Source organism: Micromonospora rifamycinica, assembly GCF_900090265.1.
In the GTDB taxonomy this organism is placed as follows: Bacteria; Actinomycetota; Actinomycetes; order Mycobacteriales; family Micromonosporaceae; genus Micromonospora; species Micromonospora rifamycinica.
The window spans coordinates 1038090-1960835 of the sequence record NZ_LT607752.1; the positions used below are offsets into that span (position 1 = coordinate 1038090).

Annotated in this window: 698 protein-coding genes, 1 tRNA gene, 2 rRNA genes, 10 pseudogenes and 3 riboswitches (2 of these 714 running past the window's edge); of the genes and pseudogenes, 273 read left to right on the top strand and 438 right to left on the bottom strand. The window is 73.2% G+C overall.

Annotated features, from left to right (window positions below; translation table 11 throughout):
• Positions 1–79: ribosomal RNA gene (locus GA0070623_RS04370) — 23S ribosomal RNA — on the bottom strand; it reaches 3034 nt to the left of the window's first position.
• Positions 80–455: 376 nt separating this feature from the next.
• Positions 456–1970: ribosomal RNA gene (locus GA0070623_RS04375) — 16S ribosomal RNA — on the bottom strand.
• The 16S and 23S rRNA genes sit together here, the layout of an rRNA operon.
• A 1169-nt stretch (positions 1971–3139) precedes the next feature.
• Here GA0070623_RS04375 and GA0070623_RS04380 point away from each other — a divergent pair.
• Together GA0070623_RS04380 and GA0070623_RS04385 are read left to right on the top strand one after the other, a co-directional pair.
• Complete coding sequence (locus tag GA0070623_RS04380; protein ID WP_067308607.1) at positions 3140–4510, top strand: DivIVA domain-containing protein; 1371 nt, start codon at positions 3140–3142, stop codon at positions 4508–4510.
• Positions 4511–4675: 165 nt separating this feature from the next.
• Entirely contained in the window at positions 4676–5422 is a 747-nt protein-coding gene (locus GA0070623_RS04385) for an SAM-dependent methyltransferase (RefSeq protein WP_067308610.1), read from the top strand.
• 23 nt (positions 5423–5445) lie between these two features.
• Here GA0070623_RS04385 and GA0070623_RS04390 read toward each other — a convergent pair whose 3' ends face one another.
• The gene (locus GA0070623_RS04390; RefSeq protein ID WP_067308665.1) at positions 5446–6216 is read right to left on the bottom strand and encodes a nucleotidyltransferase domain-containing protein; all 771 of its coding nucleotides are present in this window, start codon (positions 6214–6216) and stop codon (positions 5446–5448) included.
• 154 nt (positions 6217–6370) lie between these two features.
• Between GA0070623_RS04390 and GA0070623_RS04395 the strand changes: the two genes are divergently transcribed.
• Positions 6371–7342: a helix-turn-helix domain-containing protein gene (locus GA0070623_RS04395; protein WP_157746950.1), complete on the top strand. Its 972-nt coding sequence runs from the start codon at positions 6371–6373 to the stop codon at positions 7340–7342.
• A 232-nt stretch (positions 7343–7574) separates the two neighbouring features.
• Positions 7575–8525, top strand: a complete 951-nt coding sequence (locus GA0070623_RS04400; protein ID WP_067308616.1) for an alpha/beta fold hydrolase — start codon at positions 7575–7577, stop codon at positions 8523–8525.
• Here GA0070623_RS04400 and fxsT read toward each other — a convergent pair.
• The 7 genes from fxsT to GA0070623_RS04430 all read right to left on the bottom strand — a co-directional run bounded on the left by fxsT (position 8519) and on the right by GA0070623_RS04430 (position 18579).
• Complete coding sequence (fxsT, locus tag GA0070623_RS04405) at positions 8519–12427, bottom strand: FxSxx-COOH system tetratricopeptide repeat protein (RefSeq protein WP_067308620.1); 3909 nt, start codon at positions 12425–12427, stop codon at positions 8519–8521. The genes GA0070623_RS04400 and fxsT overlap by 7 nt on opposite strands.
• Positions 12424–13587, bottom strand: a complete 1164-nt coding sequence (locus GA0070623_RS04410; protein WP_067308623.1) for a TIR-like protein FxsC — start codon at positions 13585–13587, stop codon at positions 12424–12426. The genes fxsT and GA0070623_RS04410 overlap by 4 nt, the downstream gene beginning before the upstream one ends.
• Positions 13574–14254, bottom strand: a complete 681-nt coding sequence (locus GA0070623_RS04415; RefSeq protein WP_067308626.1) for a TIR-like protein FxsC — start codon at positions 14252–14254, stop codon at positions 13574–13576. Before GA0070623_RS04415 ends, GA0070623_RS04410 begins: the two co-directional genes overlap by 14 nt.
• A 74-nt stretch (positions 14255–14328) precedes the next feature.
• Entirely contained in the window at positions 14329–15117 is a 789-nt protein-coding gene (locus tag GA0070623_RS04420; protein WP_084261313.1) for an aminoglycoside N(3)-acetyltransferase, read from the bottom strand.
• Complete coding sequence (locus GA0070623_RS04425) at positions 15114–17435, bottom strand: FxsB family cyclophane-forming radical SAM/SPASM peptide maturase (protein ID WP_067308629.1); 2322 nt, start codon at positions 17433–17435, stop codon at positions 15114–15116. Before GA0070623_RS04425 ends, GA0070623_RS04420 begins: the two co-directional genes overlap by 4 nt.
• Positions 17407–17580 (bottom strand): hypothetical protein, encoded by a 174-nt coding sequence (locus GA0070623_RS30295; protein ID WP_172898364.1) that lies wholly within the window; start codon positions 17578–17580, stop codon positions 17407–17409. The genes GA0070623_RS04425 and GA0070623_RS30295 overlap by 29 nt, the downstream gene beginning before the upstream one ends.
• Before the next feature lie 96 nt (positions 17581–17676).
• Complete coding sequence (locus GA0070623_RS04430) at positions 17677–18579, bottom strand: DUF4231 domain-containing protein (protein WP_067308632.1); 903 nt, start codon at positions 18577–18579, stop codon at positions 17677–17679.
• 451 nt (positions 18580–19030) lie between these two features.
• On the opposite strand from GA0070623_RS04430, the gene GA0070623_RS04435 reads away from it, so the two are divergent.
• The 5 genes from GA0070623_RS04435 (at position 19031) to GA0070623_RS04455 (ending at position 24392) form a co-directional block, all read left to right on the top strand.
• Positions 19031–21094: a M4 family metallopeptidase gene (locus tag GA0070623_RS04435; RefSeq protein ID WP_067308635.1), complete on the top strand. Its 2064-nt coding sequence runs from the start codon at positions 19031–19033 to the stop codon at positions 21092–21094.
• Between the two features lie 169 nt (positions 21095–21263).
• Positions 21264–21689, top strand: a complete 426-nt coding sequence (locus GA0070623_RS04440) for a TOBE domain-containing protein (protein ID WP_067308638.1) — start codon at positions 21264–21266, stop codon at positions 21687–21689.
• A complete protein-coding gene (modA, locus tag GA0070623_RS04445) occupies positions 21686–22474 on the top strand; it encodes a molybdate ABC transporter substrate-binding protein (protein ID WP_067308642.1) in 789 nt (262 codons plus the stop codon). The genes GA0070623_RS04440 and modA overlap by 4 nt, the downstream gene beginning before the upstream one ends.
• A complete protein-coding gene (gene modB / locus GA0070623_RS04450; RefSeq protein ID WP_407937964.1) occupies positions 22471–23283 on the top strand; it encodes a molybdate ABC transporter permease subunit in 813 nt (270 codons plus the stop codon). The genes modA and modB overlap by 4 nt, the downstream gene beginning before the upstream one ends.
• Positions 23280–24392, top strand: a complete 1113-nt coding sequence (locus GA0070623_RS04455; RefSeq protein WP_067308646.1) for an ABC transporter ATP-binding protein — start codon at positions 23280–23282, stop codon at positions 24390–24392. The genes modB and GA0070623_RS04455 overlap by 4 nt, the downstream gene beginning before the upstream one ends.
• A 48-nt stretch (positions 24393–24440) precedes the next feature.
• Here the strand turns inward: GA0070623_RS04455 and nhaA are convergent, their stop codons facing one another.
• From nhaA to GA0070623_RS04475, 4 genes are all read right to left on the bottom strand, one after another.
• Positions 24441–25745, bottom strand: a complete 1305-nt coding sequence (gene nhaA / locus GA0070623_RS04460; protein ID WP_231932659.1) for a Na+/H+ antiporter NhaA — start codon at positions 25743–25745, stop codon at positions 24441–24443.
• Between the two features lie 188 nt (positions 25746–25933).
• Positions 25934–27835, bottom strand: a complete 1902-nt coding sequence (htpG, locus tag GA0070623_RS04465; RefSeq protein WP_084261314.1) for a molecular chaperone HtpG — start codon at positions 27833–27835, stop codon at positions 25934–25936.
• A 64-nt stretch (positions 27836–27899) separates the two neighbouring features.
• Complete coding sequence (locus tag GA0070623_RS04470) at positions 27900–28568, bottom strand: class I SAM-dependent DNA methyltransferase (protein WP_067308649.1); 669 nt, start codon at positions 28566–28568, stop codon at positions 27900–27902.
• Positions 28569–28700: 132 nt separating this feature from the next.
• The gene (locus GA0070623_RS04475; RefSeq protein ID WP_067308653.1) at positions 28701–29240 is read right to left on the bottom strand and encodes a DinB family protein; all 540 of its coding nucleotides are present in this window, start codon (positions 29238–29240) and stop codon (positions 28701–28703) included.
• Between the two features lie 94 nt (positions 29241–29334).
• On the opposite strand from GA0070623_RS04475, the gene smpB reads away from it, so the two are divergent.
• Positions 29335–29820 carry an SsrA-binding protein SmpB gene (gene smpB / locus GA0070623_RS04480; RefSeq protein WP_067308681.1) on the top strand — a complete coding sequence of 162 codons (486 nt, stop codon included), beginning with the start codon at positions 29335–29337 and terminating at the stop codon, positions 29818–29820.
• Between the two features lie 358 nt (positions 29821–30178).
• Positions 30179–30541 (top strand): SH3 domain-containing protein, encoded by a 363-nt coding sequence (locus GA0070623_RS04485; RefSeq protein WP_067308656.1) that lies wholly within the window; start codon positions 30179–30181, stop codon positions 30539–30541.
• A 515-nt stretch (positions 30542–31056) separates the two neighbouring features.
• On the opposite strand, the gene GA0070623_RS04490 is transcribed toward GA0070623_RS04485, so the two are convergent.
• Entirely contained in the window at positions 31057–31908 is an 852-nt protein-coding gene (locus GA0070623_RS04490) for a DMT family protein (RefSeq protein WP_067308659.1), read from the bottom strand.
• Positions 31909–32119: 211 nt separating this feature from the next.
• Here GA0070623_RS04490 and GA0070623_RS04495 point away from each other — a divergent pair, with 211 nt between their 5' ends.
• Together GA0070623_RS04495 and GA0070623_RS04500 are read left to right on the top strand one after the other, a co-directional pair.
• On the top strand, positions 32120–32692 hold the full coding sequence (locus GA0070623_RS04495; protein ID WP_067308684.1) for an ArsR/SmtB family transcription factor: 573 nt from the start codon (positions 32120–32122) through the stop codon (positions 32690–32692).
• Positions 32689–33954: an MFS transporter gene (locus GA0070623_RS04500; protein ID WP_231932660.1), complete on the top strand. Its 1266-nt coding sequence runs from the start codon at positions 32689–32691 to the stop codon at positions 33952–33954. The genes GA0070623_RS04495 and GA0070623_RS04500 overlap by 4 nt, the downstream gene beginning before the upstream one ends.
• 494 nt (positions 33955–34448) lie before the next feature.
• Here GA0070623_RS04500 and GA0070623_RS04505 read toward each other — a convergent pair whose 3' ends face one another.
• Together GA0070623_RS04505 and GA0070623_RS04510 are read right to left on the bottom strand one after the other, a co-directional pair.
• The gene (locus GA0070623_RS04505) at positions 34449–34862 is read right to left on the bottom strand and encodes a hypothetical protein (RefSeq protein ID WP_067313488.1); all 414 of its coding nucleotides are present in this window, start codon (positions 34860–34862) and stop codon (positions 34449–34451) included.
• A gap of 131 nt (positions 34863–34993) precedes the next feature.
• The gene (locus GA0070623_RS04510; RefSeq protein ID WP_067313462.1) at positions 34994–36730 is read right to left on the bottom strand and encodes a M28 family peptidase; all 1737 of its coding nucleotides are present in this window, start codon (positions 36728–36730) and stop codon (positions 34994–34996) included.
• 276 nt (positions 36731–37006) lie between these two features.
• Here GA0070623_RS04510 and GA0070623_RS04515 point away from each other — a divergent pair, with 276 nt between their 5' ends.
• Genes GA0070623_RS04515 through GA0070623_RS04525 form a run of 3 tightly spaced genes read left to right on the top strand, consistent with a single transcriptional unit; the run spans position 37007 to position 40484 of the window.
• Positions 37007–37531, top strand: coding sequence for a PadR family transcriptional regulator (locus GA0070623_RS04515; protein ID WP_067313464.1), 525 nt, complete (start codon positions 37007–37009; stop codon positions 37529–37531).
• Positions 37528–38208 (top strand): ABC transporter ATP-binding protein, encoded by a 681-nt coding sequence (locus tag GA0070623_RS04520; RefSeq protein ID WP_067313467.1) that lies wholly within the window; start codon positions 37528–37530, stop codon positions 38206–38208. The genes GA0070623_RS04515 and GA0070623_RS04520 overlap by 4 nt, the downstream gene beginning before the upstream one ends.
• Positions 38205–40484 (top strand): FtsX-like permease family protein, encoded by a 2280-nt coding sequence (locus tag GA0070623_RS04525; protein WP_197700045.1) that lies wholly within the window; start codon positions 38205–38207, stop codon positions 40482–40484. The genes GA0070623_RS04520 and GA0070623_RS04525 overlap by 4 nt, the downstream gene beginning before the upstream one ends.
• 44 nt (positions 40485–40528) lie before the next feature.
• Here the strand turns inward: GA0070623_RS04525 and GA0070623_RS04530 are convergent, their stop codons facing one another.
• Entirely contained in the window at positions 40529–40990 is a 462-nt protein-coding gene (locus tag GA0070623_RS04530; protein WP_067313469.1) for a VOC family protein, read from the bottom strand.
• 110 nt (positions 40991–41100) lie between these two features.
• Here GA0070623_RS04530 and GA0070623_RS04535 point away from each other — a divergent pair, with 110 nt between their 5' ends.
• Positions 41101–42153, top strand: coding sequence for a helix-turn-helix transcriptional regulator (locus GA0070623_RS04535; RefSeq protein ID WP_067313472.1), 1053 nt, complete (start codon positions 41101–41103; stop codon positions 42151–42153).
• Here the strand turns inward: GA0070623_RS04535 and GA0070623_RS04540 are convergent.
• The 5 genes from GA0070623_RS04540 to GA0070623_RS04560 all read right to left on the bottom strand — a co-directional run bounded on the left by GA0070623_RS04540 (position 42097) and on the right by GA0070623_RS04560 (position 45876).
• On the bottom strand, positions 42097–43602 hold the full coding sequence (locus GA0070623_RS04540) for a carboxylesterase/lipase family protein (protein WP_067313474.1): 1506 nt from the start codon (positions 43600–43602) through the stop codon (positions 42097–42099). The genes GA0070623_RS04535 and GA0070623_RS04540 overlap by 57 nt on opposite strands.
• A gap of 162 nt (positions 43603–43764) precedes the next feature.
• On the bottom strand, positions 43765–44199 hold the full coding sequence (locus tag GA0070623_RS04545; RefSeq protein ID WP_067313476.1) for an arsenate reductase ArsC: 435 nt from the start codon (positions 44197–44199) through the stop codon (positions 43765–43767).
• A 32-nt stretch (positions 44200–44231) separates the two neighbouring features.
• Complete coding sequence (locus GA0070623_RS04550) at positions 44232–44711, bottom strand: GNAT family N-acetyltransferase (RefSeq protein WP_067313492.1); 480 nt, start codon at positions 44709–44711, stop codon at positions 44232–44234.
• Between the two features lie 35 nt (positions 44712–44746).
• Positions 44747–45499 (bottom strand): aquaporin, encoded by a 753-nt coding sequence (locus tag GA0070623_RS04555; protein ID WP_089003907.1) that lies wholly within the window; start codon positions 45497–45499, stop codon positions 44747–44749.
• Complete coding sequence (locus GA0070623_RS04560) at positions 45496–45876, bottom strand: ArsR/SmtB family transcription factor (RefSeq protein WP_067313478.1); 381 nt, start codon at positions 45874–45876, stop codon at positions 45496–45498. Before GA0070623_RS04560 ends, GA0070623_RS04555 begins: the two co-directional genes overlap by 4 nt.
• Positions 45877–45952: 76 nt before the next feature.
• Here GA0070623_RS04560 and GA0070623_RS04565 point away from each other — a divergent pair, with 76 nt between their 5' ends.
• A complete protein-coding gene (locus GA0070623_RS04565; RefSeq protein WP_067313481.1) occupies positions 45953–46399 on the top strand; it encodes an ArsI/CadI family heavy metal resistance metalloenzyme in 447 nt (148 codons plus the stop codon).
• 10 nt (positions 46400–46409) lie between these two features.
• Here the strand turns inward: GA0070623_RS04565 and GA0070623_RS31760 are convergent.
• A pseudogene (locus GA0070623_RS31760) lies at positions 46410–46529 on the bottom strand (HD domain-containing protein); the annotation flags it as partial.
• A gap of 61 nt (positions 46530–46590) precedes the next feature.
• Complete coding sequence (locus GA0070623_RS29755; RefSeq protein ID WP_157517619.1) at positions 46591–47970, bottom strand: ApeA N-terminal domain 1-containing protein; 1380 nt, start codon at positions 47968–47970, stop codon at positions 46591–46593.
• 179 nt (positions 47971–48149) lie between these two features.
• On the opposite strand from GA0070623_RS29755, the pseudogene GA0070623_RS04570 reads away from it, so the two are divergent.
• Positions 48150–48752: pseudogene (locus GA0070623_RS04570) on the top strand (NrdR family transcriptional regulator).
• An 86-nt stretch (positions 48753–48838) separates the two neighbouring features.
• Here the strand turns inward: GA0070623_RS04570 and GA0070623_RS04575 are convergent.
• Positions 48839–49078 carry a winged helix-turn-helix domain-containing protein gene (locus tag GA0070623_RS04575; protein ID WP_067313483.1) on the bottom strand — a complete coding sequence of 80 codons (240 nt, stop codon included), beginning with the start codon at positions 49076–49078 and terminating at the stop codon, positions 48839–48841.
• 758 nt (positions 49079–49836) lie between these two features.
• Here GA0070623_RS04575 and GA0070623_RS04585 point away from each other — a divergent pair.
• The 5 genes from GA0070623_RS04585 to GA0070623_RS04605 all read left to right on the top strand — a co-directional run bounded on the left by GA0070623_RS04585 (position 49837) and on the right by GA0070623_RS04605 (position 53268).
• Positions 49837–49983: a hypothetical protein gene (locus GA0070623_RS04585; RefSeq protein WP_231932661.1), complete on the top strand. Its 147-nt coding sequence runs from the start codon at positions 49837–49839 to the stop codon at positions 49981–49983.
• Positions 49980–51203 (top strand): helix-turn-helix domain-containing protein, encoded by a 1224-nt coding sequence (locus tag GA0070623_RS04590; RefSeq protein ID WP_231932662.1) that lies wholly within the window; start codon positions 49980–49982, stop codon positions 51201–51203. Before GA0070623_RS04585 ends, GA0070623_RS04590 begins: the two co-directional genes overlap by 4 nt.
• Before the next feature lie 59 nt (positions 51204–51262).
• Positions 51263–51784: a hypothetical protein gene (locus tag GA0070623_RS04595; RefSeq protein ID WP_157517610.1), complete on the top strand. Its 522-nt coding sequence runs from the start codon at positions 51263–51265 to the stop codon at positions 51782–51784.
• 26 nt (positions 51785–51810) lie between these two features.
• Complete coding sequence (locus GA0070623_RS04600; RefSeq protein WP_231932663.1) at positions 51811–52479, top strand: AMIN-like domain-containing (lipo)protein; 669 nt, start codon at positions 51811–51813, stop codon at positions 52477–52479.
• A gap of 108 nt (positions 52480–52587) precedes the next feature.
• Positions 52588–53268, top strand: coding sequence for a response regulator transcription factor (locus GA0070623_RS04605; protein ID WP_067313057.1), 681 nt, complete (start codon positions 52588–52590; stop codon positions 53266–53268).
• 10 nt (positions 53269–53278) lie between these two features.
• Here GA0070623_RS04605 and GA0070623_RS04610 read toward each other — a convergent pair whose 3' ends face one another.
• From GA0070623_RS04610 to GA0070623_RS04625, 4 genes are all read right to left on the bottom strand, one after another.
• Complete coding sequence (locus tag GA0070623_RS04610; protein WP_067313055.1) at positions 53279–54457, bottom strand: MalY/PatB family protein; 1179 nt, start codon at positions 54455–54457, stop codon at positions 53279–53281.
• A 59-nt stretch (positions 54458–54516) separates the two neighbouring features.
• A tRNA-Arg gene (locus GA0070623_RS04615) sits at positions 54517–54589 on the bottom strand.
• A gap of 31 nt (positions 54590–54620) precedes the next feature.
• A complete protein-coding gene (locus GA0070623_RS04620) occupies positions 54621–55820 on the bottom strand; it encodes an RtcB family protein (RefSeq protein WP_067313053.1) in 1200 nt (399 codons plus the stop codon).
• A gap of 374 nt (positions 55821–56194) precedes the next feature.
• Complete coding sequence (locus tag GA0070623_RS04625) at positions 56195–56767, bottom strand: hypothetical protein (protein ID WP_067313050.1); 573 nt, start codon at positions 56765–56767, stop codon at positions 56195–56197.
• A gap of 74 nt (positions 56768–56841) precedes the next feature.
• Between GA0070623_RS04625 and GA0070623_RS04630 the strand changes: the two genes are divergently transcribed.
• On the top strand, positions 56842–57621 hold the full coding sequence (locus tag GA0070623_RS04630) for an alpha/beta hydrolase (RefSeq protein WP_067313046.1): 780 nt from the start codon (positions 56842–56844) through the stop codon (positions 57619–57621).
• A 27-nt stretch (positions 57622–57648) separates the two neighbouring features.
• Here the strand turns inward: GA0070623_RS04630 and GA0070623_RS04635 are convergent, their stop codons facing one another.
• Both GA0070623_RS04635 and GA0070623_RS04640 read right to left on the bottom strand, forming a co-directional pair.
• The gene (locus GA0070623_RS04635; protein ID WP_407937965.1) at positions 57649–58521 is read right to left on the bottom strand and encodes a M15 family metallopeptidase; all 873 of its coding nucleotides are present in this window, start codon (positions 58519–58521) and stop codon (positions 57649–57651) included.
• Positions 58518–59747, bottom strand: coding sequence for a D-alanyl-D-alanine carboxypeptidase family protein (locus GA0070623_RS04640; protein ID WP_067313044.1), 1230 nt, complete (start codon positions 59745–59747; stop codon positions 58518–58520). The genes GA0070623_RS04635 and GA0070623_RS04640 overlap by 4 nt, the downstream gene beginning before the upstream one ends.
• 227 nt (positions 59748–59974) lie before the next feature.
• Here GA0070623_RS04640 and GA0070623_RS04645 point away from each other — a divergent pair, with 227 nt between their 5' ends.
• Positions 59975–60205 carry a hypothetical protein gene (locus tag GA0070623_RS04645; RefSeq protein WP_067313066.1) on the top strand — a complete coding sequence of 77 codons (231 nt, stop codon included), beginning with the start codon at positions 59975–59977 and terminating at the stop codon, positions 60203–60205.
• A 93-nt stretch (positions 60206–60298) separates the two neighbouring features.
• Here GA0070623_RS04645 and GA0070623_RS04650 read toward each other — a convergent pair whose 3' ends face one another.
• On the bottom strand, positions 60299–61078 hold the full coding sequence (locus tag GA0070623_RS04650) for a peptidylprolyl isomerase (RefSeq protein WP_084261506.1): 780 nt from the start codon (positions 61076–61078) through the stop codon (positions 60299–60301).
• A gap of 94 nt (positions 61079–61172) precedes the next feature.
• Positions 61173–62405 carry a D-alanyl-D-alanine carboxypeptidase family protein gene (locus tag GA0070623_RS04655; RefSeq protein WP_067313043.1) on the bottom strand — a complete coding sequence of 411 codons (1233 nt, stop codon included), beginning with the start codon at positions 62403–62405 and terminating at the stop codon, positions 61173–61175.
• Between the two features lie 377 nt (positions 62406–62782).
• Between GA0070623_RS04655 and GA0070623_RS04660 the strand changes: the two genes are divergently transcribed.
• Positions 62783–63991 carry a hypothetical protein gene (locus tag GA0070623_RS04660; RefSeq protein WP_089003909.1) on the top strand — a complete coding sequence of 403 codons (1209 nt, stop codon included), beginning with the start codon at positions 62783–62785 and terminating at the stop codon, positions 63989–63991.
• Between the two features lie 56 nt (positions 63992–64047).
• Here GA0070623_RS04660 and GA0070623_RS04665 read toward each other — a convergent pair whose 3' ends face one another.
• Positions 64048–64767: a MerR family transcriptional regulator gene (locus GA0070623_RS04665; RefSeq protein ID WP_197700046.1), complete on the bottom strand. Its 720-nt coding sequence runs from the start codon at positions 64765–64767 to the stop codon at positions 64048–64050.
• 116 nt (positions 64768–64883) lie between these two features.
• Between GA0070623_RS04665 and GA0070623_RS04670 the strand changes: the two genes are divergently transcribed.
• Positions 64884–67160 (top strand): ATP-binding cassette domain-containing protein, encoded by a 2277-nt coding sequence (locus tag GA0070623_RS04670; RefSeq protein WP_067313037.1) that lies wholly within the window; start codon positions 64884–64886, stop codon positions 67158–67160.
• Positions 67161–67169: 9 nt separating this feature from the next.
• Here GA0070623_RS04670 and GA0070623_RS04675 read toward each other — a convergent pair whose 3' ends face one another.
• The 7 genes from GA0070623_RS04675 to GA0070623_RS04705 all read right to left on the bottom strand — a co-directional run bounded on the left by GA0070623_RS04675 (position 67170) and on the right by GA0070623_RS04705 (position 74573).
• Positions 67170–67592 (bottom strand): protein-tyrosine phosphatase family protein, encoded by a 423-nt coding sequence (locus GA0070623_RS04675; protein WP_067313034.1) that lies wholly within the window; start codon positions 67590–67592, stop codon positions 67170–67172.
• Positions 67593–67864: 272 nt separating this feature from the next.
• Entirely contained in the window at positions 67865–68449 is a 585-nt protein-coding gene (locus tag GA0070623_RS04680) for a hypothetical protein (RefSeq protein ID WP_089003910.1), read from the bottom strand.
• Between the two features lie 440 nt (positions 68450–68889).
• Positions 68890–69201 (bottom strand): MazG-like family protein, encoded by a 312-nt coding sequence (locus tag GA0070623_RS04685; RefSeq protein WP_067310347.1) that lies wholly within the window; start codon positions 69199–69201, stop codon positions 68890–68892.
• A 79-nt stretch (positions 69202–69280) separates the two neighbouring features.
• Positions 69281–69910, bottom strand: a complete 630-nt coding sequence (locus tag GA0070623_RS04690) for a hypothetical protein (protein WP_067310349.1) — start codon at positions 69908–69910, stop codon at positions 69281–69283.
• Positions 69911–69922: 12 nt separating this feature from the next.
• A complete protein-coding gene (locus GA0070623_RS04695) occupies positions 69923–71707 on the bottom strand; it encodes a DUF4012 domain-containing protein (RefSeq protein WP_067310351.1) in 1785 nt (594 codons plus the stop codon).
• A gap of 105 nt (positions 71708–71812) precedes the next feature.
• Entirely contained in the window at positions 71813–73036 is a 1224-nt protein-coding gene (locus GA0070623_RS04700) for a glycosyltransferase family 4 protein (RefSeq protein WP_067310398.1), read from the bottom strand.
• Positions 73037–73121: 85 nt separating this feature from the next.
• The gene (locus GA0070623_RS04705) at positions 73122–74573 is read right to left on the bottom strand and encodes a polysaccharide biosynthesis tyrosine autokinase (RefSeq protein WP_067310352.1); all 1452 of its coding nucleotides are present in this window, start codon (positions 74571–74573) and stop codon (positions 73122–73124) included.
• A gap of 191 nt (positions 74574–74764) precedes the next feature.
• Between GA0070623_RS04705 and GA0070623_RS04710 the strand changes: the two genes are divergently transcribed.
• Entirely contained in the window at positions 74765–76654 is a 1890-nt protein-coding gene (locus GA0070623_RS04710) for a nucleoside-diphosphate sugar epimerase/dehydratase (protein WP_084261392.1), read from the top strand.
• A 49-nt stretch (positions 76655–76703) separates the two neighbouring features.
• Here the strand turns inward: GA0070623_RS04710 and GA0070623_RS04715 are convergent, their stop codons facing one another.
• The 9 genes from GA0070623_RS04715 to GA0070623_RS04755 all read right to left on the bottom strand — a co-directional run bounded on the left by GA0070623_RS04715 (position 76704) and on the right by GA0070623_RS04755 (position 84276).
• Positions 76704–76907 (bottom strand): hypothetical protein, encoded by a 204-nt coding sequence (locus GA0070623_RS04715; protein ID WP_067310354.1) that lies wholly within the window; start codon positions 76905–76907, stop codon positions 76704–76706.
• 102 nt (positions 76908–77009) lie between these two features.
• Positions 77010–77387, bottom strand: a complete 378-nt coding sequence (locus GA0070623_RS04720) for a DUF1622 domain-containing protein (protein WP_197700047.1) — start codon at positions 77385–77387, stop codon at positions 77010–77012.
• A 39-nt stretch (positions 77388–77426) separates the two neighbouring features.
• A complete protein-coding gene (locus tag GA0070623_RS04725) occupies positions 77427–78014 on the bottom strand; it encodes a TMEM165/GDT1 family protein (RefSeq protein ID WP_089003911.1) in 588 nt (195 codons plus the stop codon).
• Positions 78015–78318: 304 nt separating this feature from the next.
• Positions 78319–79290, bottom strand: coding sequence for an L-histidine N(alpha)-methyltransferase (gene egtD / locus GA0070623_RS04730; protein ID WP_067310364.1), 972 nt, complete (start codon positions 79288–79290; stop codon positions 78319–78321).
• Between the two features lie 98 nt (positions 79291–79388).
• Positions 79389–80129, bottom strand: coding sequence for an ergothioneine biosynthesis protein EgtC (gene egtC, locus GA0070623_RS04735; protein ID WP_067310367.1), 741 nt, complete (start codon positions 80127–80129; stop codon positions 79389–79391).
• A 16-nt stretch (positions 80130–80145) separates the two neighbouring features.
• Positions 80146–81483, bottom strand: a complete 1338-nt coding sequence (gene egtB, locus GA0070623_RS04740) for an ergothioneine biosynthesis protein EgtB (protein ID WP_067310370.1) — start codon at positions 81481–81483, stop codon at positions 80146–80148.
• The gene (gene egtA, locus GA0070623_RS04745; protein ID WP_067310373.1) at positions 81480–82715 is read right to left on the bottom strand and encodes an ergothioneine biosynthesis glutamate--cysteine ligase EgtA; all 1236 of its coding nucleotides are present in this window, start codon (positions 82713–82715) and stop codon (positions 81480–81482) included. The genes egtB and egtA overlap by 4 nt, the downstream gene beginning before the upstream one ends.
• A gap of 147 nt (positions 82716–82862) precedes the next feature.
• Positions 82863–83636 (bottom strand): hypothetical protein, encoded by a 774-nt coding sequence (locus GA0070623_RS04750; protein WP_067310378.1) that lies wholly within the window; start codon positions 83634–83636, stop codon positions 82863–82865.
• Between the two features lie 16 nt (positions 83637–83652).
• Positions 83653–84276 carry an RNA polymerase sigma factor gene (locus tag GA0070623_RS04755; RefSeq protein WP_067310381.1) on the bottom strand — a complete coding sequence of 208 codons (624 nt, stop codon included), beginning with the start codon at positions 84274–84276 and terminating at the stop codon, positions 83653–83655.
• Positions 84277–84679: 403 nt separating this feature from the next.
• Here GA0070623_RS04755 and GA0070623_RS04760 point away from each other — a divergent pair, with 403 nt between their 5' ends.
• Both GA0070623_RS04760 and GA0070623_RS04765 read left to right on the top strand, forming a co-directional pair.
• Positions 84680–86086, top strand: a complete 1407-nt coding sequence (locus GA0070623_RS04760; RefSeq protein ID WP_067310384.1) for a serine/threonine-protein kinase — start codon at positions 84680–84682, stop codon at positions 86084–86086.
• A 101-nt stretch (positions 86087–86187) separates the two neighbouring features.
• Entirely contained in the window at positions 86188–87450 is a 1263-nt protein-coding gene (locus tag GA0070623_RS04765) for a nucleotide sugar dehydrogenase (RefSeq protein WP_067310386.1), read from the top strand.
• Positions 87451–87504: 54 nt separating this feature from the next.
• Here the strand turns inward: GA0070623_RS04765 and GA0070623_RS04770 are convergent, their stop codons facing one another.
• The 4 genes from GA0070623_RS04770 to GA0070623_RS04785 form a co-directional block, all read right to left on the bottom strand.
• Complete coding sequence (locus tag GA0070623_RS04770; RefSeq protein WP_067310406.1) at positions 87505–89979, bottom strand: ABC transporter permease; 2475 nt, start codon at positions 89977–89979, stop codon at positions 87505–87507.
• A 335-nt stretch (positions 89980–90314) separates the two neighbouring features.
• A complete protein-coding gene (locus tag GA0070623_RS04775) occupies positions 90315–90980 on the bottom strand; it encodes a response regulator (protein WP_067310389.1) in 666 nt (221 codons plus the stop codon).
• The gene (locus tag GA0070623_RS04780; RefSeq protein ID WP_067310392.1) at positions 90977–92206 is read right to left on the bottom strand and encodes a sensor histidine kinase; all 1230 of its coding nucleotides are present in this window, start codon (positions 92204–92206) and stop codon (positions 90977–90979) included. Before GA0070623_RS04780 ends, GA0070623_RS04775 begins: the two co-directional genes overlap by 4 nt.
• Positions 92207–92390: 184 nt before the next feature.
• Complete coding sequence (locus GA0070623_RS04785; RefSeq protein ID WP_089003912.1) at positions 92391–93068, bottom strand: DUF305 domain-containing protein; 678 nt, start codon at positions 93066–93068, stop codon at positions 92391–92393.
• Positions 93069–93206: 138 nt separating this feature from the next.
• Between GA0070623_RS04785 and GA0070623_RS04790 the strand changes: the two genes are divergently transcribed.
• Positions 93207–94661, top strand: a complete 1455-nt coding sequence (locus GA0070623_RS04790) for an LVIVD repeat-containing protein (RefSeq protein ID WP_067308914.1) — start codon at positions 93207–93209, stop codon at positions 94659–94661.
• Between the two features lie 90 nt (positions 94662–94751).
• Positions 94752–95978 (top strand): SLC13 family permease, encoded by a 1227-nt coding sequence (locus tag GA0070623_RS04795; protein ID WP_067308912.1) that lies wholly within the window; start codon positions 94752–94754, stop codon positions 95976–95978.
• 93 nt (positions 95979–96071) lie between these two features.
• On the opposite strand, the gene GA0070623_RS04800 is transcribed toward GA0070623_RS04795, so the two are convergent.
• The 3 genes from GA0070623_RS04800 to GA0070623_RS04810 form a co-directional block, all read right to left on the bottom strand.
• The gene (locus tag GA0070623_RS04800; protein ID WP_067308909.1) at positions 96072–97028 is read right to left on the bottom strand and encodes a hypothetical protein; all 957 of its coding nucleotides are present in this window, start codon (positions 97026–97028) and stop codon (positions 96072–96074) included.
• 220 nt (positions 97029–97248) lie between these two features.
• Complete coding sequence (locus GA0070623_RS04805; protein WP_067308906.1) at positions 97249–99465, bottom strand: glycoside hydrolase family 9 protein; 2217 nt, start codon at positions 99463–99465, stop codon at positions 97249–97251.
• Positions 99466–99582: 117 nt separating this feature from the next.
• Positions 99583–100110 carry a 2'-5' RNA ligase family protein gene (locus tag GA0070623_RS04810; protein ID WP_067308903.1) on the bottom strand — a complete coding sequence of 176 codons (528 nt, stop codon included), beginning with the start codon at positions 100108–100110 and terminating at the stop codon, positions 99583–99585.
• A gap of 101 nt (positions 100111–100211) precedes the next feature.
• Here GA0070623_RS04810 and GA0070623_RS04815 point away from each other — a divergent pair, with 101 nt between their 5' ends.
• Complete coding sequence (locus GA0070623_RS04815; RefSeq protein WP_067308900.1) at positions 100212–101933, top strand: DEAD/DEAH box helicase; 1722 nt, start codon at positions 100212–100214, stop codon at positions 101931–101933.
• 55 nt (positions 101934–101988) lie between these two features.
• On the opposite strand, the gene GA0070623_RS04820 is transcribed toward GA0070623_RS04815, so the two are convergent.
• Positions 101989–102360: a DoxX family protein gene (locus GA0070623_RS04820; RefSeq protein WP_067308897.1), complete on the bottom strand. Its 372-nt coding sequence runs from the start codon at positions 102358–102360 to the stop codon at positions 101989–101991.
• Positions 102361–102525: 165 nt separating this feature from the next.
• Positions 102526–104862 carry an endopeptidase La gene (lon, locus tag GA0070623_RS04825; RefSeq protein ID WP_067308895.1) on the bottom strand — a complete coding sequence of 779 codons (2337 nt, stop codon included), beginning with the start codon at positions 104860–104862 and terminating at the stop codon, positions 102526–102528.
• Between the two features lie 244 nt (positions 104863–105106).
• On the opposite strand from lon, the gene GA0070623_RS04830 reads away from it, so the two are divergent.
• Positions 105107–105454 (top strand): histone-like nucleoid-structuring protein Lsr2, encoded by a 348-nt coding sequence (locus GA0070623_RS04830; RefSeq protein ID WP_067308934.1) that lies wholly within the window; start codon positions 105107–105109, stop codon positions 105452–105454.
• A gap of 201 nt (positions 105455–105655) precedes the next feature.
• On the opposite strand, the gene GA0070623_RS04835 is transcribed toward GA0070623_RS04830, so the two are convergent.
• Both GA0070623_RS04835 and GA0070623_RS04840 read right to left on the bottom strand, forming a co-directional pair.
• Positions 105656–106951 carry a hypothetical protein gene (locus tag GA0070623_RS04835; protein WP_067308892.1) on the bottom strand — a complete coding sequence of 432 codons (1296 nt, stop codon included), beginning with the start codon at positions 106949–106951 and terminating at the stop codon, positions 105656–105658.
• A gap of 306 nt (positions 106952–107257) precedes the next feature.
• Positions 107258–108127, bottom strand: a complete 870-nt coding sequence (locus tag GA0070623_RS04840) for a hypothetical protein (protein ID WP_067308889.1) — start codon at positions 108125–108127, stop codon at positions 107258–107260.
• 133 nt (positions 108128–108260) lie between these two features.
• Between GA0070623_RS04840 and GA0070623_RS04845 the strand changes: the two genes are divergently transcribed.
• Positions 108261–109370: a DICT sensory domain-containing protein gene (locus GA0070623_RS04845; protein ID WP_231932664.1), complete on the top strand. Its 1110-nt coding sequence runs from the start codon at positions 108261–108263 to the stop codon at positions 109368–109370.
• Positions 109371–109423: 53 nt separating this feature from the next.
• On the opposite strand, the gene GA0070623_RS04850 is transcribed toward GA0070623_RS04845, so the two are convergent.
• Entirely contained in the window at positions 109424–110119 is a 696-nt protein-coding gene (locus GA0070623_RS04850; protein WP_067308886.1) for a CBS domain-containing protein, read from the bottom strand.
• Positions 110120–110343: 224 nt separating this feature from the next.
• Here GA0070623_RS04850 and GA0070623_RS04855 point away from each other — a divergent pair, with 224 nt between their 5' ends.
• Together GA0070623_RS04855 and GA0070623_RS04860 are read left to right on the top strand one after the other, a co-directional pair.
• A complete protein-coding gene (locus GA0070623_RS04855) occupies positions 110344–110910 on the top strand; it encodes a DoxX family membrane protein (protein ID WP_172898365.1) in 567 nt (188 codons plus the stop codon).
• A 161-nt stretch (positions 110911–111071) separates the two neighbouring features.
• Positions 111072–111455 (top strand): FKBP-type peptidyl-prolyl cis-trans isomerase, encoded by a 384-nt coding sequence (locus GA0070623_RS04860; protein ID WP_067308883.1) that lies wholly within the window; start codon positions 111072–111074, stop codon positions 111453–111455.
• Between the two features lie 86 nt (positions 111456–111541).
• Here the strand turns inward: GA0070623_RS04860 and GA0070623_RS04865 are convergent, their stop codons facing one another.
• The 6 genes from GA0070623_RS04865 to pdhA all read right to left on the bottom strand — a co-directional run bounded on the left by GA0070623_RS04865 (position 111542) and on the right by pdhA (position 119199).
• Positions 111542–111913, bottom strand: a complete 372-nt coding sequence (locus tag GA0070623_RS04865; protein WP_067308880.1) for an STAS domain-containing protein — start codon at positions 111911–111913, stop codon at positions 111542–111544.
• Positions 111914–112151: 238 nt separating this feature from the next.
• On the bottom strand, positions 112152–113420 hold the full coding sequence (locus GA0070623_RS04870; protein WP_067308877.1) for a L,D-transpeptidase: 1269 nt from the start codon (positions 113418–113420) through the stop codon (positions 112152–112154).
• Positions 113421–113595: 175 nt separating this feature from the next.
• Positions 113596–115275 carry a right-handed parallel beta-helix repeat-containing protein gene (locus GA0070623_RS04875; protein WP_067308924.1) on the bottom strand — a complete coding sequence of 560 codons (1680 nt, stop codon included), beginning with the start codon at positions 115273–115275 and terminating at the stop codon, positions 113596–113598.
• 224 nt (positions 115276–115499) lie between these two features.
• The gene (locus GA0070623_RS04880) at positions 115500–116987 is read right to left on the bottom strand and encodes a dihydrolipoamide acetyltransferase family protein (RefSeq protein WP_067308875.1); all 1488 of its coding nucleotides are present in this window, start codon (positions 116985–116987) and stop codon (positions 115500–115502) included.
• Entirely contained in the window at positions 116984–118000 is a 1017-nt protein-coding gene (locus tag GA0070623_RS04885; protein ID WP_067308872.1) for an alpha-ketoacid dehydrogenase subunit beta, read from the bottom strand. The genes GA0070623_RS04880 and GA0070623_RS04885 overlap by 4 nt, the downstream gene beginning before the upstream one ends.
• Positions 118000–119199, bottom strand: a complete 1200-nt coding sequence (gene pdhA, locus GA0070623_RS04890) for a pyruvate dehydrogenase (acetyl-transferring) E1 component subunit alpha (protein WP_067308920.1) — start codon at positions 119197–119199, stop codon at positions 118000–118002. The genes GA0070623_RS04885 and pdhA overlap by 1 nt, the downstream gene beginning before the upstream one ends.
• Before the next feature lie 72 nt (positions 119200–119271).
• Here pdhA and GA0070623_RS04895 point away from each other — a divergent pair, with 72 nt between their 5' ends.
• Positions 119272–119778 (top strand): Lrp/AsnC family transcriptional regulator, encoded by a 507-nt coding sequence (locus tag GA0070623_RS04895; protein ID WP_067308869.1) that lies wholly within the window; start codon positions 119272–119274, stop codon positions 119776–119778.
• A gap of 16 nt (positions 119779–119794) precedes the next feature.
• Here the strand turns inward: GA0070623_RS04895 and GA0070623_RS04900 are convergent, their stop codons facing one another.
• The 3 genes from GA0070623_RS04900 to GA0070623_RS04910 all read right to left on the bottom strand — a co-directional run bounded on the left by GA0070623_RS04900 (position 119795) and on the right by GA0070623_RS04910 (position 121318).
• Positions 119795–120766, bottom strand: coding sequence for a DNA polymerase domain-containing protein (locus GA0070623_RS04900; RefSeq protein ID WP_067308917.1), 972 nt, complete (start codon positions 120764–120766; stop codon positions 119795–119797).
• Positions 120767–120829: 63 nt separating this feature from the next.
• Positions 120830–121042, bottom strand: coding sequence for a helix-turn-helix transcriptional regulator (locus GA0070623_RS04905; protein ID WP_067308866.1), 213 nt, complete (start codon positions 121040–121042; stop codon positions 120830–120832).
• 39 nt (positions 121043–121081) lie between these two features.
• Positions 121082–121318, bottom strand: coding sequence for a GntR family transcriptional regulator (locus GA0070623_RS04910; RefSeq protein ID WP_067308864.1), 237 nt, complete (start codon positions 121316–121318; stop codon positions 121082–121084).
• Positions 121319–121508: 190 nt separating this feature from the next.
• On the opposite strand from GA0070623_RS04910, the gene GA0070623_RS04915 reads away from it, so the two are divergent.
• Together GA0070623_RS04915 and GA0070623_RS04920 are read left to right on the top strand one after the other, a co-directional pair.
• Complete coding sequence (locus GA0070623_RS04915) at positions 121509–121700, top strand: hypothetical protein (protein ID WP_157517546.1); 192 nt, start codon at positions 121509–121511, stop codon at positions 121698–121700.
• A gap of 10 nt (positions 121701–121710) precedes the next feature.
• Positions 121711–122331, top strand: coding sequence for an L-threonylcarbamoyladenylate synthase (locus GA0070623_RS04920; RefSeq protein ID WP_067308857.1), 621 nt, complete (start codon positions 121711–121713; stop codon positions 122329–122331).
• Positions 122332–122413: 82 nt separating this feature from the next.
• Here GA0070623_RS04920 and GA0070623_RS04925 read toward each other — a convergent pair whose 3' ends face one another.
• Entirely contained in the window at positions 122414–122986 is a 573-nt protein-coding gene (locus GA0070623_RS04925) for a hypothetical protein (protein WP_157517545.1), read from the bottom strand.
• Positions 122987–123311: 325 nt separating this feature from the next.
• Between GA0070623_RS04925 and GA0070623_RS04930 the strand changes: the two genes are divergently transcribed.
• The 3 genes from GA0070623_RS04930 (at position 123312) to GA0070623_RS04940 (ending at position 125485) form a co-directional block, all read left to right on the top strand.
• The gene (locus tag GA0070623_RS04930; RefSeq protein WP_067315277.1) at positions 123312–124043 is read left to right on the top strand and encodes a histidine phosphatase family protein; all 732 of its coding nucleotides are present in this window, start codon (positions 123312–123314) and stop codon (positions 124041–124043) included.
• Positions 124027–124896 carry an NAD(P)H-hydrate dehydratase gene (locus GA0070623_RS04935; protein WP_067315278.1) on the top strand — a complete coding sequence of 290 codons (870 nt, stop codon included), beginning with the start codon at positions 124027–124029 and terminating at the stop codon, positions 124894–124896. The genes GA0070623_RS04930 and GA0070623_RS04935 overlap by 17 nt, the downstream gene beginning before the upstream one ends.
• Positions 124897–124984: 88 nt before the next feature.
• Positions 124985–125485 (top strand): hemerythrin domain-containing protein, encoded by a 501-nt coding sequence (locus tag GA0070623_RS04940; protein ID WP_067315280.1) that lies wholly within the window; start codon positions 124985–124987, stop codon positions 125483–125485.
• Positions 125486–125587: 102 nt separating this feature from the next.
• Here the strand turns inward: GA0070623_RS04940 and GA0070623_RS04945 are convergent, their stop codons facing one another.
• On the bottom strand, positions 125588–126013 hold the full coding sequence (locus GA0070623_RS04945) for a winged helix-turn-helix transcriptional regulator (RefSeq protein WP_067315281.1): 426 nt from the start codon (positions 126011–126013) through the stop codon (positions 125588–125590).
• Between the two features lie 111 nt (positions 126014–126124).
• On the opposite strand from GA0070623_RS04945, the gene GA0070623_RS04950 reads away from it, so the two are divergent.
• Positions 126125–126940, top strand: coding sequence for an SDR family NAD(P)-dependent oxidoreductase (locus GA0070623_RS04950; protein ID WP_067315282.1), 816 nt, complete (start codon positions 126125–126127; stop codon positions 126938–126940).
• Between the two features lie 42 nt (positions 126941–126982).
• Here the strand turns inward: GA0070623_RS04950 and GA0070623_RS04955 are convergent, their stop codons facing one another.
• A complete protein-coding gene (locus GA0070623_RS04955) occupies positions 126983–127852 on the bottom strand; it encodes a metallophosphoesterase family protein (protein ID WP_067315284.1) in 870 nt (289 codons plus the stop codon).
• A 95-nt stretch (positions 127853–127947) separates the two neighbouring features.
• Positions 127948–128037: riboswitch (ZMP/ZTP riboswitch) on the top strand.
• Positions 128038–128055: 18 nt separating this feature from the next.
• Between GA0070623_RS04955 and GA0070623_RS04960 the strand changes: the two genes are divergently transcribed.
• Entirely contained in the window at positions 128056–129492 is a 1437-nt protein-coding gene (locus GA0070623_RS04960) for a glycine hydroxymethyltransferase (RefSeq protein WP_067315288.1), read from the top strand.
• A 291-nt stretch (positions 129493–129783) separates the two neighbouring features.
• On the opposite strand, the gene GA0070623_RS04965 is transcribed toward GA0070623_RS04960, so the two are convergent.
• The 6 genes from GA0070623_RS04965 to GA0070623_RS04990 all read right to left on the bottom strand — a co-directional run bounded on the left by GA0070623_RS04965 (position 129784) and on the right by GA0070623_RS04990 (position 136386).
• Positions 129784–130035, bottom strand: a complete 252-nt coding sequence (locus GA0070623_RS04965; RefSeq protein WP_089003913.1) for a hypothetical protein — start codon at positions 130033–130035, stop codon at positions 129784–129786.
• A gap of 291 nt (positions 130036–130326) precedes the next feature.
• Entirely contained in the window at positions 130327–131634 is a 1308-nt protein-coding gene (locus GA0070623_RS04970; protein ID WP_067308376.1) for an aminotransferase-like domain-containing protein, read from the bottom strand.
• 4 nt (positions 131635–131638) lie between these two features.
• The gene (locus GA0070623_RS04975) at positions 131639–132754 is read right to left on the bottom strand and encodes an alpha-hydroxy acid oxidase (RefSeq protein WP_067308445.1); all 1116 of its coding nucleotides are present in this window, start codon (positions 132752–132754) and stop codon (positions 131639–131641) included.
• Between the two features lie 2 nt (positions 132755–132756).
• Positions 132757–133806, bottom strand: a complete 1050-nt coding sequence (locus tag GA0070623_RS04980; RefSeq protein ID WP_084261300.1) for an alpha/beta hydrolase — start codon at positions 133804–133806, stop codon at positions 132757–132759.
• Positions 133807–133816: 10 nt separating this feature from the next.
• A complete protein-coding gene (locus GA0070623_RS04985; RefSeq protein WP_067308379.1) occupies positions 133817–135037 on the bottom strand; it encodes a cytochrome P450 in 1221 nt (406 codons plus the stop codon).
• A 62-nt stretch (positions 135038–135099) separates the two neighbouring features.
• Positions 135100–136386: an SGNH/GDSL hydrolase family protein gene (locus GA0070623_RS04990; protein WP_172898495.1), complete on the bottom strand. Its 1287-nt coding sequence runs from the start codon at positions 136384–136386 to the stop codon at positions 135100–135102.
• A 354-nt stretch (positions 136387–136740) separates the two neighbouring features.
• Between GA0070623_RS04990 and GA0070623_RS04995 the strand changes: the two genes are divergently transcribed.
• The 3 genes from GA0070623_RS04995 (at position 136741) to GA0070623_RS05005 (ending at position 140840) form a co-directional block, all read left to right on the top strand.
• Positions 136741–138294 carry a class I adenylate-forming enzyme family protein gene (locus GA0070623_RS04995; protein ID WP_067308385.1) on the top strand — a complete coding sequence of 518 codons (1554 nt, stop codon included), beginning with the start codon at positions 136741–136743 and terminating at the stop codon, positions 138292–138294.
• A gap of 200 nt (positions 138295–138494) precedes the next feature.
• On the top strand, positions 138495–139751 hold the full coding sequence (locus tag GA0070623_RS05000; protein WP_067308448.1) for an MFS transporter: 1257 nt from the start codon (positions 138495–138497) through the stop codon (positions 139749–139751).
• 387 nt (positions 139752–140138) lie between these two features.
• Positions 140139–140840: an SGNH/GDSL hydrolase family protein gene (locus GA0070623_RS05005; RefSeq protein ID WP_067308388.1), complete on the top strand. Its 702-nt coding sequence runs from the start codon at positions 140139–140141 to the stop codon at positions 140838–140840.
• Between the two features lie 180 nt (positions 140841–141020).
• On the opposite strand, the gene GA0070623_RS05010 is transcribed toward GA0070623_RS05005, so the two are convergent.
• The 17 genes from GA0070623_RS05010 to GA0070623_RS05090 all read right to left on the bottom strand — a co-directional run bounded on the left by GA0070623_RS05010 (position 141021) and on the right by GA0070623_RS05090 (position 158106).
• Entirely contained in the window at positions 141021–142379 is a 1359-nt protein-coding gene (locus GA0070623_RS05010) for a hypothetical protein (RefSeq protein ID WP_067308391.1), read from the bottom strand.
• Positions 142376–143350 carry an alpha-ketoacid dehydrogenase subunit beta gene (locus GA0070623_RS05015; RefSeq protein ID WP_067308394.1) on the bottom strand — a complete coding sequence of 325 codons (975 nt, stop codon included), beginning with the start codon at positions 143348–143350 and terminating at the stop codon, positions 142376–142378. The genes GA0070623_RS05010 and GA0070623_RS05015 overlap by 4 nt, the downstream gene beginning before the upstream one ends.
• Positions 143350–144318, bottom strand: coding sequence for a thiamine pyrophosphate-dependent dehydrogenase E1 component subunit alpha (locus tag GA0070623_RS05020; RefSeq protein WP_067308397.1), 969 nt, complete (start codon positions 144316–144318; stop codon positions 143350–143352). The genes GA0070623_RS05015 and GA0070623_RS05020 overlap by 1 nt, the downstream gene beginning before the upstream one ends.
• On the bottom strand, positions 144315–145112 hold the full coding sequence (locus tag GA0070623_RS05025) for a DUF3050 domain-containing protein (protein ID WP_067308400.1): 798 nt from the start codon (positions 145110–145112) through the stop codon (positions 144315–144317). Before GA0070623_RS05025 ends, GA0070623_RS05020 begins: the two co-directional genes overlap by 4 nt.
• Before the next feature lie 3 nt (positions 145113–145115).
• A complete protein-coding gene (locus GA0070623_RS05030; protein WP_067308403.1) occupies positions 145116–146039 on the bottom strand; it encodes a phytanoyl-CoA dioxygenase family protein in 924 nt (307 codons plus the stop codon).
• 10 nt (positions 146040–146049) lie between these two features.
• Entirely contained in the window at positions 146050–147144 is a 1095-nt protein-coding gene (gene hppD / locus GA0070623_RS05035; protein ID WP_067308406.1) for a 4-hydroxyphenylpyruvate dioxygenase, read from the bottom strand.
• Positions 147145–147214: 70 nt separating this feature from the next.
• On the bottom strand, positions 147215–148474 hold the full coding sequence (locus GA0070623_RS05040; protein ID WP_067308409.1) for a beta-ketoacyl-[acyl-carrier-protein] synthase family protein: 1260 nt from the start codon (positions 148472–148474) through the stop codon (positions 147215–147217).
• Positions 148471–150087: a class I adenylate-forming enzyme family protein gene (locus GA0070623_RS05045; protein WP_067308412.1), complete on the bottom strand. Its 1617-nt coding sequence runs from the start codon at positions 150085–150087 to the stop codon at positions 148471–148473. The genes GA0070623_RS05040 and GA0070623_RS05045 overlap by 4 nt, the downstream gene beginning before the upstream one ends.
• A complete protein-coding gene (locus GA0070623_RS05050; RefSeq protein ID WP_067308451.1) occupies positions 150084–150569 on the bottom strand; it encodes a beta-ketoacyl synthase chain length factor in 486 nt (161 codons plus the stop codon). Before GA0070623_RS05050 ends, GA0070623_RS05045 begins: the two co-directional genes overlap by 4 nt.
• A 65-nt stretch (positions 150570–150634) precedes the next feature.
• Positions 150635–151831: a beta-ketoacyl-[acyl-carrier-protein] synthase family protein gene (locus tag GA0070623_RS05055; RefSeq protein WP_067308415.1), complete on the bottom strand. Its 1197-nt coding sequence runs from the start codon at positions 151829–151831 to the stop codon at positions 150635–150637.
• Positions 151824–152069 (bottom strand): hypothetical protein, encoded by a 246-nt coding sequence (locus tag GA0070623_RS05060; protein ID WP_067308418.1) that lies wholly within the window; start codon positions 152067–152069, stop codon positions 151824–151826. Before GA0070623_RS05060 ends, GA0070623_RS05055 begins: the two co-directional genes overlap by 8 nt.
• Complete coding sequence (locus tag GA0070623_RS05065; protein WP_067308421.1) at positions 152069–152335, bottom strand: acyl carrier protein; 267 nt, start codon at positions 152333–152335, stop codon at positions 152069–152071. The genes GA0070623_RS05060 and GA0070623_RS05065 overlap by 1 nt, the downstream gene beginning before the upstream one ends.
• 158 nt (positions 152336–152493) lie before the next feature.
• A complete protein-coding gene (locus GA0070623_RS05070; protein WP_231932665.1) occupies positions 152494–153840 on the bottom strand; it encodes a class I adenylate-forming enzyme family protein in 1347 nt (448 codons plus the stop codon).
• A gap of 547 nt (positions 153841–154387) precedes the next feature.
• The gene (locus GA0070623_RS05075; protein ID WP_067308454.1) at positions 154388–155617 is read right to left on the bottom strand and encodes a beta-ketoacyl synthase N-terminal-like domain-containing protein; all 1230 of its coding nucleotides are present in this window, start codon (positions 155615–155617) and stop codon (positions 154388–154390) included.
• 83 nt (positions 155618–155700) lie between these two features.
• Complete coding sequence (locus tag GA0070623_RS05080) at positions 155701–156969, bottom strand: beta-ketoacyl-[acyl-carrier-protein] synthase family protein (protein WP_067308427.1); 1269 nt, start codon at positions 156967–156969, stop codon at positions 155701–155703.
• Positions 156966–157370: a cupin domain-containing protein gene (locus GA0070623_RS05085; RefSeq protein WP_067308430.1), complete on the bottom strand. Its 405-nt coding sequence runs from the start codon at positions 157368–157370 to the stop codon at positions 156966–156968. The genes GA0070623_RS05080 and GA0070623_RS05085 overlap by 4 nt, the downstream gene beginning before the upstream one ends.
• The gene (locus GA0070623_RS05090) at positions 157363–158106 is read right to left on the bottom strand and encodes an SRPBCC family protein (RefSeq protein ID WP_067308432.1); all 744 of its coding nucleotides are present in this window, start codon (positions 158104–158106) and stop codon (positions 157363–157365) included. The genes GA0070623_RS05085 and GA0070623_RS05090 overlap by 8 nt, the downstream gene beginning before the upstream one ends.
• A gap of 462 nt (positions 158107–158568) precedes the next feature.
• On the opposite strand from GA0070623_RS05090, the gene GA0070623_RS05095 reads away from it, so the two are divergent.
• The 4 genes from GA0070623_RS05095 to GA0070623_RS05110 all read left to right on the top strand — a co-directional run bounded on the left by GA0070623_RS05095 (position 158569) and on the right by GA0070623_RS05110 (position 161796).
• Positions 158569–159453: an AfsR/SARP family transcriptional regulator gene (locus GA0070623_RS05095; RefSeq protein ID WP_084261303.1), complete on the top strand. Its 885-nt coding sequence runs from the start codon at positions 158569–158571 to the stop codon at positions 159451–159453.
• Positions 159450–159797, top strand: a complete 348-nt coding sequence (locus GA0070623_RS05100; protein ID WP_067308435.1) for a TcmI family type II polyketide cyclase — start codon at positions 159450–159452, stop codon at positions 159795–159797. Before GA0070623_RS05095 ends, GA0070623_RS05100 begins: the two co-directional genes overlap by 4 nt.
• A 286-nt stretch (positions 159798–160083) precedes the next feature.
• Complete coding sequence (locus GA0070623_RS30790) at positions 160084–161427, top strand: hypothetical protein (RefSeq protein WP_067308438.1); 1344 nt, start codon at positions 160084–160086, stop codon at positions 161425–161427.
• Between the two features lie 162 nt (positions 161428–161589).
• Complete coding sequence (locus GA0070623_RS05110; protein WP_067308441.1) at positions 161590–161796, top strand: hypothetical protein; 207 nt, start codon at positions 161590–161592, stop codon at positions 161794–161796.
• Between the two features lie 319 nt (positions 161797–162115).
• On the opposite strand, the gene GA0070623_RS05120 is transcribed toward GA0070623_RS05110, so the two are convergent.
• The 5 genes from GA0070623_RS05120 to GA0070623_RS05140 form a co-directional block, all read right to left on the bottom strand.
• Positions 162116–164224 carry an APC family permease gene (locus GA0070623_RS05120; RefSeq protein WP_067314584.1) on the bottom strand — a complete coding sequence of 703 codons (2109 nt, stop codon included), beginning with the start codon at positions 164222–164224 and terminating at the stop codon, positions 162116–162118.
• 104 nt (positions 164225–164328) lie between these two features.
• Complete coding sequence (locus GA0070623_RS05125; RefSeq protein WP_067314594.1) at positions 164329–164739, bottom strand: hypothetical protein; 411 nt, start codon at positions 164737–164739, stop codon at positions 164329–164331.
• A gap of 188 nt (positions 164740–164927) precedes the next feature.
• Positions 164928–165677: a phosphotransferase gene (locus tag GA0070623_RS05130; protein ID WP_067314586.1), complete on the bottom strand. Its 750-nt coding sequence runs from the start codon at positions 165675–165677 to the stop codon at positions 164928–164930.
• A 74-nt stretch (positions 165678–165751) separates the two neighbouring features.
• Positions 165752–166522 carry a DUF5995 family protein gene (locus GA0070623_RS05135; RefSeq protein ID WP_067314589.1) on the bottom strand — a complete coding sequence of 257 codons (771 nt, stop codon included), beginning with the start codon at positions 166520–166522 and terminating at the stop codon, positions 165752–165754.
• Between the two features lie 118 nt (positions 166523–166640).
• On the bottom strand, positions 166641–169640 hold the full coding sequence (locus GA0070623_RS05140; protein ID WP_067314592.1) for a helix-turn-helix transcriptional regulator: 3000 nt from the start codon (positions 169638–169640) through the stop codon (positions 166641–166643).
• Positions 169641–169827: 187 nt separating this feature from the next.
• On the opposite strand from GA0070623_RS05140, the gene GA0070623_RS05145 reads away from it, so the two are divergent.
• Entirely contained in the window at positions 169828–172152 is a 2325-nt protein-coding gene (locus GA0070623_RS05145) for an adenylate/guanylate cyclase domain-containing protein (RefSeq protein ID WP_089003915.1), read from the top strand.
• Positions 172153–172165: 13 nt separating this feature from the next.
• Here GA0070623_RS05145 and GA0070623_RS05150 read toward each other — a convergent pair whose 3' ends face one another.
• From GA0070623_RS05150 to paaI, 6 genes are all read right to left on the bottom strand, one after another.
• A complete protein-coding gene (locus GA0070623_RS05150) occupies positions 172166–173185 on the bottom strand; it encodes an ABC transporter ATP-binding protein (RefSeq protein ID WP_067312644.1) in 1020 nt (339 codons plus the stop codon).
• On the bottom strand, positions 173185–174291 hold the full coding sequence (locus GA0070623_RS05155) for an ABC transporter ATP-binding protein (protein ID WP_231932666.1): 1107 nt from the start codon (positions 174289–174291) through the stop codon (positions 173185–173187). The genes GA0070623_RS05150 and GA0070623_RS05155 overlap by 1 nt, the downstream gene beginning before the upstream one ends.
• Positions 174288–175274 carry an ABC transporter permease gene (locus GA0070623_RS05160; protein ID WP_231932667.1) on the bottom strand — a complete coding sequence of 329 codons (987 nt, stop codon included), beginning with the start codon at positions 175272–175274 and terminating at the stop codon, positions 174288–174290. Before GA0070623_RS05160 ends, GA0070623_RS05155 begins: the two co-directional genes overlap by 4 nt.
• The gene (locus GA0070623_RS05165) at positions 175271–176215 is read right to left on the bottom strand and encodes an ABC transporter permease (RefSeq protein WP_067312652.1); all 945 of its coding nucleotides are present in this window, start codon (positions 176213–176215) and stop codon (positions 175271–175273) included. The genes GA0070623_RS05160 and GA0070623_RS05165 overlap by 4 nt, the downstream gene beginning before the upstream one ends.
• Before the next feature lie 10 nt (positions 176216–176225).
• On the bottom strand, positions 176226–177764 hold the full coding sequence (locus GA0070623_RS05170) for an ABC transporter substrate-binding protein (RefSeq protein ID WP_067312642.1): 1539 nt from the start codon (positions 177762–177764) through the stop codon (positions 176226–176228).
• Between the two features lie 303 nt (positions 177765–178067).
• A complete protein-coding gene (gene paaI, locus GA0070623_RS05175) occupies positions 178068–178538 on the bottom strand; it encodes a hydroxyphenylacetyl-CoA thioesterase PaaI (RefSeq protein ID WP_407937966.1) in 471 nt (156 codons plus the stop codon).
• Positions 178539–179034: 496 nt separating this feature from the next.
• On the opposite strand from paaI, the pseudogene GA0070623_RS05180 reads away from it, so the two are divergent.
• Together GA0070623_RS05180 and crcB are read left to right on the top strand one after the other, a co-directional pair.
• Positions 179035–179553, top strand: a pseudogene (locus GA0070623_RS05180) (FluC/FEX family fluoride channel); the annotation flags it as partial.
• A 104-nt stretch (positions 179554–179657) separates the two neighbouring features.
• Complete coding sequence (gene crcB, locus GA0070623_RS05185) at positions 179658–180020, top strand: fluoride efflux transporter CrcB (protein WP_067312640.1); 363 nt, start codon at positions 179658–179660, stop codon at positions 180018–180020.
• A 180-nt stretch (positions 180021–180200) separates the two neighbouring features.
• On the opposite strand, the pseudogene GA0070623_RS05190 reads toward crcB, so the two are convergent.
• From GA0070623_RS05190 to GA0070623_RS05280, 19 genes and pseudogenes are all read right to left on the bottom strand, one after another.
• Positions 180201–181076: pseudogene (locus tag GA0070623_RS05190) on the bottom strand (sirohydrochlorin chelatase); the annotation flags it as partial.
• Positions 181073–181666 carry a precorrin-8X methylmutase gene (locus GA0070623_RS05195; protein ID WP_067312638.1) on the bottom strand — a complete coding sequence of 198 codons (594 nt, stop codon included), beginning with the start codon at positions 181664–181666 and terminating at the stop codon, positions 181073–181075. The pseudogene GA0070623_RS05190 and the gene GA0070623_RS05195, both read right to left, overlap by 4 nt.
• Before the next feature lie 34 nt (positions 181667–181700).
• Complete coding sequence (locus GA0070623_RS05200) at positions 181701–181910, bottom strand: DUF362 domain-containing protein (RefSeq protein ID WP_067312648.1); 210 nt, start codon at positions 181908–181910, stop codon at positions 181701–181703.
• Between the two features lie 59 nt (positions 181911–181969).
• Entirely contained in the window at positions 181970–183700 is a 1731-nt protein-coding gene (gene cobJ, locus GA0070623_RS05205; protein ID WP_067312636.1) for a precorrin-3B C(17)-methyltransferase, read from the bottom strand.
• Positions 183701–183773: 73 nt separating this feature from the next.
• Positions 183774–185066, bottom strand: a complete 1293-nt coding sequence (gene cbiE / locus GA0070623_RS05210; RefSeq protein WP_067312646.1) for a precorrin-6y C5,15-methyltransferase (decarboxylating) subunit CbiE — start codon at positions 185064–185066, stop codon at positions 183774–183776.
• A complete protein-coding gene (locus GA0070623_RS05215) occupies positions 185063–186214 on the bottom strand; it encodes a cobalt-precorrin-5B (C(1))-methyltransferase (RefSeq protein ID WP_067312633.1) in 1152 nt (383 codons plus the stop codon). Before GA0070623_RS05215 ends, cbiE begins: the two co-directional genes overlap by 4 nt.
• Positions 186211–187038 (bottom strand): precorrin-4 C(11)-methyltransferase, encoded by an 828-nt coding sequence (cobM, locus tag GA0070623_RS05220; protein WP_067312631.1) that lies wholly within the window; start codon positions 187036–187038, stop codon positions 186211–186213. The genes GA0070623_RS05215 and cobM overlap by 4 nt, the downstream gene beginning before the upstream one ends.
• Positions 187035–187799, bottom strand: coding sequence for a precorrin-2 C(20)-methyltransferase (gene cobI / locus GA0070623_RS05225; protein WP_067312629.1), 765 nt, complete (start codon positions 187797–187799; stop codon positions 187035–187037). Before cobI ends, cobM begins: the two co-directional genes overlap by 4 nt.
• Before the next feature lie 71 nt (positions 187800–187870).
• On the bottom strand, positions 187871–189217 hold the full coding sequence (locus GA0070623_RS05230; protein ID WP_407937967.1) for a cobyrinate a,c-diamide synthase: 1347 nt from the start codon (positions 189215–189217) through the stop codon (positions 187871–187873).
• Positions 189214–189825 carry a cob(I)yrinic acid a,c-diamide adenosyltransferase gene (gene cobO, locus GA0070623_RS05235; RefSeq protein WP_067312625.1) on the bottom strand — a complete coding sequence of 204 codons (612 nt, stop codon included), beginning with the start codon at positions 189823–189825 and terminating at the stop codon, positions 189214–189216. The genes GA0070623_RS05230 and cobO overlap by 4 nt, the downstream gene beginning before the upstream one ends.
• Entirely contained in the window at positions 189825–192035 is a 2211-nt protein-coding gene (locus tag GA0070623_RS05240) for a VWA domain-containing protein (RefSeq protein WP_089004265.1), read from the bottom strand. Before GA0070623_RS05240 ends, cobO begins: the two co-directional genes overlap by 1 nt.
• 245 nt (positions 192036–192280) lie before the next feature.
• A complete protein-coding gene (gene cobN / locus GA0070623_RS05245) occupies positions 192281–195985 on the bottom strand; it encodes a cobaltochelatase subunit CobN (RefSeq protein ID WP_067308113.1) in 3705 nt (1234 codons plus the stop codon).
• A 287-nt stretch (positions 195986–196272) separates the two neighbouring features.
• Positions 196273–196449, bottom strand: a riboswitch (cobalamin riboswitch).
• 218 nt (positions 196450–196667) lie between these two features.
• Complete coding sequence (locus GA0070623_RS05250) at positions 196668–197003, bottom strand: hypothetical protein (RefSeq protein WP_067308110.1); 336 nt, start codon at positions 197001–197003, stop codon at positions 196668–196670.
• A gap of 89 nt (positions 197004–197092) precedes the next feature.
• Entirely contained in the window at positions 197093–197992 is a 900-nt protein-coding gene (locus GA0070623_RS05255) for an aldo/keto reductase (protein ID WP_067308107.1), read from the bottom strand.
• A gap of 73 nt (positions 197993–198065) precedes the next feature.
• Positions 198066–199289, bottom strand: coding sequence for an MFS transporter (locus tag GA0070623_RS05260; protein WP_084261296.1), 1224 nt, complete (start codon positions 199287–199289; stop codon positions 198066–198068).
• A 96-nt stretch (positions 199290–199385) separates the two neighbouring features.
• Positions 199386–200504: an FUSC family protein gene (locus GA0070623_RS05265; protein ID WP_067308105.1), complete on the bottom strand. Its 1119-nt coding sequence runs from the start codon at positions 200502–200504 to the stop codon at positions 199386–199388.
• Positions 200505–200667: 163 nt separating this feature from the next.
• The gene (locus GA0070623_RS05270) at positions 200668–201465 is read right to left on the bottom strand and encodes a sugar phosphate isomerase/epimerase family protein (protein WP_067308132.1); all 798 of its coding nucleotides are present in this window, start codon (positions 201463–201465) and stop codon (positions 200668–200670) included.
• Between the two features lie 77 nt (positions 201466–201542).
• A complete protein-coding gene (locus GA0070623_RS05275) occupies positions 201543–202691 on the bottom strand; it encodes a dihydrodipicolinate synthase family protein (RefSeq protein ID WP_084261295.1) in 1149 nt (382 codons plus the stop codon).
• Entirely contained in the window at positions 202688–203839 is a 1152-nt protein-coding gene (locus GA0070623_RS05280; RefSeq protein ID WP_067308102.1) for a Gfo/Idh/MocA family protein, read from the bottom strand. Before GA0070623_RS05280 ends, GA0070623_RS05275 begins: the two co-directional genes overlap by 4 nt.
• A 154-nt stretch (positions 203840–203993) precedes the next feature.
• On the opposite strand from GA0070623_RS05280, the gene GA0070623_RS05285 reads away from it, so the two are divergent.
• Complete coding sequence (locus GA0070623_RS05285) at positions 203994–205010, top strand: LacI family DNA-binding transcriptional regulator (protein WP_067308099.1); 1017 nt, start codon at positions 203994–203996, stop codon at positions 205008–205010.
• A gap of 43 nt (positions 205011–205053) precedes the next feature.
• Here the strand turns inward: GA0070623_RS05285 and GA0070623_RS05290 are convergent, their stop codons facing one another.
• Genes GA0070623_RS05290 through GA0070623_RS05325 form a run of 8 tightly spaced genes read right to left on the bottom strand, consistent with a single transcriptional unit; the run spans position 205054 to position 212640 of the window.
• Positions 205054–205662, bottom strand: coding sequence for a bifunctional 4-hydroxy-2-oxoglutarate aldolase/2-dehydro-3-deoxy-phosphogluconate aldolase (locus tag GA0070623_RS05290; RefSeq protein ID WP_067308097.1), 609 nt, complete (start codon positions 205660–205662; stop codon positions 205054–205056).
• Positions 205659–206696 (bottom strand): sugar kinase, encoded by a 1038-nt coding sequence (locus GA0070623_RS05295; protein ID WP_231932668.1) that lies wholly within the window; start codon positions 206694–206696, stop codon positions 205659–205661. Before GA0070623_RS05295 ends, GA0070623_RS05290 begins: the two co-directional genes overlap by 4 nt.
• Positions 206693–207640, bottom strand: coding sequence for a DUF6807 domain-containing protein (locus GA0070623_RS05300; protein ID WP_089003916.1), 948 nt, complete (start codon positions 207638–207640; stop codon positions 206693–206695). The genes GA0070623_RS05295 and GA0070623_RS05300 overlap by 4 nt, the downstream gene beginning before the upstream one ends.
• Positions 207637–208269, bottom strand: a complete 633-nt coding sequence (locus GA0070623_RS05305) for a hypothetical protein (RefSeq protein WP_067308094.1) — start codon at positions 208267–208269, stop codon at positions 207637–207639. Before GA0070623_RS05305 ends, GA0070623_RS05300 begins: the two co-directional genes overlap by 4 nt.
• Positions 208266–209147: a carbohydrate ABC transporter permease gene (locus tag GA0070623_RS05310; RefSeq protein ID WP_067308091.1), complete on the bottom strand. Its 882-nt coding sequence runs from the start codon at positions 209145–209147 to the stop codon at positions 208266–208268. The genes GA0070623_RS05305 and GA0070623_RS05310 overlap by 4 nt, the downstream gene beginning before the upstream one ends.
• Complete coding sequence (locus GA0070623_RS05315) at positions 209147–210124, bottom strand: carbohydrate ABC transporter permease (protein ID WP_089003917.1); 978 nt, start codon at positions 210122–210124, stop codon at positions 209147–209149. The genes GA0070623_RS05310 and GA0070623_RS05315 overlap by 1 nt, the downstream gene beginning before the upstream one ends.
• A gap of 35 nt (positions 210125–210159) precedes the next feature.
• Complete coding sequence (locus GA0070623_RS05320) at positions 210160–211503, bottom strand: ABC transporter substrate-binding protein (RefSeq protein ID WP_067308086.1); 1344 nt, start codon at positions 211501–211503, stop codon at positions 210160–210162.
• Positions 211504–211521: 18 nt separating this feature from the next.
• Entirely contained in the window at positions 211522–212640 is a 1119-nt protein-coding gene (locus GA0070623_RS05325) for a LacI family DNA-binding transcriptional regulator (protein WP_067308083.1), read from the bottom strand.
• A 242-nt stretch (positions 212641–212882) separates the two neighbouring features.
• Between GA0070623_RS05325 and GA0070623_RS05330 the strand changes: the two genes are divergently transcribed.
• The 6 genes from GA0070623_RS05330 to GA0070623_RS05355 all read left to right on the top strand — a co-directional run bounded on the left by GA0070623_RS05330 (position 212883) and on the right by GA0070623_RS05355 (position 221221).
• A complete protein-coding gene (locus GA0070623_RS05330; protein WP_067308080.1) occupies positions 212883–214211 on the top strand; it encodes a Gfo/Idh/MocA family protein in 1329 nt (442 codons plus the stop codon).
• Positions 214212–214366: 155 nt separating this feature from the next.
• Entirely contained in the window at positions 214367–215791 is a 1425-nt protein-coding gene (uxaC, locus tag GA0070623_RS05335; protein WP_067308078.1) for a glucuronate isomerase, read from the top strand.
• Positions 215788–217092 carry an enolase C-terminal domain-like protein gene (locus tag GA0070623_RS05340; protein ID WP_067308075.1) on the top strand — a complete coding sequence of 435 codons (1305 nt, stop codon included), beginning with the start codon at positions 215788–215790 and terminating at the stop codon, positions 217090–217092. The genes uxaC and GA0070623_RS05340 overlap by 4 nt, the downstream gene beginning before the upstream one ends.
• Complete coding sequence (locus tag GA0070623_RS05345) at positions 217083–218573, top strand: mannitol dehydrogenase family protein (protein ID WP_067308072.1); 1491 nt, start codon at positions 217083–217085, stop codon at positions 218571–218573. The genes GA0070623_RS05340 and GA0070623_RS05345 overlap by 10 nt, the downstream gene beginning before the upstream one ends.
• Positions 218570–219832 (top strand): Gfo/Idh/MocA family protein, encoded by a 1263-nt coding sequence (locus tag GA0070623_RS05350; protein ID WP_084261294.1) that lies wholly within the window; start codon positions 218570–218572, stop codon positions 219830–219832. The genes GA0070623_RS05345 and GA0070623_RS05350 overlap by 4 nt, the downstream gene beginning before the upstream one ends.
• Positions 219833–219865: 33 nt before the next feature.
• On the top strand, positions 219866–221221 hold the full coding sequence (locus GA0070623_RS05355) for a pectate lyase family protein (protein ID WP_067308069.1): 1356 nt from the start codon (positions 219866–219868) through the stop codon (positions 221219–221221).
• Between the two features lie 82 nt (positions 221222–221303).
• On the opposite strand, the gene map is transcribed toward GA0070623_RS05355, so the two are convergent.
• Positions 221304–222080 carry a type I methionyl aminopeptidase gene (map, locus tag GA0070623_RS05360; protein WP_067308066.1) on the bottom strand — a complete coding sequence of 259 codons (777 nt, stop codon included), beginning with the start codon at positions 222078–222080 and terminating at the stop codon, positions 221304–221306.
• A 65-nt stretch (positions 222081–222145) separates the two neighbouring features.
• Between map and GA0070623_RS05365 the strand changes: the two genes are divergently transcribed.
• The 3 genes from GA0070623_RS05365 to GA0070623_RS05375 all read left to right on the top strand — a co-directional run bounded on the left by GA0070623_RS05365 (position 222146) and on the right by GA0070623_RS05375 (position 223932).
• A complete protein-coding gene (locus GA0070623_RS05365) occupies positions 222146–222448 on the top strand; it encodes a helix-turn-helix domain-containing protein (protein WP_067308064.1) in 303 nt (100 codons plus the stop codon).
• 167 nt (positions 222449–222615) lie between these two features.
• On the top strand, positions 222616–223155 hold the full coding sequence (locus GA0070623_RS05370; RefSeq protein WP_231932669.1) for an ATP-binding protein: 540 nt from the start codon (positions 222616–222618) through the stop codon (positions 223153–223155).
• 60 nt (positions 223156–223215) lie between these two features.
• The gene (locus GA0070623_RS05375; RefSeq protein ID WP_067308062.1) at positions 223216–223932 is read left to right on the top strand and encodes an HD domain-containing protein; all 717 of its coding nucleotides are present in this window, start codon (positions 223216–223218) and stop codon (positions 223930–223932) included.
• 141 nt (positions 223933–224073) lie between these two features.
• On the opposite strand, the gene GA0070623_RS05380 is transcribed toward GA0070623_RS05375, so the two are convergent.
• From GA0070623_RS05380 to GA0070623_RS05400, 5 genes are all read right to left on the bottom strand, one after another.
• Positions 224074–224505 carry a barstar family protein gene (locus tag GA0070623_RS05380; RefSeq protein WP_084261293.1) on the bottom strand — a complete coding sequence of 144 codons (432 nt, stop codon included), beginning with the start codon at positions 224503–224505 and terminating at the stop codon, positions 224074–224076.
• 62 nt (positions 224506–224567) lie between these two features.
• Positions 224568–224939, bottom strand: coding sequence for a ribonuclease domain-containing protein (locus GA0070623_RS31620; protein ID WP_084261297.1), 372 nt, complete (start codon positions 224937–224939; stop codon positions 224568–224570).
• A gap of 545 nt (positions 224940–225484) precedes the next feature.
• Complete coding sequence (locus GA0070623_RS05390) at positions 225485–226747, bottom strand: cellulose-binding domain-containing protein (RefSeq protein WP_231932671.1); 1263 nt, start codon at positions 226745–226747, stop codon at positions 225485–225487.
• 299 nt (positions 226748–227046) lie between these two features.
• Positions 227047–227901, bottom strand: a complete 855-nt coding sequence (locus tag GA0070623_RS05395) for a hypothetical protein (protein WP_067306321.1) — start codon at positions 227899–227901, stop codon at positions 227047–227049.
• Positions 227902–228103: 202 nt separating this feature from the next.
• Entirely contained in the window at positions 228104–228343 is a 240-nt protein-coding gene (locus tag GA0070623_RS05400; RefSeq protein ID WP_067306325.1) for a winged helix-turn-helix domain-containing protein, read from the bottom strand.
• A gap of 309 nt (positions 228344–228652) precedes the next feature.
• On the opposite strand from GA0070623_RS05400, the gene GA0070623_RS30800 reads away from it, so the two are divergent.
• The gene (locus GA0070623_RS30800; RefSeq protein ID WP_231932672.1) at positions 228653–228931 is read left to right on the top strand and encodes a DivIVA domain-containing protein; all 279 of its coding nucleotides are present in this window, start codon (positions 228653–228655) and stop codon (positions 228929–228931) included.
• On the top strand, positions 228928–229257 hold the full coding sequence (locus GA0070623_RS05410; protein ID WP_231932673.1) for a hypothetical protein: 330 nt from the start codon (positions 228928–228930) through the stop codon (positions 229255–229257). The genes GA0070623_RS30800 and GA0070623_RS05410 overlap by 4 nt, the downstream gene beginning before the upstream one ends.
• Positions 229258–229264: 7 nt before the next feature.
• Here the strand turns inward: GA0070623_RS05410 and GA0070623_RS05415 are convergent, their stop codons facing one another.
• Complete coding sequence (locus tag GA0070623_RS05415; RefSeq protein ID WP_067306331.1) at positions 229265–229966, bottom strand: VOC family protein; 702 nt, start codon at positions 229964–229966, stop codon at positions 229265–229267.
• 155 nt (positions 229967–230121) lie between these two features.
• Positions 230122–231834: an ABC transporter ATP-binding protein gene (locus GA0070623_RS05420; protein ID WP_407937988.1), complete on the bottom strand. Its 1713-nt coding sequence runs from the start codon at positions 231832–231834 to the stop codon at positions 230122–230124.
• 303 nt (positions 231835–232137) lie between these two features.
• On the opposite strand from GA0070623_RS05420, the gene GA0070623_RS05425 reads away from it, so the two are divergent.
• The gene (locus tag GA0070623_RS05425; RefSeq protein WP_067306410.1) at positions 232138–232521 is read left to right on the top strand and encodes a MarR family winged helix-turn-helix transcriptional regulator; all 384 of its coding nucleotides are present in this window, start codon (positions 232138–232140) and stop codon (positions 232519–232521) included.
• 159 nt (positions 232522–232680) lie between these two features.
• Here the strand turns inward: GA0070623_RS05425 and GA0070623_RS05430 are convergent, their stop codons facing one another.
• Complete coding sequence (locus tag GA0070623_RS05430) at positions 232681–233643, bottom strand: DUF559 domain-containing protein (protein WP_067306337.1); 963 nt, start codon at positions 233641–233643, stop codon at positions 232681–232683.
• 322 nt (positions 233644–233965) lie between these two features.
• On the opposite strand from GA0070623_RS05430, the gene GA0070623_RS05435 reads away from it, so the two are divergent.
• From GA0070623_RS05435 to GA0070623_RS05460, 6 genes are all read left to right on the top strand, one after another.
• Entirely contained in the window at positions 233966–234736 is a 771-nt protein-coding gene (locus GA0070623_RS05435; protein ID WP_067306341.1) for a lysozyme, read from the top strand.
• A gap of 130 nt (positions 234737–234866) precedes the next feature.
• The gene (locus tag GA0070623_RS05440; protein ID WP_067306343.1) at positions 234867–235622 is read left to right on the top strand and encodes a peptidoglycan recognition protein family protein; all 756 of its coding nucleotides are present in this window, start codon (positions 234867–234869) and stop codon (positions 235620–235622) included.
• Positions 235623–235658: 36 nt separating this feature from the next.
• A complete protein-coding gene (locus GA0070623_RS05445; protein ID WP_084261228.1) occupies positions 235659–236096 on the top strand; it encodes an ArsR/SmtB family transcription factor in 438 nt (145 codons plus the stop codon).
• Positions 236026–236667, top strand: coding sequence for an SRPBCC family protein (locus GA0070623_RS05450; protein WP_067306346.1), 642 nt, complete (start codon positions 236026–236028; stop codon positions 236665–236667). The genes GA0070623_RS05445 and GA0070623_RS05450 overlap by 71 nt, the downstream gene beginning before the upstream one ends.
• Before the next feature lie 273 nt (positions 236668–236940).
• On the top strand, positions 236941–237552 hold the full coding sequence (locus GA0070623_RS05455; RefSeq protein ID WP_067306349.1) for an NADAR family protein: 612 nt from the start codon (positions 236941–236943) through the stop codon (positions 237550–237552).
• 11 nt (positions 237553–237563) lie between these two features.
• Positions 237564–238073, top strand: coding sequence for an NUDIX domain-containing protein (locus GA0070623_RS05460; RefSeq protein ID WP_067306351.1), 510 nt, complete (start codon positions 237564–237566; stop codon positions 238071–238073).
• Positions 238074–238264: 191 nt separating this feature from the next.
• Here the strand turns inward: GA0070623_RS05460 and GA0070623_RS05465 are convergent, their stop codons facing one another.
• The gene (locus tag GA0070623_RS05465; RefSeq protein ID WP_067306355.1) at positions 238265–239425 is read right to left on the bottom strand and encodes an LLM class flavin-dependent oxidoreductase; all 1161 of its coding nucleotides are present in this window, start codon (positions 239423–239425) and stop codon (positions 238265–238267) included.
• Between the two features lie 129 nt (positions 239426–239554).
• Here GA0070623_RS05465 and GA0070623_RS05470 point away from each other — a divergent pair, with 129 nt between their 5' ends.
• The 5 genes from GA0070623_RS05470 to GA0070623_RS05490 are packed head-to-tail and all read left to right on the top strand — an operon-like array spanning position 239555 to position 244240.
• Positions 239555–240526, top strand: coding sequence for an aliphatic sulfonate ABC transporter substrate-binding protein (locus GA0070623_RS05470; protein WP_067306358.1), 972 nt, complete (start codon positions 239555–239557; stop codon positions 240524–240526).
• Positions 240523–241356, top strand: coding sequence for an ABC transporter permease (locus tag GA0070623_RS05475; RefSeq protein ID WP_084261229.1), 834 nt, complete (start codon positions 240523–240525; stop codon positions 241354–241356). The genes GA0070623_RS05470 and GA0070623_RS05475 overlap by 4 nt, the downstream gene beginning before the upstream one ends.
• Positions 241329–242147 (top strand): ABC transporter ATP-binding protein, encoded by an 819-nt coding sequence (locus GA0070623_RS05480; protein ID WP_084261230.1) that lies wholly within the window; start codon positions 241329–241331, stop codon positions 242145–242147. Before GA0070623_RS05475 ends, GA0070623_RS05480 begins: the two co-directional genes overlap by 28 nt.
• A 15-nt stretch (positions 242148–242162) precedes the next feature.
• Positions 242163–243608 carry a selenium-binding protein SBP56-related protein gene (locus GA0070623_RS05485; RefSeq protein ID WP_067306361.1) on the top strand — a complete coding sequence of 482 codons (1446 nt, stop codon included), beginning with the start codon at positions 242163–242165 and terminating at the stop codon, positions 243606–243608.
• Positions 243605–244240, top strand: a complete 636-nt coding sequence (locus GA0070623_RS05490) for a hypothetical protein (RefSeq protein ID WP_067306364.1) — start codon at positions 243605–243607, stop codon at positions 244238–244240. Before GA0070623_RS05485 ends, GA0070623_RS05490 begins: the two co-directional genes overlap by 4 nt.
• 151 nt (positions 244241–244391) lie before the next feature.
• On the opposite strand, the gene GA0070623_RS05495 is transcribed toward GA0070623_RS05490, so the two are convergent.
• Positions 244392–245792, bottom strand: coding sequence for an endo-1,4-beta-xylanase (locus GA0070623_RS05495; RefSeq protein WP_067306367.1), 1401 nt, complete (start codon positions 245790–245792; stop codon positions 244392–244394).
• A gap of 235 nt (positions 245793–246027) precedes the next feature.
• Positions 246028–247965, bottom strand: a complete 1938-nt coding sequence (locus GA0070623_RS05500; RefSeq protein ID WP_067306370.1) for an ABC transporter ATP-binding protein — start codon at positions 247963–247965, stop codon at positions 246028–246030.
• Positions 247966–248199: 234 nt separating this feature from the next.
• On the opposite strand from GA0070623_RS05500, the gene pgi reads away from it, so the two are divergent.
• Entirely contained in the window at positions 248200–249837 is a 1638-nt protein-coding gene (gene pgi, locus GA0070623_RS05505) for a glucose-6-phosphate isomerase (RefSeq protein ID WP_067306419.1), read from the top strand.
• A gap of 99 nt (positions 249838–249936) precedes the next feature.
• Here the strand turns inward: pgi and GA0070623_RS05510 are convergent, their stop codons facing one another.
• Complete coding sequence (locus GA0070623_RS05510; RefSeq protein ID WP_067306422.1) at positions 249937–250776, bottom strand: ATP-grasp domain-containing protein; 840 nt, start codon at positions 250774–250776, stop codon at positions 249937–249939.
• Between the two features lie 240 nt (positions 250777–251016).
• Here GA0070623_RS05510 and GA0070623_RS05515 point away from each other — a divergent pair, with 240 nt between their 5' ends.
• Positions 251017–251262 carry a hypothetical protein gene (locus GA0070623_RS05515; RefSeq protein WP_231932674.1) on the top strand — a complete coding sequence of 82 codons (246 nt, stop codon included), beginning with the start codon at positions 251017–251019 and terminating at the stop codon, positions 251260–251262.
• A 171-nt stretch (positions 251263–251433) separates the two neighbouring features.
• Here GA0070623_RS05515 and GA0070623_RS05520 read toward each other — a convergent pair whose 3' ends face one another.
• Complete coding sequence (locus tag GA0070623_RS05520) at positions 251434–252468, bottom strand: ABC transporter substrate-binding protein (protein ID WP_067306373.1); 1035 nt, start codon at positions 252466–252468, stop codon at positions 251434–251436.
• A 68-nt stretch (positions 252469–252536) separates the two neighbouring features.
• On the opposite strand from GA0070623_RS05520, the gene GA0070623_RS05525 reads away from it, so the two are divergent.
• The 3 genes from GA0070623_RS05525 (at position 252537) to GA0070623_RS05535 (ending at position 255542) form a co-directional block, all read left to right on the top strand.
• A complete protein-coding gene (locus GA0070623_RS05525; RefSeq protein WP_407937989.1) occupies positions 252537–253613 on the top strand; it encodes a FecCD family ABC transporter permease in 1077 nt (358 codons plus the stop codon).
• A gap of 71 nt (positions 253614–253684) precedes the next feature.
• Positions 253685–254710 (top strand): FecCD family ABC transporter permease, encoded by a 1026-nt coding sequence (locus tag GA0070623_RS05530; protein ID WP_067306379.1) that lies wholly within the window; start codon positions 253685–253687, stop codon positions 254708–254710.
• Between the two features lie 43 nt (positions 254711–254753).
• Entirely contained in the window at positions 254754–255542 is a 789-nt protein-coding gene (locus GA0070623_RS05535; RefSeq protein WP_067306427.1) for an ABC transporter ATP-binding protein, read from the top strand.
• Here GA0070623_RS05535 and GA0070623_RS05540 read toward each other — a convergent pair.
• The 3 genes from GA0070623_RS05540 to GA0070623_RS05550 are packed head-to-tail and all read right to left on the bottom strand — an operon-like array spanning position 255515 to position 258152.
• Positions 255515–256057, bottom strand: coding sequence for a GerMN domain-containing protein (locus tag GA0070623_RS05540; RefSeq protein WP_407937990.1), 543 nt, complete (start codon positions 256055–256057; stop codon positions 255515–255517). The genes GA0070623_RS05535 and GA0070623_RS05540 overlap by 28 nt on opposite strands.
• Positions 256058–256113: 56 nt before the next feature.
• Positions 256114–257469 carry a sensor histidine kinase gene (locus tag GA0070623_RS05545; RefSeq protein WP_067306381.1) on the bottom strand — a complete coding sequence of 452 codons (1356 nt, stop codon included), beginning with the start codon at positions 257467–257469 and terminating at the stop codon, positions 256114–256116.
• Positions 257466–258152, bottom strand: a complete 687-nt coding sequence (locus GA0070623_RS05550) for a response regulator transcription factor (RefSeq protein WP_067306384.1) — start codon at positions 258150–258152, stop codon at positions 257466–257468. Before GA0070623_RS05550 ends, GA0070623_RS05545 begins: the two co-directional genes overlap by 4 nt.
• 149 nt (positions 258153–258301) lie before the next feature.
• On the opposite strand from GA0070623_RS05550, the gene GA0070623_RS05555 reads away from it, so the two are divergent.
• The 3 genes from GA0070623_RS05555 (at position 258302) to GA0070623_RS05565 (ending at position 259678) form a co-directional block, all read left to right on the top strand.
• Positions 258302–258700 carry an STAS domain-containing protein gene (locus GA0070623_RS05555; protein WP_231932676.1) on the top strand — a complete coding sequence of 133 codons (399 nt, stop codon included), beginning with the start codon at positions 258302–258304 and terminating at the stop codon, positions 258698–258700.
• Entirely contained in the window at positions 258697–258966 is a 270-nt protein-coding gene (locus tag GA0070623_RS05560; RefSeq protein WP_067306388.1) for a transglycosylase, read from the top strand. Before GA0070623_RS05555 ends, GA0070623_RS05560 begins: the two co-directional genes overlap by 4 nt.
• A 106-nt stretch (positions 258967–259072) precedes the next feature.
• Positions 259073–259678, top strand: coding sequence for an STAS domain-containing protein (locus GA0070623_RS05565; protein ID WP_067306392.1), 606 nt, complete (start codon positions 259073–259075; stop codon positions 259676–259678).
• A gap of 58 nt (positions 259679–259736) precedes the next feature.
• Here GA0070623_RS05565 and GA0070623_RS05570 read toward each other — a convergent pair.
• Both GA0070623_RS05570 and GA0070623_RS05575 read right to left on the bottom strand, forming a co-directional pair.
• Positions 259737–261371: pseudogene (locus GA0070623_RS05570) on the bottom strand (sulfatase-like hydrolase/transferase); the annotation flags it as partial.
• Positions 261372–261575: 204 nt separating this feature from the next.
• Positions 261576–262412: a CDP-alcohol phosphatidyltransferase family protein gene (locus tag GA0070623_RS05575; RefSeq protein WP_084261233.1), complete on the bottom strand. Its 837-nt coding sequence runs from the start codon at positions 262410–262412 to the stop codon at positions 261576–261578.
• A 94-nt stretch (positions 262413–262506) separates the two neighbouring features.
• On the opposite strand from GA0070623_RS05575, the gene GA0070623_RS05580 reads away from it, so the two are divergent.
• Genes GA0070623_RS05580 through GA0070623_RS05615 form a run of 8 tightly spaced genes read left to right on the top strand, consistent with a single transcriptional unit; the run spans position 262507 to position 269004 of the window.
• Positions 262507–263502, top strand: a complete 996-nt coding sequence (locus GA0070623_RS05580; protein ID WP_067306395.1) for a zinc-dependent alcohol dehydrogenase — start codon at positions 262507–262509, stop codon at positions 263500–263502.
• Complete coding sequence (locus GA0070623_RS05585) at positions 263490–263888, top strand: 6-pyruvoyl trahydropterin synthase family protein (protein ID WP_067306398.1); 399 nt, start codon at positions 263490–263492, stop codon at positions 263886–263888. Before GA0070623_RS05580 ends, GA0070623_RS05585 begins: the two co-directional genes overlap by 13 nt.
• A gap of 3 nt (positions 263889–263891) precedes the next feature.
• The gene (locus GA0070623_RS05590; protein ID WP_067306401.1) at positions 263892–264926 is read left to right on the top strand and encodes a glycosyltransferase family 4 protein; all 1035 of its coding nucleotides are present in this window, start codon (positions 263892–263894) and stop codon (positions 264924–264926) included.
• Positions 264923–265744, top strand: a complete 822-nt coding sequence (locus tag GA0070623_RS05595; RefSeq protein WP_067306404.1) for a class I SAM-dependent methyltransferase — start codon at positions 264923–264925, stop codon at positions 265742–265744. The genes GA0070623_RS05590 and GA0070623_RS05595 overlap by 4 nt, the downstream gene beginning before the upstream one ends.
• Positions 265745–265800: 56 nt before the next feature.
• On the top strand, positions 265801–266835 hold the full coding sequence (locus tag GA0070623_RS05600) for a lysylphosphatidylglycerol synthase domain-containing protein (protein ID WP_231932677.1): 1035 nt from the start codon (positions 265801–265803) through the stop codon (positions 266833–266835).
• Positions 266836–266847: 12 nt separating this feature from the next.
• Entirely contained in the window at positions 266848–267504 is a 657-nt protein-coding gene (locus tag GA0070623_RS05605; protein WP_067307788.1) for a GTP cyclohydrolase II, read from the top strand.
• A 10-nt stretch (positions 267505–267514) separates the two neighbouring features.
• A complete protein-coding gene (locus tag GA0070623_RS05610; RefSeq protein WP_231932678.1) occupies positions 267515–268252 on the top strand; it encodes a RibD family protein in 738 nt (245 codons plus the stop codon).
• Between the two features lie 14 nt (positions 268253–268266).
• Positions 268267–269004, top strand: coding sequence for a zf-HC2 domain-containing protein (locus GA0070623_RS05615; RefSeq protein WP_067307782.1), 738 nt, complete (start codon positions 268267–268269; stop codon positions 269002–269004).
• A 77-nt stretch (positions 269005–269081) separates the two neighbouring features.
• Here GA0070623_RS05615 and GA0070623_RS05620 read toward each other — a convergent pair whose 3' ends face one another.
• Positions 269082–269273 carry a hypothetical protein gene (locus GA0070623_RS05620; RefSeq protein WP_067307780.1) on the bottom strand — a complete coding sequence of 64 codons (192 nt, stop codon included), beginning with the start codon at positions 269271–269273 and terminating at the stop codon, positions 269082–269084.
• A 284-nt stretch (positions 269274–269557) separates the two neighbouring features.
• On the opposite strand from GA0070623_RS05620, the gene GA0070623_RS05625 reads away from it, so the two are divergent.
• The 5 genes from GA0070623_RS05625 (at position 269558) to GA0070623_RS05645 (ending at position 273280) form a co-directional block, all read left to right on the top strand.
• A complete protein-coding gene (locus GA0070623_RS05625; protein WP_067307777.1) occupies positions 269558–269929 on the top strand; it encodes a YciI family protein in 372 nt (123 codons plus the stop codon).
• A complete protein-coding gene (locus GA0070623_RS05630) occupies positions 269926–271176 on the top strand; it encodes an RNA polymerase sigma factor (RefSeq protein WP_067307774.1) in 1251 nt (416 codons plus the stop codon). Before GA0070623_RS05625 ends, GA0070623_RS05630 begins: the two co-directional genes overlap by 4 nt.
• Before the next feature lie 143 nt (positions 271177–271319).
• Positions 271320–271691 (top strand): YciI family protein, encoded by a 372-nt coding sequence (locus GA0070623_RS05635; RefSeq protein ID WP_067307771.1) that lies wholly within the window; start codon positions 271320–271322, stop codon positions 271689–271691.
• A gap of 190 nt (positions 271692–271881) precedes the next feature.
• Positions 271882–272718: an alpha/beta fold hydrolase gene (locus GA0070623_RS05640; protein ID WP_067307769.1), complete on the top strand. Its 837-nt coding sequence runs from the start codon at positions 271882–271884 to the stop codon at positions 272716–272718.
• Positions 272711–273280: a TetR/AcrR family transcriptional regulator gene (locus GA0070623_RS05645; protein ID WP_067307767.1), complete on the top strand. Its 570-nt coding sequence runs from the start codon at positions 272711–272713 to the stop codon at positions 273278–273280. Before GA0070623_RS05640 ends, GA0070623_RS05645 begins: the two co-directional genes overlap by 8 nt.
• A 154-nt stretch (positions 273281–273434) precedes the next feature.
• Here the strand turns inward: GA0070623_RS05645 and GA0070623_RS05650 are convergent, their stop codons facing one another.
• A complete protein-coding gene (locus GA0070623_RS05650) occupies positions 273435–274436 on the bottom strand; it encodes a LacI family DNA-binding transcriptional regulator (protein ID WP_067307795.1) in 1002 nt (333 codons plus the stop codon).
• Between the two features lie 276 nt (positions 274437–274712).
• Between GA0070623_RS05650 and GA0070623_RS05655 the strand changes: the two genes are divergently transcribed.
• From GA0070623_RS05655 to GA0070623_RS05670, 4 genes are all read left to right on the top strand, one after another.
• The gene (locus tag GA0070623_RS05655) at positions 274713–276077 is read left to right on the top strand and encodes an extracellular catalytic domain type 1 short-chain-length polyhydroxyalkanoate depolymerase (RefSeq protein WP_084261285.1); all 1365 of its coding nucleotides are present in this window, start codon (positions 274713–274715) and stop codon (positions 276075–276077) included.
• A 350-nt stretch (positions 276078–276427) separates the two neighbouring features.
• Positions 276428–277447: a hypothetical protein gene (locus GA0070623_RS05660; protein WP_157517535.1), complete on the top strand. Its 1020-nt coding sequence runs from the start codon at positions 276428–276430 to the stop codon at positions 277445–277447.
• Between the two features lie 92 nt (positions 277448–277539).
• Positions 277540–278238, top strand: a complete 699-nt coding sequence (locus GA0070623_RS05665; RefSeq protein WP_067307761.1) for an SDR family NAD(P)-dependent oxidoreductase — start codon at positions 277540–277542, stop codon at positions 278236–278238.
• Between the two features lie 264 nt (positions 278239–278502).
• Positions 278503–280590: a cellulose binding domain-containing protein gene (locus GA0070623_RS05670; protein ID WP_067307759.1), complete on the top strand. Its 2088-nt coding sequence runs from the start codon at positions 278503–278505 to the stop codon at positions 280588–280590.
• Between the two features lie 51 nt (positions 280591–280641).
• Here GA0070623_RS05670 and GA0070623_RS05675 read toward each other — a convergent pair whose 3' ends face one another.
• The 4 genes from GA0070623_RS05675 to GA0070623_RS05690 all read right to left on the bottom strand — a co-directional run bounded on the left by GA0070623_RS05675 (position 280642) and on the right by GA0070623_RS05690 (position 285929).
• Positions 280642–282537, bottom strand: a complete 1896-nt coding sequence (locus GA0070623_RS05675; protein WP_067307756.1) for a CocE/NonD family hydrolase — start codon at positions 282535–282537, stop codon at positions 280642–280644.
• Between the two features lie 225 nt (positions 282538–282762).
• Positions 282763–283674 (bottom strand): sulfotransferase family protein, encoded by a 912-nt coding sequence (locus GA0070623_RS05680; RefSeq protein ID WP_067307753.1) that lies wholly within the window; start codon positions 283672–283674, stop codon positions 282763–282765.
• Between the two features lie 3 nt (positions 283675–283677).
• The gene (locus GA0070623_RS05685; RefSeq protein WP_067307750.1) at positions 283678–284688 is read right to left on the bottom strand and encodes a sulfotransferase family protein; all 1011 of its coding nucleotides are present in this window, start codon (positions 284686–284688) and stop codon (positions 283678–283680) included.
• Positions 284685–285929 (bottom strand): glycosyltransferase, encoded by a 1245-nt coding sequence (locus GA0070623_RS05690; RefSeq protein ID WP_157517534.1) that lies wholly within the window; start codon positions 285927–285929, stop codon positions 284685–284687. The genes GA0070623_RS05685 and GA0070623_RS05690 overlap by 4 nt, the downstream gene beginning before the upstream one ends.
• A gap of 238 nt (positions 285930–286167) precedes the next feature.
• Between GA0070623_RS05690 and GA0070623_RS05695 the strand changes: the two genes are divergently transcribed.
• From GA0070623_RS05695 to GA0070623_RS05705, 3 genes are read left to right on the top strand one after another with little or no spacing between them, the layout of a single operon-like run.
• Positions 286168–287103: a sulfotransferase family protein gene (locus GA0070623_RS05695; protein ID WP_157517533.1), complete on the top strand. Its 936-nt coding sequence runs from the start codon at positions 286168–286170 to the stop codon at positions 287101–287103.
• The gene (locus tag GA0070623_RS05700; RefSeq protein WP_067307737.1) at positions 287096–287992 is read left to right on the top strand and encodes a sulfotransferase family protein; all 897 of its coding nucleotides are present in this window, start codon (positions 287096–287098) and stop codon (positions 287990–287992) included. Before GA0070623_RS05695 ends, GA0070623_RS05700 begins: the two co-directional genes overlap by 8 nt.
• Positions 287989–289461, top strand: a complete 1473-nt coding sequence (locus tag GA0070623_RS05705; protein ID WP_067307735.1) for a hypothetical protein — start codon at positions 287989–287991, stop codon at positions 289459–289461. Before GA0070623_RS05700 ends, GA0070623_RS05705 begins: the two co-directional genes overlap by 4 nt.
• 205 nt (positions 289462–289666) lie before the next feature.
• Here the strand turns inward: GA0070623_RS05705 and GA0070623_RS05710 are convergent, their stop codons facing one another.
• Together GA0070623_RS05710 and GA0070623_RS05715 are read right to left on the bottom strand one after the other, a co-directional pair.
• Positions 289667–290482 carry a protein phosphatase 2C domain-containing protein gene (locus tag GA0070623_RS05710; protein ID WP_067307731.1) on the bottom strand — a complete coding sequence of 272 codons (816 nt, stop codon included), beginning with the start codon at positions 290480–290482 and terminating at the stop codon, positions 289667–289669.
• Positions 290482–291360 (bottom strand): sigma-70 family RNA polymerase sigma factor, encoded by an 879-nt coding sequence (locus GA0070623_RS05715; protein ID WP_231932679.1) that lies wholly within the window; start codon positions 291358–291360, stop codon positions 290482–290484. Before GA0070623_RS05715 ends, GA0070623_RS05710 begins: the two co-directional genes overlap by 1 nt.
• A gap of 244 nt (positions 291361–291604) precedes the next feature.
• Here GA0070623_RS05715 and GA0070623_RS05720 point away from each other — a divergent pair, with 244 nt between their 5' ends.
• Positions 291605–291928: a hypothetical protein gene (locus GA0070623_RS05720; RefSeq protein ID WP_067307728.1), complete on the top strand. Its 324-nt coding sequence runs from the start codon at positions 291605–291607 to the stop codon at positions 291926–291928.
• 95 nt (positions 291929–292023) lie between these two features.
• Here the strand turns inward: GA0070623_RS05720 and GA0070623_RS05725 are convergent, their stop codons facing one another.
• The 11 genes from GA0070623_RS05725 to GA0070623_RS05775 form a co-directional block, all read right to left on the bottom strand.
• Complete coding sequence (locus GA0070623_RS05725; RefSeq protein ID WP_067307725.1) at positions 292024–292869, bottom strand: sulfotransferase family protein; 846 nt, start codon at positions 292867–292869, stop codon at positions 292024–292026.
• On the bottom strand, positions 292866–294509 hold the full coding sequence (locus tag GA0070623_RS05730) for a flippase (protein ID WP_067307722.1): 1644 nt from the start codon (positions 294507–294509) through the stop codon (positions 292866–292868). Before GA0070623_RS05730 ends, GA0070623_RS05725 begins: the two co-directional genes overlap by 4 nt.
• Before the next feature lie 7 nt (positions 294510–294516).
• On the bottom strand, positions 294517–295620 hold the full coding sequence (locus tag GA0070623_RS05735) for a Wzz/FepE/Etk N-terminal domain-containing protein (protein WP_157746951.1): 1104 nt from the start codon (positions 295618–295620) through the stop codon (positions 294517–294519).
• Positions 295621–295631: 11 nt separating this feature from the next.
• Positions 295632–297131 (bottom strand): O-antigen ligase family protein, encoded by a 1500-nt coding sequence (locus GA0070623_RS05740; protein WP_067307717.1) that lies wholly within the window; start codon positions 297129–297131, stop codon positions 295632–295634.
• A gap of 65 nt (positions 297132–297196) precedes the next feature.
• Positions 297197–298420 carry a glycosyltransferase family 4 protein gene (locus GA0070623_RS05745; RefSeq protein ID WP_157517532.1) on the bottom strand — a complete coding sequence of 408 codons (1224 nt, stop codon included), beginning with the start codon at positions 298418–298420 and terminating at the stop codon, positions 297197–297199.
• Positions 298421–298724: 304 nt separating this feature from the next.
• Positions 298725–301943, bottom strand: coding sequence for a ThuA domain-containing protein (locus GA0070623_RS05750; RefSeq protein ID WP_067307713.1), 3219 nt, complete (start codon positions 301941–301943; stop codon positions 298725–298727).
• Between the two features lie 462 nt (positions 301944–302405).
• The gene (locus tag GA0070623_RS05755) at positions 302406–303518 is read right to left on the bottom strand and encodes a sugar phosphate isomerase/epimerase family protein (RefSeq protein ID WP_231932680.1); all 1113 of its coding nucleotides are present in this window, start codon (positions 303516–303518) and stop codon (positions 302406–302408) included.
• Between the two features lie 419 nt (positions 303519–303937).
• Complete coding sequence (locus GA0070623_RS05760; protein WP_067305723.1) at positions 303938–304534, bottom strand: TlpA family protein disulfide reductase; 597 nt, start codon at positions 304532–304534, stop codon at positions 303938–303940.
• The gene (locus tag GA0070623_RS05765; protein ID WP_067305726.1) at positions 304531–304983 is read right to left on the bottom strand and encodes a hypothetical protein; all 453 of its coding nucleotides are present in this window, start codon (positions 304981–304983) and stop codon (positions 304531–304533) included. The genes GA0070623_RS05760 and GA0070623_RS05765 overlap by 4 nt, the downstream gene beginning before the upstream one ends.
• Before the next feature lie 76 nt (positions 304984–305059).
• Complete coding sequence (locus GA0070623_RS05770) at positions 305060–307063, bottom strand: M6 family metalloprotease domain-containing protein (protein ID WP_231932681.1); 2004 nt, start codon at positions 307061–307063, stop codon at positions 305060–305062.
• A 139-nt stretch (positions 307064–307202) separates the two neighbouring features.
• Positions 307203–308177: a dihydrodipicolinate synthase family protein gene (locus GA0070623_RS05775; protein WP_231932682.1), complete on the bottom strand. Its 975-nt coding sequence runs from the start codon at positions 308175–308177 to the stop codon at positions 307203–307205.
• Between the two features lie 222 nt (positions 308178–308399).
• On the opposite strand from GA0070623_RS05775, the gene GA0070623_RS05780 reads away from it, so the two are divergent.
• Complete coding sequence (locus GA0070623_RS05780) at positions 308400–309632, top strand: PucR family transcriptional regulator (RefSeq protein ID WP_067305733.1); 1233 nt, start codon at positions 308400–308402, stop codon at positions 309630–309632.
• A gap of 380 nt (positions 309633–310012) precedes the next feature.
• Complete coding sequence (locus GA0070623_RS05785; protein ID WP_084261196.1) at positions 310013–312451, top strand: M14 family metallopeptidase; 2439 nt, start codon at positions 310013–310015, stop codon at positions 312449–312451.
• A gap of 56 nt (positions 312452–312507) precedes the next feature.
• On the opposite strand, the gene GA0070623_RS31525 is transcribed toward GA0070623_RS05785, so the two are convergent.
• The 12 genes from GA0070623_RS31525 to araB all read right to left on the bottom strand — a co-directional run bounded on the left by GA0070623_RS31525 (position 312508) and on the right by araB (position 327166).
• Complete coding sequence (locus GA0070623_RS31525; RefSeq protein WP_067305737.1) at positions 312508–313188, bottom strand: TcmI family type II polyketide cyclase; 681 nt, start codon at positions 313186–313188, stop codon at positions 312508–312510.
• Between the two features lie 16 nt (positions 313189–313204).
• Complete coding sequence (locus tag GA0070623_RS05795; protein ID WP_084261197.1) at positions 313205–314494, bottom strand: cytochrome P450 family protein; 1290 nt, start codon at positions 314492–314494, stop codon at positions 313205–313207.
• On the bottom strand, positions 314491–314811 hold the full coding sequence (locus GA0070623_RS05800) for a putative quinol monooxygenase (RefSeq protein ID WP_067305740.1): 321 nt from the start codon (positions 314809–314811) through the stop codon (positions 314491–314493). The genes GA0070623_RS05795 and GA0070623_RS05800 overlap by 4 nt, the downstream gene beginning before the upstream one ends.
• The gene (locus GA0070623_RS05805) at positions 314808–317087 is read right to left on the bottom strand and encodes an FAD-dependent monooxygenase (RefSeq protein WP_067305816.1); all 2280 of its coding nucleotides are present in this window, start codon (positions 317085–317087) and stop codon (positions 314808–314810) included. The genes GA0070623_RS05800 and GA0070623_RS05805 overlap by 4 nt, the downstream gene beginning before the upstream one ends.
• A gap of 289 nt (positions 317088–317376) precedes the next feature.
• Positions 317377–318399: a LacI family DNA-binding transcriptional regulator gene (locus GA0070623_RS05810; RefSeq protein WP_067305744.1), complete on the bottom strand. Its 1023-nt coding sequence runs from the start codon at positions 318397–318399 to the stop codon at positions 317377–317379.
• 6 nt (positions 318400–318405) lie between these two features.
• Positions 318406–319911, bottom strand: a complete 1506-nt coding sequence (gene araA, locus GA0070623_RS05815; RefSeq protein WP_067305747.1) for an L-arabinose isomerase — start codon at positions 319909–319911, stop codon at positions 318406–318408.
• Positions 319912–319942: 31 nt separating this feature from the next.
• Positions 319943–320935, bottom strand: coding sequence for a galactofuranose ABC transporter, permease protein YjfF (yjfF, locus tag GA0070623_RS05820; protein WP_067305750.1), 993 nt, complete (start codon positions 320933–320935; stop codon positions 319943–319945).
• The gene (locus GA0070623_RS05825) at positions 320932–322002 is read right to left on the bottom strand and encodes an ABC transporter permease (protein ID WP_067305753.1); all 1071 of its coding nucleotides are present in this window, start codon (positions 322000–322002) and stop codon (positions 320932–320934) included. Before GA0070623_RS05825 ends, yjfF begins: the two co-directional genes overlap by 4 nt.
• Entirely contained in the window at positions 321999–323546 is a 1548-nt protein-coding gene (locus tag GA0070623_RS05830) for a sugar ABC transporter ATP-binding protein (protein ID WP_067305756.1), read from the bottom strand. The genes GA0070623_RS05825 and GA0070623_RS05830 overlap by 4 nt, the downstream gene beginning before the upstream one ends.
• Before the next feature lie 63 nt (positions 323547–323609).
• A complete protein-coding gene (locus GA0070623_RS05835; protein ID WP_067305760.1) occupies positions 323610–324629 on the bottom strand; it encodes an ABC transporter substrate-binding protein in 1020 nt (339 codons plus the stop codon).
• A 165-nt stretch (positions 324630–324794) separates the two neighbouring features.
• Positions 324795–325472, bottom strand: coding sequence for an L-ribulose-5-phosphate 4-epimerase (locus GA0070623_RS05840; RefSeq protein WP_067305763.1), 678 nt, complete (start codon positions 325470–325472; stop codon positions 324795–324797).
• On the bottom strand, positions 325469–327166 hold the full coding sequence (gene araB, locus GA0070623_RS05845; protein WP_067305766.1) for a ribulokinase: 1698 nt from the start codon (positions 327164–327166) through the stop codon (positions 325469–325471). The genes GA0070623_RS05840 and araB overlap by 4 nt, the downstream gene beginning before the upstream one ends.
• 386 nt (positions 327167–327552) lie before the next feature.
• Here araB and manD point away from each other — a divergent pair, with 386 nt between their 5' ends.
• Positions 327553–328761 carry a D-mannonate dehydratase ManD gene (manD, locus tag GA0070623_RS05850; RefSeq protein WP_067305770.1) on the top strand — a complete coding sequence of 403 codons (1209 nt, stop codon included), beginning with the start codon at positions 327553–327555 and terminating at the stop codon, positions 328759–328761.
• A 63-nt stretch (positions 328762–328824) separates the two neighbouring features.
• Here the strand turns inward: manD and GA0070623_RS05855 are convergent, their stop codons facing one another.
• The 9 genes from GA0070623_RS05855 to GA0070623_RS05895 all read right to left on the bottom strand — a co-directional run bounded on the left by GA0070623_RS05855 (position 328825) and on the right by GA0070623_RS05895 (position 340338).
• Positions 328825–329235: a VOC family protein gene (locus GA0070623_RS05855; protein ID WP_067305773.1), complete on the bottom strand. Its 411-nt coding sequence runs from the start codon at positions 329233–329235 to the stop codon at positions 328825–328827.
• A 9-nt stretch (positions 329236–329244) separates the two neighbouring features.
• Complete coding sequence (locus GA0070623_RS05860) at positions 329245–329688, bottom strand: helix-turn-helix transcriptional regulator (protein WP_067305776.1); 444 nt, start codon at positions 329686–329688, stop codon at positions 329245–329247.
• 137 nt (positions 329689–329825) lie between these two features.
• On the bottom strand, positions 329826–332030 hold the full coding sequence (locus GA0070623_RS05865) for an alpha-glucuronidase (RefSeq protein ID WP_067305779.1): 2205 nt from the start codon (positions 332028–332030) through the stop codon (positions 329826–329828).
• On the bottom strand, positions 332027–332710 hold the full coding sequence (locus tag GA0070623_RS05870; protein ID WP_067305782.1) for a DUF624 domain-containing protein: 684 nt from the start codon (positions 332708–332710) through the stop codon (positions 332027–332029). The genes GA0070623_RS05865 and GA0070623_RS05870 overlap by 4 nt, the downstream gene beginning before the upstream one ends.
• On the bottom strand, positions 332707–334278 hold the full coding sequence (locus GA0070623_RS05875) for a GH39 family glycosyl hydrolase (RefSeq protein WP_067305786.1): 1572 nt from the start codon (positions 334276–334278) through the stop codon (positions 332707–332709). Before GA0070623_RS05875 ends, GA0070623_RS05870 begins: the two co-directional genes overlap by 4 nt.
• 75 nt (positions 334279–334353) lie before the next feature.
• Complete coding sequence (locus GA0070623_RS05880) at positions 334354–335967, bottom strand: ABC transporter substrate-binding protein (protein ID WP_067305789.1); 1614 nt, start codon at positions 335965–335967, stop codon at positions 334354–334356.
• Between the two features lie 72 nt (positions 335968–336039).
• A complete protein-coding gene (locus GA0070623_RS05885; RefSeq protein ID WP_231932683.1) occupies positions 336040–336981 on the bottom strand; it encodes a carbohydrate ABC transporter permease in 942 nt (313 codons plus the stop codon).
• Positions 336978–337943, bottom strand: coding sequence for an ABC transporter permease (locus GA0070623_RS05890; RefSeq protein ID WP_067305792.1), 966 nt, complete (start codon positions 337941–337943; stop codon positions 336978–336980). The genes GA0070623_RS05885 and GA0070623_RS05890 overlap by 4 nt, the downstream gene beginning before the upstream one ends.
• 10 nt (positions 337944–337953) lie before the next feature.
• Positions 337954–340338, bottom strand: a complete 2385-nt coding sequence (locus GA0070623_RS05895) for a beta-xylosidase/alpha-l-arabinosidase (protein WP_067305795.1) — start codon at positions 340336–340338, stop codon at positions 337954–337956.
• A 282-nt stretch (positions 340339–340620) separates the two neighbouring features.
• On the opposite strand from GA0070623_RS05895, the gene GA0070623_RS05900 reads away from it, so the two are divergent.
• The 5 genes from GA0070623_RS05900 to GA0070623_RS05920 all read left to right on the top strand — a co-directional run bounded on the left by GA0070623_RS05900 (position 340621) and on the right by GA0070623_RS05920 (position 348094).
• A complete protein-coding gene (locus GA0070623_RS05900; RefSeq protein ID WP_067305798.1) occupies positions 340621–341661 on the top strand; it encodes a LacI family DNA-binding transcriptional regulator in 1041 nt (346 codons plus the stop codon).
• Positions 341662–341676: 15 nt separating this feature from the next.
• Positions 341677–342672: an acetylxylan esterase gene (locus GA0070623_RS05905; RefSeq protein WP_067305802.1), complete on the top strand. Its 996-nt coding sequence runs from the start codon at positions 341677–341679 to the stop codon at positions 342670–342672.
• Between the two features lie 540 nt (positions 342673–343212).
• On the top strand, positions 343213–344340 hold the full coding sequence (locus GA0070623_RS05910; RefSeq protein WP_067305805.1) for a cellulose binding domain-containing protein: 1128 nt from the start codon (positions 343213–343215) through the stop codon (positions 344338–344340).
• 83 nt (positions 344341–344423) lie between these two features.
• Positions 344424–346487 (top strand): family 43 glycosylhydrolase, encoded by a 2064-nt coding sequence (locus tag GA0070623_RS05915; protein WP_089003923.1) that lies wholly within the window; start codon positions 344424–344426, stop codon positions 346485–346487.
• A gap of 80 nt (positions 346488–346567) precedes the next feature.
• The gene (locus tag GA0070623_RS05920; RefSeq protein WP_084261608.1) at positions 346568–348094 is read left to right on the top strand and encodes a family 43 glycosylhydrolase; all 1527 of its coding nucleotides are present in this window, start codon (positions 346568–346570) and stop codon (positions 348092–348094) included.
• A 111-nt stretch (positions 348095–348205) separates the two neighbouring features.
• Here the strand turns inward: GA0070623_RS05920 and GA0070623_RS05925 are convergent, their stop codons facing one another.
• The 3 genes from GA0070623_RS05925 to GA0070623_RS05935 form a co-directional block, all read right to left on the bottom strand.
• Positions 348206–349291: a branched-chain amino acid aminotransferase gene (locus GA0070623_RS05925; RefSeq protein WP_067314880.1), complete on the bottom strand. Its 1086-nt coding sequence runs from the start codon at positions 349289–349291 to the stop codon at positions 348206–348208.
• Positions 349292–349487: 196 nt separating this feature from the next.
• Positions 349488–353759 carry a family 43 glycosylhydrolase gene (locus GA0070623_RS05930; protein ID WP_089003924.1) on the bottom strand — a complete coding sequence of 1424 codons (4272 nt, stop codon included), beginning with the start codon at positions 353757–353759 and terminating at the stop codon, positions 349488–349490.
• Positions 353760–353931: 172 nt separating this feature from the next.
• Complete coding sequence (locus tag GA0070623_RS05935) at positions 353932–354222, bottom strand: GNAT family N-acetyltransferase (RefSeq protein ID WP_231932684.1); 291 nt, start codon at positions 354220–354222, stop codon at positions 353932–353934.
• A 137-nt stretch (positions 354223–354359) separates the two neighbouring features.
• Between GA0070623_RS05935 and GA0070623_RS05940 the strand changes: the two genes are divergently transcribed.
• Entirely contained in the window at positions 354360–354920 is a 561-nt protein-coding gene (locus GA0070623_RS05940) for a GNAT family N-acetyltransferase (RefSeq protein WP_067310579.1), read from the top strand.
• A gap of 4 nt (positions 354921–354924) precedes the next feature.
• Here the strand turns inward: GA0070623_RS05940 and GA0070623_RS05945 are convergent, their stop codons facing one another.
• Complete coding sequence (locus GA0070623_RS05945; RefSeq protein WP_067310582.1) at positions 354925–355530, bottom strand: YdeI/OmpD-associated family protein; 606 nt, start codon at positions 355528–355530, stop codon at positions 354925–354927.
• A gap of 125 nt (positions 355531–355655) precedes the next feature.
• Positions 355656–356258 (bottom strand): TetR/AcrR family transcriptional regulator, encoded by a 603-nt coding sequence (locus GA0070623_RS05950; RefSeq protein WP_084261404.1) that lies wholly within the window; start codon positions 356256–356258, stop codon positions 355656–355658.
• A gap of 26 nt (positions 356259–356284) precedes the next feature.
• Here GA0070623_RS05950 and GA0070623_RS05955 point away from each other — a divergent pair, with 26 nt between their 5' ends.
• Entirely contained in the window at positions 356285–357025 is a 741-nt protein-coding gene (locus GA0070623_RS05955; protein ID WP_067310588.1) for an SDR family oxidoreductase, read from the top strand.
• 172 nt (positions 357026–357197) lie between these two features.
• Here the strand turns inward: GA0070623_RS05955 and GA0070623_RS05960 are convergent, their stop codons facing one another.
• Positions 357198–358916: a cellulose binding domain-containing protein gene (locus GA0070623_RS05960; protein ID WP_067310591.1), complete on the bottom strand. Its 1719-nt coding sequence runs from the start codon at positions 358914–358916 to the stop codon at positions 357198–357200.
• A gap of 459 nt (positions 358917–359375) precedes the next feature.
• Between GA0070623_RS05960 and GA0070623_RS05965 the strand changes: the two genes are divergently transcribed.
• Positions 359376–359675, top strand: coding sequence for a hypothetical protein (locus tag GA0070623_RS05965; protein WP_067310594.1), 300 nt, complete (start codon positions 359376–359378; stop codon positions 359673–359675).
• Positions 359675–361321 carry an amidase gene (locus GA0070623_RS05970; RefSeq protein ID WP_269458972.1) on the top strand — a complete coding sequence of 549 codons (1647 nt, stop codon included), beginning with the start codon at positions 359675–359677 and terminating at the stop codon, positions 361319–361321. The genes GA0070623_RS05965 and GA0070623_RS05970 overlap by 1 nt, the downstream gene beginning before the upstream one ends.
• A gap of 130 nt (positions 361322–361451) precedes the next feature.
• On the opposite strand, the gene GA0070623_RS05975 is transcribed toward GA0070623_RS05970, so the two are convergent.
• The 11 genes from GA0070623_RS05975 to GA0070623_RS06030 form a co-directional block, all read right to left on the bottom strand.
• Positions 361452–362321 (bottom strand): LLM class F420-dependent oxidoreductase, encoded by an 870-nt coding sequence (locus GA0070623_RS05975; protein WP_067310600.1) that lies wholly within the window; start codon positions 362319–362321, stop codon positions 361452–361454.
• Positions 362322–362651: 330 nt separating this feature from the next.
• Complete coding sequence (locus GA0070623_RS05985; RefSeq protein WP_067310603.1) at positions 362652–363452, bottom strand: alpha/beta hydrolase; 801 nt, start codon at positions 363450–363452, stop codon at positions 362652–362654.
• Positions 363453–363644: 192 nt separating this feature from the next.
• Positions 363645–366044 (bottom strand): RICIN domain-containing protein, encoded by a 2400-nt coding sequence (locus GA0070623_RS05990; protein WP_084261405.1) that lies wholly within the window; start codon positions 366042–366044, stop codon positions 363645–363647.
• Positions 366045–366098: 54 nt separating this feature from the next.
• The gene (locus GA0070623_RS05995; protein ID WP_067310609.1) at positions 366099–367082 is read right to left on the bottom strand and encodes an aldo/keto reductase; all 984 of its coding nucleotides are present in this window, start codon (positions 367080–367082) and stop codon (positions 366099–366101) included.
• Entirely contained in the window at positions 367079–367948 is an 870-nt protein-coding gene (locus tag GA0070623_RS06000; protein ID WP_067310612.1) for an amidohydrolase family protein, read from the bottom strand. The genes GA0070623_RS05995 and GA0070623_RS06000 overlap by 4 nt, the downstream gene beginning before the upstream one ends.
• A complete protein-coding gene (locus GA0070623_RS06005) occupies positions 367945–368706 on the bottom strand; it encodes an SDR family oxidoreductase (protein ID WP_067310615.1) in 762 nt (253 codons plus the stop codon). The genes GA0070623_RS06000 and GA0070623_RS06005 overlap by 4 nt, the downstream gene beginning before the upstream one ends.
• Positions 368703–369731: a zinc-dependent alcohol dehydrogenase gene (locus GA0070623_RS06010; RefSeq protein WP_067310618.1), complete on the bottom strand. Its 1029-nt coding sequence runs from the start codon at positions 369729–369731 to the stop codon at positions 368703–368705. The genes GA0070623_RS06005 and GA0070623_RS06010 overlap by 4 nt, the downstream gene beginning before the upstream one ends.
• Positions 369732–369760: 29 nt before the next feature.
• Positions 369761–370999, bottom strand: coding sequence for a mandelate racemase/muconate lactonizing enzyme family protein (locus GA0070623_RS06015; protein ID WP_067310621.1), 1239 nt, complete (start codon positions 370997–370999; stop codon positions 369761–369763).
• Position 371000: 1 nt separating this feature from the next.
• Positions 371001–371828: a carbohydrate ABC transporter permease gene (locus tag GA0070623_RS06020; RefSeq protein WP_067310623.1), complete on the bottom strand. Its 828-nt coding sequence runs from the start codon at positions 371826–371828 to the stop codon at positions 371001–371003.
• The gene (locus GA0070623_RS06025; RefSeq protein WP_231932685.1) at positions 371828–372790 is read right to left on the bottom strand and encodes a carbohydrate ABC transporter permease; all 963 of its coding nucleotides are present in this window, start codon (positions 372788–372790) and stop codon (positions 371828–371830) included. Before GA0070623_RS06025 ends, GA0070623_RS06020 begins: the two co-directional genes overlap by 1 nt.
• Positions 372791–372793: 3 nt before the next feature.
• Positions 372794–374062, bottom strand: coding sequence for an ABC transporter substrate-binding protein (locus GA0070623_RS06030; protein WP_067310625.1), 1269 nt, complete (start codon positions 374060–374062; stop codon positions 372794–372796).
• Positions 374063–374217: 155 nt separating this feature from the next.
• Between GA0070623_RS06030 and GA0070623_RS06035 the strand changes: the two genes are divergently transcribed.
• The 3 genes from GA0070623_RS06035 to GA0070623_RS06045 all read left to right on the top strand — a co-directional run bounded on the left by GA0070623_RS06035 (position 374218) and on the right by GA0070623_RS06045 (position 379822).
• Entirely contained in the window at positions 374218–374982 is a 765-nt protein-coding gene (locus GA0070623_RS06035; protein WP_084261406.1) for a FadR/GntR family transcriptional regulator, read from the top strand.
• Between the two features lie 563 nt (positions 374983–375545).
• Complete coding sequence (locus GA0070623_RS06040; protein WP_407937968.1) at positions 375546–377348, top strand: family 43 glycosylhydrolase; 1803 nt, start codon at positions 375546–375548, stop codon at positions 377346–377348.
• 134 nt (positions 377349–377482) lie between these two features.
• The gene (locus tag GA0070623_RS06045) at positions 377483–379822 is read left to right on the top strand and encodes a beta-L-arabinofuranosidase domain-containing protein (protein ID WP_067315745.1); all 2340 of its coding nucleotides are present in this window, start codon (positions 377483–377485) and stop codon (positions 379820–379822) included.
• Positions 379823–380069: 247 nt separating this feature from the next.
• On the opposite strand, the gene GA0070623_RS06050 is transcribed toward GA0070623_RS06045, so the two are convergent.
• The 8 genes from GA0070623_RS06050 to GA0070623_RS06085 form a co-directional block, all read right to left on the bottom strand.
• On the bottom strand, positions 380070–382175 hold the full coding sequence (locus tag GA0070623_RS06050; protein ID WP_089003925.1) for a family 43 glycosylhydrolase: 2106 nt from the start codon (positions 382173–382175) through the stop codon (positions 380070–380072).
• A 342-nt stretch (positions 382176–382517) separates the two neighbouring features.
• Complete coding sequence (gene mmsB, locus GA0070623_RS06055; protein WP_067313800.1) at positions 382518–383768, bottom strand: multiple monosaccharide ABC transporter permease; 1251 nt, start codon at positions 383766–383768, stop codon at positions 382518–382520.
• Complete coding sequence (gene mmsA / locus GA0070623_RS06060; protein ID WP_067313802.1) at positions 383765–385303, bottom strand: multiple monosaccharide ABC transporter ATP-binding protein; 1539 nt, start codon at positions 385301–385303, stop codon at positions 383765–383767. The genes mmsB and mmsA overlap by 4 nt, the downstream gene beginning before the upstream one ends.
• An 86-nt stretch (positions 385304–385389) precedes the next feature.
• Positions 385390–386532: a multiple monosaccharide ABC transporter substrate-binding protein gene (chvE, locus tag GA0070623_RS06065; RefSeq protein WP_067313804.1), complete on the bottom strand. Its 1143-nt coding sequence runs from the start codon at positions 386530–386532 to the stop codon at positions 385390–385392.
• 531 nt (positions 386533–387063) lie between these two features.
• Positions 387064–388218 (bottom strand): serine hydrolase domain-containing protein, encoded by a 1155-nt coding sequence (locus GA0070623_RS06070; protein ID WP_089003926.1) that lies wholly within the window; start codon positions 388216–388218, stop codon positions 387064–387066.
• A 2-nt stretch (positions 388219–388220) separates the two neighbouring features.
• Positions 388221–389045 carry a carbohydrate ABC transporter permease gene (locus GA0070623_RS06075; protein WP_067313807.1) on the bottom strand — a complete coding sequence of 275 codons (825 nt, stop codon included), beginning with the start codon at positions 389043–389045 and terminating at the stop codon, positions 388221–388223.
• Entirely contained in the window at positions 389042–390013 is a 972-nt protein-coding gene (locus tag GA0070623_RS06080; protein WP_084261550.1) for a carbohydrate ABC transporter permease, read from the bottom strand. The genes GA0070623_RS06075 and GA0070623_RS06080 overlap by 4 nt, the downstream gene beginning before the upstream one ends.
• The gene (locus GA0070623_RS06085; protein WP_231932686.1) at positions 390010–391356 is read right to left on the bottom strand and encodes an ABC transporter substrate-binding protein; all 1347 of its coding nucleotides are present in this window, start codon (positions 391354–391356) and stop codon (positions 390010–390012) included. Before GA0070623_RS06085 ends, GA0070623_RS06080 begins: the two co-directional genes overlap by 4 nt.
• A gap of 552 nt (positions 391357–391908) precedes the next feature.
• Between GA0070623_RS06085 and GA0070623_RS06090 the strand changes: the two genes are divergently transcribed.
• Complete coding sequence (locus GA0070623_RS06090; protein ID WP_067313812.1) at positions 391909–392934, top strand: LacI family DNA-binding transcriptional regulator; 1026 nt, start codon at positions 391909–391911, stop codon at positions 392932–392934.
• Positions 392935–393015: 81 nt separating this feature from the next.
• Positions 393016–393969, top strand: coding sequence for a family 43 glycosylhydrolase (locus GA0070623_RS06095; RefSeq protein ID WP_067313814.1), 954 nt, complete (start codon positions 393016–393018; stop codon positions 393967–393969).
• A gap of 64 nt (positions 393970–394033) precedes the next feature.
• On the opposite strand, the gene GA0070623_RS06100 is transcribed toward GA0070623_RS06095, so the two are convergent.
• The gene (locus GA0070623_RS06100; RefSeq protein ID WP_089004273.1) at positions 394034–395557 is read right to left on the bottom strand and encodes a glycoside hydrolase family 27 protein; all 1524 of its coding nucleotides are present in this window, start codon (positions 395555–395557) and stop codon (positions 394034–394036) included.
• Between the two features lie 424 nt (positions 395558–395981).
• On the opposite strand from GA0070623_RS06100, the gene GA0070623_RS06105 reads away from it, so the two are divergent.
• The 4 genes from GA0070623_RS06105 to GA0070623_RS06120 all read left to right on the top strand — a co-directional run bounded on the left by GA0070623_RS06105 (position 395982) and on the right by GA0070623_RS06120 (position 402527).
• The gene (locus tag GA0070623_RS06105; RefSeq protein ID WP_089003927.1) at positions 395982–397334 is read left to right on the top strand and encodes a LacI family DNA-binding transcriptional regulator; all 1353 of its coding nucleotides are present in this window, start codon (positions 395982–395984) and stop codon (positions 397332–397334) included.
• A 536-nt stretch (positions 397335–397870) separates the two neighbouring features.
• Entirely contained in the window at positions 397871–398893 is a 1023-nt protein-coding gene (locus tag GA0070623_RS06110; RefSeq protein ID WP_197700050.1) for a LacI family DNA-binding transcriptional regulator, read from the top strand.
• Between the two features lie 313 nt (positions 398894–399206).
• Positions 399207–400676, top strand: coding sequence for an arabinofuranosidase catalytic domain-containing protein (locus GA0070623_RS06115; protein WP_231932687.1), 1470 nt, complete (start codon positions 399207–399209; stop codon positions 400674–400676).
• Positions 400677–400697: 21 nt separating this feature from the next.
• Positions 400698–402527, top strand: a complete 1830-nt coding sequence (locus GA0070623_RS06120; protein WP_067315781.1) for an alpha-galactosidase — start codon at positions 400698–400700, stop codon at positions 402525–402527.
• Positions 402528–402639: 112 nt separating this feature from the next.
• On the opposite strand, the gene GA0070623_RS06125 is transcribed toward GA0070623_RS06120, so the two are convergent.
• A complete protein-coding gene (locus tag GA0070623_RS06125) occupies positions 402640–403965 on the bottom strand; it encodes an extracellular catalytic domain type 1 short-chain-length polyhydroxyalkanoate depolymerase (protein WP_089003928.1) in 1326 nt (441 codons plus the stop codon).
• Positions 403966–404098: 133 nt separating this feature from the next.
• Positions 404099–405496, bottom strand: a complete 1398-nt coding sequence (locus GA0070623_RS06130; protein WP_089003929.1) for an endo-1,4-beta-xylanase — start codon at positions 405494–405496, stop codon at positions 404099–404101.
• A gap of 551 nt (positions 405497–406047) precedes the next feature.
• Between GA0070623_RS06130 and GA0070623_RS06135 the strand changes: the two genes are divergently transcribed.
• Positions 406048–407136 carry an SRPBCC domain-containing protein gene (locus GA0070623_RS06135; protein ID WP_089003930.1) on the top strand — a complete coding sequence of 363 codons (1089 nt, stop codon included), beginning with the start codon at positions 406048–406050 and terminating at the stop codon, positions 407134–407136.
• Between the two features lie 75 nt (positions 407137–407211).
• Here GA0070623_RS06135 and GA0070623_RS06140 read toward each other — a convergent pair whose 3' ends face one another.
• Positions 407212–408264, bottom strand: coding sequence for a LacI family DNA-binding transcriptional regulator (locus GA0070623_RS06140; protein WP_067315650.1), 1053 nt, complete (start codon positions 408262–408264; stop codon positions 407212–407214).
• Positions 408265–408856: 592 nt separating this feature from the next.
• On the opposite strand from GA0070623_RS06140, the gene GA0070623_RS06145 reads away from it, so the two are divergent.
• A complete protein-coding gene (locus GA0070623_RS06145) occupies positions 408857–410935 on the top strand; it encodes a cellulase family glycosylhydrolase (RefSeq protein ID WP_197700051.1) in 2079 nt (692 codons plus the stop codon).
• Between the two features lie 163 nt (positions 410936–411098).
• Here the strand turns inward: GA0070623_RS06145 and GA0070623_RS06150 are convergent, their stop codons facing one another.
• The 5 genes from GA0070623_RS06150 to GA0070623_RS06170 are packed head-to-tail and all read right to left on the bottom strand — an operon-like array spanning position 411099 to position 423291.
• The gene (locus tag GA0070623_RS06150; protein WP_067312957.1) at positions 411099–413015 is read right to left on the bottom strand and encodes a hypothetical protein; all 1917 of its coding nucleotides are present in this window, start codon (positions 413013–413015) and stop codon (positions 411099–411101) included.
• Positions 413012–416521 carry a DUF5682 family protein gene (locus GA0070623_RS06155; RefSeq protein ID WP_067312959.1) on the bottom strand — a complete coding sequence of 1170 codons (3510 nt, stop codon included), beginning with the start codon at positions 416519–416521 and terminating at the stop codon, positions 413012–413014. The genes GA0070623_RS06150 and GA0070623_RS06155 overlap by 4 nt, the downstream gene beginning before the upstream one ends.
• Positions 416505–417668, bottom strand: a complete 1164-nt coding sequence (locus GA0070623_RS06160; protein WP_067312962.1) for an AAA family ATPase — start codon at positions 417666–417668, stop codon at positions 416505–416507. The genes GA0070623_RS06155 and GA0070623_RS06160 overlap by 17 nt, the downstream gene beginning before the upstream one ends.
• On the bottom strand, positions 417665–422419 hold the full coding sequence (locus GA0070623_RS06165) for a hypothetical protein (RefSeq protein WP_067312964.1): 4755 nt from the start codon (positions 422417–422419) through the stop codon (positions 417665–417667). Before GA0070623_RS06165 ends, GA0070623_RS06160 begins: the two co-directional genes overlap by 4 nt.
• Positions 422416–423291, bottom strand: coding sequence for a DUF4132 domain-containing protein (locus GA0070623_RS06170; RefSeq protein ID WP_067312966.1), 876 nt, complete (start codon positions 423289–423291; stop codon positions 422416–422418). Before GA0070623_RS06170 ends, GA0070623_RS06165 begins: the two co-directional genes overlap by 4 nt.
• 556 nt (positions 423292–423847) lie before the next feature.
• Here GA0070623_RS06170 and GA0070623_RS06175 point away from each other — a divergent pair.
• The 3 genes from GA0070623_RS06175 to GA0070623_RS06185 all read left to right on the top strand — a co-directional run bounded on the left by GA0070623_RS06175 (position 423848) and on the right by GA0070623_RS06185 (position 428223).
• A complete protein-coding gene (locus GA0070623_RS06175; RefSeq protein WP_084261500.1) occupies positions 423848–425200 on the top strand; it encodes a nucleotide sugar dehydrogenase in 1353 nt (450 codons plus the stop codon).
• A 7-nt stretch (positions 425201–425207) separates the two neighbouring features.
• Positions 425208–426578 carry a glycosyltransferase family 2 protein gene (locus GA0070623_RS06180; RefSeq protein ID WP_231932688.1) on the top strand — a complete coding sequence of 457 codons (1371 nt, stop codon included), beginning with the start codon at positions 425208–425210 and terminating at the stop codon, positions 426576–426578.
• Positions 426579–426690: 112 nt separating this feature from the next.
• Positions 426691–428223, top strand: a complete 1533-nt coding sequence (locus GA0070623_RS06185; RefSeq protein ID WP_067312969.1) for a polysaccharide deacetylase family protein — start codon at positions 426691–426693, stop codon at positions 428221–428223.
• A gap of 7 nt (positions 428224–428230) precedes the next feature.
• Here GA0070623_RS06185 and GA0070623_RS06190 read toward each other — a convergent pair whose 3' ends face one another.
• From GA0070623_RS06190 to GA0070623_RS06205, 4 genes are read right to left on the bottom strand one after another with little or no spacing between them, the layout of a single operon-like run.
• Positions 428231–429814 carry a DUF4139 domain-containing protein gene (locus GA0070623_RS06190; RefSeq protein ID WP_089003931.1) on the bottom strand — a complete coding sequence of 528 codons (1584 nt, stop codon included), beginning with the start codon at positions 429812–429814 and terminating at the stop codon, positions 428231–428233.
• Between the two features lie 52 nt (positions 429815–429866).
• On the bottom strand, positions 429867–430388 hold the full coding sequence (locus GA0070623_RS06195; RefSeq protein ID WP_067314066.1) for a LutC/YkgG family protein: 522 nt from the start codon (positions 430386–430388) through the stop codon (positions 429867–429869).
• Complete coding sequence (locus GA0070623_RS06200) at positions 430378–431832, bottom strand: lactate utilization protein B (protein ID WP_067314068.1); 1455 nt, start codon at positions 431830–431832, stop codon at positions 430378–430380. The genes GA0070623_RS06195 and GA0070623_RS06200 overlap by 11 nt, the downstream gene beginning before the upstream one ends.
• A complete protein-coding gene (locus tag GA0070623_RS06205) occupies positions 431829–432509 on the bottom strand; it encodes a (Fe-S)-binding protein (RefSeq protein ID WP_067314070.1) in 681 nt (226 codons plus the stop codon). Before GA0070623_RS06205 ends, GA0070623_RS06200 begins: the two co-directional genes overlap by 4 nt.
• 204 nt (positions 432510–432713) lie before the next feature.
• Here GA0070623_RS06205 and GA0070623_RS06210 point away from each other — a divergent pair, with 204 nt between their 5' ends.
• A complete protein-coding gene (locus tag GA0070623_RS06210) occupies positions 432714–433451 on the top strand; it encodes an SDR family NAD(P)-dependent oxidoreductase (RefSeq protein WP_067314072.1) in 738 nt (245 codons plus the stop codon).
• An 82-nt stretch (positions 433452–433533) separates the two neighbouring features.
• Here GA0070623_RS06210 and GA0070623_RS06215 read toward each other — a convergent pair whose 3' ends face one another.
• Both GA0070623_RS06215 and GA0070623_RS06220 read right to left on the bottom strand, forming a co-directional pair.
• Positions 433534–434373: a fumarylacetoacetate hydrolase family protein gene (locus GA0070623_RS06215; protein ID WP_067314074.1), complete on the bottom strand. Its 840-nt coding sequence runs from the start codon at positions 434371–434373 to the stop codon at positions 433534–433536.
• A 276-nt stretch (positions 434374–434649) separates the two neighbouring features.
• Positions 434650–435579: a sulfite exporter TauE/SafE family protein gene (locus GA0070623_RS06220; protein ID WP_067314076.1), complete on the bottom strand. Its 930-nt coding sequence runs from the start codon at positions 435577–435579 to the stop codon at positions 434650–434652.
• Positions 435580–436413: 834 nt separating this feature from the next.
• Here GA0070623_RS06220 and GA0070623_RS06225 point away from each other — a divergent pair.
• From GA0070623_RS06225 to cysN, 12 genes are all read left to right on the top strand, one after another.
• Complete coding sequence (locus tag GA0070623_RS06225; protein ID WP_089003932.1) at positions 436414–444291, top strand: type I polyketide synthase; 7878 nt, start codon at positions 436414–436416, stop codon at positions 444289–444291.
• A 52-nt stretch (positions 444292–444343) separates the two neighbouring features.
• On the top strand, positions 444344–449290 hold the full coding sequence (locus tag GA0070623_RS06230; RefSeq protein ID WP_089003933.1) for a type I polyketide synthase: 4947 nt from the start codon (positions 444344–444346) through the stop codon (positions 449288–449290).
• A gap of 65 nt (positions 449291–449355) precedes the next feature.
• Entirely contained in the window at positions 449356–449664 is a 309-nt protein-coding gene (locus tag GA0070623_RS06235; RefSeq protein ID WP_067315344.1) for an acyl carrier protein, read from the top strand.
• 2 nt (positions 449665–449666) lie between these two features.
• Positions 449667–450491 (top strand): alpha/beta fold hydrolase, encoded by an 825-nt coding sequence (locus GA0070623_RS06240; RefSeq protein WP_231932808.1) that lies wholly within the window; start codon positions 449667–449669, stop codon positions 450489–450491.
• A gap of 26 nt (positions 450492–450517) precedes the next feature.
• Positions 450518–451480 (top strand): sulfotransferase domain-containing protein, encoded by a 963-nt coding sequence (locus tag GA0070623_RS06245; protein WP_089003934.1) that lies wholly within the window; start codon positions 450518–450520, stop codon positions 451478–451480.
• 91 nt (positions 451481–451571) lie between these two features.
• On the top strand, positions 451572–453395 hold the full coding sequence (locus GA0070623_RS06250) for a hypothetical protein (protein ID WP_067315340.1): 1824 nt from the start codon (positions 451572–451574) through the stop codon (positions 453393–453395).
• 177 nt (positions 453396–453572) lie between these two features.
• Positions 453573–454643, top strand: coding sequence for an extracellular catalytic domain type 1 short-chain-length polyhydroxyalkanoate depolymerase (locus tag GA0070623_RS06255; RefSeq protein ID WP_084261663.1), 1071 nt, complete (start codon positions 453573–453575; stop codon positions 454641–454643).
• Between the two features lie 84 nt (positions 454644–454727).
• Positions 454728–455900: an ABC transporter ATP-binding protein gene (locus GA0070623_RS06260; protein ID WP_089003935.1), complete on the top strand. Its 1173-nt coding sequence runs from the start codon at positions 454728–454730 to the stop codon at positions 455898–455900.
• A complete protein-coding gene (locus GA0070623_RS06265; RefSeq protein ID WP_231932689.1) occupies positions 455897–456724 on the top strand; it encodes an ABC transporter permease in 828 nt (275 codons plus the stop codon). The genes GA0070623_RS06260 and GA0070623_RS06265 overlap by 4 nt, the downstream gene beginning before the upstream one ends.
• A gap of 51 nt (positions 456725–456775) precedes the next feature.
• On the top strand, positions 456776–457633 hold the full coding sequence (locus GA0070623_RS06270; RefSeq protein ID WP_089003936.1) for an inositol monophosphatase family protein: 858 nt from the start codon (positions 456776–456778) through the stop codon (positions 457631–457633).
• Positions 457630–458544 carry a sulfate adenylyltransferase subunit CysD gene (gene cysD, locus GA0070623_RS06275; protein ID WP_089003937.1) on the top strand — a complete coding sequence of 305 codons (915 nt, stop codon included), beginning with the start codon at positions 457630–457632 and terminating at the stop codon, positions 458542–458544. The genes GA0070623_RS06270 and cysD overlap by 4 nt, the downstream gene beginning before the upstream one ends.
• A complete protein-coding gene (gene cysN, locus GA0070623_RS06280; protein ID WP_089003938.1) occupies positions 458544–459848 on the top strand; it encodes a sulfate adenylyltransferase subunit CysN in 1305 nt (434 codons plus the stop codon). The genes cysD and cysN overlap by 1 nt, the downstream gene beginning before the upstream one ends.
• Positions 459849–459943: 95 nt before the next feature.
• On the opposite strand, the gene GA0070623_RS06285 is transcribed toward cysN, so the two are convergent.
• From GA0070623_RS06285 to GA0070623_RS06320, 8 genes are all read right to left on the bottom strand, one after another.
• Positions 459944–461551 (bottom strand): FAD-dependent monooxygenase, encoded by a 1608-nt coding sequence (locus GA0070623_RS06285; protein ID WP_067313760.1) that lies wholly within the window; start codon positions 461549–461551, stop codon positions 459944–459946.
• Positions 461552–461759: 208 nt separating this feature from the next.
• Complete coding sequence (locus GA0070623_RS06290; RefSeq protein ID WP_067313758.1) at positions 461760–462380, bottom strand: acyl-CoA-like ligand-binding transcription factor; 621 nt, start codon at positions 462378–462380, stop codon at positions 461760–461762.
• Positions 462381–462445: 65 nt separating this feature from the next.
• Positions 462446–463414, bottom strand: a complete 969-nt coding sequence (locus tag GA0070623_RS06295; protein WP_089003939.1) for a COG1361 family protein — start codon at positions 463412–463414, stop codon at positions 462446–462448.
• A 37-nt stretch (positions 463415–463451) separates the two neighbouring features.
• Positions 463452–463991 (bottom strand): hypothetical protein, encoded by a 540-nt coding sequence (locus GA0070623_RS06300; RefSeq protein WP_067313753.1) that lies wholly within the window; start codon positions 463989–463991, stop codon positions 463452–463454.
• Positions 463992–464049: 58 nt separating this feature from the next.
• Positions 464050–464580 (bottom strand): hypothetical protein, encoded by a 531-nt coding sequence (locus GA0070623_RS06305; RefSeq protein ID WP_197700052.1) that lies wholly within the window; start codon positions 464578–464580, stop codon positions 464050–464052.
• Between the two features lie 124 nt (positions 464581–464704).
• The gene (gene katG / locus GA0070623_RS06310) at positions 464705–466981 is read right to left on the bottom strand and encodes a catalase/peroxidase HPI (RefSeq protein ID WP_067313763.1); all 2277 of its coding nucleotides are present in this window, start codon (positions 466979–466981) and stop codon (positions 464705–464707) included.
• Positions 466982–467004: 23 nt separating this feature from the next.
• Positions 467005–467433 (bottom strand): Fur family transcriptional regulator, encoded by a 429-nt coding sequence (locus GA0070623_RS06315; protein ID WP_067313749.1) that lies wholly within the window; start codon positions 467431–467433, stop codon positions 467005–467007.
• An 86-nt stretch (positions 467434–467519) separates the two neighbouring features.
• Entirely contained in the window at positions 467520–469070 is a 1551-nt protein-coding gene (locus GA0070623_RS06320; RefSeq protein WP_067313746.1) for a glycoside hydrolase family 43 protein, read from the bottom strand.
• Positions 469071–469713: 643 nt separating this feature from the next.
• On the opposite strand from GA0070623_RS06320, the gene GA0070623_RS06325 reads away from it, so the two are divergent.
• On the top strand, positions 469714–472566 hold the full coding sequence (locus tag GA0070623_RS06325) for a glycosyl hydrolase family 95 catalytic domain-containing protein (RefSeq protein ID WP_067313744.1): 2853 nt from the start codon (positions 469714–469716) through the stop codon (positions 472564–472566).
• 123 nt (positions 472567–472689) lie between these two features.
• A complete protein-coding gene (locus GA0070623_RS06330; protein ID WP_231932690.1) occupies positions 472690–474348 on the top strand; it encodes a cellulose binding domain-containing protein in 1659 nt (552 codons plus the stop codon).
• 90 nt (positions 474349–474438) lie between these two features.
• Here GA0070623_RS06330 and GA0070623_RS06335 read toward each other — a convergent pair whose 3' ends face one another.
• Positions 474439–475332 (bottom strand): SGNH/GDSL hydrolase family protein, encoded by an 894-nt coding sequence (locus tag GA0070623_RS06335; RefSeq protein WP_067309029.1) that lies wholly within the window; start codon positions 475330–475332, stop codon positions 474439–474441.
• Between the two features lie 327 nt (positions 475333–475659).
• On the opposite strand from GA0070623_RS06335, the gene GA0070623_RS06340 reads away from it, so the two are divergent.
• The 3 genes from GA0070623_RS06340 (at position 475660) to GA0070623_RS06350 (ending at position 479455) form a co-directional block, all read left to right on the top strand.
• Complete coding sequence (locus tag GA0070623_RS06340; RefSeq protein WP_067309110.1) at positions 475660–477231, top strand: cellulose binding domain-containing protein; 1572 nt, start codon at positions 475660–475662, stop codon at positions 477229–477231.
• Positions 477232–477573: 342 nt separating this feature from the next.
• Positions 477574–478890, top strand: a complete 1317-nt coding sequence (locus GA0070623_RS06345) for a cellulose binding domain-containing protein (RefSeq protein WP_067309032.1) — start codon at positions 477574–477576, stop codon at positions 478888–478890.
• A gap of 193 nt (positions 478891–479083) precedes the next feature.
• Entirely contained in the window at positions 479084–479455 is a 372-nt protein-coding gene (locus GA0070623_RS06350; protein ID WP_067309113.1) for an ArsR/SmtB family transcription factor, read from the top strand.
• Between the two features lie 27 nt (positions 479456–479482).
• Here the strand turns inward: GA0070623_RS06350 and GA0070623_RS06355 are convergent, their stop codons facing one another.
• The 8 genes from GA0070623_RS06355 to GA0070623_RS06390 all read right to left on the bottom strand — a co-directional run bounded on the left by GA0070623_RS06355 (position 479483) and on the right by GA0070623_RS06390 (position 487349).
• Entirely contained in the window at positions 479483–481900 is a 2418-nt protein-coding gene (locus tag GA0070623_RS06355; protein ID WP_157517548.1) for a tetratricopeptide repeat protein, read from the bottom strand.
• Between the two features lie 110 nt (positions 481901–482010).
• Complete coding sequence (locus GA0070623_RS06360; protein WP_157517549.1) at positions 482011–482361, bottom strand: hypothetical protein; 351 nt, start codon at positions 482359–482361, stop codon at positions 482011–482013.
• Between the two features lie 142 nt (positions 482362–482503).
• The gene (locus GA0070623_RS06365) at positions 482504–482812 is read right to left on the bottom strand and encodes a DUF2470 domain-containing protein (protein WP_231932691.1); all 309 of its coding nucleotides are present in this window, start codon (positions 482810–482812) and stop codon (positions 482504–482506) included.
• The gene (locus tag GA0070623_RS30830) at positions 482809–483486 is read right to left on the bottom strand and encodes a biliverdin-producing heme oxygenase (RefSeq protein WP_067309049.1); all 678 of its coding nucleotides are present in this window, start codon (positions 483484–483486) and stop codon (positions 482809–482811) included. Before GA0070623_RS30830 ends, GA0070623_RS06365 begins: the two co-directional genes overlap by 4 nt.
• Positions 483487–484377 carry a heme ABC transporter ATP-binding protein gene (locus tag GA0070623_RS30835; protein ID WP_231932692.1) on the bottom strand — a complete coding sequence of 297 codons (891 nt, stop codon included), beginning with the start codon at positions 484375–484377 and terminating at the stop codon, positions 483487–483489.
• Positions 484378–484417: 40 nt separating this feature from the next.
• Positions 484418–485515 (bottom strand): FecCD family ABC transporter permease, encoded by a 1098-nt coding sequence (locus tag GA0070623_RS06380; RefSeq protein ID WP_084261332.1) that lies wholly within the window; start codon positions 485513–485515, stop codon positions 484418–484420.
• A complete protein-coding gene (locus GA0070623_RS06385; protein WP_172898368.1) occupies positions 485512–486525 on the bottom strand; it encodes a heme/hemin ABC transporter substrate-binding protein in 1014 nt (337 codons plus the stop codon). Before GA0070623_RS06385 ends, GA0070623_RS06380 begins: the two co-directional genes overlap by 4 nt.
• Positions 486522–487349 (bottom strand): hypothetical protein, encoded by an 828-nt coding sequence (locus tag GA0070623_RS06390; protein ID WP_067309052.1) that lies wholly within the window; start codon positions 487347–487349, stop codon positions 486522–486524. Before GA0070623_RS06390 ends, GA0070623_RS06385 begins: the two co-directional genes overlap by 4 nt.
• Before the next feature lie 194 nt (positions 487350–487543).
• Between GA0070623_RS06390 and GA0070623_RS06395 the strand changes: the two genes are divergently transcribed.
• The 3 genes from GA0070623_RS06395 (at position 487544) to GA0070623_RS06405 (ending at position 491043) form a co-directional block, all read left to right on the top strand.
• Positions 487544–489052 carry an HtaA domain-containing protein gene (locus GA0070623_RS06395; RefSeq protein ID WP_089003941.1) on the top strand — a complete coding sequence of 503 codons (1509 nt, stop codon included), beginning with the start codon at positions 487544–487546 and terminating at the stop codon, positions 489050–489052.
• Positions 489053–489121: 69 nt separating this feature from the next.
• The gene (locus GA0070623_RS06400) at positions 489122–490177 is read left to right on the top strand and encodes a WxL protein peptidoglycan domain-containing protein (protein WP_067309062.1); all 1056 of its coding nucleotides are present in this window, start codon (positions 489122–489124) and stop codon (positions 490175–490177) included.
• Positions 490174–491043 (top strand): hypothetical protein, encoded by an 870-nt coding sequence (locus GA0070623_RS06405; RefSeq protein WP_067309064.1) that lies wholly within the window; start codon positions 490174–490176, stop codon positions 491041–491043. The genes GA0070623_RS06400 and GA0070623_RS06405 overlap by 4 nt, the downstream gene beginning before the upstream one ends.
• On the opposite strand, the gene GA0070623_RS06410 is transcribed toward GA0070623_RS06405, so the two are convergent.
• The 5 genes from GA0070623_RS06410 to GA0070623_RS06430 form a co-directional block, all read right to left on the bottom strand.
• Positions 491040–491564: an LLM class flavin-dependent oxidoreductase gene (locus GA0070623_RS06410; protein ID WP_231932693.1), complete on the bottom strand. Its 525-nt coding sequence runs from the start codon at positions 491562–491564 to the stop codon at positions 491040–491042. The two genes, GA0070623_RS06405 and GA0070623_RS06410, sit on opposite strands and share 4 nt — an antisense overlap.
• 304 nt (positions 491565–491868) lie before the next feature.
• Positions 491869–492762: a VOC family protein gene (locus GA0070623_RS06415; protein ID WP_067309066.1), complete on the bottom strand. Its 894-nt coding sequence runs from the start codon at positions 492760–492762 to the stop codon at positions 491869–491871.
• Positions 492759–493088, bottom strand: coding sequence for a Dabb family protein (locus GA0070623_RS06420; RefSeq protein WP_067309069.1), 330 nt, complete (start codon positions 493086–493088; stop codon positions 492759–492761). Before GA0070623_RS06420 ends, GA0070623_RS06415 begins: the two co-directional genes overlap by 4 nt.
• 10 nt (positions 493089–493098) lie before the next feature.
• Entirely contained in the window at positions 493099–493587 is a 489-nt protein-coding gene (locus tag GA0070623_RS06425) for an aromatic-ring-hydroxylating dioxygenase subunit beta (protein ID WP_067309071.1), read from the bottom strand.
• Between the two features lie 44 nt (positions 493588–493631).
• On the bottom strand, positions 493632–495005 hold the full coding sequence (locus GA0070623_RS06430; RefSeq protein WP_067309077.1) for an aromatic ring-hydroxylating oxygenase subunit alpha: 1374 nt from the start codon (positions 495003–495005) through the stop codon (positions 493632–493634).
• Positions 495006–495315: 310 nt separating this feature from the next.
• Here GA0070623_RS06430 and GA0070623_RS06435 point away from each other — a divergent pair, with 310 nt between their 5' ends.
• The gene (locus tag GA0070623_RS06435) at positions 495316–496425 is read left to right on the top strand and encodes an acetamidase/formamidase family protein (RefSeq protein WP_067309080.1); all 1110 of its coding nucleotides are present in this window, start codon (positions 495316–495318) and stop codon (positions 496423–496425) included.
• Positions 496426–496737: 312 nt separating this feature from the next.
• Here the strand turns inward: GA0070623_RS06435 and GA0070623_RS06440 are convergent, their stop codons facing one another.
• Genes GA0070623_RS06440 through fdxA form a run of 7 tightly spaced genes read right to left on the bottom strand, consistent with a single transcriptional unit; the run spans position 496738 to position 502425 of the window.
• Complete coding sequence (locus tag GA0070623_RS06440) at positions 496738–497673, bottom strand: ribokinase (protein ID WP_067309083.1); 936 nt, start codon at positions 497671–497673, stop codon at positions 496738–496740.
• A gap of 4 nt (positions 497674–497677) precedes the next feature.
• Entirely contained in the window at positions 497678–498052 is a 375-nt protein-coding gene (locus GA0070623_RS06445; RefSeq protein WP_067309086.1) for a cupin domain-containing protein, read from the bottom strand.
• A gap of 25 nt (positions 498053–498077) precedes the next feature.
• Complete coding sequence (locus GA0070623_RS06450) at positions 498078–499031, bottom strand: HpcH/HpaI aldolase family protein (RefSeq protein ID WP_089003942.1); 954 nt, start codon at positions 499029–499031, stop codon at positions 498078–498080.
• Positions 499032–499038: 7 nt separating this feature from the next.
• Positions 499039–500205, bottom strand: a complete 1167-nt coding sequence (locus GA0070623_RS06455) for a hypothetical protein (protein ID WP_067309092.1) — start codon at positions 500203–500205, stop codon at positions 499039–499041.
• Positions 500202–501137, bottom strand: coding sequence for a fumarylacetoacetate hydrolase family protein (locus GA0070623_RS06460; RefSeq protein ID WP_067309095.1), 936 nt, complete (start codon positions 501135–501137; stop codon positions 500202–500204). Before GA0070623_RS06460 ends, GA0070623_RS06455 begins: the two co-directional genes overlap by 4 nt.
• Entirely contained in the window at positions 501134–502114 is a 981-nt protein-coding gene (locus GA0070623_RS06465; RefSeq protein ID WP_067309104.1) for an NAD(P)/FAD-dependent oxidoreductase, read from the bottom strand. The genes GA0070623_RS06460 and GA0070623_RS06465 overlap by 4 nt, the downstream gene beginning before the upstream one ends.
• The gene (fdxA, locus tag GA0070623_RS06470; RefSeq protein WP_067309107.1) at positions 502114–502425 is read right to left on the bottom strand and encodes a ferredoxin; all 312 of its coding nucleotides are present in this window, start codon (positions 502423–502425) and stop codon (positions 502114–502116) included. The genes GA0070623_RS06465 and fdxA overlap by 1 nt, the downstream gene beginning before the upstream one ends.
• A gap of 213 nt (positions 502426–502638) precedes the next feature.
• Here fdxA and GA0070623_RS06475 point away from each other — a divergent pair, with 213 nt between their 5' ends.
• Together GA0070623_RS06475 and GA0070623_RS06480 are read left to right on the top strand one after the other, a co-directional pair.
• Positions 502639–503973 (top strand): hypothetical protein, encoded by a 1335-nt coding sequence (locus GA0070623_RS06475; protein ID WP_089003943.1) that lies wholly within the window; start codon positions 502639–502641, stop codon positions 503971–503973.
• A gap of 49 nt (positions 503974–504022) precedes the next feature.
• The gene (locus GA0070623_RS06480) at positions 504023–504850 is read left to right on the top strand and encodes an IclR family transcriptional regulator (RefSeq protein WP_172898369.1); all 828 of its coding nucleotides are present in this window, start codon (positions 504023–504025) and stop codon (positions 504848–504850) included.
• A gap of 61 nt (positions 504851–504911) precedes the next feature.
• Here the strand turns inward: GA0070623_RS06480 and GA0070623_RS06485 are convergent, their stop codons facing one another.
• The 3 genes from GA0070623_RS06485 to GA0070623_RS30545 form a co-directional block, all read right to left on the bottom strand.
• Positions 504912–505667 (bottom strand): IclR family transcriptional regulator, encoded by a 756-nt coding sequence (locus GA0070623_RS06485; protein ID WP_172898370.1) that lies wholly within the window; start codon positions 505665–505667, stop codon positions 504912–504914.
• A 182-nt stretch (positions 505668–505849) separates the two neighbouring features.
• A complete protein-coding gene (locus tag GA0070623_RS30540) occupies positions 505850–506302 on the bottom strand; it encodes a nuclear transport factor 2 family protein (RefSeq protein WP_067315532.1) in 453 nt (150 codons plus the stop codon).
• Positions 506290–506739 (bottom strand): VOC family protein, encoded by a 450-nt coding sequence (locus GA0070623_RS30545; RefSeq protein ID WP_168222467.1) that lies wholly within the window; start codon positions 506737–506739, stop codon positions 506290–506292. The genes GA0070623_RS30540 and GA0070623_RS30545 overlap by 13 nt, the downstream gene beginning before the upstream one ends.
• A gap of 186 nt (positions 506740–506925) precedes the next feature.
• On the opposite strand from GA0070623_RS30545, the gene GA0070623_RS06495 reads away from it, so the two are divergent.
• Positions 506926–507954: an aldo/keto reductase gene (locus tag GA0070623_RS06495; protein ID WP_089003944.1), complete on the top strand. Its 1029-nt coding sequence runs from the start codon at positions 506926–506928 to the stop codon at positions 507952–507954.
• Between the two features lie 612 nt (positions 507955–508566).
• Here the strand turns inward: GA0070623_RS06495 and GA0070623_RS30840 are convergent.
• The gene (locus GA0070623_RS30840; RefSeq protein WP_231932883.1) at positions 508567–509025 is read right to left on the bottom strand and encodes a hypothetical protein; all 459 of its coding nucleotides are present in this window, start codon (positions 509023–509025) and stop codon (positions 508567–508569) included.
• A 141-nt stretch (positions 509026–509166) separates the two neighbouring features.
• Between GA0070623_RS30840 and GA0070623_RS30845 the strand changes: the two genes are divergently transcribed.
• Positions 509167–509451, top strand: coding sequence for a hypothetical protein (locus tag GA0070623_RS30845; protein ID WP_231932884.1), 285 nt, complete (start codon positions 509167–509169; stop codon positions 509449–509451).
• A gap of 185 nt (positions 509452–509636) precedes the next feature.
• On the opposite strand, the pseudogene GA0070623_RS30850 reads toward GA0070623_RS30845, so the two are convergent.
• The 15 genes and pseudogenes from GA0070623_RS30850 to GA0070623_RS06570 form a co-directional block, all read right to left on the bottom strand.
• Positions 509637–509753 (bottom strand): annotated as a pseudogene (locus tag GA0070623_RS30850) (helix-turn-helix domain-containing protein); the annotation flags it as partial.
• Between the two features lie 4 nt (positions 509754–509757).
• A complete protein-coding gene (locus GA0070623_RS30855; RefSeq protein WP_231932694.1) occupies positions 509758–509925 on the bottom strand; it encodes a hypothetical protein in 168 nt (55 codons plus the stop codon).
• A gap of 190 nt (positions 509926–510115) precedes the next feature.
• On the bottom strand, positions 510116–511327 hold the full coding sequence (locus tag GA0070623_RS06510; RefSeq protein ID WP_067315150.1) for a helix-turn-helix domain-containing protein: 1212 nt from the start codon (positions 511325–511327) through the stop codon (positions 510116–510118).
• Between the two features lie 440 nt (positions 511328–511767).
• Positions 511768–512241, bottom strand: a complete 474-nt coding sequence (locus GA0070623_RS06515) for a hypothetical protein (protein WP_231932695.1) — start codon at positions 512239–512241, stop codon at positions 511768–511770.
• A 134-nt stretch (positions 512242–512375) separates the two neighbouring features.
• Entirely contained in the window at positions 512376–512978 is a 603-nt protein-coding gene (locus GA0070623_RS06520; RefSeq protein ID WP_067315145.1) for a response regulator transcription factor, read from the bottom strand.
• Entirely contained in the window at positions 512975–514207 is a 1233-nt protein-coding gene (locus GA0070623_RS06525) for a sensor histidine kinase (protein WP_157517661.1), read from the bottom strand. Before GA0070623_RS06525 ends, GA0070623_RS06520 begins: the two co-directional genes overlap by 4 nt.
• A 4-nt stretch (positions 514208–514211) precedes the next feature.
• The gene (locus GA0070623_RS06530; RefSeq protein WP_067315140.1) at positions 514212–515156 is read right to left on the bottom strand and encodes an alpha/beta fold hydrolase; all 945 of its coding nucleotides are present in this window, start codon (positions 515154–515156) and stop codon (positions 514212–514214) included.
• A gap of 311 nt (positions 515157–515467) precedes the next feature.
• Positions 515468–516382 (bottom strand): ABC transporter permease, encoded by a 915-nt coding sequence (locus GA0070623_RS06535; protein WP_067314819.1) that lies wholly within the window; start codon positions 516380–516382, stop codon positions 515468–515470.
• Complete coding sequence (locus GA0070623_RS06540) at positions 516379–517695, bottom strand: ABC transporter permease (protein ID WP_084261605.1); 1317 nt, start codon at positions 517693–517695, stop codon at positions 516379–516381. Before GA0070623_RS06540 ends, GA0070623_RS06535 begins: the two co-directional genes overlap by 4 nt.
• Entirely contained in the window at positions 517695–519278 is a 1584-nt protein-coding gene (locus GA0070623_RS06545) for an ABC transporter ATP-binding protein (RefSeq protein ID WP_231932696.1), read from the bottom strand. The genes GA0070623_RS06540 and GA0070623_RS06545 overlap by 1 nt, the downstream gene beginning before the upstream one ends.
• A gap of 37 nt (positions 519279–519315) precedes the next feature.
• The gene (locus GA0070623_RS06550) at positions 519316–520389 is read right to left on the bottom strand and encodes a BMP family ABC transporter substrate-binding protein (RefSeq protein ID WP_197700053.1); all 1074 of its coding nucleotides are present in this window, start codon (positions 520387–520389) and stop codon (positions 519316–519318) included.
• A gap of 2 nt (positions 520390–520391) precedes the next feature.
• Positions 520392–521867 (bottom strand): amidohydrolase family protein, encoded by a 1476-nt coding sequence (locus GA0070623_RS06555; protein ID WP_084261604.1) that lies wholly within the window; start codon positions 521865–521867, stop codon positions 520392–520394.
• Complete coding sequence (locus tag GA0070623_RS06560) at positions 521864–522886, bottom strand: alcohol dehydrogenase catalytic domain-containing protein (RefSeq protein ID WP_089003945.1); 1023 nt, start codon at positions 522884–522886, stop codon at positions 521864–521866. Before GA0070623_RS06560 ends, GA0070623_RS06555 begins: the two co-directional genes overlap by 4 nt.
• Before the next feature lie 173 nt (positions 522887–523059).
• The gene (locus GA0070623_RS06565; protein ID WP_089003946.1) at positions 523060–524313 is read right to left on the bottom strand and encodes a PucR family transcriptional regulator; all 1254 of its coding nucleotides are present in this window, start codon (positions 524311–524313) and stop codon (positions 523060–523062) included.
• Positions 524310–525779: an aldehyde dehydrogenase family protein gene (locus GA0070623_RS06570; RefSeq protein WP_067312167.1), complete on the bottom strand. Its 1470-nt coding sequence runs from the start codon at positions 525777–525779 to the stop codon at positions 524310–524312. The genes GA0070623_RS06565 and GA0070623_RS06570 overlap by 4 nt, the downstream gene beginning before the upstream one ends.
• A 73-nt stretch (positions 525780–525852) precedes the next feature.
• Between GA0070623_RS06570 and GA0070623_RS06575 the strand changes: the two genes are divergently transcribed.
• Positions 525853–526935, top strand: a complete 1083-nt coding sequence (locus tag GA0070623_RS06575) for an NAD(P)-dependent alcohol dehydrogenase (protein WP_067312163.1) — start codon at positions 525853–525855, stop codon at positions 526933–526935.
• A gap of 222 nt (positions 526936–527157) precedes the next feature.
• Positions 527158–529416, top strand: coding sequence for a cytochrome P450/oxidoreductase (locus GA0070623_RS06580; protein WP_067312159.1), 2259 nt, complete (start codon positions 527158–527160; stop codon positions 529414–529416).
• 251 nt (positions 529417–529667) lie between these two features.
• Here GA0070623_RS06580 and GA0070623_RS06585 read toward each other — a convergent pair whose 3' ends face one another.
• From GA0070623_RS06585 to GA0070623_RS06630, 11 genes are all read right to left on the bottom strand, one after another.
• Positions 529668–530735 carry a TauD/TfdA family dioxygenase gene (locus tag GA0070623_RS06585; RefSeq protein WP_067312155.1) on the bottom strand — a complete coding sequence of 356 codons (1068 nt, stop codon included), beginning with the start codon at positions 530733–530735 and terminating at the stop codon, positions 529668–529670.
• A 130-nt stretch (positions 530736–530865) separates the two neighbouring features.
• The gene (locus tag GA0070623_RS31345) at positions 530866–530991 is read right to left on the bottom strand and encodes a hypothetical protein (RefSeq protein WP_269458973.1); all 126 of its coding nucleotides are present in this window, start codon (positions 530989–530991) and stop codon (positions 530866–530868) included.
• Positions 530992–531150: 159 nt separating this feature from the next.
• Positions 531151–532299, bottom strand: a complete 1149-nt coding sequence (locus GA0070623_RS06590; protein WP_067312151.1) for an RNA polymerase sigma factor — start codon at positions 532297–532299, stop codon at positions 531151–531153.
• A 4-nt stretch (positions 532300–532303) separates the two neighbouring features.
• Positions 532304–532711 (bottom strand): YciI family protein, encoded by a 408-nt coding sequence (locus tag GA0070623_RS06595; RefSeq protein ID WP_067312148.1) that lies wholly within the window; start codon positions 532709–532711, stop codon positions 532304–532306.
• Positions 532712–532873: 162 nt separating this feature from the next.
• Positions 532874–534154 (bottom strand): sensor histidine kinase, encoded by a 1281-nt coding sequence (locus GA0070623_RS06600; RefSeq protein ID WP_067312145.1) that lies wholly within the window; start codon positions 534152–534154, stop codon positions 532874–532876.
• Entirely contained in the window at positions 534154–534825 is a 672-nt protein-coding gene (locus GA0070623_RS06605; protein WP_067312142.1) for a response regulator transcription factor, read from the bottom strand. Before GA0070623_RS06605 ends, GA0070623_RS06600 begins: the two co-directional genes overlap by 1 nt.
• 50 nt (positions 534826–534875) lie before the next feature.
• Positions 534876–536141 carry a cation:proton antiporter gene (locus GA0070623_RS06610; protein ID WP_067312139.1) on the bottom strand — a complete coding sequence of 422 codons (1266 nt, stop codon included), beginning with the start codon at positions 536139–536141 and terminating at the stop codon, positions 534876–534878.
• A complete protein-coding gene (locus tag GA0070623_RS06615; protein WP_231932697.1) occupies positions 536138–537478 on the bottom strand; it encodes a cytochrome P450 in 1341 nt (446 codons plus the stop codon). Before GA0070623_RS06615 ends, GA0070623_RS06610 begins: the two co-directional genes overlap by 4 nt.
• On the bottom strand, positions 537475–538551 hold the full coding sequence (locus tag GA0070623_RS06620) for an alpha-hydroxy acid oxidase (RefSeq protein WP_231932698.1): 1077 nt from the start codon (positions 538549–538551) through the stop codon (positions 537475–537477). Before GA0070623_RS06620 ends, GA0070623_RS06615 begins: the two co-directional genes overlap by 4 nt.
• A complete protein-coding gene (locus GA0070623_RS06625) occupies positions 538538–540100 on the bottom strand; it encodes an NAD(P)-binding domain-containing protein (RefSeq protein WP_089004280.1) in 1563 nt (520 codons plus the stop codon). The genes GA0070623_RS06620 and GA0070623_RS06625 overlap by 14 nt, the downstream gene beginning before the upstream one ends.
• Positions 540090–541607 carry an HAL/PAL/TAL family ammonia-lyase gene (locus GA0070623_RS06630; protein WP_067312170.1) on the bottom strand — a complete coding sequence of 506 codons (1518 nt, stop codon included), beginning with the start codon at positions 541605–541607 and terminating at the stop codon, positions 540090–540092. The genes GA0070623_RS06625 and GA0070623_RS06630 overlap by 11 nt, the downstream gene beginning before the upstream one ends.
• A gap of 63 nt (positions 541608–541670) precedes the next feature.
• On the opposite strand from GA0070623_RS06630, the gene GA0070623_RS06635 reads away from it, so the two are divergent.
• From GA0070623_RS06635 to GA0070623_RS06645, 3 genes are all read left to right on the top strand, one after another.
• Complete coding sequence (locus GA0070623_RS06635; RefSeq protein ID WP_067312132.1) at positions 541671–543236, top strand: NAD(P)-binding domain-containing protein; 1566 nt, start codon at positions 541671–541673, stop codon at positions 543234–543236.
• Entirely contained in the window at positions 543226–544842 is a 1617-nt protein-coding gene (locus GA0070623_RS06640) for a class I adenylate-forming enzyme family protein (RefSeq protein ID WP_089003947.1), read from the top strand. Before GA0070623_RS06635 ends, GA0070623_RS06640 begins: the two co-directional genes overlap by 11 nt.
• A 176-nt stretch (positions 544843–545018) precedes the next feature.
• Positions 545019–546737 carry a ricin-type beta-trefoil lectin domain protein gene (locus GA0070623_RS06645; RefSeq protein WP_084261626.1) on the top strand — a complete coding sequence of 573 codons (1719 nt, stop codon included), beginning with the start codon at positions 545019–545021 and terminating at the stop codon, positions 546735–546737.
• Between the two features lie 120 nt (positions 546738–546857).
• Here GA0070623_RS06645 and GA0070623_RS06650 read toward each other — a convergent pair whose 3' ends face one another.
• The 16 genes from GA0070623_RS06650 to eccD all read right to left on the bottom strand — a co-directional run bounded on the left by GA0070623_RS06650 (position 546858) and on the right by eccD (position 591439).
• On the bottom strand, positions 546858–547838 hold the full coding sequence (locus GA0070623_RS06650) for a hypothetical protein (protein ID WP_067315166.1): 981 nt from the start codon (positions 547836–547838) through the stop codon (positions 546858–546860).
• Positions 547839–547916: 78 nt separating this feature from the next.
• Complete coding sequence (locus GA0070623_RS06655; RefSeq protein WP_231932699.1) at positions 547917–548582, bottom strand: sigma-70 family RNA polymerase sigma factor; 666 nt, start codon at positions 548580–548582, stop codon at positions 547917–547919.
• A gap of 324 nt (positions 548583–548906) precedes the next feature.
• The gene (locus tag GA0070623_RS06665; protein ID WP_089003948.1) at positions 548907–552287 is read right to left on the bottom strand and encodes an AAA family ATPase; all 3381 of its coding nucleotides are present in this window, start codon (positions 552285–552287) and stop codon (positions 548907–548909) included.
• 95 nt (positions 552288–552382) lie between these two features.
• Positions 552383–554839, bottom strand: coding sequence for a hypothetical protein (locus tag GA0070623_RS06670; RefSeq protein ID WP_089003949.1), 2457 nt, complete (start codon positions 554837–554839; stop codon positions 552383–552385).
• 6 nt (positions 554840–554845) lie between these two features.
• Entirely contained in the window at positions 554846–555925 is a 1080-nt protein-coding gene (locus GA0070623_RS06675; protein ID WP_157517527.1) for a hypothetical protein, read from the bottom strand.
• Positions 555922–557010: a hypothetical protein gene (locus tag GA0070623_RS06680; RefSeq protein ID WP_067307506.1), complete on the bottom strand. Its 1089-nt coding sequence runs from the start codon at positions 557008–557010 to the stop codon at positions 555922–555924. The genes GA0070623_RS06675 and GA0070623_RS06680 overlap by 4 nt, the downstream gene beginning before the upstream one ends.
• Before the next feature lie 31 nt (positions 557011–557041).
• Positions 557042–582334 carry a WXG100-like domain-containing protein gene (locus GA0070623_RS06685; RefSeq protein WP_157517528.1) on the bottom strand — a complete coding sequence of 8431 codons (25293 nt, stop codon included), beginning with the start codon at positions 582332–582334 and terminating at the stop codon, positions 557042–557044.
• A 79-nt stretch (positions 582335–582413) separates the two neighbouring features.
• Positions 582414–582746: a hypothetical protein gene (locus GA0070623_RS06690; RefSeq protein WP_067307512.1), complete on the bottom strand. Its 333-nt coding sequence runs from the start codon at positions 582744–582746 to the stop codon at positions 582414–582416.
• Complete coding sequence (locus GA0070623_RS06695) at positions 582746–583192, bottom strand: YbaB/EbfC family nucleoid-associated protein (protein ID WP_067307516.1); 447 nt, start codon at positions 583190–583192, stop codon at positions 582746–582748. Before GA0070623_RS06695 ends, GA0070623_RS06690 begins: the two co-directional genes overlap by 1 nt.
• An 81-nt stretch (positions 583193–583273) precedes the next feature.
• Positions 583274–585343 (bottom strand): hypothetical protein, encoded by a 2070-nt coding sequence (locus tag GA0070623_RS06700; RefSeq protein ID WP_067307519.1) that lies wholly within the window; start codon positions 585341–585343, stop codon positions 583274–583276.
• Between the two features lie 24 nt (positions 585344–585367).
• Positions 585368–587512, bottom strand: a complete 2145-nt coding sequence (locus GA0070623_RS31350) for a hypothetical protein (RefSeq protein ID WP_067307523.1) — start codon at positions 587510–587512, stop codon at positions 585368–585370.
• A gap of 4 nt (positions 587513–587516) precedes the next feature.
• A complete protein-coding gene (locus tag GA0070623_RS06710; protein WP_067307526.1) occupies positions 587517–587897 on the bottom strand; it encodes a hypothetical protein in 381 nt (126 codons plus the stop codon).
• A 59-nt stretch (positions 587898–587956) separates the two neighbouring features.
• A complete protein-coding gene (locus GA0070623_RS06715) occupies positions 587957–588253 on the bottom strand; it encodes a WXG100 family type VII secretion target (RefSeq protein ID WP_067307529.1) in 297 nt (98 codons plus the stop codon).
• 31 nt (positions 588254–588284) lie between these two features.
• On the bottom strand, positions 588285–588581 hold the full coding sequence (locus tag GA0070623_RS06720) for a WXG100 family type VII secretion target (protein WP_067307532.1): 297 nt from the start codon (positions 588579–588581) through the stop codon (positions 588285–588287).
• Between the two features lie 67 nt (positions 588582–588648).
• Positions 588649–590043: a type VII secretion protein EccB gene (gene eccB, locus GA0070623_RS06725; protein WP_067307534.1), complete on the bottom strand. Its 1395-nt coding sequence runs from the start codon at positions 590041–590043 to the stop codon at positions 588649–588651.
• Positions 590044–590047: 4 nt separating this feature from the next.
• The gene (gene eccD, locus GA0070623_RS06730) at positions 590048–591439 is read right to left on the bottom strand and encodes a type VII secretion integral membrane protein EccD (RefSeq protein ID WP_157746952.1); all 1392 of its coding nucleotides are present in this window, start codon (positions 591437–591439) and stop codon (positions 590048–590050) included.
• 154 nt (positions 591440–591593) lie between these two features.
• Here eccD and eccCa point away from each other — a divergent pair, with 154 nt between their 5' ends.
• Positions 591594–595595, top strand: coding sequence for a type VII secretion protein EccCa (gene eccCa / locus GA0070623_RS06735; RefSeq protein WP_067315312.1), 4002 nt, complete (start codon positions 591594–591596; stop codon positions 595593–595595).
• On the opposite strand, the gene GA0070623_RS06740 is transcribed toward eccCa, so the two are convergent.
• Positions 595561–596940, bottom strand: coding sequence for a S8 family serine peptidase (locus tag GA0070623_RS06740; RefSeq protein WP_157746953.1), 1380 nt, complete (start codon positions 596938–596940; stop codon positions 595561–595563). The two genes, eccCa and GA0070623_RS06740, sit on opposite strands and share 35 nt — an antisense overlap.
• A 289-nt stretch (positions 596941–597229) precedes the next feature.
• On the opposite strand from GA0070623_RS06740, the gene GA0070623_RS06745 reads away from it, so the two are divergent.
• The 3 genes from GA0070623_RS06745 (at position 597230) to GA0070623_RS06755 (ending at position 601382) form a co-directional block, all read left to right on the top strand.
• Positions 597230–598561 (top strand): hypothetical protein, encoded by a 1332-nt coding sequence (locus GA0070623_RS06745; RefSeq protein ID WP_157746954.1) that lies wholly within the window; start codon positions 597230–597232, stop codon positions 598559–598561.
• A 101-nt stretch (positions 598562–598662) separates the two neighbouring features.
• Positions 598663–600195 carry a S8 family serine peptidase gene (locus tag GA0070623_RS06750; protein WP_067303559.1) on the top strand — a complete coding sequence of 511 codons (1533 nt, stop codon included), beginning with the start codon at positions 598663–598665 and terminating at the stop codon, positions 600193–600195.
• Complete coding sequence (locus GA0070623_RS06755) at positions 600192–601382, top strand: S8 family serine peptidase (RefSeq protein WP_067303562.1); 1191 nt, start codon at positions 600192–600194, stop codon at positions 601380–601382. Before GA0070623_RS06750 ends, GA0070623_RS06755 begins: the two co-directional genes overlap by 4 nt.
• A gap of 42 nt (positions 601383–601424) precedes the next feature.
• Here GA0070623_RS06755 and GA0070623_RS06760 read toward each other — a convergent pair whose 3' ends face one another.
• Positions 601425–602333: an alpha/beta fold hydrolase gene (locus GA0070623_RS06760; protein WP_067303709.1), complete on the bottom strand. Its 909-nt coding sequence runs from the start codon at positions 602331–602333 to the stop codon at positions 601425–601427.
• Positions 602334–602402: 69 nt separating this feature from the next.
• On the opposite strand from GA0070623_RS06760, the gene GA0070623_RS06765 reads away from it, so the two are divergent.
• Positions 602403–603047, top strand: a complete 645-nt coding sequence (locus tag GA0070623_RS06765; RefSeq protein WP_067303565.1) for a winged helix-turn-helix transcriptional regulator — start codon at positions 602403–602405, stop codon at positions 603045–603047.
• A gap of 118 nt (positions 603048–603165) precedes the next feature.
• Positions 603166–604110 (top strand): acyltransferase domain-containing protein, encoded by a 945-nt coding sequence (locus GA0070623_RS06770; RefSeq protein ID WP_067303568.1) that lies wholly within the window; start codon positions 603166–603168, stop codon positions 604108–604110.
• Between the two features lie 87 nt (positions 604111–604197).
• On the opposite strand, the gene GA0070623_RS06775 is transcribed toward GA0070623_RS06770, so the two are convergent.
• Positions 604198–604695 (bottom strand): MarR family winged helix-turn-helix transcriptional regulator, encoded by a 498-nt coding sequence (locus GA0070623_RS06775; RefSeq protein ID WP_067303571.1) that lies wholly within the window; start codon positions 604693–604695, stop codon positions 604198–604200.
• Positions 604696–604795: 100 nt separating this feature from the next.
• Here GA0070623_RS06775 and GA0070623_RS06780 point away from each other — a divergent pair, with 100 nt between their 5' ends.
• The gene (locus GA0070623_RS06780) at positions 604796–605803 is read left to right on the top strand and encodes a bifunctional NAD(P)H-dependent oxidoreductase/GNAT family N-acetyltransferase (protein WP_231932809.1); all 1008 of its coding nucleotides are present in this window, start codon (positions 604796–604798) and stop codon (positions 605801–605803) included.
• Positions 605804–605912: 109 nt separating this feature from the next.
• Here GA0070623_RS06780 and GA0070623_RS06785 read toward each other — a convergent pair whose 3' ends face one another.
• From GA0070623_RS06785 to GA0070623_RS06795, 3 genes are all read right to left on the bottom strand, one after another.
• The gene (locus tag GA0070623_RS06785) at positions 605913–607016 is read right to left on the bottom strand and encodes a Gfo/Idh/MocA family protein (RefSeq protein ID WP_067303577.1); all 1104 of its coding nucleotides are present in this window, start codon (positions 607014–607016) and stop codon (positions 605913–605915) included.
• Entirely contained in the window at positions 606986–607696 is a 711-nt protein-coding gene (locus GA0070623_RS06790; RefSeq protein WP_067303580.1) for a ThuA domain-containing protein, read from the bottom strand. Before GA0070623_RS06790 ends, GA0070623_RS06785 begins: the two co-directional genes overlap by 31 nt.
• Before the next feature lie 175 nt (positions 607697–607871).
• Positions 607872–608474, bottom strand: a complete 603-nt coding sequence (locus GA0070623_RS06795) for a TetR/AcrR family transcriptional regulator (RefSeq protein ID WP_067303582.1) — start codon at positions 608472–608474, stop codon at positions 607872–607874.
• Between the two features lie 74 nt (positions 608475–608548).
• On the opposite strand from GA0070623_RS06795, the gene GA0070623_RS06800 reads away from it, so the two are divergent.
• The 6 genes from GA0070623_RS06800 (at position 608549) to GA0070623_RS06825 (ending at position 616178) form a co-directional block, all read left to right on the top strand.
• Entirely contained in the window at positions 608549–609658 is a 1110-nt protein-coding gene (locus GA0070623_RS06800) for an FAD-dependent monooxygenase (protein ID WP_067303585.1), read from the top strand.
• Between the two features lie 91 nt (positions 609659–609749).
• Positions 609750–610313, top strand: a complete 564-nt coding sequence (locus tag GA0070623_RS06805; protein ID WP_157517467.1) for a hypothetical protein — start codon at positions 609750–609752, stop codon at positions 610311–610313.
• A 234-nt stretch (positions 610314–610547) separates the two neighbouring features.
• A complete protein-coding gene (locus tag GA0070623_RS06810; RefSeq protein WP_172898372.1) occupies positions 610548–611237 on the top strand; it encodes a response regulator transcription factor in 690 nt (229 codons plus the stop codon).
• Complete coding sequence (locus tag GA0070623_RS06815) at positions 611234–613021, top strand: sensor histidine kinase (RefSeq protein WP_067303594.1); 1788 nt, start codon at positions 611234–611236, stop codon at positions 613019–613021. The genes GA0070623_RS06810 and GA0070623_RS06815 overlap by 4 nt, the downstream gene beginning before the upstream one ends.
• Before the next feature lie 87 nt (positions 613022–613108).
• Entirely contained in the window at positions 613109–615550 is a 2442-nt protein-coding gene (locus GA0070623_RS06820) for a PEP/pyruvate-binding domain-containing protein (protein WP_231932700.1), read from the top strand.
• Between the two features lie 7 nt (positions 615551–615557).
• A complete protein-coding gene (locus GA0070623_RS06825; RefSeq protein ID WP_089003953.1) occupies positions 615558–616178 on the top strand; it encodes a TetR/AcrR family transcriptional regulator in 621 nt (206 codons plus the stop codon).
• A 45-nt stretch (positions 616179–616223) separates the two neighbouring features.
• On the opposite strand, the gene GA0070623_RS06830 is transcribed toward GA0070623_RS06825, so the two are convergent.
• Both GA0070623_RS06830 and GA0070623_RS06835 read right to left on the bottom strand, forming a co-directional pair.
• Positions 616224–616943 (bottom strand): hypothetical protein, encoded by a 720-nt coding sequence (locus GA0070623_RS06830; RefSeq protein WP_067303606.1) that lies wholly within the window; start codon positions 616941–616943, stop codon positions 616224–616226.
• Between the two features lie 55 nt (positions 616944–616998).
• Entirely contained in the window at positions 616999–617901 is a 903-nt protein-coding gene (locus tag GA0070623_RS06835) for an oxidoreductase (RefSeq protein WP_067303610.1), read from the bottom strand.
• Positions 617902–618028: 127 nt separating this feature from the next.
• On the opposite strand from GA0070623_RS06835, the gene GA0070623_RS31355 reads away from it, so the two are divergent.
• The 8 genes from GA0070623_RS31355 (at position 618029) to GA0070623_RS06875 (ending at position 631353) form a co-directional block, all read left to right on the top strand.
• The gene (locus GA0070623_RS31355; RefSeq protein ID WP_067303614.1) at positions 618029–618916 is read left to right on the top strand and encodes a helix-turn-helix transcriptional regulator; all 888 of its coding nucleotides are present in this window, start codon (positions 618029–618031) and stop codon (positions 618914–618916) included.
• A gap of 28 nt (positions 618917–618944) precedes the next feature.
• Positions 618945–619161, top strand: a riboswitch (cobalamin riboswitch).
• A 120-nt stretch (positions 619162–619281) separates the two neighbouring features.
• Entirely contained in the window at positions 619282–621657 is a 2376-nt protein-coding gene (locus GA0070623_RS06845) for a ribonucleoside-diphosphate reductase subunit alpha (protein WP_067303618.1), read from the top strand.
• Between the two features lie 53 nt (positions 621658–621710).
• Entirely contained in the window at positions 621711–622688 is a 978-nt protein-coding gene (locus GA0070623_RS06850) for a ribonucleotide-diphosphate reductase subunit beta (protein ID WP_231932811.1), read from the top strand.
• Positions 622689–623023: 335 nt separating this feature from the next.
• Positions 623024–624217, top strand: coding sequence for a hypothetical protein (locus tag GA0070623_RS06855; protein ID WP_157517468.1), 1194 nt, complete (start codon positions 623024–623026; stop codon positions 624215–624217).
• Positions 624165–624956 (top strand): ACP S-malonyltransferase, encoded by a 792-nt coding sequence (locus GA0070623_RS06860; protein WP_067303628.1) that lies wholly within the window; start codon positions 624165–624167, stop codon positions 624954–624956. The genes GA0070623_RS06855 and GA0070623_RS06860 overlap by 53 nt, the downstream gene beginning before the upstream one ends.
• Positions 624957–624971: 15 nt before the next feature.
• Positions 624972–628568, top strand: coding sequence for a type I polyketide synthase (locus GA0070623_RS06865; RefSeq protein ID WP_067303631.1), 3597 nt, complete (start codon positions 624972–624974; stop codon positions 628566–628568).
• A gap of 26 nt (positions 628569–628594) precedes the next feature.
• Entirely contained in the window at positions 628595–629953 is a 1359-nt protein-coding gene (locus tag GA0070623_RS06870; RefSeq protein ID WP_157746955.1) for an MATE family efflux transporter, read from the top strand.
• A gap of 5 nt (positions 629954–629958) precedes the next feature.
• On the top strand, positions 629959–631353 hold the full coding sequence (locus GA0070623_RS06875; RefSeq protein WP_157746956.1) for a condensation domain-containing protein: 1395 nt from the start codon (positions 629959–629961) through the stop codon (positions 631351–631353).
• A 10-nt stretch (positions 631354–631363) separates the two neighbouring features.
• Here the strand turns inward: GA0070623_RS06875 and GA0070623_RS06880 are convergent, their stop codons facing one another.
• From GA0070623_RS06880 to GA0070623_RS06890, 3 genes are all read right to left on the bottom strand, one after another.
• Positions 631364–632206 carry an AfsR/SARP family transcriptional regulator gene (locus GA0070623_RS06880; protein ID WP_084261109.1) on the bottom strand — a complete coding sequence of 281 codons (843 nt, stop codon included), beginning with the start codon at positions 632204–632206 and terminating at the stop codon, positions 631364–631366.
• A gap of 113 nt (positions 632207–632319) precedes the next feature.
• Positions 632320–633696 (bottom strand): FAD-dependent oxidoreductase, encoded by a 1377-nt coding sequence (locus GA0070623_RS06885; RefSeq protein ID WP_067303640.1) that lies wholly within the window; start codon positions 633694–633696, stop codon positions 632320–632322.
• Complete coding sequence (locus tag GA0070623_RS06890) at positions 633696–634265, bottom strand: 4'-phosphopantetheinyl transferase family protein (protein ID WP_157517469.1); 570 nt, start codon at positions 634263–634265, stop codon at positions 633696–633698. Before GA0070623_RS06890 ends, GA0070623_RS06885 begins: the two co-directional genes overlap by 1 nt.
• A gap of 154 nt (positions 634266–634419) precedes the next feature.
• Here GA0070623_RS06890 and GA0070623_RS06895 point away from each other — a divergent pair, with 154 nt between their 5' ends.
• Positions 634420–635520 (top strand): methyltransferase, encoded by a 1101-nt coding sequence (locus tag GA0070623_RS06895; RefSeq protein WP_067303647.1) that lies wholly within the window; start codon positions 634420–634422, stop codon positions 635518–635520.
• 9 nt (positions 635521–635529) lie between these two features.
• Here GA0070623_RS06895 and GA0070623_RS06900 read toward each other — a convergent pair whose 3' ends face one another.
• Together GA0070623_RS06900 and GA0070623_RS06905 are read right to left on the bottom strand one after the other, a co-directional pair.
• Positions 635530–636798, bottom strand: coding sequence for a glycosyltransferase (locus GA0070623_RS06900; protein WP_067303651.1), 1269 nt, complete (start codon positions 636796–636798; stop codon positions 635530–635532).
• Positions 636799–636825: 27 nt separating this feature from the next.
• Positions 636826–637677 (bottom strand): SDR family oxidoreductase, encoded by an 852-nt coding sequence (locus tag GA0070623_RS06905; RefSeq protein WP_067303655.1) that lies wholly within the window; start codon positions 637675–637677, stop codon positions 636826–636828.
• A gap of 566 nt (positions 637678–638243) precedes the next feature.
• Here GA0070623_RS06905 and GA0070623_RS06910 point away from each other — a divergent pair.
• The 4 genes from GA0070623_RS06910 to GA0070623_RS06925 all read left to right on the top strand — a co-directional run bounded on the left by GA0070623_RS06910 (position 638244) and on the right by GA0070623_RS06925 (position 641313).
• A complete protein-coding gene (locus GA0070623_RS06910; protein ID WP_067303658.1) occupies positions 638244–638522 on the top strand; it encodes an acyl carrier protein in 279 nt (92 codons plus the stop codon).
• 317 nt (positions 638523–638839) lie between these two features.
• On the top strand, positions 638840–639601 hold the full coding sequence (locus GA0070623_RS06915) for an AfsR/SARP family transcriptional regulator (protein WP_197700054.1): 762 nt from the start codon (positions 638840–638842) through the stop codon (positions 639599–639601).
• Positions 639602–639796: 195 nt separating this feature from the next.
• Positions 639797–640618: a glycosyltransferase domain-containing protein gene (locus GA0070623_RS06920; RefSeq protein ID WP_067303662.1), complete on the top strand. Its 822-nt coding sequence runs from the start codon at positions 639797–639799 to the stop codon at positions 640616–640618.
• A complete protein-coding gene (locus tag GA0070623_RS06925; protein WP_197700055.1) occupies positions 640615–641313 on the top strand; it encodes a class I SAM-dependent methyltransferase in 699 nt (232 codons plus the stop codon). Before GA0070623_RS06920 ends, GA0070623_RS06925 begins: the two co-directional genes overlap by 4 nt.
• A gap of 42 nt (positions 641314–641355) precedes the next feature.
• Here GA0070623_RS06925 and metK read toward each other — a convergent pair whose 3' ends face one another.
• From metK to GA0070623_RS06950, 5 genes are all read right to left on the bottom strand, one after another.
• Positions 641356–642546, bottom strand: a complete 1191-nt coding sequence (gene metK, locus GA0070623_RS06930; protein ID WP_067303668.1) for a methionine adenosyltransferase — start codon at positions 642544–642546, stop codon at positions 641356–641358.
• 49 nt (positions 642547–642595) lie between these two features.
• Positions 642596–642841, bottom strand: a complete 246-nt coding sequence (locus tag GA0070623_RS06935; protein ID WP_172898373.1) for an acyl carrier protein — start codon at positions 642839–642841, stop codon at positions 642596–642598.
• 2 nt (positions 642842–642843) lie between these two features.
• Positions 642844–644061 carry a ketosynthase chain-length factor gene (locus tag GA0070623_RS06940; protein ID WP_067303671.1) on the bottom strand — a complete coding sequence of 406 codons (1218 nt, stop codon included), beginning with the start codon at positions 644059–644061 and terminating at the stop codon, positions 642844–642846.
• A complete protein-coding gene (locus GA0070623_RS06945; protein ID WP_067303674.1) occupies positions 644058–645326 on the bottom strand; it encodes a beta-ketoacyl-[acyl-carrier-protein] synthase family protein in 1269 nt (422 codons plus the stop codon). Before GA0070623_RS06945 ends, GA0070623_RS06940 begins: the two co-directional genes overlap by 4 nt.
• Before the next feature lie 77 nt (positions 645327–645403).
• Positions 645404–645844, bottom strand: a complete 441-nt coding sequence (locus GA0070623_RS06950) for a lipocalin-like domain-containing protein (RefSeq protein ID WP_067303677.1) — start codon at positions 645842–645844, stop codon at positions 645404–645406.
• Positions 645845–645938: 94 nt separating this feature from the next.
• On the opposite strand from GA0070623_RS06950, the gene GA0070623_RS06955 reads away from it, so the two are divergent.
• The 3 genes from GA0070623_RS06955 to GA0070623_RS06965 are packed head-to-tail and all read left to right on the top strand — an operon-like array spanning position 645939 to position 648469.
• Positions 645939–646853 carry an NmrA family NAD(P)-binding protein gene (locus GA0070623_RS06955; protein WP_067303680.1) on the top strand — a complete coding sequence of 305 codons (915 nt, stop codon included), beginning with the start codon at positions 645939–645941 and terminating at the stop codon, positions 646851–646853.
• Between the two features lie 42 nt (positions 646854–646895).
• Positions 646896–647717 (top strand): aromatase/cyclase, encoded by an 822-nt coding sequence (locus tag GA0070623_RS06960; RefSeq protein WP_067303684.1) that lies wholly within the window; start codon positions 646896–646898, stop codon positions 647715–647717.
• Complete coding sequence (locus tag GA0070623_RS06965; protein ID WP_067303687.1) at positions 647714–648469, top strand: cyclase family protein; 756 nt, start codon at positions 647714–647716, stop codon at positions 648467–648469. Before GA0070623_RS06960 ends, GA0070623_RS06965 begins: the two co-directional genes overlap by 4 nt.
• A 9-nt stretch (positions 648470–648478) precedes the next feature.
• Here the strand turns inward: GA0070623_RS06965 and GA0070623_RS06970 are convergent, their stop codons facing one another.
• A complete protein-coding gene (locus tag GA0070623_RS06970; protein ID WP_084261111.1) occupies positions 648479–648958 on the bottom strand; it encodes a MerR family transcriptional regulator in 480 nt (159 codons plus the stop codon).
• Between the two features lie 73 nt (positions 648959–649031).
• Between GA0070623_RS06970 and GA0070623_RS06975 the strand changes: the two genes are divergently transcribed.
• On the top strand, positions 649032–650495 hold the full coding sequence (locus GA0070623_RS06975; protein WP_067303690.1) for a DHA2 family efflux MFS transporter permease subunit: 1464 nt from the start codon (positions 649032–649034) through the stop codon (positions 650493–650495).
• Positions 650496–650557: 62 nt separating this feature from the next.
• On the opposite strand, the gene GA0070623_RS06980 is transcribed toward GA0070623_RS06975, so the two are convergent.
• From GA0070623_RS06980 to GA0070623_RS07010, 7 genes are all read right to left on the bottom strand, one after another.
• Positions 650558–651163: an NADPH-dependent FMN reductase gene (locus tag GA0070623_RS06980; RefSeq protein WP_067303693.1), complete on the bottom strand. Its 606-nt coding sequence runs from the start codon at positions 651161–651163 to the stop codon at positions 650558–650560.
• Positions 651160–651612 (bottom strand): group I truncated hemoglobin, encoded by a 453-nt coding sequence (locus GA0070623_RS06985; protein WP_067303696.1) that lies wholly within the window; start codon positions 651610–651612, stop codon positions 651160–651162. Before GA0070623_RS06985 ends, GA0070623_RS06980 begins: the two co-directional genes overlap by 4 nt.
• 11 nt (positions 651613–651623) lie before the next feature.
• On the bottom strand, positions 651624–652682 hold the full coding sequence (locus GA0070623_RS06990) for an aldo/keto reductase (protein WP_067303700.1): 1059 nt from the start codon (positions 652680–652682) through the stop codon (positions 651624–651626).
• Positions 652679–653521, bottom strand: a complete 843-nt coding sequence (locus GA0070623_RS06995; RefSeq protein WP_089004281.1) for an LLM class F420-dependent oxidoreductase — start codon at positions 653519–653521, stop codon at positions 652679–652681. The genes GA0070623_RS06990 and GA0070623_RS06995 overlap by 4 nt, the downstream gene beginning before the upstream one ends.
• A gap of 11 nt (positions 653522–653532) precedes the next feature.
• Positions 653533–654606, bottom strand: a complete 1074-nt coding sequence (locus GA0070623_RS07000) for a methyltransferase (protein ID WP_197700056.1) — start codon at positions 654604–654606, stop codon at positions 653533–653535.
• Between the two features lie 105 nt (positions 654607–654711).
• Positions 654712–655161, bottom strand: coding sequence for a cupin domain-containing protein (locus tag GA0070623_RS07005; RefSeq protein ID WP_157746957.1), 450 nt, complete (start codon positions 655159–655161; stop codon positions 654712–654714).
• A gap of 88 nt (positions 655162–655249) precedes the next feature.
• Positions 655250–656560, bottom strand: coding sequence for an amidohydrolase family protein (locus tag GA0070623_RS07010; RefSeq protein ID WP_197700057.1), 1311 nt, complete (start codon positions 656558–656560; stop codon positions 655250–655252).
• A gap of 185 nt (positions 656561–656745) precedes the next feature.
• Between GA0070623_RS07010 and GA0070623_RS07015 the strand changes: the two genes are divergently transcribed.
• The 6 genes from GA0070623_RS07015 (at position 656746) to GA0070623_RS07045 (ending at position 662411) form a co-directional block, all read left to right on the top strand.
• Entirely contained in the window at positions 656746–658011 is a 1266-nt protein-coding gene (locus tag GA0070623_RS07015; protein WP_067302440.1) for a cytochrome P450, read from the top strand.
• Positions 658008–658412: an SCP2 sterol-binding domain-containing protein gene (locus GA0070623_RS07020; RefSeq protein WP_067302436.1), complete on the top strand. Its 405-nt coding sequence runs from the start codon at positions 658008–658010 to the stop codon at positions 658410–658412. Before GA0070623_RS07015 ends, GA0070623_RS07020 begins: the two co-directional genes overlap by 4 nt.
• A complete protein-coding gene (locus tag GA0070623_RS07025) occupies positions 658406–658738 on the top strand; it encodes an antibiotic biosynthesis monooxygenase family protein (protein WP_067302433.1) in 333 nt (110 codons plus the stop codon). Before GA0070623_RS07020 ends, GA0070623_RS07025 begins: the two co-directional genes overlap by 7 nt.
• A 17-nt stretch (positions 658739–658755) precedes the next feature.
• A complete protein-coding gene (locus tag GA0070623_RS07030; protein ID WP_067302430.1) occupies positions 658756–660081 on the top strand; it encodes an alpha/beta hydrolase family protein in 1326 nt (441 codons plus the stop codon).
• 14 nt (positions 660082–660095) lie between these two features.
• Positions 660096–661052 (top strand): quinone oxidoreductase family protein, encoded by a 957-nt coding sequence (locus tag GA0070623_RS07035; protein ID WP_067302427.1) that lies wholly within the window; start codon positions 660096–660098, stop codon positions 661050–661052.
• 306 nt (positions 661053–661358) lie between these two features.
• Entirely contained in the window at positions 661359–662411 is a 1053-nt protein-coding gene (locus GA0070623_RS07045) for a methyltransferase (RefSeq protein ID WP_084261059.1), read from the top strand.
• A gap of 170 nt (positions 662412–662581) precedes the next feature.
• On the opposite strand, the gene GA0070623_RS07050 is transcribed toward GA0070623_RS07045, so the two are convergent.
• The 12 genes from GA0070623_RS07050 to GA0070623_RS07105 all read right to left on the bottom strand — a co-directional run bounded on the left by GA0070623_RS07050 (position 662582) and on the right by GA0070623_RS07105 (position 675653).
• Positions 662582–663319: an AfsR/SARP family transcriptional regulator gene (locus GA0070623_RS07050; RefSeq protein ID WP_172898374.1), complete on the bottom strand. Its 738-nt coding sequence runs from the start codon at positions 663317–663319 to the stop codon at positions 662582–662584.
• Positions 663320–663545: 226 nt separating this feature from the next.
• Complete coding sequence (locus GA0070623_RS07055; RefSeq protein ID WP_197700058.1) at positions 663546–664463, bottom strand: zinc-dependent alcohol dehydrogenase family protein; 918 nt, start codon at positions 664461–664463, stop codon at positions 663546–663548.
• 89 nt (positions 664464–664552) lie between these two features.
• Complete coding sequence (locus GA0070623_RS07060) at positions 664553–665260, bottom strand: HAD family hydrolase (protein WP_067302417.1); 708 nt, start codon at positions 665258–665260, stop codon at positions 664553–664555.
• Complete coding sequence (locus tag GA0070623_RS07065) at positions 665257–666057, bottom strand: AfsA-related hotdog domain-containing protein (protein ID WP_067302414.1); 801 nt, start codon at positions 666055–666057, stop codon at positions 665257–665259. Before GA0070623_RS07065 ends, GA0070623_RS07060 begins: the two co-directional genes overlap by 4 nt.
• Before the next feature lie 39 nt (positions 666058–666096).
• On the bottom strand, positions 666097–667554 hold the full coding sequence (locus tag GA0070623_RS07070; RefSeq protein ID WP_197700059.1) for a hypothetical protein: 1458 nt from the start codon (positions 667552–667554) through the stop codon (positions 666097–666099).
• A gap of 670 nt (positions 667555–668224) precedes the next feature.
• Complete coding sequence (locus GA0070623_RS07075) at positions 668225–668800, bottom strand: hypothetical protein (protein ID WP_231932702.1); 576 nt, start codon at positions 668798–668800, stop codon at positions 668225–668227.
• Between the two features lie 197 nt (positions 668801–668997).
• Positions 668998–669987: a nitroreductase family protein gene (locus tag GA0070623_RS07080; RefSeq protein ID WP_067302409.1), complete on the bottom strand. Its 990-nt coding sequence runs from the start codon at positions 669985–669987 to the stop codon at positions 668998–669000.
• Positions 669988–671076, bottom strand: coding sequence for a GNAT family N-acetyltransferase (locus tag GA0070623_RS07085; RefSeq protein WP_067302406.1), 1089 nt, complete (start codon positions 671074–671076; stop codon positions 669988–669990).
• Positions 671073–671519 carry a DUF4188 domain-containing protein gene (locus GA0070623_RS07090; RefSeq protein WP_231932703.1) on the bottom strand — a complete coding sequence of 149 codons (447 nt, stop codon included), beginning with the start codon at positions 671517–671519 and terminating at the stop codon, positions 671073–671075. The genes GA0070623_RS07085 and GA0070623_RS07090 overlap by 4 nt, the downstream gene beginning before the upstream one ends.
• Entirely contained in the window at positions 671516–673096 is a 1581-nt protein-coding gene (locus GA0070623_RS07095; protein ID WP_067302403.1) for a phenylacetate--CoA ligase family protein, read from the bottom strand. Before GA0070623_RS07095 ends, GA0070623_RS07090 begins: the two co-directional genes overlap by 4 nt.
• A 190-nt stretch (positions 673097–673286) precedes the next feature.
• Positions 673287–674702, bottom strand: a complete 1416-nt coding sequence (locus GA0070623_RS07100) for an FGGY-family carbohydrate kinase (RefSeq protein WP_067302400.1) — start codon at positions 674700–674702, stop codon at positions 673287–673289.
• A gap of 102 nt (positions 674703–674804) precedes the next feature.
• Complete coding sequence (locus GA0070623_RS07105) at positions 674805–675653, bottom strand: S1 family peptidase (RefSeq protein WP_067302397.1); 849 nt, start codon at positions 675651–675653, stop codon at positions 674805–674807.
• Positions 675654–675840: 187 nt separating this feature from the next.
• On the opposite strand from GA0070623_RS07105, the gene GA0070623_RS07110 reads away from it, so the two are divergent.
• Together GA0070623_RS07110 and GA0070623_RS07115 are read left to right on the top strand one after the other, a co-directional pair.
• On the top strand, positions 675841–676500 hold the full coding sequence (locus GA0070623_RS07110; RefSeq protein ID WP_067302394.1) for a response regulator transcription factor: 660 nt from the start codon (positions 675841–675843) through the stop codon (positions 676498–676500).
• Positions 676497–677609 (top strand): sensor histidine kinase, encoded by a 1113-nt coding sequence (locus tag GA0070623_RS07115; RefSeq protein WP_067302391.1) that lies wholly within the window; start codon positions 676497–676499, stop codon positions 677607–677609. The genes GA0070623_RS07110 and GA0070623_RS07115 overlap by 4 nt, the downstream gene beginning before the upstream one ends.
• 101 nt (positions 677610–677710) lie before the next feature.
• Here the strand turns inward: GA0070623_RS07115 and GA0070623_RS07120 are convergent, their stop codons facing one another.
• Positions 677711–678187, bottom strand: a complete 477-nt coding sequence (locus GA0070623_RS07120; protein ID WP_067302388.1) for a septum formation initiator — start codon at positions 678185–678187, stop codon at positions 677711–677713.
• A 133-nt stretch (positions 678188–678320) separates the two neighbouring features.
• Here GA0070623_RS07120 and GA0070623_RS07125 point away from each other — a divergent pair, with 133 nt between their 5' ends.
• Positions 678321–679610 carry a sensor histidine kinase gene (locus GA0070623_RS07125; RefSeq protein ID WP_067302385.1) on the top strand — a complete coding sequence of 430 codons (1290 nt, stop codon included), beginning with the start codon at positions 678321–678323 and terminating at the stop codon, positions 679608–679610.
• An 86-nt stretch (positions 679611–679696) separates the two neighbouring features.
• Complete coding sequence (locus GA0070623_RS07130; protein ID WP_067302381.1) at positions 679697–680212, top strand: PepSY domain-containing protein; 516 nt, start codon at positions 679697–679699, stop codon at positions 680210–680212.
• Between the two features lie 150 nt (positions 680213–680362).
• Here the strand turns inward: GA0070623_RS07130 and GA0070623_RS07135 are convergent, their stop codons facing one another.
• Positions 680363–681736 carry an outer membrane protein assembly factor BamB family protein gene (locus tag GA0070623_RS07135; protein ID WP_067302378.1) on the bottom strand — a complete coding sequence of 458 codons (1374 nt, stop codon included), beginning with the start codon at positions 681734–681736 and terminating at the stop codon, positions 680363–680365.
• A gap of 113 nt (positions 681737–681849) precedes the next feature.
• Here GA0070623_RS07135 and GA0070623_RS07140 point away from each other — a divergent pair, with 113 nt between their 5' ends.
• On the top strand, positions 681850–682359 hold the full coding sequence (locus GA0070623_RS07140; protein WP_067302460.1) for an O-acetyl-ADP-ribose deacetylase: 510 nt from the start codon (positions 681850–681852) through the stop codon (positions 682357–682359).
• A 94-nt stretch (positions 682360–682453) separates the two neighbouring features.
• Here GA0070623_RS07140 and GA0070623_RS07145 read toward each other — a convergent pair whose 3' ends face one another.
• On the bottom strand, positions 682454–682789 hold the full coding sequence (locus tag GA0070623_RS07145; protein ID WP_067302375.1) for a DUF952 domain-containing protein: 336 nt from the start codon (positions 682787–682789) through the stop codon (positions 682454–682456).
• Positions 682790–682906: 117 nt separating this feature from the next.
• Here GA0070623_RS07145 and GA0070623_RS07150 point away from each other — a divergent pair, with 117 nt between their 5' ends.
• Both GA0070623_RS07150 and GA0070623_RS29765 read left to right on the top strand, forming a co-directional pair.
• Positions 682907–683251, top strand: coding sequence for an ArsR/SmtB family transcription factor (locus tag GA0070623_RS07150; protein WP_067302372.1), 345 nt, complete (start codon positions 682907–682909; stop codon positions 683249–683251).
• A gap of 329 nt (positions 683252–683580) precedes the next feature.
• A complete protein-coding gene (locus tag GA0070623_RS29765) occupies positions 683581–683745 on the top strand; it encodes a hypothetical protein (protein ID WP_157517447.1) in 165 nt (54 codons plus the stop codon).
• 274 nt (positions 683746–684019) lie between these two features.
• Here GA0070623_RS29765 and GA0070623_RS07155 read toward each other — a convergent pair whose 3' ends face one another.
• Both GA0070623_RS07155 and GA0070623_RS07160 read right to left on the bottom strand, forming a co-directional pair.
• Positions 684020–684307, bottom strand: a complete 288-nt coding sequence (locus GA0070623_RS07155; RefSeq protein ID WP_157517446.1) for a hypothetical protein — start codon at positions 684305–684307, stop codon at positions 684020–684022.
• Positions 684308–684846: 539 nt separating this feature from the next.
• Positions 684847–685731, bottom strand: a complete 885-nt coding sequence (locus GA0070623_RS07160; RefSeq protein WP_067302458.1) for a fructosamine kinase family protein — start codon at positions 685729–685731, stop codon at positions 684847–684849.
• 258 nt (positions 685732–685989) lie between these two features.
• Between GA0070623_RS07160 and GA0070623_RS07165 the strand changes: the two genes are divergently transcribed.
• Entirely contained in the window at positions 685990–686880 is an 891-nt protein-coding gene (locus tag GA0070623_RS07165) for a hypothetical protein (RefSeq protein ID WP_067302366.1), read from the top strand.
• A gap of 84 nt (positions 686881–686964) precedes the next feature.
• Here the strand turns inward: GA0070623_RS07165 and GA0070623_RS07170 are convergent, their stop codons facing one another.
• The 5 genes from GA0070623_RS07170 to GA0070623_RS07190 form a co-directional block, all read right to left on the bottom strand.
• A complete protein-coding gene (locus GA0070623_RS07170; RefSeq protein ID WP_067302362.1) occupies positions 686965–687639 on the bottom strand; it encodes a hypothetical protein in 675 nt (224 codons plus the stop codon).
• A 181-nt stretch (positions 687640–687820) separates the two neighbouring features.
• Positions 687821–688633 carry an ABC transporter ATP-binding protein gene (locus tag GA0070623_RS07175; protein ID WP_067302359.1) on the bottom strand — a complete coding sequence of 271 codons (813 nt, stop codon included), beginning with the start codon at positions 688631–688633 and terminating at the stop codon, positions 687821–687823.
• Entirely contained in the window at positions 688630–689664 is a 1035-nt protein-coding gene (locus GA0070623_RS07180; RefSeq protein WP_067302356.1) for a FecCD family ABC transporter permease, read from the bottom strand. Before GA0070623_RS07180 ends, GA0070623_RS07175 begins: the two co-directional genes overlap by 4 nt.
• Positions 689661–690701, bottom strand: a complete 1041-nt coding sequence (locus GA0070623_RS07185) for a FecCD family ABC transporter permease (protein WP_067302353.1) — start codon at positions 690699–690701, stop codon at positions 689661–689663. Before GA0070623_RS07185 ends, GA0070623_RS07180 begins: the two co-directional genes overlap by 4 nt.
• Positions 690701–691738, bottom strand: coding sequence for an iron-siderophore ABC transporter substrate-binding protein (locus GA0070623_RS07190; RefSeq protein ID WP_067302350.1), 1038 nt, complete (start codon positions 691736–691738; stop codon positions 690701–690703). Before GA0070623_RS07190 ends, GA0070623_RS07185 begins: the two co-directional genes overlap by 1 nt.
• A 100-nt stretch (positions 691739–691838) precedes the next feature.
• Between GA0070623_RS07190 and GA0070623_RS07195 the strand changes: the two genes are divergently transcribed.
• Complete coding sequence (locus GA0070623_RS07195; RefSeq protein ID WP_067302347.1) at positions 691839–693530, top strand: ABC transporter ATP-binding protein; 1692 nt, start codon at positions 691839–691841, stop codon at positions 693528–693530.
• Positions 693527–695374 carry an ABC transporter ATP-binding protein gene (locus tag GA0070623_RS07200; protein WP_084261055.1) on the top strand — a complete coding sequence of 616 codons (1848 nt, stop codon included), beginning with the start codon at positions 693527–693529 and terminating at the stop codon, positions 695372–695374. Before GA0070623_RS07195 ends, GA0070623_RS07200 begins: the two co-directional genes overlap by 4 nt.
• Here the strand turns inward: GA0070623_RS07200 and rpsD are convergent.
• Positions 695362–695970, bottom strand: a complete 609-nt coding sequence (gene rpsD, locus GA0070623_RS07205) for a 30S ribosomal protein S4 (protein WP_067302455.1) — start codon at positions 695968–695970, stop codon at positions 695362–695364. The genes GA0070623_RS07200 and rpsD overlap by 13 nt on opposite strands.
• A 69-nt stretch (positions 695971–696039) precedes the next feature.
• On the opposite strand from rpsD, the gene GA0070623_RS07210 reads away from it, so the two are divergent.
• From GA0070623_RS07210 to yicI, 6 genes are all read left to right on the top strand, one after another.
• A complete protein-coding gene (locus GA0070623_RS07210; RefSeq protein WP_067302344.1) occupies positions 696040–696771 on the top strand; it encodes a DUF2470 domain-containing protein in 732 nt (243 codons plus the stop codon).
• Between the two features lie 223 nt (positions 696772–696994).
• Positions 696995–698023, top strand: a complete 1029-nt coding sequence (locus GA0070623_RS07215; RefSeq protein ID WP_231932812.1) for a LacI family DNA-binding transcriptional regulator — start codon at positions 696995–696997, stop codon at positions 698021–698023.
• 86 nt (positions 698024–698109) lie between these two features.
• Positions 698110–699414, top strand: coding sequence for an extracellular solute-binding protein (locus GA0070623_RS07220; protein ID WP_067302338.1), 1305 nt, complete (start codon positions 698110–698112; stop codon positions 699412–699414).
• A 65-nt stretch (positions 699415–699479) separates the two neighbouring features.
• Entirely contained in the window at positions 699480–700454 is a 975-nt protein-coding gene (locus GA0070623_RS07225) for a carbohydrate ABC transporter permease (protein ID WP_067302335.1), read from the top strand.
• A 10-nt stretch (positions 700455–700464) separates the two neighbouring features.
• Positions 700465–701331, top strand: coding sequence for a carbohydrate ABC transporter permease (locus tag GA0070623_RS07230; protein ID WP_331715200.1), 867 nt, complete (start codon positions 700465–700467; stop codon positions 701329–701331).
• Positions 701328–703568 (top strand): alpha-xylosidase, encoded by a 2241-nt coding sequence (gene yicI / locus GA0070623_RS07235; RefSeq protein WP_067302328.1) that lies wholly within the window; start codon positions 701328–701330, stop codon positions 703566–703568. Before GA0070623_RS07230 ends, yicI begins: the two co-directional genes overlap by 4 nt.
• A 39-nt stretch (positions 703569–703607) precedes the next feature.
• On the opposite strand, the gene GA0070623_RS07240 is transcribed toward yicI, so the two are convergent.
• Positions 703608–704657, bottom strand: a complete 1050-nt coding sequence (locus tag GA0070623_RS07240) for an arabinan endo-1,5-alpha-L-arabinosidase (protein WP_172898376.1) — start codon at positions 704655–704657, stop codon at positions 703608–703610.
• A gap of 93 nt (positions 704658–704750) precedes the next feature.
• Positions 704751–706283: a cellulase family glycosylhydrolase gene (locus GA0070623_RS07245; RefSeq protein WP_067302324.1), complete on the bottom strand. Its 1533-nt coding sequence runs from the start codon at positions 706281–706283 to the stop codon at positions 704751–704753.
• Between the two features lie 198 nt (positions 706284–706481).
• On the opposite strand from GA0070623_RS07245, the gene GA0070623_RS07250 reads away from it, so the two are divergent.
• Together GA0070623_RS07250 and GA0070623_RS07255 are read left to right on the top strand one after the other, a co-directional pair.
• Complete coding sequence (locus GA0070623_RS07250) at positions 706482–707801, top strand: ROK family transcriptional regulator (protein WP_067302320.1); 1320 nt, start codon at positions 706482–706484, stop codon at positions 707799–707801.
• A gap of 64 nt (positions 707802–707865) precedes the next feature.
• A complete protein-coding gene (locus GA0070623_RS07255; protein ID WP_067302317.1) occupies positions 707866–710310 on the top strand; it encodes a glycoside hydrolase family 2 protein in 2445 nt (814 codons plus the stop codon).
• Positions 710311–710421: 111 nt separating this feature from the next.
• On the opposite strand, the gene GA0070623_RS07260 is transcribed toward GA0070623_RS07255, so the two are convergent.
• From GA0070623_RS07260 to GA0070623_RS07285, 6 genes are read right to left on the bottom strand one after another with little or no spacing between them, the layout of a single operon-like run.
• Positions 710422–711741, bottom strand: a complete 1320-nt coding sequence (locus GA0070623_RS07260; protein WP_067302449.1) for an AGE family epimerase/isomerase — start codon at positions 711739–711741, stop codon at positions 710422–710424.
• A complete protein-coding gene (locus tag GA0070623_RS07265; protein ID WP_067302314.1) occupies positions 711738–712616 on the bottom strand; it encodes an ABC transporter ATP-binding protein in 879 nt (292 codons plus the stop codon). The genes GA0070623_RS07260 and GA0070623_RS07265 overlap by 4 nt, the downstream gene beginning before the upstream one ends.
• Entirely contained in the window at positions 712613–713527 is a 915-nt protein-coding gene (locus GA0070623_RS07270; protein ID WP_067302311.1) for an ABC transporter ATP-binding protein, read from the bottom strand. Before GA0070623_RS07270 ends, GA0070623_RS07265 begins: the two co-directional genes overlap by 4 nt.
• Positions 713524–714576: an ABC transporter permease gene (locus tag GA0070623_RS07275; protein WP_067302308.1), complete on the bottom strand. Its 1053-nt coding sequence runs from the start codon at positions 714574–714576 to the stop codon at positions 713524–713526. The genes GA0070623_RS07270 and GA0070623_RS07275 overlap by 4 nt, the downstream gene beginning before the upstream one ends.
• A 14-nt stretch (positions 714577–714590) precedes the next feature.
• Complete coding sequence (locus GA0070623_RS07280) at positions 714591–715580, bottom strand: ABC transporter permease (RefSeq protein ID WP_067302305.1); 990 nt, start codon at positions 715578–715580, stop codon at positions 714591–714593.
• 34 nt (positions 715581–715614) lie between these two features.
• Positions 715615–717291 carry an ABC transporter substrate-binding protein gene (locus GA0070623_RS07285; protein WP_067302302.1) on the bottom strand — a complete coding sequence of 559 codons (1677 nt, stop codon included), beginning with the start codon at positions 717289–717291 and terminating at the stop codon, positions 715615–715617.
• Positions 717292–717598: 307 nt separating this feature from the next.
• On the opposite strand from GA0070623_RS07285, the gene GA0070623_RS07290 reads away from it, so the two are divergent.
• Entirely contained in the window at positions 717599–718810 is a 1212-nt protein-coding gene (locus tag GA0070623_RS07290) for an ROK family transcriptional regulator (protein ID WP_067302299.1), read from the top strand.
• A 6-nt stretch (positions 718811–718816) separates the two neighbouring features.
• Here GA0070623_RS07290 and GA0070623_RS07295 read toward each other — a convergent pair whose 3' ends face one another.
• The 7 genes and pseudogenes from GA0070623_RS07295 to GA0070623_RS30905 all read right to left on the bottom strand — a co-directional run bounded on the left by GA0070623_RS07295 (position 718817) and on the right by GA0070623_RS30905 (position 763548).
• A complete protein-coding gene (locus tag GA0070623_RS07295) occupies positions 718817–719194 on the bottom strand; it encodes a hypothetical protein (RefSeq protein WP_067302296.1) in 378 nt (125 codons plus the stop codon).
• A 7-nt stretch (positions 719195–719201) separates the two neighbouring features.
• Positions 719202–720503, bottom strand: a complete 1302-nt coding sequence (locus GA0070623_RS07300; protein WP_067302293.1) for a cation:proton antiporter — start codon at positions 720501–720503, stop codon at positions 719202–719204.
• Between the two features lie 178 nt (positions 720504–720681).
• Positions 720682–720909, bottom strand: a complete 228-nt coding sequence (locus GA0070623_RS07305) for a DUF5988 family protein (protein WP_067302289.1) — start codon at positions 720907–720909, stop codon at positions 720682–720684.
• Between the two features lie 188 nt (positions 720910–721097).
• Positions 721098–731963, bottom strand: a pseudogene (locus tag GA0070623_RS30310) (SDR family NAD(P)-dependent oxidoreductase); the annotation flags it as partial.
• Between the two features lie 20 nt (positions 731964–731983).
• Positions 731984–736537 carry a type I polyketide synthase gene (locus GA0070623_RS31360; protein WP_089003955.1) on the bottom strand — a complete coding sequence of 1518 codons (4554 nt, stop codon included), beginning with the start codon at positions 736535–736537 and terminating at the stop codon, positions 731984–731986.
• A gap of 24 nt (positions 736538–736561) precedes the next feature.
• Positions 736562–746752, bottom strand: coding sequence for a type I polyketide synthase (locus GA0070623_RS31365; protein ID WP_407937991.1), 10191 nt, complete (start codon positions 746750–746752; stop codon positions 736562–736564).
• Positions 746737–763548, bottom strand: a complete 16812-nt coding sequence (locus tag GA0070623_RS30905; protein WP_231932704.1) for a type I polyketide synthase — start codon at positions 763546–763548, stop codon at positions 746737–746739. Before GA0070623_RS30905 ends, GA0070623_RS31365 begins: the two co-directional genes overlap by 16 nt.
• 416 nt (positions 763549–763964) lie before the next feature.
• Here GA0070623_RS30905 and GA0070623_RS07415 point away from each other — a divergent pair, with 416 nt between their 5' ends.
• Positions 763965–765056, top strand: a complete 1092-nt coding sequence (locus GA0070623_RS07415) for a cytochrome P450 (protein ID WP_231932705.1) — start codon at positions 763965–763967, stop codon at positions 765054–765056.
• Positions 765057–765128: 72 nt separating this feature from the next.
• Here the strand turns inward: GA0070623_RS07415 and GA0070623_RS07420 are convergent, their stop codons facing one another.
• From GA0070623_RS07420 to GA0070623_RS07435, 4 genes are all read right to left on the bottom strand, one after another.
• Positions 765129–766268 (bottom strand): acyltransferase family protein, encoded by a 1140-nt coding sequence (locus GA0070623_RS07420; RefSeq protein ID WP_067313008.1) that lies wholly within the window; start codon positions 766266–766268, stop codon positions 765129–765131.
• A 107-nt stretch (positions 766269–766375) separates the two neighbouring features.
• Complete coding sequence (locus GA0070623_RS07425) at positions 766376–767851, bottom strand: NAD(P)/FAD-dependent oxidoreductase (RefSeq protein WP_197700060.1); 1476 nt, start codon at positions 767849–767851, stop codon at positions 766376–766378.
• 131 nt (positions 767852–767982) lie between these two features.
• On the bottom strand, positions 767983–770733 hold the full coding sequence (locus GA0070623_RS07430; RefSeq protein WP_172898377.1) for a helix-turn-helix transcriptional regulator: 2751 nt from the start codon (positions 770731–770733) through the stop codon (positions 767983–767985).
• Between the two features lie 66 nt (positions 770734–770799).
• A complete protein-coding gene (locus tag GA0070623_RS07435) occupies positions 770800–772113 on the bottom strand; it encodes a methyltransferase domain-containing protein (RefSeq protein WP_157517607.1) in 1314 nt (437 codons plus the stop codon).
• Positions 772114–772667: 554 nt separating this feature from the next.
• On the opposite strand from GA0070623_RS07435, the gene GA0070623_RS07440 reads away from it, so the two are divergent.
• On the top strand, positions 772668–773843 hold the full coding sequence (locus tag GA0070623_RS07440; protein WP_067313001.1) for a cytochrome P450: 1176 nt from the start codon (positions 772668–772670) through the stop codon (positions 773841–773843).
• A 13-nt stretch (positions 773844–773856) separates the two neighbouring features.
• Here the strand turns inward: GA0070623_RS07440 and GA0070623_RS07445 are convergent, their stop codons facing one another.
• From GA0070623_RS07445 to GA0070623_RS07455, 3 genes and pseudogenes are all read right to left on the bottom strand, one after another.
• The gene (locus GA0070623_RS07445) at positions 773857–775287 is read right to left on the bottom strand and encodes an acyl-CoA carboxylase subunit beta (protein ID WP_067312999.1); all 1431 of its coding nucleotides are present in this window, start codon (positions 775285–775287) and stop codon (positions 773857–773859) included.
• Between the two features lie 121 nt (positions 775288–775408).
• Positions 775409–776737 (bottom strand): annotated as a pseudogene (gene ccrA / locus GA0070623_RS07450) (crotonyl-CoA carboxylase/reductase); the annotation flags it as partial.
• The gene (locus GA0070623_RS07455) at positions 776734–777918 is read right to left on the bottom strand and encodes a 3-hydroxyacyl-CoA dehydrogenase family protein (protein ID WP_089003958.1); all 1185 of its coding nucleotides are present in this window, start codon (positions 777916–777918) and stop codon (positions 776734–776736) included. The gene GA0070623_RS07455 and the pseudogene ccrA, both read right to left, overlap by 4 nt.
• A gap of 335 nt (positions 777919–778253) precedes the next feature.
• On the opposite strand from GA0070623_RS07455, the gene GA0070623_RS07460 reads away from it, so the two are divergent.
• Positions 778254–780605, top strand: coding sequence for a HelD family protein (locus tag GA0070623_RS07460; protein ID WP_197700061.1), 2352 nt, complete (start codon positions 778254–778256; stop codon positions 780603–780605).
• 62 nt (positions 780606–780667) lie between these two features.
• On the top strand, positions 780668–782248 hold the full coding sequence (locus GA0070623_RS07465; RefSeq protein ID WP_231932706.1) for an MFS transporter: 1581 nt from the start codon (positions 780668–780670) through the stop codon (positions 782246–782248).
• A 59-nt stretch (positions 782249–782307) separates the two neighbouring features.
• On the opposite strand, the gene GA0070623_RS07470 is transcribed toward GA0070623_RS07465, so the two are convergent.
• The 4 genes from GA0070623_RS07470 to GA0070623_RS07485 are packed head-to-tail and all read right to left on the bottom strand — an operon-like array spanning position 782308 to position 790948.
• Positions 782308–783336, bottom strand: coding sequence for a GDP-mannose 4,6-dehydratase (locus GA0070623_RS07470; RefSeq protein ID WP_067310567.1), 1029 nt, complete (start codon positions 783334–783336; stop codon positions 782308–782310).
• A gap of 16 nt (positions 783337–783352) precedes the next feature.
• Entirely contained in the window at positions 783353–784768 is a 1416-nt protein-coding gene (locus tag GA0070623_RS07475; protein ID WP_067310564.1) for a glycosyltransferase, read from the bottom strand.
• Between the two features lies 1 nt (position 784769).
• Entirely contained in the window at positions 784770–789947 is a 5178-nt protein-coding gene (locus tag GA0070623_RS07480; protein WP_089003959.1) for a type I polyketide synthase, read from the bottom strand.
• Entirely contained in the window at positions 789947–790948 is a 1002-nt protein-coding gene (locus tag GA0070623_RS07485; protein WP_067310558.1) for a ketoacyl-ACP synthase III family protein, read from the bottom strand. The genes GA0070623_RS07480 and GA0070623_RS07485 overlap by 1 nt, the downstream gene beginning before the upstream one ends.
• A gap of 216 nt (positions 790949–791164) precedes the next feature.
• Here GA0070623_RS07485 and GA0070623_RS07490 point away from each other — a divergent pair, with 216 nt between their 5' ends.
• The 4 genes from GA0070623_RS07490 (at position 791165) to GA0070623_RS07505 (ending at position 796380) form a co-directional block, all read left to right on the top strand.
• Positions 791165–791911 (top strand): thioesterase II family protein, encoded by a 747-nt coding sequence (locus GA0070623_RS07490; protein ID WP_067310555.1) that lies wholly within the window; start codon positions 791165–791167, stop codon positions 791909–791911.
• A 634-nt stretch (positions 791912–792545) separates the two neighbouring features.
• Positions 792546–793754: a class I SAM-dependent methyltransferase gene (locus GA0070623_RS07495; RefSeq protein ID WP_172898378.1), complete on the top strand. Its 1209-nt coding sequence runs from the start codon at positions 792546–792548 to the stop codon at positions 793752–793754.
• Between the two features lie 26 nt (positions 793755–793780).
• Positions 793781–794794: a GDP-mannose 4,6-dehydratase gene (locus GA0070623_RS07500; RefSeq protein ID WP_067310548.1), complete on the top strand. Its 1014-nt coding sequence runs from the start codon at positions 793781–793783 to the stop codon at positions 794792–794794.
• Positions 794795–794952: 158 nt separating this feature from the next.
• Positions 794953–796380: a glycosyltransferase gene (locus GA0070623_RS07505; protein WP_067310545.1), complete on the top strand. Its 1428-nt coding sequence runs from the start codon at positions 794953–794955 to the stop codon at positions 796378–796380.
• A gap of 38 nt (positions 796381–796418) precedes the next feature.
• Here the strand turns inward: GA0070623_RS07505 and GA0070623_RS07510 are convergent, their stop codons facing one another.
• From GA0070623_RS07510 to GA0070623_RS07535, 6 genes are all read right to left on the bottom strand, one after another.
• Positions 796419–796922 carry a cupin domain-containing protein gene (locus GA0070623_RS07510; RefSeq protein ID WP_067310541.1) on the bottom strand — a complete coding sequence of 168 codons (504 nt, stop codon included), beginning with the start codon at positions 796920–796922 and terminating at the stop codon, positions 796419–796421.
• Positions 796923–796964: 42 nt separating this feature from the next.
• A complete protein-coding gene (locus tag GA0070623_RS07515) occupies positions 796965–797912 on the bottom strand; it encodes an NADP-dependent oxidoreductase (protein WP_067310538.1) in 948 nt (315 codons plus the stop codon).
• Between the two features lie 188 nt (positions 797913–798100).
• Complete coding sequence (locus GA0070623_RS07520) at positions 798101–798955, bottom strand: helix-turn-helix domain-containing protein (protein WP_067310535.1); 855 nt, start codon at positions 798953–798955, stop codon at positions 798101–798103.
• 191 nt (positions 798956–799146) lie between these two features.
• The gene (locus GA0070623_RS07525) at positions 799147–799977 is read right to left on the bottom strand and encodes an alpha/beta fold hydrolase (protein WP_067304204.1); all 831 of its coding nucleotides are present in this window, start codon (positions 799975–799977) and stop codon (positions 799147–799149) included.
• A 19-nt stretch (positions 799978–799996) separates the two neighbouring features.
• On the bottom strand, positions 799997–800566 hold the full coding sequence (locus GA0070623_RS07530) for a DJ-1/PfpI family protein (protein ID WP_067304207.1): 570 nt from the start codon (positions 800564–800566) through the stop codon (positions 799997–799999).
• Positions 800567–800655: 89 nt separating this feature from the next.
• Entirely contained in the window at positions 800656–801399 is a 744-nt protein-coding gene (locus GA0070623_RS07535) for a GntR family transcriptional regulator (RefSeq protein WP_067304211.1), read from the bottom strand.
• 360 nt (positions 801400–801759) lie between these two features.
• On the opposite strand from GA0070623_RS07535, the gene GA0070623_RS07540 reads away from it, so the two are divergent.
• From GA0070623_RS07540 to GA0070623_RS07570, 7 genes are all read left to right on the top strand, one after another.
• Positions 801760–803145: an extracellular solute-binding protein gene (locus GA0070623_RS07540; protein ID WP_231932707.1), complete on the top strand. Its 1386-nt coding sequence runs from the start codon at positions 801760–801762 to the stop codon at positions 803143–803145.
• A gap of 38 nt (positions 803146–803183) precedes the next feature.
• Positions 803184–804092, top strand: coding sequence for a carbohydrate ABC transporter permease (locus GA0070623_RS07545; protein WP_231932708.1), 909 nt, complete (start codon positions 803184–803186; stop codon positions 804090–804092).
• Positions 804092–805006, top strand: coding sequence for a carbohydrate ABC transporter permease (locus GA0070623_RS07550; RefSeq protein ID WP_067304220.1), 915 nt, complete (start codon positions 804092–804094; stop codon positions 805004–805006). The genes GA0070623_RS07545 and GA0070623_RS07550 overlap by 1 nt, the downstream gene beginning before the upstream one ends.
• Positions 805006–806073, top strand: a complete 1068-nt coding sequence (locus GA0070623_RS07555) for an ABC transporter ATP-binding protein (protein ID WP_067304223.1) — start codon at positions 805006–805008, stop codon at positions 806071–806073. The genes GA0070623_RS07550 and GA0070623_RS07555 overlap by 1 nt, the downstream gene beginning before the upstream one ends.
• Positions 806073–807149, top strand: a complete 1077-nt coding sequence (locus GA0070623_RS07560) for an ABC transporter ATP-binding protein (RefSeq protein WP_067304226.1) — start codon at positions 806073–806075, stop codon at positions 807147–807149. The genes GA0070623_RS07555 and GA0070623_RS07560 overlap by 1 nt, the downstream gene beginning before the upstream one ends.
• Positions 807150–807273: 124 nt before the next feature.
• On the top strand, positions 807274–808734 hold the full coding sequence (locus GA0070623_RS07565; RefSeq protein WP_067304229.1) for an NAD-dependent succinate-semialdehyde dehydrogenase: 1461 nt from the start codon (positions 807274–807276) through the stop codon (positions 808732–808734).
• 132 nt (positions 808735–808866) lie between these two features.
• Positions 808867–810075 (top strand): iron-containing alcohol dehydrogenase, encoded by a 1209-nt coding sequence (locus GA0070623_RS07570; RefSeq protein WP_067304232.1) that lies wholly within the window; start codon positions 808867–808869, stop codon positions 810073–810075.
• 30 nt (positions 810076–810105) lie between these two features.
• Here GA0070623_RS07570 and GA0070623_RS07575 read toward each other — a convergent pair whose 3' ends face one another.
• The 3 genes from GA0070623_RS07575 to GA0070623_RS07585 form a co-directional block, all read right to left on the bottom strand.
• Positions 810106–810882: a maleylpyruvate isomerase family mycothiol-dependent enzyme gene (locus GA0070623_RS07575; protein ID WP_067304235.1), complete on the bottom strand. Its 777-nt coding sequence runs from the start codon at positions 810880–810882 to the stop codon at positions 810106–810108.
• A gap of 199 nt (positions 810883–811081) precedes the next feature.
• Entirely contained in the window at positions 811082–811783 is a 702-nt protein-coding gene (locus GA0070623_RS07580; RefSeq protein ID WP_067304238.1) for an alpha/beta fold hydrolase, read from the bottom strand.
• Positions 811784–812083: 300 nt separating this feature from the next.
• The gene (locus GA0070623_RS07585) at positions 812084–812554 is read right to left on the bottom strand and encodes a MarR family winged helix-turn-helix transcriptional regulator (RefSeq protein ID WP_067304240.1); all 471 of its coding nucleotides are present in this window, start codon (positions 812552–812554) and stop codon (positions 812084–812086) included.
• 331 nt (positions 812555–812885) lie between these two features.
• Between GA0070623_RS07585 and GA0070623_RS07590 the strand changes: the two genes are divergently transcribed.
• Positions 812886–814151: a S8 family peptidase gene (locus tag GA0070623_RS07590; RefSeq protein WP_067304304.1), complete on the top strand. Its 1266-nt coding sequence runs from the start codon at positions 812886–812888 to the stop codon at positions 814149–814151.
• Between the two features lie 63 nt (positions 814152–814214).
• Here the strand turns inward: GA0070623_RS07590 and GA0070623_RS07595 are convergent, their stop codons facing one another.
• The 3 genes and pseudogenes from GA0070623_RS07595 to GA0070623_RS30910 form a co-directional block, all read right to left on the bottom strand.
• Entirely contained in the window at positions 814215–815621 is a 1407-nt protein-coding gene (locus tag GA0070623_RS07595) for an NAD(P)/FAD-dependent oxidoreductase (RefSeq protein ID WP_157746959.1), read from the bottom strand.
• Between the two features lie 548 nt (positions 815622–816169).
• Positions 816170–816604 (bottom strand): annotated as a pseudogene (locus GA0070623_RS30565) (cellulose binding domain-containing protein); the annotation flags it as partial.
• 87 nt (positions 816605–816691) lie between these two features.
• Positions 816692–818218: pseudogene (locus GA0070623_RS30910) on the bottom strand (glycosyl hydrolase family 28 protein); the annotation flags it as partial.
• Between the two features lie 661 nt (positions 818219–818879).
• Here GA0070623_RS30910 and GA0070623_RS07605 point away from each other — a divergent pair.
• Positions 818880–821225 (top strand): AbfB domain-containing protein, encoded by a 2346-nt coding sequence (locus GA0070623_RS07605; protein ID WP_067304249.1) that lies wholly within the window; start codon positions 818880–818882, stop codon positions 821223–821225.
• Positions 821226–821279: 54 nt separating this feature from the next.
• On the opposite strand, the gene GA0070623_RS07610 is transcribed toward GA0070623_RS07605, so the two are convergent.
• The 4 genes from GA0070623_RS07610 to GA0070623_RS07625 form a co-directional block, all read right to left on the bottom strand.
• On the bottom strand, positions 821280–822494 hold the full coding sequence (locus tag GA0070623_RS07610; RefSeq protein ID WP_331715201.1) for a chitosanase: 1215 nt from the start codon (positions 822492–822494) through the stop codon (positions 821280–821282).
• 186 nt (positions 822495–822680) lie between these two features.
• Positions 822681–826979, bottom strand: coding sequence for an nSTAND1 domain-containing NTPase (locus tag GA0070623_RS07615; protein ID WP_067304251.1), 4299 nt, complete (start codon positions 826977–826979; stop codon positions 822681–822683).
• Between the two features lie 5 nt (positions 826980–826984).
• Positions 826985–827317: a CU044_2847 family protein gene (locus tag GA0070623_RS07620; RefSeq protein WP_067304254.1), complete on the bottom strand. Its 333-nt coding sequence runs from the start codon at positions 827315–827317 to the stop codon at positions 826985–826987.
• A gap of 300 nt (positions 827318–827617) precedes the next feature.
• Positions 827618–828208, bottom strand: a complete 591-nt coding sequence (locus GA0070623_RS07625) for a helix-turn-helix domain-containing protein (RefSeq protein ID WP_067304257.1) — start codon at positions 828206–828208, stop codon at positions 827618–827620.
• 96 nt (positions 828209–828304) lie between these two features.
• Between GA0070623_RS07625 and GA0070623_RS07630 the strand changes: the two genes are divergently transcribed.
• The 5 genes from GA0070623_RS07630 to GA0070623_RS07650 all read left to right on the top strand — a co-directional run bounded on the left by GA0070623_RS07630 (position 828305) and on the right by GA0070623_RS07650 (position 833844).
• Positions 828305–829021, top strand: a complete 717-nt coding sequence (locus tag GA0070623_RS07630; RefSeq protein ID WP_067304260.1) for a class I SAM-dependent methyltransferase — start codon at positions 828305–828307, stop codon at positions 829019–829021.
• 79 nt (positions 829022–829100) lie between these two features.
• Positions 829101–830690, top strand: a complete 1590-nt coding sequence (locus tag GA0070623_RS07635; RefSeq protein WP_067304263.1) for an MFS transporter — start codon at positions 829101–829103, stop codon at positions 830688–830690.
• 343 nt (positions 830691–831033) lie between these two features.
• A complete protein-coding gene (locus GA0070623_RS07640; protein WP_067304265.1) occupies positions 831034–831471 on the top strand; it encodes an effector-associated constant component EACC1 in 438 nt (145 codons plus the stop codon).
• Complete coding sequence (locus GA0070623_RS07645) at positions 831458–832498, top strand: caspase family protein (RefSeq protein ID WP_157517477.1); 1041 nt, start codon at positions 831458–831460, stop codon at positions 832496–832498. The genes GA0070623_RS07640 and GA0070623_RS07645 overlap by 14 nt, the downstream gene beginning before the upstream one ends.
• Before the next feature lie 77 nt (positions 832499–832575).
• Positions 832576–833844 (top strand): extracellular solute-binding protein, encoded by a 1269-nt coding sequence (locus tag GA0070623_RS07650; RefSeq protein WP_157746960.1) that lies wholly within the window; start codon positions 832576–832578, stop codon positions 833842–833844.
• A 110-nt stretch (positions 833845–833954) separates the two neighbouring features.
• On the opposite strand, the gene GA0070623_RS07655 is transcribed toward GA0070623_RS07650, so the two are convergent.
• Positions 833955–835157: an McrC family protein gene (locus tag GA0070623_RS07655; RefSeq protein WP_067304273.1), complete on the bottom strand. Its 1203-nt coding sequence runs from the start codon at positions 835155–835157 to the stop codon at positions 833955–833957.
• Positions 835148–837379, bottom strand: coding sequence for an McrB family protein (locus tag GA0070623_RS07660; RefSeq protein ID WP_067304276.1), 2232 nt, complete (start codon positions 837377–837379; stop codon positions 835148–835150). Before GA0070623_RS07660 ends, GA0070623_RS07655 begins: the two co-directional genes overlap by 10 nt.
• 286 nt (positions 837380–837665) lie before the next feature.
• On the opposite strand from GA0070623_RS07660, the gene GA0070623_RS07665 reads away from it, so the two are divergent.
• The 7 genes from GA0070623_RS07665 to GA0070623_RS07695 all read left to right on the top strand — a co-directional run bounded on the left by GA0070623_RS07665 (position 837666) and on the right by GA0070623_RS07695 (position 850948).
• Positions 837666–837989 (top strand): trypco2 family protein, encoded by a 324-nt coding sequence (locus GA0070623_RS07665; RefSeq protein ID WP_067304279.1) that lies wholly within the window; start codon positions 837666–837668, stop codon positions 837987–837989.
• Positions 837990–837992: 3 nt separating this feature from the next.
• Positions 837993–842993: a tetratricopeptide repeat protein gene (locus GA0070623_RS07670; protein ID WP_089003961.1), complete on the top strand. Its 5001-nt coding sequence runs from the start codon at positions 837993–837995 to the stop codon at positions 842991–842993.
• A gap of 75 nt (positions 842994–843068) precedes the next feature.
• A complete protein-coding gene (locus GA0070623_RS07675; protein WP_067304284.1) occupies positions 843069–844397 on the top strand; it encodes a CHAT domain-containing protein in 1329 nt (442 codons plus the stop codon).
• A 96-nt stretch (positions 844398–844493) separates the two neighbouring features.
• The gene (locus GA0070623_RS07680) at positions 844494–845027 is read left to right on the top strand and encodes a CBS domain-containing protein (protein ID WP_067304287.1); all 534 of its coding nucleotides are present in this window, start codon (positions 844494–844496) and stop codon (positions 845025–845027) included.
• 4 nt (positions 845028–845031) lie between these two features.
• On the top strand, positions 845032–846624 hold the full coding sequence (locus tag GA0070623_RS07685) for a hypothetical protein (protein WP_067304290.1): 1593 nt from the start codon (positions 845032–845034) through the stop codon (positions 846622–846624).
• A gap of 48 nt (positions 846625–846672) precedes the next feature.
• On the top strand, positions 846673–850458 hold the full coding sequence (locus tag GA0070623_RS07690; protein ID WP_157517478.1) for a tetratricopeptide repeat protein: 3786 nt from the start codon (positions 846673–846675) through the stop codon (positions 850456–850458).
• Between the two features lie 85 nt (positions 850459–850543).
• The gene (locus tag GA0070623_RS07695) at positions 850544–850948 is read left to right on the top strand and encodes an MmcQ/YjbR family DNA-binding protein (protein ID WP_067304295.1); all 405 of its coding nucleotides are present in this window, start codon (positions 850544–850546) and stop codon (positions 850946–850948) included.
• A 255-nt stretch (positions 850949–851203) separates the two neighbouring features.
• On the opposite strand, the gene GA0070623_RS07700 is transcribed toward GA0070623_RS07695, so the two are convergent.
• The 22 genes from GA0070623_RS07700 to GA0070623_RS07805 form a co-directional block, all read right to left on the bottom strand.
• Positions 851204–852490 carry a hypothetical protein gene (locus GA0070623_RS07700; protein ID WP_067304298.1) on the bottom strand — a complete coding sequence of 429 codons (1287 nt, stop codon included), beginning with the start codon at positions 852488–852490 and terminating at the stop codon, positions 851204–851206.
• 250 nt (positions 852491–852740) lie between these two features.
• Positions 852741–853418, bottom strand: coding sequence for a Crp/Fnr family transcriptional regulator (locus tag GA0070623_RS07705; RefSeq protein ID WP_157746961.1), 678 nt, complete (start codon positions 853416–853418; stop codon positions 852741–852743).
• Between the two features lie 494 nt (positions 853419–853912).
• The gene (locus GA0070623_RS07710) at positions 853913–854491 is read right to left on the bottom strand and encodes a monooxygenase family protein (RefSeq protein ID WP_231932709.1); all 579 of its coding nucleotides are present in this window, start codon (positions 854489–854491) and stop codon (positions 853913–853915) included.
• A gap of 94 nt (positions 854492–854585) precedes the next feature.
• Entirely contained in the window at positions 854586–855956 is a 1371-nt protein-coding gene (locus tag GA0070623_RS07715; RefSeq protein ID WP_067310275.1) for an NtaA/DmoA family FMN-dependent monooxygenase, read from the bottom strand.
• A 66-nt stretch (positions 855957–856022) separates the two neighbouring features.
• The gene (locus tag GA0070623_RS07720; RefSeq protein WP_067310278.1) at positions 856023–856703 is read right to left on the bottom strand and encodes a peroxiredoxin-like family protein; all 681 of its coding nucleotides are present in this window, start codon (positions 856701–856703) and stop codon (positions 856023–856025) included.
• Between the two features lie 33 nt (positions 856704–856736).
• Positions 856737–857993 (bottom strand): cytochrome P450, encoded by a 1257-nt coding sequence (locus tag GA0070623_RS07725; protein WP_067310282.1) that lies wholly within the window; start codon positions 857991–857993, stop codon positions 856737–856739.
• 5 nt (positions 857994–857998) lie between these two features.
• Positions 857999–859564, bottom strand: coding sequence for an AMP-binding protein (locus tag GA0070623_RS07730; RefSeq protein WP_231932710.1), 1566 nt, complete (start codon positions 859562–859564; stop codon positions 857999–858001).
• Positions 859564–860301: a class II aldolase/adducin family protein gene (locus tag GA0070623_RS07735; protein WP_067310284.1), complete on the bottom strand. Its 738-nt coding sequence runs from the start codon at positions 860299–860301 to the stop codon at positions 859564–859566. Before GA0070623_RS07735 ends, GA0070623_RS07730 begins: the two co-directional genes overlap by 1 nt.
• The gene (locus GA0070623_RS07740; RefSeq protein ID WP_067310287.1) at positions 860298–861089 is read right to left on the bottom strand and encodes a 2-hydroxychromene-2-carboxylate isomerase; all 792 of its coding nucleotides are present in this window, start codon (positions 861087–861089) and stop codon (positions 860298–860300) included. The genes GA0070623_RS07735 and GA0070623_RS07740 overlap by 4 nt, the downstream gene beginning before the upstream one ends.
• Positions 861086–862024 (bottom strand): thioesterase family protein, encoded by a 939-nt coding sequence (locus tag GA0070623_RS07745; RefSeq protein WP_067310290.1) that lies wholly within the window; start codon positions 862022–862024, stop codon positions 861086–861088. Before GA0070623_RS07745 ends, GA0070623_RS07740 begins: the two co-directional genes overlap by 4 nt.
• On the bottom strand, positions 862021–862815 hold the full coding sequence (locus GA0070623_RS07750) for an alpha/beta fold hydrolase (protein ID WP_067310293.1): 795 nt from the start codon (positions 862813–862815) through the stop codon (positions 862021–862023). The genes GA0070623_RS07745 and GA0070623_RS07750 overlap by 4 nt, the downstream gene beginning before the upstream one ends.
• Positions 862812–863735 carry a beta-ketoacyl synthase N-terminal-like domain-containing protein gene (locus tag GA0070623_RS07755; RefSeq protein ID WP_067310296.1) on the bottom strand — a complete coding sequence of 308 codons (924 nt, stop codon included), beginning with the start codon at positions 863733–863735 and terminating at the stop codon, positions 862812–862814. The genes GA0070623_RS07750 and GA0070623_RS07755 overlap by 4 nt, the downstream gene beginning before the upstream one ends.
• Positions 863732–864850, bottom strand: coding sequence for a beta-ketoacyl synthase N-terminal-like domain-containing protein (locus GA0070623_RS07760; RefSeq protein WP_067310299.1), 1119 nt, complete (start codon positions 864848–864850; stop codon positions 863732–863734). The genes GA0070623_RS07755 and GA0070623_RS07760 overlap by 4 nt, the downstream gene beginning before the upstream one ends.
• Before the next feature lie 3 nt (positions 864851–864853).
• Positions 864854–865912 (bottom strand): beta-ketoacyl synthase N-terminal-like domain-containing protein, encoded by a 1059-nt coding sequence (locus GA0070623_RS07765; protein ID WP_067310302.1) that lies wholly within the window; start codon positions 865910–865912, stop codon positions 864854–864856.
• Positions 865909–867114, bottom strand: a complete 1206-nt coding sequence (locus tag GA0070623_RS07770; RefSeq protein ID WP_067310305.1) for a beta-ketoacyl-[acyl-carrier-protein] synthase family protein — start codon at positions 867112–867114, stop codon at positions 865909–865911. The genes GA0070623_RS07765 and GA0070623_RS07770 overlap by 4 nt, the downstream gene beginning before the upstream one ends.
• 4 nt (positions 867115–867118) lie before the next feature.
• Entirely contained in the window at positions 867119–867373 is a 255-nt protein-coding gene (locus GA0070623_RS07775; RefSeq protein WP_067310308.1) for an acyl carrier protein, read from the bottom strand.
• Positions 867363–867911 carry a 3-hydroxyacyl-ACP dehydratase FabZ family protein gene (locus GA0070623_RS07780; protein WP_067310311.1) on the bottom strand — a complete coding sequence of 183 codons (549 nt, stop codon included), beginning with the start codon at positions 867909–867911 and terminating at the stop codon, positions 867363–867365. The genes GA0070623_RS07775 and GA0070623_RS07780 overlap by 11 nt, the downstream gene beginning before the upstream one ends.
• Positions 867908–868411, bottom strand: coding sequence for a hotdog family protein (locus GA0070623_RS07785; RefSeq protein ID WP_157517567.1), 504 nt, complete (start codon positions 868409–868411; stop codon positions 867908–867910). Before GA0070623_RS07785 ends, GA0070623_RS07780 begins: the two co-directional genes overlap by 4 nt.
• Positions 868408–869148, bottom strand: a complete 741-nt coding sequence (gene fabG, locus GA0070623_RS07790; protein ID WP_067310317.1) for a 3-oxoacyl-[acyl-carrier-protein] reductase — start codon at positions 869146–869148, stop codon at positions 868408–868410. The genes GA0070623_RS07785 and fabG overlap by 4 nt, the downstream gene beginning before the upstream one ends.
• Positions 869149–869310: 162 nt before the next feature.
• Entirely contained in the window at positions 869311–870504 is a 1194-nt protein-coding gene (locus tag GA0070623_RS07795) for a CaiB/BaiF CoA transferase family protein (protein ID WP_067310320.1), read from the bottom strand.
• Position 870505: 1 nt separating this feature from the next.
• Positions 870506–871681, bottom strand: coding sequence for a steroid 3-ketoacyl-CoA thiolase (locus GA0070623_RS07800; RefSeq protein WP_067310323.1), 1176 nt, complete (start codon positions 871679–871681; stop codon positions 870506–870508).
• Positions 871678–871872 carry a ferredoxin gene (locus tag GA0070623_RS07805; RefSeq protein WP_067310326.1) on the bottom strand — a complete coding sequence of 65 codons (195 nt, stop codon included), beginning with the start codon at positions 871870–871872 and terminating at the stop codon, positions 871678–871680. The genes GA0070623_RS07800 and GA0070623_RS07805 overlap by 4 nt, the downstream gene beginning before the upstream one ends.
• 163 nt (positions 871873–872035) lie before the next feature.
• Here GA0070623_RS07805 and GA0070623_RS07810 point away from each other — a divergent pair, with 163 nt between their 5' ends.
• The 5 genes from GA0070623_RS07810 to GA0070623_RS07830 are packed head-to-tail and all read left to right on the top strand — an operon-like array spanning position 872036 to position 878239.
• Positions 872036–873673, top strand: coding sequence for a (2,3-dihydroxybenzoyl)adenylate synthase (locus tag GA0070623_RS07810; protein WP_067310329.1), 1638 nt, complete (start codon positions 872036–872038; stop codon positions 873671–873673).
• 12 nt (positions 873674–873685) lie between these two features.
• Positions 873686–875068, top strand: a complete 1383-nt coding sequence (locus GA0070623_RS07815; protein WP_067310333.1) for an NAD(P)/FAD-dependent oxidoreductase — start codon at positions 873686–873688, stop codon at positions 875066–875068.
• A gap of 23 nt (positions 875069–875091) precedes the next feature.
• Positions 875092–875583 carry a VOC family protein gene (locus tag GA0070623_RS07820; RefSeq protein ID WP_067310336.1) on the top strand — a complete coding sequence of 164 codons (492 nt, stop codon included), beginning with the start codon at positions 875092–875094 and terminating at the stop codon, positions 875581–875583.
• Complete coding sequence (locus GA0070623_RS07825) at positions 875580–876788, top strand: cytochrome P450 (protein WP_067310340.1); 1209 nt, start codon at positions 875580–875582, stop codon at positions 876786–876788. The genes GA0070623_RS07820 and GA0070623_RS07825 overlap by 4 nt, the downstream gene beginning before the upstream one ends.
• 44 nt (positions 876789–876832) lie before the next feature.
• Positions 876833–878239 (top strand): NAD(P)/FAD-dependent oxidoreductase, encoded by a 1407-nt coding sequence (locus tag GA0070623_RS07830; RefSeq protein WP_067310343.1) that lies wholly within the window; start codon positions 876833–876835, stop codon positions 878237–878239.
• Between the two features lie 86 nt (positions 878240–878325).
• On the opposite strand, the gene GA0070623_RS07835 is transcribed toward GA0070623_RS07830, so the two are convergent.
• Positions 878326–879261 carry an MBL fold metallo-hydrolase gene (locus GA0070623_RS07835; protein WP_231932711.1) on the bottom strand — a complete coding sequence of 312 codons (936 nt, stop codon included), beginning with the start codon at positions 879259–879261 and terminating at the stop codon, positions 878326–878328.
• 267 nt (positions 879262–879528) lie between these two features.
• Between GA0070623_RS07835 and GA0070623_RS07840 the strand changes: the two genes are divergently transcribed.
• The 3 genes from GA0070623_RS07840 to GA0070623_RS07850 all read left to right on the top strand — a co-directional run bounded on the left by GA0070623_RS07840 (position 879529) and on the right by GA0070623_RS07850 (position 885434).
• The gene (locus tag GA0070623_RS07840) at positions 879529–881004 is read left to right on the top strand and encodes an aldehyde dehydrogenase family protein (RefSeq protein WP_231932816.1); all 1476 of its coding nucleotides are present in this window, start codon (positions 879529–879531) and stop codon (positions 881002–881004) included.
• A gap of 44 nt (positions 881005–881048) precedes the next feature.
• A complete protein-coding gene (locus GA0070623_RS07845; RefSeq protein ID WP_089004283.1) occupies positions 881049–881282 on the top strand; it encodes an acyl carrier protein in 234 nt (77 codons plus the stop codon).
• Between the two features lie 129 nt (positions 881283–881411).
• Complete coding sequence (locus GA0070623_RS07850; protein WP_084261068.1) at positions 881412–885434, top strand: non-ribosomal peptide synthetase; 4023 nt, start codon at positions 881412–881414, stop codon at positions 885432–885434.
• Between the two features lie 108 nt (positions 885435–885542).
• Here the strand turns inward: GA0070623_RS07850 and GA0070623_RS07855 are convergent, their stop codons facing one another.
• The gene (locus GA0070623_RS07855; RefSeq protein ID WP_067302590.1) at positions 885543–886559 is read right to left on the bottom strand and encodes an acyl-CoA dehydrogenase family protein; all 1017 of its coding nucleotides are present in this window, start codon (positions 886557–886559) and stop codon (positions 885543–885545) included.
• 205 nt (positions 886560–886764) lie between these two features.
• Between GA0070623_RS07855 and GA0070623_RS07860 the strand changes: the two genes are divergently transcribed.
• Positions 886765–887118, top strand: a complete 354-nt coding sequence (locus GA0070623_RS07860) for a VOC family protein (RefSeq protein ID WP_067302586.1) — start codon at positions 886765–886767, stop codon at positions 887116–887118.
• Positions 887119–887329: 211 nt separating this feature from the next.
• On the opposite strand, the gene GA0070623_RS07865 is transcribed toward GA0070623_RS07860, so the two are convergent.
• The gene (locus tag GA0070623_RS07865) at positions 887330–888595 is read right to left on the bottom strand and encodes a condensation domain-containing protein (protein WP_084261067.1); all 1266 of its coding nucleotides are present in this window, start codon (positions 888593–888595) and stop codon (positions 887330–887332) included.
• Positions 888596–888751: 156 nt separating this feature from the next.
• Between GA0070623_RS07865 and GA0070623_RS07870 the strand changes: the two genes are divergently transcribed.
• The 6 genes from GA0070623_RS07870 to GA0070623_RS07895 all read left to right on the top strand — a co-directional run bounded on the left by GA0070623_RS07870 (position 888752) and on the right by GA0070623_RS07895 (position 895348).
• On the top strand, positions 888752–889951 hold the full coding sequence (locus GA0070623_RS07870; protein WP_067302579.1) for a cytochrome P450: 1200 nt from the start codon (positions 888752–888754) through the stop codon (positions 889949–889951).
• A gap of 49 nt (positions 889952–890000) precedes the next feature.
• Positions 890001–891158 carry an acyl-CoA dehydrogenase family protein gene (locus tag GA0070623_RS07875; protein ID WP_067302574.1) on the top strand — a complete coding sequence of 386 codons (1158 nt, stop codon included), beginning with the start codon at positions 890001–890003 and terminating at the stop codon, positions 891156–891158.
• A gap of 30 nt (positions 891159–891188) precedes the next feature.
• Positions 891189–892286 (top strand): acyl-CoA dehydrogenase family protein, encoded by a 1098-nt coding sequence (locus GA0070623_RS07880; protein ID WP_084261066.1) that lies wholly within the window; start codon positions 891189–891191, stop codon positions 892284–892286.
• A gap of 1 nt (position 892287) precedes the next feature.
• A complete protein-coding gene (locus GA0070623_RS07885; RefSeq protein ID WP_331715202.1) occupies positions 892288–892665 on the top strand; it encodes an MmcQ/YjbR family DNA-binding protein in 378 nt (125 codons plus the stop codon).
• A gap of 65 nt (positions 892666–892730) precedes the next feature.
• Positions 892731–893747: a methyltransferase gene (locus GA0070623_RS07890; protein WP_067302569.1), complete on the top strand. Its 1017-nt coding sequence runs from the start codon at positions 892731–892733 to the stop codon at positions 893745–893747.
• On the top strand, positions 893744–895348 hold the full coding sequence (locus GA0070623_RS07895) for an AMP-binding protein (RefSeq protein WP_067302566.1): 1605 nt from the start codon (positions 893744–893746) through the stop codon (positions 895346–895348). Before GA0070623_RS07890 ends, GA0070623_RS07895 begins: the two co-directional genes overlap by 4 nt.
• A 25-nt stretch (positions 895349–895373) precedes the next feature.
• Here the strand turns inward: GA0070623_RS07895 and GA0070623_RS07900 are convergent, their stop codons facing one another.
• The 5 genes from GA0070623_RS07900 to GA0070623_RS07920 form a co-directional block, all read right to left on the bottom strand.
• Positions 895374–896141: a thioesterase II family protein gene (locus GA0070623_RS07900; RefSeq protein ID WP_067302563.1), complete on the bottom strand. Its 768-nt coding sequence runs from the start codon at positions 896139–896141 to the stop codon at positions 895374–895376.
• Positions 896138–897271, bottom strand: coding sequence for a Gfo/Idh/MocA family oxidoreductase (locus GA0070623_RS07905; RefSeq protein WP_067302560.1), 1134 nt, complete (start codon positions 897269–897271; stop codon positions 896138–896140). The genes GA0070623_RS07900 and GA0070623_RS07905 overlap by 4 nt, the downstream gene beginning before the upstream one ends.
• Positions 897268–898380: a saccharopine dehydrogenase NADP-binding domain-containing protein gene (locus GA0070623_RS07910; protein ID WP_067302558.1), complete on the bottom strand. Its 1113-nt coding sequence runs from the start codon at positions 898378–898380 to the stop codon at positions 897268–897270. The genes GA0070623_RS07905 and GA0070623_RS07910 overlap by 4 nt, the downstream gene beginning before the upstream one ends.
• Positions 898381–898468: 88 nt before the next feature.
• Entirely contained in the window at positions 898469–903592 is a 5124-nt protein-coding gene (locus GA0070623_RS07915) for a non-ribosomal peptide synthetase (RefSeq protein WP_067302556.1), read from the bottom strand.
• Positions 903589–910110 carry an amino acid adenylation domain-containing protein gene (locus GA0070623_RS07920; RefSeq protein WP_407937969.1) on the bottom strand — a complete coding sequence of 2174 codons (6522 nt, stop codon included), beginning with the start codon at positions 910108–910110 and terminating at the stop codon, positions 903589–903591. Before GA0070623_RS07920 ends, GA0070623_RS07915 begins: the two co-directional genes overlap by 4 nt.
• Before the next feature lie 168 nt (positions 910111–910278).
• Between GA0070623_RS07920 and GA0070623_RS07925 the strand changes: the two genes are divergently transcribed.
• From GA0070623_RS07925 to GA0070623_RS07935, 3 genes are all read left to right on the top strand, one after another.
• Positions 910279–911007: a 4'-phosphopantetheinyl transferase family protein gene (locus tag GA0070623_RS07925; protein ID WP_067302553.1), complete on the top strand. Its 729-nt coding sequence runs from the start codon at positions 910279–910281 to the stop codon at positions 911005–911007.
• Positions 911008–911047: 40 nt separating this feature from the next.
• On the top strand, positions 911048–911473 hold the full coding sequence (locus tag GA0070623_RS07930) for a VOC family protein (RefSeq protein ID WP_067302551.1): 426 nt from the start codon (positions 911048–911050) through the stop codon (positions 911471–911473).
• Between the two features lie 63 nt (positions 911474–911536).
• Positions 911537–912742 (top strand): cytochrome P450, encoded by a 1206-nt coding sequence (locus tag GA0070623_RS07935; protein WP_067302548.1) that lies wholly within the window; start codon positions 911537–911539, stop codon positions 912740–912742.
• Positions 912743–912871: 129 nt separating this feature from the next.
• On the opposite strand, the gene GA0070623_RS07940 is transcribed toward GA0070623_RS07935, so the two are convergent.
• Together GA0070623_RS07940 and GA0070623_RS07945 are read right to left on the bottom strand one after the other, a co-directional pair.
• A complete protein-coding gene (locus tag GA0070623_RS07940) occupies positions 912872–913867 on the bottom strand; it encodes a methyltransferase (protein WP_067302545.1) in 996 nt (331 codons plus the stop codon).
• A 28-nt stretch (positions 913868–913895) separates the two neighbouring features.
• Complete coding sequence (locus GA0070623_RS07945) at positions 913896–914852, bottom strand: ferritin-like domain-containing protein (RefSeq protein WP_067302542.1); 957 nt, start codon at positions 914850–914852, stop codon at positions 913896–913898.
• 60 nt (positions 914853–914912) lie between these two features.
• Between GA0070623_RS07945 and GA0070623_RS07950 the strand changes: the two genes are divergently transcribed.
• From GA0070623_RS07950 to GA0070623_RS07965, 4 genes are all read left to right on the top strand, one after another.
• Positions 914913–916229 (top strand): condensation domain-containing protein, encoded by a 1317-nt coding sequence (locus GA0070623_RS07950; RefSeq protein ID WP_231932713.1) that lies wholly within the window; start codon positions 914913–914915, stop codon positions 916227–916229.
• A 157-nt stretch (positions 916230–916386) separates the two neighbouring features.
• Positions 916387–917487 carry an LLM class flavin-dependent oxidoreductase gene (locus GA0070623_RS07955; protein ID WP_067302536.1) on the top strand — a complete coding sequence of 367 codons (1101 nt, stop codon included), beginning with the start codon at positions 916387–916389 and terminating at the stop codon, positions 917485–917487.
• Complete coding sequence (locus GA0070623_RS07960) at positions 917484–918089, top strand: NADPH-dependent FMN reductase (protein WP_067302533.1); 606 nt, start codon at positions 917484–917486, stop codon at positions 918087–918089. Before GA0070623_RS07955 ends, GA0070623_RS07960 begins: the two co-directional genes overlap by 4 nt.
• A gap of 45 nt (positions 918090–918134) precedes the next feature.
• A complete protein-coding gene (locus tag GA0070623_RS07965) occupies positions 918135–918422 on the top strand; it encodes a phosphopantetheine-binding protein (RefSeq protein ID WP_067302530.1) in 288 nt (95 codons plus the stop codon).
• 50 nt (positions 918423–918472) lie between these two features.
• Here GA0070623_RS07965 and GA0070623_RS07970 read toward each other — a convergent pair whose 3' ends face one another.
• Positions 918473–919561, bottom strand: coding sequence for a class I SAM-dependent methyltransferase (locus GA0070623_RS07970; protein ID WP_067302527.1), 1089 nt, complete (start codon positions 919559–919561; stop codon positions 918473–918475).
• Positions 919562–919745: 184 nt separating this feature from the next.
• Between GA0070623_RS07970 and GA0070623_RS07975 the strand changes: the two genes are divergently transcribed.
• The gene (locus GA0070623_RS07975; protein ID WP_067302524.1) at positions 919746–920882 is read left to right on the top strand and encodes an acyl-CoA dehydrogenase family protein; all 1137 of its coding nucleotides are present in this window, start codon (positions 919746–919748) and stop codon (positions 920880–920882) included.
• Positions 920883–920898: 16 nt separating this feature from the next.
• Here the strand turns inward: GA0070623_RS07975 and GA0070623_RS07980 are convergent, their stop codons facing one another.
• Positions 920899–921285: a hypothetical protein gene (locus GA0070623_RS07980; protein WP_231932714.1), complete on the bottom strand. Its 387-nt coding sequence runs from the start codon at positions 921283–921285 to the stop codon at positions 920899–920901.
• Positions 921286–921627: 342 nt separating this feature from the next.
• A protein-coding gene (locus tag GA0070623_RS07985; protein WP_231932715.1) for an aldehyde dehydrogenase family protein crosses the window boundary here: on the bottom strand, positions 921628–922746 show its 3' portion. 339 nt of this gene lie beyond the right edge of the window; the window shows 1119 of its 1458 coding nt (coding positions 340–1458); its start codon lies beyond the right edge, outside the window; its stop codon occupies positions 921628–921630.

Below are 922746 nucleotides of genomic sequence, written 5' to 3' on the forward strand. Positions count from 1 at the left end.
CAGGCCTATCGCGGCCTCCCACGTCCTTCATCGGCTCCTGGTGCCAAGGCATCCACCGTTCGCCCTTGACAACTTGACCACAAAGATGCTCGCGTCCACTGTGCAATTCTCAACAAACAACCAACCCACAACCCCACGACCCCACACCAAACAGCCCCACAGGACCCGGTATGCGAGGCCAGGCCATGCCTGGCAACCTTCAACAAGCTTCCGCTCATCCAAAGGCTCCGAAAAAACAACCACGAGGATTGTTCCTTCAGGACCCAACAGGGTGCTCACCGCCAACCACCAGCCGCACCAGGAACCCGTTCCCACCACCCGAAGGCAGCTGTACTAGAAAACTCCCAGCCGTTGCCGGCAACCGACTAACCAGTGTCTCCGCCATCCGAGCACCCCGACCCGACATCCGCAGGCCGCGGGCTCCATACCAGCTTTCACTGGATGGTGCTCCTTAGAAAGGAGGTGATCCAGCCGCACCTTCCGGTACGGCTACCTTGTTACGACTTCGTCCCAATCGCCAGCCCCACCTTCGACGGCTCCCTCCACAAGGGTTGGGCCACCGGCTTCGGGTGTTGCCGACTTTCGTGACGTGACGGGCGGTGTGTACAAGGCCCGGGAACGTATTCACCGCAGCGTTGCTGATCTGCGATTACTAGCGACTCCGACTTCACGGGGTCGAGTTGCAGACCCCGATCCGAACTGAGACCGGCTTTTTGGGATTCGCTCCACCTCACGGCATCGCAACCCATTGTACCGGCCATTGTAGCATGCGTGAAGCCCTGGACATAAGGGGCATGATGACTTGACGTCATCCCCACCTTCCTCCGAGTTGACCCCGGCAGTCTTCGATGAGTCCCCGCCATAACGCGCTGGCAACATCGAACGAGGGTTGCGCTCGTTGCGGGACTTAACCCAACATCTCACGACACGAGCTGACGACAGCCATGCACCACCTGTGACCGCCCCCGAAGGACCTCCCATCTCTGGAAGTTTTGCGGCCATGTCAAACCCAGGTAAGGTTCTTCGCGTTGCATCGAATTAATCCGCATGCTCCGCCGCTTGTGCGGGCCCCCGTCAATTCCTTTGAGTTTTAGCCTTGCGGCCGTACTCCCCAGGCGGGGCGCTTAATGCGTTAGCTGCGGCACAGGAAACCGGAGAGGCCCCCCACACCTAGCGCCCAACGTTTACAGCGTGGACTACCAGGGTATCTAATCCTGTTCGCTCCCCACGCTTTCGCTCCTCAGCGTCAGTATCGGCCCAGAGACCCGCCTTCGCCACCGGTGTTCCTCCTGATATCTGCGCATTTCACCGCTACACCAGGAATTCCAGTCTCCCCTACCGAACTCTAGCCTGCCCGTATCGACCGCAGGCTTGGGGTTGAGCCCCAAGTTTTCACGGTCGACGCGACAAGCCGCCTACGAGCTCTTTACGCCCAATAAATCCGGACAACGCTCGCACCCTACGTCTTACCGCGGCTGCTGGCACGTAGTTGGCCGGTGCTTCTTCTGCAGGTACCGTCACTTGCGCTTCGTCCCTGCTGAAAGAGGTTTACAACCCGAAGGCCGTCATCCCTCACGCGGCGTCGCTGCATCAGGCTTCCGCCCATTGTGCAATATTCCCCACTGCTGCCTCCCGTAGGAGTCTGGGCCGTGTCTCAGTCCCAGTGTGGCCGGTCGCCCTCTCAGGCCGGCTACCCGTCGTCGCCTTGGTAGGCCATCACCCCACCAACAAGCTGATAGGCCGCGAGCCCATCCCAGGCCGAAAAACTTTCCACCCCCCACCATGCGGAAGAAGGTCATATCCGGTATTAGCCCCCGTTTCCGAGGGTTATCCCAAAGCCTAGGGCAGGTTACTCACGTGTTACTCACCCGTTCGCCGCTCGAGTACCCCGAAGGGCCTTTCCGCTCGACTTGCATGTGTTAAGCACGCCGCCAGCGTTCGTCCTGAGCCAGGATCAAACTCTCCAACAAAAATCTTGTCGAACAGCACATCCCGACAACAAACAACATGTTGCCAAAGGAATCCCCACCAACCAAACCCGAAAGCCCAGTCAGCACGGGGTATAAACAAATTGGCACTGGCTTATCAAGCACCCTGTTGAGTTCTCAAAGAACAACCACACACCACCCGAAACCCCGCAACCGCAGAGCCCCGACCTGGGGTATCTCGTCCACCGCGCCACACGCTCCCGCGCTTGGCACTTTTACTACGTTACCCGGTGGTATCCGCCATGTCAAACCGCTCTGTCGCGATCCACACCACTTCCACCACATTTTCCGCACACCACAAGCAACCCCGATGACATCGGGACGACTCGTGATTTCCGGCAGACCGGCCGCGGCGGTCACCCGCACACTCGCCCGATTTCCTGCCGGCGTCACACACTACCCGGTCGGTTTCGCCCCACCAAATCGACCCCTGGTCGATCCAGGACACCACCCGGACCAGACTCCACCGAAAGCAATCCGTGAAGTCGGCACCGCACTCCGCGCTCCGGCCTTCAGGGCATTCGCCCCGCTTCGTCCGTTCCGCGCTGACAGGAAGAAAGTTACGCGCCGACCGCGAGCACCGTCAAATCGAGCGGACGTCTCCCCGGCTGCCATACCGGTACCGCCTGGCGGACCGCGCCCTTCGGACGCCGGCAGGCCCTCCGACGATCGCCTGGAGCTGGGCAAAGACTACTGGGAGGACCGCCGGGTAGGCCGAACGGTCACATCCGGGAGCACGGTTGGCGTCGGTACGGCCGACATCAGTTCTCCCGAGCCGACAGCGGTGCGGCCTGCCAGGCCTACCGGCGGCCCTCCGGCCCGGCAGCGGCACGGCCGCTCCAGGCGGCCGCTCCAGGCGGGGGACGACACGACCGTGGCCCGTCACTCCGGTCGGCCCGCTCCGTGCACCGGTGTGGCCGGGCCAGCCGGCGTGGCCGGGCCAGCCGGCGTGGCCGACACCGGGGCCGGCGACCGGGCCGGAGGGCACACCCGCCGGGCCGGACGGGGCCGACCGGTCATCCGGATCGATGCGTGGACCGTACCGGGGTCCGGTCACCGGCGGCACCGGTCGCCGGTAGTGTCTCGCCCCATCGTGGCCCGCGGGGTCACCCACGCGGACCTGGGATCGCCGAGGATGACGGAGGCTGGCTATGTCCACCGGGGAGGAGTCGTCCGCGTCGCGTGACGACGGGACGTCACGGCCGAGCTTCGAGCTCGCGTTGCGCGGCTACGACAAGCGACAGGTGGACCGGTACGTCGAGCAGATGGACAGTGCGCTGTCCAGGCTGACCGCCGACCGTGCCCAGGCGGCCGGTCAGATCCAGGGGCTGACCACGCACATCCAGCGGCTGCAGGCGGAGCTGACCGAGCTGCGCCAACGTCCCACCCAGGTGGACCGGGCGTCCTTCCGCGACCTCGGGCCGATGGTGGACCAGATCCTCGCGTTGGCCGAGAAGCAGGCCGCCGTGATCACCGACTCGGCCGCCCAGCGGGCGAACCAGCTCCAGAGCGAGGCGGAGAAGACGCTCGGTGAGGCCCGGGACCGTACCGCGCAGGCGCTGCGGGACCTGGACGAGGAGTTGTCCGCCCGCCGGGACGAGCAGGAGAAGGCGTACCAGGAGCGGCGGTCGACGGTCGACGCCGAGCTGGCCGAGATCCGCGAACGGGCCGAGAAGCTGCGGGCCGAGGGGGAGGCCGCCCACGAGCGGGCCCAGCAGGAGGCGAAGCGGATCAGCGAGCAGACCGCCAAGCAGATCACCCAGACCCGGGCCGCCGCCGAGGCGTTGACCAAGGCCGCGCGTACCCAGATCCAGCAGGAGATCCAGGCGGCCCGGACCCAGAGCCAGCAGGAACTGGCCCAGTGGCAGGCCACCGTGGAGCGGGAGGTCGGCGAGCGGCGGGCCGCGGCCGAGCAGGAGCTGGCCGAGCAACGGGCGGCGGCGGAGCGGGAGCTGACCAGTCAGCACAGCGCCGCCGAGCAGCAGATCGCCGCCCTGATCGCCGAGGCACAGCAGTACGCCACCGAGGTCCGTCAGCGGGCCGACGAGCAGACCAGCGGCCAGCAGGAACAGCTGGCCGCGGTGCAGCGGGAGATCGCCGAGCGGCAGAAGGCCCTCACCGAGGCGCAGGGTGAGCTGGAGACGGCCCGCGCGCAGCTGGCCGAGATCCAGCAGGAGGGCGACACCACCGAGCGGGAGCTGGCGCGGGCCCGGCAGCGGTTGGAGGAGGTCCGTCGGGACCTGACCGCCGAGAGCCGGCGGCTGGACGAGGCCCGGCAGGCCGCCGAGAGTGTGGAACGGCACGCCAAGGATGTCCGGGCCCGGGTGCAGCGGGAGGCGAAGCGGGTCGCCGACCTGGCCGCCGCCGCGGTGATGGCCGCTGCCGCCGGGGGTGGCGAGACCGCCGAGTATCCGACCGTGGCGGCCCGACCGGCCGTCGAACCACCGGCCGCGGCCGGCAGCGAGCCGCCGGTCCACACCGGCAGCGAACCACCGGCCGGCAGGGTGCCGACCAACGCCTGACGGCAGCCGTACGGCCCGGAGCCAAATCGCTGTGCTCCGGGCCGGTGGGGACGTAGCCTGACGGCCCGTCCCCGCGACCCGATCGAAGGTGTATCTCCGTGCCCGTGCTCCGCGTGCCGACCGTCCGCCTCCCGCGTCCGTCCACGCATCCCCGGAGTCACCGACATGGACCTCGATCGTAGTTTCGTCATCCGCGAAGGCGACCTTCGCATCCTCAACCCGTTCGACGCCGACAAGCTCGCCACCCTGGGGCGGGCGATCCGGCTACGCCCCGACGACACCCTGCTCGACCTGTGCAGCGGCAAGGGTGAACTGCTCTGCACCTGGGCCCGGGCACACGGGGTCCGGGGTACCGGCGTCGACATCAGCACCGTGTTCACGGCCGCCGCCCGGCGGCGGGCGGTCGAACTCGCCGTGGCCGACCGGGTCCGGTTCGTGCACGACGACGCCGCCGGCTACCTCCACCCCGTGCCGGTCGACGTGGCCGCCTGCCTCGGCGCGAGCTGGATCGGCGGGGGCGTGACCGGCACCATCGACATCCTGGCACGGGCGCTGCGTCCGGGCGGGATGCTGCTGGTCGGCGAGCCGTACTGGCTACGGGAGCCGCCGGACCAGGAGACCGTCGTCGACTGTCACGCCACCGTCCGCGACGACTTTCACGACCTACCCGGCCTGGTCCACCGGATCCAGGCGCACGGGTGGGACGTGGTCGAGATGGTCCTCGCCGACCGGGACAGCTGGGACCGGTACGCCGCGGCCCACTGGCTCACCCTGCGCCGTTGGCTGGACGCCCATCCGGACGACGATCTCGCCGGGCGGTTCCGGCAGGAACTGACCGAGGACCCGCTCCGGCACGTCCGGCACCGGCGGGAGTACCTGGGTTGGGGCGTGTTCGCCCTGCTGCGGCGGTGAACCGGCGGTGGCGGCGTGCGCGGTCAGCCGGCGGCGATCTCGTCCAGCACCCGCTGCTGGAACGCGCGGGCCGCGGCGTCGTCCGGCAGCGGTCCGCCCGCGCGGGCGTCGACACAGCGTCGTACCAGCTCGGGATCCCGGCCGAGGGCGATCACCCGGTGGCCGGCGGCGACCTTCGACAACCAGTCGCCGTCGTGGAGCCGGACCAGTGCCCGGCAGGCCCCCAGCACCGCGTCCACCGTCGCCGGGGCGGGGTCGTCGCCCGGCGGGGCGGAGCGGGCCAGCCACCAGCGCAGCGCCGCCACCAGCAGGTCACGGAGGTCACCCGGGGACAGCTCGGCGAAGACCTCACCGGCCGGCGGCCCGGTCAGCGGACGTCCCCGCTGGTGCAGGATGCTGCGGTCCAGGCCGTACCAGAAACGGCCGTCCGCGGCGGGCCGGTCGGCGGGGGTGAGGGCGGCCCGGAACGGCATCCGTGACCCGGTGTTCAGCTCCACCTCGAACCCCGGCTCGGGGGTGCCCGAGCCGGCCACCGCCCGCGTGTAGGCCACCAGTTCCAGTCCCCGTGCCGGGCAGGGCAGCGCCTCGTGCCGCAGCCGGGACACCAGCTGCTCCCGTGCCCGCCGGGGCAGCGTGTCCCGGCAGACCACGGCCACGTCCACGTCGCTGCGGCCCGGCCGGTAGGCGTCGAGCGCCACCGAACCGGCGGCGTAGACCCCGACCAGGTCCGGGCCGAGCACGTCCTGCACGGCGGTGACCAGGCCGTCGAGGTAGCGGCGTACGACGGGGTCCATGGCCGCCATCCTGCCGCTGCCGCCGCGCTCCGGCCGGGCCGGGGTCCGGTGCGGCGGGTGCGGCCCGCCGCCCGGTGTGGTCCGACCGGCGGCCACCCCTGGCGCGGACGCCGTCGGTGGGACAGACTTGAGGCCCGACACCGAGGACGGGGGCATGGGCAGCTCCACACAGGACGATGCGGCGATGGAATTCGTGCGGGAACTGACCCACTGGCGGCACCAGCGGGGGATGTCCAAGAAGGAGCTCGCCGAGCGCACCGGCTTCGACCCGTCGTACGTCAGCCACATCGAGAACGGGCGGCATCAGCCCACCGAGGAATTCGCTCGCCGGGTCGAGCTGGTCCTGGACAGCGGCAACCGGATCTGGCAGCAGTACGTGGCCTTCGCCGACAGTCGGGGCCAGGGTGGACGCCGGTCGCCGCTCGGCCCGACCGCGGTTCCGCCACCGGCCGGTTCGCATCTGGTGATCGAGGACGAGCAGGCCTCCCTCTCGCTGGTCGACGGCGTGTACGAGTGCCGGTTCCGACGGGTGCTGCACAGTGTCGGCACCGAGCCGATCACCCGGCACACCGTGCAGATCGACATCGACCGTTTTCCGGATGATCCGGCCCGGTCCACCGCCTTCCACAGCCGTCACCCCCTCACCATCGACGAGGTCGGTTTCCGGGCCACCATCGGCACCGAGCAACCGGAGCCGATGCGGTGGCGGGTCAGCCGCAGCCGGGACGCCTTCCTCAAGATCGTGCTGTTGTTGGACGGCGGGGGAACCCCGGTGCCGCTCTATCCGGGGCAGCGCACCGTGGTGGACTACGCGTACCGGGTGCCGGCGTGGAAGTTCGGCGACTGGTTGCAGCGCGACATCCGGCTGCCCACCCGTAACCTGGTGATCCGGCTCGACTTTCCGGCCGAGACCGGTCCCACCGTCTGGGGCAGCGAGACCTCGTTCACCTCGGAGACCACCGCCGAGGTGCACCCGGACCGCCGCGAGCGGCAGGGTCGGGTCGCGTACGAGTGGGCGGTGTCCCGGCCCCGGCTGCGGGCCCAGTACCGGGTCGACTGGCGGTACGCCGATCCCCGGGCGGCCCTCGTCGACGCTCCGACGGATATCCGACCGTTGGCCTGCTGAGGCCGCCGCCGGAGCCGGGCCGACGCCGCCCGCCGGGGGGCCGGAAGTTCCCCTCGGACCGGCCGACACGGTGTCGTTTCCGACAGATCCGGCCGGTTGTCCCGACTCGGCATAGCGGTGCAGCGGGCGCGACCGTTAGGCTCAAAGGCTGAACGGGGTCGACGACAATATCGTTCCTGATCAATGCGGATTGCGAGTATTGGCTGGTTGTGGCACCGGAAGGCAGGCTGGAGTGACCCGAGAAGGTGAGCCTGGGCCTCGATTCGCCCACCGCGCGGACAACAAGCGGGTGGCGTACGAGGAGACCGGCGCTCCCGACGGGCTCCCCGTCTTCCTGATGCACGGCACACCGGGCAGCCGCCGGGGGCCGAAGCCCCGCGGGATCGTGCTCTACCGGTTGGGCATCCGGTTGATCGCCTACGACCGTCCCGGCTACGGCGACTCCGACCGGTTCGAGGGCCGCGACGTCGCCGACGCCGCCCGGGACGTGGAGGCCATCGCCGACCAGCTGGAGCTGGACCGGTTCGCGGTGGCCGGGCGCTCCGGGGGCGGGCCGCACGCGTTGGCCTGCGCCGCCGACGAGCGACTGCGCAGCCGGGTGACCCGGGTGGCGGTACTGGTGAGCCTCGCCCCGTCGGACGCCACCGGGCTGGACTGGTTCGACGGCATGAACCCCGACAACCAGCGGGGATTCGGCGCCGATCGACCCGACACCGACGCGGTGGTGGAGGAGATCCGGCAGCGTGCCACCCGGGCGGCCGAGGACCCCCGGTTCCTGCTGCGGGACCTGATGGCGCAGATGGGTCCACCGGACCGGCGGGCGATCAACGACGCGGCCCTGCGCGGGATCATCTTCGACACCTACCAGGAGGCGCTGCGCGCCGGCCCGTACGGGTGGATCGACGACGTGCTGGCGCTGCGCCGGAACTGGAAGTTCGACCTCGGCGCGATCGACACGACGGCCACGCCGGTCCGCCTCTGGCACGGCGCGGAGGACACCTTCGCCCCGGCCAGCCACGGTCGCTGGCTCGCCCGCCAGATTCCCGGTGCCGAGATCGAGGTGCAGCCGGACGCGGCACACTTCGACGCCATGCAGCAACTGCCGCGCATCCTCCGCTGGCTCACCGGGACGGACGCGCCGGTGGGCACCGACGTGCTCATCGGTGCCCGGCCCGGTCAGTAGGGGTGCGGGTCGAGGACCCGGCGCACGTACCGCCCGTCGCGGAGGACCACCACGCTGGGATGCTCCTGGCCGATCAGGTCGGCCAGCCGGTCGGCCAGCCGCACCCGGCCGATGCTCACCACTCCCCCGCTCGTCGCCTGGTGCGCGGTCTCCACGTTGCCGAGGCTGCGCAACGTGTCCGGGTGGTCGGGGCCCAGCGCCGCCGTCAGCCGGTCCACCACGGCCCGGAGCTTGACCAGCCCCTCCTCGTGCTGACCCCGCATGATCGTGAAGACCGCGACGTTGTTGTCCGCCCCCGTGCTGAACGGGTGCGCCGCGCCGAGCACCTCACGCAACCCGTCGGCGGCGGCGACGGTGACCGTGAACGCCTCGTCCCGGTCCGCGGTGTCCCACAGCGCCACCCCCCGGTTGATCCCGCACACCAGCGAGTACGGGTGCCGCGGGCCGAACACCTGGGCGAAGAGCTGCTCGATCTCGATCAAGTCGTGCCGGGCCTGCTCGTCCTGCCCTTCGAGCATCATGTTGGCCGCGCGGCTGAGCGCGGCGAGGAGGGTCTCCGGGTTGGTCGGCCCGAGGCTGGACCGTAGCCGTTCGGTGGCCTCGTCGAGCAGCCGGCCCGCCTCGGCGATCCGCCCGGTGCTGCGCAGCGACGCCGCCAGGTTGGCCTGGGCGGTGAGCACCGGCCGGCCGTGCTCGCCGAAGATCCGGCGGTACCCCTCGACCACCTCCCCCAGCAACGCCACCGAACCCTGGTAGTCGCCGATCTCCCGCAGGTCACGGGCGTAGTTGTTGGCGGACAGCAGGGTCCGCGGGTGCTCCGGGCCGAGGACGACCCGCAGGCGGCGGTAGGTGGCCTCGTCGCTGTCGCGCGCCCGCCCGAACTGGCCCATCAGCCGGTGGGAGGCGGCCAGGTTGTTGACCGCGTTGAGCGTCCGGTGATGGTCCTCGCCGAACACCTCGACACACGCGGAGTGACTGCGCACGTCCCGCTCGAGGGCGTCCTCGTACCGGCCGAGCGCCCGCAGGTCCGCCGCGTACCCGCCGGCGGTCATCAGGGTGTAGGGGTGGTTCGCACCGATCAGCTCCTCCTGCTGGCCCAGGGTTTCCTGGTCGAGGCGGAGGGCCTCGGCGAAGCGACCCAGACTCCGCAGCAGGTTGGCCCGGTTGAAGCGCAGGCTGAGCAGCTGGATGCGCAGGGTGCGGTGGGCGGCGGTCTCCGGGGACAGCCCTTCGAGCATGGTCGTCCAGGTCTTGTCCACCTGGTCGGCATACTGGGCGCCCTGCTCGAAGCCGCCGTTGAGGAAGATGTACCGGACCCGGTCGATGACCAGCTGACGTACCGTGTCGTCGTGGCAGGACACCGCCTCCGAACCGTCCAGGTGCGGCCACAGGTGCCGGTACCCGACCTGGAAGGCCGGATCGTCCACCTCGCCGGAGGGTCGTGAGCCGGCGAGGATCCGGTGCACGTCGTGCTTGACCTCCCGTAGCTCCGGTTCGGGCATCCGGGACCGCATCGCCGCCTGGAGCAGCCGGTGGATCTGGACCCGCTGGGCGTGCAGGTCCACCTTGATCAGCGCGAGCCGGTTGATCCGCTGGACCAGCGCGGCCGCGATGTCCCGCTCCGAGACCCGGTCGGTGACCTGGGCGGCGACCAGCGGATCGTGCGGGGCGATGACCTTCGCCACCTGGTCGCCGTAGAGCAGGTCGAGGGCGATGTCCGGGGCGAGCACCGAGCCGAGCTGCAACAGCCGGTAGGCGCCCGGGGACTGCTCCCGCAGACCGTCCAGCGAACGGCCCCACACGTCGCTGTCCGGACCGGTCCGCGCCAGGCCGGCCAGGTAGGTGGCGACCGAGTCGGGGCTCTCCGCCAGCCAGGCACCGGCCAGCGCCACCAGGATCGGGACGTCCTCCACCGCCTCGGCGACCTGCTGTGCCTCGGCGACCGTCATGCCCCGTCGGCCGGTCCGACCGATCAGGTGGGTGACGCTCTCGCCCCGCTGGAAGGCCTCCACGTCGACCGCCCGCGCCAGGTCCCCCCAGTCCGGGTTGCGGGTGGTCACCAGCACGTGCCCCTCACCGTGCGGGAGGAAGTCCCGGACGTGTTCGTACTGGTCGACGTTGTCGAAGACGACCAGCCAGCGACGAGGGGGCTCGTCGGCACCCCGCCGGCCGCCGTGGCCGAGCCAGTCCCGTACCGCCCGGATGTTGTCCGGCACGTTCTGCAGGTCCGGCAGGCCGAGCCGCCGGCCCAGGTCGGCGAAGCGGATGTCGATGAACTGCGCCGGGTCCGCGTCGATCCACCAGACGACGTCGTACGCGCCGTGGAAGCGGTAGGCGTACTCGGTGGCGAGCTGGGTCTTGCCGATGCCCGCGCCGCCCCGCAGCGCCACCGGAACCCGCTCCCGCGCCGCCGTCTTCAGCTCCTCGCGCAGCGCCAGCAGCAGCCGGTCCCGGCCGGTGAACCGGACGTTGCGCGCCGGGGCGTAGAAGACCAGCGGCTCGACGCCCGGGTACCGGGTGGCCGGCACCGGCCGGTCGCGCCCGTCGGAGGGGCGTCCGACCAGCTCCCACACCTGTTCGGCGGCGGCGGTGGCGCCCCGCTCGTAGACGGTGGCCCAGCTGCCCGGCGGGGTCTCCACCGACGGGGTGGTGTCGTCCAGGTGCAGGGCGAGCACGGGGGAACCGGCCTGCCGGACGGCCCCGCCCGCCGCCCGGCGGGCGGCGAGGTAGGACCGCGACACCAGGTGCAGCTCGCGGGAGGCCGCACCGGCCGGCGGCGTCGCCGGGACACCCAGCGGGGTGGCCAGCACCCGCAGGTCGACGGCGTGCAGCGCGGACTGCGTCCACTCCGCCCAGGCCTGGTCCTCCGGCGCGTAGCGCAGCACGATCAACTCGTCCACGATCACCGGCTTGCGCTCGAACCGCTGGACGGTCTGCCGCCGCAGCCCGTCGTCCATCCGGGGCAGACCGGTGACCGCGCCACCGGTGATGTGCCGGGCCAGCGCCTCGTACGCCGACAGCAGCCCGCGGCTGCCCGGCACGTCGCCGAAGGTCGCCAGGGTCTCCTCGTAGGCGTAGTACGCCCGGTAGGGCACCTCGACGGAGAGCCAGTAGTCCTGCCGTTCCAGCTCGGTCATGCCGCTGGGCAGCCCGACGAACCGCTGCATGGCCAGCGCCCGCCCGGCGTCGGTCTTGATCTTCTCGCCCTCGTCGACGCGCATCGGCACCGGCAGCACCCGGCGGGCCCGCCGTCCCTCGTAGCCACGGACCCGGGCGGCGACCGTGGCCGCGCCGTCGATGCCCTGGTCGCTGAGGGTGAAGCAGTCGACCAGCACGTCGGGCAGGTGGATGGTGCAGATCTCGGCGACGTCGCTGATCCCGGTGCGGCTGTCGATCAGGGTGAAGTCGTAGTGCCGCTTCATGTCCGCGCGGAGCGCGTCGAAGAACTGCGCCCCACCGAGCCGGTTGTAGAAGTTGTCCCAGTTCAGCCCGGTGACGCTGGTCGCGTAGTCGGGGTTGTGCCGGCCGGCGAGCAGCAGGTCCAGGGTGCCGCCGCCGGGGAACTCCCAGGTCACCGAGAAGGCGTACTTGTGGACCCGGGCGTACTGGCGGTGCCAGTCGCCGGGGCGGGTGTCCCCGCCCTCGGTCCGACGGCGGACGTTCTCCCACTCGTACTCCAGGATCAGGTCCATCACGCCACCGGTGGAGGCGACCTGCTCCGGGTCGAGGAACGGCGCGAAGAACCGGTGCAGTCCGGGGGATTCCAGGTCCCAGTCGGCGACGAGCACCCGGTGACCGTTCGCGGCGAGGATCCAGGCGGTGTTCGCCAGCGCCATGGTGCGACCGGTGCCACCCTTGTACGAGTAGAAGGTGACGACCTGGCCGTCGCGGGGTGGAGTCATCGTTCTGCCTTCCCTCGCCGTACGTCGAACGGTCCGGCCGGCCCCAGGCTCGGCTTCGGATCGTGCGGGCCCTCCGGCGGGTCGACCGGACCGTGCCGGAGGAACTGTTTGCGCGCCTCGGTCACCAGCAGCGGCGCACAGCGCTCGAACTCGTCGATGGTGCGTACCGGCAGTACCCGCGGAAACCTGGCGTCCTGCAAGCTACCGGCGATCGCCTCGGGTGTCGTTTCGCCACGCGCGTGGTCGGCGGCGATGACGAGCGGGACCACCCACGGCGGCAGCCCGTCGAGGGCGGCGCGGGCCGCGTCCACCCCGACCCCGGCGTCCACCAGCACCACCGCCGGGCTGCGCGACGCCCGGTCCCGGGCCTCGGCCAGCTCGACCACCCGGGTGGGCAGCCCCAGCCGCTCGGCGGTCGCGGCCACGTAGTCGGCCACCGCCAACTGGTGCTGGTCGCCGTACGGTCGCCAGCGCGCCCGGTCGGCGGCGAGCGTGGTCACCACCAGGGCGGTGCCCGGCCCGTCCGGGACCGGGCCGCTGGTCAGCGCCGCCGCCCGGGACGGCGCGAGCGGTTCGTGCTCGGCCACCGTGACGATCCGGTCGGCCAACGCCCCGAGCAGGCTGCGGTACTGCGCGCGGTAGGCGCTCAGCTTGCACAGTGCGCGCAGCCCGTTGTCGGCGTAGTCGGCGCGGTCGTCGGGGTCGCCCACCAGCTCCAGCGCATGGACGGTCTCCGGACGGTCCTCCCAGGACGGCAGCGGCATCCAGAGCACCGGCAGCACGTGCCGCTGCGCCCGCGCCGCCGACAACCGGACCAGCCGGCTGCGGAAGGACTCCCGTTCGCCCAGCGCCCACGCGTTGCGGAAGTAGTTCGGTGAGTAGAGCGGCACGAAGACGTGCGCGAGGCTCAGCGCGTCGGTGAGCATGCGGCGCAGGTCGACGCCGGGGCTGACCTGGCCGTCGAAGAAGCCCGCCTCGATCTCGGCGGCCCGGCGGGGATGGCCCCGGACCGCCTCGACGAGATCGTGGAAGAACTGGCCGACCCAGTAGTCGGTGTCCGGCCGGGCGGCGTCCGACAGCGGGACGGAGTGGGCGTAGCTGAGGAAGAAGTAGGTCTCCTGCCCGGCGACTCCGGCCGGGACGACGTCAGGCCAGCTCATGCCCGTCCTCCTCGAACCGGTCGTGCAGCAGCCGCAGGTCGGTCGGGACCATCGCCTCGACCCAGTGCGTGCGGTACGCCCGGGCGATCCGCTGGGCCAGCCGCCACACCACCGCGTCGTAGGCGTCCTTGCCGTTGCTGCCGAGGCTGAGCAGACCGTAGATGCCCTCCTCGTGGTACTGCGGGGCGATCTCCGAGGGTAGCCGGGTGGGGGTGAACATCTGCCGCCGCGACACGACCGCGGGCACCTGGGGACGTTCCACCACCGACCAGTTGACCGGGATCACCGGGGTCTCCCCCGCCGACGGTTCGGCGCCCGGGCGGGGTAGGGCCGTCCGCCGGGTGAACGCGTTCCACTCCCGGGCGCACCACTCGCTGCGCAGGTACTGCGGTGAGATCAGCGGAATGAAGACCTGGCAGTGGCCGGCGGCGAAGGCGAGGTCGTCGGTCCACAGCTGTCCCCCGTCGAGCATCCGGTCCATGAAGCCGGCCGTCCGGCCCGGACCCAGGCCGAGCAGCTCGACGACGTGGTCGGAGAGGTCGACGAAGAGCTGGAAGACCTTCTGGTTGGTGTCCCGTGGCGGCGCCCCCACCCGGTTGCGGCTGCGGGCATAGCTGAGGAAGAACACGGGGGCGCTCTCGTCCTCCCGGAACTGTTCCTCCACCACCTGCCGCTCCCGCCCGGTGTCGCCGCCCCCGGCCGACCACAGTATCGACAGGGGCCAAACCCGCGCTGTCCCGTTCACGCCAGTCGGTGCTCATCCATCCACTCCCGAGCGACGTCGACGGCGCGGCGCAGCCGGACGCGACGGCCGTCGGCCGCGCCGACCGGCCCGCACCGCACCGACCCGCCCGCCACCACGGCCGCGCCGATCAGCGGGAAGTCGCTGTCGTCGAGGTGCGGGGCCTGGAAGTCCCGGCGGATCCGCCGGCCCGCCGGGTCGCGGACATAGCACCGGTACGCCCGGCGCGGCGCGGGCCGCCGGCAGCGGTACTCGGCGAGGTGGAACGCCGTGCACACCGACCAGTCGACGCCCAGCAGCAGCACCAGGGCGTCGGCGGCGTACAGCGCCCCCAGCGGCGACCGGTCGCCGAGGTGGCAGTCCAGGTCGTGCCGGGCGGTCAGCGCCGCGGCGGCCGGACCGAGCGCGGCGAACGAGGTCTGCGGGTGGGCGCTGCGGCGGGCACCGGCCTGCCGGCGGACGTGCTCGGCGAACACCCCCATCCCCTGCGCCGGGCTGCGCGCCGGGTCGAACGGCTCGATGGCCGCCTCGACGGCGGCGGCCCGGGCCGGGGTCAGCCCCGCCGTGGCGGCCCGGAACGCCCGCGAGGTCACCGAGTTGCCGGCCGTCTGGGTCGGCACGACCACGGTGCCGTCGTCGCCGAGGACGTCCCGCAGCGCCGCGAGCAGGGTGGCCGGGCCACCCGGGCCGGGCCGGACCCGGGACAGTGCGCTGTGCACCAGCACCGTCGCGCCCGCCGGCACCCCGAGCGCCCGCAGGTCGGCGGCGAGGGTGAACCGGCCGGTCACCGCCAGTCGTCCAGGGTGGCGCGCATCCGGTGGACGAACCGTTCCCCGTCGGCGGTGAGACTGCCCAGCCCGAGCAGCGCGTCGACCGCGCCGTCGGTCCACTCGCGGTAGCGCCGGAAGTGCGCCGCCGCCGCGCTGCCGGGCCGGTGCCGCCACACGTCGGCGACGGCGAGGTGGGCGTAGACGCCGTGCAGCGCGCCCTCCACCGGGCGGGGGTCGTCGCGCCAGGGCACCCGCAGCCGCCGGGCGTCGGCGGGGTCGAACAGCTCGCACACGTCGAGGACCGCGTCGAGCTTCAGGTGCTGCACCTCGTGGACGAGCAGCACCGCCAGCGCGGCGTCGTCGACGACCGGGGTGACGGCCACCGCGCCGAACGCGGACCGGGCGGCGGCGCTGCGGGCCCGGCCGGACGGGTCGGGACGCAGCGGCACCACGGCGCGCAGCAGGGCGCGGACGCCGGCCGCGTAGCCGACGGCCTCGGTGTCGAGGCGGTGCACCGCCCGCTGCACCTGCCGCGTCCACCGGTCGGCGACCGCCGGGGTGAGCCGGGGGGCCACCGCCAGGTCGAAGCAGTCGCGGTACGGGTCGGTGTCCTCCAACAGGACGGGCCCGCCGTCGGTACGCACCGCCCGGGTCGGCTGCCACCGGTCCGGGTTCGCCCCGGCCCCCGGCCGGACCCGGACCCGGCGTCGGCCGGCCCGCAGCTCGACGACGCCCCCGGAGATGACGACGGGCACGGTGTCGGCACCGGCGTCGACCACGATCGCCCCGAGCGTGGGCAGGTGCACGGCGCCGGCCCGTACCGGCAGCACGAGGTCGACGTCGACACCGGCCCGGACCGCGGCGGCGGCGGCCACCGCGGCGAGGTGGGGCAGCTCACCGGTCGCGCCGGCCCGGCACCGCTGCGCCCACCGCCGGACGAAGGGGTGGCCGAGCACCCGGTCGACGGCCTCGGGCGCGGACACGTCCAGGTCCACCAGGAGACGCCAGCCGGCCGCCGCGACCGGGTCGGCGGCCGCCGCCGGGCTGAGCGCGACGGTCAGCGCCCGGGTGATGCCGTGGTGGACGGCGGCGAGGTGGGCCACCGACTCGGCGCTGCCCCGGCCGGAGCCGAGGTCGTCCAGGACGGCGGGGGGCAGGGTGTCGACCGGCCGGTCACCCTGCGGGTCGGCCGGGACGGCCGTGGCCCGGATCAACGCGGCCAGGTCGGCGCAGTAGGCCGACGGGTTGTCGAAGCCGGTGCCGGTCCGGTACCGGTGGGCGAGCAGACCGCCACCGCACCGACGGACCAGCGGGCACGATCGGCAGGTGGCGCAGAGCCCCGCCATTCCGGACTGCCGGACCACGATGCCGGGGTGGGCCGCCGCCTCGTCGACCCGGTGCCGGAACACGTCCAAGCCGGTGGCGGCGGCCCCGTGGAAGGCGGACTTGAGCGAGTCGACCTGCTCGAAGGTGCCGTCGGTCTCGACCACCACCAGGTCCACCGGGGCGAGCCCGACCGCCTCGGTGCCGGTGCTGCCACCGGTGGCGGTGGCCAGCAGCGACTCCAGCAGCCGGATCGGCACCGGCTGCCCGTCGGCCAGCCAGGCCCGGTGGATCGTCAACAGCCAGTCCGCGTACGGGGTGGCGGCCCCGTCGGGGCGGGCGGGTGGCCGGTCCCAGTTGGCGTGCGGCAGCAGGAAGTCGATCGCGGGCGGGTCCTCGGCGAGCAGTGCCCGGTAGACCCGGATCGGGTCGTTGGCCAGGTCGACGGTGCACAGCAGCCCGGCGTAGACGCCGCGGTACTCGGGACGACGCAGCAGCTCCAGCGCCCGTCGCACCTGGTCGTGGCTGCTCGCGCCGTTGGCGTACCGGCGGTGCCGGTCGTTGGCCGACCGGTCGCCGTCCAGGGAGATGCCCAGCCCGATGTCGTGGGTGACGAGGACGTCGGCGATCTCGGGGGTGAGCAGCACGCCGTTGGACTGCATCCGCAGGTCGAGGCGGGCCACCGGGCCGACGGCCCGTCGCAGGGTGACGGCGGTGGCGGCGATCCGGGTCGCGCCGGCGAGCAGGGGTTCCCCGCCGTGCAGGACCACCCGTACGGCCGGGAGCCGGTGGGCGGCGGCGTGCTCGGCGATCCGCCGGGCGGTGGCCTCGACCGTGCCGGGCGTCATCAGCCGGGGCTGACGACGCCACGACTGGTCGGGGTGCTCGTAGACGTAGCAGTGGTCACAGGAGAGGTCGCACCGGCTGGTCAGCTTGAGGACGTACTGACTGAGCGGGGCGATCGTTCCCGCGGGCGCGGCGGCGTCAGAGGTGCGAGCTGAAGGCGGCGACATCGACCCGGGTCGGGTGTGTTGCCCGATGATCGTCGATGCGGGCCACGGCGTTCGCCCGGTCGACCGCAATGCGGCCGAGCGGCGTGCGCCGCAGGTCGCTCAGCGGCGTCGGGAACGGATCGGACGGGGTTTGGGTGCGGTCCACGTCGGGCCCCCATCTGTGTCGGAGGTGGACGAACGTCCGTCCACGTCGACGGCCAATCACGGATATCGATGATGCTAGTCGCCACGACCCGTGATGTCACTGCTGCGCAGCGCCGTCTTCCTCGATCATTTTGGCCATCCAGGCCGCGTTGGAGTGGGCGATGATCCGTTCGGCCTCGGCCACCAACGCGTCGTCGTCGCTCCAGCCGTGCCCGGCCGCCCGGGTCAGCCGCAGCCGGGTCAGCTGGTCGGCCGTCCGGGCGTACTCGAGGTGCTGTTGCTCGTAGCGTTGGGCGGCCCCGTACCCGACCAGCGCCGTGGTGACCACCGTGGCGACCCCTACCCAGGCGGTGAGACCCAGGCCGTCACCGAGCACCCCGGTGACCGCGGAGAGCAGGGCGACCAGGACGGTCAGCACCGTCGCGGTCCGGCCGATCCGCGCGGCGGACCGGCCGGACCGCCGCGCGGCCGGCAGGTAGTAGCCGTCCACCTGCCGCTGCACCCGTTCGACGAGGTAGCTCGGCACGTCGGTGACGGCCGGCAGCGGTCGGTCGGCCGGCGGGTCGTCGAGGGTCTGCCCGACCAGGTCGCCGGCGTCCGCCATCAGCAGGTCGTAACGGCGCAGCAGGACGGCGTCGGCGTCGGCGTCGGCGTAGGGGGCGGCGCGGGCGAGGTAGCGGTACAGTTCCGCCTTCGACGCCTCGGAGACCGCCCGGAGCCGGGTCCAGGTGGCCACCGCCCCCCGGGACGACCAGCGCCCGGCCACCGGCACCAGCAGCAGCGACGCGCCGGCGACGATCGCCAGCACCCGGCCGGCGGCCGGCGCGGCCGTCGCCAGCATCGCCGCCGCGGTGCCGGCGACGGCGGCGACGGCGGTGAGGGCGGCGACCAGCCGTCGCCCCCGGGTGATCCGTCGCTTCACCCGTTCGGCGGCCTGCGACCAGAGTGCCTGCCTCCGCCAGACCTGGGTGGCGGCGAGGGTTCCGTCAATGTCCGGCACAGCCGCATGGTAGGCGATCGGTGCCCACCCGAGTCGTGCCCACCGGGCCGAGCACGACGGACATGACGACGTTGTCGTACTGCTGGCCGACCGGGCGTATGCGCAGCGGCCGCGCGTTCCGGCGAAAACCCTCAACTGGGACGGCCGGCCGGAAAAGATCCAGCGGGGATCACCTGTTCAGGGCGGGGCGCACGACCACCGTTCATCGATGGGCAACAGTGGTTTCGACCACCCGACCGAATGGTTGCCCCGGTCAACCCATTGATATGGATCTCCACCCGTGTGATCGTGCCTCCAGCGGTCGCCAACCCCCGGCGACTCGTGACGGACGGTCACCCCCACCGGGCCAGCCGGCAGCCCGGAGACCACCCGTCACCGCCATGCCTCAGCGCAGCACCGGCGCCGCGACCCCACCGGGCGCCGGCGCCGCCCGAGAACAGGAGCACCCCCCTTGAAGCTCTCACCCCGCCTCGTCGCGCTCTCCGGCGCGGTCGCGGCCGGTCTGATCGCCGCGGGCACCACCGCCGCGGTCCAGGCCGCGCCGGCACGTCCCGCGCCCGACCCGGCCCAGGCCCGCGCCACCGCCACCGGCGCGGCCGCCGCACTGGTCGCCAGCCGCCCCGGCTACCTGCACGCCAGCGCCGACGACGCGTTCGTGCAGCGGCCGGTCATCTCCTCCGAGGGCATCCAGTACGTGCCGTTCGAACGCACCTACAAGGGTCTGGCCGTGATCGGCGGCGACTTCGTCCTGGCGACCACCGCCACCGGGGAGGTCAGCTACGCCTCCGTCGCCCAGCAGCAGAGCATCGGCGACCTGTCCACCACGCCGAGGCTCACCGCCACCGCGGCCGAGCGGACCGCCCGCGCCCTGCTGCGGAAGGTCACCGGCGTCGAGGGCACCACGCTGGTCGTGCACACCCTCGGCGCCCGACCCGCACTGGCCTGGGAGACCACCGTCACCGGCACCGGCGCGGACGGCCCCAGCCGGCTCACCGTCGACGTGGACGCCGTCACCGGCGTGGTGCTCGGCACCCAGGAGCACGTCATGCGGGGCACCGGCACCGGGGCGTGGAACGGCCCGGTCACCCTGGCCACCACCCAGTCCGGCAGCACCTACTCGCTGAAGGACCCGGGCACCACCAACCTGAGCTGCCAGGACGCCGCGAACAACACGACCTTCTCCGGCCCGGACGACGTCTGGGGCAACGGCACCGGCACCAGCAGGGAGACCGGCTGCGTCGACGCGCTGTTCTCGGCGCAGACCGAGCACAAGATGCTGTCGCAGTGGCTGGGTCGCAACGGCGCGAACGGCAGCGGCGGCGCGTGGCCGATCCGGGTCGGCCTCAACGACCAGAACGCCTACTACGACGGCAGCCAGGTGCAGATCGGCAAGAACACCGCCGGGCAGTGGATCGGCTCGCTCGACGTGGTGGCCCACGAGATCGGCCACGGCATCGACGACACCACCCCCGGCGGCATCTCCCGGGGCAACACCCAGGAGTTCGTCGCCGACACCTTCGGCGCGGCCACCGAGTGGTTCGCCAACGAGCCGTCCACCTACGACGCACCGGACTTCCTGGTCGGCGAGAAGATCAACCTGGTCGGCAGCGGCCCGATCCGCAACATGTACAACCCGTCCGCGCTGGGCGACGCCAACTGCTACTCCAGCAGCATCCCGGGCCAGGAGGTGCACGCGGCGGCCGGCCCCGGCAACCACTGGTTCTACCTGCTGGCCATGGGCAGCAACCCGACCAACGGCCAGCCGACCAGCCCGACCTGCAACAGCAGCACGGTGACCGGCCTGGGCATCCAGAAGGCCATCAAGATCATGTACAACGCGATGCTGATCAAGACGACCAGCTCGTCCTACCTGAAGTACCGCACCTGGACGCTGCAGGCCGCCAAGACCCTCTACCCGGGCAGCTGCACGGAGTTCAACACCGTCAAGGCCGCCTGGGACGCGGTGAGCGTGCCCGCGCAGTCCGCCGACCCGACCTGCACCGGCGGCACCCCGACGCCCACCCCGACCGCGACCTCGACCCCGACGCCGACCCCCACCTCGGGCGTCTGCTCGGGCCAGAAGCTGACCAACCCCGGCTTCGAGTCCGGCGGCACCGGCTGGACCGCCACCTCGGGCGTGATCACCTCGTCGGCCAGCCAGGCCGCGCACGGTGGCTCCTACAAGGCGTGGCTCAACGGGTACGGCTCGACCCACACCGACACCGTCACCCAGTCGGTGGCCATCCCCGCCGGCTGCCGGGCCACCCTCTCCTTCTGGCTGCACATCGACACGGCCGAGTCGGGCAGCACGGCGTACGACAAGCTGACCGTCAAGGCCGGCGGCACCACCCTGGCGACGTACTCCAACGTCAACGCCGCGAGCGGCTACGTGCAGCGCAGCTTCGACGTCTCGGCGCTGGCCGGTGGCACCGTCACCATCTCGTTCAGCGGGGTGGAGGACAGCAGCCTGCAGACCTCCTTCGTGGTGGACGACACCGCGCTCACCCTGAGCTGACCCCGCACCGCCGGCAGCGGCCGGTCGTCGCCACCCGCGACGGCCGGCCGTCGGCGTTCCGGCCGCCGCATCTCGCCCGCAGATGCGACCCTCTCCAGACTTCCAATGGTGTCGTTGCGAGGGCTGATCACCCTTCCGGCCCGCACCTGCGAGCCGCTAGGGTGACCGGGTGAGTGTCTTCCGGATCCGCGAGGCCGCCGAGTTGCTCGGCGTCAGCGACGACACCGTGCGGCGCTGGGTGGACGCCGGCCGGCTGCCCGCCCAGCGGGACGCGCACGGCCACCGCCTCGTCGACGGCGTCGACCTGGCCGGCTTCGTCCGGGCCCAGTCCGCCGGGCCGGACGAGGGCGCCGAGTTCTCCTCGGCCCGCAACCGGCTCCGCGGGATCGTCACCGCCGTCGTCCGGGACACCGTGATGGCCCAGGTCGACATCCAGGCCGGGCCGTTCCGGATCGTCTCGCTGATGAGCCGGGAGGCGGTCGACGAGCTGGGGCTCACGGTCGGCTCGGTGGCCGTCGCGGTGATCAAGTCGACCACCGTCGTGGTCGAGCGGCCCACCCCGGTCGGTGCCGCCAGGGGACGGAGCCAGCCGTGACCCGTCCCGCCCGCGCCCTCGCCGGCCTGCTCGCCGCGACCGCCCTCGTCCTCGCCGGATGCGGTGCCGACACCCCGGCACCCGCCGCCGGCGGCGACCCGACCGGCACGGTGACCGTCTTCGCCGCCGCGTCGCTCACCGAGTCGTTCACCGCCCTCGGCCGGCGGTTCGAGGCGGACCACCCGGGCACCACGGTGACCTTCAACTTCGCCGGCAGCTCCGCGCTGGCCACCCAGATCACCCAGGGGGCGCCTGCCGACGTCTTCGCCTCCGCCGCCCCGAGGAACATGGCCACCGTCACCGACGCCGGCCACGCCGCCGGCACCCCCGCCGTCTTCGCCCGCAACCAGCTCGTCATCGCCGTACCCGAGGGCAACCCGCAGCGCGTCGTCGGGCTGGCCGACCTGACCCGGCCGGGGCTGAAGGTCGCCCTGTGCGCCGCCCAGGTGCCCTGCGGGGCGGCGGCGACCACCGCCCTGGACGCGGCCGGGGTCCGGCTCACCCCGGTCACCCTCGAACAGGACGTCAAGGGGGCGCTGGCCAAGGTGAAGCTCGGCGAGGTCGACGCCGCCCTGGTGTACCGCACCGACGCCCGGTCGGCCGACCTCGACGTCGACGGTGTCGAGTTCCCCGAGTCCGCCCGCGCCGTCAACGACTGTCCGATCGTGGTGCTGGCCGACGCGCCGAACCCGAACGCCGCCCGGGCCTTCGTCGAACTGGTCCGTTCCGCGCCCGGCCGGGCGGCCCTCACCGACGCCGGATTCCAGCCGCCGTCCGGCTCGTGAGCCCGCGTACCCGTCGGCGGCGCGGCACCGGTCAGCGGGTGCCGGTGGCGCTGCTCGCACCCGCCGCCCTCGGCCTGCTGTTCCTGGTGCTGCCGCTGGGTGGCCTGCTGCTGCGCACCCCGTGGACGTCGCTGGGGTCGCGGCTCACCGCGCCCGGGGTGCTCACCGCGCTGCGGCTGTCCGTCCAGTGCGCCACCTTCGCCACGCTGCTCTGCCTCGCCCTGGGCGTACCCCTGGCCTGGTTGCTGGCCCGGGTGGAGTTCCCCGGCCGGCGGCTGGTCCGGGCACTGGTCACCGTGCCGCTGGTGCTGCCGCCGGTGGTCGGCGGGGTGGCGCTGCTGCTGGTCCTCGGCCGGCGCGGGCCGCTCGGCGGCTGGCTGGACGCCACCTTCGGGGTCACCCTGCCGTTCACCACCACCGGCGTGGTGCTCGCCGAGGCGTTCGTGGCGATGCCGTTCCTGATCATCGCGGTGGAGGGGGCGCTGCGTGGCGCCGACCACCGCTACGAGGAGGCCGCCGCCACCCTGGGCGCCGGCCGGTGGACCACCTTCACCCGGGTCACCCTGCCGCTGGTCGCCCCGGGCATCGCCGCCGGGGCGGTGCTGTGCTGGGCGCGGGCGCTCGGCGAGTTCGGCGCCACCATCACCTTCGCCGGCAACTACCCGGGCCGGACCCAGACCATGCCGCTCGCGGTCTACCTGGCCCTGGAGACCGACCTGGAGGCCGCCGTCGTACTCAGCCTGGTGCTGCTCACGGTCTCGGTGGTGATCCTCGCCGGGCTGCGCGACCGCTGGATCACGGCTCCGTGACCGGCCCGCTGCTCGACGGTCACCTGGTCGTCGACCGGGCCGGTTTCCGGCTGGACGTCCGGCTGCGGATCGCCGCCGGTGAGGTGGTCGCGCTCCTCGGCCCGAACGGGGCCGGCAAGACCACCACGCTGCGCTCCCTCGCCGGGCTGCACCCGCTCACCGCCGGCTGGCTGCGCCTGGACGGGACCGAGCTGGACCGCCCGGACGCGCGGCGGTTCGTGCCGCCCGAGCGGCGACCGGTCGGCGTGGTGTTCCAGGACTACCTGCTCTTCCCGCACCTGACCGCCCGGGACAACGTCGCCTTCGGGCCCCGGCGGCAGGGGCTGCCCCGACGGGCCGCCCGGGAGCGGGCCACCGCCTGGCTGGAGCGGGTCGGCCTGAGCGCGCACGCCGGGCGGCGACCCCGGCAGCTCTCCGGCGGGCAGGCCCAGCGGGTGGCGCTGGCCCGGGCGCTCGCCGTCGACCCGACCCTGCTGCTGCTCGACGAGCCGCTGGCCGCGCTGGACGCCGGCACCCGGCTGGACGTCCGGGCCCACCTGCACCGCCACCTCACCGACCATCCCGGGGCCGCCCTGCTGGTCACCCACGATCCGCTGGACGCCCTGGCGCTGGCCGACCGGTTGGTCGTCGTCGAGGACGGCCGGGTGGTCCAGGAGGGGGATCCCGGCACCGTCACCACCCGGCCGCGCACCGAGTACGTGGCCCGGCTGGTCGGGCTCAACCTCTGCCGGGGCCGGGCGGACGGCCGGCGCGTCCACCTCGCCGACGGGTTCACCGTCCCGACCACCGACCGGCTCACCGGGGACGCCTTCGTGGTCTTCCCGCCCACCGCCGTCTCCCTGCGCCCGCAGCGGCCCGACGACCCACGGACCGACGACCCACGGACCGACGACCCACGGACCGACGGTGGCCCGCCGCACGGCTGGCCCGCCACCGTCGCCGGGGTGCACCGGCACGGGGACCGGCTGCGGGTGCGGCTCACCGGGGCGGTCGCCGCCGCCGCGGACGTCACCCCGGCGGTCGCCGCCGGGCTGCGGCTGCTCCCCGGGCAACGGGTCTGGGCGACCGTGGCGGCCGACGCGACCCGGGTGTACCCGGCCGGTCCGTGACGACACGCCCCGCCGACCACCCGGGCACCACGGGGCCGACCGCCCCGGTCACGGCTGGAACACGTCCGGCACGCCATCGCGGTCCAGGTCGACACGCTCCGCCTCGTGCACCCGCCGGTAGACCCGGCTCCGGGCGCGGAGGATGACACTGGCCAGCAGCGCCGACAGCAGCGAACCGGCCAGCACCGCGACCTTGGCGTGGTCGTCACGCGCGCTGCCCAGGCCGAAGGCGAGTTCCCCGATCAGCAGCGAGACGGTGAAGCCGATGCCGCCGAGCAGGGCGAGACCGAGCACGTCGAGCCAGGTGAGACCCTCGTCGAGGTCCGCGCGGGTGAACCGGGAGACCAGCCAGGTCGCGGCCAGGATGCCGACCGGCTTGCCGACGACCAGGCCGACGACGATGCCGACCGCCACCCGGTCGGTCAACGCGGTGGCCAGTCCGGCCAGCCCGCCGACGGTGACCCCGGCGGACAGGAACGCGAAGACCGGGACGGCGATGCCGGCGGAGATCGGCCGGATCCGGTGCTCGAAGTGTGCGGCCAGGCCGGGACCGGCGTCCGGGCCGCCCGCCGCCGCGCCCCGGGCCACCGGGACGGTGAAGGCGAGCAGCACGCCGGCCACGGTGGCGTGCACCCCCGACTCGTGCACCAGCACCCAGGTGAGGGCGGCGAACGGCAGCAGCAGCCACCACGAGCGGACGCGGCGCTGCACGAGGACCGCGAAGCCGGCCAGCGGCAGCAGCGCGCCCAGCAGCGGGACGACGGACAGGTCCGCGGTGTAGAAGACCGCGATGATCATGATGGCGATCAGGTCGTCGACCACCGCCAGGGTGAGCAGGAAGGTCCGCAACGCCGACGGCAGGAAACGGCCCACCACGGCGAGCACCGCCAGGGCGAAGGCGATGTCGGTGGCGGTCGGGACGGCCCACCCCCGGCCCGCGCCGTCGCCCACGCCAGCGGTGATCACGACGTACAGGACGGCGGGCACGATCACCCCGCCGAGGGCCGCCGCCACCGGCACCGCCGCCCGCCGGGGGTCGCGCAGGTCACCGGCGACGAACTCGCGTTTGAGCTCCAGCCCGGCGACGAAGAAGAACACCGCCAGCAGACCGTCGGCGGCCCAGGTCGCCACGCTGAGATCCAGGTGCCACGCGGCCGGGCCGACGGTGCTGTCCCGTAGTGCCTGGTACCCCCCCGACCAGGGGGAGTTCGACCAGATCAGCGCAACGAGCGCGCCGAGGAGCAGGAGCGCCCCACCGACGGTCTCCCTGCGGAGGATGGCGGCGACACGGCTGGTCTCGCCCCACGAGCGGCGGGCGAACAGGTTGGTGCGGCGGCGGTCGGCGGCGGGCACGGGAACTCCTCGTCGGCAGGGGTCGCGTCGTCCATCGCCGACCAGACTTCCCGGCACACCGGAACCCACCCTACCGGCACCCTGGCGAAACCCCACGACGTGCCCGTCGAGGGGTTCCCCGGCACCGCGCCGCCGCAGGACCCTGCACGGTCCCGGCCGGGTGGGTGCCCGGCCGGGACCGGAGCGGATCAGAGGGTACGGGCCAGCCGGTCGGCGAGCAGCCGGGCGAACCGGGCCGGGTCGGCCAGGTCGCCGCCCTCGGCCAGCAGCGCCGTGCCGTAGAGCAGCTCGGCCGCCTCGGTCAGCGACGACAGGTCGTCACCCCGCTGGTGGGCGGCCCGTAGACCGGTGACCAACGGGTGGGTCGGGTTGAGCTCCAGGATGCGCTTGATCGACGGCAGCTCCTGCCCCATCGCCCGGTACATCTTCTCCAGGGTCGGGGTGATGTCGTTCGCGTCGCCGACGATGCACGCGGGCGAGGTGGTCAGCCGGGAGGAGAGCCGGACCTCCTTCACCGTCTCGGAGAGCGCCTCGCCGAGGAAGGTGAGCAGCGTGGCGTACTCCTTGTTCTGCTGGTCCCGGGCGACCTCGGTGGCCTTGCGCTCCTCCTCGGTCTCCAGGTCCACCTGCCCCTTGGCGATGGAGCGCAGCGGCTTGCCGTCGAACTGGCCGACCCGCTCCACCCACACCTCGTCGACCGGGTCGGTGAGCAGCAGCACCTCGTAGCCCTTGGCCCGGAACGCCTCCAGGTGCGGGGAGTTCTCCAGCATGGTGCGGTTCTCGCCGGTGGCGTAGTAGATCTCGCCCTGGCCCTCCTTCATCCGCGCCACGTAGTCGCCCAGCGTGGTGGGCTCGGTGGCGTGGTGGGTGGAAGAGACCGTGACCAGGTCGAGGATGGTCTCGGTGTTGTCCGCGTCCTCCAGCAGACCCTCCTTGACCACCCGGCCGAACTCGGACCAGAAGGTGGCGAACCGCTCGGGGTTGCCGGCGCGCATCTCCTTGACCGTGCCGAGCACCTTGCGGACCAGCCGGCGGCGAACGATCTGGATCTGCCGGTCCTGCTGGAGGATCTCCCGGGAGATGTTCAGCGACAGGTCGTGGGCGTCCACCACGCCCCGGACGAAGCGCAGGTAGCTCGGCATCAGCGCGGCGCAGTCGTCCATCACGAAGACCCGCTTGACGTAGAGCTGCACCCCGCGACGCCCGTCGGCCTGGTAGAGGTCGTAGGGCGCGTGCGCGGGCAGGAACAGCAGCGCCTCGTACTCGAAGGTGCCCTCCCCGCGCATGTGGATGGTCTCCAGCGGGTCGGTCCAGTCGTGGCTGACGTGCCGGTAGAACTCCCGGTACTCCTCCTCGGCGACCTCGTCGCGCGAGCGCGCCCAGAGCGCCTTGCGGGAGTTCAGGGTCTCCACGGTGGGTTCGCCGCCGTCGACGCCCGGCACGGTGGTACGGATCGGCCAGGCGATGAAGTCGGAGTACCGCTTGACGATCTCCCGGATGGTGCTCCGGTCGGTGTAGTCGTGCAGGCTGTCCTCGTCGTCGGCGGGCTTGAGGTGCACGGTGACCGAGGTGCCCTGCGGGGCGTCGTCGACCGTCTCGACCACGTAGGTGCCCTCACCGGTGGACTCCCAGCGGGTGCCCTCGGTCTGCCCGGCCCGCCGGGTGAGCAGGGTCACCCGGTCGGCGACCATGAACGTCGAGTAGAACCCGACGCCGAACTGCCCGATCAGCTCGCCGCCGACGTTCTCCTTGGACTCCTTGAGCTTGCGCAGCAGCTCGGCGGTGCCGGAACGGGCGATCGTGCCGATCAGTGACACGACGTCCTCGCGGGACATGCCGATGCCGTTGTCCCGGATGGTGAGGGTCCGCGCCTCCGGGTCCGCCACCAGCTCGATGTGCAGGTCGGAGGTGTCGACGTCCAGGTCGGAGTCGACCAGCGACTCCAGCCGGAGCTTGTCCAACGCGTCGGAGGCGTTGGAGATCAACTCGCGCAGGAAGACGTCCTTGTGCGAGTAGATGGAGTGCACCATCAGGTGCAGCAGCTGGCGTGTCTCCGCCTGGAACTCCAGCGTCTCGGTCCGAGTGCTCACACCAACCTCCTCGTACGGGCGTGCCAGATCCGCGCAACAGAATAGAGGTGCCGTGGCGGCCCGGTCACGCCCGGTCGTCGTCCCGGCGAACCAGCAGGCAGGCTTGCGGGGTGCGTTCCGTCGCGCCGTCGAACTCCTGCGGGGCGCGACACATCCGGGCCCGCTCCGACAGCCCGGCGGCGTGCAGCAGGGCGGCCACCTGGTCCGGTTGGCGGCGACGGAAGGCCAGGGATACCGGGTCACCCCACGCCTCGGTGTAGCGGACCGTCTCGTCGCCGACCTGGAAGGCGACGAGCGCGTGCCCGCCGGGGGCGAGCACCCGGTGGAACCCGGCGAAGACCCGGGGCAGCCACTCGTCGGGCACGTGGATGACGCTGTACCAGGCGACCAGGCCGGCCAGGACGCCGTCGGCCACCGGCAGGTCCAGCATGGACCCCTCGACGAAACGCAGGTCGGGGTGGGCCAGCCGGCCCTGGGCCAGCATCCCCGGGGAGAGGTCGAGCCCGGTGACGCTCAGGTCGAGAGCGCGCAGGTGGCCGGTGATCCGGCCCGGGCCGCAGCCGACGTCGAGCACCGGTCCGCCCCCGCCGGCCAGGACGGTCTCGGCGAACGCGGCGAGCACGGCCCGGTCGACCGGGCGGGCGGCGAGTTCGGTCCGGAACCGGGTGGCGTACCCGGCGGCCATCGTGTCGTACGAGGCGCGGGTCTCGGCGAGGAAGTCGGCGTCGGTCACGGCCGCGGACCCTACCGGCCGGGCGGCGTCACCGGGGGCTGCGCCACACCGACCGACCCCGCTCCCGACGTCGGCCCCGGGGCACACCCGCGACCTCGACTCGGGGCGGCACACCCGCGACACGGCCGGGGGTCAGTGGGTGGTCGTCGGGCGGGTGACGTCGTGCACGTGGTGCTCCACGTCGTGCAGGAAGTAGACGGCGAAGCGACCGACGGTGAACACCGAACCGTTGCTGCGCCGGCCCGGCCTGGCCCACTGCGCGGGCGTGACGGCGTCGAACGCGGCGGCGGTCGCCTCGGCCTGGTCGGCGAGTTCCCCGGCCACCCGCGCCGGATCCTGGTGCAGGTAGTCGTCCTCGACGGCGGTGGCGTCCTGGTCCCAGTTGGGGAAGACCGGGTCGTCCTCGTCGAGCATCAGCGCCAGCCGGCCCCGGAAGATCCGGCAGGTGTCCCGCACGTGGCAGGCGTACTCCGTCGGCGACCAGACGGTCGGCGCGGGCCGCCGGGTCGCGTCGGGCCGGGACAGCACCGCCCGCCAGACCGGGACGGTGGCGCGCAGCCGGTCCCCGGTGGTGTCGGCCCGCTGCGGTACGAAGCCGCACTCGGCGCACCCGTCGTCGATAACGAAGGTCCAGTCCCGGTCCTCCGGGATGATCGCCGTCAGGTCGTCCATGCGGTGATCATGCCAGGTCGTCACGGACCGACGGGTCGGGCACGACCGGACGGTAGGGTGGACGCCGACGGACGGGCGGGGCGGGGAGGTCGTGGTGGCGCGGGACGCGGAGCGCAGGCCCATCGCCGTCAACAAGAAGGCCCGCCACGACTACACCGTCCTCAAGACCTACGAGGCGGGCCTGGTGCTGGCCGGCACCGAGGTGAAGTCGCTGCGGGAGGGGCGGGTGTCGCTGGTCGACGCGTTCGCCCAGGAACGCGACGGCGAGCTGATGCTGTACGGCCTGCACATCGCCGAGTACGGCTACGGCACCTGGACCAACCACCAGCCCCGGCGGACCCGCAAGCTGCTGCTGCACCGGGTGGAGATCGCCCGGATCCTGGAGAAGCTGCGCGACCCGGGGGTGACCCTGGTGCCGCTGTCGATGTACTTCAGCAACGGCTGGGCCAAGGTGGAGATCGGGCTGGCCCGGGGCCGCCGGTCATACGACAAGCGCCAGGTACTCGCCGAACGCGACGCGAACCGGGAGATCGCCCGGGAGTTGGGCCGCCGGCTCAAGGGCCGCCGCCCGGCCCACTGAGGCATGCGCTGGACGCGTACTGGCGGCGGCCGGCCGGGCGGCGCGCAATCTCCGCAAGCCATTTTTTCGGTACGCCGAAACGGCTGACCGCCCTGCGCCGGGCGCGTGGGTCGCCGCACGCGCTTTCCCGCACCAGGATCACCGACTTCAATTTCTAGCTGGTCATGCACGCTTTCTTGCGATCACCGCAAAGGCAGTTGGCCGCGATCTGCCATATAGGACGAATTCATTTATAGGACATAAAGTATAATATGGGACCACGAATCGGACAGCTGACAGTCTGTCACGTCGATGCGCTTCACCATGGTGGAGCGGCGCAAACAGGAGTTCGCCGCTTCCAACCATTCGGGGAGAAGTCATGCAAAGGCTCAAGCGAGCAACGATCACCGTCGGCGTGCTCATGGCGGCGACCGCGATCGTGCCCGTCATCTCGGCAGGTCCCGCCTCGGCCCATGCCGCTTGCGGAGTCTCGGCCGGCGACAAGGACAGCAGCACCTGGCGGGCCACCGGTGGCGGTGCCAACATGCGGTCCGGGTCCAGCACGTCGTGCAGCATCAAGGGCACGGCGGGTAGCGGACAGCGGTTGGACTACCACTGCTTCACTGTCGCGAACGACGGCTACACCTGGACCTTCCTCCGCAACGACAGCACGGGCAAGACCGGGTGGGTCCGGGACGACCTGCTGTCCGACGGCGGCAGCCTCGTCTGGTGCGGGTTCTAGTGCGGCAGCAGCCTCGCTGGACAAGGCATGTGTTCGGTCGAGGCGGCCCGGTGGCGACAAGCCGGTGTGCCTGGTGACCGCACAGTCTCCGCACATCGCATGATGGGCAGGTGACTGGGTCCGGCTCCCTGCCGCGTCATTCGTCAATGCGACGACAGGCCGAGTCGGCATCGATCGACGATGGCCCCCCGAGACAATCTCGGGGGGCCATTCCGCATCTCTTTGAAGGATCGCTGCCGCAGCCGATGGCATGCGTTCATTGAACCGGGCTCCACCGACGAAGAATGTCGTTGATCCGTCGTCTCCACAATTCTGGCAGGTGCAGGGAAAGCTCGGTGGAAAACCTCGCGACCACTGCGGTCAAAGAATCTCGGCGTCGATAGGCGTGCAGGGGAAGGTGAACTCCGACGTTTTGTGAGCTGGCGGGAATTGCTTCGATGCGCGCCGCCGCGGCCCGTGAATGTCGCACACGTGCTGTCGATTGATTGCGGACAGGTTGCCACGTCCCGAATGATTCACGTCGGGCTGCCGTCCGCCCCGGCGGTGTCGGCGGTGCCCGGTGAGCTGGCCAGCACCACCGCCGCGGCCACGGTGGCCAAGGTGGCCGCGACCGCCCAGGGCAGCCAGCCGGCGCGTACCCCGTCGCCGAGCAGCAGCACCCCGGCTAGCGACGGCACGACGATCTCGACCGCCCAGAGCACGGCGGTGACCGGCCCGACCTGCCCGTGCCGCAGCGCGTGCGCGTAGAGGATCGTCCCGGCCACCCCGGAGACGACCAGTCCCCAGCTGACCGGCTCCCGCAGCAGGTCCCACAGCGCCGTGCCGGGCTGGCCCAGCGGGTCGGTCGGCGGGGTGAACGCCCGCGCGCAGAGCGCGGTGATCCCCCAGGACACTCCGGCCAGGGTGGCGGCGACGATCGGCCGGGCCACCCGCAGGGCAGCGACCCCGGCGGCGGCGGTCAGCACCGCCGCGACGGCCAGGCCGTACCGCAGCGCCGTCGACGCGGCGACCGGCGGTTCGGGGCCGGCGGCCAGCGAGATCACGGTGAGGGCGGCGACGGTGAGCAGGATCGCCCCGGTGTCCCGGCGGCGCAGCCGCGCGCCGAGCACGATCCGGGCGATGACCACGGTGACGGCGAGGGAGCCGGCGGTCACCGACTGGACCGCGTACACGGGCAGCTTCTGGAGGGCGACCAGGGAGGCGAGCCAGGCCAGCGCGTCGCAGCCCAGCCCGGCGAGGTAGAGCGGGTGGCCGAGTGCCCGCAGGGTGCTGGCACCGCGCCGGGCCCCGACGGCCTGCAGGACCGAGCCGACACCGTAGCCGAGCGCCGCGCCGAGCGCGAAGGTCAGCGCGAGCCCGGACGTCACCGCCCCCTCCCGGCCCGGTCGGGCCCGGCCGCTACCGCCGATCCGCTCATCGACACCGCCTCCGGCTCGCGGGCCGGCCGGTCCCCCGGCCGAAGCTCCCGTCGGATTCTCCCCGCCCGACGTGCGGTCCGCAGCGCGTCGACCGTCGGCCCGCCGCGCCAGTTATACAAGAAGTCTTGTACTTCAAGTGTTGTTCTTCTACCGTGACGGCATGACCGAAGAGCCCACCCTGCACCTGACCGACCCCCGGGCGATGCGTGCGCTGGCCCACCCGACCCGGTTACGGCTGCTCGGCGAGCTGCGCGTGCGGGGCCCGCAGAGCGTCGGCATGCTCAGCGACGCCATCGATGAGGCGGTCGGCACGGTCAGCTACCACCTGGGCAAGCTGGCCGAGCACGGCTTCGTCGAGGAGGCCCCCGAGCACGCCCGGGACCGCCGCGAACGCTGGTGGCGCGCCACCCACGCCCGGACGTCCTGGGAGCCGGTCGAGCTGCTCGGCGACCCCGAGCGGCGGGCCGCCTCCGACCTGCTGCGCCGCGCGGTCCTCGACCGGTACACGGAACGGCTCGGCCACTACCTCGACGTCGAGGCGACCCTCGACCCGCAGTGGGTGCGCGGCACCGCCAGCAGCGACTCCTGGCTGCACCTGACCAGCGACGAACTGATCGAGCTGCGGGCCGACCTGGAGGCGCTGGCCGCCCGCTGGCAGGCCCGCAGCGACCCCGCCCGGCCGGGGGCCGCAACGGTGACGTTGATGTACCACGCCTTCCGGGACCAACGGTGACGAAAACCCGCCACCGCGCCCCGCTGGTCGGGCTGCTGGTCGGTCACGCCGTCTCGCTCACCGGCAACATGCTCACCCTGATCGCGCTGCCGCTCTACGTGCTCGCCGAGACCGGCTCACCCGCCGCCACCGGCCTGACCGGCGCGGTCGCCGCCGTACCGATGGTGCTCGGCGGCGCGCTCGGCGGGGTGCTGGTGGACCGGATCGGCTACCGCCGGGCCAGCGTCCTGGCCGATGTGGTCTCCGGGCTGACGGTCGCCGCGGTGCCGCTGCTCGACGTCACCGTCGGCCTGCCGTTCTGGGCACTGCTCGGGCTGGTCTTCGCCAGCGGCCTGCTCGACACCCCCGGACAGACCGCCCGCAACGCCCTGCTGCCGGAGGCGGCCACCGCCGCCGGCGTGCCTCTCGAACGGGCCGTCGGCTGGTACGAGGCGAGCGAGCGCGGTGCCCGGCTGATCGGCGCACCGGTGGCCGGGCTGCTCGTCGCCACCCTCGGCGCCCTCCCGGTGCTGGCCCTGGACGCCGCGACCTTCGCGGTCTCCGCGCTGGTCGTGACGGTGCTGGTGCCCCGCTCGCTGCGCCCGGCCCCGCCGACCGACCCGGCCGGCGGGGGCTACTGGCGGGACTTCGCCGCCGGGGTGCGCTTCCTGACCCGGGAGCCGCTGTTGCGGGCGGTGGTGCTGCTGGTGCTGGTGACCAACTTCTTGGACGCGACCAAGAGCAACGTGCTGCTGCCGGTGGTGGCCGACCGGGAACTCGGCGGAGCCACGGCGTTCGGCCTGCTGGTCGGCGCGATGGGTGGCGGCGCGCTGGCCGGCTCGCTGCTGTTCAGCGCGGTCGGCCACCGGCTGCCCCGCCGGGCCACCCTCGTCACCGCGTTCGCCCTGGCCGGTGCGCCACCCTTCTGGGCGCTGGCCGCCGCGCCGCCGCTGCCCTGGATCGTCGCGGTCTTCGCCACGTCCGGATTCGCCGCCGGTGCGATCAACCCGCTGCTCGGCGCGGTGGAGCTGGAACGGGTGCCGGCGCATTTGCGGGCCCGGGTGTTCGGGGTGATCGGGGCGGGCTGCTGGGCCGGCATCCCGCTGGGCGCGCTCGCCGCCGGGGTGGCCGCCGACCGCTTCGGCACCACACCTGTCCTGCTCACCGTGGGCTGCTGCTACCTCCTGGTGGTCCTCACCCCACTGCTGGGCGGCCCCTGGCGCACGATGAACCGCCCGATCACCCCCACCCGCCCGGCCCCCACCCCCACACCCGTCACCTGAGCCGAACCCCGCCCCCCGTTCCCGCCCCCCGTTCCCGTTCCCGGTTCCCGCCCCCGGTTCCCGTTCCCGGTTCCCGCCCCCGGTTCCCGTTCCCGGTTCCCGCCCCCGGTTCCCGTTCTCGGTGATCAAGAGGTTTGCGTCAACCTGAAGATCGAAGTTGACGCAAACCTCTTGATCAGCTGACGCAAACTTCTTGATCACCGGGGCGAGCGGGGCGGGGCGGGGCGGGGCGGGGCGGTGCGAGCGCGGCGGGGCGGGGCGGGGCGGGCGGGGCGGTGCGAGCGCGGCGGGGCGGGGCGGGCGGGGCGGGAAGTGGAGTCGAGTCGAGTGGGCACGACGCGTCTACCGGCGGGCGTGCCGGTCGTGGCACGGGTCGGGATCGCCCCGGGGGCGGGCGCGACGCGGGTCGGGCTGGGGGCGGGGGCGGGGGTGACGCGGGTCGGGCTGGGCAGCCGGGGTGACGCGGTCACCGTGGACGTCGGGTGTGCCCGGGGTCAGTCGCGGCGGAGGTCGGTGTGGGCGGCACGGAGCCGGTCGACGGCCGGGTCGGTGCCGGGCGGGACGTGCCGGTCCAGCTCGGCCCAGACCTCGGCCAACGCGTCGGTCACCGCCCGCAGCTCGGCGGCGTGCCGGCGGGCGCCCTGTCGGTGCGACTCCTCCAGGCGACGGGCCCAACCTGCGGTCACCGTGCCGAGGCGCTCGTCGTCGGCGCGGGCCTGGGCGGCACTGCGCGCGGCGGGGGCCGGCACGATCGCGGCGACCGGCCGGGTGTCGCCGTCACGGGTGACCAGGGTGACCGTGTCGGTCAGCTCGGCCATCGCGATCAGCTGGGTCAGCCGGGTACGCAGCTCGCGCAGCGGCACGGATCGGGGTTGACCACTGTGGTGGGACAGCGCGGGGGCAGCCATGCCCACATCCTCCGATCCGGGTACGACATTTATCGCCATGACGGTCCGGATGGGGGAACCAGGACGGTCCGGGTAGGGGGAAGCAGGCGGTCCGGGTGGGGTGGACCAGGCGTCCACCCCACCCGGGTCGGTCAGCTCGCCTGCAACGTCACGTCGTCGATGACGAAGCTGGTCTGCAGCGAGGAGTCCTCGGTGCCGGTGAACTTCAGGATCACCGTCTGGCCGGCGTACGCGCCCACGTCGAACGAGCGCAGCGTGTAGCCGGTCGCCTTGTTGAGGTTGGAGTACGTCGCCAGCGTGGTGCTGCCGACCTGGACCACCAGCTTGTCGTACGCCACGGTGGTGGTCCGCTCGGCGGTGTCGATGTGCAGGTAGAAGGCGAGGGTGTAGGAGGAGCAGCCGGCCGGCACGGTCACCGACTGGGAGAGCGTGTCGGTGCTGGTGCTGCCGTTGCCGTTGAGCCACGCCTTGTAGGAGCCACTGTTGGCCGGCTGGCTGGACGAGTTGGTGATCACGCCCGAGGTGGCCGTCCACGGGCTGGTGCCCGACTCGAAGCCGCCGTTGCCGACGACCTGCCCGCCGGTGCAGCTACCGGTGCCGGTGACGGTGACGGTGTAGCTGGCCGTCCGGGTGGCCGAGCCGGTGCCGGTCACGGTGAGGGTGAAGGTGCCGAGGGCGGCGCTCGACGACGCGCTGACCGTCATGGTGGCCGAGCCGCCGGAGGTGACCGACGACGGGCTGAACGAGACGCTCACGCCGCTGGGCGCACCGGAGGCCGACAGGGCGACGGTCTGGGCGCTGCCGCTGGTGGTCGCGGTGCTGACCGTGGCGGTGGTGGATCCGCCCCGGGCGACGCCGCCGGAGGTCGGGCTGACCGCGACGGAGAAGTCGTTGGTCGGGGTGCCGCCGCCGACCGCGAGGTCCCAGATGGCGTACGCGACGCCGTCGGCGCTGCGGTTGAGCCCGGTGGCGTTGATGTTGCTGGTGGTGTCGCAGGACGAGTGGTAGCACGGGTCGTACGCGGCGTTGGCGGTGCCGCCCCACTTGCTGGCCTGGGCGCTGGTCTTGCGGGCGCTGGCCCCCATCGCGTACCCGGAGGTGGGGATGCCGGCCTGCTGGAACGAGTAGTCGTCGGAGCGGCCCTGGCCCTCGGTGTTCTCCTCCGGCGACAGCCCGAGCGAGTCCCAGTACGCCTTGAGCGGCGCGGCCGTGGTGGAGGTGACCCGGTTGATGAAGTAGCCGCCGTTGGTCGAGGCGACCATGTCGAAGTTGTAGTAGCCCTTGATGTAGCCCTTCTGGGCGGTGGTCAGCGAGTTGACGTAGAACTTCGAGCCCTGCAGGCCCTGCTCCTCGCCGTTCCACCAGGCGAACCGGACCCGCTTGCTCATGCCCGGGTTCTGCTGGGCCAGCACCAGGGCGTTCTCCAGCAGCACCGACGAGCCGGAGCCGTTGTCGTTGATGCCCGGCCCGGCGGCCACGCCGTCGAGGTGCGCGCCGAACATGACCACGTCGTCGGCGGGGCCCTGCGGCCACTCGGCGATCACGTTGTTGCCCCGGTAGGTGCAGCTGGTGCAGGTCTGTTCGGTGACCGTGTAGCCGGCCGCCTGGAGCTTGGACTTCACGTAGGCGACCGAGGCGGTGTAGCCGGCCGAGCCGGCCCGCCGGTTGCCGCCGTTACTGGTGGCGATGCTCTGGAACTGGGCCAGGTGCGCCTGCACGTTGCTGACCGAGACGTCCGGCGCGGCGAGCGCGGCGACGGCCGGCGCGGCGGTGGCCGGCCGGGCGGTCGTGGTGGCCGAGGCCGGTGGCGCGGCCAGGGCGAACGTCACCGCGGTGACGGCGGCGATCGCCAGGGTTCTGCGCTTCATGCGTGCTCCTCATGGGGGTCGGCGGGGCATCCGCCCGGGCGTCACCGTCCCGTCTGTCGGCTACGACAAGGGGTGGACGGGAGCCCGCGGCCCGGGGGTGGGACCGCGGCGGAAACGCCGGGGAAGGAAACACTGACATGTATCAATCTGCGGGTCAATCCGTCGACCGGTGTCACATTCGCCGATGCCGGGGAGCGCACCGCCGGGAACCCGTCCCGACAAAGTCAGCGCGGGGTGTAGACAACGCATGTATACGCCGTGTGTATAGTCCCCCGCATGTCCATCGGCCAGACCTTCCTCGGCCTGCTGGAGGCGACCCCCCGGCACGGCTACGACATCAAACGGCGCTACGACGAACACTTCGGCCACTCCCGCCCGGTCGCCTACGGCCAGGTCTACGCGACCCTGTCCCGGCTGCTGCGCGGCGGCCTGGTCGAGGTGGAGGCGGTGGAGCCCGGCGAGGGCCCCGACCGCAAGCGGTACGCGATCACCGAGGCCGGCGTCGCCGACGTGGCCCAGTGGCTGGCCCGCCCGGAACAACCCGAGCCCTACCTGCAGAGCATCCTCTACACCAAGGTGGTGCTCGCCCTGCTCACCGGCCGTGCGGCGGCCGAACTGCTCGACGTGCAGCGCGCCGAGCACCTGCGCCTGATGCGGGAGCTGACCCGGCGCAAGCGCGACGGCGACCTCGCCGAGCAGTTGATCTGTGATCACGCGCTTTTCCACCTGGAGGCCGACTTGCGCTGGCTCGAACTCACCACCGCCCGCCTCGACGACCTGGCCGCACGGGTGCGCGCATGAGCGCCCCGCTGCTGGTCGCCGAGGGTCTGTACCGCAGCTTCGGCGAGACCGTCGCGCTGGTCGACGCCGGGCTGCGCATCGACGAGGGCGAGGTGGTCGCGGTGCTCGGGTCGTCCGGCTCCGGCAAGTCCACCCTGCTGCACTGCCTGGCCGGGATCGTCCGCCCCGACCGGGGCCGGGTCCTCTTCGACGGCCAGGACCTGGTGACGATGAGCGACACCCGGCGCAGCGCCCTGCGCCGGGAGGCCTTCGGGTTCGTCTTCCAGTTCGGCCAGCTGGTGCCCGAGCTGACCTGCCTGGAGAACGTCGCGCTGCCGCTGCGGCTGGCCCGCGTCCCCCGCCGCGAGGCCGAGCAGCGGGCCGGGCAGTGGCTGGAACGGCTGGAGGTCACCGAGGTGGCCGGCAAGCGCCCCGGCGAGGTCTCCGGAGGCCAGGGGCAACGCGTCGCGGTGGCCCGCGCGCTGGTCACCCGCCCCCGGGTGATCTTCGCCGACGAGCCGACCGGCGCGCTGGACTCGCTCAACGGCGAACGGGTCATGCGACTGCTCACCGAGGCCGCCCGGGACACCGGGGCGGCGGTGGTCCTGGTCACCCACGAGGCACGGGTGGCCGCGTACTCCGACCGGGAGGTCGTGGTGCGCGACGGGCGGACCCGCAGCCTGGAGGTGGCGGCGTGACCGGTCGGGGCGCGCTCGCGGACCTGGCGATGGGTGCCCGGATGGCGGTCACCGGCGGCCGGGAGGGTTGGACCCGGGCGCTGCTCACCGCCGTCGGCGTCGGGATCGGGGTGGCCATGCTGCTGCTGGCCACCGCCGTGCCCGGGGCGCTCGACGCCCGGCAGGCGCGCGGCGACGCCCGCGACGATCTGCGGTTCGGTGAGAAGATCGCGGCCGGTCCCGGCACCCTGCTGGTGCACGCGCTGGACACCGAGTTCCGGGGCCGGCCGGTGCGGGGCCGGCTGCTGCGGCCGGAGGGACCGGCCGCCCCCGTCCCGCCGGGGCTGACCGCCCTGCCCGCCCCCGGGGAGGTGGTCGTCTCCCCCGCCCTGCGCCGGCTGCTCGACTCCCCCGACGGCCCGCTGTTCACCCCCCGGCTGGGCGGCGCGCGGGTCACCGGGACCATCGCCGACGAGGGCCTCGCCGGCCCCAACGAACTGGCCTACTACCAGGGCGACGACCGGTTGACCGACACGTCCGGGGCGACCCGGCTGGACCGCTTCGGCGGCGGGCTGCCCGGCGAGGGTCTCGGCCCGGTGCTGATGCTGCTGGTGGCGGTCATCTTCGTGGTGCTGCTACTGCCCATCGCGGTGTTCCTCGGCTCGGCCGTGCGCTACGGCGGTGAGCGGCGCGACCGGCGGCTCGCCGCGCTGCGGCTGGTCGGCGCGGACACCACCATGGTCCGGCGGATCGCCGCCGGCGAGGCCGCCGCCGGTGCCCTGCTCGGAGTCGTCGTCGGCATCGGGTTCCTGCTCGCCGGCCGCCAGCTCGTCCCGCTGGTCACCCTCTACGACATCAGCGTGTACGCCGCCGACATCCGGCCCCCCACCGCGCTGCTGCTGGCCGTCGTGCTGGCCGTGCCGGCGCTGGCCGTGCTGGTGGCGATGCTGGCGCTGCGCGCGGTCGTGGTCGAGCCGCTCGGCGTGGCCCGGCGTAGCACCCCGGTCCGCCGCCGGCTCTGGTGGCGGCTGCTGCTGCCCGCCGCCGGCCTGGCCATGCTCCTGCCCGTCGCCGGCCTGCGCGAGGGCGACGGCGGGGTCACCAGATGGGTGGTGCCGGCCGGCGCGGTGCTGCTGCTGACCGGCACGGTCACCCTGCTGCCCTGGCTGACCGACCTGCTGGTCCGACGGCTGCACGGCGGCCCGGTGTCCTGGCAGCTGGCGGTCCGCCGGGTGCAGCTGGACAGCGCCACCTCGGCCCGGCTGGTCAACGGCATCGCCGTGGCCGTCGCCGGCACCATCGGCCTGCAGATGCTCTTCGCCGGGATCGCCGGGGACTTCACCACCGCCAGCGGGCAGGACACCTCCCGGGCGCAGGTGCAGGTGCAGTTCCAGGACCAGCCGGACCTGGCCCGGGTGCTGCGGCAGCTCGGCGGGGCCGACGGGGTGACCGCCGCGACCGGCACCCTCAGCGCCGGGGCCAACGCCGGCTCGTCGGACGGCCCACCGGTGGAGATCCGGGTCGGCGACTGCGCCGCGCTGGCCGAGTTCGCCCGCCTCGACCGGTGCGTGGACGGGGACACCTTCCTGGTGTCCGATCCGGGCGACCCGGCGGTCGTCCCCACCGGCACGGTGCTCACCGTCGAGGACGGGTCACGATGGCGGGTGCCCGCCACGGCGCGGCCCGCGACGGCCCGACCCGACCCGGCCGGCTGGATGGCGAACGCGGTGCTGGTCACCCCCGGCGCGGTCGGCTCGCGGACCCTCGGTCCGCTGCGCTCGACCGTCTACCTCCAGCTCGACCCGGCCGCCCCGGACGCGGTCGAACACGTCCGTAACGCCGTCGCCGCGATCGACCTCACCACGCCCGTGTCCGTGCTGTCCTCGACCATCGTGTCGCCCCGGTTCGCCGACATCCAACGCGGCCTGGCCATCGGCACGGTCGTCACCCTGCTGCTGATCGCCACCAGCATGCTCGTCGGTACGTTGGAGCAGCTGCGGGAACGCCGCCGCCTGCTGGCCATGCTGGTGGCGGTGGGCACCCGACGCAGCACCCTCGGCTGGTCCGTGCTGTGGCAGACCGCCCTGCCGGTCGGGGTCGGGCTGGTGCTGGCCACCGGCTTCGGGCTCGGCCTCGGCGCGGCCCTGCTGCGGATGGTGCAGGCCCCGGTCACGGTCGCCTGGCCGGTGGTCGGCTTCGCCGTCGGCCTCGGCGGGCTGGCCGTCCTGGCGATCAGCGGGCTGAGCATGCCGCTGCTGTGGAGGCTCACCCGCGCCGACGGGCTGCGCACCGAATGACCCGCCGGTCCGGGTCGGCGACGTCGCCGACCCGGACCAAGCGGTCAGCCAGCGTACGGGGTGGCGACGTCGAGGACCCAGGTGACGCCGAACCGGTCGGTGAGCATGCCGAACCCGGGTGCCCACGGCGACGGGCCGTACTCCTCGATCACCTGGGCGCCCTCGGCGAGCCGGTGCCAGAGCACACCGACTTCCTCGGCGCTGTCGCCCCGGACGGAGACGAAGAACTGCTCGCCGGTCAGCGTCGTGCCGTTCGCGCGGGTGGTGGCGGTCGGCGCGGCTACGGCGGGGGCACCGGCGGGCACGTCGTAGGCCATGATGGCGAAGCCGTTGTCGGCGGTGACCTGACCGAAGATCACCTTGTCGGCGTCCGGCAGGTCCTTCGGCATCCCCAGGTCGCCGTAGCTGACGACGGTGCGGTGGCCACCGAACACGGCCTGGTAGAACTCCAGCGCCGCACGGGCGTCACCCCGGAAGTTGAGGTGTGTGGTGGCGGAGATGGCCATGGTCGACTCCTTGCTGATGGTGCTCGACGCCCGGTAGTGGGCTGGTCAGGAGCAAGATTCGCAGCAGTAGGTGACAGGGTGTGGCACCTACTGCGGGCAGAATCGGACTCATGCCGACCACGTCCGCCCGACTGCTCGCCCTGCTGTCGCTGTTGCAGACCCGCCGGGACTGGTCCGGCACCGTGCTGGCCGAACGCCTCGGCATCAGCCTGCGTACCGTGCGCCGCGACGTCGACCGGCTGCGGGAACTGGGCTACCCCGTCGCCGCCGTCAAAGGTCCCGACGGTGGTTACCGGCTCGACGCCGGCACCGAACTGCCCCCGCTGCTGTTCGACGACGAGCAGGCCGTCGCCCTCACCGTCGCCCTCCAGGTCGCGGCGACCGGCGCGGACGGGGCGCTCGCGGACGCCGCCGCGCGGGCGCTGCACACCGTACGACAGGTGTTGCCGACCCGGCTGCGGCAGCGGGTCGGGGCGCTCAGCGTGACCGCCGTCGCGCGTCCCGCCGGCACGCCGACCGCGCCGGTCGACGGCGGGGTGCTGCTGGCGCTCGGTACCGCCGTGCAGACCCGCGAGATCCTGCGCTTCGACTACGGGTCCGGCGGCACCGACCGACCGGCCCGGCACGCCGAACCGCATCACGTCGTCACCTGGGACGGCCGGTGGTACCTGGTCGCCTGGGACCTCGACCGGGCCGACTGGCGGACCTTCCGCGTCGACCGGATCACCCTGCGCCCGCCGCACGGGCCCCGCTTCACCCCGAGGCCGCTGCCCGGCGGGGACGTCGCCACGTACCTCACCGGGGTCTTCCGGGGGTCGGCCGGCGGGTCGGCGGACTGGCCCTGCCGGGGCACGGTGCTCCTCGATCTGTCCGCGACGACCGTGGCCCGCTTCAACCGCGACGGCCTCGTCGAGGAGATCGCCCCCGACAGGTGCCGGCTCACCCTCGGTTCGTGGTCGTGGGTGAGCCTGGCCGCCGCCGTCGCCCGGTACGACGCCGGGATCACGGTGGTCGGCCCGCCGGCCCTCACCGAGGCGTTCGCGCTGCTCGCCGACCGGTTCGCCCGCACCGCCGCCGGGGAACGCCCGGACCCCGCCGCCCCGGCGCTAGCCGATCAGCAGCGGGAGCGCGGCGAAGGTGTGATCCCGCCACAGCAGCCGTGAGGTCTCCTCCGGGTACGCGACGACCACCGGCCGCTCGTCGAAGATCCGGGTACGGCGACCGGCGTCGTACGGCGGCCAGCCGGGGTCGCCGGTCGCTGCGAACGCCGTCCACGCCCCACGGAGCTGCCCGGACAGCTCATGCGCCGCCGGGGTGGGCGGATCGCCGATCAGCAGCGCGGGCTGCCCGCTGGTCAGGTTGCCGAAGACCAGCGGCACGTCCAGACCGTGACAGGCACCGAGGCCACCGCCCAGGCCCGGGGCCGGCCAGGTCAGCTCGTAGAGGTACGCCCGGCCGCCCCCGGCCAGGTGTGCATCGGCCAGGTGCAGGCTCGGCATCCGGAACAGCCAGTCGGCGTTGACCAGCTCGTACAACTGCTCGTCGGTGGCGTCCGGGAACGCCTCCCGGTAACGGGCGGCACCGTGCGGCCCCGGGGCCAGCATCCGCAGCGCCGTCCCGGTCTGCTCCGGGGTGACCTGGCCGAGCACGCCGTCGAGCAGGCTGAACAGCCGGTGCTCGTCCCGGGTGTGCCCGACGAGCAGGTCGACGTCCCGCGCGGCACCGTCGGCCAGTGCCCGCCACGGGGTCGCCGGCAGCACGTCCCCGTCGACGACCGGCGCGAACGGGATCGGCCGGTGGGTGATCGACCCCCACCGCTCCCGCCACCGGACGATACCGGCCGAGACCGCCTCGGCCACGGCCGGCAGCCGGGCCGGCGTCACCGTCGACAGCCCGGCCAGGGTCGGTGGTACCCCCAGCTCGGCGGCGCAGGCGGCGGTGACGTCGGCGGCCAGGTCGGGTGAGAAGAACGTCCCCGGGACGCTCTGCGCGACCGCGCGCCGGAACAGCCCGGCGGCGCGCGGCATGGCCAGCAGCGCGGCGACCGAGCCGCCGCCGGCCGACTGCCCGAAGACCGTCACCCGGCCCGGGTCGCCACCGAAGGCGCGGATGTTGTCCCGTACCCATTCCAGGGCCGCCACCTGGTCGAGCAGCCCCCGGTTGGCCGGTGCCCCGTCGAGCTGCCCGAAACCCTCGAAACCGAGGCGGTAGTTGAGCGTCACCACCACTGTCGCGCTGCGGGCGAGGTGCCCGCCGTCGTACTGCGGAAGGCCGGAACAGCCGACCAGGTAGCCACCTCCGGGGATCCACACCATCACCGGCAACCCCGCCGCCGGGTCCGGGTCCGGCGTCCACACGTTGAGCGTCAGCCAGTCGTCGCCGGTGTCCTGCGGGGACACCCCGAACGCGTCGGGCTGCGGAGGCGGCGGACCGTAGGCGACCGCCGGGCGTACGCCGTCCCAGTGGGATACCAGCTGCGGCGCGGCGAACCGGAGGGCATCGACCGGCGGCTCGGCGTACCGGATGCCGCGGAACACCGCCAGGCCCGCCTCCCGGCAGCCGCGCAGGACACCAGCCACGGTACGGACTTCCGGCTCGGACTCCGACGGCATGCTGGCCCCTCCCCGCTCCCGGTCGGCCGCAGCATCCCAGCGCCCGCCGACCACCGGCAAACCATTTAGCGCCCTTGACGGAGGTCGGTCGCAGGTCGACCCATCAGGTCAGCCCGGCGGGAGGCTCCACCGCGCCCACGACGCGTCGTCGCCGGTGGTCGGTCAGGCGTCGACGGTGATGTCAGGGGCCAGGTCGGCGAGGAGTCGGGCAACATGCTGGCGGATCTCGTCGCGGACCTCGCGGACGACGGACAGCGGCTGGCCGGCCGGGTCGGTGAGTTTCCAGTCCTCGTAGCGTGTGCCGGGGAAGACGGGGCAGGTGTCGCCGCAGCCCATGGTGACGATCACGTCGCTGGCCTCGGCGGCGTCCCGGTCGAGGAGCTTCGGCTGCTCGGCGGTGATGTCGATGCCGACCTCGCGCATGGCGTCGACCGCGACGGGGTTGACGTGTTCGGCGGGTGCGGAGCCTGCGGAGCGGACCTCGACGGTGTTCCCGGCGAGGTGGCGCAGCCAGCCGGCGGCCATCTGGGAGCGGCCGGCGTTGTGGACGCAGACGAACAGCACCGATGGCGTGGTGTGCCGGGCGGGGGTGCTCATGGGTGGTGGACCTCTTTTCGGTGCTGACGTGGCTAGGTGACGGTGGGGCTGCGGCGTTCGATGAGGATGACGTCGCGCCATCGGTCGTGGTGGCGGCCGAGGCGTTCGCGTACGCCGATGGCGCGGAAGCCGCAGGCGTGGTGCAGGGCGAGGCTGGCGGTGTTCTCGGGGAAGACCCCGGACTGGATGGTCCAGATGCCGGCCTGTTCGGTGGAGTCGATGAGTCGGTGGAGCAGGAGCCGGCCGACGCCCCGGCCCCGGGCGTCGGGGTGGACGTAGACGGAGTGCTCCACGACCCCGGCGTACACGCACCGGTCGGACACCGGTGTGCACGCGACCCAGCCGAGCACGCGGTCGGCAGCCGCGTGGTCGAGGGCGACCCAGCGGTGTCCGGGCAGGCGGGTGGCGGTGAACCGTGCCCAGGTGGGGGGTTCGGTCTCGAAGGTGGCGTCGCCGGTGGCGATCCCGTGCCGGTAGATGTCGAGCACCGCCGGGGCGTGTTCGTCGGTCATCGGCACGAGATCGGGTCGGGACGACCGGACGCCGGTCACGACGCGGCCCGTTCCGGCTGTGCCGGTGCCAGCTCGACCGCCACTGCGTCCCGCTGTCGGACGGTCGGATACCACCAGGTGGTCGCGACGACCGCGACCCCGACGGCGGCGAGCTGCGCGGCGACAAACCCGGCCGCCGAGGTGGGGGCGATGCCGGCGAAGGTGCCGGTGAACGTGCGGCCGATCGTGACGGCCGGGTTGGCGAACGAGGTGGAGGCGGTGAACCAGTACGCGCCACCGATCCACGCCCCGACCGCCGCCGGAGCGACCGCGGTCCGGCGGGTACGGGTGAGGGCGGCGATCAGCAGGAGGAGCCCGGCGGTCGCGACGACCTCGGCCAACCACAGTCCGCCCCCGTCGCGCCGGTGGGTGGAGATGGTGACGGCGGGCAACCCGAACATCAGGTGCGCCAGCACCGTGCCGCCGACCGCACCGAGCACCTGCGCCACGACGTACGCGCCGAGGTCACGGGTCGACAGGCCGGTTCCCGTACGGCGGGCCTGCCACCAGTCGGCGAGCGACACGACGGGGTTGAGGTGGGCACCGGACACCGGGCCGAAGATGAGGATCAGCGCGCCGAGGGCGAACGCGGTGGCGATGCTGTTCTCCAGCAGTTGCAGCCCCACATCGCCCGGCGACAGGCGGGTGGCGGCGATCCCGGAGCCGACCACGGCGGTGACGAGCAGGCCGGTGCCGACCAGTTCCGCCGACGCCCGACGCAGCACGGCGTGCGGCGGGTCGGGCGTCACCGGGCCGGCCCGGTCGACGCGGCGGCGGCCGAGACGTCCAGGAGCTGGGACAGGACGGCGAGGCGGGCCGGGACGATCCAGTAGTAGACCCAGGTCCCCCGGCGCTGGCAGTCGATCAACCCGGCCTCGCGCAGCACCTTCAGGTGGTGGGAGATCGTCGGGCCGGTCAGGGTGAACGCGTCGGTCAGCTCGCACACGCACACCTCGCCGCCGGCCCGCGCGGCGATCAGGGAGAGCAGCCGCAGCCGTACCGGGTCGCCGAGGGCCTTGAAGCCGCGTGCCAGACCGGCGGCGGCGTCCTCCGTGAGGGCCTCGGTGACCATCGGCGCGCAGCAGGCCGACGGGTCGGCGAGGACCGGCAGTTCTTGTCTCGACACCCGTCTAGTTTGACAAGCATCTAACCAGAGTGCAATCCTCTGCCTAGATAGTTATCTAAACAACAGGAGGTGTGGGATGTCCCGCGTCCAGCTCGCCCTGCGCGTCTCCGACCTGGAAGGGTCGATCGCGTTCTACTCGAAGCTGTTCGGCACCGAGCCGGCCAAGCGGCGGCCCGGCTACGCCAACTTCGCCATCGAGGAGCCCCCGCTGAAGCTGGTCCTGCTCGAAGGCGACCCGGACCAGGCCACCGCGCTCGACCATCTCGGCGTCGAGGTGTTCGACGGCGCGCAGGTCACCGCCGCCACCGACCGGCTCACCGAGGCCGGGCTGATCACCCTGACCGAGAACGACACCTCCTGCTGCTACGCCGTCCAGGACAAGGTCTGGGTCCGTGGACCCGGCGACGAGCGCTGGGAGGTGTACGTGGTCAAGGGCGACTCCGACCAGTACGGCACCTCCGCGCCGACCCCGCCCGCAACCGACGACGAACGCACGTGTTGCGAGACCACGTCCCGGAGCTGACGCCTGGGGGCTACACCGGGGGTGGGGTGAGCCAGCCGAGGGGTTGACCGCTGAGGGCGGCTTCCGCCAGGCGGTGGGCGCTGGCGGTCTTGAGTGCCGCGCGTGAGCTGTCGATCCAGCGTTGGGGATTTCGGTCCGGATGACGGGCACTCGCTAGAATCCGGGAAGCAGCTAAAAACAAGCTAACATATTCACGAAACGATAACGAATCGCCCCGACTTCACTTCAATCCCATCAGCTCTCATTCTCTCAAGAATCCGCCGGACCGGCCAACTATGGACGAATTTGGCCACCAAAGTGCCAGCTCCAGGCACCCTATTGATAATCGCGAGCCTGGCGACCATTAGGGATAACCGAGCCGCATGGATGACAATCAGCCCATCTGGAAAATCTCCGCGATCTGCGTGCTTAATATCATTGTAGGTATGCGCCAACGCCCGAGCAAGATCAACCAAGCTTTCCGCCACGGGGCCACTATCGATAGAAATAGAATCGAGCACACGGTAGAAGTAGGTCGCTGTGGCTGGAAGACCCGCTTCACCTACCGCCCCTCCCAGGACACCCCCGAGAGCTTCAATGCTCATTGATGAATTTATTACTTTATCTTCCGCAAATACACTTGATCGCTGAATCATTGACACGGCAGGAACGACAAAGCGTCGAGATCTCTCATACTCCCCAGCCCACCAAGCCAGAGATTGAGAAGAGAGCGCAGGGAGCGGGAGGACCGGCCAGTCAGAGCTTTTGCCGCCCACTCCAACTTTGTAGTGATCCGCAACCGTACCGGCAACCAGTATTCCCACTTCGTCCGCCCCATAGATTTTTCCATCGAGCGTCCGCACCGCGAAACGATGATCTCGAATCGTATGTCTAGTGAAATACGAACCGCTTCCCAGAATCAGCGATAGAAGGTCGCGAAACTTGCGGTGCTCCGCAAGGTGACGGGAAACCGGCTGCGGTTCCTGAAATCGGCTTTCAAGAACAGTTTCGTCTGAGATGTTGATTCCCCGCCCTCCCGCTCCACTTTGCCCCCAATGCGTTACAAGTCGCATACGAGCGGCACCCTGAAGCCAAGAGATCCCCTGCATCGACTCCACCTTGTACGCGATTCGAACAGTCCGCTCTCGGGTATTTTCTGAACGCTCCCTCTCCCATACAACCGACGACATCCCAGACCATTCAGCAAGGCCGTCAATGTGAGACGAGAGCTTTACTACTCGCAATTCATCATCGACGAGACCCGAACGCTCCTGAAGAACCGCCTCCCGCGCTCGGAGGCGGCCGATATCGAGGTATGCACCCTGAACTATTCTTGCCACCCGACAACCAAAAAGAGAAATTCGTAGATCTTCCGACCTGAAAAGAAGGTTCTCAGGCGGCTTCTCATCACCAAACCACTGCCTTGGAACTTTAAATTGCTCAGCACCGAATCCAATGTATGGAATTTCGGCGAGGACACCCAGCTTGGAATCAACCCACACCGCCCCTACAACACATGGCAGCTCATCGTCTTTTGCATGAATAAACACACCTGTCCGCTTTTCGCCCGGATTGAGAATTGGCTGGCTCATAGCTCACTCCTAACGGGGCTCCTGCTTGCACCTTTATCGCTTGCCGAACCTACGATAAGTGCTGCCCTCCGAAGAGGTTTCCACCACGTGCCCAACGCCCACGGCAACCGGCGGCACCTGACAGAAGCCCGATCACATCACCGTCAAGACCCTCACGACAAGTTGATGCAGACCACAACCTGCCGTACTGCCGGCATGCCGACTCCCGGGTGGTTGACTCGCGCGAGGCCGACGCGGGCGAGCCCATCCGGCGGGAGGGCTCCTTCCCGGAGTGAGGCAAGCGGTTCACCACCGTCGAGGAGGCTGTGCTCGCGGTGGTCAAGCGCAGCGGCGTGACCGAGCCGTTCCGGATCAAGATCATCAGTGGGGTGCGCAAGACACGCCAGGGGCGGGCGGTCGACGAGGACTCCATCGCCCTGCTGCCCCAGAAGGTCGAGGAGACCGTCCGGGCCAAGGGCACGGCCGAACTGCCGACCCACGACGCGGGACTGGCGATCCTGGGCCACTTCGCGACCTGGAACGAGGTGGCCTACCTGCGCTTCGCCAGCGTCTACCGCTCGTTCGACTCGCTCGCCGGGACTTCGAGACGAGATCAAGGCCGTCGGTCACCTAAGCCGGATGCCAGCCAGGCTGACGCAGCAATCAAGCGAGAGGAAAGTATGGCGCGTAGTACTAACCAGGGCGACTTCTGCACTCTTGCTCAAAAGAAAACCAAGAGCGAAGTTGTGGGAGTGCGGAGTGTGTGCTGCCGTTGCGGTAAGCCATGGCCTCACCGTCGGTGATCTCATGCTGAGGCAGGGGTCGCCTGACTTCGGCGACTGACCTCTGCGGTCAAAAGGCACCGGCTGGCTGATCGGGAGGGCTCTGCCTACTCGGCGACGAAGACGCCCACGCCAGGCAGGGTCTCGGTCATGCCCTTGATCCGTAGCACCTGCATGGCGCGGTCGATCACCGGCTCGGTAACGCCGTAGTGCTCGATCAACTCTCGTCGGCTGGGCAGCTTGGAGCCCGGCGGAAACTCGCCGGTAGCGATGCGTTCGGCAAGGTCGTCGGCGATCTGCTCGTAGCGGTAACGCGGTGGCACGGTGTTCCCCTCGGTTGGCAACACGAGTAGACCACCTACGCCAGCCCTTGACTACCCAACGGTACCTGTGGGAGGTTGCCCCAGAGGTCGATTCCCTCGGTTGGCACTGTGGGCCGCTCCTCACTGGCGTGGATGCCCGGGACGACCCCCGTGATCGGGCATCCACGCCCCGGACACATGCAGCACGAGGAGGCAAAGCAGTGCTCCACTCCGATCCCCGGACGCGGCGAACATCGAAGGCTCCGGCGAGCCGATGAGGCGCGTCTCCTACGACGGGTACGTCCTAGCGGTAGCGCTCTCCCTCGCCCGCCGGCATCGGCCTGTCTGGTCATGGCGGCAATGGCGACACGTCTGCCGCTGCGGAAGCGCCCTGCCTTGCCGAAGCCGCCACCGCATCCCGATCAACCGCGGCCACTGGCCCAGCCAGGGCGGCCCGCAATGACCCCACCGGACCCGACCCACTATCAAGTGGTCTGGGAGGAGCAGATCCGCCAGCACGAGCAAGGCCACCTCAGGAACGAGCGCCCCAAGGCTCGCATCGAACGCCTGATCTGACGCCAGAAGTACAGCAGCGACATACAGCGCCAGTGCCGGTCGAGCCCGACCGGTAGGAGCACCACCGGTCGCACGACCCCCGATCCGGCCGGCCTGTCGACAGTTCACCCTCGGAATCGACCCCGTAGGAGCGGCCCCATGCAGCACAAGTCTGTCGTCAACCGCTGGTCCCATCACCACACCCCGACAGACGGTCCCGTTGCCGGAGCCGGAGAGCGAGGGCGCTCGTGATCTCCAACGTCCTGTCGGTCCTGTTCGGGGGGTTGGTGCCGGGCTTCCTGCTCGGGCTGCTCGCGTTCCGGGTCAAGTCCCGGTGGTGTCCCCGCTGCGGCGAGTCCACCCACACCATGCCGGTGCCGGGGCACGACCGGTGACCGGCCCCGGCCGGCAGCGCACCGGCACCGGCAGCGAGCCGCCGATCGGACGGCGGATAGCCGAGTTACGGGCCCGCCGGGGCATGAGCCAGCAGGTCTTCGCCGACCGGATCGGCAAGTCGAAGAGCTGGGTCGACAAGGTCGAGCGGGGGGTGCGTACCCTCGATCGGCTCTCCGTCATCGAGACGGTGGCCGGGGCGCTCGGCGTCGCGCCGCAGCTCCTGCTCACCGGCCGGACGCCGCCGGCACCGGCCACCGACGTCGGTGCCGCCGTGGAACGGGTCCGGGCCGCCCTGGCCCGGCACGACGCTCCGGCGTCCGCCCCGGTCGGGGCGGCGGTGCGGCAGCTCGACGACCAGGCGGGCTACGCGTGGACGGCGTACCGCAACGGGCAGCACCCCCAGGTGTTGCGGATGCTGCCCGACCTGCTCGCCGACAGCCGCCACGCCTGCCACGTCAGCCTGGTGGACCCGCCCGTGCTCGCTCTGCTGGTGCGGGTCTACCGGCTCACCGCCCAGACCCTGGTCAAGCTCGGCGACGCGCACCTGGCCTGGCTGGCCGCCGACCGGGCCATGATGGCCGCCACCCGCGGTGACCCGATGCGGATGGGGCTCGCGGCGGTGTCGCTCGCGCAGGTGCTCCGCGCGCTGCGGCGGGGCCGGCTGGCCACGACCGCCGCGCTCACCGCCGTACGCCAGCTCGATCCGGCGGCGGCGGACGGCCACCCGCCGGCACGGGCACTGACCGGGACGTTGCTCGTCGAAGCCGCCCTCGCCGCCGCCGGTCACGGCGACGCCGTCACCGCCCACGACCTGACCGAACGCGCCGCCCACCTCGCCGCCGACCACGAACGGTACGACCAGGACGGCGCGACGTTCGGCCCCACCAGCGTCGACCTCGCCCGTGCCCTGACCGCGACCCGCCTCGGCGACCACCATCGGGCCGTCGCCCTGCACCGCCGGGCCACCGACCAGGAGGGTTGGCGGCGGCTCCCCGCCGAACACCGCGCCGCCCACCTCATCGACATCACCCGGGCCCACCTCGACCTCGGTGACCACGACGCCGCCGGGCGGGCCCTCGTCACCGCCGACCACATCGCCCCCGCCGAAGCCCGCACCCGCCCCGCCGCCAGAGCCGCCCTGACCGCCGTGCTCCGCGCCGGCCCCACCCCGGCCGACGTCACCCGCCTCGCCGCCACCATCGGCTTGACCCGCCCCTGACCTGTGCACCCGGTGGCCCGACCAGCCGTGGATCTCCTGTGGGGCAGCACAATGACGGCATGAATCTTGCCGCGGTCCGTGCGGATGTCGCAGTGATCGACGATCTGTTGCGGTACATCGCCGAGTGCCCGGTCGACCTCAACGATCCGAACTGGATGGCCGAGATCCGGCAAGCGCCGCCGCCGCTGGAAGAAGCCGGGGTGGCGGCCGAGGCGTCCGCCGCGCTCGATGCGCTGTTGGATGCGTACGAGACCGGCGGAGCGCCGGCCCGTGCGGAGGTCCGAGACATCTTTCGGGCCTACCCGTCCTTCCGCTGGGCCGCCCACCTACCGGTGGTGTGGAATTCGGTCGGGGAGTTCCGCCGACGACTCGTCCATGTCTCCGCGATGGATCAGGGTGCCGATCCGCGCGACGAGCTGATGACGATCTGGTCGCTGTGCAACCGAGCCCGCGAGTGCGCCATCGACGTCGAACCGGTGCTCCGCGAGGTGGCGAACCTGTCATCCGACGCGGATCTCCACGGGTTCGGCTCGATGCAGATGCTGATCATGCGAGGGCTGGAGGTACCCGACCTCGGCTAGAAACCGCGACAGGGAGCCTGGCGCGGTTGTTGCCCCGCTGTTACGTCACGGTGCGGGCGCTGTGGCACGGGTGGCGCACCGTCGACCTCTACCGGCCATCGTGGCCGGACACCGTCGACCGGGAGGTCACCATGCGTTCCACCAGGACCCTGATGGCGGTCACGGCCGTGCTGGCCGTGCTGCTCACCACCGTCGGCACGGCGACCGCCGCCGGCCGGCTCGGCACCCGCGTCACCGCCGCGCCCTACTGCGGGATCACCTGGGGCAGCGCCGGGAGGACCGGGGGCGACCTGAACCCGGCACCGCTGCTGACCACCCGCACCGGCCAGCAGGACTGCTACGACCGGCTGGTCTTCGAGTTCGACGGGAGTGCCGACGGCTACTCGGTCGGCTACGGCGAGGTGTTCACCGAGGGGCAGGGGTTGGCGATGTCGCCGTACACGGCGGGCGGGGCGGTGCTGCGGGTGCAGTTGCGGGAGCCGGCGCTCGGCTACCCGTACCGGGCCGGCGACCACGTGGCGACGGTGCTCGGCTACCGCACCCTGCGTGACGTCGTCTACGGCGGCACCTTCGAGGGCTACAGCACCTTCGCCGTGGGCGTCCGGGCGCAGTTGCCGTTCCGGGTGCTGCTGGTCGCCGGCCCCGGCACGCACAGCCGGATCGTGCTCGACGTGGCACACCAGTGGCAGGAGTGACCGCGACGGTGACCACCGGTCGGGCCGGGAACCGACGTCGATCGGCTCCCGGCACCGGCCGTTGCGCCGGGTCGCGACCGGCCGTCCCGGGACTACCCTGGGAACACCATGGACGGCCGGGTGCTGCTGGTCGAGGACGATGTCTCCATTCGGGAGGTCACCGCCCTCGGTCTACGCCGGGCCGGGTTCCGGGTCAGCACCGCCGCCGACGGCCGGACCGCGCTGGCCACCTGGCGGGCCCAACAGGTCGACCTGATCGTCCTGGACGTGCTGCTGCCCGGCCTCGACGGGTTGGAGGTCTGCCGGGCGGTCCGGCGCAGCAGCCAGCTGCCGATCCTGCTGCTCACCGACAGCACCGACCCCATCGACGTGGTGGTCGGCCTGGAGTGCGGGGCCGACGACTGCCTGCGTAAACCGTTCGACCTGGCGGAGTTGGTGGCCCGGGTCCGGGCGGCGCTGCGGCGGGGGTACACCGTACCCACCGAACCCGTGCTGACCGTCGGGCCGCTGGAGGTCGACCCGGCCCGCTTCGTGGCCCGCCGCGACGGACGGGAACTGCCCCTCACCGCCACCGAGTTCCGGCTGCTGACCGAGCTGGCCCGCCGGCCCGGTCAGGTGTTCACCCGGGAGGCGCTGCTGGACCGGGTGTGGCGGCACTCCCACCTCGGCGACTCCCGCCTGGTCGACGTGGCGGTGCAACGGTTGCGCGCCAAGGTCGACCACGACCCGACCGCGTCCCGGCTGGTCCGCACCGTACGCGGGGTCGGCTACAAACTCGACGCGGCGTGAGCCGCGGCGCTCAGGTGACGGCGGTGGCCATCCGGCGTACCGCCTCGGTGAGCAGCTCCGGGGAGGTGGCCAGGTTCAGCCGGACGTGGCCGGCGCCGCCGGTGCCGAAGTCCAGGCCGGAGTTGAGCGCCACCCGGCCCCGGTCGAGGAAGACGGCGGCGGGATCGTCGCCGAGGCCCAGCCCCCGACAGTCGAGCCAGGCGAGGTAGGTGGCCTGGCCGGGTCGGTACCGGACGGTCGGCAGGTGCTCGGCGAGGAGCGCGGCGAGAAGCCGACGGTTGTCGTCCAGACCGGTCAGCAGGGCGTCGAGCCAGTCACCTCCGTCCCGGAACGCGGCGGTGTGGGCGATCACCCCGAGGTGGCTGGTGCCGACGCTGACCTCGAAGGGAACCCGGGCGACGTCCCCGGCGGCGGCCGGGCCGGCGACGAGCAGCCCACCCCGCAGACCGGCCAGGTTCCACCCCTTGGAAGCGGACATCAGCGACAGGCCGCGCTCCGTGCCGGGCACCGAGAGGTACGGCACGAAACGCGCTCCCGCGCTGACCAGCGGCGCGTGGATCTCGTCGGCGACCACCCGCAGCCCGTACCGCCCGGCCAGCGCGGCGACGGCGGTCAACTCGTCGACGGTGTGCAGGACACCGGTCGGGTTGTGCGGGTTGCAGAGCAGGTACGCCGCCGGTCGACCGCCGGAGCGGGCCGCCCGGAACGCCTCTTCCAAGGTGCCGAGGTCGATCCGCAGGTCGTCGCCGAGCGGTGCCTCCACGATCCGGCGGCCGGCGTACCCGACGAACCCGTAGAACGGCGGGTAGACCGGGCAGTTGACGACCACCGCGTCACCGGGCCCGGTGAGCAGCCGCAACGCCTCGACCACGCCGTGCATCACGTCGGGCACCAGCGCGGTCCGCTCCACGGCCAGCCCGTCCCAGCCCCACCGACGTCGGGCGAACTCCGCCAGCGCCTCCGGGTACGCCGTGCCGGCGGTGTAGCCGGTGTCCCCGAGCGCGACGGCGTCGGTGATCGCCCGCGCGACCGGCTCGGCGAGCGGCACGTCCATCTCCGCCACCCAGAGCGGCAGCACGTCGTCCGGGTACTCCCGCCACTTGACGCTCGTCCGTCGCCGGAGCTGGTCCAGCCCAAGCTGGCGCAGGGGATTCGCCTGGTCCCGGGAGCCCTGGTGCGTACCACTCATGACGTGAAGACTATTCCGCCCGCTGCCCCCGCGCGGTCGCACGGCAGCCGGGCGGAGAGTGCCCCGACCAGGATTCGAACCTGGGCTCTCCGGTTTCGTAGACCGGCGCGCTGTCAGCTGCGCCACCGGGGCTCACGGCCGACGCCCGGGGGCGTCGACCGGTCTAACCCTTCACACAGACCACCTGCTTGAGGTGGGCCACCACCTCGACCAGGTCGTCCTGCTGGGCCATCACCGCGGTGATGTCCTTGTACGCGCCGGGGATCTCGTCGACCACCCCGGCGTCCTTGCGGCACTCCACCCCGGCGGTCTGCCGGACCAGGTCGGCGGTGTCGTACGTGCGCTTCGCCTGCCCCCGCGACATCCGCCGCCCGGCCCCGTGCGACGCCGAGCAGTACGCGTCCGGGTTCCCCCGACCCCGCACGATGTACGACCCGGTGCCCATCGACCCCGGGATGATCCCCAGGTCCCCCCGACCGGCCCGGATCGCCCCCTTGCGGGTCACCAGCACGTCCACCCCGTCGTAGCTCTCCTCCGCCACGTAGTTGTGGTGGCAGGAGATCGGCTCCCCGTAGCTGACCTGCGGGAAGGCGTCCCGCACCACGCCGCAGAGCATGGCCAGCATGACCGCCCGGTTGCGCCGGGCGTACTCCTGCGCCCACCACAGGTCCCGCCGGTAGGCGTCCATCTCCGGGGTGCCGGCGAGGAACACCGCCAGGTCCCGGTCGGGCAGGTCGGCGTTGTGCGGCAGGGTACGGGCCACCCCGATGTGCCGCTCGGCCAACTCCTTGCCGATGTTGCGGGAACCGGAGTGCAGCATCAGCCAGACCTGCCCGGCGTCCGGGCCGTCCTGCTCGACGCAGACCTCGATGAAGTGGTTGCCGCCGCCGAGGGTACCGAGCTGGTGCCGGGCCCGGGTCTCCAGCTGCGCCACCCGGCGGTCCAGGGCGGCGAACCGGCCCCAGAAGTCGTCCCAGCCGCGCTGCTCCAGACCCCGGACCCGACGCGGGTCGACCGGGTCCGCCCGCTTGGCGAAACCGACCGGCACCACCGCCTCGATCGCCGACCGCAGCGGCGCCAGGTTGTCCGGCAGGTCGGCGGCGGTGAGCGAGGTCCGGACCGCGCTCATCCCGCAGCCGATGTCCACCCCGACGGCGGCGGGCGAGACGGCCTGCCGCATCGCGATCACCGAGCCGACGGTGGCGCCCTTGCCGTAGTGCACGTCCGGCATCACGGCGACGCCCTGCACCCAGGGCAGCGCGCCGATGTTGCGCAACTGCTGCGCGGCCTGCGGCTCGATGCCGTACGGGTCGGTCCAGACCCGTACCGGCGCCTTCGTGCCCGGCAGCGGGGTGAATGCCATGGTCGTTCTCCTCGTTCGTGGGAGCAGGGGTGACAGGATTCGAACCTGCGACCGTCGGGTCGGGAATCCGGTGCGCCACCCGTTGAGCTACGCCCCTCGGCGGATGTCGGGGTCGAAAAAGCCGCCCGGTCCCCTGGTGGGGTGGGCGGCTGCGCACGTCGCGCCGGCGCTATCCGCGCCGCCACCCCGATCGCCACCGACAACCCCGGGCTCGTTCATCGGCCGGCAACAGCACGCCGCCGCGCGGTGTGGACCGCGTGGTCTCGGTGCTGAGGTACGGCGACACGGTGTGCTCCCCGGTTGGTCGGTGTGGCGTCGATGTCGAACCTAGGCGCGCACCCACCCGGGCCGCAACAGATATCGGAAGCTGCCGGCTATCGGGGCTCGCACATCCTGGACAGGGTGTCGAGCCAGGCGCTGCCCACGAGGGCGACCGGGTAGTGGGCCTCCCGGACCTGCCCGTCGGCGGTCTGCACGGAGAACCGCACCGACAGCGGCTCCGTCCCGGGTGTCTCGCCGCACTGGGACAGCACCACCACGCCGATCCAGCCGGTGCCGCCGGGCCGGATCAGCCGGGTCCGGCCGAGATCGTGGACGAGCACGGTGGGGCTCTCCACCCGGACCGACCGTACCGTGATCGGGGCCGGCCCGGCGTTGACCACGGCCAGCGACCCTTCGATCAGAGCCCGGCCCCCGGCGTTCGTACTGCCGCTGTCCGCGCTGGCGGGGATGGCCACCAGCGCGACGGTCGCGTCCCGCTCCTGCCGGGCGCGCGCCTCCCGCGACCTGTCGACCCCCCACCCGCCCAGCACCGCACCGGCCACCAGGGCGGCCACCAGGCCAAGGACGATCCGGGAACGGACGGTACGCCGGGCGCGGCCGGTGGTCGGCCCGACGGATCCGTCCCGGTACACGTCCAGGTCGATCACGGCATCCTCGGCGGACATGACGACAGCCTAGGTTCTCCCCGGGCGGTGCAGGCGTATCCGACCCCGGACCGCACCCGGTACGGTCCAGGACCATGGCATTGCTGCGGTGCGACTTCGACTCCGAGGCGCTGGGCATGGGCACGTCGATGACGGTGATCCTGCCGCAGCCCGACCCGGCCCGGCCCACGGCGGCGGCCGACGCGGACCCGCCGGTGCTCTACCTGCTGCACGGCCTCAGCGACGACGACACCGGCTGGACCCGCCAGACCTCGATCGAGCGCTACGTGTCGTCGCTGGGTCTGGCCGTGGTGATGCCCCAGGCGGGGCGCAGCTTCTATACCGACGAGACGCACGGCAACCGGTACTGGACCTTTCTCACCGAGGAGCTGCCCCGGGTCTGCCGGTCGTTCTTCCGGATCTCCGGCCGCCGGGAGGACACCTTCGTGGCCGGGCTGTCGATGGGCGGCTACGGGGCGGTGAAGTGGGCGCTGCGGCAGCCGGAACGGTTCGCCGCCGCGGCCAGCCTGTCGGGAGCGCTCAACGTCGCCCACCGCCGGCACGCCCCGGACCGCCCGCTCGACCCGGACGTCTGGCACACCGTCTGGGGGGACGCCCCGACCGCCGGCCCCGACGACGACACGGTGGCGCTGGTGGGCCGGGCCGGGGCCGACACCCCCCCGCTCTACGTCGCCTGCGGCACCGAGGACTTCCTCTACGACGACAACCAGCGTTTCGTCGCCGCCGCCCGGGACCGGGGTGTGCCGGTGACAGTGGACTTCTCCCCCGGCGACCACGACTGGCCGTACTGGGACGCCACGATCCGGGACGTGCTGGCCTGGCTGCCGCTGCGCACCCGGCCGCCGGCCGGCTGACCCGGCGGGCGCGCCGATGACGGCGCGTCAGCGGGGCAGGGACGACCGCGCCACCGGGAAGTCGAAGTAGGTGTCCGGGTAGGGCTCGTCGGCGTACCGGTAGTGCCACCACTCCCGGTCGTAGTTGACGAAACCCTGCTGCGTCATCAGGCTTTCCAGCAGCTGCCGGTGGGTCCGGGCGGTGCCGGTGACCCGGGCGTCGGCGGTGTGCGCGAGCGGGTCGAAGCAGTCGAAGCCGGTGCCCATGTCGAGGCTGCCGTCGGCGAACCGCCGGTCGGCCGGGTCGGTGCAGGCCACCAGCGGCTGACCCGGGGCGTACGAGGCGCGCGGCGGGGCCGGACGGGGTTCCAGGGTCAGGTCGAGGGTGCTGCCCCGGCTGTGCGCGGTGGGTGCGCCGAGGTAGCCGTCGGCGAACAGCCGTGACTTGGCCACCCGGGGATAGAACTCCGCTTTCGTCTGCTGCGCGGCGGGGTCCTTCGCCCACCGGACGAACTCGTCGGCGGCGCGCTGCGGGCGGTAGCAGTCGTACACCCGCAGGCTGAGCCGTTGGGCGCGGGCGGCGTCCTGCACCCGGCGCAGCGCCTCGGCAGCGGTACGGGTGAGCAGGCACAACGGCTCGTCGTAGCCGTCCACCGGGCGGCCGACGAAGTTGTGCGGGCCGGCGTACCGGATGTCCACGACGATGCTCGGGTCGACCTCGGACAGCAGCACCACGTCGGCCGGCGCACGCGGCCCGGTCGGGGTGGACAGGGCGGTCGGGGTGGGCGGCGTGGTCGGGGTAGGCAGGGCGGCGTCCGGCACCGGCTGCGGCGGCCGGTCGCAGCCCACCGCCACGGTCAGCACCGCGACGACCAGCAACCCGACCAGCACCCCCCGGAGGCGGTGCGCGCCGGGTCTCACCGTCGGCGGCGTCCGTCGTGGGGTCGGTGCCGCAGGGCGAACAGCAGCCCGGCGAGCCCGGCCACGACGGCCGCCAGGGAGACCGCGACCAGCGGACGTGACCAGGGGTGACCCGGCGGGTCGAGCCGGCCCGGACCACCGGCGGCGGCCAGCGGGGGCGGGGGGACGGCGGTCGCGGACGGGCCGGCGGTCAGCTCACCGGGGTTGACCAGGCGACCCACGGCCGCGCCCCGGGGCACCCCGAAGCCCCAGTCGAGCAGGGCCGCCCCCTGCTCCCAGCCCCGCTTGTCGACGACCTCCGCACCGAGCAGGGTGACCACCAGCCGTCGTCCGCCGCGTTCGGCGGCCCCGACGTAGGTGTGCCGGGCCAGGTCCGTGTAGCCGGTCTTCCCGCCCAGCGCCCCCGGGTAGCGGTAGAGCAGCTGGTTGTCGTTCTCGATCGGAAAGGCCTTCTCGCCCAGCGCCGGCTGGGCCGGGATCGTCACCTCCCGGGTGGTGTCGTAACGGCGGAAGGTGGCGTCGGCGAAGCAGGCCCGGGCGATCAGCGCCAGGTCGTACGCGCTGGTGAACTGGCCCGGCCCGTCCAGCCCGGAGGGGGTCACCGCGTGGGTCTGCAACGCGCCGAGGTGCCGGGCGTGCGCGTTCATCGCCTGCAGTCCGCCGGGCAGCCCGTCGGGGCCGCCGCCGAGTCGGGCCAGTGCGTTGGCCGCCTCGTTGCCGGACTTGAGCAGCAGGCCCAGCCAGAGCGTCTCGATCCGGTAGCGGCCGCCCTCGGCGAACCCCACGGCGGAGCTGCCGGGCTCGATGTCGAGGTCGCCGGCAGTGAGGGTGACCACCTGTCGGGGGTCGAGTGTCGGCAGCACGGTGGCGGCGAGCAGCAGCTTCTGCACGCTGGCCGGGGTGCCGTACTCGTGCGGGCCGCAGCCGCCGAGCACGTCGCCGCTGTCCAGGTCGGCGACCAGCCAGGAGGTGGCCTGCACGGCGGGCGGCACGCGCGTCCCGGTCGGCCGTACCTGCGCCCTGGTGGCCAGGGCGGGGCCGCCGACCGTGCGGGCGGCGGGATCCGCGCGCGGCGGCACCGGTCGGGGTGGCCGGGACGCCGCCGGCACGGGCGCGCACGGGCCGGTGGTCACCGCCCCGACGGCGGCGACGGCACCGGTGGGCACGCCGACCGGCGACAGCAGGAGGGCGGCGATGGCAACCGCGGTACGTCCCCGAACTCTCACGCTGACGAACGTAGTGATGCCGGGTCCGGCGATCCGGTGATCCGGCGAATTCCACCCGGCGGAGCGGGCCGGGTCGGTAGCATGCCGCCTCCGGCGCGGTGAATTTGCCGGTCAGCGCGGGTCGAGGCGGCAGGGGACGCGCCCGTCGGTCAGCCGGCCGGCGACGGGGAGGTGTCGACCACCGTCCATGGGGGTAGCGGAGGGTAGGACCGGTGAAGGAGGAGACCATGACCGACCCCCGTTACGCTCCGCTCGGCCTCGCGGTCGGCGGTGACCTGGTCGACGTCGACGACGTCGACACCCGTCCCGTGGTGGGCGCGGACGACGCCCGCGCCGACGCCGCCCGCGCCGGGGCGGAGGTGGACCTGTCCCACGCCGACCGGGACGGCGACGGCGTGCCGGTCGGTGCGGCCGACGCGGACGCCGACCGGGCCCGCGCGGCGGGCGAGGAGGGCTGACCTGCGGGCGGGGGCGAGTGGTCGCCCCCGCCCGTCAGGTGCGCCGGCCCGACGGGCCGGACCGCTCGGTGGCTCGGGGCCGGGCCGGACCGCTCAGCGGCCCCGGATGGCGCGGTGGATCTGCACCGGCAGGGCCGGAGCGCCGTCCACCGGGGCCGGGTCCTCCGGGGTGGGCGCGATGCCACCGGCGGCGATCCGGTCCAGGGTGGCCAGCCCGGCGGCGTCGATGCTGCCGAACACGGTGTAGTTGGGTCGCAGCGCCGAATCCGACTGGACCAGGAAGAACTGGCTGCCGTTGGTGTCCGGCCCGGCGTTGGCCATGGCGAGCGTGCCCCGGGCGTAGAGCCGCCGGACCCCGGTGGGGTCGGTCGGCGCGGGCGGCAGGTCGGTGGGCAGCTCGTCGCGGTAGCGGTAGCCCGGCCCGCCCTCACCGGTGCCGGACGGGTCGCCGCACTGGAGCACCTTCAGCGTCGGGTAGGCGGTCAACCGGTGGCAGGGGGTCCAGTCGTAGAACCGGTGCCGGGCCAGGTGCAGGAAGCTCTGCACGGTGCACGGGGCCTGCTCCCGGTCCAGGGTCAGGCCGATCGGCCCCTGGCTGGTGCGCAGGGTGACCCGGACCGTGCCGTGGTCCGGCGTCCGGCGCGGGTCGGGCGGCAGCGGCACCGGCCGGGCCGGCGGCTCGTCGGGGGTGGACGTGTACGCGCACGGGCCCTTGGTGGTCCGGGCGACGACCGGCCCGTCGGCGGGCGCGGCGACGGCGGCCGTACCACCGGCGACGACCAGCGTCGCCGAGGCCAGCGCCACCCCGGCGAGGCGGGCCAGCCGGCCGTGGGGGCGCGAGGCGGCGGCGGACGGTCGGGGTTCACTCGACACTGTGGGTCCTCCTGGACTCGTGGTACCGGAGAGACGGGGACACCCGCGGAAGCGGGTGGTACCGGAACGACCGGAGTCTATGGACGGACGGCTGTCAGTCCCAGGCGACGCGCCGCCGGACCCGCCGCCGGCTCCGGCGGCGGCGGATGACGAGCAGCACGGCCAGCACCCCGACCAGTCCCGCGACGCCACCGACCACCACGCCACCGGGCGGGTGCGGTGCGCCCACCGGCGGGCGGGCGGGCTCCGGGGCGGCGACCACCCGGGCGGGCGGCGACGCCGACGCGCTGGCGGCGGTCACCTCACCGGGGTCGACCAGCCGGCCCACCGAGGCGTCCCGGGGCAGGCCGAAACCCCAGTCGAGGAGCCGCGCCCCCTGCTCCCAGCCGCGCACCGGGCGGGCCTCCGCGCCGAGCAGGGTCACCACCAACCGTCGACCACCACGTTCGGCGGCCCCGACGTAGGTGTGCCGGGCCAGGTCCGTGAAGCCGGTCTTGCCGCCCAGCGCACCGGGGTACCGGTAGATCAACTGGTTCTCGTTCTGGATCTGGAAGCCGGGTTTACGCAACGCCGGCTGGGCCGGTATCTGGGTCCGCTCGGTCAACGCGTACCGGCGGAAGGTGGGGTCGGCGAAGCAGACCCGGGCGATCAACGCCAGGTCGTACGCGCTGGTGAACTGGCCCGGCCCGTCCAGCCCGGACGGGGTCACCGCGTGGGTCTGCCCCGCACCGAGGCGGCGTGCCTCGGCGTTCATCTCGCGTACCCCGGCTGACGCGCTGCCCGCGCCGAGGCGGGCCAGCAGGTTCGCCGCGTCGTTGCCGGACTGGAGCAGCAGGCCGAGCCAGGCGGTCTCGACCGGGTAGCGACCACCGACGAGCAGGCCCACCGCCGAGCTGCCCGGCTCGATGTCCAGGTCCGCGCGGGTCACCGTGACCACCTGCTTCGGGTTCAGCCGGGGCATCATGGTGGCGGCCAGCAGCAGCTTCTGCACGCTGGCCGGGGTGCCGTACTCGTGCGGGCCGCAACCGCCGAGGACCGCCCCGGTGTCCAGGTCGGCGACGAGCCAGGAGGCCGCGGTGACCGGGGGCGGCGTGGGCACGCCGGGCGGCACGGTCAGGCCCGGGGTGGCCAGTGCCTCGCCCCCCACCGCCTGCTGCGCGGGCACCGCCGGGGGCGGCACGGGCCGGGGCGGTCGGGTCACCTTCGGCGCGGGCAGCTTCGGGCACGGCACGACGGCGGCGCGGGCCGCCCCCGCAGGGACCGGGGCGGGCGTGCCCGCGGTGAGGAGGACGGCCGCGACGGCGGCGGCCACGACCCGGGCTCTCATGGAGAGGCACCCTACCGATGCGGGACGCCCGTGCCCCGGGGCCCGCCCGACCGGCCACCGCCGGCCCGTCCCGCCGAGAGGGCCGCCGCGGTGGCACTGGATCACCAATCGATTACCCAGGGTGGGGAAAAATGCCGCCCAGGGCCGCCCCTGGAAGCGTTTCCACCGACTCTGACCTGGCCTTTCTCTCCATCGCCACGCAGCGCGACGAGAGGCTCACGAAACCTCTTGAACGATCTCCGTGCGGTCGCCGTATCCATCGCCGCAAGGACGGATCGGGGCAGCCCCAGCGCCGCGGTCCTCGGGTGAACCCAGCCACCGTCGGGGCCCGGACGCGACACTCGTCGACGGCCCGCCGGAGATCAGAGGAGAGGTACATGGCCAGGCCAATGCGGAAGAATTCCGTCCTCAAGCTCGGCGGAGTCGGCGCCCTGGCGGTGCTGCTCCTGGGTGGCGGTCTGCAGCTCGCCTCCGCCGCCGAGAACACCGGCAGCAGCGCCGCGCAGACCGTGAACTGCCCCACGGTACGGGACAAGCTGCCGGCCATTCCGGCGGCCGCCGCCGCCGGGGTGGAGCGGGAACTGGCCAACCTGGACGAGGAGATCGCCCGGCAGAACGAGCGGCTGGCCAAGCAGGCCGCCAACCCGCAGGGCGGCGCGAACTTCATCAACAACGCCATCCTCGGCCCACTGAAGAGCAAGCGCGTCGCGGTGCTGGACCGCATCGAGATCAACTTCAACCGGGTCGGCGCCCAACGGCCCAACCTCGACAGCCTCGCCACCTGCGGGCTGAACGCCCCGGGCGTCGCCAGCGCGTTGAACAGCTCCGTCAAGGCCGGCAACGCCGCGACGGGCGGGAACAACACCACGGCCGCCGCCCAGACGGTGAACTGCCCGACGCCGCAGATCCCCGCCGTACCGGCCGCCGCCGCCGCGAACGTCCAGGCCGAACTGGCCAACCTCGACAAGCAGATCAGCGAGGCCAACGCCCGCCTCGCCCAGCAGGCCGCCAACCCCCAGGGCGGCGCGAACTTCATCAACAACGCCATCCTCGGCCCACTGAAGGACAAGCGCCAGGCCGCCCTCGACCGCATCGAGATCGCCTTCAACCGGGTCGGCGCCCAGCGCCCCAACCTCGACAACTTCGCCGCCTGCGGCCTGAACGGCGCAGGCGCGGGCAACGCCGGAGCCGGTAACGCCGGTGCGGGCAACGCCGGAGCCGGTAACGCCGGTGCGGGCAACGCCGGAGCCGGTAACGCGGGCGCGGGCAACGCCGGTGCGGGCAACGCCGGGGCCGCCCGGACGGTGAACTGCCCGACGCCGCAGATCCCCGCCGTACCGGCCGCCGCCGCCGCGAACGTCCAGGCCGAACTGGCCAACCTCGACAAGCAGATCAGCGAGGCCAACGCCCGCCTCGCCCAGCAGGCCGCCAACCCCCAGGGCGGCGCGAACTTCATCAACAACGCCATCCTCGGCCCACTGAAGGACAAGCGCCAGGCCGCCCTCGACCGCATCGAGATCGCCTTCAACCGGGTCGGCGCCCAGCGCCCCAACCTCGACAACTTCGCCGCCTGCGGCCTGAACTGACCCCCCGCCCACGAGCGGCCCGGCGGACCATCCGCCGGGCCGCTCGGCGTTCCCGGTCAGCCCTCGTCGACCGGCCCGGTCTCGGCCAGGTAGTCGTACAGTGCGGCGGAGGCCCGCAGCCGGCACAGGCTGCGGCGGTGCAGTTCCTGCTCCCGCCGGGCCAGCTCCGCCCGGACCCGGTCCGGTCGGCCCGTGCTGCGCAGCTCGTCGAGGACCGCGGTGACGATGTCGAACGGATAGCCACCCCGGCGTAGCAGCGCGACCACCTGGGCCGCCCGCCACTCGGCCGGGTCGTACACCCGGTAACCGGTGCCCCGCTGCCGGTGCGGCCGGAGCAGCCCGCGCTGCTCCCAGAGGCGCAGCTGCGAGGTACGCACGCCGAGTCGGGCGGCCACCACACCGATCCGGGCGTCCCGGCGGGGCGCCGCCGCCACCGGACTGCCCAGCACCGTCTCGAAGGCCCCCAGCACCCGGGCGATCTCGGCCCGCTCGCGGTCCAGCTCGGCGTGCCCGGCGTCGAGCGCGGCGAGCGCCGCCGGCAACTCGCCCCGGTGCACCGCGGCCAGCACCTCCCGGGTACGCGACCAGCCGTGCCCCTCGGCCATCCGGCGGGCCACCGCGAGCGCCCGTACGTGGTGTCCGGTGAGCATCCGGTAACCGCTCGCGGTGCGCCCGGCCGGCGGCAGCACCCCGTCGGCCAGGTAGTTGCGCACCTGCTGGGTGGAGATCCCTGCGCTCGCCGCGACGTCGACCATCCGCCACCGTCGCTCCGCCACCCGTCCACCCTAGTGGTTGTTCCGTGGTTTGAGACTTTCCACCCGAGTCGCCCCGGGCCGGAGCTCTTGCAGTCGACGAAAGTCCCTACAGGATCATGAATGAGAAAATTCAAGGTATGGAGCACTCAACCCAGCCCGCCGCCGACCGCCACGACGTGATCGAGGTCCGGGGCGCCCGGGAGAACAACCTGACCGGGGTGTCCGTCGACATCCCCAAGCGGCGGCTCACCGTCTTCACCGGCGTCTCCGGCTCGGGCAAGTCGTCCCTGGTGTTCGGTACCGTCGCCGCCGAGTCCCGCCGGCTGATCAACGAGACGTACAGCGCCTTCCTCCAGTCGTTCATGCCGACGCTGTCCCGCCCCGACGTCGACTCGCTGCGGAACCTGACCCCGGCGATCGTGGTCGACCAGGAGCGGATGGGGGCGAACTCCCGCTCCACCGTGGGCACCGCGACCGACGCGTACGCGATGCTCCGGATTCTGTTCAGCCGGCTCGGCGAACCGCACGTGGGCGGGGCCGGGGCGTTCAGTTTCAACCTCGCCGAGGGGATGTGCCCGACCTGCGAGGGGCTGGGCCGGGTCTCCGACCTGGACGTGTCGGCCATGGTGGACGTGGAGCGCTCGCTCAACGACGGGGCGATCCTGGTCCCGAACTTCGCCGTCGACTCCTGGTACTGGCAGATCATGGCCGGTTCCGGCCTGTTCGACCCGGACGTCAAGCTCCAGGACTTCACCGAGCAGCAGTGGGCGGACCTCCTGCACAAGCCGGCCACGAAGATCAAGGTGGGGAACAGCACCTGGACCTACGAGGGGCTGGCGGTGAAGGTCCGCCGGCTCTACCTGACCAAGGAACGGGACTCCATGCAGGCGCAGCACCGCGCCTTCGTGGAGCGGGCGGTCACCCTGAAGACCTGCACCGCCTGCGGTGGTGCCCGGCTCAACGCGGCGGCGCTGTCGTCACGGATCGCCGGACGCACCATCGCCGAGTGCGCGGCCCTGCAGATCAGCGACCTGGCGCGGATGATCGGCGGGATCGACGCCCCGTCGGTCGCGCCCCTGGTGGCCGACCTGCGCAACTGCCTGGACTCGCTGGTGGAGATCGGCCTGGGCTACCTCAGCCTGGACCGGGAGTCGGGCACCCTCTCCGGCGGCGAGGCGCAGCGGGTCAAGATGGTCCGCCACCTCGGCTCCAGCCTCTCCGACGTGACCTACGTCTTCGACGAACCGACGGTGGGGCTGCACCCGCACGACATCGCCCGGATGAACGACCTGCTGCGGCAGCTGCGGGACAAGGGCAACACGGTGCTGGTCGTGGAGCACAAGCCGGAGACGATCGCGATCGCCGACCAGGTGGTCGACCTCGGCCCGGGTGCCGGATCCGCGGGCGGTCGGATCTGTTACACCGGCGATGTCGCCGGACTGCGGCGCTCCGGCACGCTGACCGGCCGGCACCTCGACCACCGGGTGGCCCTGCGCCCGGCCGTCCGGCAGCCCACCGGCCACCTGGCGATCCGGGGTGCCGACCTGCACAACCTGCGCGACGTCGACGTCGACCTGCCGCTCGGGGTGCTCACCGTGGTCACCGGGGTGGCGGGGTCGGGCAAGAGTTCGCTGATCCACGGGTCGCTGCCCCGCCGGGACGGGGTCGTGGTGGTCGACCAGTCCCCCATCCGGGGCTCCCGGCGCAGCAACCCGGCCACCTGGACCGGGCTGCTCGACCCGATCCGCACCGCGTTCGCCCGCGCCAACGGGGTGAAGGCGGCGCTGTTCAGCGCCAACTCCGAGGGGGCCTGCCCGACCTGCAAGGGGATCGGGCTGGTCTACACCGACCTGGCGACGATGGCCGCCGTCGCCACCGTCTGCGAGGCGTGCGAGGGGCGGCGCTACACCCGCGAGGTGCTGGGGTACACGCTGCGCGGCCGGAACATCAGCGAGGTGCTCGGCATGTCGATGACCGAGGCGCGGGACTTCTTCCCCTCCGGGCCGGCCCGGGTCGTGCTGGACCGCCTCGCCGAGGTCGGTCTCGGCTACCTGACCCTGGGGCAGCCGCTCACCACGCTCTCCGGTGGGGAACGCCAACGGCTCAAGCTGGCCGTGCACATGGCGGAGAAGGCCGGCACCTACGTGCTGGACGAGCCGACCAGCGGCCTGCACCTGGCCGACGTGGATCAACTGCTCGCGCTGCTGGACCGCCTGGTCGACGCGGGCAACACGGTGGTCGTCATCGAGCACCACCAGGCGGTGATGGCGCACGCGGACTGGATCATCGACCTCGGCCCCGGGGCCGGTCACGACGGCGGGCGGATCGTCTTCACCGGCACCCCCGCCGACCTGGTCGCACGGGGCGACACCCTGACCGCCCGTCACCTGCGCGAGTACGTCGCCCGCCGGTAGCCGGCCCGGTCAGGGGGTGGGGAGCCGCTGCAGCCAGGCCCGCTGCCAGGGGGTCTCCACGGCCTTCGGGTGGTAGTGGTCGCGCACCCAGCGCACCGCCTGCCGGGCCGGCAGCCCGTCGAGGACCGCCAGGGCGGCCAGGGCGGTGCCGGTCCGGCCGATCCCGCCCCGGCAGGCCACCTCCACCCGCCGGCCGTCGTGCGCGCCGCGCAGCGCCTCACGCAGGGCGTCCAGGGCGTCCGCGCGGTCGAGCGGCAGCCAGAAGTCCGGCCACCGGATGCGCCGGTACGGCCAGTCGGGGGTCGGTCCCGGCGCCAGGATCAGGGCGAAGTCGGCGGGCGACACCACGTCGGCGACCCGCCGGCCGCGAACGGTCACGCCACTGGGCAACGTCACCACACCGGGAGAGCTGGACCAGTCCACACCGGTCATTCTGCCCGGTACGCACACAGCGCGCCGCCCCCGACCCGGCCGGGTCGGGGGCGGCGCGTGTCGACGTGCGGGTCGCCTCTCGGCGCGTGGCGCAACGCGGCTCCAGCCGGACGGAACTCCGCGAGGGCTGTTCAGATGAGGCCCGGGGACACCGAACACATCGACACCCCGCACAACACCGTGCCCGGCGGGCGCCTTCCCCGCACCGCGGTGACCCCGGTCACCCTCCCCACCCGACGGAGCGGGCGGGGAGAGGTGCGGGCGCGGCGGGGTCAGCTGTTCCAGTGTTCGGCGACGAGGTCGGCGGCCTGCTGTTCCCACTGGGCGTAGTGGTCGGGGTAGGCGGAGACCTGGACGGTCTGGGCGGCCTTGGTCAGGGGCATGTCCTGCCAGCCGTCGACCTGCTTGAGGCCCTTGAGGAACGCGGTGGTGGCGTACTCGGGGTCGGTGATCTGCTCGACGGTGCCCCAGCCGGAGGAGGGGCGCTGTTGGAACAGGCCCTGGGAGTCGTGGTCGTTGCGGTCGCCGAGGTGGCCGAGGTTCTCCAGCTTCGATTCCTGTAGGGCGGTGGCGATGGACACGACGGCGGCGCGTTCGTCCATGCCGGTCTTCTTGGTGGCGGCGATGATGGCCTTGACGTTGGCGGTCTGCTCGTCGTCGAGGTCGATGCGGGACTGCTCGCCCTGCACACCGTGCGGGATGAGCTTGTCCTTCGCGGGCTTGTCGGCCTGGACGGTCGTGGTGCCGGCGGTGGGGGTGGTGGCGTGGGCGTGGGTGGTGGGGCCGGCGAGGATGCCGCCGGTGAAGGCGAGGCCGGCGATGCCGAGGGCGGTCTTGCGCAGGATGGTGGTGTTCATGGGGGGCTCCTTCGGGGGTCGACACCCTGGCTCCCGGCCGGCGGGGGTCGGGGTGCGCCGGTCCGGGGGGACTGGCGCGGCGGGTGTGGGCACCACGTCGGGCGCTCGTGCGGGGGGTGGGGTGCGGGGGTGCGGCGGGGCCTGCCCGGGGGCGGCCTCTCGTGCCGAGTCAGGTGTAACGACCGGCGGCCCCGGGTCATTCCACCGGGGGCGGCGGGACCTGCCAGGCGGGGGTGGGACCTGCCGGGTTGGGGATCCGCCGGCTGGGGAGCCGCCGGCGGGGGTGCTGCTGCGGTCGTACGCAGGGTGTAACGCCGTCGACCCGGCCGGGATTCCGACCCGTAGGTGCCGCCGGTCACGGCGATCCGGTCAGACCACACCACATCCGACATTCGGCGCGGGATCCCCGGGGCACACCGCCCGTCGGACCACCGCAGGGGTCACCGGGCGATCCGGGACTCGACCTTCGCCGCGCAGGCGGTCACCACCGACCGGGCGTCCAGCCCCAGGCTCTCGATGGCGACCAGGGCGGTGAAGACCACGTCGGCCAACTCGGCGGCCACCTCCTCGTGGCTGTGCGTCACGCCCTTGCGGGGGTTCTGGCCGAGGACGCCGATCCACGCCCCGGCCGCCTCGCCGGCCTCCTCGCTGAGCTTGAGGATCCGGCAGGTCAGCTCGGTCTGGTCGGTGCCGTTGGCGGCGTCCAGCCAGGCACGGGCCGCACGGGCCGCGTTCCAGATCAGCTCGTCCATGCGCCCAGTCAACCGGACGCGGGTGCCCGCCGGCCCCAGCGGGGCCGGCGGGCACCTTCGCGTACCGGAGTGATCCGGGTCAGCGGGTCATGCCGAACCGGTGGCGACGCCGCCACCCGAAGGCGGTCAGCATCAGCACGACACCGGCGCCGACCAGCCCGCCGCCGACCTTCAGCGGCGTGCTCAGGTTGTCACCGGTGACCGGCAGGTGCGGGTGCTTCTTCTTCGGCAGCACGGTGATCGTCGTGCTGGCCGTACGACCCGAGGTACGCCCGGTCGCGGTGAAGGTGAGCCGCCCGACGTCGCTCGGCCGGTAGCTCACGGTGAAGTTGCCGTTCGCGTCGGTCTGCGCCGTGAAGTGCCGCGGCGCGGGCTGCGGCTGCGAATAGTCCACCTTCACCATCGCGACGGTGGTGCCGTCGCTGCGTCGGGCCGGCGCCTGCCCCGGCACGGCCGCGGCGAGGGGCGCCACGGTGACGTCGATGTCGACGATCTCGTTCGGCCCGAAGCCGGTGCCGGTGAGCACCACGGTCTCGCCGAGGAAGATGGTCGTCGGGTTGGCCGTCAGCGAGGGCGTGACGGGTGGGTACGGTGGCGGCTGCGGCGTGCTGTCGGCGGGTGGCTGCGGCTGAGCAGCCCCCGCGGCGGTCGGCACGGCCACGATGGCCAGACCGACCGTCAGCGCCATGAGAATGCGGGATAGCCGCATGATGGTCTCCTCCTACTGTTTGCAGCTAGGTGCGGGAACTACTTGGGTGGTCCATGGGGTGGCGGTCGGTGTGTGCCAGATGTCGGGGGTTCCGGCGGTGTTCCTGCTGGTCAGCAGGTCCACGTCGAGGGTTCGGGTGGCGTTGGGCGCGACGTCGACGGTCGCGATGGCGACCTGGCGGCGTCGTTCGGTCCCGCTGCCCAGCGAGATCGGTTTCCCGTCCAGCCGGGCGCCGAGGACCGTGCCGCCGGCCGGGCTGTAGATGGACACCAGGGTCCGGGCGGTGTACGGGTCGTCGGCCCTGGCCAGACCGAGCACCGACTTGCTGAGCCCGCTGTCGGGGGCCGAGGAGTGCAGGGTGAAGCGCAACCGGAGTTGCCGCCGCCCCTCGTCGGCGCAGTCACCCATGGTGAGGGTGGCCGCCGGCCGCAGGTAGTAGCCGAGCTTGGCGCCGCTGCCGTCGTTGAGGAAGACCCCGACGGTCGGTGCGGCCTCCTGTTCGGGAAGCACGCCGGCGAGCCGGGTGTCGTGGAACGTCCGCTGCTCCTCAGATCGGGCACTCCAGAACAATATCCGCCGTTCAGTGATGGAGCGGTCTAAAGCCGACAAAAGCCCTCTAGGGTTGACCTTCTTGGTGAGGAAGGCGTCGAAGACGGCGGACGCCGAGGCGGCGAAGAAGGCGTCCTGTCCGCTGTCGTCCCGCCCCTGATAGGCATCACTGAGCAGGGTGCGGACCACCTGACTGCTGACCAGGGTGGCGTCGCCCGGCACCCGCACCGGGCCGGTGGCCTGGAGCAGGTACGAGAGCATCACCGGGTCGACGGCCAGCACCCCGTCGACGGTCGCGCCGCTGTGCCGTCGGTACATCTCCCGGTAGAGCTTCGCGGCGGTCGGGAAGTGCGGTGTGAGGTTGACGTCGGCGGGATAGATGCCGGGCAGGTCGGTGTAGATGCGGCGCACCTCCTCGGCCACCGGCAGGGCGGGGGTGAAACGACCGAACTGGGCGCTGGTGCCCTGCTCCCGTAGCCGGATCCGCCCGTCGTCGGCATGGATCACCGCGTACGCGCCGAACATGCCGCCGGTGGCCCGCAGCTCGGCGAGGTTCTGCGAGAGCAGCAGGTAGCTGCGCGGTCCGTCCGCCCCGAGCAGGGCGGGCAGCACCCGGGCACCCCGTTGCGCCGCGCCGGTCAAGCCGGCCAGCCGGTCGATCTCGGTGCGCAGTTCGCCCAGCGCGGTGCGGAGCTGGCTGACCAGATCCTCGGCGGGTACCGCGTCGAGACCGACCCGGGACCTGCGGACGGCGGCGTCCGCCTCCGTCAGGCCCGCCGAGGCGGCCTGCAACCGGGCCAGGTCGAGCCGCCCCTGGGTCGGCACCAGGGTGGCCAGGTCGGTGCGGAGCAGGACCGGGAAGGCGTTCCGGGCGAGGTCGTCGATGGCGACCGCGATGCTCCGTACCGCCGCCACGTCGTCCCCGGCGTACGGGGCGTGCCGGGCGACCCACCAGCCGGGGTCGCCGGTGGCGGCCCGCGCCGCGCCGGCCTGCTCCTGCAACGCCGCCAGCGTGCGCTGGGCGCGGTCCAGGTCGCCGGCCAGCACCTGGGTGCTCAGCTCCCGGGCCAGCCCGGCCGCGTTGACCAGGTGCGCCCGCGCCTGCCAGCCACGGAACCCCACCCATCCCGCAGCGCCGAGCAGCACGGCCGTGACGACCAGGCCGACCAGCAGGACGCGACGGACCCGCCGCCGGGTCCGCCGGCGCAGCCGGCGTCGACCACGTCGTGACCCATGGCTCTCTGCCACGCCACACTCCGCTCCTACTTCGGGGGAAATGACCGTTCATGAGGTTTCTAGCACGAATGTCGGTGCTCTAGATTGATAACAGGTTCTTTGCCGCTTTAAGTCGGTTTACCGGGCACGATCCGGCCGGCCGGCGGTCGCCGCGACGTGGGTCAGCAGCGTCTCGATCCGGTCCACCCCGGCCCCCAGCGACATCTCCCGCAGGTACGTCTCCCGCCCCCGCCGGCCCATCTCCGCCCGCGCCGGTGGCGGGATCGTGGTGGCCAGCCAGAACCGGTCGGCCAGCGCGGCCCAGTCCTCCGGCGGGCAGGAGAGCCCGGCCCGGGCCCGCTCCACCAGCGCCGCGGTGTCACCCCCGGCCGAGGCCACCAGCGGCGCGGCGCAGGCCAGCGCGGACTGCACCTTGCTCGGCACCGTCCCGCGCAGCTCCGGAAGATCACGCAGGGTAACCAGCTGGTAGTCGGCGGCGGCGTACAGCTCGGGCATGTCGGTCGGCGAGCGCCGCTCCAGGAAACGGACGTTGCCGGCCCCCAGCTCCCCGGCGAGCCCCCGGACCCGCCGCTCCTGCGCGCCGGAGCCGACCAGCACCAGATCCATCCGGTCGTCGAGCGCCGCCGCCGCGCGGACCGCGGTCTCCAGCCCCTGGCGTACGCCGATCGTCCCGGCGTGCATGACCACGCAGCGGGCGTCCCGGCGTACCAGCTCCCAGGCGGCCCGGCCGGGGCGCACCGGTTGGAAGATCCGCTCGTCGGTCCAGTTGAGTACGGTGTGCACCCGCTCACCGGCGACCCCGTCGGCGAGCACCAGGTCCCGCATGGACGGTGCGGTGACCGCCAACGCATCGGCGGCGCGCAGCACCCGGCGCATCGTGGTGGCGACCCGGCCCTGCCCGTCCTCCCCGGCGGCCCCCTCCCCGGTCCAGAGGTCCTGCACGTGCAGGACCGTCGGCACCCGGCCGAGCAGCCGCAGCAACCCGGCCGTGGCGAAGGTGGTGGCGGGGAGCTGGAAGACGTACAGCACGTCGACGTCGGCCAGGTAGCGCCGTCCCACCAGGGCGGCGCTGCCCGCGAAGGAGAGATAGCCGGCCATCCGGGCGGCGGGTGAGGCGTCCCCACCGGCGTACCGCGGCACCCGGCGCACGGTCAACCGCTCGCTGCGGGTCAGGTGCCGCCAGCGCTGCCGCCAGCCCGGGTAGACGTGACCACCGGGATAGTCCGGGAACCCGGTCAGCACCCGGACCTCGTGCCCCCGACGGGCCAGCTCCTCGGCCAGGCTGCCGGGGATGAAGGCCGGTTCCGGCGGGAAGTGGTAGGACAGGATCCCGATCCTCATCGCCACCCGCTCCCCCGCCCCGCCGCCGACGCCCCACCCCACCGGGTGGTGGACCGGACGTCGGCGACGGAAACCGCGACGGCACTCACTGGGACAGCCGGGTGAGTTCCTGCGTCCGGTCCTCGACGGGGTGCAGGTCCTGGTCGCCGCGGTGGGCGGCGGCGCGGTCCGCCGGGACGGACGGCGTGGTGGTGGCCACCCGGTACGCCTCGTACTGGTAGGCGTCGACCCGGGCCACCTTCGCCATGTTGAGCACACAGCCGAGCAGCCGCACCGACACCGAGTGCAGGGAGCGGGCCGCCGCGGCGACCTGCGCCCGCGAGGTGCGGCCCTGCTGCGTGACCAGCAACGCGCCGTCGGCCTGCACGGCCACCACCACGCCGTCGGTGACGGCCAGCAGCGGCGCGGTGTCGATCACGACGATGTCGGCGGACTCGCGGAGCGCCAGCAGCAGATCCGCCATCGCCTTCGCACCGAGCAGCTCGCTGGGGTTCGGCGGGGTCGACCCGCTGGGCAGCACCAGCAGAGACTTGTCGCCCCAGCGTTGCACCACGTCACCGACCTGGACGTCGCCCACGAGCACGTCGGTCAGGCCGATCCCGCCGTCGATGCCGAGGTAGTCGGCGACCTTCGGGCGACGCAGGTCGGCGTCGACGAGCAGCACCCGCCAGCCCGCCTCGGCCAGGGCGATCGCCAGGTTGCAGGAGAGCGTGGTCTTCCCCTCGCCTTGCAACGCGCTGGTCACCGCGATCACCCGGGCCGGTTCGTGCACGTCCACGAACCGCAGGTTGGTCCGCAGCTTGCGGACCGCCTCCGCGCGGGCGGAGGTCGCCGCCTCGCCGACGATCAACGGCTTCGCCTTGGCGGCCACGTCGAACGGGATGTCGCCGAGCAGCGGGCTGCCGGTGGCCCGTTGCAGCCCGGCGGCGTCCCGCAGCCGGACGTCGACCATGCCGCGCAGCACCGCCAGGGCCGCGCCGAGCAGCAGCCCGACCAGCACCCCGAGGGCGATGTTGCGGTTCGGCTGCGGGGCGACCGGGCTGGCGCTGACCCGGGGGCCACCGACCACCTCGAGCCGGGTGGGGCCGGCCTTGCCGTCCGAGGTGGTCTCGATCTTCTGGACCAGCTCGACGAACTTCGCCGACAGAACCTCCGTCGTCTTCAGGGCGCGGGCCTGGTCGGTGTCGGTGACGTTGGCGCGCAGCAGCACGGTGCCGGTCTCGGTCGAGGTGGCCACCCGGTGCTGGATGTCGTCGGCGGTGAGACCGAGAGAGTTGTCGGCGACCATGGCCTGCGCCAGGCGGTCGCTGCGCAGCAGGTCGGCGTAGGACTTCACGCGCTGCTGGAGGAAGAGCTCGCCCTGGTAGGCGTTGGTGACGCCCTGGCTGGGGGCGGTGACGAAGAAGGTCACGGACGCCATGTACCGCGGCGGCGTACGGACCGTGACCAGGGCCGCGGCACCGACCGTGAGCATCAGGGTGACCAGGACGATCCACCAGTGTCGGCGGACCAGGCGCAGGCAGGTACGGACGTCCATCACGCCCTCCGTTCCGGCGGCGGAACGGCTAGCCGGTGAAAAAGCACGAAGTCTCCCTAGGTTCTGATAAGCACATGAGAGTATCTAAACCCTGCAAGTAGCCCGTTAAGCGGCAAACGCAATGTATACGATCGAAACCTCGTGCTCACGGTGAATCATCTCAATAACGGGACAAAACGTAGAGGACGCCCATGGATCACACCGACCCCCTCAACGACTCCATCACCCGACGCGACTGGGTCACCCGGCGTGCGAAGACCCTGTCCTTGCTAACGCTCGACACCGCCTCCTGGTGCGCGGGTTTCCTGGTCGCGTCCTGGGCCCGGTACGAATTCGGCATCACGCCGCGCCAGTGCGCGTCGGCCCTCGGCGCCGCCGGAGTCTGCGCCGTCGTCCACGCGGCGCTCGAACAGGTCCGCTTCACCGCCCGGGGTCGGCACCCGGTCGGCAGCGTCGGTGACGCACGCGACCTGGGCGGGATCGTGCTGATGACCGCGGTGGTCGCCCTGGCCGCGCTGCTGCCGATGACCGACCGACCGGTCCCGGCCAGCGTCCCGGTCCTCGGCGCGGCCGTCGCGCTGCTGGCGATGGGCGGCGGCCGGGTCTTCTACCGGTGGCGCCGCGACCGGGACGCCCGACCGGCCCGCTCGGCCGACCGGACGCTCATCTACGGGGTGGACGCGGCCAGCGAACGCCTGATCCGGGTGCTGCTCGGCGACCCCGCCAGCGGCTACCTGCCGGTCGGCCTGCTCGACGACGACCCGGAGCGGCAGGGGCTACGGGTGGCCGGGCTACGGGTGCTCGGCGGCCGCAACGAGCTGACCCAGGCGGTCCGGCGTACCCGGGCCAGCACGGTGATCTTCTCGATCAACGGCTCGGACGCCGCGCTGATGCGGGACGTCCGCAGCCGCACCCTCCAGTCGGGTGCGGCGTTCAAGGTGCTGCCTCCCGTCCGGGAGCTGCTGGACCGCCCGGTCACCGCCGACGCCGTCCGCGACCTGCAGCTCACCGACCTGCTCGGACGCGCCCAGCGGGTCGCCGAACTGACCGTGGAGCGCAGTGGCCTGGCCGGACGCCGGGTGCTGGTCACCGGGGCCGGTGGGTCGATCGGCTCGGAGCTGTGCCGGCAGATCGCCCGCTGCGACCCGGGAGAGCTGATGATGCTGGACCGGGACGAGTCCGCCCTGCACGCCCTGCAGATGTCCCTGCACGGCCGGGCCCTGCTGGACGGCCCGGAGCTGATCCTCGCCGACATCCGCGACGCCGACGCCATCACCCGGATCATCGCCGAACGGCAGCCCGACATCGTCTTCCACGCCGCCGCCCTCAAGCACCTCACCCTGCTGCAACGGCACCCGGGCGAGGCGATCAAGACGAACATCCAGGGCACCGTGAACGTGCTGGAGGCGTGCCGTGACGTCGCCGAGTTCGTGAACATCTCCACCGACAAGGCGGCCAACCCGATCAGCGTGCTCGGCTACTCCAAGCGGATCACCGAGCGGCTGACCGCGCACTACGCCGACCGGTACGGCGGCGCGTTCCTCAGCGTCCGGTTCGGCAACGTGCTCAGCAGCCGGGGTTCCGTGCTCACCGCCTTCCAGGCCCAGGTCCGGGCCGGGCTCCCGATCACCGTGACCCACCCGGACGTGACCCGGTACTTCATGACCCTCCAGGAGGCGGTGCACCTGGTCCTCCAGGCCGCCGTCGTCGGCCGGGGCGGCGAGGCGCTGGTGCTGGACATGGGCGAGCCGGTGCGGATCGCCGAGGTGGCCCAGCGCCTGGCCGCCGAAGCACCGAAGCCACCCGAGATCGTCTTCACCGGCCTGCGCCCCGGGGAGAAGCTGCACGAGGACCTGTTCGGCGTCGACGAGATCGACAGCCGCCCGCTGCACCCGCTCATCTCCCACGTCCGGGTGCCCCCGCTGGCCCCCGCGGAACTGGCCGGACTCGACCCGTACGGGGAGCCGGAGGAGCTGGTCAAGCGGCTGGCGGCATGCTGCGACCGCAGCCGTGCCCGGCTCGACGACGCCGCCCGGCCCGACGACGCCGCCCGGCTCTCGGCGCTGCCGGCGCCGCGCTGACCGGGCCGTCCGCCCGGCACCCCGTGCGGGGGCGCCGGGCGGACGCTGGTCACCGGCCGCGCCGCGGCGCGGGATCCCGCCCGTCCGGTTCCGTCTCCTGCAGTGCCTCGGCGACCGGCTCGGTCAGGTCGTCCCCCGGCACCGCCACCGCCTCGGCCCGGTCCTGCTCGTCGGGGCGGGCGTCCGCCGGGGTCTGCGGGGCGGTCGCCCCGCCCGCGAAGCCGTACTCGTTCGGCTCGTCGTGTCGCCGCATAGCGGGATCCTTCCCGTCACGTCCGGTTCGTGCCCTGCTCGCCCCGGTGGGGGCCTGGTTGTCTTACCCCCCGCCGGGGGTCGGTAGTCGGCGGGGGGACGGTCACCGCGGATCGCCGGTGCCCCCGGCCGCCCCGGCATGGAGCTGCCGTCGCTCGTGGCTGATCTCCCTGCGGAGCACGACGTTCAGGGCGGTCCGGATGGTGGCGATCGCCGCCAGCTGACCGAGCTGGGCGAAGCTCGGCGACACCGCGGTACGCAGGATGTCCGCCGCGAGCTGGAACTCCAGGCCGAGGGTCAGGAACCGGCCGAGGGAGAGCCGGATCGGGGTGAACACGGCGGCGCTGCGGTGCCTGAGCCCTTCGACCACGCACCGCAGCGCCGCCCAGAGCGCACCGGCGACGATGGTCGCCGCGCCGAGCGCCTCCACCACCCCCACCGCGACCAGGTCACCGTGCCGCAGCAGCTCGTCCAGCCTCACCGCGGGGCGTTACCCGCCCCCGGACCCGCTAGTCGGTGCTCAGGACAGTTCCCGCACCGCCTCCAGGATCAGCCACAGACCGCAGACGGCGAAGAGCACCGCGGCGCCGTACCGGATGGTCCGCTCCGGCAGGTGCCGGCCGAGCAGCCGGCCGACCAGGATGGCCAGCGCGTCGGCGGCCACCATGCCCAGCGTCGAGCCGAGCCAGGTGCCGAACCAGCCGTACTTGGTGGCCAGGGTGATCGTCGCGAGCATCGTCTTGTCGCCCAGCTCGGCCAGGAAGAACGCCACGCCCACGGCGAAGACGGCCGACTTGCCGGTCTTCTCCGCCTTGCGCTTCTCCTCCTCGGTGAGCTTGTCCCCGCGCAGCGTCCAGACCCCGAAGCCGAGGAACGCCAGACCGGCGACGAGGGAGATCCACCCGGTCGGCAACGCGGCGTTCAGGCCCACCCCGATCGCCACTGAGGCCAGGTGCACGATCGCGGTGGCGACGGTGATGCCGATCAGCACCGGGACCGTCCGGAACCGGGTGGCGAACGTGAGCGCCATCAGCTGGGACTTGTCCCCCAGCTCGGCGACGAAGATGACGCCGAAGCTGACCACCAGCGCGACGAGAAAACCGTCCATGAGAACCTTCCCGATCAGGCCGGGAAGAGGTATGGGGCGCCCTCGACCCGGCTGCGACAGCCTGAGTCGAAGGTCTCGCCCGCCCCATCCGGGGATGGGGCCGCGTGGCCGGGTGCGGAACGCACCAGTGTGTCGACCACGACATTGGGGGCTACTCCCCTTCGCGTCCGCCAGCCTAGCCGACCGGCCCGCCGCCCCGGGGCCGGGGTGCGCGGCGTCACCCCCACCCGCCGGCGGGCCGGGTGCGCGGCGTCACCCGACCCACCGGCGGGCCGGTCGGGTGACGCCCACCGGCCGGCGTGGCTCAACAGGCCCGCGCCAACGTCACCCCGAACAGGCCGTCGGGGTCGGTCCAGAACTCTGCCGGCACGAAGCCGGCCGCCGTCAGCTCGGCCGCGATCCCCTCCGGCCGGAACTTCGCCGACACCTCGGTACGCAGCTCCTCCCCCTCGGCGAAGTCGACACTCAGCCCGAGCGCCGCGATCCGCACCCGCATCGCACGGCCGGCCCGCAGCCGCATCTCGATCCACTCCCGGGCCGGATCCCAGACCGCGACGTGGGCGAACGCGGCCGGGTCGAAGTCGGCGGCCAGCTCCCGGTTGACCACCCGGAGCACGTTGCGGTTGAACTCGGCGGTGACCCCGGCGGCGTCGTCGTAGGCCGGCACGAGCACCGCCGGGTCCTTGACCAGGTCGGTGCCGACGAGCAGGTGGTCGTCCGGCTCCAGGGCCGCGCGCATCGCCGCCAGGAAGCCGGCCCGCTCGGCCGGCAGCAGGTTGCCGATGGTGCCGCCCAGGAAGGCCACCAACCGCCGGCCGCCGGTCGGCAACCGGTCCAGCTGCCGGGTGAAGTCACCGACGATGCCGCGTACCCGCAACGCCGGGTAGTCGGCGGCGATCTGCGCGGTGGACTGCCGCAGCGCGCTCACCGACACGTCCAGCGGCACGAAGGTGCCCAGCCCGCCCTGCCGGGTGAACGCGTCCAGCAGCAGCCGGGTCTTCTCCGACGAACCGGAGCCCAGCTCGATCAGCGTCTTCGCCCCGGTCGACGCCGCGACGTCGGCCGCCCGGGCGGCGAGCACCGCCCGTTCCGCCCGGGTCGGGTAGTACTCCGGCAGCCGGGTGATCTCCTCGAACAACTCGCTGCCCCGGGCGTCGTAGAACCACTTCGGTGGCAGCCACTTCGGATCGGCGGTCAGCCCGTCCCGCACGTCGGACCGCAGTGCCCGGTCGAGGTCCCGCTCCTCCAGGTAGATCTCCAGCGGTTCCGCGCTCATCAGTTCCCCTCTCCTGCGCCGACATCGTCCCGTTCCGTCCGGTCATTCCAGTGCGCCGAGGCGCGCCCGGTCACCTTCGAGCGCCGAGGCGCGCCCGGTCACCCCAGTGCGCCGAGGCGCACGCCGTCCGGCCCGGCCCGTACCCACCGCCCGTCCGGTACCTCCCGCCATTCGGGCGCGTCGTCCACCGGCTCGGAGGCCAGCAGCACCGCCCCGGAGGTGACCCGCACCGACAACGCGTGGTCCCACACGCTCGCCACCACCGACACCCCGTCGGTGAGCAGCAGGTTCAACCGGGAACCCGGTGCCGCGGCGGCCACCTCCCGTACCGTCGCGGTGACCGCCTCGTCCATCGACGCGCCGGCCCGCAGCCGGTGCCGGACCAGCGCCCACAGCAGCGCCGAGTCGGTCGGCGCGTCGAGGGTGAGCAGGTCCCGCACCGGCAGTGCACCGGCCGGCCCGAGCACCGAGTCCGGCCAGCCGCGCACCACCCCGTTGTGGCTGAACAGCCACCGCCCCTCGGCGAAGGGCGCGGCGGCGCTCTCCTGCACCGGCATGCCGGCCGTGCCGGAGCGCACCGCCGCCAGCACCGCGCCGGCGGTGGTCACCGCGGCCAGCTCGGGCAGGGTCGGATCGGACCAGATCGGACCCGCCCGCCGGTACCGCACCGGGGTCGCGGTGCCGGGATACCAACCGACGCCGAAGCCGTCCGCGTTGACCGTCCCGCCGCCCCGCATGTCCCGCGGCGCCCAGGACTGCCGCACCAGCGAGTGCGGCGGGTCGTAGAGCAGCGCCCGCAGGGTCACCGCAGGTCCGAGGTACGCCAGGTGCCGGCACATCAGGCGCCTCCGCCGGTCACCCGTGGGCCTCCTCGGGCCGGGCGTCGCGGGCACAGCGGAAGCCGCTGAAGATCTGCCGCCGGATCGGGTGGTCCCAGTTGCGGAAGGTGCCCCGGCAGGCCGCCCGGTCGGTGCCGAACGACCCGCCGCGCAACACCCGGTAGTCCCCGCCGAAGAACACCTCGGAGTACTCCCGGTAGGGGAAGACGGCGAACCCGGGGTGGCCGTGGAAGCCGCTGGCCGTCCACTCCCAGACGTCGCCGACGAGCTGGTGCACGCCGAGCGGCGACGCCCCCGCCGGGTACGCCCCGACCGGCGCCGGCCACAGGTGCCGCTGCCCCAGGTTGGCGTGCTCGGCGGTCGGCTCGTCGTCGCCCCACGGCCAGCGGCGGGACCGGCCGGTCGCCGGATCCCAGCGGGCCGCCTTCTCCCACTCCGCCTCGGTGGGCAGCCGTTTGCCGGCCCAGCTCGCGTACGCCTGCGCCTCGTGCCAGCAGACGTGCACCACCGGCTCGTCGTCGCGGACCGGCGCCCACCGGCCGAACCGCTGGTAGGCCCAGCCGTCGCCGTCGCGTCGCCAGTGCATCGGCGCGGTCAGTCCGGCCCCGGTGCGGTGCCGCCAGCCGGCCGCGCTCCACCAGCGCGGATCGTCGTACCCGCCGTCGGCGATGAACTCCCGGTACGCCCCGTTCGTCACCGGCGCCGCGTCGATGACGTACGCGGGCAGCTCGACGGTGTGGGCGGGCCGTTCATTGTCCAACGCCCACGGGTCGGTCGAGGTGCCCATGGTGAACGGTCCCGCCGGCACCAGCACCTCGGCGGCGGGCCGGGCCCGCGGCTCGGGGGGCGGTGGCGCGTCGAGCACCGGCGGGCCGGCCCGGAGCTGGTGGGTGGCGAGCATGGTCTCGTCGTGCTGCTGCTCGTGCTGCACGATCATGCCGAAGACGAACCCGTCGGCGACCAGCGCCCGGTCGGTGAACCGGATCCCGTCCAGCAGGTCGTGGACCTTGTCCCGGACGGTCGCCACGTATGCCCGCGCCTCGGCCGGGGGCAGCAGCGGCAGCGCCGGCCGGTCCTTGCGGGGCTGCTTGAAGGCGTCGTACAGGTTGTCGATGTCCTGGCGGACGGGCGTCCGCCCGCCCACGTCGCGGACCAGCCAGAGCTCCTCCTGGTTGCCCACGTGGGCGAGGTCCCAGACCAGCGGGGACATCAGGGTGGAGTGCTGGCGGACCAGGTCGTCGTCGTCGACGGCGGTGGTGAGCGCGTCGGTACGGGCCCGGGTGCGGGCCAGTTCGGCGGCGATCCGGCTGCGCAGCGATTCGGCCTCGGTGCCCGGCTGCTCGGTGGTGGTCACCGGTTCCCCCTCTCCGCGGCGGCGATCCGTCGCCGGATCCCGCGGTCGATCTCGTCGTGGGTCTGGGCCGGCAGGTCCAGTGCCGGCAGGTTCCGCCGGGCCAGGTCGAGCAGGGCAGCGGCGGCCGTGGCCAGCGGTGGATCGGCCAGGGCGTGCCGCGCCGCGCGGTGCCAGCGGTCGGCCACCGGGGTGGCGATCTCCCGGGCGGCCCGGACCGTCCGGTCGTCGTGCAGCAGCGCGGTCAGCACGGCCAGCGGGATCGTCCAGTCCCGGCCCGGCTGGGCGTCGAGGTAGCGGACCTCCAGGTAGCCGCGCGGGCGCACCGGCGGGAAGAGCGTGCTGACGTGGTAGTCCAGGTCGTCGGTGGTGGGTGGGAACGGCAGCGCTCCGGCGATCCAGTCGGCGAAGGTGACCCCCGGTGGCGGCGTCCAGTCCGGGCCGGCGTGCCGCAGGCAGAGCAGCGGCGCGGCGAGGACGTACTCGGTCCAGGCGGCCACCGGATCCCGGTCCGGCTGGTGCGCCGACCAGACCGGCCCGGTGCGGGCCGGGTCGATGTCCAGCCAGGCGGCCATCCGGGCCGAGGCCCAGCCGGTGGGTCGGCCGGCGTGCCGGTCGGCGGTGGCGAACGCCGCCACCAGCGGCGGTCCCATCGCGTGCACCGCCGCCCAACGGTCGGGCAGCCCGGCCGGCTCCCCGACGTCAAGGCAGACCTGGAGACCGGCGGTGCTGTACATCATGGTCTGCCCGGCCGGGCCGCGGCGGTCGAACACGCAACGCATGGCGCGGTAGCGCGGGGTGTCGACCACCGGGCGCGGGTTCCGCCACGGGTCGATGCCGCTGCGCCCGAGCACCAGCCCGGCCCGGCCGAGCAGGGCGTCGAGTTCGTCGATGTCGGCCTGGGTCGCCGAGACCAGCGCGGCGACCGAGGTTCGCGGCGCGGTGGACACCTCCACCTGGCCACCGGGCTCGACGGTCACGGTACTGCCGTGCCGGAGGGGGCGGGCCGGGCTGGTGTCGTCGAGGGTGGGTGGGCTGTGCGGCCCGAGTGCCGCCCGTAGCCGCGCCCGGTCCAGTGGCCGGGCGGGGTCGGCGGCGTCGTGGACGGTCCATTCCAGTTCGACGCCGGTGAGGGTCGGCGGCCCGGTCTTGAAGCAGATCCGGGCGAGATGTCCGGCGGCGCCGGACACCTCGCCGAGCACGATCGACCGGTCCAGCTCCGGCGATGTCACCACGGTGCGACCCCCTCCCGACAGGGGATCCGACCCCACCGGCCGGCCGGGCAGGCCGGCGGTGGAGACCGCCCCCGTCCCTCCATCCTCTGTCTAACGGACGGATACCGCAGGCCCGGGGAAAAGAAACATTCCGCGAAGCCTCGTCGACTAGTTCTTCGGGCCGGGGCTGGGCGTGCCGCCAGGGCCGCCGCCGGAGCCGGGGCCGGTGCCGCCCTTGGGACCGGCCCCGCCCTTGGGACCACCGGTGGCGGGGCCGGGCGCGGGATGGTCGGGGACGAGTTCCCGGCAGTACGCCTCCACCCGGTCGGCTCCACCGGCGGCATCGACCAGGCCGGCGAAACCGGGCTTGGTCAGCGCCTTCGCCCGCTGCTCGGGCGACTTGGCCAGGTAGGCCCGGCACTGTCCGGTCCACCTGCCGTCGCCCGCCGGCTTCCCATGGGGCGGGGTCGCGGGTGGGACGGCGGCACCCGGCGAGGTGCCCCCCGGTGCGGCGGTGGGTCGGCGCGACGGGTCCGTCCGGTGCGGGGTGGGGCTGGTGGATCCGGTGTCCGAGGCGGACGGGACGGGGCCGGGGGTCCGCTCGCCGGGCCGGTCGTCGAGGGTGACGGCGGCGAACGCCACCCCCGCGGTGGCGGTGGCGGCCAGCCCGGCGATCCAGGCCAGCACGCCGGTGGTCAGCCGACGCCGCCGCCGGACGCCGGACGCCGGGGCCACGGCTCCCTGCGCGGCCCGGAAGGCCGCCACCGCCGCCTGCTCGCCGGCCAGTTCCCCGGGTCGGGCCGGGGCCGCGGCGGCGGCCAGCAGCCGGGCGAGCGGATCGTCGGCGGACGGTGGCACGCCCGGGCCGGGCGCATCGAGCAACCGCTCGGCCTCGGCCCGGTCCACCGTCCGCCCGGGTCGGGCCGACCGGTGGAAGTTCATCCAGTTTCCCCTCACGTCAACCGTCCGCCGGTTCAACCTGGGACGCGTGCGGCGTCGGCCGGGGTCGGGGCGGGGCGGCCCGTTCGTCATCGGAGGGCTGCGCCGCGTCGGGCCGCTCCAGCAACGCCGCCAGCCTGCGCAGCCCCCGGTGCGCGGCCGTACGGACCGCGCCCGGTCGCCGGCCGAGGACCTGGCCGGCGGTCTGAGCGTCCAACCCGATCACCGCCCGCAGGAGCACGGCCTCGGCCTCCCGGGGCGGCAGAGTGGCGATCAGGGCCAGCGCGGACTCGGTCCCGATCGTCTCGCCGGCCCGCTCGGCGGTGTCGGCGTCCCCGGCGAGGTCGGTGAGCGCCTGCACCGGGACCGGCAGCGCCGGGCGGCGACGCTGCCGGCGGAGGTGGTCCATGGCCCGGTTCCGGGCGATCGTCACCGCCCAGCCGCGGAACTCGCCGCCGGTGAACCGGGACAGGTCCCGGGAGATCTGCAACCAGGTCTCGGAGGCGACGTCCTCGGCGTCGGGGCCGACGAGCGCGGTGAGATAGCGCAGCAGGCCGGGTTGCAGGCTGCGGTACAGCAACCGGAACGACTCCTCGTCACCGGCCTGCGCCGCGGCGACCGTCGCGGCCAGGTCATCGGTCATGGTCGTACCGCTCCCACCGGCCGACCGGCCCGCTGCCGGACGGACGCGGGCCGCAGCCCGGCAGGCGGTTCCTCTCGCGCACCTTCAGTCCCCCGCTGACCCCGATCACACCCCGGCACCGCAGGCCGAGGACCCGTCCGCACACCGCCGCGAGAATACGGCGTCGTCGATGGCGACGCGGTACGGGCAGCAGGGCGGCCAACACTAGGAGCACACCGCCGGTGGAGGCAAGTCGACGGCGCAGCGGTCGGGCGGGAGGGGTCCGGCCGGGTTGCCGGTGACGGCGAGTGGTCCACCGACCACCCAACGCCAGCGGCTTCGGCGGGCGGACCTGGGCGGGTCGCCCGGCGAGGACGCGGAAGGGATATCGGCATCTGCCGGACGGGAGGACCCTGGGTACGGTATGGGGGTGTTGTCATCCGAGCTCGTGCTCAGCGGTCGCTACCGCCTGGACGAACGTGTCGCCACCGGCGGTATGGGCGATGTGTGGCGGGCCACCGACCTGGTGCTCGGCCGCCAGGTCGCGGTGAAGGTACTGCTGCCGGCGCTCGTCTCGGACCCTGACTTCATCGCCCGGTTCCGCTCCGAGGCGCGGATCATGGCCGCGCTGCGCAACCCCGGCATCGTGCAGGTCTTCGACTGTGGCGAGGACCGCCTCGCCGACGGCACCCGGGCCGACTACCTGGTCATGGAGTTCGTCGAGGGCGAGCCGTTGTCCCGGCGGATCGAGTCGGCCGGTCACCTGGACGTGGCCGAGACGATGTCGATCGTGGCGCAGGTCGCACAGGCCCTGCACGCGGCGCACGCCGGCGGGATCGTGCACCGCGACGTCAAGCCGAGCAACCTGCTGGTGCAGGAGGACGGCACGGTGGTGCTGGTCGACTTCGGGGTCGCCCGCTCCACCAACGTGACGAGCATCACCAGCACCAACGCGGTGCCGGGCACCGCCCTCTACATGGCGCCGGAGCAGGCGTCCGGTCGGCCGGTCTCGGCCGCCACCGACATCTACGCCCTCGGCGCGGTGACGCACTGCTGTCTGACCGGGCAGCCGCCGTTCACCGGGGACAATCCGCTCCAGGTGGCCGTGCGGCACCTCGACGACGAGCCGCCGGAGTTGCCGGCCGACATTCCGGGGCCGGTCCGCGCCCTGGTGGCGCGGGCGCTGGCCAAGGATCCGGCGGACCGGTTCGCCACCGGTGCCGAGATGGCCGCCGCCGCCCGCGCCGCCACCGGAGACGGCACCGCCGCCCTGACCGCCCTGGTGACCCCGTCGCTGCGCGACCCGTCCGGGGCGAACGGCCCGCGCGTCGACCCGTCCCGCGCCCCGCGGACGGTGGTCGGCCCCGAGTCCCGGCGCAACCGCCGCGGCTCCCTGGTCGGCGCGCTGGCCGCGGTGCTGGTGGCGCTGACCGCCCTCGGTGCCGCGCTGGGCGCCACGAAGTCGCTCGACAGCGGCACGCCGAACATCCGCAACACCGGGCCGGCGGTGGCGCCCACCGACCAGAGCGCGGTCCCCACGGTGGTCGAGGAGACCGGCTCCGAGGAGCCGGACCGCACCAACCGCCCGGATTACCAGAACACGAAGCCGTCACCGTCGGTGTCGGTCAGCCCGACGCCGCTGCCGGGCGGCTCGTCCCTGCCGGCACCGACCAAGTCGGCCCCGACCACCCCGGTCGGCACGCCGCCGACCACCACGCCGGCCCCGGTGGACCCGCCGCCCACCACCACGCCGGCCCCGGTGGACCCGCCGCCGACCACGGCCGACTCCGGCGGCGGGGGCGGCAACAACCCGCCGCCGGCCGGCACCTGACCCGCTCCGGATCCGGAGCACCCGGAAATACCAAAACGGACTTAGATCGCCATATCGCCAGTTAGGCTCCTCGGCGGGACACATCTGCCACGGGAGCCCAGGTGAACACAGAGAAGCTCGTCGTCATCGGTCAGGGATACGTCGGACTGCCGCTGGCCATGCGCGCCGTCGAGGCCGGGCTGGACGTGGTCGGGCTGGACGTCGACGCCGACCGGATCAAGCGGCTCGCCTCCGGTGAGTCGTTCGTCGAGGACATCCCGGCCGACCGGCTCGGCCGCGCGCTGGCCAGCGGCCGGTACCGGCCGAGCACCGAGTACCCGGACGCCGAGGGCTTCGACATCTGCGTCATCACCGTCCCCACCCCGCTGCGCGAGGGTGCCCCCGATCTGAGCTACGTCGAGCAGGCCGGCACCGCCGTCGGCCCGTACGTCCGGCCCGGCTGCACCGTGGTGCTGGAGTCGACCACCTACCCGGGCACCACCGAGGACCTGCTCCGGCCGTTGCTGGAGGCGGCGAGCGGACTGCGCAGCCCGGGTGACTTCCACCTCGGCTACAGCCCGGAGCGGATCGACCCGGGCAACCCCACCTGGCGGCTGGAGAACACCCCGAAGGTGGTGTCCGGGGTCGACGCGGCGTCGCTGGCCCGGGTGGACGGCTTCTACCGCCGGCTGGTCGAGCGGACCGTGCCGGTCGACTCCACCCGGGTCGCCGAGCTGACCAAGCTGATCGAGAACACCTTCCGCCAGGTCAACATCGCGCTGATCAACGAGCTGGCGATGGCCTCCCATCACCTCGGCATCGACGCCTGGCAGGCCATCGAGGCCGCGTCGTCCAAGCCGTTCGGGTTCATGCCGTTCCGCCCCGGGCCGGGCGTCGGCGGGCACTGCCTGCCGATCGACCCCTGCTACCTGTCCTGGCAGGTCAAGCGCACCCTGGGTCGGCCGTTCCGGTTCATCGAGCTGGCCGACGACATCAACCACCAGATGCCCGAGCACGTGACCCAGCGGGTGATGGCCGGGTTGAACCGGATCGGCCGGCCGGTCAATGGTGCCCGGTTGCTGCTGCTCGGGCTCGCGTACAAGAAGAACACCGGCGACATGCGCGACTCGCCCGCGGTGGACGTGGCCCGACGGTTGCAGGCGCTCGGCGCGGACGTGCACGCGGTGGAGCCGTACGCCGCGCCGCAGCACATCCCGGGCGGGGTGGTGGTGGTCGACCTGACCGCCCGGGAGGTCGCGGCGGCGGACGCGGTGGTGCTGGTGACCGACCACGACAGCTTCGACTACGACCTGGTCACCCGGCACGCCCGGTACGTCTTCGACACCCGGGACCGGTGCCGGGGCGAGATGGTGGAACGGCTCTGACCACTCTCCGCCGGCCGGCGTGGCGTGACCCCGGCCGGCGGCCCGCGGCCGGGATCACTCCACGCCGAGCGCCTCGACCACCGGCCGGGACAGCGCCCGCCGGGCGGGCAGCACCGAGGCGGCCAGCGCGGCGAGCACCGCCACGACCAGGATCAGCCCGAGCCGCCCCCAGGGCAGCACCAGCGTGAAGCCCCCGCCCAGCCGGGCCACGAAGGCCACCGTCCCGGCGCTGACGGCCACCCCCAGCGCGGTGCCGAGCAGCGCGCCGACCAGCGCGGTCAGCACCGCCTCGACGGCCAGCAGCAGGCGCATCCGGCCCCGGGACAGCCCCACCGCGCGCAGCACGGCGTTCTCCCGGGTCCGCTCGACCACCGAGAGGCTGAGCGTGTTCGCGACGCCGACCAGGGCGATCACCACGGCCAGGCCGAGCAGCGCGGTGACGAAGGCGAGCAGCATGTCCACTGTGCCGGTGAGCGACTTCTTGTAGGCCGCCTGGTCCAGCAGGTTCACCGTGGGATACCGGGCGAGCACCGTCACGACGGCGGCGCGGGCCTGTGCGGCGGACACCCCTTCCGCCGGGTCGACCTCGACCAGGTGGCCGCGTTCACCGGGGTAGAGTGCGGTGAACGTGGCGTCGGCCAGGTCGACCACGTGCCCGGCGGGCACCCCGGGCGAGGTCGGGCCGTCGGCGGTGACCACGGCGGCCACCCGGAACGCACGCCCGGCGACGGTGACCGTCGAGCCCGCCCGCCATCCCCGGGCGGCGGCCAGTTCGCGGTGCACCAGCACCGACCCCGGCCCCAGGTCCGCGACGTCCCCGGCGTCCACCCCGGCGAGGGTACGCCGCACCAGCGCCGGATGCGCCGAGCGCACCTCGACACCGTCGACGACCCGGCTGCGCTGCTCGTGCACCACCCCCACCTCGGGCCGGGCGGCCAGCTCACCGGCGAGCCGGGCGGGCAGCTCACCCCCGAGGCCGGTGACCACGTAGTCCACGCCGATCCGGGCGTCGACCCCGCGCTCGATGCCCACCTTGACGCTGCCCGCGCCGACCACGAACGCCGAGACCAGCCCGATGCCGATCACCAGGGCGGTGGCGGTGGCCGACACCCGACGCGGGTTGCGGGCCGCGTTGGCCACGGCGAGCGCGCCGGTGGCCCCCAGCACCGGCCGCAACGGCAGGCCCAGCACCCGCACCAGCGCCGGCACCAACCACGGGCCGAACAGGACGATGCCGAAGAAGGTCAGCACCCCGCCCACGGCGACCAGGGCGATCTGGCCGACCGCGGCGGCCCCGGCCAGCGCGGCGAGGCCGGCGACACCGACCAGCGCGCCGACGGTCAACCGGATCCGCCCGGCGCCCCGGGCCGGCTGACCGGCGGCGGCGGTGAGGGCGGCTATCGGCGGCACCCGGGTGCCCTGCCAGGCGGGCAGCAGCGCGGACCCGACCGTGACCAGGGTGCCGAGCAGCAGGCTGAGCCCGATGGTCCGGGCGGTCAGCGTCAGGCCGTCGGAGACCGGCAGGTCGAGCCGGGGGGCCAGGGCCGCCGCCCCGGCGGCCAGCCCACCGCCGAGCGTCACCCCGAGCGCCGAGCCGACCAGGCCCAGCAGCACCGCCTCCAGCACCGCGGCCCGGAAGACCTGCCCCCGGCGGGCCCCCACCAGCCGCAGCAGCGCGGTCCGCCGGGCCCGCTGGGCGAGCACGATGGCGAACGTGTTGGCGATGACGAACCCGGCCACCACCACCGCCACCGCGGCGAAGAGGAGCAGCACCAGCCGGAACTGGTCGAGGTCACGCACCGCGTCCTCGACGGCCTCGTCGAGGATCCGCTGACGCGACTTCACCGTGGCGTCCCCGCCGACCACCGCGGTCACCCGGTCGGCCAGGGTCGCCCCGGGCACCCCCGGCACGCCGGCCACCATGATCCGGCCGTAGCCCGGTTCCCCGCTGGCCGCCAACGCGTCCGCGCCGACCAGCCCGACGAACGGTCCACCGACGTCCCGGCTGGTGCCGGCCACGTCGACCGTGCCGACCAGCGTGTACGGGCGGGCCGCGCCGGTGGCGCCGCCGACGCCGACCTCGCCGCCGAGCACGAAGCCCTCCTCGGCGACCGTGGGCGCGTCGAGGACCACCTCGCCGGGACGGTCGGGCAGCCGGCCGGCGACCACGTCGTAGGAGCGCAGCGCGGGTTCGGTGGGGATCGCGGCGAGCAACCCGACGCCGAGCACCGGACGGCCGTCGACGCCGACCACTCCGGCGGTGGTGGTCAGCTCACCGGCCGCCGCGGTCACCCCGTCGACCGTGCGGACCCGGTCTACCAGGGACGGCGGCAGGGCGGTCCGGCCGGCGTACACGCCCAGGTCGGTGTGCCGGTCGAAGGTGCCGGCCCGCTCGTACGCGCCGGCACGCATGCCGTCGGTGAGCATCAGCGTGCCGGCGAGGAAGGCGACACCGAGCACGATCGCCACCGAGGAGAGCAGCAGCCGCAGGGCGTCGGCGCGCAGCGTACGCAGGGTCAGTCGCCGCATCGCGGTCACCGCCGACCGGTGGCGGGAACCGTGACCGCGACGGACCGGCCGGGCGCCCGGGGGTCGGCGGCGGGCGGGACCGGCGCGCGGCGGCCGGCAGGGGTGACGGGAACGGACATCGGGACTCCCGGGCGACGGAATGCGGGTCGCCTCCGACGCTAGGCAGCGCCGGACCGGCCCGCGTCCACCCGGACGCTCGGGCCGGCTGCGCCGTAGGTCGTCCCCGACCGGGGCGACCCGTACGACCCGGGTCGCACCCGGGCTCAGCGACCCTGTCGCCCCCGAGCCAGCCGGCCCTGGTCGTACCCGGCTCAGCGGCCCTGGTCGCACCCGGTTCAGCCGCCGGGGGTGACCAGACCGCTCTCGTACGCCAGGACCACCACCTGGACCCGGTCGCGGAGCTGGAGCTTGGCCAGGATCCGGCCGACGTGGGTCTTCACGGTCGCCTCGGCGACGTGCACCCGGGCGGCGATCTCGGCGTTGGCCAGGCCCTGGGCGACCAGTAGCAGGATCTCCCGTTCCCGGTCGGTGAGCTGGGCCAGTCGCGGATCCTCGGCGGGGGCGGGACCGAGCCGGTCGGCGAACCGGTCCAGCAGCCGGCGGGTGATCGACGGGGCGACCACCGAGTCCCCCTCGGCGACCACCCGGATGGCGGCCAGCAGCTCCTCCGGGGGCACGTTCTTGAGCAGGAAGCCGCTGGCTCCGGCACGGAGCGCGGCGAACGCGTCGGCCTCGGTGTCGAAGGTGGTGAGCACCAGCACCCGGGGCCGGCCGTCGGTGGGGGCGGCGCAGATCCGGCGGGTCGCCTCCACCCCGTCCATGGTCGGCATCCGCAGGTCCATCACCACCACGTCGGCCTCGACCGTCGCCAGCACCCGCAGCGCGTCCGCGCCGTCGATCGCCTCGCCGACGACCTCCAGGTCAGGTTGGGAGTCCAGCACCATCTTGAAGCCGGCCCGGACCAGCGCCTGGTCGTCCACGATCACCACTCGTACGGTCATGCCGCGATCACCTCCGGGTCCGGGGTCGACGGTAGCGGCAGCCGGACCTCGACCTGCCACCCGCCACCGCTGCGCGGGCCGGCGACCAGCCGACCGTCGTACACCCCGACCCGTTCGCGCATCCCGACCAGGCCGTGGCCGCCGGAGGGGGCCGGACGGACCGGGGTACGCCCGCGCCCGTCGTCGGTCACCCGGACCACCAGGTCGTCCTCGACACCGAGCCCGACCGTGACGTCCGCGCCGACGCCGGCGTGCTTGAGGGCGTTGGTGAGGGCCTCCTGCACCACCCGGTAGACGGTCAGGTCGAGCCCGGGGGGCAGGGTGGCCGGCACGTCCTCGGCCCGGTAGCGGACCCGCAGGCCGGCGTCGCGGAACCGGCCCACCAGCGCGGGCAGCTCGGCGACGGTGGCGCGGCGGCGTTCCGGGTCGCCGGTGGGGGCGGTCGCGTCGGGGTCGGTCGCCGGCTCCGGCGGCTGGGGTTCCCGCAGTACGTCGACCAGCCGCCGCATCTCCTCCAGCGCCTGCCGTCCGGTGTCGGCGACCACCTTGACCGCGTGCCGGGCGGTCTCCGGATCCCGGTCGAACAGCAGCCGTGCCCCGTCGGCCTGGACGATCATCACGGCCATGCTGTGCGCCACCACGTCGTGCAGCTCGCGGGCGATCCGGGCCCGTTCGCCGACCACCGCCGCGCGGGCCTCCGCCTCGCGCTCCCGCTCCAGGGTGGCGGCCCGTTCCTCCAGGCTGAGCACGTAGAGGCGGCGGGTGCGGACGTTCAGCGCGGCCAGCCACACCCCGCCGGTGACCAGCCCGAAGTAGATCGCGGTGGCCCACCAGACGACGTTGGCCCCGGCCTGCGAGGCGGCCAGCAGCACCCCGACGGCGGCCACCGCCCCGGCCAGCACCCCGTCGCGCAGCCGGTCGGCGTACTTGACCACGCTGTAGAGGGCGATCAGCACGGCGAGGTCGTAGGGCAGTGGACCCCAGCCGGCGAGCACCTGGATCAGCGCCAGCCCGGCCACCACCGTCGCGACCAGTGACGGGTGGCCGCGGCGGAACAGCAGGGCTACCGCCATGGCGAGGCCGACCAGGGCGACCGCCCAGCCACCGGGCACGGCCGACGTCGCGGGTTGGGCCGCCGTGACCAGGATGGAGAGCACCACCAGGGCGCTGACGCCGACGTCGAAGGCGACGCCGCGCAGCGGGCGGCCAAAGAGGGTACGGCTCACGGTGACCGAGCGTAGTGCCCCGGCCCGGACGGCTGCCCCCGCTCGGCGGGTCCGACGCTCGGCGGGTCCGACGCTCGGCGGGTCCGGTCGGGGCGGCGGGTCCGGTCGGGGCGGCGGGTCCGGTCGGGGCGGGGGGTCCGGTCGGGGCGGCGGTCGACGCGGAGCGGGCCGGGCCGGTCGCCGGTCAGACCAGCTCGCGCAGCCGGGCGATCTCCACGGCCTGTTCGGTCGCGACCGCGTTGGCGAACTCGTTGAGCTGCTGGTCGGCACCGGCGGAGAGCAGTTCGGTGGCCATCGCCACCGCGCCCTCGTGGTGGGCCGTCATCAGCTGGACGAAGAGCCGGTCGAAGGCCGTCCCCCGGGCGTCGGTGAGTTGCCGGATCGCCGCGGGTGACGGCATGCCGCGCATCCCGCCGTGGTCGTGGCCGGGTTCGTCGGCGGGCAGGCCCCGGGTGTCGAGCCAGCCGCGCAGCAGCCCGATCTCCGGGCCCTGCGCGCCCCGGATCCGGGCGGCGATCGCCTTGACCTGCACGCTGGCGGCCCGCTCGGGGGCCAGCTCGGCCATCTGGAGGGCCTGCTGATGGTGCGGGATCATCATCCGGACGAACCAGACGTCGGGGGTGTTGTACCGGGGCGGGCCGGCGTCACGGGCCTGCTGCGCGGGCCGGGTCACGGCGGGCTCGCCCGGCCGGCCGGGCACGATCACCGCGGGGGCGTCGGTGGGGAGGGTGGGCGTCGGGGCGGCCGGGCGGCCCGCCGCCGGCTCCGGCCGGTCCTCCGGGCGCAGGGCGAGCCCGATCGACAGCAGAACGGCGACGGCGGCTGTGACGGCGAGCAGGATCCGTCCACGTCGGCCGGTCATGCGGCTCCCCCTCCGGTCGAGGTCGCCGCGATCGTATCCATTTACCATCACGATTATATGTGACGTGAATCACATCGACAGACTTCATTGACGCGTAAGGTATTCGGCACGCGTCGTCCCCTTTGAAGGGTTCTGCCGATGACCAGATTCCCCCTGCCCCGACGACGGCAGTTGAGAGCCGTCGGCCTCATCGCCGCGGGCCTGCTGGTGGCCGGCGTCGCCACCAGCCCGGCGGGCAACGCCGCACCGGCCACCACGACGCAGGGCGTACCTGCGGCGGCCCCGGGCCTCGGCGTGGACGAGATCTCCAGCAGCCCCAACCTGCGCCAGGTGGCCAACCTGCCCAAGCAGGCCCCCTTCGACACCACCGGCGCGTTCGGCACCGACATGGCCTTCCAGGGTCGGTACGCCTTCGTCGGCAACTACAACGGCTTCGTCGTCTACGACATCGGCCGCCCCAACGCCCCGACGATCGTCTCGCAGGTGCTCTGCCCCGGTTCGCAGAACGACATCTCGGTCTACGGCGACCTGCTCTTCCTCTCCACCGACTCCTCGCGTACCGACGACTCCTGCGCCAGCGCGACGCAGCCGGCGACGGTGAAGGAGTCCTGGGAGGGCATCAAGGTCTTCGACATCAGCGACAAGGCCAACCCGCGCTACCTGAAGTCGGTGGAGACCGCCTGCGGTTCGCACACCCACACCCTCGTGCCGGGCAAGGACCGCAGGACGGTCTACCTGTACGTGTCGTCGTACAGCCCGCGGGCCGACTACCCCGACTGCCAGCCGCCGCACGACTCGATCTCGATCGTCAAGGTCCCGGTGCACGAGCCCACCGAGGCCGCGGTGGTGGCCACGCCGAACCTCTTCCCGGACGGCGGCTACGAGGGCATCCCGGGGCAGACCTCGGCCACCACCGGATGCCACGACATCACCGCCTACCCGACCAGGGACCTGGCCGCCGGCGCCTGCATGGGCGACGGTGTCCTGCTGGACATCCGGGACCGCGAGGCGCCCCGGGTGATCAACCGGATCCGGGACACCGTCAACTTCTCGTTCTGGCACTCGGCCACCTTCAACAACGCCGGCACCAAGGTGGTCTTCACCGACGAGCTCGGTGGCGGCGGCGCGGCCACCTGCAACGAGGTCGTCGGCCCGACCCGGGGCGCGGACGCCGTCTACGACATCACCGGCCGGGGCGACGCCCGGAAGATGGTCTTCCGCAGCTACTACAAGATCCCCCGGGCCAACGCCGACACCGAGAACTGCGTGGCGCACAACGGCTCGCTGATCCCGGTGCTCGGCCGGGACGTCATGGTGCAGGCCTGGTACCAGGGCGGGGTCTCGGTCTGGGACTTCACCGACTCGACCCGGCCGAAGGAGATCGGCTTCTGGGAGCGCGGGCCGCTGTCGGACACCCAGCTCACCACCGGTGGGGCCTGGTCGACGTACTACTACAACGGGCACATCTACTCCAGCGACATCCAGAAGGGGCTGGACGTACTGAAGCTCAGCGACTGGCGGACCTGGACGGCCGACCTGGTCCGGATCCCCGAGCTGAACGTCCAGACCCAGGCCGGCTACCTGAGCTGGTGACCCGGCAGCCCGGACGGCCCGGCCACCACGGTCGGGCCGTTCGGGCGGTCCGGCGGCGGACCCGCGCCGGCTGTGCGAGGATCAGGCGCCGTGACACCTGCCGGCGGCCCGCCGCCCGTACCGACCGACCGCCCCCGCCGTCCACGGCTGCACCCGCTGGACCAGGTGGCGATCGGGCTGGCCCTGGCCGGCCTGGGCGCGGTGCTCACCGGCCTGCTCCCCCGGGCCGACGCCGCGGCGACGCTGCACCGCGTCCTGCCGCTGCTGCTCTTCCTCGGCGCGGTGGTGGTGCTCGCCGAGCTGACCGCCGTCGCCGGGGTGTTCGACGTGCTGGCCACCCGGCTGGCGATCGCCGCCCGGGGCAGCTTCGCCGCGCTGTTCCTGCTCTGCGTCGGGTTCGCCGCGCTCACCACCATCACCCTCAACCTGGACACCACCGCGGTGCTGCTCACGCCGGTGATGATCGCGCTGGCCCGTAAGCTGGGCACCGCCCCGGGGCCGCTGGCGATGACCACCGTCTGGCTGGCCAACACCGCCAGCCTGCTGCTGCCGGTGTCGAACCTCACCAATCTGCTCGCCGCCGACCGGGTCGACCTGACCCCGGCGGCGTACGCGGCCAGGATGGCGTTACCGCAGCTCGCGGCGATCGGGGTGACCATGGCGGGGCTGTGGTTCTGGCACTGGCGGCGGGGTCGGCGCGACGCGGACCGGTTCGCCCCGCCCACGCCGCACCGGCCCGAGGACCGGCTGCTGTTCGGCACGGCGGTCGCCGGATGCCTGCTGCTCGTCGCCGGCATCCTGGCCGGGGTGGAGATCGGCGTCGCCGCCGCCGTCGCCGCCGGGCTGGTGGTGCTCGGCTTCGCGGTCCGCTCCCGGCGGACCCTGCGCCCGGCGCTGCTGCCCTGGCGGCTGCTGGTCTTCGTGACCGGCCTGTTCCTGGTCGTGCAGACCCTCGGCCGGCACGGGCTGGACGACCTGGTGTCGGTGCTGCTCGGCGAGGCCGGGGGCACGGTGGGGGCGCTGCGGGCCGGGGGCACCGGCGCGTTCCTGGCCAACCTGGTCAACAACCTGCCCGCCTACCTGGCCGGCGAGGCGGTCCTCCCACCCGGCGACGAGACCCGGCTGCTGGCCCTGCTGATCGGCACCAACGTCGGCCCGCTGGCGGTGCCGTGGGCCTCGCTGGCCACCCTGCTGTGGTACGAGCGCTGCCGGGCCGCCGGGGTGACCGTGCCGCTGGGCCGGTTCGTGGCGACCAGCGCGGTGGTCGCGGTGCTCGCCACGCTGGCCGCGGTGCTGGCCCTGCTGGTGGCCGGCTGACCGCCGGCGGGAGCGCCCACGGCACCCCAGGGCCGGTCCCACCCCGGAGGGCGTGCCAGGGCCGGTCCGCGCGGCGGGTTGCCGGGGACGGCCTCAGCTGCCCATCTCGGCCTCGTACGCCGAGCGCAGCCGGGCCCGGGCGGCCGGGGCCAGGCAGACGTGCCAGGTGGACCCCTCGTCGATGACGTTCACCTCACCGGCGGCCTGTCGGGCCAGCAGGATCTCGGCCAGCACGTCCCGCGCGCCGAACCGGGCGTACCAGGCCAGCTCCACGTCCACCGCCCAGCCGAGGCAGTGGCCGCTGGGGAGCATGGCCGGGTACCCGAGCCGACGCAACCGGTACTGGTGTTCGGCGCTGTGCGCCAGGCTGGTCACCCACAGCGGCGGGGTGTCCGGCGGGGCGGACCGGGCGAACTCCCGGGCGAGGTCGTTGAGGAGCGCGACGATCTCCCGGCGGGTCCGCCGGAAGGGCACCCCGGCGGTACGCGGGGCGGCCTCCGGCACCAGCCGCTGCCGCAGGCCACGCACGCCGCGACCGAGGACACCCGCCGGCTGCTCCCGGTAGCGGAAGCCGAGCAGGCTGCGACGGCGCAGCCACTCCAGGTCGATCAGGTCGGGGTGGGTGTCGACCTGCTCGTCGGTGCGCAGCACCGGGGCGTCCCGCCACCACATGAGGTCGATGCGGGAGAGCAGGTAGATCCGGACCAGCGCGGTCAGGTCCGGGGCCGAGGCGCGGGCGTCGGGTTGGTGCCGGGCCAGCTCCAGCAGCAGGCTCTCGCGGGCGCCGAGCAGGCCCTGCTCGGTCGCGTCGAGCACGTCGGCGATGGCCGGTTCGCGCAGCCGCTCGTCGAGCAGCACCTGACGGGCGGCGGTGGCGGTGACGCCGGCCAGCGCGCCCACCTCGACCAGCAGTTCCGCGACCGCCGTCCGGTAGGCGTCGAGGTCGGGGGCGACCAGCCGGTCGGCACGGGTCGGCACGGGCGACCGCCGGGCCGGGGCGGGTGGGGTGACGCCGGGCTGGGGGCCGGGGCTTCGGCTGGGCACGCGCATGGTCGGTCCTCTCCCGGTACGCGGTGCGGATGAACCTGAACGCACCGTAAACGCTGTGAACCGGCAGAGAAGGAGCATTCCTCCCACGACCCCCGAAGGGCGACGTGCGGACACGGCCGCCGGGCACCGGACCACGACCCGCCCCGGCCGGTCGGTGGGAACGCCGGACCACCCCGGGCCGCCCGCCGTGCGGCGCGGGCGGCCCGGGGTGGACGTGGGGTCAGCGCAGCGTGCAGGCCGTCCCGTTCACGGCGAACCCGGTCGGGGTCGCGTTGGTGCCGGTGTACGAGGCGTTGAAGCCGAGGTTGACCGAGGCGTTCGGCGCGACCGCGCCGTTGTAGCTCTCGTTGGTCACCGTGACCTCGCTGCCGCTCTGGCTGAACCGGCCCGACCAGCCCTGGCTGATCTGCTGGTTACCGGTGAACCGGAAGGTCAGCCGCCACGACGACCAGGCGGCCGCGCTGGTGTTGGTCAGCGTGACGCTACCGGTGAAGCCGGTGCTCCAGCTGTTCGCCGAGTACGTCACCGCGCACCCGCCGGCCGGCGGCGGCGTGGTGGTAGGCGGGGGCGTGGTGGTCGGCGGCGGCGTCACCGTGGGGGTCGGCGTCGGGTCCGGCCCGGTGCCGGTGCCCGCCTGCTCGGCCGCCCAGTGCACCAGCCAGGCCATCGCCGAGTTCCAGTTGATCGCCACCTCGTTGACCGAGTACGCCCCGATGTCGTCGACGAAGCACTTCTGCGGCTTGCAGCCACCGAGCTGGGCCTGGACGACCGGGTCCTGCAACTCGCTGTTCGGGCCGCCGGAGAGCGAGCCGGGCGGCGCGGTGGGCAGTGAACCGTCGTTCTGGTTGGCCCAGAACCGGTGGTGCACGTTGCGCACCGGCTTGTCGCCGTAGCCGGCCACGTAGGACTGGTTGAGCGGGTTGCGGCCGAGCAGGTAGTCGTAGGCGGCGAAGGCCCCGTTGCGGTACTTCGTCGTGCGGGTCAGGTCGTAGGCCACCGCGAGGACGTTGGCGTTGTTGGCGACCGCGCCGTTGGAACCCCAGTAGTACGTGCCGTTGCCGCTGCCCGGGGCCGGGTAGCCCTGGTTGGCGATCTGGGCGAGCATCCGGTCGGCGAAGCCGACGATCGCCGAGCGGATCGCGCTCACGTCGCCACTGGCCAGACCGGTCGGCACCAGCGCCAGGGTGGTGTCGCCCAGCCCGGCCGTCCAGCTCCAGTCGTACGCGCCCCTGGTGAAACTGGCGCCCCGGGCGTGCGGGGAGCTGCTGAGGTCGTTGCGGTAGCCGGTGTTGCCGGTGGTGGCGTACAGCTCCGCCGCGGCCCAGTAGAACTCGTCGGTGACGGTGTTGTCCTCGTACGCGCCGCCGCCGGTGTTGTCGGTGGCGGGGGCCAGCCGGTTCGGGTTGGCCTTCGCCGCCGTGTACGCCTTCTCGGCGGCGGCCAGCGCCCGGGAGGCGAAGGCGGCGTCGAACGGCTTCCACAGCCGGGACGCCTGGGCGGCCACCGCGGCCATGTTGAGGGTGGCGGCGGTGCTCACCGGGGAGAGCAGCCGCGCCTCACTGTCCAGCTCGGGACGGGTGGGCAGCGCGGTCCAGTTCTGGTCATGGATCTTGTGGTGGACCATGCCGGCGTTGGTCCGGCCGTCCGGCACCTGCATCTTGAGCAGGAACTCCAACTCCCAGCGGGCCTCGTCGAGCACGTCCGGCACCCCGTTGGACCGCTCCGGGATGGCCAGCGTGCCGTCGGCGACGGCCGACCTGTCCGCCCCGGCGACGTGCAGGGTCCGCTCGTAGATGTTCTGGAGCTGCCAGGTGGCCAGGCCACCGTTGACCACGTACTTGCCCTGGTCACCGGCGTCGTACCAGCCACCGCGCACGTCCAGGGTGTAACCGCAGGAGGTGCGGCACGGCACGTTGTTGTCGCCCCGGTTCGGGGCGACGTTGACGTGCCCGGCCGGGCGGGCGTACCGGGAACCCACGTACTGGGCGTCGATCGGGGTGCCGCTGCGCTGGTGGTAGAAGAACGCCAGCGAGTCACCGCGCAGCCGGCGGACCGGGTCGGCGGAGATGTCGAACGGGTAGCTGTTGCTCCCACCGACCGACAGCACGTAGCCCGTGCCCGGGGTGTCGTAGGCGGAGAAGTCGGCGATGTGCACCGAATCGCCGGAGAGCGCGTCGGCGCCCCGTACCGTGGTCTGCCCGGAGGCGACCGTGGCGCCGCCGGCGTTGCGCAGCGTCCAGCCGAGCGGGGAGTTCGCGGAGTTCACGACGGTGGCCTGCTTGGGCAGCCCTGGCACGTAGGCGACCTGGTTGACCTTGACCGGTGAGCCGGGGTCGGGGGCGGCGGAGGCGAGCTGCGGCACGGCCGCGAGCCCGCCGAGGGCGAGCAGGGCGGCAGCCGCGAGCGCGACCGGACGCCGTCGGGGATGCTGGGGCATGGGGCCTCTTCCGGTGGTGATGGCAGTGACCATCCGACCGGGCTCCAGCGCAGCATTGATCCGCCGGGCGGTCGGACAGACCGTCGACGGGAGCGCTCCACCCACCATAGAGCAGCGTCATTCCGTTGGGAAGCCACCGCCCAACGGGTGCACCGTCCGGGTGTCGCCGTCGTAACTGCGCGCCGCGACGAACCGACCCGCCGGCCGGTCGCCGTCGACCACCGCGCGGGCCAGCCGCCGGTCGTGGTCGCGGAAGCGCAACGCCAGGCTCAGGTGCGGAATCCAGTGGCCCGGGGCGTGCCAGGGCCGCCGGCCGTCCGCGCCGTCGAGCGCGGCCCAGACCGCCCGGTGCAGGCCGGTCAGCGCCGCGGTGGGCCGCACGGGCCAGACCAACGGGGCGCTGCCGTCGAGCACCGTCGCCCGGTCCAGCCGCACCGGCAGGGGCAGCGCGTCGTCGAAGAGCCCGGCGAGCCGGTCCGCCGCGCCGGGCGGGAAGTCGTCCACCGCGGCCAGGGTCAGGTGCGGCCGGTTCGTCGGATGACCGTGCCGCGCCAGGCTGGGCAGCCCCGCCCCGGCCAACCGGCCCCAGGCGGCGCGGACCGCCTCCTCCAGCGCCGGACAGCAGAGCAGCTCGACCGTCCGCACGTCCGTCAGGCTATCGGGCGGTTCCCGCCGCCGCTGTGCCGACCGGCACGGTTGTGCCGGTCGGCGCAGCGGCCCGACGGGGGTGATGGAAAACTTTGCCCATGAGTTCCGCACCTACACCGACCGACCTCTCCGCGCCCGACGACTCCGACGGCGTACCCGCCTTCGTGGATCTCGGGCTGCGCGCCGAACTGCTGGGCGCCCTCGCCGCACTCGGCTACGAGGAGCCGACCCCGATCCAACGGGAGGCGATCCCGCTGCTGCTGGCCGGCCGGGACCTGCTCGGACAGGCCGCCACCGGTACGGGTAAGACCGCCGCGTTCGCCCTGCCCCTGTTGCAGCGGATGCCGGAGGACCGCAGCGGCGGCGACCCGGTGTCGCTGGTGCTGGTGCCCACCCGCGAGCTGGCCGTCCAGGTCTCCGAGGCGTTCCACCGGTACGGCAAGGATCTCGGTGCCCGGGTGCTGCCGATCTACGGTGGCCAGCCGATCGGCCGCCAGTTGCGCGCCCTGGACCTCGGGGTGGACGTGGTGGTGGCGACCCCGGGACGGGCGCTGGACCACATCGCCCGGGGCACCCTGCGGCTGGGGTCGTTGGCCACGGTGGTGCTGGACGAGGCCGACGAGATGCTCGACATGGGTTTCGCCGAGGACATCGAGGCGATCCTGGAGCACGCCCCCGCGCAACGCCAGACGGTGCTCTTCTCGGCCACCATGCCGGCCCGGATCGACGGCCTGGCCCGTAAGCACCTGACCGACCCGGAGCGGATCCAGATCGGCCGCGAGCAACCGGTGGCCGGCGAGGCCCCCCGGGTGCGGCAGAGCGCGTACATCGTCACCCGGGCGCACAAGCCGGCGGTGCTGGGTCGGGTGCTGGACGTGGAGTCCCCGACCGCGGCGATCGTGTTCTGTCGCAGCCGGGAGGAGGTCGACCGGCTGACCGAGACCATGAACGGGCGGGGCTACCGGGCCGAGGCGCTGCACGGCGGGATGAGCCAGGAGCAGCGGGACCGGGTGATGGGCCGGCTGCGCGCCGGGACCGCCGACCTGCTGGTGGCCACCGACGTGGCGGCCCGCGGGCTGGACGTCGAGCAGCTCACCCACGTGGTCAACTACGACGTGCCGTCGGCGCCGGAGTCGTACGTGCACCGGATCGGCCGGGTGGGTCGGGCCGGTCGGGAAGGGGTGGCGATCACCCTCGCCGAGCCCCGGGAGCACCGGATGCTCAAGACCATCGAACGGGTCACCGGCCAGCGGATCGACATCGACAAGATCCCGACGGTGGCGGACCTGCGGACCCGCCGGATGGCGCTGACCCAGGCGGCGCTGCGGGAGAGCCTGCTGGAGGACGACCTGGATCCGTTCCGGGTGATCGTGGAGTCGCTGTCGGACGAGTTCGACCTGATGGAGGTGGCGCTGGCGGCCGTCAAGCTGGCCCACGAGGCGGCCCTGCCCGGCTCCGACGACGAGGAGGAGATCCCGCAGGTGACGGTCCGCCCGCCCCGCGAGTCCCGGCCCGGGTTCGACGGCCGGGGCGGCGACCGGCGCGGCGGGGGCGGCCGCCCCCGTACCGGCGGCACCGCGCAGGTCTTCATCGGCCTGGGTCGCCGCGCCGGGGTCCGCCCGCAGGACCTGGTCGGTGCGATCACCGGGGAGACCCGGGTGAGCGGCCGGGACATCGGCTCGATCGAGATCGCCGACCGGTTCTCCCTCGTGGAGGTGCCGCAGGCTGTCGCCGACGAGGTGATCGCGGGACTGCGCAACAGCACCATCAAGGGCCGCAAGGCGACCGTACGGCGCGACCGCGGCGGCGAGGGGCACTGACACCCCCGGGTGACCGGCCCGCGCCCGGGACGGGGCGCGGGCCGGTCGCGGGTGCTCAGAGCGGGTACGGCCCGAACCGGCCCCAGGCCACGATCGCCGCCAGCACCAGCAGCACCGCGGTCAGCGCGGTGCCGGGGTGTTCCTTGGCCCGGGCGTGCACCACGACCGCGCCGGCCATCACGATCACCAGCCCGACGGCGGCCAGCGGGGTGAGCACCGTGGCGATGCCGGTGAGGCCGGGCAGGACCAACCCGACCGCGGCCAGCACCTCGGCCGCGCCGAGCGCCTTGACCTGGGCGGGTGGCACGTTCTCCACCCAGCTCATCCGGTCGCGCAGCTTCTCCTTGGGTTGGCTCAGCTTGGTCAGTCCCGCGCCGGCGAAGAGTGCGGCGAGCAGGATCTGCAGGATCCACAGGAACACGTTCACGGAAGATCGCCTCCGGGGGGTGCCACCGTGCGGTGACGGATGCGGGAAACGGGAACGTCCAGGCTACGGGCCGGTCCGCCCCCGACGCCCGGACGGGACGTCGGGAACGGACCGGTCGTCAGAGGGGACGGTGTTCGGACGGGACGGTGTGTCGGACGGGACGCCTCAGGCGGCGCCGACCGGCTGACCGCCGAGCGCCCCGGCCTCGATCTCGGCCGGGCGCAACGCCAGGGCCAGCACGTCCGCCACGTCGGCCAGGGTGTGCACGGTCAGCGCCTCGCGGACCTCGGTGGGCAGGTCGTCGAGGTCCGGTTCGTTCCGGGCCGGGATGATCACCTCGGTCAGTCCGGCCCGGTGCGCGGCGAGCAGCTTCTGCTTGACCCCGCCGATCGGCAGCACCCGCCCGGAGAGCGTCACCTCGCCGGTCATCCCGAACTCGGGCCGCACCGGCCGGCCGGTCACCAGGGAGGCCAGCGCGGTGACCATGGTGATGCCGGCGCTCGGTCCGTCCTTGGGCACCGCGCCCGCCGGGACGTGCAGGTGGATCCGGTGTCCGGCGAGGACGTTCGGGTCCAGCCCGTACCGCCGTCCGTTGGCCCGCAGGTACGACCAGGCGATGTGCGCCGACTCCTTCATCACGTCGCCGAGCTGCCCGGTCAGGGTCAACCCGGGCTCACCCTCCATGCTGGTCGCCTCGATGAAGAGCACGTCGCCACCCGCGCCGGTGACCGCCAGGCCGGTGGCCACGCCGGGCACCGCCGTCCGCTCCGCCGACTCCGGGGTGAACTTCGGCCGGCCCAGGTAACGGGCCAGGTTGCCGGTGTCCACCCGGACCGGGGCCGGGTCGGTGGCCAGGGTGACCGCGACCTTACGCAGGATCTTCGCCAGCGCCCGTTCGAGCTGCCGTACGCCGGCCTCCCGGGTGTACTCCCCCGCGATCCGGGCGAGTGCCTCGTCGGCCACGGTGGCCTCGTCGGTGGTCAGCCCGGCCCGCTGGAGCTGCCGGGGCAGCAGGTGGTCGCGGGCGATGGCGACCTTCTCGTCCTCGGTGTAACCGTCCAGGGTGACCAGTTCCATCCGGTCCAGCAGCGGGCCGGGGACGGTCTCCACCACGTTGGCGGTGGCCAGGAACAGCACGTCGGACAGGTCGAGGTCGACCTCCAGGTAGTGGTCCCGGAAGGTGTGGTTCTGCGCCGGGTCGAGCACCTCCAGCAGGGCGGCGGCCGGATCGCCGGCGTACCCGACGGCCAGCTTGTCCACCTCGTCGAGGAGCACCACCGGGTTCATCGAGCCGGCCTCGCGCAGGGCACGGACGATCCGGCCGGGCAGCGCGCCCACGTAGGTGCGCCGGTGGCCGCGGATCTCGGCCTCGTCGCGGACGCCGCCGAGCGACACCCGGACGAAGTTGCGGCCCAACGCACGGGCCACCGACTCACCGAGGCTGGTCTTGCCGACGCCGGGCGGACCGGCGAGGGCGAGCACCGCGCCGGAGCCGCGTCCGCCGACCACGCCGAGGTTGCGCTCGGCCCGACGGTTGCGCACCGCCAGGTACTCCAGGATGCGGTCCTTCACGTCGGCCAGGCCGGCGTGGTCGGCGTCGAGCACCGCGCGGGCCGCCGCCAGGTCGGTGTTGTCCTCGGTACGGGTGCTCCACGGCATCTCCAGCACCGTGTCCAGCCAGGTGCGGATCCAGCCGGCCTCCGGGGAGGCGTCGCTGGCCCGCTCCAGCTTGCCGACCTCGCGCAGCGCCGCCTCGCGGACCTTGTCCGGCAGGTCGGCGGACTCCACCCGGGAACGGTAGTCGGCGGAACCGTCCGGCTCGTCCTCGCCCAGTTCCTTGCGGATCGCGGAGAGCTGCTGGCGGAGCAGGAACTCCCGCTGGGACTTCTCCAGCCCCTCCCGGACGTCGCTGTTGATCTGCTCGGTCACCTCCTGCTCGGCCAGGTGCTCCTTCACCCAACCGACCAGGAGCTCCAGCCGGGCGGTGACGTCGGGCGCGGCCAGCAGCTCGGTCTTCTGCGGCAGGCTGAGCCAGGGCGCGTAGCCGGCCGCGTCGGCGAGTTCGGACAGGTCGGTCATCCGTTCCATCGCGTCGATGACCTGCCAGGCGCCCCGCTGCTGGAGGACCGAGGTCATCAGGGCGCGGTACTCCCGGGCCAGGTCGCGGGCGCGACCGGCGGGAGCGGGTTCGTCGAGTCGGGTGGCCTCCACCCAGAGGGCCGCGCCGGGGCCGGGAACCCCGGAGCCGATCCGGGCCCGGGCCAGGCCGCGCACCACCGCGGCGGGTTCACCGTCGGGGAGCCGGCCCACCTTCTCGATGGTGGCGATCGTGCCGACGGGGCCGTACTCGCCGTCGATGCGCGGCACGGCGAGCAGGGTCTTGTCGCCGCTGGCCCGCGCCGCGTCCACGGCGGCCTGGGTGGTCGGGTCCAGGGTCACCGGGATGACCATGCCGGGCAGCAGGACGACGTCGGTGAGGGGAAGTACCGGAAGGGTTGCCATCGGACACCTGCCATCGGGTCTAGTTGAGCGTGTCTCACTCAAGTCACAAACCGTGCCCCGTGTTCCACCCTGTGACCCAGGACACACTCCGGATGCCGCCGACCGCAGTGCCCAGCATTGCCCGGTGCGGGATTTCCCAGGATTGGCGCGACCCGCCAAATGAAGGAGAGGCATTTTGTTGCGGATTTGCCGTCAGATACGTCAAACTCTTAGCACACCCCGCTCAACACAGGGAGTAATGGCGATGGCAAGGAAAGTAATCACCGTTCTGACCGACGACCTCGACGGCGGAAAGGCCGATCGGACCGTCGAGTTCAGCCTGGACGGGGCGGCGTACACCATCGACCTCTCCGACGAGAACGCGGGGGTGCTGCGCAAGGCGCTGGACGCCTACATCACCGCTGGCCGTCGAATGGGGCGCGGTGTGGTCGAGGCCGGCCGTCCGGCCCGCCGCCCAGCTCGGGCCGGTGTCTCGGGAATGGATCGCGAGCAGAACCGGGCGATCCGGGAATGGGCCACCAAGAACGGCCACGAGATTTCCGAGCGCGGCCGCATCCCGGTCTCGGTCGTGGAGGCGTGGAAGAACCGCTGACCGGCAGGTCGGATCACGATCGGGTGCGCCGGGGTCACGCTGGGATATCAGCGTGCCCCCGGCGCATTTGCGCTGTACACAATTTCCACGCGGTGGCGGGGCGGCGAAAACCGTTGCCGACCCACCCCGGAGGGACGACACAGAGCTGCGGGCCGCCCCGGGGTCTCCCCCGGGACGGCCCGCAGCCGTCGTCCGTGTCGGTCAGTTGACCCGGATACGCACCACGTCGAAGGCGGGGGTCTGGTTGGCCCGCTCCATCATCGGCACCCGGTGCGAGCCGTCACCGGCCCAGACCGCGCACTGCGCCGTACCCGACTGCGGCAGGCCCGGGATCTGGATGGTCACGTCGTCGGACTGGTTGCCGCCCTTACCGTCCTCGGTGGCCACGAAGAACGCCGGGACGTCCTGCGGGTTGGACGGCGCCTGGTTGGTGTTCTGCAGCATCCGGCAGGCGGTGTGGAAGTGACCACGGGTCAGGCCCTGCCCGTTGAGTACCGAGCTCTCCAGGTAGTAACCGCCCTGCCCGGCCGCCAGGAAGCGGTCCCGGACCAGGTTACGGGTGGAGACCTTCAGGCTGAAGGCCTGGTTGCGCTGCACCTGGTTCGGGAACTGCGTGATCAGCAGCGACGGGTTGTTGGCCGCCGCGCCGACCTCGCCGAACGCGGTGCTGACGCAGCGGTTGCCGTTCTGGAAGCCGTCGTGCGGCTGCAACCGGCTGTTGGCGCAGTCCTTGGCGAGCACGCCCAGCGCGTTGCCGTTGTTGCCGTTCTGGCCGCCGTTGTTGTTGCCGCCGTTGTTGTTGCCGCCGTTCTGACCGCCGTTGTTCTGGCCGCCGTTCTGGCCGCCGTTGTTGTTGCCGCCGTTGTTCTGGCCGCCGTTGTTGGCCGCCACCTGGCAGCCGGCGAGCTGCTCCAGGCCCTGCGGGCGCTGGGCGAACCGGCCGATCGCGGTGGCGATCCGGTTCAACGCGGACCGACGCTTGTCGGCCAGCGGGCCGAGGATGGCGTTGTCGATGAACGCCTTCCCGTTGCGCCCCTCGGCGGCCAACCGCTTGTTGGCGTCGTCGATCTGGGTCTTGAGCAGGGCCAGTTCCTTGTCCACCTCGGCCTTGGCCTGGGCCGGGATCTGCGGCAGCCGCGGGGTGACCTCCGGGCAGGCCACCGTGGAGGCCAGCGTGGTCACCGGGGCGTTGCCGGCCTTGACCGCCTGGCATTCGGCGACGGACATCTGCCCGTCACCCCAGTGGTTCCGAACCCAGCGACCGTTCTGCCACGTCTGGGTGGTGCTGCCGCGCCCGCTCGGCGAGGTGGCACCGGGGCTCGGTGCGACGCAGGCCGACGAGACGTTGCGGGTCTGCTGCCGCGGCTTGTCCCCGGCCGATGAGATCTGGGTGACGGCGGCGATACCGCCGAAGACGACGAGCGCACCGACCGCCGCCAGCAGCCGCTTGCTCCGCGCGTTACCGGATGACCGGCGTGCCCCTGTGGACCTGCGCATCGAATTGCTCTCCTTCTCGATCCGGTACCTGACTCGTGTCCCCGACGAGGAGACGCCCATTCGGGTCCGTCGCCCCCGTCGAGGGGCACTGCGACGTTCCGGTCGCACGTCGATGGCCGACGATGCCTTTCCGCACCGTCCGCCGCGTCGGGTGGCGCGGCTGGGAAGATCCTGTCCATTCCCGCTTAGGTACGGGCCGGCTCGGGCGAAGGTTCAACACGATCCGAAGGAACCGGGACTGTTTTCCGGGCGGGCCGGAATGTCACCAACCGTCGCCGGTAAATGACGGCGGGTCGTTCCGGTGGGTCAGTCCACGCAGAGATGGTCGAAGGCGAACGGCGTACTCAGCTCGTCACGCCGGTTCCGCAGGGCACGGATCTGTCGGCGCAGCTCGTCCCGGTCGAGCAGGGTGGCGTCGTCGCACTCGACGTCGGCCAGCCGGTCGCCCACCGCCACGGCCGCGAGATCCTCGGCCAGCCGGCCGGGATCCACCCCGCAGTCAAGCCGGCTGCCGTGCACGGTGACCCGTTCCACCAGGCACCGGCCGGGCCGCACCTCGACCCAGCTCCAGCCCTCGGCCACCGCACCGTGCCAGCGCACGTGCAGTCCGCGCACGATCGGGTCACTGAGCCGCCGCGACACGTACGCCTCGACGGCCGCCGCCCGGGACAGCGCGCCGAGATCGTTGACCGGGCCGGTGCGCCCGTCCGGCAGCCGGCCGACGATGTCGCGGTAGTCGACCCGGGCGTCGTCCGGCTCGTCCGGGGCCGCACCGGCGGTGTAGGCACGCGCGTCGACCAGGTACGTGACGATCCGGCGGCCGTGTCCGGCGGCCCGCAGCGTCGGCGAGCCGATCCGTAGCACCGGCAGGCCCACCGCCGCGCACACCGCCGCGCACGTCCGCTCGGCCCGCTGCCGCGCCGAACCGGCCGCCGCGACGGGGCCGACGGTCAGGGCGAACAACGGGACACCGGTGCCGGCGGCGCAGACGACGTGGTCGAACTCCTCCCGCACGGCCGAACTCCACTGGTGCCCGGTGACCCCGGCCGGCCGCCGCGCCACCAGGTCACCGAGCCGACGGGGGCCGTACACCGCCTGCCCGGCCCGGACGACCAGCGGCGCGGCACCGGCCGGCACCGGCCGCAGCCGGGCGTCGTCGGTGGCGGTACGCGTCATCGTCGGTCGGTCCGTCCGTGCTGGGGAGGGTGACCGCAGGAGTCTAGGACGCCGGACCCGGTTCCCGCCTCGCCGGTACCGCCGGGACCGGGCGGCACGTGCGGGCACCGACCGGTGTCTCTACGCTCACGGGGTGCTGCACGACGGACCGGCCCCCCAACTGTTGACCAAACGGAGTCTCGTCACGGTCTCCCACGCCATCGAGCGGTCGGCGCTGACCACCGCCGAGGACGGCCCGCTGGTGGTGATCGCCCTGTTCCAGCGGATGCCGTACTTCCTGCGGGAGCAGGAGCGCTACCGTCGGATCACCGCGGGCGCGGCGGTCACCGTGGTCGGGCTGGTCGGACAGACACCGCCGGAGCTGCCGCCCGGTGGGTACGCGGTGGCGCTGGCGGAGACCGAGGAGCTGGCCCAGGAGTGGAGCGTGGTCGCGTTGACCCCCCGGTTCGGGGCCAGCCTGGTGGCTCGGGACCAGCGGGCGGTGACGGTCGCCGGCACCCTGGAGGAGGGGCGGCTCTTCTCCGGCCACTGGGGGTTCCGGCGGGACGAGGCGCTGCACGAGGTGATCCGGCTGCGGGCGCTGCTCGGCGACCGGCTGCCCCCGGCCGCGCTGACCGCGATCGACCAGGTGCTGCGCCGGGTCCTGGACCTGCCGGCGACCCCCGGCGAGAGCCGCGCCGAGGCGGCGCTGCGGCTGATGGCCGAGCGGGTCGACCGCGCCCACCACGGCGGGCCAGAACGGGCCGCCGTGGTGGAGGAGGGCGCGTCCGGCCTGGTCGACGAGGCGACGCTGCACCGCTGGACGGGGCGGGACGGGGTGACCGCCGCCGGCACCCTGCCGGTGGCGCTGATCGGGGTACGGGTCGGTGAGCCGGCCGGCGCCCCGGAGCGCTTCGGACGGCGCAGCGCGGCCCGGGAGGCGCAGGCGGTGATCGCCGCGTTGACCGCTCCGCTGCGCCCGGTCGACCGGGCGGTCCGCCTCGCCCCCGACGAGTACCTGCTGGTCCTGCCGTCGCTGAGCCGGCAGGAGGCGCTGGCGGTGGCCAGCCAGGTGCACACCTCGGTGGCCGGGCTGGCCCGGTCGTACCCGTTCGTGTCCTTCGCGGTGCACACGGCGGTCACGGTGACCGACCGACGGCCGCTGCCGGTGGCCGACGTCCGGCACGCCGTCGACTGGGCGGCCCGGGAGGGCGTCCCGGTGGCCACGGTCGCCCGGGAGGCCGTCGCGAGCGCCGTGCCCTGAGCGGGGGGGGGACACCGGGGTGGCCCCTCGGGGACGGGGCGGTGGGGGCGGACTCAGGCCACCGGGGTCACTCCACCCGGCGTCCGGGCCGCCGCCTCGTCGTCCAGGTCGTACCCGATGGTGCTGGTGACCTGGACCACCCCGCTGACCTGGCCGGCGAGCTTCACCGCCAGCTCGGCGGCGGTCCGCCGGTCCAGCCGGCCGTCCAACCGCACCGCGCCGTCGCGGACCTGCACGGTGACCAACCCGTCCCGGACCGCCAACACCCGCCGCAGCACCTCCTGCACCACGTCCTCGCGGATCTCGGCGTCGCTGCGCAGATGCACCCGGAGCAGGTCGCTGCGGGTGACGATGCCGACCAGCCGGCCCAGGTCGTCGAGGACCGGCAGCCGCTTGACCGCCTCCCGGTCCATCAGCCGGGCCGCCGCCGGCAGTGACGCCCCCGGGTGGGTGGTGACCGCCGGCGCGGTCATCAGCTCCCCCGCCAGCAGCGCCTCCGCCTTCTCCCGGGAGGCCCGGCGTCGCCGCCCGACGAAGACCCGCCGCTCCTCCTGCGCCCCGGAATGCTCCACCTTGTGCAGCAGGTCCGCCTCGGACACCACCCCCAGCACGCGCCGGAACCCGTCCACCACCGGCACCGCGCTGATGCCGCGCCGGACCAGCACGTCGACGATCGCCCGGTAGGGGGTCTCCTCCCCCACCGTGGCGACCTCCCGGGTCATCACGTCCTCCACCTGCCACGTCCTCATCACGACCTCCTCGGGGCTCTCGCGACCGACGCTAGGGCCGGCCCCACCCGTCGGGGCAGAGGCGGACGGACCGGGGCCGGCGGGGCCGAAGGTCCCGCCCCGAGGCCGGTGCCGGGGGACTTAGGTCCCGCCCCGGCACGGACCGGTCGGCCCTGCCGGGACGGCCGCCGTCGGCGTGGAATGTAACTGCCACCGGGAAGTGCGGTGCCAGGCAGAGAAGGGACGTGGAGACCATGACCGCGACGATCGAGCGGAACACCACCGCCGGGACCATCGCACCGGTGGCGGGAACCGAGACCACCCGGCAGCGGGCCGCCCGGTACGTCTGGGCCGGCACCCGGATCGCCCTCGGCTGGATCTTCCTCTGGGCGTTCCTGGACAAGCTGTTCGGCCTCGGTCACGAGACCGAGACGAAGAACGCCTGGATCAACGGCGGCAGCCCGACCAAGGGTTTCCTCGCCTTCGGCGCAAAGGGTCCGTTCCAGGGGCTCTACCAAGACATCGCCGGCGCGGCCTGGGCCGACTGGCTGTTCATGATCGGCCTGGCCGGCATCGGGGTGGCCCTGCTGCTCGGCATCGGGATGCGGCTCGCCGCGGTCGCCGGTGGCCTGCTCATGGTGCTGATGTGGACCGCCGTCCTGCCTCCCGCGAACAACCCCTTCATGGACGACCACCTGATCTACGCCGCGGTGCTGGCCGGTCTCGCCCTGGTCGGCGCGGGGAACACCCTCGGTCTCGGCCGGGTCTGGGCCACGCTCCCGCTGGTGCGCCGGTTCGACTGGCTCAGGTGACCGACCGCCCGGCGAGGGGCGCCACCTCGACGGTGGCGCCCCTCGCCGGGCGTCCGCCCCGGGTCGGGATTCCCGGCCCCGGGACCGCCGGGAATCGGCCCGTCACGATCGGGCAGGATCGACACCGACCGGACGATCGTGCGACGACGGAGGAGACAGCGATGAACACGCCCCAGGCAGGCAAGCCGGAGATCGGTCCGATCGAGGGCGCCCCGCCGGCCGACCTCGTGATCGAGGACCTCACGGTCGGCGACGGCCCCGAGGCCCAGCCGGGTCAGCTGGCCAACGTGCACTACGTCGGGGTGTCCCACTCCACCGGCCGTGAGTTCGACGCCTCCTGGAACCGGGGCGAGGCCTTCGAGTTCCCGCTCGGCGGCGGCCAGGTCATCGCCGGCTGGGACCAGGGCGTGGTGGGCATGAAGGTCGGCGGCCGTCGCCGGCTCACCATCCCGCCGCACCTGGGCTACGGCAGCCGGGGCGCGGGCGGCGTCATCAAGCCGAACGAGACCCTGGTCTTCGTCGTCGACCTGATCGGCGTCCGCTGACCTGCGGTGGGGTCGCCGGCACCGCCCGGCGGCCCCACCGGCACGTCTACCGGACCCGGCGCGGGCCGGAGGCGGGATCGTGGCGGTCAGGCGCAGGCGGCCAGGGGGCGGTACGTGACCTCGACCGGGGCGTCGCCGTGCCGGACCGCGATGATCCGGTGCAGGCCGGTGGCCCGCAGCACCCGGGCGACCACCGGATCGGGGTCGACCACCACCAGCTCACCGCCGCGGGCCCGCACCCTGAGGTGGGCGGCGACCAGAGCCCGCACCCCGGCGGCGGAGAGCACCTGCACGCCGGAGAGGTCGAGCCGGAGCACCGGACGGGCCGGTGCGGCCCAGAGCGCCGCCCGGAACGCGCCGACGGTGGCGATGTCGATCTCGCCGACCGCGCGCAGCTCGGCCACGTCGTCGGCCACCCTGAGCCGCACGTGGAAGCGGTCGTCCTCGCCCTGCGTCATGCCCCGAATCTAGCCCGTCCCCCCGACATTTCCGCCCTGCCCAGGGCGGGTCTCCGGGTAGTCCCAGGGTCGCCCCGGAGCCGACCCCTACTCCTCCTCAGGGTGGAGAGCCGCCGGCCACGCGCAGCCGCACCCGAGGAGCCCGTAAGGCGTACGGACCCCGGGCGGGAGGCGGTACGTCCGACCCACCGGTGACCGACGGGCCGGACGTACCGCGATTCGTCCTCCCCGGCCGGTGTCAGCCGCCGCTGGGCGACGGCGCGGGCGACGAACCGCCGGCGACCGCCCCCGGGTGCGACGGGCCGGTGGTGGGCGCCGGCTTCAGACCCGGCGGTACGGGCAGCGCGCTGCCCCGGGCGAACTCGGCCCAGCTGGTGTTCCAGGCCGTCCAGCCGTTGCCCGGCCGCAGCGGCACCTCGGTGCCCTTCACGGTGACCAGGTCGCCGACCTGGGTGACGCCCATCAGCCAGTCGGCGGCGGTGGACGAGACGTTGGCGCACCCGTGCGAGACGTTGGTGTACCCCTGGTCCCCCTCCGACCAGGGCGCGGCGTGGATGAACTCGCCGCCCCAGGTGAGGCGCTGGGCGTCCTCGACGTCGACCACGTAGCCGCCGTCCGGCTCACCCCGGGTGTCGAACCGGGTCTGCTGGTGCTTCTCCATGATCACCATCTTGCCGCTGGAGCTCGGCGTGCTCGGCTTGCCCAGGCTGACCGGGATCCGGCGGACCAGCCGGCCGTCCTGGAAGACCGACATCTGCTTGGTGGCGTTGTCGATGTCCAGGGCCACCTGCCGGCCGATCTTCGAGGTGGACCGCCGGTCGGCGTCGCCGACGTACTCCTTGCCGATCGGCAGCCCCTCCAGGGCGGACCGGACGCTGATCGTCGTCCCGCTGCGCCAGAAGTCCGGCGCGCGGTAGTACACCTGACTGCCGTCCTCCAGCCACGACCAGGTGCCCGGCTGCGGCGGATCGGTCTTCACGAACAATCGTCGCTGCACGGCGGCCCGGGCCTCGCGGGGAATTGCCGGTTCGAAAGCCACCGTCACCGGCATCGCGGTGCCGTACGTCTGGTTACCGGCGAAATAGAGCACACTGGTCAACGCCTGCCGGTTCGTATTCGTCGCCGTGGTGAACGTGGTCCGCCCGACGGTCGTCCGGCCCGCGTCACCGGTCGCGGTCACCTCCGCGGTGTACGTCCGGCCGCCGGCCAGCGGGGCCGCCGGCACCCAGCTCGACCCGTCCTCCCTCGGCTCCCCGGCGACGGCCTTCCCCTTGTCGTCGGTGAGCTTCACGCTGGTCACCCGCCCGCGCTGCACAACGGTGCCGATCTCGGCGCTGACCGGAACGTCCTTCGCCCGGTCGGCGGGCGTCACCGACACCGTGGGACCGGACGCCCCGCCGGTGGCCGCGCCGGCCGGCCGCTCCCGCTCGGCGGTGCACCCGCCGAGGGCCAACGGCGCGGCTGCGATGGTCACCGTCAGAAGCGTCAATCGCCGCCTCAGGTCCATATTCCGTCCCCCATTTCCAGTCCCCTTGGCCACATTCTGTACGGCGTTTCTCGGGCCGGGTCGTGCTTTTCGGGGAACCGGTCGGTCGACGCCGGGCATATGGACCCCGGCGATGTCGGACGGGGCGCAGTGGCACCGATGTCCGGGATCGCCCGTGCCGGGGCGGCACGGATCGTCAGTCCCAGTCCTGGTCACCGTGGTTGCGCAGCCAGCGTCCACCGACCGGCGGGGTGTCCAGCCGGAGCGCCGCCACCGCGTTGCCGGCCAGGTCGTTGTCCTCGACCCGGCAACTGACACAACTGCCCCGGGCGGTGATCCAGAAACCGTGGGTCTGGGTGCGCTCGTCGTGGTTGTCCCAGATCCGGTTGCCCCGCACCGTCGCCCCGTCGAACGCCGCGTCGATCGCGATGCCGGCCCGGGTCGGCGGCGCGGCCGGCAGCTCGTACGGGGTGCCCGGCAGCGGGGTGTCCCCGCTCCAGGCGGTGTAGGCGTCGGGGCGGACCGGGGCGAGGTGCAGCTCGGTGGCGGTGTTGGCGGCCACCACCGCGACCCGCTGGCCGACCCGCAGCACCTTGCCCCGGTGGCTGTCCGGCGCCCAGGTCGCCGAGCGGTCGACCAGGGAGCGTTCGGCGTAGCGGACCGACTCGCCGCCACCGCGGGACGCCTCCGCGCACTGCCGGCCGTTGTTGCGGATGCGGTTGTCGAGCAGCATCGCGTCGGTCATCGGGCGGTCCACCCGGACGGCGTCCAGGCCGTTGCCCCAGAACTCGTTGCTCTCCACCACCACGTCCTGCGCCGGGTGCGGGTAGCCCCGGCCGAGATCGTGCTGGTGGTAGCCGTACCCGCCGTTGTCGCTGATCCGGTTGCCGCGCACCGTGTACGGCCCCGGGGTGTTGCCCACGCTGACCCCGTCGCCCACGTTGCCGTCGATCACGCAGTCGGTGAGCAGGCCGCCCCGGCCGGCGACACCGGCGGTGCCGTTGCCCGAGACGTCGTAGCCGGCCTCCAGGTTGCCGGTCATCGTGCAGCCGGTGACGATCAGCCCGTCGGCGCCCCAGTCGGAGATGCCGAACCGGTTGCCCTGGCTGTGGCAGCCCACGATCCGGTAGCCGCGCGGCGGCGTCCAGTAGTCCTTCTGGAGTTCGAGGAAGATGCCGTTGGTGCCGTTGGCCAGGGCGGTGCAGTTGGCGATGGTGAGCCGCTCCATGTCGCCCCAACCGCCGATCCCGATGCCGATGCCCGCGCCGCCCATCTGCTCGCCGTTGTCCAGCCGGCCGCAGCCGACCACCACCACCCCGTCGATCAGGGTGTCCTGGAGGAAGTCGCAGCCCAGCCCGCTCGCCCCGGTGTGGTGGATGTAGAGGTTGCGGAACACCCCGCGCACCACGTACTGCAGGCCCAGGCCCTTGGCCAGGTAGTTGTACTCGGCCATGGCCACCCCGGAGCCGTCGATCTCGAAGTCGGCGAAGGTGCAGTCGGCGATGTGCCGGTCCCGGTCCGCGCCGTGTTGGAGCACCGTCCAGAACGCCAGCGGGGTCGGGTCGCTGCGGTTGCCCTCGTTGCTGAGCAGGAACCGGGTGGCGGCCGGACCGGCGCCGATCAGGGACACCCCGCTGCGCCACACCGTGCCGGCGTCCCGGATGGAGTAGATGCCCGGCGGGCACCAGATCACCCGGGCCCGCCCGTCGGCCGCGTATCCGGCACCGAGCCGGTCCACCAGGGCGGCCAGCGCCGGCTGGTCGTTGGTCACCCCGTCCCCGGTCAGGCCGTAGTCGTGGGCGTCGCACCACAGCGGCGCACCGGCGACGGGCGGACGGCGGTCCCGCAGGGCGACGGGCAGACCCTGGTACGGCACGGGGAACTCCTCTCGGCGGCACGGCCACGACCGACCCGGTGCGGCCACGACCGGCACAGGGCCGCCACGACCGATGTGGCATGGCCACGACCGACGGCGGTTTCCCGGCCCGCCGACCGGAAAACCCCACCGCGACCCGCCGGTCCGGACGAAGCGGACGAACGCCCGGCGCAACGACGGAGCCGGCCACCCCGCCCAGGGGTGACCGGCTCCGGGCGTACCGCTCAGACGTTCGCCACCAGCAGCGCCGGCTGCTCGACGCAGTCGGCGACGTGCCGCAGGAAACCACCGGCCACCCCGCCGTCGCAGACCCGGTGGTCGAAGGTCAGGCTGAGCTGGGTGACCTTGCGGACCGCCAGCTGCCCGTCGACCACCCACGGCTTGTCCACGATCCGTCCGACCCCGAGCAGCGCGGCCTCCGGATGGTTGATGATCGGGGTGGAACCGTCCACTCCGAACACCCCGTAGTTGTTCAGGGTGAAGGTGCCACCGGTGAGCCGGGCCGGCGGCAGGGTGCCGGCGCGGGCGGCGGCGGTCGTCTCGGCCAGGGCGGTGGCCAGCTCCCGGGTGGTGAGCCGCTGGGCGTCGCGCAGCACCGGGACGAGCAGTCCCCGGTCGGTCTGCGCGGCGATGCCCAGATGCACCCCGGCCGACTGGACGATCCGCTGCCCCTCGGTGTCGACGTGCGCGTTGAGCTGCGGGAACCGCCGCAGCCCGCTGAGGCAGATCCGGGCCAGCAGGGCCAGCACGCTGACCGGGGCGTCCGGGGTGGCCGCGTTGATCGCCGCCCGGGTCGCCAGCAGCGCGGTGGCGTCCGCGTCGACCCAGATGGTCACCTCGGGGATCTCCCGGCGGCTGCGGGAGAGCTTGTCGGCGATCACCCGACGGATGCCGGTCAGCGGGATGACCACGTCGGATGCGTCGGCCGGGGCCGGCTCGCCGTGCGCCGCCGCGCCGGCGGCGGGCCGGCCGAGGTCGCCGGTGTGCTGCTGCGGCACGGCGGCCAGGGCGGCCTCCACGTCGGCCCGGCGGATCACGCCGCCGGGGCCGGTGCCGCGCAGCCCGGTCAGGGCCACCCCGTGCTCGCGGGCGAGCCGGCGCACGATCGGCGAGATGACCAGGGGTGCCGTCGCGGCGGCCGGGGCGGTGCCGTCCCCGACCGGCGGGACGACGCCGTCGGTGGACATCCCGGAGGCCGGGGCGTCCCCACCCGCGTCGGCCGGGATTCTCGGCGCGGACGACGGGCCGACCGTCCCCACGGGGGCGGGGGGCACGGGGGACACGGCAGCTTCGGCCGCCGGCTCCGGCGCCAGGGTCAGCCGGGGGCGTCGCCGCCGCCGGGTGCCGCCGTGGCCGGTGCCGTACCCGATCAGGACGTTGCCGGAGCCGGCCCGCTCCTCCTCGCGGTAGGTGGCGTGCCCGGCGGGCTCGTCGCCGCCGTCGGCCGGCGCGATCGTGATCAGCGGTTGGCCGACCGGGCGCGCCTCGCCGGCCGCGCCGTGCAGCGCGACGACCCGGCCGGCGTACGGGCAGGGCACGTCGACCACGGCCTTGGCGGTCTCCACCTCCACCACGCTCTGGTCCACGGTGACCAGGTCACCGACGGCGACCTTCCACTCGACGATCTCGGCCTCGCTCAGCCCCTCGCCCAGGTCGGGCAGGAGGAAGACCCTGGTGCCGGCGACGGCCCGCCCGGCGGTGCGGGCGCTCACGCCGCGCTCCCCTGGGCCAGCCAGCGCGGATCGGGCCGGTCGTCCCACTGGAGGCGGGCCACGGTGTCGAGCACCCGGTCCACCCCGGGCAGGTGGGTGTGCTCCAGCATCGGCGCGGGGTAGGGGATGTCCAGCCCGGACACCCGCAGCACCGGGGCGTGCAGGGCGTGGAAGCAGCGTTCCTGCACCCGGGCGGCGATCTCCGCGCCGACCCCGGCGAAGCCCTGCGCCTCGGTGACCACCAGACAGCGGCCGGTCCGGCGGACCGAGGCGGTGACCGTGGCGTCGTCGAACGGCACGATGGTCCGCACGTCGACCACCTCGAGGTCCCAGCCGTCCTCCCGGGCGGCCTCGGCGGCCTCCAGTGCGACCGGCACCGCCGGGCCGTACGCGACCAGGGTGGCGTCGGTGCCGGGCCGACGGATGACGGCCCGGCCGAACGGCGCGGTCCGGGCCGGCAGCTCGGCCTCGCCGCTGGCGAAGTAGAGCTTCTTGGGCTCCAGGAACACCACCGGGTCCGGGTCGGCGATCGCCTCCCGCAGCAGCGAGTACGCGTCCTCGACCGTCGCCGGGGTGACCACCTTCAGGCCGGGGGTGTGCGCGTAGTACGCCTCGGACGAGTCACAGTGGTGCTCCACCCCGCCGATCCCACCGGCGTACGGCACCCGGATGACCATCGGCACGCTCAGCGCGCCCCGGGTCCGGTTCCGCAGCTTCGCCACGTGCGAGGCGATCTGCTCGAAGGCCGGGTAGGCGAACGCGTCGAACTGCATCTCGACCACGGGCCGCAGCCCGGACATGGCCAGGCCGACAGCGAACCCGACGATGCCGGCCTCGGCGAGCGGGGTGTCGAAGCAGCGCTTGTCACCGAACCGGGCCTGCAACCCGTCGGTGATCCGGAAGACCCCGCCGAGCTGCCCGACGTCCTCGCCGAAGACGAGCACCCGCTCGTCGTCGAGCATCGCGTCGGCGAGCGCCGCGTTGAGGGCCTTCGCCATGGTCATGGTGGCCATCAGGCGTCTCCCTCCGCGTCGGCGGCCAGCTCGGCCCGGACCATCTCCCGCTGCTCCACCAGTTGCGGGGTCGGCTCGGCGAAGACGTGGTCGAACAAGCTCAGCGGGTCGACGACGGGTTGCGCGTTCATCCGCTCCCGCAGGTCGGCGGCGTACCGCTCGCCCTCGGCGGCGACCTCCGCGACGGCCGCGTCGTCCAGCTCACCCCGGCCGCGCAGGTACGCCTCCAGCCGGGCCACCGGGTCGCGGTCCCGCCACGCCTCCACCTCGTCGGGATCCCGGTAGCGGCTCGCGTCGTCGGCGTTGGTGTGCGCCTCCATCCGGTAGGTGTGCGCCTCGACCAGGTACGGCCCGTGCCCGGCGCGGGCGTGCGCCACCGCCCGGCTGAGCACCGCGAGGACGGCCACCGGGTCGTTGCCGTCGACCTGTTCGCTGGGCACCCCGTAGCCGACGCCCTTGTAGGCCAGGCTCGGCGCGGCGGTCTGCCGGGACAGCGGGACGCTGATCGCGTACTTGTTGTTCTGCACGAAGTAGACGACCGGGGCCTTGAACACGGCGGCGAAGTTGAGCCCCTCGTGGAAGTCGCCCTCGCTGGTCGCGCCGTCGCCGATGAAGGCCAGCGCCACGGTGTCCCGCCCCTGGTAGGACTCGCCGTAGGCCAGGCCGGCGGCGTGCACGCACTGGGTCGCCAGCGGAGTGCACTGCGGCGCGGTGCGGACCACCGTCGGGTCGTACCCGCAGTGCCAGTCGCCGCGCAGCAGGGTCAGCACCTCGACCGGGTCGATGCCCCGGGCGGTCAGCGCCATCGACTCCCGGTAGGTGGGGAAGACCCAGTCGTCGTCGCGCAGCGCGAGCACCGCCCCCACCTGGCAGGCCTCCTGCCCCCGGGAGGACGGGTAGACGGCGAGCCGCCCCTGCTTGGTCAGCGCGGTGGCCTGCGCGTCGAAACGGCGGCCGACGACCATCCGGCGGTACATCTCGCGCAACACCCCGGCGGGCGGCTCGGGCAGGTCGGCGCGGGGCGGCAGCGGGGTGCCGTCGGGGGCGAGCAGCCGCACCGGCTCGATCTGCGGGAGCAGGCCGGCGGTGGGGTCGGGGGCGACCGGGGTGGCCGGTCGACGGGTACGCGGGGATGCCCTGCGGACCGCCTGGGGTGTGGTCGTCACGGCGGGGACCTCCTGGACGTGTGGTGGACCTATGCTCCTGCCGTTGGATGATTGACTCAACATCCGTGGTGAACGCGGGACGATTGGCCTACCGGGGAGTATCTGATGAGCCAGCAGACCAGCCCACAGCCGGGCCCGCCGGGCGGAACGGGACGTTCGGTCACCCCGCTGGACGAGGTGGACCGACGGGTCCTCGACGAGCTGACCCGGGACGGCCGGCTGTCCATGCGTACGCTCGCCGAGCGGGTGCACGTCTCGCGCACCAACGCGTACGCCCGGGTGGAGCGGCTGCTGCGGGACGGGGTGATCACCGGGTTCCGGGCCCGGGTGGCTCCCGAGCCGGCCGGGCTGGGCACCTCGGCGTACATCTCGCTGACCATCCAGCAGAACACCTGGCGGGAGGTGTCGGCAGAGCTGGCCCGGGTGCGCTACATCGAGCACGTGGCGCTGCTCAGCGGGGAGCACGACGTGCTGGCCCTGGTCCGCGCGCCCGACAACGCCACCCTGCGGGACGTGGTGCTGAGCCGGGTGCAGGGCATCGCCGGGGTGCTCTCCACCCGGACCTGGCTGGTCTTCGACGAGTTCGACGGGGCCGGCAGCCCCTGGGCCTGATCGGCCGGCCGGGCGGTCAGTGTTCCGGTGGGGCGGCCAGGCCGGCGCGGTCGGCCAGCGCCAGCAGCGGCTCCAGCGAGTAGCGGTCGCCGTCCAGGCCGGCGTGCGGGTCGCCGCGCTCGGCGAACCGGGCCGGCATGCTCAGCACGTCGAAGTCCTCCGGCCGGGCGTCGTCCAACTCGGCCCAGTCCAGCGGGGCCGACACCAGCGCCGCCGGGGTGGGCCGGATCGAGTACGCCGAGGTCACCGTGTGGTCACGGGCCATCTGGTTGTAGTCGATGAAGACCGGCTTGTCCCGCTGGTCGCGCCACCAGGTGGTGGTGACCAGGTCGGGCAGCCGCCGCGCCAGCTCGTGCCCGAGGGCGAGCACCGCGCGCCGGCACTCGCCGAAGCTCCACCGGGGCTCGATGGAGAGGTAGACGTGCAGGCCGCGCCCGCCTGTCGTCTTCGGATAGCCGACCATGCCCAGCTCGGCGAGGAAGGCCCGGACCTCGTGCGCCACCGGTACCACCCGGTCGAAGCCGACCCCCGGCATCGGATCGAGGTCGATCCGGAGCTGGTCGGGGCGCTCCACGTCGGCCGCCGTCACCGGCCACGGATGGAACCGCAGGGTGCCCAGGTTGGCCGCCCAGATCACCACCGCCAGCTCGCCCGGCGCGATCTCGTCGGCGGTACGACCGCTGGGGAAGGTGAGGTGCGCCGTACGCACCCAGTCGGGAGCACCGGCCGGCAGCCGTTTCTGATAGAAGGCGTCACCCCGGTTGTCCTGCCGGGTGCCGACCGTCGCGCCTTCGAACACGCCGCGCGGCCAGCGTTCCAGCATCGTCGGCCGGTCCCGCAGGGCGCGCAGGACGCCGTCGCCGACGGCCAGGAAGTAGCCGATCACGTCCCGCTTGGTCAGCCCGCGCTCGGGAAAATACGGCTTGTCGGGGCTGGAGATGCGGACCAGCCGCTCTCCCACCCGGATCTCCTCGGCCGCCGTCGCCACGCTCACACGGTAACGGCCACCCCCGACACCCGGAGCCGGCTCACCGGATCGCGACCGGGCCGTTCAGCGTTCGTCGTCGTCCGCGCCGCGCGGTTGGTTCGGCCGGTACCGCCGGATCCACGCGTCGACTGCCGCCCGGTCCCAGACGCGGACCTTGCCGCTGGCCACCGTGTCGATCGGCGGCGGGAAGGTCGGGCGGTTGGTGATCTCGGTGGCCCTGGTGCGCGACACGCCACCGAGCATGTCCGCGATGTCGGAGAGGGCTACGAGTCTCACGATGAAACCCTAGGACCTGTCCCGGGTTCCTGCGGAGGGCTACGCCTCGGGTTGCCCGACGTAGGTTCCGCGCTGCGGCACGGTGTAGACCAGTCCACGCTCGCGTAGCTCCGCAACGGCACGTCGGGCGGTCCCCCGGGCCACCCCGAACTCCTGCACGATCGCCGCTTCGCTCGGAATCGGCCGGTGCGCCACGAGGTCACCGTTGCTGATCCGACCGGCCAGGATGTTCGCCACCTGGCGGTAGACCGGCACCGGCCCGTCTGGATCGATCACGAGACGAAGCTAATCGAGCGTAGACGAGGCAGATTTTTTGGATACGTGCCTAGACGTTCATGCTTGTACATAACTACGGTGAGTGGCAGCTCATGACGATCAGTCATCTGAGTTGCCGGTAGCGGTCCGGGTGCCTGATCGGAGATCGGTGCCCGGACCTGCCTGTCCCCAGAAAGGGCCGACCATGCCGATGGACGAACCGATCTCGCCCGCCCTGGTCATCTGGACCGCCCACCGGGTGTTGGCCCAGCACCACGAGGCCCCGGACGGGCCGCCACCGCTGCGCCGCTGCTTCCAGTGCCGCGACGGCGAATGCCACATGCTGACCTGGGCGCGCGAGGTGCTCCGGGCTCACCGGCAACCGCCGCCGCTGCCCCACTAGGCTCGCCGCCATGGCGACCTATCTCGACGTACACCCGGAGAACCCGCAGCCCCGGACGATCGCCCGGGTGGTCGACCTGCTGCGCGGCGACGGCCTGATCGCCTATCCGACCGACTCGTGCTTCGCGCTGGGCTGCCAGCTCGGCAACCGGGACGGCCTCGACCGGATCCGGGAGATCCGGCAGCTCGACAGCAAGCACCACTTCACCCTGGTGTGCCGGGACTTCGCGCAGCTCGGCCAGTTCGTGCACATCAACAACGCGGTGTTCCGGTCGCTGAAGGCGGCCACCCCGGGCAGCTACACGTTCATCCTGCCCGCCACCAAGGAGGTGCCGCGCCGGCTGCTGCATCCGAAGAAGAAGACCGTCGGGGTACGCATCCCCGACCACCCGGTCGCGCAGGCGCTGCTGGCGGCGCTGGGTGAGCCGTTGGTGTCGAGCACCCTGCTGCTGCCCGGCGAGTCCGAACCGATGACCCAGGGTTGGGAGATCAAGGAACGGCTCGACCACGCGATCGACGCGGTGATCGACTCCGGCGAGTGCGGCACGCTGCCCACCACCGTGGTCGACTTCTCGGCCGACGAGCCGGAGATCGTCCGCTACGGCGCGGGCGACCCGACCCGCTTCGAGTAGCCGCGCGTCGACCCCGCGTCACCCCCGCCGCCTCGACCGGCCTGTTACCCCTGCTCTGCTGCGCGGCCAGCCGTCGACCTGGTCAGAAACCGGCAGGCGGCAGCGGTAGCGGCTCGACGACCGGGTCGACGTCACGGGCAGTGTGGACGGGTGCCGGTCGGGCCGGACCCGTCGTCCGGCTGTGTCGGCGGCCCGCGCCCGCCGGCCCGGCGTGTCGGGCCACCTCGCAGGTGACCAGGTGGATCGGGGCCGGCGGCACGGCGAACTTCCCCGGCCCCCAGCGCACCCAGAGGGCGACCCGGCCGGCGGCGGCCTCCGCCGCGAGCTTCTCCCAGGTGCGCCGCCGATCGGTGTGGTCGACCTCGACGACCACCGGCGGCCCGTCCCGGCGGGCACACGCCACGTCCAGCACCGAGTGCCGGTCGGACATCGGCGGGGGCAGCGGCAGCACGCTCGCCGCCCGGCGGTAGGACCGCCAGCCCTGCTCGGCGGCCCAGGCCAGCACGGCGTCGATGATCCGCCCGGTCACCTCGTCGGTGCCCAGGTCGGTGAACTCCAGCCGGCTCAGCCACTCGGTGAGCGATGCCGCCACCCGTTCGCCGCCCGCCCCACCATCCACCCCGCCGTCCACCACACTGTCCATCCCGCCGTCCACGCGCGCAGGGTATCGCCCGCCCCGCCCCACTCCACCACCCGAACCCCACCACTCCCACCCCACCACCCCCCACTCGGGGAGCGCCGCCTCCGCCGCCGGGAGTCCTTGAGATCTTGGAAGATTCTGGCCCTCAGGGGGGCCACTTGCCACCAAGATCTCCCGGCGGCAGGGCCACTGACCGACTGGGTGGCAGGCCGACGCGCGGGCCACGGCGGGGCGGGTGGACGGGGCGGGGCGGGCCACGGCGGGGCGGGCCACGGCGGGGCGGGGCGGGGCGGGGCGGGTGGGCGGTTATCGGGGTGGAGGCGGGGGTAGGCATGGGGGCATGGCGGAACTGGCGGCGCTGTGGATCGTCCGGCACGGTGAGAGCACGGCGAACGTCGCCGCCTCGACAGCCGAGGCGAACGGCGCGGAGCTGATCGACCTGACCCACCGGGACGCCGACGTGCCCCTGTCGGACACCGGCGAGGAGCAGGCCCGGGCCACCGCCCGCTGGCTGGCCGGGCTGCCGCAGCGGCACCGGCCCGACGTGGCGGTCGTCTCGCCGTACCGGCGGGCGGCGCGGACGGCCGAGCTGGCGCTCGCCGGCACCGGCATCCCGGCCAGCGTCGACGAGCGGCTGCGCGACCGGGAACTGGGCATCCTCGACGGGCTCACCGGGCGCGGGGTGGCCCACCGGTTCCCCGAGGAGGCGGCCCGTCGGCAACGGCTCGGCAAGTTCTACTACCGCCCACCGGGCGGCGAATCCTGGACCGACGTGGCGCTGCGGCTGCGTACCCTCCTCGGCGACCTGCGCCGCGACCACGAGGGGCGGCGGGTGCTGCTGTTCGGGCACGACGCCCTGGTGTTCCTGCTCCGTTACCTGGTGGAGGGGCTGACCGAGGCCGAGCTGATGGGGCTGACCCGGGAGCACGTGATCGCCAACTGCTCGGTGACCGGCTGGTCGGCGGACGCCGGGGGCCGACTCGTCCCGGACATCTTCAACGACGTCACCCACCTGCACGCGCAGGGCACCCCACCCACGACGGAGGACGAGATCCATGCCGAACCGGTCTGAGACCCGGGTCATCACCCCCGGGCTGCTACGGGACTGGGCGCTGCCGGTGCCGACCGGCGGCAAGGACAACCGGGGCACCGTGCTGGTCGTCGGCGGATCGCGGTTCACCCCGGGCGCGGTGCTGCTGGCCGGGGTGGCCGCGCTGCGCGCCGGGGCCGGAGTGCTGCAACTGGCCACTGCCGAGTCCACCGCCGCCGCACTGAGCATCCAGGTGCCCGAGGCCATGGTGGTGGGCCTGCCGGAGACCGCCGACGGCGCGGTCGCCGGTGACCCGGGCGACCGGCTCGGTGAGCTGGTCGAGCGGGCCGACGTGGTGACCGTCGGGCCGGGCCTCAACGACATCGACCAGACCCGCGCGCTGCTGCGCCTGGTGCTGTCGGCGGCCGGGCCGCACACCGCACTGGTCTTCGACGCGTACGCGCTGGGCGCGCTCAGCCACGACCCGGACCTGCTGGTCGGCGCGGACCGGAAGGTGGTGCTGACCCCCAACCTGACCGAGGCCCGGCACCTGCTCGGCCGCGACCCCGGCGACGACCTGGACGCCGACTCCCGCGAGCTGGCCCGCCGGTACGAGGCGGTGGTCTCCCTCTACGGGCACATCGCCACCCCCGACGGCCAGGGCTGGCGGGAGGAGAGCGGCGACGCCGGGCTGGGCACCTCGGGCAGCGGCGACGTGCGGGCCGGGCTGCTCGCCGGGCTGCTCTCGCGGGGCGCGGAACCCGCTCAGGCGGCCTGCTGGGCGGCGTGGGTGCACGCGGTCAGCGGGCAGCGGCTGGTGCCCCGGTTCGGCCGGATCGGGTTCCTCGCCCGCGAGCTGCTCGACGAGATCCCGCACACCATCGCCACCGTGTGAGGGTGTCGGACATTCGCCGCCCGCGATCCGTTTCCGCAGTTCATCCCGGGGTACCGGGATTGCCGTCAGCTGATCAAGGAGGTTCACCGTGTCCACCGACGCCATCGTCCTGCTCAAAGAGGACCACAAGGAGATGCGCCGCCTCTTCCGCGAGTTCGAGAAGGCGCAGGAGGGGCCGGCCAGCCGCCGCCGCACGGTGGTCGACGAGATCGTGGCCGCCCTGACGACGCACACCTACCTGGAGAACGAGGTGATGTACCCCGAGGTCCGCAAGCTCCTGCCGGACCTGGAGGACGACATCCTGGAGTCGTACGAGGAGCATCACGTCGCCGACGTACTCTGCGCCGAGCTGGCCGCGATGGACGCCGACGACGACCACTTCGTCGCCAAGACCACGGTGCTGATCGAGAACGTCGAGCACCACGTCGAGGAGGAGGAGCAGGAGTGGTTCCCGAAGGTGCGGGAGGCACTCGGCCGCAACCAGCTCCAGGAGATCGGCGAGCGGATGATCGCGCTGCGCCCGGACGCGCCCCGATCCCCCAGCGACCCCAAGGCGGTCAGGAGCGCCCGGCACGCCACCACCGCCTGACCCGCGCATTCGACCCGCGCCACGTCCCGAGGGGCCTGACCGGATGGTCGGGCCCCTCGCCGCGCGTGCGGGTGCCTGCGGTTGCGCCCCGCGCGAGGCAGGTCAGCGCGGTCCGGACGACTCCGCCGCCCCGGCCCGTCGCCGGCCGGCGGCGAGCGCGGCCTCGTTGCCGACCGCCCAGTCGGCGAGGCCGGACAGCGGGCCGAGCAGGCTCTGCCCGAGCGGGGTGAGCCGGTACTCGACGCTGGGCGGGACGGTGGGATGAACCTCGCGCAGCACCAGACCGGCGGACTCCAGACCGCGCAGGGTACGGGTCAGCATGCGTTGGCTGATCCCCCCGATGGCGCGGTGCAGCTCGTTGAAGCGGTACGGCTGACGACCCAGCAGGACCAGCACCAGCATCGACCACTTGTCGCTGAGCAGCCGCAGCAGCCCGGTGACCGGGCAGCCGTCGTACTCGTCGACCGGCACGGGCATCGGCAGGGCCGTCGCCACCAGGGAACGAACATCCGTGTTCGGTACGGACATGACACTGCCTTCTTCCGCTGTCACCGGCCTTCGCAGAGGATTGTGCCGGTCACGATCCGGGGTCGACGTCCGGTGCCGTACGGGGACCGCGGGGCGACGGGAAGGGGCGGTATGCGGGTCACGGTCATCAGCGGCGGCACCGACGGTATCGGCCGGGGCACGCTCGAAGCCCGGCTCCGACGCGGGGACGAGGTCGTCGCCATCGGCAGCAACCCCGCGAAGGGGCGATCCGTGCAGGCGCTCTCCGACCGGGCGCATTTCCTCCGGGCGGACCTGCGCTCGGTGGCGGAGACCCGCCGGGTCGTCGACGTCATCCGGCACCGGTGGCCGACGGTGGACGCCCTGGTGTTGTGCGCCAACCGGCAGTCGCCCCGGCGGGTGGTCACCGACGAGGGCCTGGAGCAGACCTTCGCGCTGTACTACCTGAGCCGTTACCTGCTCAGCCACGGCCTGCGCGATCAGCTCGACACCGCCGAACGGCCAGTCGTCGTCAACGTGGCCGGCGTCGGCGTCACCCGTGGTGCGATCCACTGGGACGACCTCCAGCTCGCCGACGGGTACGGCATGGTCGACGCGCAGTTGCAGGCGGGCCGGGCGAACGACCTGCTCGGAGTGGATTTCGCGGCCCGCTCCGGCGGCCGGACCCGGTACGTGCTCTACCACCCCGGCTTCACCCGCAGCGGCGACCTGTCCACCCTGCCGGCACCGGTCCGTGGGGTGATCCGGGCGGCGTCGGTGTTCGCCAGGCCGGTCGGGACGTCGATCCGCCCCATCGTGAGGTGGATCGACGACCCGCCGTCGGACGCCCTGACCGCCAACGACCGGGGCCGACCCGTGCCACCGTCGACCCGGACGCTCGATCCCGTCGCCGCCCGCCGCCTCGGCGCGGTGACCGAGGAGCTGCTCACCCGCCTCGACGCCGGCTGAGGAGGAGCTGCTCACCCGCCTCGACGCCGGCTGGCCGGTGGTTCACCAGGCGGTCAGCGGGGTGCCCTCCGGGGCCGGCAGAATCCGCCGCACCCGACCCGGTGGGAGGCGGCGCTGCCGCCACTCCCGGGGGTAGCCCACCGAGACCTCCTCGAACCGCACCCCGTCCTTCCAGGTGGTACGCGGGATGTGCAGGTGCCCGTAGACGACCGCGGCGGCGGCGAACCGGCGGTGCCAGTCGGCGGTGGCGTCCGTCCCGCACCACTGCGCGAAGATCGGGTAGCGCAGCACCTCGGTCGGGTGGCGGTCCAGCGGCCAGTGGTTGACCAGCACGGTGGGCAGCGCCGGATCCCGGGCGGCCAACCGGCGGGCGGTCTGGTCCAGCCGGGCCGCGCACCACTCCTGCCGACTCGGGTACGGGTCGGGGTGCAGCAGGAACTCGTCGGTGCAGACGATCCCGGTCTCGTACGCCTCCGCCAGGGCGGCCTCCCGGGTGTCGAACCCGGGCGGTCGCCAGCTGTAGTCGTACAGCAGGAACAGCGGTGCCACCAGCGTCGGGCCGCCCGGCCCCCGCCACACCCGGTAGTCGTCCTCGGGGGTGACCACGCCCAGCTCCCGGCACCGCCGCACCAGCAGCTCGTAGCGGGCCACCCCGCGCAGGGTCACCGGGTCGGCCGGCGGGGTCCACAGCTCGTGGTTGCCGGGTGCCCAGATGACGGTGTCGAAGCGCTCGGCGAGCAGACCGAGCGCCCACTCGATGTCGGCCACGGTGTCCGCCACGTCACCGGCGACGATCAGCCAGTCCCGTGGCGAGGTGGGTCGTAGCGCCTCGACCAGGGCACGGTTCTCCGCGTACCCGACGTGAAGGTCGCTGATCGCGACCAGACTGCCCTCGGTGTCCTCCCCCAGCATCCGCCGATCGTATGGCAGAAGGTCATCCGGCACCGGGTGCGCGGCAGCGGCGCCGGAGGTGCTCCGGACGCCTCCGCCGGGCACCCGGTAGGATCGTCGCGGGCCGTGACTGGCGCGTGGGGATGGAGCACCATCGGGAAGCGGCCCCGTCATGAGGACGCACGCCGAGCGCCTGGGCCTTCCGTACGCCACCTGGAGGTCGCATGTCGCTGAACGCCGAATCCACCGCCTTCCGCAGCGCGCTCGAGGTGATCCGGGCCGTCGAGCCCCGGGTGGCCGACGCCATCGGCGCGGAGCTGGCCGACCAGCGGGAGTCGTTGAAGCTGATCGCCAGCGAGAACTACGCCTCCCCGGCGACCCTGCTGACCATGGGCAACTGGTTCAGCGACAAGTACGCCGAGGGCACCGTCGGCCGTCGCTTCTACGCCGGCTGCCAGAACGTCGACACCGTCGAGGCGCTCGCCGCCGAACACGCCAGGGAGCTGTTCGGGGCCGCCCACGCCTACGTGCAGCCGCACTCCGGCATCGACGCCAACCTGGTCGCCTTCTGGGCCATCCTGGCCGACCGGGTCGAGTCCCCCGCGCTCAAGAAGGCCCAGGTACGCCAGGTCAACGACCTGACCGAGGCGGACTGGTTCGCGCTGCGCCGCGAGCTGGGCAACCAGCGGATGCTCGGCATGTCGCTGGACGCCGGCGGCCACCTCACCCACGGTTTCCGGCCGAACATCTCCGGCAAGATGTTCGACCAGCGCAGCTACGGCACCGATCCGGCCACCGGCCTGATCGACTACGACCGGGTCGCCGAGGCCGCCCGGGAGTTCAAGCCGCTGATCCTGGTCGCCGGCTACTCGGCGTACCCCCGGAAGGTCAACTTCCGGATCATGCGGGAGATCGCCGACTCGGTCGGCGCGACCTTCATGGTCGACATGGCGCACTTCGCCGGCCTGGTCGCCGGGAAGGTCTTCACCGGCGACTTCGACCCGGTGCCGCACGCGCACATCGTCACCACCACCACCCACAAGTCGCTGCGCGGCCCGCGCGGCGGCATGGTGCTCTGCGGCCCGGAGCTGGCCGACCAGGTGGACCGGGGCTGCCCGATGGTGCTCGGCGGCCCGCTGCCGCACGTGATGGCGGCCAAGGCGGTCGCGCTGGCCGAGGCCCGTCGGCCCGACTTCGCCGACTACGCCCAGCGGATCGTCGACAACGCGCAGGCCCTCGCCGAGGGGCTGCTGCGCCGGGGCACCACCCTGGTCACCGGCGGCACCGACAACCACCTGGTGCTGCTCGACGTCTCCGGCTACGGGCTGACCGGCAGGCAGGCCGAGCAGGCGCTGCTCGACTCGGGCATCGTCACCAACCGTAACGCCGTCCCGCAGGACCGCAACGGCGCCTGGTACACCTCGGGCATCCGGATCGGCACCCCCGCGCTGACCAGCCGGGGTCTGGGCACCGCCGAGATGGACGTCACCGCCGAGCTAATCCACACCGTGCTCAGCCAGACCACGCCGGGGGCCAACGCCGACGGCACCCCGTCGAAGGCCAAGTACGTCCTCGACCCGGCGGTCGCCGACAAGATCAGTAAGCAGGCCACCGACCTGCTCGCCGGCTTCCCCCTCTACCCCACCATCACCCTGAGCTGACCCACCCTCCCCCTCGTTCCCCCTCCCCCTCCCCTTCCCCCGCCTGATCGTGGTGATCAAGAGGTTCAGGTCACGAAGCCTCCCGTCGCTGACCGAAACCTCTTGATCACCCACGCCCACCACCAGCCTCTCCGGTTGATCAAGAGGTTTCGGTCAGCGGCGGCGGGTGGGGTGACCTGAACCTCTTGATCAACCGGAGAGGGGCGGGCGGGGCGGGCGGGGCGGCGACGAGGGAGGGAGGGAGGGAGGGAGGGAGGGAGCGGGGGTGGGGGTGGGAGCGGGGGTGGAGGGTTAGGGGAGGGGGCGCTTGAGGTGGTAGCGGTGGACCTCGGTGCTGCCCTGGATGTTGTTGACGTCCTCGGCGGCGGAGACCAGCTCCCAGCCCTCCCGACCCACCCGGTTCAGGTGGGCGATGGCGGTGTCGCCGTAGGCGGTGACGTCGGTGCGTGAGCCGTCCGGGCCGTACCAGACGAACGAGACGTGGAACTGGCGTCCCTGCCCCTGGTAGCGGCGGACCAACAGGGCGTACTCCCAAGCGATCATGCGTCCATTATGGCCATCCGACCATCCATCGCACAGCACAGCAGGTGGCGGCTCGACGACACCGGGTGGTGACCACCTACCGTGGACCGCCCGCCGGGAAGGCAGCAGAGCGGCAAGGCGGGACAACCGCAGGACCGCATGCCGGGACGCCGCAGGACCGCACGCCCGGACAACGGCAAGACCGCACGCCCGGACAACCGCAGGACCGCATGCCGGGACGGCGGCATGCCGTCCGGGTGCGACGGCGGGAGCCGGTCGGGCCACCGTCGCCGCTCGTCCCACGGTCAGCGGTCACCGGGCGGGGAGGCGGGCCAGTTCGTCGGTGATCAGGGCGGCCAGCCGGTCCAGGCCGAGGTCGATCTGCTCCGGGGTGACCGCGCTGACCGAGAGCCGCAGCGCGTCGACCGGGCGACCGTCGTCGTAGAAGTGCGCCATCGGGGTCCAGAGCACGCCGTACCGCTCGGCGGAGCGCCGCAGTAGCGCGTCGTCGACCGGGAACGGCACGGTGACCACGACGAAGAAGCCGCCGGCCGGGGCGTTCCAGCGCACCGGCGAGCCGGCCGGGAAGCGTCGGCGCAGCCCGGCCAGCAGGTGGTCGCGGTTGCGGGTGTACGCGGCCCGTTCCCGCCGGTTCGCGGCGACCAGCGAGCAGCCGTGCTCCAGCAGCGCCCCGCCGATCACGGCCTGGGCCAGCGGGGACGTGTTCACCGTGACCATGCTCTTGATCTTGGCGAGCTGGTCGGCGAACAGCCCCACCGCGCCGTCGGCACCGGCGACCCGCTGGTCGGCCACCAGGTAGCCGATCCGGGCGCCGGGCAGCACCGTCTTGGCGAACGAGCCGAGGTAGACCACCCGACGCCGGGTGTCCAGCGCCTTCAGCGTCGGCCGCCGGTCGGCGTCCCCGGCCGGGAACAGCCCGTACGGATTGTCCTCGATGAGCAGCAGGTCCTCCTCGGCGGCCAGGTCGAGCAGCCGTCGCCGGTCGACCACCGGGATGCTGGTGCCGGAGGGGTTGGCGAAGTCGGGCATGACGTAGCAGGCCCGGGGACGCCACCCCTCGGTGCGCGCCCGGCGCAGCTGGAGCCGCAGGTCGGCCAGGTCGATCCCGGTCGGGCCACCGGCCACCGGCCGGACCGGCAGGTCCACCAGCCGGGCCGCGCCGGTCAGGCCCACGTACGTCGGGGCGACGGCGAGCAGCACGTCGGACGGCCCGGCCCGCAGCGCCCGGAGCACCAGCAGCATCGCCTCCTGGCAGCCGACGGTCACCACCACCGCCTCGTCGTCGACGTGGACGTCCTCGTCGACGGCGAGGTTACGGGCGATCAGATGGTGGATGATCCCCTTCGTCCGGCCGTACTGGAACAGGGTGCGGCGGACCTGCTCGGGCTGCTGCCCGAGGTCGTCGGCGAGGTGCCGGCGGAACCGGTCCAGCCAGCGCCCGGGCGCGTCGTCGTCGAAGAACTCCTCGTACGGCCGCCCGGCCGCCAGCGACACCGCGTCGGGCCATTGCCCGGCGACCTCGTTGAGGAAGTTCATCGAGTTCAGCGCCGGGTCGTCGACCGCCGGGTGCAGGGTCGCCAGATCGAGGTCCAGGTCCACCGGGTCAGCCTCCGGTCAGGGTACGCAGCCGCCGGGCCTGCCCCGGGTCGGCGCAGCCGGTCAGGGTCAGCCCGTCGCGCAGCTCCACGGCGAGCAGGTCGAGGGCGGCCTGTGCCCCGGCCCGGCCACCGGCCGCCAACGCCCAGAGCAGGGGGCGGCCGAGCAGCACCCCGGTCGCGCCGAGGGCGAGGGCACGCAGCACGTCGGTGCCGGACCGTACCCCGCTGTCCACCAGCACCTCGATCCGGTCGCCGACGGCCGCGACCACCTCGGGCAGCATGGTGGCGGTGGCCGGCGCCCCGTCGAACTGCCGGCCGCCGTGGTTCGAGACCACCACCGCGTCCACGCCGGCGTCGGCGGCGCGGACCGCGTCGCGCGGGTCGAGGATACCCTTGACCAGCAGCGGCAACCGGGTACGACCCCGCAGCCAGGCCAGGTCAGCCCAGGTGAGCACGGGGGCGAAGACGGCGCCGGTGTGCACGGCGACGGCGGACACCCCGGGGGTGCCGGCGTGCGCCAGGTCGTCGCGGCCGCCGGGCAGGTTGGCGGCGATCACCTCCGGCGGCAGGGCGAAGCCGTTGCGGGCGTCGCGCAGCCGCCGGCCGAGCACCGGCACGTCCACGGTGACCATCAGCGCGGCACAGCCGGCGGCGTGTGCCCGGTCGAGCAGGTCGGCGACCAGCGCCCGGTCACGCAGCCAGTAGAGCTGGAACCAGACCGGCCCGTCGGTGGCGGCGACGACCTCCTCGATCGGCGCGCTGCTCAACGTGCTGAGCACATAGGGAACCCCGGCCGCGCCGGCCGCCGCCGCGAGGGCCGGCTCGCCGTCGGGGTGCAGCAGCCGCTGGTACGCCATCGGGGCGACCGCCACCGGCATGGACTGCGCCCGGCCGAGCAGCACCGCGTCGGTGCGCGGCTGTTCCACCCCGGCGAGCACCCGGGGCAGCACGGCGACCCGGTCCAGGGCGGCCCGGTTGGCGGCCAGGGTGGTCTCCACGCCGCTGCCTCCGCTGACGAAATCCCAGACCTCGGCCGGGAGCACCTCGCGGGCCAGATCGGCGAAGTCGGCCAGGCTGACCGGAGACTGGTCGAGCTGCCCGTCAGCGGGCCGGGGCGCCACCGTCACCGGCCCTCCCCCACCGAGGCGGCACCCGGGGTCTCGACCGGAGCAGCAGCCGGGGTCTCGACCTGGGCAGCAGGCGGGGCAGGGGGCAGCCCGAAGACGTCCCGGAGGAAAGCGGCGGCCTCGTCCTGGGCGCGGCGGCCGGCGTCGAAGATCCCGGGCATGGCGAAGAAGCCGTGGATCATGCCGGGATAGCGGCTGGCCCGCACCGGCACCCCGGCCTCCCGCAACCGCTGCGCGTAGCGCTCCCCCTCGTCGCGCAGCGGATCGTGCTCGGCGGTGAGCACCAGGGCCGGGGGCAGGCCGGACAGGTCGTCGGCGAGCAGCGGCGAGGCCAACGGGTCGGCCGCGTCCGCCGGGTCGGCCAGGTAGTGACCGCGGTACCAGTCGACGGAGTGCCGGTTGAACAGGAGCGGATCCTGGTCGTCGGCAGGCCGGTCGGCGTCCGGTCCGTCCCCGGCGGGCCGGTGGGCGGCGCGCTGGTCGGTGTTGGGATAGACCAGCAACTGCCCGGCCAGCCGGGGGCCGCCCTCGGCGCGGGCCAGCAGGGTCACCGCCGCCGCCAGGTTGCCGCCGGCGCTGTCCCCGCCCACCGCCAGCCGGTCCGGGTCCGCCCCCAGGTCGGCGGCGTGCTCGGCCAGCCACCGGGTGGCCGCGTGACAGTCCAGCACGGCCGCTGGAAAGGGGTTTTCCGGGGCCAGCCGGTAGCCGACCGTCACCACCTGGCATCCGGTGGCGTTGGCCAGCCGGCGGCAGATCCCGTCGGCGGTCTCCACGCTGCCCAGCGTCCAGCCGCCGCCGAAGAAGTAGACCAGGGTGGGCAGCGGGCCGGCACCGGCCGGACGGTACACCCGCAGTGGCAGCTCACCACCGGGACCGGGGACGGTCGCGTCGCGTACCTCGTGGACCGGCTCGACGTCGCCGCCGCCGGCCCGGATCGCGGCGAGGTCGGCGGCGCGGGCCTCGGCGAGGGTCTGGGTGTACAGCGGCGGGGTGCCGGTGGCGGCCCGCGCGGCCCGGTAGGCGACCACCTGGGGATCGAGGGACATGGGCTGACTCCTATCCGCCGGTGGTGACGAAGAGCTTGTCGATGCCGCGCAGGAACAGGCTCCCGCTGTAGTCGGCCTGCCGGCTGACCGCGAGCCGGGGGAACCGGGCGAACAGCCGGGGCAGGCCGATCCGGCCCTCCAGGCGGGACACCGCCGAACCGAGGCAGAAGTGCGGACCGACACCGAAGGCCAACGAGGGCGGGCCGGCGCGGCGCGGATCGAACCGGTCCGGCCCGGGGAAGCGGCGCGGGTCGCGGTTGGCCCCCGCGATGATCAGCAGCACGTTCTCGTCCCGGGCGACCGGCACCCCGCCCAGGTCGGTGTCGCGGGGCGCGGCGCGGGCCAGGAAGTGCACCGGGCTCTCCAGCCGCAGCACCTCGTCCACGCAGCCCTGCGCCAGGGTGTCGTCGCCGGGCAGCGCGGCCACGGTGTCCGGGTGGTCCAGCAGCACCGGCAGTCCGTTGCTGAACATGTAGACGGTGGTGACGAAGCTGGCGTTGAACAGCACGATCAGGTTGCTGATCAGCTCCTCCTCGGTCAGGTCGACCCCGCCGGAGTCCAGCGCCTCGACCAGCCCGGAGATCAGGTCGTCGCCGGGTCGGCCCCGGCGGTGCGCGATCAGGTCCCGGTACAACGCCCGCAGCTCCTCGGCGGCCTGGTTGGCCAGCGCCAACCGCTGCGGGGTCTTGCCGGCGACGTCGAGGAACTCGTCGATCCAGTCGACCCGCTGCCGGTACCAGGCCAGCTCGCTCTCGGGCAGGCCGATGAACTCGGCCATCACCAGGGCCGGCGCCGGGTAGGCGAAGTCCGCCACGAAGTCGACCTCGCCGCCGTCGGCGCCCGCGTCCGCCATCCGGTCCAGCAGGGTGTCGACCACCCGGACGATCACCGGCTCCAGGGCGCCCAGCCGGCGCGGGGTGAAGGTACGGGCGAAGACGCCGCGCATCCGGCCGTGGTCGGGCGGGTTGACGAACATCATCGACGACTGGAAGGTGCGCAGGATCTCCTGGTCCTGCCAGCCCGGCGGGGCCTGCTTGTACCACTCCGGGTCGCGCAGCACCTGGTCGACCAGGTCGTAGCCGACGGCCACCGCGGAGATCGTGCTGTGCTCCGGGCGGGTCGGGATGGCGCTGATCGGCCCGTGCTCGTGCAGGGCGGCGTACCACGGGTAGGGGTGTTGCCGGCCGGCGTCGCTGTAGAGGCCGGTCATGATCTCGTCGACGTCCACGATGGTGCTTCCTCCCCAGGAAATGACCGGTGGGGCGGCGGGTCACCCCCGCCGCCCCGCCGGTGTCACAGACCGAGCAGTCGAAGGGGTACGGCGTCCGCCAACGCCTGGTTGCCGGCGTCGTTCGGGTGGATGTGGTCACCGGCGTCGTACGCCGGCAGCAGCCGGCTCGGCTGGGCCGGGTCGCGCAGTACCGCGTCGAAGTCGAGCAGCCCGTCGAACTCGGCCGCTCCCGGGCCGCGCAGCCAGGTGTTCACCGCCTGTCGGGTGGTCTCCTTCTCCGGGGTCCACACCCCGGGGTTGCCGTGCCCCTCGTACGGGGTGAGGGTGACCGCGAGGCTGCGCAGGCCGCGCGCCTTGGCCTGCTTGTTGATCTGCCGCAGCGAGGCGACGATCCGGTCGGCGGAGTCGTCGGACATCCAGATGTCGTTGATGCCGAGGTGGGTCACCAGGGTCTTCACCCCGGTCTGCGGGAAGACGTCCTCGTTGAGCCGGGCCAGCGCGTTCGGGCCCAGCTCGTAGTAGCCGGGGAAACCACCCGCGCCGGGCTCGGTGCCCTCGTGGTTGAGCCGGTTGCCGGCCAGGCTCAGGTTGAGCACCCCCGGGGTACGCACCTCGGGACGGGCCGCGACCAGCCGCCCGGCGAGCAGCTCCGGCCAGCGCTTGTTGGCGTTGACGGTGCTGCCGTTGGCGTCCCCGATCGAGTCGCTGAGCACCACCACCGCGCCGGGGCTCTGCGGCCGCAGCACGTCGATGCCGGACAGGAACATCCAGCAGCAGTCCGGGCGGATGGTGAAGCCGGCGCCGTCGGCGGCGGTGGTCAGGTCGTTCGCCCCGATGAAGGTGGTGACCTTGGACTGGCCGTGGAAGGTGACCGGCCCGGTGAGCACCGGGAAGTGCAGGGTGACGATCAGGTCCTCCTGCTCGCCCACCGGGTAGGTCAGCGGGTCGCTGAGCAGCTCGGCGCCCTTGTTCATGGTCGCCGAGGTGGACCCGCCGAACTTCAGCTCGCGCAGGGTGCCCGGGAGGATGTCCGAGCGGTCGGTGAGGGTGGCGGCGTTCGGGCGGGCGACGGTGGCGTGCCCCACCTGCACCGCCTGCTCGCCGTAGAGGTTGCTCAGCCGGACCCGCAGCCGCTCGCCACCCACGGTGGTCCGCACGGTCATCCGGATGCTCTGGTTGTTCAGGCCGGTGTTGGTCAGCCCGGCGGTGTTGCCGCGGGTGACCGCCGCGGCCCAGGTGCCCGCCCACTGCGGCCGGGCGGCAGCCTCACCGCCGTCGGAGTCGGACGGACCGGCGCTGGCCACCACCGCCGGGGCGCTCACGACCAGCAACACGGCCGCGGACGCTATGACCTGCCATCTCTTCGGGGTCGACATTGAACCTCCATGGTTGGCCGCCCAGGGCCGGCGTCCATCGACGGCACCGCCCGGACGATGGTCCAGAAACCTAGCCGTGCCGTCTGACAGGCGTCAATCGCCCCGATAGACATGATCAAATGTCCATGGTGGCCGGCCCCTCGCCGTTCGGCCCTGTCCCCCGGCGACGCCGTCGGCCTAGGCTCGCAGACGGCGGCGGTGCGGTCGCCCACTCCCCGCACCCCGTCGCGGACCGGGCCGTGACCTGCCCGGACGCCATCCCGGCCGGTCGGCACGGCAGGCCCACCGGCCCGCCGACGACCCGCCGCTCGACCTGGGGGCTGTGCGATGACCGACGGGGCCGACGTTTCCACCACCTACGTGCACGACGCACTGGAGCTGTTCGCCCGCTTCGGCGACCGGGAGGCGCTGGTCGGCGACGGACGCCGGCTGACCTACCCGCAGGTCGCCGCCGAGGTACGCGGGCTGGCCCACGCCCTCACCGGCCACGGGGTACGGCCCGGCGCGGCGGTGCTGGTCATGCTGGGCAACGCCGTCGAGGGTCCGCTGCTCCAGCTCGCCCTGCACCTGCTCGGCTGCCGGAGCATGTGGATCGCCCCGGTCACCTCCCGGCGGGAGATCGACGAGTTCGTCCGGCTGGCCCGCCCCGACGTGTTCGTGCACCACGCGTACGCCCCGGACGGGCTGGGCGGTCAGATCGCCGCCTCGCTGCCCGGGGTGCCGGTGCTGCGGCTGGGTGTGGAGCTGACCGCGGACGCCCCGCCGGTCGAGCTGCCCGCCGTGGTGGGCGTCCCGGAGTCGTTCCTCCAGACCAGCGGCACCACCGGCACCCCCAAGCTGGTGCACCACCGGGAGAGCTTCTACCGGCAGGTGCTGGCGTTGGCGGCCGATTTCCGCGCTGCCGGCTTCCCGCTGCTGCGGCACCTGTCGCACTCCCCGATGTGGCTGGCCAGCGGGCAGATCACCACCCTGTTCAACCTGTTCACCGGCGGGGTGCTCTTCCTGCGCCAGCAGTGGGATCCGGCCGCGTTCATCGCCACCGTGGACGCCGAGCGGCTCACCTCGACCTTCGTCACCCCGCCGATGCTCTACGAGGTGCTCGACCATCCGGCCCTGCCCGGGGCGGACTTCTCCGCGATGTTCATGTTCAACGTGGGCGCGGGACCGGCCGCGCCCGCCCGGCTGCGCCAGGCCATCGCCCGGTTCGGGCCGTGCCTGCGCATCGTGTACGGGCTGAGCGAGGCGGTGGTGATCTGCGCCCAGCCCGGCCTGACCGAGGACCCGGTGCACCCGGAGCGGCTGGGCTCCTGCGGCCGGCCGTACGGCGACGTCACGGTGGAGATCCGCGACGCCGACGGGCGGGTGCTACCGGCCGGTGCCGACGGCGAGGTGTGGGTGCGGACGAAGCTGAGCTTCCACGGCTACCACGGTCAGCCCGAACTGACCGCCGAGACGCTGGTCGACGGCTGGGTGCGGACCCGCGACATCGGCCACCTCGACGACGACGGCTTCCTCTACCTCGTCGACCGGTTACAGGACCGCATCCTCACCCGGCAGCGCAGCTGGCCGATCTACTCCCGGCCGATCGAGGACGTGCTCGCCGGGCATCAGCAGGTGCGCGCGGCGGCGGTGATCGGGGTGCCCGACCCGGTCGCGGGGGAGCTGCCGTACGCGTACGTGGTGCGGACGCCGGGGGCGACGGTGACCGGGGCGGAGCTGATCGGGCTGGTCACCGCCGAGCTGAGTGACACCTGGGCGCCGGGCGTGGTGGAGTTCGTCGACGCGTTGCCGCTGAACCGGTCGGCGAAGGTGGACAAGCGGGCGCTGCGGGACCGGTACGCGGCCGGGCGTCCCGCCGACCCGGTCGGCAGCCCGTCGTGACCGCCGACGCCGACACCGGCCCCCGGACGACCACCGACCCCGTGCCCGACCCGTGGCCGGCCACCGACCCCGGGGCTGGTCCTGCCACCGATCCCGGGGCTGGTCCTGCCACCGACCCCGGGGCTGGTCCTACCGCCGACCCCGGTGCCGGTGCCGGTGCCCAGCCGCACACCGGCCGGCGGGGGACGTCGGCCGGGGGGATGCCGGCGGGAGAGGTCGGGTCGCCGGCCCGGCGGGCCGCACGGCGGGAACTGGTCACCCTGGTCGCCGCCGACCTGATCTCCAACCTGGGCAGTCGCATCTCGGTGGTGGCCATTCCCTGGCTGGTGCTCACCACCACCGGCAGCCCGGCCAAGATGGGCATCGTCGCGGCGGCGGAGTTCCTTCCGTACATGCTCTCCAGCTCGCTGGCCACCCCCTGGGCGGACCGGTTCGGGGTACGGCGTACCTCCATCGTGGTGGACGCGGCGAGCGCGGCCGTCATCGCGGTGGTGGCGCTGGCACCGTGGCTGGGGTTCGGGGCGCTGGTCGCCCTCGTCGCGGTGGCCGGCGGACTGCGCGGCATCGGCGACCGGGTCAAGCACGTCATGTTTCGGCCGGCGGCCCAGCGCGCCGGGGTGGAGCTGATCCGGCTGACCTCCACCTACGACGGTCTGCTGCGCGGGGTGGCCCTGTTCGGCACGGTCGTCGGCGGCCTGCTCATCGACTGGGTGGGGGTGACCCGGGCGATCTGGATCGACGCGGGGACCTTCGCGCTCTGTGCGCTGCTGGTCGGGGTGCTGGTCCGGCCGCCCGCCGCCGACGCCCCGGTCGCCCCCCGCGAGGGCTACTTCCGGGCGCTGGGTACCGGCTTCGGCTACCTGCGCACCGACCGGGTGCTGCTGACCATGCTGGTGGTGGTCTCCGCGTTGAACATGTTCGCCGCCGCCAACACGGCGGTCTGGGTACCGCTGTGGGTCCGCGACGAACTCGGCGACCCGGCCGGCTTCGGCCTGGTGCTGGGGGTGTTCGCCGGGGGCGCGTTGCTCGGCAACGTGGTCTTCACCGTGCTCGGCCCCCGGCTGCCCCGCACCCTGGTGTTCGCCGCCGGGGCGGCGCTGAGCGGCGCACCCCGACTGCTGGTCCTGGCGCTGACCGACCATCTGGTGGTGGTGCTGGTGGTGACGTTCCTGTCCGGGGTCGGGATCGCGGCGGTCAACCCGCTGCTCGGCGCCACCCTCTACGAACGGGTGCCGGACGAGTTGCAGACCCGGGTGCTGGGGATCTCGGGTTCGCTGGCGTTCGTCGGGCTGCCGGTGGGCGCGCTGCTCGGCGGCTGGTCGGTGGCGTCCCTGGGGCTGCGGCCGGCCCTGCTGGTGATGGCGGTGGTGTGCGCGGTGCTGACCGTGCTGCCCCTGGTCGCCGGGCCGCTGCGGATGGGCCGCTCCACACCCCCGACGGCGACCACGGCGACCTGACCGGGGCCGTCCGCCGGCCCGACCCCGGGAACGGTTTTCCGGGAGCCGCCCGCCGACCGGCGCCGGTTCAGCGCTGGTGGCGCAGCAACACCAGGCCGTTGCCGAACGCCCGGGTCTCGATCAGTCGCAGGTCGTCGTGGCGCTCCGCCGGCCCGGACAGCAGGTTGCCCCGGCCGGTCAGCACCGGGTGGACGAAGATCCGGCACTCGCATCGCCCACTCCGTTACCCGGTCGCCACCGGTCCCCGTGGCCCGGTGCCGGCAACCTACCGGCGAGGGCGGTCAGAATCCGGCGACCGAGGCTGCTCGGCGCACCCGGACGACCATCAGGCGATCGGCGCGGTCACGGAGATCGACGCCACCGGTCGGGTCGGCTACATTGCCGCCCATGTCATCGACGTTGACCGAAGCCACCGATCCGTACTGCCTGCGTGAGGGGGAGAGCGCCGCGCTGTTGCACGGCCATCCGTGGCACCGGTTCGTGGTGCTCGGCGACAGCGTCGCCGAGGGGATGTGTGAACCGGTCGACGGGTACCCCGACGTGCAGTGGGCGGACCGGATCGCCGCCGAACTGTCGGCGGTGCGCCCCGGGTTGGCGTACCTGAATCTGGGTCGGCGCGGGCTGCGGGCGCAGCAGGTCCGGGCCGGGCAGTTGGACCGGGCGCTGGCCTTCTCGCCCGACCTGGCGCTGGTGGCCTGCGGTGGCAACGACGCCTTCCGGACGGCGTTCGACCCGGACGCGGTCGACACCGAGCTGAGTGCGATCGTCGGCGCGTTGCGCGACGCCGGAGCGGACGTCATCACGGTGGGCATGTTCGACGTCTCGCACAGCCCGGCCGTCCCGCCGGCGCTGCGCCCCGGCCTCAACACCCGGATGCGGCTGCTCTCCTCGCGTACCGGCCGGCTCGCCGACCGGCTGGGCGCGTTGCACGTGCACCTGACCGATCATCCGGCCGGCAGCGACCCGTCGATGTACAGCAGCGACGGCCGACACGGCAGCGCCCGCAGCGACGCCATCGCCGCAGCGGAGACGATCCGCCGCCTCGGCGCCCACCTGGCCACCCGGCTCCCCCACCACCCCAACCCCTGACGCCCACCCACTCCTCCGCTCCCTCACCCCAACCGGGCGAGGCAGGTCCCTCACCCCAACCGGGCGAGGCGGGTTGGTGATCAAGAGTTTCAGGTCACCAACCCGCCGCGAGGCTGACGCAAACCTCTTGATCAGCCCCGGAAGGGGGCCGGAGGGCGCGGGGGAGGGAAGGCAAGGCTGTCAGGGGGTCAGGAGGATGCCGGTGAGGAGGACGCCTCGGGCGAGGTTGAGGACCTCGTCGCAGCCGGGGTAGCCGACCCGGGCCAGGGCGCCGGAGCCGGTGCGGCCGAACAGGTACGGGGCGATGCTGTACGGCACCTCGGCGGTCACCGTCTCGCCGGTCTCGATCTGCACGAAGTCCATCGCCACCCGGTCGGCGGGCATGTACCGCTGGAGGATGTCGCCGCCCCGGTCGAGGGCGGCGCGCAGCCCGTCCGCCCACTCCCCCGGGCTCAGCTCCCGGCCGATGAGCACCCCCTGGCCGGCCGAACCGTCGGCCGGCTTGGCGACCAGGTTCTCCCGGTCGGCCAGCGCCCGGTCCAGTTCGGCGGCGGTGAACGCCACGGTGTGTGGCACGTACCGGCGGATCAGGGCCTGGTCGGCGGCGGGCAGCAGGTCGAGGTCCTGGTAGAGCCAGGCAAAGTTGATCTTGTTGCCGAGCAGCCAGGCGGCGGCGCTGACGAACATCGGCAGGGTGCCCGCGTCGAGCGCCCCGGCCACCGCCGTCAGCCCGGCACTCGGGGTGACCCGGTTGGGCACGAAGAGCCGGAACAGCGCGTCCACCGGGGCGCCGTCGACCACCAGCCGCCGGTCGGCGTCCAGGGTGGCCGTGGCGACCGGGGCGATGACCAGGTCGATGCCGAACGGGCGGGCCTGGTCGACCAGCGGTGACAGGATCCGGATGAACGTCTCCGGGTCGTCCAGCCCCGGGTAGTCGGCCTCGAAGTCCATCAGCAGCGCCACCCGGGCCCCCTCGGGCAGGCCCAGCTCGCTGCGGATCGCCACGAACCGCTGGTCCAGCAGGGACGGCGCGGGGCGGACCGACAGGCCGTCGAGCAGCCCCCGCTCCCGGTAGAGCGCGCCGAACCGCTGGATCACCGTGTCGGCGTCGAAACCGCCGCCCAGGCTGCTGTCGATGTTGTACTCGACGATCCGCGGCTCCCCGCCGGAGAACAGCACGTCCGGCCGGTACGCGGCCAGCAGCGCCTCGGTCAGCGGCTCGTCCTCGTCGAGCAGCCGGGTCTGCCCCGCCGGCACCCCGAGCAACGCGCGCAGCTCACCGGCGGTGGCCGCGCGCCGGCGGCAGGCGTCCAGGACGAGCTGGGCGATCCGGTCGCAGACCTCGTTCAGCTCGCGGAACGCGTCGGCGGCCAGCACCGGCGGCCGGGCCAGCCGCCACTGCTTGTTGTACGTCGCCCGACCGTGGAAGATCCGCTCCCACTCCTGCGCCCCCGCGGCGACCATCGCGGTACGGGTCGACTCCGGCAGCTCCGCCCAGGCCCGGCCGGGCTCCGGCCACGGGTAGTTCACATCGATCATGGACAGTCCTTGGTCACGTGGTGGATGGCGGCGGTCAGGGCGGCCCGGCCGGGCTGTACCGCCCGGTCGAGTCCGGGCGCGAACGGCAGCACCGCGCCGTCCGGCCGGGTGACCCGACGCGGCGGCGCGGTCAGCGGCACCCGCTCCAGCACCGAGGTGATGATCTCGGCGGCGATGCCGCAGGAGCGGTTGGAGTCGTCGACCACCACCAGCCGACCGGTGCGCGACACCGAGTCGACCAGCGCGTCGAGGTCGAACGGGTAGAGCGTGCGCGGGTCGAACACCTCCACCGACACCTGGTCGGCCAGCTCCTCGGCGACGGCCAGCGCGTCGTGCACCAGGTGCCCCACGGCGACCACGGTGACGTCGTCGCCGGCCCGGCGGACCACCCCCCGCCCGAGCGGCACCGGGGCGAGGGTGGCGAAGTCCACGTCGTCGCGGACGTCCAGCGCGGCGGCCGGGGCGAAGACCACCACCGGGTCGTCGTGCCGGATCGCCGACGCCAGCAGCCCGTACGCGTCCGCCGGGGTGGCCGGCACCACGGTGACGATCCCGACGTGCGCGAAGAGGGAGTACGGGTGGTCGGAGTGCTGCCCCGCCCAGCCCGTCCGGGAACCGGAGCCCGGCACCAGGTATGTCACCGGCACCGAGCACTGCCCGCCGGTCATCATCGGGAACTTGTGCGCGTGGTTGACGATCTGCTCGAAGACCAGGAACAGCAGCGACGGGATCTGGAACTCCACCACCGGCCGCAGCCCGGCCAGTGCGGCCCCCGTGGCGAAGCTGGTGAACGCCTGCTCCGACAGCGGGGTGTCCAGCACCCGGTCCGGCCCGAACCGCTTCAGCAGGCCCGGGGTGACGTTCGACGCGCCCACCCGGATGTCCTCGCCGAGCAGGAACACCGACTCGTCCCGGGTCATCTCGTCGGTCAGCGCCCGGGTCAGCGCCTTGCGGTACGACAGCCGTGGCATCAGCTACCTCCCCGGGCGGTCAGCCCACTGGCGTAGAGGTGGTCCAGCGCCCCGGCCGGGTCGGGCTCCGGGCCGGCCAGCGCGAACGCGACGGCCGCGTCGAGGGTCGCCTCCACCTCGGCGTCGACGGCCTCCCGGGCGGCGGCCGGCAGCCGGGCACCCTGGATCTCCACCGGATCCCGGGACCGGCCGTCGGCCACCTCCTGCGGCGTGCGGTAGTCGAGGCGTACCGAGTGTTCGAAGGTGTGGTGGGCGTCGAACCGGTAGGTACAGGCCTCGACCAGCTCCGGCCCGCCGCCGTCGCGCATCCGCGCGACGGCGGCGGCGGTGACCCGCCGGACCGCCTCCGGGTCCTGCCCGTCGACGACCACGGCCGGGATGCCGAACGCCTCGGCCCGGCCGGTGATGGTGCCGGCGACCGCGCCGGCCACCGGCATGGTGGTGGCGTAGCCGTTGTTCTCGCAGACCAGCAGCACCGGCACCCGCCAGAGCGCGGCCAGGTTGAACGCCTCCAGCAGCATCCCCTCGTTGACCGCACCGTCGCCGAAGAAGCTCGCCCCGAACACCGCGTTGCCGCGCTGCCGGTGCGCCCACACCGCGCCGGTGAGGATGGCCGGGGACGCGCCGACGATGGCGTTCGCGCCGAGCACCCCGATGGACAGGTCCGCCGCGTGCATCGAGCCGCCCCGGCCCCGGTTCAGTCCGGTTTCCCGGCCGCACAGTTCGGCCATCATCCGGGCCGGGTCGGCACCCTTGGCGAGCACGTGCCCGTGCCCGCGGTGGGTGCCGGTGACCAGGTCCCCCTCGCCGAGGGCGGCGCACACGCCGGCGGCGATCCCCTCCTGACCGAGGTAGGGGTGGATGCCGCCGACGATGTGCCCGGAGCGGACCAGGGCGATGGCCCGCTCCTCGAACCGACGGATCAGCCGTACCGTGCGGTAGAGCCGGGCCGGGTCGGCGTCGGTCACCGGTCGCGGCCCTCCTTGACGGCGGCAAGGATGTCGTCCCAGAGCTGCGCGCGGGCGGTCAGCGCCAGGTTGACCGTGTCCGCGCACTCCTGCCACTTGGTGTCGTCGTCGCCGCACAGGTCGGCGAGCATCTGCATCGCCATCGGGGTGTGCTGCTCGCCGTCGACCTCGATGTGCCGCTCCAGGTAGTCGACGAAGGTGTGCAGCCGGTTGCTGCGCTCGTTGACCGCGACGACCTGGGTGAACATGTCGGGGATCAGGTCCTCCCGGCCGAACGCGAAGGCGGCGGCCTGGCAGTGCACCGGGGTCGAGGAGATGATCTGCCAGGTGGTGGCGGCGAACGCCCGCGACGGCGCGGGCACGCCGGCCTCGACCAGCGCGTCGGTCACCGACGCCCCGCCGCGCAGCAGCTCCACCAGCCGGTCGACGGCGGTGGTGTCGGCACCGGCCTCACCCATCCCCCGCACGTACAGCTCGAAGTGGCTGATGAAGCCCTCGCCCAGCTCGTCGCTCTCCTCCACCATCACGATGTCGTTGATCAACCGGCGGCTGCCGGTCGGCCCGGTGGGGATCCAGGGCACGTCGACGCAGGTGAGCTGCCGCTGCAACGACTTCAGCAGGGACATGAAGTCCCAGACCGCGAAGACGTGGTGCTCCATGAAGGTCACCAGCGCCTCGTGGGTGTCCAGGTTGGCGTAGAGCGGGTGCTTGACCACCACCTCGCGACGGGCGGTCACCGCCTGCTCCAGCCGCTCGATGCCCGGGTGTGTCTTACCCCAGTCGTACCGTGACATGTTCTAGCCTTCCTGCTGGGCGCGCTCGCGCCAGATGACCGGGCAGTAGTCGGGATCCGCGTAGTCCGGCCGCCCCTCGGGGGTACGGCGGACCAGCACGTCGTGGTTGTACGCGGCGAGGGTGCCGTCGGAGAGCGGGAACTCCCGGTGGGCGTTGTCGCCGTCCTGCAGGTGCAGCGAGATCGCCCGACGCGGGCGTCCGCTGACGTTGGGGCCGCTGCCGTGATAGGTGCGGCAGTGGTGGAAACTCAGGTGTCCCTTGGGGATCACCATCGGGATCTTGCGGATCTGTGCGCCGTTGTGCGCCGCGTTCTCGGCCAGCATCTCCTCCAGCTGGTCGCGGTCGCGCTCGGCGAAGTGCCGGACCACGGTGTCGTCCGCGCCGGTCTCCGACCACCGGTGCGAACCGTCGACCATGGTGATGGTGCCCATCTCCTCCCCGCAGTCGTGGAACGGGATGAACGCGGTGAGCATCTTCTCCGACGACGAGGACGACCAGTAGTGCTTGTCGAAGTGCCAGGGCACGATGTTCGACGGCTCACCGGAGATCGGCGGCTTGTAGATCAGGGTCGACTGGAAGATCCGGATCTCGTCGGCCCGGGCCAGCCGGGCGGCCACCGCGCCGATCAGCGGCTTGCGCAGGATCGCGGCGATGCCGTCGTGCTCGTAGTGGACGTAGTCGTTGTGCCGCTGCACCGGCCCCTTCGACGGCTCCCAGTAGGCCAGCTTCGGCGGGCGGACCGGCAGCGTGCGGTCCCGCTCGCCGTCGTAGTAGCGGTCGGTGGCCGCGGTCAGCGCGTCCACCTCGGCGTCGGTGAGCAGCTTCTTCGACAGATACCAGCCGTGCTCGGCGTAGTGGCGCACCTCCTCGTCCGAGGGGAGCAGCGCCTCCTCCTCGGCGGTCAACGTCGGATGCGTCGTGGTCATGCCCAACTCCTCATGCCGTGCCGGCCGCGACGGCGGGGGTCGCCCCCGCCACGGCCAGCTCCCGTTCCTTGGCCTCGTAGAGCGCCCTGATGTTGCCGCTGCCGAAGGTGCGCGCCCCGCGCCGCTCGATGAGTTCGAGGAACAGGGTGCGCCGGACGTGCATCGACTCGGTGAAGATCTGCAAGAGCTGACCGCCGTGGTCGGCGTCGACCAGGATGCTGAGGTCCCGCAGCTGGTCCAGGGGCGCGTCGACCTTGCCGACCCGCTGCTCCAGCGTGTCGTAGTAGGCGGCGGGGGTGCCGGCGAACCGCACCCCGCGCGCCCCGAGCGCGCCGACCGCGCCGACGATGTCGTCGGTGCGCAGCCCCAGGTGCTGCACCCCGGCCCCGTGGTGCTCGGTGAGGAACGCGTCGATCTGACCGGGACGCCGGCCGGCGTCCGGCTCCAGCAGCACCAGGGTGACCCGCCCGGAGGCGTCCTGCACCACCTTGGAGTTCATCGCCTGGCCGGCGACCTCGATGTGCTCCTCGAAGATCTGCGCGAAACCGAAGACCCGCTCGTAGTGCGCGACGGTGGCGTCGAGCTGACCGGGCGGTACACAGACCGCCAGGTGGTCGATCTCGGCGAGCAGCCGCGGGTCGGCCCCGCCGGGCGGCGCCGCCTCGATCCCGCCGGGCAGGAAGTCGTCGGCGTCGCCGCGCCGCTCCACCAGCCGGTGCAGCACGTCCCCGAAGCCGCCCACCTCGGCGGTCACCACCTCGGCGTCCGCGCCGGTCCAGGTGCGCGGTGGGGTCACCGGCGTGGCACCCCGCTCCACCAGCTCCGCGTACGCCCCGGCGGCGTCGCCGACCTCCACCGCCACCACCGCGATCCCGTCACCGTGCCGGGACACGTACTGCGAGGCGGGGTGCTCGGCGGTGAGGCCGGTGGTCAGCAGCATCCGGATGTCGGCCTGGCCCAGCAGCAGGGAGCGCTGCCCGGCCAGCCCGGTCTCCGGCCCGCCCTGCCCCCGCAGGGTGAAGCCGACGGCGGTCCCGAAGTAGAAGGCCGCCTGTCGGGCGTCCCCCACGTACAGTTCAATGTGGTCTATTCGACGAATGTCCATCTCTCCAGCCCTTCCCCATGTCCCCCCGTGACTGCCGTCCGGGCACGTGCGGCCCGGGTCGCAGGACCGATCACCTCCCCGGCACGGCGGGTCGGGCATCGGCGCCGGTGGTCCGCCGCAGCAGCAGGCTCACGTTCTGCCCGCCGAATCCGAAGGAGTTGGTGAGCGCGAGATCGGTCCGGGTGTCCCGGGGGGTTTCCCGGACGTGGTCCGCCGGGCAGTCCGGGTCCGGATCGTCCAGGTGGTACGTCGGCGGCAGCAGACCGGCCCGCAGCGCCAACGCGCACGCCGCCGCCTCGACCACCCCGGACGCCCCGAGCAAGTGCCCGGTGAGCGCCTTGGTGGAACTGACCGGTACCCCGCCGACGCCGAAGACCTTGCCCAGCGCGGCGCTCTCGGCGATGTCCCCGAGTTTGGTGCCGGTGCCGTGGGCGTTGACGTAGCCGACCTCGGCCGGTGCGACGTTTCCGCTGGCCAGGGCGGCGCGCATGCAGTCGGCCGCGCCCTCGCCGTCGGGCCGGGGGATGGTCGGGTGGTGGGCGTCGGTGGTGCTGCCGTAGCCGGCCACCTCCGCGTACGTCCGGGCCCCCCGGGCGGCGGCGTGCTCGGCGCGTTCCAGCACCAGCAGCGCGGCGCCCTCGGCGAGCACGAACCCGTTGCGCCGCCGGTCGAACGGCCGGCTCGCCTCGGCCGGGTCGGCCCAGCCGCGGGCCAGCGCGCGGGCGTTGCCGAAGGTGTCGGCGAAGGTCGGGAAGAGCGGCGCCTCGCTGGCCCCGCAGAGCACCACGTCGGCCTCACCGGCCCGGATCAGCCGGGCCGCGTCGGCGACCGCCTGTGCCCCGGAGGCGCAGGCCGTGCCGACCGCCGAGCTGTAGCCCCGGATGCCGTGGGCGATGGCGATCCGCGCCGACGCCATGTTGGGCAGGATCCCGGTCAGCAGGTACGGGCTGACCGCCGAGCGGCCCCGGGCGACCCGGGCGATCACCTGGCTCTCCAGGGTGGCCATCCCGCCGACCCCGCCGACGATGACGCCGATCCGCCCCGGGTCGACGTCCCGGCCCACCTCGATGCCCGCGTCGGCGAGCGCGTCGGCGGCGGTGAGCAGGGCGAACAGCACCACCCGGTCGAGCACCCTGGTCTCCGGCCCGGTGGCGACGGTCCGCGCGTCGATCGGCGGGAGCACCCCGGCGACCTCCAGCGACGCGGCGGCCGGGTGCCCCTCGGGCGGTCGGCTCAACCCGGAGCGGCCGGTGGTCAACGCGGCGAAGGTGGCGTCCACGCCCCGTCCGACCGGGCTGAACAGGCCCATCCCGGTGATCATGACGGTCATGACGACGACCCGGCGAGATAGCGCTCGCGCAGCGCCACCTTGCGGACCTTGCCGGTGACGGTGACCGGGATGTCGTCGGCGCGGACCGGCACCACCCGGCGCAGGGTCGCCCCCACGTCCGCCCCGAGCGCGGCCCGGATCGTCGCGGCGCGGTCGACGGCCGGGTCGGCCCCGGCGGCCAGCTCCAGCAGCACGTCGGTGGTGACCGTGTCGCCGTCGGCGACGATCAGCACGGTGCAGTCGGCGACGTCCGGGCAGGCGGCGAGGATCCGCTCCTCGGACAGCGCGGTGAAGAACCGCCGCCCGTCGGGCAGCGTCACCGAGTCCACCGCCCGGTCCAGGTGGTAGTAGCGACCGTCGGCGTCGGCGTGGACCAGGTCACCGGTCAGGTACCAGCCGCGCAGCCGGAAACGGTAGCTGGTGACCGAGTCGTTCCAGTAGCCCCGGAACAGCGACGGCGAGTCGACGCCGAGGAACCCCACCTGGCCGGGGGGCAGCTCGTTGCCCTCGGCGTCGAGGACGGCCACCCTGGCGAACCGGTAGGGCCGGCCCACGCAGCGGCCGTACCGGTCGGTGTCGACGGTGTGCGTGATGTGGAAGATCGAGTGCCCCATCTCGCTGGAGCCGAGGCCGTCGATGAAGACCGAACCGGGAACCCGGGTGACGCCCTGCCGGGTGGACACGTCCCGCGAGCCGACCGCGACGAGCCGGCGGACGTGCGGCTCGTGCGAGCAGTCGCCGGTGTTGAACCACAGCCGCACCGACTCCAGGTCGTACCCGCCGAGGTCGAAGCGGGCCAGCTCGGCCCAGGTCACCGAGAAGCCGAAGACGCCGTCGGGCCGCCACCGCCCGATGGCGTCGAGGACCCGCTCGCCGCCCTGCTCGGACAGCAGGAGCATCTCCGCCCGGTTGCCCAGTGCCTGGTTGACCATGAGCACCGTCGCGGTGTGCGGGGCGGGCAGCGCGTTGAGGATCCGGCGGGTGCCCTGCGCCTGCGGCATGGACAGCAGGTGCCGGGTGGCGGCGAAGAGGCTGGCGTGCGAGTGCAGCACCGCCTTCGGCACCCCGGTGGTGCCGGAGGTGTGGGTGATGACGATCGGGTCGTCGGGGTGGTGCCGGTAGTGGGCCGGGGCCTGCGCCGGGTCACCGCCGCCGGCCTGTTCCGGGGTGCCCAGCAGCGGTACGCCGAGGTCGTGCCCGGCCAGCAGGTCGGTGTGGGCGGTGTCGGCGAGCACCCCGACGCCGCGCAGCCGGCGGACGTACTCGGCGGCGATCTCGGGGCGCAGCTTGCCGTTCATCAGCGCCGGGATCGCGCCGAGCCGGGTCAGCGCCAGGAAGCTCAGCACCATGTCGGCGGCGGCGGTGGCCCAGACGGCGACCGGGTCACGCGGTCGCACCCCCCGGGCGTGCAGCCAGGACGCCCGGGCGGCGACCCGTTCGTCGAGCTGGCCCAGGGTGAGCGGCTGCCCGGCCGGACGTCCGTCGACCGGGGTGTCGAAGGTCAGCCCCGGTCCCTGTGGGTCCGCGCCGTGGGCCAGTACCCGGGCCAGCACGTTGCCGGCGCCGAGCTGCGGGTCGGCGGCGAGCGCACCCCGCAGTCCCCTCGTCCTCATGGACCGTCTCCTCCCCCCAGCAGCACCGCGACCGCACCGGTGGGCGTCGCGTCGGGTGCCTCGTCGATCAGGACCAGCAACGCCTCGTCGGCGTCGCCGTCGTACAGCAGCAGTTCCGCCTCGGCGGTCGCGTCGGCGCGGGGGTCACCGGTCGGGCTCAGGCAGACCACCGGGCCGGTCAGCCCCCACCGCGCGGCGACCTGCCCGGCCACGCTGTTGGGCACCGACTGGAAGAAGAACAGCGGGCCGACCCGTCCCCCGGCGGCGACGACGGACCGGACGTGCGTGGCGCTGGGCCGGTCACCGGCCGCGCTGACCAGCACCACCGCGCACCGGGTGCCGGCCGGGGCCGGGGTGGGCCGGCGGTGCAGGCAGCGTGCGGCCGCCGCCGCGACCAGCGGCGCGAACGTCGAGTGCACGAACCCGGGCAGCGGTGGCGGCGGTCCGTCACCCGGCTCCGGCCAGCGCGCCTGCGCCAGCACCCGGGATGCGCCGTGGCCGGCCGGACGGCCCGGGACGATCCCGGGCCCCGGGCCGCGCGTGCCGGTCACGGCGCACCGACCAGCAGGGCGGTGTTCGCGCCACCGAAGGCGGCGTTGAGGCTGAGGGCGTACCGGCTGGTCACCGGGCGGGGCGCGGCGACGACCACGTCCAGCGGGCAGGCCGGGTCGGGGCCGAGCCAGCCGGCGTTGACCGGCAGCTTCCCGTGCCGCAGCGCGGCCACGGTGACCACCAGTTCGAGCAGTCCGGACGCTTCCAGCGCGTGCCCGTGCAGGGCCTTGGTGGAGCTGACCGGCACCTGTCCGGCCCGCTCCCCCAGCGCCGATCGCAGCGCCGCCGCCTCGGAGGCGTCGCTGTATCCGGTGCCGGTGGCGTTCGCGTTGACGTAGCCGACCACCCCGGCGGGCAGGTCGGCGCGGTGCAGTGCCGCACCGATCGCCCGGGCCAGCCCACCACCCTGCGGGTCGGGCTGGCAGGGGTGGTGCGCGTCGCCGGCCCGCCCCCAGCCGGCCAGCGTCGCCACCGGGTCGCCGCCCCGGGCGCGCAGCGCGGCGGCGGACTCCAGCACGACCGCGGCCACCCCGTCGCCGAGCAGCAACCCGGTGCGCCCGGTGCTGAACGGGCGGACCGCGCCGTCGACGGCGAGCGCCCGGCCGGTGTCGAAGAGCGCGAACTGGTCCGGCTCGACCAGGTAGCCGGCGGCCACCACGACCCGGTCGGTGTCCCCCCGGCGGATCGTCGCGGCGGCGTCGGCCACCGCGCTGGTCGCCGAGACGCAGGCGGTGGTGTAGACCCGGGTCGGGCCGCCGAGCCCGCACCGGCGGGCCAACCGGGCGGCCAGCGTGGGCAGTTCCGGCCAGGCCGGACCGTCGTCGGCCCGCTCACCGCCGGCCCACCACGGGTCGTCGGTCTCCGCGACCGGTCGGTCGTCGGCGTACGGGCCGGGCAGCGTGGCGGGGCCGCCGTGGGTGGCCAGGAACAGCGCCGACCCGGCCCGCTGCGCGGGGTCGAGCCCGGCCGCGTCGCAGGCGGCGTCGACCGCGCCCGCCAGCTCCTGCGGCAGGGTGGCCACGTCGGGCCGGGTGGCCGCGACGGTCACCCGGCGGCCGGTGGTGTCGAAGCGGCGGACCGGCCGGAACGCCGGCGTTCCGGACAGCACCCCGGCCAGCAGCGCGTCCACCCCCCTGCCGAGGGCGCTGACCGCGTACGTGCCGGAGATCGTGACGGACGCCCGCTCAACCATCAGCGGCGGCGGTCAGCGAGGTGTGGAACACGGTCAGGGCGTCGTCCACGGTACGGATGCCGGCGAGCTGGTCGTCGGTGAGGTCCATCCGGACGTCGTAGCGCTGTTCGACCAGGTGCACCAGCCAGGCCAGCTCCATCGAGCCGAGCCGGTGCGGGATCTGGTCGGCGGGTTTGCCGGTGAGTTCGGCGAGCATGCCCACCAGGTCAGCTCGCCCCAGGTCGGGCTGACCGGACATCAGCGGTTGTCGGTGGTCGCCCCGGCGACCCGCTCGGCGACCATGGTGGTGAACTCCCCCACCGTCATCAGGGCCAGCTTCTCCGACTCGTCGTCGGCGAACCGCAGCCCGTAGCGGTCCTCCACCCGGACGGACAGGTCGGACAGCGCGAGGGACTCCAGGTCCACCCCGGAGGGGCCGAGGGTGGTGTCGTCGTCGATGCCGTCGACGTCGTAGTTCATGTCCTGAAGCTGGTCGATGACGAAGGTGCGGACCTCGTCTCGCATGGCGGTAACCTCTCTCGGTGGGCGAGTCGCCGGTGCCCGGTCGGGGCATCGGGCACGGGTGGTGCGGGCGTACCACCGACGGTCGGCCGGTGGTGACGCGGTGCTGCCGCCCCGGCGGTCCCCGGGGAGCGTCCGGTGGGCGGGGTGCAGCGGACCGGTCACGGCGTCACCGTGCGCAGCACGTCCAGCGAGCGGACCAGCTTGCCGGTGGTGGTCCGGGGCAGCTGTGCCACCAGGTGCAGGGTGCGCGGACGCTTGTAGCCGGCCAGCCGTTCGGCGAGCAGCGTGTCCAGCGTGTCCTCGGTCAGCGGCCCGTCGGGCTGCACGTACGCGGTGATCCCGTCGTCGTAGGCGACCACGGCGGCGGCCACCCCGGGCAGCCCGGTGAGGGTCGCCTCGACCTCGGTGAGATCGACCTTCAGGCCCCCCACGGAGACCTGCGAGTCGAGCCGGCCCCGGACGGTGACCAGACCGGTGGCCGGGTCGACGGTGCCGGCGTCGCGGGTCCGCAGCCAGCCGTCGGCCCAGCGGTCGGGGTCGCTGAGCCCCACGTACGGCGAGGCGGGGCAGCTGATCAGCAGCTCGCCGCCGGACTCGCGGACCTCGATGCCGGGCGCGGGCGCGATGGCCGGTCGGTGCAGGCCGTGCAGGTCGGTGCCGATGACGCCGACCTCGGTCATCCCGTACATGTTGCCCAGGGGTACGCCGTACCGGTCGGTGAACGCCTGCACGACGGCCGGCGGGACGAGCTCCCCGCCGGTGGTCATCCGCGCGAACTGGGGCAGCGGCCGGTCGGGGCGGGTGGAGGCGAGGAGTCCGATGTGGAAGGGCACGCCCAGCACGGTGGCCGGGGTGTCCTGGGCGGCGATGGCGGCCAGCACGGCGTCGCCGCCGAGCCGCTGCGGCGGGACCAGCTCGACGCGGGCGTGCAGGCCGTAGAGCAGCCCGCCGACCAGACCGAGCACGTGCACCATGGACGGCAGCAGGATGATCCGCTCGCCGGGCCGCGCCACCCCGTCGATCCGGGTGTAGCGGTGCACCTCGGCGACCAGGTCGGCGGCGGTGCGTCCGATCACCTTGGACGGTCCGGTGGAGCCGGAGCTGAGCTGGATCACCGCGTGGCCGCTGACCGCGGGGCGGTCCGCGTAGCCGGTGACGGTCTCGGTGACGTCGACGAAGACCTTCAGCGCGCCCCCGCCGGTGCGCGCCGGCGACACCACCACCTGCGGGGTGAGCCGCCGCAACGCCCGGTCGACCTCGTGGTCGGTGAGCCGGTGGTCGAGCAGGACGGCCTGGCCCCCGCAACGCCAGGTCGCCAGCAGGTTGACCACGTAGGACAGTGACGGGGGCAGGCGCAGCGCGACGGCCCCACCGGGACGCAGTCCGGCGGCGCTCAGCCGGTCCTGCGCCGCGGTGACCAGGCGGTGCAGGGTGGCCCGGTCGACCGGCTCGGGCAGTCGGAGACAAACGTCGGTCGGACGGCCGGCGAACAACACGTCGTCCACCCAACCGGGGTCTTGCGCCGCAGGATCTTCCGTCGGGCGATTACTGGTCACCGCCGGCCACCGTCCAGCATAGAATCGGGCTGAATCCACCCAAAAGTGATGTCTCTTGGCGTGCTCACGGAACCCTACGACAGCCGCGAACAGCATTACTAGATGCGAATGGCTAGATCAGAAAAGGCGGCCGGTTGGATTGCCGCCGCTCGATCGGCGGGGCAGGATCAGGCGCGTGCGCCGGCCCGCGACCGTACCGCCGGCCCCGCCGTGCCCGCCCCTCCGCAGTGGATCGATGCACGATCGGGCAGCTCGGCGGGTGGCCGGACCGGGGCGGGCGCCGGGAACACCAGATCAGATTGCCGTCCCACCCATCGTCCCCGCGTGTCGGCCACCTTCCCGCAATCTGATCACGCGACGGAGCGCGCCACGACGGGCAGGCCCGGACCCGGCGCGGGCGGACCGGCGCGGGCTGGCAGGTGAGGGAGGCGGGCGGGGCCAGGTGAGGACCGACGGACCGGGGGCGCGGGGGTGGCAGGGGCGGCGGGCGGGGGTGTCAGGCCGGCGGGGGTGCGCCGTGGAGCACCAGCGCGCTGTTGAACCCGTCGAAGCCCCGCGCGCAGACCAGCGCCACCCGGCTGCCGGGCCGGCGGGGGGCACGCAGGAAGTCCAGCTCGCAACCGGGGGCAGGATCGACCGGCCCCGCCGAGACGGGCAGCGTGTCGTGGTGGAAGGCGAGCAGGGCGGTCGCCACGTCCAGGGCCGACCCGCCCTGGTGCGCCCGGCCGGTCAACGACTTGTGGGTGCTCACCGGTGGCGGCCGGTCACCGAAGACCGCCCGCAGCGCCGTCGCCTCGCTCCGGTCGTAGCGGGCCACCCCGAGCGCGTCGGGGACGACCAGATCCACCTCGTCGGCGGTGTTCCCGGCGCGGGCCAGCGCCAACCGCATCGCCCGCGCGTACGTCGCCGGGTCACCGGCGGTGTCCGGGCCGGTGTGCACGGCGTCGTGGGTGGCCGCCCAGCCGGTCACCTCACCGTAGACCCGGGCACCCCGGGCCAGCGCGTGCTCCCGCTCCTCCACCACGAAGACCGCGCCCCCCTCGGCGGGCACGTAGCCGCCGGCCGCCCGGTCGAACGGCCGGTACGCCAGCGCCGGGTCGCCGACCTCGCTGAGCAGCCCGCAACGGAGCTGACAGGCCAGCGCGTACGGGCTCAGCGGGCACTCGGTCGCCCCGGCGATCACCACCGACGTGCCCCGCCGGATGGTGCGTACCGCGTGCGCCAGGCTGTCCAGCCCGCCGGCGGCCTCGGCGACCAGCACCCCGGACGGCCCCTTGAACTGGTGGTGGATGGAGAGCTGCCCGACGCTGGCCGCATAGAACCAGGCGATCGACTGGTACGCCCCGACGGTCCGGCTCGACCCGCCCCAGAGTCGTTGCAGCTCCCGCTGCCCGAACAGGTTCCCGCCGGACGAGCTGGCCAGGGTGACCGCCCAGTCGTACGGGTCCGGGGCACGGGCGGGCAGCCCGGCGTCGGCGAGCGCCAACGCGGTGGCGGCGAAGCCGAGCTGGGTCCACCGGTCGGTCTGCACGAGCTGCCGGGCGTCGACGTAGGCGGCCGGGGCGAACCCGGGCACCTCCCCGCCGATCCGCGTCGGGTAGCCGGCCGGGTCGAACAGGGTGATCGGCCCGGTCCGCCGGATCCCCCCGGTCACCGTCCGCCAGTGGGCGTCGACGCCGATGCCGCTGGGCGCGACCACACCGATCCCGGTGACCACCGCCCGCACCTGCTCCCGGCCCGCTCCACCGGACCGGGCCGGACCGGACGCCCGACCGGGAGCGGTCGTGCGGGGCTCCGTGGCCGGCGCGGTCACGACGCCGCCGCCAGCCGACGGAACAGCATCGCGGACTGGAAACCACCGAAGCCGCTGCCGACCGACAGGGCCACGTCGACCGGGGTCTCCCGGGCCACGTTCGGCACGTAGTCCAGGTCGCACTCCGGATCCCGGGTGGTCCAGTTGGCCGTCGGCGGCACCACCCCGTACTCGATGGCCAGCGCGCAGGCGGCCATCTCGATGGCGCCGATCGCGCCCAGCGAGTGCCCCACCATCGACTTGATCGAACTGACCGGCACCCGGTACGCCGTCGGGCCGAGCGCCCGCTTGAACGCCGCCGTCTCGTGCCGGTCGTTCTGCCGGGTGCCGGAGCCGTGCGCGCTGACGTAGGAGACCGCCGACGGGTCGAGCCGCGCCTGCCGCAGCGCCGCCGTGATGGCCAGACCCATCTCCACCCCGTCGGGCCGCAGCCCGGTCATGTGGAAGCCGTTGCTACGACCGGCGTAGCCGGCCACCTCGCAGTAGACGTGCGCGCCGCGCCGTCGGGCGTGCCCCCACTCCTCCAGCACCAGCACCGCCGCCCCCTCGGCGAGCACGAAACCCTGCCGGTGGGCGTCGAAGGGCCGGCTGGCGTGCGCCGGGTCGTCGTTGTCCGGGCTGGTCGCCCGGATCGCGTCGAACGAGGCGACGGTGACCGGGGAGATCGGCGAGTCGGCCGCCCCGGCCAGCACGATGTCCGCCTCCCCGTCGGCGACGAGCTGGTGGGCGTAGCCGATGGCGTCGATGCCGGAGGTGCAACCGGTGGAGATCACCTGCGCCGGCCCGTGCAGCCCGTGCCGGCAGGCCACGTCGGCGGCGAGGCTGCTCGGCACCAGCGCCTGGTAGAGGTACGGCCCGCCGAGGGCGTGGTCGACCAGCCAGTGCCGGCCCGAGTCGCTGACCCGCACGTACTCCTTCTCCAGGGCGGTGGTGCCGCCGACGGCGGTCCCCAGCACCACCCCGGCGACGTCCCGGTCGGCGTCGGTCAGCTCCAGGCCGCTGTCGGCCAGCGCCTCGGCGGCGCAGGCGAGCGCGAACTGCGCGTACCGGTCCGAGCGCTGCCGCTGCGCCGGGGTGAGCCCGGCCGCGTCCGGGTCGAAGTCGCACTCCGCGGCGATCTGCGACCGGTACGGCGACGGGTCGAACAGGCTGATCCGTCGGGTGGCCGTCCGGCCCTCGGCGAGGGTCTTCCAGAACCGGTCCCGGGTGACGCCGCCCGGGGCGACCACCCCGATCCCGGTCACCACCGTGCGCCGGCCGGTCACGACGGTCCCCGCTGCTCCACCAGCTCGGTGTCGACGTGGCCGAGCTCCGGGCGGGGGGCGAGCGGACCGAGGTGGAAGACCACCTCGGCGGTGGCGTCCCCGGTGTTGCGCAACCGGTGCCGCACGTTCCGCGGCACGAACAGCGCCTCCCCGGCGGCCAGCGGCACCGGCTCGTCGTCCAGGTCGACGGTGATCGCGCCCCGGACGAGATAGAGGAACTCCTCGCTGTACGGGTGGTAGTGCTCGGCTACCCGGTCACCGGGAGCCACCGTCACCACCCCCAGGAAACCCGAGGTGCTGCCGACGGTACGCGGGCCGAGCAGCACCCGCAGCTCCCCGCCGCGCCGCCGGTCGGCGGGCACGTCCCGGGCCGCGACCAGTCCGGTGGTGACCTCACTCATCGCCGGCCTCCGCGTGCGCCCGCTCGATCCGCTCCTTGATCAGCGCCAGTTGCGTCCGGCTGTTGGTGTTGATCCGCTCGGTCATCGCCGCGTCGTCCACCGGGGCGGTCGGCTTCATCGCGAAGTCCTGTACCCAGGTCATCCGGGTGCCCGCAGGCTCGGTGTCGTAGTACCAGTGGATCCGCATGTACTCGAACGGGCCGGTCTCCACCCGCCGGGCCCGCACCTGCCAGGTCGTCGGGTCGGCGGTGCGTTCGCTGACCCAGCTCCAGGCGACGCCGTTCTCGTCGGGGTGCATGGTGAGCCGGAAGCGCACCGTGTCTCCCTCGTGGTGCAGGATCTCCACAACCGCGTACTCGGTGAACAGCTCGGTCCAGCGCGGCACGTCGTTGGTGATCTCCCAGACCAGCGGCAGCGGCGCGGCGATGACAATGCTGTTCTCGGTGTGCCCGACGCCGGGGGCCGCCGGGTCGCCGAGCGCCGGGCCGGCGGGACCGGCGGCGGCCACCAGGTCGGCCACGCCGGCGATGCTGAGCCGCCCGGCCTGTTCGGGGATGCGTACCCGCCAGCGGTCGGCGACCACGGCGGACAGTTCCAGCAGCGCCAGCGAGTCCATCCCCAACTCCTCCAGGGTGGCGGCGGGCGCGCGGGCGGCGGCATCGGCGTCGAGGCCGCAGTGGGTCACCAGGATCTCGGTGATCTCACCGGTGAGCGGTCGGCCGTGGGTGACGGTCATCTCGGGTCCTCCTCGGTTACGGGTCCAGCGCTGCTCCCCGGCGGCCGTCGCCGCGCGGGCCACCCGGCGGTCGGGACGATCAGCGGACGGTCCATCGGTGCGGCCTCCCCACGGCGTACCTCCACCGGGCGACTGGCCCCGGTGTCCGACACCCTGCGGCCGGTCCCGTCACCCGGGCGTCACCCGACAGCCCGTCTCATGGTGACGGTGCGTTGACGCATGCTGTGTAACAGCTATGCGCTCGCTGTCCATCGCGACGACACTTCGCAGTTCAGGAGCATTGCGGCCCAGTCGCGATGCTTACACCTTCATTGACCGAGAGTAATCACATTGGTAGTGTTCGTGCCGGTCGGCCCGGCAGGCACGGCGCCGTCGCGGAGCGACCAGGCCACGGCGTCGCGGGAGACCGCGTCGAGGCACCGGACGGGCTGAACCCAGGTTCTCCGTGCAGGGGGTGCGCCAGTGACCGGTCAGGCCAGCCCGCCGACCAGCGACGTCCCGGGCGACCCACCCGTACACCTGCATCTGCTCGGCGGTTTCCGGCTGTTGCACGGCGACACCCCCGTGGTGGTGCCCCGGGGGCTGCAACGGGTGATCGCCGTGATCGGGCTGCGCCCCGGCGCCACCCGCAGCAACCTGGCTGGTCTGCTCTGGCCGGACGTGCCGGAGGAGCGGGCGCTGTCGTCCCTGCGCACCGCCCTGTGGCGGCTCCGCCAGGACCCGTGCTGCCCGCTGCTGGCCAGCGGTGACACCGTCCGTCTCGACCCGACGGTCCGGCTCGACGTGGACGACCTCGTCGCCGCCGCGGCCCGGGTCCGCAGCGGCGGCGACCCGCACGCCGCCGCCCTCGCGCTCGCCGCCGGCACCCGCGACCTGCTCCCCGGCTGGTACGACGACTGGGTGCTGCTGGACCGGGAACGGCTGCGCCAGCTCCGCCTGCACATGCTGGAACAACTCGCCGCCGACCAGCTCGAGGCCGGCCGGCACGGCGAGGCGTTGCAGGCCGCCCTGGAGGCGATGGCCGCTGAACCGCTCCGCGAGACGCCGCACCGCCTGGTGGTACGCATCCACCTCGCCGAGGGCAACGCGTTCGAGGCGGTGCACGCCTTCTACGTCTACCGGGACCTGCTCATGCGGGAGCTGCGGCTGGAACCGTCCCCCGCGATGTGCGCCCTGGTCGACGAGACTCTCGCGCCGATCCGGCAGGCCACCCGCCGCACCCCGGCCACCCGCCGTCACGATCCCTCCGGGCGGCGTGACGAGCAGGTGACAGCACCACCGCCAGGGTGGACCCACCGTGAGCCCCGCACCGACCGGGGCACACCACCGGCGAGAGGGGTCCGATGAGCCGTCTGGTGATCGTCAGCAGGATCATTCCCGGCGCGGAGGGGCGGGTCGCCCAGATCTTCGCCGAGTCCGACGCGACCGAACTACCCGCTCTCACCGGGCTGCGGCACCGCTCCCTGTACCGCCTGCACGACCTGTGCGTGCACCTGATGGAGACCACCGACGTGGACGTCGACACCCTGGTCACCGCCCACCACCACCCGCTGTACCAGCGGACCAACGAGCGGCTGTCGGCACACACGTCGTCGTACCTGCCGACCTGGCGGTCGCCCCGGGACGCGCCGGCCGGCTGCTTCTACAGCTGGGACGTCGCCGACGCGACCACCCCGGAGGCCCTGCGCTGAGCGTCACCACCGTCACCGCCGGGGTGAGCCGTCGCCGGCCGGTAGGGCCGGGGTGAACCGTCGCCGGCCGGTACCGCCGGGGTGAGCCGTCGCCGCTGGTAGGGCCGGCTGCGGCGGGTGCGGCCGCGACGACACCGCGTCGCGGTGTCGGCACCGCCCGACACCGGGCATTCCACCTGCGCAACGAGGGGCGGTCCTCCCTGTCGTCCGACATACGCGTATGCGAAGCTGCGGCGGGTCTTCGCGTTTTCCTCGCGACGACGACATACGCAATAGGGAGGTAGCCGTGCCGTCGACTTTCGGGCAATGGCTGATCGTGATTCTGGCCCTGCTGGTCGGCCTGGCCGGCGGGTGGGCGCTGTGGGGACGGCAGAAGCCGACCGTGACAGCGCCCATCGTGGAGGGTGACCCGGTCGTCGGGCTCTCCCCCGAGGAGAAGGCCGCCGCCACGATCGACGCCCCGCGCCCGGACGCCACGGTCGACGCCGCCCCGCTGCCCGCCGCCGTCGTGGACGAGCCCGCCCCGCACCAGGCCACCACCGCGCCGGCCACCGGTGACGCCGCCGCGACCACCGGCCCCACCGCACCCGTCGACGACACCCCCCTGGCCGACCGGGTCACGACCGACCCGACCCCGGTCGACCAGGTTCCCGTAGCCGTCGACGAGGTTCCTGTCGACCACGCGTCGGCCGACCAGGTTCCGGCCCTCGACGGTACGCGCACCACCGTCGCCGCCGACCGGCCCGTCCCGCTGACCGACATCGAGGACGAGCCGGCCGCCGCCGACCGCACCGGCGCTGACCCGTCGGCCCCGGTCACCGTCACCGACGGGAGCACCGTGTCGGTCCCCGCCCCCCGGACCGCCGTCGAGGACACCCCCGAACCGGCCGCCGACCTGCCGGAGCCGACCCCGGCCGACGCCGAACCCACCGCCACCGGACCGGCCGCGGACGACCCGGTGACCGAGCGGCCCGCCGAGCCGACGGCCGAGGCCGCACCGGCCGACCCGGTGCCGGCCGACCCGGCGACCGCGCCGGACCCGGCCACCCGTACGCCGATCACCGGCGCGGAGCCGGAGCCGGCCATGTCCGACGACGCGCCGGCCGCCGCCGACACCGACGACGCGCGGGCCGCCCTGGTCACCGCGCCGGAGTCCACCACCCCGGCCGCCGCCGGCACCGACGACGCGCCGGCAACCCCGGCAGCCGCGCCGGAGCGCACCGACCCGGTCGCCGCCGACGTGGATGGCGCGCCGGCAGGCGTTGCGGCGGTGGTCCCGACGCAGCGCACCGACCCGGACCGCGCCCCCGTCGCGGGCACCGCCCCTCTCCAGGACGCCGCCCTTCTCCAGGACGCCGCCACCGGGCAGGACGAGCCGGCGGACGACTTCCGCCGCATCCAGGGCGTCGGCCCGAAGATCGCCGCCGCCCTCCAGGCTGCCGGTGTCCGCACCTACCGGCAGCTCGCCGAACTCGACGAGGCGAGCCTGCGGGACACGATCCGCGCCGCAGGGCTGCGCGCCACCGCCAGCCTGGCCACCTGGCCGCAGCAGGCGAGGGTACTGGCCGGTGCGGGTGCCGAGGCCACCCGGGTGCTGCCGACGCCGACCGGAGGCGACGCCCAGGGCTGATCGGCTCGGCCGCGGGGGCCGGTGGGGCGTACCCGGCACGTGCCTACCGGCCCGCGCACCCACCGGCCGGAAACTGACCGTTCCGGAATACCGTTTATCCGGTCCCGACCGGTGGGTACATGGGCGTCACCTCAAATACAACACCAGCCGGGAGGCACCCCCATGCGCGGTTCGTCGATCCTCGGAGTCATCGTCGTCATCTGGTTGATCATCGGTGCTGTCGCCGCCGGTCAGCGCGGTTACTACGGAAACGACGACACCAACTGTGCCGAGGCCGGCACCATCCTGGTGACCATCGTGGCCGGGCCGCTCAACTACATCGGCGCCAACCCGAAGATCGACTGCAAGCTCCCCGAGCCTTCGAAGTAGACCGCGCCCGCCCGGCCCGCGCCCACCCCTCGGGGCGCGGGCCGCCTCATGTCCGCTCCAGATCACTACCCTGTCGCCCACCCCACACCCGCTAACCTTCCTAGGAACCCACCCTGTATCCTCGACCACCCCGCCCATCGACGCCCATCACTCGTCGATCAAGAGGTAACGGTCAGCATGGCGCGCTCTGGTGACCTGAACCTCTTGATCACCGGCGCAAGCACGGGCCGGGCCGGGGGCGGGGGCGGGGCCGGAGCGGGGGCGGGGCGGGGGCGGGGGCGGGGGCGGGGCGGGGGCGGGAGGACGGGCGGGAGCGGGGTCAGCCGGCTACGTGGATGCCGGGGCGGCGGGAGGGGTCGGGTTCGCTCTTGCGGATGATCTCCCGGACCACCGGTGGGGTGTCGCCGCGGCCCAGGATCAGGTAGCGCAGCAGATGGGCGATCGGGTTCCCCTCCGACCACTCGAAGTGGGCGTGCGGACGGACGCCGGTGCCGTCGCGCAGCGCCAGCAGGATCGCGGCGATCGCGTTCGGCACCGCCGGGCTGCCGGCCCGCAGCACCCGGAACCCGCCCACCTCGACCCCGCGCACCCGGAGCACCCGACTGAACTCCGAGGGATCCACCACGTCGATCTCCAGGAAGAGCACGTCGGAGGCGCCGGGCACCGGGTTCATGCCCCGTTGCGCCCGCTCCTTGACCCGGTACTCCTTGAGCGCGCCGCTGTCGCGCTTGTGGGCGATCAGGTGCAACCGGCCGTCGTGGGCCAGCGACTCGGCGACGAAGCGGCGGGCCGGCTCGTCGAACTCGATCCGCTCGGCCCGCAGCTCGGTGGTCCGGGTGACCCGGGAGACCAGCGAGACCACGACGATGCCGGCGACGAACAGTCCGGAGATGGCGATCCCGTCCGGCTTCGCGATCACGTTCTCGGTCAACGCGTAGAGCAGCATCGCGGTCAGCACCGTGAAGCCGACCGCGGCGAACCGGTGGTGGGCCCGGACCGCCGCGATGGTCACCGCGACCGCGCCGGAGACCATCATCGCCAGGATCCCGGTGGCGTACGCGCCGGCCTGGGCGTTCACGTCGGCCCGGAAGGCGACGGTGAGGATGATGCTGATCAGCGTGTACACCAGGACCACCGGCCGGACCGCCCGCCCCCACTCGGGCGCCATCCCGTACGACGGCAGGTAACGCGGCACGATGTTGATCAGGCCGGCCATCGCCGACGCCCCGGCGAACCAGAGGATCAACACGCTGCTGATGTCGTAGACCGTGCCGAAGCCCTCCCCGAGGTGCGCGTGGGCGAGCCAGGCCAACGCCCGGCCGTTCGCCGCGCCCCCGGGTTGGAACTCGCGCGGCGGGATCAGCACGGTGGTGACGAACGCGGTGGCCAGCAGGTACACCGACATGATCAACGCGGCGGCGGTGAGCAGCCGCCGGGTGTTGCGGATCCGCGCGGCCAGCCGCTGCTGGCGATCCGCACCCGCCCCACGGACCAGCGGCATCATGCTCACCCCGGTCTCGAAGCCGGACAGGCCGAGGACCAGCAGCGGGAAGGCCAGCACGGCAGGGCCGAGCACGGCACCGAACCCGTCGCCCCCGGCGGTCAGCGCGGCCGTCCAGTCCTTTACGGCGGCCGGGTCGGCGGCGATCTCGGCCAGACCGGCCGCCACGGTCACCGCGTTGAGCGCGAGAAAGACCACGACCAGCGGTACGGCCACCAGCACCGCCTCGCTGAACCCGAGCAGGAACACCCCGCCGAGGACGAGCAGCAGCGCCACCGTCACCAGTACGGCCGTCCCGGTGCCGTGCGGCGCCGACGACGGCAGGTACGGGTTCTCCAGCAGATGCACCGTCGCGTCGGCGGCGGACAGGGTGATCGTGACGATCCACGAGGTGGCGACGAAACCGAGCAGCACCAGCACGAAGAGCTTGCCCCGCCAGAACGGCAGCAGCCGCTCCAGCATCGCCACCGAACCCTGCCCGTGCGGGCTCTCCCGGGCGACCCGGCGGTACATCGGCAGCATCCCGAACAGGGTGAGCGCCACGATCAACAGGGTGGCCAGCGGGGAGAGCGCGCCGGCGGCCAGCGCCGCGATACCCGGCAGGTAGGACAGGGTCGAGAAGTAGTCGACGCCGGTCAGGCACATCACCTGCCACCAGGGGTGCCGGCGCTGGCTGCCCTCCTCGGTCTCCGGGCCGACCGGCTGCACCCGGTGCGCGAAGAGCCACCGGCGAAGGCCGCCCTGGGGTCGCGCCGGCCGGGCGTGGCTCTCCACGCACTCCGGCAGCCGCACCGGCCCCGGCCGGGTGCGCTCGCCCTGGCCGGCGGACCGGGCCTCCCGCAGCGCCCGCCCGTGCCCCGGCGACGGCGTGCTCCCCCGTCGTTCCCGGGGCCGCCGTTCGCGTGCGCCGTCCCGCCCGTCCACCATCCCCCCGACCGCCCTGGTAGCCCCTGTTCCCGACGGTAGGCGCTGGCACCGGCTCCGCCGGCCGGAACGGGGAAGCCGGGGGATCCCTCAGGCCGGGCGCATCGTCAGGCCGGGTGGGCGGCGCCCGGTGGCGCGACGGACAGTGCCCCCAGCAGGGCGTCGGGGTCGGTGACGGTCACCGTGGCCGCCGGGTGGCGCAGCCACCGGCCGGGGGCCAGCCCCGGCACCGGCGAGCCGAACCGCAGGCACACCCCGGCCGTGGTGCCGGTACCGAAGGTCACCCCGCCGTCGGCCAGCGACAGGTGCGGCCCGACCACCCGCCACCAGCGGTACGGCCCACCGCGCCGGGCACCGACCACGTTCCCCCGCGCGGTACGCAGCCGCCAGGGGCCGAACCGGATCGCCACCGTCTCGTCGTCGACCACCACGGCACAGGTCCGCGGCCGGATGCCGAGCAGCGCCAGCGGGGCCTGGAACCTCGGGTCGAACCGGAACGCGAACCGGTGTACGGGCATGGCCGACGGATACCCGGTGCACGCCACCCGACACCCGGCCCCGCCGACGGGTGACCCGGACTCCTGGAGCGCGGACCGGCAGCGGCCACGGACCGGACCGGCACACCGGCCCCCATGCCCGGACCGACACGCACTCCGGCCAGCATCCCGGCCCCGTGCCCGGACCGGCGGGTGACGGCGGGAAGGTGTCAGGTCAGGGCGCGGGTCCAGTCGTCGACGTGTGCGGTCAGGTGGTCGGCGACCGACCGCCAGTAGGGGCCGTCCTCGGCGTGGATCCTGGCCCACGGCTGCACGCCGTCCCGGGCGCCGTCGCGCAGCAGGTCGTACATCGCGCGGGCCCGGGGACCGAGGGTCGCGGCGAGCGCGGGGCGCTCCGCCGCCGGCAGGCCGTAGCCGTCGACCAGGACCCGCAGCCGGTGGGCCGACTCCGCGACCGGCCGGTCGGGGCGCATCCCGGCCATCGCCTGCGCGGCGTACGCCAGCTCCCAGCGGCGGGTGCCGGGGCCGGCGCCGTCCCAGTCGATCAGCACCCAACCGCGCGGGGCGCGGACCAGGTTCCACGGTGCCGCGTCGTGGTGGCAGATCAGATCCGTGCCGTCGGGGCGGATCGGCACCTGCCACCGGGCCGACGCCGGGGGCACGAAGTCGGCCACCGCGCGGTGCAGGTCGGCCAGCAGGCGACCGATCGAGGCCAGCTCGCCGGTCCGGTACCGGCCGGCGGGGTGTCCGCACTCTCCCGGCACGTACTCCAGCACCTGACGGCCCTGGTCGTCACGGCCCAGCGGCCGGGGCGCACCGTCGAAGCCGGCGTCGTGCAGGTGGGTCAGCAGTGCGTCGACCGCATCGGTCCACGGGCCGACCGGCCGGCGGACGGTGTCACCGACCCGGACCACCCCGGTGGTCACGTTGCCGGGCAGCGGCTGTTCGTCGGGGCGCATCGCACCATCCTGGCCGAACGGACGCGTCCCCGCGCGCCGGTTTCCCGGCGCGCGGGGACCCCCCGTCGCGGCTGCTACTGCAGGAACGCCCCCAGTGGTGACAGCAGCAGCCGGCCGAGCGCAGCGGCGTTGTCGTCCAGCCGGGTGCGCTCGCCGTCACGGGCCTGCGGATCGTGCCGGCAACGCCAGATCTTCTGCGCGTTGCGCCAGGCCACGTCCCTGGTGTATTCGACCAGTTCGCCCTGGTACCAGTCGTCGATGTCCCCGTTGAGCATGTCGAGGAGCAGCTGCCACCGCTCCAGGTAGCCGCGCCGCAGCGAGGGGATCTTGTCGGCGAAGATGTCGTTGATCTTGAGGTAGTCCCGGTGCTGCTCGGTGCCGTCCACCGGCTCGGACTCCAGGTGGTCGAACGTGGTCACCAGGGCGAACGGCAGGTCGAAGTTGATGTGCGCGTTCACCCCCGCCGCCGCCGACGGCAACGGCCGGGCGTCCGGGCCGCGCATCCGCTGGAACAGGCAGGACCAGGCGCGCGGGGTGGTCGGGCTCGACTCGGTCCACAACCGCATCGCGTCGAAGTAGCGGGCCGCGAACTCGACGTCCAGCCGGGACAGGAAGACCGGGTCGGCGAAGTAGTCGTCGTAGAGCCCCTCCAGCACCCGGCTGGTGATGGTCAGGTAGAGCCGGTTGAAGTCGGCCAGCGGGCAGCTCCGCTCCAACGGCGGCATCCGGACCAGCAGATCCTGGAGCTTGGTGAGGTGGTCGACCACCGCCGGTACGTCCTCCGGATGATCGGCGAGCAGGTCGACGATGTCCGCGTGGACGGGCCCCCAGACCGGTTCCCTCATGACTCCTCCACAGTGGTCGGGGCAGCGCCGCGCCGTCGTTGTCGAGGGACAGCCTGTCAGCGCCGGTGTCGTACCGGATCAGTAGAACGACGTATTCGACACCGCGCCGGACGTACGCTCACGCGCCCCGGGTGCGCAGGTGGATGGCGCTGGCCTGCACCCTCGTCCGCACCTGGAGCTTGTCGAAGATGTGCGACACGTGCACGCCGATGGTGCGTTCGCTGATGAACAGCCGCTGGCCGATCTCCCGGTTGGTCAGCCCCTCGGCCACCGCGGCGAGCACCTCACGTTCCCGTGCGGTCAGCGTGGTCAGCTCGTCAGCGTCCGACCCGACCGGTGCGCCGGCCCCGTCCGCCCCGCCGGCACGGGTGCGGCCCGCCCCGACCGGCCGGCTCCGCCCCGCCCGCGCACGCGGGACACCCGTGGCCGGCGCGGACGGGGCGCGCTCGGTCAACTCCACCCGGGCCCGCCCGGCCAACGTCCTGATCTCGCTGGTCAGCGGCACGGCCCCCAGGCCCTGCGCCATCTCGTGGGCCTCCCGCAGCAGCCGGCCCACGGCCTTGCCCCGGCTCCGCCGGGCCAGCAACGCCTCGGCCTGCCGCAGTCGCGAGTAGGCCGCCGGGTAGGGATGGTGCCGCTTGTCCCACTCCGCCGCCGACCGGGCCCAGGCCTCCGGGTCGCCCCGCCCGTCGAGCCGGGTCAGCTCGGCCATGCTCAACACCAGGAAACCGTCGGCGCTGAGCCGGACCGGACCGGCGGCCGTCCTGCTCTTGCTGGCCACCCGGTCGAGCGCGTCGCGCAGCCGGCGGACCGCCGTGGGGTCCACCGCGACGGTCCGGCTGGCGTGCGCCTCCGCCTCGGCCCGCAGCCCGTGCCAGGCCAGCGTGCCCAGCAGCACCACGTCGTCGGAGCGGCTCTCGGTCAGCCCCCGCTGCACCGCCTGCCGGGCCACGTCATGCCGGCCCTGCCACATCGCCAGCCCGGCGCGCAGGATCAGCATCGGCAGCACGTGCCGGGGTGCGCCACCACCGGCGAGCATGGTCGCCACCGCCTCCAGGTCCCGGTCGGAGGCCTCGACGTCGCCGTACCCGACGGAGAGCCGGCAGCGGGCCAGCAGCAGCTCCACCGCGTCGGCCCCGGACGGACGGTGCCGCAGCGCCGCCGCGACCACCTTCTCCGCCTCGGCCCACTGGCCGACCCGGAACAGCCCGTTGGTGGCGATGGCCAGCAGCCGGGTCTCGTAGGTGCGGCCCAGCCCCAGCTCGGCGACCCGCTCGGCGCCCCGCCGGGCCACCACCACCCCCTCTTCGAGGATGTTCAGCGGCCCGGTCATCAGCTCCGCCAGATGCAGGTACGCGCAGGCCACGTCCTCGGGGCCACCGGAGCGCTCGGCGGTGTCCAGCGCCCGGCGGACCACCGTCAGGCCCGCGTCCGGGTCCTCCAGGAACGCCTCACTGAAGCCCAGCGCGGAGCTGGCCAGTACCACCTCGGTGGTGCTGCCGCCGACCGTCGCCGCCAGCTCCAGCGCCTCGCGGGCGCGTTGCCCGGCGTCGGCGTACCGGCCCAGGTGCAGCAGCAGCTCGGCGAGGCGGGCGGCGGCCGTCGTCCGTTCCCGGGTGGTGCACTCGGCGGATTCCAGCACGCTGCGGTACTCCGCCTCGGCGGGGGCGGACCGGCCCGCCGCGGCGAGGTAGCGGGCCCGCCGGATGCGCAGCCCGCAGGACGGGTCGAGCGGTTCGCCGCCGGTCAGCTCGGTCAGCAGGGACAGCGCGCGGGCGTGCTCGCCGCTCTGGTGGGCGGTCTCGGCGGCGTGCTCCAGCAGCACCGCCCGGTCCACCTCGGGCGGGGTCGCCCCCGGTCCGCTGACCGGGGTGGCGGCGAGCTGCAACGCCGCCGTCCAGTGCCGGTGCGCCTCGGCGAAACCGTAGAGCCGTTCGGCCTCCCCGGCGGCGGCCATCGCCGCCGGCAGGGCGCGTCCGGGCTCGCCGGCCAGCCGCCAGTGGTGTGCCAGCCGCGCCTGGTGCAGCTCCGCCGGTGCCCGGGTGAGCGCCTCGGCGTACCGCCGGTGCAGGCCGGTCCGCTCCGCCGGGAGCAGCTCGTGGGCGAGCACCTCGGCGACCAGCCGGTGCCGCAGCCGGTAGCCGTCGTCCGCACCGACGAGCAGCCGGTGGGCGACCGCCTCCCGAAGCGCCTCGATCAGCTCCGCCTCGGGCAGGCCGAGCACCTCGGCGAGCAGCCAGTGCTCGACCGGTTCGACACCGACGGCGACCGCGTGCACCGCCGCGTGCGCGTGCCGGGGCAGTGCGTCCACCCGGGACAGGAAGATCTCGCGCAGCGTGTCGGACAGCCCGGCGCGGCCGTCGCGCAGGTCACGGGCCAGCTCCTCGACCACGAACGGGTTGCCGCCGCTGCGCTGCCAGATCTGCTCGGCGGCCTCCGGCGCCAGCGGCGTACCGACGATCTCGACGGCCAGCCGGTCGGTGTCGGCCCGGTCGAGCGGGGCCAGGTCGAGCACCCGCACCGACCGCAGCCGGCGCAGCTCGGTGAGCACCCGACGCAGTGGATGTGCCCCCTGCAACGACTCGGCCCGCACCGCCGCCAGCACCGACAGTTGCAGGTCACCGAGGCCGGCGAGCAGATAGAGCAGCAGTTGCCGGGTGGTCCGGTCCACCCACTGGAGGTCGTCGAGGACGAGCACCAGCGGACGCCCCTGGGCGATCATGCTCAGCCCCCGGGAGACCCGCTCCAGCAGTGCCCCGGCGCTGTCGGCTCCCCCGGTCTCCTCGACGAAGGTCCGCAGCAGGCCGCGCACCGTCGACGAGGTGCGGGCCTGGCCGGCGGCGAGCTCGGCGTCGAACCGGCGCAGCGCCTGGAGCACCGGGTGCAGCGGTGAGGCGTCGCCGATGTCCAGGCAGGAGCCGGTGAGCACCACCGCCCCCGCGTCCCGTAACCGGGCCGCCGCCTCGGTGAGCAGGCGGGTCTTGCCCACCCCGCTCTCGCCGCTGACGAAGACCGCGGCGGTCTGCCCGGGACCGATGTCGTGGTGGAGCGCGGCGCACAGCACCGCCAGCTGGTCGGCGCGGCCGACGAGCGGTGCGGTGTCCACATCGCTGGCCATGTCCGCAGCCTAGTCACAGGTCCCCGCACCCTTCTACGGGCTTAATCCCTCACCGGTACCTCTCGCGTCGACATTGCGACTAAAGGTGCTGTCGCGCCGACATACGTCGTTCGGCAGATCCCCCGTCAGCCCGGTGGTGGAAGTCTCCGATCGTCGTCAACACCACTGCGGATGAAGGGTGGGTGGGATGCCACTGTCCACGGTCGGTACCGGTCGGGAAGACGTCACCACGTCGCCCTGGCCGGTACCGCAGGAACGGCGGACACTGACGGTGCTCTTCGCCGACATCGTCGGGTCGACCGCGCTGACCGAACGGCTGGACCCGGAGGACGTCCGGGCGGTGCAGTTCGCCTACTTCGACATCGTCGCCGGTGTGCTGCGCCGCTGGCAGGGCACGGTGGAGAAGTACGTCGGTGATGCGGTGATGGCCTTGTTCGGCGCCCGTACCTCCGACGGGCTCGACGGCTACCGGGCCGTCCGGGCCGCCCTGGAGATCCAGACCGCGCTGGACCGGCGGGTGCTCCCCGGCGGGGTGCGGCTGCGGGTCCGGGTCGGCGTCGCCACCGGCGAGGCGGTGGTCGACCTGGCCGGCGTCCGCGACGGCGGCCACGGCATGGCCTCCGGCGCGGTCCTCACCACCGCCGCCCGCATCCAGGAGTACGCCCCGGCGGGTGGCGTGGTCGTCTGCGCCGCCACCCACCGGGCCACCGCCGGCCTGGTCGACCAGCACGCCCTCGCCCCGGCCACCCTCACCGGCAAGGCGCTGCCGGTCGACGTCTGGCGGGTCACCCGCACCGGACACCCGCGCCCCACCCGGCACCACGGCCCGCTGATCGGCCGGCGGCGCGAGGTCGCCACCGTCCGTGACCAGCTCACCCGCGCCGCCCGCGAGCACCGTCCACGGTGGGTGGCCCTGGTCGGGCCGGACGGCATCGGTCGCAGCCGGCTGCTGGCCGAGCTGCGTCACCGGCTGCCGGAGGTCGACGGCACCCCGGTGTGCTGGACGGTGGCGCACTGCCCGCCGTACCCGGAGCAGGTGCTCGGGCCGGTCGCGGAGCTGCTGCGGGACCTCGCGGGGCTGGCCGCCACCGACCCGGCGGAGACCGTCCACGCCCGGCTGGCCGCCCTGGTCGAGGGCCTGCTCCCGGCGCACCGGGCGGCGGTGACGGTGGCGGCGCTCGGCGCGCTGCTGGCCGCCCCGGACCGGTCGGCGGAGACCGGGGCCGCAGCGGTACGCCAGGTGCTGCTCGCCCTGGCCGCCCGCCGACCGGTGGTGGTCGGCGTGGACGACCTGGACCGGGCCGCCCCGCAGGTGAACCACTTCCTGCACACGCTGTTCGCCACCGCGACCGCCCGGGGGCTGCCGCTGGCGGTGCTGGCCACCCACCGGCCGGAGCACGTGGACCCGCTTCCGCTGCCGGGGCACCGCCGCCAGCCGGTGGAACTGCCACCGTTGGACACCGTCCACACCGGCCGGCTGCTGCGCCGGCTGGTCGCGCGGGCCGGTCGGCCGGCCACGGACGTCGTCCGGCTGGTGCCACTGGTCGCCGGCCGCCCCGGCTACGCCGCCGCCTACGTCGACGCCGCGCGACCGGGCACGCCGCAGCCGCCGGCCGGCCGGTCGGCCGAACCGGCGCTGCCCGAGTCGCTGCGCCGCCGCGCCGCCGCCCGGCTGGACCGGTGCGACGGCCCGCACCGGGCGGTGCTGATGGCCGCCGCGACCCTCGACGGCGAGTTCACCGCGTCGGCGGTGGCCGGGCTGCTCGGCTGGACGCCCGGTCGGGTGGCGGACAGTCTGCGCCGGCTCACCGACGCCGGGCTGGTCCGGCCCGGCGCGCGGGGCGGCCACGTCATCGCCGACCCGGCCCTGCGCCGCTGCGCGTCCGACCGACTGCCCCGGACGGTCCGCGCCGACTTCGCCCGGCGGGCCGGCACCGCCCTTCCGGCCGCCCACGCCGACCTCGCCCGGCGGGCCGGCACCGCTCTCCCGCCCGGCCGCGGCGACCTCGCCCGCCGGGCCGGCACCGCCCTCCCCGCCGCGTCCGCCGGCCGCGGCGACCTCGCCCACCGGGCCGCGCCCGGCCGGCCGGCCGCACCCGCCCACCGGGTCGGGGTCGGGGTCGGGCGGAAGGTCCCGGGCATCCGGTCGATCGGCGGGTCGACCACGGGCATCCGGTCGCCGTGGCGGCGGACGGTCGTCACGGCGCCGGCCGGTGACGCCTTCCGGCTGCGAACGGTCCCCCCGGACGCCATCCCGTCCCACGACCCCCGCCGGGTGCGGGTCGACGTCGACGGACCACGCCGGTTCGACCCGCTGCGGCGGTCCGGAGGGTCCGGGGACCGCGATCCACGGCCCGGCGCCGGGGTGGCGCACGCGGGCGCGGTAATCGTGCCGCTACCGGTCCGGGTGGCCGCCGCGCCGGCCGGTCCCCGACCGGGCACCGGTGGCCGGCGACGACGGGGCGAAGGGGTGCCGCGCCCGGCCGTACCGTTACCGGCGCGGGCCGCCTGACCGTGACCGGCGCTCAGCGGATCGCCCCGGTGGCCGGTGGGGGCGGGTCGTCACGCATGGCGCGTACCGCCGCACCGGCGAAGAGACACGCGGCGTGGTGACCGGGGGCCACCTCGACCGCGGGCGGATCCGTCTCGGCGCAGTCGGGACGGGCCTGCGGGCAGCGGGTCCGGAACCGGCAGCCGCTCGGCGGGTCGGTCGGGCTGGGCAGCTCACCGCGCAGGATGATCCGTCGCCGGTCGCGCTCCACCCGGGGGTCGGCCACCGGGATCGCCGACAGCAGGGCCGCCGTGTACGGGTGCGCCGGCTCCCGCCAGAGCTGCGCCGGAGTGCCCGTCTCCACGATGCGTCCCAGGTGCATCACGGCGATCCGGTCGCTCAGGTGCTCCACGGCGGCCAGGTCGTGCGCGATGAACAGGTAGGTCAGCCCGAGGTCACGTTGCAGCCGGCGCAGCAGGTTCATGATCTGCGCCTGCACGCTCAGGTCGAGCGACGCGATCGGTTCGTCGAGGACGATCAGGTCGGGCTCACCGGCCAGCGCCCGGGCGATCCCGACCCGCTGGCGCTGGCCGCCGGAGAGTTCGTGCGGGTGCCGGCCGGCCGTCTCGGGTCGTAGCCCCACCAGGTCGAGCAGCTCGGCGACCCGACGTCGACGGGCCTCGGCGCTGCCCGCGAGCCGGTGGACGACCAGCGGCTCGGCGATGCTGGCGCCGACGGTGCGGCGCGGGTCCAGCGACGCCTGCGGGTCCTGGAACACCATCGCCACCCGGCGACGCAGCCCGCGTAGCCGACGACGCGACCAGCCGGTGACGTCCTGTCCGCCGACCCGGATCCGCCCGGCGGTCGGGTCGACCAGTCGCAGCAGCGCCAGACCGGCGGTCGACTTGCCGCTGCCGGACTCACCCACCAGCCCCAGCGTCTCGCCGGCCCGCACCGCCAGCGACACCCCGTCCACCGCACGGACGGGTGGGCCGCCCGGGCTGGGAAACCAGACGGTCAGGTCGTCGAGTTCGGCGACGGGTGCCGTACTCATCAGCCCTCCGGGATGGGTCGGTCGTGGCCCGTGCCGGCGGTCGACACACCGGTGGGGTGGCCGTCGCCGACGGACGCACGGTCCCGGGCGGCCGGGTCGTCGCCGGTGGCGGGGCAGAAGGTGCGGACCCGGTGCGCGGGGGCGATCGGGATCAGCGGCGGCAGTTCGTGGGCGCAGCGGGGGTCGCCGCGCACCGGGCAGCGGGGCCAGAAGGCGCACCCCGGCGGCAGGGCGAGCGGGCTGGGCGGCGCACCGGGGATCGCGGCCAGCTCCTCCCCCGCCATGCCGGGCCGGGGCCGGGCGGCCAGCAGACCCCGGGTGTACGGGTGGCCCGGCGCGGCGAAGACCGCGTCGACCGGCCCCTGCTCCACGATCCGCCCGCCGTACATCACCGCGACGGTGTCGGCGATCCCGGCCACCACGCCGAGGTCGTGGGTGATCCAGACGACCGCGGTGCCGAGCCGGCGGCGCAGGTCGGCGACGAGCTCGACGATCTGCGCCTGGGTGGTGACGTCCAACGCGGTGGTCGGCTCGTCGGCGATCAGCAGCTCCGGCTCGCAGGCCAGCGCCATCGCGATGACCACCCGTTGCCGCATCCCGCCGGAGAACTGGTGCGGATGGGCGTCCACCCGGCGTTCGGGCGACGGGATGCCGACCAGGTCGAGCAGCTCGACGGCGCGGGACCGGGCCTGCCGGCGGGTCATCCCGAGATGCTCCTCGCACGCCTCGGTGACCTGCCGGCCGACGGTCAGCACCGGGTTGAGGGTGGTCATCGGGTCCTGGAAGACGAAGCCGACGTGCCGGCCGCGCCAGCGGCGGCGGTCCGCGCCGGACATGGCGGTCAGCTCCCGGCCCAGCAGCCGGACCCGGCCGGTGACCGTGGCGGAACGCGGGGCCAGGCCGGTGGCGGCGAGCACGGTCATGCTCTTGCCGCTGCCGGACTCGCCGACCAGGGCGAGGGTCTGCCCGGGGGACACCGACCAGTCGACGCCCGCGACCGCCCGGGCCGGGCCGTCGCGGGTGCCGAGGGTCACCGTCAGGTCGCTGATCTCCAGCACCGGCGCGTCCCCGGCGGCCCGGGGCGACGGCACGACGGGTCCGCTCACCGGATGCTCCTGCGGGCTTCGCCGAGGGTGAGCCGACGGGGGTCGAGCACGTCCCGCAGCGCGTCGCCGACCAGGTTGAAGGCGAGCACGGTCAGGAAGATCGCCGCGCCGGGGAAGACCCCCAGCCACCAGGCGTCGGTGACGAACCCGCGCCCGTCGTAGAGCATCCGGCCCCAGGCCGGCGCGGGTGGCTGGACGCCCAGCCCGAGGAAGGACAGCGCCGCCTCGGACAGGATCGCGAAGGCCAGCGACAGCGAGGTCTGCACGATCAGCGGCGCGGCGACGTTGGGCAGCACGTGCCGGCGCAGGATGCGCAGGTCCGAGGTGCCGATGGAGACGGCGGCCCGGACGAAGACCTGTTCCCGGACGGCGAGCACGCCGGCCCGGGTCACCCGGGCGAAGATCGGGGTGTAGACCACCCCGATGGCGACCATCGCGGTGACCAGCCCCGGGCCGAGCACCGCGACGATCGCCACGGCGAGCAGCAGCACGGGGAAGGCGAACAACACGTCCATGCCGCGCATGAGGACGGTGTCCGCCCAGCCGCCGTACCAGCCGGCCAGCAGGCCGACGGTCACCCCCACGGCCAGGGCGATACCGACGCTGACCAGACCCACCTGCAACGACACCCGGGCCGCCACCAGCACCCGGCTGAGCACGTCGCGGCCCAGCTCGTCGGTGCCGAACGGGTGCGCGCCGCTGGGTGGGCGGAGCATCCGGTCGACGTCCACGTCGTTGATCCCGGCCGGCGCGAGCCACTGCCCGGCCAGCCCGACCACCAGCAGGACCAGCAGCACCACCGTGCCGGCGACGGCCGGCGGGTCGTGCCGCAGCGCGGTCAGCGTACGCCGCAGGGCACCCGCCGGGGCCACCGTCGGCCACGGGTTCCCGTCGACCGGGCCGCCCGGCGGCGGGGTGACGGACGACGGGTCGCGAGCGCCGTGCCACGCGCCGGTGGGCGGCGTCCGGTCCCGGGCGCTCATCGCAGCCTGATCCTCGGGTCGAGGCGGGCGTACAGGACGTCCACCAGCAGGTTCGTCAGCAGGAAGAGGGTGGCCACGAAGAGCACCGCGCCCTGCAGCACCGGATAGTCCCGGGCCTGCACGGCGTCGTAGGTGAGCCGGCCGATGCCCGGCCAGGCGAACAGCACCTCGATCACGATCACCCCGCCGACCAGGCTGGCCAACTGCACCCCCACCACGGTGACCACCGGGATCAGCGCGTTGCGCAGCACGTGCCGGACGACCACCACCCGCCGGCGCAGCCCCTTGGCCTCGGCGGTACGGACGTAGTCCTCGGCGAGCACCTCGAGCACCGAGGAGCGGATGAAGCGGGTGAGGATGGAGGCGGTGACCAGGCCGACGGCGGCGGCGGGCAGCGCCACGTGGGACGCCCAGCCCGCCGGGTCGTCGGTGAGCGCCACGTAGCCCGACGGCGGCAGCCAGCCGAGCACCCCGGCGAAGAGCAGGATGCCCATGATGCCCGTCCAGAAGTCGGGGACGGAGACCCCGAACTGGCTGAACACCCGGGCGGCGTGGTCGACGAACGAGCCGCTGCGCACCGCGGAGAGCACGCCGAGGGGGAAGGCGACCAGCAGGGCGAGCAGCACGGCGGTCACCGCCAGCGACCCGGTGGCGGGGAGCCGCTCCAGCACGATCGTGGTGACCGGCTGGCCGCTGCGGAAGCTGACCCCGAGGTCACCGGTGAGCGCATGGCCGACGTAGCTGAGGTACTGCACCACCAGCGGCCGGTCCAGCCCCGAGCGTTCCCGCAGCGCGTCGTAGGTCTGCTGGTCGAAGCGGGTGCCGAGGGAGACCCGGACCGGGTCGCCGGGGACCAGTTGCAGCAGCAGGAAGACCACCAGGGTCACCCCGAGCAGGACGACGACCGACTGGAGCAGTCGCCGCAGGACGAAGCGTCCCACCCCGCCCCCCTCAGCGGCCCAGGGCGACGTCACGGAACCGGATCGCCCGGTCGGTGCGGACCCGGTAGCCGGTGACCTTCGTCGACCAGCCCTGCACCACGTCCGGGTTGTAGAGGTAGATGTAGCTGGCGTCGTCGACGATCTGCTTGGCCGCCCGGGCGTACGTCTGCTGGCGTACCCCCTTGTCGGTCTGGGTGCGGGCCTGGTCGAGCAGGGTGTCCACGGTGGGGTTGCTGTACCCGTGGAAGTTGAACGTGCCGCCGGTGCGGTGCTGGGCGTAGTAGAAGTCGTCCGGATCGATGTTGCCGAGCCAGCCGAGCAGGAAGGCGTCGAAGTTCCCCTTGCCCTGCTCGTCGAGCCACTGGGCGAAGTCCAGGGTACGGATCTTCACGGTGATCCCGACCTCGGCGAGCTGGGCCGCGATCACCTGCGCGGCGGTGACCGTCTGCGGGTACTCGCTGGTCACCATCAGGTCCATGGTGCGGCCCGTGACGCCGGCCCCACCGAGCAGCCGCCGGGCCTGCTCCGGATCGTGCCGGTACGGTGCGTAGTCGTAGTACCAGGAGCTGCCCCGGGGGATCGCGGTCTGGTTGGCGGTGGCCTGCCCGAACGTGGCGGCCTTGGTGATCGCCTCCCGGTCCAGGGCGAACGCGACGGCCCGGCGGACGTTCGCGTCGTCGTACGGCTTGCGCCGCTCGTTGAGGGCGAGGTACCAGTAGTCGGTCGAGGGGGTGGTCTCGACGGTCACCCCGCCGGCCTCCTTCAGCGCCGGCACCTGCTGCGGCGGCAGGTTGTCGGTCCACTGCACCTCACCGCCGCGCAGGTTCTGCAGGGCGACCGTCGGGTCCTTGACGAAGGTGAAGGTGACCCCGTCGAGCTTCGGTTTCTGCCCCCAGTAGGCGTCGTTGCGGGCCAGCCTGATCGTGTCGCCGGCGGTGTAACCGGCCACCGTGAACGGTCCGCTGCCCACCGGCCTGGTCTTGATCGCGCCGGACTCCACGTTGGACTTCTCGACGATCGCCACGCCCTTGTACCCGCCGAGGTTGGCCAGCAGGTTCGGCGTCGGCGCGGTCAGCGTGACCACCACCGTCGCCGGGTCGGGCGCGGTCACCGACCTGACGGCGGCGAACCGGAACGACGCGTTCAGCTTCTCCCTCATGATCCGCTGGTACGAGTAGACGACGTCCTCCGAGGTCAGCGGTGACCCGTCGGAGAAGGTCACGCCCTCGCGGAGGGTGAACGTCCAGGTGAGCTGGTCGCTGCTGGTGGTCCACCTGGTGGCCAGCGCCGGCCCCATGGTCAGGTCGGCGTCCGGCTCGACGAGCGTGTCGTAGACGTTCTCCAGCACCTCGAAGCTGTGGTAGGCCGAGGTCCTGTGCGGGTCGAGCTGGTCCGGCTCGCCGCCGATGGCGGCGGTGAGCGTGCCCCCGGCCGCCGGGCCGGCGGACGGGCCGCCCCCGTCGACGTCGACGCTCTCCCCCGCGCTGCACCCGGCGAGGCCGGTCAGGGCGACGACGAGCGCCGCCGCGGTGATCCTCGATCTGGTCATGGACACGGTCACCCTCCGTCGCCTGGCAGATCAGAACGCGAGTCTTCTCCGCCAATGAGGACGATGTCAATGAATCAGCGCAATTCCCCGATCACCGGCCGTCCGTCCGATCGGGACCGCGCAGCGTGGACCGTGGACCGTGGACACCACGGTGCACCGGTTACCGTTTCCTGTCCACCGCCGGTCAAACCTCATTCCACCGAAGGGATCCGGACCGCCGCCGGACAGGCCTGGCCACCACGGACCCGCCCCGGCCGGGTGGCGGTACGGCTCAGCTCTCGACCGGGCGGTGGAGGGTACGGCTCAGCTCTCGACCGGCCGGTCGAGGGTGCGGCTGCGGCCACGGAACTCGGCCACCACCTCGTCTCCCCGGGAAACGGTGACGTCGTAGATGCCGCTGCGGCCGTACCGGACACGTTCGGTGGCGTACGCGGTCAACAGGTCGCCCTGGCGGACCGGACGCAGGAAACTGATCTCACCGCCGGCCGCGACCGTCGCCGGGCCGTGGGTGTTGCAGGCCAGCGCGAAAGCGGTGTCGGCGAGCAGGAACAGGAAACCGCCGTGGCCGATCCGGTGCCCGTTGACCATCCCGGCGGTCACCCGCATCCGGGCCACCGCCGCCCCGTCGCCGACGGAGACCAGCTCGATGCCGAGGCCCCGGGACGCCACGTCGGCGTCGAACATGTCGTGGGCGGCCGTCCGGCCCGCCCCGGGTTCCTCCGCCACCCGCCCGCCGGGCTCCTCGGTCCCGGTCCCGCCGGGATTCTCCGTCACGGCCCCGGCGGGGGCCTCCGTCACGGTTCCGGCGGGGGCCTCCGTCACGGTTCCGCCGGGAGCCTCCGTCACCTCCCCGGGCGGGTCCGGGAGCCGGCCGTCCCGCCACCCGTCGGTCCGCTCGACGGCATCCGGATCGCTGGGGCGTGGGCTACGGTCCGGCACGGTTCCTCCTGGGTCACCCGGCGCGACGCCCGGGGCCGACGCCGGTCGCCGCTGCCGACCGTACGCCGCCGGGCGGCGACCACCCGTCGCGGGTGCCGGGCGCGATCCGGCCACCCGCCCCACCATCATCTCCTCCGGCCATCCGCCCCACCACAACCTGCTCCGGCAACCCGCCCCACCGCCACCTCCTCCGGCCGCCGGGACCGGCGGGCGGGGTTATGCTCACGGACGTGCCGGCGGTGCGGCCTGCCGTCCCGGCCCCGGCCGGGACGACCGCGCCGGACGCGCCGACGGCCGCCGGTGGTGCACGTACCGGTGGGGAGGGCTCCCGATGTCGCGATGGTCGCGGCGCGTCGACCCCGACGTCGACCTGCGCGTTCCGGCCGACCGGGGTGAGCTGACCGCGCACCCGGCCGCCGTGCTCGGCGCGATCGCCGCCGGTGGGATGCTGGGCGCGCTCGCCCGCGCCGGGGTGCAGACCGCCCTGCCCCACGCGCCGACCGGGTTCCCCTGGTCCACCTTCGCCGTGAACGTCACCGGCTGCCTGCTGATCGGGGCGCTGATGGGGGTGCTCGGCCGGCGTCGGGCCGGTCCGCTGGTCCGGCCGTTCCTCGCCGTCGGGGTGCTCGGCGGCTTCACCACCTTCTCCGCGTACGTGGTGGACGTGCACCGGGCGCTGGCCGCCGGGGCCGCCGGGACGGCCCTGGGCTACCTGGCCGCCACCCTGGTCGGCGGACTGCTGGCGGTCGCCGTCGGTGACGCCCTGGTCGCCCGGTGGTGGGGCACGGACGCCGGCCGGGGCCGCCGCGCGCCCGGATCCGGCCGGAGCGACCGGCGGCCCGGATCCGGGCGGAGCGACCGGCGGCCCGGATCCGGCCGGAGCGGTCGACGCGCCGGGTGGGGACGGGACGACCGGCCGCCGGGTCCGGGCCGGCCGCAGCGGGAGGTCCGCCGGTGACCGTGCTGCTCATCGCGCTGGGCGCGGCCCTCGGTGCGCCCCTGCGCTACCTCACCGACCGGGCCGTGCAGGCCCGGCACGACTCCCGGTTCCCGTGGGGGACGCTGACCGTCAACGTCGCCGGCTCGCTGCTGCTCGGCGCGGTGGTCGGGGCACCCGTCGGGCCGGCGGTGACCGCGCTGGTCGGCACCGGCTTCTGCGGCGCGCTGACCACCTGGTCCACCTTCGGCTACGAGACCGTACGACTGGCCCGCACCGACGCCCGGCGGCAGGCGGTGGCCAACGCCCTGGCCAGTGTCGTCGCCGGTCTGGGCGCGGCCAGCCTCGGCTTCGCCCTGGCCCGGGCGCTCACCGGCTGACCGGCCTCAGCGGACCGTCGTCACGTCCCGCCCGGTGGTGTGACCGTGCCGGTGCCGGCCGTCGTGGCCGTGGCCGCCAATCCCGTGCTGGCCGTCGGGACCGTGCTGACCGGCGTGGTCGCCGTGGTCGTGCCGGCCGGTGTGGTCGTGGCCGGCGTGCCCGTGCTGGCCGGCGTGGTCGTGATGGTGATGGTGGTGGCCGTGGCCGTCGACCGGGTCGTCGGGGTGGTCGTGCGGGGTCTGCGGGCGGCCCACCTTGTCGGCGAAGCCGGGCATCAGCACCCGGTACGCACAGGTGTCGCAGTTCATCCGGATGTCCCCCCGCAGCGCCTCGGCGTGCCGTTCCAGCACCAGGTCGGCCAGGGCGTCGCAGTCACCGATCAGGTCGGCGACCCGGACGTCCAGGTCGGGACGGTCCGCGGCGAACGCCTGCGACTGGGCCACGATCCGGTCCGGCAGAACCCCGGCGAACAGGAAGTACGGGGCCACCACGATCCGGCGGGCACCCAGCCGGACCAGCCGGTCGAGCACCGCCGGCACGGACGGCTCGGCCAGCGAGATGAACCCCGGTTCGACGCCGGCGTAGCCGCGCCCCTCCCACAGCAGCCGGGCCACCTTCGCCACCTCGGCGTTGGCGTCCGGGTCGGTGGCGCCGCGCCCGATCAGCGCCACCCACGTGCCGGCCCGGTCCGCCCCGTCCAGCGCGGCGTCGATCCGCTGCTCCAGGACGGCGTGCAGCAGCGGGTGCGGGCCGAGCGGCCGGCCGTACCGGTACGTCAGGCCGGCGTGCCGCTCCTGCTCGCGGGCCATCGCGGCCGGGATGTCGCCCTTGCCGTGGCCGGCGGCGGTGAGCACCAGCGGCAACGCGACCAGCGACCGGTGGCCCCGGGAGACCAGCGCGGTGACCGCGTCGGTCAACGGCGGCCGGGACAGCTCGATGAAGCCACCCTCGACGTCGCCCCCGGCCCGGTCCCGGACCCGGTCGACGAGGGCGGCGAACTGGTCGACCCCGGCCGCGCTGCGCGTACCGTGCCCGACGATGACCAGTGCGGTCATTTTTCCTCCTGGTAGAGCAGGGCGTTGAGGGCGGCGGCGGCGACCGCCGAGCCGCCCTTCTCGCCGACGTTGGACACGGCGGGCAGGCCGCTGGCCCGCAACGCCGCCTTGGACTCGGCGGCCCCGACGAAGCCGACCGGCAACCCGACCACCAGCGCCGGGGCGGCGCCCACCGTGATCAGTTCGACCAGAGCGGTCGGGGCGCAGCCGACCACCCAGACCGCCCCCGGGCCGACCCGCTCCAGGGCGATCCGGACGGCCGCCGCCGACCGGGTCAGCCCGGACCGCCGGGCCAGGGCGGCGGCGGCCGGTTCGGCGACCGGGCAGACGATCTCCCGCCCCGCCCGGGTGATCCCGGCGGCGACCATCGCCACGTCGGTGACGATCGGCGCACCGGCCCGCAGCGCGGCCAGCCCACCGGCCAGCGCCGCCTCGTCGCAGACCAGGTCGGCGACGTAGTCGAGATCGGCGCTGGCGTGCACCACCCGCTCGACGACCGCGCGGGTCAACGGCGGCAGCCGCCCCAGGTCGACCCGTTCCCGCAGGATCCGGTACGACTCCTGTTCGATCGGATGGACGACCCGGCTCACCGCCCGCCTCCGGCGGCCGGTCGGTCGATGACGGTCATGGCGCTCCTCGTCGCTCGGTGGTGACCCGGATCGCGTCCACCGGGCAGATCTCCAGACACTCCAGGCAGCCGGTGCAGCGGTCGGCCCGGACGGTCAGCCCGCCGGGCACCGGGCGGATCGCCCGGGTGGGGCAGGTCCGCAGGCAGGCCCCGCAGCCCTGACAGGCGTCGATGACTACCGGCGCTGCGACCGGGCCGCCCGCCACCACCGGAGCCGTCCCGGGTCGGGGCGCGGCGACCGGGCCGGTCGGGGACACGGCGGGGGTCATCCGCGCCACCGGTAGCCCCGGGGGGTGACCATCCGGCCGCCGACCAGCCGGGTCTGCGAGCTGCCGACCACCACCAGGCCGTACATGTCGACCACGCCCGGGTCGAAGGTGGCCAGGGTGGCCAGGTGGACCTGCTCGTCGGGTCGGCTGGCGTTGCGGACCACACCGACCGGGGTGTGCGGCGGACGGTGCTCGGCGAACGTCGCCAGCACCGCGCCGAGCTGCCAGTCCCGGGCCCGGCTGCGCGGGTTGTAGAGCAGCGCGACCAGGTCCGCCTCGGCGGCGGCGGCGACCCGCCGTTCGATCGCCGCCCAGGGCGTGTGCAGGTCGGACAGGCTCAGGTAGACGTGGTCGTGTCCGATCGGCGCGCCGAGCAGCGCGGCGGCGGCCAGCGCGGCGGTCACCCCGGGCACCCCGACCACGTCGATCCGCTCGTCGGCGTACTCCAGGGCGGGGCTGGCCATCGCGTACACCCCGGCGTCGCCCGAGCCGACCAGCGCGACGGCGTGCCCGGCGGCGGCCTCGGCGACCGCGCTGCGGGCCCGTTCCTCCTCCGCGCCGAGCCCGCTGGCCAGCACCCGGGTGCCCGGCCGCAGCAGGTCGCGGACCTGGTCGACGTACTGGTCGAGGCCGACGACCACGGCGGCCCGGCGCAGCTCGGCGACGGCACGCGGGGTGCGCAGGTCGGCCGCGCCGGGGCCCAGGCCGACGATCGCCAACCGGCCGCGTGGGGACTGCCGGGCGACCGCGACGGTGGCCATCGCCGAGGCGGTCTTCGGCACCAGCAGGGTGCCGCCGTCGTGCAGCGCCGCCGCCTCGGCGACGCTGGGCGTGCCGACAGCGGCCCGGACCACCTCACTGGGGTGCGGCACGTCGACCGTGGCCAGCTCCACCGCCGGCCAGGTCCGCAGGGGTACGCCGAGCGCGTCGGCGGTGGCCCGGATGCCCTCCTCGTCGGCCTTCACGTCGACACTGGCCAGACAGCGCAGACTGGCCGGGCTCAACCCGGCGGCGGCGAACGCCCGGCGCAGCAGCGCCGCGACCTCGGCGGCCGGCACCCCCCGGCTCGATCCCACCCCGGCGACCAGGGACGGCGGTCGCAGCACGACGGTCCGGTCGTCCACCGGCACGATCCGGTCGGTGACCAGCACCCGGTAGCCGCCGGACTCCGGGCCGGTCGCGGTGGGGTCCACACCCGCCGGGGTTCCGCGGTGGACGTTCGGCGGCAGGGCGGGCAGCGGCCAGACCGCGTCGGCGACCAGCCGGACCGGTTCCCCGTCGAGGATCGCCCGGGACACCGCGGCCACCGCCCCCTCGACCGGCCAGCCGAGGGTGTCCAGGCCGGGCAGGTCGACCGCGTCGGTGGCGGTGGTGACCACCGGCCGGGCGTCGAGCAGCGCGGCCACCTCGGCGGCGAGCGCGTTCGCGCCCCCGGCGTGGCCACCGAGCAGGGCGACGGCGTGCCGGGCGGCCTCGTCGACCACCACCACCGCCGGATCGGTGCGCTTGTCGTCGAGCAGCGGTGCCAGGATCCGTACCACCGCCCCGGTGGCCAGGAAGACCACCACCGCGTCGTACGCCGCCCAGGCGGCGCGCAGCGCGTCGGCGACCCCGTCGGCCTCGACCAGCCGGGCGTGCGGCCAGGCGTCGGCCAGGGTCCGGGCGTGCCGACGACCGGCGGCGGTGGCCGCGACGAGTCCCACCCGGTGCGGGCCGACGCCGGTCACCGGTGCTCCCCGGGTCGACGTGGTGCGGTGCCGGTCACGGGCGGTCGCCCGTGCCGACGTGGTGCGGTGACGGTCACGGGCGCTCCCCGGTGAGGACGACCACCGGGTTGGTGGCCGCGAGTCGGATGGATCCGTCGGGCAGGTCGGCCAGGCGGGCGGCGGTGAGCTGGCTGCCGGTGACCGTGTAGCCGGCGGCGCGCAGCAGGTGCACGGCCGGGGCGATCCGGTCCAGGGCGGCGAGGGTGACCACCACCCGGGCGGGGCGGCGGTCGGCGACGGCGGTCAGCACGGCGGTCCCCCCGCCTCCGACGAAGACGGCGTCCGGGTCGGGCAACCCGCGCAGGACGGCCGGGGCGTCACCGGTGACCACCCGCACGTCGACACCGTGCCGGGCGGCGTTGACCGCGATCGGCGCCGCCGGATCCCGCTCCACGGCGATCACCGCCGCGCCGAGCAGCGCGCACTCGATGCCGACCGAGCCGCTGCCCGCGCCGACGTCCCAGACCAGCCGACCGAGCCGGGGCCGCAGCCGGGCGACGGCCAGCGCCCGTACCTCGGCCTTCGTGATCATCGAGTCCCGGTGCCGGTACGCCGACTCGGGCAGCGCCCAGCCGTCGGCGGGCGCGGCGGCCGGCTGGTTGTCCGCCCGCACCGGCCCGACACCGGCCGGCGTCGCGGGATCGGCGTCGGGGCCGGCAGGGGCCGCCAGGCTGAGCAGGACGTGCGGATCGGCCCAGCGGCGGGCGGCGGCCTGTTCCGGGGTAGCCCAGGTGACCCGCTCGGCGGCGCTGCCGAGGTGTTCGGCCACCACCAGCCGGCGGGACCAACCGGCCAGCCCGGCCCCGATCTCGGTGGCACCGGCACCCGGCGCGGTGAGCACGGCGACGGCCGGTAGCGCCCGGCAGGCGTGCAGGGCCGGACCCAGGTCCCGGCCGTGGGCGGTGACCACCACCGCGCCGTCCCAGTCGAGCCCGGCGCGGGCGAACGCGGCGGCCACGCTGGACACCGCCGGCAGCACCCGCACCGGCAGCCCGGCGGCGCGCAGCCGGCGTACCACGCCGAAGAAGCCGGGGTCGCCGCTGGCCAGCACCACGGTCGGCAGCCCGGCGGCGTGGGCGGCGGTGAGCCGGTCCAGCGCGGGGGTGAGCGGCCCGAGGACGACGGTCTCGACGTCGGGCGGCACCGGCACGGCGGCCAGGTGCCGGGCCGCCCCGACCACCAGCCCGGCCCCGGCCAGGGCGGCCAGCGCCGCAGGTGGCCACGGCCGACCGGCCGCGTCGACCCCCAGCACCAGCACCGGCACCGCGCCGCCGGCCACCGGCACGGACCGCGCCGCGCCGTCCGCCGCCGGATCCCGGCCGGTCATGCCGGCCACCGGCCGGAGGAGGCCACCAGATGGTCGCCGGTGAAGTCGACCATCGCCACGTCGACGGTGAGCGCCGGCCCGGCGAAGCGGCGCAGCACCTGCCGGACCCGGCCGCAGAGCAGGTCACCGGCGGGACGCAGCAGGCCGGCGGCCTCCCACAGCTCGTACGCGTGCCGCCCGGTGTTCGCCGCGACCACCGCCGCCACCAGGTCGGCGTCGCCACCGGCCTCGGCGGTCACCGCACCGAGCAGCGACAGGTCCACCTTCGACCGGGTGTAGTGGGTCATCAGGATGCCGGCGGCGAGCTTCGCCAGCTTGCCGGCCATCCCGACGAAGACCACCCCGGTCATCGCGTCGCCGACGGCGGCGGTGACGGCCGCGCCGGTGAAGTCGCCGACCTCGACGAAACACACCTCGGGCAGCTCCGGCAGCAACGCGCGGGCGGCCCGTTCGGTGCGCCCACCGGTGCACAGCACCACGGTCCGCTGGCCCTGGGCGGCCATCACGTGCACCGCCTGCACCACGCTGGCCCGCCAGGAGGCGGTGGAGAACGGCCGGACGATCCCGGTGGTGCCGAGGATCGAGATGCCGCCGACGATGCCGAGCCGCCGGTTGGTGGTCTTGCGGGCCATCACCTCGCCGTCCGGGACGCTGATCACCACCCGGACCCCCACCTCGGTCAGGTCGACCACCTCGGCGACGGCCTGGCCGATCATCCGCCGGGGCGTGTCGTTGATGGCCGGCCCACCGACGGCGAGGCCGAGCCCGGGGCGGGTGACGGTGCCGACGCCCGGGCCACCGGCCAGGTCCAGGCCGGGGCGGGGCCGCCAGCCGACGGTGGCGGTGAGGTGGGCGCCGTGGGTGACGTCCGGGTCGTCCCCGGCGTCCTTGACCACCACCGCCTCTGCCGTCGGCCCGGGCCGGGCGGTCAGGTCGCAGCGGGCCACCGGGAAGGTCACCCGCCGGCCGGCGGGCAGCCCGATCTCCACCTCCCGCTGGGGCACCCCGGTGAGCAGCGCGGTCACCGCGGCCTTCGCCGCCGCCGTCGCGCACGCGCCGGTGGTCCAGCCGGTACGCAGCGCGACCGGCCGGACCTTCGCGGTACGCGGCAGGTCCGGCTCCCGCAGCGGCGGCTCGGGGTACGTCACGGTGCCGCGTCCTCCGCGGCGGCACGGGACCGGCGCAGCTCGGCGCGGGCGGTCGGCTCGGCCCGGCGGAAGGTGTGGAAGTGCCCGGGGTGGTAGAGGTGGGAGCGGGTGCCGCTGGCGGCGAGCGCCGGTCCGACCAGGAACAGGGTGTGCTTCCACAGCCGGTGTTCCTTGACGGTGGCCGCCAGGTCGCCGAGCGCGCACCGCACCACCAGCTCGTCCGGCCAGGTCGCCTGGTAGGCCACCACGACCGGGGTGTCGGCCGGGTAGCCCCCGGCCAGCAGTTCCGTCTGGGCCTGCCCGGCACGGGCGGCGGAGAGGAACAGCGCCATGGTGGTGCCGTGCCGGGCGAAGTCGCGGACCCGCTCCCCCGCCGGCATCGGCGTCTTGCCCCCCTCCAGCCGGGTGAGGATCACCGACTGGGCCACCTCGGGGATGGTCAGCTCCCGGCCGACGATCGCGGCGACGGCGGTGAACGAGGAGACTCCGGGGACGATCTCCACGGCCAGGTCGAGGGCGAGGCACAGGTCGAGCTGTTCCTGCACGGCACCCCAGAGCGCCGGGTCGCCGGAGTGGATCCGGGCCACGGTGAGCCGGTCGGCGGCGGCCCGCCGGTACAGCGGCAGCACCCCCTCGATCGGCAGCTGCGACGAGTCGACGATCTCGGCGTCGGGGCGGGCGTGGGCCAGCACGTCGGCGTGCACCAGGCTGGCCGCCCAGACCACCACGTCGGCGGCGGCGATCACCCGGGCGGCGCGCAGGGTGAGCAGGTCGGCGGCGCCGGGCCCGGCCCCCACGAACCACACTTTTCCGGTGGGCGTCACAGTTTTCCTCCCCGCCCGTCCCGGCGGGCCGGGACCAGCAGCGTCGACAGGTACGGCAGGTCGCCGTCGGCCGGCCCGACCGGTCCGACCCACTCGTCGGGCAGGCCGAGGCCCCGACCGAGCACCGCGTCGTCGAGCCGGTCGTGCCGGCGCAGCTCGTCGACGAGTTCCCGGTGCCGACGCCAGCCCTTGTAGACCACGACGGTGCCCGGACCGGCGAGGGCGTCGGTGACCAGCTCCGGGCCGGCGGTGGCGGGCAGCAGGGTCAGCGGCTCCCGCCCCTGGCAGAGCGGGACGCCGCTGCGGGCGGCCAGCTCCTGCATGGCGGTGACGCCCGGCACGGTCCGCACCCGTACCGCCGGCTGCAGGGCGCGGACGCCGTCGGCCAGGTACGTGAAGGTGGAGTAGACGTTGGGGTCGCCGATGGTGGCGAAGGCGACCGACCGGGCGCCCGCGTCGATCGCGTCGACGACGGCGCGGGCGGCCGCGTCCCAGGCGGCCTCCCGGCGCGCGGTCACCCCGCCCCGGTCGTCGAGGGCGAACGGCAGCCGGCGCAGCCGGTCCGCCGGCACGTGCGCGCGGACCGTCGTCTCGGCCCGGCCGGGGGGCGTGGCCGGGTCCGCCGCCAGCCGGTCCAGCACCGGTACGACCACCAGGTCGGCCTCGGCCAGCACCCGCACCGCCCGGAGGGTGAGCAGTTCCGGGTCACCCGGCCCGACCCCCACCCCGGTCAGCGTGGCGGGCGGCGGCGCGCTCCCCACAGCGGCGGCTTCAGCGGGCGTGCTCCCCGCACCGGCCACGTCAGCGGGCGGACGACCCGCACCGGCGGCGGTCACCGGGCCGCCGCCTCGACCAGCCGGCGAGCGGCCCGGGGGTGACCCGCCCAGTGGGTGTGCAGGTAGGAGGCGTGCACCTGGCCGGTGACGAAACCGTGGCCGGTGCCGTCCCAGTGCCAGGCGGGCCGGTCGCCGTGCCCGGGGTCGGTGACGGTGCGGTGGAACTCGTGGCCGCGTACCGGCTCACCGGCCGGGTGGACCGGGGAGTCGGTGGCGGCGACCGCCTCGCGGTAGCCGAGGGTGAGCCGGCCGGTCATCCGGGCGTGGTGGTCGAGCCGGCCGCACATCGGCACCCCGTCCAGGGAACGGCCGAGGTAGAGCAGCCCGGCGCACTCGGCGACCACCGGTCCGGCGAAGTCGGCCAGCTCGGCGCGGAGCCCGGTGTTGGCGCTCAGCGCCTCCACGTGCACCTCGGGGAAGCCGCCACCGATGACCACCGCCCGGGTGCCGGCGGGCAGGGCCGGATCCCGCAGCGGGTCGAACGGCGCCACCGTCGCCCCGGCCGCGGTGAGCAGTTCGGTGGTCTCGGCGTACGAGAAGGTGAAGGCCGCTCCGGCGGCGACCGCGACGACCGGACGGTCCCCGCCGGTCGGGCCGCCGACGGCCGTCACCGGATCCCAGGCGTCCACTGTCAACGGGGGTGCGCTGCGGGCCAGGGCGAGCACCGCGTCGAGGTCGACGGTGGCCTCGACGAGCCCGGCGAGCGCCTCGACCACGGCCAGCGACTCCGGGGCCCGTTCGGCGACCGGCACCAGCCCCAGGTGCCGGGCCGGCGCGGCCACCTCGACGGCCCGGGTGACCGCCCCGAGCACCGGCACGTCCACCTCGGCCAGCGCGTCGCGCAGCAGGGTCTCGTGCCGGGGCGAGCCGACCCGGTTGAGGATCACCCCGCCGATCCGTACCGCCGGGTCGAAGGCGCGCATGCCGAGCACCAGCGCGGCGGCCGACCGCCCCTGCGCGGTGGTGTCCAGGACCAGCAGCACGGGCGCGTCGACCAGTGTGGCGACGTGGGCGGTGGAGGCGTACCCGGCCCGGCCGACCGCCCCGTCGTGCAGCCCCATCACCCCTTCGACCACCGCGACGTCGGCGGGGACGGGGACGCTCGCGCCGTGCCGCAGCAGCGGGACGACCAACTCCTCGCCGACCAGCCACGGGTCCAGGTTGCGGCCGGGACGACCGGCGGCGAGCGCGTGGTACCCGGGGTCGATGTAGTCGGGGCCGACCTTGTGCGGGCTGACCGCGAGACCCCGACGGCGCAGCGCGGCGAGCAGACCGGTGGTCACCGTGGTCTTGCCGTGCCCACTGGCCGGGGCGGCGACCACCAGCCGCGGCAGTGCCGTCACCACTCGATGCCCTTCTGGCCCTTCTGGCCGGCGTCCATCGGGTGCTTGACCTTGGTCAGCTCGGCGACCAGGTCGGCCGCCCCGACCAGGCGCGGGTCGGCGTCCCGGCCGGTGATCACCACGTGCTGGAAGCCGGGTCGGTGGGTGAGGGTGTCGACCACCTCGTCGACGTCCACCCAGCCCCACTTCATCGGGTAGGTGAACTCGTCCAGGACGTACAGGCCGTAGCGCTCCGCGGCCAGGTCGCGCTGGATCTGCCGCCAGCCCTCCAGGGCGTCGGCGGCGTGGTCGGCCTCGCCGCCGCGCTGGATCCACGACCAGCCCTCGCCCATCTTGTGCCAGGCGACCGGGGCACCCTGGCCGGTGTCGGCGTGCACCTGCCCCAGTGCCCGGAAGGCGTTCTCCTCGCCGACCCGCCACTTGGCGCTCTTGACGAACTGGAACACCCCGATCGGCAGCCCGGCCGTCCAGGCCCGCAGCGCCAGGCCGAAGGCGGCGGTGGACTTCCCCTTCATCTGTCCGGTGTGGACGATGGTGAGCGGGCGGTGCCGCCGCTGTCGGGTGGTCAACCCGTCGGCGGGCACGTGCTCCGGCTTTCCCTGTGGCATCAGCGCACCCTTCCGGGCGATCCGACGGTGGCGAGACCGGCCAGCGGGTCGGCGGCCACCGTGTCGAGATGGTGATGGGCCGCGCCGAGCTGGCCGGCGAGCCGGCGGGCCAGGTGCAGCCGGACCGGACCGGCCTCGCAGTCGACCACCACGCACGGCGCACCGGTGGCGGCCAGGACGGCCGCGGCCCGCGCCGACCGCTCCAGCGGCCGGGTGCCGGCGGTGGCCCGGCCGTCGGTGACCACCAGCACCAGCGGGCGCCGTCGCGGATCTCGCAGCCGCTGCACCCGCAGCAGGTCGGCGGCGGCGAGCAACCCCTCCGCCAGCGGGGTACGCCCGCCGGTGGGCAGCTCGGCCAGTCGCGCCGAGGCGGCCAGCACCGAGGAGGTCGCCGGCAGCACCACCTGTGCGCCAGTGCCCCGGAAGGCGACCACCGCCACCGTGTCCCGGCGCTGGTAGGCGTCGGTGAGCAGGGCGAGCACCGCGCCCTTCACCGCCGACATCCGCTGCCGCGCCCCCATCGACCCGCTGGCGTCGACCACGAACAGCACCAGGTTGCCCTCGCGGCCCTCCCGGACCGCCTCCCGCAGGTCGTCGGGGCGCACCAGCAGCCGGCCCCCGCGCCGGCCCCGCCCGGCCTGGTGCGGGGCGGCGGCGCGCAGGGTCGCCGGCAGGTGCACCGCGGCGGGCCGACCGGCCGGCACCCGCGCGCCGGTGGTCCGCCCCCGCCCGGTCCGGGCCCGCGACCGCCGGCCGGGCACCCCGTCACCCACCCCCGGCGCGGTGAACAACCGGGCCGTCATCCCCCGCTGGGGTACGGCCACCGAGGACCCACCGGCCGCCGGCTCACCGGCGTCCGCGCCGCCGCCCGGCCGACCGGGCCGTCCCGCACCGCCCTCGGACCGGTCGGACCCGGCCCCGGACGGTCCCGACCACCCGTCGGCCCGGGAGTCGTCGCCCTGGTCCGGCCCACTGTCGCGGAGGTCCCGGTCGTGGGTCGACCGGTCCCCGGCGGGACGCTCGTCGGCGGTGTCCGCCGGTCCGCCGCGGTGGTCACCGCCGGCGTGCGGCCCGTCAGCGCCGGGGTACCGCCGGTCGGCACCGGGTCCACCCGGGCCGGTCCCGCCGGTCGGAGGGCCGCCCGGTCCACCCGGGCCGGAGCCGTCCGGCCCGTCGGAGGGGTCGTCCGGGCCGGACGGGCCGGTGCCGGGCGGCTCGTCGTCGGGGTACTCGTCGCGGGCCCGCTGCAACGCCTCGTCGAGGCGCTTCTCGTCCAGGCCCGGGGTGTCGAACGGGTCGCGGCGACGGCGGTGCGGCAGGGCGAGCCGGGCGGCGACCCGTACGTCGTCGGCGGTCACCCGGTCCCGGCCCTGCCAGGCGGCGTGCGCCACCGCGGTGCGGGCGGTGACGATGTCGGCGCGCATCCCGTCGACGTCGAACGCGGCACAGACCTCGGCGATCTGCCGCAGCGCGGCGTCGGGCAGCAGCACCCGGTCGAGCCGGCCCCGGGCGGCGGCGACCCGGGCGGCCACCTCGGCGTCGGCAGCGGCCCACCGGGCGGCGAACCCGGCCGGATCGGCGTCGGCGGCGAGCCGTCGGCGCACCACCTCCACCCGGACGGCCGGATCACGGCTGGCGGCCACCTCGACGGTGAGCCCGAACCGGTCCAGCAGCTGCGGACGCAGCTCCCCCTCCTCCGGGTTCATCGTGCCGACCAGCAGGAACCGGGCGGCATGGCTCACCGAGACCCCTTCCCGCTCGACGTGGCAGCGGCCCATCGCCGCGGCGTCCAGGAGCAGGTCGACCAGATGGTCGTGGAGCAGGTTCACCTCGTCGACGTAGAGCACCCCCCGGTGTGCGGCGGCGAGCAGGCCGGGCTCGAAGGCGCGTACCCCCTCGGCGAGGGCCTTCTCCAGGTCGAGCGAGCCCACCACCCGGTCCTCGGCGGCGCCGACCGGCAGCTCCACCAACCGGGCCGGCCGCCGCTCGACCGGCCCGGCCGCCGGGTGCGGGCCGTCCGGGCAGGTCGGGTCGGGGGCGGCCGGGTCGCAGCCGAACCGGCAGCCGGCGACCCGGTCCACCGGCGGGAGCAGGGCGGCCAGGGCGCGCACGGCGGTCGACTTGGCGGTCCCCTTCTCGCCCCGGACGAGCACCCCGCCGATCGCCGGGCTGACCGCGTTGAGCAGCAGCGCCAGCCGCATATCGTCCATCCCCAGCACGGCCGAGAACGGGTAGCCGCCCCCGTCACTCCGCACCCCCACAGGCTCACTCCTCGCGCTCACCGTGGTCCTTCCGTTCGCGACTGCGGGGCTCGCAAACCCGGCTCACTCCTCGCGCTCACCGTGGTCCTTCCGTTCGCGACTGCGGGGCTCGCAAACCCGGCTCACTCCTCGCGCTCACCGTGGTCCTTCCGTTCGCGACTGCGGGGCTCGCAAACCCGGCTCACTCCTCGCGCTCACTGTCGCTCCTCCAGGTCGCCCTCGGTGGCCAGGTACGTCTCGCGGAGACGGTCCAGGGTGGCGGGGTCGGGTGCGGCCCACAGGCCCCGGTCGGCGGCCTCCAGCAGCCGTTCGGTGATGCCGCGCAGCGCCCACGGGTTCGACCGTTCCAGGAACTCCCGGGTCGGCTCGTCGAACAGGTACGCCTCGGCGAGCTGCTCGTACATCCAGTCGTCGACGACGCCGGCGGTGGCGTCGTAGCCGAACAGGTAGTCCACGGTGGCGGCCAGCTCGAACGCGCCCTTGTAGCCGTGCCGGCGCATCGCGGCGATCCACTTCGGGTTGACCACCCGGGCCCGGAACACCCGCCGGGTCTCCTCGCCGAGGGTGCGGGTGCGTACGTCGTGGGGCATCGCCGAGTCGCCCACGTAGGCGGCCGGGGCGGCCCCGGTCAGGTGCCGGACCATCGCCACCATCCCACCGTGGTACTGGAAGTAGTCGTCGGAGTCGACGATGTCGTGCTCGCGGGTGTCCTGGTTCTTGGCCGCCACCGCGATCCGGGCGAAGGAGCGTTCCATGTCGGCCCGTGCCTCCCGCCCGTCCAGCCCCCGGCCGTAGGCGTAGCCGCCCCAGACGGCGTACACCTCGGCGAGGTCGGCGTCGGTGCGCCAGCTCCGGGCGTCGATCAGCGGCAGCAGCCCCGCCCCGTACGCCCCCGGCTTGGAGCCGAAGATCCGGGCGGTGGCCCGCCGCTCGTCGCCGTGCGTGGCGAGGTCGGCGGCCACGTGCGCCCGCAGGTAGTTCTCCCCGGCCGGCTCGTCGAGGGCGGCGACCAGCCGGACGGCGTCGTCGAGCAGCGTGACGACGTGCGGGAAGGCGTCCCGGAAGAAGCCGGAGATGCGGACCGTCACGTCGACCCGGGGCCGGCCCAGCTCCGCCGTCGGCACCACCTCGACGCCGGTGACCCGCCGCGACCGGTCGTCCCACACCGGCCGGCAGCCGAGCAGGGCCAGCACCTCGGCGATGTCGTCGCCCTGGGTCCGCATGGCGCTGGTGCCCCAGACGGTCAACCCGACCGACCGGGGGTACTCCCCGGTGTCGGCGCGGTAGCGGGCGAGCAGCGACTCGGCCAGCGCCACCCCGACGTCCCAGGCGTTGCGGCTGGGGATCGCCTTCGGGTCGACCGAGTAGAAGTTGCGGCCGGTGGGGAGCACGTTGACCAGGCCCCGGGTGGGCGACCCGGACGGCCCCGGCGGCACGAACCGGCCGGCGAGCGCACCGAGGGTGTGGGTGATCTCGTCGGTGGTGCGGTCCAGCCGGGGCACCACCTCCCGGGCGGCGAAGCGGAGCACCTCGACGACGTCGGGGCAGCCGTCACCGGTCACCTCGGCGACCACCGCGTCGGCCCGGTCGGCGTCCCACCCGAGGGTCTCCATGCCGAGGACGAGCCGCCGGGCCAGCGCCTCGATCAGGTCCACGGCGTCGGCGGCGGTGACCGCCGGCCCGTCCACGACGTCGGTCAGCGCCGCCGGCACCGCCACCCGCGCCCCGGGCTCGGCGAGCAGCGCCTGCTCGTCCAGGCCATAGCCGGCGGCGAGGGCCTGCCGCAGGCCGGGCAGGGTGCGGGTGCCGCCCCACACCTGGGGGGCGCGCAGCACGGCGAGGACGAGGTTGACCCGGGCCTCCCCGGTGGGCACCTCGGCCAGGATGTGCAGTCCGTCGCGGATCTGCACGTCCTTGACCTCGCACAGGTAGCCGTCGAGGTGCAGCACGAAGTCGTCGAAGTCGTCGGCGGCGGGCATCGCCTCGGTGTGCAGGTCGTGGTGCAGTTCGGCGGCGCGCACCAGCTCCCAGATCTGGCCCCGGACCACCGGCACCTTCGCCGGGTCGAGCGCCTGCACGGTGGCGTACTCGTCCAGGAGCTGTTCGAGTTTCGCCAGGTCGCCGTAGGTCTCGGCGCGGGCCATCGGCGGCACCAGGTGGTCGACCACGACGGCGTGCGCCCGCCGCTTGGCCTGGGTGCCCTCGCCGGGATCGTTGACGATGAACGGGTAGACCAGTGGCAGGTCGCCCAGCACGGCGTCGGGGGCGCAGTCGGCGGCCAGCCCGAGGCCCTTGCCGGGCAGCCACTCCAGGGTGCCGTGCTTGCCGAGGTGCACCACCGCGTCCGCGCCGAAGCCGCCGTCGGCGACGGGTGCGGCCAGCCACCGGTACGCGGCCAGGTAGTGGTGGCTGGGTGGCAGGTCGGGGTCGTGGTAGATGGCGATCGGGTTCTCGCCGAAGCCGCGTGGCGGCTGGATCAGCAGGGTGACGTTGCCGAAGCGCAGCCCGGCCAGGACGATGTCCCCGCCGTCGGTGTAGAGCCCGCCGGGTGGCTCGCCCCAGTGTTCCCGGATCCGGTCCCGCAGGTCGGCCGGCACCTGGTCGAACCAGCGCCGGTAGGTCTCCCCGGGCACCCGGGCCTCGGCGGCGGACAACTGCTCCGGGGTGAGCCACTCGACGTCGTGGCCACCGGCGGCGATCAGCGCGTGGATCAGCGCATCGCCGTCGGTGGGCGGTGGCGCGTCGCCGAGGTGGTAGCCGGCGGCGGCGAGGGCGGCGAGCAGCCGCACCGCCGAGGCCGGGGTGTCCAGCCCGACGGCGTTGCCGACCCGGGAGTGTTTCGTCGGGTAGGAGCTGAGCACGATCGCCAGCCGCCGGTCGGCGGGCCGCAGGTGGCGCAGTCGGGCCTGCCGGACGGCTATCCCGGCGACCCGGGCGGCCCGCTCGGCGTCGGCGGCGTAGACCGACAGCCCGTCGGCGTCGATCCGTTTGAACGAGAACGGCACGGTGACGATCCGGCCGTCGAACTCGGGGATGGCCACCTGCATCGCCGCGTCCAGCGGGGAGAGCCCGGCGTCGCTGCCGGCCCACTGCTCGCGGGTGCTGGTCAGGCAGAGCGCCTGGATCACCGGCACGTCGAGGGCGGCCAGCGCGCCGACGTCCCAGGCGTCCTCGTCGCCGCCGCCGGAGGCGTCGGCGGCGACCGTCCCCCCGGCGGCGAGGACGGTGACGACGAGGGCGTCGCACCGGGCGAAGAGGTCCAGCGGTCCGTCGCCGGGGGTGAGCCCGCGCAGCGAGCCGCAGAAGATCGGCAGCGGGTCGCCGCCGGCCGCGTCGACCGCGTCGGCGAGGGTCTCGACGAAGCCGGTGTTGCCGGCCAGCGCGTGCGCCCGGTAGAAGACGATCCCCACCGTGGGCCGCCCGCCGCCGTCCGATGGTCCCCCGTGCCCGGTGGCCGGGCGGGGGGTGGGGCGGCGGTCGAGGATGCCGTAGGGCGGGGTGGGGGTGGGCGGGGCGAAGCCCTCGCCGGTGAGCAGGACCGTGTCGGAGAGGAACCGGGCCAGCTGGGCGAGGTTCTCCGCACCCCCTTCGACCAGGTAGGACAGGGCTTCGGTGGCCACTCCGGAGGGCACCGTCGAGGCCGCCATCAGCTCCGCGTCGGGCACCGCCTCGCCGCCGAGCACGATCGTGGGCACGCCGGAGCCGAGCACCGCGGCGAGGCCGTCCGGCCACGTCTGCCGCCCACCGAGCAGTCGTACCACGGCCAGGTCCACCCCGTCGAGCAGGGTCGGCACGGCGTCCAGCTCGACCCGGGTGGGGTTGGCGAGCCGGTAGTCGGCGGCGCTGGCGCGGGCGGCGAGCAGGTCGGTGTCGGCGGTGGACAGCAGCAGGATGTGCACGTGCGGCTCCGGAGAGTGACGAGCGGCTCGACCACGCGGCCGGGCCGGTCGGGGCGGGAGGGACGCCGGTCAGCGGCGACGGGGGTCAGGACCACCCCGCCGGACGGCGGGACGACCGGACCGGGCGTCAGCGGTGTCCAGCGGGCCAACCGACCCGGCGACGGCCGACGGTGGGAACGGTGCCGGCACGCGGCGGCACACGCTCGGCGATGCTGCGGGGATCACCGGCCGTCATCGGGCCGGTGGCGACGCTGCGCGTCATCGGGTCCTCCTCGGGTGTCCACGCCCTGGGGTTCTCTCCGACGGCCGAAGTATCCTGGCTCCCGGATCGACGCTCACCCCCGGCCTTCCAACCGCACACGCACGGTCGTGACCCACGAGGGGGGATCGCTCCCCGGTGACAGTGGCGGGACCGCGTCGGAATCGCACCGACTTCCTTCACTGCCGTCAGGCCGCGAATGCTGCCACACTCCTTACCCCGGGTCAACGGCGGCAGCCGGCCGGGCGGCGCTCCCGGCGCCCCCGTGACGAGGCCGAACAGCACCGACCGCCGCAGCCGTGCCGCTGGCGGCAGGTGGCTACGGCGGTCGGTGGTCGCGGCGGTCGGCGGGGGCGGCGATCGGCGGGGGCAGCGCTCAGTAGGGCAGCGCCCAGCGGGGGCGGCGGTCAGCGGGGGCGGCGGTCAGCGGGCGCGGCGCTCGGGGTGGAGCCGGTTCCAGGCGCGCATCCGCTCCGGATAGCCGATCTTCGCCGCCTCGTAGAGGGGCACCGCGTGCCGGTGGGCCAGCTTCGCCGCCGCCCGTGGGGAGCCGGTACGGCGGCGGATCCACTCCCCGTCGTGCGCGATCGCCACCACTGTGGTGTCGGTGGCGGTGGTCTCGGGTTCCAGATAGAACTCCACCCCACGGTGGGTGGTCACGAAGTCCGTCAACGCGGTCAGGTCCTCCCGGGTGGCCTCCCGGTCGAGCCTGGTCGGGATGCTCTCGGCGACCCAGGGCCGCCGGTGGATCCAGCCCATCTGCCCGCTCCTCTCCTCGGCGTCCCTCCAGTGCAGCATCCTTACCTGGTAGGACACTGCGAACTCGGTGACATTCTGCTGCGAACCCGTCACGACCGGTCGAGGGCGGTCAGGTCGTCGGGGGTGAGCCGCAGCGCGCCGGCGGCGACGTTCTCGACCAGGTGGGCCGGATCCCCGGTGCCGGGGATGGCCAGCACGTGCGGACCCTGGTGCAGGATCCAGGCGAGCCGTACCTGCTGCGGGGTGGCGTGGTGGGCGCGGGCGACGGTGAGGACCGCCGGGGCGTGGTCGGTGCGCGCCCCGCCCTCCCGGTTGGCCCCGGCCAACGCGAAGTACGGCACGTAGGCGATCCCCCGGGCGGCGCACTCGCGGATCAGGGCGTCCTGGTCACCGCGGTTGTCCAGCGCGTAGTTGTTCTGCACGCAGACCACCGGGGCGATGCCCTGCGCCTCGTCGAGGTGGTCGAGGCGGGCGTTGGACAGGCCCAGGTGCCGGATCAGTCCGGCGTCGCGCATCTCGGCCAGCGCGCCGAAGCGTTCCGCCATCGAGTCCGGTGGCGGGCGCCTGACGATCCGTAGGTTGACCAGGTCGAGGTGGTCGCGGCCCAGGCGACGCAGGTTCTCCTCCACCTGGGCGCGCAGCTGCGCCGGGCCGGCCTCCTCGTGCACGCCGAGGGCCGGGTCGTACCGGATGCCGACCTTGGTGGCGACGACCAGGTGTTCCGGGTACGGGGCGAGCGCGGCGCGGATCAGCTCGGTGGCGTACCGGGCGGGGCCGGTGCCGACCCCCAGCGTGCCACCCGGCGAGACGTAGAAGGCGGCGGTGTCGAGGTGGTCGATCCCCAGGTCGACGGCCTGGCGCAGCAGGCGCACCGCCCGGTCCCGGTCGGGGTGCACGGTGATCCGCATGGTGCCGAACCCCAGTCGGTGCACGGTGCGGTCACCCAGGGTCCAGCGGTCCGCCGCTGCGGCGGTGATCTCGGTCGGCATCCGGCGACCCTAGCCAGCACCGGCCGCCCGGGTGATCGGGCGCGCAGCCGATACCGGTGACGGTCGGTGACTGCTAGCTTTTTACTGTCGGCGCGGTGGGCTTCGGGCCGGCGGGCGGGCGGGTCGCCGGCACCAGGGCCAGCGTCGGGATCAGCAGCACCGGCACCACCAGCAGCGCGTGCAGGATGCCGACCCGGTCACCGAGCAGACCCAGCAGCGGCGGGCTGGCCAGGAACGACGTGTAGCCGATCACCGCGACGACGCTGACCCGGGCCGGCGCCCGGTCCTCCTCGTCGGCGGCGGCGCTCATCCCGACCGGGAAGCCGAGGGACGCGCCGAGCCCCCAGAGGACCACCCCGACGACGGCGAGCGGGCCGGAACCGGCCAGCACCGCCAGCAGCGAGCCGGCGGCGGCGAGCAGGATCGTGCCGATCAGCACCGGCACCCGACCCCAGCGGTCGATGGCCACGGTGCCGGCGGTCCGGCCGATGGTCATACCGGCGACGAAGACCCCGAAGACGGCGGCGCCGGCGGCCTCGCTGACCCCGTAGCCGTCGACGAAGGCGACCGCCAGCCAGTCGTTCGCGCTGCCCTCGGTGAACGCCATCACCAGCACCAGCGCGCCGATGAGCAGGGTGCGCGGTTCCCGCCAGGCCGCGAGCAGGCCGCCGCGACGGGTCGACCCGTCCTCGGCGTGCCCGGCGGGCAGGAACCGGCTGGCGCCGAGCAGGGTGCCGCCGAGCACCAGCGCCGCCAGCACCGCGAGGTGGACGCTGATCGGCACCCCGAGCCGGGCCGCGCCGGCACCGAGGCCCGCGCCGGCCACCGAGCCGAGGCTCCAGGCGGCGTGGAACCGGGGCAGGATGGTGCGACCCAGTCGTTTCTCGACCGCCGCGCCCTCGACGTTCATCGCCACGTCGCAGGTGCCGGAGCCGTAGCCGAGGGCGAACAGGCCGACCGCGACGCCGGGCAGTGACTCGAACGGGCCGGCGGCGAGGCCCACTCCGGCCAGCCCGGCCGCGACCAGCACCGTCGAGCCGACCGCGGTGCGGGCCGGGCCGAACCGCTGGGTCACCAGGCCGGCGCTGGTCAGCGCCAGCACCGCGCCGCCGGACATGGCCAGCAGCAGCAGCCCGAGCCGGCCGGCGCTGAGGCCGAGCGCCTCACGGACCGCGGGAACCCGGGCGAACCAGGTGGCCACGGCGAGCCCGTTGAGGGCGAAGACCACGGTGACGCCGTTGCGGGCGGCCAGCACCGCTGCGGGTACGGTGCTGGGGGGCGGGCTGGTTACGCTCACGAGGGTGGGGTCCTTCCAGGTACGACGTTCCCGCCGTTGATCCCACACCGGATCGGTCACGCCCACAAGCGGTATGCGCTCCTTACCACAGGCGCGTCAGACCGCGGGCAGCCCGAGCGCCTCGTCCACCCGGGCCAACACGGCGGCGTCGTCGTCGGCGCGTACCCCGCGCAGCAGGTCGATGGCGGTGGCCCGGATCTGACCGATGATCATCGCCAGCGGCAGGCTCTGGCCGGGGGTGAAGAGCCGCCCGGCGGTCCGCACCGCCGCCAGGGCGGCCCGGTCGGCGTCCTCCGCGTGCCGGTCGCCGGCCTCCTCCGCGCCCTCCAGGTCGGCCGCGAGCGCCCGACCGGCCGCCTCGACCGCCCGGGACAGGTCGCGCAGCGCGGCGCCCAGCTCGGGCGGGACGGGGGTGGGCAGCCGGCTGAACGTCACCCCCGCCCTGGCCAGCACCCGGACGTTGCGGACCGCGTAGTCGAGCTGGCCAATGGAGGCGTCCACGCTGCGGAGCCGGCCGATGTGCCGGCGACGGCGGACGTGCAGCCGGACCGCCTCACCGGCGGCGAGGACGGCATCGCGCAGCGGCTCCACGTCGAGCTGCCGGGCCTGCTCCAGGGCGGCCACCGCGGCGGGCGCGTCGTGCCGGTCGAGGGCGGCGGCCACCTGCTCCAGCACCGCGGCGAGGTCGTCGAAGGTCCGCCAGAACGCGGCGACCAGCGGGGCGAGCGGCCGGCGGACGTCGATGAGCTGGCTGGCCACCACCGCCACCCCGCCACCGATCAACGCGTCGACGAACCGGAACGGCACCAGCGACTCGGTGACCGGGGAGACCACCACCAGGTAGAGGGCGGAGACGGCGGCCTGCACCACCGAGACGGTGCTCGCCCCGATCGCGACCGCGAGGGCGATGGTGAGCAGGATGACCGTGAAGACCGTCCAGGTGGTACGCGGCCCGAGGGCCTGGACCACCAGGTCGGCGACGAGCACACCGGCAGCCACCCCGAGCACCACCTCGACCGCGCGGCGCACCCGCTGACCCCGCGCCTGACCGAGAACGATCAGGGCGGCGGCCGGGGCGAAGAAGGGCTGCGGGTGGCCGACGATCCGGGTGGCCAGCACCCAGGCCACGGTGGCCGCCAGGGTCGTCTCGACGACCGGCCGCCAGCCGTCACGCAGCCGGCCGGCGGCGGTCCGCAACCAGCTCCACCGCAGCATGCCGCCTCCTCGGGTCGCCCCTCACGCTACGGCCCGCGCCGGGAGCACCCCGACCCGGCACGGCACTGCTGGCCAGCGCGGGGAGCTGGGCGTCGGCGACGTGGGCCGGGTCAGCGAGCCGTCCGGCCGGCGCGGCGTCCACCGGGCGCCGGTCGACGTGGTGTCAGGGCACGTGCGCGAGGTACGCGTCGATGGTGGCGGCGAGGATGTCCGGGCCGGGCCGGGACCAGAGCGAGGCCTGGAACACCTCGACCTCGACCGGCCCGGTGTACCCGGCGGCGTCGACCGCCTCGCGCAGCCGGCGCAGCTCCACGCAGCCCTCGCCGGGCAGCGCCCGACCGAGCAGCACCCCCTCCGGCAGCGGGGTCACCCAGTCCGCCACCTGGAACGCGGCGATCCGGTCACCGGCGCGGGCGAGCTGCGCGTACACCGTGTCGTCCCACCACACGTGGTAGGTGTCGACCACCACCCCGACCACCGCCGGGTCGAAGCGTTCGGCGATGTCGAGCGCCTGTCCGAGGGTGGCGATCACGCACCGGTCGGCGCTGAACATCGGGTGCAGCGGCTCGATGGCCAGCCGTACCCCGGCCGCCGCCGCCTCGTCGGCGAGCGCGGCGACCGCGTCGGTGACCTGTCGCCGGGCCCCGTCGAGGTCGCGGCTGCCGGCGGGCAGTCCACCGGAGACCAGGACGAGTTCCCGGGTGCCGAGGGTGGCCGCCTCCTCGATGGCCCGCCGGTTCTCGTCCCACCAGTCCGGGGTGGTGAAGAACCCACCCCGGCACAGTGAGGTGACGGTCAGCCCGGCGGAGCGGACCAGCCGCGCCGCCCGGTCGAGGCCGTACTCCTGGACGGGTTCCCGCCACAGCCCGATGCCGGTCACGCCGGCCGCCGCGCAGCCGGCGACCGCCTCGGCCAGCGGCCAGTGCTGGGCGGTGGCCTGGTTGAACGAGAACCGCTCCAGCCCGGGGGCCGGCGTCACCCGCCCGGCCGGCGTCGCCCCACCGGCCGGCGTGTCACCACTGGGCAGCGCGGGGGCGGTCACTGGGTCACCCCGGCGACCGTGAGGTAGGCCCGCGCCCGCGCGGCGGCCAGCTCCGCGTCGGGGAGCAACCCGGCGTCGTCGGCGAGGACGAGCAGCCGGGCCAGGTGCGCCGGGGAGCGGCCGGACTGCTGTCCGGCCAGCATGGTGAAGTGCTCCTGGTGCCCGGCCAGCCAGGCCAGGAACACGATGCCGGTCTTGTAGAACCAGGTGGGCGTGGCGAACAGGTGCCGGGCCAGCGGCAGGGTCGGGGCGAACGCCGCGTCGTAGCGGTCCGGGTCACCGGCGTCGAGGGCGGCGAGGGCGGTGGCGGCGGCCGGGGCGATGGCGGCGAAGACGCCGAGCAGCGCGTCGGAGTGGCCCTGCGCGTCCCCCCGGATCAGCTCCGGGTAGTGGAAGTCGTCGCCGGTGTAGAGGCGTACCCCGGCGGGCAGCCGGCGGCGCAGCGCGACCTCCCGGTCGGCGTCGAGCAGGGACACCTTGATCCCGTCGACCCGGCCCTGATGCTGCTTGATCAGGTGCAGCACCGTCTCGGTGGCCTCGTCGAGGTCGGCCGAGCCCCAGTAGCCGGCCAGCGCCGGGTCGAACATGTCGCCGAGCCAGTGCAGCACCACCGGCTGGTCGGCGGCGGTGAGCAGCTCGTCGTACACCCGCAGGTAGTCGTCGGGGCCGGTGGCGGCGGCGGCCAGGTGCCGGCTGCACATCAGCACCGGCCGGGCTCCGGCGGCGCTGACCTCGGCGAGCTGCTCGGCGTAGGCCCGGGTCACCTGGGGCAGCGTCGCCGGCCCGGGTGGGAGCTGGTCGGTGGCGACCCCGGCGACGATCCGGCCGCCGACCGCGCGGGCCTCGGCGGCGCTGCGCCGGATCAGCTCCCGGGTGGCCGGGTGGTCCAGGCCCGCGCCGCGCTGCGCGGTGTCCATCGCCTCGGCCACCCCGAGGCCGTACGACCAGAGGTGGTGCCGGAAGGCGAGCGTGCCCTCCCAGTCGACGGCGGCCGGGGCGCCCGGGACGTTCTCCGCGCGCGGGTCGGCGACGACGTGCGCGGCGGCGTACGCCACCCGGCTGGTGGCCGGGCCGGCGGGCCGGGCGTGGCCCGCGCCCCCGCGCAGCCGGTGGGTGCTGCCGTCGGGCAGCCGGACGGCGGTCACCGGGACAGCTCCGGCACCTCGACCCGGCGGCCCTCGCGGGCCGAGCGCAGGCCCAGTTCGGCGAGTTGCACGCCGCGCGCCCCGGCCAGGAAGTCCCAGCTGAACGGGGCGCCGGTGACGACGTGCCGTAGGAACGCCTCCCACTGGGCCTTGAAGCCGTTGTCGAACTCCTCGTTGTCGGGCACCTCGGTCCACTGTGCCCGGAAGTCCTCGGTGGTGGGCAGGTCCGGGTTCCAGACCGGCATCGGGGTGACCGCCCGGTGCTGCACCCGGCAGCGGCGCAGTCCGGCGACGGCGCTGCCCTCGGTGCCGTCGACGTGGAACTCGACGAGTTCATCGCGGTGCACCCGGGTGGTCCAGGACGAGTTGAGCGCCGCGACCACCCCGCCGTCGAGTTCGAAGATGCCGTACGCGGCGTCGTCGGCGGTGGCCCGGTAGGGCCGGCCGGCCTCGTCGACCCGCTGCGGCACGTGGGTGGCGGCGACGCAGGTGACCGCCCGGACCGGGGCGAACAACTCCTCCAGCACGTACTGCCAGTGCGGGAACATGTCCATCACGATGCCGCCGCCGTCCTCGGCGCGGTAGTTCCACGACGGCCGCTGGGCGGGCTGCCAGTCGCCCTCGAAGACCCAGTAGCCGAACTCGCCGCGGACGGACAGGATGCGGCCGAAGAAGCCGCCGTCGATGAGCCGCTTGAGCTTGCGCAGCCCGGGCAGGAAGAGCTTGTCCTGCACGACACCGGTGCGGATGCCTGCGGCGTCGGCGGCCCGGACCAGTTCCAGTGCGGCGGCGCTGGACTCGGCGAGCGGCTTCTCGGTGTAGACGTGCTTGCCGGCCTCGATGGCCTGGCGGATCGCCTTCTCCCGCTGCTGGGTCACCTGGGCGTCGAAGTAGATCTCGGCGTCGTCGCGGGCCAGGGCGGCGGCGAGGTCGGTGGTCCAGTCGGTGAGGCCGTGCCGTTCCGCGACCGCCCGCAGCCGGGTCTCGTCCCGGCCGACCAGGATCGGCTCGGGCCAGATCCGGGTGCCGTCGCCGAGCGCCAGGCCGCCCTGCTCGCGGAGGGCGAGCAGGGAGCGGACCAGGTGCTGGCGGTAGCCCATCCGACCGGTGACGCCGTTGACGATGATGCCGATCGACCTTCGGGTCATGGTCGTTCTTCCCCTTCTGCCACACGTGGGTAAGCGCTTTCCTAGCAGCCTAGGTGGCAGCCCGACCACGGGGCAAGGGCCGGCCCGGACCGTTGCGGTAACCTGTCCGCTACCGCGCGCCCCGGCCCGGGGCCGGACACTTTCGGGGGTGCCCATGGCGACGCTGGCCGATGTCGCCCGCCGGGCCGGGGTCTCCCCCGCCACCGCCTCCCGGGTGATCAACGGCAGCAGCAAGCCGGTCGCCGACCGGCTGCGCGAACGGGTGCTGCGGGCCGTCGCCGAGCTGCGCTACGTCCCCAACGCGCACGCCCAGCTGCTGGCCCGGCCGCAGCGCAGCGTGGTCGGCGTGGTGGTGCACGACGTCTCCGACCCCTACTTCGCCGAGCTGACCCGGGGCCTGCAACGGGTCGCCACCGACCACGGCCGGCTGGTCATCATCTGCAACAGCTACCGCGACCCGGAACGCGAGCTGGAGTACGTCGAGATGCTCCGCGCCCAGCAGGTCGCCGCGATCGTGCTGGCCGGGTCCGGCTACCACGACGCCACCTTCACCGCCCGGCTCGCCGAGAAGCTGGCCGCCTACCAGGCCACCGGCGGCCGGGTCGCGGTGGTCGGCCGGCACGAGCACCCGGGCGACGCGGTGATGCCGGCCAACTCCGACGGCGGCCGGCTGCTCGGCGCGGAGCTGCTGCGCCAGGGGCACACCCGGATCGGGGTGGTCGCCGGCCCCCGGGTGCTCACCACCATCACCGACCGGCTCGACGGGCTGCGCGCCGCGCTCGCCGACGGCGGCCACCCGCTGCCCGAGGAGCGGATCCGGTACGCCGACTTCGACCGCGACGGTGGCGCCCGCGCGGCCGGCGAACTGCTCGACGCCGTCCCCGGGCTGACCGCCCTGGTGGCGTTGAACGACTCGATGGCCGTCGGCGCGCTGACCCTGCTGCGCGCCCGCGACGTCCCGGTCCCCGGACGGGTGTCCGTGGTGGGCTTCGACGACATGCCGGTCGCCGCCGACGTCACCCCGGCGCTGACCACCGTCCGGCTGCCGCTGGTGGAGCTGGGCGCGCGGGCGATGACCCTGGCCCTCGGCCCGGCCACCGACCGGTCCCGGGTGGAGGTGCTGCCGGCCACCCTGGTCGTCCGGGACAGCCTCGGCCCGGCCCCGGCCTGATCCGCGCCGGGGCCACCGCGCAGCGGTGGATCCGCCCACCGGCTCAGGCCGGCGTGGCGGCCAGCTCGGCGAGCCGGTCGATCTGCCGGGGGTCGGACAACGCCGAACCCACCGCCACCACCCGCACCCCGGCGGCGAGGAAGTCGGCGGCGTTACCCGCGTCGATCCCCCCGGTCGCCACGAACCGCAGCTCGGGCAGCGGGCCGGCGACCGCCTTGAACCACTGTGGGCCGAGACTGACGGCGGGGAACGCCTTGAGCCAGATCAGCCCGTGGTCGAGCGCCTGCTGCGCCTCGGTCGGGGTGGCCACCCCGGGCAGGTGCGGGATGCCGTAGCTGACCGCCGCGTCGGCCACCGCCAGGTCCAGCCCGGGGGCGACGGTGAAGGCCGCCCCGGCGCTGGCGGCCTGCCGTACCTGGGCGGGGGTCCGCACCGTGCCGGCCCCGACCCGGCGGCCCCGGTCCTTGCCGGCCTCCACCGCCGCCCGCAGGGCGAGCGTGGCGTCCGGGGTGCGGATCGGCACCTCGACCACGTCGATGCCGAGGTCCCAGGCCCGTTCGGCGAGCCGGACGGTCTCCATCGGCGGCAGGTCGCGCAGGATCACCATCACCCGCGCGGTGCCGAACAGCGGTGCGAAGTCGTGCGCGGTCATCGACCGTTCCTTCCGGTGGCGGTGGTGGTGAGCAGGCCGACGCCCACCGGGTCGAGGCTGGCCCAGTCCGGTGCCGGCAGCGCGAGGAGCCGATCGGCCAGGGCTCGGCGGGGCGGCGGGGCGGTGTCCCCCGCCACGGTCAGCGTGGGGGCCGCGCAGAGATGCCCGAGCCGCAGGCAGCGGCCCAGGTCGAGACCGCGCAGCAGCCCCGACAGGAAGCCGGCGGCGAAGGCGTCGCCGGCCCCGACCGGCTCGTGCACCGGCACCCGCAGGGCGGGGACGAAGACGTCCGGTCCGGTGCAGGGCAGCGCGGTGACGCCGACGTCGGCGTCCTTGACCACCACCAGGTCCGGGCCGGGCAGCAGGTCACGCACCGCGGCCGGGTCGGTGACGCCCCACAGGGCGCCCGCCTCGTCCAGCCCGACCAGCACCACGTCGGCGGCGTCGGCGAGCCCGCGCAGCACCGGCGCGGCGACCTCGGCCGACCAGAGCCGGGCCCGGTGGTTGACGTCGAAGGCGACCCGGGCGGCGGGCAAGGGCCGGTCGGCGACGGCCCGGCGGACCAGGGCCGCGCAGGACGGCGAGAGGGCGGCGGTCACCCCGGACAGGTGCAGCAGCCGGACCCCGGCCAGCCCCGGGTCGTCCAGCACCTGCGGGCCGAGCCGGGAGGCCGCCGAGCCGGACCGGTAGTAGTGCACGGCGGTGCCGCCGGGCGTCGGGTCCTTGAGGTAGACGCCGGTCGGCGCGGCCGGGTCGACGGCGACCAGGCTGGTGTCCACCCCGGCGGCGGCGACGTGCCGCAGCACCCGCCGGCCGAACGGGTCGTCGCCGACCCGGCTCACCCACGCCGTCCGGTGGCCGAGCCGGGCGAGCGCGGAGGCCACGTTGGACTCGGCGCCGCCGACCGAGACGCCCAAGCGGTCGGCGGCCTCCAGCGGCCCGGTCGGCTCCGGGCTGAGCACCACCATCGACTCACCGACGGTGACCACCTCCGGCCCGACCGGCGGCCCCGGGTCCGGCCGGTCGGTGGTCACGCCGACTCCGCGGCGGCGAGCAGGGCGGTCACGCCGGCCCGGTCACGTACCCCGTCGGCGACCAGCACCCGGTGCTGCCCGGTCCGCCGGCCCCCGGCGGGCACCACCGCCGGCCGGTCGAAGGCGAAGGCCACGCAGACCCCCGGGTACATCGCCGTCCGCACGAACCACCGGTCGCCCAGCCCGAGCCCGGTGAAGACCAGGGTGTACGCCCCACCGCCGGGCGCGACACCGGTCAGCGCCACCCAGCGGGCGGCACTGCCGTTGGCCGCCTGCTCCCCGTCGGCGTCCATGGTGAACGCCGTCGGCTCGCCCTCGGCGACCGCCCGCCAGAAGAACCCGCCGTAGCCGGCCCCACCGGGTCGGCCGTTGGTGGCCGGGCTGCCCAGCGGGACGTCCCGTTGGGCCGGGGCGGTGAGGGTGTAGTCGACGTCGAGCGCCCAGGCGTCCGCCGTCACCGGGGTCGCGGCGAGCCGGCGGTGCTCGGTGAGCAGCACCCCGCCGGCCCGGTCGCGCCACTGCAACGTGTGCGCCAACCGGTCCGGGGTGCGCTCGCGCCACTGCGTGTGCGCGATCACCCCGTGGTCGTCGCGCCAGGTGTAGCCGGTGCCGCGCACGTACGTCCGGCCACCCCACAGGTTGGTGCCGTCGACGTCCTGCACGGCCAGCGACGCCCCGAGGTGCCAGACGTGGTCGGCGGGGAACGCGTCGGTGACCGGGGTGCCGGCCAGCGTCCGCACCGGGTGCAGGTAGGGCCGGGGACCGTGCCGGGGATCCAGGTCGGGACGGACCACGTACCGGGCCACCTCGACGTCGCCGAGGTGCAGTGCGGGATCGTCGTCGCCCGGGTCGGCCGGGTGCGGGTCGGCCCCGGCCTGACGCGGGACCGACCCGGTCGGGTCCGGGTCGGCGCGGGTCGGGCTGGGCTGCGGGTGACCGGTCACGGTGCCTCCATCCGGGGGGCGGGACGGCGGGCGGCGACGGCGTGCAGGGCGGCCAGCGCATAACCGGCCAGGATCGGCACCGCCACCGGGGTGACCAGTATCCCCAACAGTGCGGCCACCGCGCAGACCCCGCCGGCCGCCGCCCAGGTCCCCGGCCGGGCCAGGCCGGTCCGGGCGGCGGCGCGGGCCGCGTCCCGCCAGCCCCGCCCGCCGGTTCGGCCGACCGCGACCACGGTCAGTCCGGCGTACCCGGCCAGCGCGGCGGTGACCACGGCGGTGCCGGCCAGCGCGACCCCGCCCCCGGGCACCCGGCCGGTGGCCAGGGCGACCAGGTCGACGCCGAGCGCGACGGCGACGGCCACCCCGACGGCGCTGGCGGCCAGGCCGGAGGGAAGCGCCCGACCGAACCGGGACAGTGTGGTGCGCAGGTCCGGCCAGCCGCCGAGGGTCAGCCGGTCGTGCAGGGCGGCGCTGGCGGCGGCCAGGGCCGGGGCGAGGGTGAGCACCGGCAGCGCGGCCAGCGTCACGGCGAACCCGAGCAGCGCCAGGTCGGTGGCGTCGCGCAGGGTGTCCCGCCAGTCCCGGCGCGGGGGTGCCTCGGCCGGCTCCGTCACCCCGACGGCGGTCATCCCTTCAGCCCGCTGGTGTTGATGCCCTCGACCAGCATCCGCTGGAAGGCCAGGAAGAACAGGAAGACCGGCAGCAGCGACAGCACCGACATGGCGAACATCGGGCCGACCGCGCTCTGGCTGGTGGAGTCGATGAACAGGGTCAGCGCCACCGGCACCGTGTAGTCGTCCAGGCTGGACAGGAAGACCAGTTGCCGGAAGAAGTCGTTCCAGGTCCAGATGAACGAGAAGATCGCCGTGGTGACCAGCGCCGGGCGGCTCAGCGGCAGGATGACGTGCCGGAAGATGCCGTACGGGCTGGCCCCGTCGATCTTGGCGGCCTCGTCCAGTTCGCGCGGGATGCCCCGCATGAACTGCACCATCAGGAACACGAAGAACGCCTCGGTGGCCAGGAACTGCGGGATGAGCAGCGGCAGGTAGGGCCACTCCCCGCCGACCAGGCCGAGGCTGCGGAACAGGATGTACTGCGGCACGATCAGCACGTGCCCGGGGAGCAGCAGGGTGCCGATCATGACGGCGAACCAGATCCCCCGCAGCCGGAACCGCAACCTCGCGAAGGCGTACGCGGCGAGCAGGCAGGAGACCGCGTTGCCGACCACGGTCAGCAGGCTGACCATGGCGCTGTTGAGGAAGAAGGTGCCGAAGCTGAGGTCGAAGTTGCCCCAGCCGGCGGTGTAGTTGCCCGGGGTGAACCGCTCGGGCAGCAGGCCGATGTTGTTGACGATCTCTTCCTGCGACTTGACCGAGGTGCCCAGCATCCACAGCAGCGGGTAGAGCACCACCGCCACGATCACCACCAGCACGAGCAGCCGTACGGCCTGCCGGCCGCGCTGCCGGCGGCGGCCGGGCCGCCGCGCCGTCGAGGTCACCGCCACCATCACTTCTCCCCGTCGGCGTAGTGCACCCAGAACCGCCCGGTGCTGAAGAAGATCGCGGTGATCAGGCCGATCGCGATCAGGAAGACCCAGGCCATCGCCGAGGCGTAGCCCATCTCCAGGTCGGTGAAGCCGGAGATGTAGAGCTTCAGGGTGTACATCAGGGTGGAGTCGACCGGCCCGCCGGTGCCGTTGCTGAGCACGAACGCGGCGGTGAAGCCCTGGAAGCCGTTGATCGTCTCCAGCACCAGGTTGAAGAAGATGACCGGGGAGAGCATCGGCAGGGTGACGTGCCAGAACTGCGACCACCGGCCGGCGCCGTCGACGGAGGCCGCCTCGTACAGCTCGGTGGGCACCTGCTTGAGCCCGGCCAGGAAGATCACCATCGGGGCGCCGAACTGCCAGATGGCCAGCACCATCAGGGTCTGCAACGCCCAGTCCGGGTCGCTGACCCAGGGCAGCCCCTCGATGCCGAACAGCGCGAGGAACGAGTTGAACGCGCCGTCCCGGTTGAACATGTTGACCCAGACGATGGCCAGCGCGACGCTGCCGCCGAGCAGCGACGGCAGGTAGAACAGCGCCCGGAACAGCCCCACCCCCCGCCACGCCTTGTTGAGCAGCATCGCCACGCCGAGCGCGGCGGCCAGCTTCAACGGCACGGCCACCAGGGCGAAGGTCAACGTCACCCGGACCGCGTGCCAGTACGACGGGTCGGCGGTGAACATCCGCTCGTAGTTGGCCAGCCCGACCCACTCCACCTCGGACAGCGGGGTGAGGATGTCGTAGTTGGTGAAGCTCAGCCAGAGCGAGAGCAGCATCGGGACCGCCGTGACGCCCATCAGTCCGATGAGCCACGGCGAGAGGAATACGTAACCCGCCAGTCCTTCCGCGTGCCGGTCCCGCCCGGCCCGACGCCGGTTGGCGTGGGGCCGGGCGGGACCGGTGCGTCCGGTCCGGCCGGGTGCCGTGGTGAGGGCCACGGGTCCGGCTCCTTTCGTCGACCGCGACGGGTCGGTCAGGCGATCGCGGACTTGCAGGCGGCGATGAACTGCTCGGCCGCCTGCGCCGGGCTGGCCCGCTGGTACTGGACGTTCTCGGCGGCCTTGACCAGCTCGGACTTGACCTTGCTGTGCCCCTTGATCGGCACCTGCGGGGACTGGCCGAACTTCTGCGCCAGCTCGGACTCGACCTGGATGGACTGCTTCATCGCCGGGTCGGTCACCGTCTGGCTGACCGTGGCCCGCAGGTCCATGTTGGACGGCAGGCCCCGGTCGGTGCCGAGCAACGCCACCGCCTCCGGGTCGTTGGCCAGGAAGTTGATCACGTCGACCGCGGTGTCCCGGTGCTTGCTGCCCTTGAACACCGACCAGTACATCGAGGCGCGGGCCCACTGGGCGCTCGGGTCACCGGGGTAGGCGACCACGCCCAGCTCGTCCTTGGTGTTCTTCTTCAGGTCCGGCATCTGGTTGACCCAGACCCAGGAGGTCGCGGCCTTGCCGGTGACCACGAGCTGCTTGGTCACGTCGCTGGCGTTGCCCTCGTGGATCACGTCGGCGGTCGGGGTGGCGCCCCGGTCCCGGGCGCCCTTCCACAGGGTGAACCACGTCGTCACGTCCGCGGCGGTGAAGCCCAGCTCGTTGCCGTTGTAGAGGTCCTTGCCCTGCTGGCGCAGCCAGACCCAGAACGCCTTGTAGTCGGCGCTCGGGTCCTGGGTGCCGGGGACCTTGGCCTTCTTGGCCACCTGCTCGGCCCAGGCGATGTGCTCCTCCCAGCTCTGGCCGGTGGTCGGCTCGGGCAGGCCGTTCCTGGTCAGCAGGGTCTTGTTGTAGACCAGGCCCTGGGTGTTCTCGCCGGCGGCAACCCCGGCCAGCTTGCCGTCCACCACGCCGTACTCGAGCAGGCTCTTGGGGAACTTCGACACGTCCAGCTTGCCGGAGTCCTGGTAGCTCTTGAGGTCGAGCACGGTGCTGCGGCCGGCGTACTCGGCCAGGTAGTTGTCGTCGATCTGGAACAGGTCCGGCGGGTTGCCGCCGGCGGTCAGGGTGGCCAGCTTGTCGAAGTAGCCCTGGTTGGCCTGCCAGGTCTTCTCGAACGTCACGTCCGGGTGCTTCTTGGTGTAGAGGGCGAGGGCGTCCTCGGTGAGCTTGGCCCGCGCCTCACCGCCCCACCAGAAGACCGAGAGCTTGACCTGGCCGCCGTCGCCGGCGGAGTCGTCGTCGCCGCAGGCCGCCGCGCCGAACATCAGCGGTACGGCGACGACGGCGGCGACCATGCCGTGCAGGAATCGACGGCGGGGTGCGGGGGTACGGTGGGGCGGTTCGGCCGGCGTGCCGGCGGTGGGGGACGTTGCGGGGTGCATCTGCGCTCACTCCTCGGGTTAGGAGGCGACGACGCCACCGGTGGTCACGGTCGGGCCGCCCGGGTCCGCAAGGCGATGCGGGCCCGGGCCATCCGGAACGGAGCCGGGACGGGATCGACCGGGTGCAGGTCCGGTCGAGTCGCGAATGACCAGTTCGGTCTGGAGCAGTACCTGTGCGGTGGTGCGACGGTCGCCGACGGCCGCTGCCCGTCCCCCGCCGCGTGGGCGGGGTTCGGAGTCGTGCTGCAGCAGCATGTCGACGGCCGTCCGGCCGGCGGCCGCGGTCGGCGTGGCCACCGTCGTCAACTTGGGGCGGGTGAGTCGGCTCAGCGCGATGTCGTCGACCCCGATCACGCTGACGTCCTGCGGCACCCGGACGCCGAGGTGGTCGAGCCCCTCGATCAGCCCGATCGCCATCAGGTCGTTGTAGGCGAGCACGGCGGTGACGCCGCTGCGGCGGACCTGTTCGGCCAGCGCGCTGCCGCCGGTCTCGGTGGGCGGGTTCGGCCCGAGCACGGTCAGCTCGGCCCCGCCGGTGCGGGCGGCGGCCCCGGCCGCCCGGCGCATCTGCTGGTTGGTCCAGGACCCGCGCGGGCCGCCGAGCAGGGCGAGCCGCCGGTGGCCGAGGCCGAGCAGGTGGTCGATCGCGGCCCGGGCACCCTGGCCGACGTCCATCACCACGCAGGGCAGCCCGGTGACCTGGCGGTTTATCACCACCACCGGGACCTCGCGGCTGACCTGCTCGATCAGCGCGTTGCTCATCCGGGGGCTGCACAGCAGCACCCCGTCGACCTGCTTGGCCAGCGCGTGGACCAGCTCCTCCTCGGCGGCCGGATCCTCGTTGGTGTCGGCCACGAAGACGTGGTAGTCGCGGTGCCGGGCCTGCCCCTCGGCCGCCTTGATCAACGGCGGGAAGAACGGGTTGGCGATGTCGGCGATGATCAGACCGATGTTGTGGGTCCGCCCGGTGATCAGGGCGCGGGCGGCCCGGTTGGGCCGGTAGCCGAGGTCCTCGGCGCAGGCCAGCACCCGGACCCGGGTCTCCGGGTTGACCAGGTGCGGCGCCGAGAAGGTGCGGGAGACGGTGGAGATGTGCACGCCCGAGGCCCGCGCGACGTCGCGGATGGTGGCTGGCACGGGCGGCCCTCTCGTCGATGGTGTGGTCGGGGTCACGTGGGTGCCGCCAATTAATGCAAACGGTTGCTCCACTGTCAACGGGAGTTCGTTACGGATCGATTGCAGGGAGGCTCTCCCCATGCCCCCTTAAGCCCATGAATCGGGATCTATGACGCGGGATTGGCATCGATCGTTGACGTCGTCTTCATCATCGTGGTTTCTTCACTGCAAACCTTTGCAGCAGCCACCGGGAGGACCACCCGATGTCACCACCAGCCGCGCACCGCCGTCGACACGCCGTGGTCGGCACCGGGGCGCGGGCCGAGATGTTCGTCCGGGCCCTGGTCACCGAGCACGCCGACACCGCCGCACTGGTCGCCTTCGCCGACGTCAACCAGACCCGGATGGACGCCCACAACCGGTGGCTGGCCGAGCTGGGCCACCCGGCCGTGCCCACCTACCGGGCCGAGGACTTCGCCACCATGCTCGACCGGGAACGGGTCGACGTGGTGCTGGTGACCAGCGTCGACGTCACTCACGACGAGTACATCGTGGCGGCCCTGCGGGCCGGCTGCGACGTGGTCACCGAGAAGCCGATGACCGTCGACGCGGCCCGCTGCCGGCGGATCCTCGACGCGGTCGCCGAGACCGGCCGGCGGGTCACCGTCGCCTTCAACTACCGCTACAACCCGTTGCACGAGCAGGTCAGAAGGCTGCTCGCCGACGGCGCGGTCGGCGAGATCGGCTCGGTGCACTTCGAGTGGCTGCTCGACGTGCGGCACGGCGCGGACTACTTCCGCCGCTGGCACCGGGACAAGGCCAGCTCCGGCGGGCTGATGGTGCACAAGGCCAGTCACCACTTCGACCTGGTCAACTGGTGGCTCGACGCCACCCCCGTCGAGGTGTACGCCGCCGGCCGGCTGTTCTTCTACGGCGACGGGGGCCGACGGCACGGTTACGCCCGCGACTACGACCGGGCGCACGACGCCCCGGCCGCCGCCGACGACCCGTTCGCCCTGCGGCTGGCCGAACACCCCCGGCTGCGGGAGCTGTACCTCGACGCCGAGGCCGAGGACGGCTACCACCGCGACCAGAACGTCTTCGCCCCCGGCGTCACCATCGAGGACGACATGGCGGTGCTGGCCCGCTACTCCACCGGCGCGACGATGACCTACCACCTCACCGCGTACGCCCCCTGGGAGGGCTACCGGGTGATGGTCAACGGCAGCCGGGGCCGGCTCGAACTGGAGGTCACCGAGAGCGACTTCGTCAGCCCGGCCGCCGCCCGTGCGCTCAAGGGCGCCGCCCTGCACGGCGACGAGGCCGCCGCAGAGAACGGCGCGGCGACCCTCACCCTGCGCCCGTTCTGGAGCCCGCCCACCCGGATCCCGGTCGAGGGCTACACCCGGCAGGGTCACGGCGGCGCGGACGCCCGGATGACCCGGGTGATCTTCGGCGGTGAGCCGGACCCGCTGGACCGGGCCGCCACCGCCCACGACGGGGCGCTCGCCCTGCTCACCGGCCTGGCCGCCAACCGCTCCTTCACCACCGGCGACCCGGTCCGCGTCGCCGACCTGCTCACCCCGCCCTGACCGCTGTCCCGCCGGCCCGCCCCATGCCCCGACCGCTCCCCCGCCGGCCCGACCGGCCGCCCTTACCCTGGCCGCTCCCGACCGCCCGCCGACCCCGCCCGACCGCCCTGCCCCGGACCGCCGACCCGTCGCCCGCAACCGAGGAGTCCTCCGCCGTGCCGACCTCTCCTGACCTGCTCCTGCCGACCGACCCGGGCGTCCGGGCGATCGCCCGCGAGCTGTACGCCCTGGCCGGGCCGCAGCCGATCATCTCGCCGCACGGGCACGTCGACCCGGCGCTGCTGGCCGAGGACCAGCCCTTCCCGGACCCGGCCCGGCTGCTCATCGTGCCCGACCACTACCTCACCCGGATGCTGCTCAGTCAGGGCGTCCCCCCGGCCGAGCTGGGCGTGCCCAGCGTCGACGGCAGCCCGGTGGAGACCGACGGCCGGACGATCTGGCGACGCTTCGCCGCACACTGGCACCTGTTCCGGGGCACCCCGTCCCGGCTGTGGCTGGAACGCACCTTCAGCGAGGTGTTCGGGGTGGACACCGCGCTGACCCCGGCCACCGCCGACGCCGTCTACGACGAGCTGGCCGCCCGGCTGGCCGAGCCGGAGTACCGGCCCCGGGCACTGTTCGAGCGGTTCCGGATCGAGGTGCTGGCCACCACCGAGTCGCCCCTGGACGACCTCGGCCGGCACGCCAAGCTCGCCGCCGACGGCTGGGGCGGGCCGGGCGGCCGGGTGGTCACCACGTTCCGGCCGGACAACGTCGTCGACATGGAGTTCGACGGCTGGGCCGACAACGTGGCCCGGCTCGGCGAGGTGGCCGGCGTGGACACCGGCACGTACGCCGGCTACCTGGACGCGCTGCGCGCCCGCCGGGCGGCGTTCGTCGCGGCCGGCGCGACCTCCTCCGACCACGGCCACCCCACCGCCCGGACGCTGGCGCTGACCGCCGACGAGGCGGCGCGGCTCTACGACCGGGGCCGGCGCGGGCTGGCCGACGCCGCCGACGCCGAGGCGTTCCGGGCGCACATGCTGGTGGAGTTCGCCCGGATGTCGCTCGACGACGGCCTGGTGCTGCAACTGCACCCCGGCGCGGTCCGCAACCACAACCGCCGGCTGTACGCCACCCACGGGCGCGACGTCGGCGGGGACGTCCCGCACGCCACCGAGTACGTGCACGCGCTGGCCCCGCTGCTCGACGCGTACGGCAACGACCCGCGGCTGCGGGTGGTGCTCTACACCCTCGACGAGTACACCTTCACCCGGGAACTGGCCCCGCTGGCCGGCGGCTACGCCGCGCTCTACCTCGGCGCGCCCTGGTGGTTCCTGGACTCCCCGGAGGTGCTGCGCCGGTTCCGGGAGGCGGTCACCGAGTCCGCCGGGTTCTACAACACCGCCGGGTTCGTCGACGACACCCGCGCGTTCTGCTCCATCCCGGTCCGCCACGACGTGGCCCGCCGGATCGACGCCGGTTTCCTGGCCCGCCTCGTCGCCGAGCACCGGCTGAGCGAGGCCGAGGCCGCCGAGACGGTCGTCGACCTGGCGTACCGGCTGCCCAAGAAGGTCTTCAGGTTCGGAGAGCACGCATGAGCACCAGGATCACCGACGTCGACGTGCACGACGTCCGCTTCCCCACCGCGGCGGCCGGCGACGGCTCCGACGCGATCAACCGGGGTGACTACTCGGCCAGCTACGTCGAGCTGCGCACCGACGACGGCCCGACGGGCGCCGGGTTCACCTTCACCAACGGCCGGGGCAACGAGATCACCTGCGCGGCGATCGAGGCCCTGGCCCACCACGTGCGCGGCCGCACCGTCGCCGAGATCGCCGCCGAGCCGGTGGCGTTCTGGCGCTCGCTCACCGCCGACGTGCAGCTGCGCTGGCTGGGGCCGGAGAAGGGGGTCATCCACATGGCCGCCGGGGCGCTGGTCAACGCGGTCTGGGACCTGCGGGCCAAGCTGGCCGGCAAACCGATGTGGCGCTACCTCGCCGAGCTGTCCACCGACGAGCTGGTCGCCAACGTCGACTTCCACCACATCACCGACGCGCTCACCCCCGACGAGGCGGCCACCCTGCTCGACAAGGGACTGGTGGGGGCGGCGGAGCGGCTCGCCGTGCTGGAGCAGGACGGCTTCCCGTCGTACACCACCTCGGTGGGGTGGTTGGGGTACCCGGACGAGAAGGTCCGGGCGCTCACCCGCGAGGCGTACGCGCAGGGGTGGCGGGCGATGAAGATGAAGGTCGGCGGCCCGCCCGCCGACGACCTGCGCCGGGCGCGGATCATCCGGGCCGAGATCGGCCCGGACGCGCTGCTGATGATGGACGCCAACCAGGTGTGGGACGTCGACGAGGCGATCACCAACATGACCGCGCTGGCCGAGGTCGACCCCTACTGGATCGAGGAGCCGACGCACGCCGACGACATCCTCGGCCACGCCCGGATCGCCCGCGCGGTCACCGGGCTGACCGACGGCCGGTGCCGGGTCGCCACCGGCGAGGTGGCCGCCAACCGGGTGATCTTCAAGCAGCTGCTCCAGGCCGAGGCGATCGGGGTGATGCAGATCGACGCCTGCCGGGTCGCCGGGGTCAACGAGGTGCTGGCCGAGATCCTGCTGGCGGCGAAGTTCGGGGTGCCGGTCTGCCCGCATGCCGGTGGCGTCGGCCTCTGCGAGTACGTGCAGCACCTGGCGATCTTCGACTACCTGCGGGTCGGCACCAGCCTGGACGGGCGGATGGTCGAGTACGTCGACCACCTGCACGAGCACTTCGTCGACCCGGTCCGCACCCGGGGCGGCCGGTACCTGCTGCCCACCGCGCCCGGCTACAGCGCCGCCATGCGTCCCGAGTCGGTCGCGCGGTTCCGTTTCCCGGACGGGCCGGCATGGCGGTGAACGGCGACACCGACCGGCTGGGCCTGGCCACCCTGGGCCGGCTGCCCGCGCAGAGCCGACCGCTGGTCCGGCCGGGCACCGTGCCTGCCGGCATCGTCCACCTGGGGCTGGGCGCGTTCCACCGGGCCCACCAGGCGGTCTACACCGAGGCGGCGATCGACGCGGCCGGCGGCGACTGGGGCATCGTCGGCGTCGCCCCGCGCAGCACCGCGCTGGTCGAGGCCCTCGCCGCGCAGGACGCCCTGTTCAGCGTCACCACGCTGGCCGCCGACCGGTCGGCCACCCGGGTGGTCGGCGCGCTGGCCGGGGTACGGCACGCGGCCAGCGACCCGGCGGCGGTGGTCGCGCTGCTGGCCGACCCGACGATCCGGGTGGTGACGCTGACGGTGACCGAGAAGGCCTACCAGCTCGACCCGGTCTCCGGGGCGTTGCGCGCCGACCCGGAGCTGACCCTCGACCTGACCACCGACCGGCCCCCGGTCACCGTGCCCGGCCTGCTGGTGCGCGGGCTGCTCGCCCGTGCCGCCGCCCAGGCGGGCCCGATCGCGCTGGTCAGCTGCGACAACCTGCCGGCGAACGGGAGCCGGCTGCACAGCCTGGTGCTGCAGGCGTTGACCCTGGCCGGGGCGTCGGACGCCGTGCTGGACTCGCTCGCCGGGCAGGTGAGCTTCCCCGGCACGATGGTGGACCGGATCGTCCCGGCCAGCACCGACGCGACCCTCGCCGATGCCCGCGCCGCGCTGGGGGTGGCCGACCTGGCGGCGGTGGCCGCCGAGCCGTACCTCCAGTGGGTGGTCGAGGACGACTTCCCCGGCGGCCGGCCGCGGTGGGAGCGGGCCGGCGCGGTGCTCACCACCGACGCCGGTCCGTGGGAGCGGCTGAAGCTGCGCAGCCTCAACGGCGTGCACTCGGCGGTGGCCTACCTGGGGGCGGTGGCCGGCCGCGAGACGATCGCGGACGCGCTGGCGCTGCCCGGCCTGACCGACGTGCTGCGCCGGTTCGTCGCCGACGACGTGGCCGCCAGCTTCACCCCGCCCGACGGGGTACGGGTCACCGACTACGGCGACGAGGTGCTGGCCCGGTTCGCCAACCCGGCGATCCGGCACCGCACCCTCCAGGTGGCGATGGACGGCTCGCAGAAGCTGCCGCAGCGGGTCCTGCACACCGCCGCCGACCTGCGGGCGCAGGGCCGGTCGGCGTACTGGTCGGCGCTGGTCGTGGCGGCCTGGCTGCAGTTCCTCGACGGGCGGGCCGACGACGGCACGGTACTGCCGCTGGACGATCCGCTGGCCGGGCGGATCACCGCCGCGCTCGCCGCCGCGGACGGCACCCCCGCCGGCACGGTCGGGGCGCTGTTCGCGCTCTCCGAGGTCTTCCCGGCCGCGCTCGCCGACGACGACGGGTTCCGCGCCGACGTCGCCGGGTGGCTCGGCGCACTGCGCACGCACGGCGTCCGGGCGGTCCTGGCGGGAGCGGCATGACCGCCCCGCTGCCGCCGACCGCCGCCGACGGGCCGGTCGCCCGGGGCGCACCGGCCTATCGTCCGGTCACCGGGGCGTCGCCGACCGCCGTGCCCCGGGTGGCGATCGTCGGCGCGAACGGGCACGGCCGCTGGCACCGGCGGACCGTCGCCCCGCTGCACGCGGCCGGGCGACTGCGGCTGGTGGCGCTGGTCGACGTCCAACCGGTCGCCGACGAGCCGGCGGCGCCGGTCCCACCCGGGGTCGGCGTGCACACCGACCACCGGGAGATGCTCGCCGCCGCCCGGCCGGACGTGGTGATCGTGTGCACCCCGCCGCACACCCACCTGCCGATCGCCCTGGACGTCCTCGCCGCCGGTGCGGACCTGCTGCTGGAGAAGCCCCCGGTGCTGTCCACCGACGAGCACCGGGAGCTGGCCGGGGCGCTGGCCGCCACCGGCCGGGCCTGCCAGGTGGGCTTCCAGGCGCTCGGGTCGGTGGCGCTGGCCGAACTGTCGGCCGCCGTCGGGCAGGGCCGGCTGGGCACCGTCACCGGCATCGGCACGGTCGCCGCCTGGCAACGGCCGGACGGCTACTACGCCCGCTCCCCGTGGGCCGGCCGGCGCACCCTGCACGGTCGACCGGTGCTGGACGGGGCGCTGGCCAACCCGCTCGCGCACGCGGTGATGCAGTGCCTGGCGGTGGCCGAGACGGTGACCGGCACGCCGGTCCGGCCGTCCCGGATCGAGCTGGAGCGCTACCGGGTCCGGCCGATCGAGGTCGACGACACCGCCACGCTGCGGATCGTCACCCCCGGCGGGCCGCCGATCGTGGCGGCGGTGACCCTGGCCGGGGAGGACTTCGTCGCCGGCGAGGTGATCGTCACCGGCACCGCCGGGCGGGCGGTGCTGGAGTACCCGACCGACCGGCTGCTGCTGCCCGGCGACCCGGAACCCCGGCAGGTGCCGGGGCGGCGGGGGCTGCTGGAGAACCTGCTCGCCTACCGCGCCGACCCGGCCGGCACTCCGCTGATCGCCCCGCTGGCCCGGACCGCGCCGTTCACCGCCGTGCTGGAGCGGGTGCGGCAGGCCCCCGAGCCGACCCTGCTCGACGGCGACCTGGTCACGGTGACCGGCAGCGGGCCGGAGCGGGTGGTGACGGTACGCGGGATCAACGCGCTGCTGCGCCGGGCCGCCGGGCAGGGCGCGCTGCTGTCGGAGCTGGCCGTGCCGTGGGCGGTGCCGCCGGTGTGTACGGAGCTGGCGGCACTGGACGACTGACGCACCATCCACCACCACCTTCCGGAGAGTCCCATGCGTCCACGAACCACCGGGGCGGCCCTGGTCGCCCTCTCCCTCCTGCTGACCTCGGGTGCGGCGGCCCACGCCGCACCCGGCCGGACCACCGACGGGGTGCCCCGGGTGGTCGAGCGGCTGGCCCGGCAGACCCTGCCGGCCGGTGACGGCTGGGCGGCCGACGGCCCCGGCACCACCGGCGGGGCGGCGGCCGCCCCGGACCAGGTCCACCTGGTGCGCAGCCGGGCCGACCTGGTCCGGGCGCTGGGCGGCGACAACGCCACCAACAAGAGCAACGCCACCCCGAAGGTGGTCGTCGTGGACGGCACCGTCGACGGGTTCGCCGCCGACGACGGTCACCTGCTCGGCTGCGCCGACCTGGCCGACCCGGAGTACAGCCTGCCGGCCTACCTGGCCGCGTACGACCCGGCGGTGTGGGGCATGGTGCCGCCGACCGGGGCGCTGGAGGCCGCCCGGGTGCGCTCGGTGGCCAACCAGACCCGGCAGACGCAGATCAACGTGGGGCCCAACACCACCATCGTCGGCCGGCACGGGGCCGTCCTCACCGGACTGACCCTGATGATCGACGGGGCCAGCAACGTGATCGTCCGCAACCTGACCTTCGACGACGCCCGGGACTGCTTCCCGGCCTGGTCGCCGACCGACGGCGCGACCGGCAACTGGAACTCCCAGTACGACCAGATCTCGGTACGCCGCAGCGAGCACGTCTGGGTCGACCACAACACGTTCACCGACGGCGACAACCCGGACAGCGCCCAGCCGGTCCACTTCGGCCGGCCCTACCAGGTGCACGACGGGTCGCTGGACGTCACCCACACCGCCAGCCTGGTGACCGCCTCCTACAACCGGTTCACCGGCAGGGACAAGCTGATGCTGATCGGCTCGTCCAACACCGTCGGGCCGGACGTCGGCCGGTTGAAGGTGACGCTGCACCACAACCTGTTCGACCGGGTCCTCCAGCGGCTGCCCCGGGTGCGCTTCGGCCAGGTCGACGTCTACAACAACTGGTACCGGCTGGGCGGCGACGACTTCGTGTACGCGATCGGGGTGGGGGTGCAGTCCGCCGCGTACGTGGAGAACAACTTCTTCACCCTCGACGCCGGCATCGCCCCCGGCGACCTGCTGTACGACTGGGGTGGCTCCGCCGTCACCACCCGGGGCAACTGGGTGGACGCCGACCGCGCGCTGCCCCGCCCGGTCGACCTGGTGGCCGCGTACAACGCGACCCACGACCCGGACCTGGGCGGCGACGCCGGGTGGACGCCGGCCCTGCGGGCGCCACAGGCGGTGCCCGCGCCGCTGGTGCCGCTCGTGGTGGGGCCGTTCGCCGGGGCCGGTCGACTGCCGCTGTGAGCCCCTTCCGGTCGGGTCGGACCGCCGCCGGGGTGCGGCCCGGCCCGACCGGAAGCGCCGGCCGCACCGGCGCGCGGACGGATCAGTAGGTCGCCGGCCTGGTGAGCACCTCGGCACCGTCGGAGGTGATGGCGATGGTGTGCTCGCTGTGCGCCGTCCGGCAGCCGGTGGCGCTGCGCAGCGTCCAGCCGTCGGCGTCGGTGACCAGGGTGGCGGTGTCGGCCATCACCCAGGGTTCCAGGGCCAGCAGCAGCCCGGGGCGCAGCCGGTAGCCGCGACCGGGGCGGCCGGAGTTGGAGACGTGCGGATCCTGGTGCATCGTCGAGCCGACGCCGTGCCCGCCGAACTCGGTGTTGACCTGGTAGCCCGCCGCGCCGAGCACCGTGCCGATGGCGTGCGAGACGTCGCCGACACGGGCGCCGGGGCCGGCGGCGGCGATCCCGGCACGCAGCGCGCGTTCGGTCGCGTCGATCAGCGCGACGCTCTCCGGGGGCCGGCTGTCACCGACCACGAAGCTGACGGCCGAGTCGGCGACCACCCCGCCGAGGGAGACCGCGAGGTCGAGCGAGAGCAGGTCACCGTCGGCGAGCGGATAGTCGTGTGGCAGCCCGTGCAGCACCGCGTCGTTGACCGACGTGCAGATGTAGTGGCCGAACGGGCCGCGCCCGAAGGACGGCTCGTAGTCGACGTAGCAGGACTGCGCGCCAGCCTCGATGATCATCTGACGCGCCCACTCGTCGATCTCCAGGAGGTTGGTGCCGACCACGCTGCGGCCCTTCAGTGTCTGGAGGATCTCGGCGACCAGGGCGCCGGTGTCCCGCGCCCGCCGCACGTCGTCGGCGTTCAGGATCTCGATCATGTAGCGCCCCCTCGGACTACCAATAAATATCCCGGCCATATTATCCCGGTACTAGAATCGTCGTCATGGTCAGGTTGCCGCTCACTCCCGCAGAGGTGGCACGCGGACAGCGCCTCGGTGCCCTGCTGCGCCGCGCCCGGGGCCAGCGCTCGATGCTCACCACCGCCCTGGCCGCCGGGCTCTCCCCGGAGACGCTCCGGAAGATCGAGTCCGGCCGGGTGGCCACCCCGGCCTTCCCGACCATCGCGGTCCTCGCCGACGTGCTCGGCCTCTCCCTCGACGCGGTCTGGTCGGAGATCAACCGGTCCGACGGCGCGGTCGACCTCGCCGGCCCGGCCCGTGACCCCGGCCAGCGGCTGGCCTCGTAGCCCGTTGCCGCCCCACCGCGCGCCGACCGCCGCCGTCCGTCCGGGGACGGCGCTCGGCGACGAGCCGGGGCGGCGCTCGGCGACGAGCCGGGGCAGGGAGAATGGCCCGGGGTGACGGCCCGGGCTCCCCGGCCCCGGCGACGCGGATCAGCGGGAGGTGAACCCGGGTGACGGGTGGACGCGACAGGGACGCGGGCTTCCCGGACCCGCCGGCCGACCCACACCGCACCACCCCGCGAGCCGGCACCGCACCGCCCGCCGGCACCACACCACCGGCCGGTGCCGTACCGCCGAACGACACGGTGGACCCTGACGCGCCACCGGCGTTCCGGGCCGCGCTGGCCGCCGACCCGGCGCAGCTCTCCCCCACCCGGGAGGCGCTGCGGGCGTGGCTGACCACGCTCGGCGCGGGCGAGGCGGACGTGGAGGTGGCGCTGATCGCCGTCGGTGAGGCGTGTGCCAACGCCATCGAGCACGGCTACCGGTTCGCCGCCGGGTCGACCGTCCTGGTGCGGGGACGGCTGCGCGGCGACCGGCTGGAGATCGAGGTCTCCGACACCGGCGGCTGGCGGGGGCCCCGCCCGGACGGCGGAGACCGGGGTCGGGGTGAGTTGATCATGACGCGGCTGATGGACGAGGCACGCATCGACGGCACACCCGAGGGGACGACGGTACGGCTGGTCAAGCACCTCGCCGACCTGGGATGATGCGGTCACATGCCCGACGACAGGATCAGGGTGGCAGTGAAGATCGGCTATAAGTAGGCCATGGAGTTCCCGCCGTACCTCGCCACCATGCCGCTGCACGCGATCACCGAGCTGCACGGTGAGCCGGGTCTGCTGGCCCGGTTCCGGCTGGAGCTGCCGGCCTTCCCGGCGGCCGAGCAGGACCGGCTGGCCACCGCCCTGGACCTCGCCGCCGAGCTGCACCGCGAGGACCGCCGGTCCCGGGAGCCGTACCTCAACCATCTGTTGCGGGTGTCGATCCGGATGATCCACCACTACCGGGTGCGCGACGCCGACGTGATCGTCGCCGGGCTGCTGCACGACGCGGTGGAGGACCACCCGGGGGAGCTGGCCGGCGCCGGGGCCGCCGACCCGACGGCGGCCGCGCTGGCCACCCTGACCGACCGGTTCGGGGCGCGGGTGTCCCGGCTGGTCGCCGCGGTCACCAATCCGGTGTACGACCCGGAGCGGGATCCGCACGTGCAGTACCGCGAGCACGTCGCGGCCAGCCTGGACCGGGAGCCGTGGGCCCGGGTCATCAAGATCTCCGACTTCACCGACAATGGCGTGGGGGTGGTCTACGCGGTCGGGCCGAAGGTGGCCCGCTCGGCGGCGAAGTACCGGCCACTGGTGCCGGTCTTCCGGGAGCTGATCGCCCGACCGGACACCCCGCTGTCGGCACCGGTGAAGCGGCACATCTTCGCCCAGCTCGACCTGGCCGAGGAGCGCTTCAGCGCGATCCTCGACCACGCCGGCTGACCCGCGCCGCACCACACCCCCGGTGCCCGGCACAGCGCACCCCCGCCGCTCGGCACAGCGCACGCCCGGTGCTCGGCACAGCGCACGCCCGGTGCCCGGCACAGCGCACCCCGCTGCTCGGCGTCGACGCCAACGGCGCGGTCAGGCGCGAGGTGAGACGGCCACCCCGCACCCGCCGAGCACGGCGGCGAGCCGGTCCCGCAGGGCGGGCAGCCGCTGCGGGGTGTCCCGCAACACCAGCCGGACCGGCTCCCGGGCACCGGCCGAGACCCCGCCGACCACGTCGAGCAGCGTGCCGAGTTGGCCGGGCGGCTCGTCGGCCAGCAACAGGCCCGCCTCGGTCACCTCCAGGGTGAGCGGGCCGACGTCGAGCCGGTCGGCCAGCACGTCGGCGAGCGCGTCCCAGTTCCGGCCGAAGTGTCCGGGCAGGTCGAGGGCGTCGGTGAGGGCGTCGAACAGCGTGGCGCGGGTACGGGCCACCGCCCCGGCCACGGTGACCGACGGCGTCGGCGCTCCCGACGGTGGTGTCTCGTCGGTCACCCGCAGCCACCCGGGCTGGCGCTGTCCGGTCATCGTGCATCCTCCTGCTCACCCCGGGGTGGGGCGGCGGACCGCCCCACCCCGATGGTCCTCGGTCAGATCCGGTAGAAGTTCGCGTAGTGGTCGGGCGAGAACCAGGTCGCCCCGGTGCTCCTGTTCACCACGATGCGGTACGCGTCCCGCGCCGCGCCGGAGACCCGCGGGTAGACGTCGTACTCGTGGTAGGTGGCGCCGGCCGGGAGCTGTCCCTCGTAGTTGTGGAACTGGCCACCGGCGAAGTTCGACAGCCCGCCGCTCCAGGCGTACCAGCCCCGGCTGGTGGGGAAGCCCTTGGCCGACCAGCCGGAGCGGGCGGTACGGGCGTCCGCGCAGCGGGACATCGTGCAGGAGCCGTAGACCGCCGCCGACGCGGGGTCGGTCAGCCTCGGCGCCACCACGGACGGCCCGACCAGCACCGCCGCGATCATCGCGGTCAGCAGGGCGAACGTGCCCAGCAGCCGGCCGGGCCGGGTACGGCGGGTCGGAACGACACCGGCGGTGGCAGCGATCGGGACGCCGACAGGGGTGACGGGGATCGGGGCGGGGGCGATCGAGGCGGGGGCCGTGACAGTCGCGCCGGTGGCGACGGCAGTGCCGGCGGTGACAGTGGTGGCAGTGGCGGCGGTGACGGGGTTCGCGGGAGTGCGCAACGGGTCCTCCGGGTCGCGGGGGCCGACAGGAGTGCATCGATCGAGATGGTTATCCCGATCAGCCACATTCTGGCGGGAGACGAACCCCGCCGACCAGAGGTCAGCCTGGCAACCGTGGATGAACGCGCCATGATCGGCACAACACCGCCGGTTGAATGATCGGTCGGCGACGGCCCGGGGCGACCGATCCGACCGCGTCACGGCGGCCGGGCGACCCGATTACCGCCCCGGCCGGGCAGCCCGATCAGAGCCGCCGGAGCCGGCGACCCGACCAGGCCACCGGAGCCGGGCAGCCCGATCAGAGCCGCCCGGCCCCGGTGGGCTCAGCAGCCGATCCGGCTGCTGCCCAGCGCCACGTCGTCGTACCAGATGGTGTCCGCGCCCTCGCCGTAGCTCTCCCAACCCAGCTTCAGGTCGGTCAGCCGGGGCCGCCAGGTGCGGTTGTACCACTGGCCGTCGATGTCGTGGGTGGGCGTCCCGTCGGCGGTCAGTCCGGTGACGGCGGTGCCGTCGAGCCAGGTCCGCAGCTGTCCCTGGTTGCCGTCGACCATGAACTCCAGGCACGTCCAGCGCCCGGTGGGCAGCGGCACGCTCAACGCCACCCCGGACGGGCTCTGCTCGGGCAGGGTTGCGTCGTCGGAGGCCCGGTTCCACTGCAACGCGCCGTTCTGGCCGCCCATCCGCAGGTCCTTGTTGCCGTCGGCGGCGTCGGTCATGGCCATGAAGGTGACGTGCTGGGTCGGCAGGGCGGTGGTGTGGCGCAGCCAGATCCGGCCGTACCGGACGGCACCCACCGCGCTGAGATCCTTGGTGGACCGGACGAAGACGTGGTTGCAGTAGCCCTGCGCGCCGTCGATGCGCAGCGAGCGGCTACCGCTGTGCGTGGTGGTCGTGTCCACCGCCGCCCGGCCCGCGCCGGAGCAGTCCGGGTTGACCACGCCCCAGTCGCCGGCCGGCGTCGAGCCGGTCTGGTTCTCGAACCCGTCGCAGAGCACCGCACCGGCGCACCCGGCCGGCGGCGGGGTGGTCGGCGGCGGCGTCGTGGGCGGCGGTGTCGTCGGAGGTGGGGTGGTCGGCGGAGGCGTCGTCGGGGGCGGCGTGGTCGGGGGCGGCGTGGTGGGCGGCGGCGTCGTCGGGGGCGGGGTCGTGGGCGGCGGCGTGGTGGTCGGCGGCGGAGCGCCGTTGCACGGTACGCCGTTGAGCGTGAACCCGGTCGGCGCGGCGGAACCCGAGGTGCTGGTGCCCTGCACGCCGAACTCGGTGGAGCCGCCCGCCGGGACGCTGCCGTTCCAGGCGGCGTTACGGGCGGTGACCGTCGTGCCGGCCTGGCTGACCTGGGCGTTCCAGCCACCGGTCAGCCGCTGCCCGCCCGGGTAGGACCAGGTGACGGTCCAACCGCTCAGGGCGGTGTCGCCCGGGGAGACCCGGACGTTGGCGGTGAAGCCGCCGGTCCACTCGTTGGGCTGGTAGTCGATCCGGCAGCCCTGGGCGGCCGAGGCGGTGCCGGCGAGCACGGTGGTGACGGCCGCCGCCGCCGTGACGGTGGCGGCCACGGCGGCGGTGATACGGGTACGGGAAATCCTCACAGGGGTCCTTCCGGCTGGCCGTCGGTGTGGACCGACGGCACAGGAGCGATGACGTCGCTCGCGCGTCGACATGCCTTGTCGGCACGTGGACAACGGCCCGGCTCAGGCCAAACAGCCGCCCGGCAACTCGGCGGCACCCGAACCCAATGTAGTGATGGTTGCCTATGGAAACAAGTCCGCCGCCCACAGGGCCGACGCCCCCGGTGTGTGGCCGGTCCCACCACCGGGCCGACCACACACCGCGCCCCGGCCGGTGGCGTCGGGGCCGCCACCCCAGCGGCAGCGGTAGCGTTGCCGGCTCAGCGGGTGAGGGACAGGCTGGCGCAGTCGGTCTCGTCGGGCAGCAGCGGGCGGAAGGTGACCGCCCAGCGCTTCCCACCGGAGGTCCACGGGGTCGCCGCATTGGCCTTGCCGGCGGAGGCGATCACCTGCTGCACGGCAGCGCCGGTGACGGTCACGCACCCCAGATCGAGGCCCTCACCGAGGCTGGCCCCGGGCAACGCCGGGCCGGGCCACTCCATCCTGGGCTGCTTCGCCGTCTCCGGCGTGGCGACCCACGGCCCGGCCACCGCCGCGATCGCGGTCGGCTGGTACGGCTGCGTCGCCGCGTTCCCCGGGTCGGTCAGCTTGTCGGCGAAGGTCCGCAGTTTCTCCCGGGCGGCCTGCTGGGCGGGGGTCAGGCCGGACCCCGGGCCGGTCGCCTCACCCAGGGCGTATACCTCCAACTGCTCGCTGCCGACCGTCCCCCGGATGGTGAACCGGGTGGTGGTCACGTCGGTGATCTTCGGCGTGCCCACGTCGACCGCACTGCCCACCCCGGCGGCGCGGGCCTGCTCGACCAGCTTGGTCACCTCGGCCGCGCTGATCGTGCGGACCTGGATGTTGGGCAGCGCCGGCCCCGGATAAGTGAGGACGGTCGGCCCCTGCGTGATCACCCGGCCGTCGGCGTAGACGCTGACGGACGGCAGCCGGGTCACGTTCGTCTCGGGTCGCACGAAGCCACCCGTGTGGTCGATCCGCAGCACCGGCACGTTGGCGGGAAGAGAGGTCGGGGCCGCATCGGGCGCGACGCCCGCCCCGTCCTGCCCCGCACAGGCAGCAGTGAGCAGGAGCACCGGTGCGACCGCCGCCCACACACCTCGAAAACTCGTCATACCCCCTTCGACGCGCCAAACCCCCGAACGGCTCCACGTTCCCACCCCCCAAAACCGCCACGAAAGGGTGACCAAGAGGTTTGCGTCATCCCCACGCCGTTGATCAAGAAGTTTGCGTCATCGGGGAGATCCAAGTTGACGCAAACCTCTTGATCACCGGGCCGATCACAGCGCGCGGGGCGGGGTGGGGTGGGTGGACGGGTCAGGGTTCGCGCATCCAGAGCTTTGGGTCGTTGACGAAGACGCCCTTGCCCTGCTGCCGTCGGATTACCCGCAACGCTTCCAGCCTGGCGTAGGACATCTGAACAGTCCCGTGGCTGACCTCGTACTTCTGTCGCAGCTCGGCGATCGAGGGCAACTTGTCCCCCGCCTTCAACTTCCTGGCTCTGACGTCGGCGATCACATCGTCGGCGATGCGCCAGTAGTCCGGCACTTCTCGCATGGCACTCCTCGCGTGGCAACCCGATTCGATCACACCGCGACGCACCTAACAAGCAGCGTTGACTCATCCAGCATGTCTAGATATGTTGGACACCGAACCACTCCTCGCGTGGCAACGAGAGAGGGGTTTCCCCCGGTCGGGGCGGGTGTGCGCCCGCCCCGACCCCGTCCGGCTGCTCTGCTGTCGTACCGCCGAAGTGGGCTGCGACGGCCGAGCGGGCGGGTCGTCCGCAGCCGGCGGTGGACGGCCCGCCCTCCAGCACCACCGACAGGACCCTTCCGCCCTCCCCCAGCACCGGAAAGGACCCCCGTGGCCCAGGTGTATCGCGGTGGCCAGCCCTACGGGACCGGCCGCCCGGCCCTGCTGACCCCCTACGAGGTACGCACCCAAGCGTTCCGGCCGCGCCGACGCGGCGTCGACCCCGACGAGGTACGCCGGTTCCAGGCCCGGCTGGCCGACGAGTTCGCCGCGCTCCACCAGGAGATCCGCGTCCTCGCCCAGGAGAACGACCGGCTCGGGCGTGCCCTGCGCGACTGGCAGTCCCGGCAGGCGACACGGTGCCGGCGATCCAACGGCGGACGTTGGTGAACGTCCGGCCCCGCCCCGGTGACCTGCTGATCGTCGACCGGGCCGCCTCGGTGCAGTTCGCCGGGGAGCGCGCCCTGCGGCTGCGGGTGGTGTCGGTCTGCGACCGGCCCACCTACGACGGGTGGATCTGGCTGACCGGCTACGTGCTCGGCCGGCGCGACGAGGCCGTCGCCCGACGGGAGATCTTCGTCCAGCTCGCCGGCCTGCGCCCCGCCCCCGCCCGGCCTCCGGGGTCGACTGTGTCCGCAGCTATGGCGAGGCGGGCGGCCGGTCGGGTCGGCGCACCGACGGCCGTACCGGCTGGGTCGCGCGGGAGGCGACGGTGAGGTCGGGTCAGGCTCCGGGTGCGGGCGCGGGGACCTGCCGGTCAGGCTGACCCTGGCGGGCGCGCAGGAACGGGCCGAGGCCCATCCCGTCCTCGGTGGCCAGGAACGCGCCGCGCGCGGTCAGCAGGGTCTCGTCGGCGTGCGCCATGCAGCCCCACGCCGTGTCGCCCCACGAGTCGGCGAGCTTGACCTCCGCCGGTTCGGTGCAGGATTCGCCGCGCGGGCCGCCGATCTGGCAGCGGGCGGGTGCCCCGCCGCGCCGGCCGGCCGCCTCGGCGGCCTCCCTGATCAGCGAGAACCGCGCCTCGCCGCCCGCCTGCGGGTCACGCTCCTGCTGCGGTACGGCCTGCCGCTGCCCGAAGGCGACCACGTTGCCGTCGGGGTCGGTGACCCGGCACTCGCCGCCCGGGGCGTGCTCCGGGTAGCCGGCCTTCTCGACCGGGTGCCCGGCGGCGGTGAGCCGCTCGGCGGTCGCCGCCAGGTCGTCGACGTACAGGTAGACGAGCAGGGGCAACTCGACGGTGACCAGGCGGGGGGTGACCGCCGCCAGCAGCAGCGTCAACTCCCCGCACCGCAGGTACGACCAGTGCGAGCCACCGTCGCCGCCGCTCCGGATCTCGGTGTAGCCGAAGTTCTCGTAGAACCGTCGAGCCGCGTCGGCGTCCGCCACGTACAGCACCGGCACCTGGGACCGCACACCACTTTGCACGGCGTCACTCTAGTCACCGGTGATCGACAACTCACGTCTTGCCGATCGGGTTTTCCGCCCGCCGGGTCGTCCCTGGTCACGGCCCCGCCGTGGACCGATCGGGGCTCGGGACACCTACGGGGCCGCCCCGGTCCCCGCCGTGGAAGACGCCACGGTCAGCCGGCCAGGGTGGCGTACCGGCCGGCGCGGGCCAGCAGCGTCTCGTGGGTGCCGGACTCGACGATCCGGCCGTGGTCGAGCACCGCGATCTGGTCGGCGTCGCGCACCGTGGAGAGCCGGTGCGCGATGGTGATCACCGTACGGCCCTCGGCGAGGGTGTCGAAGGCCCGTTGCACGGCGCGTTCGGTCTCGGTGTCCAGCGCGCTGGTCGCCTCGTCCAGCACCAGCACCCGGGGGTCGCGCAGCAGCGTACGGGCGATGGCCAGGCGCTGCTTCTCGCCGCCGGAGAACCGGTGGCCCCGGGAGCCGACGACCGTGTCGTACCCGTCGGGCAGGGCGGCGATCAGGTCGTGGATCTGGGCGGCGCGGGCGGCCTCTTCCAGTTGGGCGTCGGTGGCGTCGGGGCGCGCGTACCGCAGGTTTTCCCGGATCGTGGTGTGCAGCAGGTAGGTCTCCTGGCTGACCACGCCCACGACGGCGGCCAGGTCGGTCAGCCGCAGGTCGCGCAGGTCGACGCCGTCGATGGTGATCCGGCCGGCGTCCGGGTCGTGCAGCCGGCTGACCAGGGCGGCCAGGGTGCTCTTGCCGGAGCCGGTCTCGCCGACCAGGGCGAGGCTGGTGCCGGCCGGCACGTCCAGGCTGATGCCGGCGACGGCGGCGGTGTCGCTGCCCGGGTAGCTGAAGGTGACGTCCTCGACGCGCAGGTGCCCGCGCACCCGGGCCGGGTCGACGGTCACCGGCCGGGCCGGGTCGTCCACCTCCACCGGCAGGTCGAGGTACTCGAAGATCCGGGCGAACAGGGCCAGCGAGGCGGTCAGCGTGACGCCCACGTTGAGCAGCCCCATCAGCGGTCGGAACAGCCCACCCTGGAGGGCGGTGAAGGCGACCAGGGTGCCGATGCTGAGCGTGCCGGCGGTGCCGGGCAGCCCCGCGCCGAGGTAGATCACCGCCGGGATGGCGGCGAAGATGATCGTCATGGTGGCCATCCGCCAGCGGCCGGCCAGCTCGGAGCGCAGCTCCAGGTCGACCAGCCGGGCCGAGCTGGCGGTGAACCGGTCGATCAGCGCGCCACCCGCGCCGAGGGTCTTGCTGAGCTGCACGCCGCTGATCGACAGCCCCTCCTCGATGGTGACGTTGAGGTCGGCCAGCTCCCGCTGGCGCTGGGCGGTGATCTCGCGGCGCATCGCGGCGACCCGGCGGGTGAGCCAGATGGCCGGCGGCAGCACCACCAGCGAGACGAGGGTGAGCCGCCAGGACAGCGCCACCATGGCGACCAGGGTGGCCACCACCGTGGTCAGGTTGGACGCGATCGAGGTGGCGGTGGAGGTGACGACGGTCTGCATGCCGCCGATGTCGTTGGTGATCCGCGACTGCACCTCGCCGGTACGGGTGCGGGTGAAGAACGCGATCGACTGCCGGTGCAGGTGGGCGAAGACGTCGGTGCGCAGCCGGTGCATCACCAGCTGCCCGACCCGGGTGGAGATCCAGGTCTGCGCCACGCCGAGCACGGCGGTCACCGCCGCGACGGCGATCATGCCGGCGACCAGCCAGACCAGCAGGGTCAGATCGCGCTCCGGCAGTGCCCGGTCGATCACCGCCCGCAGCAGGAAGGGCGAAGCCATCGCGACCACCGACGACACCACGATGATCGCGGTGACCACGGCCAGTTGACCACGGTACGCGGTGAACAGCCGGCCGATCCGGCGCAGCGAGACCGCTCTGGCCTGGGACTTCTCGGCGGCACTGACGGTCCGGGGGGCGCCGCCGTGGCCCTCCCGGTGGTTCTTGGTGGCGTCCAAGGGGTTCCTTCTCTCGTTCGGGGGTGCTGGTTCGGGGGTGCTGTTTCGGGGGTTCCAGATTCAGGTGTCCCAGTGATTACTGAGGTTACCTCATCATGAGGTAACAACAGTGAGTGCTGCTACCGTATTCCGGTGACCGGTGCGACATCCGACCCGCCAGCCGGCCCGGCCGCCCATCGCGCGGAGCCGCCGGCCGAGGAGAGCCTCGCCGAGTTGTTCTGGGCGGTGGCGCGACGGCTGCGCCACCAGTCCCGACGTACCCTCGAACCCTGGGACGTCAACCCCGGCCACGCCCGCGCCCTCGCGGTGCTCACCCGGCACGGGGCGATGCGGCTCAGCGCACTCGCCGAGCACCTGCACATCGCGCCCCGCTCCACCACCGAGGTCGTCGACGGTCTGGAGGAACGCGGGCTCGTCGCGCGCCGGCCCGACCCGGCCGACCGGCGGGCGACCCTCGTCGCGCCGACCGAGGAGGGTACCCGGGTCGGTGCGGCCATCAGGTCCGCCCGCACCACCGAGGCGGAACGCTTCTTCGGCCACCTCTCCCCCGCCGACCACGCCGACCTCAGCCGCATCCTGCGCACCCTGCGCGACTGACCGTCGTCGCCGCCCGTACACCCCACCTCCCCCGCGTCCCCCGTTGCGCTGTCGAGCCCGTACGGCCGTGCCGCCCGCTTCACCCCGCCCGACGCGTGGGCGGGGCAGGACCGGTGTCCCGGGTAGCGCATCTGCCGGGCACGGAGGACCGACCCCTGATCAGGTACCGCCGTCTCGCCTCCGGGTGGCGAGGATCGTCCGCACCTCGTGGCGAACCACATCGGGCTCGTGGAGGAGGCGGTGACGGGCGAAGCGCACCACCATGATGCCGACGGTGGCGAGCAGCGCATCCCGACGCAGGTCCAGCTCGCGTTGGCGGGAATCTCCGTGGGTCGTCGCGCCGTCGAGCTCGAAGTCCACCCGCTCCCGCTCGGCGTAGACGTCGAGATACATGGTGCTGCGGCCGACGACGATCCGGGCCTGCCGTCGGAACGTGGGCATCCCCGGGCCGGTGAAGACATGGTCGTGCCCCCAGATCTCCAACGGACTACGACATCCGGCGGTGAGCCGGTCGAGCAGTTTGCGCAGTTGCGCCCGGCCGGTCAGCCTCGGCACGGCGGCGAGCGCCGACCCGATCCGCGCCGGGGTGGTGAGCCGGTCGTTGACGGCCCTGATCACCGCAACGGGGCGCTCCGGCGGGGGCAGCAACGGCCAGGAGTCGACAAGCGCCCGCTCCAGGCCTACCACCGGCAGGCCACGCCGGGTCACCACCCGGGGTGGGGCGAGGGAGAAGCCCTCCCGGTGGTGGACCAGCAGGTGTGGTCGGGGGCGCAGCCCGCAACCGGCGATCACGTCCAGGTGCACCGGCTCCCCGTCCGACTGCCCGCGCGCACCCCACACGTCCAGCGCGGTGGGACCGCCCAGCGCCGCCCGCCCCTGCGCCCAGGCGAGCGCCGCCCGGATACGCCGGTCGGCGTCGAGCAGCGGGAACGTCGCACCCCCCGTGGTGAGGGCAGCAGCGGGGACCAGGGTGGTGTCGACGTAGACACCGGGCAGGACACGCCGGAGTTCGCCGACCCGATCAGCGTGCGCGAGTACCCAGGGCGGAACCACCTGGACCGCCGCTCGTCGGGTCACCACGCCACCTCCCTCGTCGACGAGGGACCGCAACACCGGATGCATGGTCCGACGCTGCCCCGGGCACCCGCAGCCCCGCGACACCCGCCCCTCGGCCTGTGGACACCGGGTGCCCTTGTGGACGGCCGACCGCGCCGCGCGGAACTCTGCTATGGAGGACCCGGATCAGATGGCGATTCGTTGCACCCTTCTCGGCGTGTCGTCTGCATTTCGGCCATTTGATCATGAGCCTCGGAAGAGGCGCGAAGTGCGGCGATAGATAATCTTGACTGCGTGTATTGAAAACTATCTCCAGGCGTGACCTAATACCTGACAGTTCCTTTCGTCGCTCCCGCCGTACCCGTCCGGCATCCCCCAGGGAGGAAAGATGAACCGTCTCCGTGCGGTCTCGGGCACGCTGCTGGCGACCGCCACCGTGGTCGCCGCCGCCACCCTCGGCGTCGCCACCCCCGCCGCCGCCACCCCCGTCGCCCCCGGCGTCGTCACCCCGGCCGCCGCCCCCGCCGGGCTGTCCGGCATGGACGTCTCCAGCTACCAGGGCAACGTCAACTGGTCCGCCGCCTGGAACAACGGCGCCCGGTTCGCCTACGTCAAGGCCACCGAGGGCACCTACTACACCAACCCGTACTTCGCCCAGCAGTACAACGGGTCGTACAACGTCGGGATGATCCGGGGCGCGTACCACTTCGCCCGGCCGGACACCACGACCGGCGCCACCCAGGCCAACTACCTCGTCGACCACGGCGGCGGCTGGTCCAAGGACGGCCGGACCCTGCCCGCCGCGCTCGACATCGAGTACAACCCCTACGGGGCGACCTGCTACGGGCTCAGCCAGAGCGCGATGCGCAGCTGGATCACCTCCTTCGTCAACCAGTACCACGCCCGCACCGGACGCTGGGCGACCATCTACACCACCACCGACTGGTGGACCACCTGCACCGGCAACTACAGCGGTTTCGCCGCCACCAACCCGCTCTGGATCGCCCGGTACGCCGGCACCGTGGGCACCCTGCCCGCCGGCTGGTCCACGTACTCCTTCTGGCAGTGGGCGTCGTCGGGCACCCTCCCGGGCGACCAGAACGTCTGGAACGGCAGCCTCGACCGGCTCCGGGTGCTGGCCTGCAACGGCCCCTGCTGACCCCACCGACCCTCACCCGGCCCACCCCGGAACCGGAACGCCGGTCCGCCCGGCGACATCCACCGCCACCCGGGAAGCGGCCCGCAGGTCCGCCCGTCGGCATCTCCCGTCACCCCCTGAGGAGCCCGCCATGCCCCTACCCGTGTCCCGGCGCAGCGTGCTGCGCGGCGCGGTCCTGCTCGGCACCGCCGGAGCGCTCGCGCCGACCCCGCTCCGCGGAACCGCCGCGAGCGCCGCCGCCCCCGGCCCGCCGCTGAGCACCGGCACCACCCTGAGCGCCGGCACCGCCCCGACCACCGGCAACGCCTCCGTCACCGGCCGGGTCGCTCTCGGCCGCATCGACCAACCGGTGATCGCCAACTGCGTCACCTGGGGTGCCCGGCCGCCGTCGTCGCCGGTGAGCGTGGTCGGGAGCCGACCCAACAAGATCATCGTGCATCACACCGCGTTCCCGAACTCGACCGACTACAGCCTGGCCCAGGCATACGCCAACTCGCGCGAGATCCAGGACCTGCACATGGACGGCAACGGCTGGCTGGACTCCGGGCAGCATTTCACCAACAGCCGGGGCGGCCACCTCACCGAGGGCCGGCACGGCAGCCTGTACGCGCTGCTGCACGGTCAGACGATGGTGCAGGGCGCGCACTGCGTGGGGCAGAACAGCCAGGCCATCGGCATCGAGAACGACGGGATCTACGTCGACGTGCAGCCGCCGCAGACGCTGTGGGACAGCCTGGTGGTCTTCTGCGCGTTCACCTGCCAGCAGTACGGTATCCCGGCCAGCCAGATCTACGGTCACAAGGATTTCGCCAGCACCCAGTGCCCCGGCCTGCTGCACGACCGGCTGCCCGAGCTGCGGACCGCCGTCGCCGCGCGACTAGGGTGATTGCTTATATAAGCCATGACTGATACAAAGGGCACCGTGCACGCCTTCGACGTCCTCGGCGACCCGGTACGCCGACGCATCCTCGAACTGCTCGCGCAGGGAGAGCGGAGCGCCGGTGGGGTCTGCGCGGTCATCCAGGAGGAGTTCGGGATCACCCAGCCCGCCGTCTCGCAGCACCTCAAGGTGTTACGGGACAACGGCTTCGCCACCGTCCGCCCGCAGGGCGCCCGGCGGCTCTACGCGGTCGACCCCGCCCCACTGCGCGAGGTCGACCAGTGGCTGGAGGGGTTCCGCCGGTTCTGGACACCCGCGCTGGACGCCCTGGCCACCGAGCTGGCCCGAGGCCGGCGCGAACGGCGGTCGCACACCCCGACGGGCAACCCGACCGAGCACCGGAGCACTCATGATCGAGACGACACACCAGATCAACGCCGTACGGCGGACCGTGGGCAGCCGCACCCTGGAGGCGGGTGAGGCGCGCGTGCTGACCATCAGCCAGACGTACCGGGCGACGCTGGACGACCTCTGGGACGCCTGCACCAACGTCGACCGGATCCCCCGCTGGTTCCTGCCGATCTCCGGCGACCTGCGACTGCACGGCCGCTACCAGTTCGAGGGCAACGCGGGTGGCGTGGTGGAGCGCTGCGACCCGCCGAAGAGCTTCGCCGCCACCTGGGAGATGGGTGACGAGGTGAGCTGGATCGAGGTGCGCCTGACCCCGGAGGGCGACGAACGGACCCGGTTCACCCTCGAACACGTCGCCCACGTCGACGACCAGCGGTGGACCGAGTACGGCCCCGGCGCGGTCGGCGTCGGCTGGGACTCCGGCCTGCTCGGGCTCGCCAGCCACCTGGACGCCGACGGTGGCGGGGTCACCCCCGACCAGGCCGTCGAATGGATCGGCTCGGAGGACGGGCGGCGCTTCATGACGCTCAGCGGCGAAGCCTGGGCCGAGGCCGACATCGCCGGCGGCACCGCACCGGAGGCCGCCCGGGCCGCCGCCGCCCGGACCATCGCCGCCTACACCGGCGCACCACCGGCCTGACCCGGCCGCCCGGGTCACACCGCCGACCGGCACGCGGCCCGGGCACCGTTCCGTCGGCGGAGAGCGCGGGACACCCCGCCTCCCCGCCGGCCCGGCCCGAGGGCTCCCGCCGACCCGGGAATCCCCGCCGACCCGGCCCGGGGCTCCCACCAGCCCAGGAGTCCCCACCGACCGGGGAGCCCCACCGGCCCCGGGATCCCGTCAGCCCGGGTATCCGGCCCGCGGGAGAAATCCCGGCGCGTGTCGTCGGTGCCGGCAGGGAGACTGTGCGGCATGCCGCTGCGCTGTGCCGACGACGTCCTCGCCCGGTCCGCCGCCGGGCACCGGGTGCGCTACCTCTGCTTCTGGGGGCACCGGCCCCGGCGGGACGGCACCGTCGGGCAGAGCTGCCTGAGCCAGTGGTGGCCGGCACCGTTCACCGTCGACGGGCGGCGCTTCGCCACCGCCGAGCACTGGATGATGTGGCGCAAGGCCTTGCTCTTCGACGACGCCGAGGCCGGGGAGCGGGTGCTCGCCGCCGGCCATCCGCAGCAGGCCAAGGCGATCGGCCGGGAGGTCCGTCGCTTCGATCCGGCGGTGTGGGAGGCCGCGCGGTACTCCGTCGTGCTGACCGGCAGCCTGGCCAAGTTCGGTCAGCACGCCGACCTGCGGGGGTACCTGCTCGGCACCGGGGACCGGGTGCTGGTGGAGGCCAGCCCGGTCGACCGGGTGTGGGGGGTGGGGCTGGCCGCCGACGATCCGCGCGCCGAGGATCCGGCCCGCTGGCGCGGCCTCAACCTGCTCGGCTTCGCCCTGATGGAGGCCCGCGACCTGCTGCGCGACGAGACGCCGGCGGCGGGGTGGACCGGTCGACCTGCCCCGGGCGGGGTACGCCCGGGGCGGTAACGTGCGGCGGCATGACCGTCCTCCCGTACGCCCACTGCCACTACTGCGGCGCGGCCTATCCGGCGGACGCCGGCTGGCCCCGGCTCTGCCCGACCTGCGGGGAGACGGTGTGGCGCAATCCCACCCCGGTCGCGGTGGCGCTGCTGCCGGTCCGCACCGACGCCGGCCTCGGCGTGGTGGTGGTCCGCCGGGACATCGAGCCGGCCCGCGGCCAGCTCGCCCTGCCCGGCGGTTTCGTCGAGTACGGCGAGGAGTGGTCCGAGGCGCTGGTCCGGGAGTTGCGCGAGGAGACCGGCCTGGTCGACGAGGCGGAGCGGGCGCGGCTGTTCGCGGTGCACGGCGCACCACGTGGCGGCACCATGATGATCTTCGGGGTGCTGCCGGAGCGACCGGCTTCGGGGCTGCCCCCGTCGAAGCCCACCGAGGAGGCCACCGAGTGGCTGGTCCTCACCGAGCCGGTCGAGCTGGCCTTCTCGACCCACACCCGGGTGTTGGCCGACTTCTTCGCCGGCCGCCCCTGACCGCCGGCCGGCACCGACCCACGACGGCCCACCGGCCCACGACGACCGGCACCGACCCACGAGGCCCACCCGTCCGACGACGACCCGCTGACCCACCGCCCACCGGTCGACGACGGCCCGCCCGTCGACACCGGCCCGCCCGCCCCATCGGCCCCGCCGCGTCGGGGCGGATGGGGTCACGCCGTCGGCGGTCAGACCCGGGCCGGTCGGGGGGCGAACGGGATGCTCGCCGTCGCCTCGGTCACCGGGTCGCCCGCCGGATGCCGCCACAGCCCCCGGGACCGCAGGATCGGCAGCACCCCCTCGCCGAACCAGTACGCCTCCTCCAGGTGCGGATGGCCGGAGAGGATGAACTCGTCGATGCCGAGCGCGTGGTACTCGGCGATCCGGTCGGCGATCTCGGTGTGGCTGCCCACCAGGGCGGTGCCCGCGCCGCCCCGGACCAGCCCGAATCCGGCCCAGAGGTTGGGGGCGACCTCCAGCGCGTCGCGGCTGCCGCCGTGCAGGGCCAGCATCCGGCGCTGCCCCTCGGACTCGCTGCGCCGCAGCCCCTCCTGGGCGGCCCGGACGTCCGCCGCGTCGATGCCGTCGAGCAGCCGCCCGGCCTGCGCCCAGGCCTGTTCGGCGGTGTCCCGGGCGATGACGTGCAGCCGGATGCCGAAGCGCAGCTCCCGGCCGACGCCGGCCGCGACGGCGCGGATCCGGTCGAGCTTCTCGGCGACCTGGGCGGGCGGCTCACCCCAGGTCAGGTAGACGTCGCTGTGCCGGGCGGCGACCGGGCCGGCGGCGGCGGACGAGCCGCCGAAGTAGACCGGGGGCACCGGGTCGGGCACCCGGGACAGCCGGGCGCCCTCGACCCGCAGGTGCGCCCCGGTGTGGTCGACCGTCTCACCCCGCCACAGCGCCCGGACGATGTGCAGGAACTCGTCGGTACGGGCGTACCGGGCGTCCTTGTCGAGGAAGTCGCCGTAGGAGCGCTGTTCGACCGCCTCCCCGCCGGTGACCACGTTGAGCAGCAGCCGGCCGCCGGAGAGCCGCTGGAAGGTGGCGGCCATCTGGGCGGCGAGGGTGGGTGAGAGCAGGCCGGGGCGGAACGCCACCAGGAACTTCAGCCGTTCGGTGACCTCGGAGAGCATCGCGGTGGTCAGCCAGGCGTCCTCGCACCACGCCCCGGTCGGGGTGAGCGCGCCGACGAAGCCGAGCTGCTCGGCGGTGCGGGCGATCTGCCCGAGGTAGGCGACGGTGGCGGGGCGGGCTCCCCCGGCGGTACCGACCGCGACGCCGTGGCCACCGCCGACGATGTCGCGGCTGTCGCCGTAGGTGGGCAGGAACCAGTGGAAGGTCAGCGGCATCGGAGGTCCTCCTGAGGGATGGGACGGCAACCACGACAGGCTACCCATAAAACCTATCGGCTTGGTAGGTTACTGCCCGCCGCCGACCTCCGGCGTCGCGAGCAGTCCGTCCACTCCCGAGGAGCCGACATGTCCACCCCGCCGAGGAGCCTCCGCCGCCTGGTCACCGCCGTGTTCACCGTCCTGTCACTGGTCGCGGTCGGCGGGATCGCCGGCTGCGCCGACGCCGCCGACGCGGGTGGCGGCAGCACCGGCCCGCTGCGCGTCGGCTACCAGCGCTTCGGCGGGCTGAGCCTGGTCAAGGCCCGCAACGCCGCACCGGACGTGCAGTGGTCGCTGTTCGAGAGCGGTCCCGCCCTTACCGAGGCGCTCAAGGCCGGCGCGATCGACATCGGGCAGGTCGGCGAGGCACCCCCGGTCTTCGCCGCCGCCGCGAAGATCCCCTTCTCGGTGATCGGCACCTCGGCCCCCATCCCGCAGGGCGAGGCGGTGCTGGTCAAGCAGAGCAGCGGCCTGAAGACCTTCGCCGACCTGCGCGGCCGGACGGTGGCGCTGAACAAGGGCAGCAACGTGCACTGGCTGCTGGTCCGGCTGCTGGCGGCGAACAACATGACGCTCAAGGACCTCAACGTCAAGTACCTCAAGCCGGCCGAGGGGCGGCCGGCGTTCGACAACGGCCAGATCGACGCCTGGATCATCTGGGATCCGTACTTCGCCCTCGCCGAGCAGCCCGGGGTGAAGGTCCTCGCCGACGCCACCGGGCTGGCCAGCAACCGGGAGTACGTGCTGGCCGCGCCCGGGGCGGTGCGGGACCGCGCCGACGACGTCCGCGCCTTCCTCACCACGTACCGGCAGGTGACCGACTGGGGTATCGCCCACCCCGGGGAGCGCGCCGCGGTGCTCGCCCCCGAGCTGAAGATCCCACTGGATGTGACCACCCGGGCGCTGGCCCGCAGCGCCCGCCCGCTGGCCCCGGTCACCCCCGCCGTCGGCGCCGAACTCCAGGCCATCGCGGACGGCTTCACCACCCTCGACCTGGTGCCCGGGCCGGTCGACATCTCCGGCCGGGTCGACGACCGGTTCAGCGCGGTGTTCCAGTGAGCAGCGCCGTACTGGCCACCGCGCCGCCGACCGCCGGCACGGCCCCACCGGCCGCCGGTCGGCGACGCCGCACCGGCCCGCGCTGGTGGCGGCTGGTCAGCCCGGTCGCGCTCGTCGCCGGCTGGGAGGCCGCCGCCCGCGCCGGGCTGCTGGCCCCGGAGAAGCTGCCCGCGCCCAGTCAGGTGCTCGCCACCGGCGTACGACTGGCCGCCGACGGCACCCTCGGCGTCCACCTGCTCGACTCGCTCACCCGGGCCGGCGTCGGGCTGCTCCTGGGCGGGGTGCTGGCGCTGGTGCTCGGCGCCGCCGCCGGCCTGCTGCGCCTCGGCGACGACCTGGTCGACCCGCCGGTGCAGATGGCCCGGATGCTGCCCCACCTGGGACTCGTCCCGCTGCTGATCATCTGGGTCGGGATCGGTGAGCCGCTGAAGATCACCCTGGTCGCGCTCGGGGTGTTCTTCCCGATCTACTTCAACACCTACGCCGGCATCCGGGACATCGACGAACGGCTCGTCGAGGCGGCCCGTACCTGCGGGCTCGGACCCGCCGCCCGGCTGCGGCACGTGGTGCTGCCCGGCGCGCTGCCGTCGCTGTTCCTCGGGCTGCGGCTGGCGATCGGGGCGGCCTGGCTCAGCCTCGTCGTCGGCGAACAGGTCAACGCCCAGACCGGCATCGGCTTCCTGATGATGGAGGCCCGGGAGTTCAGCCAGACCGATGTGGTGGTGCTCGGCCTGGTCGTCTACGCGCTGCTCGGGCTGCTGTCCGACCTCGCCCTGCGGGCGCTGGAGAGGAGGACCCTGACATGGCGACGCGGCCTGCGGGCGACCTGACCGACCCGGCCGGCACGGCAGCCGGCGACGCGGGCACGGCAGCCGGCGACGCGGGCCGGGCGAGGGACGACGCGGCGGTGCTCACCGCCCACGCGGTGCGGCGGGCCTTCGACGACCGGCCGGTGCTCGCCGGGGTCGACCTGACCATCGCCGCCGGTGAGGTGGTGGCGCTGCTCGGCGGCAGCGGCTCCGGCAAGAGCACCCTGCTGCGCATCCTCGCCGGACTGGACGCCGAGGCCACCGGACCGACCCGGCTGCGCGGCACCGCCGCCGTGGTCTTCCAGGAACACCGGCTGCTGCCCTGGAAACGGGTCGGCGACAACGTCGCGCTCGGGGTCACCGGCCCGGACGTACGCGCCCGGGTGGACCGGGCGCTGGCCGAGGTGGGGCTGGCCGACCGCCGGCGGGCCTGGCCGGCGGAGCTCTCCGGCGGCCAGGCGCAACGGGTCGCGGTGGCCCGCGCCCTGGTCCGGGAGCCGAACCTGCTGCTGCTCGACGAGCCGTTCGGGGCGCTCGACGCGCTGACCCGGCTACGGATGCAGTCCCTGCTGCGGCGGCTGCGCGCCCAGCACGGCTTCGCCGCCCTGCTGGTCACCCACGACGTGGAGGAGGCGCTGCTGCTCGCCGACCGGATCCTGCTCCTCGACGAGGGGGTCATCGCCGAGGAGATCCCCGTCGACCTGGATCCCGACCACCCCGGGGACCGGCCACCCGCCCGCTCCCCCGACCATCCCGCCTTCGGCGCGCTGCGCCGCCGCCTGCTGGACCGCCTCGGCGTACCCGCCGCCTGACCACCGGAGGACCGCATGACCCGCTGGACACCCGACCCGAGCTTCTACCCCTCCCCCCGCGAGGCGTCCACCGCGCCCGCCGAGAAGCTGGCCTACGTCGCCGCGTTCGACCGTAAGGCGCAGCGGCCGGACGCGATCGTCGTGCTCGACACCGATCCGGAATCCGCCGACTACGGCCGGGTCGTCGGCTGGACCGACCTGCCGGGCACCGGCGACGAGGTGCACCACTTCGGGTGGAACGCGTGCAGCAGCGCACTCTGCCCGACCGCCCCGCACCCGCACGTCGAGCGGCGCTACCTGATCGTGCCGGGGCTGCGCTCGTCCCGGATCCACGTGTTCGACACCCGCCCGGACCCGCGCGCCCCGCAGCTGGTCAAGGTGATCGGTGCGGAGGAGCTGGCCGGACGCGCCGGCTACTCCCGCCCGCACACCGTGCACTGCGGCCCGGACGGCATCTACCTGTCGGCGCTCGGCGGCGTCGACGGCGCGCAGGGTCCGGGCGGCGTCGACGGCGCGCAGGGCCCCGGCGGCATCGTCGTGCTCGACCACACCACCTTCGACGTCCGCGGTGCCTGGGAGGCCGACCGGGGACCACAGTTCCTGGCGTACGACGTGTGGTGGCACCTCACCCAGGACGTGCTGGTCACCAGCGAGTGGGGTACCCCGTCGATGATCGAGGACGGCATCGTCGGCGAGCTGCTGCTGGGGCGCAAGTACGGCCACGCGATCCACTTCTGGGACCTCGCCAAACGCCGGCACGTGCAGCGGGTCGACCTCGGCGACCAGTACCAGATGCCGCTCGAACTGCGTCCCGCCCACGACCCGACGCAGTCGTACGGCTTCGTCGGGGTGGTGATCAGCGTCGAGGACCTGTCGGCCTCGGTCTGGTTGTGGCACCGCGACGGCGCGGGCGCGCACGCCCCGTGGGCGGTGACCAAGGTGATCGACATCCCCGCCGAGCCGGCCGATCCGGTCGACCTGCCCGAGCTGCTCAAGCCGTTCGGGGCGGTGCCCCCGTTGGTCACCGACATCGACCTGTCGGTGGACGACCGCTTCCTCTACGTCTCCTGCTGGGGCACCGGTGAGCTGCGCCGGTACGACGTCCGCGACCCGTTCCACCCGGTGCTGGTCGGCTCGGTGCGGCTCGGCGGCATCGTGGCCCGCACCGCCCACCCGGCCGCGCCGGACGAGCCCCTGGCCGGTGGCCCGCAGATGGTGGAGGTCAGCCGGGACGGTCGGCGGGTCTACGTCAGCAACTCGCTCTACGGCTCCTGGGACGACCAGTTCTATCCCGACGGGGTGGGTGCCTGGCTGGCCAAGCTGGACGTCGACCCGGAGCACGGCGGGCTCACCCCGGACGAGCGGTTCTTCCCGCACGGCGCGGAGTTCCGGGGGCTGCGGGTGCACCAGACCCGGTTGCAGGGCGGTGACGCCAGCTCCGACTCGTACTGCTTCCCGTGACCGGGCGGACCCTGCTGGCGTTGGCGGCGCTCGGGGCGTTCCACGGGCTGAACCCCGCCATGGGGTGGCTGCTCGCGGTCGCCCGGGGGTTGCAGCAGCGCCGCCGGGCGGCGCTGCTGGCCGCCCTGCCCCCGGTCGCGGCGGGGCACCTGGCCTCGGTGGCGGTGGTCGCCGCTCTGGTCACCGCCACCCGGTCGGTCGGGGTGAGCACCGCGCTGACGGTGACCGGCGGGACGGTGCTGGTCGGCTTCGGGCTGTGGCGGCTGCTGTCGCAGCGGCACTTCCGCTGGGCCGGGATGCGCCTGTCGGCGGCCCAGGTGGCCGGCTGGTCGTTCCTGATGTCGTCGGCGCACGGGGCCGGGTTGATGCTGCTGCCGGTGCTGCTGGCCGACCCCCCGCCGACCGGCGGGCACGCCGGGCACCTGGCGGCGGCCCCGGCCGGCGCGCTGCCCGGCCTGGTCGCGGCCGGGGTGCACACGCTGGCCATGCTGGTGGTCGCGCTGGTCGTCGCCCTTGTGGTGTACGAGGTGTTCGGTGTCGGGATGTTGCGCCGGGCCTGGTTCAACGTGGACCGGCTCTGGGCCGGGGCGCTGGTCGCGGCCGGGGTGGTGACGTTGGCCGCCGCGGTCTGACCGGCCGCCCGCGATCCCGGCCGGGTCGAGGACGTCCGCATGGCGGGCGCCCTCGCCGCGTGGATCGGTCGGCCGCCCGGGTGCGACGGGCGGCCGACCGTGCCGGTGCGACGGGCGTCGCCGTCGCGCCCGGTCCGGGATCGGACCGGGCTCAGGCGTGGGCGCAGGTCGTCGTGCCGGTGGGACCGTCGCCGGTGCCCTGGAAACCGAACTCGGTGCCGATCCCCGCGCCGACGGTGGCGTTGTAGCCGACGTTGCGGAAGCTGACGTCACCGGTGGCGACGGTGTGCTGCGCGCTCCAGGCGTTGGTGACGGTGGTCCCCGACGGCAGGGTCAGGCCGACCACCCACCCGTCGAGCCCGGCCGGGCCGGCGGTGACCGTCACGGTGGCCACGAATCCGCCGGGCCAGGAGCTGAGCGACACCGACGCGGTGCAGTCACCGTCAGCGGGCGGCGGAGCCGTCGGCGGGGTGGTCGTGGGCGGCGGGGTCGGCGGGACGGTGGTGCCGCCCGCGTTGAGCGCGTCCAGCGTGGTGGTGTACGCGGCCTTCTTGGTGCCGTTGCCGTCGAAGAGCAGCGGCGTGGCGCTGGACCGCCACGAGTCGGTGTCCCGGATGCCGGAGACGGTGATGCCGGTGCAACGGGAGATCGCCAGGCAGGCCCTGACCACGCGGGAGTAGCTGTCGGCCTGGGAGCTACCGGAGCCCTCGACGTCCAGCTCGGTGATCTGCACCTCGACGCCGAGGTCGACGAAACGCTGGAGGTTGGCCTGGTAGTCCGCCGGCACCGGCGACTGGGCGGTGAAGTGGGACTGGAAGCCGACGCAGTCGATCGGCACGCCCCGGGCGGTGAAGTCCCGGACCATGGCGTACACGGCGTCGCTCTTCGGGTTCCGCCCGTCGGTGTAGTAGTCGTTGTAGCAGAGCGTCGCGCCCGGGTCGGCGGCCCGGGCGGCCCGGAACGCCGCCTCGATCCAGTCGTCACCGGTGCGCTGCAGGTTGGAGTCACGACGCCCACCGCTGCCACCGTCGGCGAACGCCTCGTTCACCACGTTCCACGCGTCGATCCTGCCCCGGTAGTGGGTGGCGACCTGGGTGACGTGGTTGAGCATGGCGTTGCGCAGGGCGGGGCCGGACAGGACCGTGGTCCAGCGCGGTTGCTGCTGGTGCCAGGCCAGCGCGTGACCGCGGACCCGCATCCCGTGGGCCTCGGCGTGGCTGACCAGCTTGTCGCCGCTGGCGAAGGTGAACTGGTTCGGGCTGGGCTCGGTGGCGTCCCACTTCATCTCGTTCTCGGCGGTGACCGAGGTGAACTCGCGGTTCAGGATGCCGACGTAGCCGGAGTCGGAGAGCCGGTTCACCGCCACCGCGGCGCCGAAGGAGCGGCCCGTCCCGGCGGCGGCGGCACCGAGGGTGGTGCCGGCGCTGGCACTGGAGGCGAGGGCGACGGTGGTGCCGACGGCGACCACGCCGGTGACGATCGAGAGCAGCGCGGCCCGCAGCCGCGGCGGTGCCGTCCGACGCCCGCTGCCGCGGGCGGACACAGGGTTCATGGCAGATGCCTTCCAAGACGGTGGGGGTGCACCGTCCCGACCTTTCGCCCGAGTGCGGTGGCCGGCCCGGGGAGGCGGTGTGGTCGCCCGGAGGCCACACCCGCCCGCGTCGTCGCTCAGCCGCCACCGCCGAGGTCGAGCGGTTACCCGGATGACGCTATCGAAACATCCCCCAGAGTTCAATGAACGTCGATGTCTGAGTCGCGCTGCCCGGCCGGTGACACCGGAGCCGCCGCTACTCGGTGGCGGCGAGGTAGCCGCTCGCCTGTAGGGCGAACAGCTCCCGGTAGGGCCCGTCGGCGGCCATCAACGCGTCGTGGTCGCCCTGCTGCACCAGCCGACCGTGGTCCATCACGAAGATCTGGTCGGCGTGCCGGACGTTGGCCAGCCGGTGGGTGATCAGCACGACCGTCCGGTCGGGCCGCCGCCGCAGCTGCTCGAAGAGCGCGTGTTCGGCGCGGGCGTCGAGGGCGGCCGACGGCTCGTCACAGATCAGCAGGCGGGCGTCCCGGTAGAGGCCCCGCGCGGCCACCAGTCGCTGCCACTGCCCACCGGAGAGGTCGTGGCCGTTCTTGAACTCCCGGGCCAGCAGGGTGTCGTAGCCGAACGGCAGCCCGGCGATCATGTCGTGCGCGGCGGCCGACCGGGCGGCGTCCTCGACGGTGGGGCCGGCCGCGTCCGAGGCCCGGTCGTACCGGCCGACACGGATGTTCTGCGCGGCGGTGAACGGGAACTTCCACCACTCCTGGGTCACCACCGCCACCTGCGCGGCGGTCGATGCCGGGTCCAGCTCGGCCACGTCGACACCGTCCCACCGGATCGCCCCGCCGGTGGGGCGGTAGAGACCGGCGATCAGCTTGGCCAGGGTGGTCTTGCCGGAGCCGTTCTCCCCGACCAGCGCGACCACCTCGCCCCGCCGGACGGTGAGGCTGACCTCGTCGACGGCCGGAGTGTCGGTGTCCGGGTAGCGCAGGCTCACCCGGTCCAGCTCGATGGTGTCGAACCCGGTGACGGGCCGGCCCGTCCCGGTGCCGTCGCGCCCCTCGGCACGGTCGAGGAAGTCCCGGTAGTCCTGGTAGTAGAGGGCGTCCTCGTAGAGGTTGTTGGTGGCGAAGACGGCGAGGGCCAGGCTGCTGCGGGCCGACTGGAGGGCGAGCAGCGCGGTCGCCGCCGCGGCCAGCGCGACGAAGCCGGCGAGCAGCAACCCACCGAGGACGGCGTAGACCGCGAAGGCGGCGATCCCCCCGATGGACATCCCGACGGCCCGGGTCCGGCTCTGCGCGCGGGCCAACCGCAGCAGCGCGGCCGTCTCGGTGTTCATCATCCGGCGGAACTCGGTGAGCAGGAAGTCGCGCATCTGGTAGGCCCGCACCTCGGCGGCGGTGTGCCGGTTGGCCATCAGGTTGGCCAGCATCCACATCCGACGACGCCGGTTGATCCGGGCCAGCATGTCGAGGTACTGGCGGCGGGCCATCCTGACCGCGGTGACCGCCTCGGGCACCGCGGCGAGCAGCAGGCACGGCAGCAGCAACGGCTGGATCACGGTCACCGCGGCGGCGGTGGCCAGCACGCCCACCACCCCGGTGATCAGGTTGACCGTGTGGTCGACGATGGACGCCGCCTCGGCCACGCCCCGGTCACGGACCCGGTCCATCTCCTCGGCGAACCCGGCGTCGTCGAAGGCGGCCAGCTCGACCGCCGTGGTGGTCTCGAACAGCCGCAGCTCGACCGCGTAGGTGATCTGCGGGATCAGCCGGGCCTGCGCCCAACCGGCGGTGACGGTCAGGATGCCCTTGGCGGCCACCGCCGCCGCGGCCAGCACCAGCGCCGGCAGCGCCGCCCGGACCCGGTCCGGCGTCGGGCCGGCCGCGAACAACTCCCGCAGGACCCCGGTGGTGGCGAGCAGGCCCAGCGTGGTCATCACCCCGGCGGCGAGGTTCAGGCCGATCGCGGCGAGGGTGTCGCGCCGGCTGGTGGCCCAGGCCAACGCGACGGCCTCGCGCACCAGCCGGGGCAGCCGCCGGGCCACCGCGCGGAAGCTGGTGTGCGCGAACGCGGTGGCGTGGTGCATCCAGGCGCCGTCGGCCAGCTCCGGCAGGTCGAGCCCGGCGTCGGCGGCGTCGGCGGGCTCGTCCGCGCCGGTCGCGCGGCGGGGACCGGTCACCGTCGCCATGGTTCCTCCCGGGCCGAAGGGGGCTGGGCACGGGCGAGCCTACTGTCAGCGACGACGGGCTGTCTCGCCGTGGCGGCGTGTCGTACACCTGTCGCATTGGCGTGTCGCGGGGCACGCCGCGCCGCCCGGTGCGCCGGGTCGCGTCGCGGGGCCGGGCCCCGGGTGGCAGGCTGGGACGCGAACCGTCGGCGGCACCACGCGCCGACGACCGTCGTGAAGGAGAAGATCGACCCGATGGCTGCGAGTGTGACCACCACCGACGAATGGCAGGCGCTGCGCAAGCACGCCGAGACGATGCGCGGCACCCACCTGCGGGAGCTGTTCGCGGCCGACCGGCAACGGGGTGAGCGGCTCACCGGCGAGGTCGCCGACCTGCACGTCGACTACAGCAAGAACCTCGTCACCGACGAGACGATCGGGCTGCTCACCGCGCTGGCCGGGCGGGTCGGGCTGACCGGCCGGATCGCCGCCATGTTCGCCGGGGAGCACATCAACACCACCGAGGACCGGGCCGTGCTGCACACCGCGCTGCGGCTGCCGCGCGACGCCGCGCTGACCGTGGACGGGCAGGACGTGGTGGCCGACGTGCACCGGGTGCTGGACCGGATGGCCGCGTTCAGCGAGCGGGTCCGCACCGGGCAGTGGCGCGGGCACACCGGCGAGCGGATCCGCACGGTGGTCAACATCGGCATCGGCGGCTCCGACCTCGGGCCGGTGATGGCGTACGAGGCGCTCAAGGCGTACCGGGACGCGGGGATCCACTGCCGGTTCGTCTCCAACATCGATCCGACCGACATCCACGACAAGACCCACGACCTGGACCCGGCGAGCACCCTGTTCGTGGTGGTGTCGAAGACCTTCTCCACCCAGGAGACGCTGGCCAACGCCGAGCAGGCCAAGACGTGGCTGCTGTCGGGGCTGGACGCCGACGACGACGCGGCGATCGCGAGGCACTTCGTGGCGGTGAGCACCAACGCCGACCGGGTCGCCGCCTTCGGCATCGACCCGGAGAACATGTTCGGCTTCTGGGACTGGGTGGGTGGCCGGTACTCGCTGCCGTCGGCGGTCGGACTGTCGGTGATGCTGGCGGTCGGGCCGGACCGGTTCGGCGAGCTGCTGGCCGGTTACCACGCCGTCGACGAGCACTTCCGCACCGCGCCGGTGGAGCGGAACGTGCCGGCGCTGCTGGGCCTGCTCAACGTCTGGTACGTCGACTTCCTCGGCGCGCAGACCCACGCCGTGCTGCCGTACTCGCAGTACCTGCACCGGTTCCCCGCCTACCTGCAGCAGCTCACCATGGAGAGCAACGGCAAGTCGGTGACGCTCGACGGCACGCCGGTGGACCACCCGACCGGGGAGATCTTCTGGGGCGAGCCCGGCACCAACGGCCAGCACGCCTTCTACCAGCTCATCCACCAGGGCACCCTGCTGATCCCGGCGGACTTCATCGCGTTCAGCCAGCCCAACCACGACCTGGGCGAGATGCACGACCTGTTCATGTCGAACTTCTTCGCGCAGACCGCCGCGCTGGCCTTCGGCCGGACGAGGGAGCAGGTCGAGGCGGAGGGCACGGCCGCCGACGTGGTGCCGCACCGGGTGATGCCGGGCAACCACCCGACCACCTCGATCATCGCGCCGAAGCTCACCCCGGCGACGCTGGGCCAGCTCATCGCCCTCTACGAGCACATCGTGTTCACCTGCGGCGCGATCTGGGACATCAACCCGTTCGACCAGTGGGGGGTGGAGCTGGGCAAGGTGATGGCCAACCAGCTCGCCCCGAAGCTGACCGGTGACGCGCCGGAGCTGTCCGACGTCGACTCCTCCACCGCGGCGCTGATCCGCCGCTACCGCTCCGAGCGCGGCCGGGCCTGAGATCCCGGGCGGGTGGCTGCCGGGCGGTCCCACCGCCGGCGGCCACCCGGCCACCCCCGGTCGGGCCTCGACCGGCAGCGCGGTCGGCACCGGCCGCGCTCAGCCGAGGGCGGCCACCAGGGTCTCCGGGGGCACGGTGGACGGGCGGTCGCTGACCTGTCCGTCGCCGATCTCCACCAGCCGCCACCGGCCGTCGGCACGTAGCGCCAGGTCGGCGGTGACGAAGGGCAGGCCGAGCGCGGCCATCACGGAGGTCAGCGGGTCGGTGTCGACCGGGGCGTCGGGCAGCTCGTCCGGGGTGTCCGGGTGCGGGCCGGTCAGCACGCACCGGCCGTCGACCCACCAGGTACGCACCTCCGCCCCGGCGAGGGGCTCGAACCGGCGCAGCACGAAGCCGCCGGTGAAGTCGTCGTCGCGCAGCTCGCGCAGCCGGCTCGCGATCCGCCAGGCGGCGTCGCCGTCGGCCAGCTCGGGAACGAAGCACGCCTCGTGCCAGTGGTGCTTGGCGGACTTGGTCCAGTCGCGCAGCACCGCCGGACCGCCGCCCAGCCCGGCCCGGACCCGCTCGAAGTCGACCCGGTCGTCCCCGACCGTCCACCGGGACTCCGGGGTCAGCGCCGCTGCGGCGGCGTACCAGCCGGGCAGCTCGTGTGCCCGCCGGTACTGGTCGGGGCCGGTGCGCAGGGTCACCTGCCGGGCGGCCGACGCCTCGGCGAAACCGGCGTAGCGGGCGGCGGAGAGCATCCAGCCCCGGTAGACCGCGTCGTCGGCCGCCGGCACGGCGGCGACCGCCCGCGCGAGGTCCCGGCCCGCCGCGAGCGCGTCGTGGTCGACCACGGCCACCGGGTGCCCGGCCTCCCGGGCGGCCCGCGCCTCCGGCGCGAAGTGCGGGTCCGGCCGGCGGGGCCGCATCGGGTCGGCGGGGACGATCAACAGCATCTCCGCATCCTCCCCCACCCGTGCCACCGCGACCGGATCCCGGACCCGGGGTACGTCCGAAACGGCGGCCGGCGGTACCGGACAGGTCGCCGGACCGGGCCGTGGTGGTGATTCCCACCCCAGGTCATTGGTTTTGCCACCGGACAGGCTGGAGACTCTTCCTCGGTACCGACAAAGGGGGAGACCGTGTCCGACACCCACCACCCGCAGCGACATACCCGCACCGCCGCGCCCGCCGGGGTGACCGATCCGCTTCTGTGGCGGCTCGCTCTCGACGTGATCGACGCGCACCACCCGGACCAGTCCGGGCGGTGCGACAACCTGCTCTGCGAGCACCAGGACTGGCCCTGCGACGCCGCGCGCAACGCCCGGCGGGCGCTGAGCATGGCCGGCGACGCGGCCCTGGACACCGCCGACGACCGGCGTACGGGACGGGAGCAGGCGGGCCTGTCCCCGCGCCGGTCGCGTACCGCCGAGGCGGCCTGACCCGTCGCTCGTCGTCCCCTCGCCACCGGCGGCTGGCGCACCGGCCGGCGGGGGGACAGCACACCACCGCCCCGGCCGAGGGAGGCGACACCCCCGGTCCAGGGAGGCGACATCGCCCCGCCCCGGCCGAGGGAGGCGACCCGCCGGGTCGAGGAGCCGGCCGGTGGCCGGTCAGCCGAGGCGCTTGGCGGAGCGGATCGCGGTGGCCAGGTTCTCCAGCAGCGGCGCCGCGCCCGCGTACGAGAAGCGGGGCACCGCGTCCCACGGGGTGACCTGGTTGGCCCTGACCGCCGGGAGCTGCGCCCAGGTGGGCTTGGCCGCGAGGTCCTTGGGCTGCAACGCGGTGGAGCGGTTGTCCAGCAGGATCAGGTCGGCCGGGAACTTACCAGCGTTCTCCCAGCTCAGCGCCTCGAAGTAGTCACCGGCTTCGAGCTTGGTGGGGACCACGATCTCGACGCCCAGCTCGGCGAAGTACATCAGGTCGGTGCTGACCTTCGGGTTGGAGACGTAGAACAGGTCGGGGCTGCCGGACGAGGCCATCACCCGGATGCCCGGGTTGGCCTTGACCGCCGCCCGGACCTGCTCGGCGGCGGCCTCGAACCGGGTCCTGGCCGCGGTGACCTTCGCGGCGGACAGGTCCGCGCCGAGCGAGCGGGCCAGCTCGGCGTAGCGCTCGATCGGGCGGGTCATCGGGGTCCGGGCGGTGGTGACGGCCACGCTCGGCGCGAGCTGGAGGATCTTGTCGCGGCTCTCGTCCGGGACGTACCAGAGGGCGTCCGGGTCGTACATGTGGGTGACCAGCAGGTCGGGGCGGAGCCCGGCGTACTTCTCCACGTTGAACTCGCCCCAGACGTTGCCGAGCACGGTGACCCGGTCGACGTCGAGGTCCCCGGCCTGCGGGTCGCGGGAGCCGTCGGTCCGGGTGGTCTCGCCGAACACCCCGACGAGCTGGGAGTCGAGTCCGAAGTCGACGAGCGCGGCGGCCACCCCGGTGAAGGCGACCACCCGGGTCGGGGTGCTGGCCGCCTCGACCTTGCGCTGCCGGTCGTCGGTGAAGCTCCACGGGCCGGCGGAGCCGTTCGCGGTGGGCTTCGCCGGGTCGTCGCCACCGCCGCAGGCGGCGAGGAGGGCGGTCAGGGCGGCCCCGCCACCGGCGGCGAGCAGGCCCCGGCGGGAGAATCGGGGTGAGGACGAGGAAGGCAGCATGTGACGTCTTTCGGTCAGGCCCGGACCACCGCGATCCGCGACGACAGGGTTAGGTTAACCTAACCTAAATCACTGTCAACGGGCGGCGCACGCCGCACTCGCCCCGGGAGTCGACACTGTCCGCCACCCTATCCGTACCCACCGTTCCACCGGGGACGGTGGCCGCCCGCCGACGAACCAGGGTCCGGGCCGCCGGACTCGGGGCGGGTCTGCTGCTGCTCGTCACCGTCGTGGTGCTCAGCGTAGCCGTCGGCGCGCGACAACTCACCCCCGTCGAGGTCTGGCAGGGCCTGTTCTCCGCCGCCTCCCCCGAGCATGCGGTGGTCCAGCAGATGCGGCTGCCCCGCACGCTGCTCGGCCTGCTCGCCGGCGCGGCCCTCGGCGTGGCCGGCGCGCTCATGCAGGCACTCACCCGCAACCCGCTCGCCGACCCGGGCCTGCTCGGCATCAACGCCGGCGCGTCCGCCGCCGTGGCCACCGCCACCGCGCTGTTCGGCGTCGCCACGGTGCGCGGATGGATCTGGTTCGCCCTGCTCGGGGCGGTGGTCGTCACCGTCGCGGTGCACGCCGTCGGCGGCGGCCGGCAGGCCACCCCGGAGCGGCTGGCGCTGGCCGGCGCCGCCCTCAACGCGGTGCTCTACTCGTACGTCAGCGCGATGATGCTGCTCGACTCCGCCGCGCTGGACCGGCTGCGGTTCTGGACCGTCGGCTCGCTGGCCACCGCCGACTTCACCACCGTCGGCACGGTGGCCCCGTTCATCCTGGCCGGGCTCCTGGTCGGACTGGCCGGGGCCCGCCCGCTCAACGCCCTGGCCCTCGGCGACGACGCGGCCCGCGCCCTCGGCGCGCGACCCGCCCTGGTCCGGGCCGGCACCGTCACCGCGGTCACCCTGCTCTGCGGCGCGGCCACCGCCGCCTGCGGCCCGATCGTCTTCGTCGGTCTGCTCGTCCCCCACCTGGTACGCGCGCTGACCGGCCCGGACCTGCGCTGGCTGCTGCCCTACGCGGCGGTGCTCGCACCGGTGCTGCTGCTCGGCGCCGACGTGCTCGGCCGGGTCCTCGGTCGACCCGGTGAACTCCAGGTCGGCCTGGTCACCGCCGTGCTCGGCGGGCCGCTGTTCCTGCGTCTGGTGGCCCGCCGATGACCCACACCGGGTCTGCCGGCCCGTCGCCCCACACCGGGTCCACCGGCCCGTCGACCCGCCCCCGCCCGCCGGTGCGGGTGGTCCGGCTCGGCGGAGGACGTTCGGTGCGCTGGCGGGGCCGGTCCCTGGCGGTCGGGCTCGGCGTCACCGCCCTGGTCGTCGTCCTCGGGGTGGCCGCGATCGGCGGCGGCGACTACCCGATGAGCACCGCCGACGTGCTGCGCACCCTCACCGGCGGCGGCACCCCCGCCGAGGACTTCATCGTCGGCGAGCTGCGGCTGCCCCGACTGGTCACCGCGCTCGGCGTGGGGGCCGCCCTGGCGCTGTCCGGCGCGATCCTCCAGTCCCTGGTCCGCAATCCGCTGGGCAGCCCCGACGTGCTCGGGGTCACCCAGGGCGCGGCCACCGGCGCGCTGGTCGTGGTGGTGCTCGGCGGCGGCACCCTGCTGCTGTCCGGGGCGGCGCTGCTGGGCGGACTCGCCACCGGCCTGCTGCTGTGGGCGGTCGCGGGCCGGCACGGCCTGCCCGGCTACCGGCTGGTGCTGGTCGGCATCGGCACCACGGCCATCCTCACCGGCGTCAACGGCTGGCTGCTCACCCGGGCGCCGCTGATGGACGCGGCGCGGGCGGTGCTCTGGCTCACCGGCAGCCTCGACGGTCGGGGCTGGGAACAGGCCGTCCCGCTGCTCGGCCTGCTGGGGCTGCTGACGACGGTGGTGGTCGGCGTGGCCCGGCCGCTGTCCATGATCGAGCTGGGTGACGACACCGCCACCGCGCTCGGCGTGCCGGTGGCCCGGGTCCGGCGCCTGCTGCTCGCCGCGGCGGTGCTGCTCGCCGCCGGAGCGGCGGCCGCCGCCGGCCCGGTCTCCTTCGTCGCCCTGGTCGCGCCGCACCTGGCCCGCCGGCTGACCCGGGCACCCGGGCCGAACCTGGCCGCCGCCGCCGGCACCGGAGCGGTGCTGCTGCTCGCCGCCGACCTGGCCGCGCAGCGGGCGGTCGACGGCCACCAGCTCCCCGTCGGGGTGGTCACCGGCCTGATCGGCGGCGGCTACCTGGTATGGCTGCTCGCCGCGCGACGCCGCGCGGCCCGGATCTGAGGAGGACGTGGTGACACCGGAGAGTCGGCTGGGCGGGGTCGGACTGACCCTGGCCTACGATCGCCGGGTGGTGGCCCGGGACCTGTCGGTGGCCGTACCCGACCGGTCGTTCACGGTGGTGATCGGCCCCAACGCCTGCGGCAAGTCCACCCTGCTGCGCGCCCTGGCCCGGACGCTGCGACCGGCCGCCGGGACGGTGCTGCTCGACGGCCGGGACATCCACTCGCTGCGCTCCCGGGAGGTGGCCCGCACCCTCGGCCTGCTGCCGCAGTCGTCGGTCGCGCCGGAGGGCATCACGGTGGCCGACCTGGTCGCCCGGGGCCGCTACCCGCACCAGGGCCTGCTCCGTCAGTGGTCCACCGAGGACGAGCAGGTGGTGACCCGGTCGATGGCCGCCACCGGCGTCGGCGAGCTGGCCGACCGGCCCGTCGACGAGCTGTCCGGTGGGCAGCGGCAACGGGTCTGGATCGCGATGGCGCTGGCCCAGCAGACCGACCTGCTGCTGCTCGACGAACCCACCACCTACCTGGACGTCGCCCACCAGATCGAGGTGCTCGACCTGTGTGCCCGGCTGCACGAGGAGCAGGGCCGGACCCTGGTCGCGGTGCTGCACGACCTGCACCACGCGGCCCGGTACGCCACCCACCTGATCGCCCTGCGCGACGGTCGGGTGGTGGCCCAGGGCGACCCCCGCGAGGTGGTCACCGCCGCCCTCGTCGAGGAGGTGTTCGGGCTGCCCTGCCGGATCGTCGAGGACCCGGAGACCGGCACCCCGCTGGTCGTCCCCCGGGCCCGGCGGCGCGGTCAGTCCGGGCCGGTGACCGCGGGGTAGTCGGCGGCGGTCAACGGGCCGGCCGACAGCGAGCCGTCGGCCCGGGGCACCTCCAGCGGCCCACCGCGCAGCAGGAACGACACCCCGGAGACGTCGGCGCGACTGTCCAGGGTGCAGACGATCTGCCCGTACGCCAGCACCTCGTCGCTGCGACCGGACTCCTCCCCCAGCGGCTCGACCTCCACGTGCGCCCGCCCGTCGACCAGCCGCGCGCCCAGCACGTGCACCGCGCCCGGCAGGGCGGTGCCGAGGCCGGCCGCCCGCTCGGCCTGGGTGGGGCCGGCCAGCAGCCGACGCAGGTGCCCGTCCACCCCACCGGCGGCGTCGACCTGCCGGACCGTCCGGACCAGGCGCCCGTCGCGGACCAGGCAGAACGCCTGCTCCACCCGGCCCGGGACGCTGCTGGCGGCCGGAGCGGCGGGAGGCCCGAACGGCGGTTCGACGCCCCGGGGCCGGTCGTCGACCGGCACCCCGCACCCGGCCGGCAGCAGCAGCGCCACCACCGGCAGCAGCACCCACCACCGCACCGACGGCGGCACCCGCCGGTACGCGCCCCGGCCGCCGCGCCCGGTCACGTCCGGCTCCCCGGCAGCTCCACCCGGAACCGGGCACCGCCGCCGGGCCGGTCGCCGACCGAGGCCCGGCCGCCGTGGGCGGCCGCATGCTGGGCGACCAGCGCCAGCCCCAGCCCGGTACCGTCCCCGCCGGCCCGGTCGTGTGCCGCCCGCCCCCGGACGAACCGGTCGAAGACCACCTCCCGGTCGGCCACCGGCACCCCCGGACCCTCGTCGTCGACCTCCACCATCCCGACCCCGTCGCGGACCCAGAGCCGCACCGCGACCGGGCCGCCGCCGTAGCGGACCGCGTTGTCCAGCAGGTTCACCAGCACCTGCTCCACCCGCCGGGGGTCCACCGACCAGAGTCCCGGCGGGGGCGGGCCGGCGTCCACCAGCGACTCGGGCAACCCCCGCCCCCGGCACACCGCCCGGGCCAGCGCCAGCACGTCGACCTCCTCCCGCTGCACCGGCCGGTCGCTGCGGGCCAGTTCGATCAGGTCGTTGACCAGCCGCTGGAACCGGGTGATCTCCTCGCTGACCAGGCCGGCGGCGGTGGCCGTGCGATCGTCCAACCCGTCCCGACGCCGGGACAGCACGCTCGCCGCCGCCGACAGCGTCTGCAACGGTGAGCGCAGCTCGTGGGCGACGTCGGCGGCGAACCGGCGGTCCCGTTCGATCCGCACCGCCACCTGGTCGACCATCCGGTTGAACGAGGTGGAGAGCCGGGCCAGGTCCGGGTCGGTGCCGGGGGCGAGCCGGGCGGTGACGTCCCCCGCCGCGATCTTCTCGGCCGCGTCGGCCACCGCCGTCAACGGCCGTAACCCGTGCCGGGTGGCGTACCAGCCCAGTGCCGCACCGGAGCCGGCCACGGTGACCGCCACCACGGTCAGCGCCAACGCCAGCACCTGGAACGTCTGCTCCAGCTCCCGCAGCGAGGTGATCTCGTAGTAGCCGGTCGACTCCGCCAGCGGCACCCCGACCAGCAGGGCGGGCTGCCCCTCGACCCGGATCCGCTGCACCCCCGGCTCGCCGTCGGTGACCATCGCCATCAGCCCGGCCGGCACCGCGCCGGACGGCCCCTCGTCGGCTGTCCGGGCGTACCAGCGGCCGTCGCGGTACACCAGCGCCCGACGGCTGCCACCGGTGTCCAGGGTGCGCAGCACCTCGTAGACGTCCGGGGTGTCGGTGTCCAGACCGGCGCGGACCACCGCCGCGTCGAAGTACGCCGCCCGCAGCGCGGTCCGCTCCCGCTCGTCGAGCAACGAGCGTCGCACCAGCTCGTACGAGATCAGCGCCATCAGCGCCGACAGCAGCAGCGCACCGACCGCGAACGCGGCGGTGACCCGGGCCCGCAGGCCGAGCCGCCTCATCGTTGCAGCTTGTAGCCGAGGCCCCGCAGGGTGACCAGGTGCCGGGGGTTGGCCGGATCGGCCTCGATCTTCTGCCGCAGCCGGCCCACGTGCACGTCGACCAGCCGCTCGTCGCCGGTCTCGTAGCCCCACACCCGGCTGAGCAGCTGCTGCCGGGACAGCACCCGCCCGGCGTGCTCGGCCAGCTCGCAGAGCAACCGGAACTCGGTCCGGGTCACCGGCACGGGCCGCCCGGCCCGGCGTACCTCACCGGCCTCCGGGCTGATCTCCAGCGCGCCGAAGGCCAGCACCGGCACCGTCGCCGCGGTCACCGACACGACGCTGCGGCCCCGGCGGCGCAGTGCCCGCAGCCGGGCCGAGAGTTCCTTGATGGCGACCGGCTTGACCAGGTAGTCGTCCGCGCCGGCCTCCAGCGCGGCGACGATGTCGTGGGTGTCGTCGCGGGCGCTGACCACCACGATCGGCACGTCGTCGTGGCGGCGCAACTGCCTGATGCACTCGAAGCCGTCCAGGCCGGGCAGCATCAGGTCCACCAGCACGTAGTCGGCGGTGTCCTGCCGCTGCGCCCGCAGCCCCTCCTCGGCCGTGGCCGCCCCGCGCGCCAGGTAGCCCTCGTCCTCCAGGGCCAGCAGCAGCGCCAGACGGATCCGGTCGTCGTCCTCGATCACCAGTACGCCCGCCATCGGCAAATCGTGCCCGGTGCGCTCCGGCGATGACGACCCGCCTACGGGGTACGCGAAATTTGTCACGCAACTGACATACGTCTGCGCGGCCCCCGCCAACCTCGCCCAGCAGGCTGGAATCCGGACAGCGAACCGGAAGGAGGGCGATCGTGGGAGCGTCCCGCCCGGAGTGCACCGTACCGCTGGTGGAGGTGTGCGTCACCGACGACCTGGACCTGGCCGCGCTGGCCCGGTCCCGGCAGGTCTTCGACCGGCTCGTCGAGCTGCGCCCGGCACACGTGGTGGTGGACCTCTCGGCATGCCGGCACCTCGACGCCGCCGCCGTCGGGCTGCTGCTCGACGTGCACCGGCAGCTGACCCGCCACGGCGGCGTGCTGACGCTGCGGGATCCCAGCCCCCGGGCGATGCGCGTGCTGAGCGCCGCCCGGGTGTCCCGGGTGCTGCCCATGGTCACCACCCCGAGGGCACTGTCGGTGGACGGCGGTCTGGTCCCGCCGGCCGTCCACCGGCAGCCCGCCCCGCCCCGGCTGCGGGAGCACAGCCGGTGAGCGGCACCGGGATCGTCGCCGCCGTCGTGGTCGGGCTCGTGATCGGCGCGCTGGGCCGGCTCGTCGTCCCCGGCCGCACCCAGCTGCCGCTCTGGCTCACCCTCGCCGTCGGCCTGGTCGCCGCGCTGCTCGGCACCATCCTGAGCCGGCTGGTCGGCATCGACGGCGACGGCTACACGCTGCGGCAGCTGATCGTGCAGGTCGGCCTGGCCGGGGTCGCCGTGGCGCTGGTCGTCGGGACCGCCGGCGGCCGTGCCGAGCGCTGACCCACCCGATCCGGTCGTGACCCGGCGCGCGGGGTGTCCGGTCGACCACCGCGCGCCGGGCCACGACCACCGGGCCACCGACGTCGACCCTTCAAGGAGGAGACCGATGACCGTCGTACCGGACGACCCGCTGATGACGCTGATCTGCGACAGCTGCGGGACGGTGGCGAGCGGCCCGGCCTGCGTCCTGCCCGACGCCGAGGTGGTCTGGACGTTCGTCGCCGAGCAGGGCTGGACCGGTTCCCCGTTCGCCACCGGCCCGCACCGCTGCCCCCGCTGCGAACTCCTGCCGGCACCGGCGCCGCAGGCCCGCGCGCCGCGCCGCGCCGACCCGCTCGGTGTGCTCGGCGTCGAGCACCTGGACGAGGTGGCGATCGTCACCGCCGCCGGGGACCTGGACATCGCCACCGGCGACGACCTGCACGGGGTACTGGCGGAGGCGGTCGACGCCGACCGGCACGTGGTGGTCGACCTGGTCCGGGTGCACCTGATCGACTCCACCGCGCTCGGGGTGCTGGTCCGGGCCCGGCAGGAGGCCCGGCACCGCGGCCGGCGGCTCAGCCTCGCCGGGCCGTCCCGGTTCGTCCGCACCGTGCTGCACACCATGCGGCTGGACCGGGTCTTCCCGGTCTTCGACACCCGCCGGGACGCGGTGGACTGGTCCCGGTCCGCCGGGTCCGACCGCTCCCCGGTCAGGAGCACGGCACGGTGATGCCGGGGCTGCGGCCCGACGGGCCCGGTTCCGCCGGGCGTCCCGCGTCACAGGGGTGTCAGCGCGGGGCCGCCACGTGGGCCGGCGGCTGGGGGCCGAACGTGTCGAGGAAGCGGTCCCGGAAGGTGTCCATCCGCCACACCGGCGCGTCCGGGCCGGGGCGCAGGCCCTCCTGCCAGCCCCAACCGGCCACCCGGGCCAGCACCGCCGGATCGCGGGCGACCACGGTGATCGGCACGTCCCGGCTGGCGTTCGGGCCGGTGACCAGCGGGGACGGTTGGTGGTCGCCGAGGAAGACCAGCACCAGGTCGTCGTCGCCGTAGGTCTGGACGTAGGAGATCAGGCTGTTCAACGAGTATTCGATGGCCCGGCGGTAACCGGTGCGTACCTCGGTGGTGTTCCGCCCCACCACGTCCTTGGGGTTGAACGCCACCGACGTCGGGCGGCGGTAGATCGAGCCGTCCCCGACGTGGTCCCAGTCGAGCATCCGGGGGATCGCCGCCCACGGTGAGTGACTGGAGATCAGCGGGATCTCCGCCATGATCGGCGCGCGGTCCGGGGTGGCCCGCTCCCGACGCTGGAAGGTGGACAGGGTGTACTGGTCGGGCATCGGCGCATAGCTGAACTGCGGCCCCCGATATTCCAGCCCGGCCGCGTCGTGGTAGCGGTCGTAGCCGAAGAAGGCCCCCTCCGGCCAGGGCGAGGTGGCCGCCGGCATCACCCCGACGGTGTCCCAGCCGGCCCGCTGGAACGCCCTGTTGAGGGTGAACCGGTCGCTGGCCAGCAGGCTGTCGTGCCGCTGCTGGTTGTCGATCCACAGCCCGGACAGCAGCGTGTCGTGGGCCAGCCAGCTTCCGCCACCGGCGGTGGGCGAGGTCAGGAAGCCGCTGCGGGCGGTGAAGCCGGCGGCGGCCAGCCGCCGGGTGCCGCCGTCGAGCACCGCGCCGACCTGCCCGGCGAACTCCGGGTCCTCGACCGCGTCCCGGCCGTAGCTCTCCACGAAGGCCAGCACCACGTCCTTGCCGCGCAGCGCGGTGAGCAACTGGTCACCCGGGGTGTCCCGGTAGGCGTCCCGGGCGACCTGGCCGGCGAACTCCCGCCGGTCCCGCAGCCCCGCGCCGACCTGCCCGACATGCTGGCCGACCAGGATGGCGGTGCCGGAGTCGGCGACCGGCACGCCGAGGGTCGCGGCGGCCACCCAGAGCGCGGTCAGCCCGGCGACCACCCGGACGGCGGCCCGGCGGTGCCCGGTCGCCGCCCGGGTCAGCCGCTGCACCGACCGGACGGTGAGCACCAGCAACGCGACCACCAGGGCGACCAGGCCGACGGCGGCGGCGAGCGCGCCCCCGCCGCCCACCGCGTCGGTGACGAAGGCGTACCCGTCGTCCAGCAGCACCCAGTCGACGACCAGGTCGAACGGGCGGGCCAGGCTGGCCGACATGCCCAGGTCGAGCACCTTGACGATGGCGACCAGCCCCAGCGCCACCCCGACCGGCACCGCGACCAGCCGCCGTGCCCGACCGGGCAGCGCCAGCAGCAGGCCGGCGGCGACCAGCCCCTCGATCGGCACCCCGAGGAACGCCGTCGGGGTGAGCTGGTCGTACCGGTCCGGCGCGGTCAGCACGACCAGGACCAGCAGCACGGCCAGCCCGGTGGTCACCCGGGCGGCGACCCGCCGCCAACGCGCCACCGGCACGATGGGCTCAGCCGACGCGGTGGGCTCAGCCGACGCGGTGGGCTCAGCCGACGCGGTGGGCTCGGTTGTCGGAGTGGGTCGGTCGGTCCCGGTGGCGGGATTCCCGGCTACCGTGCTCGGCCGACGCAGACGTGACGACAACGACACTCCGAATGGTCCTTCCTGGGCAGGTCCCGGCCGCGGCCGGGTCGGCGGTCCGACTCAGACCGGCTGGTGGGCGGCGAACGGACGGTCGGCGATGGCGTCGACCCGGGGCCGCAGCGATGGTACGGACGGCAGCGCCGCGACCGACGGCCCCCGGGGCGACAGCGAGCTGGCGGTCGTCGGGGCGGCGGTGCGGGCGACCCGGGCGGGTCGGTGCCACCAGAGCCAGCCCACGTCGTGCCCGAACGACTCGACCAGCAGCGCCAACGCCACCGCGGCCAGCACGGCGGCCGCCGGCCGGGCCAGCAGGTCCGCGGCGACGACGAGCAGCAGCACGCCCTGCGCGGCGGCGACCACCTTGCGCCAGAAGCGCGGCGGCAACGACCCCCGCAGCCAGGGCAGCAGTCGGCCGGCGGCGACGAAGGCGTACCGCAGGCCGCCGATGGCGAGCACCCACGGCCCCACCGCGGGGGCCACCTGGACGCTGAGCACCAGGATGAGGAAGGCGTCGACCTCCATGTCGAACCGGGCGCCGAGCGCGCTGACCGTGCCGGTGCGCCGGGCCACCCAGCCGTCCACCGCGTCCAGGGCCAGCGCCACCGCGGTCATCGGCACCAGCACCCCCAGCGGGGTCGCGCCGTCCAGGCCGGTCACGACCAGGGCGGTCACCCCGCCGACGAGCACCCCCCGGGCCAGCGTCACCCGGTCCGCCGGCCCGAGCCGGTCGGCACCGCCACGGCGCAGACCGCGCCGCAGCGCGACACAGGTGACCACGCCGTACCCGAGGCCGGCCAGCCAGCCGGCGACGTCGAGCCCGACTGTCGCGGCCAGCCCGGCCAGCAGGACGGTCTGTACGGTCAGGCCGAGCACCGGACCGGTTCGAACCCTGGACACCCTGCCTCCGTGTTTATGATCGACGACCTCGGTAATGGGTACGCAGGACGCCGCCGATTCGTTCGGTTCCGCCGGCAGATGAGGAGAAAACCGCGTGATCCGCGACGCCCAGGCCTTCTGGCTCCGTGCTCCCGGGGTCGGTGAGCTGAGGCCGGTCACCCTGCCCACGCCCGGCCCCGACGAGGTGCTGGTCCGCAGCCGCTACTCCGGCGTCAGCCGCGGCACCGAGACGCTGGTCTTCACCGGCAGTGTGCCACCGAGCCAGTACACCGCGATGCGCGCCCCGTTCCAGGAGGGCGACTTTCCCGCCCCGGTCAAGTACGGCTACCTCAGCGTCGGGGTGGTCGAGGCCGGTCCGGCGGCGTTGCGCGGCCGGACGGTGTTCTGCCTGCACCCGCACCAGAGCGCGTACGTGGTGCCGGCGTCGGCGGTGACCCCGGTGCCCGACGGCGTGCCGGCGGCCCGCGCGGTACTGGCCGGCACGGTGGAGACGGCGGTCAACGCGCTGTGGGACGCCGCGCCGCTGGTCGGCGACCGGGTCAGCGTGGTCGGCGGCGGGATGGTGGGGTGCAGCGTGGCGGCCCTGCTGGCCCGCTTCCCCGGGGTCCGGGTCGAGCTGGTCGACACCGACCCGGCGCGGGCGGCGGTCGCCTCGGCGCTGGGGGTCGACTTCGCCCCGCCCGAAGCGGCGACCGGCGGGCGGGACCTGGTGGTGCACGCCAGCGCCACCGCCGCCGGGTTGCAACGCAGCCTGGACCTGCTCGCCCCGGAGGGCACCGTGGTCGAGCTGAGCTGGTACGGCGACCGGCCGGTCGAGCTGTCACTGGGCGGGGCGTTCCACGCCGGCCGGTTGACCGTCCGCAGCAGCCAGGTCGGCACGGTCTCCCCGGCGCGGGCGTCGCGGCGGGACTTCGGCGACCGGCTGGCGCTCGCCCTGGAGCTGCTCGCCGACCCGGTGTTCGACACGCTGCTGACCGGGCGGTCCCGCTTCGCCGAGCTGCCCGACGTGCTCGGCCGGCTGGCCTCGGGGGAACTGCCCGCGCTGTGCCATCTGATCACCTACGACGAGGAGACACCGTGTTCAGCGTGACCGTACGGGACCACATCATGATCGCGCACAGCTTCCGGGGCGAGGTGTTCGGGCCGGCGCAGAAGCTGCACGGGGCGACCTTCGTCGTCGACGCCACCTTCCGCCGTCCGGAGCTGGACGACGACGGCATCGTGGTGGACATCGGCCGGGCGATCGACGAGCTGAAGGCGGTGCTGGCCGACCTGACGTACCGGAACCTGGACGACGAGCCGGCGTTCGCCGGGCAGAACACCACCACCGAGGTGCTGTGCCGGGCCATCGCCGACCGGCTCGCCGACCGGGTGCACGCCGGTGGCCTGGGCACGGGCGCCCGGGAGCTGTCCGGGATCACGGTCACCCTGCACGAGTCGCACATCGCCTGGGCCAGCTACGAGCGGTCGTTGTAGCCCGTGCCGGCGGTGCACGTCGTCCTGCCGGGGGACATCGACGACCCGGCCACGCCCAGCGGCGGCAACGCGTACGACCGGCGGGTCTGCACCGGGCTCGCGGCGGCCGGCTGGACGGTGCGCGAGCACGGGGTGCCCGGGGACTGGCCGTCGCCCGACGAGGCGGCACGGGCGCGGCTGGCCGGGGTGCTGACGGCCCTACCGGACGGCACGCTGGTGCTCTACGACGGGCTGGTCGCCTCGACCGTGCCGGAGCTGCTGGCGGCGCAGGCCGGTCGGCTGCGTCAGGTGCTGCTGGTGCACATGCCGCTCGGCGACGACGTCGAGGCGCGGGCTTTGCCGCACGCCGACGCGCTCGTCACCACCAGTGGCTGGACCCGCGACCTGCTGCTGGCCCGGCATCCCCTCGACCCGGCCCGGGTGGCGGTGGCCGTGCCGGGGGTCGATCCGACCGATCCCGCCCCCGGCACGGCGGCCGGCACCGCGCTGCTCTGCGTCGCGGCGGTCACCCCGGTCAAGGGGCACGACGTGCTGGTCGACGCGCTGACCGGGCTCGCCGACCGGCCGTGGACGCTGGACTGCGTGGGCGCGCTGGACCGCGACCCGGGTTTCGTGGCCGGGCTGCGGCAGCGGGTCGACCGGGCCGGGCTGGCCGGGCGGGTGCGCTGGCACGGGCCGCTGTCCGGGCCGGCGCTGGACGCGGCGTACGCGGGGGCAGACCTGCTGGTGCTGGCCTCCCGCGCCGAGACGTACGGGATGGTGGTGGTCGAGGCCCTGGCCCGGGGGCTGCCGGTGCTGGGGACCACGGCCGGCGGGGTGCCCGAGGCGCTGGGCCGGGCCACCGACGGCGCCGCGCCCGGGATGCTGGTGCCGCCCGGCGATCCGGTGGCGCTGGCCGGTGGGCTGCGCCGCTGGCTGCACTCGGCCGACCTGCGGGACCGGCTGCGGCGCGCGGCCCGTGACCGGCGGGCGGACCTCCCGGGTTGGCCGACGACCGTGACGATGATCTCCCAGGTGCTGGACGGAGTGAGGACATGACCGCGTACGCCACCGACCCGTTCGCCGCCTGGCTGCGGCTACGGGAACCCGCCGACGCCGACGCCCGCAGCCGGGAGCTGGTCGACCGGCTGCGCCACCGGCTCACCGGGGGCCGGCCGCTGGTCGTGCACGACCTGGGCAGCGGCACCGGGTCGATGCTGCGCTGGCTGGCCCCGCTGCTGCCCGGCCCGCAGCGCTGGGTGCTGCACGACCGGGATCCGGGTCTGCTGGAGCGGGCCGGCGCGGCGGTGCCGGTCGCCGCCGACGGCAGCCCGGTCGAGGTGCACACCCGGCGGGGCGACATCACCCGGCTGACCGCCGCCGACCTCGCCGGGGCCGACCTGGTCACCGCGTCGGCGCTGCTGGACATGCTCACCGCCGACGAGATCGCCCGGATCGTGGCCACCTGTGCCGGCGTCGGCTGCCCCAGCCTCTTCGTGCTCTCCGTGGTCGGTCGGGTGACGCTGCACCCCGCCGACCCGCTGGACGCCGAGGTCGCCGCCGCGTTCGACGCCCACCAGCGGCGTACCGTCGACGGCCGGACGCTGCTCGGACCGGACGCCGCCGCGGCGGCCGGCGCGGAGTTCGTCCGGCACGGGATGCCGGTGACCGTGCGGCCGAGCCCGTGGCGGCTCGGCCCGGACCGGGCGGCGCTGGCCGGGGAGTGGTTCGACGGTTGGCTCGACGCCGCCGTCGCCCAACGCCCCGACCTGGCCGAGCGCACGGCCGGATACGCCCGGCGGCGGCGGTCCGAGGCGGCGGCCGGCCGGCTCACCGTCACCGTCGGCCACGACGACCTGCTCGCCGGGGTGGAATGAACCGCGCCGCCGGCCGGTACGTGAGAAAGGACGAGATCTTCCCGAGGAGGAACCGCGTGTCACCGCAGGCCACCGGTACGTTGACCGCCCGCGCTAGCGGGAACCCGGCCTGGGCCTGGGTGAGCAACCTGGGCGGGGTGGGCCTGGTCGCGGTGCTGCTGTGGTGGCTGGGCACCGGCCCGGCGCTGGCCGGGCTGCGCCGGATCGACACGCCCGCGGTGCTCACCGCGTTGGCGCTGGGCGCGCTGGCCACGGTCGGCTGCGCGTGGCGGTGGCGGTTGGTCGCCGGCGGGCTCGGCATCCGGCTGCCGCTGGGCACGGCGGTGGCCGACTGCTACCGGGCGGTCTTCCTCAACGCGACGCTGCCCGGCGGGGTGCTCGGGGACGTGCACCGGGCGGTGCGGCACGGTCGGGAGGCCGGTGACCTGGGCCGGGCCGTGCGGGCGGTGGTCTGGGAGCGGACCGCCGGGCAGCTGGTCCAGGTGATGTTGGCCGCGGCGCTGCTGCTCGCGCTACCGTCGCCGGTGCGGCCGTACCTGCCGGTGGCGGTCGCGGTGGCGGTGGTGGTCGGCCTGGTGCTGGCGGTGCTGGTCCGGGCGCTGCCCCGGTCGGGGCCGTCGCGGCGGGCCCGCGCGGTGCGGGCCGCCGCCGCCGACGTGCGGGCCGGGCTGCTCGGCCGGCGCACCGGGCCGGGGGTGCTGCTCGCCTCGACGGTGGTGGTCGGCTGCCATCTGGCGACGTTCGTGCTGGCGGCCCGGGTGGCCGGGGTCACCGCGCCGCTGACGGTGCTGGTGCCGCTGACCCTGCTGGCGCTGCTGGCGATGGCGCTGCCCGCCAACGTGGCGGGTTTCGGCCCGCGCGAGGGCGTCGCCGCGTGGGCGTTCGGGGCCGCCGGGCTGGGCGCGGCCGAGGGCGTGGCGACCGCCCTGGTGTACGGGGCGCTGGTGCTGGTCGCCGCACTGCCGGGGGCCGCTGTGCTGGTGCTGCGGGGTCGCCCGTCCGCACTGCGCACGCGGGCGGGTGACCGTACGGTGGGAACCCAGGGTGGTTCCTCACCGGTACCCGCTGCCGGGTTGGCCGGCAGCGCCTGACGGAGGAGACACATGTACGAAGCACTGCCGACAGCGACGGTCCGGACACAGGTCACGGTGCCGCTGCGGTTCCCCGACGGGTACGCCACCACGGCCCGGGTCTTCTCGTTCGACGGGCTGGTCGACGGTCGGGAGCACCTGGCGTTCGGGCTGGGCGACTGGGCGGGTGCCCTGCGTCGGCACGCGGCGGGCGGGGCCGCGCCACTGGTCCGCCCGCACAGCGAGTGCCTGACCGGGGACGTCTTCGGCAGCCAGCGCTGCGACTGCGGACCGCAGCTGCGCGAGGCGGTCCAGCGGATCACCGAGGCGGGCGGGTTCCTGCTCTACCTGCGCCAGGAGGGACGCGGGATCGGCCTCTACCCCAAGCTGGACGCGTACGCCCTGCAGGACGCCGGGCTGGACACCTACCAGGCCAACGTGGCGCTCGGGCACGACGAGGACGAGCGCGACTACCGGGCCGCCGCGCAGATGCTGGCGGTGCTGGGGGTGCCGGAGCTGGTGCTGTTGAGCAGCAACCCGGACAAGGCCGAGCAGTTGACCCGGCTGGGGGTGACGGTGGCCGAGGTGGTGCCGACCGGGGTGTTCCTGTCCCCCGCCAACGCCGACTACCTGGCGGCGAAGGCGAGCCGGGCCGCGGGCCGGGCCGTCGACCTGCCGTCGTTGAACTGAGATGGGTGTCGTGCCCGCCGGGACGGCGGACACCGCCGTCCCGGCGTCGACCGGGCGGCCGTACGTGCTGCTCAGCTGCGCCACCTCGATCGACGGGTACATCGACGACGCCACCGAGCAGCGGCTGCTGCTGTCCAACGCGGAGGACATGGACCGCATCGACGCCGTGCGGGCCGGCTGCGACGCGATCCTGGTGGGCGCGGGCACGATCCGGGCCGACGACCCCCGGCTGGTGGTCCGCTCGGCACCGCTGCGGGCCGCCCGGCAGGCCGCCGGGTTGCCACCGTCGCCGGTGAAGGTGACCCTGACCGCCCGGGGACTGCTCGACCCGACGGCCCGGTTCTTCACCGTCGGCGATGCCGAGAAGGTCGTCTACTGCGCCACCCCGGCGGTGGACAAGACCACCGAACTGCTCGCCGGGCTGGCCACCGTGGTCGACGCGGGTGACCCGCTGGACCCGGCCCGGGCCCTGGCGGACCTCGCCGCGCGCGGGGTGGGCCGGCTGATGGTGGAGGGTGGCGCGTCGGTGCACGCCCAGTTCCTCACCGCCGGTCTCGCCGACGAACTGCACCTGGTGGTCGCCCCGTTCTTCGTCGGGGACCGGCGGGCGCCCCGGTTCGTCGGCGACGGCGCGTTCCCGTGGCACCCGGGCCGCCGGGCCAGGATCGCCGAGGTACGCCAGATCGGCGACGTGGTGCTGGTGCGCTACGCCCTGTCGGAACGTTGCGCCGACGGGCGGCCCGGATGAGCGACAATCGCCGGATGCGGTGCGAATCGTGGCGGGAGATCCTGTCGGCCCAGCTCGACGGGGAGGAGACCGCCGAGGAGCGGACGGCCGTCCAGGCCCACCTGGACGGCTGCGCGGACTGCCGGGCGTGGCACGAGGTCGCCGCCGGGGTGACCCGACGGGCCCGTACCCGGGTGGTGACGGCGGTGCCCGACCTGACCGAGACGATCCTCGCCACCGTGCCGCTGCCCCGCCGACGGCTCGCCGGCCGGTGGCGCGGCGGGCTGACCAACGGCCTACGGGTGACCCTGGGGCTGCTCGGCGCTGTCCAGCTCGCCCTCGGCCTGGCCCAGGTGGGCCAGGGGGTCAACGCCGACCATCTGCACCCGACCGGGCAGCACCTGTGGCACGAGTCGGCGGCGTGGAACGTGGCGGTGGGCGCCGGCTTCCTCTTCGTCGCGCTGCGCCGCACCCCGCCGGCCGGGTTGTTGCCGATGCTCAGCGCCTTCGTCGCCACCCTGGTCCTGCTGTCGGTCAACGACCTGGTCACCGCGCAGGTGGCGGTGCCCCGGCTGGTCAGCCACGGGTTCCTGGTCGGCGGCTACCTGATCACGGTACTGCTGTTCCGGCTCGGTCCGCGTCCGGCCGGCCCACCGCAGGGCCGGCGCACCGGCCGGTCCCGGTGGCGGCTGCGGCTCGACGAGGTCGACGAGCCGCGCCGGATGGCGGCCCAGCCGTACGGCGCGCAGGCCCGCCACCGCCGGGCGGCCTGAAACCACCCTCCCGGGGTCGCCGGTGCCGCCCGCAACCGGGGCGGGACGCTCTCCGCTGCCGGCCCGCGCGGGGCGGTTCAGTCCAGACCACGGATGAGGTGCGGCTCGGCGTCCGGGTCCGACCAATCGCACTGCCCGCGCCGGTTGGCCCGTCCCCAGGCGTCGAGGGCGGAGGGTGCCCGTACCGTGTCGGCCGGCCGGCGTCCGCCGGGGCGGCGAGGGCCGGACCGGGGTGTCTCGTCGGTGCTGTCGGTCGTCGCGTCCCCCATGTCGGGACACCTCCCGTCGCGGCACCCGGCCCCGGGCCGGACGCACCCTCGTCGCGGCACCCGGCCCCCGGGCCGGACGCACCTTCGTCGTTGCCCAGGTCAACGGCCGAGTCGCCGCGCGGCGACGGCCGGTGGACAGGTATCGCACTTCCGACATCGGTTCCGGGGCCAGGACCATGGGGACGCGGGCCGTAGGGCGGCAGGAGTGCCCGGACGGACGGGAGTCGACCGGGCACCCCCGCCCCTGCGGTGCTGGGACAATCACCGTGACCTCTGGAGGTGCGGTGAAGTATCTGATCCTGATCAGCCACAACGAACAGGCCCGTGAGGTGTGGCAGGGGCTGTCCGACGCCGAACGGCAGCAGGGCGTCCAGGCCCACACCGCCCTGCTCGAGGAGCTGGCCGGCTCCGGTGCGCTGCGCGCCGCCGAAGCGTTGGCCGACCCGGGCACGGCCCGCCGGGTGCGGGTCGACCGGGGCCGCACGATCGCCACCGACGGCCCCTTTCCCGAGGTGAAGGAGTATCTCGCCGGCTTCTACCTGGTGGAGTGCGACAGCATCGAGCAGGCGGTGGCGTACGCCGCCCGGGTGCCCGAGGCGCAGTTCGGCCTGGTCGAGGTGCGGCCGGTCCGCGGCGACGAGCGACCGCAAGGGTGACCGGCACGTCGGCCGTCGAGGATCTGTTGCGCGTCCATGCGCCGCAGGTCCTCGCCACCCTGGTACGCCGGTACGGCAGCGTCGACACCTGCGAGGACGCCGTGCAGGAGGCCCTGCTGGCGGCGGCGGTGCAGTGGCCGCGGGAGGGGCTGCCGGCGAACCCCCGGGGCTGGCTGACCACGGTCGCCGCCCGCCGCTGGACGGAGTCCTGGCGCACCGACGCCGCCCGCCGACGCCGGGAGCGTACGGTGGCCGCCCTGACCACGCCGGGGTCGGCGCCGGTCTCCGCGGTGGACGACACGCTGACGGTGCTGCTGCTCTGCTGCCATCCGGCGCTGAGCCGGGGCTCCCAGGTGGCGCTCACCCTGCGGGCGGTCGGCGGCCTGAGCACCGCCGAGATCGCCCGCGCCTTCCTGGTGCCCGAGTCGACGGTCGCGCAGCGGATCAGCCGGGCCAAGCAGCGGATCCGGGCCGGTGGCGTCGAGTTCCGGCTGCCCACCGCCGGGGACCGCCCGGCGCGGGTGGCCGCCGTGCTGGAGGTGCTCTACCTGATCTTCAACGAGGGCCACACGGCCAGCTCGGGGCCGGCGCTGACCCGGGTCGAACTCACCACCGAGGCGATCCGGCTGACCCGGCAGCTGCACCGGCAGCTACCCGACGACCCTGAGGTCACCGGCCTGCTGGCGCTGATGCTGCTCACCGACGCCCGCCGGCCGGCGCGGACCCGGCCGGACGGGTCGCTCGTCCCGCTGGCCGAGCAGGACCGGTCCCGGTGGGACCGGTCGGCCATCGCCGAGGGCGTCGCGCTGATCACCCGTACCCTGGCGGACGCGCCGGTGGGGCCGTACCAGCTACAGGCCGCGATCGCGGCGGTGCACGACGAGGCGCCCCGGGCAGAGGACACCGACTGGCCGCAGCTCCTCGGCCTCTACAACCTGCTGCGGCACCTCGCGCCCGGCCCGATGGTCACGCTCAACCGGATCGTCGTGCTCGCCATGGTGGACGGGCCGCAGGTCGCGCTCGCGGAGCTGACCGCCGCCCAGGCCGACCCCGGGCTCGCGGGCAACCACCGTACGCAGGTCGTCCGGGCGCACCTGCTCGATCTGGTCGGCGACCGGACGGCGGCCCGGCGGTGCTACCTGCTGGCCGCCCAGGCGACGCTCAGCGTGCCGGAGCAGCGGTTCCTGCGTATGCGCGCGGCCCGGCAACCCGGTCACCGTCGCCTTCCCTCCGGCGGCGCGGCCTGATCCCCTCCCCCGCCTGGGGGCCGGGGCGGTCCGCCGTTCCGCCGGGGCGCGTCGGCCCGGCATCGATGGTGCAGCCGGATGTCGAAGCCGGCCCGGTGGTCTCGACATCCGGGTGAACGTCGTCGAGCCTTCGGGAGGCCACCATGAAGTATCTGATCATGATCAGTCACGACCAGCAGGCGCGGGACGCCTGGCAGGACATGTCCGACCCGGAACGCGAGGCGGGCGTCCGGGCGCACACCGCGCTGGTGGAGGACCTCACCGCGTCGGGCGAGCTGATCGTCGCCGAGGCGCTCGCCGACCCGGGTCAGGCCAAGAGGGTGCTGGTCAGCGACGGCCGGACGGCGACCGCCGACGGCCCGTTCCCCGGTGCCGAGCCGTACCTCGCCGGCATCTACCTCGTCGAGTGCGACAGCATCGCGCGGGCGGTCGGGCAGGCCGCCCGGATCCCCGAGGCGCGCTTCGGCCTGGTCGAGGTCCGTCCGGTGCGGGACGCCGGCCGCCCCGACAGCTGAGGACCCGCAGCGGCGACGGGCCGGTGGCACCGTGCGGTGCCGCCGGCCCCTCCCTCCGGCGTGCGTATCGGCGTCGACCAGGGGTAATCCGGCCTGCGACGCCCGAGTGGGACCACCTCCTCGCGGTGGGCACCCGTCCGGGGCCACAGAAGCTATTGGCATTAGCTTTTTACCTAGCTAAGCTAGCTGCATGACCGCACCCCAGCACACCTCCCCGTCGACGACCCGCTTCCTGCGCCGCGCAGAGGGTCGCCTCGCGTACGACGTCCAGGGCAGTGGACCGCTCGTGCTCCTCGTACCCGGCATGGCGGAGCTGCGTAGTTCGTACCGTTTCCTGGCCCCTGCCCTGGTCGCCGCCGGTTACACCGTGGTCACCACCGACCTGCGGGGCCACGGCGACAGCGACACCACCTTCACCTCCTACGGCGACCCCGAGACGGCCTCCGACATCAGCGCGCTGATCACCGAGCTGGGCCGACCGGCGGTCGTGGTCGGCAACTCCCTCGCCGCGGGGGCGGGCGTCATCGCCGCCGCCGACCACCCCGAGCAGATCGCCGGTCTCGTCCTGGTCGGCCCGTTCGTGCGCAACCCCACACTGCCCCCGGGGATGCGGAGCCTGTTCCACGTGATGACGTCGCCGCTGTGGGTGGCCACCGTCTGGAAGGCCTACATGCCCTCCCTCTACGCCGGCGCCAAACCCGCCGACTTCGCCGCCTACCGGGCGGCCGTCGTCGACCGGCTCCGCCAGCCCGGTTACGGCAGGGCCTTCTCGCGCACCGCCCGGCAGACCGATCACGCATCGGCCGAGGCACGCCTGGCCGAGGTGGACACGCCGGTGCTCGTCGTCATGGGTGACCGGGATCCCGACTTTAAGGACCCGGCGGCCGAGGCGGCGTGGATCGGCGAGGCGCTGCGCGGCGAGGTGGTGATGGTGCCCGACGCCGGTCACTACCCGCACGCCCAGCAGCCCGAGCCCACCACCCGGGCGGTGCTCGGGTTCCTCGCCACGGTGCACCCGGGTGCCTAGGGCCGGCCTCACCACCGAGGTCGTCATCGAGCGGGGCAGCCGACTCCTCGAAGCCCACCCCACCGACGAGCTGACCCTCGCCGCGCTCGCCGAGAGTCTCGGCGTCCGCGTCCCGTCCCTCTACAAGCACGTCGACGGCCTACCCGGGCTCCGCCGTGGCATCATGCTGCGGGCGAAGGAGAAGCTGGCGGCAGCGCTGACCGAGGCCTGCATCGGCCGTGCCCGTGCCGACGCGGTCCGCAGCCTGGCCGCCGCCTACCGGGCCTGGGCGCGGGAAAACCCGATGCAGTACCCGATGACCATCCGCGCGCCCGACCCCGACGACGCCGAGGACCAGCGGGCGAGCGCCGGCGCGCTCCACGTGGTCTACACGGTGCTGGCCGGTTACCACCTCGTCGACGACGACGCGATCGACGCCACGCGTTTCCTGCGCGCCGCCATCCACGGCTTCGTCAGCCTGGAGACCGCCGGCGCCTTCAGGCTCGCCGCCGATCTCGAACGCAGCTACGACCGCACGATCGACAGCGTGGTGACCGCCCTCGAAACCTGGCCACGCCCATGACCCCACCCCACCCACGCCGCTTTCCCACCCGGGCCACCCCCCGTTGATCAAGAGGATCAGGCCTTAGTTGATCTCCAACATGACGCAGACCTCTTGATCACCGGCGCGAGTCGCGGGTGGGCGGGCGGCGTTAGGGTGGGTTTGGGTTTGGGGGTCAGGAGGGTGGGGGGGCGACGCTGGCCCGGTGGACCAGGGTGGGGGCGATGGTGAACCGCTCCACCGTCCCCGGGCCGTCCTCGATCTGCCGCAGCAGCATCGCCAGGCCGGCCCGGGCCACCGCGTCGAAGTCCGGCCGCACGGTGGTCAACGGCGGGATGAAGTACCCCGCCTCCGGCACGTCGTCGAAGCCGACCACGCTGATCTCCTCCGGCACCCGCCGCCCGCGCTCGCTCAACGCCCGTAGCACCCCCAGCGCGAGGTGGTCGTTGGCCGCGAAGACCGCCGTCACCTCCGGCATCCGGGCCAGCATCTGCCCGCACCGGTAGCCGGATGCCGCGCTCCAGTCGGCCGCCAGCACCGGCGGCACCTCGGCCCCGGCCGCCCGCAGCGCGGCCCGCCAGCCCTCGACCCGCCCGGCACTGTCGAACCAGTCCGCCGGGCCGGAGACGTGCCAGACGGTACGGTGCCCGGCGTCCAACAGATGCCGGGTGGCCAGCCCGGCCCCCGCCGCCTGGTCGACGGTGACCAGCGCCGCCTCCCGGGCCGGGTCGCCGTCGACGGTGACCAGCGGCACACTGTGCGGGAGGTGGTCGAGCGCCTCGTCGGCCGAGGCCACCGGGGCGATCACCACGATGCCGGCGACCCGGTGGTCGAGGTGCCGCTCCACGGCGGCGGAGATGGACCGCCGGTCGAGCGTGCTGACACTGCCCACGCTGACCGCGAAGCCGGCCGACGCGGCGGCCTGCTCCAGGGCCGCCAGCAGCGACGCCGGGCCGTACAGGGTGCTGTTCTGGGCGACCACGCCGATGAGCTGGGACCGGCCGGTGACCAGCGCCCGGGCCGCCCGGTTCGGTCGGTAGCCCAGCTCGGCGATCGCCGCACGGACCCGGACCCGGGTCTGCTCCCGGACGTTGGGGTGGTCGTTGAGCACCCGGGAAACCGTCTGGTGGGAGACTCCCGCCAGGCGGGCGACGTCCGTCATCGCAGGACCACGCATGCGGGCCATTATCCACCGGCGCGATCCCACCGGTCGTCGGTGGTCAGGCCTGTCGGCGACCGGAAGTTCCGGCGGGACGGCCCGCCCCGCCGAGCCGGGAGCCCCGACGGCACGGCCCGCCCCGCCAGCCCGGAAGTTCCGGGGGAAAGGTCCACCTTGCCAAGCCGGCACGGGGATAACGATACTCATGGATGTTCCTGAGCCGGACACGATCGAGCGCCGGGCAGCCTCGATCGACACCGTCGCATGTCCGCGATCCTCCGGAGGAACCCGTCCATGAGATCCAGGATCAAACTCCTCGGCACCGCCCTGGTCGCCGCCGCGCTCACCGCACTGGCGGCGATCGCCGCCCCCACCCCGGCCTCGGCGGCGACGCTGACCCAGGTGACCAACTTCGGCGCCAACCCCAGCAACCTGCAGATGTACCTGTACGTGCCGAACACCGTCGCGGCCCGGCCGGGCCTGCTGGTGGCGGTGCACTACTGCACCGGCAGCGGCCCGGCGTTCTATTCCGGCACCCAGTACGCGGCCCTCGCCGACCGGTACGGCTACATCGTCATCTACCCGTCGGTGACCCGCAGCAGCAAGTGCTTCGACGTCTCCTCCCCGCAGGCGCTGCGCCGCGACGGGGGCAGCGACCCGGTGGGCATCAAGTCGATGATCGACTATGTCCGGGGCCGGTACCCCGTCGACCCGAACCGGATCTTCGCCACCGGCACCTCGTCCGGGGCGATGATGACCAACGTGCTGCTCGGCGACTACCCGGACGTGTTCGCGGCGGGAGCGGCCTTCGCCGGGGTGCCGTTCGGCTGCTTCGCCACCACCGACGGCTCGGAATGGAACAGCCAGTGCGCCAACGGGCAGGTCACCAAGACCGCGCAGCAGTGGGGCGACCTGGTCCGCAACGCCTACCCCGGGTACACCGGCAAGCGGCCCCGGATGCAGCTGTGGCACGGCACCAACGACGAGACCCTGCGCTATCCGAACTTCGGCGAGGAGGTCAAGCAGTGGACCAACGTGCAGGGGCTGAGCCAGACGCCGACCTTCACCGACAGCCCGCAGGCCGGCTACACCCGTACCCGGTACGGCGGTAGCGGCGGCACCGCCCCGGTCGAGGCGATCAGCATGCAGGGCGTCACGCACAACCTGCCGGTCGACGCGGCGCAGGCGATCCGGTTCTTCGGCCTGGACGCCCCGCCGACCACCACCCCGCCCCCGACCACCCCGCCGCCCACCACCACGCCGCCCCCGACCACCCCGCCGGTGCCGACCACCACGCCGCCGACGCCGTTCCCGCCCACGCCCACCACGCCGGGCCCGGGAGCCGAGTGCCGGATCGGGTACACCGTCAACGCCTGGAACACCGGCCTGACCACCGAGATCACGATCACCAACAGCCGGGACACCGGGATCAACGGCTGGAACCTGGCGTTCACCCTGCCCGCCGGGCAGACCATCATCGGCGGCTGGAACGCGACCTACTCGCCGACCAGCGGAGCGGTCACCGCCACCAACGTCTCCTACAACGGCTCGATCGCACCGGGTGCGTCGGTCAGCATCGGTTTCCAGGCCAACCACACCGGCAACACCGCGAAGCCGGCCTTCTTCACCCTCAACGGCAGTCCCTGCGCCGTCGTCTGACCACACCCCCGGGCGGTGATCAAGAGCTGTGCGTCACCCGGACCGGTTCCGGTGACGCCAACCTCTTGATCACCGCCGCTCCCCCGCACGGTCCGAGCGGTGCGGTTGCCGCCGTTCCCCGGCCCCGGCCAGGCGAGCGGTGCGGTTGCCCGCGCGGGCGGGTGGGGGTGGGGTGGTTCGGTGGATGTGGGGGTGCGGGCGGATCGATAGGGTGGCCGTGACGGGGGGTCGCCTGGGGTCGCGGGCCGGGTTCGCCGGCCGCGCGGGAACGGGCGGGGTGTGCTGCCCGGTGGACCAGCCGCAAGCCGACCGCGCCGTCGTCACCACCGATCGTCCACAAGGGAGCCTTTATGCGTCTGACTCTAACGGTGAAACTGGTGCGGCGGCGGCTGCCCGCGTTCGCTCTCGGCCTGGGCGCGGTCGCGCTCGTCGCCACCCCCGCCGCCGCCGTGCCGGCGGGCACCCACCCGACGGGCACCGTCACGGGGGTCACCGCCGCAGCCGCCCGGCACCCGGCCGCGCGGGCGGCGGGCTGGACGCCGGTGCCGGGCACGGCGCAGGCCCAATCAGCGCCGGCCACCGCCACCTACGGCGGCGACCTGCACGTCTTCGTGCAGGGACCGGACGGGCAGGTGCGGGTCGACCGGTACGACACCAACACCGACGCCTGGTCCGGCTGGTCCACCGTCCCCGGTGACGCCATGGCGACCTCGGCACCGGCGGCGGCCGTCTACGGTGGGGAGCTGCACCTGTTCGTGCAGGCCGACCAGAAGGTCCGCACCAACCGGTACGCCCTGGACACCGGCGCCTGGTCCGGCTGGAGCACGATCGGTGGCACCACGTCCGCGTCGTCGGCCCCGTCCGCCACCGTCTACGGCGGTGACCTGCACCTGTTCGTCCGGGGCGCGAACGGCAAGGTCCGCACCAACCGGTACACGCTGGGCACCGCCGCCTGGTCCGGCTGGGCCACCCTCGCCGGCCCGACCGGCGCCAACTCGGCCCCGTCGGCCGCCATTTACGGCGGTGACCTGCACGTCTTCGTCAGGGGCACGAACGGCAACGTCCGCACCAACCGGTACTCGCTGGCCACCGGGGCCTGGTCGGGGTGGAGCGACGTGCCCGGGACCGCACGTGCGGCGTCCGCGCCGGCCGCCCTGGTCTACGGTGGCGGGCTGCACGTCTTCGTCCGCACCGGCGGCGACGACCTGCGCACCGCCTGGTACCTCCAGGACTCCGGCGCGTGGACGGGCTGGAGCACGATCGACGGCCCCGGCGCGTCGATCTCCGCCCCGGCGGGGAGCGTCTACGGCGGGCTGGTCCGGCTGTTCGTCCGGGGTGCCGACGATGAGGTCTACCAGGGCCAGCCCTGACCGTTGCGGCTGCGCCGCCGCCCCGTCCACCGCTGCGGTGGGCGGGGCGGCATCGTGTCGCGGCCGGCCAGCTGGCGTCTAGAGTCCGGGGCGTGGACACGCAGGGGCGACGGGCGGTCGTGGTGGGCAACAGCGACGGAGTCGGGCTGGCCCTCACCCGGCAACTGGTGGCGGCCGGCTGGAGCGTCGCCGGGGTGTCCCGCAGCGGCAGCGACCTGACCGCCCCCGGCTACACCCACCACGTCGCCGACGTCACCGGCGACGCCTACCGCGATGTGCTGGCCGGGGCGGTCGACCGGCTCGGCGGGGTCGACGTGTGCGTCTACGCGGCGGGGGTCGGTGACTTCTTCGACCTCGACGACCTGGCGGCGCAGACCAGGGCGCTGGAGGTCAACCTGATCGGTGCGGCGCGCACCGTGGAGGTGGTCGTGCCGGCGATGGTCGCCGGGGCCGGCGGTCACCTGGTGGGCCTGTCCAGCCTCGCCGACGCCGCCCCGTCGGCCCAGGCCCCCGGGTACGCCGCCGCCAAGGCGGGGTTGACGTCGTACCTGGTGGGGCTGCGGGGCGCGCTGCGCCCGCACGGGGTGCGGGTGACCGTCGTCCGGTTCGGGTTCGTCGACACCAAGATGGCGAAGTCGCCGGTCAAGCCGATGCTGCTCAGCGTGGAGCGGGCCGCCGACGTGGTGCGCGACTGTCTGCGTACCCGGCCGGCGGTGGTCTCCCGGCCCCGCCGGATGGCGGCGGTGGTGCGGGTGGCCGGGGTCGCGGCGCGGGTGGCCGCCCGGCGGTGAGGGCCGCCCGGCGGGACGGGGAGCACCTTGAATTCGCCACGATCGTCGTGGGATTCTGATGCGTCGATGACGTGCCGCGCGTGGGGCTGACCGTCGTCCAGGGCAACCGGGGGCCGCTGGGTTTCCGGGGGACGGCGACGAGCACGACGGAACGACGCCAGTACTCCCGTCCACCAGTCCCGCCCGCCGTCTCGACGCCCTCGTGGGCGACGCCACCCCGACCGGCCGGGCGGTGTGCTGTGGTGACCCCCGAAGGAACCCCGTATGAACAGAGTTTCCGCCCCACTGTCGCGTCGCGGCCCGGGGCGCTGGACGGCGCTCGCCGCGAGCCTGCTGCTCGCCACCGGCGGGCTCGCCGTGACCGGCCCGTCGCCCGCCGACGCGGCGGCGGACCCGGTGGCCGTGACCGTCAACGCCAACGCCGGGCTGGCCACCGTGCCGGAGACCGCGTTGGGCGTCAACCATGCCATCTGGGACTCCCAGCTCGGCACGAACGAGACGTCGGACCTGCTCAAGGCCGCCGGGGTGCGGATGATGCGCTACCCGGGCGGCTCGTACGCCGACATCTACCACTGGCGCGACCACACCGCGCCCGGCGGGTACGTCGCGCCGAACACCGACTTCGACACCTTCATGGCCGCCGCCCGCCGGGTCGGCGCGCAGCCGATGATCATCGCGAACTACGGCACCGGCACCCCCGCCGAGGCCGCCGACTGGGTGCGCTACGCCAACGTCACCAAGGGGTACGGCGCGAAGTGGTGGACGGTCGGCAACGAGAACTACGGCAACGGCCACTACGGGTCGGCCTGGGAGGCCGACGACCACCCCGACAAGAGCGCCAGCCAGTACGCCCGGCTGGTGGTCGACTACGCCGACGCGATGAAGGCGGTCGACCCCACGATCAAGGTCGGCGCGGTGCTCACCATGCCGGGCAACTGGCCGGACGGGATCACCGCCGGCAGTGACCCGGGCCCGTGGAACCGGACCGTGCTCGCCATCGCCGGCCCGAAGATCGACTTTGTGGACGTGCACTGGTACCCGGGTGGCACCGCCGCCGAGTCGCTGGCCCGGACGGCCCACATCGACGAGGCGGCCCACCTGCTGCGCGACCAGCTCGCCCGGTACGCCGGCCCGAACGCCGCCCGGATCGGCATCAGCTTCACCGAGCTGAACGTCGGCACCGGGCAGAACACCCAGCCGGGTGCGCTGTTCCTCGCCGACGCCTACAGCGACCTGCTGGAGAACGGCGTCTTCACCGTGCAGTGGTGGAACGTGCACAACGGCATCGGCACCGTGTCGCAGGTGGCCGGGCAGACCGACTACGGCGACTTCGGGCTGCTGTCCAGCGGCACCTGCACCGCCGACAACTCGGTCTGCGAGCCGCCACTGAACACCCCGTTCGCGCCGTACCACGGGCTGTCGATGATGAACCTGTTCGCCCGGCCTGGTGACCAGTTCGTCCGCGCCGCCACCGACCAGCCGCTGGTCACCGCGCACGCCGTGCGGCGGGCCGACGGGGATCTCGCGGTGCTGCTGGTCAACAAGGACCCGGAGAACGCCCGCCCGGTCACCATCGACTACGCCGGCTTCACCCCGTCGGCCGCCGCGCCGACCACGTACTCGCTGACCAACGGGGCGTCCGGCGTGGTCACCGGGCAGTCGGGCAGCGCCGCCAGCCGGACGCTGCCGGCGTACTCGCTGACCACGCTGGTGCTGCGGCCGTCGTCCCCGGTCACCGCGCACCCCGCCCCGCCGGGGCAGCCGACGGCGAGCGGGGTGACCGACCGGTCGGCGACGATCTCCTGGTCGCCGGCCCCGCCGAAGGGCGCCCCGATCGCCAAGTACGAGGTGTACCGGCAGAACGGCACGGTCAGCGAGCAGCTCGGCGAGACGGCCGGCACCTCGTTCACCGTCGACAACCTCGTGCCCGGCACCCGGTACACGCTCAACGTGCTGACCCGGGACACCGCCGGGAAGGTGTCCTGGTCGTCGTCGCCGGTCACCTTCACCACCACCGGCCCGGCCGAGAGCAGCTGCACCGTCCGGCTCACCACCGCCAGCGACTGGGGCAACGGCTGGGTCGGCAACGTCGAGATCGTCAACAACGGGGCGAACCCCGTCGACGGCTGGACGCTGACCTGGAGCTGGCCGACGAGTTGGCAGCAGGTGAGCAGTGGCTGGAGCGCCACCTGGACGCAGACCGGGCGTACCGTGACGGTCGCCAGCACCGACGACAACCGGCGGATCGCCGCCGGGGGCAGCACCACAGCCGGTTTCGTCGGGGCCTACAGCGGCCCGAACGTCCCGCCCACCGGCTTCGTCCTCAACGGCACCCCCTGCACCGTGGGGTGACCTGGCGGGGTGGCCGCCGCAGCGGTGCTGCGGCGGCCACCCCTGCAGCGGTCAGAAACCTGCCGCGTGGGCGGCGGGGGTGCCGCCGACCACCGGAAGAACGATCTTGCTGCTCTTCAGGGCGACCTGGATGTTCGCGGCGGTGGTGTCCGCCTGGCTGGAGTACTGCGGGTAGCTGGCCACGATGATCACGCCGATCCGGTGGCCCGGCTTGAACACGTAGTCCTCCGGCAGCAGCGGGAAGGTGAAGTTGTACGACTCCCCCACCACCAGCGGCACGGCGGTCCGGATCGACTGCCGGTTCTGGGCGTCCATGATGCCCTTGGTGACCAGCTCGTAGTCGGCGGTGGCGACCCGCTTGGCGGTCTGCTTGTAGCAGCCGTCGTCGGTCGGGCTGTTCAGCCCCCAGCAGTCCTCGGTGGTCAGGGTGATGATGCCCTCACCGGACGCCCGGTGCGCCACCCGCTCGTCGGTGCCGTAGTCGACCAGGATCGCCCCGAAGTTGGTGTCGGTCTGGTCGGCCGAGGCCCGCAGCTGCACCGTCGGCGTGCCCGAGATGTGCAGGGGCGCGGTCAGCGGCGCGGACAGGAACGCCAGCCGGTTCGGCTGCACCGTGTCCGGGTTGAGGATCATGGTGTTCTGGCTCTGGGTCCGGCTGTCCTGGAACGCGCCGGTCGCCGGCTTGGCCGTCGGCACCAGCTTCAGGCCACCCGCCCCGGTGGTGCCGGGCTGGAGGAACACCTCGGTGTCGGCCTTGCCGGGGATCGGCCAGTCGGCGTGGGTCTCCCACACGTCGGCGGCCCGCTCCAGGTCCACCCGGGGCTCGTCCATGATGCCGTTGGCGATCCCGTGCAGCCAGAAGTCGAACCACCGGTGCAGGGTGGACACCCAGACCGCCCGCCGCGAGTCGAACGGGTCGACGTGCCCCTCCTGGGAGAGCCACAGCTTACGCTGGACGTTGTTCTCCGCCAGGGCGTACCAGAACTTGCTGAAGTGGTCCGCGCGGACGTTGTCGTCGTTGAGACCGTGGTAGAGCAGCACGCTGGCGGTCATGTTCGGGACCTTCTTGACGTAGCTGCGCTCGTTCCAGAAGGCGGTGTAGTCGCCGGTCTCGTCGCCGTCGGCGGCGGCCATCGCGTCGCGCACCGGCTTGCAGTAGTCCCGCCGCTCCGGGTTGGTGACCGTGTTGGCCAGCGACGCCACGTAGCTGTTGCCCCGGGTGACCACCCCGTTGCTGCGCACGTAGTCGTAGTACTCGGTGGGGCCGCTGATCGGCACCACCGTGGTCAGGCCCTTCACGCCGGTCACCGCCGTCGCCATCGCCAGCGAGCCGTCGTACGACTTGCCGATCATGCCCGACTTGCCGTTGTGCCAGTCGGCGGTGACCACCTGACCGGCGGCGTTGCGGGCGGTGGCCCGGCCGTTGAGCCAGTTGATCGCCTGCTTGGCGCTGAGGTTGTCCTGGTTGGCGTTGGTGGTGGGGCAGCCGGTGGAGTTGTTGGTGCCCACCATGTCCAGCAGGATCACCGCGTAGCCGCGCGGGACGAAGTAGTTGTCGTAGAACAGCGGCCACTTGTCGAGCAGGCCGTCGCCGTCCAGGTCGGCCTTGCACTCGGACTCGTTGCCCCGGCAGACCGTCGAGTAGTACGGGCTGGCGTCCATGATGACCGGCACCTTGAGGCCGTTCGCGGTGGCCGCCGGTCGCATCAGGTCGAACGCGATGATGTCGCGCACGCCGTCGTTGTCGCTGTCGAAGGTCGAGTCGATGAACAGCCGCTCCCGGATGGCGTCGCCGTAACCGAAGACCGGCTGGGTGACCCCGTCCTGGACCACGATCGTCGGTACGTCCGGTGCCGCCACCGCCGGTGGCGCCGCGCCCAGGGCGGCGAGCGCCAGGGCGGACAGTGCGGCCACCCCGGCGCGGAGGGGCATTCCCATTACAGCCATGCAGTCTCCTTGAGAGTCCCGAGACCCGGCACGTTATGGGCGGACCGACCGGCACCACCACCTGCACCTGTAGGAACTTTGCCCACGTCGCCCCGACGACGCCGGCCACCGGGCGGACGGGGGCGACCCGGGACGGCAGAACACCGAGTCGGGGGCGACCCGGGACGCCGAGACGGCGGTGCGACGTGACGGTAGCCGACGGGCGGCGGCGGTGCGGTCCGCCGGTCAGTCCCGGTAGCCCCACTGCCGCAGCGGCTTGTCCAGCACCCGCTCCACGGCGGCGAGCTGCGCGTCGCCCAACTCCCCGTGGTAGGCGGCCTGCCGCCCGGCGTGGAACCGGTACCGCCCGAATCCCCTCTCGAACGCCGGTGACCAGTCCAGGTGGAGGAAGTCGAGCATCCGGGCCACCTCGGCGCGCGGGTCGGCGAGCAGGTCCTCGTAGCGCACGTCGAGCCACTGCCCCTCGGGGTGCGCGGCGCGGGCCTCGGCGAACCGGTCCATCAGCATCTTCCAGCCCAGCGCCGCGAGCACCGGGAACGACCGGTCGTACTCCTCCCACTCCCGGCGCAGGTCGGTCGGCAGCGGCCCGAGGAACCAGTTCTCCGGCCCGCGCCAGCCGTCCCACCAGCCCATCTGGAGCCAGGAGTTGGTCACCGCCCGCCCGTCGCGGACCACGTTGACCACCCGCAGCTCCGGGTAACCGGCCCGCAGGAACCCCGTCCTCGGCCATCCGGTCACGTGGTGCAGCAGCAGCCGGCAGCCCTGCCGTTCGATCCGGGCGTCGAAGAAGGCGCGCAGCCGCCGCCGCAGGTAGGGGGTGAGGTCCTCGGCGGTCAGGTCCCGGCACGGGCGGGAGAAGCCGGCCACCACGTGCCGGTCCAGCAGGTGGTACGCCTCGGACGGGGCGACCCGCAGCCGACCCTTCTCCAGCAGCCGGCGGCTGTGCCGCAGCGAGGTCATCCCGGCCGGGCGGGGTGCGGACCGCCGGTACAGCGACCCGTTGAACCGGCCGGCGAGGTTGAGCCGGGACAGCTTGTCGTCGACGCCGGAGACGAATCCCACCCCCGGGTGCCGGGACAGCAACTCCTGCACCAGGGTCGAGCCGCACCGCCCGGTGCCCACCACCACCGCCAACATCCCTCAGCCCTCCTCTTGCCCGACCGCCACCGACCGGCCGGCGGCCGACCGCCCGGATCCCGCCGACCCGCCGGCCGCCGCCGGACCGCCCCGACGCCACGGGTAGCCGAACCGGCGCAGCCCCGCCGCGGTCAGTACGGTGACCAGCGCGTACGACCAGCGGGACAGGTCCCGCCGCCACTGCACGTCGGCGGCGACCGGCACCGGGCCGGTGCGGTGCCGGGACGGGTTGCCGGCCACCGAGTGCGTCGGCGCCAACCGCACCGTCGCCGGGCCGGTGAACGGGCCGCCGTCGGCGTCGACCCCGGCGAAGCCGAGGATCCGGCGCAGCGTCGGCTCCGGATCGGCGGTCAGGTCCTCGTAGCGCACCCGCAGGTAGCCCGTCGGGGCGCGGTCACCCCACAGCCGGACGGTGACGGTGTTCCAGACCAGCCAGAGCAGGGCCGCCTTCCACACCGGCGGCCGGCTCATCAGCTCCGGGTCGGTGTCACCGTCGAGGCCCCGGCGGCGACGCCAGGAGAACGCGGTGGCCCGGGGGTCGCGGACCAGGTGCAGCACCCGCAGCTCGATGCCGGGCAGCGCGCCGACCAGCGCACCGTACGGGGGTAACTTGGACGAGTCGACCACCACCCGCGCCCCGGTGTGCCGGGCCACGGCGGTGTACAGGTCGGCCAGGGCCGCGTCGTCGGGGTGCGCGGGCACCGGCCGTCGGCCCCGCCGGTGCCGGCGCAGCAGCGCGGGCAGGCCCCGCATCCGCAGCCGGCCGCGCAGCCCGGCGGCGATCGCGGCGGCCCGGTCGGTGGGCAGGTCCCGGCGCACCTCGCCCCAGAGCGGGCAGTCCCGCAGCGGCAGCCCGCAGCCGCAGGGCCGGTTCTCCACCTCGCCGCGCTGCCACAGGTAACGCAGCTCACCGGCGGCGAAGACCCCGGCGTACTGGCCGAGCACGGTGGTGACCAGGGTGCTGCCGCTGCGTCCGCTACCGGCCAGGTAGAGCACCCGCACCGGCGGGTTCACACCGGCTCCCGGACGGCCCGCGCGGCGGTCGCGTAGACCTCCCGCAGCCGGGTCAGGTGCGCCTGCGGGGAGAAGTCCCGCTCCACCCGCGCCCGCCCGGCCCGCCCCATCCGGTACGCCCGCGCCGGGTCGGCCAGCACCCGGCCCAGCCCGGCGGCCAGCGCCACCGGATCGTCGGCGGGCACCACCTCGCCGTCCACCCCCGCGGTGACCAGCTCCGGCAGCCCGCCGAGGTCGGAGGCGACCACCGGCACCCCGCAGCCGTACGCCTCCAACACCGCCATCGGCTGGTTCTCGTTCCACCGCGACGGCACCGCCACCACCGTGGCCGAGCGGACCAGCTCGTGCAGCCGGGCCTTGTCCAGCCGGCCGTGGAACCGGACCCGGCCGGGCGCCCGCCGCCGGGCCAGCTCGGTCAGCCCGTCGCGGGCCGGACCGTCACCGGCCACCTCCAGCACGACGTCCTCGGGCAGCCGGGTGAGCGCCTCGATCAGCACGTCGACGCCCTTCTCCGGAGCCAGCCGGCCGGCGAAGACCACCGGGCCGCCGGGTGCCGTCTTGACCGCCGTCGTGGTGACGTCGACGAAGTGGGACACCACGTGCATCCGGTCGGGGAAGACACCGGCCCGGCGCATCACGTCGGCCAGGAACCGGCTGGGGCTGACGAACGCCTGCACCGGCCCGTACGCCCGGGTGGTGCGGTGCAGCCAGGACTCGACGGCGAGCAGCGAGCTGGCCCCCAGCGAACCGTCCTTGCAGCGGCGGCGGGCCGCGCGCAGCGGCCCGCCGGTCACACAGGCGTCGCAGACCGCGCCCCGGTCGAGCATCTGGTAGCTGGGACAGGCCAGCTTGTAGTCGTGCAGGGTCATCACCGCCGGCACCCGGGCCGCCCGCACCGCGGCCAGCACCGACGGGGAGAGCTGGTGGTAGATGTTGTGCAGGTGGACCACGTCGGGCCGGAAGTCGTCGAGCACCCGGGCCAGGCCCCGCCGGCTGGCCGGCGACCAGATCATCCGGGCCGCCGCCACCGCGCGCGGTCCCGCGCCGCGCGGCGCCGGGTCCAGCTCCACGTGGGACGGGAAGTGCCGGGCGTACCGGGCCGGGGCGTCGTTGTCCGGGTGGGTCATGCCGAAGAAGGCCACCTCGTCGCCGTCACCCCGTTGCAGCTCGGCGACGTCGAGCAGGTAGCCCTCGGCGCCGCCGCGCCGGTAGAGGAACTTGTTGACGTGGAGGACACGCATCGGCCTGCTCCGGGGGTGGCTGCTGCGGCCCACTGGGGTCGGGGGTGGGACGGTCGCCCCGGACAGCAGCGGTGACCAGGGGCCCCACCGTATGCAACACCGGCGTCGTGAGTCCAGTTCATGATCCCCAAGTAGCCACACGGCCCATCGCCGGCTGACCACACGGCCACGTGGCCAGCCGCGATGATCTGCCGGTACCGTGTGCCCCACCCCGCCCGACGTGCCCGAGGAGGACCCGGTGCCCCACCCCGACGAACCCTCGGCGCTGGCGTACACCGCCCGACGGGTCCGCCGGCACCTGCGCTGGGCGCGTACCGAGGGGGTCCGGCGACTGGTCGAGGAGGACCGGCTCGATCCGGTCGAACGGACCCGCACCGCGCTGGCCAAGTGGCGGTGGCGACGGACGCATCCCGGGCCGCCCGGCCGGGCCGTCCCGGTCTACCTGGTGGGCCTGCAACGCTCCGGCACCAACATGCTCACCCGGGGGCTGGACGCGGACCCCTCGGTGGAGGTGCGCAACGAGAACGACCGGGCCGTGTTCCACCGTTTCCGGTTGCGCCCCGACCCGGTGCTCACCGCCGTCATCCGCCGTAGCCGGCAACGGTTCGTGCTGGTCAAGCCGCTGTGCGACACGCACCGGGTGGACGAGCTGCTCGGCCTGGCCGGGGTCGCGCCGGGGCGGGCGCTGTGGGCGTACCGGGACGTCGACGACCGGGCGCGCTCCGAGGTGGCGAAGTTCGGCGACGCCAACCTGCGGGCGCTGCGGGCCATCGACGACGGCACCATCGGTGACCGGTGGCAGGGGCAACGCCTGGACGCGCCGACGCGGGACCTGGTCGCCGGCTTCGACTACGACCGGATGACCCCGCACACCGCCGCCGCCCTGTTCTGGTACGTCCGCAACTCGCTGTTCTTCTCGCTCGGGCTGGCCGACCGCCCGGACACCCTGCTCTGCGCATACGACGCGCTGGTCGCCGACCCGGCCGGGTACACCCGGCGGCTGTGCGCGTTCCTCGACCTGCCGTACGACCCGGTGCTGCACGCGCACGTCGGCGTGCGTACCCCGCCACGGCCCCGGCTGGAGCTCGACCCCCGGGTACGGGCGCTCTGCACCGAGCTGACCGGCCGGTTGGACGCGCTCGCCGGACGGCACGAGGCGGTGGAGCATGGCTGACCCCGCCGGCGCGGTCCCGCACACCGCACCCGCCGACATGCCGCTCGCCGGCACCGCACCCGCCGACAGCACACCCACCGGCACCGCATCCGCCGACATGCCGGCCGCCGACAGCCGGGGGGATCGCCCGCAGGGGCCGATCTTCCTGGTCGGGTGCCAGCGGTCCGGCACCACCATGCTGCGGCTGGTGCTCGACTCGCACTCCCGGGTGAGCTGCGGCCCGGAGACCCGGTTCCTGACCGACATGCGACGCATCGTCGGGCGGGACTGGGAGCGGCTGGCCCGCTTCGGGTTCCCCCGGGAGTACTGGCTGGGCCGTATCGCCGACTTCTTCGGCGGCATCCAGGCCGACTACGCCCGCTCCCGGGGCAAGACCCGGTGGGCCGACAAGACGCCGCTGTACGCGCTCTCCATCGACTTCCTGGCCGAGGTCTTCCCCGACGCGCAGTTCGTGCACGTCATCCGGGACGGCCGGGACGTGGTGGTGTCGCACCGTAAGCGGTTCGGCTACTGGTCGGCCGTCAAGTGCGTGGTGAAGTGGCCGCGCTACATCCGCGTCGCCCGCGCCGCCGGGGCCCGGCTGCCGGCCGGGCGCTACCACGAACTGCGGTACGAGGAGACGGTCACCGATCCCGAGAAGGCCATGCGCGGCCTGTTCGAGTTCCTCGGCGAACCCTGGGAGGCTGGCGTGCTCGACTACGACGGCAAGCAGCACGACGTGGCGGGCAAGTACACCGCCGAGGCGGACCGACGGCGGGCCGCCGCCGGCACCGACGCGCCGATCTACGGTTCCCGGGTCGGCACCTACCGTCGGGAGCTGGACCCCTTCCTGCGGGTGCTGGTCCGGGTCTTCTCCGGTGCCACCCTGCGCGAACTGGGCTACCGGTGAAGCCCCGGGCCGGGCGGCGGGTGCTGATCGCCGGGGCGCTGCTGTTCGCCCTGGTCGCCGGGGCCGCCTGCTCGGACGACCCCGACCCCGGGCCGGCCCCCTCGGCGACCGCGCCGTCGGCCGGCGCCACCGGCACGCCGCTGCCGGCCGGTGCGCCGGTGCGCAACCCGTTCGGCGCGCACTGGGACTTCTCCCGGCACGACCAGTTCGTGCCCTACCTGGAGAAGCTCACCGGCTCGACGACGTACCACGAGCTGAGCTGGTGCGACATCGAGAAGACCCAGGGCAGCCCGGACTTCTCGGCGGTGGACCAGATCGCCGAGCGCAGCCGCAAGCTCGGCATCACCCTGCACCTGAAGATCCGTACCGGGGTGTGCTGGGCGACCGGCGGGACGGCGAAGTTCACCCGGGGCCAGGCCAACAAGACCGAGTCGGCGATGCCGACGGACCTGGCCGCCTACCAGAACTTCGTCCGCACGCTGGTGCAGCGGTACGCGCCGTACGGCGTCGGCGAGTACGCCGTCGAGAACGAGGTCAACGCGCAGCAGTACTGGGCGGGCAGCCCGGAGGACTACCGCCGGCTGGTCACCGCCGCCGCCGAGGCGATCCGGTCGGCCGACCCGAAGGCCAAGGTGGTCGACTCGGGCATGAGCAGCGTGGCGTACGGGATGGGGGTCGCCGACCGGCTGCTGCGGGCCGGCCAGCCGGACCAGGCCGTCGCCGCCTACCAGGCGTACTTCCAGCGGCGGATCGGCACCCGGGGTCGGCTGATCCCGGCGGTGAACGACCCGACCGCGTTGCGTGCCGCGTTGGACAACGCGCAGAACTCCCGCAACCTGGCCTACCTCGCGGTCACCGAGAAGATGCTCGACGACCGGGTGGTCGACGTCCGGCAGCTGCACTTCTACGAGCACTTCTCCGGGGTGCCGGCGCTACTGGACTACCTGCGGTCGGAGACCCCGGCCGGGGTGCCGGTGCAGGCGTGGGAGGTCGGCCAGTTCTGGAAGGACGGCGACGACGATGCCGCGGCCCGGGGCGACGAGATGGTCAAGGTGGTCAGCATGCTGGTCGCCGGGGGTATCCACGAGGTGCTCTGGCTGCCGCTGGCGTACAACCCGAACAACCGGGCCGGCGCGGAGGTCCGCTACGGGCTGCTCGACCCGGACGGCACCCAGCGGCAGGCCGGCGCGATGATGGCCGCCCTGGCGGCGGCGGCCCGGGACGCGACCGTCGAGCCGGTGAACGGCAAGGGCCTGACCGGGGTGGCGTTCCGGCGGGGCGCGGAGAGCACGCTGGTGGTCTGGTCGACCTCCACCGGCACCGTGTCGCTGCCGGCCGCGCCCGGCCTGACCGGCGGCCCGGTCGGTGCCGACCCGACCGCCCGCACCGGTGCGCTGCCGATCGGGCCGAGCCCCGTGCTGCTGCGGGCGAAGGGCGACCCGGCCACCGTCCTCGCCCCGATCCGCTGACCGGCCCGCCCGCCACCCCGATCCGGCAGCGGGACGGCGGCCGGCGGGCCGGCGGCGGGCCGTGGGTGGTGACGGTGGGGGCAGCATGATCGGATTGCAATTCTGCGCACTATCCTCGGCGTGTCGTCTCCAGAATCGCAATCCGATCATGATTCCGGGCAGTGGCAGGGCGGCCAGCCACCAGGTGTGGGGCCAGCCGAGCTGGTCACCCGGTTCGGGCAGCGTAGACGGCGGTGGCGTCGTCGCTGCTCTTGTTGCGCGTCCAACGCAGACATGCCGGATCCGCGGCCTCGACGACGCGCACCCGGTGGATCAGTGCCACCGGGCCCTCCTTGTCAAGGATGTCGAGGACGTCGGCCCAGTCCAACAGGCCGAACAGCGCCACCAGCCGGGCAGCGCCGTCGGTCAACACCGCCAACCGTCGTACGCTGTCGAGCGGCACCTCGCCGGTGATCGCATGGCTGGCGGCGTCCGGGTCGGCGGCAGCCACCCAGTAGCCCCCAGGTCGGTTTCGGGCAGCCAGTTCAGCATGCTTCATCCGCAGCAGCGCGGCCCGCTTCGCCGCCGAGCCGAACGGGTGCCGGTCCGCCTCCTCCCGTTCGGCACGCGCGGTCCTGTCCACCCGGTCGTCCGTGACGACCCGGATCCCGTCGGCGGTGTCGATGACGACGGTCACGTCACCGAGCACCAGGAACTCCAGTGAGCCGTCGCGGGGCCGCAGCACCGCGGTCGCGGCGGATGGTGTGCCCGGGTGGTCGAGGTCGCACGGATGCCGGTGCTGGTCGGCGACGGCGCGGATGCCCTGGGCCAGGGCGTCGACCAGGTGGGTGTCCCGATCCACCGCGAGGCCGGCGAGCGCCGAGCCGAGTTTCGCGGCGTACCAAGTGACGCCGTGCTCGCAGCCGGTGCCGGTCCGGGCGGTCGCCCCGTCGAGCACGACGATCAGATTCTCTCCGGCGAGAGCCCAGTCCTCGTTGGGCACCGTCGGATCGCCTGCCTCCGAGGCGGCGCAGACGCGCATCACGGTGCCCCTTCCACCCGGTGGATCGGCGTCAGGGCCTCGACCTTCTCGATCGTCCGCTTTCGCGGTTCGTAGGTGCAGGCAACCAGGAGGGAGAAGCGCCGGTTCTTCACCTCTCGGTACAACTCGTCGAGGTGGTCGTGCAGGTAGTGGGCGACACCGAGAGTGCCCATCGCGTGAATGCCGGCGAGATACAGGAACGTGCCGCGCCCGTCAGGCCGGGGAAGTCGACCGAGGTAGCCGTAATCGACTGGTTCACCGGAGTCGGACGGCGAGCGAAACGCCTCACCGGTCCGGTGATTCACCAGGTAATGACCGTCGTCGTCCGCGCAGAATCCGAACATGGTGTCGGCGGCGACCACCTGACCGACGAACGGCAGTATCCGAGGGCTGCCTATCACGATGAGGTTGGCCCGGTTGAGGTCGACCATGCCAGGCGGAGGGACCACCTCGTACTCGGACGTCAGACCAAGACCCCGGGCAAGAGCGGACAGCTTCTCGTACGCGGCGAGCATCTCGGCTGAGACCACAGCGTACGGATCCTTCTTGCCAGCCTCGAACTTGCCGCCTACGGCAATGGTCAACTCTCCGGTGCCGAGCATCGTCCGCTCCGGGCGCGGTCCCGAGGACAGGAGTTGGCCCACCCGAGCGCGGGTCATACCGACGACTTCGGCGATCTGGGTATGGGTCATGCCCTGTGACACCATCTCGTCCAGCGCCGCGCGGCGCAACCTGGACAACTCGTTGACCGCCGCCTGGTGCTCGTCGATAAGCTCGCCGGCTTTGCGTGCCCTCGCCCCCGGGTCACGGATCTGCACTACTCCGGAATGGCTGATCTTCACAGGCCTCTCCCGCTCGCCGCTTCGTTCGGGCGACACGACACGAAGCCTAACCCATCGCTAGGGGCCTTGACCGACGCAAGCGCCCTTGCATACCGTGGTGGCACCTCGAACTCCTGTTCCTCCCCTGCCTGACGGTTGCGGGAGTAAAAGAAGAAGGCCTCGACGGGATTGCGGCCCGCCGAGGCCAGCTGCATCGACCCTCTGCGAAAGGACGACGATGCCTGTCCAGCCTACCGTTCCCTCTGATCCGTCCGTCTCAGCCATCGATGAGGCAGCCCTGGTGGCTGCGCTGTCCCACGGCGAACTGGCCGTCGCCATCCACACCGCCGGCCCACCTGCCAGTGCTGCGGCCCTGTCCACCGATCAGATCAGAGCACTCGCTGTCACCGGGATCGCCCTGCTCGGCTTGGCAGAAGCCCGCCGGATCGGCGACGAGTCCCGACTGGTCAACGTCGCCTACTGCACCAAGGCGCGCGATGACGCCTCAGCCGACGTACGCGCCGAGGTGGCCGCCCACCACCGGATCTGGGGCACCTGGCGACAGGAGCAGACAGCCATCGACCTTGCCCACCGGCCCTCCAGCCAGCGAACCGTCACCGGCTGACCCGGGTAACCGGACGTCGACTCGATCCTGATCCTGCAAAGCGGGCCACCCCCGGCACGCCGCTGCGGACTGTCGGCGGGGCGTGGCCCGCTCGCTCACCAGGTGTGGGGCCAGCCGAGCAGGTCGGCGAGGCGGGCGTTGTGCGGGGCGAACCCGGCGGCCAGTTCGGCCCGCAGCGCCGGGGTGAGCTGGGACGGGCCGGTGTCCGCCCGCCGGGTGTGCCGGGCGAACTCCGGCGGGGTGAACGGGGCCAGCCCGAGGAACCGCAGCACGCCCGCGTAGCTGGCCGCCGGGTCGGCGTACAGGTCCTCGCTGCGGATCACGTGCAGCCGTTCGGCGGGCAGGTGGGCGTACCAGCGGTCGAGCTGTTCGGCGTAGCGGCCCCGGGCGGCGTAGGAGAAGTTGCGCAGCGCGTGGTGCGCCGCCGGGGTGTCCGGCCCGTCGACCAGCGCCGCGGCCAGCCGCCCCGGCTCGGCGGCCAGCGCCGCGGCGAAGTCCAGCGGCTCCATCCCGTACGAGCGGGTGTGCAGGTAGTGCGAGTAGGCCCGCTCCACCGGATCGCGCAGCAGGGCGACGAACCGGGCCTCGGGCAGCGTCGCCGCCACCCGGGCCGGGACGCTGGGGTGGAACAGGTAGTAGGGGCTGGCCTCGAAGCTGCGCCGACCCGGGGCGGCCGGCGGGAAGTGCGCCCGGTACCAGCGGGTTCCCCGGCCGAAGTGCAGGCTGAAGAACTGGAGTTCCTTGCCGGTGGCGACCCGCACGTCGGGGTGCGCGGCGAGGTAGTGGTGCAGCGAGGTGGTGCCGCACCGCTGCCCGCCGATGATCAGGAAGTCGGGCAGCGCGCCGCCCCGGCCCGGCAGCGCCGCCCGTGACCAGGCGCGGGTGCCGCGTACCGCCCGACGCAGCCGGTCCACGGCGGCCCGGCGCGGCCCGGCGCTCACCGGGACACCACCCGCCCGGAGGTGTCCCGGCCACCCCCACCCACCCCGGAGGGGGGCGGCCCGTCGTCGGACGGGACGACGGCCGGGGCGTCCCCGGGGGCTTCCGACGGGTCGCCGCGACGGCGACGGCGGGCCAGGGTGCGCAGCACCATCACGTCCTCCCGGCTGAGCCCGAGCGCGAGAACCGTGCCCAGGTAGACCGCGACGATCGCGGTCAGCCCGGCGACCGGCCGCCACGGCCAGCCCGGCACCAGCCCGCTGACCAGCAGCCCGGCGGCCAGCGCGGCCACCCCGGCGGCCAGCCCCTTGGCCATCCCGACGGTGAACGGCAACGCGCCGGTCAGGTGACGGACCTGCACGACCCGGGCGATGTTGACTACGATCAGCGAGGCGCTCCACGCCGCCGCCGCGCCGACGATCCCGTACGCGGGGATGAGCCACAGGTTGAGCAGCACGTTGAGCACCAGGGCGACCAGGTTGTCGGCCATGTTGAGGGCCACCCGGCCGGACATGTTCAGCACCGTGCCGCACGGGCCGGTCGCCGCGTTGACGAGCTGACCGAGGGCCAGGATCACGGTCACCGCCGCGCCGGTGGCGACCTCGCCGCCGAAGACGCGCAGCAGGTCGCCGGGGAGGACCAGCAGCACCACGAACGCCGGCAGCGACAGCCGGACCACCCAGCCGGTGGCCACCGCGTAGACCCGGCGCACGTCGTCGAGGTCCCCCCGGTGGTACAGGTGCGCCAGGTACGGGCCGAACGCCGCGTTGACCGGCGCGAGGACGAAGATGGCCACGGTGACCAGCCGGGTGGCCACGTTGTAGACGCCGATCTCCGGGTTGGCGAAGAACCCGAGCAGCAGGGTGTCGACCCAGATCAGCCCGGTCGACGACAGCGACGACACCCAGCTGACCGTGGAGAAGCGGAACAGGTCCCCGGGCCGGTGCACCGGGCGGGCCGGCGGCACCCGGCGCACCAGCCGGGCCAACGCCACCAGGGCGAGCACGGCGGCCGACCAGCCGGCCGCCACCAGCGCCCAGAACGCGCCGGTCAGCCCGGCGCCGGTGGCCAGGGCGAGCACGGTGAGCAGCAGCCGGGTGCCCGGCTCGTAGAGCTGGCCGATGAAGGTGAACGGCCGCTGGGTACGCCAGCCCCGGGTCGCCGCCAGGGCAGCCTCGCAGACCGTCGACGCGGGCAGGGTCAGCGCGACCAGTCGCAGCCCGGTGACCAGCCCCGGGTCGTGCAGCCGGTCGGCGAGCCAGGGTGCGCCCCAGGCCAGCGCCCCGGCGAGGACGACCGACGAGCCGGCCGACACGACCAGCCCCAACCGGACGGTGCCGCGCAGCGCCGGGGCGTCGTCGTCGGCCAGGTGCACCGCCACGAACCGGGTCAGCCCGGCCCGGAACCCGGACAGCGACAGCAACCCGGCCAGCGACAGCACCGCGTAGCACTGGGCGTACCGGCCGACCTCCCGGATGCCCAGCACCCGGGCCAGCAGCAGCATGATCAGGAAGACCGCCGCCTGGCTGAGCAGGGCGCCGACCAGGTTGAGACCGCCGCCCCGGGCCATCCCCCGGACGTGCTGGTCACCCCGCGCCGTGTCCCCGGCGGGCCGGTCGCCCCGGGCGGACGCTGCGGGCACCCCGGGCCTACCGGTGCCGGGAGTGCTGCTCGGGCGTGGTCGTGCGGACCGCCGGCAACACCACCGTGTCGTCGCTGCCGCGCCGGACCACCGTGTCGTCGCTGCCGCGCCGGCCACCGCCCGGCGCCGGGGTGGCCCGGCCGACCGCCGCCGGCTGTCCGGCCCGGCGGCTGCGGGTCAGCCACTCCAGCACCGCCACCAGCAGCACGGCCAGCAGCAGGCCGGCACCGGACACCGGGAGCACCAGCGCGACCAGCGCCTTCGTCCGGGACACCGGCTGCGCCTCGCCGACGCTGGTGACCTGGTCGGGGTCGGCCGCCTGGGACTGCGCGCGGGCCTGCTGCAGACCCTGCCGGGCCGAGGCCAGCGCGCTGGTGGCGCTGTCCCGCTGGGCGATCAGCGCCTGGTAGTCGGGCAGCTTCGGGCCGAGTTCGTCGAGCCGCTTCTGCCCGGCGCTGATCGAGTCGGCGGCGGCGTCGGCGCCCCGGCTGTTGCCGACGGCCTGCATCTGCAACCGCTGCTGCCGCAGGCTGGCGATCTCCTGGAGGGTCGACTGGTAGAGCTTGTCCGGCTGGCTGACCTTGTTGGTCTTCTCCCAGTCGTTGATCGCCCGGGTGGCGGTGGTCAGCTCGTCGGTGGCCGCCTTGACCTCGTCGGTGGCGATGTTGACCTGGCTGGTGAACAGGAACGCCAGGGCACGCTTGCCGGTGGCGGCGAGCACCGGGGCGACGGTGGACCGGTCGTCGGCGGTGTAGGTCAGGGTGAGCTGACTGCTCGCGCCGACCTGCTTGACCGCGAGCCCGTCGCGCAGCGTGTCGGCCGGCACCCCGGTGTCGGTGGCCACCTGGTCGACCACCTGCGGGGAGGTGACCGCCGCGGCGAAGGCCGCCGCGAACTGGTTGGCCGCCTGGGTGCCGGTGTACTGCTGGGCCGCGCTGCCGCCGACCAGGGCGGGTGCGGCGACGTACGAGGTGGCGGCGTACCGCTGCGGGCCGAGCAGGACGACCAGCGCCGCTACCGCCCCGGCCACCAGCGGAATGCCCACCAGCAGCCAGAGTCGACGCCGCGCGACCCGCAGATAGTCGACGATCTCCACCCTGCCGCTCCCCACTGCTCGATCGTTCATCGGTTGTGCCACCCGGTCCTCACCGGTCGGGGCGTCGCCGCCCGGGACGGCTCGGCCGGTAGCCCCCGGGCGACCGCGCCGGCTGCCGCGGCGAACGCCGCGAAGTACCACAGGGTGACCACGTTCGAGATCACGTTGGACGCCGCGCTGACCGCGACGAAGGCGACCGCGCAGCCCAGGAAGCCGACCGCGATGCCCCGGCCGAGGGTGCCCGGGGGTGCCCGGCGCAGCGCGTTCAGGCCGGTGTGCAGGCACAGCGCCATCATCGCCAGGTACGCCAGCAGCCCGGCCAGCCCGGTCTCGACGTACGCGCGCAGGAAGTCGTTGTGCGGCTTCTTCGCCTCGTCGGCCTCGAACTTGGTCATGTTGGGGCCGATCCCGGTGACCGGGTTGCGGTTGGCCAGCGACACGATCTCCGACCAGTAGTCGACCCGCCAGGCGAGGGTGTTGCCGGTCGGACCGCCGCCCACGGCGCTGCTGTCGGCGAGCTGCCCGAAGCGGTGCGCCACGCTGGGCAGCAGGGCCAGCCCGGCAACGGTGACCAGGCAGAGCGCCACCAGCATCCGCCGGCTGCGGTGCAGCACCGCGACCACCAGCAGGCCCAGCCCCGCGCCGAGGATGGCGCTGCGGGTGTTGGTGAGCATCAGGAACAGCAGGGACGCGGCGAGCAGCGCGCCGAGGCCGACCCGGAGCCGGCGGTCCAGGTAGCGGTAGACCCCGAACCCGAAGATCACCATGAACATCAGGTAGCGGCCGAACGTGGTGGACTGGCTGAACGGTCCACTGATCCGGGTGAAGTCCCCCTTCACCTCGGCCGGGGGGTGGCCGAGCAGGGACAGCACGGCGGTGTAGCCGACCGCCAGCACCAGCGAGACGTACGCGGCGAGCAGCACCCGGCGGACCGCCGGCAGGTCCGGCATCAGCTGTTCCAGCACCACGAACATCACCACCACGGTGCCGATCCGCAGCGCCTCCAGGGCGCTGGGCACCGGCTGGGCCGCGCCCGCCGCGCTGACCAGCGAGGTCGCCCCGACCAGCAGCATCGCCACGCCGAGCGGGGAGCCGCGCAGCCGGCCCCGCTGCCGCAGCTGGGCGGCGAGCCAGAGGCCGGCGGCGAGCAGGAACAGCACCGCCAGGATCGTCGACGGGTCCATCGCCCGGGTGGCCGCCGCGCCGTCGGCCCGGCCGGCGGTCGGGCCGCTGAGCTTGAACAGGTCGACGCAGGACCGGACCGCCAGCATCAGCAGCACGTACGCCGCGAAGCGGGTCAGCGCGAGCGCCCCGACGGCCAGCCCGGCAAGGACCACCAGGGGCAGCACCACGCCGATCCGGCCGCCACCGGTCGCGGCCAGCCCGACACCGACCGCCACCACGGCGCAGAGCAGCGCCGCGCCGCCGGTCAGCAGGCGGGTGGCCCGGTCACCGGCGGACCACCGGACGGGTTCCGCCGGGGGCAGGGCGCGGTCGCCCTCCGTGCCGTGTCGCTGTCCGTCCACCGCTCGCCGACCACTCGTTTCCACAGGAGGTGTTGCCGGTCGCCGCCGACGGCCGGGAGAACGGCCTAATCTAACGGTCGCCGCCGGGCCGGGGCATGGGCCGTTACGCCGACCGTGGGCGACTTTACGTCCCGAACCGGGCGGGGCACCCGCAGGGCCAGCGAGAAGTAGAGCCGCTCCAACTCGCGGGCGGCCGCGTCCCAGCTGTACCCGGCGAGCACCCGGTCGCGCAGCAGCGCGGCCCCGGCCCGCTCGGCCGGCACGTCGGCGGTCACCGTGGTCAGCGCCCGGAGCAGGTCGTCGACGTCGCCGTCGCGGAACAGCCGCTGTCCCGGGCCGTCGTGGTCCAGCACCTCCCGGTGCGGTTCGATGTCGCTGGCGACCACCGGCAGGCCGTACGAGGCGGCCTCCAGCAGGGTCAGCGGCAGCCCTTCCAGCCGGGACGGCTGCACGAAGGCCGCCGCGTGCGAGTACAGCTCGGCCAGCAGGTCGCCGTAGACGAAGTCGGTGAACACGATGCGCGGGTCGTCGCCGGCGGCCTCGCGGAGCCGGGCGACGTACCCGTCGGTGAAGGCGGAGCCGCCGACGATGGCCAGCCGAAGGTCGGTCGGCAGCCGGCGGAACGCCCGGACGAGCAGGTCGGCGGCCTTCTCCGGGACCAGCCGGCCGACCAGCAGCAGGTATCCGCCGGGGTGCAGGCCGAACCGGGACAGTTCCCGGGGCGGCCGGTGGGTGGGGGTGGCCACCCCGTTGGGGATGTAGCGGGCCGGGCGGCCGAACCGGCTGGTGTAGTGCGCCGCCAGGCCCTGCGACACGGTCACCCGGGCGTCCGGCAGGTGACCGCTGAGCCGGTACGCGGTGCCGAGCACGGCCCGCGCCGCCCGGCCCCACTTGTCGCGCTGGTTGTCCAGCCCGTGCACGGTGAGCACCACCCGGGCCCGGGAGGCGTAGCGGGCCAGCGGCGCGGTCAGCACCGGGCCGAGCCCGTGGTAGTGCACGATGTCGGGGCGCTCGGTCAGCGCCGCCACGGTGGAGGTGGCCGAGTGCACGATGGCGTCGAGGTGCTTGCTGGGCACGGTGCGGGCCCGCCGCAACCGGATGCCCCGGTGCTGCTGGGCCTCCACCGCGCCGTAGCTGTCCCGGCAGTAGACGGTGACCTCGTGGCCCAGCCCGGCCAGTCGGCTGGCCATCTCCTCCACGTGCCGCTCGATCCCCCCGTAGGTGGCCGGCACGCCCTTCTGGCCGATCATCGCCACCCGCAGCGGACGCCACCCGGGTGGACAGGTCACGGTCGGCCCCGAGCGGTCCGGGCGGAGTTGCTCTCCCCGGTCGGCGGCATCGTCACGGAACGGCACTGTCCCCCCTCGTTTTCGCTACCCACCGGGGCGGTGGTGCAGCCCCCGGCGCACGGGACGCTAGATCATCGACGACTGACCGGCCACTGGCCGGTCAGTCAGACCTGACCGGCCGGCGTCGGTGTCCGGCCTGGCCGGACACCGACGGTGGCGACCGGCCGACCGCCGGTGGTCGGCCGGTGCCGGAACGACGCCGGGAGGACGGAGTCTCCGTCCTCCCGGCGACCGCAGGGTGACGTCAGGAGGTCGGGCCGCCGAACTCCACCCAGTTGAGGTTGAACAGACCGGTCGTCGGCCCGCCGGTGACGGGCTTGAAGACCAGGTAGAGCGCGTGCGTGCCGGCGGCCTGGCTGACCGGGAAGGTCTGGCTGGCCCAGGCGCTGGTGCCGGCGGTCGCGTTGAGCGTCGCGCTGGTCACCAGCTCGCCGGTCGGCGAGTCGAGCCGCAGCTCGACGATGCCGCGCGGGGTTCCGGTGGTGGCCGTGGAGCCACCCGCGTACCGGAAGGTGATCTTGTCGATCCCGCCCAGGTTGATCGGGTCGAGCGCGATGTGGTCACCGCTGTCGATGCCGGCCACGTGCTGGCCGCCCCCGGCGTCGGTGGTGTTGGCCAGGGTGACACCCTGCTGGACCTGGGCGAACTCGGCCTGCTGCCGGAAGGTCTGCAGGACGATCTGGTCGAGCGAGGACAGCGCCGGCTGGCCGTTGGCGCCCTTGTCGGTGTAGGTGGCGCTGATCGCGCCGTACAGGTAGCCACCGGCGTGGTCGGCGCCGTCGGCCGGGGTCTCGAACGAGCCGGAGCAGCCGTTGGCGTCGCTCATGCCGTGGCCGTGGGTGTCGTGGCCCAGCACGAACGAGACCGTGACCCGGCTGCAGTCGATCGGGCCGTCCTCGGGGTCGGTCACGGTGACCGTCCACGGCACGGTGTCACCCCAGTTGAAGAAGGTGCCCGACAGCGGCGAGGTGACCTTCACGGTGGGCGCGGTGTTGCCCACGGTGATCTCGCGGGTGAGCACCGCCGTCTTGCCGCTGGTGTCGGTGACCGTCAGCTTGGCGGTGAAGACCCCGTTGGTGGTGTACGTGTGCGACGCGTCCCGGTCGGTCGAGTCGGTGCTGCCGTTGCCGTCGAAGTCCCAGGCGTAGGTGATGGTCTCGCCCGGGTCCGCGTCGTAGGAGCCCTCGGCGGAGAACTGCACGGTCAGCGGCGCCTGGCCGGAGGTGGGGCTGGCCTTCAGCTCCGCCACCGGTGCCCGGGTGCCCTTGGCGTACCGGATCACCGACAGCGCGGCGTCCGGGTTGGCCCGGAAGAAGCCGTCGCCGTACTCCAGCAGGTAGAGGCTGCCGTCCGGGCCGAACTCCATGTCCATCGGGTTGTCGAAGACGAAGCCCGGCAGGAACTGCTCCACCCCGACCAGCTTGCCGCTGCCGTTGGTCCGCATCATGTAGATCTTGTCCCGGGTGAACTCCCCGAAGACCACCGCGTCGTGGTAGTACTCCGGGAACTTGGTGTCCGAGTCCAGCGCGGCGTCGTACTTGTAGACCGGGCCGCCCATCGGGCCGACGCCACCGGTGCCGAGCACCGGCCACTGGAACTCACAGGTCCCGGGCGGGGTGCTCAGGTACGCCTCGGCGCAGGTGGTGGTGGCCCGGAAGGTGTAGTTGAGCTGCGGGTCCTGCACCGGCGGGAGGACCCGACGGCCGGTGTTGCGCGGCGAGTCGTTCACCGGCGCGGCGCAGTTGAACGCCCCCTTCGACTGCTTGGTCACGAAGTCGTAGTCGATGTACGGCAGGGTCGGCGAGTAGCAGTACGGCCAGCCGTAGTTGCCGGCCTTGTTGGCGGCGATCCACCGACCGGTGCCCTCCGGCCCGCGGGCCGCGTTCGGCACCTGCGAGTCCGGCGAGTAGTCGCCGATGTAGACGAAGCCCCGGGAGTCCACGTCGAACCGGAACGGGTTACGCAGACCCATCAGGAAGATCTCCGGGCGGGTCTTGTCGTCCCGGTCCTCGGCCTCGGGGAAGAGGTTGCCGGCCGGGACGCTGTACGACCCGTCGGCCTTCACCTTGATCCGCAGCACCTTGCCCCGCAGGTCGTTGGTGTTGCCGGCGGAACGCTGGGCGTCGTAGCCCGGCCCCTGGGTCGGCGACTCGTTGATCGGGGTGAAGCCGTCCGAGCCGCCGGCGTTGGTGTCGTCGCCGGTGACCAGGTAGAGCAGCCCCTTGCCGTCGAACTTGATCTCACCGGCGACGTGGCAGCAGACACCCCGGTCGGTGTCGACCTTCATGATCTTCTGCTCGCTGGCCAGGTCCAGGTGCGGCGTCGGCTCCTCGACCCACTTGAACCGGGAGAGCTGGTTGTGCCCCTTGTAGACGTCCCACGCGCTCGGGTCGGTGCTGGTCACCGGCGCGTCGGTGATCGGGGTGTCGAGCTTCGGGGCGTAGTAGACGTACACCCACTTGTCGGTGGCGAAGTCCGGGCCGACGGTGACCGACTGGAGGCCGTCCTCGTCGTGCTGGTACACCGGGATGGTGGTGATGACCGGGCTGGCGCCGGTCTTCGGGTCGTAGAGGCGGATCTCCCCGGCCCGGGTGTTGTGCAGCACCCGGCCGTCGGGCAGCACCGACAGGGTCATCGGCTCGCCCGGCTCGTCGTTGAGGATGACCTTCTCGTAGTTGGCCTTGACCGTCGCCCCGCAGTCGCCCTGCACCAGGCCGGCCGACCACTGGATCGCGCCGAGCAGGTGCTTGCGGAAGGTGCCGTTGGCGTACGTGTCGGCGGAGTCGCCGAGTCCGGTGTAGAACGACCGGCCGCCCTGGAAGTCCTTGCACCAGGAGATCGGGTGGTCGTAGCCCATGGTGCCGCCGGTGAAGGACTTCTCGTCCACCGTGGCCAGCACGTGCGCGGTGCCGCGGACGTTGGTGGTGAAGTTGTACCACTGGTCGTTCAGGTTGAACTGCCGGGCCAGCGGCTTGCTCGCCGGGTGTGCCCGGTCGGCCACGTCGATGCTCGCCGCGCCGCTCGACGCCGTACCCGCCGCCGTGGTGCCGACGATGTCACGGTAGAAGGTCCACGACGGCTCGGCCTCGACCGCGGCGTGCACGCCGAGGTAGCCGCCGCCGTTGCGGATGTACCGCTCGAACGCCGCCTCCTGGCCACTGTCGAGCACGTCGCCGGTGGTGTTGAGGAAGACGACCGCGCCGTAGCTGGCCAGGTTCTGGTCGGAGAAGGCGGTGGAGTTCTGGGTGACGTCGACGGTGAAGCCGTTGCCCTTACCCAGGGTGCGGATCGCGTTGACGCCCTTGTCGATCGAGGCGTGCCGCTCACCGGCGGTCTTGGTGAACACCAGGACGCTGGTCTGGTCCTGGGCCGGCTGGGCCAACGCCGGGGCGGTCGCGGCGAGCGGGATGACGATCCCGACCCCTGCGATCGCGGCGAGCCATCGGTGTACCGATCTTGCCATCTGGTTCCTCCGGTGGGGGGACGATGTGCTGGCTACGCCGGGCGGGTGCCGGGGCCGCCCGGGGTGTTGCGGGTGCTGCGCGTCGCTCTCCGGTAGGGGGCGGGACGACGCCGTCCCGCCCCCGGTGCGGTTCGCCGACCGGGGAGCTGCCGTACGACCGTGGGGCCGTACGGCCCGTGCTGCGGGCGCGCGACGACGCGGCCCGGGGTACGGGTCGGAAGAGGTGGTGCGGTGTGGCGGGGGTGGCTCGCCCGGGGCCGGCGCGGCCGGGCCGGGAGCGGACAGCTCCCGCCGGGGCGGGGGCGACCGGTCGGGTCCGGGTCTGCCGGGGCGGGACCGGGCGGGTCGGGGGGGAATGGTGGCGGTCGCGTCAGCTGACGCGACCGCCACCCGGATGCCGCCGGCGGTGGTGCGGACCGCCGTCGGCGCCCAGCTGCGGCCGTGGTCCGGCCGGCGGAGCGGTCAGTCGTTGTGGTAGATGGTCAGGTCGGCCATGTTGGCGTAGCTGAGCCGGGCGAAGTCCAGCGACTGGGCGGGGTTGGCGGTGCCGCCGGGGGCGGTGTCCATCTCCCAGTTGGCGTGGTGGAAGTCGCTCTCGCCGATGGTCTGGAAGAACTGCTGGAAGTTGATGTCGCCCTCACCCAGCGGGATCATCTCGTAGCCGTTGGGCAGCGCGGTGTTGCGGTTGCCGTCCTTGGCGTGGAACAGCGGGAACCGCTTGGTACGCCGGGCCACGTTGAGGATCGGGTCGAACAGCGAGGTCTTCTGCTGGCCGGCCGAGTTGGTGTACGTGCGGTGCTTGTGCCGGGCCACGTACGCCCAGTAGATGTCGCACTCGAAGTAGACGTACTTCGGGTCGGTCTTGGCGAAGAAGTACTCCAGCCGGCGGACGCCGGACGAGCGGGTCGGCTTGCCGTTGGCGTCCAACGGGCCACTGTCGAGCAGGAACGAGTAGGCCACGTCGTGGTTGTGGGTGTAGAGGCGCATCTTGCGCTCCTTGGCCTGCCGGCCCAGCTCGTTCCACAGGTCGGCGGCGGCGTCCCAGTCGGCCTGGTAGGCGCTGTTGGTCGGGTCGCTGCCGGTGCCGATGTTCTTCATGCCGAGTTCCTCGGCGATGTCGAGCTGCTGCTGGAAGGTCGCCGCGTTGATCGACGTGTGGGTGCCGTTGGCGACCAGGCCGTTGTCGTCCAGGATCTTGCGGATCTCGGTCGGGGTGATCTGCCGGCCGAGGATCGAGGTGTGCTGGTTGTAGCCGGCGAACTCGATCTCCTTGTAGCCCATCTCCGCCAGGCTGGCGAGCACCCGCTCGAAGCCGTAGGGCACGCCGCTGTCGTCCGGCGCGGCGGAGATCCGGTCCCGGACGCTGTAGAGGATGATGCCCCGGTTCTGCGTCGGGATGAGCGGGTCGACCCGCCACTTGCCGTCGGCGCGGGCCGGCCCCTTGGTCTGGAGCACCGGTAGTCCGGCCGCGCCGAGCACGGCGGCGGCACCCGCCGACGCGGCCAGCAGCCGGCGACGGGTGACCTGGGCGCGGTACTGGGGGTCGGCGGCCATGCGGCGCTGTTCCTCGTTCACGATGTTCCACCTTTCGAGGGCGGCCCTGGGGCCGCGGGGACTGCGAGTCCTGCTGGGAGGGTCGGAGGACCTGCGCCGCCGAATACGCGTGGCCCGGTGGATGACTGGTCAATCAAGGGGGTGTGTCAACCGTGTTACGTCCGTGAACCGGACACTAACGGTGGCTGACGGCTAAAGATAGACCTCGAACGGAGAAACTTTTGTTCGTGCGAACAAAAGTTCCCGATGGTCGGAGCCCCGGCCGGGACAACCGACCGCATCCGGCTCCCCCGTGGATCCACCGGCCCCCACCAGCACGAATACCGAACGGCACCGGGGCGTGGGCAGCCGGACACGACGCGGGGCGCGGTGTCGACCCGTCATCGAATCGACACCACGCCCGACGCGTCGCCGGATCCGCCCGGCACCGGACCGGTCGGCTAGCCGGAGGCGGCCACCACCAGCTCCCCGAGCCGCTGGTCGAGGGCGGCGGCGTCGAGGCCCCCCGGCCAGCCCCGCAGCAGCGCCCCGCCCTTGGCGACCAGCACGACGGCCGGTGGTTCCCGCACCGCGTACGACCGCCAGACGGTCTGCTCCCCGTCCACCACCACGGGATACTCCACCCGGTGCGTCCGCAGGTAGTCCTGCAACTCGTCGGCCTGGTCGGCCCCGGCCACCCCGACGAAGACCACCCGGTCCCGGTAGCGGCGGGCCAGGTCGCTCAGCGCGTCCTGCCGTTGCGCGCAGGTGGTGCACCAGGAGCTGAAGAAGGTGAACACCACCGGCCGGTCCGCCCAGAGCCGGGCCGCGGTCAGCGGGGTGCCGTCGGTGAGCGCGCCGGTGAACGCCGGGGCGGCCGGCGCGGTGCCGGGCGTCGGGCGCAGCGCCAGGTCCGCCGGGACCGGACCGGGCAACGCCGCGGCGCCCCCGGCCAGCGCCGGCCCGGGTTCCGCGGCCGGCCCGGGTTCCGCAGCCGGCCCGGCGGTGCAGCCGGCCAGCACCAGCACCGCCAGCAGCGGCGCGAGCAGCCGCCTCATGCCGGCACCACCGCCACCAGCGCCGGCCCCTCGCTGCTGTCCGGGGTCAGGTCGAGCGGTGCCCGGCCGGCGACCTCCAGCCGGTATCCGGTCCGCTGCGGCACCCGCACCGGCACCGCGAACGCACAGTAGGTCGGCACCCGCTCGACCGCCAGGTCCTCGGCGAAGGCGGCCACCGCCGTGCCCGCCGGTAGCGTCCCGGTCACCAGGGCCGCCCCGTCCGGGTCGAGCAGCCGGAACGCCGCCCGGTGGTGGAAGTACTGGTACGGCCCGGTGCCGGCGCAGTCCACCCCCTCGGCCCGGATGTTGATGTCACGGACCAGGACCCGGACGGTGGTCGAGGTGACCGCCTCCGCCTCGTCGGCGCTGCCACCGCATCCGCCCGCCCCGGCCAGCAGCAGGGTCAGCAGCGCGCCGACGCCGCGCCGGGCGCTCGTGGACAACCGCACCTCGTCTCCTCCCACCCGCACGTCGGGTCCGGGGCGACGGCTGCCGCCCCGGACCCGACGCGATGATCGATGCCGGTCAGGACTTCTCCACCCGGCACTGCTTGGTCACCGTCTTCGACGGGTCGCTCTCCGACGTCGCGGTGAGCTTGACGAAGCCGGTGTCCGCGGCGGTGGCGGTGGCCCCCACCGACACCCGGACGGTGGTGGACTTGCCGAACTGGGCGGTGGCCAGCGGGTTGGGCAGCCAGGTCCGCCAGCCCTTGCCGGCCACCTCCGCCGAGAGCCGGTAGACGTCCGACTTCAGGTACGCGGTCGCGTCCTCCGGGTGCTGCTGGCCGCCGGCCGAGTACGTACCGCTGTTGGTCAGCTCGAACGAGCAGGTCACGCCCCGGTTGGTGGGCTTGCCGGTGCTGGTCACCTCGCCCTTGCCCAGGGACACGCCGTGGGTGCTCGGCCCCCCGGTGCCGTCCAGCGACCGCACCGCCACCGTGTACGACAGCGAGCCGGCCGCGTCCCGCTTGAGGTCGATGATGTAGAAGTGCAGCCGGTTGGCCTCGTCGACGTACTCGTACTGGCTGCCGGTGTCCGCCCCGGCGTGGAACAGCGCGTCGGAGAGCTGCCGGTAGTCACCCATGGTGATCTTCTGCGGGGTGCCGTCCGGCCGGTAGAAGTCGATCATGTCGATGTCCTGGGGGTTGGCGTCCACCACCCACTGGAACGGCGCGCTGTCGGCGTTCTTGGTCTTGCTCAGCAGCACGCCCCGGTCCGGGGTGAACGAGTCCGCCCCCATCCGGTCGACGACCTCGATGGTGTAGTTGTTGAAGCTCCCGCCGTCGCACAGCGGGTTCGTGGCCACCGTGCAGGCCGGCGAGAGGTCCTTGTTCAGGGCGATGTTCACCCCGGTCAGCCCCTTCGGGCCGGCATCGACCGCGCGGGCGGTCACCTGGGCGGTGACCATCCCGGACGAGGCCAGCGCCTCCCGGGACAGCCGCAGCACGTGTTCCTCACCGAGCAGGCCGATCTTGAGCTTGTCCCGCACCGTGTGCAGCGAGCCCATCGAGCCGCCGTTGGTCGGCGGGATCTGCCAGCGGGTGTGCGGGCCACCGGGTCCGTTGAACGACCCGCGCGACATCATGCTCCAGATGCCGGTGTACGCCCGGCGTAACGGCTCGCCGTACGGGTTGTTGTAGTTGTCGCCGATGCCGAGCAGGTGGGTCAGCTCGTGGGCGTACACCCCCATGCCGGAACTCTCCCCCTGGGTGGAGGAGCCGCTACCGGCGTTGGGCCACAGCGTCGCCGCCGCCTTCCAGGAGGTCCACTCCACGTAACGGGTCTTGGCCCAGTTCGGCAGGTTCGGGTCCGGCGGGCCCCAGGCGTCCGGCACGTCCTCCTTGTTCTGGAAGATCATCTGCCCGAACTCCTGCCAGGTGGACGACTCGTCCTGCCCGGCGCTGAGGATGAAGACCAGCTCGTACTGGTTGGCGACCTCGTCACCGACCGCCGCCCGCCAGGCCCCCAGGCCGTCGGTGCGGATGTTCTTGTTGCAGGTGTCCCCGCTCGGGCAGGCCCCGGGGTTGAAGCTGTTGTCCAGCCCGTACTGGTAGGACTTCGCCGGCATCTGGTACGGCCCGAACCCGGCCAGGTCCACGCCGTACCGCCCGTTGGAGTCCTGCATCCAGTACTCGTGCAGGGTGTGCCCCTTGTTCAGGGTGTTCGGGGTGTTGAGGAAGTCCTGGTAGAACTTCGGCACGTCGGCGCGGGGGATGTTGGCCGCGACCGACTGGGGGTTGCCGAAGACCGTCGAGCGGGCCCGCTGGGACACCGCGAACGTCTGGTCCGGATAGTCGAGCGCGACCAGCGCGATCTTGAAGTTGCGGATCGCGCCCCGCACGCTCGGGTCGGCCCAGTTCTTACCCGGCACCGCCTGGTAGTCGTCCCAGGTCATGGTGTCCGGGTTCTGCCAGGCCTGCGGGTCGAGGACCTGGAACGGCGCGGTGCCGCCGGCCGGGTTGGCCGGGGCCGCGGCGGCCTGCGCCGCGCCGGTCACCACGAGCGTGCCGGCCAGGACAGCGGCCAGCACGGAACGCCTCAGTCGGGGTCGTTGGGGGGTAGCACGGTGCACAGGTTCGCCTCTCGTCGGGAGGGACGCGGCGTCCGGTGTCCAGTGGTGTCCCGAGGGGTGGCTGCCGAGACACCCGTCACCGGGCCGCGCAGCGAATCTAGGAGGACGGGCCGGGGCCGGTCACCGTGCAGATGTCGGCAGGTGGACCGGCGGCTTCCGACACCTGAAGGACCGGCACCGAGTCGACGGTGGCCGCCAACGCCCGGCCCAGGTCACGGCGCAGCCGGGCGGCGGCCGGCCCGGCCAGCGGCCCGCGCGGCGGACGGCACCGGCCACCGAACCGCCCGGCGCACTCCATCGCCAGCTTGATGGCCTGCACGGACTCCGGCCGGGAGTTCCAGCCGAAGGCCGGGTGCAGCTCGGCGTAGAGCGGCAGCGCCCGGCCCAGGTCGCCGGCGACGCAGAGGTCGTAGAGCCGCAGCGCCTGGCGGGGCAGCGCGTTGGACAGGCCGGCGACCCAGCCCCGGGCACCGCAGAGCACCAGTTCGAGCAGCACGTCGTCCGCCCCGGCGAGCACGTCGAGGTGCGGGCAGAGGTCCCGGATCCGGTGCAGCCGCCGGACGTCGCCGGAGAACTCCTCGACCGCGACGATCCCGTCGGTCTCGGCGACCCGGGCGAGCAGCTCCGGGGTCAGGTCCACCCGGGTGTCGTGCGGATCGTTGTGGGCGACCACGGGCAGACCGACGGCGGTCACCTCCCGGTAGTGGGCGACCACCTCGGCGTCGCCGGCCGGATAGCCGTCGGGGGGCGGGGCGAGCACCGCGCCGGCACCGGCGGCGGCGGCCTGCTCCGCCCAGCGGCGGGACTGCCGGCTGCCGTAGCCGCCGACCCCGGGCAGCACCGCGCAGCCCGGCGGCGCGGCCTGCACCGTCGCCCGTACCACGTCGGCCCGCTCGTCGTCGGACAGCGCCCGGTACTCCCCCACCGAGGCGCACGGGGCCACCCCGTGGCAACCCGCCTCGGCCAGCCAGCGCACGTGTTCCTGGAGCCGGTCGAAGTCGACGCCGAGATCGTCACGGAACGGGGTGGGGATGGCGACCAGCACCCCCCGCCAGGGCCTACCAGCTGTCACTCGGGCCTTCCCTCCTGCGCGCCGGCGGCCCGCTGCCCACCGCACCGGAACCTTACGATCGTCGATCACCGTGGCTCTTCGGACAATTGCCGGAACAGTCGCCACCGGGGCCGTCCTTTTGTCGGTAGATCTCCGGTGGACCTTGCGCACAGGCCCACCGGCCACCCAGGGTAGGCACTGGCTGCCGGGCACCCCGGTCGCGCAGCCAGCCAGGGGAGATCCATGCATGGTGAGCTTCAGCGCATCGTCGACGCCGTCGCCGCCCGGGTGGGGCGTCCCGCGCTCATCGAGGACCGGCGGCAGCGGGTCGTCGTCTACAGCGAGCACGACGGTCCGATGGACGAGGTGCGCCGGATGTCGATCCTGCGCCGGCAGACCACCCCGGAGGTGATCGCCTGGTTCCGCCGGATGGGCGTGCTCACCGCACGCGAGCCGGTGCGGACCCCGGCCGACGTCGACCTCGACCTGCTCCCCCGGGTCTGCGTGCCGATCTGGCACGACGACCTGCTGCTCGGCTTCGTCTGGTTCATCGACGACGACGGGTCGATGACCGACGCCGACATCGCCACCGCGACGGGCGCCTTCACCGACCTGTCGTTGGCGCTCTACCGGGAGAACCTGCTCGGTGAGCTGGCTTCCCAGCGGGAGGCGGAGGCCACCCGGACCCTGCTGGTGGAGAGCCCGCAGGCCCGCGCGCACGCCGTCCGGGCGCTGCTGGAGGAGGGCACCGTGGCCGGTGACGGCACCACCACCGCCGTGGTGGCGCAGCTCGCCCCGGCCGCCGGGCAGCACCCCGACGAGGTGGCCAGGATCGCCCTGGAGCAGGCGCTGGTGGCCACCCGCCGGTGGCTCGGCGTCCGGGAGTCGCTGCACATGGTCTGGCCCGACCACGGGGTGCTGCTGATCTGCGGCGGCCGGATCGCGGGCCGCCCCACCCCGCAGAGCGCCGCCGACCACCTGGACGAGGCGCTGCACAACGCGACCCGGGGCCTGCCCTCGGTGCAGCGGACGGTGACCGGCATCGGTCAGTCCCGTCCGGGGCTGGTCGACGCGGTGCAGTCGTACCGGGAGGCGGCGCAGGCGGCCCGGGTCGGTGTCCAGCTGCCGGCGCTCGGCCGGGTGGTGTCCTGGGCCGGCCTCGGCATCTACCGGGTGCTGTCCCAACTGGACGCCCGGCACCTCGACGTCGCCGGGGTGCACCCCGGGTTGGAACGGCTGCTGCGCGACGACGCCCACCAGGTGCTGTTGGAGACCCTGGAGGCCTACCTCGACCTGGCCGGCAACGCCCACGCCACCGCCGAGAAGCTGCGCCTGCACCGGACCACGCTCTACTACCGGTTGCAACGGGTCGAGCAGCTCGCCGACACCGACCTCAAGGACGGCAACGAGCGGTTGTGCCTGCACCTGGCGATGAAGCTGGGCCGGCTCACCGGCCACTACCGCACCCCGTCCTGACCGCGCGGGCGGTCCGTCGACCGTCGGAAGAGGACACCCGCGCTGCCGCGCTGTGACAGCCCGTGTCCGGCCGGACAGATCATTGACAGATCCGAGCGGGTACGGCCAGGATGGGCGCACCGATCGGCAATGCCCCCACGACCGACCGTAACCAGGTACGCCCCCGCCCCGTCACGCAGACCGGATCGGCGCCGGTCGGCAGCCTCCGCGCGAACGCCGAGACCCCCCGGGTCTCCGTCCGGCGGCAGGCAGCCGTCGTGACCGGCCGTCCACCGTCGCCCGACTGTCGACGACCGACCCTCCCGTTTCGCACCCCGCCCGACGGCGGGCGCTGGCGCGCGCCGTCGGCCCGTCTCGCACCCCAGGAAAGGTGGCCCGAGATGTCCCGTTCCGCGCTCCCCCGCCGGTGGCGGCGGTTACCCGCCGCGACGGCTGCCGGTGTGGCGTTGCTGCTGCTCGCCGGCCCGGCGACCGCCGGCACCGCCGCCCCGCCCGATCGGGAGGCCGACGCCCCGGTCGTGCTCGAACGCTCCGCCGACGAGCAGGCCGACGTGGTGGAGGTGACCGTCGACGGCACCGCCCAGCTCGACGCGCTGGTCGCCACCGGGGTCGACCTCGACCACCACGTCACGCCCACCGGGGCGGGCATCGTGGTGCACGCCGTGGTCACCCCGACCGAGGTCGCCGCGCTGAAGCGGATGGGCTACCGGGTCGGCGCGGTGCTGCACGACGCGGCCGACTCCGCGCAGCGGATCAGCGAGCGGGACGCGACGATCGCCGCCCACCGGGCCGAGAACCGGGCGTACACGGCGACCCTGGAACGCAGCGCCGCCGCCTCCGACGTGAAGATCATCCGGGCCGACTACTACACCTCCGGCACCAACCAGGTGCTCTCGGTCGAGGCCAAGTGGGCCCAGGGGCAGACCTCCACCAGCACGCTGACCGTGGCCCGGGACAGCGGCCCCGGCACCGAGATCGGCTCCGGCGGCACCCAGAGCATCAGCCGGTTCGTCGACGCCGGGGTCTATCTCTACCACCGGGGCGCCGCCGCCGTCACCGCCCGGCCGCAGCGCATCCAGATCACCAGCCCCACCGGAGACGTGGCGGTCGCCGAGGTGAAGGAGTGGCTGCCCATCCCGGCCGACAGCCCGGAGGGGCCGGGCTACCAGAAGGACTTCGTCACCAGCTACCTCACCCCGACCGAGCTGTACGACCGGATCAAGCGGCTGGCCGACGCGTACCCGCAGCTCGCCGAGGTGGTGAAGCTGCCTTACCAGACCAACGGGTACCGGCGTAAGGCGCAGGTGGTGCTCGGCGGGACCGCCGCCACCCGGGTCGCGGTGGACTCGCTCGCCTGGGGACACGAGGGCGGCAACGACATCACCGTCGAGCTGGCCGACCCGGGCACGGCCGACCGGCCGCTCGCGGTCACGGTGACCGGCAAGGCCATCCGGGTCAGCCTGGCCACCGACGCCGCCGGCACGGTGACCAGCACCGCGGCCCAGGTCGCCGCGGCGCTGACCGCCGAGGCGGGGGCGCTGGTCACGGCGTACACCTATCGGGGTGACGCCGGTGCCGGCGTGGTCGCGCCGGTCGCGCCGACGCCGCTGTCGGACAACCTGAAGGCCCCGGCCGGGGTCTCCCGCGACCCGCACCCGGTGTACGCCATCCGGATCGGCAAGTACCGCGACGGCTCCCGTACCGGGGTGCTGGCCTACGCCCAGGAACATGCCCGGGAGTGGGTACCGCCGCTGGTGACCATCGAGACCGCCGAGCGGCTGCTGCGCAACCACGCCACCGACGAGAACACCAAGCAGCTGCTGCGCACCCTGGACATCTGGATCGTCCCGTCGATCAACCCGGACGGCGGGCACTACTCGTTCTACGACTACGCCTCGCAGCGGCGCAACATGACCAACCACTGTGCCCCGGGTGGCGCGACCGACGCGCTGGCCCGCAACTCGTGGGGGGTGGACAACAACCGCAACTACACCGAGTACAGCCTCTTCGACGGCTACTCGGGGGCGTCGGCGAGCTGCACCGGCGACACCTACGCCGGTCCGGGCGAGCTGTCCGAGCCGGAGAACCGCAACGTCGACTGGCTGGCCCAGCGGCCGAACATGAAGTTCTCGATGAACCTGCACTCCTCCGGCAACTACTTCATGTGGTCGCCGGGCGCGTACGCCACCCCGGGCCGGATCTCCGCGCCCCGGCCGACGCTGGCCGAGGAGTCGTTCTTCTGGGGCGCGTCGTCGCGGATCCTCACCGCGATCAAGCGGCACCGCAACATGGCGGTCACCCCGGCCCGGACCGGCCCGATCTCCGACGTGCTGTACTCGGCGGCCGGCAACTCCGGGGACATGCTCTGGTACAGGTACGGCATCTACGCGTGGAACTTCGAGGTCGGCACCAGCTTCCAACCCACCTGGGACGAGGCGCACCAGGAGACCATGGAGTTCAGCAACGGCCTGGTCGAGCTGCTCCGGGTGGCCCGGGACTACGACAAGGACAAGAAGCGGCCGACCAGCACCCTGGCGGTCACGCCGAGCCCGACCGAGGGCACGGTCAGCGTCCGGTTCGACGTCAGCGAGCCGGCCGCGGTGTTCTACACCCTCGACGGCTCCCGGCCGACCTTCGGGTCCACCCTGTACGCCTCGGCGGGCATCCGGGAGGGGGCCGAGACGCTGACCGTCCCGGTCGGGACCAGGGTCCACTGGTTCTCGGTGGACGCCGCCGGCAACATCGAACGCAACTACCGGCCGGACGACGACGACAGCAAGACGTTCAACCGGGGCTGGGCGACGCCGCCCACCGGCTGAGCGCCGGGGTACGCCAGCGGGGGTCCGCGCCGCCGGACCCCCGCTGGCCGCCCGGTTCAGTCCTCGGCCCGCCACCGGTAGAACTCGGTGGCCACCGCGTCCACCGGGCTGCCCCAGGTGTCCGGGTCGAACGGGCTGATGTACGGGCTGAGATCGTCCATGATCTTGCTGAAGGCCGGCTGGTCGTGCTGTTCCTCGACAGCGCCGTCGAACTCCTCACCGACGCGCTCCAGCACGTGCAGGTAGACGTCGTCGATCGAGTAGAGCCACCGCCCGGTGACCCCCATCAGGGTGGGCAGCGGGCCGGCGTCGGACTCGGCGAAGATCTGCGCGACGGTGGGTTCCGCGCCGGGTTTGATCCGGGCGACGATGACCGTCCGGCTCGGCCCGCCCGCCCCGGCCGACGGCTCGACCGCCCTGGCCGGTGTCCAGGAGTAGAACTCCTTCGCCACCGAGTCCGACGGGTTCTGCCAGTCCCTCGGGTAGGGCGTCACGTACGGGCCGATCTTCTCGGCGATCTGCTGGAAGGCGGGCAGGCCCCGGGTCTGCCCGGTCACCCTCGGGTCGGCGTTCCGTTCGATCAGATGGATGTAGAGGCCGTGGAAGGACAGCAGGGTCCGCCCGACCACGCCCAGGTCCTGCGGCCGGGTGGTCCGGTCGTAGTACCCGAACACGTCGGCGACGGTCTGCTCACTGCCCGGCACCATGCGACAGACGATCACGTTGCGGAAGGTCATCGAAGCTCCTCGGAGATCAGGCGGTAGGGGTCGGCTCGGTGGGGCGGGGGCGACGGGCCGGCGGGGCCGGCACCGGCGGGGCCGAGGCGACGAACCGGACCGGCAGCTCCAGCAGGCCCCGGAACGGTGACGCCGCCGGCAACCGGCGCAGCTCGTCGACCGGCACCGCGAGGCGCAGCCCGGGGAGCCGGCGCAGCAGCACCGCCAGCCCGATCTGGGCCTCCATCCGGGCCAGCGAGACCCCGAGGCAGTAGTGCACGCCGTGGCCGAAGCCCAGGTGCGGCCCCCGGACCCGCCGCAGGTCCAGCCGGTCCGGGTCGACGAAGTGCGCCGGATCGTGGTTGGCCGCGTTGAGCGCCACCCCGACGATCGATCCGGCCGGGATGTGCACCCCCCGGTACTCGACGTCCTCGGTGGCGACCCGGGGGCTGGCCACCGGCAGCGGGCCGTCGAAGCGCAGCAGCTCCTCGATCGCCGAGGGCAGCAGCTCGGGGGTGTCCCGCAGCAGGTCGAGCTGGTCGGGATGGGTCAGCAGGGCCACCGTCGCGTTGCCCAGGAAGTCGGCGGTGGTCTGGTGCCCGGCGAACAGCAGCAGGAACGTGGTGGTGACCAGCTCCGCCTCGGACAGCCTGCCGTCCTGGTCGCAGGCGTCGATCAGCGCGCTGACCAGGTCGTCGGCCGGCTCGGCACGCTTGGCGGCCACCAGCCCTGCCAGGTAGTGGTGCAGCCGTACCTGCGCCTCGCCCACGGCCGCCCGCTCCTGCGCCGGGGGCCGCCGTGACGACCCGGAGGTCCGGATCACCTGGGTCCAGTCGAGGACCTGACCCTGGTCGGCCCGGGGCACCCCGAGCAGCTCGCAGATCACCACCATCGGCAGCGGGATCGCGAAGTCGTGCATCAGCTCGGCCCGCCCCTGGGCGACGAAGCCGTCGATCAGGTCGTCGACGATCTGCCGCACCCGGGGCCGCAGCGCCTCGATCCGGCGCGGCGCGAACGCCTGCGACACCAACCGGCGCAGCCGGGTGTGCTCCGGCGGGTCGGCGTTGAGCATGTTCCGGTTCAACGCCTCCGAGTTCGGGCCGAAGATCTGCAGGTAGTGCTGGCCGGGGCCGTAGAGGTCCTTGGACAGCCGCGGGTCGGTCAGCGCCGCCCGCGCGTCGTCGAACCGGGTGAGCAGGTACGAGTCGAACCGGGGCGAGCTGACCGGGCAGACCGGCGCGTCCGCGCGGAGCCGGGCGAGAGCGGGGTAGGGGTCGGCGGCGAACTGGTCGGTGTAGAGCTGCGACGCGGGCAGCGGCTCGGTCATCGCGCCTCCCCGGGCACCCGGGGCATGCTGTGCAGTACCTGGTAGGTGTGCCGTTCGGCGGATTCCCGCAGCTCACGTACCACCCGCAGCAGCCGGTCGCGGTGTTCGCTGCGCCCGAAGGCGTCCAACCGTTCCCGGTCCGCCCAGTCACTGATGATCAGATAGCTGCGCGGGTCGTCGGCGTCGCGGACCAGATCCTGCCGCAGGCACCCGTCGAGCAGCCGGATCTGCTCCGCCGCCGAGAGCCACTCCGCCTCGAACCGCTCCGCGCAGCCCTCCCGGGTACGCATGGCGAGCACCGTACGCACCGCCGTCATCGCGCACCGCCGAAGACCAGGTGCAGGTTCTTGCGCAGCGCGTCGGCGTCGACCGGCTGGCTGCGGAAGCCGACGTGCCCGTCCGGGCGGATCAGGTACAGCGCGGTGCCGGCCACCCCGTACCGGGCGCGGAACTCACCCCCGGCGTCGCGCACCACCGGTGGCGCGGGCAGCCCCGGTTCCCCGGCGTCCGGACTGAGCAGCAGGTAGACGTCGATCTCGCCCCGGGTCGCGGCGCGGACGTCGGCGCAGAGCCCCGGCACGGCGGCCACCGCCGCCGGCTCGGCGGAGGCGTCCGCGTAGACCAGCAGGGTGTGCCGGGTGCCCCCGGTCAGGTCGCGCAGCCGCAGCGGATGCCCGACCCCCCGCCGGGTCAGGCCGCCCAGGTCGGGGGCGCGGTCACCGGGGCGCGGGCCGTCACGCAGCGCGTCGGGATCGGTCACGCACTCGCCGACCAGCGGGCTATCGGCGTAGCTGAGCAGCAGGGACATCTCCTGGAGGAACTGCCGTTCCAGGTCGGCGCGGTCCAACTCGTCGGTGAACGCCAGCCGTACCGCCCGGCCGACGATCTCCTCCCCCTCCGGGCGGCGTTCGGCCTCGTAGCTGTCCAGCAGCCCGGGGGCGGCGAGCCCGCGCACCGCCAGCGCCACCTTCCAGGCCAGGTTCCAGGCGTCCTGGATGCCGGTGTTCATCCCCTGCCCCCCGGCCGGCGGGTGCAGGTGCGCGGCGTCACCGGCCACGAAGACCCGGCCGTGGCCGTACCGGTCGACGATGCCGTGGCTGATCCGGAACACCGACGACCAGCGCAGGTTCGCCGCCCGGGTGCCCGGTGGGGCGAGCCGGTCCAGGGCGGCCTGCACGTCGTCGAGGGTCGGCTCGGCCAACTCCTCGCTGAACCCGGGCGGGGCGTCCCGGCCGCCGGTCTGGGCGAAGAACCGGGGCGGGGCGAGGGTCGCGATCCGGTACCGGCCCTCCCCCCGCAGGGGTACGCAGACCAGCATGCCGTCCATCCGGCCGTCGGTCTCGTGCAGGAAGCGCAGCAGGTGCCCGGCGGGCATGTCCCAGTTCACGTCGACGTCGGCGAGCATGAACAGCTGCGGGAAACGGCCCAGTCCACCCGAGAACGTCAACCCGAGCAGCTCCCGGACCCGGCTGTGCGCCCCGTCCGCGCCGATCAGATACTTCGCCCGGACCGTCTGCGTGCTGCCGTCCGCGCCGGCCAGGGTGGCCAGCACGCCGTCCACGCCCTGGGTGAAGCCGGTCAGCTCCGCACCGCGCTGCGGCCGGACGCCGAGGGTGGCCAGCCGTTCGGTGAGCAGGCGCTCGGTCTCGTACTGGGGCAGGCCGAGGTGCGCGTACGGCAGTCCCGGCAGCTCCCAGCTCATCCGGTGGGTCTGCGTGCCGTTGACGAACACCACGTTGCCGGTGAGCCAGATCCCGGCGTCCATCGCCTCCCGGGCGATGCCCTGCTCCGCCCAGATCTCCATGGTGCGGCAGTGCACCCCGATCGCCTTGTCCGCCTGGGCGGGCGGCACGGCCAGCTTCTCGACCAGCCGGCAGTCGATGCCGCGCCGGGCCAGCTCGACGGCGGCGGTCAGCCCGGTCGGCCCCGCCCCGACGATGAGTACGTCCGTTGTCGTGTGCACGTCGGTCTCCCTACCGGTACTGGCTGCCCGGTCGGCGCCGGGATGAGCCGCGAGGTGGAACAGTCGGCGGCGGAAGTCGAGCAGGAACGGCGCGATCGGCCCGGCCTCCTCCCGCGCGTGGGCCGGGTTGGCGACCCAGCGGTGGAACTCCGCCGCGGTCCGCCACTCGGCGAAGATGTGGTGGACGTCGGTGCCGGGCTCGCGGAGCAGCTCCTCGCGCAGGTAGCCGGGAATCCCGGCCATCCGGGCGGTCACCTCGGCGTGGCCCCGCCGGAACTCGGCGAGCCGGGTGGCCGGCACGGTGACCTCCACGTCCACCAGGATCGTCGGGTGCCCGCCCGGCTCGTCGCGCATCACCCGCCGGTCGTCGGCGGTGCCCGGCAGGCAGCGGTCGCGCAGGGCGTCGGCGAGGCGGGCCGCCACCGGGCCGTTCTCGTAGCCGAGCAGGGCGGCGTCGTCGGCCCATTCGGTGGCGACCACGAAGGTGCGCGGGTCGTTCGCGTCCAGGAGCAGCTCCCGCCGCAGGTTGCCGGGGAGCGCGCCGATCTGTCCCGCGGCCGTCCGCCAGGCCGCCCGGATCTCCTGTTCGGCGCCGGGACGCGCGCGGATCCGGAGCATCGTCCTGATCATGGGGTCTCCCTTGACGGCCTGCCCGTGACGGGGGTCCGCGACCACCGGCACCCGGCGCGTCGTCGTTCGACCCTGTCGCAGTGCGCGTCACCGCGCCGTCATCGCCGGGCTTTCCCCGGCCACCCCGCGTTGACGCCGCCGCGACGGCCCACCCGTCCCCGGCCGCCCGGCCCCGGCACGACACGCACGCGGCTCAGCCACGGCGGACGTCGCCGGGTGCGCGGCTCAGCCACGGCGGACGGCGCCGCCCGGACGACTCAGCGGCGGCGGACGTCGCCGGGTGCGCGGCTCAGCGGCGGCGGTTGCCGCTGCTCGCGCGGACGACGAGGACCGGCTCGACCTGGGGCCGGGGCGTGCTCGCGCCGGTGCCGTCGAGGAGTTCCAGCAGCGCGGCCACGCACCGGCGGCCGACCTCGTCGAAGTCCTGCCGCACGGTGGTCAGCGGCGGGGAGAGGTACTCGGCCTCGGGGATGTCGTCGAAACCGACCACGCTGACGTCCTCGGGAATCCGGGCGCCCCGCTGGTGCAGGGCGCGCAGCAGGCCGAGCGCCTGGTGGTCGTTGGCGCAGAACACCGCGGTCACGTCCGGGCGGGCGGCGAGCGCCTGGCCCAGCTCGTAACCGGCCCGGGGGCTCCAGTCGCCCACGATGACCGGCGGAACTCGGCGGCCCGCCTGCTCCAGGGTCTGCCGCCACCCGTCGACCCGGTCCCGGGCCTCCAGCCAGTCCCGGGGGCCGGCGATGTGCCACACCGTCTCGTGCCCCAGGTCGAGCAGGTGCCGGACCGCCAGCCGGGCGCCGGCCACCTGGTCGACGGAGATGCTGGGCAGTTCACCGCGCTCCCCGCTGGCCTCCACCACCACCGCCGGCACGCCGGTGGGCAGGCCGTGCACGGCGACCGACGCCGTCATCATCGGTGTGATGGCGACGACGCCGGCCACCGACTGCTCGGTCAACGCGTCGATGGCGGACCGCATCCCGCTGCGGTCCAGTTGTTCCAGGGTGACGATGCTGATGCCGTACCCGGCGGCGCGGGCGGCCCGTTCGATGCCCAGCAGGGTGGCCGCCGGACCGAACAGGATGGTGTCGAAGCTGACCACACCGATGACCCGGGAGCGCCGACCGGCCAACCCCCGGGCCAGGGCGTTGGGCCGGTAGTTGAGCTGGTGCACGGCACGCAGCACCCGCTCCCGGGTCTCCGGCCGGACGCTCGGATGGTTGTTGAGCACCCGGGACACGGTCTGGTGCGACACCCCGGCGAGTTGCGCGACGTCGCTCATCACCGCGGCGCGGTCGCGCCGCTGCTGACCCATGGCGGCTCAGAAACCCCGGGCCAGGCGGTAGTAGGCCTGGTTCCAACGGAGTTCGTCGGCCAGCCGCCGGGGGGTCGTGTCGGCGTCGATGACGACCAGTTCGGTGCTGACCATCTCGGCGAGGTCGTGCAGCTCCTCGACCCCGACGGCCTGGGACAGCACCGTGTGGTGCGGGGCACCGGCGGTGAGCCAGGCCTCCGCCGAGGCGGCGAGGTCGGGCCGGGGCCGCCACACCGCCCGCGCCACCGGCAGCTTCGGCAGCGGGTACGGCGGGGCCACCACGTCGATCTCGTTGGCGACCAGCCGGAACCGCTCCCCCATGTCGGCCAGGCCGAGCACCACCGCCGGGCCGGGCTGGGCGTCGAAGACCATCCGGACCGGGTCCTCCCGCCCGCCGATGCCCAGCGGGTGGATCTCGACGTTCGGGGTGGCCGCCGCGATGGTCGGGCAGACCTCCAGCATGTGCGCCCCGAGCACCAGTTCCCGGCCGGGGGTGAGGTCGTAGGTGTAGTCCTCCATGAACGAGGTGCCGCCGGTGGTGCCGACGGACATCGACTTGAGCGTGCGGACCAGTACCGAGGTCTTCCAGTCGCCCTCGCCGCCGAAGCCGTACCCGTCGGCCATCAGCCGCTGCACCGCCAGACCGGGCAGCTGCCGCAGCCCGCCCAGGTCCTCGAAGTTGGTGGTGAAGGCGCGGAACCCACCGGCCTCGAGGAAGTCGCGCAGACCCGCCTCGATCCGGGCGGCGTAGCGCAGCGCGTCGTGCCGGTCGCCGCCGGAGCGCAGCGCGGGGACCAGCCGGTAGCTGTCGTCGTACTCCTTGACCAGCTCGTCGATGCGGGCGTCGGCGACCGCGTCGACGGCGTCGACCAGGTCGTTGACGCCGTAGGTGTTGACCGAGACGCCGAAGCGCAGCTCGGCCTCGACCTTGTCACCCTCGGTCACCGCGACGTCGCGCATGTTGTCGCCGAACCGGGCCAGTCGCAGCGACCGCATCTCGGCGTGCCCGATCGCGGCCCGGGTCCAGGCGCCGATCCGGGCGGCGACCCGGGGGTCGCTGACGTGCCCGGCGACGGTCTTGCGGGCGACACCGAGCCGGGTCTGGACGTACCCGAACTCCCGGTCGCCGTGGGCGGCCTGGTTGAGGTTCATGAAGTCCATGTCGATCTCGGACCAGGGCAGTTCCACGTTGGCCTGGGTGTGCAGGTGCAGCAGCGGGGTCCGCAGCGCGTCCAGCCCGGAGATCCACATCTTGGCCGGGGAGAACGTGTGCATCCAGGCGATCACCCCGACCGCGCCCTGTACGGCGGCGTCGCGGCAGACGGCCAGGATCTCGGCGCTGGAGGTGAGCACCGGCTTCCAGACCACCCGGGCCGGGACGGCCGGGTCGGCGTCGAGCCGTTCGGCGATCCGGCGGGACTGCTCGGCCACCTGGCGCAGGGTCTCCGGGCCGTACAGGCCCTGACTGCCGGTGAGGAACCAGACCTCGGCGACCGGTGATGGGTTGGTCATGGGCGTTGCCTTCCGGTGGGGCTGGCGAGGGTCACTTGGTGCGGATGCCGACGAGGCGTTGGAGCAGGATGAACACGAACAGCAGGCCACCGATGACGATCTTGGTCCACCACGAGTTGAGGGTGCCGTCGAAGGTGATCAACGTCTGGATGATGCTGAGCACCAGCACCCCGAGCAGGGTGCCGAAGACGTAACCGGACCCGCCGGTGAGCAGGGTGCCGCCGATGACGACCGCCGCGATCACGTCCAGCTCCATGCCCACCGCGATCAGCGGGGCACCGGACAGGGTGTAGAAGGAGAGCAGGATCCCACCGATCGCCGAGCAGAGCCCGCTGATGGTGTAGACCGCGATCTTCGTACGCCCCACCGGCAGGCCCATCAGCAGCGCGGACTGCTGGTTGCCGCCGATGGCGTACACGTTACGGCCGAGCCGGGTGTACGCCAGCACGGCGGCCGCCACGGCCACCACCGCGACGGCGATCAACGCGCCGACCGAGACGAAGTTCTCGCCCAGGTGGATGCGGTGCTGGGCGGCGCTGGTCCAGAACCCGTCGGTGATCGGGATCGAGGTGGTGCTGATCCAGGTGCACACGCCCCGGGCGAAGAACATCCCGGCCAGCGTGACGATGAAGGGTTGGATGTCGAAGAAGTGGATCACGCAGCCCATCGCGAACCCGAGGGCCGGGCCGAGCAGCAGCGCGATCACCAGCACGAGGGCGGGGTGCAGGCCGTCGCCCAGCAACGAGGCGGACACCATCGCGGTCATCGCCACCACCGACCCGACCGACAGGTCGATGCCGCCGGTGAGGATCACGAAGGTCATCCCGACCGCGACGACCAGCAGGAAGCCGTTGTCGATGAAGACGTTGAAGACGACCTGGATGTTGGAGAACGCGCGGTACTGGGAGACGCCGATGGCGTACATCACCAGCAGCAGCGCCGCGGTGGCGAGCACCGGCACGTGCCGGGGTGGCACCCGCCACCAGGCACGGCCCGGACGGGCGGCCAACGGGGTCGTGGTCATGCCGGAACCTGCTCCTTCTCTGTGCCGACCGGCTCCAAAGGAGTCACCGGGGCGCTGCGCCGACGGCGGAACCGGGCCCGGAAGGCCGGGGCCTGGATGAGGCAGACCACGATCACCACGACCGCCTTGAACAGCAGTGAGGTCTGCGGGTCGATGTTCATGGCGTACACCGAGGTGGTCAGGGTCTGGATGAGCAGCGCGCCGACCACGGTGCCGCCGAGGTAGAACCGGCCGCCGGCCAGCGCGGTGCCGCCGATCACCACGGCCAGGATGGCGTCCAGCTCGACCCAGAGGCCGACCGCGTTGCCGTCGGCGCTGGAGACGTTGGCCGTCATCATGAACCCGGCGATGGCCGCGCAGGCGGCGCTCACCACGTACACCAGGAAGGTGATCCGCCGGGAGCGGATGCCGGCCAGCCGGCTCGCCTCGGCGTTCCCGCCGACCGACTCGATGATCATGCCGAGCGCGGTACGCCGGGTCAGCACCGCCACCAGGACGGTCACCGCGAGGGCGATGACGATGGCGAACGGCAGGGTCAGCAGGTGGCCCACCCCGATCACCTTGTACGGCCCGCTGTTGATGGTGATGATCTGCCCCTCGGCGATCAACTGGGCCAGTCCGCGACCGGCCACCATCAGGATCAACGTGGCGATGATCGGTTGGATGCCGATCCCGGCGACCAGAATGCCGTTCCACGCGCCGAGCACCAGGGCGACCCCGAAGCCGAGCGCCACCGCGGTGAGCACCACTCCCAGGCTGTTCTGGTCGGGCTGCTCGCTGATGTAGAGGCAGGCCACCGCCCCGGCGACCGCCGCCACCGCGCCCACCGACAGGTCGATGCCGCCGGTGGCGATCACCAGGGACATTCCCAGGGCGACCAGGATCAGCGGGGCGCTGAGCCGGACGATGTCGACCAGGCTGCCGTAGAGATGGCCGTTCTTCAGCTCGATCGACAGGAAGCTCGGCCGGTAGACGGCGTTCGCCACCAGTAGCAGCACCAGCACCACGAGCGGCCAGAACAGCCGGTGGCTGGTGACGCCCGCGACGCGGGCCCGTACGGTGCTCATGCCGGCACCGACCCTTCCTGGGAGCTGCCGCTGGCGATGACCTGCATGACGCGGGCGGCATCGAGGGTGTCGTCGTTGGTGAGTTCGGTGACCAGCTGCCGGTCGCGCATCACGGCGACCTTGTGGCTGAGCCGGAGCACCTCCTCCAGCTCGGCGGAGATGAACAGCACCGCCATCCCGCCGTCGGAGAGCTGCGCCACCAGGCGCTGGATCTCGGTCTTGGCACCGATGTCGATGCCCCGGGTCGGTTCGTCGAGGATCAGCAGCCGCGGTTCGGTGATCAGCCACCGGGCCAGCAGCACCTTCTGCTGGTTGCCGCCGGACAGGTTGCGCACCGGCATCTCCGGATCGGCCGGCCGGATGCTCAACGCCTTGATCCAGTGCTGGACCAGTTCGTCCTGCCGGCGGCGGGGCACCGGCCGCAGCCAGCCCCGGGCCGCCTGCATGGCCAGGATGATGTTCTCCCGCACCGACAACTCGCCGACCAGGCCCTCGGTGCGGCGGTTCTCGGAGCAGAACGCGATGTCCCGGTCGATGGCGGCCACCGGGTTGCGGATCGTCACCGGGCTGCCGTCGACGGCGAGCCGGCCGGCGTCGGCGCGGTCCGCGCCGAAGAACAACCGGGCCACCTCGGTACGCCCCGAGCCGAGCAGCCCGGCCAGGCCGACCACCTCGCCCTGGTGGATGGTGAGGCTGAACGGCGCGACGGAACCGGACCGGCCGAGGCCGTCGGCCGCCACCAGCGGGGTGCCCGACTCGATGGCCGCCCGGTCGTCACCGCTGGTGGCCTCGTCGAGGCGTTCCAGGGCGTCCAGCTCCTTGCCGATCATCTTCTCCACCAGCGCGATCTGCGGCAGCTCGCTGGTCAGGTACTCGCCGACGAGCCGGCCGTTGCGCAGCACGGTGATCCGGTCGGCGATCGCGTACACCTGGTCGAGGAAGTGGGTGACGAAGATGATCGCGATGCCGTCGTCGCGCAGCTGCCGCATGATCCGCATCAGCTGGGCCACCTCGTCGGCGTCCAGGCTGGAGGTGGGCTCGTCGAGGATCAGCACCCGGGCGCGGATGTCGACCGCGCGGGCGATGGCCACCATCTGCTGGACGGCCAGCGAGTAGTTGCCGAGCAGCTCGGTGACGTCGATGTGCAGGTCGATACGGGCCAGCAGCTCCTGTGCCCGACGACGCATCTCGCGCCAGTTGACCGCGCCGAGCCGGCGCGGCTCCCGGCCGATGTAGATGTTCTCCGCCACCGACAGGTTGGGCAGGAGGTTGACCTCCTGGTAGACGGTGCTCACCCCGGCGGCGGTGGCCTGCATCGGGCCGGAGAAGGACACCTCGTCGCCGTCGAGGGTGATGGTGCCGGAATCGGTGCCGTAGACGCCGGTCAGCACTTTGATGAGGGTGGACTTCCCGGCGCCGTTCTCGCCCATCAGGGCGTGCACCTCACCGGGGAAGAGCCGGAGGTCGACGCCGTCGAGGGCACGGACCCCGGGGAAGATCTTGCTGATCGCGGTCATCGTCAGGACCGGATGCCTATCCGACATCCCACCGAACCTTTCCTCGGAAGCGGAGGCCGCCGCGCCGAACGCGGCGGCCTCCCGGTCGGATCAGTACTTCCGGTTGGGCAGCGCGGTCTTCGCCTGCTCCTGGGTGAAGGTGGTCTCCTCGGTCTCGACCCGGGCCGGGACCTCCTCGCCGGCCTTGACCTTCTTGGCCAGGTCCATCAGCTGCGGGCCGAGCAGCGGGCTGCACTCCGCGATGAAGTTGAACTTCCCGTCGGCCAGCGCCTGCATGCCGTCCTTGACCGCGTCGATGGTGATGATGGTGATGTCCTTGCCGGGCGTCTTGCCCGCCGCGGTGATCGCCTCCAGCGCGCCCAGGCCCATGTCGTCGTTGTGCGCGAAGAGCACGTCGATCTTCGGGTTGGCCTTGAGGAACTGCTCCATGACCTGCTTGCCGCCGGCCCGGGTGAAGTCACCGCTCTGCGAGGCGACGACCTTCAGGTTGGGGTTGGCGGCGATCGCCTCGGCGAAGCCCTTCTTGCGGTCGTTGGCCGGGGCCGAACCGGTGGTGCCCTGCAGCTCCACGATGTTCACCGGGCCGGTCGCGGCCGACTTCTCCTTGACCAGCCACTCGCCGGCGAGCTTGCCCTCCTTGACGAAGTCCGAGCCGATGAAGGTCTTGTAGAGGCTCTTGTCGGCGGAGTCCACGGCCCGGTCGGTGAGGATGACCGGGATCTTGGCGTCCTTGGCCTCCTTGAGCACGGTGTCCCAACCCGACTCCACCACCGGCGAGAAGGCGATCACGTCGACCTTCTGCTGGATGAAGTTGCGGATCGCCTTGATCTGGTTCTCCTGCTTGCCCTGGGCGTCGTCGAACTTCAGCTCGTAGCCGGCCTCGGCGGCCGACTCCTTGATCGAGTTGGTGTTCGCCGTGCGCCAGCCACTCTCCGCGCCGACCTGCGAGAAGCCGATGACGAGCTTGCTGTTGCCGCCGCCGCTGCTGCCGCTGTCGCCGTCGCCGCCGGTGTCGCTGTTGCCGCAGCCGGCGAGTCCGCCGGCCAGCAGGCCGACGGCGAGCATCGCGCCGAGGCCGCGTCGAGTGAGGGTGATGCCGGTCTTCGCCATGTTGAAGACTCCTTGACGGGGATGAGGTGGGGGATGGTGCTAGTGCGGGGAGGACCGGCCGGCGCGGCACGCCGGGCAGACCGGACCTTCCAGGGGTGGTGCATCGGGTTGCGGTGGATCAACCGGACCGCGGGGGCGGGCCGGAGGCGGGTACGGGTCGGGGTGTTACCTCCCCGGCTGCCCGTAGACGTTCTGGTAGCGGTCGTAGAGTGAGTCGATGTCGGCCTGGGCCATCGGCACCGGGGTGCCGAGTGTCCGGGCCAGGTGGGCGGTGCGGGCCACGTCCTCGCACATCACGGCGGCCTTCACCGCCGCGCGGGCGTCCCGGCCGATGGTGAAGACGCCGTGGTTGCGCATCAGCACGGCCGGTGAGCGGTGCCCGGAGAGGGTCGCCACGATGCCCTTGCCGATGTCGTCCCCGCCGATGAGCGCGAACGGACCGACCGGGATCTCACCGCCGAACTCGTCGGCCTGGGCGGTGAGGTGGCAGGGGATCGCCTCGCCGCAGGCGGCCCAGGCGGTGGCGTACCCGCTGTGGGTGTGCACCACCCCGCCGACCTCGGGCATCGCCCGGTAGACGTAGGCGTGGGCGGCGGTGTCGCTGGACGGTGAGAGGTCGCCCTCCACCACCACCCCGTCCAGGTCGCAGACGATCATGTTGTCGGCCCGCAGGTCGTCGTAGGACACCCCGCTCGGCTTGATCACCATCAGCTCCCGGCCGGGCACCCGGGCCGAGACGTTGCCGGCCGTCCAGGCGACCAGGTTGTAGCGCACCAGCTCGCCGTGCAGGGTGGCCACCTGCTCGCGCAGCCGGGCCACCTCGGCGTCGAGGTCGAGGGTCATGCCGGCACCTCCAGGGGGTCGGTGGTCGTCTCGGCCGACGGCGCGTCGGCCGGACGGCGGGCCGCGTTGCGGATCGCCCGCAGCCGCAGCAGCACGTCGTCGCCGCCCCGGCCGAAGTGGTCGTGCAGCCGGCGGTACTCGGCGTAGAGCGCGTCGTAGGCGTCGGCCCGCTCCGGGTCGGGGCGGTACACCTCGCGGTCCACCCGGCCCATCGCCGCCGAGGCGGTCGGCACGTCGGGGTACGCGCCGGCCGCGACCGCCGCGTGGATCGCCGAGCCCAGGGCCGGACCCTGGGCCGACCCGATGATGCCCAGCGGACGCCGGGTCACATCGGCGTAGATTTGCATCAGCAGGCTGTTGCCGGTGAGCCCGCCGGCCACGATCAGCTCGTCGACCGGGACGCCGGCCTCGGCGAACGCCTCGATGATCATGCGGGTGCCGTAGGCGGTGGACTCCAGCAGCGCGCGGTAGACGTCCGGCGGCCGGGTGGCCAGGGTGAGCCCGACGAGCACCCCGCTGAGGTCGTGGTTGACCAGCAGCGACCGGTTGCCGTTCCACCAGTCCAGCGCCACCAGGCCGTGTGCGCCGACCGGCTGCGCCGCGGCGGCCTCGGTCAGCGCCTCGTGCGAGTCGAAGCCGGCAGGCGCGGCGTGCTTGACGTACCAGCCGAAGATGTCGCCGACGCCGCTCTGGCCGGCCTCGTAGCCCCAGGAGCCGGCGCTGATCCCGCCGTCGACCACGCCGCACATGCCGGCCACCTCGGCCCGCTCGGTACCGTTGACCACGTGGCAGGTGGAGGTGCCCATGATGGCGACCAGCCGGCCGGGGGTCAGCGCCTGCGCTGCGGCGGCGGTGACGTGGGCGTCGACGTTGCCGACGGCGACCGCGATCCCCTCGGGCAGCCCGGTCCAGGCCGCGGCCTGCGCGGTCAGGCCGCCGGCCCGCGCGCCCAGCTGCGCCAGCGGCCCGTCGATCTTGGCGACGAAGTCGGCGAAGCCCGGGTTCAGCGCGGCCAGGTAGGCCGCGGACGGGTAGTGACCGTCCTGGAGCTGCCCCTTGTAGCCGGCGGTGCAGACGTTGCGGGTCTCGACGCCGCAGAGCTGCCAGACGATCCAGTCGGCGGCCTCGATCCAGCGCTCGGCGCGGGCGTAGACCTCCGGGTCCTCCTCCAGCAGTTGCAGCCCCTTGGCGTACTGCCACTCGGCGGAGATCTTGCCGCCGTAGCGGCCGATCCAGGACTCGCCCCGGGCGTGGGCCAGCGCGTTGATCCGGTCGGCCTGCGGCTGGGCGGCGTGGTGCTTCCACAGCTTCACCCAGGCGTGCGGGCGGGTACGCAGGTCGGGCAGCTCGCACAGCGGGGTGCCGTCGGCCAGGGTGGGCAGCACGGTGCAGGCGGTGAAGTCGATGCCGACGGCCACCACCTGGGCCGGGTCGACGCCGCTCGCGGCCAGCGCGGCGGGCACCGCCTGCCGCAGCACCTCGCGGTAGTCGTCCGGGTCCTGCAGGGCCCAGTCGGCCGGCAGGGGCCGGCCGTCGACGGCGAGCGTCGTGTCCATCACCCCGTGGCGGTACTCGTGCACCGCCGTGCCCAGCTCGGCGCCGTCGCCGACCCGCACCACCAGCGCCCGACCCGACAGCGTGCCGTAGTCGACGCCGACGACGTACCGGTCCTGCGGCTTCGCGCCTGCATCCATGCCGTTCTCCGTTCAATCGTTGGGGGCAAGTGTTAGCGCTCACATGGAATCCGTCAAGGCGCATCCGTGTAACACTGCCGTAACCATCTTCGGCAGCCCTGCCACCGGGTCCGTACGCACCCCTCCGACCAGCCGTCGAATGATCGGCATACGTCGAATCAGGTGAGCGGTCACATCCGGTCGGCCGGGCCGACCCTTGACACGCCTCGGCGGGCGGTTCCAGACTTCGGGGCGACCGCGCGACGGGCCGGAGACCGGGCCGGACGGTCGACCGCCGGCGTCACCGGCGTCGACGCCGCCCACCGGCCGCCCGCGCGGGACGGACCACGGCCTTCGTCCGCGCGAGGCGGACCGGACGGCCTTCGTCGCCATCCGAGGGAGGCCGTGTGCGGATCGTCGACGCCCGGGTCATCGTGACCTGCCCGGGCCGCAACTTCGTGACCCTGAAGATCGTCACCGACGAGGGGGTCACCGGCGTCGGCGACGCCACCCTCAACGGCCGGGAGCTGGCCGTCGCGTCGTACCTGCGCGACCACGTGGTGCCGCTGCTGATCGGGCGGGATCCGGCCCGGATCGAGGACACCTGGCAGTACCTCTACCAGGGGGCCTACTGGCGGCGCGGACCGGTGACGATGAGCGCGATCGCCGCCGTGGACACCGCGCTGTGGGACATCAAGGGCAAGGTCGCCGGCCTGCCCGTCTACCAGCTGCTCGGCGGCCGGTCCCGGGACGGGGTCACCGTCTACGGGCACGCCAACGGCGAGACCGTCGAGGACGTGCTGGTCGAGGTCGCCCGCTACGTCGACCTCGGCTACCGGGCGGTGCGGGTGCAGTGCGGCGTGCCCGGCCTGCCGAAGACCTACGGGGTCAGCGCCGACAAGCTGTTCTACGAGCCGGCCGACGCCGCCCTGCCCAGCGAGGCCACCTGGTCCACCCCGCGGTACCTGGCCCACGTGCCGACCGTCTTCGCCCGGGTACGCGACGAGTTCGGCCCGACCCTGCGGCTGCTGCACGACGTGCACCACCGGCTCAGCCCGATCGAGGCGGCCCGGCTCGGCAAGAGCCTCGAACCGTACGCGCTGACCTGGATGGAGGATCCGGTCCCCGCCGAGCTGCCGGAGGGCTTCCGGCTGATCCGGCAGCACACCACCACCCCGGTCGCCGTCGGCGAGGTGTTCAACACCGTCTGGGACGCCGCCCAGCTCATCCGGGAACAGCTCATCGACTACATCCGGACCACGGTCGTGCACGCCGGCGGGATCACCCACCTGCGGCGCATCTTCGACCTCGCGGCGCTGCACCACGTGCGCAGCGGCTCGCACGGGGCCACCGACCTCTCCCCCGTCTGCATGGCCGCCGCCCTGCACCTCGACCTCGCCATCCCCAACTTCGGCCTTCAGGAGTACATGCGGCACACCGAGGCCACCGACGAGGTCTTCCCGCACGGCTACCACTACGCCGACGGCTACCTGCACCCGGCGGAGACCCCCGGCCTCGGGGTGGACATCGACGAACAGGCGGCGGCCCGCTACCCGTACGCCCCGGCGTACCTGCCGGTCAACCGGCTGGAGGACGGCACCGTCCACCCCTGGTGAGCCGGGGCGTCACCGGGCCGCCGACGGTCGGCCGACCCGGAGGTGGGCTGCCCGCCGACCCGCTCAGCGCAGCTCCTTGACCCGGATCAGGTTGCCCGCCGGGTCGCGGAAGGCGCAGTCGCGCACCCCGTACGGCTGGTCGATCGGCTCCTGGACGACCTCGGCGGCGCCGGCCTGCACCCGCTCGAAGGTGCCGTCCAGGTCGGGGGTGGCCAGCATCAGCCAGCCGTAGGTGCCCTTGGCCATCATCTCGGCGATGGTGCGGCGTTCCTCGTCGGTGACGCCGGGGTCGACCGCCGGCGGGGCGAGCAGGACCGACGTACCGGGCTGGCCGGGCGGGCCGACCGTGATCCAGCGCATCCGCCCCGACCCGACGTCGTTGCGGACCTCGAAGCCGAGCACGTCACGGTAGAAGGCCAGCGAGGCGTCCGGGTCCTCGTGCGGCAGGACACAGGTGTCGATGGTGAGATCCATGCCGTCACGCTAGGTGAGAATCGCCGCCGGTGCTTCTCGATTCCTGACCGGACGCGCCACCTGTCTGGTCAGGCACGGCGGAAGGTGCGCCGGCCGCTGCGCGGCCAGCGCCCGGTAGCTACTCGGCGGCATGCCCACCAGCTCGGTGAAGCGGGTGCTGAAGGTGCCCAGCGACGCGCAGCCGACCGCGAGACAGACCTCGGTGACGCTCAGGTCGCCCTGGCGCAGCAACGCCATCGCCCGCTCGATCCGCCGGGTCATCAGGTAGGAGTACGGTGACTCACCGTAGGCGCGGCGGAACTGCCGGCTCAGGTGCCCGGCCGACATGTGCGCCCCCCGGGCGAGCGCCTCGACGTCCAGCGGCCGGGCGTACTCCCGGTCGATCCGGTCCCGGACCCGGCGCAACCGGGCCAGGTCACGCAACCGCTGCTCGGACGCCGCTCTGCTGCTCACCCCGCGATCGTGCCACGTCCCACCGACACCGCCGGCCCGACCCGCCCCGGTCCGGGACGGGCTGACCGCCGGCAGGCCGGACGACGCCGCCGACCGGCTCCGGCGGCGACCGTGCGGCTGGTGCCGGTCGCCGCCGGTCAGTAGATGCGGCGGCCCCGGGCGTCGGGCACCCCGGACTTGCGGAAGAAGTACGTGTTGATCTGGTCCCGCCACTCGATCGCGCAGCGTAGCTGCTCGTCGAGACGCTCGGCGACCCGGTCGTGCACCCCCTGGTCGACCACCCCGGCCAGCCGACCCCAGCGGTCCCGCATCGCCCCCACCTGCTCCACCCCGGCGAAGTGGGTGTCGTAGATGTGCTGGATCACCGTGACGCCGCTGTGCAGGACATGGCCGTACGGGACGTGGTGGAAGAAGAGCAGCAGCTCGTCCGGGCAGCGCTCGGGTGACTCGTACACCTGGGACCAGGGCGGCGGGTACTGGCCGGTGAAACCGGTGCCGGTCGCCCGGGTCCGGTCCACCCCCACGCCGTCCCGGTCGGCGTAGTGGTAGGTGCCCCACCGGCTGTACTCGTAGCCGTCCACGCCGGGGCCGTAGTGGCCGTCCGGATCCACCATGAAGCCGACCCCCAACGGGGCGGTGTACCGCTCGTAGGTACGCCAGGAGTCGTCCAGCACCGCGTGCAGCGTCTCCCGCACCAGGGCCGGGTCACCGACCGTCGGGGCGGGAAAGGTCAGATCGATCCACTCGTCGAGGACGGCTGCGGGATCGAGGTACGGATCCCAGGCCAGCCGCCCGAAGGCGTACAGGTTGGCCTGGGCCAGCGGGTGCCCGCACCAGAACCGGTCGTCACCCACGTTGGCCACCGCGACCAGGTCGCCGTCGCGGCGGGGCTCCGGGCCGGGCACGCCCGCCAGCACGTCGGCGACGGTCCGCTCCGGCGGCCCCCACGGCCGGAAGTCGAGCACCTCGCTCCACAGCGGGGCGAGGTAGCAGGCGTGCCACTGCTGGCCGGTGTACTCCTGGGTCACCTGCAACTCCACCGCCAACCGGGTGGCCGGCATGGCCGCGATCACCGGCGACACCGGCTCCCGGGGCTGGAAGTCCACCGGGCCGTACTTCACCTGGAGGACCACGTTGTCGGCGAACCGCCCGTCCAGCGGGGCGAAGTGGTCGTACGCGGCGCGGGCCCGGTCGATGGAGCGGTCCCGCCAGTCCCGCCGGTGGTCGTAGACGAACGCCCGCCAGTGCACCACTCCCCCGTGCCGGGCCAGCGCCCCGGCGAGCAGGTTCGCCCCGTCGGCGTGGTCCCGCCCGTAGGTGGCCGGGCCGGGCTGCCCCTCCGAGTCGGCCTTCACCAGGTACCCACCGAAGTCGGGGATCCGGGCGTAGACCCGCCGGGTGGTCTCGTCCCACCAGTCCCGCACCCGGTCGTCGAGGGGGTCGGCGGTGGGCAGGCCACCGAGGACCACGGGGGCGGCGAAGGTCACCGACAGGTGCACCCGGATGCCGTACGGCCGCAGCAGGTCGGCGAGGTCGGCCACGTCGTCGAGCCGGTCGGTGAGCAGCCGCGCCTCGGTGGCGTGCACGTTGACGTTGTTCACCGAGATCGCGTTGACCCCGGTGGCCGCCAGCAGCCGCCCGTACGCCCGCAGCCGGTCCCGGTCGCCGTTGGGGCCGCCGTCGTGCCAGAAGATCGAACCGCCCGCGTAACCCCGCTCCACCTGCCCCATGTCCGGGTGCACCGCCACGTTGTCCCAGTGGTCGAGCATCCGGCGGCGCAGCGCCGGCCGGTGCGCCCGCGCCGGCCGGTCCCCGGTGAACGCGGCCTCGCCGAGGCGGACCAGGTGGAACAGCCCGTACAGCAGCCCGGCCGGCGCGTCGGCCAGCACCACCGTCACCCCGTCGACCCGGGTCGACAGGAACCCCTCGTCGCCGAGCGGCCCGTCGTCCCCGGCCGGGGCCGCCGCCGCGCCGGGCGGCACCGCCGGTGGCAGCGGGTGCGGACCGCGCAGGGCGAGCACCAGGTCGACGGGGCCGGCCGCCGGCTCCCCCTCCGGGCGCGGCGGCGCAGCACCGTGCTCCGGCGCGGCGGCGGACGACGGACCGGCAGCGGACCGGTCCACCCGGCCGCCGTGCCCGGCGCAGGCCCGCACCACCTCGGCGAAGACCGTGTCGACGAGCAGACCCGCGCCGTGCACCAGGACCCGGCGTGTCCCGAGCGGCCGGAACACCTCCGGCGGCAGCCAGGCGGCGTGTGGGGTCGGGTCCGCGCCGGTCGTCGACGCGGTCTCGTCAGCCGGTCCACCCGCAGCGGCGTGCTGGGCGGTGACGGGCAGGCTCATCCGGTGAATTCCTTCCGCACAATGTCGATCATCGGGGTGCAGATCCGCAGGTACGCGAGGGCGAACGGCCCGGCCAGCAGCACCGGCACCAGCTCGGAGACCCCCACGGTGAGCGCCCCGGCGGCGGCCAGCAACAGCAGGGTGCCGACGGTGACACCGGGGGTACGGACCAGGAAGTACCGCGCCAGCCGCAGCACGTCCCGGGTGCGGAAGGCGAACAGCGCGGCGATCACCAGGGCGTTCCCGCCGACCAGCGCGACGCCGACCCCGACGCCGACCAGCGGCACCGCCCAGCCGGCCGGGACGACCGCGGCGGACAGGTAGCTGAGATTGACCCCGATGACGGTCAGCCACAGCAGCACCGGCACCCAGATCCACAGCGTCTGCCGCAGGTTGGCCCGGTAGCCCTGCCGGAACCAGGCGGCGGGCCGTAGGTCGGTCAGGTCGGGGCGCTGATGGTGCAGGGCGTACAGGGCGGCGGAGAGCGCCGGGCCGACCGGGAGCAGACAGAGCGCGACCAGTGGCAGGTTGCTGGCGTCGGGGCGGAGCAGGAGCAGTGGGACCAGGCCGGGTAGGACGGCGAGGATCAGCAGCAGCCCGACGACGAGCACCGTGTAGACCGAGGCGGCGGCCCGGGACAACGGCCCGTCGCCGACCTCCCGCCAGGGCTGCGTGCTCACGGCCGTACGTCCCGGCCGGTCGGCGCGGTCGCCGGGGGCGGCTCGCCGAGCAGGCGGGCCGCGTCCCACCACGGCGGCGTCTCGTCGCGCACCGCGGCCAACTCGACCAGGGTGACCTCGTGCCGGGTCAGGGTCAGGTCGATCTCGACCCGACCCGCGACGACCGGCAGGGCACGGTGCGAGCGGACCGGCTCGGCGGCCTCCCGCAGCGCGTCGAGCTGACCGGGGCGCGGCGACCGGGGGCGGCCCATCTCGGACCAGGCGGCCCAGGCGTTGCCGGCTTCCTCGCTGACCGACGAGCGGAGCAGGAAGGCCGAGGTGACCTCCGGCGCGGTCGCCGCCGGGGCGGGGTCCACCGGCACCGACAGGGCCAACGGGTGCCGCTCGGGTACCGGTGCGCGGCCGGTCACGTCCACCGGCGCCCAGGCCAGGATGGCGACCCGGCCGTCGGGGTGCCGGGTGACCAGGTGGTCCGGCCCACGGGCCAGCACCTCGTCGCCGAGCCGGGCCACGAAGGCGTACAGGTGGTAGGTGGGTTTCTTGATCTGGCGGTGGGTGAGCAGGCCGAACCCGCCGTGGAACAGCGCGGTCGGCACCCCCGTCTCCTCGAACATGTCGCTGAACGTCCAGTACGAGAAGGAGTCGACCAGGTCGCCGCCGGCCGCCAGCACCGGGGCGAGGTACGCGGCGTGGAAGGCGGTGTCGTGGATCGGGTTGTCCGGCCGGTAGGACGAGTTGAACTCGGTGATGTGCACCGGCAGGTCCGCCAGCGCGGTGCCGTACAGGTGCCGGCGGGGCGCGGCGAACTGCTCCAGCAGCGCCGACGCCGGAGTCAGCGTCTGGTGGGTGCCGAAGGGCACGTGCTGGGCCGGGCCGGAGGTGTACGCGTGCCGGCTGACGAAGTCGACCGGCACGTCGCGGGCGGTGACGAACTCGGCGAACGGTTCCCACCAGTCGTCCGCGCCGGGCGAGATGGCCGGGCCGCCGACCTGCAACCCGGCGTCGACCTCCTTGACCGCGTGCGCGGTGACCTCGTAGAGGCGGTGGTAGGCGGCCCGGTCCGCGCCCTGCCAGAAGTCGGCCAGGTTCGGCTCGTTCCACACCTCGATCGGCCAGCCGCGCACCTCGTCCAGGCCGTACCGGTCGACCAGGTGGGCCACCGTGGCACGGACCAGGTCGGCCCACTCCGACCAGCTGCGGGGCGGGGTGACGTTGCCCTGCCACCAGAACACCGTCTGCTCGCCGGAGGCCAGCGCCTCGGGCATGAAGCCCAGCTCCACGAAGGGCCGGATGCCCAGCCCGAGGTAGGCGTCGACGACCTGGTCGACGTAGGTGAAGGAGTGGTGCACCCGGCGCTCGCCCCCGTACTGGTAGGGGCGGTGGACCCCCACCCCGTCGCTGAGCAGTCCGTGGCCGCGGATGTGCCGGAAGCCGATGTCCTGTTGGATCAGGGCCAGCGAGTCCTGGTAGTCGCGGCGCAGGGCCAGCTCGAAGCGGCCGGTGCCGACGCACTGCCGCCAGGCGTCGGTGAGCCGCCCCACGGGGTGGGCCGGAACGGTGGTCCGCATCGTCGTCGTCCTCCGGGAGTCGCCGGGTCGGTGACCGGTCCGGCCGGGGCACCACGCCCCGGCCGGACCGGACGGTCAGCCGTTGTCCTTCTTGAACCGCTCGTACGCCTTGTTGACCACCCCGATGTACTGGTCGGCGTTCTTGGCCTTCAGCTCACCGAGGTAGGCGTCCCACTCGGTGAGGGGGCGCTGGCCGAGGATGAACTTCAGCGTGTTCTGCACGACGTGGTCCTTCAGCGGGGTCTCCCACAGCGACACCTGTTCCCGCTCCTCGTCGGTGAGCGGGGCCGGCGGGTCCACCGGCAGCGGCTTGCGGGCGTTCATCACGTTCTGGAACTCCATCTCCTCCGGGGAGAAGAAGGACTGCACCAGGTCGAGCTTGCCGCCGTAGGCGAACACCCCGTTGCCGAAGCCGAAGTCCTTCTGCAGGTGCTTGGTGCCCTTGGGGTTGAGCCCGATCATGTCGACGTCGGGGGTCAGGGTGTACTTGCCGGCGGCGTCCTTGGTGAAGGTGGTGCCCTCGACGCCCCACTTGGCGAACTCCTCGCCGGCCTCGGAGTAGTACAGCCAGTCGATGAACTGCATCATCGCCACGAAGTTCTTGCTGTCCCGGGCCTTCTTGGAGATCATGATGCCGTTCTCCAGCCGGCTGGCCGGATTGATCTCGCCGGCCGGGCCGACCAGCATCGGGATCTTCGTCAGCTTGGCGTTCGGCAGGGTCTTGGCCAGGTCGGGGCGGTAGTCGTTGACCAGCGTCTGGGCGTTGCTGCCGATGACGAAGGACTTGCCGTTGGCGAGCTTCTGCCGGGCCTGCTCATCGGTCTGGGTGAAGCTCTCCGGGTCGAGCAGCTTCTCGGCGACCAGCTTGTTGAGGTACACGATGACCTGCTTGTACTGCTCGGTGGCGCCGGTGTAGACGAACTTGTTGGCCGTCGGGTCCCAGGTGGCGGGGTTCCAGCTCCACCCGGTCCGCAGGCCGTGCGCGGCGCCGACGATGCTCAACAGCTCCCCGCCCGGGTTCGGCTTGCTCCACCGGTCCGAGTACGGGTAGGTGTCGGGGTAGCGCGCCTTCATCGCCTTCAGCACGGTGTACAGCTCGTCCCAGGTCTTGGGGATCGGGAGGTTGAGCTGCTGGAGGATGTCGGTCCGCATCGCGATCGAGTACTCCGCCCACGGCTTCTCGTGCAGGCCGGGGAGGAGGTAGAACTTGCCGTCGGACTGTCGCAGCGTGTCGAACTCCGGTTGGAGGTTCCACTTGGCGATCTTGTCCTTGAGGTTGGGCATCAGGTCCAGGTAGTCGCTCACCGGGAGGATCGCGCCGGAGGAGACGAAGGCGTTCTCCGACGGGTGGTAGGTCTTCGGAATGATCAGCGGGGCGTCCCCGGCGCCGATCAGCAGGCTGCGCTTCTGCTCGTAGTCGCTCAGCGGCACGGCCACCGGTTCGAGCTTGACGTTGGTCCGCTTGGTCAGCTCCGACCAGAACAGCCAGTCGTCCTTGAGCGGGTAGTTCGGGTGGTTGTTGTAGAGGATGGAGAAGGAGAGCGGCTCGGTCGCCTTGAACTGCGTGCCGGAGCCGTAGTCGGACATCGCGCCGACGCGGTTGCCGTCGAGGTTCTTGCCTTCCGCGGCGTCCTCGGAGCAGGCCCCGAGGAGGGAGAGGGTGAGCAGCCCGGCAGTGGCTATCGCCATCCGGCGCCACGTTCTGTGGAACACGGCTCGTCCTTTCGAGGGTGTGTGGTGCAGGGATGGAGCTGGGCCGGGCTACCCCTTGACCGCGCCGAGCATCACGCCGGACACGAAGAACCGCTGGACGAAGGGGTAGACCGCGAGGATCGGCAGGGTGGTGAGCACGATGGTCACGGACTGGATGGTGGCCGCCGCCTGCACCGCGTCGGACTCGGCGACACCGCCGGCCGACTGCGCCCCGGTCGCCCCGGCGATGAGGTTGCGCAGGTAGACCGTGACCGGCAGCAGGTCCTGCTGGTCCAGGTAGAGGAACGCGGTGAACCAGGAGTTCCAGAAGGACACCGCGTAGAACAGCAGCATCGTCGCGATGATCGCCTTGGACAGCGGCAGCACGATCCGCAGCAGGGTGCCGTACGTGCTCAGCCCGTCGACGGCGGCGGCCTCCTCCAGCTCGACCGGCAGGCTCTCGAAGAACGCCTTCATCACCAGCAGGTTGAACACGTTGATCGCGTTGGGCAGCACCACCGCCCAGATGCTGTTCTTCATCCCCAGGCTGGTGATCAGCACGTAGTTGGGGATCAGCCCGCCGGAGAAGAACATGGTGAACACGGCGATCCCGACGAGCACCCCGCGCCCCTTGAGCTGGTGCTTGGACAGCACGTACGCGTAGCAGGTGGTCAGCACGATCGAGATGGCGGTGGCCACGACCGTGTAGACCACGGTGTTGCGGTAGTTGGTCCAGAACATCGGGTCGGACATCACCAGCCGGTAGGAGGTGAGGTTGAAGCCCTGCGGGACGAGGTTGACCCGGCCCGCGATGATCGGCGCCTCGTCGCTGAGCGACCGGGCCACGATGTTGACGAACGGGTAGAGCGTCACGATCACCACGAGGGTCAGCACGATCCCGTTGACCGCCTGGAACACCCGGTAGCCCCGGGTCGGGCGGATCCCGGGCCGGCGGCGGGGACGCCGGACTGCCGGGGTCTTCGGTCCGGCCGTGCCGGGTGCCACGGTCACCACAGGCTCGTCCCCACCGTGCGCCGGGAGATGGTGTTGGCGCCCAGCACCAGGATCAGCCCGATCACCGCCTCGAACAGGCCGATGGCGGCGGCGTAGCTGAAGTTGCTGGACTCGAAGCCCAACCGGAACAGGTACGTGGAGATCACGTCGGCGGTCGGGTACGTCAACGGGTTGTACAGCAGCAGGATCTTCTCGAACCCGACCGCCATGAAGGTCCCGATGTTGAGGATCAGCAGGGTCACCATCGTCGGCCGGATCCCCGGCAGCGTGACGTGCCAGGTCTGCCGCCAGCGGTTCGCCCCGTCGATCCGGGCCGCCTCGTACAGGTTCTCGTCGATGGTGGTGAGCGCCGCCAGATAGAGGATCGTCCCCCAGCCGACGGTCTGCCAGACCTCCGAGGAGACGTAGATGGCCCGGAACCAGCCCGGCTGTTGCAGGAACGGCACGGCGTCGCCGCCGACCCCCCGGATCACCTGGTTGACCGAGCCGTCGATCGACAGCAGCTGCATCACCATCGCCGCCACGATCACGATGGACAGGAAGTGCGGCAGGTAGGACACCGACTGGACGAACCGCTTGAGCCGCCGGGTGCGGACCTCGTTGAGCAGCAGCGCCAGCACGATCGGCAGCGGGAAGCAGAACAGCAGGGTCAGCATGCCCAGCACCAGGGTGTTGGTGAACACCTGCCAGAAGGTCGGGTCGGCGAGGAAGAGCCGGAAGTACCGCAGGCCCACCCAGTACTCGCCGAACACGCTGCCGCCGGGGGTGAACCGGCGGAAGGCGATCACGTTGCCGAGCATCGGCAGGTACCGGAAGACGAGGAAGAACACCAGCGGCAGGACGGCCAGCGAGTAGAGCTGCCAGTCCCGGCGCAGCGCCCGCCCCCAGGATTGGCGGCGGCGCCGTCGCGACGGCGGGGCGGTGGCCGCCGGGGCCGGCCGAAGCGTCTCGGATGTCATGCCGGGCCTCCTATCCGGCGTGCCGGCCGGTCGTGGCGGGCTCGACCCGCACCGAGGTGAGCAGTTGCCGCCGGACGCCGACCTCCCGCTCGACGCCGGTCAACCGCAGCGGCACGACCGCCGCCGGGTCGCCGCTCGAACGGCCGAGCCGCAGCTCGACGTCGCCGGGTTCGACGATGCGCCGGCCGTCGCGCCCGACGAACGACGCGACGTCGGCCGGTACCACGAAACTGACCTGCGCCGACGCGCCGGGGTCCAGCGGCACCCGGGCGTAGCCGACCAGCCGGACCACCGGGCGGGTGGTCTGCGCGACCGGGTCGTGCAGGTAGAGCTGGACCACCTCGGTGCCGGCCCGGCCCCCGGTGTTGCGCACGGTGATCCGGACCGTCGTCTCGCCGTCGACCGGCCAGGCCGGCGGTCCACCGGCCGCGGTGCCGCCCGACGCCACCGGGTCGGACCACGCGAAGGTGGTGTAGCTCAGCCCGTGGCCGAACGGGTACGCCGGGGTGGGGTCGATCGAGGACACCTCGGAGCGCCGGCCCAGCGGCGGCGTCAGGTAGGTGCCCGGCAGGCCACCGGCGTCGCGCGGAACGCTGACCGGCAGTCGCCCGGACGGGTTCACCGCACCGGTGAGCACCTCGGCGAGCGCCTGCCCGCCGCGCTGGCCGAGGAAGAACGCCTGGACGACGGCGGCGGCCCGGTCGTACTCGGGGCCCAGCGCGTAGGGTCGGCCGGTCATCAGCACCAGGACCACCGGGGTGCCGGTGTCGAGCACGGCCCGGACCAGTTCCGCCTGGACGCCGGGCAGCCGCAGGTCGGGTGCGTCGCAGCCCTCGCCGGAGGTGCCTCGGCCGAACATGCCGGCCCGGTCGCCGACGGCGAGCACGCAGACGTCGGCCGCCGCGGCGGCGGCGACCGCCGCGGCGATGCCCGTGGTGTCGTCGCCGGTGATGGCGCAGCCCGGCTCGTGCACCAGTCCGGGAACCCGTCGGGCGAGTTCGTCGTGCAGCGAGGGCAGGTCGATGCCGAGCCCGTGGTCGGGGTGCCGGACGCCGACGTGGTTGGGGAAGGAGTAGCAGCCCAGCAGGGCCATCGGGTCGTCGGCGACCGGCCCGACCAGGGCGACCCGGACGTCGCTGGCCAGCGGCAGCACGCCGTCGTTGCGCAGCAGCACCACCGACTCGCGGGCCAGCCGCACCGCTACGTCCCGGCTGGCCTCGTCGTCGAGCCGTGCCTCTGCCAGGTCGTCGGGCAGTTCCCGCCAGTCCTCGTCGAGCAGCCCGAGTTCGATCTTCTGGATCAGCACCCGGCGCAGCGCGCGGTCGATCAGCGCCTCGTCGATCTCGCCGGCCCGGACGGCCGCCACCAGCGGCTCGCCGAAGGCGTCCACGGTGGGCAGCTCCACGTCGATGCCGGCCCGCAGGGCGAGCCGGGCGGCGTCGGCGGCGTCGCCGGCCACCCCGTGCAGGGTCTGCAGGAAGCGCACCGCGAAGTAGTCGGCGACGACGGTGCCGGTGAAGCCCCACTCGTCGCGCAGCAGCCCGGTCAGCAGGCCCTCGTCGGCGGCGGCGGGCACGCCGTCGATCTCGGCGTACGAGTTCATCACCGAGCGGGCACCGCCGAGGCGCAGGGCCATCTCGAACGGCGGGAGGATCACCTCGGCCAGTTCCCGGCGGCCCATCGACACCGGGGCGAGGTTCCGGCCGCCCCGGGAGGCGGAGTAGCCGGCGAAGTGCTTGAGGGTGGCGACGATGCCGGCCCGTTCCAGACCCCGCACGTACGCCGCGCCGGTCGTCCCGACCAGGTAGGGGTCCTCGCCGATGGTCTCCTCGGTACGCCCCCAGCGGTAGTCCCGGGTGACGTCGAGCACCGGGGCCAGTCCCTGGTGGACCCCGACGGCGCGCATCGACCGGCCGATCCGGCCGGCCATCTCCTCGACGAGTTCCGGGTCGAAGGAGGCGCCCCAGCCCAGCGGGGCCGGGTAGACCGTGGCCCGCCAGGCGGCGAAGCCGGTGAGGCACTCCTCGTGCACCTGCGCCGGGATGCCGAACCGGCTCGCGGCGGCGATCTGCGCCTGGGAGGCGGCCAGCGAGCGCGCCCCGACGACCGGGTCGACGGGCGCGGTGCCGAAGGGGCGGGTGAGCTGGCCGAGGCCGTGCCGGATCAGGGTGCTCCAGGGCGGGCCTTCGGCGATCATGTCGGCCTGGTGCGGGGCGACCCCCTCACCGGAGGCCTCCGCGCCGACCCAGACCCCGACGAGCTGGGCGATCTTCTCCTCCACCGACATGAGCGGGACCAGCGCGTCGGCCCGCTCCGCGGGGGAGCGTCGGCGGTCGCGCCAGGGCAGGGTGTCGCGTCGTGCCGGGCCCTCGTCGACGGGCACCTGACTTCTCATGCCACACCCCTCACCTTCGACCGCTCCCCCGTCCCGCGCTGCGCCGCACGGCAGGCGACACCGGGGAGGGCTCGAAAATTTCGTAAACAGCGCGTTACCTTTTTCGGCAACTTAGGAGGGACCGCCGGGGCATGTCAAGGGGCTCAAATCGGATATGTGTCAGCGTTCCTCCCGGAAGGTGCATTCACCCCCGTCGAAATGCTCTATCGATATCCGTCTCGCTTTTCCGGTTGGACATGCTAGAGTCCCTCGAAACTTTCGGAAGCGCCCGGTGAGGCTTCGATGACCGCGTCCCGCCCGCTCACCCCCCAGGCCTCGGCCACCATCGCCACCATCGCCGAAGAGGTCGGCGTCTCGGTGGCGACCGTCTCGAAGGTGCTCAACGGGCGCGCGGACGTCGCCGCCGAGACCCGGGCCCGGGTCGAGGAGAGCCTCGAACGGCACCGCTACCGCCGCCGCATCCGCCGCCGCTCGCTCGGCACCGACCAGATCGACCTGGTCTTCCACGAGTTCAACTCCGGCTGGGCGATGGAGATCATGAGCGGGGTGGAGGCGGTGGCCTCGGCCGCCGGCCTCGGGATCGCCATCTCCCAACTCGACGGGGCACACCGGCCCGCGCCGCGTCGGCTGGACGCCCTGGTCGCCCGGCGTCCGCTGGGTCTGCTCTTCGTGCTCTGCCACCCGACCCCGCCGCAACAGCTCCTGCTCACCGAGCACCACATCCCGTTCGTGGTCGTCGACACCGACAGCGCCACCTCGGCCTCGGTGCCGACCGTCGGCTCGAACAACTGGAACGGCGGCCTGCTGGCCACCCGGCACCTGATGGAGCTGGGGCACCGGCGGATCGCGGTCATCTCCGGGCCACGGGACGTGCTGTGCAGCCAGGCCCGGGCCGCCGGTTTCCGCTCCGCCCACGACGAGGTCGGCCTGCCCCTCGACGCCGACCTGGTGCGCTACGGCAGCTTCTACGTCGACGGCGGACACACCCACGGACTGGAGCTGCTGGCCGGGCCGGACCGGCCCACCGCGATCTTCGCCGGTTCGGACCTCCAGGCGATCGGCGTGCTCCGGGCCGCCCGTCAGCTCGGCCTGCGGGTGCCGGTCGACCTGTCGGTGATCGGGTACGACGACCTGCCGGTCGCCGGCTGGACCGACCCGCCGCTGACCACCGTGCACCAGCCCCTGCGCGACATGGCCGGCACCGCCACCCAGATGCTGCTGGAGCTGGCCCGGGGCAACGCGGTGGCCACCAGCCGGATCGACCTGGTGACCGAGCTGGTCGTCCGGGAGAGCACCGCGCCGCCGGCCGCCGGCCGGCACTGACCCGACGAGGAGCCCATGACCCCGCACGACGAACTGCGACGGTACGCGCCGAGCGTCGTCGAACCCGCCGACTTCGACGCGTTCTGGCGGAGCACCCTCGACGCGGCGCGCAGCCGACCGGTGCTCGTCGACGTCCAGCCGTACCGGACCGGCCTGCGCCTGGTCGACACCTGGGACGTCACCTTCGCCGGTTTCGGCGGTGACCCGGTGCGGGCCTGGTACACCCGCCCGGCCGGGGTCGACGCCCCGCTGCCCGCCGTGGTCGAGTTCGCCGGTTACGGGCGCGGGCGGGGCCTGCCGCACGAGCGGCTGACCTGGCCGGTGGCCGGATACGCGCACCTGCTGATGGACAACCGGGGCCAGTCCGGGCTGCACGGCGCGGGCGACACCCCCGACCCGCACGGCGCTCCCGGTGGACCGTGGCCCGCCACCTGGGGCATCCTCGCCCCGCACGACTACCACTACCGCCGGCTGATCACCGACGCGGTGCGCGCGGTCGAGGCCGTCCGCGCACTGCCCGGGGTGGACACCGACCGGGTCGTGGCGGCCGGCAACAGCCAGGGCGGTGGGCTCGCCCTGGCCGTCGCCGGGCTGCGCGACGACCTGGCGGCGCTGCTGACCACCGCGCCGTTCCTCTGCGACGTCCAGCGTGGGATCGAACTCACCGACGCCGCCCCGTACGGGGAGATCGCCCGGTACCTGGCGGTGCACCGGCAGGCGGAGGAGGCCGTCCGGCACACGCTGTCCTACGTCGACGGGGTCACCTTCGCCCGGCGGGCCACCGCCCCGGCGCACTTCGGCATCGGGCTGCGGGACAACGTGTGCCCGCCGAGCACCGGCTTCGCCGCCCACAACCAGTACGGCACGGCGAACGGCCGGGCCGAGCGGCCCGCCCTCCAGCTGCACGCCTACCCGTTCAACGGCCACGAGGGCGGCGAGGCGCTGCACGTCGGGCGGCAGGTGCGCTGGCTCGACGCGCTGCTGCGGCCCACCGCGCACCCGGCGGGCTGACGGCCGGCCGGTGCCGCCGGCCGGGCCACGCGCCGGCACCCGACGACCGGGACCACCCATCCTGACATCGTCGCGTACCGATCTGTTGCCGATGTTAGCGATAACACGATATGGTGCACCCGGCGGGAGCGCAGGGCACGTTCCCCGCCGTGCCTCACCGGTCTGTCCCCTTCGGGGAGTCGGTGGCCGTCGGCACGCGGCATCCAGGACCGTCGACGAGTCCGGGTTCCTGGTCGTCGCGCACGGCGCACCTCGCCCGTCGCCCCAGGGAAGCCGCCGGGACACCGCTGTCGGCCCGCACCGGTGAGCCGACAGCCGAGGTACCCCCTCGTCCACGAGCCGGGCGAGACGGCGCCGTTCCGGGACGACCGCCGTGCTGCACCGCCCGCACCGCGCACCCGCGCGCCACCACAGGGAGTTTCCATGAGCAGCACGAGCTGCCCGCATTCCGGCCCGTCCCCGTCCGACCGCCGCCGATCCCCCACCGCCGGCCCGCCCGGCACCGACCGGACCACCCTCGCCGGCGCCCGGCTGACCCCCATGCGTCGGGGTCTGCGCCTGCTGGGCCTGGCCACCGCCGCCCTCGTGGCCGTGGTCGCCGCCGGCTCGGTGGTGACCGCGCCCGCGAGCGCCGAATCCAACGGCGGGGTACGGGTGATGCCGCTCGGTGACTCGATCACCGACGGCTTCAACGTCCCCGGGGGCTACCGGATCGAGCTGTGGCAGCGGCTGGTCGCCGACGGCTACCGGGTCGACTTCGTCGGCTCGATGTTCAACGGCCCGTCCAACCTGGGCGACCACGACCACGAGGGCCACTCCGGCTGGACCATCTCCCAGATCGACGCCAACGTGGTGAACTGGCTGCGCACCACGACCCCGCGTACGGTGCTGCTGCACATCGGCACCAACGACATGTACAACGCCTCCGGCGCCCCGGCCCGGCTCTCCACCCTGATCGACAAGATCACCAACACCGCCCCGAACGCGGACGTCTTCGTCGCCACCATCATCCCGCGCAACGGCACCGAGTCGGCGGTACGCACCTTCAACGCGGCGATCCCCGGGATCGTGCAGAGCAAGGTCAGCGCCGGCAAGCGGGTGCACCTGGTGGACATGTTCAGCGCGGTGGGCACCGGCGACCTCGCCGACGGCATCCACCCGAACGCCACCGGCTACCGCAAGATGGCCACCACCTGGTACAACGCGCTGCGGGCGGTGCCGGGAAGCCTCGGCGGCAACACCCCGACCACCCCGCCGACCACCGCCCCGCCGACCACCCCGCCGCCGACCACGCCCCCGCCGACGACGCCGCCGCCCACCACGCCGCCGCCGACCACGCCGCCGCCCTCGGCGGGCTGCCGGGTCGCGTACACGGTCAACGCCTGGAACTCCGGGCTCACCGCCTCGATCAGCGTCACCAACACCAGCAGCACGACGGTCAACGGCTGGGCGCTGGCGTTCACCCTGCCCGGTGGGCAGACCATCACCAGCGGGTGGAACGCCACCTACTCGCCGACGAGCGGTGCGGTGACCGCCCGCAACGTCTCCTACAACGGCACCATCGCACCGAACACCTCGGTCGACGTCGGCTTCCAGGCCGACCACACCGGCAACGCCGGTCGACCGTCCTCGTTCACCCTCAACGGCACCGCCTGCAGCGTCGCCTGATCCGCCGTCCGGCACCGGTGCCCGGCACCGGTGCCGGACGTTCCTCGACCACCGACTCCCACCACCCCCAGTAGGAGTACCGCATGCGACTCACCAGAACGTTGCCCGCGCGGCTGTTCCTGGCCGCCGGTCTGATAGCCGCCGGAACAGCCGTCGCCCTCCCCGCCGAGGCCGCGGCGGCGGGCTGCGCCGTCGACTACACCGTCTCCTCCGAGTGGGGCGGCGGCTTCGGCGCGAACGTGGCCATCACCAACCTCGGCGACCCGATCGACGGCTGGACGCTGACCTGGTCGTACGGGGCCGGGCAGCAGGTCACCCAGGCGTGGAACGCCACCGTCACCCAGTCGGGAGCCGAGGTGACCGCCCGCAACGTCAGCTACAACGGCGCCATCGCCACCGGCGCCAACGTGTCGTTCGGGTTCAACGGCTCGTGGAACGGCAGCAACCCGAAGCCGACCAGCTTCACCCTCAACGGCACGGTGTGCACCGGCGGTACGACCACCCCGCCGCCCACTACACCCCCGCCCACCACGCCGCCACCGACCACACCCCCGCCCACCACGCCGCCGCCCACCACACCCCCGCCGACCACGCCGCCACCGACCACACCCCCGCCCACCACCCCGCCGCCGGGTCAGTGGCCGCCCTCCTCCACCTTCGCCAACCCGGTGCTCTGGCAGGACTTCGCGGACATCGACATCCTGCGGGTGGACGACACCTACTACTACTCCGCGTCGACCATGCACTACTCCCCCGGCGCTCCGGTGCTGCGCTCCTACGACCTGGTCAACTGGGAGTTCGCCGGCCACTCGGTGCCCAAGCTCGACTTCGGCCAGAAGTACGACATGACCGCCGGGCGTGGTTACGTCCGGGGCATCTGGGCGTCGTTCCTGGGCTACCGCAAGAGCAACAAGACGTTCTACTGGGGCGGCTGCATCGACTTCAACAAGACCTACATCTACACCGCGCCGTCGGCCGAGGGGCCGTGGACCCGGCACACCACGCTCGACCAGTGCTACTACGACGCCGGTCTGCTGGTCGACGACAACGACACCATGTACGTCGCGTACGGCAACACGAACATCAGCGTCGCCCAGCTCTCCGCCGACGGGAAGACCCAGGTCCGCTCGCAGCAGGTGTTCACCACCCCGTCGAACGTGGGCACCCTGGAGGGTGCCCGGTTCTACAAGCGCAACGGCAGCTACTACATCTTCCTCACCCGGCCCGCCAACGGGCAGTACATCCTCAAGGCGTCCAACCCGTTCGGGCCGTACACCATGCAGCAGGTGCTGCTGAACCTGCCCGGACCGATCGCCGGCGGCGGCGTGCCGCACCAGGGCGGCATGGTGCAGACGCAGAACGGGGACTGGTACTACATGGGGTTCGTGGACGCCTACCCCGGCGGCCGGGTGCCGGTGCTCGCCCCGGTCACCTGGAACTCCAGCGGCTGGCCCGTCCTCCAGCTGGTCAACAACACCTGGGGCGCGTCGTACCCGTACCCGAACGTGCCCCGGCCACCCCGCCAGGTCAAACCCATGATCGGGACGGACACCTTCGCCGGCACCACCCTCGGCCCGCAGTACGAGTGGAACCACAACCCGGACAACACCAAGTGGTCGGTCAACAACGGGCTGCGGCTGCAGACCGCCACGGTGACCAACGACCTGTACAACGCCCGTAACACGCTGACCCACCGGATCCAGGGTCCACGGTCCACGGCGACCATCGAGCTGGACTACTCCACGATGCGCGACGGTGACCGCAGCGGCCTGGCGATGCTGCGCGACCAGTCGGCCTGGATCGGCGTCCGCCGCGACAACGGCGCGACCCGGGTCGCCGTGGTCAACAACCTGACCATGGACAGCAACTGGAACACCACCAACACCGGCACCGAGGTCGCCGGGGTTGGCATCTCCGGCGGGAAGATCTGGCTACGGATCAACGCGGACATCAGCCCCGGCTCCGGCCGGCAGGCCCGCTTCTCCTACAGCACCGACGGGGTGAACTTCACCTCGCTCGGCCCCGCGTTCACCCTCAACAACGCCTGGCAGTTCTTCATGGGCTACCGGTTCGCCATGTTCAACTACGCCACCAGCTCGCTCGGTGGCGCGGTGACCGTCCGGAAGTTCGACCTGGCCAAGTCGTAGGACCCGTCCCTCCTCGCCGGCCGACCACCCCCGTGGTCGGCCGGCGAGGCGTATCCCCCACCTCCGACAGGAGCATCCCCGTGTCCGCCTCACACCACCCCCGGTCGGCCGTCCCGCCGTACCCGCACCCGCCCGCCACCGCACCCCGCACCGACCCGCCGCCCGCCCGCCACTCCGGCCGGGCCCGGACGGCGGCGCTGCTCGTGCTGACCCTGCTGGCCACCCTGCTGACCGCCGCCGCCCCGGCCGGGGCGGCCCCCGCCGTGCGGGTCACCAACCCGCTGGTCGCGCAGCGCGCCGACCCGCACATCGTCCGGCACACCGACGGCTACTACTACCTGACCGCCACCGCCCCCGAGTACGACCGGATCGTGCTGCGCCGGGCCACCACCCTCCAGGGCCTGTCCAGTGCCCCGGAGACCGTCATCTGGCGGCGGCACACCAGCGGGATCATGGGCGCGCACATCTGGGCGCCGGAGATCCACTTCATCGACGGCCGGTGGTACGTCTACTTCGCCGCCGGCGCCACCGACAACGTCTGGGCGATCCGGATGTACGTCCTGGAGGGCACCGGGGCGAACCCGTTGACCGCGAGCTGGGCGGAGAAGGGGCAGATCCGTACCCCCTGGGAGACCTTCGCCCTGGACGCCTCGACCTTCGTCACCAACGGGGTGCGCTACCTGATCTGGGCGCAGGCCGAACCGGGCATCGCCACCAACTCCAACCTCTACATCGCCCGGATGGCCAACCCGTGGACGCTCAGCGGCGCACCGACCCGGATCGCCGTGCCCACCCTGGAGTGGGAGATGCGCGGCGGGGTGAAGGTCAACGAGGGGCCGACCGTGCTGCAACGCAACGGCCGGATCTTCCTCACCTACTCGGCCAGCGCCACCGACGCCAACTACTGCCTCGGTCTGCTGACCGCCTCGGCCGGCAGCGACCTGCTCAAGGCGTCGTCCTGGGTGAAGTCGCCGCAGCCGGTCTTCACCAGCAACTCCGCCACCGGCCAGTGGGGGCCGGGGCACAACTCGTTCACCGTCTCCGAGGACGGGCTCAGCGACATCCTCGTCTACCACGACCGCAACTACCGGGACATCAGCGGTGACCCGCTGCGCGACCCCAACCGGCGGACCCGGGTCCAGAAGGTCTACTGGAACGCCGACGGCACCCCCAACTTCGGCATCCCGGTGCCCGACGGGGCCACCCCGGTCCGACTGCGGTCGGACAACCTGCCCGACCGGTTCGTCCGGCACTGGGAGTACCGGGCCCGGCTGGAGGCGAACGTGACGAACCTCGCCGACTCGCAGTTCCGTCTGGTGCCCGGCCTGGCCGGCGGCAACACGGTGTCCCTGGAGTCCACCAACTTCCCCGGCTACTACCTGCGGCACCGCAACTGGGAGGTGTGGGTCGAGCGGGACGACGCCTCGTCGACGTACCGCGCCGACGCCAGCTTCGTGCAGCGGACCGGCCTGTCGAACCCCGCCGGGGTGTCGTTCGAGGCGGTCAACTACCCCGGCCAGTACCTGCGGCACAGCGGTGGTCTGCTCTACCTGCGGACCGTCGCCGACGCCACCGGCAACGCCGAGGCCACCTTCGTGCTGGAATGAGCCGTTTCCCGTCGGGCCGGGTCGGATGCCCGGCCCGACGGGCCGGCGGGTCGGCGGACGGCGGACGGCGGGGCGGGATAGCGACCGGCCTACGACCCGCCGGGCCGGTCGCTACCGGACCCGGCGCATCCAGCCGTGCCGGTCCTCGGCCCGACCGGCCTGGATGTCGAGCAGGTGCCGCCGGAACTCCCGGGTGTGCCTGCCCGGCGTCCCGTCGCCGACGGCGAGGGTGAAGTCCTGGTTCTTCAGGCCGATGATCGGGGTGATCACGGCCGCCGTGCCCGCCGCGAAGGCCTCCGTCAGCGACCCGTCGGCGAACCCGGCGCGCAGCTCGTCCAGGTCGATCGTGCGCTGCACCGGCTCCAGCCCGTGCTCGGCGGCGAGGGTCAGCACGCTGTCCCGGGTCACCCCGTCGAGGATGGTGCCCAGCCCGGGGGTGAGCAGCCGGTCGTCGCGGGTCACGAAGAAGACGTTCATGGTGCCGGACTCGTCGATGCTGCGCCGGTCCTCGCCGCCCAGGTAGAGCACCTGCTCGCAGCCGTGGTCCAGGGCCTCCCGCTGCGGGGCCAGACTCGCCGCGTAGTTGCCGCCGCACTTCGCCGCGCCGGTGCCCCCGATCGACGCCCGGCTGTAGGTGGTGCTGACCCAGAGCGTGACGCCGGTGACCCCGTTCGGGAAGTACGACCCGGCCGGGCAGGCCAGCACGCAGTAGGTGGCCTGCCGGGCCGGGCGCACCCCGAGGAACGCCTCCGCGGCGAACATGAACGGACGCAGGTAGAGGCTCTGCTCACCCCCGTACGGCGGCACCCAGGCCTCGTCCGCGCGGACCAGCGCGGCCACGCTCTCGACGAAGGTCTCCTCGTCCAGCTCGGGCAGGACCAGCCGGCGGGCGGACGCGGCGAACCGGCGCGCGTTGAGTTCCGGGCGGAACAGCCAGATGCTGCCGTCGGCGTGCCGGAAAGCCTTGAGCCCTTCGAGGATCTCCTGCGCGTAGTGCAGGACCGCCGCGCCGGGGTGGAGGGTGAACGGCTCCAGCGCGCCCACCCGGTGGTCGTGCCAACCGGCGTCCGCCGACCACGCGGCGGTCGCCATGTGGTCGGTGAAGTACCGGCCGAAGCCGGGGTCGGCGAGGATCTCCTCCCGGGTCCGCGGCGGGGTCGGGTGGTCGGTGGGGACGAACGGGAACTGCGCGGTCATCCGGGCTCTCCTCGGGGGGTGTCGGTGCACACGACGACGCGTCGCCGCACGTCGCTGCCCCATCATGTCCTGACAGGACGGTCATGTGGGGGCGGGCCACGGGCGACCCGGGACTCCCGGGCACGGTCGACCATGGCCCACTCGCACGAACGCGCCGCCCGACCGGAGCAGGTCGGGCGGCGCGTCCGGGTGGTGGCTAGCGGACCGCGGGAATCCGCAGGACGCCCACCTCGCCGACGTTGCCGGCCACGTCGACCGCGCGGTAGCGCACCCCGTGGGCCTGGTCGTCCAGCGGCACCGGCCCGGTCCAGGTGGTCCACTCCCCACCGTCGAGCCGGTACTCCAACCGGGCCACCCCGGAATCGGTGTCCCGGCCGGTGACGACCAGCGTGCGGTCGACCAGGGCCGCCCCGGCGGTCGGCGCGACCCGGTCCACCCGCACCGGCACCGACCACGGCTCGCTCCAGAACAGGTTGACCCCCTGGGCCCGGTACTCGATCGTGTGCCGGCCCGCCGGCAGGGCCACCGGCTCCCGGTACGGGAACCAGCCTCCCCCGTCGATCTGGTACTCCACCAGCCTGATCAGTTCGCCGTGGGCCAGGGTGAGGGCGGCGTTCGCGCCGTACCACCCGTCGGCGCCCGGGTCGGTGATCCGCAGCCGGGGCTGCCCGCCCCGGTAGCGCAGCGGCTCGACGCCGCTGAGCGTGGGCACCACCGGGATGATGGTGCCGTCGTCGGCGAAGTACAGCCGGTCGATGGTGGTCTCCCGGTGGGTGCCGTCGCCGCCCGGGACGGCGAACCGGTGGTACGCCACGTACCAGTCGTCGGTGCCCGGCACCTGGATGATCGAGTGGTGCCCGGTGCCGAGGATGCCCTGGCCCGGGTCCTTGCCGAGGATCTCCCCCCGGCTGGTGAACGGCCCGAGCGGGCTGCTGCCCGTCCCGTAGCCGACCCGGTAGTTCTCGCTGCCGGTGTCGTCGATCGACCAGGACAGGTAGTACACGCCGTTGCGCTTGTTCAGGAACAGGCCCTCGCGGAAGCCGGTGAGCCCGGTCAGCCGGACCCGCCGGGCGACGTCGTACGAGATCATGTCGTCGTTCAGCGGGACCACGTACGGGGTGCCGTTGCCCCAGTACAGGTAGCTCTTCCCGTCGTCGTCGGTGAAGACCGCCGGGTCGATCTGCTGGGCGTTGCCGTAGTCGGCCTTGCTGACCAGGGGCCGGCCGAGCGGGTCGACGAACGGCCCGAGCGGCGAGTCGGCCACCGCGACGCCGATGTTCTGCTGGGCCGAGAAGTACAGGTAGTACTTCCCGTTCTTCTCGATCGCGGCCGGCGCCCAGGCGTTGGTGTCCGCCCAGCTGATGTCCGGCCCGAGGTCGAGAATGGTGTCGTGGGCGGTCCAGTCGACCAGGTTGCGGCTGGACCAGACGGTGAACGTCGAACTGCTCCAGCCGGGGAAGCCGTCGGTGGTGCCGTAGATGTAGTAGGTGTCGCCGAACCGGACGATGTTCGGGTCGGCGTTGAAGCCGGGCAGCACCGGGGTGTTCATCGGCACCGCCCGGACCGTCCAGACCCGGGTGGCCCCGGCGGCGCTGGTGACGGTGACCGCCACCGGCCGGGTGTAGTTGCGTGGCCCGGCGGGCCTGACGGTGGAGGTCGGCGCCACCAGGTAGCGCGGGGCGAGGCTGGTCAGGTCGGTGCCCGGCCGGACCGGCAGGGTGATCGTGCCGGCGGCGGCGTCCACCACGGCCGGAACCTTGAGGCTGTCGAGTTCGACGGCGACCACGCTGGTGCCGTTGCTGCCGAGCGCGGCGACCTCGGCGTCGCTGAGCGCCCGGTTGTAGAGGGAGAAGTCGCGGATCCGGCCCTTGAGGTAGCGGTCGCTGGCGTACTGGGAACGGCCCAGGTAGTTGGCGGTGGTCCGACCGCCGCCGATGTCGCCGGGGGCGACGGTCAACCCGGTCTTCTCGGCCACCCGCACCCCGTCCAGGTAGAGCCGGGCGGTGCCGGCCCGGTTCAGGGTGTACGTCAGGGTCTTCCACGCTGCCCGGGGCAGCGCCCGGCCGCCGGTGACGGTCTGCTCGCCGGTCCAGTTGCCGAGGCTGATCGAGGTGCGGTAGTCGTTGCCGGTGGTGAACAGGTAGCCGTTGCCGACGCCGGCGGCGTCGGTGTTGCCGAGTCCCCAGACGAAGTACGGGGTGGCCTGGTCGGCGGCGATGTTCACGTCCATCGACACGGTGATCTCGTCGAGGCCGGACATGATGTTGTCGGGCAGGTCGACGTGGCCGTCGGTGCCGCCGAGGGTGAGGCTGCCGGCGTCCCAGCGGGCGTCGCCGGCCAGGGTGGCGTGGTGGCCGTTGCCGGAGTCGTCGGTGACCGTGCCGCCGGTGGTCTGGTCGAGCCGGTAGTGGGCCACCACCCCGTCGGCGTTGGCGCTGACCGGCGGCGGCGCGTCGGTCAGCGCGTCGAGTTCGGCGCGGGTGACCGGGATGACGGTGCCGTGCCGCGGGCTGGCCGGCAGCCGGTAGGAGGCGGGCACCTTCCAGTCCGGCCTGGCCAGGTCGTCGGTGCCCAGCGGGATGTAGCCCCGGCCGCCGTACTCGTCGACGAAGAGGTAGTACCGCGAGCCGGAGGTGTCGCCGGGGTTGGCCTTGAACACGGTGGGGCCCTCCACGGCGGAGGTGCCCGCGTCCCGGCCGATGCACGAGTCGAGCATCGTCCAGGCGGGTCGGCCGGGCAGGTCGACGGCGGTCAGCGAGGGGGACTTCTCCTGGATGATGTCGGAGCAGCCGGTGCCGCCGCCGCCCTCGTCCTTGGTGAACCGGTAGTAGGTGTCACCCTCGCGGATCATCGTGGAGTCGATCCGGGACTCGCCCCGGTCCTGCCAGACCGTCGCCGGGCTGAACGTGACGAAGTCGCGGGTGGTGGCGGCCAGCATCCGGTTGTACGTGTTGCCGGTGTGGCCCGGGTCGTTCTCGGCGAACAGCTTCGAGGCCCAGAAGACCAGGTACTCGCCGCGCTCGGCGTCCCAGTACGCCTCCGGCGCCCAGGTGTTGCCGGCGGTGGGCGGGGAGACCTCGACGTGCCGCTGCGCCGACCAGTTCACCAGGTCGGTGGACTCCCACACCTCCAGGTAGCGGCTGCCCCGGCGCTGGGCGGCGTCCCAGTCGCCGTTGCGGCCGATCGACAGGTCGGTGGCGATCAGGAAGAACCGGTCCCCCTCCGGGCTGCGGATCAGGAACGGGTCGCGCAGGCCCAGCGTGCCGTGGGTCGACTCCAACCTGGGCTGGCCGCCGTTGACCTCGGTCCACTGGAGGGCGTTGTTGCCCCGGCTGGCGGCGAAGTAGATCTTCTCCCCGGCGATCGAGTTGCCGGTGAAGTAGCTGAACGCGTAGCCCGCGTAGGGCGCGGGGGCCGGCAGTTCCCGGACGGTCAGCGCGATGGTCCGTTCGGCGGTGGCGCTGCCGACGGTGACCGTGGCGGTCACCGGCACCGTCGTGTCGCCCGTGCCGTGCGCGGGACGACGCACCACGCCGTCGGCGGTGACCACCTCCGGTCGGGCCGATCGCCAGCGGACCGTCGCGTCGTGCCGACCGGTGGTGGGCATGGTCAGGTTGCCGCGGACGTCGTCGGCGTGCACCAGGGACAGCGCGGCGGCGGCGGACTCGGCCCGGGTCTGGTCGGACTCCTCGGGTCGCACGATCGCGGCGACCTCGGCGGCGGTGAGCGCCCGGTCGTAGATCCGGAAGTTGGCCACCCGTCCCTTGAGGAACCGGTCGGTGGCGTAGGTGGACCGACCGAGGTGGTTGCTGGTGGTGACGCCGTTGCCGACGGCGCTGGGCGGCACGGTGACGGCGGTGTTGCGGGCCACCTGCACGCCGTCGGCGTAGAGGGTGCCGGTGGTGCCGGTCTGGGTGTAGGTGACCGACTTCCACACCCCCCGGGTCAGGTTGCCGCCGGTGCCGGTGACCTTCTCGCCGGCCCAGTTGGTGGTGGTGATGCCGGCGCGGAACGCGTCGCCGCTGGCGAACAGGTAGCCGGTGCCGGCGGCGGAGGTGGCCGGGTTGCCCAGGCCCCACAGGAAGTACGGGGTCTGCTGGGTCGGGTCGACCATGACGTCGACCGCGACGGTGAGCGACGACCGGCCGGCGAGGATGTTGTCCGGCAGCTTGACGTGGTCGTCGACGCCGTCGAGCAGCAGCCCGTCCGGGCCGGTCCAGGTGCCGCCGCCGACCAGGGTGCCGTCGTTGCCGTGTCCGGAGGCGTCGGTGACCGTGGTGCCGGTGCGCTGGTCGAGGTCGTAACGCAGCAGCAGGCCGGCGGTGACGTCGGCGGCTGCCGCGTCGGCCGGTGTCGCCACGGCGGGGGTCAGCGCGGCGAGGAGGGTGAGCAGGGTGGCGGTGGCGAGGGTACGGGTGCGGCGGGGGGTGGGGGTGGTGTGGTGGTCCCGGGGAACTGCTGAGCGCATGGGGGATTCCTCGGTGTCATGTGAGCGTTAACAGGCTGGAATTGTCAGCGCAACAAACAGACCCCGTCAAGGAGACGAACCCCGCCGCTGCGCTGCGCTCACAACCGCTCACCGCCCGGCCACCCGACACCCGCCCCGACCCCCGTCGAGCGACCGGAACCGCCCCGGCGGACTACTTGATCCTGCGGGTGGACCGGACCACGATGTCGGCGTACTCCGGGTGCCGGCCCAACCAGTCACTGAGGAACGGGCAGATCGGCACCACCGTCCGCCCCCGGGCGCGGGCGTCGTCCATGACCGCGCGGGCCAGCGTCGAGCCGACCCCCCGGCCCTCGAAGGCCGGATCGACCTCGGTGTGCGTGTAGGCGATGATGGCGCCGGTCAGCTGGTAGGTGACCAGCCCGGCCAGCGCACCGGTCTCGTCGCGCGCCTCGAACCGCTCCCGGTCCGGCGCGTCTGTCACAGTCAACTCCACCGGACCATCCAAACACGCCGGACGCGGGGGCAGCGACGAACGCCCGCAGGGGGCTGACGGTGCACTGGGGTCGTCGGCGGAAATGACCGTCGGTCACGACGGTGGGTGGGCTAGAGTCCCGCCGCATGGACGGCACCACGCTCCGCACCCCCCGCCTTCACCTGCGCCCGGTACGCGACGGCGACGTCGACCGGCTCCTCGAGTACCGCAACCTCCCCGAGGTCACCTACTGGCTGCTGCGCACCGAGGTGGAGCCGGCGGCGTTCCGGGCGGCCTGGCGGCGGGCGGCGGCGGACCCCGACGACCACAGCATGGCGGTCACCCTGGACGACCGGCTGATCGGCACCGTCTCGCTGGAGCTGCTGGACGGGATGGGGCAGCCCGGCATGCCGACCCGCACGGAGGCCGCACTCGGCTACGTCTTCGACCCGGCGCACCGGGGCCACGGCTACGCGACCGAGGCGGTCGTCGCGGTGCTGGCTCACGCGTTCACCGGGTTGGGGGTCCGCCGGATCACCGCCGGGTGCTTCGCCGACAACCTCGCCTCGGTGCGGGTGCTGGAGAAGGTCGGGATGCGCCGGGAGCAGCACGGCGTCGGTGACTCCTGGCACGCCGAACGGGGCTGGGTGGACGGCTACACCTACGCGCTGGACGTCGACACGTGGCGCAGCGCAGCCCGTCGGTGACCACTCACGGCGTGTGCGGCGGCCGGGCCTTCTGCGGGTGGAGCGTCTCCTGGCGGGCCAGCATCGCGACGAACTCGTCGATCTTCCGCTCCCGGGTCTGCGCCCGTTTGACGGCGTTGAGGCGGTGGGTGAGCGCGAACCGGTTGGCACTGGTCAGCACGTCGAACATGGCCTGGGCGGCGGGGTCGGCGGCGATGGCGGCGAGCAGGTCGGCGGGTACCTGCGACTCCGAGGGCGGGGCGTAGGCGGCGGCCCACCGCCCGTCGGCCCGGGCGGCCGCCACCGCGGCGCGGCCCGAGGGCTGCATCCGGCCCTGCTCCTCCAGCCGGGCCACGTGGGCGACGTTGCGTTGCGACCAGGAGCTGCGTGCCCGGCGGGGGGTGAACCTGATCCAGGAGCTCTCCTGGTCCCGCTTGCGGGCCTGCCCGTCGATCCAGCCGAAGCACAACCCCTCGTCGACCGCCTGCTGCCAGGTCAGGGTGGTGACGGTGCCGCCCTTGCGGGTCAGGGCGAGCCACACGCCGGGTGAGGTGTCGTGGTGGGCCGTCAGCCAGGCGCGCAACGCGTCCGCGTCGGCAACGATCAACTCGTCCAGTTCCGCGCTCACCATGCCGGCAGGTTAGCCGCTACCGGTGACATTCCCACCCGGTCCGGTGCCTCGTCGGCCGGTCGACGTAGCCGCCCACCCGCGCCGCACCGGGCCGGCCGCCGGGACGCGGGCCGGTCGGGTCCGGTTCACCGGCCGGGTACCCGGAGACCGTCGACCAGGACGGCCAGCAGGCGCGGCCCCCGGCTGTCGAGTTCGGCGTCGTCCACCCGGGAGAGCCAACCGATCAGGACGATGACGTCCCGGGCCTCGACGTCGGCGCGGATGCTGCCGGCCGAGCGGCCGGCGGCGAGCAGCAGCTCCACGGCTTCGCCGATCGGGCCGAGGCTGTGCGCGGCGAGGTCACGCCAGGTCGCCGCCTCGACGGCCGCGAACACGTCCCGCTTGACCCGGGCGTAGGCGGCCACCCGGTCGAACCAGGCGGCCAACGCCGCCACCGGCGGGTGGGTGGCCAGCAGGCGCGGGGCCGCGGCGACCAGGTCGTCGACCTCGTTGCGGTACACCTCGACGAGCAGGTCCTCCCGGGTGGGGAAGTGCCGGTACAGGGTGCCCTGCCCGATGCCGCAGGCCTTCGCCACCGCGTTGAGTTTCAGCTCGCCCGGTTCGTGCACCAGGTCGCGGGCCGCGCGCAGGATGCGGTCGCGGTTGCGTCGCGCGTCGGCGCGGGACGCCGCCGCGCCCTTGACAGAAGCGGACACGTGTCCGCTAAGCTCGTCGGGGTAACCGGACATGTGTCCACTCTACCCTGAGGAGCGTCATGACCATCCCCGGAAAGGTCGTCGCCATCACCGGCGCCAGCAGCGGCATCGGCGCGGCGACCGCCCGCCACCTCGCCGCGCTCGGCGCGTCGGTCGTCCTCGGTGCCCGCCGCACCGACCGGCTCGACCGCCTGGTCGCCGAGATCGAGACCGCCGGCGGCACGGCGGTCGCCGCCCGGGTGGACGTCACCACCCCGGACGACCTGCGGTCCCTGGTCGCCCTCGCCGTCGAGCGGTTCGGTCGGCTGGACGTCCTGGTGGGCAACGCCGGGGTCAGCAGGCTCAGCACCGTCGCCGAGCTGGACGTCGAGGGCTGGTCGGCGATGGTCGACGTGAACGTCAAGGGCGTCCTGCACGGGATCGCCGCCGCCCTGCCCGTCTTCACCCGCCAGGGCAGCGGTCACCTCGTCACGGTCGTCTCGACCTCCGGCCTGAAGATCACTCCCACCCAGGCGGTGTACGCCGGGACGAAGAACGCGGTGCGGACCCTACTGGAGGGCCTGCGGCAGGAGAGCACCACCGGAGCGCTGCGGACCACCTCGATCTCCCCCGGTTACGTGCGTACCGAACTCGTCGACCAGGCCATCGACGACCCCGGGGTACGCGAGGAGGTGCAGCGGACCATGGCCGAGATCGGCCTCGACCCCGGCGCGGTCGCCCGCGCGATCACCTTCGCCATCGACCAACCCGACGACGTCGAGATCGGCGACCTGACCATCCGGCCGACCCGCCAGGGCTGAGGGTGGGGTCGGCCCGGAGGTGACCCCGGCCAGCTCCGCCACCCGTCCCACGGTCAGGCGTTCGTCCACGGCACCGACCAGCTGCCCGCACGCCACCCGAGGAGCGAGCGCCCGCAACGGGTACGGCCGCCGCGGTGCCGCGGCGGCCGTACGGGTTGCTCCGGTCGGCCGGTCAGACCACGGTGCAGGGGATGCCGTTGAGGGTGAAGGCGGTCGGCTCGGCGGTGTTGCCGGTGTGGCTGCCCTGGAAGCCGATCTCGATGGTCGCCCCGGGGGCGATCGTGCCGTTGTAGCTGACGTTGCGGGCGCTCACCTGGCCGCTGCTCGGCGAGATGGTGGAGCTCCAGGCCGAGGTGACCGACTGACCCGACGGCAGCGTGAAGGCCAGCGTCCAGCCGTCGATCGCCGAGGTGCCGGTGTTGGTGATGCTGATACTGGCGGTGAAGCCGGAGTCCCAGGTGTTCATCGTGTAGGCGACCCGGGGTCCGCTCCCACCGGACGTCGGGGTGGGGGTCGGCGTCGGGGTCGGGGTCGGGGTCGGCGTGGGGGTGGGCGTGTTGGTGGGCGTGGGGGTCGGCGTGGTGCCGCTGATGCTGGTCACGAACGTCATCACGCTGCGCGCGGGCAGGCTGACGGTCAGCGAGCCGTTCGACATGGTGAGCGCGCTCTGCGGCGCGACGTTCCGGCTCCCGTCGGTCAGCCAGTTCGCGACGCTGCTGGACCCGGTGACGCCCGAGATGTTGAACTGCTGGCTCACCGACGAGGTGTTCTTGTTGACCGCGACGATGACGACGCTGTTGCCGCTGCGGTACGCCGAGACGTAGACGTTCGTCGCCGGGTTCGCCGTGGCGTCGATCCGCACGTGTCCCGGGCGGACGAACCTGGCGAAGTGCGCCATCATCGCGCCCCGCTTGCTGATCTGGCCGTCCTCACGCATGGGGCCGTAGCTGCGCCGCAGGTACCACCAGACGTAGGTCTGGAACTCGGCGTCGACCATGGAGCGGTGGATGTGCTCGCCGACGTCGAGCGCCTCCGGCCAGGCGTCACCCGAGTTCGCGTTGCTGTTCGGGTAGTAGACCTCGGTCATCCACAGTTCCTTGCCCGCGCCCTTCTGCTTGAACAGCGGGTACGGGAAGTTGGAGTACGAGGTCCCGTACAGGTGAGCCCCGATGATGTCGACGTTCGCCAGCGCGGTGGCGTCGTTGAGGATCGGGTCGGACATCGACTTGACGTACTGGAACGACTCCGGAGCCATCACCCGGGTGCTGATCACCCCGGAGTTCTCCTTGAGGAACTTGATGATCTCGGCGGAGGTCCACCACGTCCAGTCGTGGGCGTAGTCGGGCTCGTTCTGCACCGAGATGCTGTAGAGGTTGACCCCGTTGTTGCGCATGTAGACGGTGAAGTCGTTCAGGTGCTGCGCGTAGGCGGCGTACGAACTGGCCCGCAGCCGCTTCGCGTTGGTCTGGCTGCCCCGGGTGAACGTCTCGATCATGCTGGCCGGCGGGTTCCACGGTGACGCGAAGACGGTCACCCCGAGTTCGGCGGCACGCTTCGCGGTCGCCAGGTCACGGCTGAAGTCCGCCTGGCTCTCGCCGACCGGGATCCGCAGCACGGAGAAGCCGAGCCGCCCCTCACCGGTGCCGAATGCCGTCTCCCGCTGGGCGGCGGTCAGGTCGCCGATCCAGGCCGCGTGGACCATCGCCCCGAAGCCCTTGATCGTCTGCCGCTGCGCCGACGGGTTGATGCTGGCCGGCGCGGCCGAGGCTTCGCTGGCCCCGATGACCGCCGTGGCCGCCGCGACCGGCACGGCCCCGATCGTCGTCAGGACGGCCCGGCGGCTGAGCCGCCTTCGCTCGTCGCCCACCGGCGCGTTCTGCTCCTGCGTCATGGTGCGTCCTCCTGCGTGGTGGTGGTGGTGACACTTTCGATTTCTATCGACTGACTTCATTGTTAACGTTAACCGCCCGGACTCTAGTTTCCTCCATCGACGCCGGTCAAGGAAGGCTCTCCGCCACCCGGTCCCACCTGCGCAGACGCGCCACAACGCCAGCCGTCGAATCGACAGGCGACGATCGAGCCGACCACCCGGCAATCGGGTCGGCCGGACCCCGGACACGCCACTTCACCGCCCGGTGGAACGTCGACCCGGCGGGGACGGTCACCACGCGCGGAACGTCGACCCGACGGGGACGGTCACCGCACCGGGAAACGCGGTCCGTCGACATCGGAAGGGGCGGTAAACGGGCATTGACCTGCATGGCTTCATGATGCCGAGATCAACTTGTCACGTTGGTGACACGATCCGGCTCGACAGTGGGTCATCGTCGCCCACCCCTCAAGGAGCGTCATGGCCCCCACCCCACCGACCGACGCCGAGCTGGACGTCCTCATCCGCGCCCGCCTCGCGTCGCTCGGCATCGACCTCGGCCAGCTGCCCGCCGGCACCACCGCCGACCCGCAGACCGGCTCCCCCGGGCAGGACACCGTGCTGGCCTCGTTGCGCTCGTTCGTCCGTAGCACGGTCGGCACCCTCGCCGCCTACCAGCCGCCTGCCCCGGCGGGCACCGACCCGGTCGTGGCCAGGGCGTTGTCCCAGCAGCCCGCGCCGATGCTCTACCCCTCGATCAGCACGGAATGGCGGAAGTGATGAGCACAGCACCTGCCGACCACGGCGTCGACCGTCGCGCCTTCCTCGCCCGTACCGCCGCGCTGGCCACCGCCTCGGCCGTCGGCGGCGTGGTCGGCCTGCCCGCCGTCGCCTCGGCGGCCGGCAGCACCCGAACATCGGCCGTGCCGGCCGGTCGCTACAACCCGGCGCTCGCCGTGCCCAACGCCTACGTCAAGCCGCGCCCGGAGGCGGTGGCCGACCCGACCGAACTGACCATCGCCGAGGCGGCCTGGCTGATCCGGGCCGGCAAGCTCACCCCGGAGAAGCTGGTCGAGGCTTACCTGGCCCGGATCTCCCGCTACGAGCCGACCTACCAGGCGTTCAACCTGGTGCTCGCCGAGCAGGCGGTCAAGGCGGCCCGCGCGATGGCCCGCAAGCCGCACCGGGGCGCGCTGCACGGCATCCCGCTGGCCATCAAGGACAACTACTACACCGCCGGGGTGCCGACCACCGCCAGCTCCTACCTGTTCGCCGACTTCCGGCCACCGTACGACGCCACGGCGGTGACCCGGCTGGTCACCGGCGGCGGGGCGATCGCGCTGGGCAAGACCCAGATGGGTCCGTTGGCCACCACCCGGGCCACCACCCCCAGCGGGGTGGTCACCACGGTCAACGCCTGGACCCCCACCAACCCGGCCACCGACCCCGGCGGATCGTCCACCGGCACGGCCACCGCCGTGGCGGGACGGCTCGCCACCTCCGGCACCGGCACCCAGACCGGCGGGTCGATCACCGCGCCGTCCAACGCGCAGAACCTCACCGGGCTCAAGCCGACCATGGGCCGGGTGTCGCTGCACGGGATCATCCCGCTCAGCTACACCCGCGACCATCCCGGCCCGCTGGCCCGCGACGCCAAGGACGCCGCCATCATGCTCACCGCGATGGCCGGCGAGGACCCGGCCGACCCGCGCAGCCAGGGCCTGCCCGAGGTGCCCAAGCTGATCGACGCGGCCACCCCCACCTACCAGGCCGGCAAGCTCAAGCTGCGCTGGAAGACCCGGATCGGGGTGCTGCCCGGCTTCACCGCCGGCACCTCGGAGACCGCGCTGGCCCGGCAGGCGTACCTGGCGAAACTCGCCGCGATCCCCGGCGCGACAGTGGTCGACGTGCCGCTGCCCGACGAGTGGGACCTGCTCACCGGCAGCGCGTTCAACAACGTACGGCTGCCGGAGCGCACCGAGCCGTTCCTGCCCTACCTGCGCACCGACCTGCGCGGTTTCGGGGTGTCGGTGACCGGCTGGTTGCAGGGCGCGCTGCTGGGCGGCGGCGAGTTCATCACCGGCCAGCGGGCCAAGCTGCTGCTGATGGAGCGGGTGCTCGACCAGCTCTTCGCCGGCTGCGACGTGGTGGTGCAGACCGGCCCGGTCCCGTTCGACATCCTCGGCCTGCCCGAGATCGGCTTCCCGATCGGGTTCACCGCCGCGGGACTGCCGATCGGCACGATCCTCGGTGGCCTGCCGTACGGCGAGGACCGGCTGCTGTCGGTGGTCGCCGCCTACCAGGCGGTCACCGACTGGCACCTGCGGCGACCGGCCGACCCGCCGGCCACCCCGGCGACGGCGCGCGGCGTGGCCCCGGCCGGTCTGCGGCTCACCGCCGAGGAGGTGGCCCGGCTCAGCCAGTGACCGTCAGGCCGTCCGCCCGCCGGCTCACCGGCGGACGGACGGCACCCGGCGGCGGACCACAGCCGGCCGGGCGGGAGGTGCCGCCACCGGCATCCCCCGCCCGGCCGGGTCGACCGGATGGTGACCGACCTCAGTCGATCGTGGCCAGCTTCGGCAGCACCTCGGTGGCGACCCGCCGGGTGAACTCCACCGGGTGCCGGTCCGGGGTGACCTGCACCTCGGACACCCCGAGCGCGGCGTACTCGGCCACCTCGGCGAGGAACCCGTCCACGTCGGCCAGCGGCGGTCGCATCATGATCACCGTCTTGTCGATGGCGTCGTAGTCGCGGCCCTCGGCGGCGCAGTGCCCACGCAGCACGTCCAGCTTGTGCGCCACCTCGGCGGGGCTGCTGCCGAACAGGTTGCAGGCGTCGGCGTACCGGGCCACCAGCAGCAGGGTCTTCTTCTCGCCACTGCCACCGATCATGATCGGCGGGTGGGGCCGTTGCAGCGGCTGCGGCGAGTTGAGCGTCTCGGCCAGCCGGTAGTGCCGGCCCTCGAACGGCCCGTTGTCGTCGCTCCACATCTGCCGGCAGATCCGCAGCGTCTCCTCCAGCCGCTCGAACCGCTCGGCCACCGGCACCACCGGCACCCCGAGGCCGTGCTGTTCGCGCTCGTACCAGGACGCCCCGATGCCGAGCCGGGCCCGGCCGCCGGAGAGCACGTCCAGGGTGGTCACGATCTTGGCGAGCAGCCCCGGGTAGCGGTACATCACGCCGGTGACCAGCACGCCGAGCGTCATCCGCGAGGTCCGCGCCGCGACGAAACCCAGCGTCGTGTACGCCTCCAGCATCGGCTCCTCGGCCGGGGCCATGGCCTCCATCTGGAAGTAGTGGTCCATCACGGTGAACGACGCGAAGCCGGCCTCCTCGGCGATGGTGGCCGTCTCGATCAGGGTCGGTGCGATCGCCGCCGGATCGGCCGGGGTCGAGTAGTTCCAGTAGTGCAGTCCGAGTCTCATGCCTCGCCACCTCCGCACCGAGCCTAGTCGCGCACCGGGCCGTCCGCCCGGTCGCCGACCGGCCGGGGGACGAAGGGTCAGCCGCCCAGCACCGCGAAGGGTCAGCCGCCCAGCACCGCGCGGGTCAGGGCACGTAGCCCCGCCTCCCAGCGTTCCTCGGGCCAGTCCCGCAGGTGTTCCACGAGGTCGCTCCGGACGGCCGCCAGCAGGACGTGGGCCAGGTAGTCCGCCGACTCCGGCCCCCGCGCCTCGGTGACGAGATCGACCAGCAGGGCTTGCCACTTACGGCCTGACGGTCCGCCGGTCCGACCCGCACCGGAAACCGGCCGGTCAGGGGGTCAGGAAACCCTCGGCCCGCAGCCACGCCTCGCACGCGTCGGTCCAGGTGGCCGTGTGCGCGTCGCGGGCGATGAAGGGGTGGCTCCGGCCGCCGTACGTGACGCCGTCGGCCAGCCCGATGCCGTGTCCACCGCGCGGGTAGATGTGCAGTTCGACCGGAACCCCGGCCGCCACGAGCACCCGGGCCCATTCCAGGGCGTTGGGAACCCCCGGCGGGTCCTGGGCGGCCGCCCATACGAACGTCGGGCAGGCCGTCGCGTCCACGTGCCGCGCCGGCGACAACTCGTCCTTGATCGCGATCAGCTCACCCAGTAGCCCCTCGACCGCCGGCGGCGGAAGCAGATCCAGGTCGGCCAGGGCGTACGCCAGGATCGCGAAGTCCGGACGCGGCGGGTCGACGACGCCGGTCTCGATCGACAGCACCGCACCTGTCATCAGCAGGCCGGCCAGCTGCCCACCGGCGCTGGAGCCGATCACCCCCACCGGGCCGGTGTCGAGCCCGTGGGCACCGCTCCTGACCTGGTCCAGGGCGGCACGGGCGTCCTGCAACGGTGCGGGGAACCGGTCGGGCAGCAGCCGGTATTCGAGGACGAAGGCGTGCAGCCCGATGCCGGCCAGCCAGCGGGCGTAGCCCTCCCCCTCGTGCGGTGGGAGCTCCCGGAAGCCGCCGCCGGGGAGGACCAGCACGGCCGGCCGGGGGCCGGTGAAACGGTCGGCGGCCGGATAGACCGTGATCCGCTCGGAGATCGTTGCCTGAGTCGGCGAGATGGCAGTGCCACCTTTCGCTACCACGCCTCCATGCCTGACGATCCGTCCGTCACCGGCACGCGACGCTGCGGACAGGTTAACCGGTGGGCCGACGGCGTGCGGGGCGGGCGGCCCGGTCGTCGCCCGCCCCGCACCCGGTTCACCCGGCCGCGCCGCCACGTGCGCGTCGGCGGCCCGATCCCGCGCCCACCCGGCGGACCGGGCGGGCGCGACCGGTCAGCTGCGCAGGCTCCACTGCTGGTTGGTGCCGCCGTTGCAGGCCCAGAGGATCAACTTGGTGCCGTTCGCCGTCGCCGCGCCGTTGGCGTCCAGGCAGAGGCCGGACTGCACCCCGGTGACCGTGCCGTTGGCGTTGACGTTCCACTGCTGGTTGGCCTGCCCGTTGCAATCCCAGATGACCACCTGGGTGCCGTTGCCGGTGCCCTGCCCGGAGGCGTCCAGGCACTTGGTGCCGTAGACCATGAGCTGCCGGCTGGCGGTCCGGGTCCACCGCTGGTTCGCCCCGCCGGTGCAGTCCCAGAGCTGGGCCTGCGCGCCGTTGGTGGTGCTGGAGCCGGTGACCTCGGCGCACCGGCCGGACTGCGCCCCGACGAGCTGCCCGGCCTGGGTCTGGGGCGGGTTGCCGGTGCCCTGCACGCCGGCGTTGGCGATCACCGTCTGCGCGCCCGAGGGCCAGTTGTTGTTGCTGACCACGGTGTTGTTGTTGACGACGTTGCCCCGGTCGCCGTTGGTCACGTTGGTGCTGTTGTTGGTCGACCAGTTGTTGGTGACGGTGAAGTTGCCCATGTTCTCGGCGTACCAGTAGTTGGCGGTGGCCCAGGTGCCGGTGCTGGCGAACACGTTGGTGCGGGCGGTGTAGTAGCGGGAGCCCTCGTCGAAGTAGAGCCCGAACCAGCCGTTGGTGCGCAGGCAGTGGTTCTCGCTGATGAGTCCGCCCGGGTTGGCCGACAGCGTGTAGATGCAGCCGCCGTCGGTCATCTGCTGCATCACGTCGTGCACGTAGTTGCCGACGACCTGGTTGTTGGCCGCCGTGGTGGCCGTCGAGTAGCGCGGCTGGTAGTTGTAGAGCCCCCGGTCGGCGTAGTGGTTGCTGCCACCCGCGTCGTTGGCGCCCCAGCCGTAGCCGACCGACAGCCCGGTGTACGGCATGTTGTACACCTCGTTGTGCGACACCAGCGAGGTGTTGACGTAGGTGGTCAGGATCGACACCACGCCCCGGTACTCCAGCCCCAGGTCGTGCACCCGGTTGTTGCTGATGGTGATGTTCCTGTTGACCATCCGCTGGTCGCTCGGGTGGTGGGCGTCGGCACGCACCCCGCCGACCACCACCCCGCCGGCCGAGTTGCGGGCGATCTCGGAGCGGGTGACGGTGATGTTGCTGGCCCCCAGGCCGACCCCGCTGGCGTGCGCGTTGGCGTCGTTGCCGATGCCGATCGCGGTCTGCCCGAGGTTGACGAACTGGGAGTCGCTGAAGGTGACGGTGTTGGCGGCGGAGATCTGCACAGCGGCCGGCATCTGGTTCCAGTTCGGCCGGGTCGCCTCGAACAGCGGGCAACCCTCCTGGCAGGAGGTCAGGGCGTCGGCCGGACGCGCCCAGGTGCCGGTGATGTGCGCGCCGGTCTGCTGGTCGGCGAAGCCGTTGCTGCTGCTCGGGCCGAGCCAGCTGGTGCCGGTGAAGGTGATCCCGCTGAACGCGATGTGGTGCGCCGGGGCGTCGTAGCTGCCACCGACGTTGACCAGGGACGGCAACTGGGGCAGCTCCACGCTGACGCTGTTCATGTCCTGCCCGGCCAGCGGGATGTAGTTGAGCTGCCCACTGCCCGGGTTCAGGTACCACTCCCCCGGGCTGTCCAGGAACTCGTATGCGTTGGCCAGGTAGAACGGGCCGGCGCGGTGCGGCTTGGACAGGGTGTCGAAGCCGAACGTGTTGTTGTTCCAGGCCGGCTGCTGCATGGTCAGGAAGTTGCCGCTGATGCTCTGCACCGGCGAGTACCGGTCGGTGAACGAGCCGACGCTCTCCACCTCGACCCGGTTCTGGTTGCCCAGGTTGTTGAGGTAGCTCAGCGCGCCGTTGCTGAACCGCATGCCGCTGGTGGTGAAGGTGAAGTCGGCCCGGTTGACGGCGGTCCGCGCCCGGGTGGCGACCGCGCCGTTGACGTAGAGCTGCCGGCTGTCCAGCCCGGCGGGCACGCTCGCCCGCCAGATGTTCTTCCCCGCGTCGACCTGCGACCAGCCGGTGACCGCACGCGCCCCGCTGATCTGCGGGCGGGCGGAGGCGGCGGCCCGCCAGGTCACGGTGTAGCCGTTGGTGCCGGAGTCGGCGGCGGTGAACCGCAGCGGCGCGGCCAGCCGGTAGACGCCGTCAGCCAGTTCGACCACGATGTCGCCGGACATCCCGGCGGTGCGGGACCGGACGGCGTTCTGCGCCTCGGTCAGCGTGCACGGCTGGCTGGCGGCACAGGTGGTGCCGCTACCGGAGGGTGCGGCGTAGAGCGTGGTGGTGGCGGCGAGGGCGGGGGCGGCCGGGGCGAGCACGGCGGCCGTGGCGGCGAGCGCCGTGGCGGCCAGCCCGGCCAGCACCTGCCGGCGCCCCCTGGGGGATGTCGGGACGGACACGGTGGGACTCCTATCGGGGTGGGGTGTGGTGGGGTGCCCCCGGTCGCGGTGGAATCATGCCGCCACCGGGGCGAGCAGACCGGCGGCGCGCAGCGCCGGCCACAGCGCCGCCGGGACGTCGGCGTCCGACCGGGCCAGGCTCTGCGTCACCTGGCCCCCGGTACGCAGCCCGACGACCGTCGAGACGACCGCGGGGTGTCGCCGGACGAAGGCGAGCGCCGCCTGGGGCAGGGTGACGCCGTAGGATCCGCAGACGTCGGCGATCCGCCGCGCCCGGTCGATCAGCTCCGGCGGGGCCTGCCGGTAGTTGTAGGTCGCGTCGGCCGGTGGCCGGTCCCGGGACAGCAGACCGGAGTTGTAGACCCCGGCGACCACCACGCCGACGCCCCGCTCCTGCGCGGCGGGCAGCAGGTCGGCCAGCGCCCCCTGTTCGAGCAGGGTGTACCGGCCGGCACACATCACCACGTCGACGTCGGTCTCCCGGACGAACCGGGTGAGCAGGTGGGACTGGTTCATGCCGGCGCCGATGGCCCCCACCACGCCCTGGTCGCGCAGCTCCACCAGGGCGGGCACCGCCTCGGTGGCGGCCTGCTCCCAGTGGTCGTCGGGGTCGTGCAGGTAGACCACGTCCACCCGGTCCAGGCCGGTGCGGGCCAGGCTGGACTCCAACGAGCGGAGCACCCCGTCCCGGCTGAAGTCCCAGACCCGACGGTGGTCCGCGGCGACGTCGAACCCCTCCGGGTCGCGTCGGTGCGCGTCCGGTGGCGACGGGACGAGTAGCCGGCCGACCTTCGTCGACACCACGTACTCGTCGCGCGGCCGGGATCGCAGGGCCGCCCCGATCCGCCGCTCGGACAGCCCGAGCCCGTAGTGCGGCGCGGTGTCGTAGTAGCGCAGCCCGCCCTCCCACGCGGTGTCGATCGCGGCGGCGAACTCCTCGTCGGTGGTGGCCCGGTAGAGGTTGCCGCCCTGTGCCCCGCCGAACCCCAGCTCGGTGAGGCGTACCGTCGGCCGGCGGGGCAGCGCGTGCGCTCTCACGACGCCGCCAGCCGGTACGCCCGCCGCGCGGTACGCCGCCAGATCGCCGCCTGTTCGTCGGGGCCGAGCGGGGCCAGCAGCACCGACAGGGTGTCGATCCAGCGGCGGTAGGAGCTGGCGAGCAGGCAGACCGGCCAGTCTGAGCCGAACATCAGCCGGTCCGGGCCGAACGCGTCGAGGGCGTGCTCGACGGCCGGTCGGAGGTCGTCCGACGTCCAGGCCGGCCGGTGCACCTCGGTGACCAGTCCGGAGAGCTTCGCCGTGGTGTTGGGGGACGCGGCGAGGGCGTGCAGGTCGCGTACCCAGTCGGTGAGGTCGGTTCCGCCGAGCGCGGGCTTGCCGAGGTGGTCGAGGACGAACCGTACCTCGGGCAGGTCGCGCGCCACCCGAGCGGCCGCGCCGAGCTGGTGCTGCCGGACCAGCAGGTCGAAGGCGAGCCCGGCGGCGCCCACCGCGGCGATCCCGCGCCGCACGTCGGCCCGGTCGAGGAACGTCGGGTCGGGTTCGTCCTGGACGGAGTACCGGACGCCGACCAGCAGGTCGCCGCCCCGGGCGGCCCGTAGCCGGGCCAGCCGGTCGGTGACGTCGTCGGTCGTCACGTCCAGCCAGCCGACGACCCCGGCGATCAGGGTGTCGGCGGCGGCGACGCCCAGCAGGTCCACCGTCTCGGCCTCGGTGGAGTTGGCCTGCACCACCACGGTCCGGGTGACCCCGGCGGCGCGGGCCACCGGGGCGAGGTCGGCGGGGGTGAAGTCGGCGTCGATCGCCGCCATGGTGGTCGGGTCGATCCAGGGCTGCGGGTGCCGGGACCGGGTCCAGAGGTGGTGGTGGGCGTCGATGACGTCGGCGCGTCCGGGCGTGGTCATCGGCCCAACCATCCGCCGTCGACGGGCAGCACGACGCCGTTGACGTAGTCCGATGCCGGCGCGGCCAGGAACACCGTGACGCCGGCCAGGTCGTCGGGGCGTCCCCACCGGCCGGTCGGGATCCGGGCGAGGATGGCCGGTTCGCGCTCCGGATCCTCGCGCAGCGCCCGGGTGTTGTCGGTGGCGACGTAGCCGGGGGCGATGGCGTTGACGTTGACCCCGTGCGCCGCCCACTCGTTGGCCAGCGCCCTGGTGAGCCCGGCGAGGCCGGACTTGGCGGCGGCGTAACCGGGGACGGTGACGCCACCCTGGAAGCTGAGCAGCGAGGCGGTGAAGATGATCTTCCCACTCCCCCGGCCGACCATGTCCCGACCGATCTCCCGGCTCAGCACGAACTGGCTGGTCAGGTTGACCTCGAGGACGTGGTCCCACATCTCGTCGGAGTGCTCCGCCGCCGGGGCGCGGGCGATGGTGCCGCCGTTGTTGACCAGGATGTCGATCGGGCCGAGGTCACGCAGCTCCCCGACGAGCCGGCGCACCGCGGCCCGGTCGGCCAGGTCGGCCCGCAGCGCGGTGAACCGGCGGCCGGCCGCGCGTACCCGCTGCTCCACCTCGCTCCCGGTGGCCTCCAGCTGCGCCGAGACGCCGACGACGTCGGCACCGGCGACGGCCAGCGCCTCGGCCATCGCCAGCCCGATGCCCCGGCGGGCGCCGGTCACCACGGCGGTCCGGCCGGACAGGTCGAACAGGGCGCTCATCGGTCGGCCTCCCGCAGGTCGAGCAGTACCTTCAGCACACCGCCGCCGGCCTCGAGGGCGGTGAAGGCCGACGCCGCCTCGTCCACCGGCACCACCCGGGAGATGAGCCGCCGGGCCGGGACCACACCGGAGGCGACCAGCCCGACCGCCTCCACCATGTCCTCACGCCGGTAGAGCCGGGCGCCGAGCAGTTCCAGCTCGCGCCAGAAGACCCGGTGCAGGTTCACCGGTCGGGGCTGCGGATGGATCGCCACCATGACCAGGCGGCCCCGGGTGGTCAGCACGTCGACCGCGGTGCCGACCCCGGCGGCGGAGCCGGAAACCTCGAAGGCCACGTCCGCGCCCGCGCCGTCGGTGCGCTCGTCGACCAGCGCCGGCACGTCGGTGTCCCCCGGGTCCACGGCGTCGATGCCGAGCCCGGCCGCCACCGACCGGCGGAACGGGTCCGGTTCCACCAGCAGGACCCGCGCGCCCCGGTGCCGGGCGACCGTGGCGATGAGGACGCCGACCGGCCCGCCCCCGACCACCACGACCTGGTCGGTGGCGGTCACCCGGCCCCGCCGCACGTCGTGCACCGCGACCGCGACCGGTTCCACCAGGGCGGCCTCGTCGAGCGGCAGCTCGTCGGGGAGCGGCACCACCAGGTCGGCCGGGACCGTCCACGACGACTGCATGGCACCCGGCGAGTCCACCCCGAGGAAGTTCATCGCATGGCAGATGTGCGAGTCCCCGCGCCGGCAGGCGACGCACCGGCCGCAGTAGCGGGTGGGCAGCACGGTGACCGGCTGGCCCACCGCGAAACCGGTGACGTCCGGGCCGACCTCCGCGACCCGGCCGGACATCTCATGCCCGATCACCGCGGCGGCGCCCACCCGGGCGTCCATGTCGCCGTGGTAGACGTGCAGGTCGGTGCCGCAGATCCCGGTGTAGGCCACCGCGATGCGCAGCTGGCCGGGCCCCGGCGGCTCCGGGGCACGCCGCTCGACCTCCAGCTGCCGCGCGCTTCGGTAGACCACTGCCTTCATACGTGCTCCCTCGTGGGTCGGGGTCGGGGTCAGTGCCGGACGGCGGACGGCAGGCCGTCGTGGTGGTGCGCCGCCGCGCCGGGCAGCGGGGTCACGTACCGGCCAGGCCCGGCGGGGGTCTGCTCGGCCACCGCCAGCAGCCGGTGCCCGGCGCGTTCCGGTCGCACGTTGGGCCCCTCCGGGGTGGGCACGTCCGAGCGGCGCGGATACCGCCGGATCTCCTCCTCGGCGAGCGTGACGCCCAGCCCCGGCGCGTCGCCGAGGACGAACGCGCCGTCCTCGACGTGCAGGTCGACGGCGACGCCGACCGGCGGCCGAAGGTCCTGTAGCTCGCTGACCAGGTGGTTCGGCACCGACGTGGCGGCGTGCAGCAGACCGAGGGGGCTGTTGCCGATCGGGCTGACCGGCAGGTCGTAGGCGTGCGCCAGGGCGGCCACCCGGAGGAAGTGGGTCACCCCCCACACCGCGGCCATCTGCACGACGTCGACCGCCGTCGCGGCGATCAGCGGCCGGTACTGTTCGAGGCCGGTCAGGTTCTCCCCGGTGGCGACCGAGGCCCGGATCCCGCGCCCGACGACGGCCAGGCCCTCGGCGTCCCACCGCCGTACGGGTTCCTCGATCCAGACGAGGTCCAGGGTGCGTTCCAGCTCGCCGACGTGCCGGACGGCCTGCTTGCGGCTCCAGGCCTCGTTCACGTCCAGCATCAGGCCGGGGCGCTGCCCCCGCCCGGCCTCGGTCAGCACGTCCCGGACCAGGTGCAGCCGGTGCCGGTCCCGCTCGATGTCGAGGCCGCCCTTGAGCTTGGCGGCCCGCAGCCCGTGCCGGGCGTAGACCTCGTAGGCGGCGGCGAGCGCGTCGTCGTCCAGGCCGATGTCGAGGCCGGAGGCGTAGGCGGGCACCCGCCGGTCGCGTCCGCCGAGCAGCCGCCAGAGCGGTTGGCCCGCCGCCTGGGCCTTGATGTCCCACAGCGCGGTGTCCAGCGCCCCGATGGTGCCGAAGACCGAGCCGGCGTGCCCCGCCTTGAAGGTCTGCCGCAGCATCCGGTCGTAGAGGGTGGTCACGGCGCGGGGATCCTCACCGTCGATCGCCGCGAAGATCCGTTCGACGTCCGCGTACGGCCCGAGGCCGACTCCGGTGATGCCCTCGTCGGTCTCGACCACGATGATCGGGACAGTGGTCACCCCGTCGGTGAAGACGCCGTTGGCGTCGCCGACGGGACGTCCCCACTCCTGCACGGTGGTCAGGGTCCGGTATCCGGTGATCCGCATGTCAGCCCTTCGTGGCGCCGGCGGCGACACCGTCGGCGATCTGGCGCTGGAGGAAGAGGTACACCACCAGGACGGGTACCGCGGCGATCAGCACCCCCGAGGCGAAGGTCGGGATGTCGTCGGAGTACTGCCCGCGCAGCGAGGTCACCCCGACCATCAGGGTGCGGTGGTCGGCCGAGGGCATCAGCAGCAACGAGATCAGCACGTCGTTCCAGCAGAACAGGGCGTCGAGGATGCCGACCGACAGCAGCGCCGGGGTGCCCAGCGGCACCATGATCCGCCGGTAGACGCCGTAGACGTCGTTGCCGTCGATCCGGGCCGCGTCGACGATCTCGGTCGGGATGGTCCGGTAGTAGCTGGTCATCAGGAAGATCGTGAAGGGCAGGAACTGCGCCACGTAGGCGAGCACCAGCCCCGGGTAGGTGTCGACGAGACCGGCGTCGGACATGATCCGGGCCAGCGGCACCATGATCACCTGGAACGGCACGAACAGCGCCGCCAGGCAGCACAGGAAGAGCGCCGACGAGCCCCGGAAGCGCAGTTGGCTCAACGCGAAGCCGGCCATCGACCCGAACAGCAGCAGGAGGAGCACCGAGACCGTCACCACGACTGTCGAGTTGACCAGGTACCGGGCCATCCCCACGCTGTTCCACGCGGTGGCGATGTTCTCCCAGCGCAGGGTGTCGGCCAGCGAGAACCGGTCGAGGACGTAGTCCCGCCGGGTCTTCATGGCCACGTTGACCGTGAAGACCAGGGGGTAGACGGTCGCCAGGGCAAGCACCGCCATCGGGACGGCGATCAGCCACCGGCCCCACCGGACGTTGGACATCACGCCTCCCGCACCGTCCGGCGGAGCAGACTGATCTGCACCAGCCCCACCACGAGCATGATGAGGAAGAGCACCGTCGAGGCGGCCGAGGCGAGCGCCGGCCGGTTCATCTGTCCCTGCTGGATCCAGATGTAGTACTCCGGCAGGTACGTCGAGCCCTCCGGCCCGCCACTGGTCATCACGTACAGCAGGCCGAACATGGAGGTCAACATCCCGATCATCGTGGTGACGACGACGAACTGGATGGTCCGGGAGAGGCTGGGGACGATCACGTGCCGGATGGTCTGGGGCAGCGACGCGCCGTCCACCCGGGCCGCGTCGAGCAGCGAGGCGTCCAGGGTGGCGAAGCCGGCGAGGAACACCACCAGCGCCATCCCGAAGGTCGCCCAGACGTGCACCCCGACCACCACGAACATCGCCAGGTCCGGGTCGCCGAGCCAGTCCACCGGCCCGATGCCGACCCCGCCGAGCAGGGCGTTGAGCGGGCCGTCGAAGGCGAGCAGGAGATTGAAGATCGCCCCGACGATGACCGGGGACAGCACGGCCGGGAAGAAGTAGACGCTGCGGTACAGCCGGTTTCCGGGTACCCGCAGGTAGATGAAGGTCGCAAGGAGGCCGGGAATCGCCACCGCCACCGGCAGCAGCAGCACGAGCAGGCCGACGTTGCGCAGCGCGCCCCGGAACAGCGGATCCCCGAACAGCTCCCGGTAGTTGTCCAGCCCCACCGCCAGCCCGTCGCGGTCGCCGTCGCCGGTGAAGGAGAAGTTGACCCCGAGCAGCAGCGGCCAGAACCGCAGCAGCAGCAGGATCAGCAGGGCCGGGGCCAGCAGCACGTAGGGGGCGAGACGCTCCGCCCGCCGGCCGCCGCGCGGTCCCCGGGCGCGGGGCGACCGGCGCGGCGTCGGGACGGTCGGTCCGGTGGGCGCCGGCCGGACCGACGCCGCCGTCTCGGGGATCGACACCGGTCAGCCGGCCTGATCGGAGGCGGCCAGCTGCTTCACCGCCTCGTCGACGGAGATCGAGCCACTGAGCAGCTGCTGGGAGAGCCGGCCCATCAGGTCGAGCGTCTTCGAGGAGAGCGCCACGTGCAGGGCGGGTTTGCCGGCCTTGAGGTCGGCGACGATGGTGGCCACCGCCGGGCCGCCCTGGGACACGTCGATGGTGGTGTCGGCGGCGATCGCACCGGCGTCGGCGTAGAACGACTTCAGCGCGTCGGTGGAGGTCAGCGAGCGCACCAGGTCGGCGGCGACCTTCGGGTCCTTCGTCCACGTGGCGACGCCGTACCCGATGCCGCCGTCGAAGGGCAGGTTCGGGGTGGCGCCGGGCTCGACGACCGGGGCACGCATCACGCCCAGCTTCTCGGCGGGAACGAACTCGCTGAAGTCCTTCCAGTGCCCCACGTCCGACATCAGGCCGATGACGTGGGCCGCCTTCGCGGACTGGAAGATCGCGAAGGCGTCGTTGAACATGGCCGTCGAGTTCGCCCCGTCGCTGTTCAGCTTCGCGTCCTGGGTCTCCTTCCAGAGCGCGAAGATCCGCTTGACGTGGGGGGAGGTCCAGTCCCGCTTGCCGGCGATCCAGGCGTCCTGCTCCTGCGGGGTGAGCACGCCGGTGCCGAAGGCGGAGAGGAAGAACTGGATGCCGAAGCCCTCCTTGTTGCCGAGGGCCAGGCACTTCGCGCCGGTCCGCTGGGTGAGGGTGGCGCAGTTGGCGACGAACTCCGGCCAGGTGGTGGCCGGCTTGGCGGGGTCGAGGCCGGCCTTGTCGTAGAGCGTCCGGTTGTAGTAGATCGGGTGGCCCTGGAGGGTGACCGGGCCGGCGTAGGTCTTGCCGCCCTTGGTGAACGCCTCCCAGCCGGCGAGCCGCTGCCGGTCCTCGGCCACGTACTCGTCCAGCGGCAGCAGCGCGTCGGTCCGGTCCCGGAGCTGGCCGCCGCCGTTGAACAGGATCACGTCAGGTCCCTTGCCGGCCTGGATCGCCGTGCCGAGCAGGGTGTAGTACTGCTCGTAGGGCTGGGCGACGAACTCGACGGTGACGTCCGGGTGCTTCCGGGCGAAGTCGGCCTTGGCCTTCTGCAGGTAGGCGGCGGCGGTCGGCTCACCGGACTTCCAGTCCCAGACCACCAGTTTCCCGGCGGAACCTCCCGGGGAGGAGCGTGTCCCGGCGGCACTCCCGCACCCGGCCAGCGCCAGCGCCGCGACGAGTACGGTCGAGACCACTGTCCGCTGCTTCATCGGCTGCCCACCTTCGACTCCGCCTGCCACACTGATCGGGAGGCATGAATTTGACGGAAAGGTAACTCGTATGACGTATGACGTCAACAGTGCGCCGTAGAATTCGCGACAGGCAGCAGGTCGTGGCGCGGTCCGCGGAAGGCAGTGGAGGGGACATGACGGCACGAGAGATCACCCTGAACGCGTCGACACCCCCGACCTGGGCCCGGCGGCCCACCAACCTCGCCACGGCCGTCACCGCGGAACTGGTGGAGCGCATCGTGCGCGGCGTGCACCCGCCCGGCTCCCCACTGCCCCCCGAGCCGGCGCTCTGCGAGGCGTTCTCGGTCAGCCGCACGGTCGTCCGGGAGGCCGTCAAGATCCTTCAGGAGAAGGGGCTGGTACAGGTCCGGCAGGGCAGCGGCACCATCGTCACCCCACCGTCGATGTGGGACATGCTCGACGAGCTGGTCCTCGCGGCGACCATCGCCGAGGACGACAGCCTGACCATCCTCGACGACCTGGTGGCCACCCGGCGGGTGCTGGAGTCCGACATGGCCAACGTCGCCGCCCGGCTGGCCGACCGGACGACGGTCGACCGGCTGCGCGCCCTGGTCGACCGGATGGACGAGCTGGTCGACGACCAGGTCGCCTACCACGAACACGACCGGGCGTTCCACGACATGATCATGCAGGCGTCCGGAAACCGGATCGCCCGGGGCGTGGTGCGGTCCCTGGAGAGCCAGGTGGTGAACACCGCCCGCTACATGGGCCGCTCGGAGCGGTCCCTCTGCGTGGCGTCCAACCAGGGGCACCGGCGCATCTACGAGCGCATCGCGGCGCACGATCCGGACGGCGCCGCCGAGGCGATGGTCACCCACATCACCGAGGCCTGGCTGGTCCGCCGCAGCGGCCCGGACACCGCACGGCTGGTGCGCTGAGGCCCGGCCCGACCCCACCCGGCTGCGCACCCCCACCCGGCTGCGGACCCCACCGCGACCGGCTCCGGGCGCTCCCGGGCGGCCCGGCGGACATCGACCAGCCGGCCGCCGACCGCGGGTAGCTCAACCAACGGACGTCAATGGCTTGCGAGTGTTAACGATAACAAGCTAACGTCGGCCCCAGAAGCGAAGGGCACGCTTCCGCACTCCGTCCACCGGCATCCGTCGGCGGCACGGAGTGGGGCGCGGGCAACGCCGGTCGGACACCTCCGGGCACTCGTGTGGACGCTGCACGCCGCCGGGTCGTCGATCCTTCGACTCACCCGGGAGCCCCGGCGCGTATCGCCCATGGCCTCCGTGGGGATCCGACCCGATCGCGCGCTGACCACAGTGCCGTGCCCATCGGTCAGCGCGCGATCGGGACCGCGTACCCACACCGCGTACCCGCACGGCGGCACCCCGGCGAAGCCCGGCACCAGCATCGCGTCCCGGGCCGACCGTCCGGTGTGCCGCCGGAGCGCCGACGCCACCCTCGACACGCATCGCCCATCTGGGAGGTACTGGTGAGACCCGCACTGCCACCACTGACCCGCCTGCGGCGCTCCTTCGCCTGGCTCGCGGCCCTGATCCTGGTCTCGACGCTGCTCCCGACCAGCGCCGCCAAGGCCGACAACCCCATCGTCCAGCACATCTACACCGCCGACCCGGCTCCGCTGGTGCACGACGGCCGGGTGTACCTCTACACCGGCCACGACGAGGACGGCTCGACCTGGTTCACCATGAAGGAGTGGCGGGTCTGGTCCTCCGCCGACATGGTCAACTGGACCGACCACGGCTCGCCGCTCAACGTCGGCACCTTCAGCTGGGCGAAGGCGGACGCCTGGGCCGGCCAGGTCATCGCCCGCAACGGCAAGTTCTACTGGTACGTGCCGGTGACCGCGAAGTCGACCAACTCGATGGCCATCGGAGTGGCGGTGAGCGACAGCCCCACCGGCCCGTTCCGGGACGCCATCGGCCGGCCGCTGGCGGCCAACGGCGAGATCGACCCGACCGTCTTCATCGACGACGACGGGCAGGCCTACCTCTACTGGGGCAACCCCAACCTGTGGTACGTCAAGCTGAACCCCGACATGATCTCGTACTCCGGTAGTGTCACCAAGATCCCGCTGACCACCGCCGGCTACGGCACCCGCAACGGCAACGCCACCCGCCCCACCCTCTACGAGGAAGGCCCCTGGGTCTTCAAGCGCAACGGGACCTACTACAACGTCTTCGCCGCCGAGTGCTGCAGCGAGTTCATCGGCTACTCCACGGCGCCCGGCCCCACCGGGCCGTGGACCTACCGGGGCACGGTCATGCCCCGGCAGGGCGGCAGCTTCACCAACCACGCCGGAATCGTCGACTTCAACGGCGGGTCGTACTTCTTCTACCACAACGGCGCGCTGCCCGGCGGCGGCGGCTACACCCGGTCGGTCGCGGTGGAGAAGTTCACCTACGGCACCAACGGCACCATCCCGACGATCAACATGACCAGCACCGGCGCGCCGCAGATCGGCACCCTCAACCCGTACGTGCGGCAGGAGGCCGAGACCATCGCCTGGGGCTCCGGGATCGAGACCGAGGCGTCCAGCGAGGGCGGGATGAACGTCGGCTTCATCGACAACGGCGACTACATCAAGGTCAAGGGGGTCGGCTTCGGCACCGGCGCGACCTCCTTCAACGCCCGGGTGGCCTCGGCCGGCAGCGGCGGCACCATCGAGGTACGGCTGGACAGCGCCACCGGCACCCGGGTGGCCAGCTGCTCCGTGCCGGTCACCGGTGGCTGGCAGAACTGGCAGACCGTCTCCTGCCCGGTCTCCGGCGCGACCGGCACCCACGACATGTACCTGCGGTTCACCGGCGGCAGCGGCACCCTGTTCAACGTCAACTGGTGGCAGTTCAGCAGTGGCAGCAACCCGACGCCCACCCCGACCGCGACGCCCACCCCGACGCCCACCGTCACCCCCACCCCCACCCCGACGACCCCGGCCCCGACGACCCCGGCTCCGACCACGCCCGGCGGGCGCTCCTGCGCCGCCACCAACACCGTGGTCAACACCTGGCAGGGCGGCTTCGAGGGCAAGCTGACCATCACCAACGGGTCCACCCCGATCACCGGCTGGCGGGTGAGCTTCACCCTCCCCAGTGGGCAGACGGTGGCCCAGGCGTGGAACGGCACCCTGACCCAGCAGGGCAACCAGGTGACCGTCACCAACGCCGCCTACAACGGGCAGCTCGCCGCCGGTGGCTCCACCACAGTGGGCTACATCAGCTCGACCACCGGCAGCAACCAGCCACCGACCGACCTCACCTGCACCCCCGTCTGACCCTGTCGCACGGCTGACAGGCACGCCGGCCCGCTCACCCACCGGAGCGGGCCGGCACCCCACCACCGACACCACCGTCCGCAAGACCCACCCGGACGGGCGTTCGCCCGTGATCCGGTCCGCTGGAGGTTCCCATGTCCTTCCCGTCCCTCAACCGACGCCAACTTCTCCAGGCCGCCGGCGCGACCGCGCTCGCCTCCGCCGCGGGTGGCACCCTGCTCGGGTCCGGGCCGGCCGCCGCGGCGCTGGTGGTCCCCCCGGCGCGGCCGGACCTGGGTGTCTCCGCGTACCCGTTCGAGCTGGGTCAGGTCCGGCTGACCGCCGGCCGGCTGCTGGACAACCAGAACCGGACGCTGAGCTACCTGCGGTTCGTCGACGTCGACCGGATGCTCTACAACTTCCGGGCCAACCACCGGCTGGGCACCAACGGGGCCGCGACCAACGGGGGCTGGGACGCGCCGTCCTTCCCGTTCCGCACCCACATGCAGGGGCACTTCCTCACCGCCTGGTCCCAGGCGTACGCGGTGCTCGGTGACACCACCTGCCGGGACAAGGCGAACTACATGGTGGCCGAGCTGGCCAAGTGCCAGGCCAACAACGGCGCGGCCGGGTTCACCGCCGGCTACCTGTCCGGCTTCCCCGAGTCGGACTTCTCGGCGCTGGAAGCCCGGACGCTGTCCAACGGCAACGTGCCCTACTACTGCATCCACAAGACCCTGATCGGGTTGCTCGACGTGTGGCGGTACATCGGCAACACGCAGGCCCGCTCGGTGCTGCTGGCGCTGGCCGGCTGGGTCGACACCCGCACCTCGCGGCTGAGCTACAACCAGATGCAGGCGATGCTGGAGACCGAGTTCGGCGGCATGAACGAGGCACTGACCGACCTCTACCAGTACACCGGGGACGGGCGTTGGCTGACCGTCGCCCAGCGTTTCGACCACGCGGGCGTGTTCAACCCGCTCGCCAGCAACTCCGACCAGCTCAACGGCAAGCACGCCAACACCCAGGTGCCCAAGTGGATCGGCGCGGCGCGGGAGTTCAAGGCGACCGGCACCACCCGCTACCGGGACATCGCCGGCAACGCGTGGAACATGACCGTCAACGCGCACACCTACGTCATCGGCGGCAACAGCCAGGCGGAGCACTTCCGCCCGCCGAACGCGATCGCCGGGTACCTGACCAACGACACCTGCGAGCACTGCAACACGCACAACATGCTCAAGCTGACCCGGGAGCTGTGGCTGCTCGACCCGAACCGGGTCGCCTACTTCGACTTCTACGAGCGGGCCCTGCTCAACCACGTGGTCGGCGCGCAGAACCCGGCCGACGGGCATGGCCACGTCACCTACTTCACCCCGCTCAAGCCGGGTGGCCGCCGGGGCGTCGGGCCGGCCTGGGGCGGCGGCACCTGGAGCACCGACTACAACTCGTTCTGGTGCTGTCAGGGCACCGGCATCGAGGCGAACACCAAGCTGATGGACTCGATCTACTTCTACAACGACACCACGCTGACGGTGAACCTGTTCGTGCCGTCGGTGCTCACCTGGTCACAGCGCGGCATCACGGTCACCCAGAGCACCAGCTACCCGGCCAGCGACACGACCGCGCTCACCCTCTCCGGGTCGATGAGCGGCTCGTGGAGCATCCGGGTCCGGATCCCGGCCTGGGCCACCGGCGCGACGATCGCCGTCAACGGCGAGACCCAGAGCGTCGCCACCAACCCCGGCAGCTACGCCACGGTCACCCGCACCTGGGCGGCCGGCGACACCGTCACCGTCCGGCTGCCGATGAGGGTCGTGGTGCAGCCGGCCAACGACAACGCCAACGTCGGCGCCCTCACGTACGGGCCGGCGGTGCTGGCCGGCAACTACGGCAACACCGCGCTGAGTTCCCTGCCGTCGCTCAACGTCTCGTCGGTGACCCGGACGAACAGCGGCACGCTGGCGTTCACCGCCACCGCGAACGGCTCCACGGTCAACCTCGGGCCGTTCTACGACGCGCACGGCTTCAACTACACGGTCTACTGGAACACCACCGGCGGCAGCACCGGCGGCGGCAGCACGCGCATCGTCAACGTGGGCAGCGGGCTGGTCCTCGGCATCCAGAACATGTCCACCGCCGACGGCGGGCTGGCCCTGCAGTGGGGCGACACCGGCACCGCCGACCACAACTGGGTGGTGGTGACCGACGGCGACGCGGTCCGGTTCCGCAACGTCAACAGCGGCAAGGTGCTCGGCGTGGAGAACATGTCCACCGCCGACAACGCCCGGGTCCTGCAGTGGGCGGACAACGGCACCGCGGACCACCGCTGGGTCCTGCTCAACCAGGGCGACGGCACCTACAAGATCCGCAACGTGAACAGCGGGAAGCTGCTCGGCATCCTCAACGGCTCGACCGCGCAGGGCGCGCAGGCCGTCCAGGACTCCGACAACGGCAGCCCGGACAACCGGTGGCGGTTCGTCGCCAACCCGTGAGGACCACCGTCGGTCCCGCACCGCCGGCGAGACGGTGCGGGGCCGACGGTCCCACGAACGGGGCCGCCCTTTGCGGGGGCGGCCCCGTTCCGTGCGTGGTGGCTCTGGGTGTGGTGGCCCTGGGGGCGGTGGGCGGGCGGCCGCACCGCCCGCAGACGCGGGCCGGGCCGCCCGTACCGACCGGCCCCGCGCAGCGGTGCCGACGGTACGGGCGGCCCGGGTCGTCCCGGTCCGCTGACCGGACCGGTCAGGGGGTGCTGAGCTGGAACCGACGGATCGTGCTGGTGCCGCCGAGGGCCTGGGTGGCGTGGTTGAACAGGGCGAACCGGTAACCCATGAAGAACTGCCAGTTGCTGTCGAGGGTCAGCGCGTTGCCCAGCGCGGTGAAGTTGACCCCGTCGGTGCTGTAGGAGAACCGGGCCTGCCGGCCGGACCCGGGGCGGATGTCGGCGGTGGCCCGTAGCCAGATCCGGCCCCCGCTGACCGGGGCCGAGGCGATCTCGGTGCCGGTGTTGGTGGTCCGCCAACTGCCGTCCATGGTGAGGTTGTTGGTCATCGACACCCGGGTTGCCCCGTTGTCCCGCCGGACGCCGATCCAGGCCGACGAGTTGCGCAGCACCGCCAACCCGGTCCGGTCCCCGTCACGTAACGCCGAGTAGTCGAGCTCGACGGTGGCCGTGGAGGTCGGCCCCTGGATCCGGTGGGTGACCGTGTTCCGGGCGCTGTAGAGGTCGTTGGTCACCGTGGCGGTCTGCAGCCGCAGGCCGTCGTTGACCGACCACTTGCTGTTGTCCGGGTTGTGGTTCCACTCCCACTGCGGGCCGAGGGTGCTGCCGGAGAACGTGTCGGTGCCGGTCAGCGGCTTGACCGGCCGGGTCGGCAGCGGGTTCGGGTACGACGTGCCCCAGCCGCCGTTGACCGTCTGGATCTGCGGCCAGCCGTCGGCGGTCCAGGTGATCGGGGCCAGCGCGGGCACCCGCCCACCGGGGTAGGCGTCCACGAAGGACATGTAGTACCACTGGCCGCCCGGGGTCTGCACCAGGCCGCCCTGGTGCGGCACGCCGCCGCCGGAGATCGGGCCGGGCATGTTGAGCAGCACCTGCCGCATCTCGTACGGGCCGAACGGGCTCGACGACTTCAGCACGTACTGGCCGTTCGCCGGCCGGGTGAGCCAGATGTAGTAGCTGCCGTTGCGCTTGTAGAACCGGGCCCCCTCCAGGGTGCCCACGCTCGACGGGGTGGAGAAGACCTGCTGGCTGCGGACCTCGCTCTTGCCGTCGGCGGACAGCTGCGCCACGCTGATCTGGGTGTTGCCGTAGGCGACGTACATGGTGTCGTTGTCGTCGACCAGCATGCCGGCGTCGTAGTAGCACTTGTTGATGGTGGCGTGCTGGTTCCAGGCCCCGTCCACGGCGGCGGCGGTGTAGATGTAGGTCTTGGCGAAGTCGATGCAGCCGGCCCAGTAGTAGGTGCGGTTGCTCGGGCGGTAGTTCAGCGTCGACGCCCAGATGCCGTTGACGTACGCCCGTCCACCCGACATGTCATACTTCGCGCCGAAGTCGAGCTTGGGCACCGAGTGCCCGGCGAACTCCCAGTTGACCAGGTCGTAGGAGCGCAGGATCGGGGCGCCCGGCGAGTAGTGCATGGTCGAGGCGGACAGGTAGAACGCGTCGCCGACCCGGATGATGTCGACGTCGGCGAAGTCCTGCCACACCACCGGGTTGGTGAACGAGCCGCTCGCCGGTGGGGTGGTGGGCGGTGGCGTGGTCGGGGTGGTGCCGCCGTCGACCCGGACGAGCTGCCACTGCTGGTTGGTGCCGCCCCAGTCGGCGTACTGGACGATGTTGCCGCCGTCGGCGGTGGAGGCGTTCTGCACCTCGACCGCCTTGCCGCTGTTGCGGTTGAGCAGCCGGACGTAGCCGTCGGCGGAGTCGGCGAGCCGGAACTGCTGGTTGGTGCCGTTGCCGTCGGTCCACTGCACGATCGACGCGCCGTCGGCGGTGGAGAGGTTGTAGACGTCGAGGACCTTCCCGGACAGCCGCGACTTCAGCCGGTAGTAGCCGCCGCCGGAGTCGACGAACTGCCACTGCTGGTTGGTGCCGTCGCCGCGGGTCCACTGGGTGATCCGCGCGCCGTCGTTGGTGGCGAAGTTGTAGACGTCCAGCGCCTTGCCGCTGTTGCGGTTGACCAGCACGTACCAGGCGGTGGTGTCCACCGTCGCCGCCTGGGCGCCGGTCGACTGGACCACGACGAGTCCGCCGCCGACCAGCAGTGTCATCAGGGCGGCGACGATCCGTGACCGCCAGCCGCGCCGTCGACGGACCGCGATCGGCACCTCTCCCATGGCTACCATGACCCTCCTTCACGAACGGTGGCACGACGGTCGCGCCGGGAACGCGGGCCACCGTCGTCACATTGTTCGAAGCCTGCCGATGTCAACGTTCACTCGGCGGTGCGCCCGCGATGGCGTACGACGCGGTGCAGCGGCGGATCGGGCCTGCCGACCAGCCGCTATGGGAACGGCTTCAGCTATCCATAGACTGTGAGCGATAACATGATGCTCGTCAAGCTGAAACAGCGCGGACATGATCGGCGGGCGGAAACGCCGACACCCCGGGTCAGGTCGGAACGGTCCGACCTGACCCGGGGTGCCCGGCGAGGAGGAGGTGCGACGCGGCAGGTGCCGCGTCGCCGGTCAGCGGGAGGAGCCGGCGCGACGCTTGTTGTAGACGTCGAAGGCCACCGCGACGAGCAGCACCAGACCCTTCACCACCGACTGGATGGACTGGTCGACGCCCATGAGCTGCATGCCGTTGCTCATCACCGCCATGATCAGGCCACCGACCATCGCGCCGACCACGGTGCCGACCCCGCCGGTGACCGCCGCGCCGCCGATGAACGCGGCGGCGATCGCGTCCAGCTCGAACATGTTGCCCGCCGCGGGCTGGGCGCCGTTGGAGCGCGAGGAGTAGATCACCCCGGCCACCGCCGCCAGGAAGCCCATGTTGACGAACATCCAGAAGTTGACCGTCCGCACCTTCACACCGGACAGCATCGCCGCCGACAGGTTGCCGCCGATCGCGTAGACCTGCCGGCCGAACACGGTACGCCGGGTGAGCAGGCCGTAGACCAGCACCAGCGCGGCCAGGATGATCAGCACGATCGGCAGGCCCCGGGCGTGCGCCAACTGCCAGGCGAAGTACATGATGACCGCGCCCACCAGCACCACCCGGGCGACGAACAGCGGGAACGACTCCACCGGCTGCTGGTAGCGGACCCGGGCCACCCGGGTCCGGAAGCCGCTCACCGCGTACCCGGCCACCGCGACCGCGCCGATCAGCAGGGTGAAGGCGTCGAAGCCGTCCCCACCGAGCAGGCCGTTGAGGAAGCCCGCCGCGACCTGCTGGTAGTCGGCGGGGAACGGGGACAGCGAGATGTTGTCCAGCACCCGCAGGGTCAGGCCCCGGAACAGCAGCATGCCGGCGAGCGTCACGATGAAGGCCGGGATGCCGGCGTACGCCACCCAGAAGCCGTGCCACGCGCCGACCGCGACGCCCACCGCCAGCGCGGCCAGGATGCCGACCCACCAGGGGAAGCCCTCCCGGATGACCAGCACGGCGGAGACCGCCCCGGTGAGCGCGACCACCGAGCCCACCGACAGGTCGATGTGCCCGCCGATGATGATGATCACCATGCCGATCGCCAGCACCAGGATGTAGGAGTACTGGAGCACGATGTTGGTGATGTTGCCGGGGCTCAGCGACACCCCGTCGGTGAGCACGGCGAAGAGCCCGACGATGACGACCAGCGCGACGTAGATGCCGCTCTGCCGCAGGTTGTTCAGCACCAGCGCCCGCAGATCGCTGGTGCCGGCGTGCAGGGCGACGCCCGGACTCTTCCCGGCCGGCGGCGGGGACGGCGGCGATGAGGTCTTGACGCTGGTCATCCCACGCGCTCCTTGTCCTTCGTCATCAGATCCATGAGGTTCTCCTGGGTCGCCTCGGCCACCGGCACCTGGCCGGTGATCCGGCCGGCGGCGAGGGTGTAGATGCGGTCGCACATGCCGAGCAGCTCCGGCAGCTCCGAGGAGATCAGGATCACCGCCTTGCCCTCGGCGACGAGCCGGTTGACGATCGTGTAGATCTCGAACTTCGCGCCGACGTCGATACCCCGGGTCGGCTCGTCCAGGATCAGCACGTCCGGGTTGGTGAACAGCCACTTCGACAGCACGACCTTCTGCTGGTTGCCGCCGGAGAGCTTGCCCACCACGGCCATCACGCTGGTCGTCTTGATGTTCATGTCGCGCCGGCTCTGCTCGGCGACCTTGATCTCCTCGTTGCCGTTGACCCAGCCGAAGCGGGCCAGCCGGCCCAGCGCGGCGGCGGAGACGTTGCGCCGTACGTCGTCGATGAGGTTGAGGCCGAACCGCTTGCGGTCCTCGGTGACGTAGGCGATGCCGTGCTCGATGGCCTCGGCGACGCTGTTCGCCCGGACCTCCCGGCCCCGCACGAACAGCCGGCCCCGCACGTCCCGGCCGTACGACCGGCCGAAGACGCTCATCGCCAGCTCGGTGCGGCCGGCGCCCATCAGCCCGGCGATGCCGACCACCTCGCCGGCCCGGACGTCCAGGCTGGCGTCGTCGACCACGAGCCGGTCCTGGGTGGGGTGCCGCACGCTCCAGTTCTCGATGCGCAGCACCTCCTCCCCGGGCGACGAGACCCGGTCGGGGTAGAAGCTGTCCAGGTCCCGGCCGACCATGCCGCGGATGATCCGCTCCTGGGTGACCTCCCCGGAGGCCAGGGAGAGCGTCTCCACGGTGCGCCCGTCCCGGATGACAGTGGTCGCGTCGGCGATCGCGGTGACCTCGTTGAGCTTGTGCGAGATCAGGATGCAGGTGATGCCCTGGTCGCGCAGCCGGCGCAGCAGGTCGAGCAGGTGCGCCGAGTCGATGTCGTTGAGCGCGGCGGTCGGCTCGTCCAGGATGAGCAGCCGGACCTTCTTGGACAGCGCCTTGGCGATCTCGACCAGCTGCTGCTTGCCGACGCCGAGCTGGATGACCGGGGTCACCGGGTTCTCGTGCAGGCCCACCGAGGCCAGCAGCTCGGCGGCGTCGGCGTTGGCCCGGTTCCAGTCGATGAGGCCGCCCGGACCGCGCCGCTCGTTGCCGAGGAAGATGTTCTCGGCGATCGACAGGTGCGGCACCAGCGCGAGTTCCTGGTGGATGATGACGACGCCCTGGGACTCGCTGTCGCGGATGCCCCGGAAGTGCACCGGCTTGCCGTCCAGCACGATCTCACCGTCGTAGGAGCCGGTCGGGTGCACCCCGGAGAGCACCTTCATCAGGGTGGACTTGCCGGCGCCGTTCTCGCCGCAGATGGCGTGGATCTCCCCCCGGCGTACGGCGAGGGAGACGTCCGCCAGCGCGGTCACCCCGGGGAAGGTCTTCGTGATGCGTCGCATCTCGAGGATGGTGTCGTCCATGGTCAGCGTCCTGATCGTCGAAGCCTGAGGCGGGCTTGCGATGCGTCGGGCGCGGCGGTCGGTCACCGCCGCGCCCGACGACCGGCTTACTTCTTGGCCTGACCGGCGGCGACCTCTTCGGCCGACCAGTAACCGGAGTCGACCAGCACCTTGGTGATGTCGTCCTTGTAGACGGTCTCGATCGGCAGCAGGTAGGCCGGGACGACCTTGACCTTGTTGTTGTAGGTCTTGGTGTCGTTGGCCTGCGGCTCCTTGTCCTGCAGGAACGCCTCCGCCGCGATCACGGCCTGCTCGGCGAGCAGCCGGGTGTCCTTGAAGACGGTGGACCCCTGCACCCCGTCGTTGATCAGCTTGACCGAGGCGATCTCGGCGTCCTGGCCGGTCACCACGGGCAGCTTCTTGGCGCCCTTGCCGTAGCCGGCGTTCTGCAGGGCGGTGATGATGCCGCGGGAGATCCCGTCGTACGGCGACAGCACCCCGTTGACCACGGTGCCGTCGTTGTAGCCGGAGGTGAGCAGGTCCTCCATCCGCTTCTGCGCGGTCTCCTGCTGCCAGCGCAGGATCGCCGCCTGCTCGATGCGGGTCTGGCCGGACTTGACCTTCAGCGTGCCGTTGTCCATGAACGGCTTGAGGGTGTCCATCGCCCCGCCCCAGAAGTACTGGGTGTTGTTGTCGTCCAGCGAGCCGGCGAACAGCTCGACGTTGAACGGGCCGGTCGCGGTGCCCTTACCGCCGTCCTTGGTCTGCAGGCCGAGGCCGACCAGCAGGGCGGTCGCCTGGGCGACGCCGACCTTGTAGTTGTCGAAGCTGACGTAGAAGTCGACGTTCTTGTTGCCCAGCAGCAGCCGGTCGTAGGAGATGACCGGGATCTTCGCCGCCGCGGCGGCGTCCAACTGGCCGCTGAGCGCGGTGCCGTCGATCGCCGCGATGATCAGGACGTCCGCGCCCTGCGTGATCATCTGGTCGACCTGCTGGGACTGGGTGGGGATGTCGTCGCCGGCGTACTGCAGGTCGACCTTGTAGCCCTTGGCCTCCAGCTTCTCCTTCACCGCCTTGCCGTCGGCGATCCACCGCTCCGAGGTCTGCGTCGGCATGGAGACGCCGATGGTCAGATCGGCGGGCTTCTTGTCGCTGCTGTCGCCGCCGCTACCCGCTCCCCCGCCGCTGCACGCGGCAAGGCTGAACGCCAGTGCCGCGCCGCCGAGCGCGACCAGGAATTTCCTGCGCACAGGTTTCTCCTCTCCGGAACTCCCGCCGACTGCGGGGACCACCTGTCACCTTTCGGGGTAGTGTTAGCGCTCACATCGCCCCCGTCAACACCCGCCCGGAAATCCGGACGTCACGGTCTCGTAACGGGCGTCTCCGACTTGTCGCCCGCCGACCAGCTGCTCCACGGGTCTGACACAGGGTGACTTCCGTTGCCACGGCACCGATTCCGGCCCGCCGTGCGCCCCGCGCCCCGCCGGCCGGGACGGCGGTCGGACCGGCATCGGCGGCACGCCGGTTTCGAGCTTGTTACACGGTTGTCGTCGATCCGGGGCAATCGCGCCCGCGTGCCCTGCTGGACCCATTCGGCGCCCGATCTCGTCCGGCATCCGACCCGACCCGACAGCCCGACCCGGCAGCCCGACCCGGCAGCCCGACCCGGCAGCCCGACCCGGCAGCCCGATCTGGCCGGCCCGACGGCCCGGCCGTCACAGGACACGGGAACGGCCCGGCCGCCACGGGTGACGTGGCGGCCGGGCCGTCCGGGTCGGCGGTCAGCCGCCCAGGCAGGAGCGCAGGGCGGCGGTCAGCAGGTTGGCCCGCTCGTCGCCCATGCCCTGCATCTGGTTCACCACGTAACCGAAGCCGACCTGGTGTGCGTCGTCGCCGAAAGCGAGGTTCCCGCCCGCGCCGTCGTGCCCGAAGCTGCGCTCGCCCAGCAGCGGCCGGGCCGGCGGGGAGTGCAGCAGGAAGCCGCTACCCCAGCGCTGCCCGGTGTCCGGCGGGCCGTGCCGCTGCTGGCCCCGGACCCGCACCACTGTCGCGTCGTCCACCGACGCCCGGTCGAGCAGGGGCGGTCCCGCCACCGACGACACGCACGCGGCATAGAGCCGGGCCAGGCCGTCGGCCGTGCTCACCGCGCCCGCGCCCGGGACGCCGGCCGCCTGGATGGCCGGGTCGTTGAAGCTGACCAGGCCGGCGTCGTCGGCCGGGAACGCGAACGCGCCCCCCATGGTGATCCCCCGGTCGGCCACCGGGTCGACGAACGGCTCCGGGTCGGGCGGCGGGGCGACGTTCCAGGCGACCGCGTCCCGTTCGGCCGCCGGCAGACCGAGCCAGGTCCGCAGGCCCAGCGGCGTGGCCAGGGCGTCGCGGAAGAACGCGCCGGGGAGCTGGCCGGTGATCCGTCGGATCACCTCACCGATCAGCCAGCCGTACGTCATCGCGTGGTAGCTGTGCGCCGTACCCGGCCGCCACAGCGGGGTCTGCGCCTCGATCGCCTTGACCACCGGCTCCCAGGCGAGCACCTCGTCGAGGGTCAGCGGGCGGTCGAGCGCGGGCAGGCCGGACTGGTGGGTGAGCAGCCAGCGCACCGGGATGTCGGCCTTGCCGTGCTGGCCGAACTCGGGCCAGTAGCGGGTGACCGGCGCGTCCAGGTCGAGTCGGCCCTGCTGCACCAGCAGGTAGGCGCAGACCGCCAGGATCCCCTTGGTGCAGGAGAAGACGACGACCGGCGTGTGCGCCGTCCACGGCCGGCCGGTGCGGGGGTCGGCCGTCCCGCCGTACAGGTCGACGACCCGGTGGCCGCCGACGTAGACGGTGACCGCCGCGCCGATCTCCCCCCGGGCGGTGAAGTTCTCGCGGAAGACGTCGGCCAGCCGCCCGTAGCGTTCGTCGGCGTGGCCGTGGATCTGCGGCTGCGTGGCCACTGCTATCCCTTCAGTGAGCCCTGGATCAGGGCCTTGATGAACTGACGCTGGAAGATCAGGAAGACGATCAGGGTCGGGGTGAGGATCAGCAGCGATCCGGCGCACAGCAGCACCAGGTCGGTGCCCCACTGGCCCTGGAACGCCCCGAGCGCGCCGGCCATCGTCCGCTTGGCCGGGTCGTCGACCAGCACGATGGCCAGCAGGAACTGGTTCCACGTCCAGAGGAACATCAGGATGGTCAGCGACGCGATGGCCGGCCGGGCGAGCGGCACCTGGACCCGCCAGAAGAGCTGCCAGGTGGTGCTGCCGTCCACCCGGGCCGCCTCGGACAGCTCCACCGGCACGTTGCTGAAGTGCGCCCGCATCCAGAACACCGCGAACGGCATGTAGAGCCCGATCAACGGCAGGATGATCGCCCACCGGGTGTTGAGCAGGCCGAGGTCCTGCATCTGGTAGTAGAGCGGGGTCACCACCGCCTCGAACGGCAGGGTCAGCCCGAGCAGCAGCAGGCCGAACACGATCCGGCCACCGGGCACCCGCAGCTGGCCCAGCCCGAACCCGGCCATGGTGGCGATCAGCACCGACACGGGCACCACACCGGCCACGATGAGCAGGCTGGAACGCAGCAGCGCGCCCATGTTCGACACCGTGAAGGCGTCGGCGAAGTTGCCCCACTGCGGGTCCGACGGCCAGGTCAGGCCGCTGGGCACGGTGCCGCGCGGTTGCAGCGCCGCGGAGAGCATGCTGACGAACGGCAGCAGGGTGACCAGGATCAGGACGATCAGGAAGACCCGGCCGGTCAGGTTCTCGCGCCGGCTCAGGTTCATGGCTTGTCCCCCCGGGTCAGTCGCTGGATCGGCAGCACGCAGACCAGCACCAGCAGCATCAGCACCACGGCCAGGGCCGAGGCGAGCCCGACCTGCCGCTGCGAGAAGGCCAGCCGGTAGATCTCCAGGCCCGGCACGGTGGTCTGCAGGCCGGGGCCGCCGCTGGTCGAGATGTAGACGATGTCGAAGCTGGCCAGGGCGGCGATGATGGTCACCGTCAGGCAGACCCCGATCTCCTGGCGCAGGCTGGGCAGGGTGACGGCGAAGAACTCCCGGACCGGGCCGGCGCCGTCCAGGCGGGCCGCCTCGTACAGCGCGGGGTCGATCTTGCTCATCCCGGTGACCAGCAGGATCGTGCAGAGGCCGAGCAGGACCCAGGCGCCGATGACGCCGACGGCGGGCAGCGCGGTGTCGAAGTCACCGAGCCAGGCACGGGCCACCCCGCCCAGGCCGACCGCGCGGAGCGCCTGGTTGACCAGGCCGTTCGACGACAGCAGCCAGCTCCACGCGATGCCCGCCGCCACCAGGGGGATGACCTGGGGCAGGAACAGCACCGTCCGGACCACGGTGCCGAACGCGCCGGTGGTGATCCGGCGGACCAGACTGGCCACCAGCAGGCCGAGCGCGACCGGGACGAAGCTGAAGAAGACGATCAGGACCAGCGCGTTGCCGATGATCTTCAGCAGGTCGCCGTCGGTGAACACCGTGCGGTAGTTGTCCAGCCCCGCCCAGCGGGCCACCCCGATGCCGTTCCAGTTGTAGAACGAGTACTGGATGGTCAGCACCAGCGGACGCAGCACGAACGCGGCGTACATCAGCACGGCGGGCAGGACGAAGAGCCAGCCCGTCCCGCCCGCGCGGGCCCACCAGGGTCGGTGGGCCCGCGCGGAGGACCGGCGGGGGGTACGGCCCGGCGACGTGCCGGTGCCGTCCCGCCCGGTCGGTGCGCTGCCGAGGGCAGACGTCATCGGGACAGTTCCTTCGCGTACTCGGCCTGGACCGCCTTCACGTACCCCTCGGGCGTCTGCTGACCGGCGATCAGCTTCTGCATCTCCGGCGTGATCGCGGCGGCGAAGATGCCACCGGTGGCGTTCGCGGTGAAGTCCACCGCACCGTTCTCCGCACCGAGCTGCTGCGACGCCTTGAGCGTCTCGGCCAGCACGGTGTCGGGCGCGGCGGCCGGCACGGCCAGGTCACTCGGGCCACCCGGGCTGGAGCCACCGATCTTGACGGCGATCTCCCGGGCGGCGGCGTTGGTGTGCACCCAGTTCAGGAAGAACGCGGCGGCGTCGGGGTTCTTGGCCTTGGCGCTGATGCCGAAGGTGTTGGGGGCCGACATCGCCACGTGCTTGCCACCGGCCGACTCGCTCGGGAACAGGAAGAAGCCCACGTTGCCGGGCATCGACTTGTCGAGGTTGGCCGACTCCCAGTCTCCGTTGAACATGAACAGGCCGTTGTTCTTCTGGAACTCGCCCACCATGCTGGCGTAGTCCAGGGCGTTGGCGTCCTTCGGGAAGTAGCCGGCCTGGGCCCACTTCTGGATGGTCTGGGTGGCCTTCAGCGCGGCCGGGGTGTCGAACGTCGCGCCCGGCTTCTGGAAGATCCAGTCCGCCACCTGGGCCGGGTCGCCGAACTGGTTCTGCAGCGCCTGGTGCGGGAAGTTGATCCCCGCGGTGTTCTTGTTGAACTGCATGATCGGCTGGACCCCGGCGGTCTTGGCCTTGGCCAGCAGCTCCTCGAACTCGGCGATGGTGGCCGGCGGCTGGGTCATCCCGACCTGCTCGGCCAGCTTCTTGTTGTAGAACACCCCGGTGACGCTGTAGCCGAGGCCCATCCCCCACAGCGAGCCGGTGCCCCGGGTGGTGCCGCCGTCGCCGACCCGCAGCTGCACGAGCTGGGAGGCGGGGAACTTGTCCCAGCCGTACGCGGTGAAGTAGGGGTCGAGGTTCTTGAGCAGGTCGTCCTTGACCAGGTCGACCATGGTGGGGAGCCGGATGATGTCGGGCGCGTTGTCCGAGGCCATCACCCGGGGCGCGTTCTCCACGATGACCGTGAACTGGTCCTCGCGGATGTTGAACGTGACGTTCGGGTGCTGCTTGGTGAACTCGTCGGCCAGCGCCTTGGCCAGCGGGAAGCCGGTCTCGGCGTACATCTCCAGGGTGATCGGGTCGGTGCCGAGTTCGGTGCTGACGGCGGCGTCCGAGCCGGTCGACGTCGACTTCTCCGCTCCGGGTGCGCTGCACGCCGTCACGGCCAGCCCCAGCGCCAGGACCGGGGCCAGCAGCGCCGCCCGGCGGGGGAACTTTGTCAATGATGTAGCCAATTGAGGACTCCTTGACTCTTCCGAGTGTCCCGCGACCACCGGCCGCGCCGGTCACCGAACTCGTCACGGCGGGTTGACCAGCCACAACGGTACGTCGCGACCGGCGTGTCGCCGCGGCGCGCGATGTCACCACCGCTGACCGTGCCGGAACGACCGAGGGTGTCGACCGGCCTGCCAAAAGTAGCCGCTAAACTGATTTAGCAGAGCATGCGCGCGGCGGGTTGGGCTGTCAAGGACCAAATGGCAACGGTCCGGAAACACCTGGTTCACGCCGGGGAGGTCCGCTCCGGCCCGCCCGACCGGCACCCCGCGGGTGACCACCGACACGCTCCGGCACCCCGCCGGGGTGACCACCGGCACCCCGCCGGGCGGTCGGCCGGTGCCGGCCGGACTTCCGGCCCGGTGCCGACGGACGTCCGGGGCGCGGAACGGGCGCTCCCGGCAGCACGCCGGGCGACCGGCCGGCACCGGGCCGGGCGGGCCGACGCATCATGATGGGCGGAAGCGGCGCCGGTGACGGCGCCCCGATTCGGAGGACCGATGGCCCGCAACAGAGCAACCCTGGCCGACGTCGCACGGCGTGCCGGGCTGTCCAAGACCGCCGCGTCGATGGTCCTCAACGGCCGGGAGGGCACCCGACTGTCCGCCGAGGCGCACCAGCGCGTCTTCGCCGCCGCCGAGGAGCTGGGCTACCGGCCCAACCTGGCGGCCCGCAGCCTGCGTACCCGCAAGACGGCCACCATCGCGTTCGTCTCCGACATCGTCGCCACCACCCGGTTCGCCGGCGGCCTCATCCGGGGTGCGCTCGACGCGGCCCGGGAGCGGGACCACGTGCTGCTCATCACCGAGACGCAGGGCGACGCCACCTTCGAGCAGTACGCCATCGAGGCCATGCTCGACCGGCAGGTCGACGGGGTGATCTACGCGGCGATGGCGACCCGCCGGTTGACCGTCCCCCCGGCCATCCTCGGCGGGCCGGTGGTGCTGCTCAACGCGACCAGCCCGGAGAACCTGCCCGCGGTGCTGCCCGACGACGAGCGGGCCGGTCGCACCGTCGCCACCGCCCTGCTCGACCACGGCCACCGGGACCGGATCGCGCTGATCGGTCGCAACCGGCTCAAGGAGGACGACGCCGAGGTCTCCCTCGCCGCGCCGGCCCGGCTGCGCGGCATCCACCGGGCGCTCGACGACGCCGGGGTCGAGCTGCTGACCGAGTGCTTCTGCGCCGAGTGGCTGCCCGAGCACGGCTACGCCGCGATGCACACCCTGCTGGGCCGGGCGGTCCGGCCCACGGCGATCGTCTGCATGAACGACCGGCTGGCCTTCGGCGCCTACCAGGCGCTCGCCGAGGCCGGGCTGACCGTTCCGGACGACATCTCGGTGGTGTCGTTCGACGACGACCCGATCGCCGCCTGGCTGCGTCCCGGCCTGACCACCACCGCCCTGCCGCACGAGCAGATGGGGCGGCGGGCGGTCGAGTTCCTCCTCGACGGCGGCGACGCCGAGCCTGCACCGGTCCCGATGCCGCTGCGGCGACGCAGGTCGGTGGCCGCTCCGGCCGCCTAGCCCCGCTCCACCCGGGCCGTCGGACCGGCGCGAAGGCCCCTCGACCTGGTAGCTAAAACGATTTAGTGCTAGCTTCCCGCCATGCTACGTCTACCCGACCACTGGGTGTGGGACAGCTGGTACGCCCGGGACGACAACGACCGGTGGCACGCGTTCTTCCTGCGCGCCTCCCGCGCCCTGCACGACCCGCACCGCCGGCACCGCCGCGCCACCATCGGCCACGCCGTCTCGACCGACCTACGCACGTGGCAGTTGGTCGCCGACGCGCTCGTCCCCGCCGACGCGCCGAGCTGGGACGACCTCGCGACCTGGACGGGCTGCACGGTGCGCGGCCCGGACGGACGGTGGTACCTGTTCTACACCGGCGTCGGCCGGGCCGAGGACGGGCTGGTCCAGCGGATCGGCCTGGCCGTCTCCGACGACCTGACCACCTGGCACCGGCACGGCACCGGCCCGCTGGTCGAAGCCGACCCCACCTGGTACGAACTGCTCGACCGGACGCTCTGGTACGAGCAGGCCTGGCGCGACCCGTGGGTCTTCCCCGACCCCGGGGGCGACGGCTGGCACATGCTGATCACCGCCCGGGCCAACACCGGGCTTGCCGGATCCCGTGGTGTCGTCGGCCACGCCACCTCACCCGACCTGGTGAACTGGACCGTCCGACCACCATTGTCCACCCCGTCCGACTTCGGGCACCTGGAGGTGCCCCAGGTCGCCGTCGTCGACGGCCAGCCCCTGCTGCTGTTCTCCACCGACGCCGCCGGCACCCGGCGCGACGGCCACCGGATCTGGGTGGCGCCGGGTCACGACGTGCGCGGCCCGTGGGACATCGGCTCGGCCCGCCCGTTCCCGCACCCGCACCTGTACGCGCCCCGGCTGGTCGCCGGCCCGGCCGGGGACTGGTCCCTCATCGGTTTCCTCGACCAGGTGGACGGGGAGTTCGTCGGTGCGCTGAGCGACCCGGTCCCGGTCCGCTACCACCCGTCGACCGGCCTGACCGCGGCCACCGCACCGGCCGCCACCGCGACCGGCTGAGAGGTCTCCCGCCGTCCTCCCGGCACCGGAGCCGGTGCCGGGAGGACGGCGCGACCCGGTCGGGCTAGACCCGGTTCCAGCGCTGGTTGGCCGCCGCGCTGCACGACCAGAGGAGCACCGTGGTGCCGTTGGCGGTGCCGTTGTTGTTCACGTCGAGGCAGAGGCCGTTCTGGACGTTGCTGATCGTGCCGTTGGCGTTGAACGTCCACTGCTGGTTGGTGCCGCCGTTGCAGTCCCAGATCTGGGCCTTGGTGCCGGCGGTGGCGTTGGTCGGCGCGTCCAGGCACTTGCCCAGCGACTGGAGGGTCTGGCCGTTGGCCGCCCAGCGCTGGTTGGCGGCCCCGTTGCAGTCCCAGATCACCGGCTGGGTGCCGTTGGCGGTGTTGCTCTGCGGGACGTCCAGGCAGCGACCGGAGGCGACGCTGGACAGCGCGCTCGCCGTGGACGGCGGCGGCGTCGTCGGCGGGGCCGTCCCTCCGCCGCTGACCCGGTACACGACCGTGCCGTGCGACGGCACACTGGCCGAGATGGTGCCGGTGCTGGTGGTGCTGGCGTTGGTCCAGGCGTCCACCAGGGTGAAGGAGGAGCCGGACTTGCCGATCGCCGCGGCGGTGGTCGAGATCGTCGTCGTCGAGCCGCCCTGGTTGAACAGCGCGACCGCGACGTCACCGTTGGCCAGCCGCTTGGCCAGCACCCGCCGGGTGCCGTCGAACGAGACCTGGCCGCCCTGCAGGGCCAGCGGGTCCTGGTTGATGGCGATCAGGTTCGCGTTCTTGAGGATGGTCTGGGTGGCGGAGTTCATCGACCGCACGTCGTTGCCGGCGATCAGCGGCGAGGCCATGACCGCCCACATCGCGAAGTGGCTGCGCATCTCCGTGTCGGTCATGCCGCCGCGGCCCACCTCCATCATGTCGGGATCGGTGAACGCGCCGGGCTTCGCGTACGGCGCCAGCGGCACGTTCACGTCGATGATGTTCTGGATGCCCATCGGGTAGCCGTTGGTCTGCCCGCTGTTCCAGGTGTTGGTGATGTCCTCGGTGGTGCGCCACATGTTCGCCACGTCGCCCCAGTTGCGCTGCGGGCCGGTCTTGGCGTGGATGCTGTTGGGGTTGATGCTGTAGACGATCGGCCGGCCGGTGGCCGCCAGGGCGTCGCGCATCTTGGCGAAGGTGCGGACCTGGTCGTCGATGGTTCCGTTCGGCGAGCACCAGTCGTACTTGAGGTAGTCGACGCCCCAGGCGGCGAACTGCCGGGCGTCCTGCGCCTCGTGACCCTGCGAGCCGGTCGCCCCGGGGTAGGAGTTGAAGTACTGGGCGCAGGTCTTGTCCACCGGCACCTGGTAGATGCCGAACTTCAGCCCCCGGGCGTGGATGTAGTCGCCGAGCGCCTTCATCCCGCTGGGGAACCGGGTCGGGTCACCCTGGAGGTTGCCGGCCGAGTCCCGGTTCGGGTTGAACCAGCAGTCGTCGACCACGACGTACTGGTAACCCAGGTCCCGCATCCCGCTACTGACGAGAGCGTCGGCCGTCTGCCGGATCAGGGTCTCGTTGATGTTGCAGCCGAAGGTGTTCCAGCTGTTCCATCCCATCGGCGGCGTCCGGGCCACCCCGTTGTCCAGCGCCTGCGCCACCGGGGCGTGCACGCCCACCAGGACGCCGGCCAGGAGCAGACCGGCCGCTGCCGCCCGCCCCCAGTTCCGGGCTCGCACGAATCGCTTCACGAAGTCTCCAATCAGTGCCGCCGGGGTCGGCGGGAGGCCGGCCGGGCAGGCGAGAGGGCCGTCCACTCACAACGCCGGGTGTGAGCGCTAACAATGGTCCCTCATGTTACGGAAGCATTTCGTGGTATTCAACTGCTTCCATATATTTCGCCGTGCCGCCGACCGGGCCGACCCCTCCCGGCGCCGGTGACCCGTACCGGTCCGGTCGGCGCGGCCGGCGGCGGCCCGACCGACCGGACGTGGAGCCGTCCTGGAGCTGTCCCGACCCTCATCCATCGAATATCATGGCTCCATGCCCCCTGGCTCCACGCCCGGTCGACGTGCCCGCGGCGAGATCGAGCGGCTGCCCAGCGGCTCGCTACGGGTGCGGGTCTACGCCGGGATCGATCCCGTCTCGAAGCGTCGGCGCTACCTCACCGAGACGGTGCCCGCCGGGCCGCTCGCCGCCCGCGACGCCGAGACCGTCCGCACCCTGCTGCTCGACACGGTACGCCGGCAGCACCGCCGCCCGACCGCCGCGACCGGCGGGCCGACCCCCGCCCCCACCGCCGGGACGCCCGCCACCGCGCTGGCCCCGGCACCCGGCGCGGTCCCGTCGCTCGCCGGGACGGCCGGGGCCCGACGGCGCGGCCGGCGGCGGGGCGAGCCGACCCTGACCACCATCGCCGCGTTGGCGGACGTGTCCGCGCCCACGGTGTCCAAGGTCCTCAACGGCCGCTCGGGGGTCGCGGCGCAGACCCGGTCCCGGGTGGAGGCGCTGCTGCGCGAGCACGGCTACCGCCGGCCGGAGCTGGGCACCCCTAGCGCCAGCGTGGAGGTGGTCTTCTACGGGATGCAGAGCAACCTGGCGGTCACCATCATGCAGGGGGTGCAGCAGGTCGCCGGGGCGCACCGGCTCGCGGTGGGGTTCACCGACGCCCGCCGGCAGGTCTCCGAGGGGCGGTTCTGGGCGCGCGACCTGCTGGCCCGCCGCCCGACCGGGGTGATCGCGGTCCACCTGGGCTTCACCTCCGAGCAGCACGCCCTGCTGGCGGCGAGCGCCATCCCGCTGGTGGTCCTCGATCCCACCGGGGAGCCGCCGCTGCACGCCGTCCCCTCGGTGACGGCGACCAACTGGAGCGGCGGGTTCGAGGCCGCCCGGCACCTGCTCGACCTCGGCCACCGACGGATCGCGGTGATCTCCGGCCCGACCGACCGGCTGTGCGCCCGGGCCCGCCTGGACGGCGCGCGGGCGGCCCTGGAGGCGCAGGGCGTCGGGCTGCCCGCGCGGCGGCTCCGCGTCGGCCACTGGTTCTCCTTCGACGACGGCCTGCACCTCGGCCGGGAGCTCCTGCGGCAGAACCCGTCGCCGACGGCGATCCTGTGCGGCAACGACCTGCAGGCCCTGGGGGTCTACGAGGCGGCCCGGCTGGCCGGTCGCCGGATTCCCGGGGACCTGAGCGTGGTGGGCTTCGACGACATCCCGCACACCACGCTGTGCGGTCCACCGATGACCTCGGTACGGCAGCCGCTGACCGAGATGGGGGAAGCCGCGGCCCGGATGGTGCTGACCCTGGCCGCCAACCTGAGCCTCGCCCAGAACCGCGTGGAGTTGGCGACCACGCTGGTGGTGCGGGACAGCACCGCCGTCGCGCCGGACGCCTGACCCGCCCGGGGCCGTCGCTACGGCCGCCCGGACGAGCGGGGACCGGCCCCGGAAACATGTCCTTGTCGTCGCCGAACCGTTTCGAGTAGCATCCGATCCGGTCGATATGACACGTCGTCGTGACGTGGACGCCGGGACCGCCGGCCGCAACCGTCACCCGCGGGTCCGACGGCCCGGCCGGGTCGGGAGACCGGCCGGGCCGGTCGACCCGGCACGAGCACGCCGACCGCCACGAGCACCGGGCCAGGGTTCCACGAAGGTCGAGGGAGGAAAAGAGGCCACTCGTCACTGTTGGTCCGCGCGTCGCCTGCGATCCGTGATGACGAAAATCACGGTACGCGGACGACTCTCGGCCGCGCCGTCGACTCATCCGGGGCGACACGCCGCGTAGACTCTCGCTGATCCAGCGTTGTCCACGGCGTGTGCGCCCATGCCTTGTTTCCGGAGGTCCCTTCCGGACCTCTGCGCGGGTTACGCCGTCGACGACGGCTGCGGGGCGGACGGAGAGGTGTGGGATGACTGTGCGCGCTCCTGCGATGAGAGACGTGGCCCGCCTCGCCGGAGTTTCCCACCAGACCGTCTCCCGGGTGCTCAACGGCCATCCCCACGTACGCGAACAGACCCGCCTGCGGGTCCAGGCGGCGATCACCGAACTCGGCTACCGGCCGAACCGGGCCGCGCGCACGCTGGTCACCGGGCGATCACAGGTGCTCGGCGTGGTGGCCCTGAACACCACGCTCTACGGCCCGGCGTCGCTGCTGTCCGCCTTCGAGCTCGCCGCGGCCGAGGCCGGGTTCGCCGTCAGCGTGGGCAGCGTCCGCAACCTGGACCGCACCTCCATCACCGCCGTCGTCGAACGGCACCTGGCGCACCGGGTGGCCGGCATCGTGGTGATCGCTCCGGTGGAGTCCGCCGGCGAGGCGCTGGAGTGCCTGCCCACCGACATCCCCCTGGTCACGGTGGACGGCGACCCCCGGCGGCCGGTGCCGCTGGTCACCATCGACCAGGTGGAGGGCGGGCGGCTGGCCACCCGGCACCTGCTCGACGCGGGCCACCGCACGGTCTGGCACGTCTCCGGTCCGATCGACTGGTTCGACAGCGCCGGGCGGATCGCCGGCTGGCGGGAGACGTTGCAGGCGGCCGGAGCGGAGGTCCCCCCGGTGCTCCAGGCGGACTGGTCCGCCGCCTCGGGGTACCGCTGCGGGCAGATGCTGGCCCGCAGCCCGGAGGTGACGGCGGTATTCACGGCCAACGACGACCTGGCCCTGGGCGTGCTGCACGCGCTGCACGAGCACGGCCGGCGGGTGCCGGAGGACGTCAGCGTGGTGGGCTTCGACGACGTCCCGGACGCCGCGTACTTCATCCCGCCGCTGACCACGGTGCGCCCGGACTTCAACACCGTGGCCGAGGCCAGCCTCGGGCTGCTGCTGGCGCAGATCGACGCGGGCGTGGACCACACGTTACGGCGGACCGTCTCCCCCACCCTGGTCACCCGGGACAGCGTCGCCCCGCCGCCCGGGGCGGTGCCCGCGCCGCGTTCTCCCGATCGGGCCTCCTGACCCAGGCGGTCGACCACCATTGCGTCGTCGACCCACCTCTATAGACATCGGTCAGTGTTAACGTTAACGTAACTGACGACTGTCAATTCCTGCAGTACCAGCCGATCGTGCGACGACCCGCCGCTCACGATGCGGGGCCGTCCGGCCACCGGCTCGCGACGCCCGGCCGCGACCCGTCCCCGGCGAGGCCGGACCGGTGGCACCGGCACGGGCCACCGGCGACCGCCGCGCTCCCCCGTTCCCCGGCAGGGCGACCACGCAGCGGGAGCCCGCCCGGGCACCCGCCGCACCGACACCACCCCAGGAGAGCCCCGTGCGACCGACCCGACTCCTGCGACGGCGACCAGCACTGGTCGCCGTCGCCGCCACCACCCTGCTGCTCGTCAGCGCCACCGCCGTCCAGACCGGAGCGTCGGCAGCCGCCGCCGGATGCCAGGTCGACTACGCCGTCAGCTCGTCCTGGCAGGGTGGCTTCGGCGCCAACGTCACCATCACCAATCTCGGCGACCCGGTGAGCAGCTGGCGACTGACCTGGAGCTGGCCCGCCGGCCAGACCGTCACCCAACTGTGGAACGGCAGCTACACCCAGGCCGGCGCCCAGGTCACCGTCACCAACGCCAGTTACAACGGGGCGATCCCCACCAACGGCACCGCCAGCTTCGGCTTCAACGGCTCCTGGACCGGCAGCAACCCCGCCCCCACGTCGTTCAGCCTCAACGGCACCACCTGCACCGGCGGGGTGAACCCCACCACCGGGCCACCGCCGACCACCCCACCCCCGACCACGCCGCCCCCGACCACCCCACCGCCGACCACGCCGCCCCCCGGCACCAGCCAGCCGTGTGACATCTACGCCGCCGGTGGCACCGCCTGCATCGCGGCGCACAGCACCACCCGGGCGCTCTACGCGGCGTACGCCGGCTCGCTCTACCAGGTACGCCGGTCCTCGGACAACACCACCCGCAACATCGGGGTGCTGTCGCCCGGTGGCCGGGCCAACGCCGCCAGCCAGGACAGCTTCTGCGCGAACACCACCTGCGTCATCACGATCATCTACGACCAGTCCGGACGCGGCAACAACCTCGGCTACCAGGGCGCCGGCGGCGTCGGTGGCGCCGTCCAGCCGGCGGTCGCGAACAAGGAGTCGGTCACGGTCGGCGGTGACAAGGTCTACTCGCTCTACATCCCCGGCAAGAGCAGCTACTGGCGGGACGGTCACCTGACCGGGGTGCCGACCGGCGCCGCTCCCGAGGGCATGTACATGGTCACCAGCGGCACCCACGTCAACAGCGGCTGCTGCTTCGACTACGGCAACAGCGAGACCACCCGCCGGGCCGACGGCGCGGGCGCGATGGACGCGATCTACTTCGGCACCAGTTGCTGGTTCGGCGGCTGCTCCGGCTCCGGCCCCTGGGTCCAGGCCGACCTGGAATACGGCCTCTACCCCGGCGGCAGCAGCTCCTGGAACTCCAACCAGCGGGCGTTCACCAGCAAGTTCGTCACCGCCACCCTGAAGAACAACGGCACCTCGCGGTTCGCCATCAAGGGCAGCAACGCCCAGTCCGGCAGCCTCTACACCCTCTACGACGGGTCGCTGCCGCGCGGGTACAGCCCGATGAAGAAGCAGGGCGCGATCATCCTGGGCAGCGGCGGGGACTGCTGCATCGACAACACCAACCAGAGCGTCGGCACGTTCTACGAGGGCGCGATGGTCGCCGGCTACCCGTCGGACGCGACCGAGAACGCGGTCCAGGCGAACATCACCGCCGCCGGCTACCGCTGACCCGATGGTCGAGGAGGTCCGATGCACCAGCGTGTCATCCACCCGGCGACCCGACGGGCGGCCGTCCTGCTCGCCGCCGTACTCCTGCTCATGACGGGCCTGGTCGGCACCCCCGCCCCGCAGCCGGCCCAGGCGTGGGACAACGGTGTCGCCGACACCCCACCGATGGGCTGGAACAGCTACGACTCGTTCAACTGGAGCGTCACCGAGGCCGACGTCCGGGCCAACGCCGACTACATGGGCGCGAACCTGCGCCAGTACGGCTGGCAGTACATCGTCGTCGACTGGGCCTGGTACTTCCCGGGGCAGCACAACGGCAGCCCCAACCAGGACGCCAACCTGCAACCCCGGCTCCGGATGGACGCCAACGGGCGGCTGCTGCCCGACACCACCCGGTTCCCGTCGGCGGCCGGCACCAACGGGTTCAAGCCGCTGGCCGACCACGTGCACGCGCAGGGGCTGAAGTTCGGCGTCCACCTGATGCGGGGCATCCCCCGGCAGGCGGTCGCGGACAACGTGCCGATCCTGGGCACCTCCTGCCGGGCCAACCAGATCGACGCCGGCAACAGCGCGGCCTGGCTCAACCTGATGTGGGGGCTGGACATGGCCAACCCCTGCGCGCAGGCGTACCTCGACTCGGTGTTCCAGCTGCTGGCCGCGTGGGGTGTCGACTTCGTGAAGGTCGACGACATCGCCGCGCCGACGTACCGGCAGGCGGAGGTCGAGGGCTACCGGACGGCGATCCAACGCAGCGGACGGCCGATGGTGTTGAGCCTGTCGCCGGGCGCCACGCCGCTGTCGGCCGGGACGCACGTGCAGACCAACGCGCACATGTGGCGGATCGTCAACGACCTGTGGGACAACTGGTCGTCCGTCGACGCGCTCTTCGACCAGTTGCGCAACTGGACGCCGTACCGCCGGGCGGGCGCCTGGCCCGATCCGGACATGATCCCGATCGGCCGGCTGTCGAAGTACGGCCCGGTCGGCTCGCCGCGTTACTCCAACCTCAGCGCGGACGAGCAGCGCACCCTGATGTCGCTGTGGGTGATCAACCGGGCGCCGCTGATGTGGGGCGGCAACCTGGTGGAGAACCGGGCGGCGGAGCTGGCGCTGATGACCAACAGCGCGGTGCTCGCCGTCGACCAGCGCAGCGCCAACAACCGGCAGCTCACCGGCCGCACCCGGCAGGTGTGGGTCGCCGACGTGCCGGACGGCGACGACCGGTACGTCGCGCTGTTCAACCGGGAGGGCGCGGCGGCCACCGTGTCGCTGAACCTCGCCGACCTCGGCATCGGCTCGGCCACCGCGACCGACCTCTGGTCCGGGGCGGCGCTGGGCACCTCCACCGGGACGTTCAGCCGTTCGCTGCCCGCCCACGGCGCCGGGCTCTACCGGCTGACGCCCCAGACCACCACCCCGACCCCGACGACGTACACCCTGACCGCCCGGCACAGCGCGAAGCTGCTGGACGTCAGCAACGCCGCCACGACCGACGGCGCGAACGTCGTGCAGTGGACCGCCAACGGTCAGGCCAACCAGCGGTGGCGGTTCTCCGACGCCGGCGGCGGCTGGTCCACGGTGGTGAGCGTCAACAGCGGAAAGTGCCTCGACGTCTACGGCGGCGCCGGCACGACCACGGACGGCGCCCGGGTGGTGCAGTGGACCTGCAACGGGGGCACCAACCAGCAGTGGCGGCTCCAGGACGTCGGCGACGGCCAGGTGCAGCTGGTCGCCCGGCACAGCGGCAAGTGTCTCGACGTGCTCAACGCCGGGCTGACCGACGGGGCGCAGGTGGTGCAGTGGACCTGCGGCACCGGCACCAACCAGCAGTGGCGGCGTACGCCGGTGTGACACGGCACAGCGGTGTCCGCAGACGGTCGGGGCGCAGGGCCGGGGATCGAACCCCGGCCCTGCGCCCCGGTGCCGGCCCCGGGTCACCCCGGAGCCGGCTGGAGCAGGTCGTTCAGCTGGCGGTGCAGGTCGGGGTCATCCCCGTACCACTGCCGCTGCCCTGGAAACCGAACTCGGTGGACTGACCGGCACCGAGCTGACCGTTGTAGTCCACGTTCGTAAACCGCACCGTCCCGGAACTACCACTGGCCGTCGCCGACCACGTCCCGGTCACACTCGCCCCACCGGGCAACGTGACACTCACCGTCCACCCACGCGTACCCGAGGAACCCGCGGTCACCTTCACCGTGGCCACGAAACCACCCGTCCACGAGTTCAACGACACCGACGCCGAACACCCGGCCCCACCCGGAGGCGGCGTCGTCGTCGGGTTCGGCGGCGTCGTCGTCGGGTTCGGCGGGGTGGTCGTCGGGTTCGGCGGCGTCGTCGTCGGGTTCGGCGGGGTCGTGGTGGGGCTCGTGCCGTCGAAGCCGAAGAAGCGGACGGCCTGGGCGGCGTCGAACGGGATGGAGTGGCCGTAGCCCTGGAAGCTGATCGCCTCCACCGGCGGCGTGCCCCCGGTGCCGCCGTACCGGGTCCGGGTCGCGCTGGTCTGCGGGTAGTCGGTGGAGCTGGGGGTCTGCGACACGCCGAGCACGTTGGTCCACTGCTTGATCTGCTCGCCGAAGTTGACGTAGCTCAGCGTGGTGTCCGTGGTGCCGTGCCAGATCTGCATCCGGGGACGCTTGCCGGTGTAGCCGGGGTAGGCGTTGCGCACCAGGTCGCCCCACTGCTGCGGGGTCCTGACGATCCGCCCGCCCGAGCAGTCGCTGTTCCACTCCGAGCCGTTCGTGGTGGCGAAGCAGGCGAACGGCACGCCGGACGAGCTCACCCCGGCGTGGAACACGTCCGGGTAGAGGCCGGCCATCACGTTGGTCATCATGGCCCCGGACGACCATCCGATGACCCCGATCCGACCCGCGTCGACCGGGTAGCGGCCCCGGACATAATCGATCATGGACTTGAGACCGACCGGGTCGCTGCCGCCGTCGCGCCGCAGCGCCTGGGGCGAGGAGACGTCCCAGCACTTGCTGCTCCGGGTCACCGACGGGTAGATCACGATGTAGCCGTAGCGGTCGGCGAGCGAGCTGAGCCCGTAGGTGGAGTGCACCGCCGGGCCGCTGCCGGTGCAGTAGTGCAGGGCGAGGAGCAGCGCCGGGCGGGCGGCCACCCGGTCCGGGACGTACAGGTGCATCTGCAGGTTGGTCGGGTTGGTGCCGAAGTTGGTCACCTGGGTGAGCGCGGCGGCCGAGGCCGGCGGGGCGACCGTGACCACGGCCGTCATCGTCGCCAGGGCGGTCGCCAACGCGGCGGCCAGCAGGGTCATGCGTGATCTCATCGACGGTTCCTCTGTCGGGAGTCGTGGTCGGCGGCGGACGACGTGCCGGCCGGCCGATGGACGTCGAGCCGTTCGGGCGGCCATGGACCGCCGGCCCGAACCGGGTGTACCCGGTTCGGGCCGGCGGCGGAACTCAGCTGGCGGTGCAGGTCGGGGTCATCCCCTCACCGCTGCCGCTGCCCTGGAAACCGAACTCGGTGGACTGACCGGCACCGAGCTGACCGTTGTAGTCCACGTTCGTGAACCGCACCGTCCCGGAACTACCACTGGCCGTCGCCGACCACGTCCCGGTCACACTCGCCCCACCGGGCAACGTGACACTCACCGTCCACCCACGCGTACCCGAGGAACCCGCGGTCACCTTCACCGTGGCCACGAAACCACCCGTCCACGAGTTCAACGACACCGACGCCGAACACCCGGCCCCACCCGGAGGCGGCGTCGTCGTCGGGTTCGGCGGCGTCGTCGTCGGGTTCGGCGGCGTCGTGGTCGGGTTCGGCGGGGTGGTCGTCGGGTTCGGGATGCCGGTGCCCGCGTTGAGGGCGTCCAGCACCGAGTTGTACGCCGCCTTCTTGTTGCCGTTGCAGTCGAACAGCAGGGCGTTGTCGGAGCCACGCCACGAGTCGCAGTCCCGCACCCCCCACACGGTGATGCTGGTGCACCGCGAGATGGCCATGCAGGAGCGGGTGACCGTGCCGAAGATGTTGGCCTGGTTGCCGCCGGTCATCACGTCCAGCTCGGTGATCTGGACGTCCACCCCGAGGTCGGCGAAGCGCTTCAGGTTGGCCTGGTAGTCACCCGGGATCGTGGTGCCCAGGTGCGACTGGAACCCGACGCAGTCGATCGGCACACCCCGGGACTTGAAGTCCCGGACCATGTTGTAGACGCCGGTCGACTTCGCGTTGACCCCGTCGGTGTTGTAGTCGTTGTAGCAGAGCTTCGCGCCCGGGTCGGCGGCACGGGCGGCCCGGAACGCCGCCTCGATCCAGTCGTTGCCGGTGCGCTGGAGGTTCGAGTCACGACGACCACCACTGCCACCGTCGGCGAACGCCTCGTTCACCACGTCCCAGGCGTAGACCTTGCCCCGGTAGTGGGTGGCCACCTGGGTGACGTGGTTGATCATCGCGCTGCGCAGCGCGCTGCCCGACATGCCCTGCGCCCAGCCCGGTTCCTGCTGGTGCCAGAGCAGCGCGTGGCCCCGCACGCCCATGCCGTTGGCCTGGGCGTGGCTGACGAGCCGGTCGCCGTTGGTGTAGACGAACCGACCCTGGGACGGCTCGGTGGCGTCCCACTTCATCTCGTTCTCGGCCGTGACGGAGTTGAACTCACGGTTGAGAATGGTGGTGTAGGCGCTGGTGGACAGCTTGCCAACCGCGACCGCCGCACCGAAGTAGCGGCCCTTCTCGGCCGCCGCCGCCCGCAGGGTCGTGCCGGCGCTGGCGGCGGGGGCCAGGGCCAACGTCATCCCGACGGTGAGTGCGCCGGCGACGGCGAGGGTCGCCGTCGCTAGCAGGGCTCTCTTGGGTCTCATGTCGCATCCTTTGCAATGTGGGTGCAGCGGTGGTGGGGTACCTGATTCCGCTTCCGACGATGGACCGCACCGGCCGGCGCGGCACGCCGCGCGGCCGACGACGGTGCGGGTCGGCGAAGCCGTCGCCGCGGTCCACCGGGGCCGACGACGCCGGTGACCTCGACGCCGGGGTCGGCACCCGGGTCAACGAGGGGATCGCCCGTCCGGGGGGACAGCGGAGCGCCGCCCGAGAAGGGAGCCATGATCCTCCTTCACCGAGGAAACCGGGCCGGCCCTCGACGGGCTGTCCGACCCCACGCGTACGGGGTCGGCCACGCCGTCACCGGCATCTGCTGATGGGAATCCTGACCCGACGTCCCGCATGCCCTGGGGGGACGTCGTGATCCGAGGGATCGACCAGCACGGCTCGCCCGGTGAGCCACAGGTGCTGTTGTCCTCGACATCGACTGTGAGCGATAACATGACATTCGTCAAGTCGTAACGAAGTGAGCCGGACCGATCCGGTGTACCACCGTCGTCGGTGGGTCGTCCGGGCCGTAGAGTCTCTCGCCGTGATCGAGATCGGCACGCAGGTCGACCTGCTCCACCCCGCAGACCGGGTCTGGCGTGCGGTGACCGACCCGGAGCTGCTCGGCCGCTGGTTCGCCGACGCCGAGCCGGTCCCCGGTCGGCCGGACCGGTGGCGGCTACGGACGGCCGGGCTCTCCGGTTTCGACACCGACACCGACGTCGAGTGCATCGACCGGCGGACGCCGGAGCTGATCGTCGTACGGTGCCGTGAGGGCACCAGCGACAGCCTGTTGACCTGCTCCGTCACCCCCACCGAGGCGGGCTGCCGGGTGCTGGTCCGGGAGGCCGTGGAGCACGGCGACTGGCCCGCCGGGCAGGGCGCCGGCCGCGAGGAGTGCTACCGGCAGGCGCTGGCCGGACGCCTGCCGGCCCTGCTCGACTGGCTGGCCTTCCGACAGGTCGACCTGCGGCGGGACAGCGCCGCGCCGACCGCCGTGCTGCCGGCGGCGCTGATGGCCGACGTCGGCCGGCCGCCCGCCCGTCGCCGCCGGGCCACCGGGCTGGGCGTCGGACTGGGGGTGGTCACGCTGGCCCTCGGGCTGACCGGGTGGGCGCTGTCACGGGGCGGGCCACCCGCCGACCCCGGGGCGGCGCCGGTGGTCCCGGTGCCCGGATCCACCGCGACGCCCGGTCCCACCCGGTCCACCGCGACGGCGCGCCCGACGCCGACCCCGACGCCGAGCGGCAGCGCCACGCCGAGCCGGACCCCGTCGGCGACCCCGTCGCGGCGCGCCCCCTCCCCCACCCCCACGGCCACCGGGTCGCTGGACGCCCGCTACGAGACCGTGTCGACCCGGCTCTTCGGCTACACCGGCGAGGTGGTGGTGGACAATCCGGGCGGGGCACCGACCCCGGCCTGGACGGTGCGGGTCACCCTGCCCCGGGGCAGTTCGGCCGCCGAGGTGAGCGGGGCCGACTGGCGGCAGGACGGCCAGTCGGTCACCTTCACCGGGCCGGCCGTCCCGGCCGGCGGATCGCAGGTCATCCGGTTCGACGTGCGTACCGCCGATCCCGTCACCAAGGCCCCGACGGGCTGCACGGTCGACGAACGCCCCTGTGCCGGCCTGTGAGCCGGCGCGCGGGGGCGTGGCGACCGCCGGCCGGCACGCGGCGGTGCGGCGGGCCGGGCGGCGCGGGTCGCCCGGTCACCGCACCGGCGGCGCGGTGCTCTCCCGGACGGTGAGGGTGGTCGCCAGCTCCAGCCGGACCTGGCTGGTGCGCTCCCCCCGCCCGAGGGCGAGGGCCAGCTCGGTGGCGGTCGACGCCATCTCCAGCAACGGCTGGTGCACGGTGGTCAGCGCGGGATCCACCAGGGCGGCCATCGGCAGGTCGTCGAAGCCCACCACGCTGAGGTCGGTAGGGATCCGCAGCCCCACCTCGCGGGCCGCCTGATAGACCCCGAGGGCCTGGAGGTCGTTGCAGGCGAAGATCGCCGTCGGAGGATCCGGGCGGCGCAGCAGGCCCAGCGCCGCGGCCCGGCCGTCCTCGTGGGTGAGACCGGCGTGCACGACCAGCTCGGACTCCACCGGCAGACCGGCCGCGTCGAGGGCGGACCGGTGGCCGTCCAGCCGGGCGCGGCAGCACAGGACGTGTTCGGGGCCGCCGATCATCGCGATCCGGCGGTGACCGAGCTCGATCAGGTGCCGGGTGGCCGACCGACCGCCGGCCCAGTTCGTCGCGCCGACGAACGGCACGTCCTCGGGCAGCTCGACGGTGGGGTCGAAGACCACGACCGGGATGCCCCGGGCGCGGAGCTGCTGGCGCTGCTCGGTGTCGAGTTGGGCCACCATGACCAGGCAGTCCGGCCGGCGGGCGAGAGTGTCCTCGATCCAGTACCGGATCGCGTTGCGCTGCGGCCCGAACTCCGTCAGCACGACGCCGACCCGGTGCTGCCGGGCCGCCCGCTCGACGCCCCGGATGATCTCCAGGCCCCACATGTCCGCGATCCGGTCGAAGACCAGCTCCATCATGTTGCTGCGGGTCACCGGCGCGGTCCGGCGATAGCCGTGCTGGTTGATGGCGGCCTCGACCCGGGCCCGGGTGTCCGCCGCGACGCCGGACCGGCCGTTGATCACCTTCGACACGGTGGGAATCGACACGCCGGCCGATGCGGCGATCGCCGCGATCGTCACCGGCCTGGTGTGGTCGGCGAACGAGGCCAGGTCACCACCCGGCTTGCCCGTCTCGACGTGCCTCAACCCGGCCTCCTCCACTGTGGCAGCGGCTGTCGGCCGCGCCGGTATCCGCCCCGCGACCGGGCCGCCGGCACCGTTCAGGAGTCCCAGGATAACCCCGGCCGTCGCCCGCACCGGCCCCGCCCGAACGGCACGGATCGCGGAAACTTTCCGACCAGGCATCGACGACGAAGTGCCCGCCGTCGGTGGCGCTTCGGGCAGCCATGCCCGGATCCGCGGTAGATCGACGTCAGCGGATGCACTTTGCGATCGGGCCGATCCCTCCATTGACGCTCGTCGACCGAAACTTGTAAGGTCTGCGACGGAAACTTTCTGAGTCGAAATCCCGATCGTTTCCAGGCGGGAGCCTCGCCCTTCATCGCGGACGCCCTGGGCAGCGTCCGTACTCGCCACGTCCCCGACCGGGCCGTCAACCGTCCGCACCCGTCCGCACGGCCCGCCCGGGTTGCGCCGACAGCGCGGCCGGTGGCCCGGCCTGATCCGGTCGACGCCGTACCCGCCAGGGCGGCCCGGTCGGCGCGACGTCCGACGACCCCACCCCACCGGCGCCACCATGGCGAGGAGTTCCCTGATGACTTCGCACCACACCCGAAGAATGCGACAGCGAGCCGGCCTGCTCGCCGGCACGCTCGCCGCGCTGCTGCTGGCGGGCCTGATGGTCGCCGGCAACGCGCAGGCCGCCGCCGGCTGCCGCGTGACGTACGCCGTGCCCTCGCAGTGGCAGGGCGGCTTCACCGCCGACGTCAAGATCACCAACCTCGGCGACCCGATCGCCGGGTGGACCCTGGCCTGGACCTTCCCGGCCGGTCAGCGGGTCACCCAGGCCTGGAACACCACCGTCGCCGCCACCGGCGACCGGGCCACCGCCACGAACCTGAGCTACAACGCGGCGATCGCCACCAACGGCACGGTCTCCTTCGGTTTCAACGGGTCGTGGTCGGGCAGCAACCCGGCACCGACCTCGTTCTCCCTCAACGGCGTCGCCTGCACCGGCGAAGTGGGAGGCACCCCGACGCCGCCCCCCACCACCGCCCCGCCGTCCCCGACGCCGACCACCTCCCCGTCGCCGTCCCCCTCGCCCGGGGGCGACGCGACGGCCACGGTGGCCGCGATGCAACCCGGCTGGAACCTGGGCAACACCCTCGACGCCATCCCCGACGAGACGGCGTGGGGCAATCCGCTGACCAGCCAGGCGCTGCTGCGCCAGGTGCGCTCGCAGGGCTACCGCAGCATCCGGATCCCGGTGACCTGGACCGACCATACCGGACCGGCCCCGACATACACCATCGACCCGGTCTGGCTGGGCCGGGTGCGCCAGGTGGTCGACTGGTCGCTGGCCGAGGGCTTCTACGTGATGATCAACCTGCACCACGACTCCTGGCAGTGGATCAACGGGTACCCGGGTGACCGCACCACCGTGCTCAACCGGTACACCGCGCTGTGGACCCAGCTCGCCACCACCTTCCGCGACCACTCCGCCAAGCTGGTGTTCGAGAACATCAACGAGCCGCAGTTCAACGGCACCGCCGACGACGCCCAGAGCGACGAGGTGCTGCGCGAACTCCACCTGGCGTTCGTCCGCCTGGTCCGCCAGTCCGGCGGGACCAACGCCACCCGGCTGCTGGTGCTGCCCACCCTGCACACCAGCGGCGAGCAGGCCCGGATGGACGCGCTCAACACCACCATCAGCCAGCTCCGCGACCCCAACATCGCCGCGACCATCCACTTCTACGGGTACTGGCCGTTCAGCGTGAACATCGCCGGCGGCACCCGCTACGACAGCAACGTCGAGCAGGACCTCGTCGGCACCTTCGAGCGCGCCCGCGCCTCGTTCGTCGCCCGGGGCATCCCCGTGATCATCGGTGAGTGGGCGCTGCTCAGCTACGACTACACCCGGCCCGGCATCATCGAACGCGGCGAGTTGCTGAAGTTCTTCGAGGCCGTCGGCTACCACGCCCGGCTGCGCAACCTCACCACGATGCTCTGGGACGCCGGATCCTTCCTCAACCGCAACACCCTGCAATGGCGGGACCAGGGCATCTTCGACCTGATGAAGGCGAGCTGGACCACCCGCTCGGCCACCGCATCCACGGATCAGGTCTACCTGCCCCGCACCGGCGCCATCACCGCCAGGACGCTCACCCTCAACCTGAACGGCACCTCGTTCCAGGGTCTGCGGCAGGGCAGCACCAACCTGGTCAACGGCACCGACTACACCGTCTCCGGCACCACCCTCACCCTCACGGCGTCGGCGCTGACCCGCCTGGCCGGCAACCGCGCCCCGGGGGTCAACGCCACCATCGAGGCCCGCTTCTCGCAGGGCGTGCCGTGGCAGATCAGCATCATCTCCGCCGACAGGCCCACCCAGTCGGCGGCCACCGGCACCACCGCCTCGTTCGCCATCCCCACCCAGTTCCGTGGTGACCAGCTCGCCACCATGGAGGCCAAGTACGCCGACGGCAGCGGCGCCGGCCCGGCCAACTGGACCTCCTACAAGGAGTTCTGGACGCACTTCCAACCGGACTACAGCGCCAGCACCATCCTGCTGAAGCCCGAGTTCTTCGCCGAGGTCAACGACGGCCCGGTCACCCTGACCTTCCACTTCTGGAGCGGCACGCAGGTCACGTACCGCATCACGAAGACCGGAAGCTCGGTCACCGGCAGCCCGGCCTGACCGGTCGGGGCGTCGCGGAGCCGTCAACCCGCGACGCCCCGACCGCCGGTCGGCCTGCGACGCCCCCTCCGCCAATCGGGTCGCGAGACCCCGTCCGCCGGTCGCCCCGCGACACCCCCTCCGCGGTCGGTCGTGGCCCGTCCGGGCGGCCAGGCGGCCACTCTCAGGGCAGCCAGGAGGCCTCGGCCAGTGCCCGCGACGCCGCCCCCTCGTAGACCGCCAGTGCCAGCCAGGACTCCGCGAACGCCTGACCGTCGTCATCGGTGAGCCGCCCGAAGGCGTCCCGGGGACGGGCCCGGGCCGCGTCGCCCAGAGTCGTGAGCAGCTGCGCGCCCAGATCCAGCCGGGCCGACCGCAGGCGCTGCGCCACCGGATCGGCCAGCGCCTGGACCGCCCGGCCACCCGAGACGACCCGCTCCACCTGCCGACGCAGCAGTCCCCCCGCGGCATCACCGACCCGCGGACCCGGCACGGGACCGGCGCGGCCCGGGGACGCATCGTCCACCGACCCCGGGTCGCCCGCCCTGAGCTGGCTGGAGTGCAGCCGGTCGAAGCCGAGATCGGCGTGCCCCGCCCAGCTCTCCGGCAGGTCGAGCCCCGGCCCGTCGACCGACGTCGGCCCCACCGAGAGCGCCTGGACCGTCGCCCGGCGGGCCGGATCGAGCCGACCCACCAACCGCAGCTCCGCCCCTGCCGCCCGGGCCAGCAACCGCAGGTTGTCCCGGTACGGCAGGACGGCGTGCTCGTCGGCGGCGGTCAGCGTCAGCACCGCCCCGTCGCCGGTCTCGACGAGGACGGTGTGCTCGTGGCCGCCCAGCACCCGCACGGTCAGGAAGAGCAGGTCCGCGCCGGCCGGACGCTCCGGCACCGGCAGGGTCACCGCGTCGAAGGCCCGCCGTACCTGCTCGGGCAGGGGCTGCGTCCACAACCCGGCCAGCGGCTCGTCGGCCCAACCGGCACCGGCGGCGCGCACCGCCCGTACCGCCCGGCCGGCCCCCAACTGCCCCGAGTCCGACGCGGTGCCACCGGACACCACCAGCCCGGCCCGGGTGAGCTGCCGGTGGCTGAGCCCCGACTCGCCCACCGCCACCGTGGCGTCGCCCGCGCCGACGGCCCGTCCCACGTCGCCCGGGGCGAGATCGGCGACCGTCCACAGCCGACCGGTGCGGTCCGCCAGATAGGTGACCACCCCGGCGTACCCGGAATCCGTCACCACCGGCACCGTGCAGAGCCCGTACAGGCGCAGGCCCGCCTGTGGGTCGTAGGCCCGTCGGGCGACACCCAGCAGCGCCCCCAGTTCATCGGCCGGTGGCGCGGCCCCGCGCAGCCGACGCGACACCGCCAGCAGCTCGCGCAGGTCGTCGGTCAGCTCGGCGAGCCGGTGGTGCGGTTCGGCCTCCCGGGCGGCCCGCAGTCCCGCCGCGACCCGGGTGCCGGACGCGGCGGCACGGTGCAGACCGTTGGTCCTGGCCTCGTGCACCGCCCGCAGCAGGGCGGTCCGTAGCACCACCCCGCAGCCGACCACCCCCGCCGCCAGCACCTCCACCGCCACCCGCCACAGCCCTTCGGCGGCGACCCGCTGACGGTCGGTGAGCCCGCCGTCCGACGCCGCACCGGCCGCCGGGGGAGCCGGGGTGCCACCGCCCGCCACAGCCGCCGCACCGGCGGGCGGCGCGGCAGCGGCATCGGCGGGCGGGGCTGCGGTGCCAGCGGCGGGCACCCCGGGCACCGGACCGCCGGGGCGGCCGACGGACGGATCGCCAGGTCGGACGGCGGACGGCGGCGACGGGGCCGCGTCGTCCACCGGGGCGAGGGCGAGCACCGCCATCCGGTGCAGGCAGTTCGGCGCGAGCAGGCAACTGCACCGGACGTCGGCGGCACCGCGCACCACCCCGTCGACCGCCACCAGGGTCACCGTCGTCGACTCGTCGACCCGGACCGTCACCCCGTCGGCCGTGCCGGTGACCGGCCAGCCACGGGCGCGGACCACCGCGTCGTCCACCTTCCTGCGCAGCCGCGCCGGCAACGCGTCCAACGCCTCGGCCAGCACCGGCGCGGTCACCGCCGGCAGAGCGGTCATCGGCGGACCTGCTCGCCGACCCACCGGGCCAGCTCCAGCGGGCTCAACGCGGCGACCGGCATGCCCGCCGCCACCAGCTGGCCCGCCGCCGACACCGAGTAGCGGGGCCGACCGGCGTCGTCCAGGCTGGCGCAGCCCAGCACCTGGCAGCCCGCCTCGACCAACGCCCGGGTCTCCGCCAGCAGTCCACCCATCGGGAAGCCCTCCTCGAAGTCGCTGATCACGACCACCATCGTCCGCTGCGGCACGGTGACCAACGACCGGGCGTACCGCAACCCGGCCGCGATGTGGGTGCCCCCGCCGACGCTGACCTCCAGCAGCAGGGCCAGCGGGTCGTCCACCCGGTCGGAGAGGTCCACGATCTCGGTGGAGAAGGCGACGAAGTGGGTGCTGAGCGCCGGGACACCGGCCAGCACGGCGGCGGTGAGCGCCGACCAGATCACCGACTCCTCCATCGAACCGGAGACGTCGACGACGAGCACCAGCCGCCAGTCCACCCCCCGACGGGCGCGGCTGCGGAACACCGGCCGGTCCGGCACCAGCATGACCCGCCCCTGCGCGTCGCGGCGGATGGTGGCCAGGTTGGCCCGCAGCGTCCGGGGCAGGTCCAGCGGCCCGCCCGGCCGGGGGGTGGGACGGGGGGTGGTCAGCCCGGTCAGCGCCGGGCGCAACCGGGCGGCCAACTGCCTGGTCAGCTCCGCCACCAGGCGGGCGACCAGTGGTCGCAGCCGCGCCACCGTGGACTCCGGCAGACCGCCCGCGAGGGTGAGCACGTCCCGGAGCAACTCGACGGACGGACGCACCGCCGCCGGATCCAGCTCGGCGACCGCGTCCAGCCGGCCCGCCTCGACGGCCCGCGCCAACACCTCCTCACGCACCCCGGGGCCGAACAGGGCGGACAGCTCCTCCGCCCACTCGCGTACGCCGGGAAACGACGCCTCCCGACCGGCCCGACCGGCCGCCTCGGCACCGGCCCCTTCGCCCCGGCCCGCGCCATACAGCTCGTCGAGCGCGGTGGCGTAGCGGCGGGCGCGCGGCCCCACCCGGGCGGACTCCCGGCCGAGCACGAGCCGCCACCGGTCCACCGTCGAGAGCCCACCGGCGGGCCTGCGCCGGTCCGCCGGCCGCGCCGCGGCGGCGACCGCCGCCGGCTCCGGCGACGACGCCGCCGGACCGGGGGTGAGCAGGCCCTCCCGCAGCAGCGCCTCCCGACCGGCCCGGTCGGCGCGCAGCCGGACCAGCAGGGCCTCCGGATCGTCGAGCACCGCGATGTCGGCCGCCGGACCGGTGTCGTCGAGCCGTTCCCGGACCACCTCCAGCAGCCGGTCCCGGCCCGCCGGGCTGACCACGTGGAAGCCGGCACGCAGCGCCGGTAGCCGGGCGAGGAACTCCTCGTCGGGCACCGTCTCGATCCGGTCGAGGAAGCCGTCCAGCACCTCACCGCTGGCCCGCAGCAGCGGTTCGGCGACGACCAGCAGCCCGGTCAGCCGTCCCTGGAGCTGCTGCCGCCCGGTGGGCGTGGTCGCGGTGTCCCACCAGGACGCGACGAGCCGGCCGAGGGCCGCCGGCTCCCGCAGGCCGAGCAGGACCTGGACCGCGCCGGCCGCGGCGGCCATCAGCGGGGTGCCCCCGGCGGCGAGCCGGGCCAGACAGTCGGCCAGGCGCAACCCCGCCCCGGCCGCGTCGGCCCGCTGGGCGAGCGTGGCCAACGCCTCGGCACTGGCCGCGTCCTCGGCACCGGCCAGCCCGTCGACCTGCCGGATCGCCGCGCCCTCCAGCGCCTCGACGGCCCGCCCCAGCTCACCCGGCGACATCCCGGACCCACCGGGCAGGTGGCCGAGGCGCAGCCGGTCGAGCAGCGCCAACGCGGCGACCAGCTCACCGAGGCTGCCCTCCGCCGGCACGGTGACCGACACCTCGGCGAGCCGGCGCGCGGCCAACCCGGCCAGGTCGCACCGCGCGGCGTCCGCCAACCCCGCGATCACCGCGGCGACGGTCGGCCCCCCGTCGGCCCGTTCCCGCCGTCGCCGCTCCACCAGCGCACCCTCGGTGGCCTGCCCCAGGGTCACCCCGCGCAGCCCGGCCACCTCGATCGTCGCCTCGGTCCGGGGGGACCACTCCACCCGCCAACGGGTGGTGACAGTATCCACCCCGCCGACCCCCGCGCCGCCGGCCGGCGCGGCGTAGTCGACACCGCAGACCACCAGCCGGTGCAGCGCGATCTCCCGCCGCCGGTCCAGGGCGGACCGGAGCGGGTCCAGCCGCAGCTCCCGGGCCGGGTCGCCGGCCCCGGGCAGACGCAACCGGGTCAGCAGCTCGCGCACCGCCGGGGCCAGCCCGGAGCGCGGGGTGCCGGGGGCCAACGCGCCCCGCCGGTCGCCGACGAGCACCTGTTCCATCCCGCCGGCCACCGCGCGGCCCCGACCGAGGACCTCGCCGTGGGCGAGCACGCTCTGGATCGCCTCGACCAGCTCACCCCGGCCCGGTGCCGGCAGGCCGCGCAGCCGGGCCAGGTCGAGCGCGAGCCGGACCGCCTCCCGGGCCTCGCCCGGACCGGCTGGGTGACCGGCCCGGCGGATCGCCGCACAGACCGCCACCACCGCGCCGGTCGTCGCCGACTCGACGGCCGCGGGGTCACCGTCGGCGGCGAGCACCGACTGCTGCCACTGCGGATCGCGGATGCCGGCCGGGTAGCCCGACCGGGCGTCGAGCAGCCCGAACGTGTACGGCACCAGCGAGGTCACCACCGACGACGCACCCGCCGGGCCGGCCGGTGGCGGGTCCTGCGCGCCGGTCAGCAGCGCCGGGGCATGGAATGCGCCGACCAGGGCGGCGACCCGGCCCTGCCCCGCCTCGGCCAGGCACCGCCGCATCCACGCCTCCCGCCGCAGGTCGAGGGGGGACACCCCCGGCCCCCGCTCGGCGTCGGCCCGCATCGCCCAGCCGACCGCGAGCGCCGCCCGGCGGACCGCCTCCGGGTCCGCGCCGGGTGCCCGGGCCTCGACCGACCGGTCCCACAGGTCGTCGTCGGGGCGTCCGGTGCCGGCCGCCCGCAGCGCGTCGGCGAACGACCGGCCCGGCGGCGGGGTGCCGGCCGGCTCGCGCTCCTGCCAGGCCGGGTCGGCCAGCGGCAGGTCACACGGGACGACCGGCACCCCGTTGCGGGCGGCCCAGCGCACCGCGACCAGCTCCGGGGAGAAATCGGCGAACGGGTAGAACGCCGGCCCCCCACGGTCGCCGACCACCCCGGCCAGCGCCACCGGGGCGGTGGTGGCCGGGTCGGCGAGCCACGGCAGCCACTCGCCCAGCTCCGGCGGGAGTTCGAGGAGAAGCACCTCGGGTCGGTACCCGGCCAGCAGTCGGGGCAGCACCACCGCCAGCGCGGGCGAGTGGTGCCGTACCCCGATCAGGTACGGCCGGCGGTGCCCGGCCAGCGCGGTGACCGCGACCGCGGGATCGACCAGCCCCGGGCCGGCCGGCGGTGACGGGTCAGTCGGTGAGGACATCGCGCAGTTCCCAGAGTTGCCGCCACAGCCGTCCGCCGTCCTCGGCCCGCCGCCGGACCGCGCCGTCCCAGTAGCCGAGCAGCTTGGCCCCGTCGGCGGGGTCGTCCTTGCGGACCACGCCGAGCAGGTGCCCCGGCAGCAGCGACAGCACGTCCCGGTCACCGGGGAAGTAGGCCGCCGCCAGCGCCAGCGACGACGCGACCGCCACCGCCTCGGCGGTGCTCATCACCGTGGAGGGCCGCTCCACCTCCCAGCCCTCGACCGACCGCCCCGCCCGCAGGTCCCGGAACGCGGTGACCAGCGCCTCCAACACCGCGTCGTCGACCGCGAACGGGGCGTGCACCCGCTCCAGCGTGGCGCGGGCCTGCCGCGCCACCAGGGCGACCTCCTGGGCGAGGTCGCCGATCGGGCCGACCGTCTCGAAGTTGAACCGGCGTTTGAGCGCCGCCGACATCTCCGACACCCCCCGGTCGCGCAGGTTGGCGGTCGCGATCAGCGTGAAGCCGGGGGCGGCGGGCACGGTCGCCTCGGCGGTGCCGGACAGCTCGGGCACCGCGATCCGCCGGTCGGACAGGATGGACACCAGCGCGTCCTGGACCTCCGGCAGACAGCGGGTGATCTCCTCCACCCGGGCCACCGCGCCGGTCCGCATCGCGGACAGGATCGGCGACGGCACCAGCGCGGCGGCGCTCGGCCCGTGCGCGAGCAGCAGGGCGTAGTTCCAGCCGTACCGGAGCTGGTCCTCGGTGGTCCCCGCGGTGCCCTGCACGACCAGCTCGCTGGTGCCGCAGATCGCGGCGGACAGCAGCTCCGACAGCATCGACTTGGCGGTGCCCGGTTCGCCGACGAGCAGCAGGCCCCGTTCCCCGGCCAGGGTGACGACGCAGCGTTCGACCAGTGCCCGTTCCCCGACGAACTTGGCGGCCACGGCCAGGGTGCGGGGCAGGTCGTCGCGGCGGGCCTGCCGGGGCAGCTCCAGCGGGGCACCGCCACTGCCCACGATGAAGGTGACCACCGCACGGGGGGTCAGCCGCCAACCCGGCGGTCGGGGCCCGTCGTCGTACGCGGCGAGGAAGGCCAGCTCGGTGGCGTGGGCGTGCTCGGCCGGCTGGACCTGGCGAGCCGCCGGGGTGGTCGCGGTGGTCATCGGCGCCTTTCCGTAACAAGATCGTCGAAGCGGGGGGCGTCACCCTCGACCAGCCGGGCCCAGGCGAGCGCGAACAGCCGGGGTGCGGGGGCGACCGGGGAGACGATGCCCAGCGCGGTCACGCCGCCCTCGCCCCCGATCAGCAGCGGTAGCTTCCACCGTTCCAGGGGCAGCAGCGGCGCCTTCAGCGCCAACCAGCCGCCGGGCAGGAACAGCGACCGGCCGGCCCGGGGCCGCTTCGCCGCGACGACGTGCTCGGTCGCGGCCAGCTCGGCGCGGGCCGCCTTGAGCCGGGCCGGCTTCCAGCCGGTCCACCGGGCGACGTTGCGGTCGGTCGGGTCGGGCAGGGCGAGCAGCTGCAGGTAGAGCGCCGCGGCGTCGGCGCCCAGCCCGAGCGTCGAGGCGACCGTCGCGACCAGCTCGGGGTCGGACCGGGTCGGGTCCTGCGCGAAGCCGTCGTCCATCGCCGGGACGACGTGCGACACCACCTCGCTGAGCTGGTCACCGAGCAGCGCGCGCAGCGCCGCCAGCAACGGCTCGTTGACCTGGTCGAGGCGCGCCCGCAGCACGGCCAGCGCCGGATCGTCCAGCCCGGACAGCCGGGACGGACGCAACCGGACCTGCTGCCAGCGGGTCGTCGGAGGGATCAGCACCGGGCCGACCTCGGTGCCCGCCGGGCCGGTCGTCACCGGGAGACCGAACGCGGCGGTGAACGCCGGGAGCTTGTTGCCGTCGAGGTGGCCGACCGAAACGGTGAACCCGGGATCGGCCAGCCGCTGCCGGGCCAGTCGGGCGGCCACCGGCAACGCCGACCGGATCGGGTCGTCGACGGCCAGGTGGTACGCCAGCCACGGCAGGGTCCTGGTCAGCGCGATCAGCGCGTCGTCGTCGTCCACGCCGGAGTCGGCGCCGGCCAGCCAGGGGCAGGTCGCCGCGTTGGCCACCCAGTGGACCACCGTCGAGGCCGGGAGCGGGCTGGTCACCTCGGCCCGGTCGAGCTGGACGATCAACTCGTCGGCGACGGGTCGACGTCGCCCGTGCCGCCGGATCCACTCCTCGACGATCAGGTCCTGCCGGGGTCCGTCGACCCAGAGCGTCGCCGGGTCCTCCGGCAGCAGCCGCCCGAGCAGCCCGGCGAAGGCCTGGCGGCCGCGCCCGCCGGTGCCCCAGAACCGGGCCGCCGCGGCGGCGGCCGCCGCGTCGGGCAGCTCCAGGATGGTCCGCAGCTCGGCCGGGGCCTTCTCCCACACGAGCCGGGGTAGGCCGGTCAGCAGCAGCACCGCCTCGGCATGGCTCATGCCCGCCGCCTCGGACAGGGTGCGCGCCCAGCCAGGCTGCCACTCCAGCGGCCCGTTGGCCCGGGCGAGCCGGACGAACTCGTCGAGCCGCTGCGGCGTGACGTCGCCGGTCGGCAGGATCTCCTCCTCGGTGATCCGGAAACCCGGCACCGCCGAGAACCTCCCGGTCGGCGTCCAGTCGAGCACGTCGAGCTCCCGGTCGTCGGTGTCGACGGCGAGCACCAGCGTCCGTCGGCCGCCCTCGGTCAGCACCTGCCCCCGGGCCTGGTCGACCGGGGTGCCGGCGTCGGCGACCAGGGTGAGCCGCCGCAGCCGGCTGCCCGCGGTGAGGAGCCCGGAGCGGGCGCACACCTCCAGCAGCGTCAGCAGCGCCTCGCGTACCTCGGACAGGCAGATCGGGGCCACCGCCCGGTACATCGCGGCCGGCAGCACCCCCAGCAGGTCGAACCAGTCGAGGTCACCGTCGAGTCGACCCCGGGCGTCCGGTGTCGGGTCGGTGCCGGTGAGCACGGCCCCCGCGCGGGAGATCAGCCGCAGGGAGCTGTCCTCCGCGCTGTAGCAGTACTGGATCAGCCCGGCGAGCCCCTCGGAGAGCAGCCGGTCGACCGCCGGTGCCCCGGCCGGGGCCTGCTCCTGCGCCGGCAGGGCATTGGCCTGTTCGCCGTCGAGCACGGCGGCCAGCGTCCGTAGTCGGGCCATCTGGGCGGCGGCCCGGCTGACGAGCCCGGCGACCCCGGCGACGAGGGCGGGCGCGGTGAGCTGCGGGAGGTACCGGCCGACCAGAGCGCGCACCTGGGCGGCGTCCTGACCGGCCGCCTCGGCCAGTAGCGCGCCGGCCTGTGCGTCGGTGACGCCCCGAAGCGCCGCCGAACCGGCCTCGTCGCGGGGCCGCAGGAAGTGCCAGTACTCCAGGGGCGGCACCAGCCGGGTGCCGGCGGCGAAGGCCGACCGCTCCGCGCCGAGCTGGTAGCGCCCGAGCAGGAAGCCGTCCTCGGCGCAGAGCAGCAGCTCGCCACCGGAGCCCCGGCCGTGGTGCAGCACGCCGAAGGTGGTGTCCGCGCCGGGGAACCGCACCGCCGCCGCCAGCTTGCCGCCGGGGGACACCCCCGCCGGCAGGGCGAAGGAGCGCCCGTCCACGGACTCGCCGGTCCAGCCGCCGTCCGCCGCGCGCCGGGCCCGCCAGCCGGCCAGCCCGGCCGCGTGGCCCAGCGGGCCGGCCGACGACTCGACGGGACGCAGCCAGGACGCCTCCGCGTCCAGCGGCCGCCCGTCGAGCGTGCCGTCCTCGAAGAACGTCGGCCGGGAGAACCGGCCCGGCTCGCCCGTGGCGGGGTCGTACTCGCGCCAGCCGAGCGGGTGGTCGGCGGCGCGTACCCAGTAGGTGTCACCGTCGCTGATCACCCGGCCGCCGGTCCGCTCGCCCCGGTCACCGACCCGCAGCGGACGCCGCCCCTGGGTGCGCCCCCCGCCGGGCAGCGGCAGCGACAGCCGGGGGTAGTTGGTGAAGGCGTCGTCGGGGAGGACGAAGACGTCGTCCGGTGCCCCGCTCCAGTAGGCGGCCCGGTCGCGGCCCCGGTCCCAGCAGACCAGCAGCTGCCCGTCGACGTAGCGCAGGACCAGCCGCCAGCGGTAGCGGTTCTCCCCGGCCGGGATCCGCATCAGGTGCTCGAGTGCCACCCCGTCCGGCCCGGCCACCGAGACCAGGTCGCCGGTGACCAGGAGCAGGTACGGCCACTGCCCGGTGAGCTGCACGTCCACCGTCGACTCGGCGAGCCGTTCGGTGGCGGTGTCCAGGGCCGGCCAGCCGTACTCGTCGAGCAGGCCGGAGCGCAGCGTGCGGCCGAGGACCGGGCCGAGGTCGTGGTCGACGAGCCGGCGTACCGCGTCGGGGTTGACGGCGAACCCGGTCGGGCAGGCGACCGTGCCGACCCGGTCGAGGTGGTGGTCGAGGGTGGGCAGCCCCTGCCGTCCGACGGCATCGGCGAGGGTGTCCAGCCAGCCCCGCAGGGCGGTCCGCAGACCGGGCACCGCAACGATCTCCGTCACCCGCGGCGTCGGGTCGCTCAGGTCGCGCGAGCCGGAGCTCAGCCGCCGCTCGACCCCCTCGACCAGGATCGGCAGGAACCGCCGGTCGGCGGCGACGGCGACCAGGTCGCGCCGCCCGTCGGTCTCGTCGGCCAGCCACGAGTCCAGCCGGTGCCGGACGCTGTCGCCCGGATCCGCGACGGGCACCCCCAGGGCCAGGCAGGTGTCGAGCAGGTCGAGGTCCACGGTGTCGTGGGAGCGGCAGAGCACGACCGGCACCCCGTCGGCCTTCAGCCGCCCCGCCATCCGGGCGACCAGCGCCAGCAGCCCGGGGTGTCGCTTGCGGACGTGCCACGAGCGGCGCTCCCGGTGCGCGTCGAACCGGCTCAGCCAGCCGGCCGGTCCGTCCGGCGCGGCGGCCTCGGCGGGTACGCCGTCCGCCGGCCCGGTCAGCGCCAGGGTGGCACCGGCGTCCTCCAGCACGCCCAGCCAGACGTCATCGCCGCAGTGCTGCGGGGTCAGCCCGAGCAACCGGCCGCGCAGGGCGGGGTCGGTGGCGGCGAGCCGGGCCAGCGGTGCCCGATAGGCGTTCCAGAACGCCTCCGGCGCCCGGTTGAGCGCCGGTGCGGCCAGCAGCTCGCCGAGCACCCGCTCGTCCTCGGCGGCCGGGTCGAGGCCGGCGGCGCGGGCCAGCCGGCGCAGGTCGGTGTGCATCGCCGCGTACGGGGGCAGGCCGCCCAGCGTGCGCTCCACGCACAGCCGCAGGAACATCGCGTACGCGTCGGCCGGTGCGCGCCGGGTCGCCAGGTCCCGGGCGTGGCCGGAGAGCGCCTTCGCGGTCAGCGCGCCGGCCAGCGCGAACTCGAGGAAGACGGCGTGCTGGCGGTCCTCGTCGATGGTCAGCCCGTAGGCGCGTTCGGCGTCCCGGGCCTTGCCGAACATACTCGCCGCGTGGGTCACGCTGTCGGCGGCGAGGAACGCCCGCCCGGCCTCCTCGAAGAACGTCGGCAGGAAGTGCGGCACCGACCGGGCCAGCCGCTCGCCGAGGGCGTTGAAGCCGTCCTTCGCCGGGCCGATCCGGGACTTCGCCGTCCGGGCCAGCCGCTCGATCTCCTTGACCAGGGCCAGGGCGTGGTGCCCGTTGGCCGGGTCGTGGACCAGCGCCCAGGCCGGGAAGCCGAGGGCCTGCTGGCGGACCACGCCGACCGGGGTCACCCGGTCCGGCGGGGTGAAGCCCAGGAACTCCATGGACAGGTCCTCGGCCTCGCCGAGGGTGTCGATGACCAGCCGGACCACGGTCCGGCCGGCGAGGGCCGGGTGGGCGTAGCGGCGGGCGGTCAGGGTGGCGGCGGTGTCGTCCTTGGCCACCACCGTGCCGACGGGCAGCACCGCTCCCGCCTCCAGCAGGTCCATCGTGTCGGCGCTCACCGGCCATCCTCCTCTTGTGCTGCCACGACCCGTCCGGCGTACAGCGCGGCGGCCATCCGGGTTCCTTCCGACCAGGCCACCGGGCCGACCGTGCCCAGCGGCAGGGCGGTGCCGTGCCGGTCGGTGAAGACGAGGTCACCGGTCTCGGTCTCGTAGTACGGGTCATCGGCGCCGACCCACGACCGGGCCTCGACGGTGTGGCCGTCCTCGACGATCCGGCACACCGCGTTGCCGCCGCGCACCGGATAACCGAGCTTCGTCGCCCGGGCCGTCAGGTGGCGGAGCTGGTCGTACCGGCCGCCGGAGTAGTCGCCGACCCGGGTCGCCGTCGGGTCGACGTCCGGCCCGCGGACCCAGGTCTGCCGGAAGAGCTGGTCGACCGACTGGCGGACCTGGAGCTCGGCGGCGAACTCCCGCAGGTCGTCGAGGTCGTCGAGGGTGACCGGGTGGGGGACGACGATCCGTCGGGCGGTCCGCCGGACGGTGTCGCCGTCGAGGTCGACCAGCCCGACCTGACCGTCGCCCGCGTCGCGGAGCAGACCCACCCCGTCCGGATCCCGGTGGCCGTCGTCGTCGAGCACCGCGACGACGAGGTCGGTCAGCGCGGTGCGCCACGCCTCGTCCGGCCACACCTCGGTCAGCACCGACACCGGCACCGGCAGCGAGCGCACCATCCAGCGTTCGATGTCCGTCCGGCACTGGGCCTCGTGCCGGGTCAGCCACTCGGTGAGCTGGCGCAGCCCGAGCACCGTCGGATCGTCGCGTAAGGACGCCGGCACGGAACGGAGTTCCCGTCCCTTGGCGTTCCGCGCCACGACGTCGCCGTCACGGAGAGCGACCTGATAGCCACCCGGCACCGCTGACCATCCCATGTGGACATCCCATGCTCGACCGATCAAGACACCGGAGGCTAGCCCACCCGGACGACAAAAACGGCCGCCGTCCCGCCCCGCGGCCACCGGCCCGGCACTGGCAGGATTCCTCACTGTCGGTGAGGAGCAGTGGAGAGCAGCGATCCCCAAGCGCCGCCGATGGTCGCCGCCGCCGGTCGGGAACCGCTTCCCCCGCAATCGGTCCACCTGCCGAAGTGCAGGTCACCGCGATCGGCGGGCCGACCGTCGCGCCGGACCGGCGGAGGCGGGTAGCACCCGACCGCAAGCTCACCGCCAGTGATGATTCTTACTCCGACCGGGGCGACGGGGCCGGTGGGGCCGCAGGGGGCGGTGGTGCCGCCGTGACCAGTCGACATCGCCCGGGTGATGCCCCGCACGGCACCGATGGGCGTTTCACCCGCCGAAAACTGACCGAACGGACAGTCACCGCCCGTAGCCTTTCCGCTGCCACCCGGCTGTTCGACGGACAGCCGTCTAATCGCCTGATCGGCACTCTTGGGTCATCCCCGTTCACCGTCCGTGAGGGTTCCCCACCATGTCGCAGCTGCTGCCCGCCGCCCGGCCCGACGTCCCGGCCATCGTCGGGGGTCCGACGGCGATACCGGATCCGACCGCCGCCCCCGCCACCGGAGCGCGTACCGCCGTGGTGGGCCTCGGGTACGTGGGCCTGCCGACCAGCCTGGCCCTGGTCGCCAGCGGATCCCGGGTGATCGGCGTGGACATCGCCGCTACCCGGCTCGACGACATCCGGGCCGGTCGGGCCGACCTGCTCGACGCCGACCAGGAACGGCTGCGCGAGACGCTCCGGGCCGCCGACCCCGCGCTGCGCCTCACCACCGCGATCAGCGAGATCGCCGACGCCGACACGGTGCTGATCTGCGTGCCGACGCCGGTGGACCGGCACCTCGCCCCGGACCTCACCGCGTTGCGGGCCGCCTGCGCGGCGGTGGTCGCCCACGCCCGCCCCGGCCAGACCATCGTGCTCACCTCCACCAGCTACGTCGGCACCACCCGCGAGCTGCTGGTCGCCCCGCTGGCCGACCGGGGCCTGCGGGTCGGGCAGGAGGTGTGGGTGGCCTTCGCGCCGGAGCGGGTCGACCCCGGCAACGACCGGCACCGCCAGGAACTCACCCCCCGGGTCGTCGGGGGCACCACCCCGGACTGCACCGCGCGGGCCGCCACCGCGCTGGCCCGGATCACGCCCCTGGTGCACCGGCTCGGCTCGCCCGAGGCCGCCGAGATGACGAAGCTGCTGGAGAACACCTTCCGGGCGGTCAACATCGCCTTGGCCAACGAGTTCGCCGACCTCTGCCGCGACCTGCACCTGGACGTCACCGAGGTGATCGACGGGGCGGACACCAAGCCGTACGGGTTCATGGCCTTCCAGCCCGGCCCCGGGGTGGGCGGGCACTGCATCCCCTGCGACCCGCACTACCTGCTCTGGCAGGTCCGCGGGCAGCGCCGCGAGGCCCCCCTGATCGAGACCGCGATGCGGGGGATCGCCGCCCGCCCCCGCCGGGTGGTGGACCGGATCCGGGAGCTGCTCGCCGGGGCCGGGCGCCCCCTGCTCGGTGCCCGGGTGCTGGTCGCCGGGGTGACGTACAAGCCGGGGGTCGCCGACGTCCGGGAGTCCCCGGCCCTGGAGATCATCGGCGAGCTGGTCCGGGCCGGCGCGGAGGTCGGTTTCGTCGACGAGCTCGTCGACACCGTCCGCACCCCCGACGGCCAGACCCTGCGCCGGGTCGCCGACCCGGCCGACCGGGAGTGGGACCTGGTGGTCGTGCACACCCGCCAGTCCGGCCTGGACGAGGCGTGGCTGAGCGGGCAGCCGATGGTGCTCGACGCCACCTACCGGCTCGCCGGGCTGCCCCGGCGGGAGGTCGTCTGAGATGCCGGTGACCGCCCCCGTGCGGCGCGGCCTGCGGCGGCTGCTCACCGTGCTCGCGCTGCTCCCGCTGATCGTCCTGCTGGCCCGGCAACTGCCCCGACTGCCGTACGCCCCGCTGCTGGCGTTCTACGGCTTCGCCGTGCTCACCGCCACCGTCGCCGTGTTCTACCTGGCCTACGCCCGGTACGCCGACCCCGCCGAGGCGCCGGCGCAGCCCCGGCACACCGCCACCTTCCCGCCGCTGCCGCCGGCCCCCCGGGTCAGCCTGCTGGTGGCGGTCAAGGACGAGGTGGACGGCATCGAGGCGTGCGTCCGGTCGATGACCGGCAGCGAGCACCGGCCGTTGCAGGTGATCGTGGTCGACGACGGCTCCACCGACGGCACCGCCGAGGTCCTCGACCGGCTCGCCGCCGAACTCCCGGTCACCGTGCTGCACCTGCCCCGCAACGTCGGCAAGAAGCGGGCCCTGGTGCACGCCGCCCGGCACGCCACCGGCGACGTGCTCGCCTTCACCGACTCCGACTGCGTGCTCGCCCCGGACGCGCTGGGCCGCTGCGTCGAGGCCCTGCTGCGGCAACCGGACCTCGGCGCGGTCAGCGGTCACGCCCGCGCGCTCAACCCGGACGAATCGCTGCTCAGCCGGGTGCAGGACGTCTGGTACGAGGGCCAGTTCCGGGTCTCCAAGGCAGCCGAGGCGTCGTTCGGGGCGGTCACCTGCGTCTCCGGCCCGCTGGCGGTGTTCCGCCGGGAGGCGGTGCTCAACTACCTGCCCGCCTGGGCGGCCGACCGGTTCCTCGGGGGCGAGTTCCGGTTCGCCACCGACCGGCAGCTCACCGGCTACGTGCTCGGCCAACGCTGGATCGGCGACCGGCTCAAGCGGCGCTTCGCCGACTCGTCGTTCGTCCGCGACGAGGACCACCCGCCGCGCGCCTGGCGGGTCGGCTACGTCCGCTCGGCGAAGGTGTGGACCACCGTGCCGGCCCGGCTGCGGCCGTTCCTGCGCCAGCAGACCCGGTGGAAGAAGAGCTACGTGCGGAACCTCTTCTTCACCGGCACGTTCATGTGGCGGCGGGGTGCCGGCCCGGCCGCGCTCTACTACGGTCACGCGCTCTGGGTGGCGCTGGCCCCGGCGATGGCCTTCTCCCACCTGGTGTGGGCGCCGCTGCGCGGCTGGTGGGCGGTGCCGCTGCTCTACCTGTGCGGGGTGCTGCTCAAGGGCACCGCGTGGGGGCTGGCCTACCGGCTGGACAACCCGGGTGACCCGCGCTGGGCGTACCGGCCGTTGATGAGCGTGCTCTCCGCGACCGTACTGTCCTGGCTGCTGCCCTGGTCGGTGGGGACGATCCGGCGTGGTGTGTGGTCCCGGAGCACGGTGTGAACGCCGGGCGGCGGGTGCTGACCCGGCTGGCCCGGGTGGCGCTCACCCTCGCCGGGGCGGGGACGCTGGTGCTGCTCTACGCGGTGGTGTTCACCCGGGGCGAGGTGCTCCGGTGAGCCGGCTCTGGCCCCGCGCGCTCAACGGGCTGCTGTCGCTGGTCACCCTGCTGGTGGTGGCGGCGCCCTTCGGGGTGTCCTGGTACCTCGACGACCTGCGCCGCCACGTCAGCGGGCAGCACGACACCCCGGTCACCCGGGTCGACCCCGCCGACCTGCGCCGCTTCACCGAGACGGCCGGGCGGCTGCCGGCGCGGGCCGCGCCGGTGGTGGTGGCCTACCACGACATCCGGCCGCACGGCGACGACCCGGCGGCGACCGAGCCGACCGGCCGGGAGCACTACGTGGTCACCCCGGAGGCGTTCGACGCCCAGCTCACCGCGCTGCGCACCGCCGGCTACCGGACGATCTCCTCGGCCCAGTACGTCGACTACCTGCGCGGCGGCGAGGTGCCGGCCCGCTCGGTCTACCTCACCTTCGACGACGGCACCCGGGGCCTGTGGTCGTACGCCGACCCGATCCTGAAACGACACCGGATGGTGGCCGCCTCCTACCTGATCACCGGGCAGGTGGGCACCCACCGGCCGTACTACCTGAGCTGGGCCGAGATCGACCGGATGCGGCGCTCCGGCCGGTGGGACTTCCAGGCGCACACGCACGACCTGCACACCCGGGTGCAGACCGCGCCGGGGCGGCTCGGCTCCCCGCTGACCCACCGACGGTGGGAACCGGCCACCGGGGCGCAGGAGAGCCTGGCCGGTTACCGGCAGCGGTTGACCGCCGACTTCGACGCGATGTTCGCCGCGTTCACCGCCCACGAGCTGCCCCGCCCGCAGTTGTTCGCGTACCCGTTCTCCGAGATCGGCGACGCGACGACCGACCCGGAGGCCGCCGCGTTCAGCCGCGACCTGATCGCCGCGCGGTTCGTCGCCGCGCTGACCAACAAGTCGCTCGCCCCGCAGCCGAGCAGCCGCCGGTCGGCGGCCGACGGCCAGGTCGAGCGGACCGAGGTCTACGCCCGGACCACCGCCGCCGAACTGGTCAGCGCGGTCGTCGAGCGGACGGCCGTGCCCGCCGTGCTGCCCGACCCGTTCGCCCGCCCCTGGGACTGGCGTGACCAGCACGGCGAGCCGATGACCGAGCTGTCCCCGCTGACCGCCGGGCGGTTCCCCGCCGACAGTCCGCGCCGCGCCTACGGCACCCTGCTCGCCTACGCCAGCGCGGACTGGACCGGCTACACGGTCGACGCGACGCTGCGCGGCCTGCGGGCCGACGGCGGCACGGTCACCCTGCTGGTCGGGGTGAACGGCGACGCCACGGTCTCGGTACGGGTCACCCACGGCCGGGTGGCGCTGCTGCGCGCCGGCCGGGTGGTCGCCGAGGCGGCGCTCGACCCGGCGGCCACCCACCGGGTCACGGTCACCGTGCGCGACGGCGAGGTGGCGGCCCGGGTCGACGGCGGCCCGGACCTGCGGGTGGTCACCCCCACCGGGCCGGGAGCCACCGGCGGGCTCGCCGTGGCGGTCGACGACGCCGAGGGGCGACCCCACCCGTCCGTCGCCGCCCTCGCCGTGACCACCACCGGGTGAGCGGCGGTCAGTCCCGCCAGCCGGCCAGCTCGACCCCCTTGCCGAGTTCGACCCGGAAACCCAGGGTGATCTCGCCGCGCTCCCCCGGGGCGAGGCGCAGCCGCCAGGTCAGCTCGCCCAGGTCGGTGCGCTCGTCCGGTGGCGGGACGACGGTGGCCTCGCGGACGGTCACCGCTTCGTCGCGGGAGACCGGGAGCTGGTCCAGGACCTCCACCGTGGCCGGTCGGGGGGTGTGGTTCGCCACGCTGATCCGGTACTCCACGTCCCGTCGCCGGGTGGAGCCGAGGGTGGCCCGGGTGTCGGAGCGCCGGGTCAGCTCGCGTTCCACCCGGACCCGGTCGTCCACCCCGAGCGCCAGCTCGGTCTCCTCGCCGGGCGCCCAGGTCGGCAGCCGGGTGGCGGCGACGAAGTCGGCGTCGTGGAACACCGCCGCCGGGCCGGGGAGCAGGGTGTGCGCCGAGGTGTTGCGGACCGTCGCCCGCAGGTGCGCCTCGGCCGCCCGCAGCGGCACGGTCACGTGGTCGAGGCGGACCGGCAGGTCCAGCACGGCGATGACGGCCCGGTAGGCGCTGCCGTCGGCGGGCACCGCCACCGGGCGCGCGGGCCGGTAGGTCGCCGCGGTGACCCCCTGCGCGACCTCTGCCACGCTCTCCCGGACCGCCGGGCGCGGCGCGGCCGAGCGGGCCGCGCCACCGCCGCCGGCCGGGGCCGCCGCGGGTGCGGGTGGTGGCGGTGCGCCGAAGCTCGCCGCCGCCAGGGCCACCGGCGCGGGCCGGAGCCGGTCGAGATACCAGGGCGACAGCTCGGGTACGCCGGCCGCCGCCGCCGGGCGGGCGGTGGAGAGCTGGAGCGTGCACTCCGGCCAGTCCTCGCCGGTGTCCTGGGTGACCAGGCCGAACCAGGTGGCCGTCATGCTCTCCCCGACCAGGCGCAGGTCGTAGGAGGACTGCCAACGTGCGCCGTCGACCAGGTAGCTCAGCTCCAGGTCCAGCTCGGTGTCGTCGGCGTCCACCGCCACCGTCACCTCGGCGGCCAGCCGGTCCGGTTCCCGCTTGCCGCCCGCAGCGGCCAGCTCCCGCTCGACGGCCGCCAGCTCCTCGGCCAGTCCGGTGCGCCGCCGGGCCAGCCCGCGTCGGCGGCGGTGCGACTCGGCGAGCTGGGCGGCCACCGCGTCGGCGAAGGTGGTCACGTCGGTCGGGCCGGCGTCCCCGGTGGCCAGCGTGCGGGCGTACGTGCCGCCGGCCCGGTCGGCCAGTCGGGCGAGGAACTGCCGCCGCTGCGTCTCGACCTCGGTGTCGTCGTCGACCTCGGCCAGCTCGTCGGCCAGCTCCCGGACCCGTCGGGTCAGCGCGTCGACCTGACCGTCGGTGCTGCGGGGCTGCCGCCAGGTGCTCACCTCCACGCCGAGGACGGTGGCCGAGCCGCCGCCGGCGACCCGCAACGAGTCCCGCCGCAGGCGTACCGGCAGGGGCGCGATCCGGATCCGGTGCTCACCGGCGGCCAGGCGGGTGACAGCCCGGCGGGTGACCCGGGCCCGGTCCGGATAGACGGTGACCGCGACGACGGGTGCTTCGATCTCCACAGCGTCCACGGCGGCGAGGGTAGCCGGACCACGCTCACCAGCCGGACCGGGTACCGGCCGGTCACCCCGGCGGGAGGCAGACGACGTCCAGGCGGCGGGGGCCGTGCACGCCCTCCACCCGGCTCAGCTCGATGTCGCTGGTCGCGGAGGGGCCGGAGATCAACGTCAGGGGACGGGTGGGGTCGGGCAGCGCCCGGACCAGGTCGGGCAGGTCGGCGACGATCTGCGTGGCGTGCACCACGCAGACGTGGTGGTCGGGGATCAGGGTCAGCAGCCGCCGGCCCTGCGCCGCTCCCCCGTCGAGCACCAGGGTGCCGGTCTCGGCGACGGCGAGCACGCAGCCGGTGAGCACGGCCAGCCCGGGGGCGTCGAGTTCGGCTGCGGTGAGGGTGTCGCCGGCCAGCGTCGGTCGACCCAGCCGGGCGGTCCACTCCGGCGGGACGCCGGCCGGCAGTACCACGCCCGACGCCCCGGCGAGCAGGGTGGCGAGCAGGTCGGCCAGCGCCGCCGGGGCGCAGTGGTGCACGCCGGCGCGGTAGTCCCCGGCCCGCTCGGCGAAGAGGGTGGTCAGCTCACGGGTCATGGGTCCGGCGCCACCAGTCACGGAAGGACTCGTCGGCCGGCAGCGGGGCGTCTCGGTGTGCCGTCCACGCCGCCAGCGGCCAGGGTGCCCGGCGCAGCCGCCCGCCGTGCGGCCGGGTGAGCACCCGCAGCGGCCGGCCGCCGGACCGGGCCGTCCGCAGCGCCGCCCGCCACCGACGGCGGTCACGCATCGTCCAGGCCAGCACCGCCATCGCCGCCCGTTCGGCCGGCGGCTTCGGCCCCGTCTGGCGCAGGTGGACCAGGATCGCCGGTATGTCGATCTTGACGGGGCAGACGTCGTAGCAGGCCCCGCAGAGCGTCGAGGCGTACGGCAGGGTGGCGTTGTGGCCGGCGTCCTGCCCGGTGAGCTGGGGCGACAGGATCGCCCCGATCGGGCCGGGATAGACCGAACCGTAGGCGTGGCCGCCCACCCGCTCGTAGACCGGACACACGTTCAGGCAGGCAGAGCAGCGGATGCAGCGCAGCGCCGCCCGGCCCACCGGGTCCGCCGCCACCCGGTGGCGGCCGTTGTCCAGCAGCACGACGTGCAGCCGGCGCGGCCCGTCGCCGGGGGTCACCCCGGTCACGATCGAGGTGTACGGGTTCATCCGCTCACCGGTCGACGAACGCGGCAGCAGTCGCAGGAAGTCGCCGAGGTCCGCGAAGCGGGGCAGCAGCTTCTCGACCCCGACCACGGCGATCAGGGTGTCCGGCAGGGTCAGGCACATCCGGCCGTTGCCCTCGGACTCGACGACCACCAGGGAGCCGGTCTCGGCCACCGCGAAGTTGGCCCCGCAGATCGCCACCCGGGCCGCCAGGAAGGTACGCCGCAGATACTCCCGGGCGGCGCCGGCCAGCACCGCGGGGTCGTCCGAGTCGGCGGTGAAGCCGGGCATCCGCCGGGCGAACAGTTCGCGGATCTGCCCCCGGTTGTAGTGGATCGCCGGCACCAGGATGTGCGACGGGGTGTCGTCGGCCAGCTGCACGATCAGCTCGGCCAGGTCGGTCTCCACGGCCGTCACCCCGGCCGCCGCGAGCGCCTCGTTGAGGCCGATCTCCTGGGTCGCCATCGACTTGACCTTCACCACCCGGTCGACGCCCTGCGCCCGGACCAGCTCGGTGACCACCGCGTTGGCGGCGGCGGCGTCCACCGCGTGGTGCACGGTCGCCCCGGCGGCGGTGGCCGCCCGCGCGAACCGGGCCACCAGCTCGGGCAACCGGTCGAGCACGTCGTCCTTCACCCGGGCCGCCCGCTCGCGCAGCAGTTCCCAGTCGGGCACCTCGGCCACCACCGCGGCCCGTTTCTCCCGGATGGTGCGGGTGGCGCGGCCCAGGTTCGTCCGGAGCCGGCTGTCGCCCAGCGCGCCGGCCGCCGCCCGGGGGAAGGGGGTGACCGCCACGATGGGCAACTGCCGGCCCACCGCCGGGTGCTCACCGGACGTCATCCGGTCGGCCCGGTGGCGGCGAGGATCTCGGCGTAGTGGACCGGGCGCGGCGCGGCGGGCCGGCGGGCCAGGCCACCACCGATGTGGGCCAGGCAGGAGCTGTCGGCGGCGGCCAGGTAGTCGGCTCCGGTGCTCGTCGCGTGGGCGCACTTGTCGGCGAGCATGGCACCGGAGACCGCGGCGTTCTTCAGGGCGAAGGTGCCACCGAAGCCGCAGCACTGCTCCGGCTCGGGCAGCTCCCGCAGCTCCAGGTCGCGTACCGCGCCGAGCAGCCGCAGCGGCCGGTCACCCAGCCGCAGCATCCGCAGCCCGTGGCAGGTCGGATGGTAGGTGACCCGGTACGGGAAGCGGGCCCCCACGTCGGTCACCGCGAGCACGTCCACCAGCAGCTCGGACAGCTCGTACACCGGCAGCCGGGTGTGCGCCCGCAGGTGGGCCACGCAGGAGCCGGACGGGGAGACCACGACGTCGTGGCCGGCGAACGCCGCCTCGGTGCCGCGCTCCAGGGCACGGGCCGGGGCCGGGTAGCCGGTGTTGGCGTGCAACTGGCCGCAGCAGCTCTGCCCGGCGGGGAAGGTCACGGTGTGGCCCAGCCGCTCCAGCACCGTCACGGTGGCGATGCCGACCCGCGGGAAGAACGCGTCGTTGAGGCAGGTGACGAACAACGCGATACGCACCGGGCCTCCTCGTCGGCCGTCGGGCCGTGATTGACGAATCGTATATGATCTATGGAGTTCGGTGCGAGGAACGACGTTCCGCGGTCCGGCCGGCCGGGCGGTTCGCCGGCCCACCGACCGGTGCGGCGGACCGGCACCGGTGGGCGCTCGACGCGGGTGCGACGCCCCCCGCCCCCCCGCCGCCCGCGGGTACGAGGTGTCGAGATGACGGATTTCCACGGTCTGGTGGCCGCGGTCACCGGTGGTGGCTCGGGCATCGGCGCGGCGGTCGCCGACCTGTTGGCCGGGCGCGGGGCGCGGGTCGCCGTGCTCGACCGCGACCCGGGTGCCGGCGGGCCGCACCTGCGGCTGACCGCCGACGTCACCGGCCCGCTGGAGGAGACCATGGACCGGGTCGCCGCCACCCTGGGCGGCCTCGACGTGCTGGTGAACTGCGCGGCGGTCAGCGCGGTCGGGACGGTGCAGTCCGCCGACGACGCCGAGTGGCACCGCTGCCTGGACGTCAACGTCGTCGGGGTGGCGCGGGCCTGCCGGGCCGCCCTGCCCCACCTGCGCCGCTCGACCAGCGCGGCCATCGTCAGCATCACCTCGATCGCGGCGACGGCGGGGCTGGTCGACCGGGCGGTCTACTCCGCCACCAAGGGCGCGGTGCACGCGCTCAGCCTGGCCATGGCGGCGGATCTGGTGGCCGACGGCATCCGGGTGTGCACGGTGGCGCCGGGCACGGTGGACACCCCGTGGGTCACCCGGCTGCTCGCCGGTGCCGAGGACCCGGCCGCCGAGAAGCGCCGGCTCGCCGCCCGCCAGCCGACCGGCCGACTGGTCACCGCCGACGAGGTCGCCCAGGCGGTGGCGTTCCTGGCCTCCCCGTCGTCCGGGGCCACCACCGGCACCGCGCTGGCCGTCGACGGCGGCATGTCCGGCCTTCGGCTGGTCCGCTGAACCGCCCCGACCGCAGTGCCGTCCGGACGGTGGCCCGAGCGACCCGTCGGCCCGGCCGCGACGGCGGCTCTCCCGCCGTCGGTCAGGCCGCCGCCATGGTGACCCGCTGCCGGCCCAGACCGTCCACCTCGACCTCCACCACGTCACCGGGCCGCAGGTAGGGGAACCGGCCGGAGAGCGCGACCCCCTGCGGCGTACCGGTGTTGATCACGTCGCCGGGGTCGAGAACCATGTACTGGGACAGGTGCCAGATCAGGTACGCCACGTCGAAGACCATGTCCCCGGTGCGGGAGTCCTGCCGGGGCTCGCCGTTGACCCAGGAGCGCAGCCCGAGGTCCTGCACGTCGGCGATCTCGTCCGGGGTGACCAGCCACGGGCCGAGCGGCTGGAAGGTCTCGCAGGACTTCCCCTTGGACCACTGACCGCCGGAGTCGCGGAGCTGGAAGTCCCGCTCGGACACGTCGTTGGCGGTCAGGTAGCCGGCGACGTGGGCCGCGCTGTGTGCCGGCGACTCCAGGTAGCGGGCCCGGCGGCCGATGACCACGGCCAGCTCGACCTCCCAGTCGGTGGCGGTCGCGCCGCGCGGCACCAGCACCTCGTCGTACGGGCCGACGACGGTGTTGGGGGCCTTGTAGAAGACGATCGGGGTCTCGGGTGGGGCGACCCCGGACTCGGCGGCGTGCGCGGCGTAGTTCTGCCCCACGCAGAGCACCACGCCGGGCCGGGCCACCGGCGGGCCGATCCGCAGGCCGGTGACGTCCAGCTCCGGCAGGTCCCGGGCGGCCCGGACCCGGTCCGGCCCGCCGGAGGCGAAGAAGTCGCCGTCGATGTCCGGGGTGACCGCGGACAGGTCGTAGTGTCTGCCCTCCGCGTGCAGTACCGGCCGCTCCGCGCCGGCCGGACCCACCCGCATCAGCTTCATCCGTCGGCCTCTCCACGATCCGGCACCCCGTTGACGCCGGGGAGGATCGTAGTGCACCCGGGGCGGGTCCGGCCCGTGCTGGTGGGCGCCCCGCCACCGGGACCGGCACCGTCATCCCCCGCCGGGGGCGGCGGTCCGGCGCCGCCCCGGCGCGGCGGAATCCCGACACCTTCACCCGCGACCCGGGCAGCGGCGCGCAGGGCATCCGGGCGGCGGCGGCTCCTCGACCTGCCCGGGGTCGGCGTCCCGGGGGTCGGGGAGCCGCCGGCAGCCCGGTCAGCTCGACGTGGTGGCGGGTCTCCCGGTGCCGGTCTCCGGTCCGACGGCGACCGGCGCGGCCTGCCGGTCGGCCAGGTGCTGGCGCACCGACCAGGTCACCGCCGCCGCCCAGAGCACCGCGAGGACCAGGTAGCAGGCATAGCGGACGGCGTCCGGGGCGGCGATCCAGTCGCTGCGCAGCAGGGTCCGGACGTTGGTCAGGACGATGACCCCGCCGACGGCGGAGCCGAGCACCCGGGGCGGGAGCAGCCGCACCAGCCAGGCGGCGATCGGTGCGGCGATCATGCCGCCGAGCAGCAACGCGCCCACCCACCCGAAGTTGATGTTCGCCGAGCCGATGCCGACCAGGAATCCCAGGCTGGCCGCGACCGCCACCAGGAACTCGCTGGTGTCGATGGAACCGATCACCCGGCGGGGCTCCAACCGGCCGCTGGCCAGGATCGCGGGGGTGCCGACCGGCCCCCACCCGCCACCGCCGGTGGCGTCGACGAAACCCGCGACCAGGCCCAGCGGGCCGAGGAAGCGCTTGCGCAGGGGCAGCCCGACACGCTCGCGGGGCAGCCCGGCGACGGTGAACCGGATCAGCACGTACAGCCCGAGGGTGAGCAGGATCAGCGACATGATCGGGGCTGCGGTCTCGGTGGAGAGGCGGGACAGGAAGGTCGCCCCGGCGAACGCGCCGACGGCCCCCGGCACACCGACCCGGCGGACCACCGTCCAGTCGACGTTGCCGAACCGCCAGTGCGCGGCCCCCGACACCAGGGTGGTGCCGATCTCGGCCAGGTGAACCGTTGCCGAAGCGCTCGCGGCCCCGGTATTGAGAGCCAACAAAAGTGTTGTGGATGTCACACCGTACGCCATACCGAGACTGCCGTCGACCAGTTGTGCACCGAGGCCGACGAGGGCGAGAAGAAGCAGGCTACGCACAATAACCGCCGATCCGGGAGGGGAATGGGTAAGGTGGCCCCCCGCCGGGTCGCGCCACCCTGGCGGTGACGGGCATCCTGGCTGGTCGGGGGCGGTGCAGGAGTGGGAACTGCCGGAGAAATCAGCACGCAGATCGCTCGGGCCGACTCGTTCGACAGCGCGACAGACAGTGCATGAAACGTTCGTTAAGTGCGGGCGTCGACCGCCGGCGACAGCGGGCGTCCGACCGGCCCAGCACGTGGCTCAGCGAAGCACTCCGGGGTGGTTCACCCCGTCGGCGACCGCCGTCAGGGTCAGTGACGACGGGTGAGGCGACGACGGAGCGGGCAGCTACCCCCCGACCTACCAGGCAACTTGATGATCGAAGTCAATCCACCTCGCCTCACGAATGCCACATCTAATCGATAGGGAATGCCGACATGAATGCCGATAGGGATCTTTGATGTTCACCGCAATCTATGGCAAGACCTGTTCCACATAGTGGGACAGGACACAAGTTGATCTCTGCTAACAGGGGCTCTCCGGTGAACAGAAAACAGTTTGGAAATAAAGCTGCAAATGGCCGGACAACCCACGGTGGCACGATTCGGTGACACCGTGGACGCATCGACGATCATTTCGCCTGGTAGCCCCGGCGACATATCCGCTAGCCTTGGTAGGAAATCTTCAGCCTCATCGCGAAGATCGTTGGATTTAACCGGGACGTAACTGGGCGACGCTAGATTGTGACTCAGTGCGACATTGATTGCCGCAAATCACCACCGCATCGCCGGTGCCCCACCGGCAGATCCCCCCCGTCACCACGCGATCCTTCGCGACCGAAGTGGGAGCCCGATGAGTAGCGCACCGTACACGCGTGACCTGATCCTTGTCGTCAATCCCGTCGGCATCCTGGAACCCGGCCCACGGATCGCCGCAGCCGCCGCCACCGGCGGCGGGGTCGGCGTCATCGACCTGGCCACCGGCGACGACTGGGCGTTGCGGGCGCTCACCCGAGCCGCACAGTGGTCCCCCACCCCGGTCGGCGTCCGGGTGCCGGCGGGCTGCCGGGCCACCCTCGCCGAGGTACAGCGCGCAGCGGCCGGTGCCCTGGAGCTGGTCGTGGTCGAACCGACCAGCCCCTGGCCACTGGCCGAGATCACCGCACACCACCGGGTGCTGGTCGAGGTGACCAGCCGGGACGAGGCGCGGGCCGCGGCGGCAGCCGGGGCACACGGGCTGATCGCCCGCGGCATGGAGGCCGGCGGCCGGGTCGGTGAACTCAGCTCGTTCGTCCTGCTCCAGCAGCTCGTCGCCGACGACACCCTCGACCTGCCGGTCTGGGTGGCCGGCGGAATCGGCCCGCGCACCGCCGGCGCCTGCCTGGTCGGCGGCGCGGCCGGCGTCGTCCTGGACACCCAGCTCGCCCTGATGCCCGAGTCGGAGCTGCCGGCGGACGTCCAGGCCGTGATCCGGCGGATGGACGGCTCGGAGACCCTCCTGCGCGACGGGACGCGGGGCATCCGCCGCGGCGGCCCGCACCAGGCCGACGTCGAGCTGCTGCCCGTCGGCCAGGACGGCTGGCTGGCGGCCGCCTTCGCCGACCGCTGGCCGGACACCGCCACCGCCGTCCGGGGCATGCGCGCGGCGATGCTCGACGTCGTCGACGACCCGGACGCCGCCGAACTGCTCCAGCCCGGCGCCCCCCTCGCGGCGGCCCTCGGGGTACGGGTGCCGGTGGCCCAGGGTCCGATGACCCGGGTCAGCGACGAGGCGTCCTTCGCCGCCGCCGTCGCCGACGGCGGCGCGCTGCCGTTCATCGCGCTCGCGCTCAACTCGGCCGACCAGTGCCGCCGGATCATGACCGAGACCGCCGCCCGGCTCGGTGACCGCCCCTGGGGGGTCGGGGTGCTCGGCTTCGCCCCGGAGGAGCTGCGCGCCGCGCAGCTGGACGTCATCCGGGAGATCCGCCCCGCCTGCGCCATCATCGCCGGAGGCCGGCCACCGCAGGCCCGTGCCCTGGAGGAGCAGGGGATCAGCACGTTCCTGCACGTGCCCTCCCCCGGCCTGCTGCGGCAGTTCCTCCGCTCCGGTGCCCGCAAGTTCATCTTCGAGGGCGCCGAGTGCGGCGGACACGTCGGCCCCCGGGCGAGCTTCCCGCTGTGGGAGGCCCAACTGGCGGTGCTCGACGAGTACCTGGACACCGATCCCGCCGCCGGAGCGCAGCTCCAGGTCTTCTTCGCCGGCGGGGTGCACGACGCCCGGTCGGCGGCGATGGTCGCCACGATGGCCGCGCCACTGGCCCGTCGGGGCGCCCGGATCGGCGTGCTGATGGGCACCGCCTACCTGTTCACCGCCGAGGCGGTGGCCCACGGCGCGGTCCAGCCGCTTTTCCAGCGTGAGGCGCTCACCGCCGAGCACACCGCGCTGCTGGAGACCGCCCCCGGCCACGCCACCCGCTGCCTGCACACCCCCTTCGTCGACGACTTCCACCGGCTGCGCACCCAGCTGGAGAACGCCGGGGCGGAGAACCGCGAGGTGTGGGAGCAGCTGGAACTGCTCAACGTCGGCCGGCTCCGGATCGCCAGCAAGGGGCTGCGCCGCTCCGGCGACGTCGTCGAGGCCGTGGACGAGAGCGTCCAGGCCAGCGAGGGGCTGTTCATGGCCGGCCAGGTCGCCGTGCTGCGCAACGCCGCCACCACCGTCGCCGAGCTGCACGACACGGTCACCACCGAGGTACGGGGGTTCCACGCCGGCCGGCTCGACGCGCTGCGGGAGCGGCTCGCGCCGTCGGCCGGCGAGGTCGAACAACCGGTCGCGCCACTGGACATCGCCATCGTCGGGATGGCCTGCATGCTGCCCGGCTCTCCTGACCTGGACAGCTTCTGGCGTACCGTGCTCAGCGGCACGGACACCGTCACCGAGGTCCCCGCCGACCGCTGGGACACCGACCACTACTACGCCCCCGAGGTCGGGCCGGGGCAGACCGGCCGGATCAGCGTCTCCAAGTGGGGCGGGTTCATCGAGCCGGTGCCCTTCGACGCCATCGGCTACGGCATCCCGCCGGCCGCGCTGAGCAGCATCGACCCCACCCAGCTGCTCGCCCTGGAGGTCTCCCACCGGGCGTTGGTCGACGCCGGCTACGCCTACGACGCCCCGGGTGCCGACCACGCCCGCACCGGGGTGGTGTTCGGCGCGGAGGCGGGCAGCGACATGGGGCACGCCCAGACCCTGCGCACCATGCTGCCGGCCTACCTCGGCGAAGTGCCCGACCAGATGCAGGAGCTGCTGCCCACGGTCACCGAGGACAGCTTCCCCGGCGTGCTGGCCAACGTGATCGCCGGCCGGGTCGCCAACCGGCTCGACCTGGGCGGACCCAACTACACCATCGACGCGGCCTGCGCCTCGTCCCTGGCCGCGATGGACGCCGCCTGCAAGGAACTGGTCAGCGGCGACAGCGACCTGATGATCTGCGGCGGTGCCGACCTGCACAACGGGGTCAACGACTACCTGATGTTCACCTCGGCGCACGCGCTCTCCCCCACCGGCCGGTCCCGCCCCTTCGACAGCACCGGTGACGGGATCGCCCTCGGCGAGGGCGTCGCGTGCGTCGTCCTCAAGCGGTTGGCCGACGCCGAACGCGACGGCGACCGGATCTACGGCGTGATCAAGGGGCTCGGCGGGGCCAGCGACGGGCGGGCCCTCGGCCTGACCGCGCCGCGCCCCGACGGCCAGCGGCGGGCGCTGGACCGGGCCTACCACCGCAGCGGCATCTCGCCGCGTGAGGTGGGCCTGGTGGAGGCGCACGGCACCGGCACCGTCGTCGGTGACCGCACCGAACTGGAGACGCTGACCCGGATGTTCGTCGAGGCCGGCGCCGAACCGGGCGGCTGCGCACTGGGCTCGGTGAAGTCCCAGATCGGGCACACCAAGTGCGCCGCCGGGCTGGCCGGGCTGATCAAGGCGACGCTCGCCCTTTACCACGGCGTCCGGCCGCCCACCATCCACCTGGAGCGGCCCAACCCGGCCTGGCACCCGCAGCAGAGCCCGTTCGCGTTCTTCACCGAGGCCCGCCCCTGGCCGGCGCCGGCCGGTGAGCGGATCGCCGGGGTCAGCGCCTTCGGCTTCGGCGGCACCAACTTCCACGTCGTGCTCAGCGCCTACCCGAACGCGCCGGAACCCCGGCACGCGCAACGGATCTGGCCGGCGGAGCTGTTCTGCTTCCGGGGCACCGACCGGGCCGCCGCCCACCAGCCGATCCGGCAGCTGCTGGAGAGCCTGGCCGGCGACCCGGGTCGGGACCGGCCGGGGCGGCTCGCCGCGCTCGCCGCGTCGGTCGCCGCCAAGGCCGCCAGCCGGCCCGGCCCGACCCAGGTCGCGGTGGTCGCCCGGGACCTGGCCGAACTGGAGATCCTGCTGCGCCGGGCCCTGGCCGGCGAACACGACCCGGCGCGCGGGCTGGTCCAGCCGGCCGAGGGGGAGCCGGTCGGCCCCGGTCAGGTGGCCTTCCTCTTCCCCGGGCAGGGCAGCCAGCGTCCCGGTGCCCTGGGCGAGCTCTTCGTCGCCTTCCCCGAGCTGCGGCACTACCTCGAACTCGACCGGTCGGCGGCGGAGCTGCTCTTCCCGCCGACCGCCTTCGACCAGGACTCCCGACGCGCCCAGGAGGACCGGGTACGCGACACCCGGATCGCCCAGCCGGTGCTCGGCATCGGCGGCCTCGCCATGGACCACCTGCTGCGCCGGCTCGGGGTCCGCCCCGACATGACCGCCGGCCACAGCTACGGCGAACTCGTCGGTCTCTGCGTGGCCGGGGCGTTCGACGCGGCCACCCTGCTCGACCTGAGCCGGGAACGGGCGGCGGCCATCCTCGGCGCCTGCGGCGAGGACCCGGGCACCATGGCGGCGGTCAACGCCACCGCCGAACAGGTCGCCCAGGTGCTCGCCGCCGCCGGCCTGACCAGCGAGGTGGTGCTGGCCAACCGCAACGCGCCGCAGCAGGTGGTGGTCTCCGGCCCGACCGGCAAGGTGCGGGCGGCGGTGGTCGCGCTCAAGGAGGCCGGCCTGTCCGCCCGGGCCATCCCGGTGGCCTGCGCCTTCCACAGCCCGGTGGTGGCCGGCGCGGTGGAGACCTTCGCCGAGGTGCTCGCCGCCCGCTCGATCGCCGAACCGCGCATCCCGGTCTGGTCGAACCTGACCGCCGCGCCGTACTCCGGTGACGCCGACCAGGTGCGCCACCACCTCGCCGAGCAGATCGGCGCACCGGTGCGCTTCGTCGAGCAGGTCGAGGCGATGTACGCCGCCGGTGCCCGCCTCTTCGTCGAGGTCGGCCCCGGTCAGGTGTTGAGCCGACTGGTGCAGGCGGTCCTCGGTGACCGGCCGCACCAGACGGTCACCTGCGAACGCGGCCCCGCCGACGGGCTGCGCGGCTTCCTGATCTCGGTCGCTGAACTCGCCTGCGCCGGCGTCCCGGTCCGCCCCGACTGGCTGTTCCACGGCCGCACGACGGACGACGCCGGCACCACCGCACCGACCCGTCGTCCGCTCTGGACGGTCGACGGCCAACTCGTCCGGGACCAGCACGGCAACTGTCTTCCCGGTGGCATGACCCCACCCCGACGGATCAAGGAGTTGTCGATGACCCCCGCCAACGGCACCGCCACCACCCCCGGCACCGCCACCGGCACCGCCAGCGTCCCCGAAACGGTGACCGTCCGGGAGGTCCGGACCGTCACCGTCAGCGAGCCGGCGGCCGTCCGGGACATCCGGAGCGAGCTGCTCAGCGAGTACCTGCGCACGACCCGGGAGATGATCGCCACCCAGCGGGACGTGATGCTCGCCTTCCTCGGCGACCCGGGCGGCCCCGGGAACCCGCCGCCCCCGCAGCCGACCGAGTCCCACCGGGTCGAGGGCTACGCGGCCCTGCCCACCGGTCCGGCGCCGACCCCCACCCCGGTCGCCGCGCCCGCACCGCGGCCCGCCGTCGCCCCGCCCGCGCGGCCCGCCGTCGCCCCGCCGCCGGCCCCGACGTCGATGCCCACCATGGCGGCGACGAACGGCGGCACGGCGGTGGCCACCGCACCGGCGCCGCCGGTCACCCGGCCGACGCCGGTCGCCCCGGAGGCCCGGCCGGTCTCCTCCGCGGTCGCCACCGTCGTCGCGGCCCCCGCCCCGATCGCCGTCGCCTCCCCGGTGGCCGCGCCCGCTCCGGCCGGGCCGGGGCTCGCCGACTTCCAGCAGGCGATCCTCGCGGTGCTCAGCGAGCGCACCGGCTACCCGGTCGACCTCATCGAACTCGACCTCGACCTCGAAGCCGACCTCTCCATCGACTCCATCAAACGCGCCGAGGTCGCCGGCGAGGTCGCCCAACGCCTCTCCCTCAGCGTCGAAGGCGACGAGAGCGAACTCGAAGACCTCGTCAAGGCCCGCACCGTCCGCGCCATGGTCACCTGGCTCGACCAGAAGATGAGCGGCACGGTCACCGCGACCGCCACCCTCACCGCCGCGCTCCCCTCCGGCGACCAGGTCGACGTGACCGCCGCCGACTTCCAGCAGGCGATCCTCGCGGTGCTCAGCGAGCGCACCGGCTACCCGGTCGACCTCATCGAGCCCGACCTCGACCTCGAAGCCGACCTCTCCATCGACTCCATCAAACGCGCCGAGGTCGCCGGCGAGGTCGCCCAACGCCTCTCCCTCAGCGTCGAAGGCGACGAGAGCGAACTCGAAGACCTCGTCAAGGCCCGCACCGTCCGCGCCATGGTCACCTGGCTCGACCAGAAGATGAGCGGCAGCGTCCACGTGTCGGCCGCCACGGCCGCCACGGCGCTCCCGGCCGCGCCCGCCGCAGCGCCCGCCGCCCCCGCCGCAGCGCCGGCCGCAGCCGTCTCCGCGGTGGCGACCGCGCCCGCCGGCACCAGCCTGGCGGAGTTCCAGCAGTCGATCCTCACCGTGCTCAGCGAGCGCACCGGCTACCCGGTCGACCTCATCGAACTCGACCTCGACCTCGAAGCCGACCTCTCCATCGACTCCATCAAACGCGCCGAGGTCGCCGGCGAGGTCGCCCAACGCCTCTCCCTCAGCGTCGAAGGCGACGAGAGCGAACTCGAAGACCTCGTCAAGGCCCGCACCGTCCGCGCCATGGTCACCTGGCTCGACCAGAAGATGAGCGGCACGGTCACCGCCACCCTCACCACGACGGCGGCCGTCGCCGCGCCGGCCGCCGTCCCCACCACCCCCGCCCCGGCCCCCGCTCCGGCCCCGGCGTTCGCCGGGGTCGGGGTGGGGATCGCACCGAAGCGGCTGGTCGCCCAGGAGAGCGTCGACGCCGGGCAGAGCACCCCGCCGACCGCGCTCGCCGGCATGCGTTTCCTGATCACCGGAGGTGGCCCGGTCGGGGCGTACCTGGCCGAGCTGCTCGGCGCGCACGGCGCCGGCGGCCAGCTCGGCGTGCTCGACAGCGAGCAGGCCGACCAGGGCTTCGACGGGGTGCTGGTGCTCGACGGGCTGACCAACCTCGACGAGCCGCTGCTGCCCGACGTGTTCCCGCTGTTGCAGCGGGCGCTGGCCACCGGGCCGCGCTGGCTGTTCGCCGCCGGGGCGCGGGACGTCACCGGGGCGGCCGACGGCATGCCCGGCCTGTTCCGCACCATCGCCCGCGAGTACCCGGAGCTGACCGCGCGCTTCGTGGCGGTGGACCCGACGGCGACGCCCGAGGTGCTCGCCCGGCAGCTCCTCGACGAACTGCTCACCGCCTCCGACGCCCCGGTGGTCACCCGGCGCGGCACCGACCGGTACGTCGCCGACCTGATCCCGGTCGAGCTGGGCGCGCTGGCCGCCGGAGGTGCCGGCCCGGCCGGCGACGGGGTGTCCGAGGCGGCCGCGATCGGCCTGGAACGCGACTCCGTGGTGGTGCTCGTCGGCGGGGCGCGGGGCATCACCCCGTGGTTCGCCCGGGCGCTCGCCTCGGCCACCGGATGCCGCATCGAGCTGGTCGGCCGTACCCCGTTGCCGACCGCCCCGGAGGACCCGGAGCTGGCGGCCGCCGGTGACCGCGCCGCGCTGGTCGGTGTGCTGGCCCGCCGCGGCGCGTCCTCGCCGGCCGAGATCTCCCGGACCGCGCAGCGCATCCTGGCGGCCCGGGAGGTGACCGCGACCATCGCGGAGCTGACCGAGCTGGGCGGCGAGGTCCGCTACCACACCCTGGACGTCCGGGACGCGGAGGCGACCCGGCGGTTGCTGGCCGACATCCACGCCGAGTACGGCCGCCTCGACGGGGTGGTCTACGCGGCCGGCATCATCGAGGACAAGCTGATCGCCGAGAAGGACCCGGCCTCGTTCACCCGGGTCTTCGACACTAAGGTCGACGGCGCGCGGGGGCTGCTGGCCGGTCTCGACGCGCTGCCCACCACGCCGCGCTTCCTGGTCTTCTTCGGCAGCATCGCCGCCGCCTACGGCAACCGGGGCCAGGCCGACTACGCGGCGGCCAACGACGCCCTGGACGCCATCGGCACCCGCTACGCGGCCCGGACCGGGGTGCGCTGCGTGACCGTGCACTGGGGGCCGTGGGCTCCGGGTGTCGGCCACGGCGGCATGGTCACCGCCGAGTTGAGCCGGGAGTACGCCCGGCGCGGCATCGGCCTGATCGACCCGGAGGAGGGCGCGCTGGCCCTGCTGCGCGAGCTGGCCTGGGCCGACGCCTCGGTCACCTCGGTCGTCTACACCGCCTCGGGCTGGTGAGCGCGTCGATGTGCCGTCCCGCTCCCACCCGCCCCGTCCGTCGGAGGAACCGATGAACAACGGCGCCGCTGCGCCCGGCCAGATCGCGATCGTCGGGATGGCCGCCCTGATGCCCTCCGCCGGTGACCTGGAAAGCTACTGGCGCAACCTGATCGGCGGGGTCGACGCGATCACCGACGTCCCCGCGCACCGCTGGGACGAGGAGTTCTACGACCCGGAGCAGTCCCACCGGGCCGACCGGATGTACTGCCGGCGCGGCGGGTTCGTCGACGAGTACGCCACCTTCGAGCCGCTGCGCTTCGGGGTGATGCCCGCCTCCGTCGGGGACATCGAACCGGACCAGCTGATCACCCTGGAGGTGGCCGCCGCGGCCATCGACGACGCGGGCGGCGGCGACCGGCTGCCGGCCCGCGACCGGATCGGTGTGATCCTCGGCCGGGGCGGCATCCTCAGCCCCGCGCAGGCCCGTTACGCCCAGCGGGTGCGGATGTCCAGCCAGGTCGTCAGCATCCTGCGGGAGCTGATCCCCGACGTCGACCCGGCCCGGCTGGAGCTGCTGCGCAAGAAGTTCGACGAGCGGCTCGGGCCGTACCAGCCGGAGGGGACGATCGGCCTGGTGCCGAACCTGGCCGCTTCCCGGGTGGCCAACCGGCTCGACCTGCGCGGTCCCGCGTACACCATCGACGCCGCCTGCGCCTCCTCGTTGATCGCCGTCGACCAGGGCATCACCGAGCTGGTCAGCGGACGGCTGGACGCGGTGCTCGCCGGTGGCGTGCACCACGTGCACGACATCAGCTTCTGGTCGGTGTTCAACCAGCTCCGGGCGCTGTCCCGGCAGGGGGAGATCCGGCCGTTCGACGCCGCCGCCGACGGGCTGCTGATCGGCGAGGGCACCGGCGTGGTGGTGCTCAAGCGGTACGCCGACGCGGTCCGCGACGGTGACCGGGTCTACGCGGTGATCCGGGGCAGCGGGGTGTCCAGCGACGGCAAGTCGGCCAGCATGTTCAACCCGGCGGTCTCCGGCCAGGTGCTGGCGATCCGGCGGGCCTGGGAGTCCGCCGGACTCGACCCGACCGCACCGGACGCGCTGGGGCTGCTGGAGGCGCACGGCACCGGCACCCCGACCGGGGACGCCGCCGAGCTGACCACGGTGGCCGAGGTGTTCGGCCCGTACACCGGTGGTCCCCGCCCGGTGATCGGCTCGGTGAAGTCGATGATCGGGCACACCATGCCGGCGGCCGGGGTGGCCGGCCTGATCAAGGCCGCGCTCGCGGTGCACCGGGGGGTGCTCCCGCCCACCCTGCACTGCGAGACGCCGCGCAGGGAGATGGCGGCGACCCGGTTCGCCCCGATCGCCACCGCCCAGCCGTGGGAGAGCGACGGTCCGCGCCGGGCCGGGGTCAACGCGTTCGGCTTCGGCGGGATCAACGCCCACCTGATCATCGAGCAGGCCCCCGTGTCGGTGGGCGAGCCGGTGGTCGCGCCGACCGCCCCGGCCGCCGGCCGGGCCGTGGTCGACGAGCCGGACCAGGTGCTCTGGCTGGCCGCGGCGGACCCGGCCGGGCTCGCCGACCTGCTGGCCCGCGACGACCACGAGGTACGCCGGCTCGGCGTCGAGCTGGCCGCCCGCTCCGGCGGGGACTCCCCCGGGCCGGCCCGGCTGGGCATCGTCAACCCGACGGACAAGCTGCTCGCGGTGGCCCGCAAGTCGGTCGACCGGGGGCAGGCGTGGCGGGGTGGGCGGGACATCTGGTTCAGCCCCCGACCGCTGCTCGGCCCGGGGGCGGGCAAGCTCGCCTTCGTCTTCCCCGGCCTGGAGGCGGAGTTCTCCCCGCGTACCGCCGACCTGGCCGCCCACTTCGGCCTGCCGGACCGCGAGTGGTCCGCCGCCGACCTGGGCCGGCACGGCGCCGGCCTGATCGAGGTGGGCAAGCTGCTCGACGAGGCGCTGGCCCGGATCCGGGTACGCCCCGACGCGGTCGCCGGGCACAGCATCGGCGAGTGGACCGCCGCCGCGGTCAGCGGCCAGGTCAGCACCGCCGCGATGGACGAGTTCCTCGACCTGTTCAACGCCGACTCGGTGGAGGTCTCCGGGTACGTCTTCGCCGCCGTCGGGGCCGGCGCGGACCGGGTGACGCCGCTGCTCGGCGACTACCCCGGGGTGGTCCTCTCGCACGACAACGCCCCGGCGCAGTCGGTGGTCAACGGCCCGGAGTCGCAGGTGGACCGGCTGGTGGAGGCGTTGCGCACCCGCAACATCCTGTGCCAGAAGCTGCCGTTCCGGTCGGCTTTCCACACTCCCGCCTTCGCCGACGGGCTCACCTCGATCGGCGCCGCCCTGGGCCGGTGGGAGGTGCACCCGACCCGGATGCCGGTCTGGTCGGCGACCCTGCACGCGCCGTTCCCCGCCGACGAGGAGTCGGTCAACCGGATCTTCGTCCGGCACATGATGGAGCCGGTCTGGTTCCGGCAGACCGTCGAGGCGATGTACGACGCCGGGTTCCGGGTGTTCCTCCAGGTCGGTGCCGGGCAGCTCGCCTCGCTGATCGGCGACAACCTGCGCGGGCGTGACCACCTGGCGATGCCGGTGAACACCGCGCACCGCAGCGGGCTGAACCAGCTCCGCCGGGTCGCCACCGCGCTGTGGGTGGAGGGCGGCACGCCGGACCTGTCCGCGCTGGACACCGTGGGCCGTCCCCCGGCGGCGGCCACGACCGGCGGCCCGGCCCCGGCGACGCCCACCGCCACCGGCCCGGCGAAGCCCGGCACCGGCCGGCGTGGCCCCCGCATCAAGCTCGACCTCGGCGGGCCGCTGGTCCGCCTCGGTGCGGACGCGGCCGGACTGCTCGGCGTGACCACGACGACGGACGGAACGCCGACGCCGAACGGAGCGCCGACGACCGGGACGGCCCCGACGAACGGAGCGTCCCGGTCGACCGGGACGGCACCGACGAACGGGAAGACGACGAACGGAGCGGCCCCGACGCCGCCGCCGGCCGCCGCGCCGCCACCCGCCACCCGACCGGCTGCCGCGCCACCGGCCGCCACCCGACCGGCCGCCGCGCCGCCACCCGCCGCCCGGCCGGTGCCGGTCGCGCAGGCGGCCGGACGGCCCGGTGGGCAGGGCGACCCGGCCCGGCCCGGCACCGCGCTGGACGCGTTGCAGGGCCTCGCTGGCGAGTCCAGCGCGGCAGCGGAGTTCGCCGCCCTGCTGCGGGAGAACACCCGGAACCGACCCGCGGTCGGGACGCCGACGACCGGTGGCAACGGCACCGCGACGCCGGCCCGGACCGCACCCCCCACGGTCGCGGGGCCGTCCGTCGCACCGGCCGTACGGCCGCCCGCCGTCGCGCCGGTGGCGCAGCGGCCCGTGACGCCGGCCGCCCCGGCCCGCCCGGCGGTCGCCGGGGCCGGCACGGAGGTCGGGCGGATCACCCGGCGGATCTCCCTGGAGACCATGCCGTACCTGCTGGACCACTGCTTCTTCGTGCAGCCCGACGACTGGCCGGACCCGGAGGACCGGTGGCCGGTGGTGCCGGCGACGGCCCTGGTCGCGCACATGATGGAGGCGGTGGAGCAGCTGGTGCCCGGCGTCCCGGTGGTGGCCGTGCACGATGCCAAGTTCAACAAGTGGCTGATCGCCGAGCCGGCCACCGACGTGGAGATCGTGGTCCGGACCGCCGGCCCGAACAGGTACGCGGTCGCCTTCGCCGGCTACGCACGGGCGACGATCGAGGTCGGCACCGGGTACCCGACGCCGCCGCCGGTCTGGACCCACGACCCGGCCACCGAACGACCGCCCACCCTCGGCGCCGCCGAGATGTACGCGGAACGGTTGATGTTCCACGGTCCGCAGTTCCAGGGCGTCACCGACGTGCACGCGCTGGGCGACATGCACGTCCGTGGCGTGGTCACCGCGCCGGTGCCGCCCGGTGCGCTGCTGGACAACGCGCTCCAGCTCATCGGCAACTGGTTGATCACCACCCAGCCGTTCCGGACGGTCGCGCTGCCGGTGGGGCTCGGTCAGGTGCGGTTCTACGGGCCGCCGCCCCCGGCCGGCCGGGCGTTCGAGTGCGTCGCCCGGGTCCGCCTCATCGACGACGGCAAGCTCGTCGCCGACACCCAGCTCAGCTACCAGGGTCGGGTGTGGTCGGAGATCGAGGGGGCGGTGGACCGCCGGTTCGACAGTCACCCGCAGGCCCGGGTGGCGGAACGGTTCCCGGAACGGCACCCGATGTCGCTGTTGCAGCCCGAGGGCTGGACGATGGCGTTCGACTGCTGGACCGACCTGGTCACCCGGGGCATGGCGGCCCGGGGCATCCTCGGCGGCGCCGGCTACGCGGAGTACGAGCGGCAGCCGGCGAAGACCCGCAAGCAGTGGATGCTGGGCCGGATCGCGGCGAAGGACGCGGTACGCGCCCGGCTGTGGGAGGACGGCCACACCGACATCTACCCGATCGAGCTGACCGTCGGCAACGACCCGGACGGGCGGCCGTGGGTACGCGGGCGGCCCGGCCGCGGGCTCGGTGACTGCGACGTCTCGCTGGCGCACTGCGCCGAGATCGGCGTGGCGATCGCCCGGCGGCGGCCGGCGGACGCGACGGCCGGCAGCCCCGGCGTCGGCATCGACGTCGCCGAGGTCACCGACCATCCCGAGAGCACCTTCACGTTCGCCCTCACCGCCACCGAGCTGACCCTGCTGTCCTCCCTGGCGGGTCAGGACGCCGACGCCCGGCGGCTGTGGTTCACCCGGTTCTGGGCCGCGAAGGAGGCGGTCGCCAAGGCCGAGGGCACCGGGCTCGACGGCTCACCCCGCCGGTTCCGGGTGTACTCGGCCACCGACGCCGGGTTGACCGTCGAGATCGGCGGACGGGCGTACCGGGTCGGCTGCCGGGACGTGGCCAACCCCGAGGATCTGCCGCCGCGCCGGTACGTGGTCGCCTGGACCTGGGGGCCGGAGCCGGCACCCAGCACCCCGCCGGGGGTCTCCCGGCCGTGAACCGGCACCCGGCGCACACCGCACTCCCTCCCATCCGATCAGCAGAAACCGAAGGAGCAACGACCATGCCTGCGGCCCAGGACACCATCCTCGCCGAACTCACCGAGATGATCCACGCCGTGCTGGGTGACTTCGCGGACGACCAGGTGGTCACGATGGACACCTCGTTCTCCGCCGACCTGGGGATGGAGAGCATCGACGTCATCGCGCTCGCCGGCCGGCTCCAGTCCCGCTACGGCGACACCGTCAACTTCGCCCACTTCGTCGCCAAGCTGGACCTGGAGACCGTCCGGGAACTCAAGGTCGGGCAGCTCGTGGAGCACATCGCCGAGTCGCTGGCGCAGGCCGACGAGGTCGGGGCGGGCAGCCGGTGACCATGGTCCGGGCGAACGGGATCACCCTGCACACGCAGCGGCTCGATCCCCCCGGTCCGGCCGTCGACGGCCGGACCGGGCCGACGCCGACCGCCGTGCTGATCCACGGGATGGCCTCGGACACCATGGCGAGCTGGTACTTCACCCTGGCCGAGCCGCTGTCCCGGGCCGGTTTCCCGACCGTCCTGTACGACCTGCGCGGTCACGGGCGCAGCGAGCGCCCGGCCACCGGGTACGCCCTGGGCGACTTCGTCGACGACCTGGCGGGGCTGCTGGCGGCGCTGGAGGTCGACGGTCCGCTGCTGCTGCTGGGCAACTCGTTCGGCGGGACCATCGCGTTCGGTTACGCCGCCCGGCACCCGGACCGGGTGGCCGGCATCGTGACCGTGGAGTCCGCCCCGCCGATCCCGGAGTGGATGGGCCGGGTGCGGCAGCGGCTCGCCCGGGTCGCCGCCCGGCTGCCCCGGGCGGAGACGGTCACCGAGATCGGTGCCCGGCGCGGGCGCGTCGCTGCCCAACGGGCCGCCGAGACCGGTCGTATGCTCACCGACACCAGCCTGGCGCAGGAGCTGCCGGCGAGCCCGCTGCCGACCACCGAGGCGCTGGCCGCGATCGGCTGCCCGGTGCTCTGCCTCTACGGCGGCGACTCGGCGGTGATGGAGCTGGCCCCGGCGGTCCGCGGGCTGCTGCCGCAGACCCGGGTCGCGGTCCTGCCCGACCAGAAACACACGGTGCTGATCGACCGGCCCGAGGAGATCCGCCGGTTGGTCTTCACCTGGCTCGCCGAGGACTGCTCGCTCGACGTCTCCCAACCCACCACCGCATGACGACGCGACACGCAGGAGGTCTTCCGATGGACACCCCGATCACCGGCCGGTCGATCATCATCAGCAACGGCCGGTGCGGATCCACGCTGTTGTCCGACCTGATCCACGAGGAGCCGGGCACCCTGAGTGCCCAGGAGTTCTTCATGTCGGTGGCGCCGTGGGCCCGCAGCGCCGAGGTGATCAGCGGTGCCGAGTACTGGGGGGTGCTGGCCAGCCCCAAGGCGGAGCTGGCCACGCTGTTCCGGATCGGGCTGCCGCCGAAGGAGGTCCGCTACCCGGCGACCGGCCGCTGGGCCGACCGGCTGACCGAGCTGCCCCGGATCCTGGCGATCACCCTGTCCAAGCTCACCGCCGATCCGGACGCGCTGTTCGACCAGCTCGCCGAGCGGGTGCCGCAGTTCCCCGACCAGCCCGTGACCCAGCACCACCGCGACTTCCTGGACCTGCTCGCCGTGCTGACCGGCAAGACCCGGTGGGTGGAACGCTCCGGCGGCTCCAGCCACGTGGCGCCCTACCTGCTGCGGGGCTTCCCGGACTGCAAGATCGTCTACCTGACCCGGAGCTGGGAGGACACCGCCCGGTCGATGAGCCGGCACTCGTCGTTCCAGCTCCTGCAGCTGCGGGTGGAGTTCCTCGGCAAGTGCGGCCTGGACCCGTTCCGGATCGAGGACGACACGGCGGTGCCGGAGGCCCTCCAGCCGTACCTGCCGGACCGGCTGACCCCCGACGCGCTGCGCGAGCGCGGCCAGGACCTGCGCCGCTACCTCGGGTTGTGCGCGTTCATGAGCAGCCAGGCCGACCAGGCGCTGCGGGACGTGCCCCCGACGCACCTGCTGCGGATGTCGTACGAGGATCTGGTCGCCGACCCGGTGGCCGAGTTGACCGGTCTCGGCACGTTCCTGGACTTCCCCGATCCGTCCGGATGGGCCGAGCGGATGGCGCCGCGGGTGGTCGCCCCGGCACCCCGGAAGCTGCCCGCCGCCGTCTGAACGGTCCCTGTGTGTCCCTGCCCGTCCCGGGTCCGGCCATCGGCGGGGCCCGGGACGGGTGTCCCCCTTCCTTCGGAAAGAGAGATAGTTGGTGAATCCACTCCGGATCTCCGCGCGACGGTTGTCGACCGTCGTCGCCGTACTCGGACTCGGGTCGGTGTTGGCGGTGCCCTCGGCGGCGCTCGGCGTGCCGCTGGACGCCGCCGACGCGGCCAGTGTGGCCGGCACGCAACAGGGCAGCCCGCAACTGCTCGCCAAGGCCCAGCCGGACGAGTGTTTCGCCGGGATCGGCCTGCCGTACCCGGCCGGCCCGCCGTGCGCCACCGGCCAGGCCAAGGTCAACCAGGCGTACCTGTGGGGGATGACCCGGGCCGGCAAGACGCTGTGGTTCGGCACCGGAGCGAACGTCAACTGTCTGACCAGCGGACGGGCATTGCGCAACACCACGCCGACGGTCAACGACGACTGGGTCTGCGAGTACGGCGAGAGCCAGGTCGCCAAGCGCAACCCGCAGCTGCCGGCGATCCTCGGTGACCACCGCCAGCCGCGCCTCTACACCTATGACACCCGCGCCAACAAGCTGACCGAGAAGACCGACCTGGTGAAGGCGGCCTCGCCGGAGGACGCGAACCGGTTGCAGACCACCGCGGGCATCCGGGCGGCCGGCAACTTCAACGGGGTGGCCCTGCTGGGCGGCCCGGCGCTGGGCACCAGCGTCAACCTGTTCGCCTTCGACACCGACACCGGGGCCTTCCTCGGCTCGCGCAACTTCCCGATGTACGGCAACATCCGGCACTTCACGGTGGCCGGCGACGCGCTGTACGCCGGGGTGGGTGTCGGGGCCAACGGCGGTGAGCGCGGCAACGTGCTGCGGTGGACGGGGAGCAAGTCCGACCCGTTCGCCTTCACGGTGGTGGCGAACCTGCCCGCGCAGGCCGCCGACCTCACCGTCCACCAGGGACGGATCTTCGTCACCACCTGGCCGGGTTCGGACGCCGAGCTGGCCGGGCCGACGGCCGGTGCCGCCGAGCCGACCACGAGCATCGCCGCGGTCTGGATGAGCCCGCTGCTGGCGTCGGGTGCGCCGGGGCTCAACCCGGAGGACGCCGACGGCTGGCAGCAGGTGTGGACCGCGTCGTCCTACGAGCCGGACCCGGTGATCGCCCGCGCCTACGCCCTGGGCGGTCTGGCCTCCTACGGCGGGTTCCTCTACTGGGGCACCATGCACGTGCCGATGAAGGCGACCACCCTGCACATGACGACGTACCCGCCGGCGGACGACGCGGCGGCCCAGGCCACCATCCAGAACACCCAGCGGTCGATCAGCATCTACCGGGGGCGCAACTTCGGCTCCCACTTCGAGAAGGTCGAGCTGCTGTACGGCGCGGCCGAGCTGCCGGCGTACGACCCGGCGGCGAACGGCGGAGCCGGCGCGTGGGCGTTGCAGTCGACGCACCAGACGCCGAAGTTCGGGCCGCCCGGTTTCGGCAACCCGTACAACAACTACACCTGGAAGATGGTGGTGGCCGGGGGGAAGCTGTACGTCGGCACGATGGACTGGAGCTACCTGGCCAAGCAGCTGGGCAAGGAGACCGCCGCCGAGCTGGGCCTGTCGCCGGCGCTCGCCGACGACCTGGCCCGGGCGCCGATGGACGCGACCGGGTCGCGCTCCAGCGCGCTGCCCGAGGCGGTCTACGGCGGTGACCTGTACGCGTTCCCGTCGCCGACCAAACCGGCGACGACGGTGAACAACACCGGGTTGGGCAACTACCTGAACTACGGCATCCGCAACATGGTCGCCGACGGGGCCACCCTCTACCTGGGCATGGCCAACCCGATGAACCTGCGGGCCAACCCGAGCGACGACGTTCCCGAGGGCGGCTGGGAGCTGATCCGGCTGCGGGGCGGCTACTGAGTTTCGGGTCGCCGGCCCGGTGACAGCGCCGTCTCCGGGCCGGCGACCCCACTCCCCGTGGGACCGGTGTGGGGTGTCCTCCGGCCGGCGGGCCGGGAGGCGGGCGCTCCGTGCCGGTTTGCCGAATCCTGGCGCGTCCCTGACGTTCCTCGAACATTCCCGGGCGAAAGTATAATTATGATGCCTTTTACCGTATTTCGTGATGAAGTAGGGCGGCGCCGCCGCCAGCCGGCGGGCCGGCTCGCGGGAACGCTCGCCCTGCTCGTCGCCCTGACCTCCCTGGCCGGGTGCACTCCCGAGCGCCGGGACGCCGCGCCCGGCGGCGCGGGGTCCGAACCGGCGGCCAGCGCCCCGGCCACCGGCGACGCCCGGCCGGCACCGGACGTCCCCGTCGGCAGCTCCACCCACGACCTCACGGTGGACGGTCGGAAGCGTACCTACCGGCTCTACCGGCCCACCTCGGCCGACCTCACCAAGCCGGTCCCCCTGGTGGTGATGCTGCACGGCGCGGCCGGCACCGGCGAGCAGGCCGAGCAGGCGTACGGCTGGACCGGACAGGCCGACCGGGGCGGCTTCCTGGTGCTGTTCCCGGACGGGCTGAACCGGGCCTGGGCGGTCGGTCCACAGTGCTGCGGCGCACCCGCCCGGGACGGCGTCGACGACGTCGCCTTCATCACCGAACTGGTCGCCACCGTCGGCCGGCAACTACCGGTCGACCCGGCCCGCCGGTACGTCACCGGGATCTCCAACGGCGGGCTGCTGGCGTACAAGCTGGTCTGCGACACCACGACGTTCGCCGCGATCGGCGCGGTGGCCAGCACCCTGACCGGGCAGTGCCCCGCCCCGAAACCGGTCTCGGTGCTGCACATCCACGGCCGCCAGGACCAGACCATGCCCTACGGCGGCGGCCCCGGCCGCCGGGACAACAACGGCACCGGCCGCAACCCGGTGAAGATCGACGGCCCGCCCACCCCCGAGCTGGCGGCCCGCTGGCGGTCCATCGACTCCTGCGGCGCCCCGACGGTGACCACGGACGGCCCGGTCACCCGGGCCACGGCGAGCTGTGCCCAGGGCCGCGCCGTCGAGCTGATCACCGTTGCCGACGCGGGACACCAGTGGCCCGGCGGACGGCCCAACCCGCCCCGGGCGGAGAAGCTGCTCAACCTCGATCCCCCCTCCACCGCGCTGAACGCCACCGACACGATCTGGCGGTTCTTCGCCGCCCACCCCCAGCCCGCCGGCGGCTGACCGGCACCGTCGCCCGCCGCCGGCTCACCGGCACCGTCGCCCGCCGCCGGCACCGCGGCACCCGCACCCAGGACAGGAGTTGAGATGCCCAGCAGAGACGGGCCGGCAGTGGTCGAGGTCGACGATCTCGTCAAGCGTTACCCCCGGGCCGACACCAACGCGGTCGACGGGCTGTCGTTCACCGTCGCGCCGGGCGAGATCTTCGGGCTGTTCGGGCCGAACGGCGCCGGCAAGTCCACCACCGTCGGCATCCTGACCACCCGGCTGCGGGCCACCGGCGGCCGGGCGGTGGTCGGCGGGGTCGACGTCGGCCGGGATCCGGCCGCCGCCCGGGCCCAACTGGCCGTGGTCCCCCAGCACAACAACCTGGACCGGGCGCTGACCCCCCGGCAGAACCTCGTCTACCACGCCACCTACCACGGGGTACGGCGGCGGGACGCGCAGGAGCGCGCCGCGGAGCTGCTGGAACGGTTCGGTCTCACCGACCGGGCCGACCGGAAGATCGAGGCGTACTCGGGCGGAATGGCGCAGCGGCTGATGATCGCCCGCGCGCTGGCCCACGAGCCGGCGGTGCTCTTCCTCGACGAGCCGACCAACGCCCTCGACCCGCAGACCCGCCTGCTGATCTGGGGGCAGCTCCGCGAGCTGCGCCAGCGGGGGGTGGCGATCGTGCTGACCACCCACGCGATGAACGAGGCGGCCCGGGTGGTCGACCGGGTCGGCATCGTCGACCACGGCCGGTTGCTCACCCTGGACACCCCGACCAACCTGGTCCGGGGCCTGGCCGGCGACGCGCTGCTCGACCTCACGGTCACCCCGGCCGGTGGGGACGATCCGGACACGCTCTGCGCCGCGCTCGGCGAGCTGACCGGCGTCCGCAAGGCGGAGCGGGTGGCGACCCCGACCGTGCCGGCCGGGTGGCGGCCGGGCGGCGGCGGGACCGGGCTGGCCGGGGCCGGCGCGGGTGGCGCCGGCATGCTGGCCGCGCTCGCCGCCGGGGCCGGCGGTGGCCGTCCCGGCGCGGGCCGGCTGGCCGCCCTGGCCGGCGCGGGCCTGCTCGGGCGCGGCGGGGCGGCGGGCAACGGCGGTCGCGGCCGGCTGCGCATCCGCCTGCACCTGGCGGGCGACCCGGCCGCGCTGCTCGGCCCGGTGGTGACCGCGCTGGCCGCCCGGTCGGCGCAGATCAACGCGGTCGACATCGGCGAACCCAGCCTGGAGGACGTCTTCATCGAACTCACCGGAAGGCAACCGCGGTGACCGCACTCGACACCCCCACCCCGCTGCTCCCGACGCACCAGCCACGCTCCCGCCCCGGGACCGGGCGGGTGTTCGCCGCGGTGCTGCGCCGCGACCTGATGGTCACCGGCCGGGAACTCTGGATCATCCTGGTGCAGGTCGGGCTGACCCCGCTGTTCATGCTCTTCGTCTTCAACACCGTCCTCGGCAGCCAGGGGCTCGTCGGGCGTGGCTTCGCCGATGTGTTCCTGCCCGGCATCATCGCGCTGGCCGCCCTCACCACCGCGTTGCAGAGCGTGGCCCTGCCGCTGGTGAAGGAGTTCGGCTTCACCATGGAGATCGAGGACCGGCTGATGGCGCCGCTGCCCACCGGGTACGTGGCGATCGGCAAGCTGGTGATCGCCACGGTCCGGGGGCTGCTCGCGGCCGTGCTGATCTACCCGCTCGGCGCGCTGATGGTCGGTTCCGCGCCGTGGCGGCCGGCCGGGCTGCCACTGGCGTTCGTGGTGGCGCTGCTCGGGGCCTGGATCGGCGGGGCGATCGGGATGAGCCTGGCCACCACCCTGCCGGTGCAGCGGATCAACGTCGCCTTCTCGGTGATCCTCACCCCGATCATCTGGACCGGCTGTATCCACTACCCGTGGCCCCGGCTGTCGTCGGTGCCCTGGTACCAGGTGGTCACCGCCCTCAACCCGATGACGTACGTCTCGGAAGGGGTGCGCGGGGCGCTGCTGCCCGGCGTGCCGCACCTGCCGGCGTGGGTGTGCCTGACCGTGCTGACCGGGGTGGCCGTCGTGCTGACCTGGGTCAGTGTCCGCTGCTTCAACCGCCGGGCGATCCAGTGACCAGGCCCGCCCCGGTTCCGCCCCCCGTACCCGACCGGCCCAGGAGTTGCCATGGCAGACCCCACCCCCGCCGAATCCGACGCGGCGCTCGCCCGCCGGCTCGCCCTGCTCGCCGGAGAGCTGCTGCTGCGGGTACGCGCCAGCCACGGCCACGCCGACCCCGCCGCGTTGAAGGCCGCCGGTGACCGGGCGTCGCACGACTTCCTCCGGGCCGAGCTGGCCCGCTGGCGGCCGGCCGACGCGGTGCTGTCCGAGGAGGACGAGGACTCCCGGCTGGTCGACACCGGCGACGGGGTCTCCCGGCGCACCGCCGACCGGGTGTGGATCATCGACCCGTTGGACGGCACCCGGGAGTTCTCCGAGTCGGGGCGGTCCGACTGGGCGGTGCACGTGGCGCTCTGGGCGCGGGACGCGACGACCGCGCACGGCCTGGTGGCCGGGGCGGTCGGGTTGCCGGCGCAGGGCCGGGTGCTGGCCACCGACCTGCCGACGCCGCCGCCGGACGGATCCGGCGGGGTGATCCGCCTGGCGGCCAGCCGCAGCCGTCCCCCCGCCTTCCTGGCCGAGCTGGCCGAGGAGGTGGGTGCCGAGCTGGTGCCGATGGGCTCGGCCGGAGCGAAGATCGCCGCGGTGGTAACCGGAGAGGTGGACGCCTACATCCACGCGGGCGGCCAGTACGAGTGGGACTCCGCCGCGCCGGTGGCGGTGGCCACGGCGGCCGGGCTGCACGCGTCCCGCATCGACGGCTCGGCACTGACCTACAACGAGGCGGATCCGCGCCTGCCGGACCTGCTGGTCTGTCGCGGCGAGCTGGCCACCCCGCTGCTCGCCGCGCTGCGGCGGCAACTGGCCGGCACGGCGGTCCCGTCCGGCTCCCCCGTCCCCCCATCCGGAAAGGACCCGCGATGAGCAGCGAACCGGCTGCGTACCAGGTCTCCCAGCTCGACGAGCTGGAGGCGGAGAGCATCTTCGTGATGCGTGAGGTGGTCGCCGAGATGGAGCGGCCGGTGCTGCTCTTCTCGGGTGGCAAGGACTCGATCGTGATGCTCCGGTTGGCGCAGAAGGCGTTCGCTCCGGCGAACATCCCGTTCCCGGTGATGCACGTCGACACCGGGCACAACTTCCCCGAGGTCCTCGACTACCGCGACCAGCGGGTCACCGAACTGGACCTGCACCTGATCGTGGCGAGCGTCCCCGAGGCGCTGAACCGGGGCCTGGTCAGGGAGTCCGGGGACGGGATGCGCAACCGGATCCAGACGCCGGTGTTGTTGGACGCGGTGGAGAAGCACCGGTTCGACGCGTTGTTCGGTGGGGCGCGGCGGGACGAGGAGAAGGCGCGGGCGAAGGAGCGGGTGTTCTCGTTCCGGGACGAGTTCGGGCAGTGGGATCCGAAGAACCAGCGGCCGGAGTTGTGGTCGTTGTACAACGGTCGGCATCATCCGGGTGAGTCGATCCGGGTGTTCCCGTTGTCGAACTGGACCGAGTTGGACATCTGGCACTACATCGCGCGGGAGCGGGTGCCGTTGCCGTCGATCTACTACGCGCACGACCGGGAGGTCGTCGAACGCGACGGCATGTTCTACGCGGTCAACGAGTTCTTCCAGCCCCGGGCGGGCGAGGAGCCGTTCACCGCGCGGGTGCGGTACCGGACGGTGGGAGACGCCTCCTGCACCGCCGCCGTCCGCTCGGACGCGGACACCGTGGAGAAGGTGATCGACGAGGTCGCGGCCACCCGGATCACCGAGCGGGGGGCGACCCGGGGCGACGACCGGGTCAGCGAGGCCGCGATGGAGGACCGCAAGCGGGAGGGGTACTTCTGATGAGCACCGACATGCTGGCACCGGCCGGTTCGCCGACCGAGGCCCGGCCGATGGACCTGCTGCGGTTCGCCACCGCGGGAAGCGTGGACGACGGTAAGTCGACCCTGATCGGGCGGCTGCTCTACGACACGAAGTCGTTGTTCACCGACCAGCTGGCGGCGGTGGAGGCGGTCAGCGCGGCCCGGGGCGACGAGTACACCAACCTGGCGTTGCTCACCGACGGGCTGCGGGCCGAGCGGGAGCAGGGCATCACCATCGACGTGGCGTACCGGTACTTCGCCACCCCCCGCCGCAAGTTCATCATCGCCGACACCCCCGGGCACACCCAGTACACCCGGAACATGGTCACCGGCGCCTCCACCGCCGACCTCACCCTGGTGCTGGTGGACGCGCGGAAGGGGCTGGTGGAGCAGTCCCGGCGACACGCGTTCCTGTGCTCGCTGCTGCGGGTGCCGCACCTGGTGCTGTGCGTCAACAAGATGGACCTGGTCGACTTCTCCCAGGAGGTCTTCGAGCAGATCGCCGACGAGTTCACCGCGTTCGCCGCGAAACTCGACGTACCGGACCTGACCGTGGTGCCGGTGTCGGCGTTGCAGGGCGACAACATCGCCACCCGCTCGGAGAACATGCCCTGGTACGAAGGCCCCTCCCTGCTGCACCACCTCGAACGGGTACACATCGCCTCCGACCGCAACCTGGTCGACGTCCGGTTCCCCGTGCAGTACGTGATCCGCCCCCAGTCGACCACGGTCACCGACTACCGCGGCTACGCCGGTCAGGTCGCCTCCGGCGTCCTCAAGCCCGGCGACGAGGTGATGGTCCTGCCCTCCGGGTTCACCAGCCGGATCAGCGCCATCGAGACCGCCGACGGACCCGTCGACGAGGCGTTCCCCCCGATGTCGGTCACCGTCCGCCTCACCGACGAGATCGACATCTCCCGCGGCGACATGATCTGCCGACCCCACAACGCCCCCACCGTCTCGCAGGACATCGAGGCGATGGTCTGCTGGATGGACGAGACCCGGCCCCTCCAGGTCGGCGGCAGGTACACCATCAAGCACACCACCCGTTCCGCCCGCGCCATCGTCCGCGACCTGCACTACCGCCTGGACATCAACACCCTGCACCGCGACGAGACCGCCGGTGAGCTGAAACTCAACGAGATCGGCCGGATCCGGCTGCGCACCACCGTGCCCCTGCTGGTGGACGACTACCACCGCAACCGCACCACCGGCGGCTTCATCGTCATCGACGAGGCCACCAACCGCACCGTCGGCGCCGGCATGGTCATCCAGCGGGACTGACCCCCGCCACTCGCGGGTCGGCCCGGCGGCTCCCACCGCCGGGCCGACCGTCAGGGCCGACCAGGACCGACCGTCAGGCAGACCAGGACCGACGGTCAGGGCCGACCCGCCGGGCCGATCGGCGTCGACCGTCGGGGCCGGTCGGGGCGCGGTGGCCCGAACCAGCGGGTGAGGGCGGCGGGCAGCCCGTCCCCGTCCGGCCCGGTCCCGGTCGACTGCCAGGCCACATAGCAGTCGGGACGCAGCAGCAGCGCGGTCGACGCCCCGCCGCCGGCCGCCCCGGCGGGCCGCTCGGTCGGGCCGGGGTCGGCCTCGAACGGCCCGGTGACCACCTCGACCCGGTCCCGCCACGGTTCGGCCAGCGGGGCGAGGACGCCGGTGGGGTCGAGCAGCAGCGCCCGGGCGGACCGGGTCAGCTCGGCCAGCCGGACCGGGCCGGCGTCGGTACGCAGCACCAGGTCGGGCGCCCAGCGGCCGACCAGCGGCCCACCCGGTGCCCCCATCTCGTAGCGGACGTCCGAGCCGGCCAGCAGGGCGGCGACGCGGGCGGCGTTGGCCGGTTCGGCGAGCAGCTCACCGAGGAGCACGCGCAGCGCGGTGACCTCGCTGCCCGGGGCGATCAGCGCCGACTGGGCCTGGGTCGACATGGTCACCCGCAGGGCCACCGGGCGGCGTTCCTCCTCGTACGAGTCCAGCAGCCCGTCCGGGGCCCAGCCGTGCAGCCGCGCCGCCAGCTTCCAGCCGAGGTTCACCGCGTCCTGCAGGCCGAGGTTGAGCCCGGGGCCGCCGATCGAGGAGTGCACGTGGGCGGCGTCGCCGAGCAGCAGCACCCGGCCGACGCGGTACCGTTCGGCGATCCGGGTGTTACCGCCCACCAGGCGACGTAGCAGGTGCGGCCCGGCGCCGGCCGGTGGACCGAGCGGCACGTCCGCGCCGAGCACCCGGGCCACGCTGGCCCGCAGCTCGGCGAGGGTCAGCGGTCCGTCGAACGCGGTCGACTCCGGCCATTCGATGGTGGTCAGGCCCGGTGGACGGCCGGGGAAGGGCGCCCACGCGATCAGACCGTGTTCGGTGCGGGTGTGCCGGAACGGTGCGACGGTGCCGTACCCGGGGACCACCAGACCACCGGTCGTCGGGTCGACCAGCTCCGCGGGCAGGCCGACCTGGGCGGTCCGGGAGACCGTGCGGTCGGTGGACACCCCGGGGAAGGCGATCCCGGCCAGCCGGCGGACGACGCTGTGCCCGCCGTCCGCGCCGACGAGGTACCGGCAGCGCAGCGTGGCGCCGTCGGAGAGGGTGACCCGCACGGCGTCGGCCTCCTGGGTCAGCCCGGTCACCTCGCACCCGCGCCGGACCGGCACGCCCAGCTCGGCGGCCCGCTCGGCGAGCACCCGCTCCAGGTCGCGCTGCGGCACCGGAAGCAGGTGGAGCGGGTTGTCCACCACCGCCTTCAGGTTCAACGGCAGCGCGCCGAAGACGAACTCCGGCTGCGGCCGCGGTGGCCCCGGGTCGTCGCCGAGACGCTGGTACAGGCCACGCCGGTCGAGCATCCGGACCACCTGACCGACCAGGCCGTTGGCCCGCTGTTCGGTGGTGGGCGCGGCCAGCCGTTCACACACCACCGGCCGGATCCCGGCCAGGGCCAGCTCGGTGGCGAGCAGGAGGCCGTTCGGGCCGGCTCCGACGATCACGACGTCATGCATGGCAGGTTCCCTTCCTCGGGCACGGTCGACCCACCCACCGGCGGGGCCGTGGGCAGGGCAGGGTGGAGCGGTGGGACGGCCGGGAGTCCGGCGGTGGGGATACGGGCGCGGCGCGGGCGGCGGCGGTAGCCGGCGCGTCGATGCGGCGCGATGGGCGGTAGGCGGCGCGTCGATGCGGCGCGGTAGGCGGTAGGCGGTAGGCGGCGCGTCAGTGCGGCGCGGGCGGTGGCAGGCCCGCCGCGAGCTGGGCCAGCGCGTCGGGGAGCAGCCGTTCCATCGGGACCGGCGGGTCGGCGCGGACGAAGTGTCGCATCGCCGCGGTGACGGCGGCGTTCACGCTGGCCGCCACCAGGTGCGGGTACAGGTCACGCTCCAGGTCGGTGCCGGTGCGCTCGGCGACGGCCGCGGCCAGCTCGACCTCGGCGAGCGCGCCCGCCCGCAGCATCTCGCCCTGGAGCGCCGGCTCGGCCAGCATCACCCGGAGGCCGTCCGCCCACTCGGTGGGCGAGTCCGGCGGCCACTGCCCGACCTCCGGTCCGGGGGTGAACTGGGCCATGACCGCCGCGATCAACGCGGTCCAGAGTGGTTCCCCGGTCGGCCGCACGCGCAGCGCCTGTGCCGTCCGCCGGCTGCGGTCGAGGTGCCGCGCGGCGATCGCCTCGGCCTTGCTGGAGAAGTAGTTGTTGAACGTGCGCGGGGACACGCCCGCGGCCTGGGCGATGTCGTCCACCAGGACGTTGTCGAAGCCGTGGGCCACGGTCAGGCGGATGGCAGCCCAGCTCAGCGCCGCCCTGGTCGCGTTCTTCTTGCGCTCCCGTAGTCCGCTCACGAGACCAGCGTACAGGAAAGTGCGTGGCACGCAATATTACGTGCCACGCACTTTTTGCCGTCAGCTCAGGCGGTGACCGCCGGACTGGCCCGACCCCGGCGACGGAAGGCGAAACCGGCGAAGAGAAGCAGCACCGCTGTGGACGCGACGAGGCCACCGGTGAGCACCAGCCCGGAGTGGTCCGCCCTGGTCGCGGCGGTGGCCGGGTGCCCGCTGAAGGAGACCGAGCCCGTCGCGGTACGCCGGGTCCAGCCGCTGGCGAGGTCGAGGCGGGCGTTCCACGGGCCGTCCGGCAGCCGGGGATCCAGCTGCACCCGTACGGTGGTGGTGGCCCCGAGCGCGAGCGTGTCGGCCTCGGCGCGGACCGGCCCGACCGACAGCCCCCCCGGGCCGTCGGTGAGGCGTAGCTGGCCGGCGAGGTCCAGCGCCCGTCGGCCGGTGTTGCGCACCTCGGCGGTGACCACCGGCGCACCGTCCCCGTCCCGGTCGCCGGCGAGCCCCGTCACCTCGAAGCCGGACGGGGGTTCGCCACCCGGCCCGACCGACAGGTACACCCGGATGCCGGCCCGGCCGACGTTACGGACGTTCGCGCCGTCGGTGGTGGACACCTCGGCCCAGATGACCGCGTACCGCTCCCCGGCGGACGCCTTCTCCGGCACCACGATGGTCACCGTGAGCACCGACTCGTCGTCGGGCTCCAGCTCCACCTCGTCGTGGTCGACGGTGATCCAGCTGCTCAGCTCGTTCGGCGTCCGGTCGGGCGCGAAGACGAAGCCGGTGCGGTCGACCTCGGCGGCAGCCGCGTAGACGGCGATCTTCCGCTCGATCTCCGAGACGTTCTCCACCACGATCCGCCGCTTGACGGTCGTCCCGGGATGGACGTGGTCGACGATGTACTTGTGCGCCCGGCTGTCGTCGCGCCGGTTCACCGGGGCGTCGAGCAGCCGGATGCCGACTGCCGCGGCCGGGCCGCTGAAACTGGGGCTCGGCGGGGGCGACGGCGACGCGGCGGACGCCGGTGTCCCGGCGGTCACCAGGACGGTGACGGCCAGGACGACGGCGCGGAGTCGGTCAGGCCACCGAATGGGTCACCGTCCCCGAGTAGAGGCCGCCGACGGCCGCCGGCGGCAGGGTGATCCGGAGGCTGGGGTTCCAGGTGGCCGTGTTGTTGCCGCTGCCGGAGGTCTTGGAGAACGCCGTCCGGGGCAGGTTGAGCGTCACCGCGTCGGCCGAGGTGGGCTGGCCGGGCACGAAGGTGCCGGTGCCGGTGGTGGAGATCGCCGGCCCGGACCAGTACTCCACCAGGTTGGGCAGGATGGTCTCCTCGGCCGAGCCCCCGCCGGTGGTGAACGCGGTGCTGGTGACCGACGCGGTCCAGGTCGCCGAGAGCGCCGCCCGGCTGTCGGTGACCGTGACGTTGCCGAGCGAGCCGCTGAGGGTGGAGCCGGCGAAGGCCGCACCCAGGTTCACCGAGGCCGGCACGGTGATGTCCAGGTTGGCGGTCGACACGGTGAAGGTGACGATGGTGTCGCCCGACGGGGCGGCGGCGGCGGGCGATGCTACGGCGAGCACCGCTGCCCCGGCGGCCAGGGCGAGCAATGGCTTCTTCATGCCTGCCACGCTAATTGCTCATCAACGTCATATACCGCGTTATGGGCTAATCACCCCATCAGGCGACAGAATGGGTGATGGTGCCGGTGTACACGCCCCCCACCGCCGCGGCGGGGATCGCCACCCGGAGGGTGGGTGCCCAGCTCACACTGTTGCGCTGGTTGCCCGAGGTCTTGGTGAACGCGACCCGCGGCACGGTCAACGTCACCGCCTGCGCGGCGGTGGCCTGACCCGGCACCTTGGTGCCGCCACCGTTCTGCTTGGTCACCGGGCCCGACCAGTAGGAGACCTGGGTGGCGGCGATGGTCTTGCCCGCTCCACCGCCGGCGGTGATGAACACCGTGGTGGACACGGTGGCCAGCCAGGTGTTCGGGTTGGTCGTCCGGGTGTCGTTCACGGTGACGGTGCCCAGCGAGCGGCTGAGGGTGGCCCCGGGCACGCCGGCACCGAGGCTCGCCGTAGGGGGCACAGTGATGTCGAGCCCGACCACCAGCGCCATCGCCCGCACCCGCGGGACGGGTGCCGCGCCGGGCGGTGCGACACCACCCACGAGCAACAACGGGCTGACCAGGGCTGCCAGAACATGCACGGACGACACTATAGGATGCTTTTTGGCCTTTTGTCCAATATGAAGTACCGCTCACCCCACTATCCGCCCCCGGAACAGGGCGTGCCCCGGCCGATCGGCCGGGGCACGCACCAGCAGGGTCGGATCAGGACAGGTCGAACCGGTCCAGCTCCATGACCTTCGTCCAGGCCGCCACGAAGTCGGTCACGAACTTGGCGGCCGCGTCCTGGCTGGCGTAGACCTCGGCGAGGGCGCGCAGCTGGGAGTTGGACCCGAAGATGAGGTCGACCGCGGTGGCGGTCCACTTCACCTCGTCGGTGGCCAGGTCCCGGATCTCGTAGACGTGCTCGTCGGACTCCGACGCCCGCCACCGGGTGCCCGGGGAGAGCAGGTTGGCGAAGAAGTCGTTGCTGAGCACACCCGGCCGGTCGGTCAGCACGCCGTGCGCCGTGCCGCCCACGTTGTTGCCGAGCGCCCGCAGGCCGCCGACGAGGACGGTCATCTCCGGCGCGGTCAGGTTGAGCATGTACGCCCGGTCGACGAGCAGCACCTCCGGCTGGGTCTTCTCACCCGGACGCAGGTAGTTGCGGAACCCGTCGGCACGCGGCTCCAGCACGGCGAAGGACTCGACGTCGGTCTGCTCCTGGCTGGCGTCGGTGCGGCCCGGCCGGAACGGCACGGTCACCTCGACACCCGCGGCCCGCGCGGCCTGCTCGACGGCGGCCGAGCCGGCCAGCACGATCAGGTCGGCCAGCGAGATCTTCGCGCCACCGGCGGCGTTGAACTCCCGCTGGATCCCCTCCAGGGTGGCCAGCACCGTCGCGAGCTGCTCGGGCTGGTTGACCTCCCAGCTGCGCTGCGGCTCGAGCCGGATCCGCGCGCCGTTGGCGCCACCGCGCTTGTCGGTGTGCCGGAAGCTCGCCGCCGAGGCCCACGCGGTGCTGACCAGCTGCGCGGTGGTCAGGCCCGAGTCGAGGACCTTCGCCTTGAGGGCGGCCACGTCGGCGTCGGAGACCAGCTCGTGGTCGACGGCCGGCACCGGGTCCTGCCAGAGCTGCGGCTCGGCGACCCAGGGGCCGAGGAAGCGGCTGACCGGACCCATGTCGCGGTGCAGCAGCTTGTACCAGGCCTTGGCGAACGCCAGGGCGAACTCGTCGGGGTGCTCCAGGAAGCGCCGCGAGATCTTCTCGTACGCCGGGTCGACGCGCAGCGACAGGTCGGTGGTGAGCATCGTCGGCCGGTGCTTCCTGGCCGGGTCGTGGGCGTCCGGGATGATCGCCTCGGCGTCCTTGGCGACCCACTGCTTGGCCCCGCCGGGGCTGGTGGTCAGCTCCCACTCGTAGCCGAAGAGGATCTCGAAGAAGCGGTTGCTCCACTGCGTCGGCCGGTCGGTCCAGGTGACCTCCAGACCGCTGGTGATGGTGTCGCCGCCCTTGCCGCTGCCGTGGGTGCTCAGCCAGCCCAGGCCCTGGGCCTCCAGCGGGGCGCCCTCGGGCTCGGCCCCGACGTGGTCGTCGGCGACGCCCGCGCCGTGGGTCTTGCCGAAGGTGTGCCCGCCGGCGATCAGCGCGACGGTCTCCTCGTCGTTCATCGCCATCCGGCGGAAGGTCTCCCGGATGAAGTGCGCCGCCGCGAGCGGGTCGGCGTTGCCGCGCGGACCCTCCGGGTTGACGTAGATGAGGCCCATCTCGGTCGCCCCGACGCCGGCCGACATCTCGGTCTCCGAGGCGTAGCGCTCGTCGCCGAGCCAGGTGTCCTCCGGACCCCAGAAGATCTCCTCGGGCTCCCACACGTCCGGCCGGCCGAAGCCGAAACCGAAGGTCTTGAAGCCCATCGACTCCAGGGCCACGTTGCCGGCGAGCACCAGCAGGTCGGCCCAGGAGATCTGCTGGCCGTACTTCTGCTTGACCGGCCAGAGCAGCCGGCGGGCCTTGTCCAGGTTGGCGTTGTCCGGCCAGCTGTTCAGCGGCGCGAACCGCTGCCCGCCGTCACCGGCGCCACCGCGGCCGTCCTCGATGCGGTACGTGCCGGCGGCGTGCCAGCTCATCCGGATCATCAGGCCGCCGTAGTGGCCGAAGTCGGCCGGCCACCAGTCCTGCGAGGTGGTGAGCACCTCGGTGATGTCCCGCTTGAGCGCCTCGACGTCGAGCTTGGCGAACTCCGCGGCGTAGCTGAAGTCCTCGCCCAGCGGGTTGCCCTTGGCCGAGTGGGCGTGCAGGACCGACAGGTCGAGCTGGTTGGGCCACCAGTCCCGGTTGGTACGCGGACGCCCTCCGGTCTTCGGCTTCGGGGAATCGATCGCCGGGTTCTCGCTCTCGCTGCCCTGCGCGGTCACCGAGTCGTGCGCGACCGGGCAACCGGCCGCCGCCTTCTGGTCCACGCCCTGCGCGCTGGCGGGGACGTTGTCCTGGGTGTCGCTCATGAACTTCCTTCCGAACTGGTGGATCACTGGGAGGTGCGGTCGGTCGCGCAGTCGGGGCAGGTGCCCCAGTAGACGACCTCCGCCTCGTCGACCACGAAACCGTGGTCGTCCGAGGGGGTGAGGCAGGGCACGTGACCGACGGCGCAGTCGACGTCGGCGATCGCACCGCAGGAACGGCACATGACGTGGTGGTGGTTGTCCCCCACCCGCGACTCGTAGCGGGCTGGCGACCGGTCCGGCTGGATGCGTCGCACCAGACCGGCCTCGGTGAGCGCCCGCAGCACGTCGTAGACCGCCTGGTGGGAGACCGTGGGCAGGTCCGACCGGACCAGCGCGATCACCGTGTCGGTGTCGACGTGCGGGTGGTCACGCAGCGCGGCGAGGACGGCCAGTCGGGGCCGCGTGACGCGCAGCGAGGCCGCCCGCAACTGTGCCTCGAGGTCGGTCGCCATGGCACGACCCTAGCCCGCTCTTCTGGAGCAAATCAAGTTTAGCCACCGGCGCGTCGCCGTACCGGTGGGCCGCCGGAGGGAGCGGGTCAGCCGGCCGGGTGGTAGGCGAACCAGTCGAACGCGGCGCTGCCCGCGGTGACGTACATGCCGACGACCCGGCCGGTGAAGCCGGCGGCGACCTCGGTCGACAGGTACCGCCCGTCGAGTTCGGCCAGCACGGCGTCGCCGCCCGGTTCCGCCACCCCGAACGTGATCATGTCGCAGCCGGCGGCGCGTACCCCCCAGGGGGCCGTCCCGGCCGCCAGCTCGGCGGCGGAGGTCACGGTCGGCGGGTAGAGGTCGTGGGTACGGGTGGCCACCGTCAGGACGAGCGGGCCGTCCGGCACGGCGCGGGAGGCGAAGACCTGCCGGAACGGGCCGACCCGGCCGATCACCCGGACCGTGCCGGCCGCCACCTCCAGGTCGTAGTGGTGCGCCTCGTCGATCCGGATGGTCAGCCCGGCGGTGCCCTCACCCGGGTCGACCCGGACGCTGACCCGGCAGTCGTGGTGCCGCTGCCGCACTGCCACGATCGTCGCCCCGGCGCGGTCGAGGGTCGCGCCCGTGGCGTACAGGGTGAGCCAGCCCGGCCGGGCGGTCAGCGACCAGGAACCGTCGGGCCGGTGGCGCGGCGAGATCCACTCGGGTGCCAGGACGGTCGCGTCGAAGTCGTCGCGGTAGGCCCCCGGGGCGGCCGGGGCGGCACCGGCCGGGGCGCTACCCGGCGGGGCGGCGGTCAGTTCCCGGACCGGGTCGACGACCGGCCAGCCGTCGACCCAGCGCACCGGGGCGAGGAAGGTCTCGCGGCCGAGGGCATGGTAGGGCGGCCACTGGCCCCTGGCCCGGATCCCGAGCAGCACCAGCCACCAGCTGCCGTCGACCGCCTGGACCAGGTCGGCGTGCCCGGTGGCCTGCACGGGCAGGTCGGTGCCCCGGTGGGTGAGGATCGGGTTGGCCGGGGCGGGGGTGAACGGGCCGCGCGGGCTGCGCGAGCGGGCCACGGAGACGGCGTGGCCGGTGTGCGTGCCGCCCTCGGAGACCAGCAGGTACCACCAGTCGTCGATCCGGTAGAGGTGCGGCGCCTCGGGGTACTGGCCGCCGGTGCCCGACCACATCGGCAACGGACCCTCCAGCACCTCCCCCCGTTCCGGGTCGATCCGGTAGGCGTCCACCCCGGAGGTGGTCAGCCAGCAGTTGCCGTCGTCGTCCCAGGCCAGCGACGGGTCGACGTGCGGCAGGTCGAGGTAGACCGGTTCGGACCACGGGCCGGTGGGCTCCGACGCGGTGACGATGAGGTGCCGGCCCAGGCTGACATTGGTGGTGATCAGCCAGAACCGACCGTCGTGGTGACGCAGGGTCGGCGCGAAGATCCCTCCGGACGACGTGGTGTCCGGGGGCAGCTCCAGCTGGCCGGGCCGGTCGAGGATGTTGCCGATCTGCCGCCAGTTGACCAGGTCACGGCTGTGCAGCAGGGGTACGCCGGGGAAGTACTCGAAGCTGGAGCAGACGAGGTAGTAGTCCGCGCCCACCCGGCAGACACTCGGGTCGGGGTAGAAGCCGGGGACGACCGGATTGCGGTAGGACGGTCCGGCGGACACCGGGCGTCACCTCCCCCTGGCGGTCGTCGACCACCACCACACCGCTCGGGGCAGCACCGTGGACCGGAAATGTTCACGATAACAATCGATGCGCCGAATGCTACGGAAGTCGCCGGCCGGGTTCAAGGCCCACCGCCCGGAGCAGGCCCCGGAAGCCGGCGCGACCGCCGGAGCAGGCCCGGAAGCCGACACGACCGCCGGAGCAGGCCCGGAAGCCGGCGGGACCGCCCGGAACGGGCGAGGAACATTCGCGCAACATGACGGTCATATCTTGACGGGACCTCAGGAATCCACGAGAGTCCATATAAGGCGAGATGGTGCGCCGCCGGGAGCCCGACGCGCCGTCGCAGCGTCTCCGGGTGCCGACGTCAGGGTATGCGGGGCCGCGCCTGTTAACGCTAACAGCGACGTTCCGGTCACCGGCCCGGCGACCCAACCACCCGCCCGGGCCGGACGGCAACCGGTGGTGTCCCCGATCGCGGGCCGCCTCACGGCGCCGGCCACCCCGCCCTGCCCTGATGTCGGACCACCCCCGCCGGGCCGCACCACCGACAGGAGGCATGGAACGGCACCGTGGCCACCGGCACGTCCACGACGTTCGGCCCACCCGCACCGCCACCGATCCGCACCGCTGGGAGAGACCATGTCCGAAGTGACCCGAAGAAACGTCCTGAAGGCCGGGGCGGCGGGGGCCGGTGCCGCGTTGGTCCCGGTCGCCTGGACCGCCACCGCCCGCGCCGACTCGGTAGCGCCACCGCAGGTGCTGGCCGCGAACGACCTGGCCCTGTGGTACGACGAGGGAGCCGGCACCGACTGGCTCCGCGCGCTGCCGATCGGCAACGGCCGGCTCGGCGCGATGGTGTTCGGCAACGTCGACACCGAACGGCTCCAGCTCAACGAGGACACCGTCTGGGCCGGTGGACCGTACGACTCGGCCAACACCCGGGGCGCGGCCAACCTGGCCGAGATCCGGCGGCGGGTCTTCGCCGACCAGTGGACCTCGGCGCAGGATCTGATCAACCAGACCATGATGGGCAACCCGGGGGGTCAGCTCGCCTACCAGACCGTGGGCAACCTCCGGCTCGCCTTCGGCTCGGCCAGCGGGGTCAGCCAGTACGTCCGGACGCTCGACCTCACCACCGCCACGGTCACCACGACCTACCTGCTCAACGGGGTACGGCACCAGCGGGAGGTGTTCGCCAGCGCGCCCGACCAGGTGATCGTGGTGCGGTTGACCGCCGACCGGGCCAACGCGATCACCTTCTCCGCCACCTTCGACAGCCCGCAGCGGACCAGCGTGTCGAGCCCGGACTCCGCCACCATCGGGCTGGACGGCATCTCCGGCAGCCAGGAGGGGGTCACCGGTTCGGTGCGGTTCCTGGCCCTGGCCAACGCCGCCGCGACCGGGGGCACGGTCAGCAGCTCCGGCGGCACCCTACGGGTCTCCGGGGCCACCAGCGTCACCATCCTGATCTCGATCGGGTCCAGCTACGTCAACTACCGCACCGTCAACGGCGACTACCAGGGCATCGCCCGCACCCGGCTCAACGCCGCCAAGGGCGTGGCGATCGAGCAGCTGCGCAGCCGGCACCTGGCCGACTACCAGGCGCTGTTCAACCGGGTGAGCATCGACCTGGGGCGGACCGCCGCGGCCGACCAGACCACGGACGTGCGGATCGCGCAGCACGCGAGCAGCAACGACCCGCAGTTCGCCGCGCTGCTGTTCCAGTTCGGGCGGTACCTGTTGATCTCGTCGTCACGGCCGGGCACCCAGCCGGCGAACCTCCAGGGCATCTGGAACGACTCGCTGACACCGTCCTGGGACTCGAAGTACACGATCAATGCCAACCTGCCGATGAACTACTGGCCGGCCGACACGACGAACCTGTCCGAGTGTTTCCTGCCGGTCTTCGACATGGTGAAGGACCTGACGGTGACCGGGGCACGGGTCGCCCAGGCGCAGTACGGCGCGGGCGGCTGGGTCACCCACCACAACACCGACGCCTGGCGGGGCGCGTCGGTGGTCGACGGGGCGCTGTGGGGCATGTGGCAGACCGGTGGGGCCTGGCTGGGCACGCTGATCTGGGACCACTACCTGTTCACCGGCGACCTGGGCTTCCTCCAGGCGAACTACCCGGCGCTCAAGGGTGCCGCCCAGTTCTTCCTCGACACCCTGGTCGCCCACCCGACGCTGGGCTACCTGGTGACCAACCCGTCGAACTCGCCGGAGCTGCCGCACCACTCGAACGCCAGCGTCTGCGCCGGCCCGACGATGGACAACCAGATCCTGCGGGACCTGTTCGACGCCGCGGCCCGCGCCAGCGAGACGCTCGGCGTGGACACCACCTTCCGGTCACAGGTACGCACCGCCAGGGACCGGCTCCCCCCGACCCGGGTCGGTTCCCGGGGCAACGTCCAGGAGTGGCTGGCCGACTGGGTGGAGACCGAGCGGAACCACCGGCACGTCTCCCACCTTTACGGCCTGCACCCCAGCAACCAGATCACCAAGCGGGGCACCCCCTCGCTGTACGAGGCCGCCCGCAAGACCCTGGAGCTGCGGGGCGACGACGGGACCGGCTGGTCCCTCGCCTGGAAGATCAATTTCTGGGCCCGGCTGGAGGACGGCGCCCGCGCCCACAAGCTGCTGAAGGACCTGGTCCGCACCGACCGGCTCGCCCCGAACATGTTCGACCTGCACCCGCCGTTCCAGATCGACGGCAACTTCGGGGCCACCTCCGGCATCGCCGAGATGCTGTTGCACAGCCACACCGGCGAACTCAACGTGTTGCCCGCACTGCCGAGCGCGTGGTCCACCGGGCAGGTCGCCGGCCTGCGGGGTCGCGGCGGATACACCGTCGGCCTGCGCTGGAGCAACGGCCAGGTCGACGAGATCGGCGTCCGGGCCGACCGGGACGGCACGCTCCGGCTGCGGTCCCGGCTGTTCACCGGCAGCTTCACCCTGGTCGACGTCGCCGACGGCAGCACGCCGACCACCACCCGGCCGGAGACCGACGTCGTCCAGTTCGCCGTCCGCGCCGGTCACACCTACCGGGCGGCCCGGCCCGGCGTGACGCCGACCCCGACCGCCACGCCCACCGCCACCCCGACGCCCACCGACACCCCCACCCCGGTCCCCACCACGCCGACGCCGACGCCGACCACCCCGGCCCCGACCACCAGTCCGCCCGCCCCCTCGGGCGCCCGGGCGACGTACGCGGTGACCGGCTCGTGGTCGGGCGGCTTCCAGGCCGAGGTCACCGTCACCGCCGGCGCCACCGCGATACGAGGGTGGACGGTCTCCTGGTCGTTCGCCAACGGGCAGACCATCAGCCAGATCTGGGGTGGCTCGCACACCCAGAGCGGCGCCAACGTGACGGTACGCAACGTCGACTACAACGGCAGCCTGGCAGCCGGCGCGTCCACCACCTTCGGCTTCATCGGCACGGTCAACGGCACCAACACCGCACCGACGAACCTCACCTGCACGACGAGCTGACCGACGCGGGACGCGCGTCGTCGTCCGACCCGCCCACGGGCCGGTCGGGGCGGCGACGCGCCTCCCGACCCTCCCGGTACGCACGACCCCATCCCTGTGGAACGGAACGGACGGAAGAAGAACATGAGACGACCCACGCGCAGGCGTCGCCTGCTGACCGCCCTGGCGACCGGGCTCCTGCTGGTGACGGGCCCGGCCGTGGTGCTGCGGACCTCCCCGGCACTGGCCCTGAACAACGGGGTGGCCCGGACACCGCCGATGGGGTGGAACAGCTGGAACACCTTCGGGTGCAACATCAGCGAGGCCCTGATCCGGCAGATGACCGACGCGATGGTCAGCTCCGGCATGAAGGACGCCGGCTACCAGTACGTCGTCGTCGACGACTGCTGGATGAACCCCAACCGTGACTCCGCCGGCAACCTCCAGGGCGACCCCACCCGCTTCCCCTCCGGCATGAAGGCGCTCGGCGACTACATCCACGCCCGCGGCCTCAAGTTCGGCATCTACCAGGCACCCCTCGACAAGACCTGCGCCCAGTACTTCAACAGCTATCCCGGAGCCACCGGCTCGCAGGGACGGGAGGCACAGGACGCCCGGCAGTTCGCCGCCTGGGGCGTCGACTACCTCAAGTACGACTGGTGCTCGCCCACCGGCAGCATCGACGACCAGGTCCGCGCCTTCGCCAAGATGCGCGACGGTCTCGCCGCCGCCGGCCGCCCGATCGTGCTGAGCATCAACTCCAACAGCATCCACTCCAAGACCGGCCCCCAACGCGACTGGGGCGACGTGTCGAACATGTGGCGCACCACCGAGGACATCACCAACACCTGGAACAGCGGGCAGACCAACGGCTACCCGATGGGCATCCAGAACATCGTCGACGTCACCGTCCCCCTCGCCGCCCGCGCCAAGCCCGGCGCGTTCAACGACATGGACATGATGGAGGTCGGCCGGGGCGGCATGACCGACACCGAGATGCGCAGCCACTTCGCCCTCTGGGCCATCCTGGCCTCGCCGCTGATCGCCGGCAACGACGTGCGCAACATGAACGCCGCGACCCAGACGATCCTCAAGAACGCCAACCTCATCGGCATCAGTCAGGACCCGCTCGCGCTCCAGGCCAGCCAGGTCTCCTTCGACGGCACCCGCCGCGTCCTCGCCAAGCGACTGGCCAACGGGGACGTCGCCGTCGCCCTGTTCAACCAGGGCACCGCCGCCACCACCATCAGCACCAGCGCGTCCGCCCTCGGGTTGTCGGGTGGCCCGTTCACCCTGCGCGACGCCTGGACCAACACCACCAGCACCACCACCGGCGCCATCTCGGCCAGCGTCCCGGGCCACGGCACCGTCGTCTACCGGGTCAGCGGCACGACCGGCACCCCGACCCCGACCACGCCGACGCCCACCCCGACCACTCCCGCGCCGACCACCCCCGTGCCGACCACCCCGCCGCCGTCGGCCGGCCCGTGCCAGGTCACGTACGCGGTCAGCAGCCAGTGGCCGGACGGGTTCCAGGCCGAGGTGACGATCCGCAACACCGGGACCTCCGCGATCAGCGGTTGGAACCTGCGGTGGTCGTTCGCCAACGGCCAGCAGGTGAACCAGGCCTGGGGCGGCACGTACACCCAGAGCGGAGCGCAGGTCACCGTCACCAACGCGGGCTGGAACGGCACCATCGCCGCCGGCGGCAGCGCGAACTTCGGATTCATCTCCACCTGGTCCGGGGGTAACACCGCACCGACCGCGTTCACCCTCAACGGTCAGGAGTGCAGCGTGGCCTGACCGGGTGCGGTTTCCCGCACGGACGTGCGGACCCCCTGCCCCGACGTCGCCCGGCACCCGGGCGGCCCGTGGCAGGGGGGCCGCGTCGGTTCAGCCGCCCAGCGTGGCCAGCAGGGCGGTGGCCATGCCCTGCTCGCCCCGGGCGTTCGGGTGGAAGGGCGCGGCCGGGTTCTCCGGCAGCAGGCCCTCGACCCACCGGGTGCCGCTGCTCTTGCACGTGTCGCGCCCGATCGACGGGGTGTAGACGTCGGCGTAGCCGGCCCCGTTCGCGGCGGCGGCACCGGCCAGCATCGCGTTCAGCGTGGTGGCGACACCCCGCAGGTACGGCACGTCCTGGTAGGCGATCGGGACCACCGGCCAGCAGCCGTACCCGCTGTCCGGCACGATCGCCGGGTAGCCGAGCACCACGATCCGCGCCGCGGGCGCGGCCTGCCGGACCGCCTGGAGCACGGCGGCCACCTTCGGCGCGGTGGCGGTGATCCTGGCCCGCAACTGGTCGGTGCCACCGGCGGTGTACAGGTTCTTGCAGGGCGAACCCAGCGGGCTGCTGAAGCTCGCCTGCGCACAGTCGCCGATGATGCTGGAGAAACCGATGTCGTTGCCGCCGATCTGCACCGTCACCAGCGCCGTGTCGGCGGTGACGGCGCTGAGCTGCGGCGGGAGCGCGGCGGCCGACGAGCCGCCGTCCCCGACCAGGATGTCGTCGGTGGTGGCCCCGGAGCAGCTCACGTCGACGAACGACGACGAGCCGGCGGACGCGGCGACCAGGGAGGGGTAGTTGCGGTTGGAGCGCAGGCAGGTCCGGTCGACCTGGGTGGGGATCAGCGGACCGGAGGTGTACGAGTCGCCGAGCGCCACGTACCGCCCGGTGGGGACGGCGGCGTGGGCGGGTGCGGCGACGGTGGACAGCACACCGGCGGTGGCCACGACGAGCGCGGCCGTCCGGGTGACCGCCCTCAGCAGGGGCCGGCGGGGACGGGACATGACGCCTCCCAGAAGGGATCGCGGGGTGGTGGCCGCGATCCTGCCCGTGACATCCGTAATCGTCAATATGCACAACCCCCACTCATGCACGGTGCGGGATGTGGCCCGGTCGCACCGTACCGACCCGCCGGGCGACCCATTGGTTGACCAACCGGCCGACCGGTCGCGTCGATTGACGGGCGTCGAAGCTGGGCGGGATAATCCCCGCGGAGCCGGGCTGGCAGCGAGCCGAGGGACAGACAGGGCGCGACACCGACCGACGTGAACGGACCGAGGGCACACCACGGCCGGCGGTCGCACGTCACCACCATCCCCGGAAGGATCTCCATGCCCACCACGCGTTCCCGGTCCCGACTGGCGGTGTCGGTGCTCAGCACCGTCGTCGTCACCGGCACCGCCGCGCTCTCCGCCACCGTTCCCGCGCAGGCCGCCGCCGGCTGCCGGGTCACCTACACGGTGGCCAGCCAGTGGCCGAGCGGCTTCAGCGCGAACGTCGACCTCACCAACCTCGGCGACCCGATCACCAGTTGGCGGTTGACCTGGTCGTTCACGGGGGGACAGGTGATCAGCCAGGGGTGGAACGGCACGGTCACCCAGTCCGCGGACCGGGTCACGGCCACCAACGCCAGCTGGAACGGCAGCCTCGGCGTCGGCGCGAGCACCCAGCTCGGCTTCGGCGCCTCGTGGAACAACTCGTCGAACCCGGTCCCTGTCGACTTCGCGCTCAACGGGGTGCCGTGCACCGGCCGTACCACTTCCCCCACGCCGCCGCCGACCACCACGCCGCCACCCACCACGCCGCCACCGACGACGCCGCCGCCCACCACGCCGCCGCCGACGACGCCGCCGCCCACCACGCCGCCGCCGGCATCGGGCGCGCTGGACCAGACCTCGACCGTGGGTCGAGTCAAGGCGGTGGGAGACAGCGCCCAGTTCACCTGGCCCGGCATCTATTTCGAGGGCCGGTTCCGCGGCACCGGGGTCGGCATCGTCCTCGACGACGCCCAGAACGACTACGCCGTGCAGGTCGACGGGGCGACGGTCGCCACCCTGGTCACGCCGGGTCGGACCACCTACTGGGTCCGCAACCTGACCAACGCCGAGCACACCGTACGCCTGGTCAAGCGCACCGAGAGCCCGTGGAGCGCGGGCGAGTTCGGCGGCCTGGTCCCCGTCGCCGGGGGCGCGATCCTGGCCAGACCCGCCGCCCGCAGCCGGCAGATCGAGTTCATCGGCGACTCCTGGACGGCCGGCTACGGCAACATGTCGACCACCCGCGACTGCTCGAACAACGGCGGGGTCACCCGCAACTCGAACGCCGACGTCACCTTCGGTGCCCTCACCGCGCAGAGCCTGAACGCCGACTACCAGCTCACCGCCTGGTCCGGCCTCGGCATGGTGCGCAACTACAACGGCGGGGGCACCGACAACTTCCGCACCTACTACGAGACCGACCTGCAGGCCCTGTGGAACAGCACGGTGTGGCAGAAGCCGAGCACCTGGAAGCCGCAGCTGGTCGTGGTGGGGCTGGGCATCAACGACTTCTCCACCGCCCTCAACCCCGGTGAGCGGTGGACCACCGTCGACCAGCTCGCCGCCGACTACCGGAGCGCCTACCTGGCCTTCATCGACAAGCTGCGCAGCCGGTACGGCCCCGACACGTTCATCGTGCTCACCTACCCCGACCTGTCCCCCACGACCGCGCTGGCCAGCTCCGTCCAGCAGGTCGTCCAGACCCGCACCAGCCGGGGCGACACCCGGATCCGCTCGCTGTACTACGACGACAACGCGCTGGGGCTGGACAAGCTCGGTTGCGACTGGCACCCGTCCCGCCGCGACGACCAGCTCCTCGCCGGTGCGCTCACCCGGTTCGTCAACACCCTGCCGTTGAACTGGTGAACCGTCCCGCCGGTTGACGGCGGGAGCCGAGTCGCCCCGCCGACGGGGAGAAACGACGGTGCGGGGTCGGCGGCGTCCTGGACGCCGCCGACCCCGCACCGGCAGTCGTAAGGGCACTCGCCGGGCGGCCAGGCCACGCAGCAGAACCTCGTTTTCCCTGCTCCAGACGACATACGGCCTCTTGTTGACATCATACGTCATACGGATTACGTTTGTAATCATCGATACATATGATCACCTTCCGTCGAGGGTCGAGGGCCGTCGCCACCGGATCCCCGGCCACCGCACCTCCTCCCCCGGGCGGTCGATCGCCTGTCCCCTGCCCCCGAAGGAGCCCTCCTGATGTCGAGACACCGCCTGGTAGCCGGCGCTGTCGCGGGGATCGCGGCGCTCGCCCTCGCCATGGGCGGCGCCGCGGTCACCGCCGGAGCCAGCCCGCCGGCCTACGCGAACGACGCCGCGCCGCTCGCGGCCACCGCCGGCTGCGGCAAGGCACCCACCCTGACCAGCGGCAACCGCACCATCTCCAGCGGCGGTCAGAACCGCTCGTACATCCTGCGGATCCCGGAGAACTACGACCGCAACCACCCGTACAAGCTGATCTTCGGCTTCCACTGGAACGGTGGCACCGCCAACGACGTCGACTCGGGCGGGACGAGCGGCTACCCGTGGTCCTACTACGGCATCCGGGCGCTGTCGAACAACAGCGCGATCTTCGTCGCGCCGCAGGGCATCGGCAACGGCTGGGCCAACAGCGGTGACCGCGACCTGACCTTCGTCGACGACATGATGCGCCAGATCGAGTCGGCCCTGTGCGTCGAGACGACGCAGCGGTTCGCCATGGGCTTCAGCTACGGCGGCGGCATGAGCTACGCCATCGCCTGCGCCCGCGCCACGGTCTTCCGCGCCGTCGCCGTCTACTCCGGTGGCCAGCTCAGCGGCTGCAACGGCGGCACCCAGCCGATCGCCTACATCGGCATCCACGGGCTGCGGGACACCGTACTCCCCATCGCCACCGGCCGGTCGCTGCGCGACCGGTTCGTCCGGAACAACGGCTGCACCCCGCAGAACCCGCCGGAGCCGGCGCAGGGCAGCCTGACCCACACCGTCACCTACTACGCGGGCTGCCGGGCGGGGTACCCGGTCGCCTGGGCGCCGTTCGACGGCGGGCACGCCCCCAACGCCGTGGACGGCACCGCCGACCCCTACGCACCCGGCGAGAAGTCCTGGACCCGGCCGGTGGTGTGGAACTTCTTCAGCCAGTTCGACGGCACCACGCCGCCCACCACTCCACCGGCGACCCCGACCACCCCACCGGCCACCCCGACCACTCCACCGGCGACCCCGACCACCCCACCGCCCGGCGGTAGCGGCTGCACCGCCACGGTGACGGTGAACCAGTGGACCGGTGGCTTCACCGCCTCAGTACGGGTCACCGCCGGCTCCGCCGGCACCACCGGCTGGACGGTCAGCGCCACCCTGCCCGGCGGGGCCAGCGTCACCAACACCTGGAGCGCCACCGCCAGCGGCAGCACCGGAACGGTGCGCTTCACCAACGTCGACTACAACGGCCGGCTCGCCCCCGGCCAGGTCGCGGAATTCGGCTTCCAGGGCAACGGCAGCGGGTCCGGGCTGACGCCCACCTGCACCGCACGCTGACCGGCGGCCCGCCGACAGGGCACCAGCACCGCGCCCCGGGGCCGGTGGGCGGGGTTCGACTCCCACCCACCGGCCCCGGGCAGGCTCTCCCCCGACCCCGGGTCGTCCGAACCGACCCCACCGGTCACCCGATCCGCGAATTCGTCGTGGCCGATCGGCGATCCAGCGGCCAGACATGACTCTTGCTGCCATGATGGCGGACGTGGGAGCTGCGAAAACCAATACGCCTGTCATCTCGCCGCTGGCCGGCGAGCCGATCAAACGCGCCGACGCGGAACGGCTCGCGGGGGTGCTGAAGGCCTTCGCCGACCCGGCCCGGCTGCGGCTGCTCAGCCTCATCCAGTCGGCCCCGGAGGGCGAGGCGTCCGTCACCGACCTCACCGCGCCGCTCGGCCTGTCCCAGCCGACGGTGAGCCATCACCTGCGGATCCTCACCGAGGCCGGGCTGATCGAACGCGAGAAGCGCGGCGTCTGGGCGTACTACCGGACGGTGCCCGCCGCGATCAGCGCGATCGCCGACCTGTTGACCCCACCCCGCAAACGGGCCACCAAGAAGACCCGCTGACGCCGGACGGTCGGCGGCCCACCGGGGTCAGGATCCGAAGGACCCGGCCCCCGGTTCCCAGCGGTACAGGTACACCGGGGTCTGCTCGGCCACCATCCGGGCGAGGTTCTGTCGGACCTCCCGCAGGTGCGGCGAGAAGACCTCCGGGTCGGCACCGCCCCAACGGGTGAAGATCCGCTCGGCCTCGGCATGCGTCCGGAGCGCCTCGGCGCGTCGGTTCAGCCGCCACAGGTGGCCGCTCAGGTTCGCCAGCACCGCGGCCAGGTCCAGCTCGAACACCACCGGATTGCAGTCGACGAGTTCCCGGTAGATCTCCTCCGACTCCGCAGTCGCCTTCACCGCCTCCTCCAGCCGGCCGGACTCGGCGTACCGGAGACCGAGCGTGTTCAACGTCAGGGCCAGTTCCGGTAGGTACACCGCCGGCTGTTCGTCGCTGAGCCGACGCCAGAGCCGCGCCGCGCGGCGCGCGGTCCGCAGGGCGGAGTCGGCCCGGCCCTGGTGCGCCTTGATGGCCGAGAGGTTGGTCAACGCGGCGGCCCGGCCGACCTCGCCGGCCGGCGACGGGGCGTCGGCGGAGAACAGCTTCACGCTGCGCCGGGCCGCCACCTCGGCCTCCGGGTGGCGGCCGACCTCGGCCAGCCGGATGCCGAGATTGTCGAGCGTCTCGGCGAGACGGAACCGGTACGCCGGGTCATCCCCGGCGAGGAAATCGAGGATCTCGACCGCCCGCTCGACGCTGGCCAGCGCCTCGGCGCTCCGGTTCACCGCGGCGAGCCGGTGACCCCGCAGGTGCAGCGCCCAGGCGAGCAGCACGGCGGTCGTCGGGCCGGGATCGGCGGCGCGCGCGGCCTCGGCGGCGGCCACCGCCCGGTCGAGGGCGGCCTGCGCCGCGTGCCGATCGCCGGCCCGGGCCAGCCGGCGACCGTAGTCGATGTGCAGCCGGGCCCGTTCGGCGTCGTCACCGCACCGGGGCAGCCGGTACTCGACCAGCCGGCCGGTGATGCGGCGGGCCACCAGGTCGAAGTCGGAATGCCGCCCCGGGGGGAGGTGCGGCTCGATCGCCGCCAGCAGTTCGACGTCCATGTCGGGCAGGTCGACGATCGTCGCCAGGACCGCACCACCGGCGGCGGTGGCGAGTGCCGGATCCGCCCGGAGCGCCGGCAGCAGCACCCTGGTCGCCACGTGCCGCCATTCGGTGGCCACCTCGCTGAGCACGGTCAGCGCCCGGGCCCGGACCCCGGCCGCCGTGGCCGGCTCCAGGTCCGCCGCCCGGAGCAGTGCCCGGGCGACACCGGCCGCCCAGGAACGGGGCGGGTGGCGGGACCACCAGTCGTGACCGGCCACGGCCAGCGCGAGATACGCCTCGCCCCACCGGTCGGGCCGCAACGGTTCCAGCACGGACTCCTGGTCGTACGACGGATAGCAGGCGGTGTGGTCGGTCAGCAAGGCCCTGATCGTGGTCGGTTCGGCACCGGCGCAACGGAGGATCTCCCCCGCCGCGTCGTCCGCCACCGGGCCGGCCAGCGTCGCGGTCACCACGGCCAGATCGAGCTGTTGGGTCGGGCTGGTCGTCACCCCGGCCCGGCGCAGCTTCTGCCAGTGGGCGGTCTCCCGGCCGATCAGGTGGCCGTAGAGATCCACCAGACTGGACGGCGCGGTCGATCCGGCCAGCCGGCTGACGTCGACGGCGACCAGGGCGGCCAGCTGCACCGCCAGCGCGGTCCCGTACGCGGGATCGGTCAGCCGGGGCACCACCACCTCGGCGGGCCGGGCATCCGGGAGCAGGCTGGCGAACCGGTCGACCGCCACCCGGAAGAGCCGCCGCCGGGCCTGCGGATCCGCCGCCAGCGGCGGCAACGGGAACTCGTCGGCCGGCATACCGACCCCGGTCAGCCAGGAGCGCAACCCCGCCCACCAGTACCCCGGGGAACGGGCCAGCAGCAGCACCCGGACCTGTCCCCCGCCGTGCAGCAGCGGGTCGGTCAGGAGCGACGGCAACGCGCCGGCCGGCCAACGGTCGGCGTAGTCGACCACCACCAGCAGTGCGCCATCGTTGTCGGACCCGCCGGACGGACCGGATCGCGGCTCGGGCGTCAGGGGCTCACAGGACGCGTGCAACACCGTCCATCCGGCCTCCTGGGCGGTCGCCCCGACCCGGTCGGCGAGCCGGGTCTTGCCCTGGCCACCCGGGGCGTACATCAACCGCACCGACCTCAGGCCGGCGTGCGGCGGGTCGAGCCAGCGCCACAACGACCGTTGCTCGTCCTCGCGCCCCACGAAGGGCACCACCCGGTGACGCGGGTCGAGCAGCTCGGACAGTCGCAGGCTCTCCACCGCGCGCGGCACGCCACCGCCAGCGCCGGTCAGCCGGTAGGCCGGCGAGCCGATGAAGACATTTCCGTGGAAATAGCCGCTGATGCCGACACTGAAGGGCTCGGCCCACACCGGGCCGGTGTGCGAGACGACGTAGCCGGTCGGTAGGAACGGGTCGGTGCGGTCGGTGATCGCCTGATGCGGCGGATTCCGTGGAGCCGGACGCCACCAGCGGCCCGGGATCATCGGGGTCGGCGGTGGATGCCGCTGATGCCCACACCACCGTCGGTCTCGACATCACCGGTCGCGGAGGCGCTCATCGGGGTGTCGTCGTCGGCCGGAGCGTCGATCCCGGAGACGCCGTACCCGTGACGGGTGGTCGTCACCCGGCCTGTTTTCTCGGCCCGCAGGCCCGGTCGGGTCGGGGCCAGGGCGGCCCACAGGGCCACGCCGACCCCGGCGACGGCGGCCACCGCGGACACCGCCGTGGCGACCAGGTCGGCCGTGTCAGCGCGCAGGACGACGAACGACAGCGCCAGGACGGCGACGAGCGCGCCGGTGACCAGCAGCACCATCCGACGGGACGACCTCAACACCGACCTCCTCGCAGCGCGGGCGCTGCCACCCGGGAACGTCACCCGGTCGCCTGTCACCAAGCGTAGGGTCGCCCGGCCGGCCGCCGACCGTCCTGCCGGCTATCCGACATGGACGGTGCCGCCGGCCGGGCCGCAACACTCAGTCGGCGGGGCGCGACGGTACGCCGAGCGCGGCGCACGCCTGCTCGTACATCCGGACCACCTCGCGGCGGATCTCGGCCCGCTCGGTGAGCCGGTGGGCGAACGGGATCCGCACCGGCACCTCAAGGTCGTCGAGGGTGACGGCGAAGTCCATCCCGTCGGCGTCCAGGCCGGTCACCCGCGCCCGGGTCGCCGCCGGGCAGCCGCCGAGGGCACGGCAGATCAGCAGCGAGTCCCCGGCGTGGTCGTCGTTCATGTGCCGGCTGACCGCGTGGACGACGTCGGCGTCGAACGGCTGCCCGGTCACGCCACCGCCTCCGGCATCCCCGGGCCGTCCGGCACGTGCCCGGCCAGGGCGGTGAAGACCGCCATGTTGTGCCGGTAGGCCACCAGCACCTCGTCCAGCAGCGCCGCCTCGTCGGCCGGGCTCAGCGGCAGGGCGTCCAACCGCGCCCGGTACGCGTCCTTGTACGCCGTGGGCCGGGGGATCCGGTCGAAGGTGTAGAAGGCCACCCCCGCCTGCCCGGTCAGCCCGTACCGTCGGGCCACCGCCCGTCCGATGTACAGCCCCCCGGAAAGGTCGCCCAGGTAGCGGGTGTAGTGGTGGGCGATGAAACGCACCGGGGACGTGCCGCCCACGGTCCGGATCCGGTCGGCGTAGGCGACCGTCGTCGGGTGCGGCGTGGTGCGCGACGCCCAGTCCGGTCCGGCCAGGTGGATCAGGTCCGCCTCCAGGGCGGGCAGCCGGGTCAACGCGTCGTCGACGAACCCACCCGCGACCGGATCGTCGCGCATCGCCTCGGCGGCCGACTCCAACGCCTGGTACAGGGCATGGTGCTGCACCACCAGGTCGAGGTAGCCGGCCAGGTCCAGCTCGCCGCCGACCAGCGCGGTGACGTAGCGCTGGCTCTCGGCGGCGGCATGGACCTCCTGGCTGGCGGCCCGGAGCCGGGCCGAGAACGGCAGGGGTGGGGTGTCCATCTATTCCTCCGTGACGGGGGTGTTCCGGGTCGGACCCCGGCGGCGGGGGACGACCAGCGGCAGGTGGGTGTCCGGGTGCGGCACGACCTCGATGTCGTGCCGGTAGACCTCGCTGAGCAGGGGCGCGGTCAGCACCGTGCCGGGGGGTCCGGTGGCCCGTACCCGGCCCTCGGCGAGCAGGGTGATCCGGTCCGCGTACGCCCCGGCCAGGGCGAGGTCGTGCAGCACCACCACGACGGCGTCGCCGGCCTCGGCCCGCTCCCGGGCGATACGCATAACCAACTCCTGGTGGTGCAGGTCGAGGGCGGCGGTCGGTTCGTCGAGCAGCAGTACCCCGGTCTGCTGGGCCAGCACCCGGGCCAGTGCCACCCGGGCCTGCTCGCCGCCGGAGAGCGACGGGTGGGGCCGGGTGGCGAACCGGATCACGTCACAGCGTCGCATGGTCTCGGCGACCACCGCATCGTCGTGGGCCTCCTCCGGGCGACCGGCCCAGGGGGAACGACCCATCCGGACCACCTCGACCACCGCGAAGGGGAAACTCAGGACACTGTGCTGGGTCAGCACCGCCCGGCGCATCGCCAGCTCCACGGCCGACCACTCGGCCAGCGGACGACCGTCGACCTCGACCGTCCCGGCGGCGAGCGGCAGGTCACCGCTGACGGCGGCCAGCAGGGTGGACTTGCCGGCGCCGTTCGGCCCCACCAGGGCGTGCAGTTCACCGGCGCGGACCCCGAGGTCGACCCGGTCGAGCACCGCTCGGCCGGCGCGCTCGACCCGGACCCCGGTGGCCCGGATCCGGGTGCCGCCCGGCACCGGGGCGGTCGGCACCCGGGCGGCCGTCCGGGCTCCGAGCAGCCGCAGCGGCCCCCGTCGCCGACGTACGTTCACCACGGTCCCCCCTCGGATGTGCGGGGCGGGGTGCCGGCGGCGCTCACGCCCACCCGCCGGCACGGTCCCGGGTGCGGCGCAGCAGCCAGAAGAAGGCGGGGCCGCCGACCAGCGCGGAGAGCACCCCCAGCGGCAGCTCCTGGTAGTCGACGAGGGTCCGGGCGGCGAGGTCGGCGACGACGACGACGATCGCGCCGCCGAGCGCGCTGGCCGGCAGCAGCAGCCGGTGTCCGGGGCCGGCGACCATCCGGACCAGGTGGGGCACGACCAGGCCGACGAAGCCGATGATGCCGGTGAAGGCGACCGCCGCCGCGCCGAGCAGCGCGGTGACCACGATCATCCGGACCCGCAGCCGTTCCACGTCGACCCCGAGGTGGCGCGCGGAGCGTTCGCCCAGGGCGAGCAGGTCGAGCCGGCGGGCGTCGGCGAGGGTGGCGAGCAGCCCGACCGCCAGGCAGGGCGCGGCCAGCGCGACCGCCGACCAGTTCGCCTGGGCCAGGCTGCCGAGGTTCCAGAACGCGATGGCCTGCACACCCGACTCGTCGGCGACGAACATCAGCAGCCCGATGGCGGCCCCGGCGACGGCGTTGACCGCGACCCCGGTGAGCACCAGGGTGACCACCTCGGTCCGGCCGCCGGAGCGGGCCAGCAGGTAGACCAGCCAGGTGGTGGCGAGGCCCCCGGCGAACGCGGCGGCGGGCACCGTCCAGCCACCGAGGACGGTGACACCGGTGACGATGGCCAGTGCCGCTCCGACCGCCGCGCCCGCCGAGACGCCGATGACGCCCGGCTCGGCCAGCGGATTGCCGAACACCCCCTGCATCACCGCACCGGCGCAGCCGAGCGCGGCGCCGACCACGGCGGCGAGCGCGACCCGGGGGAAGCGGACCAGCCACAGCGCGCTCTCACCGTGCACGGCGGCGGGCCGGGGGCCGACATCCAGGCCGAGGCGGTGCAGCACCGAGCCGAGCACCTCCGCCGGGCTGACCGCCACCTGCCCCCGCCCGGCGGCGACCAGGGCGACCAGCAGCAGGGCGGCGGAGAGCCCGGCGAGCAGGACCGGTCCGCGCCGTACCCGACGGCGGCCGTCGCGACCGGCGGTGGTGTCCCCGGTGGCCGGTCGGGTGTCGGTGGCGGTCATCGCGGGCTCCGGCAGTGCAGCGCGTCGGCCAGTGCCCGCACCACCCGCCCGGAGCGGGTGCCGAAGGTGAGCAGGACGCCGTCGTCCATGTCGACGACCCGGCGGGCGGCCCCGGCCGGGGTCTGCCCCACCCCGGGGAGCCTGAGCAGGCCGTCGACGCCGCCGACGGACTCCAGCCCACCGCTCATCACCAGCAGCACGTCCGGGGCCGCGTTGATCAGGCCCTCGCTGGTCAGCGGGCGGAACTTCGCCAGGCCGATCGCGCTGCCGGCGTCCACCCCTCCGGCCGCCTCGATCATCGCGTCGGAACCGGCCCCCTGCCCGCCGATCAGGTAGACCCCGGCGGTGCCGCGCAGATAGAGGAAGGCGACACGGGGGGCCGGACCGTCGGGCACCCCGGCGCGGGCCGCGGCGGTCTCCCCCTCGATCCGGGTGACCAGCCGGTCGCCGGCCGGGCCGACGCCGAGCGCCGCCGCGATGGCCCGGACGTGCCCGGGCACGGCGTCGAGGGTCTGCTCGGCGGCGACCAGGACCACCGGGATACCGGCGGCGCGCAGTTGCCGCAGTGTCTCGGGTGGACCGATGCTGTCGTCGGCGACGACCACCGTGGGGGCGAGGGCGAGCACCGCCTCGGCGGACAGGTCGTGCCCGGCCGGGGTGACCACGGGCAGGTGTGCCGCGGCCGGGAAGGTGGTGGAGGTGTCCCGGCCGACGACGTTGCCGCCGAGGCCGAGGCTGAACACGATCTCGGCGATCGAGCCGTAGAGGTTGACCGGCAGGATGCGCGCGGCGTCGGTGACCGTGGTAGCGACGCCGTCGGTGGAGGTGACGGTGACCGGCAGGGCCGGGGTGGGGGCCGGGTCCAGCGGGGTCACGTCGGTGTCGGGCAGGGTGGCGGTGACCGGGCCGCAGGAGGTCGGGGCCGACCGCGCCTCGGCCGCCGGGTCGGTGCAGCCGACCAGGGCGCCGGCGAGCAGCACCAGGACGAGCGGCAGCGCACGCGGGGTCACGGGGTGCTCCGGCGGTGGCGACGGCGGCGCAGGCCGGTGAGCAGCACCGCCCCGAGCACGGGTACGACCAGCACGGCGAGCCACCAGCGGCCGGTGTCGGAGGCGGCGCTGACCCGGGTCACCTGCGCCTGGTCGCCGGCATCGGCCGGGTCCGCCGGGTCGCCGGTGCCGGCAGGGGCGACGGCGGTGGCCGACGCCGGTGTGCCGCCGGTGGGCGTGCCGGCCGCGCCGGTCGGGGCCGCCGCCGGTGGGGTGGTCCGGGCGGCACCCCCGGTGGTCGCCGGGGCGGCGGTGGCCGGGGTACGGGTCGGTGCGGGCGCTGCGGCGGCGGCGAAGGTGACCGGCACCCGGACATCCTGCGAGCGGTCGGCGGTGCGGGTGTGGTCGGCGCGGGAGGCGACCACGCACCGGCTGACGGTGCAGTCGATCGTGCCGATGCGGGGGTTCACGGTGAGGGTCACCCGGAACGAGCCGCCCGGGCCGTAGGGGACGGCCAGTCCCTCCCCGTAGGAGGGTGGGTCGGACGAGATCCAGTGCGACGCGCCGGTGCTGCCGGTGGTGTCGGCCCCACCGCCGCACGGGCTGGGGGCGGCCCCGGCGCCGTTGTCCACGCAGAACGCGACATAGATGCCCTTGGTGACGTCGTACCCGTTGCCGGTGACGGTCACCGTCGCCCCGGTGCGGGACACCCCGCTGGTGGGGGTGGCGGTGAGGGTCTGCCCGGCGGCGCCCCGCCCGGTCCCGGCGTGGGCCGGCGTCGACCCCACGCCGATACTGACAGTGATCGCGGCGACGGTCAGGATGGCGCGAGGCAGTGCCCGCATCAGGCTCCTCCCATGACGGATCGGGCCGGCTGCCACACCGACCGTAGTTAAGGTTTGCCTAACCTAAGCGACTGATCCGCTGTTCACAAGAGGTTCTTCGGCCCAAGATCTTCGGCCGCTTTGCCGGATGCCGCAGTAGTTAGGTTTGCCTAACCTCAACCACTGTCCGTATTGGGCACCACAGAGGGAGCAGCATGGTCAGATCCAGAACCAATGCCGGTCGGTGGCGGACGTCGCGCTGGGCGGCGGTCGCCCTGCTCGGCGCGTCGACCGTCCTCGTCGGGGTCAGCCCCGCCCAGGCCGCCGGGGCGGAGCTCAGCTCCGGCAGCCTGACCTGGGGTTTCAAGGCGTCTTTCCGCGCCTACGTGAACACCGGCAACGGCAACCCGCCGATCGCCGCCAGCGACGGCGCCCGCATCAACAGCGACGGCACCTTCACCTTCCCCGCGAAGGGCGGCACGTACGACGCCGGCACCGGCGCCATCGACGCCGCGTACGGCGGGAAGATCGTCTTCTCGTACCCGGCGCACTTCTTCACCATCGCGTTGGCCAACCCGACGATCGTCGTGACCGGTGGCACCGCCGCCGTCAAGGCGGACGTCGACCTCACCACCACGGCGGCCGAGCCGGTCTCGGTCCGCCAGGCCACCATCGCCACCGTCACCACCAGCGACGGCAACCCCGGTGGCAGCGGTGGCACGGTGACCGCGACCGATCTGGCCGCGACGCTGACCGCCGAGGGCGCCTCGGCGTTCAACGGCTTCTACAGCGCCGGCTCCACGCTCGACCCGCTGTCGTTCACCTTCTCCACGGGTGGCGGCGGCGAACCGGCCGGACCGGCCGTCGGCGTCACCCCCGCCACCGGGCTCGACCCGGCCGGGGCGACGATCACGGTCACCGGCAGCGGCTTCGACCCGGAGGCCAACGGGGCGGCGGGGATCTACGTCTCCTTCGGCCCCAAGGTCGACCAGCACTGGACCAACGCCGGTGTCCTCCAGGTCACCAAGTGGGTCAACAAGACGAACGAGCCGACCGAGGCCCGCGACCGGCTCAACGCCGACGGCACGTTCCGCACCACCCTGCCGATCAGCGCGGTCTACACCGACCGCACCGGCGCGCAGGTCGACTGCACGAAGGTGCAGTGCTACGTCGTCACCTTCGCCGCCCGCGGCGCCGCCGACCGTAGCCAGGACACCTTCACCCCGGTGACCTTCGCCCGTGCCCCGGTGGGCGGCGGCGACGCCGACCAGCAGATCACCACCACCGTCACCGGTGGCGCGCTGACCCTCGGCGTGGCCGGCTCCACGGTCGCCCTGCCGGCGGTCAGCAACGGGCAGGTCACCACCGGGGCGCTGAACGCCGCCACGGTCGCCGACCTGCGCGGCACCAACGCCGGCTGGAGCCTGGTCGGGCAGGCCTCCGACTTCGCCTCGACCACCGGCGGCACCATCGCGGCGGACAACCTGGGTTGGGTGCCGAGCGCCACCGTCGGCACCGACCCGCTCGCCGGCACCCCCGGCGTGGTCACCCCGGGCGCGCCCGCCGCGCCCGGTGCCGGACTGGGCACGGCGCGTGCGCTGTGCACCTCGGCCACCGGCGCGAGCAACGGCACCTTCACCTGTGGCGCCCAGCTCAACCTGGGGGTTCCGGCGTCCGCCCCGGCGGGCGACTACAGCGCGGTGCTCACCCTCACCCTCTCCTGATCAGGCACCACACCGGTGGGACGGGCCCCGTGCCCGTCCCACCGGCCCGACCACTCCCCGGAGCCCGGCATGTCCCTGTCTACCGCCCTGTCCCGCAGCGGCGCCGCGCTCGCCGCCGCGCTGCTCGTGGCCACGGTCCAGCCCGCACCGGCCCGCGCCGCGCCCGCCCCGACGCCCGGCCCGACGGCCGCCGCCGGGGAGACCGGCACGGCCCGCTGGGCCGTCCAGCCGTCCAGCGCCAAGGGTCCGACCGGGCGCAACTACTTCATCTACGACCTGGCCCCGGGCAGCACCCTGACCGACCACGTCGGCATCACCAACCTCGGCGACCGCCCGGTCACCTTCGATGTGTACGGCACCGACGCGTACAGTGCCGCCGACGGCGCGTTCGCCCTGCTGCCGGCGGACCGGCCGGCCACCGACGTGGGCTCCTGGATCCGCGTCGACCGGCGCGAGTGGACGATCCCGGCGGGCAAACGGGTCGACATCCCGTTCCGGCTCACCGTGCCGGTCAACGCGACCCCGGGCGACCACACCGGCGGGGTGATCGGCGCGGTGGCCCGGGTCCGGACCACCGCCACCGGGCAGCGGGTGCTGGTCGACCAACGGCTCGCCGCCCGGGTCTACCTGCGGGTCACCGGCCCGGTCCGACCGGCCGTCACCGTCGAGGCGGTCGACGTCTCCTACGACCACCCGGTCGACCCGTTCGGCGGTGGCGACCTGGTGGTCCGCTACCGGCTGCGCAACGACGGCAACGTCCGGCTCGGCGGCAGCGGCACGGTGACCGTCACCGCCCCCTTCGGCCGGGAACAGGCCCGCACCTCCCCCACCGACCTGCCGGAGCTGCTCCCCGGGACGACCTTCACCGTCACCGAGCGGATCACCGGCGTACCCCCGCTGCTGCGGCTGACCGCCGCGGTCGACATCGCGGCGACCAGCACGGACACCGCGCTACCGCCGGTGGTCCGTACCGCCGGGGTGTGGGCACCGCCCTGGCTGTTGCTGGCCCTGCTCGCCGGGGCGGCCGGCTGGGCCGGGCTGCGGTGGTGGCGACGCCGGCGCACTGCCGCCGACGGGCCGGATCCGGATGCCGACCCGCGTCCCGCCGCCCCGCCCGCCCGATGACCGGGCCGCTGCGTGCCGTGGCCCTGCTGGCGGTGGCCGCCGCGTTGGCTCCGGGCGGCACCCCGGCGGGCGGTGCTCCCGGCGTCACCGTGCCGGCCGGGACGCTGCGGGTCGGCCAGCGGGTGCTGGTCGGCCTGGACGGCTGGCCGGCCGGCACGGTGCAGGCCGAGGTGTGCGGCAACGCGGCCCGGCGCGGGGTGCTCGACTGCGCGACCGGGGCCGCCACCCACGGCCAGGTGCCGCCCACCGGCCGGGCCACCCTGCCGGTGCTGGTGGCCGCCCCGCCGGTAGCCTGCCCCTGCGTGCTGCGGGTCCGCACGCCGACCGGCACCGCCAGCGCCGTCACCGACCTGGCGCTGACCGGGGTCGACGCCCCGGCGGTCGCGCCGACCGTACCGGCCGGGCTGACCCTGGTACGGGTGCACGCCGTCGACCGGTCCGGGCCACGCGGCTGGTTCGGCCTGCCCGGCGAGCTCGCGGTCCGGATCACCCTGCACAACCCCGGCGCGCAGGACGTCACCGACCCGCCGTTGCAGCTCACCGTCGGGCCGCCCGGACAGGCCCGGACCATCGTGGCCGCCCCGGCGTTGGGCCGCATCGCCGCCGGGCAGACCCGCGAGTACCACGTGCCGGTGTCCACCGGCACGGCCCCGTTCGGCAGCTACGAGGTGGAGGGTCGGATCGTGACACCCGGTCGACCTGTCGCGTTCACCGTGGCGGCTGCCCGGCGGCCCTGGGGGCTGCCGGTCGCCGCCGCCGTCCTCACGGTCGTGTCGCTGCTCGCCCGGCCGGCACGACGCCGGGCAGAGGACGGCCCGGTCGTCGTCGCGGCCGGGGTGTCGACGCCTCCCCTGCCTGGCGGCTAGCCCGGGCCTGACCCGCTCCGGCCCTGCACCCGGGGCAGCGCCCGCCGGATCGCCGCGTCGCTGTGCCCGCCCACCCAGATCGGTGGCCCGCCGGGCCGGTACGGGGCAACGCCGATGCGCGCGCCGCGCAGGCTCGCGAACCTGTCGTCCAGGTCGGCGGTGGTGCCGGCCCAGAGGGCCTTCATGACCTCCAGGCTCTCGTCGGTCCGCCGGCCACGTAGCCGCAGCGGCACCCCCAGCGCGCTGAACTCCTGCGGGTTCCATCCGGTGCCGACGGCGACCGCCAGCCGACCCGCCGACACGACGTCCAGCGTCGCGAGCTGGTTGGCCAGCACCACAGGTTGGTAGTAGGGCAGGACCAGCACGCTCGTCGCGATCCCCAGGCGGGTCGTCGCCCCGGCGACCGCCGCCAGCAGGACCACCGGGTCGAAGCCGGCGCCGTGCGGGTTCTCCAGCACGTGGTTGGCCAGCAGGACGTGATCCAGGCCGATCCGCTCGGCGTTCCGCGCTGCCCGGAGCATCGCGGCACCCGCGTCGCCCGGCCACGCCTGCGGTTCGAGGGAGAGTCCGAATCTCATCGTGACCGGGGGGGCTGACGCCGCAGCGGCGCGCGAGTTCTCCGATCCGCATGTCGCCGGTCTCCTTCCGCACCTGGCGATGCTAGAACCCTGACATCACTGTCAAGGTCAAGCCATCGCGGGCGCGGCGGGACCGGACGTCGCGGGCAGGACGGCGGGATGGCCCCTGACCGGGCCACCCCGCTCCAGCGTGCCTACCGGCCGGGCGGGTACGACACCCCGCCCGCCGGCCGGGGCCGGGCTCGACTCAGAAGCGCGCCCAGTCGTCGGCGGCCGGCCGCCACACGTCGATGTTGCGCGGGTCCACCGCCATCCGACGCGCCCGGTGGGTCTCGTGCTCCTCCGGGGTGAACACCCGGTGCCGGTCGCACAGCTCGTAGCGCGGCCCGTGCCGGGTGTCATGCATGTAGAAGGCGATCGACGTGGACGCCGAGTGGTTGACCAGGTCGGACGCGATCGGGATCTGCTTGTACTGCGCCCGCGCCCGGCCGCGCATCACGTGGTCGAAGCTCTTCATCATGAAGCACAGGTGCGCGACGTAGAACTCGTTGTTGCGCTGGATCGCCAGGCTGTGGTGGTAGCGGTCCTCGCTGCGCAGGAAGACCGTGACGTCGCCGACGTGGTCGGACTCCAGGAAGCCGAGCACCTTGGTGTAGAACGCCAGCGTCTCGTCGTACTTGTCGGTGGCGAGGAACGGGTGTACCAGGTCCAGCGGGCGCAGCTCGATCAGCGGCGGCTCGGCGTACTCCTGGAACTCGGTGAACAGCTCGACGATCAGCCCGTTGGGGTCGCGGACGGCGAAGCCCCGCTGGACCAGGCCCTTGACCCGGTCGGCCAGCTCGAACACCTCGTGCCCGGCGGCGGTCACCCGCTCGCGCAGGTCGTCGAGGACGGCGTCGTTCTCGACGCTGAACCCGACCGCCGTGGTCCACGACTCGGTACGCTGCGGCGCGGCGACCAGTTCGATGCTGTGGTGCTCCAGGTCGGCGCGGAGGAACGCGTACTCGTCGTCGTGCTGCTCCAGTTGCAGCCCGACGTGGTATTGGAGGAACTCGATGGAGGCGGCCAGGTCGGGCACCTCGATCCGGGCGTACTCCATGCCGTACGGCCCACGGCGGCGGGCGGTGGCCTCGGTGGTCATCTGTGACCCCTCTCGATGGGCTGGGTGTCCCCGGCGGTGGGGAGACTGACGATGGCCTGACGCTCGATGACCGGCCGCCAGCGTTCCCGGACGAACCGCTCGTGCGAGTCGCTGTGCAGGTAGTCGAGCAGGTCCTGCTCGGTGGGGAACTCCACGACGAAGCCGTGGGTCATGCTGGTGTCCCGGGTGCTGACGTTGACCCCGCTGCGCCAGTTACGCATCGCGGGGTACCGGCTCGGGAAGGTCTCCAGCTCGGCCAGGACCGACTCGGCCGCCCCGGGCGGCAGGTCGTCGCGGAACCGGAAGACCAGGATGTGGGTGATCATGGCGGCCGGCTCAGAGGATGAAGCTGAGTCGGGCGCCGGGGTCCATCGACTCCATCACCGGCACGGCACGGCGCAGCCGGAACCGCAGCCCGTCCGGGTCGACCTTGAGCACGTGCTCGTACCGGCCGACGTAGGTGTAGGCGCCGCCGTCGCGGTAGCGGTGGATGAGGAAGTTGGCGCTGATCCAGACGGTCTCCGCGCCGGCCTCCAGCAGCAGCACGTTGGAGATCATCCGGTGGGTACGCGAGTGCGGGTTCTCGGCGTGCGCCTTGCGGCTCTTGAGCCGCTTGACCCGGGCCTGGATCAGCTCGTAGTCGTCCGCGACGAAGTACCCGGCGGTGGTGGCGTCCCAGCCGGCCCAGTCGGTGGTCGGCACCTCCAGCCGGCCACCCGGCTCGATGAGGGTGAGCCACTCGTCGAGCCGCCACTCGTCGAGCAGTTGGGCCTCCCGGTAGAGGAAGTCCTCCACCTCGGCCCGGGTCACCTCGCGCGATGCCACACTGACCACTCCCCCACGGCTGCCTGCCGTCGTCGACGTCACGCTCACTTGCCCGCACCTCCCGTGGCGGGTCCGGCGGCGGGCGTACCGGCCGGCGGGTCACCGGCCACGCTGGTGCTCGCCCCGACCACCTCGGCCCAGCGCCGCCAGAAGCTGCGCATCGCACCCTCGTCGATCGAACGGCCTTGGTTGCCCTGCTTCTCGTTGGCCATGCCCCGGGACATGTCGCTCCAGTCGTGCGCGGGGTCGACCGCATCGGCGGTCGCGGTGATGCCGCGCTGCACCGCCTCGTACGCCTCGATGTCGTCGGGGGTGGCCAGGCCGCCCGGCCCGACGAAGCTGACCATCGTCTTGATTCGCAGCGCGCGGACCGACTCCGGCTCGCCGACCTCGACGAACTGCCAGGCCCGCACGTCGGTGCGGTCGGCGGCGACCGGTTCGAGCTGCCGGATGGTCAGCGCCTCCAGGTCGAACAGCAGCAGGTTGGGGAAGACGAAGAGGATCCGGCTGGCGTCGGCCACCTCGGCGGCGAGTTCGGGGCCGAGCCGGGCCTCCAGCTCGCGGCGCTTGGCGACCGTGCGGGTCTTCTCCTCGTCGCCGAAGCGGGGTTCCCAGACCATGCCGATCCGGCCGTTGTGCCCGGTGAGCACCAGCAGCCCGTGACCGCCGCCGAGATCGTAGGCGTACTGGTCGTCGTCGGTGACGGCGAAGCCGGTCTCCCGCAGGTAGCCGACGAACGTGTTGTGGGTGGGGGCGAAGTGGTAGCCGTCCATCGCGTTCTCGACGGCGAGCTTCCAGTTGCCCTTCACGCTGTAGAGCTGCACGCCCGGCAGGGTGGTCATGCCGTGCTCGCCGATCTTGGCGGTCAACGACATGTAGTGCGCGGCCGGGCCGAGGTGGGTCAGCAGATCCGGCACGTCCGCGTCGAAGGCGACGAAGACGAAGCCCTCGTGGATCTGGAGCCGGGGCACCTGCCGCAGGGCCATCGACGCCCGGAAGGCGGGGTCGTCGGGGTACGCGTCGTCGCCGGGCAGCGCGGCCAGGTCACCGGAGTTGCTGAACGCCCAGGCGTGGTAGAAGCACTGGAAGAACTTGGTGTTGCCCTCGCTGTGCCGGCACAGCACGGTGCCCCGGTGGGTGCAGGCGTTGAAGAAGGCCCGCACCTGACCCTCGGCGTCCCGGCAGAAGATCAGCGGTCGACCGCCGAGGGTCCGGGTCTTGAAGTCGCCCGGCTTTGGGATCTCGGTCTCGTGACCGAGATAGAGCCAGGTGTGGTTCCAGATCCGGTCGACCTCGGTCCGGAAGACCTCCGGATCGCGGTAGGCCGAGCGGTGCACGCGGAACCGCAGCGCCTCCCAGTCCTCGTCGATCATCGCGCCGGCTGCACCGAGCGGACGTACCGGCGTCTGCTGCGCCATCACCTCACCGCCTTCTACGTCATGCGAGACAGCATCTCGCCACCCGATGCTGCTACTCCGCCCTGGCAACTGTCAAGAGCAGGGCAGACTCCGGCACCGGGTTACTCGCTGTTAATACGAACGCAACACGTACCTGCTGATTCGCCGGCCACGATGCCCCACATCCGACTCGGCCCGTCCGACCCGCCCGACCGCGGTCGCCGGCCCTCGGACGCGGCCCGCGCACCCCGTCGCCGGCCGCCGGCCACCCGCACCGGGCAGCGCCGTCCCGTCGCACCGCCAGCCGGTGTCACCCCTCCCGGAGGATGTCATGCTCCAGCCGCACAATGGCCCGATCGGTGGAACCCACTACCTGCCCAGCACCCCGGACACCTGTCTGTGGGGCCGGCTGCCCGACCGGCGGCACGAGCCCGTGCTGCGGGTCGGATCCGGCGAGACCGTGACCATCGACACCCTCAGCCACGAGGGCATCCTGGAGGACCAGGGCCGCGACCCCGTCGGCTACCTCAAGCAGTTCGACGTGCCCAGCGACCGGGTGCTCACCGACGCCCGCGACCTGGCCGCCTCCGACGTCGCCCACGACTACGACGCCGACGGCCCGCACGTGGTCACCGGCCCGATCACCGTGGCCGGGGCCGAACCCGGCGACCTGCTCCGGATCGAGGTGCTCGATCTGCTCGTCCGCGCCCCCTACGGCTTCATCAGCAGCCGGCACGGCTACGGCGCGCTGCCCGGCGAGTACCCGCTCACCCCCACCGACACCGGCCCGGCCGGCGACGGCCCCCGGGAGTACGGCACCGTCAGCCACTTCACCGAGGTGATCCACCACGGCGGCCGGCTGTTCGGCACCCTGCCGTACGGCGACGGCCGGGCGGCCCGCTTCCCGCTCGCCCCCTTCCTGGGCCTGATGGGCGTCGCCGTGGACACCGACGAGCCGGTCCACTCGGTGCCGCCCGGCGCGTTCGGGGGCAACCTCGACATCAACGAGTTGCAGGTCGGCTCGACCCTCTACCTGCCGGTGCAGCTGCCCGGGGCCGGCTTCTACGCCGGTGACCCGCACTACGCCCAGGGCGACGGCGAGGTGGCGCTGACCGCCCTGGAGGCGCCGCTGCGGGCCACCCTGCGGCTGTCGGTGATCCCCCGGGCGCAGGCCGCCGGCCTGGTCGGGGCCGTCGACGGGCCGTTCGGCGAGACCGCCACCCACTGGCTGCCGGTCGGCCTGCACGCCGACCTCGACGAGGCGATGCGGCGGGCCGTGCGGGCCGCCGTCGACTTCCTCGTCCGCACCCAGGGCATGCCGCCGCAGACCGCGCTGGCCTACCTGAGCGCCGCCGCCGACTTCGAGGTCAGCCAGGTCGTCGACGGGGTGAAGGGCATCCACTGCCTGATCCGCAAGGCCGACTTCCCGGCCCACTTCTGACCGACGGCACGGTCCCGGCCGGTGACGCCACGCCACCGGCCGGGACCGGCGGGTCACCAGCGGACCCGCAACCCCCCGGACGGCACACCCGCGTCCGTACCAGTGCGGGCGGCACCGCCGCCTGCGCCGCTCCGGGCGGCACCGCCGCCTGCGCCGGCCCGGGCGGCACCGCCGCCCACACCGGCCCGGACGGAAAGCGGCCACGCCGTCGCCCCCGACCGGGACAGACCGGGGGCGACGCGCAGCCGGCCGGAGCCGGGCCGCTCCGCCGCCGCGAACGGCACGACGGGCGGCAGGATCCGGGAGTACGGGTCAGGCGGCCGTGGGCACCTCGGCTCGGCGCGGGGCGGCAGCCATCGCCCCCGGCCGGGTGACGGTGACCGCCGCCGCCCGGCTCGCCCACCGGGCCGCCTCGTCGATCGCCGCGCCGTCGAGCAGCGCGTCGGCCAGGGCGGCGCAGAAGGTGTCCCCGGCCCCGGTGGCGTCCACCGCGTCGACCCGCTCGGCCGGCACCAGCCACTGCCGGTCGGTGGTCACCACCAGCGCGCCGTCACCGCCGAGGGTCACCACCACCGGCCCCCGGGTACCCAGGGTGCGGGCCATCGCCGCCAGGTCGTCGGTGCCGGCCGCTCCGGCCGGCAGGTTCTCGGTGCCGGCCGCGCCGGCCGGGGACCGGACGCCGGCCAGGGCGGCCAGCTCACCCCGGTTGGGCACCAGCACGTCGACCCGGGCCAGGGTCGCCGGGTCGACCGGGCGGGCCGGGGCGGGATTGAGCACCACCAGGCCCTCCGCGGCCCGGACCGCCTCGGCCACCACCGCGGCGTCGATCTCCTGTTGCAGCAGCACCGCCCGCGCCGAGCCGATCAGGTGCCGCAGCGGGGTCAGATGGTCGGGGGCGAGCCACATGTTCGCCCCCGAGCTCACCGCGATGGTGCTGTCGCCGTCGTCGGTGACCAGCACGATCGCCTGCCCGGTGGGGCGCGGGGCGCGCAGCACCGCGTCGGTGGCCACCCCCTCGGCGGCGAGCAGCCCGAGCAGCCAGTCCCCGTCGGCGTCGATGCCGACCGCGCCGACCATCGCCACCCGGCGGCCCAGCCGGGCCGCGGCGACCGCCTGGTTGGCGCCCTTGCCGCCGCCGGCCCGCCGGTGGTCGGCCGCGCCGAGCACGGTCTGACCGGGGGCGGGCAGCTCGTGCAGCGGCACCACCACGTCCACGTTGAGGCTGCCCACCACCACGATGTCGGTCATCGGGTCAGCCCTGCCCGGGACGCCAGGCGTGCGGCAGGAAGTCGGCCCGGGGCGGGGCGAAGACGTCCACGTTGATGCACGGGCCCTCGGTCGGCTCGATGTAGTGCTCCGCACCGCGCGGCACCAGCAGCAGCGAACCCGGCCCCATCGGGTGCGGCACCCCGTCGACGTAGTAGTTGCACCGGCCGCCGAGGATCAGCACCAGCTGGTCGAAGTCGTCGTGATGGTGCGGGTTGAGGTCCATCCCGACGCTGAGTTCGTGCCAGGCGAAGAGGACCTCGTCGGTGGCGTACACCTTGCGGCGCACCCCGGGCCGGACCTCGGTGGCCGGAATGTCGTCCCAGTTGACCGAGGTGCCGTACAGCTGCGGACTGAGCATGTGAACGCGTCCCTTCTCAGGCGGATCAGGCGGGTGCGGCGAGCCGACGCAGGCCGGTGCCGAGCAGCTGCAGGTCCGAGCCGACGACCAGGTACCGCGCGTCGGTCAGGCCGTAGCGGCCCAGCGCCCCGGCGGAACGGTCGGCGACCCAGCCGCCGAGGGCGGCACCGGTGGTGCGGGCCGCGTCGGCGATGTCCCCGGTTCGCCGCAGCAGCGGCCCCGGGTCGTCGCTGGTCGACAGGCCCAGGCTCACCGCCAGGTCGGTGGTGCCGACGAAGCCGACGTCCACCCCGGTCAGCAGGGCGGGCAGCGGGTCGTCGGTGGTCGCCGTCTCGATCTGCGCCACCAGGACGGGCGGGTGCTCGGCCTCCGCCGCCAGGTACCGGTCGAGGCCGTCGCCGCCGTACCCGGCGGACGGGTGGGCCAGGCTGATGCTGCGCCGCCCGTGCGGGGCGTACCGGCTGGCCGCGCGCAGCGCCTCGACGTCGGCCCGGCGACGGACGGTCGACAGCTGCACCCCGACGGCCCCGGCCTCCAGCAGTCGGTTGACCTGGCCGGGGTCCACCGCCGGCACCCGGACCAGCGCCGGCAGGCCGGCCAGGGCGGCGAGCCGGAGCTGGTCGGTGGCGGTGCGCTCGTCCAGCCCGGAGTGCTCCAGGTCGATCACCACGAAGTCGAGGCCGGAACGAGCGGCCAGGGCGATCACGTCGGCCCCGGGCAGCTTGACGAAGGTGCCGACGAGCTGCCCGCCGTCGCGCAACGTGCCCCGCAGCCGGGCCCGGGCGGCGTGCACGCCGGTGGACGGCGTCGGGTCGGCGGGCACGCCGGTGGACGGCGTCGGGTCGGCGTGCACGCCGGTGCTCGGCGTCGGGTCGGCGCACGCCGCCCCCGCTGCCGGCGGCCCGGCGGACACCGGTGGTGTCGACCCGGCGGACAGCTGCGGCGCACGCCCCGGCGGGGGCGGCTCCACGGCGGACATCAGCGGGTCACGCCCCGGTGGCGGGCAGGCCGCGCCACGGCACGGTCGGCACCTGCTCACCGGCGAGCAGCACCACGGCCGGGTCCAGCCGGGGTGCGGTGATCTTGTTACCGGCGGCGTCGGGCAGCACCGCCTCCTCGGCCTCGGCCAGCACGGTGACGTGGGCCGGGCCACCCTCGACCAGCGTGCCGTAGCCCTCGGCGTCGAGGCCGGTCAGCCGGGCCGGCGCGGAGGTCACCCGGGGCACCAGCTGCTCCAGGGTCATCCCCATCGCCCGCAGCTTGGCCATGCTGGTGACCAGGTCGAAGACCGGGCCGCGCCAGTTGCGGGCGCTGGTGTCGGAGGTGACCACGTCGGGCAGGAAGCCCTGCTCGATCGCCGGCCGGGCGACGGCGAAGCTGAGGTTGCTCTTGCCGTGGGCGGACTCGAACAGCACCCCGCGCTCACGGGCGGCGTACACCTCGGGCAGCACGGTGCCGTCGTCGAGGATGCCGTACGGCTTGCCGGTGTAGCAGTGCGCCACCACGTCGCCGGGGCGCAGCAGGGGCAGGATCACCGGCAGCGGCTCCGGCGTCTCGCCGATGTGGATCATGAGCGGCAGGCCCGCCTCGGCGGCCAGCGCCAGGGACCGCTTGAGCAGCGGACGCCAGTCCAGCCCGACGACGTCCTCGGAGAGCCGGATCTTGAAACCACGAACCCGGTGCGGGTTCGCCTCGGCCACCGCCAGCGCGTCCTCGGGGACCAGCGTGCCCGGGTTGATCAGCTCACCGAACCGGAAGTCGATCAGGCCGAGGACCGAGACGTTGAGGAAGTTCACCAGCCGCATCCGGGCCGGTGTGGCGACGTACTTCTCGAACGCGGCGAAGGTGGACGCGCCGACGGTGCCGGCGTCACAGGCCGCCACCACGCCCCGGTGCAGGTGCGCCTCGTCCGGCGGGGCACCCACCTTGGAGACCTCGGCGAAGATGTGGGTGTGCGCCTCGACCAGGCCGGGCAGCACGTACTGGCCGGTGCAGTCGACCACCCGGTCGGCGGCGGCGGCGAGGCCGGGCGCGATCCGGGCCACCCGGTCGCCGCTGACCGCGACGTCGGCGACCCGGCTCGCGCCGGTCTCGCCGTCGAACACCTGACCACCGGCGAGCACCAGGTCGTACCGGTCGGAATTCTCACTCATGACATCGGGCTCTCTGTGCGAAGCGGGTGGGTCGACGCGCTGACCGTGGTCGCCCCGGGGGCGGCCGGCGCGGCGTGGTCCGGGCCCTCGGCACGGAACCGGGTACGCAGGGGCAGCACCCCGGCGACGGTGACCTCCACCAGGTCGCCGGGGCCCAGGAAGCAGCCCCGGTCCTGGCCGGTGCCGGTCGGGGTGCCGGTGAGCACCACGTCGCCGGGTTCCAGCACCACGTACCGGGTGATCCAGGCGAGCAGGTCGGGCACCGGGAAGATCAGGTCGGCGGTGCTGGCCTGCTGGCGCAGCTCGCCGTTGACGGTGGTGCGTACCCCGATGGCGTCGCGGTCGGCGACCGCGCCCAGGCCGAGCACGGAGGCTCCCAGCGCGCCGAAGCCGGGGAAACTCTTGGCCAGGGTGGGGTTGCCGGTGGCGGTCATCACGTCCCGGGCGGTCAGGTCGTTGGCCGCGGTGACGGCGGCGAGGTGCGCCCAGACCTCCCCGGCCGGGGTGTGGTGCATCCGCGCGCCGACGACGAGGGCGACCTCGCCCTCGTAGTCGGGCTGGCTGCTGACCGAGTCGGGCAGCGGCACGGTCTGTCCCGGGCCGGAGCCGGCGCTGGGCGACTTGAGATAGAGCACCGGCCGGGTGGGCAGGGCGCGGCCGGTGGTCCGGGCCTTGCAGTGGTAGTTCAGCCCGACCCCCCACACGGCACGGGTGCCGGCCAGCGGTGGACGGAGGTCGCCGACCAGGGTCTCCAGCGGCAGCCGGCGACGGACCCGGGCCTCGGCGGCCGGGGCGAGCCCGAGGCCGGCGCGCAGCAGGGCCGCCACGTCCGGGTAGGGCAGGTCGAGCAGCTCGACGTCGTCGCCGGTGATCCGGCCCAGCCCGTACCGGGTGGCGACCAGGTGCACGTCGGTGGGCGTCGGGGCGGTCATGCCGCGTCCGAGGAGTGGCCGGGGACGGTGCCGAGCGCCGGGTTGACCAGCGGGGCCAGGTTGTTGACGGCGGCGGCGGCCTCGCCGAAGCCGACCGAGATCAGCCGGACCTTGCCGTCGTAGTCGGTGATGTCGCCGGCGGCGAAGACCCGGGGCAGGTTGGTCCGCATCGACCGGTCCACGGCGACGTGCCGGCGGCGCATCTCCAGCCCCCACCGCTCCATCGCGCTGAGGTCGGCGATGAACCCGAGCGCGGCCACCACCGCCTGGGCGGGCAGCGTCTGCCGGCCCTCGCCGCGCACCTCGGCCAGGTGCACCGCCTCGACGGTCTGCTCCCCGTCGATCCCGCAGACCTCGTACGGGGTGAGCACCCGCACGGTGGAGTCGTGCAGTTGGCTGACGCTGTGCTCGTGGGCGCGGAACTGCGGCCGGCGGTGTACCAGGGTGACGCTGCTGGCGTACGGCTCCAGGGCCAGCGCCCAGTCGACGGCCGAGTCGCCGCCGCCGACCACCACGACCTCCTGGCCGGCGAGCTCCTCCAGTCGGGGCACGAAGTAGCGCAGCCCCCGGCCGAGGTGGTCGTTGCCGACGGGCAGTTCCCGGGGGGTGAAGGTGCCGATGCCGGCGGTCAGCAGTACCGCCGCCGCCCGGACCTGGGTGCCGGTGTCGGTGCCGATCAGCACGTGGTCCTCGGCGCAGGTCAGCTCGACGGCGCTCTGCCCGAGCAGGAACGTCGGCTTGGCGGTGGCGGCCTGGGTGAGCAGGGCGTCGACGAGTTCCTGGCCCCGGACGGCGGGCAGCCCGGCGATGTCGTAGATCGCCTTCTCGGGGTAGAGGGCGGCGATCTGCCCGCCGGCCTCGGGCAGCGAGTCGATCACCGCCACGCTCATCCCGCGGAAGCCGGCGTAGTAGGTGGCGTAGAGCCCGGCCGGGCCGGCGCCGATGATCGCGAGGTCGACCTCGTGCCGTTCGGCCATCAGCCGGCGCTTTCCGCGATGGCCGGGTGGTCGTGGCCGACCCGGCCGATCTTGCGGGCGCCGCCCGGGGTACCGATCTCGGTGAAGAACTCCGCGTTGATCGGCCCGAAGCGGGCCCGGTCGGCGGGCAGATCGTCGAGGTGGAAGATCGAGGTGACCGGGCAGACCGGCTCGCAGCGCCCGCAGTCGACGCACTCGTCCGGGTTGATGTACATCATCCGGTCGCCCTCGTAGATGCAGTCCACCGGGCATTCCTCGACGCAGGACCGATCCTGTACGTCCACACATTCGTCGGTGACCACGTAGGTCATCGGTCCTCCTGCGGTTCGGTCGGCCAGCCGTCTCCGGTGCGACGCGGCAGGTCCGGGCGGGTGTGGCCGGTGCGGTGTGCCGGGCCCGTTCCGCGACGTCGCCGGGTACGGGGCGGTGTCGTTTGGTGTGAGGCCACGCTAGAGACTTGGCGCGGAGTATGTCAACATACGAGACGTCATCTTGAATGAAGTCAAGCAGACCGAGGAGCGCGAATGGCCGACGAGGTACCGGCGACCCTGCGCCACGCCGCCGACCAGGCGATCGACCCGGCAACCCTGCTCGACGCCCTGGCCGCGCTCGCCGCGCAGCCGAGCCCGTACGGCCGCGAGCGGGCCACCGCGCACCGGGTCGCCGACTGGGCCGCCGCCCGGTGGCCGGCGCTGTCCTGGCGGGTCGACCCGCTCCCGCGCACGGCGGCCACGCCGGACAGCGCCAACCTCGTCGGCGGATCCAGCCGGGGTGGGCACCCCGAGCTGCTGATCTACTCACACCTGGACACCTCGCTGACCGACGCGGCGGACTTCGACGCCCCGATCACCGGCCGGCGTACCCCCGCCCCGGCGCTGGACCTGCCCGGACCCGACGGCGAGGTGGTCAGCGGCTCCGGCCTCGGGGTGGCGCGGGCGGCGGCGGCCGCCGCCCTGGTCGGCTACGCCGCCGCGGCCGAGGCCTGCCGGGCCGCCGGCCGCCCGCACCGGCTGACCCTGCTGCTCGCCGCCACCGGCACCCACCGGCACGACCCCGACGCCGGGCCGGACGACGGCGTCGCGCCGGCCCCCACCACCGGCGGCGTACTCCATCACCTGCGCGACCGGCCGCCGCCGGCCGCCGCGATCGTGGCCAAGACCAGCCCGCCGGGCATCCTCACCGCCGAGCCCGGGGCGATGTTCCTGCGGGTACGGCTGTCCAGCGGCTTCCATCCGGCGCTGTTCCGGGACACCGCCACGCCCCCCGGCGGGCTGCTCGCCCACCTCGGGGTGGTCGTCGAGGCGCTGGAGGACTTCCGCCGCGCCCACCTGGCCCGCCGCACCGACCCGGACGCCCTGGTCGGCCCCGAGCTGGGCCTCGGGGCGGTCCGCGCCGGCCAGCCGGGCAAACCCGACCTGCTGCCCGGGGCGGTGGACCTCCACCTCTACCTGACCACCGTGCCCGGCGACGACCCGGCGGAGATCACCGACGCGCTACGGGCGATGCTGGCCCGGCGGCTGCGGGACACGCCGCTGGCCGGCTGCGGGCTGGCCGTGGCCGGTCACCCGGTCCACCCGTCGGCCGCCACCGCGCCCGACGCCGCGATCTGCCGGCACGCCGACGCCGCGTGGCGCACCGCCCACGGGCGACCGCCTACCCCGCTACGCGGCTGGACCGGGTCGACCGACGGGGTGGTGCTCCGCGGCCGGGGGGTGCCCACCGTCCGGCTCGGCCCCCCGGCGTTGCCACCCGACCCGGCCGACCCGCGCCGGGAGCGGTACGCGATGGCGGAACTGGTGCGTTTCGCCCGGCTGTACGCCGACATCGCCCTGCGGCACCAGCAGGCATCGACAGGCTGAGGTGTCATATGCCATGATACTGTCTCACTCTGCGCACAAAGGAATCCAGATGGCGGACGATGCCCCTTCGCCGGTCAAGAGCGCTGACCCCAGCTCACCGGCGATCCAGACCGTGCAGCGCGCGGCGGTCATCCTGAACGCGTTCACCGCGGCCCGTCCGCGCCTGAGCCTCAACGAACTCACCGCCAGCCTCGGCACCAGCAAGGCCACCGCGCACCGCTACACCAAAGCGCTGCGGGAGAGCAACCTGCTGCGCTACGACGAGCGGGAGGGACTCTACTCGCTCGGGCCGCAGATCCTCACCCTCTCCGCCGCCGCCCGCGCGGCGATGCCGGTGATCAGCATCGCCGGCCCGCGCATGCAGCAACTGGTCCGCGAGATCGACGAGACCGTCGTGCTCAGCGTCTGGGACGGCGACACCGCCGTGGTGGTCCGCGCCGACGACAACACCGACCGGGTCATCCGGGTCAGTGTTCGCACCGGCTCCCGGCTGTCGCGCACCGAGTCCGCCCAGGGCCGGGTGTTCTGCGCCTTCCTCCCCGAAGCCGACGTGCCGGGGCTGGCCGACGAGATCGCGGCCTCCGCCGAGCTGCGCCGGGAGGTCGACAAGATCCGGCGTACCGGCATCTCGGCCAACACGCCCTCGGCCAACGGGGTCCGCAGCATCGCCGCGCCGATCTTCCGGGGCAGCACCCTGATCGCCGCGATGGCCATCGTCGGCACCACCACCTCGGTCCCCGAGGGCACCGACAGCACGCTCGCCATCGCCCTGCAACGCGCCGCCGCCGTGGTGACCGCCGAGCTGGGCAGCAGCAACGGCCACCACCCGCACGGCAACGGCCAGCACCCGCCGGCCGGCGGCAACGGCAGCCGCTGACCTGCCGCAGCGGCCCTACCCCGCGCCGGCCGGGTAGCCGGCCCGGTGTGCCCCGCCCGCGTCAGCTCGCGCCGAGCGCCTCGGACAACTCCCGGGCCACCAGCCGCAGGCTGTCCGCCGCGGCGATTTCCACCGCGCCGGACAGCGCCGTGCTGGTGCCCAGCACCGCCAGCGCGGCGACCACCTGGCTGCGCTCGAACACCGGCGCGGCGAGCACCCGTACCCCGAAATCCTCCGGGGAGTTGACCGCGTAACCGTCCCGGCGGACCTGCTCGACGACCGCCCGCAGCCCCGCCGACAGCCGCAGCTGGCGGGCCACCGCAGGCGCCTCGCCGGGCGACAGGTAGGCGCAGAACACCCGGCCCTGCGCCGAGCGCAGCAGATCCAACGGCGACCCGGTACGCACACTCAACCGCACGTCACCGCTGGTGTTGTCCATGCAGCGGACCACCGTGGGGGCCTCGCCGTTCCACACGCTGAGCACCGAGGTCTGGTTGGTCACCCGGGTGAGCCGGTCGAGGTGGGGCTCGGCGGCGGTGACGATGGGCAGCGCCGCGCGGGCGGCGGCCTCCATCGCCAGGATCTGCGGACCCAGCGTGTAGGTGGCGGTGGCCACGTCGAAGCGCAGCAGGTTGGCCGCGCGCAGCGCGCGGGCGTACCGGTGCGCGGTGGCCCGGCTGATCGCCAGGTCGGCGGTCAGCTCGGCCAGGGTGAGCCGGGGCCGCTCGACGGAGAACGCCTGGAGGATGGTGGCGGCCCGCTGCACGGTCTGGATCGCCGGCGCGTCACCGGCCGGCTCGTCGACTCCGCCCGTCACCACGTCACCTCGCACTCGCCGTCCGCCGAAAGGCGAACTCTACCGAGCGCGGACCGCATCCGGCGACACGGACACCACCCCACCGCGGATGCCCCGGCGATCTTGGTGGGAAACAGCCCCCAGGGGGCACTTTCCCACCAAGATCTCTCAGACCTGCCGGCGGACCCGACGCCGGGGCCGGGTCACGCCGGGCCGCCCGCCCCCGAACCGGGGACGGGCGGCGGACCGGTGGCGTCGGCGAGCTGACGGTGGACCTCACCGCTGTCCCAGTAGTCGACCCGGTGGGCGATCAGGCCGTCCGGGTCGACCCGGAACCGGAACACGCCGCGGATACGTACCGGTGCCCGGCCGGCGGAGGCCAACCGGAACGACATCCGGTACGCCACCGCCGCCCGGTCACCGTCGGCGAGCAGCTCCTCCACCTCGTACCGCAGGTCGACGAACTCGGCCAGGAAACCGTCGAGCCGGGCCCGGTACCGGGACCGGCCGACCACCGTCCGGCCGAGGGCGGCGGTGTGCTCGTTGACGAAGTCGGCGCTGACGCAGCCGGCGACGGCGTCGGCGTCGTGGGCGTTCAACGCCGCCAGGTACCGCTGGACGGCGGCGCGGGTGGACGCTGCGGTCAGCTCCCCCACCGACGCCGCACGGTGTCGAAGACCTGCTGGTCGTGGGAGATCTCGATGACGTTGCCGTCGGGGTCCTTCAGCGCGCAGATGTAGCCGACCGGCGGCGGCATCTGCCGCGGCTCCCAGTGCAGGCAGCCCAGCTCGCGGGCCCGCCCGGCGATCTCGTCGACGTCCGACCGCTGCGGCACCTCGATGCCGATGTGCGCGAACGGGTGCAGCAGGCCGAGCTGGCCGCCCTTGTCCTTGTTGAAGGAGACGAGCACCAGCACGAACGGGGTCTCGACCTGCTTGTCGTTGGAGAGCCAGACGCTCTCCCCGTCGGCGTCGGCGAACCGCTCCACGACCACCAGCGGGGTGAGCGTGGTGTAGAAGGAGATCGCCTTGTCGAGGTCGCCGGTGGGCAACGCCACGTGCGTCCATCGGGCTTGGGTCAGACCGGTCGCCACTGTTACCTCCACCGTACCGAAATGTCCATCGCTATCGCGTTCACCAGCCTATTCACTGTTCGGTCGGCGGGTCGATGTGCCGGGGACACAAAGCCGGCCCGCCGGCTTCGACGCGCCGGGACGGTGCCGGCGGCCGGTCGCCGTGTCAGCGTGGGGACACACCGCGTACGGGAGGACGATCGGATCATGCAGTACCGCAGACTGGGCGGGACCGGGGTCGAGGTCAGCACCCTCTGCCTGGGCACGATGATGTTCGGCGCCTGGGGCAACACCGACGAGCAGGAGTGCCACCGGATCGTCGGCGAGGCGCTCGACGCCGGGATCAACCTGGTCGACACCGCCGACGTGTACGCCCACGGCGAGTCCGAGGAGATCCTCGGCCGGGCGCTGCGTGGCCGGCGCGACGACGTGGTGCTGGCCACCAAGTTCCACGAGCCGATGGGGGACGACCGCAACCGGCGGGGCAACTCCCGTCGCTGGATCCGGCAGGCGGTGGAGGGCAGCCTGCGCCGGCTGGGCACCGACTGGATCGACCTCTACCAGGTGCACCGCCCCGACCCGCTGACCGACGTCGACGAGACCCTCGGCGCGCTGACCGACCTGGTCCGGGAGGGCAAGGTCCGGATGATCGGCACCTCGGCGTTTCCCGCCGAGCAGATCGTCGAGGCGCAGTGGACGGCCGAGCGCCGGCACCGGGAACGCTTCACCACCGAACAGCTCGGCTACTCGATCCTGACCCGGGGCGTCGAGGCCGCCGTCCTGCCCACCAGCGAGCGGTACCGGCTCGGCGTGCTGGTGTTCAGCCCGCTCAACGGCGGCTGGCTGACCGGCAAGTACCGGTCGACGGCTGTACCCGCCGACTCCCGCGCCGGGCGCAACGGCGACCACTTCGACTTCCGCGACGCCGCCGCCCGGGACCGCAAGCTCGCCCTGGTCGACGAGCTGGCCACGCTCGCCGACGAGAGCGGCCTGACGCTGATCGAGCTGGCGCTCGGTTTCGTGCTGAGCCACCCGGCGGTGACCAGCGCCATCATCGGGCCACGCACCCTCGCCCAGCTCCGCAGCCAGCTACCCGCCGGGGAGCCGGCCGGGCTGCCGGCCGACGTGCTGGACCGGATCGACGCGTTGGTCCAGCCGGGCCACGACGTCAACCCGGCCGACGCCGGCTACCGGGTGCCCGCCCTGACCGACCCCACCCTCCGCCGCCGCCCCTGACACCGCCGCCCCCACCCTGTGCGCCGCCGCCCCTGACACCGCCGCCCCCACCCTGTGCGCCGCCGCCCCTGACGCCGCCGACCCCACCCTGCGCCGCCGCCCCTGACGCCGCCGACCCCTGACGCCGCCGGCCCCGGTCGCGTCGCCGGTGCCGTCGCCCGTGCCGGTACCGGCGGCTTCCGGCGGACGTCCGGCGCGGTCCACCTCCCAAGATCACGCTCGAACATGGTTGTAGTGGCCTCGCTGCGCCCGGAGGCCACTACAACCAGGAAGTAGCACGATCTTGCCGGCCGGCGACGGCACCGCAGAGCGGGCAGCGGGTGTCGGAGGCGGTGAGTGGGTCGCCGGGAGTGGCAGCGCGGCGTGGGGTGCGGGTTGCGGAGGCAGCGCGCGGGGCGCGGGTTGCGGAGGCAGCGCGCGGGGTGCGGGTTGCGGAGGCAGCGCGCGGGGTGCGGGTTGCGGAGGCAGCGCGCGGGGTGCGGGGAGCGGAGGCGGGGAGCGGATCGCGAGTAGCGGGATGTGGGCTGTCGCGGTGGTCGCGGAGGGCGTGGCGGGCCTGGAGGGTGAGGCGGTTGCGGATCTGGGCCAGGGACAGGAACGGCGCGGTCATGCTCAACTCACCGTGAGGGCGGCGGCGAGTTGGACGATCGTGGCGGGGGCGTGTGGGTCGTGGGCTACCTGGGTGAGGACCGCACGGGCGGCGGGCCGGTGGCGTACCTCGTCGGGGGCGGTGCGCTCGGCGGCGAGCAGGGCGCGGGCGGCGTTGCCCGGGTCGCCGACGTGCAGGTAGGCGCGGGCGGCGTCGAGCAGGTGCGCGGCGCGATGTTCGGCGGGTAGCCACCGCCAGCCGTCACGGGCGACTGTCTTCTCGTGCCACACCACCGCCGCACCGGCGTCGCCCAGGTCGAGGGCGGCGGCGACCCGCGCCAGGTCCACCGCGACCGGCCCGAACGCGGTCCGGTGGTGGTCATGGCCGTCACCGACCCGGGCGGCCATGCCGGCGGCCTCGTCGAGCAGCTCGGCCGTGGTGTGGTCGTCGCCGTCCCGGGCGGCGGCCAATGCCGCCTGCACCACCAGCGTCCCGCACAGCGACAGCTCCGCAGCGGGCGCGTCGTCGAGGTCGGGCGGGCCATCCGGTACGCGGCAGCAAGCGCCGTCGACCTGGCCATCCGCGCCCGCCCCGAGGCACGCAGCACCTGGCCGAGTTGCACGGTGACGGTGGCCACCAACACCGCGTCACCGGTAGCGGTCGACATCGCCCGGTCGGCGGCCAACCACGCCAGATCCAGCTCACCGAGCTTGACCAGCAACGACGCGGTGAGCCGGTACGTCTGCACCAGCACCGACCGCCCCGCCACCGGATCGTCCGCGTGGACCCGCTGCGCGGCGACCACCAGGCCCGGGAGCATCCCGGTCAGCGGCGGATACCGGGCGTGCTGGAACGTGGACCAGGCGAGGCTGACCTCCCGCGCCAGCCGATCCGCCGACAATGCCTGACCCGGCGCTGCCGGCCGACCCACCACGACGTCGTACGTCGAGAGCGCCTCCCGGACCCGCCCCACCCCCTCGACCTGCCCGCTCACCTCGGCCGGCGGGACGTCCCGACCGAGCAGCACGCTCGTGTCGATCCGCAACACTCCGGCGATGTCCTGGAGGGTGGACACCTTGTCCAGGGTGCGGACACCCCGCTCCACCTTGTCCACCCAGCTCTTCGACTTGCCCAGCCGGTCGGCGAACACCTGCTGCGACAGCCTGCGCCGCCCCCGCCAGTACGCCACCCGCCGCCCCACCGGCAGCATCTCGCTACCGTCCACCACGCCACCGCCGATCCGGCAGCGCCCGGGTCGTCTCCTCCACCGGTATCCGCTCCGCCTCGGCCTGCGCGAGCAGCCGCTGCCGCGCCGCCTCCCGCTCCGCCGCCTGGATCTCCTCACCCCGGCTTCCACCCCGACCCCTGTCCGTGCTATCCATCTGCGTCCCCTTCGGAAAAGGGCGCGACGGTGTGCTCGGAAGGTGCCGCCGCGCCGGATCACGGGGCATCGTTCGACCCCGTGCTGAGGGGGACGCGGCGACCAGGCGACGTCGCACCGCCCGCCGCATCCCGTGCGGAAGACGTTACGTACGGTGACCACGAGGAATGGGTAGGGTTTCTACCCCCGGTTCACGGGACGAGGCCGACCTTCACCGCGAGGTCGCGGGCCTCGTCGCGGGTGGACCGTGGACCGTGGAGCAGATCCAGGGTGATCTGTCGGGCGTACCCGTTGAAACGGATCGTCTCCGGGGCCGACTCGTACGCCTGCCGGAGCATCGCTACGACAGCCTCCTTGTCGCCCTTTCCGTAGTGCGCCCGCGCCACCTCGATCAGATGCCGCGCCCGGCGTGGCCTCGACGGAATCGCCGCCGCCTCGTGGCGACGCGCCTGTCGCACCGCTTCGCCGGACTTCTGCAACTCCACCGCCACGGTCACCGCATGAGCGCCCATGATGACCCGGGAGAACGACGTCTGTGGCTGGTAGAAGCCCGACGGCAGTCTTTGCGCGGCCCGGTCCGCACGGTCCCAGTACCGCCACGCCCGGCCCTCCTCTCCCGCCCGGGCGGCGGTGTACGCGGCCTCGAAGTTCAGTGCCCCCCACAACGCCAGCAGACCCGCTCCTCCCTCGGTCGCCCGGGACTCCAGAGCCGACAGCACATCCAACGTCACCGCCATCGCGGTGTCCCAGTCGCCGGTGTCGCGGTGCACCTGCCCCAGGAACCACCCCGCGCGGGCGATGGCCTCGGGGTCGCCCGACTCCTGTGCCGCCACCATCGCCCGATCCGCAACCCGCCAGATCAGCTCGGCGGCGGGCTGGTAGGCCAGGAACATCTGCACCGCCCCGAGTGTCTCGGCCAACAACGCCTGGGCCTGTCGCCGCTCCGTGCCCTCGTACTCCAACGCGGCGTGCTGCACATCCCGCAGCAGCCCGGGCAGCAACGTCCCCAGCACCGTCCGGTGGTCCGATGCCTGGTGACGCGCCCGCCACGCCGCCGCAAGCCGCTCACAGAGGCTGGACAACGATTCGGGCGGAGCATCCCGGGGGATCGCGAAGCGGTTGACCGCGTCCCGCACCGACGCCAGCGCCGGGTGCTCGGGACCGTTGACCACCGCCGACCGGTTGCCCAGCTCGCCAGCGAGGACGGAGACGTCGACCTTGAGGGCACGCGCGATCCGGTCCAACATGTGGATGCGTGGCGGCAGGATGCGATCGGTCTCCACCGCCTTGACCCACTCGGCGCTGCGGCCGACCAGTCCACCCAGCACCGCGCGGGTCTTCCCGGAACGCTCCCGGTAGACCTTTAGCCGCTGCCCGAACGTCAACTCCGGCAAGGAATCCACCCCGACCTCCTCGTCAGTACGGGATGCACCAACGGCCCACCGGCCCACCGGCCCACCGGCCGCCGTCACGCCAACGCTACCGACCGTTCCGCCACCGCATAACCCCTCTTCTGGTGACTGTGTAGACCGGGGTGAGGTCTACAGGAACAGGAAAGCGACGACATCTCGGGTTGGTGCTGCCCAGCGGGGGCATACCAGCGGCAACTTCACCACGTCAAGTGGCCCCGGATGGACATGAGTCTGGGCCAGAGCCGGACAGCCTCGACAACGACTTCAGCATGTCCGGGTGCAGCGATTCCGGAAGACGCTGGCAGCTCCGGTAACTCGGTTCTGGCCACGTTCTCCGTGACAAGGTATCCGCTGCGGAGAAGATCTGTCGGGGCACCTGAACCCGCCCCCACCAGCACAAAGCCAGCTGAAGAACGCCCCGTGGCTTCGGATCAGGTCCGCTTGCGGCGCGCGATCTCGTCAGCGAGCTGCCGCACCCGGGCGGGGTCCACGTCCCGGGCAAGGGCGACGTAGTGGTCCATGACGGCCGGCCGGTAGCGCACGGGCAACGTCTGCCCCGGGGCGAGTCGGGTGAGCTCGGTGATCGTGAGGCCTTCGTCTGCGACACCGCGGAACGAGATGCCGTCGGCGGTCTCCACGTCGAACATCAGGACCACGCGAGGGTTGCTGTTCACCTCCCGCCAGTCGACGAGAACGCCGAGCGCGAGCGCCCCCGAACGCAGTTCCGCGTTGCGCTTCCGCGCCTCGCTGCTCATCAGCGGGTTCGGGGCGATCCCGGGGAAGTCAGGCCCGACCCCCAGCGATTCCCGACTCAGGTCGGGCCTGAGCTGGTCCACCTGACCGCTGAGGTTGTTCGTCGAACCGATGATCCTGCCGATCATCGCGCCAAACATCCTGCCGAACATCCTGACCCCTCCCTCACGCCGGTGTCGGAGTCTCGGCCTGGCGCTCCGCCTTACCGTGATTGTATGGCGGCCCTTCCCGAGCGCCATCGCACCGCCCTGTCTCGATGGATCGGCAGGGATCGGGCGACGGGTGCTCAGATCCAGCCCTGTTCCCAGGCGATCGTGGCGGCGGCCGTACGCGAATCGACGTCCAGTTTGGTCATCGCGGACGAGATGTGGTTGCGGGCGGTGCCGTGGGCCAGGCCGAGCTGCCGTGCGATCTCCTTGGTGGGCAGGCCGTCCCGGGTCAGTCGCAGCACGTCGGTCTCCCGGGCCGTCAGCGGGCTCTCCTGCTCGGTGAGCGCCGACGCGGCGAGGCGGGCGTCGATGTAGCGCTCCCCGGCGGCGACCGACCGGATGATCCTGGCCAGCTCCGACGCCGGGGTGGACTTCGGCACGAAGCCGTGTACCCCGGCGCTCAGCGCCCGCTTCAACGTCCCCGGTCGGGCGTGTCGGGTGACGATGACGACCCGCGTCGGGACGAGCCGCAGCAGGCGGCGGGCCGCGTCGACCCCGTCGAGTCCGGGCATCTCAAGGTCGAGCAGGGTCAGGTCGGGGCGGTGGGCGACGGCCGCCGCGACCGCGGCCTCGCCGTCGGCGACGTCCGCGACGACCTCGATGTCGGCCTCCAGGGAGAGCAGCGCCACGAGCGCGCCCCGGATGAGTTCCTCGTCGTCGGCGATCACGATCCGGATCACCGTCGGGTCCTCCGTCGTCTCCTCGGGGAGGCAGGCTCCTGTGCTCCGGGCGGGTCGGTGTCCGGCGCGGGAATGCGGACGACCAGCGTGAAGGTGTCCCCCTCGCGGGTGGTCTCGACCGTCCCGCGCTGGGCCGCGACCCGCCCGGCGAGACCGGCCAGGCCCGTTCCGCCCCGGCGCGGCGCGGCTGCGGCGTCGTTGGTGACGGTCAGCCGGTACTCGGCCGCGACGTGGACGAGGTCGATGGTGGCCTCGGTCGCTTGGCTGTGCCGCAGCACGTTCGTCACCGCCTCCCTGATCGCGACGGCGAACACCGCGCCGAGGGCCACCGGCAGGTCCGGTGTCCCGATGCGCGCCGTGCAGCGGATGCCGGCGGAGCGCAGCACCGCCGCCGCGTTGCGCGCCTCCGCCGCGACGGTGACGGTGCGGTAGTCGTTCACCACGGCGCGGGTGTCGTCGAGGGCCACCCGTGCGATCCGGCGGATCTCGGCGATCTCCCGGCCGGCCCGCTCGGGCTGGCCGGGCAGCAGGCGTTCCGCCAGTTCACTCTTCAACGCGATCACCTGGAGGTTGTGGCCCTGGATGTCGTGCAGGTCGGTGGCGAACCGGAGCCGTTCCCGCGCCACCGCCAGGTCGGACGCGAGCCGGCGGGCGTGTTCCAGGCGCAGCACCACCTGGAGCACCCAGACCGCGCTCAGCGGCAGCAGCGTGAACACCGCGAGGGTGCTGAGCACGATGGCGTCGGCGGCCGTGTCGGGCGGCGTCCCGACGCGCGACGGGGTCAGCACGCCGGTCAGCCCGCCGAGGCCGATCACCGCCCAGCAGCCGAGGATCACCGCCGCCCGCCACCGGCCCCGGACCAGGCAACTGAGCACCCCGCCCGCCATCGCCAGGGTGAACGCCCACCCCCAGCCGGCGAACGGCGGCACGACGGCCAGCACCCAGACCGCGCCGGACAACGCCAGCAGCACCGGGACGAGCGGATGGCGGGGCGACACCTCGTCGGGGCCGTGCAGCAGCAGGGGGATCGTGGCCAGGCCGACCAGGACGGCGGCGACCGTCGTGACCAGGAGGGTGACCGCCCGCGCCCCGGTGACCGTGCCCACGCCGAGCAGCACCTGCACCAGGCCGCCGATGAGCATCCCCAGCCCCAGGGAGAACACCGTGAACAGGCGCATCGCCCGGAGGTCGGCGGTCACCCGTGGGGCACCCTGGCCGGCGTCCGTCACCGGCTCAGCGTAGCGACAGCGGCGTCAGGAACGCCCTGGTCTGCTGCGCGATCTCCGCCGACCGGGTGTGGTGCAGGTAGTGGTCGCCCGCCAGGAGGACGACCCGGCCGTCCTCGACGCTCGCCGCCTGCCGCTCGTGCAGCGCGACCCAACCCGGCACGTCATGATCGTCTGAGCGGACGAACAGCAGCACCGGCAGCTCCCTGGGGAAGGTCTTCCCGCTGACAGCGGCGAAGTTCGCCGAGGCGTACTCCATCTCGTTCACCATCGTCGGGGCCGCCGCGTTCCGCGCGGTGAGCAGCCTCAGCTGTTCCCGGGTCCGCTCGTCGTAGGGCAGGCCCGCGTAGGGGTCGTCGGCGATCGCGGCGAGCGCGCGGGTGACGCCCAGCCGGCTGAGGCCGACGATCACCCCGGTCGGGATCGGGTCGTCCCAGCCGGGTTGGTCGGGGACGCTGCTGTCGATGCCGACGAAGGCGACGAGTTCGTCGGCGTAGCTGGCGGCGTAGGTCAGCGCGTAGATCCCGGCGATCGAGTGGCCCATCAGCACGTACCGGTCGATGCCGAGGTGCCGGAGCGCCTCGTGCACCTCCCGGGTGATGTTCGCGGCGGTGCGGTCGGTGTCGGCGGGGTCGCTCAGGCCGGTGCCGAACGGTTCGACCGCGACGACCCGGTAGGTGCTCTCCAACTGCGCGATCAGCGGCTGGAAGTCGAGCGCGGGGGCGGCGGTGCCGAGGCCGGGCAGGAGCACGATCGTCTCGGCACCGCTACCCGCGACCACCACGTTCATCCGCCTGCCGTCCACCGGCACGAGTTGCCCGTACCGGCTGATCGAGGAGGCTTCCGACTTCGTCGCCACGACGTTCACCACGGCGGTGGTCGCGAGCAGGAGCACCGGCAGGGCGACCAGGACACCGACGGTGGTGAGCACGACTCGCACGGGTCTACGCATGGGGTTCTCATTTCGGATCGGCGGTGCGTCCGGATCGCTCCGGTGCTGCATGACCAGCCAATCAACCGCGCGAGGGGCGGGGTAAGTGTCCGGCTGTCACGACCGGTCGTGACAAAAAGTCATGGTGTGCCACGCGCAGGTGCCGACCCCGACCCGCCGCCCCGTCCGAGCTCGCCGGCTCTCCCGACCGCCGGGACCGGTCGGCCCGACCGCCGGGGGGCGGTTGCGGCCCACGACCACCGACGGCGCGGCGGCCACCCCCCCGGGCCGGGGGTGGCCGCCGCGCCGTCGTGGCGGACCGGAGCTTCCGGTCAGGTGGTGCCGCGTTGGAAGGGTTGGGCCAGTGCCCGGGGCTCGCGGTGCGAGGTGGCGAACACCAGCATCGCCAGCAGCGCCAGCAGGTAGGGCGCGGCGATCAGCAGCTGCGAGTTCATGGTGACCCCGAGCGCCGGCAGCGCCAGCCGCATCGCATCGGCCAGGCCGAAGACGACACAGCCGATCAGGGTACGGCCGAGCCGCCAGGCCCCGAAGATGACCGCCGCGATGACCAGGTAGCCCCGGCCGGCGGTCATGTTCTGGTTGAACGACCCCACCTCACCGACGGCCAGGTAGGCCCCGCCGAGCCCGGCGAGCAGCCCGCACCAGAGCAGCGCCTGCCGCCGTCGCTTGTTGACCTCGATGCCGCTGACGTCGGCGGCCTGCGGGTTCTCCCCCACCGCCCGCAGCTCCAGCCCCCACCGGCTGCGTTCCACCAACCACCAGGTCAGCGGGACCACCGCCAGCAGCAGATAGACCGGCCAGCGTTGGACGAACAGCATCGGACCGACGATCGGGATGTCCCGCAGCACCGGGACGTCGACCTGCCAGACCTGGTGGCCGGTGAAGGTGCTCACCGTGATCAGGTAGCTGGTCAGGCCGAGCACCAGCGCGTTGAGCACCAGGCCGACGACGAAGGTGTTGATCTGCACCCGGTGCGACAGGACACCGTGCACGAACGCCACCGCCACGCCGATCAGCGCGCCCGCCACCAGGCCGACGGTGGCGCTCCCGGTGGCGCTGGCGACCGCGATCGACCCGAACGCCGCGCCGAGCATCATCGCCTCGACCGAGATGTTCAGGGTGCCGGCGCGCTGGGCGACGTACTCCCCGCAGGCGGCAAAAGCCAGCGGCACGGTGAGCCGGGCCCCGCTGGAGAGGATGGTGGCGATGTTGTCGGCGGCGCTCATGCCAACCTGCCTTCCATGGCGTCCTTGGTGCCGGCGGTCCCGGCGTCGCCGGGGTCCGCCGGTGGCGGCGCGGTGGTCCGGGGGCCGGGCACCGGGGCCGTCGATCCGGCCGGGGCCGAGCCGTCGGCCGGGGCCGTCGGCGCCGGAACAGCCGTCGGAGCGGTCGGCGTCGGCGGGGTGGCGGTGGGGGCCGCCGGCTCGTCGGCCAGGCGACGTCGACGCAGCATGCCGATCACCACCGGGGGCGCGACGAAGGCCAGCACCAGCAGCGCCTTGACCACGTCGACCAGGAACGACGGCACACCGGTGGCGGCCAGGAAGCTGCCGCCGGCCCGCAGCACGCCGAACAGCACCGCCACCGGGATGGCGAGCAGCGGATTGTTCCGGGCGACCAGGGCGACCAGCAGGCCGTCCCAGCCGATGTTGAGCGACATCCCCGGCTGCAACCGGTTGGTGCCGACCGGGCTGGTCAGCAGCAGCGCCCCGGCCAGACCGGCCAGCGCCCCGGAGATCGCCAGGGCGATGCCGCCGAGGGCGCCGACCCGCACACCGGCGTGCCGGGCCGCCGCCGGATTGAGACCGACCATCTTCAACCGGAAACCCCAGCGGGTACGGGCCATCACCAGCGCCAGCACCACCGCCACCACGACGGCCAGCACCAGACCGCCGTTGAGCTGGAGGTTCGGGTATTCGCCGAGGGAGGTGAGCCGGGCGTTCTCCGGCACCGGGTTGGACTGCGGGGACAGCGTGCCCCGGCCCAGCCGGGACTCCTGGAGCAGCCACGGCGTGTTCACCGCGAACGAGATGAGCTGCTGGGCCAGGAAGGTCATCAGCATCGTGCTCACCACGATGTTGACGCCCCGGAACCGGTACATCAACGCGCTGAGCCCGGCCCAGACGCCGGCACCGACCACCGAGGCGAGCAGCACCAGGACCAGCAGCAGCGGTCCGGGTACGGCCAGCCGCAGGCCGACCCACGCGCCGGCGAGCGCGCCGATCAGCACCTGCCCCTCCTGGCCGATGTTGAAGAAGCCGGAGCGGGCGCTGACGCAGGCCCCGACGGCGACCAGCAGCAGCGGCGCGACGTACAGCAGGGAGGTGGACCAGGCCGCCGGGGAGGCCATGCTGCCCTGGTAGAGCGCCTTGGTGGAGGCTGTCGGCGAGCCGCCGGTGACCGCGATCAGCAGCGCGGACAGGCCGAGCGCGACGCCCACCGTGGCGACCGTGGCGAGGCCGACCTGCCAGCCGCCGGGTCCGGGGTTGAGCCGGCGCAGCAGCCGCTGGCCGGTGCCGTCGATACCGAGGGTCGCCATCAGTGACTCACCCCGCCGACCAGCATGCCGAGCCGCTCGGCGGTGGCCTCGGCGGTGGGGAGCACCCCGACGATCCGGCCGGAGGAGATCACCGCGATCCGGTTGGCCAGGGCCATCACCTCCTCCAGTTCCGTGGAGATCAGCAACACCGCCACCCCTTCCGCGGCGGCCTGCCGCAGCCGCACGTACATGTCTTCGATCGCGCCGACGTCCAGCCCGTGGGTGGGCTGGGCGGCGACCAGCGCCTTCGGCCCGGCCGACAGCTCCCGGGCCAGCACCACCCGCTGCTGGTTGCCGCCGGAGAGGCTGCGCAGCGGGGTGTCCGGCGAGGGGGCGACGATGTTGAACTCGGCCATCTGCCGCTGGGCGATCCGGTGCATCCGCCGCCGGCTGAGCACCCCCCGGGTGGTGACCCCGGCGAGGGACTTCATCACCAGGTTCTCGGCGACGCTCATGTCCAGCACCACGCCGGAGTGGTGCCGGTCCTCGGGCACGATGCCGAGGCCCGCGTGGTGCAGCGCGCCGGGACGCACCAGGTCGACCGGCCGGCCGTCGATCTCGACCGTGCCGGAGTCGGGGACCAGCAGCCCGGACAGCAGCTCACCGACGGTGGCCTGGCCGTTGCCCTCGACGCCGTACAGGCCGACGATCTCGCCGGGCGCCACGTCGAGGCTGAGCTTGTCCAGCACCGGCAGGCCGCCGATGAGCAGGGTCACCTCGCGCAGCCGCAACGCCGCCGGCTGCTCCGACGGTGCCGGGTCGCCGGCCGCCGGGGCGGCGGTGACCTCCTCGACCGGTTCGGGACGCTCGACGGGCAGCAGGCCCAGCGCCGCGCTCTCGGTCTGCAACGACACCTCCCGGCCGACCATCTGCCGGGCGAGTTCCTGGGCGGTGGTGTCCCGGGTCGCGCCGTGGAACGCCACCGCGCCACGCCGCAGCACGGTCACCCGGTCGGTGGCCGCCATGATCTCGGCGAGCTTGTGGCTGATCAGGATGACCGCCCGCCGTTCCGCCTGCACCACCCGGCGCAGCACGGTGAACAGCTCCGCCGACTCGGCCTGGGTGAGCACCGAGGTCGGCTCGTCCAGGATCAGGATGGACGGGTCACGGCGCAGGCACTTGATCAGCTCGACCCGCTGCCGTTCCCCGGCCGAGAGCCGGTCCACCCGCACGTTCGGGTCGATGGGCAGCCCGTAGCGACGGGACACCTCCTCGACCTGGGCGCAGGCCGCCGCCCGGTCGATCCGCCCGGTGTCGCCGAGGATGACGTTCTCCCAGACGGTGAGCGGTTCGATCAGGCTGAAGTGCTGGTGCACCATGCCCAGGCCGAGGTCGGCGGCGACCTGCGGACTGTCGATCTCGACCGGTTCGGTGCCGCGCGTGATGGTGCCGGCGTCGCGGTGCACCAACCCGAGCAGGATCTTCATCAGGGTCGACTTTCCGGCCCCGTTCTCGCCGAGCAGGCCGTGGATCTCGCCGGGTCGTACGGCGAGATCCACGGCGTCGCAGGCGACGACCGGACCGTAACGCTTGCTGACTCCGCGCAGGGTGAGAGCCGGCGTCAGCTGGTCGTCAACGTCCACAGTCCGTTTCACCTCGTTGGTCGTCGGGCAGCGGGGGTCAGGAGCCGAGCTTGGCGACCGTCGCGGCGGTGTCGGTCTTGCCGCTGGCCACGTCAGCCACGAAGGCGTCCATCTTCTGGGTCTGCTCCGGGGTCGGCTTGCAGATCTTGACGGCCGGGTACGGGTCCTTGCCCAGCTCCCACTTCTTGGTGGTGCCGAGGGTCATCTCGCCCTTGGCGAACAGCTCCAGCGCGGCGGCGAAGTACGCGCCCGGGTCGAAGATGACCGAGATGTCGAAGCGCGGGTCGGTCGAGTCGCACCGGTCGGTGCCCGGGGTCAGGGTGAGCGCACCGCCGGTGTTGGCCAGCTTGGCGGCGGCGTCGGTGGCCCCGCCCAGGTACGGGTAGACGACCTTGACGCCCTGGCTGATCTGCGCCTGGACGGCCTCCCGGGCCTTCGCCGAGTCGTTGAAGTCACCGGTGTAGGTGGTCACCAGGGTCGCGTCCGGCACCACCATCCGGATGCCCGCCTTGTACGCCTTGGCGGCGTTGACCGAGAAGTCGGCCTCCATGCCGGTGACGAAGCCGGCCTTGGTGGCGTTCTTCTGCTGCATGACCAGGCCGGTGGCGTACCCGGCGGCGAGCATGCTCTGGTTGGGGTCGTCGCTGGACAGGGTGACCCGGGGCGTCTGCGGGATGTTCTCCGACGACGGCACGTACCAGGAGGTCTTGGCGCAGACCGCCTCCTCGGAGGCGGGGATGGCGTCCTTCAGCTCGGACGCCCCCAGCGCGACCATGTCCACGCCCTGCTGACACAGCGCGCGGGCGGCGCTGAGCGCCTCGGTCGGCGGCACGTTGCCGCGCTTGATGACCTGCCAGCCCTTCTCGGTGGCGAACTTCTCGGCACCGACCACGAAGCTCTCGTAGTAGCCGTTGTCGTTGATGTCGCCGGGGCTGAGCACCCCGATGACGACCTTGCCGTCACCGTTGGCGTCGGGCTGCCCGGCGGGGGCCGTACCGCTGCTGGCCGACCCTCCCGCCGACGGCGCGGTCGCGTCGTTGCTGGCGCAACCGACCAGGGCGAATCCCAGCGCCCCGGCGAGCAACGCCGCCGGACCCCGAGCAATCCTCATTGTCATGGTGCTTTCCCTTCACGTGGGGCCGACGCGCCGCCCGGCACGGACCGGCGCGCGGAGTACTCGGTCGCTGGCACGGTGGGCCAGCGAGGGGGGATGTCGATACCGGCCCGGCGCAGCAGGGCGGCCCGACGCTGGGCGGCCTCCTCGCGCAGGGCGTCGACGTCCACGGTGGTGATCCGCCCGTCGCGGACCACCAGCCGGCCGTCGACCAGGACGTCCCTGACGGTGTGCCCGGCCGCACCCCAGACGAGCTGGGTGGGCAGGTCACCGACGGGGATCCAGGGGATGGTCCGGGTGTCCAGGAGCACCAGGTCGGCGGCCTTGCCGACCTCGATCGAACCGGTCCGCGCCCCGAGCCCGACGGCGGCGGCGCCGTCGACGGTGGCCAGGGCGAAGACCTCGTCGGCGCGCAGCGGGTCGGTTACGCCCCGGTCCCGCTCCAGGCCGGCGAAGAGTCGGGCGGCCCGCCACAGGTCCGGGGTGTCCCCGGCGTTGTGCGAGTCGCAGCCCAGTGCGAGCCGACCGCCGGCCCGGCGCAGCGCGGTGTGCCGGCCCGCCCGGCTGAAGCCCTGCCCGAGCCGCAGGTAGGCCCCCGGGCAGGAGGCGACGGCGGTGCCGGTCTCGACGAGCGCGTCGACCTCGGCGTCGTCGAGCCACACCGCGTGGCCGAGCAGCAGCCGGGGGCCGAGCACCCCGAGATCGCGCAGGTGCCGCACCGGCCGGGGCCGGCCGGCGGCGGCGTAGGCGGCGGCGTCCTCCGGGCCGGGCGACAGGTGCCAGGTCATTCCCACGTCGAGCCGGTCGGCCAGCTCCGCCGCGCCGGTGAACAGCTCGTCGCTGACCAGGTCGTGCCCGACCAGGGTGACCCAGCCGGTGACCAGCGGGTCGCCGGCCAGGGCGGCGACGGCCTCTTCCTGCGCGGCGAGGGTGTCGGCGGCCGGCATGGCGTACGGCACGCCGGGGGCGTCCCAGCCCCAGCCGCCGACCCGGCCCCGGATGCCGGCGGCGCGCAGCCCCCGGGCGACCCGCAGCGGGTGCGCCACCGTGCCGGGCTCCAGCAGGGTGGTGACCCCGTAGCTGAGCGACTCGACGGCGGTGAGGGTGGCCGACAGTTCGTCGTCGTCGCCGGTGACCGCGCCGTGCAGCGGCACGATCCAGTCGAAGATCGCCTGCTGGGCCGGTACGTCGTCGGGGATGCTGCTGCGCACCAGCGGGTCGGCGGTGGTGTGCTGGTGGGCGTTGACCAGGCCGGGGACGACGAGGCAGCCGGTGGCGTCGAGTTCAGGGCTGCCCGGGTGCGCCGCGCGCAGCGCCGCAGCCGGGCCGATGGCGGCGATCCGGCCGTCGACCACGGCGATCGTGCCGCCGGGGACGACCGCCCGGTCGGCCGCCATGGTGACGATGTCGGCGTCGACGACCAGCAGGTCGGCCGGGCGGGGGTCGGCGGTGCCCGCCGTCGGGACGGTGGTCATGGCCGGACGAGGATCTTGCCGATGAGGTCACCGGACTCCTGCCGGGCGTGCGCCTCGGTCAGCTCGTCCAGCGGGTACTCCGCTCCCCGGACCACCCGCAGGCCCCCGGCGAAGAAGGCGTCGAGCATGTCGGCGAAGTCGGCCGGGCTGTACGCCCCCGCCCCGAGCAGCCGCAGACCGCGCCGGTAGACGTCGGAGAGGGAGAAGCTGACCTGGTCGCCGGTGGTGTTGCCGAGCAGCACGATCCGGCCGCCGGTGCGCAGGCTGGCCAGCGAGGTGGCCCAGGTGGCGGTGCCGACGTGGTCGACGACCAGGTCGACGCCGTGCCCGTCGGTGCGCTCCCGCACCTGGTCGGCGGTCCGGTCGTCCAGGTCGAGCACGTCCGCGCCGAGGTCCGCGGCGACGGCCCGCTTGGCTTCGGTACGCGCCACCGCGAGCACCCGGGCACCGGCCCGGCGGGCGAGTTGGATGGCGGCGACGCTGACCGCGCTCGTGGCGGCCTGCACCAGCACCCACTCCCCGGGGCGGACCTCGCCGACGCGGTGCACGGCGTGCCAGCCGAGGCTCCAGGCGGTGGGCAGCGCGGCGGCCTCGGCGAGGTCGACGTGGGCGGGCACCCGGTGCACGACGGTGGCCGGGACGGTGACGTACTCGGCGAACCCGCCGGGCCGGTTGCCGCCGACCACGGCCAGCGTCGGGCAGTAGCCCGGCTGACCGTTCTTGCAGGTAGCACAGGCTCCGCAGCCGATGGTCGGGTCGATCAGCACCCGGTCGCCGGGGCGTACCGTGGTGACCTGCGGTCCGACGGCGGTGACCTGCCCGGCGACGTCCATCCCGCCGACGTGCGGCAGGGCGAAGCCGGGGAGCAGGGCGGTCCGTCGCTGGAGCAGGTCGAGGCGGTTGAGGGCGGCGGAGTGCACCCGGACGACCACGTCGGTCGCGCCCGGCTCGGGGTCGGGCAGGTGGCGCAGGCTCAGCACCTCGGGGCCGCCGAAACCGGTCTGGACCATGGCGCGCATCGCAACCTCCCCCACGCTCTACCAGTCAATATGGCGTCTTGCATTGTGATTCTCGCTGCTTAGCGACGTACTCTGCCTGCGGGGCGGCGGCGTGTCAACGGCTTGCCGCAAAAGAGGCGGAACGGTTAACGAAGCCGGGCGTCCAGCCTGTTCACAGGCCACCCACCAGGGGATCAACCGGCCTCGGACGCGGCCAGCAGCTCCCGGGCGGCCAGCGCCGTACGCAACACCGCGACCGTCTGCGGGTCGAGCGGGTCGACCCCCAGCAACCGCTTGATCAGGCCCACCCGGTAACCCACCGAGTTGCGGTGCAGGTGCAGCCGTTCGCTGACCGCCTGCCGGCTGCCCCCGGTCGCCAACCAGCAGTCCAGGGTGCGCAGCAGGTCGTCCCGGTGGGCGATCGGCCCCAGGTGCCGGTGCACGAACCAGCGCAGCCGCTCGTCCGGCACGGCCAGCAGGACCTGCGCCAGCCCGGCCTGCCCGAACGGCAGCTCGGGGCGCCCGTCCGGGGCGCGCAGCAGCAGCCGCAGCAGCCGGTCCGCGTCCCGGAACGAGGCCGCCGTCCGGGCCGGCCCGGTCACCAGCGCCCCGGCGACCACCCGCACCTGCCCGGCCCCGACGATCTGGTCCAGCCGGACCCGCAACCGGGTCACCTCCCGCTCCACGTCGCCGTGCAGCAGGGTCCAGGCCCGTCGCCCCTCGGCCAGCATCGGCCGGTCCAGCCAGCTCAGCGCGGACGCCCAGCGGCGTGGCTGCTCCCCGGTGTACGCGATACCGGCGACCGCGTGCGGCTGGTCCAGCCGCCAGCCGTGCGCCGCGGCCGCCCGGAGCAGTTCCGCCTCATCCGCCCGCAGCAGCCCGACCACGCCCGCCCGGACCGGGTCGGCCCCGTCCACGGTCGGCGCGGGCGACTCCCCGAGGCCGTCGCGCAGCGCCCGCAGCACCGTCGCGGCGTCCCGGACGACCGGCGGCGACTCGTGCCGGACCGCCTCGATCAGCAACGCGGTGGTCGCGGCCACCGCCAGCGCCAGCTGCCCGGCCGCGACCGGCTCGGCCAGCAGCAGCGCGCCGAGCCGTCGGGGCCCCGCACCGACCGCCACCGCCCGGCCGGTCCACCCGTCGGCGCAGCGGACCGGGACCGGCACCGCGCCACCGGCGCGACCGGCGGCCAACGCCCGGCGTACGTCGTCCGGCGCGGCGTCCCGCCGGGGGCCGCCCCGGCCGTCGCTGGCGGCGAGCAGCTCCCCCGTCTCGGCCACCAGGCGGCAGGCCGCCCCGGTGCGCTCGGCCACGGCGGCGAGCAGCTCGGGCCAGCCGGCACCGCCGAACGCGAGTTCCGCGAGCCACTGGGCGAACGCGGCCGGCGACGGCGCGGCGGCGACGGCCAGCCGGGGCCGCGCCGCCGCCAGCTCACCGGGTCGGCTCACGCCGACGGTCGGTCGAGCAGCCGGACCGCGACGGCCTTCTCCTGGGTGTACTCGCGCAGCGCCGCATAGCCGCCGCCCCGGCTGAAGCCGCTCTCCTTCTGCATGTTGAACGGAAAGCCGATCACCCCGGCGTCGTGGAACTGGTTCACCGCCACCTGCCCGGCCCGGGCCTGCCCGGCCACCCGCAGCGCCCGGGACACGTCACTGGTCCAGATGCAGGCCAGCAGCCCGAAGTCGGTGCCGTTCATCAGCGCCACCGCCTCGTCGACGCCCCGGAACCCCTGCACCGCCAGCACCGGGCCGAAGACCTCCTCCCGGGCCAGCCGCATGTCCGAGTCGACCTGGTCGAAGACCGTCGGGGCGACGTACCAGCCGTCGTCGAACGCGGCGGTGGCCGGCTCGCCGCCGGTGACCAGCCGGGCGCCGGCGGTCGGGGCCTCGGCCAGGAAACCCCGGACCCGCTCGTACTGGGCCTGGCTGACCAGCGGTCCCATGTCCAGATCCTGGTCCCAGGGGCCGGTCCGGACGGCCGCCATGCCGGCGGCGACCCGCTCCACCACCTGCGCCCGGATCGACTCCTCGACCAGCAACCGGGAGCCGGCGTAGCAGTTCTGCCCGGCGTTCTCGGTGATCGAGGCGATGATCGCCGGGACCGCCACGTCCAGGTCGGCGTCGGCGAAGACCACGTTCGGGGACTTGCCGCCCAGCTCCAGCTTGACCGGGACGAGGTGCTGTGCGGCGGCCCGCATGACGGCCCGCCCGGTGACCGTCGAGCCGACGAAGCTGATGTGGTCGATGTCGGGGTGCCCGGTAAGCGCCACCCCGGCCTCGGGGCCGAGCCCGGTGACCACGTTGAGCACGCCCGGCGGCAGGCCGGCCCGGCGGCCCAGTTCGGCCAGCGCGAACGGCGACAGCGGCGCGACCTCGGACGGCTTGAGCACCACCGTGTTGCCGGCGGCCAGCGCCGGGGCGACGTTCGCGGCGGTGAGCACGGCCGGCACGTTCCACGGGATGATCACCGCGCAGACGCCGTACGGCTCGGGCCGGGTGTAGCCGAAGTAGTCCGGCGTACGGGTGGGCAGGGTGACCCCGGTGAGCTTGTCGGCGGCCCCGGCGAAGTAGTCGACGATGCCCTGGGTGATGTACATGTTGAGCCGCCCACCGGAACGGGGTTTGCCCACGTCACGCGCCTCGTGCACGGCGAGTTCCTCGACGTGCTCGCCGATCAGCGCGGCCCAGCGCGACAGGATCGCGCCGCGCTCGCTGGGCGAGGTGGCCGCCCAGCCGGGCGCGGCCCGACGGGCGGCGGCGACGGCGTGGTCGACGTCGACCGCGCGGGCGCGGGCCACCGACTGGATGGGCTCCCGGGTGGCGGGATCGAGCACCGGCAGCTCGCCACCGTCGGCGGCGGCGATCCAGTCGCCGTCGATGAGCTGGCGGGCGGTGGGAATGTCCAGGTCAGCCATGTGCGAATCCTTGACCCTTCACGTTTCGCATGTCAAGATGCAATCTCGCTTTGTGAGTCACTAGGGAGGGCGCGTGCGGATCACAGCGGCGGTGCTGGAGAACGCGGGAGGGCCGTTCACCCTCCAGCAGATCGACCTCGCCGACCCGGGGCCGGACGAGGTGCTGGTCCGGGTGCACAGCGTCGGGATCTGCGCCACCGACCTGGAGTTCGCCAACTTCTTCCCCACCCCCGCGGTGCTCGGCCACGAGGGCAGCGGGGTGGTCGAGCAGGTCGGCGCGCGGGTCACCGGCGTCTCCCCGGGCGACCACGTCGCGATGAGCTTCACCTCCTGCGGCGACTGCCCGCTCTGCCGGGGCGGAAACCCCGCCTACTGCCGGCAGTTCGACGCGGTCAACTTCACCGGCCGGCGACCCGACGGCAGCTCGGCGCTGTCCCGCGACGGGCAGCCGGTGAACGGTCACTTCCTGGGCCAGTCGTCGTTCGCCACCCACGTGGTCGCCCCGGCCCGCGCGGTGGTGCCGATCAGCAAGGAGATCGACCTGGGGGTGGTCGGCCCGTTCGGCTGCGGTTTCGGCACCGGGGCCGGCGCGGTGCTCAACGTGCTGCGCCCGGAGGTCGGCTCCTCGCTCGTCGTCTTCGGCGCCGGCGCGGTCGGCGTGGCGGCGATCCTCGCCGCCCGGACGGCCGGCTGCGCCGTGGTCGCGGCGGTCGACGTCAACGCCGGCAAGCTCGACACGGCCCGGCTGCTCGGCGCGACCCACGGGGTGAACTCCACCGACGGCGACCCGCGCGAGCTGCTGACCGCGATCGCCCCGCACGGCTTCGACGTCGCGATCGACACCACCGGCCGGGAGGACGTACTGCGCCTCGCGGTCGAGTCGCTCGGCCCGCTCGGCCGGTGCGGCGTGGTCGGGATCGGCCCGAGCGAGCAGATGAGCTTCGAGTGGCGCAGCGTGCTCAACGGCCGCAGCATCACCGGCATCATCGGCGGCAGCAGCCTCCCGCAGGTCTTCCTGCCGAGGCTGCTGGACCTGCACGCCGCCGGCAACTTCCCAGTGGACCGCCTGATCACCCGGTTCCCGTTCGAGCAGATCAACGAGGCGGTGGCGGCGCTGCGGTCCGGCGAGGTCGGCAAGGCCGTGCTGACCCTCTGACGGGTCGGCCCGCCGCACCACGGCGGCGTCCCGCCGGGCCGGCAGGCGGTCCGGCCCCGCTGGCACCCCGCCCACCCGGTCTGGCCGACATCGACGATACTGCATCTTATCGTGAAACGTTGTCTCGCAATGTGAGCGACATTACCCTTGGCGTCAGACCCACACCCAGTGGCGCGGCTGGGCAACACCGCGCAGCGTCCCGCACCTGTGGAGCACGTCCCGATGACCGAACAGCAGCGCACCGCCCCGGCCGCCGCGCAGACCGCGACCGAAGACCGGCCCGTCGCGCCCTTCGACCACCACTCGGCCGAGTGCAACACCGACCCGGTGGGCTACTACCGGGAGTTCCGGCAGACCTGCCCGGTGGGCCGTACCGACGCGCACGGCGGCTTCGTCTACACCACCCGGTACGCCGACGTGGTCCGGATCGCCCGCGACGACGACACCTTCTCCTCCGCCCGCGCCACCGCCGGGGGTGACGGCACCGCCATCGTCATCCCCCGGGGCCCCGGCCTGGAGCAGTACCCGATCGAGCTGGACCCGCCCGCCGCGACCGGCTACCGCGACCTGATCAACCCGCTGCTCACCCAGGACGCGGTGGCCGAGCTGGCCCCGATGGTCGCCCGGCACACCACCCGGGTGGTCGACGCCTTCATCGCCGAGGGGTCGGTGGACTTCGTCCGCGACCTGACCAACCCGTTGCCGGCCGCCGTCACCCTCGACTGGCTGGGCTTCCCCGAATCCGACTGGGCCAAGCTCGCCGGCCCGATCCACGACATCTTCGCCGCCCTGCCGGGCAGCGAACGGGCCGTGCGCGGGGCCGCCGGCCTGGCCTACCTCGACCAGCGGATCCGGGAGCTGATCGTCGAGCGGCGGGCCGAGCCGACCGGCGACGCGGTGAGCTACCTGGCCGCCCAGCGCCGGGCGGACGGGGAACTGTTCGACGCCGACGAGCTGGTCTCGGTCATCGGGCTGCTGATCGCGGGCGGGGTGGACACCACCACCTCGCTGACCGGCTCGACCCTGGTGCACCTGAGCCGGCACCCCGAGGACCGGCAACGCCTGATCGACTCCCCCGACCTGCTGCTCACCGCCACCGACGAGTTCCTGCGGGTGTTCGCCCCGTCGCAGTCGATGGCCCGCACCGTCCGCACCGACACCGAGGTCGGCGGCTGCCCGGTGACCGCCGGTGACCGGGTGCTGATCCCCTGGGTCGCGGCCAACCACGACCCGGCGGTCTTCCCCGACCCCGAGCAGCTCCGGCTGGACCGCGACGCCGCCCGGCACCTGAGCTTCGGCATCGGCAGCCATCGCTGCGCCGGCGCGCACCTGGCCCGGCTGATGTTCCGCGAGATGATCACGCAGGTGCTCACCCGACTGCCCGACTTCCGGGTGGTGGAGGAGGGGCTCGTCGCCTATCCCACCCGGGGCAACCAGAGTGGCTGGGACGCGATCCCGGCCGTCTTCACCCCGGGTCCTCGCCGCGACGCCGACGCGGCGGGGGCCCGGCCCACCGCCAGCCTGACCGGCGACCGGGAACTGGTCATGGTGGCCACCACCACCGCCACCGACGAGGTGCTCGAGGTGCGGCTGGCCGACCCGACCGGCGCGGAGCTGCCGTCGTGGACGCCCGGCGCGCACCTGGAGGTGCGGCTGCCGTCCGGGCGGGTCCGGCAGTACTCGCTCTGCGGCGACCCGTCCGACACCCGGGAGTACCGGATCGCGGCCCTGCGCGAGCCCGCCGGCCGGGGCGGTTCGGTGGAGCTGCACGCGCTGGCCCGCGCGGGCGTCACCCTCTCGGTGCGCGGCCCGCGCAACCACTTCCCGCTCGTCGACGCCCCCGGCTATCTCCTCCTCGCCGGGGGCATCGGGATCACCCCGATCCTGGCGATGGCCCGCGAGGCCGACCGTCGGGGCGTGCCGTTCCGGCTGGTGTACGGCGGGCGTACCCGGGCCTCGATGGCCTTCGTCGACGAGGTGACGGCGCTCGCCGGCGACCGGGTGACCCTGCTGCCGCAGGACGAGGCCGGCCTGCCCGACCTGCGGGCGCTGCTCGACGCCGCCGGGCCGGACACCGCCGTCTACTGCTGCGGGCCGACCGGCATGATCGACGCGGTGGAGCGGGTCTGCGCCGAGGCGGGCCGTTCCGGGCAGCTGCACGTCGAGCGGTTCACCGCCGACGATCTGGAGGTCGCCTTCGACCCGGCGACGAACACCGAGTTCGAGGTGCACCTGGCCCGCACCGGGGCGACCCTGCGGGTGCCCCGGGACCGCCGCATGATCGACGTGCTGCGCGAGGTGGTGCCCGGCCTGACCTACGACTGCGAGAAGGGCTACTGCGGCGCGTGCGAGACCCGGGTGCTGGCCGGCACGCCGGAGCACCGCGACTCGCTGCTGACCGACGAGGAGCGCGCCGCCGGCCGGAGCATGATGATCTGCGTGGGCCGGTGCCGCTCCGAGCGGCTGGTGCTCGACCTGTAGCGCCCTGACCCGGACGGGCCGACCCCTCGGGGCCGGCCCGTCCGGCTGTCCACGGCCGGGTGGCAGGCGCTGTCCACGCCCCGGGTGGCCCGGTCCGGCGCCACCCGCCGGGCCGCACCGGACACCGACGCCCGGTCCTGAGCGCCACCCGGCCGCGCAGCACCGGGGGGTGATCCGCCGGACCTACGCGGACGGCCCGCCGCGCCACGACACTGGGGCGCTGCGGGCCGTCCTGACGAGGGGCCGGTGGGTCAGTTGCCCCACTCGAAGTTGGGCTCGACCGCCTCGGCGATGCGGAACCGGCCGCCCGGCGCGATCTCGCTGCCGCGCTCGGTGACCACGTGCTTGCCGAACCCGTCGACCAGCGGCCGGCCGACGTCGCGCTTGAGCCACAGCCGCAGCAGGTGCCGGCGACGCTCCGGCTCCGGGAAGTCGACGTAACCGGTACGCGAGTGCAGGGCCGCGTAGTTCAGCAGCCACTGCACGTCACCGGGCTGGAAGTCCATGTCCAGCGCCAGGCCGGGAGCCTGGGACACCTCGTCGTAGAGGTGCAGCAGCTCGATCTGCGCCTCGGTGAGGCGGGGTACCTCCGGGTAGTCCTGCGCCGAGAAGATCATCGAGGTGCCGGCGTAGGTGCTGAAGATGCCGTCGACGTAGCTGCAGATCGGCGAGGTGTAGGTGTGGGCCGGGGCGTCCGGGTCCTGCCGGTGCCAGTCCCAGTGCCACGGCTCGAACAGCAGTGGCGCGAGGTCCGGTCGACGGCGCAGGATCTCGTTGTAAATGGTGGTGCCGCTGACCAGGCTGCTCGCCCCGCCGTCCTTGGCCGCCCGCAGGCACATCAGCGCCACCACGTCGGAGCTGTCGGAGTGGAACGGCAGCCGGTCGCGGACCCGCGACGGCAGGGCCGACGGGTCGTCGAGGGTCTTGTTGGAGGTGGCGATGACGTGGTCGAGCACGTCACCCATCTGGTTCTGCCCCATCGGCACGCCGAGGTGCAGCCCCATCAGGAAGAAGATCGCCCCGGCGAGGGTGTCGCCGTACTCCTCCGTGCGCAGGCCCCGGACCAGGATGAAGCCGCGGCCGGAGTCGAGCTGGCGGGCGCACTCCTCGTTCAGCCCGGCGCAGGCCGGCAGCGGGTAGTCCGCGGCGGTCACCGTACGCAGGTCGGGGTCGTCGGCGACGAACCGGCGGCCGACGGTCTCCAGCTCGACGCGCTCGGCGTCGCTGAGCTGGTAGACCCACTCGGTCGAGGTACGCAGCTCGTCACCGCGCCAGGCGGACGGGCCGGAGATGGGGGCGAGATCGATTGCAGTGGTCATGATGGTGCGCTCCGAGGGTCGGTTCTGCGGGAAACGGGTCAATGTCCCGGCGCGGGCGTACCGCCCACCGGGCTGATCAACGACGCGGGCGACCGCCGTGTCCCGGACGGGAGACGGCGGGCCTGTCCCGTCAGAACGGGGTCTGCGGATCCCCGGCGGCGGTCCCGGGGCGCATGCCCTCCCGCGGCGGGTGTACCCGCAACGGCTCCTCGTAGCCGCGCACCAGCAATCCAGGACCTTGCGGTACTCGGATCATGGCGTTCTCCTGCGGCTGGCGATGATCGCTCCAGGCTAGCCAACCCTCGCCGCACCGTCAACAGAGACGGCATCTCGCAATCCAATTCGCAGCAGACGTCGGGCCGGGGCCGGACGGGGACGGCCGCCGACCCCGGTTCCGCCCGCTTCGCCCGGTCGGTCATCCCCCTCCCGTCGCGGCGTTGAGCCGGGCGGCCTGGCGGACCAGGTGGTCGCGTTCGGCGAGGTTGCCGGCCCGGTGGGCCGCGTCGGCGTACGACCGGGCCGCCGTGACCAGGTCACCGGCCCGCTCGTGCAGGTACGCCGCCGCCGCGGCGTGCCGGGGCAACGCCGGGTCCAGCACCGCGAGGGCCGCCAGCCCGGCGCGCGGCCCGTCGGCCTCGCCGACGGCGACAGCACGGTTGAGCCGGACGACCGGGCTGTCGGTCAACCGCGCCAACTCGTCGTACCACTCGACGATCTGCACCCAGTCGGTCTCCCCGGAGGTGGGCGCGTCGGCGTGCAGCGCCGCGACGGCGGCCTGGGCCTGGAACTCGCCCAGCCGGTCCCGGGCCAGCGCCGCCTGGAGGATCCGCACCCCCTCGGCGATCAGCGTGGTGTCCCACCGGGTGCGGTCCTGCGCCGCGAGCGGCACGAGGCTGCCGTCCGGGGCGGTCCGGGCGGCCCGTCGGGCGTGGTGCAGCAGCATCAGGGCGAGCAACCCGGCCACCTCGGGATGGTCGATCGCCTCCGCGAGCTGCCGGGTCAGCCGGATCGCCTCGGCGGCGAGGTCGACGGCACCGGAGTAGCCCTCGTTGAAGACCAGGTACAGCACCCGCAGCACGGTGGCGACGTCGCCCGGCTGGTCGAACCGTACGCCGGACACGGTGCGTCTGGCCCGGCTGATCCGCTGCGCCATGGTCGCCTCCGGCACCAGGTACGCCTGGGCGATCTGGCGGGTGGTCAGCCCGCCCACGGCACGCAGGGTCAGCGCGACCGCCGACGACGGGGTCAGCGAGGGATGGGCGCACAGGAAGTAGAGCTGGAGCGTGTCGTCCGCCCCGGACACGGGGCCCGGCGCCGGTTCCTCGACGACGAGGTCCTCCCGCCGACGGCGGGCGGTGTCCGCCCGGGTCGCGTCGAGGAACCGGTGCCAGGCCACGGTGACCAGCCAACCCTTGGGGTCGCGGGGCGGATCGACAGGCCAGACCCCGACCGCCCGCACCAGGGCCTCCTGCACGGCGTCCTCGGCCGCCGCGAGGTCGGCACCGCGGCCGACGAGCACCCCGAGCACCTCCGGGGTGAGGCGGCGCAGCAGGTCGGCGTCCATCAGGTCACTCCGTGATCGTCGGCGGCTCGGTGAGGAACGGGCGCAGCTCCAGCCACTCGTGGATCGGCCGGCCGCCCGCCCCCGGGGCGGCCGACAGCTCCCCGGCCAGCTCGACGGCGCGCTGGTAGCTGTCCACGTCGATCACCATCCAGCCGGCGACGAGGTCCTTGGTCTCGGCGAAGGGACCGTCGGTTACCGGCGGACGCCCCTCGCCGTCGTACCGGACGAACGTCCCGCCGGGGGCGAGCGCCTGGGCGTCGACGAACTCCCCGGTGCCCTCCAGCCGCGCCGCGAAGTCGTTCATGTACTGCACGTGCGCCGCGATCTCCTCGGGCGTCCACCGGTCCATCGGTACGTCGTTGACCGCGGCCGGAGCGCCCCGGTAGTGCTTGAGCAGCAGGTACTTCGCCATCAGAGTTCTCCTCGGTGCCGGTGCGGAAGCCGTTGCGGCCGCGTTCACCCCGGGGACGACGCCGCCGCCCCGTTCTCGACATCGCCGGCCACGATTTCTTCCCTGGGACGGTACGCGCGCGACGGTGTCGCCCGCAGCGCCGCTGCCGGCGCGTCGCCCGACTCACCGTCCCACGAGCTGCCGGGCCCGCAGCCGGCGGATCCCCGAGACCCGCTCCGCCGGAGGGGACGGCCGGGTCGCGGGCAGCCGCACGGTGAACACCGCGCCCTGGTGCGGACGCCCCTGCGCCTCGATGGTGCCCCGGTGACTCGTGACGACCTCCTGGAGCAGGGCCAGGCCCAACCCGAAGCGGTGCTCCCCGGCACCCGCGCCGCGGTGGAAGCGGTCGAAGATGCGGCGCGCGTCCGCCTGGTCGAACCCGTCCCCGGTGTCGGCGACCACGAACTCGGCGTAGTCGCCCGCCGCCCGCAACGACACGTCGATCCGGCCGCCGGGAGGCGTGTGGGCGAGCGCGTTGGCGAGCAGCTCCCCGGCGACCCGGCGCAGCGCCGACTCCACCCCCGGCACCGGGAGGGGCTCGGTGGGCATGTCCACGGCCAGGGCGATACGGCGTTCCGCGGCGCGTTCGGTCTCGGCGGCGACCGCCGCCCCGACCAGCACGGTGAGGTCGACCGGCGGATCCGTCCGCCGGTCGGCGGGAGCGGCGGCGAGCTGGGCAGAGAGCAGCAGGTCGTCGACGATCTCGCCGAGCCGGCGGGTGCCGCCGATCAGCCGGTCCAGATCCTCCAGGTTGGCGGCGCTCCCGCCGGTACGCGCCCGCCGGGCCATCACCTGGGCGCGGATGTGCACCTGGGCGATCGGCGTACGCAGCTCGTGGCTGGCGTCCGCGATGAACCGACGCTGACGGGTGAGCGCCTCCGCGAGCGGCGCGACGGCCCGACGACCGACGAGCGCGCCGGTCAGCACGGCCACGAGCAGGCCGACCGTGGCGGCGAGGGCGAACGCGAGCAACAGGTGCCGGCGGTCGGACAGCTGGAACCGCGCGTCGAACACCGCCTGGACGACGATCCCACCGTCCCGGGCCTCGGTACGCACGTGGTAGGTCGTGCCGTTGCGGGTCACCGTGTCGAGGTGGACGTGTCCGGTGTCCGCCACCGTCCGCAGCGCGGCGGACAGCGGGAAGCCGGGCGGGGGCGGGTTGACGCCGGTGTCCACCCGTACCCCGTCGTACTGGAAGATCCAGCTGCAGGCGGGCGGGCCGGCGATGGTCGCGTGGCTGGTGCCCCAGGCCAGTTCGCGTTGGATCTGTGCCTCCTGGCTGCGGACCAGGACGGCGTAGGAGATGCCGCCGGCCGTCAGCAGCAGACCCCCGATCGCCAGGCCGACCAGCAGGCCGATCCGCAGTCGGGCCCGCCGGACCATCGCCTGCTCCACCAACTCCATCAGAGCCCTCCGAGCCGGTAGCCCAGGCCGTGCACGGTGCGGATCACCGCGCGGCCGAGCTTGCGTCGAAGGTAGTAGACGTAGGTGTCCACTATCGACGCGGCGGCGGCCTCGTCGAAGACCCTGCGGCGCAGCTCGGCCCGGGAGTGCACGGTGCTGGGCTGCGCCGCCAGCACGCGGAGCAGCTCGAACTCGCGGGCCGACAGCGCCACCCGGGTGCCGTCGGCCAGCACCGCGTCGCGGGGGGTCAGGTCGAGCCGGCCCGCGCCGATGCGCAGGACGTTGGCCGAATCGGAGGTGCGTCGGCACAACGCCCGGATCCGGGCGCTCAGCTCGTCCAGGTCGAAGGGCTTCATCAGGTAGTCGTCGGCGCCCGCGTCCAGCCCGGCTATCCGGTCGCCGACCGTGCCGAGCGCGGTGAGCATCAACGCCCGGGCCGGGATCCGGCGCGACCGCAGCCGGGCGACCAGGTCCAGCCCGTCCAGTGCCGGCAGCTTCCGGTCGATGACCAGCACGTCGTAGGTACGGGTGAGCCCGAGGTGCAGACCCCGCTGGCCGTCCGCGGCCCGGTCGACGACGAACCCCTCGTAGACCAGTGTCTCGGTGAGGAGGCCGGCCAGTTCGTCGTCGTCCTCGACCAGCAGCAACCGGTTCGGTCTCTCCCCGCGCATGTGTCCACGATCGCACAGAGGACCCCCAAATAGAGACAGCTATCTCTTTGTCATTTCGCCACCACGAGCGACGGCGGGTGGACCTCCCCGCCCCTGCGGGCCTCCCGTCGCTCGATCCAGCTCAGCAGCGGCGTCGTCATCATGGTGGTGACCAGCGCCACCACCACCAGCACGGTGAACAGCGACGCGTTCACGATGCCCGCCTCCAGCCCAACGTTCAGCGCGATCAGCTGCATCAGACCCCGGGCGTTCATCAACGCGCCCACCCGCAACGCGACGCCCTGCGACTCGCCCCGCAGCCGCGCCGCCGCCCAGCAGGCGCCGAACTTGCCGACGATCGCCGCGGTCACGCAGGCCACCGCGAACAGCAGCACCGGCGCGCTGCCCAGCAGCCCGAACTCCGTCCGCAGGCCCGAGTAGGTGAAGAACAGCGGCAGGAAGACCGTCGCGGCGACCGGGGTGAGGGTGTCCACCACCCGGTCGGTGTTGGCGGTGTGCGGCATCACCACCCCGACCGCGAACGCGCCGAAGACCGCGTACAGGCCGATCTCGTCGGTGTACCAGGCGACCAGGAAGAGCAGCGCCACCGTGCCGAGCACCCGGGCGTTGTCGTTGAGGCGGGGGCTGGTCATCAGCGCGGTGGTCACCCGACGCCCGACGAACCAGAGCGCCAGCGCGAACAGGACCGCCCCGCCGGCGGTGACGATCGCCGGCCCGGCCCGGCCGGAGGCGAAGGCCAGCACCACGGCCAGCATGATCCAGGCGACCATGTCGTCGAGCGCGCCGCTGGCCAGCGACAGGGTGCCGTGCCGGGTGCCGGCGTGCCCGCGTTCGGTGATGATCCGGGCCAGCATCGGAAAGGCGGTGATGGCCAGCGCGACGCCGACGAACGCCGCCGAGACCCCGAGCGACGTCCCGTCGGCCCGCATCGGCACGGCGTCCGCCGTCACCAGGACCAGCACCACGCCGAGCGCGAGCGGCGCGGTCACCCCGGCCAGCGACACCAGTCCCGCGGTGCCGGCGAGGCCGGTGACCCGGTGCGCCCCGAACGCGTACCCGGCCTGGAACATGAACAGCACCAGGCCGACCTGACCCACCACGTAGAGCACCGGGAGCAGGGCGGCCGGGAACAGGGCGTCCTTGACGTCCGGCAGGACCAGGCCGAGCAGCGACGGGCCGAGCAGCACGCCGGCGAGCATCTCGCTGACCACGGCGGGCTGCCCCACCCGGCCCAGCAACCAGGCCACCGCCTTGCAGAAGATCAGGATCACCGCGACCGCGATGAAGAACCGCGGTGCCAACTGGGTCGGGGTCACCGGACCGCCTCCTCGAAGTAGGTGGTGCACAAGCGTTGCCGTCGGGCGTCGACGACCATCCACGCGCCGAGCACGAGTTGCCGGATGCTGCGCCCCACGTCGGCCCAGCGGTCCCGGGACCGCATCGCGGCCAGCCGGAGCCACCCCGGGCCGGCCACCCCGGCCGGGGTCAGGTACGCCGGTCCCCGGCTGGGCAGCGACCGGCTGTGCGCGACCGAGGACGCCAGGGCGTACCGGCGCAGCACCTCGCGGGTGGCGGCGCGCAACATCACCGGCGCGACCCCGCGCGCCGGGCAGGCCCGGTTCGCGGTGACGCCGTACGGGATGAAGTGGGCGTCGCGGGGTCTGAGCGTCCGCCACCGGTCCGGGTCGAACCGGTCGTCGGCGGCCGGTCCGCTGCGCTGGAACGCCAGGTAGTTGAAGAGCAGCACCGAGCCGGTGGCCAGGGTCACCCCGGTCGGCAGCACGATCGGCGCGGAGGTGATCCGGTGGGCGACGCCGAAGAGCGGATGCACCCGCAGCGTCTCGTCGATCACCCGGTCCACCGCGTCGTCGTCGTCGAGGCAGCGCTGCAGATCCGGCCGGGTGGCCAGCGACAGCAGCACGTGCGCCATCGCCTCGGACATCTGTACCACGGCGGTGGTGCCGAACGCGCCGTGCAGGTACCAGGCCGTCTCCTCGACGGTGAACGGCGCCGGCAGGGTCACCGGGCAGGTACCCGCCTCGACCCGCCCGCGCAGGTAGCGGGTCAGCGGGTAGCGCCGGTCCAGGTGCCGCAGGCCGGTGCACTTCAGGGCGGCGGCCACGTCGGTGGCGTTGCCGACGATCAGCGCCCGGACCTCCGGCGGACACTCCTCGTCGAAGATCAGTTCGTGGAAGACCTCCGCCCACACCGGCATCATCAGGTCCCGCAGCCGGACGTGGTGGATCCGCCCGGCCGGCAGCTCGTCGAGCACCCGGCGGGTGGCCGCGGTGGCGAGCGCGTCGGCGCGCTGCGGACGCACCGCGAGCACCCGCCGGGTCACCGCCGCCACCGCCCGGTAGCGCTCCCCCGGCTCCAGGTGCTCCTGGTGCATGTGCGGGCCGGGCGAGAGCCAGTACCAGAACAGGTCGGACAGGCCGGCGCCCCGGCTGCGCCCGTCGGCCGCCGGGTCCGCGTAGACCCGCTCGAAGTGTTCGACGTCGACGAGCGGGCCGGGCACCGGGATGCCCTCCCCGCCGTTGACCCTGGCGAAGACCCACTGCCGCAGCCGCACCACCGCCGCCGGCAGCCAGCGCGGCAGGGTGCCGACCACCCCGAACGCGACCAGCACGCCCAGCACGACCGGCGCGCTCACCCCGGGGCTCCGGTGGTGACGAGATCGGCGTCGAGGTCGCCCGGCCGCGCGACGCCGACCAGCGCCAGCGCCCGGTCGAGATCAGCGCGCACCAGGTCGAGCACGTGCCGCACCCCGGCCGCGCCACCGACCGCGAGCCCCCAGAGCACCGGACGGCCGAGCAGCACGGCCGTCGCGCCGAGGGCCAGCGCCACCAGCACGTCGGTCCCCCGCCGCAGGCCGCCGTCGACCAGCACCGGCACCCGCCCGTCGACGGCCGCCACGACGCCCGGCAACGCGTCCAGGGTGGCCAGCGCCCCGTCGAGCTGCCGGCCGCCGTGGTTGGAGACCAGCACACCGTCCACCCCGTGCTCCACGGCCAGCCGGGCGTCGGCCGGATGCAGCACCCCCTTGAGCAGGATCGGCAGCGACGTGAGCCCGCGCAGCGCCCCGATCAGCTCCCAGCCCACCCCCGCGTTCATCTCGATGGGCCGGACCCGACCGTCCGCGTCCCGCATGTTCTCGCAGACCAGGCCGGGTGGCAGGTCGACGAAACCGTGCCGCAGGTCGCGTTCCCGCCGGCCGAAGACCGGCGAGTCGACCGTGACGACCAGCGCCCGGCAGCCGGCGGCCACCGCCCGCCGGACCACGGTGGCGGTGAACTCCAGGTCCGCGTGCGGGTAGAGCTGGAACCACAGCGGCCCGCCGGCCGCCGCGATCTCCTCCACCGGCCGGGTGGCCGCCATGCTCACCACCATGACCGTGCCGGCGTCGGCGGCGGCCCGGGCGGTGGCCACCTCACCCTCGGGGTGGGCCAGCCGGTGGAACGCGGTCGGCGCGATCAGCACCGGCATGCTGACCGGGCTGCCGAACAGCGAGAGCCGCAGGTCGCGCTCACCGGCCGCGCGCAGCACCCGGGGCCGCAGCCAGCGTCGGGCGAAGGCCGCCTCGTTGGCCCGCAGGGTCCGTTCGTTCCCCGCCCCACCGGCGAAGAAGTCCCAGTGCACCGGATCCAGCCGACGGCGGGCCGCGGCGGCCACCTCGGCCAGGTTCAGCCCGACCGCGTCGGCGGCCAGCACGTCAGTCCCCGACACTGCGCAGGCACCGGTCGACGAACGCGGCCAACGGCGTCACGTGCACCTCCGGCCGGTCCCAGCGGTTCTCCAGGTTCTCCGCCAGGTGATGGGTCGCGACGACCTGCCCGGCCCGGTGGTGGCGGACCACCGGGTGCAGGTACGCCGCGTCGTGCGCCTGACCGACGACGTCCTGGGCCACCCGGCGGACCGTGACGTCGAACGGGTCCACCTGGTCGTGCTCCGGGCCGTACTCCAGGGTGACCACGAAGGCGTCGGAGTAGTCGTGGTCGGCGGTGCGCAGGCCGGTTCCGGCGAAGTACGCCACCGGCACCTCCTCGTGGTAGCGCGCCTCGGTGCCGGCGACGGTGACCACGTCGGCGAGGACGTCGAACTGCTGCCACAGCGCCGAGGTGCGGTTGACCCGGGCGATGATCGCGTCGGTGATCGCCGCCCCGGTGGCGTCCAGCTTCTCCGCCGGCCACGGCGTGTCCCCGTACCGGCGTTCGAGAATCCGGTGCAGGGTCCGTACCGCGTAGCGGAAGCCGTGGATGAAACCGTTTGTCGAACGCTTGAAGTCCCGTTCCTGGGTGATGGTGCCGGCGAAGAACAGGTCGGGCACGTTCACCGACTCCCACTCGGCGGTCTGCGCCGGGAACCGGTCCCGGATCGCCAGCTCAGGCCGGCAGGAGTCGTCGAAGATCGACGCGTCGAAGGCGAACCCGGTGCAGACCAGCACCCGGTCGTAGCGCAGCTCCTTGACCACCTCGTCGGCGCGGGAGAACGCGAAGGTCACCGTGTAACCGTCGGCGTCGCGGGTGATCCGCCGGACGGTGCCGTCCAGGATCGCGTTCGCCGACTTGAGCTGGTAGGTGTCCAGGAAGTTGTTGTTGACCGCGCGCAGGTGCCCGACGTAGTGGGTCCGCCAGGCCATCCGCACCGAACTCGGCCCGGCCAGGTGGATCAGCGTGGTGGTCTCCATCAGGCTGTCCGCGGTCTCGAACGCGGAGTTGCCCTTGCCGATGATCAGCACCTTCTGGTCGAGGTAGTCGCGCGGGTCGACGGGCATGTCCGCGTACTGCTCGGCCAGCTCCAGCCCCGGGATGTCCGGCAGGTACGGCCGGGACACCCCGGTGGCGACCACCACCCGGCGGGCCCGGAAGGTCTCCCCCGCGTGCACCTCGAAGGTGCCGTCCACCTTGGACACCGAGGTCACCCGCGCGCCGTAGCGCACCTTCACCCCGGTCTTGGCGGCGAAGTCGGCCAGGTAGCGCACCATCACGTCGGCGTCCGGGAAGTACCGTTCGGTGTACGTGGTGAACCGCAGCGCCGGGTCGTCGGTGAGCAGCGAGTTCCAGTCCAGCCGCAGGTTCAGCTCCGGGTCGTCGGAGCCGGTGTGCGGCTTGTTGATGGAGATGAGCTGCCGGTGCCGGGGGTAGGTGGCGAAGAACGCGCCGGGGATGTCCGCACCCTCCAGCACCAGGTAGTCGCGCCGGCCGTCGGCCTCGAGCAGCGCGGCCAGTTGCAGGCCGGCGGGTCCGGCCCCGATGATCAGGTAGTCAAGCGTCACGACGGCCATCCAGGGTGAGAGAGGTCAGCGGGAGTCCGAGTTCGTCCACGACGTCGGCGGCCCGCCGGACGTCGCTGTCCAACGGGCGGTCCGGGTCGACCGGCGGGATCGCCGCGGCCAGCGCCGCCAGCGCCTCGCCGCAGCCCGGCGCGGTCGGCGTCCGCGCCCCGACGTGCGCGGCCTGCCGCAGCCCCAGCGCCAGCGAGCCGACGATCAGCCGGAGCAGTCCGGCCTGGTCGAAGACCCGCAGGGCGGCCTGGGTGCCGAGCGGGATGACGTCCTGGTTGTGCAGGTTGGTCGGCAGGCTCTGCATGCTCGCCGGCATGGCGTCCCGGCGGATCTCGGCGATCAGCGCGGTCGAGGCCAGCTGCACCCCCTGGAGCCCGTGCTGCTGCCCCGGGCCGGCGGCCAGCATCGGCGGCAGGCCACCGTTGCGGTGCGGGTCGACCAGCAGGTCGAGCTGCCGTTCGGCGAGGTTGCCCAGCTGGGCCACCACCATCGACAGCAGGTCGGCGGCGAACGCGGCCGGCTGCCCGAAGAAGTTGCCGCCGTGCACCACCAGATCCTCGTCGGGGAAGAACAGCGGGTTGTCGCTGACGCTGCCCAGGTCGGCGGCGACCACGGCGTCGACGTGGCGCAACGCGTCCTCGGCCGCGCCGAGCAGCTGCGGGGCGCACCGGATGCTGTACGGCTCCTGCAGGGGGCGCTTGCCGGACGGCACGAGCCCGTCGCTGACCCGCCGCATACCCGCGCCCACGTCGATCGCGCCCGGGTGGCCGTAGGCCCGCAGCAGCCGGGCGTCGAGGAACTGCGGGTCCGCGCCGAGCAGGTCGGCGAGCAGGCAGGTGAGCACCTGCTGTGCCCGGTGCACGGCCCGGACGGCGGACAACGCCAGCGCCGTCGCCGCGGTGGTCAGGGAGGTGCCGTTGACCAGGGCCAGGGCGTCCCGGCCGTCCAGCGGCAGCGGCTCCAGGCCCGCCCGCGCCAACGCCTCGGCCGCCGGCAGGCGTACCCCGTCGAGGTAGGCGTGACCGCGACCGCGCAGCGCCTGGGCCGCCGCGCCCAGTGGGATCAGGTCGCCACTCGCGCCGACCGAGCCCCACCTCGGCACCGCCGGCACGAAGGTGGTGCCGAGCATCGCCGCCAGCGCGTCGACGACGTGCGGGGACACCCCCGACGCGCCCTGGGCCAGCGACCAGGCCCGCACCAGCACGGTCGCGCGCACGATCTCGGGGGCGAGGTCCGGGCCGTGGCCCGCGCCGAGGTGGGCGAGGGTGTTGTCGGCCTGGTCGCGCAGGTCGGCGCGGCCGGCGTACCCGACGAGGGCGCCGAAGCCGGTGGTGCTGCCGTACACCGCGCGGTCCTCACCGAGCACCTCGGACAGGAAGACACGGGTGTGCGTGACCCGGTCGCGGACCTGCGGCCCGACCACGACCCGGACCGGGTCGCGGGCGGCGCTCAGGTCGGCGATCCGCAGCGGGGCCGCGAGATCTACCTCTGTCGTCATGCGACCGGACCCTAGAGACGAAATCTCAGAACGCTCTGAAATCGGGCCGATACGGTGCGCCGCATGACGCTCGACTACCTGATCATCGGAGCCGGGCCGGCCGGGCTCCAGCTCGCCGCCCTGCTGGAGCGCGACGGCCGCGAGCATCTGGTGCTGGAGGCCGGATCGGCACCGGGCACGTTCTTCAGCCGCTACCCGCGACACCGCCAGTTGATCTCGATCAACAAGATCTGGACCGGTTCCGACGATCCGGAGTTCAACCTGCGCTCCGACTGGAACTCGCTGCTCACCGACGATCCGGCGTTGCTGTTCGGCAACTTCAGCCGACGCTACTTCCCCGACGCCGACGACATGGTGCGCTACCTCGCCGCCTTCGCCGAGGGCCGGCGGGTCCGGTACGACACCCGGGTCACCCGGATCGCCCGCGACGGCGACCTGTTCCGCGTCGAGACCGGCGACGACACGCTGACCGCCCGCCGGGTCGTCGTCGCCACCGGCGTCTCCCAGCTCTACGTCCCGCCGATCGAGGGCGTCGACCTCGCCGAACGCTACGACACGGTCAGCGTCGACCCGGACGACTTCACCAACCAGCGGGTCCTGATCATCGGCAAGGGCAACTCGGCCTTCGAGACCGCCGACGCCCTGGTCGGGACCGCCGCCGTCATCCACGTCGCCGGACCGCACTCGATCCGGCTGGCCTGGCAGACCCACTACGTCGGGCACCTGCGCGCGGTCAACAACAACTTCCTCGACACCTACCAGCTCAAGTCGCAGAACGCGGTCCTCGACGGCACCGTCGAGCGGATCGCCCGCCGCGACGACGGCGGCTACCGGATCGACTTCCGGTACGCCCGGACCCGGGAGTCGATCCGGCAGATCGACTACGACCGGGTGATCCTCTGCACCGGCTTCCGCTTCGACGCCGGCATCTTCGACCCGTCGGCCCGGCCCGACCTGGTCATCAACGACCGGTTCCCCGAGCAGACCTCCAGCTTCGAGTCGGTGAACGTGCCCGGCCTGTACTTCGCCGGCACCCTCACCCAGCAGCGCGACTTCAAGCGCTCCACCAACGGCTTCATCCACGGCTTCCGGTACGGCGTCCGCGCCCTGCACCGGATCCTGGCCGCCCGGCACCACGGCACACCGTGGCCGTCCACCACCCTGGACGCCACCCCCGAGGCGATCACCGAGGCGATCATCGCCCGGATCAACCGGACCTCGGCGCTGTGGCAGCAGTTCGGCGTCCTCGGCGACGTCGTCGTCGTCTCCGGGGGCACCGCGCGCTACCACGAGGAGGTCCCGGTCGCCTACCTGCACGACGGCGGCCTCGGCCCCGAACCGTTCGCGCTGGTGACCACTTTGGAGTACGGCCCGGACCACGACCAGGTCGACCCGTTCGACATCACCGTTCCCCGGATCGCCGAGAACGACGCCGCTCACGCCCACGACGCCAGCTACCTGCACCCCGTCGTCCGGGTGCACCGGGGCGGCCGGGTCGTCGCCACGCACCACCTCGCCGAGAACCTGGAGAACGACTGGAACATCCCCGGGGTGCACCAGCAGCCCCTCGCGCTGTTCCTCAAGGGCGTGCTGGCCGAGGCCGGGGACGTGCCGTCCGATGCCGGCTGAGCACGGCCCGGCCGCGCGTCCACCGGTGCCGGTCGGCGGGCGTCCGCCGGCCGGCGCCGGCCCGGCCCGACGGGCACCGGGGCTGCCCGGCCCGGCCGTCCCGAAGTCGGCGGGGGACGGCCGGGCCGGGTCCGGCGCGGCGGCCGGCGAGCCGTCCGGCGGGGCCGCCGCCGGTGGTGAGGTCTGGCCGCAGCCCGTGCTGCGGCTGCTCGCCACCGGCGGCGACCGGCCGGTGTTCGAGGACGGCGACCGGATCGTCGACGCGACCGGGATGTGGGCCCTGGTGCGGCGGATCGCGTCCGGGCTGCGCGCCGCCGGCGTCGGACCGGGCACCGGGGTGGCGCTGCGGCTCGGCGTCACCCCGGAGGCGTTCGCCGCCGTCATCGCGGCGTTCGCGGTGGGCGCCCGGGTGTCCGGGCTCCGGCCCGAGCTGCCCCCGACGCCCCTGGAGCGGCTGCTCGGCAGCGACGACGCGTTGCTCGTCGACGACGCCCGGCTCGCCGCGCTGGTGGACACCCCCGACGACGGCACCCCGCTGGTCGCCGCCGGCCGGCCCACCGACATCGCCCGGATCACCTGGACCAGCGGCAGCACCGGCAACCCCAAGGGCTGCGCCCAGACGTACGCGGCGATGAGCGCGGCCTGGGCGGCGTACCCGGACCGGTGGCCGCCGGCCATCGCCGCCCTCGCCCCCCGGCTGGGGCGCTACCTGGTCTTCGGCTCACTGAGCAGCCAGGTGATGCTGGAGTACGGCATCCTCACCCTCGCCGCGGGCGGCACCCTGGTCGCCGCCCGCCCGCCGGGCTTCCCCGGCATGATCACCCGGCACCGGGCGACCGCGAGCGTGATCACCGTCGGCAAGCTGCACCAGCTCGTCCGCGACCAGCGCGCCCATCCGGTCGACCTGAGCAGCCTGCGCGCCCTCGTCGTCTCCGGCTCCCCGCTGACCGTCTCCCGGCTCGCCGAGGCGCTCGACGTGCTCGGCCCGGTGGTGTTCCACGGCTACGGCCAGACCGAGACCGGCATGATCGCGATGGTGACCCCGGCCGAGCTGCTGGCCCGCCCGGCCACCCTCGCCTCGGTCGGCCGGGCGCCGGCCGTGGTCGACCTGTCGATCCGCGACGCCGACGGCCGACCCGCCGCCGAGGGCGAACTCTACGTACGGACCCCGGCGCAGGCGACCGCCTACTGGGCCGATCCGGTCGAGACGGCCGACGTGTTCACCGACGGCTGGGTACGCACCCGCGACCTGGCCCGGCTGGACGCCGACGGCTACCTGCACCTGTTCGGCCGGGTCCGGGACGTGATCATCGTCAACGCCAACCTGGTGTACGCCGGCCCGATCGAACGGGTCCTCGCCGTCGACCCCTCGGTCGCCGAGGCGTACGTCGTCAGCCGCCCGGACGACGTCACCGGCGAGGCGGTGCACGCGTACGTGGTGCCGGCCGCCGGTCACGAGCCGGACGCGGAACGGCTGCGCGCCCGGGTGGTGGCGGCCCTGGGACCGGCGGCGGCCCCGAAGACCGTGGAGACGATCGCCCGGGTTCCGGTCGGGCCGAGTGGCAAACCGGACAAGCGCGCCCTGGGGGCACCTGGCCAATCCTGAGTCGTCGGACAGTACGCGGGGGCGCACGGCGCTGCTCCCACCAGCCTGCCAACGCCGCTGCCAGGGCACTTGCCGCGACCGGTCGCCACCGGCAAACTCTGCATCGATCCGACTGAACCTTCGGCTGGCTCGGTGCGTTGAGAGGTCGAAGCCACAGCCTGCCGAGGAGCGCACCGGTGCCACTGACCACCACGTCCCACCGCCAGCGGCTGGAGCGACTCGTCGGCGCGGTACGGCGACGGCTGTCACCACTGTCCGGCGCGGCACGGCGACGGCTGTCCCGGCTGCCCGGTCCGCCGATCGTCGCGCGGATCGTCGCCGGGGTGCTGGCGCTGGCGCTCGCCGGCCTGGCCGGCTTCGCCGCCACCACCGGATTCGGCACCGCCACCGCCGAGACCGTGGAGGGTCGGGCGGTCCCCGCCGACCAGGTGCCGCTGATCGCTCAGGCCGCGCTCTCCTGCCCGACGCTCACCGCGCCGCGCCTGGCCGGTCAGCTCATGGCCGCCTCGGGATTCGAGGCCGACGCGCGCACCGACCGGGGTGGATCCGGGGTGGCCGGCCTGACCGACGAGCTGTGGAAGCGGTGGCTGCCCTGGCCCGACGCGCCCCGGCTGGACGTCGCGGCGAACATCGTCGCGCTCGCCCACCACATGTGCGACCTCGTCGGGCAGGTCGCGCGCGGCGAGATCGACGGCGACACCTGGGAACTGGCGCTCGCGGCCCACCACTCCGGGATGCCCGCCGTCCAGGCCGACCGGGGCGTCCCCGACGCGGCGTCCGGATACGTGCGGACCGTCGTCGGCTACGCCGAGTGGTACTCCCGGCAGCCCGACTTCGACACGGCGGGCCGGACACCCACCCCCGCCCCGCCCGCACCGACCGCCGGCAGCGCACCCCGCCCCATTCCCGACGAGTACCTGACGGCGATCCTCGCCGCCGGCCGGACCTGCCCGGCGGTCACCCCGGCCAAGATCGCCGGCCAACTCATGGCGGCATCGGCGTTCAACCCGCACCTGCTCGGCGCCAACGGTGCGCAGGGCATCGCCCAGTTCCTGCCCACCGTGTGGAGCCGCTACGCGACCGCCGGGCAGTCGCCGTGGGACGCCGCCACCGCGATCGCCACCCTCGGCCGGACGATGTGCGCCCTCACCACCGACCTGGGTGGACTCACCGCCGATCCGTACCCGCTCGCCCTGGCCGCCTTCCAGTGGGGTCCGGGGATCCAGGCCGGTGGCGGCCCGGACCTGGGCATGGTGGACGAGAACGCCGGCCGGGTGCTGGCCTACGCCGCCTTCTACGCCCAGGACCCCCGGCTCGGCGGTCGTCCGTCGTCCCGCCCCCCGCTGCCCGCCGGCACCCGGGGACCGGTGCTGGCACTGCCCACCGCCGCCGGCACCGCCGCAGGCGTCGGCTCGCCCCACCCGAGCGCCGCCGGCCCGACCAGGCCCGCCCCGGCGGCCGCTCCGTCCACGCCGGCCGCCGCCCGCCCGTCCACCACGCCGCCGCCGGCGGCAGCGACCGGCTACCGGATCCGGGGATACGGCGGCACCTGCGTGCACGCCCCCGCCGCCGTCGACGGCCAGCAGCTGGTGATCTCGGGGTGCAGCAGCTCGGTCCGGCAGAAGTGGACCCTCGGCGGCGAGACCGTCCGGATGGGTTCGCTCTGCATGGACCTGGCCGACGCCTCCTCCGCCGACGGCACCCGGATCCAGCTGGCGACCTGCAACGGCGGTTGGGCGCAGCGGTTCTGGATCAACGGTTCCGGGGACCTGGTCAACTCGGCCATCGGCAAGTGCGTCGACATCCGGGACTGGTCCACCGCCAGCGGCACCGGCCTGCAACTGTGGACGTGCACCGGCGAGGCCAACCAGAAGTGGACGAAGGTGAAGGCGTAGCGGGGCCGCCGGGACGGCCGATCGGCCGCGACCGGCACCCGGCTCGTCCGGCCGACCACCACCCCGGCCCGTCCAGGCCGACCAGCCTCGACCGCCACCCGGCCCACCGGGCCGGGCGGCCTACCGTGGGCCGGTGGGACGGCCGATCCGGGCCGACACCACCGCCGTTCCGTCGGCCTCCGCGACCGCGAAGAACGCCAGGGTCTCCAGCGCGACCGGGATCTCACCGGTGACCTCCTGCGGCCCGGCGGTCGCCGTCCACTGTGCCACCTGGTAGGTGCGGGTGTCGGCGGCGACCGCATAGAGGCGGTAATCGACCCCGGCCGTCAGGCCGACCACGGTGGCCCGCACCCCGGAGACCGGGCCGGACCCATCGGGCCGGGCCACGACGGTGACGGAGAGCCGCGCGGTGACACCGGCGCCCTCCACCGTCACCCCCGCGTTGACCGGGTTGACGGTGCTCCGGGCGTCGGGCGGGCCGCCCTGCTGCCACTGGCCGATCGTCACGCCCAGGGACACCGCCGCGACCACGGCCAGCGTGCCGGCGACCAACCACCGCCGCCGGCCCCGCCGCGACCGGTCGGAGCCGCGACCGCCCGGCCCCCGCCCCGCCGGTCCGGGATCCCCCGGAGGACGCCGGTCCGGCGGGGCCGGACGCGGCGGCGTGCCGCCGGCACCGACGGTCGTGGCCGGCTCGACGGCCTCCGGGCTCGGGTCGGCGACTCCCGACGTCGGGGTCTGGGTCGGGGCGGCGACGCTCTCCGACGCCGGAGGAGTCGGGGCGGCGACGCTTTCCGACGTCGGAGTCGGCGGCGGCGTCAGGGCCGGGGCCGAAGGCGGAGGCGGAGGCGGCGTCGGGTCGGGGGTGTCGGCGTCGGCGAGCAGGTCGGCCACCTCGCCGGTGGTGAACCCGGAGAACGCGCCCACCAGCGGACCCAGCCGGTCACACTCGTCCAGGCAGACCGCGCAGGTGCCGAGGTGACGCTCGAAGTCCCACTCGTCCTGCGGGTCGAGGTCACCCCACAGGTACGGAGCACACCACTGGAGCTGCGGGTGGGCCACCGGACCCGGGGCGTCGCTGTCGCTTCGGAGGTCGGTCATGGCCTGTCAGCTCTGCTCGGGGAGGCGGTACGCGGTCCGCCGCCGCAATCGTATGCCATCGCCACCGTGGCGGACGCCTCACACACCGTCCACCTCGCCGATGACGGCGCGCAGCGCACGCAGCGCGTAGTGTGCCCGGGACTTGACCGTGCCCTCGGCGATACCGAAGGCCGCCGCGATCTCGGCGGTGGACAGGCCGCGGAAGTAGACCGCCTCCACCACCCGACGGTGCTCGGCGCTGATCTTGGGCAGGGCCTCCCGGACGGTCTGCGCGGTCACCACCCGTTCCGCCTCGTCCGCGGTGGCCGGCATCCGGCTGAGATCCAGCGATCCGACCTCCGTCGGCCGGGCCTGCCGGGCCCGCGCCATGTCGATGGCGACCCGACGGGCCACGGTGAACAGCCACCGTCGCTGGGTCTCCGGGTCGGTGGCGAGGCTGTCGATACTGCGCCAGGCACGCATCATCGTCTCCTGGAGCAGATCCTCGGCGAGCTGCCGCTCGCCGACCGCCAGCCGGAGCAGGAACCGGAACAGCGGTTCGGCGTGCGCGTCGTGCAGCGCCCGTAGTCGCGCGTCGGGAGCCAGGTCGGCGGCGGGTGGCGGGCCTCCGGCGTCGGCATCGGACACTCCAGCGACACCGGACACTTCAGCGGCACCGGACACCCCGGCGGTGCCACTCGCCGCCACCCCGATGCCGGCCCCGCCCGGCGCGTCCGCATCCGGCACGCGAGAAAGAGCTGCCACCCGGTGCCTCCCCAGCACGCTCACCGTCCGCTTGACCGGCTGCGCAGGCGCGCTCCCACCGCCGGTTCCACGTCGATCCAGGAGAGCATACGGGTCGCCGTCGGACGGTCCGTCGCTGATGTCGCCCGGCATCCGTCGGCATGGGCCGGACGCGGCGGGCCCCGTACCGGCCGGGGCGCACCGGGTCCGGTACCGACGGACCACCCGGCCGGCCGGCGTCCCGGCGGTCACCACCCCCACCGCCCCGGCCGGCCGGGCCGTCGCAGCCGGCCGGGCAGGCACGGCCGTCGCAGCCGGCCGGGCAGGCACGGCCGTCGCGGCCGGCTAGGCATGTACGGCCGTCGCGGGGGTGACGTCCTCGGAGCGCAGGGTACGCAGGTCCGCGACCGTCGGCCCGGTCAGCCCGCGCAGTCGGCCCGCCTGCCGGGTCACCGCCTCGTCGAGCACCTGGCGGGCGTACCGGCCGTTGCCGAAGGCCCGCCCGTGCGGCGCCTGCTCGAAGTGCTGCCGCAGGGCGGCCAGCGTCTCCCCCGGACAGTCGTAGCCGCCGGCCCGCGCCAGACCCTCGAAGATGGCGACCAGCTCGTCGGCGGTGTACGGGGCGAAGTGGACCCGCCGGGAGAACCGGGAGGCCAGGCCGGCGTTCGCGGCGAGGAACTGCTCGATCTCCGCCTCGTAGCCGGCGACGATCACCACCACCTCGTCCCGGTGGTCCTCCATCAACTTGACCAGGGTGTCGATCGCCTCCCGGCCGAAGTCGTTGCGGGCGTCGGCCGGGGCCAATGTGTACGCCTCGTCGATGAACAGCACCCCGCCCCGGGCCCGGTCGAACGCCTCCCGGGTGCGTTGCGCGGTGTGCCCGACGTACTCACCGACCAGGTCGGCGCGGGCCACCTCGACCAGCTGACCGCCGCGCAGCACGCCCAGCGCGGTCAGCAGTTGCCCGTAGAGCCGGGCCACCGTGGTCTTGCCGGTGCCGGGCGGCCCGGAGAAGACCAGGTGCCGGGAGACCGACGGCGCCGGCAGCCCGGCCCGGACCCGGGTCCGTACGGCGGCCAGCAGGTCGATCAGGTCGGCGACCTCCTGCTTCACCGCGTCCAGCCCGATCATGGCGTGCAGCCGGGCCAGCAGCGTGTCCACCGCGCCGGCCGGCGGTTCGTCGTCCACCGGACCGGCCGCCGGCTCGGCCAGATCCTGCGGCAGCAGTTGGGCCAGCTCCACCCCCGAGGCGGCGCCGGTGTCGGACAGCCGGAACGCCTGCCGGCTGACCATCTCCTCGAACGTCTGCCGGGCCACCCGGGCGTTGCCGAACGAACCGGTACGCGGCATCGACTCGAACCACGACTCCAGGGCGATCCGGGTGTCGTACTCCAGGGCGTAGTGGTGGCTGCGGCACAGCCGCTCGACGATCTGCACCAGCTCCGGCGAGGTGTAGCTCTCGAACTCGACGGTCTTGGAGAACCGGGAGGCCAGCCCCGGGTTCGCCGCCAGGAAGGTACGCATCTGCGCCGAGTAACCGGCGACGATCACCACCACCTCGTCGCGGTGGTCCTCCATCAGCTTGACCAGCGTGTCGACCGCCTCCCGACCGAAGTCGTGCCCCGAGCCACCCCCGTCGACCGGAGCGAGGGTGTACGCCTCGTCGATGAACAGCACCCCGCCGATCGCCTCCCGGAACCGTTCGGTGGTCTTCACCGCCGTACCACCGATGTGTTCGGCGACCAGGTCGGCGCGGGCCACCTCGACCAGCTGGCCACCGGGCAGCACGCCGAGGGCGGCCAGGATCCGGCCGTAGAGCCGGGCCACGGTGGTCTTCCCGGTGCCCGGCGCACCCGCGAAGATCATGTGCCGGGACATCGGCGGGGCCGGCAGCCCGGCGGCGGCCCGGCGCCGGCTGATCCGGTGCAGCCCGACCAGGGTCGCCACCTCCCGCTTCACCCCGGCCAGGCCGACCAGCGTGTCCAGCTCGGCCAGCAGTGGCGCGGCCGGATCGTCGGCGGGCGGGGCACCGGCCGACGGCGTCGCCGGCACGGCGGGGTCGGCGGCCCGCGCCGGGACCACCGGATCGGGCCGCCCGGCCGGCTCCGGCGGCCGGTGCGGACCGTCCGCCGGCGGGCCGGCGGGCACGGGGTCACCGGCCCGGCCGGTGGGCGCGGGACCGGCGTCGGTGCCGACGAGTTCCACCGCGGCGTCATCCACCGTGGTACGCAGCCGACCGCCCGCGTTGCCCCGCAGCTCGGTGTCGACCAGCCGCACCGGCCGGCGCGTCTGCACCAGCACCCCCGGCCCGGTGTTGCCGAACACCTCGCACCCGGTCACCTCGCCCTGCGACTCCCCGGCGAACCACACCCCCGGCCCGTCGCCGCCCCGCACCCGGCTGCGCCGCAGCTGCACCGTCGCCCCGCGCTGGGCGGTCAACCCCGCACCCCGGCTGTCGAGCACGTCCACCCCGGTCGCCCGCAACCGCCCGGCCGTCACCACCAGACCGGTCGCACAGCCGCGCAGGGTCACCCCCTCCACGGTCAACTCCCCGTCGGTCACCAGCACGCCGGCCGACCCGGCGTCGGTCACCTCGCCCCGCCGGACCCTCGGCCGGGCCGACTCCGCGACCCGCAGCCCGTCTCCGGCCGGCGCGGTGACGGTCAGATCGTCGACCTCCGGGCGGGCGGTGCCCCGGGCCAGCAGCCCGCCCGGGGATCCGACGACCGTCACCCGCCGGACGGCACCGGCCGACGCGTCGACGAAGAGCAGACCGACCCCGTCGGTGGCGGTCAACGTGCCGCCCTCGATCCGGGGGGCCGCCGTGCCGCTGGCCACCACCGCGGCCCCGGTCGTCGTCTCGACCCGCAACCCCAGGTAGCTGCCGGTGGCGGTGGCCTGGACGCTCAGCCCGTGCCCGCCCTCGACGCCGAGGACGCAGTCGCGCAGCGTCGGGTCGGCGGCCCCGTCGACCAGCGCCGCCGGGCCGGTCGCCGTGCGGATCTCGCAGCCGGTCAGCTCGGGGCTGCCCCCGGTCACCAGCAGCGGGGTGCCACCGGTGTCCACGATCCGGGTGTCGACCAGCCGGATCGTGCCGTCCTCGACCACCACGCCGGGGCCGTCGACGGCGGAGACCACGCACTGCTCCACCAGCCCCCGGCCGCCGCCGGTGCACAACAGCCCGCTGCCGCGTACGTCGGTGATCGTGCAGCCGCGCAGCACCGGGTCGCCGCCGGTGACGGCCACCGCCACGGTGCCGATCCCGGCGACCGTGGTGCGGACGACCTCACCGGTGCCGGCGCGTTCGAACAGCAGGCCCGCCCCGGCGGGGTTGCCCACCCGGCAGTCCCGCATGGTCAGCTCGCCCCGGGGCACGTGCACCGCGACCACACCACCGGCCCGCACGCCGCACCGGGTGAGCTCCAGTCGACCGCCGCCGACCTGGACGGCCGGCATGTGCCCGCCACCACCGAGCAGCTCGATCCCGTGCAGCGTCACCTCTCCCGCGCCGACGTGCAGCGCCACCCCGTCGCCCCCGTCGATGGTGACCGTGCCCGGTCCCTCCTCGGCGATCAGCGTCACGTCGCCGCCGAGCTGGAGCTGCTCCCGGTACACCCCCGGCTGCACGACGACGGTGGCACCGACCGGGGCGACGGCCAACGCGCCGGCGATCGTCGGCGGGCACCCCGGTTCCGTCTGGGAGACCGCCATCACGGTGCTGTTCACCCCTCACCACCCTCTCGTCTGGTTGATCCCCGTGTGCCGCCGGCCGACCGGCGTCGGGCGGGTTCCGTCGTGCCGACCCATCCCACCACCGGCGGTCATCCCGACGGCGGGGCGAACAACCGCCCCGATCCGTCGACGCCGACCCCCACCGGCAACGGCGGGGTACCGCCGCCCGGCACGTCCCCCGCCCCGGCTACCGTCCGCAACCGCTGCAGCGTCTGCTCGCCGCCCGGGGTCGGCCGGCCGGCCGGCAACTCCCGCAGGAACACCTGCCGCGGCTCGCGGTCGCCCACCGGCTCGTCCGCCAGCACCTGGAAGCAGGTCCCGGCGGGGAAGACCGCCGTACCGTCGGTCCGTGCCCCGGTGGGGACGCCGGCCGGTGCGGCGCGGGCCCCGGTGCCGGCCGTGCCCAGACCGCCCAGCCGGCGGGCGCCGACGGACCAGATCACGAACCGCACCCCGGCGTCCGGCACCGGCGCGGGCGTCGGGTCGACGTCGAGGAAGGCCGGCTCCACCAGCAGCGTGCCGGGTGGGTAGCTCGACGGCGGCGCGACGGCCGCGGCCCGGAAGACCGGGCCGAAGACCACCGGCAGGCGCCGCAGCCCGTAGCCCACCCAGCGGGCCAGCACCGCCGGATCGTCGGCCGGTGCGGCCTCGCCCCGCAGGACCGCGTTCACCGTCTGCCGTTCGCCGGCGCAGTAGGCGCGGACCGCGACCAGGCCCGCCGGCAGGTCCGGCGCGCTCACCGCGGCCACCCGCAGCCCGGGCTCCTCCGCCAGGGTCCGGGTCACCACCTGTGTGTACGAGTCGTAACGGCCGGCGAGGATCCGCCGCAGCGCCGTCCGGTCCCCGGCGGTGGGCGCACTCCGGTCGAGACGGAACGTCACCGGAACCCGCGTCGGACCCGGCGGAGCCGGTCGCGGCCCGGGGACGGCGGCCGGCGGCACGCCGGGGTCGGCCACCGGAGTGGGCACCGGTTCCGGTCGGCCGGACGCCGCGTCGGATGTCCCGACCGGAGTGTCCGGCCGGCCGGGTGCCGGGGCCGGGTGGTCGTGGGCTGCGGCGGGTGGCGCGGTCGGACCGGGGGGCGGGCTCTCCGGGCCGGGCGCAGGCGCGTCCGTCCGCTCCGGGGCCGGCGGACGGCCGTCTCCGGTCACCTCCGGCGACCCCGTCCGCAGCAGGTCCAGCCCGGGAGCGGTGAGCCGCTGCCACCGGCCCGCACCGTCCGCCGGCACGGCTGCCGGGTCGACGGCCGACGCGGACCCGCCGACCAGCAGCACGCCCGGGGCCGCGCGGGCCGCCGCGGAACCGTCCGATGTGGCGGCGGCCGGCCCGTCCGGGCGGGCGGCGGTCACGGCAGGCGCGGTGCCGGTCATCGCAGGCGCGGTGCCGGTCATCGCAGGCGCGGCACCCGTCATAACAGGCGCGGTGCCGGGCGGTTCGGGTGTGGCGGGGGCGACGGGTGGCGTGGGGGACGCGGCGGGCAGAGCGGCCGGGGCGGGGAGGGCGGCCGGGGCGGGGAGCACCGGACCGAGGTCGGTCACCGTGCGGGCGGTGCCGGCCGCCGGCCGGGGACACCACCGGCGGAACGTGCCCGTGGTGGTCAGCAGCCCCGTCGCGGTGACCCCGACCCGGGCGTCACCGGCGACGACCGGCACGCCGAGGGCGTCGGCGAGAGTCCCGAACAGCATCCCGGCCGTGGCGGGGTACGGTGCGTCCCCGCAAAGCACCACGGGTCGTCCGACGCGCGGCAGGGCCGCCAGGTGACCGGCGAGCACCCCGGGCGGCACCGGCCGGCCGTCCACCTGGAAGCCGCCCGCGCCGAGCGCCACCTCGACCAGGAAGACGTCCAGCGGCACCGGAGCCCGCCGTCCCGGCAGGTCGTCCCCGGGCAGGAACGACCAGCCACCGGGGACGGGTCGACCCGGTGGGCGACCCCGGTCGCCGGGCGGCGGCCCGCCGGGATCAGCCGGACCGTCACCGCCCACCCGCTCCGCCCGTACCGTGTCCCCGGCGGGCGGCGGTGGCCAGGCGGCGGGCAGCCACGTGTAGCCGTCCCCGACCGGGGCGACCAGCCAGCCCTCGGGCGCGTCGACCGGCCGGGACGGTCCGGCAGGCGGTGGGCACCAGGCGGCGGGCGGCTGCTCCGGTCGGGCCGGGCCGCCGTCGGCGACGATCCACCGGCGGGCCGCCGGTACCGCCCGGGTGGACACGGCCGGGGCGTCCAACGGCACCGCCCCGTCGATCCCGAGATCCGAGGCCAGCCCGGCCGCCGCGTCCGGCACCGCCACCGGGTCGGCGTAGCCGCCGAGCGGGACCAGCCGGAACCCGGCGGCCGACCCGCCGAGCTGGCGGGGCAGCAGGTCGGCCAGGAGAGCGAACAGGTCCGGTCGGGCCGACACGGCCGCCGAGCAGAGCACCACGGTACGGTCCGGGTCGGCCGGCAGCCGGGCGGCCACCCCGGCCAGGGCGGCGTACGGCTCCGTGGCGGCGTGCACGAGGAGCACGGCACCGACGACGGCGGCGTGCACGGGGTCGGGCGGGTCGGTCATCGTCGGTCAGCCCGCCGTCCGTCGGACCGCGCCGGTGGCCTCGACCAGCGTCGCCCGGGACCGGTGCACCGCCACCGCGTCCACGTCGGGGGGCGCGTAGCCGGCCGCCCGGATCGCCGCCAGCAGACCCTCGTCCGGGGCGATCCGGTACCGGGTGAGGTAGTGCGCGGTGGCGGCGGACCAGATCCACCGGCCGTCGCCGAGCAGGTCCACCGGCACCGTACGGCCCGGGGTGACCACGTCGGGCACCTGGGCCGGGCCGGTGAGCAGGGGGAACCCGGCGGCGAGGTAGCCGGCGACCCGGTTCGCCTCCGTGTTCGACAGTCGGGGCCGGTCGGGGCCGAAGGTCGGGTTCCCGGTCGCGTCGAGGGTGTCGAAGGTCGCCGCGACGCGTACCCGCTCGGCCGGCCGGGCGGCCCAGAGCAGGACGGCCCCCGCGAGCGCCCGCCGGTGGTACGCCGGCAGCCCGGCGAGGTGCCCGAACACCTCGACCAGCGGGGCTGTCTCGCCCACCGCCACCAGGGCGGCCTGGAGCCGCGCGGTGAGCGCGACCGCCCCGGCGCGGGCCTGGACCAGGTAGACCCGGGTGGCCGGCGGGTACGGTGTGGCCGGGGCCGGACGTCGCCAGGCCCGCCACAGTCCGGCGGGCTGTTCCTCCCCGCCGCCGAGGGCGTCGACGACGGCCCGGTCGACCTCGTCGACGACGGCCCGGTCGACCTCGTCCACGCCACCGGACGCGACGTCCCCGACCGGCGGGTGCACACCCGAGAGGGCCGACCCGGGCGGGCCGGGGTCGGCGGGTGGGTCCGGTGTCCAGAGGTAGGGCGGGGTGCGGTCGTCCCCGGCTCGGGGCAGGTCGGCGAGCAGGTCGGCGGCCGCGCCGGCGGCGACGAGCACCCGGCTGAGCAGCAGCACGTCGGGGTCGGTCAGCCGGATCTGCCGGGCGACGGCGGCGAAGGCCACCATCCGGGCCACCTCGGTCACCGCACCGTCGGCCAGCCGGGCGCGGGCGGTGCCGAGCAGCACGGCGGGAGCCTGCCCGGCGATCCGCAGCAGGAGCCGGTGCATCGCCGACGGCACGCTCATGCCTCCACAACGGGGGATCCGCCGGGGTGGTTCACCCCGATCCGGGCGGGGTCGCACAACGCCGCGAAGAGGTACGACAGCGAACGGTGCACCGCCACCGCGTCGAGGGTCGGGGCGGTGTAGTCGGCGGCCCGGATCGCCGCGAGCAGGTCCGGTTCGGGGGCGAAACCGTACTGGTCGGCGTAGTAGGTGACCGCCTCCGGCCACAGCCACCGCCCGTCGCCCCGGACACCCGTGGGCACCGGGTCGGCGGCCGACGCCGGATCGAAGCCGTCGGCCGACCGGTGCGGGCTGGTCAGCAGCGGCACCCCCGCGCCGAGGTAGGCGACGACCCGTTCCGCCTCGTCGTCGGTGAGGGTGCCGGGCGGGGCGGCGGGGTCCGGTGGGGCGGCCGTCCGCAGCGGCCCGGCGGGGCGGTCCGCCCAGAGCAGCGCCGAGTACGCCAACGCCCGTCGCTGGTACTCCGGCAGCTCCACGGGCTCACCGAACGCCTCCACCAGCGGATGCCGTTCACCGGCCGCCTCGAGGGTGGACCCGACCCGTGCGGCGAGGGCGACCGGTTCCGCGCCCTGCACGAGGTAGAGCCGCTTCGGCGCCGGATACGGCGTGTCCACGGCCGGGTACCGCCAGGCCCGCCAGAGCCCCACCGGCCCGGGTGCGGCAGCCACCGCGGCGACGGCGGCCCGGTCGAGGTCGTCGGGCCCGCCCGGGCCGTCCCCACCCACGGTCAGGTCCATGCTGTACGGCATCCGCCCGCCGGCAGCGGCCAGCACCTGCGGTCCCACCGGGGCCATCCCGTACGCCACCGGCGGGGCTTCGCCGGTGGGGAGCCCGGCGAGCACGTCGCCGTCCGCACCGGCGTCGGCCAGGACCCCGGCGAGCAGCACGTGCTCGGGCGCGGTGAGCCCGACGCCCCCGGTCAGGCAGGTGAACGCCACCGCCTGGGCCACCTCGGCCAGCTGATCCGCCGCGAGCCACTGCCGGGCCGCGCTGACCACCTCGTCCGGGACCTGCCCGGCCAGACGCAGCAACAGCCGGTGCACGGCGGTACGCCGATCGGTGGTCGGCCCGGTCGTCGTGGTCATGCCCCCACAACGGCCCCCGGGGCGTGCCGGTTCACCCCCGATCGGCGACCGGTCGCGGGGTGCGCTGTCGACGGCGTGGCGGGCTGCCGGGGCGGTCCGGTACCGGGGCGGGTGTGGTGGACCGCGCGCCGGGCGGGTACACCGGCAGTCCGGGGAGCCCGGTGAGCAGGATGTCACCGAGTCCCGGCACGACGACGGTGTCCGGCAGGACCACCCCCGCCAGGACCGCGCCCTGGGACACGGTGCCCGGCAGGACCTGACCGGGCGGCACCGTGCCCGGCGGGACCGGACCGGCCGACGCCGTACCCGGCGGGACGAGGGCAGCCGGAGCGGCGTCCCGACGGACGACCGGGGGGACGGCGCTGCCGGCAGGTCGGTCGCCGGTGGCGACCGGGACCGGCTCCGGGCGCGGTCGGTGTCGGGCGTTCGGCTCCCGCGTCGGCAGCATCCGGCTGGCCGCGTCGACGGTGACGACCGGGGTGTCGGCGGGGGCGAGCGCGTCCAGGGCACGGGTGGTGTCGTCGACCGTCTCCGGGTCGGTCGCGTAGCTGTCCAGCGAGCCGGGTTCGGCCCGGTCGACCAGGGCCGCGAAGTCACGGGCCGGGAAGACGTACACCTGCGCGTCGTCCGGTGCGGTGAACGCGTCGGCGTCGACCACGAACCGGCGTACCACCGGGCCGTCGCCGGAGGGCAGACCCACCTGCGCGAGGTGGTCGGCCATCCCCCGGGCCACCCCGTACGCGGTCTCCGGCCGGGTGAACACGGCGACGGGGGCGTACGGGTCACCGGTCGTGACCTGTACCCGTCCGGTGGCCGGGTCCTGGTACAGGTCGGTCGACACCGCTTCCGCGGACCCGCTCTGCTGCCCCCGGGGCACCTCGACGACCAGGTGCAGCAGGATCTGACCGGGTCCGGGCCGCACCGTCCCGGGTCCGGTCACGCCCACGGCGGACCGGACCGGGCTCGCCGGACGGCGTGCCCCGGCAGCCGGCGCGTCGAGGACCCGGTTCGACACCGCACGCGGGTCGCCACCGGGAGACTCCCGGTTGGCCAGCCGGACGAAGTCGTCCCTACCGGCCGCGATGCCGGCGCGGACCTGTCCGGCGAGGCCGTGCATGGCCCGCAGCCGGGGCAGGTCCGGCTGCCCGCCGTTCCAGAGGGCGCTCATCTGCTGCAGGGTGCGCAGCAGCGTCATCCAGTCGGCGAGCGGGCCCGGCGCGCCGGGGATCCCGGCGAGAGCGCCCCGGCCGGGGTCGCGGCTGATCCGGAACGTGTCCAGGGCGGCGGTCGCCGCGTCGAGCAGCCCGTCGAGCATCGCCTCCCGGGTGTCCAGGGCGAGCCGGTCGAGCTGCACGTCGGTGCGCAGACCCACCACCGCCAGCGCGTCGTCGAGCCGGGCGAGCTCCCGGTCCGTCGCCGCCTCGTCGGGGCGGGGCCGCAGCCGGCCGGCCAGCGCCCCGACGGCCCCGGCGGCCCGGTCGAACGCCGCGAGATCGGCGGTGTCGGCACCGAGTCCGCCGACCACCTCGTGGTACGCGTCGAGCGCCGCAGCGGCAGCACCGAGGGCGCGTGAGTCCGCGACCGGTTCGGGGCCCCCGGTCACGCCGAACCACAGCGCCCCGAGTGCCTGGGTGAGCAGTTGCCAGCCGTAGACCTGCATGATCGGCCCGTCCAGGGCGATCCCGGTGGTGTCGCGCAGCCGGGTCAGCTCGGCACGGAACCGGGCCAGCGCCGCGACGTGGTCCGTGTCGTCCAACTGGTGGCCGTCGACCAGCGGGGTCAGGTCGAGGTCGCGATGGGCGGCCGGGGCCAGCTCGATCAGCGGTGTCAGGTCGACGATCGCGTCGAGCGTCCCGGTGGCGCGGGTGACCAGCCCGGCGACCTCGACGTCGCCGGTGCGCCACTGCTGCGCCCACCGGCCCACCAGCCACCGGAAGTCGTCCAGCACACCGCGCACCTGGGCGGCGTGGGCCGCGAAGGGGGCGGACAGGGTCGGCGTGACGAGCACCGGCAGCAACCGGACCAGGACGCCGCCGAGCCGGTGGACGACGACCGCCGCCGCGGTCTCCGGTTCCCCGGCGGGCAGCCCGGTGAGGGCCTGCCGCGCCTCGGTGACGCGCAGCAGCACGTCGTTGCGGAGGTCCCGACCGTCGTGGACGCCGCCGACCACGCTGCCGGACGTCGGGGTGTCGGCGTACACCGGGCCGGGGAGCACCCGGCGCAGCGACAGCTCGACCTGCATCCGGACCTGCTCGCGGACCCCGTCGACGACCCCGTCGAAGGCGGTGACCTCGACCAGGACCCGCACCGGGAGCATCCCGGCGGGGAGCCGGGCGTCGAGCTGGCCCCGGAGGAAGTCGGCGGCGGCGTCGGCGAGGACGCGGGCCACGGCGTTGTCCCGGGAGTCGGCCAGCAGCTCCGGGGGCACGCCCAGCACCAGACCGAACTCCACCGCCGTGCCGGCCGTCGCCGGCTGCGGCAGGCCGGCCAACCAGGAGGTGACCAGCGCGGCCCGCCGGGCGATCGCGTCACGGGTCGGCCCGGTCAACACCGCCCACTCAACGACCGGTTCGGCCGGGGTGAGCCGCTGGTGGTCCCCGACGGCCGCCGACGGCCGGGTGTCGCCGAGCCGTTCCAGGTCCCACGGCCGGTGGAGCAGCTCCACCCGGTCGAGAACCGCCCGGACGGCGTGGTCCGCGGCGATCCGGACCGGGGCCTCGACGTCGAGGCGCTCGGGCCGGGTGCGCCAGCTGCGTTCCAGCTGGTCCGCCCTGACCGGCGGCACCGTCGGATCGGCTGCCGGAGGCTGCTGCCCCGGCTGGTCCGTCGTGGTCTGCGGGGCGAAGGGCGCGACACCGATCGGTCGGAACTCCGGGTCCACCGCCCGGTACTCCCCGTCGGCGTCCGGTTCGCCGACCAGCGCCGCCAGCAGGTGGAGGTGCCGCGATCGCAGCCCGGCCCACCGCATGCCCCGCAGCTGGGCCTTCTCCTCCTCGGACAGCGCCGCGCGTTCCTCGTCGGACAGGGCGTCGGCGGGACGACCCCCGAGGTCGCCGAGCAGGCTGCCCGGCACGTGCGGGCGGTGCGGCGCGGTGTCGTCGCGGTACTCCTCGCGCAGGCCGAGCTGGTGGGCGAACTCGTGTACCAGGTCCTCCTCTGCGGCGTCGCGACGCCAGTGGAACTGGTCGGTCGGCCCCTCGTCGATCACCTGCACCCGCAGGTGGGCGTCGTGCGGGGCGGCGGCCCTCTCCACGGTCACGTGCAGCAGGTCGCCGGACCCGTTGGGCAGCCGGTACGCCGTCGCGTCGGCGCTGCTGTTGAACGCCCGGTGCACCCCCCGTTCGAGGGCGGCGAACATCGCCCCACCGGTGTCGCCGCCGAGCCACACCCGCACGGTCAGGTCGGTCACCGGCTGGCCGCCGTAGTGGAACCGGCGGGCCGTGAACCGCGACACGACCTCGTAGCGGTCGTCCCGGGCGGGTCCGGGCCGGCTGACCGGGTCGACCCAGTGGTGCTCGCGGACCGCGACCTGTGCCATCGCGCGCCGGATCGTCCACTCCAACGGCTCGTCCCCCCCGCGCGGCACCGTGCCGGGTTCGGGACGGGGCGGGGCCTCCTCCACCTCGTCGGACCCCAGCGGGTCCGTGGTGCCCTGCGGCTGTTCCGGTGCCGGGGGCGGGGCGATGATCACCGCGCGCAGGTCGGCGGGGACGGCACTCGTACGACCCTGCTGGTCCGGTCGGAACACCCGCCATCCGTCGAGGCCGTCGGCGGTGGACACCATCCGGGCCGCGCCGGCCCGCGTCGTGATGTCGACGTCCGCCCCGTGGGTCAGGACCACCGGTGTGACGAGCAGTCCCGGCTGCTCGGCCACCGCCTGTCCGAGCACGTCGACCAGGGTCTGCGCCGCCGCGTGCGGCAGCGGGTGCCCGACGAGGACGAGACCCTCGACCGGTGTCGACTGCGCGATGACCGCCTCGACGACGGTCGCCGCCCAGCCGGGCAGGTACGTCGGCGCGTCGGGACCGGCGAAGACCAACTGGCGGCTGTCGGCCGCCCGGATCAGTGGCACGAGGTCGAGCACGTCGGGGTCCTCGGTGCCGTAGAGAGGCGGCAGGACGTGCGCCACGTCCGGCGGATACAGGTTCAGGTGGACCGTCGTCGGATCCAGCAGGTCGACCCGGTCGTCCAGCGGGACGAGCACCCCGTCGGGGTCGATTCCCCGCCGGAGTCCCCGGTCGCTGTCGGCGTCGTACAGCGCCGGCAGGAACTCCAGCCAGGGCCGCGTGCCGTCGGGCCAGTCGACCCGCAGCTCCCCCGCATCCGGATCCCACCTCGGCATCGCCTGCTCGGCCAACGCGTAGACGGGCCGGCCGGTGAGGTCCGCGAGGCGTTGCAGGGCGACGTAGTGCTCGGGAAGGCCCACGTGCTGGACGACCCGGATCGCCGTCACCTCGCCGGAAACCGGCAGCAGGGGGCGTAGCGACCACTTCGGCGTGTACAGCGGCAACTCGACGGTGAGCAGGCCGGGCGGGCGGGCGTGCCGCCACATCGGCCAGAGGTCCCGGTCGGGCAGGGCCAGCTGGACGCCCCCCGGCCGCTCCACCGCCGTGCCGGTGACCAGCAGCGCCTCGTCGAAGGCCGCCCCGGCCTCCCGGCGCAGGGCGGCTGCCTCCGCCTGGGCGGTGGCACCATCGACGTGCTGCGCGCCGAAGTACCTGACCTCCAGCACCATCAGCGGCAGCGCGTTGGAGGTGTCGAAACCGTCGATCACGGTCATCCCGCCGAACCCGAGACGCTGTCGTACGTCTCCACGGAGGTAGTCGATGATCGACTGTTCCTTGTTCCCGTTCCTCTCGTCGACGAAGGCGATGTTCCGGAAGAAGTCACCGGGCAGCTCGGCACCGTTCCTCGCCTTGAAGCGCTCCCTGAGATCCGGCAGCCGGTCCGTGAACATCCTGCGGAACAGCTGGGCGATCCCGGTGAAGTTGGCCTGGAAGTAGGCCTGTGCCGCCGGCGACAACGCGTCGAGCAGCGTCCGCATGTCCTGTCGGGACAGTGCTGCGACGTTCTCCTTGACCAGACCCTCGTGGAGCCAGCGTCCGGCGACGCCCGCCGTGTTGGAGTACAGCACGGTGGCGAAGCCGCGTAGCTCCGCGACGTCCCGGGGGCTGCCGCCCCCGTCGGCGAAGTGGTCGGCCACCGTGTCGGCGAAGGACAACGCGTCCTGGAGGTGGGGTCGGGCGTAGGAGGGGGACACGCTCGTCGGGCTGCGCCAGGTGTGCCGGGCGACGAAGGTCAGGAACGAGTGGACGCCGGCGAGCGGAACCCCGATGCTGTGGTGCACCCGGGCGCCGGGCTCGCTGTCCGACGGGCGTGGGCCGACGGTCGCCTTGCGCCCGAGCGGTGTCAGGGCCACCTCGGGGAGGTGGCCGGCGGCCTGCACCGCGCCCAGGAGCTGGGCGAACGGGACGGGCACGGTGAGCGCCGACAGGGCCTGACCCAGCGCGGTCATCGCCGGGTACAACGACTCGCCGCCGTGGTGGGCGTCCATCTCGGCGTCGGTGTCGGGTACGACGCCGACGATGACCTCCAGGATGGCGACGACCTCCTTGGTCCGCTGCGGGGCCGGTCGCCGGTAGAGCTGGCCGTCGCCGCTGTCGCGGAAGTAGGTCTTGGTCTCCACCTCGATGGCTACCGTGCCCGCGGGATCCTCGGCGAGCGCGCTCGTCCGGGCCCGATCGGGCAGCGTCTCGGCGGTGGCTCCGGTGAACATGTCGGCGGCCGCGCTGAGGTCGAGCGTCTCGAAGAACTCGAACTCCGAGCCGTGGCCCAGGAAGGTCCGGTTCACCGGGGCGTCCACGATCGCCCGCGCCACCGAGGTCGAGGCGGCGGGCGCGGACGTCCCGGCGTCGACAAGCGCCGCCGGATCGACGGTGCCCTCGGGATCCACCAGCACCGCACGGGCGGCGACCTCCGGGCCGAGGGCGTTGAGCCGGGGCAGCCGGTTGTCCGCCGCCGCCCCGGGCAGCAGCACCGCGCCCCGGTCACCGCCGAACTGCACCCACCGCACCGGATCGGTTTCCCGGTCCAACCGGTATCCCACGAAGGCGTGCCCGGGGGCGCTGCCGGGGCGTTCCAGCAGGACGAAGACGGCGGTGCCGGGTGCGGCGGCGACGAGTGCCCGCTCGACCCGCGTCCAGGAATCCACCACCGCCCAGTCGGACCGGTCACCGGCGAAGTCGCCGGCCCACCGGGTGCCGATCGCGGCGTCGTCCCGGGTCCGACCGACCCGCAGCCCCGGCCGGACGAACCCGTCGATGCCCGGATGCAGGACGGCCGCGAACCGACGGGCCAGAGCCAGGCACGACAACGGATCCTCGGGCGGGCGCCAATCCGTCAGCGAGCCGGCCGGACGGACGGCAGCCTGCACGTCGAGGGTCTCCTGCACGGCCGTCTCCAACCCCGCCAGCGTCAACGGATGCCGTCCCCGGCCGGTCGGCCGGGGCACGCCGGCATGGCCGCCCGGATGGCCGAGAACGGCACCGTCGGACCCGACGTCACTCTCGGCATCGCTGAGCAGGGAGTCACTGTCCGCGTCGCTGAGCACGGCGTCGCTGAGCACAACATCGTTCAGCACGGCGTCGCTGAGCACGGCGTCGTTCAGCACGGCGTCGTTCAGCACGGCGTCGTTCAGCACGGTGTCGCTGAGCACGGCGTCGTACCCGGGGTCGCTCCCGGTCGTCGTGGGTCGGCGGGTCGCCGGATCGGTGCTCCCGCGCCAGAGGCCGGCCGTCGGGCGGGGCAGGTCGAGCGCCTCCTCCCGGGCCCGGGCCAGATCGAGCACGTCCGGTTCCGGGAGCCACGCCCGGTAGTGGCCGTTCGCCAGGTAGAGCAGCACCGGTCCCTCGCTGATCCGGGCCTCGGCACCGTCGAAGCGCGGGTTGTAGACCGTCCGGATCGACAAGCTGCCGACGTTCGCCTGCGCGTCGTCGGCGGCCTGATCACGGACCGCCGCCTGCGCGTCGTCGGCGGACCGGGAGCCGGCGTTCGGGTGGCCGGCCGGACGCGCCGACGGGACGGGGGTGGCCAGCACCACCGGTCGGCGCAGCGCCGCTCCGACCAACAGCACGAGGTAGTCGCCGGTGTCGGCCGCCCAGTCCGCCTGCCACCTGTTGACGGTCCGCGCGAGTTGGACGCGCACCCGCCGCTGTCCCCTGACACCCCGGCCCAGTAGTCCGCCGTCGGCGATCACCTGTTCCACCTCGGCGAGCCGGCCGTCGACGAGCAGGGTATGGATCTGGGCGCGCAGCCCGTCGGCGACCCGCAGGACCACGGGGCGCAGCCGGGAGGGCAGGGTCACGTCGAGGTGCCCTCGGGCGTCCCGCCAGGCCTGGATCTCGTCGAGCTGCCCGTGGTACCCGTCGGGGAGCAGGCCGCGCACCTCGGGCAACGCGCTGACGACCACGGATTCGAGCAGGCAGAGGCCGTTGCGGTTGACGTCGACCACCTCCCCGACGGCGGGGGGAGGAAGGGCGGTGAACTGGTTGTCGGTGACCTCACGGACCATCGCCGGTGGCGGTGTCGGCCCGGCCGGGGCTGTCGCTGCGACCGACCCGGCCGGCGCCCGGTCATCGACGACCGGCTCCAGCGGACGGTCCGGGTCGAGCGCACGGTCCGGCTCCAGCGCCGGGCCGACCGAGCCGACCGGGTCACGCCGGCCGGCGGCCGGCACCGTGGGTCGTGCACCGGGCGGCGTCGGATCGGTGCCGTCGGTCGGGGGAAGCAGGACCGGGTCGGCTACGGAACCCCGGCCGAGGTGGCCGGCGGCCAACGCCACCAGCCGTTCGACCTCGGCGCGGGCCTCCCACCAGCGGCGCCGGGCCGACGCCTCCGCCTCGGCCCGTTCCGCCGCGTTCGCGGCGGCCGCCCTGGCAAGCGTGTCGGCGGCGGTGCCGGCGTCCCCGGGGAACTCGGCGACCAGGGCGATCCGTTCCAGTTCCCGCCAGGATTTCAGCGCCTTCTGCGCCTGCTTCGCGGCGTGGACCGCCTGCTCCAGGAGCCCGGCCACGACCACCCGGTCGACGGGCGCGCTGCCCGGTGCCTCACCGGCCAGCAGGTGGTCCAGGGCCTCGGCCTGATCGACCAGCACCGGCTGCGAGTCGGGCAGGGTCACCTGCAGGGCGGTACGGCGGGCGCCGGTGACGTCGGTGTGCTCGGCGACGACGATCGTCTCGGTGCTCCACCACACCTTCGCCCGCGCGCGCTCGTCGTCCGGTGCCAGCCGCATCACGTCGGTCCGGTGCGCGGCGGCCTCCTGCTGGCTGGAATTGCCCGGCACCGAGACGCCGAGCGCCGGCACCACCCCGACCGAGGTGCCGAGGGTGTCCGGCAGGGCGGCGTCGGCCCGGGCCACCAGCCGGGCGTCGCCGTGCCGGCCGGCCCCACCGACACCGGCGGTGCCCTCGGCGGGCACCAGCACGGTGTCCAGCCGTACCGCGGTGACCCGGGTGTGCAGGACGAGGCGGTACCCGTCGGTGAGGGTGATCTCGTAGGGGCCGGCCATCCGGTGCGGGGTGGCGGCCCACAGGTGGGTCCGTCCCAGCAGGGTCATCAGCTGGTAGTTGAGGGTCGATCCGGGCATCCCGAGCGCCCGTTCGGAGCCGACGATCCGCAGCGCCCGCAGCGCGGTGGCCTGGAGGGCGGCGGCCCCGTTGAAGCCGAGTGCCGCGTACCGGTCGGGCACCGGGACGGCGTCGTCCCGCCAGGCCAGCCAGTTGTCGGCCGGGATCGGCACCAGCCGCAGCGGCCCGTCCGTCCCGCCGATGGTCAGCCGGGCGTCGGTCACCGCGGCCGGGTCGGGCAGCACGGTGGCCGGACCGGCCGGCCGGTAGCTGAGGTTGAGGTGTTCGGCGGCGGTTTCGGTACGCAGCGGCACGGTGATCTCGTGCCGGCCGATCTCCTGCCGGCGACGGTGGGCGGTGAAGACCAGCCGGTGTGGCCCGTAGTCGACGGGCAGCCAGGGACCGGTGGTTTCGACGGCGCTGACCGCCCGGCCGAGGGTGACGTCGCTGGACCGGCCGGCCGCGGTACGCCCCAGCGCCCCGAGCGCGTTGAGCGCCGCCCGTTCTCCGACGTGCGCCACCGGGACCACCTCGTCGGTGACGGCCTCGCCCGGCTGGCGTCCGCCGCCGACCTCGCTGACGGTGCTCAACTCCAGGTTGCCGCCGCCCGCCCGCAGCTCACCCACCTGTGGCGGGTCGGTGGCCGGCACCGCCCGGACGATGATCTGCACCGCCGGACGGCTGAGCAGTCCCGGATAGCGCAGCACGAAGCTCAGGCCGCCGTCGAAGAGGTCGCCCAGGTGCGCGGCGACGGTGACCGGATCGGTGTGGTGCAGGACGGTGCTGATGTTCATGCCGGTGTTCCGGTCGTGGCCGACCAGTTCCATTCCCTCGTCGCCGCCGAGGCGCAGCGAACGCAGCCAACCCAGCATGGCCTGACCGAGGGCCGGGACGTCCACCAGCCGGCTGGTCTGGTGCATCACCTGCGCCGCCGGCGGGGTGACCTGGCGCGGTAGCCGCCAGCCCCCGGGGGTCGGGCCGAGCGCCCGCCGGTATTCCTCGGCCGACAGCTGACCCAGCAGGGACACGTCGCCCACCTGCCGGTAGCGGGTGAAGGACCGGTCGGGCAGCACCCACTTCGGTTCGGTGAGCACCACGGCGAGGTGGACCCGCAGTCGACCGTGCACACCCAGCAGGACGGTCCGGGACTCGGAGTGCTTGATGGTCCGTTCGACCTCGGCGACGGCGACGACCGTCTCGCCGTTGGTCCACTCGATCTGCCGCCGGCCGAACAGGCGCAACGCCAGGGTCGCGGGCGGCTGGGTGGGGGTGCGGGCGGCCGGCTGGGTGGGGTTCGGGGCGGGTGCCTGGCCGCCCGGCGTTCCCCCACCCGCGTCACCGGGCTGGGCAGGGGCGTCAGGCTCGGCCGCCCGCCACGCCGCGCCGCCCCCGCCGACCTCCAGCCGGAACTGTCCACCCCGGTCCGTGGCCGAACGGCGGACCGCGTACCCGGCGACCGCGCTCTCGTACCCGTCGCCGGTGAGCGCGCCGGACGACGTCTGGTCGTGCCCGGTCACCTCGGCGAAGACGAACACGGTGACCGGCACGTCGTCGCCGACGACCACGCTGGGGGCGTGCACCGGCTGCGGTTGCTGGGTCGCCGGTGCCAGCAGCGCCGCCAGGTGGCCCTGGTCGACAAAGGCATTGAGCCACTGGTGCAGGGGGGTGCCGGGGATGTCGCCGCTGAACGCCGTGCCCCGCCGACGACCGCCCGCGCCGGACGGCAGGTGCCCGGCGTCCATGTAGTCCGCGGTGGCGCCCCGCAACGCGTCCAGCAGTTGCTCGCGCAGTTCGGGCAGGCCGTGGACGTGGTGGGTGACGGTGTGCTGGGCCAGTGCCGCGCCGAGGTCGCGCAACCGTTGCCGCTGCGGGGTCACGGGCGCGGGCAGCAGTTCACCGAGCGCCTCGCGCAGCACGATGCCCGCACCCGGCGCGCCGACCGGTGTGGGCAGCACGACCGGCTGCGGCTGCCCGACCGCGATGGTCTGGGTGAACGGCACCGAGAAACCGAGTTCGAGGTCGACGGTGGCGTCGCCGGCGAAGCGCAGTGGCTGCGCCTGCACGGGGTGGTCGCCCAGCCAACGCCAGGCGTCGACGAGGAATCCGCGGTACTCGACGATGACCGACGCCGACAGTTCCAACCGGACGTCGTCGGCGAACACCGCGACCGCGCCGCCGCCGATGCCGACGACACCGGCCTGGCTGCCCTGGGTCACCTCGATGACGTCCCGCCAGACGCCCTGGAGCCGCAATCCGATGCCGGCGGCGCCACCGAGGGCGTCGCTGCCCACCGACGCCCCCGCCTGCACACCCGACGCGACGCTGCGGACGGCCCGGTTCGTCGCCGCCTGCGCCCGGCCCTGGCTGGTGCGCAGCTTCACCGTCGGCTCGTCGTCCTCCGACTCGCTCGTCTCGCTGTCGCTGGGCTCGGGGAGGTCGGCGGTGACCGGGTCCGGGTGGGTGCCCCGCCGGCCGAGGTACCGGGGTGCGGTGTCCGGGTGGCGACGCCGGACGCCGATCCGCACCTCCAGTGTGCGGCCGGAGAAGATGTCCCGCACCCGCAGCTCGATGAGCAGTTCCCCGTCGGCGGTGGCCAACAGGCGCGCCGAGTAGCGGCTCGGGCTGTTCTGCGCCGCGAGGCGTTCCTCGTTGCCGAGGCGGTCCAGTGCCCGCCGGATCCGGTCGGTCTGCACCCGCGGGTTGTCCCAGTCGGGCAGGTACCGCCGGTACACCGCGTTGCGGTCGTCGTCGAGCAGTTGCCGCAGCCGGTCGGCGACCAGGCCGGCGACCAGCTCCCCGCCGTGCAGGAAGCCGCGTCCGATCCGCAGCCGGTCCCCCTGCCACAGGTAGTCGGGCAGGGTACGCGGGTCGTCCGGGTCGTCCTCGACGGTGCCGGCGAGCAGGGCGACCAGGTCGCGGTCGGGCCGCGCCGACGGGGTGACCCCGGCGAGTGCCGCCGCGTGCTGTTGCGGCACGACCAGCAGCGTCCGCACCGACACCGGCTGCGACCCGCGCCGCAGCCCCCGGTGCGCCAGCGACCGGGTGACCGACCGGTGCATGCTCCACTGCACCGTGCCGGTGTACTCGGCCAGGTAGAGCCTCAGGGCGTGGTCGCCCGTCTCCTGCCCGGCGGTGGTCTCGACCTGCGGTGCGACGGCCTGCGCCCGGCGGTCGACGACCGAGACGGTCGGTCCGGCGGAGAGCCGGAGCAGGCCGAACGCCCGACCGATCAGCACCGCGAGGAAGCCACCGCGGTCCGAGGCGGACTGCACCGACTGGCCGGTGGTGACCGAGGCCGCCGCGCGCAGCAGCGCCGATTCGGGCAGCTCGCCGATCGGGGTCAGCCGGGTGAGCCGCAGGGCTGGCCGGACCCCCTGGGCGTAGGCGGGCCGACCCAGCCACGACGAGCTGGTGGCGGTCAGACCGGTCGCGCCGGGCTGCACCGCGTCGAGCGCCCGCTGGCCGCCCCAGAGCCGCCAGACCCTGAGGTTGCTCCCCCGGCGGACCACGTCGGGGATGCCGGACTGCACGGTGGTCGCCAGCGCGCCGTCGTCGACGACCTCCACCGGGTAGCTCGCGTCCCGCAGGAACGCCGCCCCGGCGCGGGTCACCGTCAGCGCGGCGCCGTCGCTGATCGGCCGCATCGTGGCCAGCACCTCGGGAGTACGGAACCAGAGGCGGTCGCCGTCGCCGGGCACCCAGGTGGCCGGGACGTCGGCCCAGGCCGGCGGGGCGGGCCGCTCGGTGATCTCGACCTGGACGAACACCGCGCTGCGGGTGAGGAACGAGTCGGGCACCCCGATCACCATGCCGTTGTCACCGGTGGTGACGGACTGCCCGATCGTGCGGACGGCCCGGCTGCTCAGCACGCCACCGAGGACGGTCACCCCGACTCCCCCGGCGGGGATCGGCACCACGACCCGGGCGGTGGTGGCCTGTGGCTGCGCCCACGTCGACGCCGACACGCCTGCGGTCCGCCGGTCCTCGATGCCACCCAGGCCCGGGGCGAGCCGCACCTCGTCGGTGTCGCTCGGGCGTGGCAGCAGGCGTACCCAGGCGAACCGTTTGTCCCGGCCCACCCGCACCGGGTGGCCGGAGCCGTGGTGCAGGAACCCGGCGGGGTCGGTGGCCAGCGCGTGCAGCAGGGGTCGGGCGGTGGCCATCGTCACGCCCAGCGTGGCCAGCCGCCGGGCCACCTGGGTGGTGAGCCTGTCGCTCCACGCCGGGTGGCCGGTGTGCGGCACCCCGATCAGCAGCGGCTGCGCGGTGACCGCGGTCCGTACCGCGGTGACCTGTTCCGCCGTGGGCTCCCGGCCCGGCACCTGCCGGGCCTCGCCCGTCTGGTCGAGCAGCAGTACCTGGGCCCGGCCGGTGGACAGCGCCTGGGTCAGGTCGGCGTCGCTGAGCCCGACGGCGTCGACCCCGACGACCATGAGCTGCGCCGGCACCGTCGCCACCCCGGGCTCGACGACGAACATGAGCAGATGTCCGGGCTCCTCCGCCCGGGGCAGGTACGCCAGCGCCAACGATCCCGGAGCGGCGCGCAGCGCGGTTATGGTGGCCTCGACGTCGTGCAGCGGTTCGAACTGCCCGCCCAGCGCGGCGGCCAGGGTGCCGGGGATCGTCTCCGGGGTCACCGTGAGTTGCCCGCCGAGCGTGCGGGGCGTCCGCCCGAAGTAGCCGTCGACCAGCCGCACCATGGCCTGGACCAGGTCGGTGGCGTCGGCCACGACCAGCGCCGGGTCACCGGTGGCCCGGGTGAGGCCGGCCGGCGACGGGGTCAGGAAGTCGGCCAGGTCCATCACGTCGCCGTGGGCGTCCACCGCCAGCACGGTGGTGCCGGAGCGGGTCAGCGCCGCGGCGGTGACCGGGTCGTCGGCGGCGGACCGGGCGAACACCCCCGGCCGGGCAGGGTCGACCACCCGGGGCACCACGGCACCGTCCCGGTCGTCGGCGACCAGCCAGAACAACCGGGCGGACGCGCCCGGCGGCTGCTCGTGGACCAGGAGCATCGCCCCCGGCCGGCGGGTCAACGCCTGGACGAGCGAACCGGGACGGCCGGCGTCGGGTGCCACCGGCCGCCCGCCCAGTGCCTGGTGGAACCCGGCCAGGCTGAGCGCGGTCACCGCGGTTTCGGTCACCGGGAGGTCGCCGATCCGCCCGTGCAGGACGAGGTGGGCGCTGACCGCCCGGACCCGGGAGCTGTCCTCGGTGGGGCTGGCCTCGTCGGTCTGCACCGCGTCGACCCACCCGGCGAGCCGGGGCAGGGACGGCCTGCCCCGGCGGACCCGCCGGCCGACCGCGAGGCGGGCCGCCGGCAGCCGGCGCAGCGCCTCCCCGGCGGCGTGCAGCGCCGCCGGGGACGGGCCGGCCGGGGTGGATGTGGTCCCTTCCGTCGCGCTGGTCGACACCGACGCGGTGTCGCCCGGTCCGGGTTCCGTCCCCGCCGCGCCGGTCGACGTGGAATCCGAGTCCCGGTCCGACGAGGCGTCCTGATCCGGCTCCCGGTCCGACGGCGCGTCCTGGTCGGCATCCGACGACGGGTCCTGGTCGGAGTCCGAGGGCAGGTCCGGGTCGGAGTCCGCCGGCCGCTCCCGGGCGGGGTACGGGGGCGGGTCGGACACGACCTCGCCGCCGAGCACCCGATGGCCGCCCGCGACGCGCACCGCCACCAGCCGTCCCAGGTCCAGCAGCATCCACGGCGGTTCGGTCAGCCCGTCGGGGTCGAGCGCGGTCAGCCGGTCGGCTGCCTCGGCCTCCGGCCGCACGAGCGTCAGCGTGCCGTCGGGGGCGCGATGGACGAGGACCACGGCGTCGCCCAGCCAGACCAGGGCGACCGAGTTGGCCGGCAGCAGCCCCAGGGCGGTGACCGGCACCGGGGCGAACCGCAGCGCGTGCAGCCTTCGGGCCAGCAACGCCGGGTGCTGCCCCGCCGCTCCGGGCAGACCGAGGTGGGTGAGCACGCGTCCCACCGACTGTTCGCCGGAGGGGCCGTCGACAGCGGCCCGCAGCCGGTCCATCCCGAACAGGGCCGAGGCGAGCCGGGCGGCCCGGTCCGCCAGGGTGCCGGCGGGCAGCCCGGACAACCGGCCCCACAGGTTGACGCCGTCGGGCGGGATGGTCCCACCCCACTCCTGGCCCAGGTCGTTGACCGCACCCGCCAGCTCGGCCAGGTCGGCGGTGACCGCCGCGACGGCCTGGTGGAACAACGGGTACGCCTGAGCTCCCGTCGTGACGTCGGGAACGCCGGTGCCCGGCCGGGGACGGTGGGCCTGCCACTGTTCGTTTCCGGTGCGGACCAGCACCACAGCCGACCGCGCGGCGAGCGCCCCGGCGAAGGCCTCCGCCGCCGGGCCGGTGTCGAGCAGCACGACGACGGGGAGGCCGACGGCGGTGTCCGGCAGGATCGCCCGGTAGTCATCGGCGGGCAGCGCACCGCGCCCGTCGGGACGCCCGGTGGTCACCCCGTCACCGCTCACCACACCGGGCTCGACGAGGACACCCCGTTCGCCCAGCAGCGGGCCCAGTCCCCACGCCCAGACCCGGTCGGGCATCACTCCCAGCAGCGGTCCGTCCCGGTAGGGGACCGCCACCAGCTGCGGCGGCGGCACGTCGTCGGACGGTTGCCCGGTGTCGCTGGCGGGGGGTGTCACCTCCCACGCCAGCACCCGCCGGGCGGGGAGCCGGCCGGCGGGGGCCGACGTGATCTCGATGACCGACACGTCCGCGCCGACCCACCAGGCCGGTCCGACCGGCGGACCGACCGGCACCGTCCAGTCGGGCACGAAGGTCCGGTCGGCCGGGCGGATCCCGTGCTGGCGCAGCGGATTCTCGGTGACGGGCTGTCCGACTCCGACGAGGCGGGCCAGTTCGAGCAGCGCGAGCCGCCGGTCGTAGGACAGGTCGTCGGCGAGTTGGCTCGGCAGGGCAGTAGCCAGGGATCCGTCCTCCTCGCCCAGGACGTCGTACCCGGCCTCGGCCAGGGTCTCCCCGTCGATGAACCAGCCGTGCAGGACGTGCTCCCCGTCCGGACCGGGTGCCGTGACGCGCAGCACCGAACCCTCCGGCAGGGTGTACACGCGGTCGTCGGCGCTGATCTCCTCGACGGCGACGAAGGCGATGTCGGTGACGACGTGTCCGACGGGTGGGTCGGCTTCCCGCGCGGCCACCCGGTCGGCCAGGAACCGCACGGCGGCCTGCGGCAGCGCCAGCATCGTCGGGGCCGGCACGATCTGCTCCCGCAGCGTCGGGTCCGTGGCGGCCACGCCGGCGACGACGTACGCCAGGTCCTCGCCGGTCAGCACACCGATCCGTTGTTCCTCGTCGGACCACGCGTACGCCGTCCACGTTCCGGGGTCGCCGACCGTGGAGCGGGTCACCACCGCGAACACCGCGTCGAAGATCTCGGGGATCTCCGCGATCGACTCGACCTCGCCGGGCACCACGATGATCCGGGTTCCCTCGGGCAGCCGCTCCGTCAGGACCGCGACCGCATCGGCCGCGGGGACACCCACCCGGACGCCGTCGACGATGTCGTCCATCTCGGACAGCGGCACCACAGCCACCCGGAACGCCGCACGCAGGGAGGCCGGCAGGCCGGAGCGACCGGGCGACCACAGCACCACGCCGTTGCCGTACCGGTCGACGGTGGGCACGGCCGACGCCGGCATGCCCACGGCGAGCAGGGATTCACCGTCGTCGACCGGGAACTCCATGACGGCCATCTCGGCGCCCAGCCACACCTGGGCGTCGTCGTCCGCGTCCGGGTCCACCGCCCAACCCAGGCTGCGCCACGACGGGTTGTCGCGGACCGTCCGGATCAGGTCGTCGACGTGGTCGGCCGAGATCGGCAGCCCGCCCAGCGTGAGGTGGTCCGCATAGGCCCGGCCCACGTCCGCCGCCCGCGCCGCCCGACCCAGGTCGGGCGTCCAGCGGACGACGGGGCCGGTCGCGATCCGGTCGCGGAGGAAGTCGGTGACGGGGGCGATCGTGGCCGGGTCCACGGTGACCAGGTGGAGCTCCTCGCCGGACCAACGCCGGAACACCCGGACCTGGTCGACGGGAACCCGCAGGGTCAGGTCGTGCTGGTGCTGGTCGGAGTCGTCGACGAGGAGCAGCCCGTCGTGGCCGGCATCGGCCGCGAACGCCTCGGCCGAGGCCCACCGGCCCAGGTGGAGGTGGAGGTGACCGTCGACGACCTCCTGCCCGTACGGCCGACCGAGCAGGTCGAAGACCGCGCGGACCAGCGCGGTCTGCGTCGGGGTCCGGCGGCGGGCCGTGGCCGCGCTGAGCACCACGGAGTCGAACTCGTGCCGGAGCTCGCGCAGCAGGTCCGCGCTGTCCGGGCCGGTCAACTCCAGCTGCCAGCCGGGGAGCTGGTAGACGGCGGTCCAGCCGGCCAGATCGGCGTCGGGGGCGAGCACGCCGACGCCTTGCTCCAGCAGCCGCTCGACGAACGGGCTCCCCTCCGGCGGCGACCGGTCGAGCAGGACGACCCGGGGATGCGCCCGCAACGCCTCGCTCCCGATCACCTCGTCGACGGTCACCTCCCAGCCGTCGCCGGTCAGCCGGTCGCCGTCGAGCTGCCCGGTGGCGACGACCAACCCCCGACCGCTCAGGTCCTCGCGTTGCGGGATGGTGACCACCGCCCGGGCCTCGGGCGGCTGCGGGACGAAGTAGACCATCGGATGATCGACGATTCTCCGGGCGACCGCGTCGACCAGCAACAACGTCTGACTCGACGATTCGGCGGATTCGGTCCAGAGCACCCCCTCCCGGTCGGACCGGCCGGCGAACATGTCCTGCACCTGCGCCAGTGCGGCGGGCGACACCGGGGCGAAGCGGTGACCGGCCCCCGGCCAGGCGCCCGGGGTTTCACCGATGCGCCGGGCGGCCCGGTCGCGGTGCGCGAGGGCCAGCAGGAACTGGTCCCAGGGATAGGTCCGGCCCGGGTCGATCACCGCCAGCCAGGAGTGGATGCTCGCCCAGGGCTCGTTCACCACCCGCCAGGTGTCGGGATGGTCGGCGGCGTACCTGCCGTCGAGAAGGAACTGCGCCCGGCGAGTCCCGCCACTGGTGGTCTGGAAGGACTGCACCAGCTCCGGACGGGGGTCGGTGATCTCGATCAGCACGCGGTACCTCGGTAGCGCGGCCGGATCGATCAACAGGACCCCGGCCTGCCGCAACTCCGTTCGGATGCTCGCGACGTCTCCCCTTTCCGCCCGACCGAGCAGCAGCCGCACGGGTTCGGTCGGCGTGGCCAGCAGCTCGCTGTCGAAGATCTCGGCGAGCCAGTCGTCGTCCTCGTAGATTCGCAGGGCGGGGTCGGCGAGCAGCGCCTGGGCCAGCTCACGGCCCTCGACCGGGTCCGCGGCGTGCAGGGTGGCCCGGGCGAGCGCTCCGTCGAGTTGGGTGACGAGCTGGCTCACCTCGGCGCCGGTTACGGCACTGGTGCCGAGCACGATCCAGTGCACGTCGGCGGGCAGCAGCGTCGGCAGGACGACGATGGCGGAGGCCCGTACCGCCTGGATGAAGTCGGAATCCACCACGGCGGCGTGGTCCAGATCCGGGAAGAACAGCACCCGGGTGCCCCCGGTGGTCGGCAGCCGGGCCAGGTAGTCGGCCGCCGTGTAGCGGGTGCCGTCCGGGGTGACCAACACGTCGGACGACTCCACGTCCAGCTGACCGGGCTGGACGACGATCCGGTGTGCGGCCCGCCAGCCGTACCGGTCCACGTAGGTCACCAGCACCCCGGAGAGCAGCCGCCACGGATGCCGCATGATCAGCTCGCGGACCGGTTCGTTGCGCCAGTAGTCGGCCAGGGGGGTGTCCTCGGGCATCTCGAGGAACGCGGCCAGCCCGGCGGCGTACGCCGGGGTGTCCCCGAACGTCTCCCAGAAGGTTTCCCGGACCGCGCTGAGGACGCGGGTCTGCAGCACCCCGCGCTCGATCTCGTCGAGCGGGCTGTCGTCGTGCTGGTCGGGCCGCTCGGCCAGGATTCGGGCGGTTTCGGTCTGCTCCGCGTCCTCGATCAGGTACTGCCAGGCCCGCCGGACCATCTCGGGCGGGTCCGTGACCGGCTGGGCCACCGGGCCGTCGACGAAGTCGTTGCGCCACAGCGGGACCACGGTGATCAGGCGTGGTTCGACGTCGAGCGACGCCCCTGCCGGCGCTTCCACCAGCGCGTCCACCTCCAGCGCCGGCTGGTCCCCGACCGCGGGCAGCGCCAGCCGGACCAGCCGGGTGGCGTCGGTGGGGCCGGCCACGGCCAGCTCCACCGGGGCCGCCCCGGTGGACTCGGCCACCGTCGACGGCCATCCGCCGCGCAGCAACCAGCCCCGGTGCCCGCCGAGATCGTCGGCCAGACCGGTGTCCACGACGGTCACCCGCCGCACCGGGCCGGGCGGGGTGGCCTCCGCGTACGGCGGCGTCGCCTGCTGCGCCGCCACCCGGAACTCCGCCGTACCCGCGTGCCGCCGGTCCGGCGACAGCCGCTCGTACGCCGGGGCCGGGTCGCCGGCCGTGTAGCCGGGTAGCGCGACGTACGCCTGCCGGATCCGCTCGGGCAGGCCGGCGAGGTGTGCCCGGGACAGCCGCCCGGCGGGGGGTACGGGGAGCCGGAAGCGCAGCCGGGGTATCCGTACCGGCTCGGCGGGCACCTGCGACTCCTGCATGACCACCACGCTCAGGTGGGCCGGTGCCGCCTGGCCCGCGTCCAGGCGGCGGCGCAGTTCCCGCTCGACGGCGCGACCGAACCGCAACGCGTCCGCGTCGTCGTCGCTGACCACGGTGAGCACCAGCGGCGCCCGCGGGTCGACCTCGACGGTCGGTGCCCACGGCATGACGGCGGGCCCGCCGGCGAAGGCGGCGTCCAGCATCGCCTCGGGCAGCACCCGCCCACCGAGCAGCAACGCACGCTCGGCGTCGTCGAGCAGGACGAGCAGGTGCTGGCCGGGCAGGTCCACCGCGTCGACCTGCCGGAAGAGCGTGGTCACCGTCGTGGCCAGTTCCTCGCCGTCCCAGGGCCACAGCACCCCCCGCTGCTTCGGGCTGCGGGCCACCCCCCGCCAGTCGGGCTCCTTGCCGCTGTCGCCGGTGTCGACGGTCCGGCCGCCGTCGACGGCGGGGACGCCGGCCGGGGTGGCCGGGGTGACCAGGGCGTCGGGGACCCAGGCGTCATAGTGGTCGTGCCCGTTGTAGAGCAACCGCACCGGCGTCCCGTCGCCGTCCGGCCAGAGCACCGTCACCGACGCCGGGTCGAGCCGCCCCTGCCACACCGGCCGACCGAGCGCCGCACCGATCACCAGGGGCAGCACGTCACCGACCCGGCCGCCCTCGTCCGTGTCGTCCTGGCCGGGCAGCAACCGCTGCCAGTCCCAGGTGTCGATCGCGTCGAGCAGGGTGGTCCGCACGTCGTACCCCACCGGGAACAGCCAGGTCGTGGCCACCTGGTCGAACAGCTCGGCCATCGCCGGGGAGGGGTCGGCCACCCGTCGCCGGATCTCCTCCCGCAGCGCCGTGTCGATGTCGGTCAGGTCGGTGTCGTGGACGCCCGCGCGGCGTACCCGCAGCAGCCGGTCCACCGCGTCCGACGGCATGCCGGGGATGTCGGCCATCGCCTCGGGCGTCGCGACGGCGACCGCACTGAGCAGGCAGAGCCCGTCCCCGATGATGCGGAGCCTGTCCCACCCGGTCGGCGGCGGCGGGGTGTTGGTCAGCCGTACGCCGTCCGGGTCGGCGTCACCGGCCCGGCTGGCGTACCCGGCGAACGGCACGGCGAACGGCGTGTCCGACCGGTCGGGGTCGACGATCTCGTCGTTGACCACGTCCCACGCCCCGGTGCCGTCGGGCACGAACAGCGCCCACGGCCGGCCGTCGACCGACACCGGCAGGTGCTCCGCCGCCCCGGCCACCACCAGGTCGCCCTCGGGCGCGAACACGTCGGTGTCGCGCAGGTCGGCCAGGCGCTGCACGGACCGTGCGCCGATCCGACCCGCCGCGCAGGACAGCAGCGCCAGTCGCCGGCCGTCCCGCTCGGGCGACTCCAGCATCGTGTGCAACTCGTCGACGGTCAGCGTCACCTCGCCGGTACGGCCGTCGGTGTGGCGCAGCGGCACCCGGAACCGGTCGCCGGCCCCGTGCACCAGCACCGTCACCCCGTCGGTCGCGGCGGGCAGCCGGGGGTTGCGGGCCATCCGACGCCACTCCCGGTCCGACAGCAGGGCGATGCTCCCCGGTCGGCCGGGTACGTCGTGCGTCACCACCCGGCTGCCACCGAACCACCAGGTCCCGTCCGGGTCCTGCCGCAGTCGGCCCGTGGCGGGCCGGTCGGTCAGGCCGGCCGGGGCGGACCCGCGCGACCGTCGCCGGTCCCGGCCGGCACGCTCCCGACCGGTACCTTCCTGGCCGGTACGCCCGGGCGACGCGGCTTCCCGGCGACGGATCCGGTTGGCGTAGGCGGGCCCCGGCTCGGTCCAGAGCACCGCCCGGCGGCGCTGCCGTGGTGTCGCCGGGCGCTGCGTGCCGTCGGGCGCCTTCGACCGGCCGGCACCCCGGCTGCTCTGGTCGACCCGGACCAGCCGTGGCGGAATCCCCTCGGTCCTCAGTCGCGCCGCCACCATCGTGCCGACCAGCTCCGCCAGCGACGCCGCCCGCCGCCGCCCGGTGCGGGCGGCCCCCCGCCGCAGCAGCCGGCCGCCGTTGCCGCCGCCCTCGATCCGGACCCGCACCACCCGGGGCCGGTCGGACTCCCACGCCCGGCGGGCCTGGGCGACGACCTGGTCGACGAACAGGTCGAGTTCGGGCCACTGCCCGTCCCCGGCCGCCCGCTGGCCGGGGGCGAAGTCGACGGTGACGGTGGCCACCGGGTCGGCGTCGTCGGGGCTGTGCCGGACCGCGGTGACCTCCCGGTCGAACCGTTCGCCGACCGCCGTCGCGACGGCACCCAACCAGCCCTGCACCTCGTCGGGGTCCACCGTCGGACGGGTCGCCCCCATGTACTGCGCCGAGCGGTCGTCGACCTGCCAGCGCCGGGCCGACTCGTTCCAGGTCAGTTCGCCACCCACCCGCGCGTGCCGCTCGATGGCCCGGCCCCGCGCGTCGAAGCCGACGGCGAGGCCCGCGTGACCCTGCCCGCCGAGCTGGTCCCGCAACCGCTCGGCGGTCAACTCCGGATCGTGCTGCCGCATCCCCGCCAGCAGGGCGCGGAAGTCCCGTGGCCGCATCGCCGCGGCGGCGTCGGCCACACCGAGGTAGATCTCGCCGTCCTCGGCCACCACGTAGCGCCAGGACGGTGCCCGCGCCGGGTCGAGCAGGTGGGCGGGGAAGTCCGCCAGCCGGTACCAGAGCGGATTGAGGCGTACGTCCCCGGCGTCGTCGCGTTCCTCAGGCGTGATGCGGGCCGCCCGCACCGGCGGCCCGTAGGCCTCGTCGAGATCCACGCCGACCGGCGGCTCGTCCGCGACGTCGGCGACGGCCGGGGGGTCGTCAGTGACCGGCGCCTCCCGAGCAGCCTGTTGGTCGGGAGTGGCGGGGGCGGTGGTGTCCGACCCGGCGGACGAGGCGTCGAAGTGGTCACGGTCGTTGTGGTAGACCGACACCGCTGCGGCGTCCGCCGGCCCGTACACCGCGCGCACCTGACCGTCGGCGCGGCTGCGGACACTCAACGACACGTCGAGCGCGAAGGCCAGCAGCGGAAGCAGGGCCACGCCGACCGGTTCCGACCAGGATCGGGACCAGTCGCGCACGGAGGCCAGGAGCACGTCGAACTCCTGGTCGGTCAGCGGCCTGGCCTGGAAGGCGTACCAGTCGAGGTAGGTGGTGCGCAGGTCGTCGGCGGTCGACTCCGCCAGGTCGGTGAACCCGTTGCGCTCCAGCAGAGCGATCCGGTCGGCGCGGGAGACCAGGTCGGGTTCCACCCGTTCCCGGTCGGCCAGCGCCTGGCGGAGTTCGGGGATCACCGACGGCAGGGCGTCGCGGTGCATGGTCAGATATCCGGCGACAAGATCGATCAGGGCGTCGGCGGTACGGTCCATCGGCGTGCCGTCGGGCACGGACGCCATGCCCATGGAGAGCTGCTCGGCATGCCAGCTCACCGCCGTGCGGACGTCGTCGGGCTCCGCCAGCCAGCGCTCGACCTCCGGCGTCAGCGGACCGGCGTCCGCCAACCGGCGCGACACCAGCCCCGGCGCGGACGTCAGGACCGCGTAGGGAAGACACCGTCCGTTCGCCGGCACCCGCACCAGATCCGCCGGGAGCCCCTCCGGAGTCAGGGTGGACCGACCGGCCGTCGGCACGGTCACCGGCTCGACGGGCTGGCCGGTCGGGGTGGGGTCCGGGGGTGTCGGGTCCGGCCGGGCCATGCCGTACCGGCTGGTGCTGGCGGGGTCCACCAGGGCACTCACGGTCGCCGTGCCGCCCGGTGTCACCGGCACCGGCTTTCCCTGCCCGTCCCGCACGATGACCCGGGCGCCCACCGGCAGTTCCGGCGGTTCGCCGACCGGCCGGACCCGTCGGCCCTCGGTCGCCTGGGTTTCCACCCAGAACAGCTCGCCGCCCTCGTTGACCAGGGCGAAGGCGTGGCGCGGGGCGTTCGGCGGCTCCACCAGCACCGCCGCCAACGCGTTCGGGCCGGCGGCCCGGACCGGGCCGACGACCTGCGTCCAGTCGGAAACCGGCTGCCACTGCGCGCCGAGCTGCGCGGCGAGGTCGCGCTCCGGACGCGCGGGGTCGAACGCCCTGTCGTCCCGGGTCACCCGGGGCAGGGCCGAGAACTCACCGACGACCGCCGCCAGCCGCACCACGCAGTCCGCCGCCGTCCCGTCGTACGGGGGCAGCACCCCGGTCAGGCGCTGCTCCACGACGGCCCCACGGCCCTCGACCGGTGTCCCGGAGGTGGCGCTCACCGCACCCGCCGGCACCGGCTGTGGACCCGCCGCCGGTACGCCCGACGGTGCACGGTGCCCGGAGGCGTTCACCGGCTGCTCCCGGGGCCCCGACCCGCCGCCCGGCTGCGATCCGCTCGGCTGCGATCCGCCCGGTGCCTGCGTCCCCGGCCCCGACCCGGCCCCTGACGGCGGGGTGGCGGTTCCCGACCCGCCCGAGGTCTGCGCGCCGGCCGGCAGCGGTCCGCCCGCCCGGGAACCGGTTGACGGGGACGGGTCCGCCGGCGCGGACGCACCGGGCAGCGTGGACAGGCCCCGGGCGGCGGACAGGTCGGATGCACCCGACAGGCCGGGCGTGGTCGACAGGCCGGGCGCGGTCGACAGGTCGGGTGCGGTCGACAGGTCCGCCGGGCCGGGACTGCCGGCGGCGGCGAGGCCGTCCGGGTCCACCGGCGCGGGCCCGGCCGGCTCCTCCGGCGGTGTCGACACACCGTGGACCGGCCGGGGTCCGGCCGGGTCGGCGTCGCCGGAAGCGCCGCCGGCACCCGGACGGCCCGTCGGCCCGGTCCCGCCGGCCCTGGAACCCGCACCCCCCGCCGCACCGCCCCGGCCCGCGCCGCCCGGGGTCGCGCCACCGGAGGTCGTCCCACCGGGGAGCGCACCACCGGGTGTCATGCCGCCGGGGGTCGCACCACCGGTGCCGTCGGCACCCACCCCGGGCACGGCGGCCACCGCGTCGGCGTACGAGGGCGGCCCGTCGTATGCCGGCAACCGGACCGGGTCGTACGGGGGCAGCGGCTCCTCGACCGCCGTGCCCGCGCCGGCCGGCGGCTTCGGCCCGGAGGACACCGTCGGCTCCGCCGTGCGGTCCCAGTCACCGACGGTGACCCTGTTCAACCGCTGCCCGATGGCGGTGCCGGTGACACCCGCCACCCCGGAGAGCGCACCCGCGATGACGGCCGCCCCGTCGGCGTCCCACTCGCCGTTGGTCATGCCGTTGTAGAGGAACTCGGTGAGCCACTCGCTGACGCCCTCGTTGGCGATCTCCCGGGCCGCCTCGCCGGGCCGGAACCCGTGCGGTTCCGGGATGTTCGACGACGCCGTCAGCCCGACCCGCCGGCCGATGTTCGTCGACCGGACCAACCGCTCCAGCCCCTGCACGAGCCCGCCCAGGCCGAGGCCGACCGCGCCGCCGAGCGAGCCGACCTCGGCGGCGGCCCGGGTCAGCTCGTCGTTCCAGCCGTCGCGGGTGTGGTTGCGGATCTGGTAGAGCTGCACCAGCCGGTCCATCACCGTCTGGAGGCCGATCCCGACGGCCTGCGCCATGGCGACCTGGAACAGGACCCGGGTGGTGACGTTCTGGAAGATGATCCGCATGATCACCCGGCCGACCGCGAGCCGGGCCAGCGCGGCGCCCGGGTTGATCCAGGCGATCGCCAGGGCGGCCAGCAGTTCCAGCATCAACGCGAGCAACGATGCGATGATCATCAACTTGGCGTACTGCACCTCGGTGGCGGTGCCCCGGTAGCTGTCCCCCATCCGGTTGGTGTACTTCGACACCAGACCGAGGTAACCCGGGCTGTACAGGACGTAGCGCTCCATCTCGTCGACGAAGGAGTCCTCGGCCTGCCCGTTCACCCCGGCCCGGTACGCCCGCACCCCGTCGCCGAACGTCTCGCTCGACGCGACCACCTGCTCGGCGGCCCGCCGCAGCGCCTCGGCGATGGCGAAGAGGTTGGTCTCGTCGGCCTTCGGGAACTTCTCCCCGATCAGGAAGCGCAGGAAGTTCGCCAGTTCGGGGGTTACCTCGATCGCCACCGGAACCACCCCTCCTCGTCGTGCCGTTGTCAGATGTCACGCGAACCGCCACCCGCCTGCGGCGGACACGAGCCAGCCGCTAGGTGTGCCGCCCGGTGTTGACCCCGCCGGAGATGTCGGCGTTGGTCGCCTCCACGCTGGCCAGGAGCTGGCCCAGCTCCCGCAGGTCCTCCTGGTAGCCCTGCGGCACCGCGCCCAGCAGCCTGATCAGGTCCGCGCCGACCGACGCCTTCGGCAGGTTCGCCACGATCTCGTCGATGTCCGCGTACGGTTCCCCGACGAGCCCGGGATGGTCGGTGTCGCTGTTGCGCAGCGCCTGCTGGACCCGGTCCAGTTCCTCGGTGAACGGGTCGAAGTTCGGGTTGGTGAGCCGGCCCGTGTCGGCGCCGATCGGTCCCTCGGCGGGGGCCATCAGTGGGCTCCGGCCGGGGGCGACGGCGTCGGGTCGTCGGTCGGCCCGGCCGTCCGGAACATCTCGGTGAGCAGCTTGTCCATCGGCAGCGGACCGTGCTCCGGGTCGGCCCCGCCGGTCAGCAGGTCGATCATGGGCAGCCCGGCGGGGAGCATCGACTCGAACGCGGCCACGGTCCGGGCCATCGCCTCGCCCCGGGCCGCCTCGATCGTGTCGACCAGCAACTCGCCCAACTCCGGGCCGGCCATCGACCGGTACGCCGAGGTCGGAAACTTGATCGCCGTGACCGCCCCCCGGCTGTCCACGGTCACCGCCACCGCCCGGTTCTTCGCGGTGACCGTGCTGTAGACGGTGTGCAGGCCACCCTGGATCTCGTCGATCGCGGCCTTCTGCCGTTCGAGTTCGGCGAGCGCCTGCTCGACCTGGTTGGACAACGGGCTCGACATGTCCTCACCTCCTGAGGGATCGGTGGTTCGTCTGGTGCGGGGCACCGCCGACGACGGTCGTCCGTCGCCCGGTGCCGCCGGTCAACCTCGGCCGTGCGCCTGCTCGCGGCCGTGGACCACCGGGCCGGCGGCGGGGACCTCCCCCACCTCCACCGGCGTCGCCGCCGGCCGCCGCCTCGGCGGGTCGGTGCGGCCGACCACCGCCGCCGTACACGTCGGGTCGGCTCCCCACGACTGGTCGTCCTCGGTCAACCGGGTACTGCGGCGCGCGTCGTCGCCGGTCCCCCGGCCCCCCGGGGCACCGACCGACGGCAGGAGCGGTGGCCCGACCGGACGGCCGCCGAGCGGCCCGGCCGTTGGGGAGCCGCCGCCCGTCGCGCTCGACATACCCTGGCCGCCGGCCCCACCCGACGTCCCGACGCCGGGCAGTCCCGACCCTGCGGGTGAGCCCGCACCGCCGGCGCCGCCGAGCGGACCGGCGAGCAGGGCGGCGAGTTCCCGGCCGACGGCGGAGCCGCCGAGCGCCGCACGGGACGGCAGGGCGACCGGCCCGTCGGCCAGGTCGCCGATGTCGACGCCGCCGTCGGCCCAGTCGCCCAGCGCCCCGCCGGAACGGCGGTCGCCGTCCGGGACGCCGCCCGCGACGCGCCCGCCGATCACCGGGCCGACGCCGCCGGCCAGGCCACCCACCCCGGCGAGCGCGCCGCCACCCCAGCCGCCGACGCCGGTACGCCCGAGGGCGGCGACCGCCCCGACGCCGTCGCCGGCCAGCCCCGAGGTGCCGATCTCCGCGGTCACGCCCGGGGAGCCGGCGGCGCCGGAGCCGCCGGCCGGGTTCCCCGCGCCGAGGGTCGAGAAGCCCGCCCCGCCGAACCCGCCGCCACCCAGCGCACCGACCGCACCGATGGCCACCGGGCCACCGGTCGGCATCCCCCCCGACCCGCCGGCCGCCGAGGAGGAGGAGAACGCCAGGTCCGACCCCCCACCCCCGGAGGCACCGGAACCGGTCCCGTCGAACCCGGCACCGTCGAACCCGGTGCTGGTGAACCGCACCTCGTCGCGGGGCGGCGGGCCGTCGGTGGGACCGTCCGGGGAACCCGACGGCGGTGGCGTGCCGCCGCCGGACGGACCCGTGAACCGGTTGACGATCCCGCCGGTTTCCCGCAACGCGGCGACGAGCTGGGCCAGTGCGTCGCGCATCGCCAGGTCGAGCCGGACGAGCTGCCGCAGCCAGGCGGTGCGGAGCAGCACGTCGAGCCCGGTCCAGCCGGCCGCGGTGGTCAGGTCGAACGTGCCGCCGACCGGCCCGGTGCCGTAGGTGTCCGGGATGGTGACCCGGACCGCGTTCAGGCTGCCCTGGTCGGCCTGCGCGAGGACGCTGCGGACCGTGCTGAACAGCGTGGTCGGGTGGTACGTGTTGAACCACTGGTGGGTGTGGTCGCTGAACTCCCGCCAGGCGTCGTTGATCCGCTCGCGGAACATCAGCAGGTCGTTCGACTGCCGGAAGACCCGGTCCGACCAGGCGTTGGCCTCGTTCGTGGCGTTCATGTCCCGGGTGAGCCGGTCGATGTCGGCGTGCAGGGTGGTCAGCGCCGCCACGAAGACCGCCGAGGCCGACCCCGCGAAGCCGGAACCGGTCCCGTTGATCCCGTCGCGTAGCACCCGTAGCTCGGCGGCGGTGGTGAGCAGCGTCTGCTCGACCCGCCAGAGCAGGTTGCCGGCGTCGGTGAAGCTGCGTTCACTGAACCAGCCGTTGGCGCCGGCGTACAACCGGGTGAGGGCGTTGACGCTCGCCCGGTAGAAGCTGTCGAACGCGGTGGCCGGTGGCGGGCCGCCGGTGCCCTCCCAGAAGGTGACGTGGCCCCGCACGATCTCCCACAGGTCGCGCTGCGGGTCGTCCACTCCGGGTCCGATCCGGCGGTAGCCCATCAGTTCCCGGTCCCCGGGGTCGACCGTGGGGCGGGTGCCCCGGTCCAGCTCCTGGGTACGTCGTTCGACGAACCGGACCCAGGAAACCCCGTGACCGGCGACCAGGTCGCGGTCGATCAGGGTGCCGCTGCCCTGGTCGGTACCGTCGCGGCCCTCGTTGAGGACGTCCTGGAGCATCCGTTCCCAGGTCCAGCCGGTGTACTCCGGATTCGGGGCGGTCATCGCGCGGCCCGCCCGGGTCGCCGGTCAGCCACGGCGACGTCCCGTCGTACGGGTGGGGCCGGGCGACTGACCGGGTCGGCGTGGTGCGGCCGGCACCGTGACGGCCGGTTGCTCGGACGTCTCGGTCCGGCCGATGACGGCCATCCCGCACTCCGGGTCGGTGCCCCAGACGTCCTCCTCCTCTTCCAGCCAGGTCTTGCGCTCACGGTCCTTCTCCCCCTGTTGACCGCCCCCACCCATGCCGCCCATGCCACCCATCGGGGGCATCATCGGGAACCCACCGGCCGACGAGGAGGCGGCGTCCGTGCCGCGCGCCCCGGTGCCGCCGGGTCCGAGGCCTGCCGGCTCACCGAGCAACGCGGCCAGTTCGCTGCCGAGCGCCACCCCGCCGGTCGAGGATTCGCCCGGGGAGCCGCCGCCCAGGTTGCCGACGTCGACGCCGTCCACGTCGGTCGGGAACTGAGCCGACGGGGTGGTCGTGTCGCCGCCGAGGCCACCCGCCCCGCCGCCCCTGACCCCGCCCACGCCACCCGAACCGCCTGAGGAACCCAGGCTGCCCGACCCACCCAGCACGGGGGGCAGGCCCGGAACTACGACACCGCCGCCCAGCCCGGGGACGCCGAGCCCGCCGCCGGTGCCGCCACCGGCCGAGCCGGAGCCCGTGCCACCGCCGAGCAGGTCGTCCCAGTCGGCGCCGCCGAGCCCGCCGGTCGACCCACCGGTGCCGAGGTCACCGCCACCGACACCCGAGCCACCGCCCAGACCCAGATCGCCACCGAGCCCGAGGCCGGACCCCCCGCCGAGCTCACCCCCGCCCTTACCGAGGTCACCACCGCCACCCACGCCCAGGTCACCACCGCCACCCATGCCCAAGTCACCGCCACCGCCCATGCCCAGGTCACCACCACCGCCCACGCCCAAGTCACCACCACCACCACCCACGCCCAAGTCACCACCACCACCCACGCCCAGGTCACCACCACCACCCACGCCCAGGTCACCACCACCGCCCATGCCGGGTCCGCCACCGCCGTTCAGATCCGGACCGTTGAGGTTGGGGGTGCCCACCGGCGGCGGGGTGGCGCCGGTGGTGGTCGGTGGGGGCGAGATGACGCTCACCAGGTGGGTGACGGACCGCAGCCGGGTGGTCAACCGCGCCAGCTCGGTACGCATCGTGGCGTCCAGCTCCCGCAACTGGCCGAGCCAGGCACCCTTGATCATGTTGTCGACGCTCTGCCAGCCGGCCTCGGTCATCAGGTTGAAGGTGCCGCTGTTCACCGTGCCGTTGCCGTACGCGTCCGGCAGGGTGATCGTGACCTGGCTGAAGTTACCCGTCCTGACCTCGGTGATGATCTTCTTCAACGAGTCGATCAACGTGGTCGGGTTGTAGCCGTTGAACCACTGGAACGTGTGGTCGCTGAACTCCCGGAACGAGCTGGCGATCTTGTTGCGGAAGGTCGTCATGTCGTCGACCACGTCGTCGACCTGGTCGGACCAGGCCCGGTCGGCGCTGCTGGCGTTCATGTCGACGGAGAGCCGGTGGACGTCCCGACGCAGGTTCGCCACCGCCCCGATGAACACCCCGGAGGCGTTGCCCTGGAACCCGGAGGCGTCGTCGCCGACCCGGTCCAGGATGGTCTTCAGCTCCCGTTCGGTGCTGATCAGGCTGCTCTCCACGTCGTGCAGCATCTTGGCCGCGTCGGTGAAGCTCTTCCAGCTGAACACCGGGTTGGTGCCGCTGGTCAGCCGCTGCAACGCGCCCTCGCTGGACTTGTAGAAGGTCTCGAAGGCGCCGCGCGGGGAGGGTGCCCCCTCGGTCTGCGAGTCGTTGAAGACGATCTTCACCTGGATGAACTGGGTCCGGGTGGTGTAGTGGGGCTGCCCGTCCCGCAGCGAGCCGACCGAGCTGATCCGGTAGAGGAAGAACTCGTTGCCGTCGAGCGAGTCGATCCGGTTGGTCATGTCACCGTCGCTGGGCGGCTGCGAGGACTCGGTCACGTTGTCCAGGTGGTCGACAAGACGCAGCCACCGGACGTCCGGACCGGCCACCAGCTTGCGGTCCAGCATGGTGCCGCTGGTGCCGTCCGGCCCGTCCCTGCCCTCCCCCAGCACGTTCTGGAGCATCGACTCCCAGGTCCACTGGGCCATGTCCTGGTACGGGGCGGTCACCGGGTCACGCCGTCGGGTTGGGAGTGGGGTTGGGCGAGGTGCCGGTGCCCGGCAGGTACTCCAGGAACCGTTCGGCGGTGACCGCGTTGAGCGACTCGATGTACTCCGAGTTGGCCAGCAGCTCGGTCAGCCCGACGGCGAGGCTGTTCATCGTGGTCCGGTGGCTGGTCATCCGGGCCAGCAGGGTGTCCCCTGTCTTGTTGATCTGGTCGCGGATGGTCCGGCCGGGCTCGAAGTTGTTCGTCCCGGCCGAGACGACCAGGTCACGCAGCGTCTGCGAGACGTACTGGCCCTGCCCGGAGGTGGCGGTGTCGACCGCGTCCCGCAGGCTGTTGAGCTTCGCGATGAGCTGGTTGATGTACGGCTCGTCGATGACGATCGGCATCGGTTCCTCCGTTGGGTGAGGGTGGGCGGGCGGCCCGGGACCGCCCGCCGCACCGGGGGTCAGACGTTGCCCTGGAACAGCGCGGCGCCCCGCGCGTCGCCCAGCCGGTAGTTGTCGTGGATCTGGTCCAGCCGGGACGAGGCGTCGGCGAGCGCCTGGCGCATCTCGGTGATCCCGGTGTTCCACTTGGCCTGCGCCGCGGTGAACGCCTCCCGGGTGTCACCGGAGTTGGCGTTGACGTACGTCTGGACGACGGTGTTGAGCTCGTCGATCGCGTTCTGGATGCTGGTGGTCACGCCCTGCAGCTCGGCCGAGCTGTCCAGCAGCCCGTTGGGGTTGAGTCCGTACGACGGCATGGATCGTCCTTTGTGAGGGTTCGGTCGGTGGTCAGGTCCAGCTCGCGGAGAGGGCGTTGTCCTGCTCCACCTGTGCGCTGGTCTGGTAGTGCGAGGTCATCGCGGTGTTCAGGTCGAGCAGCCCCTGCTTGACCTTGCTCAGCCCCTCCAGCCACTGCTGGATCGAGGTGGTGAAGGTCGTCTTCGCCTCCCCGCGCCACTGGGTGTCCAGGAAGCTGGACGTGTTGTCGACGGCGCGCTGTGCCGCGTCGCACTGGGCGTCGGTCTGGTTCATCGCCGAGATGGTGTTGCGGATGGTCTGCTCGTCTACCTCGTTGCCGAGTGGCATCGGCGCTCCTTCCGGTTCGGGCGGTCGCGGCGGTTCCGCGCCGCCGGCTGCGCTGGCCGGGCCGGTCTCATCCGACGACCCGGGCCGGGTCGAGGGCGGGACCGGTCGGCAGCAGGTCGATCAGTTCCGGGGCGACGACGGTCGCGACGGCGGGGGGGTAACCCAGCCGCTCCGCCACCGCCGCACCGGCGAGCGGGTACTTCACCCCGGCATCGGTCACCAGGTGGTAGCCGGTGCCGGGCTGCCCGGCGCGGCCGGCGACCACCAGTCCGCCGCGTCCGGGCGCGACCGCCACCGCGTCGGCGGTGTGCGCCGTCCGGGTCACTCCCACGCCGCCGCGGACGATGCCGGCCGCCGGCACCGGCCGGGCCGCCACGACCTGCGGTCGTCCGTCGGCACCGAACCGCAGGCACCAGGTGAGGCCGGCGGGACGGACGGCCGCCGTCGGGGCCACCGCCGGCAGCTCCCCGGCCAGCGGCGGTCGGGCCACGAGCGGCAGCCGGGCCAGCGCCGCCGGGCTCAGCACGGTCGGGACCACCGCCCGACCGCCATACCCGGCCACGGTCGCCGGGTCGGCGGCCAGCAGCGCGTACGCCAGCGGGGTCAGCCGGGCCAGGCCGTCGCGACGCAGCAGGTAGTGCCGTTCCGCCCCGTCCGCCGGCCGGGCGGTGAACAGCTGACCGATCCGGGTCGGCTGACCGTCGACCATCGGCCCGGCCGCGCCGCGCCCCGGCACCGCCACCGGCCCCAGGTCCGCCCCGGCCGGGATCAGGTCCAACCAGGCCGCCGGTACGCTCACCGGCGGCCCGTCGTGACCCAGCACCGCCGGTAGCCACGGTGCGGTGAGCCGGAAGCGGTGACCGTTCCAGATCAGGTAACCGGCGGTCGGGTCAGCCGTCGGCCGGACCAGCACCGCCCGGTCGGCGGCCAACGGCGTCCCGTCGACGGCCGGGGCGACGGCGAGGGTGAGCGCGGTCGTCTCGGTGCCGGCCAGGTCCGTGGCGCTGGGCGCGCACGCCGTCCACCGGGCACCGGCCAGGCCACCGGTCGGCAGCACGTCGGGGGCGCCGACGATGCCCAACGGCTGCCCGTGCGCCACCCCGCGCAGCGACTTCGCCGACACGGTGACCACGGCGAGTTCCTCGCCGAGCAGCAGCCGGGCCGAGGCGTAGTTGAGCACCGGGCGCAGCCGCCCGTCCAGGTAGAGGTAGCGCGAGCCGGTCTCCTTCTCCACCACCAGCGACCCGGCCTTGCGCCAGGCGGTGGCCCCGCCGGGGGCGAAGAAGCCGTACAGGGTGAAGCCGCCCACCACCAGCGCGGCGACCAGGACCCCGGCGAGCAGGCCGACGGTGGTACGCCGGTGCGGCGTCTCCAGGCCGTCCGGCTCCCCGGCCACCAGCGCGGCGGTGAGCCGGCCGAGCAGATGGGACTGCGCCTGCACCTGGTCACGTCGGGACTGCACGACCTCAGCCCCCGATCGCCCGGAAGTAGTCGTACACGTGCAGGACGGCGAGCCCGATCGGCAGCAGCGCCACCGCCGCCGCGGTCAGCGTCAGGTCACCGACCCGCCCCCAGTACGGCGTCACCCGCCGCCCGGGGAGGCTGCGCCCGGCCAGCAGCAACGCCGGTACGGCGACCGGCAGCACCGCCAACGCCAGCACCCGCGCCAGCGGCCCCGCACCGGCCAGGGCGTCCACGGCGACCGCGACGAGCCCCACCAGCGCCGGCACCGCCTGGGTCAGCCGGTGCCAGGCGCTGGTCATCGGTCGGGCGTTGAGCAACCAGACCAGCGCGACCAGCATCACCAGGGTCACCTCCGCCCACCCCGCCCGGTGCGCCACCGGCAGCAGCGCCACGGCGGTGGCCGTCGCCAGGCCGGCGTACAGGGCGGTCATCAGCCGGTCGACGGCCCGCGCCCGGTCCATCAGCGGGCCGGCGGGTTCCGGGTCGATGTCCTCCTGGAGGTGCTCGGGTCGGGTCGGCAGCGGGGCGAGGCGCATCCCGGCCAGCCGGAACGCGAACAGGGGCACGGTCAGCACCAGTGCGGTCGCGGCCAGCGCCACCACCGCGCCGGACTGCGGCCCGGTCAGCCCGCCGACCGTGGCGGCGGCCCCGCCGAGCACCCCCAGCAGCAGCGCGACGGAGCCGGCGACGAACAGCGGGGTGGCCGCGCCGAGCAGGCCGGCGGCGAGCACCGCCACCGCCGCCCCGGTGGCGGTCCCGCCGAGCACCTGCGGCCCGGTCGTCCCCGCGCCGACCGCCCCGCCGTCGCCGGGCAGCACCAGCCCGGCCAGGCCGGCGTAGCCGGTCGCGGCGACGGCCAGCAGCACGCCGAACCCCCGCTCGGCGGCGGCCCGGACCACGGCGGCCCCGCCGCCCAACGCCACCGCCGCCACCGCCAGCGCCGCCACCGCCCGCAGCGGCACCGGGCCGGGCAGCGCCAGGGCCACCAGCCCGACGGCGAACAGCAGCCCGGCCAGCCCCAGCACCACCGGGCGGACCAGCTCGGGACGCCACCGGCCGGGGCGGTCCCGCACCCCGGTCGCCATCCCGTCGACGAGGTCGTCGAAGTCGACCTCGGGCAACTGGTCGGCGCGCGGACGCAGGTACACCAGGTCGCCGTCGTGCAGGTCGAGCGCGGCGACGCTGCTCTCCTCGTCCAGCGGGGCCGAGCCGGCACGTTGCAGGACCCAACCGCCGTGGCTCAACCCCGTGTCGGCCAGCCCGTCGCCGAGGTGGTGCAGCAGCGCCGGCAACAGGTCGGCCACGACCACCCCGACCGGCACGGCGACCTCGATCTGCCGGCTCGGTCCGCGTACGACCAGCCGGCACATCTGCTCGGTCTCGGTGCCTGTCACGGCCCCTTCAACGGCAACCGCCCGAGAACGTTCAACGGCCCGGCGGAATTTTCTTCGCCCGCCGACGGACCCCGGCCGGAAAGCGGGATCGACCCGGATCGGCCCGTGCTCCGTTGTGGAGGGGGGCCGACGGCCCGGGTGGAGGGAGACGAGCATGGGGACGGTGCTGTTCCGGCGGCCGGCACGACGCAGCGGGCCGGAGATGCCGACCGGGGAGTTGACCCTCCAGGAGCCGCCGGAGCTGAGCGAGCCGCAGCACAACGGCGCCCGGCAGGCGATGATGGTGCTGCCGATGGCGCTGATGACCGGCGTGATGATGCTGATGTTCATGGGTCCGTCACGGGGTCCGTTGACCTGGGTGATGGCCGGCATGATGGCGGTCGCCATGGGCGGGGTGATGATCGGTTCGGTCATCGCCAGTGGTGGGGAACGCAAGCAGCGGCACGGCGGCGACCGCCGCGACTACCTGCGCTACCTCGCCCAGCACCGCCGTCGGGCCCGCCGGTTCGCCCAGGACCAGCGGGACTCCAGCCTGTGGCGGCACCCTGACCCGGCGTCGCTGTGGTCGCTGGCGATGACCACCCGCCGCTGGGAGCGCCGCCCCACCCACCCGGACTTCCTGGAGATCCGGGTCGGCACCGGTGAGCAGCGGCTGGCGGTCCGGATCGCGCCGATGCAGACCAAACCGGTCGAGGACCTCGAACCGGTGGCCGCGAAGGCGCTGCGTCGGTTCATCCGGGCGTACAGCACCCTGCCGGACCAGCCGGTGGCGCTGTTCCTGCCGGGCTTCGCCGAGATCCGGGTGACCGGGGACCGGACGGCCGCGCGGGCGCTGCTGCGGGCCCTGCTCACCCAGCTCGGCGCGTTGCACGCACCGGAGGAGGTCCGGGTGGCGCTCTGTGTCGACCCGGACGGGCTGGCGGCCTGGGAATGGGTCAAGTGGCTGCCGCATACCCAGCACCCCACCGAACAGGACGCCGCCGGGGCGACGCGGCTGGCCGCCGACGGGATCGAACGCCTCGAACGGCTGCTCGGCGCGGAGTTCACCGGCCGCCCCCGCTACGAGCCGGGCGTCACCCCCGACCGGGACGAGCCGTACGTGGTGGTGGTCCGCGACGGCGGCCGGGTGCCCGCCGGTCACCGGCTCACCACCGGCGGCTACCGCAACGCGGTCTTCGTCGACCTGGACGACCCGCCGGTGGCCACCGGGAAGGGCATCCTCAACCTGGAGGTCGCCGACGGCACGCTGACCATGCTCGGGCGGGACCGGGTGGGCCAGGAGACCCGGCAGGTGCTCGCCGCACCGGACCTGCTCGGCCCGGCGGCGGCCCGCACGGTCGCCCGGCTGCTGTCGCCCTACCGGCTGGCGGTCAGCACCGAGCTGGCCCCCGAACCGATGAAGGCCGACTTCGACCTCGGCACCCTGCTGCGGGTGCCCGACCTGGAACGGTTGGAGCTGGCCGCGTTGCGCGACCGGCGCGGGCCGGACGAGCGGCTGCGGGTGCCGATCGGGGTGGACGCCACCGGGGCTCCGGTCGAGCTCGACATCAAGGAGTCCGCCCTGGGCGGCATGGGCCCGCACGGGATGCTGATCGGCGCGACCGGCTCCGGCAAGAGCGAGCTGCTGCGCACGCTGGTGCTGGCGTTGGCCGTCACGCACTCCTCGGAGACGCTCAACCTGGTCCTGGTCGACTTCAAGGGCGGGGCCACCTTCCTCGGCCTGGACCGGCTGCCGCACACCTCGGCGGTGATCACCAACCTGGCCGACGAGGCGTCGCTGGTCGGCCGGATGCGCGACGCCCTGCACGGCGAGCTGGTCCGCCGGCAGGAGCTGCTGCGGGCCGCCGGTGGCTACAGCTCGGTGCTGGAGTACGAGAAAGCCCGGGCCGGCGGCGCCCCGCTGGACCCGCTGCCCACCCTCTTCGTGGTCGTCGACGAGTTCTCCGAGCTGCTCGCCGCGCACCGGGACTTCATCGACCTGTTCGTCATGATCGGGCGGCTCGGCCGTTCGCTGGCCGTGCACCTGCTGCTGGCCAGCCAGCGCGTCGACGACGGCCGGATCGGGCAGTTGGAGTCGCACCTGTCGTACCGGATCGGGTTGCGGACCTTCTCGGCGATGGAGTCCCGCTCGGTGATCGGGGTGCCCGACGCCTACGAGCTGCCGGCCGCCCCGGGCAACGGCTACCTGCGGATGGACGTCTCGACCCTGCTCCGGTTCAAGGCCGCGTACGTCTCCGGGGAGTACCGTCCCCGCCGGAGCCGGGTCCGCCAGGACGTGGTCCAGCGACAGGTGGTGCCCTACCGGCTGGACCTCGTGCCGGTCGGCGCACCGGCCCTGCCGCCGGTGGACCCCGCGCCGCCCGCCGACCCGGCCGAGCCGGAGCCGCCCGCCGCGCGCAGTGTCTTCTCGATCGTCACCGACCAACTGGTCGACTCCGGGCCGCCGGCCCATCAGGTCTGGCTGCCGCCGCTGGCCGACTCCCCCACCCTGGACAGCCTGCTCACGGCGCTGACCCCGGATCCCGACCTCGGGCTGGTCGCCGCCGACTGGCCCGGCAACGGCCGGCTGGTCGTCCCGCTCGGCTTCATCGACAAGCCCTACGAGCAGCTGCGCGACCTGCTCACCGTGGACCTGTCCGGGGTGGGTGGACACATCGGCGTGGCGGGCGGCACCCGCAGCGGCAAGAGCACCCTGATCCGGACCCTGATCTGCGCGTTGGCGCTGACCCACCGCCCCACCGAGGTGCAGTTCTACTGCCTGGACTTCGGCGGCGGCACGCTGGGCACCGTCGCCGGGCTGCCGCACGTGGGCAGTGTCGCCGGCCGGCTGGACACCGACCGGGTCGGCCGGACCGTCGCCGAGGTCACCGGCCTGATCAACCAACGGGAGCGGCGCTTCACCGAGCAGGGCATCGACAGCATCCAGACCTACCGGCAGTCACGGGCCGACGGCCGGATCACCGACGACCCGTACGGCGACGTGTTCCTGGTGGTCGACGGCTGGTTCACGTTGCGGCAGGAGTTCGAGCCGCTGGAGGTCGCGCTGCGGCAGATCGCCGCCCGGGGGCTCAACTTCGGCGTCCACCTGATCGTCAGCGCGGCCCGCTGGTCGGAGGTCCACCACAGCATGCGCGACCAGCTCGGCATCAAGCTGGAGCTGCGCCTCGGCGACGCCGTGGACTCCGCCATCGACCTGCGGCTGGCGGCCACCGTGCCGCGTGCGCCGGGGCACGGCCTCACCCCGGAGAAGCTGCACTTCCTGGGGGCGCTGCCGCGCATCGACGGCGTGCCGGATCCGTCGAGCACGGCCGAGGGGGCACGGGAGCTGGCCGCCACGGTCGCCGAGTTCTGGCACGGACCGGTGGCCGCGCCGGTACGTACCCTGCCGGCGGTGCTGCCCGCCGCCGACCTGCCGCCCGCCGAGGGCGACCTGTGGATGCCGCTCGGCCTGGACGAGTCCGACCTCAAGCCGTACTGGCACGACTTCGCGGAGCTGCCGCACCTGACCGCGCTCGGCGACAGCCAGAGCGGCAAGACCAACCTGCTGCGGCACCTGGCCCGCCTGATCGTCGGCCGGTTCACCCCGGCCGAGGCGCGCATCCTGATCGTCGACTACCGACGGCAGCTGTTCGACTCGGTGCCGGCCGAGTACCGCCTCGGCTACTCGGTCTCCACCGACTCCACCCGGGAGACCGTCGCCGACGCCGTGGTCGGCCTCAAGGGGCGGCTGCCGGGTAAGGAGATCAGCCCCGAGCAGTTACGCCGCCGCGACTGGTGGACCGGACCCCGGCTGTTCGTGCTGGTCGACGACTTCGAGATGCTCGCCGGGCAGGACAACCCCCTGCAGCCCCTCATCCCGTACGTGCCGCACGGGGTGGACATCGGGCTGCACGTGGTGGTGGTCCGGGGTACCGCGAACCTGATGCGGATGTCGATGGACCCGCTGCTGCGTCGCCTCCAGGAGGCCAGCAGCCCGGACCTCGCCCTGTCGTGCCCGCCGACCGAGGGGCCGTTGCTCGGCGGGGTGAAGGGCCGGCACCTGCCGCCCGGCCGGGCGATGGTGCTGACCCGGCGCGGGCACCGGATGATCCAGACCGGGTACGTCGAACCCGACCCGGGTGTCAGTTCCGTCGACGGCGACGCAGGCCGACGGTGAGGGCGGCGAGCGCGAGGATCGCCGCCAACGCGGCGACCGCGCCGGCCGGGCTCCGCCGCTGCACGGTGCTGGCGACACCGGCCGACCGGGCGTTCACCGCCGCCGCCGGATTGATCATGCCCCAGCCGTACCACGGGTCGGGGCGACCCGGGGAGACCGCCGCGGCCCCGTCCGCCGTGGCCCTGACCCGGGCCGCCGCCTCGACGGCGTCCAACCGGGGCTCGCTGGACCGGACCAGGGCGACCAGCCCGGCGACGAACGCCGCGGCGTAGTCCGCGCCCGTGCCCTGCACCTCCCCCGACCCGATCCCGACGCTCACCACGTCCACGCCCGGGGCCACCACGTCGACCTCTCCCGGGCGGTGCACCTCGGCCAGCCGGTCGTCCGGCCCGACGGCGCCGACCCGCAGCACCCCCGCCGGCAGGTCGGCACCCTTCGCCGCGGTCGCCGCCCGCGCCGCCACCACCACGGTGGTGCCCCCGGCGACCGCCGTACGCAGCGCCGTCACCACCCGGCTGTCGGTGGTGTCCACCGCAGCGCCGATCAGCGCGACCCCGGCCCGCGCCGCCGTCGCCGCCCGCAGCGCGGTCACCAGGTCGGTCGAGTCCGCCACCCCGGCGGACGTCCCGATCCGCACCGGCACGATGGTCGCCTCGGGGGCGAGGCCGACGAAGTCGGTGCCCCGCTGCGCGGTGGCGGCGACGATGCCGGCCATCGCCGTGCCGTGTCCGGTGCAGTCCCGGTCCCCCCGGGAGCCGCCGCCGGCATCGGCCGAGGCGTCCGCTCCGGGCCGTACCCGGCCGTCGAGGGCCGGCGGTGTGCCGTCCACCCCGGAGTCGATGACGGCGACCGCGACCCCCGCACCCCGGCCACGGGTCCAGGCCACCTCCGGGGTCAACCGCAGTTGCGCCCAGGGCACCCCGCCGATCCGCCGCTTCGGGGCGACCGTGCAGACCACGGCGCTGGCCGGCGGGCCGGTCGGCCGGGGACTGCTCGACGCCCTCGGCCGCGCCGGGGTGAACACCGGCAGCGGCCCGTAGCTGACCTCGGCGCCGACGGCGTCCCACGGCAGCACCAGGAGCCATCCCCGCCGCAGCACGGCCGGATCGGTGACCGGGACGCCGTCCGGCTGGACCCGTCCCTTGTTGAGGGTGAAGATCTCCAGGTACCGCTGCGCGTCACCGAGCACCCGCAGGGCGATCTCCCAGAGGTGCTCGACCCGGCCCTGCTCCGCGCCGACCACCACGTACTTCACGAACCCGGTCGGTGTGCCGCCCGCACCGGGCGCAGCCGCCGGGGCGACGGTGGGGGGCGTGGGCACGCCGGTGGCCACCGCCGGGGTCACCGCGACCACCGTCGACGTCAGGATGCCGAGCCAGCACAGCAGCAGAGCGGGCGAGAGTCGGGTCCGGCGGCGTCCGGTCGCCGGCAGCGGGCGGGACAGCGGTACCTCCCAGCGTCGTCGGGGTGCGCCCAGGCTACGGCGTCCCCGCTGCCGGCCCGGTGTCCGGTCGATTGCGATTCGGCCAACCGGACACGGGGGCGGCGAACCCGGGCTGAACAGATCGCCGGTCGCCGCCGTTGTAGGCACCGGCCGGGACGGGCTCCGCCCGGCCCGGACGAAGGAGGAACCCGTGCACCTGCCGACCGGCACCACCGGTGCCAGGCGACGACCGGCCACCGGGCGCGACGCCGGCACCCACCGGGCGCGGCGCGGCCCGCTGGTGCTGACGGCGGCGCTGCTGGCCGCCCTCGCGCCGGCCGCCTCTCCCGCCGCCGGGGCGGCACCCCCCGGCGGGACACCGGACGCGCCGACGCCGTCCGCCGCCACCGCGTCCGGGAGGTACTACGTGGTGGGACCGCCGGTCGGCGGGCAGCGGGAGTACCTCTACCAGATCGCGGCCGGCACCCTCGGCGACGGGAACCGGTACCGGGAGATCTTCGTGCTGAACCAGGGCCGCCGCCAGCCCGACGGCGGACGGCTGACCGACCCGGTCGAGCTACGCCCCGGCTGGGTGCTGGCGCTGCCCCTCGACGCGCGCGGGCCGGGTGTCCGCACCGGACCGCTCCCGACCGGCGGGGCCGTCGGCGCACCGCCGGCCGCCGACGAACCGGGGCACCCGGAGCGCCTGGTCGGCGTCGCCGGGCTCGCCGCCGTCGCGCTGCTCGTCGCCACCCTGCTGCGCCGGCCGGCCCGGCGTCGCCGCGCGCTCCCGGCGGGCGCCACCCGGCTCGCCCTCGACGTGGGCTGCCCCGCGCCGCTGCTCCCGCCGACCCCGGTCCCGCCGCCGCCGGTCCCGGCGCCACTGGTCCCGGCACGACTGGTCCCGCCGACCCCGGTCCCGCCGCCGCCGGCTGCCGGGACCGACGGCGACCTCGACACCGAGGTGACCTCCGCCGTCGGCACGCTGGCGGTCCGGCTGCCCACGGTGGCGTCCGGGGGCGGGCCGGCGTACCACGTCTGGCAGCTCCCGGCGCAGCCCCCACCGCCGATGCGGCTCCCGGTCCGGCTGGGCCGGCGGCGGGGCTGGGCGCTCTGGGTCGACCTGGCCGGCACCCCGGACGTACTCACCGTGACCGGCCCGGCGGGGGCCGCCGGCCAGCAGGCCCGGACGATTGCCGAGCGGGTCCACGCCGCCGGGCACACGGTCACCGTCGTCGGTGACCTGTTCGGGGCGGACCTGCCCGCCGGATGGGTGCACCGGTCGGTCTTCCCCGCCGACGTGGCGGACCTGCCGGCCGGCCCCGGGGTGCTGTGCAGTGCCGCCCTGTCCGGTCCCGAGCTGGCCTTCGCCCGGCAGATCACCACCCTGACCGGTCACCAGCTGGTACCGGTCGTCGTCGGCCGGGCGATGCGGGCCCGGTGGTCGGTGACGGTCCGACCGGCCACCGGCGGCCCCGACGCCGAACTCGTCGACGCCGCCGCGCCGGGCGGCGGGTTCCCCGGCGACGGCGGTGAACCGTGACCGGCGTCGCCCCGTTGTGGGACGGGGGCGTCGCGCCGACGACGCCCGGCGGGTCGGGGCGTCGCGCCGACCGGCGCCCGCCCGCCACGAGGAGACGGTGGATGACCCGGTTGCTGGTTTCGTGGACGCGGTCGCTGTGGTGCCTGGTGGCGACCGGCGCGCTGGCGCTCGCCCCGCTCACCCCGGTCCGCGCCGCGCCCCCACCACCGCCGGCCTACGTCAAGTACTACCCGGTGGCGGCGGCGTCGGAGGGCAGCGTGACGGACCTGTCCGGGGTGGCCGCCCGGTTCCTGGCCGACCCCGGCCGGGCGGACGAGATCTACCGGCTCAACGAGGGCCGCCGGCAACCGGATGGCGGCGCCCTCACCGCCGTCGGGCAGCGGCTGGTCCCCGGCTGGCTGCTGGTGCTGCCCTGGGACGCCTTCGGCGAGGAGGTCCGCTACGGCCTGCTCCCGGTGGACCCCCCGAAGTCCCCGCCGGCCCGGCCCGGCCCCCGCGGGGGTGGGGCGGCCTGCGTCGCCGCCTCCTCCGGCGACGGCAACCCGAACTGGGCCGACGCGCTGCTCTCCCCGGCGCGGGCCTGGCCCCACAGCACCGGGGCCGGGACGCTGGTGGCGGTGCTCGACTCCGGCGTCGACGGCGACCTGCCGGCCCTGGCCGGGCGGATCTCCCACGGTTCCGACATCCTCACCGGCAAGGCCCGCGCCGACACCGACTGCCTGGGTACGGGCACCGCGATGGCCAGCGTGATCGCGGCCGACCCCGGTGACGACCCGGCGACGGCAGGGGTGGTCGGGGTGGCCCCCGAGGCGGCCATCCTGCCGGTCCGGATCGTCTCCGGGGCGACCGACGCCGAGCCGGCCCGGGTCGCCCTCGGTATCGAGGTCGCCGTCTCGGCCGGCGCGACCGTCATCGCCCTGGGCGGGTACGCGAAGCTCACCGATCCCGCCGTCACCGAGGCGGTCCGCTCGGCCGTGGCGCACGACGTGGTGGTCGTCGCCCCCGCCACCACCGCCGACGGCAGCGCGGCACCGGCCCAGGAGGGCCTGCTGCGGGTGGCCGGGGTCGGTCCCGACCTACGGCCGGTGCTGGCGTACCCGGCAGGCGGGGTCGACGTCGTCGCGCCCGGCCTCGACGTGGCGACGCTGGGCGTCGGTGGCACCGGGCCACACGTCCGCAGCGGCACAGAGTACGCCGTCGCCTACGTCGCCGGCACGGCCGCGCTGGTCCGCGCGGCGTTGCCGGGGACGCACGCCATCCAGGTGGCCCGCCGGATCACCGCCACCGCCGACCCGGGAACCCGGTCGAGTCCGGGCCCCGAGAACGGCTGGGGCATGATCGACCCGCTGGCGGCGGTCAGCCCCGCCCCGGCTGCGGCGGCGAACCCGGCCGGCGGCCGCCCGTCCACCGCGCTGGCGTTGGTCGCCGCCGGGCTCGGGCTCCTCCTGCTGACCGTGGTGGGGGTGTTCGCCCGGCGGTCCCGGCGGCTCACCGCCCGGCACCCGGCCGACGCCGTACCGGCGGGCCTCCCGCCCGACGCCCCGCCGGCGGGCCTTCCGCACGGGGCGGCACCCCACCGGTCGACCATCCGGCAGCAACCGCCGGCACCGCGCGAGCCGGGGTCGCTGCCGTGACCGGTGCGGCCGGGGTCGCCGCGCTGCTGGTCGCCGTCGGGGTGCTCGTCGCCCCGCCGGTCGCCGCCGCCGGGGCCGAGGATCCGCCGCCGCTGCCCACGACGGCGGGCCGCTGCGTCGGGCCGTCCCCGGTGACCGCCCGCGCGACCCCGTGGGCGGTGCGCCTGCTCGCCCCGCAGGCCATCTGGCCGTTGACCCGGGGTGCCGGGGTGGTGGTCGCCGTCGTGGACACCGGGGTGAGCGCCGCCGCGCCCGCCCTGGCCGGGGCGGTACGCGCGGGTGCCGACGTCACCGGAGGCCGGGCGGACAGCGACTGCGCCGGGCGGGGCACCGCCCTGGCGGGCATCGTCGCGGCCCGTCCGGCCAGCGGGGTGGGCACCACCGGGATCGCGCCGGACGCCGAGATCCTGCCGGTCCGGATCACCGACCCGAACCGCCGGACCAGCCCGGCCCGGCTCGCCGCCGGCATCCGGCTCGCCACCACCGCCGGGGCGGACGTGATCCTGGTCGGCACCGGGGTCGCCACCGCCACCCCCGAGTTGGCCGACGCCGTTCGGGCCGCGGTGGACCACGACGTCCTGGTGGTCGCCGCCGTCGACGACCGGGTGCAGCAGTCCGGCGGGGAGCCGCCGGTCGGCTACCCCGCCGCGTTCCCGACGACCCTGGCGGTGAACGCGATCGGCGTCGACGGGGAGGCCGGTCCGGTGGCGGCCGGCGCCGGCACCGATCTCGCCGCCCCGGGTGCCGGGCTCGGGACCGCTCCGCAGGGGTCCGGTCACTACCGGGTGGGCGGTCCGGCGGTGGCCGCCGCGCACGTCGCCGGGGTCGCCGCGCTGATCCGGTCGTATCATCCCGAGCTGACCCAGGCGGAGGTGCGCGCCCGTCTCGAACGGACCGCGATCCCCGCGCCGGGCGACGGGCCGGACCACGGGTTCGGGGCCGGGACGCTCGACGCGTACGCGGCGGTCGCCGCGCTCGCCCCCCGCCAGGCGGCCCCGCCGGTGCCGGCCCCGGTCGGTCCGGTCGTCCTTCCCACCGCCCCCGGGCCGTCCCGGGCGGCCCGGGTGGCGGGCCTGACCGCCCTCGGCGCGCTCGTGGCGACCCTGCTCGTCGCGGCTGCCGCGCTCACCCGCCGGGGTTCCGGTCGGGCCCGGCCCGCGCGGCGGATCCGGGCCGGCTCCGGGTGAGGACCCGGCGGCGGGTGAGGCCCGGGGCCGGCGGCGGTCGGCTCAGTCGGTGGCTGCCCCGGAGGCGCCCCGGGCGCCGGTGACCGCGCGGTGCCAGGTCCGCAGCGCGTCGGCGAACTCGGCCGGCGCGTCGGACTGGAGGTAGTGCCCGGCACCGGCGAGTTCGACCACGGTGGCGTCGGGCAGTTCCCGCCGCCAGCGGTCCAGCTCCGTCCGCCGGAACGCGATGTCCCGGTCGGCCCAGAGCAGCAGGGCGGGCTTGTCCCGTAGCAGGGGCAGGCCGGCCTCGACGTCGGCGAGGAACGGCGCGCTGTGGACGATCTCGCGGGGCAGCACCGCGGAGGCCTGCCGCCGCTCGGGGGTGGCCAGGGCCGCCCGGTAGTGCCGCATCTCGTCGCGGGTGAGGGAGCGTCGCCGGTGACCGGCCGGGATCATCAGATTGACGCAGAGGTTCGCGTGCCGGATCCACCAGCGGCCGACCGGGCCGCCCATCAGCGCGGAGAACCGGGCGAAGTGGCGGTCCCCGGTGACCGGCCACGCCCAGGTGTTGCCGAGCACCAGGCCGGTGAAGCGGTCGGGCCGGCGTTCGGCGACGCGCAGGCCGATCGGGCCACCCCAGTCCTGCGCGACGAGCACGACGTCGGTCAGGTCGAGGTCGATCACGAACTGCTCGATCACCGCCGCGAGGGAGACCGGCCGGCCGTCGAAGCCGGCGGGGGCCTCGGAGAGCCCGAATCCCGGCAGGTCGGGCGCGACGAAGCGGAACTCGCCGGCCAGTCGGGCGATGACGTTGCGCCACACGAACGACCAGGTGGGGTTGCCGTGGAGCAGCAGCAGGGTCGGTCCGTCGCCTTCGTCGACGTAGTGGAGCCGGTGGCCGGCGACGTCCCGCGTCCCGTGCCGGAACGGGTACAGCTTTCGATCGATCCAGTCCGGCGTCACCGATGCCATCCGGCCTCCCACCCGCGAATAATGGTTTATAATTTAAACCGTAAGGGGCCCGTGGGGAGGAGCGCAAGGATGTCGGAGTACCACCAGTTCTGCGGCCTGGCGCGGGCACTCGACGTGATCGGCGACCGCTGGAACCTGCTGATCGTGCGCGAGCTGCTCATCGCCGACCGGCGTCACCACGAACTCCGGTCGGCCCTGCCGGGCATCGCCACGAACCTGCTCAGCGCCCGCCTCCAGCACCTCGCCGACGCCGGCATCGTGCAACGCTGCGACGAGGCGGGACGCAAGGCGGTCCGCTACCGCCTCACCGACCTCGGGCAGGGACTCCGCGGACCGGTACGCGAGCTGGTCCGCTGGGGGGCCGCCTTCATGGCCACCGGCCCCGCGCCCGACGACACGGTCCGACCGCAGTGGCTGGGCCTGGCCATCGAGGCGCTGCTCCCGGCGACCGGGCTACCCACCGGGGCCGCGATCGGCGTGCACGCGGACGGGCTCGACTTCACCGTCCGGCTGACGGCGGGCGGTCCCCGGGTCACCGCCGGCCGGGACAACGGGGCCGACGCCACCGTCGACGGACCCACCGCCGCCGTCCTCGGTCTCTTCTCCGGTGCGCTCGCCCCGGGGTCACCGGCCGCCCGCGCCATCGAGATCCGGGATCCGCACGGGCTGCTCGCCCGGGTTCTCGCCACCCCGGCCGACGCCGCGCAGCCGTAGTGCGGGCAGTCCGCCCGAGCCACCACCCCCGTGGCCCCGGGACGGCCGCCCGCCCACCGCCCCGGACCGGCGGAAATCCGACGGCCGGGCGACGGCCGCCGGCCGGTAGGATCGGCCGGTGGACCTGCACGACATCTCCGCCCGGCTCGGGGTGCCCGTCGAGGAGGTCGAGCGCGTGCACCGGCTCGCCGGTGACCGACCGTCCGCCCCGCTGCCCGCCAGGGCCGACGCGCCGGCCCTCCTCGACCGGCTCGCGGTACGCCCGGACGACGCCGCCGAGATCATGGCCGGCTGGCCCGATCCCGACTCTCCGTCGTGGACCCCGGAACTCCGGTGGCTGCTCGACCGTTCGTCCGCCCTGGTCCGGGCCGACCTCGGCGGTTACGACTGGCTGTCGCCCGGCCCGGAGCTGCCCCGTGACCGGGGCCCCGCCTGGCGGCACCTCTACGTCTACGGCTTCCTCGCCCTGGTCGACGTGGTCACCGAATTCCACCGCGAGCACGGCATCGCCGGCCCCGTCTCCTGGGCGACCCTCGCCGACCTGGGCCGCAACCTGGCGATCGACCGCCGGATGGACCGCGAGGGCTGGGCGGTCATGCAGAGCTGGCTGACCCTGCACGCCCGTGGCGGCCTCTACGAGCTGGGCCGGCTCCAGCACCAGCGCGGTGGCGAGGCCATCGACCTGCACATCCCGGACGCCGGGCCGTTGACCCCGGAGGCGGTCGACGCGTCGCTGGACGAGGCCCGGGAGTTCTTCCCCCGGCACTTCCCCGACGAGCACTACACCGCCTTCTCCTGCGGTTCCTGGCTGCTCGATCCGCAGCTCCGCGACTACCTCCCCGAGGACTCCAACATCATCCGTTTCCAGCGCCGGTTCGTGTTGCAGCCCTACGTGGCGCAGGACGGGCCGGACGCCGACGTCGAGGTACGCCGGTTCGCCTTCCGTACGCTCAGCACGCCCCTCGACCAGCTGCCCCGGCGTACCGTGCTGCAACGCGCGATCGTCGACCACCTGACGGCCGGCGGCCACTGGCACTGGCGGCACGGCCGCTTCCCGATCTAGCGCGGGGGCGGCCGGGCCGGTCGGCCGGCTCGGGTGCCGGACCACCCCCCACCGTGTCCACGGTGGACGGTCCCGCGCGGAGGATGATCACACCGGGGACGAGCGCGACCGGTCGGGACCGTCGTCGGCGCGGGGCTGCTCCAGCCGCCCGGCGATCCGTTCGAGGGCGGCGAGGTCCCGAGGGGCCAGCCGGTCGATGAGGTGCCGCCGTACCGACTCGACGTGGACCGGCGCGGCGTCCCGGAGGGCGGCCAGACCCGGCGCGGTCAGCACGAGCAGGCAGCCCCGGCCGTCGGCCGGATCCGGGGCGCGGCGCAGCAGTCCGCGTGCTTCCATCCGGCTGGCGTGCCGGGACAGCCGGCTGCGGGACCAGCCCATCTTGTCGGCCTGGTCGCCCAGCGTGCCGGTCTGCGCGTGCTGCTCCGAGAGGGTGCTCAGCACCTCGTAGTCGGCTTCGGAGAGGCCGATTCCCGCCAGGTCCCGCGCGGTGCCGGTCTGGACGGCGACCATCGCCCGCCGCCAGGCCCGCCAGGCCCGTTCCTCGGCCGGCTCCAGCCAGCGGGCCGACCCCGACTTAGTTGACATGTAATCAACCTAGCATCTAGCCTTCGTTTCCATGTCAACGAGACCGCTTCGCATTCTGGCGCTGACCTGCAGCACCCGCCCCGGCGCGCTCGGCCCCCTGGTGGGGAGATGGCTGGTCGACGCGGTCTCCTCCCGGGCCGCCGAGCTCGACGTCGAGGTCGTGCCGGTGGCCCTCGGCGACCTGGGCCTGCCCTTCCTCGACGAGGAGGAGTCACCGGCCTCGGGGGTCTACCGGAACGAGCACACCCGCCGCTGGAGCGCGACGGTCGCCGCGGCGGACGGCTTCATCGCGGTCACCCCGGAGTACAACCACGCGATGCCGGCGACCCTGAAGAACGCGCTGGACTACCTCGGCAGCGAGTGGGCGTGGAAGCCGATCGGCTTCGTCAGTTACGGCTACACCGCGGCCGGCACCCGGGCGGTGGCACACGCCAAGCAGGTGGTGACGACGCTGCGCCTGGTCCCGACGGGCGCCACGGTCGCCATCGGCATCGGCGACGCGGTGGTGGACGGTCGGCTGCGGCCGGACGCCGGCCGGGGCGCGGCGGCCACCAACCTGCTGGACGAGCTGGTCCGGCTCGCCCACGCCCTGCGGCCGATGCGCGAGCGCGGGCAGGCCGACAGCGTGCCCGGCCCACTGCCGGGCTCCTACGCGCGACGGCTGACCCCGCACGACGCACCCGAGGTCACCGTGCTGCAACGGTGCTGCTGGACCGAGGAGGCGGTGGCCAACGACACGCTGGCCATCGCGCCGCTGCACGAGTCGCCGGAGGAGGTGCGGGAGTGGCTGGCCAGCTGGCACACCACCGGCGTCTGGCGGGACGGCCGACTGCTGGGCATGGTGCGGACCCGCACCGACGGCACCGACTGCCACGTGGGCCGGCTCGCCGTCGTGCCCGACCTGCGCGGCCGGGGCCTGGGCCGGTGGTTGCTGCAGGCCGCCGAGGCCGCCGCCGGGCCGCAGTGCCGCCGGATCCTGCTCTTCACCGGCACCCGGAGCCTGCGCAACATCGACCTCTACCGGAGCGCGGGCTACCGGACGGCGGAACCGGACAGCCCGGACGGCACGGTCTGCCTGACCAGGGAGCTGGCCGGGGCGACCGGCTGACCACCCCGGGCCACCCCGCCGCCCCGGGCCGTCACACCACTCCGGGCCGTCACACCGGCCCGGGGTGGCACCGGGGCTCCCGGCGGCCCGGGGACCGGCAGCCGTCCGTTCAGCGGCCCTGCCAGTCCCCGGCCGGGGTGAGCGGCACCGGGTCGGGTCGCCGCACCGTCGTGGTCAGGGTGATCCGCCGGCCCTCGTCCGCCGCCCGCAGCAGGGCGGTCATCGTGTCGAGTACGTGCAACGCCAGGTCACCGCCCGCCCGCGGGGTCCGCCCACTCTCGGCCCGTACCGCGTCGATCAACCCGAGGCCCCGGGCGCCCTCCCGGTAACCCGCCGTCGCCGGGAGCGCCCGCCATCCGTCGCCGCCGAGCGGCCAGAGCCGGACCTCGCCGTCGAAGTAGTTCGGGTCGGGCACGGCGAGGGTGCCGGTCTCCCCGTGCACCTCGATCGGCGCGGCCGTGGTGGTGACCCCGTCGAAGCTCGTGGTGATGGTGGACAGCACGCCACTGGCGTGTTCGAGCACGCCGCTGACGTGGGTGTCCACCCGCACCGGGATGCGTTGCCCGAGGCGCGGGCCGCTGCCGATGACCCGCTCGGGGCGCAGCCGGCTGGCCGCCGCGGTCACCGCCCGCACCGGCCCGAGCAGGTGGACCAGCGCCGAGACGTAGTACGGCCCCATGTCGAGCAGCGGCCCGCCGCCCGGGGCGTAGTAGAAGTCGGGGTGGGGGTGCCAGGCCTCGTGCCCGGGGGTGACCATGACCGCCGACGCGGCCAGTGGACGCCCGATCAGTCCACCGTCGACCGCCGCGCGGGCCGTCTGCGTCCCGGTGCCCAGGACGGTGTCCGGCGCGCAGCCGACCCGGACCCCGGCCGAGCCGGCCCGCTCCATGATCATCTGAGCGTCCGGGAACGCCACGGCGAGCGGCTTCTCGCCGTACACGTGCTTGCCCGCGTCGATCGCGCCGAGGGCGATCTCGGTGTGTGCGGCGGGGATGGTCAGGTTGAGCACCGTCTGCACGCCCGGGTGGGCGAGCAGGTCCGCGACGCTCACCGCCTCGGCGTCGGCGAGGGTGGCGGCGGTCGCGGCCGACCGGGCGGCGTCCAGGTCGGCCACCGCGACGACGCGCAGCCCGGGGTGGTGCGCGAGGGTGTCCAGGTAGGCGCGGGAGATGACGCCGAGTCCTACGACGCCGACGCGGTGCGGCTCGCCCACAGCATCCCCCTCTCGATGACGGTACGCACCGACGGGTGCTCCAGGACGTCGAGGCTGTGCCCGGGGGTCGTCACGACGACCCGACCGGCGCCCCACCGCCGGGTCCAGATCGCCGGCGAGGTGACCGGCCGGTGCCAGGGGTGCCAGTCCCGGGTGGGGTGCACGGTGGTGGCCAGCACGTCGATCAGGTCGTCGTGCAGCACCCAGTACTGCTCGGTGACCAGCTCGATGTCGGCGATCCCGGCGGTGACCGGGTGCTCCCGGCCGAGATCGGTGAGGGTCACCGTGTGCGGCAGGAAGTTGTCCTCCTCGCCGCCGTGCCGCTCGCAGGGCTCCCGGCCCGGGTGGGTGGCGAACTGGCCACCCACCAGGTGCAGGTAGTCCGAGGAGGCGCGGAACGCGTCCACGATGCCGCCGTGCCAGCCGGTCAGACCCGTCCCGGCGACGACCGCCGCGCTCAGGCCCGCCACCTGCTCGGCGGTGATCTCCGCCATCGTCATGCACTGGACGACGAGGTCGGTCCCGGCCATCGTGGCGGCGTCGGCGTAGACCTCCGTGGACTCCTCGACCCGTACCGCGTAGTCGTGGTGCCGCAGGAACGGGATGAACAGCTCCGTCGCCCTGACCGGCTGGTGTCCCTCCCATCCGCCCCGCACCACCAGTGCCCTGCGCTGTGCCACGCTCGCTCCCCTCCACGGTCGGTCACCCGGCCGGTCCGCTCCCGCGACGGCGACGGGCCGCTGACACCTGCGCCGGCCGGGCACCGAAACCGTACTCGTTTCCGGCGGCCCGGTCGGCCCCCGCCGATCACGTGCGCCATCGACCGGCGTCGTGGTCGGGCCGGGTCGGCGCGGTTCAGGCCCGGGTCGCCCACGGACGCAGGGCGACCTCCGTGGCGCGGTGCAGTGCCGCGCGGACCGCTGCGGGATCGGCCCGGTGCCCCGGGTCCTCCAGCACGGTGGTGAGGGCTGCGGTCGCCGCGCCGACGAAGGCGCCGACCAGGGCGGCGGCGCTCACCTCGTCCAGGTCGTCGGGATAGGCGGCGGCCAGGTGCCGGGCGATCTCCCGCTGCCCCTCCCACTGCAGGTGCAGGGCGCGGGCACGGACGGCGGGCACCTGCATGGTCAGCCGGATCCGCAGCGCGGCGAGCGGGCCGGTCATGTCGTCGCTCTCCTCGTTGGCCCGGCGGAGCGCCCGCAGCAGGACCTCGGCGGGTTCGTCGTCCGGCGCGCGGTGGGTGATCGCGTCGACCGCGACGCGCACCCGGCGGTCGGTCTCGGGGAAGAGCAGGTCCTCTTTGCTCGGGAAGTAGCTGAAGAACGTGCGGGTGCCGATGTCGGCGGCGGCGGCGATCTCGGCAATCGTGGTCGCCTCGTAGCCCTGCCGTCCGATCAGCTCGACGGCGGCGTCGACCAGTGCCTGCCGGGTGCGGGCGCGTTTGCGGTCGCGGAGTGACATCACCGCACCTTACCGCAGCCAACGCAAATCGGCAGTCGTTGCAAGTCTGCACTGAGTGCAGATATGCTCGGCCGATGCGGACAGCACTCATCTCGGGGGCCGGCGTGGCCGGTCCGACCCTCGCCTACTGGCTGGCCCGGGCCGGCTGGCGGCCCACGGTCGTCGAACGGGCGGGCGGGCTGCGGTCCAGCGGCAACCCGGTCGACGTACGCGGAGCGGCCCTTCCGGTGGTCGAGCGGATGGGGGTGGTGGACGCCCTCCGGGCGGCGGCCACCCATACCACCGGCCTGCGAATCGTCGACTCCGCGGGCCGGCCGGGACGGCCGTTGTCGATGCCCACCCGCCGCAGCCCCGCCGGCACGGCCGAGATCGAGGTGCCCCGGGCCGACCTCGCCCGGATTCTGTGCGGCGCGGCCCGCGACGACGCCGAGTTCGTCTACGACGACACCGTCACCCGGCTCGACCAGGACCCGGGCGGGGTGGACGTCACCTTCGCGGTCGGCCCGGCCCGCCGGTTCGACCTGGTCGTCGGGGCCGACGGACTGCACTCGACGGTACGCCGGCTCACCTTCGGCCCGGAGCGCGACGTCGCCCGCCACCTCGGCTTCTACGTGGCCACCACACCGCTCGGCGAACCACCGGAGCACCCGCGCCACGTGCTGCTGCACAACACGCCGGGTCGACTCGTCGCGGTCCATCCCGTACGCGGCGAGGCCGGGGTCGCGTTCATCTTCCGGCACCCCGCCGTCACCGGCTTCGACCACACCGACACCGACCAGCACCGGCGGATCCTCACCGGGGCGTACGCCGGGGAGCGCGGCTGGCGGGTGCCCGAGTTGCTGGACCGGGCCCGGCAGTCGACGGACCTCTACTTCGACGCGGTCACCCGGGTGCAGCTGCCGTCCTGGTCGGTCGGGCGGGTGGTGCTGCTCGGCGACGCGGCGGCGTCGGTGTCGTTGTTCGGCGACGGGTCGAGCCTGGCCATCGCCGGTGCCCGCACCCTGGCCGCCGCCCTCGCCGAGGGTGAGCCCGGCCCCGCCCTACGACGCTACGAGGCCGCGCACCGACGCCACACCGATGCCCGGGGGCGCAGCGCCGGTCTCGTCGCGACGGTGCTGGTCCCGAAGAGCCGCCCGGGCATCGCCGTCCGCAACACCCTCGCCCGGTTGTTACCGACCGGCTGACGTCCCGCGCCGCACCCGAACAGCTTCCTGACAGTCGACGGTGATGCTGGCCCCCGGCGGGATCGCCGCAGAGCTGACCGGAGGCGTGACGATGAGGAAGCAACTGATGGCTGCGCTGTGCAGCGCCGTACTGCTGATCGGCGGGTGCTCGACCGCCGACGAGGACCCGCCCGCCGCCGGCAGCGGCCGGACCAGCGAGGCGGAGGTGGCCACCCTCCAGACCGGCACGCCCAGCCCCACCGTGTCGGCGACGCCGGCAGAGGCCGGGCGGCCCCGGGAACGCCTCGACGACACCCCGGAGGACCAGAAGGAACGCCTCAAACCGTACGTGAAGTGCATGGCCGAGCACGGGGTCGACATCGCCAAGCTGCGCAGCGACGGCACCGGCTCGGACAAGACCAGCGAGGCGTCCAGGGCCTGCGACCGCCTGATGCCGCTGCCGCCGTGGGAGTTCGACCCGGCCAACCCGGAGGCGGGGGACTTCGCCCGCGACGTGGTGAAGTGCCTGAAGGACAAGGGCGTCCGCTATGTCGAGGTGGGGTCCGACGGCACCGGCTGGGCCTTCGGCGGCAAGAACAACGACGCGGACTCGATCTCCAAGGGGTTGAAGTACTCCCCGGCGTGCCAGCGCGAGGTCGCCGCGAAGCGGAAGTAGCCGCACCGCACCGGCGGCGTCCCCTCACCGGGGGACGCCGCCGACGACCGTCCCGCAGGGCGATCGTGCCACCCGTTTGTCAGGAACCGGTCAGGGCGCGGCATGACCTTTTTCTCCTGATCGCCGGGTCTCCCCGCCACCCGCCCGGCCACCTGCGCAAGGACCACGAGGTGCCCCGTGTCACCGCCTTCCGCCGGATCCGCGACCCCCCTGAGCTGCTCTATATTCCCCACCATGTGCGCACACGTGATGCTCGCGGAGGACGATCCGCGGCAGGCCGAGGCGCTGCGCCGCTATCTCGTCGCGGCGGGTCACCGGGCGACGATCGTGGCCGACGGCGAGACGGCGCTGCGGCAGGCCCGGGAGCAGCCGTTCGACCTCCTCCTGCTCGACGTGATGCTGCCGAAGCTCGACGGCATGCAGGTCTGCCGGATGATCCGCCAGGAGTCGGACGTGCCGGTGCTGATGTTGACCGCCCGGTCGGCCGAGGACGACCTGCTGCGCGGGCTGGACCTGGGCGCCGACGACTACATGACCAAGCCGTACAGCCCGCGCGAGTTGGTGGCCCGGGTGCGGACGCTGCTGCGCCGGGTGCGGACCGTCCCGCAGGAGTCACCGGTGCACCGGCTCGGCCAGCTCACCGTCGACGAGCCGCGCCGCCTGGTCACCGTGGGCGGCCTCCCGGTGGAGTGCACGACCGGCGAGTTCGCCATCCTCGCCGCGATGATCCGTCAGCCCGGCCGGGTGTTCAGCCGCGGCCAGCTCCTCGAACACACCCGGGGCATCGACCGGGAGTCGACCGGGCGCACCATCGACGTGCACGTGATGAACCTGCGCCGCAAGATCGAGGCGAACGCCCGCCGGCCGCAGCAGTTGCTGACCGTCTACGGGGTCGGCTACAAGCTGGTCGCCGGGGCGCCGTGAGACGGCAACGGGTTCCCCTGCACCGCAGCCTGGTGGTGCGGTTGCTGGCCACCTCGCTGCTGGTGGCGGTCTGCGCGATCCTGGCGACGACCTGGCTGGCCGTGCAGTCCACCACCCGGGCGATCCAGCAGGAGCAGGGCCGCTCACTCGCCGACGACAAGAGCATCTACGACACGCTGCTGGACCACGCGGCGACGCACCGGGACTGGACCGGGGTCGACGCGGTGCTCGCCGAACGGGCCGACCGGCTCGAACGGCGGATCACCCTGATGACCCCGGACCGGCAGGTGATCGCCGACTCCGCCCCGGACGGCCCGTCGCTGCAGACCGCCCGGCCGTCGGCGACCGTCGACCCGTTGCAGGTCGACCTGGGCCTGACCGGTGGCACCGAGCGGGTCGATCCGCGCGCGGTCGGGCCGTACCGGCTGACCAAGCGGGAGAGCAACAACACCAGGGAGCTGGCCGAGCGGCAGCTCGGCTGCGTACGGGCCGAGTCCAGGGCGGACGCGCGGGTGGTGGTGGATCCCGCCGGCCGGGCCTCGGTGCGGATGAGCGACCCGAAGGACCGGGGCATCGTCGGATTCTGCCTGCCCGACGACCTGACCCGCCCGTTGCCGAGCGAGGCCGCCGGGATCGCCCAGCTGGAGGCCCTGACCAAGAACTGCCTCCGGGAGCTGGGGGAACCGACCCGGGTCGAGATCCGCGCCGACCGGACCGCGGCACCCAGCCGGGACGCCCGCTTCGACCAGCAGGTCGCCGGCTGCCTGGAGAAGGCCCGGACGACCCAGCTCCGGGCGTACGTGGCACCCCCGGCGTTGCTGTTCGTCACCGACGGGACGCAGGGCGGCGAGGATCCGGTGTTCAACCTGTCCCGGGCGAACGTGGTCCGGATCGCCCAGGTGACCGGGGCGGTGCTGGTGGCCACCGTGCTGATCACCGTGCTGGTCGGCCGGCGGCTGGTCCGCCCGCTGCGGGCGTTGACCGACGCCACCCGGCAGCCGATGGACGAACCGGCCCGGGTGCCGGTGACCACCCGCGACGAGATCGGCCTGCTGGCCACCGCGCTCAACGACCTCGCGGCCCGGCGGGAGCAGACCGAGGCGCTACGCCGCAGCATGGTCAGCGACGTGGCGCACGAGCTGCGGACGCCGCTGACCAACATGCGGAGCTGGCTGGAGGCCGCCCAGGACGGTCTCGCGCAGCTCGACACGCAGCTGCTCACCCTGCTGCTCGACGAGGCGTTGCTGCTGCAGCACATCATCGACGACCTGCGGGACCTGGCCGCGGCCGACGCCGGTGACCTGCGAATCCACCGTGAACCGTACTTCGTGGCCGATCTGTTGGAGCAGGTCGTCGAGGCGCACCGGGGGGCCGCCGAGGCCGCCGGGGTGCGGCTGGGCACCTCGGTGGGCACCGATCTGGAGATGTCGGTCGACGGCGCCCGGCTGCGCCAGATCGTCGGCAACATCGTCGCCAACGCGGTCCGGCACACCCCGGCGGGCGGCTCGGTCGTCGTGCGCCTGGAGGTACGCGACGACCAGCTCACCATCGCCGTGTCCGACACCGGCACCGGCATCGCCCCCGCCGACCAGGCCAGGATCTTCGACCGGTTCTGGCGGGCCGACGACTCCCGGACCCGCAGCACCGGCGGCAGCGGGCTCGGCCTGTCGATCGCCCGCAAGCTCGCCGAGGCGCACGGCGGCACCATCGGCGTCGAGAGCGTTCCCGGCCAGGGCAGCACCTTCACCGTCCGGCTGCCGGTCGTCGTCCCGGCCCGCAGCTGAGCTCCGCCACCCTGCGTCCCACCCGGCTACGGTCGTCTCCGACTTTTCACATTGCAGTTGCACTGCGAACCGCGTACCTTCTTTGCAATGCAGTCGTATTGCAAAGAAGAGGCGCAGGTGTCGGTGCTCCCCCTGTCGGAGGCCCATGCCGGCCTGGTCCCGCTGGTCGGCGGCAAGGCGGCCGGTCTCGGCGAGCTGATCCGCGCCGGTGAGCGGGTGCCGGACGGATTCTGCGTGACCACCGCGGCGTACCGGGCCGGGGTGGTGCCGCAGGACGAGGTCCGGGCGGCGTACGCGCGGCTGGGCGGCGGCCCGGTGGCGGTGCGGTCGAGCGCGACCGACGAGGACCTGCCGGACGCCAGCTTCGCGGGTCAGCACGACACCGTGCTGGACGTCGAGGGCGAGGCGGACCTGGTGGCGGCGATCGACACCTGCTGGAAGTCGCTGCACGGCGACCGGGCGGTGGCCTACCGGAAGGCACACGGGACCGACCCCGCCGACGCGCGGATGGCGGTGGTGGTGCAACGGATGGTCACCCCGGTGCGGGCGGGCGTGCTCTACACGGCGAACCCGGTCACCGGCAACCGCACCGAGATGCTCGTCGACGTCGGGACGGGCCTGGGCACCCGGGTGGTCGACGGCCACACGGACGCCAACCACCTCGTGCTGACCGGTGCCGCCCACCCGGAGGACGGCCCGGCCGGAGCAGCCGGTGCGCGGCGGGGAGCGGCACCCGGCCCCGGTTGGCACGACGACCTGTGGACCGCCGGCCGGCGGATCCAGGCGCACTTCGGCGTGCCGCAGGACGTCGAGTGGGCGATCGACCACGACGGGACGCTGTGGCTGCTCCAGTCGCGGCCGGTCACGACACTGTTCCCGCTGCCGCCGCAGACCGACGACCTGCGGGTGTACGTCGAGTTCGGCAACGTGCAGGGGATGCTGCGACCGGTCACCCCGATGGGCATGTCCACGCTCAGCAGGATGATCGCCGCCATGGTCGCCTCGCTCGGGATGCGGGTGGAGATCGTGGACATCGGCGGGCGGCTCTACGGCGACCTGACCGACCTGGTCCGCCGGCCCGCCGCCCGTAAGCGGCTGGTCAGGCTGATGGCCGTCGACTTCGGGCCCCGCGCCCAGGCGGTGATGGAGCACGTCCTGCGGGATCCGCGCTTCGCGCCGTCCGGCGACCGGTCCCGCCGCCCGGCGGACGCCTCGCTGGGCGCGGCGCTGCGGGCACTGCGGGGCATCCTGCGGGCGCTGGCCCGCCCCGACGCGGCACGGCACCGGCTGGTCGCGGCCGTCGACCGGCTACGCGCGGAGTCGACGGCGCCGCCGCAGGCGCACACGGCCTACGAGCGGCTGCGGTTCGTCCGCGACCACGGCGAGGACACCGACGGCGTCGCCGACGACGTCACCTGGCCGATCGTGGCCGGGATGCTCGCCTCGGCGCTGCCCGCCCAGCTGCTCAAGGGGGTCGCCACCGAGGCCGACGTCCACGCCGTGCTGCGCGGCGTCCCGCACAACGTGACCATCGAGATGGACCTCGCGCTCTGGGCGCTGGCATCGGCCGCCCGGCCGCACCGCGACCTGCTCCTCGACACGCCACCGGCGGAGCTTTCAGCCCGGTACCGGCGGGGCGCGCTGCCCGAGATCGGCCTGGCCGGCTTCCTGTCCCGCTACGGCCACCGGGCCGCCGCCGAGGCCGACGTCGGGGTGCCGCGCTGGGCCGAGGACCCCACCCCGGTCTTCGCGGCGATCGCCAACTACCTGCGGCTCACCGACCCGGCACAGGCCCCCGACCGGCGCTTCGCCGAGGCCGCCGGGGCCGCCGAGGCCGCCCTCGGCGAACTGGCCGCGCGGGCGGTCCGGCAGCGCCCGGTCCGGGGCCGGATCGCGGTGTTCCTGCTACGCCGGGCCCGGCGGCTGGCGGGGCTACGGGAGTCCGGGAAGTTCGCCGGGCTGTACCGGCTCCAGGCCGTCCGCGAGCAGCTGCTGCTGATCGGGTCGACGCTGTTCCCGGTGGCGGACGACGTCATGTTCCTCACCCTCGACGAGGTCGAGACGGCCCTCGGCGGCACCGACCTGAGCGGGCTGGTCGCCCGACGCCGGGCGACGCACCGGCGCGAACTGCGCCGCCGGGTGGTGCCGGTGGCGATCCTCTCCGACGGGACCGACGTGGAGAGCACCCTGCCGGCCACCGAGGACGGCGAGGGCCTGCTCCGGGGCGTCGGGGCGGCGACGGGTAAGGTGACCGGCCCGGCCCGGGTGGTCACCGACCCGGCCACCGCGTACCTCGAACCCGGGGAGATCCTCGTGACCGCCACCACCGACCCGGGCTGGACGCCGCTGTTCCTGACCGCCGCGGCCCTGGTCACCGAGACCGGCGCGGTCATGGCGCACGGCCCCACGGTGGCCCGCGAGTACGGGATTCCGGCCGTGATCAGCGTGCCGGGAGCCACCTCGCGGATCGTCACCGGCCAGGTGATCACTGTGGACGGTGCGGCCGGCACCGTGACGACGCGACGGTAGGACCCCGATGCCCAAGAGAGTCGACCCCCGTCAGCGGCGCACCCTGATCGCGGACGCGCTCATGCGGGTCGCCGCCGACCGGGGCCTGGAGGCGGTGAGCCTACGGCACGTGGCAGCCGAGGCGGGGGTCTCCGCCGGCATGGTGCAGCACTACTTCACCACCAAGGACGAGATGATGGCGTTCGCCCTGTCCGTCGTCCGCGACCGGGGCCGGCGCCGGGTCGAGACGGCGGTCGCGGCGCTCGGCCCGGACCCGGCGCCCCGGCTGCTGCTGCGCACCCTGCTGGAGGCGTTGCTGCCGCTGGACGAGGCGGCCCGCGCGGACGGGCGGGTGGCGCTGGCGTTCCTCTCCTGGACCGCCCTGCACCCGGCGGCGGCCACCGGGCTGCGGCCGGACACCGTACAACTGGTGGATTTCATCGCCGGGCTACTGCCACGTCCACCGGCGGCGGACGCCGCGGCGGGGCTACTGCCGGCGGACGCCGCGGCGGGGCTACTGCCGGCGGACGCCGCGGCGGGGTTGCTGGCGCTGGTGGAGGGGCTGGGGATGTACCTGCTCGGCGGGCAGTACACCCCGGCGCAGGCGACGGCGGTCCTCGACCACCAGCTGGAGCTGCTCTTCGGCTGACCCCCGGCCGGCGCGGGCCGGGGGCGTCGCCGGTCGGTGCGGCCGTCAGGTCAGCAGCGCCGGCCGCAGCTCGCCGCCCACGTTGATCGTGCCGACGACCCGGTCGCCGGTGAGGTCGAAGACGTCGACCGACCGGTTGGTACGCATCAGCTCCCGGACCGACGGGGGCAGCGGCGGCGGGTCCTTCATCGCCGCCCGGACGTCCCGGGTGGTGGAGATCAGGCGACCGACCAGTGAAGCCCCGTCGTGGTCCACCCGTACCCGGCCGTACTCCCAGCCGCAGGTGGTGAGGTCGAGCACCTCGAACAGGTGGGCGAGCAGCGGATCCGGGTCGGTCGCCCGGACCAGCTGCGACGCCCGCGCGCCGATGACGGTGGCGGCGGCGGCGACGTGCACGTACGGGTGCAGGCCGCCCGGCAGCGCGAACAGCGGCCAGTGCAGCCGCCCGCCGACCTCCCGCCACAGTGGCCGGTAGTTGCGCCGGTCCACCGGGAACCGGTGACCGGTACGCCGGTACAGCTCCGCGGTCTGGGCCAGCAGGTCCGCGTGGGCCGCGGTGGCGAACTCACCGACGATCGTGGCCGCCACCGCCAGGCCGTCGCCGTCGTCGAGCAGGCCGACGATCGCCGCCACCTGGTCGGCGGGTCGGACGGCCAGGTGGGTGCCGAACCGCTGCCGCACCTCGGCCGACAGCGCCGCCTGCCGGACCGGATCCTCCTGGACCTGCCGGTTCCCGCCGCCCAGTACCCGCCCGAGCCATCTCATCTCGCCTCGTCTCCGCCGCCGTCACCGACCGCAGCCATGCTAGTGCGCCCCGGTGTCAGGGGTAGCGGACGCCGGTCAACTCCTCGACCACCGTCCAGAGCCGAGGGCCGACGGCGGGGTCGGCGGCCTCCCGGCTGCACCGGACCTCGGTGACCGGACCCCAGGTCTGGAAGAACCGGGCCGGGCCGAAGAACTGGCCACCCCGTACCGCCGGGTCGGTGGCGGCCCGCAGCTGGGGCAGCGCGCCCTGCTCGACGGGCTGGGTGGCCAGCAGGCTGAGCCGGGCCAGCACCCGGCCGCGCCGGCCCTGGTGGGACCAGGCCCGCGGGGTCAGGTTGGTGCGGGTGACACCGGGGTGGGCCAGCACGCTGAGCACCGGCGACCCGGTGGCCCGCAGCCGGCGGTCCAGCTCGACCCCGAAGACGGTGGTGGCGAGCTTGGACCGGCCGTACGCGGTGGAGCCCGAGTAGCCGCGCTCGATCATCAGGTCGGTGAAGTCCAGGTGTGCCCTGCGGTGGACGATCGAGCTGAGGCTGACCACCCGGGCCGCCCGCGCCGCGGCCAGGTTGCCCAGCAGCAGGCCGGTCAGCGCGAAGTGGCCCAGCAGGTTGGTGGCGAGGTGCAGCTCATGGCCGTCGGCGCTGGTGCGGCGCGGGCCGAGCAGTACCGCGCCGGCGTTGTTGACCAGCAGGTCGATCCTCGGGTGGTCGGCGGCCAGGGCCGCCGCGAACGCCCGCACCGAGGCCAGTGAGGCGAGGTCCAACTCGCGTACCTCGACGTCGCCGCCGATCTGCTGGGCGGCCCGCCGGCCGGCGGCGGTGTCACGGACGGCGAGCACCACCCGCGCGCCCCGGCGGGCCAGCGCGGTGGCGGTGACCAGGCCGAGGCCGGAGTTCGCGCCGGTCACGACGGCGGTGCGGCCGTGCTGGTCGGGGATGTGGTCGGCGGTCCAGGTCATCTGCTGCTCCCTGACGGTCGGATGGGGTCACCGACGCTACGGCCCGGCCGGGCGGGACCGGTCGTACCCGGTTGCCTAGGTCCCGCAGACCTACCCGCGCCGGTCCGGGCCGCGTCACACTGGCGACATGACCCATCCGTACGCCCGCGAGCTCGGTGACTTCCTGCGCGCCCGGCGCGGCCGGCTGCACCCCCGCGACGTCGGCCTGGAGCCGGGCGGACGACGCCGGGTCACCGGGCTGCGCCGCGAGGAGCTGGCGCTGCTGGCCGGGTTGAGCACCGACTACTACCAGCGGATGGAGCAGGGCCGCGAGGTTCGCCCCTCCGACGACGTGCTGGACGCGCTCGCCGCCGCGCTCGGCCTCGACGCCGGGGAACGCCGCCACCTGTTCACCCTGGCCCGGGCCGCCCGCCGGCCGGTGCCGGCCCGGGTGGACCACGGCCCGGAGCGGGTGCCGGAGAGTACCCGGCGGCTGCTGCGGGTGATGGACACCCCGGCGGTGGTGCTCGGCCGCCATCTGGACCTGCTCGCCTGGAACCCGTGGGCGGTGGCGCTGCTCGGCGACCCGGACGGCTACCCGCCGGACCGGCTCAACATGCTGCTGCTGATGTTCGACGAGGCGGCGACCCGGACGCGGCGGTGCGCGGCCTGGGAGCGGCAGGCGCTGGACTACATCGGCATGTTGCGGGCCGCGGTCGCCACCGACCCCACCCACCCCCGGGCCACCGCGATCGTCGGTGAGCTGAGCATCCGCAGCGCCGAGTTCCGCCGGCTGTGGTCCCGGCACGACGTCCGCGAGTCGGTCAGCGGCACCAAGACCTTCCAGGTCCCCGGGGTCGGCGACATACTCCTGGACTGGGACACCTATCCGCTGCCCGGCAGCCCCGGCCCGGTCATGCTGGTCTTCACCGCCGAGCCCGGCAGCGCCGACGCGGACGCGCTGCGGTTGCTGGCGTCACTGCGGGCCACCGCGCGGTCGGGTGAGAGTTATCCGACACGCCCCCGCGACATCTAGTGTTGCCTCTCCCCCAGCTACGCCATATATGGTGTGCCACGCAGCTGGTTCGGCCGGGCCCGGTGGTCCGGTCGAGGCAACAGGGAACCCGGTGTAAATCCGGGACTGCCCCGCAGCGGTGAGTGGGAACGACCGCCGTCATCGAGCACTGGACCGCGAGGTCTGGGAAGCGACGGCCAGTAGGCGACCGGTGGACCCCGGTCCGGCCCGCGAGTCCGAAGACCTGCCAGCGCGCCGTGCGCTGCCGCGCGCGGCGGCCTGAGGTCGCGCGGGACGACCGACGCCAGGTTCCGGGTCGGCCGTCGCGCCGCGCCCGTTGGCGTTCTCCCGCGTCCGATGGTCATCGGTGACGGCGAGGAGAGGTCATGACGGTCGTACAGGAGAGTCCCCCGCCCGGTGCCGGCGAGGTGGAGCCGCGCCGGCCGGTGATGCGGGTACGCCGGCCCGACGGCGGCACCGAGCCGGTGGACGTCGACCGGATCGTCACGGCCGTCGCCCGGTGGGCCGCCGACCTGGACGAGGTGGATCCGCTGCGGGTGGCCACCGCGACGGTCAACGGTCTCTACGACGGGGCGACCACGGCCGAGGTGGACAGGCTGTCGATCCAGACGGCGGCGGAGCTGATCGGCACGGAGCCGCAGTACTCCCGGCTCGCGGCGCGGCTGCTGGTCGGGTTCGTGGAGAAGGAGGTGCGCGGGCAGTCGGTGACGAGTTTCAGCGAGTCCGTCCGGTACGCCCACGGCCTCGGCCTGATCGCCGACGACACGGCCGCGTTCGTGGCCCGGCACGCACGGCAACTCGACGACGCCGTCGACCCGGACGGTGACCTGCGGTTCGAGTACTTCGGGCTGCGCACGGTGGCCGACCGGTACCTGCTGCGGCACCCCGAGTCGCGGCTGGTGGTGGAGACGCCGCAGCACTGGCTGCTGCGGGTGGCCTGCGGGCTGTCCGGGACGCCGGACGAGGCGGTCGGGTTCTACCGGCTGATGTCGTCGCTGGCCTACCTGCCGAGTTCCCCGACGTTGTTCAACTCGGGCACCCGGCACACCCAGATGTCGTCGTGTTTCCTGGTCGACTCGCCCCGCGACGAGCTGGACTCGATCTACGAGCGGTACCACCAGGTGGCGAAGCTGTCGAAGTTCTCCGGCGGCATCGGCATCTCCTTCACGCGGGTACGTGGCCGGGGCGCGTTGATCCGGGGCACCAACGGCCGGTCGAACGGGATCGTGCCGTTCCTGAAGACCCTCGACGCCGGGGTCGCGGCGGTCAACCAGGGCGGCCGGCGCAAGGGCGCCGCCTGCGTCTACCTGGAACCGTGGCACCCGGACGTCGAGGAGTTCCTGGAGCTGCGGGACAACACCGGCGAGGAGGCCCGGCGCACCCACAACCTCAACCTGGCCAACTGGATCCCCGACGAGTTCATGCGCCGGGTCGAGGCCGACGCCGAGTGGTCGCTGATCGACCCGTCGGACGCCCCGGAGCTGCCCGACCTGTACGGCGAGGCGTTCGACGCGGCGTACCGGGTCGCCGAGAAGAAGGCGGTCCGCACGGTGAAGGCCCGGGACCTGTACGGGCGGATGATGCGGACCCTGGCGCAGACCGGCAACGGGTGGATGACGTTCAAGGACCCGGCGAACCGGCTGTCCAACCAGACCGGCGTCCCGGGCAACACGATCCACCTGTCCAACCTGTGCACCGAGATCCTGGAGGTCAACAGCGACACCGAGACGGCGGTCTGCAACCTGGGCTCGGTCAACCTCGGCGCGCACCTGACCGGCGGCGGCGTCGACTGGGAGAAGCTACGCGCCACGGTGCGGACGGCGGTGGTGTTCCTGGACCGGGTGATCGACGTCAACTACTACCCGGCCGAGCAGGCGGCGGCGTCGAATCCGCGCTGGCGGCCGGTCGGGCTGGGGTTGATGGGCCTGCAGGACGCGTTGTTCGCGCTGCGGCTGCCGTTCGACTCGGCCGGGGCCCGGGAGCTGTCCACCCGGGTGCAGGAGGAGATCTTCCTGACCGCGCTGGAGACGTCGACCGACCTCGCCGAACGGTTCGGCGCGCACCCGGCGTACCCGCAGACCCGGGCGGCCCGGGGTGACCTGCACCCGGACCTGTGGGGTGTGGAGCCCGCCCAGGCCGGGCGGTGGGCCGCGCTGCGTACCCGGATCGCGGCGCACGGCCTGCGCAACTCGCTGCTGGTCGCGATCGCCCCGACCGCCACCATCGCGTCGATCGCCGGCTGCTACGAGTGCATCGAGCCGCAGGTGTCCAACCTGTTCAAGCGCGAGACGATGTCCGGGGAGTTCCTGCAGATCAACACGTACCTGGTCCGCGAGCTGAAGGCCCGCGGGCTGTGGACGCCGGAGATCCGCGACCGGATCAAGCGGGCCGACGGGTCGGTGCAGGGCATCGTCGAGCTGCCCGCCGAGGTGCGGGAGCTGTTCCGCACCGCGTGGGAGCTGCCGCAGCGGGCGCTGATCGACCTGGCCGCCGCGCGGGCGCCGTACATCGACCAGTCGCAGTCGCTGAACCTGTTCCTCAGCGCGCCGACCATCGGCAAGCTGTCCTCGATGTACCTGCACGCCTGGAAGTCAGGGCTGAAGACCACCTACTACCTGCGGTCGCGTCCGGCGACCCGGATCCAGCAGGCCACCGTCACCGTCGGCCCGGCCGTGACGGCCGACGCCGAGGCGCTGGCCTGTTCCCTGGAGAACCCCGAGAGCTGCGAGGCGTGCCAGTGACCACCGTCGACGAACCCCGCACCGCCGGGCGGCAGCTGCTGCTCGACCCCGGCATGGACCTCACCCTGCGACCGATGCGCTACCCGCACTTCTTCGACCGGTTCAAGGACGCCATCCGCAACACCTGGACCGTCGAGGAGGTCGACCTGCACGCCGACCTCGCCGACCTGGAGCGGCTCTCGCCGGCCGAGCGGCACCTGGTGTCCCGGCTGGTGGCGTTCTTCGCCACCGGCGACACGATCGTCGCCAACAACCTGGTGCTCAACCTCTACCAGCACGTCAACTCCCCGGAGGGCCGGCTGTACCTGTCCCGGCAGCTGTTCGAGGAGGCCGTGCACGTGCAGTTCTACCTGAACCTGCTCGACACCTACGTCCCCGACGAGCAGGAACGCTTCGCCGCGTTCGCGGCCATCGAGAACATCCCGTCGATCCGGCGCAAGGCCGAATTCTGCTTCCGCTGGATCGACTCGGTCTTCGCGCTGCGGGAGCTGCGTACCCGGGCCGATCGGCGGGCGTTCCTGCTGAACCTGATCTGCTTCGCCGCCTGCATCGAGGGGCTGTTCTTCTACGGCGCCTTCGCCTACGTCTACTTCCTGCGGTCCCGGGGCCTGCTCAACGGGTTGGCGTCGGGCACCAACTGGGTGTTCCGCGACGAGTCGATGCACATGGCGTTCGCGTTCGACGTGGTGGAGACCGTCCGGCGGGAGGAGCCGGAGCTGTTCGACGCCGAGCTGGAGCGGCAGGTGACCGAGATGCTCGCCGAGGCGGTCGAGTGCGAGGCGCAGTTCGCCGAGGACCTGCTCGACCAGGGCGTCTCCGGGCTGCCGCTGACCGACATGCGGGCGTACCTGGAGCACGTGGCGGACCGTCGGCTCGTCCAGCTCGGCATCGCGCCGCGCTACGGCACGCAGAACCCGTTCGCGTTCATGGACCTGCAGGACGTGCAGGAGCTGTCGAACTTCTTCGAGCGGCGGGTGTCGGCGTACCAGGTCGGGGTCAGCGGCACGGTCACCTTCGACGACGACTTCTGATCCGGTGGGGCGGCGGCCCGGCCCGGTGGCGTTCCCACCGGGCCGGGCCGCCGCGCGGTCCCGCGGTCGTGGGGCGCCCGTCGCCCGGGACCACGCCCGTGCGTCATTCGACCGACATCGTCAGACCGGGGCCGAATTGTCCACGAAAAAGCTCCACAAAAGTTACGCGACCATAAAAATGACTTAAACGCATTAGACGTCGATCGATGTTGATGAAGCCTCGACGCGGTGCTAGCATCTTGACTCAGATCTTGAAAGATCGTCGAGGTATCCATCATCCGACACTCACACCGTCATCGCCCATTATTCCGAGGCAGAGGCTCATTGTGCGTACGATGCTGCTATTCGACGGTCTCGGCGGAGCGAACGACGGGCTGTTACCGGCGCTACGCGCGCTCTATACAATTCCAGCGAACGCCACCTACTTCCACGCGACATTCCGTGTGCTCGACGAGGTGGCCGCCCATCTCGCACCGGCCGACCGGGTCCGATTATGCCCGGACGGCACGACGTTACGGCAGTGGCTGACGTCGACCACCGCACCGCCGGGCGGAATACCCCGGGACTCGGTCACCGCCGGCCTGTGCATCCACGTCCACCAGGCCTGCCAGCTCCAGCCGGTCCGGCGACACCCGGACGACGCCGTCGCGGCGCTCGGCCACAGCATCGGCCTGCTGGCCGCCGTCCTGGCCGGCCTCGGCGTCCGCCGGACGGACGAGTACCTCGAGGTGGCGGCCGTCTGCCTGCGGTTGGCGGCGATCACCCTGGTGCGCGGCCAGCAGTACGCCGGGGGGCCGACGCCCGACCCCGGGGCGGTCGACCAATACCGGACCCGGGTCCGCCGCAGCGCCCCACCGGGGCCGATGGCCGCCCTGACCGGCCTGCGCCGAGAGGAGCTCGACGAACTGCTGACGGGGGCCGGCGGCACGATCACGGTGAGCCTGGCGAACGCGGCGCGGGCACACGTGCTCAGCGGCCCGACCGTCGAACTCCTCGACTTCTACCTCCGCCACGAGGCGACGTTCGCGCGGACCGGCGCGACCTGGGCGTTCCTGAACAACACCATCCCGTTCCACAGCCCGCTGCTGCTGCCGGCGGTGCGCCGGATCGCCGGGGACCGCGACTTCGTCGGTCAGCTGCCGGGCGGCGACCGGCTGCGCCTGCCGGTGTACGCCACCGACGCCCCCCGCGATCTGCGCGGCGCACCGGACCTGATGGACGAGTTCTGCCAGCAGGTGCTGTCGCGCCCGGTCGAATGGGAACAGGTGACCCGGCACGCCGTCACCGACTCCGCCATCGACCGAATAGTCGACCACGGCCCCGGAGCAGGCGCGCGACGTTTCACGAAGGAATGTCTTCGCGACCACCCGCGCCGGGTCGCATTCGAGTCGGCACAACAATTCTCCACACCACCGGTCTCAGGAGGCCAGCGTGCGATGTCTGCTCTTTCCGGGCCAGGGCGTACAACGCCGGGGAATGGGATCGGGGCTGTTCGCCCAGTTCCCGGAGACCACCGCGCTGGCGGATGAGATCCTCGGCTACTCGATCGAGGAACTGTGCACCCGGGATCCGGACCGCAGACTCCGAGACACCCGCTACGCCCAGCCCGCCGTATTCGTGGCCAATGCCCTGCTGGGCCGGCAACGGATCGCCGAGCAACCTGACGGCTACCGGTTCTACGCCGGGCACAGTCTCGGCGAGTACAACGCGCTCTGCGCCGCCGGCATGCTCGACTTCGAGACGGCGCTGCGCCTGGTGCGACGGCGCGGTGAGCTGATGGCCGACATCACCGGCGGCGGCATGTCCGCCGTCCAGGGGGTACCGGCGGCCTTCGTCCAGCGGGCGCTGCGCGAGACCGGACTGTCCGGGGTGCACATCGCGAACTTCAACGCCGACACCCAGACGACGATCGCCGGGGACCGGGTGGAGGTGGCCGTCGCCGCCAAGGCCATCGGCGCGCTGCCCGGTGCGCGGGTCGTCCCGATCAACGTGAGCGGCCCGTTCCACACGCCGTTGATGGCGTCGGTCGAGCCGGAGCTGCGGGCGGCGTTGGAGAGCTGCGTGTTCAGCGCCGGCACCGGCACCGTCGTGTCCAGCGTGACCGGTGCGGTCTTCCGCACCGACCAGGGCGCCGAGCTGCTCACCCGCCAGGTGTCCACCCCGGTGGACTGGGTGCGTGCCGTCGCCACCCTGCGCGCCCTGGGCGTCACCCAGTTCGACGAGGTCAACGGAAGCACGCTGAGCGCGCTCGTGAACAGGATCCGGTGAAGGGATGGACGCACGATGAGCATCGCGATCGTTGGCACCTCGGTGGAGCTGCCGGGGGTGGACAGCCTGGACGGGTTCTGGCGCGTCATCAGCACCGGCACCAGCCTCACCAGGCCGTTCCCCCAGCACCGCCGGGAGACCCTGAGCGAGTACATCCACTACGTGCGGGCCACCACCGTCGAGCCGGTGGACGACACCAGCCTGGACTTCCACCACGGCTGCTACCTCGACGCCGTGGACACCTTCGACTACGCCGTCTTCGGGATGACACCCCGGCAGGCCATGCTGACCGACCCGCACCACCGGATGGCGCTGCGCGCGATGTACCTCGCGTTCGAGGACGCCGGCTACTCCGCGGACCGGCTCCGCGGCAGCCGCACCGGGGTCTTCGTCGGCTTCGCCACCAACCCCGGGTCGACCTACATGGACTACCTCGCCCGGATCGAACCGTCGTCCGGCCAGCAGGCGATCACCGGCAACATCCCCGCCATGCTGGCCAACCGGCTGTCCCACCTGCTCGACCTGCGCGGCCCGAGCCTGGTGGTGGACACCGCCTGCTCGGCCACCCTGGTCGCCCTGCACCAGGCGAAGAACGCCCTGCTGGCGGGGGACTGCGACATGGCGGTGGTCGGCGGCGCGCGGATCGTCTTCGCCCCGGTCAAGCACCCGCACACCAACATCGGCATCGAGTCGTCCGACGGGGTCACCCGCACCTTCGACGAGGCCGCCGACGGCACCGGTTTCGGCGAGGGCGCCGGCGCGGTGGTCCTCAAGCGGACCGAACAGGCCGTCGCCGACGGCGACCAGATCTACGCCGTCATCCGGGGCAGCGCGGTCAACCACGACGGCCACACCGACGGCATCACCAGCCCGAGCTCCCAGGCGCAGGCCGAGCTGCTGCTCACCGCCTGGCGCAACGCCGGGATCGACCCGCGCACGCTCGGCTACTTCGAGGCGCACGGCACGGCCACCAGGGTCGGCGACCCGATCGAACACGAGGGCATCAAGCAGGCCTTCGCCCGGCACACCTCGGACCGGAGCTTCTGCGCCGTGGGTACGGTCAAGGCGAACGTCGGCCACCTCTTCGAGGGCTCCGGCGTGATCGGCCTGTTGAAGGCGGTGGCCGTGCTACGCCACCGGATGCTGCCGCCGCAGGCCAACTTCGTGAACCCCAACCCCAAGCTCGACTTCACCTCCGGCCCGTTGTTCGTGCCGACCGCCCTGCAACCGTGGGAGTCCCCCGACGGGCCGCGCCGCTGCGGGGTGAGCGCGTTCGGCCTCGGCGGCACCAACGCCCACGTGGTGGTGGAGGAGTACGTCGCGCCGCCGGCCGAGCCCGCGCCGCCCGGCGAACACCTGTTCACGCTGAGCGCGGCCACCCCGAGGTCGCTGACCGGCCTGCTGCGCAGCTACCTCCGGTTCATCGACGACGGCGGGCTCGACGGCGTGGACTTCGCCGACGTCTGCCACACCACGCGGGTGTCGCGGTCGGCGCACCGCCACCGCGTCGCACTGGTGGTCTCCGGTCCGGACGACCTCCGCCGAGGGCTGGAGGAGCTGCTCGCCGGTGGTGGGCAGCCCGCCCTCGACGGCCCGCTCGGCGAGGTGGCGCAGGACTACCTGCGGGGAGCGGCCGTCGACTGGCAGCGGCTGGCGGCGGGCCGGGCCTACCGCACCGTCCACCTCCCCCGCTACGTCTTCGACGACAGCACCGCCTGGCTGGATTTTCCGCAGAACTGGCGGGAGACCATGTCGTTGGAGCGGGCCACCGAGCAGCATCCGGTGATCCACGACGTGGAGCTGAGGCCGATGCCGGCGCCCGCGCGGGTCACCGAGGACGCACGGATCCTCGCCCTGGTGGATCCGGCCACCGACGCCGGGACGGTGCTGGCCCCGGTGCTCTCCGACAGCAGCCTGGTCGTCCGGCTCGGTGACCGGTTCTCCCCCGACGACGAGGTCGTCGCCGCCGACAGTCCGGCGTCGTACGACCGTCTCGCCCGGCTCGTCGACGAACACGACATCACCCACCTGGTCTACGCGCTGGCCTTCGAGCAGACCGCGGCGGACGACATCGAGGAGATCGAGCGGCGGACGACGAAGAACCTGTACGGCCTCTTCCACCTGGCCAAGGCGCTGATGGCGGCGGGCACCAAGCTCGACCTGGTGGTGCTGACCCGCAACGCGGTGGCCGCACGCGACGGTGACGCGACGGCGGTCACCGAGAACGCCGCGCTCGTCGGCCTCGGCAAGGTGCTCGTCCGGGAGTACCCGTACATCCGGGTCAAGCACGTCGACGTCGACCCGGCCGTGCCGGCGGCTGCGCTGCGCGCGGAGCTGCTCGCCGACGAGTACGGCCTGTCGGTCCTGCGCGGCGACGAACGGTTGCGTGAGGTCTTCGTCGAGGTCACCGAGATCGAACCGACGGTCGGTGCGCAGGGCACCCGGCCCTACCTCAGGTCCGGGGGCACCTACCTGATCACCGGAGGCACCGGCGCGCTCGGGCTCGCGGTCGCCCGGGACTTCGTCGACGCCCAGCCCGACATCACCGTGGTGCTGCTCAGCCGGTCCGGACTGCCCCCGCGCGACCAGTGGGACGAGCTGTCCACGGCGGGGCCGGACGGCCCGGTGCAGGGCCGGCTGCGGGTCGTGCGGGAGCTGGAGTCGCTGGGCGCGTCGGTGCACGCGGTGGCGGTCGACGCGGGCGACAGCAAGGCCCTCGCCGAGGCGGTCGGCGGGCTCCGGCACCGGTACGGCCGGATCGACGGGATCGTGCACGCCGCCGGGCTGCCGGGCGGCAGCACCGTCATGTTCCGTCAGCTCGACGACTTCGACGCGGTGGTGCGGGCCAAACTGCACGCGGCGTTCGTGCTCGACGCGGTCACCCGCGACAACCCGCCGGACTTCATCGTCCACTTCTCCTCGGTCGCCGCGGTGTTCCCCGCCCCCGGACAGGCCGACTACGCCGCCGCCAACTACTACCTCGACAACCTGGCCAGGGCGCAGGCGGGCCGGGACTGCCACGTGATCGCGCTGGACTGGGTCGCGTGGAAGGAGATCGGCATGGCGGTGGACTTCGGCACCAACGGCGACACCATGTTCAAGGCCATCCCGACCGCCGTGGGCCTGGCCGTCCTCGACGCCGGCCTGCGGTCGCGCCGGTCACGGCTGTTCGGCGGGGAACTCAACTACGGCGGGGAACTCGTCCACCTGCTGCGCTCCTACGACGTGGGGCTGTCCACCGACATCGAGGCCACCGTGGAGCGGCACATGCACGCGCTGGAGGCCCGGTTGGCCAAGGCCACCGAGAAGATCCGGGCCACCGTGTCGGCGGTGACGGTCGAGCTGGAGGGCCGGCCGGACGGCGACTACTCCGACACCGAGCGGTCGGTCGGGCAGTGTCTGGCGCTCGCGTTCGGCTACGACCGGCTCGACGTGGAGGCGGACTTCTTCGACCTGGGCGGTGACTCCCTGATGGCGGCCACCGTGGCCAGCAACATCTCGGTCTGCCACGGCGTGCCGTACGACGTGGCCGATCTGCTCGCCGACCGCACCGCCGCCGAGATCGCCTACCACGTCGAGGAGCTCGGCGAGTTCGGCGCCACCAGCAGCTGACCACGATCGGGGACGTCATGACCGACATGACCACTGGACCACCGGTTCGCCAGATCGTCGGCTTCGCCGTGCCGCTGACCGTCGCCAGCCTGTTCCAGCAGGTGTACCTGCTGGTCGACAGCATCGTCGTCGGGCGCTACGTCGGCATCGACGGGCTCGCCGCGGTCGGCGCGAGCGGACCACTGTTCTACCTGCTGAACGCGATGTTCATCGGGTTGGGGACCGCGTTCACCATCCGGCTGGCGCACCTGCGCGGCGCGCGGCAGGACCGGGAGCGACGCGACGTCGTGGTGGCCCTGGCCACGGTCACGGTCTGCTGGGCGCTGGGCTGCATGCTGCTGGTCACCGTGCTGGCCGGGCCGGTCCTGGCCCTGATGGGCATCACGGGTGACCTGGCGGAGCAGTGCGCCCACTTCATCGGGGTGCTGTCCGTCGGTTTCCCCGGCATCTTCGGATCCGCCGCGGTCAGCGCCTACCTGCGCGGGCTGGGCAACTCGCGGGCGGCGATGTGGGTGCAGGCGTCCGGGAACCTGATCAACATCGCGCTGGCGTTGTTCTTCGTCGGCGGTCTCGGGCTCGGCATCGGCGGCGCCGCGATGGCGACCGCGACGGCGACCACGGTGGCGATGGTGGTGGGTGTCGTCGCGGCGGGACGGCTCTATCCGCTGCCACGGGGCCGGCCGAGCCGTCGGGCGGTGACCGGTGAGCTGTCCGACGCCACCCGGCTCGGCTTTCCGCTGGCCACCCAGCACATCATCCTCGCCGCCGGGATCATGGTGCTGGTCTGGATCATCGAGGCGTACGGCGAGGTGGTGATGGCGGCGTTCACCATCGTCTCGCGGATCGAGGCGTTCACCGCCCTGCCCTTCCTGTCGCTGTCTGGCGCGATGGTGACGTTCGCGGCGCAGAACCTCGGCGCCGGCCACACCGAGCGGGCGCGGTACGGCCTGCTGCGGGCGCTCGGGCTGACCGTCGGCCTGACGGTGCTGGTCTCCATCGTGGTCGTCGTGGCGCACCGCCCCATCGCCGCGCTGTTCACCGACGACGAGGCGACCCGCCGGGTCACCGGGCAGTACCTCCTGATCATCTTTCCGTTCCTGGCGCTCTACACCGTCATGGTCGTGCTGCACGGCTACCTCAACGGCGCCCGGCGGACGACCGCGCCGCTGATCTGCACCATCGTCGCCTTCGTCATGGTGCAGCTCCCCTTCGCCTACCTGCTCAACGGGCCGCTGGGCATCCAGGCCGTGATGTGGGCCGTGGTCGCGAGCTGGACCACCGGGCTGACGTACACGGTCTTCTGCCTGCGTCGCGTCCTGGCGCCGCGGCGTACCCCGCTCGCCGACACCCCGTCCCGCTCCGTGGAGGTGCCCAGCTCACCATGATCACCATGCGTACGACCGAGGTGGAGTTCCACGGTGGTCGCGTCCGCACCGCCCCGCTGACCTGGGGACAGGAGGTCATCTGGGACCTCATGCGCGACTGGGAGAACGCCCGGACCTTCGCCGTGCTCACCCGCTGGATGCCGGTCCCCCTGGTGCTGGGCCTCGACGCCGTGCGGGAGGGCATCGGCGACCTGATGCGGCGGCACGAGGCGCTCCGGACGCGGTACCACCGCACGCCCACCGGCGACGGCACCCAGGAGGTGCTCGCCGCCGGGTCACTGCCGGTCGAACTCGTCGACCGGTCGATCGAGGACCCCACGGACTGGACGGACATCGTCACCGAGTGCCTGGCCCGCAACGCCGCGGGCGGCTTCGACCACGAGACCGACCTGCCGGTCCGCTTCTCGGTGATCCTCCAGGACGGCATCCCGATCCTGCTCACCTTCGCCGTCTCCCACCTGTCCGCGGACTTCATCAGCGCCGACCTGCTCGTCGCCGACCTGACCGCGCTGCTGCGCGCCCGGGTGGACGGCAGGCCGGTACCCCCGGCCCGGCCGGCGCTCCAGCCGGCCGACCTGGCGGCCCGCGAGGAGCGGCCGGAGGGGCAGCTGCTGGACATCGAGGCGACGAGGTTCATCCAGCGGCAGCTCAGCCGCACCCACCCGGACATGCTGCCGCCGCGGGCGACGCCCGTCACGCCACGGTTCCACCGGGGGCAACTGGAGTCCGACGCCGTCGCGATGGCGGTGGGACCGGCGGCCCGCCGGTACCGGACGACCCCCTCCACGATCCTGCTGTCCGTCTTCACGGCGCTGATGCGCAGTGTCCTGCCGGGGCCGGTCTGTCCGGTCGACATCATGCTGAGCAACCGCATGGAGCCCGAGCTGGCCACCATGGTGTGCAGTCTCAGCCAGGGCATCATGACGGTGGTCGAGCTGGGCGGCGACTCGTTCGCCGAGCTGGTCGCGCAGTGCACGGCCGTGCTGACCGAGGCGCGCAGCCACGGTCGGCACCGCCAACGCACCACCCTGGGCCTGATCAGCAGGGCGGCCGCCCGACGCGGTTGCCAGTTCAACGACATCTGGTCGCAGCTTCCCGGACGCCCCCGCCCACCCGCCACCCTCGCGGAGCTGTCGGCGGTCACCGCCAGCAGCAGCTTCTCCTGGGTCGAGCGGGTGGCGGAGAAGAACAAGGATCTCTTCATGGGCATCCGGGGCACCGCGGAGCGCATCCACCTGTCCCTCTTCGTCGACACGGCCCTGCTGCCCCCCGGCGACATCCGGGCCTTCCTCGACACCTTCGAACGGACCGTCGTGACACTCGCCTTCGAGGACGTCCCGCTGGACCAGGTCGCGCGCTGGTTCACCGAGAGCTGTGCCCGGTACGCCCGGGACCGGTGACGGACGGCGGCTAACGGGCGCGGGCACGCTGGAGGACGAGGTGGTCGAGCAGCTGGGTCAACCCGTCCTCGCGCGGCGCCACCTCCAGCGCCCGGTCGTCGGTGAGGATCGCCTGCTGGAGCAGGTGCAGCCGCTTGGACGGCTCCAACCCCAGCTCCTGCACCATCGACGCCCGCAGCCGGTGGAACACCGCCAGCGCCTCGCGTCGCTGGCCGCTGCGGTGCAGCGCCACCATCAGCTGCGCGCACAGGTTCTCGTTCAGCCGGTGCTCGGCGATCAGCAGGGTGAGGTCGGCCAGTACGTCCTGGTGGTGGCCGAGCCGTAGGCGCGCCTCGATGCACTGCTCGACGGTGGCGAGCCGGGTCTCCTCCAGCGCCTTGAGCCGGGGCCCGGCCACCACGCCGGCACGCACGTCGGCCAGCGCCGGCCCGCGCCAGAGGGCACAGGCGCGCACCAGCAGGGCCGCCGCGTCGACGTGGTCACCGGCCGCCAGCGCACGCCGGCCGGCCGAGGCCAACTGCTCGAACCGGCGCAGGTCGAACTCGTCCGGGCCGACCCGTAGCAGGTAGCCGCCGGGGACGGTGACCAGCACCCGCCGGGCCACCTCGGCGACCGGCACGTCGAGCAGGGCGGCGAAGCACTTGCGGAGCTGGAGCACGTACGTCTGGAGGGTGGTCGGCGCGCTGACCGGTGGGGACGCCCCCCACAACTCCCTGGTCAACGCGGTGGCCTGCACGGTCTGGTCAGCGTGGAGCAACAGCAGGCCCAGCACGCTACGGGGCTTCGGGGCGGTCGGCGTGGCGGTGCGACCGGAGCGGGCGAGCACGAGCGGTCCCAGGATCTGGATCTCCATGGCCTCTCCCCCGGAAAGCGATCTGCATTCTGCGCGACGTGCTGCGGGGACACCCGAAAAAATGCGACAGCCTTACCCATCAGCATAGATGGACGTCAGGTTCGACTGCGATGCTAGCGGGTTTTCGGGCCGCCGTCGTCGATTGTTCGAGCCGTCTTCGAGGACGACCCGGCGCGGCGCAGCGCGGCGACCCCGGTGCGCCACAGGATGTCCGGACGACGCAGCCGGTCGGGACCGGCCGTCAGGTTGACGACCTCCAGGAAGGCCCGGTGCACCACCTCGTCGGTCACCGTCGCGTTCTGCACCGCCTCGGCCAGGCCACGGCGCAGCCGCCAGCCGAAGGGTCGGGCGGTGGTCACGTGCGGGAGGTAGCAGTCCTGCGCGGCGGAGAAGTCCCAGGCGTCGTCCACCACCGCGCGCACCCGCCGGAAGTACCCGTGCGCCGGCCCGTCCAGCGCGCCGGGCTCGGCCAGCCACTCGGCCAACGCGAGGGCCTGCATCGCCGCCACCGAGATGCCCTGCCCGTAGGTCGGGTTGAACGAGGCGACCGCGTCGCCGATCGCGACCAAGCCGGCCGGGAACCGGTCCAGCCGATCGAACTCGCGGCGGACGCTGTCCGGGAAACGGTGCACGCGCACCTCGTCGGCCGGCTCGCACGCCGCCGGCAGCGCCTGGAGCGCAGGGGCCGGATCCGCGCGGCAGCGGGCCAGGAACTCGCCCAGGTCACGGCCCGGCCGCCGGTCGCCGTAGCCGCTGACCAGCGTCAGCCAACGGTTCCCCTCGACCGGGGTCATCGAGCTGGGTCCGGTCAGCGCCCTGCTCGGCGTGTAGACCGAGTACACCGCCACGTGCCCGGCCAGCCGCTGGCCGGGCTCCCGATGGAACAGGCAGGTGGCGTAGCCGAGGTCCAGGGCCATCCGGCGCTTGGCCGGCGCCGGGTAACCGATCCGGCCCAACCAGTCGGCCAGCCGGCTGGACCGCCCGGTCGCGTCCACCACCAGGGTCGCGCCGTGGCGCTGGGCACCGGTGGCACCCGGCGGGCGGACCAGCGCCCCGTCCACCCGGCCGGCGGTCGCGGTGAGCCCGACGGCGGTGCCCCCGACCAGGGCGACGTTCGGCAGCGCGAGGACCCGCCGACGGATGTGCCACTCCAGGAACGGGCGCGACACGCTGACCACGCTGCCGCCGCGCACCGGGACCTTGGCCCGGCCGTTGAGGAACCACTGCGCCCCGCCGGGACCGCTGGTGACCAGCTGGCCGCCCTCGCGCACCAGTTGCCGGACGATGCCGGGCAGCAGCCGGTCGATGACGGTCCGACCCCGGCCGAGCAGGGTGTGCGCCTGGCTGCCGTGCGGCGTGCCGCGGCGGAGCACCGGCGCGTCCTCCAGCAGGTCGGGTTCGACGATCCACACCTGCTCGGCGTGGTCGGCCAGGACCCGCGCGGCGACCAGGCCGGCGATGCTGCCGCCGAGGACGAGGGCGGTCTCCATCAGCGGCGCACCCGGCGGTGGGCGATCGCCAGCACGTGGCCGGGCAGCTCCCGGTGGGTGACCAGGACGTCGGGGTCGTCGACGGTGGAGCGCCAGGCCGGCGGCTGCGGCGGGGCGGTGCGTAACCGCAGCAGCCGGCCCCCGCGCAGCCCGGTGCCGTAGAGCTTGGCCACCGCCTCCTTACCGGTCCACAGGGACAGGAAGCCGACGTCGAGACGTTCGACCGGCTGCCCCCGGAGCCAGTCGGTGTCCTCGGCGGCGAACCACCGTCGGCTCAGCGCGAGCGCGGGCAGCTGTCGCACCGCCTCCACGTCGACGCCGACCGGTCCGAGCCGGGACACCGCCACCGCGACCAGTCCACCGGTGTGGCTGACGCTGGCGTGCCACCCCGTGGCGACGCCGCGCAGCAGCGGCGCACCCCGGGCCGCCCGGTCGACCACGACCGCGTCCACCGGGGCACCGGCCATCGCCGCGGCCGTCCCGGCCAGCAGGGCACGGGCCGTCACCCGTCCGTCGCCCGCGCGGCGGTCCAGCCGCACCACCAGATCCGGTGGCACCGCGGTCAGCACCACACCCACCCGGCCCCCACAGGTCCGTTCCGAGAATTGTCAGCACACCCCGGCCGATGCGAGGATCCGTCGGACCGGTGTCGACGATACCGAGGTGGCACACCTTTCCGACCCGCGCTTCTCTGGACATTCACTAGAGCCTCAGTGGAGAACGATGACGCCGTCGCAGCACGAGGTCCCGGAACCCCTTTCCGACCGGTCCCGGAATCCGGTTCCGCCACGGCACGGGCCACGGCCGGGGCGGGACGGCGACTATTTCCGCAAGCGGCTGCTCAACGTCCTCTGTGCCACCTGGACGGCGCAGGCCTGCTCGGTGTTCGCCCTGCTCGGCCTGCCCGACCGGATCGCCGGGGGCACCACGGGCGGGGCCGAGCTGGCCGCCGCCGCCGGACTGGACCCGGTCGCGCTCCGCCGGCTGCTCGCCGCGCTCGCCGACGCCGGTGTGCTGCGCCAGACCGGCCCCGACCACTTCGAGCTGACCGGCATGGGCGGGTATCTGCGCTCCGACGTGCCCGGCTCGGTCCGGGACACCGCCGTGCTCTACGGCCAGGAGGTCTTCACCTCGTTCGCCGGGCTGCTGGAGACCGTCCGCACCGGCCGGCCCGCCTTCACCGAGCGCTTCGGCGAGCCCTTCTACCAGTACCTCGACGGTCATCCGGCGGTGGCCGCGACCTTCCACGGCGCGATGTCCGCCGTCCCCGAACCACCACCGCCCCCGCCCGGCCTGTTCGACGGCGTCCGTACGGTGGTGGACGTCGGCGGCGGTGACGGGGGCCTGCTCGTCGGTGTCCTCGCCGACTGCCCGCACCGGCGCGGGGTGCTCGTGGAGCAGGCGGAGGCCGCCGCCCGGGGGCGCGAGCGGCTCGCCGCCGCCGGTGTGCTGGACCGGGTGGACGTCGTCGTCGGCAGCTTCTTCGACCACGTGCCCCCGGGGGGCGACCTGTACGTGCTGCGCCGGGTGCTGCACAACTGGGACGACGGCAACGCCGCCCGGGTGCTGGCCCGGGTCCGCGCGGCGATGCCGGCCGACGCCCGGCTGCTGGTGCTGGAGGAGCTGCTGCCCGCGCGGCCCGAGCAGTCCGGTGCCGGCGCGGGCGCCTGGGCGGCGCCCCGCAACCGGATCGTGGATCTGCTGATGCTGGTCCTCATGGAGGGCCGGGACCGCACCGCCGAGGAGTACGGGCGGCTGCTCGCGGACGCCGACTTCACGGTCACCGGCGTGACCGGGGGTGCGATCGAGGCGGTCCCCGCCTGAGCAGGCCGGCTACCCGCCGCACGCCGCAAGGTAGCTGCCGACCGCGTCGGCGGCGACGAGCGTGCCGTGCGGCTCGGTCCGCATCCGCTCGCCGAGTTCGGCCGCGCGCCGCCGGAGCGGCTCCGCGGTCAGCCGGGTCATGCCCGCCCGCAGCACCTGCTCGGACAGCTCGGTGAACCGCACGTGCACACCGGCACCGAGCCGCTCCAGCTGGCGGCCCCAGAACGGCTGGTCGGCGAAGGACGAGCAGACCATCGTCGGGATGCCGGCGCGCACCCCGGCGGCGGTGATGGTGGCGCTGCCGTGGTGCACCACCATGGCGCAGCGCGGCAGCACCAGGTCGTAGTCCACGTAGGGCAGCACGCGCAGCTCCGGCGTGGCGGCCGGGTCGACGCCGGCCAGGCCCCAGCCGGTGACGACCAGCCCCCGCACGCCCAGGGCACGGCAGACCCGTCCGATGCCCGCCAGCATCCCGGCCGGATCCGGCATGTGGGTGCTGCCGAACGTGACCAGTGCCGGCGGCTCGCCCGCGTCCAGCCAGCGCACCAGGTCGGGGTCCAGGGTCGACATGCCGACGCGGTGCAGGTCGGCCGGCGTCAGCCGCAGGTCGCCGACGATCGGCCGGTAGGCGTCCCAGGTCACCCCGGGCACCAGGGTGGGGCTGTAGCCCTGGAGTTCCAACGGCCGGCGCAGCGTGGCCGGGCGCGGCGGCATCGGTGCGAGCCCGAGCCGGCGGCGGAACCGGAACACCTGGTCGCGCCGGTACCGCCAGGCCCGTCGGGCGTAGTGCACGTAGGTCGCCCGGTTCGCGGCGGCGTCCGCCAGCGGGTCGGGGGTCACCAGCGGATGCGGCACCACGTCGTTCGGCCGGGCTGGGGTGAGGTCGTACGCGACGAGCGGGACGTCGCGCGCCTCGGCCAGCGCGGTGGCCCACTGCTCGCTGACCACGGCGCACACGATCGCCGCACAGCCCTCGCTGAGCGCGACCGCCTCCTCGCCGAACCGGTCGCCGTGCTCCTGGTACGACTCGTGCGAGCGGCGGAGGAACAGGTCGAGGTCGGTCGTGGTGACCCACTCCCGGCCCTGCTCGGACTGCATCATCCGCTGCTGGTCCCAGCCGACCGGCACCACGTCGAGCCCGAGCCGCCGGGGCAGGTCCACCAGGTTGGGCGACGCGCCCATGCGGATCCGGTGGCCACGGCGGGCCAGCTCGGCGGCGAGCGCGGCCAACGGGTAGACGTCACCGCGACTGCCGAGCGCCAGGACGGCGATGTGCATCCTCGTTCCCCTCCGGTCGCGGCGTCGTCATGCGGACCCGTCGGTCAGGTCGGTGGAGAACGCGACCTCCCGCTGGGCCTCAAGATCGGCCAGGCGGGCCGTCAGTCCACGGCGGATCGACCCGTACGCGTCGCTGCCGAGGACGACGCGCAGCGGGGCGGTCGGGCGGAGGGCGACGTCGACGACGGCGCGGGCCATCTTCGCCAGGTCACCCCGGCAGGGCAGGCGGCCGTCCTCGGCCCGGCGGCGCAGGATCGCGGCCGGGGTGTCGGCGTATGCGGGCAGCGCGGCGGTCAGCTCCTTGCCCCGGCCGAAGAAGCCGGTGTGCACCGTGCCCGGTTCGACGATGGTCACCCCGATCCCGAAGGTCTTCACCTCGGCGGCCAGCGACTCGAAGAAGCCCTCCACACCCCACTTGCTGGCGCAGTAGACCGCCGTGCCCGCAGAACCGCGCTGCCCGGCCATGCTGGAGATCTGGACGATCCGGCCGTGGCCCTGCGCCCGCAGGTACGGCAGCACCGCCCGGGCCAGGAGGATGGGTCCGGTCAGGTTCGTCCGGAGCTGCCGCTCGATCTGGTCGGGACTGGCCTCCTCGGCCGCGCCGACCAGCGCGTACCCGGCGTTGCTGAGCACCACGTCGATGCGGCCGAGCGCGTGGACGGCCTCACCGACGACGCGCCGGATCCGTTCCGGGTCGGTGACGTCGAGTCGCGCCGTCCACAGGGTGCCCGACACGGCGGGCCGCAGGTCGGACAGCGCCTGCGGATCCCGGGCGGTCGCCGCCACCGTCTCGCCCCGGGCGAGCAGCTCGGTCACCAGCGCCCGGCCGAGTCCCGCCGAGCTTCCGGTGACCAGCCAGGTGCGGGTGGGCACGGTCATGCCCGGGTCCGCGCCGGGACGACGCCGGGCCGGGCGGTCCGACCGGGGTTGGTCACGGCCGGCGGAAAGACGCCCGAAGGGGACCGGCAAACGCTTGTGACATTCAACCGCGTCTCTCCGCTCGATCGGCCGGCGTCTCCGGAGGAACCTTAGTGGAGCCCTCGCGGGAGGCGGTACCCACGGCCTCGACGGCGGGCTGAGAAATGCTTGAATCTGACCGTCGCCCCGGCTGCAGCACGCGTGGAGACCACATTGTCCCGCATTGACCGGCCCGATGGTCCGCTGATAACGTCGAACGACGCATTTCGGAAATGCGTGCTCGGTAGGCGTGACAATCCTGGGGGCCGCCGGTGGCAGAAATCGACTCTACCGCCTGAATCCGCCATGTTCGGTGGGATCGCGGTCGATCCCGGACGGGTCGACGCCCGCCCGGCCAGCCGACCGCACCCCCCGGTCCGGCGTCGCCGCCGGGCGTCAGGTCGGTGGCCGGCTCCATCCCGGGGACGTCGGCACCGCCCGCCGGCCTGCCGCCCCGCACCATCCCGCGAAAGGAAGGCAGCTGAACCATGTCAGCCGACGACGTCATGGCGTTCACCGTCCAGGCGCTCCAGGAGATGAACTACTACACCGACGACACCGGTCCGGACTCCCTGCTCGGACCGGCCGGCGTGGACCTCGACTCGCTCGCCGTGTCCGAACTCGCGATGCGTATCGAGGACGAGTACGGCGTGACGTTCGACGACGACGACATCGAGACGCTGGCCATCATGACCCTCGGTGAGTTCGCCGCGGAGGTGGCCAAGCGGGCGGCGCTGGTCGCGCAGGCCGACGGGGTGCGGGGCTGACGGCGACCGACGACCCGGGTCCGACGACCCTTTGACCGTACGACCGATGGCGGTGACCGGCATGACCGGTCACCGCCATCGTGCGTGTCGGCGCGTCACGGGACCGCTCCGGCCCGGACCTCGCGACGATCGACGGAAATGGCTTGAGAAACTGCGGACAGGGATGCCGGGACACGCTAGCCTCTCGATCGGGAACCTCGATGAGGGTCCTATTTTTCCTTCTTTTGAGGGTGGATATGGAAATTTGTATCCTCGGCCCACTTGTCCTTAGCCACACCGATCGCACGATCGCCCTGACCGCACCCAAACCCCGCAGCGTGCTGGCATTGCTGCTGCTCAATGCGGATCAGGCGGTACAGGCATCGACGCTGATCCAGGACCTCTGGGGCCGGAACCCACCGGCCAGCGCACAGACGACGCTCCAGACGTACATCCTCCAGGTCCGCAAGTGCCTCGGCCAGCTCCTGGGTGCTGCGGTGGCCGAGATCGCCAAGCGGATGCTGGTCACCGTGCCCGGCGGATACCAGCTCCGGCTCGACGCCATCGAATTCGACCTGCGGACCTTCGAGCAGCTCGCCACCGCCGGGCGGCAGGCCCTCGCGGCCGGCGAGAACGTCGAGGCGGCGGCGCTGCTGACCCGCGCCCGCGACCTGTGGCGGGGGCCGGCGCTGGTCGACATCCGCGCCGGTGCGGTCATCGGGCCACGGCTGCGGGCGCTGGAACAGATCCGACTGCACACCCTGGAACAGTGCATCGAGGCGCGCATGCGGCTCGGTCACCACCAGGACGTACTCGCCGAACTCACCATGCTGACGGCCGAGCACGAGCTGAACGAGAACCTGTGCGCCCAGCTGATGGTGGCCCTGCACCGCAGCGGGCGGCGGCAGGAGGCGTTGCAGGCCTTCCACCGGCTGCGGGTTTCGCTCGTCGACGAGCTGGGTCTGGAACCGTCCCACCGGCTGCGCCTGCTGCAGCGGGCGATCCTGGCCGAGGATCCGGTGCTGGAGGTGGCGCCGCGCGACGACGGGCTGACCCAGATCCTCGACCACCTCGTCCTCGCACAGGCCCGGGGACGGTGACGCCGGGATGCCGACCACACCCGGGCTCGAGAACGGCTCGACGACCGGCATGGCCCGGGGCGGTGACGCTCGACAGCGACCACCGTTGATCGATAGCTTGGCATCCGGTCGGCACTCGCCACGGAACCGGCGGCCGTCCCTGCGCAACCGGCGCAGTCCAGCGGCGCGGGCCACCAGCACGATGGGACGCCGAACATGAAGGTCATCACCATTGCGACCGACCCCGAGCATCCCTTCCTACGACGGCTGCTGGCGCCGTCCTGCGAGGCGGTGGGGCTCGAACTGGTCGTCCTGACGGCCGACCAGAAGGGGTTCCGCCCCCGGGACAAACGGGCGTGCCTGACCGACCACCTCACCCGCCACGTCGCGCCGGACGAACTCGTGGTGTTCACCGACGCGTACGACACGATGTTCCTGCGGGGTGAGGAGTACCTCCGCTCGGCCTACGCGGCCTTCTCCCAGCCGGTCGTGTTCAGCGCCGAGTCGAACAGCTGGCCGCTCGGCAGCGTCGGCCTCGCCCTGCACCGGGATCCGCCCGTACGCCCCTACCCCTACCTCAACAGCGGCGGCTTCATCGGCCCCGCCGGTGACATCCTGGCCCTCTGCGCCAGGTACCCCACGCCGCCCAGCGAGCGGTTCCCGCTCCTCGACCAGCTCCGCACCCACGGTTTCGACGCCGACCGGTTGTACGGCCCCAGCGACCAGTACTACTGGACCCTCGTCCGCCTCCTCGAACCGGACACCGTCGGGCTCGACAACGGCGCGGTCCTGTTCGAGAACTTCGCGCCGGCCGTCACCAACTTCTGCGAGCTGTCCCGCTGGTCGAGCGACTTCCGCGCCCGGGGCAGACAGGCGCCCAGCTACCGGCGGGAGTACGCCCGGCTCCGGACCCGGCTCCAGACACCCAGCGGTGCCGCCCAGGTCCACTTCGCCTCCTCGTTGACGAAGGCCGTCGTGCTGGACCTGCTCGACGAGGGGCAGCTGCCCTCCTGGCTGACGGAGGTGTTACCGCAGTGAGTGAGCTGCCGTCCTTCGAGGAGCGTCGTCGCCCGATGCTGCACCGCAACGAACTCCAGCGCAACGACCTGCTGGCCATGCAGGCGCTGGCCCCGCTCTCCCCGACCTACCTGCCATGGAGCGAGAGCGCAATGCGGCCGAGCGGGGTCGTCGCGGTGCTCAACGAGGTCTTCCTCAACCGCCGTCGCTGCGTCGTCGAACTGGGCAGCGGCGTCTCCACCTTCTACCTCGGTCGCCTGCTGCGGCAGCGCGGCGGGCACCTCTGGACCGTCGAGCACGACCGGCGCTGGGCGGAGCTGATCGGTCGTGAGCTGGCCGACGAGGGCCTGGCCGACGTGGTCACCGTGGTGCACGCGCCGCTGACACCCGTCCAGTCCCCCTGGCCCCACGAGGAGGCGACCTGGTACGACCAGAGCGTCCTCAAGGAGATGACCGCGGGCCGGCCCGTCGACCTGCTCGTCGTGGACGGGCCGCCCGCCTACCGGGTCGAGACCGCGCACGCCCGGTACCCGGCCGGCCCCTTCTTCGCCCCGCTGCTCGCCGAGGAGCACGCCGTCGTGCTCGACGACATCGACCGGCCCGGTGAGCAGGACATCATGGCGCGGTGGGAACGGGAACTCGGCGTCACGTTCGAGCGCCGCCTCACCAGCGGTCGGATCGGCATCGGCCGCCCCGGCCCGGCGTTCACGGTCTGACCCGCACCCCGGGGCTGGGACGGCGATGCGCGGCACCTTGCGTCAGGCCACGGCGTTCTTCAGGTCCTGGGCGCGGTCGGTGCTCTCCCAGCGCAGGTCGGGCAGTTCCCGGCCGAAGTGTCCGTACGCCGCGGTCTGCTGGTAGATCGGGCGGAGCAGGTCCAGGTCGCGGATGATGGCCGCCGGGCGCAGGTCGAAGACCTCCCTGATCGCCCGCTCGATCCGCTCGACCGGCACGTTCTCGGTGCCGAACGTCTCGACGTGGAGCGAGACCGGGTGAGCCTTGCCGATCGCGTACGCGACCTGGATCTCGCACCGCTCCGCGAGGCCTGCGGCGACCACGTTCTTGGCGACCCAGCGCATCGCGTAGGCCGCCGAGCGGTCCACCTTCGACGGGTCCTTGCCGGAGAACGCGCCACCGCCGTGTCGGGCGGACCCGCCGTAGGTGTCCACCACGATCTTCCGGCCGGTCAGTCCGGCATCGCCCATCGGTCCCCCGACCTCGAAGCGACCGGTGGGATTCACCAGCAGGCGGTAGCCCTGCGTACGCAGGCCCAGGCCGGCAAGCTCCGCGGCCACCACGTGGTCGCGGACGTCCGGGGTGAGCATCGAGTCCAGGGAGATGCCTGCGGCGTGCTGCGTGGAGACCACCACCGTGTCGAGACGGACCGGGCGCAGGCCGTCGTACTCGATGGTGACCTGGGTCTTGCCGTCCGGGCGCAGGTACGGGATGGTGCCGTCCCTGCGTGCCGCGGACAGCCGGCGGGCCAGCCGGTGCGCCAGCGCGATCGGCAGCGGCATCAGCTCGGGCGTTTCGGTGCAGGCGAAGCCGAACATCATGCCCTGGTCGCCGGCGCCCTGCTGGTCGAGCGCGTGCGCGGAGTCACCCTCGCGCAGCTCGATCGCGCTGTCCACGCCACGGGCGATGTCGGGCGACTGGGTACCGATGGAGACGCTCACACCGCACGACGCCCCGTCGAAACCCTTCGTCGACGAGTCGTAGCCGATCCGCAGGATGGTGTCCCGCACGATGCCGGGAATGTCGGCGTAGGCCCGGGTGGTGACCTCGCCTGCCACGTGCACCTGGCCGGTGGTGATCAGCGTCTCGACGGCGACGCGGCTGCGCGCGTCCTGGGCGAGCAGAGCGTCGAGAATCCCGTCGCTGATCTGGTCAGCGATCTTGTCAGGATGGCCCTCCGCCACCGATTCGGACGTGAACAGTCGGTGTGCCATGCGGTCCTCCGGTTTCGGCGTGGCGATACGGCACCTGCCCGGCCCGCTGTCAGGCGGGCCGGTCGTTGATCAGCGAGAGCAACTCCCCAGGGCTGCTCAGCACGGTCAGTTGGTCCTCGGGCAGGACCACGCCGTAGTCGCGCTTGAGCACGGCGGCGGTCTCGATGAGGGCGAGCGAGTCATAGCCGAGATCGTCGAACGAGACGTCCGAGATGTCGCCGTCGAGCGCATTGTCCTCCCCCGCGCAGGCGATGAGGATGCCGCGCAGGTCGTCCAGGCTCAGGGTGTTCTCCACGATCAGCTCCCGTTCTGGTGTCTGCGGATCACGACGGCCGCGTTGAAGCCCCAGCGGCCGCGGGCGAGCACGAGGGCGGTCCGGACGTCGGCTCGGCGGGGCCCGCCCAGCACGAGGTCGATGCCGTACTCGGGGGGCACCACACCGGTGCCGAAGGTCGGCGGTATCACGCCGTCCTGGATGCTCATCAGCGCCGAGACGACGTCGAGCACCCCACCGCCGGAGAGCAGCCGTCCGGTCAGCGCCTTGGGGGCGGTCACCGGGACGCCGCCCGCGCCGAAGACCGCCCGGATGGCGTCGGCCTCGGCGCGGTCGAGTCGCGGCACGCCGGCCGCGTCGGCGAATACGACGTCCACGTCGTCGGGGGTGACACCGGCGTCGGCCAGGGCGTTCTCGGTGGCCCGCCGCAGTCCGGGCTCCCGGCCGGAGCCGGGAGGCGGATCGAAGGTGGCCGCGTACCCGGCGATCTCCCCGTAGATCCGGGCGTGCCGGGCACGGGCCGCCGCCACGTCCTCCACCACGCAGATGGCACCCCCCTCACCGGGCAGGTGACCGGTCGCCCGGCCGTCGAACGGCCGGTAGGCGGTGAGTGGATCGGTCCCGCTGCTCACTCCCCCGCCGGCCAGGTGCGACGCCCAGCCCCACGGGTCGAACGCGGAGTCGACGCCGCCGCTCACCATCAGTGGGGTGCCGGCCCGGATGCCGCGTCGGGCCTGTGCCAGGGCGTCCAGACCGCCCGCCTGCTCGGCCACCAGGGCGGTCGACGGCCCGCGCATGCCGTGCCGGATCGATATCTGGCCGGTGTTGACCGCGTAGAACCAGGCGAAGGACTCGTACACGCTGACGTGCTCGGGGCCACGGCTCCAGAGCTTCCGGAACTCGCGGTGGGTGAACTCGAACCCGCCGCAGGCGTTGGCCGTGACGATGCCCATGTCGTAGTCGGTCAGGGCCGAGGTGTCCACGTCGGCGTCCTCGATGGCGGCCTGCGCGGCGATCAGGGCGAGGCGGGTGGACACGTCCGTCTGCTGCAGGAGCCGGCCCGGGAGGTGCTCGGCGAAGTCGACGTCGCCCACCAGTCCCGCCAGCCGGGCCGGATAGCCGGAGGTGTCGAACCGGTCCAGCTCGCGCAGGCCGCTGCGACCGGAGAGCGTGGCCGACCAGAACTCCTTGACGCCGAAGCCGTTCGGCGCGATGACACCCAACCCGGTGATGACGCTCATGAGCGCGCCCGTCCCGGCCGGGTCAACACCATCGCGCTCTGGAAGCCACCGAAGCCGCTGCCGACCGTCAGCACGGTGTCGGTGCGTTGCTCGCGGGCCACATTCGGCACGTAGTCCAGGTCGCATTCCGGATCGACGACCTCGTAGTTGGCCGTCGGCGGCACCACGTGGTGCTCCATCGCCAGCAGCGAGGTGGCGATCTCCACCGATCCGATGGCGCCCAGCGAGTGACCGACCATCGACTTGATCGAGCTGACCGGCGTCCGGTAGGCGTGCGGGCCGAGGCTGCGCTTGAACGCGGCGGTCTCGTGCCGGTCGTTCTGCTTGGTGCCGGACCCGTGCGCGTTGACGTAGTCCACGTCGGAGGGGTTCCGCCCGGCCTGGTCGAGGGCGACGCGGATCGCCTCGGCCATCTCCCGGCCGTCGGACTTCAGACCGGTCATGTGGTACGCGTTGCACCGGGTGGCGAAGCCGCCGACCTCGGCGTAGATGTGCGCGCCCCGGCTCCTCGCCGCGGCCAGGTCCTCCAGGACGAACAGCGCCGCGCCCTCGGCGAGGACGAACCCGTTACGGGTGCCGTCGAACGGCCGGGAGGCATGCGCCGGATCGTCGTTGTACGTGGTGGTCGCCTTGATCGCGTCGAAGCAGGCGACCACGATCGGGGTGATCGGGGTGTCCGTGGCCCCGGCGACCATCACGTCCACGCTGCCCTCCCGGATCAGGGCGGCGGCGTGCCCGACGGCGTCGAGCCCGGAGGTGCACCCGTCCGACACCATGGCGACCGGACCCTCCGCGCCGACCGTCCAGGCGACCTCGGCTGCCATGCAACTGGGCACCATGTGGTCGAACATGTACGGGGACAGGTGCTCCGGCGACACCTCCCACGTCCGGCCCGAGTCGGACAGCACGAGGTATTCCTCTTCGAGGCTCGTCGCCGCGGCCACCGCGCTGCCCAGGCTGACCCCGACCCGGGGGGACGTGGCCGGGTCGAGCGCGATACCGCTGTCGGCGACCGCCTCCCGGGCACAGACCACCGCGAACTGGGTCGCCCGATCCATCCGCCGGATCTCGCGAGGACTCAGGCCCTCCGCCGCGGCGTCGAAGTCGACCTCCCCGGCAACCTGTGACCGAAACGGCGTGGGGTCGAAGAAGGATATGCGCCTGGTCGCCGTACGACCGTTAGAGAGAAGATCCCATAACTGCCGTCTGCCCAATGCGCCCGGCGCCCGGACGCCTATTCCTGTAATGACGACGCGACGATTCATGTGGCATCACTCCGCGCTCAGCTCCCGGAATTGTTACCGATAGTGGCCGAAATTAGTCGCGGTCACTCAACCCGTACTCAATCGGCGCTGTATCCCGGTGGCGCGGGTTCGGCCCGCCGCCAGTCCATCACGACGTAATCGTGTGGTCCACCCAGGTGCCGCGTCAGCCGCAGGACGCCGTCGTCCAGGGTGACCTCCCGCACCTGTTCGGTTCCCACCACCCGCGGCTGGGAACCGATGATCACATAGTGCACGACGGTGTTCCCCCGCAGCCGCCAGCGACCCGAATAGCCGAGATAGTCGTCCACCGATCCGAGGTAGGTGGCCGGCGGGGAGCCGCCCCCGTCGACCGGCGGAGCGGTGCGCAGCAGGCTCGCCGCCATGTACCCGTCCTCGCGATAGATGAGCAGGCCGTCGGCGTGGTCCCCCAGTGGGCCCTCGCTGACCGCGCCGTCGTGCTCCAGGTAGTAGTGCGCCACCAGGCGCCAGGTTCCGGTGAGGTCCTGTTCGGCGAGCATCCGAGCACTGTCGCGCGCGGGCCTCGAAACCCACTCAAGCCGGGTCGCATCACCACTCGAGTACGCCCTGAGCGGATCGGCGTAGACACCTCAGATGATCGTTGTGACCACTCCCACCGGCACCATCGGCCGGCAGGTCCTCGCCCGACTGGTCGACCGGCGGGCACCGGTCCGGGTGATCGTCCGTGATCCGTCCCGGCTGCCCGCTCATCTCGTCCGGGAGATCGACGTCGTGGTCGGCTCGCACCGCGACCCCGCTGTCGTGGCTCGGGCCTTCACCGACGCGCAAGCCGTGTTCTGGCTGGTCCCGGTGGATCCGAGGGCCACCGGTCCGACGTCGGCCTTCGTGGACTTCACCCGTCCGGCGTGCGCCGCCCTCCGGCACGGTACGACGGTGCGCCGGGTCGTCGGGATCTCGGCTCTCGGCCGTGGTTTCAGCCGCCCGGCCGGGCTCGCGACGGCCTCGCTGGCGATGGACGACCTCATCGCGGGCACCGGCGTGGCCTACCGCGCGCTGACCATGCCGGCCTTCATGGAGAACCTGTTCATGCACGCCGGCACCATCCGTGAACAGGGCGTCATCTACTCCCCGGTCACCGCGGACCTCCCCCTGCCGACCGTGGCGACCCGGGACGTCGCGGCGGTCGCGGCACGGCTGCTGTGTGACGGTGCCTGGACCGGCCAGGATGCCGTGCCGCTGCTCGGCCCGGAGGACCTGACCTTCGACGAGATCGCCCGGATCCTCACCGGGGTGCTCGGTCGTCCCGTGCGTTACCAGCGGATACCGGTGGAGCGGTACACGGCGACGCTGGTCGGTCAGGGGATGTCCGCGGCGATGGCGCGGGCGATGGCCGACATGCTCACCGCCAAGAACGACGGTCTGGACCAGCTGGTCGGGCGGGGCCCGGAGCACGCCACCCCCACCGCCTTCCGGGACTGGTGCCGGCAGGTGTTCGCGCCAGCACTCGATTCAGTGGCGGTTGAGAGTTCGTCTAGGCGTTTTTCCTAGCTTCGGCAGGTGTCACCACGAGGCAACGACCGTGGAGGAAAAATGATCGTGCACACCCTCATCTACCGGTTTCCCGACGATGCCGGCGAGGATCGGATCCGAGACTTCTTCGACGGGCTCCGGGACATCACCACAGCGTCCGGTCTGGTATCGGCGTTCGGCTGGAGGCCGCACGTGCTGCTGCCGGTGGACGAAGGGTCGAAAGGGATGACCGCCACCCATGTCGCACAGTTCTCCTGTGCCGACGTGGCGACCCTGCGCACATTCTCCGAATCGACCGCCGTGCACGAGTTCATCGCCGGCTGGCGAAAGGAACTGGGGTACGAGGCCGCATACGCCAACCACGAGCAGATGCTGCCCCCGGGCAGCGGATCGGAGAGCACCATGTTCCACACCGAGCACACCGTAACCGTCGAGGCGCCCGCCGACCTGGTCTACGCGGTGCTGGCCGACATCGAGGGCTACGCCCGCCTGTTTCCCCCGACCGAGTCCTCGACGATCCTGGAGGAGAGTGAGACCCACCAGATCGCCCGGCTGGTGGTCGACGTCAGCGGGCAGTTGCAGAGCTGGGTGACGCGTCGCGACCTCGACCGGGAGCGCCGGATCATCGCCTACCGGCAGCTGGAGAACGCTCCCATGATCGAGCACATGGGCGGTGAGTGGCGTGCGCTGCCCCTTGGCGACGCGCGCACCCAGCTCGTGATCACCCATGACTTCGCAGCCCGCCCCACCGAGGCGGTCCCGTCGGCGGAGCGGGCCACCGAGCTGCTCAGCGCCGCCGTCGACCGGAACAGCCACGCCGATCTCGACGCGGTGCGCAGGGAGGCCGAACGGCGGGCTCAGCGTGTGGGCAGCACCGCGTGAGCCGCCGCCTGATCGATCTGAGCGTGCCGGTCCTCGACGGTCCGAGCGAGGCCACGCCGGTCGAGGTCGAGGTCCTCGACCACCGGGCCGCCCCGGCAGCGCTGGGCCTGCGTCCGGAGGACTTCCCGGAGGGTGAGGCGATCTCCAACGAGACGGTGACCCTGACCACGCACACCGGCACCCACCTGGACGCGCCACTGCACTACGGACTGGTCAGCGGCGGGGAACAGGCGGCAGCCGTGGACGCCGTCCCGTTGGACTGGTGCCTCGCGCCCGGTGTCCGGCTGGATCTACGCCATATCCCGCCGGGCGTCGGGATCACCGCCGATGACGTTCGGGACGGCCTGGCGAAGATCGACCATGAGCTGCAACCGGGCGACATCGTGCTGATCTGGACCGGCGCGGACCGGCTCTGGGGCACCGACGCCTACCGGACCCACTTCCCCGGCATGACCCGGGAGTCCACCGCCTACCTGGTCGAACGCGGCGTGAAGATCATCGGTATCGACGCCTGGGGATTCGACCGCCCCTTCGCCTCGATGCTCGCGGACTACCGCCGTCACGGCGACAACCGGGCGCTGTGGCCGGCGCACCTCTACGGGCGCGAGCAGCCGTACTGCCAACTGGAGAAGCTCGCCAACCTCGGCGCGCTGCCCGGGGACACCGGGTTCACGGTGGTCTGCTTCCCGGTCAAACTGGCCGGCCTCGGCGCGGGCTGGACCAGGGTGGTGGCGGTCGTCGACGGGAGCTGACCGGCGCGTTCAGCCTGCCGGCGTCCCGGTGGCGGGCGCCCACAGCCGGTCGGCGCTACCCGCGTCGAGCCGCCCGCGGTATACACCGATCTTGTGGTCGATGAGTTCCAGGTTCTCCTGGAGCTCGGCGATCCGGGCGAGGACGTCGGCCCGGTGGGCCTCCATCAGCGCCAGCCGCTCCTCCTCGTTGCCGTGCCCCGCGGCGACGAGTTGGGCGTAGCGGCGGATCGTCCTGATCGGCATTCCGGTCGCCCGCAGCCGGGTGCAGACCAGAATCCAGTCCAGGTCGATCTGGTGGTACCGACGTCGGCCGCCGTGCGTCCGGCCGACGTCGGTGATCACCAGACCGGCCCGTTCGTAGTAGCGCAGCGTATAGGTGCTGACGCCGGTCCGCTGTGCGGCCTCGGCGATGGCGATGCCCGGTTCACCCTCCGGGCGGACCGGTCGGAAACGCTGGGCCGGCTCTGAATCCGGCTTGACTTCGAGCACGCTCTAAATCCTAGCATCGTGGTTGTCACGAAAAGGCAGATGACAACTACCGTACGTATCCGATTGGACCTCGATGACTGATCTCAGCCCACGGCACCGGTCGCTCGTGTTGGCGATCTGCTGCGCCAGCATGGTCGTGGTGGTGATGGACATCTCGATCGTCAACACCGCCCTGCCGCGAATCCACGAGGACCTGGCCGCCTCGGTGACCGGCCTGCAGTGGACCATCGACGCCTACACGCTGGTGCTGGCCGCCTTCCTCCTGCTGGCCGGGTCCACGGCCGACCGGGTCGGCCGCAAACGGGTCTTCCAGATCGGCCTCCTCGCGTTCGGCCTCGGCTCGATGCTGTGCGGCACGGCGTCGGGCATCGGCTGGCTGATCGCGGCCCGCGCGGTCCAGGCCGTCGGTGCGACCATGCTGAACCCGGTGGCGATGGCGATCATCGCCAACACGTACACCGTCCCGGCCGAGCGGGCCAAGGCCATCGGCGTGTTCGGCTCGATGTCCGGCCTGTCCCTCGCCCTGGGCCCCATCCTCGGCGGCGCGCTGGTCGACAGCCTGGGCTGGCGCTCCATCTTCTGGATCAACGTGCCGATCGTGATCGTCGCGTTCGCCCTCACCACCAGGTACGTGCCGGAGTCGCACGCGCCCCGGGCCCGGCGGTTCGACCCGGTCGGCCAACTCCTGGTGATCCTCGTCCTCGGCAGCGTCGTCTACGCGGTCATCGAGTCCAACCGGCGGGGCTGGACCTCACCGGTCATCGTGGGACTGCTCGTCGTCGCGGCGGTGGCCACGGTGCTCCTCGTCAGCTACGAGACCCGCCGCACCGATCCCCTGCTGGAGTTGCGTCTGTTCCGCAGTGTGCCGTTCAGCTCGGCGATCCTGATGGCCTTGTTCGCCCTCTGCGCCTTCGGGGCCTTCCTGTTCGTGACCACCCTCTACCTCCAGCACGTACGCGGCATGTCGGCACTGGCCGCCGGGCTCAGCCTGCTCCCGGTCGGCGCGCTGATCGCCCTGCTCTCGCCCTACACCGGAAAGGTGGTCGGCACCCGCGGTCCGCGCCTGCCGCTGCTCGTGTCGGGCACCGCACTCGCGCTCGGCGGCCTGCTGTCCCTGACGATCGGGCCGGCCACCGCCCTCGTCGCCGTGCTCGCGATCTATCTCCTCTTCGGTGTCTTCCAGGGCACCATCAATCCGCCGATCACCAACACCGCGGTGTCCGGCATGCCGCGCTCGATGGCCGGGGTGGCGACTTCGCTCGCCTCGGCGGGCCGACAGACCGGCACCACCCTGGGCGTCGCGATCGCCGGCACGATGCTCGGCTCGGTCAGCGACGGCACCTCGTTCACCGACTCCGCCCGCGCCGTCTGGTGGCTGGTGCTCGGTCTCGGCGTGGGCATCACCGCCCTGGGGCTGCTCAGCACCACACCGTGGGCGAAGGGCACCGCCGAGCGGGCCGCCGCGCTGTTCGAGGAGATCGAGGGTGCCGTGCCCGCCGGCGGTGGGCGCACCGGGACGGTCACCGGCCGGCGCTGAAACCGCAACCGGAAGCCGCCGCGGCCGGGTCCCCGAGGGGCCCGGCCGCGGCGTCCGTGCGGTCAGCGTTCCGGTGGCGAGCCCGCGGCCACCGGCGCCGGCTCTCCGGCCACCCGCAGGCCACGCAACGCCGCCTCGACACGGACGAGTTCGTCCAGCATCGCCACGGCCGCCTGTGCCGTCGCCTCGTCCGGGCGGAACCGGCCGTCGATGATGAACCGCGGATGCCAGGGGATGTGCACGCCCTCGACCACCGGCAGCATCCGTAGGGTCGTCACGACCTGCTTGAGCTGCTGCACCGCCCGCGTACCCGCCGCGACACCGCCGTAGGACACGAAACCGACCGGCTTGTGGTGCCACTCGTGGTGCAGATAGTCGATCGCGTTCTTGAGCGCCGCCGGATATCCGAAGTTGTACTCGGGGGTGACGAGGACGACCGCGTCGGCCGCGTCGACCAACGCGCTCCACCGCCTGGTGTGCTGGTGTGTGTACTGCCCGAGCCGGGGGACGGCCGGCTCGTCCAGCAACGGCAGCGCCAGCTCCGCGAGGTCGACGACGGTGGTGTCGAACCCGCCGTGCGACTCCGCCTGCCCGGTGAACCAGCGCGCGATCGGCAGCCCGGCGCGGCCGGGTCTGGTCGAACCGACGACGACCATGAGCTGTCTCATCCGACCGGCACCCGTCCGGCCTCCCGCGCCCTCTCGTTGGCGGGCGCGTCGATGACCTCACGGCGGAAACTCTCGATGATCGCCAGGTACTCCTTCTGCTCCTGGACGCCCACGCCGCAGAAGCTGAGCGTGGCGGCGATCTCCAGCGCCACCACGTCGAAGTCGTGTTCGGTGCAGACCATGTCCTTGTGCGAGTCGTGCATGTCCCGGCCCGGGTAGCAGGACGGCCCACCGGTCACCTCGGCCGACCACGCGGTGACCATGAACTTGAACCCGGGGCGGCCGTTGCGCTCGTGCATCTTCGCCACGTACGGGTTCCGGTTGGCCCAGGCGTTGTCGAACAGCCGGTCGGTGAGCACGTCCATGATGGCGGCGATGCCGAAGATGCCGCCGAGGCGCTCGTACAGGGTCGGGTTTCCGGCTGGTTCGACGGGGTGGTTCTGCGTCATGGTGCCTCTCCTCACGATCGTCGGAGGTACGGGTGGAGCAGGGACTCGTCGGCGGGGCTGAGCCGGTCGCCCGCCAGCTTCGCCTGGTGCCAGTACGGATAGAGCAGCGGAGGCGTGCTGACCTCGCCCAGCAGGGCACACTCGTCCATGGTCAGGTCGAGGTCGGCGGCGGCGAGGTTCTCCGCCAGTTGGTCGTCGGTCCGGGCGCCGATCACCAGCGACGTGACCGCGGGGCGGGTCAGCAGCCAGGCCAGCGCCACCTGGGCCGGGGTCGCACCCCGCTGCCGGGAGATCCGGTCCAGCACGTCGACGATGTCGTACAACGCGCCCTCGTCCCGGATCGGCGGCTCGTCCCAGCCGGCGAACCGCCGCGTTCCCGTCGGCGACGGCGCCGCCCGCCGGTACTTGCCGGAGAGCAGACCACCGGCCAGCGGGCTCCACACCAGCACCCCGACGCCCTGGTCGATGGCCGCCGGGACGAGTTCGTACTCCGCCTCGCGGCTCTGCAGCGAATAGTGGATCTGCTGGCTGACGAAACGGGTGAGGCCGAGCCGGTCCGACGTCCCCAGGGCCTTCATCAGGTGCCAGGAGGAGTAGTTGGAGCAGCCCGCATACCGGATCTTGCCGGCCTGGCGCAGGTCGTCCAGGGCGGACAGGGTCTCCTCGACCGGCGTCACGCCGTCCCAGACGTGCATCTGGTAGAGGTCGATGTGGTCGGTGCCCAGCCGGCGGAGGCTCTGTTCGCAGGCGTCGATCAGGTGGTACCGGGACAGGCCGGCGTCGTTCGGGCCGGCACCCGTCGGCATCCGTGCCTTGGTGGCGATGAGCATCCGGTCCCAGCGCCCCTTCAGCGCCTGCCCGACGATCTCCTCGGACGCGCCGCCGGAGTAGGCGTCGGCCGTGTCGATCAGGTTGACGCCCGCGTCCAACGCCCGGTCGACCTGGCGGCTGGCCTCGGCCAGACCGGTGCTGCCGACCGGCGCGAACACGCCGCGCCCACCGAACGTGAGCGCGCCCATGGTGAGCACGGACACCCGGAGCCCGGACCTGCCGAGCTGTCGGTACTTCATGCCAGCCGCCTCTGCTGTCGGGGGGAGGGGGGCACCTCCCGGTTGGCGTCACGCCACGCCACCAGCTCGGCGAGCGCCGTGAAGTCGTAGCCCGTCCCGGTCGGCTTGAGTTCCGCGACGTGCAGGGTGACGCCCTCGGCGAGCAGGGCGTCGGCCGTGGCCGCGGTGCGCCAGGTGGTGGCCCGCTCGATCCCGGCGTCGTCCCGGCCGACCGCTGCGGCGTACCGCTTGACCAGGGCGTTTCGGTGCCGGAACGCCGCCGGGTCCAACCCGCAGTGCCAGATGTCCGCGTGCCGGGCCACCAGCGGCAGCGTACGACGGACCCCGGCACCACCGATGAGCAGCGGAATCGGCCGCACCGGCGGTGGCCTGAGATGCTGGAGCCGGTGCTCGATACGCCGTAGGCCATCGGCGAAACGGTCCATCCGGGAGCGGAGCGTGCCGTAGTCGTAGCCGTAGATCCGGTAGTCCTTCTCGTACCAGCCCGCCCCGACGCCGAGGATCAACCGGCCGGCGCTGATGTGGTCGACCGTCCGTGCCATGTCGGCGAGCAGATCGGGGTTGCGATACCCGATCCCGGTCACCAGCAGGCCGATCTCGGCGCGGGTGGTGATCTCCGCCCAGGAGGCCAGCGCGGTCCACGCCTCGAAGTTGGTGACGTCCGGCTGCTCTGCCGCGAGCACGATCCCGGTGGGTGTCCGACGGACCGCGGGCAGGTGGAAATGGTCGTACCCGAAAACGCAGTCGACGCCCATCTCCTCGGCCCGCAGCACGGCGGCCCGCCAGGTGCGGTAGTCCGGCACACCACCGGGCCACAGGTGCGCGCCGGCACGGACCATCCGTGCCACCGTCAGGCGTGTTTCGTCGCCGACAGGATGCCGTGCACGACGAACGTGCCGGGCAGCAGCCGGGCCGGATCCTGGGCCACGGTGCGGGTGACCGTGAACCCGCACTCCTCGAGCAGCGCCCGGTAGGTGGACGACCGCTGCGGGCCGCCCTGACCCATGGTGCAGCCGAGGAAGAACGCCGGGAAGAAGTCGATGTCGACGGCGGTGGAGTCGCGGACACTCTCCGGGTACACCGGGACGAGAATGTGCACCTGCCCGCCGACCTCCAACGACCGGCTCACCCCCTGCAGGATCGCCCGTACCGCGTCCTTGTCCCACATGTCCAGGAAGTGCTTGATCAGCACGACGTCGTGGCCCGCCGGGAGGCCGGTGAAGACGTCGCCGCCGACGAACGAGCACTGCCGCTCCAGGCCGTGGGAGCGGAAGTTCTCCAGGGCCTCGGCCTCCTTCTCGGGCAGGTCGAAGGTCGTCACGTGCAGTCCGGGCGAGCCCTTCAGCTTGTGGGTCAGGATCGCGCCGAGGCCGGTGTTGCCGGCGACGTCGAGGACGCGTGCGCCCGGCGGGATGTCGATGTTGTCGAAGAACCAGGGGTCGATGTGCGCGGTGACGTTGTCCATCAGCGTCGCCCAGGATGCGCGCAGGTCCGGGTGCTCGGCGACGGCGTCGTACAGGGTGCCGCCCTGGAACCCGTAGAGCTTCTCCAGACCGACCACGGTGCCGGTACGCACGCTGTCGGTCAGATAGAAGACCTGACGCAGCATGGTCACCTTGATCATGTCCATCAGCAGGAGCACCCGCCGGAGGTCGGCTTCCGGGACCTCGGCGAGCGCATCGAGGGTGTACTCGCCGGTGGTCTCGTCGTGCGCGACGAAGCCTTCCTTGACGAGCAGCAGCAGGAGCTGCTCGACAGCGGCCGGCCGGACGTCGGCGGCGTCGCCGAGCTGGACCGCGGTCTGGCTGCCGCGCTGCCGGAGGGCATCGATCAGGCCGAGCTCGAAACAGCTCAGCAGGGTCATGAACCTCGCGGGGCCGGCCATGAAATCGGTGAACCGGTTGAGCGTGACGGTTGCGGACATGTGCGCTGTGGTCCCTTCGCTTCGGTGTCGGCACGACTGCGGTGACCCGGGTCGCGCGCAGGGCGGGCACGCCGCCCTACGCGCGACCCGGGCCGCTGGTGCGGATCAGCACGCCTCCGACGCGTTCACCGCGGGCCCGAGACGTTGCAGCCGGAACTCCGCCGGCGGGGCCTGTCCGGCGCGGAGCGCGTCGAAGACGGTCTCCAGGCCGCCGGGAGTGGAGACCGTCAGACCGGTGGCGGTCTCCGGGCCGGCGTTGGAGAACGAGTGCGGAGTGTTCCGCGGCATCCAGGCCAACTGCCCAGGGCCGAGCACCTGACTCGTCTCACCGATCCTGAACCGCACCTGTCCGGACAGGATGTAGAACGCCTCGTCGAAATTGTGCTGGTGCAGCCCGGGACCCTCCTGGCACGGTTGCAGCGCCCATTCGAGCAGGCTGAACGCGCCACCGGTGTCCCGACCGACGAGCTTGAACGCGGTGGTGTAGCCTTCGCCGCCCCGGGAGTTCGGGCGAGCCTCTCCCGGCTGCAACACAAATGGCTCTGATCGCTCCACGACCACCTCACTCTATTGGCAATTTCGCGGTTCCATTCATTTCCATGGTGGCACCGCGCATTAGAGCGATACTCAAGCCGGAGGCAGTTCAGCCGGCCGCGACGACTGCCTCCCGGGTGACGTACTCGGCGGTTTCCGCACCCCGCGCCCGCACCTCGGACAGGTCATGTCCGACCAGGCGACCGTTCCGCTTCACCACCTCACCGGCCACCAGCACGGTGTCGACGTTGCCGGCGTGCGCCGAACTCACCACGGCACCGATGGGGTCATGCGCGCAGGCGAGATTCAGGTCGTCGGCACGCAACAGGATGAGGTCGGCCTGCTTGCCCACCCTCAGCGAGCCGACCTGGTCGCCGAGGCCGAGCGCGACCGCACCGTCCAGGGTGGCCATCCGCAACAGGTCCGCCGGGGTGAGATGCGGACCGGGGGTCAGATAGCTGGTCAGCAGCCCGGCCCGTAGCACGCCGAACATGTCCCCGCCCACCGTGGTGACCACGTCGACCCCGAGGCCGGTGGTCACCCCGGCCGCGGCGAGCCGGCCGATCAACGGACCACCGTGGCCCAGTCGGGCCTCCACCGCGGGGGTGATCGACACCGCGCCCCCGGAATCACCGATCATCGCCAGTTCGTCGTCGGCCAGGGAGTTCCCGTGCACGTAGAGGATCCTGGAATGCAGCAGGCCGTTGTCCCGCAGCACCTCGATCGGCCGGTCGTGCACCGGGCCGCTCGCCACGTGCGTCACGATCGGCAGGCCCAACTCCTCAGCCAGACGCCAGTCCGCCCGGATCGCGTCCACCTGCTGGTTCGACGGCCCGAGCGAGGCCGCCGCCAGGGTGAGTCGCGGGTTGCCCGCGTCGAACATCGCCTGGGTACGACGAACCGCCGCGGTGTCCTCCGGGGTGAGCAGATGACCGAAGACCGCGCGGATCCCGGCCGACCGCAGACCGTCGAAAGCCGCCTCGGCGTAGTCGAAATCCGACTCGCCGGCCACGTAGCCGTCCGGGGTGATCCGGTCGGCCCGCGCGTACGCGAAGTCCTGCACCGTGGTGACACCACCGTCCAGGCACTCCAGCGCGCCGAGCAGGTTCGCCGCCCGGACGTCCGCCGGCCGGAACCGCGGGCCGATCTGCTGACGCACCATGGTGAAGTACACCGGCAGGTCGACGTCCACCGCGATCGAGCGGAGCACGGCCTGCCAGACATGACGATGGGTGTCCACCAGACCCGGCAGCACGATGCGGTCGGTCGCGTCCAGCACGGTCGTTCCCGGCGGCGTGGCGAGATTCGGACCGACGGCGGCGATGCGCCCGTCGGTCAGCAGGACGTCGCAGTTGTGGTGCGCGGTCGGGGTGGGCTCGGTGTCGATGACCAATCCATTACGCAACAGTAAGGACTGCATTGCCATCCTCCCGGGGTCGGAAAGCGATTTTCATGGAAGCTAGCACGCCGGCGCCGCATTACACCGCACCGAATTCGCGCACTTCATCGATCGGCTAGCAACGCTTGAGCGCGGCTCTAACTCCGGGTTTCACCATAGGAGCGGAATTGCCGTCGGGAATCAACCATCGGCGCGAGGAGTCATGAATGACAACCCCCATCACCGCTGCCGACGCGGCGGCGGAACACGCCGCGAACGAGGCGTTCGCGGAGATCCTCTTCTCTCCGGAGGGGCTGGCCGACCCGTTCTCGCGGTACCACCGTCTCCGGGAGGCCGCCGCGGTGCACCGCACCACCCTCGGCACCTGGGTCCTGACCCGCTACGACGACGTCGACGAGTTCCTGCGCAACCGGAACGTCAACAAGGACATCTATCTCTGGATGGCCGGCCGCTTCAGCGGCGAGTGGGACCAGCATCCGGCCCTCGGCAAGCTGGCCGCGAACATGCTCTGGGCGAACCCCCCGGACCACACCCGGCTGCGCCGTATCGCGAACCGCGGGTTCACCCCGCAGCACGTCGAGCGGCACCGGGCGTACATCACGCAGCGCTTCGACGAGCTGATCGCCCCGCTCGCCGAGGCGGGCGGCGGGGACGTCTGCAACGACGTGTTCTTTCCGCTGGCGCTCAGCATGATGGCCCATCTCGTCGGTGTCCCGCAGCACGAGGCGCCCCTCCTGCGGGACAAGATCAGGGATTTCCAGCGGGTGTTCGAGCTGGGCATGACCGCCTCCGAGCTGCAGACCGCCGACCGGGCCGCGGTGTTTCTCGACGACTACTTCGGCGAGCTGGTCCGCCAGCGGCAGCACCGACGGGGGAACGACCTGCTGTCCACGATGATCGACGCGACGGACGACGACGGTGCACGCCTGACGTTCAACCAGCTCGTCCAGATGTGCCACATGATCATCGCAGCCGGGAGCGAGACCACCACCTTCTTCCTGACCAACGGCCTGCGCCTGTTCATCGAGCACCCTGACCAGGCGGCACTGCTGCGCGACGACCCTGGCCTGCTCGACCAGGCACGTGAGGAGATCCTGCGGCACGCGCCCTCGGCGCACATGATCCCCCGGACGACGACCGGACCGGTGTCCGTCGGCGGGGTGGAGATCCCGGCCGGTGCGCGGGTCAGCGTGCTGATCGCGGCCGCGAACCGGGATCCGGCGCGCTTCCCCGACCCGGACCGGTTCGACATCACCCGGACGGGGACCTCCGCGATGGCGTACGGGCTGGGCGCCCACTTCTGCCTGGGCTGGCGGCTGGCGAACCTGCAGGCCGAGGTGGTGTTCCCGGCACTGCTGCACCGCTTCACCGGTTTCGCGATCACCGAGCCGTTGCGCCCCCGCGCACGGGTGGCCTTCCCGCAGATCGAAGGACTGCCGATCCGGTTCCAGCGAGCGGAGGCGACGCGATGACCGCCCCGACCACGGTCCGGTTCCTCTCCTCGGACTACCTGGCCGCGATGGAACGCCTCTCCTCGGCGAACCAGCCGCCCATCCCGCATGTCAACGTCCGGGTCCAGTTCCACGTGACCGGCACACCCGAGGGCCAGGTCGACTACTTCCTGGTGGTGGAGCGGGGCATCATCGTCGCGGCCGGTCGCGGCACGTCACCGGAGTCGGATCTGGCGATCACCACATCCTACCGGGACCTCGTCGACTTCCAGGCCGGCGAGCTGCACGCCGCCACGGCGTTCGTCAGCGGTCAGTTCGCGGTGACCGGAGACAGGGCAAAGCTGCTCGACCTGATGATCGTCTTCGGGTCCGGGCACTACCACGATTTCGTCGCGGACCTCTGGAGCAGAACGACATGGTGACGCACACCATCCTCTTCGCCTTTCCCGACGACATGTCACCGACCGACCGTGACGAGTTCTTCCGCGAGGGCACCCAGATGGCGCTCGACTCCGGGCTGGTGCTGTCCTACCGGCACCAGCCGAGCATCCCGCTGGTCAGCGGAGTGCAACCGGTGTTCGTCCCGTCGGCGATGGCGCAGATCCAGCACGCCGACCTCGACTCGTTGCAGCGGTACCTCACGCATCCGCAGGTGGCCGAGTTCGTCCGGCGGTGGCAGGCGAGGTTCCCCTACCGCGCCGTGTCGGTGAACACCGAAGACCTGCCGATCCCGACATCCGCACCCTGAGCTCCGGGAGCCACCCCATGCCGGTCAACCCGCACGCCCTCGCCCAGCGAGACCCCCGCTTCGCCGACCAACGCTGGCTGCTCGACCTGGTCATCGAACTCCTCGGACCGGAGTGGGACCAGGACCGCCTGCACTACCTCTCGGCTCCGGTCAGCGCCGATCACCGGGGGGCCTTCCTCGGGCTACGGCACTCGATCCGCAAGCTCGACGACTTCACCCGCGAAATGGTCAGGCTCGCGCACCACTTCGAGCGACGCGGCGACCGGCAGCGCCAGTCCGGGCATGCCGTCTCTGCCGGTGACGACTACTTCGCCGCCGCGATCCTCTACGGCGGCGCCCAGTGGCCGATCTTCGCCAACACCGAGTTGACCGTGGTCCTGGAACAGAAGAAGTCGGACTGCTACCAGGCCTACACGGAGAGCGCCGACCACCACGTCGAGCCGGTCGAGATCCCGTACGGCGACCGGACCCTGGCCGGCTGGCTGCACCTGCCGCCCGGGTACGCCGACCGGCCGGAGGCGCTGCCCTGCGTGGTGATGCTCTCCGGCATGGACGGGTTCAAGGAGATGAACGTCTTCGCCTCGGCGGACCGCTACCTGCGCCGCGGGATGGCGGTGCTCTCCTTCGACGGCCCCGGCCAGGGCTCCTCGCTGGTCCGGGAGATCTGGTACGACCCAGCCCACTACGCACAGGTCGGCACCGGCGCGTTCGAACTCGTCGCGGCCCGCCCCGAGATCGACCCGGCCAGGATCATGCTGTGCGGAGTCAGCCAGGGCTCGTTCTGGGCCACCCAGATGGCTGCCGCCGAGTCCCGCTTCGCCGCCTGCGCGGTGATGTTCACCTGTTTCGAGCCGGGCAACACCACCATGCTCACCACCCACTCGCCCACGTTCCGGCAACGCTTCATGTACATGACCGGCACCTCCAGCGTGGCCGAACTCGAGGCGAAGCTCGCGCCGATGAGCGTCGCCGGCCTCGGCGAGCGGATCACCATGCCGTACCTCGTGATGATGGGCGAGGACGACCCGCTCTGCGATCCGGCGGACACCTACGACCACCTCAATACCGTGGTCGGCCCGAAGGAGCTGTTCTTCTACACCGGCGAGCATCACGCACCGGTCACCCGCACCTCCGGCCGACTCGGTCCGGCCGTGTTCGTCGCGGTCGCCGACTGGCTCGCCGACCGTGCCGCGGGCGTGCCTCCCGTGAGCCGGCACGTCACGATCGACGCGCTCGGCCGCAGCCACGCGGAGCCGTGGGGTGGCCGGCGTCGGTACACCTACGGTGCCCCGCTGGACCCCCGGTCCCTATTCAAGGACGGTCCCGAGACCGGCCTCGCCTGACGCTCGGAGTAGCCATGAAAGCCGCGGTCCTGCACACCCTCGGCGACCGGCCACGCTACGCGGAAGTGCCGGAGCCGGCACCGGGCGACGGCCAGGTGGTCGTCGACGTGACAGCCTGCCCGCTGACCAACCTCGACCGGGTGCTCGCGGCGGGCACTCATTTCGCGTCTCCCAGCGCGCTACCGGCGGTGTGCGGTTCCCTCGCTGCCGGACGACTCCCCGGCGGCGCCCGGGTCCTTTTCCGGTCACCGGACGGTGCCATGGCCGAGCGTGCCTTGACGCGACCGGAGCTGTGCACCCCTATCCCGGACGGCGTCGACGACGACGCGGCGGCGGCGATCCAGAACCCCGGGGTCTCGACGTGGGCCGCGCTGGAGTGGCGAGCCCGGATGCGGCCGGGCGAGCACGTGCTCGTCCTGGGAGCGACCGGCGTGGCCGGTCAGATCGCGGTGCAGTTGGCCCGGCACCTCGGTGCGGGCCGCGTCGTGGGTGCCGGTCGCAATCCCCGGGTCCTGGCCGCGCTGCCCGGCATGGGAGCCGATGCCACAATCCGGGTCGACCAGCGCGACGAGGCGTTGGGGGCGGCGTTCCGGGCCGAGGCGGACACCGCCGGTTTCGACGTGGTGATCGACTTCCTCTGGGGCCGTCCCACCGAGGTCCTCCTCGGCGCGCTCGGTCGCGCCGACATGGAACTGCGGTCGCTGCGCACCCGGCTGGTCCAGGTGGGTGCGATGGCCGGCGGCCAGGTGACCCTCTCCGCCGAGGTGTTGCGCAGCAGCGGGGTGGAGATCTGCGGTTTCGGCACGGGAAACGCCCCACCTCCCGCCGAACTGGCACGCCTGCGCGACGGGGTGCTGGCGCTGCTCGCCGGGGGCATTCTCGGCATCGGTCTCCACCGGGTTCCCCTCGCCGAGGTGGCCGAGGTCTGGAACGCCGACGAGCGTGGCGTCCGTACGGTGCTGATCCCGTGACCGTCTCCTCCCTCCGCCTCGGGCTGACCGCCGTCAGCCGGGCGGTCCTGCGGGGCTGCCAGGCCCTCGGTGGGTACGCCGTGATGAGCCCCGGTCTCCTCGGTCCGGTCTCGGCCCCGCCGTCGAGCGGCCCCTGCGCGGCAGATCGGGAGCGCCCGGACCGGGACGTCGTGCCGTGGGCACCGGGCGACCGCCGCGTCGGCCCGAGCGTGATTCGGGCCAAGCTTGAGCGCCCTTTTAAGGGAAAAAAATACCTTTAATCCTGGTTCCGCTCCTCGACACCGACCTCCAGAGGCAGGACGACAGATGAGCCATGCAGACCACGGCACCGCCCGCACCCACGACGACCGGTATGCACCGGTCACCGCGTTGCGCGAGCTGGCCCTCGCCGCCGCCGCGCCCGCGGCGCTACGGGCCGCCCTCCGGATCGGCCTGCCGGACGAACTCGGGGACGTTCCGGTCCCGGTGGCCGACCTGGCGAGCAGCCTCAAGGTCGACACCGCGGTGCTCGACCGCCTACTGCGCAACCTGAGGTGCTACGGGGTCTTCGACGCCACCGACCATGGCATCGTGCACACGCCACTGTCGTCGGTCCTGCGCGAGGACCACCCGCAGAGCCTCAAGCACTGGGTGCTCTGGGTCACCGAGCCCTGGACGTGGGAACTCTGGCCACATCTCGACGAGGCTGTCCGCAACGGCGGCAGCGGCCTCTTCGAACAGAAGTACGGGGCCGACTTCTTCTCGCATCTGCACCAGGTCTGGCCCGAGTCGACCGAGGTGTTCAACCGTTCCCAGACCGAGCTCAGCCGGATCACCTCCGCCTCCATCGCCGACGCACTCGATCTCCGGGCCGCCGCGTCCATCGCCGACGTGGGCGGTGGACGGGGATACAACCTCTCGGTGCTGTTGGAGCGCAATCCGCACCTGCACGGGGTGCTGGTCGACCTCCCGGCCGCCGTCGCCGAACCGGACCCCCGGCTGCGGCCCGATGGGGCGCTCGCCGGACGGTCCCGGGTGCTGGCCGGCGACTGCCTGGAGGAGATCCCCGTCGAGGCCGACGTCTACCTCTTCAAGAGCATCCTGGAATGGGACGACGACCGCACGGTCACGGCGCTGCGCAACGCCGCCGTGGCGGGCCGTCCCGGTGGTCGGGTCCTGATCGTCACCAATCTCGTCGACGACAGCCCGGAGATCAGGTACGCCACCGGCATCGACCTGCTGTTCCTGCTCAACACCAACGGCAGGCGGCACACCAGGAGCGGCGTCACCGAACTCGTCCGCCGGGCGGGGCTACGCCTCGACGGGGTGTCCGAAATCAGGCCGCTGCTACACCTGGTCGAGAGTTCGATCCCGGGGTGAGCCGGCGGTGACCACAGCGGATCCGGCGCGACGGCGGGCCACTGACGCCCGGATCTCCTGCGGATCCAGGGCGAAAGCCCGGCCGCCCTCGCCGGGCCTCCGCCGACTCCGCGCCCGCCTCCCGACCCACCCCCAGGCCCGCCCGCACGTCGCGCAGGCGGGCCTGGGCGTCACTGACCGGCCAGGATCTCCTGCTGGAGACGCTGCGCCTCGGAGGACGGTTCCAGCCCCAGTTCGTGGTCGAGAACCCCACGGAGCTTCTGGTAGACCGTCAGCGCCTCGCCGCGACGCCCACACCGGTACAGGGCCTGCATCAGCCGGATGTGGAACGACTCGTGCAGCTGGTGGGCCGAGACCAGGCGGCGCAGTTCGCCGACGATCTCACCGTGCCGGTCGCCGGCCAGGTCGGCCTCGATACGCGCCGAGACCGCCTCCAGCCGCTGCTCCTCCAGGTAGACCGCCAGGCCTTGGAGGTTGGTGCCCACATTCAGATCGGCCAGCACCGGGCCACGCCACAACGCCAGCGAGTCGCGGAGCAGTTCGGCGGCCCGCGCGTGCTCTCCCAGCCGCAGCGCGGCCAGACCCCGGTCCATCAGGTCCTGGAACCGGAAAATGTCGACGTTGTCCTTTGGGACGCTCAATAGGTACCCACCTGGGCGGGTGGTCAGTATCGTCGTGCCCGCGGTGGACCGGGAAGCCTCTCCGAATGTTCTCCGGAGCTGGTACACGTATGTCTGCACGATTGTCTTGACGGTGCTGGGTGGCCGATCCGGCCACAGTTCGTCGATCAGCTGGTCCATGGTGACCACCGTGTCGGCGTTGGCAGCCAGCGTCGCCAGCACCTGCCGGGGCTTCGCCGCGCTGATGTGCACCAGGCGTTCCTTTTCCGGATGACCGAGGTCGTACACCTCGAGCGTACCGAGAAGACCAATTCGAATGTGCTCACCACGCATGCCGAGTCCCCCGAGGTCAATAGCGACGGTGGCCGGTATCTCTAACCTCTCTCCACTATGGTCGTTGGCTACGCACTCCACCATTCCCGCCGACACAGCATGATTTCTGTGAGGTGCAGTGCCCCGACCAGCGGAGAATTCCGGTGAGGCGGCATGATTTACCCACCGGAGCGGGTGGGTTCTACCCTCTTCCGTCTGCAACGATGACGACTTTGCCGACATGCGCCCCGGTCGCCAGGTACGCGTACGCCGCGCTGATGTCGTCGAAGCCGAACCGCCGGTCGATCACCGGATGCAGACCGTGCTGCTCGACCGCCCGGTTCATCCGCTCGAACGTCTCCCGGCTGGCGTTGGTGAGTCCTCTCAGCGTGAGCTGCTTGGCCAGGATCAGTAGTGGATCGACCCCGCCACCGTGCTTCAGCACCCCGGCGATACTGATGCGCCCACCGACGCGGGCGGCCAGGAGCGACTGGGCCAGAGTTCCGGCACCGCCGACGTCAACGACATGGTCCACCCCGCCCGGGGTGAGCCCGGCCGCCGCCGTTCCCCATCCGGGTGTCCTGACGTGGTTGATCACGTCGGCGGCACCGAGCGCCCGCAGGCGCTCGTGTTTGCCGTCCGAGCCGGAGGTGGCGATCACCCTGGCACCGCCCAGCACCGCGAACTGCAGGGCGAACGTCGAGAGACCGCCACTACCCATAGTAAGCACGTCGTCGCCGGGTTTCACCCGACCCTCCTCGACCACCGCCCGCCATGCCGTCACCCCGGCGCTGGGCAACGTCGCGGCCTCCGCGAAGTCGAGCTGCGCCGGCACCGCGACCAGAGCATCCTCACCGAAGACGACGTACTCGGCCAGCACCCCGTCGACCGCGCCCCCGAGGTCGTACGCGGTCCGCTCCGGCTTACCCGTTCCGGATAACCAGCGCGGGAAGTAGGTGCCGATCACCCGGTCCCCCGCCGACCAGCGGGTCACGCCCGGACCGAGCCGCTCGATCTCACCGGCTCCGTCGGAGAGGGCTACCACGTCGGGCTTCACCGGCCTCGGATACCGACCCTCGGCGATCAGCAGATCGCGGAAGTTGAGGGACCAGGCACGCATACGGACCAGCACCTGCCCGTCCCCCGGCTCCGGAACCGCGCCTTCCCGAAGGGTCAGCCCGACACCCGGCCGCGGTACGCAGAAGTACCTCACGCCGTGCGCCAGTGACACGAACCGACGAGTTCCTCGTCGATCCGGGCGAGCAGCGCCGGGGTGATCTGGTCGAGCGAGTCCACGATGTGCCGCACTCCGGCCTCCACCATGAACCGCCGCTGCCGGCGGTGGGCGGCGCTGCCGGGCAGGCCGATGAACCCGCAGCCGAGCCTCCGCGCGGCCCACGCAACCCGGCTGACGTCGTCGACGAAGACCGCCTCGTCGAACCCGCAGCCGACGACGTCGCGCACGACCCACGCGACGCCCGGCCGGTGCTCGTTGACGCTGACGTACGGATGCTCGGCGTCAAACAGGCCCGCCAGGTGCCCCAGGTACCGGTCGAACGTGTGCTCCCGGGTACGCCCGCCGTAGCAGACCACCCGCACGCCGAGCGTCCGCAGCCCGGTCAGGAACGCGACGACGTGATCGGCCATCCGGATCGGATACTCCTGGAGGTAACGCTGCCGTTCCGACCAGAGCGCGGACAGCGTCGCTTCGACCGGCTGGTCGAGCCCACACAGCCTGGCGACCCGGTCGGCGACGACAGTGTCCCGCAGGCCGACGATGTCCCGTTCGGCCCGCTCGTCGTACCGGCCGCCGTGGCGAAGAACGAACCGCTCGATGACGGCCAGGTAGGTGTCGTCGAGGAGCACGCCGTCGCAGTCGACCGCGACAAGGCGGAGGTGGCACCGTGCGGGTGTCATGCCCGCCTGCCGGTCGACGCGGCCAGCACGCTGTCGGCCGCCTGCCTCGACCGGCGGTTCTCCACCAGATCGATCCGGCGGCGCTCGATCATCGAGTACTCGATCTCGGCCGTCGCGACGACACCGCCGTTCTGCCGTACGGACGCGACCGCCCGGAAGCGGGGCGAGTGCTTCCGTCTCAGGTCGGCGGCGGTGATGTCGGAACTCACCTCGGCGGGCAGGGCGAACAGAAAACTGTCGAAGCGCACGTCGATCCGGTGCCACACCCCCGCGTAGTCGCAGGCCGGCAGGTCCGTGCGGCACGCGGTCTCGAACTGGGCGGTGCAGATCTGGCGCACCGCCTCGATGATCACCATGCCCGGGACATGCTGCCTGCTGTGGTGGTCCAGGACCAGTTCGTTGTCCCGGTGGATGCGCAGGTCGGCCGAGCAGCGGTTGCCGGTCGGATGTCGCAGGCCGGCGAGCAGGACGTTCTCCGACCGCTGCTTGTGCACCGTGGCCGGTGCCACCAGAGGTACCGGGACCGAGGCCGACTCGGCGAGACGCACGCCGCGTCCATGTGTCAACAGAGGTCGCAGTTCGGATTGTTCCACCCCCTGCCCCAGGTGGACCACCCATTCCCGGCCCGACGCCGGGGCACGCCGAGCCGATCGTGCCGCGACCAGGTCCGGGACAGTCAGCACCCGGTCGCCGTCAGCGAACTGCGCGAACCGGGTAGCGACCAGGATGACGTGCTTGACGTCACGCGCGATGCGCGGGTCGCCCGGCAGCGGCGCGTCAGCCGATTCGTAGAGCATGGTCTCCCCTTCGTCGCCGGTACGGATCTGACGCCAAGGTCAGAATGACGTGCACACGTCCAACAGGGCCTCGACCAACGCCTGGGCCATCGCCGAGCCGTGCCAACGGAAGCCGGCGAGTTCGGTGGTGACCACACGCAGCATCGACCGAACCATGTCCGGGCGCGGAGCCACGTCGGCTTCGAGGAACGATTCGAGTTCCTCGGCGGCCCCGTCGAGTTCGCCGAGCCGTAGATAGGCCCGACCGGTGTCGATCTGGATCATCAGTTCCATCGCCTCCCACCGCTGTTCGGGTGGGAGCGTCAGGTGCTCCTCACGAGCCGTACGGAGTTCGGCGAGAGCCAGATCGGTACGTCCCACCGACAACAGCGACGTCCCGGCCATGTAATGCCGCCGATCCTTGCTGATGTTGAAGAACCGGTCCTCGTCGGCGACCGTGAGATCGGTGTCCTCGATCCGCGACCAGCGGCCGATGGCATCGAGCACCTGTCGTTCGGCCTGTACGCCGGCCCAGCCCCGGGCCTCCGCCAGGATGAGCGGCAGATCGGTGACCGACCTGTTCACCCGATACCGCAGGCCGTCGGCGGCCAGTCGGGCCGACTCGACGCCGTTGCCCGCCCAGTACGCCACCCGCGCCTGCGAACTCCGGACCTGCCGTCGGGCGAGCTGGTCGTCGGCATACGAGCCGTAGAGCCACGCGGCAGAGTTGAGTTCCTGCGCGAGGTCGTACCGACCGAGATCCGCTGCGGTCCAGGCCATCATCGCGCAGCACTTCGCACTCAGCAGGTAGAGGTCCCTGGTCTGTTTGGGCCGCTGTCGTCCCTCGATCAGGGTCGAGAGACGAGCGCGCATCACGGACAGTTGGCGGAGCACGGACGCCGGTGACATCCGTGGATAGGCATCGCCGAGACTGTTCATCTCGGACCACAGGTCCTCGATCTGCACGTCGTCGACGTTCGTCTTGGTGAGGTTCACCGCCTCGGCCAGCACTTCCCCGTCGGGATGCGGGTCCGTCGCCGGGGATCCCCACGACCGGCGTGCCACGGCTGCGGGCTGCGACACGGTCGCGGTCTCGTGAAACACCGACCGGTACTCGGCCAGTTCCTTGGGCCGCAGGCTCTCCAGGTCCCGCAGGTCAATCAGGGAGCCGCACTCCGTGCCGTAGACCTGAGCCAGGATGCGCAGGGTGGGCAGGGTTGGCCGCACGCCGCGGTCCGGCCACTTCTCGTACTCCCAGATCCGGGATCCGCGCATGCCGGCGCGCGGATCCCCGTGCACCACGTTGTACCGGTGCGCCGCCATCTCCAGCGACAGCTCCGACGCCAGCCGCCACGCCGTCCTCGGGCGTAGCCGGCACTCCTGGATCAGATCGCGGGCCACCCAGGCGGGGACGTGCTCGTCGGCCACCCCCAGCGCGGTGAGCCGGCCGCGTAGTCCGGTGCGATAGGCCTTGTCACCCGGCTTGGTCTGCCGGCTCATGTCGGCTCTACTGAGCACGCCAACGCATACTCCCCCGTGGAACACGCCGTCCGCACCGTGCTCACCAACAACCTGGCGCCCGGGCGGACCGACATAGGTCGATAGGAATCGCCGTCACCATCCTCAGCGGACGACGGTCGGACCCTCGCGGATCACCACGGAGGTGGGCAGTTCACGGCGACAGGGCCAGGGCGCGGCGGTGGTGGGGTCTCCACCGGCCGCCGCGGAGCCGGGTACCTGCCGGTCGGTACCGCGACGGGCCGGTGACGGCGACCGTCCGGGCCGGGCCGGGACGGACCGGAGCCTGGCGGGCACGGGGTCGTCGGGGCGCTCGACCGGCAGCGGACGGGGCTTAGACGGCACGCGCCCCCCTCAAGACATGAACAGGCATGAATCACCTGTCTTACCGGCTGAGGTGCCACCGCCGCCACCCCGCCCCCGAGGAATGTTCACGATGAGCGAATATCTGCCTACTCTCGGCAATGTCGAGGTCAATAACCTGCACTGTGGTGGTGACCGATGTGGACGTCGAGCCCGGACACCTCGCGCGGCACCGCCATGGCCATGGGCTCCCGGCCGCGCGACGTCGTGCCGGCGACGGGCGCACCGGGACGGTCCCGCCCCGGCGGTGAACCCGGCACACGACCCGGCCTCCGCTGCGCTTACCGCCGGTCGGCCGGCAGGCCGGTCATCCGCCGGAGCCCTCCTCGGCCCCGTCGTGGTGGTCCCCCTCCAGGTAGACGTGCTGATGGCCCTGACCACCGTCGACGTTGACCTGATCGAGCTGGGTCGCGGCGACGGACCAGGCGGCGGCGGCCTGGTCGGCCTGCCGTTTCGCCAGCTCCGTCAGTGCGGCGCGCTGGCCGGGCGGCCCGGTGACCGCCAGCAGGTACGACTCGACGGCGAGGGACGTCTGCTCCACGGCGCTGCGCAGCCCGCCGCGCGCCACGTTGGTGGCGGTCGCGCCCGACGGCGGGTCGGCGAACACCTCCACCGCCCGTCGCAGGGTCTCGCGCCACCGGCGGGCCTGCTCCGGGCCGGGTCGCCGGTCGGCGGGCGGGTCCGCCCGCAGCGCGCCGAGGACGGGCGAGATCTCCTCCCGGAGGCGGCGGGCGGTCGCGGTCAGCTCGACGATCTGCGCACTGTCCCGCTCTGCCTCGGCCCGCCGGATGTCGGCGACGGTCGACTCGACCTCGTCCGGGCGACCGGCCGCGTACCCCACGGCACCGCCCAGCACAGCGATGACGAGCCCGACCGCCACCATGACGGCGAGCCGCTGACGCCGACCCGAGTCGGGCGTGGACAGCTGGTAAGACGGCCTACCGGTACGGCGTGACACGCTGTCCCCCTGCCTGGCTGGAGCCTGCCCGCAGCCTAGCCGCTCCCATCGGGACCGGTCGATACCCGGCGGCCACGGCCACCTGCCCACCGGACCGGGCCGGCCCGCGCCGGTGGGCGTCGTCAGGGCACCGGGGCCGGTCCCGCGCGGTCGGTGGTCCGGCGGGCCGACCGGGGCGCGGGGAACAGGGGCCGGCCCACCCGGATGACGTGCAGCAGCCGGTGCGGCGCGACGTCGAGCAACGCGCCGAGTGCGGTCCGGGTGGCGGGGACGTCGATGAGCTGGCTGAGTGGATGGGCGGCCAGCCCCGCCGTGTGCAGGAGCAGCCAGTTGCGCAGCAGCACCCGGCCGAACTCCACCTCGCCGGGCCGGTCGAGGTGTTCCGGGGCGAGCAGGACCAGGACGGCGCCGCCGTGGGCGAGCGGGTCGCCGGCGGCGACGGCGAGCAGCCGCGGCAGTCCCAGCGGACGCAGCACCGGGTACCCGGCCAGCGCCACCCGCAGCCCGGTGGCGGCGGGCCGCGACAGCCCCAGGCACCGGTCGGTGAGCCCGTCGGCGTGGTAGTCCGGGTGTGCGGGGTCCAGCCGCAGCCAGCGGCGCAGCTCGGCGACGACCGTCGGGTCCGCGTAGAGCCGCCGGTCGGCGGCGCGCAGCAGGGCGCCGAGCCGACCGGCGGGCGGCACGGTCCGGACGGCTCCGCCGGCCTGCCGGGCCACCGCGTCCACCGCGGCGAGGGTGTCCCGCTCCACGCCCCCGGCGAGACCGCCCCGGTGGGTCCGGCGTTCCCACACGTCAGTGGTGCGGAAGGGGGTCGGGTAGCGGTCGGCGGCGGGCCGCAGCCACCCCACCCGGCGGTGCCGTTCGTCGTGGTCGGCCGCGTACTCCAGCCGCAGGCCGGCATCGGCCGCGACGACCAGGCAGGTCTCGACGAACGCGCCGAGGGACAGCCGCAGGTCCCGGCCGGTGGGGTCGGCGGCGGGCAGGGTGTGGGCGGGATCCCAGCCGATCCGGATCGCGTCGGCGTCGTAGCGCAGCCGCCAGGGCTGGGTGTTGTGGGCGCTCGGTGCCCGCCAGCACCACGGTTCGAGCGCCCGGAACGCGTCGAGGTCCACCTACCGCTCCTTGGCGTAGAAGGTGTAGCCGTGCAGCGGGCGACCGCCGAGCCGGCGGTACTGGGCGGCCGAGGCGGGGTTGTCCCGCCCGACGTACGTGCTGCGCAGCGTGGTGTAGCCGGCGGTGTGCAGGTTGCGGTGCAGGTGCGCGGCGAGCAGCCGTTGGTAGCCCCGGCCCTGGTGCTGCGGGAGCACCCCCTTGACGATCAGCACCGCCTCCCGGCGGTAGCGGCGGCGGGCGGCCAGCAGCCGGGCCTGGTTGACCAGGTGCAGGTCGCCCCGGACGGCGATCAGGAACTCGCTGATGTCGGGTACGCAGAGCACGAAGGCCACCGGGCGGTCGTCCCGGGTCAGGTAGAGCAGCAACGACTCGTCCAGCAGGTACGCCAGCCCGTCGGTCTGTCGCCGCAACTGCGCGGCGGAGATCGGCGTGTAGTACCCGAGCTGGGCGAAGGAGGCGTTGAGCATCCCGCGCAGCAGGTCGAGCTGCTCGTCGAGCCGCCGGACGTCGCCGTGGTGCAGCGCGATCCGCGCGCCGTCCCGGTCGACCTGCACCGGCGGGGCCGGCTCCGCCGGGGCGGGCACCGGGCAGATCCAGGTGTCGGACTCGAACCGGCGGCCGAACCCGTACGCCTCGTAGGCGGTGGCGTACCACGGTGGGTTCCAGGCACTGTCGACGAAGCCCCGCTCGGCGTGCCCGGAGGTGATCACCCCGCCGGCCTGGTTGGGCAGCAGGGCCACCGGGCCGAACAGCAGTTCCCGGTCGGTGCCGGCGTGTTCGGAGATCGCGTCGAACAGCGGTCCCGCGGCCGGCTCGGTGAACTCGGTGAGCCCGAAGAGCTGGCACCGGCGGCCGAGCTTGGCGTCGAAGGCGGCGTCGGTGTGCAGGGTGGTCCGGCCGACCACCGTGCCGGCGGCGTCGCGCAGCAGGTACAGCGGCACGCCGTCACGCCACCAGCGGCGGATCTGCTGCCGGGGCACCGGCACGTGGCGGGGTTCGCCGGCGTACAGCCGGTCACCGAAGGCCAGGAAGCGGCGCAGGTCGCGGCGGTCGGTGACCCGCTCGAAGCGGTGCCGGGCGGGGCTCATCGGCGCACCGCCGGCCCGGTCGTCTCCGCGCCCAGCGGGGTGAAGGTGTCGATGTGCCCCATCTCGGTGCCCTCGGCCCGCCAGGTGCCGTTGGAGTAGCCGTCGGGGCTGGCGGTGTAGAGCCGGATGAAGCCGGCGGTGGCGTTGCGGGTGCCGTCGGTCAGCCAGAGCATCAGCCGGCGGTGGTGCCGGGTGCGGGCGAAGCGCAGCATCGCGTCGCGGTCGGTGAAGAACGCGATGGTGCCGAGGGTCAGCGGGAACTGCCAGTAGACGGTGTGCCAGCAGTAGCCGTTCATCCGGCGCATGTCGCGCAGCATCCGGAACCAGGACGGGGCCAGCCTCAGCAGCACCAGCGGGTTGGTGTAGCGGGTGCCGCCGATGAACATGGCGCCGGCGCGGGCCTGCGCGGGGGCTCGGGAGAAGTCACGGGTACGCACGGTCACCTCACCAGGTAGCTGTTCTTGATCTTCTGTTGGCCGGCGAACGGGCCGGTGCCGGGTTCGTGCAGCTCGATCCGCAGGTCCCCGGCGGTGGAGTCCTCCACCAGGGACTGGGCGAAGTCCCGCGACACGGTGGCCAGGTGCCGGCGTACCCCCTGGCGGCAGGCGTCGGCGAGGGCGGCGCGTTGCGGGGCGGTCAGCGGGCGGCGCAGTTCGAGGTGGATCACCGGCCGGGTCTCCAGCGTCGCGTCCTCGACCAGGGCCAGGCAGAACCGGCTGATCTCGGCGGCCGACGGGTTGCCGGCGTAGAGGCCGTACTCGACGTCCTGCGGGTAGAGGTTCGCGCCGAGGTAGGAGACCGTGGAGTCGCTGCGGCCGAAGAGCATCAGCAGCGGCAGGGTCATCCGCTCGGCGGCGAGCGCGGTGCGCAGTTCGGCCCGGCGTACCGGGTCGGCCTCCACCAGCTCGACGACCCGCCGGTACGACACGAGCAGCGCCTCGTCCCCGACGTTGTACCGCAGCCGGGGCTGGAGCACGTCACCGCCGGTGACCGTGCAGAGCAGCTCCCGCCGCTCGTTGGTCTCCAGGAAGGTGGCGAACGGGTTGTACTGGAACACCATCGGCAACCGTTGCTCGTCCGCGCCGAGCAGGGCGTCGCGCAGCCCCCGGTCGGTCTGCAGGCGGCGACGTAGCCACACCGTGAACCGGGTCTCCGCGCCGATGCCGATGCTCAGGTCGGACGCCCCGTACGCCGACCGGACGAGGTCGAAGCGTTGCTCCAGGTAGTCGCGCAGCGCCTCGGTCATCCCCTCGCCGCCGCAGCTGGCCGAGATCCGGTAGCGGGACCAGGGGAAGTCCTCGGCGTCGAGCCGGTCGCGCAGGTGCTTGAGGAACGGCGGGTAGGCGGTCACCAGGTAGTCGAAGTCGGGGCCGAACTCCCGCAGCGTGTCGATGATCTTTCCGAGGTCGGGGCCGGTGTTCTTCACCACCGCGATCCGGGCCATCGCCGCGCCGGTCGTCGTCCCGGTCGCCCAGGCCCCCATCGAGTAGGCGTTGATGACGAACGGCCGGCGCATCGGGAAGACCAGTCCGGTGTAGCCGGCGATGTCCCGGTGCACGGCGCGGAGTTCCCGCTCGCTGCGGGGCCAGTTGAACGGCCGCCCGGCCGAGCCGGCCGACTCGTCGACGACCACACCCCGGGTGGGCAACCGTCCGTGCCGGCAGCGGGCGGCGGCGTCGTGGGCCACCACGTAGCTGTGCTTGTCGGTCTCCGGGAAGTCGGTGAGCCGGCGGCGGGCGGCGGCCGGGCGGGCGCGCAGGAAGTCCCGGTAGGCGGGGACCTGCCGGGCGGCGCGGGCGCAGACCGCCCGGGCGTGCGCTTCGGCCAGCCCGTCCAGCGCCGGGTGGTGCCGCCGGGCCACCCAGCGCCAGCCGGCCGGGTGGCGACCGACGAGCCGGCTCAGCGCGGCGACCGTCCGGCCGAGGGCACCCGTCCCGACCGACCGGCCGTGCGCCACCACGGCCGGCAACGGCGATTCGACGGTACGCAGGGCGACGGGGCGGTGCGGTAGCTCGGCCATGACAAGCATCCTGTCTGGGCCGTCGCGCCGGATCCTGAGGCCGGATACGGTGCGGTACTGAGTACCCCTACTCGGTCGGGTGGCGACGCGGGGCCGGGCGCGGCCCGGCTGCGGTGCCGGGGCCGGGGCGCGGCCCGGCGGAGACACAGGGGCCGGGGCGCGGCCCGGCGGCGGGGCCGGTGTTCCCGGGTCAGCCGGCGCGGTCGAGGATGCTCGTCCGGGCTGCGGCGTACCGGTCGCGGACCGTCGGCACCGCGTCCGCCTCGTGCCTCCGCACCGCGCCGGCCGTCCACGGTGGGGGTTGCCGCCGGCCCGACAGCATCCAGGCCGCCTGACGGGCGGCGCCGTCGGCGACGTACTCCCCCGGCGGGGGGACGAGCACGGGGCGGCCGAAGACGGTGGGGGCGATCCGGCGCACCGCCTCGGAGCGGGCGCCGCCGCCGACCAGGATCACCCGGTCGACCGTCGTGCCCTGCGCGACCATGGCGTCCAGCCCGTCCGCGAGCGCGCACAGCATGCCCTCCACCGCCGCGCGGGCCAGGTGCGTGGGGGTGGCGGTACGCACGGTCAGGCCGTGCACCGCGCCGGTGGCGTGCGGACGGTCCGGGGTGCGCTCCCCCTCCAGGTAGGGCACCATGACCAGCCCGTCCGCGCCCGGCGGGGCGGACAGCGCCAGGGCCGACAGCCCGGCGTGGTCGACCCGCAGCACGGCGGCGGTCGCGTCCAGCACCCGGGCGGCGTTGAGGGTGCACACCAGCGGCAGGAACCGGCCGGTCGCGTCGGCGAAGCCGGCCACGATGCCGCTCGGATCGGCGGCCGGCACGTCGGACACCGTGGACACGATCCCGGAGGTGCCGATCGAGACGATCATGTCGCCCGGTTCCGCGCCGACGCCGAGGGCCGCCGCCGCGCAGTCGCCGGCCCCGGCTCCCAGCGCCGCTCCGGTGAGCGACTGCCCGGCCCGGTCGCTCGGCCCGAGCACCTGCGGCAGCAGCACGTCCTCCCGGCCGAGGGCCAATCCGACCAGGTCCCCGCGGTACGTGCCGGCCGCCGCCGACCAGTAGCCGGTCCCGCTGGCCTCGCTGCGGTCGGTGCGCAGCGCGGCGAGCTCCGGTGCGCCGGCCAGCCGCCAGGTCAGCCAGTCGTGCGGCAGGCACACGGCGGCGGTCCGGCGCGCGTTGTCCGGTTCGACGCGAGCGAGCCAGCGCAGCTTGCTGACGGTGAAGCTGGCCACCGGCACCAGACCGACCGCCGTCGCCCAGGCCCGCCGCCCGGTGTCACCGCCGCCGAGATCCGCGATCAGCTCGGTGGCGGCGGCGGCCGAGCGGGTGTCGTTCCACAGCAGGGCGTCCCGGACCACCGTGCCGTCGGCGTCCAGGCACACCATGCCCTGCTGCTGGCCGGCGACCGACAGGGCCGCCACGTCGTCCAGTCCGCCGGCCCGGGTCACCGCCTCGGCCAGGGCGGCCTCCCATGCGGCGGGCGGCACGGCGGTGCCGGTGGGGTGCGGGGCGCGGTCTTCGCGCACCAGCGTCCCGGTCTCGGCGTCCCGGATCACGACCTTGCACGACTGGGTCGACGAGTCGACGCCGGCGACGAGGGGCACCGGTCCTCCCTGGGGATCGGCGGGATGGGCGGCGGATGGGCCGGAGTCCGTCGGCCCCCTATTTGTTCAATGGATGAATTATTTGGTCGGGCCGGTGCGCTGTCAAGGCCCGGCCCGCCGGCGGCGTACCGCCAGGACCACCGACAGCAGCACCAGCAGTACCCCCGCGCCCACCCCGGCCGACAGCCAGCGGATCCGGCCGTCGGCCGGACCGGTCGTGTCGGCGATCCAGTCGGCGAGGACGTCGGTACGGGCGCTGAAGTCGGGACCGGGGTGCGGGCATCCCGGGCCGGTGCTGACGACCGCGACCAGCACGGCCGTGCCGTCCGGCTGCTCCCGGAAGTAGGGGCCGCCGGAGTCGTGCGGGCACGGGCTGGTGTCCGCGCGGGGCCGCCAGCCGGTCGTCTCGACGACGTCGGCACCGACCCGGCCGACGGTGAACCGGCCGGTCTGGAGCCGGTCCGTCGGCGCGGGCCCGTCGGCGGTGGTCAGGCCGTACCCGGTCAGCCGGAGGACCTCCCCCACCACCGGCGGCCCGTCGGCGAGCCGCACCGGCGGCACGTCGGTGATCGCGGTGTCGAGTTCGACCAGGGCCACGTCGACGGCGTCCGCCTGGTGGACCGCGACGGCCCCGGCCTCGTACCCGGCCCGGCCGCCCAGGTCGGTGCGGCCGACCGTGACCCTGGTCCGGTCGGCCACCAGCCGGCCGACCCGCCGGCCGTCGGGGGTACGGAAGCAGTGGCCGGCGGTGATCACCCAGCGCGGGGCGATCAGCGCGCCCGAGCACCAACTGTCCCGGCTGCCGCCACCCGGCACGGGCAGGCCGGTCATGGTCAGCCGGGCCGAGAACCCGTACGCCCCGTCGGCCGCGTCCTCCCCGTGGGCGATCGCCGAGGCCGGCCGGGCCGCGACGGGGGCGACGGCAACCGCCAGGGCCGTCAGGGCGACCATGACACACTGTGTGGCGAGTCGGAGCACGGGTTTCACCAGCCTGTACGCGCGGAGGACGGGAACGCACCGATGCTGCGGCCCCGGTCGTCCACGGAGCGTCAGGGGCGCCCTTATCGGTTCTTTATCCGACTGATGCCAGCCTTGCGGGCGGTCCCGGGCAGGGGGGAAACGACGGAAAGGGGACGCGGTGCGGGTGCTGATGGCCGACGACGAGCGGGTGCTGGCCGACATGGTGGCCCAAGGGCTGCGCCGGTTGTCCATGGCCGTCGACGTGGTCTACGACGGTGACAGCGCCCTGGACCGGCTCGCGGTCAACCGTTACGACGTGGCCGTCCTCGACCGGGACATGCCCGGCCGGACCGGCGACGAGGTGTGCCGGTGGATCGCCGACTCCGACACCGGCACCCGGGTGCTGCTGCTGACCGCCGCGGCCGGCATCCGGCAACGCGTCGAGGGTCTCGGCCTGGGTGCGGACGACTACCTGACCAAACCGTTCGCCTTCGCCGAGCTGGTCGCCCGGTTGCAGGCGCTGTCCCGGCGCTCCACCCCGGCGCTGCCCCCGGTGCTGGAGCAGGACGGCATCGTGCTGGACGTCACCCGGCACACGGCCTCCCGCGACGGGCTGGCCCTGTCGTTGTCACCGAAGGAGTACGCCGTGCTGCACGTGCTGATGCGCGCCGGGGGCCGGGTGGTGAGCGCCGAGGACCTCCTGGAGCAGGCCTGGGACGAACACACCGACCCGTTCACCAACACGGTACGGACCACCGTGATGACCCTGCGCCGTAAGCTCGGCGACCCGCCGGTGATCCACACCCTGCCCCGCGTCGGCTACCGGCTCGGGGCATGAGCCTCCCCTCACCGGCCCGGCGGATGCTCCTGGTGCTCGGGGCGCTCCTGCTCGTGTCCCCGTTCGTGACGACGGCCGCCGAGCTGCTGCTCGCGCTGTGGCGGGAGTTCGGCCCGTCCTGGTGCGCCACGCCCGAGTTGCGGGCGCCGGGCGAGGACTCCTCCTTCGTCTGCGTCCAGGTGTTCCGGCGGCCGCGCATCCCGCTGGCCGTCGCCGTGACGGTCGTGCTGCTGGCGCTGCTGGCCGTCGGCTACCCGGCCGTCCGCTGGTGCCTGCGTCCGCTGCGGGACCTCGTCCCGGTGATCGCCAACGTCGGGCCGCAGAACCTCGGCCACCGGCTCAGGCCCGGCCCCGGCCGCGACGAACTGGCCGTCCTGGGCCGCACCATCGACGAGATGATGGACCGGATAGCGGTGGGCTACGAGGCCCAGCGTCGGTTCGCTGCGGACGCCTCCCACGAGCTGCGCACCCCGCTCGCCGTCCAACGCACCCTGATCGAGGTGGGCCTGGCCCGGACCCTCGACGACGCCCAGCTCGCGCTGCTCGCCGCCCAGCTGCTGGAGACCAACGAGCGCAACGAGCGCCTGATCGAGGGGCTGCTGGTGCTCAGCGAGAGCGACCGTGGCCTGCTCACCCGTACCCCACTGCGGCTCGACCGGATCGTCGAGACGGTGCTCGACGCCCACCGCGCCCGGGCCGAGGAGGCCGGCGTCACGGTCGTCAGCCGGCTGGCGCCCCGGCTGGTCGCCGGGGAGCAGGTGCTGCTGGAACGGCTGGTGGTCAACCTGGTGCAGAACGGTCTGAAGTACAACCGCCCCGGGGGCACCCTGGAGGTGCGGGTCGGTGCGAATCCGGCGCTGGTCGTCGGGAACACCGGCGACGACATCCCCCCGGACGAGGTCGCCGCCCTGTTCGAGCCGTTCCGCCGCCGGTCCGGCAGGCGCATCGACCACAGCGGCGGCGCGGGCCTCGGACTGGCCATCGCCCGGTCGATCACCCGGGCGCACGAGGGCGTCATCGCCGCCTCCTCCACCGGCCGGGACGGGCTGCGGGTCCAGGTCACCTTCCCGCCGGTGGCCGACGCCCCCGCCACCGGGGCCGACGGCTGATCCGCCGCACAGCCCACGCCACCGTTGTCACCGCCGCCGACCGGCGGCAGCGTCCGGCCGGCGGCAGCGTCCGGCCGGCGGCAGCGTCCGGCCGGCGGGGCTCAGTCGCCGTCACCGGGGCGGGCCACCGGCTCGCCGCCGATGCAGCCGACCTTCACCTCGAACTCCCCCGCCGGGCCGGCGAAGGTCACCTCCGCGTCGTCGTCCGGCCCCCGGTCCACATCCTTCACCCGGTAGTCCTGCGCCGGCGCCCAGGAGACCAGCCGGACGTCGGCCCCCACGCACTCGGCCACCGCCGTACCGCCGACGGTGGAGAAGCTGCGGCGCAGGCCCGGCGACGCGGAGGGGACGGCCGGCGGGGACGAGGATGCGGAGAGCCCCGGGCCGGCCGGTGCCGCCGTCGCCGACGTCGGCTCGGGGGCCGCCAGCGCCCGCTCGACCTCGGCCTGGCTGCGGACCCCGCCGGGCGTGCCGGTGATGCTCTCCCCGACCAGCCCGATCGCGGCCACCCCGATCAGGGTGGCGAGCACGGCGGCGGCCAGCCAGCCGGCGGTGACGAGGAGCGTACGGCGTCCCATGCTCTGACTATGCCCGACCTGCCGTCGGATCCGGCAGCGGACGACGGGCGGGGTCGCGCGGTGGCCCGGCGGCCGGTCCGACCGGTTAACCTGCCAGCTGGGCAAGCACCCTGCTCCTGATCGGGGACGACGGATGAGACGGCGGTTGGCGCTGCTGGTCGTGGCGACCACCTGCCTGACCCTGGTCGCCTTCCTGGTGCCGCTGGCCCTGCTGGTGCGGACGGTCGCCGAGGACCGGGCCACCGTCCGGGCGACCGCCGACGTGCAGGGCCTGGTGCCGGTGGTGGGCACCGCCGACACCACGACGATCCGGCTGACTGTGGAGCAGCTCGCCGCCGAGTCGGGCCGGCCGGTCAGCGTCTTCCTGCCCGACGGCACGGTGCTCGGCGCGCAGGAGCCGCGTACCGCCGCGGTGGCCCTCGCCGCCCGGGGCCAGAGCCTCACCGCGGAGCTGGACGGCGGTCGGGAGATCGTGATCGCCGTGCAGGGCCGGCCCGACGGCACCGGCGTGATCCGCACCGTGGTCCCCCGGGCCGACATCACCGCCGGGGTGACCCGCTCCTGGCTGGTGCTGGCCGCGCTCGGCCTCGTGCTCGTGCTGCTCAGCCTCGCCGTCGCCGACCGGCTGGCCCGCACCCTGGTCCGGCCGATCACCGAACTCTCCTCGGTCTCGCACCGGCTGGCCAACGCCGAGCTGACCGCCCGCGCCGAGCCGGCCGGCCCACCCGAACTCCGCGAGGTCGCCGCCGCGCTCAACCACCTGGCCGCCCGGATCCAGGTGCTGCTGCGCGAGGAACGCGAACAGGTGGCGGACCTGTCCCACCGGCTGCGTACGCCGCTGACCGCGTTACGGCTGGAGGCGGAGTCGCTGCCCGATCCGGCCGACGCGACCCGGGTGGCGTCGGCCGTGGACGCGCTGGAACGGGCGGTCACCGGCCTGATCCGGCAGGCGCGCTGGCGCAGTGACCCGCCCGACGCCGACCCCGGTGGGGCCACCGCCGACGCCGCCGCGATCGTGGGCGAACGGGTCGCCTTCTGGTCGGTGCTCGCCGAGGACACCGGCCGCACGGTCACCCTCGACCTGGCCACCGGGCCGCTGCCGGTCGGGGTGCCCGCCGACGAACTGGCCGCGGCGGTGGACGCCCTGCTGGGCAACGTCTTCGCACACACCCCGGAGGGCACCCCGTTCACCGTCCGGCTGACCCGGGAGGCGGCCGGGGTCGCGGTGACCGTCCACGACGCGGGGCCGGGGATACCGGCCGGTCTGATCGAACGGGGGGCCAGCCGGGCCGGTTCGACCGGGCTCGGTCTGGACATCGCCCGCCGCGCCGCGCAGGCCAGCGGCGGCCGGCTCGACCTGGGCGCCGACGTCGAGGGCGGCGCGGTGGTGACCCTCCGGCTCGGGCCGCCCGGTCGACCTTAACCGGGCCTTAGCGTCCGCACAGCGCGCCGCTATCCCCCACCGGGGCACTCTCGGGACAACAACCGAGAACTCCGGAGGTACGCATCATGAAGCGCACATCCCTGCTGCTGGCGGCTGCCGGCGGTGCCGCCGTCCTCGCCGTCACCGGCACGGCGCTCGGCGTGTCCGCCGCGGAACGGGCACCGGCCCCCACCCCGGTCGCCGGGACGACCGCGCCCACGCCGGTCGACCCCGGCACCGCCACCCCGTCGTCCAGTGCCCCGACCGGTGCGCCGACCCCTGGTGGTAGCACCGCCCCGGCCACCGCCGACGCCGTCAGCCAGCAGCGGGCCGGTGAGATCGCCCTGGCCAAGGTCGGTGGCGGCCAGATCACCGAGATCGAGCGGGAGCGGGAGGCGGGCCGCCCGGTCTGGAGCGTGGAGATCGTCGACGGGGACACCGAGCACGAGGTCGACGTCGACCGGGACAGTGGCGCGGTGGTCAAGTCCGAGCAGGAGAAGGCGGACGCCGACGACAGGTCCGGCCGGGACGACGACGCCGACGACCGCGACGACGACCAGGATGACGACCGGGACGACTCCGACGACGGGGACGACGACTGACGGTCCCCCGACCGCGCGGGCCGCGACCCCGCGGTGTGGTGACAGCTGCCCCGGCGGAATCCGCCGGGGCACGTCGCCGTCCGACCTCGACGCGGGCGGACCACTGAGCTCGACGCGGGCGGACCGCTCAGCTCGACGCGGGCGGACCGCTCAGAAGGTGTGCAGCTCCACCGCGAGGCCGCCGGCACCGGACCGGCTGACCGCCACCCAGTCCCGCCCGGCTCCGGCGAGCCAACCCGGGTATCGGCCGAGCTGCCGGCCGGTGGGCACGTCGTAGACGAGCACCTGCGGCCGGTCGTCCTCGGCCCCGCTGACCGCCACCAGGCCCTCGGTCACCGTCGACCGCCAGCTCGCCGACGTCCCGGCCAGCCCCGGATCCGGCGCGGTCCACCGGGGTACGCCGGTGGCCAGGTCGAGCAGTGCCAGCTCCCCCGCGTCGGCCGTGCCGCGCACCAGCACCGACCGGTCGTCCCCGTCGACCGGCACGCCCGCGGCGGACCCCCGCCAGACCGTCCCGCCGGTACGCAGGTCGACCAGCTGCGGTCGCTCGTCGGCGGTGACCGCGACGAGCCGGGTGCCGCTGCCGATCAGGGTCTGCCCGCTGCGCTGGTCGGCCAACCGCTTGGCGCACTCGCCGTTCTCCCGACGCCCGCTGTAGACCGCGCCGGACCAGCCCCTGCCGCCGGTGGCCGCGTGGACGCTGGTCACGCTCACCGTGCAGCGCCGGTCCCCCTCCGGCGGATCGTTGTCGGTGCTCACCAGCAGGTCACCGGCGAGGAAGCCGTACCAGGCCCGGTTCGGCAACCGACCGGCGCCGGTCCGCCCGGTGGTCGGGGCGACCGGGGCGTAGGTGGCCGGTCGGCCGGCCGCACTGAGCCGCACCACGACGTACCGGCCGGGGGCCGCCGCATACGGCCTGCGCGCACCGAGACTCACGTCGCTCACCCGGGCGAACCGGTCGGTGGGGATCTTCCACAGGCGGCGACCGCTCTGCACGTCCCGCCCGACGATCGCGCAGGTCGCCGCGTCGCCGTCCCCCGTGCACTCCCTGGCGTAGACGCCCTGCCGGTCGACGACGACGTCCTGACTGCCGGCCGCCCGCCACCGGGTGGCCCCGGTGGTGGTGTCGAGCACCTCCACGACGCCGTCCTCGCCGCCCGCCACGATCGACCCACCGGCGATCACGTACCGGTAGCCCGTGGTGAACGGGTGACGCCACCGGTCCTGCCCCGTGGCGCGGTCCACCGCCCGCAGTTCCCGCTGGTCGGGGAGGATGATGAGCGGACCGGACTCGCCCACCTCCTGGTCGAGCCGGCCGACCGGCGTCGACCAGGCCGGGCGCGGGCCTTGCGGGCTGGCCGGTGCGGTGCCGTCGCGCAGGCTCTCCTGGGTCGGCTCGACCGGCGCGGGCGGCGGTCGCTCCGTCCGTTCCGCGCGGGGCACGGCGCAGCCGCACAGCCCGAGCAGCAGACTCAGGGCGACGGCGACGGTACGCCCACGGGCGGGTCGGTGCGACGGCGACAACGGTCTCTCCCTCGATCGGCGGTCGGCACCGCCACCCTAGGGTCCGCGCGCACGTCCGGCCGGTCGGTTCCCACGCCCGGCACGGCCCCGCCCGGTGTGTCAGGATGCTGGGCGTGCCAGCGATCGAGGTCGTCACGGGTGACATCACCCGGGAGAACGTGGACGCCATCGTCAACGCCGCGAACGAGTCCCTGCTCGGCGGCGGCGGTGTCGACGGTGCGATCCACCGCGCGGCCGGGCCACGGTTGGCCCGGGCCGGCGGTGCGATCGGTCCCTGTGCGCCGGGCGACGCGATGCCGACCCCGGCGTTCGACCTCGACCCGCCCGTGCGGCACGTCATCCACACCGTCGGACCGGTCTGGGAGGGCGGCGGCCACGGTGAGGCCGAGGTGCTCGCGTCCTGCTACCGCCGCAGCCTGGAGGTCGCCGACACCCTCGGCGCCCGCACCGTCGCCTTCCCCGCCATCGCCACCGGCGTGTACGGCTACCCGCCCGGGCAGGCCGCCGTGATCGCCGTCGCGACGATCAGGTCGACCCCGACGAACGTCCACCGGGTACGGCTCGTCGCCTTCGACGAGGAGACCCGCGCGCACCTGGCCGCCGCGCTGGCAGCGGCCGGCTGACCGACCCGGGGCGGGTCCGCCACCGTGACGCCGACGTGGTCGAGACACCGTACCCGCGCCATGAACCCTGCTCCCGTCGGCCGACGGTGCCGGCTCAGCCCTGCGGTAGCGTGTCGTCCACCGACGACGCCCCGGAGACCCGGTGCACCGCGACGACAGCGTCGAGCGGCAGCGCCGCGTAGACGTGCGGGAAGGAACCGCCGTCGGTGGCGTCCTCCCAGCGCACCGCCGCGCCGAGAAGCCGGGGGTCGAGGGCGGCGACCACGAGCGCCGGCTCCTGAGCGAAGTACCGCAGGGCGGTCGCACCGACCTGCTCGCGGGAGGAGCAGTGGACGAAACCACTGCTGTGGTCGAAGGGCGAGCCGTCGAAGCGGCCGGCGGCCTCGAACTCGGCCCACTCGGCGGGCAGGAGGATCTTGTAGATGAGCACGCCCCAGCGTGGCAGACGGCCGACCGGTCCGCAGCCACCCGTACCCACCGGCGCCACCCGAAGTTGACAGCCACCTTGGCTCATGCAAATAATAGTTGGCATGAGCCAAGGTGAGCTATGGACGGGATGAGCGGCGACCGGCTGGTCGAGGTTCTCGCCACGTTGGCCAGCCCGCACCGACTCCGCGTGCTCGCCGCGTTGACCGGCGGACGCGCCTACGTCTCACAGCTCGCCCGCGACCTGGGCATCAGCCGTGCGCTGTTGCAGGTGCACCTCAAGAAGTTGGAACGCGCCGGCCTGGTCACCGCCCAGCTGGAGTTGTCCGCAGACGGCAAGGCGCTCAAGTACTACGAGGTCGCACCGTTCTCGCTACAGCTCACGCCCGACGTGGTGGCGGCTGCCGCCGCGACCCTGAGCCCCGCCGGAGACGGCGACGCCCCACCGAAGAAGGGAACCAGTTAGATGGACGCCGCCTCGGCCGAATGACCGCGCTCGGGCTCTCCCCGCCGATCACGCTCCTCAACGTCCCCAACACCATCACCGCCGTACGCACGGGTGGTGCTCCTGGCTATCGTCGCGCCGACCGCCGCCGCCGGTCAGACCGCCGGCAAGACCCTGATCTTCCTCGGCACCCGCGGCGCGTTCCGCTCACCCTGGCTGCGACGCCGGCTCACCAGGCACACTCCGACCGGGCCGACACCAGCGGGCCGGTGGGGGGCGGCCCTCGCGCGCCCGAAGGCGGCCGGCGCACGACTCGTGGCGGTGCTGGAACTCCCCACCAGACGACCGGTGTGCTGCTGGTCAGCGCGGTCACCGGATTCCCACCCCTGCTGGCCGCCAGCGTCTACCTGGCGCGCACGCCCCTGCGCCCGGTCGCGTTCGCGGCGACGTGCCCGCTGGGCCGCACGATCCGCTTCGTCGCGATCGCACTGACGCCCCGACTCGTCGGCTACTGAACACCGACGACCTGCCGGCCGGCACCGGATCCCGTCGATCGACGTCCGCCCGCTCCATGACGACGGTCGACCCCGGCCGCCCCGGGGGCGGCGGCAACGGCTGCGACGTCGCCCGTCGGTCAGCTCCAACCGCCTCGACACCGCCAGGGTGTCCACGGGATCCCCGGTCTCTGGTTCCGCCCGGTCGCCGAACCAGGCACCGGAGACCCCGCCTCCGATCCGCGGAGATCGTCACATCCCAGCTAACCCCCGGGCGACGACCTCAGCACCAGGCCTAGTCCTGCCAGACGTTGAGTGCCCAGGCGAGGACGTACCAGACGCAGACGTACTCCCGGCCGGAGGCGATTCCGGCGATGTGGCAGGTGACCGGGTCGGGGAACACGCCCTGGAGTCCCCAACCACCCGCCGTGGCGGCGGTGAGCGGTGCCGCGTTCACCACGGTCTTGGCTGCGGGAACGGGTACGGCCTGGGCTGCGCCGGCCGTCGTGCCCACCCCACCGGCCACCAGGGTGACCACCACCATCGTCCCGGCCATCCGCTGCCGCAGCGATCGTTTGCCCATCAAGGTTCCCCTTCCACGTGCCCGGACCCGGGGTCCGGGCCGTGGGCATCCGTCGATGAATATTGCGCCAGATGCTAAGCCGGGGAACAGCCGGCGATCCCCGTCCGCAATCCGACAGCGGGGCGCATGCGCCGATGACCACGCCTATGGGTGCGTCTCCAGGTGAGGGCAGTTCCAGGGGCTACCGGTGGGACGGTGCCGGCCGAGCCGAAGGCATCCATGATGGACGATGCCGAGTTCCCATCGCTGGTCGGAGCCCATCGACGGCAATCCTGATATACGCAATTCCCACAGGGATAGCCTCCGTTGTCGGCGGACCGCCGTGACCCGGGTCGGCGACAGCGACGGGCGACCGGCGCGCCGACACCGACGCGGCCGGCCAGACCGTTGTCGTCAATCGGACCCACCGATGCCCCGCCCCGCGCGCCCGCCTGGTGACGTGCCGAACACCGTCCCCCACCTCCGGTCACGCCGGGACGGCCCGCGCCCCGCCGACCACCCGGTCGTCCCGTCGACCGCCCGATCAGCCGACCGCCCGGTCAGCCGCGCACCCGGAACGGCGTCAGCGTGGCCCGGATGGTCTCGGCGGCACCCCAGTCGTCGTCGAACTGGGCCGCCACCGCCAGGTGCTGTCGCAGTTGGACGATCGGCATGCGGGCCGGCCACCCGTCATCGAGACCGGTCAACTCGGCATAGACCGCGAAGAAGCGGCGGGACTCCGTCGGCGGCGCGGTGGTCCACAGGTGCGCCAGGTCGACCTCGGCCCACAGGTACGACACCGCCGGGTCGATCAGCGCCGGCTGACCATCCCGGGTGGCCAGCACGTTCTGCGCCCACAGGTCGCCATGGGTCAGACAGGCCGGTCGCTGCGGCAACAGTTCGGGCAGCCGGGCGCACAACCGCTCCAGCGCGATCCGGTCGGCGCGGGTGAGCGCCGCCTCGACGCGGGGCTCGGACAGCCAGCGGAGCAACCGGTGCTCGGCGAAGAAGGCGAAGCCGTCGTCGGCCCAGGTGTTGACCTGCCGGCGCCGCCCCAACCAGTTGTCGCGGTGCCAGCCGAACCGGTGCCAGCCGGTGCTCGTGTGCAGGTGCGCGAGCCGGTGGGCGAACCGCTCCCAGAAGGCCTCGTCGGGTGGCCGCGGCCGCAGCAGCGACAACACCAGCACCTCGTGGTTCGCCACGATCACCTCGGGGGTCACCATTCCGCCCAGGTCCCGCAGGGCCGCCAACCCCTCGGCCTCGGTGACGAAGACGTCGTCGCCACCGTCACCCGCTCCGACGAGCGTCTTGACGAACACCGGCGGCGCATCCACACGGTCGGCCACCCCGGCGAACGCGGCGAGCCCACCGTCGACCGGCGTCACGGCCACCACGTCCCGGATCCCGGCCCGCGCCAACCGCTCCCTCAGCAGGACCGACGACATCGACATCCTCCAGCCCGGACACGGACCCGACGGTCCGGTCGGCCACCGGCGATCCTAGCCGGGCAGCCGGTCGCGGTGATCCGGCCGTCCTCCCTGGGCGGCGGGTCGTAGCGGGCGGGCGCGGTCGCGCACACCCCCTAAACCATCCTAGGACAAAGCTCCCACCCACTCGCCCGACCGGCGGGTGGCCGGCAGGTCGACCGTTCCGGGCCGGCGGCGGGCGTCGGCGGTTTGTCCGGTCACCTAACATCGGCACACGTGATCCTGTCCGCGCTGGTCGCCTCCCTACCCGCCGACGAGCCGCCGGTGCTGTTCAGCATCGCCGTGTGGTCGGTCCTGCTGATGGCCGCGGTCTTCGTCAGCAACCTGCTGGCCTACCTGTTCCGGCAGCGGCTCGAGCAGGCCAGCGCGCTGGTCCAGGGGATGCGCGAGCATGAGTACGTCAGGAGCGTCCAGCAGCCGGTCGCGGCCGTTCTCATCGCCGCGGTGGGCGGCTACGGCATCAACACCGCCACCCAGGAGGTCGGCTGGCCGGGATACCTGGGCTGGCTGCTCGGCATGCCGATCCCGGCCGGCATGGTCACCTGGGCCGCGATCCGCAGCGTCCGGCAGCGCCGGTTCGACGAGCAGTGGCCACCCGACCAGGTCCCGGTGGACGACCCGGTCAAGATCCGCAGCACCCTCCGCCGCGTCGTCCACCAGGGCGCCGACGCGGAACAGGCGGAGTCGCCCGCGCTCGAACGCGCCCTGGCGCTCCTGCTGGACCAGGTCCTGCCGGCCCTGCGGGAGCGCCGCGACCGTGGCCCGCGCCGCTGGCTGGGGGCGCACCGGGTGACCGCCGTCCTCGTGTTCGGCTGGGCGATGGCGACCCTGGCCGCCACGGTGACCGCGGTGGCCCCGTCACTGTGGGACCGGCGACGGGGCGCATGGATCATGCTGGCCGTGGCGGTGCTGGTGATCGTGTGCCTCGCCGGCGGGCTGCTGACCGTCCGCTACCGTTACAGCCGCTACCGGCACACGGTCCTCGCCGACGAGGTGCAACGGTCGGCCGGGGCGGTCCGCCGGCGGATCGTCGAACGCCGGCTCGGCATCTCCGGCACGGTCGACACGCCACGACGCCGACGACGGCCGATCCCGCAGGACGGCTGAGCCGTCGTCCGGGGGTCACCCGTCCCTGACCCGGACGGCCGGCACCGTCGCGCGGCATCGCGGTCCGGCCGCCCGGGTCCGCCGTCAGCAGGCCGAGCGTTGGCCGGAGTAGTGGGTGCCGACCCGGCCGACCACGGTCTCGTCGGTCAGCGTCGTCCCGGCGGCGCGCTTCACGTAGCAGGAGTAGCGGTGCTGGTTGATCACTTCGAGGTGGATGTGCGCGCCGCTGTCCCCGTTGACCTGGTAGCAGCTCGAGTAGCGGAACCGACCCGTCTCGCCGAGCTTGGTCCACGGGCCGACCGAGGCGCCGACGACGATGCCGCCGGGCTTGTTGTTCACGTGCATCACGTCCGCCCGGGCGATGACCTCGCCGGTCGTGGTGTCCCGGGCCTCGAGCCCGATCCGGTAGCCGCCGTCGGCGAGGTTACCGGTCGCGCAGCCGGCCCGGACCGTCACCACGGTCACCGCGACCGGGTGCCCGGCCGCCGTCTTGCTGCCGAAGGGGGACACGACCGTGGCCCCCGGGTTGCGGTAGATGTCGACCGCCCAGTCGTTGGTGTAGCCCCAGTTCCCGAACACGATGTGATGGCTCGCCGGAGGGGTGCTACCGAACTTGTCCCAGATGGACGATCCCTCGATCGGCGGGTAGATCCCGATCGGGTCGGCCGTCGCGTGGGCGGCGGCCGGGGTCGCCGGTACGGCGAGTGCGCCCAGGACCAGCGCGAGCGCGCCGAGCGTGCGGGCGAAGCGGGACCTCATGGTGCCTCCGGAGGGTGTGGGGGCGGTACGGGACCAACCCGTCGATCGACAGGAGTTGATCAGAGTATCGCCTCCGACCGCCCGGCGCGGGGCGGTGGCGACTCCCCCGGCGAGCGAATCCTCCGGCGGGCGGCTCCTTCGGCGGGCGACTCCTTCGGCGGGCGACTCCTTCGGCGGGCGGCTACCGGCGGGCGGCCGAGACGTGGTGGCGGCCGATCGGCAGCATCAGCGGCCGGCCGGAGACCGGATCGACGATGACCTGGCTGTCCAGGCCGAAGACCGCGCGTACGCAGTCCTCGGTCAGCACCTCGGTCGGCGGTCCGGCCGCATGCACGCCACCGTCGGCCAGCGCGATGAGGTGGGCCGCGTATCGGGCCGCCATGTTCAGGTCGTGCAACACCATCACGATCGTGGTGCCGCGCGTGGTGTTCAGGTCGGTCAGCAGATCCAGCACCTCGACCTGGTGGCTGACGTCGAGGAAGGTGGTCGGCTCGTCGAGCAGCAGCAGGTCGGTCTGCTGGGCCAGGGCCATCGCGATCCACACCCGTTGCCGCTGCCCGCCGGAGAGCTCGTCGACCGACCGGTCGGCCAGGTCGGCGGTGTGGGTGGCGTCGAGGGCGGCGGCCACCGCACGGTCGTCATCCCTGCTCCACCGGGACAGCAGGCGCTGGTGCGGGTTGCGGCCCCGGCCGACCAGGTCGGCCACGGTGATGCCCTCCGGCGCGATCGGCGACTGGGGCAGCAGACCGAGGGTGCGGGCCAGCTCCTTGGCCGGCATCCGGTGCACCGTACGGCCGTCCAGCAGGACGTGGCCGGCACGCGGGGCGAGCAGCCGCGACATCGACCGCAGCAGGGTCGACTTCCCGCACGCGTTGGCCCCGACGATCGCGGTGATCCGGCCGGGCGGGACGAGCAGGTCGAGCGAGTCGATGACGGTCCGGTCGCCGTAGCCGACGGTGAGCTTCTCGGTCGTCAGGGCGTGGTCGACGGTCACAGCGAGCCTCCGGCGCGGTTCGTGCGGACGAGCAGGTAGATGAGGTACGGAGCGCCGAGCACCCCGGTGATCACCCCCACCGGGAAGCGGACGTCGAAGGCGAACTGGCCGAGGAAGTCGGCGACCAGCACCAGTAGCGCGCCGACCAGCGCGGACGGCACCAGCGGCGAACCGCCGGAGCCGACCAGCCGGGCGGCGATCGGCCCGGCCAGGAAGGCCACGAACGCGATCGGCCCGGTCGCCGAGGTGGCGAACGCGATCAGGCCGACGGCGGCGACGATCGAGACCAGCCGGGTGCGTTCCCGCCGGGTGCCGAGCGCGGCGGCGGTGTCGTCACCGAGTTGCAGCATGGTCAGGCTCCGGGCCTGGCTCAGCAGCAGCGGACCGCACACGGCCAGCGCGACCAGCACCGGAACGGCCTCGTCCCAGGTGGAGCCGTTGAGGCTGCCGTTGAGCCAGCGGGTCGCCGCCTGCAGGTCCCACTGGCCGGCCTGGTCGAGGACGTACGCCGTGGCGCTGTTGAGCATGGCGGCGATGCCGATGCCGATCAGCACGAGCCGGGTGCCGGCCACCCCGTCTTTGAACGACAGCAGGTAGATGAGGACGGCGACGCCGAGCGCGGCGACGATCGCGAAGATCGAGACGCCCGTCTCGCCGAGGCCGAGCACGATGATGCCGAAGGCCGCGGCGGCGCTCGCCGCCGAGCTGATGCCGATGATGTCGGGGCTGGCCAGCGGGTTGCGCAGCATGGTCTGGAAGGTGACGCCGCCCATGCCGAAGCAGAGCCCGGCCGACAGCGCCAGGACGGTCCGGGGCAGCCGGAGTTCACCGACGGTGAACGAGGCGCCGGGCACGGTCTCGCCGAGGATCACCCGCAGCACGTCGCCGGCCGGGTAGACGGTCTGCCCGACCATCAGCGAGACGACGATCATGCCGGCCACCGCCCCGGCGAGGGCGGCCAACACGGCGTGCCGTCGGCGGCGGCGCCGGACCCGGCCCCGGGTGACCGCGTCGAGGGTCGTGGTGCTCACAGTTCGCGTACCTTCTGCCGCCGGACGATGTAGATGAAGAAGGGGGCACCGACCAGGGCGGTGACGATGCCGGCCGCGATCTCGTCGGGGCGGTTCACCACCCGGCCGGCGACGTCCGCGACGGTCAGCAGTACCGCGCCGACCAGGGTCGCGAACGGCAGCAGCCAGCGGTGGTCGAGGCCGACGAGCAGCCGGCACAGGTGCGGGACGATCAGGCCGACGAAGGCGATCGGCCCGGCGACCGCGGTGGCCGCGCCGCAGAGCACCACCGCGCCGGCGGCGGCGACCCCCCGGACCAGGGCGACGCGTTCGCCGAGGCCGGCGGCGAGGTCGTCGCCGAGCGCGAGGGAGTTCAGCGCCCGGGCGCAGAGCAGGCAGACGGTCAGCCCGGTGAGCAGGAACGGCAGGACCTGTCCGATGCTGTCCCAGCTCGCCCCGCCGACCCCGCCGACCTGCCAGGACTGGAAGTTCTCGGCGACGTCGCCGCGCGGCAGCACGACCGCGACCACCAGCGACGCGAGGGCGGCGGAGGTGGCCGCCCCGGCCAGGGCGATCTTGAGCGGGGTGGCGCCGCCGCGACCGAGCGAGCCGACCGCGTAGACGAACAGCGCGGACACCGCCGCTCCGGCGATGGCGACCCAGATGTACATGGTGGCGGTGTACAGGCCGACGGTGGTCATGGCGACGGCGATCGCCAGCATCGCGCCCATGTTCACCCCGAGGATGCCCGGGTCGGCGAGCGGATTGCGGGTGACGCCCTGCATCACGGTGCCGGACAGGGCCAGCGCCGCGCCGACCAGGGCCGCGAGCACCGTGCGGGGTAGGCGTTTGACCACGGCCGCCTGGTCGAGGGTGTCGTCGGTGCCGCCGAGGGCGGCGGTGATGTCGGCCCAGCCCACGGTCCGGGAGCCGAAGGCGACCGACGCGACCAGGGCCAGCGCCAGGGCGGCGAGGACGGCCAGCAGCCAGGCCAGCCGGATCCGGGCCGGGCGTCGCCGCAGGGCGACGTCCGACCCGGATGTCGTGAGAGCGGTCATCAGAGCTTGTCGGCGGCTTTGCCGAGCAGGTCGACGTAGTCCTTGAGGACGAACGAGACACCGAGCGGCGTCGGGTTGGCGGCGGTGGCCACCGGGGTGCTGCCGGGCAGCGAGACGAAGGAGCCGCGCTTGATCGCCGGGATCTTGGAGAGCAGCGGGTCCTTCTGGAGGGTGGCCAGGGTGGTGCCCTCGGCGTCACCGTAGGTCACGATGATGTCCACGTCGCTGAGGTTCTGCACCTGCTCGGCGCTCTGGCTGAGGCTGAACTCCTTGGTCGTCGCGGAGGCCTTGGCGATGCTCTCCGGGTGGGTCATGCCGAGGTCGGTGAAGAACTGCGCCCGGGTGTCGTGCGTGGTGTAGAAGCTGATCTTGCTGAGGTCCGTCGGGTCGAGGTGGGTCAGGAACATCGCCGACCGGCCGGCGAGCTTCGGGTAGCGGGCCGCCTCGTCCTTCATCTGCTTCTCGATCTTCGCGATCAGCGCGTCGCCCTCGGCGGCCAGACCGAGGGCCTTGCTCTCCAGCGTGATGCTGTCGCGCCACGAGGTGGCCCAGGGCGCCTGCGGGTACGCCACGACCGGAGCGATCTTCGTGAGGGTGTCGTAGTCCTGCTTGGTCAGCCCGGAGTAGGCGGCCAGGATGACGTCCGGCCTGGTGTTCGCCACCGCCTCGAAGTCGATGCCGTCGGTCTCGTCGAACAGCACCGGGGTGGCCGCGCCGAGTTCCTTGAGGCGCGCGGCGTCCCAGGGCAGCAGTCCGTCACCGTCCTGGTCGCCGAAGTTGGCCTTGGCGTAGCCGACCGGGACGACCCCCAGGGCGAGCGGGACCTCGTGGTTGGCCCAGTTGACGGTGGCGACCCGTTCGGGCTTCTTCTCGATCGTGGTGGTGCCCAGCGCGTGGGTGACGGTCAGCGGGAACGTCGCCGTCGTGGCCCCGGACGCGGCGGGCTTGTCGTCGGTGCCGGACGAGCCGCCGCAGGCGGCGAGGGCGAGCGTGGTGGCGACCGCGACGATTCCGGTGAGCAGCCGGGAGGGGCGCATGCGAAGTACTCCAACTCACATAGTAAGGACAGGCTTACCTAAAACTTGATCGGTAAAGTACTCCACGTTCCCGACGCCGTTGACCAGGGGGTATGAGGCAGTGAGCAAGGTCAGTGCCGGTACCCCGATCCTGCGCCGGGCGGTCGTCCGCAACGGGCGGCGCCTCTGGACCGGGACGGCGCTGGCCGGCGTCTACCAGCTCTGCGCGGCCCTGGTCCCGATCCTCGTCGGCGTCATCGTCGACCGGGGCGTCGCCACCGGCGACCTGACGGCGCTGCTCCGCTGGATCACGACCCTGGCCGCGGTCTATCTCGTCCTGGCGGTGACCTACCGCTTCGGCGCGCGGCAGCTGCAACGGGCCATCGCCGAGGAGGGCCACCAGCTCCGGGTGGAGCTGGCGGCGCGGATCCTGGACCCGCGCGTGCTGCGGACCGGACGGCACACCGGCGACCTGCTCTCGGTCACCACCACCGATGCCGAGTACACCTCCTATCTGCTCGACCACATCCCCCGGATCACCAGCGCCCTGGTGGCGGTCACGGTCAGCGCGGTCGCGCTGCTGCTGATCTCGCCACCGCTCGGGCTGACCGTGCTGGTCGCCATCCCGACCGTGCTGGCGGTCCTCAACCGCACCGCGCCGCTGATCGCCCGGCGGGTCAGGGAGCAGCAGGACCAGGCCGGTCGGGCCACCGCGCTCGCCACGGACCTGGTGACCGGGCTGCGCCCGTTGCGCGGCATCGGCGCCCAGGAAGCCGGCGCCGGGCGCTACCGCCGGGTGAGCCGCCACGCCCTCGCGGCCACCGTGCGCGCCTCCCGCACCCAGAACGTGTACCTGGGCGCGTCCACGATGCTGAGCACCCTGCTGGCCGGGGTCATCGCGCTGGTGGCGGGTTGGTTCGCGCTCACCGGCCGGATCACCGTCGGCCAGTTCGTCACCGTGATCGGCTCCGCGCAGTTCCTGGTCGAACCGTTCGGCGTGCTCGCGGTGGTCCCCAGTTGGACCGCCGCCGCCCGCGCGGCCGCGGACCGGGTCGCCGCCGTCCTCCACGCCGGGGTGGTCCTGCCACCGGGTGCCGCCGCGCCCGGCGGCGGCGGGAACGAGCTGCGCCTGGCCGACGTGACGTACGGCCCACTGGCCGGGCTGCACCTGCGCCTGCGCAGCGGGGAGTTCGTCGGCGTGGTGGCCCGCCGGCCGGCGGACGCCGAGGCGCTGGCGCGGCTGCTGGCGGTGCCCGACGCGTACGTGGGCGACGTCCTGCTCGACGGCGAGCGGCTGGAGGCGGTGGACCGCGACCGGGCGCGACGGGTGCTGCACAGCGAACCGCACCGCACCGACCTGTTCACCGGCACCCTGGCCGCGAACCTCGCCCGGGCCGACGACGACGGCGAACGGCTCGCCGGGGCGCTGCGCGCCGCGGCCGCCGACGAGGTGGCCCGCCTGCACCCCGACGGCCTGGGCATGCCGGTCACCGAGCGTGGCGCGAACCTCTCCGGCGGCCAGCGGCAACGCGTCGCGCTCGCCCGCGCGCTGCTCGCCGGGCCGCCGCTGCTGGTGCTGCACGATCCGACCACCGCCGTCGACGCGGTCACCGAACGGGCCATCGCCGACGGCATCCGCGCGCTGCGGCACGGACCGGACGCCGGCTTCGGCACCCTCGTCATCACCAGCAGCCCGACGCTGCTGGCCGCCACCGACCGGGTGGTGTTCATCGTCGACGGCGCCGTCGCCGCCGAGGGCCCGCATGCCGAACTGGTCAGCCACGACGACTACCGCCGGACGGTGCTGCGGTGACGCCCCCGATCCTGCCGGTAGCCAACCCGCGCGAGAGCAGGGCGTGGCTCGGCGCGCAGCTACGGGTCCACGCGGTGGCCACCGGCGTCGCCCTGACCGTCGGGCTGGTCGCCGCGGCCACCGCGATCGTCCCCGCCTACGCCCTCGGCCTGCTGGTCGACCGGGTCCGGGCCGGCGGCGGCACCGACGCGCTCGTCCCGGTCGCCGTGGTCATCGTGGCCGCCGCGGTCGTGGGCGGCCTGGCCACCGGCGCCGGTGCCCACCTGGTCCGCCGGTTGGGCGCGCGAATTCTCGCCGACCTGCGCGAGCGCGCCCTGGACACCGCGCTGCGGCTGCCCGTGGCGGTGCTCGACCGGGCCGGCCGGGGCGACCTGGTCTCCCGGGTCGGCGCCGACGTCAGCGCCATCGACCGGGCCGTATCCGAGGTGCTGCCCACCCTGATCTCGGCGCTGCTGCTGGCGGCGCTCAGCTTCGGCACGATGATCGGCATCGACTGGCGGCTCGGGCTGGCCGGCGCGGTCGCCGTCCCGCTCTACGTGCTCGGGGCGCGGTGGTACCTCCCCCGGGCCGCACCGGCCTACGCGGCCGAGCGGGTCGCCATCGCGCAGCGGTCGCAGCAGTTCGTCGAGAGTGTGCAGGGCATCCGGACGGTGCACGCCTACCGGTTGGAGGACCGGCACCTCGCCGGCATCACGGCGGCCTCGGCCCGCGCCCGGGACATCTCGACGGGCGTGTTCGCCCTTTACACCCGCCTGGTAGGACGCGTCAACGGGGCGGAGCTGGCCGGGCTCGGCGCGGTGCTGGTGGTGGGATTCCTGCTCGTCCGCCAGGGTGCCGTCACCCTCGGCGAGGTCTCGGCGGCCGCGCTGCTGCTGCACCGCCTGTTCGGCCCGGTCCTGCAGCTGATGGTCACCGTCGACAAGGCCCAGGAGGCCGGGGCGAGCCTGGCCCGCCTCGTCGGCGTGCTCGGCGCGGATCCCGGACGTGACGCGGGCGGCACCGCGCCGTCGGCGCACGACCTGGTGCTGACCGGCGTCGGCTTCAGCTATGACGGGGCCACGCCGGTGCTGCGCGACGTCTCCCTGCGGGTCGGGCCGGGTCGGCTGGTGGCGTTGGTCGGCTCCACCGGCGCCGGGAAGACCACTGTCGCGTCGATCGCCGCCGGGGTGCTGCGCCCCGGGCGTGGCACGGCCACCCTGGGCGGCGTTCCGGTCACCGAGCTGCCCGCCCGGACGATCGCCCTGGTCAGCCAGGAGACCCACGTCTTCGCCGGTACGCTCCGCGAGGACCTGCTGCTGGCCCGGCCACGGGCCACCCCGGACGAACTCACCGCGGCCCTGGCCCGGGTCGACGCGCTGACCTGGGCGCTCGCCCTTCCCGACGGCCTGGACACGGTGGTCGGCGAGGGCGGCCATCCGCTGACCCCGGCGCAGGCGCAGCAGTTGGCGCTCGCCCGGGTGGTGCTGCTCGACCCGGCGGTCGTGGTGCTGGACGAAGCGACCGCCGAAGCCGGCAGCGCGGGGGCGCGCGACCTCGAACAGGCCGCCGCCGCCGCGCTGGAGGGACGCACCGCCCTGGTCGTCGCCCACCGCCTCACCCAGGCGGTGACCGCGGACCACGTCATCGTCATGGAGCGGGGCGGGATCGTCGAGAGTGGCCCGCACGGCGAGCTGGTCGGCGCGGGCGGAAGCTACGCCCGGCTGTGGGCGGCGTGGGCGGCCCGCGCCACCACCGGCCCGAAGGCGGCCCGTACCGGCGTCGCGCCGGGCTCCACCGGGGGCGACGGCCCGCCGGTGCCGCAACGGCAACCGGCCGGGCCGTCGCTGACCGCTCAGCGGGAGTAGAACTCCACCACGAGCTGCTCGTCGCAGACCACCGGCACCTCGTGCCGGGCGGGCTCGCGCAGCAGCGTCGCGCGCAGCCCGGTCAGCTCCACCAACAGGTACGGCCGGGGCCGGTCGTCGGCGTGGGCGCCGGCGGCGGCGAGCTGGAACGGCGGCAGGGCGCGGCTGCGTTCGCGCACCGCGACGACCTGGCCGGGCCGCAGCCGGTAGGAGGGCCGGTCGACCTTGCGCCCGTCGACGGTGAAGTGGCCGTGCCCGACGAGCTGGCGCGCCTGGTAGACGCTGCGGGCCAGCCCGGCCCGGAGCACCACCGCGTCGAGCCGCCGCTCCAGGAGCGCGACCAGCGACTCGCCGGTCTTCCCGGCGCCCCGGGCCGCCTCGTCGAACGTCCGGCGCAGCTGGGACTCGCTGACGTTGTACTGGTGGCGCAGCCGCTGCTTCTCCAGCAGCCGCACCTGGTAGTCGGAGGTCTTGCGCCGGTTGCGGCCGTGCACGCCCGGCGGGTAGGGACGCCGCTCGAAGTACCGCACGCACTTACGGGTCAACGGGATGCCGAGCGCGCGGGAGAGCTTGACCTTGGGACGGGGGTGGTTCACGTTGACGTCTCCGATCACATGATCTAATGCGGTTAGGTAAGGCTAACCTATCTTGAGGAGATCGGGATCATGCGCCCCAGCCCGGCCGAAATCGTGCGGACCCTCGTCGCGGGCCGGCTGCCCGCCCTCGTCCACCTGCCCGGCTCCACCGGCCCGCACCAGGTCCGGCACGCCGTCGATCCGGACGGTCGGGTGCTGCTGCTGACGCCGGCAGCCGGCGACCTCGCCACGGCGCTCACGCCGCCGGCCGGGGAGACCGACGTCGCCGCCGTCCTCGACGTGCTCGACCTGCCACCCACCGCCGGCGCCCCCTCACTCGGCCGGGCCTGGCTCTCCGGCTGGGCCGAACGCCTCGACGGCGACGAGGCGCGGCGGGCCGCGATGGACTTCGCCGCCACCCGGCCGACGGGCGACCTGCTCGACGTGGGCGACCGGTTCCGGCTGCACCGGTTCGCGGTGGCCGAGGTCCGCTGGGAACGGGCCGGCGCGACGCGCCCGATCGACCCGCAGGCGTACGCCCGGGCCGAGCCCGACCCGCTGCACGCGGCCGAGGCGGACCTGCTGGCCGACCTCGCCGACCACCACAGCGAGCAGGTCGCGGGCTACCTGCGCCGGCAGCTCGGGCTCTGCGGTGCCGAGGCGCCCCGGGTGGTCCGGATCGACCGGTACGGGCTGCTCGTCGTCCACGGTCGACCGGACGCCATCCGGCGGACCCGGGTGGGCTTCGCACGCCCCGTCGCGGACGTCGCCGAACTGTCCCGGGTGCTGCACCCGATGGTCTGCCCCCGGCAGGCCGCCTGAGCCCCGTCGGGACGCACCGAGCAGCGGGCGGGCGTCGCCGAGAGGGCCGCAGGCGACGGCGCCCGCCAGCGGGTGGACGGGTCCGACGTGCGGTCGTTCGACATCGGCTATTGACGTTGCCGTAACAGCGGTCTAGCGTCTGTCGAACCGCTTCGTCGAACCGCTTCGACGAGTACTCGGACGCGGTTCCGTGCCTGCCCGGAGGAGGTGCGCGGTGGCCACCATGCAGGACGTCGCCCGGCTGGCGCAGGTCTCGGTCAGCACCGTCTCCTACGTGCTCACCGGCACCCGGCCGATCTCCCCGGCGACCCGGGCCAAGGTGCTCGCCGCCATGACCGCGCTCGACTACCAGCCCAACGCCATGGCCCGTGGTCTAGCCAGTCGGCGCAGCCGGATCCTGGGCCTGCTGCTGCCGATGGACGAACGCGGCCTCGGTGCCACCGAGACGGCCTTCGTCACCGGGGCCGCCGCGGCGGCCAGCGCCGTCGGCTACCACCTGGTGCTGTCACCCGTCGGCGGGGGCGGCGACCTCGACGAGCTGCGCCGGCTGGCCAGCCAGCGGATGTTCGACGGCGTGGTGCTGATGGAGGTGCAGCTCGCCGACGAGCGGGTCACCGTGCTCCGGCAGGCCGGGGTGCCGCTGGTGCTGATCGGGCGCACCGGGGACACCGGCGGGCTCTCCTACGTCGACATCGACTTCGAGCAGACCGTACGGGAGGCGGTGGCACACCTGGTCGGCCTGGGGCACCGGCAGATCGTCTACGTCAACCACTCGGCCGAGACCCTGGCCAGCGGATACGGGCCGGCCCTGCGGACCCGGGACGCGTTCGTCACGGCGGTGACCGGCCACGGCCTGGAGCCGGTCATGATCCCGGCCGAGGACAGCGCCGCCGGTGGCCGGGCGGCCCTGGCCGCCGCCCTGGCGCGGGCACCGGGTCTGACGGCCGTGCTGGCCATGAACGAGACGGCGATCTTCGGCATCCTCGGCGAGCTGACCGGGCGGGGACTGGCCGTTCCCGACGACGTGTCGGTCGTCTCGATGGTCACCTCGCCGCAGGTCGCCGAGCTGGCCACCCCGGCGCTGACCGCGATGACGTCGCCCGGGTCGGCGATGGGCCGGATCGCGATCGAAACGCTGGTACGCCAGCTGGACGGGGCCGGCACCGCGTGCCACCAGCAGCTGCTGCCGTGCGCGCTGGAGATCCGGGGATCGACCGCGGCACCCCGACGTCGCCACCCGGATGGGGGCTGACCAGGAAAAACGGCCCGTCGCCGCGCGGCAACGCGACGACGGACCCAGCGAAGTACCGGGCTCGATACTCAACGAGGAGGATAGCAATGCAGCGATTCCACCGGATCGTCGCGGCGATCGCCCTGGCGGCGACCGCGACGACCACCGTGGCCGCGTGCGGCGACGACGACAGCGGTGACGGCAGCGGGGCCAGGACCCTCAAGCTCTGGCACTACGAGGGCGAGACCAGCGCGATGGGGGTCGGCTGGGACCGGGCCATCGAGATCTTCAAGACCGAGCACCCCGGCGTCGAGGTGCGCTTCGAGCGCAAGGCGTTCGAGCAGATCCAGCAGAACGCCGGCATGATCGTCAACTCGTCCGAGGGTCCGGACATCATGGAGTACAACAAGGGCAACGCGACCGCCGGCCTGTTTTCGTCGCAGGGCCTGCTCACCGACCTCAGCGGCGAGGCGGACAAGCGCGGTTGGGCCGACAAGCTCAGCCCCAGCCTGCAGACCACCGCGCGGTACAGCGACAAGGGCGTGATGGGGTCGGGTAACTGGTTCGGCGTGCCGAACTACGGCGAGTACGTCACGGTCTACTACAACAAGGACCTGTTCGACCGCAACGGCGTCACGGTGCCGACCACGCTGGCCGAGTTGACCGCCGCGATGGACACCTTCGTGCGCAAGGGCGTCACCCCGCTGGGCATGGCCGGCGCCGAGTACCCGGCCGGGCAGCTGTTCTACCAGCTGGCCCTGTCGAAGGCCGACCGGCAGTTCGTCGACAACTACCAGCTCTACAAGAACCCCGTCGACTTCAAGGCCGACCCCCTCAAGTACGGCGCGGACACCTTCGCCGAGTGGGTGCGCAAGGGCTACGTCGCCAAGGACTCGGCGAGCCTCAAGGCCGAGGACATGGGCACCGCGTTCATCGCGGGCAAGACCCCGATGATCGTCTCCGGCAGCTGGTGGTACGGCCGGTTCAAGGCCGAGATGAAGGCCACCTGGGACACCTTCCTGTTCCCGGGCAACACCCTCACCGCCGGCTCGTCCGGCAACCTCTGGGTCGTCCCGACGAACAGCAAGGCCAAGAGCCTGGCGTACGACTTCATCGACATCACCCTGCGCCCGGAGATCCAGGATCTGATCGGGAACAACGGTGGCATCCCGGTGGCCGGCGACCCCGCGAAGATCACCGACCCGAAGGACCGCAAGCTGATCGAGGACTTCAACACGGTCAGCAAGCAGGACGGGCTGGCCTTCTACCCGGACTGGCCGGTGCCCGGCTACTACGACGTGCTGGTCGGCGGGTTCCAGGCGCTGATCAACGGGTCCAAGTCCCCCGACCAGGTGCTCGACACGATCGCCAAGCCGTACGCCGACGGCGTCAAGGAGATCACCGGCAAGTGACAGGTGGGCGGCGGGCGTGACCGGGACGACCGGCGGGCCCGCCGCCGGGCCGGGAAGGATCCGCCATGGCAGTCCCCGACACCGCCGCCGGCACACCGGCGGCGACCCGCACCCGCTCCCCCGTCCGCCCGTCCCGCCGTCGACCGCGCGGCCGGGGCGCGGCCTACTGGCTCTACCTGCTCCCCGGGGCGGCGCTGTTCGTCCTGGTCATCGGCGTGCCCCTGGTCGGCACCGGGTACCTGTCGCTGACCCGATGGTCGGGCGTCGGCGACCCCACCTTCGTCGGGTTGGCCAACTACCGGCAGTTGCTGGACGACGAGGTGTTCTGGGCGTCGTTCCGCAACACGGTGGCGATGATCGTGGCGATGGTGGTGGTGCCGACGCTGCTCGGGCTGCTGCTCGCCGCGGTGCTCTTCGACGTCGTCGGCCGGCGGTTCCGGCCCCGGACGGCGGCGGCCCTGCGGGCGGCGTTCTACCTGCCGCAGGTGCTGCCGGTGGTGGTGGCCGGCATCGTCTGGGGCTGGATCCTGCGCCCGGACGGCGCGTTCAACAGCGTGCTCGACGCGGTCGGTCTCGGGGCGCTGCGCCACGACTGGCTGGGCGACCCGGACACCGCGCTGCCGGCGGTGATGGCGGTGATGATCTGGGTGCAGATCGGCTACCCGGTGGTGGTGTTCATGGCGGCGTTGCAGCGGGTCGACCCGGAGCTCTACGAGGCGGCCGAGGTCGACGGGGCGGGCTGGCGGCACCGGTTCCGGGCGATCACCGTGCCGCAGATCCGGCCGGAGACCTTCGTGGTGGCCCTGACCTGCACCATCGCCGCGTTGAAGGTGTTCGGACCGATCTTCGCGCTGACCCGGGGCGGCCCGGAGAACGCCACCAACGTGCCGTCCTACTTCGCCTACTACACGTTCTTCAAGAAGCTCCAGGTCGGGTACGGTTCCGCGATCTCCACCGTGCTCACGGTGATCATCGTGGTGGTGGCCGTGGTCTTCATCGGGGTGCAGGCCCGCAGTGAGCGCCGGGACCGGGGGGTCTGAGATGGCCGTCATGATCGCCAAGGTCCCGGTCCGCCGGAAGGTGCGCGACCGGCACCACCGGGGCGTCAGCCGCTGGCTGGTGCTCGCCGGGGTCACCGTGGGCGCGCTGGTCATGCTGGTGCCGTTCGCGTTCATGCTGCTCAACGCGTTCAAGTCGCCGGGCGACTACTCGTCGGACGGCCCGCTGAGCTGGCCGACGGAGTTCTACACCACGGGCCTGCGGACATACTGGTCCACGGTGAACTTCCCGCTCAAGCTGTGGAACTCGGCGCTCATCGCCGGGTCGGTGGCGGTGCTCGGCGTCGTCGTGTCACTGCTCAACGCGTACGCGCTGGGCATCGGCCGGGTCCGCGGCCGGCTGTGGATCGTCGGGCTGTTCCTGCTGGCCAACATGCTGCCGCAGGAGGCGTTGGTCTACCCGCTGTACTACGTCGCCAAGGAGGTCGGCCTCTACAACACCCGACTGTCGGTGATCATCATCTTCACCGTCATCCAGAGCGCCTTCGGCACCTACCTGCTCGCCTCGGTGCTCGGCACCTTCCCGCGGGCACTGCTGGAGGCCGCCGCGCTGGACGGCGCCGGCACGTGGACGGTGCTGTGGCGGGTGGTCTTCCCCAACCTGCGACCCACCCTCGCCGTCCTGCTGATCTTCTTCTTCATCTGGACCTGGAACGAGTTCCTCATCCCGCTGGTCATGCTGATCGACAACCAGACCCAGACCGTCCCGGTGGCCCTCGCGTCGTTGCAGGGCGACCGGCTGATGGACGCCCCGACGACCAACGCCGGCGCACTGATCAGCCTGGTGCCGGCCATCCTGTTCTTCCTCATCTTCCAGCGCACCCTGGCGCGCGGCATCACGGCAGGAGCCGAGAAGTGAAGTTCACCGACGGGTACTGGCAACTGCGTCCGGGCGTCAGCGTGCTGCGCCCGGGCACTGTCGAATCGGTCGAGCCGGACGACCGTGGCTTCACCGTCTTCGCCCCGGCCGGTCGGATCAACGGCCGCGGCGACACCCTCAACCGGCCGGTCGTCACGGTCCGCTTCTTCTCCCCCGCCCCCGGCGTGGTCGGGGTGACCATCGGCCACCACAGCGGCGGGCTGCCCCGCGAACCCCGCTTCGGGCTGCGCACCGACGACACGCACCCGGTCACCGTCGACATCACCGGGATCAGCGCGTCGCTGACCACCGGTGAGCTGACCGTCCGGGTCGCGCTGGTCGACGACTGGCGGGTCGAGTTCCGGCACGGCGACCGGGTGGTCACCGCGTCCACCGCCCGCAGCATCGGGATCGTCACCGACGGCGAGGGCCGCCGGTACGTGCACGAGCGGCTGGCGCTCGGCGTCGGCGAGACGGTGTACGGGTTGGGCGAGCGGTTCGGCCCGTTCGTGAAGAACGGTCAGACGGTCGACGTCTGGAACGCCGACGGCGGCACCGCCAGCGAGCAGGCGTACAAGAACGTGCCGTTCTATCTGAGCAGCGCCGGCTACGGGGTGTTCGTGGACCACCCGGAGCACGTGTCGTTCGAGGTCGGCTCGGAGGTCGTCGCGCAGACCCAGTTCAGTGTGGAGGGTCAGTCGCTCACCTACCACGTCGTCGACGGGCCCACCCCGAAGGACGTGCTGCGCCGCTACACGGCGCTGACCGGCCGGCCGGCCCGGGTGCCCGCCTGGTCGTACGGGCTGTGGCTGTCCACGTCGTTCACCACGTCGTACGACGAGAAGACGGTGACCGAGTTCGTCGAGGGGATGGCCGAGCGGGGCCTGCCGCTGTCGGTGTTCCACTTCGACTGCTTCTGGATGCGCCAGTTCCACTGGGTCGACTTCGTCTGGGATCCGGCCACCTTCCCCGACCCGGAGGGGATGCTGCGCCGGCTGCACGAGCGGGGCCTCAAGGTGTGCGTGTGGATCAACCCGTACATCGCGCAGCGCTCCTACCTGTTCGAGGAGGGCCGCCAGGCCGGCTACCTGGTCCGCAACCCGGACGGGTCGGTGTGGCAGTGGGACAAGTGGCAGGCCGGCATGGCGCTGGTCGACTTCACCAACCCGGACGCGGCGGCCTGGTTCGCCGACAAGCTCCGGGCGCTGCTGGACATGGGCGTCGACTGTTTCAAGACCGACTTCGGCGAGCGCATCCCGACCGACGTGGTGTGGCACGACGGGTCGGACCCGCAGCGCATGCACAACTACTACTCCTACCTCTACAACAGGACGGTCTTCGCGCTGCTGGAGGCCGAGCGGGGCGAGGGCGAGGCGGTGGTGTTCGCCCGCTCGGCCACCACCGGCGGCCAGCAGTTCCCGGTGCACTGGGGCGGCGACTGCGAGTCGACGTTCGTCGCGATGGCCGAGTCGCTGCGCGGCGGGTTGTCGCTGGCGTCGTCCGGCTTCGGCTACTGGAGTCACGACATCGGCGGGTTCGAGGGCACCCCCGATCCGGCGGTGTTCAAGCGGTGGATCGCGTTCGGCCTGCTCTCCTCGCACTCGCGGCTGCACGGCTCCGGCTCGTACCGGGTGCCGTGGGCCTACGACGAGCAGGCCGTGGACGTGCTGCGGCACTTCACCCGGCTCAAGCTCAGGCTCATGCCCTACCTGGCGGCGACGGCCGAGGAGGCGCACCGGGACGGAATCCCGATGATGCGTCCGATGATCGTGGAGTTCCCGGACGACCCGGCGGTGGCGCACCTCGACCGGCAGTACATGCTCGGCTCCGACGTGCTGGTCGCGCCGGTGCTCAGCGCCGACGGGCAGGTCACCTTCTACGTGCCGGCCGGCACCTGGACCCACCTGGTCACCGGCGCGCAGCTCACCGGCCCGGCGTGGGTGACCGAGAAGCACGGGTACGACAGCCTGCCGGTGCTCGCCCGGCCCGGCGCGGTCATCGGGTTCGGGGCGCGCTCGGACCGGCCCGACTACGACTGGGCCGACGGGGTGGAGCTGCGGCTCTACGCCCCGGTTGAGGGGCAGCGGCAGCGGGTGCGTATCCCGGCGCCCGAGGGCGGGCCGGGCACGCAGTTCGAGGTGGGCTTCCGCGACGGGGTGGCGACCGCCGAGCTGGTGACGGGCCGGTCGTCGGCGTACCGCTGCGTGGTGGTCGGCCCGGGAACACCGGCGGGTTGATCCCGGGCCGACCCGCACGTCGTCGGAGATGCCGGCTGGTCAGTAGACGAACGGCCAGCCGGCGCCGTCGTACCCGAGGAGGTTGATGCCGAGCAGCGAGGTCCCGTTGTCGGCGTAGTAGTGGTAGGTGAGCACCTCGGCGTCGGTGTCGGTGAACACCGCCTGGTGACCGGGGCCGTGGATGCCGCCGTGCCCGGCGAGCACCTGGGTGCCACCGCCCGCGGTCATCGGCACACCGTTGCGGTCGACGTACGGCCCGGTGACCGAGGTCGACCTGCCCACCATCACCCGGTAGGTGCTCGCGGCGCCCTGGCAGCAGCGGTCGAACGACACCCACAGGTAGTAGTAGTTCCCGTGCCGGGCGATCACCGGGGCCTCGATGGCGCCCCCGTTGCGGCCCGCGATGCTGCGCAGGGTGGTGTCGGAGCGCTTGCCGGTGGCCGGGTTCAGCGCCACCATCTTGATGCCGGACCAGAACGAGCCGAAGCTGAGCCACCATCTGCCGGCGGCGTCGACCACCAGGTTCGGGTCGATGGCGTTGAAGGTGTCCGACGTCCGGGACTCGATGACCAGACCCTGGTCGGTCCAGCTGCCGGAGGCCCCGGTGGTGCTGGTGGCCAGGAAGATCGCCGACCGGTTCGAGCCGAACGTCGAGGCGGAGTAGTACAGCCAGTACCGGCCGTCGCGGTAGAACAGGTCCGGTGCCCACAGGTTGCGGCTGCCCCCGGTGTACGGCGTGGTCCAGGGCGCACCGTTGGGGAACACCGTCCCCGCGTTGCGGAACGCGGTCCGGTCGGCGGAGGTCTTGAGAGCGATGTTGTCGCCGGTGTGCGCCACCAGGTAGCCGCCGCCGGGGCGGACCACGATCGTCGGATCGTGCACACCGACGTCCCCGGTGACCCGGCCCGGGTTCGGGTAGGCGGCCGGCGGGGTGGTGGGCGTCGCCGCCGCCCGGGGCGCGGCGGTCCGGGCGGCGGCCGACGACGATCGCGTCGCCGCGACCCCGCCGGCGGTCAGCACGACGACGGCCAGCGACAGCGCCGCCAGCCGGCGGAGGGTGGATGTCTCCGGTACGGGGGAGGTTGTCACGACAGCTCCTCGGGACGGGTGCCGGGTTGGACCGGTGGTGGCTCGGTCGTGCGGCCGGCCGGCGCCCGCAGCGCCGGCCGGCCGCACGATTCCTCAGAGGTACGGGTCCTGGGTCAGCAGGTGGGCCTTGTAGCCCTCGCCGACGCCGGGCTCCGGGGTGCCGGCCCAGTCCTTGATGAGCACCGCGCCGCCGGTGCAGCCCCACGGGCTCCAGGTCCAGGCGAGGTAGCCCAGGTGGTGGGTGTCGGCCCAGGCCACCAGTCGCCGCATGTAGTCGAAGCCGCAGTCGTCCTGGCCGAACTCGCCGATCACCACCGGCACCTGCTCGGCCACCGGGGCGATCTGGCTGTCCCAGCAGGACTCGCTGGCGCAGGCGTTGAAGCTGTAGGCGTGCCACGACGCGGCCAGGTTGTCCAGCGGGTCGTTCGGCCGGTACGTCAGCCACTCCCGCATGTCGTTGGCCCACTCCAGGCCGCCGACCATGAGCAGGTTGGTGGCGCCGGTCGCGCGGACCGCGTCGACGAGGTCCTGCATGCCGGCCACCTCGTAGGGCAGGCCGGCGCAGGTGCCGCCGTCGCGGAGGCACTGCCAGCCCAGGGTCTTGTTCCACTCCGCCGGCATGTCCGGGTACGGCTCGTTGAACAGGTCGAACACGACCGCGTCGTTACCCTTGAAGGTGTTGGCGACACCGGTCCAGAACTGCGGGGCGTAGCGCGCGTCCGGCATCGGCTTCTGGCAGGTGGCGTGCTCGTCCTTGCAGTGCCACTCCGGGCTGTCGGGGTAGCCGCCCCAGGTCCAGTGCAGGTCGAGGATCACGTTGATCCCGTTGGCGACGAGCAGGTTCACGTAGTCCTTGACGCCCTGTTGGTAGGCGGCGCCGCCGGGCGAACCGTTCAGACCGAGCCAGCACTCCTCGTTCAGCGGCAGGCGTACGGCATGGATGTTCCAGGTCTTCATCGCGTTGACGGAGGCCTGGTCGACGGGGCCGGAGTCCCACAGGCCCTTGCCCTGCACGCAGGCGAACTCCGCGCCGGACCGGCTCACGCCCAGCAGCCGGTAGGCGTCACCGTCCGCGGTGAGGATCCGGTTGCCGGCGACGTGCAGCTCCGGTGCCGGACCGGTGGGCGGCGGCGTAGTGGGCGGCGGCGTAGTGGGCGGTGGAGTGGTGGGCGGCGGCGTGGTCGGCGGCGGCGTGGTGGGCGGCGGGGTCACCGGCCCGTTGCAGGTGGTCCCGTTCAACGCGAACGACGTGGGTACCGGGTTCGTGCCGCTCCACGAGCCGTTGAACCCGATCGAGGTCGCCGCGCCGGTGCCCAACGCGGCGTTCCAGCTCATGCTGGCGGCCGACACCCGGGTGCCGGTCTGCGTCCAGGTGGCCCCCCAGCCGTGGCTGACCTGCTGGTCCGGCTCGGGGAAGTCGAAGGTCAACGTCCAGTTCGGCAGCGGGTCACCGAGGTTGGTGACGGCGACGTTGCCGGTGAACCCGCCCGGCCACTGGCTCTGCACGGTGTAGGTGACCGAGCAGCCGGCGGCGGCCGCCGCGGCGGGGAGGCCGGCCGTCACCACGCCACCCAGCATCAGCACGCCGGTGACGCTGGCGGCGAGCAGGGCACGACGATGTTTCATGTGATCTCCTGGAATAGTGAGAGATCGATGGGAGCGCTGGGGGACATCCTTAGTTAGATTCGTTACGAAAGTCAATACGCTGCGGCGGCATCCTCCCGTCGCGGTCGTGATCGCCGGAGGCACGCGGTCGTCGGCGGTGAACACGCGGTCGTCGGCGGTGAAGTAGCCTGGCTGCGGGGCGAACATCGAGGGGGGACCGTGGCGAGCAGCCCGATCTGGGCCAGCCGACCGAGGACCCGGGGCCTGGTGCTGGACGTCATCAGGGCGGCGCGCAGCATCAGCCGGGTCGAGCTCGCGGCGGCGACGGGCCTGACCGGCGCGACGATCTCCGCGGTCGTCCGGGAGCTGATGGACGACGGCCTGGTCGTCGAGGCCGGCCGGGGCGGGCCGACGGGCGGCAAGCCCCGCACCATGGTTCAGCTCAATCCACTGGCCCGCTACGGCGTCGGGGTGCAGATCGAGCGCAACACCTGCGTGATCGTGGTGGTCGACCTGGCGGGCCGGCAGGTCGCCCGGACGTCGTTCCAGGGCGTCGCGACGATGCCGCCGCGGCAGGCGCTGCCACTGGTGGCTTCGCAGGTGGACGCGCTGCTGGACACGGCGGCCGTGCGCCGCGACCGGGTGCTGGGGGTCGGCCTGGTCAGCTACGGCCCGCAGGACCGGCGCGCGGGTGTGCTGCTGACCCCGCAGCCGACGCGGGAGTGGCTGGACTACCCGGTCGCCCGGCTGCTGGCGGAGGCCCTCGGGCTGCCGGTCCTGCTCGAGAACGACGCGGCGGCGGCGGCGATCGGCGAGTACTGGATGGGCGCGGTGGAGCCGAACAGCACCTACGGCTGCATCTACATGGCCACCGGGATCGGCGGCGGGGTCGTGGTCGCGGGTGAGGTGTACCGGGGCAGCTCCTCCAACAGCGTGGAGATCGGCCACATCTCGATGGACCTCGACGGCGACGAGTGCCCCTGCGGCAACGTGGGCTGCCTGGAGAACTACGCGGGTCCGTCGGCGATGGTCCGGCAGGCCCTGGCGACCCCGGGACTCGCCCGGCGGCTGGCCCTGGACCCGGCCGCAGCCGACGTCCTCACCGAGTTCGCCCGGATCGCGGCCGCGGCCGACGCCGGTGACGCCGCCGCCCGGGGCATCGTCGAGCGGTCGGCCCGCTATCTCGGTGGCGCGGCCGTCACCATGGCCTGCCTGTTCGACGTCGACACGATCGTCCTGGCCGGACCGAGCTTCACGGTGGCCAGCTCGATCTACCAGACGCTGATCCAGCGGGAGGTGGACCGGCGGATGTTCGCGCGGCGGGCGCACCCGGTGCGGATCGTGCCCTCGGTCAACGGGTCGGACGCGGCGGCGATCGGCGGGGCGGTCCTCGTCCTGCAGAGCGAACTGACCCTCGGCCAGCCCCGCCCGGACGACGGAGCCCGGTCGACGCCGCTCGGCGCGGCCGGTCTCCACCGAGGCTCCTACCAGGACGGACGCGCCGGGGCAGCGGCCGTCCCGACCGGCTCGTTGACTTAGTTAGGTTGCCTGCGTAAGGATTCTCCGCAGTTCCGACCCGGTCGCGGACGACGGAGAGGCCCCCATGACGCGCTCGACCCTGCACGAGGGCTGGCGCCTGCGCGCCGTCGGCGGCCCGGTACCGGACACCCTCGCCGGTCGGGACGTCCCCGCCCGGGTGCCCGGCAGCACCCACCTCGACCTGCTGGCCGCCGGTCTCATCGCCGACCCCTACCTGGACCGCAACGAGGCGGACCTGACCTGGATGCACCGCGTCGACTGGCGGTACACGACGGAGTTCCAGGCGGCCGGTCCCGGAGCCGGTGAACGGGTGGAGCTGGTCTTCGACGGCATCGACACGGTCGGCGCCGTCGCGGTGAACGGCCACCTGCTCGGCGAGACCGCCAACATGCACCGCAGCTACCGGTTCGACGTCCGCGAGGCGCTGCGGGAGGGCCGCAACGAGCTGACCGTGACGCTGGGATCCGCACTCGCCCACGCCGAGCGGGCGGAGGCCCGGCTCGGCTGGCGGCAGCGCGCCTACCCGCACCCGTACAACGCGATCCGCAAGATGGCCTGCTCCTTCGGCTGGGACTGGGGGCCGGACCTGCAGACCGCCGGCATCTGGAAGCCGGTGCGGCTGGTCCGCTGGGACACCGCCCGGCTGACCCGGGTGCACCCGCTGGTCACCGTCGACGCCGACGGGACCGGCCGGGTCGAGGTGCACCTCACGGTGGACCGCGCCACGGACCGCGACTACACCGCGATGGTGACCGTCGGCGACCACACGGAACGGATGCCCGTCCCGGGCGACACCGCCCGGCTCACCGTCCTGGTGCCGGACGCCCGGCTGTGGTGGCCGGTCGGCTACGGCGGGCAGCCGCGCTACGAGCTGACCGTCACGCTCCTGGCCGACGGCGAGCCGGTGGACGTCGACCGGCGGCGGATCGGCTTCCGCACCATCGCCGTGGACACCGAGCCCGACGGGGACGGTACGCCGTTCACCTTCGTCGTCAACGGCACCCGGGTCTTCGCCAAGGGCGCCAACTGGATTCCCGACGACCACCTGCTCACCCGGGTCACCCCCGCACGGCTCGCCCGCCGGATCGACCAGGCCGTCGGGGCCAACATGAACATGCTGCGGGTCTGGGGCGGCGGCATCTACGAGACCGACGACTTCTACGACGCCTGCGACGAGCGGGGCGTGCTGGTGTGGCAGGACTTCCCGTTCTCCTGCGCCTTCTACGCCGAGGAGGAGCCGCTGCGCGGCGAGGTCGAGGCCGAGGCCCGGGAGAACGTCACCCGGCTGGTCGCCCGCCCCTCGCTGGTGCTGTGGAACGGCAACAACGAGAACCTGCCCGCCTACACCGACTGGGCAGGCTGGCGGGAGAGCCTCGACGGGCGCAGCTGGGGGCTCGGCTACTACACCGGGCTGCTGCCCGGCCTCCTCGCCACCCTGGACCCCACCCGCCCGTACGCGCCCGGCAGCCCCTACAGCCCCGGCGACCTGCCGCCCAACGACGCGCAGCACGGCACCCGCCACGAGTGGGACGTCTGGAACATGCTCGACTACACCCACTACCGCGACGAGATCCCCCGGTTCTGCGCGGAGTTCGGCTTCCAGGGGCCACCCACCTGGGCGACCCTCACCCGGTGGATCCGCGACCGGCCGCTGACCCCCACCGCGCCCGCGTTCCTGCTGCACCAGAAGGCCCACGACGGCAACGGCAAGCTGGACCGCGGCCTCGCGCCCCACCTGCCCGTCCCGGACGACTTCGAGCAGTGGCACTGGGCGACGCAGCTCAACCAGGCGCGGGCGGTGGCGTTCGGCGTCGAGCACTTCCGTTCCTGGTGGCCCCGCACGGCCGGGGCGCTCGTCTGGCAGCTCAACGACTGCTGGCCGGTCACCTCGTGGGCCGCCGTCGACAGCGACGAACGGCCCAAGCCGCTCTACTACGCGCTCCGGCACGCGTTCGCGCCCCGGCTGCTGACCGTGCAGCCCCGCGAGGGGAGACCCATCCTGGTCGCGGTCAACGATCACGACCAGCCGTGGACGGGCACGGTCCACGGCACCCGGCAGAGCCTCACCGGCGACATCCTGGCGGCCTCCACCCTGCCGCTCGCGGTCGCGCCCCGGTCCGTCGCCCTGCTCGACCTGACCGACGACCTGCTCACCCCGGCCGATCCGGGCGGCGAGGTGCTGGTCGCCGCCGTCGGGGGCGTCCGCGTCGTGCACCAGTTCGTCGAGGACCGCGAATTCGCCTACCACCCGACGCCCTGCACCGCCGAGGTCACGCCGGTGACCGGCGGCTACCGGGTCGACGTGCGGGCCACGTCGTACGTCCGGGACCTCGCTCTGCTCGTCGACAAGGTGGCCCCCGACGCGGTCGTCGACGACATGCTCGTCTCGCTGCTCGCGGGCGAGACCCACACCTTCACGGTGGCCACCACGGCGACCCTGGCCGACCCGGCCGCGCTGCGGCAGCACCGGGTGCTGCGTTCGGCCAACGCGGCGGCGCGGGCCGGGTAGCCACCCGACCGGCCACCGTGACGACGCCCCTCCCCACCGGCCACCGCAGGCACCTCTCCCCGACCGGCCACCGTCACGACGGCGGCCCTCGCCGACCGGTCACGGTGCCGGTCAGCCGGACTCCGGTCGGCTGTCGGCGGCCGGCGGTGGGTCGAGCAGCCCCGACCGCAGCGCGCGGGCGAGGGTGGGCGCGAGCGGCAGCCGGGGCAGCAGGGTGGCCTGGAGCGCGTGGTAGATGTCGGGTTTGCCGGGCCACACGGTCGTCGCGGGCACGTTCTGCGGATCGAGCTCGTGCCACCACGAGCCGCCCGTACGGTCGAGCAGATGGCGTTCGGCGTAGTCCCACCAGGCGGCGTAGCTGTCGGCGTACCGCCGCTCGCCGGTGCGCCGGTGCAGCGCGGCGGCGGCGGCGATCGCCTCGGCCACCACCCAGTGCATCCGCTGGCGCACCACCGGCGTGCCGTCCCAGTCGGTGGTGTAGACGAAGCCCGCCGCACCGTCGGCGTCCCAGCCGTCGGCGACGGCCCGGTCGAACAGCCGCACCGCCGCCTCGGCCAGGGTGGCGTCGGCGCCCATCGCGGCCTCGACGGTCACCAGCAGCCGGGACCATTCCAGACCGTGCCCGGGGGTGGCGCCGTAGGGCCGGAAGGGGTCGTCCGGTCGGCTGCGGTGGAAGTCGAGGTCGGGCGTCCAGTCCGGCCCGAAGTGCTCCGGCAGCCGACCGTCGTGGGCGGCGGCCAGGTCGACGACGAACCGGGCCGCCCGCGCGGCCCGGTCCCGCCAGGCGGCCGCTCCCCCGCCGACGGCGGTCCCGGCCGGGTCGTCGAGCACCTCGACGGCGTCGGCGACGGCCAGCATCGCCTCGACCGAGTGCATCGTGGCGTTGAGGCCGCGGTAGTCGTCGGGCCGGGTGAAGTCGGCGTCCCAGGTGTCCAGCGGTCGGCCCGCCGCGTCGTCCCAGAACCGGGTGAGGTGGACCTCGGCGGCGTCGGTGAGCAGGCCGGTGCCGCCCGGTCGGCCGGCGAGCGCCGCGGACGACGCCGCGAGCAGCACGAAGGCGTGGTCGTAACAGGACTTGCCGGCGGCGCGGTCGGGCGTGCCGTCCGGTCCGAGCGCGTGGAACCACCCACCGTGTGCGGTGTCGCGCAGCCGGCCGGTCAGCGCCGCCAGCGCGGCGTCGGCGACGGGGGCGCTGCCGGGCACGCCGAGCAGCACACCGAGCGAGTACGCGTGGGTGGTGCGGGCGGTGATCCAGGTGAGCACCCCGTGCCCGGGATCCGGCACACCGGCGGTGTCCAGGTAGGCGGCGCCGCCGTCGGGCAGCGCGGATCGGGCGCCGAAGGCGAGCAGCCGGCGGCACTCGGCATCCAGCCACGCGTGGTGGGCGGGCAGGCCGAGCCGGGGCGCGGGCCGGGGCGGGTCGGCGGTCACGCCCCGGCCCGCTCCCACCGGCGGGTGCGGTGGTCGTAGCAGACGCTGTCGTCGATCGCGTCGCGGTCGACCCGCGCCGCCGCCGTGACCCGTCCCGGGCGGTCGGGATCGGGTGCCGAACTCGCCAGCAGCCTGGTGTAGTCGTGGTGCGGGTCGAGGATCACCGCGTCGGACGGCCCGCGCTCCACGACGCGGCCCCGGTGGAGCACGAGGATCTCGTCCGAGAAGTGCCGGGCGGTGGCCAGGTCGTGGGTGATGTACAGGACGGCGAGCCGGTCCTCGCGTTGCAGGCGGCCCATCAGGTTGAGCACCCCGAGACGGATCGAGACGTCCAGCATGGACACCGGTTCGTCGGCGATGAGCACCTGCGCCCCCGGCGCCAGCGCGCGGGCGATCGCGACCCGCTGCCGCTGGCCGCCGGAGAGCTCGTGCGGGCGACGCGACGCGACGCTCTCGGCCGGGGTGAGGTTGACCCGTTCGAGCATCTCCAGCACCCGCTGGCGGGTCTCGGCGGCGGTCCGGGTGCGCCGGTGGATACGCAGCGGGCGGGAGATGTGGTGCGCGACGGAGTGGAAGGGGTTGAGGGAAGCGAACGGGTCCTGGAAGACCATCTGCACGTGCCGCCGGTACAGCGACCCGTGCACGGGGGTGCCGTCGTCGAGGCGTACCTCGACCCGGCCCGAGGTGGGTCTCTCCATCCGGGTGAGAATCCGGGCGATGGTGGACTTCCCCGAACCCGACTCTCCGACCAGGGCGACGGTGCGGCCGGGGACCAGGTCGAAGCTGACGTGGTCGACGGCGCGCAGCCGGGTGCGGCGCAGGCCGGTGCGGATGCGGTAGTCCTTGACGAGGTCGGTCACGTGGACGAGGGTCATGCCCGCTCCCCGGTGGTGCCGTCGGCCGGCGCGGTGGTCTCGTCGACCCCGGACCGGATGAACGCGCCGCGCGCCCCGGACAGGCTCGGGAACGAGCCGAGGAGCCGACGGGTGTACGGATGCCGCGCGTGGCGATGGAGCTGGTCGGCCGCGCCGAGTTCGACGATCTCGCCCGCCAGCATGACGGCGATCCGGTCGCTGATCTCCAGTAGCAGCGGCAGGTCGTGGGTGATGAAGACGACGGCGAAGTCCAGTTCGTCGCGGAGCCGCACGATCTCGCCCAGGATCTCGCGTTGGACGACGACGTCCAGGGCCGTGGTGGGCTCGTCCATGATCATGACCTGCGGTTCGAGCAGCATCGCCATCGCGATCATGACCCGTTGGCGCATCCCCCCGGAGAGTTCGTGCGCGAAGGAGCCCAGTCGCCGGGGGTCCACCCCGACCCGTCGCAGCACCTCCTCGGACCGCTCGCGCACCCGCGCCCGGGACAGACCGGGGCGGTGGGCCAGCAGGGTGTCCCGCAGCTGCGCCCGCACGGTCGTGACCGGGTTGAGGGCGTTCATCGCCCCCTGGAACACCATGGAGAGCTTCTCCCACCGGAACGCGCGCAGCTCGACGTCGGTCAGCGCGAGCACGTCGAGGTCCCCGCCGGCCCGGTCGTGGAACGTCACCCGGCCGGACGCGATGCGGGCCGGCGGTCGGTGCAGCCGGTTGATCGCGTACGCCAGGGTGGTCTTGCCGCACCCGGACTCGCCGGCCAGCCCGAGGATCTCCCCCCGGTGCAGCGTCAGGCCCGCGTTGCGGACGGCCGTGACCGGGGGGTCCGCCTCGTAGACGACGGTGAGGTCCTCGACCGTGAGGACGGCGGCCCGCGACCCGGCGGCGCGGTCGGGCTGGAGCGTGGTGGTCATCGCGCGGGCACCTCCGGCGTCGGGCGGGCGGAGCCGGCGCCCGGGGCGTCGGTCCCGGGGCGGGGCGTTCGCCGCCGGCTGCGGGCGTCCTGCCGCGCCCGTCTGCGGTACCGGCGCTGGTTGCGCAGCCGGGGGTTGATGATCTCGTCGATCGAGAAGTTCACCAGCGACAGGCCCGTGCCGAAGAGCGCGATGACCAGGCCCGGCGGCACGAACCACCACCACGCGCCGAGCGACAGCGCGTAGCCGTTCTGGGCGTAGAACAGCATCGTGCCCAGGGTGGCCGAGTTCGAGGCGCCGAGGCCGATGAAGGCCAGACCGGCCTCGCCGAGGATCGCGGCGATGACCGCGAACACGAACTGGGACGCGATGACCGGCAGGAGGTTCGGCAGGATCTCCACCACGATGACCCGCCAGGGCCGCTCGCCGGCGACCTTCGACGCGGCCACGTAGTCGCGGTTGCGCACCGACAGCGTCTGCGCCCGCAGCACCCGTGCCGACGCGGCCCAGCTCGTCAGGGCGAGCACCACGACGATGGTCCACACGCCGCGGCTCTCGCGCGGCACGAAGCCCGAGATCACGATGACCAGCGGCAGGCCGGGGATCACCAGGAAGACGTTCGACAGCAGGGAGAACGCCTCGTCGACGAGCCCGCCCCGGTAGGCGCCGTAGATGCCGAAGAACGCCGACAGGGCGGTGGCGAGGACGCCGACGAGGACGCCGATCTGCAACGAGCCACGGGTGGCGTACGCGAGTTGCGCGAGCACGTCCTGCCCGGTCTGGGTGGTACCGAGCAGGAACTGCGCGGACGGCGGCGTGAGCCCCTGGTCCCGGATCTGTTTCGGGTCGCCCACGACGTGGACGGCGAGGAGCCCGAAGAGGGTGATCCCGACGACCAGCACGAGGCCGACGGCCAGCCAGGGCGTCATCGAGGGCAGCAGCATGCGCCAGCCCGCGCGGGCGGGGCGGCCGGTCGGGCCGGTGGCCGTCGTGCGCGCGTCGGCGGCGTCGGCCACCGTCGGGGTGCTGGCCGGGGTGAGGTTCGTCATCGTGGTGTCCCCCGTCAGTGCCGGACCCGGGTGCGCGGGTCGATCAGGCCGTAGAGCAGGTCGACGATCAGGTTCGCGCCGAGCACGGCGAGCGTGATGAAGAGGAAGACCCCCTGCATGAGCGCGTAGTCGTTGTTCGTGACGGCGCCGAGCAGTCGCCCGCCGATCCCGGGATAGGAGAAGACCTGCTCCGTGATGACCGAGCCGGAGACCACGAAGCCGAGGGAGATGGCGAACCCGGCCACCGAGGGGAGGACGGCGTTGCGCGCCGCGTAGGAGCGGCGGATCGTCCCCGGCGACAGGCCCTTGGCCTCCGCCGTCAGCACGTAGTCCTCGGACAGGGTGGAGACCATCATGTTGCGCATGCCGAGCAGCCACCCGCCGATCGAGGCCAGCACGATGGTCAGGGCGGGCAGGGTGGCGTACCGGACCGCCGAGAGGAGGAACTCCGTGTTCCAGCCGGGGGTGAGCGCGACGTCGTAGCCGCCCTGCAGCGGCAACCAGCCGAGCACCCGGGCCAGCAGGTAGCTCAGGAGCAGGGCGAGCCAGAAGTACGGGATGGCGGCGAGCAGCGTGGTGGCCGGGACCAGCGAGTCGAGCCAGGTGCCGGGTCGCCACCCCACGATCGCGCCGAGCAGCACCCCGAGCAGCGCGGCGATGAGGGTGGCGACCCCGACCAGCACCACGGTCCAGGGCAGCGACGCCAGGATCACGTCGGAGACCCGGGCCGGGTAGTAGCTCACCGACACCCCGAGGTCCCCACGGGCGAGGTTCCCCAGGTAGTCCAGATACTGGTTCCACAGTGGTCGGTCGTCGTCGCCCCCGAGGAGGAGCGTGTACGCCTCGCGCGTCTCCGGGCTGACCGTGCCGCCCCGCTGCTGGAGCTTGGCCAGCAGGATGTCGACGGGGTCGCCGGGCAGCAGGCGCGGGATGGCGAAGTTGAGGGTCAGGGCGGCCCAGAGGGCCACCGCGTAGAAGCCCAGCTTGCGAAGGAGGTAACTCACGACGGCGCTCTTTCCTCGGGGGCGGCTGGGGTGGTCAGCTCTGGGGCTTGAGCCGCTTGAAGACCTCCGCGGCGTCGAGCGCCGACCACACCGCCGGGAAGGCGTACAGGTCCTGGTCGGAGGGCCAGCCGCTGAACTTCCCGGTGTTCCACACGCTCGTCGTGCCGGCGGTCAGGACCGGGACGTACGGCATGTCCCGCACGATCGCCCGTTGGACGGTGTCGAAGTACGGCTGCCGGGCCGCCCGGTCGTCGAGCGGGAGCGCGGCCAGGTCGTCGAGCGCCGCGTCGACCTCCGGGTTGGCGTAGCGGGAGTAGTTGTTGCCGGCCGACTTGCCCACCCTGGCGCCGGTGCCGGAGTCGAAGAAGTAGGTGTAGAGGTAGAACGGGTCCGGCGCGGGGCCCTGCCCCAGCGAGTCGATGACCAGCTGGAACCTCCCGGACCCCTTCTTCTCCGTCCACTCGTTCCAGGAGGACTGGGCCGCCTGCAGCTCGATCCCGGCGGCCTTGGCCTGCGAGGCCATCGTGTCGATCGCGGTGATGTAGTCGGTCCACCCGGTGACCACCTCGACGGTCAGGGACAGCCGCTGGCCGCCCTTGGCGTAGATGCCGTCGGAGCCCTTGGCCCAGCCGGCCCGCTCCAGGAGCTGCGCGCTCTGCTGCGGCTCGGCGGTCATCGGGGCCACCTTCTCCGTGAGGCCCGCGGCGGCGAAGCCGTCCTGGCCGGGGGTGAGCGTGAAGGCCGGGGAGATCGCGCTGGCGGTGTCCTGGAACGCCAGCTTGTTGAGCTGGGTCCGGTTGAGGGCGGAGTAGAGGGCGTGCCGGACGGCGGGGTCGGTCTGCGGCCCCGTGCACCCCATCTGCACGCTGGAGCAGGTGGCGAGCACCATCTGGTTCTGCCACTGGGTGTAGGCGTCGTACCGGGGGAAGTTCTTCCTGGTGTTCTTGAGGTCGGGGATCGGCCCGGTGAACCAGTCGACGGTGCCGGCCGCGATGCCGTCGGCGCCGGCCTGGTTGCCGGACAGCGCGACGAAGCGGATCTTCTTGACCTTCGGTTCGCCGCCCCAGTATTTCGGGTTCGCCGTATAGGTGAAGGCCTGCGGCTTGAACTCGCCGACCAGGTAGGCGCCGGTGCCGACGGGCTTCTCGACCACGTCCTGGGTGGGGCTGACGGTCCGCCACAGGTGCTCGGGGACGATCGGCACGGCACCGAGCAGGTCGGGGCCCTTGACGAAGGCCGGCGCCGTGAAGGTGAAGGTGACGTGGGTGTCGTCCGTCGCGGCGGCGGTGCCGTCGAAGCCGATGTTGTTGATCGCCGCGTTCTTCTTCAGCAGGCCGAAGGTGAACACGACGTCCTTCGCGGTGAAGGGCTGGCCGTCGCTCCAGGTCACCCCGTCGCGCAGGGTCACCGACAGGACGGTGCCGTCGGCGTTCCAGGACTGCTGCGTGCCGAGCAGCGGCACGAGGTCGGACACCTTGGCCTTGTTGACGAAGAACAGGGTCTCGTAGGTGGTGCCGAGGCCGCCGATGCGCGACGGCGAGAACGGGTTGAAGTTGACCTGGTAGTCGCCCGACTGACCCGTGTAGGCCACGAGCGTGGCCGCCGAGCCGGCGGACGAGGTCCCGCCGGAGCAGCCGGTCAGCACGAGGCCGAGCGCGGCTGCGCCGGCGAGTGCCGCGGCGCGGCGCGACATGCCGGTGAGAAGAGACATCGTGGTCCTTTCACGAGCGGGGGCGATGCTCGCCCGCCATGGCCCAGGAAGGGCCAGCGATGTATTCTTAAGCGACTAAATTTACTCAGTCAATGCGTCCACTCAATTGATCTCGATAAATTTCTTTGGGTGGGTCGCCGGACCGCCGCCACCCGGTCCGACCGCACCGCGCCGACCCCCGTTCGTCAGCCCCGCCGAGCCGGGCGACGGCACCGTCGCCGACCCTTGCATGATCTGGTCCATCGGCTAGACATATGAGCGGGAGCGCTCCGCCCGGCTCCCGGACCGATCTAGGAGGGCTCGCGGCATGCTCCACGACGGCGACGGCCGCGTCACCACGGCCGGGCGGATGCTCGATCTCCTGCGCACCCGCGGCACGCTCAGCCGGGTCGAACTCGCCGAGCTCTCCGGCCGCACACAGGCCAGGATCACCCACGTGGTCCGCCGCCTGATCGACGGGGGCCTCGTCCGCGAGGTGGGTCGTGAGCAGCAGAGCCGGGGCCAGCCCCGGCGGCTGCTGGAGCTGGAGGCGGACGCCTGGTACGCCGTCGGGGTCCAGTTCGACCGCACCACGACGACGATCGTCGTGATCGACTTCGCCGGCCGGCGGATCGCGACCGCCGGCTTCCGGGGCACCGGGACCAGCGGACCGGACGCGGCCGTCGCCACCCTCGCCGGCCACGTCGACGACCTGGTGCACCGCACGGGTGTGCCGCGCGAGCGGGTGCTCGGTGTCGGCCTGGTCACCCACGGCCCCCAGGACCGGGAACGCGGCATGCTCCTCATGGCCCATCCCACGCCCGACTGGCTCCAGTACCCCCTGACGTCGAGCCTGTCCAGCAGACTCGGCCTACCCGTCCTGCTGGAGAACGACGCGACGGCGGCGGCCACCGGCGAGCAGTGGTCCGGCACCGTGCCGACCGACACGTTCGGGCTCATCTACCTCGGCTCCGGCCTGGGCGGCAGCGTCGTGGCGGACGGCAACGCCTACCGTGGTCGCGCCTCGAACGCCGTCGAGATAGGGCACGTGGGGCTGATGGGCGCCAGCGCCGCCTGCGTCTGCGGCAACCACGGCTGCGCCGAGGCGGAGGCGGGTCCGCGTACGGTCGTCGCGCAGGTGCTCGCCCGCCCCGACCTCGCCGGGCGCCTCGGCGTCACGGCCCACGAGGAGGACACCCTCGCCGACTTCGGGCGCGTGGTGCGCGCGTGGCAGGCCGGCGACCCGGACGCCACGGCGATCCTCCAACGGTCCGCCCACTGGATCGGCCGCGCCGCGGTGACCATGGTCAATCTTTTCGACCTCGACACCGTCGTGCTGGCCGGACCCGCCCTGGTCGACGCCGGCCCGCTCTACCAGCGGTTCATCGAGACGGAGCTGACCAGGCACGCGCTCAGCCGGGCACTCAGCCGACCCCGGGTCCTGTTGTCCGCCAACGTGGACACCGCCGCCGCCGTCGGTGGCGCCCTCCACGTCCTGCGCACCGTCACCGTGGAGCACGTCACCGGGACGCCCGCCTGACCGCCGTCAGCGCGCCTCGCCCGGTCGACGCCCGCGCCCCTCGCCCGGTCGACGCCGGCGCGCCAGGAGATAGCCGACACCGGCGGTCAGCGCCACGGCGGCCACCGCCGCGGACGGGCCGACCAGCGGCCGGGACCGCTCGCGGGAGCCCATCGCCACGCCGGAGGAGCGGTCCGCCAGCAACGACCAGGCGGACCGCCACGACAGTGTCGATCCGACCGACAGCGCGGAGCCGATGGACAGGATCGACCCGGCGGAGCCGACGCTGCCGACCGAGGCGATCGAACCGACGCTGCCGATGGACAGCACCGAACCCCGCGATCCGATCGACAACAGCGAGTCGGTGGACCACAACGACAGCCGTGACGAGCCGGTAGAGGTCATGAGCTGATTATGCGGTACCCCCGGTGCGCGCGTCGGTCATCGCGGCGTCGGCGGTGTCCGGTTCGCCGGGCCGGGTGGCCGGGGTCCGGCCCGATCGGATCAACGGACCGGCCAGCGCGGTGGTGACCAGGGCCATGAGCACCAGCATCGTGAACATCTGCCCGTCGAGCACGCCGAGCTGCAGGCCGACGCTCAGCACCACCAGCTCGGTCAGACCCCGCGTGTTGACGAGGATGCCCAGGATCCCGGCGTCGCGCCAGGACATGCCGAGCGACACGGCCGGCACGATCGCGCCGGTCAGCTTCCCCACACAGGCGACCAGGACGATCGCGGCCAGCTCCAGGAGGTTCGCCGCGGTCAGTCCGCCGATGTCGACACCGAGGCCGGTGACGATGAAGAACACCGGGAGCAGCACCATGCTCACGTGCTCCAACGGCCGGCACACCTGCTCCCGCAGCTCCGCCGCCGGTTGGCGGGGCATCACCAGGCCGACACAGAACGCGCCGAAGATGGCGTGCAACCCGATCCAGGTGGTCGCGTAGGACGCCAGGAACACCGTCGCCACCACGGTGACCAGCAGGTACGTCGTGGCCCAGCGTCGGGTCATGACGACCAGGAGCGGGCGTACGACGACCCGCAGCACCGTCAGGAAGACGCCCAACAGCAGCAGCATGCGGACCAGGTCCAGCGGTCCGCTCGCGGTGACGATCGCGGTCACCACCGCCAGCAGGCACCAGGCCAGCACGTCGTCGATCGCCGCACTGACCAGGGCGATGCTGCCCACCCGCGTGCCGGTGAGGCCCCGCTCGGCCAGGATGCGCGCCAGGACCGGGAAGGCGGTGATCGACATGGCGACGCCGAGGAAGAGCGCGAACTCCGTGAAGCCGACCCGGTCGACGCCGACCGCGTCGTGGCGGTGGTACAGCAGCGTCGCCAGCGCCACCCCCAGGCCGAACGACACCACGATCGAGCCGATCGACACGGCCGCCGCGGTGCCCCGGTGGCTCCGCAGCCGGGCCGGGTCGAACTCCCAACCGATCAGGAACATGAACAGCGCCAGGCCGACCTGGGCGACAGTGGACAGGAACGGCCGCGCCTCGGCCGGGAAGAGCCACGCCGTCGGATTGCCGGGCAGCAGCCCGAGCAGGCTCGGCCCGAGCGCGACACCCGCGAGGACCTCCCCGATCACCGCCGGCTGACGTAGCCGCCCCACCCATCGCCCGACCAGGGTGCCGACCGCCAGCACCAACGCGATGTCGAGCAGCACCGTCGCGGTCAACAGCTCGGCGTGGTTCGCCGGGGACTCCATCGACGCCTCAGCCCTTCGGCTGAGGGACGGCAGGACCGATGGCCACGCTGCAGACCCGGATCATGCGTCGGAGCATCGTTCCTCCTCGGTTCGTCGTGCTGCGGTGACGGGCCGCCCCACGTGCCCGGCCGGAGGACGCGAACCGGGGATTCCGTGGACCGGCTCCGAAGGTCCGTCGCTACTCCGCGACGCGGGTACGCCTGATCCACCGGAACAGGACCGGACCGTCCACCGACGGTTCCCCGTCGACCCTCCCGAAGTGCTCGTAGCCGCCGTAATGGCAGATCTTGACGGTGTCGGTGAGGCTGGCGACCCGCTGACGGCGGACCTCGACGGGCAACGATGCTGGGCCACCCTCGAGAACGATGTCGACGGTGCCCGTCGTGCTGGCGGCAGGACTGTCCATGACTGACCTCCACGCAGGAAAATGGTCGGAGGCGGGGCGATGTCTACCTTTTCGACCGTAGGCTCGCCCGGTCCTCGGGCAAACCCTTAAACCGGTGCCGGCGGCCCCTATCCGATCCCGGACGCCAGCCAGTCGTCGATCACCCGCGCGGTGTCGACCGCGCCCGACTCGAGCATCGTGAAGTGGTTGCCGGCAACCTCGGCCGTGGCGATGGCCGAGGGCCACGTCGCACGCCAGGACGACTCCGGTTCCGCGTCGGGGCTCGCGCCGTCAGCCCGGAACAGGTCGGTCGGGCGGACGAACAGGGTGGGTGTCGTGACAGCGGGCACCGCGCACTCCGCGATCAGCCCCACGTAGCGGCCCATCGCGGAGAGCCGGGCGCTGGTGAAGGGTCCGAAGGACTCCTCCCGGGCGAACAGCCCCTCCAGCATCGGTGTCGCGAAGCCTTCCATCGCGGCGCTGTCCGGCAGGTAGGTGTCCAGCAGGACCAGTCCGGCGGCGGGACGGCCCCGCTCGTCGAGCAGCGCCGCCAGGCCCTGCGCGAACAGGCCACCGGACGAGTAGCCGACCAGCGCGTACGGTTCCTCACCGACGACCTGGAGGAGGCTGGCGGCCAGCCACTCGACGACCGCGCCGGGCGACTCCGGCAGCGCCTCGGCCGACCGGAATCCCGGGATCGGCAGGGCGTGCACCTCGCGGACGCCGCGCCACGCCGTCGCGAGCCGCGCGTACTGGTGCGCCCCACCCAGACCCATCGGCGACGGGACACAGATCAGGCGAGGCCGTGCCGGTCCCTCGGCCAGACGTAGCGGCGCGGCGATCTCGGTCAGCTCCGCAGGCGACCGGAACCCGGGACGCAGCCGCGCGACCGCGGACAGCAACGCGAAACCGTCGTCCCGGCGTCCGGCCGCGACGGCGTCCCGGAACAGCGCGCCCAGCGTGTCCTCACGGTCGGCCGGGGCCACGGTGCCACCGCCAGCCGGGGACGCGGTGCCACCGACGGTCGCGTACAGGTGACGCCCCAACGCCCTGGCCGTCGGATGATCGAACACCGCGGTCGCGGTCAGTCGTACGCCGGTCGCCGCGCCGAGCTGGTTCCTCAGCCGGATGGCCGCCAGCGAGTCGAAGCCGAGTTCGGTGAACTGACCGTCCGGGGCGACGTCGGCAGCGGATCGGTGACCGAGGACGGCGGCCGCCTCCGCGCGGACCAGGGCGACAAAATCGTCCTCGGTACGCGGTGCCAGGCGGGACGACTCGGCGGTACTGCGACGGGTCGGTCTCAGCCTCTCGAGCAGCGGCGTCGCCGGCACGCCGTCGAGTCGCAGGCGAACCGGCAGCAGGACGGGTGAGCCCGCGTCGAGGGCCGCGTCGAACAGGGCGAGCGCATGCCGGTCGTCGAGCGGGAGGACGCCCGACCGCTCGGCGTCGACCGCTGTGGTCATGGCGCTCCTGGTCTCCCACAGTCCCCAGGCGAGTGACTGGGCGGGTAGCCCCTCCGCCCGCCGTTGCCGGGCCAGCGCGTCCAGGTAGGCGTTCGCCGCCGCGTAGTTGGCCTGACCCGCCGACCCGAACACCCCCGACGCCGAAGAGAAGAGGATGAACGCGTCGAGCTGCCGGTCGCGGGTCAACTCGTGCAACAGGTACGCGCTGCGGGCCTTGGCGGCGAAGACCGTCTCCAACCGCTCCGGAGTGAGGTTGACGATCGTGGAGTCGTCGAGGACACCCGCCGCATGGATGACCACCCGCGGGGAAAACTCGTCGAGCAACCCGCGCAGACACTCCCGGTCACTGATATCACCGGCGACGACCCGCGCCTGCGGCAGATCCCGCACCAACCCCTCAGCACCCGGCGCGTCCGGACCACGCCGCGACACCAACACCAGGTCGTCCACCCCGTACTCACGCACCAGATGCCGGGCAAGCAGACCACCCAACGTGCCGGTACCACCAGTGACCAGCACCGGCCCGGCGCTGAAGTCCGGCTGTTGCCCGCCCTCGGCCACGCCGGCACGCACCAGACGGGGCACCTGAATACGGCCGTCGTCGTCGACCCGAAGCTGCGGCTCCCCACACACCGCCACCGCAGCCCGCGCCACCACCGGATCCGGCGCATCGACCAGCACCAGACGGTCCGGATGCTCCGTCTGCGCCGACGCCAACAACCCCCACACCGCCGCCGCATCCGGGCTTGTCTGACCATCAGGGACCAGCACCAGCCACCGCCGGTCATCGGCAGCCAACCGCTCCTGAACACCGACCAGAACATCAGCCAGACCGACACCCGAGCAGTCCCACACCGGAAGGTCGGCCTCCACCTGACCGAGGTCGACCGCACCGGACTGGCTGACCTCACCGGCGTGACCGGCGTGGTTGATCCGGGCGGCCTGGCTGATCCGGCCGGCGTCCACCCAGTCGATGGTGTAGAGGTCTCGCACCGTCCTGGCCGGCAGCCGGTTCGGTAGCGCTCGCAACACCAACGAACCGACCGTGACCACCGGTGCTCCGTCCCGATCGGTCAGACTCACCGACAGCGTGTCGCCGACGACCCGCATCCACACCCGCGCCTCTGTCGCACCCGTCGCATGCACCACCACGTCCTGCCACGCGAACGGCAACAGCGGCTCCGCCGGACCACTGGGCTCGTACAACCCCGCCACATGCAACGCGGCATCCAACAACGCCGGATGCACCCTGAAACGATCCACCTCCGCACGACCCACATCGTCCAGAGCCACCTCGGCGACCAACTCCCCGTCAACCCGCCACGCCGCCCGCAACCCCTGGAACACGGGCCCGTACTCCAGACCCACACCCGCCAACCGCTCATAAAAATCATCAACGGCAACCGGAACCGCCCCCACCGGCGGCCACACCTCACCCTCTCCCCCCACACCACCAGCACCAGCACCAGCACGGGACACCTTCACCTCGGCATCAGCAGCCAAAAATCCCGTCGCATGACACACCCAATCCCCACTCCCACCACCATCGCCGCCACCATTACCACTCCCATTCCCACCCCCATCACCGCCACCATTTCCATTCCGGGAATACACCGCCACCCGGCCATCCCCACCCACCACCGTCTGCACCTCAACAAACCCCAACCCCTCCAACACCAACGGCACCTGCACCATCAACTCCCGCACCACCGACAACCCCACCACATCACCCGCACCCACCACCCACTCCACAAACTGCGCCCCCGGCACCAACACCACCCCACCCACCACATGATCCCCCCACCACGAACCCACCCCCACCGAAACCCCCACCGACACCACCACACCACCATCACCCAACCGCACCACCCCACCACCACCACTACCACTGCCGTTGTTTCCGATGTTGCCGTCCAACCAGAAACGCTCCCGCTGAAACGCATACGTCGGTATCTCGGCTGGTGACACCCCTACAGGCATCACCGAATCCCACTTCACCGCTACTCCCGCCACATGCAGCACCCCCGCCGCCCGTAGCACATCTTTCATGCCACCTTCACCGCGCCGCAACGTCCCCGTCACCACACCCCCCGACACCACATCCGCCACCCCCGCCAACAACACCGGATGACCCGACACCTCCACAAACCCCCGCACCCCATCACCCACCGCCGCCCGCACCGCATCCTCAAAACACACCACACCCCGCAAATTCTCAAACCAATACCCCGCATCCAAACCCCCACCATCCACCAACCCACCCGTCACCGTCGAATACCACGGCACCACACCCGACCGAAAACCCACCACACCCAAACGCTCCCGCAACACCCCCTCCACCACATCCACCCCCACCGAATGCGACGCATAATCCACATCCACCCACCGCACCCGCGCCCCACCCCAATCCACCGACCCCAACACCCCACGATCCCCCGACACCACACACAACCCCGGACCATTCACCGCCGCCACCGACACCCCCACCACACCCACCAACCGCAACCGCACCTCCTCCACCGACAACCACACCGACAACATCCCCCCACCACCACCCGACAAAAACTCCCCCACCACACCCGCCCGCACCGCCACCACCCGCGCACCCTCCTCCAACGACAACACCCCCGCCACCACCGCCGCCGCCACCTCACCCTGCGAATGACCCACCACCCCCACCGGAACAACCCCCAACGACCCCCACACCCGCGCCAACGACACCATCACCGCCCACATCAACGGCTGCACCACCCGCACATCACCACCCACCACCCCACCCGACAACAACACCCCCACCACCGAACAACCCACCCACGGCAACAAAACCCGATCACACTCCCCCATCGCCCCCGCAAACACCACCGACTCCACCAACAACCGACACGCCATCCCCTCCCACTGCCACCCCTGACCCGGAAACACAAACACCACACCCAAACCAGAACCACCCGACGAAACCAAACCAGAACCAGAAACACCAGACAAACCCGAACTCAACGAACCCCGCAAACCACCCAACAACTCCTCCGCCGAACCACCCACACCCACCGCCCGAAACGGCAACAACGCCCGCCCCCACAAACCCACCGCCACCGAACCCACCGACACACCCAAACCACCCGAACCACCCGAACCACCCAAAGCAAAACTCTCCAACCGCTCAACCTGCCCCACCAACCCCTCCCACGAACGCCCCGACACCAACCACACCACCGGACGATCCGCATCCGCAATGCGGGCGACATCAGTACCCGCAGGTACAACAACATCCCCACAAAGCACACCCGAATCCGAATCCGACAATGCCACAACAGAACCAGAACCAGCAGCAGAGAAAGAAGGGGAAGAAACAGAAACCGAATGCGAGCCCAAAGCAGAATCCGAGCCAGAAACAGAATCCGAGCCCGACACCGCAACCCACTCCGGATCCGGCGCCTGTTCCAGGATCACGTGCGCGTTCGTCCCACTCACCCCGAACGACGACACCCCCGCCCGGCGCGGCCGACCCACCCCAGGCCACACACTCCGCTCCACCGCCAACTCCACCAAACCCGCCGACCAATCCACCTCCCGACTCGGCTCATCGATATGCAACGACCGCGGCACCACACCATGCCGCATCGCCAACACCATCTTGATCACACCAGCCACACCCGCCGCCGCCTGCGCATGACCGATATTCGACTTCACCGACCCCAACAACAACGGCCACACCCGACCCTGCCCATACACCGCCAACACCGCCTGCGCCTCAATCGGATCCCCCAACCGCGTCCCCGTCCCATGCCCCTCCACCACATCCACATCCACCCCAGACAACCCCGCCGACACCAACGCCTGCCGAATCACCCGCTGCTGCGACGGACCATTCGGCGCCGTCAACCCATTCGACGCACCATCCTGATTCACCGCCGAACCCCGCACCACCGCCAACACCCGATGCCCACGCTCCCGCGCCACCGACAACCGCTCCACCAACAACACCCCCACCCCCTCAGACCACCCCGTCCCATCCGCCCCCGCCGCAAACGACTTACACCGCCCATCCACCGCCAACCCCCGCTGCCGCGAAAACTCCACAAACACCCCCGGCGTCGCCATCACGGCAACGCCTCCGGCGAGCGCGAGATCGCATTCCCCGGACTTCAGGGACTGGGCGGCCAGGTGGAGGGCGACCAGTGACGATGAGCAAGCGGTGTCGATGGTGACCGCCGGCCCCTCGAACCCGAACGTGTACGCCACCCGGCCCGAGGCGATGCTGCCGGCGTTGCCGTTGCCCATGTGCCCTTCGAGTTCCGGCGGAATCTGGGTCATTCGACCCAGGTAGTCGTGGTACATCAGGCCGGTGAAGACGCCGGTGCGGCTGCCGCGCAGCGACAGCGGATCGATACCCGCCCGCTCCAAAACCTCCCACGACACCTCCAACAACAACCGCTGCTGCGGATCCATCGCCAACGCCTCACGCGGAGAAACACCAAAAAACCCCGCATCAAAATCCCCAGCCTCATACAAAAACCCACCCTCACACGCATAACTCGTCCCCACCCGATCCGGATCCGGATCAAACAACCCACCCACATCCCAACCCCGATCCACCGGAAAACCACCCACCGCATCCCGCTCCCCCACCACCAGATCCCACAAATCCTCCGGCGACCACACACCCCCCGGAAAACGACACGCCATACCCACGATCACCACCGGATCCCCCTCCACCACCCCCGACACCACACCCGAACCCGAACCCGAACCCGAAACCACACCACCGAACAACACCTCATCCAGATGACCAGCCAGCACCACAGGCGACGGATAGTCGAAGACCAGGGTCGCCGGAAGCCGTACCCCGGTCCACGTGGTCAGGCGGTTGCGCAGCTCCACGGCGGTGAGGGAGTCCAGGCCCATGTCGCGGAACGCCTGTCCGGCGTCGACCTGGTCTCCACCATCGAAGCCGAGCACCCCGGCCACCATCGTGCAGACCTGACGTACGAGTTCGGCCCGTCGCCGCTGCGGTTCCCATCCGGCGTACCGTTCCGTCAACGACTGGTCCCGGTCGCCGGACGCCGCGGTGCGCCGCGGAGCCGGCACCAGGCGCGACAGCAGCGGCGGTACGACAGTCGAACTGTTCAGGCGCAGCCGCACCGGCACCGTCACCGGCGCGTCGGCCCGCAGTGCCGCGTCGAACAGTCGCAGGCCCCGCTCGTCGTCGATCGGCAGCACGCCCGACCGGGCCAGACGATCACGATCCGCCGACTGGGCCAGCGCGCTCGCCGACTCCCAGAGGCCCCAGGCGAGCGATAGGCCGGGCAGTCCCTGCGCCCGCCGGTGCCGGGCCAGCGCATCCAGGTAAGCGTTCGCCGCCGCGTAGTTGGCCTGACCCGCCGCACCGAACACCCCCGACGCCGACGAGAAGAACACCAACGCACACGACCCGTCGGTCAACTCATGCAGGTGCCGCGCGGCGGCGGCCTTCGCCCGGAACACCGACTCCAGCTGAGCCACCGTCAGGTTGCCCACCGTCGCATCGTCCAGCACCCCTGCCGCATGAACCACCACACCAGGCCGAGCCTCGTCGAGCAACGCCGCCAACGCCTCCCGATCCGCCACGTCACACGCCACCACCCGCACCCGCGGCAGCTCCCGCACCAGCCCGTCCACACCCGGAGTGTCCGGACCACGCCGCGACACCAACACCAGGTCATCCACCCCGTACTCGCGCACCAGATGCCGAGCAAGGAGACCGCCCAGCGTCCCGGTACCACCAGTGATCAACACCGGTCCGGCACCGAAATCAACCCTGACCTCTCCCTCGGCCGGCGCAGCCCGCACCAACCGGGGCACCCGGATACGGCCATCATGATCGACCCGCAACTGCGGCTCGTCGCACACCGCCACCGCCGCCCGCGCCACCACCGGATCCGCCGCGTCGACCAGCACCAGCCGGTCCGGATGCTCCGACTGCGCCGACGCCAACAAACCCCACACCGCCGCCGCATCCGTAACCGTCTGACCACCCGGAACCAGAACCAGCCACCGCCGTTCGTCGGCAGCCAACCGCTCCTGCACCCCGACCAGAACATCAGCCAGGTCGGCACCGGTGCAGTCCCACACCGGAAGCTCGGCTTCCCCCTCACCGATCTGGCCGGCATCCATCCAGTCGACGGTGTACAGGTCCCGCACCGGTGCCACCGACGGTCGATCCGGCAGACCCCGCAGCGCCAGCGAGCCGACCGTGGCCACCGGAGCGCCGGACGTGTCGCTCAACGTCAGCGACAGGGTGTCCCCGTCGACGTGCATCCGGACCCGGACCTTCGTCGCACCGGTCGCGTGTACCGCGACGTCCTGCCAGGCGAACGGTAGCAGCGGCTCCGCCGGACCCTCGGACCTGTCCAGTGCCGCCAGGTGCAACGCCGCATCCAACAACGCCGGATGCACCCCGAAACGGCCCGCCTGCCCATGATCCAACTCGTCCAGGGCCACCTCCGCGAGCAACTCCGCGCCCGCTCGCCACGCCGCCCGCAACCCCTGGAACGCCGGACCGTACTGCAGACCGACACCGGCCAGACGCTCGTAGAAGCCCTCCACCGACATCGGCACCGCGCCCACCGGCGGCCATGTCGCATCGGCCTGCGGGGCGTCGCCTTCGGCGGCCTCCGCCAGCTGGCCGGTGGCGTGGCAGGTCCACGCTTGGTCGGCGCCGGTGCGGGCATGGATGCTGAGCTGCCACCGACCGTCGACGGTGGTCTGCACGTCGACGGTGCCGGCGGCCTCCAGCACGAGCGGGGCCTGCACCGTCAACTCCCGTAGTACGGGTGCGCCGACCAGGTCACCGGCGTGCACCGCCCAGTCGACGAACCCGGTTCCCGGCACCAGCACCGAGCCGTCGACCACATGGTCGGCCAGCCATGGTTGCCGGGCCGTCGATACCCGGTTCGACACCACCACCCCGCCGTCGGCGAGCCGCACGTTGCTTCCGCGCCAGCCGCCTCCGTCGAGCCAGTAGCGGCGGTGTTGGAACGCGTACGTCGGCAGATCCTCAGGCACCGCCACCATGGGCGACACCGGCGCCCAGTCCACCGGCACCCCAGCGGTATGCAGGGCACCCACCGCAGTCAGCCAAGTGACCACCTCATCGACATCCCGCCGCGACACCGGCACCACCCGACGATCAGGCAACATCGCCGTCAACGTCGCATCCGGACCCACCTCCACACACACCCCCGCGTCCACCACACCCACCGCATCGCCGAACCGCACCGTCTCCCGCACCTGACGCACCCAGTACTCCGGCACCGTCAGATCCGCACCCACCTCCACACTCGACACCAACGGCACCCGCGCCGGCCGAAACTCCACCGACCCCACCACCTGCGCGAACTCAGCGAGCATCGGCTCCATCAACACCGAATGGAACGCATGCGACACCCGCAACCGGCGGACCCGCACCCCCGCCCCCGCCAACCGATCCGCAGCGGCCACGACCGCAGCTTCCGGACCGGAGAGCACCACCTGGTCCGGACCGTTGACCGCCGCCACATCCAAACCCAGACCGGCCACCGCCGACTCACCGGCCTGCACCGCCAACATCGCCCCACCAGCAGGCAACGCATCCATCAACCGCGCCCGCGCCGCCACCAACCGACACGCATCCACCAGATCCAGAACCCCAGCCACGACCGCCGCCGCATACTCACCCACCGAATGCCCCACCACCACACCCGGACACACCCCGAACGACCGCAACAACGCCACCTGCGCCACCTGCACCGCAAAAATGCCCGGCTGCGCAAACAACGTCCGATCCACCAACCCACCACCCCCAACCAACACCTCACCCAACGACCGCGGCAAAAACCCCTCCAACAACCCACACACCCGCCCGAACTCCTCCGCAAAAACCGGAAAACGCCCCGCCAACCCCACCCCCATCCCCCACCACTGCGAACCCTGCCCCGAAAACAGAAACCCCACCTCCACCCCAGAACCGGCAGCGATCGGCTCTCCCAGGCCACGCAGCAACTCGTCGGCCGTCGCACCCACCCCGACCGCCCGGTACGGCAGGAGCGCCCGTCGCGCCAGCCCCGCCGCAACCCCCGACACCGGCAGGTCGGGCCGCGACCGCACGAACTCCTCGATGCGCCTCGCCTGGGCGCGCGCCGCAGCGGCCGACCGACCCGAGATCATCCAGACCGCCGGCCCGTCGGGCACGGTGGCCGGTTCCGACTCGACCTCCGGCGCCTGTTCCAGGATCACGTGCGCGTTCGTGCCGCTGACCCCGAACGACGACACCCCGGCCCGGCGCGGCCGACCCACCCCAGGCCACTCCGTCCGCTCCACCGCCAACTCCACCAAACCCGCCGACCAATCCACCTCCCGACTCGGCTCATCGATATGCAACGACCTCGGCACCACACCATGCCGCATCGCCAACACCATCTTGATCACACCAGCCACACCCGCCGCCGCCTGCGTGTGACCGATGTTCGACTTCACCGACCCCAACAGCAGCGGCCGTTCCCGATCCTGCCCGTACGCCGCCAGGACCGCCTGCGCCTCAATCGGATCCCCCAACCGCGTCCCCGTCCCATGCCCCTCCACCACATCCACATCCACCCCAGACAACCCCGCCGACACCAACGCCTGCCGAATCACCCGCTGCTGCGACGGACCATTCGGCGCCGTCAACCCATTCGACGCACCATCCTGATTCACCGCCGAACCCCGCACCACCGCCAACACCCGATGCCCACGCTCCCGCGCCACCGACAACCGCTCCACCAACAACACCCCCACCCCCTCAGACCACCCCGTCCCATCCGCCCCCGCCGCAAACGACTTACACCGCCCATCCACCGCCAACCCCCGCTGCCGCGAAAACTCCACAAACACCCCCGGCGTCGCCATCACCGTCACCCCACCAGCCAACGCCAGATCACACTCACCCAACCGCAACGACTGCACCGCCAAATGCAACGCCACCAACGACGACGAACACGCCGTATCCACCGTCACCGCCGGACCCTCGAAACCAAACGTGTACGACACCCGACCCGACGCCACACTCCCCGCATTTCCGTTGCCCAGGAATCCCTGCAGCTCGTCGGGCACCTCGGCGAGCCCGGTCGCGTAGTCGTGGTAGGTCAACCCGGCGAAGACGCCGGTCCGGCTACCGCGGAGCGCCTGCGGGTCGAGCCCGGCCCGTTCGATCGCCTCCCACGACGTTTCGAGCAGCAGCCGCTGCTGCGGATCCATGGCCAGCGCCTCACGTGGCGAGATCCCGAAGAACGCGGCGTCGAAGCCGGCGACGTCGTCCAGGAACCCGCCGGTACGGGTGTAGGTGTGACCGGGCAGGCCGGGCTCCGGGTCGTAGAGTGCCTCGACGTCCCACCCCCGGTCGGTGGGAAAACCGGTGACGGCGGAGCGTCCGGCTTCGAGCAGCGTCCACAGGTCCTCCGGCGAGCCGACCCCGCCGGGAAAGCGGCACGCCATGCCCACGATGGCGATGGGTTCCCGGCCCGCCTCCTCGATCTCGCTGAGCCGGTCGCGTGTCTCCTGGAGCTCGTTCGTCACACGCTTGAGGAAGTAGCGGAGTTTCTCCTCGGCGTTCATGATCTGCGGTCGCTCCTCGCGGGTCAGGAAATGCCCAGCTGGTTCTGGATGAAGTCGAAGATCTGATCGTCGTCGGAGGTTTCCTCGGGCAGCCGGACGCCGGTTTCGTGGTCGCCGGTCGTCAGCCGGTCGAGGAGCACGCGCAGCCGGGAGCCGGCCGCGGCCCGGGTCGCCCCGTCGAGGACCACCGTGTCGAGGAGCCGTTCCAGCCGGTCGAGCTCATCGGGCACCGACGTGGCCGTCGGTTCGCCGAACGTGGACCGGCGCAGCTCGGCGGCGAGCGCGGCCGGGTTGGGGTGGTCGAACACGAGCGTCGTCGGTAGTTGCCTGCCGAGCGCCGCCCCCAGCCGGTTACGCAGTTCCACCGCGCTCAGGGAGGTGAAGCCGAGTTCCTGGAAGGGCCGGTCGGGATCGATCCGGTCCGGTCCGGAGTGACCGAGGACCGTGGCGGCGTGCGTCCGCACCAGTCCGAGCAGTTCCTGCTGCTGCGCGGCGGCGTCGAGCGCCGCCCACCGCTGCGTGACCGGGACCTCGGTCACACCGCCGGTGTGCGTGCTGTCGCCGCCGGTCAACTCGGTGAGCAGCGGGCTGGGCCGGCTCGCGGTGAACCGCGTGGCGAAGGTGTCCCAGTCGATGCCGGCGACGAGGGCCGTCGCCTCGCCACGGTCGAGGACCCTGCCGAGGGCGTCGAGCGCCGCCTCCGGCGCCATCGGCCGTACGCCGGCCGCGGCCAGGCCGTCGGTGTGGCCGGCCATGCCCGTCGCCTCCCAGGCGCCCCAGGAGACGGCGAGTGCCGGACGCCCCGCCGCCTGCCGGGCCGCCGCCAACGCGTCCAGGTAGGCGTTGGCGGCGGCGTAGCCGCCCTGCCCGGCAGCGCCGACGGTGCCGGCGACCGAGGAGAACAGGACGAACGCGTCGAGGTGCAGGCCGCGGGTCAGCTCGTCGAGGTTCCGGGCCGCGGCGGCCTTCGCCCCGAACACCGCAGCCAGGCGGTCGGTGGTGAGCGCGGCGAGAACCCCGTCGTCGAGTACGCCGGCCGCGTGGAAGACCGCCGAGGGTGGCCCGCTGCGGGCGACGAGAGCGGTGAGCTGCGCGCGGTCAGCCACGTCGCAGGCCACCACCGTCGCCGTCGTCCCCCGCGTCGCGAGTTCGGCGACGAGATCGCCGGCCCCGGGAGCCGCGGGTCCGCGCCGGCTCAACAGGACCACGCGGCGGGCGCCCCGTCCGGACAACCAGCGGGCCAGGTGCGCGCCGACGCCGCCGGTGCCGCCGGTGACCCAGATGTCGCCCTCGGGTCGCCAGGCCTGGGCGCGCCACGTCGGCCCGGTGGTCGCCCGGGACAACCGCCGCCCGAGTACGCCGCCCGTCCGTACCGCCGCCTGGTCCTCGACCGCGGCGGCGATGGTGGCGAGGACGTGCGCGGTCGCCTCGGCGTCGGGGCGTCCGGAGACGTCGACCAGGCCACCCCAGAGCCGTGGGTGTTCCAGGGCCGCGGTCCGGCCCAGGCCCCAGATCGCCGCCTGCGCCGGGGCGTGGACCGGTCCGGCCGCGACGGCGTCGCGGGTCAGGCACCACAGGGGCGCGTCCAGGCCGGCGTCGTCGAGCGCCTGTAGTAGGTGCAGGGTTACGGCGAGCCCGGCCGGCACCACGGGCGCGGGGGTCTCGTCGAAGCCCAGCAGGGAGATCACGCGGTCGGCGTCGCTGTCGCGGAGGGCACCGGTCAGGGCGACCCGGTCCAGGCCGGCCGCTTCCAGGACCGTGCACCGGCCGCCAGCGCTCTCGACGCCGTCGCGCAGGGCTGCGGCCCATCCGGCGTCGACGCCCTCGCCCGGGGTGAGCAGCAGCCAGCTCACCCCGGTGAGGTCGGCCGGCGGAAGGTGCGCGGGTTGCCAACTCTCGGCGTAGAGCAGGTCGTCGGTCGAGGTACGCGCGGCCGGGGCGTCGTCCGCATCGAGCCAGTAGCGGCGGTGTTGGAACGCGTACGTCGGCAGATCCTCAGGCACCGCCACCATGGGCGACACCGGCGCCCAGTCCACCGGCACCCCAGCGGTATGCAGGGCACCCACCGCAGTCAGCCAAGTGACCACCTCATCGACATCCCGCCGCGACACCGGCACCACCCGACGATCAGGCAACATCGCCGTCAACGTCGCATCCGGACCCACCTCCACACACACCCCCGCGTCCACCACACCCACCGCATCGCCGAACCGCACCGTCTCCCGCACCTGACGCACCCAGTACTCCGGCACCGTCAGATCCGCACCCACCTCCACACTCGACACCAACGGCACCCGCGCCGGCCGAAACTCCACCGACCCCACCACCTGCGCGAACTCAGCGAGCATCGGCTCCATCAACACCGAATGGAACGCATGCGACACCCGCAACCGGCGGACCCGCACCCCCGCCCCCGCCAACCGATCCGCAGCGGCCACGACCGCAGCTTCCGGACCGGAGAGCACCACCTGGTCCGGACCGTTGACCGCCGCCACATCCAAACCCAGACCGGCCACCGCCGACTCACCGGCCTGCACCGCCAACATCGCCCCACCAGCAGGCAACGCATCCATCAACCGCGCCCGCGCCGCCACCAACCGACACGCATCCACCAGATCCAGAACCCCAGCCACGACCGCCGCCGCATACTCACCCACCGAATGCCCCACCACCACACCCGGACACACCCCGAACGACCGCAACAACGCCACCTGCGCCACCTGCACCGCAAAAATGCCCGGCTGCGCAAACAACGTCCGATCCACCAACCCACCACCCCCAACCAACACCTCACCCAACGACCGCGGCAAAAACCCCTCCAACAACCCACACACCCGCCCGAACTCCTCCGCAAAAACCGGAAAACGCCCCGCCAACCCCACCCCCATCCCCCACCACTGCGAACCCTGCCCCGAAAACAGAAACCCCACCGTCGTCTCACCCGCGGCGACCGGCTGCGGTGCCGATCGCAAGCTCCCCAACAGCTCCGGGGCCGAGGCACCGACCCCGACCGCCCGGTACGGCAACACCGCCCGCCGCGCCAACCCCGCCGCGACCCGGTGGACGGAGACCTCCGGCCGCTCCTCGACCATGGCGGCCAACCGGTCGACCTGCGCCCGCAACGCGTCGGCCGAACGCGCGGACACGGCCCACACCGTCGCACCGTCGTGCTCGACAACCGGCTCGGGCTCCGCCTCGGGCGCCTGCTCCACGATCACGTGGGCGTTCGTGCCGCTGACTCCGAACGACGACACCCCCGCCCGACGCGGCCGGCCCGTCCGCGGCCACTCCGTCCTCACCGCCGCCAGCTCCACCGCACCGGCCGACCAGTCCACCTGCGGAGTCGGCTCATCGATGTGCAGCGACCGCGGCACCACACCATGCCGCATCGCCAACACCATCTTGATCACACCAGCCACACCCGCCGCCGCCTGCGCATGACCGATATTCGACTTCACCGACCCCAACAGCAGCGGCCGTTCCCGATCCTGCCCGTACGCCGCCAGGACCGCCTGCGCCTCGATCGGATCCCCCAACCGCGTCCCCGTCCCGTGCCCCTCCACCACATCCACATCCACCCCAGACAACCCCGCCGACACCAACGCCTGCCGAATCACCCGCTGCTGGGACGGACCATTCGGCGCCGTCAACCCATTCGACGCACCATCCTGATTCACCGCCGAACCCCGCACCACCGCCAGGATGTGATGCCCTCGACGCCGGGCATCCGACAGCCGTTCCAGCAGCAGCAGGCCGACACCCTCGGAGAAACCCGCGCCGTCGGCCGCGGCCGCGAAGGACTTGCACCGACCGTCCGCCGCCATTCCCTGCTGTCGCGAGAACTCCTGGAAGACGATGGGCGTCGACATCACGGAAACCCCGCCGGCGAGTGCCATGTCGCATTCCCCGGCCCGCAGCGACTGGGCAGCCAGATGCAACGCCACCAACGACGACGAACACGCCGTATCCACCGTCACCGCCGGACCCTCGAAACCAAACGTGTACGACACCCGACCCGACGCCACACTCCCCGCATTACCGTTCGTGAAATAACCCTCCAACTCCACCGGAACCGACCGCACCCGCGACCCGTAATCGTGATACATCAACCCCGCGAACACACCCGTCCGACTCCCCCGCAACGACAACGGATCCAAACCCGCCCGCTCCAACACCTCCCACGACACCTCCAACAACAACCGCTGCTGCGGATCCATCGCCAACGCCTCACGCGGCGAAATCCCGAACAGATCAGCATCGAAATCCGCAGCGTCGTACAGGAAGCCGCCCTCGCGTGCCGACACCGAGCCCGGAAGCCTGCCGGTGGGGTCGAACCGGGCCAACCGTTGCCAGCCCCGGTCGACCGGGAAGGCGGCGATGCCGTCACCATCCCGGTCGAGCAACGTCCACAGCTCCTCGGGAGACCGCACCCCACCCGGGAACCGGCAGGCCATGCCGATGATCGCCAACGGCTCGGTCGCCGCGTCGACCAACCGGCGGTTCTGTGCGCGCAGCCGTTCGTTCTCCTTCAGCGACGAACGCAGCGCCTCGACGAACTGGTCCTGCGACGTGTTCATCCGTCCTCCCCCTGTGCTGTCGGATCAGGACGACGTCTGCTGTGCGGCAAGCCGCAGCAGACTCTCGGCGTCCAGATCGTCGATGGACTCGCCGGGTTCGGCCGTCTCCTCGGCACCGGCCAGCCGCAGCACCAGGTCGAGCACTCCCGAACTCCGGAGCCGGGCCAGCGGGATACCGGCCAGCTTCTGCCGGAACTCGCGTTCCTCCGCCTCCTCGGGTGTCTCCGCATCCGTTGCGAGCCCGAGTTCCCTGCACAGGTGGGCGGCGACGGCGGCCGGGGTGGGATGGTCGAAAACGAGCGTGGCGGGCAGCCGCAGGCCGGTCTCGGCGTTCAGCCGGTTGCGCAGCTCGACGGCGAGCAGCGAGTCGAAGCCCAGATCCCTGAACGCCTGGTCCGGTCCGATGACCGATGTCGGGCCGTGGCCGAGCACCCGGCCGGCCAGCGACCGCACGGTGTCGAGGACACGTTCGTACTGCGTCCCCGGTTCCAGGCCGGCGAGTTGCCCGGCCAGGTCGCCCGACGGCCCTCCCGCGACGGCGAGGGTCCGGCGGCTCCCGGTCAGCAGGCCGGACAGCAGCGGCGGCACCGTCTGCCCGGCGTACCCGGTCAGCTCCAGCTTGACCGGTACGAGGAGGGGAGCGCCCGACCGGAGGGCCGCGTCGAACAGGGCCAGACCTTCCTCGTCACTCATCGGCACGACGCCGTGGCGAACCAGTCGGTGGCGGTCAGCGCTGTTCAGCCGCCCGGTGAGTTCGCTGTCCTGCGACCAGTGGCCCCAGGCGAGTGACTGCGCGGGTAGTCCCTGTGCCCGCCGTTGTCGGGCCAGGGCGTCGAGGTAGGCGTTCGCCGCCGCGTAGTTGGCCTGACCCGCCGACCCGAACACCCCTGACGCGGAGGAGAAGAGGATGAACGCGTCGAGCTGCCGGTCGCGGGTCAACTCGTGCAACAGGTACGCGCTGCGGGCCTTGGCGGCGAAGACCGCCTCCAACCGCTCCGGCGTGAGATTGGCGATCGTGGCGTCGTCGAGCACCCCCGCCGCGTGGATCACCACACCAGGTCGAACCTCGTCGAGCAACGCCGCCAACGCCACCCGGTCAGCCACATCACACGCCACCACCCGCACCCCCGGCAGATCCCGCAACAAATCCTCGGCACCCGGCGCATCCGGACCACGCCGTGAGACCAGCACCAGGTCGTCCACCCCGTACTCCCGCACCAGATGCCGGGCCAGGAGACCACCCAACGTGCCAGTACCACCGGTGACCAGCACCGGACCCGCGCCGAAATCAACCCAGGCAGCACTCTCGGCCCGCGCGGCACGTACCAACCTCGGCACCCGGATGCGGCCGTCGTCGTCGACCCGAAGCTGCGGCTCGTCACACACCGCCACCGCCGCCCGCGCCACCGCCGGGTCTGCCGTATCGACCAGCACCAGCCGGCCTGGGTGCTCCGTCTGCGCCGACGCCAACAAACCCCACACCGCCGCCGCATCCGGAACCGCCTGACCACCCGGCACCAGAACCAACCACCGCCGGTCATCGGCAGCCAACCGCTCCTGCACCCCAGCCAAGACGTCCGCCAGAACGACACCCGCGCAGTCCCACACCGGCAAGTCGGCCTCCACCCCACCGAACTGGCTGACCTCACCGACCTGGTCGGCTCGCCCGGGCTGACCGGCGTGGCTGACCTCATCGGCTTGGCCGGGCTGGTCGGTGTGGTTGAGCTGGCCGGTGTCGATCCAATCGATGGTGTAGAGGTTTCGCGGTGTCTTGGCGGGTGGCCGGTCCGGTAGTGGCCGCAGTACCAATGACCCCACTGTCGCTACCGGTCCGCCGTCGGTATCGGTCAGCGTCACCGACAGGCGGTCTCCATCGACTCGCATCCGCACCCGTGCCGCTGTCGCACCTGTGGCATGCACCACCACGTCCTGCCACGCAAACGGCAACACCACCGGTCCGCCGTCACCAGCCCCCCCGCCTACGACCACCGCCGGGTGCAACGCCGCGTCCAACAGCGCCGGATGGATCACCAACCGCCCGACACCCTCATGCTCCGATACCGGCAACCCCACCTCAGCGAAGACCTCACCACCGTCCACCCACACCGCTCGCACACCCCGGAACACCGGACCATATTCATAGCCCCGGGCCGCCAAGCCCTCATAAAAACCATCGACAGAAACCGGAATCGCGCCCACCGGCGGCCACACCGCACCCGCCCCCGGCAGCACCGGGGCCACAGCGGAACTGCCCCCCGACACCTCCACAACACCTGACATATTCACGTCGGCATGTTCAGCCAGCAAACCGGTCGCGTGACACACCCACGAATCATCACCGTCACCGTCACCGCGGGAGTACACAGCTACCCGGCCATCTCCACCCACCACCGTCTGCACCTCAACAAACCCCAACCCCTCCAACACCAACGGCACCTGCACCATCAACTCCCGCACCACCGACAACCCCACCACATCACCCGCACCCACCACCCACTCCACAAACTGCGCCCCCGGCACCAACACCACCCCGTTCACCACATGATCCCCCCACCACGAACCCACCCCCACCGAAACCCCCACCGACACCACCACACCACCATCACCCAACCGCACCACCCCACCACCACCACTACCACTGCCGTTGTTTCCGATGTTGCCGTCCAGCCAGAAACGCTCCCGCTGAAACGCATACGTCGGTATCTCGGCTGGTGACACCCCTACGGGCATCACCGAATCCCACTTCACCGCTACTCCCGCCACATGCAGCACCCCTGCCGCCCGTAGCACATCTTTCATGCCACCTTCACCGCGACGTAGCGTCCCCGTCACCACACCCCCCGACACCACATCCGCCACCCCCGCCAACAACACCGGATGACCCGACACCTCCACAAACCCCCGCACCCCATCACCCACCGCCGCCCGCACCGCATCCTCAAAACACACCACACCCCGCAAATTCTCAAACCAATACCCCGCATCCAAACCCCCACCATCCACCAACCCACCCGTCACCGTCGAATACCACGGCACCACACCCGACCGAAAACCCACCACACCCAAACGCTCCCGCAACACCCCCTCCACCACATCCACCCCCACCGAATGCGACGCATAATCCACATCCACCCACCGCACCCGCGCCCCACCCCAATCCACCGACCCCAACACCCCACGATCCCCCGACACCACACACAACCCCGGACCATTCACCGCCGCCACCGACACCCCCACCACACCCACCAACCGCAACCGCACCTCCTCCACCGACAACCACACCGACAACATCCCCCCACCACCACCCGACAAAAACTCCCCCACCACACCCGCCCGCACCGCCACCACCCGCGCACCCTCCTCCAACGACAACACCCCCGCCACCACCGCCGCCGCCACCTCACCCTGCGAATGACCCACCACCCCCACCGGAACAACCCCCAACGACCCCCACACCCGCGCCAACGACACCATCACCGCCCACATCAACGGCTGCACCACCCGCACATCACCACCCACCACCCCACCCGACAACAACACCCCCACCACCGAACAACCCACCCACGGCAACAAAACCCGATCACACTCCCCCATCGCCCCCGCAAACACCACCGACTCCACCAACAACCGACACGCCATCCCCTCCCACTGCCACCCCTGACCCGGAAACACAAACACCACACCCAAACCAGAACCAGAAACACCAGACGAACCCGAACTCAACGAACCCCGCAAACCACCCAACAACTCCTCCACCGAACCACCCACACCCACCGCCCGAAACGGCAACAACGCCCGCCCCCACAAACCCACCGCCACCGAACCCACCGACACACCCGAACCACCCGAACCACCCGAACCACCCAAAGCAAAACTCTCCAACCGCTCAACCTGCCCCCGCAAAGCCTCCCGAGAACGCCCCGACACCAACCACACCACCGGACCACCAACCCCATTAGCATCATCGGCATTGCCATCGCCATCGCCGGCAACATCAGTGCCAACCGACACCACGACATCCCCAGAAACCACAACCGAACCAGAGCCAGAAGACACCAGGTCAGAACCAGAGCCAGCCACCAAAGAAGAACGAGAAGAAACCAGAACCGAATCCGAATCCGAGCCCACAGTGGAACGCGATACCAACCCCGAAACCACACCCTCAGCAGCATCCGAGCCAGAAACAGAAACAGAATCAGAACCCGATGACACCGACAACCACTCCAGATCCGGCCCCTGCTCCACGATCACGTGCGCGTTCGTCCCACTCACCCCGAACGACGACACCCCTGCGCGACGCGGCCGACCCACCCCAGGCCACTCCGTCCGCTCCACCGCCAACTCCACCGCACCGGCCGACCAATCCACCTGTGGACTCGGCTCATCGATATGCAACGAGCGGGGAACCACACCATGCCGCATCGCCAGGACCATCTTGATCACACCAGCGATCCCGCCTGCGGCCTGCGTGTGCCCCAGATTCGACTTCACCGACCCCAACAGCAGCGGCCGTTCCCGATCCTGGCCGTACGTCGCCAGCACCGCATGCGCCTCGATCGGATCGCCCAACCGCGTCCCCGTCCCGTGTGCCTCCACCACGTCCACGTCCGCGGGGGACAGGCCGGCCGATCGCAACGCGTCCCGGATCACCTTCTGCTGTGCCGGCCCGCTCGGCGCGGCGAGGCCGTTGGACGCACCGTCCTGGTTCAGAGCACTGCCGCGCACCACCGCCAGCACCCGATGCCCCGCCCGGCGGGCGTCGGACAGCCGCTCCAGCAGCACCAGGCCGACACCTTCGGACCAGCCGGTGCCGTCCGCCGTGGCCGCGAAGGACTTGCACCGACCGTCGGCGGCCAGCCCACGCTGCCGGGAGAACTCCACGAAGGCGCGCGGGCTGAACATCGCGGTGACGCCGCCGGTGACGGCCATCCGGCAGTCGCCCGCACGCAGCGCCTGTACGGCCAGGTGCATGGCGACCAACGACGACGAGCACGCCGTGTCGACGGTCACCGCAGGCCCCTCGAACCCGAACGTGTAGGCGACCCGGCCCGAGACGACACTGGCCGCGTTGCCGATCAGCAGATGGCCTTCGACCTCCTCGGGGATGCTCCGCAGGCCGATCGTGTAGTCCTGCCCGTTGTTGCCGACGAAGACGCCGGTGGGGGTACCGCGCATCGTATGGGGGTCGATGCAGGCGTGTTCGAGCAGCTCCCAGCAGGTTTCCAGGAGGAGTCGCTGCTGCGGGTCCATGGCCAGGGCCTCCCGCGGGGAGATCCCGAAGAAGTCGGCGTCGAAGTCGGCCGCCCCGTCGAGGAAACCTCCCTCACGCAGGTAGGTGGTACCGGGGTGTTCCGGGTCCGGATGGTAGAGGGCGTCGAGGTCCCAGCCCCGGTCGGTGGGGAACGGCGAGATGACGTCACCCTCCTCCATCAACACCTGCCACAGCTCCTCGGCGGAAGAGATGCCGCCGGGGAACCGGCAGGTCATCCCGACGATGACGATCGGGTCGTCGTCGGCGGCGATGCTCTGCCCGTCACCAACCGGCACCGGGAGGTCGGTGCCGAAGAGCCGGGCCTGCAGGTGATCGGCCATCCCGGCCGGGGTGGGATGGTCGAAGACCACGGTGGTCGGCAGGGTGAGACCGGTGGCCTTGCACATCCGGTTGCGCAGTTCGACCGCGGTGAGCGAGTCGAAACCCTGCTCCTTGAAGGCACGTCGGACGTCCAACCGGTCCGCCGACTCGTGCCCGAGCACCGTCGCCGTGTGGCCGAGCACCAGGTCGAGCAGCGCCTCCCGCCGCTGGGCCGGGTCGAGGCCCCGGAGCTCCTCGACCGTCCGGGTGGCTGCGGTGTCGGGCTGTCCCGGGGCGCTCGTGCCGCCCTCGGCGATGTCGTCGAACAGCGAGGTTCGCCGGGCCACCGCGAACGTGCCGACGAACCGCTCCCAGTCGACGTCGGCCACGGTCGTGGTGGTCCGGTCCGCGCCGAGCACCGCGCCGAGCGCTGCCGTCGCCCGTTCGACCGGCATGGTCCGCAGGCCCCAGTCGGTGAGCTGCTCGCGGGCGGCGCCGTCGGCCATGCCGGGGCCGTCCCACGTGCCCCAGGCGATCGCGGTGGCGGTGCGGCCGTTGCCGCGCCGCCAGGAGGCGATGGCGTCGAGGTAGGCGTTCGCGGCGGCGTATCCGCCCTGGTTGCTGCCGCCCCAGACGCCGGCGCCGGAGGAGAACAGCACGAACGCGGTCAGCGGCCGGTCGCGGGTCAGTTCGTCGAGGTGCCGCGCGCCGTCGACCTTCGCCGCGAGCAGGTGTCCGAGGGTGGTCGGGTCGGTCTCGGCGAGGGATCCGGTGTCGCCGACCCCGGCGGCGTGGAAGACCGCCGTCAGGGGAACGTCCGGGTCGAGGTCGGCGAGCATCCGGGCGACCTGGTCCCGGTCGGCGACGTCGCAGGCGACCACGGTGGCCGTCGCGCCGAGCGCGGTCAGCTCGGCCTGCAGTTCGGCGGCGCCGGGGGTCGCCGCGCCGCGCCGCCCGGTCAGCACCAGGTGGCGGGCGCCCTCCTTCGCCAGCCATCGGGCCACGTTGGCGCCGACGCCGCCGAGGCCACCGGTGACCAGCACGGTGCCGTCCGGTCGCCACGACGCGGCACCGGTGACGGGGCTGCGGACGAGGCGGCGGGCGAGGACCCCGCCGGCCCGGATGGCGATCTGGTCGTCGTCGGCGGTGCCGCCGGCGAGGACGTCGGTCAGGCGGCTGGCGGCGTTCACGTCCGGCGCGTCGGGCAGGTCGATCAGGCCGCCCCAGGAGTGGGGCGTCTCCAGGGCGGCGACCCGGCCCAGGCCCCACAGCATCGCCTGGGCGGGCCGGGTGACGTGTTCGGTGTCGCCGACGGCCACGGCGCCGCAGGTGAGGGTCCACAGTGGTACGGGTGTCGGCGCGGCGCGCAGGGTCCGCAGCAGGTCCAGGGTCGACGCGAGCCCGTGGGGCACCACGTCGGCGGTGGGATGGGGTGACTCGTCCAGGCCGAGCAGGGAGAGCGCCCCGTCGAAGTGCCCCTCCCCGAGCGGATCGGTGGTCGAGGCGAGCGTCACCACCTCGGCACCGGAGCGGGCGAGGGCGGCGGACACCACCGGTACCCAGCCCTGCCGGTCGTCGTCCGGCGTGACCAGCAGCCACCGGCCACCGAGCCGCCCGGACGGCACCGGCCTCGGCACCCAGGCCACGTCGTACATCCACTGGCCGACACCGGCGCGCTCACGCTGCCGCCGTCGCCACGAGCTGAGCGCGGGCAGCAGCCCGGCGAGCGTACGCTGCTGGTCGGCGTCGACGCCGAGGTCGGTCGCCAGCCGGTCGACGTCGCCGGCCTCGACCGCGGACCAGAACTCCCCGTCCGGTCGGCCGGCGTCCTCCGTCGGCGCGGCCGGGTCGGCGTCCAGCCAGAAGCGCTCCCGCTGGAAGGGGTACGTCGGCAGCGCGCTCCGCCGTGCTCCCGCCCCCTCGAACAGGGTCTCCAGGGCCACGGGCACCCCGCAGGCGTACGCCTCGGCCAGCGACAGCAGGAAACGGTCCGCGCCGCCGGAGTCGCGCCGCAGCGAGTGCACCGTCCGGATCTGCGCGCCGGCCTCCTCGGCGGTCTCCTGCACCGGGGTGGACAGGACCGGATGCCCGCTGACCTCGATGAACGCGTCGTACCCGTCGGCGAGTAGCGACCGTACCGCGCCGATCAGGTCGACCGGTCGCCGGGCGTTGCGGAACCAGTACTCCGGGCCGAGTTCGGCGGTGTCCAGCGGACCGCCGGTCACGGTGGAGTAGAACGGCACCTCACCGGTGCGGGACGAGACTCCGTCGAGCAGTCCGACGAGCCGGTCGTGCAGGGGGTCGACCTGCTCGCAGTGCGACGCGACGGTGGCCGGCACCATCCGCGCCTGCCAGCCGGCGGCCTCGCGGTCGGCGACGAACGCCGTCAGGGTCGCCACGTCCCCGGCGACGGTGGTGGACCGTGGCCCGTTGACACCGGCGATGGCCAGCGTGCCCGGCCAGTCGGCGAGCGTCGCGGCCACCTGCTCGGCGGTGGCCGCGACGGAGGCGACCGCACCGTTGCCCACCAGCGCCTCGGCGAACAGCTTGCTGCGCTCGGCGATGATCCGGGCGGCGTCCTCCAGGCTGATCGCGCCGGCGACGTACGCCGCCGCCACCTCGCCCTGGCTCGAACCGACCACGGCCGCCGGCCGTACCCCGTGCGAGCGCCACAGGGCGGCGAGCCCCACCATGACCGCGAACAGCGCCGGCTGCACGACGTCGATGCGGTCGTAGCCGGGGGCGCCGGGCTCGCCGGTGAGCACGTCACGCAGGGACCAGTCGACGTACGGCGTCAGCGCGGTCTCGCAGTCGGCGACGGCGCGGGCGAAGACCGGCGAGGAACGGAGGAGTTCGGCACCCATGCCCGCCCACTGGGCGCCCTGCCCGGGGAAGACGAGGACGACCCGGCGTTCCCCCTCGGCCTCGCCGGTGACGACCTGCGGCGCGGGCTCCTGCCGGAGCAGGGATTCCAGGCCGCGTACGAGATCGGTCCGGGAACGCCCGCAGACGACGGCCCGGCGCTCCAGGGCGGCCCGCGTGGTGACCAGCGAGTAGGCCAGGTCGGTGAGATCGGCGTCGGGCCGGTCGCGCAGCAGGTCGAGCAGCCGCCCGGCCTGCGCCCGCAGCGCCGGTCCGCCGCGCGCGGAGAGCACCCACGGCAGTGGTCCGTCCACTCCCGGACCCGGCTCGGGCTCGGCGGCCGCCGGTGCCTGTTCGAGCACCACGTGGGCGTTGGTGCCGCTGATGCCGAACGACGACACCGCCGCCCGGCGCGGACGGCCGGTCTCCGGCCACGGCACCGCCTCCCGGAGCAGGGCCACCGATCCCGCGTTCCAGTCGACGTGCGGCGTCGGCTCGTCGATGTGCAGGGACTGCGGCAGCGTCCCGTACCGCATCGCGAGCACCATCTTGATGACGCCGGCGATGCCGGCGGCGGCCTGGGTGTGCGCGAGGTTCGACTTGACCGAGCCGAGCCAGCACGGCTGGTCGGCCGGCCGGTTCTGGCCGTACGTGGCGATCAGCGCCTGCGCCTCGATCGGGTCGCCGAGGTTGGTGCCGGTGCCGTGCGCCTCGACCGCGTCGACGTCGCCGGTGCCGAGCCGGGCCGCCACCAGGGCGTCCCGGATGACGCGCTGCTGCGCCGGACCGTTCGGGGCGGTCAGTCCGTTCGACGCGCCGTCCTGGTTGACCGCAGAGCCACGGACCAGGCCGAGGATCTCCCGACCGTTGCGTACCGCGTCGGAGAGCCGTTCGACGAGGACCAGCCCGACACCCTCGGAGAACCCGGCACCGTCCGACGCGGCGGCGAACGGCTTGCACCGGCCGTCCCTGGCCAGGCCCCGCTGCCGCGAGAACTCGACGAACACGTCGGGTGTGGACATCACGGTGACGCCGCCGGCCAGCGCGAGCGAGCATTCCCCGGACCGCAGGGCCTGCGCCGCGAGGTGCAGGGCCACCAGTGAGGACGAGCAGGCGGTGTCGACGGTCACCGCCGGCCCCTCCAGGCCCAGCGCGTACGCGACCCGGCCGGATGCGACGCTGCCCGCGTTGCCGTGGCCCAGGTATCCCTCGACGTTCGCCGGCATCTCGGGCAGCCGGGCGGCGTAGTCGTGGTACATCAGGCCGGCGAAGACGCCGGTGCGGCTGCCCCGCATCGCGTGCGGGTCGATACCGGCCCGCTCGATCGCCTCCCAGGACGTCTCCAGCAGCAGCCGCTGCTGCGGATCCATGGCCAGCGCCTCGCGCGGTGAGATCCCGAAGAACTCGGCGTCGAAGTCCGCGGCGTCGTAGAGGAATCCGCCCTCCCTGGCGTGAATGGTTCCCGGTCGCTCGCCCGACGGGTCGTAGAGGGCGGACACGTCCCATCCCCGGTCGGTCGGGAATGTCGAGACGACGTCGCGCCCCTCCACCAGGAGACGCCACAGGTCTTCCGGTGAGCTGACCCCGCCCGGAAACCGGCAGGCGACACCGATGATGGCGATCGGTTCGGTCGCCCTCGCCTGGAGCCGTTGCAGGCGTTCGTCGGTGCTCTGCAGCTCGGCCGTGACCCGCCGCAGATACTCTCGGAGCTTCGCTTCGTTCGACATGTGGTTTCCCGAATCTCTGCGAGGACGGGCCAGGGCCGTCAGGAGTCGCCGAATTTGCTGTCGATGAACTGGAAGATCTCGTCGTCGCTGGCGTCGTCCAGTCGCCCGCCGATGTCCGTGCCGTCGTCCCGTCGTCGCAGGTCGCCCCACATCGCGGTCAGTGCCCTCAGCCGTACGGTGATGTCGTCGCGCAGTTCCGCGTCGAGCTCTTCGTCGCTGCCGCCGACCGCCGCGGCCATGGCGTTCTCGAGCTGGGCGAGCTGGTCCACGAGCGACGGCCGGACGGCGGTGCCGAACAGCTCCGCCCGCAGGTACTCGGCCAGGGCGGCCGGCGTCGGATGATCGAACACCAGGGTCGCCGGCAGGCTCAGGTCGGTCACCGTCCTGAGACGGTTACGCAGCTCGACGGCGGTCAGCGAGTCGAAGCCCAGATCCTTGAACGGCCGACCGGCGCCGATGGTCGACAGCGAGGAGTGCCCCAGCACCTGGGCGGTCTGCCCGCGGACCAGATCGAGCAGGCCGGACAGCTGGCCCTCGGCATCCCGTCCGGCCAGTCGCGCCCGCATCGCGGCGGCCCGGTCCGGCGTGTCGCCGGCCGCCGTCCGCCGGTCGACCGGCAACAGTGCCCGGAGCAGCGGTGACGCGTCGGCCCGTGGGCGCAGATCGAGAGTGGCCGTCACGAGGGCGGGCCGGCCGGTACGCAGGGCAGCGTCGAACAGTGCCAGGGCATGCCGGTCGGACATCGGCAGGACACCCTGGTACGCCCTGGTGGTGTCGAGTGCCGCGGTCATGGTGCTGCCGGTTTCCCAGAGACCCCAGGCGAGTGACTGCGTGGGTAGTCCCTGCGCCTGCCGCTGGCGGGCCAGGGCGTCGAGGTACGCGTTCGCCGCCGCATAGTTGGCCTGACCCGCCGCACCGAACACCCCCGACGCCGACGAGAAGAACACCAACGCACACGACCCGTCGGTCAACTCATGCAGGTGCCGCGCGGCGACGGCCTTGGCCCGGAACACCGACTCCAACTGAGCTGCCGTCAGGTTGCCCACCGTCGCGTCGTCGAGCACCCCCGCTGCATGTACCACCACACGCGGTCGAACCTCGTCGAGCAACGCCGCCAACGCCTCCCGATCCGCCACGTCACACGCCACCACCCGCGCCTGCGGCAGGTCCCGGGCCAACCCGGCGGCACCCGGCGCGTCCGGACCTCGGCGGGACACCACCACCAGGTCGTTCGCGCCGTACTCGTGCACCAGATGCCGGGCAAGGAGACCACCCAACGTGCCGGTGCCACCGGTGATCAGCACCGGCCCGGCGCTGAAGTCCGGCTGTTGCCCGTCTTCGCCCGGCGTGGCACGCACCAACCTGGGCACCTGGATGCAGCCCTCGTCGTCGACCCGTAGCTGCGGCTCCCCACACACCGCCACTGCCGCCCGCGCCACCGTCGGGTCCGCCGTGTCGACCAGCACCAACCGATCCGGGTGCTCCGTCTGCGCCGACGCCAACAACCCCCACACCGCCGCCGCATCCGGGCTTGTCTGACCATCAGGGACCAGCACCAGCCACCGCCGGTCATCGGCAGCCAACCGCTCCTGAACGCCGACCAGCGCATCAGCCAGATCGACACCCGCGCAGTCCCACACCGGCAACGCGGCCTCCACCCCATCGAGGCCGACCCCACCGGACTGGCTGGTCTGGCTGGTCTGACCGGAGTGGTTGATCTGGGCGGCCTGGCTGGCCCGGCTCACCGCACCGTATTGGCTGGCCTCACCGGCCTGGCTGTCCTGGCTGATCCGGCCGGCGTCGATCCAGTCGACCGTGTAAAGATCCCGGACCGCCTTGACGGGCAGCTGGTCCGGTAGCGCTCGCAACACCAACGAACCGACCGTGACCACCGGTGCTCCGTCCCGATCGGTCAGACTCACCGACAGCGTGTCGCCGACGACCCGCATCCACACCCGCGCCTCTGTCGCACCCGTCGCATGCACCACCACGTCCTGCCACGCGAACGGCAACAGCGGCTCCGCCGGACCACTGGGCTCGTACAACCCCGCCACATGCAACGCGGCATCCAACAACGCCGGATGCACCCTGAAACGATCCACCTCCGCACGACCCACATCGTCCAGAGCCACCTCGGCGACCAACTCCCCGTCAACCCGCCACGCCGCCCGCAACCCCTGGAACACGGGCCCGTACTCCAGACCCACACCCGCCAACCGCTCATAAAAACCATCAACGGCAACCGGAACCGCCCCCACCGGCGGCCACACCTCATCCCCTCCCACCACACCACCAGCACCAGCACCAGCACCGGACACCTTCACCTCGGCGGCAGCAGCCAACAAACCGGTCGCATGACACACCCAATCCCCACTCCCCCTCCCACTCCCATCACCGCCACCACTACCATTTCCATTCCGGGAATACACCGCCACCCGACCATCCCCACCCACCACCGTCTGCACCTCAACAAACCCCAACCCCTCCAACACCAACGGCACCTGCACCATCAACTCCCGCACCACCGACAACCCCACCACATCACCCGCACCCACCACCCACTCCACAAACTGCGCCCCCGGCACCAACACCACCCCACCCACCACATGATCCCCCCACCACGAACCCACCCCCACCGAAACCCCCACCGACACCACCACACCACCATCACCCAACCGCACCACCCCACCACCACCACTACCACTGCCGTTGTTTCCGATGTTGCCGTCCAACCAGAAACGCTCCCGCTGAAACGCATACGTCGGTATCTCGGCTGGTGACACCCCTACGGGCATCACCGAATCCCACTTCACCGCTACTCCCGCCACATGCAGCACCCCCGCCGCCCGTAGCACATCTTTCATGCCACCTTCACCGCGCCGCAACGTCCCCGTCACCACACCCCCCGACACCACATCCGCCACCCCCGCCAACAACACCGGATGACCCGACACCTCCACAAACCCCCGCACCCCATCACCCACCGCCGCCCGCACCGCATCCTCAAAACACACCACACCCCGCAAATTCTCAAACCAATACCCCGCATCCAAACCCCCACCATCCACCAACCCACCCGTCACCGTCGAATACCACGGCACCACACCCGACCGAAAACCCACCACACCCAAACGCTCCCGCAACACCCCCTCCACCACATCCACCCCCACCGAATGCGACGCATAATCCACATCCACCCACCGCACCCGCGCCCCACCCCAATCCACCGACCCCAACACCCCACGATCCCCCGACACCACACACAACCCCGGACCATTCACCGCCGCCACCGACACCCCCACCACACCCACCAACCGCAACCGCACCTCCTCCACCGACAACCACACCGACAACATCCCCCCACCACCACCCGACAAAAACTCCCCCACCACACCCGCCCGCACCGCCACCACCCGCGCACCCTCCTCCAACGACAACACCCCCGCCACCACCGCCGCCGCCACCTCACCCTGCGAATGACCCACCACCCCCACCGGAACAACCCCCAACGACCCCCACACCCGCGCCAACGACACCATCACCGCCCACATCAACGGCTGCACCACCCGCACATCACCACCCACCACCCCACCCGACAACAACACCCCCACCACCGAACAACCCACCCACGGCAACAAAACCCGATCACACTCCCCCATCGCCCCCGCAAACACCACCGACTCCACCAACAACCGACACGCCATCCCCTCCCACTGCCACCCCTGACCCGGAAACACAAACACCACACCCAAACCAGAACCAGAACCAGAAACACCCGACGAAACCAAACCCGAACCAGAACCAGAAACACCAGACAAACCCGAACCAGAACCCGAACCCGAAACACCCGACGAACCCGAACTCAACGAACCCCGCAAACCACCCAACAACTCCTCCACCGAACCACCCACACCCACCGCCCGAAACGGCAACAACGCCCGCCCCCACAAACCCACCGCCACCGAACCCACCGACACACCCGAACCACCCAAAACAAAACCCTCCAACCGCTCAACCTGCCCCCGCAAAGCCTCCCGAGAACGCCCCGACACCAACCACACCACCGGACCACCAACCCCATTAGCATCATCGGCATTGCCATTGCCATCGCCGGCAACATCAGTGCCAACCGACACCACGACATCCCCAGAAACCACAACCGAACCAAAATCCGAACCCGAACCTGAATCCGACAACACCACAACCGAACCAGAACCAGCCACAGAAGAAGAACGAGAAGAACCCAAAACCGAACCCGAATGCGAACTCGAAACAGAGCCGGAGACCACACCCTCAGCAGCATCCGAGCCAGAAACAGAATCCGAGCCCGACGACACCGCAACCCACTCCGGATCCGGTGCCTGTTCCAGGATCACGTGCGCGTTCGTCCCACTCACCCCGAACGACGACACCCCCGCCCGGCGCGGCCGACCCACCCCAGGCCACACACTCCGCTCCACCGCCAACTCCACCAAACCCGCCGACCAATCCACCTCCCGACTCGGCTCATCGATATGCAACGACCGCGGCACCACACCATGCCGCATCGCCAACACCATCTTGATCACACCAGCCACACCCGCCGCCGCCTGCGCATGACCGATATTCGACTTCACCGACCCCAACAACAACGGCCGCACCCGACCCTGCCCATACACCGCCAACACCGCCTGCGCCTCAATCGGATCCCCCAACCGCGTCCCCGTCCCATGCCCCTCCACCACATCCACATCCACCCCAGACAACCCCGCCGACACCAACGCCTGCCGAATCACCCGCTGCTGCGACGGACCATTCGGCGCCGTCAACCCATTCGACGCACCATCCTGATTCACCGCCGAACCCCGCACCACCGCCAGGATGTGATGCCCACGACGCCGGGCATCCGACAGCCGTTCCAGCAGCAGCAGGCCGACACCCTCGGAGAAACCCGCGCCGTCGGCCGCGGCCGCGAAGGACTTGCACCGACCGTCGGCGGCCAACCCACGCTGCCGGGAGAACTCCACAAGGACACTCGGCGTCGCCATGATCGATACCCCGCCGGCGAGTGCCATGTCGCATTCCCCGGCCCGCAGCGACTGGGCAGCCAGATGCAACGCCACCAACGACGACGAACACGCCGTATCCACCGTCACCGCCGGACCCTCGAAACCAAACGTGTACGACACCCGACCCGACGCCACACTCCCCGCATTACCGTTCGTGAAATAACCCTCCAACTCCACCGGAACCGACCGCACCCGCGACCCGTAATCGTGATACATCAACCCCGCGAACACACCCGTCCGACTCCCCCGCAACGACAACGGATCCAAACCCGCCCGCTCCAACACCTCCCACGACACCTCCAACAACAACCGCTGCTGCGGATCCATCGCCAACGCCTCACGCGGCGAAATCCCGAACAGATCAGCATCGAAATCCGCAGCGTCGTACAGGAAGCCACCGTGTCGGGTGTAGGCGGTCCCCGGCTTCTCTCCGGTCGGGTCGTAGAGCGAGGCCAGGTCCCAGCCCCGGTCGGTGGGCAGATCACCGATCACGTCGGCGCCATCCGTGAGCAGCTGCCACAGATCCTCGGGTGAGGACACACCGCCGGGGAACCGGCACGCCATCGCAACGACGACGATCGGGTCCTCCTGCGTCGCGGTCGCCGTCGCGGGCACCTCCGAGGGCTGCGGTGAACCGAACATCAGCTCGTCGAGGTGGGCGGCCAGCGCCACAGGCGACGGATAATCGAAGACCAGCGTGGCTGGCAGCCGTACGTCCAACTGCGCAGCCACACGATTGCGCAGGTCTACCGCGGTCAGCGAATCGAAGCCCATGTCCCGGAAGGCCGAGCGGGGCTCGATCCGTCCCTCGTCTCGGAAGCCGAGAACCGCAGCCGCCTGTCCGCACACCAGCCGCAGGATGTCGGCACGGCGGTGCTCCATGTCCAGGACGGCGAGACGGCGAGCCCAGGTGGCGTCCCCCTCGCCAGTCGCGGCCATAGGACGCACCACCTTGACCAGCTGTGACAACAGCGGGGGCACCGCTGTGGAGCCGGTCAGGCGCAAGCGCGCCGGCATCACCACGGGAGCGTCCACCCGGAGTGCGGCGTCGAACAGCCGCAGCCCGAGTTCGTCACCGATCGGCAGCACCCGGGACCGCTCCAGGCGCTCGCGATCGGCCGAGCCGGTCATCGCGCTTTCGCTGTCCCAGAGGCCCCAGGCGAGTGACTGACCGGGTAGTCCCTGTGCCCGCCGTTGTCGGGCCAGGGCGTCGAGGTAGGCGTTCGCCGCCGCGTAGTTGGCCTGACCCGCCGAGCCGAACACACCGGCGGCCGAGGAGAAGAACACCAACGCGTCGAGCTGCCGGTCGCGGGTCAACTCGTGCAACAGGTACGCGCTGCGGGCCTTGGCGGCAAAGACCGCCTCCAACCGCTCCGGCGTGAGATTGGCGATCGTGGCATCGTCGAGCACCCCCGCCGCGTGGATCACCACACCAGGTCGAACCTCGTCGAGCAACGCCGCCAACGCCACCCGGTCAGCCACATCACACGCCACCACCCGCACCCCCGGCAGATCCCGCAACAAATCCTCGGCACCCGGCGCATCCGGACCACGCCGCGACACCAACACCACGTCGTCCACCCCGTACCCGCGCACCAGATGCCGGGCAAGGAGACCACCCAACGTGCCGGTGCCACCGGTGATCAACACCGGACCGGCACCAAAATCAACCCCGACATCGCCCTTGGCCGGCGCGGTCCGCACCAACCGGGGCACCCGAACACGGCCGTCGTCATCCACCTGTAGCTGCGGCTCGTCGCACACCGCCACCGCCGCCCGCGCCACCGCCGGGTCTACGGTGTCGACCAGTACGAACCGGTCCGGGTGCTCGGTCTGCGCCGACGCCAACAACCCCCACACCGCCGCCGCATCCGGAACCGCCTGACCACCAGGGACCAGAACCAGCCACCGCCGCTCGTCGGCAGCCAACCGCTCCTGCACCCCGACCAGAACATCAGCCAGGTCGGCACCCGCACAGTCCCACACCGGCAACTCAGCTTCCACCCCACCGAGGTCGACCGCACCGAACTGGCTGCCCTGGCCGGCATGGCCGACCTGGTTCGCCTCCCCGGCCTGGCTGACCTGGCTGAGTTGGCCACCGTGGCGGACCTGACCGGTGTCGATCCAGTCGATGGTGTAGAGGTCTCGCACCGTCCTGGCCGGTAGCTGGTCCGGTAGCGGCCGCAACACCAACGAACCCACCGTGGCTACCGGTCCGCCGTCGGTATCGGTCAACGTCACCGACAGCCGGTCTCCATCGACTCGCATCCGTACCCGCGCCTCGGTCGCACCGGTCGCATGCACCACCACGTCCTGCCACGCAAACGGCAACACCACCGGTCCACTGTCACCAACACCCCCACCCACCACCACCGCCGCGTGCAAAGCCGCATCCAACAACGCCGGATGAATCACCAACCGCCCGACACCCTCATGCCCCGACACCGGCAACCCCACCTCAGCGAAAACCTCACCCCCACCCACCCACACCGCCCGCACACCCCGGAACACCGGACCATACTCATAACCCCGCGCCGCCAACCCCTCATAAAAACCCTCAACCGACACCGGAACCGCACCCACCGGCGGCCACACCGAACCAAACTCCACCGGCAATGCCGACACCCCATCCGACACCTTCACCTCGGCGGCAGCAGCCAACAAACCCGTCGCATGACACACCCAATCCCCACTCCCGTTCCCACCACCGCCACCACTACCATTTCCATTCCGGGAATACACCGCCACCCGGCCATCCCCACCCACCACCGTCTGCACCTCAACAAACCCCGACCCCTCCAACACCAACGGCACCTGCACCATCAACTCCCGCACCACCGACAACCCCACCACATCACCCGCACCCACCACCCACTCCACAAACTGCGCCCCCGGCACCAACACCACCCCACCCACCATGTGATCCCCCCACCACGAACCCACCCCCACCGAAACCCTCCCCGACACCACCACACCACCATCACCCAACCGCACCACCCCACCACCACCACTGCCGCTGATTCCGGTACTACCCTCCAACCAAAAACGCTCCCGCTGAAACGCATACGTCGGCAACTCAACCGGCGGCACCCCCACCGGCATCACCGAACCCCAATCCACCCCCACCCCCGCCACATGCAACACCCCCGCCGCCCGCAACACATCCCCCAAACCACCTTCACCGCGCCGCAACGTCCCCGTCACCACACCCCCCGACACCACATCCGCCACCCCCGCCAACAACACCGGATGACCCGACACCTCCACAAACCCCCGCACCCCATCACCCACCGCCGCCCGCACCGCATCCTCAAAACACACCACACCCCGCAAATTCTCAAACCAATACCCCGCATCCAAACCCCCACCATCCACCAACCCACCCGTCACCGTCGAATACCACGGCACCACACCCGACCGAAAACCCACCACACCCAAACGCTCCCGCAACACCCCCTCCACCACATCCACCCCCACCGAATGCGACGCATAATCCACATCCACCCACCGCACCCGCGCCCCACCCCAATCCACCGACCCCAACACCCCACGATCCCCCGACACCACACACAACCCCGGACCATTCACCGCCGCCACCGACACCCCCACCACACCCACCAACCGCAACCGCACCTCCTCCACCGACAACCACACCGACAACATCCCCCCACCACCACCCGACAAAAACTCCCCCACCACACCCGCCCGCACCGCCACCACCCGCGCACCCTCCTCCAACGACAACACCCCCGCCACCACCGCCGCCGCCACCTCACCCTGCGAATGACCCACCACCCCCACCGGAACAACCCCCAACGACCCCCACACCCGCGCCAACGACACCATCACCGCCCACATCAACGGCTGCACCACCCGCACATCACCACCCACCACCCCACCCGACAACAACACCCCCACCACCGAACAACCCACCCACGGCAACAAAACCCGATCACACTCCCCCATCGCCCCCGCAAACACCACCGACTCCACCAACAACCGACACGCCATCCCCTCCCACTGCCACCCCTGACCCGGAAACACAAACACCACACCCAAACCAGAACCACCCGACGAAACCAAACCAGAACCAGAACCAGAAACACCAGACAAACCCGAACCCGAAACACCCGACGAACCCGAACCCGAAACACCCGACGAACCCGAACTCAACGAACCCCGCAAACCACCCAACAACTCCTCCACCGAACCACCCACACCCACCGCCCGAAACGGCAACAACGCCCGCCCCCACAAACCCACCGCCACCGAACCCACCGACACACCCAAACCACCCGAACCACCCGAACCACCCAAAGCAAAACTCTCCAACCGCTCAACCTGCCCCACCAACCCCTCCCATGAACGCCCCGACACCAACCACACCACCGGACGATCCGCATCCGCAGTGCGGGCGACATCAGTACCCGCAGGTACAACAACATCCCCACAAAGCACACCCGAATCCGAATCCGACAATGCCACAACAGAACCAGAACCAGCAGCAGAGAAAGAAGGGGAAGAAACAGAAACCGAATGCGAGCCCAAAGCAGAATCCGAACCAGAAACGGAATCCGGATTCGACGGCACCAGCAACCACTCCGGATCCGGTGCCTGTTCCAGGATCACGTGCGCGTTCGTCCCACTCACCCCGAACGACGACACCCCGGCCCGACGCGGCCGACCCACCCCAGGCCACACCGTCCGCTCCACCGCCAACTCCACCAAACCCGCCGACCAATCCACCTCCCGACTCGGCTCATCGATATGCAACGACCGCGGCACCACACCATGCCGCATCGCCAACACCATCTTGATCACACCAGCCACACCCGCCGCCGCCTGCGTGTGACCAATATTCGACTTCACCGACCCCAACAGCAGCGGCCACACCCGACCCTGCCCGTACGCCGCCAACACCGCCTGCGCCTCAATCGGATCCCCCAACCGCGTCCCCGTCCCATGCCCCTCCACCACATCCACATCCACCCCAGACAACCCCGCCGACACCAACGCCTGCCGAATCACCCGCTGCTGCGACGGACCATTCGGCGCCGTCAACCCATTCGACGCACCATCCTGATTCACCGCCGAACCCCGCACCACCGCCAACACCCGATGCCCACGCTCCCGCGCCACCGACAACCGCTCCACCAACAACACCCCCACCCCCTCAGACCACCCCGTCCCATCCGCCCCCGCCGCAAACGACTTACACCGCCCATCCACCGCCAACCCCCGCTGCCGCGAAAACTCCACAAACACCCCCGGCGTCGCCATCACCGTCACCCCACCAGCCAACGCCAGATCACACTCACCCAACCGCAACGACTGCACCGCCAAATGCAACGCCACCAACGACGACGAACACGCCGTATCCACCGTCACCGCCGGACCCTCGAAACCAAACGTGTACGACACCCGACCCGACACCACACTGGCGGCGTTGCCGGTCAGCAGATGGCCTTCCACCTCGGCGGGAACGTTCGCGTCGGCCGGGCGGTAATCCTGACCGTTACTTCCGACGAACACCCCGGTACGGCTACCGCGCAGCGACAGCGGATCGATACCCGCCCGCTCCAAAACCTCCCACGACACCTCCAACAACAACCGCTGCTGCGGATCCATCGCCAACGCCTCACGCGGAGAAACACCAAAAAACCCCGCATCAAAATCCCCAGCCCCATACAAAAACCCACCCTCACACGCATAACTCGTCCCCACCCGATCCGGATCCGGATCAAACAACCCACCCACATCCCAACCCCGATCCACCGGAAAACCACCCACCGCATCCCGCTCCCCCACCACCAGATCCCACAAATCCTCCGGCGACCACACACCCCCCGGAAAACGACACGCCATACCCACGATCACCACCGGATCCCCCTCCACCACCCCCGACACCACACCCGAACCCGAACCCGAACCCGAAACCACACCACCGAACAACACCTCATCCAGATGACCAGCCAGCACCACAGGCGACGGATAGTCGAACGCCAGGGTCGCGGAGAGGGGTTCGCCGACGGCTGTCGACAACTGGTTGCGGAGTTCGACGGCGCTCAGCGAGGTGAAGCCGAGGTCCTTGAAGGCCCGCTCCATGTCGATGCGCCTCGGGTCGGGCTCGCCGAGCACGAGCGCGGTGTGCTCGCGGACGAGGTCGCTGAGGCGTGCCCGGCGTGCCGCCGGGGCGAGTTCGCCGAGTTCGGCGATCGGCCGCCGGTCCGGTGCCGGTGGCGCGGCGACGGCGAGGTTGCTCAGCAGCGGGCTGGGCCTGGTGGCGGTGAAGGCGGCCGGGAACCTCTCCCAGTCGATGTCGGCGATCGTCACCGAGGTGTCGCCACGGTCGAGGACGTGTCGCAGGGCGGCCAGTGCCCGCTGGGGTGGCAGCGCGGTGTAGCCGGTACGACGGAGTTCGCGGACGCCGTCGGCCATGCCCGCCCCTGCCCACGGACCCCAGGAGATCACCACCGCGGGGCGTCCGGCCCTGCGCATCGAGCGGCCGAGGGCGTCGAGGTACGCGTTGGCAGCGGCGTAGTTGGCCTGCCCGGGGGTGCCGATGGTGCCGGCGACCGAGGAGAACAGCACGAACGCGGTCAGCGGGTGGTCCCGGGTCAGCTCGTCGAGCAGGCGTGCCGAGTGTGCCTTGGCGGCCAGGACGGTCGCGAAGCGGGACGGCGACAGCGAGGCGATCACCCCGTCGTCGAGGATCCCCGCGGTGTGGAAGACCGCGGTGACCGCGCCGACGGTCCGCAGCGCGTCCGCGACCTGGTCCCGGTCGGCGACGTCGCAGGCGAGGACGGTCACGTCGCAGCCGTGCTCCCGCAGGTCCCGTACCAGGCCGGCGGCACCGGGCGCGTCCGGGCCACGCCGACTGAGCAGGACGACGTGGTCCGCGCCGCGTTGCGCCACCCATCGGGCGACGCCCGCTCCGAGCGCACCGGTTCCCCCGGTGATCAGTACCGTGCCGTGCGGTGTCCACGACGTGTCGTCGGTGGCGTGCCGGGTCAGCGGCAGCCGCTCCAGCCGGCGGGCGAGGACTCCGCCCGTCCGGATGGCGAGCTGGTCCTCGCCGCTGTCGGAGAGCAGCACGTCGACGAGGCGGTCGGCGGCGGCCCGGCTTGCGGCGGGTAGGTCGACGAGACCACCCCACCGGGTGGGGTGTTCGAGGGCTGCCACCCGGCCGAAGCCCCAGGTGGCCGCGGCGGCGGGGTGCTCAGCGGCGCCGGTGGTGCCCACCCACAGGCGACCGGGTGCCGTCTCCGGGACGGCCTGGAGCAGCCCGAGCACGCTGGTGAGGCCGACCGGCACAGCGGCTTCCGGGTCGTCCCCTCCGTCGACGTCGCACAGCGAGAGAATCCCGTCGTAGTCGTCCCCGATCGGGTCGGGCGGCGACCCGGGATCCACCGTCAGGGTGGTGACGTCGGCGCCGGCCGCGGTCAGCGCGGTGGCGGCGAGGGCGCCCCAGCCGTCGGGGTCGCGGTCGTCGGCGACCACCAGCCACCGGCCGGGACGTCGGGTGCGGTCGAGCCGGGGCACGCTGGTCCACGTCTCGCGGTAGCACCAGCGGCGCAGTTCGGCCTCGTCCCGCTGCTGGTGCCGCCAGGCGGCGAAGGCGGGCAGCAGCGGGGCGAGTTTCTCGTCGAGGGGTATCTCGCCGCGCTCCAGCGCCGCCCAGAACCCCCCGTCGCCGTCCGGGTCGGCCGCCGCGGCGGGTCGCGGCGGCAGCCAGAAGTGTTGCCGTTGGAACGCGTACGTCGGCAGGTCGTCGGGTGCCGCCACCGTGGGCGACACCGGCGCCCAGTCCACCGGCACCCCGGCGGTGTGCAGGGCACCCAGGGCGGTCAGCCAGGTGACCGCCTCGTCGGCGTCCCGGCGCGACACCGGCACCACCCGGTGATCGGGCAGCATCGCCGTCAACGTCGCGTCCGGACCCACCTCGACACAGGTCCCGGTGCCCACCGCGGCCATCGCGTCGGCGAACCGGACCGTGTGCCGGATCTGACGCACCCAGTACTCCGGCACGGTCAGCTCCGCACCGACCTCCACGCTCGACACCATCGGCACCCGCGCGGGCCGGTACTCCACCGACGCCGCGACCTGGGCGAACTCGGCGAGCATCGGCTCCATCGCCGCCGAGTGGAACGCGTGCGACACCCGGAGCCGGCGGACCCGTACCCCGGCCGCCGTCAACCGGTCCGCGGCGGCGTCTACCGCGGCTTCCGGGCCGGAGAGCACCACCTGGTCCGGGCCGTTGACCGCCGCCACGTCCAAACCCAGACCGGCCACCGCCGACTCGCCGGCCTGCACGGCGAGCATCGCCCCACCGGCGGGCAGCGCGTCCATCAGGGCCGCCCGCGCCGCCACCATCCGGCAGGCGTCCGCCAGGTCGAGGATGCCGGCGGCGACCGCCGCGGCGTACTCGCCGACGGAGTGCCCGACCAGCGCCCGTGGCCGCACCCCGAACGAGCGCAGCAACGCCACCTGCGCCACCTGCACCGCGAACAGGCCCGGCTGGGCGTAACGGGTCCGGTCCAGCAACGGGCCGCCCTCGGCGACCACCGCACGCAACGGTCGCGGCAGCAGCCCGTCGAGCAGGTCGCACACCCGGGCGAACTCCCGGGCGAAGACCGGGAAGCGCGCCGCCAGCCCCAGCCCCATGCCCGCCCGCTGCGAACCCTGGCCCGGGAACAGCCACCCCACGGCCGCCTCGCCGGTGGCGACCGGCTGCGGTGCGGCCCGCAGGCTCGCCAGCAGTTGCGGGGGCGAGACGCCGACCCCGACCGCCCGGTAGGGCAGCACCGCCCGTGCGGCGAGCCCGGACGCCACGGCCTGCGCCGACACCTCCGGCCGCTGCTCGACGTACGCCGCCAACCGGCCGACCTGCGCCCGCAACGCGTCGGCCGACCGCGCCGACACCGTCCACACCGTCGGACCGTCGACCTCGACCTCGACGGCCGGCTCCGGCACGGCCTGCGGTGCCTGCTCCAGGACGACGTGGGCGTTGGTGCCGCTGACGCCGAAGGACGAGACGCCGGCGCGACGGGGACGGTCCACCCGCGGCCAGTCACCGGTGCGCGCCGCCAGCTCCACCGCGCCGGCCGACCAGTCCACCTGTGGGCTCGGCGCGTCGACGTGCAGTGACTGCGGCACCAGGCCGTGGCGCATCGCCAGGATCATCTTGATCACCCCGGCGACGCCCGCGGCCGCCTGCGTGTGACCGATGTTCGACTTGATCGAACCCAGCAGCAGCGGCCGGTCACGATCCTGTCCGTACGTCGCCAGGAGGGCCTGCGCCTCGATCGGGTCGCCCAGCCGGGTTCCGGTCCCGTGTGCCTCCACCACGTCCACGTCCGCCGCCGACAGACCCGCCGAGGCGAGCGCCTGACGGATCACCCGCTGCTGGGACGGGCCGTTCGGGGCGGTCAGCCCGTTCGACGCGCCGTCCTGGTTGACGGCCGAACCCCGTACCACGGCCAGCACCTGGTGACCGTTGCGCCGGGCGTCCGACAGCCGCTCCACCAGCAGCACACCGGCGCCCTCCGACAGGCCGAACCCGTCCGCGGCCGCGGCGAACGACTTGCACCGCCCGTCCGGTGCGAGATTGCCGTGCGTGCTGAACTCGACGAACATGCCGAGGCTGGGCATCACGGTCACGCCGCCGGCCACCGCCAGCGGGCACTCGCCCCGGCGCACCGCCTGCACGGCCAGGTGCAGGGCGACCAGCGACGACGAGCACGCCGTGTCGACGGTCACCGCCGGACCCTCGAACCCGAACGTGTAGGAGACGCGGCCGGCGACAACGCTGATGGTGTTGCCGGTGAAGGCGAAGCCCTCGTGTCCGGAGCCCTCGTCGAGCCGGGGGCCGTACTCCATACCCATCGCGCCGACGAACACCCCGGTCCGGCTGCCGCGCAGGGTGGTGGCGTCGATGCCCGCCCGTTCGATCGTCTCCCAGGTGGTTTCGAGCAGCAGGCGCTGCTGCGGGTCCATCGCCAGCGCCTCGCGCGGGGAGATGCCGAAGAAGTCCGCGTCGAACAGGGCGGCGTCGTAGAGGAAGCCCGCCTCGCGCTGGTAGTAGCGGCCCGGCCCGGTGGGCGGTTCCTGGTGGGCGGCCTCGCTGTCCCAGCCCCGGTCGGTGGGGAACTCGGACACCAGGTCGGCGCCGTCGACGAGCAGCGGCCACAGCTCCTCGGGACCGGTCACCCCGCCGGGCAGGCGGCAGCCCCAGCCGACGATGACGACGGGGTCGTCGTCGGCCGGTGCCGGGGACGCCGCGTCCGCCGGGGTGTCCTCCCACCCGGGGACGAGTTCGGCGTGCAGGAACTCGGCGAGGCGGCGGGGGCTCGGGTGGTCGAAGATGGCGGTGGCCGCAATGCGCAGTCCGGTCGCCGCCACCACCCGGTCGCGGACGGCCATGCCGGTGACGGAGTCGAAGCCGAGCTGGCTGAACGTCCGGTCCTCGGCGAAGGTGTCCACCCCGAGCCCGGCGCACTCGTGGCGGATCAGGTCGATCAGGCGGTCCCGCTGTTCGGCGCGGTCCAGGCCGATCAGCTCGGCCGCCAGGGTGGAGGGCCCCCGCACGGTGTCCCCGGCCGGCCGCTCGTAGAGCCGCCGGCCGAGGTCGGCGGGCAACGTGACGGCGGTGTCGCCGTAGACGGTGGCCGGGGTCAGCGGGCCTCCCGCCACCCACAGCTCGGCCAGGGAGGTGGCCAGGCGGCGGAGCCCGCCCTGGCCACGGCGCAGCGAGCCGACGGCGGCCAACGGGCGGTCCGCGCGCTCCGCGGTCTGCACCATCGCGGCGGTGAGGACGGGGTGCGGGCTGATCTCCAGGGCGAGCTGGTAGCCGGCGGCCAGGGCCGCCTCGGTGGCCAGGTCGAAGCGGGAGACCTCGCGGAGGCAGCGGCACCAGTAGTCGGCGTCGGCGGGCGTCGCGCCGAGCGGTCCGCCGCGCGCGGCGGTGAACACGGGCAGCGTGGCCGGCCGGGGGCGGATGCCGGCCAGGTCGGTCGTCATCCGGGGAACGATGCGGTCGATGTGTGCCGAGTGGGCGGCGTGGGCGACCGCCGCGGTCCGGGCGTGGATCCCCCGCTCGTCGCAGACCCGCCGGAACTCGTCTGCCGCGTCGGCGTCGCCGGTGACGACGACCGAGGTGGGGCCGTTGACGACGCCGACGACCAGGCGGCCTTCCCAGCGGTCGAGCATCCGGCGGACGGTGTCGGGCGGCGCCAGGACGGAGACCATCGCGCCCGCTCCGGCCAGGGTCTGCTGGGCCTGGCTCCAGCGGGCCATGACCCGGGCGCCGTCGTCGAGGTCGAGCACGCCGGCGACGACGGCGGCGGGCACCTCGCCGATGCTGTGCCCGATGACGGCGGACGCCTCGACGCCGACGGCCCGCCAGGCTTCGACCAGGCCGAGGGTGACGGCGTAGAGCGAGGGTTGGACGACGTCGGTCCGTCGGAGCAGCCCGGCCGGCGCGTGGCCGCGCAGCACGTCGCCGACGGGCCAGTCGACGAACGGCTCGATCGCCTGCGCGCATTCGTCGACCCGTCGGGCGAAGGCCGGTGACGTGTCCAGCAGCTCCGTGGCCATGCCGTCCCACTGGGCACCCTGGCCGGGGAAGACGAACACCACCCGGTCGTCGTCCACCGGCTCGCCGCGGACCAGCGCGGGGGTGTCTCCGCCGGCGGCGAGCGTGTCCAGGGTCGCGGCCAGGTCGTCGCGGCCGTCGGCGACGACGGCCGTGCGTGGCTCCCGGGATACGTGGTCGGCGGCGAGCCGGGCCAGGGCGTGTGCCACCTCCCGTGGCGGGGCGTGGTCCCCGGCCGGCAGATGCTCCCGGACGATGCGCGCCCGCCGGGCGGGTGAGCCGGTTCCGGGCAGGATCCACGGCAGGGAATGCTCTGCAGGGCTGGCACACATCCGCTACCACGGCTCCTTCTCAAATGACCACGACGCAGATCGAGCCTCACACGGCGGCTACCGGCCGGACACCCCTAAGAAAACCCCTAAGGGCTAGGCAAGAATTCTCCGGAGCACTGATGGTCGTCACTTCGGCTCTACGCTCGTATCGCCATGTTTCAGCCATCTGTACCGGGGAGTGGAAAATGACCGGGGTAGTACCAGGAGCGCCCATGCTGCCAACGGCGCGCAGTTCACCATTCGATCCACCGGAACCGTTGGGACAACTGCGGCAGCATTGTCCGATCGCACCCATGACGTTTCCTGACGGGCATGTCGGCTGGCTGGTCACCAGTCACTGGGCGGCACGGTCGATCCTTGCCGACGCCCGATTCAGCTCGCGGCAGGAACTGCTGCGGTCACCGATTCCGTTGCCGGTTCCGGAGCCACGCGTGCCGGCCGACCCGGGCAACTTCATCCGGTTGGACCCGCCCGAGCAGACCCGGTACCGCCGGCTGCTGACGAGCCAGTTCACCGCGCGCAGGCTCCGGCAGCTGGAGCCGCGGATCACGGAGATCGTGGACGTCCAGCTGGCCGCGATGGCCGGCGCGGGCACCCACGCCGACCTGCTGCGGGTGTTCGCGCTGCCCATCCCCTCGCAGGTGATCTGCGAGCTGCTCGGCGTGCCGTACGAGGCCCGGGAGCAGTTCCAGCGCGACGTGGCCACGCTGCTCAACATGACCTCGTCGGTGGAGGCCATCGTCGCGGCGCACCGCAGCGCCGACGGTTTCGTCGAGGAACTGGTGCTGGACAAGCGGGCGCGACCGGCCGACGATCTGCTGAGCAGCCTGGCGGCGCTGCCGGAACTGACGGTTCAGGAACTCAAGAGCATGGCGTTCCTGTTGTTCTCGGCGGGTTACGAGACCACCGCCAACATGCTGGCTCTGGGCACGTTCGCGCTGTTGACCGCGCCTGATCAGTTGGCCGCTCTCATGGCGGACGAAACGCTGGCCGACGCCGCCGTCGAGGAGCTGCTGCGCTATCTCACGATCATCCATATCGGACCGGTCCGGACCGCTTTAGAGGACGTCGACCTCGGCGGCGTGACCATCTGCGAAGGCGAGAGCGTCACGCTTTCGTTGAGCGCGGCGAATCGCGACCCGGCGAAATTCCCCGGACCCGACACGTTCGACATCGGACGCCATGCCGCCGGCCATCTCGCGTTCGGCCACGGGGCGCACCAGTGTCTGGGGGCACAGCTCGCGAGAATGGAGATGCGGATCGCGTACACCCGGCTTTTCGCGCGTTTTCCGCGGCTGCGCCTGGCGGTGCCGGCCGACGAGGTCGAGGTCGCCGCGGACATGACCATCTACGGCGTGCACCGGCTGCCCGTGCGGTGGGACTGAGCGCGGACCGGCCGGCGGGTGTTGACGCGTGTCCCGGCGTCGGGATGCGCGTCAGTCCGTCGGGGTTGGTGCTCAGGTCCCGGGCGAGGAGACCGCCGGCACGGTCCGTCCGGGGGCCGGGGCGGGCTGGCTCCAGCGCCGGGCGATCGGCCGCTCGACGGTGACGTAGAGGAGCCAGGCGAGCAGGATGCTCAGCCCGACGGCCAGCGCCACCAGACCGAGCGCGACCGGTGTGCTGAACTTCCGGTCACCGAGGAAGAACGGCCGTCCCCAGTACAGGACGATGGCGTGCGACATGAACAGCGCGTACGAGATGTTGCCGAGCCACAAGGACAGCCGGCTGCCGAAGAACCGGTTCGTGCCCCGGATCTCGGTGTTCGCCGCCGCGAGCACCAGCAACGCGGCCGGGACGACCTCGACGGCGACCACGCCGTACGGTATCGGCACGGGCAGCATGCCGAGGTAGGTCACGCCCAGGATCGCCAGCGCCCCCCACAGCGGCGGCCCGACCCACATCCGCTCCCGCACCGTCCGGGCCAGCACCATGCCCAGGACGAACTCGCCCAGGCGCGCGACCGGGAAGTTGTAGGAGAACCAGAACTCGTACGTCGGCACGCCGACCACCGGGATGGTGGGCTGTTCGGGCATCGTCAGGACCGCGAGGAAGGGCACCGCGATCGTCGCCAGGAGGGCTCCCAGCGCCCAGTACCACAGTTTCCCGCGCGGGATGCGTCGCACGCCGCGCAGCAGGAACGGGAAGAGGGCGTAGAAGAAGACCTCGCAGGACAGCGACCAGGTGACGATGTTGACGCTCGACGCCACCTCCAGCCTGGGCACCCAGGACTGCAGGAGCAGCAGGTTGAGCAGCGCGACCCAGGCCGGCGCACCACCGAGGAGGATCAGGCACGCGGCCCAGGTGACGACGTGGTTGGGGAAGATCCGGAAGAAGCGGCGGCGGTAGAACGCGCGCGGCGTGTCGTCGTCCCGGGTAGACCAGGTGAGCACGAAGCCGCTGAGGATGAAGAAGAACGTGAGCGCGACGAAGCCGATCTTGCTGACCAGGAAGGTCAGGATGCCGGCGGCCCGCTCGTCGGCGAAGACGGTGATCGGCGGCACGGCGATCGCGTGGAAGAGGATGACGGCCACCGCCCCGAAGAAGCGGAGACCGGTCAACGAGGGCAGCCGGTCGGGGAGCCGGACGGCTGAGGTCATGCGTACTCCTCGGAGGAACGGTGGCGTCGGCGGCGCCACGCTGACGGCCGTGACCGGGTGGCCCACCAGCCGTGGCGGGCGGGCGCACCCACGGGAGCGCCTCCGGCTCAGCCGGCCGGGACGGTCGCCTCCGAACTCACCCGGCTGATGCCCAGCCGCGGCTCGGTCACCAGGTAGAGGCCGCTGGCCGCGTCGTACAGGTCGTTGGCGTCGATGTACATCGGCGCCATGGTCAGGCGCTGGTTCGGCGCGGCCTCCTCGGCCCGCCGCCGGGCCTGCTCGGCGGCCCCGAGCAGCTCCTGCACCGGCTTGGCGCCCCCGGTCGCCGCCGCGTCGATGGTCTCCGTGATCGGCGCCGCCGCCTTCCCCGCCTGGTCGGCCGCCTCCCGCAGGTCGGTGAGGCCGGCGATGATCTCGCCGAAGGCCAGGTCGGCGCTCTGGGCACCGTCACCCTGCGCGGCCCGGCTCAGCGTGTCGGCCAGCGCGAAGTACCGGTCCTTGCCGGCGTGCTGCTGGTAGAAGCTGATGACCAGGGTGAAGAGACGGTGGTAGGCGTTGCGGTACAACGACTCGAAGAACGCCTGCGCCTCCGGCTCGTTCACCTCACCCCGGTCGAGCGAGAGGATCGACGCCGCCGCCAGCATGCCGCTGTACATCGCGAGGTGGACCCCGGTGGACAGCAGCGGGTCGAGGAAGCACGCCGAGTCGCCGACCAGGTAGTAGCCGTCACCGCAGAACTTGTCCGCGGCGTACGAGAAATCCTGTTCCACCCGCACGTCGGGGAGCTGGGTCGCCTGGGCGAGCACCCGCTTCATCGTGTCCGACTCGTCGATCATCGCCGCGAGCATCGCCTCCTGCGTGTCGAACTCCCGACGCCTTTCCACGAAATTCGTCTTGTGCGTCACGAACCCGACGCTGAAACGGTTGTTGCGCAGCGGGATGAGCCAGTACCAGCCGTCCGGGGAGGAGATGACGTTGATTCCCCCGTCCGGGCTTCCGGGCAGCAGTTCGGCATTCTCCCAGTATCCCCAGATGGCGACGTTGCGGAAGATCTCGTGCGGCCGCCGGTTGTGGTAGTGCTGGGCCGAGATGAGTCCGGCGCGGCCGGAGGCGTCGACGACGTAATCGGCCGTCTCGACCCGCAGCTCGCCGTCGGCCGCCTGCCACTCGACACCGACGGCTCGGTCACCGTCGAACAGGACGCGCTTGACGTGGGCCTGCTGCACGACCTCCGCACCGCTGTCGGCCGCGTTGTCCAGCAGCACCTTGTCGAAGATCTCGCGGTCGACCTGCCAGGAGCGGGTGTCCGACCCGAACTGCGCGGTCCAGTCGATGATCCAGTCCTGCTCCCGGCCCCACCGCATCAGCACGCCGGTCTTGGAGGTGAAACCACACGCGTTCACCTTGTCCAGTGCCCCGACGTAATCGATGATCGCGCGACAGGAGGTCGTGATGGACTCCCCGATGTGATAGCGCGGGAATTCCGCGCGTTCGAGCAGCTTGACCTCTGCGCCGCCCCTTGCGAGAAGCCCGGCGGCGGTCGAACCGCCGGGGCCACCACCGATGACAATCACCTTCGGCATCGCATCCGCCATTCTCTCGGGGATCTGCGGCCGGGACATCGATCCCGGTCATGCATCATTGACCCTATTCAGGCACAATTCGATGCCCAACCCCTACGTGCCCCAGACCCCGGTGCACTGCCGGTCGGCGGTCAGGCCGAATCCGCCATGGTGGGCATGCACGCCGCCGCAAGGTCCGCCCGGTTCGTCACCTTGAGCTTCCGGTACGCCTTGGTGAGGTGCTGCTCGACGGTGCTCACGGTGATGTAGAGCTTCTGCGCGATCTCCCGGTTGGTGTGCCCGGTGGCCGCAAGCGCGGTGACCCGGCGCTCGGCCCGGCTCAGCTTCACCAGCCCGCCGTTGGGCTGCTTCGTCACCATCGACTCGACGTGCTCGTCGGAGGACTGGTGCAACAGGCTCCGGCGCAGCGGCTCGGCCCGACACTCGGTCGCCAGCCGCAGCGCCTGCTGGAACGCCGCGTTCGCCCGCTGCCGCTCCCCCATCGCCTGGTGCACCTGGTGCAGGTCGGCCAGCGCGCTCGCCAGCTCGAAGCGGTCGCCGCAGGCGTGCAGCACCTCGACGGCCTCGCGCAGCAGCTGCAGGCGTCCGTGGGTGCCGCTACAGGCGGCCATGGCCCGCAGCGAGATGCCGGCCGTCCGGGTCAGCCCCTGCCGGGCGCCCCTCAACTGGGCACCGGCCAGCTTCTGTGCCCGCTCGCGGTCCCCCAGCTTGAGGTACAGCCGGGCGGCGGCGCCCCGCCAGGGAACGAAGGCCGGCACGTCCATCTCCCACTCCGCCGCCAGCTCCCCGCAGGTCAGCAGGTCGCTCATCGCGGCGTGCCAGCGCTCGCACGCGGAGAGGTAGAGCCCGCGCGCGTAGAGGTAGCGCAGGCCGAACCGGGTCTTGAACATCTCCTGCGGCACCGGGGCCTTGGCGTAGGCGCCGGCCGCGTCGAGGTCCCCCATCATCGTGGTCGCCTGGATGAACGTGGCCAGCGGCGCCCCCACCGCCACGCCCCAGCCGCGCGGGGCGATCCGGTCGAGGGCGGCGCGGGCGTACCGTGCGGCGTTGGGCAGGTCCCCCTGGTACAGCGCGATCTCCCCGCGGACGGCTTCGAGCCGGGCGCTCCACGTCGGTGCGTAGCGTTCCGCCGCCGCCGCGAGCAGCGGATCACACCAGGTGAGCGCCCGGTCCGCGTGATCGGAATAGAGCAGGGCCAGCAGCGCCGCCTCGGCCGGTTCCAGGGTGGCCTCGTCGACCTCGGTGCCGCAGCCGCGCAGGATGTCCTCGGCGCGGCGCACGACGTCCACGGCACCACGGGTCAGCACCTCCGACAGCAGCGCCGCGCCGAGCAGGTGCTCGTCGGCCACCTCCGCACCGTCGGGTGTCCCCGGTCGCCGCGGCACCTCGGGCACCATCCTGGACAGCGGCGGGTGCCAGGACCGCAGCCACCGCCGGATCATGCCGAGTTCGGCGTCGCGCCGATCGCCACCGGCCCCGCCGGCACGGCCCGTCGCATCGATGACCTCCATCGCCTCCCCGGTCATGCCGTGCCAGACCAGCGACCTCGCCACCGCGCTGACCTGCCGGTCGGAGAGCAGGCCGCGGCGGGACGGCTCGATCAGCAGGGACACGTGGCGGACGGCGGCGACCGGGTTGCGCCGCCACACGACCCCGGCCAACCGGGCGAGCACCGAGGCCCGCTCGTGGTCGTCCGGGCTGCTCTCGAACGCCAGGCCGAGACAGTCGCAGGCGAAGTCGAGATCGTCGGAGGCGATGGCGACCTCCGCGGCCTCACGCAGCAGGCGCTGGGTCCACCGTTGCCGTGTCCCGTCCGTCTCCAGCAGGTGCCGGGCCACCGTCGAGGCCGAGGCGCCCTGCACGTAGAGCAGCTCGGCCGCGCGTTCGTGCAGCCTGCGTCGCTCCTGGGGGCGCAGGTCCGCCAGGACGGCGGCCCCGCTGGCCGGGTTGCGGAAGTCCCCGCCGGTCACCAGCCCGGCCAGTTCCAGCCGGCGTAGCGCGGTCCGGGTCTGCTCCTGGCCGAGTTCGACCAGGTCGGCGAGCAGCCCGACGCCGGTGGGCCGCCCCAGGATCGCGATGCCGCGCGCGACGGCCAGGGAGTGCGGCGAGCTGCGGTGCAGACAGGCCACGACGGCCTGGCCGAACGCGATGTCGGGACGGCGCGGATCCGCCCCGCGCAGGTCGTCGAGCAGCGCGCGTACCAGCAGCGGATTGCCGCCGCTGAGCCGGTGGATGTCCGCTCCGGACAGCGGCAGGGCGGTCCGGTCCGGCTGCGCACGTACCAGGGCGGTGACCCCCTCGACCGACAACAGGGTGAGGTCGATGCGCCGCCAGTGGTCGTTGCGCAGCAGCTCGGCCTGGACCAGCGCGGTCGCCGCGTTCTCGTCGTCGGACTGGGTGAACACGAGCAGCGCCGAGGTCCGCCGCAACCGCGAGGCGAGGTCGAGCAGTTCGCGCAGGGATTCCCGGTCGGCGCACTGGACGTCATCGACCGTGATCACCACGGGGCGGTCGGTGGTCCAGGTCAGCAGTTCGGCGTAGAGGACGCGCAACGCCTGCGTGCCGGCGGCGTCCGCCGGGTTCGTCGACGGGACCGCGTCGACGAGCCGGTCCATCTGTGCCCGGAGCCGTCCGGGGGCGGTGCCCGCCCCGAACAGCTGCACCAGGACGTCGAACGGCACCTCGGCCCCGGACCGCTTCGCGGTGGCGCTGAGGAGGAGCGCGCCGGCCCGCAGCGCCCGTTCCGCGAACGCGTCCAGCACCTCCGTCTTTCCGCACCCGACCGGCCCACTGATCAGAGCCAGTTGGCCCACCCCGCTCCGGCATGCCGAGAGCATCTCGTCGAGGGCAAGGAGTTCGTTAGTTCGCTCTGTCAGCGCCATGGACATCCCGCTTCCCCGTATGTCGCTGCGGTCGCCGGTGCCCGGCGGCACCGGCGGCCGCGGCTGTCATTTGCCGCTTGTCGCGTCTGCCCCCGGCTTGTCCGCCGCGGCCGGCAGGGGGCCGGTGGGGGTCTTCGAGCCGCTGTTCGCCGGCTTCTTCGACGGGTTGGTGGAGACGCCCGCCGCGTCCGGGGCCGACTCGAACTCCGGCGGCACCGGATAGTCGGGCATGAGATAGCGGGGGCCCTGGCGCTTCACCTCGTCGGGGATCATCGCGCCGAGCCCGCCGTCCTCGTTGACGCCCTTCTCGATGATCGCCATGGAGTGGAAGAAGTGGATCCCCACCACGCTGCGATCGGTCGGCCTGCGCCGGTAGGTCGTGTCCGACACCAGCGCCTCGTAGTTCAGGCCGTCGACCATCTGCTTGAGATAGCCGACACCGGTGGCGGGATTCGAGAAATCGCTGCTCGATCCGCCGAATCCGGGCCAGTACGACGTCTCCATGTCCTCGATGACATAGAGGCCGTCCTCGGCGAGCCGCGGAAAGAGGTACTCGAACGACCTGATCTGGTCGGAACAGAAGTGGCTGCCGTCGTCGATGACGATGTCCAGCTCGCCGGTCTCCTCCAGCACCGTGGCCAGGAATTCGGGATCGGCCTGGTTGCCCCGGAACGTGCGGAGCCGCTGCGTCTCCAGGAAACGCTTGTCCTCGATATCGATCCCGAAGACCAGCGCCCTCGGAAAATAGCGCTTCCACATCTCCAGCGAGGCACCGCCACGGTCGGCCTCCTGAAAACCGCCGATGCCGATCTCGAGGATGCGTACCGGCCGGTCGCGGTAGGCGGCGAAGAACCGCTGGTACTGGCGGGCGTACCAGCGGGCGCCCCATTTGTCGGACCCGAAACGCAGGGCGAGACCGGCCAGGTCGGCGTTGTGCCGGCTCCGCTGGGCGAACAGCTCGCCCCACGGCAGGCCGGTGCCCCGGTCGCCGGCCGCGAGGATGTCCGCCACCTGCGCGGGGTCGGCGCAGGCGGCGGGCCCGAAGACCGCGCGCAGCATGCCCGCGAAGGCCGGGAGGTCCTGGTGGATGCGTACGTCGGCGTCGGCGGCGGCGGCCCGGGAAAGGTCCTGGCTCCAGGGCAGCGGCTCGACCGTCACCGTGTCCCGCTCGGCCCGGACGAGGTAGCCCACCACGTGGCGGGCGATCTCGAGGTCGTGTTGCACGACCAATTTCTCCCGGCCGTCGTATGGCAGGACGTCCAGCAGAACCTCCTGGTACAGCAACTCCAGGACGTAGTGATGCTGCAACCGGTTCGCGATTCGGAGAGTCGCTTCGTCGTCCACGCCCGCCGCGTTTGTCAAATCGCCGATCGCAGCCATTCTGCTATCCATCAAGACAACCACATCCTTGGTCGATCGTCACCACGGGGCATGCCGAGGTAATGACTATCACCGCTGGCCCGGCGGGGTAACCCCTAGATCCCAGCGACCATAGGGGCCATGGATTCCCAGTTCACACGGGGTGAGGACGAATCGCTCAACTCTCCGACGCACATTGGACGCACAGCATATTACATTGACGTCTATCATTCACAGTAGAACGTTGACCGCAGGCCATGGGTTACCACACCGGGCCGATCGGACGTCAGTACAGCCAGACCTGACATCCCCCTCCTTGATTGACGCTGATCAGTCGCTCAGACCAACTTACTCGCTGTCAGTGTGCCAGGCATCACCCAGAGCAACAAGATTTGGCGCGGGAAGGGCGGCGATGCCCCGGCATGCAGGGCAAACGCCCGAACCGGGTACTGCGTACCAGATTGTGGTACCCCTTGCCCGGCAGATCTAGGGGTTAACGACCGTCGCTACCGCCGCTAGCTTCGATCTGGCCTCGCGCGCCCGAGTAGCCGGGGCCAGCCGACCACGGAGGCACCATGCCAGACGCCAGGTTCCCGTTCCCGGAGTCCGGGGGCGCAGGCCCCGCACCGCAGTTCGACGAGATCCCCGATCGTCGTCCCTGCCCCGTAGCCCTCTACGGCGGCGCTCCGGCGCTGCTGCTCACCGCGTACGAAGACGTACGCCGGGTGGTCACGGATCCGCGTTTCGACCGGGTCGGCGCCGCCCGGGTCGGGCTCACCAACCGCTCCCCCGACTCGCTCGAGCACGACAGCGCCGACGCCCCCGACCCGGCCCGCCGACGCCGGACCATCACGACGGCGTTCACCGCCCGGCGCGCACAGACGCTGATCCCGCAGATCGAAGCCATCGTCGCCGAACTGATCGACGACCTTCGCGCCGGCGGCGACCGGGCCGAGTTCCACGACGCCTTCGCCCAGCCCCTGGCGGTCCGGGTGATCTGCCTGCTGCTCGGCATCCCCTACACGAACTACGAGACGTTCGGCCCGCTCGTGGAGATCGTCATGTCCGCCACGGCGTACCCGCCCGAGCAGGTCCGCCAGGCACACGGTCAACTCTTCGCCGACTTCGCCGAACTCTACGACCGACGCGCCGCCCAGCAGGATCCGCCGCAGGACGTCCTCACCGACCTCATCGCGGCGACCCGCTCCGGCGAGCCGATGAGCCGGGAGGACGCCATCCACGCCGGGTACGGCCTACTGATGGCCGGGTACGAGACCACCAGCCACCAGCTCGCCATCTGCCTCTACCTGCTGCTGTCCGAGCGGGACCGCTGGGAGCGGCTGCGCGCCGAGCCGGAGCTCGTCCCGACCGCCGTGGAGGAACTGCTGCGCTACACCTCGCTGCTCTCCACCGGTGGTGCGCCGCACATCGCCGGCGCCCCGGCGACGCTGGGCGACGCGCCGGTCGAGCCGGGCCAGGTCGTGGTGCCGGTGTTCGCGGCGGCGAACCGGGATCCCCGGGCGTTCGACCGGCCCGACGAGATCCTCCTGGACCGCAGCCCCAACCCCCACCTGGCGTTCGGGCACGGCCGGCACGTCTGCCTCGGCGCGTCCCTGGCCCGCATCGAGTTGACCACCGCGATCTCGGCCCTGCTGCGGGAACTGCCCACGCTGCGGCTGACCGGGACGCAACTCGGGTGGCGCGAGGGGAGGTTCATCCGGGGCCTCACCGCCCTGCCGGTGCGGTGGTGATCCCGGCGCGCGGTCACAGGGGGATGTTGCCGTGGCTGCCCCGGCCCGCCGTGGCGGTGGCCAACGCCTCGGCGATCCGCCGACGGCTCGCGGCCGGGTCGATCACCTCGTCGATCATCCCCAGCCCCAGTCCGCGCCGGGTGCCACCGGAGATGCGGCGGTGCTCGGTGACCAGTTCCCGGCGTAGGCGGTCCCGGTCGGCCTCCGGCGCGGCGGCCAGGGCACGGCGGTGCAGGATGCCCACCGCAGCCTCCGGCCCCATCACGTCGACCTCGGCGTCCGGCCAGGTCAGCACGGTGGTGGCACCGAGCGACCGGGAGTTCATCGCGATGTAGGCACCGCCGTACGACTTGCGCACCACCAGGGTCACCCGGGGCACCACCGCTTCGCCGAAGGCGTACAGCAACTTGGCGCCGCGGCGGATCACCCCGCCCCACTCCTGGTTCAGGCCCGGCAGGTAGCCCGGCACGTCGACCAGCACCAGCAGCGGGGTGCCGAACGCGTCGCAGGTACGGACGAACCGGGCCGCCTTCTCCGCGCTGAGCGAGTCGAGACAGCCGCCGCGGTGCAGCGGGTTGTTGGCCACCACGCCGATCGCCCGACCGGCGAGCCGGCCGAAGCCCACCACGATGTTGCGGGCCCAACGCGGTTGCAGCTCCAGGAAGGCGGGTTCCCCGTCAGCCGGCCCGTCGAGCAGGCGCGCGATCAGCGGGTGGACGTCGTAGGCGCGTCGTGCCGACGCCGGCAGGACGTCGACCAGGCCCTCGTCGTCCGTGACCGAGGACAGGTCGAACCAGCCGGGGCGGCTGAACACCCCGACGAGGTGCCGGGTGGCGGCGTACGCCTCGGTCTCCGAGCCGGCGCTCACGTGCACGACGCCGGACTTGCGCCCGTGGGCCTCGACGCCACCCAGCCCCTCCATGTCGATCTGCTCACCGGTGACCGAGCGGACCACGTCGGGGCCGGTCACGAACATCCGGCCGCCGTCGGCCATCACCACCACGTCGGTGAGCGCCGGTCCGTACGCGGCGGCACCGGCGGCCGGCCCCAGGACGACCGAGATCTGCGGAACCCGCCCGGAGGCCCGGATGATCGCGGCGAAGATCCGCCCGACGCCGTCCATCGACTGGATGCCCTCGGTCAGCCGGGCTCCGCCGGAGTGCCAGAGCCCGATCACGGGGAGCCGGTCCCGTACCGCGAGGTCGATGGCGGTCACGATCTGCCTGCTCTCCTCGGCGCCGAGGGAGCCGCCGGCCCGGGTCGCGTCGGTGCAGAAGAGCACCACCGGGCTGCCGCCGATCCGGGCGTGCCCGGCCTTGACCGCGTCGTGCGGACCGAAGAGCCGCAGCGAACCCGGGTCGGCCAGTCGCGCCAGCCGGGTCAGCGGCGCACGGGGATCGCCCGTGCCCGGATCCACCGCGTCACCCAGCTCGGCCGTCGTCATCTGCGGAGCCTCATCTCTGCGGGGCGGCGGCCGCGGCGGCGGCCGGGGCGGGGGCGGCGGCCGGGGCGGCGGCCGGGGCGGGGGCGGCGGCCGGGGCGGGGGCGGCGGCCGGGGCGGCGGTCCGGAACCGGTTGATCGCGTTCTCGTGGCGGACCCGCGTCTCCGGGTCCGAGACGCCGCTTCCCTCGTCGGCGAGACAGAGCACGCCGACCTTGCCGTGGTGCTGGTTGCCGTGCACCTCGTCGACCGCCTGCCCCACCCGGTCGAGGGGGTAGACCGCCGACAGCGTCGGATGGATCCGGCCCCGGGTCACCAGACGGTTCGCCAGCCAGGCCTCCCGGTAGTTGGCGAAGTGGGAGCCGACGATGCGCTTGAGGTGCATCCACAGGTACCGGTTGTCGAACTCGTGCCGGAAACCGGAGGTGGAGGCGCAGGTCACGATGACGCCGCCACGGCGCGCGACGTAGACGGACGCGCCGAACGTCTCCCGCCCGGGATGCTCGAACACGATGTCCGGGTCGTCGCCGCCGGTCAGCTCGCGGATCCGCTCGCCGAGCCGCCGCCACTCGCGCGGATCCGGGGTCTGGTCGTCGGCCCAGAACCGGTACTGCTCGACGCTGCGGTCGATCACCGCGGCGGCCCCCATCGCCCGGCAGATCTCGGCCTTCTGCGCGTTCGAGACGACACAGATGGGGGTTCCGCCGCCGTTGAGGACGTACTGGGTGGCGTACGAACCCAGACCGCCGGCCGCGCCCCAGATCAGCACGTTGTCGCCCTGCCGCATGACCGCGCCGTGCGGGGAGACCAGCTGCCGGTAGGCGGTGGAGTTCACCAGCCCGGGCGCGGCGGCCTCCTCCCAGGTCAGGTGCGCCGCCTTGGGCATCAGCTGGTTGGCCTTGACCAGGGCGAGTTCGCCGAGACCGCCGAAGTTGGTCTCGTATCCCCAGATGCGTTGCTGCGGGTCGAGCATCGTGTCGTCGTGGCCCTCCGGCTCCTCCAGCTCGACCGAGAGGCAGTGCGCGACCACCCGGTCGCCGGGATGCCACAGCCGCACCCCGGGTCCGGTCCGCAGCACGACTCCGGAGAGATCGGAGCCGACCACGTGGTACGGCAGGTCGTGCCGGGCCGCGAGGCCACCGGTGCGGGCGTACCGCTTGAGGAACCGGAACGTCGGCACCGGGGCGGACAGCGCGCTCCACACGGTGTTGTAGTTGATCGAGCTGGCCATGACGGCGACCAGGGCCTCGCCCGGTCCGGGCTCGGGGGTCGCCACCTCGCGCAGGTGCAGCGCCTTGCCGGGCTGCCGGTCCGCCACCGCCATCGCGGCGTACCTCTCCTGCTCCTCTTCCAGGAGCACGGCCGCCCGGTAGCCCGGCGGCACGGGCAGCGCCTCGACGGCGGCGCGGTCGGTGCCCGCCGACTCCAGGGTCTCCACGAAGGCACGGTTCATCGCGCTGCCTCCCTGCTCGGGCGCTGGACATGGAAGCCGGCCCCGGTCTTGCGGCCGAGCCGGCCCTCGGCGACGAGGCGGGTGAGCATCGCCCGGGGCCGGGTCGCCGGGTCGCCGAACTGCTGGTGCAGGCGGCGCAGGATGGCGACGGAGACGTCGAGGCCGATGGTGTCGAGCAGGGCGAAAGGACCCATCGGAAAGCCGTGGGCCTCCTCCATCTCCCGGTCGAGTTCCGCTACGCCCGCCCGGCCGCGCTCCACCATGCCGACGGCATCGTTCAGATAGGGGAACAGCAGGTAGTTGACGATGAAGCCGGACCTGTCCGGGCAGGATACCGGCACCTTGCCCAGGTGACGGGCGAGGGCGCGGGCCACCGCGGTGGTGCGTGCGGCGGTGTGCGGGGTGTGGCCGACCTCGACGAGCCGCATGGCCGACGCCGGATTGAAGAAGTGCATCCCCACCACGTCGGCCGGGCGGCCGGTCGCCGCGGCGCAGTCGGCCACCGACAGGCTGGAGGTGGTGGTCGCGAGGACGGCGCCGGGCCGGCAGACCCGGTCGAGGGCGGCGAAGACCGCACGCTTGGCGTCCTCCTCCTCCACCACCGCCTCGACGACGAGGTCGCAGTCGGCCAGGTCGTCGAGCAGGACGCCGGTCCGGAGCCGGCCGGCGGCCGCGGCGGCCGCCGCAGGGGTCACCCGGCCCCGGGTGACGGCCCTGTCGAGCGCCGCCGAGACGCGATGCCGGGCCGCCACCGCCCGCTCCTCGTGGCGGGCCACGAGGGTGGTGCGAAGACCGTGGACCACGAGGGCCTGCGCGATTCCGGCGGCCATCGTCCCCGACCCGACGATGCCGACCGAGGACGGCGCACCGGCGGCCACCGGTTCCGGCGCGGCGGGTCCGGTCCGGTGGCGGGGATCCCGGTGGAGCCGTTCCGGCCACGCCCGGGTGGTCAGCAATGGTGCCGGGGGTACGGCTGCCTCCGCCATCAGCTCCAGTACCCGGTCGAGACCGATCTCGTCCACCAGGGTCAGCGGGCCGGTGGTCAGGCCACAACCGAGGCGCATCGCGGTGTCGATGTCCGGACCGGTGACATAATCCTGTCCACACAGGATGGCGGCCCGGTTGAGATATCGCAGTAGCAACACGTGCCCGGCAGCGATCCCATGCTCCTGTACCGTCATCGCCACCCCTTGATCGCGTTGTTCCGCGCGGCCGAACTGCCGGATCAATGCGGACTCTAAGAGGCGGCGGCGGGCGCCGGTAACCCCTACAAGCGCGGTCTGATTCGTTACGACCTAGGGGTGGAACATGAATAGGACCCCTGGCCGAGCGGTGGATTCATCGCGCTTTCCCGGCGGATTCTTCCGCATCAGGAAAGACGTGCGGAATTGCCGACCGGAAACAGAGGGTGGGGATTTCACGGCGCGCGACGGCCGTCAGGCGAGACAGGACACCGGACAGTGCGGTAGCATGTGGACGAAGCACAAAAGTCCTGTCCTTTAAATCCTACCATGGGGTGGCGCTGTTGTCAACAGTTCCCTCGGAGGCGTTCGCCGCTTCCGTCAACGACACGCTAGAGGACGAGCGCCGCTACGTGGCGATGCTCTACCGCCACGTCGACAAGCTGCGTGACGTCGCCACACAGCGGCTGGCCCGGACCAAGCTCGACAACGCGAGCAACCCGTCCGCCCGCGCCGAACGTGACGCCTCCGCCACCATGTACCGGGAGCGGATCCGGCAGCTGGAGGGCATCGACGAACGGCTGTGCTTCGGCCGGCTGGACATGGACGACGGCGAGCGCCGCTACGTCGGCCGCATCGGGCTGGTCGACGAGGACGACCAGTCGTCGCTGCTGATGGACTGGCGGGCCCCCGCCGCCCGCCCGTACTACCTGGCCAACGCGATCACCCGGGAGGGCGTGCGCCGACGCCGGCAACTGCGGATGAAGGGCCGCACGGTCACCGGCCTCGACGACGAGATCCTCGACGTCGAGAGCGCCCCGCCGGACAGCACCACCTCGCTGACCAACGAGGCCGCGCTGATGGCCGCGCTCACCGCCCACCGCACCGGCCGGATGCAGGACATCGTCGCCACCATCCAGGCCGAACAGGACGAGATCATCCGGGCCGACATCAACGGCGTGCTGGTCGTGCAGGGCGGCCCCGGAACCGGCAAGACGGCCGTCGCGCTGCACCGGGTGGCGTACCTGCTCTATGCACACCGGGAACGGCTGGAGAAGCGCGGGGCGCTGATCCTCGGCCCCAACGCGACGTTCCTGCGCTACATCAGCCAGGTCCTGCCGTCGCTGGGCGAGACCGGCGCGTTGCTCTGCATGGTCGGCGACCTCTACCCGGGCGTGGTCGCCACCGGCAGCGAGCCGGACGAGGTCGCCGAGATCAAGGGTCGCATCTCGATGGTGCAGGTCATGGCGAACGCCGTCTACGACCGCCAGGAGACCCCCCCGGTCAAGGAGGTGCTCTTCGAGGGCGACCGGCTCCGGCTCACCCACAAGCTCACCGCGAACGCGAAACGGCTGGCCCGCGACACGCTGCGCCCGCACAACGAGGCCCGGCCGTACTTCGTCCGCGAGATCATCGAGGCGCTGACCAACCAGGTCGCCTCGCTCATCGGCCGCCACCTGCTGGTCGACGAGGACATCAAACAGATCCGGTTCGACCTGAGCAGGTCACCGGAGGTGCACCGGGCCCTGCACGAGCTGTGGCCGATCCTCACGCCGGAGCAGCTCCTGGCCGACCTCTACGCCTCGCCGGAGCGGATCGAGGCGGCCACCCCGGATCTCGCTCCGGCCGAGCGGGAGCTGCTGCGGCGTGACCCGTCGGCGCCGTGGACGCCGGGCGACGTACCGCTGCTCGACGAGGCCGCGGAGCTGCTCGGCTGGGACGACCGTGCCGAGCGGGCGCGGGAGGCCGCGCAGTGGCGGGCCGACCTGGAGTACGCCCAGGGTGTGCTGCAGATCCTCAACTACGAGGAGGACGAGATCGACGAGGAGGTCCTCCAGGCCACCGCCCTGATCGACGCGTCGACGCTCGCCGACCGGCACGACGACGACGGCTACCTGTCGGTCTCCGAGCGGGCCGCCACCGACCGCACCTGGGCGTTCGGGCACATCGTGGTGGACGAGGCGCAGGAACTGTCCCCGATGGTGTGGCGGCTGCTCATGCGCCGCAGCCCGAGCCGCTCGATGACCGTGGTCGGCGACGTCGCGCAGACCAGCGACCCCAGCGGGACCACCACGTGGGGCGACGTCTTCGCGCCGTACGTCGCGGACCGGTGGCGGCTGACCGAGCTGACCGTCAACTACCGGACGCCGGCCGAGGTCATGGCCGTCGCCGCCGATGTGCTGGCCGCGATCAGCCCCGAGCTCAAGCCGCCCCGCTCGGCCCGTACCTCCGGCATCACCCCGTGGCACGGGCAGGTCGAGAGCTACGCGCGGGCCGTGCCCGAGGCGGTCCGCGCGGAGTACGCGGCGGTCGGCGGCGGGCAGGTTGCCGTGATCACGCCGACCGAGCTGGTCCACCCGCTCGGTGACGCCATCCGGGACGCGACGACGGCAGAGGTGGTCGTCGGCGACGGCGTCTCGCTCGGCGCGGGCGTCGTGGTGCTCGACGTCCGGCAGGCCAAGGGACTCGAGTTCGACTCGGTGCTGGTGGTCGACCCCACCGGCATCGTCAGCGAGTCCCGACGCGGCCTGAGCGATCTCTACGTCGCCCTGACCCGCACCACCAAGCGGCTCGGCGTGCTGCACCGCGGCGACCTGCCGGCCGTGCTGCGGCAGCTGGGCGAACGCGACACCACGGACCTCACCGTCGAGGCAGCGCACGACCGAGCGGACGAAGGAGCGCGATGAGCACCATGCCGGAATCACCCACGGCACCGGGACAGCAGCCCGCCCCGGCCAGGAGCGTCACGATGACCGTCAACGGGCTGCTGCTCGGGATGTTCGTCGCGGTCCTGGCACCGACCGTGGTCACGGTGGCGTTGCCGAGCATCGTGACCCAGCTCGGCGGCTCGCAGTCGGCGTACACCTGGATCGTCACGGCAGAGCTGCTCGCCATGACCGTCTCGGTCCCGCTATGGGGCAAGTTCGCCGACCTCTACCACAAGAAGTGGCTGTTGCAGGCCTCCCTCGGCCTCTTCCTGGTCGGGTCGCTCGTCGCGGGGGCCGCCGGGTCGATCGGGGTGCTCATCGTGAGCCGGGTCGCGCAGGGCATCGGGGCCGGCGGGCTCACCGCGATGGTGCCGGTCGTGATGGCGGTGATCGTCCCGCCCCGCGAACGCGGCAAGTACATGGGACTGTTCGGTGCCGTCTTCGCCGTCGGGACGATCGTCGGCCCGCCGCTGGGCGGGGCGCTGGCCGAGGTGCCCGGCCCCGGCTGGCGGCTGTGCTTCTTCTTCGGCGCGCCCTTCGCGCTGCTGTCCATGATCGTCCTGCAGCGGACCTTCCACCTGCCCGCGAGGCGTCGGGAGGTGCACGTCGACTACCTGGGCGCGGCGCTCATCGTCGTCGCCGCCAGCGCCCTGCTCATCTGGTGTTCGCTCGCCGGCGACGTGTTCGCCTGGCGCTCGGGGTGGACCGTCGTGCTGGTGACCGTCGGCGTGGTGGCCCTGGGGCTGACCGTCTGGGTCGAGGCGCGCAGCCCCGAGCCCATCCTGCCGCTGAGCCTGTTCCGCAACCGGACGATCGTCCTCACCACCCTCGCCAGCCTGCTCGTCGGGGTCGTGCTGTTCGGCGGGTCCGTCTTCGTCCCGCCGTACCTGCAACTGGCGCAGGGCCTGTCGCCCGGCCAGACGGGCCTGTTGAGCCTTCCGCTGGCGTTGGGCGTCGTGGTCGCGTCCACGGTGGCGGGACGCCTCATCACCGCCACCGGCCGGTGGAAGGCGGTCCTGGTGACCGGTGGCGGGCTGACCGGCGTCGGCGCGGTCATGCTCGCCATGGTCGACGAGAACTCCGGCCTCGGGTGGTTCGCGGCGGCCATCACCCTGCTCGGGCTCGGCGTCGGAAGCCTGATGCAGAACCTGGTCCTGGTCGCGCAGAGCTCGGTGGACATGAGGCAGCTCGGGGTGGCGACGTCGACGCTGTCGTTCTTCCGGAGCCTGGGCGGTTCGGTCGGGGTCACCGTCCTCGGCGCCGTGTTCGCCCACCGGGTCCGGTCGGTGATCGAGTCCCGGCCGCCGCAGGGCGTCGGCACCGGTGACGGGGACGTCGGCGGAACCCTTCCGGACCTGGGCTCCCTGCCGGAGCCGGTCCGCGCCGTCATCGCCGAGGCGTACGCGGTCGCGACCGGCGACATCTTCGCCCTCACCGTGCCGGTCGCCGTGCTCATCGTGCTGACGGTGGCGCTGCTCAAGAACCGTCCGCTGGCGTCGCACTTCGGCATGCCACCGGGACCGCAGCGGGCGGGCGGGCACGGACCCGGCGGGCACGGGCCGGTCCCCGGGGGGCCACAGCCCGCCCGGACCGGCGAGCAGAGCCGGCCGTCGGCGGGCTGACGCACGGTGCACGGTGACGGCCGGTCCCTCCCGGGCCGGCCGTCACCGTGCGGGCGCCGTCACCAGTCGACGTGCGCGGAGTACTCGTCGTACTTCTGGGCGTGGGTGAGGTGGGCCAGGTCCGCCTCGACCATCATCGTCATCAGCTCCTCGAACTTCAGCCTCGGCTGCCAGCCGAGCTCCTCCCGGGCCCGGGTGGGGTCGGCGCAGAGCGTCTCGACCTCCGCCGGGCGGACGAACTCCTCGTCGACCACCACGTACCGCGACCAGTCCAGGCCGACCGCGCCGAAGGCGATCCGGACCGCGTCGCGCACCGAGTGCACGACGCCGGTGCCGACCACGTAGTCGCGCGGCTCGTCCTGCTGGAGCATCAGGTGCATGGCGCTCACGTAGTCACCGGCGAAGCCCCAGTCCCGCCGGGCGTCGAGGTTGCCGAGCTTCAGTTCGCCGGCCAGGCCGAGCTTGATCTTGGCAACCGTGTGCGAGATCTTCCGGGTGACGAACTCCAGGCCCCGGCGCGGCGACTCGTGGTTGAACAGGATGCCCGAGACGGCGTACATCCCGAACGACTCCCGGTAGTTACGGGTGATGAAGTGCCCGTACGCCTTGGCGACGCCGTACGGGCTGCGCGGGTGGAAGACGGTGCTCTCGGACTGGGGGGTCTCGGCGACCTCGCCGAACATCTCCGACGACGACGCCTGGTAGAAGCGGACCTGCCGGGACGGCGTGCCCGACGAGCCGACGCCCGAGACCACCCGCAGCGCCTCCAGCATGCGCAGCACACCGAGGCCGGTGACCTCACCGGTCAGCTCCGCCTGCTGCCAGGAGAGCGGGACGTACGAGATCGCGCCCAGGTTGTAGACCTCGTCGGGCTGGACCCGGTCGATGGCGGCGATCAGGCTGCTCTGGTCGAGCAGGTCACCCTCGACGAAACGCAGGTCGTGCACCAGGCGGCTGACCCGTGACCGGCGCGGATTCGCCTGGCCCCGGACCAGGCCCCAGACCTCGTACCCCTGCTCCAGCAGATGCTCGGCCAGGTACGACCCGTCCTGGCCGGTGATGCCGGTGATCAATGCTCGGCGCGACACGGTTCCTCCTGCGGGGTCAGCTCGGTGGGGTTCGGTCTGCGGGTGCGGCGTCGGCCGCCGTGCCGAGCAGGCCCAGCCGGCGCTGGATGAGGTCCGCCGCGGCCACGCTGCCGCCCGCGGCGCGCAGCTCGCCCGCCCAGTGCTCGGCACGTCGCCGGTACGCCGGATCCGTCACCAGCTCGGTGATCTTGTGAACGATGTCGTCGATGTCCGGCGTGTCGACGTTGCGCACCACGAGCCCGGCGCCGCTGTCGGCCGCGCGGGCCGCGAAGTCGTTGCAGTCCATCCAGAACGGCATGACCAGCAACGGCTTGCCGTGCACCAGCCCCTCGTGGAACGCGTTGCCGCCGCCGTGGTTGAAGAACACCCGCACGTGCGGATGGGCCAGGACGGCCAGCTGGGACGGCAGCCACGCCTCGACCCGCAGGTTCGGCGGCAGGTCGGCGGGCAGCATCCGCTGCCGGGTCTCGTCGAGTTTCCACAGCACGTGGTGCCGGGGACCGAGCCGGCGGGCCGCCTCGACCAGCGCGGCCACCTGACCCGCCGAGGGGCGCATGAAGGTCCCGAACCCGATGTAGACGATCGACGGGTGGGCGTCCAGCCAGGCGTCCAGCGACGGATCCGCGGTGACCTGCCCGGTCTCGCCGGGCAGCACCGCGCCCACCATGTGCAGGTTCGGCGACGCGGCCGGGAACGGGTACTCCAGCCCGAACACCGAGCAGCCGAGCACGTCGGCGGCGGCGCGGGCGTAGTGCGACGGGAGGCCCGCCGCGTTCGGCAGTCCCTCGGCCCGGCGGCGTCGCAGCGCGGCCAGCGAGGGGCGCAGCCGCCGGGGACTGGCCAGGACCGCCCGGGTGCCCAGCCGGAAGAGCACGTTCTCGGCCCGCTGCCGGGGCGACATCCGGGCCGGCAGACCCGATCCCGGCGTCGGGTAGCTCCACGGCAGGGTGTCCACGTAGAAGCTGCTGACCGGCACGGCGATCGTCAGGACGTACGGGACGTTCCGCTTCATCGCGGCGTCGACCGCCCAGCCGGTGCACGAGTCGGCCACGATCAGGTCGGGCCGGACCTCGTCGATGGCGGCCAGCGTCCTGCGGTACAGCTCCTCGGTGTACCCGTGGTCGACGTTCGTGTCCATGAACGCCGCGAAGTCGCGTACCCGCCGGCCGGTGGTCATCGCCCGCAGGGTCTCCTGGTCCCAGTTGGCCGGCCAGAGGTGGGGGCGGTAGCGGCCGAGCGAGACGAACCGCACGGTCCCGCCGCCCGCCGCGCCGACCCGGCGGATCTCCGACGCCCGTTCGTCGGTGCAGGCGAACCAGAGGTCCACGTCGCGCCGCACCAGCTCCTGGGCGATCGCCAGCAGCGGATTGATCAGTCCCGCGCTGGGCAGGCTGGTGAAGAGCAGCCGGCCCCGGGTACCGTCGTCGCCCACGTCAGGCTCCCTTCGCCAGGATCTCGCCGTCCCCGGACCCGGGGCGCGCGGTGCCGTCCCCGGACCCGGGGCGCGCGGCGAGCAGCAGCTCGGTGATGAACCCCGCGATGGCGGCCACCGTCGGCTGCTGCCAGAGCAGCGTGGTGGGCAGGTCGTGACCGAACCGCCGTTGCAGCCGTCGCCGGACGACCACCGTCATGACCGAGTCCATGCCCTGCTCGACGAGGGGCCGCCGGCGGTCGAGTTCGCCGGCCGACAACCGCATCTCGCCGGCGATCAGCCGGTCGGCCTCGTCGGCGACGACCCGGTGCAGCTCGTCCGGCGGGAGGCCGTCGAGATCGCCGGTCCCGGGGTCGCCGGCGTCGGCCGGGCCGTCGCCGGCCGGGCCCTCGACGCCGGTCAGGGCCGCGAGCAGCGGTGGTCGCGGTTCGTCCCCGGACGTCGGGCTGACCACCGTGTACGCGCCGGGGCCATGGCCGAACGCGTGCCCGACCGCCTCGAACAGCAGGCCCGGATCCACCGCGCCGGTGCCCGGCAGGTCGCCGGTCGGCCAGCCGATGCTCCAGGTCCCCCGGCAGCCGCTCGCCACCCGGTGCGCGGTGAGCGAGTCGACGTACGGGGCGACGGCCGCCCTCGCGTCGCCTGGTTCGGGCGACACCCGGGCCTCCAGCGGCACCGTGAAGAGCAGGAAGTCCAGGGCCTGCGGCGGGTGGGCGGCGTGCAGGGAGTCGATCACCGCGAGGGAGGCCCGCAGGTCCGGGGCGGGGGTGTCCGACGCCGCGTACACCACGCCGCGTACCGGGGGGAGGTCCCACACCTCGGGTACGAGGCTGCCGGTGCGTGCCCAGGCCGCCGCGTCGACCGGGGCGGTGACGACCGCGACACCGCGCCCTTCCAGGGTCCGCACGGCGGCGATCTCCGCGCGGCGGTCCCCGGTGGAGTCCCACTGCGCGCGGGGAGGCAGCGCCTGCTCGTCGAGCAGGACCAGGCGGCCGGCGCCGAGCCCGGCCAGCCAGTGCGCGGCGGCGATCCCGGCCGGGGTGAAGGCCCCGACGACGGCGTACGTGCCGTCGGCGCGTACCGGGGGTGGTACGCCGGTGCCGTCGAGGTCCACCCGGGTGAGTCGCGGCACCGCCGGCCCGTCCGCGTCGAGCGCGACCACGTCCTCGTCCGCCGCCCCGTCCAGCGCCGCCAGGAACGCCTCCGCCGCCGACCCGTCCCACGTCGGGCCGAGATCGACGGCGGCCACCCGCAGCCCGGGACGGCCGGCCCGCAGGGTGCGGACCAGGCCCCACAGGGGAGCCTGCCGGATGTGCGCGGAGTGGCTGCTGTCCCGGACGCCGGAGGTGAGGCACCAGAGCCGGGGACGGCGCTCCTGCGGCAGCCGGCAGACGGCCTCGGCCACGGCGTCGAGTTCCCGCTGTGCGAGCCCGGTGGCCACGCTCACCGGGCGGACGTGGTCGACCAGGCTCACCAGCACCTCGGCCGTCCCGTCGAGGAGGGGGGCGAGGGCTTCGACCCCCGTGGCGTCGGTCGCCGTGTGACACGTGACGCCCGCGGCGGAGAGCCCGCCGGCCAGCCCGGCCAGCCCGGAGCCGACCAGGACGACGGTCCGGGTCACGGGGCGCGCGGCGGGGGCGTCCGGTGACCGCCAGGTGGTCGTGTGCACCGCCCGCCGCGCATCGGTCGCCGGTGCCGTCTCGCCGATCTCGGCGTAGCGCAGGCCGTCGACCCGGGCGACGCGCCGGCCGGCCGGGTCGGTCACGACCGCGTGGGTGACGCCGAGGCGCTCGTCCGCGAGCACCACGGTGACCGTCACCGTCTCCGGTGCGTCGCCGTCGACCGCGATCAGGTCGGTGTCCACGGCCATCCGCAGCAGCGGTGCTCCGGGGAACACCGCCGGGGCGATGGACATGACCGCGTCGAAGGCGACCGCCCAGCTTCCGGCGCCGGTACGGCCGTGCGGCGCCTTCACCTCCGCGACGAGCACCCCGGCACCGCGCCGCAGCCGCTGCACGGTCCACTCGAAGCCGGTGGCCGGGACGCCGACGGCCGCCAGCCGTTCACGGACCAGCCCCGGATCGGCGAACCCGGTGTCGTCGCCGACGCCCGGGGCGATCGGGCCACCGTCGAGGTCGACGTCGGTCGCGATCTCGGCCTGGGCGTTGAGCAGCCAGGTGTCCCCGGCCGGCGACCGCGACGCGAGCCGCAGCGCGCCGCCGTCGCGGACCACCTGGATCTCCCGGTGGTCGTTGGTGATCAGGGGCTGGCGCATCACCAGGCCGCCGAGGTGCGCGGGCCGTCCCCCGGCGTCGGCCCCGGCCGCCATGAAGGTACCCACCAGCACCGAGGCGGGGACGATCTCCACACCGTTGAGCGCGTGGCTGCCCGGGTACGGCCGGTTGTCGTCGTCGAGCCCGGTGCGCCACACCACCGTCGGGCTGCCCGCGATGGTCTGCCTGGTGCCCAGCAGGGTGTAGCTCCCGACGTCGTGGCCACGCTGCCGGGTCTGCGTTCCGTCGCTGGTCTCGCGCCACAGCCGCCGACGCTGCCAGGCGGTGGTGGGCAGGTCGGTCAGGAAGCCGCCGGGTTGCAGACCCGACCAGTCGACGCCGACGCCGGCGCAGTGCGCCGCCGCCACCGCCGCGAGCCAGGTCCGCGCCTCCGGCCGGTTGCGGCGCAGCGAGATGCCGGTGAACGCCTCGTCCATGCCCTGCTCGGCCAGCGTCTCGCCCACCGAGTGGGCGATCAGCGGATGCGCGGACACCTCGAGGAAGGCGTCGAAGCCGTCCTCGGCGGCGGCGCCGACGGCGGCCGCGAGCCGCACCGGCTGACGCAGGTTGGTCGCCCAGTAGGGGCCGTCGCTGGACGGGACGGTGCGCGGGTCGGGCAGCGCCGTGGAGTACATCGGTATCGTCGGCCGGCCGGGGCGCAGCCCGGCGCACAGCTGCGTCAGCTCCTCCAGGAGGGGATCCATGTGCGGGCTGTGGAAGGCGATGCGGGCCGAGACCCGGCGGGCCTCGATGCCCTCGGACGGCCAGCTGTCGAGCACCTCCTGCACCGCGGGCAGGTCGCCGGCGAGCACTGTCGACACCGGCGACGCGGCGATCGCCGGTGACAGGTCGGCCCGCCCGGCGAGCCGCTGCGCGGCCTGGTCGAACGGCAGCGAGACCATCACCATGTCGCCCCGGCCCTCGGCCCGGGTGAGCAGCCGCGAGCGCCAGCAGGACACCCGGGCGCCCTCCTCGACGCTCAGCAGGCCACAGGTCACGGCGGCGGCGACCTCGCCCATCGAGTGGCCGATGACGGCGTCCGGGGTGACGCCCCGGCTGCGCCACAGGGCCGCCAGGCCCACCTGCATCGCGAAGATCATCGGCTGGATGCGGTCGACCGTCTCGAAGGTGCCGCTGCGGATCAGCTCCCGGGCGGTGAATCCGCTCTCGGCGGCGAACACCGGGTCGAGGACGTCGACGACCCTGGCGAACTCGGGCTCGGTCGCCAGCAGCTCCCGGCCCATGCCGCTCCAGTGCGAGCCGTGCCCCGAGAAGACCCAGACGAGCCGCCGCCGCGGGGTCGGCCCCGGCCGGACCACACCGGTGACCACACCGTCGGCCGGACGGTCCGCGGCCAGCAGGCGCAGGCCGGTGACCAGTTCCGCACGGTCACCGGCGACGATGCCCGCCCGGTGTGACTGGTGCGTACGGTGGCGGGCCAACGTGCGGCCGACCGCGCGCAGCGGCACGTCGGCGCTGGCCACGTGGTCGGCCAGCTCGGCGGCGGCCTGCCGCAGCGCCGCGCCGCCGGCCGCCGACAGCGGGTAGAGCCGTACCTCGTCGTCGTCGCGCGGGTCCGGTCCGGCGGTGGTCTCCGGGGCCTGCTCCATGACGAGGTGCGCGACCGTGCCGCCGTAGCCGAAGCCGGAGACACCGGCGCGGCGCGGGTGCGGCCGGCGCGGCCACCGCTCGGCCGACTCCGCGAGACGCAGCCCCGAGTCCGCCCACGGGATCTCCGGGTTGGGTCCGGTGGGCAGCAGGGTGGCCGGCACCACCGCGTGTCGCAGGGCCAGCGTGGTCTTGATGACGCTGGCCACGCCCGCGGCGCCCTCCAGGTGGCCGATGTTGGACTTCACCGAGCCGACCAGGCAGGGCTCGTCGTCGGTCCGGCCCGCGCCGTAGACGGCGCTGACCGCGCTCGCCTCCATCGGGTCGCCGAGGCGGGTGCCGGTGCCGTGCGCCTCGACGTAGTCGACGGTGGCCGGGTCGATGCCGGCCTGCGCGCAGGCGCGGACCATCACGTGCTCCTGCGCCGCGCCGCACGGGGCCATGATGCCGTTGGTGTGGCCGTCCTGGTTCACGGCGCTGCCCCGGACGACGGCGAGCACCCGGTCGCCGTCGCGCTCGGCGTCGGCGAGCAGCTTGAGGACGACGACGCCGCATCCTTCGCCGCGGCCGTATCCGTCCGCGCTCGCGTCGAACGGCTTCGAGCGGCCGTCGGGCGCGAGCGCGCCGGCCGCACCGAGGGTCAGCGACTGTCCGGGGGAGGCGATCAGGTTGACGCCCGCCGCGATGGCCACGGTGCTCTCGGCCAGGCGCAGGCTCTGGCAGGCGAGGTGCACCGCCACGAGCGAAGCGGAGCAGGCCGTGTCCACCGCGATGCTCGGCCCCCGCAGGTCGAGGACGTGCGAGATCCGGTTGGCGGTTGCGCAGCTCGCCGCGCCGATGCCGGTCCAGGCCTCGATGCCGGGCAGGTCCTCCAGCAACCGGCTGCCGTAGTCTCCGCTGCACAGCCCGACGAAGACACCGGCGTCGGTGCCCGCCAGGGTGCGCGGCACGATCCCGGCGTGCTCCAGTGCCTCCCAGGTGACTTCGAGCAGGATCCGTTGCTGGGGGTCCATGAGTTCGGCCTCGCGGGGCGTGATGCCGAAGAACTCGGTGTCGAACTCCTCGATGCCGGTGATGAAGTTGCCGCGGGCGATGGCCCGCCGCATGGCGGAGGTGAACTCCGCGCCGTGGGCGGCGTACGGCGCCCACCGCTCCCACGGGACGTCGCCGACGGTGCTGCGCCGCCCGCCGAGCAGGTCCCAGAACTGTTCCGGTCCGTAGACGTCCCCGGGCAGGCGGCAGCCGACGCCGACGACGGCGACCGGGGCGGCCGGCCGGGGGTCGGTGGGCCCGGTCATCACGCACTCTCCGGCGTACGGAGGATCCTGACCACGGCGCAGGCCAGGTTGATGCCCGGCCCGGTGCCGAGCAGCAGCATGTGCTGGCCCGGGAGCAGCTGCCCGGTGTCCACCAGGTGCTTGAGCGACAGAATGTGGTCGCTGGCCCCACAGTGTCCGATGGTCCGGCCGTAGTCCCACGACGACCTGGCCATCGGCAGGCCGAGCGGCGCCATGCACCGCTGCTCCACCACCTCGCGGGAGTAGTTCATGAACGCGACCCGGTCGAGGTCGGCGAACGCGAGACCGCACTCGGCGACCGTGTCCGCCACCGTACTGATCATCAGTTCCTGTGCCCTGGCGAGCGCCGCCATCCCGGCACCTCGGGCCATCACCTGCTGCTGGAAGCGGCCGGCGAAGCTGAGCGACCGGCCGACGGTGGCGGTCGGCGGGAAGAGCGGCTCGCCGCCCCGGTGCAGCTCCTCGGCCTCGGGCACGGTCACCGACGACACCGCGAGCAGCTGGGCGAAGCCGGGTTCCCTGGTGAGCACGAGGGCGGAGCCGGCGTCGCCGGCCACGGTGCCCGGGTTCATCCGCCAGCGGTCCATCATCGGGGTGCCGTAGTTGTCCGCCGCGACCAGCAGGGCGTGCCGGTGGCGGTCGTCCGCCCGCAGGTGGCTGACCGCGAGCATCATGGCGCTGAACATGCCGTTGCACCCCTGGCGGATCTCGACCGCGGGAACCTCTCCCCCGGTCAGGTGGCGCTGCAGGTAGGCGTGCGGCAGCCACCCGTCCGGCCCCTGGTGCCAGGTGCTGGCATAGAGCATCAGACTCAGCTCGGTCGCCGGGCGTCCGAACTGCTTGACCGCCTGCTGGGCGGCCCGCAGCGCCATCTCCGGCGCCGGCAGGTCGCCGGCGACCGCGGCACCCCCGAGCTGGTGGATCTCCACGTCCTCCGCCGGGTAGCGGCCGTCGTCGACCGCCTCCTGCACGGTCACCGTCGGCGGCAGGAAGGCGCCCATCCCACCGATGTAAACGTCTGGTGTGTGCACGGGCACGCCTCCTCGGGCAAATGCAATTCGACGGGAAGAAGCCGCTGTCAGGAAACGTACGAGCAGGGCCGATCGGCGCAACACCCCTAAGCTCGCGGACGACGCTCCTTCTAGGGGTGGCGACCGCCGCGAGGAGCGGGATAGGAATATGCGGTAAACACCGCAGCCGATCGGAAAGCGCGTCTGATGACCGAGGAAGAGAGCCGCTGGATTCGTCGATTCCATCAGTCCCCCGACGCAGAAATCCGGCTTTTCTGCCTACCGCACGCCGGCGGTTCGGCCAGCTATTTCTTCCCGATGTCGCGGAGCCTGACGCCGGCCGTGGAGGTGCTGCCGGTGCAGTACCCCGGCCGGCAGGACCGCCGGTTCGAGGCCTGCGTCGACGATCTGCACGAGCTGGCCGACCGGGTCTTCGCGGCGGTCCGCGGGCTGGCCGACCGGCCCGTCGCCTTCTTCGGCCACAGTATGGGCGCGGCGCTGGCGTTCGAGGTGGCGCTGCGGATGGAGGCGACGCTCGGGGTCAGCCCGCGGCACCTCATCGTCTCCGGTCGACGGGCCCCCTCGACGTCCCGCGTCGAACAGGTGCACCTGCGCGACGACGACGGCATCGTGGCGGAGTTGCGCACGCTGAGCGGGACCGCGGACGACATGCTCGGCGACCACGACATCCTGCGCATGATCCTGCCGGCCATCCGGGCCGACTACCGGGCGATCGAGACGTACCGGGGCCGGTCGGACGGTACGGTGCGCGCACCGATCACCGTGCTCACCGGCGACGCCGACCCCCGGGTGTCGCTCGGCGAAGCCCACCGGTGGCGCTCGCACACCACCGGCGCGGCGGAGGTGCTCGTCTTCCCGGGCGGGCACTTCTATCTCAACGACTGCCGCAACGACGTGAACGGCGTCGTCGCCCGCATCCTCGCCGAAGCCTGAAGTGTCCGTCGCGCGGGCGTCCCCGGCGGGATCCGGCATCCGGATTTCCCACACCGTACGTCTGCGGGGGCACGCCCCGGCGCGGTACGCCGGCCGTCCCGGGGGGGTGGACGGCCGGCGTACCCGTATCGGGGACCGGGCCGGGGAAAGAAACGCAACGGGCCACCGGACCGGTTCCTACCGCAACGACGGTACGGTATCGACTGACCCGCCCGCCCCCTAAAGAAGCCCTTACTTCGCGGGCCGGCACGTGGGCACGGAAATCGGCCACGACGATTTTCGTGACGACCCCTAACTGTCGCACCCATTTAGGGGTTCCGATGTTTGCCACAGCCCGATGAATATGGGCGACATGACCAGACGGGCGCTGTGCACCGGCATTCGCGGCCGGGGACGCCCACACCTCGCCGCGGCGCTGCCCGCCGGTGGCCACGGCGGGTGGGATCCGCGGTGCCCGGGCTGACCCCACCGGGGTACCGGCTGCTTCCCACCTGGTCAGCCAGGCGTGACTGACCAGCGGCGGTCCACCCGGTCGACGCGGCCGGACGGCACGACCGGGTGGACCGCCGGGCGGTCGGCGGCCATGACACGAAGCCAGGACCGAGAAGCCACACGGGCCGAAAGGGTCAGCCGGATGAACTGTCAGATCTGCTCCAGCAGGAAACTCGTACACGTCGTGTCGCTCGGGCACCACGCTCTGCCGGACGTCTTCGTGACACCGGCCGAGGCGACCGAGCCGTTCACCGTCTACCCGCTGGATCTCTACGTCTGCGGACAATGCTGGCTCGCCCAGATCGGCTACCAGGTCGATCCCGACCTCCTCTTCCGGGACTTCGTCTACACGACAGAGTCGAATCCCGCCTCGAAACCGCATTTCGGCAGGCTCACCACCTCGCTGGTCGAGCGTTTCCAGCTCGGGAACGAGGATCTGGCGGTCGATCTCGCGAGCAACGACGGCACCCTGCTCGAACAGTACGACGGGCGGGTCCGGATTCTCGGCGTGGACCCCTCCTCGGCCACCGCCGGGGCGATGGCGAAGGGGGTGCCCACCATCGTCGACTTCTTCACCGAGGCCACCGCCAAGCACATCCTCGCGACCTGGCAACCGGCCAGGGTGATCACCACGATGAACGCGTTCGCGCACATCAAGGAGCTGGACGCCTTCATGGGTGGCGTCGTGACGCTGCTGGCCGAGGACGGCGTCTTCGTGAGCGAGTCGCACCACCTCCAGAACGTCATCACCGGGATGCAGTACGACCTCATCCATCACGAGCACCTCCGGTTCTACTCCCTGCGCCCGTTGACGGTGCTGTTCGACCGCTACGGCCTGGAGATCTTCGATGTGGAGGAGACCACGACCCAGGGCGGCTCCCTCCTCGTCTACGCCGGCCGGACCGGCGTCCGCCCGGTCTCGCCGAACGTCGGGCGGCTGCTCGCGCAGGAGACCGCCGCCGGTCTCTACTCGATCGACACCTACGTGGCCTGGGCGGCCCGGTTGGCGCAGTCGAAGCGGCGGCTGCTGTCCCTGCTGTACGACCTCAAGTCGCAGGGGGCGACGATCGCCGGGGTCGGGGCGTCCGCCAAGGGGAACACCATCCTCAACTACTGCGGCATCCGGCCGGACCTGCTCGACTACATCACCGACGGCTCCGAGCTGAAGCAGGGCAGACTCGCCCCCGGCTCGCTGATCCCGGTGACCGGCGATGAGGAGCTGCTCGACCGGCAGCCGGACTACGCGCTCGTCCTGACCGCGAACCTGAAGGACATCATCATCGGGAAACTGAGAGGAAAAGGGTACCGGGGCAGGTTCATCGTCGCCGGCGAAGTGCCTTCCACCGAGTAGACGGCGACAGGTCTGAAGGGATTATCATGAAGAGGGCTCTGATCACCGGGGTCGCCGGGCAGGACGGCAGTTACCTGTCGGAGTTCCTGCTCGCCCAGGGCTACGAGGTCTGGGGCATCGTCCGCCGCAATTCCGTGCCGGAACATCAGATCTCCCGGATCGGCTCGCTCGGTGACCTGCGTCTCGAGTACGGGGACCTGCTCGACAGCGCGTCGCTCGAACGCTGCATGCGACTGGCCGCGCCGGACGAGATCTACAACCTGGCGTCCCAGAGTCACGTCCGGATCAGCTTCGACATCCCGCAGTTCACCGTCCAGGCGAACGCCACCGGGCTGTTGAACCTGCTGGAGGTCTACCGGCGGGTCGCCCCGGAGGCGCGCTTCTACCAGGCGAGTTCGTCGGAGATGTTCGGCAACACGGTGGACCCGGACGGCTTCCAGCGCGAGACGACACCCATGAACCCGGTCAGCCCGTACGGATGCTCCAAGGTCTTCGGGTACCACGCGGTCCGCAACTACCGTAAGAGCTACGACCTCTTCGCCGTCAACGGCATCCTGTTCAATCACGAGAGCCCGCGCAGGGGGTCGAACTTCGTCACCAACAAGGTGGTGAAGACGGCCGTCCAGATCAGGCACAAGCTCGCCGACAAACTGGTGCTCGGCAATCTCGACTCGCACCGCGACTGGGGCCACTCCAAGGACTACGTACGCGGCATGCACATGATCGTCAATCACGAGGTGCCCGGTGACTACGTGATCGCCACCGGGCACACGCACTCCATCCGGGAGCTCTGCGAGCACGTCTTCAGCAGACTCGGCATGGACTACCGGGACTACGTGGTGCAGGACGCCAAATTCATGCGTCCCTCGGAACTCACCTATCTGCGGGGTGACTCCTCGCTCTTCCGCTCGACGTTCGGGTGGGAGCCGGAGTACACCTTCGAGGCGTTGCTGGACGAGATGATCGAGCACTGGGAATCGGTCCTCGGCCGGCGGGACGGGTCGAGGACGGCCGGTCTGCTCCCGGTGCTGCCCCGGTAGAGCGCCCGGAACGGCTGGCGCGGTCCACCCCGACCACGGCCACTGTCCACCCGCCGCAGCCGCTGTCCACCCGCCGCAGCCACTCGGCCGCTGTCCACCCGGCCTCGGCCGCTGTCCACCCGACCACAGCTACGGAAAGCCGGAGTGGGAGACGCCCGATGAACGTTCCGCCCGACGAGATCCCCCCGCCCGCCGGCCCGCCCGGGCGGGCCGTCCGGGTGCTCCTGGCGTCCCTGCCCAGCACCGGGCTGATCAGGCCGCTGCTGGAGATCGCGCAGGAGTTGAACGAGCGCGGTGTCGCCGAGCTGTGGTTCGCCTCCACCGAGGAGGGACGCGACGCCGTCGAGCGGATACCGGGGCCGGACAGGGTACGTTTCGTGTCGCTCGGCCACTACAAGGCCGCGTTGGATCCGAGCCGGTGGGACGACGCGACGCTCGCGTCGATGAGCTCCCCCTCGCGGCTGCGCAACGTCGCGGCCTTCCTCGACAAGAACGTCGACCACGAGTACACCGCGCAGCAGTACGACCGGGCCGTCGCGGAGTTCGCCCGGGTCCGGCCGGACGTCGCCGTCATCGACCTGTGCACCCCGTGGGCCATCGACGCGGCCGTCACCCTCGGCGTGCCGTACGTGCTGAGCGTGCCGGTGCCGATCAGCGGGGTGTACCTCGACCGGCTGCCGTGGCGTTTCCCCACGCCGTTCTCCGGGCTCCCGCTGCGGATGAGCCGCCGCCAGCGGCTCGCGAACGTGGGGTTCCGGTTGGGGGCGATGGCGACGTACGCCCGGCCGCGCAACCTGCTCCCCATGCTGGCCGCGACGCGTCGACGCAGAAGGGCCGGTATCGCCAACGCGGCGGCCGTGCCGTCGCGGTACGCGGACGCCGCCGCCGCCGTCCTCTCCTTCTCCGTGTTCGGGCTCGAGTACCGGTTCCCGGCGGCGCCCGACCACCTGCACATGGTGGGTACCCTGATGCCGCGCGCCACCACGGCGGGCTCCGGGGACGCCGGGATCGACGCCTGGCTCGAGTCGTACCGCTCGGTGGTCTACGTCGGGTTCGGCACGGTCATGCGTCCGTCCCGTGAGCTGGTGGCCGCCGTCGCGGCGGCGTGCGCCCGGCTCGGCCCGGACGTCGGCGTGCTGTGGAAGGTGTCCCGGGCGGCCGGTTCGGCCTTCTCCGACGCACTGCCCGACCCCCCGCCGGGCAACCTGAAGGTGGTGGGCTGGGTGCCCTCGCAGCTGGGCCTGCTGGCGCACCCCCGGGTGCGGGTGTTCTTCGGGCACGGCGGGGGCAACGCGGTCAACGAGGGCCTGGTGTTCGGCAAACCGCAGCTGATCCTCCCCTTCTGGATGGACTGCCACGACCTGGCGGCGCGGGTGGTCGAGGCAGGGGTCGGCCTGTCCGTCCCCGGAGCCGACGTGGACCAGATCGTCGACGGGCTGCGCCGGCTGCTCGACGACGACGGGTTCCGCGACCGCGCGGAACGACTGGGTCGCCGCCTGAGCGAGGCCGGCGGCGTGGCCCGGGCGGCCGACGTGGTGCTGGCCTGCGCCCCGAGCCGTCAGGCGGCCGCGCCGCTGCGACCGTGAGCGTGGCGTCGAGGCCCACCCCGTCTGCCGGGTGCCCGCTACAGGAACTCGCTGCGGTACGCCGGGGCCAGTTCCACCGCAAGGCGACGGCGTTGCGCCAGCTCGTCCGGGGTCAGCGTCGGCGGTGGCGCGTCCCGGCCCGCCAGCACGTCGCCGATGCGCAGGAAGTACTCGTCCTGCCCGGCGGGGGTGCACATGCACAGCATCCGGGCCGGTGCGCCGGAGACGTTGCGGAAGTGGTGCGGCGCGTTGGCCGGTACGTTGATGGTGGACCCGGCCCGCACGGTGTGCCGTTCCCCCCGGAAGGTGAACTCGATCTCGCCGTCGAGGACGGTGAACATCTCCTCGAAGTCGTGCCGGTGCGGCGGCGGACCGCCCCCGTCGGGCACCCGCATGTCGATCAGGCAGTACCGGCCGCCGGTCTGCGCACCGGTGATCAGCATCCCGTAGGTGTTGCCCACCAGCGAGATGTACGTCGTACCGGGGTCGTCGGGGTCCGCCACGGTCAGCGAGCGGGACGGGTCGTCGGCGGGAAGGGTCATGGTCGGCTCCCTCGGTGCGTGGTCGGACGGGTCGGCGGGTGATCAGGCATCGGCCACCGTGACGACGACCTTGCCGCCGGGCAGCGCGCCTGCGGCCGCGTCGGCGTGCAGCGCCGGCAGGTCGGCCAGCGGCACCCGCCGGGCGACCTCGACGCGCAGCTCGCCGGTGTTCACCCGGGCGGCCAGGTCGGCGAGCTGGTCGGCGTCGCTGCGGACGAACAGGTCGATGCCGCGCACACCGCGCTCCTCGTCGGCGGGGGCGGGCATCCAGACGGTGGTGTTGACCAGCGTCCCGCCGTCCCGGATCAGCGTCACCAGCGCGGCGAGCTGTTCCGGGGCGACCGGCGCGAGGTTGAGCACCAGGTCGACCGGCTCGGTCAGCGCCGCCGTCACGTCGGTGGCGGTGTGGTCGATCACCTCGTCGGCGCCGGCGGCGGCGACCCGGTCGGCGCTGCGCGGGCTGGCCGTGGCGATCACCCGGGCACCGGCCTCCTTCGCCAGTTGCACGGCGTAGCCGCCGACCGCTCCACCGGCCCCGTTGACCAGCACCCGCTGACCGGCGGTCAGCCGGCCGTGGTCGAACAACGCCTGCCACGCGGTCAGGCCCACCAGCGGGAGCGCCGCCGCGTCGGCCAGCGGGATGCTCCTGGGCGCCCCGGTCAGGATCTCCGCCGGTGCGGTCACGTACTCCGCAGCCGCTCCGGCGTCCGTCATCGGCAGGAACCCGATCACCCGGTCGCCGACCGCGACGTCGTCCACGTCGGCGCCGACCGCGTCGACCGTGCCGGCGACGTCGATGCCGGGGGTGTGCGGCAGCACGACCGGGATCGGACCCTGCATGAAACCGGCGCGGATGTTGGCGTCGACGCCGTTGAACGACGTCGCGGCGACGCGGATCCGGACCTGACCGGCACCGGGGACGGGCGTCTCGACGTCGTCGTGGCGCAGCACCTCGGGACCGCCGAACTCGTGGAATCGCACTGCCTTCATCGTCGAACCTGCTTCCGTGAGCGCCATCGGTGTGCCTCGTACCCGCAGCGGTCCCGACGCCGGGCCGGCTCCGGTGACACCGCCGCGGGTGTGCGGGCGTCCAGTCCGCTTTCCCAGCGTCGCCCGGAGGCGGCCACCGGACCCGCGGTCGCTGGAGACGTCACCCAATCTCGCAGGATCCGGCGTGCTCAGCCTGGGCCGGACTGGCCCACCCTGATGACGGCCGGTCCCCCGGTGCCACCGACGATCTCCGCGAGCCGCGCCGCGTCGGCCGAGCCCGGCGTCGCGGTGAGCAGCAGGGCCGCCAGGTCGTCGCCCGGGATGGCGAGCAGGCTGCCGACCAGGGTGACGGGGTCTCCCTCCGGCTGGACGAAGGCGGCGCTGCTCTCGTAGGCCGTCACCGGCCGTGGCGTACGCCACAGGGTGTCGAACGGACGGCTACGGCTGCGCATCTCGTCCACCAGCGCGGCGAGCGACAGGTCACCGGGATAGCGCAGCAGCGTGCTCCGCAGGCGGGCGACGAGGACCGCCTCGTGCACGGTCGCCTCGGTCGCGGACTGTCGGAACGCGCGGCACGGGTCACAGAACGTCCGCCACGCGATGTTCCACTCCCACGGCCCGCCGGTGGGTTCCCAGTGCCCCAGCGCCAGGAACGCGCTGTTCACCGCGACCAGGTTCATCGCCGCGTCGGAGACGAACATCGGCGTGTCCGTGAACCGCTCCAGCAGGCCCAGGGCGCCCGGTCCGATCTCGTTCGGCACCTGGCCGGCCACCGCGGCGTACCCGGCCAGCGCGCAGAGCCGCTCGTACTCCGCCCGCCCGATGCGCAGCGCGCGGGCGATGGCGTTCACCACACCGGCCGACGGATGGCTGCGCCCCTGCTCCGGCCGGCGTACGTAGTCGGCGGACATCCCCGCGAGTTCGCCGAGCTCCTCCCGCCGCAGCCCCCGCACCCGCCGCCGACCGACCGGTAGCCCGACGGCCGCCGGGGCCGTGCTCTCCCGCAACTGGCGCACCGCGGCACCGAACTCGTGACCTCCCACGACCCCAGTGTGCCCCGGGCGCTGTGCGCCGCCACCGCCACGTCCCGCAGCGGTGTCCCACCGCACCCGGGCGGGGCGGTGTCGTCGTCACGTGGCGATCAGTGGCCGCGGTCCGGCCGCACGCGGCGATCAGTGGCCGCGGTCCGGCCGCACGCGGCGATCAGTGGCCGCGGTCCGGCCGCACGCGGCGATCAGTGGCCGCGGTCCGGGCGCAGGAAGCACGACAGCAGGTGCCGGAACTCGTGCGGGTGCTCGACCGCCGGCACGTGCCCGCACCGGCCGAACACGTGCAGCCGGACGTCGGCCAGGTGGGCGAGCAGGGGCTGGGCGGCCGTCGCGAGCGGGGTGACCCGGTCGTCGGCACCGTGCACGAGCAGCACGGGCGCGCGGACCGCGGCCAGCGTCCGCGCCGAGAGGGTGAGATCGTCGGCCCATCGCTGCCGGGGTGGCGGAAACAACGACGCGTACGCGGCCGCCCCGGCCCGCATCGCCGCCGCCCGGGCCTCGACGGCCGAGTCGGTCACCAGCGCCTGGTCGAGGACGAGGCGGCTCAGCATGTCCCGGGCCCCGGCCGGGCCGGCGGGGGCGGCCCAGATCGCGTCGAGGTCGGCGGAGAGCGGTGCCCCGGGGGCGCCCATCGTCGAGACCGCCACGACCCCGGTGACCTGCCGGGGGCGTGCGGCGGCCAGGGCCAGCGCCACGGCGCCACCCATCGAGTGGCCCACCACGGCGTAGGTCTCGACCCCGAGGGCGTCCATCAGGCCCGCGGCCTGCTCGGTCCAGAGCCGGAGCCCACCCGTGGCGCCGGCCGGGACCGGTGTGCGACCGAACCCCGCCTGGTCGGGGGCCACCACGTGCCAGCACCCGTCGAGCGCCTGCGCCGTCGCCGCCCAACTGCCGGCTCCGGTGGTGCCGGGTCCGGAGCCGTGCAGCATCAGCACCGCCGGCCCGGCACCACTGCCGCCGCCGACCAGGACGTGGACGGGCGAGCCGTCGACGGTGACGGTCCGCAGTTCCGTCACCGGGGCAGGCCGGCTCGGCTCATGCCGACGCGGGGTCGACGGACTTCGTGAAGACCTCCATCATCGCCCTGCCGAACTGCGGCATGTCGGGCCAGCCCCGGCAGGAGACGAGGTTGCCGTCCACCACGTCGGGGGCGTCGACGACCGTCGCGCCGGCGTTCTCCATGTCACCGGTGATGGGCGGGAAGCACGCCGTCCGGCGCCCCTTCAGCAGCCCGTACACCGCGGGCACCTGCGCGCCGTGGCAGACCAGCGCGATGGGGAGGTTGCGGGCGAAGAAGTGCTCGGTGATCCGCCTGACGTCGGCGTCGACCCGGATCCACTCGGGCGCGCGTCCGCCGGGGATGATCAGGGCGTCGTAGCGCTCGACGTCGACCTCGGCCCAGGGCACGTCGACCGGCAGCTTCCGGCCGTTCTTCTCGACGTAGGCGTCGGAGTCGGGGTCGAACTCGTGGATGACGAGCTGCACGTCCCGCATCGTCCGGGACGAGACGTCGACGTCCCAGCCGCCTTCCTGAACGCGGTAGTAGGGGTACATGGTGTCGAGTTCCTCGGCGGCGTCGCCGGTCAGGAGCAGTGCTCTGGGCACCTGCTTCTCCTCGCGTCAGGGGGCAGTGGTGGGGAGATCAGATCCGATCCGATCCGGTGGAGTCAGCATTCCCCGACCCCGCCTGCCCGTCAAGCCTTGACCACCACGGCGTCCACGCTCTCGGCCTCGTCGAACAACCGCCGGAACCGCTCGCCGGACCGCAGGATGTGCCGCCGCATCGCATAGGCGGCGGCGTCCGGGTCACGCGCGGCGATCGCGGCCACGACCTCCTCGTGCTCGGCCATCGCCAGGTGGGTGACCTGGGTGTCGTGGTGCAGCCGGAAGAGGTGCACGTGGCTGTGCAGGCGGGCGAGCGTCTCCCGGATGACCTGGTTCTCCGCGCTCAGGGCGACGAGATCATGGAAGGCGGCGTCGCGGAGCCCGAAGGCCCCGTAGGCCGTGGGTCCGTCGCCCCCCTCCAGCTCCGCCATCTCCTCCAGCATCCGTCGCAGCCCCGCCACCTGGGCCGCGGACGCGCGTTCGGCGGACCGGCGGGCCGCCGCCGGCTCAAGCAGGAGGCGGACCTCGAGCATGTCCTCGAAGCGGTGCCGGGTGATCTGGGGCGGAATGCGGTAGCCGGCGTGCGGCACCCGCACGACCAGACCCTCGGCCTCCATCCGGTTCAGCGCGTCCCGGATCGGCGTCTGGGAGACCCCCAGCTCGCGGGCCAGGACGTCGATCGTGACCCGGGAGCCCGGCTCGATCCGCAGCGACATCAGCTGTCCGAGCAGCGTGTCGTACACCTCGTCGGCGAGCCGGCCGCCGGATCTCCCCGGGGGTGGTCCGCCCGGCCCGGCCCGCCGGCCCCGCGCGGTCATCGCTTCGTCGTCCATCGTGACGTGCGGTCCTCTCTGGCGTGCCCGGGAACCTGTTGACATCGGTCACCACGCTGCGACATGCTGACGCCCCCACCGGATCGTATAGGAAAAGTGCCGGACGCCCGCCGTCCGGCACCATCGCGGAACCGCCCGCCATCGTTGCACCTCGACCGTCCCGAGCTTCGACGAGCCCGCTCGGCGTACCCGTGACGCCGGTCCGCGGGTCGGCCCCGCGACACCCCGGCACCAGGCCCGAACGACCCAGCGACCGCGCGGCGAAGCACATGGCGAGGCTCAGGAGTCCCCACCAAGAAAGCAGGCGACAAGATGCTGCAACCCAGGCGAACAGGACGAATGTCGGCTCCCGTGCGGAAGGTGCAGTTGGCGACCGCGGCCATGCTGCTGGTGGCCACCACCATGACGGCCTGCGGCGACAGCGGGGACGACGGCGCGAAGGCGAGCGCCCCCAAGGCACCGGCGACCGTCCCCGAACTCACCACGGACCCGCTGACCCTCAGCTTCATCTGGTTCGACTGGCCCCCTGCCCGCGCCCTGGAGACCTTCGCCAACGCGGAGTACAAGAAAGAGCGGCCGAACGCGACCATCAAGGTCAACACCGTGCCGAACGCGAACTGGCACGACGCGATCTTCACCCAGTTCGCCGCGCGCAAGACCGACTTCGACATCCCGATCCTGGACTCGCAGCACATCGGCGAGGCTGTGACGAACGGCAACATCCTCGACCTCACCGACTTCGTCAAGCAGAACATCGACGTCCAGGCCTACAACCCGTACCTCCTGGCGGCCTACGGCCAGTTCCCCCAGGCCGAGACCGGCAAACGCGACGAGAACGCCAGCCTGTACGGCCTGCCGCTGCTCGGCGACACCTGGACGATGATCTACCGCAAGGACCTGATCGGCGACAAGCCCCCGCAGACCTGGGACCAGATGATCTCCGTCGCCGCGAAGTGCCAGGCGGACCACCCGGGCGTCAGCGGACTGGCGTTCCACCAGGCCAACGGCTCCGACGCGGCGGCCGTCACCTACAACACGGTCAACGGCGTCTACGGCGGCAACCTCTGGGACGCCAAGAACCGCAAGATCGACGGCGTCCTCAACGACGCCGCCGGCCAGGAGGCGATGGACGTCCTGGTCAACAAGATGAAGCCGCTGACCGCCAAGGGCTCCGGCAACTGGTTCATCGACGAGGTGAACGCGGCCGTCGCCCAGGGCAAGGCGTGCATCGCGTTCAACTGGATCGCCGCGAGCGGCGGCCTGCTCGACCCGAAGCAGTCGACGCTCGGCACCACCCGGGAGCAGATCCTCGACAAGCTGGGCTTCGCCACCCTGCCGACCCAGAAGACCAATCTGGTCCCCCTCGGCGGGATGGGGATGCACGTGTCGGCCTACTCCCCCAAGGCGAACCAGGCGGAGGCCCTGAACTTCATGAAGTGGTTCGAGCGGGCCGACGTGCAGAAGAAGTGGGCCGCGGCCGGCGGCGTGCCGGCGCGGACCGACGCCCTGCAGTCGCCCGAGTTCCTCAATGCCGGACCCTTCAACCAGGTGTACACCGACTCGGTGCCGCGGATGCGGGACATGTGGAACGTGCCCGAGTACGCCCGCCTGGTCGACATCGAGAACACCGGCGTGAACGCGGCGCTCAACGGCGCGAAGAAGCCGAAGGAGGCGCTCGACGACATCGCCCGGGAGCAGCAGGCCGTGCTCGACTCCGGCAACCGCAAGGGCGGCGGCGGACTGTGAGTGAACCCGCACCCCTGACGACCGGGCACCCCGGGCAGGTGGCGTCCGCGACGCCGCCTGCGCCGGGCCGGACCCGCCGGCTGGGCGACCGCGGGCTCGCCGTCGCCTTCGTCTCCCCCGCGCTGCTGCTGTTGCTCGGCATGTCGGTGTTCCCGCTGCTGTGGGCGTTGTACCTGTCCTTCACCGACTACTCGGCCACCCGTGGCGGCCCCGCCCACTTCGTCGGGTTCGGCAACTACACCGCCATCCTGACGTCGGCGCAGGTCCACCTGAGGGCGCTGACCACCCTGATCTACGTGGTCGGCGCGGTCTCCCTGCAGACCGTGCTCGGCTTTTCCATCGCCTATCTGATCTCCCGGCGCACCCACGGGCGGGGAGTGCTGACCACCCTGTTCCTGGTGCCGATGATGCTGTCGCCGGTAGTGGTCGGGCTGTTCTGGCGGTTCATGCTCGACGCGCAGTTCGGGGTGGTCAACAGCATGCTCGGCTCGCTCGGCCTCGGGCAGGTGGAGTGGCTGACCAAGCAGCGGACGGCGCTGCTGTCCCTGATCGTGGTCGACACCTGGCAGTGGACCCCGTTCATCATGCTGATCGCCCTGGCGGGTCTGACCGCGGTGCCGAAGTACCTGTACGAGGCCGCCTCGATCGACCGGGCGTCCGAGTGGTTCCGGTTCCGCACCATCACCCTTCCGCTGGTGTGGCCGCTGCTGCTCATCGCCGTGCTGTTCCGGGCCATCGAGGCGTTCCGGCTGTTCGACCTGGTCTACATCCTCACCAGCGGGGGTCCGGGCGTCTCCACCGAGACGTTGTCGTTCCACGTCTACAAGGTCGCGTTCCTCGGCTTCAACACCGGCACCGCGTCGGCGTACGGGATCCTCATGGTCCTCGTCGTCATCGTCCTCACGCAGCTCTACCTGCGCTACCTGAACAAGCTCAAGGAGGACTGATGGCCGTCTCCGTCGACAAGGCCGGGTCCACCGGTGCGGCCCGGGACCACCCGCCCCCCGCCCGCCGCCGCCGTCGCGGCCGGGGCCGCGCCGTGCTGGAGGTCGCGCTGCTGACCGCGCTGGCCGTGGTGATGCTCTTCCCGGTGCTGTGGATGATCGAGACGTCCATCAAGGACAACCGCGACGTCTACGCCGTCCCGGCGAAGTTCGTCGACTTCCAGGTCACCCTGGACCACTTCCGGGACGTCTTCGTCGCCCCCGACGGCGGTCGCTCGGCCCTGTCCGTGGCGTTCCTCAACTCCGTCGTGGTCGCCGGGGTCTCCACCGTGCTGGCCACCGTGCTGGGGGTGCCGGCGGCCTGGGCCTACTCGCGGTTCGCCCTGCGGGCCAAGAAGGACCAGCTGTTCTTCATCCTGTCCACCCGGTTCATGCCGCCCGTCGTGGTCGTGGTGCCGATCTTCCTGATGTACCGGCAGATCGGGCTGATCGACACCAAGCTCGGCCTGATCCTCATCTACGCCGCGTTCAACGTCCCGTTCACCATCTGGATGATGAAGGGGTTCGTCGACGAGGTGCCCGCCGAGTACGAGGACGCCGCCATGCTCGACGGCTACACCCGCCTCCAGGCGTTCTGGAAGTTCACCCTGCCGCTGCTCGTCCCCGGCATCGCCGCGACGGCGGTCTTCGCGCTCATCTTCTCCTGGAACGAGTTCGTGTTCGCCATCTTCCTCACCTCCAGCGACGACGTGCGGACCGCGCCGCCCGCCATCGCCGGCCTGATCGGCGGCACCACCGTGGACTGGGGTCTGGTGGCCGCCGCCTCGGTGGTCTTCGCCCTGCCGGTGCTCGTCTTCGCCTACCTGGTGCGCCGGCACCTCGTCGCCGGTGTGACGCTCGGGGCGGTGCGACGCTGATGGCAGGCATCGAGGTGACCGCCCTGCACAAGCGGTACCCGGACGGGACGGTGGCGGTCGAGCACGTGGACCTGTCCATCGCCGACGGCGAGCTGTTCGTGATGCTCGGCCCCTCGGGGTGCGGCAAGACGACCACGCTGCGGGCGGTGGCCGGTCTGGAGCGGCAGACCACGGGCGACATCCACATCGGTGACACGCTGGTCAACGACCTGCCGCCGGCCGAGCGTGACATCGCGATGGTGTTCCAGTTCTACGCCCTCTACCCGCACCTGCGGACCCGGGACAACCTGGCGTTCCCGCTGCGGGCCGGGGGGCTGCCCAAGCCGGAGGTGCAGCGGCGGGTCGCCGAGGCGGCCCGGCTGATGCGGCTCGGTCCGCTGCTCGACCGGCGGCCACGCCAGCTCTCCGGCGGCGAGCAGCAGCGGGTGGCGCTCGCCCGCGCCCTGGTGCGACGACCGCGCGCCTTCCTCATGGACGAGCCGCTCACCAATCTGGACGCGGAGCTGAGAGCGGACATGCGTACCGAGATCAAGCACCTGCAGGGGGAGCTGGGCGCGACCATGGTCTACGTCACCCACGACCAGGTGGAGGCGATGTCGCTCGGTCACCGGATCGCGATCCTCAACAAGGGTCGGGTCGAGCAGATCGGCACGCCGCTGGAGGTCTACGACCGGCCGGCGAGCCTCTTCTGCGCGGCGTTCATCGGCTCCCCGCCGATGAACCTGATCGAGGTGGAGGTGGCCGACGGGAAGCTGCGCGGTCAGGGCGGACTGGTCCTCACCCCGCCGCCGGACCTGCCCCGCGACCGTCCGCTGGTCGCCGGCGTCCGCCCCGAGGCCCTGGAGATCACGGCACCGGGGGCGCACGGGTCGGTCCCGGGCCGGGTGGTGTCGGTGGAGTGGCTGGGCGACGAGATCATCTACGTGGTGGACCACGGTGGCCGGCGCGAGGTACGGGTCCGGATGGCACCGACCGTGCGCTTCGCCGCCGACGCGCCGGTCGGGCTGCGGCACACCGGCGGCATCCCGGCGGTCTACGACGTGCACACGGAAAGGCTGGTGGCCTGATGGGAACCGTGGCGGTGCGCGGGCTGCGCAAGTCCTTCGGCCGGGTCCAGGCCCTGGACGGGGTGACACTGGACGTGCCGGACGGCTCGTTCTTCGTCGTGCTCGGCCCCTCCGGCGCGGGCAAGACGACGACCCTGCGGGCGATCGCCGGCCTGGACCGGCCCGACGCCGGATCGGTGCACCTGGACGGCAGGGACGCGACCGGCGACGCCCCGGCCGACCGCGACCTGGCCATGGTCTTCCAGAACTACGCCCTCTATCCGCGCCACACCGCGTACGAGAACATCGCCTCGCCGCTGCGGGCGCGCCGCCGCTCCCCGGGCGAGATCGCCGCCGCGGTGCAGCGGATGTCGAGCCTGCTGCACATCGAACGGCTGCTGCAGCGGCGTCCGGCGCAGTTGTCGGGCGGTGAGATGCAGCGGGTCGCCCTGGCGCGGGCGCTGGTCCGCAGCCCGCGCGCGTTCCTGATGGACGAGCCGCTGACGAACCTCGACCTCAAGCTCCGGGTCGAGATGCGTACCGAGCTGACCCGGATCCACCGTAGCCTCGGCGCGACCTTCGTCTACGTGACCAACGACCAGGTCGAGGCGCTGTCGATGGCCGACCGGGTGGCGGTGCTCAAGGAGGGGCGGGTGCAACAGGTCGGCACGCCGACCGAGGTGTACGAACGTCCCGCCAACCAGTGGGTCGCGGGGTTCGTCGGGAGCCCACCGATCAGCCTGCTCGCCTGCCACGCCGAGGGGGACCGGCTGGTCGGTGCGGCGGGCTGGACGCTGCCGCGGCCCCGCGCCACCACGGCGCGGGACGGGCAGGCCCTGCTGCTGGGCCTGCGGGCGGAGGACCTGTCCGTCGAGACGCGGGGGTCCGCGTCGCTGCCGGGGGAGCTCTACGGCCTCGAACCGCTGGGGGACCGCACGGTGGTCGACGTCCGGGTGGGAACGGAGATCCTCAAGATCAAGGCACGACCCACCATCACCGGTACGCCGGGCGAGCGGCTGCTCGTCACGGTCGACCTGGACCGGGCACACCTGTTCGACGCGGGCACCGGGCTGTCGCTGTCCGAGGCCGGGCGGTAGCCGCACCGACCCGGGTGGCGAACACGCCCCCGGGGGACGGGCGCGGGCGGTCCGACCGTACGGGGGCGCGACCGCCCGGGTCCGCCCCCGGCCATCACCACGAGGATCAACAGGAGGCGACGCGATGAGTGATCCGATGGACGTCCTGGCTCCCGAACACCGGCGGCTGCGCATCGGCGGCGACTGGCGCGACGCGGCGAACGGCGCCACCTTCGCCGTCGAGGACCCGGCCACCGGCAGGACCATCGCCGAGGTGGCGGACGCCGAGGTCGCCGACGGTCTCGCCGCGCTGGACGCGGCGAGCGGGGCGATGGCGCAGTGGGCGGCGACCCCGCCGCGCAAGCGGTCGGAGTTGCTGACCGCGACGTACCGGGCGCTGACCGCGCGGTCCGAGGAGATCGCCCGGCTGATCACGCTCGAGATGGGCAAGCCGCTCGCCGAGGCGCGGGCGGAGGTGGGCTACGGCGCCGAGTTCTTCCGGTGGTTCGCCGAGGAGGCGGTCCGCGTCGAGGGGCGCTACAGCACCGCTCCCACCGGCGGATACCGCATCCTCACCGTGCCGAAGCCGGTCGGGCCGTGCGTCTTCGTGACGCCCTGGAACTTCCCGCTGGCCATGGGCGCCCGCAAGATCGCCCCCGCGCTGGCCGCCGGGTGCACGACGATCACCAAGCCGGCGGGCCAGACACCGCTCACCATGCTGCTGCTGGCCCGGATCATGGAGGAGGTCGGCGTCCCTGCGGGCGTCGTCAACGTGGTGACCACCCGGCGTTCCGGCGACGTGGTCTCCGCGCTGCTGGCCGACCGGCGGACCCGCAAGCTGTCGTTCACCGGGTCGACCGAGGTCGGGCGGGTACTGCTCCGCCAGGCGGCGGACAACGTGCTGCGTACCTCGATGGAGCTGGGCGGCAACGCGGCCCTGATCGTGTGCGCCGACGCCGACCTGGACGTCGCGCTCGACGGCGCCATGGTGGCCAAGATGCGCAACATCGGGGAGTCCTGCATCGCCGCCAACCGGATCTACGTCGAGGAGCCGGTACGCGAGGAGTTCACGGCGCGCTTCGCCGAGCGGATGGGCGCGCTGTCGGTGGGCCACGGCCTCGACGACGGGGTGGACGTCGGGGCGTTGATCGACGACGCCTCGGTCGCCACGATCGACGGACTCGTCGCCGACGCGGTCGACCGGGGCGCCCGGGTCCTGGTGGGCGGCAAGCGTCCGGACGGGCCCGGGCACTTCTATCCGCCCACCGTCCTCGTCGACGTGCCCGACGACGCGCGGATGCTGGCGACCGAGATCTTCGGCCCGGTGGCGCCGGTCATCGCGTTCACCTCCGACGACGAGGTGCTGGCGAAGGCCAACGACACCGAGCACGGTCTGGCCGCTTACGTCTTCACCCGTGACCTGCGGCGGGCGCTCCGGTTCGCCGAGGGGCTGGACACCGGGATGCTCGGTGTCAACCGTGGGCTGATCTCGGACCCGTCGGCCCCGTTCGGCGGCGTGAAGCAGTCCGGGATCGGCAAGGAGGGCTCGCACGAGGGCATCCTCGAGTACCTCGACCTCACCTACGCGGCGGTCGACCTACCGTGACCGGCCCCCTGCTCCGCCTGCCCGGCGCCCGCGCCACCCCGGCGGCCGACCTCGCCGATGCCGTCCCGGTCGCGTGTGTGGCCGGCACGCCCGCCCAGCAGATCGCCGCCGACGTTCCGGAGAGGCACCGCCATGCTTGAGACCGTCCGCGGCCCACGCCAGCTCATCGTGGGTGAAGGGGTCGCGCAGAACATCCCCCGGGTGGTGGCCGAGAGCGGCTCGCGCGTCCTGGTCGTGACCGACCGGGTGCTGCTGGGGCAGCCGGGGGTCGCCGGGATCGTGGCCGCCGTGCGGGAGCGGGTCGAGGTCGTCGCGGTGTTCTCCGACGCGACGCCGGACGTGCCGCTCACCGACGTCGACCTGGCCGTGTCGGCCGCCGCCGAGGTGGACGCGAACGTGATCCTCGCCATCGGGGGCGGCACGGTGATCGACCTCGCCAAGATCGTCGGGGTCATCCGGCGGCACGGTGGGACGCCACGCGACTTCTACGGTGAGTCGCGGGTGCCGGGGCCGACGGTTCCTCTCGTCGCCGTCCCGACGACCTCGGGCACCGGCTCCGAACTCACCCCCGTCTCGGTGCTGACCGACCCGGACCGCGCGCTGAAGGTGGGGGTGTCGAGCGTCCACATCGTGCCCGACTTCGCCATCGTCGACCCCGAACTCACCTACACCTGCCCGGCGACCGTCACCGCCCACTCCGGCATCGACGCGTTCTGTCACGCGGTGGAGAGCTACACCGCGCGACCCCGGCCGCACGGACCACGCGACCCGGTGGAGCAGGTCTTCCTCGGCCGCAACCCGGTCACCGACCACTACGCGCTGCTGGCCGCGGAGCGGATCGCCCGCAGCCTGCGTCGGGCGGTCAGGGACGGCGGCGACACCGAGGCCCGCGCGGACATGTCCTACGGGTCGATGCTCGCCGGGCTCGCCTTCTCCCACGCGGGCAACGCGGCCCCGCACGCGCTCCAGTACCCGATCGGTGCGGCCACCCACACGCCGCACGGCCTGGGCGTCGGGCTGCTACTGCCCTACGCGCTGGACGCGGCGAGGGACGCCGTCGGTGACCGGCTGGCCGACCTCGCCCGGGTGTGCGGGCTCGACGTGGCCGACGCCTCCGACGCCGAGGCCACGGACACGTTCCTCACCTGGCTCGACGGGCTGCTCGCCGACATCGGCATCCCGGCCACCCTGGCGGACATCGGCGTGGCCCGCGCCGACCTCCCGCGTTTCGCGGAGATGGCCGGTGGCGTCACCCGCCTGATCCAGAACCATCCCGGCCCGACCGACACCGCCAGCCTGACCGCGATCCTCGAAGCGGCCTGGACCGGGGAGCGGACCTGACACCCCACGCCCGGTGGCCCGGGGCGCTTCCTACTCCCCCGGCTCCCAGGCGATGAGCTGCTCGAAGACGCGCCGGTCGCCCTCGATCCGCAGCGAGTCCATCGTGATGCGGCCGTAGCAGAACATGACCAGCTCGTGGGCCGTCCCGCGGGCGGAGGCCCAGGTCACCGCCGGGACCTCGGCGGCGACCGGGTCGGGGAGGCGGGCGGTCCGGGCACCGTCGGCGGAGAACCAGATCCGCCAGGATCGGCCCTCGACGGCGTGGTAGTCGATGACCGCGGGCTCGTGCGGCCACGGGAACGTCGTCGCGACGCAGGTGGTCAGGAACTCGTCGACACCGTCGAGGGCCACCGCGACCGGCAGCGGCTGCGGTTCACCCGCGGTGACCTGGGCGTCGTAGGTGTGCACGGCGACCTGCTGGAGCTGGTGCCGGGCGACCGCGCCGGTCGTCTGCGGCGACTGCGACGGGCCCCACCACGTCCAGCAGCCGCGGTCCGGGCCGGCCTCCAGCAACGCGTCCAGCAGCTCCCGCGTCGACGCGGTGAACCAGGCGAGCAGGGCGTCACGCTCCCGGGGCGCCGCCGGAGCGGACACCTGCGGGGGCGCCTCGGCGGGTCCTGCGGCCACGGTGACCGCCCACCGGTGACGGCCCTCGCCCAGATGCCGCACCAGGTCGAACAGCGTCCACTCGGGGCAGGTCGGCACCGGCACGTCGAGGCTGGGGGCCGCGGCGACCGCTGCCCGGAAGGCGCCCGACCGTTCGTCCATCAGCCGCAACAGATCGGCGAACCCCAAAGTCTCTTCCACGGCAGGTTTGTACTACCGCCGCGCGCCGGACGCCAGCGGATTAACCCCGTCGCCGACGGGCGGGCCGGGTGGCGGATCCGTCGCGGAGGGCGGGCCGGGTGGTTGTCGCCACCCGGAACGACGTGGACGTCCGGGCTCCTGGAGATCAGGGCCGGCTCACCCGGCGCGGTGGGCCGGCCCTGGTCGACCGTGGTCGGGGTCAGCGCGTGCCGGCGGCGGCGCCCTGTGCGGCGGCGACGATCACCTCGGAGACGACGGCGGGCTGGGTGGCGAACAGAGCGTGGCTGGCCGGGACGTTGGTGACCGTCGCGTTGGCGCGCTTGGCCATGTGTTGCAGCATCGCCTGGTCGAACGCCCTGTCCTCGGTCGCGATGACGGCCCAGCTCGGCTTGTCGCGCCAGGCGGCGTTCTTCACCGGCGTCGAGAACACCGCCATGTTGACGGGCACCTGGGAGTCGCGGAGGAACGCGGCGTCGGCGTCGCTCGTGTCGGCCGCGAACCCGGCCTGGAACGTGTCGGGGTTCAGGTAGCCGTAACCCTCCACGACGTCGATGACGAAGTCGGGCGTCGGGCCGAACCCCTCGTACTGCTGGGCGGAGTTCTCGCCGGCGTCGGGAATCAGCGCCGACACGTAGACCAGTCCGGCGACGTTGGGGTGGACTCCCGCCTCGGTGATGACCGTGCCGCCCCAGGAGTGGCCGACGAGAATCGTCGGGCCGTCCTGCCGGTCGAGGATCCGCACGGTCGCCGCGACGTCGTCGTCGAGCGAGGTGAGCGGGTTCTGCACGACGGCGACCCGGTATCCCCTGGCTGTCAGGTTGTCGTACACGCCGCGCCAGCCCGAACCGTCGGCGAACGCGCCGTGCACGAGCACGACGTTACGGATCTCGGTGGTACCCATGGTTTCTTCCTTCCGTAGCCGCGCGGGCGTTCCCGGGCGGGTTTCCCGACGGGCCGGCGGCCCGTCACGTGAGGTCAGGCGGCCGCGTACCCGAGCTTGAGTGCCCGGGCGACCGCCACCACCCGCTCGGCCTGGTGCCGCGCCAGGCCAGGTTCGCCTCGATCGCCGCCGACGGTGCCAGGTGAGGCGCCTGCCCAGGCTAGATACCGTGAGGGTGACACGTCACCACCTTGTGTTGGATGACACATCACCCTTCACGCGCCCCGGCGACGGCCGCCGCACCGCGCCCGCCAGCGCCGGTCAGTCCTCGATCGGCTCGTCCTGCAGCGCCTGGAGGACGGCCTCCGAGACGGCCGCCAGCGCGTCGACCTGCCGGGGGCTGATCACGTCGAAGAAGACCCGCCGCACGTGGTTGACGTGCAGGGGGGTCGCCAGCTCGATCGCCGAACGCCCCTGCCCGGTGAGCGCCACGACGTTGCCGCGCGCGTCTTCACGGGAGCTGCGCCGCTCGACCAGGCCCCGGGTGACCATGCGCGACACCTGATGGGTGAGGCGGGTCTTCTCCCACCGCAGCAGCTCGCGCAGCTCGAAGACCCGCAGCGAGCCGTCCGGGGACTGGGACAGCGCGCTGAGGACGGAGAAGTCGGCCAGCGAGAGGCCGCTCGCACCGAGCAGCTGCCGGTTCATGTGCCGACGGAGGTCTTCCTGCATGGTCAGGAAGCCGTGCCAGGCGCGCCGCTCACGGTCGTTCAGATACTCCGGCTCAGCCATGCGCAGGACGCTACCCTGAGGTGACTCATCACCCATGCCCGCCGTCGGATTCGCCGCTCTCATTCACCCAGCGGACGACGGCAGCCCGGCCGGCACCGCCGGAGGACGGACCCCCGGGCCACCGGGCGCCGATCGTGGACGAGTCGCGGCACGGCCCCTCTGATACATCGGGATCGAATTCTTTCAGCCATTGCCAAAACCGCTGGAAAGAACGCCCCATTCAATCGATGAGCATCGTTAGTTGCGCCATTGGCGGTAGAGTCCCGAACAGCAGCCGGGCCGGGTGCGATGTTTTCGGAACCCCGTCGCCATGACACAGAAGGAGCTGTCGATGGAATTGTCGGAAAGAGTCGTGGTAATTGGTTTGCGTCAATGTGGCCGTACCGTTGTCGCCCTCGTCGCCGCCCTGCTGGCCGCCGTCACGGCCGCCCAACCGGCGGCCTCGGCCACCGGCTCGACAACGATGCCGGGTGCCGTAGGCACCGTCCTCGGGGCCGGCAGGGCGACCGCGGTGCCGGGTGAGTACATCGTGGTCCTGAAAGACGGTGCGATCGGTGGCCCCGCAGCTGGCCGGCAGTCCGCGGTGACCGGCACGGCCCGGATGCTGGCCGGTCGGTTCGGCACCGTGCCGGACCAGGTGTGGGACGACGCCGTCAACGGCTTCTCGGTACGCACCTCGGCGTCGGTCGCCCGGCGACTCGCCGCCGACCCGGCGGTGGCCTACGTGGAGCAGAACCAGACTGTCGACGTCCCCGAGGTATCGGCCCGGACGACCATCGCCCAGCCGGACGCGCCCTGGAACCTGGACCGGATCGACGCGCCCGTCGGTCTCGACACCACCTACAACTTCGTGAGCAAGGGCACCGGAGTCCGCGTCTACGTCATCGGCCCCGGGATCCGCACCACCCACCAGGAATTCGGCGGTCAGGCCTACCACGGCTACGCCGCCAGCTGCTTCACGTCGCTCGGCACGCACGTGGCCGGCATCATCGGCGGCACGACGTACGGGGTGGCCAAGGACGTCACGCTGGTCTCGGTCGGCCTGCCCAGCTGCAACGGCACTCTCAGCGCGCTGATCGGCGCCGTCGACTGGGTGGTCGCCGACCACACGCCGTGGAGCCCACCCGCCGTCGGGGACTTCGTCCTGGCCGGCGGATTCAGCACCGCACTGAACGCGGCGGTCGCCAACGCCGTCGGCGACGGCATCGTGATCACCACACCCGCCGGCGACGCCACCCACGACGCCTGCCTCGACTCGCCCGGCTCGGTGCCCGCCGTCCTCACCGTCGCGTCGGTCCAGTCGAACGACGCCCGGCCGGCCTACTCCAACTTCGGCCCCTGCGTCGACCTCTTCGCCCCCGGTGTGGACATCGTGTCGGCCTCCTCGACCTCCGACACCGCCGCCACGTCCCTGAATCTCACCCTCCAGGCCTCCGCGCACGTGGCCGGGATGGCCGCCCGGGTGCGGGGCAAGAATCCCACCTGGACGCCGGCCCAGGTGCACGCCTTCCTGGTCGACAGCGCGACTGCGGGCGTGGTGACCAATCCCGGCGCCGGCTCGCCGAACCGCCTGCTCTACGGATCGCCGACGCTCTGACCGGCCTGCGGCGGCCCGACCCGGCCGGGCCGCCGCAGCGGCGGGCGGCGACCCCGGCCGGGCTCAGGGGCGTACCGCACGGATCCGTTCGAGGCCCAGTCGCGGGCCGGTGACGAGGCGGTAGTCGGCCGACTCCGCGTCGGAGAGCGGGTTGCCGCGGACCGGGGTGAAGTCCGGCCCCTCGGAGCCCGGTGCCTCCACCACCCGCAGCTGCGCCCGCAACGCCTCCGACCGCAGCTGATCGGTGATGACCCGGGTGGACGAGTCGGCCGCCTCCCGCAGGTCGGACAGCCCACCGATGATCTCCGCGAAGGAGCGCGAGGAGACATCCTCGTCCGCCCGCACCTGCTGCTCCTCGCCGATCAGCCGGTCGGAGGTGAGGAAGAACCCGTCCTTGCCCAGATAACGCTCGTACATGATGGTCACCAGGGCGAAGAGCCGCATGTACGCGCGGCGGTAGGCGAATTCGAAGAACTTCAGCGCCTCCGTTTCGCTGACCTCGCCACGGTTCATCGAGGCGACGCAGGCGGCGGCGGTCAGGGCGCTGTAGAGCGCGAGGTGCACGCCGGTGGAGAGCAGCGGGTCCAGGAAGCACGCCGCGTCACCCACGATCGCGTAACCTGGCCCGCAGAACTGGTCCGCGATGTAGGAGTAGTCGGTCTCGACCCTGGTGGTGCCGAGGAACTCCGCCCCCTCGGTCAGGCCCGCGATGGTGGGCGAGACGGCGATCAGGTGCCGGTACAGGTCGTCCGACGACGGGTGCTCGTGACGATCGCGCGCGAAGGCGTCCTTGGTGGTGACGTAACCGATGCTCATCCGCCCACCGGCCATCGGGATGACCCAGTACCAACCCTCCGGCGAGGAGATGATGTTGATGCCTCCGGTCGGCGTCTCCGGCAGCAGCCGGGCCCCCGTCCAGTAGCCCCAGATGCCGACGTTCCGCAGGTTGCTCAGCGGTTGACGGTTGCCGAAGTGCCGGGCGCTGAGCAGCCCGTTACGTCCGGTGGCGTCGACCAGGAAGTCGAAGTCGTCCACGGTGAACGGCTCGCCGTGCTCCGGCGAGCACTCCACGGCCACCGGCCGACCGTCGGCGAACCGGACGGACCGACCGGTGACGCCGGTGGTGACGGCGACCCCGTTCTGACGGGCGTGCTCCAGCAGCAGCGCGTCGAACTCGCTCCGGTCCACCTGCCATGACTGCACGCCGGCCTGCTGGTACCAGTCGAACGCCCACTGGTCGTCGTCCCAGTGGATGACGCCTCCGTTCTTCTTGACGAAGCCGTAGTCGTCGACGATCTTCGACAGGCCGATCGCGTCGAGCACGACCCGGCACGACGGCGTGAGCGACTCCCCCACGTGGTACCGCGGAAAGTGGGCGCTCTCGATGAGCCGCACGTCGAGTCCGGCCTGGGCCATTGCCGTTGCCGCGGTGCTCCCAGCCGGGCCACCACCGATGACGAGAACCTTCATGCCACTACCACCCTGCCGTTCTGGCCGTATGCGGGTCGCCGACAAGATGACGACGACGTCTTTTCCGAAGTCGAACTGCGGCCCGGCCAGCCGGGAAAGCCGGCCCATCCGGGCATCGACGGAATACCGATCCGGGCGCAGCCGGAATCAGGGGTGGCGCGGACCGTCGGCCCCGGTGGTAATCCCACGTCGATACTTGTGCGCCGGATGAGACGAACTCGATTGCGAACGAAGCAGCACCGGAAGATCCCTATCCTCGTACGGCATCGATAGACGATCGTACATGAATATGGCTTCGGAAACCGCGTCGCCGCACGCCCCGGCCGGGAACCGCAGGGATTCCGCCAGCTCAATGCCCGGAAGGAGCCGCGCACCGGGTGCAGCGCCGCCGTAAAGCACCGGCACGTCGCGCCGGTAGCCGGACGGCGCTCCTGCCCGACCTCCCGGCCAGATGCCGCTTCGGGAGACGACAGCGCCGCCCAGCAGGACGGCCGGTGTGACCGTCCCCGCGATCGGGGACGGTCACACCGGCCGGTTCGACGCCCGGGTCAGGAGAGGGTGCAGCCGACGCCGTTGAGGGTGAACGAGTCGGGCCTGCCGGTGTTGCCACTGTGGGTGGCCTGGAAGCCGATGTCGGTGGACCCGCCCGGTGCCAGAGTCCCGTTGTAGGAGACGTTACGGGCGGAGATCTGCCCGCTGGAGCCGGTGTACGTGGCGTTCCAGCCGTTGGTGAGGGCCTGCCCGCCGGGCAGGGTGAACGCCAGGGTCCACCCGTCGATCGCCGAGGTGCCCCGGTTGGTGATACGGATGCTGGCGGTGAAACCGTCGTTCCAGGAGTTCATCGTGTACCCCACCTCGCAGGCACCGGACGGACCCGGCGGCGGCGTGGTGGTCGGCGGTGGGGTCGTCGGAGGCGGCGTCGTCGGAGGCGGCGTGGTCGGCGGTGGGGTCGTCGGCGGCGGCGTCGTCGGAGGCGGCGTGGTCGGCGGCGGCGTGGTCGAGAAGGTGATGTTCGAGACGTAGGCGTTGATGTTCCAGCTCGCGTCCGCGTCGGTCTGGCTGGTGACCGGCCGGCCCTGGACGGTGAAGTTACTGAAGTGCACGCCGCTGATGTTGACGCTGGACGATCGCCCGTGCAGGTTGACGACCTTCTTCACGTCCGAGGAGACGTTGGTGAAGTAGGCGTTGCGGATCGTCGAGGTGTTCTTCACCGTGCGCCAGGACGGTGGGCGGTCCTCCTGGAGGTCGATCAGGCTGTCGGTCTGTTCAACTCTGATGTCCTCCCATCGGGTGTTCGACACGACGGCGGTGTCCACCGCGTCGATCACCATCGAGCGTCCCGCCTTCACCACGTCGATGTCGCGGAAGACGACACCGTCCATCGACGTTCCCTCGGTCTTGGTGCCGATCTTCGCGCAGGCGGAGTTGCTGTAGCAGACGACGTGCTCGTGGACGACGTTCCTGGTGTTGACGATGCCGCTGGCGAACTCGTTCTTGGTCGCCATGTTGTCGTCGCCGGTGTAGAGGAACGCGTTCGACAGCAGGCTGTTGGTCGACTCGTCGAAGTCCACGCCGTCGGTGTTGTTGTACCCCGAGTTCGGCCGGCAGTTGATCAGCTTGTAGTTCCTGATGGTGACCCGGTCACTGCGGTAGACCAGGGTGTTCCAGTAGCTGGAGTCACGGACGGTGACGCCGTCGACCAGGATGTCGGAGCTTTCCTCGATCTTCAGCACGGCCAGGTTGATGCCCTGTGCCCGCAGGTACTTCCCGTTCCCGTCGATGACCCCGCCGCCCAGCAGCTTGGCGTTGCGCACCTGGTACATCCGCAGCGAGGCGTGCTGCATGCCCTCGATGTTCACCCCACCGCTGCCGGTGTTGAAGTCCGCCTTCTGGTTCGAGCCGTAGAGGACCGCGCCGGCGGCCAGGTAGAGGGTCATGTTGCTCTTCATCCACAGCTCACCGACCTGGTAGCGGCCCGGTGGCACGTACAGGATGTTCCGGGTCGCCCCGGAGGCGGCGTTGATGGCGCTCTGGATCTTGGAGGTGACCAGTGTCGCCCCGGTGTTGTCGACGCCGTAGTCGGCCAGGCTCTTGACGTCGGCGTCGCCCACCTGCGGCGCGTCCGCCTCGGGCGCGTCGATCAGGACGAACAGCAGTTCCTTGGCGTCGAACTGGACGATCAGGTAGTTCGGACCGCTGGTGAAGCTGATGGTGTTGCCGCTGCGGGCGACGGCGAGCTTCCGGCTCTTGGGGCTGACGGTGTACGAGCTGAAGCCCTCGGCCACGGTGACGGAGAAGTTCGCCGTTCCCGCTCCCGCCATGGAGCAGTGGGCGTAGTGCACCTGCATCTCGGGGGCGTACTTGGTCATCTTCTCGACGAACAGCGGTGCGCCGTCCGCCGTGACGGTGTAGAGCGGGCTCTTCGTCGCGCCGCGCAGGGCGGGATCCGCGACGCAGCCGCCGGCGGCCAGACCGGGCGCGTCGGCCCCGGCCGCCGTGGGCGCACCGTAGACCGGCGCCAGCACGGCGCCCGTCCCGACACCGCCGAGGGCGAGGAGCGCGACCGTGACCCAGATCGCGAGACGTCTGTTCTTCATGGGCACCTTTCTCGGAAGGGGACGGAGGAGGCCCCACCCGGGCGCGGGGCGACCGCTCACCGGGCGGTGCCGGTCCACTGTCCGACCGGGTGCCGTGGAGCCCGCACTGCCGCCGGTCGGGTGGATCGGGTGGTGGGGTGGGCCTGACCGCGGCGGTCAGCCGGGCGACCGGCATCGCGACGACACCCGGTGACGACGGTGGTCCGGGGCGGTCCTTTCTGTTTCGCCCTGTTCATCACCGTGTTTCTTCGCCGTGGGGACCATCCGGCCAGGCTGGGCCTCCATCAAGAGAAAACTTTCACTGTGACGCTACGCGCTGACATGGACGATCGTCAATCACATCCGCCCAGGGGAGCAGAAACTATCGCTCTAGATCCTGAAAATTTCGAGCAGTCCGGGTCCGGCACCGAGCCACGACCCGGCACCCACCACGGAGGGCGCACCGCCCCACCGCGCATCGACGGCCGGGAATCCGTGCGTCGGCCCACCGGGTCCGATAACGTCGGTACGGACCGCAGGGAACCCCACCGGCCGCTCCCGGAGTTCCCATCGACGTCTCCGCCCGGCCGGGGACCGGACGTGACCCGATCGGCCGCCCGACACCCACTGCCAGCCGCCAGCGGCGCAGCCCGGCCCTGACGGCCCGTCCCCTGGAGACGGCATGACACGTCCCGCTCCCGTCCGCCTCGCCGCACCCCTCCTGGTCGTCGTCGCCCTGGTCGCCGGCCTGCTCGCCGCACCGGCACACGCCGTACCGGCCAAGAACCCGCCGCTGACCACCCCCTGGACCGCCCAGGCGCTCGCCGGCACGCCGCTGCCCGAGTACCCGCGACCGCAGATGACCCGGGCTGACTGGCTCAACCTCAACGGTGAATGGCAACTGCGCCAGTCCCCCACCGACGACGCCCCGCAGTTCGCCACCGACCTGCCCGAACGGGTCAACGTGCCGTTCCCGGTGGAGAGCGCCCTGTCCGGGGTGCAGCGCGCCGCCGGGGACAACCGCAACTACCTGTTCTACCGCCGGCTCGTGACGGTGCCCGCGAGTTGGAGCGGACGCCGGGTGCTGCTCCACTTCGGCGCGGTCGACTGGCAGACCACCGTCTGGGTCAACGGCGTGGCGGTCGGCGGCCACACCGGCGGCTACGACGCCTTCACCTTCGACGTCACCGCGCCGTTGCGCGGCGGTGCGAACGAGATCGTGGTGAAGGTGTGGGATCCGACGGACAGCCGGCAGAACGGCAGTCTGCCGCCGATCGGCAAGCAGACCAAGCAGCCCGGCGGGATCTTCTACACCCCGAGTTCGGGCATCTGGCAGACGGTGTGGCTGGAACCGGTGCCGACGGCCTCGATCAGCGGCGTCGACCTCACTCCCCGGCTGGCCGACGACACCCTCCGGGTCCGGGTCTCCACCCGGGGGGACGTCAGCGGCCACAGCGTGCTGGCCGAGGCGCTCGACGGCACCACCGTGGTCGGCTCGGCCACCGGCGGCTTCACCGAGTTCGCGGTGCCCGTGCCGGCCGCCCGCCGCTGGTCGCCCGACGACCCGTTCCTCTACCACCTGCGCATCACCCTGCGTAATGCCGCCGGCAGCCAGGTCGACCGGACCACCCACTACTTCGGCATGCGGGAGATCAGCACCGGTGTGGTCAACGGTGTCCTGCGGCCCAAGCTCAACGGCCAGTTCGTCTTCCAGACCGGCACCCTGGACCAGGGGTTCTGGCCGGACGGGCTCTACACCGCGCCCACCGACGCCGCGCTCGCCTTCGACCTGCAGAAGCACAAGGACCTCGGCTTCAACATGGTGCGCAAGCACATCAAGGTGGAACCGCAGCGCTGGTTCTACCACGCCGACCGGCTCGGTCTGCTGGTGTGGCAGGACGTTCCGTCCCTGACCGCGCAGGACATCAACGCGACCGACGCGCAGCAGGCGCAGCTCGAGACCGAGGCCCGCGAGATCGTGAACGAGCACCGCAGCTCGCCGTCGGTCGTCACCTACACCGTCTACAACGAGGGGTGGGGGGAGCGGGCGCTGGCCGACACCCGCCGGGTCGCCCAGGCCGTCAAGGCCCAGGACCCGACCCGGCTGGTCAACGCGCACAGCGGCCACAACTGCTGCCAGTCGTTGGGGGATCCCGGTACCGGCGACATCGACGACTGGCACGTCTACCTGGGGCCGGACTCGCCGCTAACGTCGAGCAGCCGGATCGCCGTGCTCGGCGAGTTCGGCGGCCTCGGCCTGCGGGCGCCCGGCCACGAGTGGAGCCCGAACGGCAGCTTCTTCGCCTACGAGTGGCAGCCGAACTCCACCGCGCTGACCGACCGCTACGTCGGGCTGGTGCAGGGCACCCAGAACCTGATGCTCGGCAAGGGGCTGAGCGCCTCGGTCTACACCGAGATCACCGACCAGGAGGGTGAGCTGAACGGGTTCCTCACCTACGACCGGCAGGTGGTCAAGATGGACCAGGCCCGCGTGCGGGCCGCGAACCTGTCGCTCATCGCCGCGTCGAGGTCGGTCGGCAGCTCCGCGCCGGTGGCGCTGCCCCTGAACACCCGGCGCTCGTTCCAGGTGACGACCCCCGGATACACCAACCGGTTCCTGCGCCACCGGGACAGCCTCGCCTACACGGAGATCGTGGACGCGAACAGCTCGGCGGTGCTCAAGGACGACGCGACGTACACGGTCCGGGCGGGGCTGGCCGACGCTTCGTGCTACTCGTTCGAGTCGGTCAACTTCCCGGGGCAGTTCCTCCGGCACCAGGAGTCGCGGGTGCGCAACTCGCCGAACGACGGTTCGGCGCTGCTCCGGGCGGACGCCACCTGGTGCGCCCGGGTCGGGGTCAGCGGAAGCGGGGTCTCGCTGGAGTCGTACAACTTCCGTGGCAGGTACCTGCGGCACTACGACGCGGAGGTCTGGTTGAGCAACGGCACGGGCGGCGCGGCGTGGAACTCCCCCGCGCTGTGGGCCGCGGACAGCACCTGGAACGTCACCACACCCTGGGCACCGTGACCGGGGCGGTCCGGGACGCCGGTACCGCTCGGCGTCCCGGACCGCCCCGGCGGCTCAGCCGATGCGGAACTGGTCGCCGTAGACGGCGAACACCAGCGGCGTGTTCAGGTCGACGTTGCCGTTGTCGAGGAACACCCGCTGCGCCGTGTCGACACGGGAGGTGTCGGAGTGCGCCTCCTCCTTGCGCATCTCGATGACCCGCTCGTCGAGGAAGGCGTTGAGCCAGGTCCGCTCGTTGCCGCCCTGCGCCGGGGGCTTCGCCCGGGTGAGGGCGCGGCTGCGGATCTGGCGCATGCCCTCGTACCCGTGCATGACCGCCGCGTCGTAGTAGGCGAACTGGCCGAGTGCCCGGACCCCGTCGTTCTTCCCGTCGCGCACGGACGGGTTGAAGTAGACCCGGTCCCGTTCGGCCTCCTGGGCGGCCCGGAACACCGGGTCGGTGGCGGCGGTGCGCCAGTCGCGGGGGTAGTTCGGGTCCAGGCCCGCGTGCGAGGCGGTGCCGTTCACGGCGCGCAGCGCCGGCAGGTAGCCGGCCAGCACGTTGCCCGGCTTGGTGTTCGTGTACGCCTGGACCAGTTCGAGCATGTCGCCGGTGCCGGAGCAGAAACCGATGATGCCGGCGGTGTAGCCGCGGCCGTCGCCGATGTCCTCGATGTAGGAGAACTGGGCACGCCAGTCGAGCGAGGAGTTCTCGGCCGCCGAGACGAGCTGCATGGCGACGTCCTTCTTCGCCGGATCGTCCAGGTTGACGCTGGCCGGGGTGGTGGCGGTCGGGGTGGGGGTGGGGGTGCCGCCGCCGGGCAGGGTCCACTGCTGGTTGGTGGTGCCGCCGCAGGTCCAGATCTGGAGCCGGGCACCGTTGGCGGTGCTCCGGTCGGTCACGTCGAGGCACTTGCCCGAGGCGGTGTTGACCAGGGCGCCACCGCTGGCGGCGGTCCACTTCTGGGCGCCGGTGCCGTTGCAGTCGTACAGCTGGATCCTGGTGCCGTCGGCGGTCGACGCGGCGGTGACGTCGAGGCACTTGCCGAGCGCGCGGATCGAGCCGTCGCTGTTGCCCACCGTCCACGTCTGGGCCGCCGTGCCGTTGCAGTCGTAGAGCTGCACGGCGGTGCCGTTGGCCGGGTTGGCGCCGGCCACGTCGACGCACTTCCCGGCCAGGCCGGTGATCGGGCCGGCGGTCGCGGCGCTGGCCGACGGCAGGCCGTAACCGACCGCGGCGACGCCGGTCAGCAGGGTGCCCACGGCGTAGGCGACTGTTCTTCTGCGCACCAGGGCGCTCCTCGGGGAAGGGGCGGCGGGCCGCCGGCCGGTCGGTACCCGGACGCGACGTGCGCCCCGGCGGGCACCGCGATAATCAGTAAACTGTATTAACAAATAGCAGCACCCCCATCGGCTGTCAATCGACGCCGGGCCGGTCCGCGCGCGGAGGCGACGGCGGCCCCCGGTGATCGTCCGCTACGGCGACGGGTAGCCGGCGACCGGGGCCTGCGCGGGCGCTCCGTCGCCGGCCGGCTGCTCCGCGCAGGTGCGGACGTACGGCCGGCCGGGGACGTGGCGGTCCCACTCGGCGCGGCTGAGGTTCCGACCGGCCAGTTCACACGCCTGGCGTACCCAGGTACCCGGGGTGGCCCAGAGCCGGACGGTGCCGTCGTCGGCGGCGCTGGCCAGCAGCTCGCCGTCCGGGCTGAAGGCGACGGCGTTCACCTGCCTGAGGTGCGGGGTGAGCGGGTCGGCGACCGGCTCGGCGGTGGCGGTGGCCCAGAAGACGACCGACCGGTCCTCGCCGCCGGTGGCGAAGAGGCGGCCGTCCGGGCTGAACGCCGCCGCGTTGACCGCTACCTGCCCGGGCAGGCGGTGATGCCGGAACTCGGCGTCGGAGCGGCGCCAGATCCGAGCGGTATCTCGTTGCGGAAAACTCCCGGTCAGCAGCGCATCGCCGGTCGGACTGATCGCCAGGACGCTGGTGACCTCGGTGGTGAAGCCGCCCGGACCGTCGCCGCGGATCTGTCCCTGGGCGATCCGGTCACCGCTGCCGACATCCCAGAGCCGCACCTGGCCGACCTTCTCGCCCTCGGCGGCAAGCTGACTCCCGTCGGCACGGAAGACCAGCGAGGAACCGTTGGCGCCGGGTCGCGCCGAACCCACCGGGTGGCCGGTGGTCACCTCCCACACCGCGATCTCGCCCTCCTCGGACCTGACGGCGTACCGCTCGGCGTCCGGAGCGAGTCGCACCGTCGTTCCGCTGGAGTCGGGCACGGGACGGGAGGCCAGCAGTTTCCCGGAGGGGATCTCCCACCGGTAGATCGCGCTGCTGGTCCGGCTCGTCAGCGACCGGCCGTCCGGAGCGAACACCACCTGGTGCTGCGAGTTCGCGCTGAACACCTCGTTCGGGTCCAGGACCTTCCCGTCGGGGCTCCAGGGACCGGCGACCTGCCGGCGGCTGGCCACGTCCCAGATCCGGACGCTGCCATCGAACCCGCCGGTGGCCAGCCTCGTGCCGTCCGGGCTGAAGACGACGTCGTTCACCCGGCTGGCGTCCACCGTGACGGTGGCCCCCAGCGGCTGCCGGACCGGCGAGCCCCAGACCCGGATCTGCCGGTCCTCTCCGCCGGAGACCAGCAGCGAGCCGTCCCGGTCGACCGCCAGCGACTCGACGCCGCCCACGTGCCCGGTCAGGGTCGGTCCGGACTGCTGCCGGGTCCTCGGATCCCACTCCCGCACCGCGCCCAGGGAGTCGGCGGTGACCAGGGTCGACCGGCCGGGTCGGAACACCAGGTCACGCAGCGGGGCGGCGAGCCGGATCTCACCGGTCTGCCGACCGTCCGGGGAGAGCAGGTGCACCACGCCCTCGTCGCCGCCGACCGCGAGGAGCTTCCCGTCGGGGCTGAACGCCACCGCGAGCGCACCCCGCACGATGCGCCGCCGGTCGACGACCCGGCGGGTGGACACCTCGTAGTAGTCGACGATGCCCACCTCGCTGGCGCTGACCAGCAGCCGGCCGTCCGGGCTGAAGGTGAGGTCGGTGAGGTTGCCCGACTTCGCGTCGAGCGGCCCGCCGGACGGCTCGCGGCTGGCCACGTCCCAGAGCTGGATGGCACCGTCGCCGTCGAGGCCGGCGAGCAGTCGGCCGTCCGGGCTGAACGCCACCGCGCCGAGGAACCCCCCACGGTCGGTCAGCTGGTGCGCCGTCGGCGTATCGAGGCTGAGATCCCACAGGGCGACGCCGCCCCCACCCATGCTGGCGAGGTAACGGCCGTCCGGGCTGAAGGCGACGGCCTGGCCGGTCTGGCCGCCGGCCAGCGTTTTCACGTGCCGCCCGGTGCGCAGGTCCCAGAGCCACAGCTGACCGTCGAGGAGAATCGGTTCCACGCTGGCCAGCAGGTTTCCGTCCGGGCTGACGGCCACCCCCCTGACGGTGCCCCGGTGCCCGTACAGCACCCGGGACGGTGCCAGCGGGCGGGACAGCAGGGACGCCAGGGTCGACCAGGCTTCCCGGCCAGGGTCCGTCCGCAGCCGTTCCAGGGCGAGCAGCAGCGCCAGGTCGGGCTGCCGGTCGGCCAGTCCGCCCGCCTCTCCGGCCAGCCGGCGGGCGTCCGCCCGCCGCGCCTGCGCCGCGGCCTGCGCCGCCTGGTGCCGGGCATCCTGCCGCTGCACGACGGCGAACCCGCCGAGCAGCACCGCGAGGACGAGCAGCCCGGCCAGCACCGCGACACGGCGGCGCTCCCGGCGCAGCCGATCCTGCTGGGCGGCGGCGCTGAGCCGGACGTACCCGGCCAGGTCCGGCGGGATGTCCTGCGGCCGGCGGCCGGCCCAGTCCAGGGCGGCGGCCAGGGCGGTGCCGTGCAGCAGCAACTCCGGGTCGGTTCCGTCACGCCCCTGCGTACTGGCCTGCCACTGAGCGCGGGCAGCCTCCGCGCCTCGCCGCCAGGTGAGGAAGTCGTGGTCGTCGACGAGCCAGCGGCGCAGCGCGGCCCACTGGTGGATCAGGGCCTCGTGGGCCAGTTCCACCACGGGTGCGCCGGTGGTGGGATCCCGGCCGGTGGTGACCAGTCGCCGGTCGGCCAGCACGGTCACCACCGCAGTGGCTTCCGGAACGTCCGGACCCGGGCCGGCAGCACCGAGCTCGGCGAGGGTGCGCCGTTGCCGGGTGGCGGGCACTGCGGCGACCTCGTCACCGGGGCGGACGAGGGCGGTGATGAGCTGGCGGGCCAGTGGTGACCGGTCGGCGGGTAGCGTCTGGCAGGCGTCCGCGTACGCCTGGTCGCACCATCGGTCCAACCAGCCGGCCACGCCGCCGATCCGGTCGTAGGCGGCGTGGGTGAGCCGGCCGTTCTCCCGGCGCCGCCACAGTTCGGCCAACGCCGAGGAGAGCAGCGGCAGGACGGTGGTCGGCGCGCTCCCGACCGCGCCCGCCGCTTCGGTGACCCGGGCGGCGTCGCGGGCGATCCGCTCGGTCAGGCCGGGCTCCACCGCCAGCCCGACGGTCCGCGCCGGACGCTCGACTATGGCGGCGAGATCCACCGCCTCCACCCGGGCCGGCACGTTCACCAGCCCCCGCTCCACCAGGGTCATCAGCGCCGGAGCGGCGGCGGCCACCCGGCTGTAGAAGTCGTCGCGGAGCGTCAGCAGCACGGTCGCGGCGGGTGCCCGGTCGGGTAGCTCCACCAGCTCCCGCAGCAGCCGGTCACGGGGCTCGGCCGCGGTGGCCAGCAACAGCTCCTCGAACTGGTCGAGGACCAGGACCAGTCGTCCAGCGTCCGGTTTCCGGTCCCGCCAGCGACGTACCGCCGAGGCCAGTCCGGCCCCGGCGTCCGGCAGGCCCGCCCGGGTCAGGCTCAGGTACGGGTCCTGGCCGGGCCTCGCGACCACCCAGTCCCAGCGGTCGCTGCCGGGCAGCCCGGCCCGCTCCAGCGTCGGCCGTACGCCGGCCCGCACCAGGGAGGACTTGCCGCTGCCCGACGGCCCGAGCAGGGCGACGAAGGGCGGGTACCGGTCGATACTGGCCAGCACCGCGGCGACCGCCCGGTCCCGGCCGTGGAACCACGCCGCGTCCGCGGTGGTAAAGGCGCGCAGCCCCGGGTACGGGCAGACATGTGCGGGCCGTAGGTCCGGGTGGACTGTCCACAGGGTCTCGGTCGGGGTGACGTAGCCGGTGGAGCGTCCACGACCGTGCCGGTCCGGGGCGGCGATGGAGTCGACCATCCCGATCACCAGGCCCGTCTGTTCGTCGACCACCGGCGCCCCGCTGAACCCCTCCGTCACCTCGGTGCAGTCGGTCAGTTGCAGCAGCTCGACGTCGTTGCCGCTACGGATCCGGTCGCCGGTCACGGCGTACCCGTACTGGCCGGCGTCCGGTGCGTTGGTGGGGAAGCCGTATGTCTTCACCGGACGCCGGCCCGCGCCGGCGGTGCCGAGCGGCAGCGGCCGGGCCGACGCCGGGGCCGGGTCAGCCATCCGCAGGAACGCCACGTCGCCCGCGCCGGGCGTCCGCCAGTGCGGCGTGGACACCCGGGCTTGCCGGGGCTGGTCGTCGAGGCCGGGGAAGCGGACCAGCACCGGACCGTCCGGGTGCGGACCCGGACCGCTGGCGAGGACGTGGGCGCAGGTGACGAGCAGCCCGTCGGCCACCAGGAATCCGGCACCGGCCGCCCGGCCCGCACCGTCCAGGATCTGGACCACGCCCTGGACGAAGCCCGCCGACGCGTCGGCCCCGTCCAGTCGCCCGTCGTCGCCCCGGCCCGCCGGACCCCTCATCGGGCTCAGGCGGTCCGCTCGGCAGGGGCGCTCCACCGCATGGTCACCTTGAGGTTGCACTCGCCGCTCGACCGGGCTATCACCGCGCCGAGCTCGGTACGGAACTGCACGCCGAACTCGATGGTGACCTCGTCGGGCTGGACCCTGCGCAGTTCGCCGAGCGCGGCGCGGGCCGCCGCCGTCACCGGCTGCAACGCGGCCTCCATACTCTGTGCGGCTCGGGTCAGTACCTCGCCGGGACGGCCGGCCTTCACCACACCGGGACGGCCCTCCACCTCGTCGACCTCCACGAGCACCGTCCCGCCGTCGTCCAGCGGGACCGCCAGGAACTCGACCATGTCACTCCACTTCCCGTCGCCCCGCCCCGGGGTGACTGACACCAGGCCGGACAGCCGACTCCCCTCGGGTGACTGACCGTCACCGACGTCAGCCTAACAAGTGATGACCGAGCGCAGTGGACACCCGTCGTCGGTCGACCGCCGGTCGTGGCGGCCGTGTTCGGCACGCCCGGCCGTACGCCCTCGACCGGCCAGGTCGGGTCACCGACGACCGACGCGCCGGCAATGACCACAGGGCGACGAACTCGGCGCGCCCGGGTGCGGCGCCCACGACGCTTCCGGCGGCCGTCGGACGGCTGCTCAGTGGGGCGTGCCCGGTGCGGCGCGGACGTGTGCGCGTTCGCCCTGCCTGCCGATCAGGCTGAGGAACTCGACGGGTCCGGAGCCGGTGGCGCCGAACCAGTGCGGGATGCGGGTGTCGAACTCGGCGGCCTCTCCCGGCCGCAGGACGATGTCCTCGTCGCCGAGGACCAGGCGCAGGTTCCCGTTGAGCACGTAGACCCAGTCGTAGCCCTCGTGGGTGCGCAGGTCGGGAACGCGGTCGTCGGCGCCGGCCGGCAGGACGAACTTGTAGGCCTGGATACCGCCGGGCCGGCGGGTCAGGGGCAGGATGGTGGACCCGTCACCGGCGGCTATGGGGCGCAGGTTGATCCGGGGATCGCCGGTCGGTGGCGCGTCGACGAGTTCGTCGATGGTGACGCTGTGGGCGCGGGCCAGCGGGAGCATCTGTTCGAGCGTGGGACGTCGTAGGCCGGCTTCGAGGCGCGACAGGGTGCTGGCGGAGATGCCGGTCTCCTCGGCCAGCTCGGTGAGGGTGACGTTGCGGCGCAGCCGCAGCTGCTTCAACCGTGGTCCCACCGCGTCGAGGGTGCGTTCCAGGTTCTCGTCCATCCGGCCATTTTGCCATTCGGCAAGAATCTTTGCGCCTCTTCCTCGGGCCGCCCAGGATCGACCACGACCGGTGACGGCGGGGAAAGGGCAGCTCAGATGACGCACAGCTTCGACCGGGACTACTGGCAACAGCACTGGCAGCAGACCCACGGCGACCGGCCCGGCTCGATGGCCGGCAACCCGCCGAACCCGTACCTCGCCCGCGAGACCGCCGGCCTGCCGCCGGGCACCGCCCTGGACGCCGGGTGCGGCGCCGGCGCCGAGGCGATCTGGCTGGCCGCCCACGGCTGGCGGGTCACCGCCGCCGACATCTCCGCCGACGCCCTCGCCCACGCCGCCGACCGCGCCACCGGTGGGCCGGCGGAGGCCGTCCGGTGGGTGGAGGCGGACCTGACCGTCTGGGAGCCGGGCACGCGTTTCGACCTGGTCACCACCCACTATGCACATCCCGCGATGCCGCAGCTCGCCTTCTACCGGCGCCTCGGCGACTGGGTGGCCCCCGGCGGCACCCTGCTGATCGTCGGCCACCTGCACACCGCCGGCCCCGGCACCACCACTGCCGCGCTGCCGGCGCGGTCCGGCCACGGCCACGATCACGGCCACGGCCACGGCCACGGCCACCACGATCACGGCCACGGCCACCACGGCCATCCCGCCGAGGCGACGGTCACCCTCACCGACATCACCGCCGGCCTGGACACGGTCGGGTGGGAGATCGTCACCGCCGAGGAACACCAGCGCCCGGTCCCCCGACCCGGCGGCCGGTCGGCCACGCTGCACGACGTCGTCGTCCGCGCGACCCGCCGCCCCTGACCCACCACCTCGTCGACGCCGGGACCGAGATCCACCCCGGCGCCGTACCCCGTCGTGCCCTTCGGAAGGAAGACCACGCATGCCTACCCCTGACCGCGCTGCCGGTGTGAGCGTCCCCGGCCCCACGATCCACGACCCGCGTCAGCGCCGGGCGATCCTGATCGCCGTGTGCACCGCCCTGATGGCGGTCATCGCCTCGGTCTCCGGGCTCAACGTCGCCCAGCCACAGGTCGCCGTCGAGTTCGGCGCGCCGCAGAGCACCGTCCTCTGGATGATCAACGTCTACACCCTCAGCCTGGCCGCGCTGCTGCTCCCGCTCGGTGCCCTCGGCGACCGGGTGGGCCGCAGACCCGTCCTGCTCGCCGGCCTGGCGGTCTTCGGCCTGGCGAGTGCGGCGGCGGGCCTGGCCACCTCGGCCGAGATGATGATCGCCGCCCGGCTGCTCTCCGGCGTCGGCGCCGCGATGATCATGCCGGTCACCCTGGCCGTCATCACCTCGACCTTCCCGGACGAGGAACGCTCCAAGGCCATCGGCGTCTGGACCGGCGTCGCCGGCGGCGGCGGCATCCTCGGCATGTACCTGTCCGCGGTGCTCGTCGACTGGGCGAACTGGCGCTGGCTGTTCCTGCTGCCGGTCGTACTCGTGGCGGCGGCCACCGTCACGGCCCTGCGCGCCGTGCCCAACTCCCGTGAGGAGTCGCCGCACCGCTTCGACCTCGGCGGCTCGCTGGCCTCGGCGCTCGCCGTGGTCGCCCTCATCTACGTCCTGCACGAGGGTCCGGTCCACGGCTGGACCGCACCGGTCACCGTGGCCGCCCTGCTCGTCGGCGTCGTCGCCGCGGCCGGGTTCGTCGCCTGGGAACTACGCCGGGCGGCACCCCTGCTCGACGTGCGCCTGTTCCGCGACCGGCGGCTCGCCAGCGGCTCGCTGGCGCTGCTGACCCTGTTCGGTGTCCAAGCCGGGATCTTCGTCGTGCTGTTCCCCTACTTCCAGGCCGTCCTCGGTTGGTCCGGGCTGCGCGCCACCCTCGCGCTCATGCCCATGGCGGCGACGATGATGCTCGCCGCCGGCCTCGCCCCCCGGGTGGCCGCCCGTGCCGGAGCCCGGGCGACGATGGCGGCGGGAGTCCTGCTCGGCGGTGCCGGCCTGGCGTTGATGGCGTCCCTCGTCTCCGTCGACGGCGGCTACCCGGCGATCCTGCCCGGCATGCTCGCCATGGGACTCGGCATGGGTCTGACGCAGACTCCCGCCACGGAGGCCATCACCTCCGCCCTGCCCCGCGAACGGCAGGGCGTCGCGTCCGCGCTCAACGACGTCACCCGGGAGTTCGGCACCGCCCTCGGCGTCGCCCTGCTCGGAGCGGTCCTGGCCGTCGGCTACCGCACCGCGATCGGCCCCCGCCTCGACGCGGTCCCCGCCGACACCGCCGACACCGCGCGCGCGGGCATCGCCAACGCCCTGGACGCCGCCGACACCGCCGGCCCGCAGGCGCCTGCCCTGGTCCGGGCCGCTCAGGAGTCGTTCGTCGACGGCTGGCGACAGGCCATGTGGACGGGAGTCGCCGTCATGACGATCCTCTTCGTCCACGTCCTGGCCCGGGGTCCGCGACGTACCGCGTCCACCCCACCGGCACCCGCGCACCCGACCGGCGACACCGTCGCCGGGTGAGCGGGGGACGACGCCCGCCACATAGGCGGGCGTCAGCCGGCTCGGTGAAACTCCCGGGATTACCCAAGACGCCATTCCCATGATTATCTTTTCCCGACAGCCTCGGCCACACCTCCGCCGACCAGGTGTCGGATTCCTGACCCGGCCCGGCGGGCACGTCCATCACCACATTCACCCATCTCCACCTCGTGTAATATTTTTCATATTATTTCCTCGGCGGTCGGGCGATGATTCGTGATCATGAATTCGCGATCACACAGTGACGCAGCTGGAATTCGGTTTGACGTCGGGCAGGATGATAAAGTCACGATCCTTTCAGATCGGCATTCAGGAGCTGATCCACATGGGCGCTGTCACGCCGACATCCGACGTTCCGGACATCGGACCGGCCGGTTCGGTGCGCCTCCAGGTCGCCGGACGCGGGGCGGACCGGGAGCTCGACGCGCTGGCCAAGTGGCTCCGGGGAAACCCCGTGTTCGGCGGCGGGTGGCCGGTCTCCCGGCTGCGGCCGCAGGACGATCCGGACGGCACCCGGATGGGCGCCGGGGACCTGGACACCCTGCTGGTGATCCTCCAGTCGGTCCTCGGGCTGGGCCAGCTGGTCGTGGCGGTCGAGGCGTGGCGGGAGGCCCGCGCGGTCAAGGGCCGGAGCGATCTCGTGGTCACGATCATCTACCAGGGAGAAGTCACCGTCCTCGGCGACCCGGTGGCTTCCGCCGGCCCGAGTTCGCCGCCGGCGGCCGAGGCGGCGCCAGCGGAGGCCGACGATGACGAACGCTGACCGCCATCCCGTGGGTGACCCGGCCGTGTCACACGCCGTGCTGATCGGCACCGCCACCTATCGGCACCCGTCCTACCGCGGCCGGAACCTCCCCGGCGTCTCCGCCAACGTGGCCAAGCTGGGGTCGATGCTGCGGCAGGACGTGCCGTGGGGGCTGGCACCGGTGCGGTGCCTGGCGGTGATGAACCCGACCTCGGCGGACGAGATCCTGACGGCCATCGAGAGCGCCGGCACGCAGTGCCGCGGCACCCTGTTCGTGTACTACGCCGGGCACGGGTTCTGCTCCTCGACGAACCCGGACGAGCTGTACCTCACGCACTCCGGCTCGGCCGAGGACCGGCAGGCCACCGCGCTGGAGTACCGGCACCTGCGGGACGCCCTCATCCACTGCGGCGCCCCGAACAAGATCCTCGTGCTGGACTGCTGCTACGCCGGCAACGCGACCCGGACCATGGGGTCGCTCAACGGCCACCTCGCGATCGAGGGCACGTTCGTGCTCGCCGCCACCGGCCCCAACCGGGCCGCCCGCGCCGACTCCGCGACCGGGCTCACGGCCTTCACCAACGAACTCGTCGGGGTGCTGGGCAAGGACGGCGTACCGGGCGCAGGGCCGTTCGTGAGCATCGAGGAGGTCGCCGCGCGGACCCACGAACGCCTGGAGGCCAGCGGTCTCCCCCTGCCGACCAGACAGGCCCACGGGTACGCCGGCCGGCGGCCGATCTTCAAGAACTACGCCCACCCGGCGACCATCGCCGGCTTGCTGGACAGCCTCACGGAGCCGGAATCGCCGCCGGCCGCGCGCGACCCCCGGCTGACGCTGCCGCACCTGGCCTGGGGCCTGCTCTGGTCACTCGCCATCGGGGTGGCCTGTGCCACCATCACGCGGTCCGGTCACTCCGAGGTCTGGGCGCTGCGCGCCGGGATCGTCACCAGCCTGCTGGCCTGCGCGGCCTTCTTCGCCACCGGCGCGTGGCTGACGCGCACCGGCCGTCAGCCCACCGCCACGGGAAGCCGGACGATCTCATGAACCTGCCGACGAGACCATCGGGGTCGCTGTCGCCTCCCCTTCTCCCGCTCGCCGCGGCGACCGTAGTCGGGGTCGTCATGACCGCGTTCTCGGCCACGTTCCTCCCCACGTCCGGGTCACCCGGACCCACACCCGCGCCGACGCACGTGTCGCCGGTGGCCGACCCGACGACCGATCCGTTCGCTCCGCTTCCGCCCGGAGATAAACTGCTCATCGCCAGTGGGGCCGACGAAAGTAAGAAGAAGGCCCGGGAGCAGGCGGTCAAGGACTGGAACGCCAAGCACCCGGACATTCCTGCGGACATCTTCGAAGTCGAGGGCAACACCGATGTTCAACGCGCCAAGTTCCGTGATTATCTCGATCCCGCGGCACCGGAGCGCGTCGACATCGTGAACCTTGATTCCGTCCACCTGGCAGAGTTCGCGGACGCCAAGGCGCAGGGGAGTCCACTGCTCGTCGCACTGGACGAGAAGGCACCGGACATTCCCAATCCGATCACCAACGAAGTCCGCGAGGGGTTCCTCACCAAGCCCCTGCTGACCTGCTACTGGCAGGACAGGTTGTACGCACTGCCGTACAACTCGGATGTCGGTCTGCTCTTCTTCCAGGCGGGCACCACTGTTCCGAACAAGGCGGAGGAGCTGCCCAGGATACTGGCCGCCGCCCCCGCCGGGAGCCGTAGGGTCGCCATCCAGCTCAGCCCGGACGAGGCTTTCGTGGTGAACGTCCTCGAACAGTTGCTGGAGGTCAACGAGAACCTGTTGAACGCGGACGGCAGCCGCCCGAAGGTCGTCCAGGCGGAGTGGGAGAAGGCGCTGACAGTGGTGCGGGGCAAGGTGCGCGACGGCCAGCTCTGGTACCGCGACGACGGTAACGAATCCGCCGAGAAGGACACCGCCCTGGCCTTCAAGCGCGAGGAAGCCGTCGCCATGCGCAACTGGCCGGTATGGTTCGGCGAGATCCAGCGGAAGCCCCAGGTACGCAGCCTGTTCGGACCCGGCATCCTCGGTGGGCAGAACCTGGCGGTGGCCCAGAAGAGCCGGCACAAGGCCCAGGCGATCGAACTGATCAAGTTTCTCACCAGTGCCGAGACGCAGCAGAAGCTCCTGCTCGAGGGGAGCTTCGTACCGACCACCCAGAAAACCTACGAGGAACCGCTGGTGCAGGACCGCATCCCGTATCTCACCGTGCTGCGCGACGCGGTCGAGGATGCCCGGCCCCGCCCCATCACGCCGGACTACCACGAAGTTTCCGAAGTCATCCTCAGGTACCTGTACCCGGTCGTCACGGACGACAGGCCACTCGATCCGAACTTCGAGCGGGTGATGGATGCCGCGCTGAGCTGAGCCGGCCGGTCGGACGGCCGACGGGGCGGACGCGGCAGGCCCAGATTCGCGACCCGCCCACCTCACCGTCGGGCATCTCGACGTCGACGTCCCGGCCGCCCAACGACCGGTCAGGCGTCCGGGCACCGCTGAGCGGTCGCCACCGCCGCGGCGATCCGCTCTACCTGCTCGTGCAGGTGCTGCAGCGGAGCCGACAGGTCGAGCCGGTGCACCCTGATCCGCACCCCGCTGCCGTGCAGTCGGTAGCTCGCCGGCCCTGCTCCGGTCGCGGCGTAGACGAGGTGGCCGTGGGTCAGCCGGAGCGTGGTGCAGTAGGCGAGCAGCTGGTAGACGTCGTCGCGGGGCGGGGTGCTGCCGGGTGTCTTGTACTTGGCGTCGATGACGGCCAGGCACCGTCGCCCGTCCCACCAGGTGATGTCCGGCCTGACCAGGGGCAGCAGATGGTCGTGGTCGAGGCGCACCGGGTGCTGGCGGGCGACGGTCCCGCCGTGGCGGGTGGTGAGCGCGTCGCCGAGGGCGGTGGTCAACCAGTCCTCGAAGACCGTGTTGAGGTCGAACACGAAGCCGGTCGCCGAGGTCGACCCCGGGACGTGTTCTATGCCGGCCCCGGCCAGGATCAGCCGGGCGAGCCGTAGCGCCGGCTGGTAGCGGGCGGTGAACCGGTTGGGCACGGTCCGGGGCACGGGGGTACCCGGCGTGAGGGGGGTGACGTCGGCGAGTGCGCCCGCGAGGCGGTGCAGGGCGTTGCGGGTGGCCGGTGGAACACCGGGGAGCCGGTGCAGGCGGCGTACCGCCGACAACAGGATCCGGTTCTCCGGTACGTCCGGGACGTAGTCGTCGTAGCGCACCTCCACCGGCAGGGCCAGCCCCGGCCGGGCGCGCAGCTGGTCCGCCTCCCTGATCCGGCCGCGCACCAGCGGCGTCGCCGCCTCGACGGTGCGGTACCCGGACAACACCCCGGGCGCGAGAGCTCGGGACGCGGCGGTGGCGAAGGCGACCGCCATCGCGGGCACCAGGTCCTGGTCGGGGGTCAGGCCGACCGGTTCGGTACGCCAGCCGCCGGGATCCCGCGCGTAGCCGAGCAGCCAGAGCAGCCGCGCGATGCCGACCTTCGGCCGTACGTGCAGCTCCAGGTGGTCGTCGGCGGCGGTGACGCGGACCGCGCCCACCCGGGAGCCGGATCGCAGCCGGAGCCGCCCGTCGAGGGTGAGTGCGGTGTCGACGAGCCCGGTGGCGCCCATCGCCCGGGCGAGCGCCGGCGTGGTCGGCTCACCCTCGTACGTCTGGTGCTCCCGGAGGCTGATCAGTGCCACTGCGCCGGATCCCCGGCCGGTCCGCCGGAGGGCGGAACCCCGGTGGGGGCGGTCTGCTGCCGCAGCCGTCTGCGGAGTGCGTCGAGACCGTAGCGGAGGTCGACGTCGACCCCGTCGCCGAGGTGGCGCTCCTCCAGCAGGGGCAGGATGGCGTTCCGCCAGATCCTGGTCAGCCCCTTCTCGGTGGCGGCCCGGGTCGTCATCAGGTAGGACGGGCCGACGGCGGCGTCCCGGTCGCCGATGACGCGGTTGAGTTCGTCGAGCAGGTCGGCGCGGTCGGGGGGAAGGTCGTGCTTGGTCAACCACGCGCGGAGCAGCCCGTCCAGGGGCGGCTCGCCGGGGAACAGCGGTTGGAAGTAGAACCGGCGGCGCATGGCGGCGTCCACCAGGGCGATGGAGCGGTCGGCGGTGTTCATGGTGCCGATCAGGTAGACGTTCGGTGGGAGGGCGAAGTCGTCGCTGGGTGAGTACTGCAGTTGGATGCTGCGGTCGCGGTACTCGAGCAGGAAGTACAGCTCCCCGAAGACCTTGGCGAGGTTCGCCCGGTTGATCTCGTCGATGATCAGGACGTGGACCTGCGACGGATCGTCCTTCGCCTGGGTGACGAGTTGCTTGAGCGGCCCCGGTTCGAGCGCGAAGCCGAGTCCGCCGTCGGCGGTGGCCCGGGGGCGGAAACCCTCGAAGAAGTCCTCGTACGAGTACGAGGGGTGGAACTGCACGAGCCGGTGGGCGTCGTCGGCCTGCCCGGTGAGGAACTGGGCCAGCGCCTGGGCGAGATAGGTCTTGCCGGTGCCGGGCGGCCCGTACAGCACGATCTGCTTCTTCTCCCGCAGCAGGTCGACCGTCTCGCTGAGCCACTCCCGGTCGACGAGCAGCTCGTCGGCCAGCTCGTCGGTGGGCTCGGGCAGCTCCACCTCGGCCACCTCGACCGGGTCGACGACCTCCGTCGCCGGCGGGTCGTCGAGCTCGGCGAGGGCCGCGAACTCGTCGACGTAGCTGCCGAGGTCCGACACGGTGAGCTGACCGGACAGTTTGTCCCGCGCCTCGGGGGACAGTTCGTTGCGCGTCAGCGGTGCGTCGGGGTTCGCCCAGGTGACCCTCCGTCGCCGGTTCGACCGGCCCTCCGGCGTGTCCAGCCAGGTGGCGGGGCCGGCGACGGTGCCGACGTGCACCTTCGGCCCGTCGACGGTGACCACCACGTCCCCCACGCCCATCCGGTTGAGGAACCGGTCGAGCACGCCCACGTGCAGGCCCCGCTGGGACGGCGAGAAGTCCGGCAGTTCCTCCCGCAACCGCTGGTCCAGCTCCGCCCTCGACAGGCCGGGCTTCAACTCGGGCAGCCCCGGGTAGGCGATCGAGCAGAACCCCTCGGCGAGCCACTGCCCGACCAGGTTGTGCCCGTGCACCTTCGCGCCGCGCACCAGCCAGCCGCGTCGCCCCGTGCCGTCACCGGCCGGCGCGGCCTTTTGCCGCCACCGGTCGACCCAGGGTGGTTGGTAGAAGTGGACCGGTGTGCCGGCCCGGGCCGACAGCACCGTGTGCACCCCGGCCAGGTCCCGGTCGACGTCGCCGGTGCGGTGGGGCAGTTCGTCGCCGAACGCGTCCACGATCAGTTTCTTGTGCCGCCGGGAGGCAATGGCCGGGAAGGTGTCGGGGAAGGCGAGGTTCAGCAGGATGTTGCGTTGGCTGTAGGCGCTGTTGATCGGTAGCTCGTCCAGCACGGCCCGGAACTCCCAGGGGTCGTGCAGGGCCGCCCGCCGACGGTCGGCGGGCAGGTGCTTCCACGCCCGCACGAGCCGTACGAGCCAGGCGAGCTGCCGGTCGCGCTGCGTCAGGTAGGCGGTGCCGGCGCGGACGACGCCCGCGTCGAGGACCGTGTCCAGGTCGGCGGGGATGTCGACCGGCTCGGGCAGCAGGGACAGCGCCCCGGAGATCACGGCGCGTTTCGCCGGGCCGCCGATGTCCCGGGGCAGGAGCAGATGCAGGTAGATCAGCTCACCCATGAGCTGGACCGCCGTCGGCGACGCCCCGGCGAGCTGACCCTGCAGCTTCCGGACGAAACTGCCCCGGCCCGCGTTCGGCTGCTGGACGAACCGGGCGTACAACTGGTCGGCGGCCTGCGCCGTCCACACCGCCCGGCCGGGTGTGAAGGCCGACCCGTCACCGGCCAGACCCGCGTCGATCACCCGGCGGGCGACGGTGTAGACAGCGTCCTCGTTCACGGCACTCCTCGTCAGTTCAGGCGGACCGACGCACCACCTGTCCGGCCCCACGGTAGGCGCACGGCGAGGGAGCCGGTCACCGGTGGGGTGGCCGGGGACCGACCCCGCAGGGACGGCGACCGACCTGGGATGACGCGTCGTCGCGGGAGGCCGGCGTCGGGCGGCTCAGGCGTCGGTGTGCGGTGCCGGTCGCCCTGTCGGATCCCGGACTCCGGGCGGATTCCGCCATGTCCGGCATGGGCGTCGGTAGCGGGTGTGCGGTTGACTGTCGGGTCCGAGGTGGAGGATGGGGGTCGGGGTGGACGACGGCGTCGAGCTGGCTGATCTGATCTGGCAGGTACGGCACGAGTTGAGTCGTGCGATGTGGGCGGGCGAGCACACGGATCTGCGGTTCGAGGCCGGGCCGGTGGAGCTGGAGCTGACGGTGGCGGTGGAGAGGTCGTCGCAGCCCGGGGTGAAGGCGAAGCTGATGGTGGTGGATGCCGAGTGGGGCGAGAGACGGGCGTCGGTGGTGACCCAGCGGATCACGGTGGTGTTGCAGCCGCGCCGGGCGGACGAGCCGGACCGGCCGCCGCTGATCTCCGGTGCTCCGGAGAAGGGCGAGCGGTGATCGGTGGATGGTGAGGTGTCCGGGCGGGGGCGGTGGGAGGCGCTGGCGGCGCACCGGGTCGCCGAGGTGCTCGTCGTGCGCAGCGACGGGACGCCGGGTCGGGGTTCGGGTTACCGGGTGCGTGACGACCTGGTCCTGACGGCGGCGCACGTAGTGACCGGCGGGACCGGTGTGACGGTGCGTTTCGACGCGGAGCAGCCGGGTGAGTGGTCGGCTCCGGGCACGGTGGCGTGGTGTGACCCCACGGCGGACGTGGCGTTGGTGCGGTTGGCGCGGGTCGACGGGGTGTCGGTGGTGCCGGTCCGCTTCGGGCGGTTGACGGCGACGGCGCAGCAGGTGCCGACGCACGTGGTCGGGTTTCCCCGGTGGAAGCTGCGCACGACGCCCGACGGTGTGCCCGTGCGGGAGGCGCACCACGCGGTGGGGTCGATCGCCGGGTTGTCCAATCCGAAGTCGCGGACCCTGGAGATCAGGGTCGACCCGCCCGCTGCGGATCCGCAGGCGGGTGTGTCGCCGTGGGAGGCGATGTCGGGGGCTGCGGTGTGGGTCGCCGGGTGCGTGGTGGGTGTGGTGTCGGCCCATCACCGGCGGGAGGGGCCGGGGTTCCTGACCGCGGTCCGGATCGAGCACTGCTTCTCCGGCCAGGACGGCCCTGGCGAGCTGCTGGGGCCGGGTGCGGGGTCGTTGGTGGACGTGCTCGCCGAGGACGGTGCGGGTGCGGGCCGGGTGGTGACGGAGCCGGCGGCGGTCGATCTGGTGCTGCGGGTCGGCGGGGACGGCGGGGTCGCGCTGACCGGCGGGCAGGTCGTGGTGTCGGGGCGGCATCGGGGGGTGTCGCCCGAGCTGGCGGACGCGGTGGCCCGCCTGGTCCGGGCACGGGCGGATCTGGTCGGTGTCCGGGGTACCGGGGCGGCGGTGGAGGATCCGGTCGGGGTGGCGGCCGGGGCGGTGGGGCGGTTGTTGGCGGCGGATCTGCTGCCCGAGGCGGTCGTCACGGGCCTGCGTCAGGAGTACGCGCGGGCGCGAGCCCGGGACCTCCCGGTGCGGCTGGGTGTGCAGGTGGACGGTGAGCTGGCCCGGCTGCCGTGGGAGACGTTGTGGCTGCCGGGTGAGGGTTCGGCGTTGGCCCTGGACGGTGGGGTTCGGCTGTACCGCCGGGTCGGCACCGGGACGACGACGCCGACGGGCGGTCCGTTGCGGATCGTGGTGGCGATCTCCTCGCCGCTGTCGGGCGGTGGCGGGCTGCTCGACTACGAGCGGGAGCTGCGCAACGTCGTGCAGGCGGTACGGGGCGCGCGGGCGCACGAGGCCGCGGTGCGGATCGTGCACTTCGCCACGACGAGGGAAATCCGGGCGGCGTTGACCGAGTGGCCGGCACACGTGCTGCACCTGTCCGGTCACGGCGGGCCGGGCGTGGTGGAGCTGGAGGACGAGGCCGGCGCGGCCCGGCGGGTGGACGTCGACACGTTCGTCCGGGAGGCGATCCCGGTGGGGCGGATGCCGCCGGTGGCCGTGTTGGCGGCCTGCTACACCGGCGCCGAGGCGGGGGTGTCGTCCGTCGGCGGCGGGTCGTTCGCGGCGGGTCTGCTGGCGGCCGGCGCGAGTGTGGTGATCGCGAGCCAGACCGCGATCACCGACGTGTACGCGACCCGCATGTTCGCCAAGATCTACGAGAACGTGGCCGCCGACCCCGGCGCGGACGTGATCGCCGCGGCTGCCCAGGCCCGCCGCGAGGTTCAGCAGGAGCTGGGACAGTCGACGGTGGACGGTGCCGGGCGGTCGCCGGGGCTGGGTGAGTGGGCGGCGGTCAGCGTACTGGCCGGGGTGGGCTGGTTCCCGGTGCTCGATCCGGCCCGGCCCGGCCTGGTCGGGGTCACCACCCCGACCGCCGCCGGGGTGCTGCGCCGTCAGCCCGGGGACGTCGTCGGGCGTCGCTGGGAGCAGCGACGGCTGCCGGCCCGGCTCCTGGGTCGGTCGACCGCCGGTGTGGTGCTGCACGGCGTCGGTGGGGTCGGCAAGACCACCCTGGCCGACGAGCTGATCGCCCGGATCGTCGAGGCCGACCCGTCCCGGCTGGTGGCGGTCGTGCGCAACGAGGTCGGTGTCGACGTGGTCATCACCGCGATCCTGGACGCCGTCACCGACAACCTGCGGCTCTCCCGACCGGTGTGGGCCAGCCCTGTCGTGCTGGCCGGGCTACGGCAGGCCCACGACGGCAACCTGAGCTGGCGGCGTCGGCTGGAGATCCTCGACGGTCAGGTGCTGCCCACCGTCCCGGTGCTGCTGGTCGTCGACAACTTCGAGGACAACCTGACCCCGGCCGGTGACGACGGACGCCGCGAGGTGGCGGACCCGGATCTCGCGGCGCTGCTGGCCCGGCTGGCCGCCTCGGCCGGCGCCGCCCGACTGCTGATCACCAGCCGCTACCGGTTCACCCTGCCCGAGCACGCCGAGTACGCGCTGACGTTCCAGCCGGTCGGGCCGCTGTCGGCGGCCGAGACCCTGAAGCTGGCCTGGGCACTGCCCCAGCTCGACCTGCTCGACGAGACCCAACTGGCCCAGGTGTGGCGGTCCGTCGGTGGGCATCCACGCTGCCTGGAGTACCTCGACGCGCTGCTCGCCGGCGGACAGGCCCGCTTCGCCGACGTGCGGATCCGCCTCCTCAACGCCGCCGCCGCCCGGCTGGCCGCCCGCGGTCACTCCACAGTCGACATCGACCGCTACCTGTCCGAGCACGGCGGTCTCGACGCCGCGCTGGCCGAGACCGCCGCGCTGGCCGCCGACGACGTCCTGCTGGACGACCTGCTCACCCAGCTGGACCGCACACCCCACGCCCGCGCACTGCTGTGGGGCGCCTCCGTCTACCGCAGGGCCGTCGACCACCACGCCCTGGCCTTCCAGCTGGGCGTCCCCGACCCGCATGCCGCGAACACCGCCGCCGTCCACTCCGCGCGGCAGACCGTTCAGGACATCCTCACCCGGGCACAGGTCCCACCCGGGCCGATCGACCCGGCCCGGCTACCCGCCTCGGTGCGGGCGCTGCTCGACCCGCATCTGGCGGTACGCCCCACGCCACCGGTCCGGGTGGAGGTGGACCTGGCCCCGCCACTGGGCGCCTGCACGGCCAGCAGTCTGCTCACCGCGACCACCCCCGACGGGCAGGCACACGTGTTCGTCCACCGCTGGACCGCGTCCGAGCTCCACCGACGTGAACGGTCCCGGGGCGACACCACCGCCCTGACCCTGGCACACCGACACGCCGCCGACTACTGGCGGTGGCGTGTCGCGACGTGGCCGCAGTCCGCCGACGAGGACGTCGACGACCTCCGCGAGGCCTACCACCACTACCAGCAGGCCCACCTGCTCGGCGACACCACCGTGGCCGCGGAGCTGGCCACCACCGCCTGGCACCTGGAGCTGCGCCTGAGCGGAATCGGCCGCCGCGCCGAAGCCCTCACCTACTGCCAGCACGCCGTCGCCCTCAAGCGCGACCTGGCCCGCGCCGACGAACCCGCCCACATCCGTGACCTCGCCGGCTTCCTCAACAACCTCGGCATCCGACTGTCGGAACTCGGCCGGCAGGAGGAGGCACTGGCGGCCACCACCGAGGCTGTCGACGTCCACCGGCGGCTGGCCGCGGCGGACCCGGGCGCGTTCGCAGCCGGCCTCGGCATGTCGTTGAACAACCTCGGCACCACGCTGGCCGGTCTGGGACGGTGGGCGGAGGCGCTGACCGTCACCATCGAGGCCGTCGAGGTACGCCGACGGCTCGCCGCGGCCGACCCGGAGGCGTCCGAACCCGACCTCGCCATGTCGTTGAACAACCTCGGCGCCGTGCTGGCCGGTCTGGGGCGGCGGGCGGAGGCGCTGACCGTCACCATCGAGGCCGTCGAGGTACGCCGACGGCTCGCCGCGGCCGACCCGGAGGCGTACGAACCCGACCTCGCCGCCTCGCTGGGCAACCTCGGGATCCGGCTGTCGGGGCTGGGGCGGCGGGCGGAGGCCCTGACCGCCACCATCGAGGCGGTCGAGGTCTACCGGCGGCTGGCCGCGGGGAACCCGGGCGCGTTCGAACCCGACTTCGCCAAGTCGTTGAACAACCTCGGCACGATGCTGGCGGAGCTGGGGCGATGGGAGGAGGCGCTGACCGCCGCCACCGAAGCCGTGGAGGTCTACCGGCGACTGGCCGCCGTGCACCCCGGCGCGTTCGAAGCCGGCCTCGGCATGTCGTTGAACAACCTCGGTGTCCGGCTGTCGGAGCTGGAGCGGCGGGCCGAGGCGCTGACCGCGACCACCGAGGCCGTGGAGATCCGGCGGCGCTTGGCCGCGGTCAACCCGGGCGCGTTCGAACCCGACCTCGCCATGTCGTTGAGCAACCTCGGTATCCGGCTGTCGGAGCTGGATCGGGGGGAGGAGGCCCTGGCCGCCGCCACCGAGGCGGTGGCGGTCTACCGACGGCTGGCCGCGGCCAACCCGGGCGCGTTCGAGCCCAACCTCGCCACCTCGTTGAACAATCTCAGCGTCCGGCTGTCGGAGCTGGGGCGACTGCCGGAGGCGCTGGTCACCACGACCGAGGCCGTCGAGGTACGCCGACGGCTGGCCACGGTCAACCCGGGCGCGTTCGAACCCGACCTCGCCCTGTCGCTGAACAACCTCGGCGCGATGCTCAGCGGCCTGGGGCTGCTGGAGGAGGCCCTGACCGCCACCACCGAGGCCGTCGAGGTACGCCGACGGCTGGCCACGGCCAACCCGGGCGCGTTCGAACCCGACCTCGCCCTGTCGTTACGCAACCTCGGTGGCATCCTGACCGGCCTCGACCGGTGGGAGGAGGCGCTGGCCACCCTCTCCGAGGCGGTCGGGATCTACCGCCGGAGATCGGCCCAGCGACCTGCCGTCTACACCAGGCCACTGCGCGCCAGCCTGACGACGTTGGCGGACGTACTCGTCAACCTGGGGCGGCACGACGAAGCGAACGGTGTACGTCGTGAGATCGACGGACTGTAGCGGGCACGCGGTCGCCCACCGCCATGCCCCGGGAAGCCGGCGGCGGTCGCCCACCCACCCGACGGGAGCCGAACCGTGAACCGGCGGAATCCCCCGGCCGAGCAACGCGATCCCCCGACCGGACGGCTGGTCCTGGTCGAGTACTACCTCACCGGGGACCAGGCACTGATCTTCTTCGTCACCGCGGAACGCGCCGAGCCGGAGCTGGTCAGCCTGCCGGTGGACACCGGGGAGCTCGCCGCGCTGGTGGTGCGGTTCGCGCTCGCGCTGGACCGGGTGACCGAGGGTCCGGCCCTGCTGGAGCAGGCGACCGCCATCCTCGACCATCCGGTCCTGGTGAGTCTCGTCGCCCCGGTTCTCGACCGGGTACGACCCGGGGACCGGCTCTGTCTGGTGCCGCACGGGCCGCTGCACCGGGTGCCGCTGCACGCCGTACCGTGTCGGGGTGTGCGGTTGGCCGACGCGCACCCGGTGGTCTACACGCCGAGTGCCGCGGTGCTGCGCTACTGCCAGGCCAACCGGCGCGGCGCCCGGTCGACCGCGCTGGTGGTCGCCGACCCGCCCGGCACCGAACCGCTGACCTTCGGCCTGGTGCACGCGGCCGCGCTCACCGGGCGGTTCGACGCCGACCGGATGCAGGGTGCCGAGGCCAGCCGGGCCGCACTGCTGCGTCGGCTCGGCGGCCCGGCCCCGGACGCGGGGACCGCCGCCGCACACCGGCCACCGCCGGGAATCCTGCACATAGGCGCGCACGGCGTCTTCGATCCCGAGGATCCGATGGCCTCCGGCGTCGAGCTGGCCGACGGTCGCCTCACCGCCACCGACATGCTCGGATTGCGACTGACCGGGACGCTGGTGGTGCTGGCCGCGTGTCGTACCGGTGTCTCCGACACCCGGCCCGGAGACGAGTTGCTCGGCCTGATCCGGGCGCTGCTCCACGCCGGCGCGCCGGCCGTGCTGGTGAGCCTCTGGAAGGTCGACGATCTCTCCACGGCGATGCTGCTCGACGAGTTCTACCGGGGCCTCGGCGACGGGTCGCCGGCCGTGGTGGCGCTCCACCGGGCCCAGTCGTGGTTGCGCCGTCGCACCGCCGCCGACGTCCTCGCGTACGTCGGGCAGGCCCGGGACAGCGCCGGGACGAGCCATCCGGCGGCGGCGCGACTCGCCCTCGCGGAGGCGCGGATCCGGCTCGTGGCGCGGGACTTCGCCGGCGCGACCGACACCGCCCAGGTGGCCCTGAGCCTGGCCGGCACGGCACGGGACCGCCAGCGGGTGGAGGGCGTCCTGTATCGGGCACGCTTCCTGGCCGGGACCGGGAAGGGTGTACCGGTCGACCTCGACCGTCGGTTGTACGACAGCTTCTTCTTCTGGGCACCGTTCGTCCTCGTCGGAGACTGGGACTGAGCGGGTGGGACACGACTACCGCCCCGCCACGGCGGGGACGCCCTCGACCGGGACGGCCCCTGGGCCGGACCGGCCAAGCAGGAAGGAAACGGGAGCATGGGCCTGACCGCACGGGATGTGATGCTCACCGACCATCGGGTCGTCGAGACCGAGCACGGGCCGCCGGAGCGGGCCGACGAGCTGACCCTGGGCGTCGACGGGCGGGGGACACCACGCTGGGTGGCCGGCCCGGGCGGCCGGGGTCCGGCCCTGCTCATCGCGGCGTCGACGCCGGTGGACGAGCTGTTGACGTCGGATGCTCTCATCCGGCTGCTGAGCGAGCTCCCGGCGCTGGTGGTGGTCGACGATTCCGGGCGTCCGATGGGTGTCGTTTCCGCCGAGGCCCTCGCCGAACAGGTGCTGCGGCACCTGGGGCGTGCCGCGTGGCCGACCTACGGCATCGAACCGCTGGAGGCGGAGGTGCCCTTCGGCATGGATGATCCGCTGCTGGCCGGGTCGTTGCGGCCCCCGACGCTGCCGATCCGGGTCTTCTGCCAGTATTGCGGCGCGCTCAACCACTTCGACGAGTTCCCGGAGCCGGAGCAGGACTGCGTGGCCGGCGGGCACCAGCTCCGAGCGGTCTGGTGGTGACCCGGTGGGCGTCCTCTTCGAGTCCGCGACGGCGCTGCTGGATCGTCGCCGGCTGACCACGGTCTGGCTACCGCTGCTGGTCTTCGTGGGCGCGCTGGGCGCGGTGGTCGTGGCCGGGGTCGGGTGGGGGGCCGCCCGCCTCTGGTGGGGCGGCCTCGGCACCGAGGGCAGCTCCGCGCTGGTCGTCGCGCTGGCTCTGCTGACCATCCTGCTCGGGCAACTGCTGGCCGGCTACCGTACCGACCTGCTCCGGCTGTTCAGCGGTTACTGGCCGGCGCTGCCCGGCCTGACCTGGCTCGGTCGGCAGATGACCGCCCGCCACCAGCGGGTGCACGCCGGTCGGACGGGCGGCGACCCGACACTCTTCCTCGGCTATCCGCGCCGGGCGGACCGGGTGCTGCCTACCCGGCTCGGCAACACGCTACGCGCCGCCGAGGAGCACGCCGACCGGTACGGCCTGGACGGGGTGGCCGCCTGGCCCAGGCTCTACGTGGTGCTGCCCGAGCAGTTCGTCGCCGCCTTCTCCAGCGCGGCCACCGGCCTGGAGGCGGCGGTGACCATCAGTGTCCTCGGTGCCGGCTTCGCCCTGCTCGGTGGCGGGTTGGCGGCGGCGGTCCTGCCCTGGTACGGCGCGCTCGCCTGCGTGTGGGGAGGCATCGGGGTGGCCCTGCTGGGCTACCGGGCGGCGGCGCGGGCCGCGGTGCCGTACGCGCAGCTGGTCCGGACCGCGTTCGACGTGCACCGGTTCGCGTTGCTGGAGGCGATGCGGCTGGAGCTGCCACCGAGCTTCGGCGCGGAACGGGAGCAGTGGCTCCAGCTCGGCAAGGTCTGGTACTCCGGCTGGCCGGACAGTGACCGGGCCTCCGCCTTGCGCTATCCGCAGCCCGTCGAGCCGGCAGAGGTCAACGGGTCGGCGGGGGTCAGCGGGCCGCACCGGCCGGCGGCCACGGTGCCGCCCGGGGCGTCCCGGCAGCCGGGGCCGGTCGCCCCGTCATCCGCCGACGCTCCCCAGGCTGTCGCCGCCGCATCGCCCGTCGACGCTCCCCCGGCCGTGGTCACGCCGGGCACCGCCGGTCAGCGCCGTCCCTTGCCGGTACGGGCGATCGCGCTCGTGGCCGTCGGGCTGCTCGGGGGCGTGGCGGCCGCGGTCGCCGCAGGCCGTGCCGACAGCACCCCGGTGGCCGCCCGGTCGTTGCCGGCGTTCCACGTGCTGACCGCCGCCGACGTGCGGGGACGACCGGACGGCAACTCCCTCGGCCGCTACACCGTTCGGGCGGTCGCGCAGGGCCGGCCGCTGCACACGCGCGAACTGGGGCCGAAGCTGCCCGACGGGGTGCTGGTCGGTCGTAGCATCGTCGCTCTGCCCGCCGCCGGCCTGGCCGACCGGTTCGGGCGGGGCGCCCGGGTGACCCTGGTGGTGGTGCCGGCGGCACCGGAGACGGGGCCGGCGGCACCGCCGGAGCGCTTCGTCGACGTACTGGTGCTCGACCGGCTCGACCGCGATCCGTACCCCCTGGTGGTGGCCGTTTCCAGCACCAGGGTCGACCGGCTGCTGGCCCTCACCGCCGGTGGTGCGGTGCACGTGGTCGTCGACTGACCGCCCACCGACGGAGGGAGCCCGGTGACCAGCGACGGAGGGAGCCCGATGACCAGCGACCGCGATGCCCGGACCGGCCGGCACGACGGACCCGGACCGGAGGGGCTGCAGCGTCTGCTGGACGAACTGCCGCTGCCGGAGCTGGAGCGGACGCTGCGGGGGCTGCTCGCCGACCGGCTGCGCGAAGCGGACCTGCGCGGGGCCTTCGAGGCGAGCCTGAACCTGACCGAGGTGCTGGTCCGGACCGGTCGGTTCCGGGCCGCCTTCGCCGCCAACGAGCAGACCCGTGACCTGGCCGACAGGGCACCGGTCGGGCCGTGGAGCCGACACGCCGCCGAGGTGCAGCACCTACGCCTGCTGCACGAGTTGGGCCACGACGAGGAGGCCCTGCCCCGGATCGCGGAACTCCTGCTCGAACTGCTGCCCGATCCCGCCTCGGCCGTCGGCGAGACCGCTCACCGGGTCGACAGCGGGGTCGACGAGGTCGTCGGCGGTGACGAGGTACTGGAGGCGCTCGTCGATGTCGGCCGCAGCACCGTCGTCGCTCTGGGGCGGTGGCGTGACGCGCTCTACTTCAGCGACCTGCACCTGAACCTCCTCGACGTCCGACGGGCGGCACCGGTCGAGATCGCCACGGCACAGCTCAGCCGATCGGCCGCGCTGCGGGAGGTCGGTGAACTCGATGCCGCCGACACCGTGCTGCTGTACTGCCAGGAGGTCTTCACCGACGCCGACGACGGACCCGGCCTGACCCGCGTGCTGGGCGGCCGGGGGCAGGTGTCCTGGGCGCGGGGGGACCGGGAAGGGGCCGTCGCGCTGCAACTGGCCGCCCTCGGTAGGGCCTACCGCCGTCCGGACCGGCACACGGTCGCCACCGCGCACCGGCACCTCGCCGCCTATCTGCCCGCATCGGCGGCGGCACAGCGGTTGGCGCACGGCCTCGCCGCCGCTGTGCTGCACCGCCTCACCGACCACGAGGCCGAACTCGACGCGACGGTCGGCGACATCGTCGCCCGGGCGCCCGGCGACGACCTGCTCGACGCGGTGGGCGTCGGATGGCTGGTCGCCGAGGTGGACCGGGTGGAGGGGGTCGACTTCGTGGCGTTGACGGCGGAGTTCGGCCTCGACGCCGACGGGGTCGCCACGGCCCTCGCCGAACTGGTGCCGATCCTGCGCGGGCGGTCGTCGGCCGGCAGCCGGTCCGCCGCCAGGGCGCTGCGCCGGTGGGAGCCGGCGGTCGCCACCCTGGTGGCCGCGGTCGACGGCGACGACCAGGCCCGCCGCGCCCTGGACGAGTACCTGGCCCTCCAGGAACAGAGTCCGGAGTACACGAGGCTGGTCGCCGCGCTGCGGGCCATCGCCGACGGTGTCCGCGATCCGGACCGGCTCGTCACTGGACTGGACGACACCGCCGCCCGGATCGTCGGCCACGCTGCGGACGCCCTGGCCGGGCGGACCCGCCTGCTGGCGGCTCCGACGGACCTGCCGGCGGCGCTGTACGACGCGCGGCAACGGCACCGCGAACTCGTCCGGACCATCGCCGCCGCCGCGCACGGTCGTCCCGCCGCGCTGGCGGAGGTGTGGCGGTGGCTGGACGCCGGCGCCGGCCTCCCCGGATTCGGGCCGCTGTTCGCGGCGGTTCATACCATCGTCCTCAACGGACTCGCCAGTTCCCTCCGCGCTTCCGCCGGCAGCCGCGCCGATCGTCGCGCTGCGCGCCGTGCGGCCAGTCGGATCGACGTCAGGGCACTGACGGCGAACCTGACCGGCCCCCAGGCGGCGCTGGTCCGGGCCGTCGTCGACGAGATCCGGCTCGCCCCGTCGCCGCCCCGTGCCGCCGAGGCGGTGGCGCTGCGGGTGAGGGCCGCACTCGACCGGGAACCGGGCCTCGGCCCGGACGAACTCCGGGGCGCCCTCGAGCACGGGGTGGCGGTGGACGACGTGCTGCGCCGGGTCTGCCAGGCGGTGGACCGCTGGGTCGGCGAGGGATCCGTCGAGATGGCGGTGTCGCTGCTCAATGAGGTGGTCTCCCAGCTGCTGGGCCGAGGTGACCCGGCCAGTGCCCTGGTTCCCGCCGAGCGCCTGGCGGAACTCGCGGTCGCCGGACCGCCCGGTGGCGGCCGACGCCAGCCCTCAGAGGGGTCGGCCGGCAGGGAACAGGTGGCCGTCGAGCCGATCGTGACGTATCTGATCGGCTCGACGGCCTTCGACGCGGCCCGCCGGGCCTATGCCGGCACGTCCGCGCTGGTCGGTCAGGCCATCCCGCAGCGCGCTCCGGCTCCGCTCGGCATCGACGTCCCGGCCGCGGAGGTCGAGCAGGCCCGCCGCTGGGTGGTGCTGGCCCACCGGCTGCCGACCGAGAGCGAGCACGCCCGGGCGCGGCTGATGCTGGCCGACGCCCTGGTCAGCTCCGCCGGTGGGGACCTCGACCGGGCGCTCGACCGGGCCCGCACCGCCCAGGAGATCTTCACGGACCGGTCCGGCGCGACGGTCGAGGCCCTGGTCGCGGCGACGGTCCTCGCCGCGGTCCATCGACAGCGGGGTGAACTCCGGGCGGCGCTGGCCGGCTACGACCGGCTCGTCGACGCGTGGGGGGCGGCACCCGACGGCCGGGAGATCCTCCTGGCCGAGGCGTACACCGCACGAGCCCGGGTGCGGGCCACCATCGGCCACCACCACCGCGCCCTCGCCGACCTCCAGCAGGCGCTGGCCGTGGTCCGCCGGGTTCCCGGTCCGAAGAGCACCCTCGCCGAGGGGCCGATCCAGGCCTGTCGGGGAAACCTGTACGAGGATCTGGGTGACCTGCCGGCAGCGGTGGAAGCCTACGGACGCGCCTGGCAGATCGCGGTACGCACCGGCCACCGCAACTCCCAGGCGGCCGCACTGCACACCCTCGGCGGTTTCTTCGGCCGACTCGCCACGGGGGAACTCGGGCCGGTCGGCAGCGGTGAGCTGCTCCGACTGATCGGCCCGCTGCTCCGCAGCGGTCTGCCGCTGGACCGAATTCCGACGGAGGACGGTGCCCGCTCGCTGGCGATGCTGCTGATGCGTCGGGCCGCCGCCCTGTACCGCGAGAACAACAACGAACAGGGCTGGGCCCGGGCCACCAACGACCTGACCCATCTGATGCCACCGGAGCAGGACACGGAGGTGCTCGACCTGTTGGCCGAGGTGCTCCGGGCCAAGGAGTCGACCGGTGACCGCCTCGATCAGGCGACCACCCTGGCCAACCTGGCCGGCCGGCTGAGCTCGCTGGGCCGGGTCGACGAGGCGGTGGCGGCGTACCGGGACAGCCTCGCGATCTCCCGTCCGGCCGGGCACTTCGATTCCGCCGCTGCCGCCACGCAGAGCCTGGCCGGCCTGTACGCCGCCCATGGCGAGCTGGCCGAGGCCGAGCCGTTGTACGCCGAGGCGGTGGACCTCATCGAGGCCAGCCGGGGAGAACGACCGCACGACGACCGCTCCCGGATCAGCTACGTGCGCGGCAGACAGGGCGCCTACCAGGGGCTGGTGCGCTGTCTGCTGGCGCGGGAGGCGGTCGGTGAGGCGTACGCGGTGGTGCAGCGGGCCAAGTCCCGCGCGCTGGTGGAGCTGGTCGCCGGCGCGGAGATCCGACCCACCGCCCCGGTCGACGACCGGTTCGCCGCCCTCCTGGCGGCCGAGCACCGGCATCTGGACACCCTGCGCGGCGGCACGCCCGGCGCTGCCGCCGTCGAGGCACTGGACCACCTCCGGGCCGTCTACGACGAGATGGCCGGGCACGACCCCGGTTACGTGGCGCTGCGGCGCGCGTCCGCCGCCACCGTCGACGAGATCCGACGCCTCGTCGGGTGACACCGCCGGATCCCCGGCGGCCGGTGACCGGCGGTACGGGCCGGTCGGGCGCCGCGGCCGCGCGTGGTGTGCTTACCCTTCCGGTATGCCGCACCCGATCATGTTCGACGACGCAGATCCCCTCCTGAGCAGGCTGCGGGCGCTCGCCCTGAGCTTCCCCGACGCGGCCGAGAAGATCTCCCACGGACATCCCGCCTTCTTCACCACCAAGGTCTTCGCGTACTACGGGGGGTCGGTGAAGGTCGACGGCGTCTACCGGCAGCACGAACACTCGGTGCTGGTGCTGGTGGATCCCGGCGAGCGGGCGGCGCTGGTGGCGGACGACCGCTGCTACGTGCCGGCCTACCTGGGCCCCTACGGGTGGATCGGGCTGGACCTGACCGCCGACACCGACTGGGACGAGGTGGAGGAGCTGCTCGACGCCAGCTACCGGCGGACGGCCGGGCCACGCCGGGTGGCCCGGCTGGACTCCCGGCGATCCCCGGCATGAGCCCGGCCGGGGCCGGAGCGGCGGCGACCGCCACGACGGCGTAGCGAGCCGCCCGGCGAACGGGCGCTGCGGCACCCACCGTCGGCGGGGTGAGGGCCGCCCGGTCCCCTGACCGAAGCCGCAACGCCGGGCACCGTGCGGTGCCCGGCGTTGCGGTCGGACGGTCAGCCGGCGGCTCGGTCGAGCATCCGGGCGTCCCCTACGGTCAGCCGGCGGTCGCGGTCCGGCGTCCGGGCGTCCTCTGCGGTCGGACGATCAGGCGGCGGTGGCGGCCTGCCGGGCGAGCGTCCGGGCGTCCTCCGCGCGCCGACGACGCCAGCCGCGCCACAGGTTGCGGCCCCACATCGCCAGGCCGCCGCCGTTGAGCAGCCCGGCCAGCACCGCGACCGTGGCGAAGTCGGCCGACGAGAACCGGGTCGGCTCGCCCAACGCCAGCAGCACGAACTGCTCCAGGTAGACCCAGAGCAACGGCAGGATCGTGAACACCAGGGCGAACAGCCCGAAGATCCGCCCGAACACCCACACCGCCGCGTACACCCGCACCTTGCGCATCTCGCCGCGCGGGACGCCGGCCTGCGAGACCACCTTGTCCCGGCGGAAGGTCAGCCGCTTGAACCCGTTGGACAGGAACCGCTCGGTGTCCGACATGAGGTTGCGGCAGTTCAGCGCGGTCGCGATCACGTAGTAGACGTCGGTCCGCAGGTAGAAGAAGAACTGGAAGCCGATGCGTACCAGGAAGGTGAGCAGGGCCGCGCTGGCCAGCAGGCTCGCCCAGCCGGGCACGGCGATGAGGTCGTGCCGGGTGGCGTAGATGAACGCGATCAGCAGGGATCCGAAGAACGCGTCCACGAAGAACCCGGCGAGGAACGCCTTGTACCGCGCCCGCTTGGAGGCCATCCAGATGCCGCTGATGTCCGTCTGGGCGACCAGGACGTACATGAGGTTGCTGATGCCGAGCGTCGCCGACACACCCACCGACCGGGCCGCCATCGCGTGCGCGAGTTCGTGCAGCGACAACCCGATCATCGCCAGGGTCACGCTGACCACGGTGAGCACCGCGAAGTTCCCGCCCTCGAACAGCAGCGCCCGGGAGCCGGGGATCATGCCCGGGTCGGCGATCACCAACGCGACGCCGGCGAGGATGACCGCGAGGCCGGGCAGGATCACGGCGGGGCCGGTGAGCCGGCGCGCGGTGGCCTCCGGGATCCAGTCGAAGCTCCACCGCCGGATCATCTGGTGCGCGTGCTGGTGAGCCGGCTCGGCGGCGGCTTTCGGCTCCTCGCCGCGGACGACGAAGCCCTCGTCGGCCAGGACCGCGACGAAGTCCTCGACGTCCACGCTCTCGCCGTGCTTGCGCTCGTAGATGCGGGCCGCCTCGGCCATGGTCCGGCCCTCGGCGAGCGCGTTCAGGATGTCCAGCCCCTCGGCCGGAATGGCGAGATAGACCTTGCGGCCGGTGTCGCCGATGATGACGTCCGAGCCGTCGACGGTCGAGACGAACGGACGGACGGTGACGACGGACTCAGCCGTGTTGACGGCCATGGGGCGATTCCTTCCAGTTCCGTGGTGCATACGGCGATCGGCGGGGACCGGAGCGATCACTCACCCCGATCCCCGCCGATCGTGAACCCTGTGTCAGGCGGCCGCGGGCACGCAGTCCGCGTTGGCACTGGTCTTGATCGGCTCCAGCTTGCGAACGACAAGCTTCTTCATGTGACCTCCCTGGACGATGGGTCTTCCTGGGAAGATCTTCCACCGCCGGAGGTCCGGCGGTCTGCTCAGTAATGAGCAGTCAGTGCGTCGGGTTGGAGATCCACGAGATGAGGCGCTCCTCGTGGACGGTCAGGTGCGACCGGGTGGTGAAGTCCACCACCTTCAGCTCGCGGAACCGCTTGAGGAACTGACCGATGCGGGTACGCGTGGTGCCGACCATCTCGGACAGGTCCTCCTGGGTGAACGCGATGTCCACGCGGGTGCCGTCCGGGCCGCGTTGACCGAACCGCTCGGCGAGGTCCAGCAGGCGGACCGCGAGGCGCAACTCGCTCGGCAGGGTCACCATGTCCGCCACCTGTTGCTGCTGTTGCCGGAGCCGGAGGCTGAGGTGACGGGCGAGCACGTCACCGGAGCCGTCGGCGGCCAGCACCGCGGCGGCCCGCGCTGCCGGCACCCGCAACAGCACCGTCCGGGTCAGCGCGATCGCCGAGTCCAGGCGTTCCAGACCGAGCAGGGCGATCTCGCCGAACAGGTCACCCACCACGTGCACCGAGAGCAGGCAGCGTTTGCCGCTCGCGGCCACCATCTGGGTCTTCACCTGACCACGTTCCACGACGTAGACGTGGTCGTCGCAGGTCCCACCGTGATAGACGTGGCTGTTGCGGGAAACCTCGATCAGCGAGGTTCCGGGCACCCGCGCCGCCAGCGCCCGGAAGTCCGAGATGTCGAGCCTCGACAGGGATTTTGCTTGTGTCACGTCGGCCCACCTTCCACCCGGCAGAGCACTCCTAGAGAGAATCACAGCGGCACGGCAGACACTAGGCAGGGAGACTCATAAATACCCGTAAAGACGAGTAGAGAGTCGTCCGGGTGTCGTGGGTGTCGGTCGCCTCGGTGGCGGGGTGGCGACCGACGCCGACGACCGGGGTGGCGGTGGGCGGGAGGACTCGCGGATCCGGGGACACCCGTTCCCGGGAGCGTCGCCGGTCGGACCGGGCGGGGCGGTCACCCGCCGCGCCGGCCCGGCAGCCGGCAGGCAGCGCCGCGGCCCCGGCGGCCGGCAGGCAGCGCCGCGGCCCCGGCGGCCGGCAGGCAGCGCCGCGGCCCCGGCGGCCGGCAGGCTGAGCTACGACCGACCCGGGGGGCCGCCAGGGCGGCCCTACGGGCCGGACCGGCGGCAGCCAGGCGGACCGGGGCTGTCCAGCGGCGCCAGGGTCGGACGGGGGCGGCAGGCGGATACGGCCGGGGCCGTCAGGCGGCGCTGCGGTCGGCGGGGGCCGCCGGGAAGATCTCGTCCACGACCGGGGTCACCGGATCCAGGTCGCGGCCCGGCGCGGCGACCGCCCGGGCCGCGACCTGCGCCCCGGTGGCCCGACGGGCGGACGCGCTGTTGCCCCGGCGGCTGACCGGCACGCACTCCCCCGCCGCGGCGAGGCCGGTGGCCTCCGGCATGTGGTTGTAGACGGCCTCGTACTCGCCGTCGTGCACCACGTAGGACTCGTGCCAGATGCCGACGGCGGGGTTGTCCTTCATCCGCCGGAAGTAGTCCTGCAGCGCCTTGGAGTGGGCCAGCTCGCGGTTGTTGGCGAACCGTTCCAGGTGCTCGATGCTGCGGAAGTAGACGATCATGACGGCACCGCGGTTGCCCCAGTAGGCGTGCGCGTGCAGGGCGCCGGTCGTCTCCTGGTCGGCCCACATGGCCTTCAGCACGCCGCCCATCGACCAGAAGGTCGGCAGCCAACGCTTGACCTTGAAGAAGTTGTTGACGCGCATGCCCGTCATGAAGACGGCGAAGTCGCCCTCGATCTCGGCGGTCATCCTCGGGCCCACGACTGGCTTCTTGCCCATGCCGGGACATCCTTTCGAGAGACGGATCGAATACTACGGAACACTAGCAATGACTCTTGTCACCGAACAAGACACGTCAAGACACGTGGGAAGCCTCGGTGTCGACCGGCGCGGGCGACACGGCGTCCGGCCCGAAGTAGCGTTGCCGCAGGGTCTCGCCGCCCCGGTAGGCGGTGCGGAACATCCCCCGCCGCTGCAGCTCGGGGATGAGCAGGTCGCAGATGTCGCCCAGGCCGTCCGAGGGGCTGCACGGGATCAGGTTGAAGCCGTCGACACCGGCGACCTCCAGCCACTGCTCCATCCGGTCGGCGATCTCCTCGGCCGTGCCGAACAGGGTCATCGGCGCGTCCCGGCGGGCCCGCCGGGGGCGGGACACCAGATACCGCACGTCGCCGATGGTCCACGACCGTTCCGGGCTGAGCCCGCGCAGGAAGCCCAGGAACGACTGGCTGCCCTGGTTCTTCACCGCGTCGACCGGGGTGTCCTCCGGATACGCCGCCAGATCCACGTCCATCCAGCCGCACCACTTCGCCAGCTGCCCCTCCGGGCTCCACAACTGGTGGTACTGCGCGGCCTTGCGCTTGGCGTCGGCCCGGTCGGCGCCCACCATCACCATGGTGCCCTGCAGGGCGCGGACGCCCCGTGGGTCGCGTCCCGCGTCGGCCACCCGCTGACGGAGGCGCCGTACCGTCTCGGCTCCACCCTGCGGGTCGGCCATGGTCAGGAAGACCACCTCCGCGTGCCGGGCGGCGAACGCGAGGCCCCGGCCCGACGCGCCCGCCTGGTAGAGCACCGGCGTACGCTGCGGCGACGGCTCGCACTGGTGCGGGCCGCGCACGGTGAACCAGTCGCCCCGGTGGTCGATGGCGCGTACCCGCGACGGGTCGGTGAAGACGTCGCCGTCGACGTCGCGGACCACCGCGCCGTCGTCCCAGCTGCGCTCCCAGAGCGCCCGGACCACCTCCAGGTACTCGTCGGCCCGGTCGTAGCGCAGATCGTGGTCGAGATACTCGCCGAGTCCGTTGTCGGTGGCGGAACGCAGGTACGAGGTGACGATGTTCCAGCCGATCCGGCCCCGGGTGAGGTGGTCGAGGGTGGAGAACAGCCGGGCGCACTCGTACGGCTGGTGGTAGGTGGTGGAGTAGGTGACCGCGAAGCCGAGGTCGGTGGTGGCCATCGCCGCCGCCGCGACGACCGGCACCGGGTCGATCGAGGGGATCTGCACGGCGTGCCGGACCGCGGTCGCCCACGAACCCCGGTACACGTCGTAGGTGCCGTGGATGTCGGCGAAGAACAGCGCGTCGACGCAGGCCGCCTCCAGCCGACGGGCGACGGCGGCCCAGTAGTCCAGCGACCGGTAGCCGGTGCCGGTGGCGTCGCCGGGCGCCCGCCACATCCCGACGAACTGGGGCGACGGCGAGCATTCGGTGAACACGTTCAGGTGCATGTCTCCCCCTTCGCACCGGTCGCGCCGCCACCCGGGGACCGGATGGCGGCGCGACCGTGACGCTGGTCAGGACCGGGCCGTGCGGTCCAGGCTGAGCTGCTCGATGGCCGCCAGCAGGTCGGCCGGCTCGGTGCGTTCCCAGTGGCGGGCGTGCGCCGAGGCGAAGCGCAGCACCCCGTCGGTGCCGGCGAGGAACACGCCGGGCATCGTCATGCTGTTGCTGTCGTCGCCGTTGATCTTCGAGAAGTCCATCCCGAAGCCGCCCCACACGTCGAGCAGGTCCTGGTTCATCGTGTAGGTCAGGTTGAACCGCCGGGCGTAGGCGTTGCCCCGGTCGCTGAGGATCCGGTACGAGATCTTGTTGCGACGGATGGCCGCCCGCAGGTTGGGCATGGTGACCGGCGACACCGCCACCAGGTCGGCCCCCAGCTCCCTGATCTGCGGATAGATCTCCTCCAGCGCCTCCAGTTCGAAGTTGCAGTAGTCACACCAGATGCCCCGGTAGAACACCACCGCGAGCGGTCCCCGGGACAGCAGGTCGGCGGAGGAGACGACGTCGCCGTTCTCGTCGGGCAGCTCGAAGGACGGGAACGGGTCACCCGCCTTCAGCACCCGGTCCTCGGCGTCCGAGGCGGCGAGGGCCTCCGCCTCCCGGTAGATCACCTCAAGGTGGGCCGGCGTGATCGGTGGCACCTCGCCCGCCTCCTGACGGGCCTTGTACTCCCGCAGCCGTTCGTTGAGGGACATCGACTCTCCTCTCCAGTGGTCCGGACCCGGGTCTCAGGTCCAGCCCACGGGCATCACCTTGATGCCGTTGACGAAGTTGGACTCCAGCCGGACGACCGGGCCCGTGGTGGCAAGTCGGGGAAGGTGGGGGGCGACGGCGTCGAGCAGCGCGGCCGTCTCCATCCGCGCCAGGTGGGCGCCCAGGCAGAAGTGCGGGCCCATGCCGAAGCTGAGGTGCGGGTTGGGCGTCCGCTCCAGGTCCACCCGGTGCGGGTCGGCGAAGATCCCGGCGTCCCGGTTGGCCGAGACGTAGAACATGACCACCTTGTCGCCCTCGGCGATCTTCGTGCCGGCCAGGGTGGTGTCCCGGGTGGCGGTCCGCCGGAACTGCATGATCGGCGTGACCACCCGGAGGAACTCGTCGACGGCGGTGGCGGTGGGCAGCGGCCCGCCGAGCCACCGACGACGCAGCTGCTCGTCGTGCAGCAGCAGGTGCAGGGCACCGGAGATCAGGTGTCGGGTCGTCTCGTTGCCGGCGACCACCAGCAGCATCCAGAACTGGCAGAACTCCCGGTCGGTCAGCCGCCGTCCGTCGACCTCCGCGGTGGCGAGCAGGCTGATCAGGTCGTCGCGGGGCGCGGCCCGCCGTCGTACGGCCACCGCCAGCGCGTACTGGAACGCCTCCGCGAACGTCTGCCGGTAGACCTCGACGTCCCCGCCGCCGTACTCCGGGTCGTCGAAGCCGACCAGGTTGTTGCTCCACCGGTACAGCAGGTGCCGGTCCCCGCGCGGCAGGCCCAGCAGGTCGGCGAGGACGAGCAGGGGCAGCTCGGCCGCCAGGTCGGTGACGGCGTCGAAGGTGTCCCGCTGGAGCACCCCGTCGACCAGTTCCCGGGCGTGCCGGGTGACGGTGTCGGCGAGCGAGCGTACGGCGCGGGGGGTGAACACCGAGGTGACGATGCGACGGATCCGCACGTGCTGCGGGGCGTCCATGTTCACCAGCAGCTGGCGCATGAAGTCCAGGTCGGCCGGGGTACGCGGGTCGTGCAGGAACGCCCCGCGCCGGGCGGAGGAGAACACCTCGGGCTGCCGGGACACCTCCATGACCGCCTCGTGGGTGGTCACCGCCCAGAACCCGGATCCGCGCTGCTGGATCCGCCCGGCGGAGCTGTGCCGCCACAGCGCCGGCTCCGGCACCCAGCCGACCGGCTCCTCGCGGCGGCGGCGCTCGAACTCGGCGTGCGGCACCGCCCGCGCGTACGTCGCGGGGTGGGCGATGTCCTCGGTGGACGTCGGTTCTGTCGTGGGCATCCCGCTCACCGCTCCCATCGGTCGTCTCCGCAGAGCGTGCGCAACTGGTCGAGCCGGACCTTGCCGGTCGGCTCGCGGGGCACGGCGTCGACCGACCGCCACGAGCGGGGCACCTTGAACCCGGCGAGGTGCCGCCGGCAGTGCGCGTCCAGCGCCGACCAGGGCGGTCGCCCACCGTCGGGCTCCCACTCGACGACGGCGGCGACCCGCTCGCCGTACTCCTCGTCGGGCAGGCCGAGGACCACGGCGTCGCGCACGTCCGGGTGCCGTACCAGCACCTGCTCGACCTCGGCCGGGTAGACGTTCACGCCGCCGGAGACGACCATGTTCTGGGCGCGGCCGGTGAGGTACAGGTAGCCGTCCTCGTCGAGGTGACCCACCTCGCCGTAGGTGAAGACACCCGGCGCGAGGTACGCGGCCCGGGTCTTGCCCGCCGCGTTGTGGTAGTGGAAGCCGCGGCCGGGCCGCCGGATGAAGATCCGACCCCGCTGGTGGGGGCCGAGCTCACGGCCGTCGTCGTCGACGACGACGATCCGGTTCGGCGGCACGGCCCGCCCCACGCTGCCCGGGTGGGCCAGCCAGTCGGCCGAGTCGATGAGGGTGACCACCCCACCTTCGGTGGCCGCGTAGTACTCGACCAGCACCGGACCCCACCACTCGATCATGCGCCGCTTGACGTCCGGCGGGCAGGCCCCGCCGCCGTGCCAGATCCGGCGCAGACTGGCCGGGGAGAACGCGGCCCGGACGGCCGGGTCGAGGCGCAGCAGCCGGACGAACTGGGTCGGCACCAGGTGGCACTCGGTGATCCGCTCGGCGGCCATGGTGGCCAGCGTCGCGGCCGGGTCGAAACGTTCCCGGACGACCAGGGTCGCGCCGTTGAGCAGGGGCAGCAGCGCGTAGAACAGTTGGGCGGAGTGGTACCAGGGCCCGACCAGCAGCACCCGCCCGTCGGTGGGCACGCCGAGCGTCCCGGTGGCGTACTCGAGCAGGCGGGTGGCCCGGGCGAACGGCGCTCCGGTGACGAACAGACCGTTGAGCACGCCCTTGGGGCGGCCGGTGGTGCCCGACGTGTAGATCATCAACTGCCCGCACTCCTGGTCGGCGGGGGCCGTCCGCGGGTCGGCCGCGGCGAGCAGCGGCTCCACCGGCGCCAGGCCGTACGCCGCCTGGTCACCGGTGACGACCGCCCGGACGGTGCCCGCCTCGGCCGCCGCCTTGGCACCCACCTCGGCGCGCGGCGGGTCGACGGCGAGCAGCCGCGCCCCGGCGTCCGCCAGCAGGTAGGCGACCTCCGGGGCGGTGAGGTGCCAGTTGACCGGCACCACCGTGACACCGGAGTGCAGGCAGGCCAGCAGCGCCTCCACCGCCTCCCGGCGGTTGCCGAGCATCAGCGCCACCGCGTCGCCGGAGCTGACGCCCGCGTCGGCGAGCAACGCCCGCCACCGGTGCACCCGCTCCCCCAGCTGCGCCCAGGTGAGGACGCCGTCCTCGGCGGCGAGCGCCGGCGCGTCGGGGGTCGCGGTGATCCGGGCGGCGAGGAGAGCGGGCGGGTCCTGGCGACTCGGCATCATCAGTCCAGCAGGTCCGGGTGGCGGCGCAGGACCCCCGCGTAGAGGGGCTTGAAGTTGTACCGGCCGATGCCCGGCGAGCCGATCACCTCGCGGGTGCGCTCGGCGTCCTCCGGACCGATGGGCACCGGCTTGCCGGCCGCCTCGGCGGCGAGCTGCACCTGGCAGGACCGTTCCATGGCGACGAACCACCAGGCCGCCTCCGCCACCGAGCCGCCGACGGTCAACAGGCCGTGGTTGCGCAGGATGGTGGCCTTGCCGGGGCCCAGCGCGGCGGCGATCCGCCGGCCCTCCTCGGCGTCGAGCACCACGCCGGTGTAGTCGTCGAAGAGGCTGTGGTCGCCGTAGAAGGCGCAGGCGTCCTGCGTGATCGGGTCGAGGAGCCGGCCCAGGGTGGAGAAGGCCCGGCCGTACACCGAGTGGGTGTGAACGGCGCAGACGACGTCGGGCCGGGCGGTGTGCACCGCCGAGTGGATGACGAACCCGGCCGGGTTGATCCGGCCCTTGCCGCCCAGCACCTGCCCGTCCGCACCGACCAGCAGCAGGTCGCTGACCCTGACCTGACCGAAGTACATGCCGAACGGGTTGATCCAGAAGCAGTCGGGCCGCTCCGGGTCGCGGACGGTGATGTGTCCACCCGCGCCCTCGTCGTAGCCGAGTTCGGCGAACAACCGCAGCGTGGCGGCCAGGTGTGCCATGCGCTGCTGGCGGAGAGCCGGTGTGTCAGGAGGGAAACTCATCCGCAACCACCCGTCGTGTCGGTGTCGTAACCGCCGGAGGCCACGATCGCCTCCGCCCGGTCGGGAAGTCGTACCGCCTCCTGGGCCACGGCCGGAGCGGGCGCGGCGGCGACGGTCGCCGCCGCACCGGAGCCGCCACCGGCGGCCGGAGCGGACCCGGCGGCTGCCGGGTCCGGCCGCCACACCGCCAGGAAGCCGTCCAGCCGGTCGAGCCCCCAGAACCGGTGCCGCCCCCACTTGAGGTACGGGATCCCGAAGATGTCGTCGAGGTAGGCGCGTTCGAGGCAGCCCGCCCCCTCGTCCCGCAGCTGCGGGTCGTCGACAGCGCCGGTGACCAGGGCCGGTTCCAGTCCGGCCCGCTCGGCGCAGCCGGCCACCACCGCGGGGTCGCAGATGTTCTCGCCCCGCTCCCAGCGGGCGGCGACCACCTCGTCGTAGAAGGGCGCCGCCCGGCCGGCGCGGCGGGCGGCCAGCCAGCCGAGGTGCGGCACCTCCCAGTGCGGGTCGACGTCGATCGGCCAGGCCATCGGCACACCCTCGCGCTGCACCAGGCGCTTGGTGTCCATCAGCAGGTAGAGGTGCTTCGCCCGGCTCATCTGCACGTAGTGGAACTCCGCGCCGCGCGCGGCGAGCGCCTCGGCGGTCCGGGCGTCCGGATCCCAGTAGGGGAACCAGTCGAAGTCCGTGAACGCGGTCGGCACGGTGGCGCGCAGCCGGCGGACCGTCAGCCAGCTGTACGGGCTGCGGAAGGAGAAGAACAGCCGCGGGCGGGCGGGTGCGCGGGTCACGGCCGGTCCCCGGTGAGGATCGCGCACACCTCGGGGTCGAGCCGGGCGAGCTGGCCGGCGTCCGGTCCCCGGCTGATCGCGTAGCCGTGCAGGATGGTCGCCGTGGCCACCAGGACCAGCCGGTCGCCCCGGTGGACCCAGCAGTCCATCCGGCCGCTGAACATCATCTCCCGGAGCACGTCGTCGACGGTGAAGACGGTGTGCACCGTCTCCTCCATGTGGGCCGGCTCGGCCAGTCGTACCCGGGCCCGGGAGACCACCGGGATCCACGCGCGTTCGGCCAGCATGCGGCCCACCGAGATGCCCCGGTCGGCGAGGAACCGGTCGACGACCTCCTCCAGGGCGCGCACGTAGCCGGAGTGCTGCACCCGGTCGGAGAAGTGGCAGTAGAAGTACGGTGCCCGCCAGGACCAGAGGAAGGCCCCCGAGCCGTCCGGCGTCAACACCGACGCGGGGTCGGCGTCGGCCGGCAGCGCGAGTTCCGAGCGCAGGCCGGTCGCCGCGTCGAGGGTGGCCGCCTCCCAGGTCGCGAGGGCCGCCGGGGCGGGCCGGTGCACCGGCCCGTCGGTCTCGGGCAGCAGGGCGACGGTGACGTGGCCGCGCAGCACCACGACGTCCTGGTCGCCACGGCTCACCGACAGCTGCACCCGCAGCCGCCGCCCGGTGCCGGCGACCACCTCGGCGCGGACCTCGTCGTCCACCTCCAGCACCGCCGGCAGCTGCACCGAGCAGTCGACGATCTCGGTGCCGAGGCCGTGCTGGTGGAACAGCGCGTGGGCGCCGTGGCCCTGATCGCGCAGCCAGTTCAGGACGGCCTCCTCCACCAGGTACATGAAGTGCTTGAAGCCGATCCAGGTGCGGATGTTGGCGCCCTCGTAGCGCGGTCGGCTGACCAGGACGCTCGGGGTGGGCGCGGGCGGGGCGAGGGTGCTCACGTAGCTGCTCCTTCGGGATGACCGCTGACGACGGGGGACACGTCGAGGAAGGCCCGTAGGCGGGACGCGACATCCTCCGGCTGGCGGGCGTAACAGAAGTGGTCGTAGCTTTCGCCGACCGACAGCACCGCGTGCGGCATGCCGTCGGCCAGGGTCCGCGCCGCCTGGGGGGACAGCGTCGGATCGGAGCCGCCGGCGAGCACCAGCACCCGGGCGGTCACCCGGTCCAGCCGCATCGAGGCGCTGGCGCTGAACTGGTCGAACACGGTCAGGAACCCGGAGGGGCCGACCCGGTCGAACGCCTTGGCGATCATCCGGTCCACCACGTCGGGGTCCAGGGCGCGCAGCCGCGTGCCGAGCCGGCTGCGCAGCGAGTCGTGGATGTGCTGCTCGAAGGAGCGCCGGGCGCGTTCAAACAGCCGCCAGGTCACCACCACGTCCGGCGGGCGGTACAGCGGGCAGATCAGGATGACGGTGTCCGGCACCCGCCGGTCGCCGGCACAGAGCAGTTCGAGCAGGGCGTTGGCGCCGTAGGAGTGGGCCACCAGCAGGTCCGGCCGCCGGTCGAGGCCGTCGAGGCCGTCGGCGAGCCACTGCGACGAGGGCCGGTGCCGCCACCGGTAGTCGTTGCCGGGCCGCCAGGGCAGGTCGAGGGCGACCGGGTACCAGTCGGACGGCAGCACGTTGCTCAACGGCAGCCAGCTCGCCCAGGAGTCCTCGAGCCCGTGCGCGAAGACCACCAGCGGACCGTCCGGTGTGGGCGGCCGCAGCTGCCGTACGCTCGTCGTCACGGCTGCCCCCCGGGCGGGGCGAGCAGGGCGGTACGCCAGCCGTCGTCGGTGCCGCCGCAGAGCACCGCGACGCCGTCCGTGCCCTCGGCGACGAGCCGCGTGGCGAGCGCCGTCTGGAGCACCCCCTGGAATCCGTAGCCGTCGCCCCAGGCGGCGGCCGGATCGAGGTGGCCGGGGCCGACCACGACCGGGACCGGCCACGGGGGTACGTCGGCGCGGTGCCGCACGGTCGGTCCGACGGTCACCGTGGCCAGCGGGGCGACGGCGCGGGTGGCGGGTTCCAGGACCACGCAGGCGGCCCCGGCGCGCAGCGGTGGGGCGCCGGCGGCGTGGCCACGGACCGCCACCGCGGTCTCGTCGTCGGGTTCCGCGCCGACCACCAGCACCCGGTCGGCCCGGCGGGCGCGCAGCAGCAGGGCGCCGAGCGCCAGCGCGTCCAGGCCGGCGGTCTCGCCGGAGCAGACCATCAGGTTCGGTCCGGCGAGGCGGAACCACATCGCGATGCTGCTGGCGACCACGTTGCTGGAGGCGTTCGGTGCCGCCATCGGGCTGACCCCCCGGCTGCCCTCGCGGGCGACGGCGCGGGTCACGTCGACGACCGTGGCGACGTTGCCGAGGTTGCTGGCGGCCACCACGGCGGTGCCGGGATCGAGCGGGACGTCGGGGCGTGCGCCGTCGGGCAGGCACAGCGCCCGGTGCGCGGCGCAGAGCGCGAGCCGGGTGGCCGGTTCCTTGTACAGCAGCCCCTTGCGGCCGAGCAGGGTGTACGCCTGGTCGGCCGGGCAGCCGGGCGTGACCGCCGGCAGGCCGGCGGCGGTGGCGACTGGCGGCAGGCCGGCGGCGGTGGCGAAGCGGTCGTCGGCGGGCAGGTGGATGCTGTAGGAGGTGACGACCACGGCGGGGGCCGGCGTGCCGGTCATCGCGCCTCCACCAGCGTCACCGCGTTCACGCCGCCGAAGCCGAAGGCGTTGACCTGGGCGAGGGTGACGTCCCGTCGGGCGGGCACCTCCCGGACGAAGCTGAGTCCGTCGCCCTCGGGCAGGGGGTTCGTCAGCCCGACGACCGGCGGCACGGTGCCGCTGGCCAGACAGCGCAGTGCCACGTCGACGTTGGCCAGGGCGGCGGCGCCCGACAGGTGGCCGACCGCGCCCTTGATGCCGGTGACCAGGGGTGCCTCCGGTCGGGGCAGGCACCGCAGCAGCGCGGCGCACTCGGTGGGGTCGTTCAGGGCGGTGCCGGTGCCGTGGGCGACCACCAGGTCCGCCTCGTGCGGGCCGCGACCGGCCCGGGTCCAGGCGTCGCGCACCGCCCGGCAGATCCCGTCGACGTCGGGGGCGGTCTCGTGCACGGCGTCGCAGGACAGCCCGGTGGCCAGGAGCCGACCGACGGCCGGGCCGGCCCACGTCTCGCCGACCACGACGAGCGCGGCGGCGCCCTCGCCGAGCAGGACGCCGGTGCGGTCCCGGTCGAACGGGCGGACCTGGGTGGTGGGCGACGGGGTGACCTTGCCGATCATCGCGAGCATCGAGGTGGTCGTCGTGTCGGCGGCACCGACGACGACCGCGTCGGCCTCGCCGGTCTCGATCAGGTCCTGGGCGAGCGCGAGGGCGTGCCCGCCCGCGCTGCACGCGTTGGCGAGGGTCACCACCTCGGCCAGCTCGGGCGCGGCGTCCCGGACTGCGGGGCCGAAGTGCAGGCGGGACGGGGTGGTGGCCGCGCCGGTGCGGGCCATCTCCTCCACGGCGGCCAGTTCCCGCAGCCCGGTGCCGACGAGCGCCACGACCCGGTGGCGGCGCGGGTCGACGGCGGCCCGGGTCAGCACCTCGTCGACGCACTCCCGCAGCCAGGTGCCGGCCCGCAGGGCCACCCCGGGGGCGGGCTCGTCGATCTGGTAGCCGGCCGTCACGTTGAGCTGGGCGGTGAGGGGGTGCCGCAGCCCGCCCACTCCGCTGCGTCCGTCCAGCAGGGCGGCGAAGGTCCGCGCGCCGTCGCCGAAGCACGTGCGGAGGCTGCTCGCCGCGATCAACGCCGTCATGGTCTACCGCCGGACCAGGGCGGCGCCGACGCCACCGTCGGTGCCGTGGGCGGTGAGCAGGGTGAGGCCGGACCGGGTGCCGGGCTCGCGCAGCGCAGCGGCCAGGGCCAGGGCGGGAAGGGCCGCGCCGCAGTCACCCGCCGCCCGGCTCACCACCAGCTCGGCCGGCCGGTGCCCGTCGAGCGCCCGCAGGGCGGCGTCGCGCTGCGGGCGGGGGCCGGCGGTGACGGTCTCGCTGGTGGCCAGGAGCGTGACGTCGCCCGGTACGGCTCCGGCGGCGCGCAGGGCGCGGGCCACACAGTCGGTGAGGGCCTGCTCGGCCGTGCCGTCGGGGCCGTACCCGGTGGTCGCGGCGCAGACGGCCGCCCCGCCGGAGTCGGCGGGGCCGCCGATCACGAACACCGCGGCGCCCTCCCCGGCGGGGATCACGCCGCCGGTGGGTCCGAGCGCGCAGGCCCAGGCCCGGTGCGCCGAGAACTCCTCCACCGCGCCGACGAGCATGGTGTCGACGTAGCCGCGGCGGATCGCGTTGCCGGCGTACCGCAGGGCGTTGAAGAAGGCCAGCGGCCCGCCGGTGACGGTGGCGTTGACCCCCTTGAGCCCGTGGCGGATGGCCGCCTGGCCGGCGGCGCAGTTCATCACGGTGTTGGGGAACAGCACCGGGTTGACCAGGTACGGCTTGTCCTGCACCAGGGTTTCGCGGGTGTAGTCGCTGGTGGACTTGAGGCTGCCGACGGTGGTGCCGAGCACCACGCCGATCCGGGTCCGGGTGGTGTCGTCCACCGTCAGCCCGCTGTCGTCGAGGGCGTCGCCGCACGCCACCACGGCCAGCGCGGTGGCCCGGTCGTAGAAGCTGGTGCCGCGCCGGCCGAGCCGGGCCCGGACGTCGAAGTCGAGCAACGCCTGCCCCTGCGGGTGGGGCAGCGTCTCGGTGACGACCGCCCCCACCGGGACACCGGGATGGGCCGCCCCGGCGAGGTCGGCGACCCGCTGCGCGAGCGACTCCGGGCGGTCACCGGCGGCGCTCAGCGTGGCCAGGCCGTTGATGGTCAGTGGATTCATCGGGCCGCTCCCAGCACCACGATCGCGTTGTTCCCGCCGAAGGCGAAGCCGTTGTTCTGCACCATCCGGACGGTGGCCGACCTGGCCTCGTTCGGCACCGGATCGATGCCGGTCAGCTGCGGATCCGGGTGCGTCCAGTTGACGGTGGGGGGCAGGAAGTCCTGTTCGATGGCGAGCGCGGAGGCGATCGCCCCGAATCCGCTGGCGGCGCCCATCGTGTGCCCGATCATCGACTTGATCGAGCTGATGGGTGGCGGTTGCGGCCCGAACACGTCGAGCACGGCCTGCGCCTCGACCAGGTCGTTGGCCGGGGTGCCGGTGCCGTGGGCGCAGATGTAGTCGACCTGGTCCGGGGTGATGCCGGCGTTGCGGTGCGCGGTGCGGATGCACGCGGCGATGCTGTCCCGGTCCGGGGCCACCGGGTGGTTGGCGTCGCAGTTGAGGCCGTAGCCCAGCACCTCCGCGTAGACGTGCGCGCCGCGCGCCTCGGCGTGTTCCCACGTCTCCAGCGCCAGCACCGCGCCGCCCTCGCCGGTGATGATGCCGGAGCGGTCCCGGTCGAACGGCGAGCAGGCGTGCTCGGTGAGCGCGCCCAGCCGGAAGAAGCCCGCGTGCGCCCATCGACAGACCGAGTCGGCGCCGCCGGCGAACACCACGTCCGACTCGCCGGTGACGAGCAGGTCGTAGGCGTACCCGATGGCGTAGTTGCTGGCGGAGCACGCGGTGGCGAGGGTCAGCGAGTCACCGCGCAGACCCAACTCCTCGCTGACCGCGTGCGCCAACCGACCGGCGGGCAGCTGCTCGACCAGTTCCGGCGGCATCGCGTCGAAGCCCGCCTCGACCAGTCGCGCGGTGAGCGCCTCCAGCACGACGGACTCGCCGCTGGTCGTGCCGATCACGGCATGCGCCCGGGTGCGGTCCACGGTGTCGAGGTCGAGCTTCGCGTCGTCCGCCGCGAGTCGCGCGGCGGCGGCCGCGAACTGGCTGGACCGGCCCCACCGTGCGGTGGGCAGCCGGCGCAGCCAGGCGGCGGGGTCGAAGTCACGGACCTCACCGCCGTTGCGGTACGGGAACCCGGACGGGTCGAAGCTGGTGATCGGGGAGATCCCGGAGCGGCCCGCCCGCAGGGACGCACCGAACGCCGTCACCCCCGTTCCGATGCTCGACACCGGGCCGAGGCCGGTCACGACCACACGCCGCACGGTCTCAGTCCTGCCAGCCGGCGTGCCGGGCGACGGCCTCGTAGGTGGTCTTGAGGTTGCGCAGCTCGGGCAGCTCCGACTGCGGGATCTCCACCTTGAACTCCTTGTCGATGCGGGCGAGGATCTCGATGGCCCGCAGCGAGTCCGCCTGGTACTCCTCGGCGAAGTCCCCGGTGTCGGTCAGTTCGTCGGTCTCGACTTCCAACACCTCGGCGATGATCTCCCGGAGCTGCTCGTACCGCTCGTTCTCACCGGACATGTCGGCCTCCTTGGGAACTGGTGTTAGCAGGGATGGTGCGGTCGGCGTCCCGGCCCTGCGGACCGGTCGCCGGTTCGGCGACGGCCGCGCGGGGACGGCGGGCGGCCATGAGCGAGCCGACGGTGGCGATGCGCCGCTCGCCGACCCAGCTCTCGCCGGTGGCGAAGGCGGTGTCGGCGACGACCCGTTCCAGGCGTACGACGTGCCGGACGACGTCGCCCGGGTAGGCCCGGCCGGTGACGGTGTAGTCCCGGGCGCCCACGAAGAGCAGCAGGGTGTCCTCGGTGGCGCGCTGCGCCGGGGCGGCACCGGCCAGCCAGAGCAGCGCCGCGCTCTGTCCGAACGACTCGATGAGCAGCGAGGCCGGGTAGGCGTAGTCCCCGGCGGTGGCGTCGTCGCCGAGGTGGGCGTAGCACGGCTCGGTGGCGGTGATCGCCTTGACCGTCTCGATGGTGTCGCCGTCCCGGCTGGTCACCCGGTCGACCAGCAGCAGCGGGTGACGCTGCGGCAGGACCGCCCGGATCTCGGCGGCGTTCACGCGTCGGCTCCGGCGTCGAAGACGGCACGCAGCTGTGCGGTGACCGTCCCGTCGGTGCGTCGGGCGACGCCACGGACCTGCCAGCCGGCCGGTGCCGAGGTGGCCGGTGCCGCCGGGTCGGACGGGGTGGCCGGTGCCGCCGGGTCGGACGGTGCCGGGGTGGTCGGCCGGACGTCGAGGGTGAGCTCCATCTCGTCGCCGCCGAGCAGCGCCGCGAGGAACCGGATCGAGGTGACCGTCCGCAGCCGGGGTGCGCCGGGGACGGCCCGGGTCATCGCCTGGCACAGGGTCTCGACCACGAAGACGCCCGGGTAGATCGGCTCGCCGGGAAAGTGGCCGACGAGGTTCGGGTTCCGGGGATCGACCGCGACCCGGGCGACGACCGTCCAGCCGCCGTCGTCCTGGGCGGTGGCCCGGAGCCGGTCGACCGCCGGCAGCGGGGCGGCGTACGGCACCATGGCGGCGGGCCGCCAGGTCGGTGCTGTCGTCGCCGCGGTCACAGGACCATCCCCCCGTCCACCTGGAACACCTGGCCGGTGACGTAGTCGGCCTGGTCGGAGAGGAGGAAGCCCACCATCGCGGCGACGTCCTCGGGGCGGCCGAACCGGCGCAGGCCGATCATGCCGAGGGCCTGCTCCCGGGCCTTGGCGTCCAGCGCGTCGGTCATGTCGGTCTCGATGAAGCCGGGCGCGACCACGTTGACCCGTACGCCGTAGCGGGCGACCTCCTTGGCCAGCGAGCGGCTCAGCCCGATGATGCCCGCCTTGCTGGCCGCGTACGCCGTCTGCCCGACGTTGCCGTGGATGCCGGCGATCGAGGAGAGGTTGACGATGACGCCGGCCCGGCGCTTCATGAACCGGAAGGCCATGGCCCGGCAGAAGTTCCAGGTGCCGCCGAGGTTGATGTCGATGACCGCCTCCCAGTCGGGGCGGCGGGCCAGCACCAGCGGGCTGTCCCGGGTGATGCCCGCGTTGTTCACCAACCGGCCGATCGGGCCCAGCCGGCCCTCGGCCTCGGCGATGAACGCCTCCACCGCCTGGTCGTCGGCGACGTCGCAGGGTGCGAAGTAGCTGGGGACGCCGATCGCGGCGACCTGCGCCTCGGTCTTCTCGGCGGTCTCACTGGGCCTGCTGTAGCAGCAGGCCAGGCCGTAGCCCTGCTCGGCGAGCCGGACGGCCACCGCGCGGCCGATGCCCCGCGAGGCGCCGGTCACCAGTGCCAGCGGTCGCTCGCTCACAGACGCCTCCTCTGCCCGTCGCACCCACGCCGGGTGCCCCCGATCGGCGACGGGAACTCGTATCTTGCACTCCCATGTTGAAGCATCTTCGGCTCGACATCAATAGAAGCAGCAAGAGACTCGCAAAGCGCAGCCAGATACTCTGCAAAAGCTAGCCGGACACTATCGCCCGTCGGGTTCCGGCGCGGTGTCGGCCAGCACGTCACGGCTGTCCGCGCCGGCCGCCGGCGCACCCCGGCGGATCCGGGTCGGGGTGCGGGAGAACTTCACCGCCGGGCCGGTGAGCGGCGCGACCGTGCCGTTGTGCAGCACCGTCGGCTGGAGCATGTCCCGCGCCGACACCTGCGGATCGGCCGCGACCTCGGCCAGGGTGCGGACCCGCTCGGCGACCAGGTGCGCGGCGCGGAACGCCGCCATCACCTCGTCGACCGTACGGCCGCGACACCAGTCGGCCACCAGGGCGTCGACCTCGACCCGGTTGCCCCGGCGCTGCGCGCCACGCCCGTAGCCGGGCGCGTGCGCCAGCTCCGGCCGGCCGATCGTCTCCGCCAGCGCCCGCCAGTGCTTGTCCAGGGCGACGGACAGGTAGACCTCGCCGCCACGGCAGGAGTAGACGTTCGACGGGACCGCGAAGTCGGTCTCGTTGCCCCACCGGGCCGGCGGCGCACCGGTCGCGGCCAGCGTCAACAGCCCACAACTGCTGGCGAGCAGGCTGTCGAGCATGGCCACGTCGAGGTGCTGGCCCTCCCCGGTGCGGTCGCGGTGGGCCAGGGCGGCCAGCGCCCCGACGGCCGCGTGCAGGCCGGCCAGCTCGTCGGCGAGGAAGGTCGGCGCCCGCACCGGACGGCCCGCCGGGTCGCCGTTGAGCGCCATCCAGCCGCTCGCGGCCTGCACCACCGGGTCGTACGCCGGCCGGTCCACGTCCGGGCCGAACTGGCCCCAACCGGTGATGGAGACGAACACGACGTCCGGCCGGACCCGGCGGCAGTCGGCGTAGCCGACCCCCCAGCCGTCCAGCGTGCCGGGTTTGTAGTTCTCCACCACCACGTCCGCGTCGCGCACCAGCCCGAGGAAGGCCTCCCGGCCGGCGGGCTGCCGCAGGTCCAGGCCCACGCTGCGCTTGTTCCGGTTCACCGTCTCGCGGAACCACGACAGGCCCGTGCCGGGGATCTCCGGCGGCACCTCGCCGTCGCGGCCGTACGGCAGCTCGACCCGGAGCACGTCCGCCCCCATGTCGGCGAGCAGGCTGGTGGCCAGCGGGCCGGACCACACCTTGGTCACGTCCAGCACGGACAGGCCGTGCAGGGGGCCGTCGAGGTCGTCGCGGGCCTCCCGGTAGAACTCCTCGCGCCGCACGTCACACCCGCGCCAGGATCGTCGCGGTGCCCAGGGAGCCCCCACAGCACATGGTGACCAGCGCCGTCTGCGCGTCCCGCCGCTCCAGCTCGTGCAGCGCCGTGACCAGCAGGCGGGTGCCGCTGGAACCGAGGGGGTGGCCCAACGCGATCGCCCCGCCGTTGACGTTCACCCGCTCCAGGTCGGTGTCGTGCCGCTGCGTCCAGTTGAGCACCACGCCCGCGAACGCCTCGTTGACCTCGATCAGGTCGAGGTCGGCCAGGGCCATGCCGGCGTGTTCCAGCGCCCGGCCGGTCGCCGCCACCGGCCCGTCGAGCAGGTAGTACGGATCCGCTCCGGTGACCACCTGGGCGACCAGCCGCGCCCGGGGCCGCAGTCCCAGCGCGCGGGCCCGGGCGCGGGACATCCACAGGATCGCCGACGCGCCGTCGGAGACCTGCGAGGTGGTGCCGGCGGTGTGCACCCCGTCGGGCACGTTCGGCCGGAGCGCGGCCAACCCCTCCAGCGTGGTGGCGCGCAGCCCCTCGTCCCGGTCGACCCGACGGTGGCCGGCGCCGCCGTCGTCGCCCGGCACCGGCGCGTCGATCCCGACCACCTCCCGGTCGAAGTGTCCGGCCGCCCAGGCCGCCGCCGCGCGGGCCTGGGAGAGCACCCCGTACGCGTCGACGTCGGCCCGGGTGAGGCCCTGCCGGGCGGCGATCCGCTCGGCACCCCCGAACTGCGCCTTCGGCGGGTCGTCCCACGGGTAGTCGGCGGTCTTGTAGTGACCGGGTCCGTTGTAGAGGTTGACGCCGATCGGGACGCGGCTCATCGACTCGACCCCGCAGGCGATGCCGACGTCGATCGCGCCACTGCCGATCAGCGCGGCGACGAGGTGGTTGGCCTGCTGGGCGGAGCCGCACGAGGTGTCCACGGTGGTGCAGCCGACCGCGGGATCCCAGCCGGTGCTCAGCCAGGCGTTGCGGGTGACGTTCAGGCTCTGCTCGCCGGCCTGGGTGACGCAGCCGCCGATCACCTGCTCCACGGCGTCGGGCGGGATGCCCGCCTCGTCGACGACCGCCCGCAGCACGTGCCGGAGCAGCTCGACGCCCTTCAGCCCGGCCAGCGCGCCGCCGCGCCTGCCGATCGGGGTACGGACCGCGGCGACGACCACCGGTTCGCGGTCCTCAGGGGTCACCGCTCCTCCAGGGTGATGGCGAACTTCGGGCAGGCGTTGGCGGCCCGGGTCACCTCCGGCCACAGCTCCTGCGGCGGGTTCTCCTGGAGCACGTAGAGAAAGTCGTCGTCGCGTACCTCGAAGACCGTCGGCGCCTCGGCGGCGCAGAGGCCGTTGCTGTCACAGCTGTCAAAGTCCACACGTACCCGCATCGCGGCCGTCCTCTCCCGGTCCCGGCAACTTGCCTTCCACGGTAGTGCAGGGACTCGTATCTGGAAAATACGAGCATCGTCTTTGCACAGACCCTTGTGTGTCTTCTGGAGCGTCGCTACCGTGCCTACGGACACCCCAGGTGATCGGCGTACGGGAGGCCCCGTGGCTGTTCGTGAAGGCTTCACCCCCTGGCCGGCGGAGTTCGTCGACCGATACCGCGAGGCCGGTTACTGGCGTGGCGAGGTCCTCGGCGACCTGTTCCGGCCGTGGGCCGACTGGGCCGGTGAGGCCCGTGACCCCGGCCGCGCCGCCGTGGTCACCCGGCACGGTCGGCACACCTACGGCGAACTCGACGCCCGCGCCGACGAGCTGGCGGCGGGCCTGTCCGAACTGGGCGTACGCCCCGGCGACAGCGTGGTCGTGCAGCTGCCCAACACCGTCGAGTTCCTGGTCACCTGCGTGGCGCTGTTCCGGTTGGGCGCGTTGCCGGTGCTGGCCCTGCCGGCGCACCGCCGGGCCGAGCTGACCTACCTGACGCAGTACGTCGGGGCGGTCGCCCTGGTCACCGGCGACCGGGCGCCCGGAGTGGACCACCGCGCGGTGGCGCAGGAGGTCCGCGACGCCTGCCCCACCCTGCGACACGTGCTGGTGGTCGGGGATCCCGGGCCGTTCCTGGCCTGGTCGCAGGTGCGCGCCCCGGCCCGGGAGCTGCCCCGACCCGACCCGCAGGACGTGGCGTTCTTCCTGCTCTCCGGCGGGACGACCGGGCTGCCGAAGCTGATCCCCCGCACCCACGACGACTACGCCTTCCAGCTGCGCGCCACCGCCGGGGCGATGTCCTTCGACCACCGGCACGCCTACCTCGCGGCGGTGCCGGTCGCGCACAACGCCGCCCTGGGGTGCCCCGGGGTGTTCGGCGCGCTGCGGGTCGGCGGCCGGGCGGTGCTGGCGTCCAGCCCCAGCCCCGACGAGGTCTTCCCGCTGATGGCCCAGGAACGGGTCACCCTCACCACCGTCATGCCGGCCGTGCTGTCGCTGTGGGTGGAGACCGCCCCGATCTTCGACGTGCACCTGCCCGAGCTGGTCATCGAGGTCGGCGGGGCGGTCCTGCACCCCGACCTCGCCCGCGCGGTCCGCCCGGCCCTGGGCGCCACGCTCACCCACTGGTTCGGCATGGCCGAGGGGGTGCTCTGCTTCACCCGCCCCGACGACGGCGACGAGGCCGCGGCGACCACCCAGGGCACCCCGATGTGCGCCGACGACGAGTTGCTCGTCGTCGACGCGACCGGCCGGCCCGTCGCGCCGGGCGAGGTCGGCGAGCTGCTGGCGCGCGGGCCGTGCACGCTGCGCGGCTACTTCGCCGTACCCGAGCACAACCGGACGACCTTCACCCCCGACGGCTTCCTGCGGACCGGCGACCTGGCCCGGATCGATCCCGAGGGCCGTCTGGTCATCTCCGGGCGGATCAAGGACGTCATCAACCGGGGTGGCGAGAAGGTGATGGCCGACGAGGTGGAGGGGCACCTGCTCACCCACGAACGGGTCCGCGCGGCGGCGGTCGTCCCGGTCCCCGACCGGCAGCTCGGCGAGAAGACCTGTGCGGTCGTCGTCGCCGACGGTCCGCCGCCCAGCCTGGTGGAGCTGCGCAAGCTGCTGCGGGACCGCGGCCTGGCCGACTACAAGCTGCCGGACCGGTTGGCGGTCGTCGAGGCGCTGCCGCTGACCAACGTCGGCAAGGTCGACAAGCGGGCACTGGCCGCGGCGGTCCTCGGCGACCTGACCACCGCCGCCGGTCGGTAACGGCGGCCCGGCATGACGCCCTCCCCCGACCAGGCCCGACCGGCGAGCCTCTGGCTGGACACCCTGCCCGCGTCCCTGCGGACGGTGCGCCCGGCCCTGGCCGGCGACGCGCGGGCCGACGTGGTCGTGATCGGCGCCGGCTTCACCGGCCTGTGGACCGCCTACTACCTGACCGAGCTGGCGCCACAGCTGTCCGTGCTGGTGGTGGAGGCGGAGCACGTGGCGTACGGGGCCAGCGGACGCAACGGCGGCTGGTGCACCACGGAGATGCCCGCCCTGCTGGCCAACCTCGTGCGGCGCTACGGCCCGATGGACGCCATGCGGTTCTACCGCGCCGGCCAGCGCACGCTCGACGAGATCGAACGGGTCCTCGCCGCCGAGGAGGTCGACTGCGGGTGGCGGCGGGACGGCTCGCTCTACGTGGCCCGTACCCCGCCGCAGGTGGCCCGGCTGCGCGCCTGGCAGGACATGCGCCACCAGCTCGGCATCACCGACATGACGCTGCTGTCGGCTACCGAGACCGCCGAGCGGGTCGGCGTCGCCGGGGCGCTGCTGAGCGGCTTCACGCCGCAGTGCGCCGCGGTGCAGCCGGCGGTCATCGCGGCCGGGCTGGCGCGGGCGGTGGAGCGGCGCGGGGTCACCCTCGTCGAGGGCACCCGGGCGCTCGCCCTGCGCCCCGGTGTGGTGGTCACCGACCGGGGCACGATCCACGCCCGTAGCGTGCTGTGCGCCACCGAGGCGTACACCGCCGGTCTGGCCGGGCACGCCCGCCGGGTGCTGCCGGTGATCTCCCGGCTGCTGGCCACCGAACCGCTGCCGGAGCAGCGCTGGCGCGCGGCCGGCTGGCGGGACCGGGTCACCGTCGCCGACTCCCGCCACCAGTTCGCCTACTTCCAGCGCACCGCCGACGACCGGCTGCTGGTGGGCGGCCGGGGCGCCGGCTACCGCGCCGGTTCCCGGCCGGACGCCGCCGACGGTTCCGGCGGGCGGGTCTTCGCCCGGCTGCGCGAGTCCCTGGCCGAGAGCTTCCCCGCCCTGGCCGACGTGCCCGTGAGTCACCGCTGGAGCGGGGCGTACGGGCTGCACCGCGACGGCGAGCCGGCGGTGGTGTACGACCGCGACAGCGGCCTCGGTCACGCCGGTGGTTACGGCGGCGAGGGCATCGCGCTGAGCAACCTCGCCGGCCGTACGCTCGCCGCCCTGGTGACCGGGGTGAAACGACCCGAGACCCGGCTGTTCTGGACCGGGCACCGGTCGCGCCGCTGGGAGCCGGAACCGTTGCGGACCATCGGCGTGCGCGGGGTCAGCGCGCTGGCCACCGTCGCGGACCGGTACGAGGACCGGTTCCGGCGTACGGCGCCGCTGGCGGGTGCCGTCATGCGAACCGTCCTGTGACCGTCTTTCCCGAGAGGAACCCCGTGGCCAACGACGTCGCACCGCCGCTCAACGGCGGCACCCACATCAACCTGACCGTCCGTGACCTCGACCGCAGCACCGAGTGGTACTGCCGGGCGCTGGGGTTCACCGTCGTGCGCGACGCCCGGCCGGTCGAGTCGGGCTTCACCTTCCGGACGTTGCTGCACTCCCGGGCGCTGACCTCGATCGTCCTCGGGCAGGGCGACCGGCCGGTCGCCGAGCCGTTCGACGAGCGCCGGGTGGGGCTGCACCACCTGGCGTTCCACGTCCCCGAGCGGGAGGACCTGCACACCTGGGTGGCGCACCTCGACTCGGTGGGCGTCGAGCACGGCGGGGTGCAGGAGTTGTTCCTGGAGGCCGGGCACGGTGTGTGGCTGCGCGATCCGGACAACATCTGGCTGGAGCTGTACTGGCTCAACGCCGACTACTTCATGCAGCGGATGCGGGAGCACCACCGGGCCCGGCGGGCCGAGCGGGTCGGCGGGCAGCAGTGACGCTGCCCGATGCCGCCGCCCGGCCCCGGATCGCCGCGGTCGACCTGGCCTGCGCCGACGACCCCTATCCGGAGTACGAGCGGCTGCGTGCCCTGGGGCCGGTCCTGCGGGGCGAGTTCGGCCAGTGGCTGGTGGTCGACCACACCGCGGTCAGCGCCCTGCTCCGCGACGGCCGGCTCGCCAGCCACTTCCCCCGGGAGTTCATCCGGTTGACCCTGGGGGACGGACCGGCCGCCGAGTTCCCCTCCCGCATCGTGCTCACCCAGGATCCGCCGGAGCACACCCACGCCCGCCGGATCCTCGGCCAGGCGTTCGGCACACCCCAGGTGCGGGCGATGACCCCGGCGGTGGCCGCGCTGGTCGACGGGTTGCTCGCCCCGGCCCGCGAGGCCGGTCGCCTCGACCTCGTCGCGGAGCTGGCGGTGCCGCTGCCGGTCACGGTGATCTGCCGGCTGATCGGCATCCCCGACGCCGACCGGGAGGAGGTGCTGCCCCGGGTGATCGACCTGGCCCGGGTCTTCGACGCGGCCAACCTCCGCCCCGACGAGCGCGACGGCGTGGACGCCGCCGTCGCCTGGCTGCGCGGGTACGTGACCGCGCTGCTGCGTGACGCGCCCGCCGGCGAAACCACCCTGGCCGGTATGGTCGCGGCGACCCCGCCCGGACAGCGGGGCGACGTCGCGACGATCGTCGACAATCTGCTGTTCCTGTTCCACGCCGGGTTCGAGACGACCATGGGACTGGTCTCCAACGGTTGCACGGCGTTGCTCAGGCACCCCGACCAGCTGGACCGGCTGCGCCGGGATCCGACCCTGGTCCGCCCGGCGGTCGACGAGTTCCTCCGGTTCGACTCGCCGATCCAGAACGCGATCCGGGTGGCCCGGGAGCCGATCGAGATCGGCGGCCACAAGATCCGGGCGGGCCGGTCGGTGATGCTGCTGCTCGGCGCGGCCAACCGCGACCCGGCGGTCTTCGACCGGCCGGCGGAGCTGGACCTGTCCCGTGCCCCGAACCCGCACCTGGGCTTCGGCGGCGGCCTGCACCACTGCCTGGGCACCGCGCTGGCCCGGCTGATGGGCGAGCTGACGTTCACCGCGCTCGCCACCGGGTTCCGCGACATCGCGCTCGACGGCGACGCCCTGCGCCGCCAGCACGGAAGCCTGCGCTCCTTCGAGCGCCTTCCGCTGGCCGTCCGCCCCGCGTGACGCGTCACCCGCCCACCCCCGCGACAGCAGTTAAGGAGACCCGCATGGCGCAGTTGTCCACGGAGATGTACTGGCACTCCACCGAACCCACCGAGGTCGGCCCGCCGCTGGACGGCGACGCCTCCTGTGACGTGTGCGTCGTCGGCGCGGGCTACACCGGCCTGTGGGCGGCGCACTTCCTCAAGCAGGCCGAACCGGGCATGTCGGTGCGGGTGGTGGAGGCGAAGTTCGTCGGCGACGGGGCCTCCGGGATGAACGCCGGGTTCGTGCAGATGACCGCCGGCAAGGTGCTGCGCCGGATGCTCTGGTACTACGGGGCGGAGAAGGCCGGTGGGGTGTACCGGGCGGTCGCCCGGTCGATCCTGGAGATCGGCCGGTTCTGCCGGCAGAACGGCATCGACGCCCAGTACGAGAACACCGGCATCCTCCAGGTGGCCACCGACACCAAACAGCTCGCCCGGCTGGAGTTGCAGATCAAGCGCGCCCAGCGGGCCGGGGTGACCTCGTTCCGCCTGCTCGACCGGGAGCAGGCGCAGGAGCGGATCGGCTCGCCGTCCGTCCTCGGCGCGCTGAAGGTCAGCGGCGCGCTGCTCAACCCGTACCGGCTGGTGCGCGGGCTGGCCCGGGTGGTGCAGGAGCAGGGTGTGCTGCTGCACGAGCAGACCCCGGCGCAGACGATCGAGAAGGTCGACGGGAAGTGGCGGATCACCACCCCGCACGGCACGATCACCGCCGACCAGGTGGTCGTGGCGACCGAGGCGATGCAGGGGGCGTTCCCCGAGTTGTACGCGCGCCAGATGCCGGTGTGGAACTACCTGCTGGTCACCGAGCCGCTGACGGACGAGCAGCTGGGCCGGGTCGCCTGGCCGGGGCGGGAGGGGGTGGCGAACTCGTTGTCGTTCTCCACCGCGGCCCGGCTGACGGCCGACAACCGGGTGCTCTGGGCCGGCGGCCTGTGGTACATGTTCGGCAACCGGGACACCGATCCCCGCCACCGCCGCAACGACGAGGCGTTCGACAAGCTGGGCGAGTCGTTCCGGGAGTTCTTCCCGCAGTGGCGCGACGTGCGGTTCAGCCACGGCAACGGCGGGTTGATCAGCTGGAGCCACAGCTTCATCCCGCAGTTCGGCCGGACCGACTCGGGCATGGTCTACGGCCACGGGTACACCGGCAGCGGGATCGCGGCCAGCCACACCGGCGGGAAGATCCTGCGTGACCTGGTGCTGCGTCGCCAGACGGAGTTCACGGAGCTGGCGTTCGTCACGGTCAACCAGCCCAAGTTCCTGCCCGCCCCGTTCGGCGACAAGGGCGGCGAGTTCTTCATCTGGCGGCAGCGGGTCGGCGACCGGCTCCCGCTGCTGCTGCCGTACCGGTCCGCGCTGGCACCGAAGCGGTTCTTCGCGCGTCGTGCCGCCGCCGGGCGGGCCACCCCGGGACACGCCGGCGACTGACCGACCGGCCGCCGACACCGACCGGCCCGCGACGCCGACGGGTACGCCGCCCGGCGTCGCGGGCCGCCGGCCGTGCCGGCCGCCGCTCAGTCGGCGGCCGGCACGGCCGGGGTGCGGTGCAGGGTGCGGCTCTGGCCCACCGCCAGGTCCCACAGGTCCTCGGCGGCCCGCCCGCTGGCCTGCCACGCCTGCCGGGCCTGGTGCAGCGGCTCCAGCGGCGCCTCGGCGGAGAGCGCGAAGGTGCCCCAGTGCATGGTGGCCATCCGCTGGGCGGCCAGGTCGCCGCAGGCGCGTACCGCCTCCGCCGGGCTCATGTGCAGCGGCTTCATGAACCAGCGGGGCAGGTACGCGCCGACCGGCATCAGGGCGAGGTCCGGCGGGCCGCAGCGACGCCCGATCTCGGCGAAGTACGGTCCGTAGGCGGAGTCCCCGGCGAAGAAGACGCGCTGGGGCGCGGCGTCGAGGGCCGGGTCGGCGTCGGTCGTCAGCATCCACCCGCCCCACAGGCTGCGGCAGCCGTCGAAGAGGGTCCGGCGGCTCCAGTGGTGCACCGGGACGAACTGGAACTCCACCGCGCCGAGGCGGGCGCTCTCCCACCAGTCCAGCTCGGTGACGGCGGTGAACCCGAGCCGGCGGAACCACCAGCCCAGCCCGCCGGGGACCAGCATCTGGACGTGCCGCGGCAGCCGGCGGATGGTCGGCGCGTCGAGGTGGTCGAAGTGGTTGTGACTGATGACCACGGCGTCCACCGGCGGGAGGGCCTCCCAGCGCAGGCCGGGCGGGGTGAACCGGGGCCGCACCCCGGGGATGCGCCGGGACCAGACCGGATCGGTGAGCACGACGAGGCCACCGATCTGGAGCACGTACGAGGCGTGCCCGACCCACGTCGCCACCACCTCGCCGGGGCCGGCGGGTGGCAGTTCGTCCACGCCGGGGTGAACGGGAATCTGGTCGACCTGGCTGAGGTCGGGTCGCATCCCACCCTCGGCGATCAGCTTGCGGACCGCCGGGGAACCGGGCACCGGATGGGTCAGCCGATCGGCGAAGCTGGCCGGCCAACTCCGTCTGCCACGCTTCTTGGCAAGTATCCTGTCAAAGACGTGATAAACACTCCGCGGATATCTCATCATGCACCCCGATGCTCTCGCCCGCAGACCCTGTACCTGGCAACACTCGCGCCATCAGTTAAGTCCGATCGAGGGTATGCCGAGGCTGGTATTTGCGCTAGCGTCTCTCGCATGTCGGCGACCACACACACCGACAGGCTACATTTGTCCTGTCTGGAGGATATGCCTCACGAGCTGTTCATCGGAGGCAAGTGGACGCCCGCTGACAACCACCGTCTGTTAACGTCGTTTCGTCCCTCTACCGGAGAGACACTAGCGACGGTTGCGCATGCCGGTGCCTCCGACGTGAGCCGTGCCGTCGCCGCGGCGGGGGTCGCCGGTCGGCCCGGCTCCCGATGGCACCGGATGTCTCCGGCCGCCCGGTCGCGCCTGTTGCACCGGATCGGCGACCTCATCCTGGACCACGCCGACCGGCTGGCCATGCTCGACTGCCTCGACAACGGCAAGCCGCTGCGGGTGGCCCGGGCCGGCGACGTGCCGGCCGCCGCGGCGGTCTTCCACTACATGGCCGGCTGGCCCGGCCGGTTGAACGGTGAGCACGTCCCGCTCTACACCGGCAGCCCGGAGCGGCACCTCGCGCTGACCGTGCCGGAGCCGGTGGGTGTGGTGGCGGCCATCGTGCCGTGGAACTTCCCGCTCTACATGGCGGCGGCCAAGGTGGCACCCGCCCTGGCGGCGGGCTGCACCGTGGTGCTCAAGCCCGCCGAGCAGACGCCGCTGTCCGCGTTGGCGCTGGCCCGGCTCACCCAGGAGGCCGGCCTGCCGCCGGGGGTGCTGAACGTCGTCACCGGCGACGCCGGCACCGGTGCGGCGCTCGCCGCGCACCCCGGGGTCGACAAGATCACCTTCACCGGATCGACCGAGGTCGGCCGCGACATCGTCCGGGCCGCGGCGGTCGACTTCCGCCGGGTGACCCTGGAGCTGGGCGGCAAGTCACCGAACATCGTGTTCAGCGACGCCGACCTGCCACAGGCGGTGGCGGGCGCGGCCCACGCGATCTTCTACAACCAGGGCGAGACCTGTGTGGCCGGTTCCCGGCTGTACGTGCAGCGGCCGGTCTTCGACGAGGTCGTGGCGGGCATCCGGGAACGGGCCGCGGCGATCAGGCTCGGCGACGGTCTGGACCGGGACACGGACATGGGTCCGTTGATCTCCGCGGAGCACCGGGTGCGGGTGCTGTCCTACCTGCGCTCGGCCCGTGACGGCGGGGCACAGGTCACCGGCGGCCACCCGCCGGACTCGCCCGGTTACTTCCTCGCTCCGGCCGTGGTGACCGGCGCCGACCCGCAGGCGCCGGTGGTCCGGGAGGAGGTCTTCGGCCCGGTGCTGGTGGCAGAGCCCTTCGACACGGTGCAGGAGGCGGTGGCGATGGCGAACGACAGCCCGTACGGGCTCGCCGCCGGCGTCTTCACCCGCGATCTCGGCCTGGCGCACCAGGTCGGCCGCCGGCTGCGCGCCGGCACCGTGTGGATCAACAGTTGGCACGTGCTCGATCCGGCGCTGCCCTTCGGCGGGATGCGGGCCTCGGGTTGGGGACGGGAAATGGGCAGAGCGGGCGTAGACGCCTTTCTCGAAACAAAAACACTGGTCAATGACCTCGGCAGCCACCAGTGGGGGCCGGCACCTGCTTCGAGGTGAGCACCGGCCGCGCTCGGCGACCGGGCACGTTGTGGGGAGGCATCGTGACAAGCGAAGAGCAGATGCTCGACATCTGGAAGAACGTTTCCGGTCGCCCGGTGGGGCCGGACACCGACTTCTTCGACGATCTCGAAGGCGATTCGATGGCGGCGGCGGCCATCGTGCACTGGGTGAACATCGTCTTCGGCGTGCAACTACCGATGATCGAGGTTTTCGACCGGCCCACCCCGGCGGAGCTGGCCGGTGTGGTGGACGAACTGAGGGCCGCCGCCCGGTAGCCGGCGCACCGCTCTCCCTCGCCCGGCCACCAGGCCTCACTGGTCGGCCGTACTCCAGAGACTGTCCGGAGCGCACCTCCGGCGGGGCATTCGTACCGCTTCGTTCAACCCGCACCCAGAGGGAACGTCATGGACATCGCCAGATCGGAGCACCACCCCTCCTCCGCCAGCGCCCCACCGGCCCCGCCGCTGGCACCGTCCCGCGCGGACGCCGTGGGCGCCCGTTCGGCGCCGCTGAGCGACCTGCAGTACGCGTACCTGCTCGGCGAGCTGGGCAACTTCCAGCTCGGCGGCCCCGCCCTCTTCTTCGAGGAGTACGCCTGCCAGGAGCTGGACGTCCGGGCGTTCAGCGCGGCCCTGCACCAGCTCATGGCCCGGCACGAGATGCTCCGCGCGTCGTTCGACGAGGCGGGCCTGCTGCACGTCCAGGACGAGCTGCCGGTGCCGCTGACCTACCGGTCGCTGCGTGGTCAGCCGGAACAGTTCTGCCGGCGGCTGCTCACCCGCAACCGCGAGCGCTGCTACGACGAGGGGCCACCGCGACGCGTCGGGCACGCTCCGTTCGAGATCTTCGTCTTCGCGCTGGACACCCACGTCGTGGTGCAGGTGTGCGCGCGGCTGCTGGCCATCGACGGCTTCTCGGGTGAGATCTTCGCCCAGGAGCTGCGGGCACTGCTGAACGGTGAGTCCCTGCCCCCGCTGCGGTACACCTTCCGGGAGTACCGCAACGAGTGCGAGCGACGCACCGAGAGCGACGCGCACGAGCAGGCCCGTCGGTACTGGCTGGACCGGCTGGACAGCCTGCCCGCCGCGCCGGAGCTGCCCCGCCGCCGGACGACCAGCGATCCCAGCCCCCGCCTGGTGCGTCGGGTCTTCAAGCTGACCCCGGAGCAGTGGGTCGGCCTGGCCGCGCGGATCAGGAAGAACCGGCTCACCGGCACGATGGTGCTCGGCACGGCCTTCTGCGAGGTGCTGCGGCACTGGTCCAAGAACGCCGACTTCACCATCAACATCATGTACGGCGACCGGCTGCCCTTCCACCCGGAGGTCGACAAGCTCATCGGCAACTTCAGCAGCACCCTGCTGATGGAGTGCCGGCAGAGTCCGGGCGACACCTTCCTCGACCGGGCCCGGGCCTGGCGTCGGCAGCTGCTCCAGGACATGGCGCACTCGTCCTTCGGCGGGGTCTCCGTCATCCGGCAGCTCAACCAGCGGACGGGCAACGCCCGCAACGCGCTGATGCCGGTGGTCTTCACCAGCATGCTCGGCGTCGGGGAGCCGGACAGCGGGGTCTTCCTGGAGCACCTCGGCTGGCAGCGGCTGGAGGGCCGGGTGCGGACCCCCCAGGTCGCGCTGGACCACCAGGTGTTCGTGGCCGGCAACGCCCTCGTCACCACCTGGGACAGCGCTGACGACCTGTACCCGGCCGGCATGATCGACGACATGTTCGCGGCCTACCGGTCCCTGCTCGTCCGGCTGGCCACCGAGGACGCGGCGTGGGAGACGGAGTCGTTCGACCTCACCCCGGCGGCCCAGTTGAAGATCCGCGAGCAGGTCAACAACACCGCCGCCCCGGCCCGGGTGGCCACCATGCACCAGCTCTTCGCAGAGCAGGCGCAACGGCAGCCGGACCGGCCCGCGGTGATCGCCGAGGGCCGGGAGATCACCTACGCCCAGCTCGCCGACCGGGCCAACGCCCTCGCCGCGGAGCTGGTCGAGGCCGGGGTCCGGCCGGGCGAGCTGGTCGGCGTGCAGGCGCTCCGCGGGGCACACCAGATCACCGCCCTGCTCGGGGTGCTGATGGCCGGCGCGGCGTACGTGCCGGTCTCGCCCCAGTGGCCCCGGCGTCGGCGTGAGCAGGTGGCCGAGATCTGCGGACTGCGGGTGCTGCTGGCCGACCGCAGCGTCCAGGGTGAGGAGCCGTACCCGGGCGCGCGGACCGTCGACATCGCCACCGCCGTCGCCCGGCAGGACGGCGCGGCGGCTCCGGCGGTGGAGGTCAGCCCGGACTCGCTGGCGTACGTCATCTTCACCTCCGGCACCTCGGGCACGCCGAAGGGCGTGATGATCTCGCACGGCAGTGTCGTCAACACCCTCGTCGACATCAACGAGCGGTTCGGGCTCAGCCCCCGCGACCGGGTGCTCGCCGTCTCCGACTACACGTTCGACCTGTCGGTGTGGGACGTGTTCGGGATGCTCGCCGCGGGCGGGGCGGTGGTCGTCCCGACCGCCGGGCAGGAACGGGAGGTCACCCACCTCTACGAGCTGTGTCAGGCCACCGGGGTGACGGTGTGGAACAGCGTGCCGGCCTACCTGGCGATGTTCGTGGAGTTCGTCCGCACCAGCGGTCGTCCCCCGCTCGGCGAGCTGCGGCTGGCGATGGTCAGCGGCGACTGGGTGCCGATCAACCTCGGCGCGGAGCTGGCCGAGATCGCCCCGCACGCGGCGTGCGCCAGTCTCGGGGGTGCGACCGAGGCGTCCATCTGGTCCAACTACCACCCGGTGCCGGTGCGGGTGCCGTCGCACTGGATCTCGATCCCGTACGGCCATCCGCTGCGCAACCAGCGTTTCCAGGTGCTCGACGCCCGGTTGCGGGACCGCCCCGACTGGGTGCCCGGTGAGCTGTTCATCGGCGGGCGCGGCCTCGCCGTGGGCTACCTGGGCGACGAGGAGTTGACCGCCGCGTCGTTCCTGGTGCACCCGCGGCAGCAGGAACGGATCTACCGCACGGGTGACTGGGCCCGCTACTGGCCCGACGGCACGCTGGAGTTCCTCGGCCGGGAGGACCCGCAGGTCAAGGTCAACGGCTTCCGGGTGGAGCTCGGCGAGATCGAGGCCGCGCTGCTGGCGCACCCGGCGGTCAGCGACGCGGCCGTGGTCACCCGTACCGACGGCCGAGCCGTGTCGCTCGTCGCCTTCGTGGCCTCGCCGGAACCGGCCGGCGAGTTGGTCCCGCAGCTGACCGAACACCTGACGTCCCGCCTGCCGGGCTACATGGTGCCGCGCAGCATCGACGTGGGGCAGCGACTGCCGCTGACCGCCAACGGCAAGGTCGACCGGCGGGAGCTGGCCGAGCGGGCGGCCGGCGTGGGGGCGGCCCCGCAGGTCGGCGACGACGCGCCCCGCACCGACACCGAGCGGAGCCTGGCCACGGTGTGGCAGGAGCTGCTGGAGGTGCCGGAGGTCGGCCGTTCCGTCGGCTTCTTCGCCTACGGTGGCAGCTCGCTGTTGGCGGCCCGCCTGATGAACCGCATCGAGCAGGAGTTCGGGCGGCGGTTGCCGCTGGCCACGCTCTACACCTCGGGCACCGTCGCCGAGCTCGCCGCCGTCCTCGACGCCGCCTGCCGCCCGGAGCCGACGCGCAGCCTGGTCGTCCTCTCCGACGACGGGCAGCGTCCGCTGGTCCTGGTGCATCCGGTCGGCGGTGACCTGCTGTGCTACCGCCCCCTGGTCGCCGAGCTGGGCGAGCGGTACCGGGTGCTGGGCCTGACCGCGCCGTCCCCGCCGCAGCCGGGGGTGACCATCGAGGAGCTGGCCACCCGCTATCTCGCGGAGCTCACTGCGGAGCTGGGCGACGAGCCGCCGGACCGGCCGCTCCGGTTGGCCGGCTGGTCGCTGGGCGGCGTGGTGGCGTACGAGATGGCACGGCAGTTGCACCGGCAGGGCCGGCGGTGCGCGGTGCTGCTCATCGACCCGTGGGTGGGCTGCGGCGGCCACCGCACCGTCGACGACGCGTCCCTCGTCAGGGCGTTCCTGCACAACCTGGTCGGCACGCCGGTGGAGGTGGCCAGCGATCCGTGCGCCCCGAACGCCGCCCTGGAGACGCTCCGCCGGACGTGGGCCTCGCCGCCCCCGCAGCTCAAGGAGCTCACCGCCTGGTCGTACGCCGAGCTGCAGGCGATGTACGGGGTGTTCGAGGCCAACACCCGGGCGCTGCTGCGGTACTCCATCGTCGCCGAGGAGGGGGTGGAGGTGGACGTGGTGGAGGCGTCACGGGGGCTCGTCGGCCCGGCGTCGGGTTACCTGTCGCCGCTGCGGCACGCCGCCGCCCAGCTCCCGGTCCGGCTGCACATGCTGGAGGCCGACCACTTCACCGTGGTCGACGGGGAACACGCCGGGGCGGTGGCCCGGTTGATCGACGACATGCGGTGACCGGTCCGGGCCCGCGACGCCGGTCGTACGCGTCGCGGGCACCGGACCGCCGGTGCGGCGGCGGATCCGTCCGCCCGTCGCCCGGTCGGCGGGGTGCCGCCGGGGGGGTCAGGCGGTGGTCGTGAAGGCGGTGCGCAGGGCGTCGCGGATGCCCGGGCGGGAGCCGAAGACCAGCAGGAAGGTCGCCTCGCGGACCAGCCGCTGGGCGTGCTCGTCGAGCAGGACGGCGCGGCTGCCGGCGGTCACGGCGAGGTTCGCGCTGGCCCGCAGCGCCAGCTCCGAGGCGGCGGCCCGGGCGGCCGGCATGGTCCCGGGGTCGGCCGTGTCGAGACCGTCGCGGGCGGCGTCGAGCTGCGGGCGCAACGTCGGCTCGTCGGCCAGCTCGATCGCCCGGTCGGCGACGCCGAGCGCGAGCGAGCCGTTGAAGCGCAGCGTCGCCGGATCCCGCTGCCGCCACGCCTCCAGCGGCATCTGGTTGGTGACCCGGTCGGCGGGTACGAAGTGCTCGGTGAAGGAGACCGTCACGGTGCTGCTGGCGTTCACCGCCGACATCCGCAGCGGCTCGACGGTGAGGGTGTCGCTGCTCGCGGCGTCCACCAGCGCGAACACCAGGGTGTCGTCGGGCTGCCGGGCCGCCACGTAGATCGTGTCGACCAGCCCCCAGCCGCTCACCCAGGGCGCGTCGCCGGTGAACAGGAAGCCGCCGTCGACCGGTGTGGCCGACAGCGCCGCCGGGCCGGGCCGGACCGCCGCGCCGATCGCCAGCCCGGCCCGGCGGCGGCCGGTGGCCAGCGGCTCAAGCCAGGCCTCCCGGAGCGCGGCGTTGCCGGTGTTGGCCGCCGCCATCACCGCGTTGTGGTGCTGTGCCCAGAGGAACGTGGTGGTGAGGCAGCCGCTGGCGAGGGTCTCGATGGCCCGGCACACGGCGGGGAAGCCCGGCAGGTCGAGGCGGTTGAACTCGGGTGGCGCGGCCAGTCCGTAGAAGCCGCGCTCGGCGAGCAGGTCCAGGTGGGACAGGGGGACACGGTCGGCGCTGTCGACCGCCAGCGCGGCCGGGAAGAACACCTCGTCGGCGATCTCGCGTGCCTGTCGCAGGCTGGTGGACTCGTCGGTCGAAACGGTCATTGCGGTGCCCTCCGTTCGCGTGGCCCCGGGGGGCCGGTGGTGCGGGCCGACGGGCCGGGTGGCCGCGGCGGCTACCACGGTGGCCGGTCGGTCGACCACCGGTACTCGTCTTTGCAAGTATCCTGGCGTGTCTGTCAAAGACGAGGCAGCGCCCCCTATGATGCTAGGACATCTCCCCTGACAGATCACCCATCCGGAGGGCACCGTGGCAGGAGAACCGTCGTTCATCGAGTTTGCCGTTCCGGTTCCGGAACGCACCCGGGACTTCTACGAGGCGCTGTTCGGCTGGAAGTTCACGATGCTCACCCACGGGTCGTACATCGAGATGCCGGGCGCACCCGCGGGCCTGGAGGCCGGCTCCCACCCGGACACCGACCCCCCGCACATCATCGTCTACTTCGCTGTGGACGACCTGGCCGCGGCCGTCGAGCGGGTCAAGGAGCTGGGCGGCGAGGTGGGACCGCTGCGGCCGCCGAGCCCCCAGTACGGCGCGTTCGCCGAGTGCCGCGACAGCCAGGGCGTCGCCTTCGGTCTGCGGGAACGACCCAAGGCCGACTGACCGACGATCGCGGTGGTGGTCGACGGCGTGCCGTCGACCACCACCGCGGTCACGCCGGACCGGGACGGAACCCGGCGGCGATCCAGCCCGGGACGCGGACCCGGCCCGGGACGCGGACCCGGCGGCGATCCAGCCCGGGACGCGGACCCGGCGGCGATCCAGCCCGGGACGCGGACCCGGCGAACCGGGCCACCGCCGGCCCGAGGGCCACTCAGGACGGCGGGAGCTGCGGGTCGGCCACGACCGCCGCGGCCAGTTCCACGTAGTCCTTGACCAGCCGCCGGGCCCAGTCCGGGGTGAACCGGTCCCGGTCGCACATGAGGACGGCGGTGAGGGTGTCCTGCTGGGGCACGACGACGAACTCCAGCGCGAACCGGCTGCGCTCCAGCTGCGCCTCCAGGTCGTCCAGCTCGTCGCCGCTCATGTCGGCCCTCGGTACGAACGACCCGAGCAGCTGGAACATGACGTCGTCGGTGCGGCCCTCCCCGGTCACCGTCCCCGGCGGCAGCAACTGGGCCGGCAGCTCCTGGTGGCGCAGCCCCTCCATCACCATGTTGCGCACCTGCCGCAGCAGGTCGGTGAACGGCTCGTCGGCGGTCACCCGACCGCGCAGCAGCACCATGGAGACGAAGAAACCGACGGTGTCGCGGACCTCCGGGCGGCTGCGGTTGGCGAACAGCGAGGCCACCGTCAGGTCGCACTGGCCGGTGGCCCGGTGCAGCACCAGGTAGAACAGGGCGAGCATCACCGGGAAGACGGTGGTGCGCTGCCGGCGGGCGAGCTGGTGCAGCCCCTGGGTGACGTGCGGGTCGATGGTCAGCTCCACCGAGACCCAGGCCGGCTCGTCGGCGCCCCGGGGGACCTCGGCGCGCTCGGGCAGCCCGACCAGCCGCGCCCCGTCGAGCTGCCCCCGCCAGTGGTCGAACAGCGCCGCCGCGTCCGGCCCGGAGATCCGTTCCCGCTGCCAGGCCGCCCAGGTGGCGTACTGCCAGCCGACCTCCGGCAGTTCCTCGCCCGCGTAGAGCGCGCGGAGGTCGCGGGAGAGCAGCGCGTTGGACCAGTCGTCGCTGACGTAGTGGTGCATGGTCAGCACGAAGACGTGGTGTTCGGGGCCCACGGTGATCAGCGTGGGCCGGGTGGGCCACACGGCGAAGTCCACCGCGGTGGACAACTCGGTCACCAGGTGCTCGCGGGCGGCCCGCCGGGGGTCGGCGTGCCCCGAGACGTCCACCTGCCGCAGTTCGACAGGTCGCGGCGGGTTGACCACCTGGACCAGCTGGCGGCGGCGGGCGACGAACGTCGTGCGCAGCGACTCGTGCCGCTCGTGCAACCGGTCCACCGCGCGGCGCAGGGCGACGACGTCGCAGTCGCCGCGCAGGTGCCACACCACCTGCTCGTTGAGTGAGTGCTGCTGCCCCCGGTAGTGGTCCATCAGCCACAGGAGGCGTTGACCAACCGAAGCCGGTTCCTCTCGCATGCCGGCGACGCTACCCCAGCGGACGCGTCGTTACGAGTATTCTGAAGATACTTCGACAGTCTCCGCAAACACTCCTTGACACGAGTTTTGCGGAGCCCGAATAATCGGCGGCGGACGGGGGCGTGCACGCCGTACCGGTCCCGTCGGGAGGCCCCTATGACAGCCGTTCGCGCGCCACGGCTCAGCTTCGACGTCTCGGATCCGCAGCTGCTGGCCGACCCGTTCCCCACCTACGAGCGGCTGCGCCGCACCGGCGCGGTGCTGGCCAACGGGCCGGGGCAGTGGGTGGTACCCGGCTACCGCGAGGTGGCCGCCCTGCTCAAGGACCAGCGGCTGACCAAGACGCTACCCGAGCAGTACTACCGTTTCACCGTCGGGGATCCGGAACTCAGCGGCTTCCTGTCCGGGCAGAACCTCGGCCAGCGCAACCGGCTCGCCAGCCGGGTCCTGGTCAGCTCGTTCAGCCCCGGCCTGGTCCGACGGCTCGGCGAGCACATGACCTCGATCGTGGACGACCTGCTCGAACCCGTCCTGGCGGCGGGCCGGACGGATCTGGTCGCCGACCTCGCGCTGCCCTTCCCGCTGACGGTCATCTGCGACCTGCTCGGGGTGCCGCCGGCCGACCGGTCCCTGCTGTGGCCGCACGCGGCACAGCTGGTGCGGGCCTTCAGCGACGTCGCGTTCGACGGCGACCGCGACACCAGCGAGGCGGTCCGCTCGTTGCGGTGGCTGCGGGCGTACCTCGGCGACCTCGTCGAGGACGGCCCCGGCGGCGACAACCTGCTGACCCGGATGGCCACCACCGAGGCGGACGGGCAGCGGCTGCGCCGCGAGGAGATCGTCGACAACGCCATCACGGTCTTCTACGCCGGTTTCGAGACGTCGATGGGCATGATCACCAACGGCATCGTCGCCCTGCTGGAGCACCGTGACCAGCTGGCCCGGCTCCGGGCGGGCGAGGTCGACACCGCCACCGCCGTCGAGGAGATGCTGCGTTACGAGGCGCCGATCCAGGTGACCATGCGCAGCCCGCTCGAACCGGTGGAGGTGGCCGGGCGGGTCGTCCGCCCCGGTCGGGTGCTCTACCTGCTGGTCGGGTCCGCGAACCGGGATCCCGGGCAGTTCCCCGAGCCGGACCGCTTCGACGTCGGCCGCCGGCCCAACCAGCACCTGAGCTTCGGCGCCGGCGTGTACCACTGCCTGGGCGCCGCCCTGGCCCGCGCCGAGGGCGTCGCCGTGTTCGACCGGCTGCTGCGGCGCACCAGCGCGATCGAGTTCGACGGCGAACCGGTGCGCCGGCCGCGCTTCAACTTCCGCACGTACGACCGGGTGCCGCTCGTGGTGCGCCCGGCGTGACGGCGACCAGCAGGCGGGGCCGGACCCGCACCAGGAAGCGAGGACCGCGGTGAATCTGCACGACGACCCGGCCGAGGCCGCGTTCCGCGCGGGGCTGCGCGACTGGCTCCGGTCCCGGCTGCCGGACGACGACCCGTCCCGGTCGTGGAGCACCGACGAGCTGCGCGCGTGGAGCCGCGACCTGGCCGAGGCGGGCTACGCCGGCATCACCTGGCCCCGGGAGTACGGCGGCCGCGGGCTCAGCGCCACCTACCAGGCCATTTTCGTCGAGGAGACCGCCCGTGCGGGGGCGCCGGACCACATCAACATCATCGGCATGAACATGGTCGGTCCGACGCTCATCGCCCACGGCACCGACGCGCAGAAGTCGCGGTACCTGCCCGGCATCCTGTCCGGTCGTACCCTGTTCTGTCAGGGGTTCTCCGAGCCGGAGGCCGGCTCGGACCTGGCGGCGGTCCGCACCGCCGCCCGGCGGGCGGAACCGGACGGCTACCTGCTCGACGGGGAGAAGGTCTGGTCGTCCTACGCCCACCTGGCCGACCACTGCCTGCTGCTGGCCCGCACCGGCCCCGCCGAACCGAAGCACCGGGGACTGACCTGCTTCCTGCTGGACATGCGGGCGCCCGGGGTGAAGGTGTCGCCCCTGCGGCAGCTCAACGGCGACACCGACTTCAACCAGATCGTCCTGGTCGACGCGCCGGTCGGTGACGCCGACGTGGTGGGCGAGGTGGGCCGGGGCTGGTCGGTGGCGCTGTCCACGCTGGCCCACGAGCGGGGCACCTTCGGGATCACCCTCACCGCCCGGTTGGTCGCCCAGTTCGACCGGTTGCTGCGCCTGGTGCGCGAGGCCGACGCCGCGGGCGACCCGGCGGTACGCCGCGAGCTGGCCGTGCTGCACGCGCGCCTGCAGGGGCTGCGGTACACCGGCTACCGGTCGCTGGCCACGCTGCGCCGCTCCGGCGAGCCCGGCGCCGAGGCGTCGATCCTCAAGCTCGAATGGTCGCTGCTGCACCAGCGGGTCTGCGCGCTCGCGCTGCGGGTCCAGGGTCCGGCCGCGCTGCTCGACGGCGCGGACGCCGCCTGGCAGGGGTACTGGCAGCGGCAGCGGCTGCGCAGCAGGGCGAACACGATCGAGGGTGGCACCTCCGAGATCCTCCGCGGGATCGTCGCCGAGCGCGTGCTGGGCCTGCCCAGATCCCGCCAGTGACCACCGGCCCGCGACGACACGGAGAAGACCATGGACTTTGCCCTCACCGATGAGCAGCAGGAGATCCGGCGGGCCGCGCGGGACCACCTCGAGCGGCGGTATCCGGCCTCGCGGGTGTGCGCCCTGGCGGAGTGCCCCGGCGGGAGCGAGGCGGGGGCCTGGCCGGAGCTGACCCGGCAGGGCTGGCTGGACGACGACCTCGGCATGGTCGAGCTGACGCTGCTGGCCGAGGAGAGCGGGCGGTGCCTGCACCCGACGCCGTGGTGGACGACCGTCGCCCTGGCCGCGCCGTACCTGCGGGCCGCCGGGGAGCCGCTGAGCCTGCCGGCGACCGTCGCCGACGGCGCCCCGGAGGGTGCCGCGCCTACCGGCGCGGGGACGGTGCACGCCACCCGGTCGCGGCAGGGCTGGCTGCTCACCGGGCAGGTGCCGGCGGTGCCCCAGGCGGGGGCGGTGCGCTGTGTGGTGGTCCGCGCCCACACCGACGAGGGACCGGCCGTCTTCGCCTGCGACACCGGGTCGACCGGGCTGGTCGTGCAGGAGCTGTCCACCCTGGACACGCTGCGTCGGATGGCCCGGCTCCGGTGGGACGACACCCCGGCCCGGCTGCTCGTCGAGCCGGCCGACACCCCGCGGGTGGCCCGCCTGGCCCGGCTGCGCGGCGGGGTGCTGCTGGCCGCCGAGGCGGTCGGGGTCGCGGCGGGCGCACTGGAGATGGCGGTCGCCCACGCCCGGCTGCGGGAGCAGTTCGGGCGGCCGATCGGCAGCTTCCAGGCCGTCGCGCACCAGCTGACCGACGCGTACGTCGACACCGAGTCGGCCCGGTCGCTGGCGTACCGGGCGGCCTGGCTGGTAGGGGACGAGGCGTCCCCGGCGGGCGCGCAGGCGGTCGACGAGGCGGTGCTGGTGGCGCGCGGCGCGGCCGTCCGCACCTGCGAGACCGCCGTCCAGGTCACCGGCGGGATGGGGGTGACGTGGGAGTTCCCGCTGCACCGCTGGTTGCGCCGCGCGCTGTGGCTGGAGGCCTTCCCGGGGTTCGGCGACGATCCGCACGACCGGGTGGCCGAACGGCTGCTCCGGCCCGACGATCCGGGCGAGTTCACCCCGACCACGCCCGAGGGGCGCTAGCGTGACGCCTTCCATCGACGACGAGGAGTCCGCAGTGGTCAGCCACGAAACGGTCAGCAGTATCGCCCTGTCGCTCCCCGGAGCGCACCAGTCGGCCCACTTCGACGTGACCGACTTCCGGGTCAACAACAAGATCTTCTGCACCCTGCCCAAGCCCGGGGTGATGGGGATGCGGATCGACGTCGCCGAGCAGGCGGCGCTCATCCACCAGGACCCGGCGACCTTCTCGGCGCCGAACAACAAGTACGGGCAGAGCGGTTGGACGTTCGTCGAGCTGGCGACCGTCGACCCGACGCAACTGCAAGAGCTGATCACCGATGCATGGCGCCGGCTCGCGTCCAGGAAGCTGCAGGCCGAGTTCGACGAGGCCGGTTCCTGACGCCCGCCGCGCGACTCCGGCGGCCAGCGGCCGTCGGCACCTCACGCGAAGGAACGGAGACACCCGTGGGCACCAGGCGCACCATCGACGCCGACTCGATCTTCAAGCTGCTCGAACTCGGCGACTACCTCCTGCCGTACACCATCCGCGCCGTGTGCCTGCTCGGCGTGGCGGACCACCTGGTGGACGGGCCGGTGCCGATGTCCCGGCTGGCCCAGGCGACCGGAACGCACGAGCCGACACTGCGCAAGACGCTGGAGTACCTGGCGACCCGGGACGTGTTCGAGCTGGTCGAGCCGGACGCCGTGGGGCTGACCCCGCTGTCGGACCTGCTGCGCGAGCAGCACCCCTACTCGGCACGCGAAATCTTCCTGTCGCCGGTCGCGTGCACCCGGGCGATGGAGGGCCTCGCCGAGTCGATCCGGACCGGCGGCCCCGCGTTCGACGTGGTGCACGGCCGGTCCATGTGGGACCACCTGCGCGCCCAGCCCGAGGACGGCGAGGCGTTCGACAAGGTGATGAGCGGGGTCACCGGCATGGAGTTGCTGGCGGTGCTGCGGGCCTGCGACTGGCGGCGGTTCGGCAGCATCGTCGACGTCGGCGGCGGCAACGGCGGTTTCCTGGCCAGTCTGCTGCGCCGGGTCCGGGGCAGCCGGGGGGTGCTGTTCGACCTGCCGGGCGTGGTGGCCAACGCCCCCGAGGTGTTCGCCGCCGCCGGGGTCGCCGACCGGGTGGAGGTGGTGGCGGGCAGCTTCCTGGAGGGGCCGATCCCGCCCGGCGGCGACGCGTACGTGCTCAAGCGCATCCTCTACAGCTGGAGCGACGACGAGGTCGTCGGCATCCTCGGCCGGGTCCGCTCGGCGATGAAGCCGCACAGTCGGCTGTTCATCATGGAGGCCGGGCGGCAGGAGGCCGAGGTGCCCGCCCTGGCCCGCCGGATGGACCTGCTCATGCACACCCTGACCGCGGGCGGCGCGCGGACCCTCGACCACCAGGGCGAACTGCTCGGCCGGGCCGGGCTGGAGCTGGTCCGCAGCGTCTCCACCCCGATGTTCCCGATCATCGAGGCAGCGCCCGCGTGACCGGCCTGCTCGGCTGGCTGGACCGGCCCGACGAGCGGCGCGGCATCCGGTTCGCCGAGCCGGACGGCTCGTGGCGGCTGTGGTCGTACGCCGAGCTGGCGACGCTGGTGCGCCGGTACGCGGCGGCGCTGCGCGACGCCGGGGTGGGCGCGGGCGACGTGGTGTCGATCGTGGAGACCACCGGGCCCCGGTTCGTGGGGCTGCTGTTCGGCAGCATGGTGGCCGGTGCCGCCGCCTCGCCGGTGGCGCCGCCGCCGCCCTTCGGCGACCGGGAGCGCTGGGCCGGGCACCTGCGGGGCGTGCTGCGGGCCAGCGCGCCCCGGCTGGTCGTGCACGACCCCGCGCTGTCGCTGGTCGCCGAGGTGTGCGCCGGGGAGGGTGTGCCGGCGTACGACGGCGAGGGGCTGCTCACCGGGGCGGTGGCCGACCGGCGGACGCCGGAGCCGGCCGGGCTGGCCCTGGTGCAGTTCACCTCGGGCAGCAGCGGACTGGTGCGCGGGGTACGGGTGCACCATCAGGCGCTGGCGGCCACCGTCGCCGGCATCCAGCGGTGGCTGCGGATGACACCGGACGATCCGACCGCCTCCTGGCTGCCCGTGCACCACGACATGGGGCTGGTCGGCTGTCTGCTGGCACCGGTGGCCACCGGCTCGGACCTGTGGCTGATGTCGCCCGGCGACTTCGTCCGGCGGCCGGTGCGGTATCTGGAGTGCTTCGGCCTGCGGGGTGCCCGGCTGACCGCGATGCCGGCCTTCGGGCTGGACCACATCGTGCGGCGGGTGCCCCGGGCGGCGCTGGCCGGGATGGACTTCTCCGGATGGCGGGCGGTGATCGTCGGCGCGGAGCGGATCCGACCGGCGCTGCTGACGGAGTTCGCCCGCTTCACCGCACCGCACGGGCTGCGTCGTGCGGCGCTGCTGCCCGCGTACGGGCTGGCCGAGGCGACGTTGTCGGTGACCGGCGTACCGCTGGACACCGGTTGGCGGACCGTCACCGTCGAGCAGGGCGCGGTGGTGGGCTGCGGGCGTCCGCTCGCGGACGCCCGGGTGACGGTGGTGGACGACGACGGGCGTGCCGTCGCCGACGGCACGGTCGGCGAGATCGTGGTGCGCGGCCCCGCCGTGGCCGCGGGCTACCTGCCGGCGGACGCCGACGGTACCGCCAGCGGTACCCGGCTGGCCGACGGCGAACTGCGCACCGGGGACGCCGGCTTCCTCGACGACGGCGAGCTGTTCGTGCTGGGTCGCCTCGGCGACGGGGTCAAGGTGCGCGGCCGGATGCTGCTCGCCGAGGACGTCGAGGCGACGGCGACCGCGGCCTGCGGTGCGCCCGCCGGGCGGATCACCGCCCTGCTCGGGCAGGTCGGTGACGCGCCCCGGGTGGTGCTGCTGCTGGTCCGCCCCGAGCCGGGTTGGTTGCCGGCGGCCCGGGCCGCCGCCGAGGCGGTGGCCGAGGGGGTACCGGTGACGGCGCTGGTCGTGCCGCCGGGTGTGGTGGCGCGGACCAGCAGCGGCAAGCCCCGCCGCCGCCTGATGTGGCAGGACCACCTCGCCGGGCGGCTCGCCGCAACGGTGCCGACCGCCGTGCCCGTGGCACCGTAACCGGACCGTCAGCGCGGCCGGGCGGTCAACGCGGCCGGGCGGTGGTCGGCCCGAAGGCCTCGCGGAGGTGGTCGAGTACCTCGGCCTGCCGGTCGATCAGGTAGAAGTGGTGTCCGGGCAGCACCCGGAGGTGGAACTCCCCGGTGGTGCGGCGTCGCCAGTCGGCGACCTCGGGCACGTGCGCCTCCGGGTCGTCGTCGCCGGTGATCGCGGTGACCGGCACCGACAGCGGTGCGCCGAGGGTGGGCCGGTACGTCTCGACGAGGCGGTAGTCGGCCCGCAGGGTGGGCAGCAGGGCGGTGCGCAGCTCCGGGTGCGCCAGCGTCTCGTCGGTGGTGCCGCCGAGGCGGCGCAGCTCGTCCCAGAGCTCCTCGTCGCTGCCGAGGTGCTTGACGCCCGGCCGGTGGTGCTGCGGGGCCGGACGGCCGGAGACGATCAGCCGGCGCGGCGGCAGCCCGAGACCGTGTTCGAGCCGGTGCGCCACCTCGTACGCGACGGCCGCGCCCATGCTGTGCCCGAACAGGGTGAGGTCGTCTCGCAGCAGCGGTTGCAACGCGGCGACGATCCCGTCGACCATCGTGTCCATGTCCGTCACGCACGGCTCGTGGATGCGGTCCAGCCGGCCGGGGTACTGCACCGCCACGACCTCCACCTCGGCGGGCAGCCGGACGGCCCACTGCCGGTAGAAGGTCGCGTTGCCGCTGGCGAACGGGAAGCAGACCAGCCGCCTGGTCGCGGCCGGACGCGGCCGGTAGCGGCGCAACCAGGAGGTGGTCGGCGCGTTCGTCGTCACGAGCCGGCCGCCTTGTCACCGGCGGCGGCGATGGCGGCGATGTCCTCGTCGGTCAGCGGCCGGGGCGGGGTGGAGGAGAGCAGCTCCGGCGGCCCGAGCCGCAGGGTCAGGTCCTGCCACAGCTTGCACAGCGACAGGTGGTGCTGGCCGCGGCGCAACGGGTCCTGCCGCTCCTCGACGGCCTGACGCAGCTCGGTGAGGGCGTGCGCGATGCCCGCCGGCCACAGGCTGCGGAAGATGTGCCGGTACGACGGCACGGTGGCCGGCCCGAGCACCACGGCGCTGGGCGCCTGCGCGTCGTCCGGCATGGTGGCGTAGTGCGGGTCGGCGTTGGGGTCGGCGACCTCGCGGGGGAAGTCGGGGCGGGCCGACCAGACGACCGGTCCGTGGGTGTTGACCAGGGTGAGGTTCCCGGCCTCCGTGCCGATGCTGATCCGGTGCATCAGGTGGGCGTAGTTGTCCGGGTCGGCGGGGTCCATCTGGTTCTGCACCCGGAGGGTGACCGGCACCCCGGCCAGCACCCCGTCGAGGCTGCGGAACGGGATGTCCAGAGAGGTCGAGGCGCGCACCGGCGGGGTCGACTCCGGCAGGTCACCGAAGACGAAGGGGCGCACCCCGCCGAGGGCCTGCCCGAGGATGTCCAGCAGGGAGTACGCGAGCTGGAACCCGGCCGCCGCGTCGACGTAGAGCGGGCGTTGCCGCCGGGTCAGCTCCTGCGCCGCCGCGACGAACCGGCGGACCGGGGCGACGTGGGTGTAGAACGGGTTCAGGTGGTAGACGACCCCGTGCCGGCGGGCGGTGCGCAGGTTCTCCGCCAGCTCGTCGTGGTGCAGGGGGTGCTCCTGGAGCACGTGGATGCCCCGGGCCATCAGGGCGCGGGCCAGCTCCGAGCCGCGGCCGCCGAGCAGGCCGCCCCGGATCACCACGCACGCCATGTCGATGTCGTCGGGCAGCTGCTCCGGATCGGTGTACAGCGGTGCGCCGTAGCGGCGGGCGCAGGCCCGGGAGCGTTCGCTGCCGGCGGCGACCACCCCGGCCAGTTCGAAGGGCAGGTCCGGGTTGCGGAACGCCTCCAGGTAGACCTGACCGAAGCGGGCGCCGCAGACGACCACCCGGGGACGTTGCCTCACAGTGCCTCCTCCACGTGGCCGCCGACACCGGCGGCGTCGCTGTCGTACACACTCAGGTCGCTCACCTCGGCGGAGCCGGTGAGCAGGTCGACCGCGAACCGCGGGTCGAGCGCCTCGCCCGCGTGGTGCAGGCCGGCGGGCAGGGTTCCCCCGGTGAGCGCCGCCACGGCGACGGCGGCGAACACGCCGGTCAGCGCGCTGGCGCTCGCGCCGCGCAGCACCAGGGTCCGGGCGTCACCGGCCGCGGTGGTCAGCTCCACCACGATCAGCTGGTACGTCGGCTGCCCGAAGGTGTCGAGTTCGGCGGCGCGGCGCAGGGCCTCGGGGGCGTCCCCACCGCCGGGGGGCTGCCGCAGCACCTGCGCGACGTGCGGGCCGGCGAAGACGGAGTACCAGGTGGCGTCGGCGACGCCCAGGCTCCGGGCCACCCGTTCCAGTTCGGTGCTCAGGTAGGGCACGGCCGTGGCCGGCTCCGGGAAGAACGGCAGCTCGACGTCGGTGCGGGTGGGCAGTGGCCGCGCGGCCCGGACGCCCCCGGTCAACGCCGCCCCGGCCTGGCCGAACCCCTCCCCCACCCGCAGGTAGTCGGCGGCGGCGGTGGCGGTGAACCGGTCACGGCCACCGAGGTAGCCCAGCACCGCGCGCGGCGGTGCGGACCCGGTGGCGGCGAGGTGGCGGGGCAGCAGCGCGCTCAGGCCGGGCATCATGCCGGCGCTGATGACGGCGGTCCGCTCCGGCGCTCCCGTCACCAGTGCCCGCACCTGCTCCCACAGCACGTCGTCACCGGCGGCGTCGACGTAGTCGGCGCCGGAGGCGAGCGCCGCCCGGGCCACCCGGTCCTCGACGAGGTGTGCCGGGCCGGCGCAGTTGAGCACGACGTCGCAGCCGGCGCAGAAGCGCTGGAGCGCGTCGGTGTCGGCGAGGTCGAGGGTCTCGACGGTGGGCGGGGCGTCGCCGTCGGCGGACAGCCCGCCGCGCAGCGCGTCGAGAGGGGCGCGGCGGCGGCCGGCGAGACGCAGCGCGTGCCGGCGGTGCCGGTGCAGCTCGGTGACGGCGGCGGTGCCGACCGCGCCGGCCGCCCCGACCACGCCGACCACCGGCCGGCTCACCGGGGGCCTCCGCCGACCGGGGGCGACCCGGTGGGGTCGCCGGTGCCGCGCCGGACGCCCCGTCCGCCGGTGCCGGAGACCGGGCGGCTCACCGCGCCGGACCCAACGCGGTGCAGAGCGCGACCGGCTCGGCGGACCAGCGCAGCTGCTCCGCCGACAGGTCCGTCTCGACCACGTCGAAGCTGCCGAGGCAGAGGTCCTCCCAGAACTCGGTCTCCGCGTCCCGGGCCGGCAGCACCACCGTGATGTCCCCGGCGTAGATGGACGGCTCGTGGCGGGCGAGAGCGTCGCGTACCCCGGCCGTCGGCCCGTCCCCGGTGCCGGCCGCCGGGCGGTGAGCGGCGACCAGGCGCAGCCCCTCGACGAGCACCCCGCGTTCGGTCAGGTTCCGGGCCACCTCGACGGCGAGGACCGCCATCGGTCCGTGGGCGAGCAGCTCCACCTGGGGCAGGTCGGCGTCGACGACCGCCTGGGCGTACGCGGCGGCGGCGTTGTCCACCGAGGGCAGCAGGTCCAGCCCCGCGCCGGTGAACACCCAGGCCGGTGCGGCAGGGCGCAGCGCCGCGGCGAGCGGGGCGACCCCGTCGGCCGATCCCGTCTCGTCGGGCAGGAAGATCCGGGGCACGCCGGTGCCCTCGGCGTGCACGGCGACGAGCAGGTCGGCCCGGCGTTGCGGGCCGGTCTCCGTCGCCTGCTCCCCCGCCTCGGCGGCGGCGGTCAGCCACTGCGCGAGCCGGGCGACGGTCGCCAGCTCCAACAGGTTGCGCAGCACCTCGTCGAAGAACAGCGTGCGGGCCAGCGGAATCTCCTCGATGATCCGCCCGGCCAGCTGGGCGGCCACCAGCGAGTCCCCGCCCAGCTCGAACAGGTTGCCGTCGCGCCCGACCGGCGTGCTGAGGGCCTCGCTCCACATCGCGACCAGGTCGCGTTCGAGGTCGGTTTCGGGTGCCACCCCGGCCAGCCCGGTCTGCGCCCGGCTCTGCCGGCGGCCCAGCCGCCCGGCCAGGGACCGGCGGTCGATCTTGCCGTTGTCGGTGACCGGCAGCTCGTCGAGGATCTCCACGGTGCCCGGCACCATGTACTCGGGCAGCACGGCGCGCAGGTGGTCGGTGAGCGTCCGGGGGTGCGTGGGCGCGCGGTCGGCCTTGAACCGGGCGGCGAGCACGCACATGCCCATCCGCCCGACGAAGGTGTCCTCGGCGGGCAGGCAGACGGTGGCGTCCGCGCCGGCCCGGTCGAGGATGTCGCGCCACCGGTCGCGGGTGAGGAAGACCGCCCCGGTCCCGGCGCGGTCGTCGGTGAAGTCGCCGGTGGCGTCGTCCAGGCGGACCAGCAGCTCCAGCGACGTCATGATCTGGTAGTGGTCGCGGGTCATCTCCAGGGCCACCAGCCAGCCGCCGGGGGCGAGCAGCCCGCGCAGCCGCTCCAGGACCCGGTCGACGTCGGCGGTGGTGTGCAGCACGTCCCCCGCGACCACCAGGTCGAAGGAGTTGGGCGCGAGACCCTGCTCGGCGGGGTCGCCGTCCAGGTCGTACAGGCCGAACCGGACGCCCGGCACCTCGGCGAAGCGGGCCTGTGACTTCCCCACGAAGTAGGGCGACAGGTCGGTGCACAGGTAGTCGACGTCCTGTCCGGCGAGCGCGTCGAGGACCGCCGCCGTGGTGCCGCCGCCGCCCGCGCCGACCTCCAGCACGCGCAGCGGGCCGGGACGCCGGGACCGGGTGCCGAGCTCCGCCACGACGGCGCCGGCGGCCCGGTTGGCCCAGCGGTTGAAGACCGCCTCCTCGTAGAGCTGCTCGGAGACGTCGAGGCGGCCCTCGGGGAAGAGCAGCTGGAGCGGATCCTCGTCGCCGCGCAGCAGCGCCGGCAGGTGCCGGATGCTGGCCCGGAAGTAGTCCAGCAGGCGCTCCTCGCCCGGTAGCGCCACCGCGTCCACCGCGGCCCAGGCGGTGTCCAGCGCGTCCGGCGCGACGGTGCCGGTGAGCCGGTAGTGGTCGCCCTCGACGGTCAGCAGACCCTCGGTCACCAGTGCGGCGAGCCAACGGTGCAGCAGCCGGTGGTGCCGGGGCGCGGCCCCGGTGGCGGCGACGACCTCGGCGGCGGTCCGCCGGTCCTCGGGAGTGGTGAACATGCCGGCGCGGCGGAAGGTGTCCAGCATGGCGGGGAGGGCCACCTGGTCGAGCCGGTGGGCGTACTCCAGGTAGCGGTCCGGGTCGACCCCGTCGAGCGCGGCGTCGCCGGCCCGGACCGCGACGGCGGTCAGCCCGGCCACCTCCGGGGCCGGGGGTGTCGCGGTGGCGGGCTGCGCGAAGGCGACGAGCGTACGCTCCAACGGCTGGTCGCCCGCGACCAGTACCGCCGCCGCGGCGACGTCGGGATGACCCTGCAGGGCGGTCTCGATCTCGGCCAGCTCGATGCGGTGGCCACGGATCTTGACCTGGTGGTCCTCCCGGCCGAGGAACTCGATGTCCCCGTCGGGCAGGTAGCGGCCCAGGTCCCCGGTGCGGTAGAGGCGCTCACCGGTGGCCGGGTGCACGATGAACCGCTCCGCCGTGCGCTCGGGGTCGTGCAGGTAGCCGCGGGCCAGGCCGGCGCCGCCGATGTACAGCTCGCCGGTGACCCAGTCGGGGCAGGGCCGCAGCAGCGGGTCGAGGACGTGGAAGGTCTGGTTGGCCAGCGGCCGGCCGTACGGGATGCTGGCCCAGCCCTCGCCGACGGTGCCGATCGGGTAGTGGATCGACCAGATGGACGCCTCGGTCGCCCCGCCGAGGCTGACCACCGTCAGGCCGGGCACCTGGGCGCGGATCTGGTCGGGCAGGGCCACCGGGATCCAGTCGCCGGAGAGCATCGCCAGCCGCAGGGTGGGCAGCCCGACCCCGGCCACCCCGAGGTATCCGGAGAGCATCTGGAGTTGGGCCGGGACGGAGTTCCACACCGTCACGCCGTGGGTGGCCACCAGGTCGGCCCAGTGCGACGGGTCGGCCCGCCGTTCGGCGTCGGGGACGACCAGCGCGCCGCCGACGGACAGCGGGCCGAAGATGTCGTAGACCGACAGGTCGAAGCCGAGGTGGGAGAGGCCGAGCACCCGGTCCTGCGGGCCGACGGCGAACCGGGCGTTGATGTCGAGGACGGTGTTCAGCGCCGCCTCGTGGGTGATCATGACGCCCTTGGGCGTTCCGCTGGAGCCCGAGGTGTGGATGACGTACGCCAGGTCGGCGGGCTGCGCTCCGCCCGGTTCGGCCGGCGGGTCGGCGGGCGGCACCTCGTCCACCGCCAGCAGGGTCACCCCGGACGGCCACTGGCCGGCGGTCAGGGCGCGGGAGGTCAACACGTGCCGTACGCCGGCGCCGGTGAGGATCGTGTCGCGTCGGGCGGCGGGCTGCACCGTGTCCACCGGCACGTAGACGGCACCGGCGAGCAGCGCGCCGAGCACGGCCACGACCTGCTCCGGGCCGCGTTCCAGGGTCACCCCGACGAGGTCGCCGGGTGCGCAGCCCGCCGCGACGAGCCGGTCCGCGACGCCGGTGGCGTGGGCGGCCAGGTCGCGGTAGCTCAGGGTGGTGCTGCCGTGTACCACCGCCGGGGCGTCCGGGGTGAGCCGGGCCTGGGCGAGGACCGCGTCGTGCAGCCGGGCCCGGACCAGCGGTGCGGCGGTGGCGTTGACCTCCTCGCGACGTCGGCGCTGCCGCGGCGGCAGCAGGCTCGACGGGGGCCGCTGCCACGCCTGGTCGTCGGTGGCGAGCTGCCCCAGCAGCTGCTCGAAGGCGGCGAACATGTCGTCGACCACGCCGTCGGGCAGTACGCCCTCGCGGACGTCCCAGTTGGTCGACAGCCCGCCGTCACGCTCGGAGTTCTGGCAGTCGATGACGACCTGCGGGGTCTGGCTGATCCCGTAACCGAGCCGTCCCTGGGACACCGACTCCGTGGCGCCGGCCTCGCCGAGGCCGATCGCACTGGTGAAGACGACGGGGAACAGCGCCGCCTCGGCACCCCGCCGCCGGGTCACCTCCCGCATCACCTCGATGCCGGAGAACGCCCGGTGGTCCATGTCCTGCCACAGCTGGGCCTGCACGGCGCGGGCGTACCGGTCGAAGGTGTCCGCCCCGCGCTGGTCGACGGCGAGCAGCTCCACGCCGGTGAAGTCGCCGACGACGGCGGACACCTGCGGGTGCAGCGGCAGCCGGTTCAGCAGCGTGACGTTCAGGGTGAACGTGGGGCGACGGCTCCACGCGCCGATGACGTGCGCGTACGCGGCGAGCACCGCCCCGGACGGGCTGACGTCGTGCTGGCCCGCGTGCTTGCGCAACCCCTCCCACAGCTCGGGGGTCAGGGTGGTGGCCAGCCGGCGGAACCGGCCCTCGGTCTGCCGGGCGCGGGTGGTGACCGGCAGTTCCGGGCCCGGCGGCAGGTCGTCCACCCGGCGCAGCCAGTAGTCGCGGTCGGTCTCCCGGCGGCCGGCCGACCAGCTCCGCTCGGCCAGCAGGTAGTCCCGGAAGCCGATCTCCAGCTCGGGCAGCGGCCCGGTGTCGTGGTAGAGCCGGTGCAGCTCGTCGAGGATGATCTGGATGCTGACGAAGTCGGCGATCAGGAAGTCCACCGACACGTGCAGCACGGCCTCGTCGTCACCGCGGGTCAGCCGCGCCTCGAACAGCGGCCACACGTCGGGCCGGAACACCCGGTGGTCCATCGCCGAGCGCACCTCGACCACCCCGCGGTCGAACGCGTCACGGCCGCGGCCGCGCAGGTCGTCCACGGCGACCTGGTACTCCTCGACCTGCGGCAGCACCCGCTGCGAGCCGTCGATGTCGACCACCGCCCGGAGCATGTCGTGCCGGGCGATCAGGGTCCGCCAGGCGCGGGTCATCCGCTCCGGGTCCAGATCCGGGTAGTGCAGCTCGCCGTAGCCGTGGCAGGCGACGCCGCCGTAGGCGAAGGTGGAGCCGCGGCCCAGCAGGTACGCCGACTGCACCTCGGTGATCGGGAACGGCTCGTGCCGGTGCTCGGAGTCCGGTACGACGCGCGGCATCCCGCCGTCGGCCAGGTGGGCGAGGATCTCGTCGCGGCGGGCGCGCAGCAGGGTGCGCCGCTCGTCGGTCATGAAACCGGCGGGGGCCCGGAACTTCAGCGCGCCGTCCTCGGCCCACAGCCGCAGGCCGGCCCGTTCGAGGTCGGTGACCAGCCGCTGGACAGGGATGCGGGGGTCGTTGCTCATATGACACCTTCCTCGACGTCTTCGTCGGCTGACGTGCGGAGCTGCTCGTCGACAGCAGCCGCCAGGTCGGCCAGCACGGGTACGGCGAACAGTTGCCGCAGGGTCATGGCGACGCCGAACCGCTGCCGCAGCGTCTCCAGGAGGCGGGTGGCCAGCAGGCTGTCCCCACCCAGGGCGAAGAAGCTGTGTCGGCGGTCGACGACCGGCTGGTCGAGCAGCTGCGACCAGAGCGCGCCGAGGGTCTCCTCGGTCGGTCCCTTGGGTGGCTCGGCGGCGTCGTCGAGCGGGTCGGCGCGCAGCAGCGTGCCGAGTTGTTGCCGGTCGACCTTGCCGTTGCCGGTCAGCGGCAGCCGGTCCACCGTCACGACGTACTCGGGCACCATGTACGCGGGCAGCCGCTCGGCCAGCCAGCGCGCCAGCTCGGGCTCCGTGCCCTCGGTGGCGGGGACGACGGCGAGGCCGAGGTGCTGGCTCGGCGGCTGCCCGACGACCATCGCCACCGCCCGTGCGACGAGCGGGTGGGCCTCGGCGGCGGCCTCGATCTCGCCCAGCTCGATGCGGTGCCCGCGCACCTTGACCTGGAAGTCGACCCGGCCGAGGAACTCCAGTGTCCCGTCCGGCCAGTAGCGGCCCAGGTCTCCGGTGCGGTACCAGCGGCGGTCGTCGTCGACGGAGAACTGCCGGGCGGTCAGCTCCGGGGCGTTGCGGTAGCCCGAGGCCACCCCGGTGCCGCCGATGCGCAGCTCCCCGGGCACCCAGTCCGGGCAGTCCCGGCCGCGCGGGTCGGTCACCCGGTAGCGCTGGTTGCGCAGCGGGCGGCCGTACGGGATGGAACGCCAGTGTTCCGGCACCGTCTCGACCTCGTGGGCGTTGGACCAGATCGCGCCCTCGGTGGCGCCGCCGAGGGCGACGAACCGGGCGTGCGGGGCGACCCGGGCCAGCCGGTCGGGCAGGTCCAGGCCGATCCAGTCGCCGGAGAGCAGGGCCAGTCGCAGGCTGGCCGGCGGGTGCTCGCCGGCGGCCACGAGCAGCATGTCCAGCAGGGCGGGCACCGAGTTCCAGACGGTGACGTTCCACCGGCGGGCCAGCTCGGCCCAGCGGCGGGCTTCCCGGCGCTCCTCCTCGGCCGGCACGACCAGCGCCCCGCCCGCGGTCAGCAGGCCGAACACGTCGTAGACGGACAGGTCGAAGTCCAGTGCGGAGACGGCCAGCACCCGGTCGTCCGGCCCGACACCGTACCGGGAGTTGATGTCGGTCACCGTGTTGACGGCGGCCCGGTGGGTGATCTCCACGCCCTTCGGCTCGCCGGTGGAGCCGGAGGTGAAGATCGTGTAGGCGAGTGCCCGCGGGTCGACCGTCACCGGCCCGCGCAGTGCGGGTCCGGCCACGTCGGGAGCCACGGTCGGCAGGTGGTGCACACCGGGCCGGCCCACCACGGCGGTCACCTGCGCCTTGGCGTAGATCCGGTCGCGGCGGGCGGCGGGCTGGTCGACGCTGACCGGCACGTACGACGCCCCGGCGGCGAGCACGCCGAGCACCGCGGCGACCTGGTCCGGTCCGCGGGGCACGGTGACGGCGACGGCGTCGCCCGGTTCCACCCCGGCGCGCAGCAGCGCCCCGGCGATCCGCAGCGCCCGGTTCGCCAACTCGCCGTAGCTGACCGACGTCTCGCCGTAGGCGACCGCGAGCCGGTCGGGATCGCGGGTGGCGTTGGCGAAGAACGGCCCGTGCAGGGTGTGGTCGGGGGCCGGCGCGTCGGTGGCGTTGACGGCGGCGCGGACCGCGCGCTGCTCCGACGGCAGCATGTCCGGCAGCGGCCGGTCCCACTCGCCGTCGGCGAGCCAGCACAGCAGCCGGTGGTAGGCGTCGAACATGGCGTCGAGCAGCCCGTCGGGGAAGAGCTCGTCGACGCTGTCCCAGTTGAAGGTGAGCCCGCCGTCGCGCTCCATCACCTGGTTGTCCAGCCACACCTGCGGGGTCTGCGAGACGCCCCAGGTCAGCTCGCCGAACGGGAACCGCATGTTGACCAGGTCGGCGGCGACCCCGAGGGCGCTGGTGAACACGATCGGCATGCTCACCGTGCCGCCGTCGCGACGGCGGGCCAGCTCCCGCAGCACCCACAGGGCGGAGACGTCGTTGTGTTCCAGCCCGGCCCACAGGTCCTGCTGGAACAGGTGGGCGGTCTCCCGCCACGACCGCCCGGCCGCGCCCCGGTAGCCGACCAGCACCAGCGAGGTGAAGTCGCCGAGGATCGCGCCGATGTCCGGGTGCACGTCGTGACGCTGGAACATGGTCAGGTTGAGGGTCAGCGCGTCCTGGCCGCTGTAGGCGCTGAGCACCTCGGCGTACGCGGTGGCGAGCACGGCCGCCGGGGTGAGCCGGTGGTCGCGGGCGCGGCGGGTGATCGCCGCCCACTGCCGGGGGGTGAGGCTGCGTTCCCGGCGGACGAACCGCGGGGCGACCAGGGTCTCCGGGTCGACGGCCAGCGGCAGCGCGGGGGGCGGGGCGATGTCGTCGAGCCGTCCACGCCAGTACGCCTGCGCCTGCCCGACCACCTCCGGTGGTGGCGTCGCGCCGAGCACGTAGTCGCGGAACGACACGCCCAGGGGCCGCAGTGCGGCGTCGGGGTCGCGGTAGAGGGTGGACAGCTCGGCGAAGAAGACGACGATGCTCAGCGCGTCCAGCACGATGTAGTCGAAGCTGAACGCGACGCGGGTGCCGCCGGGGTGCCGGACGGCCTGGATGTCGATCAGTGGCCACCGGGACGGGTCCGGGATCCGGTGGGACAGCTCCTCGCGCAGTGTCGCCAGGTGTTCGTGCCCGTCGTGGACGGTGATGGTGAACGGCGGCACCTCGGGCAGGATCCGCTGGTCGCCGTTGTCGTCGAAGACGGCGCGGAGCATCTCGTGCCGGGCGATCAGGGTGTTGACGGCACGACCCAGCCGGTCGAGGTCGACGTCCCCGCCGTCGAACTCCCAGTACCAGTGGGAGCCGACCCCACCGAGGGCGAAGTCGTCGGTGCGCCCCATCCAGTACGCGCGCTGCACGTCGGTGGGCGGGAACGGATCGTGCCGGTGGGCCGGGTCGGCGGCCAGCTCACGCCGTCCGGTGCGGGTGGCCGCCGTGCCCTCGGCGCGCAGCGGCAGGGCGAAGCCGGCCAGGTCGCGGGCGTGGAACAGGTGACGCAGTTCGGCGCCGACGATGCCGGCCTCCCGCAGCCGGGTCAGCAGTCGGGTGGCGACCAGGCTGTCGCCGCCGAGGGCGAAGAAGTTGTCCTCCCGGGACACCTCGGGCACGGCGAGCAGCTCCGACCAGAGGGCGGCCACCGTCGTCTCGACCTCGCCGCGCGGCGGGGTGCCCGCGACGGTGGGCCGGGCGGCGAGCAGCTCGGGGAGCCGGCCGCGGTCGATCTTGCCGTTGGCGGAGAGCGGGAACGCGTCGAGGACCACCACGACGGCCGGCACCATGTACGGCGGCAGCTGGTCGGCGGCCCGCTGGCGGATCGCCTGGGGGTCCGCGTCGGCGCGGACGACGGTGACCGCGGCGGCGAGGCTGGTGCCGTCGACCACGTGGGCGGCGGCGCGGGCGACGTCGGGATCACGCTCCAGCGCGGCCTCGATCTCGCCGAGCTCGATCCGGTGTCCCCGGATCTTCACCTGGAAGTCGGTACGCCCGAGGAAGTCCACCGTGCCGTCCGGCCAGTACCGGGCCAGGTCGCCGGTGCGGTACCAGCGCTGCCCCGCGTGCTCGACGAAGCGGTCGGCGGTGCGCTGCGGGTCACCGGCGTAGCCGGCGGCCACCGACCGGCCGCCGATCCACAGTTCGCCGGGCACCCAGTCCGGCCGGTCCCGGCCGTGTTCGTCGACGACCCGCATGAGCTGGTTGCGCAGCGGCACGCCGTACGGCACCGACCGCCAGTGCGGCGGCGGGTCCGCCGGGGCGAGTTGCACGGTGGAGTGGATCGCCGTCTCGGTGGTGCCGCCGAGGCCGTAGAGCCGGCTGTCCGGGGCCAGGCGGGCGAGCCGGCCGGCCAGGTCGAGGCCGACCCGGTCACCGCCGAGCACGGCGAGCCGCAGCGGCAGCGGGCCGTCGTCCGTCGCCTCGGCCTGGGTCAGCAGCAGATCGAGCAGGGCCGGTACGGACTGCCAGACGGTCACCCGGTGCCGGTGGACCAGGCGGAGCCAGGCGGTCGGGTCGCGGCGGGTGTCCTCGTCCACGGTGACGACGGCACCGCCCCTGCCGAGCAGGGCGAACATGTCGAACACCGACAGGTCGAAGTCGAGTGCCGAGACCGCGAGGACCCGGTCGTCCGGGCCGATGTCGAACCGTCGCACCAGGTCGTCGAGGGTGTTGCGGGCTGCCCGGTGCGGCACCCGCACGCCCTTCGGGGTGCCGGTGGAGCCGGAGGTGAACAGCAGGTAGGCGTCCTGCCCGGGATCGACCGTCGGGACGTCGGCGCGCAGCGGCACACCGGCGGTGGGGACGGTCAGCACCGTCGACGGGTCGGCCGACCCGGGCGCGGTCGACGCGGTGGTGACCGTGAAGCGGGCCCGGGCGGTGGCCCGGATCAGTTCACGCCGGGCGGCGGGCTGGTCGACGCCGACCGGTACGTAGACCCCGCCGGCCCGCAGCACGCCGAGCACGGCCACGATCTGGTCGGGGCCCTTGGGCAGGGTGACGGCGACGGCGTCGCCGGGGGTCAGGCCACGGGTGGTCAGCTCGTCGGCGAGCGCCTGGGCGCGGCCCGCCAGGTCGCCGTAGGTGAGCACGCTCGTCGGGTCGGTGCCGGACAGGACCGCCGGCCGGTCGGGCTCGCGGGCCGCGAGGGCGAACACGTCACGGTGCAGGGGCGCGTCGTCGGTGGGGCCGGCGGTGTCGTTGGCCGCCGCCCGCACCGCCGCCGTGTGCGCGGGCAGCGCGACCGGTGCCCGCTCGGACCAGTCGGTGGCCGGGTCCAGCAGCCAGTCGACGATGCCCAGGTACGCGGCGAACATGTCGGCGACGAACCCGTCGGGGAACAGCTCGTCCACGACGTCCCAGTTGAGGTAGAGGCCGTCCTCCCGCTCGGTGATCTGGTAGTCGAGCCAGACCTGCGGGGTCTGGGACATCGTCCAGCCGGGCGTGCCGAAGCAGTCGCGGACCTCGGCGTCGAACAGCTCGCCGAGGCTCAACGCGCTGGTGAAGACGACGGGTGCGCCGACGGGCTGGCCGCTGCGGGCACGGGACAGGTCGCGCAGCACGTCGACCCCGCTGTACGCGGAGTGCGCGGCGTCGCTGCGCAGCCGGTCCTGTTGCCGGCGGACGAGGTCGACGAAGCCGGCCGGGCCGGTGGTGTCGATCTCCAGCAGGATCAGGTTGGTGAAGTCGCCGACGATCTCGCCGACCTCGGGGTGGACGGGGCGGCGGTCGTACATCGGCAGGTTCAGCACGAACCGGCCGGTGCTGCTCCAGGCGGCGAGCACCTCCGCGAAGGCGGTGAGGAACACCATCGACAGGGTGACCCCCGCCGACGCCGAACGCCGTTCCAGGTCGGCCTGCTGCGCCGGGGTGAGCCAGTGGTAGCGGCGGACCACCTGGTGGCTGGTGACGCCGGCCGGGTCTACTGCGGTCGGCAGTTGGGGCGGGCCGGGCAGGGTGTCCAGCCGCTCGCGCCAGTACCCGCGGGCCCGGTCGCGCGCCTCGTCCGGGCGGGCGGCGACGGTGGCCAGGTAGGCGGGGTAGCTGAGGCCGACCGGAGGCGTCCGGCGGTCGGGGTCGCGGTAGAAGGCCGCCAGGTCGGACAGGATCAGGCGGAAGCTGTGCGCGTCGGCGACCAGCATCTCGACGTGCACGTGTACCCGGGTCGCGCCGCCGGGCAGCAGGGACAGCTGGATGTCGAAGGTCTCCGCCTGCTCCACCCGCAGCCGCCGGTGGGACAGTCGGTGCCGCAGCCGCGCCAGCTCCTCCTCGCACCGCGCCGGCGGCAGGTCCCGCAGGTCGTGCACGGTCAGACCGGGCCACGGGCTCTCCGGCCGGATGCGCTGGGTGCCGTCGGCGTGGAACTCCGCCCGGAGCATCCCGTGTCGCCGCAGCACGGCGCGGACGGCGGCGTCGAGCCGGTCGGGCTCGACGCCGGTGCCGTCGAACTCGTTGTAGAAGTGGGCGCCGACGCCGCCCAGCGGCTGTCCGTCGGCCCGGCCCACCCAGTACGCGTGCTGCATGGTGGCCAGGCCGAACGGCGCGGATTCGTCGACCACCACCGGCGGCAGGGGAGCCGGTCGGGCCTCGGTGTGCCGCTCCTCGATCAGGCCCCACCACTGCGCGAGGGTGCGCCATTCGATGAGGGTGCTGAAGGTGACCGGTGCGCCCTGACGGTGCCAGCGGCTGGCCAGCCGCATGAGCGCGATCGAGTCCAGGCCGAGCATCAGCAGATCGTCGTCGTCACCCACCGACGACGGCGGGCAGCCGAGAGCCTCCGCGACGTCTGCCCGCATGCCGTCGAGGGTCAGGGTCGTTTCGGTGTCGGCGGCAGCGTCCAATGTCGCGTCTCCTCGGTAAGGCTCTACCACGTCTCCGGTATGACGTCTCCGGTCGGCTGGCGCTAAGCTATCAGCGACTTTCGACTCGGGTCTAGAGATAGTCGGCAACACTAGGAAAGACTCGCCACGAAGGCGAGGCGGAAGACGCCGCCGGACGGGAGGCACGGCGTGGGCGAGCGACTCGGCGGCGACGAGTGCCTGATCTGGCGGTGCCCGGTCGGGCCGGCCCCCGGGCGGCTGTCCGCCCTGCTCGACGACGCCGAACGGGCGCGGGCCCGGGCGCTGGGCCACGAGCAGGCCCGGGCGCGTTTCGTCACCGGCCGGGTCACCGCCCGGCTGCTGGCCGCCCGACACGCCGACACGGATCCCCGCGACGTCGTCTTCTCCTCGACCTGCCGGCACTGCGCCGGCCCGCACGGTCGGCTGGAGGTGCACACCCGCACGGGTGTGCTGCACGTGTCGGTGTCCCACTCGGCGGCACGGGTCGTGGTGGCGATCGCCCGCGACACCGTGTGCGGGGTGGACATCGAACGGGTGGCGTTGCGGGGCGGTCGGATCCCGGTCTCGGCACTGTCCCCGGCGGAGCGTCGGGTGCTCGACGACCTGCCCGAGCAGCGGCGACTCGCCGGGTTCATCCGGTACTGGACCCGCAAGGAGGCCGTCCTCAAGGCGACCGGGGACGGTCTCGTGCTGTCCCCGGCCGACCTCACCGTCAGCGCCCCGGATGCCCCCGCATCCCTGTTGAGCTGGGCGAACCGTCCACCTCCGCACGTCGAGGTGCACCTGAGCGACCTGGCCGTCGGCGACGGTTACCGGGGCGCGCTGGCCACGCTCGGGCGCCGGCTGACGGTCGTCGAGTGCGATGTCGACCCTTGCGAAAAGGCGAGTCGCCTATGATGTCCACACCGCATGGATGGACTACCCGAGAAGAGGTTTCATGTCGGACCGATCGTTCTCCCCGGTCATTCCCTTCCTGCGCTACCAGGACCCGACCGCCGCCGTCGACTGGCTGGTCGACGCGTTCGGCCTGGAGCGTTTCGACATCACCGAGGTCGACGGCGAGGTGGTGCACGCCGAGCTGAGCTGGGGAGACTCCACGATCCAGCTCGGCGGCGGCGGTCCGCACGACACGCTGGGCATGGTCAGCCCGCGCGACCTGCCGGCCACCAGCGGCGGCATCTACATCTGCGTCGGTGACGCGGCCGACGTCGACAAGCACCACGCCCGGGCGGTGCAGGCCGGCGCCAAGCTGGTCTACGACCTGCACGACACCTCGTACGGCTCGCGTGACTACGGAGCCTACGACCTGGAGGGGCACGTGTGGTGCTTCGGCAGCTACCTGCCCCGGAAAGCCTCGGCATAGGGTTTTCGGCAAACACGCGTAAAGACTTGCCCAGGCGGCGGGTTCGGGCCAAGACTGGCAGGTATGGATGCCTCCGGCCTGCCGCCCCGGTTCGACGCGCTCGACCCCGCCGTCCTGGAAGACCCCTACCCGACCTACGCCCGGCTACGTGAGGCCGGGCCGCTGTGCCGGTTCGGCCCCGGCAGCTGGGGCGTGACCCGGCACGCCGACGTGGTGGCCCTGCAGAAGGACCCCCGGCTGGGCAGCGAGTTCCCCGAGGCGTACCACCACCTGTCGGTGGGCGAGGGGGCCGCCAGCCGCTTCTTCCAGCGCATCATGCTCTACCGCGACCCGCCGGACCACGTCCGGTTGCGGCGGCTGATGAGCGGCGCCTTCACCCCGGCCGTGGTCCGGCGGATGCGCGGCTACATCGAGCGGACCGTGGACGACCTGCTGGCCCCGGCGTTGGACGGCGGCGACTACGACGTGGTGCGCGACCTGGCGTACCCGCTGCCCGTGCTGGTGGTGTCGACGTTGATGGGCATTCCGCCCGAGGCGCACGAGGACGTCCGCCAGCACGCCGTCCGGCTCGGGCGGGCGTTCAGCGCGATCGTGCCGGAGCAGGCCCGGGGGGCGGCGCACGAGTCGGTGGAGTGGCTGCGCGCGTACATCGGCGGTCTGCTCGACGAGCGCCGCAAGGCCCCCGGGGACGACCTGCTGTCGACGCTGTTGCAGGTCGACGAGGACGGGGACCGGCTCAGCCACGACGAGATCGTGGACAACACCGTCTTCTCGTTCTTCGCCGGCTTCGAGACGACCGTGCACCTGATCACCAACGGGTTCGCCGCACTGCTGCGGGCACCGGACCAGTTCGCCCTGCTGCGGGCGAACCCCGGCCTGGTGCCCGGTGCGGTGGAGGAGTTCCTCCGCTTCGAGGCGCCCATCCAGGGCACCGCCCGGCTGGTCCGGGAGCCGGTCCGGGTCGGCTCGCGCACCATCCGGGCCGGACGGGTGCTGGTGCTGATGCTCGGCTCGGCCAACCACGACGAGGCGGTCTTCCGCTCCCCCGGCACGCTGGACGTCACCCGTGACCCGAATCCGCACGTCACCTTCGGTGGCGGCGGTCACCTGTGCCTGGGGGCGTTCCTGGCCCGTACGGAGGCACAGGTGGTCTTCGACTGGGTGCTGCGCCGCACCCGCTCGGTGGAGCAGGCCGGCGCGCTGGTCCGGGAGACCGACACGCCGTTCCGGGCCTTCGCCCACGTGCCGTTGGCCGTCAAGCCCGGCTGAGCCTCCCGCCGTGGCCCGGAGGGGGCCTGCCCGGTCGTGGACCGGGCAGGCCTCCCGGGGGGGTGTGCGCCCGGCAGGCCTCCCGGGGTGTGCGCCGGGCAGGCCCTCCGGAGGTGCGCCGGGACCGGTTCAGGCGGGCGTGGCGGCGAGGATGGTCAGCGTGGCGGTCGGCCGGACGGTGTCCAGCCGCAGCCCGGCACGCTCCAGCAGGACGGCGGTCTCCTCGGCCGTGCGGTGGGTGCCGCCGGTGAGCACCAGCGTGTGCACGTCGTAGAGCTTCGCCACGTCGAAGGTGTCCCCCGGCGGCAGGACGGCCTCCAGCAACAGCAGGCGGCTGTCCGGCCGCATCGCCTCCCGGACCCGCCGCAGCACCGCCACCACCTGGTCGTCGTCGAACCCGGGCAGCACCGTCTTGAGCAGGTACGCGTCCGCACCGCCGGGCAGCTCGTCGAAGAAGCTGCCGGGGACGATCGCGCACCGGTCGCGCACCCCGGCCTCGGTGAGGACCCGGTCCGCCGCCGCCACGACGTGCGGCAGGTCCAGCAGGGTGCCGCGCATCGCCGGATAGCGTCCGAGCAGCCCGGCGAGGAAGCCGCCGTCGCCGCCGCCGACGTCGACCACGTGTGCCAGCTCCCCCCACGGGTGACAGGGCAGCACGGTACGCAGGTGCAGCCGGGTGATCGCGTGCATCCAGCGGTCGACCCGCCGGCTCTCCTGCGGATTGTCGGCCAGGTGGCTCCAGTAGTCGGTGCCGTGCGCCCGGTCGAAGGCGGCCTCGCCGGTGCGCAGGCTGTGCGGCAGCTCCGCCCAGGCCTGCACGTCGGAGGCGAGCAGGGTGTACACGGCGCGCATCGACATCGGGTGGTCGCTGCGCAGCGGCTGGGCCAGCGGGGTCAGGGCGAACACCTCCGGCTCCGGCTCGGTGAAGATGCCCTTGGCCGCCAGCGCCCGCAGCGCCCGGCACAGTGACCGCTCGTGCGCGCCGGACTCGGCGGCGAGTTCGGCCACCGGCCGGGGCCCGTCGGCGAGCAGGTCGGCGATGCCCAGGTCGCTCACCGCCCGGGCCGTCATCGGCACGATGACGTCGGTCAGTTCCGCCAGCCGCATCAGCGACGCCAGGTCCATCGGCGGCCGCTGCCGGACGCCCGTTCGTTCAGCCACCACGCCTGCCCTCCACGAATTGGATCAGGTCCAGCCGGACGAGGCCGTCCCGCACCCGGGGGGTCATCAGTCCGATCTGGTCCAGTGCCCGGCCCACCCGGGAGAAGATGGCCTGCCGGTAGGCGACCATCAGCTCGTTGCGGGCGGCGAAGTCGAGTCCCTCGGTCATCGGGATCTCCATGCGTTCCCAGATGTCGCCGAGGAGGAACCGGCGGCGGATCAGGGCCGCGGACTCCAGCACCAGTTCCTCCCGCTCGGTGCGCTCCCGGGAGGTCATCTCGTCGTACAGGCCGCGCAGCGTCAGGACGCCGAACGACACGTGCCGGGCCTCGTCCCGGGCCACCAGCCCGGTGATCTGCTTGATCAGCGGGTCGTGGAAGGTGCTGTGGGCCAGCCGGAAGGCGGCCATCGCCAGCGCCTCGACCATGATCTGCATGCCCAGCGAGATGACGTCCCAGCGGTTGTCCTCGAGGATGTCGGTGAGCAGCAGCTCCAGCGGCTCGGAGATCGGGTACGGCCGCTGGATCTTCTCGCGCAGGTAGCGGGAGAAGACCTCCACGTGGCGTGCCTCGTCGACGGCCTGGGTGGCGGCGTACAGCTTGCTGTCCAGGCCCGAGACGATCTCCACCAGCCGGGCGGCGACCACCATGGCCGCCTGCTCGCCGTGCAGGAACTGGCTGACCATCCATGCCTGGAGCTCCCACCGGAACTCGTCCCAGGCCGGCCGGCCCCGGGGGGCGAGCGGCGAGGCGGCGAACCCGGCCATGGCGAAGGCGGAGTCGTCGGGCAGCGGCGACCCGAAGGGTACGTCGAGACGCCAGTCGATCTCGTCGACGCTCCACTGTGCCTGCTTGGCCCGCTGGTAGAGCGACACGGTACGGGTGTCGGAGGGCTCGTAGTCCCAGTTGAGCCGGGCGTCCTGGGTCGAACGCACTACCAACTCGCTCATAGCAGTAAAGACTAGTTCGCCAGGCACGCAAAGCCAACGGCAAAGGCTATGGTGCTATCTGTGGAAGCACGCGAGACACCAGCCTCGGTCTCCCAGCGGCTGCTGTGGATGATCAAGCACTACCGGTCGGACTTCGGCGCGCTGAACTGCCCGGTCGTCTGCCGCATCGTCGGCGACCTGGACGGACCGGCGTTGCAGGCGGCGGTCGACGCGCTCGTGGCACGGCACGAGGCGCTGCGGACGACCTTCCACGGCCGCGGCGCTCGTCTCGTACAGCGCGTGCACCCGCCCCGCCCGCAGCCGCTGGTCTGGGCCGACCTGGCGACGGGTGAGTCGCCACAGGTGGCGCTGGCCCGGGACCTCCAGACGCCGATCGACCCCGGGCAGTGGCCGACGCGGGCCAGCGTCTGGCGGGTCGGTGCGACCGAGCACCTGTTCTGCCTGAACCTGCACCACCTGGTCACCGACGCGTGGTCCACCGGCATCCTGCTGCGCGACCTGGTCGCCTGCTACGACGCCGCCTGCGGCGGGGCCGCCGTCCCCGCCCCGCGGGGCTGGCAGATGTCCCGCTTCGCGCAGGCGCAACAGGAGCTGCTGGCCTCGGACCGGCTGGGCCGCTACCAGCGGTACTGGCGACAGCAGCTGGCGGGCAGCCAGATCCCCCGGCTGGACGCGCTCTACCCGGCCGCGGACGCCGACGGCGCGGGCGCGGACGCCGACGGCGCGGGCGCGGCGGCGCCCCGGTCCGTCGCGGCCGAACTGCCGGCGGCGACGGTGGCCGGGCTGCGGGAGCTGGCGCGGCGGGAGAGGACGACCATGTTCACGGTGCTGCTGGCCGCCTTCCACACCCAGCTGCACCGCCTGACCGGTCAGCCCGACCTGGCGGTGGCGTCGATGTTCGCCAACCGGTCCCGGCCCGAGGTCCGCGACACCGTCGGCCTGCTCGCCGGCATGGTGCTGCTGCGTGCCCAGGTCGCCCGGCAGAACAGCTTCGCGGAACTGGTACGCCACCTGCACGCCGCGGTGATCAGCGCGTTCGCCTACCAGGACCTGCCCTTCCACCTGCTGCCGACCGGGCTCGTGGACACCGGCGGCGGGCGGGCCGACGACGTGATGTTCAACGTGATGTCGCCGTTGCGGCACGACCTGACCGGCGGCGGGGCGCGGTTCGAGCTGGTCGTCCCGACGGAGATCGGCAGCCGCTTCCCGTTCGAGCTGGCCCTGGCCCCGGTGGGTGAGCACCGGGTGCAGGCCGTGCTGTTCCGCGCCGGCGGATGGGCCGACCCGGCGCTGGGGCAGGAGTTCCTGGCCGGCTACCTGGAGGTGGCGGCAGCGGCGGCGCACCGCCCGGACGCCGGGCTGCCGGCCCGGGGGTAACCAGTCACCGCGACGGTATTGACAGCATCACACGCATCCTGAGAACCTCCCAGAACATACTCGTAAAGGCACGTGGATAGCAGGAAAGGCAAGTGCACACGGGGATGGCAGGTCAATCCGGGGCGGGTCGACCGGCTCACGGCGGAAGGGACCGTTGATGACACTGCGACTGCACTGGTTCCTGCCATTGCACGGCGACGGTCGGGAGGTGGCCAAGAGCGCGGACGGGGTGGACCGGACCAGGAACATCCGACGGGAGCCGGGGCTGAACTACCTCGGCCAGGTCGCCCAGGCGGTCGACGGGCTCGGCTTCGCCGGCGCGTTGGTGCCGACCGGGCTGTTCTGTGAGGACCCCTGGCTGGTCGCCGCGGCGCTGTCGCAGCAGACCCGCCACCTGCACTTCATGATCGCCTGTCGGCCCAGCGCGCTGCCGCCGATGGTCGCCGTCCAGTCGGCCGCGACGTTCCAGCGGCTCTCCGGCGGCCGGCTGATGCTCAACGTCGTCACCGGCGGCGACGCCGACGAGCAGCGACGCTACGGCGACTGGCTCGACCACGGCGAGCGGTACGACCGGACCGAGGAGTACCTCGACGTCTTCCACCGTGCCTGGGGCGGCGAGCCCTTCGACTTCCACGGCAAGCACTACCAGATCAAGGCCGGGATGCTGAGCCGGCCGCACGACGTCCGTCCGACGATCCTGCTGGGTGGCTCGTCCGCGGCGGCGCAACGGGTGGCCGCCGCGCACGCCGACGTCTACCTGGCGTGGGGCGAGCGCCCGGACGGGCTGGCCGAACTCACCGGCCGGGTCACCGAGCTGGCCGCCGAGCGGGGCCGCACCGTCGAGTTCGGCACCCGGTTCCACGTCATCAGCCGGGACACCGCGCAGGAGGCCTGGGCGGTGACCCGCCGGCTGCTCGACGGGATGGAGGCCGGCCGGATCGCCGAGGCCCAGCGACGGTTCCGCCGTACCGAGTCGGAGGGGCAGCGCCGGATGGCCGCCCTGCACGGCGGACGGGCCGACGACCTGGAGGTGTACCCGAACGTGTGGGCCGGCTACGGGCTGGTCCGCCCGGGTGCGGGCGCCGCGCTGGTCGGCAGCCACGAGCAGGTGGCCGAACGGATAGCCGAGTACCACGCGCTGGGCATGAACCACCTGATCCTCTCCGGGCAGCCCCACCTCGAAGAGGCGTACAACTTCGCCGAGGGTGTGGTGCCGCTGCTGCGGCGTCAGGGGCTGCTCGGGCGGGAGGCGTCATGACGCGGGTGGAGACGACACTGCTGCAGGGCAGCCCCCGGGCGGGCTCGCGTACCGCGGGCATCGCCGTCCGGCTGGTGGAGGAGCTGTCGCTCGCCCTCGCCGCGGAGGGGGTCGAGCTGGCCGGGCCGGACGTCGTCGACCTCGCCGACATCGGCGCCGGGCTGCCGTTGCGGGCCAGCCGCAGCGTGCCGCTGGGGCCGGAGACCGAACGCGCCCTGGAGCTGGTCCGCCGCCCCGGCCTGCTGGTGGTGGTCAGCCCGACGTTCAAGGGCACCTACACCGGCCTGCTGAAGTTGTTCCTGGACATGCTTCCCCTCGACGGGCTGGCCGGCTGTGTCGCCGTCGGTGCGATGACCGCGGGCTGGGCCAAGCACCGTGGTGCCGGGGACCAGTACCTGCGCCCGCTGCTGACGGAGCTCGGCGCGGTCGCTCCGGTGCCCTGCCTGTCGATCCTCGAAGAGGAGTTCGAGGACGTGCCAGAGGTCGTCGCGGCGTGGTCGCGCCGTTGGGCGCCCGCGCTGGGGGCGGTGGCCCGCCACCTGCGTCACCACGACCTGTCCGCCCCCGAGGTCCATCCGCTGACCGGCGCTCGGGCCTCCTGAGCGCCCCGTTCATCCGTCACGCCAGCGACACAGAGGAGATCGACCATGACCGAGCAGACCGCGCCCGCCCGCCGTACCGAGGAGGAGATCCGCGCCACCGTGGCGGCGGTCATCTCCGACATGGCGCCGAAGGACGGCGTGGTGGTGACGGCGGGTTCCCACCTCATCAAGGACCTGGGCTACCACTCGCTGGCCCTGATGGAGGTGGCGTTCGCCATCGAGGACGAGTTCGACCTCGACCCCATCGACGAGGACACCGCCCGGAAGATCACCACCGTGCAGGCCGTGCAGGACCTGGTGGTCGAGCGGCTCGCGGAGCGCGACGGCTCCTGAGCAGCACGGTGCGGGAGGGTCCGGGCGACCCGGACCTTCCCGCACCGGCGTCAGCCGGTCAGCCGGTAGAGCCGGTGGAAGCGGTCGGTGACGGCGAGGATCGTCATCCCCGAGAAGCCCGCCCGGGTGGCCAGCTCGCGCACCATCCCGGGACGCAGCACCGTGCCGGTGCCCGTGGAGTCCTCGCCGGTGCGGCTCGCCGGCAGGCAGTGCAGCACGCTGGTGCCGTACTGGAAGCGTTCCACGTCGTCGCCGGGGGCCGTGAAGGCCGGCGCGACCTTGGCGTCCATCACGAGCACGGCCCCGTCGGCGGCCCGCAACTGCCGGCAGGCCCGGAGCACGGCGACCGGTTGCGACACCTCGTGCAGTGCGTCGAAGAGGCACACCAGGTCGTAGCCGCCGGCCAGCTGGGGGTCGGCGGCGTCCCGGCAGGCGAAGCGGACCCGGTCGGCCACACCCGCGTCGGCGGCATGCCGCTCGGCCTGCCGCAGCGCGGCCCCGTCGAGGTCCAGGCCGGTCACCTCGGCGTGCGGATACGCCCGCGCGAGCGCGATGCTCGACCAGCCGGTGCCGCAGGCGACGTCGGCGATGCGCCGGCCGGGCGTGCCGAGCCGGGCGTGCACGTCCGGCACCTGCTCGGCGATCCAGCCGGCGAGCTGGTGGGCGAAGAGTGCCCGGTTGGCGCCGGAGTGGCCGTCGCGCCAGTCGACGCCGAACACGTCGTCGGGCACACCCGCGCCGCTGCGGTAGGCGGCCACGAGTTCCGGTAGGGCGGCGGCGACGCCGCCGAGGGGCAGCACGGCGAGGGAGGCCAGGGACATCGGGTCGTCCGAGACCGTGAGGACGGCGGCGTGCCCGGCGGGCAGCCGGTAGGTACGGCGGTCGGCCGGTGCCCGCACGTCGTCGGTCTCCACGATGCCGCAGACGGCCTGCTGCTCCAGCCACTCCCGGGCGTACCGGGGGGCGACGTCGGCGGCGCGGGCCAGCTCGTCCGGGGTCATCGGCCCCGGCGCGGCGGCCAACGCCTCGTACAACCCGAGCTTGACCCCCAGGTACGCCGAGAGGAGTTCCTGCGTGGCGAGGAGAGACTTCCACATTCTCATCGCGAACACGTGTGTCTGCGGGTCAGACACTGTCATGAGACACCTCCCCGATCAGCGCAACCTGTGTTTCCAGAGTGTCTACAGACAACACTCCCATGCCTGTTGCACGATACAGGTAGACAGTAGGATGGTCATCGGTCGTTTCCGAGCCGCCCGCGGTGGCGGAGCAGGCTCGGCTCGGCACTCGTACCGCACGCCAGACCGGAGGGCGAGGATCGGCATGACGACGTGGCAACTGGTCCATGATCTTCTTCCGGAGGTCGCCAAACACGCCGACGAGGTGGAGCGGCTCCGCGGGCTCCCGGACCCGCTGTACGACGGGCTGCGGGCGGCGGGGTGCCTGCGCATGCTCGCGCCGGTGGCGCACGGCGGCGCCGGTCTCAGCGTGCCGGACACGCTGCGGGTCATCGAGACCCTGGGCACGGCGGACGGCTCGGTCGCCTGGCTGGTCGGCCAGGTCGCGTTGTCCCAGCTCATCATCGGCTGCGCGGCGGAGGAGACGGTCGCGACGATCTTCGCCGACGGGCCGGACGTCTACGCGGCCGGCTCGGTGGCGCCCAAGGGCAGGGCCACCGAGGTCGAGGGCGGATGGCGGGTCTCCGGTCAGTGGCCCTTCGTCACCGGCTGCGAGCGCGCCGACTGGGTCTATCTGAACTGCGTCCTGGTCCGGGGGCGCGCGGTGGCGATGGCCGACGGCCGGCCCGCCACCCGGATCATGTTGCTGCCCGCCGCGGACGTGACAGTCGTCGACACCTGGCACACCCTGGGCCTGCGCGGCACGGGCAGCCACGATCTGGCCGTCTCCGGCGGCTTCTGCCCCGACGAGCGGGCGGTGACGCTGGCGCCCGGGACGGCGGGCGCGGACCGGGCGGCGATGAGCATCGCGCAGTCCAGCCTCATCATCGCCGCGGCCGCGACGGGCATCGCCGAGGGGGCGCTGCGGGACGTCGTGGAGTTGGCGGCCGGCGGTAAGCGGCCGGCGCTCAGCGCCACGCGGCTCGCCTCCTCGACCACCTTCCAGGAGCGGCTGGGCGAGGCCCGGATGGTGGCGCAGGCGGGCCGGGCGCTGCTCTACGACCAGGCCGGACAGGAGTGGGGCGCGGTCGCGGGCCCGGACGCGGCGGTGCGGCGGGCACAGGTCCGGGCGGCGGCCGCGCAGGCGACCGCGCTGGCGGTACGGGCGACCGACACGGCCTTCGAGCTGGCCGGCGGGACGGCGGTGTACGACGCGTCTCCCCTGTCCCGGCGGCTGCGTGACGCCAACACCGCTCGGCAGCACTTCGTGGCCAGTCGCCACTCGTACACGGCCTTCGGCGCGCACCTGGTCGGCGAGGGCGGCGACGGCGGTCCGCTGTGACGGGTGATGCGGTGCCTCACTTGGCGCTGGGGATGACACCCTTGCGTCGTAGCCGGGTGATCCACCCCTGCGCCGTGTGGGTGGGCACGCCGTAGTGCTGGGCGACGCCGATCACGGTGCGGTTCTTGACGTAGATGTCCTTGAGCTCGCTCGGGTCCGGCATGCGACGGTAGGCGCGGTCGGACTTGGCCGCCCGGCTCGGCGTGGTGACGCGGTAGGGTGCCGTGGTCTCCACGCCTTCGGTCGAGGCGACGACGGCTCTGGGCCGCTTCGCGGCGAACGCCTGCATCAGCAGCTCCAGGTCGACCTGGAGCAGGTCGGCGGCGCCGAGCTTGACGTCGTCCGCGACGCGTACGGTCAGCTCCTTGATGTAGACCTGACCTTCTTCGGCGAACACTCGCATGGTGGTGCGGGAGGCATCCTCTCCCGCGTCTTCCTGACCGAGTACCGGGGTGATCGTGACTATGTATTGAGCCATCGTCTCTGTCCCTCTTCCCTGACCAACAGCCGGTGTCTGCAAGACGCCAAGACACAATCTAAAACATGGCTTGTTTGGTTGGCCCTTCAGGCATGCACACAGCACGCCCACGACGGCCCTAAGTGACACTAACCTAACAGAAGGTCATCTTCAGGACAACCATCGATATTGATGGTTGTCAGGAAAACACTTCACGTATGAGCGACACCAGAAAACCACGTCCCGAAGTCTCCTCCTGTCGTTGGGATCACGTATCGGTGGCGGCGCTCACACCGACATCCACACGTTCTTCGGTCGGAGGAACTCACGCAGGCCGGCGACGCCGCCGATCCGCCCGGAACCACTCTGCTTCACTCCGCCGAACGGCGCCGACGGCATCAGACCCGGCGCCCCGTTCACCCACACGCTGCCGGCCGCGACGACCCGGCTGACCCGGTGGGCACGGCGCAGGTCGTTGGTGTGCAGGTACGCTCCCAGGCCGTACCGGGTGGCGTTGGCCAGCCGCACCGCTTCTTCCTCGGTGTCGAAGCTCGACACCGCCAACACCGGTCCGAACACCTCCTCCTGGACGAGCTCGCCGTCGCCGTCGGCGTCGACGAAGACCGTCGGCTCCACGAAGAAACCGTCGGCGAGATCCCCGCCACAACGCCCGCCGCCGGTCAGCAACCGCGCCCCGGACAGCCGGGCACGGTCGATCACCCCGACGATCCGCTCACACGCCCGCCGGGAGACCACCGGACCCATCACGGTCGTCTCGTCGGCGGGGTCGCCCACCCGGATCCGGCGCAGCCGCGAGGTCAGCGTCTGGAGCACCTGCTCCCGGACGGCCGAGTGCACCAGCAGCCGGGTGCCGTTCGCACAGCCCTGTCCCGACAGGGCCACCACGCCGCTCATCGCGTACCGCGCCGCCGACCGGAGGTCGGCGTCGTCGAAGATGACGTGCGGCGACTTGCCACCCAGTTCCAACGCCACCGGGGTCAGGTTCCGGGACGCCTCGGCGAGCACCTGCCGGCCGGTGGCCGCGCTGCCGGTGAAGTGCACCTTGTCGACGCCGGGATGCCCCGCCAGGGCCGCTCCCGCCGGCGGCCCCCCGGGCACGACCACCACCACGCCCTGCGGCACCCCTGCCTCCACCGCCAGCTCGACGAACCGCTGGCCGACGAAGGGCGCCAGCTCCGACGGCTTGACCACGACGGCGTTACCGGCCGCCAGCGCCGGCCCGAGCAGCTGTGCCATCGACATCAGCGAGCCGTTCCACGGGATGATCCCGGCCACCACGCCGTACGGCTCGTCGAGGGTGTAGTCCAGGCTGCGGCCGGGCCAGGTGGGCACCACCTCGCCGCCGATCTTGTCGCACCACCCGGCGTAGTACCGCACGTGGTCGGC

Excerpts from the sequence above, each read along its gene's own strand:
- GA0070623_RS05615 (WP_067307782.1), top strand. The coding sequence starts at position 268,267 with ATGCGGTGCGAATCGTGGCGGGAGATCCTGTCGGCCCAGCTCGACGGG.
- GA0070623_RS06805 (WP_157517467.1), top strand. The coding sequence starts at position 609,750 with ATGAGGAAGCAACTGATGGCTGCGCTGTGCAGCGCCGTACTGCTGATC.
- GA0070623_RS04645 (WP_067313066.1), top strand. The coding sequence starts at position 59,975 with ATGACCGACCCCCGTTACGCTCCGCTCGGCCTCGCGGTCGGCGGTGAC.
- GA0070623_RS05675 (WP_067307756.1), bottom strand. The coding sequence starts at position 282,537 with ATGGCTGTAATGGGAATGCCCCTCCGCGCCGGGGTGGCCGCACTGTCC.
- GA0070623_RS06600 (WP_067312145.1), bottom strand. The coding sequence starts at position 534,154 with ATGGAGTTGGTGGAGCAGGCGATGGTCCGGCGGGCCCGACTGCGGATC.
- GA0070623_RS06235 (WP_067315344.1), top strand. The coding sequence starts at position 449,356 with ATGCCTGCGGCCCAGGACACCATCCTCGCCGAACTCACCGAGATGATC.
- GA0070623_RS07565 (WP_067304229.1), top strand. The coding sequence starts at position 807,274 with ATGAGTGATCCGATGGACGTCCTGGCTCCCGAACACCGGCGGCTGCGC.
- GA0070623_RS04955 (WP_067315284.1), bottom strand. The coding sequence starts at position 127,852 with ATGCTGGGGGAGGACACCGAGGGCAGTCTGGTCGCGATCAGCGACCTT.
- GA0070623_RS05700 (WP_067307737.1), top strand. The coding sequence starts at position 287,096 with ATGGCTGACCCCGCCGGCGCGGTCCCGCACACCGCACCCGCCGACATG.
- GA0070623_RS07425 (WP_197700060.1), bottom strand. The coding sequence starts at position 767,851 with ATGCCGAAGGTGATTGTCATCGGTGGTGGCCCCGGCGGTTCGACCGCC.
- GA0070623_RS06960 (WP_067303684.1), top strand. The coding sequence starts at position 646,896 with ATGATCGTGCACACCCTCATCTACCGGTTTCCCGACGATGCCGGCGAG.
- GA0070623_RS05135 (WP_067314589.1), bottom strand. The coding sequence starts at position 166,522 with ATGAGGGAACCGGTCTGGGGGCCCGTCCACGCGGACATCGTCGACCTG.
- GA0070623_RS06830 (WP_067303606.1), bottom strand. The coding sequence starts at position 616,943 with ATGAGATGGCTCGGGCGGGTACTGGGCGGCGGGAACCGGCAGGTCCAG.
- GA0070623_RS05285 (WP_067308099.1), top strand. The coding sequence starts at position 203,994 with ATGGCGACGCTGGCCGATGTCGCCCGCCGGGCCGGGGTCTCCCCCGCC.
- GA0070623_RS07010 (WP_197700057.1), bottom strand. The coding sequence starts at position 656,560 with ATGCAGTCCTTACTGTTGCGTAATGGATTGGTCATCGACACCGAGCCC.
- GA0070623_RS04860 (WP_067308883.1), top strand. The coding sequence starts at position 111,072 with ATGAACACGCCCCAGGCAGGCAAGCCGGAGATCGGTCCGATCGAGGGC.
- GA0070623_RS07580 (WP_067304238.1), bottom strand. The coding sequence starts at position 811,783 with ATGGGTACCACCGAGATCCGTAACGTCGTGCTCGTGCACGGCGCGTTC.
- GA0070623_RS06045 (WP_067315745.1), top strand. The coding sequence starts at position 377,483 with ATGTCCTTCCCGTCCCTCAACCGACGCCAACTTCTCCAGGCCGCCGGC.
- GA0070623_RS07415 (WP_231932705.1), top strand. The coding sequence starts at position 763,965 with ATGACGTTTCCTGACGGGCATGTCGGCTGGCTGGTCACCAGTCACTGG.
- GA0070623_RS06240 (WP_231932808.1), top strand. The coding sequence starts at position 449,667 with ATGGTCCGGGCGAACGGGATCACCCTGCACACGCAGCGGCTCGATCCC.
- GA0070623_RS05375 (WP_067308062.1), top strand. The coding sequence starts at position 223,216 with ATGGAGTTCCCGCCGTACCTCGCCACCATGCCGCTGCACGCGATCACC.
- GA0070623_RS05930 (WP_089003924.1), bottom strand. The coding sequence starts at position 353,759 with ATGCGCTCAGCAGTTCCCCGGGACCACCACACCACCCCCACCCCCCGC.
- GA0070623_RS06150 (WP_067312957.1), bottom strand. The coding sequence starts at position 413,015 with ATGACCGCTCTGCCGGCGGTGACCGCGCCGGTGCTGGCCGAGGCGTTG.
- GA0070623_RS06720 (WP_067307532.1), bottom strand. The coding sequence starts at position 588,581 with ATGCCACTCGGCAACGAGGTAGACGAGCAGACCATCCGCAACACCATC.
- GA0070623_RS07515 (WP_067310538.1), bottom strand. The coding sequence starts at position 797,912 with ATGAAGGCAGTGCGATTCCACGAGTTCGGCGGTCCCGAGGTGCTGCGC.
- GA0070623_RS05045 (WP_067308412.1), bottom strand. The coding sequence starts at position 150,087 with ATGAGGACGAGGGGACTGCGGGGTGCGCTCGCCGCCGACCCGCAGCTC.
- GA0070623_RS07065 (WP_067302414.1), bottom strand. The coding sequence starts at position 666,057 with ATGCTCTACGAATCGGCTGACGCGCCGCTGCCGGGCGACCCGCGCATC.
- GA0070623_RS06465 (WP_067309104.1), bottom strand. The coding sequence starts at position 502,114 with ATGGCCGAACGGCACGAGGTCGACCTCGCGATCATCGGCGCCGGCCCG.
- GA0070623_RS06020 (WP_067310623.1), bottom strand. The coding sequence starts at position 371,828 with ATGTCCAACGTCCGGTGGGGCCGGTGGCTGATCGCCGTCCCGATGGCG.
- GA0070623_RS05970 (WP_269458972.1), top strand. The coding sequence starts at position 359,675 with ATGAGCACAGCACCTGCCGACCACGGCGTCGACCGTCGCGCCTTCCTC.
- GA0070623_RS05810 (WP_067305744.1), bottom strand. The coding sequence starts at position 318,399 with ATGGGTCAGCAGCGGCGCGACCGCGCCGCGGTGATGAGCGACGTCGCG.
- GA0070623_RS06870 (WP_157746955.1), top strand. The coding sequence starts at position 628,595 with ATGACCACTGGACCACCGGTTCGCCAGATCGTCGGCTTCGCCGTGCCG.
- GA0070623_RS07775 (WP_067310308.1), bottom strand. The coding sequence starts at position 867,373 with ATGTCCGGTGAGAACGAGCGGTACGAGCAGCTCCGGGAGATCATCGCC.
- GA0070623_RS06585 (WP_067312155.1), bottom strand. The coding sequence starts at position 530,735 with ATGACCACTGCAATCGATCTCGCCCCCATCTCCGGCCCGTCCGCCTGG.
- GA0070623_RS04475 (WP_067308653.1), bottom strand. The coding sequence starts at position 29,240 with ATGGACGACCTGACGGCGATCATCCCGGAGGACCGGGACTGGACCTTC.
- GA0070623_RS06875 (WP_157746956.1), top strand. The coding sequence starts at position 629,959 with ATGCGTACGACCGAGGTGGAGTTCCACGGTGGTCGCGTCCGCACCGCC.
- GA0070623_RS05170 (WP_067312642.1), bottom strand. The coding sequence starts at position 177,764 with ATGACCAGATCGAGGATCACCGCGGCGGCGCTCGTCGTCGCCCTGACC.
- eccCa (WP_067315312.1), top strand. The coding sequence starts at position 591,594 with ATGGGGACGGTGCTGTTCCGGCGGCCGGCACGACGCAGCGGGCCGGAG.
- GA0070623_RS05805 (WP_067305816.1), bottom strand. The coding sequence starts at position 317,087 with ATGATCAGGACGATGCTCCGGATCCGCGCGCGTCCCGGCGCCGAACAG.
- GA0070623_RS07815 (WP_067310333.1), top strand. The coding sequence starts at position 873,686 with ATGACGCCCTCCCCCGACCAGGCCCGACCGGCGAGCCTCTGGCTGGAC.
- GA0070623_RS06980 (WP_067303693.1), bottom strand. The coding sequence starts at position 651,163 with ATGAGACAGCTCATGGTCGTCGTCGGTTCGACCAGACCCGGCCGCGCC.
- GA0070623_RS07085 (WP_067302406.1), bottom strand. The coding sequence starts at position 671,076 with ATGAGCCCCGCCCGGCACCGCTTCGAGCGGGTCACCGACCGCCGCGAC.
- GA0070623_RS07015 (WP_067302440.1), top strand. The coding sequence starts at position 656,746 with ATGACAACCCCCATCACCGCTGCCGACGCGGCGGCGGAACACGCCGCG.
- GA0070623_RS07935 (WP_067302548.1), top strand. The coding sequence starts at position 911,537 with ATGGATGCCTCCGGCCTGCCGCCCCGGTTCGACGCGCTCGACCCCGCC.
- GA0070623_RS07275 (WP_067302308.1), bottom strand. The coding sequence starts at position 714,576 with ATGACGAACCTCACCCCGGCCAGCACCCCGACGGTGGCCGACGCCGCC.
- GA0070623_RS05940 (WP_067310579.1), top strand. The coding sequence starts at position 354,360 with ATGGACGGCACCACGCTCCGCACCCCCCGCCTTCACCTGCGCCCGGTA.
- GA0070623_RS07975 (WP_067302524.1), top strand. The coding sequence starts at position 919,746 with ATGACGACGTGGCAACTGGTCCATGATCTTCTTCCGGAGGTCGCCAAA.
- metK (WP_067303668.1), bottom strand. The coding sequence starts at position 642,546 with ATGGCACACCGACTGTTCACGTCCGAATCGGTGGCGGAGGGCCATCCT.
- GA0070623_RS06420 (WP_067309069.1), bottom strand. The coding sequence starts at position 493,088 with ATGATCACCCACATCCTGGTCTTCCGGTTCCGCGACGACCTGCCGCCC.
- GA0070623_RS05520 (WP_067306373.1), bottom strand. The coding sequence starts at position 252,468 with ATGCTGCCTTCCTCGTCCTCACCCCGATTCTCCCGCCGGGGCCTGCTC.
- GA0070623_RS04930 (WP_067315277.1), top strand. The coding sequence starts at position 123,312 with ATGGCGGAACTGGCGGCGCTGTGGATCGTCCGGCACGGTGAGAGCACG.
- GA0070623_RS06130 (WP_089003929.1), bottom strand. The coding sequence starts at position 405,496 with ATGAGACCCAAGAGAGCCCTGCTAGCGACGGCGACCCTCGCCGTCGCC.
- map (WP_067308066.1), bottom strand. The coding sequence starts at position 222,080 with ATGATCGAGATCCTGAACGCCGACGACGTGCGGCGGGCGCGGGACACC.
- GA0070623_RS07230 (WP_331715200.1), top strand. The coding sequence starts at position 700,465 with ATGATCGCCAAGGTCCCGGTCCGCCGGAAGGTGCGCGACCGGCACCAC.
- GA0070623_RS07725 (WP_067310282.1), bottom strand. The coding sequence starts at position 857,993 with ATGCCCACGACAGAACCGACGTCCACCGAGGACATCGCCCACCCCGCG.
- GA0070623_RS06395 (WP_089003941.1), top strand. The coding sequence starts at position 487,544 with ATGGTCAGATCCAGAACCAATGCCGGTCGGTGGCGGACGTCGCGCTGG.
- araA (WP_067305747.1), bottom strand. The coding sequence starts at position 319,911 with ATGACCAACCCATCACCGGTCGCCGAGGTCTGGTTCCTCACCGGCAGT.
- GA0070623_RS05255 (WP_067308107.1), bottom strand. The coding sequence starts at position 197,992 with ATGCCGACCGAGATCACCGCCGCAGCGGCGGACCGCTGGACCCTGGGT.
- GA0070623_RS07215 (WP_231932812.1), top strand. The coding sequence starts at position 696,995 with ATGCAGGACGTCGCCCGGCTGGCGCAGGTCTCGGTCAGCACCGTCTCC.
- fxsT (WP_067308620.1), bottom strand. The coding sequence starts at position 12,427 with ATGACTCCACCCCGCGACGGCCAGGTCGTCACCTTCTACTCGTACAAG.
- GA0070623_RS05460 (WP_067306351.1), top strand. The coding sequence starts at position 237,564 with ATGACCGTCCTCCCGTACGCCCACTGCCACTACTGCGGCGCGGCCTAT.
- GA0070623_RS07125 (WP_067302385.1), top strand. The coding sequence starts at position 678,321 with ATGAGACGGCGGTTGGCGCTGCTGGTCGTGGCGACCACCTGCCTGACC.
- GA0070623_RS04685 (WP_067310347.1), bottom strand. The coding sequence starts at position 69,201 with ATGGACGAGCTGATCTGGAACGCGGCCCGTGCGGCCCGTGCCTGGCTG.
- GA0070623_RS05015 (WP_067308394.1), bottom strand. The coding sequence starts at position 143,350 with ATGCCACGGCTGTCGTACCGCAAGGCGCTGACCCGGGCGCTGACCGAC.
- GA0070623_RS06910 (WP_067303658.1), top strand. The coding sequence starts at position 638,244 with ATGTCAGCCGACGACGTCATGGCGTTCACCGTCCAGGCGCTCCAGGAG.
- GA0070623_RS07500 (WP_067310548.1), top strand. The coding sequence starts at position 793,781 with ATGAAGAGGGCTCTGATCACCGGGGTCGCCGGGCAGGACGGCAGTTAC.
- GA0070623_RS07075 (WP_231932702.1), bottom strand. The coding sequence starts at position 668,800 with ATGGTGGCGGTCGGGCTCGTCATCGCTGTGCTGGGCGGTGCCGTGGGG.
- GA0070623_RS07045 (WP_084261059.1), top strand. The coding sequence starts at position 661,359 with ATGAGCCATGCAGACCACGGCACCGCCCGCACCCACGACGACCGGTAT.
- GA0070623_RS06795 (WP_067303582.1), bottom strand. The coding sequence starts at position 608,474 with ATGTCACTCCGCGACCGCAAACGCGCCCGCACCCGGCAGGCACTGGTC.
- GA0070623_RS05975 (WP_067310600.1), bottom strand. The coding sequence starts at position 362,321 with ATGAGACTCGGACTGCACTACTGGAACTACTCGACCCCGGCCGATCCG.
- GA0070623_RS04410 (WP_067308623.1), bottom strand. The coding sequence starts at position 13,587 with ATGAGCTGGCCTGACGTCGTCCCGGCCGGAGTCGCCGGGCAGGAGACC.
- GA0070623_RS04690 (WP_067310349.1), bottom strand. The coding sequence starts at position 69,910 with ATGCGGCTATCCCGCATTCTCATGGCGCTGACGGTCGGTCTGGCCATC.
- GA0070623_RS06215 (WP_067314074.1), bottom strand. The coding sequence starts at position 434,373 with ATGAAGCTGATGCGGGTGGGTCCGGCCGGCGCGGAGCGGCCGGTACTG.
- GA0070623_RS06900 (WP_067303651.1), bottom strand. The coding sequence starts at position 636,798 with ATGCACATCGCCGTCCTGGCGCTCGGCAGTCGCGGTGACGTCTACCCG.
- GA0070623_RS04540 (WP_067313474.1), bottom strand. The coding sequence starts at position 43,602 with ATGCCGTCGGAGTCCGAGCCGGAAGTCCGTACCGTGGCTGGTGTCCTG.
- GA0070623_RS07025 (WP_067302433.1), top strand. The coding sequence starts at position 658,406 with ATGGTGACGCACACCATCCTCTTCGCCTTTCCCGACGACATGTCACCG.
- GA0070623_RS06270 (WP_089003936.1), top strand. The coding sequence starts at position 456,776 with ATGGCAGACCCCACCCCCGCCGAATCCGACGCGGCGCTCGCCCGCCGG.
- GA0070623_RS06200 (WP_067314068.1), bottom strand. The coding sequence starts at position 431,832 with ATGACGTCCGGTGAGCACCCGGCGGTGGGCCGGCAGTTGCCCATCGTG.
- GA0070623_RS05130 (WP_067314586.1), bottom strand. The coding sequence starts at position 165,677 with ATGCGCCCCGACGAACAGCCGCTGCCCGGCAACGTGACCACCGGGGTG.
- GA0070623_RS05060 (WP_067308418.1), bottom strand. The coding sequence starts at position 152,069 with ATGTCCGGTCAGCCCGACCTGGGGCGAGCTGACCTGGTGGGCATGCTC.
- GA0070623_RS07000 (WP_197700056.1), bottom strand. The coding sequence starts at position 654,606 with ATGTCCGCAACCGTCACGCTCAACCGGTTCACCGATTTCATGGCCGGC.
- GA0070623_RS07870 (WP_067302579.1), top strand. The coding sequence starts at position 888,752 with ATGACAGCCGTTCGCGCGCCACGGCTCAGCTTCGACGTCTCGGATCCG.
- GA0070623_RS06765 (WP_067303565.1), top strand. The coding sequence starts at position 602,403 with ATGTCGGAGTACCACCAGTTCTGCGGCCTGGCGCGGGCACTCGACGTG.
- GA0070623_RS04550 (WP_067313492.1), bottom strand. The coding sequence starts at position 44,711 with ATGACCGACGAACACGCCCCGGCGGTGCTCGACATCTACCGGCACGGG.
- GA0070623_RS05150 (WP_067312644.1), bottom strand. The coding sequence starts at position 173,185 with ATGAGTACGGCACCCGTCGCCGAACTCGACGACCTGACCGTCTGGTTT.
- GA0070623_RS05120 (WP_067314584.1), bottom strand. The coding sequence starts at position 164,224 with ATGGTGGACGGGCGGGACGGCGCACGCGAACGGCGGCCCCGGGAACGA.
- GA0070623_RS06950 (WP_067303677.1), bottom strand. The coding sequence starts at position 645,844 with ATGCTCGCCGAACAGGACCTCACCGGAACCTGGCGCCTGGTGGCGCAC.
- GA0070623_RS05910 (WP_067305805.1), top strand. The coding sequence starts at position 343,213 with ATGCGTCGGGGTCTGCGCCTGCTGGGCCTGGCCACCGCCGCCCTCGTG.
- GA0070623_RS04915 (WP_157517546.1), top strand. The coding sequence starts at position 121,509 with ATGGACGAACCGATCTCGCCCGCCCTGGTCATCTGGACCGCCCACCGG.
- GA0070623_RS06480 (WP_172898369.1), top strand. The coding sequence starts at position 504,023 with ATGGCGGACGATGCCCCTTCGCCGGTCAAGAGCGCTGACCCCAGCTCA.
- GA0070623_RS06050 (WP_089003925.1), bottom strand. The coding sequence starts at position 382,175 with ATGGTAGCCATGGGAGAGGTGCCGATCGCGGTCCGTCGACGGCGCGGC.
- GA0070623_RS05955 (WP_067310588.1), top strand. The coding sequence starts at position 356,285 with ATGACCATCCCCGGAAAGGTCGTCGCCATCACCGGCGCCAGCAGCGGC.
- GA0070623_RS05065 (WP_067308421.1), bottom strand. The coding sequence starts at position 152,335 with ATGCGAGACGAGGTCCGCACCTTCGTCATCGACCAGCTTCAGGACATG.
- GA0070623_RS06380 (WP_084261332.1), bottom strand. The coding sequence starts at position 485,515 with ATGACCGCCACCGACACCCGACCGGCCACCGGGGACACCACCGCCGGT.
- GA0070623_RS05310 (WP_067308091.1), bottom strand. The coding sequence starts at position 209,147 with ATGGTGGCGGTGACCTCGACGGCGCGGCGGCCCGGCCGCCGCCGGCAG.
- GA0070623_RS07170 (WP_067302362.1), bottom strand. The coding sequence starts at position 687,639 with ATGAGGTCCCGCTTCGCCCGCACGCTCGGCGCGCTCGCGCTGGTCCTG.
- GA0070623_RS07940 (WP_067302545.1), bottom strand. The coding sequence starts at position 913,867 with ATGGACCTGGCGTCGCTGATGCGGCTGGCGGAACTGACCGACGTCATC.
- GA0070623_RS06455 (WP_067309092.1), bottom strand. The coding sequence starts at position 500,205 with ATGAGTGAGAATTCCGACCGGTACGACCTGGTGCTCGCCGGTGGTCAG.
- GA0070623_RS06860 (WP_067303628.1), top strand. The coding sequence starts at position 624,165 with ATGGGATCGGGGCTGTTCGCCCAGTTCCCGGAGACCACCGCGCTGGCG.
- GA0070623_RS06125 (WP_089003928.1), bottom strand. The coding sequence starts at position 403,965 with ATGAGATCACGCATGACCCTGCTGGCCGCCGCGTTGGCGACCGCCCTG.
- GA0070623_RS04565 (WP_067313481.1), top strand. The coding sequence starts at position 45,953 with ATGTCCCGCGTCCAGCTCGCCCTGCGCGTCTCCGACCTGGAAGGGTCG.
- GA0070623_RS06570 (WP_067312167.1), bottom strand. The coding sequence starts at position 525,779 with ATGGCTGACCTGGACATTCCCACCGCCCGCCAGCTCATCGACGGCGAC.
- GA0070623_RS05905 (WP_067305802.1), top strand. The coding sequence starts at position 341,677 with ATGACCCCGCACGACGAACTGCGACGGTACGCGCCGAGCGTCGTCGAA.
- GA0070623_RS05840 (WP_067305763.1), bottom strand. The coding sequence starts at position 325,472 with ATGACCCTCGACCTCGACGCCGAGGTGGCCCGGCTGCGCGAGCAGGTG.
- GA0070623_RS07625 (WP_067304257.1), bottom strand. The coding sequence starts at position 828,208 with ATGGACGAGAACCTGGAACGCACCCTCGACGCGGTGGGACCACGGTTG.
- GA0070623_RS06865 (WP_067303631.1), top strand. The coding sequence starts at position 624,972 with ATGAGCATCGCGATCGTTGGCACCTCGGTGGAGCTGCCGGGGGTGGAC.
- GA0070623_RS07105 (WP_067302397.1), bottom strand. The coding sequence starts at position 675,653 with ATGGTCGCCCTGACGGCCCTGGCGGTTGCCGTCGCCCCCGTCGCGGCC.
- GA0070623_RS06260 (WP_089003935.1), top strand. The coding sequence starts at position 454,728 with ATGCCCAGCAGAGACGGGCCGGCAGTGGTCGAGGTCGACGATCTCGTC.
- GA0070623_RS07465 (WP_231932706.1), top strand. The coding sequence starts at position 780,668 with ATGACCGTCAACGGGCTGCTGCTCGGGATGTTCGTCGCGGTCCTGGCA.
- cobO (WP_067312625.1), bottom strand. The coding sequence starts at position 189,825 with ATGCCACAGGGAAAGCCGGAGCACGTGCCCGCCGACGGGTTGACCACC.
- GA0070623_RS06255 (WP_084261663.1), top strand. The coding sequence starts at position 453,573 with ATGATGCCTTTTACCGTATTTCGTGATGAAGTAGGGCGGCGCCGCCGC.
- GA0070623_RS05040 (WP_067308409.1), bottom strand. The coding sequence starts at position 148,474 with ATGACCGTCATGATCACCGGGATGGGCCTGTTCAGCCCGGTCGGACGG.
- GA0070623_RS05365 (WP_067308064.1), top strand. The coding sequence starts at position 222,146 with ATGGTCAGGTTGCCGCTCACTCCCGCAGAGGTGGCACGCGGACAGCGC.
- GA0070623_RS06350 (WP_067309113.1), top strand. The coding sequence starts at position 479,084 with ATGGCGGACGTGGGAGCTGCGAAAACCAATACGCCTGTCATCTCGCCG.
- GA0070623_RS07690 (WP_157517478.1), top strand. The coding sequence starts at position 846,673 with ATGACCAGCGACCGCGATGCCCGGACCGGCCGGCACGACGGACCCGGA.
- GA0070623_RS07960 (WP_067302533.1), top strand. The coding sequence starts at position 917,484 with ATGACGCGGGTGGAGACGACACTGCTGCAGGGCAGCCCCCGGGCGGGC.
- GA0070623_RS04705 (WP_067310352.1), bottom strand. The coding sequence starts at position 74,573 with ATGGACGTCCGTACCTGCCTGCGCCTGGTCCGCCGACACTGGTGGATC.
- GA0070623_RS06675 (WP_157517527.1), bottom strand. The coding sequence starts at position 555,925 with ATGAGCGTGCCGTCGGCGATGCACCGGCTCCTGCTGCGGATCGCCGGG.
- GA0070623_RS06400 (WP_067309062.1), top strand. The coding sequence starts at position 489,122 with ATGTCCCTGTCTACCGCCCTGTCCCGCAGCGGCGCCGCGCTCGCCGCC.
- GA0070623_RS04660 (WP_089003909.1), top strand. The coding sequence starts at position 62,783 with ATGGCCAGGCCAATGCGGAAGAATTCCGTCCTCAAGCTCGGCGGAGTC.
- GA0070623_RS07630 (WP_067304260.1), top strand. The coding sequence starts at position 828,305 with ATGACGCACAGCTTCGACCGGGACTACTGGCAACAGCACTGGCAGCAG.
- GA0070623_RS07290 (WP_067302299.1), top strand. The coding sequence starts at position 717,599 with ATGCTCCACGACGGCGACGGCCGCGTCACCACGGCCGGGCGGATGCTC.
- GA0070623_RS06445 (WP_067309086.1), bottom strand. The coding sequence starts at position 498,052 with ATGCTCAGTCCGCAGCTGTACGGCACCTCGGTCAACTGGGACGACATT.
- GA0070623_RS05925 (WP_067314880.1), bottom strand. The coding sequence starts at position 349,291 with ATGACCGCGCAGTTCCCGTTCGTCCCCACCGACCACCCGACCCCGCCG.
- GA0070623_RS05510 (WP_067306422.1), bottom strand. The coding sequence starts at position 250,776 with ATGCTGTTGATCGTCCCCGCCGACCCGATGCGGCCCCGCCGGCCGGAC.
- GA0070623_RS07035 (WP_067302427.1), top strand. The coding sequence starts at position 660,096 with ATGAAAGCCGCGGTCCTGCACACCCTCGGCGACCGGCCACGCTACGCG.
- GA0070623_RS04830 (WP_067308934.1), top strand. The coding sequence starts at position 105,107 with ATGGCAAGGAAAGTAATCACCGTTCTGACCGACGACCTCGACGGCGGA.
- GA0070623_RS07435 (WP_157517607.1), bottom strand. The coding sequence starts at position 772,113 with ATGGCTGCGATCGGCGATTTGACAAACGCGGCGGGCGTGGACGACGAA.
- GA0070623_RS05305 (WP_067308094.1), bottom strand. The coding sequence starts at position 208,269 with ATGACCGCCGTCGGGGTGACGGAGCCGGCCGAGGCACCCCCGCGCCGG.
- GA0070623_RS07640 (WP_067304265.1), top strand. The coding sequence starts at position 831,034 with ATGGGCGCTGTCACGCCGACATCCGACGTTCCGGACATCGGACCGGCC.
- GA0070623_RS05605 (WP_067307788.1), top strand. The coding sequence starts at position 266,848 with ATGTACGAAGCACTGCCGACAGCGACGGTCCGGACACAGGTCACGGTG.
- GA0070623_RS05550 (WP_067306384.1), bottom strand. The coding sequence starts at position 258,152 with ATGGCGGGCGTACTGGTGATCGAGGACGACGACCGGATCCGTCTGGCG.
- GA0070623_RS07505 (WP_067310545.1), top strand. The coding sequence starts at position 794,953 with ATGAACGTTCCGCCCGACGAGATCCCCCCGCCCGCCGGCCCGCCCGGG.
- GA0070623_RS05915 (WP_089003923.1), top strand. The coding sequence starts at position 344,424 with ATGCGACTCACCAGAACGTTGCCCGCGCGGCTGTTCCTGGCCGCCGGT.
- GA0070623_RS06075 (WP_067313807.1), bottom strand. The coding sequence starts at position 389,045 with ATGAACCTGAGCCGGCGCGAGAACCTGACCGGCCGGGTCTTCCTGATC.
- GA0070623_RS04815 (WP_067308900.1), top strand. The coding sequence starts at position 100,212 with ATGAGTTCCGCACCTACACCGACCGACCTCTCCGCGCCCGACGACTCC.
- GA0070623_RS07595 (WP_157746959.1), bottom strand. The coding sequence starts at position 815,621 with ATGAAGGTTCTCGTCATCGGTGGTGGCCCGGCTGGGAGCACCGCGGCA.
- GA0070623_RS04850 (WP_067308886.1), bottom strand. The coding sequence starts at position 110,119 with ATGAGGACGTGGCAGGTGGAGGACGTGATGACCCGGGAGGTCGCCACG.
- GA0070623_RS06460 (WP_067309095.1), bottom strand. The coding sequence starts at position 501,137 with ATGACCGCCCCGACGCCCACCGACGTGCACCTGGTCGCCACCCGGTAC.
- GA0070623_RS04945 (WP_067315281.1), bottom strand. The coding sequence starts at position 126,013 with ATGTCCGTACCGAACACGGATGTTCGTTCCCTGGTGGCGACGGCCCTG.
- GA0070623_RS07245 (WP_067302324.1), bottom strand. The coding sequence starts at position 706,283 with ATGAAACATCGTCGTGCCCTGCTCGCCGCCAGCGTCACCGGCGTGCTG.
- GA0070623_RS06345 (WP_067309032.1), top strand. The coding sequence starts at position 477,574 with ATGTCGAGACACCGCCTGGTAGCCGGCGCTGTCGCGGGGATCGCGGCG.
- GA0070623_RS06325 (WP_067313744.1), top strand. The coding sequence starts at position 469,714 with ATGTCCGAAGTGACCCGAAGAAACGTCCTGAAGGCCGGGGCGGCGGGG.
- GA0070623_RS06945 (WP_067303674.1), bottom strand. The coding sequence starts at position 645,326 with ATGAATCGTCGCGTCGTCATTACAGGAATAGGCGTCCGGGCGCCGGGC.
- GA0070623_RS07055 (WP_197700058.1), bottom strand. The coding sequence starts at position 664,463 with ATGCGTGCCTGGTCCCTCAACTTCCGCGATCTGCTGATCGCCGAGGGT.
- GA0070623_RS06155 (WP_067312959.1), bottom strand. The coding sequence starts at position 416,521 with ATGTCCTCACCGACTGACCCGTCACCGCCGGCCGGCCCGGGGCTGGTC.
- GA0070623_RS05830 (WP_067305756.1), bottom strand. The coding sequence starts at position 323,546 with ATGTCGGATAGGCATCCGGTCCTGACGATGACCGCGATCAGCAAGATC.
- GA0070623_RS04760 (WP_067310384.1), top strand. The coding sequence starts at position 84,680 with ATGGGGGTGTTGTCATCCGAGCTCGTGCTCAGCGGTCGCTACCGCCTG.
- GA0070623_RS06920 (WP_067303662.1), top strand. The coding sequence starts at position 639,797 with ATGAAGGTCATCACCATTGCGACCGACCCCGAGCATCCCTTCCTACGA.
- GA0070623_RS06885 (WP_067303640.1), bottom strand. The coding sequence starts at position 633,696 with ATGGAGACCGCCCTCGTCCTCGGCGGCAGCATCGCCGGCCTGGTCGCC.
- GA0070623_RS06035 (WP_084261406.1), top strand. The coding sequence starts at position 374,218 with ATGACGGCACGAGAGATCACCCTGAACGCGTCGACACCCCCGACCTGG.
- GA0070623_RS05960 (WP_067310591.1), bottom strand. The coding sequence starts at position 358,916 with ATGACGCAGGAGCAGAACGCGCCGGTGGGCGACGAGCGAAGGCGGCTC.
- GA0070623_RS07855 (WP_067302590.1), bottom strand. The coding sequence starts at position 886,559 with ATGACCGTTTCGACCGACGAGTCCACCAGCCTGCGACAGGCACGCGAG.
- GA0070623_RS06090 (WP_067313812.1), top strand. The coding sequence starts at position 391,909 with ATGGCCCGCAACAGAGCAACCCTGGCCGACGTCGCACGGCGTGCCGGG.
- egtC (WP_067310367.1), bottom strand. The coding sequence starts at position 80,129 with ATGTGCCGGCACCTGGCGTACCTCGGACCTGCGGTGACCCTGCGGGCG.
- GA0070623_RS05800 (WP_067305740.1), bottom strand. The coding sequence starts at position 314,811 with ATGACGGCGGTGCGTACGGTGCTCGCCATGCGTACCCGGGAGGGCTGC.
- GA0070623_RS07700 (WP_067304298.1), bottom strand. The coding sequence starts at position 852,490 with ATGGCCGTCAACACGGCTGAGTCCGTCGTCACCGTCCGTCCGTTCGTC.
- GA0070623_RS07185 (WP_067302353.1), bottom strand. The coding sequence starts at position 690,701 with ATGACCGCTCTCACGACATCCGGGTCGGACGTCGCCCTGCGGCGACGC.
- GA0070623_RS07665 (WP_067304279.1), top strand. The coding sequence starts at position 837,666 with ATGGGGGTCGGGGTGGACGACGGCGTCGAGCTGGCTGATCTGATCTGG.
- GA0070623_RS06775 (WP_067303571.1), bottom strand. The coding sequence starts at position 604,695 with ATGTCAACTAAGTCGGGGTCGGCCCGCTGGCTGGAGCCGGCCGAGGAA.
- GA0070623_RS05330 (WP_067308080.1), top strand. The coding sequence starts at position 212,883 with ATGTCACCACCAGCCGCGCACCGCCGTCGACACGCCGTGGTCGGCACC.
- GA0070623_RS05690 (WP_157517534.1), bottom strand. The coding sequence starts at position 285,929 with ATGCGTGTCCTCCACGTCAACAAGTTCCTCTACCGGCGCGGCGGCGCC.
- GA0070623_RS06855 (WP_157517468.1), top strand. The coding sequence starts at position 623,024 with ATGCTGCTATTCGACGGTCTCGGCGGAGCGAACGACGGGCTGTTACCG.
- GA0070623_RS06430 (WP_067309077.1), bottom strand. The coding sequence starts at position 495,005 with ATGGCGCAGCAGACGCCGGTACGTCCGCTCGGTGCAGCCGGCGCGATG.
- GA0070623_RS06230 (WP_089003933.1), top strand. The coding sequence starts at position 444,344 with ATGAACAACGGCGCCGCTGCGCCCGGCCAGATCGCGATCGTCGGGATG.
- GA0070623_RS07730 (WP_231932710.1), bottom strand. The coding sequence starts at position 859,564 with ATGATGCCGAGTCGCCAGGACCCGCCCGCTCTCCTCGCCGCCCGGATC.
- GA0070623_RS06760 (WP_067303709.1), bottom strand. The coding sequence starts at position 602,333 with ATGGCATCGGTGACGCCGGACTGGATCGATCGAAAGCTGTACCCGTTC.
- GA0070623_RS05000 (WP_067308448.1), top strand. The coding sequence starts at position 138,495 with ATGCCGGCGGGAGAGGTCGGGTCGCCGGCCCGGCGGGCCGCACGGCGG.
- cbiE (WP_067312646.1), bottom strand. The coding sequence starts at position 185,066 with ATGACCGGCCGGGATCCGGCGGCGGACGGCGCGGCGCGGTCCGTGCCG.
- GA0070623_RS07965 (WP_067302530.1), top strand. The coding sequence starts at position 918,135 with ATGACCGAGCAGACCGCGCCCGCCCGCCGTACCGAGGAGGAGATCCGC.
- GA0070623_RS07735 (WP_067310284.1), bottom strand. The coding sequence starts at position 860,301 with ATGAGTTTCCCTCCTGACACACCGGCTCTCCGCCAGCAGCGCATGGCA.
- GA0070623_RS04520 (WP_067313467.1), top strand. The coding sequence starts at position 37,528 with ATGAGCGCCCCGCTGCTGGTCGCCGAGGGTCTGTACCGCAGCTTCGGC.
- GA0070623_RS06120 (WP_067315781.1), top strand. The coding sequence starts at position 400,698 with ATGCACCAGCGTGTCATCCACCCGGCGACCCGACGGGCGGCCGTCCTG.
- GA0070623_RS06110 (WP_197700050.1), top strand. The coding sequence starts at position 397,871 with ATGAGAGACGTGGCCCGCCTCGCCGGAGTTTCCCACCAGACCGTCTCC.
- GA0070623_RS06540 (WP_084261605.1), bottom strand. The coding sequence starts at position 517,695 with ATGGCGACCCTCGGTATCGACGGCACCGGCCAGCGGCTGCTGCGCCGG.
- GA0070623_RS04960 (WP_067315288.1), top strand. The coding sequence starts at position 128,056 with ATGTCGCTGAACGCCGAATCCACCGCCTTCCGCAGCGCGCTCGAGGTG.
- GA0070623_RS05290 (WP_067308097.1), bottom strand. The coding sequence starts at position 205,662 with ATGACCGCGCACGACTTCGCACCGCTGTTCGGCACCGCGCGGGTGATG.
- GA0070623_RS06175 (WP_084261500.1), top strand. The coding sequence starts at position 423,848 with ATGTCGCAGCTGCTGCCCGCCGCCCGGCCCGACGTCCCGGCCATCGTC.
- GA0070623_RS31345 (WP_269458973.1), bottom strand. The coding sequence starts at position 530,991 with ATGATCCGAGTACCGCAAGGTCCTGGATTGCTGGTGCGCGGCTACGAG.
- GA0070623_RS07225 (WP_067302335.1), top strand. The coding sequence starts at position 699,480 with ATGGCAGTCCCCGACACCGCCGCCGGCACACCGGCGGCGACCCGCACC.
- GA0070623_RS05145 (WP_089003915.1), top strand. The coding sequence starts at position 169,828 with ATGCCACTGTCCACGGTCGGTACCGGTCGGGAAGACGTCACCACGTCG.
- GA0070623_RS06595 (WP_067312148.1), bottom strand. The coding sequence starts at position 532,711 with ATGGCGAAGTACCTGCTGCTCAAGCACTACCGGGGCGCTCCGGCCGCG.
- GA0070623_RS05005 (WP_067308388.1), top strand. The coding sequence starts at position 140,139 with ATGTCATCGACGTTGACCGAAGCCACCGATCCGTACTGCCTGCGTGAG.
- GA0070623_RS06550 (WP_197700053.1), bottom strand. The coding sequence starts at position 520,389 with ATGAGGATTGCTCGGGGTCCGGCGGCGTTGCTCGCCGGGGCGCTGGGA.
- GA0070623_RS07305 (WP_067302289.1), bottom strand. The coding sequence starts at position 720,909 with ATGGACAGTCCTGCCGCCAGCACGACGGGCACCGTCGACATCGTTCTC.
- GA0070623_RS05465 (WP_067306355.1), bottom strand. The coding sequence starts at position 239,425 with ATGCCGCTGACCTTCCACTGGTTCCTGCCCACCTACGGCGACAGCCGC.
- GA0070623_RS04885 (WP_067308872.1), bottom strand. The coding sequence starts at position 118,000 with ATGGCCACCATGACCATGGCGAAGGCCCTCAACGCGGCGCTCGCCGAC.
- GA0070623_RS29755 (WP_157517619.1), bottom strand. The coding sequence starts at position 47,970 with ATGAGCCAGCCAATTCTCAATCCGGGCGAAAAGCGGACAGGTGTGTTT.
- GA0070623_RS07755 (WP_067310296.1), bottom strand. The coding sequence starts at position 863,735 with ATGACCGGCACGCCGGCCCCCGCCGTGGTCGTCACCTCCTACAGCATC.
- GA0070623_RS05400 (WP_067306325.1), bottom strand. The coding sequence starts at position 228,343 with ATGCGAGAAGTGCCGGACTACTGGCGCATCGCCGACGATGTGATCGCC.
- GA0070623_RS04835 (WP_067308892.1), bottom strand. The coding sequence starts at position 106,951 with ATGCGCAGGTCCACAGGGGCACGCCGGTCATCCGGTAACGCGCGGAGC.
- GA0070623_RS04865 (WP_067308880.1), bottom strand. The coding sequence starts at position 111,913 with ATGACGCAGGGCGAGGACGACCGCTTCCACGTGCGGCTCAGGGTGGCC.
- GA0070623_RS05545 (WP_067306381.1), bottom strand. The coding sequence starts at position 257,469 with ATGAGGCGGCTCGGCCTGCGGGCCCGGGTCACCGCCGCGTTCGCGGTC.
- GA0070623_RS06710 (WP_067307526.1), bottom strand. The coding sequence starts at position 587,897 with ATGCCGATCGTCATCGACGAGCCGTACATCAACCAGCTCATCGCGAAG.
- GA0070623_RS07865 (WP_084261067.1), bottom strand. The coding sequence starts at position 888,595 with ATGCGAGAGGAACCGGCTTCGGTTGGTCAACGCCTCCTGTGGCTGATG.
- GA0070623_RS05085 (WP_067308430.1), bottom strand. The coding sequence starts at position 157,370 with ATGAGTGAGGTCACCACCGGACTGGTCGCGGCCCGGGACGTGCCCGCC.
- GA0070623_RS07620 (WP_067304254.1), bottom strand. The coding sequence starts at position 827,317 with ATGGTCGAGTTCCTGGCGGTCCCGCTGGACGACGGCGGGACGGTGCTC.
- GA0070623_RS06030 (WP_067310625.1), bottom strand. The coding sequence starts at position 374,062 with ATGAAGCAGCGGACAGTGGTCTCGACCGTACTCGTCGCGGCGCTGGCG.
- GA0070623_RS06080 (WP_084261550.1), bottom strand. The coding sequence starts at position 390,013 with ATGACGTCTGCCCTCGGCAGCGCACCGACCGGGCGGGACGGCACCGGC.
- GA0070623_RS07210 (WP_067302344.1), top strand. The coding sequence starts at position 696,040 with ATGCGCCCCAGCCCGGCCGAAATCGTGCGGACCCTCGTCGCGGGCCGG.
- GA0070623_RS04515 (WP_067313464.1), top strand. The coding sequence starts at position 37,007 with ATGTCCATCGGCCAGACCTTCCTCGGCCTGCTGGAGGCGACCCCCCGG.
- hppD (WP_067308406.1), bottom strand. The coding sequence starts at position 147,144 with ATGGACATTCGTCGAATAGACCACATTGAACTGTACGTGGGGGACGCC.
- GA0070623_RS31360 (WP_089003955.1), bottom strand. The coding sequence starts at position 736,537 with ATGAACACGTCGCAGGACCAGTTCGTCGAGGCGCTGCGTTCGTCGCTG.
- GA0070623_RS05090 (WP_067308432.1), bottom strand. The coding sequence starts at position 158,106 with ATGACCGTCACCCACGGCCGACCGCTCACCGGTGAGATCACCGAGATC.
- GA0070623_RS04965 (WP_089003913.1), bottom strand. The coding sequence starts at position 130,035 with ATGATCGCTTGGGAGTACGCCCTGTTGGTCCGCCGCTACCAGGGGCAG.
- GA0070623_RS07445 (WP_067312999.1), bottom strand. The coding sequence starts at position 775,287 with ATGACGACGGCCGAGCTGGGTGACGCGGTGGATCCGGGCACGGGCGAT.
- GA0070623_RS05320 (WP_067308086.1), bottom strand. The coding sequence starts at position 211,503 with ATGCACCCCGCAACGTCCCCCACCGCCGGCACGCCGGCCGAACCGCCC.
- GA0070623_RS06095 (WP_067313814.1), top strand. The coding sequence starts at position 393,016 with ATGCTACGTCTACCCGACCACTGGGTGTGGGACAGCTGGTACGCCCGG.
- GA0070623_RS07680 (WP_067304287.1), top strand. The coding sequence starts at position 844,494 with ATGGGCCTGACCGCACGGGATGTGATGCTCACCGACCATCGGGTCGTC.
- cysN (WP_089003938.1), top strand. The coding sequence starts at position 458,544 with ATGAGCACCGACATGCTGGCACCGGCCGGTTCGCCGACCGAGGCCCGG.
- GA0070623_RS04385 (WP_067308610.1), top strand. The coding sequence starts at position 4,676 with ATGGACCTCGATCGTAGTTTCGTCATCCGCGAAGGCGACCTTCGCATC.
- GA0070623_RS07760 (WP_067310299.1), bottom strand. The coding sequence starts at position 864,850 with ATGACGGCGTTGATCGCGGCGAGCAGCCTCCGCACGTGCTTCGGCGAC.
- GA0070623_RS04675 (WP_067313034.1), bottom strand. The coding sequence starts at position 67,592 with ATGACCGGTGTGGACTGGTCCAGCTCTCCCGGTGTGGTGACGTTGCCC.
- GA0070623_RS05140 (WP_067314592.1), bottom strand. The coding sequence starts at position 169,640 with ATGGCCAGCGATGTGGACACCGCACCGCTCGTCGGCCGCGCCGACCAG.
- GA0070623_RS06700 (WP_067307519.1), bottom strand. The coding sequence starts at position 585,343 with ATGACCGCCCCGAATCCGGAGTACACCGGCTGGACCTGGGAACGGATG.
- GA0070623_RS07150 (WP_067302372.1), top strand. The coding sequence starts at position 682,907 with ATGGACGGGATGAGCGGCGACCGGCTGGTCGAGGTTCTCGCCACGTTG.
- GA0070623_RS06160 (WP_067312962.1), bottom strand. The coding sequence starts at position 417,668 with ATGACCACCGCGACCACCCCGGCGGCTCGCCAGGTCCAGCCGGCCGAG.
- GA0070623_RS06105 (WP_089003927.1), top strand. The coding sequence starts at position 395,982 with ATGCCCCCTGGCTCCACGCCCGGTCGACGTGCCCGCGGCGAGATCGAG.
- GA0070623_RS07270 (WP_067302311.1), bottom strand. The coding sequence starts at position 713,527 with ATGACCACCACGCTCCAGCCCGACCGCGCCGCCGGGTCGCGGGCCGCC.
- GA0070623_RS04770 (WP_067310406.1), bottom strand. The coding sequence starts at position 89,979 with ATGCGGCGACTGACCCTGCGTACGCTGCGCGCCGACGCCCTGCGGCTG.
- GA0070623_RS06680 (WP_067307506.1), bottom strand. The coding sequence starts at position 557,010 with ATGACCACGACGACCGGGCCGACCACCGATCGGCGTACCGCCGTGCAC.
- yjfF (WP_067305750.1), bottom strand. The coding sequence starts at position 320,935 with ATGACCACGACCCCGTTGGCCGCCCGTCCGGGCCGTGCCTGGTGGCGG.
- GA0070623_RS04755 (WP_067310381.1), bottom strand. The coding sequence starts at position 84,276 with ATGACCGATGACCTGGCCGCGACGGTCGCCGCGGCGCAGGCCGGTGAC.
- GA0070623_RS05350 (WP_084261294.1), top strand. The coding sequence starts at position 218,570 with ATGACCGCCCCGCTGCCGCCGACCGCCGCCGACGGGCCGGTCGCCCGG.
- GA0070623_RS07915 (WP_067302556.1), bottom strand. The coding sequence starts at position 903,592 with ATGAGCAACGACCCCCGCATCCCTGTCCAGCGGCTGGTCACCGACCTC.
- GA0070623_RS06650 (WP_067315166.1), bottom strand. The coding sequence starts at position 547,838 with ATGACCGACCTCCGAAGCGACAGCGACGCCCCGGGTCCGGTGGCCCAC.
- GA0070623_RS05160 (WP_231932667.1), bottom strand. The coding sequence starts at position 175,274 with ATGAGCGCCCGGGACCGGACGCCGCCCACCGGCGCGTGGCACGGCGCT.
- GA0070623_RS04725 (WP_089003911.1), bottom strand. The coding sequence starts at position 78,014 with ATGGACGGTTTTCTCGTCGCGCTGGTGGTCAGCTTCGGCGTCATCTTC.
- GA0070623_RS05620 (WP_067307780.1), bottom strand. The coding sequence starts at position 269,273 with ATGGGGGACGCGACGACCGACAGCACCGACGAGACACCCCGGTCCGGC.
- GA0070623_RS06450 (WP_089003942.1), bottom strand. The coding sequence starts at position 499,031 with ATGTCCGCCGTGGAGCCGCCCCCGCCGGGGCGTGCGCCGCAGCTGTCC.
- GA0070623_RS05380 (WP_084261293.1), bottom strand. The coding sequence starts at position 224,505 with ATGACCGGACAGCGCCAGCCCGGGTGGCTGCGGGTGACCGACGAGACA.
- GA0070623_RS05680 (WP_067307753.1), bottom strand. The coding sequence starts at position 283,674 with ATGTTGGCGGTGGTGGTGGGCACCGGGCGGTGCGGCTCGACCCTGGTG.
- GA0070623_RS05265 (WP_067308105.1), bottom strand. The coding sequence starts at position 200,504 with ATGCTGCGGTGGAGCTGGTTGCGGACCGCCGCCGGCCGGCTGCGTGAC.
- GA0070623_RS07635 (WP_067304263.1), top strand. The coding sequence starts at position 829,101 with ATGCCTACCCCTGACCGCGCTGCCGGTGTGAGCGTCCCCGGCCCCACG.
- GA0070623_RS07255 (WP_067302317.1), top strand. The coding sequence starts at position 707,866 with ATGACGCGCTCGACCCTGCACGAGGGCTGGCGCCTGCGCGCCGTCGGC.
- GA0070623_RS04980 (WP_084261300.1), bottom strand. The coding sequence starts at position 133,806 with ATGTCCCTCGATCCCCAGGTGGTCGCCTACCGGGCCGCGCGGGCCGCC.
- GA0070623_RS06820 (WP_231932700.1), top strand. The coding sequence starts at position 613,109 with ATGCAGTCGTATTGCAAAGAAGAGGCGCAGGTGTCGGTGCTCCCCCTG.
- GA0070623_RS06475 (WP_089003943.1), top strand. The coding sequence starts at position 502,639 with ATGGCCGACGAGGTACCGGCGACCCTGCGCCACGCCGCCGACCAGGCG.
- GA0070623_RS04545 (WP_067313476.1), bottom strand. The coding sequence starts at position 44,199 with ATGAGCACCCCCGCCCGGCACACCACGCCATCGGTGCTGTTCGTCTGC.
- GA0070623_RS05660 (WP_157517535.1), top strand. The coding sequence starts at position 276,428 with ATGCGTCTGACTCTAACGGTGAAACTGGTGCGGCGGCGGCTGCCCGCG.
- GA0070623_RS05855 (WP_067305773.1), bottom strand. The coding sequence starts at position 329,235 with ATGGATCTCACCATCGACACCTGTGTCCTGCCGCACGAGGACCCGGAC.
- GA0070623_RS04510 (WP_067313462.1), bottom strand. The coding sequence starts at position 36,730 with ATGAAGCGCAGAACCCTGGCGATCGCCGCCGTCACCGCGGTGACGTTC.
- GA0070623_RS05340 (WP_067308075.1), top strand. The coding sequence starts at position 215,788 with ATGAGCACCAGGATCACCGACGTCGACGTGCACGACGTCCGCTTCCCC.
- GA0070623_RS07840 (WP_231932816.1), top strand. The coding sequence starts at position 879,529 with ATGCCTCACGAGCTGTTCATCGGAGGCAAGTGGACGCCCGCTGACAAC.
- GA0070623_RS07020 (WP_067302436.1), top strand. The coding sequence starts at position 658,008 with ATGACCGCCCCGACCACGGTCCGGTTCCTCTCCTCGGACTACCTGGCC.
- GA0070623_RS06810 (WP_172898372.1), top strand. The coding sequence starts at position 610,548 with ATGTGCGCACACGTGATGCTCGCGGAGGACGATCCGCGGCAGGCCGAG.
- GA0070623_RS06000 (WP_067310612.1), bottom strand. The coding sequence starts at position 367,948 with ATGACCACGCCCGGACGCGCCGACGTCATCGACGCCCACCACCACCTC.
- GA0070623_RS05395 (WP_067306321.1), bottom strand. The coding sequence starts at position 227,901 with ATGACGAGTTTTCGAGGTGTGTGGGCGGCGGTCGCACCGGTGCTCCTG.
- GA0070623_RS06515 (WP_231932695.1), bottom strand. The coding sequence starts at position 512,241 with ATGTTCGGCAGGATGTTTGGCGCGATGATCGGCAGGATCATCGGTTCG.
- GA0070623_RS06415 (WP_067309066.1), bottom strand. The coding sequence starts at position 492,762 with ATGACCACCGAGGCCACCGCCCGCCGCCGTGGGCCGTACGGCATGGAG.
- GA0070623_RS06635 (WP_067312132.1), top strand. The coding sequence starts at position 541,671 with ATGACGCTCGACTACCTGATCATCGGAGCCGGGCCGGCCGGGCTCCAG.
- GA0070623_RS07695 (WP_067304295.1), top strand. The coding sequence starts at position 850,544 with ATGCCGCACCCGATCATGTTCGACGACGCAGATCCCCTCCTGAGCAGG.
- GA0070623_RS07155 (WP_157517446.1), bottom strand. The coding sequence starts at position 684,307 with ATGGGCAAACGATCGCTGCGGCAGCGGATGGCCGGGACGATGGTGGTG.
- GA0070623_RS06010 (WP_067310618.1), bottom strand. The coding sequence starts at position 369,731 with ATGAAGGCAGTGGTCTACCGAAGCGCGCGGCAGCTGGAGGTCGAGCGG.
- GA0070623_RS07060 (WP_067302417.1), bottom strand. The coding sequence starts at position 665,260 with ATGACACCCGCACGGTGCCACCTCCGCCTTGTCGCGGTCGACTGCGAC.
- GA0070623_RS07490 (WP_067310555.1), top strand. The coding sequence starts at position 791,165 with ATGACCGAGGAAGAGAGCCGCTGGATTCGTCGATTCCATCAGTCCCCC.
- GA0070623_RS07980 (WP_231932714.1), bottom strand. The coding sequence starts at position 921,285 with ATGCGAGTGTTCGCCGAAGAAGGTCAGGTCTACATCAAGGAGCTGACC.
- GA0070623_RS05750 (WP_067307713.1), bottom strand. The coding sequence starts at position 301,943 with ATGGCAAGATCGGTACACCGATGGCTCGCCGCGATCGCAGGGGTCGGG.
- GA0070623_RS06630 (WP_067312170.1), bottom strand. The coding sequence starts at position 541,607 with ATGACGACAGAGGTAGATCTCGCGGCCCCGCTGCGGATCGCCGACCTG.
- katG (WP_067313763.1), bottom strand. The coding sequence starts at position 466,981 with ATGAGCGACACCCAGGACAACGTCCCCGCCAGCGCGCAGGGCGTGGAC.
- GA0070623_RS05655 (WP_084261285.1), top strand. The coding sequence starts at position 274,713 with ATGAGATCCAGGATCAAACTCCTCGGCACCGCCCTGGTCGCCGCCGCG.
- GA0070623_RS05500 (WP_067306370.1), bottom strand. The coding sequence starts at position 247,965 with ATGGCGACGGTGACCGGTCCCCGCCGCGCGACCGGCGCGGACGAGCCC.
- GA0070623_RS06845 (WP_067303618.1), top strand. The coding sequence starts at position 619,282 with ATGACGGTCGTACAGGAGAGTCCCCCGCCCGGTGCCGGCGAGGTGGAG.
- GA0070623_RS04530 (WP_067313469.1), bottom strand. The coding sequence starts at position 40,990 with ATGGCCATCTCCGCCACCACACACCTCAACTTCCGGGGTGACGCCCGT.
- GA0070623_RS04870 (WP_067308877.1), bottom strand. The coding sequence starts at position 113,420 with ATGGACCTGAGGCGGCGATTGACGCTTCTGACGGTGACCATCGCAGCC.
- GA0070623_RS07430 (WP_172898377.1), bottom strand. The coding sequence starts at position 770,733 with ATGGCGCTGACAGAGCGAACTAACGAACTCCTTGCCCTCGACGAGATG.
- GA0070623_RS06750 (WP_067303559.1), top strand. The coding sequence starts at position 598,663 with ATGACCCGGTTGCTGGTTTCGTGGACGCGGTCGCTGTGGTGCCTGGTG.
- GA0070623_RS07765 (WP_067310302.1), bottom strand. The coding sequence starts at position 865,912 with ATGAATCCACTGACCATCAACGGCCTGGCCACGCTGAGCGCCGCCGGT.
- GA0070623_RS04670 (WP_067313037.1), top strand. The coding sequence starts at position 64,884 with ATGGAGCACTCAACCCAGCCCGCCGCCGACCGCCACGACGTGATCGAG.
- GA0070623_RS06985 (WP_067303696.1), bottom strand. The coding sequence starts at position 651,612 with ATGACGCAGAACCACCCCGTCGAACCAGCCGGAAACCCGACCCTGTAC.
- GA0070623_RS06590 (WP_067312151.1), bottom strand. The coding sequence starts at position 532,299 with ATGGACGCCGACCTGCTGCGCCGCCTCACCCCGGAGGTGCTCGGGGTG.
- GA0070623_RS04710 (WP_084261392.1), top strand. The coding sequence starts at position 74,765 with ATGGATCACACCGACCCCCTCAACGACTCCATCACCCGACGCGACTGG.
- GA0070623_RS07030 (WP_067302430.1), top strand. The coding sequence starts at position 658,756 with ATGCCGGTCAACCCGCACGCCCTCGCCCAGCGAGACCCCCGCTTCGCC.
- GA0070623_RS07830 (WP_067310343.1), top strand. The coding sequence starts at position 876,833 with ATGGCGCAGTTGTCCACGGAGATGTACTGGCACTCCACCGAACCCACC.
- GA0070623_RS05480 (WP_084261230.1), top strand. The coding sequence starts at position 241,329 with ATGGCGACGCGGCCTGCGGGCGACCTGACCGACCCGGCCGGCACGGCA.
- GA0070623_RS06495 (WP_089003944.1), top strand. The coding sequence starts at position 506,926 with ATGCAGTACCGCAGACTGGGCGGGACCGGGGTCGAGGTCAGCACCCTC.
- GA0070623_RS06990 (WP_067303700.1), bottom strand. The coding sequence starts at position 652,682 with ATGAAGTACCGACAGCTCGGCAGGTCCGGGCTCCGGGTGTCCGTGCTC.
- GA0070623_RS05710 (WP_067307731.1), bottom strand. The coding sequence starts at position 290,482 with ATGCGCGTCTGCGCCGCCTCGGAGGCAGGCGATCCGACGGTGCCCAAC.
- GA0070623_RS06605 (WP_067312142.1), bottom strand. The coding sequence starts at position 534,825 with ATGCGCGGGGAGAGACCGAACCGGTTGCTGCTGGTCGAGGACGACGAC.
- GA0070623_RS04425 (WP_067308629.1), bottom strand. The coding sequence starts at position 17,435 with ATGTCGCCGCCTTCAGCTCGCACCTCTGACGCCGCCGCGCCCGCGGGA.
- GA0070623_RS07850 (WP_084261068.1), top strand. The coding sequence starts at position 881,412 with ATGGACATCGCCAGATCGGAGCACCACCCCTCCTCCGCCAGCGCCCCA.
- GA0070623_RS05055 (WP_067308415.1), bottom strand. The coding sequence starts at position 151,831 with ATGGTTGAGCGGGCGTCCGTCACGATCTCCGGCACGTACGCGGTCAGC.
- GA0070623_RS04630 (WP_067313046.1), top strand. The coding sequence starts at position 56,842 with ATGGCATTGCTGCGGTGCGACTTCGACTCCGAGGCGCTGGGCATGGGC.
- GA0070623_RS05455 (WP_067306349.1), top strand. The coding sequence starts at position 236,941 with ATGCCGCTGCGCTGTGCCGACGACGTCCTCGCCCGGTCCGCCGCCGGG.
- GA0070623_RS04595 (WP_157517610.1), top strand. The coding sequence starts at position 51,263 with ATGAATCTTGCCGCGGTCCGTGCGGATGTCGCAGTGATCGACGATCTG.
- GA0070623_RS07115 (WP_067302391.1), top strand. The coding sequence starts at position 676,497 with ATGAGCCTCCCCTCACCGGCCCGGCGGATGCTCCTGGTGCTCGGGGCG.
- GA0070623_RS05965 (WP_067310594.1), top strand. The coding sequence starts at position 359,376 with ATGGCCCCCACCCCACCGACCGACGCCGAGCTGGACGTCCTCATCCGC.
- GA0070623_RS06390 (WP_067309052.1), bottom strand. The coding sequence starts at position 487,349 with ATGCGGGCACTGCCTCGCGCCATCCTGACCGTCGCCGCGATCACTGTC.
- fdxA (WP_067309107.1), bottom strand. The coding sequence starts at position 502,425 with ATGACCTACGTGGTCACCGACGAATGTGTGGACGTACAGGATCGGTCC.
- GA0070623_RS07220 (WP_067302338.1), top strand. The coding sequence starts at position 698,110 with ATGCAGCGATTCCACCGGATCGTCGCGGCGATCGCCCTGGCGGCGACC.
- GA0070623_RS04485 (WP_067308656.1), top strand. The coding sequence starts at position 30,179 with ATGCAAAGGCTCAAGCGAGCAACGATCACCGTCGGCGTGCTCATGGCG.
- GA0070623_RS04610 (WP_067313055.1), bottom strand. The coding sequence starts at position 54,457 with ATGAGTGGTACGCACCAGGGCTCCCGGGACCAGGCGAATCCCCTGCGC.
- GA0070623_RS06640 (WP_089003947.1), top strand. The coding sequence starts at position 543,226 with ATGCCGGCTGAGCACGGCCCGGCCGCGCGTCCACCGGTGCCGGTCGGC.
- GA0070623_RS04805 (WP_067308906.1), bottom strand. The coding sequence starts at position 99,465 with ATGCCCCAGCATCCCCGACGGCGTCCGGTCGCGCTCGCGGCTGCCGCC.
- GA0070623_RS07720 (WP_067310278.1), bottom strand. The coding sequence starts at position 856,703 with ATGTCCCTCAACGAACGGCTGCGGGAGTACAAGGCCCGTCAGGAGGCG.
- GA0070623_RS06410 (WP_231932693.1), bottom strand. The coding sequence starts at position 491,564 with ATGCTCCGGGCAGCGCGGAACGCCGAGCGGATCGGCCTGGATCACGTC.
- pgi (WP_067306419.1), top strand. The coding sequence starts at position 248,200 with ATGGCTGCGAGTGTGACCACCACCGACGAATGGCAGGCGCTGCGCAAG.
- GA0070623_RS05865 (WP_067305779.1), bottom strand. The coding sequence starts at position 332,030 with ATGAGCCTGCCCGTCACCGCCCAGCACGCCGCTGCGGGTGGACCGGCT.
- GA0070623_RS06580 (WP_067312159.1), top strand. The coding sequence starts at position 527,158 with ATGACCGAACAGCAGCGCACCGCCCCGGCCGCCGCGCAGACCGCGACC.
- GA0070623_RS07945 (WP_067302542.1), bottom strand. The coding sequence starts at position 914,852 with ATGAGCGAGTTGGTAGTGCGTTCGACCCAGGACGCCCGGCTCAACTGG.
- GA0070623_RS05250 (WP_067308110.1), bottom strand. The coding sequence starts at position 197,003 with ATGGGCTGGATCCACCGGCGGCCCTGGGTCGCCGAGAGCATCCCGACC.
- GA0070623_RS06340 (WP_067309110.1), top strand. The coding sequence starts at position 475,660 with ATGCCCACCACGCGTTCCCGGTCCCGACTGGCGGTGTCGGTGCTCAGC.
- GA0070623_RS05485 (WP_067306361.1), top strand. The coding sequence starts at position 242,163 with ATGACCCGCTGGACACCCGACCCGAGCTTCTACCCCTCCCCCCGCGAG.
- GA0070623_RS05760 (WP_067305723.1), bottom strand. The coding sequence starts at position 304,534 with ATGAGGCGGCTGCTCGCGCCGCTGCTGGCGGTGCTGGTGCTGGCCGGC.
- GA0070623_RS05025 (WP_067308400.1), bottom strand. The coding sequence starts at position 145,112 with ATGTCACGGTACGACTGGGGTAAGACACACCCGGGCATCGAGCGGCTG.
- GA0070623_RS06170 (WP_067312966.1), bottom strand. The coding sequence starts at position 423,291 with ATGGGATGGTCAGCGGTGCCGGGTGGCTATCAGGTCGCTCTCCGTGAC.
- GA0070623_RS07510 (WP_067310541.1), bottom strand. The coding sequence starts at position 796,922 with ATGACCCTTCCCGCCGACGACCCGTCCCGCTCGCTGACCGTGGCGGAC.
- GA0070623_RS05780 (WP_067305733.1), top strand. The coding sequence starts at position 308,400 with ATGCATGGTGAGCTTCAGCGCATCGTCGACGCCGTCGCCGCCCGGGTG.
- GA0070623_RS07190 (WP_067302350.1), bottom strand. The coding sequence starts at position 691,738 with ATGCGCCCCTCCCGGCTGCTCACCGGAATCGTCGCGGTCGCCACCACG.
- GA0070623_RS04750 (WP_067310378.1), bottom strand. The coding sequence starts at position 83,636 with ATGAACTTCCACCGGTCGGCCCGACCCGGGCGGACGGTGGACCGGGCC.
- GA0070623_RS05565 (WP_067306392.1), top strand. The coding sequence starts at position 259,073 with ATGACCGTCGTACCGGACGACCCGCTGATGACGCTGATCTGCGACAGC.
- GA0070623_RS30855 (WP_231932694.1), bottom strand. The coding sequence starts at position 509,925 with ATGGATAGCACGGACAGGGGTCGGGGTGGAAGCCGGGGTGAGGAGATC.
- GA0070623_RS05450 (WP_067306346.1), top strand. The coding sequence starts at position 236,026 with ATGATCGAGACGACACACCAGATCAACGCCGTACGGCGGACCGTGGGC.
- GA0070623_RS06895 (WP_067303647.1), top strand. The coding sequence starts at position 634,420 with ATGACGCCGTCGCAGCACGAGGTCCCGGAACCCCTTTCCGACCGGTCC.
- GA0070623_RS07285 (WP_067302302.1), bottom strand. The coding sequence starts at position 717,291 with ATGTCTCTTCTCACCGGCATGTCGCGCCGCGCCGCGGCACTCGCCGGC.
- GA0070623_RS04620 (WP_067313053.1), bottom strand. The coding sequence starts at position 55,820 with ATGGCATTCACCCCGCTGCCGGGCACGAAGGCGCCGGTACGGGTCTGG.
- GA0070623_RS04390 (WP_067308665.1), bottom strand. The coding sequence starts at position 6,216 with ATGGACCCCGTCGTACGCCGCTACCTCGACGGCCTGGTCACCGCCGTG.
- GA0070623_RS04920 (WP_067308857.1), top strand. The coding sequence starts at position 121,711 with ATGGCGACCTATCTCGACGTACACCCGGAGAACCCGCAGCCCCGGACG.
- GA0070623_RS06100 (WP_089004273.1), bottom strand. The coding sequence starts at position 395,557 with ATGGGATGGAACAGCTGGAACACCTTCGGCTGCAACATCAACGAGACC.
- GA0070623_RS07555 (WP_067304223.1), top strand. The coding sequence starts at position 805,006 with ATGGCAGGCATCGAGGTGACCGCCCTGCACAAGCGGTACCCGGACGGG.
- GA0070623_RS05635 (WP_067307771.1), top strand. The coding sequence starts at position 271,320 with ATGAAGTATCTGATCATGATCAGTCACGACCAGCAGGCGCGGGACGCC.
- GA0070623_RS04625 (WP_067313050.1), bottom strand. The coding sequence starts at position 56,767 with ATGTCCGCCGAGGATGCCGTGATCGACCTGGACGTGTACCGGGACGGA.
- GA0070623_RS04895 (WP_067308869.1), top strand. The coding sequence starts at position 119,272 with ATGAGCCAGCAGACCAGCCCACAGCCGGGCCCGCCGGGCGGAACGGGA.
- GA0070623_RS06225 (WP_089003932.1), top strand. The coding sequence starts at position 436,414 with ATGAGTAGCGCACCGTACACGCGTGACCTGATCCTTGTCGTCAATCCC.
- GA0070623_RS07440 (WP_067313001.1), top strand. The coding sequence starts at position 772,668 with ATGCCAGACGCCAGGTTCCCGTTCCCGGAGTCCGGGGGCGCAGGCCCC.
- GA0070623_RS04790 (WP_067308914.1), top strand. The coding sequence starts at position 93,207 with ATGACCAGATTCCCCCTGCCCCGACGACGGCAGTTGAGAGCCGTCGGC.
- GA0070623_RS07550 (WP_067304220.1), top strand. The coding sequence starts at position 804,092 with ATGGCCGTCTCCGTCGACAAGGCCGGGTCCACCGGTGCGGCCCGGGAC.
- GA0070623_RS06285 (WP_067313760.1), bottom strand. The coding sequence starts at position 461,551 with ATGCATGACGTCGTGATCGTCGGAGCCGGCCCGAACGGCCTCCTGCTC.
- GA0070623_RS06555 (WP_084261604.1), bottom strand. The coding sequence starts at position 521,867 with ATGACCACCGTCCCGACGGCGGGCACCGCCGACCCCCGCCCGGCCGAC.
- GA0070623_RS06210 (WP_067314072.1), top strand. The coding sequence starts at position 432,714 with ATGACGGATTTCCACGGTCTGGTGGCCGCGGTCACCGGTGGTGGCTCG.
- GA0070623_RS05650 (WP_067307795.1), bottom strand. The coding sequence starts at position 274,436 with ATGCGTGGTCCTGCGATGACGGACGTCGCCCGCCTGGCGGGAGTCTCC.
- GA0070623_RS07605 (WP_067304249.1), top strand. The coding sequence starts at position 818,880 with ATGACACGTCCCGCTCCCGTCCGCCTCGCCGCACCCCTCCTGGTCGTC.
- GA0070623_RS05435 (WP_067306341.1), top strand. The coding sequence starts at position 233,966 with ATGAACCGTCTCCGTGCGGTCTCGGGCACGCTGCTGGCGACCGCCACC.
- GA0070623_RS07485 (WP_067310558.1), bottom strand. The coding sequence starts at position 790,948 with ATGGGCGCCTTCCTGCCGCCGACGGTGACCGTGCAGGAGGCGGTCGAC.
- GA0070623_RS05890 (WP_067305792.1), bottom strand. The coding sequence starts at position 337,943 with ATGACATCCGAGACGCTTCGGCCGGCCCCGGCGGCCACCGCCCCGCCG.
- GA0070623_RS06850 (WP_231932811.1), top strand. The coding sequence starts at position 621,711 with ATGGACCTCACCCTGCGACCGATGCGCTACCCGCACTTCTTCGACCGG.
- GA0070623_RS07955 (WP_067302536.1), top strand. The coding sequence starts at position 916,387 with ATGACACTGCGACTGCACTGGTTCCTGCCATTGCACGGCGACGGTCGG.
- GA0070623_RS06995 (WP_089004281.1), bottom strand. The coding sequence starts at position 653,521 with ATGGTCCGTGCCGGCGCGCACCTGTGGCCCGGTGGTGTGCCGGACTAC.
- GA0070623_RS07570 (WP_067304232.1), top strand. The coding sequence starts at position 808,867 with ATGCTTGAGACCGTCCGCGGCCCACGCCAGCTCATCGTGGGTGAAGGG.
- GA0070623_RS06435 (WP_067309080.1), top strand. The coding sequence starts at position 495,316 with ATGCTCCAGCCGCACAATGGCCCGATCGGTGGAACCCACTACCTGCCC.
- GA0070623_RS07265 (WP_067302314.1), bottom strand. The coding sequence starts at position 712,616 with ATGACCCTCGTCCACGTGACCGACCTCGTCAAGGACTACCGCATCCGC.
- GA0070623_RS06800 (WP_067303585.1), top strand. The coding sequence starts at position 608,549 with ATGCGGACAGCACTCATCTCGGGGGCCGGCGTGGCCGGTCCGACCCTC.
- GA0070623_RS06530 (WP_067315140.1), bottom strand. The coding sequence starts at position 515,156 with ATGCGTAGACCCGTGCGAGTCGTGCTCACCACCGTCGGTGTCCTGGTC.
- GA0070623_RS05640 (WP_067307769.1), top strand. The coding sequence starts at position 271,882 with ATGACCGCACCCCAGCACACCTCCCCGTCGACGACCCGCTTCCTGCGC.
- GA0070623_RS05880 (WP_067305789.1), bottom strand. The coding sequence starts at position 335,967 with ATGGCGATAGCCACTGCCGGGCTGCTCACCCTCTCCCTCCTCGGGGCC.
- GA0070623_RS07535 (WP_067304211.1), bottom strand. The coding sequence starts at position 801,399 with ATGGACGACGAAGCGATGACCGCGCGGGGCCGGCGGGCCGGGCCGGGC.
- GA0070623_RS07645 (WP_157517477.1), top strand. The coding sequence starts at position 831,458 with ATGACGAACGCTGACCGCCATCCCGTGGGTGACCCGGCCGTGTCACAC.
- GA0070623_RS07160 (WP_067302458.1), bottom strand. The coding sequence starts at position 685,731 with ATGTCGTCGGTCCTGCTGAGGGAGCGGTTGGCGCGGGCCGGGATCCGG.
- GA0070623_RS06715 (WP_067307529.1), bottom strand. The coding sequence starts at position 588,253 with ATGCCGTCGTACGGACTCAACCCCAACGGGCTGCTGGACAGCTCGGCC.
- GA0070623_RS06145 (WP_197700051.1), top strand. The coding sequence starts at position 408,857 with ATGCGACAGCGAGCCGGCCTGCTCGCCGGCACGCTCGCCGCGCTGCTG.
- GA0070623_RS05280 (WP_067308102.1), bottom strand. The coding sequence starts at position 203,839 with ATGACCCGAAGGTCGATCGGCATCATCGTCAACGGCGTCACCGGTCGG.
- GA0070623_RS06880 (WP_084261109.1), bottom strand. The coding sequence starts at position 632,206 with ATGGAGATCCAGATCCTGGGACCGCTCGTGCTCGCCCGCTCCGGTCGC.
- GA0070623_RS31355 (WP_067303614.1), top strand. The coding sequence starts at position 618,029 with ATGACCCATCCGTACGCCCGCGAGCTCGGTGACTTCCTGCGCGCCCGG.
- GA0070623_RS05785 (WP_084261196.1), top strand. The coding sequence starts at position 310,013 with ATGTCCCGTTCCGCGCTCCCCCGCCGGTGGCGGCGGTTACCCGCCGCG.
- GA0070623_RS06695 (WP_067307516.1), bottom strand. The coding sequence starts at position 583,192 with ATGTCGAGCCCGTTGTCCAACCAGGTCGAGCAGGCGCTCGCCGAACTC.
- GA0070623_RS07590 (WP_067304304.1), top strand. The coding sequence starts at position 812,886 with ATGGAATTGTCGGAAAGAGTCGTGGTAATTGGTTTGCGTCAATGTGGC.
- GA0070623_RS07495 (WP_172898378.1), top strand. The coding sequence starts at position 792,546 with ATGAACTGTCAGATCTGCTCCAGCAGGAAACTCGTACACGTCGTGTCG.
- GA0070623_RS07880 (WP_084261066.1), top strand. The coding sequence starts at position 891,189 with ATGGACTTTGCCCTCACCGATGAGCAGCAGGAGATCCGGCGGGCCGCG.
- GA0070623_RS07650 (WP_157746960.1), top strand. The coding sequence starts at position 832,576 with ATGACCGCGTTCTCGGCCACGTTCCTCCCCACGTCCGGGTCACCCGGA.
- GA0070623_RS07930 (WP_067302551.1), top strand. The coding sequence starts at position 911,048 with ATGTCGGACCGATCGTTCTCCCCGGTCATTCCCTTCCTGCGCTACCAG.
- GA0070623_RS31525 (WP_067305737.1), bottom strand. The coding sequence starts at position 313,188 with ATGACCTTCCGCAACGTGATCGTCTGTCGCATGGTGCCGGGCAGTGAG.
- GA0070623_RS05595 (WP_067306404.1), top strand. The coding sequence starts at position 264,923 with ATGACCGCGTACGCCACCGACCCGTTCGCCGCCTGGCTGCGGCTACGG.
- GA0070623_RS06825 (WP_089003953.1), top strand. The coding sequence starts at position 615,558 with ATGCCCAAGAGAGTCGACCCCCGTCAGCGGCGCACCCTGATCGCGGAC.
- GA0070623_RS06245 (WP_089003934.1), top strand. The coding sequence starts at position 450,518 with ATGGACACCCCGATCACCGGCCGGTCGATCATCATCAGCAACGGCCGG.
- GA0070623_RS07130 (WP_067302381.1), top strand. The coding sequence starts at position 679,697 with ATGAAGCGCACATCCCTGCTGCTGGCGGCTGCCGGCGGTGCCGCCGTC.
- GA0070623_RS05355 (WP_067308069.1), top strand. The coding sequence starts at position 219,866 with ATGCGTCCACGAACCACCGGGGCGGCCCTGGTCGCCCTCTCCCTCCTG.
- GA0070623_RS06005 (WP_067310615.1), bottom strand. The coding sequence starts at position 368,706 with ATGAGCGCCCTGTTCGACCTGTCCGGCCGGACCGCCGTGGTGACCGGC.
- GA0070623_RS06905 (WP_067303655.1), bottom strand. The coding sequence starts at position 637,677 with ATGACCGTGCCCACCCGCACCTGGCTGGTCACCGGAAGCTCGGCGGGA.
- GA0070623_RS04935 (WP_067315278.1), top strand. The coding sequence starts at position 124,027 with ATGCCGAACCGGTCTGAGACCCGGGTCATCACCCCCGGGCTGCTACGG.
- GA0070623_RS06335 (WP_067309029.1), bottom strand. The coding sequence starts at position 475,332 with ATGTCCCGTCCCCGCCGGCCCCTGCTGAGGGCGGTCACCCGGACGGCC.
- GA0070623_RS06560 (WP_089003945.1), bottom strand. The coding sequence starts at position 522,886 with ATGCGCGCCATGGTCCAGACCGGTTTCGGCGGCCCCGAGGTGCTGAGC.
- GA0070623_RS04995 (WP_067308385.1), top strand. The coding sequence starts at position 136,741 with ATGACCGACGGGGCCGACGTTTCCACCACCTACGTGCACGACGCACTG.
- GA0070623_RS05670 (WP_067307759.1), top strand. The coding sequence starts at position 278,503 with ATGAACAGAGTTTCCGCCCCACTGTCGCGTCGCGGCCCGGGGCGCTGG.
- GA0070623_RS05900 (WP_067305798.1), top strand. The coding sequence starts at position 340,621 with ATGACCGCGTCCCGCCCGCTCACCCCCCAGGCCTCGGCCACCATCGCC.
- GA0070623_RS06535 (WP_067314819.1), bottom strand. The coding sequence starts at position 516,382 with ATGAGCGCCGCCGACAACATCGCCACCATCCTCTCCAGCGGGGCCCGG.
- GA0070623_RS07295 (WP_067302296.1), bottom strand. The coding sequence starts at position 719,194 with ATGACCTCTACCGGCTCGTCACGGCTGTCGTTGTGGTCCACCGACTCG.
- GA0070623_RS06195 (WP_067314066.1), bottom strand. The coding sequence starts at position 430,388 with ATGACCCGTGAGCTGACCACCCTCTTCGCCGAGCGGGCCGGGGACTAC.
- GA0070623_RS07420 (WP_067313008.1), bottom strand. The coding sequence starts at position 766,268 with ATGACCTCAGCCGTCCGGCTCCCCGACCGGCTGCCCTCGTTGACCGGT.
- GA0070623_RS06315 (WP_067313749.1), bottom strand. The coding sequence starts at position 467,433 with ATGGCGACCGACCTCGAGGCACAGTTGCGGGCGGCCTCGCTGCGCGTC.
- GA0070623_RS05945 (WP_067310582.1), bottom strand. The coding sequence starts at position 355,530 with ATGGTGAGCGCGGAACTGGACGAGTTGATCGTTGCCGACGCGGACGCG.
- araB (WP_067305766.1), bottom strand. The coding sequence starts at position 327,166 with ATGGATGCAGGCGCGAAGCCGCAGGACCGGTACGTCGTCGGCGTCGAC.
- GA0070623_RS06015 (WP_067310621.1), bottom strand. The coding sequence starts at position 370,999 with ATGCGGATCACCGGATACCGGACCCTGACCACCGTGCAGGAGTGGGGA.
- GA0070623_RS04535 (WP_067313472.1), top strand. The coding sequence starts at position 41,101 with ATGCCGACCACGTCCGCCCGACTGCTCGCCCTGCTGTCGCTGTTGCAG.
- GA0070623_RS05345 (WP_067308072.1), top strand. The coding sequence starts at position 217,083 with ATGGCGGTGAACGGCGACACCGACCGGCTGGGCCTGGCCACCCTGGGC.
- GA0070623_RS04775 (WP_067310389.1), bottom strand. The coding sequence starts at position 90,980 with ATGACCGTACGAGTGGTGATCGTGGACGACCAGGCGCTGGTCCGGGCC.
- GA0070623_RS07560 (WP_067304226.1), top strand. The coding sequence starts at position 806,073 with ATGGGAACCGTGGCGGTGCGCGGGCTGCGCAAGTCCTTCGGCCGGGTC.
- GA0070623_RS31620 (WP_084261297.1), bottom strand. The coding sequence starts at position 224,939 with ATGATCGCGGCGGTGCTGGTCGGGCCGTCCGTGGTGGCGCCGAGGCTG.
- lon (WP_067308895.1), bottom strand. The coding sequence starts at position 104,862 with ATGGCAACCCTTCCGGTACTTCCCCTCACCGACGTCGTCCTGCTGCCC.
- GA0070623_RS04655 (WP_067313043.1), bottom strand. The coding sequence starts at position 62,405 with ATGAGAGCCCGGGTCGTGGCCGCCGCCGTCGCGGCCGTCCTCCTCACC.
- GA0070623_RS05030 (WP_067308403.1), bottom strand. The coding sequence starts at position 146,039 with ATGACCACGACGCATCCGACGTTGACCGCCGAGGAGGAGGCGCTGCTC.
- GA0070623_RS05950 (WP_084261404.1), bottom strand. The coding sequence starts at position 356,258 with ATGTCCGGTTACCCCGACGAGCTTAGCGGACACGTGTCCGCTTCTGTC.
- GA0070623_RS04950 (WP_067315282.1), top strand. The coding sequence starts at position 126,125 with ATGCGGGTCACGGTCATCAGCGGCGGCACCGACGGTATCGGCCGGGGC.
- GA0070623_RS05495 (WP_067306367.1), bottom strand. The coding sequence starts at position 245,792 with ATGAACCCTGTGTCCGCCCGCGGCAGCGGGCGTCGGACGGCACCGCCG.
- GA0070623_RS30830 (WP_067309049.1), bottom strand. The coding sequence starts at position 483,486 with ATGGACACCCCACCCCTGCCGTTCTCGGCCCGGCTCCGGGCCGCCAGC.
- GA0070623_RS07455 (WP_089003958.1), bottom strand. The coding sequence starts at position 777,918 with ATGACGGTACAGGAGCATGGGATCGCTGCCGGGCACGTGTTGCTACTG.
- mmsB (WP_067313800.1), bottom strand. The coding sequence starts at position 383,768 with ATGACCAGCGTCAAGACCTCATCGCCGCCGTCCCCGCCGCCGGCCGGG.
- GA0070623_RS06300 (WP_067313753.1), bottom strand. The coding sequence starts at position 463,991 with ATGAAGAAGCCATTGCTCGCCCTGGCCGCCGGGGCAGCGGTGCTCGCC.
- GA0070623_RS04840 (WP_067308889.1), bottom strand. The coding sequence starts at position 108,127 with ATGACGCGTACCGCCACCGACGACGCCCGGCTGCGGCCGGTGCCGGCC.
- GA0070623_RS07715 (WP_067310275.1), bottom strand. The coding sequence starts at position 855,956 with ATGCACCTGAACGTGTTCACCGAATGCTCGCCGTCGCCCCAGTTCGTC.
- GA0070623_RS06330 (WP_231932690.1), top strand. The coding sequence starts at position 472,690 with ATGAGACGACCCACGCGCAGGCGTCGCCTGCTGACCGCCCTGGCGACC.
- GA0070623_RS05125 (WP_067314594.1), bottom strand. The coding sequence starts at position 164,739 with ATGCCCGTACACCGGTTCGCGTTCCGGTTCGACCCGAGGTTCCAGGCC.
- GA0070623_RS05110 (WP_067308441.1), top strand. The coding sequence starts at position 161,590 with ATGCGCGGTTCGTCGATCCTCGGAGTCATCGTCGTCATCTGGTTGATC.
- GA0070623_RS05895 (WP_067305795.1), bottom strand. The coding sequence starts at position 340,338 with ATGAGAAGTCAGGTGCCCGTCGACGAGGGCCCGGCACGACGCGACACC.
- GA0070623_RS07095 (WP_067302403.1), bottom strand. The coding sequence starts at position 673,096 with ATGGCCGAGCTACCGCACCGCCCCGTCGCCCTGCGTACCGTCGAATCG.
- GA0070623_RS04715 (WP_067310354.1), bottom strand. The coding sequence starts at position 76,907 with ATGCGGCGACACGACGAGCCGAACGAGTACGGCTTCGCGGGCGGGGCG.
- GA0070623_RS04495 (WP_067308684.1), top strand. The coding sequence starts at position 32,120 with ATGACCGAAGAGCCCACCCTGCACCTGACCGACCCCCGGGCGATGCGT.
- GA0070623_RS06405 (WP_067309064.1), top strand. The coding sequence starts at position 490,174 with ATGACCGGGCCGCTGCGTGCCGTGGCCCTGCTGGCGGTGGCCGCCGCG.
- GA0070623_RS04605 (WP_067313057.1), top strand. The coding sequence starts at position 52,588 with ATGGACGGCCGGGTGCTGCTGGTCGAGGACGATGTCTCCATTCGGGAG.
- cysD (WP_089003937.1), top strand. The coding sequence starts at position 457,630 with ATGAGCAGCGAACCGGCTGCGTACCAGGTCTCCCAGCTCGACGAGCTG.
- GA0070623_RS07480 (WP_089003959.1), bottom strand. The coding sequence starts at position 789,947 with ATGACCGGGCCCACCGACCCCCGGCCGGCCGCCCCGGTCGCCGTCGTC.
- GA0070623_RS07615 (WP_067304251.1), bottom strand. The coding sequence starts at position 826,979 with ATGAGGGGTCCGGCGGGCCGGGGCGACGACGGGCGACTGGACGGGGCC.
- GA0070623_RS06940 (WP_067303671.1), bottom strand. The coding sequence starts at position 644,061 with ATGAGCGTCATCACCGGGTTGGGTGTCATCGCGCCGAACGGCTTCGGC.
- GA0070623_RS04700 (WP_067310398.1), bottom strand. The coding sequence starts at position 73,036 with ATGAGGATCGGGATCCTGTCCTACCACTTCCCGCCGGAACCGGCCTTC.
- GA0070623_RS06955 (WP_067303680.1), top strand. The coding sequence starts at position 645,939 with ATGATCGTTGTGACCACTCCCACCGGCACCATCGGCCGGCAGGTCCTC.
- GA0070623_RS06440 (WP_067309083.1), bottom strand. The coding sequence starts at position 497,673 with ATGACCGACATCGTGGTGGTGGGCAGCCTCAACGTGGACGTGGTGGTG.
- GA0070623_RS04395 (WP_157746950.1), top strand. The coding sequence starts at position 6,371 with ATGGGCAGCTCCACACAGGACGATGCGGCGATGGAATTCGTGCGGGAA.
- egtD (WP_067310364.1), bottom strand. The coding sequence starts at position 79,290 with ATGAGCGCGGAACCGCTGGAGATCTACCTGGAGGAGCGGGACCTCGAC.
- GA0070623_RS04380 (WP_067308607.1), top strand. The coding sequence starts at position 3,140 with ATGTCCACCGGGGAGGAGTCGTCCGCGTCGCGTGACGACGGGACGTCA.
- GA0070623_RS05825 (WP_067305753.1), bottom strand. The coding sequence starts at position 322,002 with ATGAGCACCGTACGGGCCCGCGTCGCGGGCGTCACCAGCCACCGGCTG.
- GA0070623_RS05240 (WP_089004265.1), bottom strand. The coding sequence starts at position 192,035 with ATGGACGATATGCGGCTGGCGCTGCTGCTCAACGCGGTCAGCCCGGCG.
- GA0070623_RS04785 (WP_089003912.1), bottom strand. The coding sequence starts at position 93,068 with ATGACCGGCCGACGTGGACGGATCCTGCTCGCCGTCACAGCCGCCGTC.
- GA0070623_RS06690 (WP_067307512.1), bottom strand. The coding sequence starts at position 582,746 with ATGGCCCCCGCCGAGGGACCGATCGGCGCCGACACGGGCCGGCTCACC.
- GA0070623_RS05835 (WP_067305760.1), bottom strand. The coding sequence starts at position 324,629 with ATGGCGAAGACCGGCATCACCCTCACTCGACGCGGCCTCGGCGCGATG.
- GA0070623_RS07805 (WP_067310326.1), bottom strand. The coding sequence starts at position 871,872 with ATGCGGGTACGTGTGGACTTTGACAGCTGTGACAGCAACGGCCTCTGC.
- GA0070623_RS05430 (WP_067306337.1), bottom strand. The coding sequence starts at position 233,643 with ATGCATCCGGTGTTGCGGTCCCTCGTCGACGAGGGAGGTGGCGTGGTG.
- GA0070623_RS06670 (WP_089003949.1), bottom strand. The coding sequence starts at position 554,839 with ATGACCGACCCGCCCGACCCCGTGCACGCCGCCGTCGTCGGTGCCGTG.
- GA0070623_RS05010 (WP_067308391.1), bottom strand. The coding sequence starts at position 142,379 with ATGATCGATGTGAACTACCCGTGGCCGGAGCCCGGCCGGGCCTGGGCG.
- GA0070623_RS07585 (WP_067304240.1), bottom strand. The coding sequence starts at position 812,554 with ATGGCTGAGCCGGAGTATCTGAACGACCGTGAGCGGCGCGCCTGGCAC.
- GA0070623_RS05470 (WP_067306358.1), top strand. The coding sequence starts at position 239,555 with ATGTCCACCCCGCCGAGGAGCCTCCGCCGCCTGGTCACCGCCGTGTTC.
- GA0070623_RS05440 (WP_067306343.1), top strand. The coding sequence starts at position 234,867 with ATGCCCCTACCCGTGTCCCGGCGCAGCGTGCTGCGCGGCGCGGTCCTG.
- GA0070623_RS04680 (WP_089003910.1), bottom strand. The coding sequence starts at position 68,449 with ATGAACACCACCATCCTGCGCAAGACCGCCCTCGGCATCGCCGGCCTC.
- GA0070623_RS04800 (WP_067308909.1), bottom strand. The coding sequence starts at position 97,028 with ATGCGCGTGCCCAGCCGAAGCCCCGGCCCCCAGCCCGGCGTCACCCCA.
- GA0070623_RS04505 (WP_067313488.1), bottom strand. The coding sequence starts at position 34,862 with ATGGCTGCCCCCGCGCTGTCCCACCACAGTGGTCAACCCCGATCCGTG.
- GA0070623_RS05795 (WP_084261197.1), bottom strand. The coding sequence starts at position 314,494 with ATGACCGAGCCGCTGCCCGCGTCGCAGCTCTACACCGACCAGTTCGCC.
- GA0070623_RS05100 (WP_067308435.1), top strand. The coding sequence starts at position 159,450 with ATGAGCCGTCTGGTGATCGTCAGCAGGATCATTCCCGGCGCGGAGGGG.
- GA0070623_RS06835 (WP_067303610.1), bottom strand. The coding sequence starts at position 617,901 with ATGACCTGGACCGCCGACCACATCCCCGACCAGCACGGCCGCACCGCC.
- GA0070623_RS07120 (WP_067302388.1), bottom strand. The coding sequence starts at position 678,187 with ATGGGACGCCGTACGCTCCTCGTCACCGCCGGCTGGCTGGCCGCCGCC.
- GA0070623_RS05875 (WP_067305786.1), bottom strand. The coding sequence starts at position 334,278 with ATGCGGACCACCGTTCCGGCCCACCCCGTGGGGCGGCTCACCGACGCC.
- GA0070623_RS07300 (WP_067302293.1), bottom strand. The coding sequence starts at position 720,503 with ATGGAGTCCCCGGCGAACCACGCCGAGCTGTTGACCGCGACGGTGCTG.
- GA0070623_RS06975 (WP_067303690.1), top strand. The coding sequence starts at position 649,032 with ATGACTGATCTCAGCCCACGGCACCGGTCGCTCGTGTTGGCGATCTGC.
- GA0070623_RS07970 (WP_067302527.1), bottom strand. The coding sequence starts at position 919,561 with ATGACAGTGTCTGACCCGCAGACACACGTGTTCGCGATGAGAATGTGG.
- mmsA (WP_067313802.1), bottom strand. The coding sequence starts at position 385,303 with ATGGACGACACCATCCTCGAGATGCGACGCATCACGAAGACCTTCCCC.